663 protein-coding genes, 8 tRNA genes, 1 other RNA gene and 2 pseudogenes are annotated in these 670,233 nt (G+C 66.9%); 371 read left to right on the top strand and 303 right to left on the bottom strand.

Going from position 1 to position 670,233, the window contains the following annotated elements; genetic code table 11:
- The first annotated feature begins 21 nt into the window (after window positions 1-21).
- Together V7672_RS03370 and V7672_RS03365 are read left to right on the top strand one after the other, a co-directional pair.
- Window positions 22-477, top strand: coding sequence for a YaiI/YqxD family protein (locus V7672_RS03370; protein WP_335623283.1), 456 nt, complete (start codon window positions 22-24; stop codon window positions 475-477).
- A 3-nt stretch (window positions 478-480) separates the two neighbouring features.
- Window positions 481-1,098 carry an SOS response-associated peptidase family protein gene (locus tag V7672_RS03365; RefSeq protein WP_335623257.1) on the top strand — a complete coding sequence of 206 codons (618 nt, stop codon included), beginning with the start codon at window positions 481-483 and terminating at the stop codon, window positions 1,096-1,098.
- Here V7672_RS03365 and V7672_RS03360 read toward each other — a convergent pair.
- From V7672_RS03360 to V7672_RS03340, 5 genes are read right to left on the bottom strand one after another with little or no spacing between them, the layout of a single operon-like run.
- On the bottom strand, window positions 1,073-1,570 hold the full coding sequence (locus V7672_RS03360) for a DUF421 domain-containing protein (protein ID WP_335623256.1): 498 nt from the start codon (window positions 1,568-1,570) through the stop codon (window positions 1,073-1,075). The two genes, V7672_RS03365 and V7672_RS03360, sit on opposite strands and share 26 nt — an antisense overlap.
- A gap of 57 nt (window positions 1,571-1,627) precedes the next feature.
- On the bottom strand, window positions 1,628-2,332 hold the full coding sequence (locus V7672_RS03355) for a lysophospholipid acyltransferase family protein (RefSeq protein WP_335623255.1): 705 nt from the start codon (window positions 2,330-2,332) through the stop codon (window positions 1,628-1,630).
- On the bottom strand, window positions 2,329-2,973 hold the full coding sequence (locus V7672_RS03350; protein ID WP_335623254.1) for a YdcF family protein: 645 nt from the start codon (window positions 2,971-2,973) through the stop codon (window positions 2,329-2,331). The genes V7672_RS03355 and V7672_RS03350 overlap by 4 nt, the downstream gene beginning before the upstream one ends.
- A 9-nt stretch (window positions 2,974-2,982) precedes the next feature.
- Complete coding sequence (locus tag V7672_RS03345) at window positions 2,983-3,873, bottom strand: ABC transporter permease (protein WP_335623253.1); 891 nt, start codon at window positions 3,871-3,873, stop codon at window positions 2,983-2,985.
- Window positions 3,870-4,613, bottom strand: a complete 744-nt coding sequence (locus V7672_RS03340) for a cell division ATP-binding protein FtsE (RefSeq protein ID WP_335623251.1) — start codon at window positions 4,611-4,613, stop codon at window positions 3,870-3,872. The genes V7672_RS03345 and V7672_RS03340 overlap by 4 nt, the downstream gene beginning before the upstream one ends.
- Before the next feature lie 93 nt (window positions 4,614-4,706).
- Between V7672_RS03340 and V7672_RS03335 the strand changes: the two genes are divergently transcribed.
- Together V7672_RS03335 and V7672_RS03330 are read left to right on the top strand one after the other, a co-directional pair.
- Entirely contained in the window at window positions 4,707-5,642 is a 936-nt protein-coding gene (locus V7672_RS03335) for an MJ0042-type zinc finger domain-containing protein (RefSeq protein WP_335623249.1), read from the top strand.
- A gap of 16 nt (window positions 5,643-5,658) precedes the next feature.
- Entirely contained in the window at window positions 5,659-6,201 is a 543-nt protein-coding gene (locus tag V7672_RS03330; protein ID WP_335623248.1) for a phosphoribosyltransferase, read from the top strand.
- Between the two features lie 3 nt (window positions 6,202-6,204).
- On the opposite strand, the gene lysA is transcribed toward V7672_RS03330, so the two are convergent.
- Genes lysA through argH form a run of 3 tightly spaced genes read right to left on the bottom strand, consistent with a single transcriptional unit; the run spans window position 6,205 to window position 9,187 of the window.
- A complete protein-coding gene (gene lysA, locus V7672_RS03325) occupies window positions 6,205-7,485 on the bottom strand; it encodes a diaminopimelate decarboxylase (protein WP_335623247.1) in 1,281 nt (426 codons plus the stop codon).
- A 32-nt stretch (window positions 7,486-7,517) separates the two neighbouring features.
- A complete protein-coding gene (locus V7672_RS03320; protein WP_322258915.1) occupies window positions 7,518-7,760 on the bottom strand; it encodes a hypothetical protein in 243 nt (80 codons plus the stop codon).
- On the bottom strand, window positions 7,757-9,187 hold the full coding sequence (gene argH / locus V7672_RS03315; protein WP_335623245.1) for an argininosuccinate lyase: 1,431 nt from the start codon (window positions 9,185-9,187) through the stop codon (window positions 7,757-7,759). The genes V7672_RS03320 and argH overlap by 4 nt, the downstream gene beginning before the upstream one ends.
- Window positions 9,188-9,215: 28 nt before the next feature.
- On the opposite strand from argH, the gene V7672_RS03310 reads away from it, so the two are divergent.
- Window positions 9,216-9,833, top strand: a complete 618-nt coding sequence (locus V7672_RS03310; RefSeq protein ID WP_335623244.1) for a TlpA family protein disulfide reductase — start codon at window positions 9,216-9,218, stop codon at window positions 9,831-9,833.
- Window positions 9,834-9,836: 3 nt separating this feature from the next.
- On the opposite strand, the gene V7672_RS03305 is transcribed toward V7672_RS03310, so the two are convergent.
- Entirely contained in the window at window positions 9,837-10,136 is a 300-nt protein-coding gene (locus V7672_RS03305) for a hypothetical protein (protein ID WP_335623243.1), read from the bottom strand.
- Between the two features lie 108 nt (window positions 10,137-10,244).
- Here V7672_RS03305 and V7672_RS03300 point away from each other — a divergent pair, with 108 nt between their 5' ends.
- A complete protein-coding gene (locus V7672_RS03300) occupies window positions 10,245-10,643 on the top strand; it encodes a hypothetical protein (protein WP_335623242.1) in 399 nt (132 codons plus the stop codon).
- Between the two features lie 20 nt (window positions 10,644-10,663).
- Here the strand turns inward: V7672_RS03300 and V7672_RS03295 are convergent.
- Window positions 10,664-10,740: transfer RNA gene (locus V7672_RS03295), tRNA-Met, on the bottom strand.
- Window positions 10,741-10,897: 157 nt separating this feature from the next.
- On the opposite strand from V7672_RS03295, the gene V7672_RS03290 reads away from it, so the two are divergent.
- The 3 genes from V7672_RS03290 to V7672_RS03280 all read left to right on the top strand — a co-directional run bounded on the left by V7672_RS03290 (window position 10,898) and on the right by V7672_RS03280 (window position 15,733).
- A complete protein-coding gene (locus V7672_RS03290; protein ID WP_335623241.1) occupies window positions 10,898-12,163 on the top strand; it encodes a PQQ-dependent sugar dehydrogenase in 1,266 nt (421 codons plus the stop codon).
- Window positions 12,164-12,335: 172 nt separating this feature from the next.
- The gene (locus tag V7672_RS03285) at window positions 12,336-13,541 is read left to right on the top strand and encodes an acetyl-CoA C-acetyltransferase (RefSeq protein ID WP_335623240.1); all 1,206 of its coding nucleotides are present in this window, start codon (window positions 12,336-12,338) and stop codon (window positions 13,539-13,541) included.
- Between the two features lie 17 nt (window positions 13,542-13,558).
- A complete protein-coding gene (locus V7672_RS03280; RefSeq protein WP_335623239.1) occupies window positions 13,559-15,733 on the top strand; it encodes a 3-hydroxyacyl-CoA dehydrogenase NAD-binding domain-containing protein in 2,175 nt (724 codons plus the stop codon).
- An 18-nt stretch (window positions 15,734-15,751) separates the two neighbouring features.
- Here the strand turns inward: V7672_RS03280 and cysC are convergent, their stop codons facing one another.
- Window positions 15,752-17,587 (bottom strand): adenylyl-sulfate kinase, encoded by a 1,836-nt coding sequence (cysC, locus tag V7672_RS03275; protein ID WP_335623238.1) that lies wholly within the window; start codon window positions 17,585-17,587, stop codon window positions 15,752-15,754.
- Window positions 17,587-18,519: a sulfate adenylyltransferase subunit CysD gene (gene cysD / locus V7672_RS03270; protein WP_335623237.1), complete on the bottom strand. Its 933-nt coding sequence runs from the start codon at window positions 18,517-18,519 to the stop codon at window positions 17,587-17,589. Before cysD ends, cysC begins: the two co-directional genes overlap by 1 nt.
- Window positions 18,520-18,642: 123 nt before the next feature.
- On the opposite strand from cysD, the gene V7672_RS03265 reads away from it, so the two are divergent.
- Window positions 18,643-19,947 carry a UDP-glucose dehydrogenase family protein gene (locus V7672_RS03265; protein WP_335623236.1) on the top strand — a complete coding sequence of 435 codons (1,305 nt, stop codon included), beginning with the start codon at window positions 18,643-18,645 and terminating at the stop codon, window positions 19,945-19,947.
- A 106-nt stretch (window positions 19,948-20,053) separates the two neighbouring features.
- Here the strand turns inward: V7672_RS03265 and V7672_RS03260 are convergent, their stop codons facing one another.
- On the bottom strand, window positions 20,054-20,233 hold the full coding sequence (locus V7672_RS03260; protein ID WP_335623235.1) for a hypothetical protein: 180 nt from the start codon (window positions 20,231-20,233) through the stop codon (window positions 20,054-20,056).
- Window positions 20,234-20,362: 129 nt separating this feature from the next.
- Window positions 20,363-21,037, bottom strand: coding sequence for an OmpA family protein (locus tag V7672_RS03255; RefSeq protein WP_335623234.1), 675 nt, complete (start codon window positions 21,035-21,037; stop codon window positions 20,363-20,365).
- Window positions 21,038-21,268: 231 nt separating this feature from the next.
- Between V7672_RS03255 and V7672_RS03250 the strand changes: the two genes are divergently transcribed.
- A complete protein-coding gene (locus tag V7672_RS03250) occupies window positions 21,269-22,180 on the top strand; it encodes an isopenicillin N synthase family dioxygenase (RefSeq protein ID WP_335623282.1) in 912 nt (303 codons plus the stop codon).
- 45 nt (window positions 22,181-22,225) lie between these two features.
- Here the strand turns inward: V7672_RS03250 and V7672_RS03245 are convergent, their stop codons facing one another.
- From V7672_RS03245 to V7672_RS03225, 5 genes are all read right to left on the bottom strand, one after another.
- A complete protein-coding gene (locus tag V7672_RS03245) occupies window positions 22,226-24,082 on the bottom strand; it encodes a ubiquitin-activating E1 FCCH domain-containing protein (protein ID WP_335623233.1) in 1,857 nt (618 codons plus the stop codon).
- 148 nt (window positions 24,083-24,230) lie between these two features.
- Window positions 24,231-26,096, bottom strand: coding sequence for a ubiquitin-activating E1 FCCH domain-containing protein (locus V7672_RS03240; protein WP_335623232.1), 1,866 nt, complete (start codon window positions 26,094-26,096; stop codon window positions 24,231-24,233).
- Between the two features lie 108 nt (window positions 26,097-26,204).
- Window positions 26,205-28,115 carry a M2 family metallopeptidase gene (locus V7672_RS03235; protein WP_335623231.1) on the bottom strand — a complete coding sequence of 637 codons (1,911 nt, stop codon included), beginning with the start codon at window positions 28,113-28,115 and terminating at the stop codon, window positions 26,205-26,207.
- A gap of 80 nt (window positions 28,116-28,195) precedes the next feature.
- Window positions 28,196-28,867, bottom strand: coding sequence for a monofunctional biosynthetic peptidoglycan transglycosylase (gene mtgA / locus V7672_RS03230; RefSeq protein ID WP_335623281.1), 672 nt, complete (start codon window positions 28,865-28,867; stop codon window positions 28,196-28,198).
- Between the two features lie 118 nt (window positions 28,868-28,985).
- Window positions 28,986-29,948 carry a WD40 repeat domain-containing protein gene (locus V7672_RS03225; RefSeq protein WP_335623230.1) on the bottom strand — a complete coding sequence of 321 codons (963 nt, stop codon included), beginning with the start codon at window positions 29,946-29,948 and terminating at the stop codon, window positions 28,986-28,988.
- 89 nt (window positions 29,949-30,037) lie between these two features.
- On the opposite strand from V7672_RS03225, the gene V7672_RS03220 reads away from it, so the two are divergent.
- Window positions 30,038-30,334 (top strand): autorepressor SdpR family transcription factor, encoded by a 297-nt coding sequence (locus V7672_RS03220; protein ID WP_335623229.1) that lies wholly within the window; start codon window positions 30,038-30,040, stop codon window positions 30,332-30,334.
- Window positions 30,331-30,705, top strand: coding sequence for an ammonium transporter (locus V7672_RS03215; protein ID WP_335623228.1), 375 nt, complete (start codon window positions 30,331-30,333; stop codon window positions 30,703-30,705). The genes V7672_RS03220 and V7672_RS03215 overlap by 4 nt, the downstream gene beginning before the upstream one ends.
- A gap of 29 nt (window positions 30,706-30,734) precedes the next feature.
- Here the strand turns inward: V7672_RS03215 and V7672_RS03210 are convergent, their stop codons facing one another.
- The 6 genes from V7672_RS03210 to V7672_RS03185 all read right to left on the bottom strand — a co-directional run bounded on the left by V7672_RS03210 (window position 30,735) and on the right by V7672_RS03185 (window position 36,100).
- The gene (locus tag V7672_RS03210; protein ID WP_335623227.1) at window positions 30,735-31,451 is read right to left on the bottom strand and encodes a hypothetical protein; all 717 of its coding nucleotides are present in this window, start codon (window positions 31,449-31,451) and stop codon (window positions 30,735-30,737) included.
- A 75-nt stretch (window positions 31,452-31,526) separates the two neighbouring features.
- Complete coding sequence (locus V7672_RS03205; protein WP_335623226.1) at window positions 31,527-31,940, bottom strand: DUF1330 domain-containing protein; 414 nt, start codon at window positions 31,938-31,940, stop codon at window positions 31,527-31,529.
- The gene (locus V7672_RS03200) at window positions 31,940-33,025 is read right to left on the bottom strand and encodes a CobW family GTP-binding protein (RefSeq protein WP_335623225.1); all 1,086 of its coding nucleotides are present in this window, start codon (window positions 33,023-33,025) and stop codon (window positions 31,940-31,942) included. Before V7672_RS03200 ends, V7672_RS03205 begins: the two co-directional genes overlap by 1 nt.
- A gap of 40 nt (window positions 33,026-33,065) precedes the next feature.
- Window positions 33,066-34,043: a cation diffusion facilitator family transporter gene (locus V7672_RS03195; RefSeq protein WP_335623224.1), complete on the bottom strand. Its 978-nt coding sequence runs from the start codon at window positions 34,041-34,043 to the stop codon at window positions 33,066-33,068.
- Between the two features lie 8 nt (window positions 34,044-34,051).
- On the bottom strand, window positions 34,052-34,711 hold the full coding sequence (locus tag V7672_RS03190) for a hypothetical protein (RefSeq protein ID WP_335623223.1): 660 nt from the start codon (window positions 34,709-34,711) through the stop codon (window positions 34,052-34,054).
- 18 nt (window positions 34,712-34,729) lie between these two features.
- Window positions 34,730-36,100, bottom strand: coding sequence for a cyclopropane-fatty-acyl-phospholipid synthase family protein (locus V7672_RS03185; protein WP_335623222.1), 1,371 nt, complete (start codon window positions 36,098-36,100; stop codon window positions 34,730-34,732).
- 205 nt (window positions 36,101-36,305) lie between these two features.
- Here V7672_RS03185 and rplU point away from each other — a divergent pair, with 205 nt between their 5' ends.
- The 3 genes from rplU (at window position 36,306) to V7672_RS03170 (ending at window position 37,987) form a co-directional block, all read left to right on the top strand.
- Window positions 36,306-36,893: a 50S ribosomal protein L21 gene (gene rplU, locus V7672_RS03180; protein WP_335623221.1), complete on the top strand. Its 588-nt coding sequence runs from the start codon at window positions 36,306-36,308 to the stop codon at window positions 36,891-36,893.
- A 110-nt stretch (window positions 36,894-37,003) separates the two neighbouring features.
- Complete coding sequence (gene rpmA, locus V7672_RS03175; RefSeq protein ID WP_123288232.1) at window positions 37,004-37,294, top strand: 50S ribosomal protein L27; 291 nt, start codon at window positions 37,004-37,006, stop codon at window positions 37,292-37,294.
- Window positions 37,295-37,453: 159 nt separating this feature from the next.
- Window positions 37,454-37,987 (top strand): GNAT family N-acetyltransferase, encoded by a 534-nt coding sequence (locus V7672_RS03170; RefSeq protein ID WP_335623220.1) that lies wholly within the window; start codon window positions 37,454-37,456, stop codon window positions 37,985-37,987.
- A gap of 22 nt (window positions 37,988-38,009) precedes the next feature.
- Here the strand turns inward: V7672_RS03170 and V7672_RS03165 are convergent, their stop codons facing one another.
- The 3 genes from V7672_RS03165 to V7672_RS03155 all read right to left on the bottom strand — a co-directional run bounded on the left by V7672_RS03165 (window position 38,010) and on the right by V7672_RS03155 (window position 39,507).
- Window positions 38,010-38,201 carry a hypothetical protein gene (locus V7672_RS03165; protein ID WP_335623219.1) on the bottom strand — a complete coding sequence of 64 codons (192 nt, stop codon included), beginning with the start codon at window positions 38,199-38,201 and terminating at the stop codon, window positions 38,010-38,012.
- Between the two features lie 100 nt (window positions 38,202-38,301).
- Entirely contained in the window at window positions 38,302-38,967 is a 666-nt protein-coding gene (locus tag V7672_RS03160; protein ID WP_335623217.1) for a BA14K family protein, read from the bottom strand.
- A gap of 15 nt (window positions 38,968-38,982) precedes the next feature.
- Complete coding sequence (locus V7672_RS03155; RefSeq protein ID WP_335623216.1) at window positions 38,983-39,507, bottom strand: hypothetical protein; 525 nt, start codon at window positions 39,505-39,507, stop codon at window positions 38,983-38,985.
- Window positions 39,508-39,685: 178 nt separating this feature from the next.
- Here V7672_RS03155 and V7672_RS03150 point away from each other — a divergent pair, with 178 nt between their 5' ends.
- Both V7672_RS03150 and V7672_RS03145 read left to right on the top strand, forming a co-directional pair.
- Window positions 39,686-40,888 carry a threonine ammonia-lyase gene (locus V7672_RS03150; RefSeq protein WP_335623215.1) on the top strand — a complete coding sequence of 401 codons (1,203 nt, stop codon included), beginning with the start codon at window positions 39,686-39,688 and terminating at the stop codon, window positions 40,886-40,888.
- Entirely contained in the window at window positions 40,869-41,405 is a 537-nt protein-coding gene (locus V7672_RS03145) for an FKBP-type peptidyl-prolyl cis-trans isomerase (RefSeq protein ID WP_442888756.1), read from the top strand. The genes V7672_RS03150 and V7672_RS03145 overlap by 20 nt, the downstream gene beginning before the upstream one ends.
- Window positions 41,406-41,411: 6 nt before the next feature.
- Here the strand turns inward: V7672_RS03145 and queG are convergent, their stop codons facing one another.
- The 3 genes from queG to V7672_RS03130 are packed head-to-tail and all read right to left on the bottom strand — an operon-like array spanning window position 41,412 to window position 43,879.
- Window positions 41,412-42,455 carry a tRNA epoxyqueuosine(34) reductase QueG gene (gene queG, locus V7672_RS03140; protein WP_335623212.1) on the bottom strand — a complete coding sequence of 348 codons (1,044 nt, stop codon included), beginning with the start codon at window positions 42,453-42,455 and terminating at the stop codon, window positions 41,412-41,414.
- A gap of 24 nt (window positions 42,456-42,479) precedes the next feature.
- The gene (fzlA, locus tag V7672_RS03135) at window positions 42,480-43,151 is read right to left on the bottom strand and encodes an FtsZ-binding protein FzlA (protein WP_335623211.1); all 672 of its coding nucleotides are present in this window, start codon (window positions 43,149-43,151) and stop codon (window positions 42,480-42,482) included.
- A 50-nt stretch (window positions 43,152-43,201) separates the two neighbouring features.
- Window positions 43,202-43,879 (bottom strand): hypothetical protein, encoded by a 678-nt coding sequence (locus tag V7672_RS03130; RefSeq protein ID WP_335623210.1) that lies wholly within the window; start codon window positions 43,877-43,879, stop codon window positions 43,202-43,204.
- A 111-nt stretch (window positions 43,880-43,990) separates the two neighbouring features.
- Here V7672_RS03130 and V7672_RS03125 point away from each other — a divergent pair, with 111 nt between their 5' ends.
- Together V7672_RS03125 and V7672_RS03120 are read left to right on the top strand one after the other, a co-directional pair.
- Complete coding sequence (locus V7672_RS03125; protein WP_335623209.1) at window positions 43,991-45,151, top strand: citrate/2-methylcitrate synthase; 1,161 nt, start codon at window positions 43,991-43,993, stop codon at window positions 45,149-45,151.
- Between the two features lie 41 nt (window positions 45,152-45,192).
- The gene (locus V7672_RS03120) at window positions 45,193-45,999 is read left to right on the top strand and encodes an undecaprenyl-diphosphate phosphatase (RefSeq protein WP_335623208.1); all 807 of its coding nucleotides are present in this window, start codon (window positions 45,193-45,195) and stop codon (window positions 45,997-45,999) included.
- Window positions 46,000-46,006: 7 nt separating this feature from the next.
- On the opposite strand, the gene V7672_RS03115 is transcribed toward V7672_RS03120, so the two are convergent.
- The 3 genes from V7672_RS03115 to V7672_RS03105 form a co-directional block, all read right to left on the bottom strand.
- Window positions 46,007-46,981, bottom strand: coding sequence for a complex I NDUFA9 subunit family protein (locus tag V7672_RS03115; RefSeq protein WP_335623207.1), 975 nt, complete (start codon window positions 46,979-46,981; stop codon window positions 46,007-46,009).
- Window positions 46,982-47,136: 155 nt separating this feature from the next.
- Window positions 47,137-47,212 (bottom strand) — tRNA-Ala (locus V7672_RS03110).
- Window positions 47,213-47,353: 141 nt separating this feature from the next.
- Window positions 47,354-47,830, bottom strand: coding sequence for a TIGR02300 family protein (locus V7672_RS03105; protein WP_335623206.1), 477 nt, complete (start codon window positions 47,828-47,830; stop codon window positions 47,354-47,356).
- Between the two features lie 137 nt (window positions 47,831-47,967).
- Here V7672_RS03105 and aroA point away from each other — a divergent pair, with 137 nt between their 5' ends.
- The 6 genes from aroA to mscL all read left to right on the top strand — a co-directional run bounded on the left by aroA (window position 47,968) and on the right by mscL (window position 53,253).
- Window positions 47,968-49,287 carry a 3-phosphoshikimate 1-carboxyvinyltransferase gene (gene aroA / locus V7672_RS03100; RefSeq protein WP_335623205.1) on the top strand — a complete coding sequence of 440 codons (1,320 nt, stop codon included), beginning with the start codon at window positions 47,968-47,970 and terminating at the stop codon, window positions 49,285-49,287.
- Window positions 49,284-49,931: a (d)CMP kinase gene (cmk, locus tag V7672_RS03095; protein WP_335623204.1), complete on the top strand. Its 648-nt coding sequence runs from the start codon at window positions 49,284-49,286 to the stop codon at window positions 49,929-49,931. The genes aroA and cmk overlap by 4 nt, the downstream gene beginning before the upstream one ends.
- A 156-nt stretch (window positions 49,932-50,087) precedes the next feature.
- Window positions 50,088-51,791, top strand: a complete 1,704-nt coding sequence (gene rpsA / locus V7672_RS03090; RefSeq protein ID WP_335623203.1) for a 30S ribosomal protein S1 — start codon at window positions 50,088-50,090, stop codon at window positions 51,789-51,791.
- Window positions 51,792-52,034: 243 nt separating this feature from the next.
- A complete protein-coding gene (locus V7672_RS03085) occupies window positions 52,035-52,319 on the top strand; it encodes an integration host factor subunit beta (protein ID WP_335623201.1) in 285 nt (94 codons plus the stop codon).
- A gap of 8 nt (window positions 52,320-52,327) precedes the next feature.
- Window positions 52,328-52,804 (top strand): GNAT family N-acetyltransferase, encoded by a 477-nt coding sequence (locus V7672_RS03080; RefSeq protein ID WP_335623199.1) that lies wholly within the window; start codon window positions 52,328-52,330, stop codon window positions 52,802-52,804.
- 32 nt (window positions 52,805-52,836) lie between these two features.
- Window positions 52,837-53,253, top strand: coding sequence for a large-conductance mechanosensitive channel protein MscL (mscL, locus tag V7672_RS03075; protein ID WP_335623198.1), 417 nt, complete (start codon window positions 52,837-52,839; stop codon window positions 53,251-53,253).
- Window positions 53,254-53,257: 4 nt separating this feature from the next.
- Here the strand turns inward: mscL and V7672_RS03070 are convergent, their stop codons facing one another.
- Entirely contained in the window at window positions 53,258-54,361 is a 1,104-nt protein-coding gene (locus tag V7672_RS03070; RefSeq protein ID WP_335623197.1) for an N-acetyltransferase, read from the bottom strand.
- Between the two features lie 715 nt (window positions 54,362-55,076).
- Here V7672_RS03070 and V7672_RS03065 point away from each other — a divergent pair.
- Window positions 55,077-57,008 (top strand): peptide MFS transporter, encoded by a 1,932-nt coding sequence (locus tag V7672_RS03065; protein WP_335623196.1) that lies wholly within the window; start codon window positions 55,077-55,079, stop codon window positions 57,006-57,008.
- A gap of 61 nt (window positions 57,009-57,069) precedes the next feature.
- On the opposite strand, the gene V7672_RS03060 is transcribed toward V7672_RS03065, so the two are convergent.
- A complete protein-coding gene (locus tag V7672_RS03060) occupies window positions 57,070-59,133 on the bottom strand; it encodes a TonB-dependent receptor plug domain-containing protein (protein ID WP_335623195.1) in 2,064 nt (687 codons plus the stop codon).
- Between the two features lie 84 nt (window positions 59,134-59,217).
- On the bottom strand, window positions 59,218-61,266 hold the full coding sequence (locus V7672_RS03055) for a TonB-dependent receptor plug domain-containing protein (protein WP_335623194.1): 2,049 nt from the start codon (window positions 61,264-61,266) through the stop codon (window positions 59,218-59,220).
- 106 nt (window positions 61,267-61,372) lie between these two features.
- Between V7672_RS03055 and V7672_RS03050 the strand changes: the two genes are divergently transcribed.
- Complete coding sequence (locus V7672_RS03050) at window positions 61,373-62,362, top strand: TraB/GumN family protein (RefSeq protein ID WP_335623193.1); 990 nt, start codon at window positions 61,373-61,375, stop codon at window positions 62,360-62,362.
- Here the strand turns inward: V7672_RS03050 and tldD are convergent.
- On the bottom strand, window positions 62,359-63,798 hold the full coding sequence (gene tldD / locus V7672_RS03045) for a metalloprotease TldD (protein WP_335623192.1): 1,440 nt from the start codon (window positions 63,796-63,798) through the stop codon (window positions 62,359-62,361). The genes V7672_RS03050 and tldD overlap by 4 nt on opposite strands.
- 183 nt (window positions 63,799-63,981) lie before the next feature.
- Here tldD and V7672_RS03040 point away from each other — a divergent pair, with 183 nt between their 5' ends.
- Window positions 63,982-64,245 (top strand): hypothetical protein, encoded by a 264-nt coding sequence (locus V7672_RS03040; protein WP_335623191.1) that lies wholly within the window; start codon window positions 63,982-63,984, stop codon window positions 64,243-64,245.
- A 52-nt stretch (window positions 64,246-64,297) separates the two neighbouring features.
- Here the strand turns inward: V7672_RS03040 and V7672_RS03035 are convergent, their stop codons facing one another.
- From V7672_RS03035 to V7672_RS03025, 3 genes are read right to left on the bottom strand one after another with little or no spacing between them, the layout of a single operon-like run.
- Complete coding sequence (locus V7672_RS03035; protein ID WP_335623190.1) at window positions 64,298-65,080, bottom strand: GIN domain-containing protein; 783 nt, start codon at window positions 65,078-65,080, stop codon at window positions 64,298-64,300.
- A gap of 23 nt (window positions 65,081-65,103) precedes the next feature.
- A complete protein-coding gene (locus tag V7672_RS03030; protein WP_335623189.1) occupies window positions 65,104-65,673 on the bottom strand; it encodes a DUF1700 domain-containing protein in 570 nt (189 codons plus the stop codon).
- Window positions 65,670-66,044, bottom strand: a complete 375-nt coding sequence (locus V7672_RS03025) for a PadR family transcriptional regulator (RefSeq protein WP_123285749.1) — start codon at window positions 66,042-66,044, stop codon at window positions 65,670-65,672. Before V7672_RS03025 ends, V7672_RS03030 begins: the two co-directional genes overlap by 4 nt.
- Before the next feature lie 246 nt (window positions 66,045-66,290).
- Between V7672_RS03025 and coxB the strand changes: the two genes are divergently transcribed.
- The 11 genes from coxB to V7672_RS02970 all read left to right on the top strand — a co-directional run bounded on the left by coxB (window position 66,291) and on the right by V7672_RS02970 (window position 76,365).
- Entirely contained in the window at window positions 66,291-67,265 is a 975-nt protein-coding gene (coxB, locus tag V7672_RS03020) for a cytochrome c oxidase subunit II (protein WP_335623188.1), read from the top strand.
- 25 nt (window positions 67,266-67,290) lie between these two features.
- Window positions 67,291-68,943 carry a cytochrome c oxidase subunit I gene (gene ctaD / locus V7672_RS03015; RefSeq protein WP_335623187.1) on the top strand — a complete coding sequence of 551 codons (1,653 nt, stop codon included), beginning with the start codon at window positions 67,291-67,293 and terminating at the stop codon, window positions 68,941-68,943.
- Window positions 68,944-69,052: 109 nt separating this feature from the next.
- Window positions 69,053-70,036, top strand: a complete 984-nt coding sequence (gene cyoE, locus V7672_RS03010) for a heme o synthase (protein WP_335623186.1) — start codon at window positions 69,053-69,055, stop codon at window positions 70,034-70,036.
- The gene (locus V7672_RS03005) at window positions 70,036-70,236 is read left to right on the top strand and encodes a hypothetical protein (protein WP_335623185.1); all 201 of its coding nucleotides are present in this window, start codon (window positions 70,036-70,038) and stop codon (window positions 70,234-70,236) included. The genes cyoE and V7672_RS03005 overlap by 1 nt, the downstream gene beginning before the upstream one ends.
- Window positions 70,233-70,796 carry a cytochrome c oxidase assembly protein gene (locus tag V7672_RS03000; RefSeq protein ID WP_335623184.1) on the top strand — a complete coding sequence of 188 codons (564 nt, stop codon included), beginning with the start codon at window positions 70,233-70,235 and terminating at the stop codon, window positions 70,794-70,796. The genes V7672_RS03005 and V7672_RS03000 overlap by 4 nt, the downstream gene beginning before the upstream one ends.
- Window positions 70,797-70,844: 48 nt before the next feature.
- Window positions 70,845-71,741, top strand: coding sequence for a cytochrome c oxidase subunit 3 (locus V7672_RS02995; RefSeq protein ID WP_335623183.1), 897 nt, complete (start codon window positions 70,845-70,847; stop codon window positions 71,739-71,741).
- Window positions 71,738-72,130: a DUF983 domain-containing protein gene (locus tag V7672_RS02990; protein ID WP_335623182.1), complete on the top strand. Its 393-nt coding sequence runs from the start codon at window positions 71,738-71,740 to the stop codon at window positions 72,128-72,130. Before V7672_RS02995 ends, V7672_RS02990 begins: the two co-directional genes overlap by 4 nt.
- Window positions 72,123-72,806, top strand: a complete 684-nt coding sequence (locus V7672_RS02985) for an SURF1 family protein (protein ID WP_335623181.1) — start codon at window positions 72,123-72,125, stop codon at window positions 72,804-72,806. Before V7672_RS02990 ends, V7672_RS02985 begins: the two co-directional genes overlap by 8 nt.
- The gene (locus tag V7672_RS02980) at window positions 72,737-74,068 is read left to right on the top strand and encodes a M16 family metallopeptidase (RefSeq protein ID WP_442888783.1); all 1,332 of its coding nucleotides are present in this window, start codon (window positions 72,737-72,739) and stop codon (window positions 74,066-74,068) included. Before V7672_RS02985 ends, V7672_RS02980 begins: the two co-directional genes overlap by 70 nt.
- Window positions 74,069-74,077: 9 nt before the next feature.
- The gene (locus tag V7672_RS02975) at window positions 74,078-74,701 is read left to right on the top strand and encodes a GNAT family N-acetyltransferase (protein WP_335623180.1); all 624 of its coding nucleotides are present in this window, start codon (window positions 74,078-74,080) and stop codon (window positions 74,699-74,701) included.
- 35 nt (window positions 74,702-74,736) lie between these two features.
- Window positions 74,737-76,365: a putative bifunctional diguanylate cyclase/phosphodiesterase gene (locus V7672_RS02970; RefSeq protein ID WP_335623279.1), complete on the top strand. Its 1,629-nt coding sequence runs from the start codon at window positions 74,737-74,739 to the stop codon at window positions 76,363-76,365.
- Between the two features lie 4 nt (window positions 76,366-76,369).
- Here V7672_RS02970 and V7672_RS02965 read toward each other — a convergent pair whose 3' ends face one another.
- On the bottom strand, window positions 76,370-77,608 hold the full coding sequence (locus V7672_RS02965; RefSeq protein WP_335623179.1) for a YihY/virulence factor BrkB family protein: 1,239 nt from the start codon (window positions 77,606-77,608) through the stop codon (window positions 76,370-76,372).
- A gap of 70 nt (window positions 77,609-77,678) precedes the next feature.
- On the opposite strand from V7672_RS02965, the gene prmC reads away from it, so the two are divergent.
- From prmC to V7672_RS02945, 4 genes are all read left to right on the top strand, one after another.
- Window positions 77,679-78,572: a peptide chain release factor N(5)-glutamine methyltransferase gene (gene prmC / locus V7672_RS02960; protein WP_335623178.1), complete on the top strand. Its 894-nt coding sequence runs from the start codon at window positions 77,679-77,681 to the stop codon at window positions 78,570-78,572.
- Between the two features lie 293 nt (window positions 78,573-78,865).
- Window positions 78,866-79,831, top strand: coding sequence for a DUF4167 domain-containing protein (locus tag V7672_RS02955; RefSeq protein WP_335623177.1), 966 nt, complete (start codon window positions 78,866-78,868; stop codon window positions 79,829-79,831).
- 68 nt (window positions 79,832-79,899) lie between these two features.
- Window positions 79,900-80,571: a DUF4893 domain-containing protein gene (locus tag V7672_RS02950; RefSeq protein ID WP_335623176.1), complete on the top strand. Its 672-nt coding sequence runs from the start codon at window positions 79,900-79,902 to the stop codon at window positions 80,569-80,571.
- A gap of 68 nt (window positions 80,572-80,639) precedes the next feature.
- On the top strand, window positions 80,640-81,044 hold the full coding sequence (locus V7672_RS02945) for a hypothetical protein (RefSeq protein ID WP_335623175.1): 405 nt from the start codon (window positions 80,640-80,642) through the stop codon (window positions 81,042-81,044).
- An 8-nt stretch (window positions 81,045-81,052) separates the two neighbouring features.
- Here V7672_RS02945 and V7672_RS02940 read toward each other — a convergent pair whose 3' ends face one another.
- Entirely contained in the window at window positions 81,053-82,342 is a 1,290-nt protein-coding gene (locus V7672_RS02940; RefSeq protein ID WP_335623174.1) for a dicarboxylate/amino acid:cation symporter, read from the bottom strand.
- A 115-nt stretch (window positions 82,343-82,457) separates the two neighbouring features.
- On the opposite strand from V7672_RS02940, the gene V7672_RS02935 reads away from it, so the two are divergent.
- The gene (locus V7672_RS02935; protein WP_335623173.1) at window positions 82,458-83,492 is read left to right on the top strand and encodes a mechanosensitive ion channel family protein; all 1,035 of its coding nucleotides are present in this window, start codon (window positions 82,458-82,460) and stop codon (window positions 83,490-83,492) included.
- On the opposite strand, the gene folP is transcribed toward V7672_RS02935, so the two are convergent.
- The 7 genes from folP to V7672_RS02900 all read right to left on the bottom strand — a co-directional run bounded on the left by folP (window position 83,489) and on the right by V7672_RS02900 (window position 89,793).
- Entirely contained in the window at window positions 83,489-84,310 is an 822-nt protein-coding gene (gene folP, locus V7672_RS02930) for a dihydropteroate synthase (protein WP_335623172.1), read from the bottom strand. The two genes, V7672_RS02935 and folP, sit on opposite strands and share 4 nt — an antisense overlap.
- Window positions 84,307-84,906: a YdeI/OmpD-associated family protein gene (locus V7672_RS02925; protein WP_335623171.1), complete on the bottom strand. Its 600-nt coding sequence runs from the start codon at window positions 84,904-84,906 to the stop codon at window positions 84,307-84,309. The genes folP and V7672_RS02925 overlap by 4 nt, the downstream gene beginning before the upstream one ends.
- Window positions 84,906-85,208: a winged helix-turn-helix domain-containing protein gene (locus V7672_RS02920; protein ID WP_335623170.1), complete on the bottom strand. Its 303-nt coding sequence runs from the start codon at window positions 85,206-85,208 to the stop codon at window positions 84,906-84,908. Before V7672_RS02920 ends, V7672_RS02925 begins: the two co-directional genes overlap by 1 nt.
- A 6-nt stretch (window positions 85,209-85,214) precedes the next feature.
- Window positions 85,215-85,859 carry a hypothetical protein gene (locus V7672_RS02915; protein ID WP_335623169.1) on the bottom strand — a complete coding sequence of 215 codons (645 nt, stop codon included), beginning with the start codon at window positions 85,857-85,859 and terminating at the stop codon, window positions 85,215-85,217.
- Between the two features lie 62 nt (window positions 85,860-85,921).
- Window positions 85,922-87,145: an acyltransferase family protein gene (locus V7672_RS02910; protein WP_335623168.1), complete on the bottom strand. Its 1,224-nt coding sequence runs from the start codon at window positions 87,143-87,145 to the stop codon at window positions 85,922-85,924.
- A gap of 108 nt (window positions 87,146-87,253) precedes the next feature.
- On the bottom strand, window positions 87,254-88,720 hold the full coding sequence (locus V7672_RS02905) for a DEAD/DEAH box helicase (RefSeq protein ID WP_442888740.1): 1,467 nt from the start codon (window positions 88,718-88,720) through the stop codon (window positions 87,254-87,256).
- 323 nt (window positions 88,721-89,043) lie between these two features.
- Complete coding sequence (locus V7672_RS02900; RefSeq protein WP_335623167.1) at window positions 89,044-89,793, bottom strand: SDR family oxidoreductase; 750 nt, start codon at window positions 89,791-89,793, stop codon at window positions 89,044-89,046.
- Window positions 89,794-89,892: 99 nt separating this feature from the next.
- Between V7672_RS02900 and V7672_RS02895 the strand changes: the two genes are divergently transcribed.
- The 6 genes from V7672_RS02895 (at window position 89,893) to V7672_RS02870 (ending at window position 94,029) form a co-directional block, all read left to right on the top strand.
- A complete protein-coding gene (locus V7672_RS02895; RefSeq protein WP_335623166.1) occupies window positions 89,893-90,300 on the top strand; it encodes a winged helix-turn-helix transcriptional regulator in 408 nt (135 codons plus the stop codon).
- An 85-nt stretch (window positions 90,301-90,385) separates the two neighbouring features.
- Window positions 90,386-92,491, top strand: coding sequence for a malate synthase G (locus V7672_RS02890; RefSeq protein ID WP_335623165.1), 2,106 nt, complete (start codon window positions 90,386-90,388; stop codon window positions 92,489-92,491).
- A gap of 73 nt (window positions 92,492-92,564) precedes the next feature.
- Window positions 92,565-92,909: an ArsR/SmtB family transcription factor gene (locus V7672_RS02885; RefSeq protein WP_335623164.1), complete on the top strand. Its 345-nt coding sequence runs from the start codon at window positions 92,565-92,567 to the stop codon at window positions 92,907-92,909.
- Window positions 92,906-93,379 carry an SRPBCC family protein gene (locus V7672_RS02880; RefSeq protein WP_335623163.1) on the top strand — a complete coding sequence of 158 codons (474 nt, stop codon included), beginning with the start codon at window positions 92,906-92,908 and terminating at the stop codon, window positions 93,377-93,379. Before V7672_RS02885 ends, V7672_RS02880 begins: the two co-directional genes overlap by 4 nt.
- Window positions 93,376-93,792 (top strand): glutathione S-transferase family protein, encoded by a 417-nt coding sequence (locus V7672_RS02875; RefSeq protein ID WP_335623162.1) that lies wholly within the window; start codon window positions 93,376-93,378, stop codon window positions 93,790-93,792. Before V7672_RS02880 ends, V7672_RS02875 begins: the two co-directional genes overlap by 4 nt.
- A gap of 12 nt (window positions 93,793-93,804) precedes the next feature.
- Window positions 93,805-94,029, top strand: coding sequence for a glutathione S-transferase family protein (locus V7672_RS02870; RefSeq protein WP_335623161.1), 225 nt, complete (start codon window positions 93,805-93,807; stop codon window positions 94,027-94,029).
- 6 nt (window positions 94,030-94,035) lie between these two features.
- Here the strand turns inward: V7672_RS02870 and V7672_RS02865 are convergent, their stop codons facing one another.
- Window positions 94,036-95,427, bottom strand: a complete 1,392-nt coding sequence (locus tag V7672_RS02865; protein ID WP_335623160.1) for an HlyD family type I secretion periplasmic adaptor subunit — start codon at window positions 95,425-95,427, stop codon at window positions 94,036-94,038.
- Window positions 95,424-97,178 (bottom strand): type I secretion system permease/ATPase, encoded by a 1,755-nt coding sequence (locus tag V7672_RS02860; protein ID WP_335623159.1) that lies wholly within the window; start codon window positions 97,176-97,178, stop codon window positions 95,424-95,426. The genes V7672_RS02865 and V7672_RS02860 overlap by 4 nt, the downstream gene beginning before the upstream one ends.
- Window positions 97,179-97,403: 225 nt before the next feature.
- Between V7672_RS02860 and V7672_RS02855 the strand changes: the two genes are divergently transcribed.
- On the top strand, window positions 97,404-97,745 hold the full coding sequence (locus V7672_RS02855) for an AprI/Inh family metalloprotease inhibitor (RefSeq protein ID WP_335623158.1): 342 nt from the start codon (window positions 97,404-97,406) through the stop codon (window positions 97,743-97,745).
- Between the two features lie 11 nt (window positions 97,746-97,756).
- Here V7672_RS02855 and V7672_RS02850 read toward each other — a convergent pair whose 3' ends face one another.
- Window positions 97,757-99,004, bottom strand: a complete 1,248-nt coding sequence (locus V7672_RS02850; RefSeq protein WP_335623157.1) for an ammonium transporter — start codon at window positions 99,002-99,004, stop codon at window positions 97,757-97,759.
- Window positions 99,005-99,318: 314 nt separating this feature from the next.
- Between V7672_RS02850 and V7672_RS02845 the strand changes: the two genes are divergently transcribed.
- Together V7672_RS02845 and V7672_RS02840 are read left to right on the top strand one after the other, a co-directional pair.
- Entirely contained in the window at window positions 99,319-102,156 is a 2,838-nt protein-coding gene (locus V7672_RS02845) for a M16 family metallopeptidase (protein WP_335623156.1), read from the top strand.
- A gap of 107 nt (window positions 102,157-102,263) precedes the next feature.
- Window positions 102,264-103,706, top strand: a complete 1,443-nt coding sequence (locus V7672_RS02840; protein ID WP_335623155.1) for an aldehyde dehydrogenase family protein — start codon at window positions 102,264-102,266, stop codon at window positions 103,704-103,706.
- A 736-nt stretch (window positions 103,707-104,442) separates the two neighbouring features.
- On the opposite strand, the gene V7672_RS02835 is transcribed toward V7672_RS02840, so the two are convergent.
- The 4 genes from V7672_RS02835 to V7672_RS02820 form a co-directional block, all read right to left on the bottom strand.
- Complete coding sequence (locus tag V7672_RS02835) at window positions 104,443-107,094, bottom strand: TonB-dependent receptor domain-containing protein (protein WP_335623154.1); 2,652 nt, start codon at window positions 107,092-107,094, stop codon at window positions 104,443-104,445.
- 83 nt (window positions 107,095-107,177) lie between these two features.
- Complete coding sequence (locus V7672_RS02830) at window positions 107,178-108,626, bottom strand: hypothetical protein (protein WP_335623153.1); 1,449 nt, start codon at window positions 108,624-108,626, stop codon at window positions 107,178-107,180.
- A gap of 195 nt (window positions 108,627-108,821) precedes the next feature.
- Complete coding sequence (locus V7672_RS02825) at window positions 108,822-109,622, bottom strand: type II secretion system protein N (protein ID WP_335623152.1); 801 nt, start codon at window positions 109,620-109,622, stop codon at window positions 108,822-108,824.
- Window positions 109,623-109,673: 51 nt separating this feature from the next.
- Window positions 109,674-111,257, bottom strand: coding sequence for an alpha-amylase family glycosyl hydrolase (locus V7672_RS02820; protein WP_335623151.1), 1,584 nt, complete (start codon window positions 111,255-111,257; stop codon window positions 109,674-109,676).
- 107 nt (window positions 111,258-111,364) lie between these two features.
- Here V7672_RS02820 and V7672_RS02815 point away from each other — a divergent pair, with 107 nt between their 5' ends.
- Complete coding sequence (locus tag V7672_RS02815) at window positions 111,365-111,934, top strand: hypothetical protein (protein WP_335623150.1); 570 nt, start codon at window positions 111,365-111,367, stop codon at window positions 111,932-111,934.
- Here V7672_RS02815 and V7672_RS02810 read toward each other — a convergent pair.
- Window positions 111,916-113,094, bottom strand: a complete 1,179-nt coding sequence (locus tag V7672_RS02810; protein ID WP_335623149.1) for an AGE family epimerase/isomerase — start codon at window positions 113,092-113,094, stop codon at window positions 111,916-111,918. The two genes, V7672_RS02815 and V7672_RS02810, sit on opposite strands and share 19 nt — an antisense overlap.
- Window positions 113,095-113,307: 213 nt before the next feature.
- Between V7672_RS02810 and V7672_RS02805 the strand changes: the two genes are divergently transcribed.
- Entirely contained in the window at window positions 113,308-114,318 is a 1,011-nt protein-coding gene (locus tag V7672_RS02805; protein WP_335623148.1) for an NAD-dependent 4,6-dehydratase LegB, read from the top strand.
- A 4-nt stretch (window positions 114,319-114,322) separates the two neighbouring features.
- Here the strand turns inward: V7672_RS02805 and V7672_RS02800 are convergent, their stop codons facing one another.
- Window positions 114,323-114,970, bottom strand: coding sequence for an acetyltransferase (locus V7672_RS02800; protein ID WP_335623147.1), 648 nt, complete (start codon window positions 114,968-114,970; stop codon window positions 114,323-114,325).
- Window positions 114,971-115,055: 85 nt separating this feature from the next.
- Between V7672_RS02800 and neuC the strand changes: the two genes are divergently transcribed.
- Genes neuC through V7672_RS02785 form a run of 3 tightly spaced genes read left to right on the top strand, consistent with a single transcriptional unit; the run spans window position 115,056 to window position 118,328 of the window.
- Window positions 115,056-116,210 carry a UDP-N-acetylglucosamine 2-epimerase gene (gene neuC, locus V7672_RS02795; RefSeq protein WP_335623146.1) on the top strand — a complete coding sequence of 385 codons (1,155 nt, stop codon included), beginning with the start codon at window positions 115,056-115,058 and terminating at the stop codon, window positions 116,208-116,210.
- Entirely contained in the window at window positions 116,203-117,279 is a 1,077-nt protein-coding gene (gene neuB / locus V7672_RS02790) for an N-acetylneuraminate synthase (RefSeq protein ID WP_335623145.1), read from the top strand. Before neuC ends, neuB begins: the two co-directional genes overlap by 8 nt.
- Window positions 117,276-118,328, top strand: coding sequence for a nucleotidyltransferase family protein (locus V7672_RS02785; RefSeq protein WP_335623144.1), 1,053 nt, complete (start codon window positions 117,276-117,278; stop codon window positions 118,326-118,328). The genes neuB and V7672_RS02785 overlap by 4 nt, the downstream gene beginning before the upstream one ends.
- Here V7672_RS02785 and V7672_RS02780 read toward each other — a convergent pair whose 3' ends face one another.
- The 6 genes from V7672_RS02780 to V7672_RS02755 form a co-directional block, all read right to left on the bottom strand.
- Complete coding sequence (locus tag V7672_RS02780; protein WP_335623143.1) at window positions 118,329-119,705, bottom strand: O-antigen ligase family protein; 1,377 nt, start codon at window positions 119,703-119,705, stop codon at window positions 118,329-118,331.
- A 34-nt stretch (window positions 119,706-119,739) separates the two neighbouring features.
- Window positions 119,740-119,970 carry a hypothetical protein gene (locus V7672_RS02775; protein ID WP_335623142.1) on the bottom strand — a complete coding sequence of 77 codons (231 nt, stop codon included), beginning with the start codon at window positions 119,968-119,970 and terminating at the stop codon, window positions 119,740-119,742.
- A gap of 149 nt (window positions 119,971-120,119) precedes the next feature.
- The gene (locus tag V7672_RS02770) at window positions 120,120-121,358 is read right to left on the bottom strand and encodes a tetratricopeptide repeat protein (RefSeq protein WP_335623141.1); all 1,239 of its coding nucleotides are present in this window, start codon (window positions 121,356-121,358) and stop codon (window positions 120,120-120,122) included.
- On the bottom strand, window positions 121,358-123,574 hold the full coding sequence (locus V7672_RS02765) for a GumC family protein (protein WP_335623140.1): 2,217 nt from the start codon (window positions 123,572-123,574) through the stop codon (window positions 121,358-121,360). The genes V7672_RS02770 and V7672_RS02765 overlap by 1 nt, the downstream gene beginning before the upstream one ends.
- A gap of 180 nt (window positions 123,575-123,754) precedes the next feature.
- Window positions 123,755-124,666, bottom strand: a complete 912-nt coding sequence (locus tag V7672_RS02760) for a M48 family metallopeptidase (RefSeq protein WP_335623139.1) — start codon at window positions 124,664-124,666, stop codon at window positions 123,755-123,757.
- A 131-nt stretch (window positions 124,667-124,797) separates the two neighbouring features.
- Window positions 124,798-125,502 carry a polysaccharide biosynthesis/export family protein gene (locus V7672_RS02755; RefSeq protein ID WP_335623138.1) on the bottom strand — a complete coding sequence of 235 codons (705 nt, stop codon included), beginning with the start codon at window positions 125,500-125,502 and terminating at the stop codon, window positions 124,798-124,800.
- A 394-nt stretch (window positions 125,503-125,896) separates the two neighbouring features.
- On the opposite strand from V7672_RS02755, the gene V7672_RS02750 reads away from it, so the two are divergent.
- The 13 genes from V7672_RS02750 to tviB are packed head-to-tail and all read left to right on the top strand — an operon-like array spanning window position 125,897 to window position 141,979.
- Window positions 125,897-127,795 carry a nucleoside-diphosphate sugar epimerase/dehydratase gene (locus V7672_RS02750; protein WP_335623137.1) on the top strand — a complete coding sequence of 633 codons (1,899 nt, stop codon included), beginning with the start codon at window positions 125,897-125,899 and terminating at the stop codon, window positions 127,793-127,795.
- Between the two features lie 40 nt (window positions 127,796-127,835).
- Window positions 127,836-129,185: a hypothetical protein gene (locus V7672_RS02745; RefSeq protein WP_335623135.1), complete on the top strand. Its 1,350-nt coding sequence runs from the start codon at window positions 127,836-127,838 to the stop codon at window positions 129,183-129,185.
- On the top strand, window positions 129,178-130,371 hold the full coding sequence (locus V7672_RS02740) for a glycosyltransferase (protein ID WP_335623134.1): 1,194 nt from the start codon (window positions 129,178-129,180) through the stop codon (window positions 130,369-130,371). Before V7672_RS02745 ends, V7672_RS02740 begins: the two co-directional genes overlap by 8 nt.
- Window positions 130,368-131,645 carry a glycosyltransferase family 4 protein gene (locus V7672_RS02735; protein ID WP_335623133.1) on the top strand — a complete coding sequence of 426 codons (1,278 nt, stop codon included), beginning with the start codon at window positions 130,368-130,370 and terminating at the stop codon, window positions 131,643-131,645. The genes V7672_RS02740 and V7672_RS02735 overlap by 4 nt, the downstream gene beginning before the upstream one ends.
- Window positions 131,642-132,544: a glycosyltransferase gene (locus V7672_RS02730; protein WP_335623132.1), complete on the top strand. Its 903-nt coding sequence runs from the start codon at window positions 131,642-131,644 to the stop codon at window positions 132,542-132,544. The genes V7672_RS02735 and V7672_RS02730 overlap by 4 nt, the downstream gene beginning before the upstream one ends.
- Before the next feature lie 31 nt (window positions 132,545-132,575).
- Entirely contained in the window at window positions 132,576-133,727 is a 1,152-nt protein-coding gene (locus V7672_RS02725; RefSeq protein ID WP_335623131.1) for a glycosyltransferase, read from the top strand.
- Window positions 133,724-135,241, top strand: a complete 1,518-nt coding sequence (locus V7672_RS02720) for an oligosaccharide flippase family protein (RefSeq protein ID WP_335623130.1) — start codon at window positions 133,724-133,726, stop codon at window positions 135,239-135,241. The genes V7672_RS02725 and V7672_RS02720 overlap by 4 nt, the downstream gene beginning before the upstream one ends.
- Window positions 135,238-136,455 (top strand): glycosyltransferase, encoded by a 1,218-nt coding sequence (locus tag V7672_RS02715; protein ID WP_335623129.1) that lies wholly within the window; start codon window positions 135,238-135,240, stop codon window positions 136,453-136,455. The genes V7672_RS02720 and V7672_RS02715 overlap by 4 nt, the downstream gene beginning before the upstream one ends.
- On the top strand, window positions 136,452-137,396 hold the full coding sequence (locus V7672_RS02710; protein ID WP_335623128.1) for an NAD-dependent epimerase/dehydratase family protein: 945 nt from the start codon (window positions 136,452-136,454) through the stop codon (window positions 137,394-137,396). The genes V7672_RS02715 and V7672_RS02710 overlap by 4 nt, the downstream gene beginning before the upstream one ends.
- A 14-nt stretch (window positions 137,397-137,410) precedes the next feature.
- Window positions 137,411-138,445 carry a polysaccharide biosynthesis protein gene (locus tag V7672_RS02705; RefSeq protein WP_335623127.1) on the top strand — a complete coding sequence of 345 codons (1,035 nt, stop codon included), beginning with the start codon at window positions 137,411-137,413 and terminating at the stop codon, window positions 138,443-138,445.
- Window position 138,446: 1 nt separating this feature from the next.
- Window positions 138,447-139,553, top strand: a complete 1,107-nt coding sequence (gene wbjC, locus V7672_RS02700) for a UDP-2-acetamido-2,6-beta-L-arabino-hexul-4-ose reductase (RefSeq protein WP_335623126.1) — start codon at window positions 138,447-138,449, stop codon at window positions 139,551-139,553.
- Entirely contained in the window at window positions 139,550-140,677 is a 1,128-nt protein-coding gene (gene wecB, locus V7672_RS02695; protein ID WP_335623125.1) for a non-hydrolyzing UDP-N-acetylglucosamine 2-epimerase, read from the top strand. Before wbjC ends, wecB begins: the two co-directional genes overlap by 4 nt.
- Window positions 140,678-140,701: 24 nt before the next feature.
- Window positions 140,702-141,979, top strand: a complete 1,278-nt coding sequence (tviB, locus tag V7672_RS02690) for a Vi polysaccharide biosynthesis UDP-N-acetylglucosamine C-6 dehydrogenase TviB (RefSeq protein WP_335623124.1) — start codon at window positions 140,702-140,704, stop codon at window positions 141,977-141,979.
- Between the two features lie 36 nt (window positions 141,980-142,015).
- Here the strand turns inward: tviB and V7672_RS02685 are convergent, their stop codons facing one another.
- Window positions 142,016-142,837 carry a 2OG-Fe(II) oxygenase gene (locus V7672_RS02685; protein ID WP_335623123.1) on the bottom strand — a complete coding sequence of 274 codons (822 nt, stop codon included), beginning with the start codon at window positions 142,835-142,837 and terminating at the stop codon, window positions 142,016-142,018.
- A 224-nt stretch (window positions 142,838-143,061) separates the two neighbouring features.
- Between V7672_RS02685 and V7672_RS02680 the strand changes: the two genes are divergently transcribed.
- The 9 genes from V7672_RS02680 to V7672_RS02640 all read left to right on the top strand — a co-directional run bounded on the left by V7672_RS02680 (window position 143,062) and on the right by V7672_RS02640 (window position 151,526).
- Window positions 143,062-143,859 carry a TylF/MycF/NovP-related O-methyltransferase gene (locus V7672_RS02680; protein WP_335623122.1) on the top strand — a complete coding sequence of 266 codons (798 nt, stop codon included), beginning with the start codon at window positions 143,062-143,064 and terminating at the stop codon, window positions 143,857-143,859.
- Window positions 143,860-143,942: 83 nt separating this feature from the next.
- Complete coding sequence (locus V7672_RS02675; RefSeq protein ID WP_335623121.1) at window positions 143,943-145,082, top strand: glycosyltransferase family 4 protein; 1,140 nt, start codon at window positions 143,943-143,945, stop codon at window positions 145,080-145,082.
- A 109-nt stretch (window positions 145,083-145,191) separates the two neighbouring features.
- Entirely contained in the window at window positions 145,192-146,190 is a 999-nt protein-coding gene (locus tag V7672_RS02670) for an NAD-dependent epimerase/dehydratase family protein (protein WP_335623120.1), read from the top strand.
- A 115-nt stretch (window positions 146,191-146,305) separates the two neighbouring features.
- Window positions 146,306-147,079: a TauD/TfdA family dioxygenase gene (locus V7672_RS02665; RefSeq protein WP_335623119.1), complete on the top strand. Its 774-nt coding sequence runs from the start codon at window positions 146,306-146,308 to the stop codon at window positions 147,077-147,079.
- A 1-nt stretch (window position 147,080) separates the two neighbouring features.
- The gene (locus V7672_RS02660) at window positions 147,081-147,917 is read left to right on the top strand and encodes an aldo/keto reductase (RefSeq protein ID WP_335623118.1); all 837 of its coding nucleotides are present in this window, start codon (window positions 147,081-147,083) and stop codon (window positions 147,915-147,917) included.
- Entirely contained in the window at window positions 147,910-148,509 is a 600-nt protein-coding gene (locus V7672_RS02655; RefSeq protein WP_335623117.1) for a sugar transferase, read from the top strand. The genes V7672_RS02660 and V7672_RS02655 overlap by 8 nt, the downstream gene beginning before the upstream one ends.
- Window positions 148,506-149,141 (top strand): acetyltransferase, encoded by a 636-nt coding sequence (locus tag V7672_RS02650; protein WP_335623116.1) that lies wholly within the window; start codon window positions 148,506-148,508, stop codon window positions 149,139-149,141. Before V7672_RS02655 ends, V7672_RS02650 begins: the two co-directional genes overlap by 4 nt.
- Window positions 149,134-150,315 carry a DegT/DnrJ/EryC1/StrS family aminotransferase gene (locus V7672_RS02645; protein ID WP_335623115.1) on the top strand — a complete coding sequence of 394 codons (1,182 nt, stop codon included), beginning with the start codon at window positions 149,134-149,136 and terminating at the stop codon, window positions 150,313-150,315. The genes V7672_RS02650 and V7672_RS02645 overlap by 8 nt, the downstream gene beginning before the upstream one ends.
- Before the next feature lie 101 nt (window positions 150,316-150,416).
- Window positions 150,417-151,526 carry an acyltransferase family protein gene (locus V7672_RS02640; RefSeq protein ID WP_335623114.1) on the top strand — a complete coding sequence of 370 codons (1,110 nt, stop codon included), beginning with the start codon at window positions 150,417-150,419 and terminating at the stop codon, window positions 151,524-151,526.
- On the opposite strand, the gene V7672_RS02635 is transcribed toward V7672_RS02640, so the two are convergent.
- The 3 genes from V7672_RS02635 to acs are packed head-to-tail and all read right to left on the bottom strand — an operon-like array spanning window position 151,512 to window position 154,838.
- The gene (locus tag V7672_RS02635) at window positions 151,512-151,904 is read right to left on the bottom strand and encodes a VanZ family protein (RefSeq protein WP_335623113.1); all 393 of its coding nucleotides are present in this window, start codon (window positions 151,902-151,904) and stop codon (window positions 151,512-151,514) included. The two genes, V7672_RS02640 and V7672_RS02635, sit on opposite strands and share 15 nt — an antisense overlap.
- Window positions 151,897-152,907, bottom strand: coding sequence for a mannose-1-phosphate guanylyltransferase (locus V7672_RS02630; RefSeq protein ID WP_335623112.1), 1,011 nt, complete (start codon window positions 152,905-152,907; stop codon window positions 151,897-151,899). The genes V7672_RS02635 and V7672_RS02630 overlap by 8 nt, the downstream gene beginning before the upstream one ends.
- Window positions 152,904-154,838 (bottom strand): acetate--CoA ligase, encoded by a 1,935-nt coding sequence (acs, locus tag V7672_RS02625; RefSeq protein ID WP_335623111.1) that lies wholly within the window; start codon window positions 154,836-154,838, stop codon window positions 152,904-152,906. Before acs ends, V7672_RS02630 begins: the two co-directional genes overlap by 4 nt.
- 197 nt (window positions 154,839-155,035) lie before the next feature.
- Here acs and V7672_RS02620 point away from each other — a divergent pair, with 197 nt between their 5' ends.
- The gene (locus V7672_RS02620) at window positions 155,036-157,021 is read left to right on the top strand and encodes an alpha/beta hydrolase family protein (RefSeq protein WP_335623110.1); all 1,986 of its coding nucleotides are present in this window, start codon (window positions 155,036-155,038) and stop codon (window positions 157,019-157,021) included.
- 25 nt (window positions 157,022-157,046) lie between these two features.
- Here V7672_RS02620 and V7672_RS02615 read toward each other — a convergent pair whose 3' ends face one another.
- Genes V7672_RS02615 through V7672_RS02595 form a run of 5 tightly spaced genes read right to left on the bottom strand, consistent with a single transcriptional unit; the run spans window position 157,047 to window position 161,797 of the window.
- A complete protein-coding gene (locus V7672_RS02615) occupies window positions 157,047-158,141 on the bottom strand; it encodes a sugar kinase (RefSeq protein WP_335623109.1) in 1,095 nt (364 codons plus the stop codon).
- A complete protein-coding gene (locus V7672_RS02610) occupies window positions 158,138-159,418 on the bottom strand; it encodes a TRAP transporter large permease (protein WP_335623108.1) in 1,281 nt (426 codons plus the stop codon). The genes V7672_RS02615 and V7672_RS02610 overlap by 4 nt, the downstream gene beginning before the upstream one ends.
- 2 nt (window positions 159,419-159,420) lie before the next feature.
- On the bottom strand, window positions 159,421-159,918 hold the full coding sequence (locus V7672_RS02605) for a TRAP transporter small permease (RefSeq protein ID WP_335623107.1): 498 nt from the start codon (window positions 159,916-159,918) through the stop codon (window positions 159,421-159,423).
- A 35-nt stretch (window positions 159,919-159,953) separates the two neighbouring features.
- On the bottom strand, window positions 159,954-160,961 hold the full coding sequence (locus V7672_RS02600; protein ID WP_335623106.1) for a TRAP transporter substrate-binding protein: 1,008 nt from the start codon (window positions 160,959-160,961) through the stop codon (window positions 159,954-159,956).
- A complete protein-coding gene (locus V7672_RS02595) occupies window positions 160,958-161,797 on the bottom strand; it encodes a 2-keto-4-pentenoate hydratase (RefSeq protein ID WP_335623105.1) in 840 nt (279 codons plus the stop codon). The genes V7672_RS02600 and V7672_RS02595 overlap by 4 nt, the downstream gene beginning before the upstream one ends.
- Window positions 161,798-161,981: 184 nt before the next feature.
- Between V7672_RS02595 and V7672_RS02590 the strand changes: the two genes are divergently transcribed.
- The 4 genes from V7672_RS02590 to V7672_RS02575 all read left to right on the top strand — a co-directional run bounded on the left by V7672_RS02590 (window position 161,982) and on the right by V7672_RS02575 (window position 165,475).
- On the top strand, window positions 161,982-163,340 hold the full coding sequence (locus tag V7672_RS02590) for a pectate lyase family protein (RefSeq protein ID WP_335623104.1): 1,359 nt from the start codon (window positions 161,982-161,984) through the stop codon (window positions 163,338-163,340).
- A gap of 81 nt (window positions 163,341-163,421) precedes the next feature.
- Window positions 163,422-164,465 carry a LacI family DNA-binding transcriptional regulator gene (locus V7672_RS02585; RefSeq protein ID WP_335623103.1) on the top strand — a complete coding sequence of 348 codons (1,044 nt, stop codon included), beginning with the start codon at window positions 163,422-163,424 and terminating at the stop codon, window positions 164,463-164,465.
- A 60-nt stretch (window positions 164,466-164,525) separates the two neighbouring features.
- Window positions 164,526-165,227 carry a hypothetical protein gene (locus tag V7672_RS02580; RefSeq protein WP_335623102.1) on the top strand — a complete coding sequence of 234 codons (702 nt, stop codon included), beginning with the start codon at window positions 164,526-164,528 and terminating at the stop codon, window positions 165,225-165,227.
- The gene (locus tag V7672_RS02575) at window positions 165,224-165,475 is read left to right on the top strand and encodes a hypothetical protein (protein WP_335623101.1); all 252 of its coding nucleotides are present in this window, start codon (window positions 165,224-165,226) and stop codon (window positions 165,473-165,475) included. The genes V7672_RS02580 and V7672_RS02575 overlap by 4 nt, the downstream gene beginning before the upstream one ends.
- 38 nt (window positions 165,476-165,513) lie before the next feature.
- Here the strand turns inward: V7672_RS02575 and V7672_RS02570 are convergent, their stop codons facing one another.
- On the bottom strand, window positions 165,514-166,161 hold the full coding sequence (locus V7672_RS02570; RefSeq protein ID WP_335623100.1) for an RpiB/LacA/LacB family sugar-phosphate isomerase: 648 nt from the start codon (window positions 166,159-166,161) through the stop codon (window positions 165,514-165,516).
- Window positions 166,162-166,334: 173 nt separating this feature from the next.
- Between V7672_RS02570 and kduD (V7672_RS02565) the strand changes: the two genes are divergently transcribed.
- A complete protein-coding gene (kduD, locus tag V7672_RS02565; RefSeq protein ID WP_335623099.1) occupies window positions 166,335-167,093 on the top strand; it encodes a 2-dehydro-3-deoxy-D-gluconate 5-dehydrogenase KduD in 759 nt (252 codons plus the stop codon).
- Here the strand turns inward: kduD (V7672_RS02565) and V7672_RS02560 are convergent.
- On the bottom strand, window positions 167,090-168,553 hold the full coding sequence (locus V7672_RS02560) for a pectate lyase (protein WP_335623098.1): 1,464 nt from the start codon (window positions 168,551-168,553) through the stop codon (window positions 167,090-167,092). The two genes, kduD (V7672_RS02565) and V7672_RS02560, sit on opposite strands and share 4 nt — an antisense overlap.
- Window positions 168,554-168,664: 111 nt before the next feature.
- Here V7672_RS02560 and V7672_RS02555 point away from each other — a divergent pair, with 111 nt between their 5' ends.
- Window positions 168,665-171,631, top strand: a complete 2,967-nt coding sequence (locus tag V7672_RS02555) for a TonB-dependent receptor (protein WP_335623097.1) — start codon at window positions 168,665-168,667, stop codon at window positions 171,629-171,631.
- 83 nt (window positions 171,632-171,714) lie between these two features.
- Here the strand turns inward: V7672_RS02555 and V7672_RS02550 are convergent, their stop codons facing one another.
- Genes V7672_RS02550 through V7672_RS02540 form a run of 3 tightly spaced genes read right to left on the bottom strand, consistent with a single transcriptional unit; the run spans window position 171,715 to window position 177,609 of the window.
- Complete coding sequence (locus V7672_RS02550) at window positions 171,715-173,166, bottom strand: TolC family protein (RefSeq protein ID WP_335623096.1); 1,452 nt, start codon at window positions 173,164-173,166, stop codon at window positions 171,715-171,717.
- Window positions 173,163-176,387, bottom strand: coding sequence for an efflux RND transporter permease subunit (locus tag V7672_RS02545; protein ID WP_335623095.1), 3,225 nt, complete (start codon window positions 176,385-176,387; stop codon window positions 173,163-173,165). Before V7672_RS02545 ends, V7672_RS02550 begins: the two co-directional genes overlap by 4 nt.
- A gap of 19 nt (window positions 176,388-176,406) precedes the next feature.
- Window positions 176,407-177,609, bottom strand: coding sequence for an efflux RND transporter periplasmic adaptor subunit (locus tag V7672_RS02540; protein ID WP_335623094.1), 1,203 nt, complete (start codon window positions 177,607-177,609; stop codon window positions 176,407-176,409).
- 176 nt (window positions 177,610-177,785) lie between these two features.
- Here V7672_RS02540 and V7672_RS02535 point away from each other — a divergent pair, with 176 nt between their 5' ends.
- From V7672_RS02535 to V7672_RS02495, 9 genes are all read left to right on the top strand, one after another.
- Window positions 177,786-178,361 carry a TetR/AcrR family transcriptional regulator gene (locus V7672_RS02535; RefSeq protein ID WP_335623093.1) on the top strand — a complete coding sequence of 192 codons (576 nt, stop codon included), beginning with the start codon at window positions 177,786-177,788 and terminating at the stop codon, window positions 178,359-178,361.
- Window positions 178,362-178,421: 60 nt separating this feature from the next.
- Window positions 178,422-178,673, top strand: a complete 252-nt coding sequence (locus V7672_RS02530; protein WP_335623092.1) for an aa3-type cytochrome c oxidase subunit IV — start codon at window positions 178,422-178,424, stop codon at window positions 178,671-178,673.
- A gap of 119 nt (window positions 178,674-178,792) precedes the next feature.
- Window positions 178,793-179,926, top strand: a complete 1,134-nt coding sequence (locus tag V7672_RS02525; RefSeq protein WP_335623091.1) for a Re/Si-specific NAD(P)(+) transhydrogenase subunit alpha — start codon at window positions 178,793-178,795, stop codon at window positions 179,924-179,926.
- A complete protein-coding gene (locus V7672_RS02520) occupies window positions 179,926-180,264 on the top strand; it encodes an NAD(P) transhydrogenase subunit alpha (protein WP_209116834.1) in 339 nt (112 codons plus the stop codon). The genes V7672_RS02525 and V7672_RS02520 overlap by 1 nt, the downstream gene beginning before the upstream one ends.
- A gap of 3 nt (window positions 180,265-180,267) precedes the next feature.
- Window positions 180,268-180,552 (top strand): hypothetical protein, encoded by a 285-nt coding sequence (locus tag V7672_RS02515; RefSeq protein ID WP_335623090.1) that lies wholly within the window; start codon window positions 180,268-180,270, stop codon window positions 180,550-180,552.
- Between the two features lie 43 nt (window positions 180,553-180,595).
- Window positions 180,596-182,011, top strand: coding sequence for an NAD(P)(+) transhydrogenase (Re/Si-specific) subunit beta (locus tag V7672_RS02510; RefSeq protein WP_335623089.1), 1,416 nt, complete (start codon window positions 180,596-180,598; stop codon window positions 182,009-182,011).
- Between the two features lie 257 nt (window positions 182,012-182,268).
- A complete protein-coding gene (locus tag V7672_RS02505) occupies window positions 182,269-182,688 on the top strand; it encodes a hypothetical protein (protein ID WP_335623088.1) in 420 nt (139 codons plus the stop codon).
- A 7-nt stretch (window positions 182,689-182,695) separates the two neighbouring features.
- Window positions 182,696-183,109, top strand: coding sequence for a cupin domain-containing protein (locus V7672_RS02500; RefSeq protein ID WP_335623087.1), 414 nt, complete (start codon window positions 182,696-182,698; stop codon window positions 183,107-183,109).
- A 3-nt stretch (window positions 183,110-183,112) separates the two neighbouring features.
- Window positions 183,113-183,535: a DUF1801 domain-containing protein gene (locus V7672_RS02495; protein ID WP_335623086.1), complete on the top strand. Its 423-nt coding sequence runs from the start codon at window positions 183,113-183,115 to the stop codon at window positions 183,533-183,535.
- Here V7672_RS02495 and V7672_RS02490 read toward each other — a convergent pair.
- On the bottom strand, window positions 183,520-185,025 hold the full coding sequence (locus tag V7672_RS02490; RefSeq protein ID WP_335623085.1) for a sulfotransferase: 1,506 nt from the start codon (window positions 185,023-185,025) through the stop codon (window positions 183,520-183,522). The genes V7672_RS02495 and V7672_RS02490 overlap by 16 nt on opposite strands.
- Window positions 185,026-185,094: 69 nt before the next feature.
- The gene (locus tag V7672_RS02485; protein WP_335623084.1) at window positions 185,095-185,340 is read right to left on the bottom strand and encodes a hypothetical protein; all 246 of its coding nucleotides are present in this window, start codon (window positions 185,338-185,340) and stop codon (window positions 185,095-185,097) included.
- A gap of 104 nt (window positions 185,341-185,444) precedes the next feature.
- Between V7672_RS02485 and V7672_RS02480 the strand changes: the two genes are divergently transcribed.
- The 5 genes from V7672_RS02480 to V7672_RS02460 all read left to right on the top strand — a co-directional run bounded on the left by V7672_RS02480 (window position 185,445) and on the right by V7672_RS02460 (window position 189,864).
- Window positions 185,445-186,434, top strand: coding sequence for a helix-turn-helix transcriptional regulator (locus tag V7672_RS02480; RefSeq protein WP_335623083.1), 990 nt, complete (start codon window positions 185,445-185,447; stop codon window positions 186,432-186,434).
- Window positions 186,435-186,498: 64 nt separating this feature from the next.
- Window positions 186,499-188,142, top strand: a complete 1,644-nt coding sequence (locus tag V7672_RS02475; RefSeq protein ID WP_335623082.1) for a hypothetical protein — start codon at window positions 186,499-186,501, stop codon at window positions 188,140-188,142.
- Window positions 188,075-188,494, top strand: coding sequence for a hypothetical protein (locus tag V7672_RS02470; protein WP_335623081.1), 420 nt, complete (start codon window positions 188,075-188,077; stop codon window positions 188,492-188,494). Before V7672_RS02475 ends, V7672_RS02470 begins: the two co-directional genes overlap by 68 nt.
- Window positions 188,495-188,588: 94 nt before the next feature.
- On the top strand, window positions 188,589-188,936 hold the full coding sequence (locus V7672_RS02465) for a hypothetical protein (RefSeq protein ID WP_335623080.1): 348 nt from the start codon (window positions 188,589-188,591) through the stop codon (window positions 188,934-188,936).
- Between the two features lie 346 nt (window positions 188,937-189,282).
- Window positions 189,283-189,864 (top strand): hypothetical protein, encoded by a 582-nt coding sequence (locus V7672_RS02460; protein WP_335623079.1) that lies wholly within the window; start codon window positions 189,283-189,285, stop codon window positions 189,862-189,864.
- Window positions 189,865-189,867: 3 nt separating this feature from the next.
- Here V7672_RS02460 and V7672_RS02455 read toward each other — a convergent pair whose 3' ends face one another.
- Together V7672_RS02455 and V7672_RS02450 are read right to left on the bottom strand one after the other, a co-directional pair.
- Window positions 189,868-190,518, bottom strand: a complete 651-nt coding sequence (locus V7672_RS02455; protein ID WP_335623078.1) for a YoaK family protein — start codon at window positions 190,516-190,518, stop codon at window positions 189,868-189,870.
- A gap of 4 nt (window positions 190,519-190,522) precedes the next feature.
- Window positions 190,523-191,944, bottom strand: coding sequence for a helix-turn-helix domain-containing protein (locus V7672_RS02450; RefSeq protein WP_335623077.1), 1,422 nt, complete (start codon window positions 191,942-191,944; stop codon window positions 190,523-190,525).
- 158 nt (window positions 191,945-192,102) lie between these two features.
- Between V7672_RS02450 and aceA the strand changes: the two genes are divergently transcribed.
- Window positions 192,103-193,383: an isocitrate lyase gene (gene aceA / locus V7672_RS02445; protein WP_335623076.1), complete on the top strand. Its 1,281-nt coding sequence runs from the start codon at window positions 192,103-192,105 to the stop codon at window positions 193,381-193,383.
- A gap of 14 nt (window positions 193,384-193,397) precedes the next feature.
- Window positions 193,398-193,607 (top strand): hypothetical protein, encoded by a 210-nt coding sequence (locus V7672_RS02440; protein WP_335623075.1) that lies wholly within the window; start codon window positions 193,398-193,400, stop codon window positions 193,605-193,607.
- A gap of 87 nt (window positions 193,608-193,694) precedes the next feature.
- Here V7672_RS02440 and V7672_RS02435 read toward each other — a convergent pair whose 3' ends face one another.
- The gene (locus V7672_RS02435) at window positions 193,695-194,384 is read right to left on the bottom strand and encodes a murein L,D-transpeptidase catalytic domain-containing protein (protein WP_335623074.1); all 690 of its coding nucleotides are present in this window, start codon (window positions 194,382-194,384) and stop codon (window positions 193,695-193,697) included.
- A gap of 125 nt (window positions 194,385-194,509) precedes the next feature.
- On the opposite strand from V7672_RS02435, the gene V7672_RS02430 reads away from it, so the two are divergent.
- Both V7672_RS02430 and V7672_RS02425 read left to right on the top strand, forming a co-directional pair.
- A complete protein-coding gene (locus tag V7672_RS02430; protein WP_335623073.1) occupies window positions 194,510-195,832 on the top strand; it encodes a metal-dependent hydrolase family protein in 1,323 nt (440 codons plus the stop codon).
- A complete protein-coding gene (locus tag V7672_RS02425) occupies window positions 195,829-196,266 on the top strand; it encodes a hypothetical protein (RefSeq protein WP_335623072.1) in 438 nt (145 codons plus the stop codon). Before V7672_RS02430 ends, V7672_RS02425 begins: the two co-directional genes overlap by 4 nt.
- Here the strand turns inward: V7672_RS02425 and lpxK are convergent, their stop codons facing one another.
- From lpxK to V7672_RS02405, 4 genes are read right to left on the bottom strand one after another with little or no spacing between them, the layout of a single operon-like run.
- Window positions 196,267-197,277, bottom strand: coding sequence for a tetraacyldisaccharide 4'-kinase (gene lpxK / locus V7672_RS02420; RefSeq protein WP_335623071.1), 1,011 nt, complete (start codon window positions 197,275-197,277; stop codon window positions 196,267-196,269).
- Complete coding sequence (locus V7672_RS02415; RefSeq protein ID WP_335623070.1) at window positions 197,274-198,560, bottom strand: 3-deoxy-D-manno-octulosonic acid transferase; 1,287 nt, start codon at window positions 198,558-198,560, stop codon at window positions 197,274-197,276. The genes lpxK and V7672_RS02415 overlap by 4 nt, the downstream gene beginning before the upstream one ends.
- Entirely contained in the window at window positions 198,557-199,249 is a 693-nt protein-coding gene (locus V7672_RS02410) for a lysophospholipid acyltransferase family protein (protein ID WP_335623069.1), read from the bottom strand. The genes V7672_RS02415 and V7672_RS02410 overlap by 4 nt, the downstream gene beginning before the upstream one ends.
- Window positions 199,246-201,072, bottom strand: a complete 1,827-nt coding sequence (locus tag V7672_RS02405) for an ABC transporter ATP-binding protein (protein WP_335623068.1) — start codon at window positions 201,070-201,072, stop codon at window positions 199,246-199,248. Before V7672_RS02405 ends, V7672_RS02410 begins: the two co-directional genes overlap by 4 nt.
- A gap of 140 nt (window positions 201,073-201,212) precedes the next feature.
- On the opposite strand from V7672_RS02405, the gene V7672_RS02400 reads away from it, so the two are divergent.
- A complete protein-coding gene (locus V7672_RS02400; RefSeq protein WP_335623277.1) occupies window positions 201,213-201,878 on the top strand; it encodes a fused DSP-PTPase phosphatase/NAD kinase-like protein in 666 nt (221 codons plus the stop codon).
- A gap of 92 nt (window positions 201,879-201,970) precedes the next feature.
- Here the strand turns inward: V7672_RS02400 and V7672_RS02395 are convergent, their stop codons facing one another.
- The gene (locus tag V7672_RS02395; RefSeq protein ID WP_335623067.1) at window positions 201,971-202,258 is read right to left on the bottom strand and encodes a DUF7660 family protein; all 288 of its coding nucleotides are present in this window, start codon (window positions 202,256-202,258) and stop codon (window positions 201,971-201,973) included.
- Between the two features lie 105 nt (window positions 202,259-202,363).
- A complete protein-coding gene (locus V7672_RS02390) occupies window positions 202,364-202,690 on the bottom strand; it encodes a hypothetical protein (RefSeq protein ID WP_335623066.1) in 327 nt (108 codons plus the stop codon).
- Window positions 202,691-202,823: 133 nt separating this feature from the next.
- Here V7672_RS02390 and V7672_RS02385 point away from each other — a divergent pair, with 133 nt between their 5' ends.
- A complete protein-coding gene (locus tag V7672_RS02385; protein WP_335623065.1) occupies window positions 202,824-203,105 on the top strand; it encodes a hypothetical protein in 282 nt (93 codons plus the stop codon).
- 1,020 nt (window positions 203,106-204,125) lie between these two features.
- Window positions 204,126-204,461, top strand: a complete 336-nt coding sequence (locus tag V7672_RS02380) for a DUF2185 domain-containing protein (protein ID WP_335623064.1) — start codon at window positions 204,126-204,128, stop codon at window positions 204,459-204,461.
- A 78-nt stretch (window positions 204,462-204,539) separates the two neighbouring features.
- Here V7672_RS02380 and V7672_RS02375 read toward each other — a convergent pair whose 3' ends face one another.
- The 16 genes from V7672_RS02375 to folE form a co-directional block, all read right to left on the bottom strand.
- Entirely contained in the window at window positions 204,540-204,752 is a 213-nt protein-coding gene (locus tag V7672_RS02375) for a hypothetical protein (protein ID WP_335623063.1), read from the bottom strand.
- Window positions 204,753-204,798: 46 nt separating this feature from the next.
- Window positions 204,799-205,056, bottom strand: coding sequence for a DUF4170 domain-containing protein (locus V7672_RS02370; protein ID WP_335623062.1), 258 nt, complete (start codon window positions 205,054-205,056; stop codon window positions 204,799-204,801).
- A gap of 43 nt (window positions 205,057-205,099) precedes the next feature.
- The gene (locus V7672_RS02365; protein WP_335623061.1) at window positions 205,100-205,894 is read right to left on the bottom strand and encodes a 3'(2'),5'-bisphosphate nucleotidase CysQ; all 795 of its coding nucleotides are present in this window, start codon (window positions 205,892-205,894) and stop codon (window positions 205,100-205,102) included.
- Window positions 205,891-207,240 carry a TldD/PmbA family protein gene (locus V7672_RS02360; protein ID WP_335623060.1) on the bottom strand — a complete coding sequence of 450 codons (1,350 nt, stop codon included), beginning with the start codon at window positions 207,238-207,240 and terminating at the stop codon, window positions 205,891-205,893. The genes V7672_RS02365 and V7672_RS02360 overlap by 4 nt, the downstream gene beginning before the upstream one ends.
- Before the next feature lie 52 nt (window positions 207,241-207,292).
- Entirely contained in the window at window positions 207,293-207,721 is a 429-nt protein-coding gene (locus V7672_RS02355) for an MAPEG family protein (protein WP_335623059.1), read from the bottom strand.
- Window positions 207,721-209,508 carry a M14 family metallopeptidase gene (locus V7672_RS02350; RefSeq protein ID WP_335623276.1) on the bottom strand — a complete coding sequence of 596 codons (1,788 nt, stop codon included), beginning with the start codon at window positions 209,506-209,508 and terminating at the stop codon, window positions 207,721-207,723. The genes V7672_RS02355 and V7672_RS02350 overlap by 1 nt, the downstream gene beginning before the upstream one ends.
- Before the next feature lie 113 nt (window positions 209,509-209,621).
- Entirely contained in the window at window positions 209,622-210,239 is a 618-nt protein-coding gene (locus tag V7672_RS02345; protein ID WP_335623058.1) for a hypothetical protein, read from the bottom strand.
- 12 nt (window positions 210,240-210,251) lie between these two features.
- Window positions 210,252-211,631, bottom strand: a complete 1,380-nt coding sequence (locus V7672_RS02340; RefSeq protein ID WP_335623057.1) for a serine hydrolase domain-containing protein — start codon at window positions 211,629-211,631, stop codon at window positions 210,252-210,254.
- Between the two features lie 19 nt (window positions 211,632-211,650).
- Entirely contained in the window at window positions 211,651-213,180 is a 1,530-nt protein-coding gene (locus tag V7672_RS02335; protein ID WP_335623056.1) for a UbiD family decarboxylase, read from the bottom strand.
- A gap of 52 nt (window positions 213,181-213,232) precedes the next feature.
- On the bottom strand, window positions 213,233-213,481 hold the full coding sequence (locus V7672_RS02330) for a helix-turn-helix domain-containing protein (protein WP_335623055.1): 249 nt from the start codon (window positions 213,479-213,481) through the stop codon (window positions 213,233-213,235).
- A 22-nt stretch (window positions 213,482-213,503) separates the two neighbouring features.
- The gene (locus tag V7672_RS02325; RefSeq protein WP_335623054.1) at window positions 213,504-214,340 is read right to left on the bottom strand and encodes an aldo/keto reductase; all 837 of its coding nucleotides are present in this window, start codon (window positions 214,338-214,340) and stop codon (window positions 213,504-213,506) included.
- Between the two features lie 70 nt (window positions 214,341-214,410).
- A complete protein-coding gene (locus V7672_RS02320; RefSeq protein ID WP_335623052.1) occupies window positions 214,411-214,953 on the bottom strand; it encodes a tetratricopeptide repeat protein in 543 nt (180 codons plus the stop codon).
- A 50-nt stretch (window positions 214,954-215,003) separates the two neighbouring features.
- On the bottom strand, window positions 215,004-215,867 hold the full coding sequence (locus V7672_RS02315) for an alpha/beta hydrolase family protein (protein ID WP_335623051.1): 864 nt from the start codon (window positions 215,865-215,867) through the stop codon (window positions 215,004-215,006).
- Between the two features lie 50 nt (window positions 215,868-215,917).
- On the bottom strand, window positions 215,918-216,277 hold the full coding sequence (locus tag V7672_RS02310; RefSeq protein WP_335623050.1) for an MmcQ/YjbR family DNA-binding protein: 360 nt from the start codon (window positions 216,275-216,277) through the stop codon (window positions 215,918-215,920).
- A gap of 74 nt (window positions 216,278-216,351) precedes the next feature.
- Complete coding sequence (locus tag V7672_RS02305) at window positions 216,352-216,795, bottom strand: biopolymer transporter ExbD (RefSeq protein ID WP_335623049.1); 444 nt, start codon at window positions 216,793-216,795, stop codon at window positions 216,352-216,354.
- Between the two features lie 168 nt (window positions 216,796-216,963).
- Complete coding sequence (gene folE, locus V7672_RS02300) at window positions 216,964-217,587, bottom strand: GTP cyclohydrolase I FolE (protein ID WP_335623048.1); 624 nt, start codon at window positions 217,585-217,587, stop codon at window positions 216,964-216,966.
- Window positions 217,588-217,752: 165 nt separating this feature from the next.
- Here folE and cysS point away from each other — a divergent pair, with 165 nt between their 5' ends.
- Window positions 217,753-219,162, top strand: coding sequence for a cysteine--tRNA ligase (gene cysS, locus V7672_RS02295; protein WP_335623047.1), 1,410 nt, complete (start codon window positions 217,753-217,755; stop codon window positions 219,160-219,162).
- A 3-nt stretch (window positions 219,163-219,165) separates the two neighbouring features.
- Here the strand turns inward: cysS and V7672_RS02290 are convergent, their stop codons facing one another.
- Window positions 219,166-219,423, bottom strand: coding sequence for a hypothetical protein (locus V7672_RS02290; protein ID WP_335623046.1), 258 nt, complete (start codon window positions 219,421-219,423; stop codon window positions 219,166-219,168).
- 137 nt (window positions 219,424-219,560) lie between these two features.
- On the opposite strand from V7672_RS02290, the gene putP reads away from it, so the two are divergent.
- Entirely contained in the window at window positions 219,561-221,081 is a 1,521-nt protein-coding gene (gene putP / locus V7672_RS02285; RefSeq protein ID WP_335623045.1) for a sodium/proline symporter PutP, read from the top strand.
- 44 nt (window positions 221,082-221,125) lie between these two features.
- Window positions 221,126-221,512: a hypothetical protein gene (locus V7672_RS02280; RefSeq protein WP_322258393.1), complete on the top strand. Its 387-nt coding sequence runs from the start codon at window positions 221,126-221,128 to the stop codon at window positions 221,510-221,512.
- Between the two features lie 118 nt (window positions 221,513-221,630).
- On the opposite strand, the gene V7672_RS02275 is transcribed toward V7672_RS02280, so the two are convergent.
- The gene (locus V7672_RS02275) at window positions 221,631-222,398 is read right to left on the bottom strand and encodes an ABC transporter permease (RefSeq protein WP_335623044.1); all 768 of its coding nucleotides are present in this window, start codon (window positions 222,396-222,398) and stop codon (window positions 221,631-221,633) included.
- Complete coding sequence (locus tag V7672_RS02270) at window positions 222,395-223,357, bottom strand: ABC transporter ATP-binding protein (RefSeq protein WP_335623043.1); 963 nt, start codon at window positions 223,355-223,357, stop codon at window positions 222,395-222,397. The genes V7672_RS02275 and V7672_RS02270 overlap by 4 nt, the downstream gene beginning before the upstream one ends.
- Window positions 223,358-223,440: 83 nt before the next feature.
- Between V7672_RS02270 and V7672_RS02265 the strand changes: the two genes are divergently transcribed.
- From V7672_RS02265 to V7672_RS02235, 7 genes are all read left to right on the top strand, one after another.
- On the top strand, window positions 223,441-224,337 hold the full coding sequence (locus tag V7672_RS02265) for a DUF1206 domain-containing protein (RefSeq protein ID WP_335623042.1): 897 nt from the start codon (window positions 223,441-223,443) through the stop codon (window positions 224,335-224,337).
- 63 nt (window positions 224,338-224,400) lie between these two features.
- Complete coding sequence (locus V7672_RS02260) at window positions 224,401-224,943, top strand: lipocalin family protein (protein WP_335623041.1); 543 nt, start codon at window positions 224,401-224,403, stop codon at window positions 224,941-224,943.
- 123 nt (window positions 224,944-225,066) lie between these two features.
- Window positions 225,067-226,899, top strand: coding sequence for a long-chain-acyl-CoA synthetase (locus V7672_RS02255; RefSeq protein WP_335623040.1), 1,833 nt, complete (start codon window positions 225,067-225,069; stop codon window positions 226,897-226,899).
- Between the two features lie 78 nt (window positions 226,900-226,977).
- On the top strand, window positions 226,978-227,850 hold the full coding sequence (gene motA / locus V7672_RS02250; protein WP_335623039.1) for a flagellar motor stator protein MotA: 873 nt from the start codon (window positions 226,978-226,980) through the stop codon (window positions 227,848-227,850).
- A 140-nt stretch (window positions 227,851-227,990) separates the two neighbouring features.
- Window positions 227,991-228,233 carry a hypothetical protein gene (locus V7672_RS02245; protein WP_335623038.1) on the top strand — a complete coding sequence of 81 codons (243 nt, stop codon included), beginning with the start codon at window positions 227,991-227,993 and terminating at the stop codon, window positions 228,231-228,233.
- Between the two features lie 113 nt (window positions 228,234-228,346).
- Window positions 228,347-230,122, top strand: a complete 1,776-nt coding sequence (gene mnmD / locus V7672_RS02240; RefSeq protein ID WP_335623037.1) for a tRNA (5-methylaminomethyl-2-thiouridine)(34)-methyltransferase MnmD — start codon at window positions 228,347-228,349, stop codon at window positions 230,120-230,122.
- 81 nt (window positions 230,123-230,203) lie between these two features.
- Window positions 230,204-230,602, top strand: a complete 399-nt coding sequence (locus tag V7672_RS02235) for a hypothetical protein (protein ID WP_335623036.1) — start codon at window positions 230,204-230,206, stop codon at window positions 230,600-230,602.
- Window positions 230,603-230,611: 9 nt separating this feature from the next.
- Here the strand turns inward: V7672_RS02235 and scpA are convergent, their stop codons facing one another.
- Window positions 230,612-232,759, bottom strand: coding sequence for a methylmalonyl-CoA mutase (scpA, locus tag V7672_RS02230; protein WP_335623035.1), 2,148 nt, complete (start codon window positions 232,757-232,759; stop codon window positions 230,612-230,614).
- Entirely contained in the window at window positions 232,756-234,153 is a 1,398-nt protein-coding gene (locus V7672_RS02225) for a methylmalonyl-CoA mutase family protein (RefSeq protein ID WP_335623034.1), read from the bottom strand. Before V7672_RS02225 ends, scpA begins: the two co-directional genes overlap by 4 nt.
- Window positions 234,154-234,243: 90 nt before the next feature.
- Between V7672_RS02225 and V7672_RS02220 the strand changes: the two genes are divergently transcribed.
- Window positions 234,244-234,981, top strand: a complete 738-nt coding sequence (locus V7672_RS02220; protein ID WP_335623033.1) for a Crp/Fnr family transcriptional regulator — start codon at window positions 234,244-234,246, stop codon at window positions 234,979-234,981.
- On the opposite strand, the gene V7672_RS02215 is transcribed toward V7672_RS02220, so the two are convergent.
- Together V7672_RS02215 and cydD are read right to left on the bottom strand one after the other, a co-directional pair.
- Entirely contained in the window at window positions 234,916-236,604 is a 1,689-nt protein-coding gene (locus V7672_RS02215) for an amino acid ABC transporter ATP-binding/permease protein (protein ID WP_335623032.1), read from the bottom strand. The two genes, V7672_RS02220 and V7672_RS02215, sit on opposite strands and share 66 nt — an antisense overlap.
- The gene (gene cydD, locus V7672_RS02210; protein WP_335623031.1) at window positions 236,601-238,205 is read right to left on the bottom strand and encodes a thiol reductant ABC exporter subunit CydD; all 1,605 of its coding nucleotides are present in this window, start codon (window positions 238,203-238,205) and stop codon (window positions 236,601-236,603) included. Before cydD ends, V7672_RS02215 begins: the two co-directional genes overlap by 4 nt.
- Before the next feature lie 129 nt (window positions 238,206-238,334).
- Here cydD and V7672_RS02205 point away from each other — a divergent pair, with 129 nt between their 5' ends.
- The 4 genes from V7672_RS02205 to V7672_RS02190 all read left to right on the top strand — a co-directional run bounded on the left by V7672_RS02205 (window position 238,335) and on the right by V7672_RS02190 (window position 242,518).
- Window positions 238,335-239,909 (top strand): cytochrome ubiquinol oxidase subunit I, encoded by a 1,575-nt coding sequence (locus V7672_RS02205; protein ID WP_335623275.1) that lies wholly within the window; start codon window positions 238,335-238,337, stop codon window positions 239,907-239,909.
- A 23-nt stretch (window positions 239,910-239,932) separates the two neighbouring features.
- Entirely contained in the window at window positions 239,933-241,081 is a 1,149-nt protein-coding gene (gene cydB / locus V7672_RS02200; protein ID WP_335623030.1) for a cytochrome d ubiquinol oxidase subunit II, read from the top strand.
- 17 nt (window positions 241,082-241,098) lie between these two features.
- Complete coding sequence (gene cydX, locus V7672_RS02195) at window positions 241,099-241,242, top strand: cytochrome bd-I oxidase subunit CydX (protein WP_335623029.1); 144 nt, start codon at window positions 241,099-241,101, stop codon at window positions 241,240-241,242.
- Window positions 241,243-241,384: 142 nt separating this feature from the next.
- Window positions 241,385-242,518, top strand: a complete 1,134-nt coding sequence (locus V7672_RS02190) for a patatin-like phospholipase family protein (RefSeq protein WP_335623028.1) — start codon at window positions 241,385-241,387, stop codon at window positions 242,516-242,518.
- Between the two features lie 13 nt (window positions 242,519-242,531).
- Here the strand turns inward: V7672_RS02190 and V7672_RS02185 are convergent, their stop codons facing one another.
- From V7672_RS02185 to V7672_RS02175, 3 genes are read right to left on the bottom strand one after another with little or no spacing between them, the layout of a single operon-like run.
- Window positions 242,532-242,876 carry an ArsR/SmtB family transcription factor gene (locus V7672_RS02185; protein ID WP_335623027.1) on the bottom strand — a complete coding sequence of 115 codons (345 nt, stop codon included), beginning with the start codon at window positions 242,874-242,876 and terminating at the stop codon, window positions 242,532-242,534.
- Window positions 242,873-246,103, bottom strand: a complete 3,231-nt coding sequence (locus V7672_RS02180) for an efflux RND transporter permease subunit (protein WP_335623026.1) — start codon at window positions 246,101-246,103, stop codon at window positions 242,873-242,875. The genes V7672_RS02185 and V7672_RS02180 overlap by 4 nt, the downstream gene beginning before the upstream one ends.
- Entirely contained in the window at window positions 246,100-247,125 is a 1,026-nt protein-coding gene (locus V7672_RS02175; protein WP_335623025.1) for an efflux RND transporter periplasmic adaptor subunit, read from the bottom strand. Before V7672_RS02175 ends, V7672_RS02180 begins: the two co-directional genes overlap by 4 nt.
- Window positions 247,126-247,294: 169 nt before the next feature.
- Between V7672_RS02175 and V7672_RS02170 the strand changes: the two genes are divergently transcribed.
- Window positions 247,295-248,608 carry an NAD(P)/FAD-dependent oxidoreductase gene (locus tag V7672_RS02170; RefSeq protein ID WP_335623024.1) on the top strand — a complete coding sequence of 438 codons (1,314 nt, stop codon included), beginning with the start codon at window positions 247,295-247,297 and terminating at the stop codon, window positions 248,606-248,608.
- Window positions 248,605-248,808, top strand: a complete 204-nt coding sequence (locus V7672_RS02165) for a YgaP family membrane protein (protein ID WP_335623023.1) — start codon at window positions 248,605-248,607, stop codon at window positions 248,806-248,808. Before V7672_RS02170 ends, V7672_RS02165 begins: the two co-directional genes overlap by 4 nt.
- Window positions 248,809-248,843: 35 nt before the next feature.
- Here V7672_RS02165 and V7672_RS02160 read toward each other — a convergent pair.
- A tRNA-Val gene (locus V7672_RS02160) sits at window positions 248,844-248,918 on the bottom strand.
- Between the two features lie 99 nt (window positions 248,919-249,017).
- A complete protein-coding gene (gene cpdR, locus V7672_RS02155; RefSeq protein WP_335623022.1) occupies window positions 249,018-249,374 on the bottom strand; it encodes a cell cycle two-component system response regulator CpdR in 357 nt (118 codons plus the stop codon).
- 140 nt (window positions 249,375-249,514) lie between these two features.
- Here cpdR and V7672_RS02150 point away from each other — a divergent pair, with 140 nt between their 5' ends.
- Window positions 249,515-250,396 (top strand): N-formylglutamate amidohydrolase, encoded by an 882-nt coding sequence (locus tag V7672_RS02150; protein WP_335623021.1) that lies wholly within the window; start codon window positions 249,515-249,517, stop codon window positions 250,394-250,396.
- Between the two features lie 240 nt (window positions 250,397-250,636).
- Here the strand turns inward: V7672_RS02150 and V7672_RS02145 are convergent, their stop codons facing one another.
- The gene (locus V7672_RS02145; RefSeq protein ID WP_335623020.1) at window positions 250,637-251,347 is read right to left on the bottom strand and encodes a DUF599 domain-containing protein; all 711 of its coding nucleotides are present in this window, start codon (window positions 251,345-251,347) and stop codon (window positions 250,637-250,639) included.
- A gap of 127 nt (window positions 251,348-251,474) precedes the next feature.
- On the opposite strand from V7672_RS02145, the gene ppa reads away from it, so the two are divergent.
- Together ppa and cobT are read left to right on the top strand one after the other, a co-directional pair.
- The gene (gene ppa, locus V7672_RS02140) at window positions 251,475-252,026 is read left to right on the top strand and encodes an inorganic diphosphatase (protein WP_305488575.1); all 552 of its coding nucleotides are present in this window, start codon (window positions 251,475-251,477) and stop codon (window positions 252,024-252,026) included.
- Window positions 252,027-252,603: 577 nt separating this feature from the next.
- The gene (gene cobT, locus V7672_RS02135) at window positions 252,604-254,475 is read left to right on the top strand and encodes a cobaltochelatase subunit CobT (protein WP_335623019.1); all 1,872 of its coding nucleotides are present in this window, start codon (window positions 252,604-252,606) and stop codon (window positions 254,473-254,475) included.
- Here the strand turns inward: cobT and V7672_RS02130 are convergent.
- Together V7672_RS02130 and V7672_RS02125 are read right to left on the bottom strand one after the other, a co-directional pair.
- Complete coding sequence (locus V7672_RS02130) at window positions 254,472-254,996, bottom strand: demethoxyubiquinone hydroxylase family protein (protein WP_335623274.1); 525 nt, start codon at window positions 254,994-254,996, stop codon at window positions 254,472-254,474. The two genes, cobT and V7672_RS02130, sit on opposite strands and share 4 nt — an antisense overlap.
- A gap of 85 nt (window positions 254,997-255,081) precedes the next feature.
- Window positions 255,082-255,618, bottom strand: a complete 537-nt coding sequence (locus V7672_RS02125; protein WP_335623018.1) for a disulfide bond formation protein B — start codon at window positions 255,616-255,618, stop codon at window positions 255,082-255,084.
- An 88-nt stretch (window positions 255,619-255,706) separates the two neighbouring features.
- On the opposite strand from V7672_RS02125, the gene V7672_RS02120 reads away from it, so the two are divergent.
- The 11 genes from V7672_RS02120 (at window position 255,707) to V7672_RS02070 (ending at window position 262,750) form a co-directional block, all read left to right on the top strand.
- The gene (locus V7672_RS02120) at window positions 255,707-256,372 is read left to right on the top strand and encodes an exopolysaccharide biosynthesis protein (protein WP_335623017.1); all 666 of its coding nucleotides are present in this window, start codon (window positions 255,707-255,709) and stop codon (window positions 256,370-256,372) included.
- A gap of 121 nt (window positions 256,373-256,493) precedes the next feature.
- On the top strand, window positions 256,494-257,597 hold the full coding sequence (hppD, locus tag V7672_RS02115) for a 4-hydroxyphenylpyruvate dioxygenase (protein ID WP_335623016.1): 1,104 nt from the start codon (window positions 256,494-256,496) through the stop codon (window positions 257,595-257,597).
- Window positions 257,590-257,763: a hypothetical protein gene (locus tag V7672_RS02110; RefSeq protein ID WP_322255830.1), complete on the top strand. Its 174-nt coding sequence runs from the start codon at window positions 257,590-257,592 to the stop codon at window positions 257,761-257,763. The genes hppD and V7672_RS02110 overlap by 8 nt, the downstream gene beginning before the upstream one ends.
- Before the next feature lie 23 nt (window positions 257,764-257,786).
- Complete coding sequence (locus tag V7672_RS02105; protein WP_335623015.1) at window positions 257,787-258,923, top strand: isoaspartyl peptidase/L-asparaginase family protein; 1,137 nt, start codon at window positions 257,787-257,789, stop codon at window positions 258,921-258,923.
- Between the two features lie 3 nt (window positions 258,924-258,926).
- A complete protein-coding gene (locus tag V7672_RS02100; protein ID WP_335623014.1) occupies window positions 258,927-259,289 on the top strand; it encodes a cupin domain-containing protein in 363 nt (120 codons plus the stop codon).
- Window positions 259,289-259,783: a methyltransferase family protein gene (locus tag V7672_RS02095; RefSeq protein WP_335623013.1), complete on the top strand. Its 495-nt coding sequence runs from the start codon at window positions 259,289-259,291 to the stop codon at window positions 259,781-259,783. Before V7672_RS02100 ends, V7672_RS02095 begins: the two co-directional genes overlap by 1 nt.
- Window positions 259,780-260,049, top strand: coding sequence for a hypothetical protein (locus V7672_RS02090; protein ID WP_335623012.1), 270 nt, complete (start codon window positions 259,780-259,782; stop codon window positions 260,047-260,049). The genes V7672_RS02095 and V7672_RS02090 overlap by 4 nt, the downstream gene beginning before the upstream one ends.
- A gap of 74 nt (window positions 260,050-260,123) precedes the next feature.
- Entirely contained in the window at window positions 260,124-260,819 is a 696-nt protein-coding gene (locus V7672_RS02085; protein WP_335623011.1) for a hypothetical protein, read from the top strand.
- Between the two features lie 37 nt (window positions 260,820-260,856).
- Window positions 260,857-261,867 carry a fumarylacetoacetate hydrolase family protein gene (locus V7672_RS02080; protein ID WP_335623010.1) on the top strand — a complete coding sequence of 337 codons (1,011 nt, stop codon included), beginning with the start codon at window positions 260,857-260,859 and terminating at the stop codon, window positions 261,865-261,867.
- Entirely contained in the window at window positions 261,864-262,604 is a 741-nt protein-coding gene (locus V7672_RS02075; protein WP_335623009.1) for a hypothetical protein, read from the top strand. The genes V7672_RS02080 and V7672_RS02075 overlap by 4 nt, the downstream gene beginning before the upstream one ends.
- 61 nt (window positions 262,605-262,665) lie before the next feature.
- Window positions 262,666-262,750 (top strand) — tRNA-Leu (locus tag V7672_RS02070).
- A gap of 6 nt (window positions 262,751-262,756) precedes the next feature.
- Here the strand turns inward: V7672_RS02070 and V7672_RS02065 are convergent.
- Complete coding sequence (locus V7672_RS02065) at window positions 262,757-263,704, bottom strand: hypothetical protein (protein WP_335623008.1); 948 nt, start codon at window positions 263,702-263,704, stop codon at window positions 262,757-262,759.
- A gap of 135 nt (window positions 263,705-263,839) precedes the next feature.
- Here V7672_RS02065 and V7672_RS02060 point away from each other — a divergent pair, with 135 nt between their 5' ends.
- The 4 genes from V7672_RS02060 (at window position 263,840) to V7672_RS02045 (ending at window position 268,657) form a co-directional block, all read left to right on the top strand.
- Window positions 263,840-265,090: a multidrug effflux MFS transporter gene (locus V7672_RS02060; RefSeq protein WP_335623007.1), complete on the top strand. Its 1,251-nt coding sequence runs from the start codon at window positions 263,840-263,842 to the stop codon at window positions 265,088-265,090.
- A 99-nt stretch (window positions 265,091-265,189) separates the two neighbouring features.
- Window positions 265,190-267,139 carry a M1 family metallopeptidase gene (locus V7672_RS02055; RefSeq protein ID WP_335623006.1) on the top strand — a complete coding sequence of 650 codons (1,950 nt, stop codon included), beginning with the start codon at window positions 265,190-265,192 and terminating at the stop codon, window positions 267,137-267,139.
- A 263-nt stretch (window positions 267,140-267,402) separates the two neighbouring features.
- Entirely contained in the window at window positions 267,403-267,927 is a 525-nt protein-coding gene (locus V7672_RS02050) for a porin family protein (protein WP_335623005.1), read from the top strand.
- Window positions 267,928-268,132: 205 nt separating this feature from the next.
- A complete protein-coding gene (locus V7672_RS02045) occupies window positions 268,133-268,657 on the top strand; it encodes an outer membrane beta-barrel protein (RefSeq protein ID WP_335623004.1) in 525 nt (174 codons plus the stop codon).
- 71 nt (window positions 268,658-268,728) lie between these two features.
- Here the strand turns inward: V7672_RS02045 and V7672_RS02040 are convergent, their stop codons facing one another.
- From V7672_RS02040 to V7672_RS02015, 6 genes are all read right to left on the bottom strand, one after another.
- Window positions 268,729-269,010, bottom strand: coding sequence for a hypothetical protein (locus V7672_RS02040; protein ID WP_335623003.1), 282 nt, complete (start codon window positions 269,008-269,010; stop codon window positions 268,729-268,731).
- 102 nt (window positions 269,011-269,112) lie between these two features.
- Entirely contained in the window at window positions 269,113-270,246 is a 1,134-nt protein-coding gene (locus tag V7672_RS02035; protein ID WP_335623002.1) for a beta-ketoacyl-ACP synthase III, read from the bottom strand.
- 28 nt (window positions 270,247-270,274) lie between these two features.
- Window positions 270,275-272,317 (bottom strand): capsular polysaccharide biosynthesis protein, encoded by a 2,043-nt coding sequence (locus V7672_RS02030; RefSeq protein ID WP_335623001.1) that lies wholly within the window; start codon window positions 272,315-272,317, stop codon window positions 270,275-270,277.
- Window positions 272,314-273,171 (bottom strand): HpcH/HpaI aldolase/citrate lyase family protein, encoded by an 858-nt coding sequence (locus V7672_RS02025; protein WP_335623000.1) that lies wholly within the window; start codon window positions 273,169-273,171, stop codon window positions 272,314-272,316. The genes V7672_RS02030 and V7672_RS02025 overlap by 4 nt, the downstream gene beginning before the upstream one ends.
- A gap of 5 nt (window positions 273,172-273,176) precedes the next feature.
- Window positions 273,177-273,857 carry an SDR family NAD(P)-dependent oxidoreductase gene (locus V7672_RS02020; protein ID WP_335622999.1) on the bottom strand — a complete coding sequence of 227 codons (681 nt, stop codon included), beginning with the start codon at window positions 273,855-273,857 and terminating at the stop codon, window positions 273,177-273,179.
- A gap of 65 nt (window positions 273,858-273,922) precedes the next feature.
- A complete protein-coding gene (locus tag V7672_RS02015; protein ID WP_335622998.1) occupies window positions 273,923-274,429 on the bottom strand; it encodes a GAF domain-containing protein in 507 nt (168 codons plus the stop codon).
- A gap of 292 nt (window positions 274,430-274,721) precedes the next feature.
- Here V7672_RS02015 and V7672_RS02010 point away from each other — a divergent pair, with 292 nt between their 5' ends.
- Together V7672_RS02010 and V7672_RS02005 are read left to right on the top strand one after the other, a co-directional pair.
- The gene (locus V7672_RS02010) at window positions 274,722-276,143 is read left to right on the top strand and encodes a tetratricopeptide repeat protein (protein WP_335622997.1); all 1,422 of its coding nucleotides are present in this window, start codon (window positions 274,722-274,724) and stop codon (window positions 276,141-276,143) included.
- Between the two features lie 15 nt (window positions 276,144-276,158).
- Window positions 276,159-277,658 carry a hypothetical protein gene (locus V7672_RS02005; RefSeq protein ID WP_335622996.1) on the top strand — a complete coding sequence of 500 codons (1,500 nt, stop codon included), beginning with the start codon at window positions 276,159-276,161 and terminating at the stop codon, window positions 277,656-277,658.
- On the opposite strand, the gene V7672_RS02000 is transcribed toward V7672_RS02005, so the two are convergent.
- Window positions 277,653-277,728 (bottom strand) — tRNA-Ile (locus V7672_RS02000). The genes V7672_RS02005 and V7672_RS02000 overlap by 6 nt on opposite strands.
- A gap of 402 nt (window positions 277,729-278,130) precedes the next feature.
- Between V7672_RS02000 and V7672_RS01995 the strand changes: the two genes are divergently transcribed.
- Window positions 278,131-278,901 (top strand): SIMPL domain-containing protein, encoded by a 771-nt coding sequence (locus tag V7672_RS01995; protein ID WP_335622995.1) that lies wholly within the window; start codon window positions 278,131-278,133, stop codon window positions 278,899-278,901.
- A gap of 60 nt (window positions 278,902-278,961) precedes the next feature.
- On the opposite strand, the gene panD is transcribed toward V7672_RS01995, so the two are convergent.
- Window positions 278,962-279,318 carry an aspartate 1-decarboxylase gene (panD, locus tag V7672_RS01990; RefSeq protein WP_209116665.1) on the bottom strand — a complete coding sequence of 119 codons (357 nt, stop codon included), beginning with the start codon at window positions 279,316-279,318 and terminating at the stop codon, window positions 278,962-278,964.
- Between the two features lie 228 nt (window positions 279,319-279,546).
- On the opposite strand from panD, the gene sppA reads away from it, so the two are divergent.
- The 15 genes from sppA (at window position 279,547) to murG (ending at window position 295,031) form a co-directional block, all read left to right on the top strand.
- On the top strand, window positions 279,547-281,328 hold the full coding sequence (gene sppA, locus V7672_RS01985; protein ID WP_335622994.1) for a signal peptide peptidase SppA: 1,782 nt from the start codon (window positions 279,547-279,549) through the stop codon (window positions 281,326-281,328).
- 117 nt (window positions 281,329-281,445) lie between these two features.
- On the top strand, window positions 281,446-281,793 hold the full coding sequence (locus tag V7672_RS01980; protein WP_335622993.1) for a hypothetical protein: 348 nt from the start codon (window positions 281,446-281,448) through the stop codon (window positions 281,791-281,793).
- Between the two features lie 6 nt (window positions 281,794-281,799).
- Window positions 281,800-282,561, top strand: coding sequence for an N-acetylmuramoyl-L-alanine amidase (locus V7672_RS01975; protein WP_442888681.1), 762 nt, complete (start codon window positions 281,800-281,802; stop codon window positions 282,559-282,561).
- 3 nt (window positions 282,562-282,564) lie between these two features.
- Complete coding sequence (locus V7672_RS01970; RefSeq protein WP_335622992.1) at window positions 282,565-283,047, top strand: DUF6678 family protein; 483 nt, start codon at window positions 282,565-282,567, stop codon at window positions 283,045-283,047.
- 38 nt (window positions 283,048-283,085) lie between these two features.
- Window positions 283,086-283,466, top strand: an RNA gene (rnpB, locus tag V7672_RS01965) — RNase P RNA component class A.
- 411 nt (window positions 283,467-283,877) lie between these two features.
- Window positions 283,878-284,354 (top strand): division/cell wall cluster transcriptional repressor MraZ, encoded by a 477-nt coding sequence (locus V7672_RS01960; protein WP_226634819.1) that lies wholly within the window; start codon window positions 283,878-283,880, stop codon window positions 284,352-284,354.
- Entirely contained in the window at window positions 284,351-285,307 is a 957-nt protein-coding gene (rsmH, locus tag V7672_RS01955) for a 16S rRNA (cytosine(1402)-N(4))-methyltransferase RsmH (protein ID WP_335622991.1), read from the top strand. Before V7672_RS01960 ends, rsmH begins: the two co-directional genes overlap by 4 nt.
- Window positions 285,304-285,666 (top strand): cell division protein FtsL, encoded by a 363-nt coding sequence (gene ftsL / locus V7672_RS01950; RefSeq protein ID WP_335622990.1) that lies wholly within the window; start codon window positions 285,304-285,306, stop codon window positions 285,664-285,666. Before rsmH ends, ftsL begins: the two co-directional genes overlap by 4 nt.
- On the top strand, window positions 285,663-287,396 hold the full coding sequence (locus tag V7672_RS01945; RefSeq protein ID WP_335622989.1) for a peptidoglycan D,D-transpeptidase FtsI family protein: 1,734 nt from the start codon (window positions 285,663-285,665) through the stop codon (window positions 287,394-287,396). Before ftsL ends, V7672_RS01945 begins: the two co-directional genes overlap by 4 nt.
- A complete protein-coding gene (locus V7672_RS01940; RefSeq protein ID WP_335622988.1) occupies window positions 287,396-288,859 on the top strand; it encodes a UDP-N-acetylmuramoyl-L-alanyl-D-glutamate--2,6-diaminopimelate ligase in 1,464 nt (487 codons plus the stop codon). Before V7672_RS01945 ends, V7672_RS01940 begins: the two co-directional genes overlap by 1 nt.
- Complete coding sequence (locus tag V7672_RS01935; RefSeq protein ID WP_335622987.1) at window positions 288,852-290,264, top strand: UDP-N-acetylmuramoyl-tripeptide--D-alanyl-D-alanine ligase; 1,413 nt, start codon at window positions 288,852-288,854, stop codon at window positions 290,262-290,264. The genes V7672_RS01940 and V7672_RS01935 overlap by 8 nt, the downstream gene beginning before the upstream one ends.
- Before the next feature lie 14 nt (window positions 290,265-290,278).
- Entirely contained in the window at window positions 290,279-291,385 is a 1,107-nt protein-coding gene (mraY, locus tag V7672_RS01930; RefSeq protein ID WP_335622985.1) for a phospho-N-acetylmuramoyl-pentapeptide-transferase, read from the top strand.
- Window positions 291,386-291,388: 3 nt separating this feature from the next.
- A complete protein-coding gene (murD, locus tag V7672_RS01925) occupies window positions 291,389-292,753 on the top strand; it encodes a UDP-N-acetylmuramoyl-L-alanine--D-glutamate ligase (RefSeq protein WP_335622984.1) in 1,365 nt (454 codons plus the stop codon).
- Complete coding sequence (gene ftsW, locus V7672_RS01920) at window positions 292,750-293,937, top strand: putative lipid II flippase FtsW (protein ID WP_335622983.1); 1,188 nt, start codon at window positions 292,750-292,752, stop codon at window positions 293,935-293,937. The genes murD and ftsW overlap by 4 nt, the downstream gene beginning before the upstream one ends.
- Before the next feature lie 8 nt (window positions 293,938-293,945).
- Window positions 293,946-295,031 (top strand): undecaprenyldiphospho-muramoylpentapeptide beta-N-acetylglucosaminyltransferase, encoded by a 1,086-nt coding sequence (gene murG / locus V7672_RS01915; protein ID WP_335622982.1) that lies wholly within the window; start codon window positions 293,946-293,948, stop codon window positions 295,029-295,031.
- A gap of 5 nt (window positions 295,032-295,036) precedes the next feature.
- Here murG and V7672_RS01910 read toward each other — a convergent pair whose 3' ends face one another.
- The 3 genes from V7672_RS01910 to V7672_RS01900 form a co-directional block, all read right to left on the bottom strand.
- Complete coding sequence (locus V7672_RS01910) at window positions 295,037-295,429, bottom strand: hypothetical protein (RefSeq protein ID WP_335622981.1); 393 nt, start codon at window positions 295,427-295,429, stop codon at window positions 295,037-295,039.
- Between the two features lie 94 nt (window positions 295,430-295,523).
- Window positions 295,524-295,913 (bottom strand): hypothetical protein, encoded by a 390-nt coding sequence (locus tag V7672_RS01905; protein WP_335622980.1) that lies wholly within the window; start codon window positions 295,911-295,913, stop codon window positions 295,524-295,526.
- 145 nt (window positions 295,914-296,058) lie between these two features.
- The gene (locus V7672_RS01900; RefSeq protein ID WP_335622979.1) at window positions 296,059-296,523 is read right to left on the bottom strand and encodes a hypothetical protein; all 465 of its coding nucleotides are present in this window, start codon (window positions 296,521-296,523) and stop codon (window positions 296,059-296,061) included.
- A gap of 116 nt (window positions 296,524-296,639) precedes the next feature.
- Between V7672_RS01900 and V7672_RS01895 the strand changes: the two genes are divergently transcribed.
- Window positions 296,640-297,425: a WecB/TagA/CpsF family glycosyltransferase gene (locus V7672_RS01895; protein WP_335622978.1), complete on the top strand. Its 786-nt coding sequence runs from the start codon at window positions 296,640-296,642 to the stop codon at window positions 297,423-297,425.
- A 17-nt stretch (window positions 297,426-297,442) separates the two neighbouring features.
- Here V7672_RS01895 and V7672_RS01890 read toward each other — a convergent pair whose 3' ends face one another.
- The 5 genes from V7672_RS01890 to V7672_RS01870 form a co-directional block, all read right to left on the bottom strand.
- Window positions 297,443-298,030, bottom strand: a complete 588-nt coding sequence (locus tag V7672_RS01890) for a DUF6438 domain-containing protein (RefSeq protein WP_335622977.1) — start codon at window positions 298,028-298,030, stop codon at window positions 297,443-297,445.
- The gene (locus V7672_RS01885) at window positions 298,030-301,467 is read right to left on the bottom strand and encodes an AAA family ATPase (RefSeq protein WP_335622976.1); all 3,438 of its coding nucleotides are present in this window, start codon (window positions 301,465-301,467) and stop codon (window positions 298,030-298,032) included. The genes V7672_RS01890 and V7672_RS01885 overlap by 1 nt, the downstream gene beginning before the upstream one ends.
- Before the next feature lie 12 nt (window positions 301,468-301,479).
- Entirely contained in the window at window positions 301,480-302,145 is a 666-nt protein-coding gene (locus V7672_RS01880) for a thioredoxin domain-containing protein (protein ID WP_335622975.1), read from the bottom strand.
- A gap of 5 nt (window positions 302,146-302,150) precedes the next feature.
- Window positions 302,151-302,801 (bottom strand): DsbA family protein, encoded by a 651-nt coding sequence (locus V7672_RS01875; protein ID WP_335622974.1) that lies wholly within the window; start codon window positions 302,799-302,801, stop codon window positions 302,151-302,153.
- Window positions 302,802-302,910: 109 nt separating this feature from the next.
- On the bottom strand, window positions 302,911-303,480 hold the full coding sequence (locus V7672_RS01870) for a DUF721 domain-containing protein (protein WP_335622973.1): 570 nt from the start codon (window positions 303,478-303,480) through the stop codon (window positions 302,911-302,913).
- 46 nt (window positions 303,481-303,526) lie between these two features.
- Between V7672_RS01870 and V7672_RS01865 the strand changes: the two genes are divergently transcribed.
- Window positions 303,527-304,570, top strand: coding sequence for an A/G-specific adenine glycosylase (locus V7672_RS01865; RefSeq protein WP_335622972.1), 1,044 nt, complete (start codon window positions 303,527-303,529; stop codon window positions 304,568-304,570).
- 35 nt (window positions 304,571-304,605) lie between these two features.
- Here V7672_RS01865 and V7672_RS01860 read toward each other — a convergent pair whose 3' ends face one another.
- Window positions 304,606-305,682, bottom strand: coding sequence for a site-specific DNA-methyltransferase (locus tag V7672_RS01860; RefSeq protein ID WP_335622971.1), 1,077 nt, complete (start codon window positions 305,680-305,682; stop codon window positions 304,606-304,608).
- 130 nt (window positions 305,683-305,812) lie between these two features.
- Here V7672_RS01860 and murC point away from each other — a divergent pair, with 130 nt between their 5' ends.
- From murC to V7672_RS01825, 7 genes are all read left to right on the top strand, one after another.
- Window positions 305,813-307,258, top strand: a complete 1,446-nt coding sequence (murC, locus tag V7672_RS01855) for a UDP-N-acetylmuramate--L-alanine ligase (protein ID WP_335622970.1) — start codon at window positions 305,813-305,815, stop codon at window positions 307,256-307,258.
- Complete coding sequence (locus V7672_RS01850; protein WP_335622969.1) at window positions 307,255-307,707, top strand: GFA family protein; 453 nt, start codon at window positions 307,255-307,257, stop codon at window positions 307,705-307,707. Before murC ends, V7672_RS01850 begins: the two co-directional genes overlap by 4 nt.
- Entirely contained in the window at window positions 307,704-308,618 is a 915-nt protein-coding gene (gene murB / locus V7672_RS01845; protein ID WP_335622968.1) for a UDP-N-acetylmuramate dehydrogenase, read from the top strand. The genes V7672_RS01850 and murB overlap by 4 nt, the downstream gene beginning before the upstream one ends.
- A gap of 15 nt (window positions 308,619-308,633) precedes the next feature.
- A complete protein-coding gene (locus V7672_RS01840; protein WP_335622967.1) occupies window positions 308,634-309,575 on the top strand; it encodes a D-alanine--D-alanine ligase in 942 nt (313 codons plus the stop codon).
- A complete protein-coding gene (locus V7672_RS01835; protein WP_335622966.1) occupies window positions 309,563-310,489 on the top strand; it encodes a cell division protein FtsQ/DivIB in 927 nt (308 codons plus the stop codon). The genes V7672_RS01840 and V7672_RS01835 overlap by 13 nt, the downstream gene beginning before the upstream one ends.
- Window positions 310,489-311,814 (top strand): cell division protein FtsA, encoded by a 1,326-nt coding sequence (ftsA, locus tag V7672_RS01830; RefSeq protein ID WP_335622965.1) that lies wholly within the window; start codon window positions 310,489-310,491, stop codon window positions 311,812-311,814. Before V7672_RS01835 ends, ftsA begins: the two co-directional genes overlap by 1 nt.
- 198 nt (window positions 311,815-312,012) lie before the next feature.
- Entirely contained in the window at window positions 312,013-315,048 is a 3,036-nt protein-coding gene (locus V7672_RS01825; RefSeq protein ID WP_335622964.1) for a TonB-dependent receptor domain-containing protein, read from the top strand.
- Window positions 315,049-315,602: 554 nt separating this feature from the next.
- Here the strand turns inward: V7672_RS01825 and V7672_RS01820 are convergent.
- Complete coding sequence (locus V7672_RS01820) at window positions 315,603-317,645, bottom strand: alpha/beta hydrolase family protein (protein WP_335622963.1); 2,043 nt, start codon at window positions 317,643-317,645, stop codon at window positions 315,603-315,605.
- A 297-nt stretch (window positions 317,646-317,942) separates the two neighbouring features.
- On the opposite strand from V7672_RS01820, the gene ftsZ reads away from it, so the two are divergent.
- Window positions 317,943-319,496 (top strand): cell division protein FtsZ, encoded by a 1,554-nt coding sequence (gene ftsZ / locus V7672_RS01815; protein ID WP_335622962.1) that lies wholly within the window; start codon window positions 317,943-317,945, stop codon window positions 319,494-319,496.
- A gap of 140 nt (window positions 319,497-319,636) precedes the next feature.
- Complete coding sequence (gene lpxC, locus V7672_RS01810) at window positions 319,637-320,539, top strand: UDP-3-O-acyl-N-acetylglucosamine deacetylase (protein WP_335622961.1); 903 nt, start codon at window positions 319,637-319,639, stop codon at window positions 320,537-320,539.
- Window positions 320,540-320,542: 3 nt separating this feature from the next.
- On the opposite strand, the gene pgeF is transcribed toward lpxC, so the two are convergent.
- From pgeF to lgt, 3 genes are all read right to left on the bottom strand, one after another.
- The gene (gene pgeF, locus V7672_RS01805; protein WP_335622960.1) at window positions 320,543-321,322 is read right to left on the bottom strand and encodes a peptidoglycan editing factor PgeF; all 780 of its coding nucleotides are present in this window, start codon (window positions 321,320-321,322) and stop codon (window positions 320,543-320,545) included.
- The gene (locus tag V7672_RS01800; RefSeq protein WP_335622959.1) at window positions 321,319-322,233 is read right to left on the bottom strand and encodes a class I SAM-dependent methyltransferase; all 915 of its coding nucleotides are present in this window, start codon (window positions 322,231-322,233) and stop codon (window positions 321,319-321,321) included. Before V7672_RS01800 ends, pgeF begins: the two co-directional genes overlap by 4 nt.
- Window positions 322,234-322,415: 182 nt before the next feature.
- Complete coding sequence (gene lgt, locus V7672_RS01795) at window positions 322,416-323,291, bottom strand: prolipoprotein diacylglyceryl transferase (protein WP_335622958.1); 876 nt, start codon at window positions 323,289-323,291, stop codon at window positions 322,416-322,418.
- Between the two features lie 193 nt (window positions 323,292-323,484).
- Here lgt and V7672_RS01790 point away from each other — a divergent pair, with 193 nt between their 5' ends.
- The 3 genes from V7672_RS01790 (at window position 323,485) to V7672_RS01780 (ending at window position 325,300) form a co-directional block, all read left to right on the top strand.
- Window positions 323,485-323,787, top strand: a complete 303-nt coding sequence (locus V7672_RS01790) for an accessory factor UbiK family protein (protein ID WP_335622957.1) — start codon at window positions 323,485-323,487, stop codon at window positions 323,785-323,787.
- An 89-nt stretch (window positions 323,788-323,876) separates the two neighbouring features.
- Window positions 323,877-324,380, top strand: coding sequence for a YbjN domain-containing protein (locus V7672_RS01785; protein WP_335622956.1), 504 nt, complete (start codon window positions 323,877-323,879; stop codon window positions 324,378-324,380).
- A gap of 107 nt (window positions 324,381-324,487) precedes the next feature.
- Window positions 324,488-325,300: a pyrroline-5-carboxylate reductase family protein gene (locus V7672_RS01780; RefSeq protein WP_335622955.1), complete on the top strand. Its 813-nt coding sequence runs from the start codon at window positions 324,488-324,490 to the stop codon at window positions 325,298-325,300.
- Here the strand turns inward: V7672_RS01780 and V7672_RS01775 are convergent.
- Genes V7672_RS01775 through V7672_RS01765 form a run of 3 tightly spaced genes read right to left on the bottom strand, consistent with a single transcriptional unit; the run spans window position 325,289 to window position 327,905 of the window.
- Window positions 325,289-325,777 carry a hypothetical protein gene (locus tag V7672_RS01775; RefSeq protein ID WP_335622954.1) on the bottom strand — a complete coding sequence of 163 codons (489 nt, stop codon included), beginning with the start codon at window positions 325,775-325,777 and terminating at the stop codon, window positions 325,289-325,291. The genes V7672_RS01780 and V7672_RS01775 overlap by 12 nt on opposite strands.
- Before the next feature lie 25 nt (window positions 325,778-325,802).
- Entirely contained in the window at window positions 325,803-327,146 is a 1,344-nt protein-coding gene (locus tag V7672_RS01770; RefSeq protein WP_335622953.1) for a sensor histidine kinase, read from the bottom strand.
- 24 nt (window positions 327,147-327,170) lie between these two features.
- Window positions 327,171-327,905, bottom strand: coding sequence for a response regulator transcription factor (locus tag V7672_RS01765; protein WP_335622952.1), 735 nt, complete (start codon window positions 327,903-327,905; stop codon window positions 327,171-327,173).
- An 82-nt stretch (window positions 327,906-327,987) separates the two neighbouring features.
- On the opposite strand from V7672_RS01765, the gene V7672_RS01760 reads away from it, so the two are divergent.
- Window positions 327,988-328,863 (top strand): branched-chain amino acid aminotransferase, encoded by an 876-nt coding sequence (locus V7672_RS01760; protein ID WP_335622950.1) that lies wholly within the window; start codon window positions 327,988-327,990, stop codon window positions 328,861-328,863.
- Here V7672_RS01760 and V7672_RS01755 read toward each other — a convergent pair.
- Window positions 328,860-329,792, bottom strand: coding sequence for a DUF4349 domain-containing protein (locus V7672_RS01755; RefSeq protein ID WP_335622949.1), 933 nt, complete (start codon window positions 329,790-329,792; stop codon window positions 328,860-328,862). The genes V7672_RS01760 and V7672_RS01755 overlap by 4 nt on opposite strands.
- 66 nt (window positions 329,793-329,858) lie before the next feature.
- Window positions 329,859-332,153, bottom strand: coding sequence for a pre-peptidase C-terminal domain-containing protein (locus V7672_RS01750; protein ID WP_335622948.1), 2,295 nt, complete (start codon window positions 332,151-332,153; stop codon window positions 329,859-329,861).
- A 167-nt stretch (window positions 332,154-332,320) separates the two neighbouring features.
- On the opposite strand from V7672_RS01750, the pseudogene V7672_RS01745 reads away from it, so the two are divergent.
- Window positions 332,321-333,591 (top strand): annotated as a pseudogene (locus tag V7672_RS01745) (NupC/NupG family nucleoside CNT transporter).
- A gap of 84 nt (window positions 333,592-333,675) precedes the next feature.
- Entirely contained in the window at window positions 333,676-334,296 is a 621-nt protein-coding gene (locus V7672_RS01740; protein ID WP_335622947.1) for a glutathione S-transferase family protein, read from the top strand.
- A gap of 6 nt (window positions 334,297-334,302) precedes the next feature.
- Here the strand turns inward: V7672_RS01740 and V7672_RS01735 are convergent, their stop codons facing one another.
- Complete coding sequence (locus tag V7672_RS01735; protein WP_335622946.1) at window positions 334,303-334,737, bottom strand: PaaI family thioesterase; 435 nt, start codon at window positions 334,735-334,737, stop codon at window positions 334,303-334,305.
- On the opposite strand from V7672_RS01735, the gene V7672_RS01730 reads away from it, so the two are divergent.
- The 11 genes from V7672_RS01730 (at window position 334,736) to flhA (ending at window position 346,077) form a co-directional block, all read left to right on the top strand.
- Window positions 334,736-335,086 carry a DUF3253 domain-containing protein gene (locus tag V7672_RS01730; protein WP_442888661.1) on the top strand — a complete coding sequence of 117 codons (351 nt, stop codon included), beginning with the start codon at window positions 334,736-334,738 and terminating at the stop codon, window positions 335,084-335,086. The two genes, V7672_RS01735 and V7672_RS01730, sit on opposite strands and share 2 nt — an antisense overlap.
- Entirely contained in the window at window positions 335,076-335,663 is a 588-nt protein-coding gene (locus V7672_RS01725; RefSeq protein ID WP_335623271.1) for a uracil-DNA glycosylase family protein, read from the top strand. Before V7672_RS01730 ends, V7672_RS01725 begins: the two co-directional genes overlap by 11 nt.
- Entirely contained in the window at window positions 335,660-336,646 is a 987-nt protein-coding gene (locus tag V7672_RS01720) for an alpha/beta fold hydrolase (RefSeq protein ID WP_335622945.1), read from the top strand. Before V7672_RS01725 ends, V7672_RS01720 begins: the two co-directional genes overlap by 4 nt.
- A gap of 96 nt (window positions 336,647-336,742) precedes the next feature.
- On the top strand, window positions 336,743-337,831 hold the full coding sequence (locus V7672_RS01715; protein WP_335622944.1) for a Glu/Leu/Phe/Val family dehydrogenase: 1,089 nt from the start codon (window positions 336,743-336,745) through the stop codon (window positions 337,829-337,831).
- 132 nt (window positions 337,832-337,963) lie between these two features.
- Window positions 337,964-339,598, top strand: a complete 1,635-nt coding sequence (gene fliF, locus V7672_RS01710; protein ID WP_335623270.1) for a flagellar basal-body MS-ring/collar protein FliF — start codon at window positions 337,964-337,966, stop codon at window positions 339,596-339,598.
- An 8-nt stretch (window positions 339,599-339,606) separates the two neighbouring features.
- On the top strand, window positions 339,607-340,632 hold the full coding sequence (gene fliG / locus V7672_RS01705; protein ID WP_335623269.1) for a flagellar motor switch protein FliG: 1,026 nt from the start codon (window positions 339,607-339,609) through the stop codon (window positions 340,630-340,632).
- A 1-nt stretch (window position 340,633) separates the two neighbouring features.
- Window positions 340,634-341,296: a flagellar assembly protein FlbE gene (locus V7672_RS01700; protein WP_335622943.1), complete on the top strand. Its 663-nt coding sequence runs from the start codon at window positions 340,634-340,636 to the stop codon at window positions 341,294-341,296.
- Window positions 341,293-341,625 carry a flagellar motor switch protein FliN gene (gene fliN / locus V7672_RS01695; protein WP_335622942.1) on the top strand — a complete coding sequence of 111 codons (333 nt, stop codon included), beginning with the start codon at window positions 341,293-341,295 and terminating at the stop codon, window positions 341,623-341,625. The genes V7672_RS01700 and fliN overlap by 4 nt, the downstream gene beginning before the upstream one ends.
- Before the next feature lie 36 nt (window positions 341,626-341,661).
- Entirely contained in the window at window positions 341,662-343,035 is a 1,374-nt protein-coding gene (gene flbD / locus V7672_RS01690) for a sigma-54-dependent transcriptional regulator FlbD (protein WP_335622940.1), read from the top strand.
- A gap of 124 nt (window positions 343,036-343,159) precedes the next feature.
- Window positions 343,160-343,978, top strand: a complete 819-nt coding sequence (gene bla, locus V7672_RS01685) for a class A beta-lactamase (protein WP_335622939.1) — start codon at window positions 343,160-343,162, stop codon at window positions 343,976-343,978.
- A gap of 14 nt (window positions 343,979-343,992) precedes the next feature.
- Window positions 343,993-346,077: a flagellar biosynthesis protein FlhA gene (gene flhA / locus V7672_RS01680; RefSeq protein WP_335623268.1), complete on the top strand. Its 2,085-nt coding sequence runs from the start codon at window positions 343,993-343,995 to the stop codon at window positions 346,075-346,077.
- 10 nt (window positions 346,078-346,087) lie between these two features.
- Here the strand turns inward: flhA and V7672_RS01675 are convergent, their stop codons facing one another.
- Window positions 346,088-346,795: a hypothetical protein gene (locus V7672_RS01675; RefSeq protein ID WP_335622938.1), complete on the bottom strand. Its 708-nt coding sequence runs from the start codon at window positions 346,793-346,795 to the stop codon at window positions 346,088-346,090.
- 118 nt (window positions 346,796-346,913) lie between these two features.
- On the opposite strand from V7672_RS01675, the gene V7672_RS01670 reads away from it, so the two are divergent.
- From V7672_RS01670 to V7672_RS01650, 5 genes are all read left to right on the top strand, one after another.
- Window positions 346,914-348,446, top strand: a complete 1,533-nt coding sequence (locus tag V7672_RS01670) for a sensor histidine kinase (RefSeq protein WP_335622937.1) — start codon at window positions 346,914-346,916, stop codon at window positions 348,444-348,446.
- Complete coding sequence (locus tag V7672_RS01665) at window positions 348,443-348,868, top strand: response regulator (RefSeq protein WP_335622936.1); 426 nt, start codon at window positions 348,443-348,445, stop codon at window positions 348,866-348,868. The genes V7672_RS01670 and V7672_RS01665 overlap by 4 nt, the downstream gene beginning before the upstream one ends.
- Before the next feature lie 11 nt (window positions 348,869-348,879).
- Entirely contained in the window at window positions 348,880-349,929 is a 1,050-nt protein-coding gene (locus tag V7672_RS01660; protein ID WP_335622935.1) for a sensor histidine kinase, read from the top strand.
- Window positions 349,930-349,937: 8 nt separating this feature from the next.
- Entirely contained in the window at window positions 349,938-350,387 is a 450-nt protein-coding gene (locus V7672_RS01655; RefSeq protein WP_335622934.1) for an NUDIX domain-containing protein, read from the top strand.
- 79 nt (window positions 350,388-350,466) lie between these two features.
- Window positions 350,467-350,637 (top strand): CsbD family protein, encoded by a 171-nt coding sequence (locus V7672_RS01650; RefSeq protein WP_335622933.1) that lies wholly within the window; start codon window positions 350,467-350,469, stop codon window positions 350,635-350,637.
- 54 nt (window positions 350,638-350,691) lie between these two features.
- Here the strand turns inward: V7672_RS01650 and V7672_RS01645 are convergent, their stop codons facing one another.
- From V7672_RS01645 to V7672_RS01630, 4 genes are all read right to left on the bottom strand, one after another.
- Entirely contained in the window at window positions 350,692-351,129 is a 438-nt protein-coding gene (locus V7672_RS01645) for a hypothetical protein (protein WP_335622932.1), read from the bottom strand.
- Window positions 351,130-351,156: 27 nt separating this feature from the next.
- On the bottom strand, window positions 351,157-352,344 hold the full coding sequence (locus V7672_RS01640; RefSeq protein WP_335622931.1) for a vWA domain-containing protein: 1,188 nt from the start codon (window positions 352,342-352,344) through the stop codon (window positions 351,157-351,159).
- Window positions 352,344-352,982 carry a hypothetical protein gene (locus tag V7672_RS01635; RefSeq protein ID WP_335622930.1) on the bottom strand — a complete coding sequence of 213 codons (639 nt, stop codon included), beginning with the start codon at window positions 352,980-352,982 and terminating at the stop codon, window positions 352,344-352,346. The genes V7672_RS01640 and V7672_RS01635 overlap by 1 nt, the downstream gene beginning before the upstream one ends.
- Before the next feature lie 65 nt (window positions 352,983-353,047).
- Window positions 353,048-353,578 carry a GNAT family N-acetyltransferase gene (locus V7672_RS01630; RefSeq protein ID WP_335622929.1) on the bottom strand — a complete coding sequence of 177 codons (531 nt, stop codon included), beginning with the start codon at window positions 353,576-353,578 and terminating at the stop codon, window positions 353,048-353,050.
- A gap of 67 nt (window positions 353,579-353,645) precedes the next feature.
- Here V7672_RS01630 and V7672_RS01625 point away from each other — a divergent pair, with 67 nt between their 5' ends.
- From V7672_RS01625 to dxs, 6 genes and pseudogenes are all read left to right on the top strand, one after another.
- Window positions 353,646-354,566, top strand: a complete 921-nt coding sequence (locus tag V7672_RS01625) for a histone deacetylase family protein (RefSeq protein ID WP_335622928.1) — start codon at window positions 353,646-353,648, stop codon at window positions 354,564-354,566.
- On the top strand, window positions 354,563-355,267 hold the full coding sequence (locus V7672_RS01620; RefSeq protein ID WP_335622927.1) for a histidine phosphatase family protein: 705 nt from the start codon (window positions 354,563-354,565) through the stop codon (window positions 355,265-355,267). Before V7672_RS01625 ends, V7672_RS01620 begins: the two co-directional genes overlap by 4 nt.
- A 49-nt stretch (window positions 355,268-355,316) precedes the next feature.
- Complete coding sequence (locus V7672_RS01615) at window positions 355,317-355,568, top strand: exodeoxyribonuclease VII small subunit (protein ID WP_123287568.1); 252 nt, start codon at window positions 355,317-355,319, stop codon at window positions 355,566-355,568.
- Window positions 355,568-355,921: a tRNA-binding protein gene (locus V7672_RS01610; protein WP_335622926.1), complete on the top strand. Its 354-nt coding sequence runs from the start codon at window positions 355,568-355,570 to the stop codon at window positions 355,919-355,921. Before V7672_RS01615 ends, V7672_RS01610 begins: the two co-directional genes overlap by 1 nt.
- A gap of 32 nt (window positions 355,922-355,953) precedes the next feature.
- Window positions 355,954-356,829, top strand: a complete 876-nt coding sequence (locus V7672_RS01605; RefSeq protein ID WP_335623267.1) for a polyprenyl synthetase family protein — start codon at window positions 355,954-355,956, stop codon at window positions 356,827-356,829.
- A gap of 119 nt (window positions 356,830-356,948) precedes the next feature.
- Window positions 356,949-358,863: pseudogene (dxs, locus tag V7672_RS01600) on the top strand (1-deoxy-D-xylulose-5-phosphate synthase); the annotation flags it as partial.
- Window positions 358,864-359,564: 701 nt separating this feature from the next.
- Here dxs and ileS read toward each other — a convergent pair.
- The 4 genes from ileS to V7672_RS01580 all read right to left on the bottom strand — a co-directional run bounded on the left by ileS (window position 359,565) and on the right by V7672_RS01580 (window position 364,978).
- Window positions 359,565-362,489 carry an isoleucine--tRNA ligase gene (gene ileS / locus V7672_RS01595; protein ID WP_335622924.1) on the bottom strand — a complete coding sequence of 975 codons (2,925 nt, stop codon included), beginning with the start codon at window positions 362,487-362,489 and terminating at the stop codon, window positions 359,565-359,567.
- Between the two features lie 170 nt (window positions 362,490-362,659).
- On the bottom strand, window positions 362,660-363,607 hold the full coding sequence (locus V7672_RS01590) for a bifunctional riboflavin kinase/FAD synthetase (RefSeq protein WP_335622923.1): 948 nt from the start codon (window positions 363,605-363,607) through the stop codon (window positions 362,660-362,662).
- A gap of 1 nt (window position 363,608) precedes the next feature.
- Window positions 363,609-364,070, bottom strand: coding sequence for a MaoC family dehydratase (locus tag V7672_RS01585; RefSeq protein ID WP_335622922.1), 462 nt, complete (start codon window positions 364,068-364,070; stop codon window positions 363,609-363,611).
- A 38-nt stretch (window positions 364,071-364,108) separates the two neighbouring features.
- A complete protein-coding gene (locus V7672_RS01580) occupies window positions 364,109-364,978 on the bottom strand; it encodes a TIGR01459 family HAD-type hydrolase (RefSeq protein ID WP_335622921.1) in 870 nt (289 codons plus the stop codon).
- Between the two features lie 164 nt (window positions 364,979-365,142).
- Between V7672_RS01580 and V7672_RS01575 the strand changes: the two genes are divergently transcribed.
- The gene (locus V7672_RS01575; RefSeq protein WP_335622920.1) at window positions 365,143-365,493 is read left to right on the top strand and encodes a YMGG-like glycine zipper-containing protein; all 351 of its coding nucleotides are present in this window, start codon (window positions 365,143-365,145) and stop codon (window positions 365,491-365,493) included.
- A 156-nt stretch (window positions 365,494-365,649) separates the two neighbouring features.
- Window positions 365,650-366,222, top strand: coding sequence for a hypothetical protein (locus V7672_RS01570; protein ID WP_335622919.1), 573 nt, complete (start codon window positions 365,650-365,652; stop codon window positions 366,220-366,222).
- Window positions 366,223-366,265: 43 nt separating this feature from the next.
- Here V7672_RS01570 and tipF read toward each other — a convergent pair whose 3' ends face one another.
- A complete protein-coding gene (tipF, locus tag V7672_RS01565; RefSeq protein WP_335622918.1) occupies window positions 366,266-367,540 on the bottom strand; it encodes a flagella assembly cyclic-di-GMP phosphodiesterase TipF in 1,275 nt (424 codons plus the stop codon).
- A 121-nt stretch (window positions 367,541-367,661) separates the two neighbouring features.
- Here tipF and V7672_RS01560 point away from each other — a divergent pair, with 121 nt between their 5' ends.
- Both V7672_RS01560 and V7672_RS01555 read left to right on the top strand, forming a co-directional pair.
- On the top strand, window positions 367,662-368,432 hold the full coding sequence (locus tag V7672_RS01560) for an SDR family NAD(P)-dependent oxidoreductase (RefSeq protein ID WP_335622917.1): 771 nt from the start codon (window positions 367,662-367,664) through the stop codon (window positions 368,430-368,432).
- Window positions 368,407-369,360, top strand: a complete 954-nt coding sequence (locus V7672_RS01555) for a lysophospholipid acyltransferase family protein (protein WP_335622916.1) — start codon at window positions 368,407-368,409, stop codon at window positions 369,358-369,360. The genes V7672_RS01560 and V7672_RS01555 overlap by 26 nt, the downstream gene beginning before the upstream one ends.
- Here V7672_RS01555 and V7672_RS01550 read toward each other — a convergent pair.
- The 4 genes from V7672_RS01550 to xseA form a co-directional block, all read right to left on the bottom strand.
- Window positions 369,315-369,824, bottom strand: coding sequence for a response regulator (locus V7672_RS01550; RefSeq protein ID WP_335622915.1), 510 nt, complete (start codon window positions 369,822-369,824; stop codon window positions 369,315-369,317). The genes V7672_RS01555 and V7672_RS01550 overlap by 46 nt on opposite strands.
- A 98-nt stretch (window positions 369,825-369,922) precedes the next feature.
- On the bottom strand, window positions 369,923-370,753 hold the full coding sequence (locus V7672_RS01545) for a M23 family metallopeptidase (RefSeq protein WP_335622914.1): 831 nt from the start codon (window positions 370,751-370,753) through the stop codon (window positions 369,923-369,925).
- Complete coding sequence (locus V7672_RS01540) at window positions 370,750-370,977, bottom strand: DUF2093 domain-containing protein (protein ID WP_335622913.1); 228 nt, start codon at window positions 370,975-370,977, stop codon at window positions 370,750-370,752. The genes V7672_RS01545 and V7672_RS01540 overlap by 4 nt, the downstream gene beginning before the upstream one ends.
- A gap of 38 nt (window positions 370,978-371,015) precedes the next feature.
- On the bottom strand, window positions 371,016-372,491 hold the full coding sequence (gene xseA, locus V7672_RS01535) for an exodeoxyribonuclease VII large subunit (RefSeq protein WP_335622912.1): 1,476 nt from the start codon (window positions 372,489-372,491) through the stop codon (window positions 371,016-371,018).
- A gap of 162 nt (window positions 372,492-372,653) precedes the next feature.
- On the opposite strand from xseA, the gene V7672_RS01530 reads away from it, so the two are divergent.
- From V7672_RS01530 to purD, 3 genes are all read left to right on the top strand, one after another.
- Window positions 372,654-373,130, top strand: a complete 477-nt coding sequence (locus V7672_RS01530; protein ID WP_335622911.1) for a hypothetical protein — start codon at window positions 372,654-372,656, stop codon at window positions 373,128-373,130.
- Complete coding sequence (locus tag V7672_RS01525; protein ID WP_335622910.1) at window positions 373,127-373,330, top strand: helix-turn-helix transcriptional regulator; 204 nt, start codon at window positions 373,127-373,129, stop codon at window positions 373,328-373,330. Before V7672_RS01530 ends, V7672_RS01525 begins: the two co-directional genes overlap by 4 nt.
- Before the next feature lie 69 nt (window positions 373,331-373,399).
- Window positions 373,400-374,686 (top strand): phosphoribosylamine--glycine ligase, encoded by a 1,287-nt coding sequence (gene purD, locus V7672_RS01520; RefSeq protein WP_335622909.1) that lies wholly within the window; start codon window positions 373,400-373,402, stop codon window positions 374,684-374,686.
- Here the strand turns inward: purD and V7672_RS01515 are convergent.
- Window positions 374,683-376,956, bottom strand: a complete 2,274-nt coding sequence (locus V7672_RS01515) for an ATP-binding protein (protein ID WP_335622908.1) — start codon at window positions 376,954-376,956, stop codon at window positions 374,683-374,685. The two genes, purD and V7672_RS01515, sit on opposite strands and share 4 nt — an antisense overlap.
- Before the next feature lie 124 nt (window positions 376,957-377,080).
- Between V7672_RS01515 and V7672_RS01510 the strand changes: the two genes are divergently transcribed.
- The 6 genes from V7672_RS01510 (at window position 377,081) to phoB (ending at window position 383,675) form a co-directional block, all read left to right on the top strand.
- Window positions 377,081-378,493: a sensor histidine kinase gene (locus tag V7672_RS01510; RefSeq protein ID WP_335622907.1), complete on the top strand. Its 1,413-nt coding sequence runs from the start codon at window positions 377,081-377,083 to the stop codon at window positions 378,491-378,493.
- 107 nt (window positions 378,494-378,600) lie between these two features.
- Entirely contained in the window at window positions 378,601-380,043 is a 1,443-nt protein-coding gene (gene pstC, locus V7672_RS01505; RefSeq protein ID WP_335622906.1) for a phosphate ABC transporter permease subunit PstC, read from the top strand.
- On the top strand, window positions 380,036-381,325 hold the full coding sequence (gene pstA, locus V7672_RS01500; protein ID WP_335622905.1) for a phosphate ABC transporter permease PstA: 1,290 nt from the start codon (window positions 380,036-380,038) through the stop codon (window positions 381,323-381,325). The genes pstC and pstA overlap by 8 nt, the downstream gene beginning before the upstream one ends.
- Window positions 381,326-381,329: 4 nt before the next feature.
- Complete coding sequence (gene pstB, locus V7672_RS01495; RefSeq protein WP_335622904.1) at window positions 381,330-382,217, top strand: phosphate ABC transporter ATP-binding protein PstB; 888 nt, start codon at window positions 381,330-381,332, stop codon at window positions 382,215-382,217.
- 10 nt (window positions 382,218-382,227) lie between these two features.
- Window positions 382,228-382,968, top strand: coding sequence for a phosphate signaling complex protein PhoU (gene phoU / locus V7672_RS01490; protein WP_335622903.1), 741 nt, complete (start codon window positions 382,228-382,230; stop codon window positions 382,966-382,968).
- A gap of 17 nt (window positions 382,969-382,985) precedes the next feature.
- The gene (gene phoB, locus V7672_RS01485) at window positions 382,986-383,675 is read left to right on the top strand and encodes a phosphate regulon transcriptional regulator PhoB (protein WP_123288353.1); all 690 of its coding nucleotides are present in this window, start codon (window positions 382,986-382,988) and stop codon (window positions 383,673-383,675) included.
- A 4-nt stretch (window positions 383,676-383,679) separates the two neighbouring features.
- On the opposite strand, the gene V7672_RS01480 is transcribed toward phoB, so the two are convergent.
- Window positions 383,680-384,582, bottom strand: a complete 903-nt coding sequence (locus V7672_RS01480; RefSeq protein WP_442888645.1) for an Hsp33 family molecular chaperone — start codon at window positions 384,580-384,582, stop codon at window positions 383,680-383,682.
- Between the two features lie 150 nt (window positions 384,583-384,732).
- Here V7672_RS01480 and V7672_RS01475 point away from each other — a divergent pair, with 150 nt between their 5' ends.
- The 6 genes from V7672_RS01475 to V7672_RS01445 all read left to right on the top strand — a co-directional run bounded on the left by V7672_RS01475 (window position 384,733) and on the right by V7672_RS01445 (window position 393,255).
- Window positions 384,733-386,085 (top strand): SDR family oxidoreductase, encoded by a 1,353-nt coding sequence (locus V7672_RS01475; protein ID WP_335622900.1) that lies wholly within the window; start codon window positions 384,733-384,735, stop codon window positions 386,083-386,085.
- Between the two features lie 39 nt (window positions 386,086-386,124).
- The gene (gene serA, locus V7672_RS15315) at window positions 386,125-388,017 is read left to right on the top strand and encodes a phosphoglycerate dehydrogenase (protein WP_442888643.1); all 1,893 of its coding nucleotides are present in this window, start codon (window positions 386,125-386,127) and stop codon (window positions 388,015-388,017) included.
- Window positions 388,018-388,108: 91 nt separating this feature from the next.
- Complete coding sequence (locus tag V7672_RS01460; RefSeq protein ID WP_335622899.1) at window positions 388,109-389,932, top strand: autotransporter domain-containing protein; 1,824 nt, start codon at window positions 388,109-388,111, stop codon at window positions 389,930-389,932.
- Between the two features lie 220 nt (window positions 389,933-390,152).
- Window positions 390,153-390,779, top strand: a complete 627-nt coding sequence (locus V7672_RS01455) for a M23 family metallopeptidase (protein ID WP_335622898.1) — start codon at window positions 390,153-390,155, stop codon at window positions 390,777-390,779.
- Window positions 390,780-390,907: 128 nt separating this feature from the next.
- On the top strand, window positions 390,908-391,870 hold the full coding sequence (locus tag V7672_RS01450; protein ID WP_335622897.1) for an ABC transporter ATP-binding protein: 963 nt from the start codon (window positions 390,908-390,910) through the stop codon (window positions 391,868-391,870).
- Window positions 391,867-393,255, top strand: coding sequence for an ABC transporter permease (locus V7672_RS01445; protein ID WP_335622896.1), 1,389 nt, complete (start codon window positions 391,867-391,869; stop codon window positions 393,253-393,255). The genes V7672_RS01450 and V7672_RS01445 overlap by 4 nt, the downstream gene beginning before the upstream one ends.
- A gap of 108 nt (window positions 393,256-393,363) precedes the next feature.
- Here the strand turns inward: V7672_RS01445 and rpsU are convergent, their stop codons facing one another.
- Window positions 393,364-393,597, bottom strand: a complete 234-nt coding sequence (gene rpsU, locus V7672_RS01440) for a 30S ribosomal protein S21 (RefSeq protein ID WP_123288363.1) — start codon at window positions 393,595-393,597, stop codon at window positions 393,364-393,366.
- Window positions 393,598-393,804: 207 nt separating this feature from the next.
- Here rpsU and V7672_RS01435 point away from each other — a divergent pair, with 207 nt between their 5' ends.
- On the top strand, window positions 393,805-394,473 hold the full coding sequence (locus V7672_RS01435) for a COQ9 family protein (protein WP_335622895.1): 669 nt from the start codon (window positions 393,805-393,807) through the stop codon (window positions 394,471-394,473).
- Here V7672_RS01435 and V7672_RS01430 read toward each other — a convergent pair.
- Together V7672_RS01430 and purE are read right to left on the bottom strand one after the other, a co-directional pair.
- Window positions 394,470-395,567: a 5-(carboxyamino)imidazole ribonucleotide synthase gene (locus V7672_RS01430; RefSeq protein ID WP_335622894.1), complete on the bottom strand. Its 1,098-nt coding sequence runs from the start codon at window positions 395,565-395,567 to the stop codon at window positions 394,470-394,472. The two genes, V7672_RS01435 and V7672_RS01430, sit on opposite strands and share 4 nt — an antisense overlap.
- The gene (gene purE, locus V7672_RS01425; RefSeq protein ID WP_335623265.1) at window positions 395,567-396,076 is read right to left on the bottom strand and encodes a 5-(carboxyamino)imidazole ribonucleotide mutase; all 510 of its coding nucleotides are present in this window, start codon (window positions 396,074-396,076) and stop codon (window positions 395,567-395,569) included. Before purE ends, V7672_RS01430 begins: the two co-directional genes overlap by 1 nt.
- Window positions 396,077-396,247: 171 nt before the next feature.
- Between purE and V7672_RS01420 the strand changes: the two genes are divergently transcribed.
- Window positions 396,248-396,829, top strand: coding sequence for a GGDEF domain-containing protein (locus V7672_RS01420; RefSeq protein WP_335622893.1), 582 nt, complete (start codon window positions 396,248-396,250; stop codon window positions 396,827-396,829).
- Window positions 396,830-396,833: 4 nt separating this feature from the next.
- Here V7672_RS01420 and V7672_RS01415 read toward each other — a convergent pair whose 3' ends face one another.
- The 3 genes from V7672_RS01415 to V7672_RS01405 are packed head-to-tail and all read right to left on the bottom strand — an operon-like array spanning window position 396,834 to window position 398,166.
- Window positions 396,834-397,055: a YdcH family protein gene (locus V7672_RS01415; protein WP_335622892.1), complete on the bottom strand. Its 222-nt coding sequence runs from the start codon at window positions 397,053-397,055 to the stop codon at window positions 396,834-396,836.
- A 44-nt stretch (window positions 397,056-397,099) separates the two neighbouring features.
- Window positions 397,100-397,570, bottom strand: a complete 471-nt coding sequence (locus V7672_RS01410; RefSeq protein ID WP_335622891.1) for a TIGR02444 family protein — start codon at window positions 397,568-397,570, stop codon at window positions 397,100-397,102.
- A complete protein-coding gene (locus tag V7672_RS01405; protein ID WP_335622890.1) occupies window positions 397,567-398,166 on the bottom strand; it encodes a UbiX family flavin prenyltransferase in 600 nt (199 codons plus the stop codon). The genes V7672_RS01410 and V7672_RS01405 overlap by 4 nt, the downstream gene beginning before the upstream one ends.
- Window positions 398,167-398,293: 127 nt before the next feature.
- On the opposite strand from V7672_RS01405, the gene V7672_RS01400 reads away from it, so the two are divergent.
- A complete protein-coding gene (locus V7672_RS01400; RefSeq protein ID WP_335622889.1) occupies window positions 398,294-398,467 on the top strand; it encodes a YdcH family protein in 174 nt (57 codons plus the stop codon).
- Between the two features lie 75 nt (window positions 398,468-398,542).
- On the opposite strand, the gene V7672_RS01395 is transcribed toward V7672_RS01400, so the two are convergent.
- The gene (locus V7672_RS01395; protein WP_335622888.1) at window positions 398,543-399,208 is read right to left on the bottom strand and encodes a DUF1013 domain-containing protein; all 666 of its coding nucleotides are present in this window, start codon (window positions 399,206-399,208) and stop codon (window positions 398,543-398,545) included.
- 215 nt (window positions 399,209-399,423) lie between these two features.
- On the opposite strand from V7672_RS01395, the gene V7672_RS01390 reads away from it, so the two are divergent.
- Window positions 399,424-400,089, top strand: a complete 666-nt coding sequence (locus tag V7672_RS01390; protein WP_335622887.1) for a beta/gamma crystallin-related protein — start codon at window positions 399,424-399,426, stop codon at window positions 400,087-400,089.
- Here the strand turns inward: V7672_RS01390 and V7672_RS01385 are convergent, their stop codons facing one another.
- Window positions 400,090-401,064: an NAD(P)H-quinone oxidoreductase gene (locus V7672_RS01385; protein ID WP_335622886.1), complete on the bottom strand. Its 975-nt coding sequence runs from the start codon at window positions 401,062-401,064 to the stop codon at window positions 400,090-400,092.
- Between the two features lie 76 nt (window positions 401,065-401,140).
- Between V7672_RS01385 and V7672_RS01380 the strand changes: the two genes are divergently transcribed.
- Together V7672_RS01380 and rcdA are read left to right on the top strand one after the other, a co-directional pair.
- On the top strand, window positions 401,141-401,431 hold the full coding sequence (locus tag V7672_RS01380; protein WP_335622885.1) for a DUF1192 domain-containing protein: 291 nt from the start codon (window positions 401,141-401,143) through the stop codon (window positions 401,429-401,431).
- Between the two features lie 9 nt (window positions 401,432-401,440).
- Entirely contained in the window at window positions 401,441-401,992 is a 552-nt protein-coding gene (rcdA, locus tag V7672_RS01375) for a protease adaptor protein RcdA (RefSeq protein WP_335622884.1), read from the top strand.
- Window positions 401,993-401,996: 4 nt separating this feature from the next.
- Here the strand turns inward: rcdA and V7672_RS01370 are convergent, their stop codons facing one another.
- The gene (locus tag V7672_RS01370) at window positions 401,997-403,607 is read right to left on the bottom strand and encodes a L,D-transpeptidase family protein (RefSeq protein WP_335622883.1); all 1,611 of its coding nucleotides are present in this window, start codon (window positions 403,605-403,607) and stop codon (window positions 401,997-401,999) included.
- A gap of 160 nt (window positions 403,608-403,767) precedes the next feature.
- Entirely contained in the window at window positions 403,768-403,992 is a 225-nt protein-coding gene (gene rpmE, locus V7672_RS01365; protein ID WP_292160087.1) for a 50S ribosomal protein L31, read from the bottom strand.
- Window positions 403,993-404,127: 135 nt separating this feature from the next.
- Here rpmE and V7672_RS01360 point away from each other — a divergent pair, with 135 nt between their 5' ends.
- Window positions 404,128-405,990 carry an ABC transporter transmembrane domain-containing protein gene (locus V7672_RS01360; RefSeq protein WP_335622882.1) on the top strand — a complete coding sequence of 621 codons (1,863 nt, stop codon included), beginning with the start codon at window positions 404,128-404,130 and terminating at the stop codon, window positions 405,988-405,990.
- Between the two features lie 6 nt (window positions 405,991-405,996).
- Here V7672_RS01360 and V7672_RS01355 read toward each other — a convergent pair whose 3' ends face one another.
- Window positions 405,997-406,803, bottom strand: coding sequence for an inositol monophosphatase family protein (locus V7672_RS01355; protein WP_335622881.1), 807 nt, complete (start codon window positions 406,801-406,803; stop codon window positions 405,997-405,999).
- 90 nt (window positions 406,804-406,893) lie between these two features.
- On the bottom strand, window positions 406,894-407,460 hold the full coding sequence (gene efp / locus V7672_RS01350) for an elongation factor P (protein WP_335622880.1): 567 nt from the start codon (window positions 407,458-407,460) through the stop codon (window positions 406,894-406,896).
- Between the two features lie 162 nt (window positions 407,461-407,622).
- Here efp and V7672_RS01345 point away from each other — a divergent pair, with 162 nt between their 5' ends.
- The gene (locus V7672_RS01345; RefSeq protein WP_335622879.1) at window positions 407,623-408,036 is read left to right on the top strand and encodes a hypothetical protein; all 414 of its coding nucleotides are present in this window, start codon (window positions 407,623-407,625) and stop codon (window positions 408,034-408,036) included.
- Window positions 408,037-408,051: 15 nt separating this feature from the next.
- Here the strand turns inward: V7672_RS01345 and V7672_RS01340 are convergent, their stop codons facing one another.
- The 3 genes from V7672_RS01340 to V7672_RS01330 form a co-directional block, all read right to left on the bottom strand.
- Complete coding sequence (locus tag V7672_RS01340) at window positions 408,052-408,567, bottom strand: tryptophan-rich sensory protein (RefSeq protein WP_335622878.1); 516 nt, start codon at window positions 408,565-408,567, stop codon at window positions 408,052-408,054.
- A 55-nt stretch (window positions 408,568-408,622) separates the two neighbouring features.
- Entirely contained in the window at window positions 408,623-409,123 is a 501-nt protein-coding gene (gene bfr / locus V7672_RS01335) for a bacterioferritin (protein ID WP_335622877.1), read from the bottom strand.
- Between the two features lie 162 nt (window positions 409,124-409,285).
- The gene (locus tag V7672_RS01330) at window positions 409,286-409,471 is read right to left on the bottom strand and encodes a (2Fe-2S)-binding protein (protein ID WP_123288382.1); all 186 of its coding nucleotides are present in this window, start codon (window positions 409,469-409,471) and stop codon (window positions 409,286-409,288) included.
- Between the two features lie 121 nt (window positions 409,472-409,592).
- On the opposite strand from V7672_RS01330, the gene thiE reads away from it, so the two are divergent.
- The 3 genes from thiE (at window position 409,593) to V7672_RS01315 (ending at window position 412,707) form a co-directional block, all read left to right on the top strand.
- Window positions 409,593-410,243, top strand: a complete 651-nt coding sequence (gene thiE, locus V7672_RS01325; protein ID WP_335622876.1) for a thiamine phosphate synthase — start codon at window positions 409,593-409,595, stop codon at window positions 410,241-410,243.
- 67 nt (window positions 410,244-410,310) lie between these two features.
- On the top strand, window positions 410,311-411,999 hold the full coding sequence (locus V7672_RS01320; RefSeq protein ID WP_335622875.1) for a sensor histidine kinase: 1,689 nt from the start codon (window positions 410,311-410,313) through the stop codon (window positions 411,997-411,999).
- A gap of 54 nt (window positions 412,000-412,053) precedes the next feature.
- Window positions 412,054-412,707, top strand: a complete 654-nt coding sequence (locus tag V7672_RS01315; RefSeq protein ID WP_335622874.1) for a hypothetical protein — start codon at window positions 412,054-412,056, stop codon at window positions 412,705-412,707.
- Here the strand turns inward: V7672_RS01315 and V7672_RS01310 are convergent.
- The 3 genes from V7672_RS01310 to V7672_RS01300 form a co-directional block, all read right to left on the bottom strand.
- A complete protein-coding gene (locus tag V7672_RS01310; RefSeq protein ID WP_335623264.1) occupies window positions 412,704-413,075 on the bottom strand; it encodes a YkgJ family cysteine cluster protein in 372 nt (123 codons plus the stop codon). The genes V7672_RS01315 and V7672_RS01310 overlap by 4 nt on opposite strands.
- A gap of 207 nt (window positions 413,076-413,282) precedes the next feature.
- Window positions 413,283-414,008: an ABC transporter permease gene (locus V7672_RS01305; RefSeq protein WP_335622873.1), complete on the bottom strand. Its 726-nt coding sequence runs from the start codon at window positions 414,006-414,008 to the stop codon at window positions 413,283-413,285.
- Window positions 414,008-414,937, bottom strand: coding sequence for an ABC transporter ATP-binding protein (locus V7672_RS01300; RefSeq protein ID WP_335622872.1), 930 nt, complete (start codon window positions 414,935-414,937; stop codon window positions 414,008-414,010). Before V7672_RS01300 ends, V7672_RS01305 begins: the two co-directional genes overlap by 1 nt.
- A gap of 85 nt (window positions 414,938-415,022) precedes the next feature.
- Here V7672_RS01300 and V7672_RS01295 point away from each other — a divergent pair, with 85 nt between their 5' ends.
- Both V7672_RS01295 and V7672_RS01290 read left to right on the top strand, forming a co-directional pair.
- Complete coding sequence (locus V7672_RS01295; RefSeq protein WP_335622871.1) at window positions 415,023-415,523, top strand: DUF2975 domain-containing protein; 501 nt, start codon at window positions 415,023-415,025, stop codon at window positions 415,521-415,523.
- Window positions 415,524-415,763 carry a helix-turn-helix domain-containing protein gene (locus tag V7672_RS01290; protein WP_335622870.1) on the top strand — a complete coding sequence of 80 codons (240 nt, stop codon included), beginning with the start codon at window positions 415,524-415,526 and terminating at the stop codon, window positions 415,761-415,763. It begins immediately after the preceding gene.
- A gap of 49 nt (window positions 415,764-415,812) precedes the next feature.
- On the opposite strand, the gene V7672_RS01285 is transcribed toward V7672_RS01290, so the two are convergent.
- The 4 genes from V7672_RS01285 to V7672_RS01270 all read right to left on the bottom strand — a co-directional run bounded on the left by V7672_RS01285 (window position 415,813) and on the right by V7672_RS01270 (window position 421,311).
- A complete protein-coding gene (locus tag V7672_RS01285) occupies window positions 415,813-418,125 on the bottom strand; it encodes a M1 family metallopeptidase (protein ID WP_335622869.1) in 2,313 nt (770 codons plus the stop codon).
- Between the two features lie 89 nt (window positions 418,126-418,214).
- Window positions 418,215-419,165, bottom strand: a complete 951-nt coding sequence (locus tag V7672_RS01280; RefSeq protein WP_335622868.1) for an alpha/beta hydrolase — start codon at window positions 419,163-419,165, stop codon at window positions 418,215-418,217.
- Between the two features lie 8 nt (window positions 419,166-419,173).
- Entirely contained in the window at window positions 419,174-420,364 is a 1,191-nt protein-coding gene (locus tag V7672_RS01275; protein ID WP_335622867.1) for a thiolase family protein, read from the bottom strand.
- Window positions 420,365-420,447: 83 nt separating this feature from the next.
- Window positions 420,448-421,311: an acyl-CoA thioesterase gene (locus tag V7672_RS01270; protein ID WP_335622866.1), complete on the bottom strand. Its 864-nt coding sequence runs from the start codon at window positions 421,309-421,311 to the stop codon at window positions 420,448-420,450.
- 116 nt (window positions 421,312-421,427) lie between these two features.
- Here V7672_RS01270 and V7672_RS01265 point away from each other — a divergent pair, with 116 nt between their 5' ends.
- Complete coding sequence (locus V7672_RS01265) at window positions 421,428-421,919, top strand: winged helix-turn-helix transcriptional regulator (RefSeq protein WP_335622865.1); 492 nt, start codon at window positions 421,428-421,430, stop codon at window positions 421,917-421,919.
- Between the two features lie 10 nt (window positions 421,920-421,929).
- Here V7672_RS01265 and V7672_RS01260 read toward each other — a convergent pair whose 3' ends face one another.
- From V7672_RS01260 to V7672_RS01235, 6 genes are all read right to left on the bottom strand, one after another.
- The gene (locus tag V7672_RS01260) at window positions 421,930-422,499 is read right to left on the bottom strand and encodes a hemerythrin domain-containing protein (RefSeq protein ID WP_335622864.1); all 570 of its coding nucleotides are present in this window, start codon (window positions 422,497-422,499) and stop codon (window positions 421,930-421,932) included.
- Window positions 422,492-423,709 (bottom strand): tRNA 2-thiouridine(34) synthase MnmA, encoded by a 1,218-nt coding sequence (gene mnmA / locus V7672_RS01255; protein WP_442888628.1) that lies wholly within the window; start codon window positions 423,707-423,709, stop codon window positions 422,492-422,494. The genes V7672_RS01260 and mnmA overlap by 8 nt, the downstream gene beginning before the upstream one ends.
- 107 nt (window positions 423,710-423,816) lie before the next feature.
- On the bottom strand, window positions 423,817-424,101 hold the full coding sequence (gene sciP / locus V7672_RS01250) for a CtrA inhibitor SciP (RefSeq protein ID WP_335622862.1): 285 nt from the start codon (window positions 424,099-424,101) through the stop codon (window positions 423,817-423,819).
- Between the two features lie 174 nt (window positions 424,102-424,275).
- Window positions 424,276-425,730 (bottom strand): flagellar hook protein FlgE, encoded by a 1,455-nt coding sequence (flgE, locus tag V7672_RS01245; RefSeq protein ID WP_335622861.1) that lies wholly within the window; start codon window positions 425,728-425,730, stop codon window positions 424,276-424,278.
- Window positions 425,731-425,742: 12 nt separating this feature from the next.
- Window positions 425,743-426,495 carry a flagellar hook assembly protein FlgD gene (locus tag V7672_RS01240; RefSeq protein ID WP_335622860.1) on the bottom strand — a complete coding sequence of 251 codons (753 nt, stop codon included), beginning with the start codon at window positions 426,493-426,495 and terminating at the stop codon, window positions 425,743-425,745.
- Between the two features lie 4 nt (window positions 426,496-426,499).
- Entirely contained in the window at window positions 426,500-428,014 is a 1,515-nt protein-coding gene (locus tag V7672_RS01235; protein WP_335622859.1) for a flagellar hook-length control protein FliK, read from the bottom strand.
- A 396-nt stretch (window positions 428,015-428,410) separates the two neighbouring features.
- Between V7672_RS01235 and flgK the strand changes: the two genes are divergently transcribed.
- The 6 genes from flgK (at window position 428,411) to V7672_RS01205 (ending at window position 435,075) form a co-directional block, all read left to right on the top strand.
- Entirely contained in the window at window positions 428,411-430,528 is a 2,118-nt protein-coding gene (flgK, locus tag V7672_RS01230; RefSeq protein ID WP_335622858.1) for a flagellar hook-associated protein FlgK, read from the top strand.
- Window positions 430,528-431,448, top strand: coding sequence for a flagellin (locus V7672_RS01225; protein WP_335622857.1), 921 nt, complete (start codon window positions 430,528-430,530; stop codon window positions 431,446-431,448). The genes flgK and V7672_RS01225 overlap by 1 nt, the downstream gene beginning before the upstream one ends.
- Window positions 431,449-431,577: 129 nt before the next feature.
- Entirely contained in the window at window positions 431,578-432,705 is a 1,128-nt protein-coding gene (locus V7672_RS01220; protein ID WP_335622856.1) for an ABC transporter permease, read from the top strand.
- Entirely contained in the window at window positions 432,702-433,475 is a 774-nt protein-coding gene (locus tag V7672_RS01215) for an ABC transporter ATP-binding protein (protein WP_335622855.1), read from the top strand. Before V7672_RS01220 ends, V7672_RS01215 begins: the two co-directional genes overlap by 4 nt.
- 14 nt (window positions 433,476-433,489) lie before the next feature.
- Complete coding sequence (locus V7672_RS01210; RefSeq protein WP_335622854.1) at window positions 433,490-434,428, top strand: MlaD family protein; 939 nt, start codon at window positions 433,490-433,492, stop codon at window positions 434,426-434,428.
- Window positions 434,425-435,075, top strand: coding sequence for an ABC-type transport auxiliary lipoprotein family protein (locus V7672_RS01205; RefSeq protein ID WP_335622853.1), 651 nt, complete (start codon window positions 434,425-434,427; stop codon window positions 435,073-435,075). The genes V7672_RS01210 and V7672_RS01205 overlap by 4 nt, the downstream gene beginning before the upstream one ends.
- Before the next feature lie 12 nt (window positions 435,076-435,087).
- Here V7672_RS01205 and V7672_RS01200 read toward each other — a convergent pair whose 3' ends face one another.
- The 5 genes from V7672_RS01200 to V7672_RS01180 all read right to left on the bottom strand — a co-directional run bounded on the left by V7672_RS01200 (window position 435,088) and on the right by V7672_RS01180 (window position 439,601).
- On the bottom strand, window positions 435,088-435,942 hold the full coding sequence (locus V7672_RS01200) for a toxic anion resistance protein (RefSeq protein ID WP_335622852.1): 855 nt from the start codon (window positions 435,940-435,942) through the stop codon (window positions 435,088-435,090).
- Window positions 435,943-435,985: 43 nt separating this feature from the next.
- Window positions 435,986-436,645: a 3-oxoacid CoA-transferase subunit B gene (locus tag V7672_RS01195; protein WP_335622851.1), complete on the bottom strand. Its 660-nt coding sequence runs from the start codon at window positions 436,643-436,645 to the stop codon at window positions 435,986-435,988.
- Window positions 436,646-436,647: 2 nt separating this feature from the next.
- The gene (locus V7672_RS01190; protein ID WP_335622850.1) at window positions 436,648-437,352 is read right to left on the bottom strand and encodes a CoA transferase subunit A; all 705 of its coding nucleotides are present in this window, start codon (window positions 437,350-437,352) and stop codon (window positions 436,648-436,650) included.
- A 90-nt stretch (window positions 437,353-437,442) separates the two neighbouring features.
- Complete coding sequence (locus tag V7672_RS01185; RefSeq protein WP_335622849.1) at window positions 437,443-438,228, bottom strand: DUF1365 domain-containing protein; 786 nt, start codon at window positions 438,226-438,228, stop codon at window positions 437,443-437,445.
- On the bottom strand, window positions 438,225-439,601 hold the full coding sequence (locus V7672_RS01180; RefSeq protein WP_335622848.1) for an NAD(P)/FAD-dependent oxidoreductase: 1,377 nt from the start codon (window positions 439,599-439,601) through the stop codon (window positions 438,225-438,227). Before V7672_RS01180 ends, V7672_RS01185 begins: the two co-directional genes overlap by 4 nt.
- 172 nt (window positions 439,602-439,773) lie before the next feature.
- On the opposite strand from V7672_RS01180, the gene V7672_RS01175 reads away from it, so the two are divergent.
- The 14 genes from V7672_RS01175 to V7672_RS01110 all read left to right on the top strand — a co-directional run bounded on the left by V7672_RS01175 (window position 439,774) and on the right by V7672_RS01110 (window position 455,213).
- Window positions 439,774-440,817 carry an SAM-dependent methyltransferase gene (locus V7672_RS01175; protein ID WP_335622847.1) on the top strand — a complete coding sequence of 348 codons (1,044 nt, stop codon included), beginning with the start codon at window positions 439,774-439,776 and terminating at the stop codon, window positions 440,815-440,817.
- 16 nt (window positions 440,818-440,833) lie between these two features.
- Window positions 440,834-441,250 (top strand): DUF2177 family protein, encoded by a 417-nt coding sequence (locus tag V7672_RS01170; protein ID WP_335622846.1) that lies wholly within the window; start codon window positions 440,834-440,836, stop codon window positions 441,248-441,250.
- Window positions 441,251-441,364: 114 nt separating this feature from the next.
- Entirely contained in the window at window positions 441,365-442,249 is an 885-nt protein-coding gene (locus V7672_RS01165; RefSeq protein ID WP_335622845.1) for an SGNH/GDSL hydrolase family protein, read from the top strand.
- A 3-nt stretch (window positions 442,250-442,252) separates the two neighbouring features.
- On the top strand, window positions 442,253-443,542 hold the full coding sequence (locus V7672_RS01160) for a GDSL-type esterase/lipase family protein (RefSeq protein ID WP_335622844.1): 1,290 nt from the start codon (window positions 442,253-442,255) through the stop codon (window positions 443,540-443,542).
- A 3-nt stretch (window positions 443,543-443,545) separates the two neighbouring features.
- Window positions 443,546-444,949, top strand: a complete 1,404-nt coding sequence (locus V7672_RS01155; RefSeq protein ID WP_335622843.1) for an MBOAT family O-acyltransferase — start codon at window positions 443,546-443,548, stop codon at window positions 444,947-444,949.
- A 16-nt stretch (window positions 444,950-444,965) separates the two neighbouring features.
- Entirely contained in the window at window positions 444,966-445,511 is a 546-nt protein-coding gene (locus V7672_RS01150) for a hypothetical protein (RefSeq protein WP_335622842.1), read from the top strand.
- Between the two features lie 86 nt (window positions 445,512-445,597).
- Window positions 445,598-448,078 carry a S9 family peptidase gene (locus V7672_RS01145; protein WP_335622841.1) on the top strand — a complete coding sequence of 827 codons (2,481 nt, stop codon included), beginning with the start codon at window positions 445,598-445,600 and terminating at the stop codon, window positions 448,076-448,078.
- A 90-nt stretch (window positions 448,079-448,168) separates the two neighbouring features.
- Window positions 448,169-448,573, top strand: coding sequence for a hypothetical protein (locus V7672_RS01140; protein WP_335622840.1), 405 nt, complete (start codon window positions 448,169-448,171; stop codon window positions 448,571-448,573).
- 89 nt (window positions 448,574-448,662) lie between these two features.
- Window positions 448,663-449,514 carry a hypothetical protein gene (locus V7672_RS01135; RefSeq protein WP_335622839.1) on the top strand — a complete coding sequence of 284 codons (852 nt, stop codon included), beginning with the start codon at window positions 448,663-448,665 and terminating at the stop codon, window positions 449,512-449,514.
- Between the two features lie 655 nt (window positions 449,515-450,169).
- Window positions 450,170-450,658, top strand: a complete 489-nt coding sequence (locus V7672_RS01130) for a helix-turn-helix domain-containing protein (RefSeq protein ID WP_335622838.1) — start codon at window positions 450,170-450,172, stop codon at window positions 450,656-450,658.
- Window positions 450,659-452,368: 1,710 nt separating this feature from the next.
- The gene (locus tag V7672_RS01125) at window positions 452,369-453,034 is read left to right on the top strand and encodes a hypothetical protein (protein WP_335622837.1); all 666 of its coding nucleotides are present in this window, start codon (window positions 452,369-452,371) and stop codon (window positions 453,032-453,034) included.
- A 17-nt stretch (window positions 453,035-453,051) separates the two neighbouring features.
- Complete coding sequence (locus tag V7672_RS01120; RefSeq protein WP_335622836.1) at window positions 453,052-453,504, top strand: hypothetical protein; 453 nt, start codon at window positions 453,052-453,054, stop codon at window positions 453,502-453,504.
- A 109-nt stretch (window positions 453,505-453,613) separates the two neighbouring features.
- Window positions 453,614-454,204, top strand: a complete 591-nt coding sequence (locus V7672_RS01115; RefSeq protein ID WP_335622835.1) for a recombinase family protein — start codon at window positions 453,614-453,616, stop codon at window positions 454,202-454,204.
- Window positions 454,205-454,328: 124 nt separating this feature from the next.
- On the top strand, window positions 454,329-455,213 hold the full coding sequence (locus V7672_RS01110) for a hypothetical protein (RefSeq protein WP_335622834.1): 885 nt from the start codon (window positions 454,329-454,331) through the stop codon (window positions 455,211-455,213).
- Here the strand turns inward: V7672_RS01110 and V7672_RS01105 are convergent.
- Both V7672_RS01105 and V7672_RS01100 read right to left on the bottom strand, forming a co-directional pair.
- A complete protein-coding gene (locus tag V7672_RS01105) occupies window positions 455,151-456,245 on the bottom strand; it encodes a DNA cytosine methyltransferase (RefSeq protein ID WP_335622833.1) in 1,095 nt (364 codons plus the stop codon). The genes V7672_RS01110 and V7672_RS01105 overlap by 63 nt on opposite strands.
- Window positions 456,246-456,253: 8 nt before the next feature.
- Window positions 456,254-456,727 carry a hypothetical protein gene (locus V7672_RS01100; protein WP_335622832.1) on the bottom strand — a complete coding sequence of 158 codons (474 nt, stop codon included), beginning with the start codon at window positions 456,725-456,727 and terminating at the stop codon, window positions 456,254-456,256.
- 940 nt (window positions 456,728-457,667) lie between these two features.
- Here V7672_RS01100 and V7672_RS01095 point away from each other — a divergent pair.
- On the top strand, window positions 457,668-458,795 hold the full coding sequence (locus V7672_RS01095; protein WP_335622831.1) for a tyrosine-type recombinase/integrase: 1,128 nt from the start codon (window positions 457,668-457,670) through the stop codon (window positions 458,793-458,795).
- Here V7672_RS01095 and V7672_RS01090 read toward each other — a convergent pair.
- Window positions 458,786-458,861: transfer RNA gene (locus V7672_RS01090), tRNA-Lys, on the bottom strand. The genes V7672_RS01095 and V7672_RS01090 overlap by 10 nt on opposite strands.
- 133 nt (window positions 458,862-458,994) lie before the next feature.
- On the opposite strand from V7672_RS01090, the gene V7672_RS01085 reads away from it, so the two are divergent.
- Window positions 458,995-459,348, top strand: a complete 354-nt coding sequence (locus V7672_RS01085; protein ID WP_335622830.1) for an Hpt domain-containing protein — start codon at window positions 458,995-458,997, stop codon at window positions 459,346-459,348.
- Entirely contained in the window at window positions 459,345-459,857 is a 513-nt protein-coding gene (locus V7672_RS01080) for a DUF6622 family protein (protein ID WP_335622829.1), read from the top strand. The genes V7672_RS01085 and V7672_RS01080 overlap by 4 nt, the downstream gene beginning before the upstream one ends.
- Before the next feature lie 5 nt (window positions 459,858-459,862).
- On the opposite strand, the gene V7672_RS01075 is transcribed toward V7672_RS01080, so the two are convergent.
- The gene (locus tag V7672_RS01075) at window positions 459,863-460,207 is read right to left on the bottom strand and encodes a chorismate mutase (protein ID WP_442888776.1); all 345 of its coding nucleotides are present in this window, start codon (window positions 460,205-460,207) and stop codon (window positions 459,863-459,865) included.
- A complete protein-coding gene (locus V7672_RS01070) occupies window positions 460,179-461,006 on the bottom strand; it encodes a ferredoxin--NADP reductase (protein WP_335622828.1) in 828 nt (275 codons plus the stop codon). Before V7672_RS01070 ends, V7672_RS01075 begins: the two co-directional genes overlap by 29 nt.
- Window positions 461,007-461,177: 171 nt before the next feature.
- On the opposite strand from V7672_RS01070, the gene V7672_RS01065 reads away from it, so the two are divergent.
- Both V7672_RS01065 and V7672_RS01060 read left to right on the top strand, forming a co-directional pair.
- Entirely contained in the window at window positions 461,178-463,388 is a 2,211-nt protein-coding gene (locus V7672_RS01065) for a S9 family peptidase (protein WP_335622827.1), read from the top strand.
- Window positions 463,325-464,989 carry an amidase gene (locus V7672_RS01060; protein ID WP_335622826.1) on the top strand — a complete coding sequence of 555 codons (1,665 nt, stop codon included), beginning with the start codon at window positions 463,325-463,327 and terminating at the stop codon, window positions 464,987-464,989. Before V7672_RS01065 ends, V7672_RS01060 begins: the two co-directional genes overlap by 64 nt.
- A gap of 6 nt (window positions 464,990-464,995) precedes the next feature.
- Here the strand turns inward: V7672_RS01060 and V7672_RS01055 are convergent, their stop codons facing one another.
- The 7 genes from V7672_RS01055 to V7672_RS01025 form a co-directional block, all read right to left on the bottom strand.
- On the bottom strand, window positions 464,996-465,253 hold the full coding sequence (locus V7672_RS01055) for a hypothetical protein (protein ID WP_335622825.1): 258 nt from the start codon (window positions 465,251-465,253) through the stop codon (window positions 464,996-464,998).
- Window positions 465,254-465,294: 41 nt separating this feature from the next.
- Window positions 465,295-466,407, bottom strand: a complete 1,113-nt coding sequence (locus tag V7672_RS01050; protein ID WP_335622824.1) for an osmoprotectant NAGGN system M42 family peptidase — start codon at window positions 466,405-466,407, stop codon at window positions 465,295-465,297.
- A gap of 14 nt (window positions 466,408-466,421) precedes the next feature.
- The gene (gene ngg, locus V7672_RS01045) at window positions 466,422-468,194 is read right to left on the bottom strand and encodes an N-acetylglutaminylglutamine synthetase (protein WP_335622823.1); all 1,773 of its coding nucleotides are present in this window, start codon (window positions 468,192-468,194) and stop codon (window positions 466,422-466,424) included.
- On the bottom strand, window positions 468,184-469,959 hold the full coding sequence (locus V7672_RS01040) for an N-acetylglutaminylglutamine amidotransferase (RefSeq protein WP_335622822.1): 1,776 nt from the start codon (window positions 469,957-469,959) through the stop codon (window positions 468,184-468,186). The genes ngg and V7672_RS01040 overlap by 11 nt, the downstream gene beginning before the upstream one ends.
- Before the next feature lie 98 nt (window positions 469,960-470,057).
- A complete protein-coding gene (locus tag V7672_RS01035) occupies window positions 470,058-470,246 on the bottom strand; it encodes a hypothetical protein (protein ID WP_335622821.1) in 189 nt (62 codons plus the stop codon).
- Window positions 470,243-471,427, bottom strand: a complete 1,185-nt coding sequence (locus V7672_RS01030; RefSeq protein WP_335623262.1) for a PepSY-associated TM helix domain-containing protein — start codon at window positions 471,425-471,427, stop codon at window positions 470,243-470,245. Before V7672_RS01030 ends, V7672_RS01035 begins: the two co-directional genes overlap by 4 nt.
- Window positions 471,337-473,505, bottom strand: coding sequence for a TonB-dependent receptor (locus V7672_RS01025; protein WP_335622820.1), 2,169 nt, complete (start codon window positions 473,503-473,505; stop codon window positions 471,337-471,339). The genes V7672_RS01030 and V7672_RS01025 overlap by 91 nt, the downstream gene beginning before the upstream one ends.
- A gap of 155 nt (window positions 473,506-473,660) precedes the next feature.
- Here V7672_RS01025 and V7672_RS01020 point away from each other — a divergent pair, with 155 nt between their 5' ends.
- From V7672_RS01020 to V7672_RS01005, 4 genes are read left to right on the top strand one after another with little or no spacing between them, the layout of a single operon-like run.
- Complete coding sequence (locus V7672_RS01020; protein WP_335622819.1) at window positions 473,661-475,088, top strand: circularly permuted type 2 ATP-grasp protein; 1,428 nt, start codon at window positions 473,661-473,663, stop codon at window positions 475,086-475,088.
- A gap of 40 nt (window positions 475,089-475,128) precedes the next feature.
- The gene (locus V7672_RS01015) at window positions 475,129-476,070 is read left to right on the top strand and encodes an alpha-E domain-containing protein (RefSeq protein ID WP_335622818.1); all 942 of its coding nucleotides are present in this window, start codon (window positions 475,129-475,131) and stop codon (window positions 476,068-476,070) included.
- Window positions 476,071-476,074: 4 nt separating this feature from the next.
- On the top strand, window positions 476,075-476,875 hold the full coding sequence (locus V7672_RS01010) for a transglutaminase family protein (RefSeq protein WP_335622817.1): 801 nt from the start codon (window positions 476,075-476,077) through the stop codon (window positions 476,873-476,875).
- A 33-nt stretch (window positions 476,876-476,908) separates the two neighbouring features.
- Window positions 476,909-477,640 (top strand): proteasome-type protease, encoded by a 732-nt coding sequence (locus V7672_RS01005; RefSeq protein WP_335622816.1) that lies wholly within the window; start codon window positions 476,909-476,911, stop codon window positions 477,638-477,640.
- Window positions 477,641-477,819: 179 nt separating this feature from the next.
- Here V7672_RS01005 and V7672_RS01000 read toward each other — a convergent pair whose 3' ends face one another.
- The 10 genes from V7672_RS01000 to V7672_RS00955 form a co-directional block, all read right to left on the bottom strand.
- On the bottom strand, window positions 477,820-478,851 hold the full coding sequence (locus V7672_RS01000; RefSeq protein ID WP_335622815.1) for a sugar kinase: 1,032 nt from the start codon (window positions 478,849-478,851) through the stop codon (window positions 477,820-477,822).
- Window positions 478,852-478,853: 2 nt separating this feature from the next.
- A complete protein-coding gene (gene kduD, locus V7672_RS00995; RefSeq protein ID WP_335622814.1) occupies window positions 478,854-479,609 on the bottom strand; it encodes a 2-dehydro-3-deoxy-D-gluconate 5-dehydrogenase KduD in 756 nt (251 codons plus the stop codon).
- Window positions 479,610-479,660: 51 nt separating this feature from the next.
- Window positions 479,661-480,773 (bottom strand): beta-galactosidase BglB, encoded by a 1,113-nt coding sequence (gene bglB / locus V7672_RS00990; protein ID WP_335622813.1) that lies wholly within the window; start codon window positions 480,771-480,773, stop codon window positions 479,661-479,663.
- Window positions 480,774-480,798: 25 nt separating this feature from the next.
- On the bottom strand, window positions 480,799-482,334 hold the full coding sequence (locus tag V7672_RS00985) for an MFS transporter (RefSeq protein ID WP_335622812.1): 1,536 nt from the start codon (window positions 482,332-482,334) through the stop codon (window positions 480,799-480,801).
- Window positions 482,335-482,413: 79 nt separating this feature from the next.
- Window positions 482,414-483,916: a CoA-acylating methylmalonate-semialdehyde dehydrogenase gene (locus V7672_RS00980; protein ID WP_335622811.1), complete on the bottom strand. Its 1,503-nt coding sequence runs from the start codon at window positions 483,914-483,916 to the stop codon at window positions 482,414-482,416.
- An 11-nt stretch (window positions 483,917-483,927) separates the two neighbouring features.
- On the bottom strand, window positions 483,928-484,722 hold the full coding sequence (gene iolB, locus V7672_RS00975; protein ID WP_335623261.1) for a 5-deoxy-glucuronate isomerase: 795 nt from the start codon (window positions 484,720-484,722) through the stop codon (window positions 483,928-483,930).
- On the bottom strand, window positions 484,719-485,612 hold the full coding sequence (gene iolE / locus V7672_RS00970) for a myo-inosose-2 dehydratase (protein WP_335622810.1): 894 nt from the start codon (window positions 485,610-485,612) through the stop codon (window positions 484,719-484,721). Before iolE ends, iolB begins: the two co-directional genes overlap by 4 nt.
- On the bottom strand, window positions 485,609-487,444 hold the full coding sequence (gene iolD, locus V7672_RS00965; protein ID WP_335622809.1) for a 3D-(3,5/4)-trihydroxycyclohexane-1,2-dione acylhydrolase (decyclizing): 1,836 nt from the start codon (window positions 487,442-487,444) through the stop codon (window positions 485,609-485,611). Before iolD ends, iolE begins: the two co-directional genes overlap by 4 nt.
- Window positions 487,441-489,381: a bifunctional 5-dehydro-2-deoxygluconokinase/5-dehydro-2-deoxyphosphogluconate aldolase gene (locus tag V7672_RS00960; protein WP_335622808.1), complete on the bottom strand. Its 1,941-nt coding sequence runs from the start codon at window positions 489,379-489,381 to the stop codon at window positions 487,441-487,443. Before V7672_RS00960 ends, iolD begins: the two co-directional genes overlap by 4 nt.
- 93 nt (window positions 489,382-489,474) lie before the next feature.
- A complete protein-coding gene (locus V7672_RS00955) occupies window positions 489,475-490,353 on the bottom strand; it encodes a MurR/RpiR family transcriptional regulator (RefSeq protein ID WP_335622807.1) in 879 nt (292 codons plus the stop codon).
- 138 nt (window positions 490,354-490,491) lie between these two features.
- On the opposite strand from V7672_RS00955, the gene iolG reads away from it, so the two are divergent.
- From iolG to V7672_RS00940, 3 genes are all read left to right on the top strand, one after another.
- A complete protein-coding gene (iolG, locus tag V7672_RS00950) occupies window positions 490,492-491,472 on the top strand; it encodes an inositol 2-dehydrogenase (protein WP_335622806.1) in 981 nt (326 codons plus the stop codon).
- Between the two features lie 162 nt (window positions 491,473-491,634).
- Entirely contained in the window at window positions 491,635-494,607 is a 2,973-nt protein-coding gene (locus tag V7672_RS00945; protein WP_335622805.1) for a TonB-dependent receptor, read from the top strand.
- A 106-nt stretch (window positions 494,608-494,713) separates the two neighbouring features.
- On the top strand, window positions 494,714-496,504 hold the full coding sequence (locus V7672_RS00940) for a hypothetical protein (protein ID WP_335622804.1): 1,791 nt from the start codon (window positions 494,714-494,716) through the stop codon (window positions 496,502-496,504).
- A gap of 162 nt (window positions 496,505-496,666) precedes the next feature.
- Here the strand turns inward: V7672_RS00940 and V7672_RS00935 are convergent, their stop codons facing one another.
- From V7672_RS00935 to V7672_RS00915, 5 genes are all read right to left on the bottom strand, one after another.
- Window positions 496,667-497,161 (bottom strand): GNAT family N-acetyltransferase, encoded by a 495-nt coding sequence (locus V7672_RS00935; protein ID WP_335622803.1) that lies wholly within the window; start codon window positions 497,159-497,161, stop codon window positions 496,667-496,669.
- Window positions 497,162-497,235: 74 nt separating this feature from the next.
- Window positions 497,236-498,000: a DUF3108 domain-containing protein gene (locus V7672_RS00930; RefSeq protein ID WP_335622802.1), complete on the bottom strand. Its 765-nt coding sequence runs from the start codon at window positions 497,998-498,000 to the stop codon at window positions 497,236-497,238.
- Between the two features lie 283 nt (window positions 498,001-498,283).
- Window positions 498,284-498,589 (bottom strand): LytR/AlgR family response regulator transcription factor, encoded by a 306-nt coding sequence (locus tag V7672_RS00925; protein WP_335622801.1) that lies wholly within the window; start codon window positions 498,587-498,589, stop codon window positions 498,284-498,286.
- Window positions 498,586-499,656, bottom strand: a complete 1,071-nt coding sequence (locus V7672_RS00920) for a sensor histidine kinase (protein WP_335622800.1) — start codon at window positions 499,654-499,656, stop codon at window positions 498,586-498,588. The genes V7672_RS00925 and V7672_RS00920 overlap by 4 nt, the downstream gene beginning before the upstream one ends.
- 807 nt (window positions 499,657-500,463) lie before the next feature.
- Window positions 500,464-500,949 carry a nuclear transport factor 2 family protein gene (locus tag V7672_RS00915; protein WP_335622799.1) on the bottom strand — a complete coding sequence of 162 codons (486 nt, stop codon included), beginning with the start codon at window positions 500,947-500,949 and terminating at the stop codon, window positions 500,464-500,466.
- A 355-nt stretch (window positions 500,950-501,304) separates the two neighbouring features.
- Between V7672_RS00915 and V7672_RS00910 the strand changes: the two genes are divergently transcribed.
- Together V7672_RS00910 and V7672_RS00905 are read left to right on the top strand one after the other, a co-directional pair.
- Window positions 501,305-501,838 carry a nuclear transport factor 2 family protein gene (locus tag V7672_RS00910; RefSeq protein ID WP_335622798.1) on the top strand — a complete coding sequence of 178 codons (534 nt, stop codon included), beginning with the start codon at window positions 501,305-501,307 and terminating at the stop codon, window positions 501,836-501,838.
- Complete coding sequence (locus V7672_RS00905) at window positions 501,835-503,889, top strand: TonB-dependent receptor plug domain-containing protein (protein WP_335622797.1); 2,055 nt, start codon at window positions 501,835-501,837, stop codon at window positions 503,887-503,889. Before V7672_RS00910 ends, V7672_RS00905 begins: the two co-directional genes overlap by 4 nt.
- A 72-nt stretch (window positions 503,890-503,961) precedes the next feature.
- On the opposite strand, the gene V7672_RS00900 is transcribed toward V7672_RS00905, so the two are convergent.
- Entirely contained in the window at window positions 503,962-504,363 is a 402-nt protein-coding gene (locus tag V7672_RS00900) for a VOC family protein (protein WP_335622796.1), read from the bottom strand.
- A gap of 80 nt (window positions 504,364-504,443) precedes the next feature.
- On the opposite strand from V7672_RS00900, the gene V7672_RS00895 reads away from it, so the two are divergent.
- Window positions 504,444-505,361: a PadR family transcriptional regulator gene (locus tag V7672_RS00895; protein ID WP_335622795.1), complete on the top strand. Its 918-nt coding sequence runs from the start codon at window positions 504,444-504,446 to the stop codon at window positions 505,359-505,361.
- Window positions 505,362-505,482: 121 nt separating this feature from the next.
- On the opposite strand, the gene V7672_RS00890 is transcribed toward V7672_RS00895, so the two are convergent.
- The 6 genes from V7672_RS00890 to V7672_RS00865 form a co-directional block, all read right to left on the bottom strand.
- Window positions 505,483-506,325 carry a lasso peptide biosynthesis B2 protein gene (locus V7672_RS00890; protein WP_335622794.1) on the bottom strand — a complete coding sequence of 281 codons (843 nt, stop codon included), beginning with the start codon at window positions 506,323-506,325 and terminating at the stop codon, window positions 505,483-505,485.
- 608 nt (window positions 506,326-506,933) lie between these two features.
- A complete protein-coding gene (locus V7672_RS00885; protein ID WP_335622793.1) occupies window positions 506,934-507,239 on the bottom strand; it encodes a hypothetical protein in 306 nt (101 codons plus the stop codon).
- Window positions 507,239-507,586: a hypothetical protein gene (locus V7672_RS00880; protein ID WP_335622792.1), complete on the bottom strand. Its 348-nt coding sequence runs from the start codon at window positions 507,584-507,586 to the stop codon at window positions 507,239-507,241. Before V7672_RS00880 ends, V7672_RS00885 begins: the two co-directional genes overlap by 1 nt.
- Before the next feature lie 335 nt (window positions 507,587-507,921).
- Entirely contained in the window at window positions 507,922-508,557 is a 636-nt protein-coding gene (locus V7672_RS00875; RefSeq protein WP_335622791.1) for a hypothetical protein, read from the bottom strand.
- Between the two features lie 11 nt (window positions 508,558-508,568).
- Complete coding sequence (locus V7672_RS00870) at window positions 508,569-508,964, bottom strand: hypothetical protein (RefSeq protein ID WP_335622790.1); 396 nt, start codon at window positions 508,962-508,964, stop codon at window positions 508,569-508,571.
- A gap of 10 nt (window positions 508,965-508,974) precedes the next feature.
- Window positions 508,975-509,709, bottom strand: a complete 735-nt coding sequence (locus V7672_RS00865; protein WP_335622788.1) for a S24 family peptidase — start codon at window positions 509,707-509,709, stop codon at window positions 508,975-508,977.
- Here V7672_RS00865 and V7672_RS00860 point away from each other — a divergent pair.
- The 15 genes from V7672_RS00860 (at window position 509,704) to V7672_RS00790 (ending at window position 518,805) form a co-directional block, all read left to right on the top strand.
- Complete coding sequence (locus V7672_RS00860; protein WP_335622787.1) at window positions 509,704-509,943, top strand: carph-isopro domain-containing protein; 240 nt, start codon at window positions 509,704-509,706, stop codon at window positions 509,941-509,943. The genes V7672_RS00865 and V7672_RS00860 overlap by 6 nt on opposite strands.
- Before the next feature lie 164 nt (window positions 509,944-510,107).
- The gene (locus V7672_RS00855) at window positions 510,108-510,422 is read left to right on the top strand and encodes a hypothetical protein (RefSeq protein ID WP_335622786.1); all 315 of its coding nucleotides are present in this window, start codon (window positions 510,108-510,110) and stop codon (window positions 510,420-510,422) included.
- A 54-nt stretch (window positions 510,423-510,476) separates the two neighbouring features.
- On the top strand, window positions 510,477-510,890 hold the full coding sequence (locus tag V7672_RS00850; RefSeq protein ID WP_335622785.1) for a hypothetical protein: 414 nt from the start codon (window positions 510,477-510,479) through the stop codon (window positions 510,888-510,890).
- Window positions 510,887-511,249 carry a VRR-NUC domain-containing protein gene (locus V7672_RS00845; RefSeq protein ID WP_335622784.1) on the top strand — a complete coding sequence of 121 codons (363 nt, stop codon included), beginning with the start codon at window positions 510,887-510,889 and terminating at the stop codon, window positions 511,247-511,249. The genes V7672_RS00850 and V7672_RS00845 overlap by 4 nt, the downstream gene beginning before the upstream one ends.
- Entirely contained in the window at window positions 511,246-511,812 is a 567-nt protein-coding gene (locus V7672_RS00840; RefSeq protein WP_335622783.1) for a GcrA family cell cycle regulator, read from the top strand. Before V7672_RS00845 ends, V7672_RS00840 begins: the two co-directional genes overlap by 4 nt.
- Window positions 511,809-512,003 (top strand): hypothetical protein, encoded by a 195-nt coding sequence (locus tag V7672_RS00835; protein ID WP_335622782.1) that lies wholly within the window; start codon window positions 511,809-511,811, stop codon window positions 512,001-512,003. Before V7672_RS00840 ends, V7672_RS00835 begins: the two co-directional genes overlap by 4 nt.
- Complete coding sequence (locus tag V7672_RS00830; RefSeq protein WP_335622781.1) at window positions 512,000-513,445, top strand: DUF7227 family protein; 1,446 nt, start codon at window positions 512,000-512,002, stop codon at window positions 513,443-513,445. Before V7672_RS00835 ends, V7672_RS00830 begins: the two co-directional genes overlap by 4 nt.
- Entirely contained in the window at window positions 513,442-513,792 is a 351-nt protein-coding gene (locus V7672_RS00825) for a hypothetical protein (protein ID WP_335622780.1), read from the top strand. The genes V7672_RS00830 and V7672_RS00825 overlap by 4 nt, the downstream gene beginning before the upstream one ends.
- Window positions 513,789-515,267, top strand: coding sequence for a replicative DNA helicase (locus V7672_RS00820; RefSeq protein ID WP_335622779.1), 1,479 nt, complete (start codon window positions 513,789-513,791; stop codon window positions 515,265-515,267). The genes V7672_RS00825 and V7672_RS00820 overlap by 4 nt, the downstream gene beginning before the upstream one ends.
- Window positions 515,264-516,289 carry a DUF1376 domain-containing protein gene (locus V7672_RS00815; RefSeq protein ID WP_335622778.1) on the top strand — a complete coding sequence of 342 codons (1,026 nt, stop codon included), beginning with the start codon at window positions 515,264-515,266 and terminating at the stop codon, window positions 516,287-516,289. The genes V7672_RS00820 and V7672_RS00815 overlap by 4 nt, the downstream gene beginning before the upstream one ends.
- The gene (locus V7672_RS00810) at window positions 516,286-516,672 is read left to right on the top strand and encodes a hypothetical protein (RefSeq protein ID WP_335622777.1); all 387 of its coding nucleotides are present in this window, start codon (window positions 516,286-516,288) and stop codon (window positions 516,670-516,672) included. Before V7672_RS00815 ends, V7672_RS00810 begins: the two co-directional genes overlap by 4 nt.
- The gene (locus tag V7672_RS00805; RefSeq protein ID WP_335622776.1) at window positions 516,669-517,010 is read left to right on the top strand and encodes a hypothetical protein; all 342 of its coding nucleotides are present in this window, start codon (window positions 516,669-516,671) and stop codon (window positions 517,008-517,010) included. The genes V7672_RS00810 and V7672_RS00805 overlap by 4 nt, the downstream gene beginning before the upstream one ends.
- Window positions 517,007-517,654 carry a hypothetical protein gene (locus tag V7672_RS00800; protein ID WP_335622775.1) on the top strand — a complete coding sequence of 216 codons (648 nt, stop codon included), beginning with the start codon at window positions 517,007-517,009 and terminating at the stop codon, window positions 517,652-517,654. The genes V7672_RS00805 and V7672_RS00800 overlap by 4 nt, the downstream gene beginning before the upstream one ends.
- Entirely contained in the window at window positions 517,651-518,502 is an 852-nt protein-coding gene (locus V7672_RS00795) for a hypothetical protein (protein WP_335622774.1), read from the top strand. Before V7672_RS00800 ends, V7672_RS00795 begins: the two co-directional genes overlap by 4 nt.
- A gap of 9 nt (window positions 518,503-518,511) precedes the next feature.
- Window positions 518,512-518,805 (top strand): hypothetical protein, encoded by a 294-nt coding sequence (locus V7672_RS00790; protein ID WP_335622773.1) that lies wholly within the window; start codon window positions 518,512-518,514, stop codon window positions 518,803-518,805.
- A gap of 22 nt (window positions 518,806-518,827) precedes the next feature.
- On the opposite strand, the gene V7672_RS00785 is transcribed toward V7672_RS00790, so the two are convergent.
- Together V7672_RS00785 and V7672_RS15310 are read right to left on the bottom strand one after the other, a co-directional pair.
- Window positions 518,828-519,325 (bottom strand): type II toxin-antitoxin system HicB family antitoxin, encoded by a 498-nt coding sequence (locus V7672_RS00785; protein WP_335622772.1) that lies wholly within the window; start codon window positions 519,323-519,325, stop codon window positions 518,828-518,830.
- The gene (locus tag V7672_RS15310; protein WP_442888597.1) at window positions 519,316-519,504 is read right to left on the bottom strand and encodes a type II toxin-antitoxin system HicA family toxin; all 189 of its coding nucleotides are present in this window, start codon (window positions 519,502-519,504) and stop codon (window positions 519,316-519,318) included. The genes V7672_RS00785 and V7672_RS15310 overlap by 10 nt, the downstream gene beginning before the upstream one ends.
- A gap of 521 nt (window positions 519,505-520,025) precedes the next feature.
- On the opposite strand from V7672_RS15310, the gene V7672_RS00780 reads away from it, so the two are divergent.
- The 25 genes from V7672_RS00780 to V7672_RS00660 all read left to right on the top strand — a co-directional run bounded on the left by V7672_RS00780 (window position 520,026) and on the right by V7672_RS00660 (window position 538,506).
- The gene (locus V7672_RS00780; protein ID WP_335622771.1) at window positions 520,026-520,274 is read left to right on the top strand and encodes a hypothetical protein; all 249 of its coding nucleotides are present in this window, start codon (window positions 520,026-520,028) and stop codon (window positions 520,272-520,274) included.
- 26 nt (window positions 520,275-520,300) lie between these two features.
- A complete protein-coding gene (locus tag V7672_RS00775) occupies window positions 520,301-520,558 on the top strand; it encodes a hypothetical protein (protein ID WP_335622770.1) in 258 nt (85 codons plus the stop codon).
- Window positions 520,559-520,606: 48 nt separating this feature from the next.
- Window positions 520,607-520,906 carry a hypothetical protein gene (locus V7672_RS00770; RefSeq protein ID WP_335622769.1) on the top strand — a complete coding sequence of 100 codons (300 nt, stop codon included), beginning with the start codon at window positions 520,607-520,609 and terminating at the stop codon, window positions 520,904-520,906.
- The gene (locus tag V7672_RS00765) at window positions 520,857-522,254 is read left to right on the top strand and encodes a PBSX family phage terminase large subunit (RefSeq protein WP_335622768.1); all 1,398 of its coding nucleotides are present in this window, start codon (window positions 520,857-520,859) and stop codon (window positions 522,252-522,254) included. The genes V7672_RS00770 and V7672_RS00765 overlap by 50 nt, the downstream gene beginning before the upstream one ends.
- Entirely contained in the window at window positions 522,251-522,634 is a 384-nt protein-coding gene (locus tag V7672_RS00760; RefSeq protein ID WP_335622767.1) for a hypothetical protein, read from the top strand. Before V7672_RS00765 ends, V7672_RS00760 begins: the two co-directional genes overlap by 4 nt.
- On the top strand, window positions 522,631-522,852 hold the full coding sequence (locus tag V7672_RS00755) for a hypothetical protein (protein WP_335622766.1): 222 nt from the start codon (window positions 522,631-522,633) through the stop codon (window positions 522,850-522,852). Before V7672_RS00760 ends, V7672_RS00755 begins: the two co-directional genes overlap by 4 nt.
- A 3-nt stretch (window positions 522,853-522,855) precedes the next feature.
- Complete coding sequence (locus V7672_RS00750; protein ID WP_335622765.1) at window positions 522,856-523,896, top strand: phage minor head protein; 1,041 nt, start codon at window positions 522,856-522,858, stop codon at window positions 523,894-523,896.
- Entirely contained in the window at window positions 523,893-524,339 is a 447-nt protein-coding gene (locus V7672_RS00745; RefSeq protein ID WP_335622764.1) for a hypothetical protein, read from the top strand. The genes V7672_RS00750 and V7672_RS00745 overlap by 4 nt, the downstream gene beginning before the upstream one ends.
- Before the next feature lie 2 nt (window positions 524,340-524,341).
- Window positions 524,342-524,755, top strand: coding sequence for a phage tail terminator-like protein (locus V7672_RS00740; protein WP_335622763.1), 414 nt, complete (start codon window positions 524,342-524,344; stop codon window positions 524,753-524,755).
- A 153-nt stretch (window positions 524,756-524,908) separates the two neighbouring features.
- Window positions 524,909-525,301, top strand: coding sequence for a hypothetical protein (locus tag V7672_RS00735; RefSeq protein ID WP_335622762.1), 393 nt, complete (start codon window positions 524,909-524,911; stop codon window positions 525,299-525,301).
- Window positions 525,302-525,373: 72 nt separating this feature from the next.
- On the top strand, window positions 525,374-525,817 hold the full coding sequence (locus V7672_RS00730) for a hypothetical protein (RefSeq protein ID WP_335622761.1): 444 nt from the start codon (window positions 525,374-525,376) through the stop codon (window positions 525,815-525,817).
- Window positions 525,817-526,149 (top strand): phage tail assembly chaperone, encoded by a 333-nt coding sequence (locus V7672_RS00725; RefSeq protein ID WP_442888773.1) that lies wholly within the window; start codon window positions 525,817-525,819, stop codon window positions 526,147-526,149. The genes V7672_RS00730 and V7672_RS00725 overlap by 1 nt, the downstream gene beginning before the upstream one ends.
- On the top strand, window positions 526,146-529,457 hold the full coding sequence (locus tag V7672_RS00720) for a phage tail tape measure protein (protein WP_335622759.1): 3,312 nt from the start codon (window positions 526,146-526,148) through the stop codon (window positions 529,455-529,457). The genes V7672_RS00725 and V7672_RS00720 overlap by 4 nt, the downstream gene beginning before the upstream one ends.
- A gap of 2 nt (window positions 529,458-529,459) precedes the next feature.
- Window positions 529,460-530,044, top strand: coding sequence for a hypothetical protein (locus tag V7672_RS00715; protein ID WP_335622758.1), 585 nt, complete (start codon window positions 529,460-529,462; stop codon window positions 530,042-530,044).
- Complete coding sequence (locus tag V7672_RS00710; RefSeq protein ID WP_335622757.1) at window positions 530,044-530,619, top strand: hypothetical protein; 576 nt, start codon at window positions 530,044-530,046, stop codon at window positions 530,617-530,619. The genes V7672_RS00715 and V7672_RS00710 overlap by 1 nt, the downstream gene beginning before the upstream one ends.
- Window positions 530,616-531,041 carry a DUF6950 family protein gene (locus V7672_RS00705; RefSeq protein WP_335622756.1) on the top strand — a complete coding sequence of 142 codons (426 nt, stop codon included), beginning with the start codon at window positions 530,616-530,618 and terminating at the stop codon, window positions 531,039-531,041. Before V7672_RS00710 ends, V7672_RS00705 begins: the two co-directional genes overlap by 4 nt.
- Window position 531,042: 1 nt before the next feature.
- Window positions 531,043-534,450 carry a hypothetical protein gene (locus tag V7672_RS00700; protein WP_335622755.1) on the top strand — a complete coding sequence of 1,136 codons (3,408 nt, stop codon included), beginning with the start codon at window positions 531,043-531,045 and terminating at the stop codon, window positions 534,448-534,450.
- A gap of 34 nt (window positions 534,451-534,484) precedes the next feature.
- The gene (locus V7672_RS00695; protein ID WP_335622754.1) at window positions 534,485-534,904 is read left to right on the top strand and encodes a hypothetical protein; all 420 of its coding nucleotides are present in this window, start codon (window positions 534,485-534,487) and stop codon (window positions 534,902-534,904) included.
- Window positions 534,897-536,324, top strand: coding sequence for a phage head spike fiber domain-containing protein (locus tag V7672_RS00690; protein WP_335622753.1), 1,428 nt, complete (start codon window positions 534,897-534,899; stop codon window positions 536,322-536,324). Before V7672_RS00695 ends, V7672_RS00690 begins: the two co-directional genes overlap by 8 nt.
- A gap of 9 nt (window positions 536,325-536,333) precedes the next feature.
- The gene (locus V7672_RS00685; RefSeq protein ID WP_335622752.1) at window positions 536,334-536,606 is read left to right on the top strand and encodes a hypothetical protein; all 273 of its coding nucleotides are present in this window, start codon (window positions 536,334-536,336) and stop codon (window positions 536,604-536,606) included.
- Complete coding sequence (locus tag V7672_RS00680; protein WP_335622751.1) at window positions 536,603-536,839, top strand: hypothetical protein; 237 nt, start codon at window positions 536,603-536,605, stop codon at window positions 536,837-536,839. The genes V7672_RS00685 and V7672_RS00680 overlap by 4 nt, the downstream gene beginning before the upstream one ends.
- Window positions 536,836-537,048: a hypothetical protein gene (locus V7672_RS00675; protein WP_335622750.1), complete on the top strand. Its 213-nt coding sequence runs from the start codon at window positions 536,836-536,838 to the stop codon at window positions 537,046-537,048. The genes V7672_RS00680 and V7672_RS00675 overlap by 4 nt, the downstream gene beginning before the upstream one ends.
- A 192-nt stretch (window positions 537,049-537,240) precedes the next feature.
- Window positions 537,241-537,933, top strand: a complete 693-nt coding sequence (locus tag V7672_RS00670) for a hypothetical protein (protein WP_335622749.1) — start codon at window positions 537,241-537,243, stop codon at window positions 537,931-537,933.
- On the top strand, window positions 537,930-538,274 hold the full coding sequence (locus tag V7672_RS00665; protein ID WP_335622748.1) for a hypothetical protein: 345 nt from the start codon (window positions 537,930-537,932) through the stop codon (window positions 538,272-538,274). Before V7672_RS00670 ends, V7672_RS00665 begins: the two co-directional genes overlap by 4 nt.
- Window positions 538,228-538,506 (top strand): hypothetical protein, encoded by a 279-nt coding sequence (locus V7672_RS00660; RefSeq protein WP_335622747.1) that lies wholly within the window; start codon window positions 538,228-538,230, stop codon window positions 538,504-538,506. Before V7672_RS00665 ends, V7672_RS00660 begins: the two co-directional genes overlap by 47 nt.
- A gap of 83 nt (window positions 538,507-538,589) precedes the next feature.
- Here the strand turns inward: V7672_RS00660 and V7672_RS00655 are convergent, their stop codons facing one another.
- From V7672_RS00655 to V7672_RS00610, 10 genes are all read right to left on the bottom strand, one after another.
- The gene (locus tag V7672_RS00655; RefSeq protein ID WP_335622746.1) at window positions 538,590-538,934 is read right to left on the bottom strand and encodes a hypothetical protein; all 345 of its coding nucleotides are present in this window, start codon (window positions 538,932-538,934) and stop codon (window positions 538,590-538,592) included.
- Window positions 538,934-540,124 carry a tyrosine-type recombinase/integrase gene (locus V7672_RS00650; protein ID WP_335622745.1) on the bottom strand — a complete coding sequence of 397 codons (1,191 nt, stop codon included), beginning with the start codon at window positions 540,122-540,124 and terminating at the stop codon, window positions 538,934-538,936. The genes V7672_RS00655 and V7672_RS00650 overlap by 1 nt, the downstream gene beginning before the upstream one ends.
- Before the next feature lie 175 nt (window positions 540,125-540,299).
- Window positions 540,300-540,389 (bottom strand) — tRNA-Ser (locus tag V7672_RS00645).
- Between the two features lie 81 nt (window positions 540,390-540,470).
- Window positions 540,471-541,430 carry an NUDIX hydrolase gene (locus V7672_RS00640; RefSeq protein ID WP_335622744.1) on the bottom strand — a complete coding sequence of 320 codons (960 nt, stop codon included), beginning with the start codon at window positions 541,428-541,430 and terminating at the stop codon, window positions 540,471-540,473.
- Between the two features lie 2 nt (window positions 541,431-541,432).
- Window positions 541,433-542,062: an HD family hydrolase gene (locus V7672_RS00635; RefSeq protein ID WP_335623260.1), complete on the bottom strand. Its 630-nt coding sequence runs from the start codon at window positions 542,060-542,062 to the stop codon at window positions 541,433-541,435.
- 119 nt (window positions 542,063-542,181) lie between these two features.
- Window positions 542,182-543,000 carry a methyltransferase type 11 gene (locus tag V7672_RS00630; protein ID WP_335622743.1) on the bottom strand — a complete coding sequence of 273 codons (819 nt, stop codon included), beginning with the start codon at window positions 542,998-543,000 and terminating at the stop codon, window positions 542,182-542,184.
- A gap of 71 nt (window positions 543,001-543,071) precedes the next feature.
- Window positions 543,072-543,932: an AAA family ATPase gene (locus V7672_RS00625; protein ID WP_335622742.1), complete on the bottom strand. Its 861-nt coding sequence runs from the start codon at window positions 543,930-543,932 to the stop codon at window positions 543,072-543,074.
- Window positions 543,933-544,000: 68 nt separating this feature from the next.
- Complete coding sequence (locus V7672_RS00620; RefSeq protein WP_335622741.1) at window positions 544,001-544,213, bottom strand: hypothetical protein; 213 nt, start codon at window positions 544,211-544,213, stop codon at window positions 544,001-544,003.
- A 1-nt stretch (window position 544,214) separates the two neighbouring features.
- The gene (locus tag V7672_RS00615; protein ID WP_335622740.1) at window positions 544,215-544,427 is read right to left on the bottom strand and encodes a hypothetical protein; all 213 of its coding nucleotides are present in this window, start codon (window positions 544,425-544,427) and stop codon (window positions 544,215-544,217) included.
- Window positions 544,428-544,476: 49 nt separating this feature from the next.
- Window positions 544,477-546,270: a tetratricopeptide repeat protein gene (locus tag V7672_RS00610; RefSeq protein ID WP_335622739.1), complete on the bottom strand. Its 1,794-nt coding sequence runs from the start codon at window positions 546,268-546,270 to the stop codon at window positions 544,477-544,479.
- Between the two features lie 144 nt (window positions 546,271-546,414).
- Here V7672_RS00610 and flbT point away from each other — a divergent pair, with 144 nt between their 5' ends.
- The 3 genes from flbT (at window position 546,415) to V7672_RS00595 (ending at window position 548,179) form a co-directional block, all read left to right on the top strand.
- Window positions 546,415-546,840, top strand: a complete 426-nt coding sequence (flbT, locus tag V7672_RS00605; protein WP_322259520.1) for a flagellar biosynthesis repressor FlbT — start codon at window positions 546,415-546,417, stop codon at window positions 546,838-546,840.
- Complete coding sequence (gene flaF / locus V7672_RS00600) at window positions 546,800-547,165, top strand: flagellar biosynthesis regulator FlaF (protein ID WP_123286162.1); 366 nt, start codon at window positions 546,800-546,802, stop codon at window positions 547,163-547,165. The genes flbT and flaF overlap by 41 nt, the downstream gene beginning before the upstream one ends.
- A 186-nt stretch (window positions 547,166-547,351) precedes the next feature.
- Window positions 547,352-548,179, top strand: a complete 828-nt coding sequence (locus V7672_RS00595) for a flagellin (RefSeq protein WP_335622738.1) — start codon at window positions 547,352-547,354, stop codon at window positions 548,177-548,179.
- A gap of 44 nt (window positions 548,180-548,223) precedes the next feature.
- On the opposite strand, the gene V7672_RS00590 is transcribed toward V7672_RS00595, so the two are convergent.
- From V7672_RS00590 to V7672_RS00580, 3 genes are all read right to left on the bottom strand, one after another.
- Complete coding sequence (locus tag V7672_RS00590; RefSeq protein ID WP_335622737.1) at window positions 548,224-548,859, bottom strand: exopolysaccharide biosynthesis protein; 636 nt, start codon at window positions 548,857-548,859, stop codon at window positions 548,224-548,226.
- A gap of 79 nt (window positions 548,860-548,938) precedes the next feature.
- Window positions 548,939-550,390, bottom strand: coding sequence for a sigma-54-dependent transcriptional regulator (locus V7672_RS00585; protein WP_335622736.1), 1,452 nt, complete (start codon window positions 550,388-550,390; stop codon window positions 548,939-548,941).
- 122 nt (window positions 550,391-550,512) lie between these two features.
- Window positions 550,513-552,327, bottom strand: coding sequence for a DUF4153 domain-containing protein (locus V7672_RS00580; protein WP_335622735.1), 1,815 nt, complete (start codon window positions 552,325-552,327; stop codon window positions 550,513-550,515).
- A gap of 109 nt (window positions 552,328-552,436) precedes the next feature.
- Here V7672_RS00580 and V7672_RS00575 point away from each other — a divergent pair, with 109 nt between their 5' ends.
- The 5 genes from V7672_RS00575 (at window position 552,437) to gltB (ending at window position 562,724) form a co-directional block, all read left to right on the top strand.
- Window positions 552,437-554,239, top strand: a complete 1,803-nt coding sequence (locus tag V7672_RS00575) for a M3 family oligoendopeptidase (RefSeq protein ID WP_335622734.1) — start codon at window positions 552,437-552,439, stop codon at window positions 554,237-554,239.
- Window positions 554,240-554,486: 247 nt separating this feature from the next.
- Window positions 554,487-555,863 (top strand): ammonium transporter, encoded by a 1,377-nt coding sequence (locus tag V7672_RS00570; RefSeq protein ID WP_335622733.1) that lies wholly within the window; start codon window positions 554,487-554,489, stop codon window positions 555,861-555,863.
- Between the two features lie 126 nt (window positions 555,864-555,989).
- Window positions 555,990-556,667: a TorF family putative porin gene (locus V7672_RS00565; protein ID WP_335622732.1), complete on the top strand. Its 678-nt coding sequence runs from the start codon at window positions 555,990-555,992 to the stop codon at window positions 556,665-556,667.
- Window positions 556,668-556,812: 145 nt separating this feature from the next.
- Entirely contained in the window at window positions 556,813-558,246 is a 1,434-nt protein-coding gene (locus tag V7672_RS00560) for an NAD(P)-dependent oxidoreductase (RefSeq protein ID WP_335622731.1), read from the top strand.
- Window positions 558,243-562,724, top strand: a complete 4,482-nt coding sequence (gene gltB, locus V7672_RS00555) for a glutamate synthase large subunit (RefSeq protein ID WP_335622730.1) — start codon at window positions 558,243-558,245, stop codon at window positions 562,722-562,724. Before V7672_RS00560 ends, gltB begins: the two co-directional genes overlap by 4 nt.
- A gap of 17 nt (window positions 562,725-562,741) precedes the next feature.
- Here the strand turns inward: gltB and V7672_RS00550 are convergent, their stop codons facing one another.
- Window positions 562,742-563,326: a superoxide dismutase family protein gene (locus V7672_RS00550; protein ID WP_335622729.1), complete on the bottom strand. Its 585-nt coding sequence runs from the start codon at window positions 563,324-563,326 to the stop codon at window positions 562,742-562,744.
- A gap of 144 nt (window positions 563,327-563,470) precedes the next feature.
- Here V7672_RS00550 and gyrA point away from each other — a divergent pair, with 144 nt between their 5' ends.
- The 5 genes from gyrA to V7672_RS00525 all read left to right on the top strand — a co-directional run bounded on the left by gyrA (window position 563,471) and on the right by V7672_RS00525 (window position 569,390).
- Complete coding sequence (gyrA, locus tag V7672_RS00545; protein WP_442888771.1) at window positions 563,471-566,239, top strand: DNA gyrase subunit A; 2,769 nt, start codon at window positions 563,471-563,473, stop codon at window positions 566,237-566,239.
- A 5-nt stretch (window positions 566,240-566,244) separates the two neighbouring features.
- On the top strand, window positions 566,245-567,048 hold the full coding sequence (locus tag V7672_RS00540) for an aminotransferase class IV (protein WP_335622728.1): 804 nt from the start codon (window positions 566,245-566,247) through the stop codon (window positions 567,046-567,048).
- Window positions 567,049-567,098: 50 nt separating this feature from the next.
- On the top strand, window positions 567,099-567,587 hold the full coding sequence (gene coaD, locus V7672_RS00535) for a pantetheine-phosphate adenylyltransferase (RefSeq protein WP_335622727.1): 489 nt from the start codon (window positions 567,099-567,101) through the stop codon (window positions 567,585-567,587).
- Window positions 567,588-567,599: 12 nt separating this feature from the next.
- The gene (locus tag V7672_RS00530; RefSeq protein ID WP_335622726.1) at window positions 567,600-568,451 is read left to right on the top strand and encodes a peptidylprolyl isomerase; all 852 of its coding nucleotides are present in this window, start codon (window positions 567,600-567,602) and stop codon (window positions 568,449-568,451) included.
- A 72-nt stretch (window positions 568,452-568,523) separates the two neighbouring features.
- Complete coding sequence (locus V7672_RS00525) at window positions 568,524-569,390, top strand: peptidylprolyl isomerase (RefSeq protein WP_335622725.1); 867 nt, start codon at window positions 568,524-568,526, stop codon at window positions 569,388-569,390.
- On the opposite strand, the gene V7672_RS00520 is transcribed toward V7672_RS00525, so the two are convergent.
- Window positions 569,391-570,452: a Ppx/GppA phosphatase family protein gene (locus V7672_RS00520; protein ID WP_335622724.1), complete on the bottom strand. Its 1,062-nt coding sequence runs from the start codon at window positions 570,450-570,452 to the stop codon at window positions 569,391-569,393. It lies immediately after the preceding gene.
- A 143-nt stretch (window positions 570,453-570,595) separates the two neighbouring features.
- Here V7672_RS00520 and hspQ point away from each other — a divergent pair, with 143 nt between their 5' ends.
- Both hspQ and phhA read left to right on the top strand, forming a co-directional pair.
- A complete protein-coding gene (hspQ, locus tag V7672_RS00515; protein ID WP_335622723.1) occupies window positions 570,596-570,910 on the top strand; it encodes a heat shock protein HspQ in 315 nt (104 codons plus the stop codon).
- An 86-nt stretch (window positions 570,911-570,996) separates the two neighbouring features.
- Window positions 570,997-571,872, top strand: coding sequence for a phenylalanine 4-monooxygenase (gene phhA / locus V7672_RS00510; protein ID WP_335622722.1), 876 nt, complete (start codon window positions 570,997-570,999; stop codon window positions 571,870-571,872).
- A 3-nt stretch (window positions 571,873-571,875) separates the two neighbouring features.
- On the opposite strand, the gene V7672_RS00505 is transcribed toward phhA, so the two are convergent.
- The 6 genes from V7672_RS00505 to V7672_RS00480 form a co-directional block, all read right to left on the bottom strand.
- Complete coding sequence (locus V7672_RS00505; RefSeq protein WP_335622721.1) at window positions 571,876-572,289, bottom strand: hypothetical protein; 414 nt, start codon at window positions 572,287-572,289, stop codon at window positions 571,876-571,878.
- A 45-nt stretch (window positions 572,290-572,334) separates the two neighbouring features.
- Window positions 572,335-572,622, bottom strand: a complete 288-nt coding sequence (locus V7672_RS00500; protein ID WP_335622720.1) for a hypothetical protein — start codon at window positions 572,620-572,622, stop codon at window positions 572,335-572,337.
- 71 nt (window positions 572,623-572,693) lie between these two features.
- Window positions 572,694-574,034, bottom strand: a complete 1,341-nt coding sequence (gene astB / locus V7672_RS00495; RefSeq protein ID WP_335622719.1) for an N-succinylarginine dihydrolase — start codon at window positions 574,032-574,034, stop codon at window positions 572,694-572,696.
- Entirely contained in the window at window positions 574,031-575,449 is a 1,419-nt protein-coding gene (gene astD / locus V7672_RS00490; RefSeq protein ID WP_335622718.1) for a succinylglutamate-semialdehyde dehydrogenase, read from the bottom strand. Before astD ends, astB begins: the two co-directional genes overlap by 4 nt.
- A gap of 16 nt (window positions 575,450-575,465) precedes the next feature.
- A complete protein-coding gene (locus tag V7672_RS00485; protein ID WP_335622717.1) occupies window positions 575,466-576,473 on the bottom strand; it encodes an arginine N-succinyltransferase in 1,008 nt (335 codons plus the stop codon).
- 5 nt (window positions 576,474-576,478) lie between these two features.
- Window positions 576,479-577,729, bottom strand: coding sequence for a hydrolase (locus tag V7672_RS00480; protein WP_335622716.1), 1,251 nt, complete (start codon window positions 577,727-577,729; stop codon window positions 576,479-576,481).
- Window positions 577,730-577,832: 103 nt separating this feature from the next.
- Here V7672_RS00480 and V7672_RS00475 point away from each other — a divergent pair, with 103 nt between their 5' ends.
- Entirely contained in the window at window positions 577,833-578,366 is a 534-nt protein-coding gene (locus V7672_RS00475) for a hypothetical protein (RefSeq protein WP_335622715.1), read from the top strand.
- Here V7672_RS00475 and V7672_RS00470 read toward each other — a convergent pair.
- The 3 genes from V7672_RS00470 to V7672_RS00460 all read right to left on the bottom strand — a co-directional run bounded on the left by V7672_RS00470 (window position 578,363) and on the right by V7672_RS00460 (window position 584,703).
- A complete protein-coding gene (locus V7672_RS00470; protein WP_335622714.1) occupies window positions 578,363-582,586 on the bottom strand; it encodes a translocation/assembly module TamB domain-containing protein in 4,224 nt (1,407 codons plus the stop codon). The two genes, V7672_RS00475 and V7672_RS00470, sit on opposite strands and share 4 nt — an antisense overlap.
- Window positions 582,583-584,307, bottom strand: coding sequence for an autotransporter assembly complex protein TamA (locus V7672_RS00465; RefSeq protein WP_335623258.1), 1,725 nt, complete (start codon window positions 584,305-584,307; stop codon window positions 582,583-582,585). Before V7672_RS00465 ends, V7672_RS00470 begins: the two co-directional genes overlap by 4 nt.
- 132 nt (window positions 584,308-584,439) lie before the next feature.
- The gene (locus V7672_RS00460) at window positions 584,440-584,703 is read right to left on the bottom strand and encodes a hypothetical protein (RefSeq protein ID WP_335622713.1); all 264 of its coding nucleotides are present in this window, start codon (window positions 584,701-584,703) and stop codon (window positions 584,440-584,442) included.
- 183 nt (window positions 584,704-584,886) lie between these two features.
- Between V7672_RS00460 and V7672_RS00455 the strand changes: the two genes are divergently transcribed.
- Window positions 584,887-586,629, top strand: coding sequence for an ATP-binding protein (locus tag V7672_RS00455; RefSeq protein WP_335622712.1), 1,743 nt, complete (start codon window positions 584,887-584,889; stop codon window positions 586,627-586,629).
- On the opposite strand, the gene V7672_RS00450 is transcribed toward V7672_RS00455, so the two are convergent.
- A complete protein-coding gene (locus tag V7672_RS00450) occupies window positions 586,626-587,705 on the bottom strand; it encodes a CaiB/BaiF CoA transferase family protein (RefSeq protein WP_335622711.1) in 1,080 nt (359 codons plus the stop codon). The genes V7672_RS00455 and V7672_RS00450 overlap by 4 nt on opposite strands.
- 108 nt (window positions 587,706-587,813) lie before the next feature.
- On the opposite strand from V7672_RS00450, the gene V7672_RS00445 reads away from it, so the two are divergent.
- From V7672_RS00445 to V7672_RS00425, 5 genes are all read left to right on the top strand, one after another.
- A tRNA-Lys gene (locus V7672_RS00445) sits at window positions 587,814-587,890 on the top strand.
- A 146-nt stretch (window positions 587,891-588,036) separates the two neighbouring features.
- Window positions 588,037-589,065 carry a DUF2971 domain-containing protein gene (locus tag V7672_RS00440; protein ID WP_335622710.1) on the top strand — a complete coding sequence of 343 codons (1,029 nt, stop codon included), beginning with the start codon at window positions 588,037-588,039 and terminating at the stop codon, window positions 589,063-589,065.
- Window positions 589,066-589,930: 865 nt separating this feature from the next.
- Window positions 589,931-591,625 (top strand): Mu transposase C-terminal domain-containing protein, encoded by a 1,695-nt coding sequence (locus V7672_RS00435; protein WP_335622709.1) that lies wholly within the window; start codon window positions 589,931-589,933, stop codon window positions 591,623-591,625.
- Window positions 591,622-592,557, top strand: coding sequence for a TniB family NTP-binding protein (locus V7672_RS00430; RefSeq protein ID WP_335622708.1), 936 nt, complete (start codon window positions 591,622-591,624; stop codon window positions 592,555-592,557). Before V7672_RS00435 ends, V7672_RS00430 begins: the two co-directional genes overlap by 4 nt.
- Before the next feature lie 104 nt (window positions 592,558-592,661).
- The gene (locus V7672_RS00425; protein WP_335622707.1) at window positions 592,662-594,506 is read left to right on the top strand and encodes a hypothetical protein; all 1,845 of its coding nucleotides are present in this window, start codon (window positions 592,662-592,664) and stop codon (window positions 594,504-594,506) included.
- A gap of 300 nt (window positions 594,507-594,806) precedes the next feature.
- Here V7672_RS00425 and V7672_RS00420 read toward each other — a convergent pair whose 3' ends face one another.
- Complete coding sequence (locus V7672_RS00420) at window positions 594,807-595,037, bottom strand: hypothetical protein (protein ID WP_335622705.1); 231 nt, start codon at window positions 595,035-595,037, stop codon at window positions 594,807-594,809.
- A 284-nt stretch (window positions 595,038-595,321) separates the two neighbouring features.
- Between V7672_RS00420 and V7672_RS00415 the strand changes: the two genes are divergently transcribed.
- From V7672_RS00415 to V7672_RS00405, 3 genes are read left to right on the top strand one after another with little or no spacing between them, the layout of a single operon-like run.
- Entirely contained in the window at window positions 595,322-595,849 is a 528-nt protein-coding gene (locus V7672_RS00415; RefSeq protein ID WP_335622704.1) for a hypothetical protein, read from the top strand.
- Between the two features lie 58 nt (window positions 595,850-595,907).
- Window positions 595,908-596,045: a hypothetical protein gene (locus V7672_RS00410; RefSeq protein ID WP_335622703.1), complete on the top strand. Its 138-nt coding sequence runs from the start codon at window positions 595,908-595,910 to the stop codon at window positions 596,043-596,045.
- Window positions 596,042-596,230: a hypothetical protein gene (locus tag V7672_RS00405; protein WP_335622702.1), complete on the top strand. Its 189-nt coding sequence runs from the start codon at window positions 596,042-596,044 to the stop codon at window positions 596,228-596,230. The genes V7672_RS00410 and V7672_RS00405 overlap by 4 nt, the downstream gene beginning before the upstream one ends.
- Before the next feature lie 2 nt (window positions 596,231-596,232).
- On the opposite strand, the gene tgt is transcribed toward V7672_RS00405, so the two are convergent.
- Complete coding sequence (gene tgt, locus V7672_RS00400) at window positions 596,233-597,345, bottom strand: tRNA guanosine(34) transglycosylase Tgt (protein ID WP_335622701.1); 1,113 nt, start codon at window positions 597,343-597,345, stop codon at window positions 596,233-596,235.
- Window positions 597,346-598,245: 900 nt separating this feature from the next.
- Here tgt and V7672_RS00395 point away from each other — a divergent pair.
- The gene (locus tag V7672_RS00395; RefSeq protein WP_335622700.1) at window positions 598,246-598,689 is read left to right on the top strand and encodes a helix-turn-helix domain-containing protein; all 444 of its coding nucleotides are present in this window, start codon (window positions 598,246-598,248) and stop codon (window positions 598,687-598,689) included.
- On the opposite strand, the gene V7672_RS00390 is transcribed toward V7672_RS00395, so the two are convergent.
- From V7672_RS00390 to V7672_RS00375, 4 genes are all read right to left on the bottom strand, one after another.
- The gene (locus tag V7672_RS00390; protein ID WP_335622699.1) at window positions 598,674-598,988 is read right to left on the bottom strand and encodes a GIY-YIG nuclease family protein; all 315 of its coding nucleotides are present in this window, start codon (window positions 598,986-598,988) and stop codon (window positions 598,674-598,676) included. The genes V7672_RS00395 and V7672_RS00390 overlap by 16 nt on opposite strands.
- Window positions 598,989-599,436: 448 nt before the next feature.
- Window positions 599,437-599,592, bottom strand: coding sequence for a hypothetical protein (locus V7672_RS00385; RefSeq protein WP_335622698.1), 156 nt, complete (start codon window positions 599,590-599,592; stop codon window positions 599,437-599,439).
- Window positions 599,593-599,751: 159 nt separating this feature from the next.
- A complete protein-coding gene (locus tag V7672_RS00380) occupies window positions 599,752-600,492 on the bottom strand; it encodes a hypothetical protein (protein ID WP_335622697.1) in 741 nt (246 codons plus the stop codon).
- Window positions 600,489-602,021, bottom strand: coding sequence for an acyl-CoA carboxylase subunit beta (locus V7672_RS00375; RefSeq protein ID WP_335622696.1), 1,533 nt, complete (start codon window positions 602,019-602,021; stop codon window positions 600,489-600,491). Before V7672_RS00375 ends, V7672_RS00380 begins: the two co-directional genes overlap by 4 nt.
- 139 nt (window positions 602,022-602,160) lie before the next feature.
- Between V7672_RS00375 and V7672_RS00370 the strand changes: the two genes are divergently transcribed.
- Window positions 602,161-602,565, top strand: coding sequence for an endonuclease domain-containing protein (locus V7672_RS00370; RefSeq protein WP_335622695.1), 405 nt, complete (start codon window positions 602,161-602,163; stop codon window positions 602,563-602,565).
- Here V7672_RS00370 and V7672_RS00365 read toward each other — a convergent pair.
- From V7672_RS00365 to V7672_RS00345, 5 genes are all read right to left on the bottom strand, one after another.
- Window positions 602,562-602,858: a winged helix-turn-helix domain-containing protein gene (locus V7672_RS00365; RefSeq protein ID WP_335622694.1), complete on the bottom strand. Its 297-nt coding sequence runs from the start codon at window positions 602,856-602,858 to the stop codon at window positions 602,562-602,564. The genes V7672_RS00370 and V7672_RS00365 overlap by 4 nt on opposite strands.
- Complete coding sequence (locus V7672_RS00360) at window positions 602,855-603,301, bottom strand: hypothetical protein (RefSeq protein WP_335622693.1); 447 nt, start codon at window positions 603,299-603,301, stop codon at window positions 602,855-602,857. Before V7672_RS00360 ends, V7672_RS00365 begins: the two co-directional genes overlap by 4 nt.
- Before the next feature lie 75 nt (window positions 603,302-603,376).
- Complete coding sequence (locus V7672_RS00355; RefSeq protein WP_335622692.1) at window positions 603,377-604,531, bottom strand: GNAT family N-acetyltransferase; 1,155 nt, start codon at window positions 604,529-604,531, stop codon at window positions 603,377-603,379.
- Window positions 604,528-604,986, bottom strand: a complete 459-nt coding sequence (locus V7672_RS00350; protein WP_305489067.1) for a RidA family protein — start codon at window positions 604,984-604,986, stop codon at window positions 604,528-604,530. Before V7672_RS00350 ends, V7672_RS00355 begins: the two co-directional genes overlap by 4 nt.
- A 73-nt stretch (window positions 604,987-605,059) precedes the next feature.
- Entirely contained in the window at window positions 605,060-606,307 is a 1,248-nt protein-coding gene (locus V7672_RS00345; protein WP_335622691.1) for a DNA polymerase IV, read from the bottom strand.
- A 119-nt stretch (window positions 606,308-606,426) separates the two neighbouring features.
- Here V7672_RS00345 and V7672_RS00340 point away from each other — a divergent pair, with 119 nt between their 5' ends.
- The 3 genes from V7672_RS00340 (at window position 606,427) to V7672_RS00330 (ending at window position 608,870) form a co-directional block, all read left to right on the top strand.
- Window positions 606,427-606,792, top strand: coding sequence for a response regulator (locus V7672_RS00340; protein ID WP_164461973.1), 366 nt, complete (start codon window positions 606,427-606,429; stop codon window positions 606,790-606,792).
- 4 nt (window positions 606,793-606,796) lie between these two features.
- Window positions 606,797-608,161: a PleD family two-component system response regulator gene (locus V7672_RS00335; protein WP_335622690.1), complete on the top strand. Its 1,365-nt coding sequence runs from the start codon at window positions 606,797-606,799 to the stop codon at window positions 608,159-608,161.
- A gap of 130 nt (window positions 608,162-608,291) precedes the next feature.
- A complete protein-coding gene (locus V7672_RS00330; RefSeq protein WP_335622689.1) occupies window positions 608,292-608,870 on the top strand; it encodes a class I SAM-dependent methyltransferase in 579 nt (192 codons plus the stop codon).
- Between the two features lie 64 nt (window positions 608,871-608,934).
- Here the strand turns inward: V7672_RS00330 and rpmG are convergent, their stop codons facing one another.
- Window positions 608,935-609,102, bottom strand: coding sequence for a 50S ribosomal protein L33 (gene rpmG, locus V7672_RS00325; RefSeq protein ID WP_029417689.1), 168 nt, complete (start codon window positions 609,100-609,102; stop codon window positions 608,935-608,937).
- A gap of 139 nt (window positions 609,103-609,241) precedes the next feature.
- On the opposite strand from rpmG, the gene V7672_RS00320 reads away from it, so the two are divergent.
- On the top strand, window positions 609,242-609,829 hold the full coding sequence (locus V7672_RS00320) for a hypothetical protein (protein ID WP_335622688.1): 588 nt from the start codon (window positions 609,242-609,244) through the stop codon (window positions 609,827-609,829).
- On the opposite strand, the gene cobS is transcribed toward V7672_RS00320, so the two are convergent.
- The gene (gene cobS / locus V7672_RS00315; protein WP_335622687.1) at window positions 609,826-610,830 is read right to left on the bottom strand and encodes a cobaltochelatase subunit CobS; all 1,005 of its coding nucleotides are present in this window, start codon (window positions 610,828-610,830) and stop codon (window positions 609,826-609,828) included. The two genes, V7672_RS00320 and cobS, sit on opposite strands and share 4 nt — an antisense overlap.
- Before the next feature lie 125 nt (window positions 610,831-610,955).
- On the opposite strand from cobS, the gene V7672_RS00310 reads away from it, so the two are divergent.
- From V7672_RS00310 to V7672_RS00295, 4 genes are read left to right on the top strand one after another with little or no spacing between them, the layout of a single operon-like run.
- Window positions 610,956-611,582 (top strand): TetR/AcrR family transcriptional regulator, encoded by a 627-nt coding sequence (locus tag V7672_RS00310; protein WP_335622686.1) that lies wholly within the window; start codon window positions 610,956-610,958, stop codon window positions 611,580-611,582.
- Complete coding sequence (locus V7672_RS00305; RefSeq protein ID WP_335622685.1) at window positions 611,579-612,556, top strand: HlyD family secretion protein; 978 nt, start codon at window positions 611,579-611,581, stop codon at window positions 612,554-612,556. The genes V7672_RS00310 and V7672_RS00305 overlap by 4 nt, the downstream gene beginning before the upstream one ends.
- Entirely contained in the window at window positions 612,553-613,494 is a 942-nt protein-coding gene (locus V7672_RS00300) for an ABC transporter ATP-binding protein (RefSeq protein WP_335622684.1), read from the top strand. Before V7672_RS00305 ends, V7672_RS00300 begins: the two co-directional genes overlap by 4 nt.
- Window positions 613,494-614,621 carry an ABC transporter permease gene (locus tag V7672_RS00295; protein ID WP_335622683.1) on the top strand — a complete coding sequence of 376 codons (1,128 nt, stop codon included), beginning with the start codon at window positions 613,494-613,496 and terminating at the stop codon, window positions 614,619-614,621. Before V7672_RS00300 ends, V7672_RS00295 begins: the two co-directional genes overlap by 1 nt.
- 306 nt (window positions 614,622-614,927) lie before the next feature.
- Here the strand turns inward: V7672_RS00295 and V7672_RS00290 are convergent, their stop codons facing one another.
- Entirely contained in the window at window positions 614,928-615,584 is a 657-nt protein-coding gene (locus V7672_RS00290; RefSeq protein ID WP_335622682.1) for a J domain-containing protein, read from the bottom strand.
- Between the two features lie 45 nt (window positions 615,585-615,629).
- Here V7672_RS00290 and V7672_RS00285 point away from each other — a divergent pair, with 45 nt between their 5' ends.
- From V7672_RS00285 to V7672_RS00265, 5 genes are all read left to right on the top strand, one after another.
- A complete protein-coding gene (locus V7672_RS00285) occupies window positions 615,630-615,944 on the top strand; it encodes a BolA family protein (RefSeq protein WP_335622681.1) in 315 nt (104 codons plus the stop codon).
- Window positions 615,945-616,029: 85 nt separating this feature from the next.
- On the top strand, window positions 616,030-617,838 hold the full coding sequence (locus V7672_RS00280) for an ATP-binding protein (protein ID WP_335622680.1): 1,809 nt from the start codon (window positions 616,030-616,032) through the stop codon (window positions 617,836-617,838).
- Between the two features lie 69 nt (window positions 617,839-617,907).
- Window positions 617,908-618,846, top strand: a complete 939-nt coding sequence (locus tag V7672_RS00275; protein ID WP_335622679.1) for a mechanosensitive ion channel family protein — start codon at window positions 617,908-617,910, stop codon at window positions 618,844-618,846.
- Window positions 618,846-619,862 carry a threonine aldolase family protein gene (locus V7672_RS00270; protein ID WP_335622678.1) on the top strand — a complete coding sequence of 339 codons (1,017 nt, stop codon included), beginning with the start codon at window positions 618,846-618,848 and terminating at the stop codon, window positions 619,860-619,862. Before V7672_RS00275 ends, V7672_RS00270 begins: the two co-directional genes overlap by 1 nt.
- A 45-nt stretch (window positions 619,863-619,907) precedes the next feature.
- Complete coding sequence (locus V7672_RS00265; RefSeq protein WP_335622677.1) at window positions 619,908-621,788, top strand: ABCB family ABC transporter ATP-binding protein/permease; 1,881 nt, start codon at window positions 619,908-619,910, stop codon at window positions 621,786-621,788.
- Here the strand turns inward: V7672_RS00265 and V7672_RS00260 are convergent.
- On the bottom strand, window positions 621,785-622,735 hold the full coding sequence (locus tag V7672_RS00260) for an acetyl-CoA carboxylase carboxyltransferase subunit alpha (protein ID WP_335622676.1): 951 nt from the start codon (window positions 622,733-622,735) through the stop codon (window positions 621,785-621,787). The genes V7672_RS00265 and V7672_RS00260 overlap by 4 nt on opposite strands.
- An 83-nt stretch (window positions 622,736-622,818) precedes the next feature.
- On the bottom strand, window positions 622,819-623,736 hold the full coding sequence (locus V7672_RS00255) for a tyrosine recombinase (protein ID WP_335622675.1): 918 nt from the start codon (window positions 623,734-623,736) through the stop codon (window positions 622,819-622,821).
- 54 nt (window positions 623,737-623,790) lie between these two features.
- On the opposite strand from V7672_RS00255, the gene V7672_RS00250 reads away from it, so the two are divergent.
- Both V7672_RS00250 and aroB read left to right on the top strand, forming a co-directional pair.
- Complete coding sequence (locus V7672_RS00250; protein ID WP_335622674.1) at window positions 623,791-624,369, top strand: shikimate kinase; 579 nt, start codon at window positions 623,791-623,793, stop codon at window positions 624,367-624,369.
- Window positions 624,366-625,469, top strand: a complete 1,104-nt coding sequence (gene aroB / locus V7672_RS00245) for a 3-dehydroquinate synthase (RefSeq protein WP_335622673.1) — start codon at window positions 624,366-624,368, stop codon at window positions 625,467-625,469. The genes V7672_RS00250 and aroB overlap by 4 nt, the downstream gene beginning before the upstream one ends.
- Here aroB and V7672_RS00240 read toward each other — a convergent pair.
- Complete coding sequence (locus tag V7672_RS00240; RefSeq protein WP_335622672.1) at window positions 625,466-625,870, bottom strand: MliC family protein; 405 nt, start codon at window positions 625,868-625,870, stop codon at window positions 625,466-625,468. The genes aroB and V7672_RS00240 overlap by 4 nt on opposite strands.
- A complete protein-coding gene (gene tadA, locus V7672_RS00235) occupies window positions 625,867-626,361 on the bottom strand; it encodes a tRNA adenosine(34) deaminase TadA (protein WP_335622671.1) in 495 nt (164 codons plus the stop codon). Before tadA ends, V7672_RS00240 begins: the two co-directional genes overlap by 4 nt.
- A gap of 12 nt (window positions 626,362-626,373) precedes the next feature.
- On the opposite strand from tadA, the gene V7672_RS00230 reads away from it, so the two are divergent.
- Genes V7672_RS00230 through V7672_RS00220 form a run of 3 tightly spaced genes read left to right on the top strand, consistent with a single transcriptional unit; the run spans window position 626,374 to window position 629,436 of the window.
- The gene (locus tag V7672_RS00230) at window positions 626,374-627,846 is read left to right on the top strand and encodes a pseudouridine synthase (protein ID WP_335622670.1); all 1,473 of its coding nucleotides are present in this window, start codon (window positions 626,374-626,376) and stop codon (window positions 627,844-627,846) included.
- A gap of 6 nt (window positions 627,847-627,852) precedes the next feature.
- Window positions 627,853-628,422 (top strand): 16S rRNA (guanine(966)-N(2))-methyltransferase RsmD, encoded by a 570-nt coding sequence (gene rsmD, locus V7672_RS00225; protein WP_335622669.1) that lies wholly within the window; start codon window positions 627,853-627,855, stop codon window positions 628,420-628,422.
- Between the two features lie 3 nt (window positions 628,423-628,425).
- Entirely contained in the window at window positions 628,426-629,436 is a 1,011-nt protein-coding gene (locus tag V7672_RS00220) for a Kelch repeat-containing protein (protein WP_335622668.1), read from the top strand.
- Between the two features lie 242 nt (window positions 629,437-629,678).
- On the opposite strand, the gene queA is transcribed toward V7672_RS00220, so the two are convergent.
- Window positions 629,679-630,734: a tRNA preQ1(34) S-adenosylmethionine ribosyltransferase-isomerase QueA gene (queA, locus tag V7672_RS00215; RefSeq protein WP_335622667.1), complete on the bottom strand. Its 1,056-nt coding sequence runs from the start codon at window positions 630,732-630,734 to the stop codon at window positions 629,679-629,681.
- Window positions 630,735-630,829: 95 nt separating this feature from the next.
- On the opposite strand from queA, the gene V7672_RS00210 reads away from it, so the two are divergent.
- Window positions 630,830-632,290 (top strand): response regulator, encoded by a 1,461-nt coding sequence (locus V7672_RS00210; RefSeq protein WP_335622666.1) that lies wholly within the window; start codon window positions 630,830-630,832, stop codon window positions 632,288-632,290.
- Here the strand turns inward: V7672_RS00210 and V7672_RS00205 are convergent, their stop codons facing one another.
- The gene (locus tag V7672_RS00205) at window positions 632,291-632,749 is read right to left on the bottom strand and encodes a DUF305 domain-containing protein (RefSeq protein ID WP_335622665.1); all 459 of its coding nucleotides are present in this window, start codon (window positions 632,747-632,749) and stop codon (window positions 632,291-632,293) included. It abuts the gene before it with no gap.
- A gap of 93 nt (window positions 632,750-632,842) precedes the next feature.
- Between V7672_RS00205 and V7672_RS00200 the strand changes: the two genes are divergently transcribed.
- The 3 genes from V7672_RS00200 to V7672_RS00190 all read left to right on the top strand — a co-directional run bounded on the left by V7672_RS00200 (window position 632,843) and on the right by V7672_RS00190 (window position 635,706).
- The gene (locus V7672_RS00200) at window positions 632,843-633,379 is read left to right on the top strand and encodes a hypothetical protein (RefSeq protein WP_335622664.1); all 537 of its coding nucleotides are present in this window, start codon (window positions 632,843-632,845) and stop codon (window positions 633,377-633,379) included.
- Window positions 633,363-635,033 carry a lysine--tRNA ligase gene (locus tag V7672_RS00195; protein ID WP_335622663.1) on the top strand — a complete coding sequence of 557 codons (1,671 nt, stop codon included), beginning with the start codon at window positions 633,363-633,365 and terminating at the stop codon, window positions 635,031-635,033. Before V7672_RS00200 ends, V7672_RS00195 begins: the two co-directional genes overlap by 17 nt.
- Before the next feature lie 193 nt (window positions 635,034-635,226).
- Window positions 635,227-635,706 (top strand): SH3 domain-containing protein, encoded by a 480-nt coding sequence (locus V7672_RS00190; RefSeq protein WP_335622662.1) that lies wholly within the window; start codon window positions 635,227-635,229, stop codon window positions 635,704-635,706.
- A gap of 61 nt (window positions 635,707-635,767) precedes the next feature.
- Here V7672_RS00190 and V7672_RS00185 read toward each other — a convergent pair whose 3' ends face one another.
- The 9 genes from V7672_RS00185 to V7672_RS00145 all read right to left on the bottom strand — a co-directional run bounded on the left by V7672_RS00185 (window position 635,768) and on the right by V7672_RS00145 (window position 641,571).
- A complete protein-coding gene (locus tag V7672_RS00185; RefSeq protein ID WP_335622661.1) occupies window positions 635,768-636,403 on the bottom strand; it encodes a S24 family peptidase in 636 nt (211 codons plus the stop codon).
- Window positions 636,404-636,638: 235 nt separating this feature from the next.
- The gene (locus V7672_RS00180) at window positions 636,639-637,226 is read right to left on the bottom strand and encodes a hypothetical protein (RefSeq protein WP_335622660.1); all 588 of its coding nucleotides are present in this window, start codon (window positions 637,224-637,226) and stop codon (window positions 636,639-636,641) included.
- 136 nt (window positions 637,227-637,362) lie between these two features.
- The gene (locus V7672_RS00175) at window positions 637,363-637,662 is read right to left on the bottom strand and encodes a hypothetical protein (RefSeq protein WP_335622659.1); all 300 of its coding nucleotides are present in this window, start codon (window positions 637,660-637,662) and stop codon (window positions 637,363-637,365) included.
- A 26-nt stretch (window positions 637,663-637,688) separates the two neighbouring features.
- Window positions 637,689-638,117, bottom strand: a complete 429-nt coding sequence (locus V7672_RS00170) for a hypothetical protein (protein WP_335622658.1) — start codon at window positions 638,115-638,117, stop codon at window positions 637,689-637,691.
- A gap of 90 nt (window positions 638,118-638,207) precedes the next feature.
- Window positions 638,208-638,558 carry a hypothetical protein gene (locus V7672_RS00165; protein ID WP_335622657.1) on the bottom strand — a complete coding sequence of 117 codons (351 nt, stop codon included), beginning with the start codon at window positions 638,556-638,558 and terminating at the stop codon, window positions 638,208-638,210.
- 33 nt (window positions 638,559-638,591) lie between these two features.
- The gene (locus tag V7672_RS00160) at window positions 638,592-638,969 is read right to left on the bottom strand and encodes a hypothetical protein (RefSeq protein WP_335622656.1); all 378 of its coding nucleotides are present in this window, start codon (window positions 638,967-638,969) and stop codon (window positions 638,592-638,594) included.
- 65 nt (window positions 638,970-639,034) lie between these two features.
- Window positions 639,035-639,430 carry a PaaI family thioesterase gene (locus V7672_RS00155; protein ID WP_335622655.1) on the bottom strand — a complete coding sequence of 132 codons (396 nt, stop codon included), beginning with the start codon at window positions 639,428-639,430 and terminating at the stop codon, window positions 639,035-639,037.
- On the bottom strand, window positions 639,427-639,888 hold the full coding sequence (locus V7672_RS00150) for a PaaI family thioesterase (protein ID WP_335622654.1): 462 nt from the start codon (window positions 639,886-639,888) through the stop codon (window positions 639,427-639,429). Before V7672_RS00150 ends, V7672_RS00155 begins: the two co-directional genes overlap by 4 nt.
- Window positions 639,889-639,945: 57 nt before the next feature.
- A complete protein-coding gene (locus tag V7672_RS00145; RefSeq protein WP_335622653.1) occupies window positions 639,946-641,571 on the bottom strand; it encodes a response regulator in 1,626 nt (541 codons plus the stop codon).
- 199 nt (window positions 641,572-641,770) lie between these two features.
- Between V7672_RS00145 and queC the strand changes: the two genes are divergently transcribed.
- The 3 genes from queC to V7672_RS00130 are packed head-to-tail and all read left to right on the top strand — an operon-like array spanning window position 641,771 to window position 643,484.
- Window positions 641,771-642,487, top strand: coding sequence for a 7-cyano-7-deazaguanine synthase QueC (gene queC, locus V7672_RS00140; RefSeq protein ID WP_335622652.1), 717 nt, complete (start codon window positions 641,771-641,773; stop codon window positions 642,485-642,487).
- Complete coding sequence (gene queE / locus V7672_RS00135; protein ID WP_335622651.1) at window positions 642,484-643,116, top strand: 7-carboxy-7-deazaguanine synthase; 633 nt, start codon at window positions 642,484-642,486, stop codon at window positions 643,114-643,116. The genes queC and queE overlap by 4 nt, the downstream gene beginning before the upstream one ends.
- A complete protein-coding gene (locus tag V7672_RS00130; RefSeq protein ID WP_335622650.1) occupies window positions 643,113-643,484 on the top strand; it encodes a 6-pyruvoyl trahydropterin synthase family protein in 372 nt (123 codons plus the stop codon). The genes queE and V7672_RS00130 overlap by 4 nt, the downstream gene beginning before the upstream one ends.
- On the opposite strand, the gene V7672_RS00125 is transcribed toward V7672_RS00130, so the two are convergent.
- The gene (locus V7672_RS00125; protein WP_335622649.1) at window positions 643,481-643,747 is read right to left on the bottom strand and encodes a hypothetical protein; all 267 of its coding nucleotides are present in this window, start codon (window positions 643,745-643,747) and stop codon (window positions 643,481-643,483) included. The genes V7672_RS00130 and V7672_RS00125 overlap by 4 nt on opposite strands.
- Window positions 643,748-643,898: 151 nt before the next feature.
- On the opposite strand from V7672_RS00125, the gene V7672_RS00120 reads away from it, so the two are divergent.
- Window positions 643,899-644,522, top strand: coding sequence for a methyltransferase family protein (locus V7672_RS00120; RefSeq protein ID WP_335622648.1), 624 nt, complete (start codon window positions 643,899-643,901; stop codon window positions 644,520-644,522).
- A gap of 40 nt (window positions 644,523-644,562) precedes the next feature.
- Here V7672_RS00120 and V7672_RS00115 read toward each other — a convergent pair whose 3' ends face one another.
- The gene (locus tag V7672_RS00115) at window positions 644,563-645,258 is read right to left on the bottom strand and encodes a pirin family protein (protein WP_335622647.1); all 696 of its coding nucleotides are present in this window, start codon (window positions 645,256-645,258) and stop codon (window positions 644,563-644,565) included.
- Between the two features lie 198 nt (window positions 645,259-645,456).
- Here V7672_RS00115 and V7672_RS00110 point away from each other — a divergent pair, with 198 nt between their 5' ends.
- Window positions 645,457-646,776 carry a PAS domain S-box protein gene (locus V7672_RS00110; protein WP_335622646.1) on the top strand — a complete coding sequence of 440 codons (1,320 nt, stop codon included), beginning with the start codon at window positions 645,457-645,459 and terminating at the stop codon, window positions 646,774-646,776.
- A gap of 383 nt (window positions 646,777-647,159) precedes the next feature.
- Here the strand turns inward: V7672_RS00110 and aroC are convergent, their stop codons facing one another.
- Together aroC and V7672_RS00100 are read right to left on the bottom strand one after the other, a co-directional pair.
- Entirely contained in the window at window positions 647,160-648,245 is a 1,086-nt protein-coding gene (gene aroC, locus V7672_RS00105; protein ID WP_335622645.1) for a chorismate synthase, read from the bottom strand.
- 12 nt (window positions 648,246-648,257) lie between these two features.
- Entirely contained in the window at window positions 648,258-648,986 is a 729-nt protein-coding gene (locus V7672_RS00100; protein WP_335622644.1) for a DnaJ C-terminal domain-containing protein, read from the bottom strand.
- Window positions 648,987-649,075: 89 nt separating this feature from the next.
- On the opposite strand from V7672_RS00100, the gene pdxH reads away from it, so the two are divergent.
- A complete protein-coding gene (gene pdxH / locus V7672_RS00095; RefSeq protein WP_335622643.1) occupies window positions 649,076-649,756 on the top strand; it encodes a pyridoxamine 5'-phosphate oxidase in 681 nt (226 codons plus the stop codon).
- A gap of 3 nt (window positions 649,757-649,759) precedes the next feature.
- Here the strand turns inward: pdxH and V7672_RS00090 are convergent, their stop codons facing one another.
- From V7672_RS00090 to V7672_RS00080, 3 genes are all read right to left on the bottom strand, one after another.
- Window positions 649,760-650,443 (bottom strand): TetR/AcrR family transcriptional regulator, encoded by a 684-nt coding sequence (locus tag V7672_RS00090; protein WP_335622642.1) that lies wholly within the window; start codon window positions 650,441-650,443, stop codon window positions 649,760-649,762.
- 65 nt (window positions 650,444-650,508) lie between these two features.
- Entirely contained in the window at window positions 650,509-651,153 is a 645-nt protein-coding gene (gene udk, locus V7672_RS00085) for a uridine kinase (protein ID WP_335622641.1), read from the bottom strand.
- A 9-nt stretch (window positions 651,154-651,162) separates the two neighbouring features.
- Complete coding sequence (locus tag V7672_RS00080; protein ID WP_335622640.1) at window positions 651,163-651,750, bottom strand: hypothetical protein; 588 nt, start codon at window positions 651,748-651,750, stop codon at window positions 651,163-651,165.
- Between the two features lie 188 nt (window positions 651,751-651,938).
- On the opposite strand from V7672_RS00080, the gene V7672_RS00075 reads away from it, so the two are divergent.
- Window positions 651,939-653,573 carry a long-chain-fatty-acid--CoA ligase gene (locus V7672_RS00075; protein ID WP_335622639.1) on the top strand — a complete coding sequence of 545 codons (1,635 nt, stop codon included), beginning with the start codon at window positions 651,939-651,941 and terminating at the stop codon, window positions 653,571-653,573.
- Between the two features lie 4 nt (window positions 653,574-653,577).
- Window positions 653,578-654,282: a DUF1499 domain-containing protein gene (locus tag V7672_RS00070; RefSeq protein ID WP_335622638.1), complete on the top strand. Its 705-nt coding sequence runs from the start codon at window positions 653,578-653,580 to the stop codon at window positions 654,280-654,282.
- Here the strand turns inward: V7672_RS00070 and V7672_RS00065 are convergent.
- Window positions 654,267-655,121: an MBL fold metallo-hydrolase gene (locus tag V7672_RS00065; RefSeq protein WP_335622637.1), complete on the bottom strand. Its 855-nt coding sequence runs from the start codon at window positions 655,119-655,121 to the stop codon at window positions 654,267-654,269. The two genes, V7672_RS00070 and V7672_RS00065, sit on opposite strands and share 16 nt — an antisense overlap.
- 564 nt (window positions 655,122-655,685) lie before the next feature.
- On the opposite strand from V7672_RS00065, the gene V7672_RS00060 reads away from it, so the two are divergent.
- Both V7672_RS00060 and V7672_RS00055 read left to right on the top strand, forming a co-directional pair.
- Window positions 655,686-658,874, top strand: coding sequence for a TonB-dependent receptor (locus V7672_RS00060; protein ID WP_335622636.1), 3,189 nt, complete (start codon window positions 655,686-655,688; stop codon window positions 658,872-658,874).
- 152 nt (window positions 658,875-659,026) lie between these two features.
- Complete coding sequence (locus V7672_RS00055; protein WP_335622635.1) at window positions 659,027-659,596, top strand: hypothetical protein; 570 nt, start codon at window positions 659,027-659,029, stop codon at window positions 659,594-659,596.
- 3 nt (window positions 659,597-659,599) lie between these two features.
- Here V7672_RS00055 and metH read toward each other — a convergent pair whose 3' ends face one another.
- The 5 genes from metH to V7672_RS00030 are packed head-to-tail and all read right to left on the bottom strand — an operon-like array spanning window position 659,600 to window position 665,916.
- Window positions 659,600-662,266 (bottom strand): methionine synthase, encoded by a 2,667-nt coding sequence (metH, locus tag V7672_RS00050; RefSeq protein WP_335622634.1) that lies wholly within the window; start codon window positions 662,264-662,266, stop codon window positions 659,600-659,602.
- On the bottom strand, window positions 662,266-662,958 hold the full coding sequence (locus tag V7672_RS00045; protein WP_335622633.1) for a class I SAM-dependent methyltransferase: 693 nt from the start codon (window positions 662,956-662,958) through the stop codon (window positions 662,266-662,268). The genes metH and V7672_RS00045 overlap by 1 nt, the downstream gene beginning before the upstream one ends.
- On the bottom strand, window positions 662,955-664,022 hold the full coding sequence (locus V7672_RS00040; RefSeq protein WP_335622632.1) for a homocysteine S-methyltransferase family protein: 1,068 nt from the start codon (window positions 664,020-664,022) through the stop codon (window positions 662,955-662,957). The genes V7672_RS00045 and V7672_RS00040 overlap by 4 nt, the downstream gene beginning before the upstream one ends.
- Window positions 664,019-664,954: a methylenetetrahydrofolate reductase [NAD(P)H] gene (gene metF, locus V7672_RS00035; protein WP_335622631.1), complete on the bottom strand. Its 936-nt coding sequence runs from the start codon at window positions 664,952-664,954 to the stop codon at window positions 664,019-664,021. Before metF ends, V7672_RS00040 begins: the two co-directional genes overlap by 4 nt.
- Window positions 664,954-665,916 (bottom strand): ArsR/SmtB family transcription factor, encoded by a 963-nt coding sequence (locus V7672_RS00030; RefSeq protein WP_335622630.1) that lies wholly within the window; start codon window positions 665,914-665,916, stop codon window positions 664,954-664,956. Before V7672_RS00030 ends, metF begins: the two co-directional genes overlap by 1 nt.
- Window positions 665,917-666,021: 105 nt before the next feature.
- Between V7672_RS00030 and V7672_RS00025 the strand changes: the two genes are divergently transcribed.
- On the top strand, window positions 666,022-666,519 hold the full coding sequence (locus V7672_RS00025) for an EF-hand domain-containing protein (RefSeq protein WP_335622629.1): 498 nt from the start codon (window positions 666,022-666,024) through the stop codon (window positions 666,517-666,519).
- Here the strand turns inward: V7672_RS00025 and V7672_RS00020 are convergent.
- Window positions 666,516-667,445 carry a 2-hydroxyacid dehydrogenase gene (locus tag V7672_RS00020; protein WP_335622628.1) on the bottom strand — a complete coding sequence of 310 codons (930 nt, stop codon included), beginning with the start codon at window positions 667,443-667,445 and terminating at the stop codon, window positions 666,516-666,518. The genes V7672_RS00025 and V7672_RS00020 overlap by 4 nt on opposite strands.
- A 126-nt stretch (window positions 667,446-667,571) precedes the next feature.
- Between V7672_RS00020 and V7672_RS00015 the strand changes: the two genes are divergently transcribed.
- Both V7672_RS00015 and V7672_RS00010 read left to right on the top strand, forming a co-directional pair.
- Window positions 667,572-667,973 (top strand): BlaI/MecI/CopY family transcriptional regulator, encoded by a 402-nt coding sequence (locus tag V7672_RS00015; RefSeq protein WP_335622627.1) that lies wholly within the window; start codon window positions 667,572-667,574, stop codon window positions 667,971-667,973.
- Window positions 667,970-669,565 (top strand): M56 family metallopeptidase, encoded by a 1,596-nt coding sequence (locus tag V7672_RS00010; protein ID WP_335622626.1) that lies wholly within the window; start codon window positions 667,970-667,972, stop codon window positions 669,563-669,565. The genes V7672_RS00015 and V7672_RS00010 overlap by 4 nt, the downstream gene beginning before the upstream one ends.
- Window positions 669,566-669,672: 107 nt before the next feature.
- On the opposite strand, the gene V7672_RS00005 is transcribed toward V7672_RS00010, so the two are convergent.
- A partial coding sequence (locus V7672_RS00005) for a hypothetical protein (RefSeq protein ID WP_335622625.1) occupies window positions 669,673-670,233 on the bottom strand: 561 nt, incomplete at its 5' end.

The raw sequence follows: 670,233 nt of genomic DNA, 5'->3' as shown, positions 1-670,233 counted from the left end.
CCCCCCCCCCCCCCCCCCCCCATGCACACCCTCTTCATCGACGCCGACGCCTGCCCCGTGAAGGAGGAGTGTTTCCGCGTGGCCGAGCGGGTCGGGTTCCGGGCCATCGTCGTGTCGAACGGCTGGATCAACACGCGCCGGGCGCCCTTCATCGAACAGGTGGTGGTCGAGGCCGGGCCGGATGTCGCCGATGACTGGATCGCCGAGCGGGCGGGGCCGGGCGACATTGTGGTGACCAGCGACATTCCGCTGGCCGACCGCTGTCTCAAGGCCGGGGCCCAGGCACTGCGCCCCAACGGCACGGCCTTCACCCCCGACTCGATCGGCTCGGCCCTCGCCGGGCGCTCGATCGGCGAGCACCTGCGCGGCATGGGGGTCGAGACCTCGGGCCCGCCGCCGTTCTCGGCGCGCGATCGCTCCAACTTCCTGCAGGCGCTGGACCGGGCCGTGGTCGTGGCCAGACGGGCGGGGGGCTAGGCCATGTGCGCCTCCTACGAAGCCCGCTTCAGCATCACCGAACTGGTGCGCCTGTTGAAGGATGCCGAAGCCCCGCTGGACCTGCCCGGCGGCCTGCCGAACCTTGAGCCGCGCGACGAGCTCCGCCCCACCAACCTCGCCCCGGTCATCCGGGCTGCGGAAGGGGAGGGCGCGACGACCGGGCTGGCCGAGCTGCGATTCGGCTTTCCGCCGCCGGCGGGGCGCAAGGGCGGGCCGGTCATCAACTATCGCTCCGAGGGCCGCACCCTCGGCAACGGGCCGCGCGGTGGTCGCTGTCTGGTGCCGGCCTCGGGCTTTTACGAATTCACCGGCGACCGCTATCCCAAGACGCGCTGGCGTCTGTCGGCGGCCGACGGCCAGCCGCTGATGCTGGCGGCGGTCTGGCGGGCCGGAGCGGAGGGCCAGCCCGAGGCCTTCGCCCTGCTGACGGCCGAGCCGGGGCCCGACGTCGCCCCCTATCACACGCGCGGGGTGCTGCCCCTGCCGGTCGGGGCGCTGGCCGACTGGCTGTTCGACCGCCGCCCGGCCGCCGACCTGCTGGTGCCCCCGCCCGCCGGCACCCTGATCGCCGAACTCAAGCCGAGGGAGGCGCGGGGCTGAGGATGGCCGTCAGCGAGCCGTCGCTTTCCAGAATGACCACCTCGGCCTCGGCCAGGCTGTGGCCCCCGGCTTCCCATACGGCGGTCAGGGCCTCGTCCGCGGTCACCCGCTCGCGGCGCAGGGCGGCCTCCAGCGGCTGTCCGTCGCGGACCAGCACCGTGGGCTCGGACCGCACCCCCTCGCGCAGCCAGCGGAAGCGCACCGATGACCAGGTCACGAGGAACTGCAGGGCGATCAGGCTGGCCAGCGCCACCAGCCCCTCGGCCAGGGCGACGTCCTTGTTCAGCAGGGTCGTCGCCAGGATCGACCCCAGCGCCACCGTGACCACCAGGTCAAAGGCGTTCAGCTTGGACAGGGTCCGCTTGCCCGAAATCCGGAGGAACAGCACCAGCCCCCCATAGGCCAGCACTGCGACCACGGCCGTGCGGATCAGCCCGCTCCAGCCCTGAAACAGCATGTCCATCCAGTTCATTGTACGCTCCCGCGGGCGGCATCGCCCGGGGGAACAACAATCCGCGGCCCCGAGGGTTCAGTCCAGCAGGGCGGTGGAGGCGGCTTCCAGCTCGGCCTCCAGCCGCGCCATGAAGGCGTCGCGCTTCAGTCCGGCGGGGATGGGGGGCAGGAACTCATAGACCACGGTGCCGGGGGTGCGGCGGAACCCGTGGGCCGGCCAGTGCTGGCCTGCATTGGTGGCCATGGGCACGCAGGGACTGTCCAGGTCGCGATACAGGGCGGCGATGCCGGGCTTGTAGTCGGGCGGGGCGCCGGGGGCGGTGCGGGTACCCTCCGGGAAGATCAGGATCTGCCGCCCTTCAGCGAAGCGGGTGCGGGCCTGACGGACCATGCCCTTGAGGGCTGCCGAATGGGCCGAGCGGTCGATGGCGATCATATTGGTCCGCGCCGCGAACCAGCCGAAGAAGGGCAACACGATCAGCTCCCTCTTCATGATGTAACAGGGGTCCGGAAGGAAGGTGAAAGGGGCGATCACATCCAGCATGCCCTGATGCTTGCCGGCGATCAGGGCGGGGCCGCTGGGCCGGTGCTCCAGCCCGCGCACCTCGACCTTTACACCGCAGATCCAGCGCAGGCCGAACAGCACAAAGGCCGCCCACATGCGGATCACCACCATGGAGGGGTCCCGCCCGAACAGCAGCACGGGCGACATGAACAGGGCAAAGATCGCCATCGACAGATACAGCCAGGCGACAAAGATCAGGGAGCGCAGCGTGGTCACTCGCGGGCCTTCTTCGCGGCTTCCTCGGCCACGTCCTGGACGGCGTCGGCCGAGCGGTCGCCGCTGATGCGCCGCACGCCCTCGCGCACCATGACGGTCAGATACTTCATGTATTCCAGAGTCATGCGCCGGGCCGTCACCGCCGCCCGCCACCAGCCCCGGTCGTCCAGCGCCGGCGTCTTGACGGCATAGGGGGTCAGCTCGACCCCGGGCAGGGCGCTGCGGATCTCCACCAGGCTGCGCGGCATGTGATAGTCCGAGGTCACCACGATCAGGCTCTCATAGCCGTTGGCCCGGGCCCAGCGACCGATCTCCTGGGCATTGCCCATGGTGTTCTCGGCCTCGAACCCCAGGTCGACGCAGCAGGCGAACAGCCGGGTCGAGCCGGGGGTCACGGCCTTCAGCTCGGCCTTCTGCACCTGACGGTTGACGCCCGAGATCAGCAACCGGTCGCCCTTGCCGTTCTCCAGCAGGCGGACCGCGGCGTCGACCCGCTCGGACGAGGGGCCGGTCAGGGCCACGATGCCGTCCGCCCGGGCGGGGTCCTCCGCTGGCGTATAGCTCCGCACCCGGTCGGCAAAGGCGAACAGCCCGACCAGCCAGACGAGGGCGAGAATGGCGAGGAGGGCCAGGTACCGCATTAGCCTTGATTAGCCCCCGGCCCGCTGCCTGCCAAGCCACAGATGGATCGACAGCCGCGCGGCCACCACGGCCACGACCGCCGTCACCAGCGGCCAGGGCGCCAGCCACACCAGGTCGGTCAGGATCAGCGGAAACACCCGACCGAGCGTCCCGGTCAGGGGGGCCAGCGCCAGCCCCAGTCCGGCCAGCAGGGCCAGCCCCGCCCCGACGGCTCCGGCCAGGGCTGCGTCCCGCCCCAGATGCCACTGGGCGAGGAAGGTCAGGCCCGCATCATCGGCCCCTGCCAGCTGCAGGGCGTGCAGCGCGCCCGACCGGCTCTCGACCGCCTGCCGCGCACTCAGAACGATCGCCGTGGCGGTCAGCAGGGCGGCGACCAGCAGGCCCAGCAGGGTCAGGTCCCGGACCCCCCGCGCGGCGGCGGTAAAGTCCTCTCGCCACAGGCTATGGTCATCCACCGTACCGTCGACCCCGGCCTCGGCCAGGGCCCGGTTCAGGCTGATGGCGCTGGCGGGCTCGGCCGGGTCCAGCCTCAGCTGCACCAGTTGCGGCAGGGGCAGGGTCGCCAGATCTGCCTCGCCCAGCCACGGGCGCAGCAAGGCCTCGGCCTCCTCGCGCTCAAGGGCCACGGCCTCGCGCACGCCGCGCACCCCGGCGAGCGCTTCGGCGGCGCGCGCGGCGGCGGTCGCTCCGCTCTCATCGGCCCGGGGTCGAATCAGGGCGGTGGCCTCGTGCGAGACGGTGCTGGCCCAGTCGCCGGCCGCACGGCTGGCGCCCACATGGGCCAGAAGGGTCAGGGCGGTCAGCAGGCTCAGCACGGTCAGCACCACCAGGCCGAGCCGCCGGGTGGCACCGCCGTCGGGCCACAGGTCCGGGCCAAGAAGCAGGGCAGGGCGCCTCATCGCTTCCGCTCCGGCTCGACCAGCCGACCGGCTTCGAGGTGCAGGCGTCGGTCGCCCTTCCGGGCCTCCGAGCCCGGCCCGTCGCCGTCCTGCGTCATGACCACGGTCGCCCCCTGCCGGTTCAGGGTGCGCAGCAGGCCCAGCATGCGCTTGGCCGAGGCCACATCCAGCCCGGCCAGCGGCTCATCCGCCAGGATCAGCTCGGGCCCCGTCATCATGGCCCGCGCCAGCGCCACCAGTCGCCGCTCGGCCCGCGACAGCGTCCCCGCTGCCCGTCCGGCCATGTCGGACAGGCCGACGAAATCGAGCATGGCGGCGAGATCCGACTCACGCCTGCGCGGGTCTTCGCCTGTAACCCGCAGGGTCACCGTCAGGCTGTCTGCCACGCTCAGATGCGCCAGCAGCGGGTCATCCTGGGTGATCAGGCCGATCCGGCGTCGCAGCGCCCGGGCGGTGCGCCCGCGCACCTGCGCCCGGTCCTGGCCGAACAGAACCACCTCACCGGCATCCGGACGGACCAGCCCGGCCATCATCCCGATCAGCAGGCTCTTGCCGGCGCCGGACCGCCCGGTAAGGAAGTTGAAAGAGCCCGTCGTCACAGTGAGATCGATACCCCGCAGCAGGTCGGGGTGTCCGGCGTGGCCGAACGTCACGCCTCTCAGGCGCACCGGCCAGCCGGCTTCGCCTCGGGGGCCATCGGTCGGGCTGGACAGGTCAGAGGCGGCGATCGTGCGAGTCACATCGAATACAGGTCAGGGAAGCCGGGACAGGGGTCAACGGGGCGCGGGGTCGCTTCCGGGGGCGCGACTCCTCATGCCTCGCGGTCACCGCCCATGATACTGACCTGCCCTGCCTGCGCCACCAGCTATTTCGTCCCCGACACCGCCCTGGGGGCCGGGGGGCGCACGGTCCGCTGCCAGTCCTGCGCCAACACCTGGCATGCCATGCCGGAAGAGCCCCTGGAGCTTGAAGCCGAGGCGGCGCCGGCGGCAACCGCCCCGGCACCGGCCGAGAGCCAGGCCCCGATGCGGGAGAGCCTGGCGGAGACACCCGCGCCCGAGCTGCCCAAGGCCTATCGCGCCCGCGCAGAAACCGCCCGCCGAACGCGCCGCGCCGCCATGCACGGGGCCGTCTGGGCCGGGGTGGCCAGCATCTTCCTGGGCCTGCTCGCCGGGGCCTGGCTGTTCCGGGTCGAGGTGGTCGACATCCTGCCGCGCACGGCCGTGGCCTATGCCGCCGTCGGCATGCCCGTGAACGTTACCGGGCTGGAGTTTGAGGCCGTCGGTGCGCGTGCCCTGCCGGAAACGCCGGACAAGGTCATGGTGTCGGGCGCGCTGCGCAATGTCCGCGACCGCGAAATCGTGGCCCCCGCCATCCGCGTGGCCCTGCTCGACGCCCACGGAGCCGAAATCGCCCATGCGGTAGTGCGCACAGATGGCGCCCCGGTTCTGCCGGGCCAGGTGTCGGGCTTTGCCGTGACCCTCGCCGACCCGGGCGGCAAGGCCACCGGCGTGGGCGTCGATTTCGTTCTCGACGCCCCGGCCGTTCCGGTCCCCGTCCAGCGGCCCCCGGCGCGCAAGGACTCGACCGCAGACCATGAGGCGCCTGCCGATCACGAGGCGGACGCGTCCGTGCATCCGGCCTCGACCCCTCACGAAGCCGCCCCCGATGCGGCCCCGGCGTTGCGTCCGGCGCAGGCCCTGTCCTCCGACGCGCCGGCAGAACTGACGCCCGTCGCCGCCGTGCCGCTCGACAGCCCGGCCCATTAGGCGCTATCGGCCCCGCATGGCCGATCCCTCCTCCGACCGTCCCGCCCCGTCTGTCCTGCTCGATCAGGCCGGAGTGGCCGCCGTGGTCGAGGATCTGGCGCAGCGCATCGCCCCGCACGTCGATGACGAGACCGTGGCCGTGGTGCTGCTGACCGGAGGGCTGTGGTTCGCCGCCGATCTGACCCGGGCGCTGGCCCGTCAGGACCGCCACCTGCGTTTCGATGCCCTGTGGCTGGCGTCCTATGGCGACGGCAAGGAGAGCAAGGGCCGGATCGAGGTGCGCGCCCCCCTCCAGCGCCCGGTGGAGGGCCGCAAGGTGCTGATCCTGGATGATGTGTTCGATAGCGGCCTGTCGCTGGCGGAATCGGTCCGGATGATCCGCGACGCGGGCGCCGCCGAGGTGCTGACCGCTGTCTTTGCCCGCAAGCCCTGGCCCCTGCCGCGTGCGCCGGAGCCGGACTTCGTCGGCTGGGAGGCCCCGAACCGCTTTCTGGTCGGCTATGGCCTGGACCATGGCGGGGCCTGGCGGGGCCTGCCTGACATCTGCGCCCTCGACTGAGGCTCAGTCGGTGAGCCAGGGCGCGACGGTCTCGCGCGCCAGCATCGCCGCATAGTCCGGGCGAGGGCGGACGACGGCGAACCGGGCACCGTCCACCAGCACCTCGGGCACCAGCGGGCGGCTGTTGTATTCGCTGGCCATCGCCGCGCCGTAGGCCCCGGCGCCCTTGAAGGCGACCAGATCGCCCGCCTCGAGTTCCGGCAGGGGGCGGTCGCGGGCAAAGGTGTCTCCGGTCTCGCAGACCGGGCCGACGACGTCGTACAGGCCCTCGGCCCGGCCTTGATCCGCCACCGGCATCAGCGGGTGGAAGGCGTCATAGAGCGCGGGCCGCATCAGGTCGTTCATGGCGGCATCCAGCACCAGAAAGCGCCGCCCGTCCGGGCGCACATTCACATGGATGACCCGGGACAGCAGCACCCCGGCATTGGCGACCAGCAGACGCCCGGGTTCGAAGACGGTGTCCACGTCCAGCCCCGCCATGGCCTCGCCGACCATGGCCGCATAGGCTGCCGGATCGGGCGGGGTCAGCCCCGGCTCATAGGGCACACCCAGCCCCCCGCCGAGGTCCAGGAGCCGCACTGCATGACCGTCGGCGCGTAGCCGACGGGTCATGTCGGCCAGCACGGCAAAGGCATCCCGCAGGGGCGCCAGGTCCAGGATCTGGCTGCCGATGTGGCAGGCCAGACCCACCGGTCGGACCCGTCCGTTCGTGGCGGCGCGGGCATAGAGCGACAGGGCCTCCTCGACCGGGACGCCGAACTTGTCGCCCCCGCCGCCGGTGGTGATCTTGGCATGGCCCCCGGCGCCGACGCCCGGGTTCACCCGGATGGCGATGTCAGGGCGGATGCCGGTGGCTTCGGCCACGCGCTCAAGACGGTCCAGCTCGGGACCGGACTCGACATTGATCTGGCGCACGCCGGTCTGGAGCGCAAAGGCCAGCTCCGCGTCCGTCTTGCCGACGCCGGAAAAGATGATGCGATCCGCCGGAATGCCCGCCGCCAGCGCGCGCCGGATTTCGCCTTCCGAAACGGTATCCGCCCCCGCGCCCAGCCGCCCCAGTGTCGCCAGCACCGACAGATTGCTGTTGGCCTTGACGGCAAAGGCGATCAGCGAATGCCCCAGAGGCGGGCCTTGCGCCTGCAGAGCCTCCCGGAACACCTGATAGTGCCGGCTCAGGGTCGCGGTCGAATAGACATAGGCCGGCGTGCCGACGGCTTCGGCAATGTCGGCCAGCGGCACGGCCTCGGCATGGAGGCCGCCGTCGATGTACTGGAAATGGTCCACGTCGTCTCGGGGAGGAGGGCGACCTCAGGCGGTCAGGAACGCGGGCTTCCGCTGCCCGAATAGGGGTTGCTGGGGCCCCCATCGATCGGCTGCTGGGTCGACGAGCGATTGATCGTCGCCGGTTCTTCCAGACTCGGCGCGCCGGCATCGCGCATGCCGCGCTCGGTGCGACGCTCGGGCGGGGCCTCCAGATCGGCCATCCGTCCACAGGCGGCAGTTCCGGCCAGCATCAGGCCGACGAGCCCCAGAACGGCAATGCGGTTCGAAACGGTCATGACAGTCGCGTCTTCCATTCGGCGATGCGCGCGCGGACCTGCTCCGGCGCCGTGCCGCCATAGCTGCGACGACTGTCACAGGAAGCCTCAGGTGACAGCACCTTGTAAACCTCGGACGTGATTCCGGGCTCGATTGCCGTCAGTTCGTCCAGCGGCAGTTGCGCCAGGTCCACGCCCAGCGCCTCGGCCCGCTTGACCGCCGCACCCGTGATGTGGTGCGCCTGACGGAAGGGCAGGTCCAGTTCGCGCACCACCCAGTCGGCCAGATCGGTCGCGGTGGAAAAGCCCGAGCCCGCCGCGGCCCGCATGCGAGCCGTGTCCGGCCTCAGGGCCCCGACCATGGCGGTCATGGCCACCAGCGCCAGATCCAGCGCGTCAAACGCCTCGAACACCGGCGGCTTGTCCTCCTGCATGTCCTTCGAATAGGCCAGCGGCAGGCCCTTCATGACGGTACTGAGCGCGACCAGCGAGCCCATGATCCGGCCTGTCTTGGCACGCACCAGTTCGGCGGCGTCGGGGTTTCGCTTCTGCGGCATGATCGACGAGCCGGTCGTCAGATGGTCGGGCAGGGTGACAAAGCCGAACTGCGGCGTCATCCAGATGACGATCTCTTCGGCCAGCCGCGACAGGTGTCCGGCACAGATGCTGGCGGCGGCCAGGCTCTCCAGCGCAAAATCGCGGTCGGACACGGCGTCCAGCGAATTGGCCATGGGCCGGTCAAAGCCGAGGGCTTCGGCGGTCATGGCGCGGTCGATGGGGAAGGGCGAACCGGCCAGCGCCGCGGCCCCCAGCGGGCTTTCGTTCATCCGCGCCCGGGCATCCGCAAAGCGCGAGGCGTCCCGCCCGAACATCTCGACATAGGCCATCAGATGGTGGCCAAAGGTCACCGGCTGGGCGGGCTGCAGATGGGTGAAGCCCGGCATCAGGTCGCCGGCATGGGCCTCGGCCTTGTTGAGCAGGGCCGATTGCAGGGCCCTCAGCTGATCGACGGTATGATCGCAGGCGTCGCGGACCCACAGGCGGAAATCGGTCGCCACCTGATCATTGCGGCTGCGCGCCGTGTGCAGCCGCCCCGAGGCCTCGCCGATCAGCTCGGCCAGCCGCGCCTCGACGTTCATGTGGATGTCTTCGTACTGGTCGCGGAAGGGGAAGCTGCCGTCCGTGATCTCGGCCTCGATGGTGTCCAGGCCGCCCAAGATCGCCTCTGCCGCCTCGGCCGAGATGATCTTGCGCTCCGCCAGCATGCGACAATGGGCGCGCGACCCCGCCAGATCCTGTGGCCACAGGCGCTGATCGACGCCAATCGACACATTGATGGCCTGCATCACCGCATCAGGCTTGGCGGAAAAGCGTCCACCCCATAGGGTCTTTTCCGAAGTCGCTCCGGAAGCGGGGGCAGCGGCGTCAGGAGATGTAGGCCGGGACATGGCGTTAGGCTCGGATATCAAGGGTTCTGTGAAGACGGCTCTGGCCATCGGCGCGGCGGTTCTGGTCGCCCTGATCGCCGGTGGCGTGCTGCTATATCCGCATATTGCCCCGGGGTCCAAAGACGAGGCCGCTGCGGGCACGGCCGGTGCGCCTCAAAGCGCGCTGTCGGCCTATGCCAAGGGCCCGCTGACCCGCCTGTCGGCCCCGGTCGATCTCGTGCCGGCCCCGGAATACGGCTTTGTCGACCGCGACGGCGAGGCCGCCAGCTTCGCCGACTTCCGTGGCAAGGTGGTGGTGGTGAACCTGTGGGCCATGTGGTGCGCGCCGTGCCGCACCGAGATGCCGACGCTGGCCACCCTGGCCTCGGCCTATGAAGGCACGGATCTGCTGGTCCTGCCGATCAATGTCGATTCTACCGATGACGCCATTGCCGATGCCAAGAGCTTCCTCGATGTCCACGAGCCGCTGCCCTTCTACTCGGACAAGACCTTCCGCCTGCCCTTCCTGTTCCCGGAATCGGGCAAGATGCCCCAGACGATCCTGCTGGACCGTCAGGGGCGTATCCGGGCGACGTTCGCCGGAGAGGCCGATTGGGCCAGTGCCGAAGCCCGGGCCTTGGTCGACGCCCTCCTGGCGGAGTCCTGAGACCTATTCGACGCGTTCGCCGGTGGCCGGATTAACGGCACCTTCGCGGCCTTCGGCAGCGGCCTCGGCCTGGTTTTCCTCGAGCTCATTGGACAGGTTTTCGGCGCCCTCCTCGACCGCATTGGCAGCGGCCATGGCGCCGGATTCGATCACCTCACCGGCTTCGGCGGCAGCATCACCGATGGCGTCGCCGGCCTGTTCGGCATTGGCTTCGGTCTCTTGCTGTTCGGCTTCGGTGCAGGCGGCCATGCCGAAGGCGAGGGCCGAAGCGGCGGCGGCGATCGTCAGAGTGCGTTTGATCATAGTGGGTCCCTTCCGGATGGCTGATGCGTCCAGAACGTCAGGCCAATGGCAGAGGTTGCAAATATCCGCGTTCGGTATTCTCATTGGGGACGGAAACGGGAGGCTCGGATGCAGATGCGTCATCTCGTGGCGGGGTTCGTGGGGCTGGCTGCCCTGGTCGTGGCAGGCTCGGCCTCTGCCCAGAGCACCGGTGGAACGGGCGGTGGGACGGGCGGTGGTGCAGGCCCGCAGATCTTTGGGCGATCTACCGGGCGGATTACCGCGCCCACGGGGCGTATGACCCAGGCCCAGTATCTCTTCCGCTATGAGAGCGAGAGCGCCCGCAGGGATGCGGCCCTCAACGAGCAGTCGCTGGTGCAGCAGCACGGGGCGGACCGGGTTGATCTGGCCTATCGCGTTGGCGCCCTGGTCGATCTCGGTCGCTGCCGGGAGGCTCGCGCCATGGCTTTTGAGGAAGGCGATCGTCGGATGGCAATGCGGGTCCGTCAGATCTGCCGCGGCCTCTGATCCCTCCTGCCTGCAGGAGATGGTGGCTGGAGGCGGACTTGAACCGCCGACCTGTGGGTTATGAATCCACCGCTCTAACCAGCTGAGCTACCCAGCCCGGGATCACCGGATCGCGGGGCCAGAAGGATCGGCCTGCGCGAGACGCGTCGCTATATAGGCCGGACGGCCCGGGTTCAAGCGTCTCGTTTTCGGAACGGCGCCCGGTCGCAAACGTATATGGTGAAGCCTCGTTTCGCTCTGACCCAGGATCCTACATGCCCGCTTCCGCCGCCCCCCTCCGTCGCAAGGCCTCAAACGCCGGTCGTTTCATGGCAGCCGCCTCGCTCGCCGTCCTGATGGCCGCCTGCAATGTGAACGGCACGGTCGGCGCCAGCCCCGCCGAGCCGGGCGATCCGGTCGAAACGCGGCCAGCAAACGCCCCGGACCAGCAACCGGCCTTCGAGAACCAGACCCGTGCTCCCGGCGTGGTCACTGAAGCAGAGCTGAGCCATACGGTCGTCGCCGAGGGTCTGGTTCATCCCTGGGGGCTGGCGCTGATGCCGGACGGCAACTGGCTGGTGACCGAACGCCCGGGCCGCCTGCGGATCATTACCGCCGACGGCGAGGTGGGGGAGCCGATCGCCGGCCTGCCCGAGGTCGATGCCCGGGGGCAGGGGGGTCTGCTGGATGTCATCACAGGTCCGGACTTTGCCACTGACCGCAGGATCTACTGGAGCTATGCCGAGCCGCGCGACGGCGGCAATGCCACTTCGGTGGCGCGCGGGGTGCTGTCGGATGACCGGACGCGGGTCACTGACGTCGAGGTGATCTTCCGCGCCCTGCCGACCTATGACGGCGACAAGCATTTCGGATCATCGCTGGCCTTTGCGCCGGACGGCAAGCTGTTCATCACCCTGGGCGAGCGCTCCGATGCGCCCATGCGGCCGCAGGCCCAGGATCTCGGCTCGCATATGGGCAAGACCATCCGCATCAATGCGGACGGATCGGTACCGGCCGACAATCCCTATGTGGGCCAGGACGGCGCCCTGCCGGAGATCTGGTCGCTCGGCCATCGCAACGTTCAGGGGATCGCCATCGGCGCCGACGGCGCCGTCTGGACCGTCGAGCACGGCACGCGCGGCGGCGACGAGGTCAACCTTGATCAGGCGGGCCTGAACTACGGCTGGCCCGAGGTCGCCTACGGCATCGAATACCGGGGCGGCGAAATCAATGAGGGCATCACGCAGAAGGAAGGCACCGAACAGCCCGTCTATTACTGGGACCCGGTGATCGCGCCCGGCGGCATGACGCTTTACGACGGGGCCATGTTCCCGGGCTGGCAGGGCAATCTGCTGGTAGCGGCGCTCAAGGAAAAGCACATTGCCCGTCTGGTGATCGAGGACGGTCGCGTGGTCGGCGAGGAACGCCTGCTGACCGGATTGGGCGACCGCATCCGCGATGTGGCGGTCGGACCCGACGGCGCTGTCTGGGTTGTGACCGACGAGAACAACGGCAAGCTGGTCCGCCTCTACCGCCCTTGAACACGCTGAGTTCCGACGGTCGCCCGCTTCGCCCGGGCGGCCGTCGCCGCATTGTTACTTGACGTTGACGTAAACGTAGGGTTTCTGACGCCCACGTTTCGATTCCGAACTCGCCCTCACGTAGCGAGGCCCTGCGGGCCGAGTGATAGGGCCAGCAAAAGAGAGACCGCCGATGACCGAGGCCTATATCTACGACGCCGTCCGCACCCCGCGCGGCAAGGGCAAGAAGGACGGCAGCCTTCACGAAATCACCGCCCTGTCGCTGGCCACCCAGGTGCTGGAAGCCCTGCGCGACCGCAACGGGCTCGATACGTCCAGGGTCGACGACGTCATCCTCGGCTGCGTCTCGCCGGTGGGCGAGCAGGGCGCCGACATCGCCCGCACGGCCGTGATGAACGCCGGCTGGGCCGAGACCACGGCCGGTGTCCAGGTGAACCGCTTCTGCGCCTCGGGCCTTGAGGCGGTGAACATGGCCGCCGCCAAGGTCAAGTCGGGTGAGGCTGACATGGCCGTCGGCGGCGGTATCGAGGCCATGAGCCGCGTGCCGATGGGCTCGGACGGCGGGGCCTGGCCGGTCGATCCGACCTCGGCCTTCAAGACCTATTTCGTGCCCCAGGGCGTCTCGGCCGACATGATCGCCTCCAAGTGGGGCTTTTCGCGCGCCGACGTCGATGCCTATTCGGTCGAGAGCCACAAGCGCGCCGCCCGGTCGTGGGCCGAGGGCCGCTTCAAGGGCTCGGTCGTGCCGGTCAAGGACCAGCTGGGTCTGACCATCCTTGATCGCGACGAGACCATCCGGCCCAACACCGACATGCAGACTCTGGGCGGGCTCAACCCCTCGTTCCAGATGATGGGCGACATGGCGTTCGACGCCGTGATCCAGCAGCGCTACCCCGAAGTGGCCCGCGTCAATCACGTCCACACCCCGGGCAACAGCTCGGGCATCGTCGACGGCTCGGCGGGTGTGCTGATCGGTACGCTGGAGGCCGGCAAGGCCCTTGGCCTCAAGCCGCGCGCCCGCATCGTCGGCGCCGCCTCGATCGGCTCGGAGCCGTCGATCATGCTGACCGGACCGGAGTTTGTGACCAACAAGCTGCTCGGCAAGCTGGGCATGACGTCGACCGACATCGACCTCTATGAACTGAACGAGGCCTTCGCCGCCGTGGTGCTGCGTTACATGCAGGCGCTCGACATCGACCACGACAAGATCAACGTCTGCGGCGGCGCCATCGCGATGGGCCACCCGCTGGGCGCCACCGGGGCCATGATCCTCGGCACTGTGTTGGACGAGCTGGAGCGCTCGGACAAGACCACGGCGCTGGCCACCCTGTGCATCGGCGGCGGCATGGGCACCGCCACCGTCATCGAACGCGTTTGATCCGGGAGAGATTGACCATGGAAACCTTCAAGATCGACGTTGATGCCGACGGCATCGCCCTGATCACCTTCGACGTCCCCGGGCGGTCGATGAACACCCTGACCGGCAAGGTCATGCAGGAAATCCCCGAGTGGGTCGAACGGGTGAAGACCGACGACGCCATCAAGGGCGCGGTCCTGACCTCGGGCAAGAGCTCGGGCTTCTGCGCCGGCGCCGACCTCGGCGACATGGCCGCGGGTATGCTGGGCGGATCCGACCTGCAGGCGGCCTTTGACGCCGGCTGGCGTCTGAACGGCGCCCTGCGCGCGCTGGAAACCTGCGGCAAGCCGGTGGCGGCGGCCATCAACGGTCTGGCGCTGGGCGGCGGGCTTGAGCTGACCCTGGCCTGCCACTACCGCGTGGTCGGCGACAGCCCGAAGATTCAGCTGGGCCTGCCCGAGATCAAGGTCGGCCTGTTCCCCGGCGGGGGTGGCACCCAGCGTCTGACGCGCCTGATCGGGGTGCAGGCGGCGATGATGGCCATGACCGAGGGCAAGTCTTTCCGCCCCAACGACGCCAAGGGCGCCGGCATGGTGCATGAAGTCGTGCCGGTCGGCACCGAGGTCGAGGCCGCCAAGGCTTGGGTCAAGGGTGGCGGCAAGGCCACCCAGCCCTGGGATGACAAGGGCTTCAAACTGCCCGGCGGCGGTCCCTATCACCCGGCGGGTATCCAGAACTTCCTGGTCGGCAATGCCATGCTGCGCAAGCAGACCTACGGCAACTATCCCGCCGCCATGAACCTGATGAAGGCCGTCTATGAGGGCGTGCAGCTGCCCATGGACGCGGCCCTGCGCGTCGAGACCCGCTATTTCATCAAGACCCTGATGACCCCTCAGGCCCAGGGCATGATCCGCAGCCTGTTCCTGTCGAAGCAGGAGCTGGACAAGGGCGCGCTGCGTCCCGCTGATGTGCCGAAGTCGGACCCGAAGAAGGTCACGGTCCTCGGCGCCGGCATGATGGGCGCGGGCATCGCCTATGTGAACGCCATGGCCGGCATCGAGACCATCCTGATCGATCGCGACCAGGACGCCGCGGACAAGGGCAAGGCCCATGTCGAGGAACTGCTGAAGAAGCGCCTGTCGCGCGGCCAGCTGACCCAGGACAAGTTCGACGCCCTGCTGGCCTCGGTCACCGCCACCACCGACTATGACCACATCAAGGGCTCGGACCTGGTCATCGAGGCCGTGTTCGAGAACCGCGAGATCAAGGCGGATGTGACCAAGCGCGCCGAGGCTCAGCTGGAGCCGGGTGCCATCTTCGGCTCCAACACCTCGACCCTGCCGATCACCGGCCTGGCCGAAGCGTCGGTGCGCCCCGAGGACTTCATCGGCATCCACTTCTTCTCGCCGGTCGACAAGATGATGCTGGTCGAGATCATCCTCGGCGAAAAGACCGGCAAGGCGGCGATCGCCAAGTCGCTCGACTATGTGATGAAGATCAAGAAGACCCCGATCGTCGTCAACGACGGCCGCGGCTTCTACACCTCGCGCTGCTTCGGCACCTATGTGGCCGAGGGCATGGCCATGCTGGAAGAGGGCATCTCGCCCGTCCTGATCGACAATATCGGTCGCGCCACCGGCATGCCGCGCGGCCCGCTGGAAATGCACGACGACGTCGCGCTGGACCTGTCGGTCAAGATCGCCAAACAGACGGCCGAGGACCTGGGCGATGCCTACCAGCCGCTGCCGGGCTCGGAGATCGTCCGCAAGATGGTCGAGGACCTGGGCCGCTACGGCCGCAAGAACGGCAAGGGCTTCTATGACTATGACCAGAAGCCCAAGGTCATCTGGTCGGGCCTGTCCGACCTGGCCCCGGTCAAGGTCGATGAGTCGACGCCCGACATGGTCGAGGACCAGAAGCGTCGCCTGCTGTTCCGTCAGGCGGTCGAGGTGGCCCGCTGCTGGGAAGAGGGCGTCATCGACGACCCGCGCGAAGCCGACGTCGGCGCCATCCTGGCCTGGGGCTTTGCGCCCTGGACCGGTGGTCCGATCACCTACATCGACCAGTATGGGCTGAAGGCCTTCGTCGAACAGGCCGATGCCTATGCCGCCAAATACGGCGACCGCTTCAGCCCGCCGCAGCTGCTGCGCGACATGGCCGCCAAGGGCGAGACCTTCTACGGCAAGTTCGCGCCGGAAAAGGCCGCCGCCTGATCATGACAGCCGGATGGTTCAGTCCCTGAGCCGTCCGGCGTCCTTCAGCGTCGCGATGACCTGATCGGCCGCCGTATCGATGGCCTGACGGTCGGTGCGGATATGCAGGTCCGGCGCCTGGGGGGCCTCATAAGGGCTGTCGATGCCGGTGAAATTCGCCAGCTCGCCGGCGCGCGCCTTCTTGTAGAGGCCCTTTACGTCGCGGGCCTCGACAACCTCGAGTGGGGCATCGACGAACACCTCCATGAATTCGCCCTCGACCATCAGGCCGCGCGCCATCTGACGCTCTGCCGCAAACGGCGAGATCAGCGACACCAGCACGATCAGCCCGGCATCGGCCATCATCCGCGCGGTCTCGGCGGCGCGGCGGATGTTCTCGACCCGGTCGGCGTCGGTAAAGCCCAGGTCGCGACTGAGGCCGTGGCGCAGATTGTCCCCATCGATCAGATAGGCGTGGTGCCCCATGGCGGTCAGCCGCGCCTCGACCGCATTGGCCAGGGTCGACTTGCCCGCGCCCGACAGGCCGGTCAGCCACAGCACGGCGGGCTTTTGCCCCTTCAGACGCGCGCGCGTCTCGCGGTCGACGTTGAGCGCCTGCCGGTGGATATTGTGCGAGCGTCGCAAGGCGAAGCGGATCATGCCCGCCCCCACCGTCTCAAGACTCTGGCGGTCGATCAGGATGAAACCGCCCAGCTCGGCGCTCTCCTCATAGGGGGCAAAGGCGATCTCGCGCCCCAGCGTCAGATGGACAAGGCCGATGTCGTTCATCGACAGGGTTCGGGCGGCCAAGGGCGCCAGGGTCTGTACATCGACCCGGTGGCGGATGTCGCTGACCTGAACCGGCACGGTGCGCGTGCCCAGCTTCAGATCATAGATGCGGCCGGGCAGCAGCGGGTCCTCGCCCATCCAGACCAGATGCGCCTCGAACTGGTCGGCGACCTCCAGCGGCGCACCGGCGGCGGTGAGCACGTCCCCGCGGGCCACGTCCAGCTCCGTGTCGAGCCGGATCATCACGGACCGGCCCGGCAGCCCTTCGGCGACCGGACCGTCACCATCGGTCACGGCCTCGACCGTCGCGGTCCGGCCGGAGGGCAGCACGCGCAGGGCCTGACCGGCCCGCACGGTGCCCGAGGCCACCCGCCCGCTATAGGCGCGGCCGCCCGCCGGCAGGCGCACCACGCCCTGCACCGCCATGCGGAACGGCGCATCGGACTGCCGCCCGCGGACGGGCAGACCCTCAAGCGCTTCCAGCAGGGTCGGGCCCTGATACCAGGGCATCAGCATGCCGCGCCCGACGACCTGATCCCCGGTCCGGCCACTGACCGGAATGGCGATGACGGTCTCTATGCCCAGCTGTCTGGCGAAGGGGGCGAACGCCTCGGCGATCGGCCGGAACACGGCTTCGTCGCCGCCGACGCGGTCCATCTTGGTCACCGCCAGAATGACCGTCTTCATGCCCAGCAGGGCGACCAGATGGCTGTGTCGCCGGGTCTGGGGCAACAGCCCCTTTTCCGCATCAACCAGAATGACGGCGACGTCGGCGTTCGAGGCCCCGGTCACCATATTGCGCGTGAACTGCTCATGGCCCGGCGCGTCGATGGCCAGGAAGGTGCGGCGCCGGGTGGCGAACGGGCGATAGGCCACATCGATGGTGATGCCCTGTTCCCGCTCGGCCATCAGGCCGTCGATCAGGGCGGCGTGGTCGGGCTCTCCGTCCGGCGTCAGCGGCAGGTCGCGGTCGGTCGGCAGGGCGCCGGCGTCGTGCAGCAGCCGCCCCAGCAGGGTCGACTTGCCGTCGTCGACGGACCCGCAGGTAATGAAGGCCAGCCGGCCGGAGGTCGCAGGCGAGGCCATCAGAAATAGCCCTCCTGCTTCTTGCGCTCCATCGACCCGGCCTGATCGACATCGATCAGCCGACCCTGACGCTCGGACACGCGTGAGGCCCGCATTTCGGCGATCACCTGATCCAGGGTTTCCGCCTCGCTTTCGATGGCGCCGCTGAGGGGATAGCAGCCAAGGGTGCGGAACCGGACCCTGGCCATGCGGGGCGTCTCTCCGGGCTCCAGCCGCATGCGGTCGTCATCGATCACGATCAGCCGCCCCTGCCGCTCGACCACGGGCCGCTCGCGCGCGAAATAGAGGGGCACGACCGGAATGTCTTCGATCGCGACATAGTCCCAGACGTCCGCCTCGGTCCAGTTGGACAACGGAAAGACCCGCACCGACTGCCCCGGCTTCAGTCGGGCATTGTACAGCGACCACAACTCGGGCCGCTGGGCCCGCGGGTCCCAGGCATGGCCCGCGCCCCGGATCGAAAACACCCGCTCCTTGGACCGGCTGGCCTCTTCGTCGCGGCGCGCCCCGCCGATGGCGGCGTCAAAGCCGTAATCGTCCAGCGCCTGCTTCAAGCCTTGCGTCTTCCACATGTCGGTGTGGACGGCCGAGCCGTGATCGAACGGATTGATGCCCCGCGCCTCCGCCTCGGGGTTCTTGTGCACGATCAGCTTCAGGCCGCTCTCGGACGCCATCCGGTCGCGCAGGGCGTACATCTCACGGAACTTCCAGCCGGTATCGACGTGCAGCATCGGCCAGGGTGCGGGTGCGGGATGAAAGGCCTTGCGCGCCAGATGCAACAGGACCGCCGAGTCCTTGCCGATCGAGTACAACAGCACTGGCCGCTCGCACTGGGCTGCCACCTCGCGCAGGATATGAATGCTCTCCGCCTCCAGATCCCGCAGGGCATCCAGGCGTTCAGGCGCGGGTCGGGACGAGTCAGCCACGGTCATGATTGTCACGTTGCAGACACGCATCGGTGAAACAAGCCCTGCTTGCGCGGGCGCCCTGTTCAAGGCGGCGCGGGCGGGCTATCGGGGCGGCGACAGTTCGCGAAACACCGGAAGGGATACGGCATGCGCGTGGCAATGATCGGTACGGGATATGTGGGTCTGGTGTCCGGGGCCTGCTTTGCCGACTTCGGCCATGTCGTGACCTGCGTCGACAAGGACGCCTCCAAGATCGAGCGGCTGGAGCAGGGCATCATGCCCATCTATGAGCCCGGCCTCGAGACCCTGGTCGCCAAGAATGTCGAGGAAGGCCGTCTGTTCTTCGCCGTCGACGGCGCCGAGGCCATCCGCCAGGCCGATGCCGTCTTCATCGCGGTGGGCACGCCTTCGCGCCGCGGCGACGGCCATGCCGACCTGACCTATGTCTATGAGGCCGCCAAGGAGATTGCCGATCTGATCGACGGCTTTACGGTGGTGGTCACCAAGTCGACCGTGCCGGTCGGCACCGGTGACGAGATCGAGCGCATCATCCGCGAGCGCCGGCCCGATGCCGAATTCGCTGTGGTCTCCAACCCCGAATTCCTGCGCGAAGGCGCCGCCATCGGCGACTTCAAACGCCCCGACCGCGTGGTGGTCGGCACGGATGACGAGCGCGCCGTGGCGGTGATGAACGAGCTTTATCGTCCGCTGAACCTGAATGAATCGCCGCTGCTGTTCGTCGGCCGTCGCACGTCCGAGCTGATCAAATATGCGGCCAATGCCTTCCTCGCCATGAAGATCACCTTCATCAACGAGATGGCCGATCTGTGCGAGGCCGTGGGCGCCGATGTGCAGCAGGTCGCCCGCGGCATCGGTCTGGACAACCGGATCGGTTCGAAATTCCTGCACGCCGGGCCGGGCTATGGCGGCTCCTGCTTCCCGAAGGACACGCTCGCGCTGGTGCGTACGGCGGTCGATGCGGGCAGCCCCGTTCGGCTGGTAGAGACCACGGTTGAGGTCAATGATGCGCGCAAGAAAGCCATGGCCAAACGCGTCTCGGCTGCGGCAGACGGTGACCTCAACGGCAAGACGGTCGCCGTGCTGGGCCTGACGTTCAAGCCCAATACGGACGACATGCGCGACTCGCCGGCGCTGGATCTGGTGCCGGCCCTGATCGCGGCAGGCGCCAAGGTGCAGGCCTTCGACCCCGAGGGGATGCATGAGGCGAAGGCGCTTCTGGACGGCGTCGATTTCCGCGACGGCCCCTATGACGCGGTGAAGGACGCCGATGTCGTGGTGATCGTCACCGAATGGGACCCGTTCCGCGCCCTCGATCTGGACCGGCTGAAGTCGCTGGTGAAGCAGCCGGTGATCGTCGACCTGCGCAACATCTATCGGCCCGAGGACATGCGCGCCAAAGGCTTCCGCTACACCTCGATCGGCCGCGCCTGATCGACTTCGTCATCTTCGGGCTTGACCCGAAGATCGGTGCCATCCCGAGCACGAGACGATCTGCCCGCTCCGACCCCCGGATCAAGTCCGGGGGTGACGGGGTCCGTCAGCGGGTCGAGGCAGGAACCAGGATTTCGGCGCGGGCCACGGGGCGATCGGCGTCATCCGTGATGACCGCCCGTCCCAAGCCGATGACCAGACCGGCCGAGACGACGGCGGCGACCACGCCGATCGAAATCAGCCTGGCGCCCTCCAGCCATTCCCGATTGTCCGGACCCACGGCCACCCCCGGTTAACCCTGTTCCAGCCAAAGCACGGCGGGCGGGGGCAGGGCAAGCCTTGCCGAACGGGAGTCGACAAAAAAGGCGGACCCGGTGCCGGGTCCGCCTTCTTCATAGGCGTTTATCGGGTGGGATCAGCCCTCGAAGGGACGGATCAGGATTTCCACGCGACGGTTCTGGGCCTTGCCGGCCGCCGTGTCGTTCGAGGCGATCGGGGCGCTTTCGCCACGACCGTCAACATAGAAGCGCTCGGGCATGATGCCGCGATCCACCAGATAGCCGGCGACGGTGGAGGCCCGGCGACGCGACAGGTCGAGGTTGTAGTCGGCGGCGCCGTCGGAGTCGGCGTGACCGATGACGTCGATCACCGAGCGATCATACTGCTGCAGCACGGCGGCAACGTCGTCCAGAACCGGATAGAAGCTGGGTTGCAGGCTGGCCTGGTCCGAGCCGAAGGTCACATCCGACGGCATGCGCAGGACCAGGTTGTCGCCCTGACGGACGACGCCGACGCCCGTACCGGACAGTTGCTCTTCCATGGCGCGTTGCTGGCGATCCATATACTGGCCGACGGCGGCACCGGCGAGGGCGCCGACGCCGGCGCCGATCAGGGCGTTCTTGCGGCCCTGCTCACCGTCCGAGGTGTTGGTCAGATAGCCCAGCAGGGCCCCGCCGACGGCGCCGGCAATGGCTCCCGTGGCCGTGTTGTTGCGCGGTCCATTCGACCGGTAGGGGTCGGTGGTGGTGCAGGCCGAAGCGCCGATGAGGGTGGCGATGGCGGCGCCGGTCATGAAAATCTTGGTGCGCATGTTGGTCATCCTGTTGATGTCTTGGTGATCGGGGTAACGCGAGGCTTACGGTGAAGGTTCCAGTCTGTATCGGATGTGAACGGCGCCGCCATCGGTTTGCCATCCACGGCTGTCAGGGCGTATCAGCCTGTTCCTGATCCCTTTGCCTGACCGGATGATGTCGTGACCACCGAACCCGCCTCCTCGCCCGCTTCCACCGACCTCTTGGCGCGCGGCATCACACCCGTGTCGATGTCGCTGTACGATCAGGACTTCCAGGCCTTTGCCGATGCCCTCGGCGGCTCGTTCGAGCGCTATGGCTTTGCCGTGATCGCCGACCACGGGCTGGAGCAGGCTGTGATCGACGGCGCGCTGGGCGACGCCAAGGCCTTCTTCGCCCTGCCGGAAGACGTGAAACGCGCCTATCACCTGCCGGGCACCGGCGGCGCCCGCGGCCTGACCCCGTTCGGCGTCGAGGCGGCCAAAGGCGCGGCGGCGGTCGACCTCAAGGAGTTCTGGCACGTCGGCCGCGAACTGCCCGAGGGCCACCCCTATCGCAAATATATGCGGGACAATCTGTGGCCGACCGAGGTCGAGGGCTTCCGCGACCATCTGTATGGGCTGTTCGAGGCCATGGATGCGCTGGGCGCCCGCATCCTGCGCGCCATCGCCCGCCATCTCGGCCTCGGCGACGCCTATTTCGAGGACAAGGTCGAAATGGGCAACAGCGTCCTGCGGCTGCTGCACTATCCGCCGGTGACGGGTGAGCCCGCCGGGGTCCGCGCAGGCGCGCATGAGGACATCAATGTCATCACCCTGTTGCTGGGGGCCGAGGAAGCCGGTCTGCAGCTCAAGGAGAAGGACGGCAGCTGGCTCGACATCGCCCCGCCGCCGGGCGCCCTGGTGGTCAATATCGGCGACATGCTGCAGCGGCTGACCAACCATGTCCTGCCGTCGACCAGCCACCGGGTGATCAACCCCTCACCCGAACGCAGCCGGTTCGCCCGCTACTCGATGCCCTTCTTCCTGCACTTCAATCCGGATTTCGTGATCGAGACCCTGCCGTCGACCATCACGCCCGACAACCCGGATCGCTATGCCGGCAAGGCGATCATGGCCGAGGACTTCCTGACCGAACGCCTCAAGGAAATCCGGCTGATCTGACCCACGCTCAGGCAGCGAGCGACCGCGTCGCGCGCGGTAGCGCCACTACTTCGAGATTCTCAGCCGGGTGATGTCGCGGCCGATGGCCTTGAAGGCTTCCGAGAGATCGGCGCCGCTGGCGGGCAGATAGACGTGGGCGGAGCTTGACGCGCAGTTCTGGATGACCCGCTCGGCCCCGCCGCCCGACGCCACCTGGAAGCCGACGGTATAGACGATAATCCCCTGCGCTTTCATGGCCGCGCAGGACGCCAGGGTCTGTTCGAACGGGTCGCCATTGGTGGCATCGCAATTGATGTGGTCGGCCGCGCTGCCCGACCCCGAGCCCGCGTCCTGGGCGATGACGCCCGAGCAATAGGGGGTGTTGAACTCGCCGTCGGTCATGATGATTACGGCCTTCAGCAGGTCGGGATCACCATAGGCCCCGGCAGCGCTGGACGGCCACAGGCTGTTGAAACTCGGCGAGACTGTATACCAGCCCCAGGACGCGCCGATCTGGCCGGCGGTCGATCCGACCACCTCCAGATCGTCGATCAGGCCGTTGATCGCGGACTTGTCGCTCGACAGGGGCATGAGCCGCGCATCAGGACAGGTGTTTCCCGAGGTCCCCGTATAGGCAAATCCGACGCGGGCAGACGAGGTGGGCGTGGCATCGGTATAGGCATCCCTGCCCGTGCGCTCGCTGACGCAGGACGAAGACTCGAACCAACGCAGTGTGCCGTATGGGTTTCGGAATACGCGCCACTGACACCCGTACTGGCCACACCAGGAGCGTCCGCCGCGTGAATACTCATTCCAGTTGGCTCCCGGAACACCGATGGCGTATTTGGCGGGATTTACGACCTCCACCTCATATCCGGTATCGTTGATCTGATACATGCCGCCGACATCGTCGATGTAGACAGTGTCACCAGTACTCAGACCATGATTGCCCGTGGTCGAGACCACGACGGAGCAGTCCCAGCGAAGACATTTTCGGACGCGCCCATTGCGGCTGTAACGGCTGTATCCATCCGAAGATCGCGTCCTCAGGGTCCGCCAGCTCGAGCCGTTCCAGTATTCGAGCTCAAAGGTCCGGCTGCCCGTTCGGACGACGCGATAGGCCTGATCATTGATCTGGTGCATGCCGTCGACATCGTCGATCCACACATAGTCCCCGGTGGACAGGCCATGGCCCGACGTTGTGGTTACCTCGCCCGGGTTGGAGCGCGTGATGTCGTCGATATAGGCGGGCTGACCCACGGTCCATTCGGCATTGCTGATGCCGAGATAGCCCACGGGCGTGCCGCGCGCACTGTTGGCATAGCTGCCGAGGTTGACGCTGTTCGAGTAGGGCACGATGGCCATCTTCGAATAATAGGGCGTCTGCAGATCCTGCACGATCATGGTGACCAGTTCGGTTGCCGCGCTCTTCAGGTCGCGGATGCGGCTGCCGGCCATGGAGCCGGTGATGTCCAACACCAGCGAGACTTCCAGATTCTTGGACGAGCGATTGACCTCGGAATGGGCACCGACCGGCAGATAGTCGTCCATGAACTGGCCGTACGGCGGCAGGAAGATGTTGGCGACCAGGGTCTTCACATCCACCGAGCCGTCGGCGATCACCACCTGGTCCTCGTTCAGGACAAAGGTCGTCTTGTCCTCACGCAGGATGATGTTCGGATAGTTGGTCAGATTGGCGCGCAGCGCCGCCATGCCGACCCGCTGAATGTCTTCTGCCTCGGTATAGGGCGAGCGCGCGGCCGCCAGCGCCGAGGCGTCCAGCGCATCCTGAAGATTGACCCGCACGGTCGAGGCCCGGTGGATATCGACACCGCCGACCGTCATAAGCACCATGACCGGCAGGCTGAGGCCAAAGATCAGGGCGACATTTCCACGCGTATCGGAAAGCAGACGCCGAAGCATGGGTATCAGGCCCAGGAGGACCGACGAGGCGGATTGGCGTCCCATTGCTGATAATTCGGCCCGGTCGCCGGCAAGGATGGTCCGGCTTTCGAGCGGGGAGCATAGGCGGCCTCGGTTAATGTCGGGTGAGCACGACCGAGGCGCGTCTCTAGCGGGAGATACGCAACCGTTTGATGTCCCGGCCAATGGCTGCAAAGGCCTCCGAGAGGTCACCGCCCGTCGCGGGCAGGAAGACGTTGGCCGGGCCCGTGGCGCAGTCCGCCAGCAACTGGGCCTCGTCGGTGCCGGCCGTGATGCTGAAGCCGACCGTATAGACGATCACTCCCTGGGCCTTCATCGCGGTGCACAGGGCCCGGCTCTGGGCGAAGGGGTCGCCATTGGTGGCGTCGCAGTCGATCTTGGCGCTGTTGGCCCCCGAGCCCGATCCGGCCTGACGGGAAATAACGCCGCTGCAATGGGGCGTGTTGAACGCCCCGTCGGTCATGATGATCACCGCCTTCAGGGTTTCGGCAGAGTTGTAGGCCGCCGCGCCGTTGGACGGCCACAGGCTGTTCCAGTTCGGCGACACCATATACCAGCCCCAGGCGATTCCGACCTGGCCCGCTGTGGAGCCGGACACCTCGAAATCATCGATCCGGGATTTGAGGGTCGCCGCATTGGCCGAGAGCGGCTGGATCGTATCGGCGATGCAGGATCCGCTGATGTCGGGGTAATGACGCCCCACCCAGGAAGAGGCGCCGGTGGGCGCAGCCTCGGTATAGGCCTCTGCGCCGACGCGTTCGGTCACGCAGCCGCTGACCCGGTGGGTCTGAAGATCGCCGTCCATGTTCTCGAAGGCGAAATAGGTCGTGCCGCCGCCGCGCGCGCTCCAGGCCTTGCCGCCCGAGGTGTAGGGGGTCAGCGAGGCATCCGTCAGGTCGATGGTAAAGCTGTTGGCCGAGGCGTTGCCAACCAGATGGGTCCGGTTGTTGATCTGGGTCATCCCGCCGACGTCGGTGATGTAGACGTATTCATTGTTGCCCATGCCGTGGTTCGGGGCGGTGATAGTGATCGAACAGTCGTTGTTCTGGCACCGTTGCACCCGACCGGCACTGCCCGAATAGGCGCCATAATTCTGGCCATCCACGCGGGTCCCGCGCAAGGTGTAGAGCTCAAAGGTGTCAGAGGTCCTGTTCCGCACCTCATAGGGCTTGTTGTTCAACTGGGTCATGCCGGCCGCGCCGCTGATCCAGACGACGTCGCCATTGGCGAAGCCGTGGCCTGCCGAGGTGATGACGACGGGGCGTGCCTTCGTTGCGGCGGTGATGGTCTTCGACGTCCCGGCCAGGGTGATGACGGCCCCTGTGATGTTGACCGAGGTCGAGATCTCGCCTCGCACCGCAGTGACGCGGCTGCCCGGATTGACCGAGTTCGAATAGGGCACGAGGGCGACCTTGGAATACCAGGGGGTCTGAACGGGCTGAACGACCAGGTCGACAAGGTCCTTGGCCGCGACCTTCAGGTCGGCGATCCGGTCGCCGGCCATCGAGCCGGTGATGTCCAGCACCAGCGCCACTTCTATGTTTCGCGACGCCCGGTTGACCTCGGAATGGGCGCCGACCGGCAGATAGTCGTCCATGAACTGGCCGTAGGGCGGCAGGAAGATGTTAGCGACCAGGGTCTTCACATCGACCGCCCCCCTGGCCACCACCACCTGATCCTCATTCAGGACAAAGGTCGTCTTGTCCTCACGCAGGACGATGTTCGGATAGTTGGTCAGATTGGCGCGCAGCGCCGCCATGCCGACCCGCTGAATGTCTTCTGCCTCGGTATAGGGCGAGCGCGCGGCCGCCAGGGCCGAGGCGTCCAGCGCATCCTGAAGATTGACCCGCACGGTCGAGGCCCGGTGAATGTCCACTCCCCCGACCGTCATCAGCACCATGACAGGCAGGGTCAGGCCGAAGATCAGGGCGACATTGCCGCGCCGGTCCCCGAAGAATGCCTTCAGCCTTTTCGTCCAGAGACGAATGCCCATGATCCCGACCACCTGCGCCGTCGAGCGGGCAAGGGCCCGCTCATCCGGCGATCATCGTGCGGGCACGGTTAAGCCAGGGTCGAGGAGGCAGGTTAACGGCCGGGGAAATTACCAGCCGCAGTCCTTGCCCTCGTTCTGCTCGGTCAGCCAGGTGTTCAGCGGCGCGAAATAGTCTGCGATCGCCGAGGCGTCGCCGGTCCGCTGGCCGGTAAAGGCGTACATGGCCTCGGGCCAGGGGCGCGACTGGCCCATTTCCATCATGGCGTTGAAGCGCTCACCGACCGCCTCATTGCCGTAGATCGAACAGCGGTGCAGCGGTCCGGTCCAGCCGATCTGCTCGCAGGCCGCCCGGTGGAACTGGAACTGGTAGATGTGCGCCAGGAAATAGCGGGTGTACGGCGTATTGCCCGGGATGTGGTATTTCGCGCCGGGGTCAAAGGCATTGTCCGGACGGTCGCCCGGCGGCACCAGACCCTGGTATTTCAGCATATTGGCCGACCAGGCCTCATTGTATTCCTCCGGCGAGGTCTCGCCCGAGAACACGTCCCAGCGCCAGCGGTCGACCATCAGGCCGAACGGCAGGAAGGCGATCTTGTCCAGCGCCATCTTCAGCAGGAAGGGGATGTCCTCGTCCGCGCCCGGGACCTCTTCCAGTAGGCCGATCTGGTTCAGATAGGTGGGCGTCAGCGCCGACAGGCCGACGAAGTCGCCGATCGCCTCGTGGAAGCCGTCGTTCGCGCCATTCTTGAACAGGAACGGCTGATCCTTGTAGGCGCGCTGATAGACATTGTGCCCCAGCTCGTGGTGCACGGTGTAGAAGTCGTCGGCATTCACCTGGGTGCACATCTTGATGCGCACATCCTCAAGGTTGTCGAGGTCCCAGGCCGAGGCGTGGCAGACGACCTCACGGCCTTCGGGCCGGGTGATCTGGCTGCGCTCCCAGAAGGTATCCGGCAGCGGCGCCAGCCCCAGCGAGGTGTAGAAACCCTCACCCGTGCGGACCATCTTCTCGGCGTCATAGCCCGCATCGACCAGCAGCTCGGTCATGTCATAGCTGGAGGTGCCGCCGGTCTTAGGCGCCACGACGTCATAGATGTTGCCCCACTGTTGCGACCACATATTGCCCAGCAGGTCGGCGCGGATCGGCCCGCTGTCCGGCTGCACATCGGCGCCATAGGTCTCGAACAGCCGGGTCCGCACATAGCAGTGCAGGTTCTCGTAGAAGGGCTGGACCTGCGACCACAGCCGGTCTGTCTCGGCCGCGAAGGCATCGGGCTCCATGTCATAGCCCGAACGCCACATGGCGCCGACATCGTCAAAGCCCAGCTCGCGCGCGCCCTCATTGGCGATGTCGACCATGCGGGTGTAGTCGTCGGCCATCACCGGCGAGATGGTCCGCCAGCCTTCGTACAGCGCCTTGGTCTCGGCGGGGTCCCGGCTCTCGGCCAGCATGCGGCTGGCCTCGTCCAGGGTGATCATCTCGCCCTTGTACTCAAACTTGCCAGTCGCATAGGTCGAGTCCAGCCGGGTGGTGATCTCGGCCAGCTCGGTGGCGGCGCCCGGCTTGTTCGGCGCGGGCAGGACAATGCCCTGGGTCAGGATGTTCAGCTTGCGACGCACATCGAAGGGCACCTCGACGTCGTTGAACCGGGCCGCTTCATTGGCCAGCTTGACCGACAGTTCGGTGTATTCGGCATTGGCCTTGGCCTCGAGCCACATGGTGTCATAGGTGATGTTCGTGGCGCGCACCCAGGCCACGCGGCCGGCGTACTCGCTGGCCTCGGCCAGCTGCTTTTCGGCGTCGGCGACAAAGGCGGTCGCTTCGGCGGCGGTCGGGGCCTGACCCGTCAGATTGGTTTCGCTCAGGGCCGGCGGCGTCGCACCGGGGCGGACCGGCGAATTGGCCAGCTGAGGGGCGGCGCCGTCATTGCCGGACATGACATTCGACAGGCCCGCACATCCGGCAGCCCCCGCCACCAGAGCCCCGATGGCCACAGTCAATGTCAGGGTGCGCTTCATGATCTTCCTCCGCTATCTTCTGTCAGGCTTTTCGCGTGGCGTGCATCCGACGCCTCCGGATCGCGTCCGTCAAGTCCGGCTCAGCCGAGGACGCAGCTCGCCAGTCCGTCACTGCGCACCGTGCCCATGGCGCCCTGAATGCGGCGGGTCCGTCCGCGGACATAGGGCCCCGGGCTGGCGGCATTGTAGCGCCTCGGACTGGGCAGCACCGCCGCCAGCCGCGCGGCCTCACGTGCCGACAGATCGGCCGCCGACTTGCCGAACCAGTGCTGGGCCGCCGCCTCCGCGCCATAGACGCCGGGTGCCCACTCGGCCACGTTCAGATAGACCTCGACGATGCGCCGCTTGGACCATGTGGCCTCGATCAGCACCGTATAGCCGGCCTCCAGACCCTTGCGGACCCAGCCGCGGCCGGGCCACAGGAAGACGTTCTTGGCGGTCTGCTGGCTCAGGGTCGAGGCGCCGCGCATCCGGCCGCTGCCCCGCCGTTTCGCGCGCTCATTGGCCTTCATCGCCTCGTCGATAGCCTCGAAGTCAAAGCCCGAATGGCTACAGAACCGGGCGTCTTCCGAGGCGATCACCGCCTCGACCAGCCGGGGCGAAATGTCATCAAGTTTGCGCCAGCGATAGTCAGCCGGCTGTCCGGCAAACCCCCGCTCGACCATCAGCAGGGTCGTCAGCGGCGGCACCACCGCATGGGTCAGCACCGAGCCGACCGGCAGCAGGATCACGAGGGCGAGCACGCCCAGCATCACGCCCAGACAGCCGATCCGCCGCTTCGGCTTTCCGGCTTTCAGGTCGGGGTCGGGCGGGGCTTCGGCCATGCCCCATCATGCTCAGGGGCGCTGGCTCAAGGCAAGCTGCCGCGCGCTACACATCCGCGACCCCGGCTTGCCCGTCCTCGTCACCCCAGGCCAGGCGCTGGCCATCGTCGCTCATCGCCAGGGCACAGATGGGCGCCCCGCGCTCGGCCTTCACGAAGGCCAGCCCCTGACCGGCCGGATCGGCCCACCAGACCCGACCGTCGTTCAGCCCGGCAGCGACCCGGCCCTGCTTCAGCGCGGCGGCCACATGGACGACCAGCGCGCCTTCCTCGAACCCGATCTCGGAGGCTTCCTTGCCCATCGGCCCGTCGGAGCCGGTGAACGGCCACATGACCACGCCCGAGGCCCCGGCCGTCGCCAGCAGCTTGCCGTTCGACAGGAAGGCGACCGAGCGGATCTTGGCCGGATAGCCGCCCATGCGCAGGTTCCGCTGATCCTTCAGCCGCCAGCCGTGAAGCTGATTGTCCTGCATGGTGGTGACGACGAAGGCACCGTCCGGCGAGACCGCCACGCCGGTGTGCGACCCGGCCCACTTCAGCAGGGCGGGTTGCTGGTCGGCGATCCGCGCATACCACAGCGCCGCCCCGCCATAGGTCGAGGCCACCAGCCGCCGTCCCTTGGGGTCGAACGCAAGGCCGGAAACGGTCCGCTCATGGGTGAACTCGCGCCGGAAGGCGGCGTCTGACCCGTCCAGAACGGTTGCCACCTTGCCTGCTGAATAGGCGACCAGTCCGCTCTCGGGGGAGGCGGCGACCGAGTCGATCCACCGACCTTTCGCATCGGCCAGTGGCACCACCTCGTCCGGCCGCGACCAGACCAGCCTGCCGTCGTCTCCGCCGGTGATGACCCCCTGTCCGGACGGATGCCGCACGGCGCACAGTACCGCTCCGTCATGGGCCTCAATGACCGATCCATCCTCGAACCGGATCGAGCCGTCGCCGAGGGCGAAGACGGCGCCGGAGGCGTCAAACAGGGCCGCAGTCGGCTGGGCATCAAAGGTCATCTGCATGGGGGCTGTTTAGGCCGCTGAATGGCCCGGTCAACGCTCATCCTTCGATGCCGCTTGACACATTTCGATAATTAGCTAATTGTCGAGTTATGAGTTCAGTCTTCAAGGCCCTCTCCGATCCGACCCGCCGCCGCGTGCTGCAGCTGTTGCGCGTGGGGCCGAAGAGCGCGGGCGAGATCAGCGACCGGTTCGATGTCTCCAAGCCCACCATGTCGGCGCACTTCGCCGTCCTGAAGGAGGCCGATCTGGTTCACGCGGAGAAGCTCGGGAAGTCCGTGATCTATCACCTGAAGCTGTCGGTGCTCGAAGATGCGCTGCTCGGCTTCGTCCATTCATTCGACGGCGGGGCCGAGACGCCCGCCCCAGACGAGGAAACAGCACCATGAACAAGGATATCACCGGCAGTCTGATGTGGGCCGGCGCCATCATCGCCCTGGCGCTTGGCGCCAGCTGGGGGCGGAACCAGGGGCTGATTGATGCGGACACGACAACGCGCATCGTCTTCGTCGCCATCGGCCTGATGGTGGCGTGGTACGGGAACCGCACACCCAAGACCTTTGTGTCGGGCGCCCGGGCGCGTCAGGCCAAGCGGGTCGCCGGCTGGTCGCTGGCGATCAGCGGCCTGATCTACGCCGGGGCCTTCGCCTTTGCCCCGATGGACACGGCCCTGATCGTCGGCTGCGGCGCCATCATCCTCGGGATTGCCGTCACCTTCGGCTACTGCCTGTCGCTGCGGAACGGTGCGAAGGCGACCTGACGGTCAGGCCCCGACCTCGCCGCAGCGGATCAGTGGTCGTGCTGGGCGAGGATAGAGGTCCACAGCGTCTCGACCTCGCCGATCCCCGCTTCGAAGGCTTCCCGTTCAGCCTTGAGGCGGGCCGCCTCGATGGCAGCCTCGGTGCCCCACAGGTTGGACCTCTGGTTGCCGGTCGCGGTGGCTTCGCCCGTCCCGTAGATGAAGCCGGTGCGGACATCGACGATCATGAAGGCAAAGGTCGCATGAACTGTTGCCTTGCGGTTGGGCAGGAAGCCAAGGGCAATGGTCTGCAGCGGGCCGACGTCCGTCGCCTCGGTGCGGAACCGCGTGTCGACCGTGTAGATCAGCATGACGTCCGCCCGCAGCTGGGCAGCTGAGGTACGAAGATCGCGCACACTGCCCAGATTGCCGGGAAGCAGCAGGCGACTGACGGGGGCGACCGCCGCGACTCGGGGCAGGGCGGCCAGCCGGGCCAGGCTCTCCTCCGTTTCGATGTCGCGCGTGGTGATCACGCTGAAGGCACCCGTGCCGACGCTGCTGGTGGAGCCGCTGCGATAGCCGGACGACGCAACCCGCACGATGGCCATATGGGCCGGGAAGGTCGCGGCCGGTTCACGGCTGTAGGCCTCGGAGATGTCGCCATCCTGCTCGGCAATCGATCCCAGGGCGACCCCCGCGCCCGGAGTGGTGTAGGTCGAGCACGCGCCGGCCAGCAACAGGAGCGCGACAGTCAGGGCCAGCCTCATTGATTCCTCCCTCGCTCCGGATTTGGAGCCCGCACCCTCTATAGGCGGGCCGTGCAGGAAGCGAAAATGCCGCAGTTACGCCCCGACCTCGCCGCAGCGGATCAGGCGGGAGTTGCTGACCCCGGCCTGACGGTGGACGACGGCCTCGCGGTATTCCGGATCGCGCAGCATTTCGAGGAAGGCGGCCCCGGTCGGATAGCGGGCGATGAAGGCGATGTCCCAGGCCTCATCGCGCGGGCCGATTACAGTCAGTTCGGGCGTCCCGGCCCAGATCTGCTCGCCGCCGGCCCGGGCGAACGGCGCCGCTGCAGCGCGCCGATAGACGGTATAGGCCTCGGCCCCCGTCATCGTCTTGCCGATCATGGGATGGGCGGCGGGATAAAGCGCCTGCGGCCGGAACCGCACCAGATTGATCATCATCACCGGCCGATCGTCCGGCAGGTCGCGGAAGGCGGCAATCGCGTCGCGGGCGGGGTCGACGTGGTCCATCACGCTGCGCAGGCCTCAAAGCCCTTGCGCAGGGCGGCCTCGTCCAGATCGCGGCCGATGAAGACCGCGCGGCTCCAGCGACGCTCGGCCTCGCCCCAGGGCTTCTGCAGGTCGCCCTCCAGGATCATGTGAACGGCCTGAAACACCAGCCGCCGGTCCTCGCCCGCCACATCGATGATGCCCTTGGCCCGCAGGATGTTCTGGCCCTGGGACGCCAGCAGCTGGTCCAGCCACTGGGTGAAGAGCTGACCGTTCACCGGCCGGTCCAGCGACAGGGCGATGCCCTTGATGTCGTCCTCGTGCGCATGGCCCCGGGGGCCATGGTCGTGGTCGTGGTCGTGGTCATGGGCGTGGCCATGATCGTGATGGTCGTGGCCGTGATCGTGGCCACAGTCCGCGTCATGCACATGGCCCTCGGCGCCGTGCGGCGGATTGAGGAAGTCGGGCCGCACCTCATTGATCCGGCCCAGATCAAAGCGATGCCGGTTGAGGATCTGGTCCAGCGGCACATCGGCGCGTTCGGCCCGGATGATCGGCGCCAGCGGGTTCAGGCCGCGCAGCCGGGCCTCGACGGTCGCCAGCTCCTCGGCGTTCACCAGATCGGTCTTGTTCAGGATGATCTGGTCGGCGAAGGCCACCTGCTCGCGCGCCTCTTTCGAGTCGTCGAGGCGGGCCATCACATGTTTGGCGTCGACCAGGGCGGTCACGCTGTCCAGCACCGTCTTTTCGCGCACATCGTCGTCGACGAAGAAGGTCTGGGCCACCGGGCCGGGGTCGGCCAGGCCCGTGGTCTCGACGATGATGGCGTCAAATGCGGGCTTGCCCGGGCGCTGGCGCTTCATCAGCCCCTGCACCACCCGGATCAGGTCGCCGCGCACCGTGCAGCAGACGCAGCCGTTGTTCATTTCGAACACGTCCTCGTCGGCGCCGACGACCAGATCGTTGTCGATGCCGATCTCGCCGAACTCGTTGACGATCACGGCATAGCGCTTGCCGTGGTCCCCGGTCAGGATGCGGTTCAGAAGCGTGGTCTTGCCGGCGCCGAGATAGCCGGTCAGCACGGTCACGGGTGTCTTGTCGGTCATGGTCGCTAGATGGAGCGTCCGGCCCGGAAAGAAAAGGCCCTCAGCACTGCGGACAGTCGTTCAGCGGTTCGCTTTCCAGCTGAATCGTCACGTGGTCGATGTTGAAGGTGTGCCGGGCCAGCGCCTGCACCTCGGCCAGCAGGGCCGCGGCATCCGCCCGCTCGTGCACCAGATGGGCGGTCAGGGCCGCGTCGGTGGTCGACATGCCCCAGATGTGCAGGTCGTGCACGGCGGTCACCCCGGGCACCGCCAGCAGGCCTTCGCGCACCCGGTCGACCACGATCCCGGCGGGCGCCCCGTCCAGCGCCAGATTGACCGAGTCCTTCAGCAGCCCCCAGGTCGACCACAGGATCACCGCCACGATCACCAGGCTGAAGATCGGATCGACAACCGACCAGCCCGTCATCCAGATCAGGCCGCCGGCCAGCACGACCCCGATCGACACGGCGGCATCGGCCATCATGTGCAGATAGGCCCCACGCACATTCAGATCCTTGTGCTGGTCCTTCAGGAACAGCAGCGCCGTGCCCAGATTGATGACGAAGCCGATACCCGCCACCACCATGATGATGCCGGACGCCACCGGCTGGGGATCGATAAACCGCTGCACGGCCTCCCAGCCGATCCAGCCGCAGGCCAGGATCAGCAGCAGGGCATTGGCCAGCGCCGCCAGCACCGTCCCCTTGCGATAGCCATAGGTCAGCGACCCCCGCGCACTCCGTCGCGACAGCCAGGCCGCGCCGCCCGCCATCGCAAGGCCCAGCACATCGGACAGGTTATGCCCCGCGTCGGCCATGAGGGCCGTGGAGCCGGCAAAGGCGCCCGCGCCGAACTCTATGATGACGAACAGCAGGTTGACGCCCAGACCCACGGCATAGCGCCAGTCACCGGTGTCGACCGGGCCGTGGTCGTGGCCATGCCCATGCCCATGGCTGTGCCCATGCCCATGCCCATGCCCATGACAGTGGCCGTGCGCGTGCTGGGGCTTTTCGGTGGAATCGTGCGCGTCGTGGGCCATGCGCGACCCTAGTGCTGGTGCAGCACGACGAGAAGCCCCAGACCGATCAGGGCCAGGCCCAGGATCGCGCCCTCATAGCGCGCCCAGCGCTCCAGCTTCAGAATCGACGCTCCCGCACGGGCCAGCGTCGTGAACACCGCCATGCCCAGCACCGTCCCGACCGCCAGCACCAGGGTCAGTAGGCCCAGCACCATCAGGCCTTCCTCGGCCGACGACAGATAGAGCGGCAGTAGCACCTCGCCCGGCGAGGCCGCCATCACCGCCACCAGTCCCCAGAAGGCCGCCGCCTGCGACACGGTCGCCTCGGGGGTCTCCAGCTCGGGCCCTGAGGCCGGCACCGGCTTCATCAGGGTTGCCCGCGTCAGATAGAACAGGCCCAGCACGAACAGCAGGCCTGCCGACACCCAGGGCAGGACGCCCGCCACCCACTGGTCCAATGCCAGCCCGGCGGCGACGATCAGGCCGCCGACGACAGCCGTCACGGCGATATGGGCCAGCCCGGCCGCCAGCACGGACCACAGGGTGGTGGCCAGACTCCACCGCTGTGCCTGGCCAACCAGCACGAACGGCAGCCAGTGCGTCGGCAGGGCGGCGTGCAGGAATGCGGTGACAAGGCCGCCAAGCAGCAGCGACACCAGCAGCGAGGGTTGAAGGTCGGACGGCGACATCGCGACGTCCATAGCGTGTTACTTTATAACGGTCGAGGGGCGCGCTGCGGATTCTGCATAAAGATGCGCCCGATCCATCGGCAGGCCCGATGCCCCCGCCCGGTGCCGCCGCGCCACCGTCTGGTGCACATTGACTGCCCCGCGCTGAAAACCCCTTGCGAACAGGGCGAAATAGACCAGCCACAGCCGCGTGCGAGGGGCACCGGCCAGCTGAACGGCCCGCTCGCGGCTTTCGTACAGACGCTGCGACCAGATCCGCAGGGTCCGCTCAAAGTGCTCGCGGAGGGTTTGCACATCCAGCACCTCGAACCCGTGCCGACCCAGCGCCGCCGTCGTCATGCCCAGGGTGTCCAGCTCTCCGCCGGGGAAGATGAAGCGGGTGATGGTGCGGGTCGTCGCCGTGGGCCGCGGCGCGCCGTTCCGGTCCGCAGGGCCGTGTCCGCGCCGGACCGAGGCCTGATGGAAATACAGGCCGCCGGGTTTCAGCAGCCGGTGCACCCGGGCGAAATGGGCGTCGTGATTGCGAAAGCCGAGGTGTTCGAACATCTCGACCTGCGAGACGGCATCATAGACCCCCTCACCGCTGATCTCGCGATAGTCGACCAGTTCCAGGGTCACCCGGTCGCCCAGCCCCTGCCGAGCCACCTCGGCCCGGCCGTATTCCAGCTGGGCCGGGGACAGCGTCACCCCGTGCACCTCGACGCCATAGTGCCGCGCGGCATGACAGGCCAGACCGCCCCAGCCGCAACCGATGTCCAGCAGGCGCTGCCCCGGCTTCAGGTTCAGCTTGCGACAGATGAGGTCCAGCTTGTGCTGCTGGGCCCCATCCAGACCCGCGCTCTCATTCGGAAAGACGGCGCTGGAATAGATCATGGCCGGGTCGAGGAAGAGGCCATAGAATTCGTTGCCCACATCATAGTGGAAGCGGATGAAGTCGGCGTCGCGCCGCCGGTCATGCCCCTGTCCCTCGCCGTCGCGGGCATCATGCCAGTCGGGCACGGTCGCGGTCCGGTCGCCGGGTGACAGCAGCAGGGGCAGGGCGGTGCGCGCCACCGCCCACAGGTTCAGCCGCCTGCGCAGATGCATCAGCCGCCCGTGGTCGATCCGGTCCAGGGCCTGCAGCGGCGATCCGCCCTCGACCGCCAGCGCCCCCGTGGCGAACAGGCGAAACAGGGTCGCCAGCCCGGGCCTCAGGATCAGCGCCCTCAGGACCTGTGGCCCGGCGATGACCAGCTGGATGTCCTCGCGCGCCTGATCCCCCAGTCCGACGACCGATCCGTCCCACAGTCGCAGCGACAGGTCCGCCTGCAGCGCCTCTGCCACCTGTCCGGCCAGTCGAGTCGCCGCATCCAGCGCGCGGTCCGGGGTCGGGGAGGGGGCGTAGGTCATGAACATCCCGGGGGATCGGGCCGGCCTGCCCGCCCGTCCTGACTTATCGCCCGTACGGGGGTGTGGAAAGTCCGGCGGGGCGCGGATCAATGCGCGCTTGTCCGTTGACTCGGCGCCGCCCTTCCGTATATGTCGCCGCTCTTCGCCTGCGGGGGTCCTCCGCGGGCGCTACTCTTTATGCGTTCAGGCTTTGAGGCTTTTCGATATGTACGCGGTAATCAAGACCGGCGGTAAGCAATACCGGGTTCAACCGGGCGACGTGCTGGTCGTCGAAAAGCTGGACGGCGACGCCGGCTCGGACGTCAGCTTCGGCGAAGTCCTGATGCTGGGCGGTGACAAGGGTATCACGGTCGGCGCCCCGCTGATCGACGGTGCCACCGTCGCGGCCACCCTGATCGAGACCCGCAAGGGCGAGAAGGTCAAGATCTTCAAGAAGATCCGCCGTCAGGGCTATCGCCGCACGCGCGGCCATCGCCAGATGGAATCGGTGCTGCGCATCACCGGCATCGAAGGTGCCGGCGAAAAGGCCAAATGGGACGGCGAAACCTCGCTGATGACCAAGGCCGAGATGAACTTGCGCGCCCGCGGCCTGGCCTCGCGCGAAGACACGGCTGAAGCCAAGCCCGCCAAGGCTCCGAAGGCCGAAGCCCCCAAGACTGAAGCCAAGGCGGCTCCGGCCAAGAAGGCGCCCGCCAAAAAGGCTGCGGCTCCCAAGGCTGAAGCGACCGAAGCCAAGGCTCTGGCCAAGAAGGCCCCCGCCAAGAAGGCCGCGCCCAAGGCCGACAAGGAATAACGCTTTAGGCGCACCGCCTGGCGCGGTGTGCTAGAATGACAATCACGCGCTCAAGCAGTGAGGCTCCGAGAGCCGAGCGATAGCGCATCGAGGAAGTACGGAGCAGACCTATGGCTCACAAGAAATCCGGTGGTTCGTCGCGTAACGGTCGCGACTCCGAATCCAAACGCCTCGGCGTGAAGAAATTTGGCGGCGAGCGCGTGCTGGCCGGCAACATCATCATCCGTCAGCGCGGCACCAAATGGCACCCGGGCGACAACGTCGGCATGGGCCGTGACCACACCCTGTTCGCCCTTACCCCGGGCTCGGTGAAGTTCACCACCAAGACCGGTGGCCGCTGTTACGTATCGATTCTTGCGGCCAACGACGACCAGGCAGCCACCGCCGCCGCCGCCGAGTAGCACGAAGCCTGACCGGATCGTGTTGCTCAACCAGCAGCCGATCCGGACCAAGGGAAATATTCCGCGGGGAGTCTGGATCACCAGGCTCCCCGTTTTCGTTCCCCGCCTCGAGCCGTCCGAGCCCTCAAAAGGCGGCGGCAGGAAGACCGAGGTCCGGCCATGTGCGGAATTGAACCCTTGCCCGTCATTGAAACCCGGCGTCTGGCGCTGCGGGCGCCCCGTCCCGAGGACGCCCCGCGCCTCGTCGCCTTGGCCAATGATCCCGACATCGCCCGCATGACCCTGCGGATGCCGTCGCCCTATTCAGTGGCCCACGCCGAGGAATTCCTGGCGAATGTCGCCGCCCAGGATCCGCGCAAGGGCAGCACCTTCATGATCGAGCATGAGGATCAGGGGCCGGTCGGCGTCATCGGCCTGTTCAACGATGCCGATCCCGTGCCCGAGACCGGCTACTGGATCGGGCGGCCCTATTGGGGACGGGGCTATGCCACCGAAGCCCTGCAGGGCGCGCTCAGCTGGGCACGCAGCCGCTGGCGCAAGCGCGCGCTGGTCGCGGGCCACTTCGTCGACAATCCGGCCTCCGGCCGGGTGCTGGAAAAGGCGGGCTTTCTGTACACGGGCGAGGTTCGCCCCGGCCTCAGCCGCGCGCGGGGTGGCCCGGTGGAAACCCGGCGGATGGTCTGGCTGGCCTGACCATCCGTCAGGCGGGCCGGTATCAGGCCGGCGCAGGCATGAAGATCATCAGCAGGCCGACGGTGACGATAGCCAGGGCAACAATCACGCCCAGCACAAAGCCCAGCGCCAGTCGGGCCCGCCTGCGCCGCAAGCCACCGCTCGACACCGAGCGGATATAGACAAACGGACGACGATCAAACGCTTCCGAACCGGTGATGTTGTGTCGGGACATGGACGCGCTCCCTTACCGAACCCCGCATCCTGATGGACGCGCGCCCTCTGTGCCCCCCCGGCTGGGGCCAAAGCATGGCGAACACAGGTTTATCTTCGGATCAGCCGCAATAGATCAGTCGGCCGCTATAGGCGCGATAGTATCCCGTGCGCGGATCGTAGGACCGGTAGGTTCTGCGGCACCAGTCAATGCGGCGGGCGTCGCGCCCTCCACCATAGGCCGAACCCGACCCCGGATAGACCAGATCCGGCCGACCATAGGCGCCGTAATAGGGCGTGGCGCCCCCCTGACCATAGGCCGGCGGGTGGCGATAGTTTGAGCCGTAGTAGGGCTGGGGCCCCCCGTATCCGTATCCGCGCCGTTCATAGTGCCGGTCGTGGTCGCGATAGCCCCGGTCGTAGCCATAGCTGCCCGAGCCGTAAGAGGTCCGGTGCCGCTGGTCGCGCCAGCGGGCGTCGCAATCGGTGCGGTTGGCGTCCCAGAAAGCGTCGCACCGATAGTCACCGGGCCGGTCGCGCTGGGCCGCGACGCTCCAGTCCGAATACCCGCTGCCCGAATATCCACTGCTGCGGCGCTCGCTGCGATAGCTGCGCTCATAGCGGTAGTCGGTCTCATAGCCATACCGGTCCTGGTCCGCATAAGGCGTCTGGTAAGGGGCCTGGTACTGACCGCCATAGCGGCTCTGGGCCTCGGCCGCGGTGGCGCCAAGGCCCAACATGGCCCCCGCGGCGATCATCGTGACGACACGCTTCGACAGGTCGGCCATGAGGCGCTCCAATCTCTAGAGGGTGATTTCCAGGCTTGCGCCGTCGCGCGTCCGGATCCGTTGCATCATGACAACCCGTTCTTCGCCTCCGGCGCTGACCGGAGCGATGACGAACCACTCCCCGGCGGGCAGGTTGCTGAACTGGAAACGATTGTTGGCGCAGGTCGAGGACCGCACATAGGACCGGTAGTCGGCATTGGGGTCCGGCACAGTCCGGGCGCGTACGACCGATTCGGGCAGGGCGGCCTTCTCGGTCGAACCATACAGGTTGCGGAAGCGGGCGCGGGTATAGGGCGTCACCGGCGTCAGGGCGACCGAACCGGTGCAGGTATAGCGGTTGCCGTTCTGGGTATAGTCGATGCGACCGTTGACGCTTCCCGTCCCGTTCATGCCAGACCAGGCGAAGTCCGCAGCATTGAAGGCGGTCGATTCGACCATCGGTCCGGGGCCCGATCCGGTGGTGGGCGCACAGGCGGCGGTGGCCGCCAGGGCAGCGGCCGCCAGGGACGACAGGGTCAGGGTTCGCAGCGAAATGGGCATGGTCAGTTTTCTTCCTCCGGAACGCGTGTCGCCGATCATAGGCCCGGATCGACGTCACCGCCATGACGCCTAACGCAAGCCATAAGGTCAAGGTTGCGAGCGATACGCCTCTGGTCCACAAGCGGCGGCTGAAGACCGTGACCTACACGGCAGGAACGCTTTGGGACCCATACCCCGGATGACCGTCACCTTCTCCGATATCCAGGCCGCCCGCGAGCGCATCCGCGGTCAGGTCGACCATACCCCGACCCGCCATTCGCGTCGTCTGTCCGAGCTGACCGGGGCTGAAGTCTGGGTCAAGTTCGACAATCTGCACTTTACCGGCAGCTTCAAGGAGCGCGGGGCCCTCAACCGGCTGATGCTGCTGGATGCGGATGAGCGGAAACGCGGCGTCGTGGCGGCCTCGGCCGGCAACCACGCCCAAGCCCTGGCCTATCACGGCGGCCGTCTCGGCGTGCCGGTCACCATCGTCATGCCCGAGGGCACCCCCTTCGTGAAGATCGACGGCACCCGCCGCCATGGCGCGACCGTCGTGATCGAGGGCGCGGACTTCACCGGCTCGACCGCCGAAGCCCACCGCCTGCGCGATGAGGAAGGCTTCGTCTTCATCTCGGCCTTTGACGACGAAGGCATCGTCGCGGGGCAGGGCGTCTGCGCGATGGAGTTCCTTGAGGACGCCCCCGATCTGCAAGACATGCTGATCCCGATCGGCGGCGGCGGCCTGATCGCCGGCTGTTCGATCGCGGCCAGGGCCATGAAGCCGGACCTCAACGTCCACGGCGTCGAGGCGGCTATGTATCCGTCCTTCAGCGCCCGCCGTCGGGGCGAGACCCCGAAATGTGGCGGGGCCACCATCGCCGAGGGGATCGCCATCAAGGCGGTGGGCGACATCCCCTTCGCCCTTGCCGATCCGCTGGTGAAGGAGGTCTTTGTCTGCGAGGAGGCCGATTTCGAAAAGGCCGTCGCCTTCTATGCCACCCTGGAAAAGACCGTGGCCGAGGGCGCGGGTGCGGGGGGGCTGGCGGCTCTCCTTGCCAATCCGGACCGCTTCAAGGGCCGCAAGGTCGGGCTGGTCCTGTGCGGCGGCAATATCGACGCGCGCATGCTGGCCGTGGTGCTGAACCGGGAAATGGTCCGCGAGCGGCGCCTGATCGTCTATCGCATCCTGGGCGACGACCGCCCGGGCATGCTGTCGGCCATGGCGGCCGTGATCGGCGGGCTCGGTGGCAATATCATCGACGTGGTCCACAACCGTCTGGCGCTTGACGTGCCGGCCAAGGGGGCCGAGTTCGACATCATGGTGGAAACCCGCGACTCGGCGCATGCCGACGAGATCGGCAAGGCTCTGGGGGACAAGGGTTATGAACTTCGCATGGGGTAGGGCCGCGGGCGCGGCATGTGCAGGCCTTTTGCTGCTGTCCGCCTGCGGGGGCGGCGACGCCGATCCGTCCGCCGATAGCGCGGCACGGGCCAAGGCGGCCGAGTATTTCCTGACCTCCAACGCCCGCGCCGAGGGGATCCAGACCACGGAAAGCGGCCTCCAGTACAAGGTTATCAACTCGGGCCCCGCCGACGGCGTCCAGCCCGACACCAATGACCTCGTGCGCGTGGAATACGAGGGCAGCCTGACCAATGGCACCGTCTTCGACAGTTCCTATCAGCGCGGCGCCCCCGCGGTGATGTCGCCCCAGGGGCTCGTGCCCGGCTGGACCGAGGCCCTGCAGATGATGCGTCCCGGCGACGAATGGATGCTCTATGTGCCGCCGGAACTCGGCTATGGCGAGGACGGTCGCCCGCCCGCTATCCCCGGCAACTCCGTGCTGGTCTTCCGGGTCAAGCTGCTGGCCGTGGCCCCGGCCCCCGGCGGCTACCGCGGCGTGGGTGAAGCCACGGGCTGATCCGCTTCACGCCTTGAGCTGACCCACGGCCCATCGCGCCGCATCCGCCACCACCGGGGCGGGGTCTGCCACCAGCCTCTCGGCCGAGTCTCGCAGCGCCGGATCGCCGCTGTTGCCGATGGCGTACAGCACATTCCTCACAAACCGGTCGCGACCGATCCGCTTGATCGGGCTCTTGCGGAAACGCGCGCGGAACGCGGCATCGTCCAGCGCCGCCAGTTCGGCCAGCGGCGGCGCGACCGCCTCGTCCCGGGCCGCCAGCCGCGCCTCGCGCGAGGTCTCGGCGAACTTGTTCCACGGACAGACCGCCAGGCAGTCGTCGCAGCCATAGATCCGGCTGCCCGCCGCCGTCCGGAACTCCTCGGGCCAGGGGCCCGCGAACTCGATGGTCAGATAGGACAGGCACCGGCGCGCATCCAGCTGGAAGGGGGCAGGAAAGGCTTGGGTCGGACAGGCGTCCAGACACGCGGTGCAGCTGCCGCAATGCTCGCTCTCGGCCTCATCGACCAGCAGCGCCGCCGCCGAAAGTATCACGCCGAGGAAAAGCCAGTTGCCATGCCGCCGCGACAGCAGATTGGTGTGTTTGCCCTGCCAGCCCAGACCGGCCCGCTGGGCCAGCGGCTTCTCCATCAGGGGGGCTGTGTCGACGAACACCTTCACATCCTCGCCGGTCCTGGCCGCGATGAAGCCGGCCAGGGTCTTGAGCCGCCCCTTGATCAGCTCGTGATAGTCGTCCCCGCGCGCATAGACCGAAATATAGCCGCGCGATCTGTCCTCCAGCTCGCCCAGCGGATCGGCGCCCGGGCCATAGTTGAGGCCCAGCACAATGGCGGTGCGCGCCTGATCCCACATGGCCGTCGGATGCCGCCGGCGCTCCAGCGTGGTCTCCATCCAGTCCATGTCGCCATGCCGCCCCGCCTCGACGAACCGGCCCAGATGATCGCCGGCGGTCCAGGGCGTCTCGGCTGACGCCAGCTGACAGGCATCAAAGCCCAGCGCCGTGGCGCGGGCGCGGATCTCCTCGACCATACTTTCGCTGTGGGCGCTCATCGCCCCGCCTTGCCGCGAACGGACCTAGAAGTCGAGGTCGTCGTAATGGGCGACGGGCGGCTGGCCCGGCAGCCGGTCGGCCAGCAGCGGCCGGAAACAGGGGCGGCACTTCATCCGCACATACCAGTCCTTGAGCGCCGGATATGTCGCCCAAGCGATCTCGCCGAAATAGTCCAGCACCGACAGATGCGCCGCCGCCACCAGATCGGCCTGGCCCAGACGACGCCCCGCCAGCCAGTCGCGGCCCTGCGCCAGAGCCTCCAGTTCGACCAGATGCCCCTTCAGCGCCTCACGTCCGGCGCGCAGCGCCCGCGCCTCGGGCGGGCCCAGCCGTAGCAAGGGCTTTTCCATCCGCTCGTGCAACAGGACGGCCTGAACCTCATCGGTGAATTTGCGCTCGAACCAGCCGGTCAGGCGCCGGGTCTCGGCGCGTTCCGTCTCGTCGCGGGTGAACAACAGCTTGCCCTCGGTCTGGTCATCCACCCAGCCGAGGATGGCCGCGCTCTCGCACAGCACCAGATCGCCGACCGTCAGCACCGGCGGCATGCCCGAGGGGTTCAGCCCGTGCAGGGGACAGTCGTCCTCCCACGGCTTCACCGGGGTTTCGCGCACGGCGATTTTCGCCTCGCCCAGCGCCAGGCGGGCGCATCGAGATCCCGGATCGAAGGCGAAATGATACAGGACGGAGTCGGCCATGAGGCCTCCATGCCCCAAGGGTCGTTAAGCGCGCGTTTACCGCGTCGCCGTCAGCCCCAGGGGCCGCGCCGCACCGGCGGCGTCCCGGGAACCAGCGTCGGCGCTCCTGAGCGGGCGGTGTCGTCAGCGGTCCGGATCAGCGCCCAGCCGCCCCACACCATCCAGATCGCGAGGATCAGGCCGGCGGCGGCATCCAGCGCAGGCGCGCCCAGGAAGACCCCTGCTACCAGTCCCAGCGCCAGCACCCCCGCCGCCGCCAGTTCGGCGATCGACTGGTCGCGCACCTCGCCGCGTATATCGGACGGGCGCGAGGCCGCAGCCTGTCCGCGCAGCCACGCCAGCCCCAGCGTCAGACCGACGACGGCCAGCGCCGCCCCCGGTCCCCAGTACCCGCCCGACAGCGGCACCGGCTGGACGATCCTTGCAAGGCAGACCAGACCCATGAAGGCCCCCGCGGCGATCACCATACTGCCCTTCAGCCGTCGGATGCGGGCGTCGGCCGCCGCCGTCCGGAGGGTGCGCCCCGCCCCCGCCACCATGCCGAGTACCAGCAGGTCCATGATGCTGTCCGTCAGCGCGGTCAGCGCCCCGACCGAGCCTGTGGCCCGGGCGGCGAAGACCTTCAGCGCGACAATCCCCATGACCAGCGCCCAGACTGCCCATGTCCCGGACAGGCTCGGGCCGAATTGCGAGGAGGGGGGAGGCGTCATGGCGGGCTTGTCGCCCATCCACGCGGGCTTGCCAATGGCCCCCGGCGCGGCCCAGACACCGCTGTGTCATGAAATGGTCCCAGACTGGGGCTTGGGTGGCATCTCACGGCTTTCTGCACGGGGGCGGGCATGGACGCAGGACACGGCTGGATCGGGCGCGCCGAGGCCTTGAAGCGACTGGGGGTCAAGACCCAGACGCTCTACGCCTACGTCAGCCGTGGCCGGATCGCGGCCCGCCCGGACCCGACCGACCCGCGCCGCAGCCTCTATGCCGAAAGCGATATCGAACGCCTCGAAGCCGGCGACCGCGCCGCCCTGCCTGCCGTCCTCAGCCGCGGCGCCGCCGGGCGGGGCGAGGCCGAAATCTTCTCCACCCTGTCCACCCGCATCGACGGTCGGCTTTGCTATGCGGGCCTGGACGTGGCCCAGCTTTCGGCCCAGACCACACTGGAAGACGTCGCCCGCCGCCTGTGGGGGCTCAAGTCCGCCCAGCCGCTGATGGGGCTGAAGCCGCGCGTCGATGCCGTGACCGGCGCGTCTATCCGGCTCAAGACCTGCGCCTGTCTGGCAAGGCGGGCGGCCGAGGACCTTCCGCTTCCCGGTCGCGATGCCGAGACGCTGCGGGCCGAGGCCGCCGACATCCTCAATGAGGTGATCGATGCGGCGGCTGGATCGGGGCCTCGCCTGCTGTTCCACCAGCGTCTGGCGCGTGGCTGGAAACTGATCGAGCGGGACGCCGACCTGGTCCGCCGCGCCCTTGTTCTGTGTGCGGACGATCTGGCCATGCCGCCCATCCTGGCCGCGCGTACGACGGCCCAGTCGGGGGCACCCCTGGCCGGGGCGGCGCTCGCCGGTGTCACCGCCCTGCTGGGGTCGCCTGTTATGCGTCAGACCCATCTGGCGGCTTCCTGGGTGGTCCAGGCACGGCGCAATCCGTCCCTGGCCCTGTCACGGGCGCTGGAGGAAGCCGGCCCGCCGCCGGGCTTCATTGATCCCGCTTCTCCGGACACGGACGAAATCCGTGCTCGCGCCCTGATCGAGGCTGCGCGCCTGCCGGCGTATCTCGAGGCTGTGTGGCGCGAGGGCGAGGCGCGCGGCCTTGCACCCGGACTGCCGCTCGCGCTGGCACTCGTCGCCCGTCGTCTGGACCTGCCGCGCGAGGGCGCCGTCGACCTGCTGATGCTGGGGCGATTGACCGGGTTGATCGGTCATGTGCTGGATCAGGCGATTGGCGGCTCGCCTATTCGCACCCGACTGCGCTATGTGGGGCCGACACCCGGCGCCAACTGAGCTGACCCTGCCGGGCCGATGACATCCGACAAGGGGATCCGATGGCCGACTGGCTGATGGCGATTATTCTCGGGCTGGTCGAGGGACTGACCGAATTCATTCCGGTATCCTCGACGGGGCATCTGCTGCTGCTCGGCCATTTCCTCGGCTTTGAAAGCACCGGCAAGACATTCGAGATCGTCATCCAGCTGGGCGCCCTGCTGGCCATCATCAGCGTCTATTTCAAACGCCTGTGGACGCTGGCCACCCGCTGGCCCTTCGATGTCGAGTCCCGACGCTTCCTGATCGGGCTGCTGGTCGCCTTTGCGCCTGCGGTGGTGATCGGCGTCTTTGCCTATGACTTCATCAAGCTGGTGCTGTTCGAGACCCCGGTGGTGATCTGCGTCGCCCTGATCGTCGGCGGCATACTGCTGCTGCTGCTCGACCGGATGAAGAAGGTGCCGGTCTATCTCGAGGCCGACCGCTATCCCCTGCGCGTCTATTTCCTGATCGGCCTGTTCCAGTGTCTGGCCATGATCCCGGGGGTATCCCGTTCGGGCGCCACAATCGCCGGCGGCCTCTTGCTGGGCACGGACAAGCGCTCCGCCGCCGAGTTCAGCTTCTTCCTCGCCCTGCCGACCATGGGGGCGGCGGTCGCCTATGACCTGCTGCAGAACTGGGAGCGGCTCGACTTCAGCGACGCGGGCCTGATCGCCATCGGCTTCGTGACTGCCTTCCTGACGGCGCTGGCGGTGGTCAAGCTGCTGCTCGAGTTCGTCTCACGCCACGGCTTTGCCCCCTTCGCCTGGTGGCGGATCGTGGTCGGGGTCGCGGGTCTGGTCCTGCTGGGGCTCGGCGTCGGCGCCTGACGGCAACTCAGCCTGCGGGCTGTTCGGCGAACTGGCCACCCCGGCGATAGCGCCACAGATAGTTGGGCACCACCGCCGCCATACCGGTCGGCTCGATGCCCAGATCGCCCAGACCTGTGGCGCCCTCGGCCACCACATTGTCGGTCTGCATCAGCAGGATCTGGTCGCGCGTCAGCACCGGCGGAATCCCCACCAGTGTCGTCAGTTGGGCCACCGACCCGATGGCCCGCGCGACGGGGAAGGGCAGGGGCAGCAACAGCCGATGCCGGCCCGTCTCGCGCGCGATCATCTTCAGCACCTCTTCAAAGGTGACGACCGTCGGCCCGCCCAGTTCGACCGTCTGGCCGGCCCACGCGGGGTCGGTGGCCACGCGGGCCACCGCTTCGGCCACATCGCCGACGAACACGGGCTGAAAGCGCGTCTGCCCCCCGCCGATCAGCGGCAGGGCCGGGGCAATTCCCGACATCGCTGCGAACCGGTTGAAGAAGCCATCGCCGGGTCCAAACACGATCGACGGGCGCACGATGGCGGCGCCCGGAAAGGCCTCGGCCACGGCGGCCTCGCCCTGCGCCTTGGAACGGGCATAGGCTGACTCGCTCCTCGGATCGGCGCCGATGGCCGACATCTGCACCATGCGGCGGGCCCCGGCCGCCTTCGCGGCTTCGGCCACGGTGCGGGCGCCCTCGACGTGGATGCGTTCAAAGGCTTTCGAGCCCGGCCGCTCATACAGGATGCCGACCAGATTGATGACGATGTCTGCGCCGGCCACGGCGTTGCGCACCGTTTCAGCGTCGGTGATGTCGCCATAGACGGGCATCACCTGACCGACGTCGCCCAGCGGCTTCAGATCATGGGCCAGATTGGGGTTACGCACGGCCACCCGGACGCGCAGGCCGCGCCGCGCCAGGGCGCGCACCACCTGGGTCCCGACAAAGCCGGATCCCCCGAACACAGTGACCAGACCCGAACCGGACGGCATCATCAGCCATGCTCCCTGAAAGGCCCGAACGGCGGGCCGCTTGCGTTGCGGGGATAGACGATGCGCCCGCGCCGGGCAATGCGGCTGCGCGTCCTGATGCGGGCGAAGTGACAGGCCGGAATTGGAAAACCCCCCGCCGTGTTCCGGCGAGGGGTTTATGGTGGAGCTAAGCGGAGTCGAACCGCTGACCTCTTGAATGCCATTCAAGCGCTCTACCAACTGAGCTATAGCCCCGAACCTTTGGCAGTCGCCGCCGGTCTGGTCCGCCGGGCCCTTGAGGGGGTCCGGCGAGGCGGCGGAACCTATGTCAGGGCTTGATCCCGATCAAGCCCGATTCCGCCAAATATTTTCACCCTCGGGAAGGCGCGATTTTTATCAGTCGTCGTCCTTGGACGGCTTGACGATCTCGCCGTCGAAATCGTCATCGTCATCGTCGCCGTCGTCGATGAAGGCGGTCGAGTCATCGTCGTCGTCATCGTCCAGAACGTCGTCGTCATCGTCGTTCATGCCGGCGTCGTCTTTCGACGTGTCTTCGTCGTCATCGTCGTCCGGCGTCAGGATCTTTTCGTGGCCTTCCTGATCGATCTCGGGGGTCGGAGGCGTATCGTCCTCTTCCTCGTCGTCGTCAGCGGCGGCCTTCTTGTCCTTGACCTGATCGTCCGTGTCCTCGTCGGTCTCTTCCGGCTCGGGCACATCGGCCGGCCGTCCACGACGGTTGCGCAGGCGCAGGGCTTCTTCGGGATCAAACTCCGTGTCGCACTTGGGGCAGTGCGCCGGGCGGCGGTTCAGATCATAGAATTTGGCCTGGCAGTTCGGACAGACCTGCTTGGCGCCAAGTTCAGCTTTGCTCACGGATCGTGACCTTCGCATCGGGTGGATTTCGGGCGGCTCCCTTGCCACCCCAATGGCCCGCTGTCAAAAGCCATCTTCGCCCGAAACCCGGTTTCTTCGCGGCGCCTCCCGTTTCCTGCCTGACCGAAAGGCCGTCCGTGGCCGCCGCTTCCTCGCTCACCGCCCGCCCGGGGGCCGCCCTCACAGGCTCCGTCCCTGCCCCGGGGGACAAGTCTGTGTCCCACCGCGCCCTGATCCTGGGCGGCATGGCGACGGGCGTCACCGAGATCGAGGGCCTGCTGGAAGGCGAGGACATTCTGGCCACGGCCCGGGCGGTTGCGGCGTTCGGTGCCGGGGTCGAGCGCCTTGGCCCCGGCCGCTGGCGGGTTACCGGCCACGGTGGGTTCAGACAGCCGGACAGCGTCATAGACTGCGGCAATGCGGGCACCGGTGTGCGCCTGCTGATGGGGGCCGCAGCGGGCTATCCGATCACCGTGACCTTTGACGGCGACGCCTCCTTGCGCAAACGCCCGATGAAGCGCGTCACCGGCCCCCTGGGCGACATGGGCGCGCGGTTCGAGTGGCAAGGCGAAGAGGATCGCCTGCCCCTGCAACTGACCGGCGGCGCTCTCAAGGGCCTGACCTTCAGCCAGACGGTCGCCTCGGCCCAGATCAAATCGGCCCTGCTGCTGGCCGGCTTGAATGCCTCGGGCGACGCCGAGATCACCGAGCTTGAACGCAGCCGCGATCATACCGAGCGCATGCTGCGGGCCTTCGGCGCCGAGGTTCAGGTAGCGGTGCAGGGCGAGGGGTGGCGCATCCGCCTCGCGGGCGGGCAGTCCCTGACCGGCACCGCCGTCTCCGTGCCCGGTGACCCCTCGTCCGCCGCCTTCCCGCTGGCCGCCGGTCTGATCGTTCCGGGCAGCGCGGTGACGGTCGAAAACGTCATGCTCAACCCCCTGCGCATCGGCCTGTTCGACACCTGGCGCGAGATGGGCGCGGACCTTGAGATCACCAACCGTCGTGAAAGCGGCGGCGAGGCCGTGGGGGACATCACCGCCCGGCACTCGGCCCTTACCGGCGTGGTCGTGCCGGAAGCCCGCGCCGCCTCCATGATCGACGAATATCCGATCCTCGCCGCCACCGCCGCCTTTGCCTCCGGCCGGACCGTCATGCGGGGCATCGGCGAAATGCGGGTCAAGGAAAGCGACCGCATCGCCCTGATGGCCCGGGGCCTCGCCGCCTGTGGTGTCGCCGTCGAGGAAGAGCCCGAGGGCCTGATCGTCACCGGCGGTCCTGTCGCGGGCGGTGCCACCATCGACACCGCGCATGATCACCGCATCGCCATGAGCCATCTGGTGCTGGGCCTCGCCGCCCAGCGCCCCGTCACCGTCCGCGACCCCGAAATGATCGCCACCAGCTTTCCGGGCTTCGTGGCGTTGATGCAGGGGCTGGGTGCCGATATCGAGGCGGGATGACCACGCCCGCCGACCTCATCATCGCCGTCGACGGCCCGGCTGCCTCGGGCAAGGGCACGATCGCCCAGCGGCTGGCGCAGCACTACGGCCTGCCGCATCTGGACACCGGCCTGCTCTATCGCGCCGTGGGCCTGGGCGTTCTGGACCGGGGCGGGGACCTCGGCGATGCGGCGCTGGCGGAACAGGTGGCCCGCGCCCTCCAGCGCTCCGATCTGGCCGACACCGCCCGCCTGACCGACCGGGGCGCGGGCGAGGCGGCCAGCCGCGTGGCCGGCCATCCCGGCGTGCGCGCGGCCCTGCTGGACCTGCAGACGCGATTTGCCCGACAGCCCGGCGGGGCGGTGCTGGACGGGCGCGACATCGGTACCGTCATCGCCCCCGACTCCAGCGCCAAGCTGTTCGTCACCGCCACGCCCGAGGTCCGCGCCCGCAGGCGTTGGCTGCAGCTGACGGCGCGCGGCGAGGCGATCAGCTTCGACGACATGCTGGCCGATATCCTGAAGCGCGACGCCCGCGATGCCGGTCGCGGGGCCGCTCCCATGGTCCAGGCGGCCGACGCGGCCTTGCTGGATACGACCGATATGGATATAGAGGCCGCCTTCGATGCGGCCCGCCGTATCGTCGAGACCTCGCGAGCGCGCTGACCGGCGGGCAAATCCAACGCAAGGATCCTCGGCCACCGCGGGCGTTCGGGCTGTTGAGACCGCCCCGGATCGATCTTCCGCCTTTTCAACCGAACGTCCGTGATGACTCCGTAGGGAGCCGCGCGGTCCTGCCCTTACCTCCAACCCCAGAGTTTCATGACCGATACCCTTACCCCGACCCGCGACGATTTCGCCGCCCTTCTCGACGAGACCCTCAAGGGTCGTGACCTTGGCGAAGGCCAGGTAGTCCATGGCCGCGTCGTCGGCATCGAAAAAGACATCATCATCATCGACGTCGGTCTGAAGACCGAAGGCCGTATCTCGGCCCGCGAGTTTGGTCAGGGCGAAGGCGCCTCGATCCCCAAGGTCGGCGATGACGTCGAAGTCTATCTCGAGCGCGTCGAAAACGCCCTGGGCGAAGCGGTCATCAGCCGCGACAAGGCCCGCCGCGAGGAAGCCTGGACCCGTCTGGAAGCCGTGTTCGCCGAAGAGCAGCCCGTCATGGGCGCCATCGTCGGCCGCGTGAAGGGTGGCTTCACCGTCGACCTCGGCGGCGCCTCGGCCTTCCTGCCGGGCTCGCAGGTCGACATCCGTCCGGTCCGCGACGTCGGCCCGCTGATGGGCAAGGAACAGCCCTTCGCCATCCTCAAGATGGACCGTCCGCGCGGCAACATTGTCGTCTCGCGTCGTGCCATCCTCGAGGAAGCCCGCGCCGAACAGCGCACCGAACTGGTCGGTCAGCTGGCCGAGGGTGAAGTCCGCGAAGGCGTGGTCAAGAACATCACCGACTATGGCGCGTTCGTGGATCTGGGCGGCATCGACGGCCTGCTGCACGTCACCGACATGTCGTGGAAGCGCGTCTCGCACCCCTCGCAGGTGCTGGCCGTCGGCGACACCGTCCAGGTGCAGATCGTCAAGATCAACCCGGACACCCAGCGCATCAGCCTCGGCATGAAGCAGCTGCAGACCGATCCGTGGGACGGCGTCGAAGCCAAATACCCGGTCGGCGCCAAGATGACCGGCCGCATCACCAACATCACCGACTACGGCGCGTTCGTCGAGCTGGAAGCCGGTGTCGAGGGTCTGGTCCACGTCTCGGAAATGTCCTGGACCAAGAAGAACGTCCATCCGGGCAAGATCGTCTCCACCTCGCAGGAAGTGGACGTCGTCGTCCTGGACGTCGATTCCGCCAAGCGCCGCATCTCGCTGGGTCTGAAGCAGGCCCAGGACAATCCGTGGGATGCCTTCGTCGCCAACCACCCGATCGGCTCGACCGTCGAGGGTGAGGTCAAGAACGCCACCGAATTCGGTCTGTTCATCGGCCTCGACAGCGACATCGACGGCATGGTCCACCTGTCCGACCTCGACTGGAACGTCTCCGGCGAGGAAGCCATCCAGCGCTACCGCAAGGGCGAAATGGTCAAGGCCAAGGTGCTCGACGTCGACGTCGAGAAGGAACGCGTCTCGCTGGGCATCAAGCAGCTGGGCGGCGATCCGATGGAAGGCGACACCTACAAGAAGGGTCAGCAGATCACCGTCACCGTCTCGTCGATCGAGACCGGCGGCATCGAGGTCAAGTTCGGTGAGGATGACGCGCCGGTCACGGCCTTCGTTCGCAAGTCTGACCTGTCGCGCGATCGTGCCGAGCAACGTCCCGAGCGCTTCGCCGTCGGCGATCGCATCGACGCCATGATCACCGGCATCGAAAAGGCCACGCGTCGCGTGTCCGTCTCGGTCAAGGCGCTCGAGATGAAGGACGAGCAGGAAGCCATCGAACAGTTCGGTTCGTCGGACTCCGGTGCTTCGCTGGGCGACATCCTGGGTGCCGCCCTCCGCGAAAAGGGCACCACCAAGGACTAACGTCGATATCTCTGCAAAATGGGGGCGGTCAGAGCGATCTGGCCGCCCTTTTTTGCTGTTTTGGACGCCAATTTGTGTCCGTTACCGTACATTAAGGGCGTTAATGATGGTTAATCTGCGCGTCCCCCCTTTATTCCCCGGCCACGCGAGGTCTAGGGTGGGGCATCGCCGCCGGGGGCCGGTTAGGCAGGTACGACGGGTCGCAGCGATCATTGCGGCCGTCGGAACGGGAAGGGGGCTGACATGATCAAGTCCGAGTTGATTGACAAGCTGGCGGCCGAGAACCCGCATCTGACCCAGGCCGAGGTGGAACGTCTCGTCAATGTCGTGCTGGGCCGTATGGTCGAAACCCTGTCCGATGGCGGGCGGGTCGAAATCCGGGGCTTTGGCGCCTTTTCCGTCCGACATCGTCCGGCGCGACAGGGCCGCAATCCCCGCACGGGCGAGACCGTTGATGTGCCCGCCAAGGCTGTGCCCTTCTTCAAGAGCGGCAAGGAGCTGCGCGAACGGCTGAACGCCGAGGACTGAGGCGGCGTATGCAGCCCGGCTGGCGAATCCTTCCGGCAGATTTCGACGACGCCCGGCTACGGGCGCTCCTGACCCTGCATCTCGAAGGCATGCGCCGCTATTCGCCCGCATGCGGCGTCCATGCCCTGGACCTGTCGGGTCTCAAGGCGCCGGGCGTAACCCTTTACACCCTCTGGCATGACGAGGACCTCCTGGGCATGGGGGCGCTTCGCCTTCATCCGCACAGCGTGGCCGAGATCAAATCGATGCGCACCCACCCCGACCACCTCGGCCGGGGCGTGGGCCGCACCATCCTTGAGCATCTGATTGCCCAGGCCCGCCGACAGGGCTGCCACCGCCTGAGCCTCGAAACCGGCTCTGGCCCCGCCTTCGACGCAGCGCTGAACCTTTACGGCGCGCGCGGATTCAAAAAGGGCGAGGCGTTCGGCGACTACACGGCCAGCGACTTCAATCAATTCTATCATCTGGATCTGCAGGCGGCCTGAGCGCCGTGTCGGACCGAGTTACGGAGAAAGACATGGGGCTGTTTCAGGAATTTCGCGAGTTCGCCGTGCGCGGCAATGTCATCGATCTTGCGGTCGGTATCATCATCGGTGCGGCCTTCAACGGCATCGTCAAAAGCCTGGTCGATCAGGTGATCATGCCGCCCATCGGCCTTGCGATGGGGGGCGTGGACTTTTCCGAGCTGCAGTGGGTGCTGAAACCCGAGGACCCGGCCACCGAAGCGGTGGAGCTGGTGGCCATCCAGTACGGCGCCTTCGCCAATACGGTCCTTCAGTTCATCATCGTGGCCTTTGTGGTCTTCCTGCTGGTCAAGGGCGTCAACAACATGCGCCGCAAACAGGCCGAAGAGCCCCAGGCCGTGCCGCCCGCCCCGACGCCCAGCGAAACCTTGCTGACTGAAATCCGGGACCTGCTGAAGACCCGGGCTTGATCGCTCAGCGCCGGCCCGTCGCCGGCCTCAGGCAAAAGCTGTAGTCGCCGTCATAGGGTGTCGGCTGCCAGAGATCGGGGTGGGGGGCGTCAGGCTCGAACCGGGCGTGGGCGTGACCCCAGCCGCCTTCGCGCCGGGCCCGGTCCGCCCACGGTCCCAGTTGGTCCAGCAGGCGTGAACTGACCAGATGCAGCCGCAGCTTGGCGGCGTCGAGCCGCCGGGCGGCCCTGACCAGCGCCGACATCAACCGGTCGATGGCGTCCGCTGCGCCGTCCAGCGCCATCAGGTCGATGATCTCCAGCACGGGCGGATCGATCACGCTCGGCTTGGCCAGTTCGGCCCAGGCATGCCCGACAATCGTCTCGCCCTCGACCGCGGCCAGCAGCACCGGCGGGGAGGTCCGGTCGGGGTTGCCCAGACGGTGACGCATGATTTCGGGGGATCGATCCGCCAGCAGTCGTCCCTCGGCCACACAGGCGTGCCAGTAGGCCTCCCACGCCGGCATCTCCCAGGGCGCGTCCAGCATGGCCACGCCCTCGGGCAGGTCTTGCGCCCGCACGACTTTCGGATGAGGCGTCAGCGGCTCGGCCACTCTGTCCAGCACGCGGCCCAGCATCTTCGGGCTGCGGCTGTCGGCCAGCCTCAGCAGACGGCTGACCGCCCGCGGCCCGTGCTTCAGCGGCCAGGCCAATTTGAGCGCAGAGGTCGGCTGGGGCCATGGCCGGATCCGATGTCGGCGATAGAGCACAGCGGCCTGCGGATTGGCATTGAAGGTGTAGAAGGCGAACATCCCCTTCTGGTCCATCAGGGTTCGGATCAACCTCGGCGCCAGGCCTCGTCCCGCCGGGCTGACGATGATGGAATGCCCCGTTCCGGCATAGAGGGTCCGCTCGCCCAGGCGAAAGGTCTGGATGAAATTGCCCAGGCACGCCATCGGCGCGCCCTGCTCATCCTCCGCGATCCAGCCCAGCGGCGCATCCATCGCCTGTCGCCCGGGGTCCCGGGCCAGCCAGCGCCATCCCGCTGCCGATCGTGCAGACCACCCGACCGAACGATTCAGGGCCGCCAGCGCTTCGGCATCTTCCGGCGTGAACGGGCGAACAGGCATGAAGGCGAGGGGCCCTCCGGTCTGGCAAACCCCGACCCTGCCCCAAACCCGCTACCATGTGATGAACCCCTGTCTCTTCTCACCGCCGCCCGGGCAAAGGCCGGGGTCCATAGAAGGGCCATGTCCGCGGGAATGTGAAACCGTCCTCCAAAAACCTCAATACATTCCGTGCCGTCACGCTCTCCCGGATCGTTCTGCCCGCCTTGGCTGGCGGGCCGTCCATACTGTCCGGTTGCTTCTGCCGCCGGATAGCCACGACGTGATTTCAGACCATTCAGACGGTTCAGACGGTGTTTATTCCTCCCCCATCGGGGGAGGGGGACCGCAGCGCTGGGGTGGTGGGGGCACAGCCGCAGAGAGCCGGAAGCAAGCACCCCTGTGTCCACTGACATTGGCCCCCTCCACCATCCTTCGGATAGTCCCCCTCCCCCGATGGGGGAGGACTCAGTTCAGGCCATTCAGACCATTCAGACGGTATTTTTTGCCCCCGGACCCGGACGATTCCAGACCGTTCAGACGGTTCAGACCCTGTTTTCGGACGCCGCCACGACCCGGTGTCCACACGTCAGTAACCTTAGGCCTTGTCCGGGTTTGAGGATCGTGGTCGAAATGCGCCTTCGTGCGCCGAGTGGGGCGCCGCAAGAGGGAGTAGGCCGTTGTCAAAAGCGGACATCAGGGGCGCGGGTCTTGCGCCTGACCGGCGGAGGAACCGGACATGAATATCGTCATCATCCTGGGCTTGATCATCACGCTGATTACGGGCGTGCCGGTCCTGTTCCAGATCCTGAAGCATCACCCCAAGGGGCTGATCATCCTGTTCTTCGCCGAGATGTGGGAGCGCTTCTCCTACTACGGCATGCGCGGCATCCTGATCTTCTACCTGACGCAGCATTTCCTGTTCGACGACTCCACGGCGGGCGCGACCTACGGCTCCTACACCTCGCTGGTCTATCTGCTGCCGCTGGTCGGCGGCATCCTCGCCGACCGCTATATCGGCACGCGCAAGGCCATCGCCTTCGGGGCCCTGCTGCTGGTCGCCGGCCATGGTCTGATGGCCTATGAAGGCAGCCCGGCCACTGAAACCCTGACCTATGCGGGGGCCCAGTATGAGGTCGTCGGTGAGGGTCGCGGCGCGGCGCGCGAAGTCGGCATCATGGTCGATGGCCAGCTGTATGGGTTTGGCGCGGCCGAGAGCGGCGGTCTCCAACTGACCGACCTTCCGCCCGGTTCCAGCCTGCCGGCCGTGCTTGAGCCCGGCACCTATGAGATGGAAGCCGCCCGCGACACGCGCGCGGAGATGAGCTTCTACCTCGCCCTGTCGCTGATCATCATGGGCGTCGGCTTCCTCAAGCCGAACATCTCGACGATCGTCGGACAGCTGTATCCGCAGGGCGATCCCCGGCGCGATTCCGGCTTCACCCTCTACTATTACGGCATCAACCTCGGTGCCTTCTGGGCGGCGGTGCTGTGCGGCTATCTGGGCCAGACCGTCGGCTGGTGGGCCGGCTTCGGGCTCGCCGGCGTCGGTATGGCGCTCGGCTTTATCGTCTTCGTGCTCGGCAAACCGCTGCTGCAGGGCAATGGCGAGCCGCCCAACCCCGAACTGCTCAAGAAGCCCCTGTTCGGGCCCCTCAACCGCGAATGGCTGATCTATATCCTGGCCATCCTCGGGGTCGGCATCGTCTGGTTCATGGTCCAGCGCAATGCCCTGGTCGGCAGCGTTCTGGCCATCTCGACCCTGCTTTCGCTGGCCTTCATCGCCTGGATCATTGCCTTCCTGTGCAAGACCTGGGTCGAGCGTCAGCGGATGATGCTGGCCGTCGTGCTGATCTTCGGCGCGGTGGTCTTCTTCACCCTGTTCGAACAGGCCGGCACCTCGCTGAACCTGTTTGCCGACCGGAACGTCGACCTGACCATCACCCCGATGGCCATGCAGTTCCTCGGCATCACCATCGGCACGCCGGCTCAGCTGGCAGCCGCGGGCATCACGCCCACGGGCTTCTGGATCGACGCGACCATCACGGCCGCCCAGGTCCAGTCCTTCAATGCCGGCTTCATCCTGATCTTCGCGCCGATCTTCGCGGCGCTGTGGGCCTGGCTGGCCTCGAAGAAGATGGACCCCAACCCGACGATGAAGTTCGGCCTCGGCATCATGCAGGTCGGCCTCGGCTTCCTCGTGGTGGTCTGGGCCGCCGGGTCCGGCATGGTCAGCAGCGCCTTCCAGATGCCGCTGATCATCCTGGCCCTGCTCTACATGCTGCACACGACGGGTGAGCTGTTCCTGTCGCCGGTGGGCCTGTCCGAGATCACCAAGCTGTCGCTGCCCTCCGTGGTCAGCTTCATGATGGCGGTCTGGTTCCTGGCCAGTTCGATCGCCCAGTTCGTCGGCGGTCAGATCGCCGGCCTGATGGGCACCGAGACCGTCGGCGGCCAGGTCCTGGACCCGCAGGGCGCGCTCGAGACCTCGCTGGACGGCTTTGCCAAGCTCGGCTGGTGGGGCGTCGGTATCGGCGTGGCCTTCATCCTGATCAGCTTCCTGATCAAGGGCTGGTCGCATGGTGCCAATGACGCCGGAAACCACCCCGGTCCCGATCTGACGGATCGCGGCCAGCAGGACGCCAGCATCGCCAGACCTGACCAGGTCTGACCCTGGCGTCTGATACGACAGAGGGGGCGGGGCCGGTCGGCTCCGCCCCTTTTTCGTGGGCTTACAGAGTCTTGCGGATCTGCAGGAACAGCCACGATCCACGCGTCTGGCTGTAGGTCTCGCGATACGCCAGCGGCGCCGTGTTGCGCGGCCCCGAATAGATGTCGCGCTGGCGCCACTGTTCCATGTCCGTCAGGTTGGCGGCATCGACCCGTAGCGTCAGGTCAGCGGTCGGCTTCCACTGGACGAACAGGTTGAACTGGGGCTCGTTATCGGTGAAGCGCACCTCGCGGATGCGATAGCTGGTGCCCGCGTCCATGTCGCAGCCGTGGTTGCCGCCCCACGACCAGCGTCCGCCGTCCAGGTCCTGGGTGAAGGTCACCCCGCAGCCGAAGCCGTCATCGCCGGAAAAGCGGTGGGTCTCGCCGGTCAGCGGGTCCTCAATCTCCGTCTCGCGATGGGCCACCCGCGCGATCAGCCGGGCGCCGGGCACGCCCAGCCGGTCCAGCGGCAGGGTCGTGCGCACCTCGAACTCGGTCTGGGTGCCGGTGCCGATATTGCCCAGCGCCTCGAACCCTCCGACCAGCGGGATGATATCGATGTAGTCCTCGATCACCGCATGGGTCAGTCGCGCCGTGACCGAGCCTTCCCCCCAGAAGCGCCGCTCGTAGATCGCTTCGTAATAGGTCGTCTTCTCCGGCTCCAGATCGGCGTTGCCCGCCTCGACCTGGCCCAGGTCCACCTCGGCCGAGGCGGCGAAGTCGTCAAAGTCCAGCTGGCCGATTTCCCGCTCGATGCGGAAGCGGAACTGGTGGTTCGGGGCCGGTGTCCAGGTCACCAGAACCCTCGGCTTGGGATAGACCAGCGTCTTGGACGTATCGGTGTCGCCCGACTGGCGGATCTCCGACGCCTCGACCCGCAGGCCCCCCTCGACCGTCAGCCGGGGGTCGGGCCGCCAGGTCGTCTGGCCGAACACCTCGCCGCGCAGTTCCTCGACCAGCACCGACGCCCCCGGCAGGGCCACCGGCACGCCGTTCTCCTCATAGGCACTGTCGGTGTCGAGGAAGTTGTAGGCCACCTCGCCGCCGCCTTCCCACGACCAGCGGTCGTTGCGGCGCTGGCGAACCACGACCCGGCCGATGCTCTCGCCCTCGGTCGTGTCGCCACTGAACACCCCGGTCCGGCCCGTGCGGATGAAGCCCGACTGGTACTCGGACTGCTCCAGCCGCTGCAGCGCCGTCAGCTCCAGCTCGGAGGCGTCGCCCAGCGGCCGCGTCCAGCGCGCGCCTAGCTCGCCCGAGAGGCTCTCGTTCGACTCCTGGCTGACGTCGTCGTCGCCTGCGCCCGACAGGATGAAGACATCCTGCTCCCGGTCACTGTCGTACAGCGATACCAGGGCGTTGACGCGCAGCAGGCCCCCTGCCTGCGGTCGCTGGATCGCGCCCGAGGCCCGGATGTTGCGGTACCGGTCCCAGGAGTCGACCTCGGCATCCTGGATCAGCGCGCCCGAGGGACTGAACCGCTGGCGCCGTCCCTGGCTGGTGCCCGAGGTACGGTCGGTCGTGGCGCTGATCGCGCCCTCGACCAGATTGTCTCCCGCCCGCCGGGAGTACTGCGCACTCAGGATCGGGCCGAGATAGCCGTCGTCATAGATGTAGGTATCGATACCCACGACCCGCTCGACCGTCACCGTGGCCCTCAGCACGACATTGGCGACGACCGACCGGCCCTGCATGTCGATGCCGGGAGCGCCGCCGGTGATGACCTCAATATAGTCGACGCTCTCGGCGGGGATCCGCTCCAGCAGGGTGTCGACGCCCTCGCTCTTGTTCGACGGATGCCGTCCGTTGATCAGCACATTGCCCGAGGTGCCGGCCAGTCCGCGCGTGTTGGAGCTGCCGTTGGCGATGCCGAAGGCGGGCAGGCGCTCGACCATGTCCAGCGCGGTGCGCGGCTGGATATCGGCGAAGAAGACCGGGTCATAGATCAGCACCCCCGGGCGGGTCGCATCCGGCCGCGCCTCGGCCACGCCTGCCATGCCGACGTCCTGCGCAAGGGCCGGACCGGCCAGTGCCAGCAGGAGGGCGCCCGCTGCCGCGCCGGTGAGCCAGGTGCTGGATGTCATGTCGCCTCCCGATTGTGCGGCCACCCATACCGCCTGAACCGTCAATCGCCAGTTACAAGCGGGAAAGGTGGCCGCGATCGGGGATCAGAACGTCTTGCGCACGCGCAGCGAGACAAAGGTCCGGGGATCGATCTCGCGCCGCTCGATGAAGGCGATGGGCCGGGGCGAGGTGCGATCGGAAAAGACCGTCCGCTCGACGTCGAAATTGTCCCACAGGTTCAGCTGGGCGCGGATCGACAGGCTGGGTGTCGGCTTGTACTCGGCCGCCAGCTCGAAATAGTCGCCGCCCTTCCAGCCGACCGTCTGGTCGGGGTCATAGGTGGTCTGCCCCAGAACCGGGATCCAGGCGACGCTCCAGTTGACCTTCCAGCCGGTGAGGTCCTGGCTGAAGGACACGACGGGTTGCCGGGCCCGCACCCCTGAAATGGGCCGTGCCTCGCCCGTCGTGGGATCGGTGACCTCGGTCTTGTTCCAGTCGTTGCGGAATTCGAACTGCCCGCCGGAGATGCCCAGTTTGTCGGTGGGAACAGTGATGTTCAGCGACAGTTGGTCCAGTGTGCCGTCGCCGATGTTGCCGACGGCCGACAGACCACCCTGCAGGGGGATCCGGTCGATCACATTGCCGATTTCGTCATGGCGCAGGCCGATGCTGACGATGCCGTCGCCCCAGAAGCGGCGCTCGAAGGTCAGCTCGCTGATCCAGCGGTCCTCGGGCTCCAGGTCGGCATTGCCGCCCAGCACATTCTGGCTGTCCAATTCGGCGCTGGCGGCAAAGTCGCCGAACGACAGCTGGCCGACCTCGCGCTCGAAACGAGCCCGCACCTGGGTGTTCGCCATCGGCGTCCAGCTGACCTGCACGCGGGGCTTGGCGAAGAAGAAGGACTTTTCGGTGTCGGTATCGCCCGACTGGCTGATGGTCGAATGCTCCAGACGCAGACCGCTTTCCAGCGACAGGGTGGGCGAGATGCGCCAGCTGCTCTTGCCGAACACCTCGGCCCGGGTCTCCTCGACGAGCACCGTGGCCGAGGGCAGGACCACGGGGGTTCCGCCAATCGAGAAGGCCTGTTCCGTGTCAAGGCGGTTGTAGGCCACCTCGCCGCCGCCCTCGAAGGTCAGGGCCTCGGAGCGCTCGAAGCGCAGCAGACCCCGGGCGATCGTCTCGGAGGCCTCGCCGACCGACTCGAACAGCTGCTCCGGCTCGGGGCCCCCGCCCAGATCGGCGTTGTAGGTCGAGACCGAATCGAAGTCCGAGAACTCGTGGATGAAGCGCGTCTCCATCGACACCCGGTCGCCGAGCGGACGCGTATAGACCACGCCCACCTCGCCCGACGTGCCGTCCTCGTCGTAGCGGCTCTGGCGGAAGGTGCCGGTGCCGGTGAACTGGTCATAGCTGTGCCAGTCGTTGGTGCCGTAGCGGGCCGTCAGGTCGATCTTGCCGCCGAAGGCCGGGGCGGCATAGTTGCCACGCAGCCCCTGACCCCCGCCGTAGCCGTCATTGAGGAAGGCCTCTTCCCTCAGGATCGTGCCGTCTGCCGCGCGCCGGATCGCAGGGCCATTGCCGTTGGAATCGCTCATGCCGATGCCGTCCGACAGGGTGAAGCCCCAGGTCCGGTCGCCGTCGCGGGCCGTGAACTGATAGGAGCCGCCGTACACGTCCGTGCCGCCGTCAAAGAGGGTGGCATTGGCGTTGACCACTGTCTGGCGGCTGCTCTCGTTCTTCAGAATGACGTTCACGACGACGGCATATCCCTGCATGTCGATGCCGGGGGCGCCGCCGCGGATCAGCTCGATACGCTCGACCTGGGAGACGAGCGTGCGCGACAGGACCGAGGATCCGGTGTCATTCTTCGACGCCGGTCGCGCGCCATTGATCAGGATGTTGCCGACGGCCCCCTCGAAGCCGCGACCACCGTCGCCGTTGCTGACGGAAAAGCCGGGCACCCGCTCGACCATGTCGAGCGCCGTGTTCGGGTTCTGGTCGGCAAAGAAGTCGGGCGTGAAGATCAGGATGCCCTGATCGGACGAACTGGCGCTGGATGCGCCGTCTCCCATCGCCTCCTGCGCCAGAGCATGCGGCGCGAACGCCATGACCATAGCGGCAGTGGTGGTGATCAGCAGTGTTTTGCGTGTCATGAATATTCCCCTCGTCTATGAAGGGAGGTGTCGTCTTTCAAGTTGACGTGAGCCAGTTACAAGTAGGATAAGTAGGTTAAATCCGCTTCATGACAGGCAATACATCATGTTACTTGCGCGTAATGTTTGGGGCGGCGGGGTGGCGAAAGCATCGCTTGCCCTGATTGCCTGTGTGGTGGCGGTCATGGTCGCCCCCCAGCCCGTCCAGGCGCAGGACAGCGAAACCACGGTCGACGAGATCATCGTCACCGCCCGGCGGTCCGGAGCGCCCATGTGGGAGGTGACCCGGGGCGACTCGACCGTCCTGCTGGTCGGCGCCATCCAGGCGGTACCGGCCGGCATAGAGTGGCGACCGGATGCGCTGGAACAGGCCACCCGTCAGGCCCAACGGGTCTATTTCCCCCAGCATGTTTCCGCCTCTCCCGCAGACCTGTTCCGGGTTATCTGGCGGTCGCGCACCCTGACCCGCATGCCCGAGGGCCGGACGACTGCCGACTATCTGTCGCCGGAGTGGCAGGCCCGCCTCGACGCGCTGGAGGCCACCTATGACGAGGACTGGTCGCGCGACAGCTTTCTGATCCTGAGCAGCGAACTGTTGTCGGACCGGTTAGGGATGCGCGATCGCGGCAATCAGAAGGTCGGAGAGGTGGTGCGCCGCGCCGCACGGCGCGCGCGGGTGCCGGTCACCTCCATCGGCAGTGTCCGGGGCGACGCGGTGATCGACGACCTGCTGACCCGCCGCCCTGAAACCTGGGTGCCGTGCATCGAGGCCGCGATCGTTGCGGGAGAAGCCGGTCGACCGGCTGTCGAGGCGCGTGGCCAGGCCTGGATCCGCTTCGATGTGCCGGCCGTCATGGAGTCGCCGATCGAGGGCGCCCTGTCGCAATGCTGGCCATGGGGTGACCCCGCCCTCGGGACCCTTCTGCGTGGCCAGTGGATCAGCGCCGTCGAGGGTGCCCTGCGCGAGCCGGGCGTGACCCTCGCGGTCGCGCCGCTGCGCGTGCTGGCCGAGACGGGCGGCGTGCTCGACGATATGGAACGGCGCGGCTTCGAGATCATCGGACCCGATTGGCGCGCCGATCAGGCCGGGGACTAAAGCGCAGTCCCGCCGACCGTCAGGCCGCCGATCTTCAGGCTCGGCTGGCCGATGCCGACGGGCACGCCCTGTCCGCCCTTGCCGCAGACACCCACGCCGGGATCGAACGAGAAGTCGTCGCCGATCATGGTGATATTGGTCAGGGCCGTGGCGCCGTCCCCGATCAGGGTCGCACCCCGGACCGGTGCTGTGATCCGACCGTCCTCGATCAGATAGGCCTCGGTGCACTGGAAGACGAATTTGCCGTTGGTAATGTCGACCTGACCGCCGCCGAAATTGGCGGCATAGAGGCCCCGCTTCGTTGACGCGATCATGTCGGCGCGGCTGTCCTTGCCGCCTTCCATGAAGGTGTTGGTCATGCGGGGCATGGGGGGGTGGGCAAAGGACTGGCGGCGGGCATTGCCGGTCGCCCGGGCGCCCAGCTTTCGGGCGCTCAGCCGGTCGTGCATCAGGCCCACCATGATGCCGTCCTCGATCAGGACCGTGCGAGAGGTGGGCGTGCCCTCGTCATCGACGGTCAGCGAGCCGCGACGCCCCGCGATGGAGCCGTCGTCGACGACGGTCACGCCGGGGGCGGCCACCCGCTTGCCCATCATGCCGGAGAAGACCGAGCTGCCCTTGCGGTGGAAATCGCCCTCGAAGCCGTGGCCGACCGCTTCGTGCAGCAGCACACCGGGCCAGCCCGCGCCCAGCACCACATCCATCTCCCCGGCCGGGCAATCAACAGCCTCGAGATTGACCAGCGCCTGACGGAGGGCCTCGTCGACCTGGGCCTGCCATCGGTCGGGCGCGATCCAGGCCTCGAAGCCGGCCCGGCCTCCGGCCCCGGCTGAGGCGCTCTCGCGGCGACCATTCTGTTCGACCGTGACGGAGACGTTCAGCCTGACGAGCGGACGGATGTCGCGGACGCCACGCCCGTCGGCGCGAAGGATCTCGATGTCGCGATGCTCGCCGGCCAGCGAGACCGACACCTGAACCACGCGGGGATCGCGCGCCCGCGCCCAGGCGTCGATTTCGGACAGCAGCGCGATCTTTTCGGAAAAGGCCGGGGATGCCAGCGGGTCGTCCGGGGCATAGAGCTGCTGGTTGGTCGAAAGCGGCGCCTCGGCCTGTGTGCCGGTGCGGCCCTGGGTTGCCAGCGAAGCCGTCTCCGCCGCCCGCCCGATCGAAGCCGCGTCCACCACGCTGGAATGGGCATAGCCGGCGGTCTCGTCCGACACGACGCGAAGGCCGAATCCTTCGTGGGCGTCGTACGATGCCGCCTTCAGCCGCCCGTCGTCGAACACCAGCGATTCGGTCTCGGCCCGCTCCAGAAAGAGTTCGCCGTCGTCGGCACCCGCCATGGCACCGGCGAGGACCGACCGCGCGGCTTCGGGCGACAGGTCGGCAGCCTCCAGCAGGGAGGGAGAGGGGGCGGGGGTGGAGGAGTGGGTCATTGCAGTGAGATAGGCGGTGAGGGGAGCGAAGTCACCGGTTCCGCCCTGAAAGTCCTCTGCGGCGACCGGCGGGCAGGCCAAATGTGTCGGAACCCTGGCCAAGCGCGGCCGTTAAATCGGGGACGACCCCGGCGGGTTCTGCACGCGGATATCCCGCTTCACCGCCGGTCCGGAGCCTTGATGATGAAAACGACCGTACTGACCGCCGCCTTTGCCGCTGCCGCCGCCCTGGCTCTGTCCGCCTGCGGTAACAATGAGCGCACCGCCGAGGCGGAAACCTCGGTCGCCGAAGCGGAAGTCACCACGGAAATGCCCGAGGGGGCTGTCAGCGACGCCCAGCTGGAAGCCACCGCGAATCGCGCGGCCGCCGACGCAAGCCAGCCCCAGGACGGTGCGCTGACGACGGATGGCCAGCCGCAGAGCTCCGACACCCTCCCGGCACAATAATCGGAAGACCGCGTCAGGAGCCGGGGACATGCCCGGTTCCTGACGTCGGCTTTCAGGGTTGACGGATATCGCCCGATCCCGAGATCCGGCTGTCCAGGCTTGCCGGGCGACGCGTCAGCGTGACATCGCCAGATCCGGAGATGGCGACGGCCGCGCGGCCCGTGGGCCCCAGCCGCGCCTCGCCCGAGCCCGACACGGTCACGTCGGCGTCGGCGAGCTCGAGGGTGTCCAGATCGACTTCCCCCGAGCCTGAGATGTCGAGCGCCAGGGCGCGGGCGCGCCCCTCGGCCTCGATTTCCCCCGAGCCTGAAATGCCGAGATCCATCTGGTCCTGGTCATAGGCGCGGATGTCGATATGGCCGGAGCCGTTGAGGCGAAAGCGGGTCACGTCGGGCGCGGTCACGACAATCCGCAGATCGTCGCGAGGACTCCAGCCGCGAAGGCCACCATCATCCCAGCTGAGATAGACCTGGTCCTCGCCGTCCTTCAGGCGAATGCGCCCCTGGGTGATCTCGACCCGATCGACCAGCCCTTCGGGGCCGGTGACGGTCACGCCCGCAGTGTCGCCCTGGACGTATTCGACGTCGCCGTCGAAATCCATGACGAGGGTGTCAGTGCCGTCCCAGGCGAGGGTGCGGGTGACCTCGGGGCCGGTGCTATGGGCGTCGGCATTTCGCACCCGCTCGAAGCGGACAGGATGGCCGTCGCGGTCAAAGACGGTCCAGGACCAGCCGTGCGCGGCCAGATCGCGCCCGCCGAGGGCAAAGGCCCCGCCGAGACAGATGAGGGTCAGTACCAGCCCGGCGGCGGCAATGATCAGGGATGTGCGGATCATGATGTTTCTCCGGGGAATGGGGGTCAGGCGACCTGCGGCTCAAGCGCGGGCTTGAGCAGGCGATAGTGAAGACGGGCGAACCAGACGACGCCGTTGACCAGCCAGATGGTCAGCACGGTCAGCAGGGCGGCACCCGTGACGGACGCAGCCATCAGGCCCAGTCCGGCGAGGATGGCGGCAAAGGGACCGCCGGGGGCTCCGGCGATCGGGCCCACCACCATGATGCCGACTCCGGCGACGAAGGTCCCCAGCGCGGCTGCGTATCCGCCCAGGATGACACCGATCAGGCTCATCAGCAGCGGAAGCAAGAACAGGATGTCGATGGCGCCCAGTCCCAGCACCGCCAGAATGGCGGCCGTCGCGGAGGACGGGTTCTGTTCCTGGTGCCAGCGACGGATGCCGGCCTCGGCCTTCAGCTCGCGGGCCAGGCGGTCCGGATTGCCAAGCGCTGCAGCCACCTCGGCCTCGCTGCGGCCCTCGGCCAGACCGTCATCGAAATGGGCCTCATAATCATTGAGGACCTCTGCGGCGGTGCTGGTCGGCATGCCGACCAGACCCTTCTTGAGCCGGGACATGAATTCGGCGCGTGTCATTGGGCAGCTCCCCCCTCTTGCGTGTCTGTGGTGGCGGGCACGGGCGTGTCCGCCTCGGTGATCAGGTCATCGACGGCCTTGGCAAAGCGCCGCCACTCGCGGCCCTGGTCTTCCAGGGCGCGCCGGCCGGCGTCGGTCAGGCGGTAGTATTTCCGCGAAGGGCCGGCGGGTGATTCGACCAGATAGGTCTCGACCCAGCCATCGGTCTGCATGCGGCGCATCAGCGGATAGATGGTGCCTTCGCCCATATCGATCGCGTCGGACAGGCGACTGGCGATCTCATAGGCATAGCTGTCATCGCGGGCGAGCAGGGCCAGGACGCACAGGCCCAGCACTCCCTTCTTAAGCTGTATTTCAATCGGCTCGGGCAAATCAGCCTCCTTTGATGGCTCATTCGCTATCGCAAGCTATTGGGCGACGCAAGGTAGCTTGCACAACATGACGACGATTTAATATCGGGGTGCGGCGACATGGAGCGCATTGATACGCCTCCATCGCTTGGCAAGCGCGAAGCGGGGGGATAAGGACCGGCCATCACTCTACGCCCGAGGGGCCGGGTGCGTCTGCGATCCATTCGCAGATCGCTCGTAGGAAAGACTGAGATGAGGACGTCTGCGATGGCATCGGGCATTCGCGCCCTTAAGGCAGCCACGGCGGCAATGGCCGCTTCGGTCGGCGCCACGATCATGGTGGGGGCTTCGGCCATGCCCGCCCTGGCCCAGGATCTGCTGGGTCAACCGACTCCGGGCGCGGGGGGCATTGCCCTGCAACCGGCTGCGTCGCCGCTGAAGCACGATGCCATCTGGTTCCACGATGTGATCCTGCTGCCGGTCATCACGGTCATCAGCCTGTTCGTGCTGGGCCTGCTGATCTGGGTTGCGGTCCGCTACAACAAGAAGGCCAATCCGGTTCCGGCCAAGTGGAGCCACAACACCCTGATCGAGGTGATCTGGACCATCGTTCCGGTCGTGATCCTGCTCGTGATCGCCATCTTCTCGTTCCGGCTTCTGTACAAGTACGAGGCCATGCCTGAGCCGGACCTGACCGTGAAGGTCACCGGCAACCAGTGGAACTGGGGCTATGAATATCCCGACCAGGCCGTGCCCGAGTACATCTCGAACATGCTGCCGGAAGACGAGGCGCAGGCCCGCAATGTCCCGTACCGCCTGGCTGCGGACGAGGCCATGGTGGTGCCGGTCGGCAAGACGGTGCGTCTGCTGATCACGGCGTCGGATGTGATTCACTCGGTGGCCCTGCCGGCCTTCGGTCTGAAGACCGATGCCGTCCCCGGCCGCACCAACGAAACCTGGTTCAACGCGGAACGCACCGGCGTCTATTACGGCCAGTGCTCGGAGCTGTGCGGCGTCGACCACGCCTTCATGCCCATCGAAATCCGTGTGGTGACCGAAGCCGAGTTCGCTGCCTGGGTCGCCTCGAAGGGCGGCTCCATGACAGCGGCTGCGGACGCCGAGGCCGCTGCTGCGGCTGAAGCCACCGCTGCCGAAGCGGCTCCGGCCGCCGATGCGACCCCTGAGACGGCGGCCGATGCCGCCACCACCGAACCGGCGGCTACGCCCGCCGCCGCTCAATAAGTTACGCGAGAGCCCCGAAACGACCATGGCCACCGCACACGCCGCCCACGACGATCACGACCACAAGCCCGGGTTCTTCACCCGCTGGTTCCTGTCGACCAATCACAAGGACATCGGCACCCTCTATCTGATCTTCGCCATCATGGCGGGTATCGTCGGCGGTGCCCTGTCGGGCCTGATCCGCTGGGAGCTGGCCGAGCCGGGCATGCAGGTGTTCGTGCAGGGCGGGCTGATCGAGCAGCTGGGCCTCGTTGAGGCGTCAAAGCATGGCTATAACGTCACGGTCACGGCCCACGCCCTGATCATGATCTTCTTCATGGTCATGCCGGCCATGATCGGCGGCTTCGGCAACTGGTTCGTGCCGATCATGATCGGCGCGCCGGACATGGCCTTCCCGCGCATGAACAACGTCTCCTTCTGGCTGCTGGTCGCGGCCTGGATTCTGCTGTGCCTGTCGATGTTCGTCGACGGCGGACCGGGCAAGGGCTTTGGCGGGGGCTGGACCATCTATCCGCCGCTGTCGACCATGGGGCATACCGGCCCGGCCATGGATCTGGCGATCTTTGCCCTGCACGTCGCGGGCGCCTCGTCGATCCTGGGCGCCATCAACTTCATCACCACCATCTTCAACATGCGCGCGCCGGGCATGACCCTGCACCGGATGCCGCTGTTCGCTTGGTCCGTGCTGATCACCGCCTTCCTGCTGCTGCTGTCGCTGCCGGTCCTGGCGGGCGCCATCACCATGCTGCTGACTGACCGCAACTTCGGCACGTCGTTCTTCGACCCCGCCGGTGGTGGCGACCCGGTGATGTTCCAGCACCTGTTCTGGTTCTTCGGCCACCCCGAGGTCTACATCCTGATCCTGCCGGGCTTCGGCATCATCAGCCACATCGTCTCGACCTTCTCGAAGAAGCCCGTGTTCGGCTATCTGGCCATGGCCTACGCCATGGTGGCCATCGGTTTCATCGGCTTCGTCGTGTGGGCGCACCACATGTACACCGTCGGCATGACCGTGAACCTGCGGGCCTATTTCATCGCCGCGACCATGGTCATCGCCGTGCCGACGGGGGTGAAGATATTCAGCTGGATCGCGACCATGTGGGGCGGGTCCATCGACTTCAAGACGCCCATGCTGTGGGCCGTCGGCTTCATCTTCCTGTTCACCATCGGCGGCGTGACCGGTGTGGTTCTGGCCAACGCCGGCATCGATTACAGCTTCCACGACACCTATTACGTCGTGGCCCACTTCCACTATGTGCTGTCGCTGGGCGCGGTGTTCGCCATCTTCGCGGGCTTCTACTACTGGTTCGAAAAGATGTTCGGCGTGAAGTACAACGAGTTCCTAGGAACTCTGCACTTCTGGATCATGTTCATTGGCGTGAACGTGGTCTTCTTCCCGCAGCACTTCCTCGGCCTGCAGGGCATGCCGCGTCGCTACATCGACTATCCGGAGGCCTATACCTTCTGGAACCAGGTGTCGTCGTGGGGCTATGTGATCACCGTGGTCGGTGTGCTGGTCTTCCTGATCGTGCTGATCGAGGCCGCCATCCGTCGCCGTCCGGGCGTCGCCAATCCCTGGGGCGAAGGCGCCACCACCCTGGAATGGACGCTGTCGTCGCCGCCGCCGCATCACCAGTTCAACGAACTGCCGGTGGTCAAGGACGAGAAACACCACTGACCCGACGGCGCATCCGCGCCTGACGGCCCAACCTGAAGTCCCCGGGACCGTCCCTTCCATACGAGGGGACGGTCCCGACCTTTCATAGAACGACACGGTCTTCCGACCCATGACCGACACGCGGCCCAGACTGTCGACTGCCCAGCCCGGTGACTATTTCCAGCTGCTGAAGCCGCGTGTCATGTCGCTGGTCATCTTCACGGCGGTGACGGGCCTGGTGGTTGCACCAGGTCAGCTGAATCCGCTGGTCGCCGCCATCGCCATCCTGTGCATCGCCGTCGGCGCCGGCGCCGCCGGAGCCCTCAACATGGGGCTGGAAGGCGAGACCGATGCCCTGATGAAGCGTACCCGGGGCCGACCCGTCGCTGCCGGTCGCGTCAGAAAGAACGACGCCCTGGCCTATGGCGCGGTCCTGTCGCTGTTCTCGGTCATGCTGCTGGGCATGAACACCAACTGGTTCGCCGCGGGCCTGCTGGCGCTGACCATCGTCTACTATGCCGGTTTCTACACCCTGATGCTCAAGCGCCGGACGCCGCAGAACATCGTCATCGGCGGCGCAGCGGGGGCGTTTCCCCCGGTGATCGGCTGGGCTGCCGTGACCGGTGACGCGCCCTGGCAGGCCTGGCTGCTGTTCCTGATCATCTTCCTTTGGACGCCGCCCCACAGCTGGGCCCTGGCCCTCTATTCTGCCGGTGACTATGCGCGGGCGGGCATTCCGATGATGCCGGTGGCGCGCGGGCCGAAATCTACCCGCCTGCAGATCCTGCTCTACAGTCTGGTACTGGTGCCCGTCGCCATCCTGCCGGGCGTGACGGACCTGGGGGGGGCGATCTATCTGGGCGTGTCGGTCGTCGGCGGCCTGCTGTTCCTTCTGCTCGCCTTCCGTTTGTGGCGCAGCCGGGCAGGGGATCAGCCCGAGGCCGATCGCACCCACGGCGGTCCGGCTGTGGGACGAGAGGCCGCATTGTATGATGTGCGGATTGACGCCAAACCGGCCCGGAACCTGTTCGCCTATTCAATCCTGTATCTGATGCTGCTGTTCCTGGCCCTTCTGCTCGAGAACCTGCCCGCGTCCACCCTGGTATGCCCCTGATGCGCCTGACCGAAGAAGAACTGACCGCCCGCAAGCGCCGCAATCTGTGGATCGCGCTGGGTCTGGTCGCCTTCATGGTGCTGGTGTTTCTCACGACCTTCCTGCGCCTGAAGCAGAACATTGCTGACGCTTCCGCCAACAGGGCCGTTGCAGAGGCCCCGGTCCAGCCGGCCGGCCCCGCCACCGGAGGGGCATCATGAATCGCAAGAATCTGATCGCCCTGATCTGCGGCGGTGTGGTCATGCTGATGACCGGCGCCGCCTTTGCGGCCGTGCCCCTCTATCAACTGTTCTGTCAGGTGACCGGCTTTGACGGCACGGTACGCAAGGCCGACAAGGCCCCGGACGTCGTGCTGGACGAAACCGTGCTGGTCCGCTTCGACACCAATGTCCGCAACCTGCCGATGACCTTCAAAGCCGAGCAGCTGCAGCAGCGCGTGCGAATCGGCGAGACCGGGATGGCCTATTTCGAGGTGACCAACACCTCCGATCAGCCGATCGGGGCCACAGCCGCCTATAATGTCGTGCCCGAGCGGGCCGGGGCCTATTTCCAGAAGCTGCAGTGCTTCTGCTTCGACGGCCAGGTCATCCCCGCAGGCGAGACCATGCGCTTTCCGGTCCAGTATTTCGTGGCCCCGGAACTGGCCACCGATCCCGAAGGCCGGGGCGTGACACAGATCACGCTCAGCTACACGTTCTACCCGACGAAGGATTTTGACGTCGCTTCGGTGACGGCAAACTCTGGCGCGTCGGGATCGTGAGCGCTATAGGGCCAATCACGAGTCTATCCGAGAGCAAGAGACCCCAGAATGGCTGACGCGCACGCCGCTCCTCATCACGACTATCACCTGGTCAATCCCAGCCCGTGGCCGCTGGTCTCCTCGATCGCCGTCACGGTGATGATGGTGGGCGCTGTTGCCTGGATGAAGGGCGTGTTCGGCCTTGAGGCCGGCACCCAGTGGCTGTTCTTCGCCGGTCTGGCCGGTGTGCTCTATTCGATGTTCGGCTGGTGGAGCGATGTGATCAAGGAAAGCCGCCAGGGTGACCATACCCCGGTCGTTTCGATCGGCCTGCGCTACGGCATGGTGCTGTTCATCGCGTCGGAAATCATGTTCTTTGCGGCCTTCTTCTGGATGTTCTTCGAAATGTCCGTCTACAACGAGGCGCGCGCCCACATCCCGGCGATCAGCTTCTGGACCGATACGGCGACCGCCTGGACCAATGCTGACGGCACGACGCTGTGGCCGCCCAAGGGCATCGAGACTCTGGACGCCTGGCAGCTGCCGCTGCTGAACACCGTCATCCTGCTGCTGAGCGGTACGACGGTCACCTGGGCTCACCACGCGCTGCAGGTCGGCGACCGCAAGGGCGCCAAGCTGGGCCTGCTGATCACCGTGCTGCTGGGGGTGCTGTTCACCAGCGTTCAGGCGTACGAATATTACCACATCATCCACGAGAACCTGTTCTTCAACGAAGAAGCCGTGAACTCGGGCCTGTACGGGTCGATCTTCTTCATGGCGACCGGCTTCCACGGGTTCCACGTGCTGATCGGCACGCTGTTCCTGATCGTCTGCCTGCTGCGCCTGATGGCCGGTCAGATGTCGCCGCAGAAGCATTTCGGCTTCGAGGCTGCAGCCTGGTACTGGCACTTCGTCGACGTGGTCTGGCTGTTCCTGTTCGCCTTCGTCTACGTCATCTTCGGGTGATCGACGAGCCCACAGGGATCGATCTTCAGCCGGCGCGGATCAACCCGATCCGCGCCGGTTTGCTTTGCCGGTGCCCGGCCTGCGGCGAGGGCAAGCTGTTTTCCGGCTTTCTCAAGGTCGTGGATCGGTGCGCGGTCTGCGGCACCGACTTCAGCCGGCTGAACACCGGCGACGGGGCGGCCGTGTTCATCATGCAGATCTCCGGCGGCATCTCGGCGTTTCTGGCGCTGGGTCTGCAGATTGCCTTCGCACCCCCGACCTGGGTGCTGCTGATCGTGGCGGTGCCGCTGGTCCTGGCCCTGTCCCTCGGGCTGATGCGGCCGGGCAAGGGGCTCATGATCGCCCTTCAGATCCGCGACCTCACCCACGGAGCCGCGCCCCATGTCTGATCCGAAGGCCACCGGTTTTCCCTGGGGCCTGACCGTCGCCTCGCTTCTCGCCCTTGCCCTGTTGCTGTCGCTGGGCGTGTGGCAGGTCCAGCGCCTGCAGTGGAAGCAGGATCTGATCGCCCGGGCCGAGGCCGCCGCCGACCTGCCGCCGGTCTCGCTGGAGGCGCTGGGACAGATGCCGGATCCGGAGTTCCGCACAGCCGTGCTCGCCTGTGACTTCCAGAACCAGCCGCATGTCGAGCTGCAGTCCATACAGGATGGCCAGCCGGGCGTGCGTCTGATCTCCAGCTGCAACGGCTGGCTGGTCGATCTGGGCTTTGTCCCGGAAACGGTGAGCGCCCGACCGGCGACACAGCCTGCTGCCGTCCCCGCCATCACCGCCCAGGCTCGTCGGGTCGAGGCACCCGGCGCCTTTGCCCCGCCGCCGGAGGGCAACCGCTTCTACGCCCGCGACACCGGGGCCATGAGCCGGGCCCTGGGCGTCGAGGGACCGGTGCGTCCCTATGTGCTGTTTGCCACCGGCTCGGCATGGCCGGAGTGGCAGGCGCTCACGCCCTCGGCCCCTCCCGCTGCCTTTTCCAACAACCATCTCGGCTATGCCCTGACCTGGTTCGGACTGGCGCTGGCACTGGTTGGTTTCTATATCACCTTGCTCCGCCGGAAGCTGAAGTCCTGACCCTGCGATCCCACACCCTGCCGAACGGCGTCCGCGTCGTCTGCGATCCGATTCCGGGTCTGCAGACCGTGGCCGTCTGCGTGGCCATTGCCGCCGGCGCCCGCCATGAAAGCCCGGCGCATTCCGGTTGGTCCCACTTCCTCGAGCATATGGTGTTCAAGGGGGCGGGCGACATGTCCGCCCGCGAGATCGTCGAACGGATCGAGGCGGGGGGCGGCTCGATCAATGCCTCGACGGGCTATGAGCGGACGGTCTTCGAGGTCCGGGCCATGGCCGACGGGCTGGAGACGGCGCTTCAGGTGATTTCCGACCTGATCTTCCACCCGGTATTCGATCCGGAAGAGGTCGAGCGCGAGAAGGACGTCGTCGCCCAGGAGATCGCCGAGGCCTTTGACACGCCCGACGACCACGTCTTTGAAATGGCCCAGGCGCGCGCATTCGACGGGCAGCCTCTGGGGCGCGCCATCCTCGGTGAGGTCGAGACGCTGGCCCCCATCGACCATGAGGCCATCCGGGCCTTCCGTGCCGATATGTACCGGCCCGACCGGATCGTCGTGTCGGTGTCCGGTGCCGTCGATGAGGCGCAGCTTCTGGCCCTTGTCGAGCGCGGCTTCTCCCAAGGTGTTGCCCGCGCCGCCTCGTCCGTCCCGGCCGGGCATTTCGTGGGCGGAGAGGCGCGACTGGCCCGCCGGATCGAGCAGTCGAACCTCGTCTTCCTGCTGCCGGGCCTCAGCCACACCGATCCGCGCAGGCCGGCGCTGCGGCTGGGCGTCGAAATCCTGGGGGGCGGCATGGCCTCACGCCTGTTCCAGACCGCGCGCGAAGAGCGCGGACTGGCCTATGCCATCGATGCCTACCACGAGAGCTATACGGACTGCGGCCTGCTGGGCCTCTATGCCGGGGCTGCGGCTGATCGCGCAGGGGAACTGGCCCAGGTCTGTGGCGAGACGATCCGGGCGCTGGTGAGCGATGGTCCGACCGAACGCGAACTGGACCGGGCCCGCGCCGTCGCCCGGGCCGGCATCCGCATGGCCGATGAAAGCCCCGTGGCGCGCGCCGGGCGGCTGGCGACCCAGTCCCTCATCTTCGGTGATCCGGTCAGCAGCGACGCCATGGTGGACGAGGTCATGTCGCAGAGCCGCGAGGATGTGCAGGAGGCCCTGGCAAGCTGCCTGACGCCCGGCCTGACGGCCACGGCGGTGCTTGGGCCGCGCGCGGGTCTGTCGGCGGGCCTTCTGTTCGAGCGCGCGCTGACAGGATAAGCCTGACGGATGGCCCTACTGGACTGGATCAGCGAGCGGTCTGGCCCGACCCTTCAGTCGGAGGGGGTTGTGCTGCGCCCGCCCCGTCCGGCGGACTACGAGGCCTGGGCCACACTCCGGGCGGCTTCGCAGGCCTATCTGGCGCCCTTCGAGCCCGCCTGGCCGGAGGACGACCTGACCCGACCCGCCTTTCGCCGGCGTCTGGCGCTTTACGGCCGAGAGATGGATCTGGGCACGGCCTGGCCGTTCTTTGTCTTTGAGGCCTCGACGGGCCAGCTGGTCGGCGCGGTGACCCTGTCCCACATCCGCCGGGGGGTCAGCGAGGCGGGAACGCTCGGCTACTGGATCGGCCAGACCTTTGCCGGCAAGGGCTATTGCACGGCGGCGGTGCGGGGGATGGTCGCCTTTGCGTTCGACACCCTGAACCTGCACCGCGTCGAGGCCGCCTGTGTGCCGTGGAACGTCGCATCGCGTCGTGTGCTGGAAAAGGCAGGCTTTGAGTCCGAAGGTATGGCCCGGGCTTATCTCAAAATTAACGGCACTTGGTCAGACCATCTACTGTTCGGACGTGTCGATGACCGGCACGAGGGTGGCGCGGCCAAAGCGCCGGATGAGGATCGTTCAGGCGGGTGAGTACGCGGCAGTCAGCCCTGGCCTGGGATGCCTCGATGGCCATCGAGGCGCTGGCGGCGGCTGACTCGGCCCTGTGGGTCTGGACCCCGTCCCAGGACAGCCTGCGCGTGACCGGGGCCAGCCGTCCGCTGGGACTGGGCCCGCTGGCCCCCGAGTGTTCGGGCGCAGCCTTTGCAGCCGTGGCCATGCCGCAGGACCGGGCGCTCGCCGAAGCCCTGCTCAAGCCCCAGGCCGAAGGCACGGAGATCGCCGTGCGCCTGCGCATGCGGGATCATCCGACCTGTCTGTGGCGCGGCGTCTGGCTGGAAGACGGCCTGAGGGCCGCCGGCGTCGTCGCCCTTGAAACCACATTTGCCGGATCAAATCGCGACACCCTCACCGGCCTGCTGGACCGGGCTTCCTTCCTCGCGCGCGTCGGCGAGACGCTGATCCAGCCGGGCGACTACGAGCTGGTGGTCGCCGACGTGGATCGCCTGCGACGTCTGAACGAGGCGCTGGGCCATGAGCGGGTGGACCGGGTCCTGTCCGCCCTGGGATCGCGCCTCGCCGCGGCCTTCTCGGGCGACGATCTCCCGGCCCGGATCGGCGAGGACGAATTTGCGGTGCTGGTCCGAAAGGGGACCGGCCACGTTCCGGGCCGCCTGCGTCAGGCGTTGGAACAGCCGCTGCGGGTTGCCGGCTTTGACATCTATCCGACGGTCTCGATCGGGGCTGTGACCACTGAAGGTGGTCCGGACGCCTCTGACCCCGGCGAACTGCTGCGTCGGGTCGAGCTGGCGGTTGAACAGGCCAAGTCAGCCGGTCGCGGCGGCGCGGCCGCCTATGGCCGGGCGCTGGAAAGCGACAGCCTGTCGCGACTGGCGCTGGAATCCGACCTGCGGAACGCCTTTGTGCGGGGCGAGATCGAGCCCTTCTACCAGCCCATCGTCAATCTCAAGACCGGGGCCGTGGCCGGCTTTGAGGCCCTGTGCCGCTGGCGTCACCCCAAGCGGGGGCTGGTCCCGCCCGACGAGTTCCTGACTCTGACCGACGAAATGGGGCTGATGAACGAACTGGGTCTGCTGATGATGACCCAGGCCGCGCGCCAGCTGGCCGAATGGCTGAAGCGCCATCCGATGGCCGGCAAGCTGTTCTGCAGCGTCAATCTGTCGGTCGGCGAGATCGAGCGCCCCAATCTGGTCGAGGACGTGGCCCGCATCATCGAGGAGACCGGCCTGCCGCGCGGTGCGCTGAAGCTGGAAGTCACCGAAGGCGACATCATGCGCGACACCGCCAGCGCGGCCGTGGTTCTGGCGCGCCTGAAAGAGGTCGGGGCCTCGCTGGCGCTGGACGACTTCGGCACCGGTTTTTCGTCGCTCAGCTATCTGGCCCGCCTGCCGTTCGATACGCTCAAGATCGACCGCTATTTCGTGCTGACCATGGATCGCGACGAGGGCTCGGCCAAGATCGTCCGTTCGGTCGTCAATCTCGGGCGCGACCTCTCGCTGGAGGTCGTGGCCGAGGGCGTGGAGAACGCCGGGCTGGCGGCCCTGCTGCTGCAGGACAACTGCCACTATGGCCAGGGCTTTGGCTATGCGCCCGCGCTGCCTGCTCAGGAAGCCGAAGTCTATCTGAACGAGTCCCTTTCGGATGGGTCCGCCCCCATCCGCGCCCGCTCCGCCTGACCCGTCACGTCTTTCGGGCGCGCTTGCGGTTGCGCCGCCGCAGCAGCCGGTCAGAGATCGCCTCGGCGTGTTTGAGCGTGAAGGCCAGGGCAGCCGGGCTGCCCCGTTTGGCCCCGACGCTGTCCGCCACCACGGCGCCGCGCTCGCCCAGAGGTGCGGGAGGGCCGACCGTCGTGTCGACCGCCGTCTGGTGCTCGATCTCGGCATTCAGCTCGGCGCCCATCAGGATGATCTGCACGGTCAGCCAGGTCCACAGCAGGAAGCCCATCATCGCCGCCAGCGGCCCGAAACTGTCGGTCCGCACAAAGGTCTGGAGATACCAGCTGAACACCGCCGACAGGCCGAGGCTGAGGGTCGCCGCCACGATCGCCCCGGGGGTCAGCCAGTGCCAATGCGCCGGGTTCCGGCACGGACCGAGCCGATAGATGAGGGTCAGGGCGACGATATAGACGGCGTACAGAACGACCCAGCGCAGCGGCGCGAGCGGCTCCAGATGGGAGACAAGGCCCAGCGGGCCCAGCACGATCGGCACGCCAACCACCAGCACCGCTGTCAGCAACAGGGCCCCCAGTCCGGCGAGGGTAAACCCCATGCAGAGCAGGTTGTATTTGACCAGATTGCGCCGCTCGACCTCGTGATAGGCGATGTTCAGCCCGTAAAAGAGCGTCTTGATGCCGTTGTTCGCGACCCAGAGCGACAGGCCCAGCGTGCCGATCAGCGTCAGGGTCAGACGCGGCCGGGAATCTTCAGCCAGCCTCTGCATCTCGCCCCCGATGAACTGGGCGACGCCGGACGGCAGCACGGAATAGAGGAAGCGCAGGCGTCCCCAGGCGTCCTCCGGATCGGCGAACAGACCATAGATGGTCACGAAGGTGGCGAGCGTGGGGAACAGCGCCAGCAGCATGAAGAAGGTCACGCCGCCCGAGACAAAGCCCACCCGGTCGCCGAAATAGCTGGCCCCTGTGCGCCAAAGGATGTCGGTCCAGCCCTTGCGGGGAATGTGATGGGGGCGCTCGGCAATCCGTCCCCGACCGGGTTCACGGGCCTCATAGTCCTCGGGCGTCGGGGGATCCGGCTTCGCGGGTTCGGGGCGATAGCGGCGCAGATCGACGCCGACCTTGTGACCCTTGCGATGCAGCAGGTGGGCGGCGCCGGCCCCTGCCGCCAGACCCCCGAACAGGGCCGCCGCCAAGCCGGCCAGCAAGCCGCCGGTGCGGGGAGGTTTGGGAGACCGTGACGTCATCGCCCCCTAACGGCCAAGCTGGCGCGCCGTTCCGCTTGAATTTTCCGGCTGCGACCCCCAATCAACGTCCATGTCCGACACACCTACCCTGCTCACCACCTGGAAGGCCGCCCAGACCCGTCTGAAGGCCGGTCGCATCGACAGTCCGTCGATCGACTCGCGCCTGCTGCTGGAGGCCGCCTGCGACGTGAGCCGCCTCGACATTCTGACCGATCCCTACCGGGCAGTGACGGCCGAGCAGGCCGCGACCTATGAGGCCATGATTGACCGTCGGCTGAAGCGCGAGCCCGTGTCGCGCATTCTGGGCCGCAAGGGGTTCTGGAAGATCATGCTTAACGTGACGCCTGATGTGTTGAGCCCCCGTCCCGACACCGAGACGCTGCTGGACGTGGGCCTTGCCGCCTTTGCCCCGCATCAGGCGTTCCAGATTGCCGATCTGGGAACCGGCTCCGGTGCCATTCTGCTGGCCTTCCTGGCGGAGCGGTCAGGGGCGACGGGCGTGGGGACGGACATCTCGAGCGAGGCGCTGGCCGTGGCGCGCGACAACGCCGCCAGCCTCGGACTCGAAGGGCGTGCGACCTTTCTCAGGACAGAGTGGGCCACGGGATTTGAGGACCACAGCTTTGACCTTGTAGTGTCGAACCCGCCCTACATCCCCACGGCCGACATCGCCGGGCTGGACCCGGAGGTCCGCGACCACGACCCGCACCTCGCGCTGGACGGCGGACCGGACGGTCTGGAGGCCTACCGCCAGCTGGTGCCCGAGATCCGCCGCGTCATGAAGCCGGGCGGTATCTTTGCGGTCGAGATCGGCTGGGATCAGGGCGATGTGGTCAAGGCCCTGTTCGACGAGGGCGGGTTCGCGGATGTGAAGGTCGTGCTGGATCTGGCCAACCGCAGCCGGGTGGTGACGAACGGGCCCGATCCACGAGCCCAGGCGCCGGATATGTCCCTCGTTTCCTGAGACCGGCCCTCGCGGCGCGTCGGAAAAAGACCCTTGGAATGCGCGGCAAGGCGCGCTAAGTCTTGTCTTGTCTCCCACCAATCGCATCTCCGTGCGCCCTTCCGGGCCAACTGACAGGCGAGTGGCATGCGCGACGACCCGATCCCTGACACGGGCCTGGGTGGACCGCGCGGGTGACAACGGCTTCCGATGACATTGATGGCGGGATTTCCCTCCCGAACCACGGACAGACGAAACAGAACCCGGCCTCGACAGTCACCTGTGTCGGCCACCCTCCCGGAACGGTAGAGTCTATGAGAGATTTCAAGGGCATGAAGCGCCAGCGCGGCCGCAACAGGAAGCCCGGTGGCAACAATAATGCCAACAGCGCCAATCCGAACCGGTCATGGGATTCGCAAGGGCCTGAGAACATCAAGGTCCGGGGCAATGCCCAGACCGTCTATGAGCGCTATATGCAGCTGGCGCGCGACGCCGCCTCTGCCGGTGACCGCGTCCTGGCCGAGAACTATCTGCAGCACGCCGAGCACTATTTCCGGGTGCTGAGGGCGCTGCAGCCGCAGCGGCCGGTGTCGGAAATCGCCCAGCGCGAACTGTCCAATCAGGGCTTCGACATCGATTTCGAAGACGAGAGCGGCGCCCAGGCGGCGGCCTTCATGGCCGCGCAGCAGGCCCAGCAGAACGCCCAGCAGAACAACAACGGCAATCCGAACGGCGGCAATCCGTCCGGTCAGCAGCCGCAGGGCCAGCAGCCCCAGACCAATGACCGGGATCGTGACCGCGACAGGGATCGGGACCGCGACCGCGACCGGGATCGTGACAGGGATCGCGACCGCGATCGTGACCGTGACCGCGACACGGACGGCGAGACCCGCAGCGACGGCGAGGGCGGCGGTCGCCGCGAAACCCGTCGCGAGCGCTGGGAACGCCGCAAGGACGAACAGCGGGGCCGCAAGCCCTCTCAGGAAGGCGACGCCGATGCGTCCGAGGACCGGTCCGACGACGCGCCGCAGACCTCCAGTGGAACGCCTGACGAGACGCCCGAGGCGATTGCTGAGGCTCCGGCCCGTCCCGCCCGCAAGCCGCGTCGCCCGCGCGAGGACGCCCCGGTCCGGGAAGCGTCCGACGCGGACGCCCTGCCGGGCTTTCTGACCCGCCCGACCCCGCGGGTGGCAGAGGCCCCCGCTTCGGAGGAGGCCGCGCCGCCGCGTCGTCGCGCGCCCCGCAAGAAGGCCGCCGAGACCGCCGACAGCGGCGAATAGTCCATCCGGTCTTGACCTCCGCGTCTCGCCCGGGCCCACTGGCCCGGTCCTGACGAGAAGGAGATGCCATGTCCTATGCCCGCCACGTCCGCACCGCTGGACTGACTGCGCTGATGGCCCTGATCGTGTCGGCCTGTGCGTCCTCAGGTGGTGGCTATGCCCCACCGCCCCCGCCTCCGCCACCGGATGGGTCCGGTCCGGTCCTGCGGGATTGGCGCAGCATCATCACCACCTATGATCGCGACCGGTACGGTCGGGTGGATGCCGCCTGGCGTCTGGCGCTGGAACAGGCGCGCCGTCAGGAGGGATCGGGCGATCTCGGCTCGCTCGGCGCCCTGCTTGATCCGGACGCAGCCGTCGGTGGCGTCACTCCGCCCGAAGGCGACTATCGCTGTCGCACCGTCAAACTGGGCTCACAGGGGGGAGAGGCGGGCCTCGGCTATGTCGTCTACGGCTGGTTCGACTGCCGGATCGAAAGCACGCCGGCGGGGCTGAAATTCTCCAAGCTCACAGGGTCGCAGCGACCCTCGGGCCTGCTGTTTCCGGAGAATAACCGTGAAATGGTGATGCTGGGGTCCATGGCCCTGGGGTCCGAGCCGCCGGCCAATTCCTACGGCCAGAATTCCGACCGCGACATGGTGGCCGTGCTGGAACGGATCGGGTCGCGCCGCTGGCGGCTGGTCATCCCCTGGCCCCAGTACGAATCCAACCTCGATCTGATCGAACTGGTGCCGAACTGACCGGAACCGCTTGACCTGACGTCCTCGTCCGCCCAGCCTTGCTGGGTCTTAACGGGAGGGTTCAGAATATGCGTGGCACCGGTTTCAGCATCATGGTGGTGGTGATCATCGCCTTGGTCGGCGCGGCCTTTCTGATCGGCATGCCGACCTACAACGTCTATGCCAAGACAATGGCGGGCAAGGCGGCCTATGAAGAAGCGGTCCAGAACCGGCGCATCCGTGTGCTGGAGGCCCAGGCGCTTCTGGACGCAGCAGAACTGACGGCCCAGGCCGAGGTGGCGCGCGCCAAGGGCACGAATGAGGCCAACCGCATCATGGCCGAAAGCCTTGGCGGTCCGGAGAACTATCTGCGCTGGGCCTATATCAACATGCTTCAGGAAACGGCCGGGCAGGGCGACCGCCAGATCATCTATCTGCCGACCGAAGCCGGTATGCCGATCCTGGAAGCCGGTCGTCGCCCACCCGGCAACTGACCCTCGGGTCAGGCCAGCTCGACCGGCGTCCCGACCTCGTCCTCGACGATCCGCGCGACAGCCATGTCGGCGGTGACATTGCCGACGGTGCGGAAGATGTCGGGGATCACCTCGACCGCCAACAGCAGCGGAAGGATCTCCAGCGGCACCCCCATGGCGATGCAGATCGGGGCGATTGAGACGAAGAAGCTGATCTGGCCCGGCAGGCCGACCGAGCCGATGCTGACCAGCACCGCCGTCAGACCCGCTGCCACCAGCTGATCCATGCTGGGCTCTATGCCGAACAGGTGGGCGCAATAGATGACCACGCCCAGGTTGGCGACCGGGCTGGTGATGCGGAACACGGCCACCGCCAGCGGAAGGACCAGACCGGCCGTGGGACGCGACACGCCCAGCGCATCGACCGCGCGCTCGACCATGACCGGCAGGCTGGCCAGCGAGGACTGGGTCGAGAAGGCGACCACCTGGGCCGGGGCCACGCCGCGCGCAAAGCCGGCGAAGCTGACCTTGCCGAACGCCACCACCAGTGGATAGCACAGCAGGGTGATGCCGATGGTCGCCAGCGATACGATGGCGACATAGTGAGCCAGGGTTCCGGCGGCTCCGACGCCCGCCGTCAGCCCGACGCCCAGCGCCAGGGCGAAGACGCCGACCGGCGCGGCCATCAGCACCCAGCGGACGATCACAATCATCGTCTCGGCCACGGCCTCGAAGAAGGTCACCAGCGGCAGACGCAGCCGGTCGGGCAGGCGGGTGGCGGCAAAGCCGAAGAAGACCGCGAACACCACCAGCCCCAGAATGGCGTCCTCGGCGGCGGCGCGAATGGGGTTGGCAGGAGCGAGGGTCTTGAGGAACTCCCCGAACGGGGCCCCCGGTCCAACACCTTCAGGACTGGGCGGTGCTCCGGCGATCAGGCGCGCGCCGCCCTCGGGGTCGATCGGCCAGATGGCGTGCAGCCCATAGGCCGCGCCGATCGCATAGACGGTCGCAACGACGATCAGGATGGCAAAGACCAGCAGCGCGCGCCCGGCCAGCAGGCCCGCCCGGCCCGGACCATGTGCGGCCCCGGCGATGGAGGCGATGCCCGTGACCAGCAGCGAGAAGACCAGCGGCACAATGGTCATCTTCAGCGCATTCAGCCACAGCTGGCCCAGCGAGCCGATGAAGCTGGCCGTCTCGGCACCGCCCGGCAGGCCACGCGACTGGGCAATGGCCCCGACGATCAGGCCGAGCGCCAGCGCCGCCAGCACCTGAAGGCTGAGCGACGGAAGGAAACGGCGTCCCTTGGTCAGGGTCATGGGTACGGCCTCTCATCTCGCCCCGCGATGAGGCCGGACGGACGATATAGGGATGTCTGACCCGTTTCGCCAAGCGGAGGTGGAACGCCACGGCAAAGCTGGGCATTGTTGGACCATGGTCAATGAACTCACCGAGCTGCAGGACGCAGCTGTCCTGCGGCTGGGCGGCATCTCTCTGACGCTCGGCGGCCTGGTGACCGCAGCCCTGATTATCGTCGCGGCCGGCGCCCTGTCGTGGGCCGCGACTCGAGGCATCCGGCGTCTGCGGCACAAGGCCACCCGCTCGACCCAGGCGCTGTACCTGCTCGAAAAAATGACGGGCTACGGCATCCTGATCGCGGGCGTCTTCATGGGCCTGTCCGCAGCGGGCCTGAATCTGTCGTCGCTGGCGGTGTTTGCCGGGGCCATCGGCATTGGTCTGGGGCTGGGCCTTCAGGGCGTGGTCAAGGAGTTCGTCTCGGGCCTGTTCCTGATCTTCGACCGTATGGTGTCCGTGGGCGACTACGTCGAGCTGGACGATGCGCGCGGCGCCATTGTCGAGATCGGGCCGCGCGCCACCCGCATCCGCACCAATGACAACATCAACATCATCGTGCCGAACTCCAGCCTGATAGAGGGCACGGTCACCAATTGGACGCTCAAGGGCGACACCCGCCGCATCCATGTGCCGTTCTCGGTCGCTTATGGCGCCAACCGGTCCGAGGTGCGCGACGTGGTGCTCAAGGCGGCCCGCGCCATCCCCTTTACCTTGCCCGAAACCGAGGCCCGCAAATGCCAGGTCTGGCTGGTCGGCTTCGGCGAGTCGGGGCTGGATTTCGAACTGCTGGTCTGGCCGACGCAGGACGCCGTCAAGCGCCCCGCCGCCATGCACGCCGCCTATACATGGGCCATCGCCGATGCCCTCGACGAGGCCGGGATCGAGATCCCCTTCCCGCAGACCGACCTGCGGATCCGCAGCATGTTCGGCCATGAGGGCGACGATGCCCTAGAGATCCTGGGACGTGCGCCCAAGGGGCGGTCCCGCAAGACGCCTTCTGACGCGCCCGCGCCCAAGGCCGCGACGTCGGGTTCCAACGATGCCATCGAGGACCTGCTGCGGCCCAGCTCCGATCCGATCGAGAAAGAGCGGCTGTCCGGCGAAGATCGCTAGCGCGCGACGCCGCCCTCGCCTGACACGGCGGCCTGAACGTTCAGAGCCTGAACCGTCTCGCGCACGTCGTGTACGCGGATGATGGACGCGCCGTGCCGCGCGGCCTCAAGCGCGAGGGCCAGCGATCCGCCCAGCCGATCGAGCGGATCGGTCGCGGCGGCATCGACGGCCTGGATCATCCTTTTGCGACTCGCCCCGAACAGGACCGGAAAGCCGGTGTCGACCAGCGCCTGCAGGTTGGCGATCAGCGCCAGATTGTGCGCCAGCGTCTTGCCAAAGCCGATGCCGGGATCCAGCCAGATGCGCTCGCGCCGAACACCTTCGGCCATGGCTATCTCGGCGCGGTGCAACAGGGCGTCGCGCACCTCGGTCACGACATCACCATAGCGGGGACTGGCCTGCATCGTCTGTGGCTCCCCCTGCATGTGCATCAGCACGACGTCGCAGTTCAGTGCGGCGGCGATTGACGGACTCTCGGGTGCAGCCCCCAGCGCGCTGACGTCGTTCCACATGGTCGCGCCGGCCTCGACGGCCGCATGGGCCACGGCCGGCTTGAGCGTGTCTATGCTGATCGGCCCGTCCCAACGGGCGCGAAGGCCAGCGATGACCGGGACCACCCGGGCCAGTTCCTCGGGCTCGGCCACGGGCTCGGCGCCGGGCCGGGTGCTCTCGCCGCCGATGTCCAGAATGTCCGCGCCCTGCTCGACCAGCCGCAGGCCATGGGCGACCGCAGCCTCGACCGTCGCCAGTCGGCCGCCGTCCGAAAAGCTGTCGGGCGTGACGTTTACAATGCCCATGACGCGGGGGCGTCTGATCATGTCTTCCGCCCCTGCGGATAGATCGTCTCGCCGCGCGCGAGCATCTCGACGAACTGCGCGATCCGGTTCTTCCGGCCCGCCTCGGTCTTCAACGACTCCGTGCGGTGGATCAGGGCAAAGCGATTGTTGGCGGTGAGCGTGCCGAACGTTGCCAGCGCCGTCGGGTTGGCCTGTATGGCGGCCATCAGATCCTCCGGAACCTCGGCGTTCTTGACGCGATAGGCCTTGGCCCAGCGCCCGTCCGCCCGGGCCGCCTCGACCTGCTTCAGCCCCGGGGGCTGCATGACGCCCTCGGCAATCAGTCGCTCGGCGTGGGCGACATTGATCTCGCTCCACATGCTTTTTGGGCCGCGCGGCGTGAAGCGCTGCAGAAAGCTGGCGTCGTCCAGGCTCTTGCGGATGCCGTCTATCCAGCCCCACGCCAGGGCCACCGGCACGGCCTCGGCCCAGGTCACGCTGGTGTATCCCGATCGCACCTTGAATATCCGGATCCAGACTTCGGGCTCCTGGGCGTGGTTCCGGTCCAGCCAGGCATGGAACGCGCCGGCGTTCTCAAAGGCATGCACCCGCTCCGGGTCAACAGCCACGGGGGCCATCAGTCGCGTCCTCCGATCAGGCCACTCAGGGCTTCGAGATAGGCGGCAAACGCCCGCCGCCCCTCCTTGGTGATCGTCACCTCGGTGAGGGGCTTGTTGTCCTTGAAGCTCTTGTCGATGGACACATAGCCCGCCTCGGCCAGCTTCTTCAGATGGACGGACAGATTGCCCTGGGTGGCCTCCAGCACGGTCTTCAGTTCAGTGAAATCGGCGCTCTCGACATCGGCCAGATAGACCATGATCCCCAGCCGCATGCGACCGTGGATCACCTCATCAATCTGTCCCAGACCGGCCAGACCCATGGTGGCTCAGGGCGCCGTGCGCGGCGCGCGGGCCTCGAGGTACATGATCAGCCCCGGCCCCGCGAACAGCAGGAACAGGGCGGCGGTGCATACGCCGAGGTAGGCGACCGGCTCACGCACCAGCACACCGAGCGTCACCGCCGTCAGCCATCCGCCCACCGACGTCGCCAGCATCCATCGCTTCTTCTTCAGGCTCCAGGCCACGAACCAAGCGGCGCTTTGCAGCGCGAAGATGATGGCCGGATAGTAGAGCCAGACGGCGAAGTCCTGATCGCGAACCGCCCCGACGCCGAAGACAATGATGACGGCCGCATTGGCCATGCCGGTTCCGCTGAGCGCGGCATTGACGGCGCGGTTTGCCATCGTGCCCTTGCGGGCGCCGCCCTGCTTGTTGTCGCGATCAATCGCCCAGACCAGCACGATCAGGAAGGCGACGCTGATCCCGACGACGAAGGCCAGGCTGGGAACGGGGCCCCAGTCGACCAGACCGGCCAACTGCCCCATGTGAAACAGACACTGGAGTCCATACAGCAGCCCGCCGGCCAGATAGCAGATGGCCGCCGACATCGGCATCCTGCCGCCGCCCTCCACGATCGAGCGCATAAAGGCGAGGTCGGCTTCGGCGGAGGGGGTTTTCAGCTTGTTCGCCATGGGCGGATCTCCTTGGACCGGCCCGTCCGTGGGTGGACGAGCCGGCGGGGCTTGGCAAGATGTTATTCTGCCGGGGCAGGGACAGGATTGGCGGGACGTTTCCAGGGAATGCGACGCCCGTTCAGCCAGCGTCCCATGAAGGTGTGGCGGACCAGCAGTTCATAGGTGATCAGGCTGATCCCCATCGTACCACCGATCACCAGTGAAGCCTTGAGCCACCAGGGCGCGCCCAGGCCCAGCACCAGGGTCTGGCCGACCATCACCAGCGGCAGGTGGACGATGTAGATCCAGTAGGAGGCATCGGCCAGATAGCGCCGCACGGGGCTCTTCCGGCTGAACAGCTGCAGGGCCAGGGACATGGCCGCCATGGCGCTGCTGAACACGGCCAGTGCCATGAGGATGGCCAGCGCCGCCTTGGCCGACGGGTCGGTGACGGGAGCCAGGTCCGGCATCGGGCCTCCGGCCAGCATCAGGGCGCCTGTGCCCGTGCCGAAAGCCACGACCGTGAACACCGGCCACAGCTTGCGAATACGCTCCAGCAAGTCGCGCCGGCGGTCCAGCAGGAAGCCGAACAAGAAGGCGGTGCCAAACCCGGTCAGCGCCACGGCATTGGGCACCAGACCCGTATCCGGCGTCGGAATGGCGAAGAAGGCGGTCCAGTTCGGATGAAGGTAGAAGGCCAGCGCCAGGGGGCTACCCAGGACCAGCGGGGTCCACGGTCCGACCAGCGCGGCGGTCAGGCGGTCAATCATGCGTCCCCAGCTGCCGTTCCGGTCCAGCACGGCGAACGGCGCCCGCAGCGCCAGCATGGCGACGTAGAAGATCAGCAGCACCCACAGGAACCACAGATGGGTCAGGGGGAAGGTCTCGACCGTCAGGGGCGGCGGCGGCGGGCCATCGGTCGGCAGGGAGCCGCCGTTCTGGATGGCGACATTCCACAGCAGCACGGCGATGATCGCGGCCAGCGCCACCCACCACAGGCCGACCAGCGGTCCGGCGATGCGGATCAACCGGTCCTTCAGGAAGCCCCACAGGCCTTTCCGCCCCAGCATCATATGGGCGAACAGGCCGGCGATCAGGAAGAAGGTCGTCATCCGGAACAGGTGGATGGCGAAGAACAGGACCGAGGCCACCGGCGATGTCTGGCTGTCGGCCACGATCCAGATCGGGACCGGGAAAAAGCTCATCAGGGTGTGCAACACCACACCGAGCAACAGGGCGATGCCGCGCAGGGCATCTAGCCCGTGCAGGCGGTCGTCGGGCGAGGGGGTCGTGGTCAGGGTCATGGTCTGCTCTCCAGCGATATGAACGCCAGATACCGCAGACAGGTTTATAATGCAAACTGGTTCATCAAAGACATGCCCCCTCCGGCGACGAAGGGGGCATGCGGCTTGTTAGCTGGCGGTGCCGGTCGCGGGTTTCTGGCCCGGACGGCGACGACGACGCTTCAGCTGCGACACCGGCGCCGGGGCGGATCCTTCCGGACGGTCACCGGCCATCGGGTTGTAGTGCGACCGCTCGGGCGACCGGCCGGGGCCGCGTCCGCCTGCGTTGGCACCGCCGGGCTTGGGACCCCGACGGTTGCGGTTGCGGCGACCTTCGCCATCACCATCCCGGGCCGGGCGATCCTCCCGCTCGGGCAGGGTGGCTTTCTTGCCGACGCCGGCGGCGCTGATGGCGGCATCAAGGGCGCCCAGCGCCTTGTCGTTGCGACGATCGATCGCCGGGATCTTCTGGCGGGTGACCTTTTCGATGTCCTTCAGCAGCTTCATCTCGTCACCGGCGACAAAGCTGATGGCGGTGCCGTCGGCGCCGGCGCGGGCCGTCCGGCCGATGCGGTGCACATAGGCTTCCGGCACATAGGGCAGTTCAAAGTTGACGACGTGCGAGACGCCGTCCACGTCGATTCCGCGCGCCGCGATGTCGGTCGCCACCAACACCCGCAGCTTGCCCTTCTTGAAGGCCTCAAGGGTGCGCTCACGCTGGGGTTGGCTCTTGTTGCCGTGGATGGCGCCGGCTTCGACACCACCCGCTTCCAGATAGGCGGCTACCTTGTCGGCCCCGTGCTTGGTCTTGGTGAACACCAGGCAGCGGGTGTAGCCCGGATCGCTGAACATCTCGGTCAGCAGGGCGCGCTTGCGGCCCTGTTCCACCCAGATGATCGACTGTTTGATGCGCTGGACGGTGGTCGCCTGGGGCGTCACCTGGACCCGCTTGGGATCCTTCAGCAGTTCGGCGGCCAGCTTGCCGATCTCGCCCGGCATGGTGGCCGAGAAGAACAGATTTTGGCGCTTGGCCGGGATGCGGCTGACGATCTGGCGGATCGGCTTGATGAAGCCGAGGTCCAGCATCTGGTCGGCCTCGTCCAGCACGAAGATTTCCGTGGCCGACAGGTCGAGGTTCTTCTGCTGGATGTGGTCCAGCAGGCGACCGGGCGCGGCCACCAGAATGTCGAGGCCCTGATTGAGGGCGCGTTCCTGGCCGCCGTATTTCACGCCGCCGAAGATCACGGCGACGCGGAAGCCCAGATGCTTGCCATAGGTCTTGAAGCTCTCGGCGATCTGCGAGGCCAGCTCGCGGGTCGGCGACAGCACCAGACAGCGGGTCGTGCGGGGCAGGGGGGCGACACGGTTGGCCGCCAGCCGGTGAAGGATCGGCAGGGCAAAGGCCGCCGTCTTGCCGGTGCCGGTCTGGGCGATGCCCAGCAGGTCACGGCCGGTCATCACATCGGGGATCGACTGCGCCTGGATCGGGGTGGGGGTGGTGTAGTTCTCATAGGCCAGCGCCTGCAGCAGGGCCGGGTTGAGGCCCATGTCCTCGAAGGTTTTGGGCAGGGTCTGGGTTTGGGTAGAAGCGTTCATGACGCGTGTGACTTTCGCATGCGGCGGAGGGCTTCAGGCCTTGCCGCGCCCCGTGAAAGCCTGAAGGCCTTCCGGACCGCGCGACCAAAGGGAAGCGCACCGCCAGTCCGGGCCGCGAGATTGCGAAACCGGGGGGAACGGGCGCTACCCCGCGTGTCCGGGCAGCGAATGAATCTTGAGGGCCGGCCGCTGCTACAGTCAGGTCTTCGGTCTTAGGAAGACCCACACGCGCTGGAGCGCACCGGGGATCGCGATTGTGCGATGCAGCGCAAGTGGGCCTCCAGCGCGTCAAAGTCAAGGCCGGCCCTCGTTCTTTCAAGCGATCAGCCGCCGTTCAGGTGCGCGTAGACCGCCTGATAGCCGTCCCGCTCGGCAAAGCGGAGCGGTTTGACACGCTCGACCAGAATTTCCCCGGCCGGGGTATTGCCGGACCGGATCAGGTCCATGACCTCGGCGATATAGGTATCGAGCGGCATTGACGCGGGGTTCTCGGCATGGCCCGGCATCAGGTCGGTGGCGACGCCCGGCGGCGCCAGCTCCAGCACTTCGATGGCGGTGTCCTTGAGCTGGCTGCGCAGGGCCTGGGTCCAGGAGTGGATGGCCGCCTTGGTGGCCGAATAGATCGGTGTCGCGGCCAGGGGCACAAAGGCGAGACCCGAGGATACGGTCATGAGGCTGGCCCGCGGCTGCTGCTTCAGGTGGCCGATCAGGCCGGCGGTCAGCCGAATGGGGCCGAGCAGATTGGTCTCAAGGGTGCGGTCGACGCGGTCGAGGTCCCAGGCATCGGCGGTCAGGTCCTCGACCTCCATGATGCCGGCGTTGTGGATGACGGCATTGAGGGCCGGGTGGTCGCGGGTAACCTGGGCGGCAAAGGCGGCGATGGCGTCGGCATCGGTCATGTCCAGCACGGCCCAGTCCATGCCCGGGTTGGCCTCTGCGACCGAGCGCAGGGCGTCCTCGCGGCGACCGGTGATGATGACCTTCGCCCCGTCGCGGTGCATGGCTTCGGCGAGGGCGCGGCCGATACCGGCGCTGCCGCCGGTGATGAGAATGGTGTCGTTGGCGATTTGCATGGGGGTCTCCTTTTCGCGAGCTTCAAACTGGGCACACCGCGCACTTGTGGTAAGAAGGCGCCGAAAAGATTTGTACTTACCTGATGGAGAGTGACGGCCATGACGGCGTTTCCGCCGGCCCGCATCAAGGATCCCGTCACCGATCTGCCCGCTGATCCGCGGGTCGAAGCCCTGGTCAAGGAGGTGATCGGCCGCGTGGCAGACAAATGGACCCTGCTGATCCTCGAGGTCCTGGAGGAACATGGTCCGACCCGCTTCACCCAGGTGGGGCGGCACGTGGGCGACATCAGCCAGAAGATGCTGACCCAGACCCTGCGCCAGATGGAGCGCGACGGTCTGGTTACGCGTACCGTCCACCCGGTCATCCCGCCGCGTGTCGACTATGCCCTGACGGACCTGGGCCGGACGCTGGCCGAGGCCTTCTGCGGCGTCTGGGGCTGGGCCGAGGCCAATATCGAGAAAATCGAGGCTGCCCGGGCCGACTTCGACGCCCGCGCCCGGCCCTGATCCGCTGCGCTGCAAAATCGGGCCTCGACTTACGCCGGGTCATCACGGAATGTTACAACTCCCCGGAACAGGAGACCGACTGCCCATGCCCGTCCGTGCCGATCTGACCATTGCCCCCGTTCTCGCGGCCTTCGTCGAGGACGAGGTTCTGCCGGGACTGGGGATCGACAGCGGGGACTTCTGGTCGGGCGTGCGGGCGCTGCTCGACTGGGCCGAGCCCGAGAACCGGCGCCTGCTGACGGTACGCGATGACCTGCAGGCCCGCATCGACAACTGGCACGTCGAGCGCAAGGGCCAACCCTATGACGTGGCCGCCCAGCGCGATTTCCTGAAGCAGATCGGCTGGCTGGTCGACGCACCCGCCCCCTTCTCCATCGGCACCCACCATGTCGATGCCGAGATCGCCACCCGCGCCGGGCCCCAGCTGGTGGTGCCGGTGCTCAACGCCCGCTTTGTGCTGAACGCCGCCAATGCCCGCTGGGGCAGTCTGTATGACGCGCTCTACGGCACTGATGCGCTGGGCGACCTGCCCCCGACAGGTGGCTATGACGCGGACCGCGGTGCCCGCGTCGTCGCCCGGGCCAAGGCGTTTCTGGACGAGGCCCTGCCGCTGGTCGAAGGCTCGTGGGCTGAGCTCAGCCACCCGCATCAGGGCATCGCCCTGCGCGACACCGGACAGTATGTGGGCCAGACCGAACGGGGCCGCCTGTTCCGCCACAACGGCCTGCATATCGAGGTGGTGTTCGACCCCGACCACCCCATCGGCCGCGCCGATCCGGCGGGCATCGCGGATGTGGTGCTGGAGTCGGCGCTGACCACCATCGTCGACCTGGAAGACTCCGTCGCCTGCGTCGATGCCGAGGACAAGGTCGCGGCCTACCGCAACTGGCTGGGCCTGATGAAGGGCGATCTGGCCGAGACCTTCGACAAGGGCGGCCGGTCACAGACCCGCCGGCTCAACCCGAATGTCGCCTATGTCGCGCCGGACGGGACAGAGGCCACCTTGCCGGGCCGGTCATTGCTGTTTGTCCGGAACGTCGGCCACCTGATGACGACGCCGGCCGTCCTGATGCCCGATGGGTCGGAAGCGCCTGAGGGGATCCTCGATGCCATCCTCACCAGCCTGATCGCCCTCTATGACCTGCGCGGGACGGGCCCCTTCCGCAACAGTCGCGAGGGCTCGATCTACATCGTCAAACCAAAGATGCACGGGCCGGACGAATGCGCCTTCACCAACCGCCTGTTCGATGCGGTCGAGGACCTGCTGGGGCTGGACCGCCATACGATCAAGGTCGGCGTGATGGACGAGGAGCGCCGCACCTCGGCCAACCTGGCCGCCTGTATTCACGCGGTGAAGGACCGGATCGTCTTCATCAACACCGGCTTCCTCGACCGCACGGGCGACGAGATCCACACCCTGATGCAGGCCGGTCCCGTCGTCCGAAAGGGCGAGATCAAGACCAGCACCTGGATCGCCGCCTATGAGCAGCGCAATGTGGCGATCGGCCTGCAATGCGGCCTGTCGGGCCGGGCCCAGATCGGCAAGGGCATGTGGGCCGCACCCGACCGCATGGCCCAGATGCTGGACGAAAAGGCCGGCCATCCGAAGACCGGCGCCAACACCGCCTGGGTGCCCTCACCGACGGCCGCCACCCTCCATGCGCTGCACTATCACCAGACCGACGTCTTTGCGGTGCGCGAAGCGATGGGCGCCGCCGACCGGCGCCCGCTCGAGGACCTGCTGACCCCGCCGCTGGCCGAGGGCCGCAACTGGAGCGCCGAGGAGATCGAGCAAGAGCTGGACAACAATTCCCAGGGCATCCTCGGCTATGTGGTGCGCTGGATCGATCAGGGCGTGGGCTGTTCCAAGGTGCCCGACATCCACGACGTCGGCCTGATGGAGGACCGCGCGACCCTCCGGATCAGTTCGCAGCATATGGCCAACTGGCTGCTGCACGGCGTCTGCACCGCGGATCAGGTCGACTCCGCCCTGCGACGCATGGCGGCCAAGGTCGATGCCCAGAATGCGGGCGATCCCCTCTATCGCCCCATGGCACCCGCTTTCGACGACAGCCTCGCCTTCCAGGCGGCACGCGCACTGGTGTTCGAGGGTGTGGAGCAGCCGAACGGCTACACCGAGCCCCTGCTGCACCGCTTCCGCCAGCAGGCGAAGGCACAAGCCCGGACCTGACCGAGGACCCGCCGGTCCCCCTGTCAAAGCCGCGCGCTTGACAGCCGCCGGGCGCGGCACAATACTTAAGTCAATGCTACAGTATCAAGCCCAGCCGCTAGACCTCGCCTTTCAGGCCCTGTCCGATCCCGGGCGGCGGGCCATGGTCGAACGCCTTGCGCGCGGCCCGGCCTCGGTCAGCGAACTGGCCGCTCCTCTGCCCATGACCCTGTCCGCTGTGGTCCAGCACCTGAAGGTCCTTCAGGACGCCGGCCTCGTGAAAAGCGAAAAGGTCGGACGCGTGAGGACCTGCACGCTCGACGTCGAGGCCATGACGCGCGTCGAGGCCTGGATCGCCGAGCACAAGCGCTTCTGGGAACAGCGATACGACCAGCTGGACGCCTATCTCGCCCAAACCTCTTCAGGGGAAAACCCATGAGCCTGACCCATGCGACCTTCACCATCGAGCGCGTGGTGAATGCCCCGCCCGAACGTGTGTTTGCCGCCTATGCGACGCTGGAGGCCAAGATGGCCTGGTTCAAGGCGCCGACCGACATTGAGACCCTGCACCGGGATTTCGAATTCCGCGTCGGTGGCCGGGAGCGTTTTCACGCCCGCTGGCCCAGCGGTCTGACCAGTGATTTTCAGGCCGTCTATCACGACATCGTCCCGAACGAGCGGATCATCCTCGTCTACGACCTGTTCCATAATGACGATAAACTCTCGGTATCCCTCCAGACGATTGAGCTCCGGCCAGAGGGCGCAACCACCCGCCTGCTGCATACCGAACAGGGGGCCTATTTCTCAGGGGGTATTGAGGCGGTCGAGGGCCGTGAGCACGGCACCGCCTGGCACGTCGACAACCTCGTCGCCGTGATCGAGGGCCGCGAACCGAGGGCCTTCTCATGACCCTTGAGCTCTATGCCCACCCGTTCTCGTCCTACTGCCAGAAGGCTTTGATCGCCTTCTATGAGAACGACACCCCCTTCACCCAGCGGATGGTTGAAGATCCGGACGTCGCCAAAGAACTGGCCGCCCTGTGGCCGCTGAAGCGCTTTCCGATCCTGCGGGATGGCGGTCGTGTGGTGCTCGAAGCCACGATCATCATCGAATACCTCCAGCGCCATCGCCCGGGTCCGGTGAAAATGATCCCCGACGACCCCGATCTCGCGCTCGAGGTCCGGATGCTGGACCGGTTCTTCGACAACTATGTCATGACGCCCCAGGGCAAGTTCGTCTTCGACGCCCTTCGCCCGGAGGAGGATCGCGATCCTTACGGCGTGGAGGAGGCGCGCAGGATGCTGGAGACCAGCTACGCCTAGCTGGACCAACACATGGCGGGCCGGACGTGGGCAGTGGGGGACAGCTTCAGCCTGGCCGACTGTGCCGCCGCGCCATCCCTCTTCTACGCCGACTGGACCTACCCGATTCCCGGCGCGCTGGGGCATCTCAAGGCTTATCGGGCCCGCCTGCTCAGCCGCCCCTCCTTCGCCCGTGCGGTCGATGAAGCTCGCCCGTACCGGCACTACTTCCCGCTGGGCGCCCCTGACCGGGACTGAGGGGGCCTACAGCTCACTCCCGGTACGCCACAGGCCGCGGACCAGGGGTTCGATCAGATATTGCAGCATTGTCCGGCGACGCAGCACGATCACCACCTCGACCGGTGAGCCCGAGCGGATCGAGTCCGCGCCCCGGCCCAGCTTGGCCAGTTCCTCGGGAGGCACGACGATCTCGGCGCGGAAATAGCGGTTGTTCGAACCTTCTTCGGTGAAGCTGTCGGCCGACAGCCGTTCGACCCGACCGCGCAGCACCGGCGGGTTGGAGGTCCTCAGCCCTGGAAACTTCACCTCGGTCAAAAGGCCGACGCGCAGATTGTCGATATCGTTCGGATTGATCCGGGCGACGATCACCTGCGAGGCATTGGACGGCACGATCTCCATCAGCGTCTGGCCGGCCTGAATGACGCCGCCGGGCGTAAAGATGGTCAGGCCGACCACCTGGCCCGATACCGGCGCCCGTACGCGGTTACGCTCGATCTGGGCCCGAACCTCGGTCAGGCGCGGTTGCAGCTCGTTCAACTGGACCTCGACCGCGCGGAGCTGTTCGGTGACGTCCTCGTCCATGTCGGTGCCGACGCCGGACATCTGCAGTCGGGCCTCGCCCATGGCCTCATTGGCGCGGGCGATTTCCGCACGCAGCGAGCCCGCCTCGCCGTCCAGGGCGGCGGCCTGACGCTCCAGTGCCCGGACCCGGCTGATGGGGGCATAGCCCTGCTCGGCCAGGCTGCGGACGTCGGCCAGCTCTTCCTCGATCAGCCGCTTCTGTTCCGCATTGGCCACCAGTTGGCGCTCATAGCCCGAGACCTGCTGCCGCAGCTGGCTGACGCGCTGGCCCAGAACGCCCCGCTCGGTCGAGCGGCCGCTGCGCCGGGCGGCGAACTGTTGTCGTTGCAGTGCCATGGCCTCATTGGCCAGCGCCTGATCCCCCGGGCTCATGGCGGCGAACTCGGGCGGGACGGGGATTCTGGCCAGCCCACTGCGCTCGGCCTCCAGCCGCGCCCGCTGCGCCAGCAGCGCCACGACCTGACCGGTCAGGCCGCGCTCGGTGGCAGCCAGTTCTCCGCCTGCGACCTCGATCAGGATCTGGCCCGCTTCGACGGTATCGCCTTCGGCCACGTGCAGGGCACTGACCACACCGCCGTCACGGTGCTGGACGGCCTGCCGGTTGCCCGAGACCGAGACCTGGCCACTGGCAAAGGCGCCGGCGTCCAGCGGCGCGAAGGCGGCCCAGCCGAGGAACAGGACAAAGAACAGGGCGATGATCGCGCCACCGACCAACAGTTCGCCGCGGGGGGAATCGTCCGGCCCTTCAGGTCCGGCGGCGGCGACGGGCGCGTCCGTCGGGGCCTCGGGCGAAGGGGCGGGGCGGCCCAGGCCGGGAAAGTCCAGCTTGCTCATGCCGACTGCGCTCCCGGCGGCGGCACGACGGTCGGCTTGGCCCGTCCGGGGTTCAGCCGCATCATCACCTCATCACGCGGTCCCTCGATCTGGACCGTGCCCTCTCGCAGCATGAGCAGGCGGTCGGCGATGCCCAGAACACCGGCGCGGTGGGCCACCATGACAACCGAAGCCCCGCGCGCCGTGGCGCCCTTGATCGCCTGGGTCAGGGCGGCCTCGCCCTCTTGGTCCAGATTGGCATTGGGCTCGTCGAGAACCAGCACAACCGGGTCGCGGTACAGGGCCCGTGCCAGCGCCACGCGCTGCGACTGGCCGACCGACAGGCCGGCACCGTTGTGACCCAGCACTGTGTCATAGCCGTTCGGCAGGCGAAGGATCATCTCATGCACGCCCGCGGCCTTGGCCGCCGCCACCGCCTCCCGGTCAATCTGTTCCGGATCGATGCCCAACGCCGAGCGGAACCGCGAGATATTGTCCTTTACCGATCCCGAAAACAGACCCGGCACCTGAGGCAGATAGCCGATGTGTTCGGCCAGGATGTCGCCCTCGCGGGCGTCATAGTCGGCGCCGTCCAGCCGAACGGAACCTGCGGTCGGCGGAATGGCCCCGGCGATCACGCGGGCCAGCGTCGTCTTGCCCGATCCGCTGGGTCCGATCACGCCCAGAACCTGGCCCGGTTCCAGCGACAGGGTGATGCCGCGCAGTTGCGGCGTCTCGCTGCCCGGCAGGCGGACGGTGACCTGCTCCAGGCCCAGTCGCCCCTCGGGCGCAGGCAGGGTGGTCGTGACCCGGTCAACTCGACCGGTAGCGGCGAACAACTCGATCAGGGCCTTCCACGAGGCCTTGGCCTGCACCAGCGTGGGCCAGGCCCCGACCATCTGCTCGATCGGCTGCACGGCCCGCGTCAGCAGGACCGAGGCCGCGATGATCGACCCCGCCGAAATATGCCCCTGAACCGTCAGCAGCGCCGCCAGCCCAAGCGACGCCGACTGCAGCATCAGCCGCAGGAATTTGATGATGCCCGTATAGCGACCGCCGGTGAACTGGGCCTCGACCTGGCGCGCGGTGGCCATCTGCCGCTGCTGGACCTGAAGCGCGATGCCCGCCTGCCGCATGCCCAGGGCCCGGACCACTTCGGACTGCCCGGCCATGCTTTCCTGGGCGGCATAGGCGGCCTGGGAATCCTTCATCGCCTGATTCAGGCGCGGGCGGCTGTCCCGCTCGTTCAGCACCGCCAGAATGAGCAGGATGATGGCGCCGGCCAGCGTCAGCGCGCCCAGCGCCGGGTGCAGCAGGAAGCAACAACCGATGTAGATGGGCGTCCAGGGCGCATCGAACAGCGACAGCACCCCCTGGCCCGATACGGCCGTGCGCACATGGTCGAATTCGCGCAGCACCTGGCTGCCCGGTGACTGGGCCTGCAGATCGACAACCCGTCCCAGCAGACGCCCCACCAGCAGCCGGTCCAGCCTCAGGCCCGCCCGCACCAGCAGCCGCGTCCGCAGCCAGTCCAGCAGCGCCAGGGTCGCCAGCGCAAAGACGGCGATGGCGCTGACCAGCAGCAGGGTCTGCAGTCCCCCGGTCGGCACCACCCGATCATAGACCTGCAGCATGTAGATGGTCGGCGTCAGGTACAGCAGGTTCACCAGAGCACTGAACACCGCCGCCCAGACAAGGTGGGGCCGGCACGCCTTGACGGCCTCCACGAGAGGTTCGGTCCCGGGCTTCCGGGGGATCAGGTCGTTGAACACGCGCAACTCAAGGGTTCGGCCGACGTTCGACCGCTAAGGGCCTTAGTCTAGCCATCGAATGGTGACGGAGATAGGGCCCAGACGGCATGGGGCCGTCACAGCCGGGGAGGCGGAGCCATGCGCGGATTTCGACCGGGTCTTTGCGGGCTGGCCGTCCTGTTGATGGCGTCCGGCGGCTGCACGGCAGCCGAGTCCGACACAGCGGCCCTTTCAGGAAACACAGCCATGTCTGACACCTCGTCCTCCACCGGTCAGGAGCCCCGGCCGCTTGGCCCGGATACCGTCAGCGGCCTGTGGGCGCTCCATGCCTCGGACAGGCCGGACCAGAAGGGCTGTCGCATTGCCCTGCAGAAAACCGGGGAGAACGGTATCTACGGCGTGTATGTCGAAGGGTGCGAAGGCACGGCCCTGGCGCGTGTCGCGGGCTGGCGCGTTCTGGACGGCGCCGTTGCCCTGCTGGACGCCGGCGGCGAACCCATCCTGCGCTTCCGCCACGCCCGACAGGACCTGCTGGAGGCCAGTTCCGGTGGCGTCACCTATCGTCTCGAGCCCGCCGCCATGATGTGACCGACAAGGGGCTAGTGCAGCCCCTCGCCGTGCTGGGTGACGTCCAGCCCCTCGATCTCCTGCTCGCGCGTGACCTTCAGGCCGGTGGTGAACCGGCAGATCATCAGCACGACAAAAGTGCCTACCGCGCTCCAGGCGATCACGGCGACCAGGCCCAGGGCCTGGTTGAGGATCGAGGCGCCGTCCGCTGCCGGATTGATGGCCGCCGTGGCGAACACACCAGTCAGCAGCGCGCCGACGATGCCGCCCATGCCGTGAACCCCGAACGCGTCCAGACTGTCGTCATATTTCAGGGCCCGCTTCAGCCAGACCGCGCCGAAATAGCAGGCCGGCCCCGAGATCGCGCCCATCAGGAAGGCGCCCTTGGGGTCGACCAGCCCTGCCGCCGGTGTCACCCCCACCAGACCCCCGACGATGCCCGACAGCAGACCCAGCAGGGTCGGCTTCTTGTGGTCGATCCACTCGACCACCATCCAGCCCAGCGCCGCGGCCGCTGCCGCCAGAATGGTGTTCAGCGCGGCCACGGCGGCAATGCCGTCCGCCGCCCAGGCCGAGCCTGCATTGAAGCCCAGCCAGCCGACGAACAGCAGGCCCGTCCCGATCGCCGTCAGCGACAGGTTGTGCGGCGCCATATTGTCCCGGCCAAAGCCGTGGCGCGGCCCCAGCACCAGCGCACAGACAAGACCGGCCACCCCGGCGTTGACGTGCACCACGGCCCCGCCGGCAAAATCCAGCACGCCCATGCTGCCCAGATAGCCACCACCCCAGACCTGGTGACAGATCGGCGCGTAGACGATCAGGTGCCACAGGCCGAAGAACAGCAGGGACGCCGAGAACTTCATCCGCTCGGCGAACGCTCCGGCGATCAGGGCCGGGGTGATGATGGCAAAGGTCAGTTGATAGGCGACCCACAGGAACTCGGGCAGGCCCGGCGACAGGCTGTGCGCGGTGCCGATCCCGACGCCATTCAGGAAGGCGGCATCCAGCCCCCCGACCAGTCCATTGATCGCGTCTGGCCCCTGCCCGAACGACAGGCTGTATCCGGCGACGAACCACAGCACGGTGACGATCGACAACGCCGCCGTCGACTGGGCGATTGTGGCCAGCAGATTCTTGCGCCGCACCATCCCGCCATAGAACAGCGCCAGCCCCGGCAGGGTCATCAAGAGGACCAGGGCGGTCGAGGTCAGGATCCAGCCGGTTGCGGCAGAGTCGATCTGAAGGGCGGCCTGATGAGCCAGAAGTGGGGAGGAGGTCATGGCGGGATCCGGGGAGACTCAGGGAGGAGGCGGAGAGGCCGCATCAACTGAACCCGACCCCCCGGAACCGGATAGGAGCCTATTGCGGCGCAATAGGCAATTTCTTTCGTGTGCGGTGCAATATCGGAGCGATCATGCGCGTCGCGAACGAGAGGGAGGGCGTGCCGCATATTCCCACCCAAAGGCTTCGCGCCTGCGTAAGGCGCTGCGAAACCTTACAGATTCGCAATGTTGCCGCCCTTTGCGGGGCGGTCCCCACGGTTTAGGACTTTTCGCGAAGGCCTCTGACCGAGGCTGAACACAGGGGTGTATCCATGAAACCGTCAACGCTTCGCCGCTATCTGATTGCCGGCGCCTGCCTCCCGGCCATCCTCGCGACTGCCGCCCAGGCCCAGTCGACCGACCTGCGACCCGAGCCGCACGCCGTCGCGCCTGCCACCGCCGCCGAGGCAGGTGCTGCCCTTCAGGACTCCGCCCTGCCGGCGCTGCCGGATGTGGACATCCCCTTCACCCGTTTCGTGCTGGACAATGGCCTGACCCTGATCGTGCACGAGGACCGCAAGGCCCCGATCGTGGCGGTCAACATCTGGTACCATGTCGGCTCCAAGAACGAGCCCGAGGGCCGTTCGGGCTTCGCCCACCTGTTCGAGCACCTGATGTTCAACGGCTCCGAGAACTTCAACTCGGACTTCTTCAAGGCGACGGAACTGCTGGGCGCGACCGATCAGAACGGTACGACCAACAACGACCGCACCAACTATTTCCAGAACGTCCCGACCAGCGGCCTCGACGCCATGCTGTGGCTGGAAAGCGACCGCATGGGTCACCTGCTCGGCGCCGTCGACCAGGCCCGCCTCGATGAGCAGCGCGGTGTCGTCCAGAACGAGAAGCGCCAGGGCGAGAACCAGCCCTATGGCCGCGTGTGGAACGCCATCACCTTCGCCACCTATCCGGACGACCATCCCTATGGCCACACCGTCATCGGCGAGATGGCCGATCTGGACGCGGCCGCCCTCGAGGATGTGCAGGACTGGTTCCGCAGCTACTACGGCCCGGCCAATGCCGTGATCGTGCTGGCCGGTGACATCAGCCCCGAAGAGGCCCTGGCCAAGGTCCAGCACTACTTCGGCGACATCCCGCCCGGACCGCCCGTGACCCAGCCGGCCCGCATGATCGCCCGCATGGAAGGCGAGCAGCGCGAGGTCATGTATGACCGCGTCGGTCAGCCGCGCCTCTACAAGGTCTGGAACGTGCCGCCCGCCGGCGAAGCCGACACCGACCACCTCGGCCTGCTGGCCCAGGTGCTGACCTCGGGCCGCAACTCGCGCCTCTATAAGCGCCTGGTGTTCGATGACCAGATCGCCACCAACGTCGGGGCTTTCGTCTCCGACGGCGAGATCGGCAGCCAGTTCATGATCATCGCCACGGCCAAGCCCGGCCAGGATCTGGCCGAGATCGAAGCCATCATCGACGAGGAAGTGGCCCGCCTGCTGGCCGATGGCCCGACCGCCATCGAGCTGGAACGCGCCCGTACCTCCACCGGCTCGGGCTATGTCCGGGGCCTGGAGCGTATCGGCGGCTTCGGCGGCAAGTCCGACCTGCTGGCCGAGGGCGAGGTCTATCACAACGACCCCGGCGCCTGGCGGACCAGCTACCAGCGTGTGCTGGACGCGCGTCCGGCCGATCTGGTTGCGGCGGGCCGCGAATGGCTGATGGACGGCTCCTATACGCTGGAGGTCCTGCCCTTCCCCGAATACTCGGCCGCCGCCACCGGGGCCGACCGTTCGCAGATGCCGGCCGCGACCGAAATGCCAATGGCCGGCTTCCCGGAATTCGAGCGGGTGACCCTGTCCAACGGTCTGCAGGTCATTCTGGCACCGCGTTCGGGCGTGCCGACCGTCAGCATGAACCTGATCGTCAACGCCGGCTCTGCGGCCGAATCCGCCGACAAGAACGGCCTGGCCGTTCTGACCCCGGCGGTCATGACCAACGGGACCGAGACGCTGGACGCGCTTGAGATCAGCGACCGCCAGCAGCTGCTGGGGGCCACCCTCGGGGCCAATTCGACGACCGACTACACCACGGTCAGCATGACCGCGATCGAGTCGCGCCTCGCCCCGTCGCTGGACCTGTTCGCCGACGTGGTCATGAACCCGGCCTTCCGCCCGGAGGACTTCCAGCGGGCCCAGGTTCAGCAGGTGTCGGGCATCCAGCAGTCCAACCGTAACCCGGGCGCCATCGCCAACCGGGTGCTGGCCGACGCCCTCTATGGCGACGACAGCCCCTATGGTCGGTCGAACTCGGGCTCCGAAGCGACCGTTCAGGCCCTGACGCCCGCCGATGCCGAGGCCTTCCACAACACCTGGTTCCGTCCCGACAACGCCACCCTGGTGGTCGTCGGCGACACGACCATGGCCGAGCTGGTGCCCGAGCTGGAACGCGCCTTCGCCGACTGGGACGCGCCGTCCTCGGCCCTGCCCCAGCGGGCGGGTGTCGGTACGCCGCCGTCCTACAGCCAGCCGCAGGTGCTGATCGTGGACCGCCCGGGTCCGCAGTCGATCATCATGGCCGGCCGCCTGGTCGCGCCGCTGGATCCGACGACCGAGCCCAACATCACCGCCATGAACACGGCGCTGGGCGGGGCCTTCACCAGCCGGATCAACATGAACCTGCGCGAGGACAAGGGCTGGTCCTATGGCGCCGGGTCGGGCATCCGCACCACGCCGGGTGAGCGCCTGTTCCTGGTCTCGACCGGGGTCCAGGCCGACCGCACGGCCGACAGCCTGGTCGAGATCGACAATGAGCTGACGGGCATCGTCGACGGCCGTCCGGTCACCGACCAGGAACTGGGGGCCCACAAGGCCAATCTGATCCAGGGCATGGCCGGCGACTGGGAGACCAATGCCTCGGTGGCCGGTGATCTGGTCCAGATGGTCGTCTATGGCCTGCCGGAAGACTACTATGACCAGCGCACCGCCGGTCTGGCCGCCACAACCCCGGCCTCGGTTTCGGCTGCAGCCCGTGATGTGCTGGGCGACGGCCCGACCGTCTGGGTGATCGTCGGCGACCGGGCCGCGATCGAGCCGAAGATCCGCGAGCTGGGTCTGGGCGAGGTCCGCGTGGTCGACATCAACGGTGACCCGGTCGAATAGACCCGCCATCGCGTGAAGCCTGCAGGGGGCGGCGTCCATCCGGGCGCCGCCCTTTGTCATGGCGCCTCCCTCCGCCTAGAAGGGGCCGTCACGCCCAAGGAGTTCCCATGACCGCACCGCTCAACCTGTGCCACTGGATCAACGGCAAGCGGGTCGAGGCCGACCGGCCCTCGGTGCGGACCAATCCGTCGGACACCAATGAGGTCGTCGCCCACCTGCCGCAGGCGGGCCCGGCCGAGGTGGAGGCCGCGGTCAGCGCCGCCCGGGGCGCCTTTGACGGATGGGCCGGCGCCTCGCCCGAGGTGCGGGCCGACATCCTTGACCGCACCGCCGCCCTGCTGCTGGAGCGCCGCGAGGCGCTCGGGCGCCTGCTGTCGCGCGAGGAAGGCAAGACCCTGGCCGAGGGCATCGGTGAGGTGGCCCGTGCCGGGCGGGTGTTCCGTTATTTCGCCGGCGAGGCCCTGCGCCTGCACGGCCAGACGGTCGCCTCGGTCCGGCCGGGTGTGGAGGCGGGCACCCGGCGCGAGGCCGTGGGTGTATTCGGCCTGATCACCCCGTGGAACTTCCCTGTGGCCATCCCCGCGTGGAAGGCCGCCCCGGCGCTGGCCTTCGGCAATACGGTGGTGATGAAGCCCGCCGGGCCGACGCCGGGCATGGCCGAGGCGCTGGCCGCCATCCTGCACGAGGCGGGCCTGCCGGACGGCGTCTTCAACCTGGTCATCGGCCGGGGCGATGTCGGTCAGGCCATGGTCGACCATGCGGGTATCGACGGCATCAGTTTCACGGGATCGCAGTCGGTGGGCGAGGGGGTGGCCCTGGGCTGTGCCCGGCGACAGGCCCGGGTGCAGATGGAGATGGGTGGCAAGAACCCGCTGGTGATCCTGAACGACGCCGATCTGGACCGGGCGGTCGAGGTGGCGCTGGACGGGGCCTTCATGTCGACGGGCCAGCGGTGCACGGCCTCGTCGCGCCTGATCGTCGAGGACGGCATCCACGACCGCTTCGTCGCGGCGCTGGCCGAGCGGGTCGCGGCCCTCAAGGTCGGCCATGCGCTGGACCCCGACACCAGGATCGGCCCGGCCGTGACCGAGGCCCAGCAGCAAGGCGATGAACGCTATATCGAGATCGCCACGAGCGAGGGCGGACGGATCGTGGCGGGCGGCGGCAAGCCGCAGGTCGCGACCCCCGGCTGGTACGTCCAGCCCACCCTGATCGCCGACACTACACCTGAGATGCGCATCAACCGTGAGGAGGTGTTCGGCCCGGTCGCCTCGGTGATCCGCGTCGCCGATTTCGAGGCGGCGCTGACGGTCGCCAACGGCACCGAGTTCGGCCTGTCCGCCGGGGTCGTGACCCAGAGCCTGAAGTCCGCGCGGGAGTTCCAGCGCCGCGTCCGGGCCGGCATGGTCATGGTCAATCTGGCCACAGCCGGGGTCGACTATCACCTGCCGTTCGGCGGCACGAAGAAGTCCAGCTATGGCCCGCGCGAGCAGGGCTTCGCCGCGCAGGAATTCTACACCCAGGTCAAGACGACCTACACCTGGGTATAGGACCCGCGAAAAAGACCGTCTGGATGGTCTGAAATGGTGCCTTCTCCCCCGAGGGGAGAAGGCCATGGCTGTAGGCCTCTCGCCCGTGGGGCAGAGGTGGAGGGCAGGTGGAGCGCCGGGCCTTCGCCCGGAGTGAATTGCTTTTACCGTTTCGACGAAGGCTGACGCTCCGCGCGGGTGGTTTTCCGGGAGCTTGCGTCGGGTGGCCGTATTCGGGCCTTACCGCAGCGCCCCCGACGGGCGGGCTGAACCTGCGTTCAGTCCCGGAACGACTGAGTATCCCCCTCAGCCCTTGCCCTGATCACACACCCGGAGGTGGTGATCGAGGGTGCTCGGACACGCTGTGCCCAACCCCGCTCCATCCGCTCCCGCCGCTTGCAAGGTCGCAGGCCTTACGAGCCCTCCGTGCGACGGGACGGGGGAGTGTGGCACACCACTGGACCGGGTCGGGCAGAACGGTGCGACAAGCGGTGGGGGCGTTGAAAGAGCTGGAGAACTCGGCGTCGGCTATCCCATCTACTGCCCTTGACCCATCGTCATCCTCCGACTCGATCGGAGGATCGGTCCGGGCAGGCGACCAGCCGTCGCGGGTGACACCGATCCTCGGGTCAAGCCCGAGGATGACGACGTTTCTGTCTCCTCCCCACGGCTACGCGGCAGGGAGGAGACGAGTGGTGCCAAAGAAAAAGGGCCGGCGCGTGTGCACCGGCCCTCGTAGTCTTGGGGAGGAAGCCGCCTAGAAGCGGGTGGTCAGGCTGATCGAGCCGCTCATGCCCAGGTCATAGGCATTGGCGGTGATGCGGTTGCCCAGTTCCTGGTACTCCAGATACTGCTCGTCGAGCAGGTTCCGGACCTCGATACCCAGGCCCATGTCGCGGCCCATCCAGTCGAAGTCCTTGCGGTAGACGAAGTCCAGCATGACGCCGGGCTCCTGGATCAGGTCGGGCTCACCCGGGCGACCGCGGGCCGAGCTGCGCTCGGACACATAGGTCACCAGAATGGTCGCCTGCGAGCGGGCCACTTCGTCTTCCCAGCCCAGTTGCAGGTTGGCCAGGTGTTCGGACTGACCCTGCATGCGGCTGCCGTCGATGATGTAGTCCGACGCCGGACGCGCCACGCCACCCGACGAGAGCGGGATCACCGTGTCGCCGGCTTCCACATTCACCTCGGAGTCGGTGAAGGTGTAGTTGGCTTGCACCAGCCAGCGCTTGTTGGCCACGAAGTCCCAGCTGTGGTCCGGCATCTCCCAGTACTTCTTGGCGTCGATCTCGAAGCCCATCAGGGTCGCGTTCGGCGCATTGAGGTACGTCTGCTGGATGACGCTGCCGATGTCGTTGATCGAGGACTCGATCGGGTTTTCGATGTCCTTGTAGAAGACGCCGCCGGTCACATACTGGCCGCGGGCGAAATACCATTCGACGCGGGCGTCGAGGTTCACCAGCTCGGTGTCGACCAGATACGGGTTGCCGAAGAACAGGCGATCGTTGTCCGGGTCCAGATATTGTTGCGGAGCCAGTTCCCGGAACTGGGGACGGCCGATGGTCTTGGACGCCCCCAGACGCAGCTGCATGTCCTCGGCGAAGTTCCAGGTCAGGGTCGCCGACGGCAGCCAGTAGGTGTTTTCCAGCTGGGTCGGCTGGAACACCAGAGCCCCGCCGAACAGGTCAACCGGCGTGACGAACTGGGTGGCATCCTCGTAGCGGACGCCCGCCGAAACGCTGACCAGGGGGATGATCTCGGCCTCGACCTGGACGTAGGCGGCCTGGGTTTCCAGACCGGCTTCATAGGCCGCAGCGCCGCCCGAAGGCGTGATTTCCTGCAGCTCGAGCAGGTTGGGCCCGAGGTTGAAGTCCGAGAACAGATAGTCGACGCGGCTGTCCTGAACGTCCAGCGGCAGGCCGTTGGGCGCATAGAAGCGGAAGTCGCGGCGCTGGGCGTCACGGGTGTTGTCGCTATACGCGACGCCGCCGCGGACGGTCAGGTCGCGGACGTCCGACAGGGCCGTCGTCCAGGCGAGGTCGGCGCCGCCGCTGAGGATCTCGTCTTCCAGCTCGGAGAAGCTGGTCGAGTTGCGCTGGGCCTCGGTGTCGTGGCGATAGACGCCATCCGGGTCCAGACGATAGCGGATGACCTTTTCATACGGCGCGTCGCGCTGGGTCAGGGCGTAGGCCCCGCGCCAGCTCAGCTCCAGATCGCCATCCATCAGCCAGTGGGTGCCGGCCAGCTGGCTGGTGAACAGGGTCCGCTCGAACCATTCCGTATAGTCGTCGCGCACCTCGCCCGAGCCGGGCGCGGCAAAGTCGATCCCCTCGCGGGTGCGGGCTTCCTTGGTGGTGTTGCGGACGTAGAGGTTGGTCCACTTCAGTTCGTGGTCCTCATTGCCGAGGCTGAGGCCGCCGAGAAAGTTCAGGCCGACGTCGTTTTCGGTCGAGACGTAGTCGTAGCTGGTCTGGACGACCAGTTGATCGACGTCGAGGCGACCTTCCTGCTGGATCCCCGTGCGGGTCCGCCAGCTGTTGTCATAGCCGGCCACGAAGACGAGGCCCAGGTCGACGCCATTGCCCATGTCCCAGGTGCGGCCGCCGGCAATGTCGATGCCGAAGTTGGGCTGCATATAGTCCTGGGTCTGAAGCAGGTTCAGCGGGGCGTTGACGAAGTCGCGGCCGATGGCCTGGATCTCGGTCGACGTGAAGTCCGCACCCGTCGCAACGCGGTTGCCGGTGGCGAGCGCGTCAGCCAGCAGGCCGGGCACGTCGCGGGTGCCGTCGTCAAAACCGGTGAAGTCGGTGCGCGAGCCGTAATAGATCAGCCCCTCGCGGCCGGTCGTTTCGGTGTTGCCGCCGATGCTGGCCGAGACGGTCAGGAAGGCTTCGCGCGGGGCGGTGATGGTCTGCAGGTCGATGACCCCGCCCCCGAATTCGCCGGGGTAGTTGGCGGAATAGGTCTTCTGAACCGTGACGCCCTCGAGAACCGAAGACGGGAACAGGTCCAGCGGCACCACACGCTGCAGCGGCTCGGGGCTGGGCAGGGGCGAGCCGTTCAGCAGGGCCGAGGAGTAGCGCTCGCCGAGGCCGCGCACATAGATGAAGCGGCCCTCGACGATCGACAGGCCGGTCACCCGCGTCAGGGCGGCGGCGGCGTCATCATCGCCCGTGCGCTGCAGGTCTTCCTGGGTCACGAAGGCCGCGACCTCTGAGGTCTCGCGAAGGGGTTCGGGAATGTAGCGGCCGAGGACGACGATCTCGTCGACCTGGCTCTCGGGTTGCGGGTCCTGGGCAGGAACTTCAGCAGGAACAGGGTCCTGCTGCTGGGCCATGGCCACGCCAGGCGCGATCAGCGCCGTGCTGGCGAGCAACAGGCCGCTCAATGTCAGGGAAAGCGTCTTCATGATCAGCGCCTCGAATAGGAAATATCGGGAAACGACGAATCGGGGCGGCGACGCTATGGCCGCCGCCCCGACAGGCGCAGGTGTCAGCAGGTCGAGCCGGACGCGATGCCGCAGGACCAGCCGGCGTACCAGGTGTCGCTCGAGTCACGCACGGCGCCGATGTAGGTCGTGTTCGTGAAGTGCGAGTTCAGACCCGCAACCGGGGTCGCCGTGACGGCCGATTCATTGGCGCCGTTGATCACACCGTTCAGGGTCGACGTACCGGCGCTGTTGTTGGCGCCCGTGCCGAAGATGCCCGAGGTGGCCGCGTCCTGGTTGCCGTCGGCGCGGAAGGTGGTACCGCAGGCCAGGTAGACCGAGTTGAAGGTCGGTCCGTTGGTCACGGTGGCGACATCGTCGATATCGAAGCAGGTGCCCGAGGGCTTGGAGACGACCGAGTTGTACAGCTGCAGGGCGTGGCCGGTGTTCAGCAGGATGCCGTCGCCGCCGGCGCCGTCGGTGCGGCCGATGACGGTCGCATTCGAGATGATCGGGCGGGTGAACAGGGCCTGGTTGCCGGCCGAGCTCGATTCGAAGCCACGGTCGCCACGGGTCGGGGCCTGACGCACGATCAGGAACTGGACGTTGCCGCGATAGCCGGTGTCGGTGTCGAAGCTGTCGTCGTCGTTCCCGGTCAGGATGACGTACTTCATGTTGACCGTGCCGCCGAAGGGCTCGATGCCGTCGTCCGAGCTGTTGTGCACCTGGATGTATTCGATGGTGGTGCCCGAGCCGACGCCGGCCATGGTGATGCCGTTCAGTTCGTTGCCGGGCAGGATCTGGAAGCCCGAGTGCATCAGGCGGAAGTACCGGAGGCGGCCCGAGTTGTCGGCCGCGGTGTTGCCGCCGTAGAAGGCGTTGGTGCCTTCCACCTGGGCTTCACAGGCGATGTTCGGCGGGGTCACGCCGGCCGGGCAGGCGGCGATGGGCGCGCGGCCCAGGATGACCAGACCGCCCCATTGGCCGATCGAGTCGACGCCGGTGGTGCCTTCAACCGACTGGCGGCTGGTGAAGACGACCGGGCTGGTCGAGGTGCCTTCGGCGAAGATCTGCGAGCCGCGGTTGACGACGATATAGTCCAGGCCGCCCGACCCGAAGATGGTCACGCCCGGCTCGACCGTCAGGATGCCCTGCTGGGCGCCGGCGATCGGCGTGGCGGGGTTGGCGCCGCGGTCCTGACCGACGTCGGTGCGGCCCGAAACCGAATAGATGGTGCCGGCGCGGGCCGAGACGACCAGATTTCCGACGATCAGGGCGGGCAGCTGGCAGTTGCGCAGCGAGGCGCCACCGGCCGCCGTGATGGTGCCGACGTTGGCGAAGCCGGTCGGGCAGTCCGTGGCCGCGCCACCGCCACCGCCACCGCCGCCGCCGCCGGTGCCGCCGCCGGTGCCGCCACCGAAGTTACCTTCGCCGGGAGAGGCCACCTCGGCCGAACCACAGGAAGCCAGGGCCATGGCGGCAGCGCTGGCGAGCAAGATCTTGGAAAGACGCATTGGGAAACCCCTCGAATGAATGTTCGGGTTACCCGCACCCCGGTCTGACGCACCCGGCAACCCCGGGACCAGTCGTCTATGCGGTGTTTGCAATGTTAAGATGACGCAAATGTTATTCGTTGTGACGAATAGTCAGTCGTCAGATAAATGAATTCAGAAGAGTCAATTAGACGAAAAGTATAGAAATTATCTCATCTATTCCGAGGGCGGATCAATCGTCACACTCAGGGTCTGGCCGCCGCGCCGCACGGTCAGGGTCACGGGCGCGCTGCCGGCGACCGCCTGGCCCAGCTCCCACAGGCGTTCGTCGCGGGTGAAGGGCTCACCGTCGACGGCGGTGATGACGTCACCCTCGCGCAGGCCGACAGCTGACAGGGCGGGGATCTGCGCCCCCCGCCGCCAGACATAGCCCTGGACCTCGCCCCCGCTGGACAGCGGTCGAAGTCCGGCGACAAAGGGGTCGGCCTCGGGGGCCACCAGCCCCATTTCGGCCGCAGCGGTGGCGGCGTCTCCGGACAGGCCAACGGTCGCGCCGCCCGGCGGTGGCGGCGGTGCCGGAATGGAGATGTCGGCGAACTCGAGCCGTATGGACCGCCCTGACCGGCTCAGCAGCACATGGTCTCGCCCGACCGAGGCCAGCACCAGATCGGGCGCGACTGTGTCGCCGATGCCATAGGCGGCCTGGGTGCCGTCCGGGCCCTGCAGGATGGCGGTGCCCGAGACGCCCGTGCGGGTGCCGAACAGCAGCCAGCCCTCGGCGGAGAGGTCGAGCACAGCCGGGCCCTGACCCTGACGAAAGAAGGGGTCGAACCGCGCGAACACGGCAGGGTCGGTGAGCGGACGCACGGTGTCGGCGGGCCGCGGCTGGGCCCCGGTCGACAGGAAGGCCGAGGCCCCTCCGCCGATCAGCACCGCTGCAAGGCCAAGCCCCAGGGTGATCTCGACCCCCCGCCGGATCGGCAGGGCGTCTGGCAGGGGCGGTACGGTCCGGCGCATGTCCCGGCCTCTAGCCGCCGGATGTGACAGACTGCCGACATTCAGGCGCGGTCAGGACGACAGGTCGAGGATCTGGCCCGAGAGGGGTGGCAGGTGCCCTGCCCGGGCCTCGCCGCCGTTCACGCCCGCGACCACTCGCCCTTCTGCCGGGGTGGGCCCGTCGAGCGCGGCCTCGCCGAGATTGAAGGCGCAGATCAGGCTCTGGCCCTCGTGGTCGCGCCGGAACACCAGCCGCGGACCGGTCGACTCCAGCACTGTGAGGCGGCCGAGGCGCAGCGCCGGCCACGCGCGGCGCAGGGCGATCAGGCGGCGGGTCAGGGCCAGCATGGACTCCGCGTCCTCCCGCTGGACCGTCACCGCCCGGGCCAGGTGTTGCGGATCCATGGGCAGCCAGGGCTCGGTAACGGAAAAGCCGCCGTAGGGGGCATCCGCTGTCCAGGGCATGGGGGTGCGGGCGCCGTCGCGTCCCAGGGTCTGGGGCCAGTTGGCGATGGCCTCGGGATCGACCAGCCGCTCGAACGGCACCTCGGCCTGCGGCAGGCCCAGCTCCTCGCCCTGATAGACGAACACATTGCCGCGCAGGGTCATCAGCAACAGCATGGCCAGCCGCGCGACGGCGTCCGGGTCGCGCCCGGCGGCCCAGCGGCTGGCGACACGCGGCGTGTCATGATTGGAAAAGGTCCAGCAGGGCCAGCCCTCGTGCTCGGCCCCCGGCCAGCGGGCGACCGTCTCGGCCACCAGTTCGGATGTCAGGGCCCGGGCATAGAGATAGTTGAAGCCATAGGCGCTGTGCAGGCGGTCGCCGCCCTGGGTGAAGGCATGCATCTCGGCCTCGGCCTCGGCCCCGACCACCTCGGCGACAAAGAACCGGTCGCCATAGCCCTCGGCCAATGTCCGCAGCCGCTCGAGGAAGGCCGGGATCTCGGGCTGGGACTGATTGTGCAGGTGCAGCTGGAAATCAAACGGCCGGGTGCGCGGGCCCGGTCGGGTGTCGGGCGGATTGTCGGTCAGGGCCGCGTCATGAATGGCGAAGTTGATGGCATCCAGCCGGAAGCCGTCCACGCCCCGGTCCAGCCAGAAGCGGGTGACGTCCAGCAGCGCCTCCTGCACCTCGGGATGGCGCACATTCAGCTGCGGCTGGCTGGCCAGGAAATTATGCATGTAATACTGGCCTCGGCGCGCGTCCCAGGTCCAGGCCGCGCCCCCGAACACCGACTGCCAGTTGTTGGGGGGTGAGCCGTCCGCCTTTGCATCGGCCCAGACATACCAGTCGGCCCGTGGGTTGGTGCGGTCCTGGCGGCTGGCCCGGAACCAGTCATGGGCGTCCGAGGTGTGGGCATAGACCTGGTCGATGATCAGCTTCAGCCCGCGCGCATGCACCTCGGCGACCAGGGTGTCGAAGTCCTCCATCGTCCCGAACAGCGGATCGATGGCGCAATAGTCCGAGACGTCGTAGCCGAAGTCCTTCATCGGCGAGGCAAACACCGGCGACAGCCAGAGGCCGTCGACGCCCAGTCCGGCGATATGATCCAGCCGCCGGATCAGACCCTGCAGGTCCCCGACCCCGTCGCCGTCACTGTCCTGAAAGCTGCGCGGATAGACCTGATACAGGACCGCGCCGCGCCACCATTCCATCACCGGTCTCCTGAAGATGAGCCCGACCATCGACCGATTTCCCGGACCGGGCAATGCGCGAGAGCAGGGGCCTTTTCGAAGCGCGCACAAACAGGCAGGGTCGGGGGATGACATCCCTGCCGACCCGCCTTCGATCCCTCATGCTGGCGCTCGTACTCGCCGGGCTGGTTCCGGCCCTGCCGGCCCAGGCGGCGGTGACCGTCACCTTCTATGGGCATGAGGGCAATCGGGTGCAGAACGGCTGGCTGCTGTTTCCCCATGCCTTTGTGCATTTGCATGGCACGCTGGAGAGCAATGGCCTGCCGGTGGATTATGCCGTGGGGTTCACCGCGCGGTCACCGGGCCCTCAACTGTTGCTGTTCAGCGACCGGGGCATTCTGAAACGCCCCGAGCCCGCCTATATTGCCGACGGCATCGCCTATCTGAGCGTCGTCATCAGCGATGAGACCTATGAGGCTCTGCGTGGACGCTTCGACTACTGGGCCAGCGCAGAAGGCGGCACCTATAATCTGAACAGTCGCAACTGCATCGCCTTCGTCGCCGATATCGCGGGTGTCGTGGGGCTGGAGACACCCGACGCGCGGACGCTGAGCCCCAACGGCTTCCTCAAGGACATGGTCCGGATGAATCCGCCCGCCTCGCTGGCGGGGATCGAGCATCACGCCGTCGCGGGCTGATCTTCCAGGGCTGTGTCCGGGGGGCGCGTGCCCGCCAGTTCCTCGGCGGCGGTCATCAGGTGATAGAGGCTGCTGGCCGGAGCCGGCTCGTCGATGAAGGTGCCGTCGGCGGTCATCCGGTCGTGGAACAGGCCGGGCCGCTCGGTGCGCAGATAGGGCATCAACCCGGCGACCGCCGCCGCGATGCGACCCTCGGCATGCGTACGCTCGTCCGCCGTGGCCGCCAGATCGCGACGCTGGACCCAGGCCTTGATGCGTTCGGTCTGGGGCCACAGGCGGGCAACGGGATCACCCGGGGCGAGATCAGGATCCAGACCGCCAAAGGCCACGCCACGCGCCGTATCGACCCCTTTCGTCTCGCCCAGATCGACCAGCCGCCGACCCGCCGCGACCGCCCCGGCGTCGCCGCGCATATGGCCCCAGCGGGTCAGCAGCCAACCCCATTCGAACTGATGCCCCGGCTCGATCTGCGCCTCGGCCCCCTGCGGCAGGGCCTGCCAGTCACCATCGTAATATTCGCGCACCGCCCCTGTGTCGGGGTCGACGAACCGGTCCAGCGCCAGTCGGGCGATCCGGTCGGCCATGTCGCGCCAGGGCCCGGCGTCTTCCGTCGGCAGGGCCGTGGCCCAGGCCAGCGCCGCCTCCAGCAGGTGCATGTGGGGATTGGCCTTGAGCGGCCAGGAGGGTGGTGAATCCTCCTCGTACCCGGCCACGGGGTGGGCCCGCAGATCCTCCAGGGCCTGACGCATCGATCCGGCCGTGCGGATGACCGCGCCTGCATCCTCGGCCAGCGGCAGGGCGTGGGCCAGGCCGAACAGCACAAAGGCCTGGTCATAGAGATCCGGTCGGTCGTCCAGCGGCTGACCGTTGGCATCCAGCCGGTATTGGACGAGGCCGTCGGGGCGCAGAAACGCGGGCAGGGTCGAGAGACCGTGATTGACGATATCGGCCGCCGGTCCCGTCCAGCCCAGCGCGGGCGCGCGTGAGAAGACATAGATCTGACGCCCCAGAACCCGGGCGCGCCGGGGCAGTTCGGCGGGCGAGCCGTCGGAGTTCAGCTTTTCGAAGAAGCCGCCGTGCGTGCGGTCCACCCCCTGCGCCGCCCACAGCGGCAGGGCCTGATCCCGCATCCAGTCGAGGAAATCGGTGCCGGCAGTCATCTGCGCCTCCTGCGGGGTGCTTGGGCCCCCCGGGGGCGAGCGCAGACGCGACACATGAACTAAAACCAGACCATTGAACGGGCGGGCATATAAGCGGCTCGGTCAAAACGGCGCAACCGGAACAGGCGGCGACTTCTGACCGGGCGTGGTTTGGGCCATGCTGGCGGGCCGGGGCGAATCGTTGGCCCGGACCGTGGAAGGACGACAGCCGCCATGCAGCTGAACGGCAAACGCATCCTGGTCACCGGGGCGGACGGCTTTATCGGCTCGCATCTGGTCGAACGGCTGGTGCGGGACGGGCACCGGGTGCGGGCCTTCGTCCAGTACAACAGCTTCGGCCATCGGGGCTGGCTGGATCAGTCGCCGGCGGAGGTGCAGGACGACCTCGACGTCTTTGCCGGCGATGTGCGCGATCCCTATGGCGTCCGGACCGCCATGACCGGCTGCGATGTGGTGCTGCACCTGGCCGCCCTGATCGCCATTCCCTACAGCTACCATTCGCCCGGCGCCTATGTGGACACCAATGTCACCGGCACGCTGAACATCGTGCAGGCGGCGCGCGATCTGGGGGTCGAGCGCGTGGTGCCGACCTCGACCAGCGAGGTCTATGGCACCGCCCGCTTCGTGCCGATGACCGAGGACCATCCGCTTCAGGGTCAGTCCCCCTATTCGGCGTCCAAGATCGGCGCCGACCAGATCGCCCTCAGTTTCCATGCCGCCTTCGGCACTCCCGTGTCTCTGGTGCGCCCCTTCAACACCTATGGCCCGCGCCAGTCGGCCCGTGCCGTCATCCCGACCGTCATCACCCAGCTGGCCGCCGGCGCACGTGAGGTGAAGCTGGGCGCGCTCAGCCCCACGCGCGACTTCAGCCATGTGTCCGACACCGTGGCCGGCATTATTGCCGTGGCCGAATGCGACGCGGCCATCGGCGGGGTCACCAATCTGGGCAGCGGGTTCGAGGTCTCGATCGGCGACACAGCCCGCCTGATCGCCGAACGGATGGGGGTCGATATCGAGATCGTCAGCGAGGCCGAACGCCTGCGTCCCGATGCCAGCGAGGTCGAGCGGCTATTCGCCGACACGTCGCGGGTTCAGGCCCTGACGGGCTGGCGCCCGGCCCATGCCGGACTGGATGGCTTTGCCCGCGGGCTGGACGACACCATCGGCTGGTTCCGCGAGCCCACGAACCTGGCCCGCTACCGCCCCGGCACCTACGCCATCTAGGCGGTCAGCGGCGGTCCAGCGGCCGCGCCGGATTGCCGACCACGGTCTCGCCCGGGGCGACGTCCTTCGTCACGACGGCGCCCATGCCGATCACCGCCCCCTTGCCGATGCGGAGGGGTTTGTCGGGCGTACCCTGCCGCAGGATCGCGCCCGTCCCGACATAGACGTCGTCCTCGATCACCGTATTGCCGTTGATGCACACGCGCGGCGCCAGTGTCACGAAGTCGCCGATCACGCAGTCATGGGCGACGTAGGCATAGATGTTGGCGTGAAACTGCCGGCCGATCCGCACATCGGCGGTCAGGATCGTGTGGTCGCACAGCAGAGCCCCTTCGCCGAGCTCGCACGGCCCGCGCCTGAGGGCGGTGGGGGCGATCAGCGACACGAGGGGTCGGCCCAGAGCCCGCATCTCGGCATCGACCCGGCGGCGGATGGCGGCCTCCGCTATGGCGACGACAATGCCGTAGTCCTCGGGCAGATCCGCCAGCGGGATCACCGGATGCCCGTTCACCGTCGGTGCGTGGGCCTCTCCGTCCTTCGGCACGAAACAGACGGCGTCGGGCGAGGTCGCCCCCCCTGCGCGGGCGATCTCCCAGGCCAGCGGCGCGACTTCGCGGCTGAATCCACCGGTTCCGCAGATGGCGATCTTCATGGGATGGCGCTCCCCTCCGGGAATCGGACAAGACTGCTACCCTGACACCCTGACCGACTCTGGCAAGGCAGACTGTAGCAGGCGCATGGCCAAACGCGTGACGATCTGTGTGGTGAGCAGTGGCCGGGCCGACTATGGCCTGATCCGGCCGATTCTCGATGCCCTGCGCGCCGATCCGCGCACGGTGGGGCAGCTGCTGCTGACCGGCACCCATGCGGATGACCGGTTCGGCTCGGAGGCCGACGGTCGGCTTCAGGCCGATGCCCTGGTGCCCATGCCCCTGGACGGCGACGATGCCGCGGCCGCGGCCCGGGGCGCTGCCGCTGTGCTCACGGGGGTGGTCGAGGCGCTGGAGCGGCTGGCTCCCGATGCCGTGCTGATCGTCGGCGATCGCTACGAGATCCTGGCCGTGGCCCAGGCTGCCATGCTGCTGCGCCTGCCGCTGATCCATCTGGGCGGGGGCGATGTCACCGAAGGCGCGATCGACGAGGGCATCCGCCATGCGGTCAGCAAGCTGGCCCAGGTGCATCTGGTGACCCACACCGAGGCCGCGCGCCGCCTGCGCCAGCTGGGCGAGGAGGACTGGCGCATCCATACAGTCGGCAATCCCTCGCTGGACAGCCTGACCGCCGCCGCTGCCCTGCCGGATGCGGCGCTGGAGAGGCTGCTGGGCCGGCCGGTGGGGGCCGACAATCTGCTGGTCTGTTTCCACCCCGTGACGCTGTTGTCTGACGGCGGGCTGTCCGAATTCGAGGCCATGCTGGCGGTGCTGGGCGACCTGCCGGCCAGCACGCATCTGTGGGTCACCCGGCCCAATGCCGACCCGGGGCATGAAGGACTGAACCGGCATCTGGAGGGCTGGGCAGAGGGGCGGGCCAATGTCTCGATCCATGCGGCGCTGGGGCCGGCCTATCTGCCGCTGATGGCGCGCTGTCGGGCGGTGGTGGGCAATTCCTCCAGCGGCCTGACCGAGACGCCCTCGCTGGGCATTCCGACCGTCAATGTGGGGGCGCGGCAGCAGGGGCGGCTGGCCGGCGAGACGGTGTTTCACTGTGCCGGCGAGGTCGAGGCCATCCGCGCGGCGCTCACCCGGGCCACGGCGGCGGATCTTGCGGGCGCGATCAATCCTTATGGAGATGGAAAGACTGTGCCGCGCATCCTGTCGGTCCTGACTTCCCTGCCCGAGCGTGACGTCCTGATGCACAAGCGGTTTATCGACATTGAGGTCGCCGGTGGCTGACCGGGTCTTCATCATCGCCGAGGCGGGGGTGAACCATGACGGCTCGCTGGCGGATGCGCTCGCCATGATCGATGTCGCCGCCGAGGCGGGGGCTGATGCGGTCAAGTTCCAGACCTTCCGCGCCGAGGCGGCCCTGACCGCCCGCGCGCTCAAGGCCGAGTATCAGGTGACCAATACGGGCGAGGGCGGCACCCAGCTGGACATGGTGCGGCGTCTGGAGCTGAAACCCGAAGACCACCCGGCGCTGGTCGAGCGTTGCCGGGCGCGCGGCATCGCCTTCATGTCGACCGCCTTCGACATGGACAGTCTGGCGCTGGTCGCGGGGCTGGGCATGCCGTGGATCAAGATTCCCTCCGGCGACCTCACCTGGGGCGAAATGCTGATCGCCGCCGCCCGGGTGGGTCCGCCGCTGGCGGCCTCGACCGGCATGGCGACGCTGGATGAGGTGCGTCAGGCGCTGGCCCTGATCGCCTGGGGCCGGATGCGGAGCGACCTGCCGCCGGATCTCGAGACGGCGCTCGCCGCCTTCGACACCGAGGCCGCGCGGGCGGCGCTGGCGGGGCAGGTGGTGCTGCTGCACTGCACGACCCAGTATCCGGCGCCGCTGTCGACCGTGAACCTCAGGGCCATGGACACGCTGCGGGATACGTTCGGCCTGCCGGTCGGCTATTCCGACCATACGCTGGGTATCACCGTCCCGATCGCCGCGGTGGCGCGGGGCGCCGTGATGGTCGAGAAGCATTTCACCCTCAGCCGGGATCGTCAGGGCCCCGACCACGCCGCCTCGCTGGAGCCGGACGAGCTGGCCGCCATGGTGCGGGCCATCCGCGAGGTTGAGCAGGCGCTGGGTCATGCTGAAAAGGGCCCGGCGCCCGAGGAAATGGCGAACCGGATCGTCGCGCGCCGGTCGCTGGTCGCCACCCGCCCGATTCGGGCCGGAGAGGTATGGGCACCCGACATGGTGACGGCCAAACGCCCGGCCGACGGGACCGACCCTCACGCCGCCTTTGCCCTCTATGGCGGCGTGGCGACCCGCGACTATCAGCCGGACGAGGCGATCGAGCCATGAAGCACTGGCAACGCACCCTGGTCGGCCCGGACGCGCCCCTGAGACAGGTGCTGAAGGCCATCGATTCGGCGGGCGTCGGTATTGCGCTGGTCGTCGATGAGGGGGGTGTTCTGCTGGGCACCCTGTCGGACGGGGATGTGCGTCGGGCCCTGATCAACGGGGCGGATCTGGAGCAGGCGTGCCGTCCCTTCGTGCACGCCACGCCGGTGGTGGCGCCGGACGGGCTGGAGGAGGGGGCCGCCCTGACGATGCTGCGGGCCCGCAAGCTGCGTCAGCTGCCCCGGGTGGACGAAGCGGGCCGGGTGACGGGCCTGACGACCGTCGGCGACCTGCTGGACGTGCCCGAGCGACCCGAGGCCGTGGTGATCATGGCCGGGGGCCGGGGGGAACGGCTGGCCGAACTGACCCGGACCACGCCCAAGCCGATGCTGAATGTCGGGCCGCGCCCGATTCTGGAGACCATCGTCTCCAGCCTGGCGGTGCAGGGGTTTCGCCGCATCTTCCTGTCGGTCAACTACATGGCCGAGCAGATCGTGGCCCATTTCGGCGACGGCAGCGACCGGGGGCTGACCATCGGCTATCTGCGCGAGGATCAGCCGCTGGGCACCTGTGGCGCGCTGTCGTTGCTGCCGGACACCGTTGAGGGACCGGTGCTGGTCACCAATGGCGATGTGCTGACCCGCGTCGACTATGGGCAGGTGATGGACGGCCATATCCGCGACGGTGCGGCGGCGACCGTGGTCGTGCGGGATTATGAGATGCAGGTGCCGTTTGGGGTCATCCGCGCCGCCGACGGCCGGATCAGCGGCATCGAGGAAAAGCCCAGCCAGGTCTTCAACATCAATGCCGGGGTCTATGTGCTGTCGCGGGCGGCGTTGGCGCTGATTCCGGCAAACCGGCCCTATGACATGCCGATGTTGATCCAGGCTCTGATCGACGCGGACCAGCCGGTCAGACCGCACCGTGCCGAGGGCTATTGGCTGGATATCGGACGCCCGCCCGACTACGACCGCGCCAATGCCGAGTTTGGCGCCGTGTTCGGCGGCTGATCAGGCGCGGCGCCGCCGAGGCTCCGGCAGGCGCGAGGGACGGGCCGCCCCGTCCAGAATGGCGCAGCACAGGGCAAAGATGACGGCGATCGTCTCGGTACGCATCGGATAGTCGGCGGCCGAGTGGATGCCGATCAGAAGCAGGGCAACCGATGCCGCGCGCTGCAGATCCCGCTCCAGATGAGTGCCCGCGCGCCAGGCCGTCCAGGACCTGCGGGCCCACCAGACATAGGCGGCGATGATCAGGGCAATGCCGGCCCAGCCTGTTTCCAGCCAGAGTTCCAGATAGTCGTTGTGAGCCTGGTTCACATAGGCCGCCCGGAGCGTCTCGACCGGCTCATAGGAGCGATAGACCGGATCGAATGACCCCAGGCCCGAGCCCAACGGCAGGAAATCCTGGGCGGCCCGCGCCACGATGGGCCAGTTTTCGAAGCGCGCCTCATTGGCGACGTCTGTGTCGAAGCGGTCCAGAATCGGCCCGAGGGCAAACAGGGCGACAATGCCGATAGCGACGGCGGCACCCGCCGCCAGGCCCATGACCAGCGGGGTCGGCCGTCCGCGGCCGGACGATACCCAGGCGACCAGCAGAACCCCGACAAGGCCGGGCCCCGCCGCCAGAATGCCGAAGCGCGACCGGATCGCGCCGAGCGCCACTAGGATGAGGCCGATGATGAGGGCGCCCACCCAGACCCTGAGACCCGCTTCAGGGTCGCGACTGTTCAAGCCGCTGCCGGCCATGGCGGCGGCAAAGGGCAGTGCGACCAGGCAGAGCGTGGCCATGTGATTGCGGTTGGCAAAGAAGCCGACAAGGGAGCCGAAGTTGGTCGTGGCCCAGGGATAGAAGGTGCGGCTTTCCAGCGTGATCTGGAGCGTGCCCAGAACGATGCTGAGGATGACAAAGGCCAGAACGCCCCAGACCAGGCGCGTCACCGTCACCCGGTCCAGCGTCAGGGCCGCCACAAGCATGGCCACGGGGGGCAGAAGGGCCAGAAAGGCCTGCCAGGTCCGGTCGGGCGTCAGGGACAGCGGCAGCCACGACGGGGCGATGCCGGCAATCTCAAGGGCAAGGACGGCCTGGTCCCGACCGGGCAGGGACGACCAGATGCCAAAGGGCAGGGGAATCAGCTGGATGAGCGGCAGGGCCATCGCCAGGGCAGCGAGGGTCAGCAGGAAGCGGTGCTCTTTCCAGACGCCGGTGCGGACGAGGCGAACCAGGGCCAGCCCGAGGACCGGAAGGGCCAGCAGTTCGATCGCGGCCAGGGGCAGGAGGTGCGCACGACTGGCGCCCCCCAGAAACATAGAAAAAGCCAGTAGAACGCCGGCCGCGATGGCCAAGGCATTCCACTGGCTTATTCGTTTCAGAAACGACCCGCTCACTTACGCACTCGTACTCTGAGCGGGATCGAAACTCTTACGGGCTGGTCGGCTTGTCTTCGTCCGATGCCACCGTGATCACGCCAGCCAGAACGGCGGCACCGATCAGGAGGACGGGCAGCGGGATGCCGACGAACTCGTTGGCGGCGTCAGCAGAGGCGCCGACACGATCACCGACCCGAGTCACGGCGCTGTTATTGTTAGCGGCGACCGCCTGGCCTGCAATGAGCAGCAAGCCAACCGAGGCTGCGGCGATGGTCTTACGCATGCAAATCCCCTTTAATCAAAAGCAATGCGCGGGTTTCCCCGCTCCTGTGAGAATGTGTTTAGGTCGGACGGGTTGCATATGGCAAGCAAAAAAGCCCGCCCGCAGGGCTGAAAGTTGACTCAGGGCCAGCCTGTTGCGCTGTTGCATCCCTAAGGAATCCTTTCCAGCGCCAGTTGTGAAAACCATATGACAATGTCGGTCCGGCGACCGGTATTTATCGGCACCAGCTTGACGATCTGGGCGGTGCAGCCCTGCTCCGGGACCACAACCCGGGTCTGGAACGACGACCAGTCAGACTGGGTGTCCATGTCGAGCTCGAATCGAACTTCGCCAATGATTTCAGAGGATTCCAGGCACTGTATCTGCCAGGCAAAGCCGGTTCGGCCGCGACCGTTCTCCAGTCTCTGGCGTCCCGACAGCCGGTAGGAGCCGGGCGCCATCAGAACCAGCTGGCTGGCCAGATCCTGGGCGTTGCGGGCATCGTGGATCACACGCAGTGCTGTCAGTTCGGGCTTCCGGTCGTCGTTCAGAAGGCCCACGGAAATGCCGGGGCCGACCCCCAGCTGCCAGCCGAAGGGGAGGAGGGTCTCCTGGTCCGCAAATTCCCCATTGACGAGAATAGAGTCAGCCGAAGGCCGTTCCAAAGTCTCGCGGATGGTTTTCAGACCGGCGATTCGACGGCCTTGATAGAGAGCCTGATACAGGCTCTGCAGTTCGGCGGTGGTAAAGGGACCCTCGGTCTGCTCGAGACCCAGCGCCAGTCCCGCGAGCAGTTGCAGACCGTTGGGGCGCCGATAGAGGCTCTGGAGATACTCGGCGCGCCAGGGCGGCGAGTCGGCCAGTTCTGACGCGAGGTAGGGGCCGGCCCGGGGATCCGTTTCGGCGGCCGTCGAGAACAGGTTGAACACCTGGGGCCTCTGGTCCGCCCGGCGCCGCACCAGGGTGTCGGCATGGGCAAAGGCCGAGGCATAGTTTCCCCGCCGCAGCCGACTTTCGATCAGCCAGCTGTGGGCCGCGCTGTCGCGCAGGCTCCAGTTGCCCGCCAGGGTCATCAACTCATCGGCCTGATCGGTGCGTCCCGCCTCGGCCTCGGACATGGCGAGCACCCTCAGGGCCTCGACGTCGAAGGGGGCCTTGGACAGGGACAGCCGGGCCAGGTAGCCGGCATCTTCCATGTCCCCCGCCCGTATTTCGCCTTCTGCGGCCCGCGCCAGGACCTCGGCAGAGCCGGGCGACAGGCGAACCGCATGCTCGCTGGGCGCCCGGGCCGCAAGCGGCACCAGGGCGACCTGCCAGCCCAGCCAGATCAGGCCGGCAGCCACGACCACGGGCCACAGGCCGACAGCCTTGCTCCCGGCCTTCTGTTCAGGGGGCGGCGCCTCCGACATCAGACCTTACGGTCGGGCTTCGCTTCGGCCGCGGCTCCGTAGTGATAGTCATAGGCGTAGTCATAGCCCTCATGGCGGGTGCGGTGGGCCTGGAACTTGGTCAGGACCGCGCCCAGGACACGACCGCGACCCATGGACAGGCGACGCAGGGCGCCGCGCGCCTGACGACGGCCCGTGATCCGGGATTCGAGCACGAACAGGGTGCCCTCGACCGAGGACGACAGCACAGGCGCATCGGCAAAGCCCAGAACCGGCGGTCCGTCGATCACGACGTGGTCGTAAACGGCAAAGGCCTGGTCCAGCAGCGCCTGCAGGCGCGATCCACCCCACAGTTCGGCCGGGTTGGGCGGAAGCGGCCCGCACGGAATGAAGTCGAGGGTGGAATAGGGCGTCTTGCGCACCACCCCCGTCAGTTCCGCCGAGCCGGAAAGGAAGTTGCTCATGCCCTGGCTGTTCTCGATCTCCAGCACCCGGTGCATGGACGGATTGCGCAGGTCTCCATCGACCAGAAGGACACGCCGTCCGACCCGCGACAGGTTGAGCGCCGTGGCGAACGCCGTGGTCGACTTGCCTTCGCCGGGCCGGGCACTGGTGACCAGCAAGGAACGCGGCGCGCCCTCCGAGGTCGAGAACTGCAGCGCCGTCCGCAAGGAGTAATAGGCCTCGGAGAAGGGGGACCGGATGTCGCGCAGGGCCTCGTTCGGATCCTTGCCGCGCTCCAGCATCGGAATGACGCCGAGCGCCGGGATGCCCAGCTTGTTCTCCACATCGTCCGGCGACGTCAGGCGATCATCGAGGGCCTCGATCAGGAAGACCGCGATGACACCCAGCGTCAGGCCCATGGTCAGGGCCAGCATCAGGTTGAGCGGCAGGTTGGGGCTGGAAGGGCCGCCGGGAGGGTTGGCGCGATCAACCAGCGAGATGTTGTTGCTGGTCACGCCGCCCGTTACGCCGACTTCCTTGTAGCGCTGCAGCAGGCCGTCATACAGCTGGCGGCTGGTGTCCAGCTCGCGCATCAGGATGTTGTACTGGACGCTGCGATCCCCCAGATCGAGCACTTCGCCCTTCAGGCCGTTGACCTGATTCTGGAGGGCCCGCTCCTGGTTCAGGGCGATCTGGTATTGGGCCCGGATGCCGTCCCGGATGGAGGTCGCCGCCGTGCGGATCTGGGCGTCGAGTTCGTCGATGCGGGCGCGAAGCTCAACCAGCTCCGGATAGTCGTCCTGGAAGACGGCCGACTTTTCCTCGTACTGCGACTCCAGCTGGATCCGCTGCTGCATCAGCGTCTGGTAGGTGGCGCTGGCCATCACTTCCGGGATGCTGGTCAGGGGTGCGTTCTGGGCCTGACGCCAGCGTTCCTCGGCCTCGATCCGGTTCACCCGGGCTTCGCCAAGGGCCTCGTTCAGGGTGCCGAGGCTGGTGGAAACCAGCGACTGGCCGGTGCCCGTCTCGGAGTCTGACAGTGTGATGATTTCCTGGTCGCCGGCATAGGCCACCAGCTGACGCTCGGTGTCTTCAAGCCGCGCCTTGGTCTCCGCAATCTGTTCCTCGAGGAATTCCCGCACATAGAGGGAGGCGTCGAATTTCCGGGCGAGGTTCGCCTCGATGAAGTTTTCGGCAATGGCGTTGGCCATGCGTGCCGAAAGGGCGGCGCTGGGGCTGCTGAAGGTAATCCGGACCAGTCGCGACCCGCGCTCGGGAGAGACGCCGAGATTGCTGCTGATGAGGCCTGTGATCATCTTGCGGCGTCGATCCGCCTGCTGGGTGGCGGTTTCGCCTTCACGGGCCACGAACTCAGCGCCCATTTGCTCGATGAAGTCGTTGGAGTTCGCCAGTCCCTCGCTGTCGATGATCCGCTCGACCAGCGAGCGGCTGCGCAACAGCCCGTACTGGGTGTTGAAGAACTCTTCCCCGACGGGGAGTTCGCGCGGCATGCCGTCGTCGGTACTGAGAACGCGAGCGGCTTCGCGATCGATCTGGATCGTGGCTGCAGCCGTATAGGTCGGCGGGGTCATCAGGGTGACGATGACGGCAATCACGACCGCCGCGATCACACATCCGAGGATCAGCAGCCGGTGCTTGAGCGCCAGTGACCAGTATTTGGCCAGGTCGATCTCGCCGCCGCGCTCACCCTCCAGAAAGGTGCCATACCCAGGCGCGTCCTCGCGCTCCGGGCCTTGCCCGCCGCCTTTGCCCATGCTGCGGTCTCCGACCATGGTACAGTCCTAAATCACTAGCTTGACGAAAGAAGGTCGCCCTTTTTGGGCTGATAGCGCATCGCTCCCCGTCGGGCGAGCCGCAAATGCCAACAAAGCGGCAGGAGCTCGCGTCCGTGCGATTCGTTGCCAGAATGGCCCGCAAGGCTTTCCAGATTCCTGACACGGACGCTGCGTGCCTCAGAAGGGCACCAGGGGCTGTCCGGATGCGCCTTTCTGGCGGATCTCGTCCGCGGTGACCTGCTGGGCCCGGGCGCGGGCACCGGCGGACGGATGCCCCCACTGGGCATAGCGCAGGCCCGGGCTCCGCTCGGCCAGGGCGCGCAGGAATACCGGACCTCGCATCGGGTCATAGCCGGCGCGGGCCATCAGATAGAGACCGACCCTGTCCGCCTCCCGTTCCGCCTCGACCAGCTCCCAGGGCGCATTGCCGTAGTTGCCAAGAATGGACCGGGCAAAGCCGCGCTCATCGAAGAATTCGCGATGCTCCAGAACATTGTGCGCCATCTCATGGCTCAGGATCACGGCCAGATCGTCTTCCGTTTCGGCAAAGGCAGCCATGGCCGTGGCCACAAAGACCCGGTGTCCATCGGCCCGGGCGTTCAGCTCGGTCGACGGGTCAACCTGGAACACATAGGCGCAGGCGCTGATCGGAGACACGGTTACACCCCGCTCGGTGCCGTCGCGCCTGACGACGAGGCGGGCGTCCCCGGCGATGAGTGCCTCGTCCAGCAGGGCGATGTTTGCGGCCAGTCCCTCGAAATTGGCCGGCTTGCCCGCCTCGCTCCGGGTGAAGGGAACACCGTTGACCGAGATCAACAGGTCGCCCGTCTGCAGCCCCGCCCGTTCGGCCGGACTGGCGGGCGCTATGGCGGCCACGCCGGGCAGGTCGCCTTCAAGCCCCCATCGCGCGCGCGCGGCCTCACGCAGATAGTCCGAATACTGACTCTCGGCGTGCAGCAGCAGACCGGTTGCCGGCCCGGTGTCAGGACATAGATCGACATTGGCCACGGCCAGCCGATAGCCCACGGCATTCACCCGGGTGTCCAGTGTGCTCAGCGCAGCGAGTCTCTGGTCGGGTGTGTCGGCCACGCCCGCGTCGCCATAGGCCGTGGCAGGGACCGATGTTCCGGTCCCGCAGGCGCCGAGGGTAAGCATCAGCCCAAGGGAAAGAGCCAGAGCGCCCCTGAGACGGTGACCTTTGGCGGGCACGGCCCGGGAACCTAGAAGAGGCGGAACAGCGTCAGCACCGGAGCCGCACTGATCGCCGCCCGAAGGCCTGCGTTCAGGGTCGATGTGTCGACCACGATCACATCCTCGCCCAGCACCACGGGATCCTCGGCCGCCCCGTTGCGGATGGCGCCCAGGTCGAAGACGGCGACCATGCGCTGGCCGTCGATCGTGCGAAACACTGCGACGCTGGACAAATCCGCACTGCCCGAGGGACCCCGGGCCATGGCGACCGCCTGCATCAGGGTGGTCCGCCCGCGCATCTCATAGACGCCCGGCTGGGCGACCGCGCCGTCGACCGTGATCTTCTGGCTGGCCGCCTCGACGACGGTGACCGTGACCTGCGGGTTGCGCAGATAGCGGGCGCCGAGCTGGGTCGTGAGGGATTCAGACAGTTCCGAGGATGTCAGTCCGGCGGCCTGCACGGTGCCGATCAGCGGCATCTGGATATTGCCCGAGGAATCGACGCGGAGCTCGTCGAACGACAGTTCCGGTACACGGAATACAGACACCTTCAGAAGGTCCGTCTCGCCAATGCGATAATCTTCGGCAGGAGCCGCAGCCTGTCCGACCGGCAGGGCATAGGAGGCCACCTGGGTGGCGGCCGTCACGTCAGCGTTTTTGCGTCCGGACGATCCGCAGGCCGCCAATGCGAAAACAGCGAACAACAGGGCAATCAGGCGCAGGGCGATATTCATGGGCACTCCTTGCCGGTCTGTCTCCGGCGCGACCGGATACCCCGTCAGGGGTATTTCAGACAGCCTGATAGCCTCGAACGCGACTTCATTCCACCGATAACCGCTCGGCGTTGGAATTCCACGTTTTTTGTCTGGACGGCGGGGAAATACACGGGCAAAGGGCGGCGCGTAGCGTGCGATCGGTTGGTCCGGCGATAATCAGGAATGGTCAGGCCGAGGGGGGCTTGTCCGAAACCCGGGATCGTCAGAGCAACTGCCGACTGAGTTTGTACGTGACCGGGAACCCGTCCCCGCGGTTGTGCGCTTGCGCCCGGCGTGGTCCTTATACGGACGAGCAGACCGGTGGTAAGGCTCGTCATGATTGTTTGACGATCCATAGATATTGGGCCCAGGCATGCGTACCCCGCTGACATTCTCGTGGACAGCCAAATACCTGATCCACATCGCGGCGCTGTTCGTGGGGTTTGTGCTGGCCTATGAGTTGCGCCGGGCCTTGCCGATACATTGGTGGTTCGTAGATCCGGATGCGGTCCGGGTCCTGGGCTGGGCGGGATTGTTCGCTCTGATCGGGGCGGTGGTCGAGGCCTTCTTCCAGGCCGAGCGGGCCGCCTGGCGTTTCGCCTCGGCGCGGGACGTTGTGGCCCTGGCGCGAAACGTCACCCTGACCATGGCCCTGTTCCTCATGGTCATCTTCTTCGTGGACCGCGGGCTGGAGCTTCCGCGTTCGGTTCTTCCGCTGTCGTGGCTGTTGAGCCTCATGTTCCTGGTCGGGGCTCGGGTGGTCTGGCGGCTTCCGCGCGAGAGCCGCCTGTCCGAACATCTGTTGCCGGCCTGGTGGCGCAAGACCGCGTCGGGTCGAAAGCCCCTGCTGCTGGTCGGGGCGATGGCCGACGCCGATCGCCAGATCCGGCATCTGATGGCCGATCCGGGGCAGCCCTATCAGCCGGTGGGTGTGGTCACCCCGTATGCCGAAGAAGTGGGCATGCGGCTGCACGGTGTGCCGTTCGTCGCCCGGCTGGACCAGTGGCGGGTCGGTCGTACGCCGGCCCCTCTGAGGAATGAAAAGGTCTCGGCCATCCTGTTCCTTCAGGATCCGGTCCAGGCGTTTGGCCTGACGCCGCAACGGATCGGCGAACTGAAGCGGGCCGGTCACACCCTGCTGCGTCCTCATGCCCTGACCGAAGTCGGCGAGCCCCGGCCCAATGCAGACCTTCTGACCGAAATCCCGCTCGAGGAATTCCTGCCGCGTCAGCCGATCTCCCTGCCGGCCGGGCCGGTCGAGGATCTGATCCGGGGCAAGCGTATCCTGGTGACCGGCGCGGGTGGCAGTATCGGCTCGGAGATCGCGCGCCAGATGGTGCAGTTCGGTTGTGGCCACCTGACCCTGCTGGATCACTCCGAGTTTCAGCTGTTCGAGATTGATCGTGAACTGGGCGGCGTCGCCACAGCCATGACCCGACGGGCCGTGCTGGCCAATGTCCGCGACGAGGCCCGCATTCGCGAGGTGTTCGACCAGGAGCGCCCCGACATCGTCTTCCACGCGGCGGCCCTCAAACACGTCGCCCTGGTCGAGAACAATCCGGCCGAAGGGGTGCTGACCAATGTCCAGGGCACCTGGAATGTGATCCGGGCAGCGACGGCGGCCAGGGCGGCGCAGTTCGTCCTGATCTCGACCGACAAGGCCGTTGATCCTTCCAATGTCATGGGGGCGACCAAGCGGATCGCCGAGACCCTGCTTGAACTGGTTCCGTCAAGCGGGACCCGGCTGTCGGCCGTGCGTTTTGGCAATGTGCTGGGCTCGGCGGGCTCAGTGGTGCCGATCTTCCGGGACCAGATCGCCCGTGGCGGGCCTGTGACCGTCACCCATCCGGACGTGAACCGCTATTTCATGACCATCCCCGAAGCGGTGCAACTGGTCCTGCACAGCACGGCCGTGAAGGCGGCCCGCGCGGACGAGGGGCCGTCGAAATTCCTGCTTGAGATGGGCGAGCCCGTGCGCATCGCCGATCTGGCCCGCCAGATGATCGAATTGAGCGGTCGAAAGCCGGATATCGACATCAAGATCGAATTCACCGGTCTGAAGAAGGGCGAGAAGATCGCCGAAATTCTCTCCGACGACGGTGAGGACCCCCGCCCGTGCGTGGACGGCATCCTTGAGGTGATGGGGCGACGCAGTTCCGGACGTCTGAATACGGCCCGTTTGCAGACCCTGATATCTGCGGCCTTGGGCGGACGCGGTCACGAGGTTACGATGCTGGTGGCAGAAACCATCGGGGACATCCGCAAGCCATGACGCGTTCGTCGAGGACGATCCCTGCGGGGGATGGTCGCCCGTGAAGTTCAAGGTCTTCGACGTCCAGAACGTGGCGGTCGCCTATGTGTGCCTGTGGGCGACCTCGCCGATGCTGGCCTTCGGCACCATTTACCGCCTGGCGGCAGTGGCGGCCGTAGCCCTCTGGGCCCTTCTGGAAATGAGCCGTCCTGGTGGGATTTTCAGCCGCCCGACCGTACCGATCATTCTGGCCCTGTTCTTCGTTGCCTATACGGCGGTGATCGAAACCATGCTGGGCTCGGATCAGGACTTTGCGTGGCATATTCAGCCGTGGATCATGCTGTTCTTCCTGATCTTTTACGAAAGCCGCAGGAACGATGTACGCAGCATGGCGCCGATCTTCTGGGTGCTGATTGCGACCTTGCCGATCTGGTATTTCACCACCTTCACGGCGTTTGACCAATATGGAACGCACACTGCCCGAATGCTGACGCGGTCCTCGGAGCAGGCCCGCGATCTCGCCGCCGAAGGGGTGGGGGGATACGGGCTTGTCTACAGCATCGTCGTCATCCTGCCTGCTATCGCCTTGATGCTGTTGAACCATCGCCGCTTTCTGCCGCTCAGGGAGCCTGCATGGCTGGCGCCTCTCAGCCGCATCCCCCTGCTGTTTCCGGCGCTGATCGTGGCCAATCTGGTTCTGGGCATGGCGCTGGTGGTCCGGGCCGGCTTCTCCATTGCCATCATCCTGATGCTCATTTCCGTGGTGCTTTCGCTCGCGTTCAAGCGTCGTAGCCCGCTGATGCTGACGCTGCTGCCGCTGTTCGTGGTGATGGCCTATCTGCTCGGTCAGATCGCACTCGTGCCGCTGCTGGAGACCATTCTGCCTCTGACAGAGGGAACCCCGTATTATCGCAAGGTTCTGGACGTGATGGAGACGATCGAGAGCGATCAAAGTCAGGGCACGTTCAATGATCGCTGGGTCCTTTACGTTCGCAGTTTCGAGCTGTTCCTCCAGAATCCGGTCTTCGGCGTCCTTTCGGCCCGCGATGTCGGCAAACACTCGGCCTATCTTGATACCTATGCGCGCTACGGCGTTCTGGTCGGTTCGGTCTTTGTCTATCTGCTGACCTATCTGCCCGTGCGGATGATGCGCGGCATGCGGGCCAATTTTGGCCTGGCGTTTTCGGTTCTGGCGATCATGGTCCTTCTGCCTTTGGTCAATGACGTCTTTGCCAGCCTGGGGGTCATGCTGTTCATCATGGTCCCGGTGGCCTGCGATCTGGTCGAGCGCGCCCGGACCGCCGCCCCGTTGCCCCGCCGCAAGGGGGTTCGTATCCGCTGGACCTCGCGCCCTGACCCCGTCGGGCACCGTTCCCGTCGCCTGACCGGGCCCGGGGGTGGGCGTGCCTGACACCCTGATTCTCGTTGGCGGATTCGGCCTGCCGGACCGGACCGCTTCGGCCACGCGCGCCATCGGCCTGGCCAAACTGTTCCGATCCATCGGGATGAAGGTGGTCATCATGGGCAAGATCACGCCCGAGGTGCCGCCGATTGATGGCCCGACCGAGATGGAGGTCGACGGCATTCGCTGCGTGGATCTTCGTCGACCGTTTCCCGGCCGCGACTATGCCCGCTATGACCTGTCGGGCGAGAGCGTCATGGCCCTGGTGGACAGCCTGCCCGCAGGGTCTGTCCGGGCCGTCAGCGCCTATAATCATGCCGGGCAGGCAACGTGGTCGATCCTCAGGGGCTGCAAGGCACGCGGTATTCCGGCCATCCTCGACTGCACCGAATGGTACGGGTGGGAAGGGAAGAAGATCCTGCGCAACATCCAGCGCATGGCCTGGACCGAGTTCCGTCTGCGGATACTGACACGCAAGGCCGGCAATGTGATCGCGGCCTCGCGCTGGTTTTCTGACACCCTGCCGGGCCTGAACCGGGTTCTGCTGCCGTTTGTCATCGACGCCTCGGATCCGAAGTGGAGCCCTGAACCGCCCCGGCTGGCCATGCCCGACGGTCGCCGCCGCTTCCTCTATTCCGGAAGTCCCGGCCTCGGCATGATCAAGGACCGGTTGCCGGTGGCCATAGAGGGGTTTGGTGCCCTTGAGGCCGAGGGCATCCCCTTCGAATTTCGCATCGTCGGCATGACCCGTGGGCAGTATCTGGCGGACCGTCCGGATCACGCCGATCTGGTGGCGCGACTGGGCGACAGCCTGAAGTTCCTCGGGCGGATACCCCATGCGGACTCGCTGCTTGAGCTGAGAGCTACCGATTACGCCCTGTTCTTCCGCCGGGATGACCGCATCGCCAACACCGGCTTTGCCACCAAATATGTCGAGGCTGCCAGCCTCGGCATCCCGGTGGTGACCAATCCGACCAGCGATATCGACCGGTATCTGACCGATGGCCACAACGGCTTTCTGGCGCCGGACCTGTCGACCCCGGCCATCGCAGAGGTCCTTCGGTGCGCAGCGACCCTCGGCGATGCCGATCTGCTGGCGATGAAGTCGGTGTGTGCGGCCGCCAATCCCTTCGACATTCCCCCCTGGCAGGCCCCGGCCCGTGCCTTCCTTGACGCCTTGAGGCCTGTCCGATGAGCGCGCCGACCCGGGTCCTGTGGATCGTCAATATCGTGCTGCCGGCCGTGGCGACGGAGCTGGGGCTGAGCAAGACCCCCTTCGGTGGCTGGCTGACGCTGATGACCGACCGGCTGGCGCTGCGCGACGACTTTTGCATCGGCGTGGCCATGCGGGCGCCGGTCAAGACCCTGACCCGGATCGAGAAGAACGGCATCGTCTATTACGCCATGCCCCAGTCGGCCTCGGATGCCTTTGACGTCGAGGATGGCACGGTCGCCGAGGTTCTGGCCGACTTTGTGCCGGACGTGTTGCATGCGGAAGGCTCCGAGATGGCCTATACGCGGCGGTTCCTGAAGGCCTGGGCCGGGCCGAAGCTGCTGTCGTTGCAGGGCGTGATCAACGGCAATCGCAACTATGATCTGGGCCGTCTTCCCCTGTTGTCGATGCTCAATCCGTTGCGCCCGAAGACCGCTCTGACGGCCGTGGCATTGATGGTCAATTTCGCCTTCCGCTTCCTGCCGCGGCTGAAGGCCGAGCGCGAGACGATCGGTCTGGCCGATCACATCATGGGGCGGACCGTCTGGGACCGGGCGCAGGCCTGGGCGATCAACCCCGATGCCACCTATCACCACTGCAGCCGCATCCTGCGCGACGGGTTTTACGGCGCCGCCTGGGACAGCGCAGGTCACGAGCCGCACAGTATTTTCGTCGGCAACGCCGCCTCGCCGCGCAAGGGCACCCACGTCGTCATCGAGGCTGTGCGGCTGTTGCGCCGGGCCTACCCCGAAATCAGACTCTATGTCGCCGGGGAGAGCCCCATGGAGGCCGGATCATCGTTCAAGCGGCATGTCGGCTATCCCGCCCATGTTTGCGACCTGATCGATCGATATGGTCTCAAGGACCGGGTGACCTTCACCGGATTGCTGGACGAGCCGGGCATGGTCCGCCGCATGGAGCAGTCGCACGTGTTCGTCATGTCCTCGATCATTGAAAACAGTCCGAACACCCTGGGCGAGGCGATGATGGTGGGTACGCCGTCGGTCAGCTCGTTTACGGGCGGGGTCCCCTCGATGGCGTCTGACGAGGTCGATGTCCTGATGTACCGGGCTGACGATCCGGCGATGCTGGCCATGCAGATCAAGCGCCTTTTCGACGATCCGGCCCTGTGCGGCCGCCTGTCCGCCTCGGCGCGCAAGAGAGCTCGCCGGACCCACGATCCCGAGGCCAATGTTCAGGCCCTGGTCGCGGCCTATGACCGGATATCTGCGTCTGCACCGGGGGCCTCCGCATGAACCGCTCTTTCGCTCCCGTCGTGGTCTTTGCCTACAATCGGCCAGATCATTTGCGCCAGACTCTGGCGGCCCTGGCCGAAGCCGACCTGGCCCGGGACAGCCGCATACGGGTCTATGCCGACGGTCCGCGTAACGAGGGCGCCCGCGAGGGTGTCGAAGCGGTCCGCACCGTGCTGGACGACCCGGTCTGGCATGACCGGTTCGCCGCCTTCGAAGTCGTGGCCTCCGACGAGAACAAGGGCCTGGCCAGGGCCATCATCGGCGGCGTCACCGACGTCGTGGAAGAAGCGGGCCGCGTGATCGTGCTCGAGGACGACCTGATCGTCTCGCGCGACTTCCTGCGCTTCATGAACGATGCGCTCGATTTTTATCAGCCGGACCAGACCGTCGGATCCATATCGGGCTTTTGCCCGCTGAGGGCACCGCCCCCGGGCTATACGCACGACGTCATGCGGGTTCCGCGGAACTGCAGCACCGGCTGGGCCACCTGGGCGGACCGCTGGCGGGAGGTCGACTGGACGGCCGCCGATGCCGCGCGCCTCTATCGCGACCCCGCCTTCCGAAAGCGGTTCAATGCGGCGGGTTCGGATCGCCTCGACCGGCTGCGGCGCCAGATGGAGGGCACGGTCAGCTCATGGTCGATCCGGTTCGGTCTGTGGCAGTCTGCATCGGGCCGAGACACCATCTTCTCCAGCGTGAACCGGCTGGTGAACAGTGGCTATGACGGCAGTGGTGTGAACACCAAGGCGGGCGAGGCGATCAATCCCGACTTCCGGGCGGAAGGCTCGCCCTATGTGCTTGAGGCCGTGGAGACGTCGCCGGCGGTTCTGGCGGGCTTCCGCCGGGTCTACTCCGGTTCACCGCTCGCGCGCCTTCGCCGCTTCCTGAGAAACCTCTAGGGCGATGCAGGAGGCGGGCGGTCGCAGGGTCTTGTTCCACTACCCGGTCCTGAACATGGGCGGGGCCGAGATGTCGTCGCTGCGCCTGATGAAGGCGCTGGCGGACCGCGACTGGGACGTGACGCTGGTGGTGACCACGGGCGGGGGCAATCTTGAGCCGCGGCTCGACCCCCGGATCCGCCTGATCCCGCTCCGGCCGACGGGGCGGGGGCATCGGTTCTCGGCGGCGTCGGGGATTGCGGCCCGCCTGAAGGCGCTGCCGGACCTTCTGGCCTACGGTGTGCAGCGCCTGATCGGCGAGGTGCGGGCCCTCGGCTTCCTGACCCGTCGCTATGATGCGGCCGCCACCCTGTTGCATGGCACATCGACCGCCTTTGTCCGTCGCCGCGTGCGCGCGGGCCGCCGTCTGCACTTCATTCGCAACGACCTCCGCCTTGCGGATCCGACCGGTGCCACGACCCGGGCCATAGGCAAGGCTGAGCCGGAGATCGACGCCTATGTCTGTGTGTCGCAAGTGGCGCGGGCCTCGCTGGTCAAGGCCGTGCCCGCCACAGCGCGCAAGGCCCATGTGATCCACAACATCCTCGATCCTGACACCATGCGCCGGCGGATGACCGAGGGGGTCGCGCCATTCGCGACTGACCCGAGCGATGCAATCCGCCTGCTGACGGTCTGCCGGCTGTCGGAAACGTCGAAGGCGCTGGTGCGGTTGACCCGTGTCGCGCGCAAACTGGTCGACCGGGGGCATGGGTTCCGCTGGTATGTGGTCGGTGAGGGGCCGGATCGCGGCCTGTTCGAGGCTGCCATCCGCGAGCGGGATCTCGAGGACACCGTCATCCTGACCGGTCGACTGGACAATCCCTTTCCGGCCTATGCAGCGGCTGACGTCGTCGTGCTGGCCTCGTATTTCGAGGGCCTGTGCGGCATGGTCAATGAGGGCAAGGTGGCGGGACGTCCGGTCGTCGCGGTGCGCGTCTCCGGCATTGACGAGCAATTGGTCGACGGCAGAAACGGCCTGATCGTCGACAATGACGAGGATGCGCTGGTCGAAGGGCTCGACCGCGTTCTGTCCGACCCGGCCTTGCGGACGCAGCTGACTAACGACTGGCTGCCCCCGGCCCTGCTCGACGACACGGCCAAGCTGGACCAGCTTGAGGCGCTGCTTCTCGGAGACGGCGCATGACCCAGCGCCTGAACGCGGCCATGCTGTCCTACACCCAGGTGGCTGTGCGGATCGCCACCACCCTTCTGTACACGCCCATACTGGTTGGGTCGCTGGGGCAGGAAGGCTATGGCCTGTTCAGCATCGTCGGCGCCCTGGCGGCCTATTTCTATATGATCGACTTCGGGATGAACGACGGCGTGATGCGCTTCTTCGTCCGGCACGAGAACACCCCGAACGAGCGCCGCAGCTTCCTGAAACAAATGCTGGGCTTCTATGCGGGGCTGGGCGTGCTGGTGGTGGGGGCGACCTTTGCCATCCATGGTCTGGCCCCCCTGCTGTTCGGGGCCAGTCTGACCGCACCCCAGGTGGCCTTGCTGCAGGACATGATCCTTGCGGTCGGCGCCGGGGCGGCGGTGATGGTGGCGTTCAACCCGCTGGGCGCACTGCTGTCGGCCATGGAGCGGTTCGTCTTTCTGCGGTCGCTCGAGATCTTCACGGCCCTGGCCTCGACCCTGCTGACGGTCGTCCTTCTGTGGCAGGGTTTCGGTGCCCTGATGGTGGTCATGGTGATGTCCGGAGCCCTGGTGTTCCAGGTGATCGCCCGGCTGCTGTACATCGTCCTCTATCTGAAGATCCCGGTCGGCTGGGCCTGGCCCGGCTGGTCGCGGCTCAAGCCCGTCGCCCTCTATGCGGCCCCGATCTTCGTCTCGATCCTGGTCGAGCAGATCTACTGGAAGCTGGACAATCTGATCATCGGCGCCGTGCTGGGCGCGGCCCCGGTGGCCCTCTATGCGATCGGCACCACCTTCAACAAACACCTGATGAGCTTCGGCACGGCCATCTCGCGGATCATGGCCCCCGAGATCATCCGCCAGGCGGACTCGGATGCCGATGCCCCGGCCCTGAACCGGCTTCTGATCCGCATCTCGCGGCTGCAGGCCCTGTTCCTGCTTTTGGTGATTTCCGGGCTGGCCCTGTTCGGGGCGCGTTTCATCGACCTGTGGCTGGGGCCGGACTATGGCTTGGCCTATACCATCCTGCTGGTCGTGCTGATCCCCTACACGCTGGAGCTGATCGGCAATGCGCGGAACATCCTTTTGCAGGTCAGGAACCTGTACTGGCACCGCTCGCTGATGATCCTGGCCATCGCCTGTCTGAACATCCCGCTGACCATCGTGCTGCTCAATCTGTGGGGCGTGGTGGGAGCGGCGGTCAGCACCGGCATTGGCCTGTTGCTCGGCTATACCGCCGTGGCGATCCTGCTGCAGCTCAAGCTGGGGCTGGACATGGGCCACTATTTCCGTGAGCTGGCCCGGGGGCTGGTGCTGGTGCTGGCGCTCTGCGTGCCCGTGGGGCTGGCGCTGAATCACTGGATGATCGGCGGCTGGACGGGCCTGTTCCTGTGCATCGCCCTCTATACGCCGCTCTATGCCGGCCTGATGTTGGTGCTTGGCATGAACCCCTATGAGCGCGGTCTGGTCCGGCGTGTGCTGACCAAGCTGGTGCCCGGTCTTGCGGCGAGGTGGACATGACCGCAGCAAAGGCCTTCGACCCCGCCCGGCCGTTCGTCGTCTATGTCGGCCCCTTCGCCTTTCCTGAGGGCGGCGCGGCGGCGCGGCGGATTCTCGGCAATGCGCAAAGCCTGGTCGCGGCCGGCTATCAGGTGCTGGTCCTGTCGGGGCAGCAGGCCCCGGACGATGCCGTGCATGCGCTGGGCGACGGCATCTTTCTGGCCTCGACGTCGGAGCGCGACGCCGAGCACCTGCCCAACTTTCTGCGCCTGACCCGCTATGTGACCATGGGCGCGAAAAGCCGCGACTGGCTGGCGCGACTGGACGCCCGGCCCGCCGCCGTGATCCTGTATAGCGGCTACACCCCCTACATCCTGCAGCTGCGTGGCTGGTGCCGCCGGGCGGGCGTGCCGCTGATCTTCGATGCGGTCGAATGGTATACGGCGGCGTCGCCGCTGGGCTTCGCCACCTCGCCCTATCTCTGGCAGACCGAACTGGCCATGCGGGTCCTGATCCGCCGCCTGGACGGGGTGATCGCCATCAGCCGCTGGCTTGAGGATCACTACACCCGGGCCGCCCTGCCTGTCGTTCGGGTGCCCCCGACGCTGGACGTCAAGGCGACGGCTGTGGGGCGGGGCGGCGAGGGCGACCGCCTGACGCTGGTCTATGCCGGAACGCCGGGCCGCAAGGATCTGTTGGCCGCGCTGCTGCGGGCGGTGGCGACCGTCGACCCGAACGGCGAGCGCCTGCGCCTCGACATCTATGGTCCGTCTTCTGACGATTTGAAGGGCTATGGCCTTGCGGCCGTTCCGCCTTCGGTCACGGCCCATGGTCCGGTGCCGCAGGCGACCGCCATGGCGAGCGTGGCCCGCGCCGATTTCTCCGTGCTGCTGCGTCGTCCGGACAAGGTCGCCACGGCGGGCTTTCCGACCAAATTCGTCGAGAGCCTGGCGGTCGGTACGCCAGTGATCGCCACCCTGACCAGCGATCTGGCCGATCATCTGGTCGATGGCGAAAACGGCCTGATCTGCCGCGATGCCTCGCCCGAGACCGTGGCCCGGGTGCTGGAACGCGCCCTCGCGCTGTCGGGTCGCGAGAAATCGGCCCTGCGAAAGGCCGCCCGTCACACGGCTGAGACGGGATTCGACTATCGGCGGCACACTGACGGGTTGAGGCGTCTGGTCGAGGCTGTGACCTGTGCTAAGGACGCCCGCACGAAGAGGACAGGGATATGAAGGCACTCGTCACCGGGGGCGCAGGCTTCATCGGATCGAACATCTGCGCGGCCCTGTTGCGGGACGGGGATCAGGTGCGCGTGGTCGATGACCTCAGCTCGGGCTACCGCAGCAATCTGAAGGCGCTGGACGGTGTCGAACTGATCGAGGGCGACGTCCGCGACGCCGATCTGATGATGCGCGCGGCCGAAGGGTGCGAGGTGGTCTTCCACCTGGCCGCCTCGGTCGGCAACAAGCGGTCGATCGACAATCCGGTCGAGGATGCCGAGATCAATGCGTTGGGCACCGTGCGGGTGCTGGAAGCGGCCCGCGCAGCAGGCGCTCGCAAGGTCGTGGTGTCGTCCTCCGCCGGCATCTATGGCGAGCTCAAGACCCTGCCGATCGCCGAGGATCATCCGCTCGAGCCGCTGACCCCCTACGGTGTGTCCAAGCTGTTCTCGGAAAAGCAGGCGCTGGCCTATGCCCATGTCTACGGGATGGAGGCGATCTGCCTGCGCTACTTCAATGTCTATGGCCCGAACCAGCGGTTCGACGCGTATGGCAATGTCATTCCGATCTTTGCCTTCAACGCCCTGGGCGGCCGCCCCATCCACATCTTTGGCGACGGTCACCAGACGCGCGACTTCGTCAATGTCGCCGATGTGGTCCAGGCCAATCTGGCGGCGGCGAGGAATGTCGGCACCTCGGGCGCCTTCAACATCGCCAGCGGCACCCAGATCGAGATCGGTGACCTGGCCCGGCGCGTGGTCGCCTATGTCCCCGGCGAGGTCGCCATCGAACACGTCGGTACCCGCGCGGGCGATGTGGCCCACAGTCTGGCCGACATCTCGGCGGCGAAGACGGCTTTTGGCTACGCCCCGACCGTCGGCATCGAGGACGGGCTGGACACCTATATGGCCTGGGCCACCGGCGAGGCCGCCGCGCCCGCCACGCAGAACTGAGGAGAGCTGACCCCGTGCTTGATGACGTTTGCCTGATGATCACCGGCGGCACCGGCTCCTTCGGGAATGCCGTGCTGCGTCGCTTCCTCGAGACCAATGTGCGCGAGATCCGCATCTTCAGTCGCGACGAGAAGAAGCAGGACGACATGCGCAAGCTGTACGGCCAGGAGAAGCTGAAGTTCTTCCTGGGCGATGTGCGCGACAAGGACAGCCTGCGCACCGCCATGGTCGGCGTCGACTATGTGTTCCACGCGGCCGCCCTGAAGCAGGTCCCGTCGTGTGAGTTCTTCCCGATGGAAGCGGTCAAGACCAATGTCATCGGCACGGCCAATGTGATTGATGCCGCGGCCGAGGCCGGGGTGCGTCGCATGATCGGTCTGTCGACGGACAAGGCCTGCCATCCGGTCAATGCCATGGGCATCTCCAAGGCCATGATGGAAAAGGTGCTGGTCGCCCGCTCGCGCACGCTGGACCCCGACAAGATGACGCTGTGCGCCACCCGCTACGGCAATGTCATGGCCTCGCGCGGCTCGGTCATTCCGCTGTTCGTGCGCCAGATCGCGGCCGGCCAGCCGATCACTGTCACCGATCCCGAGATGACCCGCTTCATGATGACGCTGGATCACGCGGTCGACCTGGTGCTGTTCGGCTATGAGAAGGGCCAGAACGGCGACATCCTGGTGCAGAAGGCCCCGGCGGCGACGCTGACGGTGCTGGCCCGGGCGCTTACCGAACTGCTGGGCAAGCCGGACCACCCGATCCACGTCATGGGCACCCGCCACGGCGAGAAGAAGCACGAGACCCTGCTGTCGCGTGAGGAAATGGTCCACGCCGAGGAGATCGGCGAATACTACCGCGTCTCGGCCGACATGCGTGATCTGAACTACGGCGCCTATGTCGAGGAGGGCGAGGCCAGCCTGTCGAACGCCGAGGACTATACCTCCGAGAACACCAACCGGCTGGACGTCGAGGGTATGAAAGAGCTGCTGCTGCAGCTGGACTTCATGCGCACCGTGCTGGACGGCGGGCCGATCGAGGCGGGTGTCTGACATGAAGGTCGTGGTCACCGGCGCCAATGGCTTCATCGGGCGCAACCTGCGCCTGCGCCTGTCCGAGGTCGAGGGCATGGAAACGGTCGCGGTCACGCGCGAGACGACGCCCGATCAGCTGGGCGCGGCTCTGGCCGAAGCCGATGCCGTGATCCATCTGGCCGGCGTCAACCGACCGCAGGACCCGGCCGAGTTCGCCAGCGGCAATGCCGATCAGACCGCGGCCCTGGTAGAGGCCCTGGGCGACCGGGCGCTGCCGGTCATCTATTCCTCCTCGACCCAGGCCGAAGCCGACAATCCCTATGGCGCGTCCAAGCGGGCGGCCGAGGATCATCTTCGGGCCTATGCGACGGCGACCGGGGCACCGTTGGCCATCTACCGGCTGCCGAACGTCTTCGGGAAATGGGCGCGGCCCAACTACAACTCGGCCATTGCCACCTTCTGCCACAACATCGCCCGCGATCTTCCGATCACGGTCAATGATCCGTCGGCGCCGCTGACGCTGGTCTATGTGGATGATGTGATCGAGGCCTTCCTCGGCTGGCTGAAGGCGCCCGGGGCCGTCGACGGTTTCGCCGAGGTGCCGGTGGTCTATCGCACCACGGTGGGCGAGGTCGCCGACCAGATCCGCGCCTTCCGGTCGATCCGCGAGACGCATACGGCCGGGCCGGTCGGCGTCGGCCTGACCCGGGCGCTCTATGCCACCTATGTCAGTGCCCTGCCGGTCGAGGACTTCGCCTATCCGCTGGTCCAGCACGGCGACCCGCGCGGCGTGTTCGTCGAAATGCTCAAGACCGAGCAGTCGGGGCAGTTCTCATACTTCACGGCCCACCCCGGCATCACCCGCGGCGGCCACTATCACCACACCAAGACCGAGAAATTCCTGGTGCTGAAGGGCCATGCCCGGTTCCGCTTCCGGCATATGGAAACCGGCGAGACCTATGCCGTCGAGACCGAGGGCGGTCAGCCCATGGTGGTCGAGACCATCCCCGGCTGGGCCCATGACATCACCAATGTCGGCGACGAGGAAATGATCGTCATGCTGTGGGCCAATGAGATCTTCGACCGTGCCCGCCCCGACACCATCGCCAACGGACTGACCGGATGAAAAAGCTAAAAGTCGTCACCATCGTCGGGACCCGGCCCGAGCTGATCCGCCTGTCGCGGGTCATGGCGGCGCTGGACCGTCACTGTGACCATGTGATCGTCCACACGGGCCAGAACTATGATTACGAGCTGAACGGGATCTTCCTGGAGCAGCTGGGCATCCGCAAGCCGGATCACTTCCTCGAAGCGGCGGGTGCCACGGCGGCCGAGACAATCGGCAATGTCATCGCCGCCTCCAGCCGCGTGCTGGCCGAGGTCAAGCCCGACGCCATGCTGGTGCTGGGCGATACCAACAGCTGCCTGGCGGTGATCGCGGCCAAGCGGCTGAAGATCCCGACCTTCCATATGGAGGCTGGCAACCGCTGTTTCGACATGCGCGTGCCCGAGGAAATCAACCGCCGCATCGTCGACCATGTGTCGGACATCAACCTGACCTACAGCGAGATCGCCCGTGAATATCTGCTGGCCGAGGGGCTGGATCCGCAGCGCGTGATCCGCACCGGCAGCCCGATGCACGAGGTGCTCAGCCACTATCGCCCCGGCATCGACGCCGCCGATCCGCTGCCGACGCTGGGGCTTACGGCGCATGACTATTTCCTGGTCAGCGCCCACCGCGAGGAGAACATCGAGTCCGATGTCCAGTTCAACGGCCTGATCGAGATCCTGAACGGTCTGGCCGAGCGCTTCGACAAGCCGGTGGTGCTGTCGACCCACCCGCGCACCCGCAACAAGATCGCGGCCTCGGGCGCCAAGCTGGACGAGCGCGTTATGCAGATGAAGCCGTTCGGCTTCCTCGACTATGTGCACCTCCAGATGAAGGCCCGCGCGGTCCTGTCGGACAGCGGCACCATCACCGAGGAGTCCTCGATCCTCAACTTCCCCGCCCTCAATATCCGCGAGACGCACGAGCGGCCCGAGGGCATGGAGGAGGGGGCCGTCATGATGGTCGGCATGAACCCCGAGCGCGTCTTCCAGGGGCTGGCCATTCTTGAAAGCCAGCCGCGCGACGACCAGCGCCTTTTGCATGTCGTGCGCGACTATGACGTCGACAATGTCTCGGAAAAGGTCGTCCGCATCATCGTCAGCTATACCGACTTCGTGAACCGCGTCGTCTGGCGCAAATAGTCTCCCCTCCGGCCCGGACGTCCCATGATCACGCTCGACACCACACGCATCGCCATCATCGGCCTGGGCTATGTCGGCCTGCCGCTGGCGGTGGAATTCGGCAAGCGCTTCCCGGTGGTCGGCTTTGACATCAATGCCGCCCGCATCGACGAGCTGAAGTCCGGGCGCGACAGCACCCTGGAGGTCGAGCCCGAGGAACTGGGCCAGGCCACCCACCTGACCTATGCGTCGGACGCCGCCGCCATGGCGGACTGCAACGTCTATATCGTCACGGTGCCGACCCCGATCACCGAGAGCAAACAGCCCGACATCACCCTGCTGAAAAAGGCATCCGAGACCATCGGCCGGGTGCTGAAGCGCGGCGACATCGTCATTTATGAATCGACCGTCTATCCGGGTGCGACCGAGGACGACTGCGTGCCCGTACTGGAGGCCACCTCGGGCCTGACGTTCAACACCGACTTCTTTGCCGGCTACAGCCCCGAGCGGATCAATCCGGGCGACAAGCAGCACCGCCTGCCCGACATCATGAAGGTGACCTCGGGCTCGACGGCCGAGGTCGCGGACTATGTCGACCGCCTGTACTCCAGCATCATCACCGCCGGCACGCACAAGGCGTCCAGCATCCGCGTGGCCGAGGCCGCCAAGGTGATCGAGAACACCCAGCGCGACCTGAACGTCGCCCTGATCAATGAGCTGGCCATCATCTTCAACCGCATGGGCATCGACACCGAGGCGGTGCTGAAGGCGGCGGGCACCAAGTGGAATTTCCTGAACTTCCGACCCGGTCTGGTCGGCGGCCACTGCATCGGCGTCGACCCCTATTACCTGACGCACAAGGCCGAGGCGGTGGGCCACCACCCCCAGATCATCCTGTCGGGGCGCCGGGTCAATGACGGCATGGGCCAGTATGTGGCCGACCAGATGGTCAAGGCGCTGATCCATCGCCAGATCCACGCCAAGGGCGCGCGGGTGCTGATCCTGGGCCTGACGTTCAAGGAAAACTGCCCCGACATGCGCAACACGCGCGTCGTCGATGTGCGCAAGGCCCTGCTGGACTGGGGGCTTGAGGTCGACGTCTTCGATCCCTGGGTCAGCCCGGACGAGGTCCGCCACGAATACGGGTTCGACGTCATCGGCGCGCCGCAACCCGGCACCTATGACGGCATCATCCTGGCCGTCGCCCACCACGACTTCCGCAAACAGGGCGCCGCCGCCTTCCGCAAGCTCGGCAAGCCCGACCACGTCCTCTACGACCTGAAGTATCTGTTCACCGCCGAAGAGACGGACGCGCGGCTGTAGGAGAGAGGCGGTCCTCGCCTGTCGTCTTCTGGACGGTCAGGTGACGGTCTTCTTCAGGGCCTGAAGCCTGCGCCAGTTCTTGATCCGATGCTTGAGGCCCTCGCCGCTTTCGATCACCAGCGGCTGGCCCTCGACAAACTTCCCATCCTTCGGGACCAGATACTTCGTCGAGAGGTTCCGCCCCTTGACCGAACCGTCCTTCGGTCGACCTGCCGTATAGTAGTACATGGCCAGCGAGTTGCGGGTCACACCCTCGGGCGCGGCCAGCGGCTCGGGGTGGCCGTGCAGGCTGTTGTCGTCGGTATTGAAGATACACAGGCGGTTGGCCACCGGGGCAATCTTCCGCTGAAGCTTTGATCCGTCGGCGTTCCACAAGCCCAGATGACCGCCCCACTCGTCCTTCCAGCCGGGATTCAGATACAGCAACACGTTCAGCCGTCGGTCGAGGCGGATGTCCGGCAGATAGGTGTAATCGGCGTGAACGTGCAGGAAGCCTGACTTGCGGGTCTGGTGGATGCCGCCGCAGTGCATATAGGGATCGCCCAGCAGGGCATTGATGCCGGTGAGCCGGGTCAGCCATTCCAGCACGACCCGCCCGTTCATCTCCTGCACCAGATTGTGTAGTACGTCGGGGTAGTTCTCGGCCGCCATCTTGTGCGCCGCAGACTTGCCGAGGTTTCCGGTCTTGTCGCGAGGGGCATAGGTGTCGGGGTCGGGCAAAGCCGCCAGCACCTGGGCCAGCACATCAGCGGGCAGGAAATCGTCAATGCACGTGTTCGGGAACGGGGCATTGGTCCGATAGGTCAGGGCCTCGCCCGTCAGCTTCGAATCCAGATAATCTCGTGTGAGCCGAAACATGACATTCCCCTTTCAACAGGCGGCGTAGCTATAAATGACAAGCCTGCGGCGGGAAAGCCGACAATTCGACGTCATCTCAAAAGCCTCGGGTCCGTCAGCGAAGAAATTCGACCGTTCACCTCACCGCCACAAAAAAGTATCCGTATCAGCGTTCTCAAACGCCGTGTGAGTCGCTAATCATTGACCAGTCAGTCTTGGCCGGTTTTTGATCGCAAGGTTTCTCCATGAATCTCTTCCAGCGTTCGTTTCATCTGTCCCAGTTCATTTTCCCGAACGGGGGGGCGTGTCTCGAATTCGGGGTGTTCCGCGGAGGAACCTATGCCTACCAAGCCGAGCACATTCTCCGCCGGTATCCGGCCAGTACGCTGATTGGTTTCGATTCCTGGGAGGGGCTCCCCCCCGAGACGGAGGGGGTCTGGACGGCAGACCGGCACGCAGTCGGGAAGTACGCAGCGCCAAAGGCCGAGGTTAAATCCCGGCTCGATGCCTTGGGAATCAAAGAGGGTGATCCCCGTTTCCGGCTGGTGGATGGCTTCTATTCGGACAGCCTGACCCCCGAGGTTGCGGCCTCATGCGGTCCGCTCGCGTACGTCAACATCGACGTCGACATCCATAGTTCGACGGTTGAAGTCTTGGAATTTATCGGTCCGATCCTGCGTCCGGGCGTCATTCTCTATTGGGATGACTGGAAGGATCCTCGCGACCAGGCTGACGGAGCCTGGGGAGAGCACTACGCGTGGGAGCAATGGTTGCCCAAACAGGCGGGTCTCGAAGTCGAGACGATCGAGGTCAATCCGCTGGAACAGCGATCCATGCTGGTGACGGCGGCGTACGGCAAGACCCTGGCAAGTGAAAACCTGCCGACCGTTACCCAGATCCGCTATCAGGCCCAGGCCCTCGTCGAAGATCCGGTGAAAGCCCTGAAGCCCCGTAGCGACAACGACGGCATGACCGCCCTCAAACGCCAAATTCGGACCCTGCCCGTGGTGGGTGCCGTGGTGAAGAAGCTCCGCGATCGCTAGCCAGATTTACAAGGGTCAGGATCGGTCCGGCCGTCAGGACTTAATGCAGGAAACTTCGCGCGAACTGACGTAAGAGCCGTGCGATGGCCGCACCTGTATCCGCCCCCCTTCACGTCCTGCTTCTGGCGTCGCATGCGCCGTCCCTGACCAATTTCCGGGGCCCGTTGATTGCCGAGATGGTGCGGCGGGGCTGGCGGGTGACGGCGGCGGCGCCGGACTTTGATGCTACGACCCGCGCCGCGGTGGTCGCGCTGGGCGCACAGCCGGTCGAGGTGCCGATGGCGGCGACCGGCATGAACCCGCTGGCCGACCTGGCCTATCGCCGCAGCCTGATCGCCCTGTTCCGGCGCGAGCAACCCGATGTGCTGCTGGCCTATACGATCAAGCCGGTCATCTGGGGGCTGCTGGCCGCGCGGGCGGCAAGGGTCGGGCGGTCTGTCGCCCTGATCACCGGCCTGGGCTATGCCTTTACCGACGGCACCAGCGGCGGGCTGAAGCGGCTGGTCGCGGGCGTCATGGCCTCCAGCCTCTATCGTCTGGCGCTGGGGCGTGCCGACCGGGTGCTGTTCCAGAACCCCGATGATCGCGACCTGTTTCTGGGGCGGGGCCTGCTGCGGGACCGTGGCCAGGTCGGTGTGGTCGATGGCTCGGGCGTGGACCTGGATCACTACACGCCTGCGCCCCTGCCCGAGGCGCCCGTCTTCCTGATGGTCAGTCGCCTGCTGTACGCCAAGGGGGTCCGCGAGTACGCCCGGGCCGCAGCGGCGCTCAAGGCCCGCCATCCGCAGGCGCGCTTCCAGCTGGCCGGATGGCGCGATGACGGCCCCGATACCGTCAGCGAGGCCGAGCTTCAGGGCTTTATCGACGGGGGTGTCGAGTTTCTGGGCCGACTGGACGATGTGCGACCCGCACTGGCGGCCGCCCGGATCTATGTGCTGCCGTCGTACCGCGAGGGCACGCCCCGCTCGGTGCTGGAGGCCATGGCTCTGGGGCGTCCGGTCATCACCACCGATGCGCCCGGCTGTCGTGAGACGGTGGTCGAGGGGGTGAACGGCCTGAAGGTTCCGCCGCAGGACGCCGATGCGCTCGAGGCCGCCATGGAACAGCTGATCCTGAATCCTGAGCAGGCTGCGGCCATGGGCGAGGCGTCGCTGGAGCGGGTCCGCGCCCGCTATGACGTGCACCGCGTCAACGCCCAGATCCTGTCCGCCGTATCGCCCTGATATGCGACCGGCATTTCCGGCATCAGCACTGGCCCCGGGCGGGGGCCTTTGGTAAGCACAGGCCGACGTTCGCCCACCCGACCGGGTCCGGGCCGAAGAGGACGACTTCATGCGATTTCTGATCACGGGCACTGCCGGCTTTATCGGCTTCCATCTGGCGCGCCGCCTGCTCGAGGATGGCCATCAGGTCGTGGGCGTCGACAACTTCTCGGACTACTACGACATCACCCTGAAGGACGGTCGCAATGCCATCCTCGAAGGCTATGAGGGCTTCCGCGTCGAGCGCGTCGCGCTGGAGGATGCCGAGGCTCTGAACGCGGCCTGGGAGAAGGCCAAGCCCGAGGTTGTGGTGCACCTGGCCGCCCAGGCGGGCGTCCGCTACAGCATCGACCACCCCGAGGTCTATGTGGCCTCGAACCTGGTCGGCACCTTCAATGTGCTGGAGTGCGCGCGCCGCCATCCGGTCAAGCACCTGCTGGCCGCCTCGACCAGTTCGGCCTATGGCGCCAACACCGAAATGCCCTTCCGCGAGACGGACAAGGCGGTTCACCCCATGACCCTCTACGCCGCGACCAAGAGCGCGACCGAGCTGATGGGCCACTCGTATGCGCACCTGTTCGGCACGCCGACGACCTTCTTCCGCTTCTTCACCGTCTATGGCCCCTGGGGCCGCCCCGACATGGCGCTGTTCAAATTCGCCAAGCTGATGCTGGAAGGCAAGCCGATCGAGGTTTACGGCGAGGGCCAGATGTCGCGCGACTTCACCTTCGTCGAGGATCTGGTCGAGGCGATCGTACGGCTGGTCGATGTGGTGCCGGGCACCGCCCCGCCGGTCGAGGGTGACACCCTGTCCCACGCGGCCCCGTTCCGGCTGGTCAACATCGGCGGCGGCAAGCCCAGCCCGCTGATGGACTATATCGCCGAGCTGGAAAAGGCGCTGGGCAAACAGGCCGACAAGCAGTTCCTGCCCATGCAGGACGGCGATGTGCCCAATACGACGGCCGCCCCGGACCTGCTGGAGCGCCTGACCGGCTACAAGCCCGAAACCCCGATCAGCGTCGGCGTGCCCGCCTTCGTGGGCTGGTTCCGTCAGCGCTACAATCTGTGACAAGGCTTGAGGGCTCCGCCGGTCCGGGTCGCCTGCGGCGATCTGGAAGTCAGCGGGGCAAGTGCGTATAAGTCTGGCGGGAATATCCGCCTTTTGAATACAGTCGGGAACGTCGATGCTCAAATCCATCACCCTGCCCGAGACGGCCACAGCCGATGACTGCGCCCGTGCCGTGCTGGAGGCCTGGCCGGACAATCTGGTGGTGCACCTGGCCGGACTGAAGCCGGAGCAGGACCTGCGCGAATTCTACGGCGCCATGTTCGACAAGATCGGCCATGCCGAGCCGCTGGCCGAGGATGCCACGGTCGGCGACCGCAACAGCCAGCGCACCGGCGAGGTCTGGATGCAGGTCCGCTATGACCCGTCCATCCCCGACGCCTACCGTCACTCGGCCAACCCCCAGCCCCTGCATACGGACGGATCCTACATTCCGGGCTTTCCCAATGCGGGCTTCCTGGCCTGCAAGGCCATGCCCAAGTCCGGCGGCGCGACCACCTTCATCGCCGGTAAGGATGTGGTGGCGGCGCTGCAGAGCGAGGCCCCCGACCTTTATGAGCGGCTGCTGGCGGTCGACATTCCGCACGCCCGCTCCGGGGACCGCCGCGTCGCGCCCTTCCTCCGTTTCGAGGACGATCAGCCGGTCCTGAACTGGAACTACTACTGCGTGGACATGGAGGCCGATGCCGAGGTACTGGGCCTGCGTCAGACGCTGTTCGACTTCCTCGACAGCAGCCCGATGGTCGCCGAGCGCCTGCAGCGCGTGAAGCTGTCGCCGGGCGAGGCCGTCCTGTGGAAGGATGATCGGCTGCTGCACGGACGGGACGGCTTCGATCCCGAGATCGTCTCCGACCGATTCCTGTGGAAGGCCCAGGTCCAGGTCGAGGCCTGATGTGAACGCTGCCCAGCGCCGCGCTTCGGTCGCCGGCATTTCCCTGTCTCCACTGACCTTCGGCAGCATGCGCGTGGACCGCGTGGGCGATGCCGATGCGGTCGCCCGACTGATCGCGCAGGCACTCGACCTCGGGGTCACGACCTTCCACGTGTCCAGCGAATATGCGACCTGGCCGCTGTTCCAGGACGCCTGGCGCAAGGTGCGGCCGGACCCGGCCACGACCCGCATCATCGCCAAGCTCGGCGTGCCCCATTTCGGCGAGGCCCGCTTTGACCCGCAGGCCTTTGCCGACAAGATCGACCTGTACCGCGAGGCCCTGAATGTGGACCGCATCGACCTCGTCCAGTGGCTGCTGCGCCACGACCTGAAGGACGAGCCGGCCCGGCTGGCGATCTTTGATAATCAGTCTACGGACATCGCGGACTGTGTCGCCGGTTTGAAGGCCTCGGGGACGATCGGGGGCATGGTCAGCTTCCCCTATACGCGGGGCATTGCCGAACGGGCGCTGGACCATGCCGCCTGCGACGGACTGGCCCTTTATTGCAATCCGCTCGAGCTCGAGATGGCCGACCTGTTCGATCCGGCGGCCGAGCGGGACAAGGCGGTGATCGCCATCCGTCCCTTCGCCGCCGGTCGGCTGTTCAGCGAGACGACCTTCACCGCCCGCGACGCCCTGGCCGTTTCGCTGGCGCATCCGGCCGTGGCGACGGTCGTGGCCTCGGTGTCATCATCGGCGCGGCTCAAGGAGATCGCCGACCTTGCCATGAGCATCCAGCCGGATGCGGCGCGATGGCCGGGCCTGATCGCGGCCGCACAGGGAGCTCCGGATGTATAGGCGCTGGGGCAAGCGGCCGATCGACATCCTCGGCGCCGGTCTTACGCTGGTCGTTCTGTCGCCGGTGCTGCTGGTCAGCGCCCTTGTCGTGGCGACGCGGCTGGGCCGTCCGGTCCTGTTCAAGCAGAAGCGCGCGGGCCTGGGTTCGCGGGCGTTCAACGTCCTGAAGTTCCGCAGCATGACCGATGCCAGGGATCCGGACGGCACGCTGCGCCCCGATTCCGAACGGCTGACCCCGCTGGGGGTCTTCCTGCGGGAGTCCAGCATCGATGAACTGCCCAGCCTGCTGAATGTGCTGAAGGGCGAGATGAGCCTGATCGGGCCTCGACCCTTCATCTACGACTACGTCGACCTCTACACGCCCGAACAGGCGCGCCGCCACGATGTGCGTCCCGGCATCACCGGCTGGGCCCAGGTCAACGGCCGCAACGCCCTGAGCTGGGAAGAGAAGTTCCGGCTGGATGTCTGGTATGTCGACAACGTCAGCCTGTGGCTGGACATCAAGATCGTGTTCCTGACCCTGAAAAAGCTGATCATTCGCGACGGGATTTCGGCGCCCGGCTCGGCCACCATGGAGCGGTTTCGCGGATGAGCGGGCGGCTGGCCATCCTCGGGGCGGGCGGGCACGGACGGGTCGTCGCCGATTGCGCCGAACGGCTGGGCTGGTCTGAGATCGCCTTCTTCGACGACAATCCGGACGCCGAAAAGCCCGCCCCGTGGGAACTGGCGGGCACGGGGGCCGACCTGCTGGCCTCGGTCACGGACTTCGAGGCCTTCATCGTCGGCATCGGTATCAACCGCATCCGGCTGGAGCGACAGCAGGCCTTGCTGGCCGCAGGCGGGCGCGTCGCGACCCTGATCCATCCAGCCGCGACCGTCAGCCGCCATGCCGTGATCGGCGAGGGCTCGGTGGTCTTTGCGGGTGCCGTGGTCAACGTCGGGGCCGTGGTCGGCCAGGCCTGTATCCTCAACACCGGCTGCGGCATTGATCACGACGATCACCTCGCCGATGGCGTCCATGTGTCGCCGGGCGCGCACCTGGGCGGCGGGGTATCGGTCGGCGAGGCCAGCTGGATCGGCCTCGGCGCCTCGGTCCGTGAGGGCATCTCGATCGGCCGGGACGTCCGGATCGGCGCGGGTGCTGTGGTGGTCAGACATGTGGCCGACGGCCTGACGGTGGTCGGCAATCCTGCCCGGGACATGAAGCGGAGCCCCGATGCTTAACACCCCTTTTTCGCCCTGGCCGAGCTTCAGCCCCGAGGAGGTCCAGGCCGTCGCCGACGTCGTGGCCTCGAACCGCGTCAACTACTGGACCGGTGACCGCTGCCGCACCTTTGAAAAACGGTTCGCCGAATGGGCGGGCACCAAGCACGCGATCGCGCTGGCCAATGGCACGGTCGCGCTGGATGTGGCGCTGAAGGCACTGGGCATCGGCCCGGGCGATGAGGTCATCACCACGCCGCGCACCTTCCTGGCCTCCGCCTCCTGCATCGTCACGGCGGGGGCCATCCCGGTCTTTGCCGACGTCGACCCCGACAGCCAGAACATCACCGCCGACACCATCCGTGCCGTGATGACCGAGCGGACCAAGGCCGTCATCTGCGTCCATCTGGGCGGCATGCCGTGCGACATGGATCCGATCATGGCGCTGGCCGAAAAACATGACCTGAAGATCATCGAGGACTGCGCCCAGGCCCACGGGGCCCGCGATCGGGGCCGCAGCATCGGCTCGATCGGCCACATCGGGGCCTGGTCCTTCTGCCAGGACAAGATCATGACCACCGGCGGCGAGGGCGGCATGGTGACCACGGACGATCCCGCCCTGTGGGACTTCATGTGGTCGTACAAGGACCACGGAAAGAGCTGGGAGGGCGTCTATGAGCGCTCGCACCCGCCCGGCCCGCGACTGGTCCACGACACCTTCGGCACCAATTGGCGCATGATCGAGATGCAGGCCGTCATCGGCCTGATCCAGCTGGAGCGGATGGCCGGCTGGACCGCGCGCCGGACGGAAATCGCCCTCAAGCTGGCCGAGGCCTGCGCGCCATATCCGGTGGTGCGGGTGCCCCTGCCGCCGGAACACATCACCCACGCCTGGTACCGCTTTTATGCCTTTGTGCGGCCGGACCAGCTGGCTGAGGGCTGGACGCGCGACCGCATCATCGAAGAGATCAATGCGCGGGGCGTGCCCTGCTTCCACGGCTCGGCATCCGAGGTCTATCTGGAGGCCGCGTTCGACGGCACCGGCTGGCGCCCGCCGCAGCGCCTGCCGGTCGCGCGCCAATTGGGCGAGACCAGTATCGCCTTCCTGACCCACCCGACCCTGACCGATGCGGAAATCGATCTGACGCGAGCCGCGATCGCCGAGGTGCTCGGCGAGGCCTGCGCGCGTAACTGACGGTCATTGCGAGCGGCGGCGCATTCGCGCTAGCAGAGACGCGAAGGGCTCGCGCTGCAGTCATGCCGCGACCGGGGAGGGGATTAATGGACGGTCGGCCGATGCGATTTACCGTGCTCGACTCCTGGCGTGGCCTGTGCGCGCTGTGGGTTGCCGTCTACCATTTCCGCGTCATCAGCCATTTTGGTGATACCGAGCTGGTCAGGCACGGCCATCTGGCTGTGGAGTTCTTCTTCGTCCTCAGTGGCTTCGTGATCACCTGTGCCTATGGCGACCGGCTGTTGACCACGGCGGATCGGGTCAAGTTTATGATCCGGCGGTTCGGCCGCCTGTATCCGCTGCACCTCGTGACACTGCTGGCGGTGGTCGCCATGGAATGCGCCCGCTGGGCGATCTCGATGAAGGTCGGTCGCGAAGTGGGCGGCGCCCTGTTCGAGGGAGCCACCGACCCGGCCACCCTGATCCCGAACCTGCTCCTGATTCACGGCTGGGGCTTCTGGCCCGACTTTACCTGGAACGTGCCCAGCTGGAGCATCAGCGTCGAGTTCCTGCTGTGCGGCCTGTTCGTGCTGGTCTTCGCCCTGCCGCGCCGGCTGATGGCCGTGGCCCTGTTCACGGCGATCGGGGCCGCCGCCTTCCTCTACACGCGCTACGGAATCGCCGAGCAGTCCGAGAGCACCACGGCCGTAGCGCGCGGGGTCTATGCCTTCTTCCTCGGCGGGCTTGTCTATTATGCCTATCGCTGGTGGAAGGGCCGCGAGCGCGGCGTCCATCCCTGGCTCGAATGGCTGGTGATTCCGGTGTTCCTCGTGGTGTCCAGCGTGGACGGAACGCTTCTGCCCCCGCTGCTGTTCGCGGCGATGATCTTCATCTTCGCCTTCGAGGGCGGTGTGGTGTCCCGCGCGCTCAAACAGCCCTCGCTCGTGCGGCTGGGCGAGATTTCGTATTCCATCTATCTGGTTCACTATCTGGTCGTGCTTGCGGCGTTCGGCGCGGCGGCCGTGCTGGGCCGCATTACCGACCTGGGCGCCCCCTGGATCGACGCCTCGGGTCGTCTGTACGGAGACCTGCTGACCGTCGTCTATCTGGCGGTCGTGATCGGACTGTCTGCCGTGACCTATGCCCTCGTCGAGTCACCGGGCCGCAACTGGTTCAATGGTCTGGCCAACCGCCCCACGCGCAGACGGCCAGAGGCGTCAGCGGGCGACTGAGCCGTCGCGTCCGGCGGCGTCGCGACGCAGAAGCCGATCCACACCCATGGGGATCAGAACGGCGGCGATACCGGCCATATCTGCAATCCAGTCCTTCCAGTCGGGCTCGCGGCCGACAAAGCCCTGTACGATCTCGATGCCGCCGCCAGCCAGAACAAGCGCCGCAGCCAGCGCCCATCGCGGCACGCGCGGCAGGGCCAAGGCGTAAAGCAGGGTCAGGACATAAAAGCTGAGGAAGTGCCCGGCCTTGTCCCAGGGGATCAGGCCCGGACCGGCGCCCGACGGCGCGAACGCCAGCCACAGCGTCGCGACGGTCGCAAAGCCAGCGGCCAGTCGCGCGAACCAGAGCAGGGATCGTCCGTAGGCGAACTCACTCACGCGTCAGCAGCCGTTTGACATCCTGGGCTCGCGAGAGGTCACACACCAGAACCGCATCGCGCTCCACGATCACGGCAAGGCCGGTCACCCCCAGCGTCGCCACCGTCACCCCGTCCGGCGCCCGGATCAGGCACCCCGCGCTGTCGAGGCTGAGGTGGGCAGTGCCCTCATCCTCGCTGACGGTCGCCACCGCATCCCAGGCGCCCAGATCGGACCAGGCGAGCGTAAGGGGCAGGACGGAGGCCCGGTCGGTCTTCTCCATCACCGCATAGTCGAATGACAGGCGGGGCGCATCGCGAAAGCCTTCGCCCAACAGCCCGCCGTCAGCCGGCACCGCCCCGGCGACCGCCTGCCAGATGTCCGGCGCATGGCGCTCCAGGTCCTCGTGCAGGGTCCGGGCCGTGGCGATGAAGGCGCCGCTGTTCCACAGGCAGCCCTCAAGGATCAACTGGGCCGCCCGGTGCGGATCGGGCTTTTCGATAAAGGCCTGAACCGGAGCCAGCCCGGCGTGCTCGGGCCGGATATATCCGTAGGCGGATGAGGGCTGGGTCGGGGCCACGCCCAGCGTCACGATCCGTCCGCTGGACCCGGCCGCGTCCGCCGCCGTGACCAGCGCGTGGCGATAGCCGCCCTCGTCCGGGATGTGGTGGTCCGACGCCAGGATCATCACGCGTCCGTCGGGATCACGGGCTTCGACCCAGGCCGCCGCGGCCGCCACCGCCGCCGCCGAATCCCGGCCCTCGGGTTCGAGCAGGACGGTGGCCTCGGCCCCCAGCGCCGCCAGTTGCTCCGCGATCAGATCGGCGTGGGCCTCGGCTCCCACGACCAGCAGCCGTCCGCCGTCCGCGACGAGGGGCAGCACCCGCCCCACCGCCAGCTGGAACAGCGACAGCGGCCCGGTCAGATCGAGGAAGGGCTTGGGCCGATCCGGCCGCGACGCCGGCCACAGCCGCGTCCCCGCACCACCGCACAGGATGACGGGATAAAGCTGACCTTCGCTCAAGCGGGCCGCCCCTTGACCAGATCGTCGACCACGCCGGGATCCGCCAGGGTCGAGGTATCGCCCAGCGACCCGAGCTCGTTCTCGGCGATCTTTCGCAGGATGCGCCGCATGATCTTGCCCGAGCGCGTCTTGGGCAGGCCGGGGGCCCAGTGAATCACATCCGGCGCGGCGATCGGCCCGATTTCAGCCCGCACATGTTTGACCAGTTCGGCCCTGAGATCCTCATGCGCCTCAACGCCCGCATTCAGGGTCACATAGGCATAGATGCCCTGACCCTTGATGTCGTGGGGATAGCCGACGACGGCGGCCTCGGCGACCGACGGGTGTAGCACCAGGGCGCTCTCGACCTCGGCCGTGCCCATCCGGTGGCCCGAGACATTGATGACATCATCGACCCGGCCGGTGATCCAGTAATAGCCGTCCGCATCCCGCCGGCATCCGTCCCCGGTGAAATAGCGCCCCGGATAGGTCGAGAAATAGGTGTCGAAGAACCGCTGGTCGTCGCCGTACAGGGTGCGCATCTGGCCCGGCCAGCTGTCGGTGATGCACAGATTGCCCTCGGTCGCGCCGGTCAGTTCGTGGCCCTCGGTATCCACCACCTGCAACTGGATGCCGGGCAGGGGCAGGGTGGCCGAGCCGGGCTTCAGGTCGGTCGCTCCCGGCAGCGGCGTGATCAGATGGCCGCCGGTTTCGGTCTGCCACCAGGTGTCGACGATCGGGCAGCGCCCCTCGCCCACCACCTCATGGTACCAGCGCCAGGCCTCGGGATTGATCGGCTCCCCCACCGTGCCGAGCAGTCTGAGCGAGGCCCGCGACGTGGCCTTCACGGGTCCGTCGCCCTCGCGCATCAGGGCGCGCAGAGCGGTCGGCGCCGTATAGAAGATCTCGACCCGGTGTTTGTCCACCACCTGCCAGAAGCGGCTGTGGTCCGGATAGTTGGGCACGCCTTCGAACATCAGCGTGGTCGCCGCATTGGCGAGGGGGCCATAGACCAGATAGCTGTGACCGGTGACCCAGCCGACATCGGCCGTGCACCAGAACACCTGACCGGGGCGATAGTCGAACGTCACTTCATGCGTCCAGGCGGCCCAGACCAGATAGCCGCCCGTGGTGTGCAGCACGCCCTTGGGCTTGCCGGTCGAGCCCGAGGTATAGAGGATGAACAGCGGGTCTTCGGCCCCCATGGGCTCGGCCGGACAGGCCGCCTCGACCGAGGCAGCCTCGGGGCCATAGTCTATATCGCGGCCCTCGACCCAGGCCACATCCGCGCCGGTGCGGCGCACAACCAGCACGTTCCGTACGCTGACCTTCTCCAGCGCCGCATCGACATTGGCCTTCAGCGGAATCGTCTTGCCGCCGCGCAGGCCTTCATCGGCGGTGATGACAAAGTCCGAGCCGCAGTCCTCGATCCGGCCCGCCAGGCTGTCGGGCGAAAAGCCGCCGAACACCACCGAATGGACCGCGCCGATCCGCGCGCAGGCCAGCATGGCATAGGCGGCCTCGGGGATCATCGGCATGTACAGGGTTACCCGGTCGCCGCGCTTGACCCCGTGCTTCTTCAGGACATTGGCCATCCGGCACACTGCCGCGTGCAGCTCGCCATAGGTGATGGCCGCGCTCTCGGCCGGATCGTCGCCTTCCCAGATGATGGCGACATCGTCGCGCCGCTCGGGCAGATGCCGGTCGATGCAGTTGACCGAGACGTTCAGAATTCCGTCCTCGAACCAGCGGATGCGGAAATCGGCCGCATCGAAGCTGACGTCCTTTATCCGGGTCGGAAAGGCCGTCCACTCCAGCCGCTCGGCCACCCCGCGCCAGAACCCCTCCGGATCGGTCTCGGCCGCCTTGCACGCATTGTCATAGCGCGCCCGGTTCACATGGGCCGTGCGGGCCCACTCCTCGGGGACGGGATAGATCGCCGGTTCGTTCATGCCTCACCTCTTGTTGAGGCGGCATCCAACAGCATGCGGCCGCGACTGGCCAGACGTAGAGGTCACTTTGACTCCCTTAAAAGACGAAGCTTTTCCAATCGGTCTTCCCGTTGGTAGGGTGATCACGACTGTACCGGGAGCGGAGGGGCACCATGGGGTTGCGGACGATTCTAGGCCGCGTGGCTGGAGCTATGGGGTTGGCTGTCCTGATGCTCGGGGCGCTTTCCGCACCGGCGGAAGCACAGGTTCTGCCGGTCGAGGAATTCGCGCGCCGACCCGCCCTCGCCCACGTCAGCCTGTCCCCCTCCGGTCGCTATCTGGCCTATGTCGCCCAGGACGATACGAACGCCACCCTGGCTGTGCGAGACCTTCAGACCGGCGTGACGTCGTCCCTGTTCGGGTCCGAGTCGAGCGAACGCTTTGGCGGGGTCTTTATCGAGTGGGTTGACTGGAAGGGAGATGACCTTCTGATCGTTGCCGCCACGCGCATTGATCTGACCCGCTATCGTGGTGATGCAGATGGCCCCATCCGCCGGGCCAATTTCGGACGGTCTCTCTTGGCGATCTCGCGTGACGGGGGAGACATCCGCCCGCTGCAGGGGCCGCGGGCGCGGCCCGGTCATCCCGGCGAACTTCTTGACATGCTGCACGGTGATCCGGCCCATATTCTGATCACCCACCGGGATGCACGGGGCGCGCTGGATGTGGCCCGCGTCAATGTCGAGACGGGCGAGGCCGAGCTGGTTATCGAAGGCGACAGCCGCGTCCTCAGCTATCTCACCGATGTTGACGGGGCGGTGGTCGGGCGACTGGTCTATCGGGGCATCCGCGGGCGAATTCTGATCATGCAGGCGAGGGCCGCGGACGGCGAGTGGATCGAGACCTTCCGCCTGCATCGCGACGAGGTCCGCGATCTCCCGCGGTTTCGCTTTCTCGGACCCACGGATCAGCCCTCACAGGTCTACGTCGCCATGCGGCCCGACGCCGGCGAGCAACCGGATACCTACGGCGTTCATGTCTTCGACTTTGCCACGCGCACCATGGGGCCGGCAATCTGGCGTCACGGCACCTATGATGTGGCGAACATCGTCCTTTTCGGAGATGCGTCCGGTCTCGCAGCGGGATGCTATTGGGTCGATGTCTACCGGTGCGACTTCGTTGACCCGGCCCAGGCGCGGGTCATGACCGCCATCAGTCGATATTTCGGACCGGAGTTCAGCACGTCGATCGTCTCCCAGTCGCAGCTCGACGACAAATGGCTGATCTGGGCCAAGTCCCCCACCAATGCGGGGCAATACCATCTGTTCGATCTGAAGACCCTGCAGATGGAACTGGTCGGTTCGGTGTTCCCGGGCCTGCCTGAGGCCAGCCTGGGCCGGATGCGCCGCATCGACTATACGGCGGATGACGGTCAGGCGCTTGTCGCTTATCTGACCCGCCCGCCGGGAGCCGAGGACGGCGATCGCCCGCCCTTGATCGTCATGCCCCACGGCGGTCCTGAATCCAGCGACCATATGGCGTGGGACACCTGGGTGCAGTTCTTTGCCAACCGGGGCTATCAGGTCCTGCAGCCGAACTTCCGAGGGTCCAGCGGGCGAGGTCGCACCTTTGCCGAGGCTGGATATCGCCAGTGGGGTGGCCTGATGCAGAACGATGTCACGGATGCCGTCGAATATGTGGTTGCCGAGGGACTGGTCGACCCTGAGCAGATCTGCGTCGTCGGTGCGAGCTATGGTGGCTACGCCGCACTGATGGGGGCCGCACGTCAGCCGGATCTCTACCGTTGCGCCATCTCCGTGGCCGGGCCCAGTGACCTCATCGATATGCTGAACCGTGAACGCCGCGAGGCAGGCAGTGACGGCACCGACCGCTACGAATACTGGGTCAGTTCGATCGGCGATCCTCGTGAGGATCGTGATGCCCTGCGGGCGGTGTCACCGGTTCAACTGACCGAAGGCTGGCGGATACCCGTATTGCTGATCCATGGGGAGCAGGATGACGTGGTTCCCGTCGACCAATCGCGGGACATGGAGCGGGCGCTGAGGCGGGCGGGTGCAGATGTCGAACTGCTCCTTCTCGAGGAGGCCGGTCACGCGGACTGGCAGCGTCGGGAAGAGATCACCGTCATGAAGGCCATGGAGGCCTTTCTGGCCAAACATCTGCCTGTCACGCCCTTACAGTAAGGACCGAGGGGGCCCGCTGCCGCGTTCAGCGGCGGGCGGCGGCGCCGTCGCCGCGGGCGAGGGATTCGACCTCGTCCAGACATGTCATCGCATTGTCCCCCGGCGTGGTCATGGCCAGGGCCCCGTGGGCGACGCCCAGCGCCAGCGCTTCCTCCAGCGATCGTCCGTCCATCAGGCCAAAGGCGAGGCCCGAGACAAAGCCATCGCCGCCACCGACCCGGTCCAGAATCGCGACCTCGCCCGGGACATGGACCGTCAGGGCGCCGTCTGCCCACGCCGCCGCACCCCAGCGGTTCATCGAGGCCGTGACCGGATCGCGCAGGGGTGACGCCAGCAGGCGCAGGTTCGGCAGTTGACCCATCAGCCGCTCGGCGGACGCCGCGAACGGAGCAGGGTCACACGGGTCGCTTCGCGTCTCGGGCGTCTCGATGCCCAGGCATGAGGCCAGGCTGTATTCGTCGCCGATCAGCACATCGACCTGTTCGGCGATGGCGCGGTTGGTGCGCCGCGCCGCGTCCGGGTCCGGATGGGCCGCCCACAGGCTGGCGCGATAGTTGAGGTCATAGCTGACCACGGTGCCATGGCGCCGCGCGGCCGTGACCGCCGCCAGCGCCACCTCTGCCGTCGATTCCGACAGGGCCGAGAAGATGCCGCCGGTGTGAAACCAGCGCACACCCTCTGCGCCGAACAGATGGTCCCAGTCGACCTCGTCGGGTCGCATGGCCGAGGTCGCCGAATGGGCCCGGTCCGACACGCCCAGCGCTCCGCGCGGCCCTAAGCCGCGCTCGGTAAAGTTCAGTCCCACCCGGTTCTCGCGCCCGACCGGATCGGCCTCGCGCCACAGGATGTGGGTGTCCGACACTCCGCCCTGCAGGATCAGCTCATGCACCAGGGCCCCGATGTCATTGCGGGGCAGGGCGGTAACCACGGCACCTCGCAGGCCGAAGGTCTTCGCAAGGCCCCGCGCGACATTGTACTCGCCGCCGCCCTCCCACACCTGAAACTGGCGCGCGGACCGGATTCGCCCCTCGCCGGGGTCCAGCCGCAGCATGACCTCGCCCAGCGCCACCGTATCCCAGCGGCAGCTGTCCTTTGGCTTCAGACGGGGCAGCAGTGTCATTTCATCAGCGAAGGCAGCCACAGCGACAGCGCCGGGATGAAGGTCACCAGCATCAGCACGATCACACAGGCGAAGTAGAAGGGCCAGATGGATCGCAGCGATTGCGTCATGGGAATCTTCGCGATCGCACTGCCGACGAACAGCACCGATCCCACCGGGGGCGTGATCAGGCCGATACCGCAGCTGAGCAGCAGGATCACGCCGAACTGTACCGGGTCGACGCCGAACGCCTTGGCCACCGGCAGGAAAATCGGCGTGACGATGATGATCAGCGGCGCCATGTCCATGAAGGTGCCGAGGAACAGCAGGCAGCCGATGATCATCAGCATGATGAGGACCGGATTGTCGGTCAGGCCATTCAGCACCTCGATCATCATGCCGGGCACTTGCAGATAGGCCATCAGCCAGCCGAACGCGCCGGCACAACCGATGATGAACAGCACCGCACCCGACGTCCGGGCCGCACCGATGCAGGCTTCCTTGAAGGCCGCCCAGCGCATGTGGCGATAGACGATGCCGGTGACGATGATGGCATAGACGACAGCGATCGAGGCGGACTCGACGGCGGTAAAGATGCCTGCGCGGATACCGCCAAAAATGATCACCACCAGCAGCAGGCCGGGGATGGCCGCAATCAATCGGGCCAGGACCGTGCCGAACCCCGGGAAGACATCGGCGGGGTAGCCGCGCTTGCGGGCCACCCAATAGGCGGTGACCATCAGGGCCGCGGCCAGCAACAGGGCCGGGACGATGCCGCCCGCGAACAGGTCCGAGATCGACACCCCGCCCCCGGCCGAGGCCGAATACAGGATCATATTGTGCGACGGCGGCACCAGCAGCGCCACCAGCGCCGCCGAAATGGTGACGTTGACCGCATAGTCGCTCTCATAGCCACGCTTCTGCATCTGCGGGATCATGGTGCCGCCGATAGCCGAGACGTCGGCGATGGCCGAGCCGGACACACCGCCGAACAGGGTCGAGCCGACCACGGTCACCTGACCCAGACCGCCGCGCACATGGCCGACCAGCGACGAGGCGAGCGAGATCATCCGGTCGGAAAGCCCGCCCTTCATCATCAGCTCGCCGGTAAAGATAAACAGCGGAATGGCCAGCAGGGCCACCGAGGCCATGTCCGACCCCATCTGCTGGAACACCACGATCGGCGGCAGGGCCAGATAAAGCACCGTCGCCAGGGTCGCGCCCACCAGACAGAAGGCGACCGGTACACCCAGGACCAGTAGCAGGGCCAGAACCCCGAACAGGATGATGAATTCCATGCTCAGTCCTCCCGCACGGGCTTGGGCGCACCGGTGAACAGGCGCTCAAGGGCAAAGATCAGGATCAGCACGCCACCCAGCGCCAGACCCAGGAATTTCAGGCCGGAGGGCAGGGGCGCACCGGCCAGCGGCACGGTCCAGTCATCCAGCATCAGATAGCCGCCCATGGTCGCCAGCCCCAGTCCGGTCGCCGCCGCGATCAGCCGTGACAGGGTCGCCAGCCCCGACCGGATCGGCCCCGGCATGGAATGGGCCAGGGTCTGAAAGGCAAAGTGCGTCTCGTACCGGACCCCCACGGCGGCCCCGAACATCACGGCCACACTCATCAGGATCAGGGCCACGGGCTCGGTCCAGCCGGGCGAGTCGTTCAGCACATAGCGGGCGAACACCTGCCAGGCCTGAACCAGCGCCATGGCCAGCAGGGCCGCCCCCGCCAGTCCCAGCACGATCCGGGACAGGTGGTCCAGCAGGCCGCGCTTTGGCGCGTCGGATGATGTCATCGGTTCCTCCCCGGAGCCCATGGAAATCGGGCCGTTCAGCCGGCCGCTGTGATCTGTTCGTAGAGGGGCTTCAGGCCTGCCCCCGCTGTGTATTTGGCATTCACCGGCTCGACCGCGCGGGCGAAGGCGGCCATGTCGACGTCGTTCACCTGCGTGCCCGCGGCGATCACCGCAGCCCGGGCCTCGGCCTCGCGCTTGTCCCATTCGGCGCGCATCAGCGGCACCGACCGCCGCGCCACATCGCGCACCAGATCGCGGTCGGCGGGACGGAGCGCATCCATCGACGCCTTCGAAATCAGCAGGGCGTCGGGCGAATACAGGTGCCGGGTGTCGCTCCAGTAGCGGGCCACCTCATACTGGCGGCTGGACTGATAGCTGGGCCAGTTGTTCTCGGCGCCGTCGATCAGATGGGTCTGCAGCGACGAAAACACCGCGCCAAACGTCAGCGGCGTGGGATTGGCGCCCATGGCCCGGACCGTGTCGAGGAAGATGTCGGACTGGGGCGCGCGGATCTTTAGCCCCTTCATGTCGGCGGGCTCGTGCACCGGACGGCGGACGTTGTAGATGCTGCGCGGTGCGGCATCATAATAGGCCAGCCCGACCAGGCCGCGCCCTTCGAACACATTCAGCAGCCGCGTGCCGATATCGCCATCGACCACGGCCCGCATGTGCTCGACCGAGCGAAACACATAGGGCAGGCACAGCAGGCTGGTCTCGGGAAAGGCATTGTTCAGCGCGGCGGCGGCCACGCGGCAGATGTCGATCGCCTGAAAGCGGGCCAGGCCGATGGAGTCATCCTCATTGCCCAGCTGGCCGGAGGGGAAGGTCCGGATGCCCAGCCGCCCGTCGGTCAGCCGGCCCAGCTCCTCGCCCATCCATTTGACGGCGGTGACGGTCGGATAGTCGGCCGGGTGCACATCGGCGGCATGCAGCAGGCGCGGCCCGCCCGCCTCTGTCGCGGTCTCGACTCCGCAGCCCGACAGGGCGGCCGCTCCGGCTCCGATCAGGCCTGTACCCAGCAGGCGTCTGCGTGTGGGGGTCATGGGGTTCCTCCCTCGGCGCGGATGGCCCGGCAGGCGATGATACCATGGGGCCCGAAATCGGCTTCGGCGGTCTGGCCGATGGCGATGCGGTGCACCCCCGTGGCCGCACCTGTGGAGATCCACTGGCCCGCCCGGGGACGCAAGTCCCGCTGCGACAGGGCGTTCAGCAGGAAGGCCAGTGAGTCGAATGGGCCGCCTGGAATATGGGTCGCGCCGCCGGTGCCGACCGTCTGGCCGTCGATACGCATGGCGCACGTCAGATCGTCCAGCGCCCCGGGATCGCCGGCCCAGTCCCGCTCGACCTCGGCGCCCAGGATCAGGCCGGCATTGTTGCCAAAGTCCGAGGCCGTGACCGCCGGTCCGTGGTCATTGATGCCGGGAAAGGGGCTGCCGGCGATCTCGACGCCGACGCGGATCTGGCTGACCAGCCGAGTCGCCTCGGCCACCGTCCAGCTGTCTCTCAGCGGCGGCGTCTCTGCCATCAGCAGCAGATATTCCGCCTCGACCGCGCCAAAGCCGCCCTCAATGAGCGGAAAGTCGGTGACGGCTTCAGCCGGGCGGACGCTCGCGGCAAAGATAGGCCCGGCCAGCCGCCCTGCGCCGAACTGCGTGTCCAGCGGCGCCGGGATCCGGCCCAGTTTCCAGCCGGCGACCTCGTCCGGCATCAGGGCGATGGCCGCATCCTGGATGGCATAGGCCTCATCCAGAGTGCCGGGCACGGTGCCCGGATAGGTCGGCAGGGCACGGCCTGACCGGCGCGCCTCGACAAAGGCGCGTGCAATGGCCCGACCGTCCTCGGACAGGACGGCCGCCTGGGACACAGCATGGGCCGTCATGACGTCGACTCGGGCGAGAGACGCACACAAACCGCTGAAATTGTTAGGGACAGGCGCACGCGTCCTCCGTTTTTCTTTTGACATTGCGCAGGAAGGAAACCGGTGTCAATTTGAATCGAGACAAAGGGCGTCACACCGGGCCGGGGCTCGTGGCAAGATGGCGACCGAACCGGGAAGGAAGCCGATGAACCGTCGACACACTCTGATCTCCGCCTGTCTGGGCCTGTTCGCTGCGCTGGCGCTCAGCCTCGCCCATCCCGCGCCCGCCCTGGCCCAGTCGGGCCCGCTGGCCTTCCCCGGCGCCCTCGGCTGGGCCTCGGCCACCCCCGGCGGCCGGGGCGGAGAGATCATCCGTGTCACCAATCTGAACAGCGAAGGCCCCGGCTCGCTCCGCGCGGCGATCGAGGCCGACGGCCCGCGCATCGTGGTGTTCGAGGTCGGCGGGGTCATCGACCTGGAGATGAAGACCCTGCGACTGCGCAATCCCTTCATCACCATCGCCGGCCAGACTGCGCCTTCGCCCGGCATCACCCTGATCCGCGGCGGCATGGACATCACGGCCCATGATGTGATCGTGCAGCATATCCGCATCCGCCCCGGCTCGGCCGATCAGGGCTGGATGAGCGGCTGGGACGAGGACGGCATCTCCACCGTCGGCGCGTACAACGTCATCATCGACCACTGCAGCCTGACCTGGGCCACCGACGAGAACCTGTCTGCCTCCGGTCCGCGCTTCACGGGCTCGACGCCCGAGGAATGGCGCGCCGGCACCAGCCACAACATCACCTTCTCGAACAATATCGTCGGCGAGAGCCTGGCCTATTCCAGCCACTCCAAGGGCGAGCATTCCAAGGGCTCGCTGATCCACGACAACGTCACCGGCCTGCTGATCATCGGCAATCTCTATGCCCACAACTATGAGCGGAGCCCCCTGTTCAAGGGCGGTGTGCATGGGGTCATCGTCAACAATCTGATCTACAATCCGGGCCCGCGCGCCATTCATTACAACCTGGCACCCGAGGAATGGGGCGATGTCCCGTTCGAGGTCGGCAAGATGTCGGTGGTCGGCAATGTGCTGCGCGCCGGGCCCTCCACCCCGACCGACCATCTGGCCTTCATGATGATCGGCGGTGCGGGCGATGTGGAATACTATGGCCTCGACAATATCGCCGTCGATCAGGTGGGCGAGCCGATGCGGATGTTCGGTCGCTACACCACCAGCCCCGCCCGGATTATCGAAGTGTCCCGTCCGCCGGTCTGGTGGGAAGGCCTGACGCCCATCCCGGCTGTCGATGTCCAGCGCTCGGTGCTGTCCACCGCGGGGGCCCGTCCGTGGGACCGCGACATGCGCGACGTTCTGCTGATCGCCGAGGTGGCCGAGGGCCGGGGCGAGATCATCGACCACGAGCGCGAGGTCGGCGGCTATCCGGCTGTCGGTGAGCCGACCCGCAAGGCCTTCAACCCCGACGACTGGAATCTGCACGACATGACGCCGAAGCGCGACGATGTCCTGGACCGCCCGGCTCGTCGACGCGGGACCTGATATCCCGCCCCTCAACCGCCCGTATGCAGGGCGTGCCGAAATAGCCTATCAAGGGTCCACAAGCTCAGCAGGACTTCTGGCGTGACGGATAGCAGGCGGACAGGCGGCAAGCCCGTGACCATCAATGACGTCGCGCGTCTGGCGGGCGTCTCGAAGAAGACTGTGTCGCGCGTCATCAACAACTCGCCCCTGCTTCGGGCCGAGACGCGCGAAAAGGTCCAGAAGGTCATCGCCGAGTCGGGCTTCGCGCCCGACCCCCAGGCGCGGGGGCTGGCCTTCCGCCGGTCGTTCCTGGTCGGCATGATCTACGACAACCCCAGCCCCAACTATGTGGTCAACATGCAGCAGGGCGTACTGGACGCCGTGCGCGGCTCGGGGCTCGAGCTGGTGGTCCACCCCTGCAACCGGGCCAGCGAGACCTTCCTGTCCGATGTGCGCGGCTTCATCGTCCGGCAAAAGCTGTTCGGCGTTGTCATGCCGCCGTCGGTCTCCGAGGACGAGCGCGTGGTGGCCATCCTCAAGGAGGCCGAATGCCCCTATGTGCGGATCGCCTCGGTGTCGCTGGACGAGCCCCGGCACATGGTCGTGACCAATGACAGTTCGGGCGCCGCCGAGGCCGCCCGCCATCTGGCCGGACTGGGCCACCGCCGCATCGCCTTCATCTCGGGCCCCGACAGCTTCCGCTCCTCGCACGAGCGGGGCCGCGGCTTTGCCGAGGGCCTGGCCGAACACGGGCTGACGCTGGATCCCGCCTATATCCGCGTGGGCGCCTATACGTTCGAATCCGGGGTCGAGGCCGCGCGCAACCTGCTGGCCATGGCCGACCGGCCGACCGCCATCTTCGCCGGCAATGACGAAATGGCCATCGGCGTCATGAAGGCGGCGCGCGATGCCGGCCTCGATGTGCCGTTCGACCTGTCGATCTGCGGGTTTGACGACCTGCCCATGGCCTCGCGCGTGTGGCCGAACCTGACGACCGTCCGCCTGCCGATCCGCGACATGGGCCGCATGGCCGCCGAAAAGCTGACGGCCTCGATCCGCGGCCTGGACGCGGCCACCCTCACCCAGCCCGAGGTCCGCCCGTCGCTGGTCGTGCGCGATTCGACCGCTCCCCTTCCCGGGTGAGGCCGCCCGGCCACAGGTCGTGTGCTAGGGTTCGCTGAACCAGAGGGGGAGGGGACCACCATGCTGGGACTGTTCAAACTGCTGCGCCGGATCATCGAGGGATCGATCCTCTCGATTGTTATCCTGGCCGTCGTCGCTCTGCTCGGCCTGTCCAGCACGGTCAATCTCGCCCTGGCCGAGCCCTCGGCGGCCTCGCTGTTGTTCCTGCTGGTGCTGGCCATTGTGCTGGCGGATCTGATCGGGAAATTCATCTCGATCCTGTCGACCACCTTTCCCGACCTGATTCCGGCGGTGGAGGACGAGGACCTGAAGCGCGCCTCGCTGATCCAGCGGCTGCGGCCCGGCCAGACCGTCGCCCTGCTGTCCGGGGCCTATGCCGCGCGGCTGGTCATGTTCCTCGCCATCTTCGCCCTGCTGGGGGCCAGCTATGCCTGGGCGCCGCTGGCCGTTCAGGAGACCCTCGTCGGCCCGCTCGGCACGATGGAGGCCATCACCGTCTTCATCCGCGAGGGCATCGCCGGGTCGCTCGGCTATTTCCTCTTCTTCCTCGGCCCGGACAATCTGAAGCCGGTCACCGACGCCATACTCGCCGAGCCGCTGACCCCGGCCACGCCCAGCGGCGACGCCTTCCTGGTGGGCATCCGCATCTATGGCCTGGCCTTTATGTTCTCGGCCCTGCGCACCCTGGTCACGCCCATCACCTACTGGCGCGCCCGCAAACGGGCCCGCAAGCTGGCGACGACGGAAGAGGCGACGGCGTGATCTCGGAGACGCAGGCGGCATTCCTGGCTTTGACATTCATCGGCGCGGCCGCATTGCACCGCCTCTTCCACGAGGCCGGCCTTAAACACCCCATTGTTTACGGCGCCGCTGCTTCACTTCTGTTCTTCGGAGGGGTCGTGGTCTTCCAGGCGCCGCCTGAGAAGGCGCCGATCGTTCTTGCCGCCTGTGCTGCGGCGGCGATCGCTTACGTTACAATCGCCGCCGTCGCGCGATTGCTGAAGCTGTAGGGCGTTCAGGACGATGGCCCGTTTCCGGGCCGCCGCGCTCAAGCCCGGCTGTCGACCACACCCCGGATATACTCGCGGATACCCTCGTCCGTGGCGTTGGCGAAGAACAGGTCCTGGAACTTGTCGCCGGCGACGGCGGCCTTCAGCAGGTCCTGATCGACGGACTTCAGGACCGTCAGCATGTCGTGGCAGGTGACGGCCTTCAGGTCCTTCAGGATGCCGCGGTTGGTGGCCATGATCTGGGCCCGCTCCTTGGGGTAGCCCAGGCCGCGCTCGCCCTCGAACAGTTTGCGATAGCAGTCCTGCAGGTTCAGCTCGGCGGCCCAGCCAAAGCCCTTGGCATAGGGCATGGCGATCGCATTACCGTCGTTGATCTGGCCGAACAGGAAGGCGTCCGTAGGATCGATGATCAGGCCGCAGAACACGCCCGGCATGGCGTTGGCCGCCAGCATCGAGCCCGTGCCGGTGCCGCAGCCCGTGACAACAAAATCCGCCGCGCCCGAGTTCAGCAGGATCCCGGTCAGCAGCCCGTTCATCACATAGGTCAGCGAGGCCTTATCCTCGGCCGTGTACATGCCATAGTGGAACACCTCATGGCCCAGCGGTTCGGCCACGGCGGTCAGGGCGTCGTGCACGATCTGGCTCTTGGCGGCCTGGCTGTTCTCGATGATCAGGGCGATTTTCATGGTGTTCCTCAAGGTCAGGGGCGGGCAGGGCGCGGGTCGCCCCGATGTCCGATTATCATATTCGCGGACGACGACGACCGGGCGCAGCGCCCTGCATCGTTTGCATGGAGCTATGACACCGGTTACCTATGTCTTCCATCCGCGCGTGACAACCCACTTCAAGGCCTGTTTGCATGACCCCGTCGTTTGATCTCACCGGCCGCACTGCCCTTGTGACTGGCGCCAATACCGGTCTGGGCCAGGCCATCGCCCTGGGCCTGGCCGCGGCCGGGGCCGACATCGTTGCGGTGGGGCGGTCGGCGCCGACCGAGACAGCCGAAAAGGTCGCCACGCTGGGCCGGGCCCTGCATGCCATCCCGGCCGACCTGTCGACCACGGCCCCGATCGCCGATGTGGTGGCCAAGGCCCGGGACGCGGTCGGCGACATCGACATTCTGGTCAACAACGCCGGCATCATCCGCCGCGCCGACAGCCTCGACTTTTCCGAAGCGGACTGGGACGCGGTGATGGACACCAATCTCAAGACCGCCTTCTTCCTGTCCCAGGCCGTGGCGCGCACCTGGGTCGAGGCCGGCCGCGGCGGCAAGATCCTGAACATCTGTTCGATGCTGAGCTTCCAGGGCGGCATCCGCGTGCCCTCCTATACGGCCTCGAAAAGCGGTCTGGCCGGGCTGACGCGACTGCTGGCCTGCGAATGGGCGGCCAGGGGCATCAACGTCAACGGCATCGCGCCGGGCTATTTCGCCACCAACAACACCGAGGCTCTGCGCGCCGACGAGGGCCGCAATCGCGACATCCTGGCCCGCATCCCGGCCGGGCGCTGGGGCAATCCGTCAGACCTCGCGGGCGCGGCAGTATTTCTCGCGTCGGACGCCGCCGCCTATGTGCACGGCACCATCCTGACCGTCGATGGCGGCTGGATGGCGCGCTAGCAGCCGCCCCTGCCGTCCGCCCGGGCGTTCAGCCAGTCTTCCAGCAGGGTGTGGCCATCCCCGTCCGGATCGGTCGCGCCGTCCGCGGGGTCCGAAGGGTCCGAGCCGTGGGCTGTCTCCCAATCGTCGGGCAGGCCGTCGCCGTCGGTGTCGACCCAGGGCACGCCGGCATCGATCTGGCCGAGGCCACCGACCGCGTCCGGACTGTCGATGATCCGGCCTGAACGGTCGCCTACCCCGGCGACGATCCGGGCATCGACCGCATCGCGGGGCAGGGAGGCCCCTGCCGTCGACAGCACCTGATCCTGCCATGCCTCGGCGTCTTCAGGTGGCGGCCCTGCCCAGTCCGGCCGCACTGTCAGTCGCGTGCCGGGGCCGCCGTCGTCCTTCACCAGCTGCCACGGATCGTCGGGCAGGGCGCCGTCCATCCGGTTGGCCTCGAACCAGGCCACGGCCAGAGGGTCGGAGTCCTCGAACGCCCAGCGCCCGGTGGAATCCGGCCCCGGCAGATAGGCATTGCCGACAAAGGCATAGGTCGAGACGCTGGTCGTATCGGCATTATAGCCCGCCTGTCCGGCCCCCCAGTTGTAAAAGACATTGCCCCGGAACTCGAAATAGGGACCCTCGGGATCGACCTCGGGCGGATTGTAGTTGCCGGGCCTTGGCATGCGGGCCCGGTGGTTGGCCCACAGATTGCCGATGAAGCTGATCCGCGCCCCATACCCGCCCCGCACCAGCGAGCCATAGCCGTGATCCCCCTTGGCATGGGCCGAGGCGTTCAGCGATTCGGCGATCACCGAGTTCTGCACGGTGACGTCATAGATGCCGCGCTCGGGCGGGTCATAGCGGCTGCCGACCGACAGGGTCTCATCCACCGACCACGACGCCGAAACATGGTCCAGAATGATCCGGCGGCCGCGCGTGACCGAGATCGCATCGGCCTCGACCGCCTGTTCCGCGCCCAGCCGCGAGCGGATATGGCGCACGATCACATCGTCGGCCGAAATGATCAGCGGCTGGCCGGTCAGGGTGATTCCCCCGCCCGGCGCGGTCTGTCCGGCCACCGTCACGCGACCGCGCCGGATGACCAGCGGGCTCTCCAGCCGGATGACGCCGCCGGTGTCGAAGACGATGGTCCGGGGGCCCTCGGCCTCGACCGCCGCGCGCAGACTGCCCGGACCGGAATCGCCCGTATGTGTGACCCGCAGCACACGCCCGCCCCGCCCGCCCAGCGCATACCGGCCTGCACCCTCCGCCCCCGGGAAGGCCAGAACCTCTCCCGGCATCGCTTGGGCAAACGCCCGTCCGGCGGGGGCCAAACCCCCGAACAGGGCCATCACGACGGCCAGTGCGACCGCCCCGGTCCGTGCCGGAGAGGCGGCGAACGGCCGCTGCGACTTGGGGCTTGCCATTTCGATAATCATCGGGTTACGCTCGCCATTGATACCGGTGTCATTCACATTTGCATCTAGGCATGACACCGGTGTCAAAACAAGGTTCAGGATTGAGCCTCAATAAAAGATCGACCGGGGCTAACCTCCGGCGTCCTGTATGTCCTTGGGAGGAGGCATATGTTGCACAGCCAAAATTCGGGCGCGTCCCTGCGCCGTTATCTGTTCGCCGGTGGTTCGGGCATGGCGCTTGCGCTGTGTCTCGGCGTCGGTGGTGTCGCCGCGCAGGACGCGGGTGAACCCGAGTCCGAGGTCGATGAGATCGTCGTCACCGGCTACCGCGGCAGCCTTGCCGCCGCCCTGGACATCAAGCGCAACGAGGCCGGCATCGTCGATGTCATCATGGCCGAGGACATCGCCGATTTCCCCGACACCAACCTGGCCGAGGCCATTCAGCGCATTCCGGGCGTGTCGATTGACCGCGACGCCGGGGAGGGCCGCCAGCTGACCGTGCGCGGTCTCAGCTCCGACTTCACCCGCACCCGTATCAACGGCATGGAGGCCCAGGCCACCACCGGCGGCACCGACTCCTCGGGCGGCGCGAACCGCGGTCGCGGCTTCGACTTCAACGTCTTTGCCTCGGAACTCTTCAACTCGATCAAGGTCCGCAAGACCGCCGCGGCCGAAACCGAAGAGGGCTCGCTGGGCGCAACCATCGACCTGCAGACCGCCCGCCCGTTCGACTTCCGGGGCCAGCGAATGGCCTTCTCGATCCAGGCCGGATACAACGACCTGTCTGAAAACTGGAACCCGCGCGCGGCCTTCCTGGTCAGCAACACCTTCGGCGACCAGGACCAGTTCGGCGCCCTGCTGTCGGTGGCCTACAGCGAGAAGGACTCCTTCGAGGAAGGCTTCAGCTCGGTGCGCTGGGCGCCTGCCGTCGGCTCCGGCAGCTCGGGCGGGTTCTGCTCGCCGCTCGGCTATTCGCCCCAGAACCCGGGCAACAGCGGCTCGAACGGGTCGAGCGCGGCCAACTGTGCCACGGGGGTCGCGCGTCCGACCAATACACCGGGCAATGTCACCGCCTATGAAACGGCCAACCAGCCCAACGTCTTCATTCCACGCCTGCCGCGCTATGGCCGCCTGACCCACCATCAGGAACGCCTCGGCCTGACCGGCTCGCTGCAATGGCGCCCGGCCGACTCGACCACCGTCAGCCTGGATGTCCTCTATTCCCAGCTGGATTCGACCCGCGAGGAGCATTTCCTCGAGTCGCTGTCCTTCAGCCGCAACGCCGGTGCCGGCGGCCAGACCCAGATCATCGTCCGCGACGCCGTGGTCGAGAACAACACCCTGGTCTACGGCCTGTTCGACAATATCGACGTCCGCAGCGAGGCCCGCTTCGACCAGCTGGAGACCCAGTTCCTGCAGGTCGGCTTCACGGTCGAGCATGACTTCTCGGATCGCACCCGGGGTCGCTTCTTCGCCGGTCGCGCCGAGTCGAACTATGAGAACCCCTTCCAGACGACGGTCACAATCGACCGTCAGAACACCCAGGGCTATTCGTTCGACTTCCGCGGCAACCCCAATACGCCACTGATCGACTACGGCTTCAACGTCGCGGATCCGGCGGCCTGGAGCTGGCGTCAGGACGGCACCAGTGTGCCGCGTTCGGAAATCCGTATCCGTCCCCAGGGCGTGGACACCATCTTCGAGTCCCTTCAGGCGGATCTGGAGTTTGACGTTACCCCCTTCGTGACCCTGCGGACGGGCGCCAACTGGAAGACCTTCTCGTCCGACGCTTATCTGTTCCGCCGGAACAATGAGACCATCGTTCCGGCCCTGCCGGGCGGTGTCACCATGGCCGATATCACGACCCTGGTGACCGGTTTCGGCAGTGGCTTCGGCCCCGCAGGCAATGACTCGACCTGGGTCATTCCAGACCTGAATGCCCTGGCTGACCTGTTCAACATCTATTGCAACTGCGACACGGGTGTTCCCGGCGGTGATTTCACCCTCGGCAGCATCACGGTCGGCAGCGCCCGGGGCGGAAACCGCTTCCTTGAGGAAGAGGATGTCGCCCTCTATGTCCAGGCGGACTTCGATGCCGATGTCTTCGGGCGTCCGTTCCGCGGCAACGTCGGCCTGCGCCACGTCTGGACCAGCCTCTATGCCGAGGGCTACAGCTCGACCGGCGGCGGCACCCTGGTGTTCGACACCCATGAGTACCAGGACACCCTGCCGTCCCTGAACCTGACCTATGAGCCGGTCGACAATGTCCTGGTGCGCTTCGGTGCGGCCAAGGTCATGGCCCGGCCCCAGATCAACAACGCCATGTCCGGAGCCAACTATCTGGTGCCGACGACGTCGCTGAACGCCACGGGTCCCAACTATACCGCCACGATCGGCAATGTGGAGCTGGAGCCGTTCCGGGCCAAGACCTACGACTTTGCCGTCGAGTGGTATTTCGCGCCGGAAAGCCTGCTTTCCTTTGCGTACTTCTACAAGGACATCGACACCTACATCCAGGTGGTCCGTCAGGATCTGACCTACGAACAGCTGACGGCGCTCAACCCGTCGGCCTTCGATCCCAGCTTCTGCACGGGCAGCTGTTCGCCGACCACCATCTTCGCCCTGACCAGTGCGGCGAATACGGACGGCGGACCGCTGAAGGGCTTCGAGATCAGCTTCCAGACGCCGTTCACCTTCCTCCCGGATCCGTTCTCCAACTTCGGCATCCAGCTGAACTACACGAACGTTGAGTCCGAGATCGACTACTGCACCACTTCCCTGTGCACAGCCTTCGTGACCAACGACCTCGCGCAGCTGTCGCCCACGGCCTACAACGGCACCCTCTACTACGAGGATGACCGCTTTTCGGCCCGGGTCTCGGCCTCGTACCGCGACGAGTATCTGCAGAACATCCCGGGCCGGAACGGCAACGCCGTGGAAGGCAAGATGGAGACTCTGAACATCGACGTCTCGTCGTCCTACAAGCTGACCGACGATGTCACGATCAGCTTCGAGGGCATCAACCTGACCGACGAGGAAAACCACCAGTGGGTCGGTGACGATGATCGCCAGTCGACCTCGGTCTATCACCACACGGGACGGCAGTTCTTCATCGGCGCCCGCTACACCTTCTGACGAAGACACCATCCCCAACCGAACGTCCGCTCCTGGACGCGACTTCCAAGGCCGCCGGGTTACCCCGGCGGCCTCTTCTTTTGTCAGTTCGCCAGGTCTTCCGGAGCCCAGCCGCCGGCCAGCGCCTTGAACAGCTGGATCTGCAGATCCGCCACCTGCGCCTCGGCCTGGGCCAGGGCGGCGTCGGTCTGGGCCAGGGTGCGCTCGGCATCCAGCACGGTCAGGAAGCTGTCGGCCCCGGCATCGAACCGGGCCCGGGCCAGCCGCGCCGCGTCTGCCGCTGCATCGCGAGACACCGTCAGCGCCTGCCGGCGGTCCAGGGCATGGCCATAGGCCGACAGCGCCGTCTCGGTTTCCTGCAGGGCGACCAGCACCGTCTGGTCAAAGCGGGCCAGCGCCGCCTCGGCCAGACCCCCCGCCGCCTCGATCCGCGACCGGGCCACCGCCACATTGGGGAAGGACCAGCTGATCAACGGTCCGACGCTGAACCGCAGCGCGCCGTCACTGCCCAGCTCGCCCAGGTCCGTCGCCGTGGAACCAATCGACCCGCCCAGCTGAATGCTGGGATAGAGGCTGGCGGTTGCCACATCGACGCGGGCACTGGCGGCGGCCAGATCCCGTTCGGCCTGGCGCACATCGGGCCGGCGGGCCAGCAGGGCCGCGCCATCCCCCACCGGGATCGGCTGGGTCAGGCGGGGCGGGGCGGCACAGTCGACGACCACCTGCTTGACCTCGCGCGGGGTCACGCCCGTGAGGGTCGCCAGACGGAATACGGCCGCGTCCTTCTGGGCCCGCAGGGGGGGCAGGGCCGCCTGGCTGGAGGCCACGGCCGAGCGCGCCCGGGCGACATCCAGACCGGTGCCCGAGCCCGCACCCAGCAACCGCTCGGTCAGCTCCAGCGTCCGCGATTGCAGGTCGATGGTCTGTTCGGCGACCGCGATCTGCACATTGGCGGAGCAGACCTCGGTGTAGGCTCGCGCCGTTTCGGCGGCGACGCTGACGCGCACCACATCCAGCGCCGCCTCGGCCGCATCGGCATCGGCGCGCGCGGCGGCGATGGTCGAGCCGACCCGTCCGAACAGGTCGATCTCATAGGCCACGTCCAGTCCGACGTCGTAGGTCTCGGTCTCGTCCAGCGGCTGGCCGCCCGAGCCCGGCACCGTGGTCGCGGCCGGTCGGCCATAGCTGCCCGACGCGCCCAGTCGGGTCGAGGGCAGACGCGCGGCCCGCGCTTCACCCAGTGAGGCCCGCACCACCCGCAGATTGGCGACGGCGGCCTCCAGCTCATTGTTGTTGCCCAGCGCCTGCAGCACCAGCGCATCCAGCATCGGGTCGTCATACAGACGCCACCAGTCGTCGCGAGCCGGGGCGCTGACCGTGCCCTGACCGGTATCGGCGACGAAGCCGCCGGCGGTCGCTTCAGGCAGGACCTGCGGGGTGCCGACCGGTGCGGTGGCGCAGGCCGAGACGGTCAGCCCCAGCGCCAGAGCCGAGGCCGCGACGCGCCCCTTCAGCAGCAAAGACAGGCGCATCATACGATTTCTCCCTGGGCCGGAGCCGGCGTCGGATTGCGGGTGTCCGGCGCAGCCTTTTTCTCCGCGCCGGGCAGCTTCGACGCCACCCACCGCATGAAGACATAGAAGGCCGGCGTGAAGATCAGGCCGAAGAAGGTCACCCCGATCATGCCCGACACGACCGCCGTCCCCAGCGACTGGCGCATCTCCGCCCCGGGGCCCGTGGCCAGCATCAGCGGCAGCACGCCAAAGATGAAGGCGAACGACGTCATCAGGATCGGACGCAGGCGGGTCCGCGAGGCGCGCACGGCGGCGTCCCAGCGGTTCAGCCCCTCGTCCTCGGCCTGTTTGGCGAACTCCACGATCAGGATGGCGTTCTTGGCCGCCAGCGCGATCAGAACCACCAGCCCCACCTGCACCAGGATGTTGTTGTCCAGCCCCGCCAGATTGACCCCGACCATGGCGGCCAGGATGCACATCGGCACGATCAGCACGACCGCCAGCGGCAGGGTGAAGGCCTCATACTGCGCGGCCAGCACCAGGAAGACGAACACCACGGCCATGACGAACACCAGCGTCGCCCCGCCCGAGGACTGCTTCTCCTGCAGCGCAAGGCCGGTCCATTCATACGAGAATCCCGGGGGCAGGGTGGCTTCGGCCAATGCCTCCATCCGCGCGATCGCCTCACCCGACGACACGCCCGGCGCCGCCTGTCCCTGCAGCTCGGCGGCCGGGAACAGGTTGTAGCGCACGATCCGCGAGGGGCCGGATTCCTCGCGCAGGGTGGCGATCGATCCGATCGGCACCATGGCGCCCGAGGCCGAACGCGTCTCCAGAGCGGCGATATCGGCAATGTCGTCCCTGGCCGCAGGCTCCGCCTGCGCCGTCACCCGGAAGGTGCGGCCCAGATAGTTGAAGTCGTTGACATAGGCCGAGCCCAGATAGACCCCCAGGGTGTTGAACACATCGGCGGGCTGGACGCCCATCATCAGCGCCCGGTCGCGGTCGACATCGGCGGCGATACGCGGCGAGCCGGTATTATAGGTCGAGAACACCTGATTGACCGCCTCGGGCGCCTGGGCCGCAGCCCCCATCATGCCAAAGGTCGCGCCTTCCAGCGGCACATAGCCCGCGCCGGAGGTGTCCTGCACCATCATCTGGAAGCCGTTGCCGTTGCCCAGTCCCTGCACGGCGGGCGGGGCGATGACAAAGATGTTGGCGTCCTGGATGCCCATGGTCGCGCCCGTGATCGCCCCGGCCAGGGCGGCCGCAGCCTGCTCGGCCGTCTTGCGCTCTTCGAAAGCGTCCAGCCGCACAAAGATGGTCGCGGCATTGGATCCGAACGAGAAGCTCGACCCGTCCAGACCGGCAAAGGCGATGGCGCCGTCGACGCCCTCGGTGTCGCGGATGATCTGCGAGGCGCGCGCCATGACCTCCTGCGTCCGGTCCAGCGAGGCCCCGGGCGGCAGTTGCACGACGCCAATGAGGAAGCCCTGATCCTGCTCCGGAATGAAGCCGGACGGCGTGTTGAACAGGGTGAAACCCGTGCCCACCAGCAGCAAGGCATAGACGCTGAACACCAGCACCAGCTTGCGGATCAGCCGCGCGGTCAGCCGCCCGTAGCGGTCCGACAGCCAGTCAAAGCCCTCGTTGAACTTGCGCCCGGCGTAGCCGAGGTAGTGCAGGCCCGTGCCCAGAACGCCGGGCTTGCGCTCATGATCGTCGTGCGCCTTGTGCGGCTTCAGCAGCATGGCGGCCATGGCCGGCGACAGCGTCAGCGACACCAGCAGCGACACGACCGAGGCCGTGGTGATGACGATGGCAAACTCGCGATAGAAGATGCCGGGAATGCCGGGCACGAACATGGTCGGCACGAACACCGAAACCAGCACCAGCCCGATCGAGATCAGCGCGCCCGACACCTCCTGCATGGAGCGATAGGCCGCCTCCTTGGGGGCCAGACCCTCGCGGATATAGCGTTCCACATTCTCGACCACGACGATGGCGTCATCGACCACGATGCCGACCGCCAGCACCAGCGCGAACAGGCTCAGCGAGTTGATCGAATAGCCCAGCATCAGCTGCACGGCGAAGGTCGCCACCAGCGCCACCGGAATGGCCACGATCGGGATGATCGCCGCCCGCCAGGTCTGCAGGAACACCACCACCACCAGCACCACCAGCAAGATGGCTTCCATCAGGGTGTGCTGAACCGACTCGACCGAGGCCGCGACGAACTCCGTCGGATTATAGGGGATGGAGATGTCCATCCCGGGCGGCAGCTCGGCCCGGATGGCCTCGACCTCGGCCATGACCCGGTCCGCCGTGCCCAGCGCATTGGCGCCCGGCTGCTGGATGATCGCCATGCCCACGCCGCGCTCGCCGTCGAAGAAGCCGCGGATGCCGTAATCCTGCGCGCCCAGTTCGACACGCGCCACGTCGCGGACGCGCGTCACGCGCCCTTCGGCATCGGTCTTGATGACGATGTTCGAGAACTCGTTCGGGTCGGTCAGGCGGCCCTCGACCTGCACCGGCAGCTGGAAGGCCGCGGCATTGGTGTCGAACGGCGGCTGGCCGATGGCGCCCGCTGCGGCCTGAACGTTCTGGGCGCGCAGGGCGGCGACGATGTCCGGGCCGGTCAGGCCGCGCTGGGCCGCCTTGGCCGGGTCGATCCAGACCCGCATGGAATAGTTGCCGCCGCCGAAGATCTGGACCGCGCCCACGCCTTCGAGGCGCAGCAACCGGTCGCGCAGGACCGAGTTGGCATAGTTGCCGACATAGTCGTTATCCAGCGACTGGTCCGGGGACGTCAGCCCCAGGATCATCAGGAAGCCGCTCTCCTGCTTGTTCACCGTCACGCCGATCTGGCGTACCTGTTCCGGCAGACGCGGCTCGGCCAGCGCCACCCGGTTCTGGACCAGCACCTGGGCGGCATCCAGATCCGTGCCCGGGTTGAAGGTGACGGTCACCGCCACCGTCCCGTCCGAGGTCGAGGAGGACGAGATGTAGAGCATCCCCTCGACACCGTTGACCTCCTGCTCGATCGGCGCAGCGACCGTCTCGGCCACTGTCTCGGCCGAGGCGCCCGGATAGGCGGTGTTGATGCTGATCGTCGGCGGCGCGATCTCCGGATACTGCGACAGCGGCAGCAGCGGATAGGCGAAGGCGCCCATCAGGGTGATGAAGACCGCGATCACGGCCGCAAAGATCGGCCGGTCGATAAAGAAGCGAGAGATGTTCATGGCTGGGCCGGTCTTTCGCTTAGCGACGTTGCGACAGGGCGCCCGCCGGGGTGGCGGTGGCCGCAGGGGGGGCACGGGTCACGGGCGCCTGGCTGTCGGTCGGGGTGCGTTCGATCTCGACCGTTTTCGGCGTAACCGGCTGACCCGGACGGGCGCGCAGCTGGCCGTTGACGATCACCCGGTCGGTGGACTCGATCCCAGAGCGGATCACGCGCAGGCCGTCGGACAGCGGTCCCAGCTCGACCGGGCGCGCAATCACCTTGTTCTCGGCATCGACCACATAGACGACGCGGCGGGCCTGATCGGTGGCGACGGCCGCATCGGGCACCAGCAGGGCCTGATAGGGGGCGGCACCGGCGACACGCGCCTGACCGAACAGGCCAGGCTTCAGGAAGCCGTCGCCGTTCTGCACCACGGCGCGCAGGCGGATGGTGCCCGAGGCGCTGTCGACGACGTTGTCCGAAAAGTCGACCGTGCCACTCCAGCGGAAGCCGGTCTCGTCCTGCAGACGGATGCGGATCGGCGCGGACGTGCCGTCGCGGGCATCGCGTTGATAGCGCAGCATCACCGCTTCCGAGGCTTCGAACACAAAGTGGATGGGGCTGGAGGCGACGATGGTGGTCAGCACGTCGGCGGCGGACGATCCGCCCCCGACCAGATTGCCGGCGTCGACGCGCCGGTCCGAGACGCGTCCCGAGATAGGCGCAGTCACGCGGGTGAACTCGACGTCCAGTTCCCGGCCGCGCACGGCGGCCCGGGCTGAGGCGACAGCGGCCTCTGCGGTCTGGACGGCGGCGCGCTTCTGATCGACCTCGGCCTGGGACACGGCCTGAATTTCCAGCAGCGATTCAGCGCGGGCCAGCTCACTGCGGGCCAGAGCGACCTGGGCTTCGGCCTGTGCCGCCTGGGCCCGGGCCGAAGCCAGGGCCGCCTGGGCCGGACGCGGGTCCAGGGTGAACAGCAGCTGCCCCTTGCGGACATACTGACCGTCGCGGAAGTGCACGGCCTGGATGTAGCCACCCACGCGGGCCCGGACGTCCACGCTCTGCGGCGCCTCGAAGCGGCCGGTGAACTCGTCCCAGTCGACCACCTGATCGACCAGCGGGGTAGCAACCGACACCTCGGGCGCCGGGGGCGGGCCCTGCGCTTCGCTCCGGTCGGTGCATCCATACAGCAGGCTCGTGATCAGCACGGCCACGGCCATGATCTTGAAATGGCGCATCTGCGCAGTCTCCGGGGGCCGGGCGGGCCGGCTCAAACAGGTTGGAAAGCGGCACGGCGCGAACGGGGAGGAAGCGCGGTGTCAACGACGGGTGACTTAATGGTGATGTCTGTTTCGCTTGTCAACAGCTGATGACAAAGCCATATAGGTCGTGAGGACATTAACCGGAGATCCGATTGGCCTTTCCCACCTGCGGCCCACGCCCGCGTAATGCTGCTGCCACGCGCGCCTTGATCCTCGAGGCCGCAGAAAGCCGTTTTGCGCGCGACAGTTATGACGACGTCGGCATGCGCGACATCGCCGGGGACGCCGGCGTCGACCCGGCGCTGATCGTCCGATACTTCGGCTCGAAGGAGGGCCTGTTTCGCGCGGCCCTCGATCACTGCCATGAGGGCTCGACCCTGTTCGACGAGGATCGGGCCACCTTCGGCACCCGAATCGCCCACGAGATTGTCTACGGCACCAAGAGCCCCAAGAAGATGCAGGGCCTGCAGATGATCCTGCGGTCCATTTCCTCCGCGCGCGCCATGGAGGTGGTCCAGCAACAGTCATGCGAGCGGTTCATGAACCCGCTGGCAGCCTGGATCGGCGGCGAGCACGGCCCGGTCAGCGCCCGCATGGCGGCGGCCCTGATGATGGGCATGACGGTCTCCAAGGAGGTCACCGGCGGTCTCGCCCTGAGCGAGGCAGAATGTCGCTCCCTCGAGCAAAGACTGGCCCGCGTCCTTCAGGATATCATCGACGGCGCTTGAGCCCGGCGGTCCTGTCGGTATAAGGGCCGCACACCAGACCTTCCGACCGGATGATCCCGCATGGCCACCCCCCAGACCGACAACGCCCACGGTGAGTACCAAAAGGGCACCCAGCCGGTTCACGAGCAGCAGGCGACCTATTCCCTGTTCATGAGCCTGGCCAAATGGGGCTCGCTGCACATCGCGGTGCTCATCACCTTCTTCGTCCTGTGGCTGCAACCGGGCGGCAGCATCGTCTTCGGTTTCTTCGCTGCCGCGGCGTTGGCCGTGATCGGCTTCTTCGCGCTCAAGTCCAAGCCCGCGAAGCACTGACCCCGATACATTTACAGGGGGCCGTTTTCGCGGCCCTGCCACATAAAACCAGCGCTTTACCGTGGGGGACCTGACAGCCTAGGCTGTCGCTGAACTGTCCACCCCACGGAGGGATTCGCTTGGCCGTCACTATCGCCGTGACCCGCGAACGCCGAGATGGCGAGACGCGCACTGCCCTGACACCCGACATGGTCAGAAAGCTGATCGGTATGGGTGCGACCGTCGTGGTCGAGACCGGCACCGGTCTGGGCTCGTCCATCCCCGACGCCGCCTATGCCGAGGCAGGTGCGACGGTCGCCCGCGACCTCAAGACCGCGCTGACCGGGGCTGACATCCTGATGAAGGTGCGGGGCCCCACGGCCTCCGAGATCAGCGCGCTGCGCCCCGGCGCGGTGGTCGTCGCCCTGCTGGACGCCTGGCGCGACAAGGACACGGTCCAGGCCCTGTCTGGCGCCGGCGTCACATCCTTTGCCATGGAGTTCGTGCCGCGCATTTCCCGGGCCCAGGTGATGGATGCCCTGTCGTCCCAGGCGAACCTCGCCGGCTATCGCGCGGTGATCGAGGCGGCGGCGGCCTATGGGCGCGGCTTTCCCATGATGATGACGGCGGCGGGCACGGTCGCGGCGGCCAAGGTGTTCGTCATGGGCGCCGGCGTCGCCGGGCTTCAGGCCATCGCCACCGCCCGGCGTCTGGGCGCGGTCGTCACGGCCACCGACGTCCGTCCCGCCGCCAAGGAACAGGTCGAGTCGCTCGGTGCCAAATTCGTCGCCGTCGAGGACGAGGAGTTCAAGGCCGCCGAAACCGCAGGCGGCTATGCCAAGGCGATGTCCGACGACTATCAGGCCAAACAGGCGGCCCTGACCGCCAGCCATATCGTCAAACAGGATGTGGTCATCACCACCGCCCTGATTCCCGGCCGCCCGGCCCCGCGTCTGGTCACCGCCGCCCACGTCGCCTCAATGAAGCCGGGCTCGGTGATCGTCGATCTGGCCGTCGACAACGGCGGCAATGTCGAGGGCATCAAGGCGGGCGAGCTCGCCACCACGCCGGGCGGCGTCACCCTGGTCGGCTGGACCAATATGGCCGGCCGCATCGCCTCTGACGCCTCCAGCCTCTATGCCAGAAACCTCGTCGCCTTCGTCGGCCTGATGCTCAAGGACGGCTCCCTCGCCGTCGACCTCGACGACGAAATCCTCAAGGCCGCCGCCGTGACGCACGCGGGGGCCATCGTCCATGAAGGAGTGAAGGGCTGATGGAACACGTCGACCCCACCGTCTTTCGTCTGGCCATCTTCGTGCTGGCCATCTTCGTCGGCTATTATGTGGTCTGGAGCGTCACACCGGCACTGCACACGCCGCTGATGGCGGTGACCAACGCCATCTCCAGCGTAATCATCGTCGGCGGTCTGATCGCGGCGGCGGCCGTGTCCGAGGCCTCGGGCATGAACGGCTGGATCGCCAAGGGAGCGGGCGTCGCGGCCGTGACGCTGGCCAGCGTCAACATCTTCGGCGGCTTCATGGTCACGCGCCGCATGCTGGCCATGTACCGCAAGAAAGAACGCCCCGCCGCCGCGCCGAAACCGGCCGCCTGACGCATGATGCAGCCCGACCCCACCCGCATTGCCGAAGTCGGCGCCTGGATCGCCACCGGGCTGGGCGCGGGCATGTGGATCTGGATGTTCGTCAAGGAGCGCGACCCGATCCGCCGGGTGCGGCTGAACGACTGCGGCGTCGTGCTGGTGTTCTCGGCCATCCTGACGCGGGTGGTCATCGACGGTCGCCCGCTGGACCCGTTCGACTGGGCCTTCCTGATCCTCAGCCCCCTGTTCATCGCCGCAGCCCTGTGGCGCCTCGCCCGCACCCAGGGGATGGGCCGATGAACCCGTCCCGCCGCCTGACCTCCACACTCCGGGGACCTCGCCCATGACCGCATCCCTTGCCGCCCTGGCCTATCTGGTCTCCGGTGTCCTGTTCATCCTCAGCCTGCGCGGCCTCTCCAGTCCCGAGACCAGCCGGCGGGGCAATACCTTCGGCATGGTCGGCATGGCGCTGGCCATCGCCGTGACGCTGGCGACCCTCGGCCTGACCGACGCCCTGGATCCCCTGACGCTTGGCCTGATCGCGGGCGGGGTGATCGTCGGCGGCGGGGCCGGGGCCCTGATCGCCGCGCGCGTCCAGATGACCCAGATGCCCCAGCTGGTCGCCGCCTTCCACAGCCTGGTCGGCATGGCGGCCTGCTTGGTGGCGGTGGGTGCCGTCTATGCGCCGGTCTCGTTCGGCATCGCCACGCCCGACGGCGGCATCAAGATGCTGTCGATCATCGAGCTTTCCCTCGGCGTCGCGATCGGCGCCGTCACCTTCACCGGCTCGGTGATCGCCTTTGCCAAGCTGAACGGCAATATGTCGGGCGCGCCGATCCTGCTGCCCGCCCGCCACCTGATCAACATCGGTCTGGCGCTCGCCCTCGTCTTGCTGATCGGCATTCTGATCGGCACGGGCGGCACCGCCACCTGGGCTTTCTGGGGCGTCTGCCTGATCGCCCTGATCCTCGGCGCGACGCTGATCATCCCGATCGGCGGGGCCGACATGCCGGTCGTGGTGTCCATGCTCAACAGCTACTCCGGCTGGGCAGCGGCGGCCCTCGGTTTCACGCTGGAGAACATCGCCCTGATCATCACCGGCGCCCTCGTCGGCAGCTCGGGCGCCATCCTCAGCTACATCATGTGCAAGGGCATGAACCGCAGCTTCATCTCGGTCATCCTGGGCGGCTTCGGCGGTGACAGCGGCCCGGCGGGCGCCGGTGCGGTCGAGACCCGCCCCGTCAAACAGGGCTCGGCCGAGGACGCCGCCTTCATCATGAAGAACGCCTCCAAGGTCATCATCGTCCCCGGCTATGGCATGGCCGTCGCCCAGGCCCAGCACGCCCTCAGAGAGATGGCCGACAAGCTCAAGGAGGAGGGGGTCGAGGTCAAATACGCCATCCACCCCGTCGCCGGCCGCATGCCCGGCCACATGAACGTCCTGCTGGCCGAGGCCAATGTGCCCTACGATGAGGTCTTCGAGCTGGAGGACATCAATGCCGAGTTCAGCTCCTGCGACGTGGCCTTCGTCATCGGCGCCAATGACGTCACCAACCCCGCCGCCAAGACCGACCCCCAGTCGCCGATCTACGGCATGCCGATCCTCGACGTGGAAAAGGCCGGCACCGTCCTGTTCATCAAGCGCGGCATGGGCTCGGGCTACGCCGGCGTCGAGAACGAACTCTTCTTCCGCGACAACACCATGATGCTGTTCGCCGACGCCAAGAAGATGGTCGAAGGCATCGTGAAGGGGCTTTAGGTCGGCAGAGGGCAGCCAGTGAAGATCGATACGAGGCGAGGTTGCGCTGCCATCTGCGTCGCGACCGGACGACAGTTGCTGCGCCTTGAGGCCTGATCCGTCCGATCACACAGTTTGCCAATTTGCCCCTATCTCCGCTGATCCCGGCGGAAGCCGGGACGCAGTGCTTTGACCGAAGCCTGAACGGCCAGCGTGGGGGCGCTGCCCTCCTCGATCCCGGCTTCCGCCGGGATGAGCGGGTGGATAGTCTGGTCCCTATGGGCCTCGACCAGACCTACATCCGCTTTGTTTGCTTCGAGGTCGTCGAGCGGCAGCGCAACCGGCTGGGCGTGTTTCAGGCAATGGATCTGGCCGAGCAGAGCGAGATTGCCGAGGACTGGGCGCTCAAGGAGCTCGCCGCTCTTGATCGCTGGTTCACCACTCACCTGGCCCGCCCGGACTTCTTCGTCTCCGGGGGTGACCGTTATCGCAACCGTCGGGCTAAGGCGGCCAACCAGAGCGGCCTCTCCTGGTTCAAGCCCGGGGCCGCCGAACACATTCGCCGCATGCACCGGCTCAAGGCCGCGCTGGAGGCCTGCGGCATCCACGTCGACATCCTGACCACCCGCGACCCCGGCCGCATCATCTGGCAGGATGCCCATCAGATCGTCGCCGAACCCGGCGGCCGCCGCTTCTAAGTCCCCCATGACCCCCGCCGACATCATCGCCCTGCTGGACCTTCAGCCCCATCCCGAGGGCGGGCATTACCGCGAGACCTTTCGCGATCCGCGCACGGTCGACGGGCGATCGGTCGGCACGGCCATCTATTTCCTGCTGTGTGCGGGCGAGCGGTCGAAATGGCACCGCGTCGACGCGACAGAGATCTGGCACCACTATGTCGGCGCCCCGCTGGCGCTGGACATCGACGGTATCGGTCGGCTGATCCTGGGCCCGGATATCGAGGCGGGTCAGCAGCCCCAGATCATCGTCCCGACCGGTCGCTGGCAGGCCGCCGAAAGCCTCGGCGACTGGTCCCTCGTCGGCTGCACCGTTGCCCCAGGATTCGAGTTTGCCGGTTTCGAAATGGTGGAGGATGATGCGCCGCGAGGGAGGGCCTGACCCATGTCCGAGCCGAAGACTCTGCCGACCGACGCCTCAGTTGAGGAATTCCTGGCCGCCATGCCCCATGCCGGGCGCCGGGCCGACGGGATTGAACTGGATGCCCTGCTGCGGGCGCGCACCGGTTGCGACCCCGTCATGTGGGGCGCGTCGATCGTGGGCTATGATCGCTATACCTTTGTCAACGCGACGAAGAAGGCCGCCGACTGGCCGATCATCGGCTTCTCGCCGCGCAAGGCGAACCTGACGCTCTACATCATGCCCGGCTTTGCCGAGCGGCCGGACCTCATGGACGGGCTGGGAAAGTGCAAGACCAGCGCGACCTGCCTCTATCTCAACCGGCTGGCCGATGTGGATCGCGACAAGCTGACCGCCCTGCTCGACTGGTCCATCAAGACCATGCGCGAACGCTACGGCGTGTCGTAGTCGACGCCCGGCCCGTAATAGGTGTCGAAAAACGGCTTCATGGGCGTCTCATACCGCTTCCACGCCGCTTTCGATGAGGCATAGAGCGGCTGGCGCACCTGGGCGAAGCTGGCGGTGGTCACGGCCCGGTCAGTGGCGTGGAAATCCTTGACCTGATCCTCCCATTCCAGTCCGGCGTGGTCGAGGATCCGCCGCATCCAGGTGTCTGGATCATCGACCAGCTGCTCATAGGGCACGGTCAGCAGGGTCTCGGGCGGCAGCACCTTCGTCCAGTGTTCATGCAGCCGGTCCTCGCCCCGGAAATGCCGGGCGATGTCGGTTAGAGAGCGGGTCCAGTCGGCGCCCTTCACAAACCGGGTGCGGAAGCACGACCAGGCTATCCCGGCAGGATGGCGGCGCAGCCAGATGAATTTGGCATTCGGCAGGCACTGATGGATCAGACCCAGGAACCGCGTCTGGTTCAGCGTCTTGTCGATCACCCGGCCCTCGGTGCCGAACCGCTCGTCCATCAGGTGCAGATAGGCCCGGCCGATCCGCGTGGCCAGGGTCTCTCCGCCCGGCTGGGCAAAGGCGGCGCGCACGGCCTCGGGCGTATAGCCCTGCACCGACATGGCGGCGTGGCGGAACAGGTTGACCTCGGCCCCGTCATGCACCGCCGAGTGGCTGACCAGAATCTGCTCGACCAGGGTCGTCCCTGACCGGGGCAGGCCCAGGATGAAGATCGGCCGGTCGCTGTCGACGGCGCTCTTCGGCAGGCTGTCGATGAAGGCGCCGTCATAGCCCTTCACCACCTGATCGACGAACAGGTCCGACTGATCGGCATTGAAGGTGCTGTCCGGCATCTGTAGCTGCCCGGCCTCGTGGAAGGCGGCGAACGCCTTGTCGGTCTGGCCGGTGTCGTCATAGGCCTTGCCCAGCGCATACAGCAGCACCACCCGGTTCAGGCGGCGCTCCGGGGCATGGCCGATCCGCGCGGCCAGGGCCTCCATCGCCGGAATATCGGGATCGTCGGCCGTGAATTTCTTGATGCCGGCCAGCACCGCCCAGGCGTTCTCGGCCCCCAGCGCCACGGTCGGCAGGTCGAGGATCCGGCGCAGATTGGTGATGGCCGCGTCATTGTCCCCGAACTGCACCTGACAGGTGGCCAGAAAGTGCAGCGCCGCCGGATCGTTCGGCCGTTCGCGCACCAGCGCCTGGGCCTCGCGCAGGGCTTCTTCCGAACGCCCGTTCTGGCTCAGCAGATTGGCATAGGCCTGACGCGATTCCGGCGTCGGCGCCGCGGCGATGTTCCGGCGCGCGGCCGTCAGCGCGATCGACACCTCGCCCATGGTCGCCGCCAGTCGCGAGACCGAGGCCCATTTGGTGCCGATCGGCGGATCGGCCTTGATCGCCCGGGCCAGTTTGTCGGCCGTGGTGTCGCGGTCGCGGGCCTTGAAAGCCTCCACCGCCTCATTGATCAGGCGGGCGCCGTCCTGGGGAGCCGTCGTCATACAGGTCTGTCCTCCGTAAGCCGACGAGGGCTAGCGGCCCCGGCCCCGGATCGCAAGCGCGCTCGCGGATCAGGCGGCCATCGCCGGGATCCAGCTGTCCTGATCGCTGATGCCGGGGGTCCAGCGCGCCTCGTCCCACAGCTGGTCCTCGACCGTATAGCCGGCGGTCGCCGACAGATTGATCACATCGACCACCTGTTCCTCCAGCCGGTCCCAGATGACGGCCAGATCGCTGCAGCCATCGGCATCGCACGGAACGGTCAGATAGCGGTCGGCCAGGCGGGTCGGGCGGGGCGTGGGGTTGGACGGGAACATGGGGCTGATCCTTGTTTGCGGGGCCGGATCGCTCCGGCGCTTGATGACAAGGATAGAATGGCGCACACATACGTCAGAAACGGTCGTAGGCATCCGGAGCCCCCATGCGGCATGACAAGGCAGCGTTGATCCTCGACCTGGCCCGCCGTCTGGCGGCCAGCTCCGAAGGGCTGTCGCTCGACGACATGGCGCGTGACCTCGCCGTCAGCCGCCGCACGGCCGAACGCATGCGCGACGCGGTGCTGATGATGTTCCCGGCGGTCGAGGAGGTCTCCGATCCTCCGCACAAGCGCTGGCGCATCCGCGGCGGCCTGTCGGCCTTTGAACAGGCCCCGACCGCCGGCGAACTGGTCGAGCTGGCCAAGGCCGCCTCGGGCCTCCGCCTGTCCGGTGAGCCGGGCCGGGCCGCCGCGCTGGAAGGGCTGGAGCGCAAGATCAAATCGGCCATGCGCTCGACCACCCTCAACCGGCTGGCGCCGGACCTTGAGGCGCTGGTCCGGGCCGAGACCATCGCCGTCCAGGCCGGCCCGCGCCCCACGGCGGACGAGGCCGAGCTGACCCCCATCCGCCACGCCGTCCTGGCCGAGCGCCCGCTGGGCTTTGTCTACAGCCGCCCCGGCGCCCCCTCGCGCCGGCGCATCGTCACTCCCTGCGGCCTGATGTTCGGCCGGGCCAACTATCTGGTCGCCGCCGACCGCGAGAGCGGCCGCATCCAGACCTTTCGCCTTGACCGGATGAGCGCCATCACGGTCGAGGAGGGCACCGCCCGCCCGCCCGAGGGTTTCGACCTCCAGGCCTTCGCCTCCCGCTCCTTCGGCATCTATCAGGACGAGGTCGAGGACGTGGAGCTGCGCGTCCTGCCCGAGGGGGCGGACGAGGCGCGCGCCTGGCGCTGGCACCCGACCCAGTCCTTCGAGGACCAGCCCGATGGCTCCGTGATCGTCCGCTTCACCGCCTCGGGCATGCGCGAACTGGCCTGGCACCTGTTCACCTGGGGCCATCAGGTCCGCATCCTTGCCCCGGACCGGCTCCGCACCGCCATGGCCGAGGCGCTGGAGGCCGCACAACAGGCCCTTGATCCGTCCCAAGCCTGACCAAAGCGTAAGGTGACGCCGACAATGGCAACGCTAGGGTGTCGCCTCTACGAGAGGGACCTCCATGCGCAACCTGACCCTGGCGTCCGCCGCCCTGGCCGCGATCCTGCCCCTGACCCTTGCGGCCTGCGCAGCGACAGGCCCGGCAGCCCCGGCCGTCGTCGCCGAAGCGGACACTCCGGGCGCCGATGTGTCCGTCACGCGCGACGGTGACCAGTGGACGGTCGATTACACCTTCAGCGAGGACGCCCCCGTGTGGGCCTTCATCCGTTCGTCACTGCTGATGGAGACGCGCCAGCCCTGGCGTCCGGCCGACTGGACCGTCGTCACCCCCGGCGTGGTGCTGGAGCGCGTCGGTCACCTCGACATCCTGCGCAGTCTCGACGGCGGTCCGGTGCCTCGTCAGGTCCGGCTGCAACTGGCTCCCCGCAATCATAATCTCGAGGCCGATTATCCGGTGCTGGCCTTCACCGACGGCTCGGTCGCCCTGTTCTCCGGGGCCTTCGATGTCTTCGCCCTGTCGTCGCTGGATGACGCGCGTGACCTGCCCGAGGACCTGAATGGCCAGGACATCGCCATACGCAACGCCCGCGTCACCTGGCGCGATCGCAGCGGCCCGGTGCTGGTTGAGGGCGAGCGCCAGCGTCAGGCCGTGACCGAGGACGGCGCCCTCTATGTCCTGTTCGGCCAGACCCGCATGAAGGAGGCCGAGCGCATCGTCACCGTCGCCGACCCCCAACTGCCCGCCTGGATCAGCGCCGCGATCGAGTCCTGGGCGCCCGGCGTGGCGGACTACTATGCCCGCCGTCTGGGCCCCGGCCAGACCGACCGCCCGACCATCATGGCCAGCTGGGGCGGGCCCACCCCGGGCCTCCAGAGCATGGGCGGCAGCGTCCTGCCCGGCCTGATCGTCATGAGCTTCGAGGGGATCGGCAATGCCGAGCGCTCCGACGAATCCGCCGCCTACATCCAGTGGTTCATCGGCCATGAGAGCGCCCACTTCTGGCTGGGCCAGACCGTCCGCTACGAGCGCTCCCGCGATTCCTGGATTACCGAGGGCGGGGCGGACCTGATGGCCGTGCGCGCCACAAAGGCCCTCGCTCCCTCGTACGATGCGCTCGGCATGCTGCAGGAAGAGGTCGACGACTGCGCCGCTCTCGCCGTCCGCCCGATCGAGGGCGCGGCCGCCCGCGGCGACCACCGGGCCTTCTATGCCTGCGGTGCCGTTTTCGCACTGGTCGCCGAGCGCGCCCAGTTCCGCGCCACCGGCGGCGACTGGTTCGACTTCCTCCGGCCCCTGATCGACGCCAACCGCGAGGACGGCGTCCTCACCCGCGCCGAATGGCTGGACCACCTCGACGCCGTCTCGGGTGACCCGACGCTGCGTGCCCGCATCGAGACCTTCCTCGACACCGGCACCCCCGACCCCGTCACCGCCCTCGCCGACCTCCTCCACGCCGCCGGCATCTCCCACCGGGTGGAAGAGGGCAGGGTGGTTCTGACGGAACGAGGGGGGGGGCGCTTCCCCGCCCTGAAATGCTTGGTGCCTGTCCCAAACCGGCGCTACGGTCCCGGGCATGCACATGCTCAACGACAACAGCTACGAAGAGGCCGTCGGCGCTATCCGGCACATTCTCTTCATGTACGTCGACTTGGTCCAAGGTTGGCAGGGGTTCGGCCACAACTCCGGTACTGCAGACCAGTTTGATGCCATAAAGTTCGTCGACGCCGATACCGATGGGCTGGCCTATTACGTCGATCTGGACCTGCTGCGGGCGGGCAGCGCAATCGCTATCCTTTGCCAATTTTACGACATTTGGAGCGAAGAAGGCGACCTGACGGGTAATATCTTCCTCGCCGATTACCAAGCGGCTGTGGACGCCGGACGGCTGGCCGCCTTTCCGGATATCGAGGCGGTCATCCGGACAGCCCTCGCCCGCGATCCCATGCCGCTCGAGGACCCATGGTTCGAGGATGCCGTCATGCCGATCTATCGCAAATATGTCCTCGGCTTCTTCGCGTGCCTCGCGGTGTCGGATCGGTCTGTGGCGTCGGTCTGATCTCATGGGAAAGCCTCTCGCCTGTTCGGTCAGCTTTCAAATCCGTCACCCGGTTGCGACCGCCCGGGATCTTGCGGTCGGACTGCCTTGGACAATGACGGCCGGGTGGACCGCTGGCGAGCCGCGCGTCACGCCGACGGGGCGTCCTCTCGGCGGTGTCAGGGAGGAGAGCTACTGCTCCTTCCGCATCGCCCGTCGGGACGACGGCGAAATGGCTCGCAGCATTTCGGAGATAATGGACGTTCTCGAAGCCCATCGCGCTCACCTGGAGGAGATCAGCCGGACGGGCGGTCGACTGAACATCTTTGTTTTCTGGCGTGCGGGGGGCGATACGGGCGAAACGTTTAACGCCGACCTTCTCGGTCGACTGGCCTCGCTGAATGTCGACCTCGGGATCAATGTCTATGATGATCGCGGATCACAGGATCAGAACGACGCGTGAGCGCTGGCGCGATTTCCGGGATGACACCCCGAACCCTTCACCCGCACCGCCGCCCCCTCCGGCCCGACCCTTGCGCGTCGCGCCACCTCCCCCATACGGGGGGAGGAGATGAAAAGGCGGCCCCGGCCCATGGGCACTCGCCCTCGATCCCCGCACCCCCTCGCTGTGTCCTCCGTGGCTTTTATTCGCTGTGTTCTCTGTGATGAACCTTGGACCGTCAGCCGCATCATCACCCTCATACGCCGCGCACGCCCCGGCCCCCATCGGCCCTGCGGGCCACTTCCCCCGAGGGGGGAAGAATGCCACCCGTCCGTTTCTGACGCACCCGCGTGCCAACGTCCCTGCCATGACACAGGCTGCTCCCTCTCCCTCCGCCCCTGACGACGTCTGGACGGTCGCGCGCGAGGCCTATCTGGCGGGGTCGACCGCCGCCATGGTCTGTCGCGAGCTGGCGCTGCCGCCGTCGACCTTCTGGCAGCGCGCTGCGCGTGAGGGCTGGCTGCGCCGCGACCATCCCCGCCGCGCCGACCCCCTGCCGCCGCCCGCGCCGGTCGATCTGGATCAGCCCGTGGACGATCTGTGGACCGCGCTCGACAAGGTCTGGCACCGCATCTGCGCCGCGCTGGATGCGGGCGATGCCGCAGGCGCCGCGCGCTGGACGCGGGTCCATGCCCAGCTGAAGGCCACGGCCGTCGCCGAGGGCCGGGCCGAGGCCGCCGACCGAAGGCGCGCAGCCCATGAGCAGAGCCTCGACGCCCTGCGCTCCAGTCAGGCGGTCATGCGCGCGGCCGAGGCCCAGCTGGCCGCCGTGCGCGCCGCCCGTGCCGCTCCGGATATGGAGAAAGTGGAGTCTGTTTTGCCGGACTCCGACTCCCGCCCGCTGAACCGCGCCGAACGCCGACGTTTGCGGAAACGGGGAGGCCCCTGAGACTCAACCGGGGTCGGATCGCTGTCTCAAGCGGCTCGCAGACACCCCCGTCAGCGCCAGCATGGCCAGCACCGGAGCGATCAGGGCATTGGCCCCGAACTGCGCGAACCCGGCCGCCCCCAGCACCGATCCCGTTAGAAGGCCCAGCCAGAGCAACAGATACGGCACCCACCCCAGGCGCTCTCCGCCCCACAGCGCCACGGTGATCCGCTTGCCCAGCTTCACCAGTGTCCCGGTCATATAGGTCAGTCCGACGCGCACCTCGCCGTCCTCGGCAAAGACGGTGTTCTGCGCGCCCATGGCCAAGGCCAGCGGGATCGCTGCGACGATCCCCAGCCCCAGCCAATGCAGGACAAGCGCCAGTGTCAAAAGCCCCGTCACCAGAGCGAGGGTTGCCGGTTCCTTGTGCGCCCGGGCCAGACGACCGACGCTGGCGCCCAAGATCACGCCCAGGACAAAGGTGGCGATCAGCCCGCCGGCGACCACGGCCGTCCGGCTTCCTTCTTCAAGGCCGACGCCCAGCCGGGTCGAGTTTCCGCTCATGAACGACACGAAGAAGCCGCCGGTCATCAGAAAGCCGATCACATCGACGAACCCGGCCACGGCGGAAAAACAGCCCGCCATGATCCGGGTGCGCGGGTCGAGCTGGATCATGGGTTCACCCCGCCTCAAACGGATAGGGGCTGACCGACTTGGTCCAGTCGTCGACGGCCAGCGGCCGATCCAGCGGCGGCGCCGCGCGCTCGGCGCAGGGGTGGCGCAGGCACAGCCGGCAGGCCGGGCCGATCGGCGTGACCTCGGGCGCGGTCAGGTCCAGTCCGCGGCTGTAGACCAGTCGCGGCGCATGCTTCAGCTCGCACCCCAGACCGATGGCCAGATCCTGCCCATCTTCGGCGCCGTCCCCCTGTCGCCCGACCGTCCGCGCCAGGGTGAACCAGCGTCCGCCCTCCGGCGTCTCGATGATCTGGGTGACGATCCGCCCCGGCGTGCGAAAGGCCGAATGCAGCCGCCAGCGGGGGCAGGCTCCACCGAACCGCGAGAACGGAAAGGCGCCCGAGGCATAGCGTTTCGAAATATTGCCCGCCTGGTCGACCCGCATCAGGAAGAAGGGCACTCCCCGCGCCGTGGGCCGGGACAGGGTGGTCAGCCGGTGGGCCGCCTGTTCGAACGATACGCCGAACCGCGCGGTCAGCCGCCCGAGGTCATAGGCCGTGTCCTCGGCCGTCGCCTGAAACGCGCCGTAGGGCATCAGGGTCGCGGCCGCCAGCGTATTGGTCAGCGACACCTTCAGCAGCCGCCGGGTGGCCTCGTCCGGGGGGCGGGCCGCCCCGGTCATCGCCTCCAGCTCGGCTCCGTGCTCGCTCAAGGCCAGCTGATAGGCTACGGCAAAGGCGCGCGACGACGGCCCCAGCGTCTCCGACAGCAGCAGCCGCCGCCGGTGCGGATCGAACCGCCGCGTCCACTCCACCATCACCTCGGCGGGCATGACCCGGACGGTCAGGTGGTGCCGGGTCGCCAGACGCGCCCGCGCTGCCGCCTCAAAGCTGTCGTGCACCCCGCCCGCCGGGTCGAACAGGGCGGCATGAAGCGCCTCGCCCAGCGTATCCAGCTCGGCGAAATGGTTGTTGCGCGACTGGATGTGGTCGCGCACCCAGTCGGACGGCGTGCCGGTCTCGATCCCGCCGTGCTCGGCCTCGATCCGCGCGCGCCCGCGCTGTTCGGCCAGTGATCGGTAGATGCGGATCAGCGCCTCGGCCGCCCCCGGCAGGTCCTCGCCCAGCTGCAGGATCTCGTGGCGCGGCACGCTGATTCCGGCGAACAGGGGGTCGGCGAACACCTCGGCCAGTTCGGCCTCGCCGACCCCGCCCTGGTTCAGGGCGCGCAGATCGACGTCATAGGTCTCGGCCAGCCGCAGCAGCAGCTGGGCCGTAACGGGTCGCTGATTGCGCTCTATGTGATTGAGATAGCTGGGAGAAACGCCCAGATCGGCGGCCATGGCCGTCTGTGTCAGGTCCAGCTCGCGCCGCAACCGCTTGAGGCGTCCCCCCAGAAACAGCTTGCGATCAGAGGACTCGGCCATGGCTGCAGTCTGTCATATTATGACCGGGGCACAAGTGTCATGATGTGACTAACTGTCAGGAATGCGACCGGCGCGCGTGTATCAACCGTGACCGTCGCGTGTTTCCTTCCTCGCAACCGGTGGCGACCGCCGCCTGCATCCAAGACGAGGGAATACCCATGACCACTTTCGCTGACCTGGTGCCGTCGCCCAAGGGCCGCTTCGACGGGATCGAGCGTCCCTATACGCCTGAGGATGTGCTGCGCCTGCGCGGCTCGGTGCCGATCACCCACACCCTGGCCGAGCGCGGCGCCAACCGCCTGTGGGAGCTGCTGCACACCGAGCCCTACATCAATGCGCTGGGCGCCGTGACCGGCAACCAGGCGATGCAGATGGTCCGCGCGGGCCTGAAGGCCATCTATCTGTCCGGATGGCAGGTCGCCGCCGACGCCAACACCGCCGGCGCCATGTACCCGGACCAGTCGCTCTATCCCGCCAATGCCGCGCCGGAACTGTGCCGCCGCATCAACCGCACCCTGCAGCGCGCCGATCAGATCGAGCACGCCGAGGGCGGCGCCAAGCGCGAGTGGTTCGCCCCGATCGTCGCCGATGCCGAAGCCGGCTTCGGCGGGCCACTGAACAGCTTCGAGATCATGAAGGCCTTCATCGAGGCGGGCGCTGCCGGCGTCCACTTCGAGGACCAGCTGGCCAGTGAGAAGAAGTGCGGCCACCTGGGCGGCAAGGTGCTGATCCCGACCCAGGCGCACGAGCGCAATCTGGTCGCCGCCCGTCTGGCCGCCGATGTCATGGGCACACCCACCATCACTGTCGCCCGCACCGACGCCGAGTCGGCCCAGCTGATCACCTCGGATGTGGACGAGCGCGACCACCCCTTCATCAACCGCGAGGATCGCACGCCCGAGGGCTTCTTCCGGCTCAAGCCCGGCACCGGTCTGGACCACTGCATCGCGCGCGGTCTCGCCTATGCCAAGACCGCCGACCTGCTGTGGTGGGAGACCTCCCACCCCGACCTCGACGATGCGAAGAAGTTCGCCGAGGCCATCCAGAAGGAGCACCCCGGCAAGCTGATGGCCTACAACTGCTCGCCTTCCTTCAACTGGGAGGCCAAGCTGGACAAGGAGACCATCGCCAAGTTCCAGCGCGAGCTGGGCGCCATGGGCTACAAGTTCCAGTTCGTGACCCTGGCGGGCTTCCACAGCCTCAACAACGGCATGTTCGAGCTGGCCTCGGGCTACCGCGACCGCGGCATGGCGGCCTATTCCGAGCTGCAGCAGCGCGAGTTCGCCAACGAGGCCACCGGCTACACTGCCACCCGTCACCAGCGCGAGGTCGGCACCGGCTATTTCGACCAGGTCGCTACCGTCATCTCGAACGGCCAGTCCTCGACCACGGCGCTCAAGGACTCGACCGAAACCGCCCAGTTCGTCGCCGCCGAATAAGGAAGGACCCCACCATGGAACCGATCAAATCCACCGACGGCATCATCGACTTCTGCCTGGCCCCGCTCAGCCTCGACACGGGCTCCGAGGCGGAACGCGAGGTCCGCCGCCGCATGACGCACGTCATCCGCACGCTTCAGGCCAAACTGGCCGGCCCGGTCGCCGTCGACTTCTCGAACATGCCCTCACAGGTCATCAACGAGGCCGCCCACGGCTACGAATAAGGAAATCCTCCCCGCCTGCGGGGAAGCCAAGAAAAAAGGGGCGCCGCCTGCTGGCTGGCGCCCCTTTGTCATTTCAGGAGATGGGGCTCAGCTGAAGGCGAACAGCAGGCGGCCCTCGCCCATCCGCTCGCGCAGGCCCGGCAGGTCCGCGTGGGCCACCGAGAAGCATCCGTACGACCGGCCCAGCTTGCCCTCGCGCTCGAGGAAGTCCGGGTCGGCATAGTCGGCGCCGTGCACGATGATGGCCCGCTCGCGCGCCTTGTCGTTCGAATACTCCAGCCCGTCCAGCAGCACATTCGGCCCCTGTTGCGGTCCGTGGCTGGCCCCGGCCGTCACATAGCTGCCGACCGAGGACATGAAGCTCTCGGGCGTGTTCGAGAAGGCGCGCGGCACGCCCGTGTGCTCGGGGTCGGAACCCCGTCCGTGGCTGGTGCGCATGGCGGTGACCGTCCCGGCCAGCAGGTCGACCTCGAACAGGCGCGGCTCGGCTGAGTGCACCTTGAAGTCGACCAGATACATGCGGTCGCGTTGCGGGATGCGGCGGTGGTGGATGTCCAGCGCGGCCATGGCCCGGTCCATGACTTCCTTGCGGACCATGCCCTTGGGATCGAGCGGCGCGGGGTCGGCCTGGACCAGTACGGTCGGCTCGACGGCCGGGGCCGGAGGCTGCGGCATGACCAGCGGCGTGGCCAGCTCGACCGTGCTCGCGGTGGCGGAAGAGCATCCCGCCAGCAGCGCGGAGCCTCCCAGTATCAGTCCTCGTCTCGATATCCGCATGCGACGCCCTCTTGCGGTTCAACGATCATGACAGGTTGTTTCAAATCCGTACGGCCATAGCAACCTGAGCCTTGGCGAAACCTCACAGGGGCCTATGGTGCAAGCCTCATACCGGGGAGGTGGAAATGCGTTCGATCCTGATGGCCCTTGGCCTGTTTCTGCTCTCGGCAGTCCCGAGCTTTGCACAGCAAGGGGCAGTCCCGACTGGCCTTTCTCCTGATGGGGGAACGACGTTCCTGCAGGTCGGGCGCCTGCTGGCCGACCCCGGAACCGGTAGAATTCTCACGGATAAAACTGTCGTGATCGCGGGCGGTCGGGTGGTTGAGATCCGCGACGGCTTCGTCGGCGAGGGCCGGGTCATCGACCTGCGCGACGCCTTCGTCCTGCCCGGCCTGATCGACAGCCACGTCCACCTGACCAGCCAGCAGAGCCCGACCGGCCGACTGGACGCCGTCACCCTGTCGACCTCGGACCGTGCCATGATCGGGGTGCGTCACGCCCGCCTGACCCTGATGGCGGGATTCACCACCGTGGCCGATCTGGGCGGAGCCAATGAGGCGGTCTTCGCCCTGCGCGACGCCATCCGGCGCGGCGATGTGGTCGGGCCGCGCATCATCGCCTCGGGCTCGTCTGTCTCGGTCCATGGGGGCCACGGCGACGCCAACGGCTATCGCGACGAGGTGCTGCACGTCCTGTCCTCGCCCAGCATCTGCTCGGGCGTCGACGACTGTATGCGGGCTGTGCGCGAACAGGTCCGCGCGGGCGCCGACGTCATCAAGATCACCGCGACCGGCGGCGTCCTGTCCAACACCGCTGCCGGTCTGGGCCAGCAGTTCACCGAGGACGAACTGGCCGCCATCGTCGAGGCCGCCCACCGCATGGGCCGCCGCGTCACCGCCCACGCCCACGGGGCGGACGGCATCAATGCCTTCCTGCGCGCGGGTGGCGACTCGATCGAGCACGGCACCTATCTCGATGACGAATCCATCCGCCTGATGCGTCAGGGCGGCGCCTGGCTGGTGCCGACCCTGATGGCCGGGGACTATGTGGCCCGGGTCGCCTCCGGCCCCGACAACTTCTTCACCCCGGCCCAGACCGAAAAGGCCCTGCAGGCCGGACCCCTGATGCTCGACATGGCCGGCCGCGCTCACAGGGGCGGCGTGCGGATCGCCTTCGGCACCGACTCGGGTGTCTCGGCCCACGGCGACAATGCCCAGGAGTTCGCCCTGCTGGTCCGCGCGGGCCTGACCCCGCTCGAGGCCATCCAGACCGCCACCGTCAACGCCGCCGAACACCTCGGCATTGCCGATCAGGCGGGCCGCATCGCCCCCGGCATGCCCGCCGATCTGATCGCCGTCCGCGGCGACCCGCTGACTGACGTCACCGTCCTCGAACACGTCACCTTCGTCATGAAGGGCGGGGTGGTTTACCGGGACGACCGCCGATGAAAAAGGCAGCGCTGGCCCTGGGCCTCGTCGCGGCGCTTCCGCTGCTCTGGAGTTGCATCGGCGGATGGGGCTTCGTCCACGACCAGCCGCTCGCGGGTCCCTACCGGCTGGTTGCCGTGGACGCGCGCGAGGACATGGGTGTCTGCCGGTCACTCGAGGGGGGCAACTGTTCGGGTGACGGACTGCCGGATCGTACGGTCTTCGCGGCTGGAGCGAACGACCGCTATCTGGTCATCGCCCGCCATCCCTCGGTCTTCGGCGAGCCGCTGAACAAGGCGGTCACCGAATACTATGTCGTGGAACGCAGCGCCGACGAGAGCCAGCCGGGATCCCGGCCAACAGTGCAGGGTCCGTTCGATCAGCCCGAATTTGATGACAAGGCCCGCGAGCTCGCCCTGCCCGGGTTCACGATCGTCTTCGACGATCTGCGCTGATCAGCCGCCGCAGGCCCGGGCCAGCAGGGCCTCCAGCGCCGCCGCGTCCTCGAAGCGGGCGCGGACGGGCCAGGCGCTGACCCGGTCGCGCCATTCGGGGGGCAGGCGTACCCAGTCCTTCTCGGTGGTCACCAGACCGGCGTCGAACACCGCCGCCCGGTCGGCTAGGGCCTGAAGCTCGCCTTCGGAATAGGCGGCGTGGTCGGCGAAGGGCGCGAAGTCGACGAGGTCGCACCCGGCGGCCTTCAGCGACCGCTCGACCTTCCACGGCTTGGCGATGCCGGCAAAGCCCATCTGCGGTCCGGCGGGGGGAGGGGCTGCGGGCTCCAGTCGCGCAATCAGCACCGGCAGGGCGCCGAAGGTCGCCACCAGCTCCGGATCGGGCGCCTCAAGATCGGCCGGCATCAGGATGACGACCGCATCGGCCCGCGAAAGCCCGGTCTCCAGCGGCTCGCGCATCGGGCCGGACGGAAACACCGCCCCGTCTCCGAACGGCCATTCGTCATCGCGGGTCTCGCCGTCGACGATGATCAGGCTGAGGGTCTTGGCCAGCGTCGGGTTCTGGTGGGCGTCGTCCAGCACCAGAGCCTCGGCCCCGCCCGCCACGGCGGCATCGGCGCCGGCCGCCCGGTCGCGCGCGATCCAGGCGGGCGCGACCTGGGCCAGCATCAGGGGCTCGTCGCCGACATCCTCTGCCGTGTGCGTGGCGGGATCGACCTGCACCGGGCCCTCCAGCCGGCCGCCATAGCCGCGCGACAGGGCATGGGCCGCGACGCCCCGCGCCTTCAGCCGTTCAAGAACCGCCAGCGCCACCGGCGTCTTGCCCGAGCCGCCCACGGTCAGATTGCCGATCGAGATGACCGGCACGCCCGGATCATGCGGCACCGTCCGGGCCATCCGCCGCGCGGTCGCCGCCGCCCAGATCCACGAGACCGGCTGCAGCAGCATCCGGGGCAGGACGCCGTATTTGCGGTCGCGGCGGTACCACCAGCGGGGGGTCGAGATCTTCATCGGCGGCCTCCGGCGGGGGGCAAAAGCGGTGCCATCGCCTGCCACAGAACCTCCAGCCCGCCGTCGGCGCCAGCAGCCGCCTGTTCGGCCTGACGCCCCAGCTGACGGGCCCGGTCGGGGGCGGCCAGCAGTTCGGCGACCCGGGGCGGCAGTCGCGACAGGTCGGTGATGATCTCCAGCCCACCCGCCTCGGCCATCGTCCCGGCGATGCTCCAGTTGCTCATGTCCGGCCCGGTCAGGGTCGGCCGGGCCAGCCGCGCGGGCTCCAGCGGATTGTGGCCACCGACGGGCGCGCGCCCGATCAGCGGGCCGAAGGCCCCGCCCAGCACCACCACCTCGGCGAGCCGCAGAAACAGGCCCATCTCGTTCAGCGTATCGGCCAGATAGACCTGCGTGTCCGCGCCGGGCGTCTCGCCCCGCGACCGCACCGCGACCCTCAGGCCCAGCGCCGCCATGTCGGCCTCGATGGTTCCCGCCCGCTCCGGGTGCCGCGGCACGACGATCAGGAAGGGCAGGGGGTCGAGCGCCTGCAGCCGCTGGACCAGCGCCGCCTCCTCGCCCTCATGGGTGCTGGCCAGCACGACGACCGGCCGGTCGCCGATGGCCCCGCTCAGCCGGTCGAACTCCTTGCGGTCGAAGGGCAGGGGCGCGCCGACCAGCTTCAGATTGACCCGCCCGTCCGTCCGCCCGCCCAGATCGGTGATCCGGCTCGCCGAGGCATCATCCTGCGGCAGGATGCTGGCGAAGGCATCCAGCAGCGCCCTCGCCGACGCCGGGCGTTTCTTCCAGCCCTCGGCGCTGTGCTCGGTGATCCGCGCGCTGGCCAGCATCAAGGGAATGTCGCGCGCCTGCGCCTCCAGGATCAGGTTCGGCCACAGCTCGCTCTCGACGAACAGGCCCAGCGACGGCCGCCAGTGGTCGAGGAACCCGCCGACAGCTCCCGGCGTGTCGACCGGCGCATACTGGTGGATGACCCCCTCGGGCAGGCGCTGGGCCATCATCCGGGCCGAGGTCAGGGTGCCGGTGGTCACCAGCACCGACAGCTCCGGCCGCCGCTCGGCCAGCAGGGCGATGACCGGCAGCAGCGACAGGCTCTCGCCCACACTGATCGCATGCATCCAGACCAGTGCGCCCTTGGGCCGCCCGACCCCGGCATGGCCCAGCCGTTCGTCGAGACGGGCGGGGTCTTCCTTGCCCTTCCTTGCCCGATACGTCAGCACATGCGGCGCCAGCGGCTCCAGCCCCCGGGTCAGCAACCGATAGGTGCGGAGCAGCAGGCTCACGCCGGGTCCCGGGCCAGACCGGTCAGCCGGTCGGCGCGCGCCTCGACCGCGTTCAGCCGGTCGGTCCAGTCGGCGGTGACCGTCTCCATGTCGCCGTCCTCGGGCCAGTCCACCCGGTCCCAGACCACCGCCCCCTTGCCGAACGGCAGGGGCAGGACCGCCCGGTCCCAGCTGTTCAGCCGGATAGCCGGATTGCACGACACTCCGATCAGCAGCACCGGTGCCCCCGACATGCGGGCCAGGGTCGGCAGGCCGGGCGCCATGACATTGGCCGGGCCGCGCGGACCATCGGGCGTAATCGCCAGTCCGCCCTCCTTCAGCTGGCGCAGGCCGTCGCGCAGCGCCTGGGTGCCGCCCTTGGCCTGCTGGCGCTTGTCCTTGTTGGCCGAGGAGCCGCGAATGGCGGGGAACCCCAGTCTGGCCATGGCGCGGGCGATGAACTGCCCGTCCGGTGACAGCGAGATCAGTCCCTTGGTCGGCTGGGCGCGTCCGTGGGGCCAGCTGGCGGGCGCCAGGCCCAGCCGCGAATGCCAGAAGACCACCAGCACCCCGCCGCCCTGATCCCAGACCTCTTCGGCGACGCCCTCATTCTCGCGCTGCCAGCGCAGGGTCGCATAGCAGAACGCCATCCACTGCGAGAGCAGCCAGGCCACCGTCTTCTGGATCAGGGGATTGCGCAGCGGCCTCATGCCACCACCCCGGTTGGCCGTCCGTCCAGCGCCTGACTGCGCGCCAGCCGCGCATAGAGGCCCTTCTGGGCGACGAGGTCTGCGTGGCTGCCCTGTTCCACCACCCGCCCGGCCGAGATCACATAGAGGTGGTCGGCGTTCTGCACGGTCGACAACCGGTGGGCGATCATCAGGGTGGCGCGGCCCTCCATCAGCCGCTCCAGCGCGGCCTGCACCAGGGCCTCGCTCTCGGTGTCCAGCGCACTGGTCGCCTCGTCCAGCAGCAGGATCGGCGCATCCTTCAGGAAGGCGCGGGCGATCGCCACCCGCTGGCGCTGACCGCCCGACAGGCGCAGGCCCGCCTCGCCCGCCCGGGTCTGATACCCGTCGGGCAGGGCGGTGATGAACTCATGCGCCGCCGCCGCCCGGGCGGCATCCTCGATCTGGTCCTGCGTCGCGCCGGGCCGGCCATAGGCGATGTTGGCCGCCAGGGTGTCGTCGAACAGGAAGGGCTCCTGCGTCACCAGGGCGATGCGGTCGCGCAGGTCGGCCAGCTTCAGCTCCCGGATGTCGCGCCCGTTGATCGTCACCTTGCCCGCCGTCACGTCGTAGAAGCGTGGCAGCAGGCTCAGGATCGTGCTCTTGCCGCCGCCCGACGGGCCGACCAGCGCCACTGTCTCGCCCGGCCGCACGACCAGCTCAACGTCGGACAGGGTGGGGGCACCGCCCTCGCTGAGCGGGCCATAGGCGAACGAGACGCGTTCCAGCGCCACCGTCACCGGCCCATGGGGCAGGGGAGCGGCATCCGGCGCCTCGCGGATCTCGGGCTGGATATCCAGCGCGCTGAACAGCCGGTCGGCGGCCGTCAACCCCTCGGACATGACGGTCTGCAGATTGGTGACCTGACGCAGCGACTGCCCCGCCGCCATCAGCAGGCCAATATAGGCGGCAAAGGCCCCGACGGTCATCGCTCCGTCGCGCGCCTGCCATCCGGCATAGGCCATGACGGCGGCCACCACGATCATCGCCACCAGATTCGAGATCGGCCCGGCAAAGGCGCGGGCATCGGCGCTCTTGATCACATGGCGCTGACGCCGGCCGACGACCTCGCCCACGCGCGCCTGTTCGGCGTCCTCGCGGTTCTCGATCTTGATCAGCCGCACCCCGTCCAGATTCTCCATCAGGGCGGTCGACAGATTGCCGGTCTCGACCATGGCCCCGGTCGTCGCCTTCTTCATCCGCTTGCCGAACCGGCGGATCACCAGGGCGATCAGCGGCGCCCCCAGCAGCACGATCAGCGTCAACCGCCAGTCGGTCCAGGCCATATAGGCGATCACGGCAATCAGGGTCAGCGCGTGCTGGGTATAGTTGACCATGCCGTTGGTGAAGGCCTCCCGCACCAGATTGGCGTCGAACAGCACCGACGAGACAAACCCGCCCGAGTGCTGCGCCCGCAGCCGCGCCAGATCGGCCCGGATCATCGCCCCGAACAGCTTGATCTGGATGTCGCCGACGATGCCGTGGCCCAGCCGGTTGACCAGCGCTGCCTGTCCCAGCGCCGCTATGGTCCAGATCAGGCCCGCGCCCACGATGATCAGGGGGATCCACACCAGCGCCCGTCCGGGCGGCACGGTGATCACGCCCCAGATGGTCACGGCCTCGCCCAGGAACAGGCCGTCGATGGCCGGCTCCAGCAGCTGCAGCACCGTCGCCGCCATGATCCCGACCACCGCGGCGCAGGCCATCGACAGGCCCAGCGCCGTCTTGTGTCGGGACAGATAGTCACGCCAGATCCGGCCCAGCAGCGGGCGGGCAGGTCTGGAGGATGCGTCGGAAATCGTCATCGGCGCTGAAGGGCTCGGCAAACTGAGATCAAGCCATCACAAGTGAAAACCACGCGAAACTTGACATTATGTCCGGGTCTAGAGGCTGTTCATGCGTGCAGCAAGGTGACGCGGGCTTCACCAGTCGCTATCTGCCCCCCATGTCGCGCCATGATCTGTCCACGCGCCTGGGCCGCTTCAAGACCCACCTGTCCTATTGGCTGGAGGACCATGCCTTCCTGCGCGTGGCCTTTTCGAACGCCCACTGGCTGGGCCCCGATCTGGTGCGCACCAACCAGCCCTCACCGCGCCAGCTGGCCCGATGGAAAGACCGGGGCATCAAGACCGTCATCAACCTGCGCGGCGCGCGGGACGAGGCCTATTACTGGCTGGAGAAGGACGCCTGCGAACGGCTGGGCCTGACCCTGATCGATGCCCCGCTGGATTCCCGCGACGTGCCCGGCCCCGACCGGGTCCACCGGGCAAAAGCCCTGTTCCAGACGATCGAATACCCGGTCCTGATCCACTGCAAGTCGGGCGCCGACCGGGCCGGCCTGATGGCGGTCTTCTATCGCCACTTCCATCTGGGCGAGCCGATCTCCGAGGCCATGAGCCAGCTGTCCAAGAAGTATCTGCACAGCCGCGAGGGCCTGACCGGCGTGCTGGACTTCTACCTCGAGAAATACGTCCACGAGATCGAACCGCAGGGCATCGGCTTCCTCGAATGGGTCGACAGCCCCGGCTATGACCCCAAGGCCATCCGCGCCGAGTTCAAGGCCGGCTGGTGGGGCACCCTCCTGACCGAACGCCTCCTCAAGCGGGAGTAGGGCCCAGGCTGTGTACCCCTGAAATCGCCGATGCCACGGGTCCGCCTACAAGCGGCAAGTCAATGTCCTCCAGGCAAAGCGGACCTTCAGGACTACTCGTAAACCTTGGCGGCGAGCAGCACCGATGCCAGCAATCGCCACGGATTTTCCTCAACATTGCTGCCGGTGTTCCGCACATGCCCGTCGAAGTCGGAAGAGAACCCAGCCACCGCCTCTAGGTATCGGTCCAGCTTGTCATTCTCCCATTCGCCGCGACGCTTCCGGTAGTTCTGCGTCAGGAGTTGTGCAAACCGAACGAAGTCTTCTCTCGTCTCGATGGCCCCCGCCCTTAGGGCGAGGCTGTCGCCGTCATACTCGTTGGGCTTCCCGCGACCGAACATTTCACCCTCTACAACCCGAGCAAGCTACGTAGCCTCGAGGCCGGATCGGCACAGTGTCCGCTTTCCACCCTCAGGCGACGGTCGGCTTTCGACCCATAGCGGATGTTAGGCCCCGCTCCGCATCCGAGCGAAATCGGGCATCTCGCCTACGGTCACAAGGGGTAAATCGCATGCAGTTGCCAAGACGGCAGAGTCATCTTCGATCCAGTGGGCGAAGCCGTCACTTGTCCAAGGGTAGCCATTGCCGCTTTGCGCGAACAGTGACGAAACGAACTGCTCTGCGATAGTCCGGCCCCACCTGATCGCTTCATCTTCTGATGCACTCGCGATCCAGACCCCGGTGCTGTCTTCGTCGTCCCAGCCATGCTCCGCATTTCGCTCGGCCTGGCCCGGAGTTTGATAGGCAAATCTGAAAAGACGCTTCGTCAGCATGTCGCTTCGTTATTGGTGGCGTCTGCGGAGTCAACGTCCGCTTTCCACCCCCACGCGACGGTCTGTTCCCGACCCATGCCTGCCCATAGGAGCGTCCGCTTGCGAGAAAGACCAAAGCACCTAGAGTGGAGAGATGACGTCCGTCGCCATAACAGCCCACCACGACATTATTGTTCGCCGCGAAGCCATGAGACGTGTCGGCCTCAGCGAGGCTGATCTCGCCGCTCTCCTGACCGGTGTGGATCGTCGCGGCGTTAGCTCGGAGCTTCTGATTTTCGGGCCATGCTTCGGAGAGGAAGCAGCTACAGAACTTCATCGGCGGTTGGAGCGTGCTGGGCTCGATTATGTCGACGACTTCTTCCTGGTGGCCATGGACCTGCCTGACTGGCTGAGGCTTCGGGTGGAAGCGATCTGACGATCTCGGAGCCCAATGTTCGTTTTCGACCCTTAGCGGTCGCTATGTCCCGAGACCATGGCGAGTTCTGAACGCTGCGACCCCTTCCGATTGAGCGATCTCAGCGGACCCGTAAATCCCTTCAGGGCGGAGGGTGGCCCAGCCTTCGGCTTGAACTTTGCCGCCATGCTCTGAAGAGTAATGATACTGCTCAGCGAACGAGTAGTGACCGTCGCTCCGGAGCAATATCACGACCCGTCGGCGCGGGTTCACTGCCGATCCTACTTCGACCTCTTCAAGCTCTCTTGCGACTTCCAAATCGGCCTCCGATCACGGACGACAAGGCTACAGCAGACCCGAGGCGATGTCCGCTCCCTACCCTTTAGCGACCTTCGGCATTCGACCCATAGCGGACATTACCTCGACGGAGTAATGACGCAGGATGGCTTTGAGATTGCTCAGCTTCATAATCGTCGGGGCGGCGTTGGCAGAGGTCGTCGGATTTGCGGCCTTTGCTTTCTGGACGCGGGATTTCTACGCCGTCGGTTTCGCGATGGAGAGCCTGTTGTTCGGCGTCCTTGGACTCGCCATCATGGGAGGACTAGTTGGCGCAGCGGCCCACCTAATGTCCAAGCCTCGAAACGTCGGCTAACCGCCAGAACGCGAGCGTCTGCTCCCGACCCATTGCGACATTGCGGGCCGTCTTTACGATAAGGTTATGCAGAACACCCGACCTCCCATGGACCCCCTCGTCATCGGATTATCCGGCGGTGTGGGTGCGGGATTTGGACAATACTTCCTGAGCGGCCAGTCGATCCCTTGGGCGGTCGGCGTTGCCGTTTGCGCGGGGATAGGGATCTACTATTTCGTACGCTACCTGAACCGACCGGATGGTCGGCTGTGATCGCATTTCGCTTATGCGGCACTGGCTCATGCCAGTAGATGGATGTCGGCTTTACGCCCTGAGGCGGCGGACCGCTCTCGACCCATTGCGGACGTTCGAATGGTTCGCTTACCCTTGCTTCAAGAGGAGCGTCGGCCATGTCTGTGAAGATATTCAAACTGAAGCCTCATCAAATCGCGCCGATCGCATTGGGGCGCGGAGGGTGCCTTTGCACGGACAGGATCGTCGTTGATGGCAGTCCGGTGGGTTACATGTATCGAGAGCCCCCTTCCCGACCCGAAGATAGCGGCTGGCGCTTTTTTGCGGGCGACGAGGACGACGCTTACATGGAGGACCTCCATCGGCACGGCGTCTACGACGTTAACACAGTCGTCAACTACGACCCCGACGTCTTTCCGTACTTGGATGCCCCACCAGGAACCTGCCTAGAACGTGACGGCGCATCGTTCCGCCGTTTGCGCGACGACGAATAGGTCCGCTAGCCACCCTTGGCGGACATTCCGCGAGCCCGCTTTTCGGAGGGCGTCGCGCGTCGCTTGTGAGGACACGAGCTAGCCCCAGGGACCGCTCGAACCCCCGGAGCCGCCGCCCTCGGCCCGTTCCTGCGCCTCACGCCTTGCCTTGCGGTCGGCTTCCCAGCGCTTGAACCAGCGGTGATAGCTGCGCTCGCCGCGCATGACGAACACCCAATAGATCAGGCTGGCGCACAGCAGCACCAGGGCGAACACCTGCTGGGTATCAAAGGTCTGGCCGAACAGGGTCATGCGCTCAGGGTCTCACGGTCCGGGCCAGGGCGCCAGAGGCCCGGGCTCAGTGGGCGTCGCCGCGCGGGTCGATCATCCGGTGCGCATGCAGGATGAAATAGCGCATGTGGGCGTTGTCGACCGTGGCCTGGGCCTTGGCCTTCCAAGCCTTCTTGGCTTCGGCATAGCTGGGGAAGGCCCCGACGAAGTCGATCTTCGACAGGTCGCGAAACACCGGGGCGTCCAGGTGACGCAGCTCGCCGCCGATCACCAGATGCAGCAGTTGGTCGGGCTCTTGTCCGGGGGTCTTGGGGGTGTCGGTCATGGGCGGCTGGCCTGCGGGCAGGCCTCCTGATGAAGGGGAGGGGTCAACTGGCCCGGGGGATAGCCCCGGTTCGCTCCAGGATCAACGGGTGCAGCGCCGGCGCCGAGCAGATCAGGCTGTCCTGACGCGGGTCGGGCCGGTTGAAGCGCCAGTCCCCGCCCAGATGATCCGTGACAATCGCGCCGGCCGCCTGGGCGATAAGGGCACCCGCGGCCACATCCCAATCCCATTTGGGCGTCAGCGCGACCGTGGCGTCAAACGCCCCCGCCGCCACCAGAGCCATGCGATAGGCCAGGGCGTTGCGCTTCTCGAACCGCATGGGTGGCCAGGGCGTCACCCACTGCGGGCCCTGCAGCATCTGGGCACTGGCCAGCAGCGAGGCATCCTCGAGCGTATCGGTGTCGCTGGCCCGGATCGTCCGGCCATTCATGCGCGCTCCGGTGCCGGCCGTGGCCTCAAAGGTCTCCGACAGCTCCGGCACGTGGATGACGGCGGCCACCGGCTGGCCGTCCTCGACCACGGCAATCGGGATGCACCACCAGGGCCGGTTGGCGATGAAGGCCTGGGTGCCGTCGATCGGGTCAACCACGAAGATCCGCCGGTGCTTCAGCCGCTCGGGGCTGTCCGGCGTCTCCTCCGACAGCCAGCCATAGTCGGGCCGGGCTGCCCGCAGGCGCTCCTTCAGAAAGGCGTCGACGGCATGGTCGGCGCTGGTGACCGGCGAGCCGCCGGGCTTGCTCTCGATCTCCAGCCCCTTGACCCGCTCGGCCTCGGCCAGAATGGCGCCCTCGCGCGCGGCCTCGACGATCAGGGCAAGATCGGCGGCGAGATCGGTCACTTGCCGGCCACCGCCACGCCGTCGATCAGCAGCGACGGGCTGTTGAACGAGGACCGGAACTCCAGATCGCTGCCCGCCACCATCCGCATCCACAGCTGGCGCAGGTTTCCGGCCACGGTCACTTCGCTGACCGGATGAGTGATCTGGCCGCCCTCGAAGAAGAAGCCCGACACCCCCGCCGACCAGTCGCCGGTGTTGGGGTTCAGCGACGGCCCGAACATGGAGGTCACCAGCAGGCCGGTGCCCGCCTGTCCCATGAGGCCCTGCAGGTCGGCTTCGCCCGGGGTCAGGTGCAGGTTGTGGGTCGAGACGCCCGACGGCCCGGCCAGCCCGCGCGAGGCATGGCCGGTGCTGGCCAGACCCAGCTGCGCCGCCGCCGCCGTATTCATCAACCAGGTGGTGACCACGCCCTGATCGACCAGCGCCCGCTTGACCACCTCGACACCCTCGTCGTCGAACGGGGTCGAGCCCAGACCGCGCGTGCGGAACGGGTCATCGATCAGCGACAGATGGGCGGGCAGCACGGCCTCGCCCATCACGTCCTTCAGGAAGGAGGTGCCGCGCGCAATCGACGGGCCGGAGATGGCCCCCAGCAGCGGCGACAGCACTTGGGTCGCGACCCGGTTCTCGAAGATCACGGGCAGGGTCCGCGAGGCGATCTTGCGCGCGCCGACACGGGCCACGGCGCGACGCCCGGCCTCCAGCCCCAGACTTTCGGCCGACGGCATGTCCGACAGGTGGCGCAGGGTGCGGTGCTCGCCGCCCCGCTCCATCGCCCCGTCCTTTTCGGCGATCACGCCTGCGCCCAGCGAAAAGGCCGTGCCGCGATACTGGCCGTCGAACCCGTGCGAGGTCACCAGCCGCCAGGCGCTGCGCGAGGCCGAGGCATGGCCGCCCTCCGACCGCGCCACGCCCTCGACCCCCAGAGCCGCCGCTTCGCAGTCGCGCGCCGCCGCCTCCAGCGCCGTCGGCTCGGGAAAGCCGTCGTCGTAGAGGTCCAGCTCGCGGAACGGCGCCCGGGCCAGCCGGTCCTCCGGGGCCAGGGTTGCATAGGGATCTTCCGGGGCCAGCCGCGCCATGGCCACGGCCCGCTCGATCAGTCGCGCCCGCGTCGGTGCCGACAGGTCCGAGGTCGAGACCGTCGCCTGCTTCCGTCCGATGAAGACCCGCAGGCCCAGATCATGCGATTCCTCGCGCTCGACATCCTCCAGCGCCCCGTCGCGCACCCCGACCGACAGCGAGGTCCGCTCCGAGGTCACCGCCTCGGCGGCATCGGCACCGGCCCTGAGCGCGGCGGCCAGGACATCGTGGATCAGATCAGCGGAGGGAGCAGGGGAATCGGCCATGCCCCGATATGGCGACCGCGGCCCCACGGGGCAACCGTCCGCCACACTCGGCTCAGCCCACGGCCTGCCCGATCAGCAGGCCGGCGGCGAACAGCAGCACGGCATAGGTCAGGGCCATGCCCAGAATCCGGCCCAGCGACGGCCCCTTCTGGAACAGCAGGCCCGCCGCATGGATCACCCGCCCGACCAGCAGGGTCGCCCCCAGGATATGGATCAGCAGCGGCGTCGCTCCGGTCAGGGCCAGCAGCAGCAGGGCGATCAGTCCGGCCGGCACATATTCCGTCGCATTGCCGAAGGCGCGTCCGGCCGCCGTCAACGACACATGGCCGCCGTCGCCGAAGGCCACCTTCAGCCGCCTCCTCTGTCCGACCACGCCCCACGACAGCACCACCAGCCATAGAACCAGCAGCCCGACCCATAGCGACAGGGCATCCAGCGCCCCCGCTGCCGTCTCGGGCCCGATGAAATCCGACAGGGTCATCAGCGTGTCTCCCGCGCGACCGGATACAGGTTGAAGCGGTCGTCGTAGAAGGGCGTCCGCTCATAGAACCAGGCCAGCCGCGCATCGCCATCGGCGGCAAACTCGGCGTCGGCGGCCAGCTTCGCCTCGAACTCGGCCTTCAGCGCCGGATCGGCGGCCATCATCGCCTCGGCCAGCGGGGCGATGGCATAGCCCTCGATATATTCGACGCGGTTCAGCACCTCGAGGAACATGCCCCAGGCAAAGAAGCTCTCGGTCGACTGCGGCTCCAGCAACAGCACGACCACATCGCCCAGCGGCTGGTCGGTCGACACCCGCACCGATCCGGCGGGGAAGGTCCACTCGCGGGCCTCGGGCGTCACGCCGCCGACGCGCACCGGCACATGGCCCTCATTGGTGCGCGGCGACAGGCGGATGTCCTCCAGCCGCAGCATCTCGACCGACACGGTCCGCGCCTCGGTCAGAGGCTCCATCTCGATGCCGTGCATCTTCAGGCGTTCGATGATGTCGGCCCGGTGCGCGGGCACCCAATAGGCCTCGGGCCGCGCCAGCTCCAGCGTCGGCACCGAGCCGTAGAAGGGCATCTGCCACAGTTCGGGATCGGCCACGCCCAGCCAGCGCACCTCCTCGCGGCCCGACGCCGGGCTGACATAGGTCTCATAGCGGATGCCCTTGAACGGGCGGATCGAGACGGGCTCTTCCGACGGCACGAAATTGGTCGGGACAGTCGCGGGGCGCAGGGCCCGGTCTGCCTCGACCGCCGCCCGCAGATCGCCGCCGTCTTCAGCCAGCACCTTCATCGCCGTCTCGAGGAAGACATAGGTGCCCAGCACCCGCTGGTCATAGGGCTTCAGGCTGTGGTTCTCGATCAGGATGGTCGGCACATGGGCGGCCGAGCCCCAGCCGTTCGAGAAGCGCTCGCCCAGCCCGCCGTCCGACAGGCCCGCGCGGGGGTTCTGGTCGTCAATGCCGAACACCAGCTCGCCCGGGATATGGCCCTGGGCCTCCAGCGCGTCGTTCACGGCCGGCTTGAAGGCGGCGTCCAGCCAGCGGGCGGTCGAAGGGCTGCGCGACCACACCCCGTTCTCGCCGTTGTAGCCATAGGTGACGTCATATTGATAATCGAGACCGTCGGTGACGTGGATGTCGACATACAGGTCCGGCTGATACTTCAGCACCAGACCGCGCACCGCCTGCATCTCGGCCTGGTCCAGCTTCATATAGTCCCGGTTCAGGTTCTGGTTGGTTGCTGTATTGCGCCAGCCCTGAACCCGGGGCCCCCGCTGGTTCGGCCGCGAATAGGCGCTGGCCCGTTCGTGCCCGTCCACCGACAGGATCGGGATCAGGATCAGATTGGCCCCGTCCAGCAGGTCGTCGCGCCCGTAAAAGGCGATATCGCGCAGCAGCATCATGCCCGCGTCCTTGCCGTCGATCTCGCCGGGGTGAATGCCCGCCTGGGCCAGGATCACCGGCTTGGCGGGATCGAAGGTCGCCCCGTCCTTGGAGGCGATCACCGCATAGATCGGCCGTCCCTCGGGCGAGGTGCCGAACTGCTCGATGCGGATCCAGTCCGAGGCCGCATCCAGCCGGTCGAACCAGGCGCGCGTGTCCGCATAGTTCGGGCTGAAATCCAGCTCGGGGTCGCGCTCGAAATCGGTCGCCCACGGGTCCGACGCAGGCCGCAGCAGCGACCGGCTGGCGCCGTCCCACGCCGGGGCCGGCGGCAGGAATCCCTGGGGATCATACAGGGCCTGATTGGGCAGGGCGGGCGACGGGGTCTGGGCCATGGCGAGGGCTCCCGTAAAAAGCTGGGCCGACGCCGCAAGCAGACTGATCAGGATAAGGCGACGCATCATGGGCTCCCTTTGACCATGCCGGACACAGGGCCGCAACGTCTGGTCTAGCTTCCCAGCAGCGACCAGCCCCCGGCCTGAACCAGGGCCGTCAGCGCCCGACCCGTCGTGAAAACATGATAGGCGACCAGCACACACAGGGCCCCGACCACCCATTTTCGGCTCGGCGAAAGCGCCCCGATCGAAGTGCCGCCGATGAAGATCGCCAGCCCCGTCCAGAAGACCGGCCCGAGCGGAATTCGGTTGATCTCGCCGCTCAGCCCGGTGACCAGGAAGAAGGTCGCCGCGACGATCAGATTGGCCGCCAGCACACAGGCGAAGACGATCCGCCGGTGCGCCCAGAAATGGTCGTCCAGATCCAGCCGCTTCCCCTCCATCGCCACGCGCGGAAAGGTCACGCTGGCCGCGACATAGAAGGTCGCCGCCACCACAAGCCCCAGCACCAGCAGGGCAAAGTTGAACGGCGCCCCGCGAAAGATCACCCAGGCCTGATTCCAGAAGGTGGCGATGTCGATGGCCACGAACACCGCCAGCAGCGGCGTCAGCCAGCCGAACCGGATGCGCTCGCGCTCATGCAGCACGCGCGAAAACCCGCCCACCAGCTCCGCCACCGACAGCCCCAGCAGCAGGCCATAGAAGCTGAAAAAGAACTCGAACGCGCTCATGGGGTGCGGTCCCTACGGCGTGGCGTCGGCGGCAGGCAGGATGCCCAGCGCCCGCAGCACCGGCGGCGCCGTCGTGCCCATCCGGAAATACGCATCGCCGGTTGTCCAGCCCAGCCGCACGATCACCACATCCAGCGAGGGAATGATCATCACCGTCTGGCCGTTGTGGCCGATGGCGCTGAAGGCGTCGGCCGGCAGCTCCGCGATGCTGCGTCGTGCGCGATCAGGGCTGCGCCATCCGTTCAGCCAGAACTGGCCGCCATAGTTGGCCGTCGGGTCGGCGGGCGCAGGCTGTTGGACCCAGGCGGTCCATTCCGGAGACAGGATTCGCCGGCCCTCGATCTCGCCGCCATTCAGGTACAGCTGGCCGAACCGGGCCCAGTCGCGCGCCGAGGCATAGACATAGGAACTGCCGACCGGAGTGCCCGCCCCGTCCTGTTCCAGAACCGCGCTCAGCATCCCCGCCGGTACGAACAGCCGCTCACGCGCATAGGCCTGCACGGCCTCGGGGCTCCCCAGCACCTCGACCAGCAGGCGCGACAGGATCAGGGTGGTGCCCGACGAATAGGACCAGACCGTACCCGGCGCCGCCGCGGCCGGCTTCGACGCGGCATAGGCCGCCATGTCGGTCCGGGTGAACAGCATCAGGGTCACATCGTCCGCCCCGGCATAGTCCTCGTTGAAAGCCAGCCCGCTGGACATGTTCAGCAGGTGCTCCACCGTGATGTCCCGACGCGGATCCCCTTCGGGCCAGTCCGGCCAGTCCAGGGTATCGTCAAGGCTCAACAACCCGTCCTCGATCAGGAGGCCGATCAGGGTAGCGATCACGCTCTTGCTCATCGACCAGCCCAGCAGAGGCATGTCAGCGTCAAAGCCCTCGGCGTAGCGCTCGGCGACGATCCTGCCGTGATGCACGACGACAAAGGCGCGCGTGTCGATGTTCGCCTCGGCGGGGAAGGCCGCGTCCAGCGCGGTGGTCAGGGCCGTGGCATCCCCATCCGGCCCGGGTTCGGCCACCTGCCACACGGGGCTCGCCTCATAGGGATCGCGCGGATCGGCCTGGGCGGGCAGGGGCTGGCCGTCCGCCGACAGGGTGCAGCCCAGACCGGGCCGGTAGTAGGCTGATCGCCCGATACCCTCGCGCGACGCAGAGGCCGATGCCGCCTCGCGATCCACCGCATAGTCGATCCCCCCGCCCAGCTCGCCGAGCAGCCGGTCGGAGTCCGCTGCCGCCGCCTCCAGAGACCGTCCGGACACGAAGACTGCCGAACAGCTGATCTTGGCGCCGACGCCCGTGACGAGAGAGTTCATCGCCGCCCGGTCCTGGGCTGCCGCCTGTCCCGCCAGCGCCAGCAGCGCGACCCCTGAAAATGCGGCCAGTTTCTTCTTCATCGTCCCCCTCCCCAGGTGGCTATTTCCAGATCGGCGTCTTGTCGCCCGGCAATCCCAGCCGGTCCCACATGTCGCTGACCCGTTCGACCACGGCCTCGTCCATGCGGATTTCCTCGCCCCATTCGCGCTTGGTCTCGGGGGGCAGCTTGTCAGTGGCATCGAGACCGATCTTGGAGCCCAAACCGCTCTCGGGGCTGGCGAAGTCCAGATAGTCGATCGGGGTGTTCTCGATCACGGTGATGTCGCGGGCCGGGTCCATCTTGGTCGAGATGGCCCACATCACATCCTTCCAGTCGCGGGCGTTGATGTCGTGGTCCACCACGATGATCCACTTGGTGTACATGAACTGCCGCAGATAGCTCCAGCAGCCCATCATCACCCGCTTGGCGTGGCCGGGATAGGCCTTCTTCATCGACACCACGGCGATGCGATAGCTGCAGCCCTCGGGCGGCAGCCAGAAGTCGACGATCTCGGGGAACTGCTGGCGCAGCAGCGGAATGAAGACCTCGTTCAGCGCCTCGCCCAGCACCGAGGGCTCATCGGGTGGGCGGCCGGTGAAGGTGGTCAGATAGATGGGATCGTGGCGCATGGTGATGGCCGTCACCTGAAACACCGGGAATGTTTCGACCGAATTGTAATAGCCGGTGTGGTCGCCATAGGGCCCTTCGGGCGCGTGTTCGTCCAGCAGGACGTGGCCCTCCAGCACGATCTCGGCGGTGGCCGGCACCATCAGCGGCACGGTCTTGCAGGCGACCAGCTCGGCCTTGGCCCCGCGCATCAGTCCGGCGAATTGGTATTCCGACAGGGTGTCCGGCACGGGCGTGACAGCCGCCAGAATGGTGCCCGGATCGGCGCCCAGCACGACGGCGCAGGGCAGGGGCTCGCGCTTTCCGGCCTTCTTGTGCCGGGCATAGTGCTGGGCCCCGCCGCGATGGGCCAGCCAGCGCATGATGGCCTTGTCCTTGCCCAACACCTGCATCCGATAGATGCCGAGATTGAAGTCGTCCTCGCGGTCCTCGGACGGACCCTTGGTCACCACCAGTCCCCAGGTGATCAGCGGCGCCGGCTCACCCGGCCAGCAGCCCTGGACCGGCAGGGACGTCAGGTCGATCTGATCGCCCTTCAGCACCACCTCCTGCACCGGGGCCTTCTTCACCACTTTCGGCCGCATCGCCATGACGGACTTGGCCAGCGGCAGCATCTCCATGGCGTCGGCCAGACCGCGCGGCGGGGTCGGATTCTTCAGGAAGGCCAGCAGCTCGCCGACCTCGCGCAACTCGGCGGCGGTGGTGCGGCTCCTGCCCTCCAGCGTCACCCCCATGGCGACGCGCTTCACCGTGCCAAAAAGATTGGCCAGACACGGAATGGGGCTGATCGAGCCGTCGGGCATGACCGGCTTTTCGAAGATCACCGCCGGACCGCCGTTCCGCAGCAGCCGCGTCTGGATTTCGGTCATCTCCAGCTGGGTCGAGACCGGTTCGCGGACGCGCACCAGCTCGCCCTCGGCTTCCAGCAGTTCGATGAATTCGCGCAGGGACTTGTAGGCCATGGGAAAACGCTTAGGCGGGCCCGCGGCGTCTGTCACGCGGCCAGGATGTCGCTCAGTACGCCGGGGTATCCGACACCAGCGCCCAGACCGGCAGGTGCAGATGGCGGGTGGCGACAGCCAACTGGGTCGAGGTCATATGGGCCTGCCCACTTTCCAGCCGGCGGATCGCCTCGGGCGTCAGCTTCAGCGCCCCCGCCAGTGCATCGACGTCGCACCCACGCTGGCCGCGCCAGTGCTTCAGTCGTCGGCCGACAGCGACATCGTCCGGATCCGTGCCCGGAAACGGCAGCACACTTCCCACGTCGAACCTCCCACGGTTCTTGTTATTGGGCGGTATCCTGATCCCATTCAAAGGCGGCGTCCAGCCACTCGCCCAGCCGCCCGTCCGGCCGTGCCAACGCGTGGATGCGGGCCATCTCGTCGTCGGTCAGGGCGAAGTCGAAGATGTCGAGGTTCTCGGCCGCGCGGCTTTCCTTCGAGGTCTTGGGAATGGCGATCACACCCTGCTGGACGATCCAGCGCAGGGTCACCTGTCCGACCGACTTGCCGTGCGCCCCGGCGATCGCCCGGATCGTGTCGTCCTCGACGATCTTGCCTTGCGCCAGCGGCGACCAGGCCGTGATCGACGAGCCGAGGTCACGCGCCGTGTCGATCAGCGTCTTCTGTGACAGATAGGGGTGGTACTCGACCTGGTTGGTGATCAGCCGCGCCTCGGACAGGGCCTGGGCCTTCTTCCATTCGGCCGAGGGAAAATTCGACAGGCCGATGGCCCGGGTCAGGCCGCGTGACTTCGCCGCATTCAGCGCCCCGATGGTCTCGGCCAGCGGCGGGGTCGCCTTGGGCCAGTGCAGCAGCAACAGGTCCGGCGCAGTGCCCAGGCTCTCGGCCGATTCCTCGGCCTGTTTCAGCAAGGCGTCGTAGCTGAAATGATCGACCCAGATCTTGGTCGTCAGCCAGAAGCTGTCGCGCGCCACACCCGCATCGCGGATGCCTTCGCCGACGCCCTTTTCATTCCGGTAGATCCAGGCCGTGTCGATGTGGCGATAGCCGTGGGTCAGGGCATGGCCGACCATATGCCGCGCCTCGTCCGGCTCCAGCTGCCAGGTCCCGAGGCCCAGCAGGGGGATGTCGTGTCCGTCGACGGTCAGGGTATCAGTCATGTCAGGCTCCGTGTGAGCCCTCTAACTGGGGGGCGGGCCGCCGGTTGCAACCGCAAAAGTGCGGGCCCCGTCAGCCCTGTTCGCGGATGGAGGCGATCTGGGCTGTGAAATAGGGCGGGCGGCCATTGTCCTTCAGATAGGCGTCGAACTCCTCCAGCAGGGCGATGGCCTCGTCCCGTTGTCCCGAGCGGACCAGCTGGGCGGCGAGGGCGCCCCGCACGTCCACAAGGTTGGGGACGATCTCGAGCGACTTCCGGTTGGCGCGAATGGCCCCTTCCAGGTCCCCGGTGGCCTCAAGACTGGTCGCATAGCCGGCATAGAGATCATAGGTGACGACGCCCAGCTCTTCGGCCTTGCGATAGGCCGGCAGGGCCTCCTGGTGCTTGCCGCTGCGCGTGCGCGCCAGGGCCAGCCGGGCATTCACGGTCGGGTCCTCGGGATAGGTCCGGAGATAGCCGCCATAGTTGGCCGCGGCGCAGGTCCAGTCCCGCGCAGCGAAACAGCGGTCGCCGTCTTCCAGACTGGCGGGCTGCGGCGGTGCCTTGCCGCCGGACGGTTCGCAGGCCCCCAGACCCAGCGCCACTGCCAGAATCACCCCGAGACGACGCGTCATCATTGTCCCTCCACCCGGATTTTGCCGATAGCACACCGGTCGGAACGACGTCACGAGCCCTCGAACAGCCAGCCGCCAATTTCATCCCACAGCGGCTCCAGCCCGCGCCGGAAGGCACCCTCATGGCCGATGCGCCGGACGCCCAAGTCCCCCGGGGACCGGACGATGATCTCGTGGGGCGCATTGGGGTAGACCCGCAGCAGGTCCGCGCCCGTGCGCGGCGTCGCGATGGGATCGTCTGTGAAGATCCACGACCGGATGGGGGCGCTCACCGCCTCGAAATGATGCGGCCTGAGGGTGGTCGCCAGCTCGTCCGAGAAATAGGCGGGCTTGAGGCACCAGCGTTTCCACGTCTGGAACACCCCCCGCGGCAGGTCCGTCCCGGCCCACAGGCCGCCGCCCTTCACATAGCCGTGCCGCCTCAGGCTGAACGGACCAAAGCCGAACCAGAAGAACAACTCCAGAGGATTGTAGCTGCGGTGGTGCCGTCCCCAGTAGCCGGTGCCCACCGACACGAAGGCATGGCGGTCGAACCGGTCATGATTGGCCATCAAGCCCAGGAAATGTCCGCCGACGCTATGGCCGAGGTGCGTCAGCGGGAGGCCGGGGGCCGCCTCGGCCAGCGCGTCGAGCGCGGCGGACATGTCCAGCCGGCCCCAGTCCGGATAGTCCATCTCGAGCGCCGCCAGGTCGTCGGGTCGCGACCCGGCGATGCCGCGAAAATCATAGGTCAGCACCACGGCTACCCGTCCGGCCAGATGGCGGGCGACCCGGTCGTAGAAGCCCTTGGGAAAGCCGGTACCCGAGCTGATCAGGACCCCCAGGCGCGGCGCGGTGGGCCGGTACAGCCGCATGGACAGGGGATATCCGTCGGCGGCGCTGACGATGAGATCCTCGATAACCGGCTCGGTCATGTGGTTCGTCCTTATTTGCAACGAACCTGGCAGATTTCCGTGGGGTCAGGTCAAGAGGACTCTGGCGCGCCGGCCATTTCCGGATGCGCCTTCCTCAGCTTCGCCGGGGCCACCTTGCGCCAGCGGCTGGCCAGTTCGGCCTTCAGCCAGTCGGGATCCACCTTGCCGATCCGGATCAGCGCATAGGCATAGGGGCGATAGTGGTCGGTGATGTGGAACACCTCGGGATCGACCTCGACCAGCATGTCGCGCCGCTCGATCGAGCCGACGTCCAGCGCCAGGCTGTCATCCTCGGCCCTGAGCCGGGTCAGGAACTTGCCCGCAATTCGCCAGCAGGGGTGCCCATAGGCCGTGCCGGGCTCGGCTCCGGGCAGGGCCATGATCAGGGCGTCGACCTCGTCAGCGGTCATCCGGGCGCTCCGAATTGAAAAGGGCCGCCCCGGACAGGAGCGGCCCTTTCGGTATCAGGCGTTTGGCCCGATGCCTACATGATGTCTTCGTTCATCAGGCCGACTTTGAGGAAGCCGTTCTGCTGCAGGGTGTTCATGACGGTCATGAAGTCATTGTACATGACCTCGGCGTCGGCCCGGATGAACACGCGCTCTTCCTGGCAGGCACCGCCGCCCAGGGCCGCGCAGGCATCGACCGGCAGCCGCGAGATGTCGGTTTCCGTCAGCCGGTCGCCCACGCCGACGTAGATCTGGCCGGAGGCCTGGATATTGATGACGACGGGCTCAACCACTTCCTGATCGGGCGCCGGCGGCGTTGCCGGCGGAAGGTCCAGACGGATCGACACGGTGGCCAGCGGCGCGGCGACCATGAAGATGATCAGCAGCACCAGCATGATGTCGACGAACGGCGTGACGTTGATGTCCGCGTTCTGGCTGATGGTCTTGCCACCGCTCGGTCCCGAAAGTTTGGCGCCCATGGGGTCGTCTCCGTGTCATGCCGCCGCTCGGGGCGTACGTGTGGATCAGCTTCAACCGTCTCTTGGCGATCCTGACGGCGCTTGTAAAGCGGTCAGAGGCCCTGAAGGGTTCCGATTCTGAGGATTACGCCTGACGGGCGAACTTGCGGGCCCGTGTCGTGGCCTGCCTCAGCCCTTGGCCAGCTTCAGAAACCGCTCCATCTGCGCCGGATCGCTCTTGAAGACGCCGGTGAAACGGGTGGTGATGGTCGACACATGGCGGTGATGGACGCCGCGGGTCGTCATGCACTGGTGCTCGGCGTCGATCAGCACGGCCACGCCGGCCGGCTTCAGGTGCGATTCGATGGCTCCGGCGATCTGGTTGGTCAGGACTTCCTGGGTCTGCAGACGCTTGGAGAAGATCTCGACGACGCGGGCGATCTTGGAGATTCCCACCACCTTTTCCGTCGGCACATACGCGACATAGGCCTTGCCCAGGAACGGGGCCATATGGTGCTCGCAGTGGCTCTCGACCTCGATGTCGCGCAGCAGCACCATGTCGTCATAGCCCTGCACGTCCTCAAAGGTGCGCGACAGTTCCTTGGCCGGATCGGCGCCATAGCCCTCGAACCATTCGGCGTAGGCGTCGACGACGCGCTTCGGCGTATCGATCAGGCCCTCGCGGTCGGGGTTGTCACCCGCCCAGGCCAGCAGGGTGCGCACGGCCTGCATGGCCTCGTCGCGCGACGGACGGATCAGGGCGCTGGTGTCGGCGTCTGTGACCAGGCTGGGCTTTTGCACAATGGCATCCATATCGATGTAATGGCGACGAAGTTGCGCCGGAACGAGGGTTCCGGAAATGACGCGCGCCGCTCTCCCTTTTCTCTGCGGGGACGAACTGTGTGGTTGGACCCGTCCCGTCCCGGCTATATGGGATGATCCCCTTTCCCCGCAAGCAAGCCGGACCGTCCGCCCGTCATGCCCCTCGTGCTTCACGATACCCTGACCCGCTCGAAACGGGTGTTCGAGCCCCGCGATGACAAGCGCGTGACCCTCTATGTCTGCGGACCGACGGTCTATGACTTTGCCCACATCGGCAATGCCCGTCCGCCGGTGGTCTTCGACGTGCTGGTCCGGCTCCTGCGCCGTCGTTACGGGACCGAACACGTCGTCTATGCCCGCAACGTCACGGACGTGGACGACAAGATCAATGCGAAGGCCGCGAAGGAAGGCGTGCCGATCGGCGAGATCACCGCTCGCTATGAAGCCGCCTACCTTGAGGATATGGCGCGGCTGAACGTCACACCGCCCGATATCGCCCCTCATGTGACCGATCACATGGACGCCATCGTCGCCCAGATCGGCGCGATCCTGGACCACGGCTGCGCCTATGAGGCCGAAGGCCATGTGCTGTTCGATGTGTCGGCATACGAAGCTTACGGCGCGCTCTCGGGCCGCAATCTGGACGACATGATCGCCGGCGCCCGGGTCGAGGTGGCGCCCTACAAGAAGAACCCGCACGACTTCGTCCTGTGGAAGCCGTCAAAGCCGGGCGAGCCGGAATGGCCGTCCCCCTGGGGGCCGGGGCGTCCCGGCTGGCACATCGAATGCTCGGCCATGATTGAACAGGTGCTGGGCCTGCCGATCGACATCCATGGCGGCGGCATCGACCTGGCCTTCCCCCACCATGAGAACGAGATCGCCCAGGGCGTCTGCGCCCACGGCCATGCCCATGGCGAGCGCCCGCACGACCACTATGCCCGCTACTGGATGCACAACGGCTTTCTGACGCTCGACGCGGAAAAGATGTCCAAGTCGCTGGGCAATGTGCTGCTGCTGCACGATCTGGTGCAGGCCATCCCGGGTGAGGTGGTACGCTGGGCCCTGCTGTCCGCCCACTACCGCCAGCCGCTGGACTGGACGCAGAGCTTGCTGGATCAGAGCCGCAAGTCGCTCGATCGGCTATACGGGGCCCTGGCACGCTCTGCCGAGGTCGCGGATTCGACAAGCGAGCCGCCGGCCGAATTCCTCAAGGCCATCGAGGACGATCTCAACACGCCCGGCGCCATGGCGGTGCTGTTCGCCCTGTCCGGCGAGATCGAACGCGGGCTGACCGCAGGCGACAAGGCCGCCGTGGCTCAGGCCAGGGGACAGCTGATGGCTTCGGCCGATCTTCTGGGGGTGCTTCAGTCAGACCCGGCCGACTGGCTGAAGGGCGACGCCTCCGACGATCTGGCGGCCGAGGTCGAGGCTCTGATCGCGCAGCGCGCCACTGCCCGGGCCGCAAAGGACTGGGCCGAAGCCGACCGCATCCGCGACCGGCTGACCGAGCTGAACGTCGAGGTCATGGACGGAGCCGAAGGCGCCCGCTGGCGCCTCCGGTCCTAGCGCCTACTGCGTCCGGCTGGAGGGCAGGCCGCGGATTATGCAGGCATGGTCCCGCTCGGGCACGCCGCTCTGCGCCCCCGTTGCGGTGAGAATGCCGCCGCGGGCCTCGCAGTCGGCCATCATGGCATCAAGCCTGTCCGTATAGGTGCCCTGGTTCGGTCCCGCGGTGGCACAGGCGGCCAGCGACAGGCTGAGGGCGCCGACCGCAGCGGCCGACAGGATGCCCGAACGTTTCAGCGGGCGTTTCAGGTGCATGGTCATGTAATCCTCCGGGTGTGGGAGCGGAACAAGGAAAGCTTGTCCCAGACTATGGCTAACCCGTGGCAAAGGTCGCCGTTCCGTCGGGGAATGTGGCGGGGGGTGGACCCGATTGCGGCAACGCTGCTACCCCTTCGCTCATGGAAACCGGAACATGGATCACCCTCGGCCTGTATTTCGCCCTGATGCTGGGCATCGGGCTGTACTCGTATCGCGAGTCCACCTCGGACGTGTCGGGCTATATGCTGGGCGGGCGGAAGCTGGGACCGGCGGTCGCCTCCCTGTCTGCAGGCGCCTCGGACATGAGCGGCTGGATGCTGCTGGGTCTGCCGGGGGCCATGTATCTGTCCGGCCTGTCCTCGGCCTGGATCGCCATCGGCCTGTTTCTCGGGGCGCTGGCCAACTATCTGATCGTCGCTCCGCGGCTGCGCACCTATACGGTGATGGCCAATGACGCGATCACCATCCCCGACTATTTCGACAAGCGGTTCATGGACCGGTCACGCCTGCTGCGCGTGATCTCCTCGCTGGTCATCGTCATCTTCTTTACGCTCTACACCTCCTCGGGTCTGGTCGCGGGCGGCAAGCTGTTCGAGAGCGCCTTCGGACTCGATTACTCCTGGGGACTCTGGATTACGGCGGGCGTGGTTCTGGCCTACACCATGGTCGGCGGCTTCATGGCCGTCAGCCTGACCGACTTCGTTCAGGGCTGCATCATGTTCGTGGCCCTGATCCTGGTGCCCATTGTCGCCCTGACCCAGATCGGCGGCGTGGACGGCATGACCGAGACGGTGCGCGGCATCGATCCGGGATTGCTGAACCTGTTCCAGGGGGCGACGGTCATCAGCGTCATCTCGGCCATGGCCTGGGGCCTCGGCTATTTCGGCCAGCCCCACATCATCGTGCGCTTCATGGCCGTGCGCTCGCTCAAGGATGTGCCGACCATGCGCAACATCGGCATGAGCTGGATGCTGGTCACCCTGATCGGGGCCCTGTCGACCGGTCTGGTCGGCCTGGCCTATGCCACCCGCACGGGGCTGGAGGTCGCGGATGCCGAGACCATCTTCATCCTGCTGTCCGATGTGCTGTTTGACCCGCTGATCACCGGCTTCCTGCTGGCGGCCATCCTGGCGGCGATCATGAGCACCATCTCGTCCCAGCTGCTGGTGTCGTCCAGCTCGCTGACCGAGGACTTCTATTCGATCTTCCTGCGCAAGAATGCGCCCCAGAAGGAACTGGTCATGATCGGTCGACTGGCCGTGCTGGCCGTGTCGCTGGCGGCCATCTTCCTGGCCTACGACCCCTCCAACAATGTGCTGGGTCTGGTCTCCAACGCCTGGGCCGGGTTCGGGGCAGCCTTCGGGCCGCTGGTGATCCTGTCGCTGACGTGGAAGCGCATGACCCGCAACGGCGCGCTGGCCGGCATGATCGTCGGGGCCGTCACGGTTCTGGTCTGGATCTATGCCCCGGTGCTGGCGGATGGTCAGACCCTGTCTCAGGGCAGCGGCGTCTATGAGATCGTGCCCGGATTCATCCTCAGCTGGCTGGCGATCTGGCTGGTCAGCATGATGGGCAAGCCGCCGTCCGAAGACATCCAGTCGACGTTCGAGGCCGTCCGTCAGGCCCTGCACCGCAAGGGCGAGCCTGAAACCCCGCGTTAACCGGACGCGCGCACCCTGAGGTCTCACGCCCTCAGAGGTGCGCCATGTCGACGATCCAGACTTCCAGTTACCGGCGGACCCGGGATCATTTCGAGCCCCAGGACATCGATCCCCACGAGCAGCGCCGTTTGCGCGGCCTGATGGAGCACATCGACTACACCGCCTATGTCGCGAACCGCGAGGTGGTGGGCCAGATGCTGGCCTCGGTCGACGCCGGTCATTTCCAGCGGCTGGCAGTCACGGTCGCCACGGCCCGGGCCAAATGGGTGGCCGAGGCCGTGCGTCAGTCGGAGTCCGGCGCGCCCTCCACGCCCGACCAGATCGCCCGCCTGACGGCGGCGCGCACGGCCTTCGAGGAGCTGTCCGAGGCCTATGAAGGCCTCCGGCGCATGGTCGACCGCGGCTATGTGCCGATGAAGTCCCCGGGCTGAGTCTCCCACACCCCGTCATCCTCGGGCTCGACCCGAGGATCGGTGTCGCCCGCAACGGCTGACGGCCTGCGCTTACCGATCCTCCGATCAAGTCGGAGGATGACGATGGCGATCTGGCTCAGGCCTTCAGCCGGTAGCCCGTCCTGAACATCCAGCCGACGATCGCGAGGCAGGTGAAGAAGAAGCCCAGCGTCGCCGTCAGGCTGATGCCGACGCTCACGTCGCCGACCCCGTAGAAGGCCCAGCGGAAGCCCGAGATCAGATAGACCACCGGGTTGAACAGCGAGATGGTCCGCCAGATGCCCGGCAGCATGTCGATCGAATAGAAGGACCCGCCCAGGAAGGTCAGCGGCGTCACGACCAGCATGGGGATCATCTGCAACTGCTCGAACCCCTGGGCCCAGATGCCGATGATGAAGCCGAACAGCGAGAAGGTCGTCGCGATCAGCACCAGGAAGGCGATCATCATCAGCGGATGCTCGATCCTGAGAGGCACGAACAGCGCCGCCGTCGCCAGGATGATCAGCCCCAGCACCATCGACTTGGTCGCCGCCGCCCCGACATAGGCCAGAACGATCTCGAACGGCGAAATGGGCGCTGACAGGATCTCGTAGATCGTCCCGGTGAATTTCGGGAAATAGATGCCGAAGCTGGCGTTGAAGATCGACTGGGTAAACAGGCTCAGCATGATCAGGCCCGGCACGATGAAGGCGCCGTAGGCCACGCCGTCGATCTCGGTCATGCGGCTGCCGATGGCCGAGCCGAACACCACGAAATAGAGGGCCGTGGTGATCACCGGCGTGACGATCGACTGCCAGAAGGTGCGCAGGGCACGCGCCATCTCGAAGCGGTAGATGGCCCAGACTCCGTAAGCGTTGAAGCTCATGATGCGGCTCCTTCGCCGGTGGTCTGCCGGGTCGGCTTGTCGCGATGGACCAGGCTGACGAAGATGTCCTCCAGCGAACTCTGGGCGGTGTTCAGGTCCTTGAATCCGATGCCCAGATCACTGACCGCGCGCAGCAGCGAGGGCACGCCGGTGCGCTCGGCATTGGCATCGAACACATATTCCAGCTCATTGCCGTCGGCCTTCAGGGTGACCTTCCATTCGGCCAGCTCGGGCGGCACGGTCTCCATCGGATCCTGCAGGTTCAGTGTCAGTGTCTTCTTGCCGAGTTTTTTCATCAGTTTGGTCTTGTCCTCGACCAGGATCAGCTCGCCATTCAGGATCACGCCCACCCGGTCGGCCATCTCCTCGGCCTCTTCGATGTAGTGGGTGGTCAGGATGATGGTCACGCCGCGCTCGCGCAGGCCCCGCACCAAGGCCCACATATCGCGGCGCAATTCGACGTCGACGCCGGCGGTCGGCTCGTCAAGGAACAGGATGTCGGGTTCGTGGCTGAGCGCCTTGGCGATCATCACCCGCCGCTTCATGCCCCCCGACAGGGTCATCAGCTTGGCGTCCTTCTTGTCCCACAGGCTCAGGTCCCGCAGCGTCTGCTCGATAAACGCCGGGTTCGGCGCCCGGCCAAACAGGCCGCGGCTGAAGGTGACGGTCGCCCAGACCGTCTCGAAGGCATCGGTGGTCAGCTCCTGCGGCACCAGGCCGATGCGCTCGCGCGCCTTGCGATAATCGGACTGGATATTGTGCCCGTCGACCAGCACCGTGCCGGTGCTGGGGGTCACGATCCCGCAGATGGTGCTGATCAGCGTCGTCTTGCCGGCCCCGTTCGGCCCCAGCAGGGCGAAGATCTCGCCCTTCGAAATCTCCAGATCGACCTGCTTCAGCGCCTCATGGCCGCTGGCATAGGTCTTTGTCAGGCCGTCGATAGAAATGACCGGCTGCATTCCGTTCCCCTCGTCTTCGGCCTGCCAAATAGGGTTTCAGTATCCGCCCCACAAGGCGGAGCTTCCGGCGGTTTGGAGAGTTGATGCCGCCGATGGACATCCGCTGGGCAGAACACCGCATCGAAAAACTCGGCAAGGAGGCGCGCAGGCTTTGGCGCCGGCGGTCCGACCTGTCATCCGTGTTCGAGGCTCTGGCCCGCTTCGGCTATGGCGCGCGCGGCTTCGTCTATGTGTCGATCGGCGTGATCCTGATGATGACCGCCCACGACCTGACCAGCCAGACGGCGGGGTCCACGGGCGTGGTCGAAACCCTTGCCCGCCAGCCTTTCGGCCGCGTCTGGCTGACGGCCCTCGGGATCGGTCTCTGGGCCTTCGTGCTCTGGCGGGTGCTGCAGTCGGTGTTCGACGCCGATAACGAGGGGCGCGACCTGGCCGCCATCGGCAAGCGGGCAGGGCAGGCGATAAGCGGCCTGGTCTATGGCCTGCTGGCCTCCACCGTCTTTGAACTTCTGGACGAGGTGAATTCCAATCCGACCGCCAGCGATGTGTCCGAGAACCAGGAAAAGGCGCGGGCCCTGATGGAGCTGCCCTTCGGCCAGGCCATGCTGGTCGGCGTCGGGCTGGTGATCCTTTCGGTCGGCATCGGCAATGTCGTGCGCGGCATCCGCAATGACTTCGGACGGGACCTCCGCTGTTCGGAATCGATCTGCAAGCGCGTCGTCCCTCTGGGCCACATCGGCTACGTCGCCCGCGGTCTCGCCTATTTCCCTCTGGCCGGTCTGGTCATGCTGGCCGGCTTTCGTGACCGGGCGAGCGAGATCACCAGCTTTGGCGGCGCACTGGAGTCTGTCGAGACCCTGCCCGCCGGTCCCTGGCTGCTCAGCGCCGCGGCCCTGGGCCTGATGGCCTTCGGCGCCTATGCCTTCGTCGAGGGCCGCTTTCGCCGCATCCGCCCACCCCGCGACCTCGACCTGACCTGATCCGCGTGCGTCCGGATGCGATTCCGGGCGTATCTCCTGCACACGCCCGACCGGAGCTCCACCATGTCGATTGTCCGCCTGTCCGCTCTTGCAGCCCTGGCTCTGATGGCCAGTGCCTGCGTCACCGCCCCGTCGCCGTCGGAATACCGCGCGCCCGAACCGCTCAGGCCGGTCGATGCCGAGCGCCTCTACTCCGGCCGCTGGCTCGAGGTCGCCCGCCTGCCCATGTCGATCACCGACGGCTGTGTGGCCGGGGCGTCCAACTACACCCTGGTCAATGAGACCCGCGTCGACGTGCTGGATACCTGTCAGGTCGGCACCCCGGACGGTCGCGAAAAGGCCATCGGCGGGCGGGGCGAAATCCTCGACCCCGGCACCAACACCCGCCTGCGCGTCCGCTATGTCGCGGGCTTCGTCACCTGGGACTACTGGATCCTCGACCGGGCGGATGACTACAGCTGGTTCATCTCCGCCGACCCAACCTTCGAAAAGCTGTTCATCTACACCCGCGAGATTCCGACCGATGACGAGCTGCAGGCCCTGGTCCGCCGCTCGGCCGAGCTGGGCTATGACGTCTCCAGGCTGGAATTCCCGCCGGCGGAGTGAGGCACAGGGCGCTTGACCCTGCGTCACCGGGGCACGCGCGCCACGCCCGGCCACAAACCGCCCTTCGCAGCACCCGGCGATTCCCCTCGCGGTTGACCTGACGCCTCCGGCCCGTCATCACCGATGAAACAGCCGCACAGGGAGGATCGCGCGATCATGGGCTTGCTGGCCAACATCCGTCGGGATCTGAAGTTCGCCGCCGGACTGCGTCGCCTGCTTTCGCGCATCAAGCCGATCGACCTGGACAGCACGGTGCTGGTCTGTGACGACCTCGAGGAGGCTGTCGATCGCTTCCCCGACCGCATCGCCATCGAGGACGAACATCACAGCCTGACCTATCGCGAGTTCGACAGTATGGCGAATCGCTTTGCCCACTGGGCGCGCGGCCGCAACCTGAAGCGCAGCGATACGGTCGCCCTCGTGATGATGAACCGGGCCGAGTATCTGGCCGCCTGGTTCGGCCTGTCCAAGGTCGGCGTCGCCACCGCCCTGATCAACACCAATCTGACCGGCCCGGCGCTGGGACACTGCCTCGAGATTTCGGGGGCCTCCCAGATCATCACCGATCAGGACTGCTGGCGCGCGCTCGAGGACGCCCGTCCCCACACCGACCGCAACCTGATGCTCTGGGTGCTGGGCCTCGCCGATGAGGACGAGGTCAGCGACCGTCGCGACCTCGACACCCCGCTGCGCAGTGCCTCGTCTGTCCGTCCGGCCCCCAGTGCCCGCGCGGGCCTGACCAACCGTTCGACCGCCCTCTACATCTATACCTCGGGGACCACCGGCCTGCCCAAGGCCGCGCGGGTGCCCCACTCGCGGGCCCGCACCTATATGCGCGCCTTCGCCGGCTGCACGGCGGCGACCGAGAAGGACGTCACCTACAACGTCCTGCCCCTCTATCACTCGACCGGCGGTCTGGTGGGCATCGGCCCGGCCCTGCTGAACGGCGGCAAGCTGGTACTGCGCAAGCGCTTCTCGGCCACGGCCTTCTGGCCCGATGTGAAGAAGTCCGGCGCCACCATCTTCGTCTATATCGGTGAGCTGTGCCGCTATCTGGTCAACACCCCCGAGCACGAGGATGAGCGCGCCCACAAGCTGCGCCTCGCCTATGGCAACGGCCTGCGCCCCGACGTCTGGGACGACTTCAAGACCCGTTTCGCCATTCCCGAGATCCTCGAATTCTACGGCTCGACCGAAGGCAATGTCTCGGTCTTCAATTTCGACGGCAAGTCCGGCGCCATCGGCCGTGTGCCCTGGTTCGTGAAGGGCAAGGTCAACATCCGGCTGGTGCAGTTCGACTTCGACACCGAAACCCCGGTGCGCGGCTCTGACGGGCGCTGCCGTCTGGCCGAGGTCGGGGAGGTCGGCGAGGCCATCGGCATGATCGGCGACGATACCCGCCACGACTTCTCGGGCTATGCCGACAAGTCTGCCTCGCAGAAGAAGATCCTGACCGACGTCTTCAAGCCCGCCGACCGCTGGTTCCGCACCGGCGACCTGATGCGTCAGGACCGCGAGGGCTATTTCTACTTCATCGACCGGATCGGCGACACCTTCCGCTGGAAGGGCGAGAACGTCTCGACCGCCGAGGTCGAACAGCGTCTGGCCGAGGCGCCCGGCGTCAAGGAAGTCATCGCCTACGGCGTCCCCGTCCCGGGGCAGGAGGGCAAGGCCGGCATGGTCGCCCTCGTGATGGACGGCCGGTTCGGCGCCACCGCCTTTGCCGAATATGTCGAGGCCAATCTGCCGTCCTACGCCCAGCCCCAGTTCGTCCGCATCATGAAGACCGTCGACACCACCGGCACCTTCAAATACCGCAAGGGCGATCTGGTCAGCGACGGCTTCGACCCGGACAAGGTCGACGGCCCGCTGTTCGTGCGCGGCGGCAAGGCCGGCTACACCAAACTGACCCCGGCGGCCCGCCAGGCCATCCTGGATGGCGAGACGCGGCTCTAGCCGCCCTTGGCAACGTGACCTTAAGCATTAACGGGCAGGAATGACGCTCCTCTTCGGTCACAGGTGTCGCCTCCGTCCATGTTCCAGATCATCGGCATCGTCCTTCTGTTCGGCATGGTGTTCGGCGGATACACCATCGCCGGCGGCAAGATGGGCGTCATCCTCCACTCTTTGCCCTATGAGATGATGATGATCGGCGGCGCGGCGATCGCGGCCCTGGTCATGTCCAACTCTGCGGCGACCCTGAAGGGTCTGCTGGGCAGTTTCGGCCGGATGTTCGGCGGCAACAAATGGAAGAAGCAGGACTACAAAGACCTGCTCAGCCTGCTGTTTCTGCTGACCAAGACGATGAAGTCCAAGGGTGTCATCGCCCTCGAGAGCCACATCGAGAAGCCCGCCGAGAGCTCCATCTTCCAGAAATACCCCAAGGTGCTGAAGGACCATTTCGCCACCGACTTCATCTGCGACACCCTGCGGATGATGACCATGAACCTCGAGGACCCTCACCAGATCGAGGATGTCATGGAAAAACAGCTGGAGAAGCATCACCACGAGGCCCTCGGGCCCGCACATGCGCTGCAGAACATGGCGGACGCCCTGCCGGCGCTCGGCATCGTCGCGGCCGTGCTGGGCGTGATCAAGACCATGGCGGCTATCACCGAGCCGCCGGAGATTCTGGGCGGAATGATCGGCGGCGCCCTGGTCGGCACCTTCCTCGGCGTTTTCCTCGCCTACGGCCTGGTCGGACCTCTGGCGGCCCGCCTCAAGGAGGTGATCGACAGCGACAGCTCTTACTACAAGATCATCCAGTCGGTGCTGGTCGCGCACCTGCACGGCAACGCCGCCCAGATCTCGGTCGAGATCGGCCGCGGCGACATTCCCTCTTCGGCCCAGCCCTCCTTCCTCGAGATGGAAGAGAGCCTGGCCAACGCCCCGACGGAAGCGGCCTGACGGCGAAAATCATCCACACGTAACGCTCACGGATGATCACGAACCCGTGAGAAATCGCTTGCGGATCGGCTCACATTTCCGTTATCACTCCTTTGCGGGGATTCATGACCTCGTTGAACCTTCTGAAGGATGAAAAACACATGCGTATCGTCGCTCTGATCGCCGCCTCGGCTGCCGCCCTGGCCATCGCCGCCTGCACCCCCGCCGCCGAAGAAACCCCGGCTGCTGAAGCTGATGCCGCCGCTGCCGAAGCTACCGAAGCTGCCGACACCGCCGAAGGCGCTGCCATGGAAGCTGAAGCCGCTGCCACGGAAGCCACCGAAGCCGCTGGCGAAGCCATGGCCACGGAAGCTCCGGCTGCCACGGAAGAAGCTGCTCACTAAGCAGTTCGATTATCCGTCCTTCGGGACGTGATCGGGAAAGGGCCGCCCTCAGGGGCGGCCCTTTTTTCTTGCGCCTTCGCGACAGCTGTCTTCCGGCCCGATAGGGAAGGTTGATGACGCCCGATTCCGACACCAGCGCCGACCTGATCTGGGATGATGACGGCACCCCCCGCTCGGGGCGGTTCGGGGATATCTACTTCTCGCCCGAGGATGGCCTGGCCGAAACACGCGCCGTGTTTCTGGAGGGGTGCGGCCTGCCGGGTGCCTTTGCCGGGCGCGATCACTTCTGTGTTGCCGAACTGGGCTTCGGAACCGGGCTGAACATGGCAGCCCTGCTGATGCTGTGGCGGGAGCATGCCGAGCCCGGTGCCCGCCTGAGCCTGTTCTCGGTCGAGGGCTTCCCTCTCTCCCGTGACGACGCCGCCCGGGCGCTCTCCGCCTGGCCCGAGATGGACCCGGCGGTCCGAGCCCTGCTGGCCGTCTGGCCGCGCGCCACGCCGGGTCTGCACCGCCTCGATCTGCCCGCCTTCAACGCCACGCTCGACCTGGCTGTCGGCCCGGTAGAGGAGGGGCTGTCCAGCTGGACGGGCTCGGCCGACGCCTGGTTTCTCGACGGCTTTTCGCCCGCCACCAATCCCGACATGTGGTCGCCCGCGATCATGGCCCAGGTCGCGGCTCACTCCCGACCCGGCGCACAGCTGGCGACCTTTACCGTCGCAGGCGCCGTCCGGCGCGGCCTGATCAAGGCCGGCTTCACGGTCGACAAGCGCCCCGGCCATGGCCGCAAGCGCGAACGGCTGGAAGCGGTTCGTGACGGAACGCCCGCCCCGGACGCCCCGCCCGCCGATATCGTCATCCTCGGCGCCGGGATCGCCGGGGCTGCGCTGGCGCGGGCCTTTGCGGCGCAGGGGCACACGGTCGAGGTGATCGAGGCCGAGCGGCCGGGTTCGGGGGCCTCCGGTTTCGATGCCGCCCTCGTCACGCCGCGTCTGGATGTCGGCGATGCCGACCTGGCGGCCGGGTTCGCCCAGGCGCTCGAGCGGGCCGGGCAGCTTTACGATGCCGTCGACGACGCCGTGCTGGCGCACGGTGTGCTGCAGCTGCCGGGGCGAGACCGCGACATCGACCGTTACGCCAAGGTCGCCGGTCAACCGATCTGGCAGGACGGAGACATGAGCGTCCTGTCGACCCGGGAGGTCTCGGACCACCTCGGCGAGGCTGTCGAGACGCGGGGCCTGCTCATGGCCGACGCTCGGGTCGTGCGCCCTGCGGCCATCCTTGCCGCCTGGTTGCCGCGGGGGACTTCCCGGGCCGAGGTCGCCCGGATCGCGCGCGGGTCAGAGGACTGGATCCTGTACGGCCCGGACGGAGCCGTCCTCCGTCACACCGCCTGTCTGATCCTGGCCGGGGGGGCAGGGACGGCGGCCCTGATGCCCGAGCTGCCCCTTCAGCCCGTGAGGGGGCAGGTCGAGGTGGCCCCGGGCGTCGCCGCGCCGCCGCCGGTGGCCTGGGGCGGCTATGCCGTTCCAACGGGGGAAGGCCTGTTGTTCGGGGCGACCCATGATCGCGATGACACCGGTACCGACGTGCGCGTCGCCGATACGGAGCGCAATCGTGCAGCGCTGGCCGCCCGGCTTCCCGATCTGGCAGACCGTGTGGGGCCCAGGCCCCTCATGTCCCGCGCCGCTGTCCGGGCGACCACGCCCGACCGTCTGCCCTACGCCGGTCGGCTGGACGACGGTCTTTACGTCCTCGGCGGACTGGGCTCGCGCGGCTTCTGCCTCGCCCCCCTGCTGGCTGAACATGTCGCGGCCCTGTGCCTCGACCGGCCATCCCCGGTGCCGGACGCCCTGGCCGGCCGGTTCGACCCGCATCGCCGTGCGTGGTAACGTCAGCCTCGTGAAATACCGCAGTGCCCGCGTCGGCCCGCGCCTTGAGGGCCGCCGCCAAACCCTCTCCGGAGACTCGCCATGATCCGCATTGCCGCCCTCTTGCTTCCCCTCCTGATGATCGCCGCGTCCTGCGCGCCGGGGCCGGACATGGCCATGGCGGGCGGCACCGAACGCGTCTGCTTCATGTCGGACCGGATCATCAACTTCCGCGCCGGGCAGTCGCCGTCCGTCTATGTGAGAGCATTGGGGGGTGACGTCTTCGAGCTGCAGTCCACCGGCTACTGCCGCGATCTCGATTCCGCCATCAGCCTTGGCTTCAGCCCGCTGACCGGTTCGTCCGATCGCACCTGCGTCGGGGATTCGATCGACATCGATGTGTCGGTGGCCGGCGCCTCGTCCAATCGCTGCCGCGCCCGGGTGGTCCGCCAGCTGAGCGAGGAAGAGGTCGCGGCCCTGCCGTCGCGCTACCGGCCCTAGGGCCGGGCCTCAGCCCTTGGGCTTCTGGGCATAGCCCAGTCGCTGGTTCAGCTTGTCGATCAGATCGATGGCCGTGTCGGCGATCACCGACCCGGGCGGATAGACGGCCGCGACGCCGGCATCCAGCAGCGGCTGCACGTCCGCGGGCGGGATGACCCCGCCGACCACCACCATGATGTCCTCGCGCCCCAGCTTCTTCAGCTCGGCGATCAGCTGCGGTGCCAGCGTCAGGTGCCCGGCCGCGAGGGATGACGCGCCCACCGCGTGGACGCCTTTCTCGACGGCTTCCTTTGCGGCCTCGGCGGGGGTCTGGAACAGCGACCCGGCCGTGGCCTCAAGCCCCAGATCGCCATAGGCGGTGGCGATGACCTTCTGGCCCCGGTCGTGGCCGTCCTGGCCCAGCTTGGCGATCAGGATGCGGGGCGGACCGCCGTCATTCTCGACGAAGGCGGCGACCATGTCGCGGGCCCGGCTGATCTTCGGGTCCTTGCCCGCCTCCTTCGCATAGACACCCGAGACAGTCTTCACCGACGCCACATGGCGGCCAAAGGCGGCCTCCAGCGCATCCGAGATCTCGCCCACCGTGGCCTTGGCCCGCGCCGCCTCGATCGACAGGGCCAGCAGATTGCCGTCGCCCTTCGCCCCCGCCGTCAGGGCCTCCAGCGCAGCGGTCGTCGCGGCTTCATCGCGCTCGGCCCGCAGCCGCTTCAGCTTGTCGATCTGGGCGGCCAGCACCGCCGCATTGTCGACCTTCAGCACGGGGATGTCGTCGACCTCATCCGACAGATACCGGTTCACGCCCACCACCGTCTGCTGGCCCGTATCGATACGGGCCTGGGTGCGGGCCGCCGATTCCTCGATGCGCAGCTTGGGAATGCCGGCCTCGATGGCCTTGGCCATGCCGCCGAGATTCTCGACCTCCGCCATATGGGCCCGGGCCCGCTCGGCCAGTTCGTGGGTCAGTCGCTCGACATAGTGGCTGCCGCCCCACGGATCGATCACCCGCGTCAGGCCGGTCTCCTGCTGCAGCAGGATCTGGGTGTTGCGCGCGATCCGGGCCGAGAAGTCGGTCGGCAGGGCCAGCGCCTCGTCCAGCGCATTGGTGTGCAGGCTCTGGGTCTGGCCGCCCGCTGCGGCCATGGCCTCGACCATGGTCCGGCTGACGTTGTTGAACACATCCTGCGCCGCCAGCGACCAGCCCGAGGTCTGGCAGTGGGCGCGCAGGCTGAGCGACTTGGGATTCCTGGCGCCGAATTTCGATACGGCCTCGGCCCACAGCAGCCGCCCGGCCCGCATCTTGGCCACTTCCATGAAGTAGTTCATGCCGATGGCCCAGAAGAAGCTGAGCCGCGGGGCGAACCGGTCCACGTCCATCCCGGCGTCCACACCCGCCTTCAGATATTCAATCCCGTCCGCCAGCGTATAGGCCAGCTCCAGATCAGCCGAGGCTCCGGCCTCCTGCATGTGATAGCCGGAGATCGAGATCGAGTTGAACTTCGGCGCATGCTCGGCCGTCCAGGCGAAGATGTCCGAGATGATCCGCATCGAGGGCAGGGGCGGATAGATATAGGTGTTCCTGACCATGAACTCCTTGAGGATGTCGTTCTGGATGGTCCCGGTCAGCTGGGCGGGGGCGACCCCCTGTTCCTCGGCGGCGACGACATAGAGGGCCAGAATCGGCAGCACCGCCCCGTTCATCGTCATCGACACGCTCATCTTGTCCAGCGGAATGCCGTCGAACAGGGTCCGCATGTCGAGGATGGAGTCGATCGCCACGCCGGCCATCCCGACATCGCCGGCCACGCGCGGATGGTCGGAATCATAGCCCCGGTGCGTCGCCAGATCGAAGGCGACCGACAGCCCCTTCTGACCGGCGGCCAGGTTGCGCCGGTAGAAGGCGTTCGATTCCTCGGCCGTCGAGAACCCCGCATACTGGCGGATGGTCCACGGATTCTGGGCATACATCGTCGGATAGGGGCCGCGATGATAGGGCGCGATCCCCGGCAGGCCATGGATGAAGTCGAGCCCGTCCAGCGCGTCTGCCTCATACCGGGGTTCGACCGTAATGCCCTCCGGCGTCTGCCAGGCGGTGCGGTCCGGGCCGGTGCCGGTCGCACCGGTGTCCAGCTTCAGGGTGGTGAAATCGGGGCGGGTCATCGGGCGGTCTCCCCGGTCTCGAGGTCTGCGGCGAGGCGCAGCGGGGGCAGCGGCTCACAGCGGTGGTCCGGCGGCGGCAGCGCATCGTCTGTCTCGGCCGTCACAGGGGCCGGGCGCGGGCTTTCGTCGACAAAGCGCGTCACCCCGATCAGCTGGGCCTCGCCGCGCGCATAGCTGGCGACCAGGGCCTGCCGTGCGTTCGCCACCCGGCCCTGCAGGCCGCCGCCCTCGATCGAGGCCACCAGTCCGCCCTCGCGTTCGATCTGCTGGAAGGCGGCCCAGCCGGCCTCGGCCAGATCGCGGGTGCGGGTGTCGAGGAACCACGATCCGGCCGCCGGATCGTCGACCCGTCCCAGATGGGCTTCCTCCATCAGGATCAACTGCGTATTGCGCGCCTGCCGCAGGGCAAAGGCATCGGGCTGCCCCGCCGCGCGGCTGAAGGCGTCCAGCACGATCACATCGGCGCCCCCTACAGCTCCGGCAAAGCCCGCCGCCGTCAGTCGCAACAGATTGGGCCAGGCATCGCGCGCCGCCAGCATCCGCCGCGACGACCGCGCCTCGATCACCGCCTCGGACTCGGCCCCCCAGGCCTTGGTAAAGGTCCGCCACATCAGGCGAAGCGCCCGCACCTTGGCCAGGCCGTCGAAATAGCTCTGGTCCAGCGACACCCCCAGCACCATGCGCCGGAAGGCCTGCTCCGGAGACAGGCCCGCCCGGCCTGCCGCGTCGGTCAGGGCCACGGCATTGGCCAGCACATAGGCCAACTCCTGCGCCGCCGTCCCCCCCGCCTCATGCACCACCCGCCCGGAGGCGAGGAAGGCCCGCGCATCCGGATAGGCCTCGGCATGGCGCGCCGCCGTATTGCCCGCCAGCTCCAGATAGTCCGCCAGTGGTCGCGCCCCGCCACCCCGGGCGACAAAGGCCGAGACCGGATCCATGTGAAAGGCCAGCCGCGCCCGCGGTGATCCCTTGGCGGCGACCGCCAGCGCATCGGCGGCCGTTGCCCCGGCCAGACCCGCATCCAGCGCCACCTCGGCCAGCTCCAGCTGAACGCCCGCCAGAGTCTGGACCAGGGTGTCCGAATCCGCCGTCACGCCGCCGCGCACCAGCAAGGAGGCCGCGCCCCCTTCCAGCTGCGCCAGGGCCACGCCGTTCAGCACGGCTGCGTCATCGCCTTCCACAAGGACACGCAGGTCCCACGCCCGGCCATCCGCATGCGCGGGGCGGGGTGCCGTCACCGGCGCACCGGCATTGGCGGCGGCATACAGCGGCCGCACATCCAGGCCGTCAGCATCCAGATGCACCAGACTGGCCAGATCGCGGTCCTTGAGCGCGGCTTCGGCCAGGGCGCGCCAGTCAGCGGGGGAGGGAGTGGCAAAGGGCGAGTTGGACATGGGGTCTCTATGGCCGAGGCGACCGCCCGTCGCAATTGTCTCGCGCCCCTCTCCCGCCTATGACAGGGGTCTGTCCCACGGGATTTCTCAATGCACCAGGTCCGATTGAAGCCGTCTGTCTGTCCCCGCCGCCCGATTGCATCGGACTGCGGGACGTGCGGAGCGCGGTCCTTCAGCGTCTGTGCCAGCCTTGAGGGTGACGATCTGGCGCGCCTGTCGGCCATGGCTGAATCGGTGCGATTCGACCCCGGGCAGGCCCTGACCCGTCAGGGTGAGCGCGCCGACTATCTGTTCAACATCACGTCGGGCTCGGCCAGGGTGCAAACCCTGATGGCCGATGGGCGACGTCAGATCACCGGCTTCCTGTTCGCCGGGGATTTCGTCGGGCTGGAGGCGACGGCCCGTCACGCCGGGTCGGTCGAAGCCATCGAGCCGCTCACCGCCTGCCGCTTTGCCATGGCGGACTACCGCACCCTCGTTCGCCAGACCCCGGCCCTGGAAGCCGTGCTGCTGGAACGCGCGGGTCACGAGCTGACCGAGGCCCGGGCCCAGATCCTGCTGCTGGGACGCAAGACCGCCGAGGAAAAGCTGGCGTCCTTCCTGCTCAGCCTCGCGGACCGTGACCCGATGCGCCCGCACGCCGAGGGCCAGCTGCGCCTGCCCATGAGCCGCACCGAGATCGCCGACTATCTGGGGCTGACCATCGAGACGGTCAGCCGCGTACTGGGGCGCTTCAAGACGGCCGGTATCGTGCAGCTGGTGTCAGTCTCGGAGCTGCGCATTCTGCGACCGGAACGCCTGACCCAGCTCGCAGACAGCGAGGGGTGAGGGGGCTGCACCCTGCCCCTCGACGACTTCGACCACCCTGTCGCATAGCTCGACGCCTGCGGGCCGGTGGGTGATCAGAACCAGCCCCTGACCCGTGCGCTCCAGCCGCGCCTTCAGCCGGTGCAGGACCTTCTGCTCGGTGCGGGCATCCAGCCCCTCGGTCGGCTCATCCAGCACCAGCCAGGGCGCGGTCCGCAGATAGGCCCGCGCCAGCGTCAACCGCCGCCGCTCTCCGCCGGACAGAAAGGCCCCGCCCGGCCCGACCGGCATGTCCAGCCCCTTGGGCGAGGCTGCGACGCGTTCGGCCAGCGCTGCCTCCTCCAGAACGTCCCACAGCCGGGCCTCGGGGGCCTTCGGGTCGGCCAGCCGCAGGTTCTGGGCCACCGTTCCGTCCAGCAGGGACACTTCCTGCGCGGCATAGGTGAACAGGCCCCGGACATCGACGTCGCTCCGGGCAGGGTCCAGCCCGCCGGCCGACATATGGTCCTCCACACCGGCCCTCAACCCCATCAGCTGCTCGATCAGGGTGGTCTTGCCGATCCCCGACGGCCCGTTCAGCCGCACCCGGGCACCGCCCGGGATCTCCGGCCGATCCGGAAACAGGCGCAGCGCTGTCCCGGCGGGGGTCTGCACCCGCCCCCTCTCCGCTTCGCCCATCAGCGGCTCCAGACGCGCGGTGGCCGTCCGCGCCGCTCCCGCATCGCGCAAGGCGACCACCAGGGCCAACGCCGCCTCCATGCCTGCGGCTGTGGACAGGGCGGCGACGGCGATCAGGGGGGTTGCCGGCGCCACCGGCGACAGGATCAGGGGCAGGGCGACCGCCGCCATCACCGTGAGGCCGGTCACCGCACCGGCCCAGCTCATCAGGGAACCGGCCCGCCGGGCCAGCGTCACAGCGGCCGCGTCTGCCACATCGGCCACTCGCGCGACCTCGGCCGTGGCCCAGCCTTCCAGCGACCAGGCCTTCAGTTCGGGCACCGCCGCCTCCAGTTCGGCCAGCCGGGCCTTGAGCCGCCCCTGCGCCGCCTGACGGTCCGCCGCGGCCGGCTGCACCCACCGCTCGGCGATCCAGCGGCTACCCAGCACCAGCACGGTCGCACCGGCGACAAGCGCGAGCGCCGAAGCGACATGGGCCAGCGCCGCCATCGCGGCCGAGACCAACAGTCCCGCGCCAAGCGCCCAGGGTGCCGACAGACGGATAAAGCGCGTCTGGATGGCATCTACATCCTCGATCAGGCGCGACGATGCCTCGCCCGCCGCCAGTGTCTTGATGGCCCCCCGTCCCTCGGCCAGTCGGGCGTAGAGGCGCGGTCTGAGCCGCCCCAGCCCCTGCAGCGCGGCCTCGTGCCCCGCGACCCGCTCGACGTAGCGCGAACCGGTCCGCACGATGGCCAGAAGCCGGATCAGGGCGCTCGGGATCATATAGTTGAAGGCATGGGCGACCGCCGGCCCGGCCAGACCCGCCAGTGCCGCCGCCGTGATGAACCAGCCGGACAGGCCCAGCAGCAACGCGGCGCCGCAGGTCACGCCGATGGCCGCGACCGTGGCGACCATCAGGCGCGGACGCTGGGCCCGCACCTCGGCCCGGATCAGATGTTCGAGGGGAGACAGGGCTTGGCTCACAGCGCCACCACCCGGTCGGCCAGCGCCATGACGGCACGGGAATGGGTCGCAATCAGGCAGGTTCGGCCCTTGATGGCGGCAGCCAGTGCCGGGATCAGCGCCGCCTCGGCATCGGCATCCAGATGCGCAGTCGGTTCGTCCAGAAGCAGCAGGGGCGCCTGCTTCAGCATCGCCCGGGCCAGCGCCAGCCTGCGCCGCTCGCCGCCCGACAGGCCGCCGCCGCGTTCGTCAATGCGGCGGTCGAGGTCGAGCGTCAGGCCCGCCTGTTCGGCGGTCGCCCGGATCAGGTCGCGCGACGCATCCGGCCGTGACAGGGCGATGGTGTCGGCCAGGGTGCCCGGCACCACCACGGTCGTCTGCCCCATCCAGCCGATCTGTCCGCACCAGTCCCCGTGTTGCGACAGGCGGTGGCCGTCGACCTCGACCTCGCCCGCCGTCAACGGCGACAGGCCGAGGAACAGATGCAGCAGGCTGCTCTTGCCGGTCCCGCTGGCCCCCGTCAGGGCGATTACCTGACCGGGCCGGACCTCGAGGTCGAAGTCCGCGATGACCGGGGGCGCATCGCCATAGGCAATGCCGACCTTGCGGAAGGTTACGGCGGGGCTCTTGCCCAGCTGCGGGGCGGCGACGCGGGCAGGGGCGTCGCGCCGCGCCAGCGTCGGCACAACCGCCTCGGCAGCCTGCCGGTCGTGATAGGCGGCGGCCATGCGTCTCAGGGGGGCATAAACCTCGGGCGCCAGCACCAGGGCGAACACCGCCCGCCCCAGATCCAGCGGCTCGGGGATCGGCACCGGCATCAGGTCCAGCAGTTGAAAGCCGCAATAGACCGCGACCAGCGCCACCGCGAGTGCCGAGAAGAACTCAAGAATACCGGAGGACAGAAAGGCGATTCTCAGCACCCGGGCCGTACGTCGGGCCAGGGCGTCCGAGGCGCGTTCGACCTCCGATGCCACCGTCTCGGAGGCCTGGAAGGCGGCGACCGCGGGCAGGGCCCGGATGCGATCCAGGAACAGGCCGGACAGGCGCTCCAGCGCCTCGAACTGGTTCCGGCTCTCGGCGGCGGCGGCGGTCCCCGCCAGCCACAGGCTCAGCGCAAAGGGAATCAGGGTCAGGGCCAGAATCAGCGCCGACACCGGACTGGCCGTGGCGATGGCGATCAGCACCAGAACCGGGGCGAACACGGCGGCCATCCGCGCGGGCTCGAACCGGGCATAATGGCCCTCCAGCCGGTCCACGCCCTCGACGGCGGCGATGAGACCTCCGCCCGATGGACGCAGTCCCGCGAACAGGTCGGTCACCACCCCTCGGCGCACCTGCCCCTTGATCCCGGCGGCGGCCCGCGCGCCGATGTCTGTCGCCCGCTGCGACACCAGGCCACGCACCGCCAGCGCCGCCATCATGAGCAGGAGCCCGGTCACGATCGCGCCTGGCCTGTCCGGCCATGACGTCAAGGTCAGCGCCAGACCTGCCGCAAACCCTATCGCCGGCAGGATGTCGGCTGTGGTCATCAGGGCCGCGAGGCCCAACGCACGGCGTTGGGGTCGGCCTGCGTCACGCAGCCAGGGCCTTGAAGGGACGGGAGAGGAAGCGGCGTGGGTCACGCGCGCTCTATAGGGGATTTTGATCCCCGTGACCCTTGATCCAGATCAAGGCGCGACTCCATCCTGTGGCCTACGGCGACGATCTACCCGGCCAATCCGGCCATGACCAAGGGAGTGCTCGGTTCCATGATCGATCTGGCGGTCGTTGACCTGTCCCGCCTTCAGTTTGCGCTGACGGCTCTTTACCACTTCCTGTTTGTGCCCCTGACGCTGGGCCTCAGCTTCATGCTGGTCATCATGGAGTCGATCTATGTGATGACCCGCCGGCCGATCTGGCGGACCATCACCAAATTCTGGGGCACGCTGTTCGGCATCAACTTCGTCCTCGGCGTCGCCACCGGCATCACCATGGAGTTCCAGTTCGGCATGAACTGGAGCTATTACAGCCACTATGTCGGCGACATCTTCGGCGCCCCGCTGGCGATCGAGGGGCTGATGGCCTTCTTCCTCGAGGCCACCTTCGTCGGGCTGATGTTCTTCGGCTGGGACAAGCTGAAGCCGCATGCCCACCTGTTCGTGACCTTCATGGTCGCCCTGGGCACCAATCTGTCGGCCCTGTGGATCCTGATCGCCAACGGCTGGATGCAGAACCCGGTCGGCTCGACCTTCAATCCCGACACGATGCGGATGGAGGTCACGGACTTCATGGCCGTGCTGTTCAACCCGGTGGCCCAGGCCAAGTTCGTGCACACGGTCTCGGCGGGCTATGTGATCGCGTCGGTCTTCGTGCTGGGCATCTCGGCCTTCTATCTGCTGAAGGGCCGTCACAAGGGCTTTGCCAAACGGTCGATGACCGTGGCCGCCGCCTTCGGCCTCGCCTCGTCCCTGTCGGTCGTCGTGCTGGGTGACGAGAGCGGCTATGCCCTGACCGACAACCAGAAAATGAAGCTGGCTGCCATCGAGGCCATGTGGGAGACCGAGCCCGCCCCCGCCGGCCTGACCGCCGTCGGCCTGCCGAACATGGTCGACCACAAGACCCACTACGAGGTCAAAATCCCCTGGGTTCTGGGCCTGATCTCGACCCGCAGTCTGGACGGCCAGGTCGAGGGCATCCTGCCCCTCGTCGCCGTGGCCGAGACCCGCATCGAATCCGGCATGCTGGCCTATGATGCGCTGGAGCGGATCAAGGCGGATCCGGAGGACGTCACGGCCCGCGGTGACTTTGAACTGCACCGCAACGACCTGGGCTACGGCCTGATGCTGCGCCGCTTCGTGAACGACCCTCGCGAGGCCACCCCGGATCAGGTCCGCGCCGCCGCCTGGGCCACAGTCCCCAACGTGCCGGTCATGTTCTGGTCGTTCCGCATCATGGCGGGCATCGGCTTCCTGATGATCGGCCTGTTCGCCACGGCCTTCATCCTGTGCACCCTGCGCAAGCATGAGACGAAGTGGTTCCTGCGCCTCGCCGTGTTGGCCATTCCCCTGCCGTGGATCGCGGCGGAACTGGGCTGGATCGTGGCCGAGGTTGGCCGTCAGCCCTGGGCCGTCGAAGGGGTCCTGCCGACCTTCCTCGGCGCCTCCAGCCTGACCGTGCCACAGCTGTGGGGCACCATCATCGGCTTTACCCTGCTGTACGGCGCGCTGGCCGTGGTCGAGGTCGGCCTGATCCTGCACACCATCAAGAAGGGGCCCTTCGCCGGACATGGCGACGCCGACTCCGAACCGGGATCGCCCTCGGGCGAAACCGAACCCGCCACCGCCTGACCCGACAGACCCGGAGATCCGTCATGGAAATGCCTCTCGATTTCGCCACCCTCCGTGTCATCTGGTGGGGCCTGCTCGGCGTGCTGCTGATCGCCTTCGCCCTGACCGACGGCTTTGACCTCGGCGTCGGAGCCCTCCTGCCCTTCGTCGCAAAGACCGACGAGGAACGCCGCATGGTGATCAACACCATTGGCGCGACGTGGGAGGGCAACCAGGTGTGGTTCATCCTCGGCGGCGGCGCTATCTTCGCCGCCTGGCCGTTCGTCTATGCCGTCAGCTTCTCGGGCTTCTACCTCGCCATGTTCCTGGTGCTGTCGGCCCTGATCCTCAGACCGGTGGCGTTCAAGTACCGGTCCAAGCGGCCCTCGCCCAGGTGGCGCAGCTTCTGGGACTGGTGCCTGTTCATCGGCGGCTTTGTCCCGGCCCTGGTCTTCGGTGTGGCCGTCGGCAATGTGCTGATCGGCGCTCCCTTCCGCCTCGATAGCGACCTGCGGTCCTTCTACGACGGCACCCTGCTGGGCCTGTTCACGCCGTTCGCCCTGCTGTGCGGCCTGTTGTCGGTGACCATGCTGGTCCTGCACGGTGCCACCTGGCTGGGACTCAAGGCCGAGCGCGGCCCGGTGCAGAAGCGCGCCTTCGCCATCGGCACGGTCGCGGGCCTGCTCAGCCTGGTGCTGTTCGCGGCGGGCGGCGCCTGGGTGGCCTTCGGGGACCTCGGCTTCCGCATCGTCAGCGAGGTCGATCCCAACGCCTTCTCCAACCCGCTGCGCGCGACGGTCGAGGCCGCCGACGGGGCCTGGATGGACAACTATGCGACCTGGCCGTGGATGCTGATCGCCCCGGCGCTGGGCTTCCTCGGCACCGCTGCGGCCCTGCTGGGCCTGTGGCGCAAGTCCGAGCCGCTGGCCTTCACCGGCTCCTCGGCGGCGACGGTCGGGATCATCTCGACGGTCGGCCTGTCGATGTTCCCCTTCATCCTGCCCAGCTCGATCGATCCGGGCTCCAGCCTGACGGTGTGGAATGCCTCGTCCAGCCACCTGACCCTGTTCATCATGCTGGTGGTGACGATCATCTTCCTGCCGCTGATCCTGATTTACACCGCCTGGGTCTACAAGGTGCTGTGGGGCCGCTCGACCACCGCAGCGATCAAGACCAACCCTGACCTCTACTGACCGGAAAGACCTGCGCCATGTGGTATTTCGCCTGGATCCTCGGCCTCGGCCTCGCCGTCCTGTTCGGCGTCCTCAACGGCCTCTGGCACGAGTTCAACCTGTTCGACGAGGGTGACACCGGCCAGTCGGTGCCGGATCCGGAGGAGCAGGGCTCAGCCTGACCGAATGAGCCGAGCCGGTCCGGTCACCCCGGGCCGGCTTCGCCGTTTCGGCAGCCGCGGCAATGCCCCGGCTCTGCGGCCTCGCCCTGTCGCCAAAGGGCATTTTCATCCATTCGTCACACCGCAAGACTAGAAATCGGGGATGATCCGGATCATCGCAGCGGTATTGCTCTCCCTTGCGGTGGGGGCCTGCGCGGGGTCACCCCGTCTGCCGTTCGAGCTCGATCATCGTCTGGGGGCCACACCCGGCGTGGCGCAGGCCGTAACCGGCTCGCCTCTCAGGTCCTACGTGGATGGTCCCGACAGGTTGGCGGCGTTCCAGCGGGCCTTCGATGAAGGGGTGCCGCTGGGGCCCGACGGCGTGCTCGACTTCATTGCCCTGTCGGGCGGGGGCGCCAACGGCGCCTTTTCCGCCGGCGTCATGAAGGGCTGGTCCGAAAGCGGGACCCGCCCCGACTTCGAGGTGGTGACCGGGGTGTCGGCCGGGGCCCTGGCCGCGCCCTTCGTCTTCCTTGGTTCTGACTGGGACGACGAGCTCGAGGCGGCGTTCACCGGGGGCGACGCGACGAACCTCCTCCAGTCACAGGGCCTGGGCGTATTCGTGGGATCCGGCCTCTATCAGGCCGAGCCGCTCCGGGCCTTGATCGAGCGCCATGTCGATGAGCGCCTCTTGCGGGCGGTGGCCGAGGAGCATGCCAAGGGGCGTATCCTGCTGGTCGCGACGACAGACCTGGATTCGCAACGCGGCGTAAGCTGGGACCTGGGCGCGATCGCAGCGCTCGGCACGCCCGAAGCGCTCCAGTTGTTCCGGACGGTGCTGCTGGCGTCGGCCAGCATTCCCGGTGTCTTTCCTCCGGTCATGATCCCGTCGGTCAGCGGCGACGCCCGCTTCGATGAAATGCATGTCGACGGCGGCGTCACGACCCCGTTTCTCGCGATACCCGAGGCGCTCTGGGCATTGGACGATCCCCACGCGGGCCTCGCCGGTGCCCGTTTTCATGTGATCGTCAACGGGCGCACCGCCCCGGAATTCTCCGTCACACAGGACAGTATGAGCGGCGTGCTCGGCCGAAGCGTGGACGCTCTGCTCCTTTCGTCCCTCACAGCCAACCTTGCCGGAAACCGGGCCTTTGCGATCCGCCACGGCATCTATTTCCGCTACGCGGCGCTGCCGGATGATGCGGAGCACTCCGCCCTCGACTTCAGCACCGAGGGCATGCGTGCCGTCTTCGAAATCGGGCGTCAGGGCGCATTGGACGGCTCGATCTGGCGCTAGGTGTCGCTGAGCCTCACGCGGTCGAACGCTTCGCCTTGCCGCCATAGAGGTCGCACAACAGGGCGATGACCCGGGCGGCGGTCGCATCCGTGATGGCATAATAGATGGTCTGGGCCTCGCGGCGCGGAGAGATGACGCCGGCGTCGCGCAGGCGGGCGAGGTGCTGCGAACAGGCCGACTGCGACAGGCCCGCATAGCCGGCGAGGTCGCCGACCGCGCATTCCCCCTCACTGAGACGGCACATCAACATCAGCCGCTGTTCATTGGCGAACAGCCGCATCAGGCGAGCAGCCGGAGCGGCGCTGGCCTCGAGCTCGGCCAGGGCCTTCGCGTCGGGCGTGGGGAGGGCGTCGGTCATGGCGTCTCTTCCGCAGGGGGTGGTGCGCCGAGCGGCAGACCGTCGTCCCTCAAGGTAATATAGATCGCCGGGATCACCAGCACCGTCAGGATCGTCGAGGAGATCAGGCCGAACAGCAACGAGATGGCCAGACCCTGGAAGATCGGATCGAACAGGATCACGGCGGCTCCGATCATGGCCGCAAGGGCGGTCAGCAGGATCGGCTTGAAGCGGATGGCTCCGGCCTCGAGCAAGACCTCGCGCAGGGGGCGGCCGGGTGTCCGGGCGTGGCGAATGAAGTCGACCAGCAGGATCGAGTTTCGCACGATGATCCCGGCCAGGGCGATGAAGCCGATCATCGAGGTGGCGGTGAACGGTGCGCCGAACAGCATATGGCCGATGACGATCCCGATCAGGGTCAGCGGGATGGGCGTCAGGATCACCAGCGGCAGCCGGAAATCCTTGAACTGGGCGACGACCAGCACATAGATCCCCAGCAGGGCCACGCCGAAGGCCGCGCCCATGTCGCGGAACGTCACCCAGGTGATCTCCCACTCGCCGTCCCACAGCACGGTCGGAATGGTCTCGTCCGTCGGCTGGCCGTTCAGGCGGATCTCGGGCCGGGGCAGGTCGCCCCAGTCGTGCGCATCAATGGCCGCGCCGATGGCGAGAATGCCATAGATCGGGGCCTCGAACTGGCCCGCCAGTTCGGCCGTGACCATCTCGGCGGCCCGGCCGTCGCGGCGGTACACCGGCCAGCTGGCCAGCTCCTGGCGGGCGTCGACAACCTCGCCCAGCTCCACGAGTCGACGCTCGCCGTCGATGGCGGTCATGGCGACGGGCATGACGGCCAGCTGTTCGGTCCACGCCCGCGCCGATTGCGGCAGCCGCACAGCGATCTCGACCGGCGTGCGTCCGTCGTCGCGCGCGGCATAACCCAGGACCTGCCCCCCCATCAGGGCGGCAACCGAGTCGTGGACCTCGCGCTCGGACAAGCCGAAGCGCTCGATCTTCTCCCGGTCCGGCACCAGCCTCAGGACCGGGCGGCGCACCCCATACGAATTGTCCACGTCAACCACCGAGGGCTCGGCCCGGAACAGGGTCTCAAGTTCGGCGGCGACGGCCCGGCGTGTGGCGGCGTCGGGGCCATAGACCTCGGCCAGCAGGGTGGCCAGCACCGGCGGCCCCGGCGGCGCCTCGACCACCTTGATCGATGCACCGGCCGGCAGCGGCAGGTCCGCCAGGCGGCGGCGCAGGTCCAGGGCCACCACATGGCTGCTGCGATGGCGGTCCCCCTTGGGCGCCAGCAGGACCGCCAGATCGCCCTGTTCCGGCCGGTCGCGTAGAAAATAGTGGCGAACCAGACCGTTGAAATTGAACGGGGTCGCGGTCCCGGCATAGCTTTCCATCGACACCACCTCGGGCAGGGTCTGGCTTACCGCGGCAGCGGCGGCCAGGGTCCGATCCGTGGTCTCCAGACTGGTCCCCTCCGGCATGTCGAGCACGACCTGCAGTTCGGACTTGTTGTCGAACGGCAGCAGCTTCACCGGCACGGCGCGCAGGCCGAACATCGACATGGCCAGCAGGGTGGCGAGGCCGACGACAATCAAAAAGGTCCAGGCACTGCGGCGACTGCGGATCACCGGTGTCGCCACCCGGCGATACAGGCGGCCCAGCATACCCTCGCCGGGCTCATGCCCGTGGCCGCCGGCCAGGGTCTTGCGCGCCAGGCGGATCATCAGCCAGGGCGCAATCACCACGGCGACGAAGAAGGAAAAGACCATGGCCGCCGAGGCATTGACCGGGATCGGCGCCATATAGGGGCCCATCAGTCCCGAGACGAACAGCATGGGCAGTAGGGCGGCGACCACGGTCAGGGTGGCGACCACGGTCGGATTGCCGACCTCGGCCACGGCCTCCACCGTCGCCTGTGCCCGGCTTCGACCATCGTTCATGGCCCAGTGGCGGGCGATGTTCTCGATCATCACAATGGCATCGTCGACCAGGATGCCGATCGAGAAGATCAGGGCGAACAGGCTGACCCGGTTGATCGTGTAGCCCATCAGGTTGGAGGCAAAGAGCGTCAGCAGGATGGTCGTCGGGATGACCACCGCCGTCACGCCGGCCTCGCGCCAGCCGATGGCAAAACCGATCAGGACAACGATGGAGACTGTCGCCAGCCCGAGATGCATCAGAAGCTCGTTCGCCTTTTCGTTGGCCGTCTCGCCGTAGTCACGCGTGACCACGACCTTGAGCCCCTCCGGGATCAGCGTGCCCTCCAGCGCCTCGACCCGCGCCAGCACGGCGTGGGAGACGACGACAGCATTGGCGCCCTGGCGCTTGGCGACGGCCAGGCTGACGGCGGGGGTCCGGCTCCAGCCGTCGTCGGCACGGGTATAGTGGGCGGCGCGGGCCTGGTCCTGGCGCGGCGCCTGAACGATGGTGGCCACGTCGCGCAGATAGACGGGCTCGCCCGTGGCCGAACTGACCGTCAGCATCGCCGCGTCCTCGGGCGAGGTCATCCGGTTCCCGGAGCGCAGGGGCACCGCCTTGCCCCTCTCGCGGACGGAGCCGGCGGGGAAGCTGCGATGGGCCTGACCGATGGTCTCGAGGATCGCGGACAGGGGGACGCCGCGGGCGGCCATGCGGGCGGGATCCGGCTCGACCCGGATCTCGGACGGTCGTCCGCCGACGATGAAGGTCAGGCCGACATCCTCGACCTTGCCGATCTCGGTGCGCAGCCGCGTGGCGACGTCATACAGCGCCTGGTCGGTCCACCGGCCGGCCGCGTCGGCGCGGGGCGTCAGGGTCAGGACCACGGCGGGCACATCGTTGATGCCCCGGGTGACGATCTGCGGCTCGGACACGCCGGCCGGAATGGCGTCGTAGTTGGCGCGGACCTTTTCGTGCACGCGAACCGCCGCGTCGTCGGGATCGGATCCGACCTCGAAGCGGGCGGTGACCATCACCCGGTCGTCCTCCACCTGGGTATAGACATGCTCCACCCCATCGATGCTGCGCACGATGGCTTCCAGCGGCTTGGCCGCCAGTTCCGTGGCGTCGGCCGCGCTGAGCCCGGGTGCGGCGACCATGATGTCGACCATGGGCACACTGATCTGGGGCTCCTCCTCGCGGGGGATCGACAACAGCGCCATCACGCCGACGGCGATGGCCGCCAGCAGCATCAGGGGCGTCAATGGCGAGTTGAGCGTGGCGCGCGTCAGCCGCCCGGAAAGGCCAAGGTTCATTGGACGGGCTCCGGGCTCAGCACCACATCTCCGGCCTTCAGGCCCGACAGCACCTCGACCCGGTCGCCGTCGACCGGGCCGCCCAGCTGGACCGGCGCGTCCGAGACCCGCCCGGCGGCATCAACGGTGCGGACGAAATCGATGCCGTAGCGGGTGGACACGAAGCGGCGCGGCAGGACCAGGGCTTCACGCTCACCGATCGGGGCCAGCACGGTCACCCGCTGGCCCACCCGGTCGCTCGCCAGGCCCTCGACGGCGATGTCGGCCGTGATCCGGCCGCCGCTGGCCGCCGGATAAACCTGGACGATGGTGCCGCTGGCAGGAAGGCCGTCGCCGGACAGGCTCACAGTCTGGCCGACCCTCAGATTTCGGCCCTGGACCTCCGGCAACTCCATGCGCAGGACAAGGGGGCCGGCGGTCACGGTGGCGACGGATTGGCCGGCGGCGACCACCGAGCCGGCCGGGACGTCTGCGGTCAGCACGCGGCCGGACGTCGGGGCAAGGATGCGGCCCTGTGCCCCGGTCTCGGCGCTGGCGGCGCGCTGGGCGCGGGCAGCCCGGGCCTGGGCGTCGGCAGACCGGGCTGCCGCCCGGGCCTGATCCAGGGCGGCCTGGGCATAGAATCCGCGATCAAAGAGCGTCTGAACCCGCGCCAGCTGGGCCCGGGCCCGTTCGGCCTCGGCTTCGGCCGCCGCCACCTGGGCGTCGAACGCGGCGGTCTGCAGGTCCACCCGGTCATCGGCGACCACGCCGATAACCTGACCCTGACGAACGAGGTCGCCCTCGCGCACCGTCATCTGGACAAGCGTCCCCGGGATGCGGGCCCGCGCCTCACCGAGATCGCGAGAGGTGATTTCGGCCGAGGTCGGCTTGAGGTCCGCGATCAACGCTTCGCTCACGACCAGGCGTTCGCCCGTGACCGGTTCCGGGGCAACCCTGTCCGGCTCGGCCCCGCAGGCGGCAAGGCTGCCGATCATCAGGACGCTGGCGGCGAGAGCAGCAAGCGCGGCGGTGGGTTTCATCTTCAGGCCCTTATGTTAGCTTGACCTAATATTAGATAATGCTAATAAGAACGCAAGCCCGGTGATCATCGTCCCCGCGCCACAACCGGGCCTTGATCGAGATCAAGGCCCGGTCCGCCGGGCCCGCGCACACTGCAGGATCGGAGACGCCCAAATGGGAGATGCCACCATGAACCGGCCCACCATTGTCATTCTCGGCGCAGGCCTGGGCGGCGCCATAGCCGCCTATGACATCCGTCACACCCTGGGCGACCAGGCGCGGATCGTCATGGTGTCAAAGGGCGACATCTTCCATTTCACCCCGTCCAACCCCTGGGTGGCGGTGAACTGGCGCAAGCGTGAAGCGATCGAGGTCAGCCTGCCGGAAGTGATGAAGCGCAAGGGCGTCGAGTTCATCAACGTCGGCGCCAGTGGCATCCGGCCGGCCGACAAGGCCGTGGACCTGTCCGACGGCCGGTCGCTCGCCTACGACTACCTCGTCATCGCCACCGGTCCCGAACTGGCCTTCGACGAGGTTCCGGGGTTGGGCCCCGACGGTCATACGGTGTCCATCTGCCATGTCGACCACGCCGCTAAGGCGGCAGAGTCCTTCGATCGCTTCGTCGAGAACCCGGGCCCGATCGTCGTCGGCGCCGTCCAGGGCGCGTCGTGCTTCGGACCGGCCTATGAGTTCGCCATGATCCTCGACACCGAGCTGCGGCGCCGCAAGCTGCGCGACAAGGTGCCGATGACCTTCGTCACCTCGGAACCCTATATCGGCCACCTCGGCCTCGACGGCGTCGGCGATACCAAGGGCCTGCTGGAAAGCGAAATGCGCCAGCGCCACATCAAATGGATCACCAACGCCCGGGTGACGAGCGTCGACGCCGGCCTGATGCACGTCGAGGAGGTCAACGACGACGGCACGGTGAAGACCGTCCACGACCTGCCGTTCGCCTGGTCCATGATGCTGCCGGCCTTCCGCGGGGTCGAAGCGGTGCGCGGGGTCGAGGGTCTGACCAATCCGCGCGGCTTCATCCTGGTCGACAAGCACCAGCGCAACCCGACCTGGCCCGACATCTTCGCCCTCGGGGTCTGCATCGCCATTCCGCCCACTGGCCCGACGCCGGTGCCGGTCGGTGTCCCCAAGACCGGCTTCATGATCGAGAGCATGGTGTCGGCCATTTCGGCAAATCTGAAACAGATCCTCAAGGGCGAGGCGCCTTCCTTCGAGGCCAGCTGGAATGCCATCTGCCTGGCCGACTTCGGCGACGGCGGCGTGGCCTTCATGGCCCAGCCCCAGATTCCGCCCCGCAACATCAACTGGTCCGCCAGCGGCCGCTGGGTTCATGCCGCCAAGATCGCCTTCGAAGGCTATTTTCTGCGCAAGGTCCGCAAGGGTCAGGCCGAGCCCCTCTATGAGAAGCTGGCCCTTGATCTGATCGGTGCCCACAAGGTGCGTCGCGTCAACACTCCAGCCTCGACCCCGGAGACCCTGTCGTGAACCTCGATAAAGCCGTCATGCTGTTCGCCGGATGCGTCGTGCTGGCCAGCCTCGCCCTGACCCACTGGGTTCATCCCGGCTGGGTCTGGCTGACCGCGTTCGTCGGCGCCAACCTGATCCAGGCCTCGGTCACAAGCTTCTGCCCCGCCGCCATGATCTTCCGCCGTCTCGGCGTCCGCAAAGGCACGGCCTTCCGTTAGGCGCAGCCTTGCCACGGTCGGGTGCGGGAGGAAAATGGTGGACGCGACAGGGATTGAACCTGTGACCCCCTCGATGTCAACGAGGTGCTCTCCCGCTGAGCTACGCGTCCGCCGGGGCGGGGCCGGCAGGTGCCGGTCCGGGAAGGCGCGGGGTATAACCCGTCTCCGCGCGAGACTGCAAGCCCCTCACGGCCTTGTCAGCCAGCTTATCAGGCGGCGATCATTTTCTCGACTTCACCGACCAGGTCGCGCAGGTGCACCGGCTTGGACAGAACCTTGGCCTGGGGCGTGCTCTGGGCCGCGGTCAGGGCCACGGCGGCAAAGCCGGTGATGAACATGATGCGCAGGCCCGGCTGGCGGGCGGCGGCCACGCGGGCCACCTCGATGCCGTCGGCGCCCGGCATGACGATGTCGGTCAGCAACAGGTCATAGGGGCCGTCGTCCAGGGCATCGATGGCGTCATCGCCATTCTCGCAGTCGACGACCTCATGACCGGCCCGCTCCAGCGCCCGGGTCAGAAAGCCCCGCAGCGATCCATCGTCTTCTGCCAGAAGAATGCGTGCCATCGAATGGTCCCCAAAGCCGTCAGCCCGAACGGCCGTTTGCCTCACTTGCGGAAAAGGTTAAGGCGACAAGCGTAAACCGGCCATGAAAATCATTGATCCGTGTCCACAGGGATTCCACGGGCGGCCAAAGGGGAGGGCATATGACAGCAGAAGACGGGGATCCGCAGGCCGAGGCCCCGTTTCGTCTGCTGCCCCCCGTCGGGGACGCCGCCAGCCCGCTGGTATTTGCCTCTCCGCATTCGGGTCGTCTCTACCCTGAGGCGGCGGGCTTTGACCCGGACCTGTCCGACCTGTCGCTGCGCAGCGCCGAGGACGCTCTGGTCGACCGCTTGATCGCCGGCGCGCCCGGGCAGGGGATACCGGTGCTGCTGGCGACCCATGGCCGGGCCTGGCTGGACCTGAACCGGGCGCCGACGGACCTCGACCCGACCCTGATCGACGACCTGCCCGCCGGTACCGAGGGCGGACCCCGGGCCCAGGCGGGCTATGGCGTGGTGCCGCGCCTGACGGGCGATGGCCGGGCGCTCTATGGACGACGCCTGTCACGGGCCGAGGCCGCGGATCGTATCGAGACCGCCCACCGCCCGTATCATGCGGCGCTGGATGCCCTGATGCAGGAGGCCCGCGCCCGGCACGGGGTGGCGGTGCTGGTCGACTGGCACTCCATGCCCGGCCCCAACCCCAGCCCTCCGGCCAAACGTCCGGTCGCGGCCTTCCCCCAGATCGTGCTGGGCGACCGCCACGGCGGGGCTTGCGCCACCGCCCTGACGCGGCGGGTCTCGGCCCTGCTGGGCGGGGAGGGGCTGCGCGTGGCGCTCAACCACCCCTATGCGGGCGGCTGGACGACCGAGCGCTGGGGGCGCCCGGGCGAGGGCTTCCACGCCCTGCAGATCGAGATTTCGCGGGCGCTCTATCTGGACGAGGCGCGCCTGCAGCCGGGCCCGGGCTGGGCGCGCTGTCAGGGCATTATCAACCGTCTGATCGACAGCCTGGCGCGTGAGGTGCGCGACCTGGTTCCCTGACCCTTCGGACAGAAAAAATGCCGCGCCCGGAGGCGCGGCATGAAAGTCTATAGGGAGGAAACGCCCAGGAAGGGCAAGACGCCCGAAGGCGTCAAAGTGAAGTTAGGTTGCAGTGCACAATCCGTCAAGCAGCTATTTTTCACCGGATGTCACGGATTGTAACATGCGAATGGTAATTTTCGCCAATGTAACCGTTTCAAAGTCAAAAAATGTCCCATTAAGGGCCGCAGCTGCTCAGTATCAGGGCGCGGGCGGACCTTTGCCGGAATCGGATTCCAGCACCGCCCGCACCTTGCGGATGGCCCGGGCGGCCGGCGAGCGTTCCTGCCGCCAGATCAGCAGGGAAAAGGCCGCCATTACCCCCGCGCCCAGCCACAGCGGGCCCATCAGCCAGGCCGCCGCCGCCAGGGCGAAATAATAGGCCCGCACCCCCTGGCTGAAGGCGGCCAGCGCCGGATTGATCAGGTCGCCCGCCGCCCGGCCCAGGGCGCCCCGGTCCAGCCCCTCGTCAAGCTCCGGCACCGATCCGATGACCGCCAGGGTGTAGTTGAGCTGGCGAATCGACCAGATGAAATCCAGCAGGCCCCGCACCAGACAGATCAGGATCAGCGCCAGCTTGGCCTCCAGCAGGGGCAGGGGCACGGCCTCGGCGCCGACGGCAGCAAAGCCGCGCAGCGCGGCCTCTCCGCCAAACAATATGCCGGCGACCGCCGCGATCAGCAGCAGGTTGGTCGAGGCAAAGAATGAGGCCGTATTGATCGAATGACCCATCAGCTGGCTGTCGACCAGCCGGATCTCGCGCCGGGTCATGGCCGACATCCACACATGCCGGATCAGCTGCATGTCCTGATTCAGGGTGCCGACCGACCGCGACAGCAGCCGCAGGACCGGCTCATAGCCCAGCCAGCACAGGATGAAGAGCGCCACGGCAGCCCAGTCGAGCGGAGTCATATGCAACGCCTCATAAAGAAGGCCTCGTGGCCCGATCCGTCGGGCCCTGCGCGGAACGCTTGCTACTGGCCCCGGGTTTGCCTATCACGCCCGCCTCCCCGTTTCGCAAGTGCACAATAGACCCGTCATGAACATTGATGCCATCCCCGTCGGACCCAATCCCCCCTGGGACCTGAACGTCATCATCGAAATCCCGCAAGGGGGCCTGCCGGTCAAATATGAGATGGACAAGGCGTCAGGCGCCCTGTTCGTCGACCGCTTCCTGCATACGGCCATGTATTATCCGGCCAATTACGGCTTTGTGCCCCATACCCTGTCGGCCGACGGCGACCCGTGCGACGTGCTGGTGCTGAACCCGACGCCGGTAGTGCCCGGCTGCGTCATCCGCTCGCGGCCGATCGGCGTGCTGATCATGGAAGACGAAAAGGGCATGGACGAGAAAATCCTGGCCGTGCCGGTCGATGCGCTGCATCCCTATTACACCGACGTCGCCAGCTACCGTCAGCTGCCGGCCATCATGATCGACCAGATCCAGCACTTCTTCACCCGCTACAAGGACCTGGAGAAGAACAAGGAAACGGCCGTCAAGCGCTGGGGCGACGCCGGCGAGGCCGCCGAGCTGATCGCCATCGGCATCCGCGCCCACCAGGACAAGCTGAAAGCCGACAAGAAGGGCTGAGGGCCCGGCCGGTCCTGATGTCCCGTCATCCTCCGACTTGATCGGAGGATCGGTCCGGGCAGACCGTTAGCCGTTTCGGACGTCACCGATCCTCGGGTCGAGCCCGAGGATGACGCTGGACTGAGGGCGGTGACCATGATCGCCACTTCCCAAAAAACCAACGCTTTCAACATCCCCACCCTTTCGCGCACCGTTCTTCCCGACCGGGCCCGCGCCTGATCGATACTGTCCGGTTGCCAAAGCCACCGTGCGGGGAAGCTCCAATTCAGACGGTTCAGACGGTTCAGACGGTTCAGACGGTATTCTTCTCCCCCTCTCCGTCGGGAGAGGGGGCAGGGGGTGAGGGGCTCACCGCTGCCTTCGGCGTGAGCCGTCGCACCGTCCCTGCCACGGCGGTCGCCGACGGATACCACCGGCCCTCATCCGGCGCTCGCGCGCCACCTTCTCCCAGCGGGAGAAGGATACGCTTCACCGTTGGACCTCATTTCAGACCATTCAGACGGTTCAGACGGTGTTTTCTCACCGTCTCAATTCCCCGCCCCTTTCCCCCGCGCATCGTCGGGGCTAGGTCAGGATCATGCCGCCGGACACACCCACCGAGACCTTCAAGCGCGCCCTGGCCCATGCGGCGCGGGCGCTGGCCGAGCAGGACGACCTCGAGGTGGTGTTCGCCTCGGACGGGCCGCGGATGTCGAATGGCGTCCTGACCCTGCCGCACCCGCCGCGCGACCCCTCCGGCCCCGAAAGCGCCGCCCTGCGGGGACAGGCCGACCGGCTGGCCCTGCGGCTGGCCAATCATGACGACAGCCTGCACCGGACCCTGACCCCGCTGGACAGCCGCGCCGCCGAGGTGTTCGAGGCCGCCGAACAGGCCCGGGTCGAGGCCGTGGGCAGCCGCGCCATGGCCGGGGTTCGCGCCAATCTGGACGCGGCCCTCGTCACCCGCATGGAGCGCAGCGGCCTCACCCGCGTGACCGAGGCGGATCAGGTACCGCTGGATCAGGCGGTTGCCCTGCTGCTGGCCGAACGACTGGGCGAGCGCCCCTTGCCGAAAGCGGCCACCACCACCCTCGATCTGGTGCGCGACGATCTGATCGAGCGGGCCGGTCCGGCGCTCGACCGGCTGGCGGCCGCCGTCGACGACCAGAGTGCTTTTGGCCGCGAGATGCAGGCGGTGCTGAAGGCGCTCGATCTGGACCCCGGCAATGGCCAGGCCGATGAGGCCGACGATACCGAGGGCGAGGATGAGGCCGCGGACGACGCCCCCTCCGAAACCGAGGACGAGAGCGACGACCCCGACACCGGCGACAGCGAGGACAGTTCGCCCGAGGGCCGCAGCGAGGACTCCGGCTCCGACGGCGAGCGCGACAGCCGCCCCGACGGCGCCCCGGCCGAGGCCGACGGCGAGGACTCGGATCAGGCGGCGGAATCGCAGGAGGGCATGCGCCCGGGCCGCACCGAGGGCGAGGGGGGCCATGACCCCTCCGTCTATCGCGCCTTCACCACCGCCTTTGACGAGGTCATCGCCGCCGAGGAACTGTGCGACCCGGTCGAGCTGGATCGCCTGCGCGCCCTGCTGGACCAGCAGCTGACCCAGCTGTCCAGCGTGGTCGCCCGCCTCGCCAACAAGCTGCAGCGCCGCCTGCTGGCGCAGCAGAACCGCAGCTGGATGTTTGATCTGGAAGAGGGCGTTCTCGACACGGCCCGCCTGACCCGGGTGATCACCGACCCGACCGCGCCCCTGTCGTTCAAGGCCGAGAGCGAAAGCCCGTTCCGCGACACGGTCGTCACCCTGCTGCTGGACAACTCCGGCTCGATGCGCGGGCGGCCGATCATGGTGGCCGCGGTCTGTGCCGACATCCTCGCCCGCACGCTGGAGCGCTGCGGCGTCAAGGTCGAGATCCTCGGCTTCACCACCCGCGCCTGGAAGGGCGGCCAGCCGCGCGAGGCCTGGATCACCGCGGGCCGCCCCGCCAACCCCGGCCGTCTGAACGAGCTGCGCCACATCATCTACAAGACCGCCGACGCGCCTTGGCGCCGGTCCAAGCGCAACCTCGGCCTGATGATGCGCGAGGGCCTGCTCAAGGAGAACATCGACGGCGAGGCGCTGATGTGGGCCCACGACCGCATGCTGGCCCGCACCGAGGCACGGCGCATCCTGATGGTGATCTCGGACGGCGCGCCCGTCGACGACACCACCCAGACCGCCAATCCGGTCCACTATCTGGAACGCCACCTGCGCCAGGTCATCGGCCAGATCGAGGACAGGTCCGACGTCGAACTGCTGGCCATCGGCATCGGTCACGACGTGACCCGCTTCTACCGCCGTGCCCTGATGATCACCGACGTCGACCAGCTGGCCGGCGCCATGATCGAGAAACTGGCCGAACTGTTCGACGCCAAACCCAAGACCGAGCGCGCCGCCCGGCGGCTCAGGCGGGCGGCCTAGACCCGCTCGCTGACCTTGATGGCGGCGCGGCAGCCGGCCTTGATCACCGAGGACAGCAGGCGATAGCCGGGCGCATCGCGGCTGCCGCGTTCGACGGCGTGGTCGTGGTGGGCCATCTCCTCGGCCCGGAACTGTGCCAGCTCGCGGGCCAGCTCGGGGTCACGATCCGCCAGCTCGGCGATCTGGTCGGCATAGTGCTGCTCGATCACCGACTCGACCGCCTCGGTACAGGCATGGGCCGCCTTCTCGCCCAGCAGGGCGGTGCCGGCCCCCAGCGCCTGGGCCGCCAGGTGCCACAGGGGCAGGGCGGCGGTCGGGGCAACCTGGTTCTGGTTCAGCAGGGCCTCGAACCGCGACAGGTGCACAGCCTCATGGCCCTGCATCCCGGTCAGGTCGTCGGTGATGGCCGACTTGCCCTTGCGCCCCTCAAAGACGGCGCGCTGGGCGCGGTAGATCTGAACGGCAGCGTACTCGCCCGCATGGTCGACCCGCAGGATCTCGGCCATCCGTGCCCGGTTCATGCCGGCACCCGGCCGGGGCAGGGGGATGGCGCGCGACCCCTTGCGGCCCGTGATCTCCGGGTCGTTCAGCGGGTCGGCGGAGGGATCAACCTCTGGGGGCACGGGCATCCTTGGGACGTTTCGCGGCCAGCAGGCTGAAGATCGCGAGGGCCGCAGCAATCAGGGTGTTCCAGCCTGCCATGGACAGGCCCAGGAAGCGCCATGTCACGGCGTCGCACGCCACGATCGGCTCGACCTCGGCGGTGCCCATGGCCAGGGCGGCCAGCCGCTCCAGATTGATCTCGCCCGCCCCGCCCGAACACACGGCCGGCAGCTCCCACCAGCCGGCTTCCCCCCCGGCATGGAAGCCGGCGGTGATCGCCCCGGTCAGGAAGACGATGAACAGCAGGAAGGCCGCGACCCGCGGCGTGCCCCGACTGGCCCGGCTGACCAGGGCCCACAGGCTGGCGGTCAGGGCAATGGCGACCGCCACCCAGTAGACCTCGCGCTGCTTGAGGCACAGGTTGCACGGGGCCAGCCCGCCGAACCGCTCAAAGGCGTGGGCGGCGGCAAGGAGGCTCAGGGACGCCGCAAGGGCGAACACCGTCCACCAGCGGGTCAGGACACGATAGGCCGACATCATGCTGCGATGCTTAGCGCGGTCCTGCGGGAACGTCGATCCATCATCGTCGGCGGCTGGACCTGACACACCGGGATGCTAGAGGGGCGGCATGACGACCGAACCCGCGCCCATCCCGCCGTCCTCGGAGCAGGACGACGTCCGCCACAATCTGGCGCGCCTGCTGCGGCGGCTGGCCGATGACGGGGCCGAAAACGGTCTGACCCTGCACCAGATCCGCGACCGGCTGGACGAGCGGGCCTACGGCCTGCTGATCCTCATCCTGGCCATCCCCTGTCTGGTGCCGGGCCTGTACGGTGTCCCGCAGGTGGTCGGCATCGTGATCGTGATCCTGGCGGCCCAGCTGCTGGTCGGGCGCGAGGAGCCGTGGCTGCCGCAGTGGGTGCTGAGACTGCGCGCCCGGGCCAGCTGGCTGAAGGCCATGGCCGATTTCGCCGAACAGCGACTGGGCTGGATCGACCGGTTCTCGCGGCCGAGGCTCTCGGCCTTCGCCTCGGGCGCGGGCGAAAAGCTGGCGGCCCTGTTCATGATCCTCGCGACCCTGACCATCGTCCTGCCCATGACCAACACCATCCCCTCGGTGGCGCTGTCGCTGCTGGCGGTGGGCCTGATCCAGCGCGATGGCCTGTTCGTCATCGGCGGGGCCGTCGTGGCCACGGCCTGGATCGGCCTCCTGACCACGCTCGCCGTCGCCTTTCTGCTGGGCGCGGACTGGGCGATGCGGCTGGTCACGGACCACATTCCGGGGCTCGGCTGAGCGCCGCTCGCCACAAGGTGAAGCCGCCTCGCTTGGCTTGGGCGGTCCGGATGACTAGGTTCCGGCCTCAAAGGTGGCCATGCGTGCCGCTGTGAACCCTTCAGGATCAGGAGACGCGACCATGGACGACGCGACCCAAACCCCCACGGCCCAACAGATCAATGCCGCAAACCCGCTCGGCGTCGACGGCTTCGAATTCGTCGAGTTCACGGGCCCCGAGCCCAAGGCCATGATCGCGCGGCTCGAGCTGATGGGCTTCACCCAGACCCATGTGAACCCGGAAAACGACGTGGTCCGGCTGAAGCAGGGCGACATCACCATGCTCGTCAACCGCAGCCCCAAGGGCCAGGCGGGCGAGTTCGCGACCGAGCATGGACCGTCGGCCAACGGCATGGCCTTCCGGGTCAATGATGCGAAGGCGGCCTATGATGGCGCCGTGGCGCGCGGCGCCAAGCCGGCCGAGGGCCATGACGGCGGCGCGCTGGGCAAGGGCTACGCCTATGTCCTGCAGGGAATCGGCGGCTCGCTGCTGTATCTGGTCGACCAGTATGGTGAGGCCGGCTCCCTCTATGACGGCTGGGACGAGATCGAGGGCTGGGAAGAGGCTGAGCGCAAGAATTCGGTGGGCCTGTTCTGCCTCGACCACCTGACCCACAATGTGCGCCGGGGCCAGATGCGCACCTGGTCGGGCTTCTACGGCGACGTCTTCGCCTTCGAGGAGCAGAAGTATTTCAACATCAAGGGCAAGGCGACGGGCCTGTTGTCCCAGGCGATGATCGCGCCCGACCGCGCCATCCGCATCCCCCTGAACGAGAGCCAGGACGACAACTCCCAGATCGAGGAGTTCCTGAAGCGCTACAACGGTGAGGGCATCCAGCACATCGCCCTGGCCACCGACAACATCTTCGAGACCGTCGAAGAAATGAAGCGTCGCGGCATCCCCTTCCAGGACACGATCGAAACCTATTTCGACCTGATCGACAAACGCCTGCCGGGTCACGGCGAGGACGTCGCCCGCATGCGAGAGAATCGCATCCTGATCGACGGCTCGGACGAGGACGGCATCCTGCTGCAGATCTTCACCCAGGACACCTTCGGCCCGATCTTCTTCGAGATCATCCAGCGCAAGGGCAACCAGGCGTTCGGCGAAGGCAATTTCCAGGCGCTGTTCGACTCCATCGAGCTGGATCAGATCCGGCGTGGCGTGATCAAGGTGGATGCCTAAGCCTCCGGCCTGGATCCCGTTCACGGGACCGGTCGCGGCGGGGGTGACGGCGGGGCTGGCCGCGCCGCACCTCGGCTTCTGGCCGCTGGTGATCGCCGCCACCCTGATGGGGCTGGTGCCGGTGGTCGGCTATCAGCTGTGGAAACGGGCGCATCACGAACGATGACACCCAGTGGGGGAGGCGGACCAATGAAGACCTGGCTTGCGGCGGTTGGGACCGCTCTGACTGTAGCGCTGGCCTCGCCCGTCCTCGCCCAGGACGGCGCGTGGTCGCTGGCCATTCACGGCGGGGCCGGGGTGATCGAGCGTGGCAGCCTGACGCCGGAGCAGGACGCCGCCTATCGCGCGGCGCTGGACGGCGCACTTCAGGTCGGGGCCGAGGTGCTGGACAATGGCGGCTCGGCGCTGGACGCCGTCGAGGCCGTCATCCAGGTGCTGGAGGATGATCCCTTGTTCAACGCCGGGCGGGGTGCGGTCTTCACCGCCGACGGCCGGATCGAGCATGACGCCGCCATCATGGACGGCACGACGCGGGACGCCGGGGCCGTCGCCGGCCTGACCCGCACCCGCCATCCGATCAGCGCCGCCCGTGCGGTCATGGAAAACTCGCCCCACGTCTTCCTGATCGGACAGGGCGCCGAGACCTTCGCCCGCGATCAGGGGCTGGAGGAGGTCGACCCGGCCTTCTTCTTCACCGAGCGGCGCTGGCGCGGCCTGGTCCGTCAGCTGGAGCGCGAGGGCCTGCCCGTACCGGCTCGCCCTGCAGGCGCCCCTGCGGAGGGCGCCATGGCCGCGGTCGCCCCGCCGCTGGACGAGCGCAAGTTCGGCACCGTGGGCGTGGTCGCGCTGGATCGGGAGGGGCGACTGGCGGCCGGCACCTCGACCGGCGGCATGTCGGGCAAGCGCTGGGGCCGGGTGGGCGATGTGCCGGTGATCGGCGCGGGCACCTATGCCTCGAACGTCGAGGGCTGCGCCGTCTCGGCGACCGGCTCGGGCGAGTACTTCATCCGCGCGACCGTGGCCCGGGACATCTGCGCCCGGTATGCATGGGAAGTCAGCTATCCCGAATCCGAGGAGAACCGGGCCATGGCCGTAGAGGATGCCTGTCCGCCGGACACGGCATGCCCCGGCCCCCGACAGCCTGTCCATGTGGCGGCCAGCGAGGAAATCCGCGAGGTCGGCGATCTGGGCGGCGAGGGCGGGGTGATCGTCATGACCGCCCAGGGCCAGGCGTGGTTCGAGATGAACACCTCGGGCATGTACCGGGGCCGGGTGGCCGAAGGCGGAGACCGTCTGGTCGCCATCTATGCCGACGAGGACGACTGACGGATGCAGGCCATCGATCTCGCCGAGAAGTTCGCGGCCTTCGACGAGCACTGGCGGCCGCGCGTGGCCGCGCAGCTGAACGGACAGGATGTGCGGCTGGTCAAGGTCCAGGGCACCTTCCCCTGGCACAGTCATGCCGAGGCCGAGGAAATGTTCCTGGTCTGGAAGGGCCGGTTCCGCGTCGAGTTCCGGGACCGGACCGTTGCTCTCGGGCCGGGCCAGTTCATCGTGGTGCCGCGTGGCGTGGAACACCGGACCGCTGCCGACGAGGAAGCCGAAGTGCTGATCTTCGAGCCGTCAGAGGTGGTCAACACCGGTGACGCCCCGACCTCTGAATTCACCGCCCCCATGGGAGCCATGATCTGATGGCACAGCGTGACCATCCCAATGTGGCGGTGCCGCCGCCGCTGATCTATTTCGCCTTCCTCGGTCTCGGCTGGGCGCTGGACCGCTATGGCGTGCAGATCGGCCTGCCGGCGGGTGAGGACATGAGCCTCGGCCTCGGGACCGAGCTGCGGCGCGGACTGGCGCTCGCCCTGATCCTGGGCGGCCTGTTGCTGGACGGCATGGCAGCGGGCCTGTTCCGGCGCCTGGGCACGGCGGTTGAGCCGTGGAAGCCCTCGACCGCGCTGGCGACCGACGGCCCGTACCGGTTCAGCCGCAATCCGATCTATGTCGGGTTCGCCATCACCTACGCCGGACTGGCCATTGCCATGGACTCGCCGATCGCCCTGCTGATGCTGATCCCCTGTCTGGTGGTCATCGACTGGGCTGTCATCCAGAAAGAAGAGGCGTATCTGGCCCGCACCTTCGGTGCCGAATACGAGGCTTATCGCAACCGGGTGAGGCGTTGGCTGTGAGTACCGAACGATCCGACGACCTGTCCGCGCTGGCCATTGAGGAGCTGGACGCCGCCTGCGCCCTCAGCTGGGCCGAGATGAAGCGTATCACCCCCTGGGGCGACACCTATGGCGGCCTGACCGCCGGCGGGCTCGAGGTCGAGGTGGAGCGCCGCTACATCTGGGCCCACCAGCCCGAGGGCAGCATCGCCATCGAGGTCGAGGTGCGGCTGCCCGGCACCCGGCAGGGCGCCGAGGCCCGTGCCGTGATCGAACCGTCACGCTGACGGGCGGCCGTTAACCTTTCCCGTTGCCAAAGGGGCTGACCCTGCCATCATGGCCGCGGTTGAGGGAGACAATCGTGGCTGTCTATTCGTCGGACTTTCAGGGGGGCGGGGTCTTCGAGCCCGTCGATCCGCCCGTATTCCTGGGGCTGGAGCCGCTGCTGCTCGCCCTGCTGGTGGCCATCGGCGCCGTCCTGTTCTTTCTGGGCTGGCAGCTGCGGAACAACCAGACCCGCCGCGATCCCGATGCCGCCGCCAGTATTTGGAAAGCCATCGACGACGCGCTCAAGGCGGCGATGAAGGCGGACGGGGGGTCCCTCGTCGGCAAGGCCGAAGAGGTCGAGCGCGTCATCCGCAAGCGGCTGGGTGCAACCCTGTCCATCGCCGAAGGGCTCAATCCGGGGCTCGACAGCCTGAGGTCCGCGCTGGACGGGCGCCGTCATGTTCCGCATGCCCATGCTCACCCCGAAGCGCACGATGATCACGGTGACCACAGTCATGACGATCACGCGGACGATGACCATGGCGTCGATGAAGCATCGTCGCCCACGGTCACCCAGATCACGGTCATCAACGGCAACCGGGAGGCGCGCCGAAGCGGGACCGGTCACGGGGGTGGCGGGCGTACGTCTGACCATGGGGGCTCGCTGTCGCCCCGCGAGCGCGACCACGCCATCCGGGCGGCCATTGCGGATCTGAACGACTGGTGGCGGGACAAGGACGCCCGGATCGGCGAGATGCGGGACGCCCACAGCGAGCTGTCGGCGGACTGAGGTTTTCCTCGGGGCAGAAACCGCCTAATCGATAGGGATGAAACTCGCATCGCTGAAACACGGCCGGGATGGCCGCCTCGTCGTGGTGTCGGAAGACCTGAACTGGTTCACCGACGCCTTCCTGATCGCCCCGACGCTGCAGGCGGCGCTCGATGACTGGGAGCGGTGCGAACCGCGCCTGCGCGCCCTCGCCGAAAGCCTGGAGCACGAAGCCGTGCCGCGCGGCCGATTCCATGAGCGCGACGCCTCTGCCCCCCTGCCGCGCGCCTATCAGTGGGCCGACGGCTCCGCCTATGTGAACCACGTCGCCCTGGTCCGGCAGGCCCGTGGGGCCGAAATGCCCGAGAGCTTCTGGACCGATCCGCTGATGTATCAGGGCGGCTCCGACGGCTTCCTCGGACCGCGCGACCCCATTCCGCTGGCGGATCCGGCCTGGGGCTGTGACCTTGAGGCCGAAGTCGTGATCGTCACCGGTGACGTGCCCCAAGGCGTGTCGCGGGAAGAGGCCCTCGGCCATGTCCGGCTGGTCGGGCTGGTCAATGACGTATCCCTGCGCAACCTGATCCCGGCCGAACTGGCCAAGGGCTTCGGCTTCGTCCAGTCCAAGCCCGCCAGTGCATTCACCCCGGTGTTCGTCACGCCGGACTCGCTGGGCGAGCGCTGGAAGGACGGCAAGCTGCACGGCGAGCTAACTGTCACCCTGAACGGCAAGCCCTTCGGCCAGGCCGACGCCGGCGAAGACATGACGTTCGACTTCGGCACCCTGATCGCCCATCTGGCCAAGACCCGGTCGCTGGTGGCCGGCTCGATCATCGGCTCGGGCACGGTGTCGAACCGAGACGCCGACGGCGGTCCGGGCAAGCCGGTCAGCGACGGCGGGCTGGGCTATTCGTGCATCGCCGAGGTGCGCACCGTGGAAACCATCCAGCGTGGCAAGGCCGAGACGCCCTTCCTGCAGCATGGCGATACCGTCCGCATCGAGATGCTGGACGACAAACATCACTCGATTTTCGGGACGATCGAACAGACAGTGGAGCCTTTGGGATGAAAGCGGTCGCCGGTGCCCTGATAGCAGCCCTCGCCGTTGGTCCGGCCCTGGCGCAGGAGCCGGAGGCCTGGACGGCCCAGACCACGGACGATCTCACCCTGGCCTATGCGGTCTTTCCCGAGGGGATTGCCGTGATTGCGCGCTGCCAGGCCGGCACGCCGGAGTTGCTGGTTCAGGGGCTTCAGATCCGGGCGCCGCAGATCGACGTCGCCGCCAAGTTCGGAGAGGGCCGGGTTCACTGGACGTCCTGGATCCCGTCCGACAATGGCCGCTATCTGATTGCGGAACGCCCTGCCCAGCTGATGCGGGGGTTCGTCAATGAACGGTCGGCCACGCTGCAGTTCGGACAAGGGGACGGCGCAGTCCAGTTCACCGTGACCCCGCCGGCCGACACCGCCGGCATGGCGGGCGTGCTGACGACCTGCGGCCAGCCGCTATTCCACGAGCGCGACGAGGCCGAGCCGCTCCGTCTGTCAGCGGGGGGAGACGATTTCCTTCGCGAGGGCCGGGTGATCGTTCCACCGCGCGCCGCACGCGACGGCGTGTCGGGCTGGGCCTATGTCACCTGCATCACTGCAGAGGAGGGTCGCCTGACCGACTGCGAGGCCGAGGCTGAAGGTCCTGCCGGATATGGCTATGGAGAAGCCAGCGTCCGCTCGCTGGAAGAATCCCGCATCCGTGGCGAGGTCCCGCCCGGACGCCTCGTCTCGATCCGACTGGCGACCCTCGTGAACTGATTGATCGGTCGCCGGGGTATGGCGCACCCGGTGGTGATCCGCTAAATCCGCCGGACCTCACGCGGGTGTGGTGGAATTGGTAGACGCGCCGGACTCAAAATCCGGTTCCGAAAGGAGTGTCGGTTCGAGCCCGACCACCCGCACCATGGCCCTCAGGGCTGGCCGACCTTCTGCACGATCAGTCCGACCGAGGTTGTCACGAACCCCGCCACGGACAGCCGCAGGTGCGGGTCATTCCGATAGGGTGGGATGTCGATGTAGCGGTCGACGGGGCCGTTGCCGGCGTTCAGATCCAGCGGCATCACCTTGTGCCCGCCCGCCTCGAGTTGCCTGACCAGCTCGTGGAGATCACGAGGCCGGTACAGCACCGTTCCGCCCTCTGAAAGGGTCTCGCTGTCTGACGTGAGGTTCAACTCCGTCGTGTGAACCGCCACGCCACCGGGCGCGAGGGTGCCCAGGGATCGCTCGATGAAGTCCATCCCGGCTTTCAGCGAGCCCAGATGCTCCAGCGCGCAGGCAGACCAGCAGAAATCGAAGTCGACGAGGTCGTCCGGGATGGCGTTCATATCGACAGGCCGGAACTCGACGGAGCGATCAAACACATCCGGCGGACACAGGTCGGGTCTCATCAGCGCGGCCTTGCCGAGCGCATGCTGACCGGAGTCGGCCCAGCCCGTGTCGACAGCCTCATCGGCCGCCTGATCGGTCGCGGTGATGTGGCATCCACGCGCGGCAAAACAGGCCGAAAGCGGTTCCCGACCGACGCCGAAACCCAGCCCGCGCGACCCGGGCCGGAGCCGCTTGCGCTCATGCAGCGCCTGGCTGATGAAGACCAGCTCCCAGAGCTTTCTGTGATAGCCGGGGTGCGCGCCCAGCTGCTCACACCAGTATGAAAACCAGGCGGTCTCGAAATGGCTCTGGCGACACGCCGACGAGGCGCGAAAGACCCGCCGTCCCGGCTTGTGGTCGGACCGGATCGGAGGGCCACCCCGCCAGTGTCGTTCATCCGGCAGGTGCTGGGCGGCCAGCGCTTCGACCTGGCGTTCCAGAAGTGCGACCCGAGCGCCGAGAGCGGCCAGGGCGAGATCGCGGTCGTCCATGAGGGGCTCCTGCAGCGTTTCTGAAACCAGACCGCCTCCAGCCATAGCAGGGGCCCACGGCGAGCTCGACCCGTATGATGAAAATCTGCGGCCTTCGCAGTTGCAAAAAGGGATAGCGGATCGCATCTGCACCGGATGCAAACGCCCGAGGTGCCTCATCCCAAACCCGTGCGCGGCCCGGGCTTTCCCGAGTTTGTCGCCCTGATCGCCATGATGATGGCGCTGAATGCCCTGGCCATCGACATGATGCTGCCGGCCCTGCCGGCCATTGGCGAGGCCCTGAGCGTGGCGTCGGAGAACTCGCGGCAGTGGGTGATCACCGCCTATCTGCTGGGCTTCGGCGTGGCGCAGCTGATCTACGGGCCGCTGGCCGACCGCTATGGCCGCAAGCCTGTGCTGATGGGGGGCCTCGGCCTCTATGTCCTGTTCAGCGTCGCGGCCGCCTTCACCACGACGTTCGAGGCGCTGATTCTCGCGCGACTGGGCACGGGGCTTGGGGCAGCGGCCCTGCGCGTGCTTGCCGTGTCGATCGTGCGGGATCGCTATTCCGGGCGGACCATGGCGCGGGTCATGTCGCTGAGCTTCCTCGTCTTCCTCGGCGTGCCGATTCTGGCGCCGACGCTGGGGCAGCTGGTGCTGTTCCTGGCGCCCTGGCGCTGGATCTTCGGCGTTCTGGCGCTGGCGGGGTCGGGCTTCATGATCTGGGCCCTGATCCGCCTGCCCGAGACCCTGGCCCCCGAGAACCGCCTGCCGATCCGCTTTGGCCGGATCGCCGAAGCCTTCCGCGCGGTGGTCAGCGACCGCCTGTCGGTCGGCTATACCCTGGCGATGACGGCGATCACCGGTGCCCTGTTCGCCTTCATCAACTCCAGCCAGCAGATCTTTTTCGACGTGTTCCAGGAGCCGGCGTTGTTCACGACCGTCTTCGGCCTGATGGCGGCGGGCATTGCTGTGGCGTCGCTGACCAATGCCCGTCTGGTCGAGCGGCTGGGCTCGCGGCGCCTGTCGCATCTGGCACTGATCGGCTTCATCACCTCGGCGGCCGTCCATGCCGGAGTGGCCCTGTCGGGGAACGAAAGCCTGGTCAGCTTTGCCGTGCTGCAGGGGCTGACCATGTTCTGCTTCGGCTTCATCGCAGGCAATTTTGGCGCACTGGCCATGAACAACATGGGCCGGATTGCGGGCACAGCCTCCTCGGTTCAGGGGTTTGTCTCGACCACCTTCGGCTCGCTGACCGGTTTCCTGATCGGGCAGAGCTTTGACGGAACGGCGGCGCCCATGACCATCGGCATCACGACCTGCGGGATTCTGGCGCTGGTTGCGGTGATGGTGGCTGAGCGAGGCAAGCTGTTCAGCACCGTCGAGACCGAGATCCGACCGGCGTGAGCTTGACCTTGGGCAGCCGGGCTGGTCGGTTGCCCGGAACGAAGGCCCCCCCGGACTCATTTCCGGCGGGCGCCACAATGACACCATGAGGAAACCCCGATGGCCTTCAAGCTCGCTTCCGTCTCCACGCTTGCCCTCACTGCGGCCCTCGGTCTGACCATGGCGGCCTGTACGTCCATGCCGGGCTGGAGCGGCGCGGGGACCGCGGCCCCCGTTCAGGCGCCGGCCCAGGTCCAATGGGTGCGCGATGTCCACTCCCATGCCCGGCCCGAGATCGCGCGGGTCCACCACGTGGACCTGAACCTGAAAGCCGACTTCGACCGCCGGATGCTGGCGGGCACGGCCAGCCTGAGCATCACAGCGGAAGAGGGCGCTGGCGAGATCATTGTCGATATCCGCGACCTGGACATCCACGGCGTACGCTCCGACGACGGCCCGTTGGATTACACCATCGGCGAGGAAAGCCCCTTCATCGGCAAGCCGCTGATCATCGCGATTCCCTTTACCGAGGGGCGCATCCACATCGACTATTCGACCCGGCCCGATGCCGCGGCCCTGCAGTGGCTGACGCCGGAACAGACGGCGGGCGGCGAGCAGCCCTATCTGTTCAGCCAGGGTCAGGCGATCCTGACCCGCACCTGGATACCGACCCAGGACAGCCCCGGCATCCGCCAGTCCTATTCTGCCCGGATCGTCGTGCCGGAGGACCTCAAGGCGGTCATGAGCGCCGAGATGCTGACGCCCGAGGGCGAACCCGCCGGGCCGGGCGAACGGGCATACCGGTTCCGGCTGGACAACCCCGTGCCGCCCTATCTGATCGCCATCGGCGTGGGCGACATCGCCTTTGCCTCCCTGGGCGAGCGGACCGGCGTCTATACCGAGCCGTCCATGCTCGAAGCGGCGCGCGCCGAATTCCCCGCCGTCGAGTCGATGGTCGAGGAGGCCGAGGCCCTCTACGGCCCCTATCTCTGGGGCCGGTATGACCTGCTGGTCCTGCCGCCCAGCTTCCCCTTCGGTGGCATGGAAAACCCGCGCCTCACCTTTGCCACCCCCACGATCATTGCCGGAGACCAGTCGCTGGTCGCCCTGGTCGCCCACGAACTGGCCCACAGCTGGTCCGGCAATCTGGTGACCAATGCCACCTGGGACGACTTCTGGCTCAACGAGGGCTTCACCGTCTATTTCGAGAACCGGATCATGGAAGCGGTCTATGGCCGCGACCGCGCCATGCAGGAGCAGGTGCTGGGCTGGGAAGATCTTCAGGGTGAACTGGCGGACCTGCCGCCGGAAGACACACGCCTCAAGCTCGACCTCGCCGGCCGCGATCCGGACGAGGGCATGACGAACATCGCCTATGAGAAGGGCGCCTTCTTCCTGCGGACCATTGAACGGATCGTGGGGCGTGACCGGTTCGATGCCTGGCTCAAGGGCTATTTCGAACGCAACGCCTATCGGCCCATGACCACCGCCATGTTCCTCGAGGACATCCGGACTCACCTGATCCAGGGCGACGCCGCGCTGGAGGAGGCGCTGATGATGGACGCCTGGGTCTATCAGCCCGGCCTGCCGTCCAACGCCATGGCGCCGGTGTCGCAAGCCTTCGACCCGGTCGATGCTGCGGCCCGCAGCGTCTTCGTCGAGGGGGGTGCCCCGCCGCAATCCCTGTGGCAGGGCTGGAACACCCAGCAGCGCCAGCGCTTCCTCGCCTGGCGGCCGGAGGGCCATCAGGCCGGTCAGGACTGGCTCAGCGACGCGCAGCTGAAGGCTTTGGACGAGGGTCTCGGTCTCTCGGCGGCCGGCAATTCCGAAGTGCTGTTTGCCTGGCTGCAGATCGCCATGACCCACCGGTATGAACCCGCGGTGGCCCCGACCGAGGCCTTCCTGAAGGGGATGGGGCGGCGCAAATTCGTCCTGCCGCTGTTCCAGACCTTGTGGGGTGAAGGCGAATGGGGCCGCGATCTGGCGCGGCGCATCTACGCCGAGGCCCGCCCCCTCTATCACCCGGTGACCAGCAACTCGGTCGACGCCGTAGTGGGCGTGCCGGACTAGCGCGCCGCCTTTTCAAGACCGGAATGCGGCGGTCGCCCCACGGGCGGCCGCCGTTTTCATGACTTCGGCGCCATGATTGTGGCGAAACTGACCCCAAGTATACACAATTCTGTCTTAATTAGCAGAACGCGGTATGTGTCAACATTCGCACAGTTACAGCTATGTAATCGTTCGGCCTTGGAACGGCCCGAAGCCGTACATACTTGACCTTCTGCCAGTCGGGATGGCTGGTAACTGATCAACGATAAAAAGGAACTACCGCAATGCGTAGTCTCGTACTCTCTGCCGCTGCCCTGGCCCTGATGGCCTCGCCCGCCCTGGCCCAGGACCCGACCTCGAACATCTATGGCACCATCGGCTACAGCCAGCTCGACGCCGACGGCGTTGAACTGGGCGCAGTCACGGCGCGTATTGGCACCCGCTTCACCCCGAACTTTGGCGCCGAAGGCGAAGTCTCGCTGGGCGTCAAGGATGAAGACTTCCGGGTCGGCACCACCACCGTCTCCGCTGACCTGCAGTACGATGCCGCCGTCTATGGCGTCGGTTATGTGCCGCTCGGCCAGAACTTCGAGCTGTTCGGCCGCGTCGGCTACGGCACCAGCGAAATCAAGGTGTCGGGCCCGGGCGTCACCGCCACGGCCGATGGTGAAAGCTGGAACTATGGCGTGGGCGCCCAGTACACGCTGGACGGCCAGAACGGCATCCGCGCCGACTGGACGCGTCGCGACTTCCGTGACGACGGCGGTGAAGCCGACGTCTGGTCGCTGAACTTCGTCCGCAAGTTCTAAGGTCGGATCTTATCGGCCCCGAAAGGGCCCCGGCGTTTCGCCGGGGCCTTTTTTACAGGCTGATCAGCAGGTTGTGGTTTTCCCGATACAGCGTGGCCATTCTGTTGCGGTCATCCGACGTGCCCTGACGATTTCGTCTTTCCGTGGTTTCCGAAATCGGGAAGAGGACCCGCGTTGCCATTCCGGCAAAGTTTTGGGGGGTCCCATGCGTCTGTTCATCATTGCGGCTGCCGCCGCGTCTGCCATTGCCGCGCCCGCTGCGGCACAATCCAGCTTCGACCCGCAGATTTCGGTGTCGGCCGGCTATGCCCGTTACGTGGACGGCAGCGAAGACTGGGACGGTCACACCGCCACCGGCCGCATCACGGCGCGCCTGCATCGCTATTTTGGTGTCGAAGGGGACTTCGCCGTCGGCCTCGGCTCGTCGGACATTGCCGGCGTTGACGTCAGCATGAACTCCAATGTCGCCGGCTATGTCGTGGCCTACTGGCCTGTCGACCCGAACCTCGATCTGACCGCCCGCGTGGGCTATGGCTCGACCGAGTTCGACTTCGACTTCGGGGGCGGCACGACGGTCACCGAGAGCTTTGACGGCATGGCGTTCGGCATCGGCGCCCAGTACTATTTCGACGAGCACAACGGCGTGCGCTTCGACGTGACCCGTCACGAGTACAATGACATCGACGGTGGCCTCGACTCGGTCGGCATCACCTACGTCCGCCGCTTCTGATCGCGGCTATCCTGACAGCAGAACGGCGCGTCACCCTGCGGTGGCGCGCCGTTTCTGTGTCCGGGCGTCGATCAGGCCAGTTCGGGTTTCAGTGCCCAGCGCAGCGACCCCTCGCCGAACGGGCGGAAGAACAGGTCGCGATAGCGCTCGAACACCTCGACGATCATCTGGGCCAGATCCTGGGCGACCGTCTCGCCGCGCTGACGCTTGAGGGCGGCCACACACTGCACCACCTGCGCCTGATGACAGGACCCGCCCATACTCTTCAGCACGGTGGCCACGTCACGGGCCAGAGGTTCCTCGATCCGGGCCATCCAGGGACCGGCAAACTCAGGGGCAGCATACTGGGTCATGGACTGGGGCTCCGTCAGGTCTCCAGGACTTGAGGTACCCGTTCGCAAAAACGCCTGCCGCGTGCAAGCGGCGCCGTAAAAAGTGATCGGCAGGCGAAATGATCAGCCGCGCTTGCGCACGAACACCGTCCCGGCCGAATAGCCCGCGCCGAAGCTGCAGATCAGCCCGACATCGCCGGCGGCCATATTCTCCTGATGCAGGTGGAAGGCGATCACCGACCCGGCTGAGGAGGTGTTGGCGTAGTCGTCCAGGATGATGACGTTCTCGGACGGTTCGGGATCGCGGCCCAGCACCTTGCGGCCGATCATCTCGTTCATGTTGATGTTGGCCTGGTGCAGCCACAGCCGCTTCAGGCCGGACGGTTCCAGGCCCAGATCGGACGCATGGCTGACGATCATTTCGGACACCATGGGCACGACGTCCTTGAACACCTTGCGGCCCTGCTGGACGAACAGCTTGTCGGGCTTGCCGATGCCCTCGGGCGCGGCATTGTTCAGAAAGCCGAAATTGTTGCGGATATTGTTCGAGAACACGGTCTTCAGCCGCGTGCCCAGAATGTCCCATCCCCCCGGTCCGGCCTGATCGCCCGACTCGATGATCACGGCGGTGGCGACGTCGCCGAAGATGAAGTGGCTGTCGCGGTCCTTGAAGTTCAAATGGGCCGAGCAGACCTCGGGGTTGACCATCAGCACGGCCTTGACCGAGCCCGAGGCGATGAAGTCGGCGGCGGTCTTGAGGCCAAAGGTCGCTGACGAACAGGCGACATTCATGTCGAACGCAAAGCCCTCGATGCCCAGCGCCTGCTGCACCTCGATGGCCATCGCCGGGTAGGGGCGCTGCATGTTCGAGGCGGCGCACAATACGGCGCCGATCTCGCTGACCGGCTTGCCCCAGGCGGCGATCGCCTCCCGGGCGGCCTTGACCGCCATTTCCGCCAGAATCGACAACTCGTCGTTGGAGCGCTCCGGCAGATGCGGGACCATCCGTTCGGGGTCCAGGACCCCGGTCTTGTCCAGCACGAAGCGGCTCTTGATGCCCGAGGCCTTCTCGATGAACTCGACCGACGACGGGGTCAGGGCCTCGCGGGTGCCGGCCGCGATCTCATCGGCGTTGCGGGCGTTCTCCAACTCGGCCCAGGCGTTGTAGGCCTCGACCAGCTCGGCGTTGGAGATGGACTGTTCCGGCGTGAACAGGCCGGTGGCGGCGATGACGGCAGTCGGAGAAGAGGCGCTCACAAGGGTATCCGTGTTCTGATGCTGGTCTTCAATAGGCCGGTGGATCGCTGCGGTCGAGGCTGGCGATCAGGCCGCGTCCCCACCGCCACAACCCCCCGGCGCGACCCGTGTGGGTCGAAGGCTCCGGATCGGCCAGCTGTCGGGCCAGGTCCTCGGCCTCGCAGGGGTATCCGTCGGGCGTGACATACAGCGGATATCGGATCAGGGCCTCGGCGATCAGTGTGTCCAGATCGACCCGGCGGGTGCGGCGGGGGAAGGTCAGCGCGTCCCCGGTCAGGCCCCAGCCGGCATAGAAGGGCCGCCCCCAGGTCATCACCCGCTTGCCCCGCAACAGGGCCTCGAACCCCGTCAGCGAGGTCATCGTGGCCAGGGTATCGCAGGCGTCGAGACAGGCGGTGATGTCCAGGCCCTCGGCCCGCGCATCGACCAGCCGGGCGGTGCCTGCGTCCAGCCGGCCCGGTCGGTTGCCGGCGACCGTATCGGGATGGTCACGATAGATCAGAAAGGCGTCGGGCAGGCGCTCGCGGACCGCCTGCACCAGCGCGGCGTTGGTGCGGATAACCTCGCACCCCAGAAGGATGGACCGGTCATTCTCGACCTGGCCGACGATCAGAACCCTGGGGCGGTCGGTCGGCCAGTCCGGCGGGGGCGTAGCACCGCCCAGATTGTATTTGCTCAGTCCCCGCGCGACGAGGACCTGCCGCAGGGCGCGAGCCCGGGCGAGGTCTGCGGCGGGGGTCTGTCCGACCTCAAGCGCCAGCTCCAGTGCGGAGGCTCGCGCGCCATCGAAATGGATGCCCGTCGGGTCCAGCACCGCTGACAGGGCTGCCTTGAAATCTGATCCCAGACCCCTTGATCGCAGAAAACCGTCCTCCATCCGCCAGAGGGGCACGGAGGCAGCCTCGGCTGCCGGTGCTACTTCGGGCGATTCCTTGCCGGCCCAGACGATCAGCCGGCCGTCCCGCTCCCGGGCCGCCGATACCGCTGCTCCGATCGAGGCGAAGAAGGCTGTTTCGCCGAGCGGCGTGTTGATCAGGCGTTGAACTGCACTCCGCTTGGCCGGGGAAAAGCCGACACAGGCCGAATAGCCTGCCAGCCTTCTGGCGCGATCCCGTTGCTGCACAAGCCGGGACACGCTGGCCTCGGGTGTCGAGGGGCTTCCCGTCACGGGATCGACATAGCGCGCCTGAACGATCAGGGCCGCCGCCACCAGCACCTCCAGCGACCGGTCGACACCCCGGCGGGACGAGGAAAGGCTGTCGGTGGTCAGCCCCCATCCGGCGTAGAAGGGCAGACCGAAACTGTGGACCGGCAGGCCCCGGATCAGGGCCTCGAACCCGAGGCCGCTGGAGACGGTAAAGACGGCATCAACCTGCGGCAGCAGGACGTCCAGTGCCACATCATCGACGGGGATGGCCCCGTTCAGGACATCGGGTGGAAGGCAGCCGCGCTTCAGCCCTGCCACGGTCGCCGGGTGCCGTCTCACCAGCAGTTGACCGCCGCCCGCTGCCGCCCGGGCTGCCTCGGCCATGGCCATAAAGCTGTCGCCGTCTGCCAGCCCCCCGGCAATCGAGGCGTCACCGGCGGTCTGGTCGACGACCAGAATGCGCGGTCCGGAGGCGGGCGGCAGGTCGAGATCCAGACGCCCCATGCTGGTCTTGCTCAGGCCGGTGGCGCGCAAGCTCTGAATCAGGGCCCGGGCCCGGCTGTCCAGGGCGCTGTCGAACCAGGTGCCGGGCTCGTGGATCAGCGTCTCCAGCCGCGAGGGGCGCCGCGCGTCGTGGTGCACCCCCAGATCGTCGATCAGCAGGCTGTGGGGCGCTGCCCCGGCCTCGCCCAATCCTATGGACCGCAGGAACCCGTCCTCAAGCGGCAGATAGGGCACGCCCGCCCGCTCGGCCCACGTACGGCCGACCCACGATGTCCCCTTCCGGCCCCAGCCGATGACCGCCCGGGTGCCGGGCGACGGCAGCCGCTGCAACCGGTATTCCGGGAGGAAGGCCTCAAGCCCGCGGATATGCCACAGGCCGGGTGCCGAGACCCACGCCCGCGGCCGGTCGTCCGGGCTCATTCGCCGTTCCGTTGCCCGGTCAGGCGATCGTGCCGGGCCAGCAGGCGCTTCGCCGCCGCCAGATGCAGCCGTTCGACCATCTGGTCATCGATCCGCACCACGCCGAGCGCCTCCGCATCCGGTGCGGCAAAGGCCTCGACCACCTTGCGGGCATGGGCGACAGCCGCCGCATCGGGGGAATAGGCCGCATTCGCCGGTCCGATCTGCGACGGATGGATCAGGCTCTTGCCGTCAAAGCCGAAGGCCGAACCTTGCGCGCACTCGGCGGCAAAACCGTCGAGGTTGTCGATGCGGTTGTAGACACCGTCGATGGCCAGACGGTTCGACACCCTCGACGCCGCCACAATCATCGCCAGCCAGGATTTCAGCGGATCACGATCCTCGCCCAGGGTCGCGCCGAGTGCCTCGGCCAGGTCGTTGACGCCCGGCATCAGCGCCTCGATGGGGGCCTCGCACTGGGCGATCTCCTCGAGATTGAAAAGCGCGCGCGGCGTTTCGATCATCGCCCAGATCGCGCAATGCTTGCCCATGATCCGGGCGACCGCCTTGATCTGATTGGCTCTTTCGACCTTGGGCATGATGATGCAGTCGGCGTCGGCGTCGGCCAGCGCGCGGCTGTCGTCCTCGCCCCACTCGGTCTCTAAGGCATTGATCCGCACGGCCAGGCGCGGCCCGAACCCGCCTTCGCGCACCGCCGCACAGGCGGCCTCGCGCGCGGCGACCTTGGCATCGGGCGCCACGGCGTCCTCAAGGTCCAGAACGGCGACGTCGCAGTCCAGGCCTCGCGCCTTCTCGACCGCCCGGGCGTTGGATGCCGGTACGAACAGCACACTGCGGCAGGGCCGGGGCGTCATGCCGCTCAGACCCGACCGGTCGCAGGCACCAGGGCGCCGGTCATGGCCCGGGAGGCGGGGGAGGCGAGGAACAGCATGACCTCGGCCAGATCCTCAACCCGGACCCAGGTGGCCGGGTCGGCGTCGGGCATGTCCTTTCGGTTCTGCGGCGTGTCCAGAATGGAGGGCAGGACGGCGTTGACCGTCACCGAACTGGACTTGGTTTCCTCGGCCAGGCTTTCGGTCAGGCGATGGACGGCCGATTTCGAGGCCGCATAGGCGCCCATGCCCATGCCGCTCTTCAGCGCGCCCGCCGCGCCGACATTGACGATCCGCCCCTCGTCAGAGGCCTTGAGATGGGGCAGGGCAGCCCGACTGGTGTTCAGGGCCGTGACAAGGTTCAGCCGGTACATGCGGTCCCACGCGGGCTCCGCGTCATCGACCGTCTGCCAGACAAAGCCTCCGGCGATGTTCAGCACGGCATCCAGTCGCCCGAAATGGGCGTGGGCCCGGTCGATGGCCGTCTTCGCCGCTGCCGCATCGGTGAGGTCGACGCCGCCGATCTCCAGACAGGCCTGCGATTCGAACGGGTCCACCGCCGAATGGTCGATGGCGACGACCTTCGCCCCGCGGGCCAGCGCAGCCGCGATCACGGCCCGGCCCAGTTGGCCCTGACCGCCGGTGATGACCAATACCCTGTCGCTCATGCCTGATGTCTCCCGCTGTTCATCCGGCGGACCATAGGCGGCTGCGCCCATGGATCAAACTGGGATCAAACCGCGAAGGCCCGGCCCAGCAGGTCTTCGAGCGCGGCCTGGTCCACGCGATCAAAGGCAGCCTTCTCGGTCGAGTCGACATCAAGTACGGCGATCAGCCGTCCTTCCGCATCCCGGACCGGCAGGACGATCTCGCTGGCTGAGCGGCTGTCGCAGGCAATATGGCCACGGAAGGCATGGACGTCGTCAATCAGTTGGGTCTGGCCTGTCGCGGCGGCGGCCCCGCAGACACCCTTTCCGAACGGGATCCTCAGGCAGCCCAGCGTGCCCTGATAGGGGCCGACCACGAGCTCATCGGTGCCGGCGGCGCGCTTGTCCTCATCGACGACATAGAAGCCGGTCCAGAAGAAGGTCTCGAAGGCGTCGTGCAGCATCGAGGCGACGGTCGCCATTCGCGCCGTGCGATTCGGCTCGCCCTCCAGAACCGCCATGATCTCCTCGGCGACCTCGGCATAGCGGGCGGACTTGTCGTCGGGGCGGTCGTCGCGGGCAATATAGGCCATGGGTGCAGAATTCCTGGAGTCTGGTCAGAACGGCCATATGGGCCCGGATTGGCGCAGCGGAAGGGGTAAGCCCCTCGCCCCGCAGGTGAATTCGCAAGCAACCATCTGGGGAAAAGTCTAGCTCGGACACAATGTGGTCACTGTGCGGCAACGCTATGGCGTCAGTCGCGTTAACCATATCGCGAAGTTCACTGGACCGATCCGCCGGATTGGGAAAAGGTTAACGTCGTGCGGCCTTCGGGTGCGGCTAGGGGTGTGGGGGAATATGAGCGACAACGGCAGGAACAGGGGCATGCGGGGCGGCACCGGCCCGATCGCCATCGCGGCTGTGGCCGTGCTGTTAATTCTAGCTCTGCTGTCGATGGCGGCCTGCGGAGAGCGGGCCCCGACCTTCTTCCGGCGTGCTGACACAGCCAATCCCTGTCCCCGTCCGGCCAATCTGACGGGTTCCGAATTCAACGCCCAGGAGACCGGCATTCGCGCCCTTCGGCGAGCGGCGTTCCGGGGTGACTTCTTTGCCCAGCTGGAGCTGGGCGGTCGCTATGCGGCTCTGCGCGCGACCGACAAGAACCTGGAAGACCCCATCGAGAGCTCGGTCTGGCTGGCGATGGCGCTGGCCAACGAAGATGGGTTCGCTCCGATCAACCGGGTCGAACGGGGCATGTTCGGCGGCTGGCGGCCGCTGTCCAAGTATGATGACTGCCGGGCGTGGGAGCGCCAGAACGCCTATCAACGCCTGAACGGCCAGCTGTCGCGGATGACCCTGGCCGAGCAGGAAGAGGTGCGGGATCGGGTCATCTATGTCCTGTCGACCCAGGGCGCCGACGGCTATCGCACCCTGGCGCGCCTGCATGACGCGCTGTACGGCGCCTTCGGCGAACCGCAGGACAACCCTCAGGCCCGCGAGGCGATCGGCCGGGGCTCGGGGCGCGACCGCCGTCGCGGGGGCTATCCCGCCGCGCTGAACCTGTTCCAGCGCAATGAGGTGGACGCCTATCTCTACAACTATCTGGCGGTGCAGACGGGCGACGTCGGGGCCTTTGTACTGATGAAGGACTTCGAGAGCTCCTCGCCCAGCCGGGCCCAGTACAGCGGCTTTGTCGAGGCCAAGGCCCGTCAGTGGGTACCGCCGTTCGAATTCTACCCCAATGCGGCGCCGGCGTCGGGCGTACCGTTCTCGGACGAGAGCCGACCGCGGGGCGACGCCTATGAATATGCCCTGTCGCGGGTGACCGAACTGCCCTTCGTCCATGTGGGCCGGGCGATCCGCTATCTGGGCATCGCCGACAAGGCTGCTGCGCGTCCCGAGGACCTGTCCAAGCGCGAGGTTGAATCGCTGGAGGCCGTTCTGGGCCATCCGATAGAGGGGCGGCTGTCCTATCAGGAGCGGGTCCGCGCCATTCAACTGGCCGCCGTCAACGGCTCGTCCGAGGCCCAGCTGGTGCTGGCCGTGATGTATTCCGAAGGCATCGGCGTGCCGCCCGACTATGCCCGCGCCTATTTCTGGTACGAGGAAGCGGCCCGTCAGGGCAGCCCCGAGGCCAAGTTCGCCCTGTCGACCTTCTTTGCCCTGGGCGTTTCCGGCGTCGCCGATCAGGACAAGGCCGAGGCCGTGGTGATGCGTATCGACTCGGCGCTCGCCGGGTTCGCCCCCTCGGTGGCCCGCCTGCAGGCCGTCCTGTCCCAGGTCTCCCGTTCCCAGCAGCGCCGTTAAGGAGGGCGTTGACACATGATCACGTTCCGCACCCCCCTCCGCCTCCGCTCCCTGATCGCACCCGCGCTGGGCCTCGCGGTTGCGGCGACGGCAATGTCGCTGGCCCCGCAGGCCGAGGCCCAGGAAGCTGCTCGCGTCGAGAGCGAGACCCGGCCGAACTTCGGTGTCCTGCTGGACCCGCCTGCGCCCCGTCGCAGCCGCGCGACCACCCATCGGCGCTGGACCGGCCGCGATCACCGCCGCGATTACCCCGGCCCCGGTCCCCACGACGGGCGGCCCTATCCGGCGGGCGGCGAGCAGGTCGTGCTGGTCGACTGCGGCGGCAATCCGGGGTCGGGCGCCATTGAGGACGCGGTGCGCCGGGTTGCGCCGGGCGGCACCCTGATCCTGCGGGCGCGGGGCGGACCCTGCGTCGGCTGGCTGAACATCAACAAGCCGCTGACCATCATCGGCGAGGGCGGTTTCGATCCGCGTGACTGGAACCGCCAGCCCACGGCCACCCTGCAGGCCCCGGACGGCCTGCCTTGCATGACCGTGGCCCAGGGGGTCCGGGTCGATGTGCGCGACGTGGTCTTCTCGTCCCAGCGGGCCGGCGATGCCGCCTGCATCATCGGCTATGGCGCCGAGATCCTGATGAACCGGGTCGGCTTCCGCCATGTCGGCGACGAGGCGGTCATCTATATGGACGGAGGCCTGCTGGACCTGCGCAACGCCGTGCTGGAGACCCAGACGGTGGCCCCCGCCATCGTGGCCGACGGGGCCTCGCTGACGGCCTATGAGGTCGTGGTGACCGGTGCCCATGTCGGCATGGAGCTGATCCCCGGACCCGGTCAGACCGCCCGCATCGACTCGACGACCCTGAAAGGCATCGGCGCGCCGAACGCCTTCGGACCCCGCTCGATCGGCATGATCATCCGTTCTGGCCGCGACTATGGCCGGGTCGAGATCACCAACACCGCCGTCTGCGGCTTCGTCGAGGGCGTGGCCGTCGAGGGGGCCTCGGTCGACATCCAGGGCAGCCGGGTCTGTCGCTCGGACAAGGGCGTGGTGGTCTACAACGGCGAACTGACCCTGACCGACACCCGCATCCGGGCCGAGAGCGTGGGCGTGGCCGTGGCGTCAGGCCGGGCCGTGATCACCAACAATGTCTTCTCGGGCGTGCGCGAGGTCATCTATGGCGAGAACCGCGCCAGCATCGAGGCCAGCGGCAACCGCGTCTGGTCGCGCCACGTCTGCCGCGCCCGGTTCCGCGAACGCACCCGGGGCCGCTATGAGCCCTACTGGTCGGGTGGTCAGGGCTGGGAGTGCGTCTACGGCTCCTATCCGCGGGACTGGTGGGCCGAGGAGGACGGCCTGCTGGGCATGGACTACTATGACGACGGCTATTCCCTGCAGGGCTATGACACCTATCAGGACGGCTACGGCTGGTACGACCGCGACGGGCGCTACATCCAGGACCGCGATTACTACGGGGACGACCGCTGGGTCGAACCGCGCCGTCGCGGCTGGTGGTAGGCCCGGAGGGACTCGAACCCCCAACCAGACCGTTATGAGCGGTCGGCTCTAACCATTGAGCTACGGGCCCCCGGAGGCGGCGCTCCGGGCCTAGCAGGCGCACGGGATGTTGCAAAGAGGGTGGCGACGGCCGCGCTGTTCCCTCCGCCGCTGTGCGGTCCCCCTCTCCCGATGGGGGAGGAATAAACACCGTCTGAACCGTCTGAACCGTCTGAATGGTCTGAAATCCAGATCGGCATTCGGACGCACGCCGAGGCCCGTCACGAAGGCCCTCCCTGCTGCCGATCCCGCACCATGACACAGGCGGGAACCAGGGCAGGAAGATCGCTTTGGCCTCGCAAGGATTCTCGCAGCCTCCCGCCCCGATGAACGGAACCTGACCCCGGGGCGCGAGCGTTCATTCAGGCGGTATGGTCCAGGTTGGACTGACAGGGCGCGCGGGTGGCGCGTGTCCGAACCTCAGGAGATTTTCATGATCCGTTCTTCGTCCCGCGTGCCGGCCCCGTTCCGGCTGCTGATGCCGATGGCCGCTGCCGTGGCCCTGGCCGGCGTATCGGCGCCGGCGCTAGCACAGTCGATGTCGGAGCCCGCCGGCCATCACAACATGGTGGCGCCGCCGCATCTGAGCCTGGCGGCCTATGGCGAGGTCAAGGTTGCGCCGGATATGGCGACGATCAATTTCGGCGTCATGACCGAGGCGGCGACCGCAGAGGAGGCGATGCGCCAGAACGCCCAATATATGGAACGGGTCATGGCGGCCCTGCGCCGGGCCGGGATCGCCGAGCGCGATATCCAGACCTCGGGCCTGAATCTGTCGGCGCAATATGACTATCAACAGGACCAGCCGCCCCGCCTGCGCGGCTATCAGGCGACCAACCGGGTGACGGTGACGGTGCGCGACCTGTCGCGCGTCGGCACGACGGCGGATGCCGTGGTCAGCGCGGGGGTCAACCAGATCGACGGGATCAGCTTTGGCCTGACCGACCGGACGGCGGCCGAGGACCAGGCGCGGCGCCTGGCCGTGCGGGACCTGCAGCGCAAGGCCAGCCTGTACGCCGAGGCGCTGGGCGTACAGCTGGGCGGCATCCGCGGCCTGAGCGAAGGCACGTCGATGAGCGCCCCGCCGCCCATGCCCTATGCCCGCTCCATGGCCATGGAATCCGCCGATGCCTCGACCTCTGTGTCGCCGGGCCAACTGACGGTGCGGGTGGACATCAGCGGGGTCTATGACCTGAGCCGCTAGGCTGATTGAAGATCAGACCGGAGAGGGGTGGCGCGCGGCGTCACCCCTTTTTCGTGCCGGTCAGGCAGCGCGTTTGATGTGGTTGGCGTCGTCCAGCAGGACGACCGTCGGCGCATAGTTGCGGGCTTCCTCGGCGGGGAGCTGGCCATAGGTGACGATGATCACCTTGTCGTTCTTCTGGACCAGGCGGGCCGCGGCGCCGTTCACGCCAATCACGCGCGAGCCGCGCGGGGCCTCGATGGCATAGGTGGTGAAGCGCGCGCCGGTGGTGATGTTCAGAACATCGACCTGTTCGTTCGGATAGATGTCGGCCGCGTCCAGCAGGTCGCGGTCAATGGCGATCGACCCTTCGTAGTCGAGGTCGGCCTGGGTCACCGTCGCGCGGTGCAGCTTGGATTTCATCAGGGTGACCAGCATGGGGAGTGCGGTCTCCGGTTCGGCGCGGGGAACAGCCCCCGCTGAGGGATGCCTCATATAGGGACTTACCCGGCGGCCATCAATCGCGATGCTGCGATGCAGCAGGAGGCGCGGCATCCGGGGCTGCGACAGGTTCGCGTGTTACGGGACGTTCATTTGACGGTGACGGCTTGCCCTCTATGGTCGATCCTCCGCCGCAATAGCGCCTCGACGGGACTTCCGACCGATATGAAACAGTTTTTCCTGACCGTGCTGGGGGTCTTTACCGGCCTGCTGCTGTTCGTGGTCGTGGTGCCGATCGTGCTGATCACCATGGCGGCGGCCAGTTCGTCCGGTCCGGAAGTGCCGCGCAATGCGGTTCTGGAACTGGATCTGCGTCAGGGGCTGAGCGATCAGCCGCCGGCCTCGCCCTTTGCCCTGTTCGGGGGAGGGGGCCTGTCGGTCATGCAGGTGGTGGATACCCTGTCCCAGGCCGAGGATGACGCGCACGTCAAGGTGCTGCTGATCCGTTTGCCGGAAACCGGCATGACGCCGGCGGCGGCCGATGAAGTGCGCCAGGCGATCCGCCGGTTCCGCGCCGCGGGCAAGCCGGTCATCGCGCATTCACAGGGCTTCCTGCCCGCGGGCGCTGTGATGTCCAGCTATATGGTCGGGGCGTCGGCGTCCGAGCTGTGGATGCAGAATACGGCCAGCTTCCAGGCCACGGGGTTCAGCGCCGAGGAAATCTTCCTCGGCCGCGCGTTCGAGAAGTACGGCGTCGAGCCCGAGTTCGAGCAGCGCTATGAGTACAAGAACGCGGTCAACATCTATACGCAGAACGACTTCACCGGCCCGCACCGCGAGGCGATGCTGGCCTGGATGGGGTCGATCTATGACACCTCGGTCGCCCAGGCCGCGCAGGATCGCAAGATCGCGCCGGCCGCGCTGAAGGCCACGATTGAGGCCGGGCCGTGGACGGCCGATGAGGCGCTGGAGCGCAATCTGATCGACAAGGTGGGGCACGTTGAGGAGGCCGAGGATGAAGCCCTGCGTCGCGCGGGCCGCGGCGCACGGATCATCCCGTTCGACGAATATGCCAGCGCCAAGGGCCCGGACAACGGCTCGGGCCGTGACGCCATTGCCGTGATCGGCGGCGAGGGCGCGATCATCACCGGATCGGGCGGCAATGCCGATCCGTTCGGTGGCGGGTCGTCCATCCATTCGGATGTGATGGCCGAGGCCATCTACAACGCCATCAAGGACAAGGACGTGAAGGCCATTGTGCTGCGCGTGTCCTCGCCCGGCGGGTCGCCGGAAGCGTCCGAGCAGATTGCGGCGGCGGTGCGCGCGGCCAAGGCGGCGGGCAAGCCGGTGGTGGTGTCGATGGGCACCTATGCGGCGTCCGGCGGCTACTGGATCAGTGCCGAGGCCGATCATATCGTCGCCCAGCCCTCGACCCTGACGGGGTCGATCGGGGTGTTTGGCGGCAAGATGGTGCTGCGCGATGCGCTGGCGCGGTTCGGCGTCGATGTGCGCGGCCTGTCGGTCGGCGGCGACTATGCCGACGCCTATGCCATCGGCGATGAGTTTACGCCCGAACAGCGCGAAGCCTTTGCCGGTTCGATGGACCGCATCTATGGCAACTTCATCACCCTGGTGGCGCGGGGTCGTGACCTGACGCCCGCGCGGGTGGGCGAGATCGCCCGGGGCCGGGTGTGGACGGGCGCCCAGGCGCTGGAGCTGGGTCTGGTCGATGAGCTGGGCGGCATGAATGAGGCCATCGCCAAGGCCAAGGAACTGGCCGGGATCGACGCGGATACCTCGGTCCGCATCAAGCACTTCCCTGAGCAGCAGTCGCCGTTCGAAGCCTTGGCCAACGCCTTTGGCGTGTCGGGCGAGGCGGCACGGGCGCTGATCCTGATCGGCGGCGCGGTCGAGGACCCGCAGGCCCAGGCGGTGATGCGCCGGATCGAGGCCGACCGCATGCGTCGCGAGGGGGCCGTGGTGCTGGCGGATCGGCCATTGGGTTAACGGACGGCGGGTTTGCCGCACCCCCCGGTTGCTTGACCGCAGGGCAGGATGGACCGACATTGAAGGTTCGGCGTTAAGGCTGGGCTGGCCCCGATCCGGAGCCGACAAGGAGTAGGCATGAGTTCGACTGGACCTCGCTTTGACAGTCTGGGTGCCGCGACGGCGAGCGTCGGGGGCCGGGGTGGTTTCCTGCGGCCGCTAATGTGGCTGGGCGGGCTGATCGCGGCGGGCTGTGCCATGGCGGTCGGGGCCCTGCTGGCGGTGTTCACCGCCATTGCCGTGGCCGTCATTGCCGTGGTGGCCGGGGTGGTGATGTTCCTGATGGGAATGGCCAGTCGCGCCCGCCGCAATACGGGCGGACCGCGCAAGGGCCGCCGTCGCACCGATGACGACGATACGGTCATCGAGGCGCACAAGGTGGATGGCACCTGGGTCGCCTATGGCTGGGAACGGTCGGGCCGGTAGTCGGTCGTGACGCTGCAGTTCCAGACCACGCCCTCTCCCAATTTCGATGCCCGACGCGGCCCGCCCGATATGCTGGTGCTGCACTATACGGGTATGCAGACGGCCGAAGAGGCCATCGCCCGGCTCCGCGATGCCGAGGCGCGCGTCTCGGCCCACTATGTCGTCGATGAGGACGGCACCCTCTATGCCCTGGTCCCCGAGGAGCGCCGCGCCTGGCACGCGGGCAAGGGCGTCTGGCAGGGCGAGACCGACTGCAATGCCGCCTCGATCGGCATAGAGATCGTCAATCCGGGGCATGAGTGGGGCTATCGCGACTTTCCCGACGTCCAGATCGATGCGGTCATCGCGCTGATCGCCGACATCCGCAGCCGCTGGACCATTCCGGACGACCGCATCATCGGCCATTCCGACCTGGCGCCTGACCGGAAGGAAGATCCGGGCGAACGCTTTCCGTGGAAACGGCTGGCGGGCGAGGGGCACGGGCTGTGGTTCGAACCGGCGGCCGAGCGGGTGGCGGCGCTGGGCGCGCCCCTGCGGCCCGGAGATGCGGGGCTGGGCGCGACGGTGCTGAGCGCGGGTCTGCACAAGCTGGGCTATGGCGTTGAGCCGCGCGGCGAATACGATGAGCCGCTGAGGCTGGCGGTCACGGCGTTCCAGCGGCACTGGCGGCCCGGACGGGTAGACGGCGTGGCCGACGGAGAGACCCGCGCGCGGCTGGTCGGGCTGTTGCAGCTGGCGCGGCTCACGGCCGTCGATGGTCCGGCCTAGCCTATGGCCCGAACGCCGGATCGGGCCGAGCTGGCGCGCCGAGCCGCTGAAGCGCGGGAGGTTCACCGCCAGCGTGTGCGAGAGGCGGTACAGAGACGCGGCCTGGCCTCGGTCATGAACCAGACGCGGTGGGAGGCGCTGATCGCTGCGATCCACCGACTGCCCTTTGCGCCAGCCTATTATGTTCAGGAGGTGCTGGGGTCTCGCGAGTCCCTTGCGTGGGAATTCAAATCAACGAGCACGGGGTGCTGGTGCGCCGAATGCCTGGGGCCCTTCCATGCCATTGAATGGATGTGGATCATTCCGCGGCTCTGGCGACGGGATGGGGCCCTGCTAGCGCCTGTCCTGGTCGACGACTGCAGCATCGCCCTGCGGAGCGAACTGGACGGTATTCCCGTGCCCTATTTCGAAGACGGCCGCGGGTTCTGGATCCAGGGCTATTCGGCGGGCGATCCGACACTGGGACCGCCGGAGCAGGCCGCCTGACATTGACGCCATGTCTGGCAAGGCGCATCTGTGCGTCGCCAGACGGTCGGACGGTCGCGGCAGGTTTCGGCCTGTCGAGGAAAGTCCGGGCTCCACGGTGAAAAGGCGGCGGGTAACGCCCGCCCGGGGTGACCCGAGGGACAGTGCCACAGAAAGCAAACCGCCGGCCTTTCGAGGCCGGTAAGGGTGAAAGGGTGGGGTAAGAGCCCACCGCGTCGACGGCAACGGAGACGGCACGGTAAACCCCGCCTGGAGCAAGACCGAATAGGGATGTCGTGCACGGTCCGCCGTGCGGGGGTCACCGCCCCAGATGTCCGGGTAGGTTGCTGGAGCCGGTCGGCAACGATCGGCCAAGAGGAATGACCGTCCATGCTCCCTCGGGGGCGGGACAGAACCCGGCTTACAGACCGTCTGGCATTTTTATTTGAGAGCCTACCGCTCGCGACGCGGTCGCTCGCTGCTTGAGGCGGGTTCTTTGCCTACCGCTCGCCGCGCGGCGGCTCGCTGCTTGAGGCGGGATTTTTGGCCTACCGCTCGCCACGCGGTGGCTCGCTGCTTGAGGCCGGCTGAGGCGCGTTAACCCGTTGAGCGGAAAGGTGGCGCAGACTGTGTCCCCAGGCTGTTAATACTTTTGATGTTCGCTGTATGTTCCGATCTCTACAGTCCTGTTGACAAGAGTTGTCCCGGTTCATGGTTAAGGATCGTCAACTAATCCCATTGAGACCCATTTCATCCCATGCTATCCCAGTCGCATGATTTGGGGTGCCTGACGTCGCCTGGACGTCGTGACAAGAGCCAAGGGGCGGGCCGGAAGGCCCGAATGGGACGGGGTGTTTCTCTCGACGGTCGAGAAACAATTGGATGCGAAGCGGCGGCTGCTGATCCCGCAGGACTTCCGCACCTCCGAAAACGGGGCCGAGCACGCCATCTTCGTCTTTCCGTCGATTGAGGCCGACTGCCTGGAGGCGGGCGGCGACCCCCTGTTCGCCACCTATGTCGAGATGATCCGGTCGCTGCCGTTCGGCTCGGAGCAGCGCTCGGCGCTGGAGTGGCAGGTGCTGGGCGAGCAGACGCGGCTGACGTTTGACGGCGGCGGCCGGGTGACCCTGCCGGAGAGCCTCATCCAGGATGCGGGTCTGGGCGAGACGGTGGTGATCGTGGGGCTGGGCGACCGGTTCCAGATCTGGAACCGCGAGGCCTGGGTCGCGCGGCGGGCCGAGCGTCGTCAGCTGGCGCGTGCGGGCATCGCCGAACTGGGCGCCCTGCGGCTGGCGGCCCAGCTGAAGGTTGAAGGGGGCGGGTCATGACCGACGCGCCCCGTCCACATATTCCGGTACTACTGCAGGCCGTGATTAAGGCCGTGCGCCCGGCGGCCGGCCAGCGGGTGGTGGATGCCACCTTCGGTGCCGGTGGCTATTCGCGCGCGTTCCTGGAAGCCGGGGCCGAGGTCATCGCCCTGGACCGCGATCCCACGGTGCAGCCCTATGCCGATGCGCTGGGCCGCGACTTTCCCGGGCGCTTCCGTTTGATCCCGGCCGCCTTCTCCGATCTGGCCGAGGTGCTGGCGGATGAGGCGCCGGTCGATGCCGTGGTGTTCGACATCGGCGTCTCGTCGATGCAGCTGGACCAGGCCGAGCGCGGCTTTTCCTTCATGAAGGACGGGCCGCTGGACATGCGGATGTCGCGCGAGGGCGAGAGCGCCGCCGATATCGTCAACAGCTGGGACCACGGACCGCTGGCGCATATCTTCAAACTGTACGGCGATGAGCGTCAGTCGGGCCGGATCGCCACGGCCATCCTGCGCCGGCGGGTCGAGCGCCCGTTCGAGCGGACGCTGGACCTGGCCGATGTGGTCGAGGCGGCGCTGGGCGGCCGGCGAGGGGCGCCCACCCATCCGGCCACGCGCGTGTTTCAGGCGCTGCGCATCGCGGTCAATGACGAGCTGGGCGAGCTGGCGCGCGGACTGGAAGGCGCCGAGGCGGTCCTGCCGGAAGGCGGGCGGCTGGCGGTCGTGACCTTCCACTCGCTGGAAGACCGGATGGTCAAGAGCTTCCTGACCGAGCGCACCGGCAACACGCCCGGCGGGTCACGCCATGCGCCGCAGGTGATCGAGACGCGCAAGCCCAGCTTTGACCTGCAGTTCAAGGGCTCGGTCGACGCGACGGACGAGGAACTGGCGGTCAATCCGCGGGCCCGGTCCGCCCGCCTGCGGGCGGCGGTCAGAACCGACGCTCCGGCGTGGGGGAGGCTGGCGGCATGACGGCCCTGAAACGCCTGTTCGACTGGAAGGTGCGCGGGATCCGCTGGGTCGAGATCTTCGGCATCCTGTGCGTCGCGGCCATGCTGCTGTCGGTCTATCTGACCAAGGCGGCAGCGGCGCGCCAGTCGAACCGCATCGCCGAGCTGGAGCGTGAGATCGACCAGTCGTCGATGCGGGTGCGCATGCTGCGGGCCGAGGTGGCGCGGCTGGAGAGCCCGGCGCGGCTGGAGGCCCTGTCGCTGCAGGCCGGTCTGGCCCCGATCGGCCAGCCGCCGGCCGTCGAGGCGCCTGTCGCCGAAGACCTGCCTGTTGAAGATGAGGCGGTTGAGCCCGCTCCGGTCGAGGAGGCGGCGCAATGAGCGTGCAGCCGCATCCCTCGTCCGTGCGCCGTCCGGCCGGGCGACGGCCCCGACTCCAGACGCCGTCGTGGCGCTGGCTGGCCGAGGGCGTGTGGTGGGTCGAGCACGGGTTCGAGCGCGCCCGCGCCCATGCCCGCCCCGAAGAGGACAGCCGGGTCCGCATCTTCCTGGTGCTGGCGGCCTTCGGACTGGTGTTCGCCGGTCTGGGCCTGAAGGCGGGATATGCGGCCCTGTTCGAGCCGGTGGACGTCGGCTATCGCGGCGCCGCCTCGGATCGCAGCCGCGCTGATCTGGTGGATCGCAACGGACGGCTGCTGGCCACCGATGTGATCTTCTATGCCATGTTCATCGACCCGTCGCAGGTCTGGGACCGGGACGTGGCCTTCCGCGAAATCCGCCGGGTCATGCCCGGCCTTGATGCCGACCGCCTGAAGGGCGCGATCTGGGGGGACCGGCAGGTCATTGTCGCCAGCGGTCTGACGCCGGACGAACGCGCCCAGGTGCACGATCTGGGGCTGGGCGGGGTGACCTTCGCCATGGAAGACGGCCGGGTCTATCCCCTGGAGGGCGAGGCGAAACACCTGATCGGAGCGACGGATACCGGCGGGCAGGGCATCTCCGGGGTGGAACTGGCCTTTGATAAGGAACTGCGGGCCGAGGGTGCCGCGGGCGCGCCGTTCGAGCTGTCTATCGACCTGAGAATCCAGGGCGTGGTCGAGAGCGAACTGGCCACCGCCATGGCCGAGACGGGCGCCAAGGCGGGTGTGGCGATCGTCACCAATGTGCAGACCGGCGAGGTCCTGGCCATGGCCAGCTGGCCCGAGACGGGCTCGCGCAATCTGGCGACCTCGGGCCACTATGAGATGGGCTCGGTGTTCAAGAGCTTTGCCGTGGCTGCCGGGCTGGATACCGGCGCAGCCGACATGACCACCCTGTTCGATGCGTCCGAGCCTTTCATGATCGGCAAGCGCCGGATCACGGACTTCCACGCCCAGAACCGCATCATGACGCTGGAAGAGGTCTATCTGCACTCGTCCAACATCGGCACCTCGCGCCTCGCGGTGCAGATGGGGCCGGTTGTGATGAAGGACTATTTCGGGCGGCTGGGCCTGCTGGACCGGGCGCCCATCGAACTGCTGGAATCCGCCGCCCCCAAGGTGCCCGACGACTGGACGCCCTCGACCCTGGCGTCGCTGTCGTTCGGCTATGGCATCATGGTGACGCCGGTGCAGGTGATCGCGGCGGTCGGTTCGCTGAGCAACGGCGGGCGCTATGTGCCGCTGAGCCTGCGCAAGGGCGGGGCCGTCGGCGTGGAACCGCGGACGGTGGTCACCCCGCAGACCAGCCTCAACATGCTGGACCTGATGCGCCGAAATGTGGTGCGCGGCTCGGGCGGGCGCGCCAATGCCCCGGGCCTGCGGGTCGGCGGCAAGACCGGCTCGGCCAACAAATGGACCGGCAGCCGCTATGATCCGGCGGTGGCCGTCGGCACCTTCATCGGCGTCTTCCCCAGCGACGGGCCGCTGGATGCCCCCCGCTATGCCATTCTGGTGCTGGTCGACGAGCCGGGCGAGTACCCGCGCACCGGCGGCTTTGTCGCGGCGCCTGCGGTTGGACGGATCGCCGATCGCATCGCGCCGTTCGTCGGCGTCGAGCGTGCCGACGACCGCTGGCAGCTGGCCGATGGCCGCCCGAATCCGACGCTCAAGGACATGGAGGCCTCGCTGTGATGCACGGCCAGCGCCTGTCCGATCTGCTGAAGCGGGACGTGCCGTCCGATCCGATGATCACCGGCGTGACGGCGGACAGTCGCCGGGTCGACGCCGGCAGCCTGTTCGTCGCCCTGCCCGGAACGGTGCAGGACGGGCGGGCCTTCATCCCGCAGGCGCTGGCCCGGGGCGCGGCCGCTGTGCTGGCCCCGGCCGATACGCCGATCGGCACCGCGCCGGTTCTGGTCACGGCCGGCGATGTGCGCCGCGCCTATGCCCTGGCGGCACGGGGGTTCTACGGGACCCAGCCGAAGACCTGCGTGGCGGTGACGGGCACCAACGGCAAGACCTCGGTCGCTACCTTCTGTCGCCAGATCTGGGCGCGGATGGGTCTGGTCTCGGCCAGCCTGGGCACCCTCGGCGCCACGGTCCAGCGGGGCACGGAGCTGAGCGCCCTGACCGGTCCTGGCCTCACCAGTCCGGATGCCGCCGAGGCCGCGCGCCTGCTGGCCGAGATGGCGGCCGGTGGCGTGACCCATCTGGCGCTGGAAGCCTCGTCGCACGGGATCGACCAGCGGCGACTGGACGGCGTCAGCCTGAAGGCGGCGGCCTTTACCAATCTGACCCAGGATCATCTGGATTATCACGGCGATATGGACGCCTATCGTGCGGCCAAGCTGCGTCTGTTCGAGACCCTGCTGCCCCGCGGGCGGACGGCGGTTCTGAATGCGGATTCCGAAGCCTATTCCCGCTTTGCCGCCGCCGGGATCATGTCGGGACTGGACATCATGGGCGTTGGCGAGCGGGGGCGTGACCTGACGCTGATGGGACGCGAAGCCCGGCCCGAGGGCCAGAAGCTGGTGCTGGAATATCGCGGCGAAACGCATGAGGTGCTGCTGCCGCTGGCGGGCGCTTTCCAGGCGTCGAATGCCCTGGTCGCGGCAGGTCTGTGCATCGCGGGCGGCGCGGTCGTCGGGGATGTGCTGGCGGCGCTGGAACAGATCGAGGGCGCCAGGGGGCGGCTGGAGCGCGTCCGGGCCGGTGAAGCCGGCGGCGGCGCCGAGGTCTATGTCGACTATGCCCATACGCCCGACGGGCTGGAGACGGTGCTGAAGGCGCTGCGGCCCCATGTGCGTGGCCGGTTGATCGTGGTGTTCGGTGCGGGCGGGGACCGGGACCGGGCCAAGCGACCCCTGATGGGGCAGGTGGCGGCCGAGCTGGCTGACCTCGCGATCGTGACCGACGACAATCCGCGATCCGAGGATGCCGCGACCATCCGGGCCGAGGTGCGGAACGGCTGTCCGGATGCCGAGGAAATCGGCGATCGGCGCATGGCCATCCATTCGGCGATCGACCGGGCACGCGCGGGAGATGTGGTGCTGATCGCCGGAAAGGGGCATGAGCAGGGGCAGATTGTCGGCAAGGCGGTGCATCCGTTTGACGATGTGACCGTCGCCAGTGAGGCCCTGAGCGTTCATGCCTGAGACCCCCGTTTTGCCGCTCTGGACCGCTGACGAAATTGCCCGTGCGACCGGCGGCCAGAGCCACGGTCCAGAGTTTGCCGCCGACGGGGTCGCCTTCGACAGCCGCGAGATCGAGCCGGGCAAGCTGTTCGTGGCCCTGCGCGGCGCGCGCGACGGTCATGACTTTGCAGGGACGGCCTTCGAGGCCGGTGCGGCGGGCGCGCTGGTGGAGCGCGTCGTGGACGGCGGGCCCTGCATCACGGTGGTCGATACGCTGAAGGCGCTGGAGGCCCTGGGTCAGGCCGCGCGTGACCGGTCGTCGGCGCGGCGGGCGGCGGTGACCGGCAGTGTCGGCAAGACCAGCGTGACCCAGGCGATCAAGGCGGGGTTGGATCTGGCCGGTCCGGGCCATGCCTCGGTCAAGAGCTACAACAACCATATCGGCGTGCCGCTGACGCTGGCGCGCATGCCGCGCGAGACGGCGCGCGCCGTGTTCGAGATCGGCATGAATGCGCCGGGCGAGATCGCGCCCCTGTCGCAGATGGTGCGCCCCCATGTGGCCTGTGTGACCACGGTCGGGCCCGTGCATATCGAGGCCTTTGCCGACGGCGAGGCCGGGGTGGCGCGCGAGAAGGCGGCTGTGTTCGAGGGGCTGGAGCCGGGCGGCATCGCGGTGATCAACGGCGACAATCCCTGGACGCGCCTGCTGGCCGAGGTCGCGCGAGAGCACGGGGCCGAGGTGCGGCTGTTCGGCAGCGCGGCCGACCATGGTGCGCGCCTGCTGGACTTCCGGCCCGACGCGGAGGGGGCCACGGTCTCGGCGACCTTTGAGGGTCAGGCGCTGGAGTTTCGCCTGCGCCAGTCGGGCTATCACTGGGGGCTGAACAGTCTGGCGGTGCTGACGGTGCTGCGGGCCATGGATGTGTCGCTGGAAACGGCGCTCACGGCACTGGCCGGGTTTTCGCCGCTGGCGGGTCGCGGACAGGTGCGGCAGGTGCGGCTGGCGTCCGGCGGTGCCTTCACCCTGATCGACGAGAGCTACAATGCCAATCCGCTGTCGATGACGGCCGGGTTCAGAAGCCTGGGCGCGCGAACGGTGCCGGAGGGGGGACGCCGCGTGGTGTTCCTGACCGACATGCTGGAACTGGGCGATCAGGCCGAGGCCATGCACGCCGGACTGGCCGACCCGCTGGCTGCGGCGAAGGTCGATGCGGTCCATACCGCCGGTCCGATGATGCGTCATCTGCACGACGCCCTGCCGCCCGCGATGCGCGGTGCGTGGCAGGAGACGGCGGCGGAACTGGCGAATGAGGTCGCGGCCCTCGTGCGCGACGGAGATACGGTCATGGTCAAGGGATCGAACGGCTCTCGCGCCGGGCAGATCGCGACCGCCCTGGCTGCCTTGCATTCTGACGATGGGGCTTAAGGAGGCCGTCCGAGGTGTTTTACCTGCTCTATCTCTACTATGCGGATATCGCACAGGATTATCCGCTCCTGAACCTGGTCCAGTACCAGACGGTGCGCGTCGCCCTGGCGCTGGCCACCGCCATGATCGTGGCCGTGGCCATGGGCAGCCGCTTCATCGCCTGGATGCGCAAGAAGCAGGGCAAGGGCCAGCCGATCCGCGAGGACGGGCCGGTCTCGCACCTGTCCAAGGTGGGCACGCCGACCATGGGGGGACTGATGATCCTGGCCGGGATTGCAGCGGGCGTGCTCCTGTGGGGGGATTTGACCAATCCCTATCTGTGGATCGTGTCGTTCGTGACGGCGGCCTTTGCGGTGCTGGGCTTTGTCGATGACTACGCCAAGGTGTCGAAGCAAACCTCGGCCGGGCTGACCTCGAAGCAGAAACTGATCGCCCAGACGATCGTCGCGGTAATCGCCGGTGTGCTGACCGTGCTGTGGATGACGCCCTCGACCTCGGCGGGGCTCGAGACCTCGGTCGCCTTCCCGTTCTTCAAGGATGTGCTGCTGAATATCGGCTGGTTCTATGTGGCGTTCGCGGCCTTCACCATCGTCGGGTTTTCCAATGCGGTGAACCTGACCGACGGGCTGGACGGGCTGGCCATTGTGCCCGTGATGATGGCCTCGGCCGCATTCGGCATGATCGCCTATCTGGCCGGCAATTTCGTCTTCTCCGAATATCTGCAGATCCACCATGTGCCGGGGGCCGGCGAGCTGGCGGTGTTTCTGGCGGCCATCATCGGCGGGGGCACGGGCTTCCTCTGGTACAATGCACCGCCGGCAAAGATCTTCATGGGCGACACCGGATCGCTGGCGCTGGGCGGGGCCCTGGGCGCCGTGGCCGTGACCACCAAGCACGAACTGGTGCTGGGCATTGTCGGCGGCCTGTTCGTGCTGGAGGCACTCTCGGTCATGATCCAGGTCGGCTATTACAAGGCGACCAAGAAGCGCGTCTTCCTGATGGCGCCGATCCACCACCATTTCGAAAAGATGGGCTGGCCCGAGTCGACCGTGGTGATCCGGTTCTGGATTGTGTCGGCCATGCTGGCGCTGGCGGGTCTGGCGACCCTGAAGCTGAGATAGACGATGATCCGGGTCCCCGGCTTTGAGGGCAGGCGGGTCGCGGTCTTCGGCCTTGGACGGTCGGGGCTGACGGCGGCGCGTGCGCTGAAGGCCGGGGGCGCCGAGCCGGTGCTGTGGGATGACGGCATCAGCAGTCGCATGCAGGCTGAGGCCGAGGGGTTTGTGGTCGAGGACCTGACGACCGCCGACTGGTCTGGCTTTGCCGCCCTGGTGCTGGCGCCGGGGGTGCCGCTGACCCATCCGGTGCCGCACTGGACCGTCGAGAAGGCGAAGGAGGCCGGGATCGAAATCGTCGGCGATCTGGAGCTGTTCGCGCGGGCGCTGGCGGCGCTGCCGAAGGGCGATCGGCCGCAGGTGGTGGCGATCACCGGAACGAACGGCAAGTCGACCACCACGGCCCTGACCGCCTGGGTGCTGAAGCAGGCCGGGCTGACGGTGCATATGGGCGGCAACATCGGCATCGGCGTGCTGGCCCTGCCGGAGCCCACGCCGGGCGCGGTCTATGTGATCGAATGCTCGTCCTATCAGCTGGACCTGACCACGCGCTTTGCGCCGGATGTGGCGATCCTGACCAACATCAGCCCCGACCATCTGGACCGGCATGGCGGGATGGAAGGCTATGTGGCGGCCAAGGCGCGGATCTTTGCGCATATGGCCGAACGGGGTACGGCCCTGATCGGTGTGGATGATCGCTGGGGGCGCGACGTGGCTGCACGGGTCGCAGGAGCCGTCCCGGTCGGAGCGGACGGGGTGTATCGACCATTTGCAGGACGGCTGGAGACCTCGTCGGAGGCCATTGGCCTGTCCGGCGCGCGCTCTCTGGCGGGCCGTCACAACGCCCAGAACGCGGCCTTCGCCTATGGAGCGGCGCGCGCGCTGGGGGTGGACCATGACGTGGCCGTGGAAGGCCTGCTGTCCTTTCCCGGGCTGGCGCACCGTATGGAACCGATAGGCCAAATCGGTCAGGTGACGTTCGTCAATGACTCCAAGGCGACCAATGCCGATGCCGCGCGGCAGGCGCTGGCGGCCTATGAGCGGGTGTTCTGGATCGCCGGGGGGCGGGCCAAGGCGGGCGGGATCGACGATCTGGCCGAACTGTTCCCGCGCGTGGTCGAGGCCTTCCTGATCGGGGAGGCGGCCGGGCCGTTCGCGGCGGCGCTGGGAGAGGTGCCCCACCGGATCAGCGGCGACATGGCGAGCGCCGTCCAGCAGGCGTTCGAAGCGGCCTCAAGGACCGGCCGCGACGAGGTGGTGCTGCTCAGCCCCGCGGCCGCCAGCTTTGACCAGTTTCCGGATTTCGAGGTGAGGGGAGAGGCGTTCCGCGCCGCCGCCCTGGCCCTGGGTGCCAAGGCGGAGGGCTTGGCATGAGCCAGACCTATGTGCCGCCCTTTTCTCGCAGCGACCAGAGCCTGCTGGCCCGGTGGTTCTGGACGGTGGACCGCGGGCTGGTGATCGCCGCCCTGTCGTTGATGGGCATCGGCGTGGCCCTGTCGTTCGCCTCCAGCCCCGCAGCGATCCTGGCCGACGAGGGGCTGTCGAACCCGTTCCACTATTCGATCCGCATGATCGTGTTCGTGGCGGCCGGGGTCGGGGTGATGCTGGGCGCGTCCCTGTTGTCGCCCCGGGGCGTGCGGCGGGTGGCGGCTTTTGCGCTTGTCGGGGCGCTGCTGGTCATGGCGATCCTGCCGATCCTCGGCAATGAGGCCAAGGGGGCGACCCGGTGGATCCTGATCGGGCCGTTCAGCCTGCAGCCGTCCGAGTTCGCCAAGCCGGCGCTGATCGTGCTGGCGGCCTGGATGTTCGCCGAGGGGCAGAAGGGGCAGGGCGTGCCGGGCGTGTCGATCGCCTTCGGCTTTTACGCCGTGACGGTCGGCCTGTTGCTGATCCAGCCGGACATTGGCCAGACCCTGCTGATCACCACGACCTTCATGGCGGTCTTCTTCATGGCAGGCGTGCCGTTGAAGTGGATGGCGGTGCTGGGCGGGCTGGTGATGTCGGGCATCTTCTCGCTGTATTTCCTGTTCGATCACGTCCGCGAGCGGGTGGCCAAATTCCTGGCACCCGGTCAGGAAGACACCCACCAGATCGACCGGGCATCGGAGGCGATCCGCGCCGGCGGCCTGTTCGGGCGTGGGGTGGGTGAGGGCGTCATGAAGCGCCACGTGCCGGACCTGCACACGGACTTCATCTATTCGGTCGGGGCGGAAGAGTTCGGCCTGATCCTGTCGCTGGTGATCATCAGCCTCTATGCCTTCATCGTGCTGAGAGGCCTGTCCCGGGCCATGCGGCTGAACGACCCGTTCGAGCAGACGGCGGCCGCAGGGCTGTTCATGCTGATCGGCCTGCAGGCGGCGATCAATATGGCGGTCAACCTGAACCTGATCCCGACCAAGGGCATGACCCTGCCCTTCATCAGCTATGGCGGATCGTCGATGGTGGCCATGGGACTGACCATGGGGCTGGCCCTGGCCTTGACCCGCAGGCGAGCGGGCGCCTACGAGCCCGGGACCGGTCGTCGCCCGGCGCCCAAGCTGGGCCGCATTCTTCCATAGGGACATCCATGACCAAGGTCTGTGTCGTTGCTGCCGGGGGAACCGGCGGGCATCTGTTTCCGGCCCAGGCGCTGGCCGAGGAGATGGCGCGGCGCGGCTGGCGGATCGTGCTGGCGACCGACCGACGCGGCCAGGCCTTTGCCGAGCATTTTCCGGCCGATGAGCGACTGGCGCTGGACTCGGCGACGGGTAGCGGGCCGGTCGGGCTGCTGAAAGCCGGGGCCAAGATCGCCATCGGCGTGGCCCAGGCGCGCAAGGCGTTTCGACGGCTGGACGCTTCGGTGGTCGTGGGCTTTGGCGGTTATCCCTCGGCGCCTTCGCTGCTGGCGGCGATGAGCATGGGTCTGCCGACCTTGATCCATGAGCAGAACGCCGTGCTGGGCCGCACCAACCGGCTGCTGGCCGGACGGGTCGGGACGGTGGCCTCGGCCTTTCCCACGCTGGGGCGTCTGCCCGACGGGCTGAAGGACCGGCTGGAAGTGGTCGGCAATCCGGTTCGGCCGCCGATCGCGGCGCTGGCGGGCAAGCCCTATCGTGCACCGGGTGCCGGGGACGACATCCACCTGCTGGTGACGGGCGGCAGCCAAGGCGCGCGCATCCTGTCGGACACCGTGCCGCGCGCGATTGCGGCCCTGCCCGAGGCGCTGCGCAAGCGGCTGAAGGTGGTGCAGCAGGCACGACCGGAGTTTCTGGAGGCCGCCGCCGTCCTCTATGCCGGGGCAGGCGTCGCTGCCGAGGTCGCGCCCTTCTTTTCGGACATGGCGGCGCGGCTGGCCGAGGCGCATCTGGCCATTGGCCGGGCCGGGGCCTCGACCTGCACCGAGCTGGCGGTGGTGGGGCTACCGTCGGTTCTGGTGCCGCTGAAGATCGCCACCGATGACCACCAGCGCCACAATGCGAGCGGTCTGGTCGAGGCAGGGGGGGCCGTGCTGATCCTTGAGGATGATCTGACGGTCGAAGGGTTGACCGCCACCCTGTCAGCCATTTTGGGCGAGCCGGGCCGCCTGGCGGCGATGGCCGAGGGCGCGCGGGCTGCGGCCCTGCCCGATGCGGCGGCGCGGCTGGCCGATCTGGTCGAGAGCGCGGCTGGCTGACGCGGTCAGGCGTCAGGGATCGGGAGCTGACCGCCCGCGACGCACACCTGCTCGACGTCAAACCAGTCTTCCAGCATGGCTTCCCGGGCTTCGGGTGTGCTCTGCTGGCCGAGGATGCCGGTGAACTGATCAGAAATCGCAGCCGCGCGTTCGATCACGTCGTCGGGCGTCAGGCCAACCCGACCGCCAAGGACTTCAGCCCGTTCGAGGAAGACGACCGTCATGTCCTCATAGATCTGGACACCGTCGAGGGCCTCGATCTCCGGCTGGCGCGAATGGGCAAAAAAGATGCCGGCGCAGACTATGCTGTCCTCAAGATCGAGCGGCTCTACAGTCGGATCCTGGGCGGGCAGGCCGGCGAGGCTTAGGGAAAGGGCAATCATGGAAAATGCGGTCATGGTCGTCTCGCTGCTGAGGCAAGGGGGCAGAAAAACATCAGGCCCCGGCGTGGGCCGGAGCCTGATGATGCAATCTGATCAGGTCAGGGGTTGATCAGACGTCTTCGAGGACGGCTTCCAGGCAGCGTTCGAGGCCCGGGCCCCAGTTGATGATGACATTCTCCTTGGCGTTCATCGAGCCCTGGGCATCGACCCGTTCTGCGATCTGGAGGGCCTCGGCGACGGCGGCCTCGATGACCTGGTCTTCCGTGAGGCTGCGGGCGGCCGGCAGGGCCTGGGCGCGGGTCAGCATGACGCCGGTGGCGGCCTCCAGGGCGCTGACGTCTTCCGGATCCGACGAGATCTTCGAAAAGGCGAAGAACATGGCCGAGCAGGTCACGTGCTGCTGGTAGGTCAGATCGGCGCTCTGGGCCGAGGCGGTACCGGCGGCCAGCATGGCAAGGGCAGCGATGCCGCCGGCGAGGGTGAACTTGTTGGTCAGCATGGTTTGCTCCTGTTGCGTGAACCCTTGGTACCGCAAAATCCTGTCAGGCCCCCCTGACTGTTCCTGACCATGGCAAATCCCGGAGGAACTGCCTAGGGCGCGAGAGCACGGTGTGCGACGGCACAGGGCGCTATCGCAGCCACCTCTATTCGGCGAGGGCTTGCTGCCCCGCTATGACGGCGGATTCCACCGTTCTCAGGACCGGCCCGGGGCGGGCGTCGGAACAGGCGGCGGCCAGCAGTTCGGCGGCGTCTCCGCCCGGAGCCGCCGGATAGGCAGGATCGGTGTCGGGCATTGCAGGGCCCTCGATCCCGCCCTCGGACACCGAGGCGAAGTCCAGCCGGTCAGCCGTTCGAGCGGCGCAGTCGAAGGTCCACCACGACCAGCCGCCCCAGAAGGCTTTGCCATCGACCTCGAAGCCGGGCTCGACCACCTGCAGGGACCGGAGGCGGGCATGATCGCCCGAGCGGGTGCGGGTCGAAAGGTCGGCGAAGACGGCAAACCGGCCGACCCCGGTCAGAAGCAGTTCCGGCCCCACAGGCGCGGGCGGGATCGTCCGGCATCCCGCCAGGGCCATCCCGGCCGCGAGGGCGAGCGCGATGGATTTCATTAACCGCATCCGATCATCCCGTTTTTAGAGGGGCGTTGTATCGTCCCGCCATGTTTGACCAGCAGCTCGCTCTCTCCAACGTGGTTGCCGCGCCGGACCGGCGCCGGAGCTCGCGCATGCCTCACCGGCGGCAGCGCCGCAGTGGCGAGCGTATCCGTCTGCTGGGCCAGGTGATGGACAAGGTGCGGCCCGAAGAGGTGATGCACCAGCTGGAGACCTGGGTCGAGGCCGGGGTGAAGGCGGTCATCGCCAATCACAATCTGCACAGCCTGCATCTGATCCGGACCGAGCCCAGGCTGGCCGAGTTCTTTGCCCGGGCCGATCTGGTGCAGATCGATTCCACGCCGCTGATCGCCTTCGGGCGCCTGGTGGGGCGAGGGACACGGCGCAAGCATCGCTCGACCTATCTGGACTGGCGCGAGCATTTCTGGAGCCTGGCCGACCGCAAGGGCTGGCGGGTGATGTTCATCGGCGGGGCCGACGGCGTGGCCGATGCCGCGGCAGAGCGCCTGAGGGCGCGCCACGGCCGTGTCGAACTGTCGGTCCGGTCGGGCTATTTCGATGCGACGCCGGGATCCGAAGACAACCGCAGGCTTGTGGCCGAGGTTACCGACTTTGCGCCGCAGGTGCTGCTGGTCGGCATGGGCATGCCGCGACAGGAAATCTGGATCGCCGACCATCTGGACGCCCTGCCGGACTGCGTGGTGCTGAACGTCGGGGCTGCCTTCGACTATGAGGCCGGGGTCCAGAAGGCCGCGCCGCGCTGGATGGGCAAGGCGGGTCTGGAGTGGCTGTATCGGCTGGCGGTGGACCCCCGCCGTCTGTTCCACCGCTATTGCGTGGAGCCCTGGCACCTGATGGGGCCGATCATGGATGATTTGAAGGCGGCGCTGAGGCGCTGAGGCCAAGAGCCGATGGGCTATTCGCCTGTTTCCGGCATTGGCCCGAAGCAGGTCTCGTAGCGCTCTTCCCAGTTTCCGAGTGCCCAACCTGTGCCGCCTTGTTGGCGTTGTGCCCGCGATCCTACCCATTGTGATGACCGGCTGACACGATCAACGTCGTCCTGGAGTTGCCGGACGACCGGGGGCATGCCCGCGTCAACGCCCGCGTAGTCGTGGACGTGCTTCTCCACACCGCCTGCCCGAAGCACTAGAACGTAGGTCGGATTGTCGGTGACATCTGACTCGTATTCGTCATTCAGAGACAGAAAATCAGAAGTCTCGACATGACGGATGAGGGCTAGCGCATCCCTGGCCGGAATGGTTCCGGACTGTCGGCCCAACGTCAGCACATTGCTGACCCCACAGTATCGCACCTGACCATCTCCTCGCACCGTCACCCAGTAATGAGGGCAGGTGCCAAAGCATGAGGTGCGGATCAGAGACACCGTCGCAAGCGATAAATCCGCCCCCTCGGGCAGCGGTTGATACTCGCCCGGCGCCGTAAGGGCGAGCGAAAGGCCAATCACAGTGGCCGCTCCGGCGAGTGCGAGCGTGCGCCACGGCATCACGCCACCAGTTTCTCGGCCTGTTTCAGGTCGACGCTGATCAGCTGTGAGACGCCGCGCTCGGGCATGGTGACGCCGTACAGGCGGTCCATGCGGCTCATGGTCACCGGGTTGTGGGTGATGACGATGAAGCGGGTGTCGGTGCGGTTGCGCATCTCGTTCAGCATGCGGCAGAAGCGGTCGACATTGGCGTCGTCCAGCGGCGCGTCGACCTCGTCCAGCACGCAGACAGGGGCCGGATTGGCGAGGAAGACGGCGAAGATCAGGGCGGCGGCCGTCAGGGCCTGCTCGCCGCCGGACATCAGGCTCATGACCGCCAGCCGCTTGCCGGGGGGACAGGCGTAGATCTCGAGGCCGGCTTCCAGCGGATCGTCGCTCTCAACCAGTTTCAGCTCGGCCTGACCGCCGTCGAACAGGGCCTCGAACAGGGCCTTGAAGTTGTCGTTGATAATGTCGAAGGCGGCCAGCAGGCGCTCGCGGCCCTCGGCATTCAGTTCGTCGATGCCGTCGCGCAGGCGGGCGATGGCGCCGGTCAGGTCGGCCCGCTCGGTGCGCATCGCCTCCAGACGATCAGCGTATTCTCCGGCCTCCTCCTCCGCGCGCAGATTGACAGCACCCAGATGTTCGCGCTCGCGCTCCAGCCCGGACAGCAGGCTTTCCGCGCCGGCGACGTCGGCGGGGCGGGCGACGGCGTCTTCGGACAGCTTGGCCTCGAGGGCTTCGGGCGTCAGCTGCGAAGCCTCACGCAGGCGGTTGACGGCGAGGTCGAGGGCGTCCTCGGTCGCACGGGCCCGCTCGACCAGACCGGCGCGGGCCTCGCGGGCCTGTGAAGCGGCGGCATCGGCGGCGCGGGACGCCCGGTCCGCTTCGGTGGCCCGGGTCTCGGCGACAGCGAGGGCGTCGGACGCGGCCTTCTTGCGCGTTTCGGCGGCGGTCAGGGTGTCGAGCAGGGCATTGCGCTTGCTCGTGAACTGCTCCGGGGCCTGAGCGGCGACCTTGAGCTGATCGGCGGTGGTGGCCTGTTCAGCCTCAAGGGCGGACAAGCGGGTGCGGGCCTCCTGTCCTCGGCCGGACCAGGCATCGCGCTCGCGGGTCAGGGTTTGCAGTTGACGGGTGCGGCCCTCGACCGCGCGGGCCTCTGTGTCGCGCTCCAGACGGGCCTGGGCGGTGGTGGTGCGGGCAGTCTCGGCCGCCGTCCGGGCTTCGGCAACCCGGGCCCGGAGGTCGTCGGCGGATGTGGCGGGGCTCTCGATGGCGCGGGAGTCCTCGACCGCCGTGACGGCTGCTGCGATCTCGGTGTCGAGGCGGGCCAGGGCCTCGTCCAGCGACTGGGCGCGCGCTTCGCGCCGGGCGGTGTCGCGGGCCAGCGCCTCGACGCGGTCGCGGGCGGCCGCCACCGCCTTGTCGAGGGCGAAGGGCACGAGGCGCGCGGCCTTCACGGCTTCGTCGGCGGCGCGCAGCCGTTCGGTCAGGGATTTCAGCTCGGCCTGGGCGGAGTCCAGCGCGGGGCGGCCCTGATCGATGTCGGTCTCGACCTCGGACAGGCGGGTGCGCTGTTCCAGGCGGATGGCGGCGGGGCGGGGGGCCTCGGCCCGGACGACCAGCCCGTCCCAGCGATAGAGGTCGCCCTCCCGCGTCACCAGACGGGCACCGACGGGCAGGCGCCGCGCCAGACTGGAGGCCTGGTCGGCCGCAGCCACGCCGCACCAGGCGAGGCGGGCGGACAGGGCGTCCGGCGCGGTGACATGGTCCGAGAGCGGCGCGACCCCCTCGGGCCAGACGGGCGGCGCGGCATCGGCCCCGGACCAGTGGGCCGCGGCGGCGGGGTCGAGCGCGGCGTCCAGGTCTTCGCCCAGAGCTGCGGCCAGCGCGGCCTCATAGCCCCGGGCGGCCTCAACCGAGTCGAGGGCGGGCGGATGGTCGCGTTTGCCCCGGGCCAGAAGCTGGGCCAGGCCCCGGGCCTCGGTCTGCAGGCGGCCCAGCTTGTCCTCGAGCGTGCGGGCGGCGGTGCGGGCGTCCTGTTCGCCACGGGCCAGTTCGGCGCGGTCGGCTTCGGCCTGTTCGACCGCGTCGCGGGCGGCGGCCAGATCGGCCTGGGCCCTGGCCAATGCCGCTTCGGCCTCGGCCTGTTCAGGCGTGTCGGAGGGCGCCAGCGCCTCACGCTCGGCGGCGGTCTGGGCGCGGGAGGCCTCAAGCCGCGCCAGCCGGGTTTCCGCTTCCTCGCGCCGGGCGGCCTCGGCGCGGGCGCGGGCCTCGACGGCGGCCAGCTCAGAGGTCAGACGCTCGACCTCGGCCTCGGCGGTCTGGCGCGCGGCCTCGGCCTGTTCGAGGGCGCGATCCAGTTCGGGGCCACGGGTCGGCGCCGCGGCGATCTCGGTTTGGAGGGCGGTGACGGCCTCGGTCAGTCGGGTCAGCTCGCCCTCGGCATCGCCCGCCATGGCCGTTTCGCGGGCGAGGTCGGCGGCGATGCGGGCGGCTTCGCGCTCCAGCCGTTCGACCTCGGCGCGGGCCGCCTGCTCGGCCATGTCGAGGCGGTCGCGCTCCAGCGTGGCGCGGTGCAGGACGGCCCCGGCGACGGCGTCTTCCTCGCGGGCGGGTTTGAGGCCTTCCTGGGCCCTGAGGGCCTCGGTGCGGGCGTGGGCGGCGGCGACCTCGGTCTTGCCCACCTCGGACTCCGCCTCGCGCAGGGCGGTTGTGGCGTCGTCGCGGGCCTGGACGGCTTCCTTCCACCGGGCCAGCAGGACGGCGGACTGCAGGGCGCGGATCTCGGCGGAAATCTTGCGGTATTTCTCCGCCTGACGGGCTTCGCGCTTCAGGCGGGTGAGGGCGGTTTCCAGCTCCTTGCCGATGTCGTCCAGCCGGTCGAGGTTGGTCTCGGCGGCCTTGAGGCGCAGCTCGGCCTCATGCCGGCGGGTATGCAGGCCCGAGACGCCGCCGGCCTCTTCCAGAATGCGGCGGCGGTTCTGGGGCTTGGCGGCGATCAGCTCCGAAATCTGGCCCTGACGCACGAGGGCCGGGGAGTTGGCGCCCGTCGAGGCGTCGGCGAACAGCAACTGGACGTCGCGGGCGCGGACCTCCTTGCCGTTGATCCGGTAGGTCGAGCCCTGGCCCCGGTCGATGCGGCGCGAGACCTCGAGCACGGCAGAATCGGTGAAGGGCTGGGGCGCGCGGCGCTGGCTGTTGTCGATGCTGAGCGAGACCTCGGCATGGCTGCGTGCGGGACGGTCGGCGGCGCCGGCGAAGATGACGTCGTCCATGCCCTGGCCGCGCATGGCCTTGGCGGAGTTGGCCCCCATGACCCAGCGCAGGGATTCCAGCACATTGGACTTGCCGCAGCCGTTCGGTCCGACGATGCCGGTCAGGCCCGGGGTGATGTGCACCTCGGTCGGATCGACGAAGGATTTGAACCCGACAAGCCTGAGCCGCTGGAACTGCATCGGGCCGGGGCGTCAGTCGGCCGAAGGGGGCGCGGGGCGCGGCCGACCGGCGATGGCGGCCTCGATCTCGTCCGCTGTGCGGGCCCGGGTGACGACCCCATCGAGGAACAGGGTCGGCGTACTGCGCACGCCCAGGCTGGAGGCCTGACGGGCGCGGGTCTCGATCTCGTCATAGCGGCTGTCGTCGCTGACGCAGGCCTGGGCCTGGTCCAGCGGCAATTTGGCGGCTGTGGCGGCCGAGATCAGCCAGCCATCGACATTGCCGCTTTGCAGATAGGTGGCCTGACCGCGGAACAGGGCGCCCAAGGCGTCGTCATAATGTTCGGGTGCCGCACAGCGGGCGAGCACAGCGCCTGCCAGCGCCAGCTCGGGTGGATTGGTCGGCAGGTCCCGCCACACGACGCGCACCTGACCGGTGTCGATCAGGCGACGCTTGATCTCGGGGAAGTCTGCCTCGTGCCAGACCGCGCAGTGGCCGCAAACCGTCGAGAGGTAGGCGGTCAGGGTCACGGGCGCGTCGTCCCGGCCGAGGGTGCGATCGGCGGGGTCGACCGCCAGAACGCGCTCGGGCGCAGCCATGGGCGGCGGGGCCGGCCGCGCTGTCTGCTGGGCCAGCGCGGGCTGGCCCAGGGCGAGAACCGCCAGAGCAGTCAGTGTGGCAAGACCCGCGATGCGCATGGGCTTTACTTGGCCAGTTCGGCGTCGATGGCGGCAGACAGGCCCGCCAGCGAGCTGTCGGCCACGCGGGTGCCGTTGACGAAGAAGGTCGGGGTGCCGGTCACGCCCGCGGACCGGCCCGACTGGATGCGCTCTTCCAGGGCGGCCAGGGCCTCGGGGTCGGTGACGCAGGTGCGGTATTCTTCCTCGCTCAGGCCGACCGAGGTGGCGATGCGGCTGAGCGTGGCGGCGGGCGGGATGCCCTGTTGCCACTCGCGCTGGCTGGCCATGATTTCCTCGACGACCTGGAAGTAGCGGTCCTCGCCGGCGCAACGGGCCAGCAGGAAGCCGGCGGCGGCGACATCGGCGGGCGGGGTCGGGAATTCGCGGAAGACGTAACGCACCTGATTGGTGTCGACGTATTTGGCCTTGAACTCAGGCCAGACGCGTTCCTGCCACGCCGCGCAGACGCCGCAGGTGACCGAGGCGTATTCGACGACCGTGACCTTGGCTCCTTCAGGGGCGCCCTTGGCCATGTCCCCCTGTGCGGCCTGAGTGCCCTCGGACCCGCCGCAGGCAGCCAGGGTGCCCATGGCAGCGAGAGCCGCTCCGGTCATGGCGGCGCGGCGGCTCATGGCGCTGAAACGGAAGCGGGCGGTCTTGGGGCCGGTGGACATGGGTCAATCCTCTTGACGGTCAGCGCACGAAGGGCAGGTCATATACAGCGAGTCCTTGGCTAGGACCCCGCCCCGGCTTTGTCGAGACGCCTTGCGGCAAAGTTTTGTCCTAGGGCCTTCCGGCACGCCGATTGAGCACGCTGCGGCCCAGCCGCTCGAGGGCGGCGGCCAGTGGCGCGGGGGCAGCGGCGACCGAGGCCTTGAGCGCCGCCTCATCGGCAGCGCCGAGCGGGGGAGGGGCGGCAGGTTTGGTCAGAGGGGCGCGCGAGCGTGTGGCGCGCGGCCCGATCGGCCCCTGGGCGATGCGCAGGCGCTCGACCGCGCCCTGTCCGAGGAACAGATTGACCCGTTCCAGAATGTCCGCCGACTGGTGCTGGACCAGCAGGGCGGCGGGGCCGGCCACGCGAAGCTCCAGCGTGGCGCCGGCTGACTTGCCGTCCGGCCCCTTTCGCGGGCGGGTCAGTTTCTGCGGGCGGGTGACGGCGGCCAGGCGCTCGCCGACGATTTCGGGCCAGCGGGCCTCAAGCGCCTCGGCCCCCCGGCCATAGCGGTCGTCCAGGGTTCGGATCAGCTTTTCCAGCGCCCGGCCGACACGCGGGGCAGGACGCGGCAGGGGACGCGTCTTGCGGCGAGCAAGAATTTCGCGGGCTTCGTCTTCCGTGGGCAGCGGACGGGGCATGGTGTCACTATACCCCGGGATGCCATGCGCTCCTATGCTGGAGACGATGAGCCCTCCCGATTCTGACAGACTGGCCGCGATCCGCAGCGCGCTGATGGCCTGGTATGCCGTCCATGCCCGGGCGCTGCCGTGGCGGATGGCGCCGGGGTCCGCCGCGCGGACCGATCCCTATCGGGTGTGGCTGTCGGAGGTGATGCTGCAGCAGACCACCGTGCCCCACGCCACACCCTATTTTCAGGCCTTCACCACGCGCTGGCCGAGGGTCGAGGCGCTGGCAGCGGCAGAGGACGAGGCCGTCATGGGAGCCTGGGCCGGGCTGGGATACTACGCCCGGGCCCGAAACCTGCTGGCCTGTGCCCGGGCGGTGGCGCGTGACCATGGCGGGGTGTTTCCCGACACCGAAGACGGCCTGCGGGCCCTGCCGGGGCTGGGGGCCTATACGGCGGCGGCAGTGGCGACGATCGCCTTTGGCCGCCGGGCCGTGGTGGTCGACGGCAATGTCGAGCGGGTGATGGCGCGCCTGTTCACGGTCGAGACGCCGTTACCGAAAGCGCGCCCCGAGCTGCGGGCGCTGGCCGATGCCCTGACGCCGGAGCCGCAGGATTTCGATCCTGGCGATTGGGCCCAGGCCCTGATGGATCTGGGGTCCCGCATCTGTCGGCCCCGGTCACCGCTGTGCGGGGAGTGCCCGCTGGCCGGGAACTGTCAGGCGCGGGCCAGCGGCACGCCCGAGGTCTGGCCAAGGAAGCTGGCCAAGGTGCCAAAGCCCCGGCGCGAGGGGATAGCCTGGGTGCTGGTCGACAAGGCCGGCCGGGTCGGTCTGGTGAAGCGGCCGGACAAGGGCCTGCTGGGCGGGATGCTGGGACTGCCGACCTCGGGCTGGGATGCCGGTGAGGGCAGCGGACCGCCGGTCGCCTCAGATTGGTGGGACGTCGGCACCGTGCGTCACGTCTTCACCCATTTCGAGCTGGAGCTGACGGTGATGCGGGCCGAGGGCGAGGCCGACCTGATCTGGCGCGAGGTCGCAGAGGCCGAGGAGACCCTGCCGACGGTGTTCAGAAAGGCTCTGGTTCGGGCGCTGGCCGACTGATCCTCCCCTGCGCAGCGGGGGAGGAACGGGTCATCCTACATCGCCGCGCGGATTTCGGCGCGCAGGGTGTCGATGGACTTGAAGCCCTGATCCGTCTTGAAGCGCCAGTAGGTCCAGCCGTTGCAGGCCGGGGCGTTTTCCATAAGGGCGCCCAGCTTGTGGATCGAGCCGGTCAGGTCGCCGTGGATCAGGCTGCCGTCGGCGCGGACGCGAGCCTCTCGCGAGCCATCGGGCGCATAGAGCCGGTCGCCGGGACGCAGCAGGCCGGCCTCGACCAGGGCGCCGAAGGGCACGCGCGGTTCGGACCGTTTCGAGCCCATCACGGCCAGATCCTCGGGGTTGGCGGGCACGACGGCGGCGAGGCGCTTTTCGGCGACGCGAATATAGTCGTCCTCGCGTTCGATGCCGATGTAGTGGCGGCCGAGACGCTTGGCAGCGGCCCCGGTGGTGCCTGTCCCGAAGAAGGGATCCAGCACCACATCACCCGGGCGGGTCGAGGCCAGCAGCACGCGGTGCAGCAGGGCTTCGGGCTTTTGCGTGGGATGGGCCTTCTTGCCGTCAGCGTCCTTGATCCGCTCCTCGCCCGTGCACAGGGCGAAGGTCCAGTCGGACCGCATCTGGGTGTCTTCGTTGAAGGCCTTCAGGGCGTCGTAGTTGAAGGTGTAGCGCTTTTGCCCCTGGCTGCGGGCCGCCCAGATCAAGGTTTCGTGGGCATTGGTGAAGCGCGTGCCCTTGAAGTTCGGCATGGGGTTGGACTTGCGCCAGACGATGTCGTTCAGCACCCAGAAGCCGAGGTCCTGAATGGCGGAGCCCAGCCGGAAGACATTGTGATAGCTGCCGATCACCCAGATCGTGCCCTCGGGCTTCAGCACCCGTCGGCACTCGGCCAGCCAGGCGCGAGTGAAGGCGTCATAGGCCGCAAAGCTGTCGAACTTGTCCCAGTCGTCGTCGACCGCATCGACGCGCGAGTTGTCGGGGCGCAGCAGGTCGCCGCCCAGCTGCAGGTTATAGGGGGGATCGGCGAACACGGCATCGACCGAGGCGTCCGGCAGGGATTTCAGCACCTGGATGCAGTCCCCCTTGAGAATGACGTCGGTCTTGAACTCGGACATGCAGGCGCGCCCCTGTGGAAACAAGCGGCGATCCTGAGTCCGCAGGGTTAAGAGGCGGTTAGCCGTGTTGCCGAAAGCGTAGGGAAGGGGCGTCTGGTGCAATCCCGACAAAGTCCGCTATGACGCCCGGATGATCGCACGTCTTCGTCCAGTTCCCTTCCCGATCGGGCCCGTCCACTTCGTCGGCATCGGCGGTATCGGCATGAGCGGCATCGCCGAGATCATGCTCAAGATCGGCTATCAGGTACAGGGCTCGGACGCCAAGGCCGGGGCCAATACCGAGCGGCTGGAACAGCTGGGCGCGAAGATCTTCATCGGCCACGACGCCGCCCATGTGGGCGAGGAGGTCGCGGCCGTCGTCTATTCCACGGCGGTCAAAGCGGACAATCCGGAGCTGGCCGTGGCGCGCGGACGGCGAATCCCGCTGGTCCGGCGGGCCGAGATGCTGGCCGAGCTGATGCGGCTGCAGTTTTCGGTGGCGGTCGGCGGGACCCACGGCAAGACCACCACGACGTCGATGATCGCGGCCCTGCTGGATGCGGGCGGCACCGACCCGACCATCGTCAACGGCGGGATCATCAATGCCTATGGCACCAACGCCAAGGTCGGCGACGGTGACTGGATCGTGGTCGAGGCCGATGAGTCGGACGGCAGCTTCCTGAGGCTGAAATCCACGGTCGCCGTGGTCACCAATATCGACCCGGAGCATCTGGATCACTACGGCGACTTTGACGGGGTGCGTAAGGCCTTCGTCGATTTCGTCGAGAACATCCCCTTCTACGGCTTTGCCGCCGTCTGTCTGGACCACCCCGAGGTGCAGCGGCTTGTGGCGACCATCGATAACCGGCGCATGGTCACCTATGGCACCAATCCGCAGGCCATGGTGCGGGCGATCAACTGCGACATGGGCCCGGATGGGGCGCGGTTCGACGTGGCCTTCCAGAAACAGGGGCTGGATGCGCTGGACGAGCCCGATGTGCTGGAGGGCCTGCATCTGCCGATGGCTGGCGCACACAATGTGTCGAACGCCCTGGCGGCCATCGCCGTGGCGCGTGAGCTGGGCATATCGGACGCGGCAATCCGCGAGGGGCTGGCCGGGTTCGGCGGGGTCAAGCGGCGCTTTACGACCACCGGCGTGGTCGAAGGCGTGCGGATCGTCGACGACTATGGCCACCACCCGGTCGAGATCGCCGCGGTGCTCAAGGCCGCCCGTCAGGTCGTGCACAAGACCGAGGGCTCGGGCCGGGTGATCGCCGTGGTGCAGCCGCACCGCTACACGCGCCTGCGCGACCTGATGAACGACTTCTCGACCTGTTTTGCCGATGCCGACTCGGTGCTGGTCGCCGACGTCTATGCGGCCGGCGAGCAACCGATCGAGGGGGTCGACAAGGACGCCCTGGTCGAGGGCATCCGCCGGTTCGGCCATCGCTCGGTGCGCCCGCTGGAAAGCGCCGCCGCCCTGCCGCGCCTGATCCGGGAAGAGGCGAAGGCGGGCGATCTGGTGGTGCTGCTGGGGGCCGGCGACATCACGGCCTGGGCCTACGCCCTGCCGGGGCAGCTGGAGGCGCTGGGATGACGGTCACGGGCGGATGCCAGTGCGGGCGGGTGCGCTACCGCATCAGCGGCGGTCTGGATCATGCGCATTTCTGTCACTGCCGGATGTGCCAGAAGGCCGTCGGCAACGTTTTCGCCGCCCTGGTCGGGTGCCCGCGCGACAACCTCACCTGGGAGGGGGAAGGCCCGGAGGTGTTCGACAGTTCGTCGGTCGCCGAGCGGCCCTTCTGCGCGCGATGCGGTACGCCACTGGGCTTTGCCTACAAGGACAGCGACTGGGTCAATGTCACGATCGGCAGTCTGGACGACCCGTCGGTGGCTCCCATCCAGCAGCACTGGGGCGTCGAGGCCATGGTGCCGTGGCTGGAGCTGGGTGACGACCGTCCCCGCTGCAGCACAGGCGAGGGTCTGAGCGCGCAGCAGACCGCGCGCCTGAAGGACATGACCTCTCATCAGGCAGACGACGCATGAGCGACTGGCGCGACACCCTGCCTGAGGTCCGCGGCAAGCTGCTGCGTGATGAGCCGCTGGGGCCCTACACCTGGTTCCGGGTGGGCGGGGCGGCAGATGTGCTGTTCCTTCCGGCGGATGCAGACGATCTGGCGGACTTCCTGAAGGCGCTGGACGCCTCGGTGCCGGTCACGGTGCTGGGCGTGGGCTCGAACGTCATTGTGCGGGATGGCGGGGTCGAGGGCGTGGTGATCCGGCTGGCCGGGCGGCCCTGGGCGCAGATCACGACCGAGGGGGACACCATCACCGCCGGCGCGGGCGCGCTGGATTCGATGGTGGCGCGGGCCTCGGCCAAGGCGGGCCTGGCCGGGCTGGAATTCTATGCCGGCATTCCGGGTACAATCGGCGGCGCCCTGACCATGAATGCGGGGTGCTACGGCTCGGAGACGAAGGATGTGCTGGTCGCGGCCCGCGGAGTGACCCGAGCGGGCGAGCGGGTCGAATACGCGCTGGCCGACTTTGGCTACACCTATCGCCACTCGGAAGCTCCGGCGGACATCATCTGGCTGGAGGCCACCTATCGGGGTCGGCCCGACGATCCCGAGGCAGTCCAGGCGCGGATCGACGCGATCACATCGCGCCGCGAACAGACCCAGCCGATCCGCGAGAAGACAGGCGGCTCGACCTTCAAGAACCCCCCGGGGCATTCCAGCTGGAAACTTGTGGATGAAACGGGCTGGCGCGGAAAACTGTTTTCGGTCACCGGGGGCGGGGCCAAGTTCAGCGAATTACACAGCAATTTCATGATCAATCCCGGCGAGGCGACGGCGGCTGACATCGAGGGGCTGGGCGAGGCGGTGCGATCCGACGTTCAAAGTAAACTCGGCGTAAACCTCGAATGGGAGATCAAGAGGATCGGCCGCCCCACCTGAGTCCCGTTCCGCACCATGAACCGCCCCCTGAAAGACCTGCATGTCGCCGTCCTCATGGGGGGGCTGTCGGCCGAGCGCGAGGTGTCGCTGAACTCGGGCAAGGGGTGTGCGGATGCTCTGGAAGGCCAGGTCGCCCGCATCAGCCGCATCGACGCCGGACGCGATCTGGCGAATGTGCTGGGCGGGCTGATCCGTCCCGATGTTGTTCTGAACTGCCTGCACGGCGCCTGGGGTGAGGACGGCTGCGTCCAGGGCGTGCTGGAGACGCTGAATATCCCCTACACCCACTCCGGTGTGCTGGCCTCGGCCCTGGCCATGGACAAGGCCAAGTCCAAGGCCGTGCTGGCCGCGGCGGGCATTCCGGTGCCGGGCGGAGGCCTGTTCGACCGGCATGAGGTGGCGCGCGACCACGTCATGGCCCCGCCCTATGTGATCAAGCCGAATGCCGAAGGCTCGTCGGTCGGCGTCTTCCTGGTGACCGAGGGATCGAACCGCCCGCCCCAGGAGGTCGGGGCTGACGACTGGACCTATGGCGAACAGGTGATGGTCGAGCCCTTCATCGCCGGGCGTGAGCTGGCGGTCGCCGTGCTGGGCGAGGCGGACGGCCCGCGGGCGCTGACCGTCACCGACATCACCCCGACCAAGGGCTTCTATGACTATGAGGCCAAATATGCCCCGGGCGGCTCGGTGCACGAGCTGCCGGCGCGACTGAAGCCCGATGTGTTCGAGATGGCGCTTCGCCTGTCCGAGCGGGCGCATGCGGCGCTGGGCTGTCGCGGGGTGACCCGATCCGACTTTCGTTATGACGATGTTAAGGACGTTCTCGTTCTTCTGGAGGTCAACACCCAGCCGGGCATGACCTCGACCTCGCTCGTTCCCGAGCAGGCCGCGCATGTCGGCGTCGGGTATCCGGAACTGGTCAGGTGGATGGTGGAGGACGCCTCATGCCCGCGGTAGTTCGCGGCGGTCGGCGCCAGCAGGGCGGGGGCGCGTCGCGTGGACGTCAGGCCCCGGCCTCACGCGGGAGGTCAGGGCGCGGCAAGGCCCCGGCGGTCGGTATTCCGGCCAAGATGGCGGCCATCGGCCGGCTGGACCTGTCCGCGCGTGCGGTCGGGATTTCGCTGCTGGTCGGCGTGCTGTTCATCGGTGGCCTGATGGCGACCGGTGCGCGGGCCGAACGCGTCGGCCAGTCCGTTTCGAACGGGGTCGACAGCATGGTGGCCGGCATGGGCTTTCGTCTGGGCCGGGTGCATGTGACCGGCGCGTCGGAGGAGGCCATGCCCGCCATTCAGGCGGCGCTGGATGTGACCGCCGGTCAATCGATGAGTTCGCTGGATCTGGACGCCCTGCTGGAGCAGGTGCGCGGCGTCAGCTGGGTCAAGGATGCGCGGGTCGTGCGCCTGCTGCCCGGAACCCTGATGATCGAGGTCGTCGAGCATGACCGGCTGGCCATCTGGCAGGCCAATGGACAGGTCGCGGTGATTGACGGCGAGGGTCAGGTGATCCGCGGAGCCGATCCGCGTCAGTATCTGCATCTGCCGCTGGTGGTGGGGACGGGGGCCGAATTGGCCGCCGCCGAAATCCTGCCGTTGATCGAGGCCCGCCCGCGTCTGCGGGACCGGACCGAGGCCCTGATCCGGGTCGACGAGCGGCGCTGGGACATCCGCCTGAAGGACGGCGGCCTGATTCGGCTTCCGGCCGACGGGGCCGAGGCGGCCCTCATTCAACTGGATGCGCTGGATCAGCGGCATCAGCTGTTCGAGCGCGGCTTTGAACTGGTGGATCTGAAGGTGCCCGGCACCCTGGGCCTGCGCCCGGCAGAGCTGGCGGGCGACCTGGCGGCTGCGCCTTTCGTTGCGGGAGGTCTGTGATGGCGGGACGTCGTCCGGAGCTGACGCTTGACGGGGCGCTGGGGGGCGGTCGCGCACCGCTGGTCGCGGCGCTCGATATCGGCCATTCCAAGATGGCCTGCTTCATCATGAAGGCGGACGGTGTGCGCCATGCGGACCGGACGGTCCGGGTCGCCGGCGTCGGCCATGTCCAGTCCCGCGGCGTCCAGCAGGGCATGATCGTCGACATGGAGGGTGCCGCCCAGGCCATCGGCCATGTGGTCGAGCGGGCCGAGCGCGCCGCCGGAGTTCCGGTGACGGGCGTGATTGTCAGCACCTCGGTCGGCCGCATGCAGAGCCACAGGGTCCGTTCGCGCGTGTCCCTGGGCACCAATCCGGTCAGCGACGCCGATCTGGCGCGGGCGATCGGTCTGGCGCTCGACAAGATTCGCCTGCCGGATCGCCGGCCCATCCATGTGCTGCCGGTCGCGTGGTCGGTGGACGACGCCCGGGGCGTGCGCGATCCGCGCGCCATGCGCGGCAACAGCCTGGAACTGGACCTGCTGGTCGTATCCATGGCCGAGACGGCCTTCATGTCGCTGAGCCATTGCCTGGAGCTGGCGCATCTGGACCTGCAGGGTGTGGTCGCGGCCCCCGTGACCTCGGCCCTTGCGGCGCTGGAAGACGACGAGATGGACCTCGGCGCCCTGTGCATCGACATGGGGGGAGGCACGACCACGGCGACGGTCTGGGCCGACCGCAGCCTGCTGCACGTCGAAAGCCTCAACGTCGGTGGCGATCATGTCACCAGCGACATCGCCAAGGGCCTGTCGACCTCGCGCGCCGGTGCCGAGCGGCTGAAGACCCTGCACGGGTCGGCCATGGCGTCAGCCAATGAGGACCGCGAACTGCTCGAGGCCCCACCCCGGGGCGAGGACCCCTCGGCGGGCGCAGTGGTCGTGCCGCGCGCCATGCTGAAAAGCGTGATCGCTCCGCGCGTCGAGGAAACGCTTGAAATCCTGCGCGATCGCATCCGCAGCGGCGGGATTGCCCTTGAGCCGGGGACCAGTGTGGTGCTGACCGGCGGCGCCAGCCAGCTGAACGGTGTGCGAGAGCTGGCCGTGCGCGTGTTTGACCGTCCGGTGCGCCTGGGCAGGCCCCAGCGTGCGCCGCACCTGGCCGATGCCGCCTCGGGTCCGGCCTTCTGTGCGGCGGCGGGATGTTTGCTCAAGTCTGCCTATGGCCCGAGAGAATCGGTTTCGGCCCGGCGGCTGATGACCCGCCAGATTTCGGCCAGTGATGCGCCCAATCCCTATGCAGGCGGTCTGGTCGCCCGCGCCGCCGACTGGTTGCGCCGCAACCTCTGAATGGCTGCTGCGGGGGCCTGGAACATTTCCCTTCGGTGGCGAGAGTGTGTCCGGATTGTAACAACCCAGGCCTTGAGTGGACACAGTCGAGCCACAATGCCTTGTGGCGCGTCACTTTGCTGCTAGCGTGCAGTCCTACGTGGGGCCTCGTAAGACAGGTTCCGACCGTCCTTCGCAAAAACAGGTTGGGTTTAAAACATGCTTCGTGAACGCAAGTATCTCTTCGGTACGACGATCTTGGCGAGCGTCCTCGCCCTCTCGGCCCCCGCCTTCGCCCAAACCGCTCCGACCCAGGATCCGGACGAGGACGAAGAAGAAGCTGCTGCCGTCGTCGAGGAAATCGTTGTCGTCGGTTCGCGCATCGCCCGCGACGTCTACAACTCGCCCTCGCCCGTCCAGGTGATCAACCGCGAGGAGTCGACCCTGGCCGGCCTCGCGACGACCACCGAAATCCTGCAGGGCGTCGCCGTCACCGGCGGCACCAGCCAGATCAACAACCTGTACAGCGGCTTCGTCGTCAACGGCGGCCCTGGCGTGAACACCATCGGCCTGCGGGGCCTTGGCCCGACCCGGACGCTGGTTCTGCTGAACGGTCGCCGGGTCGCCCCGGCCGGCTCGCGCGGCTCGGTCGGTTCGGCCGACCTGAACGTTCTGCCTTCGGCTCTGATCGAGCGTGTTGAAGTGCTGCGGGACGGTGCCTCGTCCATCTATGGCTCGGACGCCGTTGCCGGCGTTATCAACATCGTGACCCGCGCCGACATCGAAGGCGTCGTGATCGAGGGCAACCGCCAGCAGACGACCCAGGCCAATGGTGCCGGTAACGCCACCCGCCTGTCGATCGCCGGTGGTATCCAGGGCGAGCGCTGGAGCTTCCTCGGTTCGGTCGAGCGCTTCGAGCGTGAAGAGGTCAAGCTGGGTGACGTTGAGCACGCCCAGTGCCCCACCGCCGGGCCCTTCCTGCCGAACACCGCTGGCTTTGAAGACTTCATCGACCCGCTGACCGGTCAGCCGAAGTGCTTCTCGATCGACAACGGCGGCGTGACGGTGAACACGATTGCCACGTCAGCCCGTACGGGCATCGGTGCCTATGGCTCCGCGACGCCGGGCACCCTGGGCACCTACAACCGCTGGCGTCCGAACTCCGCAGTCACCTCGGGTCTCATCGGCTTTGAAGGCGTCAGCGGTGCCAGCCTCGACATTCGTGACACCTTTGACCCGCGCATGCTGGAAGAGACGCTGTTCTCGCCGGTGGCGACCACCACGGCCTTCATGTCGGTCGGCTACGATCTGCGCGCTCTCGGCAATGCAGAAATCTACGCCGAAACCCTGCTGAACAAGCGTGAATCGAGCTCGCTCGGTGGCCGTCAGCTGGTCCTCGACTATGCCGTCGGCAGCCTGCTGATCCCCGCCAACCTCAGCGCGGGCGGACCGCTGGCCGGTAACCTGGGTCTCACCCCGGGTCGCAACACCCAGATCCGGGTCTTCCCGTACCACCAGTATAACAGCGAGCAGGACGTCACCTTCGCCAAGCAGGTGCTCGGCATCCGCGGTGACCTGCCGATCAGCAACTGGACCTATGACGTCTACGCCAGCTACACCAACTCCCGCTCGGAGTATCAGGCCGACCTCGCTCTCACGAGCCGTCTGATCAACTCGCTGGACGTCGTCGCCGCTCCGGCCGGGACCCCGGCTGAGCTGACCCGTTCGGGCATTGGCCCGGCAGGCACGCAGGTGACCGTCACCTGCCGTGTCAACGTCGGCAACACCAACGCGAACTGCGTGCCCGCGCCGTTCATCACCAACGACACCATCGGTGGTTATTACCCGCAGGACTTCATCAACTACGTTGAGGAAGCGACGCTGGGCGTGACCTCGTACGACGAGTTCGTCGTCTCGGGTGGCTTTGGCGGGGAACTGTTCTCCCTGCCGGCCGGTGAGGTTCAGTTCTACCTGGGTGCCGAGTTCCGCGAAGCCTCGATCGACGACACGCCCGATATCGCGTCTCAGACCGGTGACACCTACAACTTCTCCACCTCGGCCATCACGCGCGGTGAAGACTCGGTCTGGGAAGTCTTCGGTGAAGTCGAGGTCCCGCTGCTGCGTGACCTGCCGATCGCCAAGGAACTGACGCTGTCGGCCTCGGGTCGTTACACGGACTATGAGTCCTACGGCGACGACACGACCTACAAGGTTGGTCTGCTCTACCAGATCACTGACTGGGTCGGTCTGCGGGCCACCTACGGCACCTCCTACCGCGCCCCGGCGCTGTTCGAGCAGTTCCTCGGTGCGACCGCCGGCTTCCTCGCCAGCACCACCGACGTCTGCAACGACTACGACGCTGCCGGTCGGAACCCCAACCTGGCGGCCAACTGCGCCTCCGAGGGCCTGCCCCCCGGCTTCACCGCCACCAGCAGTGTCCGTCAGTTGAACGCGGGCGGTGCTGCGGCCGGTCTGGCGGCGGAAACGTCCACCAACTTCACCGGCGGCGTGGTGTTCACGCCCACCCTGCCGGGACGTCTGGGCACCCTGGCTGTCGCGGTCGATTACTACGACATCCAGATCGACAACGGCGTCTCCCAGGTCGGCAGCGCGTTCATCCTGAACCAGTGCTACACCTCCTCGGCTGCTGACTTCGCTGCCGGCGCTGGCTACTGCGCCTTCGTCGAACGCGCTCCGGTGACCAACTCGCTGACCGTGACCAACGGTTATGTGAACATCGCCACCAACGTGGTTGAAGGCATCGACTACAACCTGCGTTACCGGAACAGCTTCGGTCCGGGCGACTTCCTGGTGAACCTCAACGTCACCCAGTACCTGGAGCGCTACAACCAGCTGTTCCCGACCGATCCGATCTACACCCTGGTGGGTCGTCTGGGCACGCCGGAATACTCGGCCAGCATGAACGTCCAGTATTCGTGGGACCAGTGGTCGGTGTTCTGGGGCACGGAGTGGATCGACGCCACGACGGAAGAAGACGACTACTTCCGTCGTAATGGCCAGAGCCTGAAGAGCTTCGGCATCGACAGCGACCTGGAAGAGTACTTCCTGCACTCGGCCTCGGTCCGCTGGGGCAATGACGATCTGTCGGTCGTCATGGGTGTGCGGAACGTCTTCGACGTCGATCCGCCGTCCGGCACCGGCTACTGGGTGGGTGGTATCGGCAACTCGCCGACCTACTCGGGCTACGATCAGTTCGGTCGCACGCTGTTCTTCAACGTCGCCAAGTCCTTCTAAGGCGACGAACAGCAGAAACGTTGGGGCGGCGGACTTTGGTCCGCCGCCCTTTTCGTATGCGGCGGGGACGCCTTCTTCCGACGGTCAGAAATGAACCCCGGGAATCCGAGGCGGACAGGCGCTCAGTCGCGGAGCTGCGCCAAGTCCCGCGCCGCCGGTCTGCGCGGAGCAGACGCGTCGACGACCGTCCACGGCGCCTGCTGCACCGATGGGATCACGTCCCCAGCACGGGCTCTCGCCAGTCTTGGCGGGAAGCCAGGGCAGTTGTCAGGGGGACACAAGAGCGCGACCGCCGGCCGAGGGCGTCGGGTTGGCCGCCGTCATTCAGGCAGAGTGTCAGCGCGGTGCGACCAGGCCGACCGCTGATGCGCACCCGGCCACGAAACCTGCGGACCGCCTGAGCCGAGCAGGGCTGTCGCGGCCCCGTAGATATTCAGCGGGGGGAGGGGCCGGCCGTTCCCCGGCGGCGAGGGGCATCGCCCGCCCGGCGGGGCACACGAAAAAGCCCGGCAGCCGAGGCCGCCGGGCTTTGGTCCGTCAGTCTGAGCCGATCGTCAGCGCGGAGCGGCCAAACCGCCTTCACCGCAGCTGGTCTTCAGATAATCGTCGACCAGCCTCAGTTGCTGAGCGGCGATGTCGCGCGTCCAGGCCGGTCCGTGACCGTAGTCAGGGATGACCTCGTACTGGATGTTCTGGCCGCTGCTGCGCGCCCCGTTCACGAAGCCCTCGGACTGTTCGAGCAGAACAGTGGTATCGCGGGCGCCGTGGAAAACCAGCATCGGAATGCTGACCTCTCCGGCCCGGCTCACCGGATTCAACCCATTCACGGTCTCCAACTGGGCCTCACGCGTGTAGGGATTGCGGAACAGGCTTGAGCGGATCTTTGTCAGGTCCGACACGCCGGCTCCGGCAATCGAGCACCGATACAGGCCGTTCGGACGGATGCCTGCGACCATGGCCGCGTAACCACCATAAGAGAAGCCATACATGGCCACGCGGTCGGCGATGGCGTGGCCTTCGGCGACGGCCCAGGTGACTCCGTCGTCGAGGTCATCCTGCATCGTCTGGCCCCACTCATTGTCGCCGGCCTTCCACAGCCGGTCGCCCCAGCCGTCGGAGCCGCGGAACTGGGGTTGCAGCACCGCATAGCCGCGCGAGGTCATGAGCTGGCGCCACATCGAGCCGTCCCAGTCCATCTGGTCGCGCGCCCACGGTCCGCCATGGGGCATGACCACCATCGGGTAGGGGCCGGGGCCGTACATCTCGGCGGACGGCTTGGACAGGAAGGCCGGAATGTCGAGACCGTCGCGGGCCTTGTAATAGACCAGCTCGGTCGTGCCCAGCGTGGCCGGGTCCAGCTGCGGATAGGGCTTTGCGATGGGCAACAGTTCGGTCTTGTTGCGGAGCAGGAAATACTCGCCCGGATCGTTGACGCCGCCGACGAACAGGACGGCAGTGTTCAGGTCGTCGGAGTAGGAGACGATCTCGACGTAGCGATTGTTGGCATAGCGGATCGTGCGCGCCGCGCCGGTCGCCGTGTCGACGATACGGACGGGCGCCTGCTCGATGCCAAGGGCCTGCTCGACCCCCTGGCGAAGCGCCGTCAGCTCAGCATCGACGGTGTAGAACTCCTGACGCGGACCTGAATAGCCGAAGCCCAGGATCTCCCCGAACTTGGGCCCTTCGGTGGTCTCGATCGCCACGCCGGTGGCCTCGAACAGCGGGTGTTCGAACAGCACCTCGCCGATCCGGCGATTGGCGATGTCGTATTCGAAGATGGCCGCCTTGTCGCGACCCCGGTTGGAGATGACGTAGGCGATGTTGGGGTCGGTGGAGAAGCCCGCAACCGCGAACACCTCCCGATCCTTGATGTAGGTGCGGATGTGCTCATCCCAGGCGCTGTTCGCCGAGCGGAACTGGGTGGCGATGTAGAGGCCGCCTGCGTCCCGGTCGGCGATGGTCCGCGTGCGCAGCTCGCCCGTGAGGTCGGTGTCGTAGGCGATGACCCGCTCGCCCGACCGGTGGATGCGTTCGCCCCGATTGGTCTGCAGGTTGATGCGGTAGACGTCGTTGCCCAGCAGGGCGAGAATGTTGTTCGGATCGTTGGGCAGGGTGTCGAGGATGGTCGGGCTGGCCCAACGCGCCGCTTCCGCTTCTGCCCGAGACCGGGTGCGCAGGGCGTCCATGGGATCGCGCCAGTTGCGGCCCTGCAGATCGGTGATCATCAGCTTGGAAATGAAGGTGCCGTTGGTGCCACCGCCGACCGCAATGTCCCAAGGCTCCCAGAGGCTCACGGCGAGGCGGTCATTCTTGATGAACTGAACGCCCCGGATCTTCATCTCGGAGGAACCGATGCGGATCGGCTCCTTGTTGAAGTCGGAGGTGTCCCAGACGAGGATGACGCGATCCTCGCCCCGAGCCTCGAGCCCGACCATGTGACGTCCGTCGGGCGACACCGAAAGGCTGGACAGATAGGGGAAGGCCGCGAACTGTTCGATCGTCGGCGGAACACGCACGGGATCCTGTGGCGAATGGCCCAGCGCCCAGGCGCCAGATGCGCTCGCAGCCAGCGCCAGAGACAGGGCGATCGTCGACACTTTCAAAGACATTACTCAATATTTTCCGAGTTCTGGCCGGCGCCTCCGACCGCAGATTTTGATAGAAACACATGGCGACAAAAGACACAACAAGGCCGTAATTCCCGCCGGACGCGCCCTCGGCGGGTGCACGTTTTCCGCCGACTGAGCTCTCTGGTCTGGGGCCCGACTCAGTCTATGCGGTAACCACCTGTTAAGGCTTACGGGTGTTCTATTAACCCGCTCATAACCAATGCGATTCGGGGGGATTGGCGTCGGTTTGCCGGAGCGGGGTCGGATATAAGGTCGGAAAAAGATATGTCGCTGTCGCTGGTGCGCCCTGAAGCCACGGAATTGAAGCCCCGGATCGTCGTGTTCGGCGTCGGTGGCGCGGGCGGCAATGCCGTCAACAACATGATCGATGCGGGGCTGGAAGGCGTCGACTTCGTCGTCGCCAACACCGACGCCCAGCACCTGAGCTTTGCCAAGACGGACCGCCGGATCCAGCTGGGCGAGACGATCACCCAGGGCCTGGGCGCGGGTGCCCACCCGGAAGTCGGCATGAATGCCGCCGAGGAATCCGCCGACGAGATCGCCACCCACCTCGAGGGTGCGCACATGGTGTTCATCACCGCCGGCATGGGCGGTGGCACCGGTACCGGCGCCGCGCCGGTGATCGCCAAATGCGCGCGCGACCGCAATATCCTGACCGTCGGTGTGGTGACCAAGCCCTTCACCTTTGAAGGCCGCCACCGCATGCGTCTGGCCGAGGCCGGCATCGCCGAGCTGCAGCGCTACGTCGACACCCTGATCGTCATTCCGAACCAGAACCTGTTCCGCGTCGCCAACGAGCGCACGACCTTTGCCGATGCCTTCGGCATGGCTGACCAGGTGCTGCACTCGGGTGTGCGCTCGATCACCGACCTGATGATCCTGCCGGGGCTGATCAACCTCGATTTCGCCGATGTGCGCGCCGTGATGTCCGAAATGGGCAAGGCCATGATGGGCACGGGCGAGGCCGAGGGCGACGACCGCGCCCTGATGGCGGCCCAGAACGCCATCGCCAACCCGCTGCTGGACGAGACCAGCCTGAAGGGTGCCAAGGCCGTGCTGGTCAACATCACCGGTGGCATGGACATGACCCTGCTGGAGGTCGACGAGGCTGCCAACGCCATTTCGGCCGAGGTCGACCCCGACGCCAACATCATCTTCGGTGCGGCCTTCGATCCGGCCCTGGACGGCAAGATCCGCGTGTCCGTGGTCGCCACGGGCATGGATGAAGAGGTAATGGCCCAGACCCCGCCCTCGACCCTGTCGCGGCCGATGACCACCGGCCGTCCCGCGCCCCGCATGCCGGAGCGTGAAACCCAGCGCGCCCCCGAGCCCGTGATCCGTGCCGCCGAGTCCGCGCCTGTGACCCCGACCTTCGAGCCGACGATCCGCACGGCCGAACCCCGCGTACATCCCCAGCCGCAAGCCCCCGAGCCGGTGGCGAAGGCCGAAGCCCCGCGCACCCTGGATCCGATCGTTGATCCCTGGGTCGAGGAGTATGAAGCCGACCAGACCCCGCGCACCGCGACGCGTCCGGTCCAGGGCGACCTGTATATGGAGCCCGCGCGCGAGCCGGCTCGTGCCGAGCGCCAGCCGGAGCCGGAGCCCGAGTGGGACGACCGCGATCACCATCGCAAGTCGGGCTGGAGCCTGTTCGGACGCAAGCGCGCGCCGGAGCCCGCCCCCTATGCCCCGGAAGCCCGCACCGAGCCCCGGCCGATGCGCCTGTCCGGCAACTCGGCCCTGAAGACGCCCGAGCCTGACTCCTCTGAGGAAGATGAGTTGGAAATCCCCTCGTTTCTGAGACGTCTGGCCAACTGATGCACCGCTACGAACGTCCGTGATCCGGGCGTTCGTAACCGCATCGAAACAATCCGAAACCTGACTTTGGTTTTCCTCTCGTAAACCAGACCATAGAGGTGTCGTCGGGCAATTCCGCCCGGCCTCTGTGTGGACGTTTCGTGAGCCCGGTCAAAGCCGATCATCTCGAACAGACCCTGCGCGCCCCGGCGATCATCGCCGGCGTCGGCGTGCACACGGGCCAGCGCGTGCGCCTGGCCGTGCGCCCGGCGCCCACGGGCACCGGCATTGTCTTCGTGCGCACCGATGTGACCGACCGCGACAACCGTATCCCGGTGTCGGGGCAGGCCGTGGTCGAGGCGCGCCTCAACACCATGATCGAGAATGGCGCGGGCGTGCGCCTGTCGACCATCGAGCATCTGATGGCGGCTTTCTGCGCGCTGGGCATTTCCAATGCCGTGGTCGAGGTGGATGGCCCCGAACTGCCGATCCTTGACGGGTCGGCGCTGCCGTTCGTGCAGCTGCTGGACCGGGCGGGTTTCCGCAACCAGGCGGCGCCGCTGCGCTATATCGAGATCCTGGCGCCGATCGAGGTGACCGAGGGCGACAAGCATGCGCGTCTGCTGCCCTGCGACCGCTATGAGATGCGCTTCGAGATCGACTTCGACACGCCGGTGATCGGCAATCAGGTCGTGGATTTCGTCGTCGACGAGGCGACCTTCCGCAGCGACATCATGGCCGCCCGCACCTTTGGCTTTGCCCATGAGGTCGAGGCCCTGCGCCGCGCCGGACTGGCCCGCGGCGGCAGCCTTGAGAATGCGGTCGTCATTGACGGCGACCAGATCCTGAACACCGGCGGCCTGCGGATGGAGCGTGAGTTCGTCAAGCACAAGGCGCTGGACGCTATCGGCGACCTCTATGTGCTGGGTGGCCCGCTGCTGGGCCGCTATGAGGGCTATAAAGCCGGCCACGCGGTCAACAACATGTTGGTCCGCGAACTGCTGGCCCGCCCCGACGCCTGGCGCGAGGTTGTCCGCATGCCCGACATGGCGATGGCGGGCTGAGGCCTACTCCAGCGTAATCACGCTCATCATCCGGCCGAAGTCGGGCTCACCGCTGAGGTGGGCGCGGCGGTTGGAGTAGAAGCGGTCGGCATCGACGCGGGTGTCGTGGCCGGTCCAGGCGACCTGGCCCACGCCCGCGCGCTCCAGCTTCCACATGACATAGCCCGGCAGGTCGAACTGACGTTTGTCGGGCTGTCTGCCCATGACGAAGAACTGGCCCGCGCCCGAGGACTGGCGGAGGAACCGATCCTCGAAGGCTTCGTCGACCTCATAGGAGGCCTGGGCGATGGTGGGGCCGACGACGGCGACGGTCTGGTCGTGTTCGGCGCCGCTCTCCTTCATCCGGCGAAGGGTGGCCTCGATGACGCCACCGACCGCGCCCTTCCAGCCGGCGTGGACCGCGGCGACCAGACCGGCGCGGGGGTTGGCGATCAGGATCGGCGCGCAGTCGGCGGTCAGCACCGCGCACAGGATGCCCGGTTCCTCCACGGCGATCACGGCATCCCCCTCGGGGCGTTCGTCGCCGAAGGGCTGATCGGTCATGTGCACGATGTCGGAATGGATCTGGTAGCAGGCGGCGAAGTCGTCGGGTGTGCCGCCCATGGCGGCGGCGACGCGGGCGCGGTTTTCGCGGACCGCCTCGGGATCATCGCTGGAGCCCACGCCGGTGTTCAGACCCGCATAGAGGCCGGTTGAGACGCCGCCTTGGCGCGTGAAAAAGCCATGGCGGATGCCCGGGATATCCAGCAGCGGATGGGTGATCGGGGTCGGCAGGTCGGTCATGGGTCAACCTCGAAGGCGGGCAGGGTCAGGGTGTCGGGACTATGGAGGGCCGCGACCTTGAACAGGGTGCCCATCTGGTCCGGGGCGGTCAGGCGGTGGACCTGACGGTCGATCAGGTCGGCGGCCTCAGGCTGGGCGGTCTTCAGCCGGTCGGCGCGGACGTGAAGGCCCAGACGGGTCAGGAAGTCGGCCTGGGTGAGCAGAGAGGCAGTCGTGACGCCGGCGGCCTGCGCCGCTGCGAGAACCGCCGGAAAGTCGGCCCACTGGGTCAGGTCTGCCTGACCGGGCGTCGCCAGCGGATCGACCTTGTCGTGGCGGGACAGGGCCTGAAGCGTGTCGCCGGGGCCGGGGGTGTCGCGGCCATAGTCGATCAGCAGGGCGGCCCCTGTGTGGTGCTTCAGCAGGCTGGCGACTGCTTGGGCAAAGGCGCGCTGGGCCGCAGATTGCTCCACCACCTGTCCGGGCTGGACGTCATGGTCGGGAGGCGAGAAGCCCGGGCCGACCGGTCCGAGGCGGAAGGCGAGCTCGCCCTCGGCATCCAGGCCCACCATCCGCTCGGCCCAGCCTTCGGGCGTGCGTTCGAACTGGCGGGCGGGCAGGCAGTCCAGCACCTCATTGGCGACCAGCAGGACGGGGCCTTCGCCGTCGATGGCGGACAGGCTGTCGGTCCAGCGGGGCGCGACCGGCGCTTCGGCCAGCCGCGCCTTTTGCATCGCGCGCAGCGGATGGCTGGGCTCGACGAGGGTCAGGTCGCAGGCCTCGATGAAGGCCGGGACCACGCGGGCGGCGCGCAGGATGTCGGCCATCAGGGTGCCGTCGCCGGGCCCCACCTCGACCAGCTGAAAGGAGGAGGGCGCGCCCATCCGCGACCAGGTTTCGACCAGCCACAGACCGATCAGCTCGCCGAACATCTGGCTGACAGTCGGCGCGGTCAGGAAGTCGCCGTCCGGTCCGATCGCCGGGCGTGTCGCATAATAGCCGCCCTGCGGGTCATGCAGGCAGCGGGTGACATAGTCGGCGACGCTCAGCGGCCCGGTCAGGGCGATCTCGCGCTGGAGCCGCCCCTTCAGGTCCGCGGCTTGCGCCCCGCCGCTCAGGAGTTCGCGCCGACCGGCGGACGGCTCCAGGCACGCCAGACCAGCCAGCCGCCCAGAAGGATCATGGGCACGGACAACAGCATGCCCATGGTGACCACGCCCTGCAGGGCGTCGGGCATGTGAGTGTCCGGCTCACGCACCGTCTCCAGCGCCGCACGGCTGAGCCCATAGCCGAGCAGGAACAGGCCGGTGATGTAGCCGGGCTTGGTCAGCAGCTTCATCTTCCAGACGCCGAGGGTCAGGATCACGAACAGCAGCAGGCCTTCCAGCCCCGCCTCATAAAGCTGGCTGGGGTGGCGGGGCACGTCGCCGGCCGGGCAGAAGCCATAGGTGTTGTAGATCGTCTGGTTGCAGAAGCGGATGGCCCAAGGGACATCGGTTGTCCGGCCCCACAGCTCGCCATTGATGAAGTTGGCCATGCGGCCGAAGAACAGGCCGATCGGCACCACGGGCGCGACCAGATCGCCGAGGCTGAGCAGGTTGATCTTCTGCCGGTTGGCGAACCAGATGATGGCCAGGGTGACGCCGATCAGGCCACCGTGGAAGGACATGCCGCCGCTCCACATCTGGAACAGCTCCAGCCGCGACCAGCCTTCGCCGGTGAACAGCTGGGCGTAGAGGGACGGCTTGTAGAACAGGGCATAGCCCAGTCGCCCGCCGAGGATCACACCCAGCGCGATCCACAGGACCAGATCATCTACCTGGGTCTGGGTGACGGGGGGGCGGCCGGGTGACCAGATCGAGATCGTCCTGGCCAATTTCGAGGCATACCACCAGCCCAGTCCCAGGCCGGCGATATAGGCCAGTGCGTACCAGCGCAGGGGAAACGGGCCGATGGAGATCAGTACCGGATCGAACTCGGGAAAGGGCACGGGGCGTCCTTGGTGTGATCAGCGTTGCCTCGCCTTTAGCAAGACGGGCGGGGGGCGTCTTGCAAGAATTGACGACGGCAGGTTTGCAGCGGTCGGGTCGATCGGCCACATGGACGCCACCAACGCAAGATTTCATTAACCCTCTGGAAACCGGCGCAGCCCAGCGTCGGCACAGGCATCAAGGCAGGCTTCCATGCAGACCCGCAATCCGCTTCTCGACGAACTGGCCCGGCTGTCGACCGGCGCCATGGGGCTGGCCCAGGCGGCGGGCGAGGAAGCCAAATCTGCCATGCGCGCCCAGACGGACCGCATGGTCGCCGAACTGGATCTGGTGCGCCGCGACGAGTTCGAGGCCCTGAAGGCCGAGGTGAAGGCCCTGCGCGCCGAACTGGCCGCGCTTAAGGGTGATGAGGCCGCGCCCGTCAAACGCACCCGCAACAAGCCTCAAAAGGGAACGTCCACAGGCGATCTTCCCCCCGGGGACGCAGCCGGTTGAGCCGAATCCGCGAACAGGCCTACCGTCTGCTTGCTGAGGGCGATTCCCGGGGTTTTCCCGGTAACCTTCTGAAAGACAGGACTCTCTGAATGGACATGGTCAGACCGGACGAGGTGGAAACAACCTTCGATCCCCTCGATGTGGTCGAGCATGTTCTGACGGCGGAAAATCTTCCGTTCGACCGCACGGCCGAGGGTGATCTGGCCTTCGCCCTGGCGGGCGACTGGAAGGACTATGAGCTGTGGTTTGCCTGGCGTCCCGAGGGCGACTGTCTGCAACTGTGCTGCGCGCTGGACCTGCGGGTCGGCAAGACGCGTCGTCCGGCCCTGCATGAGCTGATCGGCCTGATTAACCAGCGGACCTGGCTGGGCCATTTCGAGCTGTGGAGCGAGGATCAGGAGATCGTCTTCCGTCAAGCGCTTGCCCTCCCGCATGGCGAGCGTCCGACCCTGTCACAGGCGGCTTCGATGATCGATGCAGCCATCGATGCGGCGGATCGATATTTCCCGGCGTTTGATTACCTTGTGCGTGGCGGCCGCAAGCCCCAGGACGCCATCGACGCCTGCATGTTCCAGACGGTCGGCACGGCCTGATCCCCGGCGATACGGGGCGCGCCGGTTTGGCGGGCCGCGACCGACCATGTTAGGCACTCCCCACTGATGACCGGCCCGGTCCGGGCCCTCACCGATGTGGAGACTGCATGACTGACACCTTTGCCCTGGATATGGATATCGCCCTGATCGGCTGCGGACGGCTGGGCTCGGCCCTCGTCGAGGGCTGGCTGGCGACCCCGGGGTTCAAGGCGGATCGGCTGAAGATCATCGAACAGTATGAGACGCCTGCCACCGATCAGGCGAAGGCAGCGGGCGCCACCATCAATCCCTCGGCCGACCAGCTGAAGGACGTCGGTGTGTGGGTGCTGGCCATCAAACCGGCAGTCTGGCGCGAGGCGCTGGCCCCTCATGTCGATGTGATGCGCAAGGATGCCGTGCTGGCGTCGGTCATGGCCGGGGTGCGCCTGGATGACGTTCGCGACGCCGCGGGCGGTCGCGGCGTTGCGCGCCTGATGCCGACAACGGCCGTGGCCCAGCGTCAGGGCGTGGCCGGTCTCTATTCGCCGGACCAGAAGGCCCAGGATGTGGCCACCGCCCTGTTCGAGGGCATGGCCGATGTGGTGCCGCTGGAGTCCGAGGATCTGCTGGATCCGGCCACCGGTGTGGCCGGATCGGCCCCGGCCTTTGTCTATGCCTTCATTCAGGCGCTGGCCAAGGCGGGAGAGGCTGAGGGCCTGAAGCCGGATGCCGCCGTACGGCTGGCCCGTGGGGCCCTGCGCTCGGCCGCTGCCGGGGTCTCGGGCGGTCAGAGCCTCGAGGATGCCATCGAACGCATCGCCTCCAAGGGCGGGACGACCCGCGCCGGTCTGGATGCGCTGGAGGCCGACGGAGGTGCCGCGAAGGCCGCGACCGCCGCCGTCAGCGCCGCTGTGGCCAAGGCCCGCGACCTATCCCGCTAGGCGGCCCGTCGCCAGCCGGCGGGCAAACCGGTCAAAGGCGTGGCTGGCATCCTGCCATGTCGTAAAGCCCCGTACCTCGGCAAGGCTTGAAGAATACCAGTCGTAACGGACCGGATAGCGGGTGCCGTCGGCGAGGGTGACCTCGCCTTCGATGGTGGCACCGCCGATGCTCTTGCTGCGCATGCCGTCGAGGCCGGGCTGGGCCGCCAGCTGGGCAAGGGTCGGGCGGTTGGGGCGGATATCGACCAGAACGAGCGAGATGGTGGCGCCCGGCAGGGCCTGCTCGCGGGCCAGGGCCCGCTCGACGGTCACGGCCAGTTGATCGGCCTGCTGCAGCAGGTCGCGCTCGCCCAGTTCATCGGCCTTTTCGATCAGGTCTGGACCGAGCACGACCGAGACATCGGGGCTCTGGGCGGCGGCCGCGCCGGCAACGAGGGTCACGGCGGCCAGGGGGGCAAAGAAGGCAAAGCGGCGCATGGGTGATCTCCTGTGGAGCCCTATACTAACCCGGAAGGCGAATCCGCGCCATCAGGCCGCCCAGCGCGCTGCGGTCCAGGGTGATGTCACCGCCGTGTCCGCGCGCGACGTCACGGGCGATGGCGAGGCCGAGGCCGACGCCCTTGCGGTTCTGGTTGCGCGAGGCATCGAGGCGGGAGAAGGGGCGAAAGGCTTCCTCGTGCATGTCTTCGGGTATGCCAGGACCGTCGTCCTCGACCGCGATCTCCGTGCCGCCGGAAGGCAGGCGGCGGGCCGACAGGCGCACGGCGTCGCCGTGCGCCGCCGCATTGCCGACCAGATTGGCCAGGGCGCGGCGGAAGGCGAGGGGGCGCACGTTGACGGTCAACGCCTCAGGCACGTCCACCTCGACGGTTGCGCCGATCCGGCGGGCGTCCTCCGCCGCCTGGGTCAGCAGATCGGCGACCGAAAGGGTCTCGCTGGCCTCGCCCGCCTCGCCCTGGGCGAAGGCCAGATACTCGTCGATCATATGCTCCATCTGATCGAGGTCGCCCTGCATGGCCGAGGCCCGCTTGAAGGGAGGTGCCAAGGCCAGTTCCAGACGCAGCCGGGTCAGGGGGGTTCTGAGATCGTGGCTGACCGAGGCGAGCAGGGCGGTGCGCTGGTCAATGTGACGCTGGATGCGGTCGCGCATGTCCATGAAGGCCCGCGCGGCGGCCCGGACCTCTCGCGCACCATGGGGCTTGAACCGCTCGCGGGTCTCGCCCCGCCCGAAGGCCTCGGCGGCCGCGGCCAGGCGCTCGATGGCGCGCACCTGATTGCGGATGAACAGGATGGCGACCGACATCAGCAGCACGGTGGCGGCGAGCAGCCAGACGACGAAGATGTGCGCCTGGGTCGCCACGGCCCGCTCGCGAGGGGCGATGATGCGCATGACGCCGTCGCCGACCTGCACCCGGATGTCGATATAGTTGGGATAGCGGGTCGTATCGAACCAGAAGGGCCGGTCGAGGCGGGACGCCAGCGCGGCCTCGAGCGCCCGGTCGACGACGCCTATGGGGCCGCGGCGGACGTTCTCGGGCAGGGTTGTGGCCTCCTGCCAGGCGACGGACAGGGACAGGGTGCGTTCGGCCCGCCCGGCCAGGGTCTCAAGTCCCTCCGGGGTGGGGTCCTCGGCATAGGTCTCGACCGCCCAGGCGATGTCTCCCGCCAGACCTTCGGACAGGCGGGCATTCACCGTCTGCCAGTGGGCGTCGAAGAAGGTCCAGGTGACGAACACCTGCATGACCAGGACCGGCAGGACGATGATCAGCAGGGACCGCCCCCACAGGGAGGTCGGCAGCCGTCGCTTGAGGAAGCGTGTCCAGACCGTGGACGGGAGGAGTTTCATGGAACGGGCCCGTCTCGCCGCGCGTCAGTCCGGGGCCAGCATATAGCCGACGCCGCGCACGGTCTGCAGATAACGGGGGTTCTTGGGGTCGACCTCGAGCTTGCGCCGCAGGCGGGTCACCTGAACGTCTACGGCACGACCGGTGATGTCGGCCGTGTCGGGCGACAGGGCCATGCGCTCGACCGGGGCATGGGCATGGATCGCCAACGTCTTCAGCAATTGTGCTTCGGCCTCGGTGAGGCGCTGGGGCCGGCCGTCGCGCATCAGCTCCAGCCGCTCCATGTCAAAGACGGCGTCGCCCAGCTTGATCTCGCGCGGGGTCAGCGGCTTGCCGCCGGTGCGCCTGAGGATGGCATCGATCCGCAGCGCCAGCTCGCGCGGGTCGAAGGGCTTGGACATATAGTCGTCCGCGCCGCGCGACAGGCCCTCGATCCGGTCCCCGGCCTCACCCCGCGCGGTCAGCAGCAGTACGGGCGTCTGCGACGTCTCGGCCTTGTTGCGGACCCAGGTCGTCAGGTCGAGGCCGCTTTCGCCGGGCATCATGATGTCGAGCACCACGAGGTCGAACTCGATCAGCTCCATCAATCGACGAGCGGCAGCCGCGTGGGCGGCGCCGGTCACGCGATAGCCCTCGCGTGCCAGATACTCCTTGAGCAGTTCACGAATGCGGTCGTCGTCGTCGACGATCAGCAGATGCCTTCCGGTGCCCGCGGCGACCGGGCCGGAGCGCCCGTTCGATCGACCGTCAGACGCGCTCATTGCATCCCTCCGGTCGGGGTGGCGTTGACCTGAACGGCCTCGGCGGCTCTAACCGGCGCACAGCTTTGGGAGACTTTGTTCAATGGCCTTCGTTCCTTTCGACGACCGTGACGGCTGGATATGGATGGACGGCGACTTCGTGCCCTGGCGCGACGCGAAAACGCACGTTCTGACCCATGCCCTGCACTATGGCTCGTCGGTGTTCGAGGGTGAGCGTATGTACGATGGCGAAATCTTCAAGCTGACCGAGCATAGCGAGCGCCTGCGCCGCTCGGCCGAGCTGTTGGACTTCGAACTTCCGTACAGCGTGGCCGAGATCGACGCCGCCTGCAAGGCGACGTGCGACCGGATGGGCCTTCGCGACTGTTATGTACGGCCGGTCGCCTATCGCGGGCCCGAGCAGGTCAGCGTCTCGGCCGGCAAAACCAAGGTGCATGTCGCCATCGCCGTCTGGGACTGGCCCAGCTATTTTGACCCGGAAACCAAGGCGAAGGGCATCCGTCTGGAATGGGCCAAATGGCGCCGCCCCGACCCGATGACCGCCCCGACCGCAGCCAAGGCCGCGGGCCTCTACATGATTTGCACCCTGTCCAAGACCGCGGCGGAAAAGCGCGGCTTTGCCGATGCCATGATGCTCGACTGGCGCGGCTATGTGGCCGAGGCGACCGGGGCCAATGTCTTCTTCGTTCAGGACGGGGTGATCCACACGCCGCCGGTCGACGCCATCCTGGACGGCATCACCCGCCAGACGGTGATCGCCATGGCCGAGGCCAGGGGAATCGACGTCGTGGTGCGCCACATCCGGCCCGAGGAGCTTTCGACCTTCAGCGAGTGCTTCCTGACCGGCACGGCCGTGGAGGTGACCCCGGTCAGCGAGATCGGCGAGTACCGCTTCACGCCCGGCCCGCTGACCCTGGATCTGATGGACAGCTATTCGCGGCTGGTGCGCAGGACCTAGGGGGCCTTGGGTGTGCGCCGGTCGCGGCGGATGCGCACCCAGCGGCGCACCAGCCAGCCCACCGGCACCAGGATGAGCAACAGCGGCAGCAGGCCGGCGACCAGATAGATGAGGCCGCCCAGCGTCGCCATGAAGACACGCAGGGAATTGGCGAACGCATTGCCGACGGGACTGAACACGCTGTTCGAGGCGAAGCGGGTCTCGGACTGATAGGTGATCGTCAGCTGCGACATCGCGACCCGATCCCGAAGCACGGCGAGGGCCGAGCGGGTCGCATCCAGTTCGCCCTGGACCCGGGCCAATTCGCGCTCGGTCTGAAGCAACTGTTCCAGAGGGCCGCTGCGGGTGGCCAGCAACTGTTGCAGCCGGTCACGCAGGGTCTCCAGCGCGCGCAGGCGGGCCTCGGTATCGGTCAGGGACCGGCTGAGATCCTCGGCATCGGTCTGGCTGGACGCGATCCGGCCGCCGGCGTCGTCCGCCTGTCCCTCCAGTCCAGCCCGGAAGGTGGTGAGCCATGCGGGTGTCGCCCTCAGCCTGAGGGTCGCCGAGACCCGGTCGTCGCCATAGGCCTGGCTCTCGGAGCCCAGAATCTGGCAGACGCGCGACCCGGCCTCGACGCAGGCGGCCTCGTGACGGCTGCGCATCGTGTTGACCTGATCCGAGGGCAGGTCGAGCGCATAGCGATAGCTGTAGGCGATGGTGCTGACCGGCTGGACCGCGGGCGCGGGCGCGCCCGACGATCCCCCCGCTTCGGCGGATGTCTCGGCGGCGTCCGTTGCCTTCAGAGACTCGGCCGGTGCCGCAGGCGCAATTTCCAACATGGAGACATCGGCGGAACCGTACTCGGCCGCCAAATCCTCACGCCCCCCATCGCAGGCTGAAACCCCGAGCGCGATCGCCAGCGCCCCCATCATCCAGGTCCGTCGCATTTCACCCTCCTCGTTTCGATCACGAAGTCGTGATCAGGCGCGGTGATCAGGGCGAAAGCATGGCCCCTATCCGCGACCGATGCGGATCACGACGTCGTCGACCTGCACGCCACCGCGCTCGACCACCAGGTGCTGATAGCTGCGCTGGCCGTCCATGGTCTGGGTCTGGACGTCCATGACCTCGGCGGCGAACTGGCGGCGCAGATAGGTTGTCAGCTCCCCGGCGGTGATCAGGTCGTCGCCGTCGTAGTTGGCGTCGCCTGTCAGGCCCGAGCGCAGGAAGTGGGACAGATAGCCCCCGGCCTGGAATTTGACCGCGACCTGGCTGGTCAGGTCTTCCTCGGAGCTGAACAGGCCGATCACGCCGGGGCGGCTGACGACGTTCCGGGCGAAGCCGCCAGAGAAGCAGCTGTCCAGCACGATCAGCGACAAACGCGTGTCGAGGGTGGCGAACAGCTGGGCCATTTCGGTGTCGGTGATCTGGCCGTCGCGCAGGACGATGGTCTCGGTCAGCCCGTCCAGTTCATTGCCGCTGACCGCAACCGACTGCTGCGAGCCGTGGCCGGAGAAGAAGAACAGGAAGATGTCGTCGGGGCCCGCCTGGGCCGCCACCTCGGCGAAGGCGCCCCGGACACCGGCGACGGTTGCGTCGGCATCGGTCAGGACGACGCTGGACGGGTTGAGCACGCCCTCGCGCCGCAGGTCCTCGGCCAGTTTCAGCGCATCATCGGCCGTATAGGCCAGATCCGAGGAATAGCCGCCGTAATCCGAAATCCCGACCATGATGGCGAAGACCCGCGGGCCACCCTGGACGCCGGCCTGACGCGGTGTGCCCATGCTGAGCCCCGCAGTCAGGCTGTAGGGCCCGACCTCGCCAGGACCATAGCTGGTCACCGAGACGGTGTAGTCGCCATCGGCCGGCAGGGTCATGTCGATGCGGCTGTCGGTGCCGTTCGGGCCGTCGTCATTGTCGGCGGACACATCGTCAGGGCCGCGCAGGAACAGATAGGTGTCGAAGGCGTCGGACTGCAGGTCCAGCGCCACCCGGTCGCCCCGCCGTCCGGAGATGACATAGCGGTCGGCATATTCGCCGCTGGTCAGCTGCTCATCGCTGGCCGAGAGCATGCCGGACAGGGAGACCCCGTCGGCAAAACTGTTGCCGGCGCGGGTCGAGACGGCGGTCTGGACGCTGCCGGCGTCGCTGTTGGCAACGCTCAGGCGATAGGTTCCAGTTTCGCCCGGTGCATAGCTGGTGGCGACGATCTGGTATTCACCACTGGCGGGAAGGGTCAGGACCAGGCGGCTGTTGACGCCGTCCTCGCCGGTATCGTCATCGTCATTGGCGACCGCGAAGTCCCCGGGGCCCTGGACGAACAGATAGGGGTCGAACTGGTCCGAGCGCAGGGTGACCTCGACATGATCGCCCGCCTCTCCGGTCAGCGTGTAGACGGTCATATATTCGCCGGAGCGCAGGGTGTCGTTGCCGACATCAAGGCGACCGGTGACGGCCTCTCCCGGACGTACGGTGGAACCTCCGGCTGAGGCTACCGCCGTCGTGCCGCCAGCTTCCTCCAGAACGAGGGTATAGGCGCCGGTTTCGCCGACCTCATAGCTGGTGGTGATGATCGAGACCTCGCCGGCCTCGGGCATGACGAATTCGATGCGGCTGTTGCGGCTGCCGCGACCGGTCTGGTCGTCGTCATTGTCCTCTTCGATCCCGTCGCCGCGGACCATCAGATAGGGGTCGAACTCGGCCGAGTTGAGCCGCACGACATAGGTCTGGCCGGGCGTGCCCGTGAACGACCAGCTGTCGGCGTACTCCCCGCTGGAAATCGCGTCATCCGAGGTGCTGAGCTGGCCGGCATTGGCGGTGCCGTCCTGCGCGCGGCCACCGCCCTGGGCCGCGATCCGGGGCCCCGCTCCCTCCACCAGGCTCAGCGTATAGCGACCGGCCTCACCGGGCGCGAAGGTGGTGGCCTGGATGCGGTACTGGCCGTTGGCCGGGAGACGCACGGTCAGCTGGGAATCGACGTCACCATCGTCGCGGTCGTCATTGAACTCGGCAAAGCCCGAGGGGCCACGGATCATGACGTAGGAATCGACGTCCTCCGACGACATTTGGACCGTCACCTGCTGACCGGCACGCCCTTCGAAGACATAGACGTCGACGTACTCGCCGGAGGTGAGCTGGGCATCGCCGTCCTGGAACCGGCCCTGGACCTCGCCACCCAGCCGGATCGGATCCTGGGCTGCGGCCGGAGAGGCGAGCCCCGTCAGGCCTGCAACGGCCATGACCAGCCCAAGGGCGAGCGACCGGAGACGCGTGCGGGTCTCGCCGACAGATCGGATTGAACAGAACATGGCGCAGGCCTCCCCAGGATTGCCGCCACCCTATCAACGGTATGCGACCCCGCAAGCCTGTCTGAACCTGACGGCGAGGGCACGATGCAGCTTCCTCTTGCCAGTTCGCCCGTCGTGGCGTTCAAGCCGGGGGAGGGCTGCGACGGGACGTGGCCGGGGGAGTGCCCATGTTCACCACGCTGAATGCCCAGAGCGCACTGGGGCTGATCGTCATCGTCGCGGTCTGCTGGCTGCTGTCCGAGGACCGCAAGCGGTTTCCGTGGCGACTGGCGCTGGGCGCTGTCGCGGTGCAGGCCGCGCTGGTGCTGGCGCTGTTTGCCCTGCCCGGGTCACGGGGTGTGCTGGCGGCCATCACCGGATCGGTCGATGCGCTGGGCCGGGCGACCAATGAGGGGGCGAAGTTCGTGTTCGGCTATCTGGCCGGCGGCGACCAGCCCTATGCCGTGACCAGTGAGCCGGCCCTGTTCACCTTTGCCTTCCAGGTCCTGCCGCTGATCCTTGTGATCTCGGCTCTGTCGGCGCTGCTGTGGCACTGGAAGATCCTGAAGGCGATCACCTATGGCTTTGGCCTGCTGTTCCAGCGGACCATGGGGCTGGGCGGGGCGTCGGCGTTGGCGGTGGCGGCCAACATCTTCCTGGGCATGATCGAAAGCCCGATCGTCATCCGCGCCTATCTGGACAAGCTGACCCGGTCCGAACTGTTTCTGATGATGGTGGTGGGCCTGGCGACCGTCGCCGGCTCCACCATGGTCGCCTATGCCGCGATCCTGGCCCCGGTCCTGTCCAATGCCGCGGGGCATGTGCTGGTCGCCTCGATCGTCTCGGCTCCTGCCGGCGTGCTGCTGGCCCGCATCATGATCCCCGAGATCCCGGGGCAGGGGGGCGCGGTTGCCGACTATTCCGCCTCGCTGAAATACGACTCGTCGATCGACGCCATCGTCAAGGGCACCTCGGACGGATTGATGGTGGTGCTGAACATCTCGGCGGTGCTGATCGTGTTCGTGGCGCTGGTGGCTCTGGTCAATGTGATGATCGGGGGCTTCTGGCTGTTCGGGGATCCGGTCTCGGTCGAGCGGGTCCTGGGCTGGCTGTTCATGCCCGTCGCCTGGTTGACGGGGTGGCGTGGAGCGATGCGGGCGAGGCCGGGCGTCTGCTGGGCGTCAAGCTGACCCTGACCGAGTTCGTGGCCTTCATCGAACTGGGCCGGGTCCCGCCCGAGGCGATCAGCGAGCGCACCCGCATGCTGATGACCTATGCCCTGTGCGGCTTCGCCAACATCGGCTCGGTCGGGATCACCGTGACCGGCCTGTCGGTCCTGATGCCCGAGCGGCGGACCGAGGTACTGTCTCTGGTCTGGAAGGCGCTGGCCGCGGGCTTCATGGCCACGCTGATGACCGCGTCCGTGGTCGGGCTGATGCCGGCGGCGGTGTTCGGCTAGGCAATCGCTCGACAGGCACCTCTCGGCGCTTGCCCGGCGGGGCGGCCTTCCCTAGGTTTCGATAAGCAACCGAGGGACGGACCCATGAAGCTCTTTGACAGTCACCGCGCGCCCAACCCCCGCCGTGTGCGTTGGGTCATGGCCGAAAAGGGCATCACGGACATCGACGTTGTGCAGGTCGATCTGCTGGCCGGGGAGCATCGCACACCGGAATACCGGGCCAAGGTGGGTGTGCCCCATGTTCCGGCACTGGAGCTGGATGACGGCACCTGCATCTCTGAGTCTGTCGCCATCTGCCGCTATCTGGAGTCCATCTATCCCGAGCCGAACCTGTTCGGCGTCGACGCCCGCGAGCAGGCGATCGTCGAGATGTGGACGCGGCGCTGCGAATTCTATCTGGCCAATCCGGTCATGCTGACCGTGCGGTTCACCCATCCGGCGCTGGCGGTGCTGGAGGCCACGCCCCAGCCGCAGGTGGCAGACTACAACCGGGTCGCCGCCGAGCGGTTCATGAAGACGCTGGACCGCCATCTGGAGGGGCGGGAGTTCCTGGCCCTGGACCGTTTCACCATCGCCGACATCGTCGCGGTGGTCGGGCTGGATTTCGCGCGCCTGATCAAATATCGCCCGCCGGCCGAGCTGGAAAATCTGAACCGCTGGCTGGATACCTGCCGCGCCCGACCCGCCGCCAAGGCAGGCGTGTAGTGCCGGCTAGTCGCGCTTGTTGAATTTCCGGATCACGCCGGAGTAGGTCATCAGGACGCGCTGGTCGGCATTGATCTGGCCACGCACGAAAATCAGGCTGCGACCCGCGCGGATCACTTCGCCCGTGGCCTCGACCAATTCGCCGACATAGGCTCCGTCAATAAAGGTGGAGTCCAGTTGCACGGTCACGCCCGAGGCGCCTTCCATCTCCTGATAGGCGGCCTGGAACAGGGCGATGTCGGCAAAGGTCATGAGGCAGCCACCGTGCATGCGGCCTCCGGCGTTCATGTGCTTGGGCTCGGCGCGAAAGGCGCAGCGCATCCGCCCGTCCGGATCAGGCCGGAAGTAGAACGGGCCGACGACCTGATCGAAGGTCCCGTGCAGGTCGTAGGTCTGCCAGCCCGAGAATTCGCCCTCGGTGACGGTGATCTTGGCGACCATGATGATCCTCAGCCTTCTTCTTCGCCTCGCAATGCAGCATATAGGGCGAATGAGCGACCCCATCGAAGAGACAATCTACGAAAAACTCGCGGCTCTCGGGCCGGGCAAGAGCATCGAGCCTGCGGACGTGGCCAAGGCCGTGCAGCCCGAGCAGTGGCAGCGGATGCTGCCACGTGTGCGCACAACGGCGCTGGGCCTGATGCGACAGGGGCGGCTGATGATCACCAAAAAGGGCAAGCCGGTTGATCCGTCGAGCTTCAAGGGCGTGATCCGTCTTCGGCTGCCGACGGCCGAGGAGTCGGAGCAGTTGATTCAGGCCCGGACTGCCGCGCCGGATGATGCCGACTGATCTGGACGCACTGCTGACGCGGATTGCGGCCTGCAGGGCTTGCGCCGGGGATTTCGGCCATGAGCCTCGACCAGTCGTTATGGTGTCCCCCCGCACCCGGTTGCTGATCTGTGGGCAGGCGCCGGGCCGACGCGTGCACGAAAGCGGTCGACCGTTCACGGATCCGTCCGGCGACCGGCTGCGCGACTGGCTGGGGATCGACTCCGCCACCTTCTATGGCGACGACCGGATCGGGGTCGCGGCCCAGGCCTTCTGCTTTCCGGGCACGAGTCCGGCCGGCGGCGACTATCCTCCACCGAAACGCTGTGCCGAGCTCTGGCGCGCTCCGCTTCTTGAGGCACTGGACAGGGTCGAGTTGACCCTGCTGGTCGGCAGCCATGCCCAGTCCTGGGCACTGGCAGGGCGGTATCGCGGCATGACCGAGACTGTCCGCAACTGGCGGGACCACCTGCCGGACGTCCTGCCCCTGCCGCATCCTTCCTGGCGCAACACCGCATGGCTGGCGCGCCATACGTGGTTTGAGGCGGACGTCCTGCCGTATCTTCGCGAGCGGGTTAGGGGCATTCTTCATCCATGACGCGCTCCGCTATCGGTCTTCTCGTCCTTCTGGTGCTGTCGGGGTGCACGGCGCCCTATGTCCAGGCACCGCTGTTGCCGCCCGAGCGCCAGAACTCACCGCAGATGGCTGACGCCCGTTTCGTCATGCGCGACGGCGCTGAGCTGCCTTATCTGCACTGGATGCCCGACGGCGATCAGCCGTGGGCGGTGGTCGTGGCCCTGCACGGGGTCAATGACAGCCGCGCCGCCTTCCGGCTGGCAGGGCCGTGGTGGGCCGAACGCGGGATCGCCACCTATGCCTACGACCAGCGGGGCTTTGGCGACGCGCCGGGGCGCGGCCTGTGGCCCGGAGACCTGATGGCCGACGATCTGGGTCAGGTGGTGGCGCTGGTCCGGGCGCGCCATCCGCAGGCGCTGATCGCGGTCGCCGGAGAAAGTATGGGCGGGGCGGTCGCGATTACGGCCTTTGCCTCTGATGAGCCGCCCGCAGCCGATCGTCTGATCCTGCTGGCGCCGGCGGTGTGGGGATGGTCCAGCCAGCCCCTGCTGTATCGGCTGAGCCTGTCGGCGGCGGCCTGGACCGTCGGGGATGTGGCGCTGGAGCCGCCGGCCTGGGCGGCCGATCAGGTGCTGCCCTCGGATCATCTGATGGAGTTGATCCGCAGCGGTCGCGACCCGGACCAGACGCTCTCGACCCGGTTTGACGTTCTCTATGGTCTCGTTGATCTGATGGAGGAGGCGGGGCAGGGGCTTGGTGGGGTGCGGGTACCAACCCTGTTCCTCTACGGCGCCCGGGATGATCTGGTCCCGGATCGAGCGGTCCGTCAGGCGCTTGAGCGGGCCGGACCGATGGCGGGCCTTCGCACCGCATTTTACGAGGACGGCTACCACATCCTGAATCGCGATCTTCAGGCGGTGCGGGTGTTTGCCGACATCGAGGCCTGGCTGAGACATGAGGCCGTCGCTCTACCCTCGGGCGCCGGACCGATCCCGGCGCGATAGGCCGGGTGACGCCGCGTAAGGCCAAGCTTGCTCCGGGTCTGTAACCCGCGTATCAGCCCCCGCAACAAAAATACCCAGGAAAGGCTCGTAAAGGGCATGACACTGTTCGATTCGCCGTCGTTCTCGAACCATGAGGGCGTGCACGCCTTTTATGACGAAAAGACTGGTCTCAAAGCAATTGCTGCGGTGCACTCGACGGCGCGCGGTCCTGCGGTGGGCGGCACCCGCATGTGGAACTATGCCACGGCGGCCGAGGCGCTGGAGGACGTCCTGCGTCTGTCGCGGGGGATGAGCTACAAGAACGCCGTGGCTGATCTGGAGATGGGCGGCGGCAAGTCGGTGATCATCGGCGACAGCCGGACCCAGAAGACGCCGGAACTGTTCCAGGCCTTCGGTCGCGCCATCAACTCGCTGGGCGGCATCTATTACGCGGCGGAGGACGTCGGCGTTTCGGTCGAGGATATCGCCGAGGCCCGCAAGGAAACCGAATATGTCGTCGGCCTGTCGGGTGGCAAGGAAGGCTCGGGCGATCCCAGCCCGGTGACCGCCGAGGGCGTGTTCCGCTCGACGCTGACGGTCGCCCGTCGCCTGTGGAAGCAGGACGATCTGACCGGTCTGACGGTTGCGGTGCAGGGCATCGGCCACGTGGGCGGCTATCTGGCCGACAAGCTGCACAAGGCCGGGGCAAAACTGGTGATGACGGACGTCAACACCGCCCTGCTGGAAGAGGTTGCCGCCCGCAACAACGCCGAGATCGTGGCGCCCGACGCCATCTATGACGTCAAGGCCGACATCTATGCCCCCTGCGCGCTCGGGGCGACGCTGAACCCCGAGACGCTGGACCGCCTCTCGGCCAGGGCCATTGTCGGTGCCGCCAACAATCAGCTGGCCACTCCGGAGATCGGGCGCATCCTGTTCGAGCGCGGCGTGCTGTATGCGCCGGACTATGTCGTCAACGGCGGGGGCATCATCAATGTGGCCTCGGAAATGGCGGCGCGGAACAGCGGTGGCGCCTATGACCCGGCCTGGGTCGAGGGCAAGCTGGCCCGCCTGATGGAGACGCTGGAGGAAATTCTCGAGCGGTCCGAAAGCGAAAAGCGCCCGACGCATGAAGTGGCCGACGCCATCGCCGAGGCCCGCATTCAGGCGGCGGCCGACGAAAAGGCGCGGGCGCGGGCGGCCTGAAGCCCGGTATCCCCCGGTCCGACCACTGCTAATTCGGCAATCGCTACCTTCTCTTAACGCGCCGTTTACTATGGGGGCGGCACTTTCTGCCTAGCGGGCGTGTCGCCTGTGAGTAGGGGTGTTGGGGCGCGCGTGGGCGGCTTTTCCGGGGCTTTGCAGAGATTTGGGGTCGGGCGACTGGCTACCTTGGCGGGTGTTGCCGCCGGGGTTGCGGCCGTGCTCGTGGTGCTGATGCTGCGCATCGGTCAGGCGCCCGATGCCCTGCTCTATTCCAATCTGGACCTGCGCGAGGCGTCGGAAATCACGGCGGCGCTGGACACCGCAGGCATCAAATATTCGTCGCGCGGTGATGGCTCGACCATCTTCGTCAGCCGGGACGAGGTCGGCACGGCCCGGATGCTGGTGGCCGGCAAGGGGATCGTGACCAGCGGCTCCGTCGGCTATGAGATCTTCGACAACCAGTCGGTGCTGGGTCAGACGGAGTTCCAGCAGAACCTCAACGCCAAGCGCGCGCTGGAAGGCGAACTGTCCCGCAACATCATGACGCTGCGCGGGGTCACCATGGCCCGAGTCCTGATCGCCCTGCCGGAGCGGGCCCTGTTCCAGGCCGAGGCGGCGGAGCCGACGGCCTCGGTGGTCGTCGGATTGGGCGGTCGCGATCTTACGGCCGACCAGATTCGCGGCATCCGCTCGCTGGTGGCCTCCAGCGTGCCGAACCTCAAGCCGACGCGCGTCACGGTCATGGACGACACCAATCGCACCCTTGCGGCGGGTGGGGATGAGGATGGCTTCTCGGGCGCCAGCGCTGACCGGATGAAGGCCGCGACCGAGGCCCAGCTTCAGGCGCGGGTCATGGATGTCGTGCAGGGCATTGTCGGGCCCGGCGCCGCCCGCGTGCAGGTGACGGCCGAGATCGACCACAGCCGTTCGACCACCCAGGAGCAGCGCTTTGACCCGGACGGGCAGGTGGTGCGCTCCATGGCCACCAATGGTTCGAACTCGCAGGACACGACCGGCCAGCCCGTCGGTGGTGTGGGCGCGGACCAGAACATCCCGGGCGGTGAAGCGCCGGGCGTCGCGGCCCAGGGTTCGACCCGCACGGACCAGACAGAAACCACCAACTACGAAATTTCGAACACCACCACGACCACGGTGCGCGAGCCGGGTGAAGTCAAGAAGCTGGCTGTGGCTGTGGCCGTCGACGGCGTCTGGACACCCGGTGCCGATGGCGCCGAGCCGACCTATGCGCCGCGCACGCCCGAGCAGATCGCCGAAATCGAGGAGCTGGTGAAGGCGGCCGTCGGCTTCAGTGCCGAGCGGGGCGACATCGTCCGGGTCAGCAATGTGGAGTTCAACCGCGAACTGGCCCCGAATGGCGGCACCGAGGCGGGCGGTAGCCTGTTCGACTTCACCAAGAACGACCTGATGCGCGGTATCGAGCTGCTGGTGCTGCTGATCACCGGCATTCTGCTGATCCTGTTTGTGCTGCGTCCGCTGCTGAAGGCGACGGCGGGTGGCGGAGCAGCGGGCGTTCCCGCCCTCGCCGGGGGCGGCGGCGTCACGCCGCTGCAGACCACGCCGGTCGGGGCCTCGGGTCAGGCTGCAGCCGGCCAGCTGATGGCCCCGAGCGATATGGAGCAGCGGCTGGATATCGCCCGCATCGAGGGCCAGGTGAAGGCGTCATCCGTCAAGAAGGTGTCCGAGTTCGTTGAGCGTCACCCGGAGGAGTCGACCTCAATCCTCCGCAACTGGGTGCATGAAGGCTGATGGCGCGGATGGTTGCACGCAAGCCTGCGGTCGAGGATGTCCGTAAGCTGACGGGGCCGGAAAAGGCGGCCGTGGTGCTGCTGTCCCTGGGCGAGGATCACACCCGCCTGTGGCAAGGCCTCGATGACGAGGAGATCAAGGAGATCTCGCAGGCCATGGCCTCGCTGGGAACGGTCAGCGCCTCCGTCGTCGAAGATCTCTTGCTGGAGTTCGTAGCCGGCATGACCGGCTCGGGCGCGGTCATGGGCAGCTTCGAGCAAACGCAGAAACTGCTGTCTTCCTTCATGCCCCCGGAGCGGGTCGAAGGGCTGATGGAGGAGATCCGGGGTCCCGCCGGCCGCACCATGTGGGACAAGCTCGGCAATGTGAACGAGGCCGTTCTCGCCAACTATCTGAAGAACGAATACCCCCAGACCGTCGCCGTGGTCCTGTCCAAGATCAAGCCGGACCACGCCTCGCGGGTGCTGACGGCCCTGCCCGAAGACTTTGCCATGGAGTGCGTCCAGCGGATGCTGCGCATGGAGCCGGTGCAGCGCGAAATCCTCGACAAGATCGAACAGACCCTGCGCACCGAATTCATGTCGAACCTGGCGCGCACCTCCAAGCGCGACAGCCACGAGATGATGGCCGACATCTTCAACAGCTTCGATCGCCAGACCGAGGCCCGCTTCATCGGCGCGCTGGAAGAGCGCAACCGCGAGGCGGCCGAGCGTATCCGCGCCCTGATGTTCGTGTTCGAGGACCTGGCCAAGCTGGACCCGGGCGGCATCCAGACCCTGCTGCGCGCGGTGGAAAAGGACCAGCTGGCGCTGGCGTTGAAAGGGGCCTCGGAGTCCCTGCGCGAACTGTTCTTCGGCAACATGTCCGAGCGGGCGTCCAAGATCATGCGTGAGGACATGGAGTCGATGGGGCCGGTGCGGCTCAAGGACGTCGACTCGGCCCAGATGGCCATGGTTCAGGTGGCCAAGGATCTCGCCGCCAAGGGCGAGATCATGCTGGTCGGCCAGGGCGGCGACGACGAGTTGATCTACTGACATGACCCACGCGCCCGCCCCCTCCCGTCCCTTCGCTTTCGATACCGAGTTCGACTCGTCAGGCGCGGTTGTGCACTCCACCAACTGGCAGCCGGTCAAGCGCGCCTATCTGCCTGCCGAAGTCGAGGCTCTGGTCGCCCAGGCCCGGAGCGAAGGGCATGCCCAGGCGCTGGCCGAGGTCGACAGCCGCCGGTCGCAGGCCATCGCCGATCTGAGCGCCGCCCTGGCTGCCAGCCTGCCGCGGCTGACCGGCGTGGTCGAGACCTATCGGGAGCAGACCGCCGACCTGGCGCTGGCCGCCGGGCGCGCCCTCGCTTTCGCGGCGCTGGACCGCCTGCCCCGCGCCGCAGTGCAGGCCGCGCTCGAGGAACTGGGCCGTGAGATCGATGCTTCACCTCGTCTGGTGATCGCCATGGCCGGCCTGGACGAGGCCGCCCGCGCCGAGATCGAAGCCCTGTGTGCCAATGTCGGCTACGTCGGTGCCGTGCGTTTCCGTGACGAGCCGGGTCTGGCGCAGGCCGCCTTCTCGCTGGAATGGGCCGATGGCCGCGCCGCCTTTGATCCCGAAGAAACCTTCAGCCGGCTGACCGCTGCGGTCGCCCGCGCGCTGGCCGCTGACCAAGCTCCCGATGCCACCGAATCGTCCGAAGGGATGAACCCATGACTGCTGACAATCTGCCGCTTGAAGAATTCGATCACGGGGTGATGCCCGTGTCGAGCGAGGACGGGCTGGACAAGGCGGCCAGCGATCTGGCCCCGGTTTTCGATGTGCCGGTCAACATCTCGGCCGTGCTGGGCAAGTCGCACATGACGGTCGCGCAGTTGCTGAAGCTGACCAGTGGCTCGGTGCTGGAGCTGGACCGGAAGGTGGGCGAGGCGATCGACATCTTCGTCAACAACCGGCTGGTCGCGCGCGGCGAGGTGGTGGTCGTCGAGGATCGGCTGGGCGTGACCATGACAGAAATCATCAAGACCGAGGATGCGAGCGCCTGATCGGCGATCGCCAGTGAGATTTAGAGGAGAAGACCCATGCGGCTTCTGGTAGTTGGCAGACTGAGCGGGCAGCTGGCCTCGGCCGTGAAAATGGCCATGGCCCACGGTGCCAAGGTTCATCACGTCGAGCGGGGCGATCAGGCCACCGAACAGCTGCGGCGCGGGCAGGGCGCGGACCTGTTGATGGTCGACTACCGCATCGACATTGCCGCCCTGATCGCCGCCAATGAAGCCGAACGGATCCATGTGCCGGTCGTGGCCTGTGGCGTCGATGCCGGGCCTGAAGATGCGGCCGCCACCATCCGGGCCGGGGCCAAGGAGTTCATCCCCCTGCCGCCCGAGGCCGATCTGATCGCCGCGGTGCTGTCGGCGGTGGCCGATGACGACCGCCCGCTCATCTCTGCCGATCCGTCGATGAAGGCGGTGATCGGCCTGGCCGACCAGGTCGCGCGCTCGGAAGCCTCGATCCTGATCACCGGCGAAAGCGGCGTCGGCAAGGAGGTGATGGCCCGCTATCTGCACCAGAATTCGCGCCGCGCCGACAAGCCGTTCATCAGCGTCAACTGTGCGGCCATCCCGGACAATCTGCTGGAATCCGAACTGTTCGGCCACGAGAAGGGCGCCTTCACCGGCGCCGTGGCCCGCCGGGTCGGCAAGTTCGAGGAAGCCGACGGCGGCACCCTGCTGCTGGACGAAATCAGCGAGATGGACGTCCGGCTGCAGGCCAAGCTGCTGCGCGCGCTGCAGGAGCGGGTGATCGACCGCGTCGGCGGCACGACCCCGGTCAAGGTCGACATCCGCATCATCGCCACCTCGAACCGCGACCTGGCCCGCGCCGTGTCGGAAGGCAGCTTCCGCGAGGACCTGCTGTACCGGCTGAACGTCGTCAATCTGCGCCTGCCGTCGCTGCGCGAACGGCCCGGCGATATCCCGGCGCTGGCCGACTTCTTCGTGCGGAAATATGCGGCTGCCAACGGGGTGCCCGTCCGGCCCGTGTCGGCCGACGCGCGCCGGGCCCTGACCGCCCACCGCTGGAACGGCAACGTCCGCGAGTTGGAAAACGCCATGCACCGCGCGGTGCTGCTGGCCCACGGTCCCGAGATCGATGTCGACGCCATCCGCCTGCCCGATGGTCAACCGTTGAGCGGATCCACCTATGACGCAGGCCCGGCCAGCCGCGCGGCCCAGACCGCTGACGCCGTCACCCGCGCCTATGTCGGTCAGACCGTCGCCCAGATGGAGAAGACCCTGATACTGGATACGCTGGGTCACTGCCTGGGCAACCGCACCCATGCGGCCAACATCCTGGGTATCTCGATCCGCACCCTGCGCAACAAGCTGAACGAATACGCCGACGAAGGCACGCCGATCCCCGCGCCCCAGTCGGGCATTTCCGCCGCTGTCGGCTGAGGGCGCCCCCATGGATCGCAGAAGCGTTCTGACGGGTATGGGCGCACTGGGAGCCGCCGGTTGCGGACCCGCGCCATCGAAACAGGTGTCCTCCGAGGCCAAGGCCAACGAAGAGACGCGGCCCATGGCGATCCAGGAGCCGTCGCCGGTCCAGATGCTCGATCTTTCGGATCTGGAAACGCGGCATGGCGGCCGCATCGGGCTGACCGCGCTGCGTGAAGGCCAGCGTCCGCTGGTTTGGCGCGACGCCGAACGGTTCGTCTATTGCTCCACCTTCAAGATGTATCTCGCCGCCGCGACCCTGTTGCGGATCGAAGCGGGCGAGGAGCGCCTCGATCGTCAGATCCGGATCACCGAAGCCGACATGGTCAGCCATGCTCCGGTGACCCAACCCGCCATTGGTGGAAGCCTGAGCGTTGAGACATTGATGCAGGCCATCGTGGAGGTCAGCGACAACCCTGCGGCCAACCTCCTCCTCAAGGCGCTGGGCGGACTGGAAGCCATGCGGGCCTTCTATCGCGGTATCGGTGACTACAGCACCCGCGTCGATCGCTTCGAGCCCGAGATGAACCGGCTGGACGGCGACAAGGACACAATCACCCCCCACCAGTCTGCAGCGAACATCCGACGCCTGCTCCTGGACGACAGGACACCGCTATCCGAACCCTCGAAGGACAAGCTTCTGGGATGGATGTTCGCGTCGCCGACGGGAGTCGGGCGTATCAAGGCGGGTGTCCCCGCCAGCTGGCGTGTCGCGCACAAGACAGGCACCGGCGGCTATGGGCCGACCAATGACATTGGCGTTCTGTACCCGCCCACTGGCGCCCCCATCACGCTGGCCGTGTATTATCACGGCGTGAGGGCCTCATCCGACGCCGAGAATGAGGCCGTAATCGCCGACGCAACGCGGATGACACTGGCGGCCCTGGGTCAGGCCGCATGACCGACACCCCCGTCATGATGAAGGACGGCATGGCCCGGCCTTCGGGCAAGGACATGCTGGGCTGGATCGCGCGCGGCGAGGTCGGCATGGCCGTCGGCGTGATCGGCGTCATCCTGCTGCTGATCCTGCCGATCCCGGCCTTCCTGATGGACGTGCTGCTGGCGATCTCGCTGATCTCCAGTGTGCTGATCCTGATGACGGCGCTGATGATGAAGAAGCCGCTGGACTTCGCCATCTTCCCGACGGTGCTGCTGGTCTCGACCCTGTTCCGGCTGGGCCTGAACCTGGCCTCGACCCGGCTGGTGCTGACCAGCGGTCACGAGGGCGGCGACGCGGCCGGCCATGTCATCGAGGCGTTCGGCGCCCTGATGATGGGTGGCAGTTTCATCATCGGCATCATCGTCTTTGCCATCATTCTGGTGGTGAACTTTGTCGTCATCACCAAGGGCTCGACCCGCATCGCGGAGGTCTCGGCCCGCTTCACCCTCGACTCCATGCCCGGTAAGCAGATGGCCATCGACGCCGATCTGTCGTCAGGACTGATCACCGAGGAACAGGCCAAGCTTCGTCGCAAGGAACTGGAGCAGGAATCCACCTTCTTCGGCGCCATGGACGGTGCCTCGAAATTCGTGCGCGGGGACGCGGTCGCCGGCCTGATCATCGTCTTCATCAATGTGCTGGGCGGCATCCTGATCGGCACGCTGCAGCACGGCCTGCCGATCGGCGAGGCGGCCACGGCCTATGTCCAGCTGACCATCGGCGACGGTCTGGTCACCCAGGTCCCGGCCATCATCATCTCGATCGCCGCGGGCTTTCTGGTGTCCAAGGCCGGGGTCGAGGGCTCGGCCGACAAGGCCCTGGTCGCCCAGCTGGCCACCAACCCCATCAGCCTTGGCATGGTCGCGGCGGCCTCGGCCCTGATCGGCCTGATCCCGGGCATGCCCATCCTGCCGTTCGCGGCCCTGGCGGCAGGATCGGGCTTCATGGCCTGGCGACTGGGGCGGGCGCGCCTTAAGCCGGCACCGGTGGCTTCGACCGAGTCCGCCAAGCCCCGCGAGGACGTCGAGGAGCCGATCCAGACGGCCCTCAACATCGATGAGGTCAAGATCGAGCTGGGCTATTCCCTGCTGGCTCTGATCAACGATCTGGAAGGGCGCCGCCTGACCGATCAGGTTCGGGCCCTGCGCCGGTCGCTGGCCCAGGAGTTCGGCTTCGTCATGCCCTCGGTGCGCATCCTCGACAACATGCGCCTCGGCACCCAGGGCTATGCCATCCGCATCAAGGAGATGGAGGCCGGCAAGGGCGAGGTGCGGCTGGGGCAACTGCTGGCGATGGACCCGGCGGGCCGTCAGGTCGAACTGCCGGGTGAGCACACCAAGGAACCGGCCTTCGGTCTGCCGGCCACCTGGATCGACGAGTCCCTGCGCGAGGAGGCGACCTTCCGCGGCTATACGGTGGTGGACCCCTCGACCGTGCTGACCACCCACCTGACGGAAATCCTCAAGGAGAACATGGCCGAGCTGCTGTCCTATGCCGAGGTGCAGAAGCTGCTGAACGGTCTGGAGGGCGAGGAGAAGAAGCTGGTCGAGGACCTGATCCCCGGCTCGGTCACCGTCACCACCCTGCAGCGGGTGCTGCAGACCCTGCTCAAGGAAAAGGTCTCGATCCGCGATCTGGCCGCTATTCTGGAAGGTCTGGCGGAAGCCGCACCGCACACCAGCTCGGTGACCACACTGGTCGAGCACGTTCGCACCCGTCTGGCGCGTCAGCTGTGCTGGCAGCACCAGGCCGATGACGGCGCCTTGCCGATCGTCACCCTGTCGCCCGAGTGGGAGCAGGCCTTTGCCGAAAGTCTGGTCGGGCAGGGCGAGGACAAGCAACTGGCCATGGCGCCGTCACGCCTGCAGGACTTTATCCGCGCGGTGCGCGATGTGTTCGAGCGGGCTGCCATGTCGGGCGAGACGGCCGTGCTGCTGACCGGACCGCAGGTTCGGCCCTACGTCCGTTCGATCATCGAACGCTTCCGCGGTCAGACCGTGGTGATGAGCCAGAACGAGATCCACCCCCGCGCCCGTCTTCGGACGCTGGGGCAGGTCTGATCCGTGACGATCAGTTGACCTCGGTCCAGCCTTCGGAAGAGGCCTGACGGGCGGCTTCGTTGGTCGGGCGGGCCACCAGGCCGGACTGGGTGATCCAGACCTCATACTCCGCACCATCGGCCATCGGCATATAGGCGCCGCCGCCGTACAGGGTGTCGACCGCATCGACATAGCGGCGATAGCGGCGGGCCATATCCCACGCATTGATCCGCCAGGGCAGGGCGTCGGGTTGATCGCCGCCGGTCAGGTCGTGGACGCTGCGGATGCCTTCGCGCTCCTGCTGGATCGACTGATATCGGCCCGACAGCCGGTCCAGCCGGTACTGGGTGTCAAGGCCGAGCACCGTGGCCCAGGGTTTCCACCGCAGGACCTGTGCCTCGATCCGCCATTCGTCGCCATGCAGGGGATAGACGGTCGTGGTCGGGGTGTCGTCGTCATTTGCGGCGGGTTGAATGACCGTCGTCTCGAAATACTGGGGTCCCAGTTGCTTGACCTGGATCGTGGCCACCGGCCGCTCATGGGTCAGCCGGGCGTAGGTCTGGATGTTCATGCCGAGGAGGGCCGCGATCGCCGCCGCAGCTGCCAGGCCGCCCCCGCCGATAGCGCCCAGGCCCCCGCTCAGGAATTTGCCCCGGAAAAAAGCCCCCAGGCCGCTGAGCAGAAGGATGATGCCCGCCAATCCCACGATCGCCGGAATAATCCACCACCACCAGACCATGTCGCCCCCTTACGCGTTGCGTATCAACCCTATGCTAACCGTAAAACGCGGGGAGGTCGAAGGTTTCACCCGAGACGCGACTGGACTTGCCCCGACCGGCGGTTAAACGTGGGCCGCGATGAGCTGGGAAATCCGCGAAAATCTGACGGCATTCAGCCGGTTCCTGCGGACGGCCAGCCTCGGCCGGTCCCTGCTGGGGCTGCTGTCGCTGGCACTTGTGCTTCTGCTGGCCGTCAACCTCGCAACCTTTGTCATGATCGGTCGCACGGCCGAGTTCAATGAAACGATTGATCGCAGCGTGCGCGTTCAGGTAGCGGCGCGCGACGTGCTGACCCGGCTGGTCGATGCCGAAACCGGCCAGCGGGGATATCTGCTGACAGGGCGCCAGCAGTTTCTGGCCATTCACGACGAGGCTATCCGGGACCTTCCGGCGGTCATGCAAGAACTGGATGATCTGACCGCCGGCGACCCGGAGGTGCGCGAGCGGGTTGATCGTCTGAGAGACCTGGCGCGTGAACGTCTGGGCGTGATGGACGCCAGCATTGCCTTGGCCCGTAGCGGTCGTACGGGCGATGCGGTGCAGATCGTCCGCGACGGGCGAGGCAAGGAACTGATGGACGCCATGCGCCTGGAGATCGATGCCATCGACACGATCGAGAGCGATCGGTTTGCATCCCGGCGACAGCAGTCAGAATGGTCGGCGCGGGCAACGATTGGCGTCAACGCCATGGCCGGAATTCTGGTGCTGATGCTGGCCGGGATCGTGGCCTGGATCGTGCTGCGCTATCTGCGTGAAATGCAGGCGGCTCACTATGAGCTGGATCGCATCAATGCCAATCTGGAGAACGAGGTGCGGGACCGCACCGGCGACCTGATCCGCGCCAATGAGGAGGTCCAGCGCTTCGCCTATATCGTCAGCCACGACCTGCGGGCGCCGCTGGTCAATGTGATGGGCTACACCTCGGAACTGGAGCAGGCCGGGAAGGTCATCGACCGCCAGATGGCCAAGGTCGAAACCGAGGCGCCCGATCTGATGGAGCGCGATGCCCTGGTCGCCGTGCGCGAGGATGTGCCCGAGGCCATCAGCTTTATCCGCGCCTCGACCGAAAAGATGGACCGGTTGATCAATGCCATCCTCAAGCTGTCTCGCGAGGGGCGACGTGTGATGGTGTCCGAGCCGGTCAACATGACGACCATGGTCCAGCGGATTGCCGACAGCGTGAACCACCAGACGGAAGCCGTCGGAGCCGAAATCGATGTGGCCGAACTGCCGGGATTGACGGGTGATCGACTGTCGCTGGAGCAGGTCTTCAGCAATATGATCGACAATGCCGTCAAATATCTGGATCCGAAGCGTCCGGGGCAGATCCGGGTCGAGGGTCAGGATCTGGCCGACGGCATGGTCGAGTACCGTATCATCGACAACGGTCGCGGCATTTCGGACCGGGATCACGAGCGGATCTTCGAGCTGTTCCGTCGCTCGGGCAAACAGGATCAGCCCGGCGAAGGCCTGGGTCTGGCCTTTGTCAGGAACAGCATTCGCCGGATGGGCGGCGATATCGCCGTGGAGTCGAAACTGGGCGAAGGCTCGACATTCGTCCTCAAATTTCCCAAACGCCTGTACGTCTCGGAAAATGGAACCCCGTCATGACCACACCCGTCAAAATCCTGATGATCGAGGACGATCATGGCCATGCACGGCTGATCGAGAAAAACATCCGCCGGGCCAATATCTCAAACGAGATCGAGCATTTCGCTGACGGCACGTCTGCACTGGAACACCTGTTCAGTGAGGAGGTGCTGGCCAATGGTCCACTGCTGATCCTGCTGGACCTGAACCTGCCGGACATGTCGGGCACGGATATCCTCGAAAGGATTAAGTCAGATGCCCGGCTGCGGCGCGCGCCGGTGGTGATCCTGACAACGACCGACGACAAGGCGGAAATCCAGCGGTGCTATGATCTGGGCTGTAATGTCTACATCACCAAGCCGGTGGAGTATGAGTCCTTCTCCGAGGCCATCCGGCAACTGGGCCTGTTCCTTTCCGTCATTCAGGCCCCCGAAATCGATTGAGCGAGCGCTGTTTGGAACCGCTGACCACGCCCCTCAGACTGCTCTACATCGACGACGACCGCGGCCTGTCGCGTCTGGTCGAGAAGGAGCTCGGCCGGCAGGGCTTTGCGGTGACCTGCGCCGCCGATGGTGAGGCCGGGCTTAAGTGTCTGAAGAGCGGCCAGTTGTTCGATGTCTGTGCGCTGGACCACTATATGCCCGAGCGAGACGGGCTGGACGTTTTGCCCGACATTCTGGCCCTGCCGGACCCGCCGCCGGTCGTCTACGTCACCGGCGCCCAGGAGGGGCGCATTGCGGTTGCCGCTCTGCGGGCCGGGGCGGCGGACTATGTGATCAAGGATGTGTCGGAGGATTTCACCTCCCTGCTGCGTTCGGCCATCGAGGACGCCCACAACCGGCGGCGTCTGCAGCGCGAGAACGAGACCGCCCAGGACGAGGTCCGCATGGCCCGCGACCGGGCCGAGGCCATGCTGCGCGAGGTCAACCACCGGGTCGGCAACTCGCTGCAGCTGGTGTCCAGCTTCATCTCGCTGCAGATGCGCCAGCTGGCGGACGGGGCCGCCCGGGACGCCTTGCGCGAAGCCCAGGCGCGCATTGAGGCGGTGGCCCATGTGCACCGCCGACTCTACACCTCGGGGGACATGGCGCAGGTGGCCATGGACGAGTATCTGAAGAGCCTGATCGCGGAGCTCGGTGTTTCCCTCGGCCGTGAGGACAGTACGCCCAATCTGACCCTCGACGCAGACCCCATGAACGTCGGCACGGATCAGGCGGTTTCGCTGGGCGTGATCGTCACCGAACTGGTCACCAATGCGGTCAAATACGCCTATGAGCCCGGGCAGGGCGGAGAGATCCGCATCCACCTCAAGGCGGACGGCGACGGGCGGGCCCTGCTGACGGTCGAGGACGACGGACCGGGCCTGGGCGACCAGACCAAGGGCCCGAAAGGTACGGGGCTGGGGTCCAAGATCGTGGCGGCCATGGCCGGGGGGCTGCGATCCAAGGTCAATTTCGATGACAAGCACCAGGGCGTTCGCGCCCAGCTGGCCTTCGACCTCTAGGCCCCACCATGCTTCAGTTCGGAGTTGCCAGCCCTGACCACAGCTATGCGCCGCGGCCCACGGCCTTCGGCCTTCTGGTTCACGGGGGACGGCTGGCCTGCGTTCGGATTGACCGGGGCGAGGACAGCTACCTCGACCTGCCGGGCGGCGCGCGTGATGGCGACGAGTCCGAGGCGGAAGCTGTCGTGCGCGAGTTTCGTGAGGAGACCGGGCTGCAGGTGGCCGCTGACGTCCGCCTCACGGCGGCCGCCCAGTTCGTGGACAAGAGCGACGGGCGCACGGTCAACAACACGGGCGGCTTCTGGACGCTCAGCCTGCTGGACCCCACACCGTCCGGCAAGATCGAGGACGACCACGAACTGGTCTGGCTGGACCCGGTAGAGGCCCTGGCGGGTCTGCGCCACGATGCCCATGCCTGGGCGGTGGCCGTGTGGCTGAGGTCGCGCAAATCCGCGTGATCCGGGGAACGACACGCGCCTGAACCTGTTGAATTGTCATCGGGCCGACAACGGGTCTGCCCCCTCCCAGGAGACGACAATGAACAAGGATCAAGTAGAAGGCCGCGCCAAGGAAGCCATGGGCAACGTCAAGGACGCTGCGGGCGATGCGACCGACAACCGCAAACTCCAGGCCGAAGGCAAGGCCGATCAGGTCGAGGGCAAGGTCCAGAAGACCGTCGGCGACGTCAAGGAAGACGTGAAAAACTAATCCGGACCATTCCCCCGGATCGAAAGGGCCACCGTCGCAGGACGGTGGCCTTTTTCAGTTCTGGCCGGACAGGTTGATCCGCAAGCCGTTGTCCTCATCGCGGGTGCTGGACGGGTCGCAGACTTCTTCCCAGATGACACCACCGTCGGGGCGCGCGCGGGGACGGGTGCTGCACCGGGCCTGCTCCCGCAGCTGCGGCGTGGACGGACCGCGAACCTCGCGCGGCTGGTCGCACTGGACGGCGAAGCCGGCCTCGGCCTGGGCATAGGCACACGCCTGAAGTTCCGAGGTGGGGCGAAGGGCTTCCGGCAGTTGGTCACCCAGTTCGAGCGCCAGCCGCTGCCGGACGCGGAACTGGCAGGATTCCAGCGGGGTGTCGCCGCGGATCTGGGGGTGGCAGCGGGCGCGCTCCCAGGCAAAGGGATCGTCGCGGGCCCATTGGGGCAGGGCCGGGTCCTGCATCAGCAGGCCAAGGATGATTGCACCGAGCATGGACGCCTCCTGTGGGTGGTCGCCGGCCTATCGGGCCAAGGATCGCATGGCGCGCTCCAGCCCGTCGAGAGTCAAGGGGAACATCTGGTCCTCCATCACCTCGCGGATCAGGCCGACCGATGGCGTATAGGACCAGTAGCGCTCCGGCACCGGGTTCAGCCACGCCGATTTTGACCACTGCTGACGCAGTCGTTTCAGCCAGACGGCGCCGGCCTCCTCATTCCAGTGTTCGACCGAACCGCCGGGCATGGTCACCTCATAGGGGCTCATCGTGGCGTCGCCGACGACCACCGCACGCCAGTCCCCCGGATAGCGGTTCAGCACCTCCCACGTCGGGGTGCGGGCCTCGTGTCGGCGGCGATTGTCCTTCCAGACCCCTTCGTACAGGCAGTTGTGGAAGTAGAAGAACTCGAGGTGGCGGAACTCGGACTTCGCGGCCGAGAACAGCTCTTCACACAGCTTGACGTGGCCATCCATGGAGCCGCCGATGTCGAGGAACAGCAGCACCTTGATCGTGTTCCGCCGCTCGGGCCGCATCTGGATGTCCAGCCAGCCCTGACGCGCGGTGCCGTCGATGGTGGCGTCCATGTCCAGCTCGTCCGGCGTGCCCTGGCGGGCGAACCTGCGCAGGCGGCGCAGGGCCACCTTGATGTTGCGGGTGCCCAGTTCGACGGAGTCGTCCAGATTCCGGTATTCGCGCTTCTCCCAGACCTTGACCGCCCGGCCGTGCTGCGACTTCCCGCCGATGCGGACGCCCTCGGGGTTATAGCCGCCGTTGCCGAACGGGCTGGTGCCGCCGGTGCCGATCCACTTGTTGCCGCCCTGATGCCGGTCGTGCTGTTCCTCGAGCCGCTGCTTCAGCGTCTCCATCAGCTTGTCGAAGCCGCCGAGCGCCTCGATCTCGGCCTTCTGCTCGTCGGTCAGGTATTTTTCGTTCAGCAGCTTCAGCCAGTCCTCGGGCACGCCGCCGACATCCGGTTCCTCGCCCGCGCCGACGGTTTCCAGCCCCTTGAACACCTTGCCGAACACCTGATCGAACCGGTCGTAGTGCTTCTCGTCCTTGATCAGGATGGCGCGCGACAGGTGGTAGAAGTCCTCGACCCGTGTACCGGCGTCCAGCACACGCTTGTCCATGGCCTCCATCAGGAACAGCCATTCCTTGAGCGAAACCGGGACGCGGGCATCCCGCAGGGCGGTGAAGAAGGGGAGGAGCATCAGTCCGCTGCACCAAGGCCGTCTGCCCGCTGCAGGGCGATGGAGAAGGCCATGCTGGCCACCTCGACCACTGAATCATCTCCAGCAGGCCCCGTGCCGCGAGCCTTGAAGCTCCAGTCGTCGATGTGTCGAACCAGGATCAAGCTGCGCACTTGTCGGCGGTCCAGTTCAAGATCGAATACCGTCAACAAGGGCGTTTCCTGGCCCGGTAGAGTCCGGATGTCGAAGGCCCCATCGACCGACCGAGCCCCGGGCGTATTGCGTTGTATGGCGCGGACCGCGGCTCCCATCACCTCTTCTTCTGAATAGATTTCATCGTATCGCGTGGCGAAGATGGTCACAAACGTCCGACCAATCCAGGTGCTGCAGCCGACGTCCATTCCGGAGGACTGGAACAGTCGGATGTTGTCGCGCTCATCAGCTCCGGGGAATTCGCACACCATGCCACTGGGGCGATGCAGCACGGTGGGCATGTCGCTATCGGTGATGTTCGTGAAAAAAGCGGCGCCTCCAGAATCGGCGATGATCTGGTCGGCGTGAGCGCGAGCCTCGGCCTCGCTGGCCGCCTGGGCCTGCGCATGGACGGGCAAGGCCAGCAGGCAAAGGCCGATCGCAGCCGCGGACAGATGACGGAACATGGCGGAACCCTCGGTGGGACAGGCGGCTAACAGACCACGCCCCCGCTGCGGCGTCCATGCCGGGATCAGGCGGGTTTTCTCAGGATGAACTCGTCGTCCATCCAGCGGCCGACGGGGAATTGGTACTCGCCGGCCTTCTCGAAGCCGTAGGCGGCGTAGAGCTTCTGGGCTTTCAGATTGCCGCTCCAGACGCCGATCCACTGGGCGCCGGTGCCGTGCTGGGTCATCCAGTCCATGGCCACCTTGAGCAGACGGGTGCCAAGGCCGAGGCCCTGGGCCTCCTTGAGGATGTAGAGCCGCTTCAACTCGGTCTCGCCCGGGCGCGCGTCGGGATGGGGCAGGGCGTTCGGCCCCGTGTTGGCAAAGCCCAGCAGCCGGCCGTCGCGCTCGGCCACCCACCAGCCCATGGTCGGATCGGCCAGTCGAACCTGCGTGGCCTCGACGCTGAAGACCGCCTCCATGAACTCCGCCAGGTCGTCTTTCGGATAAGGGATACCGAAGCCGTCCATAAAGGTTTCGACGAAGGTTCGGCTGCCGGCGTCGGACAGGGCAGGGGCATCGGCCAGACGCGCCGGGCGGATCAGGATGTCGCTCATGCGGCGCGCTTATCACGCTCTGGCGAGGCAGGCGACAAGCGCAGATTCGGGGCCTAGTCTGGGGCCAATGACCTTGCCGATCTTTTCCCACCCCGACATGACCGGACACCAGCCCGGCGTCGGCCATCCCGAGCGGCCCGAGCGGCTGGCGGCGGTGCTGGCTGCGCTGGAGGATGCCGGGCTGGACGGCAACCGTCGTGCGGCGACCGAGGCTTCGGTTGACGACCTGCAGCGGCTGCATCCCACGGCCTATGTGGCCAACATCCTGAACGCCTCACCGACGGTAGGGCGCGTGTCGCTGGACGCCGATACCCATCTGTCGCCGGGCAGTGTGCGGGGCGCGCGTCTGGCCGCCGGAGCCGTCGTCGATGCCGTGCGGGCCGTGATGGCCGGGGACATGGACCGGGCCTTCTGTGCCATCCGGCCGCCGGGCCATCATGCCGAGCCCAATCAGTCGATGGGGTTCTGCCTGTTCTCCAACGTCGCCGTGGCCGCACGGGTGGCGCAGGCCGAGGGGGCGAAACGCGTCGCGGTGGTGGACTTTGATGTCCATCATGGCAACGGCACCCAGGCCGCGTTCGAAGCCGATCCCGGCCTGTTCCTGGCCTCGATTCATCAGATGCCCCTGTATCCCGGGACCGGCGCGCCATCCGAAACGGGGGTGGGCAACATCGTCAATGCGGCGGTCGAACCCCATGCAGCGCGGGAAGCCTGGCGCCGGACCTTCGCCGACAGGCTGATGCCGGCCCTTGAGAGCTTTTCGCCGGACCTGATCCTGATCTCGGCCGGGTTCGACGCGCATCGCCGTGATCCGCTGGCCCACCAGAGCCTGGAGGCCGAGGAATTTGCCTGGGCGACGCGGGCCGTGGTCGAGGTGGCGAGGCGGGTCTGTGCCGGCAAGGTTGTCAGTTCGCTGGAGGGGGGCTACGACCTCGAAGGTCTGGGGCGATCTGCTGTGGCCCATGTTCAGGCACTGGGGGAGGAATGAGGGACACGTCGACCGACAGTCTTGCTGTCGCCAGCCGCCCCGGCGCCATGCTTGACCCCGACCGCCTCAATGATCTGGCCGCGGACCACACGCGCAGGGATGCCGAATCGGCCGCGCCCCTGCCCGGGACCAGCGGTGATATCGTGCTGGCCCGCCACGGCGAGCCGGCCCTGTCGCGCAAATGCCTGATCACCGCACGCCAGTATCGCGACTGGTGGGGCAAGTATGAGCTGGGCGGCCTGCTGGAAGGCCAGACGCCGCCCGCCGAACTGCTGCTGACGGCGGAGGGCGCCGCCCTGATCCTGTCGTCGACCCGCCAGCGCGCCATCGAGACGGCCGCCGCCATTTCCGGGGATCGCGAAGTGATCAGCGACGCCCTGTTCATCGAGGCCCCCCTGCCGCCGCCGCCCTTTCCGGACTGGTTCAAGCTGTCGCCGCGTTGGTGGGGCGTGGTGTCGCGCTTCTGGTGGCACGCCTTTGATCACCATCAGGGGCAGGAGACCCGTCGCGAGGCCGAGGCCCGGGCCGATCGTGCCGCCCGCCTGCTGATCGAAAAGGCGGCCATGGGGGGCGATGTGCTGGTCCTGGCCCACGGCTATTTCAACCACATGGTCGGTCGGCGTCTGAAGGTGCATGGCTGGCGACTCGCGCACAATCAAGGCTTCAAATACTGGTCGCAGCGGCGCTTTGTGAAACGCTGAGTCGCCCCCTGTCTTGCCTGTCCTGACCGGGCCTGTCAGAACCGCAGCCATGACCGCCGACGTTCCCAAAACCGATCCGGACCTGTCCTTCGAAGAGGCGCTCTCGCGACTGGAGAGCATCGTCTCGCGGCTGGAGTCGGGCCAGGCTCCGCTGGAGGAGTCGATCACCCTGTACGAGGAAGGGGCGCGGCTGAAGGCCCTGTGCGAGGAGCGGCTCAAGGCCGCCCAGCTGCGCGTCGAGCAGATCGTCGTCGGCCCTGACGGCAAGGCGGCGCGGGCCGAGCCGGCCGGTTTCGAGTGATGGCCGGGCCCGTCGCCGAGCAGATCACCTTTGCCGACTTCCTGAAGGTGGACGTTCGCGTGGGCCAGATCGTCACCGCCGAGCCCTTTCCCGAAGCGCGCAAGCCCGCCTTCAAACTGACGATCGATTTCGGCCTCGACATCGGGATCAAGAAGTCCTCGGCCCAGATCACCCGCCATTACACCCTCGACCAGCTGGTGGGACGCAAGGTGGCGGCCGTGGTCAATTTTCCGCCGCGCCAGATCGGGCCGGTGATGTCCGAAGTCCTGACCCTGGGCTTTCCCGATGCGGACGGCGAGGTCGTGCTGGTCGGGGTGGACCGCGAGGTCCCCGTCGGCGGGCGGCTGTTTTGATCCCGCTGGCCGCCAACTCTCCGGAACAGGCGGTGATCGACCGGATCGCCGAGGTCGCCGACCTGATCACGGTGGCGCTGGACGAGCTGCTGCCCCGCGCCGACGGCCCCGAGGCCCGCCTGACAGAGGCCATGCGCTATGCGGCGCTGGGCCCGGGCAAGCGCCTGCGTCCCTTCTTTGCGCTTGAGGCGTCCCGGCTGTTCGATCTGGACGAGGGGCCGGTGCTGCGCGCGGCCTGTGCGCTGGAGTGTGTGCACGCCTATTCGCTGATCCACGACGACCTGCCCTGCATGGATGACGACGACATGCGCCGGGGCCGTCCGACCCTGCATCGGGCCTATGACGAGGCGACGGCGGTGCTGGCGGGCGATGCGCTGCAGACGGCGGCGTTCGACATCCTGCTGGACCCGGACACCCACGACGATCCGGCCATCCGCTGCGAGCTGGCGCGACGGCTGTCCTATGCCTCGGGGGCGCGGGGCATGGCGGGCGGGCAGATGATCGACCTGATGGGGGTGCGCGACGATCTGGGCGGGGTGGCGCGGATGCAGCGGCTGAAGACCGGAGCCCTGATCAGCCACGCCTTCGAGATCCCGCTGATTATCGGCGACATCCGCGACGAGCGGCGCGCGGCGCTGATCACCTTCGCCCACGATCTGGGCCTGGCCTACCAGATCGTCGACGATGTGCTGGACGCCGAGGGCGACGAGGCCCTGCTGGGCAAGGCGGCCGGCGGCAAGGACGCCCGGCTGGGCAAGACGAACTTCGTCACGCTGCTGGGGCTGGAGGCCGCCCGCGAGCGGGTCAGCCACCTGCGCGATCAGGCCCGCGGGCATCTGGATGTGTTCGGCGAGGATGCCGAGATGCTGAAGGCCTGCGTCGATGTGGTGCTGAAGCGGCGGTCCTGAGCGCCGTTTCCTGCGGCAATCAGCCATTGCTCATGAATCCCTCACTGGTGTTCCGCGCCCCCCTCAATCATGTAGAGAAGATCGAGGGCGATCTTCGCGCCCGACACTGAGCCCGTTCCATGCCTGATACCCCCCTGCTCGACACTGTTAAGGTTCCCGCCGACTCGCGGGGCCTGACGACGCCCCAGCTGAAGCAGCTGGCCGATGAGCTGCGGGCCGAGGTGATCGATGCCGTGTCGGTGACCGGTGGGCATCTGGGCTCGGCGCTGGGCGTGGTCGAGCTGACGGTGGCGCTGCACCATGTGTTCGAAACGCCGAAGGACATTTTGATCTGGGACGTCGGGCACCAGTGCTATCCGCACAAAATCCTGACCGGACGGCGCGACCGCATCCGCACCCTGCGTCAGGGCGGCGGCCTGTCGGGCTTCACCAAGCGGGCGGAGAGCGACTACGACCCGTTCGGCGCCGCCCACGCCTCGACCTCGATCTCGGCCGGGCTGGGCTTCGCGGCGGCCCGCGACCAGAAGGGCGACACCAACAAGGTCGTGGCCGTGATCGGCGACGGATCGATGTCGGCGGGCATGGCCTATGAGGCCATGAACAACGCCGCCGAGACCACCAAGCAGCTGGTCGTGGTGCTGAACGACAACGACATGTCGATCGCCCCGCCGGTGGGCGGCATGAGCGCCTATCTGGCCAAGCAGGTGTCGGGCGGCACCTACCGCAATCTGCGCCGCTTCGGAAAGTCGGTCGCCCAGCACTTCCCCCGGCCGTTCCGCGATGCGGCGCGCAAGGCCGAGGAATATGCCCGGGGCATGGTGGTCGGCGGGACCTTCTTCGAGGAGCTGGGCTTCTATTACGTCGGGCCGATCGACGGCCATGACATGGATGCCCTGATCCCGGTGCTGAAGAACGCCGCGGCGGTCGACGACCGGCCGGTGCTGGTCCATGTCGTGACGCAAAAGGGCAAGGGCTATGCCCCGGCCGAGAGCAGCGCCGACAAATACCACGGCGTGGCCAAGTTCGACGTCATCTCGGGCAAGCAGTCCAAGCCGGTCTCGAACGCGCCCAGCTATACCAAGGTGTTCGGCACCGAGCTGATCAAGCGGGCCGAGCGCGACCCGTCGATCGTGGCGGTGACGGCGGCCATGCCGTCGGGCACGGGGCTGGATCTGTTCGGACAGGCCTTCCCCGAGCGGACCTTCGACGTGGGCATTGCCGAACAGCACGCGGTGACCTTCTGCGCCGGGCTGGCGGCCGACGGGATGAAGCCGGTCTGCGCCATCTATTCGACCTTCCTGCAGCGCGGCTATGACCAGGTCGTCCACGATGTGGCGATCCAGTCGCTGCCCGTGCGCTTTGCCATGGACCGGGCGGGGCTGGTCGGGGCCGACGGCTCGACCCACGCCGGCAGCTTCGACATCGGCTATATGGGCGCCCTGCCGGGCATGGTGCTGATGGCCGCAGCCGACGAGGCGGAGCTTGCCGCCATGATCGCCACCAGCCTCGAGATCGACGACCGGCCCAGCGCCTTCCGCTATCCGCGTGGGGACGGGGTAGGGGTCGAGATCCCCGAACTGGCCGCGCCGCTCGAGATCGGCAAGGGCCGGATCGTGCGCGAGGGCACGACGGTGGCCATCCTGAGCCTCGGCACACGCCTGCAGGAATCGCTGAAGGCCGCCGAGACCCTGGCCGCCCGGGGCGTGTCGACCACGGTCGCCGATGCCCGGTTCGCCAAGCCGCTGGACGAGGCGCTGATCCTGCGTCTGGCCCGCGAGCACGAGGTGCTGATCACGGTCGAGGAGGGCGCGATCGGCGGCTTCGGCGGCTTTGTGCTGCAGATGCTGGCCGAGAAGGGCGCGCTGGATGCCGGGTTGAAGATCCGCACCCTGCACCTGCCCGACGTCTTCCAGGACCACGACAAGCCCGAGGTGCAATATGCCGCCGCCGGCCTGAACGCCGACCAGATCGCCGCGACGGCCCTGGTCGCGCTGGGGGTCGAGGGCCGGACCGGGGCCGTGCGGGCGTAGGGCGGTACCCCCTCAGATTTTCAAAGACCGGATGCGCGGAAGCGCCTCTTGCCCATGGGGCAGAGGTTGTGGAGAGGTGGGCGGCGCATGGGCCGGGGGCCCGGAACCGTGTGCTCCCGTGCTTTCGCCGTCAGGGAGCGTGTGTGATTTTCGGCCCCATAGCCTGGCGCCGCCCCGGTCGGTTCACGCGAGCGCCTGGGGGGACTGTCTCTTCAGCCGGGGGTCGGGCACCCGGATGCTTGTGCGCCCGACTTCGCCTGTCCCGGTTCGACAGCAGGTCCCAGTCTCTCGGCCCGCGACGGGCGAGGCGTCCAGAAACGCCCCGGACCCCGGGGTTTCGCCCCGGGCAGTCCCGCTCGACCGGCCTCTGTCGCTGCTTCGGTGCCTGGATCCTCAGCCCCTCTCCTGCGACGGAGACAGACGGAGGGTTGCACACGCCCGGACCCGGTCGGGCAGAACGGTGCGGGAAACCGTGGGGGTGTTGAAAGGGCGGGGGAATTCGGGGGCGGCTATCCAATCTGCGGTGGTCGACCCATCAACATTGCCCCTTCTCCCGATGGGAGAAGGTGGCGCGTGAGCGCCGGATGAGGGTCGGCGGTGTCGGTCGGCGAACGCCGTGGCATGACCGGTACGACGGCTCACGCCGACGGAAGCGGAGAGCCCCTCACCCCCAACCCCCTCTCCCGCCGGGAGAGGGGAGGGCTATTACCCCTTCCGCGCGTCCAGCCAGCGGACGGCGTCGGCGTCGCGGGCGCTGAGGTCGGGGTAGTCGGGGTCGGAGCCGACGTCCGGAACCCGGCGCCAGGAGCGGGCGCATTTGGGGTGATCGGCGGTGTCGATGCGGGCAGTGACCGTATCGCCGCCGGCCGACAGTTCGGCGCCCGAGGTGCGGAACACCTCGGCGGCATCCAGACCGTCGAAGGCGGCCATCAGGTCGGCGGGGAGGGTGACCGAGGGCCAGGCATCGAGGGCGCCGCCGATGATCTTGTCGCGGCGGGCGGCTTCGAGGGCCTCATTGACGGTTTCCAGCACGGTCCAGACCTTGTCCCAGCGCGCGGCCTCGGCGTCGTTCTGCCATTCGGCGGGGGTGTCGGGGATGATGCGGGCGCAGTTGGTGCCGGCGTCCGGATAGCGGGTGGTCCAGGCCTCTTCCATGGTGAAGGGGGTGAGGGGCGCCAGCCAGGCGGTGAGGCGCAGGAAGACCTCGTGCATGACTGTGCGGGCCGCGCGCCTGCGGATCGCGTCGGGGCGGTCGCAGTAGAGGCTGTCCTTGCGGACGTCGAAATAGAGGGCCGACAGGTCGCCCGAGCAGAATTCGATCACCGGACGGACGACGTCCTGGAAGTCATAGGTCTCATAGGCCTGACGGACCTGGCCATCCAGCTGCCACAGGCGGTGCAGGATGAAGCGCTCGAGCGGCGGCATCTGGTCCAGCGGCAGGCGCTCGGCCTCGTCGAAGCCGGCCAGTGCGCCCAGCAGATAGCGCACGGTGTTGCGCAGCTTGCGATAGGCCTCGACCGTGGTCTGGAGGATCTGTTTGCCGATCCGCTGGTCCTCGGCATAGTCGACCAGGGCCACCCAGAGGCGCAGGATGTCGGCGCCCGACTCCTTGATGACGGTCGCGGGGTCGGTGGTGTTGCCCAGCGACTTGGACATCTTCTTGCCCTGCTCGTCCTGGGTGAAGCCGTGGGTCAGGACAGCCTTGTAGGGCGCGCGACCACGGGTGCCGCAGCCTTCCAGCAGGTTGGACTGGAACCAGCCGCGGTGCTGGTCGGAGCCTTCCAGATAGAGGTCTGCCGGCCAGTGCGAGGGGCGGTCGCCCTGATAGCCGTGCTCCGGCGTGCGGGGCTCGAGCGTGAAGGCGTGGGTGCAGCCCGAGTCGAACCAGACATCGAGGATGTCGGTGACCTTTTCATACTGGTCGGGGTCGTGGACGCCGAGGAAGTCGGCATCCGGGGTTTCGAACCAGGCATCGGCGCCGCCGGCCTGGATGGCGGCGAGGATACGCGCATCGACGGCGTCGTCGTGCAGGGGCTGGCCGGTGTGCTTGTCGACGAACATGGCCAGAGGCGTGCCCCAGGCGCGCTGGCGGCTGATCAGCCAGTCGGGGCGATCCTCGACCATGGAGCGGATGCGATTCTTGCCCGCCGCCGGGTGGAAGGTGGTGGCGTCGATGGCCTTGAGCGCGGTCTCGCGCAGGGTCTCGCCCGCCTTCAGCGGCTGGTCCATGCGGATGAACCACTGGGGCGTGTTGCGGAAGATGATGGGCGCCTTCGAGCGCCAGCTGTGCGGATAGGAGTGCTCCATCCGGCCGCGCCCCAGCAGGTTGCCGGCCTCGATCAGCTTTTCGGTGACGACCTTGTTGGCGGCGCCGAACTTGCCGATCTTGTCCTTCTTGCCCTCGGTCTCCAGCACCTTGAGCCCGGCGAACAGGGGCACGTGCGGATAGTAGGCGCCGTCGGCGTCGACCGTCTCGGGCACTTCCTTGTGGCCGTGGGCCTTCCACACCTCATAGTCGTCGGCACCGTGGCCGGGGGCGGTGTGGACGAAGCCGGTGCCGGCGTCGTCGGTGACGTGGTCGCCGGCCAGCAGGGGCACGGCAAAGCCATAGCCGGGATCGAGTGCGGCCAGCGGATGGGCGCACTCCAGACCCGACGGATTGATGTCGCCGAGGCGGGTAAAGGTGGCGATCTTCGCCGCCTTGAAGACTTCGCCTGCAAGCTTGTCGGCCAGGATCAGCCGGTCGCCCGCCTTGGCCCAGGGCTCGAACTCCAGCCCCTCTTCCATGGCGGTGACCTCATAGATGCCATAGGCGATCTCGGGGCCGTAGCTGATGGCGCGGTTGGCCGGGATGGTCCAGGGCGTGGTCGTCCAGATGACGATGGCGGGCGTGGCGTGGCGGAAGGCCAGCAGGTCGTCGTCGTGATCGTCGGTCGCGCCGGTGACCGGGAACTTCACCCAGATCGTGGGCGAGACATGGTCGTGGTATTCGATCTCGGCCTCGGCCAGGGCGGTGCGCTCGACCGGCGACCACATGACGGGCTTGGAGCCGCGATACAGCTGGCCCGAATTCTTGAACTTGTGGAACTCGGCGACGATGGCGGCCTCGGTGCCATAGTCCATGGTCGCATAGCGGTTGGCCCAGTCGGCGGTGACGCCGAGGCGCTTGAACTGCTCGCGCTGGACGTCGATCCAGCCCTCGGCATAGGTGCGGCAGGCGGCGCGGAACTCGGCCTTGGAGACCTCGTCCTTGCGGCGGCCCTTGGCGCGGAACTGTTCCTCGATCTTCCACTCGATCGGCAGGCCGTGGCAGTCCCAGCCGGGGACGTAGTCAACGTCATAGCCCAGCAGGAAGCGCGACCGGACCACGAAGTCCTTGAGCGTCTTGTTCAGCGCATGGCCGATGTGGATGTCGCCGTTGGCGTAGGGCGGGCCGTCGTGAAGGACGTAGAGGGGGGCATTCTGCGACTGGCGCTCGGCACGCAGGCGGGCATAGAGGTCGCCCCAGGCCTCGAGGATCTCGGGCTCCTTCTTCGGCAGGCCGCCGCGCATGGGAAAGGGCGTCTCGGGCAGGAAGACGGTGTCGCGATAGTCGCGGGTGGTCGTAGCAGTGTCGCCGGTGTCGGCCATGAGGTCAGGTCTCGTGTCGTTGATCGTTCGCGTGAAGTTTGATTCCGCTGTCAGAGCGGTGTCCCGGCGAGCGCGGGGGTCACCCCTGCGGCGCTACGCCGGGCGGCTAATCGAAATCACACGGATCACGCGGACGGTCATGGTCAGGCGGGTCTAGCAGAGGCGGCGGGCTATGCGCCAGCCGAAAGCGCCAGCGCCGCACGGGCGGCGGCGGCATCGGCCTCGATCTGGACCTTGAGGGCGTCGAGGCTGTCGAAGGTCGCCTCGGGCCGGAGGAAGGCGACCAGATCGGTCTCGACCGTCTGGCCGTAGAGGTCGCCGTCGAAGTCGAACAGCCAGACCTCGAGCAGGGGTTGCTCCAGCAGATACATGGGGCGAACGCCGAGGCTGGCGACGCCGTCGACCGTGCGTCCGTCGGCCAGGCGGGTACGGGTGGCGTATACGCCGTAGGCCGGGCGCATATAGTCGCCGAGCGCGATGTTGAGGGTGGGCACGCCGATGGTGCGGCCGCGCTTGTCGCCGTGGATGACCTCGCCCTCGATGGCGAAGGGGCGGCCGAGGATGGCGGTGGCGCGGGCCATGTCGCCGGCCTGAAGGGCCTCGCGCACGGCGCTGGAGGACAATTTCAGGCCATGGGCATCGTCGACGCGGGCGACGGGGCTGACCGTGAAGCCGGCGGCTTCGCCGTAGCGGGCGAGGGCCTCAGGCGAGCCGGAGCGGCCCTTGCCGAAGGTGAAGTCAAAGCCGACGGCGGCGTGTTTGATCGCCAAGCCACCGCCCAGAATCTCAAGCGCGAAGGCCTGATCGCTCATGGCGGCCATGTCGGCGTCGAAGGGCAGGCGGTAGAGGCGGTCGACGCCAAGACCGTCCAGGGCGCGCTCCATCTGGCCGGGAGACATCAGCCGGAAGGGGGCGGCCTCGGGCTGGAACCAGCGGCGCGGGTGGGGCTCGAAGCTGACCACGCCGAGGGGCAGGTCGCGCTGCCGGGCGATCTGGCGCGCGGCGTCGATGACGGCCCGATGGCCCCGGTGGACGCCGTCGAAGGCGCCGATGGCGACGGCGGCCCCCGTCTCGGATGGGGCAAGGTCTCGCCAGTCCCGGATGACCGTCAGGGACACGTCAGCTTTTGGCCGGGCGGCGGCGACGGGGGACGCGGACGGTGGCCTCGCCGTCCATGACCAGATCCTCTCCTACCAGACCCTCGCAGCGCAGGACGACGCGGGCGGTCTCGGCATCCATGGAGGCCACGCTTATGCGGGCGACCACGACGTCACCGATCTTGACCGGCTTGTGGAAGCTGGTGCGCTGGCTGAGGAAGATGGCGCCGGCCCCGGGCAGTATCATGCCGACCACGGCCGAGCCGAAGGAGGCGCTGAGCAGGCCGTGCGCGATGCGGCCGCGATAGGCGGTCCTTGACGCAAAGGCCTCGTCCATATGGACGGGGTTGAAGTCGTCGGACGCCTCGGCGAACTGCTGGATGCGGGCTTCGGTGACCTCGACGGCCTTTTCGGCGGTCATGCCGACGTAAAGCTCTTCGAAGATATAGCCCCCGGAGGGGTGCTGCTGGACCGTCTGTGTCATGGGCCGGTGTTAACGCCGGAATCAGGGAATGGCGAGCCTTACCAGGCGAGGTCGAGCGCGGCGTAGCGGGCAGAGGTGCCTTCGGCGACCAGCAGATCGCCCGCGCGGGCAGGGTCGAGCGTGCCATCGGTGCCGCGCGCGGCGTCGCCGTGAATGCCCTGGGCGATGAACAGACAGTCCAGCCCCTGCGCCTCCGCGCCGAGCACATCGGTGATGACGCCGTCGCCGATGCACAGCACGCGGGACCGGTCGACGGGGCCGGGGCGGTGGCGTCCGGCCTCGGTCAGGGCCAGCTCATAGATGGGGGCGAAGGGCTTGCCGGCCATGACCACAGGGCCGCCCAGCTGGTCATAGAGGTCGGCCAGCGACCCGCCGCAATAGATCAGGGTGTCGCCACGCTGGACCACGCGGTCGGGGTTGGCGCAGATCAGGTCGATACCGCGCGCGGCGGCGGTCGCCAGCTCGGCGCGGTAGTCCTCGGGCGTCTCGGTGGTGTCGTCGCGGGGCCCGGTGACCGAGACGAAGGCGGCGTCGGCCACGTCTTCGGTGACGTCGAGGCCGAGGCCGGCATAGAGGGGGGCGTCGCGCGGCGGGCCGATGATCAGGGCCGGGCCGGGCGCGCGCTTCGCCAGCTCCCTCCGCGTGGCATCGCCCGAGGTGACAAAGCCGTCCCAGGCGGCGCGCGGCACGCCGAGGCCATCCAGCTGCGCCACCACATCCGACGCCGGCCGCGGCGAATTGGAGATCAGAACCACGGTGCCGCCCTGGTCGCGGAAGGCTTTGAGCGCGGCACAGGGGCCGGGCCAGCTCTCACGCCCGTTATGGATCACCCCCCAGACGTCGCACAGCAGCAGATCATAGTCGCCCGCAACAGCGGACAGGCGGGGCAGGGGGGAGGGCAGGGTCATGCGCCGTGGTTAGCCGAGGCAGCGGGGCGGGGGAAGGGGAAGGGGCGGTAGGCAGTAGGCAGTAGGGGCGTGAGTTCCTCCCCCATGAATGGGGAGGAGATGAGGGAGCGGAACAGCCCCCTCGCCCCGGCGTTCGTGAATGGGGGTTTTGAGGGAGAGACGATATGCGGTCCATATTGGCGATGACGACGGTGGCGGCCTGCGGGCTGATGCTGACGGGGTGTGCGACGACGGGCTACGGCGACTATGCCTCGGCGTGCGAGCGCGACTATGCGAAGAACCGCGAGCGAGCCATCAGCGCCGGAGCTCTTCTGGGCGCGGCCGTCGGTGCGGCGGTGGCCGGCGAGGGCAACCGCGAGCAGGGCGCGGCGATCGGCGCCGTGGCTGGAGCCCTGCTGGGCAGCGAGCTGTCGGAAGAGGACGATCCCTGCGGCTACGGCTTTGGCGGCTACAACGACGACTATCGCTATGGCCGCGAGCGGGTCTACTGGCGGGATGATGAGCGCCGGTGGTAGGGGCTGGGACTAGAAATCTGATTTACTTGCCCGGACTAATCACGACAATCGAGCTTCGGACGGCACACGATAGACGAGACTTATGGGAGTCTTGGAATTGCCGATGGTCATGCAGATGCTGGCACTCGTTGCGTGGGCTAGTCATGGGGGAATGGGATGCCACAGCCGCTGCGCTTTACGGACGGTCTGACCTTTCGTGGGGGTGCGGACATCCTTCTCGAGAGGCCCGCTTTGGCCGCTCAGATGGGGAATATAGTGGCAAACTGGGTGCTCATAGAAGACGACTTGATGATCCTCTATGGCTTCCTGATGGGCGTCTACATAGACCTAAAGCCGGGATTCGCGCCCCCCACTCACCCTGTTGCCAGACAAATATTCAGCGTCGTCGAAAGCTTTAACGCCAGACTTGAGCTCGTTGAGGAGCTCTGCAAATGGGTTGCATCCGACGAACTTGAATCATTTTCTTGTTTTCGAAAGTCAGTTCGCCGGGTTAGTTCCGGTAGGAACCTTGTTGCTCATGGAAACTGGCGTTTGTGTGCAAAATATCCTGACGATCTTATACTAGAGCCGCCCTTTGGACATTCAATACGTTATACGCTGGGGGACTTTAGAGACATTAACGTCCGCATATTGGAAGCGCGCAAAGAGCTGAGGCAGATCATCCAAAGATTCTATCAAGGCAGGGAGGAGCACTCTCGAGGCTTGAGCGAAGCCCCGGACCTACAGTAATCCTCTGGAATGTATTGCGCTTCTGTTTGCCGACGCCAGGCCCCTACCCCACCCGGCGCCGTTGCTCCGCGCTGCGGAGGGTGGAGCGGAGGAAGTCGGCGGGGGGGTCGGTCTCGGCGAGGACCTGTTCCTTGATGGCGCGGGGTTCGCCGAACAAATGGCCCTGGCCCATGGACACGTCGAGCTCAAGGATGTCGACGATCTGGCGTTCGCTTTCGCACTTTTCGGCGATCACCTCTATGCCGTAGCGGCGGGTGAGGGCAGCGAAGTCGGCGGCCTGTATGTCGCGCAGGGACGGCAAGGGCGAGCCCCCGTCGAGGTCGAGCAGTTGCTCGATCAGCAGGTCGGCGGCGACCTTGACGAAGCGGACGTCGGAGCGCTGCAGGTCGGCGAAGTCGAGGTCGAGCGTCTGGACCTTGTCGATCGAGAAGCGGAAGCCGAGGTCGGCCAGCTTGGCCATGTTGCGGGCCTCGACCGCGCCGCGGGCGTCGAAGGTGGCCTGGCCCAGTTCGAAGATCAGCGACTGGTTGAGGTCGCGGTTCTCATTCAGGAAATGCAGGAACTGGGGGAAGAAGGTCTCATCCCCCAGCGAGGACAGGGCGACGTTGCAGAAGACGCCGACCTTGCGGTCCTGGCGCGCCAGACGGCGGACGATCTGGGCACAGCGGAACAGCAGCAGATTGTCGATGGCGGGGACCAGACCCTCGCCCTCGGCGACCGAGAGGTATTCGGCCGGCATCATGACGCGGTCGGTCGAGTCGCGCAGGCGGGTGAAGCTTTCGTAGAAGACGGTGCGGCGCTGGGGCAGGGTCACGACCGGCTGGAGGTACAGGTCGACCCGGCCCTCGGTCAGGGCGTCGTGGACGGTGCGCAGCAGGGCGTGAGACTGGGCCTGACGGCGGCCCTCGAAGGTATCGGCCGCGACAGGCGCCGGGGTGGACAGGCGCTCGTCGATGCTGGCGCTCATCTGCTGGATGAGGCCCTCGAGCATGCGGACCTCGCCCGTCAGCTCATCGGTGCGGTTGAGCGCGCCGGATTCGATGGCCTGGGCCAGTTCGGTGAGGGCGCCCTGGGTGGTTTCCAGCGCATCGGCCAGAAGGCGGTGAGCGTCGCGGACCTGGGCGATTTCGGCCTTGAGGGCCCGCTCGCGTCCGTGGCCGGTGAGGTAGAGGTGGATGACGCCCAGCACGCCCAGCGCGCCGAAGGTAGCCGCGACGCCGGCACCCGCGCCCAGACCACTACGCCAGATGAGCGCCCCGACGGTCATGGCCAGGAACAGGTAGCTGAAGATCAGGGCGGTACGAGTAAGCGTGCGCATAAAAGGCCGTCTGTCCGGTGTTCCCGAAGGAATCGATCCAGTATCGGGCTATCGGCCCGCTGCGGCTAGGGTTATTCAGAAAGAATCGGTGGACAGCGATAATCTGAGGAGTGACGCGCACATGGAACTGTTTGACCTGACCGGCAAGGTGGCGGTGATTACGGGCTCGTCGCGGGGGATCGGCAAGGCTATCGCCGAGCGGATGGCCGAGCATGGGGCCAACGTCGTCATCTCGTCGCGCAAGGCCGGGCCCTGCGATGAGGTGGCCGCCGAGATCAACCAGCGCTTCGGCGAGGGGCGGGCGATTGCCGTGCCCTGCAACATCGCCTCGAAGGAAGACCTGCAGCGGCTGGTCGACACGACGATCGGCACCTGGGGCAAGATCGACATTCTGGTGTGTAACGCCGCGTCCAACCCCTATGCCGGGCCGATGGCGGGCATTTCGGACGAGCAGTTCGACAAGATCCTGCAGAACAATGTGGTCTCGAACCACTGGCTGATCCAGATGGTCGCGCCGGGCATGCTGGAGCGCAAGGACGGCTCGGTGATCATCGTGTCGTCGATCGGCGGACTGCGCGGCAATGCCCTGATCGGGGCGTACAATGTGTCCAAGGCCGCCGACATGCAGCTGGCGCGCAATCTGGCGGTCGAATGGGGGCCGTCGAACGTGCGGGTCAACTGTATCGCGCCGGGCCTGATCAAGACCGATTTCGCGCGCTACCTGTGGGAGAACCCCGAGATCCTGAAGGTGGCGACCGACCCGGCCCCGCTGCGCCGCATCGGCCAGCCCGACGAGATCGCCGGAGCCGCCGTCTATCTGGCCGCGCCCGCCTCGACCTATATGACCGGCCAGACCCTGGTGGTGGATGGTGGCATCACCATTGCGTGGTGACGGGACCAGTATTCGTCAGGATTTGATCTGGCGCCTGGAGGCGGCGGGATTTGCCGCCTTTATCGGCCTGATGCGGATGCTGGGGGTTGAGCGGGCATCGGCCCTGGGGGGCTGGCTGTTGCGTACCTTGGGGCCGAAGACGGGCACACAGAAGACGGTGATGCGTAATCTGCGGATCGCCTTCCCCGACATGCCGGAGGCCGAGCGCTCGGCGCTGGCGCTGGCGCAGTGGGAGCAGACCGGCCGCGCGTTTGCCGAGACGGCCGTCATGGACCTTCTGGTCAAGCAGGACCGGATCGAGGTGGTCGGTCTGGAGCGGCTGCACGCCATCCGGGACAGCGGCAAGCCCGTGGTGTTCGTGGGCGGCCACTTCGCCAATATCGAGACGCTGGCGGCGACCATCACCGGCTCGGGCGTGCCGTGCCAGATCACCTATCGCGCGGCCAACAACCCCTATGTCGACGCCCAGATCATCGCGGCGCGGGCGCGATACGGGGTCAAGCTGTTCGCGCCCAAGGGCGGGGACGGGGCGCGCGAACTGCTGGCCGGACTGGCGCGCGGCGAGTCGGTCGCCCTGATGAATGACCAGAAGTTTTCGGAGGGGCCGGAGGTGACCTTCTTTGGTCAGCCGGTGAATGCTGCGCCGGGGCCGAGTCGGCTGGCGCTGCGGTTCGGGACGGTGCTGCAGCCCATGTCGGTGGTGCGGCTGCCGGGGGTGCGGTTCCGGGTGACGCTGTATGAGCCGATCGAACTGGAGCGGACCGGGGACCGGCAGGTCGATATCGCGCGCGGGGTACAGGCGATCACGCGCTTTATCGAGGAACGGGTGCGAGAGAGCCCGGTCGACTGGTTCTGGGTGCACAAACGCTGGCCCGACCGGGTCTATGCGTCGCTGGAGTCGCGGCCCGCATCGGTCGAGCGGCGGTAGGGACCCTTGAAGGTCTTGAGCGCGTTCCGGCGCCGGTCAGGGCCGAAATAGCCGTCGGTCTTCACGAACGGGCGCGGCTTGTAGATCACGGCGTTCATGCGCTCGAGGATGGCCTTGGCCGTGATCGGCTTGACCACGAATTCGGTGACCCCGGCGTCGCGCGCCTCGACCACACGGCTCTTCTCGGAGTGACCGGTCATCATGATGATCGGCAGATAGGGGTTGGTGCTGTCGGGGCTGTTGCGGACCAGGCGGGTAAACTCGACGCCGTCCAGCGGGAACATGTTGAAATCGACGATCGCCAGGTCGAAGACGTCGCTGCGCAGGGCGTCGAGCGCGGCCGAGCCGTCGGCCACCTCGCGAATCTTGCGGATGCCGGCGGACTGAAGAATGGCCGAGGTGATCGCACGCATGTGCTGGTTGTCGTCCACGAGCAGGATGTGAATCGACTGGAGGGACGACATGAAGACACAGGAAGGCTGGGCCCGGGAACGGGCGTTGATTTGTTACATCCTAGTCATGAAAGCGACCGGGTCCAAGGGGAGAAACCCGGCGTTCCGACTTAACCCCGAAGCAGCAGGGACGGATCGAGATTGCGGTCGCGCCATTTCATCCGCCAGCACAGATGCGGCCCCGTGGCCCGGCCGCGCGCGCCGACCCGGCCGATCAACTGGCCGCGATACACGGTCTGGCCGGCAGAGACCTCGACGCGGGACTGGTGCAGATAGGCGGTGATCAGCCCCTGGCCGTGGTCGATGAAGATCAGCCCGCCTTCGTAGTGAAAATCGCTTTCGGCCAGGGTGACGAGGCCCGCAGCCGGGGCGGTGATCGGGGCCCCGGTGGGGGCGCCGAGATCGACGCCATAGTGGGGTTGGGCAGGCGTGCCGTTGAGGATGCGCTGGCTGCCCCAGGCGCTGGTCACCCGCATGGTCTCGAGCGGCGGGGAAAAGCCGTCATGGAAATAGTCGGCGTCCAGGCGACTGGCATAGGCCTCGGCCTTGATGGCGGCCTGCTCGCGGATGCGGGCCAGCAGGGCCGGATCCTGCGGGGCGACGGTCGAGGGCGGCAGGCCGCTGATGCTGTGGCTGGGGAACTGGCCCTGCGCGAGGGTGACGTCGGTGCTGTGCTCGCGGCTGCCCGAGCGGGCGGTGATGCGGTGGGTCAGGGGAGCGTCGCGGTCAAAGCCGACGATGAACCAGCCGTCGGCCGAGGCGGTGGTCAGGGCCTCTCCGTCCAGAAAGATCAGGGCACGGGGCCAGCTGCGCCCGATCAGATGCCCGCCCTGGACGGCCCGGCCCTGAAGGTTGAGCGGGTCGCTTTGGGCCCGGGCGCTTGAGGCCATCACGCCAGAGACCGCCAGGCCGGACAGAAGGGCGCGGCGGTCGAGCGTCATTTCGGCGGAGCCAGGTTCTGGACGGCTTCTTCGGGGCCGAAATAGGCTTCCTGCCGGGCGACGCTCCAGTAGCGCAGGGCCGGAAGCGGGATGGGGCGGCCGCTGACGGCGCAGCGCACGAAGGCACCGCTGGTCATGATGACGAAATCGCCGTCGGCATAGCGCAGCCGCGCTTCCTGCCCGTCCACCCGGCTCTGGCCGGACCTGTCGCCCCTCACGTCCATGACGCCAGTCTAGCGTGTGCGGGAAATTACGGAAGCGGTCAGAACAGGTCGCCCTGATCGGGTGGCGGCGGTGCAACACGGCGGAGCCTGGGCGTCGGCGCGGGCGTCGGAGCCGGGGCCGGGGCCGTGCCGTCCCCGGCGCGGACGTCGACCCGACCGTCGGCGAAGACCAGGCCGAGCGCCTGTCCCGGCGCGATCTGGCCGGCGGCCGTCAGCCACTGGCCGTCTTCGGCCTCGACGCGGGCAAAGCCGGGCTTGGGCGTGCGCGGGTTGAGGCTGTTCAGGGCCCGCGAAAGGGTGATCAGCGACTGGGTGCCACGGTCGAGGGCGCGCGGCGGCACGGACAGCTTCTCGGACAGCGTGGCCAGCCGGGTGGCGCGCCGTTCCAGCCCCCGGTCCAGCAGGCCCCGGCCCAGACGGCCCTGCAGTACGGCCAGGCGGTGCTGGTGGACGGCGACGTTGCGGCCCAGCGCCGAGCCGAGGCGGCTGGAGGCATGGTCCAGACGCTGGCGGGCCAGACCCAGCAGGTCCTCGGGCCGCTTCGGCAGGCCGCGGGCGGTGGCGCGCAGGCGGGTGCGGCGATCCTCGATCAGGCGGGCGGCGCCCTGCAGGCGGCGGCGCTCCAGATCGGCGAGGGTGGCCACCAGTTCGGCCCGGACGGGGGTCAGGATTTCGGCAGCCCCGGTCGGGGTGGGGGCACGCCGGTCGGAGACGAAGTCGATCAGGGTGGTGTCGGTCTCGTGCCCCACGGCCGAGACCAGCGGAATGGAACAGGCGGCCACCGCGCGGGCCAGCTCTTCGTCGTTGAAGGGCCAGAGATCCTCGACCGAGCCGCCGCCGCGCGCCACGACCAGCACATCGGGACGGGGAATGGGACCGCCGGGCGTCAGGGCCTCGAACCCGCGGATGGCGGCGGCCACCTGACGGGCCGCGACCTCACCCTGGACGACCACGGGCCAGACCAGCACATGGCAGGGCCAGCGCTCGCGGATGCGGTGCAGTATGTCGCGGATCACCGCCCCGGTCGGGCTGGTGATGACGCCGATGACGCGCGGATAGCCGGGCAGGGCGACCTTGCGCGCCGGATCGAACAAGCCCTCGTCGCGCAGTTTCGCCTTCAGCCGTTCCAGCTGGGCCAGCAGGGCGCCAGCGCCCGCCGCCTCCATGCTGTCGATGACGATCTGGTAGCTGGAGCGGGCCGGATAGCTGGTGATCTTGCCGATGACGATGACCTCAAGCCCGGTCTCGGGCTGGATCGACAGGCCGCGCACCTGCCCCTTCCAGACCACCCCGTCCAGCGAGGCCTTGTCGTCCTTGAGCGTCAGATAGACATGGCCCGAGGCGTGGCGGTTGACCTTGGAAATCTCGCCGCGCAGCCGGACATGGCCGAACCGGTCCTCCAGCGTGCGCTTGAGGGCGAATGCCAGCTCGGAGATCGAGACGGGCGGATTGTTGTCGCCGGTTGCGGGCGCAGCCGCCGCGGGTCCTTCGAAGGCGTAGGAGTCGTCGGTCATCGGCGGAGACTAGCGGGGCGAGAGGGTGGGGGGAACCGGGGCGCGGCGGCGAAGCAGCAGCCTTGACGGTGTGGTGGATATATGCCAAGTGAACTTTGCAATATGACAAGTGTGCTGTTCGTTCAACGGGCACGCGCTGCCGTCGATCAAGGAGAAACCCCTATGGCTTCGCCCGCCCGAAACCGAGCCCGCGTCCAGGCACTCGCCGTCGTCATGGTCGTCCCGCCCATCGCGATCATCGCCGCCATTCCGTGGCTGAGGCAGCAACCCGACGGGCTGATCTTTCTCGTGACCGGGATCGCCGCCGCGCTGACCGTGCTGGCGAGTCTCGCGCTCACCATTCTGAATGATCGCCAGATCGATGAATGGCAGCGAAGCAATGCCCGGTTCTCGAGCCAGTGGGGCTGGACGATCGGCGCCGGGATAGTCGCCCTGCTGCTCGCCGTGCCTCCGGTCCGTGACATGATCGTGGCCGGCGCCGAAATCTGGGGCGGGATGGCGAGCCCGGATGCGCGCCTCGTGATCATGACGTTCACCGTCGGCTTCATGGCGGTGGTTGTCTCGCAGGCCATCTGCACAATGCTGTTGAGTCTGGGCTGGCACGTCTGGATGTCGCGGGATGCGCGCGACCCGTCGTGAAAAACAGGATCAGAGTTCTTCGTGCTGACCGCCGCTGGAGCCAGGCGGAACTGGCGACGCGGGTCGGGGTGTCGCGCAATTCGATCAACTCGATCGAGAACGGCCATTTCGATCCTTCGCTGCCGTTGGCGTTTGCTATCGCGGAGGCGTTCGAGTGCACGATCGAGGAGGTGTTCGAGCGAGACCGGCCGCCTTCCTGATCGGACGACCCACGCGCTTGATGCGATCCGTGACTTGACCGTCTGTGCAGTCGCGGTCATGTCGCGGGCATGAATATCCTCCTCGTCGGATCGGGCGGGCGCGAGCATGCGCTGGCCTGGAAAATCGCCAGATCACCCCTGTGCCGACGGCTGGTCGTGGCGCCGGGCAATCCCGGCATGGCGAAGCTGGGCGAGATGCGCGCGGACGTGAAGGCCGACGATGCCGAGGCGCTGGCGGCCCTGGCGCGCGAGATCAAGGCCGATCTGGTCGTCGTGGGGCCTGAGATGGCGCTGGAGGCGGGGCTGGCCGACCGGCTGGATGCCGTGGGTATTCCCTGTTTCGGGCCGACGGCGCGGGCCGCGCGACTGGAGACGTCCAAGGCCTTTGCCAAGGAATTCCTGGAGCGCCACGACATTCCGACGGCGGGTTACGGCGTCTATGAAACCCTGAAGGACGCGCGCGAGGCGCTGGCGGTCTTCAAGCCCCCCTATGTGATCAAGGCCGATGGTCTGGCGGCGGGCAAGGGGGTGGCGATCAGCCCCGACCGCAAGGACGCCGAGGCCGAGATCGAGCGGATGCTGGGTGGCCGGTTCGGCAGCGCCGGCGCCCGGGTGGTGATCGAGGAGTTCATGGAGGGCGAGGAAGGATCGCTGTTCGCCCTGTGCGACGGCAAGACCGCGCGCCTGTTCGGCGGGGCCCAGGATCACAAGCGCGCCTTTGACGGGGATATGGGGCCCAACACGGGCGGGATGGGGGCCTATTCGCCGGCGCCGGTGTTCACCCCCGATCTGGTCGAGGCGGCGGAAGGCCGGATCGTCAAACCGACCATGGCGGGCATGGCGGCCGAGGGAAATCCCTATCGCGGCGTGCTGTATGTCGGGCTGATGGCCACCGCCGAGGGGCCGCGGGTCGTCGAGTTCAACGCCCGCTTCGGCGACCCCGAGTGCCAGGTGCTGATGATGCGGCTGAAGGGCGATGTGGTGCCGCTGCTGCTGGCCTGCGCGCGGGGCGATGTGAGCCGGGTGCCCGAGCCCGAATTCCACGACGGGGTCGTGATCAGTGTGGTGATGGCGGCCAAGGGCTATCCCGACAGTCCTCTGACCGGGTCGGTGATCCGCGGTGCCGATCAGGATTTCGGTCCGCATGTGCAGGTTTTTCACGCCGGAACGACGCGGCGGGAAGACGGCAGCCTGGTGGCCTCGGGCGGGCGGGTGCTGAACGTCTGTGGGCGCGGGGCGGATATCGCCGAGGCGCGCGAGCGGGCCTATGCCGCCGTGCGCAAGATCGACTGGCCGGGCGGGTTCTACCGGTCCGATATCGGCTGGCGGGCCCTGGAGCCGCGTGACGACGGTTAGGCCGCCTGGCGGGCCTGGTCGGGCAGGTGCAGCACGGTCTCGATCAGTTCGGCGGCGTCGAAGGGCTTGGCCAGATGGCGGTCGGCGCCGGCGGCATTTGCAGCCGCGACATGTTCGGCCAGGGCGTTGGCGGTCAGCATCACCACCGGCGTACGCGGGCGGCCCTCGCGGGCTTCGAGCGCGCGGATCTCGCGGGTAGCGGTCAGGCCGTCCATGACCGGCATCTGCATGTCCATCAGCACAATGTCGAAGTGGTCGTCGCGACAGGCGTCGAGCGCCTGCTGGCCGTTCTCGACCAGCACCATGCGGGCGTCGATCTGGGACAGGATCAGTTCGACCACCTTGCGGTTGGTCGGATGATCGTCGGCGACCAGAACGCTGAGTCCCGCGCGGGCCTCGGCCTCGGGGCTCTCGGTTACCAGTGCGGTTGGCGGCGACGCCCGCTTTAGCGGCACCGTCAGCATGAAGCAGGATCCGCCGCCGTATTCGCTTTCGCAGTCCAGGGTGCCGTCCATCATTTCCGCCAGCTGGCGACAGATGGCGAGCCCGAGGCCGGATCCGCCGAACTGACGGGTGATGCCGCCGTCGGCCTGTTCGAAGCGGCTGAACAGGCGGTCGCGCGTGGCGGAGTCAAAGCCGATGCCCGTGTCCGCAACGGCCAGGCGAAGCGTTTCGTGACCGGTGGCGTCACGGTCCACGCCGACCGTCAACTGGACCATGCCCTCGGTGGTGAATTTGACGGCGTTGGAGACAAGATTGGTCAGCACCTGCTTCAGACGGACGACATCACCCTCGATCCAGCGGGGGCAGTCGTCGGCGACCTCGACCATATATTGCAGGCCTTTTTCGCGAGCGGTCTCGGCATAGAGCTGGGCCGCTTCCTGGACCGCCTGATGCAGATCCATCGCCTCGTTGTTCAACTGCAGGCGGCCCGACTCGACCCTTGCAAGGTCAAGGATGTCGCTGAGCAGGATCTGGAGCGTGCGGCCGGAGGCGTCGATCAGCTTGAGCATGTCGCGCTGGTCCTGGCTGAGGTCGGTGTGCGACAGGGCCTGGGCGACGCCGATGACGCCGTTGAGCGGCGTGCGGATTTCGTGGCTCATATTGGCCAGGAACTGACTCTTGGCGGCGTTTGCGGCCTCGGCCGCATCGCGGGCCTCCGCCAAAGCCTGGGCGTCGCGCTTGAGGTCAGTGATGTCGTTGACCACCGTGACGATGCCGCCGGCGGCCGTCATCCGGTCCTGGACGCGCAGCCAGCGTCCGCCGGCGATCCGCTGTTCCAGGGTCACGGACAGGGCACGGCGGGCTTCCTGACGTTCGGCGATCCACTCATCTTCCCGACCGACGGCTTCCCTGTAGAGGCCCTCGGAGATGCCGATCTCGAGGATCTGGCGGAAGGTCATGCCGCGTTCCAGACGGGTCGCCAGCTCTGGATTGACCTCGGCGTAGCGGGCGTTCCACAGCACCAGACGGTCATCGGCATCGAAAAAGCCCAGGCCGTCGGGCATGGCATCGATGGCCTCGCGCAGCTGGCGAAGAGAACTGGTGCGCGACCAGTAGGTCAGGGCCGTGGACAGAGCACCGGCGAGCACCAGAACACCCATGGCCACACTGATCACAGTCAGGACGGCGGTCCCGGAATAGGCCCGATGGTCGACGACGAGGGTCGGGTCGATGTTGAGGACGAGCGCGCCCATGCTGATGAAGTGCAGGGAAGCCACGGCCAGCGTGGCCAGTATGGTGGCGCCCAGCGTGCCCTTCCATCCGCCCCGGGCGTGTACCCAGCCGCCGGCCACAGCGAAGGCCGTGCCGATCAGGACGGCGGCCGCGACAAGGGGCAGATTCCACGACAGGGTTCCCTGAAAGTGGAGGGCCGACATGCCCATGAAATGCATGGCGGTGACGCCGGTCGCGCCGAAGACACCCGCCAGCATGCGTGCCGGGACCGTCCGGCCGACGAGGCCGATCAGGGCCGTGCCCAGGCTGGCGACGACGATGACGGCGAAGGAAGCGATCGTCAGGCCGAGGTCATAGCGGAGAGGGACGCCGGGCTCGTAGCCGAGCATGCCGGTGAAGTGGGTTGTCCAGACGGCCAGTGCGCCGGTCAGGGCCGCGCCGCCCCCGATGATGAAACGCAGTCGACCTTCGGCCGTACGGGCCCGATCATACAGGGATAGAGCGGCCGCCAGCCCGCCAAAGCACACGATGGCGGCCAAAACCACCATCGGCCAGTTGTGCTCGGTCGTGAGGCAAAGCAGGACGGTATTCACGAAGCCGGTATCCCCCTAGTTGAGCGGGAGGCTAGGCGAGACTGGTGAAGATTCCGTACTCTCGCCGCGATCCGGTGGCCTGGGGCTGTCTTGCGGATTTCACAGTTCACGCGCATCACAGGGCATGCCCGACACTCAGGACCCTTCGCCCGTCGCCCCTTCGCCCGGGTCACGGCTGTGGACGGCGGGCGCGTCCGGGGGGCTGGCGGTTCTGATCCTGCTGGCGCTGGCGGTCTATGATCCGGAACATGCGCCGCCGCTGTTGGCAGGTGCGCTGCTGGTCGCCCTCAGCACCTGGATGGTGGCGCGGCAGCGGCCAGTGTCCGGGCAGGGCGAAACGGCGCCCGTGACCGACAGCCGCACGGACGCCCGGGCCGAGGGGCAGGCCACCCTGCTGGAAGAGGTGTTCGAGACGGTCACCGATCCCATGATGGTCGTGCGCGGCGGGGAGCCGGATGACATGGCCGGGCGGCGCATCCTGCTGGCCAACCGGGCGGCGCGGGACCTGCTGCGTATTCCGCGCGAGGGGGCGATCCTGGTGTCGGCGCTGCGCGATCCCGGCCTGCTGGAGGCGGTCGACGAGGCCCTGTTCGGGGGCGTCAGCCGCGAGACGGATTTCGACTCGGGCGGGGTTCAGGCCCGTCACTGGCGGGCGGTGACGCGTCCATTGCCGGGGTCGGACGCGCAGACCCTGGCGCTGGTGATGTTGCGGGACGAGACGGATGTGCGGCGGATGGAGCTGATGCGCGTCGACTTCCTCGCCAATGCCAGTCACGAGCTGCGCACGCCGCTGGCGTCGCTGTCCGGCTTTATCGAGACGCTGAAGGGGCATGCGCGCGAGGACTCGGTGGCGCGGGACCGGTTCCTCGACATCATGGCGGCGCAGGCCGAGCGCATGACGCGTCTGGTCGCCGACCTGTTGTCGCTGAGCCGGATCGAACTGAACGAGCACGTGCCGCCGTCCGGGCACCTGGATCTGGGGCGCGCCACGGCCGATGTGGTCGATGCGCTGAGTGTGCTGACACACGATCACGGGGTGAAGATCGTCGTCGACGCTCCCGATGAGGCGGTGCGGATCAAGGGAGAGCGGGACGAGATCGTTCAGGTGATCCAGAACCTGGTCGACAATGCCATCAAATATTCGCCGCGCGACGGCCGGATCGAGGTCGAGATTCGCAGCGGCCTGACCCCGGCTGCAGCGGCGGCTGCCCGCATGCCCGGCGCGGCGCGCCTGCCTCTTCTGACGCCGGACCGCGACGATGGCCTGACCTATGCCGCTGTGACAGTGCGGGATCACGGGCCGGGCCTGTCGCGCGAGCATCTGCCGCGCCTGACGGAACGATTCTATCGCGTCGAGGGCCAGAAAAGCGGAGGCGACCGTCCGGGGACCGGACTCGGGCTGGCGATCGTCAAACACATCGTCAACCGGCATCGCGGGGGCCTGCTGGTCGAGAGCCTGCCGGGTGAGGGCGCGGCCTTTACCGCCTTCTTTCCCCTGTCGAAACGGCCTTTAACCACGCCGACCCCGACGGTGTAACCGAACTGTCATGGACCCGTCGTAATCCGCTGACCAATCACGGGCAGGGTCCGCGCACTTTTGATGACTGCAGGATTGCGGTCTGATTCCCCGTATCGCGGACCTTGATGACCCTGACCGTCCTTCTGATCGTGATCGTGCTGGCCGCGGCGGCCTTCGTGCTGGGCCAGCGCCGGGCCGCACGTCGTGCCGCCCTGCTGACCGGCCGGGAGCGCGCCCACTCGCGCCCCGCGCAGCACGGGGCCTATGCCCTGATCTGGGTGGCCGCACCGGCGATCTTCGTGCTGGTGGCCCTGTCCCTGCTGTCGGGGCCGATCACCCAGCAACTCGTCCAGACGGGCCAGCCCGAGGCGGTCGCGAGCCTTGAGCCTTTCCGCAAGAATGCGTTCGTCGCCGATGCCGCACGCGTCGCGGACGGCCAGCCGGCCCAGGCGATCTGGGAGCCAGCGCTGGCGCAGCATCTGGCCGCCGAGGGCGCCCGGTCCGCCCGGATCGAAACGACCCTGAACTGGGCCGGAGCGGTGGGAGCCATCCTGGTCGCACTGATGGGGGGCATTATCGCCTTCCTCCGCATCCGGCCGGACTTCCGGGCGCGCAACCGGGTGGAGGGCTGGATCGTCGGCCTGCTGCTGGTCTGTTCGGCCATTGCCGTGTTGACGACCATCGGCATCATCGCCTCGCTGCTGATCGATGCGACGCGGTTCTTTTCGGCGGTGCCGCTGCCCGAGTTCCTGTTCGGTACCCAATGGAGCCCGCAGACCGCCATCCGCGCCGACCAGGTCGGCTCGACCGGGGCATTTGGGGCCCTGCCGCTGTTTGCCGGCACCTTCCTGATCATGCTGATCGCCATGGCGGTGGCGGCGCCCGTGGGCCTGTTCGCGGCCATCTATCTGTCGGAATATGCGGGATCCGCCAGCCGGGCGGTCATCAAGCCGGTGCTCGAGATTCTGGCCGGTGTGCCGACCGTGGTCTACGGCTTCTTTGCCGCGCTGACGGTGGGGCCGGCCTTCCGCGAATTCTTCAACACCATCGGGCGCTGGCTGGTCGGCGGACCGCTGGACGGGCTGGGGCAGTATCTGATGCTGGTCCAGAACCAGATGGCGCTGGTGGCCGGGGCGGTCATGGGGATCATGCTGATCCCGTTCGTCAGTTCCCTGTCCGACGACATCCTGAACGCCGTGCCGCAGTCGCTGCGCGACGGGTCCTATGCCATGGGCGCGACCAAGTCGGAGACGGTCAAGCGGGTGCTGATGCCAGCCGCTCTGCCGGGTGTGGCCGGGGCGCTGCTGCTGGCCATGTCGCGGGCCATCGGCGAGACCATGATCGTGACCATGGCGGCGGGCCTTGCCGCGCGGCTGACGCTCAACCCGCTGGACACGGTCACGACCGTGACGGTGCAGATCGTGACCCTGCTGACCGGCGACCAGGAGTTCAACTCGACCAAGACGCTGGCGGCCTTCGGCCTGGGCCTGACCCTGTTCCTGGTCACCCTGGCGCTGAACATCGTGGCCCAGCGCATCGTGCAGACGTATCGGCAGCAGTATGACTGAGACCCAGGACGCGATGACGGCGACCCGTCTGGACCGGCTGCGGGGCGGGCTGAAGCGGCGCTATGCCCGCGAGGCCCGGTTCCGGATGTATGGCATTCTGGCCATTGCCGTGGCCGTGGCTTTTCTGGCGCTGCTGCTGGGCCGGATCATCGATCAGGGGCACACGGCCTTCTATGCCCATGAGGTGTCGGTGCCGGTCTATCTGGACCCGGCGCGCATCGATCCCGCCTATCCGCAGGGCACCAATTTCGAGCAGATGGTCGCCTCGCAGCAGCTGGCCAACCGTGGACTGGAAGGCGATGCCGCCGGACCGCTGGCCGCAGAGATGCGCGGCCTGTTCTCGTCCGAGCTGAAGTTCGAGATCGCCCGGCGGGTGGCGGAAGACCCCTCGCTGATCGGTCAGACGGTGATGTTCGACGTGCCGGTCTCGGACGAAGCGGACCTGTATTTCAAGGACGAGATCTCGATCGACACGCCGGCCGAGCAACGTCGCCTGACGAACCAGCAGATCGGCTGGCTGGACGAGCTGGAGGGGGACGGCAAGGTCCGCGCCCACTTCAACAGCCGCCTGTTCACCAGCGGCGACTCGACCGAGCCCGAGCTGGCCGGCGTGCTGGGTGCGGTGATCGGTTCGGCCCTGATGCTGATGGTCACGGCGTTCCTGGCCCTGCCGATCGGCGTGGCGGCGGCGGTCTATCTGGAAGAGTTTGCGCCGCGAAACCGGCTGAGCGCCCTGATCGAGGTCAATATCAACAACCTGGCCGCCGTGCCGTCGATCGTCTACGGCCTGCTGGGTCTGGCGCTGTTCATCAACTGGATGCACCTGCCGCGCTCGTCGCCGCTGGTGGGCGGTCTTGTCCTGGCCCTGATGGCCCTGCCGACCATCATCATCGCCACGCGGTCGTCGCTGAAGGCGGTGCCGCCGTCGATCCGCGAGGCGGCGCTGGCCATGGGCGCCAGCCGCACCCAGACGGTGTTCCAGCATGTGCTGCCGCTGGCCCTGCCGGGCGTGATGACCGGGGCGATCATCTCGCTGGCCCATGCGCTCGGCGAGACGGCGCCCCTGCTGCTGATCGGCATGGTCAGCTTCATTCCGGGTATCGCCAGCTCGATTACCGAGCCGACCGGTGCCCTGCCGTCCCTTATCTACATCTGGGAGAATGCCTCGGAGCGCGCGTTCCACGAACGGACCGCCGCGGCCATCATGGTTCTCCTGACCTTCATGATCGTGATGAACGCTGCCGCCATCCTGCTGCGGCGTCATTTCGAGCGCCGGTGGTAAACGCATGAAACAGACGATCTATCGCTCGCAGGACGGACTGGAAGCCGGCGCATCCGCGCCCGCCGCAGAGGTGCCTGCCGAACTGGCCGCCGCCGCCAAGGCCGCGACCGATCCCAAGGGCGCGGCCCCGGTGGGCCCGACCAAGATTTCCGCACGCGATGTGTCGGTGTTCTATGGTGACAAGCAGGCGCTGTTCGACATCAGCCTGGACATCCCGGACAAGACGGTCACCTCGCTGATCGGCCCGTCGGGGTGTGGCAAGTCGACCTTCCTGCGCACCATGAACCGGATGAATGACACCATCGCCGGGGCCAAGGTGACGGGTCGGATCGATATGGACGGCGAGGACATCAACGCCCGCTCGCTGGACCCGGTGCTGCTGCGTGCCCGCGTCGGGATGGTGTTCCAGAAGCCCAACCCCTTTCCCAAGTCGATCTTCGAGAACGTCGCCTATGGCCCGCGCATTCACGGCCTGACCCGCTCCAAGGCTGAATTGGCCGAGGTGGTCGAGGAATCGCTGCGCCGCGCCGGCCTTTGGGAAGAGGTGGCCGACCGGCTGCATTCGCCGGGCACCGGCCTGTCAGGCGGGCAGCAGCAGCGTCTGGTCATCGCCCGCGCCATCGCGGTCAACCCGGAAGTGATCCTGATGGACGAGCCCTGCTCGGCGCTGGACCCGATTGCCACGGCCAAGATCGAGGAGCTGATCGACGAACTGCGCGAACGCTACTGCATCGTCATCGTCACGCACTCGATGGCCCAGGCCGCACGTGTCAGCCAACGCACCGCCTTCTTCCACATGGGGCGGCTGATCGAGACCGGCGACACCGAAGAGATCTTCACCAATCCGCGCGAACGTCGCACGCTCGACTACATCACCGGCCGTTTCGGCTAGGATATCCTGAATGAACCAGCACACCGTCAAATCGTATGGAGACGAGCTGAACCAGCTGACGGCCATTGTCGCCCGCATGGGTGGCCTGGCCGAGGCCCAGGTTGCCGACGCCATCGAGTCGGTGGCCCGTCGTGACGTGGCGCTGGCCCGGGCTGTGGTCGAGCGGGATGCCCGCCTCGATACCCTGCACAGCGACATCGAGAAGAAGGCCATCCGCCTGATCGCCCTGCGCCAGCCGGTGGCCTCGGACCTGCGCAAGACCCTGTCGGCGATGAAGCTGGCGGTCGATCTGGAGCGGACGGGCGATCTGGCGCGCAACATTTCCAAGCGGGCGCTGATCCTGGCGGACGGCGAACCCATGCTGCCGCTGACCCGGTCGATCGAGCGGATGGGCAAGCTGGTCTCGAACCGGCTGCGCGATGTGCTGGACGCCTATACGGCGTCGGACGTCGATCGGGCGATGGGCGTCTGGACCTCGGACGACGAGGTCGACGAGCACTACAACAGCCTGTTCCGCGAACTGCTGACCTATATGATGGGCGACCCGCGCACGATCACGGCCTGTACGCACCTGTTGTTCATGGCCAAGAATCTGGAGCGGATCGGCGACCACGCGACCAACATCGCCGAGACCATCCACTATGAGATCACCGGCGGCGACATGATCGGTGAGCGGCCGCGCTGGACGCCGACCCCGTCGGATTCTGACGTCATGGCGACCGACGACCCCCTGCGCCCGCAAGAGGCCTGAGACCGGAGACCTGAATTGTGCAGCCCTATGTTCTTGTGATGGAAGACGAGGACGCGCTGGCGACCTTGCTTCAGTACAATCTGGAAAAGGAAGGCTACCGCGTCGTGGTCGCCGGCGACGGGGAGGAGGGGCTGGTCCAGATCGACGAGCGCCTGCCCGATCTGGTGCTACTGGACTGGATGCTGCCCAAGGTGTCGGGCATTGAGGTCTGTCGCCGTATTCGCGGACGGCCCGAGACCCGCAATCTGCCGATCATCATGCTGACGGCGCGCGGCGAGGAAACCGACCGCGTGCGCGGCCTCGACACCGGGGCCGATGACTATCTGACCAAGCCGTTCTCGATGACCGAGCTGATCGCGCGCATCCGGGCGGTGCTGCGCCGCATCCGGCCCGGCCTGGCCGACGACCGCATCAACCACGGCGACATCGTCATCGACCGGGTGGCCCACCGGGTCCGCCGGGCGGGCAAGGAAATCCACCTGGGCCCGACCGAATTCCGTCTGCTGGATCACTTCATGCAGCACCCGGGCCGGGTGTTCAGCCGCGAGCAGCTTCTGGACGCGGTCTGGGGCTCGGACGTCTATGTCGAGGCGCGCACGGTCGACGTCCACGTCGGCCGCCTGAGGAAGGCGCTGAGCGTCGAAGGCACCGCCAATCCGATCCGCACGGTGCGCTCGGCGGGTTATTCGCTGGATCTGGACGGGTAGGGGCTCACCCCGTCTGACCCGCCTCCAGCGCATAGACCCTGGCGCAGTATTCGCAGGTGACGTGGATCTTGCCGTCGGGTTCGACCATTTCGGCGCGTTCCTCGTCGGTGAAGCTGTCGAGGACGGTGGCGATGCGGTCGGGCGAGCAGCGGCACAGGGCCTCCAGCGACTGGCCGGCCTCAAGGCGGACGCCGTCCTCGTGGAACAGGCGGTAGAGCAGGGTCTCTGACGGGACCTGGGGGTCGATCAGTTCGTCGGCGCTGATGGTGTTGAACAGGGCGCGGGCGCGGGTCCAGGCGTCGTCGGTCTCGCCGCGGGCGGTGTCGGCGGCGAGGCGCTGGATCATCATGCCGCCGGCGCGCCAGCCGCTGCCCGTCTCGTCGGTCAGATGGCCGACGGCGAGGCGCACCTCGGTCGGGATCTGCTCGGACTGCTCGAAATAGTGCTCGGCGCACAGGGCCAGGCTGCCGCCCTCGATGGGGGTGATCCCCTGGTGGCGGTCGAAGTCGGGGCCCTGATCGAGGGTCATGACGAAGACGCCCTTGCCGAGCAGGCGGTGGGCGCCGGGGCGGGCGTCATCGGCGGTAAGGGCGGCGAGCTCGTCCTCGTCATAGCGGCAGTAGCCGCGGAGAGTCCCCTCGGTGCCATAGTCACAGACAACGTAGCGCACCGGGCCGTCGCCCTGGGCCTGGACGATCAGCCGCCCGTCGAATTTGAGCGCCGAACCGATCAGGGCGGCCAGCGCGCAGGCCTCGCCCAGCAGTTCGGCGACCGGCGCCGGATAGGCATGGGCCGACAGCACGGTGTCGATAGCCGGACCCATGCTGACGATGCGGCCGCGCACGGGCTGGCCGTCGATCTGGAAGGCGGCAACCCGGTCGTCGGGCAGGCGGGAGGCGTCGGTCACGTCGGTATCCTGTTGAAGGCGAAGGCGCACAGATAGGGGGTGGCCGCGACCAATTTAAGCCCTTGCAAGCCTTGCCTTATGATATGGCCGGAAACCGCGCGGGACCTGTGCCGTTGTTCTGTCGGCCCCCACTGTGAACGAAGGCGTGTGATGTCAAAGCCCCAGCTGAAACCCCTCAAGGATCAGGCGATCGTCATTACGGGCGCGACGTCGGGCGTCGGGCTGACGACGGCGCGACGGGCGGCGCGGGCCGGGGCCTGTGTGTTCCTGATCGCGCGGGGCGAGCAGGATCTGAAGACCCTGTGCGAGGATATCCAGGCCGAGGGCGGGCGCGTGGCCTGGGCGGCCGCCGATGTCGCGGACTATGACGCCCTGGCCGAGGCGGCCGACAAGTGCAGGCGTCTGTTCGGCGGCTTCGATACCTGGGTGAACAATGCCGGGGTGTCGATCTTTGGCCCGATCCGCGAGACCACGCTGGAGGACCAGCGGCGCCTGTTCGAGACCAACTACTGGGGCGTGGTCAACAGTTCGCTGATCGCGGTCGAGCATCTGCGCGGACGCCCAGGCGGCGGGGCCATCGTCAATGTCGGTTCGATCCTGTCGGACGCGCCCATCCCGCTTCAGGGCATCTATGCCGCGTCGAAGCATGCGGTGAAGGGGTTCACCAATTCGCTGCGGATGGAGCTGATCCGCGAGAAGGCCCCGGTGTCGCTGAGCCTGGTCAAGCCGGCGGCGATCGACACCCCCTACAACCGCCATGCCCGCAATCTGACGGGGCAGGCGGTGCAGAATCCGCAGCCCGTCTATGGCACCCATGTGGTGGCCGATACGGTGCTGTACTGCGCCAGCCACCCGATCCGCGAGATTACGGTCGGCGGGGGCGGACGGCTGATCGCGTCCTTCTATTCGGCGCTGCCGGGGGTTGCGGAGCCGCTGTTCGCGCGCTTTGCTCCGTCCATGATGCGCGACAAGAGCCACGACTATCACCCCTGGGACGACGGCCTGTACGACCCGACCAACGACGGCCTGGCGGACGAACTGCACTATCCGGTGGTGCGCCGCTTCAGCACCCTGGCCGAGGTGCGCAAGCATCCGGGCATTGCGGGGGCGGTGGTGGCGCTGCTGGTGGCCGTGGGCGTCGGCTATGTGCTGCTCAACCAGAAGTCGGGGCCCACGCGGTTCGAGCGCTGGAAGACTCAGGCCAACCCGCGTCGCTGGCGGATGCCGGCCATGCCGTCGATGCCCGACATGCCGTGGCTGGCGCGGTTGCGCTCTGACGGAATGGACGGACGGCTGGAGGCCCTGCAGTCCGAGCTGGACCGCTATGGCGGACGGGCGCGGCGGGGGCTGGAAGATGCGGGCGGTCGTGCCCGCCGCTATGCCTCGGACGCCGGGCACTATGCCCGGGACCATGCGAAGGAGGGCGGGGCCGTCGCGGCCACCGTCGCCCTGCTGGGGGTTCTGGCCGCGGTCGCGCTGAAGGCCCGGCAAAACGACGACTGAGCCGTTGCTGCAACTGCGAAGGTGGGTCAAGGTCGGGCCATGTCCTCAGCGCCCACACTGATTTTCGACTTCGATTCGACCCTGGTCGGCTTCGAGACGCTTGAGGTCCTGGCCGAGCTGGCGCTGGAGGGCGCGCCGGAGGCCGGGGCAATCCGTGCCGAGATCGCCGCCCTGACGGATCAGGCCATGTCGGGCGGGCGGGGCTTTGACGAGGCCCTGACCCGCCGGCTGACCCTGCTGCCGCTGACCCGGGACCATGTGCAGACGCTGGCCGACCAGGCGGTAAAGCGACTGGCGCCCTCGGTTGCGCGCAATGTCGAGACCCTGCGCGCCCACGCCGACCGGCTGGTGATCGTGTCGGGCGGCTTTCGCGACGTGATCGCACCGGTGGCGCGGCATCTGGGTGTGGCGGACGCGCGGGTGCTGGCCAACGACCTGACCTATGACGAGGCGGGCCGGGTGACCGGGGTGGACCGCGCCAACCCGCTGTCGGCCGATGGAGGCAAGGTGACGGCCATCCGCGCGCTGGGTCTGTCGGGACCGGTGGTGATGATCGGCGACGGCTGGACCGATGCCGAGGTGCGTCTGGCCGGGCTGGCCGACCGGTTCCACGCCTTCTGCGAAGTGGTGCGCCGCCCGCGCGTGGTGGAGGCGGCGGATTCGGTGGCCGTTTCACTGGACGAGGTTCTGCACGCCGAGGGGCTGGCCGGGCGGTGGTCCTATCCGCGCAGCCGGATCAAGGTGCTGTTGCTGGAGTCGGTGCACCCGGCGGCGGTCGCGGCGCTGGAAGACGCGGGATATTCGGTCGAGTGCGAGACCGGGGCCCTGGATGAGGACGCGCTGATAGAACGGCTGAAGGGCGTGCATGTGCTGGGGCTGCGGTCGAAGACGGCCGTGAGCGAGCGGGTGATCGACGCCGCGGACCGGCTGATGGCGGTCGGGGCCTTCTGTATCGGGACCAATCATATCGATCTGGAGGCGGCCAGTCGCCGGGGCATTGCGGTGTTCAATGCCCCCTATTCGAACACCCGCTCGGTGGTGGAACTGGCCATCGGGCTGGTGATCACGATGATGCGCGGGGTGGTCGACCGGTCGGCGGCGATGCATGCGGGGCGCTGGAACAAGAGCGCGCGGGGCTCGCGCGAGCTGCGCGGCAAGACGCTGGGCATCGTCGGCTATGGCGCCATCGGCTCGCAGCTGTCGGTGCTGGCCGAGGCGCTGGGCATGCGGGTCATCTATCACGACCTGTCTGAGCGGCTGGCGCTGGGCAATGCCCGGCCGGTGATCACGCTGGACGACCTGCTGGCCGAGGCTGATGTGGTCAGCCTGCACGTCGACGGGAGGGCGGGAAATCACCGTCTGATCGGGGCGGCGGAGCTGTCGCGGATGAAGCCGGGGGCCGTGCTGATCAATCTGTCGCGCGGTCATGTGGTGGATATCGACGCCCTGGCCGAGGTCATGCGGGAAGGCCGACTGGGTGGCGCGGCCATCGACGTCTTTCCTGAAGAGCCCCGGACCAATCAGGATCCGTTCGACAGCCCCTTGCGCGGCCTGGCCAATGTCATTCTGACCCCGCATGTCGGCGGGTCGACCGAGGAAGCGCAGGAGGCCATCGGGGCGTTCGCGGCGTCACGCCTGCTGGGCTATCTGAACCGGGGTGACACGACCTTCTGCGTCAACCTGCCGAATGTGCAGCTGTCGGACGTGCAGGGGGCGCACCGCCTGCTGCATATCCACCAGAACCAGCCGGGTGTGCTGGCCGCGCTGAACCAGGCCCTGTCCGAGGCCGGGCTGAACATCCTGGGGCAGCACCTGAAGACCGATGGTCGCACCGGCTATGTCATCACGGACGTGGATCGGGACTATCAGGCAGGGGCGCTGGACGCGTTGAAGAGTGTGCCCGGAACGCTTCGGTTTCGATCCCTCTACTGAAGGTTTCCCTAGCGGCATCTTGCAGAACTGTCACAGTCGCGCGCAGACTGCCCTTAACAGTCGCGTCTGACGACTGAGGGAGGAATACATTATGTCTCGTTTCATGCGCACTGCCGCTGCAGCGGCCCTGACCCTTGCCGCGGGCGTCGCCCTTGCGGGCACTGCCAATGCCCAGAGCTATAACCGTCTGGTCGTGTTCGGCGACAGCCTGAGCGACAACGGCAACCTGTTCCTGTTCACCGGTGGGGCGCAGCCGCCCGCGCCCTTCTATTACCAGGGCCGGTTCTCGACCGGACCGGTTTTTGTCGAGCTGCTGGGCTTCAACCTCGGCCGTTTCGCCGCCGGGGATTCGAACGCCGGCAGCATCAACTATGCCTTCGGGGGCGCGCGCACCGATCTGGCCGGAGCCCCTCCCGGCATGCGGACCCAGCTGAACGCCTATCTGGGCGGTGGCGGGACGTTTGGTTCCGGTGATCTGGTCAGCATTCTGGGCGGCGCCAACAACATCTTCCAGGGGCTTCCCGCCGCCGGGGGCTCGATCAATCCGGCCGGAGCCATTCAGGTCGTGTCGCTCTCGGCCGCCGCTGACATCACCCTGCTGGTTGACACTGTCGCCGCCGCCGGGGCCGGAACGATCCTGGTCAGCAACCTGCCGAAGCTGAGCCTGACGCCTCAGTTCGGCGGGACGGCCGCCGCGCCTCTGGCCGACTATGCCGTGACGACGTTCAACGGTGCCATCTCCAACGGGTTGAGCACCGTCGCAGCCAACCGGCCCGGCACCAACATCATCCTGATGGACCTGTTCAAGATCGGTGACACCATCGCCGGCAATCCGACAGCGTTCGGCGTGACCAATGTCACCCAGCCCTGCTTCAATCAGGTGGCGTTGACGCTGTGCGCGAACCCGGACGACTATTTCTATCTGGATGGGGTTCACCCGACGGCGGCCGGCCACCGGGCCATCGCCAGCCTGGCCAACGACTATCTCTATTACGGCGACCGGGGTGCCGCCACGGCACACCAGGGCGAACTGTCGATGCGCCAGCGCGAGGACTCGCTGGACATGGCCTCGGACGCTCTGTCGGGCTGGGCCGCGTGGGAACCGGGCCGCACCACCCTGGACATCAGCCTGACCGCTGACACCACGGACGTCGATGCCCGCGGTGTTGTGCCGGAAGCCGAAGTTGAGGGACAGGGCATTCGCGTCGCCCTGGACCACAGCCTTTCCGAAGGCTGGCGCATGGGCTTTGCCGGCAGCTATCGTCAGGCAGAGACCGTGGCCGGGCCGACCCGCTTCGACAGCGAGAATTTCTCGTTCGACGCCTTCGTCGGCTGGCGGTCGGGACCGATGTTCGCCAACATCACGGCGGGCGCGGCGCGCGACACCTATGATGATATCCAGCGGGCTACCGGCGTCGGCCCGGTGGTCCACACCGGCGAGACCGAGGGCTATAGCCGCGGTGTCCGGGTGCAGGGCGGGACCTGGTACGACATGGGCGGCATTTCCCTGTCGCCGCGGGTGGCCGTGACGTGGGCCTCGACCGACGTCAGCGGCTATATCGAACATGGCGTCGCCGCCCAGTATGCCTATGAAGACCGCACGGTCGAGGGCATCACCGGCGAGGTCACCCTGCGCGCCGAAAGCGCCATCGAGGGCGTGACCTTCTATGTCGAGGGTGGATATCGCGACAGCCTGGACGACAGTTCGGATCCGGTCGGAACCGGCATCGCCGGCAGCCCCTCGCAGGTGCTGTACCGCGACATCGAAGACCCGATGGGTGGTCAGCTGCTGGCCCAGATGGGCGTTGAGCTCGACTGGGGTCCGGCGCAGGTCGGCCTGGGCCTGAAGGGCCGCTACGGCGATCATGCCGACAGCTTCGTCGGCGGGATCACCCTGCGGATGCCGCTGAACTAGACAGCGGTCCCAACGATCACGAGGAAGGGCGGGGCCAGGCGGCTCCGCCCTTTTTCATTGTGCGATCAGAAAGTTCCCCGGTGCGACCTCCTGACGCGCCCTGTGCCTCATTCTCGTCCAAGGGGAACGGCACAAGGCCCCCTCATTCGAAAGTGACCGGTTAGGGCCCTCGGGGCTGCCGTTCCACCCGCTGCATGATCCAGAACGGAGACGCCGCCTGATGCGACGCCTTGACGCCCGACTGCGTACCCTCGCCACCCAATCCGGCCAGTCCCTCGGCCTTGTCGCTGTTGCCGTGCTGGCCATGGCGGCGGCGCCGATTTCGGTGCCTGCGGGTGACGATCCGCTCGGCGTGACGGACAAGGGGCCTGTGGCGCCGCCCGTCGTGGCCGTGGCCGAGCCTGCCGGCCCCGTGACCCGGGACATCCGTTTCGAGGCCCCGCTGAAGGGCTATCCGATCAATTCGCGCTTTGGCATGCGCCGTCTGGGCGGCGAGGGTGCGGCGCGCCCGCACAACGGTGTCGACATGGCCGCCCCGACCGGCACGGGCGTGTTCTCGGCCGCCGAGGGCGTGGTGATCCGCACCGGCTATCAGCCCGAAGGCTATGGCCGCTTCGTCGAGGTGGCGCACCCGAACGGCATGACGACGATGTATGCCCACATGAGCCGCGTGGATGTGGCCACCGGCATGGCGGTCGGCGGCGGCGACCGGCTGGGTCTGGTCGGGTCGACCGGCTATTCGACCGGTCCGCACCTGCATTTCGAGGTTCGTCGGGGGGGCACGCCGATCAATCCGACGCGCGTCCTGGGCCGCAGCTTTGAAGTGGTGGTGATCGAGGCCTCCTGAGCCTCGCCCACAGGATCATGACAAGGAATTCATGAAAGCCGGCGCGCTTTCGTTCCGGCCAAGGTTGTCAAACACCCTTTACATACCCTAGGACTCTTCCTGACCAAGAGTTTCCAAGGGGGGCGCATATGGACGCCGCACTGAGCCTGACCGACATCAGCAAACGCTATGGCGCGTTTCAGGCCGTCAAGGATCTGAGTTTCTCCGTGCCGAAAGGCAGCATCTGCGGCTTTCTGGGGCCGAACGGGGCGGGCAAGACCTCGACCATCCGCATGATCCTGGGCCTGCAGCCGCAGACGTCCGGATCCATCAGCATTCTGGGGGCCAGCGATGGCCGCAGCGTGCGGGACCGGATCGGCTTCCTGCCCGAAGAGCGCGGCCTCTACAAAAAGATGACGCCGGTCGATGCGATCGCCTTTTTCGGGGCGCTCAAGGGCCTGCCGACGGGCGAGGGCCGCAAGCGCGCCCGGGTGATGCTGAAGCAGCAGGGGCTGGAACACGCCCAGACCAAGAAGATGAAGGAGCTGTCCAAGGGCATGGCCCAGAAGGTGCAGTTGATCGCCGCGGTCGTGCACAAGCCGGAGTTCGTGATCCTGGACGAGCCGTTCTCGGGCCTCGATCCGATGAACCAGCAGGGTCTGGAAGAGATGATCCGGGGGCTGGCCGCCGACGGCGCCACCGTGCTGTTCTCGACCCACGTCATGCAGCACGCCGAGCGCCTGTGCGACAAGGTGGTGCTGCTGGCCCGGGGCCAGAAGGCGTTCGAGGGGACGGTGGAGGAGGCCAAGGCCACCACACGGCGGTTCCTTGAGCTGGAGGGGGCAATCCCGACCGAAGCCGCAAAGGCCCTGCCGGGCGTGGTCGCGGTCGAAGCCGTACGCAGCGATGGCTCCGTCCATGTGCTGAAGGCCGAGCTGGCCCCGGGCGGCCGGGGGCAGGAGGCGCTCAAGGCGGCCTTCCTCAACGGGCTGGACGTGCGCCGCTTCGAGCTGCGCGAGCCGACCCTGCACGATGCCTTCATCGGCCTGACCGGGGATGACCCCAACCAGGACCAGACGGTCCACCGCGAGAACCTGGAGGCCGCCCGATGAGCCGCACCCTTCTGATCGCGCGGCGCGAGTTCGCCGCCTACGCCATGACTGTCGGCTTCTGGCTGTCGCTGCTGGCGTTTCCGCTTTTCGGCCTGCTGGGCGGCGGCTTTGCCTATCTGGTCAAGAACTCCGAGCCGGAGCGTGAGGTGGTCCTGATCGAAGAAGGCGCGGAGGCCACCGGCCTTGCCGCCATCGTCCGGGACGCGCTGGCCGAGGATGCCGAGCGGCAGGCTGCGGAGGCCCGGGAAGTCGTGGAAGCGGCGGAGAAGGCCACCGGCGCGCCGGTGCAGCCCGCGGTGGCAGAGGCCGCGACTTCGGCTACTCGTTCATCGATCCTCTTTGTCGAGGCTCCGGCCGATCTCGCAGCCTCAGCGCCAGGGGAGGCCCAGGACGCCTTGCTCCGCCAATACCTGGGCAAGGAGATCCCCAAGTCCGAGCGTCTGGATGCGGTGGTGTTCCTGACGCGCGTTGACGGCAAGCCCACGGCCCGGGTCTGGAGCGCAAGCGCCACGGACGGCGCGGTCCGACGGTTTGTTGGCGATGCCCTGAAATCTGCCAATCGGCGAGAGGTCTTCGCGGCGGCCGGTATCAATCCGGCCGTGGTGATCGAGACTGAAACCTATGACCCGCAGGTGCAGAGCTTCTCGCCCCAGTCGCTGAGTGGCGGTGCCGTGACCGACCGGGACAAGATTCCGATGCTGGTTGGCCTGTTGAGCGGCTTCCTGCTGTGGTCGCTCGTTATCACCGGTGCCTCCATCCTGCTGAACAGCGTGATGGAAGAGAAGTCGAACAAGATTCTCGAGGTGCTGTTGTCCTCGGCGTCGGCGACCGAAATTCTGGCCGGCAAGGTGCTGGGGGTCGCGTTGTTGACGCTGACGGTCCTTCTGGCATGGGGAGGTCTGGGCGGGATCGGACTGATCACCGCTGCCCCCACCTGGGCGGCCGATGTGGGCGCCGCGCTGCTGGATGGCGGGCTGATCTTCTACTTCCTCGCCTACACGGTGGGCGGCTATCTGATGTACGCGGTGCTGTTCGCGGCCATCGGGGCCTTCTGCGAGACACCCCGTGATGCTCAGACGCTGATGGGGCCGATTATGATGGTGCTGGTGGTGCCTCTGCTGGTCATGCAGATGACGCTGAACACCCCGGATTCGCCGATCGTGCGTATCCTGTCTTGGGTGCCCTTCTTCACCCCCTTCCTGATGAGTGCGCGCATGCCCTCCCAACCGCCCATGATCGAGGTCGTGGGGACCATGGCCGGAATGTTCGCCTTTGCCTTGCTGATGGTGTGGATCGCCGGTCGGGCGTTCCGCGCCGGGGCCCTGTCGGACGTGAAGCTGAGCTGGAAGAGCTTCGCCGGCGCGATCAAGGGCGGGGGGCGGTAGGAACCTGAGCTTCTCCTCCCCGTCGGTGACGGGGAGGTGACCTGCGCAGCAAAAAGGCCGCCCCGGTTTCCCGGGGCGGCCTTTGTGTATTCAGCGAAGTGCCGGGTCTTACCGGGGACGCGGCTTCGGCATCGGCAGCAGGCCTTCGCGCTGGGCGCGCTTGCGGGCCAGCTTGCGGGCGCGGCGCACGGCCTCGGCCTTTTGACGGGCGCGCTTTTCCGACGGCTTTTCGTAGTGCACGTGGCGCTTCATTTCACGGAAGCTGCCTTCGCGTTGCATCTTCTTCTTCAGGGCCTTGAGCGCCTGATCGACGTTGTTGTCGCGGACAAAAATCTGAACCAGGGGTATCTCTCCTTTTGACTGCCCGCCGCGTCCTTTCTGAAGGGAGACGGGCAGACAAAAACACAGTGTCCCGCAAACCGGAGGGTCTTCGGGTGAAGGCGAGCCGGATACACGATGCGGCCCGCCCTGTCCAGAACGGTGTCGCAGATCGTCGCGGGGTTTCACGGGGGCTCGTCACCCCGAAGCGGCGGGCCTAGTATAGCGCATATGGCACCCTCAGACGAGACCGATCCCGACCGCTGGGCCCGCGAGACCGAGCAGGCCGTGCTGGACCATGCGGTGGCGCTGGCGCCGCGTCTGGGCTGGAATGCCACCATGGCCCGGGCAGCGTGTGCGGCGGCCGGTCTGTCGGAAGGCGATCAGGACCTGCTGCTGCCCCACGGGGCGCGTGATCTGGCGGCCCTGCTGTCCCGCCGCCACGACGACCGGGCCTTTGCCGCCCTGGCCGGGGTCGATCCGGCCACGCTGAAGATTCGCGAGCGCATCGCGCGGGGCATTTCGGTGCGGATGGAGGCCGGGGCCGAGGACCTTGAGGCCTGTCGCAAATGCGCGGGCTTTCTGGCTCTGCCGTCCAACAGCGATCTGGGGCTGAAACTGGCGTGGGAGACGGCCGACCGGCTGTGGGTCTGGGCCGGGGACGCGGCCACGGACTGGAATCACTATTCGAAGCGGACCATCCTGTCGGGCTTCCTGATCCCGGCCCTGACGATGCGCTGGTTCGACGGGCGAGACACGGCCGAGGCCTTTGTCGCCGACCGGATCGAGAACGTCATGGCCTTCGAGAAGTGGAAGGCCGGCAAGGATTTTGAGGCCCCCCTCCGCAAGGTCACCGAAGTGCTCAGCCGGATGCGGTACGGGCCGAAAGCAGAGGCCTAGAGCGGGCGCACGCGGTTGACGTGGGCCATCTTGCGGCCGGGGCGGGCCTCGCCCTTGCCATAGAGGTGCAGGCGCATGTCGGACTTGCCGGCCAGCTTTTCCCACTGGTCGATGCCGTCGCCGAGCAGATTGGTCATCTCGACCCGGGCGTGGGCATTGGTGGGGCCCAGGGGCCAGCCGGTGATGGCGCGGATATGCTGTTCGAACTGGTCGCAGACGCAGCCGTCCTGGGTCCAGTGGCCGGTGTTATGGACGCGGGGCGCGATCTCATTGACCAGCAGGCGGCTCTCGCCGAGGTCGAACAGCTCGATGCCCAGTACGCCGACATAGTCCAGTTGCTCCAGCACAGCGCGGGCGATGGCGCGCGCGCGGCGCTCGGTCTTTGAGTCGACCTCGGCCGGGGCGATGGTGGTCTTGAGCACGCCGCCCTTATGGGTGTTCCAGCCCAGTGGATAGACGGCGGTCTTTCCATCCCAGCCGCGCGCGCAGATGATCGACAGTTCGCGCACGAACAGGGCCCGGGCCTCGAGCACCGCAGGGCGCTCGCCGATGGCGCTCCAGGCGGCGGCAGCCTGCTTCGCGGACTTGATCCAGACCTGGCCCTTGCCGTCATAGCCTTCGCGGCGAGTCTTCAGCAGGGCGGGCAGGGGGATGACCTGAAGGGCGGTCTCGAGCGCGGCCAGGTCGTCGACCATGGCAAATTCGACCGTCGGGGCGCCGGCCTCGTTGAGAAAGGTCTTTTCCAGAATGCGGTCCTGGGCGACGGCCAGGGCGCGGGGGCCGGGGGCGACCCGGGCGCCGGCCTCGGCCAGCAGCTCGACCGACCGGGCGGGGACGTTCTCGAACTCGAAGGTGACCACGTCACAGACGCGGCCAAAGACGTTCAGGGCCGTGGGGTCGTCATAGGCGGCGACGATCTGGCCGCGCGAGACGCGCCCGGCGGGGCTGTTTTCCTCGGGGTCGAGGATGACGACATCGAAGCCGAGGCGCGAGGCGGCCTGGGACAGCATCCGCCCCAGCTGGCCGCCGCCCAGAATGCCGACGGTCGAGCCGGGCGCGAGGGCGGGGGGAACCGGAGACGGCGCGTCGCTCATCAGTCCTCGACGGTTTCGGGTACGGATTCGGTCAGGGCCTCGCGGAAGGCATCCAGCCGACCGGCGAGGACGGGGTCGTTGAGCGCGAGAATCTGGGCGGCAAGGATGCCGGCATTCTTTGCGCCGGCCTCTCCGATGGCGAGGGTGCCGACCGGGACGCCGCCGGGCATCTGGACGATGGAGAGCAGGGAGTCGAGCCCGCTCAGGGCCTTTGACTGCACGGGCACGCCCAGCACCGGCAGGGAGGTCATGGAGGCGACCATGCCGGGCAGGTGGGCGGCGCCGCCGGCCCCGGCGATGATGACCTGGATGCCCTTGTCGCGGGCCTCGCGGGCGAAGGCGACCATGCGGTCGGGGGTGCGGTGGGCCGAGACGACGCGGGCCGACCATCTGACGCCGAGGCGATCAAGGCTGTCGGTGGCGGCCTTCATGGTGGGCCAGTCCGAGCGGCTGCCCATGATGATGGCCACGGGGGCGGTGGCATCCCCTGCCGGAGGTGTCGTTTCCATGGAGGACGGGGCCATGGGTGTCCCTCAAACGCGCGCCCGTGCGGGCGGGAAGGGGCCGGTTACAGCACCCGCGTTGCGCCTGCAACCAAGCAGGTTAGCATCGGGGCGGGCGAGAGCGCCTGAGTCGGGCCGTCGGGGCCCGTCGACTGACTGTGGAGCCCTGCCGTTTCCGTGTCCCAGACCACTGCCCCGCTGCCGGATTCCGACGCCCTTGAGGCCGAGCTGGCCCGGCTGCGCGCCGAGGTCGAGGCCCTGCGGGCGCGCGCCGAAGCGGCCGAGGCCGCGGCCGACCACGATGTGCTGACCCCGGCCCTGAACCGGCGCGGGTTCGTGACGGCGCTCCACCGGGCCATGGCCTATTGCAAGCGGCATCAGGTGCCGGCGGTGCTGCTGTATCTGGATCTGGACGGTTTCAAGGGCGTCAATGACACCTATGGCCATGCGGCGGGCGATGCGGCCCTGGTGCGGGTGGCCGAGCTGATGCGCGACAATCTGCGGGAATCGGATGCGGTCGGGCGTCTGGGCGGGGACGAGTTCGGCCTGCTGATGATGAATGCCGGCATCGAGGAAGGCCGCGACAAGGCGGCGCGTCTGGCCGAGACGCTGAAGACCGAAGGGTTTTTGTATGACGGCCGGACTGTGCCGCTGGGCGGCTCGTTCGGGGTGCGCGCCTGGACGGGTCAGGAAGATGTCGAGACCTGGCTGGCCGAGGCCGACGCCGCCATGTGGCTGAGGAAGCCGGGGCGCAGCTAGCGGGTCAGGCGATGATGTCCGGCAGGATGCGGGCCTCGATCTTCACGATCTCGTCGCGCAGGGCCAGCTTCTGACGCTTGAGGCGGGCGATGCGCAGCTGATCGGGGACGGCGGTGGCGCCCAGCGCCTCGATGGCAGCATCCAGATCGGCGTGTTCACGGCGCAGACCCCGGAGGCGGATGTGAAGCACCAGCTCCTCTTCCGTAAGACTCGAGTCGTCGTTCATTGCGGCCGATACCCCTGATTTCCCTGTGTATAGCCGAGCCGGGTTCAGGCTGAAAGACACGCGGTCAAGGTCTGGAGTTCCTTGCGCGGGGTGACCGGCGACCAGATGCGGGTGACGGCCACGAGGGTCTTGAGGGTATCGGCGCCGGGGGCGGCCTCGCGCGGCAGATGCTCCAGCGCCTGCATCAGATGGTGTTCGGCGCGGCGCTCCAGCTCGATGGTCTTCTGGCGGACGTCCAGGCGGGCGCCGGGTTCGAGGTCCGGGTGGGGCGATTTGAGCTTGCGGCGAAGCGCGCGCAGGGGATCGAGGGTCGTTTCGTCCCAGGCGCGGGCGATGTCGCAGGCGGCCTCGAGTGTCTCCTCCGACGCCGACTCGTCGCGAGCCGCCATCCATGCCGCCCAGAGCAGCAGGGGGACGCACTGGCCATGGCGATCCTGCAGGTCGATGCAGGCGTCGGCCACGCCGTCCCGACCATAGACCTCAAGCGCCCAGTCCCAGAAGGTCGCCGCAGTCATGCCGCCGGTCCGCTCAGGCCGCTCCAGCGGGTGACCGGCGTCCAGTCGAGGTCGAACAGGTCCAGCACGCGGCCCACGCTCTGGTCGATCACCTGATCCAGACTGTCGGGACGGGCATAGAGGGCGGGCAGGGGCGGGGCGATGATGGCGCCCATTTCCGACAGGGCGGTCAGGGTGCGCAGATGGCCCAGATGCAGAGGCGTCTCGCGCACCATCAGCACCAGCCGGCGGCGTTCCTTGAGGGTGACGTCGGCCGCGCGGGTCAGGAGGGTTGAGGTGGTGCCGGTGGCGATCTCGCCCGCGCTGCGGATCGAGCAGGGGGCGATGACCATGCCGCGCGTGCGGAACGAGCCGGAGGCGATTGAGGCGCCGACGTCGGCGACCTTGTGGACCACATCGGCGCGGTCGGTCAGGTCCTGGGGCGACAGGTCGGTTTCCTGCGACAGGGTCAGGAGGGCGGCGCGGGACACGACGAGGTGCGACAATACGCCCAGATCCCTGAGGGCATCGAGCATGCGCACGCCATAGATGACGCCCGATGCACCGCTGATGCCCACGATCAGGGGGCGATCGTCCCTGGATACGGCAGAGTTCAAAACTTTGACCCTTTTGGCAGCGACCCTGTTGTGGTCCGGCGGCGACGCGAATCACCGAAACGTGATTCCACACGGTCGCCATCCGGGCGCTCAATCTACTGGTCCCTTAGACAAGGAGGCGCAAGCCATGACCATCGAGGCGCGTATTCGCGAACTGGGAAACCGTCACCGCAACCTGGATACTGCGATCCAGAAGGAAACGACCCACCCGGCCACCGATCCGCTCTACCTCAAGTCCCTCAAACTCCGAAAACTCAGGCTGAAAGAGCAGATTGCCGGCCTTGAGCGACAAAGCGGATAGTCAGGACATCCAGATCATGAAGACGGCCCCGGAGATGCTCCGGGGCCGTTTTTGCATCACAGATGGAGGGCAGGCTCAGTCGCGGGTGCCGAACACCGACTCGGCGGTGTGCTGGCTGCGGGCCTCGGGGGCGTCTGGCTCGAACGCCGGTTCGGCCTCCGGCTGCGCTTCGCCGGTCTGAAGGGTGGCGCCGCCCTTCTTGGCGTCGTCCTTGGCCTTCTTGTCGGCCGCCTTCTTGATCACTTCGTCGAGGACGATCTGGCCGACCAGACCGAGGGTGACGGGGTCGACCGGCTTGATGTTGGCCGTGTTCCAGTGGGTGCGGCTGCGCACCGTCTCAATCGTGGCCTTGGTGGTGCCCAGCAGTTTCGAGATCTGGGCGTCGGTCACCTCGGGGTGGTTCTTAACGAACCACATGATGGCGTCGGGGCGGTCCTGACGGCGCGAGACCGGCGTGTAGCGCGGCGGGGCCTTGGCGGGCTTGAGCAGTTCGGCGTGGCGGCTGACGACGGCCTTCATGCGGTAAGACTCGTCGGCCTGGGCCTTGTCCAGCTCGTCGCGGGTCAGCTGGCCGTTGATCAGCGGGTCTGCGCCGCGGATGTCGCGCGCCACGTCACCGTCGGCGATGCCGCGCACTTCCAGCGGGTGCAGGCCACAGAAGTCGGCGATCTGCTCGAAGGTCAGGGAGGAATTGTCCACCAGCCAGACCGCAGTGGCCTTGGGCATGAGAATGTCGGTCATGACGTCGTTCCGGTTCATGAAGGGGCCCGGAAGCCGGGGCCCGGAAACAGCGGCGCCCGACCTTTCGGCCGGGCGCGGAGACTGTCCGTATAGGCGCTTTCGGGCGAAAAGAAAACGCCATATGGCGCGCTCATACAGCCAAGGTTCATCTGCGACAGTGAACACTGAGGCTCATGGAGGCGTTTGGGCCTCAGGACCCTGGTGGAGGAAAGACAATGTTGAGTTTGGCAGGTATGGCCGCCGCATCGGCCCTGGCAATGGCCGGTGGCGCCCCGGCGATGGATCATCAGGATCCGCAGCGGGCGCCGGGCAACTATCAGGACCCGCAGCGGGTCGCCCCGCGGGGTAGCTATTCGCGCACCTGTAGCGGCGACTATGTGAACCAGGGCCGGCTGTACGCCGATTGCCGCGACGAGCGGGGCCGGATTCGCGGCACCTCGATCGAGCTGAACCGCTGCGGCCCCTATGACATCGCCAATGACAACGGTCGTCTCGTCTGCGGCCCTGTCCGTGGGGATTTCGAGGATCGGCAGGGTGGCGGTAATGGCGGCGGCTGGGGTGGCGGAAACGGCGGCGGCTGGGGCGGTGGCAACGGCGGCTGGGGCAACCGGGCCGAGATCACCGTCTATAGGGACGCGCGCTTCCGCGGAGCCTCCACGACCTTCACGGGCGAAATCCCGAACCTGGATCGCTCGGGTTTCAACGACCAGATCAGCTCAATGCGCTTCCGCGGCGAGTGGGAAGTCTGCTCGGACGCCTATTTCCGCGGCACCTGCCAGCGCTTCAACGGTGATGTCAGCAATCTGGACCGCTGGGGCCTGAACGATCGCATCTCGTCGCTGCGGCCCGTGGGCCGGGGTGGCCGGGGCGACCGCTGGTAATCAGTCGACAACCAGAACGATCTTGCCGATGTGCTCGCCCGCTTCCAGCCGGAGGTGGGCGAGACCGGCGTCTGCCAGAGGGACGGTCGCGTCGATGGGCGGTCTGACCTGACCGGCCAGGACCCATGGCCAGGCCTTCTGGCGGACCGCAGCGATCAGCCGGGCCTTTTCGCCCGCGCTACGCGAGCGGAGCGTCGAGCCGGTCAGCACGATCCGTTTCAGCATCAGCCGCATCAGGTCGATTTCGACGCGTGCGCCGCTGAGGGTGGCGATCACGCACCAGCGGCCGCCCGGCTTCAGGACCGCCTGGTGGAGGGCAGCATAGTCGGCGCCGACCATGTCGAGGATCACATCGACACCGCCGGCCTCACGGATAGCAGTTTCGAGGTCGTCGCTCTGAGCGTCGAGGCTGAGGTCGGCCCCCAGGGCGCGGGCGGCGTCCGCCTTGGCCTTGCCGCGCGAAGTGGCGATCACCCGGGCACCGGCAGCCTTGGCCATCTGGATGGCTGTGACGCCGATGCCGCTGGTGGCGCCGTGGACCAGCAGGGTCTCGCCCGCCTCAAGACGTCCATCCTCGAAGACATTGGCGAAGACGGTCGACAGGGTCTCGGGCAGGGCTGCGGCGGTCACAAAGTCCAGATCGTCGGGCAGGGGGAAGAGGTGCCGGGCATCGACCACGGCCTGATCGGCATAGCCCCCACCGCCCAGCAGGGCCGAGACGCGGACGCCGATGGCCACGCCCGCGACACCGTCGCCGAGCCGGTCCACCTCGCCGGCCACTTCAAGCCCGAGGGTTTCGGGCGCGCCCGGAGGCGGGGGATAGCGGCCCTCGCGCTGCAACAGATCGGGGCGGTTGATGCCGGCGGCGCGCACCCGAATCCGCACCTGGCCGGGGCCGGGCTCGAGGTCCGGGGCCTCGACCAGCGTCAGGGCGGTCGCGGGACCGGTGCCGCCGGTGATCGAGATGCGTTTCATGGGCCGCCCTTGCAATCGTCCGTGTCCGGGCGTTCACATAGGGGCCGAAGAACGGTGAACCAAGGAGGAGGCGGGCATGATCATCGACGACGCCGAACCGAGGCCGCAGCGCGGGGCCTTGCTGGGCCAGCTGGCCCGCGAGGATCTGGATCTCTATTCGCTCGAGGAATGCCAGGACCGGATCGCCCGGCTTGAGGCCGAAATCGCCCGGGTCAGGGCGGCCATGGAGACCAAGTCCGCGCGCAAATCGGCCGCCGAGGCGCTTTTCAACTTCGGCTCGCAACGGCACGGTAGCCGTGGCATGACCGTTGCAGGTGACGGGGCCGACGCGGTTCCGGCTGCGGCGCTCCGGTTCACGTACAGGTAAATAGTGTTGATGACTGAAGAGACGTCCTCGCCCGATCTGACCCCGTCCGGCACGGCCGTGGACGGGCGCGTCGCCGTGGTGACCGACTTTGCTGCGTCCGACCTGTTCGAGCGCACCTTTCGCGAGGGCATGGAGCTGGTCGAGGAGACGGCCGCCTATCTGGACGGAGAGGGACGGCGCGACTCCAAGCTGCTGTCACGCTCCTCCGCCCTGGCCTATGCGGGCGAGAGCATGCGCCTGACCACGCGTCTGATGCAGATTGCTTCGTGGCTGCTGGTGCAGCGCGCCGTGCGTGAGGGCGATATGGCGGCCAGCGCGGCCTGTGAACCCCGCTACCGGCTGGCGGCGCGCAAGGTCGAGGGCGAGACGCCCCCGCCTGCAGACCTGCCGATCGCGCTCGTGGAATATGCGGTACGGGCCGAGAAGCTGTACGACCGGATTCACTATCTGGACCGGCGTATGTATGTGGACGCGACCCCGGCGGCCGACACGCCCAATCCGGTGCAGAGCCAGTTCGACCGGCTGTCAGCGGCCTTCGGAGCCCCCGGCGCTCAGACCTGAAGCCTTACGGCCCGACGTCGTTGGCGTCGACGCGGCCGTCCTGGACCGGGCGGGGCAGGGAGACGGCGATGCCGAGCGCATCGGCCAGCTTTTCATCGCGCTTGTAGACGTCCTCGCGGAAAGCCACGCGGCCCTGACCGTCAACGAAGGCCGTCCAGTACAGAAGGCGCACGCCGATCTCGCGGCCGGTGGTGACACGGGTGGTGCGGCGGGTCGCCTGGGCGGTGTCGAACTCCGCCAGTTTTTCGGGATCCGGCGACAGCAGCAGGCGAGCGAACTCGACCGCGTCCTGGACCCGGACGCAGCCGTGGCTGCGGTGACGGTAGGCCAGGTTGAAGGCCCCCTTGGACGGGGTGTCGTGCAGGAAGATGGCGTAGCTGTCGCGCAGCTCAAACTTGACGTAGCCCAGCGCTGAACTGGGACCAGCCCGCTGGATGACGGTGCCGTTCGAGATGTACATGTCATTGGCAGCCAGATAGCCCGGACCGCGGGGCAGAATCTCGTTGCGGGCGATGCCGGCCGGGACGTACCAGGGCGGATTGGCGACAACCGAGGCGAACGGCTTTTCAAGGCTGGGGGTCTGGTTGGCGGCGGTGCCGACCACCACGCGGTTCGAGTGAACCGGGCGACCGTCCTTCCAGTAGACCATGATGGCCGCGGCGGTATTGACCTCGATCCGCTCGGGCTCGACGTCGCGGGCCAGCCAGCGGCGGCGCTCGAGGTTGAGGGCGATCTGACGCGCGCGATCCTCGGCCGAGGCCGACAGGGACTGCTGGGTGCCAGACCCGATGCGGGCATCGACCGCCAGGCCGTGGCGGCCCTGGAAGCTGCGGACGGCTTCCTGCAGCTCGGGGCCGTAGAAGTTGTCGGCCATGGCCAGCAGGCGCATGCCCTGGGCCTCATCGAGGTCGCCCTCGGCGATCAGCCGCTGGATCAGCTGCGGCACGCGGCGATCCACGTCACCCGGCTCAATATTGGCGCCCAGGCGGAAGGTCGGCCAGCCGCCATTCTCGCGGATCATGCGGCGGTAACGGACGTACCCCGCTGAAAGATTGGTATAGCCGAGGTCGGTCGGGGCGAGGCCCTCGTACCATTCGACCACGCCCTGGGAGGCGAGGGCGCGATAGAGGCCCAGCGGCAGGTCGATGCGATTCTTGCGCATCTCCCACAGGTCCTCAACCGTCTCGGGGCGGATGCGGCCTTCGCTGAGCACCCGGGCGTAGCGCAGGGCAGCGGCGGTGGTGCGCATCTCGGCCATGTTGGCGTCGGCGGCCAGACCTTCGAAATCGAAGAAGTCGTACTGGGCGAGACCATGGCGCTCAGCCTTGGACGCGGCCGTGCGCAGATTGTCGAGGCGCGCGGCGGTCCACACGGGGGTCCAGCCGTTCATCTCATAGAAGACGCGGACGTCGGGCTGTTCCGTCTGGGGCAGGCGGGCGAGCTGATCGTTGAAGCTGTTGTAGAAGGCGACGGCCGTGGGATCGCGGGTCGGCGGGACGCCCTGCGGACGGCCCATCGGCGGATCCTGAGGCGCGTTCTGGGCATGGGCGGCCCGAGCCGCCCCCATGATGGCGGCGGTGGCTGCACCCAGACCGAGTTGTCGACGCGTGATCATGATCCGTTTGCCGTCCAGCTTGTCGCGGCGCCCGATATGGCCCCGCTGTTCTATAATCAACCGCAGCCTATCGGCGTTCCAGACAAACAGAAAGCGCCGCCCCCGAGGGACGGCGCTCTGTGGCTTCCGGGACGCACCCCTGACGGGGGCGGGCCGCTGGCTACTTCTTGATGAAGCCGCCGAATTTCGAGTTGAAGCGCGACACGCGACCGGCGCGGTCCATCAGGTGCTGGTTGCCGCCCGTCCAGGCCGGGTGCGTCAGCGGATCGATGTCGAGGTTCAGGGTCGCGCCTTCCTTCTGGTAGGTCGAGCGCGTCTGGTAGGTCGTGCCATCCGTCATCACCACGGTGATGAAGTGATAGTCGGGGTGGGTGTCCGCTTTCATCGCGTTGGTCCGGTCTGTTCAGGCGCGGTGACGATGCCGACCGTCGGTGCGCAAAATGGGAAACCCGCCAGAAGGTCCGGCGAGCGAGGGGCGGCGTTTACACCGGGTAGCGTTCCGGGGCAAGAGGCGCGGGCCATGACCGAAACTCCCCCGCTTTCCCGCTCCCCGGCCGACCTGGATGCCGAGGCCTCCGGCCGCCCCGGCGCGGGGGCCCAGTTGAGCGAGCGGCTGAGCGAGGCGGGAGAGCGTCGCACCCGGCAAAAGGACGTGCGTCCGCTTTTGCGCCTGTGGCCCTTTGCCGTCCAGCATCGCGGCCATGTGGCGCTGTCGGTGTTCTGGCTGCTTATGTCGACGGCGGCCTCGCTGGGCCTGACGGTGACCTCGCGGGGGGCCATCGACAACGGCTTCGAGGCCGGCGGGTCGCAACTGAATTTCTGGTTCCTGCTGCTGGGGCTGAACGCACTGTTCCTCGGGGTGGCCTCGGCGGTGCGCTATTATTTCGTGACGCGGACGGGCGAGCGGATCATCGCCGATCTGCGGACGGCCCTGTTCGGCCGGGTGCTGACACTCGACCCGGCCTTTTTCGTGCGGATGCGGACGGGCGAGGTTCTGTCGCGCCTGACGACCGACATCCAGCTGATCGACACCCTGATGACGACCTCGATCAGCTTTGCCCTGCGCAACCTGCTGACGATGATCGGGGGGATGATCCTGCTGTTCGTGGTCAGTCCCAAGCTGATGGGGCTGGTGCTGCTGGTGCTGCCGCTGCTGATCGTGCCGCTGTTCCTGTTCGGGCGGGTGGTGCGCAAGCTGACCGTCGATTCGCAGGACCGGTTCGCCGAGGCGGTCGGGTTCGCCGGTGAAAGTGTCGACGCCATCGAGACGGTGCAGGCCTTTGGCCGCGAGGCCTCGGCCATCGGCCGGTTCGGGGCGGCGGTGGAGGCGGCCTTTGGCGTGTCACTGAAGCGGATCCGGGCGCGGGCCTGGATGACCGCCATGATCATCACCCTGATGTTCGGCGGGGTGACGCTGGTGCTGTGGCTGGGCGCGCAGGACGTGATTGCCGGGCGGATGACGCCGGGCGCCCTGCTGCAGTTCGTGCTGCTGTCGGTGTTTGTGGCCGGGGCCGTGGGCGCGCTGGGGGAAAGCTGGGGCGATGTGCAGAAGGCCGCAGGCGCCATGCAGCGCATCGATGAGCTGATGCGGGCCCAGCCCGGCATCCGCCCGCCCGCCGCCCCGAAGGCCCTGCCTGAGCCGCCGGTCGGCGAGGTCGAGATGCGCGACGTCAATTTCGCCTATCCGGGGCGACCGGATTTGCCGGCGCTCCGGGATTTCACCCTGTCGGTGCGGCCGGGTGAGACGGTGGCGCTGGTCGGGCCGTCGGGGGCGGGCAAGTCGACGGTCTTCCGCCTGTTGCTGCGATTCTATGATCCGCAGTCCGGGCAGGTGCGGGTCGATGGGGTAGAGGCCTCGACGGTTGATCCGGTAGCCTTGCGCTCGCGCTTTGCATGGGTGTCGCAGGAGGCGCCGCTGTTCTCGGGCTCGGCCATCGAGAATATCCGCTTTGGCCGCGAGGATGCCGGGGTCGATGAGGTCCGCGACGTGGCCGAGCGTGCCCAGGCGCTGGCCTTCGTCGAGGCCCTGCCCGAAGGGTTTGACACGCCGCTGGGGGAACGGGCGCGCAGCCTGTCAGGCGGCCAGCGGCAGCGGCTGGCCATCGCCCGGGCCCTGATCCGGCAGGCACCGATCCTGCTGCTGGACGAGGCGACCAGCGCCCTGGATGCCGAGAATGAGCGTCTGGTGCAGGTGGCGCTGGACGAGGCCATGCAGGCGCGCACGACCCTGGTCATCGCCCACCGGCTGGCGACCGTGCTGCGCGCGGACCGCATTGTGGTGATGGACGAGGGCCGGGTGGTCGAGGTCGGCACCCATGGCGAGCTGGTTGCCCGGGGTGGCCTGTACGCGCGCCTCGCCCGTCTGCAGTTCAGGGCCGACTGAGCCCGATCAGGTTGCGCGCAGGATGGCCGCGATCTGGGGGTGCAGGTCCGAGTTGGCGACGAGAATCTGCTGGCCGTCGTGGACATTGCCGGTGCCGTCGATGGTGGTGGCCATGCCGCCCGCCTCGGTCACGAACAGCAGGCCCGCGGCCACGTCCCACGGCTTGAGGTTGCGCTCCCAGAAGGCGTCATAGCGGCCGGCGGCCACCCAGGCGAGGTCGAGGGCGGCCGATCCCAGGCGACGGATGCCGGCCACCCGCTGGCCCATGGCGTGGATGTCCTTGATCGCCTGGGCGTGACCGGTCTTGCCCATGAAGGGCAGGCCGGTGCCGATGAGGCACTGGCTGAGGTCGCGGCGGCCGGTCACGCGGATGCGCGTGTCGTTCAGATAGCAGCCCTTGCCCTTTTCGGCCCAGAACAGCTCGTTCAGCACGGGGTTGAAGGTGACCCCCGCGACGATTTCGGCCGTGCCGTCGGGCGCGCGACGCTCCAGCGCCACGGTGATGGCGAAGTGGGGCATGGCGTGGACGAAGTTGGTGGTCCCGTCGATCGGATCGACGATCCAGGTGTGCGACTTGTCGGTGCCCTCGACCATGCCGCGTTCCTCGCCGAGGAAGCCATAGCCGGGACGCGCCTTGGTCAGCAGTTCGAACAGGGTCTGCTCTGCCTTGATATCGGCGGCGGTGACGAAGTCTGCGGGGCCCTTGCGCGAGACCTGCAGCTGGGCGACCTCGCCGAAGTCGCGCAGCATCGGCCGGGCAGTCTTGCGGACCGCGTCGATCATGGTTTGCAGAAGGGCAGAGGCCAAAGCCATAGGGAATCTCCTGATCCACATGTCCTGAAAGGCATCGGCCCGGACAGGCGGAGAAGTTCAAGGGGAACGGTCCGGAATGGACCGTCCGGATCAGTCGGCGCGGCGGACGTATTCGCCGGTGGTGGTGTCGACCACGATCTTTTCACCGACGCCCATATAGGGCGGGATCATGATGCGGACGCCGTTGTTGGCGATGGCCGGCTTGTAGGACGAGGAGGCGGTCTGGCCCTTCACGGTCGGCTCGGTCTCGACCACTTCCAGATTGACCTGGTCCGGCAGGGAGAGGCCGATCGGGCGCTCCTCATGCATCTCGATGACGACCTTCATACCTTCCTGAAGATAGGGGATGCGGTCTTCGCCGACCCAGTCCTTCTGCAGCTCGATCTGCTCGTAGGTGGCGTCGTCCATGAAGACGAGGCTGTCGCCATTGTCGAACAGATAGGAAAAGTCCTTCTGCTCCAAGGTCACGCGCTCGACCTTGTCTTCCGAACGGAAGCGCTCGTTCAGCTTGTTACCGGTCTCGAGGTTCTTGGCCTCGACGTTGGCGAAGGCGCCGCCCTTGCCCGGCTTGACGTGGCTGGCCTTGGTGACGACCCAGAGGCCGCCGTTCACTTGCAGGACCATGCCGGGCTTGATGGTGTTGCCGTTGATTTTCATCAGATGTCGCTGGGGTTGGACTGCGCGCGCGCAGGCGTGAAATTTGGACGCGACCCCTACAGGGGCGACGGTCAAAGGGCAAGGCGCGGAACGGGATTGAGCTTGTCGACGAATACAACCAAGAGTATATAGATATCACCGATACCTATGAAAGGTTGTGTCATGCCTGTACCCGCAATCACTGCCGCCGATGTCGACTACGTCATGGACCTCGACGATGAGGATCTCGCCGCCCTGCTGGTCACGGCGGGGGCCGGCACCGAATATGACGATCCCGGCGCGGAGGGCGCGGCCGGCGCCATCGCCAAGAGCGCGAAGAGTGCCTCCGCTCTGGGCGGAAACTGGTTTCGCGAGCGCGCCCGGCGAATGTTCGAAAGGGCCTGGCCGAAGATCAAGGGCGTGGTGTGTCAGGCCTATAAGGACCGGGATGACCTCCAGGTCGGTGGCAAGGACTGGGTGAAATATCTCATCGGTTTGATCTTGCCCATCATTGGCATCGGATCGGGCTTTGCAGCGCTGCTTGCGATGTGGGCCGTGAGGCAAGGCCTGGATGCCCTGTGCGAGGTCGAGGATTGATCTAACCGCCCGAGGTCAATCGTCTTCGGTTGTCTCCTGAACCCGGTTGGCCAGCCGCACGCCCGAGCCGAGCGGGGAAGCCATCTTGCCGGCGCGAGTGTCTATCTGGCGGGCCTCGTGGGCGAAGGCCGCCGCCATGCCGGCGGACGACATGGCCGCGGCAATCTGCAGCCCGCGGCTGGCGGGGCGCAGGGCAATCCAGACGGCGTTGAGTGCCTGGGCCGCTGCCCAGAAGCCGAGGGCGCGGGTGCGCTCCGGCCGGGCCGGGGCGTTCCAGACGCGCAGCGCTGACAGGGTGGTGGCTGAAAACATGGCCGGCAGGATCAGGCCCAGTGATCCACGCGGGCGTTCGGTGACCGGCTGTTTCGAACCGCCTCGCGACTGGGGTCTCACCGAGACATGCGCCAGGGCCGTGGCCGCCAGGGCGAACCCAACGGTCAGTCCGAGACCCATCAGGACGTGGCCTCCATCCCGCTCGCGGGCGTTGATAAGGTCGGTCGCCTTGTCTTGTACGTCGTCGAGATCGAACATCCAGTTTCCTCCAGCCTTGCAGGAGGGAATGACCCGGCCTCACGTCCGTTCCCGATCAGTTGCCGGTGGCGCCCGCGTCGGTGACGATCTCTTTCATCGCGGACTGCAGATAGTTCTGCGCGCCCATCAGTTCGATCAGCTTGTGCTGGTTCTCGAGGAAGTCGATGTGCTCCTCGGTGTCGGACAGGATGCGCATCAGAAGGTCACGGCTGACGTAGTCGCGGGCTTCCTCGCACTGGGTGACGGCCGCCGAGGTCGTCTTGCGGCTGTCGAGTTCCAGCTGGAGGTCGGCGCCCAGGCACTCGATCGGATCCTCCCCCACCTTGAGCTTGTGGAGATCCTGCAGGTTCGGCAGGCCGTCGAGGAACAGGATACGCTTGATGAGCATGTCGGCATGCTTCATCTCGCCGATCGATTCCTCGTAGACGACGTTCCCGAGGTGCGACAGGCCCCAGCCTTCGAACATGCGGGCGTGCAGGAAATACTGGTTCACCGCCGTCAGTTCGTTGGTCAGGACCCCGTTGAGGGTGCGGATGATCGCGGGATCGCCCTTCATGGCCGAGGCCTTTCGGATTGGGGGCGGGGCCGCGCGTAGGGAATCGCCCGCCGTTAATGCAGGGCCTCAGCCTAGCACACCGAACGGCGGCTCTCAAAAATAATCTGCGTTTTCAGTAAGATGAGAACGACTTTGCGTGTCGCTCTCGACAGGGCGCCGCAGCTATTCGGCGGCCATGGCCCAGGACTCGCGCGTTTCCTGGATCATCTGGCGCATTTCGCAGACGCATTTGGCGCACTGGGCGCTGCACTGATGGTGGGCAAAGACGTCGCGGGGCCGGGTCGCACCCGAATCGATGGCCCTGGCCACGTCACGCTGCCTCAGGCCGTTGCAGTTACAGATGTACACGGAGCGCACACGCCGGATCAGTTGAGAACGCCTCGCTATAGCACCAATCAGGGCGACTGCAAATCGTTCGCATGGGCGATCCGACGTTGACGAATGCGGTGCGGCGTCGCACTTGCCCATCATGACCAAGACCTCCGTTCCCGCCCGGCTGCCGTGCCGGCTGTATCTGATCACGCCGCCGACCATTCCGGATTTGCCGGCCTTTGCCGATCGGCTGGTGGAGGCATTGGGGGCAGGGGATGTGGCGGCGCTGCAGATCCGGCTGAAGGATGTGCCGGATGCCGAGGTGCGCCGGGCGGTCGAGGTCCTGGCCCCTCTGGCGCAGGCGCGGGACGTGGCGGTGATCCTGAACGACCGCGCCGATCTGGCGAAGGCCACGGGCTGCGACGGGGTGCATCTGGGCCAGCAGGACGGGTCTGTGTCCGAGGCGCGGCGGCTGCTGGGGCCGGACGCCATGATCGGCGTCACCTGTCATGACAGTCGTCACCTGGCGATGGAAGCGGCCGAGGCGGGGGCGGACTATGTGGCCTTTGGCGCCTTCTTCCCGACGACGACCAAGGCGGTCGACTACACCGCCAGCCCGGACGTGCTGACGATCTGGCAGGAGACCATGGAGATCCCCTGCGTGGCCATCGGGGGCATTGATGCGTCCAATGCCGGCGCGCTCGCGGCGGCCGGGGCGGACTTTGTCGCGGTCAGCAGCGCCGTGTGGTCACACCCCGCCGGACCGGCCGAGGCGGTGCGTGACCTTAATGCGGCCATCCGCGCCTAGGCTTCAGGGGATATTAAAGGGCGGCGATTAAGCGTCACAGGCTGTTTGTGTGATGTGGACACGTCGAATGCCCGTCAGCCCCGCGCTGGATATTGCCAAGCCTGTGAAGTCGACCTCCGAAAAGGGTGCCGCCCGCGCCGTGACAGAGCGCGTCCACGAACCTGTGTTCTCCCAGCCGCTGGTGCCGATCCTGACGGCCGTCGGCGTCGCGTTGCTCATCGTTCTCGCGGTCACATTTGCACGGACGGCGGGCCTGATCGCCGCGTTGTGGGGGGCAGGGGGGCTGGCCACGGTCGTCTGGCTGAGAACCTCGCGCGGGCCCATCTATGACCTGGCCTATGGGGGGCTGATCGCCCTCGGCATTCTTGTCGGGCAGTTTCTGGTCGGCAATCCGCCCTTGCTGTCGGTCATGTTCACCGTCGCCAATATGGTCGAGATCGTTCTGGCGGTGACGCTGGCGCGGCGGTTCGCGCCGGGGCTGAACCTGAGCACGGTCGAAGGCTGCGCCCGCTTCCTGCTGAGTGCAGCGGTCGTGGCGCCGATCCCGGCGGCCCTGTTCGCCTCCCTGTGTCTCTACGCGATGAGCGGCGCGGACATTGCCGCGTCGTTCCAGACCTGGTGGTTTGGCCATGCCCTGGGGCTGGCTGTCATCGGCGCCTTTGGCCTGGCCCTGACCCGGGAACATCTGAGTGTGCTGCGCCGGCCCTGGAAGATGGCCGAGACGATCGTGCTGCTGGGCCTTCTGGCAGGCACGTCATGGCTGGTCTTCTGGTTCGCCACAGTGCCCATGAGCTTTGTCGTTATCCCGCTGCTCATCCTCATTGCCGTCCGGCTGAGAATACTTGGAATCTCGTCTGCCCTCCTGATCGTGACCCTGTCCTCTGTGGGCGGGGCCATGTTGGGGTTCGGCGCCTATGGGCAAACCCTGTCCGATATTGCTGACAGGGCGATGCTCGCGCAGGTCATGGTGCTGCTGGGCTGTATGCCCATCCTGCTGGTTGCCGCCCTGCTGGAAGAGCGGGACCTGCTGGCAGACCGTGCCAAAGCCGGTCAGGTGCGGGCCGAGCGCGCCTCGGCGGCCAAGTCGCGCCTGCTGGCCAATGTGGCCCATGAGATCAAGAGCCCGGTGGGCGGCGTGATCGGCATCGGCGAACTGTGGAAATCGGGCCAGATCGGCGCTGTGACCGAAACCCAGCGGGAAATGGCCGACATGCTGGTCAAGACGGCGCGCCAGGTCGAGGCCCTGGCCCACGACCTTCTGGATGTGGCGCGCGCCGAGTCCGGGGCGGTCAAGGTCGACCTGCGTCCGACCGATGTGCACGGCGTGCTCGACGATGTGGCCCGCGTGACCGCGCTGCGGCCCGAGGCCGCCGGTGTGCGGATCGAGCTGGAATGTGCCGTGGACGGCATGGTGGTGCTGGCCGACTCGCAGCGTCTGGCCCAGGTGATCGGTAATCTGGCCAGCAATGCCGTGAAATACGGCGCCGAAGGGGGCGTCGTCATCCTGAAGGCCGTGCGCGTGACCGGCGGCGTGCGCATCGAGGTCATCGATCGCGGTCCGGGACTGTCGGCCGAGAAGCAGACGCAGCTGTTCGAGCCGTTCAACCGTCTGGGTCTTGAGCGGTCGGCCATCGAGGGCCATGGCATCGGCCTGGCCCTCGCCAAGCGGCTGGTGGAGCTGCAGCGCGGCGATATCGGCGTGGTGTCCGAGCCGGGCCAGGGTGCGACCTTCTGGGTGGAACTCCAGGCCGCCTGATCCCGGGGGATGTGCGGACTTGCGCCCGGCGTGCCGTCGAGAGATGGTCGGGGCATGAAAGCGCTCCTACTCCTCCCCCGTCCTTGGGCCCTCGTCGGGCTTGTGCTTGCGGCGGGTCTGGTGTTCGCCCCCGGTGTGGTTCTGGCCCAGGACCGGGACATCACCCGCGACCTCAACAGCGGCCCGCCGCTCGCCATCCCCACGCCACCGGCACCGGAGCCTGAGCCCGAGCCTGAGCCTGAGCCCGAGGCCGAGGTGGAGACGGCACCGGCTGTGGAGCCCGAGGCGGAATCCGCCGTGGACCCCGCCGAGGCTGCCGAGCCGGCGGCCCCGCCTGCCCCGGAGCCCGCGCCCCTGACCCTGGCCGAGCGCCGGGCGCTGCCTTTCCGCGTCGATCTGCCTGAAGGCGCAGGCCTCTATCCCGGCCGGTCCGGCCCGGACTTCGATATCTTCTCGGTGCGGCTGGAGGGACGCGGTCTGGTGATGATCTATACCGGTCCGCAGTCGCAGTTTCCGATCTACAGTGGTGAACAGCGCGAACGGGCCGGGCGGCGCTCCATCATTGTCACCGAGGGCAGCCGGACGCTGGCGCTGGAGCACCTGTACCGGCTGCGCGACGGCGTCGAGTTGCACGTCTGGGTGTCGGCGGTCAGCGACGAGGACCGCGCCCTCGCCGATGCGATCGGCCAGACGGTTGAACCGCGCTAACCCGCACGCCGCAGAGGTCGCGTCTGGCCGTCGGGCAGCAATCTGAGGCCGGTACGCCCCGTCATGATGAGCACCTCCTGTCCCCGGGCGGCCCAGTCGGTCAGGGCGGCCTGATACGGCGCGCGCCGCCAGTCGTGGGGCCGCGAGGCGTCGCACTCGACGATCAACCGGGCCCCGTCGGCTTCGCTGTGCAGGACGAAGCCGCAGACGGACGGCTTCCAGCTGGCGTCCAGCGCCTCGGTCAGTAGCCACAGGCAGTTGAAAATCCGGCAGTCCGTGGGCCGATCGTCATAGATGCGGCACCCCTTGGCCTTCTTGAAATGGGTGCACCAGCGGCCTGCGGGTTTGTCGAGCGCGGTCACGCCCATCAGCTTGCAGCACAAGCCGCAGTCGTCGCAGGAACGGGCAAGGGGGTCGGGCAGGACGTGACCTTCAGAGCAGAAATCGCATCAGGGATTGCCATGAGGGGGGCGAATCCGCAAACATGAGAATGAGTATCAATTACGACTCAGGAGGCGACCATGATCCTGATGATGGCACCGGCGGGCGGGCTGGCACGGTTGCTGGACTTCGACCTACAGCACCTCGCGCCGCGACAGGTGCCACAGCATCAGGACCAGCAGGACCAGCCCTCCGCCAAGGCCCAGCCCAAGGGCGGTCTGCATGCGCCAGCCCTCGGTCGCCAGCATATTGACCGGCATCTGCCAGGGCAGGAAGACGCCGACCCTGGCCGAGGTGGCGACCACGGCAAAGAAGGTCCCGCCGATGCCGACCACCAGCCCGGGCACAAAGCTGGACCAGCGGAGCGAGATCCACAGCTGGATCACCACGACCAGGGTGGCGGCCAGATACATGCGGCCGAGGGTCGTCAGATAGGTTGAGGCGTCGAACACACCCGTGGGGGCCAGTTCGGGCTTGAGGACGACGGCCAGCTTCACGGCGGCCCAGGAGAGGACGAAGACGCCGACGCTCATCAGGGCCAGGACCAGAAACACGCTGAGGGCCTTGGCGGCATAGAGCGTCCAGCGCGGCAGGGGCAGGGCGCGCAGATGGTCCCAGGTGCGGGGCCCATGTTCCATATGGGCGACGAGCGCGGTCAGGGCGGTGACGCTCATGGGCAGCATGAAGAAGGCCCAGATACCGGTGGCCCCGACCATCCAGATGTCCCAGGGCTGGGGGGCCTTTCCCCGCAGCATGTTGAAGAAGGTGAAGACGGCGATCAGACCCGGCGCGGCGATGGCGAGGGCTGCCGCCAGCGAGCGGTTGAGCTTGCGCAGTTCGACGATGAGCACACGGTGCATCAGGCAGCATCCTGTTGGGCGAGCGGGGAAAGGGTGGTGATGTCGCGGTAGATGGCCTCGAGCGATCGCGCCTCGGGGGTCAGTTCGTGGACGCCGATGCCGGCCTCGACCAGAGCCCGGTTGAGCGCAAGAGCGGTTCCGCGGACATCGGCACCGGGGGCGAGGGTGATCCGCTCGCTGTCCGACCCGGGCGTCAGGCCAAGGCCGACGATCACGGTCCTGGCCCGGTCGGGGTCATCGCAACCCAGGCGCAGCCGGGGGGCCTGTCCGGCACGCACGGTGGCCAGATCGTCCTGCAGAACCAGCCGGCCCTGATGGAGGATGCCGACGCGGTCTGCGACTTGTTCGACCTCGCCCAGCAGGTGGCTGGACAGCAGTACGGTGGCATTGGCGCGGGCGGGCAGTGTGCGCAGAAAGTCGCGCATGTCGGCGATGCCGTCGGGATCCAGACCATTGGTCGGCTCGTCGAGGATCAGAACCTCGGGGCTGCCCAGCAGGGCGCGGGCGATCCCCAGTCGCTGGCGCATGCCCAGCGAATAGCCGCCGACCCGCCGACCGGCGTCGGGGGTCAGGCCGACAATCTCGAGCACCCGGTCCAGTTCGGTCCGCCTGAGCCCCAGCAGGGACCGCGTCAGGTCCAGATTTTCGCGGCCGGACAGGTGGGCATAAAAGCCGTGGGCCTCCAGCAAAGCCCCCATGCAGCGGGCGGCGCCCAGCCGGTCGGCCAAGGCGTCCCGGCCGGCGATGCGGATCGTGCCCGAGTCGGGTCGGACCAGCCCCAGCAGCATCTTGAGGGTGGTGGTCTTGCCCGCCCCGTTCCGCCCCATGAAGCCATAGACACAGCCCCGGGGCACCGACAGGGATACGCCGTCTACCGCCACGGTCGGGCCGAAACGGCGGCGGAGGTCGCGGGTTTCAATGGCCAGCATAAGATGTCTCGTGATTTAACTCTTATATAAAGTTGCCGACAGCAGAAATTTAAGTCAAGATTAAAGTTCAGACAGGGAGAGCCCGATGAGTCATGACGATCTGGCCCGGTTCCGGGCGCGCTGCCGCCAGTTCCAGCTGCTGGCCCGGTTCATGGTGATCAGCGTCGGCACCCTGCTGGCGCTGATGCATCTGATCCTGCCGCTCTGGCTCAGGATCCGGGGCGACTCGGTCCCCTACACCTGGGATATCGCCAGCTCGGTGGTCTGGGTGATGCCGGCCGTCTGCTATCTGGCGGCGGTGTGGATGATCGGCCGGGCCATGGGGCAGTTGTCAAAGGGACGGCTGATCCAGCCGACGCTGGTGCTGGCGCTGCGCAATGTCGGGCTCGCCCTTGGTGTGGGCGGGGTTTTGAGCGTGTTTGTGGTGACCAATCTGACGCGGATCCTTCAGGGTGGTCAGGGCGGCTGGTTCCATTTCGACGTCAGCGGGATGACGCTGGGCATGATCGGCGGGGCGCTGTTCCTGCTGGGTCGGGTGCTGGATCAGGCGGCCGATGTGCAGGCCGAGCTGGACGAGATGATCTGAATGCCCGTCCGCGTGACCCTTGATGCTGTGCTGGCCAAACAAGGCCGAACTGCCCGCGATCTGGCCGCCGAAGTGGGGCTGAGCGAGACGCAGATGTCGCTGTTCCGCTCGGGCAAGGTCAAGGGCATCCGCTTTTCCACCCTGGCGCGGCTGTGCGCGGCGCTGGGGTGCCGGCCCGCTGACCTGCTGGACTATGAGCCCGACCCCGCTGACCTGAACGGCCTGGACGAAAACGACTGAGGGCGCGTCCCTTGCGGAACGCGCCCCCGGCCTTGATCGTCAATGCTGACTAGCGACGCGGGAAGTAGTTGTTCTCGCGGTCGGCGTCGGCGGTTTCCCAGTCGGGATCGACCTCGGTCTGCACCAGGGTCTTGTCGGTCACATACTGCCAGCTGACTTCCTGGCTGTTGTAGCGCCAGATCTCGGCCGGGATGCGCACCATTTCGCTGGTGCCGTCGTCGAAGGTCAGCTTCAGGATGATGGGCATCACCACGCCGCCGACGTTCTTGAAGCTGAAGCGATAGACATTGGAGTCGAACGCCTGGGCTTCCTGGATCAGGGGCATGATCATCTGGCGACCGCCCCGGCCGATGGCCCGGCGCTGCTCGTCGGTCAGCGGGTAGGCGCCGTCAGCACTGTCATCATAGGCGTCGATCGACGGGTTGCGCTCGATGACCGTCTGCATGCCGGCATTGTTGGCAATGGTCAGCGGCACGGGCGGCTCGACGACTTCGGCTTCGGGCTCACCGGGAGGCGGCGGGCCTTCAGACTCTTCTTCGTCCTCATCGGTGGCCAGACGGGCCTGGACCACGTTCTCGAGCGAGATGTCCACATGGTCGGTCGAATAGAACCAGCCGCGCCAGAACCAGTCGAGGTCCATACCCGAGCTTTCTTCCATGGTGCGGAAGAAGTCGTAGGGGGTGGCGCGCTTGAACTTCCAGCGCTCGGCATATTCGCGGAAGGCGCGGTCAAACAGCTCGCGGCCCATGACGGTTTCGCGCAACACGACCAGGGCGGTGCCGGGCTTGAGATAGCCGACATAGCCGGCGTTCAGGGCCGTGTCGTAACGGGTCATCAACGGGACCTGATTGTCCGAGGTCATGAAGCCGACGATGTCGCGCGGCTCGCCCCGCGACGGGAAGTCGGGATCCCAGAGCTTGGTCGCCTGATATTCGAGGAAGGTGTTGATGCCCTCGTCCATCCAGGTCCACTGGCGCTCGTCGCTGTTGATGATCATCGGGAACCAGATGTGGCCGATCTCGTGGATGATCACATCGACCAGGGCGTATTTGGTCTCGTCGCCGTTGATGATGTTGCCGTTCTCATCACGCGTCGGCCGGGCCCCGTTGAAGGTGATCATCGGGTATTCCATCCCGCCCACCGGTCCGTTGACGGACTGGGCCGTCGGGTAGGGGTAGGGGAAGGTGAAGGAGCCATAGACGTCGATGGCGTGGGCCACGGCGCGGGTGGAATAGGTATCCCACATGGGCCGCGCCTCCTTGGTGTAGAACGACATGGCCATGACGGTCGGATATTCGGCACCCGGCTCGTCCTGACGGACCGCCATGGCATCCCAGACAAAGCCGCGTGAGGCAGCCCAGGCGAAATCGCGGACGTTTTCAGCCTCGAAGCGCCAGGTGCGGGTGTCGGTCGAGCGGCCCTGTTCGCGGGCTGCGGCCTCATCCGGAGTGACCACATAGACGGGCGCGTCGGTGGCCGACCGGGCCTGCTCCATGCGGGCCTGCTGCTCACGGGTCAGCACGTCGCGGCTGTTCTGGAGCTCGCCCGAGGCGGCGACCACGTGGTCGGCGGGGACGGTGATCGACACCTCGTAGTTGCCGAACTCCAGCGGGAACTCGCCCGAGCCGAGGAAGGGCAGGGTGTGCCAGCCTTCATAGTCGGAATAGGCGGCCAGACGCGGGAACCACTGGGCGGCCTGGAAGATGCAGTTGCCGGCCGGGGTCGATCCAGGGAAACACTCGTAGCCACTGCGGGCGCCGGTCACCATGGTCTGGGCAAACGGCATGGCATAGGTCATGTCGAAGCTGATCCGCTCGCCGGGTGCCAGCGGGCGGGGCAGGTCGACGCGCAGCAGGGCATCGACCTGGGTGATGTTCAGCGGGCGCCCGTCGGTGCCCTTGACGACGATGTTCTGGAAGCCGCCGGCCCAGGTCTGACCGCGCTCAAAGCCGAGGGCCTCGAAGAACTGATAGGTCTCAGAGCTTGAGCTGGGGGAGGCCACGCTGGCCATCGACCCTTCGGCCATGTCCTGCTGGTCCAGCAGGATCCAGAGGTAGGTCAGGGTGTCGGGCGAGTTGTTGTGATAGGTGATCCGCTGGCTGGCGGTCAGGGCCTTGGCATCCTCGTCGAGGCGCACGTCGATGACGTAGTCGACCTGCTGCTGCCAGTAGCGGTGGCCGGGCGCGCCCGAGGCCGTGCGGTAATCATTGGGGCTGGGCCAGCTCTCGCCTTCGAACTGGCGGAACTTGTCCTCATAGGTGCCGCGGCTCTGATCGACCGCGCCGACGCTGACCTGGGCGACTGCTGCCCCTGCCGTAAGGGTGGACACGGCCAAGGCCGCGACCAGAACTCGGATGCGCATGAACAACCCCACAAAATTTACCGGCCCAAGGAAGGCGCGACCTTAGCGGGCGGAGAGGGGGGTGCAAGCTGCGGAATATTACAGACTGTTCACAGTCCGCGCCGCGCCAGCCAGCCCTGCACCAGATCGGGCCAGACGGCGGCGGGTCGGCCCTCGATCAGGCGGATGCCAAACCCGTGGCCGCCTTCCTCGAACAGATGGACCTCGACCGGAACCCGGGCCTGACGAAGGGTTGCGGACAGCATCAGGGAATTCTCGACCGGCACGGCCGTGTCGTCCATGGCGTGCAGCAGGAAGGTCGGGGCGGCACCCGCCCAGTCCATCTGCTCCAGGCTGTAGGCGGCAATCCGGTCGGGCGCGGGGCTTTCGCCGAGCAGCTCGCGGCGCGATCCGGCGTGGGCATGGGGGTCGGTCAGGGTGGCGACCGGATAAAGCAGGATCAGGGCGTCGGGGCGGTGGGTATGGGCGTCGGCTGCATCGACCGGGGCATAGGTATCGTCCGGCCGGGCGCCCAGCAGTCCCGCCAGATGGCCCCCGGCGGATGCGCCGAGGACGACCGAGCGGTCCGGTTCACGGCCTTCCGAGGCGGCGTGCGCCCGGACGAGCCGCAGGGCACGCTGGGCATCCTGCAAGGGCGCATCCGGCCCCGCCGCCCAGCCGTCCGCCGGCAGGCGGTAGCGCAGGACGTAACAGGTGTAGCCCATGCCGGCGAAGACATGAGCGCAGTCCATGCCTTCCTTGTCGACGACCGCCCAGCGGTAGCCCCCGCCGGGGATCAGCAGCATGGACACGCCGTTTGACCGGGCCGGCCGCACCACGGTCAGCAGGGGGTCGCGGGTGTGTTTCGCAATCCGGTCGTGAAAGGCCGGATCGGTCGAGCGCTCGACCACCTCAGGGGTGACGGTCACGGCCTCGCCGCCCGGCGCCGCGTCGGGCCAAAGGCGCAGTGTTTCGACCGGCGCATCGTCGGCGGCCAGCGTCAGACCGGGCGACATCAGCCCCAGAGCGGTGAGACCCAGAGCCTGCCGCCGGTCCAGCATGGGGTCGGTCAGACCCGCTCGACGGCCATGGCCACGGCTTCGCCGCCACCGATGCAGAGCGAAGCCACGCCCTTCGTCTTGCCGTGGGCTTCCAGCGCGCCCAGCAGGGTCGCCAGGATGCGCGCGCCCGAGGCACCGATGGGGTGGCCGAGGGCGCAGGCGCCGCCGTTGACGTTCACCTTGTCGCGGCTCATGCCCATTTCCTTCATGGCGATCATCGGCACAACGGCAAAGGCTTCGTTGATCTCCCACAGATCAACGTCGTCGACCGTCCAGCCGGCCTTCTTCAGGGCCTTCTGCATGGCGGGCACGGGGGCGGTGGTGAACAGGCCCGGCTCATGCGCATGGGCGGCATGGGCGACGACGCGGGCCACGATCGGCAGGTTCATGGCCTTGGCCACGCTCTCGCGGGTCATGACCAGGGCGGCGGCTCCGTCCGAGATCGAGCTGGCATTGGCGGCGGTGATGGTGCCGTCCTTGGCGAAGGCCGGGCGCAGGGTCGGAATCTTTTCCGGGCGGGCCTTGCCCGGCTGTTCGTCCGTCGAGACCGTCTCCGTGCCCTTGCGGCTGGTCACCTCGACGGGGGTGATTTCGGCGTCAAAGGCGCCGCTTTCGATGGCGGCATTGGCCCGGCGCAGGGACTCGATGGCGTAGTCGTCCTGCTGTTCGCGGGTGAACTGGTACTGGCCAGCGGTGTCCTCGGCAAAGGCGCCCATCAGTTTGCCGGGCGTATAGGCGTCTTCCAGGCCGTCCATATACATGGTGTCGACGATCACATCGTGGCCGATGCGGGCGCCGCCGCGGTGCTTGTTCATGACGTAGGGGGCGCCGGTCATCGACTCCATGCCGCCCGCGACGATGATGTCGGCCGTGCCAGCCATCAGCGCGTCATGGGCCATCATGGCGGCCTGCATGCCCGAGCCGCACATCTTGTTGACCGTGGTCGCTTCGACGTGCTTGCCGAGGCCCGCGCCGATGGCGGCCTGACGGGCCGGGGCCTGGCCCAGGCCGGCGGGCAGGACGCAGCCCATGAAGATCTGCTCGACCTTGTCGGCGGCAACACCCGCGCGCTCGACCGCGGCCTTGACGGCGGTGGCGCCCAGATCGGTCGCCTTGACGCCGCTCAGCGCGCCCTGGAAGCCGCCCATCGGCGTACGGGCAAAGGCGACGATGACGACGGGGTCAGTGGATTGGGTCATGGAAAACAGTCCCTCGGATACGGATAAGGTGAAGGCTAGATCGGCTTTTGTGCGCTGCAACGCAAGTCTGTTCGCACCTGCGCTCAGGTGGCGGGTGCACGCCGCGGCCCGAAAAGTTTGCGCCTCTGCCGGGCGAGCGCCAGCGGCCGGCCGTCCGGCGCAAAGGCCACGCCGTCATCCAACGCCCAGCCGCCGGAAACGTCCCGCGTGCGGAACTGGAAAATGGCCCAACCCTCGGGCGAGATGTCGGGCGTGACCGGTTCGATCAGGTCATAGCGGAGGTCGACACTGGCGGAGGGCACCGGCGGCGCGGGCAGCACGGTCATGTAGGACGGGAAGATGCCGTCCAGCAGGAAGCACAGGGTCAGCTCGTCGAGCGGCCGGCCGTCGCGCGTGCGCATCCAGAGCCGCAGCGTGGGATCGCCCAGGGGCGAACCGCCGCCCAGCTTGGGGCCTCCGTCGAACCGGTGCTCGATATAGCGCGTGAACCAGGGGGCGAGGCGCGGATCGACCGGCGTGGGATCGAGGGCATCGAACGGGGTGGGAGAGGGCGAAAGGGGCCGCACCTCCGGCCCGTGGCCGAGCGTGCCGAACGTCCCCATGGCGGTCAGTGCCGCGCGGCCGGGCTGTCCGGCTCTGACCGAGGCATAGGCCACGGAACGACCGCCCCGGTCGAGGCTGGGCGTGAAGGTGATGGCCTCGAAGCGGGCGGCGGCCAGATACTGCACCGTCAAGGTCATCAGCGGGGGCTGGATCTGCAGGCCCTCACGCATGGCCCGCACGGCCAGCGCCGCCATCAGGCCCCCGAAAGGGGCCCCCTTCACCGGGTCGGTGGCAAGGGGCGCGTTGGAGAAGTCCGCAGTCAGGGTCGCGATCCGCGCGACATCCTCGCCGGGGCTCAGGGCAAGGGCGTCATCAAGGGTCTGGACAGGCTCGGGAAGGGTCATCGGAACAGGAGGGAATGGGGTGCATTTCGAAAAAGGACGGACTTCGGAGCATATGAGGCAGGGTTCAGAATAACAACCCACTTGCAATCAGCCTGCCGTGACGTCACTTTTCGCATATGGGACGCACCGCAGACTATTCCCGACAGAGCTGTTCGATCGCCGCCACCCTCGAGGTGATCGGCGATCCATGGACTCTGCTGGTCATTCGTGACGCCTTTCAGGGCGTGAGCCGCTTCGAGCAATGGCAGGACCGGCTTGGCGTGGCGCGCAATGTGTTGGCGGCGCGGCTGAAGACCCTGGTGGCGCACGGCGTGCTGGAGGTCCGGCCTTATTCCGAACGCCCGCCGCGCAACGAGTATGTGCTGACGGCCAAGGGCAAGGACCTGTCGGACGTGCTGCTGACCCTGCACGGCTGGGGGTCCAAGCATCTGTACGGCGAGGCGGACTCGGGCGTCACCTTCACCCACAAGACCTGTGGCTCGGAGTTGTCGCCGCGGCTGGCCTGTTCCTGCTGCGGCGAGATCGTGAAGCGGAGCGATATTGCCGTCGACTTCCAGGCCGACCGGCCCACGGTGGCTGATGTGATGCCCAAGGACGAAGCGGCCTAGACGGAAGCCGTCAGCGGATCGCATCCCCCTTCAGGGCGATCAGGGGGATGACGATGTCTTCCTCGTCATCCAGATGGCGCGTCAGCGAGGGCAGGGCCGCGTCGAGGACATCGGCCAGCCGATGGGCCGATGACGCCGCATCCGGCGCATGGCCCGCCACCGCCATGTGAAATCCCCGCCCGGCCTCGAACAGGGCCTCCAGATGGGCGTGCACCGCATCGTGATCCCGGTCGAGCAGGTCGATCCCGGCCGCGATGTCGGGCTCCATCCGGCGGAAGGTCGGGAAATAGTGCTCGGTCTCGATGCGGTGGTGACCGTCCAGATGCTGCAGGAAGGCCTGCAACGCCGGGATCAGCTGCGCATGCAGCCGACGGGGATCGGCAGGGTCCGCTCGAAAGGCCGAGGTGAGCCCGGTCATGTGCGCGCCGTGGTGCCGGAAGCCGGCATGCATCTGCAGCCAGTGCGCCGCGACGGGGTTCAGCCCGGCCTCGCCCCATCGGCTGCGCGGAAAGCGGTCGCGAAGGGCCAGCCACTCGCCCGGCAGCCCCTGCCGGTGGACCAGGTCGAGGGGATCAGACAACCGCAGTCGTGCTCGCGATGAAGCCACCGCCCAGGAGGCGATCGGGATCGGCCGGATCATAGAGGGCGCAGGCCTGACCGGGGGACACGCCTTCCTCGCCTTCCTCGAAGGCCACGCCGACCGCATCCCCGTCGCGGAACAGCCGGGCCGGCAGGGGCGGGCGGGTCGAGCGCACGCGGGCCAGCACCGGGCGACCGGCGGCCGCGGCCGTTGCGAAGTCGGCCTCGTCACCCAGCCAGTTGGTTTCCTCGAGCGTCAGCGAGCCGGTCAGCAGGGCTTCCCGCGGGCCGACGATGACGCGGCGGCTCTCGGGCTCCAGCCGGACGACAAACAGGGGATCGCCTACGGCAACGTTCAAACCGCGCCGCTGGCCGATGGTGTAGTCGGTGATGCCTGCGTGGGTGCCCAGCACCCGGCCGTCCATATGCACGATCTCGCCGGCTTCACGCCCCTGCGGGCGCAGCTTGTCGATCAGGGTCCGGTAATCGCCGGAGGGGACGAAGCAGATGTCCTGGCTGTCCGGCTTGGCGGCGATCCGGAGTCCGAGTTCGGCGGCAACGCCCCGCACCTGCGGCTTTTCCAGATCGGCCAGCGGAAAGCGCAGATAGTCCAGCTGGTCGCGCGTGGTGGCGAACAGGAAGTAGGACTGGTCGCGCGAAGGGTCGATGGCCTTGCGCATCTGGCTGCGGCCGTCGGGGCCGACGGCGCGGCGCACATAGTGGCCGGTGGCCATGGCCTCGGCGCCCAGGTCACGCGCGACATCCAGCAGGTCCCGGAACTTGACCGTCTGGTTGCAACGGATGCAGGGCACCGGGGTGCGCCCTTCCAGATAGCTGTCGGCGAACTGATCGATCACCGCCTCACGGAAGCGGCTTTCATAGTCCAGCACATAGTGGGGGATGCCGAGGGTGTCGGCGGCCAGGCGGGCATCGTGGATGTCCTGACCGGCGCAGCACGCACCCTTCTTCTTGAGGGCGGCGCCGTGATCGTAGAGCTGAAGGGTGACGCCGACGACGTCATAGCCCGCCTTGTGCAGCAGGGCCGCGACCACAGTGGAGTCCACTCCGCCCGACATGGCCGCCACCACGCGCGATCCGACCGGCAGGCCAACCGCCGCGCGCGCGGACGCAATCGCCGCATCCAGATCGGCGGGCGCCATGGCGGGGATGGGGCAGGTGGACTCCTGCGAACGGGGGATCACCGTGGTCATGCGCGCCATATAGAGGGCCCGGCCGACTTTTTCGAGGCTCGCGAATGCAGATGGCCGCCCCTGCGGTCACAGGGGCGGCCATCGGGAGGCGTCGGGGGAGGGAAGATCTAGTTGCGGTAGTGCTGAATCCGCGTGGTGCGCAGACCCTGCATACCCCATTTGTCGATGGCCTTTTGCCAGGCCAGGAATTCCTCGGCGGTCAGACGATAGCGCGTAAGGGCGTCATCGAGGCTGAGAAGTCCGCCGCGCACGGCAGCGACGACTTCGGCCTTGCGGCGGATCACCCAGCGGTCCGTGTTGACCGGCGGCAGATCGCGCAGGGTCAGCGGCGTGCCCGTGGGACCAACCACATAGGCCTCGCCGTCCTTGTTCATTCGTCGCTCTTGCAACATGGGCTTATGCCTCTTTCACCACCATCACTGACCCTGACCATAAGCAACTGGCGCTAAAGGCCGTTTAAGCGTCGTGGTGAAGGAACGGCTAACGCGCCGCCGCTGAAGCGGCGCGTTCCGGGTGCCTGAGCGGGCTGCTTCGCGCATCATTCCTGACCTCCGCCGGGCGCCCGATCAGCGCTTGATGCTGATCAGTTCGGCCAGCATTTCGTCGGCCGTGGTGATGATCTTGGACGACGCGGAATAGGCCCGCTGGGTGGTGATCAGTCCGGTGAACTCGGCTGACAGATCGACGGTGGAGGCCTCCAGCTGCGAGGCGCCGATGAAGCCCGCCCCCCCGGACCCGGCGGCCTTGAGGTTGTAGGTGCCCGAGCCCTGGCTGACCCGGAAGGCATTGCCGCCTGCCTCGCTCAGGCTGTCGGCGCTGGGGAAGGTGGCCAGGGCGACCTGGGCGATCTGTCGGGTTACCCCGTTGTCGAAGATGGCCGTGACAAAGCCCCGCTCGTCGATCTTGACCTCGCTGAGGTTACCGAAGGCCGTGCCGTTGGTGATGGTCGCCTGCACGACCGAGGCGCTGTCGTACTGCGTCAGGCCACCGGCGGCGGCCGTCAGGTCGAAGGCCAGGGACTGGTCGTCGATCCCGAGATCTGCAGCCCAGTTGAACTCACCCGCGGCCGGGGCAGCGGAGCTGGACGAGCCGAAGTTCAGATTGGCATTGGCCGGATCGTCAAACAGGGCAGCGGCACCCAGGGCCTCCATGGCGGCGACATCGAGGCGTCCGTCCTGGGTGAAGGCGACCAGACCGGTCTTGAGCTGACCATTGGCCAGACCGGCACCCGAGACGATGTCAGAGGCGGGGATGGCGCGGATTTCGGCGTACCACTGGTTCGGCACGGTGCTCTTCAGGAAGGACAGGGCGATGGTGCGCTGACCGCCCTTGGAGTCTGAGACCGGGATCGTGACCTCGAAGTCCGGCTTGACGCCTGCGCCGGTCTCCGGATCCCACAGGGCCATGGAGTTGGTCAGCGGATCATAGGCCGTCGGTCCGGGCGGAACCGCCGCGGCATCGGTGGCCTCGGTCGAGATGGCCTGGCTGGACTTGAGGTTGGCGTTCAGCTGCACCCGGGTGGTCGCCTCTGCCGTGCCGCCGACCGAGCCGACGTTGATGGTCCGCAGCCGCGACAGGTCCGACGGATCGGTGGCGATGTCGCCATTGGCGTCGACCGGCCAGCCCTGCAGATAGAGGCCCGAGGTGTTCTTGAGATAGCCCAGGTTATCGACGCGGAAGGCACCGGCCCGGGTGAACAGCCGCGCGTCGGTGACCTCGAGGTTCTCGGGCTTTTCCGTGACGACGAAGAAGCCCTGACCGGCAATGCCCAGATCGGTAGCCGAGGTGGTGCGCTGCAGCTGACCATTCTGGCTGGTGAAGTGGCGGGCGGCCCCCTGGACGCCGCCTGCGGAATAGCCGCTGCCCTGGCTCTGGCTGTTGACGACGGTGGAGAACTCGCTGGTCGTCCGCTTGTAGCCGACCGTGTTCACATTGGCGATGTTCTGGGAGATGGCGGCCATGGCGGCGGAGTTGGCCGTCAGGCCCGACACGCCAGCCAGCAAGGCACTGTTGATGCTCATGGGATACTCTCCTTAGGACAGGTATTTCAAGGGGTTGAGCGCCGAAGCGACCGAGGCCAGCAGGCTCTCGTCATCGGCAGGATCGGAGGGTGTGGTCGCGGCTTCGTTGGCCTGCTGCAGGGCGATCACGCTGCTGAGCGGCAGGATCGAGGTGCCGACCGTGAGGTAGGGCTGGCCGTCATAGAGTTCGACGCCCGAGATACGACCGCGGATCAGCACCTGGTTGTCGACGGCCTCGCCGGCGCCATCCTTGGCGATGACCTTCAGCGTATAGACACCGCCGTCAGCGACCTGGCCTCCGCCGGTGGTCTGGCCATTCCAGACGAAGTCGTGAACGCCGTCGGTCTTTCCGGGGCCTTCGCCGGACCAGACGACATTGCCGCTGCCGTCCAGCACCTGGAGGGTGACCTCGGAGGCCTCGCCGGCCAGTTCATAGCTCCAGGAGGCCGTGCCGTCCTCGATCCGCGTGGCCGACCAGACTGCAGTCGCGTCCTTGCCGATGTAGGTGGCGGCGGTCGTCAGGCCGGTGCCCTGCTGGGCCGAGAGCAGGCTGGTCAGCAGGTCATTGGTCAGCAGCTGCTGCTCCACTCCGGCCATCTGGGTCAGTTGGCCGGTGAACTCGTTGGAATCCACCGGAGACAGCGGGTCCTGGTTCCTCAGCTGCGCCGTCAGCAGGCTGAGGAAGGTCTCGAAATTGCTGAACAGGCTGGTGGTGCCGGCACCGATCCGGCCTGCGGCGTCATTGGTGGAGATGGCATCGACCATGGGGTCAGACCTTCAGATCGACGCGGTCGCGCGTCAGGGAAAGAGATTGCCAGGTGGCGGGTTCGGGTGCGGCCTGATCGGCCCGGTCATTCAGGTCGGACGCCCGGGCAAAGGCACGCCGGTCAAAGCCCGAGAAGCCGCGATCCGCCGATGAGGGATCGCGCTCGGTGAACTGCAGGGCGTCGCCATCGAGGTGCAGGCCCGCCTGTTCCAGCTGGCGGCGCAGTTCATCGGCCCGGCCACGCAGCTCGGTCGCCGCCGCCGGATTGTCGAAGGCCAGACGCGCGGCCATGCGGCCGTCGGAGTCGATCTCGATGCTGACGTCCACACGGCCGAGACCTTCGGGTGTCAGGGCCATTTCGAACCGGGTTGAGCGCCCGCTCAGCCGGTTCTGGATCTGGGCCGCGATCAGGGCCGTGGTCTCAACCGTCGCGCGGGACAGGGTCGACAGACCAAGGCCGCGATCCACGGAGGCCAGCGCGGCCTTGAAGGGATCGGCTGTGCTTGCCTCGCCGGTGGCCGGGGCAGGTGTTTCGCCGCCGGCCGGTGGGACGGGTGCGGCTGCGGGATCATCTGCAGCCTGACCGGTCTGGCCCGCGGCAGCGATGCTCAGGGCCTGCAGCGACGACTGGATCGCCGACGGAGCCGGGGTGCCGGTCGCCTGAAAAGCGGACGGAGCGGCGTCGCCGGTCAGACGGGCCTTGAGGCGTGATCCCAGGTCATTCGTACTGCCGGACCCGCGCGCGGCGGCGTTGTCCCGGGCCTCATGGGTGGCCAGCAGACGGCGCACGAGGGCCGGGGCCAGGGGGGCTGCAGCCTGACCCTCTGTCAGGACCTCGCTGGCACCCTGAGGCGTGGCGTTGACGGGAACCGGTGAGGCCTTTGCCTCGTCGTCCCTGGCCGCAGCGGGCGTCTCCGACGACGGGCCGGGGTTGATCTGGGGCAGGTGTGAACCCTTGCCCTTGCCGAGGGGGGGCTGTTCGCCGGGCAGGACCTCGGGACCTGTACCCTCTTTACCGGTGGTCGGCGGAATGTGAGGCAGGACGGGCGGCCGCTCGTCGGAGGGAAGCTTGCCGTCTTCGCCGGGCAGGACCTGCGGACCTGCGCCTTCCTTGCCTGAGGTGCCGACGACGGGCGGGTTGTGCGGCAGGACAGGGGGGCGCTCATCAGGAACCTTGCCGTCCTCGCCCGGCAGGATCTGCGGACCCGCGCCCTCCTTGCCGGTGGTCGGGGGACTGTGCGGCAGGATTTGGGGTCCGGTATCGTCCTTGACCCCGGTCGCCTTTGCCGAGGCGCTGTCGCCGGCTGCGGGCTCGCCCTCGGGCACGCCCGGAGTGTCGGATTGAGCGCTCGCGTCGGGACGGGCGGGGCGGGCAACGGTGGCGGGCCTTGTCTCGGCGATCTGCGCCTGGCTGACCAGTCCGGCAAAGGCTTCCATGCCGTCTGCGGTGGCGCCTGCACGCCCGGTCGAACGGGTGCCGGCCTCACTGGCCGACCCGCCCTGCAGGGGTGTGAACAAGCTATCCGCGCGCATCGGGCCGAGCCCCTCCGTCAAGAAAGTCGAACCCGGACACACCGGGGTCGTCAGACGGGTCGCAAGGGTCGGGCCAGTTGGTAGCGCGCGTAAAAAACTAAATATAATAGCAGGTTAAGTCATACTGATGAGGTCGTTAATGATCCGGGCGGGTCGAATCTTGCCGTGCGGACGGACGTTTATTGCCCGGTGAGCGCCGGGACCGGCCGGCCGGTCCGCTCTGGCCCGTCCCTTGCGCCGGTGTCGGACGAACGAACGGTCTCCGATAATGAACATGAGAAATTACAGCATCTTGGCTTCGAGCTCTCCTGAAACTGCCGGGCAAATTGCGCAGGCATGCGGGAAGAGCTTGCCGGGTGACCGCCGTCGGGAGGCCCGCTGATGTCCATCGCGTCCATCATGAATACCGCGAACAGCGGATTGACGGCGGCCCAGGTTCAGCTGCGCGTCGTCTCGGACAATGTCTCGAACGTCAACACGCCCGGTTATGTGCGCAAGATTGCCGAGCAGCAGACTCTGGTCAGCCAGGGCATGGGCTCGGGCGTCGAGGTCAGCCGCATCCGCCTGGCGACCGACCGGTTCCTGCAGGCCGCCAGCTTCAATGCCGGGGCCGACGCCGCGCGCCAGTCCGTGCGTTATGAATTGTATGACCGGATGCAGGGCCTGTTCGGTGATCCGGGCGGCGACGGCGGCTTTTTCGCGCAGGTGGATCAGGCGTTTTCGGTGTTCGCAGCCGCTGCCGAGGATCCCGCCTCGTCGCCCCGCCGGCAGGAGGCCCTGTTCCGCGCCCAGGCCCTGTTCGACGAGGGCACCCGCATTTCCGGACAGATCCAGGCGGTCCGCGAAGACGCCGATGGCCGCATTCAGAGCGCGGTCGAACAGGCCAACTCGCTTCTGAAACAGATCGAGGCGCTCAACATCGAGATTGCCCGCTCCGGCGCTGTCGGCAGCGATGGCTCCGGCGCGGAGACAGCCCAGTCGGCGCTGATCGGTCAGCTGTCCGAGTTGATGGATGTCCGTGTGTCAGCGCGTTCGGTCGGTGGGGTGTCGATCCGGACGGGGGCGGGGGTGCTGCTGGCCGGCGAGGGGCATGCGACGCTGGAGTACAATCGCGCCGGCACGGTGAATGCCGAGACAGCGTTCAACGAAATCTGGGTGACCGAGCCGCGCGGCGAGAAGCGTCCCTTGCTGGAGAGCATCACCTCGGGTGAGATCAAGGGCCTCGTCGACATGCGCGACGTCGAGGCCCCGCAGGCGGCCGAGCGGCTGGCGGAGCTTCTGACCCGGGTCGCGGACGAGCTGAACCGGGCGCACAATGCCAATTCATCGGTTCCCGCCCCGACCACCCTGACCGGCCGCAACGTGGGCCAGTCGCTCGAGACCGCAGTTGCCGGCTTCTCGGGCAATACGGCGATCGCAGTGACCAATACCGCCGGACAGGTCCAGGCGCGGGCCGACATCGCCTTTTCAGGCGGGACCATCACCATCAACGGCACCGCCACCACGCCCGCCGGATTTCTGGCGACCCTGAACGCCGAACTGGGCGGAGCGGCGACAGCCAGCTTTGTCGACGGTGTCCTGAGCCTGTCGGCGACCGGCACCAACGGGGTGGTGATCGCCGACGACCCGGCCAACCCTTCGCGGAAGATCGGGCGGGGGTTCTCGCACTTCTTTGGCCTGAACGACCTGATCACGACCGACCGCCCGGCTGTTTACCAGACCGGGCTGAGCAGTGCGTCGCCGCACGGCTTTACGGCAGGCGAGACGCTGACCCTGCGGTTCACCGGCGAAACCGGGGCCAAGATGCGCGATGTGACCGTGGCCATCCCGGCCGGGGGCACGGTCGCGGACCTTCTGGCAGCGCTGAACAATCCGGCAACCGGGGCAGGCCGGTTCGGCGCCTTTGCCCTTAGCCCGACCGACGGCACCCTCAGCTTCAATGCCAACACCAGTCCGGCGCCCCGGCTGTCGGTGCTGGAGGATCGGACGACCCAGGTTCCGTCGGGCGTATCGATGACCGAGCTGTTCGGGATCGGCGGCGGGGTGCGGGCCTCGCGCGCCGACGGTTTCACTATGCGCACCGACATCCGCCAGAGCCCTGCACGACTGGGTCTGGCGCAGTTCGATTTTAATGCGGCGGTCGGTGCCACCGGCCTGACCACCGGCGACGGGCGCGGGGCCCTGGCCCTTGCCGACGCCGGCCAGGCCAATGCGACCTTCCAGAGCGCGGGGGATTCTCTCGGCGGTCAGATTTCTGTCTCGCGCTATGCGTCCGAGCTGGCGGGCGACATCGGGGGCCGCGCCGCCCTGACCAAGACGGCGCGGGACAGTGCGGTGGCGCTGCAGGGAGAGGCCTCGGCCCGCCAGCGCGCGCATGAAGGCGTCAATCTGGACGAGGAACTGGTGCTGATGACCACCTATCAGCAGGCCTTCAACGCCTCGGCCCGCCTGATCCAGGCGGCGCGTGAACTGTATGACACCTTGCTGGGGATGGTCTGATGAACCGCGTATCGACATTCGGCAATTACCAGTCGGCCCTGCTTGACCTGATGGCCGCCCAGACCCGGGCCCAGGATGCGCAGGAGCGCGTCTCGACCCAGAAGGTCGCCACGGACCTGTCGGGGTTCGGACGTGGATCAGAAACCCTGACGGCGCTGAAATCGACCCAGAGCCGCATCCAGGGCTTTATCGACACGGGCGAGACGGTCGCCGCGCGCCTCTCGACCCAGGACCTGGCGCTGGACCGGGTGGCAGAGGGTGTTTCCGGCGCGCGCGAGGCCATTGCCGCCGCCCTCGCCAGCGGCCGCATCGACGGCCTGATGCTGGAACTGCAGGGCCATTACCAGATCACCCAGGACGGACTGAATGGGCGCCACCAGAACCGGTATCTGTTCGCGGGCAGCCAGAGCGCCACTGCCCCGGTCACAGCGATGACCATGGCGGATCTGGCCGATCTGCCGGCAGCGTCGGACGCCTTTGCCAATGACTCCCTGAAGCAGGTGTCGCGCCTTGATGAGGGCACGCTGATGGAGACCGGCTTTCTGGCAAGCGAGATCGGCCAGGAGGCCTTCGACATCTTTCGCGACATCCAGCTGTTCCATGAGGCGACGCCGATGACGGGCGGGCTGGATGATGCGACCCGCGACTTTCTGACGGCCCAGCTGAGCCGTCTGGATCAGGCCCGCGAGACGGTCACCAACTTTGGCGCCCGCAATGGCTCGCTGCAAAATCGGGTCGACTCCATCCTGACAGCCCAGAACACCCAGAAGGTTTCGCTGGACGAGATGTTGTCGAAGAAAACCGATGCCGACCTGGCCCAGGCCCTGACCGATCTGGAGCTGTCGCAGGTGGCCATCCAGGCCTCGGCCCAGGTGATCAACCAGCTGCGGCAGGTGTCCCTGCTGAACTTTCTGAGCTGACGGCAACCCCCGAGGCAACCCACGCCCCCTCGGCGCATTTGACACAGGTTCTGGCGCCCACGGGCCGCCGGGGGTGATCGGGCGATTTCCGCATGGGCAAATCACGGCATCCGATTTAGTTAAGGTGCCATGGCGACCGCCGATTTCGAGATTGATAGTCAGGGCAAGGGCGTTCGGCTGCGTCTGGTCGGCGACTGGACGGCTGCGGGCCTGTCAAACCTGAGAGGGCGGCTGGGCCCCCGCCTGCGCAAGGAACTGGGCGACACCCCGATCGCGGCAGTGGACCTGACCGATCTTGGCCGGTTTGACACCACCGGCGCGCTGATCCTGTCCAAGGCAGTCGACGGAGCCTTGCCCGAGGGGGCGTGGGCAACCCGTCCGGAGGTCGGACGTGTCTATGACCGCGTCCAGGCGGTGGAGTGCACGGATGCCGCGCCGCTCAAGCGCCCGTCCGCCCTGACCCGCGGGTTCGCCAAGGTCGGGCGCGGCATGCACGACATCGGCGGCGAGGCCATCCTGTCGATGGCCTTCCTTGGCCGGCTGATCACGGCAACCGGCTCGGCCCTGAAGCATCCCGGGCGTATCCGCTGGCCCGCCTGGGTCAGCCAGATCGAGCGCGCAGGTCTGGATGCCATTCCGATTGTTGCGGTCACCGCCTTCTTCATCGGTGCGGTCGTGGCCTTCATCGGGGCCGACCTGTTGCAGCAGTTCGGCTTTGACGTCTTTGCAGTCGAGCTGATCGCCATTTCTGTCCTGCGCGAGTTCGCCGTGGTCATCGCCGCCATCCTGCTGGCCGGGCGTTCGTCCTCGTCCTTTGCGGCCGAGGTCGGGGCGATGAAGATGAACCAGGAGATCGACGCCATGCAGGTCATGGGCGTCAATCCGTTCCAGGCGCTGGTCATCCCGCGGCTGGCAGCGATGGTCATCATGCTGCCCCTGCTGACCTTCATCGCCATGCTGGCGGGGCTGTTCGGAGGGGCGCTGGTCGCCTGGAGCCAGCTGGACCTGGGCCTGGCCTTCTTCCTCCAGCGGATGAGCGTCATTCCCGACATCGGCAATCACCTGTTCGTCGGCCTGGTCAAGGCGCCGGTGTTCGCCATTGTGGTCGCCGCGATCGGCTGCCGTCAGGGCATGGCGGTCTCGGGAGACGTCGAGTCGCTGGGGCGTCGGGTGACGGCCGCCGTGGTCCAGGCCATCTTCGCCATCATCTTCCTCGACGCCGTGTTCGCCCTGATCTTCCTCGAGCTGAACATATGACCGGCGAAGCGGACACCGTCATCGAGGTGCGCGACCTGCTCAGCCAGTTCGGCGAGCGGGTCATCCACGAAGATCTGGATCTCGACGTCGCGCGGGGGGAGATCCTCGGCGTGGTGGGCGGATCGGGCACCGGCAAGACGGTGCTTCTGAACAGCATTATCGGCCTGAAGGAACCCGACGGCGGCACGATCCGGCTTCTGGGCCATGACATGGCCGGGGCGAGTAAGGCCGACATGGCCGACATCGAGCGGCGCACAGGGGTGCTGTTCCAGCAGGGCGCGCTGTTCTCGTCGCTGACGGTGCTGCAGAATGTGGCCTCGCCCCTGGTTGAGCACACAGAACTGCCGCGGTCCCTGATCGAGGAAATCGCGGCGATGAAGATTGCCCTTGTCGGTCTGGGGCCCGAGTCGCATCACCTCAAGCCCGCCGAACTGTCGGGTGGCATGCGCAAGCGGGCGGGACTGGCGCGGGCGCTTGCGCTGGACCCCGAGCTGCTGTTTCTGGACGAGCCGACGGCGGGTCTCGACCCCATCGGGGCCGCGGCCTTCGACGAGTTGATCCGGTCGCTGGCGAATGATCTGGGTCTGACCGTCTTTATGATCACGCACGATCTCGATAGCCTGTATGCCATCTGCGACAAGGTCGCGGTGCTGGCGGACAAGCACGTCGTGACCAAGGCGACCGTTTCCGAACTCGAGCGTTCAGACCATCCCTGGATCCATGAATATTTCCATGGTCCACGGGGGCGCGCCGCCCACAGGACCGGCTGAGGAGCCACACCGACATGGAAAGAGACGCCCATTACGCAGCAGTCGGGATCGCCACGGTCGCCCTGGCGGTGGCCCTGATCATCTTCTCGATCTGGCTGGCACGCCTGTCGTTCAACGAGGAGTACGACGTCTATGACATCGTCTTCTATGGACCCGTGCGCGGGCTGTCCGAGGGGGGCGAGGTGCACTTCAATGGCATCCGCGTCGGCCTGGTGACCGATCTGCGCCTCGACCAGGAAAAGGGCGACCAGGTCGTGGCCCGCATCCGCATCGATGCCACCACGCCGGTGCGGGTGACCTCGCGCGCCCAGCTGGAGCCGCAGGGCATTACCGGTCTGAACTACATCCAGATCACCGCGGGGACCGAGGGCAGCGCGCTGCTGAAGACCCAGTATCCGAACAATGTCGTGCCGGTGATCCAGAGCCAGCCCAGCCCGATCGCGGAGCTCCTGTCGGGGTCCGGCACGGTGCTGGCCCAGACGGTGGACGCCCTGAACCGCATCAACCGGGTGCTGTCGGACGAGAATATCCGCTCCTTCTCGGTCAGCGTCCGCAACATCGAGGCGCTGAGCACCGAGCTTGAGGCCCGCAAGGGCATGTTCGCCGAGCTGGAACAGGCGCTGGTCCGCGCCAATGCCGCCATGGCCGAATATCAGGCGCTGGGTGAGTCCGCCCGACGACTGGTCGAGACGGACGGGCAGGAAGCGGTGAACAATATGAACCGGGCTGCCGAGCAGGCCGTCGAGGCGGCCGAGTCCGCCAATCGTCTGATCGGGAACCTGGAAGGTCCGGTGAACGACTTTGCCTCCAGTGGCCTGCCACAGCTGGAGGAGGCGATCCGCGGGCTGGATGACGCGACCCGCTCGCTCGAGAGTCTCGTCGACGACGTCCGCAGCAGCCCCCGCGATTTCATCTCGCGGCCCCCGTCCCAGGAACTGGAGGTTCAGCCATGATCCCCGTATCGATGTCGTCCCTGCGTCGCCTGACCGGCCCGGGGGTGGGCGCGGCACTGGCGCTGGCCATGGGGGGCTGTGCCCTGCTGTCGACGCCGGATCCCGTGCAGCTGTATCGCTTCGGGCCTCTGGACGGCGGCTATGTCGGCGAGCGCAGCATGGAGACGGTGCAGGTCTCGCTGCGCCGGATCGAGTTCCCCGACTCCGTCTCCGGGCAGCGCATTCTGGCCGTGACCGGCAATGAGGCCGCCTATCTCGCCGGGGCGCGCTGGGTGGCCGATGCCGAGGAGCTGTATGCCCAGAGTCTCGAGATGGCGTTCTCCTCGGAACGCTCCGGGGTGCGGCTGATCGGGGGGCGTGAGCTGACCCGGGTCGATGCCGGTCTGGACGTCGATATCACCACCTTCGAGACGCGCTATGCGACGCCCGGTGCGGCGCCGACAGTCGTCATTTCGGCGCGAGCCCGCGTACTGGCGATGCCGGAGCGGACGGTCGTTTCGGAGCAGGTTTTTTCGGTCAGCCAGCCTGCAGGCGACAACCGGGTGGGCGCTATTGTCTCCGCCTATGATGCGGCGACGCAGGATCTGAACCGGCAGATCGTCGCCTGGGTCGGGGCCAATGCTGCCCGCGCGGCCGGCGCGGACTGATCCGTTTCGACGTCAGCCGTTCCGCAGGGCTTCCAGCCGGGCCACCTGGGCCTTGCGGCGGTCCTGGGCCTGGGCGACATCACCCTTGATGCGGTTGAGCGTGGCCAGCAGCCTGTCGCGCAGGGCCTCCAGTTCCGAAAGGTCCGGGCGTACCTTGCGCGGGCGTTTGCGGTCGAGGCCGAGGCGCGCGGTCCAGTCTTCCTGCCAGGCGTTGAGGGCCGGTGCGGCGCGGCGGATGGCGTCCGCAGCCCAGGCGTCGGCATTCTGGATGGCGCGTGCGCAGGGCAGGGCGGCCAGGCCCGAGGCCCGGTGGCTGTCCAGATCGTCGATCCGCCCGCGCAGGGCCTGATGGGGATCGGCGGGCGTATCCTCGCCCTCTGCGGCGACCGGTGGCGGCGTCAGTGCGGCCAGCCCGACCCGGACATGACCGTGAATCTCGCGCACCCCTTCGCGCAGGGCATCGAGTGCTCCGTCAAGTGACGCGCCACGGGTCTCGACGCCCTTCAGACGTTCGTCGATCTCGGCCAGCGTGTCCTTGACCGTACGGCCGGCGGCCTGGAACGCAGCGCGGAACCGCTTGAGGCGACCCTTGCGGCTGTCGAACAGGCCGGCCAGCCCGCGCCGGGGCTCAAGCTCGCGCGGGCGGAGACCCTCGATACAGGCGATCAGATGGTCGATCCGGGCGCTCGCCTCGGTCAGGTCGCCGGTGCGGGCTTCGGCCAGCACCCGGTCCAGACAATCGCGCACAGACTGGCGCGAGCGCTCGCCATAGGCTGCGGCATCCGCCTGAACCTCAGCCTGCATGGCCTGCACGCGATCCGGGTCGGGCTCCGGAATACCGAAATTGCGCCCGCTGCCATCCGCCATCACATCACCCTCCACTTCGGCCTGTTCCGGCCGATTGAGGGCACTATGCCAGCGACTTGAGGTTTTCGGAAATTGTGTAGGTCGCCTCGGTCTTTGCCGCCACGTCCTCCAGCGTCACTCCGTCGGCCAGTTCGATCAGCTCCAGCCCCGTGCCGTCCGGCTTGACGTCGAACACCGCCAGATCGGTGATGATGCGGCTGACCACGCCCGTGCCGGTCAGGGGCAGGGTGCAGGCTTTCAGCACCTTGGACTGGCCGTGCTTGTTGGCGTGATCCATGACCACGACCACGCGTTTGACGCCGGCAACCAGGTCCATGGCGCCGCCCATGCCCTTCACCAGCTTGCCCGGGATCATCCAGTTGGCGATGTCGCCGTTCTCGGCCACTTCCATCGCGCCGAGGATCGACAGGTTGATGTGACCGCCCCGGATCATGGCGAAGCTGTCGGCCGAGCTGAAATAGCTGGTCTCGGGGATTTCCGAAATGGTCTGTTTGCCGGCGTTGATCAGGTCGGGGTCGACCTCGTCCTCATAGGGGAAGGGGCCCATGCCCAGCATGCCGTTTTCGGACTGAAGGGTCACCTCCATCCCGTGCGGGATGTAGTTGGCGACCAGGGTCGGAATGCCGATGCCGAGGTTCACGTAAAAGCCGTCCTGCAGTTCGCGGGCGGCGCGGGCGGCCAGTTGTTCGCGGGTGCGGCTCATGTTCAGGCTCCCTCTCTCTGACGCACGGTGCGTTGCTCGATGCGCTTCTCGGGCACGGTCAGGATGATGCGGTCGACATAGATGCCGGGGGTGTGGATCTGATCGGGGTCGAGGGTGCCGGTGGGCACGACGTGCTCGACCTCGACGACGGTGACCTTGCCGGCCGTGGCCATCATCGGGTTGAAGTTGCGGGCGGTCTTGCGGAACTGGAGATTGCCGCGGCCGTCGGCCTTCCAGGCCTTGACGATCGACAGGTCGGCGACCAGGCCCTTTTCCATGATGTAGCGCTCGCCGTTGAACTCGCGCTCTTCCTTGCCCTCGGCCACCAGGGTGCCGACGCCGGTCTTGACGAAGAAGGCGGGGATGCCCGCGCCGCCGGCGCGGATGCGCTCGGCCAGGGTGCCCTGCGGGTTGAACTCCAGTTCCAGCTCACCGGCCAGGTACTGACGCTCGAACTCCTTGTTCTCGCCGACGTAGGACGAGATCATCTTCTTGATCTGGCGGGTTTCGAGCAGCTGACCGAGGCCGAAGCCATCCACACCGGCATTGTTGGAGATGACGGTCATGCCCTTGGTGCCGCTGTCGCGCAGGGCAGCGATCAGGTGTTCGGGGATGCCGCACAGGCCAAAGCCGCCGGCCATGACGGTCATGCCGTCAAAGGTCAGGCCTTCCAGAGCGCTCTTGGCGTGGGAGTAGAGTTTCCTCATCGCTTCCTCTTATTTTCATCGCCTGATGAAATTGGGCGTGTCTGTTCGGTCTCTAGTGTGAGCGGCCGCGAGGGGCAACCCCGGAGGGTGTCATAGTGCCTCGCCGTGGCTGACCGGATTGGCCGGGGGACGGCCCCGTACGCGATAGCGCGCGCCCTTTAGCATCAGCTTGATCGCTTCCCAGTGGATGGCGGCGATCACCTTCCACGTCAGCAGCGGATGGGACCAGAAGGCCCGCGCCAGATTGCGGTCGTCGAGCGGGCGGTGACGGCCGGCAAAGGTCGCAGTCAGGATCGGCTCATCGCGGCGCCGCACGGCTACGGTGACGGACAGATCCTGCCCCGGCGGGCGCACGATGAAGTCATAGGTCATGCCCATGTCCATGAAGGGGCTGACGAAGAAGCGTTTGGGCGCGGTCTGCCGGCGGTCGCCGAGCTCGCCCTCGGGCCTCGCGATCAGATAGCTGTGTCGCTCGCCAAAGGTGTTGGACACTTCATAGACCAGCGCGGCCAGCGCGCCGTCTGGCCGGTAGCAGAAATAGACGCTGAGCGGATTGAAGCCGTAGCCGAGGATGCGCGGCATGGTCAGCAGCCGGATCGGGCCGCCGTCCAGGGTGATGCCCGCGCCGGACAGCTGGTCCTCGATCTGGTCGCGCAGTGGACGGGCATCGCCCTTGCGGCCGTAGTCGCCCGCGCTCCAGCGCATCAGCCCCCACCGCCCGCGTCGCAGCCATTTCAGCCCCGCCAGCCGGTCCTCGGCCCCGTCGAGGTCAAGCAGCAGCATATAGACGCGATAGCGCAGCCGGTGGTGGAAGGGGCGCACCCGCCGGTGGGTGACTTCGCCCACATAGAGACCGAAGGCAGGCGGTGTCGTCACGCGGCCCTTTCCAGAGCGGAGGCCGGCGGGGGCCCGACATGGATGCGTCCGCTCTCGTTCTCGACCGACCAGGGCCGACGCAGGCCGCCCAGTTGTTCGGCCACGGCCAGGCCCGACTGGATGCCGTCCTCGTGGAAGCCCGAGCCGAACCAGGCGCCACAGAACCAGACATTGCGCTGCCCCTGTAGACTCCACAGCGCCTTCTGGGCCGCCAGCGCGGCACCGTTGAAGACGGGGTGCTCATAGTCCCACTCGCCGAGGATGGTGTCGGCGGCGGGCTCCAGCGCGGGGTTCAGGCTGACGAAGAGGGGCGGGCCCTTCAGGCTCTGAAGCTCGTTCATCCAGTAGGTCACGCCGCCCTCGCCGGCGCGGGCGGAGTAGCCGACGTGGGTCCAGGCGGCCCAGGCCTTGCGCCGCTTCGGCATCAGGGCCGTGTCGCGATGCAGGACCGCGCGGTTGGGCCGGTAACCGATAGCGCCCAGCAGGCGGCGCTCTTCAGCCGAGGGGGCCTCCAGCAGGGCCAGGGCCTGATCCGAGTGGGTGGCCAGCACCACGGCGTCGAACCGCTCGAACCGCCCGTCGTCAAAGCGCAGGGCGGCGCCGTCGCGACCGCGGACGACGCTCTTGATGCCCGCATTGGTGACGACTTCGCCCTGGAACTCGGCCAGCAGCCGGCTGACGTACTCGCGTGATCCGCCGGTCACCGTCCGCCAGGTGGGACGGACGTCATACTTCAGCAGATTGTGGTTCATGTAGAACCGGACGAAGGCCGCGGCCGGATAGTCGGTCATCTGGTTGAGCGTGCACGACCAGATGGCCGCCGCCTGGGGCAACAGGTGGGCGTCACGGAACAGGGGGCCATAGCCTGACCGGGTCAGATAGGCGTCCAGTGTCTCGCCCGTCCGCTCCAGTTCGGGGAGATCGCGGGGCGCCTGTTTCTGGAAGCGCAGCAGGTCGCCGATCATGCGCCAGAATTTGGGGCTCGCGTAGTTGCGCTTCTGGGCGAACAGGGCGCCGATCCCGTGGCTGGAATACTCCAGCGCGCCATCGTCGATCGACACGGCAAACGACATGTAGGCCGGCTGCGTCGGCACGGACAGATGCTCGAACAGGGCCTTCAGATTGGGATAGTTGGTCTCGTTATAAACGATGAAGCCGGTGTCGACGGCGGTAATGTGACCGTCCTCCTCAACCGTGACCGTATTGGTGTGGCCACCGATCCGGTTTTCAGCCTCATACAGGGTCACCTGATGCTGTTTCGACAGCAACCATGCGGCGGAGAGGCCCGAGATCCCCGAGCCCACGACCGCGATCCTCCGACCGGGGACGGGCTGTGTCGAACCGGGGTCGGAATTCACCAGATGCGGGCTCATGTTCTCTCCCTGAAGCCGTCTTTGAGGCAGTTACGCGACGGGGGACAGGTCGGATGAGTCATCCAGGCTCCGGTTGGGGTCGTAAATGTCGAAAACCGGACACATCCGGGCGGAGCCTTTACGCCCGGAACAACGTTTGGTTGCCAGCTTAGCCATAGGACCGGGGCCTTTCATGAATCCAGCGACCGCCGCCATCCGCCAGCTTCAGGATGCGCCCTTTCCCGATCCGGTGACCCGCTGGGCCATCGACAGTCTGGTGTCGGAGGCGCGCAAGCGGCTGGATCGCGAGGCGCCGCACGACGAGGGTGCCTTTGCCCGGTCGATGGCCGAGCGACCGATTGCCGAGCATACGGACGCGGCCAATGACCAGCATTATGAGCTGCCGCCGGAGTTCTTCGAGATCTGTCTCGGGGCGCGGCTGAAATACTCCTGCTGTCTCTACCCGACGGGGAATGAAACGCTGGACGAGGCCGAGGTCGCGGCGCTGACAGAGACCTGCGAGCACGCCGGACTGGCGGACGGACAGACCATTCTGGAACTGGGCTGTGGCTGGGGCTCACTCAGCCTGTGGATGGCGGAGCAGTATCCGAAGGCGCGGATCGTGGCGGTGTCGAACAGCCACGGCCAGCGGGGTCACATCGAGGCGCAGGCGCGCGAGCGCGGGCTGGGCAATCTGACCGTCATCACCTGCGACATGAATGATTTCGAGGCTCCCGCCGATCTGGCAGGACGGGTCGACCGCATCGTCTCGGTCGAGATGTTCGAGCATATGGCCAACTGGCGGGCGCTGCTGACCCGGGCGCGGGGCTGGCTGAAGCCGGACGGGCGGATGTTCATTCACATCTTTACCCACCGCGACGCGCCCTACCGGTTTGACCACACCGACAGTGGGGACTTCATCGCCCAGCATTTCTTCACCGGCGGGGTGATGCCCAGCCGGGGCCTGATCCGCCAGTTTCCGGACCTGTTCGAGGTCGAGAGCGAATGGACCTGGAACGGCGAGCACTACGCCCGCACGGCGCGGCACTGGCTGGCCAATATGGACCAGAACGCCGACCGCGTGGCTGAGCTGATGGCCGAAACCTATGGCGAGGATGCGCGTCTGTGGACGCGACGCTGGCGGCGCTTCTATCTGGCGACCGCAGGCCTGTTCGGAAATGACGGAGGCCGCACCTGGGCGGTCAGCCACTATCGTCTCAAGCCCGTGGCGGGCTGAGGAAGGGGAGAGCACCATGTTGAAATATATGGCCGGTTATCTGGGCGCGGGTCTGGCGTTCGCGGCGATCGACGCCGTGTGGCTGACCACCATGACCAACCGCTTCTACAAGCCGATCCTGGGCCCGATCCTGGCGGACAAGCCGGACATGAAGGCGGCGGTGGCCTTCTATCTGATCTACATCGGCGGCATCGTGTTTTTCGCGATTTCTCCGGCGCTGCGGGACGGTGGGCTGGGGCGGGCCGCTTTGAACGGCGCGGTGCTGGGCTTTGTTGCCTATGCCACCTATGACCTGACCAATCAGGCGACGCTGAATGTCTGGTCCAGTCGGCTGACCCTGATCGATCTGGCATGGGGCACGGTCCTGACCCTCTCCGCCTCAAGCATCGGCTACCTGGCGGCGCGCTGGGCCGAGAGCCGCGTCGGCGGCTGATGCATTTTAACCCTGTTGTTCGCCACAGGCGCGCAAGCCCTGTTCTGAGCCACGGGATCGGTTAATCTGTCGGCGAGGCCCGGGGTTGGGTCGCTGTATTCGTCGGGGGACGGCGTGCGCGCTGGCATCAATGCGTTGACGGTGGCCTTTGTGGTCGGGGTTCTGGCAGGGCTGCTGCTGACGCCTGACGGCCGCGCGTGGCTGAGCCATCCGACCCTCATGTTCGGGGGGCAGGCGAATGCGTCCGCCACCGCCACCGCCTCCGAAACCGCTGCTGTCGACACGCCGGTCGAGGTCGAGGCTCCGGTGGTCCCCACCAGCTCGCTCAAGGCCCGCTACGCCGACGGCAGTCTGACCATCGGCGTGTTCGGCGACTCCATGGCAGATGGCCTGTGGGCCGCCCTGTATCGCGATCTGGGCGATCTGGACGGCGTCGATGTGGTCAAGTTCAGCGAGGTCTCGACCGGCCTCAGCCGCTATGACTATGTCGACATCCAGGCCAAGAGCACGCGCCAGCTGGCCGAGCGCCCGGTCGACGTCGCCATCGTCCTGTTCGGCACCAATGATGCCCAGGCCATCGTCATCGACGGTCAGATCCATCCGTTTGGCAGTGAGGGCTGGAAGGCCGCCTATGCCCAGCGGGTCGACAATCTGGTCGCGCTGATGCGGTCGCGCGGGGCCGAGGTCTATTGGGTCGGTCTGCCCCGCATGAAGAGCAGCGGCTTTGACGGGCGGATGACGATCATCAACGCCGTTGTCGAGGCGCGCATGACGGCGCTGGGGGTGCCCTATTTCGACACCGTCGCCCTGACCTCGAACGAGGCGGGCGGCTATGAGGCCTATCTGAGCGATGAGGACGGTCGCCGCCGGTTGATGCGCGCCGGAGACGGCATTCACATGAGCATGAGCGGTTATCTGCGCATGGCCGATCCCGTCGCCGACCGGCTGAAGGCCGATCTGGGCGTGGCAGAGGCCGAGGCCGTTACGGCGACGCCCTGATCCATGCTGATCCGGGCCGCTACGGCAGCTGTGATCCTGTCCGTGACGGTGGGCCTGTCGGCCTGTCGCGCCCAGACCCCCTATCTGCCGGTCGAGCGGCCTGCTCCGGGGGACACGGTCTGTGGCGGGCCGATCTGTGGATCCGAGTTCCTGACGCCCGCATTCCTGAAGCTGGAGGCCGCCGACGGCACGGGCGCGGGTCGCCTCCACATCCTGCAGATCGGCGACAGTCATACGGCGGGTGACCAGATCAGCGGTCAGGTCCGCAGCCGCATGCAGGCCCGCTTCGGACGCGGCGGGCGAGGCATCCTGCCGCCCGGACTGCCCTATGCCGGCTATGCCCCGCGTCAGGTGAGCGTCTCGGCGACCGGCGGCCGCTATCTGCCGGCCCCGCTGATTGCAGGCGGCACGCGGGTGCCCATGGGGCTGGCCGGCGGGCAGGGGCGGCTGGAGGTCGGCGAGCACCTGTCCCTGATCCCCGATCCGGGCGTGCCCCTGACGACGCTCGGTGTCTGCGGTCAGGCAGGGCCGGACCGGGGCACATTGCAGATCGTGCCCGAGATCGGCCTGCCGCAGGCCATCGCCTTTCGCCGCGAGACCGCCGGACCCCTGTGTGCCGAGGTCGCCCTGTCGCCCGGAGAGGCCGGCCTGACGCTGGTGGCCGTGGACGCCCCGGTGGTGCTGGACGATGTCCGGCTGTGGGGGGAGGGAGGTCTCAGCCTGTCCAATCTCGGGGTCGTCGGGTCGACGCTGATGGATATGGAAGGCCGCGATGCCGCGACGGTCGAGGCCCAGCTGCGCGCCGATCCGCCCGACCTGATCCTGCTGGCCTATGGCACCAACGAGGGTTTCGACGACCACTTTGATCCGCTGGCCTATGAGCAGGCGCTGCGAGCCCGGATCGCACGGCTGCGGCAGGTGGCGCCCGAGGCCGCCGTGATGATCATCGGCGCCCCGGACGGGCTGCGCCGCGGTCAGCCGGGTGCCGGTCCGCAACGCTGGTCACAAAGCTGTGGCAGCGAGGGCGAATGGCAGACGCCGCCCGCCCTCGCGCTGGTCCGGGATGTGCAACGCCGGGTGTCCGAAGACTTGGGTGTGGCATTCTGGGACTGGTACGGGCGTATGGGCGGGGCATGTTCGGCGGATCGACTGGCAGGTATGGGCGAGCCGCTGATGCGCGGTGACCGGGTGCATTTCACCGCGACCGGCGCCGAGTGGATCGGCGACATCCTCGCGGACGATCTGATGTCCACCTACGACGGCTGGCGTGCCGGCCGGACGGGCGGAGACTGATCAATGCTGTTTCCGACGCTCGCCTTCGGCGTCTTCTTCCTGTTCGTCTATTTCACCTCGTGGTCGCTGGACCGTGAGAACGGCCGCCGCAAGGTGTTCCTGCTGCTGGCCAGCTGGTTTTTCTATGCCCAGTGGGACTGGCGGTTCGTCGGCCTGCTGATCCTGTCGGCGGTGCTGAACTGGGGCGTCGCGGCCCTGATCGCCCGCAATGACAATGCCACACAGCGGAAGTGGCTGGTGGCGCTGGGCGTGCTGGTCAATCTGCTGATCCTCGGCTTCTTCAAATACTACGGCTTCTTCATCGAGCAGATGGCGGCCCTGCTGACCCAGGTCGGCTGGGAGCGGGACCTGCCCCTGTTGCAGGTGGTGCTGCCGGTCGGGATCAGCTTCTTCACCTTCCAGGGCATCAGCTATGTCGTGGATGTGCACCGGCGAAAGACGGAGCCGGCCAACAGCCTGCTCGACGTCATGCTGCTGATGAGCTTCTTTCCGCATCTGGTGGCCGGGCCGATCGTGCGCGCCTCGGACCTGCTGCCCCAGTTCGCCAAGGCGCCCCGCCTGACACGGGAGGCGGCCACGCTGGGCATGTTGCTGATCGTCTGGGGCCTGTTCAAGAAGACGATCATCGCCTCGGAGCTGGCGGTCAATCTGGTCGACCCCGTCTTCTTTGACCCGTCGGCCTATGGCTCGCTCGACATCGCTGCGGCGGTCTATGGCTATGCGGTCCAGATCTATTGCGACTTCTCGGCCTATTCCGACATGGCCATCGGGATCGCCCTGCTTCTCGGCTATTCCTTCCCGCGCAACTTTGACCAGCCGTACCGCGCCGCCTCGATGCAGCAGTTCTGGCGACGCTGGCACATCAGCCTGTCCAGCTGGCTGCGGGATTATCTGTATGTGCCGCTGGGGGGCGGCAAGAAGGGGCTCGTCTCGTCCAGCATCAATGTCATGATCACCATGCTGCTGGGGGGGCTGTGGCACGGGGCGGCCTGGACCTTCGTCGCCTGGGGTGCGCTGCACGGCGGTGTGCAGGTGATCGAGCGACTGGGCCGCGCGGCGTTCGGCGACCGCAAGGTGATCCCGACGGTGGTCGGCGTGCTGATCACCTTCCACATCGTCTGCCTGGGCTGGATCCTGTTCCGGGCCGAGACCTTCGACCTGGCCATGGCCATGCTGCAGGGGCTGGGCAGGATGGGACCGCTGGCGCTCACCACGCCCTTCATGCTGGGGCTGATCGTCATCGGTCTGGGCATGCACTGGCTGCCGCCGCGCGCGGCCGAGGGCCTGGCGCTGAGGCTCAAGGCGGCACCGTCGCTGACGCTGGGCCTGCTGGTCGGGGCAGCCTTCCTGCTGGTCGAGGCCATGCGCCCGGACGGCGTGGCCCCCTTCATCTATTTCCAGTTCTAGGGGAGGGTAGAGCACCATGGCCGATCATCCCGATGACCCCACCGACACCCACGGGGATCCGATTGATCCGTTCCCCACGGATTTCCCGGAGCCGCCACCCTCGCGCTTTCCGCCGGTCGGACAGGAGGTCGTGCCCCCCCTCGAGGCGGCGGCCGAGTCGCCGGTGGACCCGGTGGATCCGCCCAGCGACTGGAACGCCCGCGCCGATGCCCACGACCTGCCGCTGGAGACGAAGCGGCCCAGCCGTCTGAAGGTGCTGGGGCGGATGGCCTTTCCGCCGCCGCCGCCCGCCGACGAAGAGACCCTGGCCGCCCGCGATCGCCGCTGGACCAGCCGGGTGATCGTGATCGTGGCGGTCCTGATGCTCGTCTTCAACGGCGCCTCGATCCAGAACTGGGCGCGTCAGCAGGCGCCCAACTGGTTCACCGTCACGGTGCAGCAGGTGGCGGACGTCTGGATGGCCCAGGTCTCGCAACTAGGCGCCGACCGCCCGCGTCAGGGCATCCGCGATGCCTATCAGGACGCCCACGACGCCCGCTTTCCGGGGCAGGAACCGGCCTGAGCCAAATCGCGCGCTTGACCCTTGTGATACCCGCCCCCTAGCTTGCGCGGCCCTTGCAGTCGGGGCGCTTTCTCGGGTTGGATCACATGCGGCGTCGTCACTGGATGAATGGACTTTCGGCTCTGGCGGTGATGACCGCGGTCCCGGCGATGGCGCTGGCGGCGCTGGCCCCGTCGGCCGTGCTGGCCCAGACGGCCGCCACCGACCCCGTCGTCTATCAGCAGCCGCCGGCCCCGATCGCCCAGATCCTCGACACCCTGCCCAGCGCGGCGCCCAGCCTGAGCCCGGATCGCGACACCCTGGCCCTGTTCGACCGCTCGAATCTGGCGCCGATCGCGGAGCTGGCCGAGCCCATGCTGCGGCTGGGCGGCTATCGCATCAATCCGCGCAACACCGGCCCGGCCAACAGCCGGGTCAGCTGGCTGACGGGGCTGAGCCTCAAGGGACTGGATGGCGCCGAGGCCGAGGCCGTCGCCCTGCCCGAGGGCGCGCGCTTTACCGCGCCCAGCTGGTCGCCGGACGGAAACGGCATCGCCTTGCTGATGGATGAGCCCGAGGGCCTGGCCCTGTGGGTCGTCGATGTGGAGAGCCGCGAGGCCCGCCGCCTGACCGCCCCGGTGATCAATGCCGCGTCCGGCACCGGCGTCGACTGGCTGCCCGACAGCTCGGGCCTTCTGGTCCGGGCCATCCCCGAGGGGCGGGGCGAGGCCCCCGATGTGACCCGTCCGCCGTCCGGCCCGATCGTCGAAGAGAGCATGGGCCGCGCCGCGCCGGTCCGCACCTATCAGGACCTGCTGTCCAGCCCGGGCGATGAAGCCCTGTTCGAGCACTATTTCACCAGCCAGCTGATGCTGGTGCCTCTGGACGGAGCCCCGAAACGGATCGGCCAGCCGGGCGTGATCCTGGATGCGTCGCTGTCGCCGGACGGCCGCTTCATCCTGCAGACCGTGGCCAAGCGCCCCTTCAGCTATGTGGTGCCCGCGCGCCTGTTCCCCGCCAATGTGGTGGTCACCGACCTGAACGGGCGTCCGGTCCACCGGGTGGCCGACCTGCCGCTGCGGGACAATGTGCCGACGCCGTTCGACGCCGTTCCGACCGGCCCGCGCTCGGTGCAATGGCGGGCGGACGCCGACGCCACCCTGGTCTGGGTCGAGGCCCTGGATGGCGGCGACCCCGCCAATGAGGTCGCCGCCCGGGACCGGGTGCTGATGCTGGACGCGCCCTTCAATGGTCAGCCGACCACCCTGATCGACCTGCCGGAGCGTTATGCCGGCATCCAGTGGGGCCGCGAGGATGTCGCTCTGGTCAACACCCGCTGGTTCAACACCCGACACGAGATGCGCTTTGTCGTCGATCCGTCGAACCCGGGTGAGGGCCGCAAGCTGATCGATCGCAATTATCAGGATCGCTATAACGATCCGGGCTTCCCGGTGACCGAGCCGAACGGGCAGGGGCGGTCGCTGATCCGCTTCTCGGCCGATGGCACGGACATCATCATGGCGGGGGCGGGGGCGACGCGTGAGGGCGAGTATCCGTTCGTCGCCAGCATGGACCTGGCGACCGGCGAGCGGACCGAGCTGTGGCGCTCGGCCCCCGGCGAATACGAAACCGTCGTCGGCTTCCTCGATGCCGGGGGTACACGGCTGGTGACCCGCCGCGAGACCCTGACCGAGCCGGCCAATATCCAGCTGCGCGACCTGTCGGACGGCAGCCGCACGGCCCTGACGGCCTTCCCCGATCCGGCGCCCCAGCTGGCCGGGGTGACCCGTCAACTGATCACCTATGAGCGCGCCGACGGCGTACAGCTGTCGGGCACCCTTTATCTACCGGCGGGCTACGACAAGGACCGCGACGGTCCGCTGCCGATGCTGATGTGGGCCTATCCGGCGGAGTTCACCGACGCCGCCGTGGCCGGTCAGGTGGTCGATACCGCCAACCGCTTCGTGCGGCCGGGCGGCTCCAGCCACCTGTTCCTGCTGACCCAGGGCTATGCCATCCTCGACAACCCCTCCATGCCGATCATCGGGGTCGACGGGGCCGAGCCCAACGACACCTATATCGAACAGCTGTCGGCCTCGGCCTCGGCGGCGATCGATGCGGTCGTCGAGATGGGGGTCGCCGACCGTGACCGGATCGCCGTCGGCGGGCACAGCTATGGCGCCTTCATGACGGCCAATCTGCTGGCCCACACCGATTTGTTCCGGACCGGCATCGCGCGCTCGGGGGCCTATAACCGCACCCTGACCCCGTTCGGCTTCCAGGCGGAGCAGCGCACCTACTGGCAGGCGACCGACACCTATACGGAGATGTCGCCCTTCACCTATGCCGATCAGGTCAATGAGCCGATCCTGCTGATCCACGGCGAGGCGGACGACAATTCCGGCACCTTCCCGGTCCAGTCCGAGCGCTTCTATGCGGCGCTGAAGGGCCATGGCGCCACGGTTCGCTATGTCGTGCTGCCGCTGGAGGCCCACGGCTATCGCGCCCGGGAGTCGGTCGGCCACACCCTGTGGGAAATGACCCGCTGGCTGGACCAGTACGTCAAGAGCGCCGGCCCCCGCGACTGAAGCGTCCTCCGCGCCGCATACCGTCAGTTTTCGACAGGTGTGCGGTGATGGCGGATCATTCCAACCTCTCTCATCGGCAGGGAGGCTGAAATGACGGTTCACACGTATCTGAAGGCGAGCGCGGCGGCTCTGGTGGGGGCGCTGTCGCTGTCGGGCTGCATGTCGCTGATCACCGGCGGTGACCTGATCCGCGAGGGGGAACCCATGGCGCGGTTCATCTTCGAGAACCGGTCGCCGAGCCAGCCGTTCGACACCATCCTGATCTCGACCTGTGACGCCTCGTCCTATGGCCTCAACCGCCTGCCGGGGGGCGTGGAAATCCGCCCCGGCCAGTCCTACAGCTGGGACGTCTCTGCGGGCTGCTACGACGTCATGGTCGGCAATGTCGGTGACGGATCGACGCCCGGCAAACGGATCCGGATCCCCGCCAATACGCGCTTCACCCTGTACTATACGGGGGAGGGCTCGGACCCCTATCGCCAGGAGGTCCGCTGAGGTCAGCCCGTCCTGCTGGACGGGGCGATGACCGGCCTGTAGCGCTGGAACAGGCGTCGAGGCCCGGCGTGCCCGGATGGCCCACGCCCATGTTCTTGCAGGATGACGGCACCATCGCCCTGGCCCGATACGCGGTTCGGCCCGGACCTGGGGAGGGCGTCGGCCCACAGGACGTGTTCGGCTTCGAGCGGCCGACAGACGCGGTCATTCAGGCCTTCCGGACCCATGATCTGATGCTGGTCGCCAGCGACCCGGCACCGTTCGGGTCCGCGGATCCCGAACTGTCCGGCGACGCCCGGTTCCGCAACCGGCTGGATATGGGCGACTGGCGGTTCCGCCTGAACATCGGCCTGGGCTCGACCGCGACCGAGTTCCGCAATGTGCTGATTGTGAAGACATGCTGCGGGAAGCTCCGGGATCGACTGGCCAATCCGACGACGTGGACCGCCCCTCAAGCGTTCATTGGTGAGCCGGACCGGATCACCGCTCTCAGCGTCTGGCTGCAGGCGTTTTTCAGCACGGCAACGACGCGCGGGAGGGATCCCTTCGATCCTGATCCCCTCTACAAGTACTTCGTTGATACGGTGCTCGACGACCCCGAATGGACCGGGTTTGTGGCCCTGAACGTCACGCTCGACGCCATGGAAAGCCTGCCGGACTCTTTGAGGCGTTATGGCGCTGATTTCGCCGCGAAGGGCTTCACCGCGCACCATTTCGGGGCGAGTTTCGGAGCGCCGACGGGCCCCTTGACCTCGACGTTTGGTCTGATCGACGACACGCTATCCGACCCCGTGTCTCCCCCGACGACCTGGCTGACCTCGCAAAACGGACAGCCCGGTCCCGCGACACCCGGCACCGCCGTGGTCCTGAAAGCGCGCTTTGAAAACAGCGCACTGGCAGACTTTTCTATGGGGCTGCGCGAGGAGGACGATGGTGGGTGATGTAGGGTTCGAACCTACGACCCGCTGATTAAGAGTCAGGAACGTGCCGTTGATTTTTCTGCAGTATTTTTCAAAACAGCACAGAACTACGCCCTTTGAGATCAATGCGTTAGGCGCAGTTTGCAAGCCGACAGCGGTCTGTCGCTGCGCTCTACGGCGGCTTCGACCACTGCCTCACCAAGTCGAGGTCCTAGAAAAATCGCACCCCTCTTGGACCCTGGTCCCCCGTTCATTCGGCTTGCCTAGCCCGCCCCTTATACCCTTCGGACGGTGGTCCCTCCGGGGGGTATAAGAACGACGCCGTCTCCACCATGCCCGAACAAGAACAGTATCAATGTTGGATACAGTTCCCCCCGGTTATTATGATCCCCCTTATAGTTTGAGGGCGGGTCGAAGCCGAGCCCCGTGCGGCGGGGGTTAGGCGGGCGTCTTGCCCAGGCAGGGAAAGAGCAGCGCCGAATCTATCCTAACCCGTTTCGGGATTTCTCATCCGGGCCTGCCGGAAGGTTCTTGGTTGAATCTGTGTGATCCACGAACAAAACGGGCTGTGCGACCAATCTATGTGGGAGGGTAAGGGCTTGTTTTCTCACATATTTGCCAAGAGACCACAGGAGTCGGCCCGGCTAGAGTCTTCACATCAACAACGGAGACATCGATGACCTCTCGACTACCTACCCATACCCTGATGGTGACCTTCCTCCATGACGCCCTGAAAGCACGCGAGATCACCATTGAGCACCTCGCTGAACTCCTGGCCCCTATTGAGGAGAGCACAATCCGCTCGTGGTTCGATGGACGTTCCGCCCCGGTGGTTTCGGACCTCCTGCCGCTGGCCGAGGCGTTGAGAGTGTCTCCCGTCGAGCTGACCTGCGGCTGGGTCATCGATCAGATGCCGGTGATGGAGGAAACGGTCCGCAAGATCGCTCTGGACCCATTGGAGTCCCGGTTCCCTAAATCGAGCGACCTAGACCTGCGAGCACCGGCTCCCCAGCCCGACATGTCCGTCGAAGACCCATTCGATGCCCGCGTTCCCGGGAGCCCGATTGAGCGGTCGGTTCCGGGCCGCGTCAGGAAAGCCGCCCCTGGCTCTAGGAAGCTCGTAGAGACCCGGTCGCCGCGAGCCACAAGCAATCTGCCGGACTAGAAGTCGGCAAGGGAGCGTCATTGGCAGCGAAGTTCACGGGAGGGCAGGGTTGTGGTGCGGTTGATCCAGTCGCCCGCCTACGGCCCCGCCAAACGGGCTAGGTCCGGCATCGGGCATGGCCTCGACCCCGGTGATGACTAACGCTAAATCGCCGGGATGAAACGGGCGACTAAACGTTGGATCGACGAAACCATCCTGGATTGGGAATACGACGAGAAAGTGGGTCTACGGCTCGCTCGTCGATTATCGAGGGTGTTTCCAGCGTCAAAAGTTGCTGGAGCTTTGTCCCGCCGAGACCCCTTCGACGATGAGCGTATTTTCCAAGCCCTGATTGTGTCTGCGCGGCGCGGCTTCGCGGTGGTTATGGGCCGTGGGCGCAGACCTCCAGTTATAAAGGTAGAGACTGTCTACGTTGAGACAGACGAAGGAGAGAAGGACGACAAGGGAAGACTCCTCGATGTCATCTGGACACCTGACTGGACCCATACGGGCAATAGGCTGAAGCTTCTTGCGTTTGCCAACGTGATCGCCAGAGAACCGGCGAGCGTGATGACGGTCAGACTAGGACCGGACGTGGTAGCTGCCGCACTCGAGTCGCCTCGCGGGTTCTCGGGTTACATGACGGAGCGGATGCTGCGGCACCTTCGGAAGGCAGGTTTGAGCGATCCCAAGTATGCCTTCATCATCGAGGGCTCCCCTATCCATGACTTCCATATGCACGGGGTCATTGGCACCTCACTTCCCCTACCCGTTCTCCGCTCCGCGCTAATGGCAGTCGGTGGGCGAACGACGCTTCGCGCGAAAGAGCGCCAAGTCGACCTGGACCGCATCTCGGACCTTCACGGATGGGTCAGATACATCGCTAAAGCTCCCCTCCTGACCACCAAGGCATTGGCGAATGAGCGCAGGAGGCGAGGTGCCGAAATGCGGAACAGCGGTCTCATCGGAGCATCGCGAAGCGTCCGGGCCGAGGGTGCGGCTTGGTATCGCTCGGCGCGGGCAACGGGGTCGCCGATTAACTAGCGGCCCCTTTCCGGGACTTAGTTTCCGCCTTCGGGTGCCCGCTGCGCTCTGAGCAGATCGCCCAAGCGTCGCCCACCAATCCGGCATGTCGCGATCACTCGATCATGAGAAACAACCCGACCGCTTCGCCCTCGGGTCGCCGTGCATTCAATCTGACGCCCGCGAGACAGGCTCGTAAGGATTTCCCGTGATCTCCGGCCTTCCCGCTCGCGAAGTTCGGGTGCGTCAAAGTCCGCGAGGCGAACTTCAATCCACTCATCGGGGTTGGCCGTCCGGCCCACGCAGAGGCTATCGCCGTCGCCAATATAGCGGACGGTTCCGCTGAACGTTTCCCCGTGCCGCCTTGGCAGCTGCCCTTCGCAGGGATCAGCGTGTGCTTCCAGCGGTGTGATGAAAATCAGCGCGGTCGTTACGAGAAGAATGCGGAGCATGTCGCGACGCTGACAGTCGGGGGTTTCGGATTTGTGTGCGCGGACCTTGCTGCTCAATCCCCAGTGCCGAGTGTCGGTGCGAAATCAGGCGCCCGCCGGCTTCCTTGAAAGCGATCAGACGCTCCTTCCCAAAACCGGCCACGCCTCCCGCACATACAAACGTTCCAAAAACGTTTTTCAGAACGTTTTGCAAAGAAACTTGACGAGTCATGTATTGCATGATGTTTAGGTGAAACACGCTCGAAGGGACGAGGTTATGACAAACGTTAGCGCAACCGCAGAAAAACTTGCCACGCGAAAGGGCCTCTTCGCCTTCGCAATCAAATCGTTGGAGCGGGAAGGGTGGGTTGTCTCTCGCATTCCCAAGGCCGGAAAGGCCAGCCTGCGCCAAATCTCCCGCAACGGAGAGCGCAAGACCGTGTCCATTCGGACTTCTCAGGACACGTGGATCGCTTTTCCGCGAGCAGCGGGGGACGACAACTGGGTCACCTTGGATGTCGTGGATTACGTCGTCGCCGCATCGGTGAACGACAAGCACGATCCAACTGAAGCCCGCGTTCATATGATCCCCGGCGAGGTAGCGCGCGATCATTGGGACCGAGCCTATGAGGCTCGCACAGCCGCCGGTTTTTCGATCCCTGTCGGACGGGGGATTTGGTTGGCGCTCTACGCTGAAGAGACCGCCGAGCCGGTGTCCCTGGTAGGGGCCGGGCTTGGTCTCAAATATCCGCCAATCGGCAAGTGCGATCTGAGCAGCGAGCCGCTGCTCGTCGATGACGCCGATACCGTCGCTCCGGACCAGGAGGACAGCGCGATTGTTTCGCCGAGGGTCGAGTTTCTTACGATCAGCGAGGCCAAGAAGCGACTGTCCGTAAGTCTCGGCGTGCCGGAATCTGCCATCAAGATTACGGTCGAACACTGATGTCGGAGGAGAGGGAAATGACGAGCCGCGATAGAGCGCGTGCATATATTGCACAGTCTGAGGACGCGACCGGCCTCAAAAACATCAGGTCGCACGCACAGAAGGCGAACGAGCAAGAGATCGCCGATCTAGCTTTCCGACGCCTGATTGGCCTTCGGGTCGAATGGGAGCCAGGAACTGTCGAGCATGATTTCTGGACCACGGTCCACGCTTTCGAGACTGTTCTTTCGGAGGAGCGGGGGCGGACGACTAGGCTAGGTCGTACCCGGCAGAAAGTAGCCCGTGACGGCGTTGTCGCGACACTGGCCTCTTGGGCAACCGGACAGCCAACCGAGGGCTTCGCCATGCTGCGCGAACGAAACATGCTTGATCTGACCGGCGAAGCGATTGTTCTCCGGCATCCGCATCATTTCGACGAGGCCGTCATCGCCGCCTGCCAGCAACGGCTGGCCGATGCCAAGGCCCCGTAACGGAATCGACCGGTTTCGATACCCACTTGTCGCGCGTATCGTAAAATAGCTTGACTCACTTTCCGATACCCATTTTATTCCGATATGGATTTTCGATACGGGGGGGCCTTTGAGCCGGACGTTTGCATATTGCCGTGTCAGCTCCGCTGACCAGACGACAGACAATCAGGTCCGCGAGATTGAGGCTGCCGGGTTCTCGATCCAGCCCCAGAGGATCGTCGAAGAGACCATCTCCGGATCGGTCGCCGCCATGGAGCGACCGCAGTTCGCCCGGCTCGTAGATCGCTTGGAGTCCGGAGATGTCCTGCTGGTCACCAAGCTGGATCGCCTCGGGCGAAACGCGATGGATGTCCGGGCGTCGGTCGAACGATTGGCGAACGCAGGCGTGCGGGTCCATTGCCTGGCTCTCGGTGGTGTTGATCTGACCAGTCCCGCCGGGAAGATGACGATGGGCGTGATCGCTGCTGTCGCAGAGTTTGAGCGGGACCTGCTCATCGAGAGGACGCAATCGGGCCTTCGGCGAGCAAAGGAGCAAGGTAAGCCGCTCGGACGGCCCCCGCTTCTATCGGTAGAACAACAACGTGAGGTCCGGGAGCGCCGAGCGGCTGGCGCCTCCTTAGGACGGTTGGCGATCGAGTACGGGGTGACGAAAGCGGCCATCCAACGAGTGGAGCGCCGAGGTCGCTCACCGAATCCGTAGCGCAATGGCAAGTCAGCTTCAACGTGCGTCCATCGGACGGCTCTCGCGCAGGTGACCGGGGACCCAAGGCACTTCCCTTCAAGCGGCATAGGCGCCATCCTTCCCGAAACTTGGGGGGAATGCCTTGGGACTGCCGTTCGTAACTCGTCCACCGACCGATGCAGAAATGAAACTGCTAAACTTGATGATTAGCACGTTCACCGACGGGAGCGGCAATCAACGTGAAGCAGACGGAAGTTCACGCGCCGGCTGGCGAGAACTGGAGCGAGTGTTTGCGGAGTTCCTCACCGGGGCAATGCATCATGAAGACAAGCACGTATTCGACGTGATCGCACCGGATTGGCATGAGCCAAAAACTCACTACGGCATATCTGTCAAATCGAAGCAGCTAACCGGGCGGCGCACTCCCTTTGAGCGGCATCCTGACGCGACAGCCTACCTGGAAATCGCAAACTCACCGGCCAAAATGTGGGAGGGCATCACGAGTAGGACTGGCCTGGTTTCCGGACATTTCGAACGTCGGGAGGAGGCCCAGGCTATTGGGGATGCGCTGCTCCAAACTATCGCTGGGTGGAAGACTGCGGCCAAAGGCATCTATGAGGCGCAGAATCGGGGTGTTGAACTAGCAATCCCGAACTCGATCTACCTGAATGTCTCGTGGTCCCCTTTCAATGGAGATCGGAGAAATCTGCATCTTTGTAGCTTTCCGATGACCTTTCCCGCCGTGCAGTGGGTTTATGGGTCGCAGCGCTGTCTTCGAGGCATCGACCCACGATATCCGGGAGTCGCGTTGTTCGACTGGTATGCCCTTTCGGGCGGTCAGTTGAAATACTATCCCCGTTTCACGGACTCGTTGTTTGATGCTCCGATCCAACGACTGGAGAGGCTCGGAAGCATGTCGATCTATCAGAAAGCAGTCCAGTACTTCGAAGCAGACTATGCGGATTTAGCTGGCGAGCTTCAACCCGAACAGCTCGCCTTGCTCGACCGTCTCATTGTCGAGCTCTGAATCCGCCGGAACAAGCGAACTGCCGTCCAGTAAGCCCTTTGCAATGGCTTTAAACAGCTCGGGCGGAACTGCGTTTCCGATCTGCTCAAACTTCTTGCCGAGGTCGCCCTCCGGCTCGTAATCTTGGGGGAACGTCTGTATCAGAGCGGCCTCTCGCCAGGACAGTCGGCGCGGTACCTCAAGGCGGGGCCGCGTAGGATCGGCGTCGAGGTGCTCATACTCTCCCGTGAACTCCCATTTTTGTTTGAAGCCATCGGCCAAGTTTGACCAAACGCATTTCATCGTTTGTGAGGCGGGGTGAAGGGTGATGTGCCGAAAGTTCGCTACAACGCAAAATGCTGGGCCGTCCCACTTCGCTTTCCGGTTCCTGGACATGTAGTACCAGGACATATGACCTTCAGGATCATGCGGGCGTTCGTAGAACTCGCCCGCCGGCCATAGGGGTAGATGCCGGATAACGTCTCCGTGGGAGGAGTATGGCTTTAGGCCATATTTTCTTGCGTCTGCGGCGTTTCCATGTGTGCGCGCGGGAAAGACATAGCGAACGCCGAGCTCGCGCCTTACGCCGACTATGAAGATTCGCTTCCGCGACTGAGGCACGCCGAAGTCCGGCGCTTTGACCACGCTGTGACTAACCCGGTAGCCAAGCTCTTCGTACAGCGCAACCTGCTGCCGAAACCAAGCTCCCGATTCAACGCCGGCCATGCCGGACACGTTCTCCGCGATAAAATAGCGTGGCTTGATCTGCCCTAGTGCTCTAGCAAACTCTTGAAACAGATACGTTCTCGGGTCGTTTGATGGTTTCCTCAATCCGGCTAGAGAAAACGACTGGCAGGGGTAACCCCCGACCAACATGTCTGCCGAGGGGAAGCTGTCAATCTGGCGAATGTCCCCGCATACAACATCGGAATCTGGGAAATACTTGCGCAGAGTGCTCGTAGCGAACTTGCAAATATCATTTTTGTAGATGACATCCACACCCAAATCGCGAAGCGCGAAGTCAACTCCACCGCCGCCAGCGAATAGCGACACACACGTAGTCATTTGACGATTACCCCGTAGTCCTCATTGGAAATCCGTCTGCATCCACCCATCAATATCGGTCCCCATCTCGGGTTTCCAATAGGAAAAAAAGAAAGTTCCTTTGATATTGATAGGATGGGCTTGGCCGGCTCGATGGCGCTGACTTGCTCGAGTTCGACGATAAGCTCCACCTCTGCGCCGATTAACTCGCTATATTTCTGCGCCCGAGTTGCAGAGGTGATGTTTTTTATCACGGCTTTTGCCACAAAACACTGTCTATTAGCACCCATGCCGGCAAGGTAGACTGCTACATGGTCTCCCGGTCGAAGGTGAGTCTTGTGCCGAGTCGACGAATAGATCGGCCAACGAAGCTCCTTCAATCGCCGCTCGACCGTTTCATGGGCCGGCACCCGTCTGCCGTTGTCCTCATACGTGTCACTCGCGACGAACACGTAGTGACCCGGCTTCTGATCGGCGAGGGTAGACGTCATTCGGCATAATCTCCGTTGACCGCGCAAGCTGTCATGATTCTCCATCCGCGTGCGTAGTGGGGTCCAGGAGCCAGATCAACCGGTTCCGGCGGTGGTGTGCTTGCGGACCCTGGGGCGGCCTGAAGCTCAGCTCTTGGCGTGTTACGAGCATCACCAACGCCTAACCTCCAAGTCGCTGCTCGGGCCAATGTCGGCCCCTGATATCCCACAGAGATTTGAGCACTTGGTGGAGCCTCCCCTCCGCTCCATTAAGACGAGCCTCAGAGGGGCGACCAGTTATCGCGAGGTCGGACCTCGAAATGCAGCCAACCTAGTCCGACCCAAACGCCAAATCCCAATCTCCGTGGGCGTTTGCGGGCCGCTTTTTCCCATGCGACATTCGCTTGATGCGGCGATAAATAGATCGCCGCTTTCCGAAGCGGCATGGCGTTGGGCGATGGCCGCGACTCTGAAAGCTTCACCATGGAGGCTTGATGACAGCAGATTTCCAACCCCTACAAACCGCGTCAGTAAGGGTGATCCGACCCGCAAGTGAGCGCGTCGGGAGGCCCCTCCGGCAGCGGCACCTAACGAGAGCGATGAAGGCCGCGAAGGCGGCTGGTTTCGATACATTCGAACTTGTGGACCCCGCCTCCGGACTCACGTGCCGAGCCATCGGAGGAGGTAGCCCACCCCCCGAAGCAGACTTCGACGCCAATGCTGCGGCGAGTTGACGGCGGCACGACCGCCGGTCAGATCGATCCTCGGTTGCCTGACACATCCAATCCAAAGGTCACCTTCAAGCAGGCTCACGTCGTCCGAGCGGTTCGTGCGGCGCAGGCGGCGGGTCTTCCGGTGGTCGCCACGGTAATCGCTCCGGACGGCACGATCCGCCTTGAACACGTCGGTGCCCCAGCCGACTCTGCGCCGACAAACCCTTTCGACAGATGGGAGGCAAAACGTGCGCGTGCGGCTTAAGGGGATCAACAAGGTCACGAAACGGCTCGCCGATGGCAGCCTCGCTACCTACTACTACGCGTGGAAGGGCGGCCCCCGACTTCAAGGCTCACCGGGATCGCCCGAGTTTATTGCCAGCTACAACGAGGCTGCTGAGCAGCGGAAGCAACGGGGCTCGGATGTCCTTGTCTCGGTCTTGGATGCCTACGAATCGTCGGCGGATTTCCGGCATCTCGCCGACCGAACACGGGCCGACTACAAGAAGCACCTTCGGGCTATCGCTGGTGAGTTTGGTGACTTCCCACTCGCCGCTCTGCCAGACCGCCGGTCTCGAGGCCGGTTTCTCGAATGGCGAGACCGGCTCGCGCTAACGTCAGCGCGCAATGCGGACTATCGCTTTGCGGTATTTGCTCGGGCTTTGTCGTGGGCGCATGGACGCGGGCTCGTGCTTTGCAATCCGTTGGAGCGCCCGGGTCGTCTATATCGTGCCGACCGCAACGACTCGGTTTGGACGGCAGCTGACGAGAAGGCCTTTCTCGAGCACGCTCCTGAGCACCTCCACATTGCTCTCCACCTGGCGCTCTGGACGGGACAGCGACAAGGCGATCTGCTGGCGATTACGTGGAATGCGTACGATGGCGAGTATCTCAGGCTGAAGCAGCGGAAGACGGGCCGCCGGATTGTCATCCCGGTCGCCGCTCCTTTGCGGATCATCCTCGACGAAGCCAAATCGCACCGTCGAGACGCAGTCACAATCCTTGCCACAGAGGGTGGCCGAACATGGACGTCTTCGGGTTTCAGGTCGTCCTGGAGGAAGGCTTGCGCGAAAGCCAAGATCGCCGACCTGACATTCCATGATCTCCGAGGAACAGCAGTGACGCGGCTCGCTCAAGCGGGCTGCACCGTGGCTGAGATCGCGACGATCACCGGCCATAGCTTGGCGGACGTCAACGGCATCCTGGACGGACACTATCTGTCGCGTGATCTGACGCTTGCTCAGTCCGCTATCCGTAAGCTCGAAACGCGAACAAATCGTCCAACTGAACGTCCAACTGCGCCAGCCGCGTCCGGCCAGTCTGCTATCGCTGCTTCAGAAAGTTGTTCGAAATCAGTAGGAAACGATGGTGGGTGATGTAGGGTTCGAACCTACGACCCGCTGATTAAGAGTCAGCTGCTCTACCAACTGAGCTAATCACCCGTATCGTCCAGCCGGGCATGGACCCGGATGCGCGAAGGGGCCGGACATACTGTCTCGGTCCTGCGAACGCAAGGCCGATTTCGCCCGGGGCCCTGCGGCGTTAGGCTGCGCCCTCTGAGTCGGAGGGGACACCATGGCACGTCGGGATCTGAGCGGGGCGGTCGACTTTGGTGTGCTGGAGGCGATGACCGGCGGCGATGACGTCATCTCGGAGGAGGTGCTGGCCCTGTTCGTGCAGCAGGCCGGCCTGTGGTCTCCGCTTCTGGACGTCCGCCATGAGGGCTGGCGCGATGCGGCCCATACGGTCCGGGGCGCAGCGGCGGGAATTGGCGCAGGGGCGCTGGCCGAGGCTTGCGCGGCCGCAGAAGCGGCGGACAAGGCCCAGGCGCCGCCGCTGCTCGACCGGGTGCGCGATGCGCTGGATGTGGCGCTGGCCGATGTCGCGGCCTGGCGGCATGAGCTGATGCTGAGGTCACTGCGGGCATGACCAGCTTCGACTATGTCAGACTGGTGCTGGCGGAAACGCCCTTGTGGGCCTTCGCCATACTGGCCCTACTGGTTTTTCTCGGCGTACGGCGGCTGAAGTCCCGGGTCCGGAGCCTCCGCCTCGCCCTGATTGCGCCGGTCGCCTTCCTGATCTGGGGTTTGTCGAATGTCGCTGCCTACAGTCAGGTCCATTCGCCCGTCATTGGCGGATCGACGCTGATCGTGATGTTCGCAGCGGGCTGGGCATCTGCACGGTTGTTTTCCAGCGAGACGGCCGAGCGCACGGCTGAGGGCCGATTCCTGTTCCACGGGACGCCAGAGCCGCTGATAACCTATGTGGTCGTCTTCGCCATCCGGTTCGGGCTGGAGGTGTGGATGGGGTTCGAGCCGGCCGTCGCGGCGCTGGCCGGGGGCCTGGCCATCGGAGTCACGGCATTCGTGGCCGGGCGGACAGCCCAGAGGGCGTTCCTGTTGTTCGCCGCGCGTCGTCGGGCGCTCGCGACGATCTGAGTGCGTTAACCCCGCGTGCGGTCCCAGGTAGCGAACTCGTGGGCGATGCAGCGGTCGATCAACAGGCGCCAGACCGGCTCGGCGATGGCGGCGGACAGGCCGGCGTCGCGCGCAGCGGCCAGCACCTTGGCCACCACATCCTCGATCCGGGCGTCGTCATGGACGACGTCGCGGCTGGGTTTGATGCGGGCGGCGGCCTCCATATAGCCCTGACGTTCGGCCAGCAGGGCGACCAGGGCGCGGTCCAGGGCGTCGACGCCCTGACGGACCTCGGCCATGGAGGTGCAGGCCTCGGGCGCGGTGCGGCCATCCACGATGATGCTATCCGACAAAGGCGCGCTCCAGCACATAGTCACCCGGCTCGGCATTCGAGCCTTCCTTCAGGCCATAGGTCTCCAGCAGTTCGCCGGCTTCCTTGATCATGGCCATGGACCCGCACAGCATGACCCGGTCGGTGTTGGGCGAGAAGCCGATGGGCAGCTGCAGGTCGGCGAACACATCGCCCGAGCGGATGCGGTCGGTAATGCGTCCGGGCGTTTCGAACCGCTCGCGGGTGACGGTGGGATAGTAGGTCAGCTGGGCCTTCGCCTCGTCGCCGACCAGCGGATCGTCATGGATGCCCGCGGTGAAGAAGTCGCGGTAGGCCAGATCGGCCACCTGACGCACGGTGTGGCAGACGATCACCTGTCCGAAGCGGCTGTAGGTGTCCGGGTCGCGGGCCACCGACAGCCAGGGGGCCAGACCCGTGCCCGTGCCGATCAGCCACAGCCGCTCGCCGCCGGTCAGCGCATCCAGCACCAGGGTGCCGGTCGGCTTCTTGCCCATCAGCACCGTATCGCCGGGCTGGATCTTCTGCAGGCGCGCGGTCAGGGGACCGTCCGGCACCTTGATCGAAAAGAACTCCAGCGCCTCGGCCCAGTGCGGGCTGGCGATGGAGTAGGCCCGCAGCACGGGCTTTGCACCATCCTCACCCGGCAGGCCGATCATGACGAATTCGCCCGAGCGAAAACGGAAATCCTCGGGCCGTTCGAGGGTGAAGCTGAACAGCTGGTCGGTCCAGTGGTGCACCGACAGCACCTTGAGCGCATGGTGGGGCGACGGCCGGGCAGGGGCGGTGTCGGCCAGGGTGGACGAAAGGGTCTGGGTCATTGCCGCCCTATCTAGAGCGTGACGCCCGCCAGCGAAACCCGGGTGAGGCGTTCCGTCTCCGCAATCGATTTCGGGGTGACGATCCGGCCAAGCCGCACTAGCGTGCCGGCCATGAAAACCTCGACCCTTCGACACACCGCCTCCGCTCTCACCCTAGTTTCCGCAACGGCCATGGCCGGTCTGGCCCAGGCCCAGGACGCCACCGATCCGTCGATCCTGACGCCCGAGCGGGTGTTCGCCAGTCCGTCGCTGAACGGACCGGTGGCCCGCGGCGTCAGCCTGTCGCCGGACGGCCAGCTGGTCGCCTTCCTGCGCTCGCGCGAGGACGATGTGAACGTCCAGGACCTGTGGGCCGTGTCGGTGGACGGCGGCGAGCCCTTCAAGCTGATCGACGCCCGCGCCCTGGTGCCGGACGCCGGCGAACTGTCCGAGGCGGAAAAGGCCCGGCGTGAGCGCATGCGCATCAGCGCCCGGGGCGTGGTCGAATATGCCTGGGACCAGCAGGGCCGCTATATTCTGGCGCCGCTCGAGGGCGACATCTTCCTGGCCGAGCGCGAGGGCGGGGCGGTGCGTCGCCTGACCGAGACCGAGGCCGACGAGATCGACGCCAAGGTCAGCCCGGACGGCAACTATGTCTCGTGGGTGCGGGATCAGGATCTGGTCGTCTATGACCTCGCCGGCGGCCGCGAAATGGCGGTCACGACGGATGGCGAGGGCCTGATCACCTGGGCTACGGCCGAGTTCATCGCCCAGGAAGAGATGGACCGCGACACCGGCTACTGGTGGAGCCCGGACGAACGCTACATCGCCCTGCAGCGCACCGATGAATCGACGGTCGATGTGGTACCGCGCCTCGACATCACCGGCGGCGGCGCCAGCGTGATCGAGCAGCGCTATCCCCGCGCCGGCCGGCCCAATGCCGTCGTCGAGCTCTATGTGCACGACCGCACGACGGATGAGCGGGTCAAGGTCGACCTCGGCGACAATACCGACATCTATCTGGCCCGCGTGGCCTGGTCGGTCGATGGTCAGACCCTGTATGTCCAGCGCCAGTCGCGCGACCAGCAGATGCTCGACCTGATGACCGTGGACCCGACGACGGGCGCCTCAAAGGTGATCCTGACCCAGACCAGCGAAGCCTGGGTCGGGCTGACCCACAATTTCCGGCCGCTGGCCGACGGGCGCTTCATCTGGTCGTCGGAGGAGAGCGGCTGGCGGCACCTGTATCTGTATTACCGCGACGGCACCCTGATCCGCCCGATCACCACCGGCGACTATGCGGTCAAGGCGCTGGACGGCGTCAACCTTGCGACCGGCGACGTCTTCTTCACGGCCTCGATGCGCGACGGCGAGGAATATCCGATCGAGCAACAGCTGTTCCGGGCCAGCCTGAACGAGACCGTCACCCCGGTCGAGGTCACCCCGCGCGGCGGCTGGTGGTCGGCCTCGGTCAATGCCACCGGCACGGCCTATGTCGGCAACTACACCGATCTGGAGACCCCGCCCCAGTCGGCGCTCTACCGGATTGACGGCACGCGTCTGCGCTGGATCGAGGAGAACCGGCTGGACGAAAACCATCCCTTCTTCCCCTATGTCTCGCGCCGGCAGACGCCGACCTTCGGCACGCTGGAAAGCAATGGCGAGACCCTCGTCTGGCAGATGACCACGCCGCCGGGCTTTGATCCGTCGAAGACATATCCGGTCGTCATGCAGGTCTATGGCGGCCCGTCGGGTGGCGGGGTCCGGAATGGCTGGCAGCCCTCAACCACTCAACTGTTGACTGAGGCCGGATATATCGTCTTCCGCCTCGACAATCGGGGCGAAGGCGAGCGTTCGACCAAGTTCAAACAGGCGCTCTATCTGACCATGGGGCAACCTGAGATCGAAGATCAGGTTCGTGCCGCCAACTATCTGAGAACGCTCCCCTTCGTGGACGATGATCGCATCGCCGCCATGGGCTGGAGCTACGGTGGCTTCATGACGCTGCACATGCTGACCGAGCCTGAGATGGGGCTGGCGGCCGCCATCTCGGGGGCGCCGGTCACGGACTGGAGCCTCTATGACACCCACTATACCGAGCGCTTCATGTCGACGCCGGAGGCCAACCCCGAAGGCTATGCGGCCTCGGACGTGGTCGATCAGCTGGACCAGCTGACCGGGCGGCTGCTGCTGATGCACGGCATGGCCGACGACAATGTCATCTTTGAAAACACCACCCGCGTGCTGGACTCGCTGCAGGGCCAGAGCATTCCGTTCGAGACCATGCTCTATCCCGGTCAGCGCCACGGCATCCGGGGCAATGAGCGGGGGCTCCACCAATGGCGAACCTATCTGGACTTCCTCGATCGTACGATCGGATCACGCTCGCCGCACGCGGACTGATCGGCGCCAGCCTGCTGGCCCTGACGCTGGGCGGCTGCCTCAGCGTCGAGGTCACGCGATCGGAAGACCGGACCGCCTCGGCGACGGAGGCAGCTGAAGCCGCTGTGCTGGCCTCCGAGGCGGCGTGGCAGGCGAATCCGTCGCCGGATCCCGCGCCGGTTCTGGTCGACTGTTTTGACCTGCCTGACCCGGTGGCGGATCTGTGTGCCAGAGACCGAATGACGACCAATGCGGTCATCGCCTGGTCGCCGTCGGTGGCGGAGATCGACTGGCGGCCGGGTGACGGCATCCGCGGCATGCCGATTCTGATCAAGGACAATATCGAGACCTTCGACATTCCGACGACGGCGGGGTCGATGGCCCTGATCGACAATGCGCCCGGGCGGGATGCGCCGCTGGTTGCGCGGCTGAGGGCCGAGGGCGGGGTGATCCTCGGCAAGGCCAATCTGTCGGAATGGGCCAATATCCGCTCGTCGGAGTCCATCAGCGGCTGGAGCGCCGTGGGCGGCCTGTCGCGCAATCCCTATGCACTGGACCGGAACACCTGTGGCTCGTCCGCAGGTTCGGCGGCGGCCGTTGCGGCCGGTCTGGCGCCGGCGGCCATCGGCACCGAGACAGACGGCTCGATCACCTGTCCGGCGGCCATCAACGGCATCGTCGGCTTCAAGCCCACCGTGGGTCTGGTGTCGCGCACCCACATTGTGCCGATCAGCCGCAGCCAGGACACGGCCGGCCCCATGACGCGCACGGTCAGCGATGCCGCCGTGGTGCTGACGGTTATCGCCGGCAGCGACCCGGCTGATCCTGCGACCGCCGAGGCCGATGCGCACCGCGTGGACTTTGCTGCGGGCCTCGACGCCGGCGCGTTGAGGGGCCAGCGCATCGGCGTCATGCGGTTCCTGACCGGCTATTCGACCGGCACCGATCTGGTGTTCGAGGAAAATCTCAGGGCTCTGGAAGAGGCCGGGGCCATTCTGGTGGACATCACCGAAGGCCCCAATCGCGGCGCCATCGGCGGGGCGGAGTTCGCTGTGCTGCTGACCGAGCTGAAGGTGGACCTCAACCTCTATCTGGCCTCGACCGACCCAGCCCAGGTTTCGACCCGCACCCTGGCCGATGTGATCGCCTTCAACGAGGCCACGCCCCGCGAGCTGGCCCTGTTCGGCCAGGACATCTTCATCTCGGCCGAAGCGACGAAGGGGCTGGACGACCCGGACTATATCGCCGCCCGCGAACGGTCCTTCCGGCTGGCGGGGCCCGAGGGCATCGACAGCATGATGGCCGACCACGACGTCGTCGTGCTGATCGCGCCGACCACCGGGCCCGCCTGGTCGATCGATGTGGTCAATGGCGACAACTATCTGGGCTCGGCCAGCCAGCTGGCGGCCGTCGCCGGCTATCCGCACCTGACCGTGCCGATGGGCTTTGTCGACGGCCTGCCCGTGGGGATGAGCTTCATCGGCGGAAAGTGGCAGGATCAGCAGGTGCTGTCGTTCGGCTATGCCTTTGAACAGGCGACACAGGCGCGGCGCGACCCGGAGTTCGCCCCGTCGGTCGACCGGATGGAGGCGGTGGCACCGCTGCTCAGGCCGCTGGAGTAGGGGCCTTCAGAGCCTCCGCAGGGCCGTCCAGTTCAGGTGCAGGGTGCGGATGCCATACCGAATCGCGGAGATGCTGGGGAGAAGTAGTCCGATGGCCAAGGCACTGTCGGTGGCGGTGTCAGCCCAAGCCGCCGACGACATCTCTCGCCAGTGAATAGCGATCTGCCAGACGATTACGACCGGGAATGCGCTGGCCAACAGGGTGACCATCGTCCCGTTCAGCAGGCCCGCGAGCGCTTCTTCCTTATCCTTGGGCTGGTCCATGTCAGGCACCTTACGGCAGCGGAGCCGGACGGCAAGGATGGTCAGTCGATCGGCTGGTGCGTGAAGCCGCTGACGCCGGTCAGGGGGCGGCTGTCGCGTTCGATCTCGACCTCGCTTTCAGCATAGACGACCAGCAGTTCGGCCAGACAGGTCAGGGCGTTCAGATGGATGCGCTCATAGCCGTGGCTGGCGTCGATGCCGAAGGTCAGCAGGGCCGTGCGGATGTCGGCGCCCGACTCCAGCGCCGAGGCCGAGTCCGACCGGTAATATCGGAACACATCCTTCTGCAGGGCGATGCCATGCTCGCGCGCCAGCCGGGCCAGCTTGCGCGACAGGTGCCAGTCGAACGGCCCGGTCTGGTCAGCCATGGCCAGGGTGACGCCGAATTCGGATGAGTTCTGGCCCGGCGCCGTCGTGCCGTTGTCGATGGTGATCATGGCGGCCACGTCTGGAACCAGTACGGAGGAGGCGCCGACACCGACCTCCTCGGCGATAGTGATCAGCGCATAGGTGTCGACCTCGGGCGTGCGGCCCTCGCGGACCATGCACTCCAGCGCCGCCAGCAGGGTCGCGACCCCTGCCTTGTCGTCCAGATGGCGCGAGACGATGTAGCCGTTGTCGAGGAATTCCGGTTGGGGGTCGATGGCGATGATATCGCCGACCTCCACGCCCAGGGCTTCGGTCGCGGCGCGGTCGTAGACCTTCTCGTCGATGCGCAGTTCGACCTGGCTCCAGGCGACGGGCTGGGTGTCGACCTCCTCGTTGAAGGTGTGACCCGAGGCCTTGAGCGGCAGGATGGTGCCCCTGAACCGCTGTCCTTCGGCAAAGATGGTCGCGCGGGCCCCCTCGGCAAAGCGCGACGACCAGTGGCCGATCGGCACGACCTCGAGCCGGCCGTTCTCCTTGATGCGCTTGACCTGGGCGCCCAGGGTATCGACGTGGGCCACCAGCGCCCGGGCGGGCTTGGCCTCCTTGCCGGGCAGTCTCGCCCGGATGGCGCCGCGCCGCGTCATGTCGAACGAAATGCCCAGCCGCTCCAGCTCGCGACAGACCTCCCACACGGCCTCATCCGTGTAGCCTGTGGGGCTCGGGATGTTCAGCAGGCGCGACAGGCGTTCGGTCAGATAGTCGGCGTCGATAGAGGGCAGGGTCATGAGTCTCCTTGGTATCAGCTGTTCAGGGCTGCCCGGCTGGCGGCGGCTCCCGACAGGGGGAATAACAGGTCGATGAACCGCTCGGCCGTGGGCTGGGGTTCATGGTTGGCCAGGCCTGGGCGCTCGTTGGCCTCGATGAAATGATAGTCCGGACCCCGGTGATCGGGCACTATCAGGTCGATTCCGGTGACCGAGATGTCGATGGCACGGGCGCCTGTCACGGCGGCATTGATCAGGGCCGGGTGAACCTCGCCCGTCACATCGTGAATGGTGCCGCCAAGATGCAGGTTGGCGGCCTTGCGGACGCGGACCTCCTCGCCGGCCGGGGCGACATCGTCGAGGCTGTAACCAGCCTCGGCCAGGGTGCGGATGGTCTCCGCATCCAGCGGGATGCGAGACTCGCCGCCGGTGGCCGCCTCACGCCGGCGGCTCTGGTGTGCGATCAGGTCGCGCAGGGTCGACCGCCCATCCCCGACCACGCGCGGCGGGCGGCGGATGGCCGCGGCCACCACCTTGAAGTCGATGACCACCAGCCGCAGGTCTTCGCCCTCGACGTGATCCTCGACCAGCACTTCGGGGCAAAGGGCGCGGGCTTCCTTGATCGCGGCCTGCACATCGTCGAGCTTTTTCAGGCCGACGGCCACGCCCTTGCCCTGCTCGCCACGCGCCGGCTTGACCACCAGGGCGGGGCGTTCGGACAGCGCCGTCGCCAGGGCCTCGGCGTCGTCCGGATCATAGCGCTGCGGCACCTTCAGGCCGGCCTGTTCGACGATGCGACGGGTCATCCGCTTGTCGTCGCAGATGCTGACGGCGACGGCCGAGGTCAGTTCCGACAGGCTCTCGCGGCAGCGGATCGAGCGCCCGCCCCAGGTCATCCGCACCAGACCGCCCTCGGCGTCGAGCACGTCGGTGGCGATGCCCCGCCGCCGCGCCTCATCGACGATGATCCGGGCATAGGGATTGAGGTCGCTGGCCGGGTCCGGCCCCTTGAACAGGGGCTCATTGATCGGGTTCTTGCGCTTCACGCCGAAGAAGGACACGCGGCGAAAGCCCAGCTTCTCATAGAGGGCGATGGCCTGTTCGTTGTCGTGGATGACCGACAGATCCATATAGGCCAGCCCGCGCGTGCGGAAATGCTCGGCCAGCCGCCGGACCAGGGCCTCGCCCACACCCGGCTGGGTGGCCTGCGGGTCGACGGCGAGACACCACAGGGACGAGCCTTCCTCGGGATCGGAAAACGCCTTCACATGGTCGACGCCGGTGACCGTGCCGATCACCGCGCCGGTCGTTTCGTCCTCGGCCACGAAGTAGGTCAGGGCGCGATCGTCCTTGCGGGTTGTGAAGAAGTCGGGGCGGATCTGCACCATGCGCCGGGCGCCATAGATGCGGTTCACCGCCTCGATATCGTCATCCGAGGCCAGCCGCCGCACGGTGAAACCCCGGGGCTGGCGTCGCCCGGGGCGATAGGTGGCCAGGTCCAGACGGAAGGTATGCGAGGGGTCGAGGAACACTTCCTGCGGGGCCGAGGCCAGCAGCACATGCGGATTGCGCACATAGAAGGCGATGTCGCGCCGATCCGGCCCCTCGGACCGCAGGGCCTCGATCAGGGGCTGCGCGTCAGAAAAGGTCTGGGCAAACAGCAGCCGCCCCCAACCCATGTCGAGCACCGCATCCGGGGTCATCTCGCGCTCGGCACCGCCCACCATGGGCTTCAGCCCCTCGTGGCGCATGCGCTTCAGCCGGTGCGGCGTCGCGCGGGGCTTCTGGCGGGGCGCGTCAGACGCCATGGGACTGCAGCCACATTTCGAGAACCGCGACCTGCCACAACTCGGATCCGCGCAGGGGGGTAATGTGATCGCGTGGGTTCTCGAACAGGGTCTCCAGATACGGGCGCTTGAACAGCCCCCGCTCGCGCGCGACCTGACTGTTCAGACTGTCGCGAACCATCTCCAGATAGGGCCCGTCGATGTATTTGAGGGCGGGGACCGGGAAGTAGCCCTTCTTGCGGTCGATCACCTCGGACGGCACGACCAGCCGCGCGGCCTCTTTCAGTACGCCCTTGCCGCCTTGTGACAGCTTGTGCTCGGGCGGAATGCGCCCGGCCAGCTCGACCAGCTCGTGGTCGAGGAAGGGGACCCGCGCCTCCAGCCCCCAGGCCATGGTCATATTGTCCACACGCTTGACCGGGTCGTCGACCAGCATGACCTGACTGTCGAGCCGCAGCGCCTTGTCGACGGCGGTCTCGGCGCCCGGAATGCCGAAATGGGCCCGAACGAGGTCGAGGCTGGCGTCGGTCTCGGGCAGATAGGCGGGGTTGACCTGGGTCCGCAGGGTGGCATCGCTGCGGTCGAAGAAGGCCCCTGCATAGGTCGAGACCGGATCGGTCGTGTCCAGCATGGGCGGGTACCAGTGATAGCCGCCGAACACCTCATCGGCGCCCTGGCCCGACTGGACCACCTTGATGTGTTTCGCGACCTCCTGGCTAAGCAGGTAGAAGCCGACATTGTCATAGCTGACCATGGGCTCGGACATGGCGCCGATGGTGCCGGGCAGGGACTGCATCAGGCGGTCATGCGGCACGAAAATCTGGTGGTGGTCCGTGCCATAGTGGTTGGCGATCAGGTCGGAATAGACGAACTCGTCGCCCTTCTCCTGATTGGCGGCCTCAAAGCCGACCGAGAAGGTCTGCAGCCCGGTCTGGCCCAGCTCGGCCAGCAGGCCGACCACCAGGCTGGAGTCGACCCCGCCCGACAGCAGCACGCCCACCGGGACATCGGCGACCATGCGTCGCTTCACGGCAATGCGCAGGGCATCCAGCACCTGATCCCGCCAGTCCTGGGCGGTCAGGTTCGCATCTTCTGCGCGGCGCACATTCTGCGGCGCCCAGTACAGGCGGTCGCGGGAGGTCCCGCCGGCCTCGAAGATGCGCAGGGTCGCCGGCGGCAGCTTCCTCACACCCTTCAGGATGGTGTGTGGCGGAGGCACGACCGCGTGGAAGGTCATGTAGTGGTGCATGCCGATCGGGTCGATCGACGTATCCACGTCGCCGCCCGCCAGCAGGGACGGCAGGCTGGAGGCGAAGCGCAGGCGCTGGCCCTGTTCCGCCAGATACAGCGGCTTGATGCCGAACCGGTCGCGGCCCATCACCACGCGTCCGCTGTCGCGCTCGTGAATGACGAAGGCGAACATGCCGTGGAAGCGGTCGACGCAGGCCTCGCCCCAGGCGTGCCAGGCCTTGAGGATCACCTCGCTGTCGCCGTCGGAGAAGAAGCGATAGCCCATGCCCTGCAGCTCGGCGCGCAGTTCGGGGTAGTTGTAGATACAGCCGTTGAAGACCATCATCAGGCCGAGGTCGGCATCGACCATCGGCTGCTGGGCCTTGTCGCTGAGGTCGATGATCTTCAGGCGCCTGTGGCCAAAGGCGACCGGGCCGCGCGCCACCACTCCGCTGCCATCCGGCCCGCGTGGGGTCAGGGCCCCGGTCATCCGTTCTACAGCGGCGATATCGGCCGTCTGCCCGTTGAAATTGATCTCGCCGCTCAGGCCACACATGCGCTGGTTCAGACCTCGCTTGTCATTTGAAATTCAGGTGCACGGGGCCGCACGCCCCCAAGCTTAACCGCTGCGACCCGGAACCGTTCCGCCGGGTGTCAGGCGGAACGCCGTCTGCGGACCCAGGCCACCGTCGCAATGACCAGTGTAGCGGCCAACAGTCCGGCGCCCAAACCGTCCCACAGACCGTCGTCCAGAAGAGCCCCGATCAGGCCGGTCAGGCTGAGGGCCACGAGCAGCAGCGGGATGCGGAAGATCCGCCACAGGCTGGAGTCGGCGCGGCTCATGGCGCGCGTCTCCGCCGGGCCAGCCACAGGTACAGGCCGCTGATCAGGATGACGATGGTGATGACGTCCAGAACGGCCCAGACGATCTTGAGGCCCAGCCCGCCATAGTCACCAAAATGCAGCGGCTGCGACAGCGACAGGGCCTTCACATACCAGGGCATGGGCGCGACCGCGGCCAACGCGCCGGTGCGCGCATCGATCAGGGCGGGGGTGGTCAGGTGCGTCGTCAGCGGCGTGTCGCCGTGGAAGAACACCGCATAGTGGTTGTCGGTTGAATAGTCAGAGCCGGGGAAGGCCACGAACTGTAGCTGACGCCCGGGCAGTGCCACCTTGGCCCGCTGGACGGCCGCATCCAGCGAGGCGCGTTCGTTCAGCGCCACAGGCGCGTCATAGGCGGCGGCCAGGTCGGCCAGCGCCGTGTCCTTCCAGTGGGCGATGATCGGCACGGCCAGGGTGTTGACCACGCCGGTGCCACCGACCACCAGCACCCAGGCCACCGTCACTATGCCTGCCAGATTGTGCCAGTCCAGCCAGCGCGTGCGCGCCGACTTCCGGGAGCGCACCGTACCGAACGGTAGCCGGCGCATGAAAGGCGCATACAGCACTACGCCCGACACGACCGCCGCCACCAGCATCAGACCCATCAGCCCCAGGAACAGCATGCCCGGCAGGCCGAGGAACAGGTCGGTATGTAGCTGGAGGATGAACTCCATCACCGGATGGCCGGCGACCGGGGGCGCCGCCTCGCCACTGGTCTGGTCGATGGGCTGGAAGGTGTAGACACCGGCCGGGGCGTCGGGCGCCCGGCTGGTGACATTGACCACCGGCCGGTCGGTATCGAAGCTCATGAAGCTGGGCACCTCGCCCGGATGCCGGGACAGGGCGACATCCAGCACCTGATCCAGATTCAGCCTGTCACCGTCCGGATTGGCCGGGGCCCAGGCCTCGTCCAGCAGCCAGTGCTCGATCTCATGGGTGAAGACCAGGGGCAGGCCGGTGATGCACAGCATCAGCAGGAACAGGGTCGAGAACAGGCTCGACCAGGTATGCACCCACGACCAGGCCCGGATGGTGCTGGATCGCATTCCGCCTAGAAGTCCGCCGAGATCGAGACGCTCAGGGTGCGGGGCGCGCCCAGCGTCAGATAGTTGGCACCGGGATAGCCGCCGACGGCCACCCAGTGATCCTCATCCGTCAGGTTCTCGACGCGCGCGCGCAGGGTCAGCGGCCGACCCTGGGCTTCAAAGCCATAGCGCACACCGGCGTCGACCCGTGTCCAGGACTCCAGATCGACGGTATTGGCGGCATTGGCCGACTGCTCGCCCGTATGGACGACGCGCCCCTCAACCGTCAGGCCAGGAACGGCAGGCACGTCCCACTCGACATTGGCGTTGAACTGCAGCTCCGGCACGCCGATGGGGGCCATGCCGTCCAGCGCGCCACCGGCGGTCCGGGTGAGTTCGGCGTCGATGAAGGTCCACCCGCCCAGCACCCGCAGGCCGTCGCGCGGCTCGCCGAACCAGGTGACTTCCAGCCCCCGGTTGCGCTGTTCGCCATTGGCAGCGAACACCCCGCCCTCGACGAAGGCGCTGGGCAGAGTGATCGAGAACAGGCTGACCGTGCCACCGAACCGGCCCAGATCGTATTTGAAGCCCACCTCGGCCTGCTCGCCCCGGAACGGCGACAGCACCTCGCCGGCGTTGGTGACAGGCACGCCGCCGCTGACGGCGGGCGCGGTCTGGCCGGGGATCAGGGCCTCGGCATAGTTGGCATAGAGCGAGGCCCACTCGGTCGGCTTGTAGACGAGAGCAAAGGCCGGGGTCGTGGCGTCGCCCTCATAGCCCGAGGCAAAGGCGCCGGTGTTGTAGTCATAGGTCCGCGTCTCGATCGACTGGTAGCGCACGCCGACCGTGGCCAGCAGCCGCCCGTCGAGGAAGGACACCCTGTCGGCCACCGCGACGCTGCTGTTCTCGACCCGCTCGGTGACATTGGGATCGGACAGCGACCCGCCGACGAAGAAGTCGGGGGTGGGCGGGGCCACGTCGACCGGCGCATAGAGGTCGCTGGCGAACCCGGTAAAGTTGGAGAAGGCATAGGCGTTCTCGGAGCGCGACCGGACGGTCGAGGCCGAGGCGACCAGACGGTGATCGACCGATCCGGTGGTGACGTCGGCACGCAGGCCGATGTCGCCCGAGATGATCTGGTCCTCGCGCACATTGTCAAACCGATAGGCGCTGAGCGTGCCGTCGGGCTGGGCCGTGGGGTTGGCCAGCACATTCTGTTCCTTGCCCTGACGCCCGCCAAAGGCGGCCCAGGCCGAGACCCTGTCGCTGAGGTCGAACTCGCCGCGCGCCACGCCGAACAGCTGACGCTCGTCCGTATAGGTCCAGGGCTGGGCGAAATTGCTGTCGGCGGCGGGCGCAGCCGGAACGGCCCCGGCCGGGGTCACCGTCGGGCGCGGGGCGTCGATGTGGTGATCCTGCCAGCCGATGTCGGCCGAGAAGCGGGCGCGGTCGCCGCGCCGATCAAGGCCCAGGCCGATGACGCTGAGTTCGCGTTCCTGACTCTCGACGCTGCTTTCGCCGTCGCGGCGGGCTATGTTCAGACGCAGGCCGTATTCATTGCCCAGCCCAAAGCGACGGGCGACGTCGGCGGCCAGATAGGTCTCGCCGCCGCCTTCCAGCCCCGCCGTCAGGCGGGTGAGGGGCGCGCTTCCGGCGCGCTTGGGCATCAGGTTGAAGGCCCCGCCCACGCCACTGCCGCCCGGCGCCGCGCCGTTCAGAAAGGCGGTCGCGCCGTGAAAGACCTCGACCCGCTCAAGGAATTCGGCCGCCACGAACTGGCGCGGCAGGACGCCGTACAGGCCGTTCCAGGTCATGTCGTCGGAATAGACCGGGAAGCCGCGGATGACATACAGCTCCTGGAAATTGCCGAAGCCCTTGGAGACCCGCACGACCGGATCGTTCTGCAGCACATCGCCGACGCTGCGCGCCTGCTGGTTTCGGGCCAGCTCTTCGGTGTAGGCGGTGAAGGCGAACGGCGTATCCATCTGGTCCATCGCACCGAACAGGCCGACCCGTGCGCCGGTTGCGACCTGACCGCCTGCATAGGCCGGCGGCACCGTGACCTGCGATCCGGTGACGATGATATCGTCCACCCGCGCTTCCTGCGGATCGGCCTGTTGGGCCAGGGCGGGCAGGGGCGGGGCCAGGGCGATCAGGGCGACAGACGACAGAAGGGCAAGACCACGCGGCGACACAACGACACTCCAGTGCAAATAAGAATGCGTCGCAATACATAGGCGCGCAGGGGCCCGCAAGGGGCGTTTCTGCGTTGCATGGTCGCGATGCCGGGGGCGGCCGTCATCCGCGGGGGTCATTGATGCGGCCTCCCCCCTGTGCGACACATGTTGCAATGGCGAACAAGCCCGACTTCTTCGACGAAATGAATGGCTCCGGCACCTCGTGCCGACCGCCATACGCAAGCTACGCCGACTGGTTCGAGCGTCAGGGCGCCCAGACGCTCAAGAAAAAGTCCAAGGACGCCGAGGTCTTTTTCCGCCGCACCGGCATCACCTTCAACGTCTACGGTCAGCAGGAAGCCGACGAGCGGCTGATCCCGTTCGACATCGTGCCGCGCATCATTTCGGCCCGCGAATGGAGCCGCCTGACCCGCGGGATCGAGCAGCGGGTGCGGGCCATAAACGCCTTTCTGCACGACATGTACCACCGCCAGGAAATCCTGCGGTCCGGACGCATTCCGGTCGATGTGATCGCCGCCAACGCCGCCTTCCTGCCCCAGATGATCGGGGTGGAGCCGCCCGGCGGGATCTATACCCACATCGTCGGCATCGACATTGTCCGTACGGGCGAGGACGACTTCTTCGTGCTGGAGGACAATGCCCGCACGCCGTCGGGCGTGTCCTACATGCTGGAAAATCGCGAGACGATGCTGCGCATGTTCCCCGAGCTGTTCTCGCGGGTCGCGGTGCGCGAGGTCAGCGACTATCCCAAGCTGCTTCGGCGGTCGCTGGCGGCGTCAGCGCCCAAGGGCTGCACCGGAACGCCGGTCGTGGCCGTGCTGACGCCCGGCATCCACAACTCGGCCTATTTCGAGCACGCCTTCCTGGCGGACGAAATGGGGGTCGAACTGGTCGAGGGGCAGGACCTGCAGCTGGTCGACGGCCGCATCGCCATGCGGACGACCCGGGGCTACACCCCCATCGATGTCCTCTACCGTCGGGTCGACGACGACTATCTGGATCCGATGAGCTTCAATGCCGACTCCCAGTTGGGGGTGCCGGGACTCATGGATGTCTATCGGGCCGGCGGGATCACCATCGCCAATGCGCCGGGCACCGGGATTGCCGACGACAAGGCGATCTACAGCTACATGCCCGACATCATCCAGTTCTATACGGGCGAGAGCCCCATCCTGAAGAATGTGCCGACCTGGCGGTGTGCCGAGCCCGATGCCCTGGCCTATGTGCTGGAACATCTGCATGAGCTGGTCGTGAAAGAGGTTCACGGTTCGGGTGGCTACGGCATGCTGGTCGGCCCGGCCGCCAGCAAGCGGGAGATCGCTGCCTTTGCGGACAAGCTGAAGGCCCGTCCCGCCAACTATATCGCCCAGCCGACCCTGGCCCTGTCGACCGTGCCGGTGCTGACCAAGGCCGGGCTGGCGCCGCGCCATGTCGACCTGCGCCCCTTCGTCCTCGTCTCTCCCGGCAAGATCGAGATCACCCCCGGCGGCCTGACCCGCATGGCGATGAAGCCGGGCTCGCTGGTGGTCAACTCCAGCCAGGGCGGCGGCACCAAGGACACTTGGGTGCTGGAAGAATGAGGCGTCCCGCAGTCACCATGCCGGGTAGGGGAGGGCTGTCATGCTAGGCAAGACCGCCGCCGGCCTGTTCTGGATGTTCCGCATGCTGGAGCGCAGCGAGAACACGGCGCGTCTGGTCGATGCGGGCTTTCGCATTGCCCTGACCCGTTCTGCGGCGGCCGAGGCGGAGTGGGCGTCGATCATCAGCACCGCCGGGGTCCGCAAGGGCTATCAGGAGCGGTACGACGCCTTCAACGCCGCCAACGTCATCGACTATCTGCTGCGGGACAAGGACAATCCGTCGAGTGTCGTCTCGGCCATCAATAGCGCGCGCACCAGTGCCCGACTGGTCCGCACGGCCCTGACGCGTGAGGTCTGGGAGGCGACCAACGAAGGCTGGATGACGATCCGGGAGGTGTTGAAGCGGCCCGTGTCCGAGAACGGCCTGCCCGACATTCTCGCCACCATTCGCCGTCAGAACGCTCTGGTGCGCGGCGCCCTGACCGGCACCATGATGCAGAACGACGTCTACAACTTTGCCCATCTGGGCATCTTCATCGAGCGGGCAGACAACACGGCCCGGATTCTGGACGTCAAATACTATGTGCTGCTGCCGTCGGTCTCCTATGTCGGATCGTCGCTGGACAATGTGCAGTGGGAGACGATCCTGCGGTCGGTGTCGGCGCAGCGCGCCTATCGCTGGCTGAGCGACGGGACCGCCAACCCCCGCCAGATCGCCAATCTGATCATTCTGGACCGGCGCATGCCGCGCTCGCTGGCCTTCTGTGCGGGACAGATCTCCGAGCATCTGGGCTTCCTCGCCGAAGCCTATGGCAGCGAGATGCCCAGCCACGATCTGGCGCGGGCCCATGTGAAACGGCTGGCGGACCATTCGATCGAGTCGATCTTTGACGCGGGGCTACATGGCGTCCTGAACGACTTCATCGCCCGCAACCACGCCCTGGGCCAGCAGATCGAGCAGGATTACAGGTTCTACGGATGATCCCATGCGCGTGAAGGTCCGGCACAGCACCGAGTATCACTATGACCAGGCCGTCAGTCGGGGCCTGCAGAAAATCCGCCTGACTCCCAAGCATTCGGGGGGGCAGACGGTATTGTCGTGGCGCACGGAAATCGAGGGGGGCCGCAAGGAGGTCGCCTATACGGACCAGCACAACAACCTGGTCGAACTGCTGTCCATTGAACCGGGCACCCGCACGGTGACCATCCTGTGCGAGGGCGAGGTCGATACCTCGGACACCGCCGGCGTGATCGGCCAGCACGGCGGGTTTGCGCCCCTGTGGTATTTCCAGCGCGCGACGCCGCACACCCGCGCCGGACCCCGTGTGCGCCAGCTGGTGCGCGATCTGGGCAAGGACTTCGATGACGATCCCTCGCGCCTGCACGCCTTGTCCGCCCTGATCCTGCGGACGGTCGGCTATGAGACCGGCACGACGGATTTCTCGACCACGGCGGAGCAGGCGCTGGAAACCGGGCGGGGGGTCTGTCAGGACCACGCCCATATCCTGATCGCCGCCGCCCGGCTGATGGGTTATCCGGCGCGCTACGTCAGCGGCTATCTGGTCATGGACGACCGGGTCGACCAGGACGCCGGTCACGCCTGGGCCGAGGTCCATGTCGAGGGGCTGGGCTGGGTCGGGTTCGACGTCTCGAACGGCGTCTCGCCCGATCCCCGCTATGTTCGGGTCGCAACAGGCCTCGACTATGGCGAAGCGGCGCCGATCTCGGGTATCGTCTACGGGGGCCGCAATGAGTCGATGGTCGTTCAGCTGCAGGTTCAGCAGTAGTCCGGCCGTGCCCGCAATGAAGGTGATCTCTCCATGACCTATTGCGTTGGCATGCGCCTCAACAAGGGGCTGGTGTTCATGTCGGACACCCGCACCAATGCGGGCGTCGACAACGTCGCCACGGTCCGCAAGATGTTCACCTGGCACAAGCCGGGCGAGCGCATGATCACCCTGATGACGGCCGGCAATCTGGCCACCACCCAGTCGGTGGTCAGCATCCTCGACGAGCGGACCAAGGTCCCGGCCGAGCGCAATCCCTCCCTGCTGGAGACTCCGACCATGTTCCAGGCCGCCCGCCTGGTCGGCGAGGCCCTGCGGGAGACCATCCAGACCAATGTCCAGAGCGGCCAGTCGGCCGAGGCGATGTTCGGCGCCACCCTGATCATGGGCGGACAGATCAAGGGCACACCGCCGCGCCTGTTCCTGATCTATCCGCAGGGCAATTTCATCGAGGCGACCGACGACAATCCCTACTTCCAGATCGGCGAGACCAAGTATGGCCGGCCCATTCTGGTGCGGGGCTATGACCCCGACATGAGCTTTGAACAGGCCGTCAAACTGCTGGTGGTGTCGTTCGACTCGACGCTCAAGGCCAATCTGTCCGTGGGCCTGCCGATCGACTTTCAGACCTATACTGCCGGCCAGTACGAGCCGACCCACGAGAAGCGGATCGAGCGGGACGACCCCTATTTCCAGACCATCGCCCACGACTGGGCCGTCGCGCTGAGGTCCGCCTTCCTGTCGCTGCCCGATCCGGAGCTCTGAGCGAACACCGTCTGAACCGTCTGAACCGTCTGAACCGGGATCGGGGTCAGTTTCACGTTCACGTCAAAGCGGGCTGGCCGCCTCGTCCCTGTCCTCCCTGCTGCCGATCCCGCATCCTGACACAGCCGCGAACCAGGGCGGGAAGAAAGCTGTGGGCGGCCCTGTCGTATTGTCGACGGTCAGCGCTGGATGGCGAATCCGCCCTCGTTCATCGTCGATCTGACCATCGCTTCGGACACAAGGTTGAAGTCGCCCGGGATGGTGTGTTTCAGCGCGGCGGCGGCGAGGCTGAAATCGAGCACGTCCTGATCGTCCCAGGCGCTTCTCAGCCCGAACAGCAAGGCCGCCGCGAAGGCATCACCGGCACCGACGCGATCAACCACCCCCGCCATGTGGATGGGTCCGGTGCGACACTCCCGCAGCCCTGAGGCCGTTCGCCGGAACAGTGTGGCGGAAAGCGAGTGACTGTCTGCGCTGTGCTGGACCCGGTGGGTGCAGGCCACCGTCTGCAGGCGCGGATATTCCCCAAAGGCCGCCGCAACGCTGGCCCGGAGCCGATCCTGGGGCGTCTCGCCTTCGAACGTCCTGCCCAGGACCAGGGCCAGGTCCTGTTCTCCGGCGAACGCTACCTCCGAACCGGCCAGAATGGATCCAAGGATGCGGGCCGGATCGCCGCTCCAGCGCGCCCACAGGGTCCGGCGGAAGTTGACGTCGAACGACACCCTGACCGCGTTGCGGTTCGCCGCTTCGATGATCGCCGCAGTCGCCGCCGACCCGGCCACGCCCGTGGCGGCGGTGATCCCCGACAGGTGCAGCCAGCCAACGCCGGCGAGAGCCGCGTCCCAGTCTATGGCGGTCTCGACGTGCTCCACGAAGGCGGAATGCTGTCTGTCGTAGAGGACGCTGGCGGGGCGCATGACGGCGCCGGGCGTCAGGAAGTACAGGCCCATGCGGCCGGGTGCGAATACCAGGCGAGAGACGTCGACGCCGTGACGTCGCAGTTCATCGCGCGCCGCCTGTCCCAGCGGGTTGTCGGGCAGGATGCTGAGCATCGCAGCCGGTGCGCCGAGGCGTGCCAGGGACACGGCGACGTTGGCCTCGGCTCCGCCTGTGTGGACCGACAGACCGGGCGACTGCAGCAGCAGTTCCTGGCCCGGGGGTGTCATCCGCAGGAGCATTTCGCCGAAGCAAAGGACCGGGCCGTCCGACATGCTCATCGCGCCTGCCAGCCACCGTCGACGGGCAGGACCACACCCTGGACATAGTCGGATGCGCGGCTCGCGAGGAAGACGGCGGCACCGGCCAGATCGGCGGGCTCGCCCCATCGCCCTGCGGGAATACGCCCCAGAATTTCCCGGTTGCGATCCGGGTCGTCCTGAAGGGCGCGCGTGTTGTCGGTGGCGAAATAGCCCGGCGCGATGGCATTGGCGTTGATGCCGTGTTTCGCCCACTCGTTGGCCATCAGCTTCGTCAGTCCGGCCAGGCCGCTCTTGGACGCCGTATAGGACGGCACCCGGATGCCCCCCTGAAAGCTCAACATCGAGGCGATGTTGATAATCTTGCCGCCCCGACCTTCCGCGATCATGCGCCGGACGACGGCCTGGGTCAGAAAGAAGACCCCCTTGAGATTGACGTCCATGACCGCATCCCAGTCGGCCTCGGTGAAGTCGACGGCATCGGCGCGGCGGATGATGCCGGCATTGTTGACGAGAATGTCGATGGGGCCGAGGGCGGCGGCCTGTTCAAGGACCGGTTCGATCGCGGCGGTTGAACCGAGGTCCGCCTGGATCGACAGGCTGCGGCGACCGAGCGCCTCGACCCGCGACACGGTGTCGTTCGAGTCCCGGCGCGCGACCGAGACGATGTCGGCGCCCGCTTCGGCGAGCGACAGGGCAATGCCCTGGCCCAGACCGACGTTGCCACCGGTGACGAGCGCGGTCTTGCCCTTGAGACTGAAGAGGGTGGGCATGAAGCGTCCTGTATAAGCTGGCAGAAATCGGGTGCGTGCCGAGGCGGAGCCCTAGAGATAGGTTCTCAGGAACTCGGTCAGGGCGACGATGGCCAGGCTCTGACCATAGGGCATCGAGGTCAGCGGGATGTCCTTGTAGAACTGCATGTCGTGACCCATCGGGGTGCCGAAGCTGACCTGCTTCAGCTCGCCCGCGTCGTCGATATTGGCCAGAACGGCCTTTACGGCCTTGATCCCCACGGCCTCGAACCGGCGCGGCAGATAGCCCTTTCGCACGCCCTTGAGGATGCCATAGGCGAAGCCGGCGGTGGCCGAGGCCTCCAGATAGCTGGTCGGGTCGTCGATCAGGGTGTGCCACAGGCCGCTCTCGTCCTGATGCCGGGCCAGCGCCTCGACCTGGGCGAGCAGGGCATCGGTCAGGAAGGTCCGCAGGGCGTCGCCGGGCGGCAGGTCCAGCATCTCGATGAACTCGGGAATGGCGATGGTGACCCAGCAGTTCCCGCGGGCCCACAGGGCGCCGGCGAAGTTGTGCCGACCGTCAAAGGTCCAGCCGTGGTACCAGAGGCCGGTCTTGCGATCCGCCAGATATTTGATGTGCAGCAGATACTGCCGCTTGGCTTCCTCGATATAGGCCGGGCGGTCCAGCAACAGGCCGATCTTGGTCAGCGGCAGGACCGACATCATCAGGGTGTCGTCCCAGAGCTGCTGATAGTTCACCGTGTCATAGGTGATGTGCTGAAAGCCGCCTTCCTCTGTTTTGGGCAGGCCGTCGTCGGCCATCAGGAATTCCGCCCAGCTCTCCAGATAGGGCCGGTAGCGGGGCTCGCCCGTCTCTTCGTAGAGGTACGCCAGCGCCAGCATGGGCGACATGGTGTTGATGTTCTTGGTCGGGGTGCCGAGGGCGAACCGGTCCTCGAACCACTGGGTCATGACGCGCAGGGCCCCGGCGTCGCCGGTCTGTTCGTAGAGGCGCCACAGGCCGAACAGGCCGACGCCATGGGTCCACTCCCAGTCGTTCCAGCCCTTGGTGTCGATGACCCGGCCATCTTCCAGGGTCATCAGGAACTCGCCGGTCTCATCCTTGATGTTGACCAGGTTGTCGATCAGGCGGCCGATGGTCTCGACCACCTGATCGCGCGGCACGTCATGGGTAAGGGCGACCATGGTTACTCCTTGAACACTCGGGGCGTCAGCGCGTGTTGCCGACGGGGTTGTTTCCCCACAGCTGATCGTATTTCCAGCCCGACAGATCCTCGACGATCGCCTGGTGCTTCGGATCGGACGGCGTGCGCTCGCCCGAGCGGAAGCGCTCGATCTCTTCCAGCAGGATGACGTGGCTGGCGGGGTTGAGCTTGAACCGGGTCGAGATCAACACCCCGCACACGAGGACGGCCAGGGTGCCGAGGCCCAGCACGGCGACGATGGCGGTGATGGCCTGGGGGCTCTGGATGTCCGAGCCGGAGACGAAGCCCGCGGCCTGCATGACCTGACCGACCAGCATGACGGCGGCGGCCTGGCTCATCTTGCGGACGAAGGTCATGACGCCGGCAAAGGCGCCTTCGCGACGGCGTCCGGTGACGATCTCGTCGACGTCGGCCATGTAGTTGTAGGTCGCCCACGGCACATAATAGAGGGCGCCCCGGCCGAGACCCGCAATGACGACCGGCAGCCACAGCAGCACCGAGGCAGCGTTGAGACCGGCGAAATACATGCCGATGAAGACCACCACCCCGGCGCCGAAACACAGGGCGGCGAAGCGGTAGGCGGCGGCTGGCGACAGGCGGATGGCGAAGTTGATCGCCAGAACGACCGACACCAGCTGCACCAGCGAGGTGACCCCCACCAGTCCGGCCACGATGGCGGCCGACCCGCTCAGGGCGAACACCACGAAATAGGTGAAGGCGGCGTTGTAGATGTCCTGGCTGATATAGCCGCCCAGATACATGCCCAGGTGCAGCCGGAAGGCCCGGATACGCAGGGTCGAGAACAGGTTGCGGTACAGGGCCCCCATCGAGTTCAGCAGGGTGGGCCGCCCCTTGCGTTCAGCCTCTTCCAGTCCCGGCGGACGCTGGCGTTCCCAGCTGAAGGCATACAGCAGGCCGGCCACGATCATGAACAGCACCGCGAAGATGATGCCCATGTAGAAATAGGTGTTGGGATCATCGGGCCCCAGCTGGGTGATCAGCCAGCCCGGCAGGAAGGCGGCGCCGGCCGAGGCCAGCTGTCCGCACAGGATGCGGGCGCCCGCCATCTGGGCCTTGGTCTTGTAGTCGGTGGCCATTTCCGAGGCGAGGGTCTCGTACGGGATGATCTCCATCGCATAGACCAGCTCAAACAGGACGTAGGTGATCAGGTAGTACCAGAAGGTCTGGCCCGGCAGCCACATCAGGGCAAAGGACGGCAGCAGCGGAATGGCGGCCAGGATGAAGAACCGGCGCCGCCCGAAGGTGCGCGCGATCCATCCGCGGCCGAGGCTGTCCGACAGATGGCCGATGATCGGGCTGGCCACGGCGTCCAGAATGCGTGCCACCCCGAAGATCAGCGTCGCCTGGGCCACCGAGAGCCCGCAGAAGGTGGTGTAGAAGAACAGGATCCAGGTGCCGATGACGGTCATGGAGCCGCCGCCGAGCACATCGTTCAGCCCATAGGCGGTCATATTGTACCAGCGCACCGGACGGGTCGGCTGCGTCGGCATCGCGGGACGGGCGGCGATGGGGTCGGTCACGGGTGGTCCTCCTGCTGCCCCGGTCCGTGCCGGGGAAGTCGTTCGTTTGCGCGCCTGGCTTGCGTGGCGCGCGGCACGCTCAGTCCATGGTCGGGATCAGAAAGGCATCGGCGGCACCGCCCGGGGCCATGCCGTCGGGCCAGCGCTGGGTCACGGTCTTCATGCGGGTCCAGAAGCGGACGCCCTCCATGCCGTGCTGGTTGTGGTCGCCGAAGCCGGAGCGCTTCCAGCCGCCGAAGCTGTGGTAGGCGACCGGCACCGGGATCGGCACATTGATGCCCACCATGCCGACCTGGACGCGGCTGGCGAACTCGCGCGCGGCGTGGCCGTTGCGGGTGAAGATGGCGACGCCGTTGCCGTACTGGTGGGCATCGGCGAGGGCGAGGGCGCTCTCGAAATCGGGCGCCCGGACGATCTGCAGGACGGGGCCGAAAATCTCCTCGCGATAGGACTCCATCGCCGGCGTCACATGATCGAACAGCGACGGCCCGACGAAGAAGCCGTTCTCGTGCCCCTGAAGCGTAAAGTCGCGACCATCGACGACCAGCTCGGCGCCTTCCTCGACGCCGATGCGGATCCAGTTCTCGATGCGCTTCTTGTGGATGGCCGTGACGACGGGCCCATAGTGGGCGTCCGGATCGCCGGGCACGCCGACGCGCAGGGCGTCGATGGCGGGGATCAGACGCTCGCGCAGGGCGTCGGCTGTGCGGTCGCCGACCGGCACCACGACCGGCAGGGCCATGCAGCGCTCGCCGGCCGAGCCGAAGGCCGCCCCGCACAGGTCCGCCACCACCTGGTCCAGATCGGCATCGGGCATGACCACGCCGTGGTTCTTGGCTCCGCCCATGGCCTGCACCCGCTTTCCGGCGGCGGCGCCCCGGGCATAGACGTACTGGGCGATGTCGGACGAGCCGACGAAGCTGACGGCGCTGATGGCGGGATGGTCGAGGATGGCGTCGACCATCTCCTTGTCGCCATGCACGACCTGCAGGATTCCCTCCGGCAGACCGGCCTCGAGCATCAGTTCCGCCAGCCGGTTCGGCACCGACGGATCGCGCTCGGACGGCTTGAGGATGAAGGCATTGCCGCAGGCGATGGCCGGCCCGAACATCCACATCGGGATCATGGCCGGGAAGTTGAACGGGGTGATGCCCGACCCGATCCCGACCGGCTGGCGCATGGAATAGACGTCGATGCCCGGGCCGGCGCCCTGGGTGTATTCGCCCTTCAGCGCATGCGGGATGCCGCACGAGAATTCGATCACGTCCAGACCGCGCTGGATGTCGCCGCGCGCATCGGCCACGACCTTGCCGTGCTCGGACGACAGCAGTTCGGCCAGGGCATCCATGTTCGCCTCGACCAGTTCCTTGAAGCGGAACAGGACCCGGGCACGGCGCTGCGGATTGACCCGGGCCCAGGCCGGCTGGGCCGCGCGGGCGGCCACGATGGCCCGCTCCAGATCGGCCGCGACGCCCAGGCTGACCTTTGCCTGCACCTGACCCGAGCCGGGGTCGAACACCTCGCCCGTGCGCGTGCCGGCGGTGCCGGTCTCGCCGGCGATGACGTGGGAAATCTGTCGCATGGAAGTCTCCGTCACCGCACGATCCAGTCGTGCGCCGGGTCGTTCTGGAAGACCCATTTGCGCACCGGTCCGGCCATGACATTCAGATAGTAGAGGTCGTACCCGTGGGGGGCCCCGACCGGGTGATAGCCGCGCGGCACCATGACGACGTCGCCGTCGTGGACCGCCATGGTCTCGTCGATCGACCCGTCCTCGGTATAGACGCGCTGGAAGGCAAAGCCCTGCGGGGGCGACAGCCGGTGATAATAGGTCTCTTCCAGCAGGGTCTCGTCCGGCGCGGCATCGCGGTCGTGCTTGTGCGGCGGATAGCTGGACCAGTTGCCCCCCGGGGTGATCACCTCGACGACCAGCAGGCTCTCGGCCACATCGTCGGCGTCCGACAGGATGTTGCGCACATGTCGGGTGTTGGTGCCCTTTCCGCGCACCTCGACCGCCTCCGGACGCAGCACGCGCACCGCGCCCTTGCCAGTGCCCGGGGCCGAACAGACGGCCACTTCGGCATCGCGCTCGGCCGTGATCGTCCAGTCCATCCCGGCCGGCAGATAGACCGAGGCCGGAGCCCCGGAAAAGACATCGGCGCGCTCGCCCAGGCCGGCGTGGGTCTCGCCATCGGCCGCGACGGTGACGGTTCCCGACAGCACCACCAGGCAGACCTCGCGCCCGGCCTCGCCGCCCTGTTGGCTCTGGCCTGCCGACAGCTTCACCACGCGAAAGCCGACATGGCGCCAGCCCGCGCTCTCCGGCGTGACCTCCAGCACGGTGCCGGTCTCGTCTGCGGCATGGGGGCGGACCAGCAGGGACATCAGACCAGCCCCACGTCGCCGGCCAGACGCTTCAGCGTATCCAGACCCAGTTGGCCGTACTCACGCGGATCGGCGACGGCCGGGTCCTGCTCTGCCTCGATGACGATCCAGCCGGAATAGTTGATGGCCTTCAGCGCGGCCATGAAGGCCGGATAGTCATAGTCGCCGTCGCCGGGCGTGGTGAACATGCCGCCGACCACCCCGTTCAGGAAGCTGTCGCCCGCCGCGTGGAATTTGGCGTGCCGCTCGGTACGGACGTCCTTGCAGTGGACGTGGCTGATCCGCTCGGGGCGTGAGGTCGCCACGGCGATCGGGTCGATGCCGCCATAGACCGCGTGGCCGGTGTCCAGCACCAGACCCACATGATCCCCGGTCGCGCCGAAGAAGCGGTTCAGGTCTTCGCGGGTCTCGACCACTGTGCCCAGATGGTGGTGATAGGCGAACCGCATGCCCTGTTCATTGGCGTAGGCGGCCACCCGGTTCAGCCTTTGGCCGAAGTCGCCCCAGTCGCCGGGGGCCAGACGCGGCGGCGAATCCAGCCGACCGCCCTCGCGGTCGCCGTGCACGGCATTCGAGGTCTCGGCCAGGATGAAGACGCTGGAGCCCATGGCCTTCAGCAGCGCCATATGCGCTTCCATGGCGGCGATCTCGGCCTCGGCGTCGCGCACCAGCAGGTTCGACGAATACCAGCCGCCGACGATGTCGAGCCCGTAGCGCGCCATGATCGGCTTCAATGCGTCGGGGTCGCGCGGAAACTTGTTGCCCAGTTCGACGCCCTCGAATCCGATCTCCTTCACATCGGTCAGCAGCGCATCCAGCGTGATGTCGCCGCCCAGTTCGGGCATGTCGTCGTTCGCCCAGGCAATGGGGCTGACCCCCCAGCGGATGGTCATTCACCCTCTCCCTTGATCCGGGCTTCGTAGATGCGCCGGGCCTCGCGGACCTCGGCACGGGTCGAGACTTCTGGCACGGCGACGTCCCACCAGTGGCCGCCGGCCTCGGTGGTCACGACCGGGTCGGTGTCGATGACGATGACATGGGTGCGGTCGCTGGCGGCGGCGCGGGCCAGCGCCTGCTCCAGTTCGGCAATGCCGGAGACCTTTTCGGCCTCGGCGCCCAGACTGCGGGCGTGGGCGGCAAAATCGATGTCGGCCGGTGAGGCGTGGCGCGCATCGTCCAGAAGATTGTTGAAGGGTCGCCCGCCCGTGGCCTGCTGCAGCCGGTTGATGCAGCCATAGCCGCGGTTGTCCAGCAGCACGACGGTCAGCTTCTGGCCCAGCATCACCGCTGTCGCCAGTTCCGAGTTCATCATCAGATAGCTGCCATCGCCGACCATGACGAAGACCTCGCGGTCCGGCTCGGCCAGCTTTACGCCGAGGCCGCCGGCAATCTCATAGCCCATGCAGGAGAAGCCATATTCGACGTGGTAGCCGCCCGGCCGATGCGTCCGCCACAGCTTGTGCAACTCACCCGGCAGACCACCGGCGGCGCACACCACGACCGCATCCTCACTCGCCTGACGCCAGACAGCCCCGATCACCTGACCGTCCGAGGGCAGGGCGTCCGACGCGGCCGTGGCCGCCTCCCACGCCGTGTTCCAGTCCGCGACGCCATCGGCGCAGCGCCCGCGCCAGTCAGCTGACACCGTCCAGTCGCCCAGCGCCTCCGCCAGTTCGGTCAGAACGGCGCGCGCATCCCCCTGCACCCGGTGGGCGCCATGCTTGGTCGCGTCAAAGCCCGCAACATTGATCTGGAACAGCCGCTTGCCTGCAAACATGGTCCGCGAGCCGGTGGTGAAGTCCTGCAGCCGGCTGCCGACCGCGACGATCAGATCGGCGGCCCCGGCAGCGTCATTGGCCGCGCTGGTGCCGGTCACCCCGATCGAGCCCAGCGCCTGCGGATGATCCCACGGAAGGCTGCCCTTGCCGGCCTGGGTCTCGCCGACCGGAAGGCCCGTTGCCGCGGCAAGCGTCGACAGAGCCTCTTCCGCGCCGGAATAGAGGACACCGCCGCCAGCCACGATCAGCGGCGTCTTGGCCGACCGGATCGCCGCGACCAGATCGGCCAGATCCTGGGCGTCCGGGCGCGGGCGCGGCGTGCGCCAGGTGCGGGGTTCGAAGAAGGCTTCGGGATAGTCAAAAGCTTCGGCCTGAACGTCCTGACACAGGGCCAGGGTGACCGGACCGCAGCTCGCCGGGTCGATCATGGTCGCCAGGGCGCGGGGCAGGGCGTCAATGATCTGCTCGGGCCGGGTGATGCGGTCGAACCCGCGCGATACCGGTCGGAAACAGTCATTGGCGCTGACGGTCGCGTCGGCAAAGTCCTCGATCTGTTGCAGCACGGGGTCGGGACGGCGCGAGGCATAGACATCGCCCGGCAGGAACAGCACCGGCAGGCGGTTGACATGCGCCAGCGCGGCGGCCGTCACCATATTGGTCGCGCCCGGCCCGATCGAGGTGGTGCAGGCCATGGCGCGGCGGCGCCGGGTTTGTTTGGCAAAGGCGATGGCGGCGTGGGCCATGCCCTGTTCGTTGTGCGCCCTGAAGGTCGGCAGGGTGTCTTCCATCCCGGCCAGGGCCTCGCCCATGCCCGCGACATTGCCGTGCCCGAAGATGGCCCACACACCTGCGAAATAGGGCACGACCTGTCCATCGATCTCGACGTGCTGGACGGACAGCCAGCGCGTCAGGGCCTGGGACATGGTCAGGCGCACAGTGTGGCTCATGCCGCGGCCCGTGCGCGCCGCGCCCGGCGCCAGGCCTCGGCCAGCACCCGAAGGTTCTCGGTCAGCCGGGCGATGGCGCCCTCGTCATCCAGCTTGCCTTTGAGCCATTGCGCGGCGACGTCGTGGAAGATCGTTCGTCCGACGGCAAAGCCCTTGACCAGCGGGAAGGGGGCGGCGGCGGAAATCCCGGCCAGCACTTCATCCTGGGTCGCCGACAGTCCGAGCAAGACGATCCCGCGACAGCGCGGATCGTGCTCCAGGATGGCCGCCTCGCTGGCCGCCCAGGCCGCCGCATCACTGGTGGGCTCGAGCTTCCACCAGTCCGGATAGACGCCGAGGTCGTAGACGTGGCGGATCACCCGCGCCACCGTGTCGCCGCTGACGGGACCGTGCTTGGAGGCGATGATCTCGAGCAGGAACTCGTGCCGGGTTGAGCGGCAGGCGTCGAACAGGCGCAAGATCTGGCGGTCCTGGCGGGCGCGAAGCTCGGCGTCGTCATCGGGATGGTAGAAGACCAGGCATTTGACCACATGGTTTATGGGCCATTCCCGCAGGGTGGCCGCGACATCCGGGCCGCCCTCGAAGGCCAGCGGCCGCGAGCCCGGATACTCAATCGGGCGTCCGATCCAGTAGGGGAGGTCGGCGGCGGCCTCAAGCGCGCGGGCGCCGAAGCGGCCGTCCAGCAGCATGCCATAGCGGCCATCGCCCTGTGCCAGCCGATCGACGGCCTTGAGCGCCAGTCCCTTGAAATGGGCGATGGCGGTCTCGTCGCCGACACCCAGCTCCTTAATCAGGTCGTCGAACTGGCTGCGATGATCGATGGCCAGGACCGTCAGGTCGGTATGGTCGCCGTGGCGGTTCGTGGACCAGTGAATCTGTTCCAGCTCGGCGCTCTCACGCAGGCGGTGCGGCCACTGACCGGCAAGGAAGGTCTGCAGTTCGTCCCACGAGGCCATCGCGGGCGCGCAGCCGTGGCGCGACACGACCAGCGCCCCGCAGGCATTGGCCATTTCGCAGCAGCCTTCCAGCGGAAGGTCGCGCAGCCATCCGCGAAGGAAGCCGGCCATGAAGGCGTCGCCCGCCCCCAGCACATTGAAGACCTCGATGGGAAAGCCGCGGCTGGTCACGCCCTCGTCGAGCGAGGCGGGAATGGCGTCCGGGAAGGCGACGCATCCATCGGCGCCACGCTTGCAGACCAGCAGGGCAGGGCTGTGGTCGCGGATGGCGCTGAGGGCGGCGAGCGTGTCGTCCGTTCCGCCCAGGATATGGATTTCCTCTTCCGTGCCGACGATCAGGTCACACAGCGGCAGCACCTGCTGCAGGCGCTCGGTCACCCGGGCGCTGGCGACGAACCGGTCCTCGCCGTTGGCCTTGGCGGTCAGACCCCACAGGACCGGGCGGTAGTCGATGTCAAAAATCACCCGGCCGCCCTGGGCCTTCATCAACTCGGCGGCCTTGAGGCTGGCGTCGAATACGCCCGGCTGGGACAGGTGGGTGCCGTTGACCAGCAGGGCCCCCGCACGGTCGATCAGCGCCGGGTCGATGTCATCCACCGACAGGGCCATGTCGGCGCAGTTCTCGCGGAAGAAGATCAGCGGAAAGGTGTCGGGATCGCGGATGCCCAGCACGGCCAGGGCCGTCAGCCGGTCCGGGTCGGTTTTCATGCCGGAGGTGTCGACGCCTTCCCGATCCAGCTCCTCGCGCAGGTATCGCCCGAAATGGTCGTCCCCCACCCGGGTGATCAAGCCGGCGTTCAGGCCCAGCCGGGCGGCGCCGACGGCGGTGTTGGTCGGGCTGCCGCCCACATATTTGGCGAAGGTCGCCATGTCTTCCAGGCGTCCGCCAATCTGCTCGCCATACAGATCGATGCCGGCCCGACCCAGCGTCAGCAGGTCGAGCGGGCGGCGCTTTTCGTTTCTGGAAGTGCTTGTGATCATTCGCTTCAGACGCCCTGGTGTCCAAAACGACTATTTCATCATTCCCGAAATCGCAATACCTGTTTCACAATTGCGGCGAACGGAATGGCTATTTCAGGAGTTGCCGCGGCGCTTGCGTGTGGGCTTTTCGTCAGGCTGGGTGGCGGCAAATGCAAAGTTGATCACCAGCGCCTGGGCCAGGCACATGGACGCCGAAAGCGAACGGAACGACCGCACTTCCGATTCGCGGGTCAGGAGGGCCAGGTTGGCGGGCGCCGCGATCGGACTGACGGCGCTGTCGCTGATGGCCAGAACCTTGGCACCCCCCTCGCGTGCGGCCTCCACGACAGCCACGGTCTCGGCGGCATAGGGGTGATAGCTGATGGCGATCAGCAGATCGTCAGGGGCGATGGACTTGACCTGGGGTATGGCCAGACCGGCCACGCCATCGATGAAGACCGTGCGCTTGCCCGCCTGCAGCAGCGAATAGACGAGGTAGGAAGCGACCGGGAAGGACCGGCGGAAGCCGGTGACATGCACGGTGGCAGCCTGTGAGATCATCGCGACGGCGGTCTCGATCTCCTGCCGGGTGACGGTCTGGGTCAGGTTCTGCAGCGCCAGGATGTTGCCTTCGACGAACTCGGACAGGAGGTCGGCGGGCCTGGCCGTCTCGTCGTGGGTCGCCTCGCTCAACTGTCGGATTCGCTCGGAATAGCCCAGCGCCGCGTGACTGCTCAGCAGGCCGTCGCGGAACAGGCGCTGCATCTGGCTGGCGCCCTCAAAGCCGAAGGTCTTGGCAAAGCGCACGATGGTCGAGGGCTGAACCCCGCAGCGCGAGGCAATCACCGACAGCGTCTCGAGCGCAAAGTCGTTCGGTTCGTCCAGGATGTGCCGGGCGATCTGTTTCAGCCGCTTGCTCAGGCTCTCGTAGCGCAGGACGATCTGGGCCCTGAGCTCTTCAGCCGAGGCGGGCGCGGGGGGCGTCTGTTCCATGTCTCGACCTCAAGTTTCAGCTGACGGAATATCCGTTCGATTTTTCACTGGCAACTCTCGCGTGTCGCGATGGAAGCCGGTATGTCACGACTTTTCCAGGGGAGTGGCCCTGCGATATTCGTGTTCGAGGGGATGACTATGCACACTGTGGCACTGATCGGGGCGGGGCGCATCGGGCGAATTCACGCGGCCAATGCGGCGGCCAACGCCCGACTGCAGCTGGTCAGCGTCACTGATCCGACCCCCGCCGGTGCGGAGCTGGCCGGACAGTATGGCGCCGCGACCCGCAGCATCGAGGAGGTTCTGGCCGACCCGGCGATTCGCGGCGTGATTATCGCCAGCTCGACCGACACCCATCTGGAATACAGCCTGGCCGCCGCGCGGGCGGGCAAGGCGGTCTTCTGCGAAAAGCCGCTGGATCAGGATCTGGACCGCGCGAAAGAGGCCGCCGCGACGTTCGATTCGCTGGGCCAGCCGGTGCTGCTGGCCTTCAACCGGCGTTTCGATGCCAATTTCGCCGCCCTGCAGGCCCGGCTCGCAGCCGGCGAGGTCGGAGCGCTGGAGACCCTCCACATCATCAGCCATGACCCTGCGCCCCCGCCCGCCGACTACGTCCGCACGTCCGGCGGGCTGTTCAAGGACATGGTGATCCACGACTTCGACATGGCCCGCTGGCTGCTGGGCGAGCCGGTCGTCGAGGTCTTCTCGACCACTTCCGTGCTGGTCGATGCGGCGATCGGGGAGGCCGGCGACGTCGATACGGCCAAGACGATTCTCAAGACGACCGGCGGGCGCCTGTGCGTGATCTCCAGCAGCCGACGCAGCGGCTATGGCTATGACCAGCGGATCGAAGCCTACGGCTCGGGCGGTATGATCCGGGCCCAGAATCAGCTGGAGACGACGGTCGAGACCTGGACCGCCAGAGGTGCGGCGGCCGACCGTTTCCAGAACTTCTTCCTCGACCGCTACCGTATCGCCTATGCGCGGGAGATGGATCACTTCGCCGATGTGCTGGACGGGGCGGCGCCGCTGATCGATCACAACGATGGCGTGGCGGCACTGGCCTTGGCCGAGGCGGCTGCCCGTTCAGCGGCCGACGGCGTGGTCGTGCGGCTGTAGCCCTCCGTTGGACCGCGCGCTCACGCGAAGGAACAGGACTTTCAATCATCCCCATCGCATAAAATGAAATCGAAACTACAGGATTGACACGTGCTGAAATACATATTCTAACTTGGGGCAATCATAGAGGCCCGCAAAGGGCGAACGGGGAGGTTATCTGACATGGCGTATCGCCCGAATGTGCGCGTACTTGCTTCGGTCCTGCTGGGGGCCACTGCCCTTGCAGGCCTGCCGACTCTGGCCATGGCGCAGGACGCCCCGGCCAATGAGTCGTCGTCTCAGGATCCTGAGCGCCGACAGGACGCCCAGCCCGGACAGGATACGCAGGTCGACGAGATCGTCGTCACCGGCTTCCGTCAGAGCTATGCCAACGCCATTGCATCCAAGCGGAACGAGGACTCGATCACCGACGGTATTTCGTCGGACGGTCTGGGCCGCTTCCCTGACCTGAACGTCGGTGAGGCCCTGCAGCGGGTCCCGGGTGTTCAGATCAATCGCGAGGCGGAAGGCCGCAACGCCACCATCAACCTCCGCGGCCTGCCGGGCGAGTTCTCGCGCCTGACCCTGAACGGCCTGGCCTTCGCCGAGCCGATCCTGCGGGAATCGGCGCCGCTCGGGGCCTTCAACTCCGACATCTTCAGCGCCATCGTCGTCAACAAGTCCCCTCTGGCCGATGCCCAGAGCGGCGGTCTGTCGGGCAATGTCGATCTGCGCATCGCGCCGGCGCTCGGCCGCACCGACGGCGGCTTCATGAAGATCGCGTCCGAGTACAATGAGCTGGGCGAGACCTGGTCGCCGGCCGCCACGATCGGCTACAACCACCACTTCAGCGATGACTTTGCGGTGTTCGGGACCCTGGCCTGGCGCCACGAGGACTTCCGCCGCGACACCATCCTGTTCAACAGCTATTCGGCCTTCACGCCGGCCCAGGCCCAGCTCAATCCGGCCCTCCACCCCTACTATGCGAACTCGGCGGCCTGTACGTCCTGTACGGGCAGCACCTCGACGGCCGGCGTCCTCTATGACGCCCAGCATCGTCAGTATGTGCGCCTGAACGAAGGCGATCTGATCACGGGTGCCATCGGCGCCGAATATCGAATCAACGATCAGACCCGGGTCAGCGTCTCGGGCTTCTACTCCGATCGCGATCTGCCGATGACCACGCAGTATTTGCTGATCACCTCGAACAACGCGTCCAGCGTGCTGACCGCCAACAGTGACCCGGTGCAGATGGACGACGGTCGCTATGTGGTTGAGGACTTCAGCTTCGCCAACGCGGACATCACCTCCTCGACCCGCGGCTTCAGCCAGACGCAGAAGGTGTGGGGCTTCAACGTGACGGGCGAGTGGGAAAGCAACGACGGCTGGACCGTCAGCGGCACCGCGGCTGTGTCTCGCGCGCAAAACGACTCGATCGAGGTTTCGGTCGACTTCCAGACGCTTCAGACGGCCGCCGGCAACGGCATCACCGGTCGAATCGTCACGGGCGGCGACAACATCGACAATCACATCCAGACCCTTCAGCCGACCCCGGCCGTGACCACGGCCGGCATCAGTACCGGCGTCTGGGGTGGGGTCGGTGCCTCCGGCGCCTGGTTCGACAATGCCAACCCGGCGCTCCGGACCAACCGTTTCAACTTCCAGGGCACGCAGACCATGGGGACGAGCGAGGCGGAAACGGCTCGCATCGACATCGAGCGCGACCTTTACGACAGCGGGATCCTCAGCGGCTTCCAGTTCGGCGGCGTCTATGAAAGCGTGAACTTCATCGCCGAGGGCTACCGGATCATGGCCTTCGGCCTGCCGATCCAGAACGTGACCCCGGACTTCCTCGTGACCGCGCCGTTCGCTTCGGACTTCTTCAATGGACAGGGCGGCCAGCCGACGGACAACTGGCAGGTTGTCGACCTGAACCGCGCCATCACGGCCCTGCGGCCGGTCACCGTCTATCCGGGGGCGGAGCTGTCGCCTTCGGGCTACAACATCAACTACGCCAACAACGCCTATGCGCGGGACAACTTCACCAACGGCACCGACATCTTCGCCGCCTACGGCCAGCTGAAGTATGAGTTCGAGGTGGGTGCCATGCCCGTCCGCGGTAATGTCGGCCTGCGGTATGAGTCCGCAGAGAATACAGTCGATGCCCTGACGCGCGTCACAGTCACCAACAACATCGGTGCCCCGTCCGACTTCGTGCCCCGGCGGTACCAGCAGGACTACGACAAGTGGCTGCCGTCCTTCATTGTGATCGCCGAGCCGACGCCCGACATCGTGCTGCGCGCCGCGGCCTACAAGAGCTACGTCCGGCCCCAGCCGCTGCAGTTCTCGCCGAGCACCGTGGTCAGCGCCCCCTCGACGAACGGGACCTACACCGTAACCCTGGGCAATCCCGAACTGGAGCCCTATGACGCGACGTCGTTCGACTTCTCGGCGGAATGGTATAACCGCCCGGATAGCATCATCTCGCTGGCCGTCTTCACCAAGCGGATCACCGGCCTGATCGGACCGATCACCGACATCAACGTTCTGTGCCCGGCGGATGGTGGTGGCCTCGGCATCGGCACCTTCACCGTCAGCGGGGACCAGTGCCTGAGCAGCCTGACCTACACCCAGGGCGGCCTGACCCTGCCGTATCAGGTGAACATCTCGGGCTTCACCAACCAGGACAATCCGATCACGGTCAGCGGGGTCGAGTTCAACCTGCAGCAGTCGTTCGACTTCCTGCCGGGCTTCTGGTCCAACCTGGGCGGTGGTCTCAACTATGCCTATACCACCGTCGACGGCACGACGACGAGCGGCGACGACGCCACCCTGCCGGGTGTGTCCGAGCATAACCTGAACGTCATCGGCTACTACGAGACGGACCGCTACGGCATCCGGCTGGTCTACAACCTGCGCAGTGAATACGACCTGGCCTCGACCGCCAGCTTCACCGGCGCGGCGCGTCAGGTCCGCTCGCGCGGCCAGATCGACCTTTCGGCCTCGTACAACATCAACGACACTCTCTCGCTGGGCTTTGATGCCTACAACCTGACGGACGAAATCCGGGTCGAGTACGAGAATCAGGAAAACATGCCACGTCGCGCCGACTATGACGGTCGCACGGTGACCATGACCCTGCGGGCGACCTTCTAGCCTTCCTCCCCCGAAGCCCGGTCGATGTTCGCCTCGTGCGGTATCGGCCGGGTCAAGGGCATGGTTGATACTGAAGATCGAGTAATCCGGACAAGCGGAGCTTACCATGCACAGACGCACCTTCCTTTCAGGCACGGCGGCGTCTGCCGCCTTCGCATTGTCCGCCCCGGAGCTGGCCCTGGGCCGGGCGCAGGCAAAGGACGCGACCACGCTCGCCCTGCTGACCCGGGCGGCCGATCAGCTGGCAGCCGAGGTGCTGGAAGACCTGGAGGGGGCGGGGTCAGGCCGGGGCAGCGCGCGCGGCACGCTCCGGCAACTCCGCCGACTGTTCACCCCCTATATCTGGCCGGACTCCCGCTATCACCATAGCGCGGCGCTCGAGGCGCCGATGGAGACCCTGCTCAGCCAGGTCGAGGCGGCCCAGCACGACGACGGCACCTTCAGCGGCGGCAACCGCCACTCGCCGCCCGACTCGGCCTTCCTGATGGAAGACATGGGCGCCATGACCGAGGCGGCCGAGGGAATCCGTCATCCGGTGGTGCGGGACATCTCGAACCGGCTGGCGGCCATGATGCGCAAGGCGGGCCCGGCGCTGCGGACGGGCGGCATACACACACCCAACCACCGCTGGGAACTGTCGGCGGCGCTGGCCCGGATCGATCGCGTCGATCCCAACCCGGCCTATCGCGCGCGGATCGACGAATGGCTGGCCGAGGGCGTCGATATCAATGCCGAGGGCATCTATTCCGAGCGTAGCTCCAACTATGCCCAGGCCGTCAGCAATCCGTCGCTGCTGCGCCTGTCCCGCCTGCCGGGTCTTGAGGGCTTGAAGCAGCTGGTGCGGCGCAACCTCGAGACCACCATCGACATGGCCGAGCCGCATTACGGCGACGTCGAGACCATCTATTCGCGGCGTCAGGACCAGGCCCAGAGCAAGCAGACCCTGCACACCTACTATCTGCAGTACCGGGAGCTGGCGCAGGACTTTGATGACCGACGCTTCGCGGGCGTCGTGCGCTGGATCGAACAGAACGACAGCAGCCAGCTGGGCGACGCCCTGGCCGACTTCCTCGACCATCCCAAGCTGGCCGGGCCCATCCCGACGCCGGTCCAGCCCTTCGTCGACTTCCAGCGCTATTTCCGGACCGTCAATCTGGTGCGTGAGCGCCGCGGCGACATGACCGCCAGCTTCTATGCCGGCAGCGACTGGTACGAGGACGGCGAACCCTCGCGCTTCTACAACGCCATCGGCTCGGGCCTGGCGACCAATCCAACGCTGATGCGCCTGTGGAAGGGGCCTCTGGTGATCGACGCCATCCGGGTGATTCCCGACTTCTTCAGCATGGGCCATTTCCGCCCGTCCGACATCGACTTGGCCGACGACGGCACGGTCACCCTGAGCGGCGAGATGAGGGTTCCCTATTATCTGCCCATGCCGGCCGAGCGGCGGGATCCGGACGGGGTCTATGCGCTCAGCAAGTCGGTCGACGGACGCTTCAACAGCGCGCTCGATTTCAGCCACCGCCCGGCCCACTTCCGGCGGCTGGCCATCCAGATGATCGCCCGGCCGCAGGCGGACGGCTATGCGCTGGAGTTCACCACGGACGGGGAGGCCGAGGTCGACATCGCCATCGAAATCACCCTGCGCCCGGGTGGCACCCTGATGGGCGTTCAGGACGTCAGCGGCGTCGGGGCGATCCTGACCGGGGCGGAGGCCACCTATACCGTCGGCGACCAGGCCCTGCGCTTCGGACCCGGCGGCAGTGATGTCATGCCCCGCCTGAGCTCCGGCGAGCAGTACAGCTGGGCCGGCGGCCGCCTCAACCTGGCGGGCGACAAGGTCTATATCACCGGCCAGACGCCCTTCAGCCACACCCTGACCTTCGCGTTCGGCTGAGACGTTTTCTCCGCTGCCCGGGGTGGTGGAAGTCAGCGTGGACGGAGCTCAACGTCTGCAATGTCTTCATCTGCCGGAAGCGGAGCGTGGCTCGCGCTCGTCATCGGAAGGGCAGATGTGAGCTCTCGACCCGGTTGTCGGCCTCGCGACCGGTCTTGCGTTTCAGGATCGCCGTAGCATCGCATAGTTGTGAATGAGAACACCGTTGATCTCGAACTCTCGTCTCCTCATGACGTAGAATCCGGCACGCTCGAACAGCCCACGCGCCAGCTCGCTCGCCTCCACGTGCAGATGGGAAATTCCGCTTTCGCGAGCCACCTCGATCAGGCGGTCGAGCAGTGCCTTGGCGACTCCCCGACCCGCTGCGTCGGGGTGCGCGTACAGGTGATCGATATGGCCGTTCGGCTCCAGATCTCCATAAGCCAGACGCTGGCCGGTCGGCGCGCACGCAACCATGGTCAGTCGGCCGTCCATAGTGCGCGCATGAACTGTTTCAGGGCTGACAGGGGCAGGTGCCCAAACGGCTACCTGCTCGGGCGTGTAGCGTCTCGACCCGAGTATTCGAGCGGAGTCGTAATAGAGCTGGGCCAGATGCCCCGCATCGGCGGCGACGTAGGCGCGCAGTGTAAAAGATAAGTTGGCGACCATCGAAACCATGTTCAAAAACCTACCCCCGTCCCTGATCCGCACCTGTTCGGAGTGAGGCGGGGAGGGGGGGAGAGGTGGGGGTGTTAGGTGCGGTCTCCCAGCCACCGCTCTGTCCAGGACGCTTCGGTGAAGGCAGGAGGAAATGTGGAGCAGTCGCCGCCGAGCCGTTGCTCTATCGGACCCGTCGAATATCCCAGCTCTGCGTGGTCGCTTTTCGCGATCCAATAGGTGGTCGCCGAGCCGCTGCCGCCATCGGCCTCCACAACCCAGGCATCCACTGCACCTCGAGGCGTTGGAACGAACTCGCTTCCCAACACACGCACGTTGAAGACCCCCTCGCCCTTCTCATAGTGCCAGAAGGGTAGTGTGTGACGGGCATCTTCGTGGAGATCCATCCCCGCGAACGCCGGCCCCCAGAGATTGCCGTCCCAGACGGGGTATTGGACTGACCCCTCGAGTTCGGTGTGGGCTTCGCCAACGCGCATGGAACCCCGAATGGCGGTCGAGCCGTAGTCGACACGCACAGTTCGGGCCGGCGAGCGGGAACTGGCCAGACGGGTGCTCTCGTAGCGAATGGCGCTGAGGTCGCTTCTGTCGACCAGAAAGACGTCGCGCACATCAAATTCCAGCGCAGGCAGGCGCTGGTGGATCTCGATGCGCCACACCGGCCGGCTCCCGAGTATGGCGGCGTGAACAGACTGGCGCGTCGCGCCGGCAACCTGCCCGTTCAGTTCGACAGCATAGCAAGTCTCATGAGGGAAGAGACGTGCGCCATCCGGAATGTCTGGGACGAAGCCGGGCTCCATCGGAGCAAGGGACAGAGCGGCAAGGAACACGGTGGAAATCATCAGCTACCTGCCTGGTCGGCGGTCTAGAGCCTTCGGACGGGGCGAGATGCTGGCCAGGAGGCGCCTTCAACAGGCCGAGATAAAGACAGTCGGACCCGGTCAGGGCGATCCAGCTGCGTCTAACGTGCTTCTGCGCGCGACGTGCGCAGCGAGTCACCGGTTTCGACGGCATTGCGCGCGTTGGTCTTGCTGGAGCCTGCATTGGTCGCGGACTGGTCGTCTTGTGCGTCCGAACTGTCGGTTTGCCGAAAGATTGGTGTGGAATTCCGCAATCCCGATAGTGCTAACCGCACCATCTGGGTGAGGTGACAAAATGCAGATCGAAACCCCGAGCAACTTTCAGGCTGGCCAGGAAGGCGAACAGCGGCGGCGAGGGGGACTGGGCCACTGTGCGGGCCACATCGAGCCCCGTCAGTCGGGGCATGGCAATGTCCAGAATAGCCAGATCCGGCCTGTGCTGAAGAATGAGATCCAGGGCTTCATCGCCTGATCTCGCTGCGCCAACGATGGAAATGTCGTCGAACCGACCGAGCGCCAGGGTCAGCGCTTCGAGTGCAAACGGTTCGTCCTCTGCGATGACGATGTTCACCTCGCCGCTCCCTCCCGCGTGATTTTGGGTAAATCAAGGGTGACGCAAAAGCCGTGAGGCGTAGGCTCTGCGACGAGAGCCGCAGCGTCACTGTACAGGGCGCGAAGCCGGTCTCTCACATTGGCGAGACCGATCCCGAGGCCGGGCGCGGCGGTCGTGACGGGACTGGGGTCCTCGCATCGATCAAGGACGGTCAGCCTCAAACCGGCCGGCCGACGCTCGGCCCGGATAACCACATCGGTGGTCGACGTATTGCGCGCCACGCCGTGCTTCACGGCGTTCTCCACCAGGGGCTGGAGGATGAAGTTCGGCACCAGAAAATCCGCCTCGTCGGCGCCCGCTTCGACGACAACGTTCAGGCGCTCCTGAAACCGGACGGCTTCGACGGCCAGATATTCCTCGGCCAGTTCGATCTCGGCTCTCAACTCGGAGAACTCGTGCGGTGACGTGTCCGTAACGCCGCGAACGAACCGACTGAGGCGGTGGACCATCTCTTCGGCGTCGTTCTTTCGATCAAGAGCGATCAGCGAGGCCACGGCGTTCAGGGCATTGAAGACGAAATGGGGATTGATCTGCAGCCGAAGCGCCATCAACTGGGCCCGGCTGGCGCGGCTTTCGGCCATGGCCAACCGCTCCCTGCGGTCACTGTCACGGCGGACCAGATCGAGCAGCACGCCAAAGCAAAACACCAGGCCGTAGATGAAGACGAAGGAAATGAAGTTCATCGCCATCAGACGACCGAAGGCTCCCAGGGGACGGCCGAAGATCCACGGCTCTATGGCGACGCTCGCGAAGGCGTGAAACAGGCCGAGCCCGACTGCCGTGCCGGCGAGCCGGGCCCCCATCGTCAGGTCGATCGAGCGTGCCCGTCGCACCACTGGGCCGAGGGCGAACTGCCAGGCGGTCGCGCAAAGGACAAGGCCGATAATCGAGCAGATCGCCGTGTAGGCGATGAACCCGGGCGTAGTCGTATTCCAGTTGCTGGAAAAGATCAGCACATAGGCGAGACAGTAGAGCCCCCACAGTGTGAGGTTCAGCCCTTGTATGACGATTGTCTCGATCTTCAAGTCGGCTCCGGGACGGTCTCAGGTCTACCCCACCTATAGCGCCGTTTGATGTCGTGATCGTCCCTTTCGTCGCGCCTGAAGGGCGGTTGGTCGCAATGCCGGCCCGGCGGGGTCGTTTCATCGAATGTTGGCTGCAACGAGGGAGCACTGGCCCGATCAGCGGTCGGATTGACGGGCGTTCTCCGCGAACGCGATGGGCGGATGACCGCAGGAAGACCAATGGGGGATCGAACCCGGATCACGATCCATCTGGACACTGGCGATCATGCCAGGGCAGCGGAGATCGAGCGTCGCGTCTCTCGACTGGTGTCGGAAATCAACCGGGACTGCGCCCCCTCCGCATGCCGAGATAGTCGCGCCGCCGAGCCTTCTGTCGAACTTTCGAGGGGAGGGGGGCTGGCGGTCCCGGCCAATCGGGAGCGCGTTCTGGAGGCGCTCGCATTGGCGCGACGGGTTTTGCCCCGGGCCTCCATTAACGCGATGCTGGTGTTTCTCCACGTTTGCGAGCGGGAAGGGCTCAGCATGCGTGAACTGAGGGAACTGACGGGTATGAGCGATCCCATGATTTCGCGCACATCGCGGGGGCTCGTCAGCCGTAGCGCGCCAGGGGCCTTGGCACCCGCTCTCGGCTGGCTGGATGTTCGGGTCGATCCCGCCGACCGCCGAAGTCGCACCCTGCATCTTACCGCCCTGGGCATCGAGCTGCGGGATCGGCTTGACGATTGCGGCTGTACGGCCGGTGAAATCGGGCAGGCACAAAACGATCCCGGGGCGGACAGGCCGGACTCCCCGGATGGAGCGGACCCCTCAGTCGATGCGAAGGCCGCCGCGATAATCGATGTAGTCCCGGTGCTCGACAACCATTCCGTCTGAAAGGGTCACGATTGTCACGGCAGGATAGCGATAGCGAACCGGGCCGTCGGGCCCATCCACCTCGGTCAGGACGTCGCCGACGAAGACGACCCTGTTTGCGGCCTCAAATACCGAGGAAAGCTCGTATTCGATGCGGCGGAGCGAGGCTTCACGCCATCCGCGTATGCCGGCCAGAATTGCGTCCCGTCCTTCCCAGTTGAATGGATCAGGCAGGATCAGCGAGGTCTCGTCGATGAAGCGGGCATCCTCCGCATAGACCCTCGACAGGGCATCGACGTCCAGATCTCCATAGGTGTCGAGGTAGGCCACTGCGGAGGCAATGGCAGCGGCGTTGCCGCTTTTATCCGGGGACTGGGCCAGGGCCGGCGTCGCAGCAATCCAGCCGAGCAGGATGACCAGTCGCGATACATATCTGAGCATGGAAGGTTCCGGGAGCGTAGTTGAGGCCATTTTTGAGCATGCGGTTCCGGATGGATACAATAAACAAAGAAGTCGGAATAGTTCCGTACGGAATGCTGGAACATTATTGCATCCTTGCAAGAAATATAGGTGTCCAAATTGTCGAGTCTTCGGTCTATGACGTCTGGATAGAGCGTGACTATCGCTTCAAAACGCGGCCGTTGCGACGGTATATGATGCGCATTGGCAAGTAAGCCGTATACCTGCGGTGCAATATTACAGGAGATTCACTAGGCGTGCGCGCATGTCATCGTATGGTGCGGAACGCACTAATGATTGGTGCCCCGATCGTCGCAACGCCCCAGGAGAGACTCTGATGATGCGCAACTCCCTCGCCGCCGCGCTGGCGGCAATGACACTGGCAGCAGGGAGCGGCGTCGGCCCCGTTCTGGCTCAATCCGCGCCGGCCGCGGCCGGGTATCAGCCGTCTGACCAGGCCGAGCAGATCGCCCGACGGTATGTATCCGCCTATTCCGAAGCCGACTGGGACGCGATGTCGGCGCTGATGTCGGACGACTTCATCTTCACTGACCGGACCAGTCCCGAACTGGGGGGGCAGGAATTTGACAAGGACGGCACCCTGGCGATGTTCCGCCAGTACGAGACACAGGGGCGCATCGTGGGCCTGTTTCTCGACTTTCCGCGCGTCTTCTCCAGCAATGGCGTCGTCGTTTTTTCCGGCCACGTGAACGCCTTGAGCCGGACGTCCGATCCCGACTACGGGGTCCGGTGGCGGGCCGAGCAGGTCCTGATTTTGACCGTTCATGACGGTCAGGTTGTCCGGCACGACGACTATGCCAACTACGCGGCACCCGTGATCTCGCGCGAGCGGGTGGAGGCTGACCAGTGAAGGCCGGCACACTGCGTAGTCGCCTGCTGGCGACAGCCTTCGGCGCCATGACGCTTGCAGCCCAGGCCGCCTGCATCTCGACCGCGCAGGCCCAGGACCGAGCTGTGGAGGAGCCCTCCTCCGCAGGGGTGCTGGTTTTTACGCCGGAGGACTTTGCCTGGGCGCGCCCCAACACCGCTCTCGATATGGCGACCCGAATCCCGGGTTTTGCTGTGGACGACGGGGACCAGTTGCGCGGTTTTTCCGGGGCAGCCGGCAATCTGCTGATCAATGGGCGTCGGCCGGCAACCAAGGGCGAGAGCGGATCGTCTGCCCTGGCCAGAATTCCCGCCGACCAGGTGGTGAGGATGGAGCTGATCCGCGGCGGGGCGCCCGGCATCGATATGCAGGGGTTCAGCGCCGTCGTGAACGTGGTGGTGTCCCGCGACTCCGCCGAGCTTCAGCAGACCCTTCAGTACAGTGTCACAGCCTTCGAAAATGCCGATGCCCTGCACGGTGCCCGCTACGAAGCCGAACTGCGCCGGGGTGACCATGTGTTCAGCGCCCTGGTCGTCGACGATGTCTCCTACAGCGACGATCAGGGGGTCGCCCAGGTCACGCGCATTGACGCGAACGACGCCGTGACGACCGCGCAGGAGACGACACAGTTCGGGGGTGGCTCCAGCTATCTTCAGCTGGGCTATGGGGGCCCCCTTGCAGGCGGCCGGATCGAGTCGACAGCGAAGTACGTCGTCTATGACTTCACCTCCCGCACGGATGCGGTCGCGCCGGACCGTCAGGGTCTCAGCCTGTCGGTTCAGGACGGATCCGAGTACGAGGCGGGACTGACCTTCACGCGCCCTCTGGCCGGCCCTTGGGGCCTTGAGGCGCGGCTTATTCACTCATCGTCGGACGAGGATGGCCTGGCCCTGGACGAAGGGGTGACAGGGGGCGTCAGCGACCCCATCCAGCGCTTCGACTATCTCCGCTCTGCATCGGAGACGATCGCCCGCACCGTTGTGCGCCGCGAGCGGGGCGACGGAGTGGGCTGGGAGTTCGGTGGAGAGGTCGCCCTGAACACCCTGGACAGCGCCCAGAGCTTCGAGGTCGGGGGCGTCGCCGTACCGCTGCCGTCAGCCTCGATCAATGTGGAGGAGGTTCGGGGCGAAGTCTTTGCGACCGCGAACTGGAATCCGCGGCCCGATCTGAGCGTCGAGGGTGGCGCGCGGATTGAGACGTCGCGGTTGAGGCAGAGCGGGGATGCGAGCGCGGAAACACGCCTCACCTATGTGAAACCGCGATTGCTGGCGACCTGGACCCCTCAGCCCGGAAACCAGTGGCAGTTCCGCTTTGAGCGGGAGGTGGGCCAGCTCGACTTCAACGACTTCGCCGCGTCGGTCGACCTGGCGAATGACGATGCCTTTGGCGGCAATGTCGACCTTCGTCCGGAAACGCGCTGGGTAGCAGAGGCCGGATGGGAGCGACGCTTCATGGAGACCGGCGCCCTGACCGCCACGTTCCGCCATAGTGCCGTTTCGGACGTCATCGATATCATCCCGGTCGGGCCGCAGCTGTCGGGCGTCGGAAATATCGGCGACGGCAGATCGACGGAGATCGAGGCCTCCCTCAGTCTGCCGCGGGGGTTCCTGGGCCTGACCGGCGGCCGGATACGGATAGACGCGCGTCGCCAATGGACCTCGGTCACCGATCCGACCACCGGCCAGAGCCGCCCGTTTTCCTACAGGTCGCCCTGGGCGGGGTCTTTCGACTTCGAGCAGGATATTTCCCGCTGGAAAGCGCTCTGGGGGTTCACCTACTATTTCGATGAGCGCAGGACCCAGTACGACCCTGATGCCACAAGAACCCTCAACACGGACGGCTATCTGTCGGCCTTCGTGGAGTACAAGCCTGATCCTTCGCTCTCTGTTCGCCTGACGGTCTCCAGCTGGCTGTCGATCAACACCGAGCGGACGCTCTACGCGGACCGCGTGAACCGCAATGTCGCCCTGGTCGAGCGTCGTGACGTCGACACGGACACGGTATTCAGGCTGCAGCTTCGCAAGGCGCTCTAGCAACCGCCCGCCAAGGCCGTGGTCTGCCGGACGGGCATGACCACGGTCGGCCGGGCAAGGCCTTGGCGGCCCCTATCGGAGCGTGGGGAGCAGGAATTTCCCGGGATGGGGCCAGACTTCATGCTCCGGTCGATCAAACTGAAGCAGTTCGATCAGGGCATTCCCGTCCCGGATGAACGCCGTGGTCACACCCACGGAAGGCGTGGCGGGTTCCAGCACGACCTGCCGCCCCTTGAGCGCCGAATGGAGGTCATCGACGACGTAGGCCACATGGATCTGCTCCTTGATGAGCTGTGGCAAGGTGTTGTCGTCGTCGAACCTCATCCACTCAATGGCATACGGGGCATCGAAATAGCCCAGGGCATGCATTCTGAGTTCAGGAATATGGATCATTCCCGGCATCACATCCGGGACCGGGATGCCGACATGGTGGAACGTCAAACGCTGCGCTGAAGCGGCCGGGTCAGGGGTCATGGGCGTCCTCTCCTGCGATGCCGAAAGGGTAGCGGACCGGGACAGTCGTCTTGCGATTAGCCCAGCCTCCAGATCGACGTGTGGCGTTTGCCGACCGGCCCAACCAAACGGCGCCATCGTGGTCACGCCCGGCTTCGCGCCCAGTGCCCGAACGTGATGGAAAAGAACGACACTGTTCCGATGTGTATCATGCTGCGGACACCTGGTTCAGCCTCGACGTTTGCTGTGTGTCGCTCTGCGGGCGTCGTTCGTCGCAAAGGCTGGAACGCGGCCGTCCAACCGAACCGGCACGTCCCGCTTGCTCCGGTGGTGATCCGTCACCGTTGTCGCCAGGGTCCGCCCGCCCTATAGGCTGGCGGCACAGGGCAGACACGGGAGGTCCGTCGTATGATCGTTTCTCAGCAGCTGACCTCGCGCGCCCTGAGACCTGGACGGTGAGGGGCGGTGTGTCTGCCGAAGACCTGACGGATCGAGAGAATGTGGTGATGTCGCTGGTCTGGGGCCACCAGCCGGTCACGGCCTACCGGATCCGCCGCTTCTTCGCCGAGTCGATCGTCACGCATTTCACCAACAGCACCGGCACGATCTACCCCATCATCCGCCGTCTGGTTGAGCGCGGCCTGCTCGTTTCGACCCCTGTTGCAGAGAGTGGGCGCGGGGCAGAAATGCTGACGTGCTCACCGAAAGGGGAGGCGGCGATTGCGGCCTGGATCCGGCGTATCGACGGGGCGGAAATGGTCCTCGAGGACCCGATCCGCACCAAGATGGCCGCCATGGATGTCCTGCCGCTGGCCGAACGGCTGGCGTGGCTGCGTGAGCTGCAGGCGGCCATGACCGCTGAGCTGATTGCCTTGCAGGCCTTCGCCGAGCGCAATCGGGACATGCCGTATCAACTCCTCCTGCACGACAACGCCCGCTCAACGCTCGTCAGTCGGCTGGAATGGGTTTCGCGGGCCTTGATCCTGTTGACGCGGGATGAGCCGGACGAGATCGCTTAAGACGTCGCCCGGCAAAGGCGTGGGCAATGCGGGAAACCTGTCAGAAGTACGCGTGCTGCTCGTTCGAGTATTCCGGCTTGGGAGCCGGTGGCGGTGCGGTCAGTCGAGCGGCAACTTGTCTCTAAGGGCCACCACGCGCGACGCCAATGCGAGGGGTGATGAAGCAGGCCACGACGCCGAACCTTTGGAAATTGCCGGTGCCGCCGGTGATGGGCACGGGTCCACACCGAACCCAGGCGTGGGCCGTCAGCTCACCCGGTTTGTCCGGTGTCGACATCGAGGCGCCAAGGAACGCGGCATAGGGGACGTTCAGGGCGTGGCAGAATGTGACCGCCGCCATGGCCTGGGGCAGGCAGTCGGCGCGGAAAGGTGCGAATCTGGCTGCAGTGGCTACCGCACGGCCAATCAGCCGGGCGCGCCGCAGTTGGTTTGCATCGGCGATGGGCACCAGTGCCGCTGCCCCAAGGCTCCGCCCCATCAAAGGCGCGAGCCGCCGGAACGGGACGACGATCAGCAGGCCCGAGGCCACGCCGATCAAGGCCCACGCCACAGGCGTCAGGAGCTTGAGCCCCAGAGGCCATCGCCAGAAATGCTGCAATCTGCCCAGACGCCTTCCTCCTATGCTCGTCGGCCCTATCAGAGTGTCACCCGATCGAACAGACGACCTGCGACAGGGACAGGGTGAGCCCGGGTCGCGCGACGTGACGGGACAGGGACAGATCGCTTCCGTCCAGCCTTCGGATCTCGGTTGGCGGCGCGGGCAGAGACAGGTCCGAGAGGGGGCGGTACCCGCGATCCGGCAGATGAAGGACACCCGGCTCGCCGGAGGAGCGGTGATCCCAACAGGGCCGACGATGGCGGAGAGGGGGTCCGTACGGATGACTGAAAATACAATAAGTTCTCGGCGATTGCTGATTTTACCCGCAGCGCTACCCACGCTTTGGCGGTGGATTGCGCTGGACATTTTTGGACTGTTTCAGTCGGGTGGCCAGCCCGCGAAACAGGTGGTGCGGCGCCGTCGGAATGACGGCCCGAGCCACGCTTCCGTCTCGCTTCACGATGCCGTCTCGCTCAACATCTTTTGGGCGAGGTTCACCATCTGCCGGTAGGCAGCGTGCTGCCCTTGAGGGCAAGGCTGCCGCCTTCCGCGTCCCGTATCCCTGACAAGGACATCATGGGCGGAGTTGCGCAGTAATCCGAGAAGGATCAGATGTCCGCGCCTCTCATCACGCCCGCCGACCTCGTTCGAGAAGAACTTGAATGGTTCGAAGGCTACGAGGCAGCCGACGACAGCGGCCTCGGGTGTAACCGGGATTATCGTGACTTCCGCGGCCGCTCTTCAGCGGATGCCAGACGGGTCCTGGAAGATGAGCGACGCCTGGTCGCCGAGGTGCGGTCCACTGAAGAGTGCTGGATATCTGAGGACGGCGATGGGCCCGAAATCGAAGGCCTGGATCTGGGGGTTGCTTCCGCGGTGGTCGCGCTCTCTGTCATCGGTTGCATCCCGTTTAACAGCTGCAACGGGGGTGCTTTTGGGGGCGATCATGATGCCAGCGCGCCGGTCGTGGGGTTCTACGCTCGACCATCCGGGCGATACCACTCGAAGTCCGCCGCCGTGTCCTGCGGGACGCGATACGCCTTGCTCTGGGCGTAGCCTCCGCAGTGGCGACACTTGGCCAGAAACGGCGTGACGCCCGGTTCGCGGTCGATGGTCCACATGGCCTGACCACAGCCGCTGGAAGAGTCGGCACCGACGCCCATGCTCTCGCCAATGCAGACGTAGAGGTTTTTCAGACCGGCGTTGGCGAAGCCGTCGCGGCCGTTGAAGTGCTTGCCAGCCGCTTCGGCGGCAGCAGCGATTTCGCGTGTCCGGGACATCACGCAGCCTCCGCCACGGCATCGCGCGATCCGTCGCTGCGGAAACCCCGAGCATTCAGCTCAGCCCAGACGCGCTTCGAGGCCTCACGGGAGCCCTCAAGGCCGGTCTGCCAGTGGCCTGCCCATGTCCGGACGGTTTGAGCGCGGGACAGGTCAGTCTCGACCCGCTTCAGCATCTCATCCGACAGGACGCTCAGGTCGGCCGGAAGCGTGTCCAGAACCTCCTTCGCGATGAAGTCCAGATACGCGCCCCGATCAAAGGCCCAGGTCGCGCCGTGAAGCGTCCGCACACCCGGCATGTCCGCGTTCAGCGGCAAATCCTGCGGGTGGGTCCATTCCGTTTGCATCGTCTCTCTCCCCTTCGGCCCGGTGGCCTCGGTATGGGGAGAGAATGTGCGACTATCGCACCTACGTCAAGCGTAAATCGCACACTTAATCGCACAATATGTGCGAACCCGTGTATGGTGGGCGAAACAGGAGCCAGCCATGACCAGATCAGAAGCGCTGCAAGTCATCCGGGCATATGAGGCGTTGATCGACGCGGCATCGGCCACGGTTAAGGACGCGCCCGGCCAATATGCCGACCGGCATCTTGAATGTCGGGATGGCCGCTGGCTGCTCTGTAGGCAGGAGCTATCGGTCTACGATGGCCAAGCTGACGTTGGCGCGGTTTGCGAGGCGATCACCGGCCCTTATTGGCGTTCGGTCCCCGGTCTGGGCGCCAGTAGAAATCCAGATCGTTCGTCAGCTTCTCAAGCTGGGGCGGCTTCGGTGGCAGGACTGGCCGGGTCGGCTCATACCCCGGGGACTTGAGCGGATACCACCAAGAGGGCAGGGCCATGGTGAATGACGCTGCTGTGGCGCACCAGATGGCCATCTGGTCGAGATCGTCAGCGGTGACCCTGTCGATCTGATGCTTGATCCCGCCCTTGGCGGTCCACGTCAGGACCGGAGCCGTCAGAACGCCGCGCTCCCGCGACATGTGATTGAGGCCGTGGGCATAGTAGTTTCGATAGGGGCGGATTGCCGCGACGAATGATACCAGGGCCAGCACGTCGGCAAGGCGCTCGCCTGTCAGCACGGCCTTGGCAAGCGAGCTGATGGCTTTTTCCAGATCCATTCCGCCCGCGTCGGCCGTCAGGGCCAGAACAGTTGCCCTACCGGCTGGCCCGTCCTCATCGATGATGATTTCCAGTAGGGTGTGGAGCGTCCCGTCGAGCGTGTTCCACGCCATCATCGCCCGGCCATACGCGATCAACAGCCGTTGTTCGTCCGGTTCGTCGGCGCGCGGTATGAAGGGATAGCCGGGCGTGTCCATTGGCCGACCGGCTACCGGTTCTCTTCGAGAAGCTTCTCGCCCTCGGCTATGAGGCGTTCGTTCTCAGCGATCCGTCGTTCGTACGACTTTCTTGGCCCGCACAAGGCAGACCAGCTGGTGTCGAAGCTTTGTCGCGCGTTGGCGTGTTCCTCTCCCCCGTCAGGCTCCATGATCACGATCTCATCCGCCGCAATAAAGCGGGTGAAGCCTGCGTAAGCACCCCAGCTGTTCTTGCCGTTCACCTCGCCACAGACAATCGAGCCGTTCGTGATGACATTGCGGAACTGAGCTGACGAAGGGTCTTTGAGCTGGGCAGCAACCGTCTGTTTGGCGTCCGCTTCGGTTCGGTCGCAGCCGCTGAGCCCGATAGCGAAGGCGAAGGCGGCAAATGCGGTCACTTTGTTCATCGCTCGCTCCCTACATCCTTCGGGCGAACCACACAGGCCGGCCCATGATTGTCACGTCTTCGGGGTCAGCCTCGTCCGGGCTGTAGATCGGATTGCTGCTGAATATCCGGAGCGTGCCTGACTTGCGGATATACTCGACGTTCTTAAGCACATAGCCGTCGTCGAACCACAGGGCGAACGGCCCCGGCTGCCGCGGATTCCGGTCTCTGCGATCGATCACCACCTGATCGTCATGGAGAAAGACCGGCTCCATGCTGTCGCCGCGCACGTTGATGACCAGAAGGTCGCTCGGCTTGGCCCGAAGCTGATCCTCGACCAGGGCCCGCGATAGGAGCGCCGTGGTCCGGTCATCATCGCCGGTTCCGCCGCCGCCCATGCCCGCGAAGGTCGGAAGCACCTCGACCTCGACATAGCTCTGCAGGCTGGTGCTGGCCAAGTCGCCAGTCTCGCCCCGTGCCGTCTCATACTTGGCGATCAGAGCTTTCAGGGGCGCAATCTCGGCCGCCTGAATGCGGCGGTTTGCCGTCCCAAAGATCTTGGTCGCAACCGTCCGGTCCTTCCCGATGGCATTGGCGATTTCCTCATGGGGAACGCCGAGGCGCTGCAGCGCGGCTTTGATGTCGTCCGGGGAATCCATGCCGGGGAGGATGCGAAAATCGCACAAAGATAGCGAGTGCGATTGACGCACATCATGTGCGGTCGTATGGTGCGCAAATCGCACCTCAAAAGGCTGATCTTGATGCAAAGCGTTTTCCAGAAGTTCGACGGCATCCGACCCATGGCGGCCAAGATCGGCCTGCCCTCGTCGACCGTCAAAAGCTGGCACCGGAAGGGGAGCATCCCGAGCTGGCGTCATGACGCGATACTCGCGGCCGCCAAGCAGCACGGCATCAGGCTGACGGCGGACGAGCTGCAGAAGGTGCGCCCCGATCTCCCCACCCCTGCCAATGACACGGCCTCGCAGGAGCGGGCGGCGTGATCTTGCGCGGCATCCAGAAGGTTTGCGCTTGGGGCGCTATCGCGTCGGGCCTCTTGGGGGCGGTCGCCCTCTTCGCGGCCGGCAACCACACTGCCGGTGTCTGGGCACTCGGCACCGTGGTTTGGGCTGCGATCTTCCTCGCAGAGTGCTGGGTGAACGACTGAATGACCCAGAGCGTCCTGAACACCGTCCTTGACGACAGCTTCGAGCTGATCTGCGGACTGGTCGCCATCCAGACGGTTTCCGCCTCGGGTGATGAGGCGAGGGCGCTGAAAATGCTCTCCGCTGTCACGCCCCGTGCCGAAGACCTCCTGCCACGGCTCCGGGGCCTCATCAAAGGGCTCGCAGTCGCCCAAGCGCAGGCCGAACAGGTCCGTGACCTCCCGAAGGCACGGGTCATCTGCGCCATCGGCCAGCCCCAGCCACATCCTCACACCGCGAATTCTGAACCTTCCAGCCATGAACCGATCATCGCCTAGGCGAGCGACCGGGTCACCGAAACAACCCGCCAGAACGTTAACGGAACACCGATCATGAGCGTCCCTCGCATCAAGGCCCTGACCAAACGCATCCGCCTTCGGATCGGGACGTCGGAGGAAGCGGCCCGACAGGCTGGTCTCGCTCACAAGGGCGCTTGGTCGCTCTATGAGAACGCTGACCACCCTGAGACCACCCTGCCCATTCACCGCTTCATGGCCGTGGCCAACGGGGCCGAGCGGGCGGAGCTTATCGACCTGCTGCAGGCCGAGGATGACGACCCGGCGGGAGACCTGCTGACCGAGGCCCCGGAAGTGACGGAAGCCGCTGCCGACCTGCAGCGCGTGTCCCGCGAGGCCGCTGCGGACGGCAAGATCACCATTCTGGAGCGACGCCGCATTCGGGCCGGTGCCCTGCGGGTCAAGGCCGAGGCAGATGACGTTCTCGTTGCGGTCGGAGAGGACTCATGAGCGCCGGCCCCGAAGACATCCTGCAGGTCCAGGTTCTCGGCTTCCTCAAGGTGGCAGTGCCGGACTGCGTCTATTTCCATTGCCCGAACGGTGGCAGCCGCCATCCGCGCGAGGCCAAGAAGTTGAAAAGCATGGGCGTCCGTCCGGGTGTTGCGGACCTGTGTTTCGTCCTGCCGGGCGGTCGTGCGGCCTTCATCGAGCTCAAGGCGGGAGCCGGTCGCCAGACCGCATCGCAGGCCCTGTTCCAAGAGGAAGTGACGGCGCTCGGTTCGCCCTATGCCGTCTGTCGATCGATCAGCGAGGTCCAGTCCACCCTTGAGGGTTGGGGCCTGAAACTCAGGGGGAGGCTGTCGTCATGAGACATGAATGGCCCGAAGAGCTGCGTGCCGAATGCAAACGCCTTTACATCGACGAGGGCAAGAGCGCGTCTGAGACCGCCCGCGCCATGGGCCGGGGCATCACGCGCAATGCCGTTGTCGGACAGGCTCACCGGCATGGCTGGACCAAGGGGCACCGCCTGTCTCCCTCGGCACCCAAGCGGGCCGCGACCTTCAAGCCGTCCAAGCCGAAGCCGTTTTCCAAGGCCGCTGTCACCTTCGGCCGGACACGTCCTCCGGCGTCCGAAAAGGATCTGGCCAGCCTTCGCGCCAAGCAGGCAGCCGTGGGCAAGAAGGCCATGATGCAGGCCCTGCAATCGGCCAACGACAACTCGGTCCCCCTTGTAGGGCGTAGGTTCAGCCAATGCGCTTGGCCGGTCGGTGAGGCTGACAAGCCTGAGTTTCAACTGTGCTGCGGTCGCCCCATGCATGAGGGCCTGGTGGGCGTTCCCTACTGTCTGGACCATGCCCGGCTGGCGATGCAGCGCGATCCTCTGGCCCCCAAGCGGGTCAGCGATCTTGAGCGCGGAAGGTTCGCGGCATGACCACGCCAGACCTCCGCCTCGCTGCCCAGAAAGCCGATTTGCTCCGCATCGAAGCGGCCAAGATTGAGGGCTCCCTTCGCGTGATCCGCGACCTCTATGGGTTCGAGGTGTGCGTGACAGCCACCCAAGCCGCGCTTCAACGGGTCGCCCGGTCTGAAAGCGCGAACGACAATGCCGGGTGGGTGGCATGACCCGCTCGACCGTCACCCGGTTTGAGGCGCGAGAGATTGAGCCTGACAGGGTTGTGCCCCTGCCTGCCGATCATCCCGCCCTGTCGGAAGGCCGGACGATCTTCGGCAAGACCGTGACGGCTTCGAAGGCCAGCCCGCGGTTCCTGATCACCGGGCATTCGAACACCAAGCTGGGCAAGGAGGTCTTGAAGGGCCCTCTCAAGGGCGCGGCGATCTTCCAGCTTTCGCTTGAGGAACGCGCGACCTGTCCCAGGTCCTGCCTCCAATGGGCAGGCTGCTACGGCAACTCCATGCCGTTCGCCCGGCGTCACACGCCCGATGCGGACTTCGAACGGTATCTCGAGGCCGAGGTCATCACCCTGTGTCGTCAGCATCCGGACGGCCTGCTGATCCGGCTTCACGTCCTTGGTGACTTCTACTCGGTCGAATACGTCTATCTCTGGGCCCGGCTCATTGCTGAGTTTCCGCAGCTTCACGTGTTCGGTTACACGGCCCGCACGATCTATGACGAAGACCCCGAAGGCGTCCGTATCGCCCGGGCCATAGAAACCCTGACTGACGGCATCTGGGGTCGGTTCGCCATCCGGACCTCCAGCGACCTGCCCGACGTCGCGGATTCGCGCGCCATCGTGGTCGACGAAGATCCCGGTCTGCCTGACGTCATTGTCTGCCCTGCCCAGACTGACGACACCGCCGCCTGTGCCACCTGTGGCCTGTGCTGGTCCAAGGGCGCACGGGACAAGACCATCGCCTTCCTGCGACATGGCCGGAAGCTGAGGGGGTCGGGCAAGCCGAAGCCCGCGAACGATGATGCTCCGGTCGCCGATCAACTGCCCCGCATCGCCCCGACGCGCTGGCCGGAAAAGCTGGGGCCCCGGGCGCAACAGCTCTACGATTTCTTTCTGGACGCGGTCCCGAAAACCAGGCGCCCCGATGGCGGGCTGATGGTCCCGTTCGGGGAGATCGCAGATCGCACGGGCATCCCTCACGGGACGGTTCCGGCTGCCTTCTACGAACTCGAAAAGCGGGGCCTGGTCGAGAAGCGCAAGGATGGCCGGCGCGCGGTCTATTTCCTGCCGTCTGACGCCAAGGGCCCGGCAGCGGAGACGCCTGCCCCCGCGCGCCAGCCGTCGCCAGCGCCCGCTAACCCGGTCGCGCTCGTTCCTGCCCCGCCGCCGCCCTCCACCAAGGTCACGCCCAAGCCGGTGCGTTCGATCAGTCTGGATGAGGTCGGGCAGGGCCCGAAAGACGCTCGCCCCCGCTCCCTGATGGCCCGCAAGCCGGGTCAGTGCGCATGGCCGATCAATGACCCCGGACAGGGCCAGATGGATCAAACCACCTACTGCTGTGATCCCGTCGTCGGGCGTGGCCAATACTGCCGGGCCCACTTCGAACGGATGTTCTCCGGATCCAGAAAACCCTCTGCGGAGGCCAGAGCATGAACCGCCGCGAGACCGCCGTCATCGGCAAGATCGACCGTGGCAAAGAACGTGCCGAGGTCACCGAGCAACGCAATGCACGGTGGAAGGCATTGGAGGCCCGTGCATCGTCTCTGGTCACGGCTGAGATCGGGGAACTGCCCGAAGACGACAGGCCCGCCTTCGCCACGGCCCTTGCCTCTGCCATCCGGGCTCAACTGGTCATGCTCCATGGTCCGGTTCCTGCCTGTTCCATCCTGTCCCGTGAGGCCAGCCAAGCCGGGCGAGACATCCTGCCCCGCAAGATAGCTGCAGCCGAAGCCGAGCGGCTGTTCGCCAAGGCGTCGAATGATGGGGGGCGCACCCCATGACCACCCCCCGCGACCATACCGAGGCACAGGCCCTGCCTAGCAACATTGAAGCTGAACAGGCCCTGCTGGGCTGTCTGCTGTATGACAACGCCGCGTTTGAGAGGATTCCCGAACGGCTAAAGGCAGAGCACTTCTTCGAGCCTTTCCACCAGCGCCTGTTTCAGGAGATCGTCGACCACATCGCGGCGGGAACCCTTGCCGAACCGGAACTGCTGAAAGCCAGGTTCGAGAAAGACCCGGCGTTCGAGCCCTTCGGCGGGCTTGGCTATCTGCTTGATCTGGTCGACCGCGCCCCTCCGGCCATGAAGGCCAAGGACTACGCCGCGTCAATCTATGACCTTGCCGTCCGTCGCGAGCTCATCCGCATCGCCGGGGACATGGCTGTCAGTGCGGCTGATCTGGCCGTGCCCGCTGCTGAACACCTGTCCAATGCCGAGGGATCGCTTTTCGGGCTCGCTGAGAGCGGGGAACAGGCAAAGGCGGTCGCTACCTTCGGGCAGGCGCTCGATGAGGCTGTGGCGCAAGCAGAGGCCGCTTTCAAACGCGATGGAAAGCTGACCGGGCTGGCCACGGACCTGATCGACCTCGACCAGAAGCTAGGGGGCCTGCATCCGTCCGACCTTCTGATCCTCGCGGGCAGGCCTTCCATGGGCAAGACCTCGCTGGCCACGAACATCGCCTACAACGTCGCCCGGTCCTTCAAGGAAGGCGTCACCGAGGATGGCGAGCCCGTCACGCTGGCGGGTGGCCGGGTGTTCTTCGCCTCGCTCGAGATGTCCAAGTCGCAGCTTGCCCAGCGCATCATCTCTGACCGGACTGACATTTCGTCCGACAAAATCCGCAAGGGCCAGATAGACGCGGCGGACTTCCGCAAGATCATGGACGCCCGCGACGAGCTGCGATCGATCCCCCTCTACATCGACGAGACCGGGGGCATCAGCATCAGCCGGCTTGCGGCCCGCGCCCGGCGCCAGCACCGCAGGACAGGCCTTGACCTGATCGTGGTCGACTACCTGCAGCTTCTGACCACGGGAGACGGCAAGGGCAGGAACCGTGTTCAGGAGATCACCGAGATCACCGGCGGGCTTAAGGCGCTGGCCAAGGAGTTGAACGTGCCGATCTTGGCACTTTCGCAACTCTCCCGCCAGGTCGAAAGCCGCGACGACAAGCGCCCCATGCTGTCGGACCTCCGGGAGTCGGGATCCATCGAACAGGATGCCGACGTCGTCATGTTCGTGTTCCGGGAGAGCTACTACCTGGGCCGTTCCGAACCGAAACCCGGATCATCGCAGCACCTTGAGTGGACCGAGCAAATGCAGGCCGCTCAAGGGCTGGCTGAGTGCATCATCGGCAAGCAGCGCCATGGGCCTATCGGGACGGTCCGTCTGTCCTTCAACGAGGACACGACCCGCTTTGGCAACCTCGCCCGGGACTATCAGGATGTGGCCTATCGCGCCCCCTATGGTGACGAATGAGCGCGCCCCCGTATCAGAAGCTCTTCTGGGGCTCGTACCACAAGCACACCGCCCACCTGAGCCACGCCCGGGAGCATGGGGCCTATCTGCTGTTGATCGGCGCTCTGTGGAACAACGATGGCAGGCTCCCGGCCGACGACGACATCCTTGCCGGGTACGCCAAGCTGACCCCGAAGGAATGGCAGGCCATCAAGCCGAAGCTGATGCCGATGTTCCGGGTCGTCAGGGGCAAGCTGACCCAGCCCCGCGTGACCGAAGACCTGACCAAGTACAAAAGCACTTCCGGTAAACGCAAAGTGGCTGGAAAAGCGGGAGGCGAGGCAAGTGCCGGAAAGAAGGCATTAAATCGCCCAGCAAATGCTTCCGGTTTGCCAACAAAACCAGAACCAGAACCAGATAAAGAAAGAACCCCCAGCCCCCAAAGGGGTGAGATCGATCTCAAGCGCTTTTCGAAAGCCCTGATGATCGCGGCCGATGCGGGGTGCGGGTTTGACCTGATGGTGGACCGCATCCACAAGGCCCAGCCGGTCGTCGAGGGCAAGCGCCGGTCAACGATGCCGGACGTGAACCGTGCCCTAAGCGGCGCGCTGAAACGCGGCGGGATGCCTTCGGATATCTGGGCAGCGGTACAGGCCTACTACGCCCTGCCTGCCAACACGAAAGACGGGGGCCAGTTCGCCAGCGGTGCGGCTGTTGTGCTGAACAAGGACCGGTGGCGCGAGTTCCTTTTCCCGGCTTGTGCGCCGTCTTCGGCGCCTGCCCCAGCCGCCACTTTCGACGGCCCTCCCGCCCTTCGCCAGTCCCTGGTCGCGTTCAAGGACGAGGATTACGCCCGCCGCTGGCTGGACCACTACTGCCGATGGGACGGGGCAGGGCGCCGGTTGCTGGCCAAGACGCCGGCCATCGTGGCGACCCTGCAGCGCGACCTCGGGCCATGGCTGAAGAACAAGGACGTCACGGTCGCGCTGGACGCGGCAAACAGCAACAGCCCCGCCGGGCAGGGCAGGGGAGAGGCGGCATGAAGGGCCATGAGCGCCGGGCCTATGCCCTGATCAGCGAGATCGTCGCGGAATACGGCTTCGAGGCCGAGACGCAGATCGGCGGCAAGCATCTGGCCGTGGTCGTCACGCACCGGGACGGGCGGTGGCACAAGTTCCCGGTCAGCGGTTCGCCTCGCAGCTCCGACTGTCAACTTCGCCAAATCAGGCAGCAAGTCATGGCGTGGTTGGAGTCGGAGGGATTCCAGACCGGCCGGGGAGAGGCAGGGGGCCATCGTCGGAGGCGCCGCACCGTGCGCCAGTCCCGTCCCACCAAGCCTATCGCGCCCCATGGCGACCGCCCGGTGCGTCTGGCCCGGGATCCGTGGGAGGTGCTTTCAGCCCTTCGGATCGGAGCGCAGTCATGACCTACGTCCCCTTCGTCCAGATCGAGCCCTGCGAGGTTCTGACCATGCCTGAGGTCAAGACGCACAAGGCCATGATCATGCTGGGCCGGTTCGGGGATGGCTGGACCTGGGCCACATCGTGCCACCGGATGACAGGCGACATGACGGGCTATTCCGGGCCGCTTGGCCACACCCAAGGCCAGCCGCCTCGCAATATGGTCGAGACCCGCGACGAAGCCCTTTCGCTGGCCATCGCCTCGATTGAGCGGCGCATCCCTGACGCCCCGATCACAGACTGGCTTTCAACCCTGTTGCCCCGGTCGGGCGATCAACCTGACCTTTTCGGAGAGGCTGCATGAGAGTCCTCGTCGCATGCGAATTCAGCGGGACCGTTCGTCGAGCTTTCGAGGCGCGGGGGCACGATGCCTGGTCGTGCGATCTCCTGCCCGCCGAAGATGGTTCGAACCGCCACATAACGGGCGATGCGCGCGATCATCTGAACGATGGCTGGGATTTGCTGATGGTTGCTCATCCGCCCTGCACCCGCCTGTGCAACAGCGGCGTCCGCTGGCTGGCCACGCCTCCGCCCGGCAAGACGGTTGCGCAGATGCAGGGAGAGCTGGAGGAAGGCGCTGCGCTGTTCTCGGCATTCTGGAACGCGCCCATTGACCGCGTCTGCATCGAGAACCCGGTCATGCACCGCCACGCCAAGGCGTTGATCGAAAACTATGAGCCGCCAGCGCAATCCGTCCAGCCGTGGCAGTTCGGTCATGGTGAAACAAAGCGCACCTGTTTCTGGCTTCGGAACCTGCCGCCTCTGGCCCCAACCGATATCGTGGAGGGTCGCGAGGCGCGCGTTCACAGGATGCCGCCGGGCCCGGATCGCTGGAAAGAGCGTTCGCGGTTCTTCCCTGGGATCGCTGAAGCAATGGCCGATCAATGGGGCGATCTGGACGGCCTTAACCCCATTCAGCGCCACATGTTCGAAAGGATCGCCGCATGAGCAAGACCGACAAAGCCAAGAAGCGGTACACCCGGAAGTCTGGCCGGGCGAAGGCCGCGGTGCCCCGGATGATCGGGGCGAACGACAACCATGCAAACGACAACGCCTCGCCTGTGCTGGTGAGCGGTCTCGAGCTGACCGGGGGGAGGGCGATGAGGTTCCATGTCGCCACGGCCCGGATCGCATCGGACAGCATCCAGACGCAGCGCGCCGGCCATCAGATGATGGCGGAGCTGGAACGGGAGATTGCCGAGCTGTTGCAGCGCCGGGAGGTCGACCAGGGCCTTGACGAGACCCGCGACCTTGAGCGGCTTCGGGGCAATGAGATCGTCGCGTCGAAAACGCAGGGCGCCCGGGATGCCCCTGAGATCACGCGGGACGGCCTGAAAAGCCTGACCCGGCCGTATACCGACCGTGACACCGGCATCAGCATCACGCCCATCGACCCGGGCAGCACGACCTACGCCGCCCTCCTGCGCTACCGTGCCGACTATGAGCGCATGGATCCGGAACGCGGCCTGACCCCTCCTGCGATCGATCCTTCACAGGTCCGGGGCTCGCATGGTGGCGCGACATGGGAGGACAAGCGGAGGGAGTCGGCCCGCCGGGTGTTCTGCATCCACCTGATGATCTGCGGCATCCAGCCCAGCCCGACCGGCCGGGGGGAGTCCATGCCGATCCTGCCGAGGGAGCATCCCGCCGCCCGTGCCATCCGTGCCCTTGAGGACATCGCGGGCAAGGGCCGGATGATCAGGGACATGGCGTCCAGCGGTTCGGTCAGGACCAGGATCAAGGAAGACCTGTTGAGGGCCGCTGACACCTGCGAAATCGTGTATGGGCTGGCCTAGGAGGCCGGGATGACGATGATTGAGAAGATGGCGCGGGCTATGGTGATGAGCCGGGAAGCGATTTCGCCGGAGGACACCTACGTCGGATTTTCCCCCGACGCTCTCGACGCGGCATTGCGCGGCGTGACCGTTGACGGGGCAGTGGATTTTGTCGCCCTCGCCCGAGCCGCCCTTCAAGCCATCAGGGAGCCAGATGTTCGTGCCGTAGTGGCTGGCTGGGAACGCGAGGCGGATGGCCTCGGCCCCGCCTTCACCGCCATGATCGACCACATCCTGAACGAAGGAGCGGAGGGAGGGACTTGAACCAAGCCCCTCCGTCCCAGCCTTAGGCGTATTCGGGCAACCGATCCTTGGCCAGCTTCTCGACCATTGCCGAGCGAGTGATGCCAAGACGCTTTGCGGTGTTGTCGATCGCATGAAGGACGCCGCTATCGAGCGATAGGTTTGCCTTCACTGGCCGGCCGACGCCTTCGACCAGAAGGACGCGAGCAAGAGAGGCGCCCTCGGCCAGCTCTTCGCGGACCTCGTCGCTTTTGAGAAGATCGACCAAGGGCCTTTGCTCTGGGACACCAAAGCCATGAGCTACCCGCGCCTCGGTCCAATCTCGCAGGGCTTCCTGCGCGTTGGCCAAGGCTTCCTCTGCGGATCCTCCCATAGCGGTGCACCCGTCCAAGTCGGGGAAGGTGACGCCCCAGGTATCGTCTGCCACATCGAGAAGGGCTACATAATGCATCGGGTGATTTCCTGTCTGATCCGAAATGAAGGAAGTCGTGCCATGTCCGTCTGAACCGCGCGGGGAAAGCATTGGGGTGGTCAAAGCCACCCCGCCGCCTTTCCGATTGACCGGGCTACTCCCGGTGTGAGGGTCTTGTGTCTCGGGACCGTCGTTATTCCTTTCTCTGGGTGACGGTAGAGATCGTGTTTTGAACCCCCTTCGTTGATCCATCCCTCGGCTGATAGGCGGTCGGTGATGGACTTGCGGTTCGTGTCGGGCTTGGGCATCGCTCCCTCTCTGTTGTTGATACGCATATTTATACGCACAGCAGGAGGGGTCGTCAAGGGATTTGCGCCGAAAAATGCGCCTAACCGCTGCTGATCATCATCATGATCTGGTGTATGGGCGCGATTGAGCCACTAGGCCTTGACTACGGACCGGAACAGGGGGACAAAACCTATGCGGGCGATTCGCGCCCCCGACCCCCACCCACTACGCACCACGCTACGGCAACGGCTAGATGGACAGGGGCGAAACAGCGGAACACCAGACAGTTTCGGGCTCCGGCCCGCCAGTATCGTGCGAGCGCGATTGAATGCCGTCCGGCCTTGGGCTCACCGTAAGGGGGCTGTCGCTGGAAAAGAAATCGGGCACCCGCTGTGTTGAATGCAGGCTGCGTCCCTGCCTCGCACGACCTAACTTCGCATGGGCGGCTTACCTTGGATGGTAGCATCCATGATAGCGCCGTTAGCTTGGATGCTTCGGCTTGGCCCCACGCGAAGACCAATCCCGGTGATCCGGAGGCGCCATGTCCGCAGACGTCGGTGGCATCATCGCTGCGGCCCATGCCAAGAAGGCGGGCTGCCCGATCTGCGAGTTGGATAGCTGCCGACCCGTCGTGACCGAGCGCGTCACCCGAAACGGCGACCACTTCGAGCGCCTGATCTGCCTGATGGACAACATCCCATTCCGGCGGGTCTGGATCGACGGCTATCCCCGGCGGGAGTCGGCCTTGATCGACCCGAAGACCAAGAAGCCAATGCACGTCACCGCCTGACGGGGCGAAAGCCTATGGAGCCTGACATGACCGCACCGGAAACGATCATCGACATGGACCTTGCCTCGCGCCCCGATGAGAACGCCTTCATCATGGCCGAGCCGGGCGACGACGGCTTCCGCTATCGCGCTGCCACCAACCAAGAGATTGCCGACCACATCATGCGCGAACAGGAACGCCAGCTTGATCGCGAGGGCCGGCACATCGAAGGCTTCAAGGTCGAGCCGATGGCTACGAACTTTGACCCCAACTTCACCCCCGAAGGTTTCGGTGGCCTCCGGTAGGAGAGACGGGAACCTGTCCGCCTGAAAACAATCAAAGGAAATCAAACCATGGCGCGTGGAGGTGCACGACCCGGCGCCGGCCGCAAGCCCGGTGCGACGACCAAGAAGACGCGAGAGATCGCAGACAGAGCCGCAGCCGAGGGCGTGACCCCGCTGGAATACATGCTGACGATCCTGCGGGACGACGAACAGCCTCCTGCGATGCGGTTTGAGGCGGCGAAGGCTGCCGCGCCGTTCGTCCATCCGAAGCTGTCGAACATCGAGGCCCGGGTCGACGCGGACGTCTCCCTGTCGCCCAATGTCGTGCAGTTCATCGCCCCTGGCACTGATGCCGATAGCGAGGATTGAAGAACTCCCTCTCCTGACCCGGAACTTCGCCCGCCCGGCGCGAACCCGGGTGTTCAAGGGTGGCCGGGGATCTGGCAAGACGCGGGGACTGGCCAAGAGGGCAGGGCTTCGGGTCTATCAGCTTGCGGAGATGGGCGTTGAGGGTGTCTTCCTCGCCAGCCGGGAGCATCTGAACAGCCTCGACGAGTCCTCGATGGAGGAAATCAAGGCTGCGATCCGGTCAGAGCCTTGGCTGGCCGACTATTTCGACATCGGCGAGAAGTACATCCGGACCAAGAACCGGCGCATCAGCTTCGCCTTCGCCGGGCTGCGTCACAACCTCGACAGCATCAAGTCGAAGGCCCGGATCATCGGGAACTGGACGGACGAGGCGGAGAACGTCTCCGAGGTGGCATGGCGCAAGCTCATCCCGACGATCCGGGAAGAGGGCGACGGCTGGATCGCTGAGAACTGGATCAGCTACAACCCGGAGAGCGAAGAGAGCGCGACGCACCGGCGCTTCGTCAAGAACACCCCGGACGACTGCATCGTCACGACAGTCAACTGGCAGGACAATCCGTGGTTTCCCGACGTCCTGAACCGTCAGCGGCTCGAGGATCAGCGTCTCAGGCCAGAGACCTATGACCACGTCTGGGAGGGCGCGTTCCTCACCCTGACCGAGGCCCAGGTCTTCGCCGGCAAGTTCGTGGTTCAGGAGTTCGAGCCCGGTCCGGATTGGGATGGTCCCTATCAGGGCCTCGACTTCGGGTTCAGCCAGGATCCGACCGCGGCGGTGAGCTGCTGGATATACGATGGCAAGCTCTGGATCAGGCATGAGGCCGGTCGGACGAAGCTCGAGCTGGACGAAACCCCGGAGTTCATCACCTCTCGCATCCCCGGCTTTGCAGAGCATGTGGCGCGGGCAGACAATGCGCGGCCGGAAAGCATCAGCCTGTTGCGCCGCTATGGCCTGCCACGGGTGCAGCCGGTCGAGAAGTGGAAGGGCAGCGTCGAGGACGGCGTCGCTTACATCAAGTCGCTGGGTGGGGTGGTCATCCATCCTGATTGTCAGCAGACGGCCCGGGAATTCCGGCTCTACAGCTACAAGGTTGACCGCCTGACGGGCGACGTGAAGCCGGACATCTTCGGCGACTGGCCCCAGATCGCGGGTGACTATCGCGTTCGCGGCGTCGCGGTGCATCAGATGACAGCCGTGACCCGGCCGGAAAGCCCGGAGATCGTGCTGATCGATGCACCCCACGACTGGTCTGATCCCGTGGTCGTGCCCGAAGATCAAGCCGACGATGAGCCCGAACAGGAAGAACCGAAGCCCCAGCGGCGTTCGCGCAAGAAGGCCAGCGAAGAGTGACCTTCGACTACCTCCGCTCCCGTGCCACGGCTGACCGGCTGATCGCCAACTTCGGCCAGGCCGGAGCGATCCGGCGCAAGACGGTGACGGGCGGGGATTCGTTTGATCCTTCGACAGGGACGGCAACGAGCCCCGACACGCCCTGCACTCTGGTCGTGACCGAGTATTCGCTTCAAGAACGAGACGGCGTTCGCGTCCTTTCGACCGACAAGAAGGTCTTGATCGCAGCGGGCGGGTTGGCCATTAAGCCGAAGCCGTCAGACAAGATCGTTATCGGGGGGGTTCCCCATGAGATCGTGGCCCCAGACAAGGGCAACGGCATCAAGCCCATCGCCCCCGCTGGCGTCGTCGTCATGTATGAGGCACAGTGCAGGCGATGACCGATAACCCGGCCCGCGCATCCATTCACCCGGCGATCCTCTCGCTGGCGACGTGGAAGGAACTGAACGCCAAGCAGTCGACCTATGCGGCGGCTGTGCTTCGCGGTGACACCGAGGCCGCGGAACGGATCAGGCGCGAGGCCCACGACCTTCTGGACGCCTGTCTCGACCTGAACGCCGAAGTCGTCGGCCACCAGATCAGCGCCTTCGAGCGATAGGACATGCCCACAACCCGGAATCAGGCCCGGCTCTGGCAAGAGCTGGCGGATCGCTATGGGCCATTGATCGCAGATGCGTTCATCGCGGCTGTAGACGATCTCAAGAGCCTGGCTGAAATCCAACGCATCACCGCAGCCATTGAGGCTGGGGACGTAGAGGGGGCTATCGAGGCCCTGAGGCTGGACCCGGCATCGTTTGACCGCCTGCTTGAACAGGTCCGGCAGGGCTATTTGGAGGGGGGGCGGACGCAAGCCGGTCTGTTCCCGGCGCGCAAGCCGGACGGCACGGCGCTCATCGTTCGGTTCGATGGTCGAAACCTGAGAGCCGAGGCATGGCTTCGGGACCATTCATCGGACCTGATCACCCGGATCATTCAGGACCAGAGGCTGGCCGTCCGGGCCGTCCTCACCAAGGGAATGCAGGCCGGTCGCAATCCTAAGCGGGTGGCCCTGGACATTGTCGGTCGCATCAGCCGGGTCACGGGCAAGCGCGAGGGTGGTGTTCTGGGCCTATCGTCGCCGCAGGAACGCGCTGTCGCCTCTGCGAGGGCCGAACTGACCAGTGGCGACCCGAGGGCCCTCAGCGAGTATCTGACGCGCAAACGGAGAGACGAGCGGTTCGACCGGACCATCACCAAGGCGATCCGGGACGGCAAGTCCGTTCCGGCCGAGGCCGTCAACAAGGCCATAACCGCCTATGAGCGCCGGCTGTTGCAGCTTCGGGGCGAGGTAATCGGGCGCACCGAGGCCATGACCGCTATCCATTCGGGCCAGCATGAGGCCGTGCTGCAGGCCGTTGATCAGGGCGAGGTGGCCGAGACGGACGTTCGCCGGGTCTGGCGCACCGCATCCGACGCCCGGGTGAGAGACACACATCGCTCGCTGGATGCCGACACGGCGGGCCTGAGGGAGCCGTTCGTCGCATCATCAGGATCCCGGATGCTCTATCCCGGCGACACAAGCCTTGGGGCCCCGTCCTCCGAGACTATCGGCTGCAGGTGCACGGTCGAGACGCGCATCGACTTTCTGGCGAACATCAGATGACGCAGCGCGGACCATTCAGCGCCACGGTCGATGCCTGGACCCGCCAAACCAAGGAACGCATGTCAGCGGTCCACAAGGAAAGCGCTCAACGCACTGTCGAGGTCATGCAGACGCCGCGCGGGGCAGGGGGCAACCTCCGGGTCGACACCGGCTTTCTGTGGGCCTCGCTGGTCGGGGTGATCGGTGAAAACCTGCCACCGCAGACGACAAAGCCGGATGACCTCACCGTCGCGACCTATGACGCAGGGCCGATCAGCCTTGTGATCGCCGAGGCTGACCTCACCGACACGATCTCGGTGGCTTACACCGCGAACTACGCCGTTCCGCGCGAATACGGCTCCCGTGGCCAGCCCGGGGACCGCTGGGTTGCTCTGGCAGCTCAGCAATGGCCGCAGATCGTCAGTCAGGTCGTGACCGAGGCCAAGGCAAGAGCAGGAGCCTGACCATGGCCGAAGATGCCGACATCATCCGGGCGCTGTTCCTGCGGTGCCAAACCCTTTCGGTCGGAAGCCCCGCGCTCCCGATCACCTTTCCCGAGCCCGGGGCGGCATACGCCCCTCCGGAAGATGGCAAATATCTCCGGGTCGACGTCTTTCTGAACCGTCCCGCATGGGAAGGCCTGACGAGCGGTGCCATGCACCAAGGCCTGCTGCAGATCACCGTGAACTGGCCTCGCCAGGACGGTGTGCTCGCCCCGGTGCGCATCGCTGACCAGATCAAGGCCCATTTCCCCAAGGCCCTGGCCCTCGTCGAGAACGGTACCAAGGTCACCATCAGCGGGAAGCCTTACCCGTCCTCACCGATCACCGAGCCCGACCGGGTCACGGTGCCCGTCACCATCCCCTGGCAGGCCGTCTAGGTCTGACAGGGTGCCCTAAGCCGAGATGGGCTCCGGCTTCATTCAACCATCGAAAGGAGCCCTCCCATGGCTATTGCTGGAGGCATTGGCACTCGCGTTTATATCGCGCCTGCCGTTTCTGAGACTGCGCGTGACCCTTCCGGCTACGTGTCGATGACCTGGACCGAGATCGGCAACGTCGAAAGCGTTGGTGAGTTCGGCTCCGAAGCTGCGACCGTGGCCTTCACCCCGCTGGCCACCGGCCTGACCCGCCAGCTCAAGGGCGCCAAGAACCCGGGCGGCATCACCATCAACTGCGGCAACGACCCGCTGGACGCCGGCCAACTTGCTGCCATCACGGCGGCCGGAACGAACTCGCTCTATCCGCTCAAGATCGTTGATGCGGACGGTGCGGACAGCAACGACACCGACTCGACCGTCTACATCGGCGTTCGCATCATGTCGGCCAAGAAGAACAGCGGTCAGACCGGCGCCGTCAACATGCGCGCCATCAACTGCGTGATCGACACCCCGGTCTACGAAGACCCGTCCGAGGCCGTCAGCTAACCGACGCCCAACAACAACACCCCCTCAACTCCATGCGTGGGGTCGCTCCCCCGCACTTTTTAGGAGCCTGCCATGAACCTGGCATCGCTGAACTTCGCCCCGGCTGCCAACTCCGGCGCGGTCATGACGGTCCTTCACCCCATCGATCGCATCCCGCTCGAGACCGATGGTGGAGACCCCGTCACCATCACCCTGCTTGGCCGGGACTCGGACGCCTTCATCAAGGCTGAAACCGCCGCCCGTCAGCGCGCCATGGACAGTCTGTCAAAGGGCTCCAAGGTCAGCGTGACCGATGCCGACCGTCGCGGCTGCGAAAGCCTCGCCCGTCTGGTTACCGGCTGGCAGGGAATTCCCGCGGGCTGGATCGACGGGACGGACTCCAACGATCCGGCTGACTTCTCGGTCGAGAATGCGATGAAGCTGTTCATGAACCCCGGCGTTCGCTGGATCCGTGATCAGGCCGACGCCTTCGTGGCCGACCGGGGAAATTTCTTGAAGGCCTCGCAGACCAGCTAATCCAGTTTGCAGAGGCCACCTATGCCCAGCGCCGGGTTCTCCCTGACTGCCCCCCGGCGTTGGCGCATCTGTTCGACGCCTTCGTCAACCTGTCGCTTACCCGTCAGGTCGGCATGGCCCCGAACCCGATCAGTTACACCGAAATAGAGGCCTTCAACCGCCTCACCCACGCCAGCCTGTCGGCATGGGACATCGCCCTGATCAGGCGTCTCGACCTGGCCGTCATGGCCATCCTGAACCCGTCCAAAGCACCGAAGACCGTCTCTGCCCGTGATGGGAAGGGCGTTCTGGCGCTCATCCGTGAAAAAGCGAAGCCGAAGGAGGCGAAATGACAGACCTCGCAGCCCTCGGCCTTCGCTTCGACACGTACGGCGGGCCGGAGGCGATCCGCACCCTCGACCAAGTCAACGACAAGTCCGGCAGGGCCGAGACCGCGACGGGGCTTCTTGCCCGGTCACAGGAGCGGGCAGCGGCCACCACGCGGCTGTTCGCCGGGGCGCTGGGGCTGCTTGGGGTTGGCACGGTCGCGGCGGCTATCCTGGGCCTGCGTACGGCCACTCTGGAATACAGCGGAGCGCTGGCAGAGGTCTCGACCCTCGTTGACACGACTGCGGTCTCCATGGGCGATCTGTCCGATGCGGCCATCCGTCAGGCCGGGGCGTTTAACTCGTCCCCGCTGCTGCAGACGCAGGCGCTCTATCAGATCATTTCGGCCGGCGCGTCGGATGCGGCCACGGCAACCGAGCAACTGACGGCGGCGAACAAGCTGGCAGTTGGCGGTGTGACCACGGTTGCGATCGCTGCGGACGGCCTGACGTCGATCCTCAATGCGTATGGACCTAAGGTGGCCGGGGCTACGGCTGTCTCCGACGCCATGTTCGTCGCCATGCGCGCGGGTAAGACCACGGTCGAACAGCTTTCGTCGTCGCTGGGCCAGGTATCGCCCCTCGCGGCCCAAGTGGGTGTCAGCTTCGATGAGCTGGCTGCGGCGACCGCTGCCCTTACCAAGGGGGGCATCAGCACCTCGGTTGCGGTGACGGGCCTCCGGGCCATCCTCGCGGCGGTTGCGCGTCCGAGTGCCGAGGCGACCAAGCTGGCCGGTGCGCTGGGGCTGGAGTTCAACTCTGCGGCCCTTCAAGCCAAGGGCCTGTCGGGCTTCCTCGCTGACCTGAATGAGGCCACCGGCGGAAACGTTGAACAGCTCGGGATGCTGTTCGGCGGGGTTGAGGCCTTGGTGCCGATGCTGGCGCTGGCCGGAACCGCTGGCGAGGACTTCGCCGCCATCATGGAACAGATGGGCGTCAAGGCTGGGGCCACCGATGAGGCGTTCGGCAAGATCGCATCCGGCCCGGCGTTTCAGGTCGGGCGCATCTTCTCGACCCTTGGCGCCAATGCCCTATCGGCTGGCGACTCCATCCTGAACATCCTCGCCCCGGCCATCCGCACGGTCGATAGCATCCTTCAAGGCGCCTATCCGCATGCCGAGGCCCTGAACACGATCATGGGCCTGCTTGGCGCCGCTATGGGCGTGGTGGCGGTGCGGGGTGTGATCGCCCTGACGTCCGCCATGACGGCGCAAGTCACGGCGGCCATCCTCGCTTCTGCGACCGTCCGAGCCTATGCGGCCTCTGTCGCCCTGGTTGGCCCGGCGTCTGCCACGGCGACGGCCGCTGTCAGCATTTTCACTGCGACGGTTCGCGGGGCGGTTGCCCTGATGCTGGGGCCGTGGGGTATCGCCATCGCTGCGATCGCTGCGGGGTATCTCCTGCTAAAGGCCGGATCAGACGACATGTCTGCCGCCATGGCCCGCGAGATCAGCGCCGCCGGTGTGGCCGGTCAAGAATACATGGCCCTTCGCACACAGGTCATTGAAAACGCCAAGGCGAAGCGCGACCTGAAGGGTGCCGCTGAGGGTGCGGGCGAGGCCCTGCAGAAGATCAAAGCGGATGCGGACGCGCTGACCACGTCGATGACCAATCTCGGCATCGAGACCCAGTTTGCGACGCTCAAGCTGGCCGAGCAAATGCTCCTTCGCGCCCAAGACGAGCAGAGCGCCGCCGAGAAGGAGCTCGCCACCTTCAAGAACGACCCCCTCTATAACGAGACCACCATCGCCGCGCGCACCATCGGTGGCCGTCTCGAGGGCCGGGTAGATATTGCAGAACAGAACGCAGAGACCGCCTTCGCGACAGCTATGGCTGCGCAAGACGCCTTCCTGTCGTCGTATTCGGATGCGGCTGCTCGTCGACGTGCGGCGCCGGTTGGCGGGGGCACCTCGGGCGGCATCGTCGGTGCTGAGACCTCGCGCACCGGCAAGTCAGAAACCGAAAAGGCCATTGAGGAATCGACCCGCTATCTCGAAGCCCTGCGAAACGAGACCACGGAACTCGGACTGAACAGTGTGGAGCGTCGTCGTCGTCAGACCTTGATGGCAGCGGAAGCCGCCCCGACCGCTGAACTGGCCAAGGCGATCACCGATGCCGGGATGGCATGGGAAATGATGAACCTCGTCATTGCCGAGCGTGACCGCCAAGCCGCTGCGTCGGACTATGGGCGCCGGCTGGCCGAAGACGCCCGGGTGATGGAGCTTGAGCGAGACCTGATCGGCGCCACCAATGTCGAACGCGCCAAGCAGATCGCCATGCTGCAAACCGAACTCGACCTTCGCAGCCGGTTCGGGGACGCCTTCATCAACACCTCTGCGGCTCAAGGCCTGATCGGCCGGGCAGGGGACAACGCCGCGTTCAGTGAAGAGACCGGGCAGATGATCCGGGCTCAGAACCTCGAACTCGAATACCAGGTCGATCTCCTGCGTCAGATCGCAGACCATGCACGGGATGCCGGTCGGGGCCTTGCTGAGGCCTTCGGTGAGCCGGGCCGAGCCCTTGGTGGGCTGGTCTCCGGTCTGGCCGACATGCAGGTCAAGATGGCCGAGATCGACGAGGCCCAGCGCCGCTATGTCGAGAGCGTCGGCATGGCCAACGTCTCTGGCGAGCAAATGGCGATCTTCGCCCGCGACCGTGCCCAGACTGAAATCTCCGCCTATGGCGACATGGCCTCTGCTGCCAAGGGCTTCTTCCGAGAAGGTTCGGACGGCTGGAAGGCCCTGCATGCGATCGAGATGGGCTATCGTCTCTTCCAGTTCTCCGCAGCCGTCCAGTCGATGGTTCTGGGCAATCAGGAGACCGCCTCTCTGGTCGCCAACTCCATGACCAAGGCCGCAGCCTCGACCGCAGCCGGTGCCGCTCGCATGTTCGAATTCTTGGGTCCACTCGGCTTCCCCGCCGTGGCCGCGATGTTGGCCCTGCTTGCTGGCCTCGGCCTCCGGGCTTCGGGAGGTGGACGCGGGTCTGCCCCGGGCGCTGCAGCCGATCCTCAAGCCTCTGTGCAATCCTCGGTCCAGACGGCACAGGATAGCGTCCGCCGCGATCAGGCCACGCGCGACACCTTCATCCAGCGCCTTGCCGCCTCGGTAGAGGTCCGGGTGACGTCGGATGATCCGAAGTTCCGGGCCTATATCCGTGAGGAAGCCGCCCCGATGGTCGCAGAGGGCTCGCGTCAGGCGTTCCAGGCCTCCCGCCGCGCCGTCCCTGCCGACATGGCCAAGAAGCAAGCCGTCACGCTCGGCATTAGGGGATAGTCATGGCCTTCATCCTGCCCGACACCGACCTGATTGAGTTCAGGCCGGAGCTGATCTTTGCCCGGAACGAACTGGTCCCTGAGTATGGCGGGCCGCTGCAGCGCCGGAACCGCATGGGCGCCCGTTACCGTGCCCGGTGCCGTGTCGCGCCTCAATACTATGAGGACGCTCAGGAATGGGCCGACATCGACGATGAGACAGAGACGTGCGTTCTGCCGATCCTGCAGCCGAACATCGACACCTCGAAGATTGGTAACGGGCTCATCAATGGATCCGGGATCGCGGGCTCAAGCCTGCCCGTCGATGGCCTGATCGCCAACGGCTTTATCCGCAAGAACCAATGGCTGACGATCACGACCGATGGCCGGCGCTACTGCTACCGGGTCAAGTCGGCCGTGGTCGTGGGGGCCGACACCTCCGTCACCATCCCGCTCCGCACGATGATGCGCGTCCCTCACGCGGACGGCGACCTGGTGGAACTGGTCGCGCCTTCCATGGAGGGTTTCGTCACCGTCGATCCGGAGTCGTGGGCACCCGATGAGCACCAGATGTGCCACATCGCCTTCACCATCACGGAAGTCGAATAATGGACGTCGACCTGATCGCCGATCTGGCGTCACAGGCGCCCATGACGGTCTTGCTCTACACCTGGGAGCTGGACGATGAGACGACCATCCGCTGGACCGATGGCGGGTTCGTCCGCTGGGGTGGTGAGGTCTATCGCGCCCTGACCGACTTCGGCGTGATCAGCCGCACCGACGACATCGTTGACGGCATCGACAACGAGGTCACGGCCTGCACGATTGAGATCATGCCTGCGGATCAGGACGCCCACGACGCCATGACGGCATATTCGGTGCAGGGCTCAAGGTTCACGCAACATCTGGGGGTTGTGGACTTCGCCACCGGCCTGTTGATCGGTGAGCCAGACCTCCTGCTGACCAGCGAGGTTGACGACACCTCTATCGGCTCTGCGGCCGGTGCCATCGCGATCCACACCATCACCGAAGAGGCGCGGATGCTTGAGGCCGATGATCAGCGCCGGGCGACCGATGCCTTCCATCAGTCGGTCTATCCGGGCGAGCTCGGCTATTCGAACAAGACGACCCTTCGCCGGAAACGCTACTGGCGTCTCGACAACCCGAACAACGCCATCCGATGAGGCCCGTTGAACGTGCGGCCCGTGCCGCGGACTCCTGCATTGCCCGGTTCGGCGGCAAGGCCTTTGATCCTGCGTCCAATCGGGACTGCGTGAAGCTGGCGGCGCACTGTCTGCATGCCCAAGGCATCGGGACACCGAAGCTCAAGGGCCTGAGATACCGGACGGTCGAAGGTGCTGCCCGCCATATGAAGCGGATGGGGTTCAACGATCTGGTCCAGGCCGTCGATGACCTTGGCATCGAAGCTATCCCGCTGGCCCGCGCCCTGCCGGGGTTCATCATCGCCATTCCGACTGACAACGGCCTTTTCGGTCCCGCCGCGCTGGGCATCTGCCTCAATCACCGCGAGGCCTTCGGCTTCTTCGGCGGGATTGCCCAGAGCGTCATCGTTCACGACCACATCAAGGCATGGAGGACGTTCTGACATGGAGTTCGCCCTTGCCGCCGCCTCTGCCATCGCTGCCGCCTCTGCGACCGTAGCAGCAACTGTCGTCGCGGCTGGCCCGCTCGCCGTGGCGGCGTTCAATGCGGTGAACCTGGCTGCGGCCGGCATAGCTGCCAGCGCGCTCCTGAGCGGCCTGTTGCCCAATGTACCGGGAAGCTCTGGAAACCCGCTTGAATGGGTCGCGGACATGGAGGCCCCGCTTTCGGTGGCCTATGGCGCGAACGTCGCCAGCGCCGGACGCCTCGACTATGCCTCGGACGGCTACGGCCCGGACAACCAATACACCTCGCTGGTCTCGACCCTGTCGGTTGGCCCGATCAAGGGCTTCAACCAGTATCGATCGAACGATGTGGTCACGACGTTCGGGGCCAATGATGTTGCCACGTCCGGCCCCCACGCCGGGAAAATGTGGCTGCAGCGCAAGGTCGGGACGCAGCCCCAGACGGCCCTGTCATCCCCCTCGGGTCTAAACGGTAGCGCGACAATCCCCGATTGGGGCTCGGCCTATAAGCAGAGCGGGCGCGCCGTCTGCATGCTCACCCTGCAGGAAAATTCCAAGGGGTCGGAGTTCCGGGGCGGCGAAGAAAAGCAGCTTCACATCTTCGACGGGGTCTTTGGCTGGGATCCCCGACTGGACAGCACATGGCCCGGCGGGTCGGGCTCCTGCCGTCTGGACGACCCGTCAACGTGGGTCTGGATCGAAGAGGGCTGCATCGCGGGTCTCAACTGGTCCATTGGCCGCTGGGCCGGTGCCAATAGCTCGGGCCCGGCTGGCTATGGGGCGCCCTACGCCTCGAAACAGGTGGCGGGCATTGGTTCGTCGCTGGACGGCATCGACGTCGACGCCTTCATCGCGGGCGCCAACATCGCCGACGCGAACGGCTGGAAGGTCCGGGCCTATCCCGACACCGGCATGGACGAAAGCCTTGTGCTGGACATGCTTTTGCAGTCGTCGGGCTGCGTCAGGAACCGGGTCGCGGGCAAGATCAGCTGCGTCAGCCGGGCGGCGGTTCACCCGAGCGTGGTCACGATCACCGAAGCCGACATGGCCGGGCCGGTCGAGCTGCAGCTTGGCGTCAAGCGGAAGGAGCGTCGCAACAGCGCCATCGCCTCGTTCTGGTCGGCCGAGAATGACTATGAGGTCGTCCCGATTGAGGAGGTCTCGGACCCGGCATGGGTGACCGAGGATCGCGGCAAGAAGCGCCTGACGGGCCTGCGGTTCAACTATGTGCCAGACAAGGACCAGGCCGCGGTCCTGACCTATCTGACGCTGGCCAATCTTCGGGAGCCGGCGCGCGGCGTCATTCCGTGCAAGCCTCATATGCGACAGGTGAGGCCGGGCCACCGCTTCACGATCACCGTTGCCCACTACGCCCTGTCTGGGGTGAAGGTGCTCTGCACCAAGCGAGAGTTCGACCCCATGACGGGGGCGGTTCGCCTGCATTTCGTGGCCGAAACGGACGCCAAATATACGGACGCATTCACGCGGACCGGAGTGGTGCCCGACCAACCGGACGGCCCGACCGATCCGGGTGACACTGTCGACCCCCCGACTGTGGCCTCCATTTCGGTCTCCGGCGACGAGGTCACGATCAACTGGACCAACGGCGTCGCCCGGTTTTTCAGGACGCTTATCTTCTACGGCACGACATCCAGCTTTGCCGACGCGATTGCGGGACCGTCGAAGGGTGGTCTTGCTGGCGAGGCGCAGACGGCTAAGTTCAAGCCCGGCCCCGGCACCTGGTATTTCTGGCTCGTCACCAAGTCGATGCCGTTTGAGGACTATTCGGATGCGGTCGCGCTGGGGAGCGTGACGGTCACGGTAGAGATCGACACGGGCAACCTTGATGATCTGGACATCCTGCGCCGGACGGGTGGCGGGCTGTTTTCGGGCGACCTGACGGCCACCGAAGGCGCGGACTGGACCGACAATCTGCTGAACAGGCCGACCGAGCTTACCGATGGCCGGATCGGCACGGCGCTTGCGGCTGACGGCACTCTGACGGCGGGGGCTCGCACGGGTTCTGGCCTGATGCTTCGGTCGGCTGGGAGTGTGGAGTTTACTGGTGCTGCGAACGCCAACTACATCACCGCGACCAGCGAACTGACCGACGACGCCAACCTCGGTGGCACGGCTGCATGGGCGGGCACTAGCGGCAGGCCCACGAACCTCGCCTCTCTGGTAGGCACCGAACCTATCCTCAACACGTCGATCACCATTGGCGCTGACGGTGCCCTGACTGGTGCCGGTGGCGGTCAGGTGACCATCGGGGGGCTCGGCTATACTGGCGCGCTCAACGCCAACTACATCACGAACACGAACGAGCTGACGGACGGCGCGAACCTTGGCCAGACGGCGGCATGGGCCAGCGTGTCCTCTCGCCCGGCCAATCTGGCGAGCCTGTCGGGCTCTGAGCCCATCCTGAACAGCGATGTGACGCTCTCGGGCCTTGGCGCTGGCGAGCTGGCAGTTCTGGACGCGGTCGATCTCGATACGCATGTCACGGACGGCACGACCTACAAGCGGTTTTCCGCAACGGAGCAAAGCAAGCTCTCGGGGGTGGAGGCGGGGGCCGAGGTCAATCCAGCCGATCTCGCGGCGCTTGATGCGACCGCTGCATCTGATCTGGCCGCTGCGAAGGCTGGCGTGGATAGCCTCGGCGATCTGGCCACGCTGGACACGGTCGGGGCGGCTCAAATCGACGCCGGGGCCATTGGCCCAACCGCACTGGCCGACAACGCCGTTGACCTCGCCTCGGCCAAGGTGACTGGCAAGTCGCTGGCCAATGTGGATAGCACGGCGGCGTCGAAGCTGGCGGGGATTGAGACGGGGGCACAGGTTAACCCGGCGAGCCTTGCTGACCTGGACGCGACCGCCGCATCTGACCTCGCGTCAGCCAAGTCGGCAACGGACGGCCTCGGCGCGCTGGCCACGAAGAGCGAGGTCGATACCGACGACATCGTCGCGAACAGCGTCATTTCCGTTGAGCCCCACACCTTCGCCTACACGGTGACGACGGAGGACGCCACTAGTGCCGGGGTGTCGGTTCTGGTCATGGAGTTTGACGTCACGACGGCGGGCGAGCCCCTGCTGATCGACGTCCAGATGATGGCCAAGTTCTGGCACCCGACCGCAGGCGATTTCAGCTTCACGCTCCGGTTCCTTGAGGAAGGCGTCGGCACCGTTCGCGACGATATCGTGATCGAGGGCATCAACGGCGACCAATACCACGGCTATCTGCCCGTTCGCTTCACGGCCACGCCCAGCGCTGGAACGCACACTTATCAAGTCCGGGCATGGGCCTCGACGAATACCGGCTTCTCTATCCGCCAGTTCTCCGATCTTTCGGCCATCGTGACCCACCTCAAGGCCACCACCATCGCCTGACGCGGGCTCTGGCCCACAACCACGGACAATCCAAATGATCACACCGGGTTCCCTGAACCTGCGCCCTTTGCGTTGGGTGCCGTTCAAGTATCAGATCAGGGTCGATGCCTATGACCTGACCAGTGCGACCTTCGCTATGGAGGTCCGGTCCTACAGGGGCGCGCCGGGCGATCCCCTCATTGATCTGGGCAACACATCCAGCCCGACGCAGGGCATCAGCGTGTCCGTCGTGACCACGGGCGGCGTTCCGGCATCGACCATCGAAATCCGCATTGATGAGGCCACGCTTGAGGGCCTGCTGCCCTTCACGGTGACGAGCGGGTCTCCGAACCGGAAGCCGAACACCGATGTCGAGCTCTACTACGACCTTCTCATCACGCCATCCGGGGGCACGAAAGCCCGCTGGCTTGAGGGGACTTTCACCATTGCCGAAGGGGTGACGAAAGATGTCTGATGCCGTTGTCACCGTTGTCGATCAAGTCGTGCATGTTTCGATCTCTGGCTCCGAACTCCTGACGCCCCTGGTATCGGCTGCGGCTGCGTCCGCTGCCGCAGCCGGGGAGGCCGAAACCGGTGCCGAGACCGCACGGGATGCCGCCGAAGGCTTCCGCGACGAGGCCGAGGATCGGACCGCTGCTGTTCTCGCCATCCTTGCCCGTGCGGACCTGTATGGGATCACCGAGACCACAAACGCCGTCGCCTTCATGGCGGGCGGTGTCGAAGTCCTGCCCCTGTCCAGCTACTTCCGGTCGGGCGGGTCTGTCTCTGCCCTGCTGTCGGGCCTGTCGGGCATTTCGATTACGCGGGCCAGCGTCGGCTATGCCCGGACGGCGGCGGGCACCTACACCTCCTTCGCATCCGGCGCAGCGCGGATCACCGACCGGGGCCTGATGGTCGAGCCCGCAGCGACCAACCTGTTCCCCCGCTTTGCCCCGACTGCGGCACAGCTTTCGACGGGGGCCAATGCTGCCGACACGACCGCGCCGTCGAGCCCGCCTATCGCGGGCCTGAACTGGCTGACCCTGACCAATACGTCGGGGACGGCCAATGCCCTCCAGCCCGTCACGCTGGCGGTTTCCACGACCTATACGATGTCGGTGCTGGTCGAGACGCCGGACGGCTCTCAGCCGGTCGCTGGCCCCCTGAACGGCACGGGGGATTTCAGCTTCGTGCTTTCCAATGTCACGCAGGCCAGCGGGACGCCGCGCTACGAGCGGTTGAGCGGGAATGTCTGGAGAGTCAGTCTTACAGTCACGACGCCGGGCACTCTCAGCAGCACCTCAAACGGCATCGTCCGTTTCTCGGCCCAAAACAACCGCATCTGCAAGTTTGCAGGCTTCCAGATCGAGACGGGCAGTCGCGCCACCTCGCCCATCGTCACCACGGGGGCCACGGCTACCCGCGCTGCCGATGTGATCCAGCTTCCCGGCCTCTCCATCGGGCAGGAGGTGACAGTTCTTGCGGATGTTGCGTTGACCGGGGGTGATTCCTCGATCTTGTCTGGAAGCCGGTTCCTGTTCGATCTGGATGATGGGGGCACCTCGAACCGCATCTACGCGAACAACGTCAGCGGGGGCTTTGGCTTCGCTACGGTCGTCAGTTCGTCCACCACGGGCTCCGTTGAAGTGGCCGGGACGGCGGCGGTCGATGCGACGGTCAAGCTGGCCTATCGCTCGAAGGTCGATGACTTCCGCATGGCGCGCGGCGGGACGCTTTCGACCGTTGATACCTCGGGTGCCGTTCCTTCATCCTTCTCGCGCCTGACCATCGGCGGGATCAGCGGGGGCACCCTGCAACTGAGCGGGTTCATCCGTCGTCTGGTGGTCATCCCGGCAGCCCGCGACGACGCCGAGCTTCAAGCCCTGACTGCGTAGGGAGCGACCATGATGTTCGATCCAATCGGCCCGCTGGTAATCCCAGCTGAGTATGACAGTGAGGGCGTCGAGACCCAGCCCGAAACCGTCTTCTCAAGCTGGCATGTCAATTGTTCGCCCGATGAAATGGACGCCAACCCGGCCCTGTCCGCCTTCGTGGTGGAGCCGTCCGTCATGCAGCGGGTTTGGCTTGGCGACGATCACACCGACCCGACAATGACCGTGGCCTTGAGGTTCACGGATGAACAGGAATATCTCGCCGTGATCGGAGCCGTTGAATGACTGAGAAGAAGACGCTCTCCGGGGCATACGCGAAGATCGAAAAGCACGAGGACGAGTGCTCGATCCGATACCGGGAGATTTCCGGCATCCTTGAGGGCTTCAAGGACAAGCTGGACTCGTCGCACCGCAGGGCCGGGCGGATTGAGCTTGCGGCGTGGTCCCTTCTCGTCGGCCTCGTCATGGGCCTGTTCTGGATCGTAATGAAACTGTCGGGGCTGAGTGGCGCATCATGACGATCGATCAAATCCGCCAGCTCGTCGGAGATCTGGCCCGGCCCTTTTCCATCATCGCCACATCGGCCGCCGCCTCGGTCGCCATCGTGATCGGCGCGACAAAGGTCGAGGACGGGGTTGCCGGCGCGGCCTACATCGGGGCCGTTCTCGCTGGCCTCGTCGGGCTCTACGGGTTCAAATCATGGGAACAGCGCGGCAAGAAGGACTAGCCGACCGCTGACACCGGAAACCACGACCGGGCCACGAACGCCAATACCAGGGCGAAGAACACAACCCCGATCACACGGGACCAGATAGCCCCCCGCCGGTCACGCGGGTCAGGAGGCGTCAGGTCAGGATCGACGGGCCAAGGCATGGGCCAGACCCTGCCACACCATCCGAAAATCGAAAAGGAGACCGCCATGTCACAGGCATCGGCGAATGAAGCCTTTGTGCGCGAATATCAGGCTCGGCGCGGCCTCAAGGCTGACGGCTGGGCGGGCGTCGCGACGCTGGCAGACCTCGACGCCCTCCTGCCGCCCGTGGAGACCCGCTTTGACCCTGCCGCGTTCTTCGCCTCGGTCAAGGCGTCCTTCGGGCCTCTCAGCCAGGCCCAGGTCGACGGGTTCAATGCCGTGCTGGACGCGACGAAGGGCTGGCCTGTGTCGTGGATCGCCTATGGCCTGGCGACCACTTGGCACGAAACCGCCCGGACCATGCAGCCGATCAAGGAGCATGGGGGCGAGGCCTATTTCACGCGGATGTACGACCCCAAGGGCGAGCGTCCGCACGTCGCGGCGCGGCTGGGCAACATTCATCCCGGCGACGGTGCCCGATATGCGGGCCGGGGGTATGTGCAGCTCACGGGACGGACCAACTATGCCCGCTACGGGATCGACGATTCCCCCGACGATGCGATGAAGCCCGACGTCGCCGGCCAGATCCTTCGCGACGGCATGGAGAACGGGCGCTTCACCGGCAAGAAGCTGTCCGACTATCTCCCTGGCGACTACGTCAACGCCCGCCGGATCATCAACGGCACGGACAAGGCCCAGACCATCGCAGGGCAGGCCCGCGCCTTCGAGGCAGCCCTTCGCGCGGGAGGGATGGCATGAAGCTCCCCGAGTTCATCCGCATGTTCGACCCGGGCCACTGGGCGGCGCTGGCCGGGGCCGTCGCCCTGCTGATCCTGATCGTCTTCGTCATGGGCAAGTGCAGCCGGAATGAAGAGATCAACAAGGCCAATGCCGACCAGAGCATGGCCGAGGCCCGCACCCAAAGCGCAGCCGAGGCCATCACCGAAATGGGCGCCCTGAATGACCGGGGCGTCGCGTCAGATCAACAAGTGCAGGAGGCCCAAAATGCCATACGCCAAGCTGACCCCGCTGACCGCGATCGTATTGCTCGCCTTGAGCTCTGCCGCCTGCAGTCACGTCCCGACTGCGACCGGCTGTAGCGAGCTCGTCCGGCCGATCCTGACCCGGGCCACGCCCCATGCCGAGATCGGCAATACCGGCGACCCGGCGACCGACTGGCAGCTCTACGGCGTTGCCGAAACGGGCCAGCTCAACAAGGCCAATGACGACAAGGAAACCGGCTTCGAGATCATTCAGGCCTGCGAGCGCCGGGATGAACAGGTCAGGGAGCGATTGGAACGCCCCTGGTATCGCCGCCTGATGCCGGGCTAGGCCAGTTGTCCGGTGATCCCGGACACCTCAGCACACCCCTATAGCGTCGAGCCTTATGGCTCCGCACCCGAGGCCCGCTCCCTTCACCGGGGGCGGGCCTTTTCTGCGCCCGGCGCCACCCATTTGCCCATGTCGATCCGCCATCCCGCCGCCATCAGCCTCTCCCGCTCCCTGTCGGCATAGGCCCATGCCTGCGGTGATCCGTCCTTGATCGTGTCGAGGGGGTATGCCCAAGGCCCGTTCAGGCGCTTGAACCGGACCCGACCGGGGCATCCGGGCCTCCGACACCATGCGCGCCGGTTGGCGAGGGTATAGTCGCCGCCCTTGACCCTCTCGATGGCGATCAAGTCCACTGGTCCCACGCCTTGGCAGACCTCGCAGTCCCAGATGACGACATGGTCGCCCCGGATCAGATCAGCGATGCGCATCAGGCCCCGGGGAACGCCAGCACCTTGCCCGACGCCTCCCCCATGCAGAACGCGGCCCATGCCTGCATCAGGGCCCGGCGTTTCTCAAGGGCATCCCGGCGACGATAGGCCCGCTCCACAGCATTGCCGACCTGATGGGCGAGGGCTTCCTCAATCAGTTCCCGGGGATAGGATGTGCAGTCCCCGGCCCAATCCCGGAATGACGACCGGAACCCGTGCGGGGTGGCGCCGGTGACGCCCATCTTTCGCATCAGCATGGTCAGGGCCATGACGGACAGGGTGCCGTTCTGCCCGGGGAACAGGAGCCCGCTTTGGGGCACCTGTCCAATCTCCTGCAGCACCGCCTTCGCATGGTCTGACAGGGCCACGGCATGGTCACGCCCTCCCTTCATCCGCTCGCCCGGGATCCGCCACGTCTCGCCATCCATCTCCGACAGGACCGCGCCCCTGACTTCCCCGGATCGGGCAGCCGTCAGGATCAGGAACCGCAGGGCCTGGGCCGACACCCCGCCGCGCGCCTGCAGCTTGGCCATGAAGTCCGGCACCGCCTCATAGGGCATGGCGGCGTGGTGGCCTCGGTCGCGCTTGCCCCGGATCAGCAGGATGGACAGATGCCCCCGCCACCGCGCCGGGTTCTCACCTGTCCGGAGTCCGCGGGCCTTGGCAGCGTCCAGAACGCGCTCGATCCTGCCCCTGAGGCGTGAGGCAGTCTCTGGTTTGTTGGCCCAGATCGGCCGGAGCGCATCAAGGACCATATCGGTGTCGACGGTCGCGACGTCGGCATTCCAGATGGCCGGCGCATGAGACTTGAGGCTGGATTCCCACTGAGCCCGGGATTTCGGATTGCGCCAGGTCTGTTCCAGATCATCCATGAGACCACAGGCCACGGCGGAGAACGCATGATCCGAAGGCGGAAGGGCCGCAGCCCGACGTGCTGCGATAGGGTCCACACCGGCCCTGACCAGTCGCCGGGCTTCCTCGGCATCGTTCCTGACCTCTGCCAGCTTGCGATCGGTCGCGCTGCCAAGGCCCATTTCGCGCCGCTTCCGGTTCATCTGGAAGATCAGCACCCAGCGTTTTGACCCGGTCTCGTCGATTCGCAGGTAGAGGCCGTTCCCGTCAGCATGAAGCCCGGGCACGTCCATGCTCTGGACCTGCTTCCAGTTCAGCCGGTTGACCGCTCGCGCCATGTTCGCCTCCAGAACAAGACAAGAACATAGCCCAACGTCAGACCCGGACGCCGCCCTAAGTTCCGCCCTAAAACCAGTCGCGCGATTGAAACCTGCGCTGTGACTGGATTTCAGCGGAAAGCCTTGCCTGACGGGGAGGGGGGCGTGCAAGGGCTGACAACCGAGTGCAAGATTGTGGCGGAGAGGGGGGGATTCGAACCCCCGGTACCCGTAAAGGCACGCCGCATTTCGAGTGCGGTACATTCAACCACTCTGCCACCTCTCCGCGGGGCCGTCGTGTTCTGGTCGAACGGACGGCTTCTCTAGTCGCACCGGAACGGCGCCGCAAGGGGGCAGGGCCGCGATTTCAGCGCAGGGCGGGAAGCGGCAGGCCGAGCGTCTGGCCGTCGAGGGGATCGGCGGCACTGCGGGTAAACAGTTCGGCCGGTCGACCGCCGGTGCCGGTGCTGAACCGGCCCGTCGGGCTGACCAGTCCGGTGCGCTCGACGCCCCGACGGAAATTCTGCTTGTGCAGGGTGATGCCGGTGATGGCTTCGGCGCCGCGCTGCAGGTCCGACAGGGTGAAGGTCGGCGGCACGAGGTCGAACAGGACCGGCCGGTAGCGCAGCTTGCTGCGCAGGCGGCCGAGGCCGGTGGCCAGGATGCGCCGGTGATCCGAGGCCATGGGCGCGCCCGACGGCAGGGCCTGCCGCTCGCGATCCGCGTCGCGGGCGGCCTCCTGCACCAGACCGGCCTCGTAGAGCAGCTCGTAGCGCTCGAGCACGCGGCTGTCGCTCCAGCGCTGGTCCGGCTGGGGGGCGACCAGGGCGTCGACGCGAGCGCGGCGGCGGGGGTCGGCCTCGACCCAGGCGTCGAGGGCGCTGTCCAGGGGGCCGAGCGCCGGGGGGCGCCCCTGCCGGTGATCTTCCCACGGAAAGAAGTCGAGCACGGGCTGCCATCGGGCCTCGCCGCCCGGCCGCACGATGGCCGCCGTGTCGGCCGCGTCGGCGGTCAGGGCCAGATAGCCGACCGAGACCTCGCGCAGTCGCTCGGGGCCCGGCGTGGCGCGGGGCGAGGCCCGGCCGAGGTCGCCAAAGGTGTAGAGCTGTTCGACATAGCCGGGGCGAAACCCGGTCTGGGCGGTGACGAAGGCCCTCAACGCCAGCTCGAAGGTGCGATCCCGCACCGGGTCGAAGGGGCCGAAGGGCAGGGCGGCGCTGCCGTCCTCGGCCCGGGTGGTCAGAACCACGGCCTCGCCCAGCCGAAGGCCGATCACCACGGCCGAAAGGCCAATGCGGATCCCGGTCGGAGGGGCGGCCTCGGCCATGGTCAGCCTCGCCGTCCGGCGGCGCGCCGGGGCACCTTTGGCGTCCAGGCTGTGGGCCGGGGCGATGCTGCGGCATCCCGGGCCGCGATCAGGGCATGGTAGCGATCCATATAGCGGGCCTGGGCGATGGAGGCGGGCTCGGGCCGGATCTCCAGCTCATAGCCGACGGGGGGCCGCCCGAAGAAGCCGAGGGCCTCGGCCTTGCTGAACCCGGCCAGCTGGGTGGCCTCAAAGTAGGCGCAGGCCTTGTCGGCCGTCTTGATCAGGGTCTTGATGGCGCGCGGGGTTTTGGCGGGCAGGCCGAACCGGACGTGGATGGCGGTCTCGAGGCGGCTCTCGAAATCCTTGTAGTTCACGCCCAGCGCCGATTTGAACGGCGAGATCATGTCCCCGATCACATACTCCGAGGCGTCGTGCAACAGGGCAGAGAGCAGCCACCGCGGCTCGATGTCGGGCTGGATGTGGGCGACGATTTCCTGAACCACGACGCTGTGCTGGGCGACGGAGAAGGCGTGATCACCGACCGTCTGGCCGTTCCACCGGGCGACGCGGGCCAGGCCGTGGGCGATGTCCTCGATCTCGATGTCGAAGGGCGAGGGGTCAAGCAGGTCGAGCCGCCGTCCCGACAACATGCGTTGCCAGGCCCGGGGCGCGCGAGAAGAGGAGGTGCGGTCAGCCAAGTCGGTTCCTTTGATCAGGCGGTCAGGTGACCGATCCTGAGCCTCGGATCAAGGGGCCGGGTGGATTTGGCCTACTCGCCGACGTTGAGGGTCAGCAGGTCGCGGGCGTCGTCCATCAGGGGGTCCTTGTCGGCTTCCTTGGCCCTGAAGACAGCGATCACCAGGGGGCCGCCAGCGGGCCCGCGGGCCTCATAGCCGACCAGCCTCCAGCCAAGCCCTTCGGTCTGGCCATCGGTGACCAGCCAGGTCGCACGCGTGGCGTCGCCGGCCGCGCGGGTGCGGATCAGGGCGCCGTCGGCAGCCGCCTGAATGTTGACGCGGCCCTCGTCAGAGCCGCCTTCGATGTTGACGCTGGACTCGCTGTCATTGGCATCGATGGTCACGCCGCCGATGCGAATGCTGGCGCGGTCGCCATCCGCATTGATCGACAGACCCGGTACATTGACCTGGGCGGTGTCGCCCTCGGCCTGGACGCTGACGCCGGGGGCCTCGACCGTCGCGCTGTCGCCGGACGCCGTGCCAGGGGCTTCGGACCGGGAGGACGCCTCGATCGCGGCGATGGTCTGCGGCATGTCCCCTGACAGGCGATCCTCGAAGGCCTTGAGCACATCGTCGACGGAGGCGCCGTTCAGCGGCTGAAGATGCAGGGTGACCTCGGATCCGCGCGGCCCGGCATAGACACAAACCGTGCCGCCGTTCTGGGCCGTGCCCTTGCGCGTCAGACTGCCCTGGGTCTGGGGGCACTGAAGGGTCTGGACGACCTTGAGCACGCCCTTGTTCTCTCCGCCCTCACGGTTGGTCGTGATGCGGATGGAGTCGTCGCCGCAAGCGGCGAGGGCAGTGCAGGCAACCAGCATACTGCTGAATAGCAGGGAGGGCGTACGCATCATCGACAAGTCCTCTTCGGCCCCATCCTGCGGGTCAGGGCCCAGAAATCCAGTGAAATCGCGGTAAGGCCGTGTCAGCCGCCGGGGCGCGCGCCTTCGCGGCGGTTGAGGAAGGCGAGGCGCTCGAACAGGTGGACGTCCTGCTCATTCTTGAGCAGGGCGCCGTGCAGCGGCGGGATGAGCTTTGAGCCGCTGGTCTCGCGAAGGGTCGCCGGGTCGATGTCATCGACCAGCAGCAGCTTGAGCCAGTCCAGAAGCTCGGAGGTGGACGGCTTTTTCTTCAGGCCCGGCGTGTCGCGGATTTCGTAGAAGGTCCGGAGCGCCTCGGACACCAGGCGCGGCTTGATGTCCGGAAAGTGCACATCGACGATCGATTTAAGTGTCTCGGCGTCGGGAAAGCGGATGTAGTGGAAGAAGCACCGGCGCAGGAAGGCGTCGGGCAGTTCCTTCTCGTTGTTCGAGGTGATGATCACGATGGGGCGGGTCTCGGCCCGGATCGTCTCGCCGGTTTCCTGGACGAAGAACTCCATCCGATCGAGCTCCTGCAGCAGATCGTTCGGGAATTCGATGTCGGCCTTGTCGATCTCGTCGATCAGCAGGACGGGGCGTTTGGGGGCGGTGAACGCCTCCCACAGCTTGCCGGGCTTGAGGTAGTTCCGCACGTCGTGAACCCGGTCTTCGCCCAACTGGCTGTCGCGAAGCCGGCTGACGGCGTCGTATTCGTAGAGGCCGTTGTGGGCCTTGGTCGTCGACTTGATGTGCCAGGTGATGAGGGGGGCATCGAGGGCCCCCGCCAATTCATAGGCCAACACCGTCTTGCCGGTGCCGGGCTCGCCCTTGACCAGCAACGGACGTTCCAGCGCGACCGCCGCATTGACCGCAATCTTGAGGTCATCGGTGGCGATATACTGCTGCGTGCCCTTGAACTGGCTCATCCACGGTCCTCCCGGCCTGTCGAATAGGTGGAGCGGTGGTAGCCCATCGCCCGGGAGGTGAACAGGGTTCAGGTGATCTGCTTGGGCGCGGGCGGGTCGCTGGCCGGGAAGCTCTCCTCGACCGCCTCATCCTGCAGCGCGTCCTGACGGCTGCCGGACTCCTTGACCCGCTCCTTCAGCTGGTCGGGCTTGCCATGCTCGCGCTCGGCCTTGCGGGCGAAGGGGGCGTCCGTGTCGCTGTCGTCCTTGCCGGAGGATGCTTTCGTGGGGGTGTCGGCCATCTCAGGCTCCTGTCTTGATGCGGGTTACGGTGTCGCGGTCGGCCAGGCCGGGCTCTTCGTCCTCGGGCGCCGCGTCTCCGGGCTTGCGGGTGAAATCGCGAACCTGCGCGTCTTCATCGACCAGAATGTCGGTGCCGTCCTCCTCGCCCGTGCGGGTCTCGTCGAAGGTCTCGGACTGGTCCTGTTCGTCGGGGGTGTTTTCGGGGGGTGTCATGGTCATCTCCTGTCAGGGAGAGAACGCGACGCCGGCCAGCCCCGTTCCGTCAGCCGGAGGCTCTTTCCACCAACGCCGCCGCGACGTCCCGGATCGCCTGGTCCCAACCGTCGAACGCCCGGGCGAAGGTGCGCATGTGCGGGTAGAAGGGATAGCGGTCCGTGCCCAGCAGGTGCCAGTCATCCGGCGCATAGATCAGCCAGGTCTCGGCTCCGACGGCGGCTGCGATATTGGTGCCGGCGATGCCCGGTCCGATCACCACATCCATGGCCAGCGACAGGGCGGCCAGGTCCTCAAGGTCGTCCTTGAGGTTGATCGGCGGCGTCCACAGGGTGACGCCGGCGGCCTCGGCGGCGGCCAGGTCGGCGCTGACGTCCCCGCACTGCAGATTGACCATGACGCAGCCGGGCGTGGTCAGCACGGGCTTCCACCGCTCGAAGCTGGAAAAGTAGCGGGCGCGAACCCCGTTCAGCACCAGGCTCTTCCAGTGCAGGCCGACCTTGAGGCCGGGGCCGAGCGCCTCGACTTCGGCCTTCCAGTGGGCGACGCGCGCCGGGTCTGCGACCAGATAGCCGGAACGGTCAGGAAAGGCGGCAACGGCAGGCCGGAAGACCGGCATCAGGCTGGCCATCGGCACCCAGGCGTCGGCCGTCGGGGCGTCCTCGCCCTCCATGAAGGGGATGTAGCGATACAGGCGCCCTTCCATCTTCACCGCGCGGTGCCCGCCGACGATGGCTCGGGGGAAGCTGCGCTGGAAGATGTCGACCAGCCGTGGCTCGACAGCGATGATGACCTGACCGTCGGGGCCGACCGCCTCGATCAGGTCGCCGAGGGCGGAACCGAAGACCATCTCGTCGGCGATTCCCTGTTCGCCCACGACCAGAATGCGTCGGCCCTGAAGGGGCTGGGCATCGGGATCCCAGCGCGGCGTGTCGACGACGGCATGCATGGCTTCGGGCATGTCGGGGCTGAGGCGGATCTCATAGTCGGCCCATCCGCCCGGAAGGTCGCCGGCGCCAAGGCGCAACAGGGCACGGGCCATGGTCATCATGGCGGTTTCATAGCCGGGCTCGGCCCCGGGGAAGGCGGCCTCGATATCGGCCAGCGCGCCCTCAAGATCACCCAGAGGCTGGCGAACATTCGCGCGATTGTAGCGGGCCTTGGAGAACTCGGGGTCGAGGCGCAGGGCCTCTTCAAAGAAGGTCAGCGCGGTCGCCATGTCGCCCTGATCGCTCTGGACAGTGCCGAGGGTGTTCCACAGCAGGGCGCTGGTGGGCTCGACCTGGATCATGTCGCGCAGGACCTCGACCGCCTCGTCGTAGCGATTGTCGTCCCTCAACACGCAGGCGAGGTTGTTGGTGGCATCGACATGGCCGGGCTCGACCGACAGGAATTTTCGCAGCAGCTTTTCGGCGATCTCGAGCTGACCGAGGCGCTGGGCGAGGCGGCTGAGGTCGTGGGCGATGTTGTTCTCGTCCGGCATCAGGGCGAGGGCGGCCTCATAGGCGGACAGGGCCTGGGCCAGATGGCCGGACTTTTCCTGGCAGATGGCGAGGACGTGCCAGGCGAGGCCGCTTTTCTCGTCGATCTGCAGGACTTCCAGGCAGCGTTCGGCCCCGCGGGTGTAATCCTGCATGCGGACGGCGGCGACGGCGGCCTTCAGAAGCTCGACCATGCGGCGCTGGGTTTTGGCCGTTCCTGTGCGACCGGCCAGCTTGCGGGACAGGCGGTTCAGTGCATCGGTCGAGGCCGCGTTCCCCGCCACGCCTTGGGCCACGGCGAACGGGCCGTGGGCGATGGGAGCGGTGGCATCCGGCTGGGCGGCGAAAGCGGCATTGGACATGGTGGCAGGATACCCCGGGCGGCGTGACGATTCCCCGCACTCTGGCGGTCCAGTTACAACACACGGTTAACCACGACTGTTTAGAGGCTTTTGGGAACCGCCGCGCTAGCTCGCAGGGGCGGGACCAAAGGGGAGGCCCGCCGGATGCCGCTGAAACTGTCCTTGAAACCGGGTGAGCGTTTCGTGCTGAACGGCGCCGTGGTCCAGAACGGGGATCGCCGCAGTGTTCTGGTGCTGCAGAACAAGGCCAGCGTGCTGCGCGAGAAGGACATCATGCAGCCGGACGAGGTCAATAGCCCGGCCCGTCGCATCTATTTCCCCGTCATGATGATGTATCTGGACGAGTCGGCGGCGGCGAAATTCCACGACGAATTCACCCTGCGGGTCAGCGAGTTCATGAGCGCGACGCGCAATCCGGATGCGATGGCGGATTGCGTCGCGGCATCCCGTCATGTGCTGGCCCGGGAATACTACAAGGCGCTGATGACGGCGCGGAAACTGATCGAATACGAAGAGCAAAGGTTGGGTCATGTCGCTTCAGGCGTACAGCAAGGCCGCAGCGCGGACTGAAACTCCCCGGGAGATGGAGTACCGGCTGTTCGGCCAGGTGACCCGCGCCCTGATGCATGCTGCCCAGGCCGATCCGTCGGATGTGGCGACCCGGATCGACGCCCTGGACTGGAACCGGCGCGTCTGGTCGGCCCTGGCCACGGACTGCTCCGACCCGGGCAATGCCATGGGCGAGGCCCTGCGCGCCCAGATCATCTCCATCAGCCTGTTTGTCAGCCGTCACAGCTCGCAGATCATGCGCGGCGAGGAAGACTTCGAGCCGCTGATCGATATCAACCGGATGATCATGCAGGGCCTGGCCCCGCCCGCGTCAGAAGCGGCCTGAAGATTTTTCCCGACCCGGAAGCTCTTGCCGGTCCCGTCCGGAAGTCTCGCGGAAAAGAATCATAAAATCAGTGCATTGATAGCGTTGTAGCAGCGGCACCTTTCTTGCGTGTGCGGGCGTGAACCAGAACCGGTTCGACGGTCAGAAGACCGTTAACCCACCCGACCAGAATGGAAGGACCCGCCGATGAGCAATTCGGTCAATACGAACGTGGGCGCCCTGATTGCGCTCCAGAACCTGAACGCCACCAACTCCGACCTCGCCGTCACCCAAAACCGGATCAACACCGGCAAGAAGGTGTCCAGCGTGAAGGACAACGGTGCCATCTGGGCCATCGCCCAGGGGCAGCGCGCCGACATCGGGGCCCTGGGGGCGGTCAAACAGTCACTGGACCGTGGCGTGGCTGCAGTTGATGTGGCCATCGCGGCGGGCGAGACGGTCTCTGACCTCTTGCTGCAGTTGAAGGAGAAGGCACTGGCAGCGACCGACGCGTCGCTGAAGACGGCGGCGCGGGCCGCGCTGAATGAAGACTTCAAGGCCCTGCGTGACCAGATCGCGACTGTGACCACCAACGCCGAATTCAACGGGATCAACCTGCTGAAGACCGGTGCCACCGGTTTCAACGCCCTGGCCAATGCGCAAGGCAACGCCACCATCACCGTGGGAGCGGAGGTGATGGCGCTGGGAAGCACCAATGTCAGTGTGGCCACGACGCAGTCGATCGAGACCCTGACGAAGGCGGCCACCTCACTGACGGCCGTCAACAATTCCATCGATGCCGTCTCGGGCGCGCTTGCGCGTCTGGGTACCAAGTCGAAAGCCCTGACCACCCATCTGTCGTTCGTCGGGAAGCTGACGGACTCGCTGGAATCAGGGGTCGGGAACCTGGTCGATGCCGATCTGGCGAAGGAGAGCGCCAAGCTTCAGGCGCTGCAGACGAAGCAGCAACTGGGGGTCCAGGCCCTGTCCATCGCCAACCAGACTCCGCAGCTGGTCCTGTCGCTGTTCCGATAGGTTCGAAAACCTGGGCCGGAGGGGAAACCCTTCGGCCCTTTTCGTCAGAAGATCCGGGTCACCATTTCCCAGGTCGCCACAAGGACGCGGCTGACCGTTTCCCAGACCAGCCAGGTGAAGGTCGCCATGCCGGCCGAGACCACCCAGCCGATCAGCATCATCACCCCGTCCTTCTGCATGAGGCCGAAGCCGAAGGCAGCGACAATCAGGGACGGGAACAGGTTGAAGCCGATCAGCGGCAGCATCAGCACCGCCGCCCAGACCATGCACATCAGGCCGATGAGGGCCTCCGACAGATCCGTGCTCATGAAGGCGAGGCGCGGGCGGCTGAACCGCTCGACCATCTGCAGGCGGCTCTTCACCTTGCCCGCCGCTTCGGCAAAGGCAGGTCGGGGAATGTCGCGCTTCATGATCCAGCCCGGCAACCAGAGCTCATCCTGACGGAAGAGAAGCTGCGCCCCGATGATCATGATGGGCACGCCCAGCACGGTGGTCATGCCCGGGATCACCCCGATGACCGCGCTGAGAAGCCCCAGCGTCAGCAGCAAGGCGCCGAAGCCTCGTTCCCCGAAGGTGCCGACCAGTTCGGTCATCGGCAGGATGGGATCATCGACTGCGCCAACGTCCGTCAGGACCTGGGAAAAGGGCCGCGCGCTGAAGGAGTTGGAATTTTCGTTCATGAGCCATCGCCGAACAGGGTCATGTGCTCTCTTGGCCCGTCTTGGGCCGCCACGCCACTTAAGAAACCGCAATGCAGCGTCAGGCAGACTGTTCCATGTCCACATCCAGTCCCTGCTCGCGGACCTTACGATAGAGGGTGGACCGGCCGATGCCGAGGCGGCGGGCGATTTCAGACATATGGCCGGCATAGACCTCGATGGCGTGCTGGATCAGGTCGCGTTCGATTTCCTCGAGCGTACGCAGGTGACCCTTGCCGTCGAGGATCCGGATCGGCGTGTCGGGCGCGGGCGGCAGGTCGTGGGCCGCAGCCGAGGGGGCGCCGGCGGACGGTGCGTCCAGCTCCGGCGTCGGCATGGCCACGCCGGAGATGGCCGGGAAGTCATGCGGCTTCAGGAAGGGCCCGTCGGCCAGGACAATGGCGCGATAGACGGCATTCTCGAGCTGGCGGACATTGCCGGGCCAGTCGAAGCCCTTGAGCAGGTCTGCAGTCTCGGGCGCGCAGCCGACGACGCGCTTGCCTTCCTCGACGTTGAAGCGGCCGATGAAGTGGTCGACCAGAGCCGGGACGTCCTCGCGGCGCTCGCGCAGGGCCGGGGCCTCGATCGGAAAAACATTCAGACGATAGAACAGGTCCTCGCGGAAGGCGCCGCCCTCGACCTGTTTGGCCAGATCACGATTGGTGGCCGAGACGATCCGCACATCCACGCGGACCGGGCGTTTCGATCCGACCGGGTCGATCTCGCCTTCCTGCAGGGCCCGCAGCAGCTTGACCTGCATGTCCAGCGGCAGTTCGCCGATCTCGTCGAGGAACAGGGTGCCGCCGTCGGCCTCCTTGAACTTGCCGAGGTGTTTGTCGTGGGCGCCGGTGAAGCTGCCCTTCTCGTGGCCGAAGAGGATCGACTCGACCAGATTGGCGGGCAGGGCGCCGCAGTTGACGGCCACGAACGGGCGTCCGGCCCGGTCCGAGGCGCCGTGCAGGGCGCGGGCGATGACCTCCTTGCCGACGCCGCTCTCGCCGGTGATCAGCACCGGAATGGTCGAGGAGGCTGCGCGACTGCCCAGAGCCTTGACCATGCGCATGGCCGGGCTGTCGCCGACCAGATCGTCAAAAGTGGTGCGACCCGAGGTGTGCTTCTTGAGGCGGCCGACCTCGGCGGTCAGCTGGGTCAGCTGCAGGGCGTTCCTGACCCCGACCAGCAGGCGCTCGGCGGACACGGGTTTGACGAAGAAGTCCTGGGCCCCGGCCTGCATGGCCTTGACCACGCTTTCGATGCCGGCGTTGGCCGTCAGCACGATGACCGGGGTGGAGACCCCCGCCGCGCGCAGTTCGGCCAGACATTCCAGGCCGGACATGCCCGGCATAACCATGTCGAGCAGCACGACATCGGCGCCGTCGCCCTTGGTCAGGCGGTCGATCGCCTCGCCGCCGTTCTCGGCCTGGGCGACGGCAAAACCCTCGCGTTCCAGAACCGCTTGGACCAGGCGGCGCTGGGTCGGATCGTCATCGACGACCAGTACGGTCTTGGCCATGGGGCACCCCTTCATCATCACCGTCGGCCGGTCTCGGGGGTTCGCCCCGGACTGGCTCGTTTCGGGACGGGTGTACCCCGGATGCGGTGAAGATCGCGTTGTCCGGCGTGGTGTGCGGGGGGTTAACGGCTGCCGCTGCCGACGTCTGTGTCTGCCTGGCGACTGTTCGAGGGGCAGAGCGCGCGGCTGTTGCTTTGCGGAGGAACCGCCGGGCCGTCCCCGAATGCCAGAGCAGGCCAGCGAGCGTCTTCTGCCCGAACCGAGCCTGAGCGGAGTCTGTCGCGCGCATCGCCCCGATCTCCCCCCGCGCAACGCACAGGGTAGTAGTTTGCCTGCAGCGTCCAGGTGCCATCCTGATCACGGGCCCACAGCATCGTGAGGGCCTGTCGCGCGACCAGAATTTCCAGGGCCCCGTCGTTGTCGAGATCGATCGCTCGGGCGACGCATACCTCGGCGCTGCCGCACAGATAACGTTCGTCCCCCGGGGCCACCGGCTCCACGAAATCCCGGGGGAGGTCGCCACCGATGACCTCAAATGCCGGAGCGCGGGCAGGCACGCCCTCCGTTCGATCTTCCCAGCGATTTTCCAGTTCCGTCGCCACGGTCGCTCGACGGGCGACCTCCGCATCGTCGGATTTCGTCAGCCGTTCCAGCGCCGCCCTCCCGACCTTGCCGCTCTCGAAGCGGAGGAAGCGATAGTCGAACTGGTCCGGGGAAACGGCGCCGCGCTCAAGACGGGCCATCTGGTCCATGACCGACAGACGGGCGGGGTCCAGCACCGGGCTGAACAGCAGCACGATCAGGGCAACGATCAGGGCGCCGGTGCCGATATTGGTGCGCTCCAGCGGCTGCATCCAGTCGCGCCCGCGCAGGCTGGTGATCGCGGCCCAGGCATAGCCGAGCGCATAGGCCAGACCGGCGAGGATACAGGCGGCGGCCACGATCCGGTCGGGTGTCAGACCGTGCTGACCGATGCGGAGCGCCAGACCCGTGCTGGCCACGGCGACCAGCGGGATTAACAGCAGGCCGCCGACGATCACGGCCCAGCGCAGCACCAGCGGCGGGCGGGTCTCGTCCGTGCCGTCCTGATAGGCGGCATTGATCAGCACGATCAGCACGGCCGCAGCGGACAGCATCAGGGCCGTGGCCGAGCCTTGGTCCCACAGGCCCGACAGGCCGGTGAAGGGCAGGGCGATCAGGAAGGCCGCAGTCAGCGCCGCGATCACCGGCAGCAGCCACGACAGCAGCATCAGGATGACGGCGCGGACCCCCCGGATCAGGCCGTCGCGGACATCGGTCAGATGCACGGCCAGGGCAAAGGTCAGGCTGGTCACCGGGAGGTTGAACCAGGGCTCGGCCAGCAGCTCGCCGAACGCCCGGATTCCGATCAGGCCGAACAGGCCCGCGCCGAGGAACAGCAACAGCCACAGGGCCCCGGCAAAGCCGACCGACAGGGCCAGTTGCACGCCCGCCTTCCACGCCACGTCGAAATAGCGAGGGTAGGCGGCGATCCGGCGGCGTTCCTGATCGGCAGGAACGATCAGATGGTGGGCAATGAACAGGGCGGCCGCGAGGAAGGGGAAGAGGGGCGGCGACAGGAAGGGCTCGCGCTGATCAACCAGCACCTGACGCGCCATGTCGTGCCAGCCGAGCAGGGCCAGCGTCGCGGCCGCCACCGCCGTCCAGACGATCAGGGTCTTCAACCTCAGCCGCCCCAGACCGCCCAGCAGCACAACCGGCAGATAGGCGGCGACCAGCACCATGGGGCCGAACAGTTCGGGCACGCTGGCGGGCCACAGGCGCGGGTTGTGATCAATGCTCCAGTACAGGCCATAGAGCGCCAGTCCCTGCAGCAGGCCGATCAGCAGGCGTGGCACGATCAGGCCGTGATGGCCCGACGCCATGGCGGCACGTGTGGTGGTGTCTGCTTCGGTCATCAGGGCCCCTCCCGAACCGGCATCTGGGCACAGTTTGCGGACCCGGACCAGAGCGGATCCAAGGCGCGCCGCCTTGTCAGCGCCTGTCTGCGCCCCCATACCCAAGGGCATGAACGCACCCTTCAAGACACCGACCCCTGACCTGCCCCTGTGGGACCTGACCGATCTTTATGCCGCCAAGGACGATCCGCAGCTTAAGGCGGATATGGAGGCGGCGCGCGCTTCGATTACCGAGATGAATGCGCTGGCGGGCAGGCTGGTCGCGGCACGCGGCGAACCGGCGCTGCTGGGCGAGCGGCTGGATCGGGCGATTGCGCTGTATGAACAGGCGGCGGACCGGCTGGGCGCGGTTGGGGCCTATGCGTTTCTGGACGCCTCGACGCGGCGTGATGATGCGGCGGCACAGGCGTTCGAAGCCGATGTGCGCACGTCGCTGACCGAGATTTCAACGCCGACCGTCTGGCTGACGCTGGAGATCAACCAGCTGGAGGAGCCCGAGGTCGAGGCAGCGCTTGCGGCCCATGCGCCGGCAGCGCGTTGGCGGCCCTGGCTGCGCCGGGTTCGGGCGATGAAGCCGCATGAGCTGTCAGAGGAGCTGGAGACCTTCCTGGCCGAGCAGATGCCGGTCTCGGCCCAGTGGCCGCGCCTGTTCGACGAGACGCTGGCGGACCTGCGGGTGAAGGCCGGGCGCGACACCCTGACGCTCAGTGAGGCGCTGAATGGTCTGTCGGACCCCAAGGCCGCCCGCCGCAAGGCCGTGGCGGAAGGGCTGACCGAGGCACTGAAGGCCGAGACGCAGACCCTGGGTCTGGTGCTGAACACGGTGGCGGCCGAGAAAGCGCTGGAGGATCGCAAGCGCGGCTTCAAACGCCCGGCGGACAGCCGCCATCTGGCCAATGAGGTGGACGGCGAGGCGGTCGACGCCATGGTCGAGGCCGTGACGGCGGCCTATCCGCGCCTGTCGCACCGCTATTATGCGGCCAAGGCCCGGGCGCTGGGCGTGAAGACGCTTAATCACTGGGACCGCAATGCGCCGCTGACCACCAAGCCGCCGCGCGGGTTTGACTGGTTGCAAGGGCGGGCGCTGGTCCTGGACAGTTTCTCGGACCTCGGGCCCGAGTTTGCCGAGCGGGCCGGGATCTTCTTTGACCGCAACTGGATCGACGCCCGGCCGCGCGCGGGCAAGCAGTCGGGCGCCTATGCTCATCCAGTGACCGCAGATCGTCACCCCTATGTCTTCCTGAACTGGATGGGCGAGCGGCGCGATGTGCTGACGCTGGCGCATGAGCTGGGGCACGGGGTGCACCAGACCTTGGCCGCGGGTGCCGGCAGCCTGCTGGCCGACACGCCACTGACACTGGCCGAGACGGCCTCCATCTTTGCCGAGGGGCTGACTTTTGACCGGCTGCTGGAGACGGCGCCCGAGGCCGAGCGTCAGGGCCTGCTGGCCGGACGAATCGAGGACGGGCTGAACACCGTCGTGCGCCAGATCGCCTTTCACCGTTTCGAGACCCGTTTCCATGACGAGCGGCGGACCGGCGAGGTCGGCGCCGAGCGGATCGGCGAAATTTGGCTGGAAGAGATGGGCGCCTCGCTGGGCCCCGCCATCACCTTGAACGACGGGTATGAGCACTGGTGGGCCTATGTCAGCCACTTCGTGCACTCGCCCTTCTATGTCTATGCCTATGCTTTCGGGGATCTGCTCGTGGCGGCCCTGATGGAGACGCGGCGTAAGGATCCGGTGGGCTTTACGCCCCTGTACCGTGAGCTTCTGGCCGGGGGCGGCACGCGTCCATACGATGCGGCGCTCAATCCGTTCGGTCTGAATCCGCGCGATCCCGCGTTCTGGGACATCGGTCTGCTGCGTCTGGAGCGTCTGATCGAGGCGTTCGAAGACACGCTGGAGGCGTAAAAAAGCTCCGGGAACGCCCTAACCCTCAAGCTTGGCCATTGAGGGTATCTCGCAGGTGCGTTGCGCCCCGCCATTGGATGCTTAATGCGTAACACGGGCATTGGGTGCACGTTGCCACCTGAAAGCTGCCACATTGAATGGGCGATCTGCACGTATTTGTCGCAGAATCGTTAACGAGCCCCTTGCCTATTTCGCAAATGCGATAAAACCTTCGCATCTGCGTTGTCGCATTCAGGGGGTACGGATCATGACATTTGCAATCTGCGGGCGGACTCTGTCCGTTGGCGCCAGACAGGCCACTGGCCTTGTTCTGGGGACGCTTCTTTCCCTTACGACCGCCGGGGCCGCCCAGGCCGCTCCGGCCCTGCTTTCGCACCAGGCGCCGCTGGAACTGGACGGGTCGGCGGCCGGCTGGATCCTGACGTCGACCGCGCTGGTGCTGCTGATGACCCTGCCGGGTCTGGCGCTGTTCTATGGCGGCATGGTGCGGCGCAAGAACGTGATTGCCACCATCACCCAGTCGCTGGGCGTGGCGGCCGTGGTGACCCTGGCGTGGTTCGCGGCGGGTTACAGCCTGTCGTTCGGGGTTGGCCAGCCGATCGGGGCCTATTCGGGCGATGAGGTGAACAGCGTGATCGGCAGTCTGGAGGCGGCGTTCCTGCGGGGCGTGACCCCGGAGACCGCCCACGCTGTGGCGCCCGCCCTGCCGGAATATCTCTGGATCGCCTTCCAGATGACCTTCGCCATCATCACCCCGGCGCTGGTAACAGGGGCCTTTGCCGAGCGACTTAAATATTCGGGCCTGCTGCTGTTCACCGGTCTGTGGACGCTGCTGGTCTATGCACCGATCTGCCACTGGGTCTGGGGCGGGGGCTTTCTCGGCTCGGCCGGGGTGCTGGACTTCGCCGGCGGGGCGGTCGTGCACGTCAACTCGGGCGTGGCCGGACTGGTGTGCGCGGTCTTCCTCGGCGCGCGCAGGGGTTATGGCGTCAGCCCCATCGTCGCCCACAATCCGGTTCTGACCATGATCGGCGCGTCCCTGCTCCTGGTGGGCTGGATCGGTTTCAATGCCGGATCGGCATGGGCGGCGGATGCGATCGCGTCGGTGGCCCTGCTGAACACCCTGCTCGCGGCCATGGCGGCCTCGCTGACCTGGAAGATTGTCGAGGTCATCGAGAAGCGTAAGCCGTCGCTGATCGGCGTGCTGTCGGGCCTGATCGCGGGTCTGGTGGCCATTACGCCGGCGGCAGGCTTCGTCGATCCCATGGGCGCCGTGATCATCGGCCTGATCGCCGGACCGGTCTGTTATGCGGCCTCGGTCTGGATCAAGAAGCTGCTGCGCTATGACGACAGCCTCGACGCCTTTGGCATTCACGGCGCCGGGGGCGTGGCGGGCGCGATCCTGACGGGCGTGTTCGCCAGCTCTGCGGTCAATGCGGCAGGGGCCGACGCCGATGTGATGAAGCAGCTGTGGGGCCTCGGCGTCACCGCAGGCTGGAGCGCGGGCGTGACCTTCCTGATCCTGATCGTCTGCAAGTTCACCACAGGCCTGCGCGTGAGCGAGAGCCAGGAAGACGACGGCCTGGACGGTCATCTTCACGGAGAGGTTCTGGAAGCGTCCTGACGGACGGTTCCAGCGAGTACGGCAGTCGGCGTCCTCCCACGCCGGCTGCCGGAGGCCCGGTCGGATCAGTGCCCGAGCGGTCGATGGCGTGCGCGTGCTTCCAACTCATTCAAAGGGGATAACCGAATGAAAACTCTGTTCGCCTGCGCTTCGGCGCTCGTCCTTCTGACTGCCGCCCAGGCGGCCCCTGCCCAGTCGCAGCCTGAGGTCGCCTACAACATCGGTGTCGTGAGCGACTACGTCTTCCGCGGCTTCAGCCAGAGCGACGAAGACCTGGCGCTGCAGGGCGGGATCGATGTGGGAGTCAATGGTCTCTACGGTGGCATATGGGGCTCGACCGTCGATTTCGGCGACGGTACCGACGGGGAAGTCGACCTCTACGCAGGTTACCGCACCCAGCTGTCCGGCTTTGACGTCGACATCGGCGCCGTGGCCTACCTGTACGTCGGCCAGCCCGGTGCTGCAGACTATGACTATGTTGAGCTGAAGCTGGCTGCTTCACGTGCCGTCGGCCCGGTGACCGTCGGGGTCGTCACCTACTATTCGCCTGACTTTTTCGGGGTGGATGAGGAAGCCTTCTACGGCGAGGTGAAGTCGTCCTATGCCCTCACCCCGTCGCTGACAGCGTCCGGCGCGCTGGGCCATCAGAGTCTGGACGTCAATGACGACTATGCCACCTGGAACGTGGGACTGACCTATGCCTTTCCCAGCCTGTTCTCGCTGGATGTCCGCTACCACGACACGGACACCACCGGGCCGCTGGGGGAGGAACGGGTTGTGGCCATGATCTCGGCGGCATTTTGATCGCCGGAGTGACGGCCGGGTTTTGCCCCGATCCGCGACGATTTTGAACGAAAGTCGCTGTGATCAAAAGAATGTCAGGCGGCCGCGCGGGAAAAATTGCCCGCGCGGTCTTGCCGTGAGCGCCTCAGCACAGGATGGTGGGCCTATGCTGCACCGCAACCAGAAATTCCCGGAAGTCGTCCGCCGGACGCCCCCCAAGGCGCCCGCTGAGAGCCGCGTCCGCGACTTCAAGGAAATCTACGCCGATTTTGCCGCTGCCAATGGCGCGGCCCAGTCGAGCCGTTGCGCCCAGTGTGGCGTGCCCTTCTGTCAGAGCGGATGTCCACTCGAGAATGCCATTCCCGACTGGCTGAAGCTGGCGGCCGAGGGGCGACTGGAAGAGGCGTGGCGCGCGTCCGAAGCCACCAGTGCCCTGCCGGAGATCTGTGGCCGGATCTGTCCGCAGGACCGGCTGTGCGAGGGCGCCTGCACGCTGGAGCGCGCGGGCTGGGAGACGGTCACCATCGGCTCGGTCGAACGCTGGCTGGGCGATATGGCGTTCAAGGAGGGCTGGATCGAACCCATCCGGCCTGTCCGGGAGCGGGAGGCCTCGATCGGGATTGTCGGGTCCGGCCCGGCCGGGCTGGCGGCAGCCGACCGGCTGCGCGGGCTGGGCTATGCGGTGACCATCTATGAACGTCAGGACCGCGCGGGGGGACTGCTGATGTACGGCATCCCCGGCTTCAAGCTGGAAAAGCCGGTGGTGCAGCGGCGGATCGACCGCCTTGTGGAGTCCGGCGTCTCGTTCGAGCTGGGCGTCGAGATCGGGCGTGACCTGTCGTTCGAGGATTTGAGGAGTCGGCATCAGGCCGTGCTGCTGGCGACGGGGGTCTATGCCGCGCGCCGACTGGCGGTGCCGGGCTGTGGCATTGACGGCGTGGTGCCCGCGCTCGCCTATCTGACGGCCTCCAACCGCAAGGGCATGGGCGATGCGGTTCCGGAGTTCGAGTCTGGCGCCCTGGATGCCAGCGGGCGGACGGTGGTGGTGATCGGCGGCGGCGATACGGCAATGGACTGCGTCCGCACCGCCGTGCGTCAGGGTGCGACCTCGGTCACCTGCCTGTATCGCCGGGACCGGGCCAATATGCCCGGCAGTGCCCGCGAGGTCACCCATGCCGAAGAAGAGGGCGTCGTGTTCGACTGGCTGGCGTCACCCAAGGCGGTGCACGACGCCGAGGGCCGGGCGACCGCCGTCCGGGCCATAAGAACCTCCCTGTCCGATCCCGGCCCCGATGGCCGACGCTCGATCCGGGAATTGACCGACAGCGCCTATGACTGCAGCGCCGATATGGTCATCGAGGCGCTGGGCTTTGAGCCCGAGGACCTGAGAATGCAGTTCGGGACGCCCGACCTCGCGGTTCGGGACGACGGTACCGTCTGGTCCGCCGGCACCACGCGGGCGACGACCCTGGACGGTGTGTTCGTCGCGGGAGACATTTCGCGCGGCGCTTCGCTGGTCGTCTGGGCCGTGCGCGAGGGGCAGGATGCCGCCGCAGAGATCCATGCTTGGCTGGGTACGCGCCAGCAGGTGGCGGCATGACCTTCGATCGCCAGAAATATCTCGACGACCGGCAGGCGCTGACCGAGGCGGGCGCCTATGACCCTGCCAGCGAGCGGGATGCCTGCGGTGTGGGGCTGGTCGCCGCCATCGACGGGCAGCCCCGGCGGGAGGTCGTCGATCTGGCGATCGCGGCGCTCAAGGCCGTCTGGCACCGGGGCGCGGTCGACGCGGACGGGCGCTCGGGCGATGGCGCGGGCCTGCTGATCGGCCTGCCGCGCGAGTTCTTCCTGCGACAGGTGCGCGAGCAGGGGCGGGAGCCCCGGCCTGGGCCTCTGGCGGTCGGTATGGTCTTCCTGCCGCGCCACAATCTGGCGGCGCAGGAACAGGCGCGCGTGGTCATCGAGCGCGAGGTGCAGGCGGCAGGCTTCTACCTCTATGGCTGGCGACAGGTGCCGCACCGGCCCGACATCCTGGGCGAGCGCGCCGCCGCCACCCGGCCGGAGATTGAGCAGATCATGCTGGCCCCGCCCGAGGGGCTGGACGGCGAGGATCTGGAGCGCGCCCTGTATCTGTTGCGGCGCCGGATCGAGGCGCGGGCGCTGTCGCGCGGAATCGCCGACGTCTATGTCTGTTCGCTGTCGGCGCGGGTGGTCATCTACAAGGGCATGATGCTGGCCCAGGCGCTGGCCGAGTTTTACCCGGACCTGATGGACCCCGAGGTCGTCGCCTCGGTGGCCGTGTTCCATCAGCGCTATTCGACCAACACCTTCCCCGAGTGGCGGCTGGCGCAGCCGTTCCGGATGCTGGCCCACAACGGCGAGATCAACACCCTGCGCGGCAACGCCAACTGGATGCGCAGCCACGAGATCCGCATGACGGCGGCGGCCTTCGGGGCCGATGACGATATCGTCAAGCCGGTCATCCAGAAGGGGGGCTCGGACTCGGCGGCCCTCGACAACGTCTTTGAGGTGCTGGTCCGGGCCGGCAGGTCGGCGCCGATGGCCAAGACGCTGCTGATCCCCGAGGCCTCCATTCCGGGCGTCCTGAGCCCCGCGCATCAGGCCCTCTACGCCTATTGCAATGCGGTGATGGAGCCCTGGGACGGCCCCACCGCCCTGTGTGCCACAGACGGGCGCTGGGTCGTGGCCGGCAAGGATCGCAACGGCCTGCGTCCCCTGCGGGTGACCGAAACCTCGGACGGACTGCTGATCTGCGGGTCAGAGGTCGGCATGACCGGCATCGCGCCGGAGCGGATTGCCCGCAATCTTCACATCGGGCCGGGCCGGATGATCGCGCTGGACCTTGAGGAGGGGCGGCTCTTCAACGAGACGGCCATTCTGGACACGCTGGCGGCGGAGCATCCCTATGATCGCTGGCTGGCCAATATCATTGATCTGGAACCGAAGGTCGGACCCGGGCCGGAGCCGCGCAGGCTGGACGGCCCGGCGCTGGTGCGCATGCAGGCCGCCGTGGGCTGGACGCAGGAGGACGTCGAAACCCTGCTGGATCCAATGATCGCCGACGGCAAGGAGGCCGTGGGGTCGATGGGCGACGATGCCGTCCCCCGGGTCCTGTCGGGTCTGGACCGGCCGTTCAGCCACTATTTCCGCCAGGCCTTTGCCCAGGTGACCAATCCGCCGATCGACTCGCTCCGCGAGGGCGCGGCCATGTCGCTGCGCACCCGGTTCAAGAACCTCGGCAACATCCTGGCGCAGGAGGAGGGGCAGACTCGGGTCCATGTGCTGGACAGTCCGGTCCTGACCACCGGTATGTTCGACCGCATGCTGGATGTGGTGGGCGAGGGAGCGGTGGCCCGTCTGGACACCAGCTTCGATCCGACACCGGCCAGCGAACGCGCGGGCGACGCCCTCAGGCAAGGCATTGAGCGCCTGCGCGACGAGGCGGTCGAGCAGGTGCGGGCCGGGGCCGGCATTCTGGTGCTGACTGACGAGGCTATGGGGCCTGGCCGGCCGCTCATTCCGATGATCATGGCGACGGCCGCCGTGCACACGCGGCTGGTGGACGAGGGGCTGCGGTCCTTCGTCTCGATCGTCGTGCGGACTGCCGAGGCGCTGGATGCCCACGCCTTTGCCGTGCTGGTCGGGTGTGGCGCGACAGCCGTCAACGCCTGGCTGGCCCAGGAGACCTTCCTGCAGCGTCAGGACGAGGGCCGCTATGGCCCGGGATCGCTGCGTGAGGCCTGCCTGAACTACAAGGCGGCCATCGAGGCGGGGCTGCTGAAAATCCTGGCCAAGAAGGGCATTTCGGTGATCTCGGCCTATCGCGGAGCCTTTGAGTTCGAGGCTCTGGGCCTGTCCCGGGCGCTGGTCGCGGATATCTTTCCGGGCATGACCTCGCGGGTTTCAGGCATTGGTCTGGTGGGACTTGAGGCGCGGGCGCTGCGGCTGGTCGAGGCCGGGTTTGAGCGCGACCGGCCGCTCCTCAGGCTGGGGGGCTCTCACCGCATCCGGGCGGGCGAGGAACGCCACGGCTGGGACGCGGAGGCCATCCATCGGCTTCAGGATGCGACCACGCGCAATGACTATGGACGCTACAAGGCCTACAGCCGCCGGGTGCGCGAACAGCCGGCCGGGGCCCTGCGCGACGTGCTGGACTTCCGCGAGACCGGCTCCGTGGCGCTGGAGACGGTCGAGAGCGTCAATGAAATCCGCAAGCAGTTCGTGACACCCGGCATGTCGCTGGGCGCGCTGAGCCCCGAGGCGCACGAGACGCTCAACATCGCCATGAACCGCATCGGCGCCCGCTCTGTCTCGGGCGAGGGGGGCGAGGATCCCGAGCGTTACAAGACCCGCCCGAATGGCGACAATCCGAACAGCGCGGTCAAGCAGATCGCCTCGGGCCGGTTCGGGGTCACTGCGGAATATCTGACCCAATGCCGCGAGATCGAGATCAAGGTGGCCCAGGGCGCCAAGCCCGGCGAGGGCGGCCAGCTGCCCGGCTTCAAGGTCACGGAATTCATCGCCCGGATGCGCCATGCGACGCCGGGCGTGGGTCTGATCAGTCCGCCGCCCCACCACGACATCTATTCGATCGAGGACCTGGCCCAGCTGATCTATGATTTGAAGCAGATCAATCCGGACGCCCGGGTGACGGTCAAGCTGGTGGCCCAGTCGGGGATCGGTGCCGTGGCGGCGGGTGTGGCCAAGGCCAAGGCCGATACCATCCTGATTTCGGGGCACAACGGCGGCACTGGGGCCGCGGCGATCAGCTCGATCAAACAGGTCGGCATGCCGTGGGAAATGGGCCTGAGCGAAGCCCATCAGGTACTGAGCATGAACGGTCTGCGCGGACGGGTGCGCCTGCGCACCGATGGCGGCATCCGAACGGGCCGGGACGTCGTGATCGCGGCCATGCTAGGCGCCGAGGAGTTCGGCATCGGCACGGCCAGTCTGGTCGCCGTCGGATGCCTGATGGTGCGCCAGTGCCACTCGAACACCTGTCCGGTCGGGGTCTGCGTGCAGGACGAACGCCTGCGGGCGCTGTTCACCGGCACGCCCGACAAGGTGATCAATCTGTTCACCTTCATCGCCGAGGAAACCCGCGAGGTGCTGGCCTCACTGGGTCTGGCACGGCTGGATGATGCGGTCGGCCGCACGGACCTGCTGCGTCAGGTGTCGCGCGGTGGCGCCGATCTGGATGATCTGGACCTCAATCCGCTGCTGGTGAGGGTCGGGGATGCGGACCTGCGGAATGGCGCCGAGTTGCCGCGCAATCCCGTGCCCGACAGTCTGGACGCGCAGATCCTGGTGGACGCCGCGCCGTGTTTGCAGAAGCGCGAGAAGATGCAGCTCAGCTATGCGGTGCGGAACACCCTGCGCGCGATCGGCACGCGCACATCGTCAGAGATCGTCCGGCGCCACGGACAGGGCCTGCCCGACGGGCATCTGACGCTGAAGCTGAAAGGTGCGGCCGGACAGTCGCTGGCGGCCTGGGGCATGAAGGGCCTGCGGATCGAACTGGACGGTGAGGCCAACGACTATGTCGGCAAGGGCCTGTCAGGCGCGCATCTGGTGATCCGGCCCGTCGCCTGGAAGCCGGGACAGGCGCTGATCGGCAACACCTGTCTGTACGGTGCGACATCGGGGCGTCTGCTCGCGGCCGGCGTGGCGGGGGAGCGGTTTGCCGTCCGCAACTCGGGCGCCGTGGCGGTGGTCGAGGGCTGCGGGGCGCATGGAGGGGAATATATGACCGGCGGCACCCTGGTCGTGCTGGGCTCGACCGGCTGGAATTTCGGCGCCGGCATGTCAGGCGGAGAAGCCTTCGTCTGGAACGACGGCGATCAAGCGCTGGCCAATCTGAACGCGGACTCGGTGATCGCGGGGCCGGTGGTCGGGGCCGCGGCGGAACGGCTGAAGGCGCTGATTGCAGGGCACGCAGCAGAGACCGGCTCACCACTGGCCATCCGGATTCTGGAGGACTGGACGGCGTCGCGCGCGGCCTTCCTGCACGTCATTTCCCGCGAGGCGGAGGAGGCGGCCCAAGCGCGCCGCGCCTGAGCCCCGCCCACGAGGTTTTAGCCCGCCGCCATGATGCCGCATGCCACACGGTCGCCCGCGCCGCCGATCGGCTGGGTCTTGTGGTCGTCGGACATGGCATGGATGACGATGGCCGAGCCATTATCGTCCCACAGCCACTGGCCGGGGCCTTCGGGGGCGATCCGGGCGCGGGTGGTGAAGATCTCGGCGCGGACCCGGCCCTGTTCATCGGCATAAATGTTGGGCAGGTCGCCGTCATCCGGCCCCTGGGGATTGAGCAGGCCATGCGGCCGGGCCTCGTCCGCATGGTTGATGTGGCCGCCCGCAGAGGTGAACGGCGCTGCGCATTCGCCGGTCGCATGGATGTGGATGCCATGCCAGCCGGGCGTCAGGCCATCGGCCTCGACCCGGATCAGCAGGCCGGACGGTCCCTGCGTCAGGACAGCACGCCCGATGTTCTGGCCCGAGGCGTTGATCAGGGTCGCCTCGCCGAAATCGCCGATCCGGGCGACAGCCTGCCGCTCGACGCCGTAGTGGTTCTCGGTCATCGCCACGCAGCCGGACATCAGGGCGGCGGCGCTGATCGAGGCTGCGGTCAGAAGGGATAGCCGGGACAGGGTCATGGTGTGTCTCCTCGATGCGATTTCAGGGCCGGGGATATGTTGGGGGTTAACTTTGCCAGCCCCGGATGCCGATGCTAGTAATCCTCAAGCCCGGAAGTTGTTCTGATTCCGGCCAGATGAAGCCAAAAATCCTTGACCGACGACATATCCGATCACGCTGACCCGTCCGCAATTCCCGGTGGCGGGGGTGGCGGCCACATAGACAACATCACCATTGAGGACGAACTGCGCCGTTCGTACCTCGACTATGCGATGAGCGTCATCGTCAGCCGCGCCCTGCCGGATGTGCGCGACGGTCTGAAGCCGGTTCACCGCCGCATCCTGTATTCGATGCACGACCTGAACATGACGCCCGAGCGCGCCTATTCGAAGTGCGCCCGCGTCGTCGGTGATGTGCTGGGTCGCTTCCACCCGCATGGTGATGCCTCGGTCTATATGGCGCTGGTGCGCATGGCCCAGCCCTTCTCGATGGGGCTGATGCTGGTCGACGGCCAGGGCAACTTCGGCTCGGTCGACGGCGATATGCCGGCCTCCATGCGTTACACCGAGGCCCGGATGGCCCCGGCGGCGGTGGCGCTTCTGACCGACATCGACAAGGACACGGTCGATTTCCAGCCGAACTATGACGAGAAGGAACTTGAGCCTGTCGTCCTGCCGGCGCGGATCCCGAACCTGCTGGTCAATGGCGCGGGCGGCATCGCCGTCGGCATGGCGACCAATATCCCGCCCCACAATCTGGGCGAGATCGTAGACGGGGCCGTGGCCCTGCTGGACGACCCGAACATGGGCGATGAGGCCCTGCTGGACATCGTGCCGGGCCCGGACTTCCCGACCGGCGGCGAGATCATGGGCCGGACCGCCCCGCGCAATGCCCTGCGCGACGGTCGTGGCTCGATCATCGTGCGGGGCAAGGCCTCGATCGAGGAGATCCGCAAGGATCGCGAGGCCATCATCATCACGGAACTGCCGTTCCAGGTGAACAAGCAGACCCTGATCGAGCGGATCGCCGAAATGGTCCGCGAAAAGCGTCTGGAAGGCATCGCCGACGTCCGCGATGAATCCGCCCGTCAGGGCATGCGCATCGTCATCGAGCTGAAGCGCGATGCGTCCGGGGACGTCATCCTGAACCAGCTGTATCGCTACACGGCGCTGCAGAGCTCGTTCGGCGTCAACATGCTGGCCCTGAACCAGGGGCGCCCGGAGCAGATGGGTCTGCGCCGGATGCTGGAGGCCTTCCTCGAGTTCCGCGAGGAAGTGGTCGTCCGCCGCGTCAAGTTCGAGCTGGGCAAGGCTCGTGACCGCGGCCATGTGCTGGTCGGTCTGGCCGTCGCCGTCGCCAATATCGACGAAGTGATCCACATCATCCGCTCGTCGGTCGACCCGGCCGAGGCGCGCGAACGCCTGCAGGCCCAGTCCTGGCCGGTCGGGGACATGATGGCCCTGGTCGAGCTGATCGCCGATCCGCGCACCGTGCTGGTTGAAGGCGACAAGATCCGCCTCACCGACGAGCAGACCCGCGCCATCCTGGCCCTGACGCTGTCGCGTCTGACGGGGCTGGGCCGTGATGACATCTTCGGCGAGGCGCGCGGCCTGGCCGACACCATTCAGGGCCACCTGACCATCCTGTCGGACCGTGCCAACATCCTGGCCATCATCCGCGAGGATCTGATCGCGGTGAAGGACCAGTTCGCCGTGCCGCGTCGCACCACGATCGGCGAGGGCGATGCCGATATGGAAGACGAGGACCTGATCCCGCGCGAGGACATGGTCGTCACCGTCACCCACGGGGGCTACGTCAAGCGCGTGGCGCTGAACGCCTATCGGACGCAGCATCGCGGCGGCAAGGGTCGCTCGGGCGTGGCCATGAAGGATGACGACGCCGTGGTCAGCGTCTTCTCGGCCTCGACCCATACGCCGGTGCTGTTCTTTGCCTCCAACGGCAAGGCCTACAAGCTGAAGACCTGGCGCCTGCCGCTGGGTGGGCCCACGTCGCGCGGCAAGGCCTTCGTCAACCTGCTGCCGATCGATCCGGGCGACAGCATCATGAATGTGCTGCCCCTGCCGGAGAACGAGTCCGAGTGGGACAACTACGACATCATGTTCGCGACCCGGTCGGGCGATGTGCGCCGGAACAAGCTGTCGGACTTCGCTACCGTCAACCGGGCCGGCAAGATCGCCATGGAACTGGAAGAGGGCGACCACATGGTCGGCGTCGGTCTGTGCCAGGCCGATGACGACATCATGCTGACCACGGCCATGGGACGCGCTATCCGATTCAAGGCCGACGATGTGCGCGTCTTCAAGGGCCGCAAGTCGACGGGCGTGCGCGGCGTGCGGCTGCAGCCGACGGACGAGGTCATCTCCATGGCCGTCCTCGGCCGGGTCGATGCCACGCCCGAAGAACGCGCCGCCTATGTCAAACACGCCAATGCCATGCGCCGCGCCGCCGGCGAGGGCGAGGATGAAACGGGGGTCGAGGCCGATGACGAAGCCGTCGCCGAGGCGCCGATCTCGCCCGAGCGCATCGCGGAACTGGGCGCGGCCGAACAGTTCATCCTGACCATCACCGAGACCGGCTTCGGCAAGCGCTCGTCGGCCTATGAGTACCGGCGCACGGGCCGGGGCGGGCAGGGGCTGACGGCCCACGGCCTGGGCGGCCGTGCGGGCAACCGTCTGGCGGCCTCCTTCCCGGTTGAGGACACCGACGACCTGCTGCTGGTGACGTCGGGCGGGCAGATGATCCGCACACCGGTCGGTCAGATACGCGTCGTCGGTCGCTCCAGCCAGGGCGTCACGGTGTTCCGTACCGCCGACGGCGAAAAGGTGGTCTCGGTCGAACGCCTGGCCGAGACGCCCGGCGACGACGAGGCGCCGGACGGTGATGTCGTCGTGGGTGAGGCCGACGAGGGCTGACGGCCTTGGCGGCCGGCGACCTCTGGATCGACGGAGCACCGGCGACGGTCGAGGACCTGACGCACCAGGCGCTGGTCAACTATGGCGCCTACACCTCGTTTGCGGTTTCGGCCGGGTCTGTGCGAGGGCTGGACCGGCATCTGGCGCGACTGACCCATGCGGGCACCGTCCTGTTCGGCGTGCCTGTGCCCGAGCCCCGGGTGCGAGAGTTGATTCGTCACGCGCTCGGCGACCGGTCCGACGCCTTCGTTCGGGTCAGCCTGTTCTCGCGCGATATCAGCCCGCGGTCGCCGTCCCATGAGGGGCCGCCCGGCGTGATGGTCGGAGTCTTTCCGCCCGTGCCCCCCCTCGGAGAGACGCCGTTGACGCTGCAGCTGCTGACCTGTGCGCGTGAGACGCCCGACCTGAAGCATGTGGCGACCATGGGGCTGATCCGGGCGCGCCGACAGGCCCGACTGGCGGGCTATGACGACGCCCTGTTTGTCGATGTCGAGGGCCATATTTCCGAGGGCAGTCTCTGGAACATTGGCTTTGTGCGGGACGACACGGTGATCTGGCCCGAGGCCCCCATGCTGGAGGGGGTCTCGCAGGCCCTGATCAAGGCCCATCTGGGAGATGTCGGTTTGAAACAGGAGAGCCGCGTGCTCACGGTGGCCGATCTGCCGGGCTTCGAGGGCGCCTTCATCACCAATAGCGCGACGCCCGCCTGTGCGGTGGCGGCCATCGGCGATCACGCATTTTCAGTCGGTACGGAACGCCTCGCAAGCATCACCGCCGCCTGGTCGCGGGCCGAAGCCCAGCCGGTCTAGGAGCCGGGCGCGACCGATGCTAAGCCGGAAACACTGAGGGAGGCCGACACATGCGCATCGGGCTGTATCCGGGAACCTTCGATCCCGTCACCAATGGCCATATGGACATCATCGGCCGGGCCGTGAAGCTGGTCGATCGTCTGGTCATCGGCGTCGCCCAGAACGACGACAAGGGCCCCTTGTTCACGACCGCCGAACGGGTCGAGATGCTGAAGGCCGAGGTCATGACGCTGAACGCCGAGATCGTGGTGCAGCCTTTCGATACGCTACTCATGCATTTCGCCGAGTCGCTGAATGCCAATGTCATCGTGCGGGGTTTGCGCGCGGTCGCCGACTTTGAGTACGAGTTCCAGATGACGGCCATGAACCAGCGCCTGAACAGCGAGATCGAGACCGTGTTTCTGATGGCGGATCCGCGACATCAGGCCATCGCCTCGCGACTGGTCAAGGAGATCGCCCGTCTGGACGGGAAGATCGAGAGTTTTGTAAGCCCCGCGGTCGCGGCGCGTGTCCGCACCCGGGTCAAGGGCGGACACTGACAGGTGATATCCATGCTGATGAAGTCCGGCTGTGCCTTGGTTCTATCCGCCCTGCTGCTGAGCGCGGCGCCGTCGCCGGCCGTGGCCCAGGAGGTGTCCAGTTGGCGCAGGGTACCGTCGGAACGCCTTCTGGTGGTCGAGACCAGCAAGGGCCGGGTGCTGGTCGAACTGTTTCCCGATGTGGCCCCCGCCCATGTCGAGCGGGTGACCACCCTGGCGGAGCAGGGGTTTTATGATGGGCACACATTCCACCGCGTGATCGAAGGCTTCATGGCCCAGACGGGCGATCCCGAGGGGACGGGCGGCGGCGGCAGCGACCTCGCTGACATCAGCGCCGAACTGAATTTCCGGCGTGGGCGCGACAGCGGCTTTGTCCTGGTCGAGGACAGTGGCTCCGGCCTGCGGGGCGTGATGCGGGGCCTGTCGATCGTGACCCAGCCGGACAGCCAGATGATGGTGACGGCCGATTTCAAGGTCGGCGCCCAGGGTATTTTCTGCCCCGGCGTGGTCGGCATGGCCCGCGCGGGCAGTCTGAATAGCGCCAACAGCCAGTTCTTCTTCATGACCGGGCGCGAGGATGACCTGAATGGCCTCTACACGCCATTTGGACGGATCGTCGACGGACTGGACGTCGTAAAGGCGCTGAAAGTCGGGTCCGAGGCGGACAACGGGCGGGTCAGCGCTGACCCGGACACCCTGGTGCGGGTGCGGCTGGCGACGGCGCTGCCCGAGGGAGAACGGCCGACGGTGCAGGTGTTGCGGGATGGAAGCCCCGAGGCGGCCGCGCTCGTCGCGGAGGCCCGCGCGGCCCGGGGGGCGAACTTCAATATCTGCGACGTCCAGCTACCGTCGCGTGTCCAGTAAGCAAGCCAGGGGAGGGAGCGCATGCGCCCTGTGAACGTAGTCAAGGCTCTGACGGGGTTGTTGGTGCTGGCAATGGCCGCGCCCGCGGCAGCGCAGGAGGCCCCGCCTCCGGCCCAGCCGGTCGAGATGCAGCCGGCCGCTGCGGCCCCGCCTCCCTCGCAGGACTGGCGCCTCGTTGCGCCCGAAAACCTGTTGATCATCGATACGACCAAGGGGCGGATTCTGGTCGAGCTGGCCCCCGCGATCGCGCCGCTGCATGTCGAGCGTATTCGCCTGCTGTCCGGCCTCGGCTTCTATGACGGCCTGGCGTGGCACCGGGTGATCGACTGGTTCATGGCCCAGACGGGCGACCCGCTAGGCACGGGTGACGGGCAAAGCGCCTATCCGGACTTGGCCGGCGAGTTCACCTTCCGCCGGGGCCCCGACATGGACTTCACGCCGGTGGCCGCACCGATGGGGGCCCTGCTGGGATTTGTCGGCTCGCTTCCGGTCCAGACCCAGCCGGCCGAGCTGATGCCCCGCACCAGCGACGGCATGGTGCATGGATGGGCCATCTATTGCCCGGGCGTGGCCGGTATGGCGCGGGACGAGGATCCCGACACCGCCAACAGCCAGTTCTTCCTGATGCGCCAGGCCTATCCGTCGCTGGACAAGCGCTACACGGTCTGGGGTCGGGTGATCGTGGGGCTGGACGTTGTGCGCGCGCTCAAGGTCGGCGAGGAACCCAGCGGCATGGTGCCGGCCGAGCCGGATCGCATGCTGCGCGTGCGCGTGGCCTCGGACCTTCCGGTGGAGAGCCGACCGACGGCCCGGGTGCTGGACGCCGGATCTCCGATCTTCGCCACGACCATCGAGAGCGTACGGCTGCACCGCGGGGCCGACTTCTCGATCTGTGATCTGGAGCTGCCGGTTCAGGTCAGCGACCCCGCCTTTGGCTGATCAGCGACGCCCACCGGATCGGCGCCGGCGACGGCGGCCGGACCGCATCCGTTCCAGCAGCAGCCCCTCGCGCAGGCCCCGGTCAGCGACGCGCACCCGCTCGCACGGCCAGGCACGTTGAACAGCCTCGAGGATCGCCGCGCCGGCCATCACCAGATCGGCGCGGTCCGGGCCAATGCAGGGGTTGCGGGCCCGGCCTTCAGGGCCGAGGTCGAGCAGCAGCCGGGCCGCCGCCTCGCAATCGCCCCGGGTCATCCACAGCCCGTCCACGCGGTCGCGCTGATAGCGGGGCAGCTTCAGGTGGATACCCGCCAGACTGGTGATCGCGCCCGAGGTGCCGACCAGATGAGCCTGCCCCCCATCGAACAGCGCCTTCACCGTACCGTTTACCGGGGCAGACTCGATTGCCCGGGTCATGTGGGTCACCATGGCCTCGTACCAGACCAGCGGATCAACCGGCGTCTCGGGATGCCCCTCTGCCAGCGTAACCACTCCGACCGGCGCTGACATCCAGCCGACCGTCTCGAAGCCGTGCCCGGCGCGCACCAGCCACGACAGCTCCGTCGAGCCACCCCCGACGTCCACGACCAGAACCGCCTGCGAACTGCTGTCGAGCAGGTTGCGGCATCCTTCGACCGACAGACGGGCCTCCTCATCGGGGGCGATGATACGGAGCTTGAGGCCGGTGCCGATGCGTACGCGTTCAATGAACTCTGGACCGTTCTCGGCCGCGCGACAGGCCTGGGTGGCGACGGCAGCGATGCGCTCGGAGGGCAGGTTCTTCTTGGCGACCCGCTCGGCGCAGATGGCGAGGGCGTCATAGGCCCGGTCCATGGCGTCATCCGTCAGACGCCCGGTGCGACTGATGCCTTCGCCCAGCCGAACGATGCGGCTGAACGAGTCGACCACCCTGAAACCATCACGCGTGGGACGCGCGATCAGCAGGCGGCAATTGTTGGTCCCCAGATCCAGGGCGCCATAGAGTTGCGGCGCTGTGGCCGCATCGCCAGGGCGGTGGGACCTTCCGTCGCGCCCCGCAGGCGCGCCGTCGATCTCCGGCATGGCCGAACTTTCTTTTTGGGAACCGAAGCGGTCCCCCTCGAGACCAGACTAGCCCCATGCGATCGTCCGCGCCAAGCCAGTCTGTCGCGAAAATGAACAGAAGCGTCGGAGAGGGCTCAGGCGAGCACCGCTAGTCTGGCCCCATGACGAAAACCAGAGCTGCCAAATTCGGACTGGGCCAGAGCGTCCGCCAGCTTGATGACGCCTTCAGCGGCGTGATCATTGACGTCGATGCCAGCTATGACGGTCCAGCCGGTGAGACCGGCGCCGTGTCGACCGACCAGCCCTTCTACAAGGTCCTGGTGCTGGACGAGACCACGGGCGTGCTTGTCTATGCGGCGGAACAGAGCCTGGTGGTCGGGCCGGCCCCGGAACATGCAGCCCTTCCGCACCTGAAGCGTTGGTTCCGGCACGATGACCAAGGGCGCCTGCAGCCGCGATTCGTGGATCTGCACTAGGGCGGGTTTACCGTCCCGCATATGGTCCTTGGTCGGGCGAGCGCGTAGGATGGGCACCAATTCATCCCGATGCGAAAGGGGACCCCATGTCCGATTTCGAACATGTCTTTGAAGCCCCGCCCGAGGGGGCGGCCGAAGACTGGACCATTCCGCAAGGCTGGTCGGCCTATACAAAGGTCGAACACGACACCTGGAACACCCTGTATGCGCGGCAGATGAAGATCCTGCCCGGACGCGCCAGTCAGGCCTTCCTCAAGGGCCTCGACGCGCTGGATCTCAACACCGGTGGCATCCCTGACTTCGAGGTCATGAACCCCAAGCTACAGGCCCTGACCGGCTGGACGGTGGTCTGCGTGCCGGGGCTCGTGCCCGACGAGGTGTTCTTCGACCATCTGGCCAACCGACGCTTTCCCTCCGGACAGTTCATCCGCAAGCCGGACCAACTGGACTATCTGCAGGAGCCGGACATCTTCCACGACGTCTTCGGCCACGTGCCGATGCTGACCGATCCCGATTTTGCCGCCTATATGGAGGCCTACGGCAAGGGCGGCCAGCGCGCCGCGAAACGCGGCATGCTGGCCAATCTGGCGAGACTGTATTGGTACACGGTCGAGTTCGGCCTGATGAAGGAAGGCGACGACCTGCGCATCTATGGCGCGGGCATCGTCTCGTCCGCGACCGAGAGCGTGTTCGCGATTGAGGACTCGTCGCCCAACCGGCTGGGTTTCGATCTCGAGCGGGTGATGCGCACCCTGTACCGCATTGACGACTTCCAGCAGGTCTATTTCGTCATCCACAGCCTGGAGGCGCTCAAGGACGAGACGCTGAAGGATTTCGGCCCGATCTACGACCGACTTGAGGGCAAGGACGACATCGCCATCGACACCATCCTGCCGACCGACACGGTCTTCACGCCCGGCACCCAGGCCTACGCCGCCAAGGGCGGACGTTTCGCCGCCTGAGCCCTACCGGTCCGCTTCCCGCAGGAAGCGTGTCAGCCCGGCAGCGACGCGGGCTCCGGCCTGCTCGACCGTCGGTGGGCTGCCGTCCGGGTTCAGCGCGTAGGCCTCGACGATCACCTGCTCAAAGGCCTCGCGATCCAGCCTCACCACCAGGGGTCTGCGCGCGGGAGTGACTCCGAGCGTCGGATATTTGCTCGCGAGCATCTTTTCGACCCGTTCGGCATCGGAATAGTCCACGGCGTAGACGAGATAGCGGTCGGACCGGGCGGGATTCAGTGTCAGCATGGCGTTGACGACGCGCTCGCCCAGACCCGGAAGCGCCCGGACGCTGATGTCGTCGATCCGCAAGGTGCCGACGTCGACGACTTCGCCCGCCGCGACGTCGAAGGGCGCAAACCAGCGGTCGATCAGCGGCAACGAGCCCGTGGAGTCGGCGGTGTAAAGGCTGCCGCCGGCGACGCGTTAACGTCCGGGCGGGACGGCGACCATGTCCGGTCCGGCGTTCACAACGTTCATCCCGCCATGCATCTCGACCTGGTACTGGAGGCCAGTGTCCACGTTGATGAAGCGGACATAGGCGCCATACATCCCCGCGTACTCGCGATAGGACATGATGATTGCCGACTGCTCGCCCGCCCGAACAGCCTGCATCTGTTGCGGTGTGAGAGAAGGACCGGTGGCGCAGGCACCGAGTCCCATCAAGGTCGCGACAGTGAGAAGCAGTCCGACAAGGCTGCGGTGGATTGTCATGAATACCCCCCGATATTCCGGGAAGGATGTGCGCAGTTTCGCAGCTCTGTCGAGACTAATTGTTCGAGGCGCTAGGGTCGCTGGAACGGATAGAAGTCGCCGCCGAGCTTGAGAAAGCCGGTCAGTTCGTCCAGCGCCCCTCGTGACTCCTCCAGCAGCGCCGGGTCTGCCAGATCGGCGGGGCTCAGTGTCTCGCGGTACCAGCGGTCGGCCCACTCGCCGAGACGGGCGTAAAGGTCGTCCGTCAGACGCATGGCGGGGTTGGTGGCGGCCAGTTCGGCCTCGTTGAGCACCACGCGCAGGCGCAAGCAGGCCGGACCGCCGCCATTCATCATCGACTGGCGGACATCGACGTAGCGCACCTGACCGATCGGGCCATTGGACGCGGCGATCCGCTCGGCCACGGCGTGGCTGCGCGGGTTGTCGCGGGTCTCGGTCGGGCAGATCAGGGTCAGACGGTCCTCGCCGGGCACCTGGATCAGCATCGAATTGAAGAGATAGCTGGAGATGGCGTCAGCGAGGGGGAGGTCGGCGGTGGAGATCTCGACAAACGCGGGTTCGAACAGGCCTTCCGCAGCTCTGCGGATCGCATCGAGCGTTCCGGCCTTGTCCTCGAACGCGAGCTCGTGGAAGAACAGGGTGTTGAGCGCGCCCACGCAGACCACGTCATTGTGGAAGGTCCCGCCTGCAATCGCTGCCCGGCCCTGACGCGGGAAGACAGCGCCGGTCGCGCCATGACGGCGGGCGATGGCTTGTGAGGCCTCATGCGTCTGGCGCGCGGGATAGGGGCCGTCCCAGCCCTCCCAGGCCTCCCGTCCCCAGACCAGCAGATTGACGCCGGGCGATCCGTGCTCGGCGCACAGGCGGACGTGATTGGCCGCGCCTTCATCGGCGAGATGGCTGACGCCGGGCAGGGCGTCGTGCACGGCAGAGTGCGATGGGTCGGGGAACAGGGCGTCCAGCGCCCGCTTGGTCTGCGGGTGTTCGATCGACCGGTGGAGATTGGTTGCCAGATTGGCGGGTGTGAAGTGCACCCGACCGTCGCCGGAGTCCGCGCTCGGCGTCACGGTCGCGGCATTGGCGGCCCACATGGACGAGGCCGAACAGGCCGCAGCGGCAAAGGTGGGCGCGTCGGTCCAGGCCCGCGCGAGAACCTCCGCGTCCGATCCCGAAAAGCCCAGACTCCGCAGAAAGGGGATATCAGGACGCTCCTGCGGCGGCAGCACGAATTGGGGCAGGCCGAGGTCCGCCAGCATCTTCATCTTGTCGAGACCCTGACGCACGGCTGCGCGCGGGTTCGAGGGCTTGCCCGCATGGAGGCTCGACGCGAGATTGCCCGGCGACAGCCCGGCATAGGAGTGGGTGGGCCCGATCAGGCCGTCGGCATTGGCCTCGACAGCAGTTGAGGTCACGACCGCAAGCCCTTGATCTCACTTTCGATGTTCTTGATGTCGTCCGCTTCAAAACTGGCGACCGGATAGGCGCAGTAGTCGGCTGCATAGTAGGCCGAGGGACGATGATTGCCGCTTTGGCCGAGGCCGCCGAACGGCATGTCGCCGGCAGCGCCCGTGGTCGGGCGGTTGAAGTTCACGACCCCCGCGCGGATGCGGTGGATGAACCGATTCCAGTTCGCCGGATCATCCGACACCAACCCTGCGGACAGACCATATTTCGTCGCATTGGCTTCGCGGAGCGCCGTGTCGAAGTCCGGCACGCGCCGGACCTGCAGGAAGGGGGCAAAGATCTCTTCGTCCGACACATCGACGCCCGTTGTGTCAATGATTGACGGCTTGACGAAGGCGGGAGACAGGCCGTCGACCGGTCCGGAGGCACGGATCACCTTTGCCCCCGCGTCGATCCGCTGCTGCAGGGCGTGCAGGGCGGCGCTGGCGGCGCGGTTCGAAATCAACGGACCGCCATAGGGCTCGGGGTCGCTGTCCCACGGCGCGAAGACGATCCGGTCGGCCAGGGCAGCGACGGCCTCGACAATGGCGTCGCCCTGCGGCCCCTCCGGCAGGATCAGCCGACGGGCGCACGAGCACCGCTGGCCCGTCGTGATGAAGGCGGACTGGAGGATGATCCCGGCTGCAGCCTCGGCATCGGCGGCATCCCAAACCACCAGCGGATTGTTGCCGCCCAACTCGAGCGCCAGGATGACATGCGGGTTGTCGGCGAAGTGGCGCTTGAAGTGCGCCCCGGCGGCGCCCGAGCCCGTGAACATCAGCGCGTCGATGTCTTGCTCGAGCAGGGCCGCCCCCACGTCGCGCCCGCCCTGGACCAGATTGACGACGCCGTCAGGCAGGTCAGCCTCCTTGAGGCACTCGACCATCAGCTGGCCCGTCAGCGGCGTCTCTTCTGACGGCTTGAAAATGACGGTGTCGCCCGCCAGCAGGGCCGGCACGATGTGGCCGTTGGGCAGGTGGCCCGGAAAGTTGAAGGGCCCGAGCACCGCCGCCACGCCATGCGGGCGGTGACGCAGGGTGGCCCGGCCGAAGCCGGTCTCGGAGGTGCGCTCGCCGGTACGCTCGTCATAGGCCCGGATCGAGATGTCGACCTTGCCCTGCATCGCCGTGGCCTCGGTGCGGGTTTCCCACAGGGGCTTGCCGGTCTCGCGGCTGATGGCTTCGGCGATCTCGGGCGCGCGGGCCTTCAGCACCGCCTGATAGCGTTTGACGGCATCAATCCGGTCCTGACGCGGACGATCCGCCCAGTCGGGAAAGGCCTGACGCGCCCGGGCTGCAGCCTGCTCCACCTCGCCGCCGGTCGAGGCCGGGCCCTCCCAGACGGTGTCGCCGGTTGCGGGATCGATGGAAGCAAAGGTGGTCATGCGGGGTCCTTACAGGTCAGCTTTTCACGCGCACCGTATCACCGGCCCTGACCTTGAGGGCGGCGGCGGTCTCGGCGTTGAGGATTACGGTTTCGTCGTCGATGGCGGCCTTCTGGCGCACGGCTCGAAAGCCCGTGACGTGGTCGGTCGAGATCAGGCTGGGCAGTTCGGCCTCGACCTCGGTCTCAATGCGCACGGTCAGGCGGCGGGCGTCGCGGACGGTGCGGATATCGTCGCGACGACAGGTGACGGTCGGGCCGGCATCGAAGATGTCGACGAGGCCGTTGGGGCGGAAGCCCTCGGACTCCAGCAGGGCCATGGCGGGCACGCCCTGCGGGTGGACCTTGCCGATCACGGCGCGGGCCGGCTCTGGCAGCAGCTCGACATAGACGGGGTGGCGCGGCGCCAGATCGAGGATGAACTGTTTGTCGGTCGAGCCGGTCATCCGGTCGGCTTCGTCAAACTCCATCGGGAAGAATTTGTGCGCGACATGATCCCAGAAGGGGCAGGCCCCGTCGGGTGTGAAGACGCCGCGCAGCTCAGCCAGGACCGTATCGGCGAACAGGTCCGGCTCGGCGCCGATCAGCATATAGCGCGACTGGCTAAGCAGGCGTCCGGCGCCGCCCTTCCGCCGGTCGGCCTTCAGGAACAGGGAGCCGACCTCGGACCAGCCGGTGCACTCATTGACCAGCACCAGCGTCTTCTGTTCCAGCTTGATGCCCAGAGACGGCGAGGACTGGGTGTTGTTCACGACACGGAAGCTGAAGAAGGGCCGGTGCAGCCCGACCGCCGCCTTGACGGACCCGACGCCATCGACGTCGCCGGTATCCGACTCCTCAAGCATCAAGGTGTACCAGCGCTCCTGGGCCTCGATCTTGCCCATGAAGCTGTCGCGGCTCAGGTCCAGCCGCTCGCTCAACTGATCCGGGTCTTCCGGCAGGCTCGTGAAGCCGGGTCCGGACAGAATGGCCAGCTCCAGCAGGGAATCCAGATCGCCGGGACCGGCGGGGCGAACGACCAGCATGAAACCTACCTGGACTGAAGACGAAGCTGTTTGAGGTGGTGGGCGTCGATCTCGCCCGAGGCCACCTTGCACAGGATGAGGGCGGACAACTGGGCCCGCTCGACGAAGCTGTCGGGCCAGGCATATTCCTGATCCGAGTGGATGGCGCCGCCGACCACGCCCAGGGTATCGATGTTGGGCAGGCCCGCGGCGTGCAGATTGTTGCCTTCGCAGACCCCGCCCGACGACTGCCAGCGCAGGCTCTGGTTCAGCAGTTCGCCGGCCTGACGCACCGCTTCAAACAGCTCGGTCTGGGCAGCATCCATGGGCTTGGGTGGACGGGTGAAGCCGCCGTGGAGGTGTACGGTGGCGCCTTCGATGGGCGGCCGCGAGGTCAGGTACTGAATCTGCGCCAGGGTCCAGTCAGCGGCATCGGGGTCGGGAACCCGGACGTTGAAGCGGACAACGGCCGTGTCGGCGACGACGTTCAGGGCGCCGCCCCCTGAAATCTTGGCGACATTGACCGTCACCCCGTCACGCTGGCCGTTCAGTGCATCCAGCGCAGTCGCCAGTCGGGCCGCCCCCGCAATGGCGTTGACGCCTTCATGATAGGCCCGCCCGGCATGGGCCGACTTGCCCCGCACCACGACGTGGAAATTGCCGCTTCCCTTCCTGGCGCCGGCGAGGCTGCCGTCGGGCAGGGAGGGTTCATAGGTCAGCCCCAGATGCCCCCGGGCGCCCAGTTCGGCCAGCAGCGGGGCGGAGCCCGGCGACCCGATTTCCTCGTCCGGCGATAACAGCACGGACCAGCCGACCCGGGCCTTGTCCGGGTGCAGTTCAAAGGCTTCCAGCGCGCCCAGCAGCACCGAGATGCCACCCTTCATGTCCGCGATGCCCGGGCCATGAAGGGCGCCGTCGTCACGGGTGCCGACCGTCTGGAACGGGCTGTCGGCATCGAAAACGGTGTCATAGTGGCCGGTCAGCACGATCTGGACCGGAGCCCCGGGCCGCAGCGTCAGCTTGAGCGCCGGCGCGAAATTCAGGGGCACTTCGGTGCCATCGTCCTCAATGCGGCTGGACGCGGCGGTTTCCACGCGCTCGACCGTGCAGGGCAGGTGTGCCACCGACCGCTCGATGGCGCCCAGCACGCGGTCCAGACCGTCGGCGTTGCGGCTGCCGGAGTTTACGTTGGCCCAGTCGATTGCGCGTCCGATCAAGGCGTCGCGGCGTGCCGCGACGTGGTCGAGCACGATCTGGTCTTCGGGACTTATCTGCATGCGGGCGGACCCTAGCGACCCTTCCGGCAAAGGTGAAGGGTCACTCGCTTCCAACCCGTGGCTGCGCGTGCCAAGCTGCCGGTCTCATCAGGGGAGTATCCACATGGCTGACTGGCTCAAGGCGATCAATCCGACGGCGCCCATCAACACGCGGCCCGAGGCCGTGGCGGCCGCGCGCGCCAGTGCGCTCGCCATCGCCCTGGGCGTCGCCTTCGGGATCTTCGGGGTGATTAAAACCATGGGTGGCGGCACAGAGGCCATGGAAGCCATGATGGTCGAGAACGCCCAGGGCGACCCCGACGTCGCGGGCATGGCCGGCGTCATGGCCGGCGCAGCCGTGTTCGCCTCGATCGCCATGGTGGTGGTGCAGGCGATACTGGGTCTGGTTCAATGGGCCAAGCCCAACCGGTTTATCCCGATCCTGTTTATCGTTCTGGTGGCCCTTGGTCTGGCTACGACCTTCTACGGACTGATGATGGCGAACCAGATGGATGTCCCCGCAGGCATGCAAGCATCCATCTGGTTGTCCGTGCTCAGCCTTGTCGTGCTGCTCGTCGAACTTGTGCTGCACATCGCAGGTTTCCGCGGTGCGTCGAAATTGGCCCAGCTCAACAAGGCCGAGTTCCCGAACAGCTAGTTGTCGCGGTTGGGCCTGCGGTCCCGGCGCTCGCCGGGGCGGCGGCTCTCGCGGCGCCAGCGGACGGACAGGCTGGCCTCGCCCTGGCCGCCGAAGCGCGAGGTGACGGCCAGATTGCGCCGGACCTGCCATTCCACGCTGACCGCCGCGCCGCCTTCGCCGCCGCCAATGACCTCCAGATAAACGTCATCCGAGATATAGCGCCCGCCCGCCACGGTCAGGGCCGAGGCTTCGCCGCCGAAGGACAGCCGGTCCAGCCCGGCCAGCTCCCTCAGGCCGCCGATCACGTCAAAGCCACCGCCGCCCGCCAGCGAAGCGACGCCTGAGGCCAGCTGGGCGGCCTCCACCGGCGACAGCTGCGAGGCCGAGCGACCGAACAGCACCTGCGACAGGATTTCATCCTGGGGCAGGGCAGGGGTTGAGGTCAGGTCGATCTCGGGCTTTTCGGCGGTGCCCGTCACGCGGATGCTGGCTGTCAGAACCGGATCTTCGCGCACGGCCTCGAGATTCAGGCGGATCAGGGCGGGGTCGGTCGACAGTTCGACATAGCCGTCCTCGTCAAAGACGAACCGCTTGCCGGCGAATTCATAGTCACCGCGCACAACCCGCGCGGTGCCGGACAGGGTCGGGCGGTTGAGCGTGCCACGCACCCGCGCGTCCACATTCATCAGGACGTTCAGGCCGCGACCCGAGACCTCGATATTCCCCCCGCGCGAGCGGATGCCGATATTCAGCCCGATCTGGGGACCGCGCGCACGCTCTTCCGGGTCGGTATCGGGATCGCCGCCGGGGCGATTGATCTCGACGACGTCCATGCTGACGACACCGTTGTTCCCCGGCAGTTCGGGCTCGATCCGGGCCTCGTCAACGGTCAGATCGCCGACCAGGGTGATGTTGCCGTCGGTCGCGCGGGTCACCGTCAGTTCGCCCGAGCCCCGGGCCGAGGCGATCTCATTGTCGATCACACGGAAACGGCGGAAGTCGAGCTTGAGCGACGAGCCGCTGCCTTCACGCAGGCCGACGCGTCCGTTCCCGGACACGGCGCCGCCCGAGCCGTCGGTGGCCGTGAAGGTCTGGATCAGGGCGGTGGTGTCGTCGAAGCGCGTGTCCAGTTCTATATCGGCGAGCCGCAGACCCGAGGCCGAGTCTCGGAAATCTCCGTTGGCCAGGGTCAGGGTGCCGTTCACGCGCGGCGCGTTCAGACTGCCGCCCAGGGTGGCGCGCGCCTCGACCTGTCCGGCCAGGCTGCGCTCGCCGCCGACGAAGACGTCCCAGATCGGCTTGATCTGGCCGCTGATGTCGACCTCCCCCGACATGTCACCGGTGCGGGCGATGGCCAGCCGCAGCGGCGAGGCCGATGTCACCACCGGCAGGATCACATCAATGCGTGCGTCCACCGAGCCCTCGCCCTGGGCCACCAGCTCCAGATCGAGGCGGTCGCCGACCAGGGTAGCGTCCAGCGTGCCGTCGATGGTCATGTCGGCGGGGGCGTCGATACTGCGAACGCCGGCCAGTGAGACATTGGCCGATCCGGACAGGTCGTCGCCCGATCCGCGCAGCGAGACCCGGCCGGTCACCCGGCCTCGCAGATCTTCGAGAACCGACCCCAGTTCGACACTGGTCAGATCGGCTTGAACCACGACCGAATCGTCGCCCTGCCGCAGTTCCCCCATCAGGATGCCGCCGCCCACGTTCATATCCACGCGCGCCACGTGCCCGTCCTGGGCGAAGGCGATGACCATCGGATTGCGCGTCGAAAAGTCGACGTCGCGAACCTGTCCACCGCCGGCCAGGGTCAGGGACTGGGCGGAGTCCGTCCGGGAATAGACGGCATCGCCCTCGAACTGCAGAGGCGTGGGGCCACCGACGTCGAGCAAGACGTTGAAGGGCAACCGGTCAAGCGAGCCCCGGCCGCCGAGCTGCAGTGTGCGTATGACGTAGGGAGATCCCGCGAGGCGTACGCCTCGTCCGGTGATGGCGATCAGGGCCGCGTCCTGTCCGGGGGCGTCGGTCAGGCGCAGGCGTCCGTTGATCTCCCCGGCACTGAGGAAGGCTCCGGGCCGCGCGGTGAATGCCAGATCGGCGCTGGAGGGGAAGCTGTTCGACAGACCGATGGAGCCGCGCGCCACCAGCCCCCCGGCATCGATATCGACCTCGCTCAGGCGGATGACGTCATCCCCCAGATAGAAGTTGGCAACGGCCCGCGCCGGTCCGAAGGCCGAGGCCCCGGTTATGGCCACGCGCCCGTCCGACGCGTCCGCGCCCCGGCGGAAGCTGAGTACCAGCCGCGTTTCCCGCAGGTCCATGGGGCCGACCGCCACCCATTCGAAGCCGGCCGTGAGGTCCAGCCGGGGCTCTGCCATGGTGCCGGTCAGGGCGCCGTCGCCCTGCATGGCCCCGTCGATCTCGACCGGGCCGACGCCGAACGGCCCCGAGGCCGTCCAGTCGACCGCCAGCTTGAGCTCGCCGTTGGCCTCAATCAGACCACGGCCTGTCGCCTGGCCCTGTTCCCCTTCAAGGACGGCATTGGTCACCTCGATGCGACCGCCCCGCAGCGTACCGGCCAGATTCAGGGACGGTGCCGGGCCCAGCAGGCGGTCCAGCTCGTCCATGCCGGTGGTCAGCTCGCGGGCCCGCCCGTCAAAGCCGAGCGTCCATGTGCCACCGCCGGCCGAGGATGTCGCCCGGATCGGCCCGCCAAATGACCCCGAGGCATCTGCCGAAAGACGCGAGACATCGGTGACGCGGGCCTCGCCGGTGAAACGCAGCGCTCCGTTGAGCGCCCGCCCCCCTGACCCGTTGACCCGCAGGGCCTCTCCGGTCAGGTCGATCCGGCGCAGCAGGACGGAGCCGTCCGTCCCATAGGCCACTTCGGCTGAAAGGCGCGGCGTGGCGCCCAGCAGGCCACCGACCATGCCCGCGCGCGAGCCCCCGGATGCCGCGAGCTGTGTCGTCAGCGTATAGCCGCTCTCCCGGCCTGACAGGTTGAGCGGTCCCTGCAGGCGCTGGGCCCGGTAGCTGGCCAGTTCCGTATTGGTAAGGGCGACCTGGCCTTCGAGCTGCCAGCGATCGGCGCTCCCGGTGAAGGTGCCCTGATAGGTCGATGCCCCGGCCAGCGGAACGCCCGCCAACCGTGAGAGGGAGGGGGTGGCGATGTCGACGCTCAGTCCTTCCGGGCTGCTGAGGTCATCGACATGGATTTGTCCGTCCACGCGCGTGGTGATGTTGTCGGCTAAAAGCCGCCAGGCCACGGCCTGCACACCGTCCTCGCCGGCGATGGGAATCCCGGCCAGGCCAAAGCGCGCGGTCCGGCCGATCCGGTCGATAAAGGGCGCGAACAGGTCCGAACCGCTGAAGTTCACATAGCCCGAGGCGCGGGCGCCCTCGTCGCTGAACCGGCCCTGGATTCGCAAGGGCACGAACGCACCGGTCCTTGCAGTCGCGTCGATCACCCGGCCATTGGCCACGGCGTTCACGAAGAAGGGCTGGTCGGGTGAATAGCCGAGCATGCCGGCCAGCGGGCCGCCCCGGGCCTCGCGGGCTTCAAGGGTCAGTTCCATCTGCTCGATGGACTCGCCCAACGAGGCTTCAAGCTTGAGGAAGTCGCCCTCCCGGTCGAGGCTGAACGCATCCACGGATGCCGTCGTCAGCCCCTTGCGAAGAACCTGGGCCTCGCCCTCGACGCGCCAGTGGCCATAGGTCTGGCTGAAATCCTCGTGCAGTTCGACCTCGGCGGCGAACCGGTCGATGTCCACATCCAGGGGCATGGCGCCGGGAGGATTGGTCGAGACCTCCAGGATCGGCCGGCGCAGAACATGAATACGCTCGGCCGTGATCTCGTCCGCATGGAAGCGGCGCATCAGCAGCGGCAGATAGCTCCAGTCGACCCTCAGATCGGTGATCTCCAGCCAGACGCCCTCGGCATCCGTGACGGTCACCCGCGCCAGGGTGAAGTCATTGAAGAGGTCACCCTCGAGCCCCTCGACATTGATCCGGCCATAACGACCGATCTCTCTTCCATTGGCAAAGGTGCTGACCAGTTCCCGTCCCGGCCCGCTGAGCAGATAGGCGCGCCCGCCCAGCAGGGCGATCCCCAGCAGAACGACGATAACGCCGACCGTAATGCCGGTGATGACCGCGATCCGCCGGGCCAGCGATCGCTTCTTCTTCGCGGTCTGCGGCGTCTCGGGCTCGGAAGGAGAAGGGGCGGAGTCGGTCAAAACGCCTGGCCGATACTGATGTAGATCTGGAAATCGGCGTCAGCGGGACGGCGTTCCAGCGGGAAGGCGACGTCGGCCCGGATCGGCCCGAATGGCAGATTGTAGCGCACGCCCACACCCACACCGTAGCGCAGGTTGTTGAAATTGGGCGTTTCCTGAAATCCGATGGCCCCGGCGTCGACAAAAACGACCGCGCCGAAGTTGCGGCCAATGTCACGACGGACCTCCAGCGAGGTCTCGAACAGGGACAGGCCGCCCCGGGGCGTATCGTCGGGCAGGCGAGGGCCGACGCCCTGGTAGGCAAAGCCGCGAACCGAGCCTCCGCCACCGGAGTAGAACAGCCGGTCAGACGGGATGGTCAACTCGTCCCCGCCCAAGATGCTTCCCAGCCGCACCCGACCCGCCACAACTGTGCGGGCTTCCGAGTCGAGCGGAATATAGGTGGTGGCCTGGCCTTCGGTCCTGAGGAAGGCAACATTGTCCTCGCCGGTCACGAACGTCGGCTGGGCCGAGACGGTCAGTCGCCAGCCGCTGGTCGGGTTCAGCGGGTCGTTGGACCGATCCATATAGCTGCTGCCCCTGAGGGTCAGCAGGGCCAGGTCGCGGTCGAAACGCACGGGCAACTGGGTCACCGGGTCGAAGCGGCTCTCGGCATACTGACCGGCATCCAGCCCTACGCCATAGCTGAAATAGGAAGTGCGCCCGAGACGCTGGTTCAGATCGGCTGCCAGGCTGATGCCGGTCCGGCGATAGGCGTCCGTGTCTTCGTTGACCAGAGCTGCGGACAGGTTGGCCGTGCGGCCCGGGCGCCGCCAGTGCGGCAGGCTGAGATCGACACCGATGCGGCTGTCGATCCCGGCCAGTCTGGCCTGGTAGCGCAGCGTATCGGCGCGGCCGAAGCGGTTGTAGTGCGTCCAGATGAAATCAACCCCGGCCCCTTCGGCCGTGGACAGGGTTGCGCCGGCCTCGAGGATGCGCGCGGGGCGGTCCGTCAGGGTGACGATGACCGGTCGGTTGCCGTCGGGCGTGGTCTGCCCCGGCGGGGTGAGCGCGACACCGACACCGTCGTAGACGCCCGTTTCCAGCAGGCGTCGCTCCAGCTCGGCGACCTGTTCGGGATTGTAGATATCGCCCTCGTCCCACGGGGCCAGGCCGCCGACCCAACGGGGATTGGTGACGCCGCGGGTTTCCAGCTGGATACCGTCCAGCGTGACCAGAGGGCCGGAATCGATCCGGTATTCCGGCTCGACGGAAAAGGTGGCGTGATCGACCACCACCCGGCGGGGCTGGGCCCGCGCATCGGCATAGCCCCGGCGCGTCAGGCCGGCGACGATACGTCCCTCGGCGGCGATGACCTCCACGGCGCGTCCCGGATCACCCGGCTCAAGCCCGATCTCTTCGCGCACCCGGGCCTCGATCTCGGGCAGGGGAGTCTCATCGGTCCAGGTCACGCTGGGATTGGCGATCAGGAACCGTCGGCCGGGCTCAACGATAATGACCGCGACGGGGGTCTCCTCGCCCTCGACCACATCCTCGATCTGGGCCTGGTAATAGCCCTCGGACCTCAGCAGCGCCTCCGCAGACTCGGCGGCGGCACGCGCATGGCGACGGGCCTCGAAGCGGCTGCCCGCGGGGCCATCCACTTCGCCAATGACCTCGACGATCCGCTCACGCAGATCCTCATCCAGGGTCCCGCGGACCTGGGCCTTGGGGTCCGCCATCGCCCTTTCGGCCGACAGGCTGAACACCGCGAGGCCTGCGAGCAAGAGTGTGCGGTGCTTAAGCAAACGGGACCCGGACAATGGAGGCGGCAGACGATCATCCCCGGCGGTTTGACCGGGAATCGTCCCTTATCAATAGAAAAGCGTGTCGCTATCAGGGCGAACCGATTCTTCCGAGGTCCGATCATCGGTCGGAAGGGTCGGGGGCGGCTGAATGGGGGCCTCGGTCTCAGCAGGCGGTTCGACCGGTTCGGTCTCAGGCATCGCCGGCTCGGTGACTTCCGGTCCGATCGGTTCCACGCCCTCGTCTTCGGGAAGTGGATCGCCACAGGCCGACAGCGTCAGCAAGGCTGCGGCAAGCCCTCCCAGTCCGGCCAGTTTCATCGCATGTCTCATGGTGTGCCCCCTTCATTGGAAACCCGTGGGTCTACATCGGAAAATGCCTGGATCGGCAGGCCGTTCCCGGAGGCCCTTCATGCCCGATCCAGACGCGCGGGGAAATGGGCATCACAGGGCCCGGGAGACGCAACCATTCCTTTTACTTCCTGTGACATTCTCTCCGTACTGAGGAGGAATATGATGCCGCATACCGGTTACGCGCTGGTCGGCCAGATCCGGCACAGAGAGCTGAAGACCCGACTGGGTCTCGCCGCCTTTATCGGCATTACGGCGACGGTCGTGGCACCGTCGATGTGGCCGGCCATATGGTTTGTAGCCGTGCTGCTGGGACAGGCGGTCGACGAAATCATCTTTGCCCCCGTCCGCCGCAACCCTGCCGAAGGGCTATCCCGCAGTCGCAGGGTGATGTGCTGCGTCTCCGCAGCGGCGAATGTTGCCATTTATTCCTCGATTGCTGCCTACGTCTGGGTGTTCGGCGGCGAGACGGGGCGCGTCTTCGCCATTGTCCAGGTCGCGGGGGGGCTGCTGCACGTCAGCCTGCACATGCACCATCAGCGGGCCCTCCTGCTGTCCGCCGCTATTCCCCATGCCTTGTATTTCCTCGGCCTTCCGATGCTGTGGTCGGCGTCGCGGGGCGCGTGGCACGAGATGTTGGTGGTCGTCGGATGCGTGCTCTATCTCGGACATCTGGTCGTCGCGGTCCGACAGACCTCCGTGACCACGCTGGCGATGCGGGAAGCCAACCGCAAGGCCAGCGAGGAGCGCGCCAGGGCCGAGGTCGCCAATGCCGCCAAGTCGGACTTTCTGGCGACCATCAGCCACGAGATTCGCACGCCGATGAATGCGGTGATTTCGGCGGCCAATCTGCTCAAGTCCAGTGAGCTGAAGCCAGCCCAGCGCGACAATGTCGCCATGCTGCTGGACGCCGGCGATGTGCTGATGGGACTGCTGAATGATGTGCTCGACTTCTCCAAGATCGAAGCCGGCAAGATGGAGCTTGAACACGCGGAGATGCATGTCCGCGAGCGACTGGCCGCCCTGTCACGCCTGTGGGATAGCCGGGCCCAGGCGTCCGGCCTCAAGCTGACGGTCGAGGTCGATGAGGGTGTGCCCGTGCGGGTCTGGACCGACCCCCTGAGGGTCCAGCAGATCCTGTTCAACCTGCTGTCCAACGCCGTGAAGTTTACCGAGACGGGCGAGATCAGGGTTACCGCAAACTGGTGTGCCGAAACCCACAGCCTGCGGGTCGAGGTGAGTGACACTGGATGCGGCATTCCCGCTGACCGGCTGGCCCATGTGTTCAACAGTTTCGAACAGGTCGAAGCAGGCACAACGCGTCGTTACGGCGGCACGGGGCTGGGTCTGGCGATCAGCCGCAAGCTGGCCCGCCTGATGGGCGGCGACCTGACGGCAGAAAGCGCGCCGGGGCAGGGATCCTCCTTCACCCTTGTGGTGCCCGTGGCCGTTGAAGGTCACGCGGCCTCAATCAAGGACGAGATCGATCCGGACTCGGCCACGCTGGTCGGCATGTCCTTGCTCGTGGTTGACGATCACGAGGTGAACCGCCGCATCCTGACCCTTCTGCTGGAACCGCATGGCTGCGAGTTGACCCTCGCGGAGAACGGCGCCGAGGCGGTCGAGCTGGCGGCCACGCGTCGGTTCGACGTGGTGCTGATGGACATGCAGATGCCCGTCATGGACGGTCTGGAAGCCACGCGACGACTTCGGCTGGAGGGGGTGAACCTCGACACGCCGGTGATCGCGCTGACGGCCAATGCCATGGATACCCATCGCGCGGCCTGGGATGCCCTCGGCGTGGCCGACTTCCTGACCAAGCCGATTGATCCGACCCGGTTGATCAACAGCCTGGTGCAGGCGTGTATGGCGCGCGCCGCAGTACCCGAGGTCGCCGAGGTCGCCTAGCGCCAGCGCTTGAGCGCTTCACCAATCTCCAGCGCTGACGGGGCCGTGGGTCCGCCACCGGTACGAACGCCGTCGAACAGCGGGGCAGGGGCGGGCGCCCCCGCCTCGTCAAAGGTACTACGCGCCTGATTGTGCGGATGGCTGACGGCCTCGCTCAGGGTCAGAACCGGCGTCACGCAGGCCTCGGTGCCCGCGAAAAGGCTTGCCCAGTCGTCGCGGTCACGGGAAGCAAAGACGTCGGCGAAGCGGGCGGCGATCTCCGGCCAGCGGCCCCGGTCGTACTGGGGGGCGTCCTCGGGCGTCAGGCCCAGCCCGGCGAGCAGGGCGGCATAGAAGCGGGGCTCCAGGGCGCCCACCGCCACCTCACCCCCGTCGCGGCACCGATAGCAGCGATAGAAGGGCGTCGACCCGTCCAGCAGATTGGCGTCGCGCTGATCGCTCCACAGCCCGCGGGCCTTCAGCGCGTGGAACAGGGCCGTCATCAGCGCCACCCCGTCGGTCATGGCCACATCGACCACCGCGCCCTTGCCGGTGGCGCGGGCCTGCAGGATGCCGGACAGCAGGCCGATGGCCCCCATCAGGGCCCCGCCGGCATAGTCGCCGACCAGATTGAGCGGCGGCCGGGCCGGGCGGTCCGCCTCCCCAAAGGTGCTGAGCGCACCGCTGAGGGCCAGATAGTTGATGTCGTGACCGACCGATGCGGCCAGCGGCCCGGTCTGGCCCCAGCCGGTCACCCGGGCGAAGACCAGCGCCGGGTTGCGGGCCAGGCAGACATCTGGCCCCAGCCCCAGCCGCTCCATGACCCCGGGCCGGAAGCCCTCGATCAGGCCGTCGCTGCGCGCCAGAAGGTCCAGCACATGGGCGCGGTCGGCCTCGTCCTTCAGGTCGACGGGCACGGCGGGGCGGCCCCGGTGCAGGATGGCTCCGCCCACTTCGGTAAACACGGCGGGCCCGGCGCTGTCGGACCGGGTCAGGCGGATGACGTCGGCGCCGAGGTCGGCCAGCACCATGCCGAGGAAGGTGACGGGGCCCAGTCCGTCGAACTCGAGGATGCGCAGGCCGGACAGCGGTTTCATGGTCACTGCCTAGCCTTCACGCCATCGCACGTCGAGCCAGCCCTTGACCGCGGCGACGGTTTGCAACAGAAGGCCGTCGCCGGGTTGCGAACGCGACCGGCGTGGTATGCGCCCTTAGCTCAGTTGGTTAGAGCATCTGACTTTTAATCAGAGGGTCCTCGGTTCGAGCCCGAGAGGGCGTACCATCCGCTTCCGGTCAGTGTCGGATTTCAGTGAGATTGATTCAAATTTCACTGGACCGATTCTGGCTTGTGAAATGAACGGCTGACAAGCGCCAGGAGCCGCCGTCGGCCCCCTTTTTAGAGGGCGACATTCGCAAGAGGAGCGAGCGGTGCGTTCGCTGCCCATGAGCACGCCACCTGCGTCCTCGGCATTGCCCCCTCAGATTGAAGTCGGCAGTCTGGCCCGGGGGAGCATGATGCCCAACAAGCTCTATAAATATCGCGCGTTCGGCGTTCGAGCGCTACGTAGCTTGACTGGGGCCGAGGTCCACTATGCTCGGCCGAGGACGTTCAACGACCCGCTGGATTGCGACCCGACATTCGACGTGGATGTCGGTCGGGCGACGCTGGAGAAGCTCCTTTACCGGATGCTTTTGCGGCGGATGGAGAAGAAGCAGGCTGCCGAACGAGTGGGCTACCTTCGCTATATGTCGACGGAGTACGGGGACTTCGAGACAGACAAGGATGTCGAGGCTTATCTCGTTCGGATGCTCGCGCGCGACATCAAGGACGAGCTAGACGACGAATTCTCGCAGCACGGCGTCCTATCGTTGTCCGCCACCTGGTCCTCGGCGTTGATGTGGAGCCACTATGCCGATGAGCATCGCGGGATCTGCGTCGAGTACGACACGACTGACCAGGAGCATCCGAACTTGGGGCCCGTCAGCTATCGCGCGCCCCGGGCCGTTAAAGCGAGCGATCTTGCGCGGTGGAAAGGCTCAGAGGACGCTGCGGCCAAGAATCGTGTTCTCCAAACCTATTTCTACGCGAAGTCCTCGGAGTGGAAGTACGAGAGGGAGTGGCGCGACGTTCGTGATCACAACGGCACCAGGGAGCTGCCGTTTCGAATCACTGCGATCCACTTCGGGCTGCGCTGCGACCATGCGGTGATCAGCAGCATGGTGCGGCTGCTAAACGACCAGTCCCAGATCAAGCTCTACACCATTAGCCCCAAGGAAGAGACGTTCAAGCTCCGGCGATCGCGGCTCAGCGCCGAAGACATCGCCGAGATCAATGCGACCGCGATAAGCGAGCCAGGCTGGCTGACGTTTAAGGATGTATTCTGGGAAGAGGAAATTGAAAACCTGCCAGAGACCGGCGGCGAGGCGTTGCCTGAAGTGCCGGACCCGGCCTCATGATTGCAACGGTGGTTCGAGACGCCTTCCGGTTGCGCGGTCGCTGCGGGTCAGGGAGTCTTGTCGGCACAGTGCCAGAAGCGGACATGGGCCGATTAGCGACGATTCAGACATTACCCTCTTGCCGGTCGACGTCGGAGCTTGCGAAAATAGTCGGAAGGGATTGAGAAGAGACGCCATTCCGCCGGCGGTCCCGTGCCTAGCATTGCTCTAGCCTCGTCGTCCCGAGCGTAGACGCCCGCCCGATAACGAGATCAACTTGACATATAGCTGGGCCCCCGCTGTGCTCTACCTTGGGGGGTAGGATGTCTGACTCGAAACTTGAATACATTGCAGGGGAGCGCGCAAAGGCTAGTCCCGCCGCGCTCCTCGATATCATTTTTGTGCACGGCCTCACCGGTGACCTAAAGGGCACCTGGACCCACGCCACGGGCGGTTTCTGGCCCGCTTGGCTAGCCGAAGATTTTCCCGCAGCCAACATTTACTCAGCTGGCTACGACTCCTCGGTTTTCTCCTCATTTTTGAAGGGCGGCGGTGCCAGTCTGTCCGACCGCGCAACGATCCTGCTAGACCGCCTTGCTAGCCGCCCATCTCGCGGTCGCCCTATTCTATTCATCACCCACAGCCTCGGCGGTCTGATCGTCAAACAGATGCTACGGAAGCGGATGCGCCCGACTTCGGCAAAGCGAAGTGGCGACGTCTCTGGTGCGAGGCCTTTGACGCCGAGCCCGTTTCGAAATCCACCGAGGCGCTGTCGGCCTTTATCGAGAAGACGGCGCCCACGATCGCGGGTGATCCGCCGTCGGCTGGGAGCCTCCGGCGCTGGCTACAGATGCGGGGCAGCACGGATGACCGCCGGCCGCGTTTCATGGGCGATCGACTTCCGCGCGGCCCTCGCGAGATGCGGATCAACCCCGTCGCCCAGCGCCTCCTGGCCGAGAAGCTCGAAGAATATGCCGATGCAGGTGTCCGGATCACACAACGCGGGGTCTATTGCGCCGTCCGCGCCTCCATGATCGAGATCAATCGCAGTCGGGAGCGGGATGGCCTGCCGCCCATCCCGCCGCCCAGCAAGTCGACGGTGCACCGCTTCATCCGTCGGCATGAAGGCAAGGACATCTCGGAGCGGCGCTACGGCAAGCGCGTCGGAGGGCGTCCATTTACGCCTCTCATGGGCGCTATGGACGCCGCCCATATCCTGGACATCGTCACCATTGACCACACGCCGCTGGACTGCGACGTCATCGACGACGAGCAGTTCATCAAGGTCGGCCGACCCTACCTGACCGCGGCGATTGACGCCTGTTCGCGCTACCCGCTCGGGATCGTCCTGAGCTTCGAACCGCCGAGTGTCTACACGGCGATGGCCTGCCTGCGGCACGCCGTCCGACCCAAGCTTGAACTTGCGGCCGAGTACCCTGACATCATCGGTGAGTGGGTCGGGTTCGGCGTGCCCGACACCATCGTGGTCGATAACGCCTGGGAGTTCACGAAGAGCTCGTTCCCCGACGCCTGCGCGGACGCGGGCATCTCAATCACGTGGGCCGCCATCGCCGATCCCCAGTACAAGGGGGTCGCCGAGCGCTTCTTCACCACCCTCAACAGCATGCTCATCCACCGTCTTCCGGGCGGGCTGCCCTTTACGCCGCAGCGGCGCAAAGAACTTGGATTGGACGCTTCAGACCGGGCCGTCTTGACCCTCTCGCAGGTGAGGGAGCTCATCTATCAGTGCGTTGTCGAGGTGTATGGTAAGGCGCGCCACAGGACGCTGGGAACGGCGCCGGAGAACGTCTGGCTGAAGCAGGCCAAGGTCCGCGGGACCACCTACGCCGCCGACCTCTCAGCTCTAAACATGGGCCTGACCAAGCTGGCGTCAAACCGAGTGCTTAACCGCGAGGGCATCCAGCTTCATGGTTTGACCTATCGGGCCCCAGAGGCGCTTGCGGGTCTCTTGGCCGATCTCGTTCCGCACGCGCCCCGCCGGACGGGCCCGCGAACCGGAGTGCAGGTCAAGGTGAAGTATGAGCCGCACAATCTGGGGCGCGTGCTGGTCTACAATCACGTCCGTAGGACTTACGTACCGCTGCCGTGCATCCAGGCCCGATATGCCGAAGGCTTGAGCGAGCACCACCACAAGGAGTTGGTGAAATACGCGCGCGACGAAGACCTCGCGTTCCAGACCGAAGACCAGCGCTGCTTCGCGCGAGACCGTCTGCAAAATGCCATCCATGACATGATCCCGGCCAGCAAAATCCGGGGGCGTCGTCGACTGCAACGCCTGAAGGACGAACCGACACCCCCGACGGCAGTCCGCATCACGGAGGTCGAGGATGTCGTAGGCGGAGACCAAATCCCTGTCGCCACTGTCGCCAATCGTAAGCAAGGTGAAGCTCCTAGTCGCCGTCAGAAGGCGCCGCGCCGGAAGGCGAAGGCTGACCGCGGCAGGGTCCGCAGCGGCGGCCTCGTCAGCACCAAAGTAGTCATCAACGAAAGCGGCGACGCCTACGGCGACATCGACTTCACCGCCTTGCAGGACCAAGCCTTCAGGGAGATCTCAGCTTGAGCGCCATCCCTATGGAGGAGATCGGGCGGGTCCGCGCGGCCATGGACGCGGTCGTCGTCGACAACCCCCGCGCCGAACAGGCGCATGATCGCTTCCGCTACCTGATAGCCCACGGGAAAGCGCAGGGGGACGGGCCCAAACGCGGGCAGTTGCTTGTGGGGCCTTCCCAGTCCGGCAAGTCGACCATCATCAACACGTTCGCCGATGCGGCGAACACACCCGACCGCCTGGAGGCTGGTGAGATCCCGGTCTTGAACGTCACGCTACGCGCCAACATCAGCACCAAGGGCCTGGCCCAGAACATCCTCGAAAAGATGGCCAGGCATGGCTTTTACACTGGTGCCTACTCAGGCAGCGAGAACGAGCTCTCCGAGCGCGCCTACAAGTCGTTGAAGGAGGCGAAGGTCGAGCTGCTGGTGCTCGATGAAATCCACCACATCAACAATATCGAGAAGCAGAAATCCGCCTGGGCCGTGGGCGAGATGATCAAGCTGTTCCTGATCGACGGCTGCTGCCCGGTGGTGCTGTCAGGCATCGAGTCCGCCAAGACTCCATTCCTTGAGAACCGTCAGCTTTCCCAGCGTTCCGAAGCCGCGCTGGAACTGCAGAAGCTCGATATCGGACGGGCCGACGATCGAACCCTTTTCGCCAGGTTCATGGCCGACTACCTGCCGGCCATTCAGAAGACGTCTGGTGTCGGTAAACTCGTGACCCTGCTGGACAAGGAGACCATTACTTCGCTGCACAAGGTCACCGACGGTGTCTTGGGAGCGGCCTGCAATCTGATCAAGGCGGCCGCGGTGAACGCCATGCTCGCTAATCGCCGGCAGCTCGAAGGGGAGGATCTCGCTCGCGCGGTCGAAGACGGGTTCATCCTGACCGAAATCTACAATGGTCTGAACCCCTTCGACCTCGGTCGCAGGGCTGCCTAGGAAGCGTACCGGTGCCCGTCTCTGCACGTCTGGACTGCTCCGAAGCTCAACATCGGATCGCGCCCCTACTCGGACGCCGCGAACCCATCGAGGGCGAGAGCCTGATGTCGCTGGTGGCGAGAAGCTGCGACGCCAGCGGCTTTCGCAACATCTCGAGCGTGCTCGGCTCCATCGGCATCACCTCGACCCCGCCATTCCTGCCTTTCACCCAGATGGATCGCGTCGAGGACATCGCGGCGTTGCTGAGGGTCTGCCACGATCAGGTCCGCGTTCGTACGCACGCGGGTGGTCGGGAAGTTATCGACTGGTGGGGTGAGCCCCTTCGTCGGGCTTTCTTAGAGGCGAAGACCAGACGGTACTCGCCCGCCAGCTTGCGTGCCTCGGCCCATCACCGTGCATCCTGGATGATCCGGCCGCTACCGTTCTGCCCGGAGTCCTTTGAAATACTCAGGTCGGAATGCTCGGCCTGTGAGCGACGGCTCGGGTGGAGCCATACTCGCGGGATCGATCACTGCGAGTTTTGCGGCGCATCGCTCACGGAAGCCGTCACGGAGGTGCTCGGTGCTGCCTCGCAAGTCGACGCCGCGCGTGTCGCCAGCCTCGTCTCGGTGGACGCCGTCGAGCGTGGACAGGCGGTTGCGTGTCTGCCGGATCCCTTCAAGCACTGGCGTCCGGGCGACGTGTTCGAAGCGGTCGTTGAGCTAGGCTTTGCCGCCCACCGCATCGTGGCCAAGCCTGATCACAAGGGCGCAATCCGGTTGGGCGATGGGCGCTACCACGACATAACGACGCCTGTGCTGCTCTCCGGCATCCAAATTTTGGACGAATGGCCCGACAGCCTGACGACACTCGTGGATCAGATCGGCACCGCAACCAACACAACGGGCTCCACTGGTCTGAACGACTGCTTGGGCCCGCTCGGCAAGTTCTTTCAACGTCAAAGGGCCAGTTTCCCGCTCGTCGACGCCATCGCGGCCGAGGCGGCTACGGCGTTCCGCGCCGCGCGCATTCCCGTCAAGTCCACGGCATTGAAGCGTATGGCACCGCCTGAGGACGACGGCTTGATCTCGGAGAAGGAGGCTCTCACGCAGTTTAATATCACCCAGCGGGCTCTTAGGCGACTGAACGACGAAAGCGACATCGTGGTGCTTAGACGCGCGTCGATCTCCAAACTCTATGATCAGGAACGGCTGGGTGAAGTGATCGCCGCCTACCGGTCGTCTAGGACGGCGACCGAGGCTGTTCGTGTCCTGGGCGTGCCGGACTTCGCCCTGCCGGCGCTAGCGGCGCGAGGTTTGATTAACCTGGAGACTGACCGCAGGGCCATCCTACTTTCGGGCTCCGACCACTTAGTCACTGCGGCGTCGCTTAAATGGGCCGCCGATGTCCAGGGACTGGCAGGTGAGGCCGAGTCAATACGCAGACCCTTGTCGGAAGTCCTCCGCCACATCCTTTCACCCGAAGCTTGGGCGTGCGCTATTGAAAGCGCGCTTTCAGGAACGATAATCACGACTGATGCAGGTCTCAGTCTGACCGATCGGCTCCTTGTGGAGCCTCCGACGATCTACGGGCTGCTGAAACGGTCGGACTGGTCATTTCCCGGTGAGGCCGGCGTCTCCTGCATCATGGCGGGAAAACTGATCGGTCAGGGCGACGTCTTGATGAGCAAAGCCGTAACGGAAGGCGCCATTGAGGGGACTGTCGGTCGCTTCAGCCACACTATCCGGCTTGCAGACCTCCATGCCTTCGACCGGCGGTTTGCGTTTACGAACGATATTGCCCGTCGCCTCGGCTGCTCGCCTCAGGGCGCCGCCAAACAACTGCGTGCAGCCGGATTGCGGCCGGTGCGTCTGGTCTTCCGAATGGCGATTTGGGACCGTGTGGAGGCCGAAGCCGCTTTGGCTCTAAAGCCTCTCGTCCAGCATGAAATTTCCCAACGGCCAGCATAATCAGCAGACCTAGCGAGAGGCGCGCCACGAAAGCGTCGACACACGGTCCACAGGTTCGTCCTGCCGAAGCTAATGGGCGCTACCGAGCTCGTTCCACCGATTCCCCTTTCGACGAATAGCGGAGAGCTAACCTAAGCGGCTCCGCACCGTGACCTGATGAATCGAGCTTGGTGAAACTCCGCGCTAAAGAATCGCCGCTGGTGAGTTCGCAATGATTCCCAAAGAATGACCGCCAGAACCCGTCCTTAAATGTCAGGCTGTTAGCGAAAGGCGGGAATCAATGCTGATGAAGTCCGACAGTCAGGCCTGGTGCACGGCCGTGTGCAGTCGGGCATAGACCTCGGCGGCGGCGATGCCGACGATCTGCGGATCGGCCGACTGGCCGTCCTCGATCAGGTCCAGCAGCAGTTGCAGGGTGGCCGTGCGGTCGAGGACCTGGCCCCCGGCGAAATGCTCGATCCGCATCTTCAGGTCAGCCGGCTCACCCGGAAGCGGGGCGGCCTGACGCGATGCCGGGTCTGGAAACGGCATGACCTGGGCCACCTGCGGGGGCGGCGGGGCATCAAATCTCAGGGGCTCGGCGTGGACGGGCTTCTCGCTCTCACGCAACTTGGCGCAGCGGCGGCAGCGTTCCGCGCCATGGCGCTCCGACCAGTAAAAGTCATGGCGGCACAAGAAACTATTCAACGGCGCCAGCATCCCCATCCCCCTGATTCGTAAAGGCGACAAACGCCGAAATTAGGAATTTGTCAACAATTTTGTCCACGGGCGGTGGGGACTGGTGCGACGGGCCCGGACTGTGGTTAGGGTTCGGCATGGTTCTGCGGTCTGTCTCCTGTCTGGTTCTGATCCTGTCGCTGGCGGGGTGCAGTGGTGCGCGCACGGTCGCCGACGGATTCGGCGGGGCGGTAACGGCCCCGCTGGAGGATGTCGGGCTGCGGCGCGAGCGCATCCCCACGGTGCTGCTGCAGGCCCAGGCCAACCCCTATGACATGCGCAACCTCGACCGCTGCTCGACCATCGGCGCCGAGATCACGCGGCTGGACGAGGCCCTGGGCCCCGACCTGGACGAGCCGCCCGCACCCGACGGGCGCAACATGGGCGACCGCGCCGTCGATGCGGCGGCCGAGGCAGCGCTGGATGCGATCCGCGATACGGCCACTGACTTCATCCCGGCCCGCAGCTGGGTCCGGGCCCTGTCCGGCGCCGACAGCCACAGCCGCGAGGTACAGGCCGCGATCGAGGCCGGGCGGCTCAGGCGCGCCTTCCTGAAGGGGCAGGGCATGCGCTTCAACTGCGCCCCGCCGGCCGCCCCCCGCTGGTTCCAGCCCAGCCGCCGCTGATCGCGGAACCCTCTGCGCTCCCCCCGGTTGTCAAAGGACAGCCAACAAGGAGAGCGACATGCCCCATCAGAACGTCCAGTCCGGCACGGCCACGGCCCAGAACGCCGCCACAGACCCCCGCCAGCCGAACGACCGCGCGGTCGAGGAGAATGCCGCGGTCCACCCCGAGCCGGACGCCTATGCCGCCCCGACGTGAAGGACGCCACCCTGGCACCGCCCGCCGCCGGCGAGGTCGCCGACTATATGGACGAGGGCGACGCCCTGGACGGCGACGAGGTCCACATGGGCCGGACCCGCAACAATGTGGCCGCCCACAGCCGTTCGGACGAACCCGGACCCAAGACCCAGGCGGCCATCGACCGCAAGCACAACGGCGGCTGACCTCAGTTCGACAGATGCCGGGCGTGGAAGTCGCGGCGGAAGGCCTCGAACCGGCCGGCCGCGATCGCCGCGCGCATGGCCGCCGTCAGGGCCTGGTAGAAGGCGAGGTTGTGCCAGGTCAGCAGCACCTTGCCGAGGATTTCATCAGCCCGGATCAGATGATGCAGATAGGCCTTTGAATAGGTTGACGATGCCGGGCAATCCAGCGTCGCATCCAGCGGGTCCTGATCCTCGGCGAAGCGGGCGTTCTTGAGGTTCAACGGTCCGTCCCAGGTCCAGGCCTGACCGTGACGCCCGGCGCGGGTCGGCAGGACGCAATCGAACATATCGACCCCGCGCGCGACGGCCTCGACCAGATCGATCGGCTTGCCCACCCCCATCAGATAGCGGGGCCGGTCGGCGGGCAGCATATCGGGCGCATAGTCCAGCACCTCGCACATGGCGGCATGGCCCTCGCCGACGGCCAGGCCGCCGATGGCATAGCCGTCAAAGCCGATCTCGAGCAGCTGCTCGGACGACTGGCGGCGCAGGTCCTCAAAGGTCGAGCCCTGCTGGATGCCGAACAAGGCCTGGGTTTCGCGTGCGCCGAACGCCGCCTTTGAGCGCGCGCCCCAGCGGATCGACAGCTCCATGGCCGCCTGGGCGGCGGGGCGTTCCGCCGGCCAGCTGACGCACTGGTCCAGCTGCATGGAGATATCGGCGCCCAGCCGGTCAGCCTGGATCTCGATCGAGCGCTCGGGGGTGAGGACGTGCTTGGAGCCGTCGATATGGCTGGAGAAGGTCACGGCCTCCTCGGTCAGTTTCGAAATACCCGACAGCGACATGACCTGGAATCCGCCGGAGTCGGTCAGGATCGGCCGGTCCCAGCGCATGAATTTGTGCAAGCCCCCCAGCCGCTCCATCCGCTCGGGCCCGGGGCGCAGCATCAGGTGATAGGTGTTGCCCAGCAGGATATCGGCGCCCGTCTGGGCCACCTGATCGACCGTCAGCGCCTTGACCGTCGCCGCCGTGCCGACCGGCATGAAGGCCGGGGTGCGGATCTCGCCCCGCGCGGTCTTCAGCACGCCGGTGCGGGCGCGTCCGTCGGTGGCGGCAATGTCAAAGGCAAAGGGCAAGGCGTGTCACGGTCGCTGGCAAAAGGGGAGGGGCATTTAGGCGGAAATGGCCGGAATGGCCATGGGGGCCACCCAAGCCGAAGCGTCTCTCGCCGCGCGCGGCAGAGGGGGTGGAGAGGTGGGCGGCGCATGGGCCGGGGGCCCGGAACCGTGTGCTCCCGTGCTTTCGCCGTCAGGGAGCGTGTGTGATTTTCGGCCCCATAGCCTGGCGCCGCCCCGGTCGGTTCACGCGAGCGCCTGGGGGGACTGTCTCTTCAGCCGGGGGTCGGGCACCCGGATGCTTGTGCGCCCGACTTCGCCTGTCCCGGTTCGACAGCAGGTCCCAGTCTCTCGGCCCGCGACGGGCGAGGCGTCCAGAAACGCCCCGGACCCCGGGGTTTCGCCCCGGGCAGTCCCGCTCGACCGGCCTCTGTCGCTGCTTCGGTGCCTGGATCCTCAGCCCCTCTCCTGCGACGGAGACGGGGAGAGGTTTGCACGCCCCCGGGGTGAGGCGGGGAAGTCGGGTCGGCAAGCGGGAGGGGTGTTGAAAGGGCGAGCGAATTTTCGGTCAGCCATCATATCTGAAGGCATTGGGTCAGCATTCCTCCCCCCTCGGGGGAGGGGAACCGCGTTAGCGGTGGAGGGGGCCAGGGGCGGTAGATTCGCCTAAGCCTTGGCCGACAACGGCGCTGCCCCCTCCACCATGCTGCGCATGGTCCCCCTCCCCCGAGGGGGGAGGAATGGACAGGGTCTGCCCGCACCGATCCCGCGGTCAATTCGGAGGGTGACGGTTTTCTCCCCGCCCACTGGCGGCCCCGTGGCGGGGCACTGGCGGGTGGGTGGCGGGCAGGTGGCGTGGTGAGGCGGGGCGGTTTTGCGGTTTCTGGTCCGCATCTGATAACCGAACGCCGGGAGGCCCACATGACGTTTCGTACCGACACCGCCAAGATCAAACGCTGGCGCGAGGAGCGCCACTGGTCGCAGGAGCATCTGGCCGAGCTGTCCGGCATCGGCCTGCGCACCCTGCAACGCATCGAGCGCGGCCAGCAGGCCTCGCTGGAAACGCTGAAGGCGCTGGCCAATGCCTATCAGGTCGATGTGGCGGCCCTGGCGGTCGATCCGCGCATCGAGGCGGCCGAGATGGTCCAGACCCGCAATGCCAAGGCCCGCTCGGGCGTGCGCCTGTCGTTCGGCATTCACGCCGTCAGCTGGCTGTTGGGCATGGCCGTGTTTGCCGCCATCAGCCTGAACGCCGGCGCCTTCATCATGAAGGCCCCCATGCTGTGGTGGACCGTCGGCCTGATCGGTCATGCGGTGACCGTGGCGATCGTGGAACTGGTGGCGCGGTATCAGGAGGGGGTTTGAACGCGGGCTGCCAGGGCGGGGTAAAGGTCAGCCCAGTCGGGATTGGCCGCCTCGACCAGGGCGAATTTCCAAGGGCGCCGCCACCGCTTGATCCGCTTCTCGCGCAAGATGGCCTGTTCGACGTAGCGGTGGGGCTCGTACCAGACCAGTTGGTCGGTCCCTCGCTCACGGCTGTAGCCGTCGACCTGCGCGTCTTTGTGCTCGCCAACCCGGCGGATCAGGTCGTTGGTCATCCCGACATACAGCCAGCCACATCGCCCGCTGGCGACGACATAGACCCAGTAGCTGTGCTCCCGCATCGCTCCTTCCTCCCAAGGGGAGGATGCACGAGAGGGTGAACAAAGCAAGAACAACGTTGGAGGGTGCGCCGGTCACTCCCCTTCGCCCGGCTCAGCCTTGCGGCTGTCCGGGCGCGAAAGAGGAGGGCGGGGGTGCGTCCCCGATATTCGCTTCGCGAATTCGGGGATGACAAACAGTGCGTCCACGGCGGCCGGGGATGACAACAGTGCCCTCTCGGCCACCTCGGGTATGACAACAGTGCCTCCATGGCCCCCGGGGATGAGAGGGCCCCTGAACGCCCCGAAACGCCGACACTCTTGACGCCATTGTCATCCCCGAAACGCCGCAGCTGCTGACGCTATTGTCATCCCCGAAACGCCGCAGGCGTTATCGGGGACGGCGCGGTCTCCAAACTGGCCGGCCCCGGACGGCGCTTGCGACGAGCCGGGGCGAGGGGCGAAGGGTCCGCTACTTCAGATGCGGCCCCACCCGCGCTTTCAGCAGGGCGACCAGCTCGGGCTGCATGAAGGTGTAGTCGTCGGGGATGTTGAGGCAGATGACGCGGGCGGCCTTCAGATGACGGCGGAAGCGGGTCTGGAGGCGGCGGCGGTGGACCGGCTCCATGACGAAGATCAGGTCGGCCCAGATGCTCGGGCGTCAGGGGCTCGTCCGCATCGGGGGCAAGGCCGGCGGAGGCCGTCTCGACGCCCGGCCAGTCGGCAAACACCCGCTCCGCCGTGGGGGAGCGAAGGCGGTTGCGGGAACAGAGGAAGAGGAGGTTGGTCAGGCTGGAGGAGCGATCAAGCCAAAGTGGGCACCCGCCCATTCGATACCTTGTGCCCCGCTTGCCAGATAAACAAAACCATCCATCGCTGCTTTTGACACACTAAGGATTCGATTGATCCTGGATTTCACGACATCGGGCAGTGGGCCAACAGTCTCCATACCACGCGTCAATGCTGCCCCAATTAGCATTGCAACGTAGTCTTCCACTCCCTCAGCGCCAAATAGCGCATAGTGATCGAGTGCCGTGATCAAATCTTTGATCTTCGGCGCAATCGCATCATCTATGTCTGAAGGTTCTGACTCCATCTCATCAAGAAGAGACTGCAACGCCTCAACGACGGACTCGACTCGCGCGTCTTCTAACGAAAATGATCTACCCGCAAGTAGCAAGGAATCGTTGAAGTTTTCGAGGCGCTCAATCGACAATTCGGAAACCGAGTTTCTTAATGCAGTCGAGCCTTGCTCAGCGTACTTCTCCGGGTGAACGATCCGACGAATTTCTGATAAAGTTTCCCGGTACTTCACTTGCCGAGGTTCGGGAAGAATATCTAGATCTAACGACGCCCGATCAACGACTTTCTCGAATCTCGCGACGCCCATCTGCCATGGAACCGCATCATCGATCGAGAAATGGGCGATGATATAGGTGTGTAGGGGTTGATTTCCCTTGCCGAGAGTTCCGTGAAACCGCCTCAATTCCTTGAGGAGCTGGCCAGCGCTCGTGATGATCTCGGTCATAGCGGTATATTATCGTGCTTCTTCCACGGGTTCGACTGCTGCTTGTTCTTCAGCGTCCGTAGGGCGCGGATCAGTCTCCGCCGGGTACCATGCGGCATGATGACGTCGTCGATGTAGCCGCGGCTGGCGGCGACGAAGGGGTTGGCGAAGCGTTCCTTGTACTCGGCTTCGCGGGCGGCGAGGGCCTCGGGGTCGCCGGCCTCCTTGCGGAAGATGATCTCGACGGCGCCCTTGGCGCCCATGACGGCGATCTCGGCGCTGGGCCAGGCGTAGTTGACGTCGCCGCGCAGGTGTTTGGAGCTCATCACGTCATAGGCGCCGCCATAGGCCTTGCGGGTGATGACGGTCAGCTTGGGCACGGTGGCCTCGGCATAGGCGAACAGCAACTTTGCTCCATGCTTTATGAGGCCGCCGTATTCCTGACGGGTGCCGGGCATGAAGCCGGGCACGTCGACGAAGGTCACCAGCGGAATGTCGAAGGCGTCGCAGAAGCGGACGAAGCGGGCGGCCTTGCGGCTGCTGTCGATGTCCAGCACGCCGGCCAGCACCTGGGGCTGGTTGGCGACGATGCCGACGGTCTGGCCGTCGAGGCGGCCGAAGCCGGTGACGATGTTCTTGGCGTAATCCGGCGCGATCTCGAAGAATTCGGCCTCGTCGACCGTCTTCAGGATCAGCTCCTTGATGTCATAGGGCTGGTTCGGATTGGCGGGGACCAGGGTGTCTAGGCTGGCCTCGTCGCGCTCGGGGTCGTCATAGCTGTCGCGGACCGGGGGCTTTTCGCGGTTGGACAGGGGCAGGAAGCCGATCAGGCGGCGGACCTCGGCCAGCGCCTCCAGATCGTTCTCGAAGGCGCCGTCGGCCACGCCCGACTTGCCGGCATGGACACGGGCGCCGCCCAGATCCTCGTGGGTCACGACCTCATTGGTGACGGTCTTCACGACGTCCGGCCCGGTGACGTACATGTAGGAGGTGTCCTTCACCATAAAGATGAAGTCGGTGATGGCGGGGCTGTAGACATCGCCGCCGGCGCACGGGCCCATGATCACGCTGATCTGGGGGATGACGCCACTGGCCAGGGTGTTCTGCAGGAAGATGTCGGCATAGCCGGCGAGGCTCTCGACGCCCTCCTGGATGCGGGCGCCGCCGGCGTCGAAGATGCCGATGATGGGGGCGCCGTTGGTCAGGGCCATGGTCTGCAGCTTGACGATCTTGGCCGCGTGGGCGCCCGACAGGCTGCCGCCGAAGACGGTGAAATCCTTGGAGAAGACATAGACCAGACGGCCGCCGATGGTGCCGCGGCCCGTGACCACGCCGTCGCCGGGGATGCGCTGGTCCTGCATGCCGAAGTCGTGCGAGCGATGCTCGACGAACATGTCGGTTTCCTCGAAGGAGCCCTCGTCCAGCAGCACCTCGATGCGCTCGCGCGCGGTCAGCTTGCCCTTTTTGTGCTGGGCGGCGATGCGGGCTTCGCCTCCGCCGAGCTTGGCCCCGGCGCGGCGGGCTTCGAGCTGGTCGAGAATGTCTTGCATAAGGGCCTCCTTGAAGGGCTGAGCCTTAAGGAGACCCGGCGGGGGAGGCAAGTATTCCTCCCCCGCAGGGGGAGGGGGACCATGCGCAGCATGGTGGAGGGGGCTGACGGCGCGGTCTGTTCCCTGATAAGTTGCATTGATGGAAGCGCCCCGCCTTACCGTAGTGCGAGCACGGCAACTCCGCCGAAAGCTGACGCTGCCGGAGGGCCTGCTCTGGACTGCACTTCGCGGGCGCAAGCTGGCGGGCCTGCGCTTCCGCAGACAACATCCGATCGGGCCCTACATCCTCGACTTCTACTGCGACGAAGGTCGGCTGGCGGTCGAGGTCGATGGTCAAGGCCATGATCATCCCGACCAGTTCCGCCATGATCAGCGGCGAACGGCGTGGCTGGAAATGCGGGGGATAGCGGTCCTGCGTATCGCGGCGCGCGATGTTCTCGGCAACCTTGAGGGCGTTCTCGTGACCATCGAACAGCGTGCGAGGGCGAGCCCCCTCCACCTTCGTACCGGCGGTCCCCCTCCCCCTGTGGGGGAGGAATGCTAACCCGCCAGGGCGGCGAGGCGGTTCAGTTCGGCGACGTGGGCGGCGAAGGCCTTCTTGCCGGCCGGGGTCAGGCTGGCCCAGGTGCGCGAGCGGCCGTCGACCGGGGTCTTGGTCAGCGTGATATAGCCCGCGTCCTCCAGCTGTTTCAGGTGTTTGGACAGGACCGAGTCCGAGACCTTGATGGTGTCGCGGATCAGGGCAAACTCGGCCTCATCGACACTGGACAGGATAGCGCAGATCTGCAGCCGACCCGGGGCGTGGATGACGGGATCGAAGAGGGGCGGGGGCGTCATCCATCAGCCTCGGCCAGTTCGCGCTTCCAGACGTGCATCCACAGGCGTCCGCCGACGATGGCCGCGACGAAGCCCGCCGCGCCGGTGGCCAGCGGCATCCAGCCGAAGCCCGCGTATTTGCCCCAGATCGACACCCCCATCAGGGCGATCAGGACGGCGGCAATGCTCATGGCGACCCAGCGGGCACGCTTGGGCGAATAGCCATTCACCCACCATCCGTAGCGCCGCTTCCACCAGTGGACGGCATAGGCGAGGCCGGCCAGGGCGACGACCAGACAGGCGGCCGACCAGGGCAGCTGAAGCCCCTGGCTGGCGACCAGCAGGCCGCAGACCGCGCCGTACATCAGGTCATAGGCGAGGGGATAGGATATCTGGTCCGTCATGCCCGCGCGGGCGGACGTGATGCTGGCCAGGGCGTCTTTCGGATCGGCGTCTTGGGTCATGGGGTTCTCACTTTCCGATGTGGAAAGTAGCATGACTTTCCATCGTGGCAAGTGATAATTTTCCGAAGTGGAAAGTCAGGCCTTGCGGAAGGGGGACTCGGCCTCGGTCTGGGCCCTGATCTCGGCCTCGATGGCCGGGCGTTCGTGATCCAGATAGCGGGCGATGGCGTCGCGAAAGCCGGGGTCAGGGATGTGGTGGGCCGAGCGGACCGGGGAGGGCAGATAGCCGCGCGCCAGCTTGTGATGGCCCTGGGCCCCCGCCTCGACGCGCTTCAGGCCGCGGGACAGGGCAAATTCGATGGCCTGATAATAGCAGAGCTCGAAATGCAGGAAGGGGATGTCTTCCAGCGTGCCCCACTGGCGGCCGTACAGGGCGTCGCGACCGATCAGGTTGAGGGCGCCGGCGATGGGGCTGTCGCCCCGATACGCCATGACCAGGGCGATCCGCTCGGCCATGGTCCGGCCGATGCGCGAGAAGAAGTCACGGGTCAGATAGGGGCGGCCCCATTTGCGGCTACCGGTGTCGAGATAGAAGGCGAAGAAGGCGTCCCAGACATCCTCGGTCAGATCGGCGCCGGTCAGGATGCGGATGTCGAGCCCGGCCTGGGCCTCGCGCCGCTCGCGCCGGATGGTCTTCCTGCGGTTCGACGACAGGGCGGCGAGGAAGCCCTCGAAATCGCCATAGCCCTGATCGGTGAAGACATATTGCAGGTCGAGGCGCGGCAGCCAGCCGGCGGCGGCCATCTCGGCCTCCTCGGCCTCGGTCGGGAAATTGACGTGGATGGAGGACAGGTCGAGGCGCGCGCACAGGGTCTCGGCCCCCTGGATCAGGGCCTGACGCACCGTGCCGGGATCGGCGTCCGGATGGATCAGGACGCGCGGGCCGGTGACGGGGGTGAAGGGCACGGCCCCCAGCAGCTTGGGATAGTAGCGCCCGCCCGCGCGCTCCCATGCGTCGGCCCAGGCGTGGTCAAAGACGTACTCGCCGCTGCTGTGCCCCTTCAGCCAGAGGGGCATCAGGCCGAGGATGCGACCGCTGTCGTCCTCGAGCGCCAGATGGCGGCCGGCCCAGCCCTGAGCCGGCGCGGCGCTGCCCGAGGCCTCGCAGGCGTCGAGGAAGTCATAGCCGATGAAGGGATCGCCGGTGGGGGCGGCCAGCGCCTCCCACGCGTCCCGGCCGACATCGGCGACCGCGCCGTGGACGCGGAGGGTAAAGCCTTCGTCCGTCACTTCACCTCGACGATGGCGTCCACCTCGACGGCGAAGCCCAGCGGCAGGCGATAGACGCCGACGGCCGAGCGGGCGTGGCGACCGGCGTCGCCGAACACCTCGACCATCAGGTCCGAACAGCCGTTGATGACGGCGGGAATGGCGATGAAGTCGGGCCCGGCCTGGACGAAGCCACCCAGCTTGACCACGCGGACGACGCGCTCAAGGTCGCCGCCTAGGGCGTCCTTGATCTGGGCCAGCAGGTTGACGCCGCACATGCGGGCGGCGCGGGCCGCGTCCTCGGGGCTGACGTCGACGCCGACCGTGCCCTTGATGCCGCCCGAGGCGTCATTCGACAGCTGGCCCGAGATGTGGACCAGATTGCCCGTGCGCACCCAGGGCACATAGTTGGCGACGGCCTTGGCGGGCTCGGGCAGGTCGAGGCCCAGTTCGGCGATGCGGGCGGCGTAGGTCATGGTCGTCTCCTGATGTCTTTCGGGGCGTTTAGCCCGGCGCGGGCGAGGCGTCACCCCGTCCGCGATGTCGCGCTCAGCTTTTCAGCGACCGGCCCGAGATGACGGCGCCGGGGCCGAAACGATCGCGCAGCCGGTCGATGGTGGTCTCGGTGGTCAGCTCGCGCGTGCGGTCGGCGGCGAACAGGCCCGGCGCGACATCGGCCGCATCGACCAGATCGGCCATGCCGATGCCGATCAGGCGATAGGGCGTGCCCAGTTCGGGCTTCAGCAGGGTCCGGGCCTCGGCAAACAGGGTGCGGGCCGTCTGGACCGGATCGGCCAGGGTCCGCCGGCGCGTCAGGATGCGGAAATCGGTGCGCCGCAGTTTCAGCGTGACGACCCGGCCGGCGATGCCGTCGCGACGGGCCTTGGACGCCAGCTTTTCGCACAGGGGCCAGAGTTCGGCCTCGAGGTCCGCCGCCTTGGTCAGATCGACGTTGAAGGTGGTCTCGGCGCTCATGCCCTTGCGGTCGTGCTCAGGGTCGACCGGGCGGCTGTCGCGACCGTGGGAGAGGTCGTGCAGGCGCAGGCCCCAGTCGCCATACCGTTTGACCAGATCGCGGACATCGGCCTCGGCCAGACGTCCGATGGTGTCGAAGCCGTCGGCGCGCAGGGTGCGCCCGAAGATCGGCCCGACGCCCGGCAGGATGGAGACGGGGCGGGGGGCCAGCAACTGCTGCGCCTCGGACCCGATGACGGAAAAACCGCGCGGCTTGTCCAGTTCCGAGGCGACCTTGGCGAGGAAGCGGTTGGGGGCAAGGCCGATCGAGACGGTCAGGCCGACCTCGTCCTCGATCCATTTTTGCAGACGCGCCAGTTGCCAGGCGGGTGAGCCCCCGTTCAGCCGCTCGGTGCCCGACAGATCGGCCCAGGCCTCGTCCAGCGACAGGGTCTGGATCAGGGGCGTGAGGTTGGCCAGCGCGCCAAGGATGCGGCGGCTCTCGTGCCTGTATTTGGCAAAGTCAGGCTTGATGACCACGGCATCGGGACAGGCCTTGAGCGCCTTGAACATCGGCATGGCCGAGCCAACGCCATACTGGCGGGCGACATAGCAGGCGGTGGCGACCACCCCGCGATGGCCGCCGCCGACGATCACCGGGACATCGCGCAACTCGGGCCGGTCGCGCTTTTCGACCGAGGCATAGAAGGCGTCGCAGTCGAGGTGGGCGATGACCAGACGGTCCAGCTCGGCATGGGCGATCATGCGCGGCGAGCCGCAGGCCGGGCAGCGGGTTTCCGGCCGGTCAAAACGCGACAGACAGTCTCGGCAGAGCGATGTCATCGGGGCACCCGGGCCAAAGGCGGCCCTTCACGTCAACTTAAGACTGGGCGGGCAGAGTGGATAGGGAGAAGACGACCAACAGCCCCGCCGGTGGCAAGGGGCGGCAGGAACCGGTGATGATGTCGAAGAAAGTCCTCATCGTGGAGGATAACGAGCTGAACATGAAACTCTTTCATGATCTGCTCGATTCCCAGGGCTATCAGACCTATCAGACCCGTGAGGGCCTGACGGCGATGGCCATGGCGCGCCAGCATCGTCCCGACCTGATCCTGATGGACATCCAGCTGCCCGAGATCAGCGGCCTGGAAGTGACCAAATGGCTGAAGGACGATGAGGAGCTGTCGCACATTCCGGTGGTGGCGGTGACGGCCTTTGCCATGAAGGGCGACGAGGAACGGATCCGCCAGGGCGGCTGCGAGGCCTATATCTCCAAGCCGATCTCGGTGATGCATTTCCTGGACGTCGTCCGGAAGCATATGGGCTGAGCCGATGCCCGCCAGAATCCTCGTTGTCGACGACATCGAAACCAACGTCCGGCTTCTCGAAGCCAAGCTGACGATGGAATATTACGACGTCCTGACCTGCAACAGCGGTCAGGCGGCGCTGGAGCTGGCTGCGGCCCACCATCCCGACATTATCCTGCTGGACGTCATGATGCCCGACATGGACGGGTTCGAGACCTGCCGCCGATTGAAGGCTGATCCGGCGACCCGGCATATTCCGGTGGTTCTGGTGACCGCGCTGGACGGGCGCGAAGAGCGCATCAAGGGGCTGGAAGCCGGCGCCGACGACTTTGTCACCAAACCGATCGACGATGTGGTGCTGCTGGCGCGGATGCGCTCGCTGACACGCCTCAAGTCGATCATGGACGAGCTGCGATCGCGCGAGGAAAGCGGACGCCGGCTGGGCGTCGACACGGATGCCGCGGGGCGGCTGCGCGCCACGGGAGGCCGCATCCTGCTGATCGACGACGATCCCCGCCAGGCCGAGCGCATCCGCACCCAGCTGTCGACCGAACACCGCGTGACAGTCGAGACGGATATCGAAAAGGGGCTGGCAGCGCTGCGCGGTCCGTTCGACCTGGTGATCGCCAATACGGCCTCACGCGGATTCGACGGCCTGCGGCTTGTGGCCCAGACCCGCTCGCTGGAATCCACGCGGCCCCTGCCGGTGCTGGCGGTGGTCGATCCGCACGAGCGCGCCCGCATGATCAAGGCGCTGGAGCTGGGCGCCAACGACATTCTGGCCACGCCCATCGATGTCGAGGAACTGGCCGCCCGGGCGCGTACCCAGGTGCGGCGCAAACGCTATGCCGACTTCCTCCGCCAGAAGCTGGACTACAGCCTGGAGATGGCGGTCACCGATGCCCTGACCGGCCTGCATAACCGCCGCTATATGGCCGGACAGCTGCAGGCGCTGGTGGGCCGCGCCAATCAGGGCGGCGAGCCCGTGGCCGTGCTGATGATGGACATCGACCACTTCAAGGCGGTCAACGACGGCTTTGGCCATGATGCGGGCGACGAGGTTCTGCGCGAGTTCGCCGTGCGACTGGCGACCAAGGTGCGGGCCGTCGACCTGCCCTGCCGGATGGGTGGCGAGGAGTTCGTCGTGGTGATGCCGGGCACCCGGCTGGAAGACGCCGTCCGCATCGCTGACCGTATCCGCGCCGATATGGCGGGCGCCCCGTTCCCCGTCATGGGCGGCGACGCCCACCTGCAGATCACCATCTCGATCGGTGTGGCGTCGACCACGGGCCGCGACGACACGCCCGATGCCCTGCTGAAACGCGCCGACGAGGGGGTCTATGAGGCCAAGTCCGCCGGCCGCAACCGGGTGATCGCCCGCGCGGCGTAGGACCCCTCCGCCGTCATCCTCTGGCTTGACCAGAGGACCGGCCCGGGCAGGACGCCGCTGAGCGTGACACCGACCCTCGGATCAAGTCCGAGGGTGACGAAGCTTGGGGAGCTCATGCTAGCGTGAGTGCATGACGACAGACCTCTCGCACGGCTGGGACGCAGTGGCCGGGGCCTTCATGGCCGCGCGGTCGACTGTGGGCGTCGAAGTGGTGCGCCGCTGGGCCAGGCAACTGCCGAAGGGCGGAACCGTCGTCGATCTCGGTTGCGGCTTTGGCGAGCCGGTCACGCGCACCCTGATCGACGCAGGGCTGGAGGTGTGGGGCGTGGATGCGTCGCCGGCCCTGGTGGCCGAATACCGGCGTCGATGTCCTGACTGCCCGGTCGCCTGCGAGGCCGCCGAAACCAGCGCGCTGTTCGGGCGAAGGTTCGACGGAGCGGTGGCCATCGGTCTGATATTCCTGTTGCCTGAGGCGGATCAGCGCCGGCTGATCGCGCGGGTGGCCGATGCGCTGGTAGCCGGCGGGCGGTTACTGTTCAGCGCGCCGCAACAGGAGTGCGCGTGGAATGACCTGCTGACCGGGCGGCCTTCACGCTCGCTGGGGGAGGCGGCCTACCGCGAGGGTCTGGGGGCGGTGGGGCTGACCCTGGAGGGTCAGTCGACCGATGCGGGTGGCAACCACTATTTCGAGGCAACGAAGGCGAGGTAGCGCTCAGCAAAACGCCCGGCCATTGCGGACCGGGCGTTTCAGATTCCGTAGCGGCGGCAGGATCTTACTTGATCTTGCCTTCCTTGAATTCGACGTGCTTTTTCACGACCGGGTCGTACTTTTTGACGACCATCTTCTCGGTCATGGTGCGGGCGTTCTTCTTGGTGACGTAGAAGAAGCCGGTGTCCGCCGTGGAGTTGAGGCGGATCTTGATGGATGCCGGTTTGGCCATCGGACAATTACCTTTGCGACGGCGAAAGCCGTGGAATGAGAGGCGCGGAACATACTCAGGCGCGCGCCCAAGTCAACGCCGACATTGCCACAACCGGTTTTTCTTGTGCGGCGCGAGCGGTGGGGTCAGGGTGACGGCCATGAAAACCCTGCCTCTGGCCCTGAGCGCCCCCGCCGCCGCCCTGTCCCTGATGCTGCTGGCCGGATGCGCCACGGGCCCGGCGGGCGACGGAGCCGGTGCCGCGCAGGACGCCTTCTTCGCCAATCTGACGGCCCTTTGCGGGCAGACGTTCGAGGGCAGGGTGGTGACCGATGATCCAGTCGATGCGGATTTCCGCAGCCAGCGGCTGGTCATGCATGTCCGCGACTGTTCGGCGGACGAGATCCGCATTCCATTCCACGTGGGTGCCGACCACAGCCGCACCTGGGTGATTACGCGCACGTCTGGCGGCCTGACGCTGAAGCACGATCACCGCGACCCGGACGGCACGACCCATACCCTGCACTGGTACGGCGGCGACACGGAGACTGCGGGCACGGCGACTCGCCAGGAGTTCCCGGTGGATGCCTTCTCCATCGCCCTGTTCAACGCCAACAATGCGGCGGTCTCGACCACCAATGTCTGGGCTGTCGAGGTCCATCCGGGCGAGGCCTATGTCTATGAACTGGCGCGCGAAAACCGCCTGCTGCGGGTGAGCTTCGACCTGACGAAGCCGGTGGGGGGCTAGCCCACCTTCACCCGCGTGGCCGCTTCCGGCAGGTCTTCCCCGAAGGCGCGCTGGTAGAACTCCGCGATGGTCGGGCGTTCCAGCTCGTCGCACTTGTTCAGGAAGGTCAGGCGGAAGGCCAGGCCGATGTCGCCGCCGAAGATGGTGGCGTTCTGGGCCCAGGTGATGACGGTGCGGGGTGACATGACGGTCGAGATGTCGCCGTTCATGAAGGCGTTGCGGGTCATGTCGGCGACGCGGACCATGGCGGCGATGGTGCGCTTGCCCTCGGCGTCCTGCCATTCGGGCACCTTGGCGGCCACTATCTCGGCCTCGACGTCGTGGTCGAGGTAGTTGAGCGTGGTGACGATGTTCCAGCGGTCCATCTGGCCCTGATTGATCTGCTGGGTGCCGTGATACAGGCCCGAGGTATCGCCGAGGCCGATGGTGTTGGTCGTGGCGAACAGGCGGAAATGCTTGTTGGGGCGGATGACCCGGTTCTGGTCCAGCAGGGTCAGGCGGCCCTGGGCCTCGAGCACGCGCTGGATGACGAACATCACGTCGGGACGACCGGCATCGTATTCGTCGAACACCAGGGCGATGGGGCGCTGGATGGCCCAGGGCAGCATGCCCTCGCGGAACTCGGTGACCTGTTTGCCGTCTTTCAGGACGATGGCGTCCTTGCCGACCAGATCGATGCGGCTGACGTGGCTGTCGAGGTTCACGCGGACCAGCGGCCAGTTGAGGCGGGCGGCGACCTGTTCGATGTGGGTCGACTTGCCGGTGCCGTGATAGCCCTGAACCATCACCCGCCGGTCGAAGGCAAAGCCCGCGCAGATGGCGAGGGTCGTCTGGGGATCGAAGCGATAGGCCTCATCGACGTCCGGCACATGGCTGTCGCGCTCGGCGAACACCGGCACGGTCATGTCCGAGTCGATGCCGAACAACTCCCTGACCGACACCTTGCGGTGCGGTTCAAGCGTCAGCAGGGGATCGGGGGCGGAGTCGAGGGGAGAGGTCATGCGCCTCCTTAGAATTGCAGCGGAGCGGGGTCCAGCCGAGGCGGCGTCGCCGATGAAAATATCGGTGCTTTACGACAGCGCTTGTCGGTATTAATAACTGACGCGTCAGTAAGCAAGGAGGCGCCATGCTGCCCGCCGGCCAGCCGAAATTCCGCCGACGCCCGGAGGCACGGCCGGCCGAAATTCTGGCCGCCGCCCTGGAGGTGTTCGCCGAGCGCGGCTTTCAGGCGGCGCGGCTGGAGGAGGTGGCAAAGCGGGCCGGCGTGTCGAAGGGCGCCCTGTATCTGTATTTCGAGACCAAGGCCGATCTGTTCCGGGCGGTGGTGACTGACGCCATCTCGCCCAATATCGAGCGGGTCAAGGCGATGGCCTCGGCCGAGGTCCCGTTCGAGCAGGCAGCGCGGATGGGGATCGGCATGCTGGCCCGGACCGTGGCGACCGACCGGCGCGTGAGCGGGGTGGTCAAGCTGGTCATCGCTGAAAGCCGAAACCATCCGGAACTGGCGACCATCTGGCACGAGACGGTGGTCGACCCCGGCGTGACCCTGATCAGCGGGCTGATCGCGGCGGCGCAGTCGCGGGGCGAGGTGCGGCCGGGCGATCCGCGTCTGTTCGCCTTCGGCCTGATGGGGCCGATGCTGCTGGGCATGATCTGGCGCGAGACGTTCGAGCCGGTCGGGGCGGCGGCGATCAATGTGCCGGCGCTGGCCGACCAGCATCTGGACACCGTCCTGAGGGGAATGCGGCCATGAGGCGTCTGCGGCCCGTGCTGGCGATCGGGGCGATCGCGATCATCGCCCTGCTGGTCTGGTGGATGTTCCTGCGTGGGGATGAGCCGCGGACCCTGACCGGCTACATCGAGGGCGAGCGGGTCTATCTGGCCGCGCCGGTCTCGGGCGCGGTGGCCACCCTTTATGTGCGTGAGGGCGAGCGGGTCGCGGCGGGCGGCCGCACCTTTCTGATCGATCCGCGGGTGCAGCGGGCCCAGGCTGAAAGCGCGGCCGCAGCGGTCGGCGCGGCCGAGGCGCGGGCCGAAGATCTGCGAAAAGGCCAGCGGGCCGAGGAACTGTCCGTGTTTGACGCCGAACTGCAGGCGGCGCTGGCCGCCGAGCGCGAGGCCGAGGCAGACTATGCACGCATTGAGCCGCTGGTGCGGCAGGGCATCTATGCGCCGGCGCGGCTGGACCGGGCGCGGGCGGCGCGCGAGACAGCGCGGGCCCAGACGGCAGCGGTGCGTCGACGGCGCGAGGTCGCGGCCCTCGGCGCGCGCGAGGACGCCATCGCCCAGGCCGAGCAGCAGGCGCGGCAGGCGGCGGGAGGGCTGACCGAGGCGCAGGCGCGGCTGGGCCAGCTGGCACCGGTCGCCCCGGCGTCCGCCCGGGTGGAGGAGGTCTTCTTCCGGCCGGGCGAATGGGCGGCGGCCAATACGCCGGTGCTGGCCTTGCTGCCGGACAGCGAGGTCAAGCTGGTGTTCTTCGTGCCCGAGGCGGAGATGGCGCGATACCGGCCGGGGCGGAGGGTGATGTTCCGCTGCGACGGCTGCGAGGAAGCCGGGCAGGCGCGGATCAGCTGGGTCAGCCCCCGGCCGGAGTTCACCCCGCCGATCCTGTACAGCAAGGCCAGCCGCGACCGGCTGGTCTATCGCGTCGAAGCGCGGCCGGAAGGGGCGGCGATGCTGAACCCCGGTCTGCCGGTGGATGTGACGCCGCTGGGGACGGAGGAATGACCGGGCCGGTCATCGACGTTCGGGGGCTGAACAAGTCGTTCGGATCGCTGCACGCGGTGAAGGATTTCGGCATCACGGTGGAGCGCGGGCGCATCTGCGGCTTCCTCGGACCGAATGGGGCGGGCAAGACGACGACGCTGCGGATGCTGTGCGGCCTGCTGACGCCGGACAGCGGCCAGGGGACGGTGCTGGGCCATGACGTCATGACCCAGTCGCGCCTGATCAAGCGGCGCGTCGGCTATATGACGCAGAAATTCTCGCTCTACGAAGACCTGTCGATCGAGCAGAACCTGACCTTCACGGCGCGGGTGCATGAGCTGGACCGGCGGCGGGAGCGGGTGCAGGCGGCGCTGGACCGGCTGGGCCTGACGGCGCGGCGGGCGCAGCTGGCCGGAACCTTGTCCGGCGGGTGGAAGCAGCGGCTGGCATTGGCGGCAGCGACCCTGCACGGGCCCGACCTGCTGCTGCTGGATGAGCCGACGGCGGGCGTCGACCCGGAGGCGCGGCGCACCTTCTGGGACGAAATCCATGGGCTGGCCGCGGACGGCATGACCGTGCTGGTCTCGACCCACTACATGGACGAGGCCGAGCGCTGTCACGAGATCGCCTATATCGCCGGCGGGCGGACGCTGGCGCGCGGCACGGCGGATGAAGTGATCGCGGCGTCCGGACTGGTGACCTTCCATGCCGAGGGCGCCGGGGCGGATAGGCTGGCGCATGAGCTGCGCAACAGGCCCGGAGTGGAAATGGCGGCGCCGTTCGGAACGGTGCTGCACGTCTCGGGGCGGGATCGGGCGGCGCTGGAGGCGGCGATCGAACCATTCCGCAAGCCCCCGCTGAGCTGGAGCGAAACCCGGCCGACGCTGGAGGACGTCTTCATCCAGCTGATTCACGACATCGAGGCCGAGAAGGCCGAAGCGCCTGAACGAGCGGCCTGATGCTGTCGCTGACCCGGACCTGGGCCGTGATGGCCAAGGAGTTCGTCCAACTGACGCGTGACCGGCTGACGTATGCCATGATCCTGGCGCTGCCGATCGTGCAGTTGCTGCTGTTCGGCTATGCGATCAATGACGATCCGAGGCACCTGCCGACGGCGGTGCTGGTGCAGGACAACGGCGGCTTCTCGCGCTCCATCCTGACCGCGATGCACAACAGCGGCTATTTCGACATCACCCTGCAGGCGCGCAGTCAGCGGGAACTGGACCGGGCGCTGGAGCGGGGCGAGGTGCAGTTCGCGGTGATCATCCCGGCCGATTTCACCCGGCGGGTGGTGCGCGGCGACGCGGCCCAGATCCTGGTCGAGGCGGACGCCACCGATCCGTCGGCGACCTCGGGCGCAGTCGCGGCCCTCGCCCGTCTGCCGGAGCAGGCGCTGAGCCGGGACCTCACCGGGCCGCTGGCGGCGCGGGCGCCCGGAACCGCGCCGTTCGAGGTGGTCGTTCACCGGCGCTACAACCCGGAGGCCATCACGGCCTACAACATCGTGCCCGGCCTGCTGGGGGTCATCCTGTCGATGACGCTGGTGATGATGACGTCGCTGGGCATGGCGCGGGAGCGCGAACGGGGCACGATGGAAAGCCTGTTGTCGACACCGGTACGACCACTGGAGGTCATGGTCGGCAAGCTGACCCCCTATGTGCTGGTCGGGGTGATCCAGGCCGTGGTCATTCTGGTGCTGGCGCGACTGCTGTTCGACGTGCCGATGAGCGGCGGCTGGATCGCCCTGGGGGCAGGCCTGATTCTGTTTATCGTCGGCTCGCTCTCGCTGGGATTCCTGATCTCGACCGTGGCGAAGACGCAGCTGCAGGCCATGCAGATGAGCTTTTTCTACATGCTGCCGTCGATCCTGCTGTCAGGCTTCATGTTCCCGTTCCGGGGTATGCCCGACTGGGCCCAGGCGATCGGCACGGCGATTCCGGTCACCCATTTCCTGCGGGTGGTGCGGGGCTCGCTGCTGAAAGGGGTGGGGCTGGAGAATGCAGGTCCGAGCCTGTTCGCCCTCGGGCTGTTCGTGCTGGTGGTCGGCGCGCTGGCGATGGCGCGCTACCGGACAACGCTGGACTAGCCGGTTCGGGCCGCTGCGCGCCCAAATGGGACCGTGCGACCTGCCGCCCACATGCCGCCACGAGGGCGGCCAGACCGGAGGCAACCCCAGCCATATCGAAGGCATGGGTATCGCTGTCGCGCTCGCTCTCGAACCATGAAGACAGGCGTTGTTTGCGGTTATCGCGTCGTTTGAACTTGCCGAACATTTCAGGTAGCGTCTCCAAGCGCTGTAAGCCTGAAGAACGCACCCAAATAACATCGGTTGCCTATATGGATTAATACATATTCGGCGATGTGAATATTCGATCTTAACTTGTTGTCGACATCAGGCCAGGCCGGCCTTCTGCAGGGTCTTCCAGGCCTTGATGACGCGCTGCAGCTTGGCCTCGGCGCCACGGTCGCCCTTGTTGTGGTCGGGGTGAAACCGCTTGAGCAGCTCATGGTAGCGGGCCTTGATCGCCTTCTTCTCGACGCCGGGTTCCAGGTCCAGGTCGGCCAGGGCCGCGCGTTCCAGCCGGCCGATGCGACGATCCTCGCCCGCCTGTTCAGGAACGGCCTCGCCCCGGCGGCCGAACAGACCGAAGCTGTCGCGCCAGGTGCCGCCGGTGGTGCCGGCCTTTGAGGCGGCGGCGGATTCCCGGTTCAGGCGTCCGGCCTTCATCTCCCACGTCGGGCGGCCGCCGGTCATGGCCTCATTCTCGCGGGCGGCGCGGATGTCGTCCTCGCTCATGCCGGCATAGAAGTTCCAGCCCTTGTTATATTCGGCGGCGTGCGACTGGCAGAAGTCGTAGAAATCGTTGATCCGCTCGCGCGATTTGGGCGCCCGGGCGGTGGCCGCACGGGTGCAGTCGGGCCACTGGCAGGGCTTTTCGCCGGGCTTGAGGCGCAGGACATCGGCCTCAGCGGCCCGCTCCTCGTCGGTGCAAGGGGGCTTGACCCGGATATCCTTGAAGCGCGGTTTGTATTGAAACGAGGAGGGCATCCTACGAAGTGTAGGCCTGATTTGGTCCTCATCAAGGAAGATGACATGTCGCACGGCCCGATTGCGCAAAGAATTCTCGAAAAGCTGGGGGCAGGTCTGTCGCCGGACGCCATCGAGCTGGTCGATGACAGTGCGCGCCACGCCGGTCACCACCACGAGGGCGGCATGGATGCCAAGCCGGGCGGCGAGAGCCATTTCAACCTGATGATCGTCTCTGAGGCCTTTGAGGGCCTGACCCGTGTGGCGCGGCAGCGGCGGGTGCTGGACCTGTTGCGCGAGGAGATGGCGGGGCCGGTGCATGCCCTGTCGGTCAAGGCGCTGACCCCGGCCGAAGCGCGGAGCGCTCCCGGGACGGCGTAGTTCGCGAACAAGACGCAGATTCACCTCGTCTTAGAATCTTCACCCTAGCGTCCCCCTGACGTGAACGGTGCGGAGGGGGCCCGCCTTGGTCGAGACAGACGGAATCGGGCAGGATTCAGCACCCGGGGAAGCTGCGGCAGCCCTGCGGGCCATTCTGCAGACCCAATATCTGCGCTATCTGATCATCACCAGCTGGGCTCTGGGCCTTTTGGCGACGCTGGGGCCCATGAAGGCCGGACTGTGGTTCGTTGGAACCCTGGCGGCCGGTGCCGCGCGCGGCGCGGTTGAAAAGCGCATCAGTGAGCGGGTCGGCGCGGGCTGGGGTCTGGTTTTCCCGGCCGTAGCGACCGTGACGACCGCCGCCTGGGCTGCAGCGCCCCTGCTGGCCTGGTTTTCGGGAGCGCCGTTTGGCCAGCCCCTGGCCTTGACCCTGCTGGTCGCCGGCTATGTGCTTGTGTTCGCGCAACTGCGCAGTTCGCCGCGTCAGGCGCTGGTAATTTCGTCGCCCTATGGCGCCGTGGCCGTGATTATCGCCGTGAGCCAGTGGGGCACGCCGCTGTTCTGGCCGTTCCTCGCCGTCCTGCCGTTCACGGCGGCCGGCCTGTTCGTGCTGGTGACCATGACGATGATGCGCGAGGAGCGGATCCGCGCGTTCCAGGCCCATCAGGCCCATCTGATCGAGGAACTGGAAGCGGCCCGCGACAAGGCCAATGCCGCCAACGACGCCAAATCGAACTTCCTCGGCATCATCTCGCATGAGCTGCGCACGCCCATGAACGGTGTGCTGGGCGCGGCCCAATTGCTGAGCGCGACGCGGCTGGAGAACACCCAGCGGGAATATCTGTCGATCATCCGCAACTCGGGCGACAATCTGCTGAGCCTGCTGAACGACATCCTCGACATGACCAAGATCGAGGCGGGCAAGATGACCTTCGAAGTCGTCGATGTGTCGGTCGAGGATCTGCATCGCCGGGTGACCGGCCCGTTCCAGGCCCAGGCCGAGGCCAAGGGCCTGATGTTCGAGGCAAAATATGAAGGCGACATCCCGGCCACGGTCCGGGGGGATCCGCTGCGCGTCTGTCAGGTGATCCACAATCTGCTGTCCAATGCGGTCAAGTTCACCGACACGGGCACGGTGGCCTATACGGTGACAGGCAAGCGCCTGGCCGACCGACGGGTGGCGTTTGAGTTCGCCGTGACGGACAGCGGCACCGGCATTTCGCCGGATGATCTGGAGCGCCTGTTCCAGCCCTTTACGCAGGTGGACGCCTCGTCGACGCGCCGGTTCGGCGGCACGGGTCTCGGCCTGACGATTTCGCGGCGCATGGCCAACATCATGGGCGGCGACATCACCGTCACTTCGGAACTCGGAAAGGGCTCGACTTTCACCTTCGCCGTAGAGGCCGAAGTCGTGGAATGGGCGGCGCCCAAAGCCGTCGAGGAAATCACCGCCGAAGTCGAGGACGGCCGGCAGATGTCGGTCCTGATCGTCGAGGACCACCCGGTCAACCGCATGATCCTGGAAGCCTGGATGAGCTCGGCCGGCCATGTCTCGACCACCGCCGAGAACGGGCAGCTGGCGCTGGACGCCTGCGCGCAACAGCAGTTCGACCTGATTATCATGGACGTCAACATGCCGGTCATGGACGGCCTGACCGCGACCCGTCACATCCGCGATGATGCCGGGATCAATGCCGGGACGCCGGTCGTCGTGCTGTCGGCCTCGGCGCGCAGCGAGGATCACGCCGCAGGCCTTGAGGCCGGGGCGGATGCCTATCTGAACAAGCCCATCGACTTTGTCGCCCTGGCGCGGATGATGGCCCACGTCGGTGAGGGGCGCGAGGCCCTGCGCGCCATGATGGGCACGGAAGCCGTGGCCCAGGCCGCCGCCTGATCTGTCTGACGCCCAAAGAATTCCCGGTCGGGGGGTTCACAAGCTTTTCCGGGGCGCTAGACCCGGGGCATGACTGACACCAGCCTTCTTGCCTCGACCCTGGCCTCGGGCCGGGATGCCGTGACTCTCGATGCCGCCCTGATTGCCAAGGCGACCCAGCTTGTCGGTGATTTTGCCGTCAACCTGACGCTGGCGATCCTGATCCTGATCGCGACCATTATTGCCTCGCGCTGGGCATCCTCGGCCGCGCGCAAGGGGCTGGGCCGGATCAATGCGTTCCGGCGTGACTCGACGGTGCTGACCTTTGCCGTGCAGGTGGTGCGGGTGGCGGTGCTGATCATGGGTCTGATCGCCGTCCTGCAGCGGCTGGGCGTGCAGACCACCTCGATCATCGCCGTGCTGGGCGCGGCCTCGCTGGCCGTCGGTCTGGCGCTGCAGGGCACCCTGTCCAATGTGGCGGCGGGCGTGATGCTGTTGATCCTGCGACCCTATCGGGTAGGGGACGTCGTCGACATCGGCGGGGTGACGGCGTCTGTGCAGAAGCTGGACCTGTTCACCACGCAACTCAGCAACGCCAGCAATCACAAGATCGTCGTGCCCAACTCGCTGGTGCTGGGCGACCGCATCCTGAACTTTTCCGGCCAAACCCGCCGGCGCGTAGAGATCGACTTCACCGTCGGCTATGGCGAGGACCTGAAGCAGGCGCGCGAGGTGCTGGAGGCGGTTGGGCGACGCCATGACGCCGTGCTGGAGGACCCGCCGGTCTGGTCGGGCGTGACCGGCCTGCTGGACAGTGCGGTGCAGATCACCCTGCATGCCTGGGTGAATTCGGGGGATTGGTGGCAGACCCAGGCGGACCTGATGCAGGCCGGCAAGGAGGCCCTGGACGAGGCCGGCATCGAGATTCCGTTCCCGCATCAGGTCGAGGTCCCGCACAAGGGCGCCGACCTCGCACGGCTGGTCATGGTCACCGCGGACAAGGCCGATGACCGGGAAGGCAAATCCTGATGCGCTATGACTTCGGCTCCGACAATACGGCCGGCATGGCGCCCGAGGCCCTGGCGGCGCTGACGCAGGCCAATGAGGGCTTTGCCCGGGCCTATGGCACCGATGACGTCAGTGCCCGCGCCGCCGACCTGATCCGGCAGAAGCTGGATGCCGAGGCCGAGGTCCGGTTCGTGTTTTCGGGCACGGCCGCCAATTCGCTGGCCCTGTCGATGCTGGCCTGGCCGTTCGAGGCGGTGCTGGCCCACCATGCGGCCCATGTCTGCACGGACGAAACGGGGGCGCCGGGCTTTTTCGGCCAGGGCGTCGGCCTGATCGGCCTGCCGGGCTTTTCGGGCAAGATCGATCCGGCGGCCCTGGCGGCCCACCTGTCCGAGCCCGAGGTGGGACATCGCCAGCCGCCGGCCGCCCTGTCGCTGACCCAGGCCACGGAATACGGCACCGTCTATACGACGGACGAGCTGAAGGCCCTGATCGATCCAATCAAGGCGCGCGGCCATGGCGTGCACATGGACGGGGCGCGTCTGGCCAATGCGGCCGCGGCCGGCTTTGACCTGACGTCGATTGCCGGGCTGGGCATCGATGTTCTGGTGCTGGGCGGGGCCAAGGCCGGGGCCCTGTGCTGTGAGGCGCTGGTGATGTTCGACACCTCGCTGGCCCGCCGGATCGACAACCGGCTGAAGCAGGCCGGCCAGATGGCGTCCAAGGGCCGGTTCCTGGCGGCGCCGCTGCTGGGCCTGCTGGAGACAGGGGCCTGGGAGACCCACGCCGTCCACGCCAATGCCATGGCGCGGAAACTGGCCGAGGGCATCGTCACGCGCTCGCCGCATGTTCTGGCCCATCCGGTCGAGGCCAATGCCGTTTTCGTGCGCATGCCGGCGGCGGCGCACCAACGCCTGAACGAGGCAGGCTGGGCCTGCTACCGCTTTGACGACGGCTCGGTGCGGTTCGTCTGTTCCTGGGCGACGACCGAGGCGGCGGTCGAGGAATTGGTCGAGACCATCGCCGGGATCGGTTGACGGCTTTGTCAAACCCGCGACGCCCTCCATATAGGGCCCATGGCGATGCGCGGTGAACGAGGGCGGGGGCGCAAGACGGACCCTGCGGCAAAGATTCTGGACGGCGCGGCGGCCCAATTGCCTGCGGAAACCCCCTCAACCTGGAAGGCGCTGGCCGACCTGTTCGGTGTGGTTGGCCGGTCCGGTGCGCCACAACTGAGGCTGAGGGTCACGGCGGCGCTCACCCTGACCCTGCTGGGCAAGGCGCTGGGCGTGGCGGCGCCTGTGCTGCTGGGCATTGCGGTCAATGAGCTGGCGGCGGGGCAGGGGGCGGCGGTCGCGGTCGGCTGGGGCTTTGCCGCCTTCGCCCTGGGCTGGGCCGGGGTGCGGTTCCTGTCCTCTGTGACGCCGCAGCTGTCGGATGTGGTGTTCGCCCCGGTGAGAGCGGCGGCCCAGCGCAAGATGGCGGCCGATACCTTTTCCCACGCCCTGTCGCTGTCGCTGGACTTTCACCAGACCAAGCGGTCGGGCGCCCTGTCGCGAATCATGGAGCGGGGCTCCCGCGCCGTGGATTTCCTGCTCCGGATCATCGTCTTCAATCTGGCCCCGACGGGGATCGAGCTGATCCTGGCGGCCGGGGTGCTCGGCGCGCGCTATGACTGGCGGTTCGCAGCCGTGGCTGTGGCCGTGGTGGTCATCTATGCCATCGTCACCTTCGGCATGGCCGGGTGGCGGCTTGAGCACCGCCGGGCGATGAATGAGGCCGACTCCGAGGCCGCCGGCCTGTCGGTCGATGCCCTGCTGAACTATGAGACGGTCAAGTCGTTCGGGGCCGAGGCGCGGACCTCGAGCCGCTATGACCAGGCGCTGACCACCTATGTGCAGGCGGCGCTGAAGGCCAACAATTCGCTGGCCATGCTGAACGGCATCCAGGCCCTGATCATGAATCTGGGCCTGGCGATCATGGCCGTCATGGCCGGGTTCGAGGCGGCGGCCGGGCGGATGGGCCCGGGCGACGTCATGGCGGCGGTGCTGATCCTGATCTCGCTCTATGCGCCCCTGAACATCCTGGGCTTTGCCTATCGTGAGATCCGCCAGGGCTTCATCGATATGGAAGAACTGCTGAAGGTGACGCGCCAGCGGCCGCAGGTGGCGGATGCCCCCAATGCGCATGATCTGGTGCGGCCGGTTGATGCGCGCGGGGGCTGTCTGGCCTTCGAGGACGTCAGCTTCCGCCACGATGCCCGCGCGGCCGGCCTTGAGGATGTGCGCTTCACGCTGGAACCCGGTCAGACGGTGGCGCTGGTCGGGCCGTCGGGAGCGGGCAAGTCGACGGTGGTCAAGCTGGCCCTGCGCCTGCTGGACCCTCAGACCGGTCGGGTGACCATCGACGGGGAGGACGCCACGGCGGTGACCCAGGCCTCGCTGCGCAGCGCCATGTCGCTGGTGCCGCAGGATGTGGCGCTGTTCAACGATACGCTCCGCTCGAACATCGCCTTCGCCCGGCCCGAGGCGAGCGAGGACGACATCTGGCAGGCGGCCGAGGCGGCGGAACTGGCGACCTTTATCCGCACCCTGCCGAACGGGCTGGACACCAAGGTCGGCGAACGGGGTCTGAAATTGTCGGGCGGGGAGCGCCAGCGCGTGGGCATCGCCCGCGCCTTGCTGGCCGATCCGCGTATCCTGATCCTCGATGAGGCGACCAGTGCGCTGGACAGCCGCACCGAACAGGCCATCCAGAAGACGCTGAGAAAGGCCCGGGCCGGTCGCTCGACCCTGGTCGTCGCCCACCGGCTGTCGACCGTGGCCGATGCCGATCTGATCCTGGTGCTGAAGGACGGGCGCGTGGTCGAACGCGGCACCCACACCGAATTGGTCGCGCGTCAGGGCGGGGAGTACGCCACCCTGTGGCGGAAGCAGACGCGGGGGTCGGCCCTGAAGGCCTAGCTCATCCGGCCGATGGCATAGAAGCGGTCGGCGCGCTTGCGGCGTAGCTCTTCGGGCGAGAGACCCTTCATGGCTTCCAGTTCTTCGGCCAGGACGTCGCCGACATTGGCAATGGCGGTGGCCCGGTCGCTGTGGGCGCCCCCGACCGGCTCGGGAATCAGGCGATCGACGATCTTGAGTTCCATCAGGTCGGGACCGGTGATCTTCATGGCCATGGCGGCATCGCGGGCCCGGGCGCCGTCGCGCCACAGGATGCCGGCCGCGCCTTCGGGCGAGATCACCGAATAGATGGAGTGCTCCAGCATCAGGACGCGGCTGGCGGCGGCGATGGCGATGGCCCCGCCGGAGCCGCCTTCACCCGTGACGGTGGCGATAGACGGGACGCCGAGCGTCAGGCACCGCTCGGTCGAGCGGGCGATGGCCTCGGCCTGACCGCGCTCCTCGGCGCCCAGACCGGGGTAGGCCCCGGCGGTGTCGACGAAGGTCAGGACGGGCAGGCTGTACTGTTCGGCGAGGTCCATCAGGCGCACGGCCTTGCGATAGCCCTCGGGCCGGGCCATGCCGAAATTATGGGTCAGGCGGGTCTGGGTGTCGTGGCCCTTCTCCTGGCCCATGACCAGCACGGGACGACCCCGGAAACGGGCAAGGCCACCGATGATCGCCTGATCGTCGCCGAACTGGCGGTCGCCGTGCAACTCGACAAAGTCGGTGAACAGGCCGTCGATATAGTCGACCAGATGCGGGCGCTGGGGATGGCGGGCCACCTGGGTCTTCATCCAGGGGTCGAGCTTGCCATAAAGCTTGCGGCGCAGCTCTTCGGCCTTGCGGGTCAGGCCGGCGATTTCGGATTCGAACGAGCCCGCTGTTTCGGACAGCAGCGACAGCTCCTCGATCTTGGCTTCGAGGTCGGCAATCGGCTTTTCGAACTCGAGGTAGTGCGTGGCCATGAAGGCATCCTGCGGCGGGCGGAGACTTCGCCCCGGGAAGGCGGCGGAACCTAGTGGGCCAAACGCCGGGGAGCAAGCGGGGTTCAGTCCTCCTGATGCCGGGGAGGGCGGGCAAGGGGATGTTTGTCGCGGACCACGCGGGCCAGGTGGTCGCGGGCGACGTGGGTGTAGATCTGGGTGGTCGAGATGTCGGCGTGGCCCAGCAGGGTCTGGACGACGCGCAGATCGGCGCCGCCTTCCAGCAGATGGGTGGCAAAGGCATGGCGCAGCACGTGCGGGGTCACGCGGCCGCACTCCAGCCCGGCGTCGAGCGCCGCCTGCTCCAACAACTGGGCGAAGCGGCGCGGGGTCAGGTGGCCCGAGGCCCCGGTCGAGGGAAACAGCCAGACGCTGTCAGGCGATTTTGGCTTCCGCGCCGCGTCACGCACGGCCAGCCAGGCCTGCACCGCGCGACGGGCGGCGGGACCGATGGCGGCCAGCCGCTCCTTGCCGCCCTTGCCCCGCACGATCAGATGGTCGGGATCGCGACGGAAGGGCTCGACCCGGAGCGCCAGCAGTTCAGAGACGCGCAGGCCTGACGCATAGGCCAACTCAACCAGGGTCAGCAGACGCAGGGCCGAGGCGCCGTCACGCTCCATCAGGCGCTCGAACAGGCGCTCGATCTCGTCGCGGCTCAGTACCTTGGGCAGGGGGCGGCCGCGCGCCGGAGCCTCCAGACGGCGGGACGGGTCATCCTTGCGCCAGCCCTCGGACAGGGCAAAGCGGTAGAATTGGCGCACGGCCGAGCGCCGCCGAGCCGCCGTCGCTGCCGACAGGCCAGACTGCGACAGGCCCGTAAACCACGCCTCCACCGCCTGCGAATCGGCCGCCATCAATCCGCCCGTCTGGCCGAGCGTCGCTTCGGCATCGGCAAGATCGCGACCATAGGCGGCCAGGGTATTGGGCGCGGCATGCCGTTCGACCGCCATCATCTCCAGAAAGGCTTCGATCTGGGGGGTCACATCCGGCCTTGGCTGTGGCGCGTTGCGCGCCATGGTGTAGAGGTCGAAAGGATCATGACCCCAGCCGCTTCTGACGCCAAGCCCGACACTGTCGCGACGGTAACCGTTGACCGCCCCATTGCCCTGATCGGGCTGATGGGCGTGGGCAAGTCGACCGTCGGGCGCAGGCTGGCCCGGCGACTGGGCCTGCCGTTTGCCGATGGCGACACCGAGATCGAGGAAGCCGCCGGCATGACGGTCTCGGATATCTTCTCCCTGTATGGCGAGGAGGAGTTCCGGGCGGGCGAGGCGCGGGTGATGAAGCGGCTGGTCGAGGGGCCGCCCATGGTGCTGGCGACCGGCGGCGGGGCGGTGATGAACCCCGATACCCGGGCGCTGCTGAAGGAGAAGGCCCTGACGGTGTGGATGCGCGCCGACCTGCAGGTGGTGGCCGAGCGGGTGCGGCGGCGGGACACGCGGCCCCTGCTGCGCGGCCGGGACCCGCTGGAGACGCTGAAGCGCATGGCCGAGGTCCGCTATCCCATCTACGCCTTTGCCGATGTGACGGTCGATGTGGGGACAGGCGCCCATTCGCAGTCCGTCGACACCATCATCGCGGCGATCACCGCGCACCGTCAGGGACAGGCGTCATGAGCCGGGTCGTGCAGGTCTCGGGCGACGGGTTTCGTCCGTATGACGTGGTCATCGGGCCGGGGCTGCTGGCCGGGATCGGCGGGATTGCCGAGGTGCGGCCCGGGCGTGCGGTCTGTGTGGTGTCGGACGAGACGGTGTCTGGATTGTATGGCGCGGGCGTGGTCGAGGCGCTGGCTGCTGCGGGGGCCCGGGCCGGGTCGGTGGTCGTGCCGGCGGGGGAGGCCAGCAAGTCCTTCGGCCAGCTGGAACGGGTGCTGGACGGCCTGATGGCGCAAGGGCTGGACCGGTCCAGTCTGGTGATCGCGCTGGGCGGCGGGGTGATCGGCGATCTGGCTGGCTTGGCCGCGGCCCTGTTCATGCGTGGCATCGACTTCGTTCAGGTCCCGACAACCCTGCTGGCCCAGGTGGATTCGTCGGTGGGCGGCAAGACGGCCATCGACACGCCGCGCGGCAAGAATCTGGTCGGGGCGTTTCACCAGCCGCGCCGGGTGCTGGCCGACACGGATGTGCTGAAGACCCTGCCGGCCCGTCAGTTGCGCTCGGGCTGGGCCGAGATGCTGAAGCACGGCCTGCTGGGCGATGCAGCCTATTTCGACCGGCTCGCGGCGGTCGGCGACCCGGTCGGGGTGGCGGACGACGCGCTGGCCGATGCCATCGAGCGGTCTGTGCGGATCAAGGCCGCCGTGGTTGGTGCAGACGAGAAGGAGGCGGGGGCCCGGGCCCTGCTGAACCTCGGCCACACCTTTGGCCATGCGCTGGAGGCCGAGCTGGGCTTTGACGAGACGGTGCTGACCCACGGCGAGGCGGTGGCGCTGGGCTGTGTGCTGGCGTTTGGTTTTTCGGCGCAGGAGGGGTTGTGCGCGCCTTCACATGCGGAGCGGGTGGCAGAGGTCGTGGCGGCCGCGGGACTGCCGACGCGGCTGGCCGCGGCGGGCGCCTTCCCGGCTGAGGGGATCCTGGCCCGCATGACCGAGGACAAGAAGGCCGAGGGCGGCCGCCTGACGCTGGTTCTGGCGCGGGCCATCGGCGAGGCCTTCGTCGCGAAAGATGTCGATGCGGGGCGGGTTCGGGCGTTCCTGAAAGCGGTCGGCGCCGGCTAGTCGACGGCCCGGCATTCGACGGGCTCACGGTCCTTGACGGTCCAGACGGCGGTGGTCCCTTCACCGCGCAGTTCGGTGCCGCTGGCGCGATACCAGATGCCGGTCTCGGCCCGCTCAAGATGAAGGTCGAAGGCCTCGCCCATCGAATTGCGCACAGTGGCCATCTCGCGCGCATTGTCGAAGTCGACCGTCAGACGGTCCCCTCCAACGCACACATAGGCAGCCTTGACCTCCCGGTGCAGCATGCGCTCCTGGATCTCTGCCCCGGTGCGTCTGCGGGCCGTCTGGGCCTCGACAGCGCGTTGCTGGACCGCGTCTCCGTCCGAGGTCACCGGCGTGGGTTCGTCGCAGGCGGACAGGGCGGCCACCAGTAGGGCAGGCATCAGCAGGGATCGTATCATTCGCTTTGCCCCTCCACAGGCGACTGTGGGTCGGAACGGCTGTGAGGCCGGGCTGTTCCTCTCCGCGCCCGGAAGAATCGTTTCAACAGACCGGCGGCTTCGTCGGCCAAAAGCCCGCCTTCGGTTGCGGGACGCCAGTGACAGGTCGGCTGGTCAAAGATGCGCGGGCCATGGCGGACGCCGCCGCCCTTGGGGTCATCCGCGGCCCAGACGACGCGTCCGATGCGGGCGAGGCTGATGGCGCCCGCGCACATGGGGCAGGGCTCCAGCGTGACATAGAGGGTCAGGCCGGTCAGGCGATAGTTGCCGAGACTTTCGGCCGCTGCGCGCAGGGCCACGATCTCGGCATGGGCGGTGGGATCGCAGGTCGAAATGGGCCGATTCGACCCCTCAGCGACGACGGTTCCGGTCGACTCATCAACGAGAATTGCGCCGACAGGGACCTCGTCCACGTCCGCCGCCGCTTGCGCCAGGGCCAATGCCATGCGCATGAACCGCTCATCATGGACCGCCATTCAAAAGACAACGACAAGAAGCCCCGCCCGCGTCAAGAGGGCGGCGCCTTTGCCGACCGCAAACCCGGGGGCAAGTACGACCGCGACAAGCCGCGGAGTGACAAGCCCAGGGGCGACAGGCCCCGGGGGGACAAGCCCTCCCGCGATGACAAGTCCGGCGGCAAGCCCGCGCCGAAGCGCACCGAGCGGATTGCCAAGGCGCTGGCGCGCGCCGGCATCGCCAGCCGTCGCGAGGTCGAGCGGCTGATCGGTCTGGGCCAGGTGGCGGTCAACGGCAAGATTCTGGACACGCCGGCGACGCTGGTGACCCGCGACGATGTGATCACGGTCAAGGGCAAGCCGGTGGGGGCGGCCGAGGCGACGCGCGTCTGGCGCTATCACAAGCCGGCCGGGCTGGTGACCTCGCACATGGATCCGGCGGGCCGGCCGACGGTGTTCGACGCCCTGCCCAGCGGCCTGCCGCGGGTGATCTCGGTCGGTCGTCTGGACCTGAACACGGAGGGGCTGCTGTTGCTGACCAACGACGGCGAGCTGAGCCGGGCGCTGGAACTGCCGACCTCGGCCCTGGTGCGACAGTACCGGGCGCGGGCGCGCGGACGGATCACCCAGGAAAAGCTGGATACGCTGAAGACCGGCACGACCGTGGACGGCATCCACTATGGCCCGATCGAGGCGACCATCGACAAGGCCAAGGAAAAGGTCGGCGACGAGGGCCACGCCCCGGCCAATCTGTGGCTGAGCGTGTCCATTACTGAAGGCAAGAACCGCGAGGTCCGCAAGGTGCTGGAGTCGGTCGGTTTGACGGTCAACCGGTTGATCCGTCTGGCCTATGGCCCGTTCCAGCTGGGCACGCTGCCCGTCGGCTCGGTCGAGGAGATCGGCCCGCGCGTGATCCGCGAGATGCTGGCCGACCATATCCGCCCCGAGAACCTGCCGCAGGGCAATACGGTTGCGACCCCGGCGCCGATCCCCGGACGGCGCCCCCGCGGCCCGGTGGTGGTCGGCAAGTCGGGCTCGGCCCTGTCGGACCCGTCGCGCAAGCCCAGCCGGGTCCGCGCCGCGGGCGTCGCCACGACCGAGGCCGCCGAGCGCGCCGAGACCGGTCGCCGGGCCCCCAAGAAGGAAGGCTGGGCCAAGGCCGCGCCGCGCACCAGCCATCCCAAGCGGGACTTCAAGCCCCGCGCCGGGGCTCCGGGCGCCGAGGACGCCGATCGGCCCAGGCGCGCCTATGGGGCCCGCCCGACCGGCGATGGTCCGAAGCGCGACTACAAGCCCCGGTCGGACTCGGGCGACCGCCCGGCCCGGGACTTCAAATCGCGGGATGACAAGCCCCGCTCGGGCAAGCCTGCTGGCGCACGGCCGGGCGGCGATCGCCCCCGCTCGGGTCCGCCGGGCCGCGGTGGACCGGGCAAGCCGGGTGGCCGTCCCGCCGGGCGTCCGGGACCGGGACGCAAGGGCTGATCCGCGATGAGGATCGTCGCCGGACGGCTTAAGGGCCGGGCCATCGTGGCGCCGGAGGGGCAGGGCACCCGCCCGACCAGCGACCGCGCGCGGCAGGCCGTCTTCAATGTGCTGGAGCATGCGACGTGGAGCGAACCCCTGACCGGGGCGCGGGTCATCGACCTTTACGCCGGTTCGGGCGCGCTGGGCTTTGAGGCGATGAGCCGGGGCGCGGCGTTTTGCCTGTTCGTCGAGACGGCGGACGAGGCGCGCGGCGCGATCCGTGAGAACGCCGATGCCTATGGCCTGATGGGGGCGACCCGGGTGCACCGGCGCGATGCCACGGATCTGGGCGTGCGGCCCGGCTCGGCGGGCGAGGCCTTTACCCTGGCCTTTCTGGACCCGCCCTACGGGAAGGGTCTGGGCGAGCAGACGCTGGACCGCTTGCGTGAGGGGAATTGGCTGGCCCCTGGCGCGATCGTCGTGGTCGAACGGGGGGCGAACGATCCGGACATCGAGACACCCGGCTATGCGCGACTGGATCAGCGGACCTATGGCGCGGCCGCCGTGCTGTTCCTGCGGCACGAAGGGGTGTGAGGCATGGATCGACGCAGTTTTCTGGCCACCGGGGCCGCTCTCGGCGTGATGGGGCCGGGCCGGGTCGCAAGCGGCGGATGGAGCGCGGCCCCGGCCATGCCCTGGCCCGCTCAGGAGATTTATGCGGCGGCCACCGGCACCCGGATCTTCACGGCGGGTGGTCTGGTCGCGCGTCAGGGTGAGCCCCTGCACATCGAGCGGCGGGTCGCCATCCTCGATACGACGACCGGCACCTGGTCCGAGGGGCCGATTCTGCCCCAGCCGCGTCACCACCCGATGGTGGTGGCAGACGGCGCCGGACGGGTTCTGGCCATCGGTGGCTATCGCCGGGGCGAGGGCGGCGAATGGACCAACAGCCTTGAGACCTGGGTGCTGGAGGGCGACAGCTGGAGCTCGCTCGACCCCTTGCCGCGTCCGCAGGCCGAGGCGGTCGGGGCGCTCGTGGCCGGGCGGGTGCATCTGGTCGGCGGGCGCTCGCCGATCGCTCCGGCCAATGGCAACTGGCCGGATCAGGGCGATGTCGACACCCATCTGGCGCTGGACCCGGCGACGGGCCGGTGGGAAACGCAGGCCCCCGCCCCGATGGCGCGGAACAGCGCAGCGGCGGCCGTGCTGGACGACGCCCTGTGGGTCGCGGGCGGTCGCACGGTGCGGGGCGGCGGCACCGGACGGCTGGATCGCTATGATCCGGCGGCTGACCGCTGGGACACCCTGGCACCGATCCCGGTCTCCGACAGCGGCCAGCAGGTCGGCGGCGGCCTGGCCATGGGCGCCTTGGGTGGCAAGCTGGTCGCGTTCGGCGGCGAATGGTTCGCGCCGGGAGGCGGCGGCGTCTTTCCCGAGACCTGGATTTATGACCCGGCAGCCGACGCATGGGCTCGGGGTCCAGACATGATCACCCCGCGTCACGGCCTTGCCGCCGCCGTCGTGGGAGATCGACTGTACGCCATCGCCGGCGGTGAGGTAGTGTCGGGAGGCAAGGCCGGGGCCACGGTCGAGGTTTTCGAGTTTTAAGGCGTCCCGTAGGCGCACGCTGACGCCCCCGTCCGTTTTTGCGGCGGGTTGGAGGGCGGGAAAAGCGGTCCGGGAAACGGTGAGGGTGTTGAAAGGGTTAGGGAATGTGGGGGCGGCTATCCTATCTGCTGCCCTCAACCCATCGTCATTCTCGGGCTCGACCCGAGAATCGGCGTCGCCCTCGACAGGAGGCGCCTGCCCGGACCGACCCTCGGGTCAAGCCCGAGGATGACGGCGTGCGTTCAGGCCCGGAACAGCAGGCTGCCGTCGCCGTAGGAGTAGAAGCGATAGCCGTTTTCGATGGCGTGGGCGTAGGCGGTCTTCATCGCTTCCGTACCCGCGAAGGCCGAGACCAGCATGAACAGGGTCGATTTCGGCAGGTGGAAATTGGTCATCAGCACATCGACGGCGCGGAAGCGGTAGCCGGGGGTGATGAAGATGGCCGTGTCCCCATGGAAGGGTCCGATCACACCGTCCTCGCCGGTGGCCGACTCCAGCAGGCGCAGGGAGGTGGTGCCGACGCACACGATCCGCCCACCGGCGGCGTGGACGCGGTTCAGGGCTTCGGCGGTCTCTGCTGACACCGTGCCCCATTCGCTGTGCATGCGGTGCTCGGACAGGTCATCAACCTTGACCGGCAGGAAGGTGCCCGCGCCGACGTGCAGGGTCACAGCGTGGGTGCTGACGCCTTTCGCCCGGATGGCGTCCAGCAGGGACGGGGTAAAGTGCAGGCCCGCCGTCGGTGCGGCGACCGAGCCGTCATGCTCGGCATAGACCGTCTGATAATCCGTCCGGTCGCGATCATCCTCGGCCCGTTTGGCGGCGATATAGGGGGGCAGGGGCATGACGCCGATCTGGCGGATGGCGTCATCCAGCGCGGGGCCGGACAGGTCGAACTGGAGGGTGACGAGGCCGTCCTCGCCCTTGGAGACCACGGCCGCCTCGAGATGCTCGAAGGCGATGCGGTCGCCGGGCTTGATGCGCTTGCCGGGCTTCATGAAGGCCGACCAGACATCGGGCGCGTCACGGTGGTGCAGGGTCGCCTCGACCGCCACGGTCAGAGACTGTCCGTCAGGCCCGATACGATGGCGTGTGCCTGACAGGCGCGCGGGAATGACCCGGGTATCGTTGAAGACGAGGGCGTCGCCAGGCTGAAGGAAGTCCGGCAGATCGCGCACGATCCGGTCCTCAAGCCCCCCCTCGCGCACCACCAGCAGCCGGGCGGAAGCGCGCGGTTCGACCGGTCGCAGGGCGATACGGTCCTCGGGCAGGTCGAAGTCGAAATCGGCGGTCTTCATGCGGCGGCGGTTTTGGTCACGCTGGCGCCGTCGGGTCAAGCCGGGGCCGCGCAGGGTTTAAGGGTTGCTTCAGGGCTTGTCGCCGATAAGTCCCTATGACTGTTACACTTCCCAGGCTGGCGGACGGCGCGGAACTGACGGCCTGGGACAGTCTCAGGCGGGCAGTCTGGCTGTTCGACCCGGACAGCTGCTTTGGCGTCTATGCCAACAGCGCGGCGCTGGCCCTGTGGGGCGCGACCGATCTGGAAGAGCTTCTGGCCCGGGATTTTTCGGCGCTTTCGCCGGCAGTGAGGGCGCGGACGGACCGGCTGAGGTCGGTCACAGCGGGCGGCGACAGCGTCCAGGAACGCTGGACCTTTTACCCCAGGGGCCAGCCGTTGACGGTCAAGGCGATGATCTCGACGGTCACCCTGGATGACGGCCGCCGTGTGCTGCTGTTTGAGGCCACCGAGACCGAGGTCGGCGAAGAGGAACGGCGCGCGGTCGAGGCCCTGCGCCATTCGGCCGGACCGGTCGCCCTGTTCGACGCCGGGGACGCGGTTCTCTTCGCCAATCCGGGAGCCTTTGCGACCTATGGCGAGGGCGTCGGTCTGGTCGCGCGGTTCTCGGAGGCCGGGGACGGTCGTGCCGTGCTGCAGAACGCGCTCGACGGGCAGGCGACCGACGCGGTTCATCGCATGACCACGCGCGATGGGCCCCGCTGGCACCACATCGACTGTCGACCTGTGCTGGATCCCGTGACGGGGGCGGTCAGCGTGCTGCTGAACGAGCGGGACGTGACCGACCGGGTCGAGGCCGAGGCCGCCCGCGCCGCCGCCGAGCAGAAGGTGGCCATGGCCGAGGCGCGGCAAGCCTTCCTCAGCCAGATGTCGCACGATTTGCGTACGCCGCTGAACGCGGTAATGGGTTTTGCCGATGTGCTGGGCACGGCGGGTCTGCAGCCCGAGCAGGCGGGCCATGTGGGGCGCATCCGCGCCGCGGGCCAGACGCTGCATGTCGTGCTGGAACAGATGATCGACCTGTCGCACCGCGACGACTGGGGTGCTCCGCTTGATAGCGACGCGCCGACGCTGCCGGAGTCGGCTGCGAACCCCGGCATACCATCCGCACCCGAGGCGTCAGCGGAGGACGAGGGTGAGGGGCGCGCCATGGTCGTCCTCTATGTCGATGACAATGAGAGCAACCGGGTGCTGGTCTCGACCCTGCTGGCCGCACAAGGCGTGATCTGCGAGACCGCCGACGACGGGGCCGAGGGCGTCGAGGCGGCCCGCAAGGGTGGCTGGGACGTGATCCTGATGGACATCCAGATGCCGGTCATGGACGGCGTCGAGGCCACGCGCCGCATCCGGGCGCTGGAAACCGAGGTTGCGGCGACGCCGATCATCGCTTTGACCGCCAACACCCTGGCCGAGCAACTCGAACTCTATTTCGCCGTCGGCATGGACGACTGTATCGCCAAGCCGCTGAACGCCGCCGAGATGTTCGACAAGCTGTTCACCCAGGCCAGCCGCCCCTGGCGTGAGTCGTGGGCGGAAGCAGTCGCTGCAGCCGCCTGATCAGGGTTCGGGCGGATCGCTTTCCAGATCGGCGATCAGGACTTCCATCTCTGCGATCTCGCGGCGCTGGGCCTCAATGATCTCATCCGCCAGCTGCCGGACACGCGGATCCTCGATGTTGGCGCGCTCGCTGGTCAGGATGGCGATCGAGTGGTGGGGGATCATGGCGCGCATATAGGCCGTGTCGCCCACGGTCGCCTGGCTTCGGACCAGCCACAGACTGCCGGCGAAGACGATCACCGCGCCGCCGACGATGGCGAGATTGACGGCTCGCTGTTTGTACATGGACCACATGAAGCCCAGCATGACCACGGCCATGGTCGCCCCCATCAGGAGGGCCATGTAGAGGCGGGTTTCGCTGAAGTGGACGTGGCTCAACTGGTAGGTATTCAGATACATCAGGCCGTACATGATGACGGTCGAGACCGCGATCATGGCGGCGAAGCGGCGGTAGGTCATCGGATTGTCCTCCATTCCTCTCGTGCAGGAACAATGACCGCCGCCCCGGTTCGATCCCTCTGAACCCCCGGCGCCGCCGGGTGTTCACTCCCCATGCGACATCTGAATCTGCTCCCCTCGTTCCTGATCGGCGCCGTCGCCGGTTCACGGTCCATGACCCCCGGAGCCCTGATCGCGGGTGCATCCCTGATGGGTGTGAGAACACCCGGACGCCCGGCGGGGCTGGGCAGTCGCGTCGGCAAGACCGTTGCGCTGGTACTGGGTCTGGGCGAGTTGCTGGGCGACAAGCAACCGTCCGCGCCCGATCGGACCGAACCCGGGGCGCTGATGGCGCGGGCCCTGAGCGCCTGCATGGCGGGGATAGCGCTGGCGCCGCCCGGACGGGCGCGGCTGGGCGGGCTGCTGGCCATGGCGGCTGCCGTGCCGTCGGCCTTTGTCGGCCTGGAGGCCCGGGCCCGGTGCACCGCGGCGGTGGGACCGGTGAAGGGCGCCTTGATCGAGGATGTCGTCGTGGTGCTGGGGGGCTTGGCCTGTGTGGTCAGCGCCAGCCGCATGGATCGCCAGGCCGGCTCTGCCGTTGACCGGAGCGGCGTAGCGGGTCAAACGCTGGAGCATGCTGCAGAACCTTGAAACCCTCGCCCGTGAGGCCCGCTCGTGGCCGTTCGAACAAGCCCGCAATCTTCTGGCCCATGTGCTGAAGAAGCGGCTGTCGGACGCCGAGTTGAATGCCGCGCGGTTGCTGATCGATGCGGGCAAGGCGGATGAGGCGCTGGCGACCTTTGAGGCGCTGCAGCGGCCTGTGATCCTGGAGACCGGCTACGGCCCCTCCGGCCTGCCGCACATGGGCACGTTTGGCGAGGTGGCGCGCACGACCATGGTGCGCAACGCCTTTCGCGCCCTGACAGGGGACCACTGGCCGACGCGCCTGATCGCGTTTTCGGACGACATGGACGGGCTGCGCAAGGTGCCGGACGGGGTGCCGAACCCCGAGATGCTGAAGGAAGACCTGCACCTGCCGCTGACGAAGGTGCGCGATCCGTTCGGCACGCACGACAGCTTCGGTGCCCACAACAATGCGCGGCTGCGGGCGTTCCTCGACAGCTTCGGCTTTGAGTATGAGTTCATGAGCTCAAGCGAGCAGTATCGCTCTGGCCGATTCGATCCGACCCTGCTGCGGATGCTGGAGCGCTATGAGGCGGTCATGGCCATCATGCTGCCGACGCTGGGGGAGGAGCGGCGCGCCACCTATTCGCCCTTCCTGCCGATCAGCCCCGTCACCGGCCATGTGCTGCAGGTGCCGACGCTGGAGCGCAATGTCGAGGCCGGCACCATCGTCTTTGATGACCCCGCAGGCGGCCGCACCGAAGTGCCAGTAACCGGCGGCCATGTGAAGCTGCAGTGGAAGCCCGACTGGGCGATGCGCTGGACCGCGCTGGACGTCGACTATGAAATGTCTGGCAAGGACCTGATCGAGAGCGTGCGCGAGGCGTCCAAGATCTGCCGGGCGCTGGGCGGCACCCCGCCGGAGGGCTTCAACTATGAGCTGTTCCTGGACATCGAGGGCAAGAAGATCTCGAAGTCCAAGGGCAATGGCCTGACGATGGACGAGTGGCTGCGCTACGGCACGCCGGAGTCGCTCAGCTGGTACATGTTCCAGTCGCCGAAGTCGGCCAAGAGCCTGCACTTCAACGTCATTCCCCGCGCGATCGACGACTATCTGAGCTTCATCGACCAGTTCCAGACGCAGGAACCGGCCAAGCAGATCGACAATGCCGTCTGGTCGATCCATGCGGGTGCCCCGCCGAAGGTCGCCAGCCCGGTGTCATTCAGCCTGCTGCTGAACCTGGTGGGCGTGGCCAATGCCTCGACCAAGGACCAGCTGTGGGCCTATTTCGCCAAATACCTGCCGGATGCCACGCCGGAGAATGAGCCGACGCTGGACCGGCTGATGGGGCATGCGCTGAACTATTACGAGGACTTCGTGAAGCCCTCCAAGACCTATCGTGCCCCGACCGAGCAGGAGAGGGCGGCGTTCGAGGATCTGGCCGCGCGGCTGAAGGCCCTGCCGGCCGACACCACCGACGGCGAGGTCATTCAGGGTGAGGTCTATGCCGTCGGCAAGGCGTACGACTTCCAGCCGCTGCGGGCGTGGTTCGGAGCACTGTATGAGGTGCTGCTGGGCGCATCGCAGGGGCCGCGCTTCGGTTCGTTCGCCGCCATCTATGGCCTGCCCCAGACCATCGACCTGATCGAAAAGGGCGCGCGGGGCGAGTTGGCGGGGTAGGGGCGGCCCCCTCCACCATGCTGCGCATGGTCCCCCTCCCCCGATGGGGGAGGACATATCGCGCTCAAGCAGCGAGCGACCGCGTCGCGAGCGATAGCGCAATGAATATGAACCGAAAACAACGGCCCGTTCATGGGAGCCTTTGTGCGCGGCTGCGCATTTTCACGACACGACCCCACTGAAGGAGTGAGTCATGTCGAAGATGATCAATCGAGTTCTGATGGCCGGTGCGGCCCTTGTCGCCATGTCGGCGGTGCCCGGCATCGCCAGTGCCCAGTCGGCCAATGGCATCACCAACTGCGACGCCCCCGGCGGCCGCCAACAGACCGGCGCCGTGATCGGCGGCGTGCTGGGCGCCCTGGCGGGCAGCCAGGTGTCGAGCAATGAGCGTGAACTGGGTGCCGTGGCCGGTGCGGCCGCCGGTGCAGCGGCCGGCTCCTACATCGGCTGTCAGCAGCAGCGTGAGCGGGCCCGTCAGGCGCCCCAGCAGTCGCAGGGTGCCACCACCCTTCGCGCCACCAGCAATCTGCGCATCCGTTCGGGCCCAGGCACCAACTATCGCCAGATCGGCAGCCTGAGCGCCGGCCAGTCGGTTCAGGCCACCGGTTCGGAGGGCGAATGGGTCCAGCTGAGCAACGGCGGCTGGGTCAGCGCCCATTACCTGACCTACTGATCGGGTCGCAAACCTGACGAGCGGGGCGTGTCCGGCAAGGGCGCGCCCCGTTTTCGTGTGCCTATTGGCTGACCCACAGGATGCGGCGCACCCAGGCCAGATCGGCGCGCGCCACCTGACGCGGCGGGAAGTCCGGATTGATCGAAAGCAGGCTCAGCCCGGACGCATCGGTGCGCTCGACTTCCTTGACCAGGGTCTCGCCCGAGTGGGTGCGCACCACCACCCGGTCGCCGCGCCGCACGGGCCGGGGCTCGGCATCGACGATCAGCTTGTCGCCGGGGCGATACAGGGGCGCCATGGACTCGCCCGACACCTCAAGGCTGTACAGTCCGTCGCGCGGCTGGGGCAGGTCGGTCTCCAGCCAGCCCTCACCGGTCGGCAGGCCCGCCTCGTCGAAAAAGCCGTCCTGACCGGCCTGGGCGAGGCCCAGCAGCGGCACGGCGGTCGGCGGCTCCTCCGCATCCTCGGCCAGACGCGCGAACTGGCCCAGAGACAGGCCACAGACCGCCAGCACCCGCGTCAGGCTTTCGGTCGAGAGCCAGCGTGGCCGCGCCTCGGGCGGCGGCCCCAGGCGTTTGGAGGGGTTGAAGGCGGTCGGATCCAGCCCCGCCCGCCGCGCCAGCCCCGAGGCCGTCAGCCCCTCGGCCTGCGCCAGCCGGTCCAGCCCCCGCCATATCTGCCCATGAGTGAGCGGCACAAATACCTCCGGCGAATGGGAGTCCCCACACGCGAATCAGAAGCACAGGATATAGGAAAAGAAGCCTAACTATGCACAAAACATACCTTAGGCACACCGATATGGCAGAACCATTGAACTCGTTGGTATTTCTATGGCCATGAAGCGCGTCGGGGTCGAGGCCTTCAGGGAGGCGCGCGGCTCAAGCGCCGAGTCCATGGTGTCCGCTATTTACTACGCCATGGAATCCGAGCGTCTAGCCTCTCTGGGGCAGCTCAGCCGCTTCTGCGATAAGGCGCTCAAGGTAAGAGACGAAGAGCTTCCCGGCGCGCTGGGGTGTCGGATTAACAAGGGCATGGCCTAGGTGGCAGGTCGGGACCTGGAAAGTGTCGCCATGTTCGGAGTTCGTCACCGGGACCAAGGCAGCATAGGTGGAGAAGGAAACCTCGACTTCGGGGTCTGCGTCGAGCGCGATCTTGGCGCTCCCGTCTTCAAGGGGAATGGCTACGAGGCCTCTGAGGTAGCCAAAGCCGCTGATGCTGAGTTTTCCCTTCATTTCGGCGACTGGTTCGATCCCGTGTTCGTCGGAGTTACGGGCCTGGTGAAGGTATTGCAGCAGTTCATCCACCTTTCGCTCACGCCTTTTTCGTCCGCGCCACGCTTCGCTCTTCCCGCACCCCACCGCACCAAGCGCTAGCTTAAAATAGACGCCGTTTGAAAGAAGCAGGAAGTCAGACCATGCTTCTGATAGATCCTCGAATGAGGAGGCTGATGCGACCCGTGCGAGGGCAGCCTTGGCGCGCCTGAGGCGGTCATTGGCCTGAGTGATGGCTTTTGTTTTCATGGAGACCTAGTTGCCCCGGCAAGACGACCGAGCGCTGCGACGAAGTGATTAAGCGAATGCTTGCCACCCCGCCGCAAACTAAGACGGTTCAAACAATACCTACAGATCAATTGCAAAGTTCGATCTGAGAAGTTTCTCAGCTAAGCATCTGATAAATTTCGAATAGTGTCTTCCCTCGTCCGACCCAGTCCATGATGTCGATCCCCGCTTTCTTGAAGCGCGCGAGGACACGAGGTTCGATCTTTTCAGGTGGCGTGTTCGACTCGGCTAGAAGCCGCAATTGTTTGACCAGCTTAGGCGAAATATCCGCCATCATAGCTACGCCAACATCGTTCCCCGCGAAGGAGCTGTCAGTAAGATTAACCTCGGTTTTCAAGGAGGTTAGGATGCCGGCCCCATTGTCGTAGAAGTGGCATCCTTTGACGTTCAGGGCCATTTGATTTCCTCAAACTTGATCATCGCCTACTCAAACCCCGCCGCGCGGCGTTCTTGCCAGGCCCAGAAGGTGCCGACGGCGAGGGCGACGAGGACGCCGTAACCGGCGAGGTTGATGACGGTGTAGTAGGAGGAAATCGAGGGGCGGATGTCGAGCGTCATCAGCACATGCGCAGTGACCACCAGCAACTGGGCGGCGCAGGCCCAGGTCGGCCAGGTGCGCTGCGACTTCCACACCAGCGCCCCCAGCACCAGCAGCATGACCACATCGATGGCCATCATGCTCCACTGGGCGCTGTAGAGATCGCTGTCGGTCTGGACCAGCAGAGATGCCAGCCAGCCAAGCCCATAGGCGCCAGCGGCGATCCGCTCGGTCTCCTCGCCTTTCAGGAAGGCGAACCCCAGAACCAGCACGATGAAAACGGCGCCGATCTGTGCTGCGAGGGTGTCAAACATCAAATCGCCCCCTGAGCGAAACACTCAGAGGGCGATCATGCATTGAATCGGGTCTTACCGGAATGTCCGGTGTCAAACATTACGCCGAATTCAGGCCACGCGCAGGTGGTTGGACGGCGGCGTTCCGCCCACCGGAGTTTCCCAGTCGTCGGGCTTGTTCACCGGACCGACGGCGTAGACGCCCCAGCCCATCTTGCGATGGTCTTTTTGCAGTTCGGCATGGCAGGCGACGATGGCCGTGCGGGCCTCGCCGAGGGCGGCGATGGTTTCCATGGCCTTGGCCTGGCTGCCGGCGCCGGCAACCGGCGAGAGTTCCAGAAGGGCGCGGGCGCCGATCATGGACTGGACCAGGGTGGTAGTCTGGGTGATGGCCGCATCAATGGCCTTTTCCGTAGCGTGCAGATCCTTTGCGACGCCAGCGATGACTTGAGTTCGGTCCATGAAAGCCTCCAAGCAACTATGGTTAAGCAAACCTTAACACGCTTCAGGCCTCCTTGAAACAGGGGTTTTCGAGCAAATAAGGCCAGATGTGCCGCCGCCGCCGATCGGCGGCTCATCCTCAGGCTTGTCGACCGGTCCGACCGCAAGGACGTCGAGCCCCAGACTACGGGCGAGAGCGGCCAGTCGGCCGTGGGTTCGGACGATGTGGCCGCGGGCTTCGGACAGGGCCAGAACGGATTGTGCGGTGTCTTCAAAGGCCTTCTGGCCGGTGACGGCGGACAGATAGGCCTCGGCCCGCGCCTCGGGCAGATAGGCGGCCAGCCGGGCGGTCTGGATCAGGGCGGCGTCTATGGCCGATTCGGCCGCAAAGAGGCGAAGGGCCAGGGTCTGGCCGATGTCGGAACGTGTCATGTGCGAATCTCCCCCGTGGCGAACTGCCACCGGGCGATGCAACCATGACTAATTACGACTTACAACTAAAAGCTATCTTCAAGCAGGAAGTGGGCGGTCAGGGCGGCGATGGGCTGGGCCTCATCTTCCTGCCAGGCCTCGGCCAGGACATGGGCGACGCGCCGCCCGGCCTTGTTGATGCGGGCCCGGGCATAGACGTGCTGGGGCCGCCCCGAGCGCAGATAGGCGACCGAGACATTGATCGGCCGGGGCAGGTGCATGCCGGGAAAGCTCTCGGCCACCTGGGCCATGGCCGTGATCTCGAGCAGGGCCGCCGTCGATCCGCCATGGAGGGCCGGCAGCATTGGATTGCCGATCAGATGGTCGGAAAACGGCATGGTGACCGTCAGGATATCCTCGGCCTGTTCCGCGGTCAGGCCGAGGAAGCGCGCATAGGGCATGGCCTCGATCACGCGGCTCATTCCCCGGCCTCCGGCTTCGGGCGGCGCTCGGGCCGGGCGGTGGTCAGGATATAGGCGGACTGGGCAGCCGCGACGGGGTCATCGGGCGCATCCTCGAAGGCCCAGGCGCGGACAAAGGCGATCGACCGTGTCAGGCGATAACAGCGGGCCTCAGCGATCAGATCGGTGCGGGGCCGGGCCGCACGCATATAATCGACGCGCAGGTCCAGGGTGGCCAGGGGCTTGAAGTTGTCCAGCGACACCCAGACGGCCAGGCCGCCCACATGATCGAGCAGGGTGGTGACGACACCGCCGGCGATCACGCCGGTGTCCGGATCGCCGACCAGATCCTCGCGCCAGGGCACCCGGATGCGAACCCGGTCGCCCTCCAGCGATTCATAGGTAAAGCCCAGCGCGTGGGCGTGGGCTGCGCCAGAAGCCAGCTGCGGCAGAAGCGGGGCGATTGCGGGAACGTCCATGCCCCGTGCTTATCGCGCGGGACGGCGCATGCAAATGGCCGTTGGGTGTCGGAGATATCAGCCTGCGGCGACCTGGGGGCCGCCGGTCGTGGCTTCGACCTCCAGCTGGGGCGCGGCCAAGGCGGCGTTCATCGCATGGCGCAGGCGTTCGGGCTTGATCGGCTTTTCGACCACGGCGGCCATGCCGGATGCGATATAGCGGCGGGCGTCCTCGGGGTCGGCATTGGCGGTCAGGGCGATGATCGGCACATCGCGCATCGGCCCCTTGAGCTTGCGGATCGCCTGGGTCGCCTGAAGCCCGTCCATGCGCGGCATCTTGATGTCCATCAAGACCAGGTCGAAGTCGCGTTCCTTGATGGCGTCCAGCGCCTCCATGCCGTCGTCGGCGGTTTCCGAGGTGCAGCCGAACATTTCGCACAGGGCCTGGGCGACCACGCGATTGGTGGCGTTGTCGTCGACGATCAGGATGTGCGGATTGGCGAACATGTCGGACTCGACCATGTCCGACACATTGCTGTCGGCCTCGACCGGCCGCTCGGTACGTTCGGCCGAGATGTCGAAGGCAAAGGTCGCGCCCCGGCCCGGGTTGTTCTCGGCCCAGATGCGTCCGTCCATCCGGTCCATGATCTGGCGACAGATGGCCAGACCCAGACCGGCACCATCGGGGCCCGAGCCGTGCACGAAGGGCTCGAAGATCACATCGACCCGGTCCGCAGGGACGCCCGGGCCATCGTCGCGGACACGGGCCTGCATGACGACGCGGTCGCCCTCGATCCACGCTTTCAGCCCGGCCTCGACCATGCCGTTGCGGGCGAATTTCAGCGCATTGCCAATCAGGTTGTTGAAGATCTGCTTGATGCGAACCGGGTCGATCCTGGCGGCGAGTTCGGTGTCGCCCTCATAGCTGACGACCAGGTGGACATTGTCCTGCGAGGCGCGCGGCTCCCACATGGCGGCGACGTCGTCCATCAGGGCGCGCAGTGGCGTGGGCTGCAGATTGATGTCCAGCTCGCCGGCCTCGGCGCGTGAAAGGTCCAGGGCGTCCTGGAGGATCTGCAGCAGCACTTCGGACGAGTCGACGATGGTCTGGACGTGCGACTGGGCCGTGGGGTTCAGCGGTTGGCGACGGAGCAGTTCGGCTACGGCCAGCACGCCGTTCAGTGGCGTGCGCAGCTCATGGCTCATGATCGACAGAAACTGGCTCTTGGCGCGGGCGGCGGACAGGGCCTGGGTGCGGGTGTCGGACAGGACGCGGGCCTGTTCGGTCAGCTCTGCATTCTGGCGGCGCTGGTCGTCATTGATGGCCTTCAAGAGCGAGATGACCGTGCCGATGCCCCAGTATTTGCCGTTGCGGGTGACGATGAAGCCCCGGGTCAGGGCGCCGGGCCCCGAGCTGAGCATGGCGTCGCAGAAGCTGTCGATGCGGACGCCGGCCTCGACCACCGAGGGCTCGTCGTCCATCAGTTCGGTGATGGGGCGGTTGCCATAAAGGGCATGGCCGAAGGGCCCCGCGACCTTGAGCAGAAAGGCGTTGCGCTCGATCAGGCCCACGGGCCGGTCGTCCTTGACCACCGGTATCACCAGCGTGTCAGGAAAATCCTTGAAGTGCGCAAAAATCGCCGCGCCGAGGGTCTCTGGCGGGACCGGTGTGGCCCTTTCGGTCAGCTTTTCGATCGTCGGCATAACTGACCGATACTCCCTCAACTGGATGTGAGGCTTAACCGACAACCATTTGCAGATTGGTAAACGTGGGAAACTCTCGTTTTCCTGCCGCATTTTTGGCGCTTTTGCATCGACCCGGTCGCGGGTGTATGAGGCGCGTCTCCCGCCTTTACGGGCTTTTTCGCATGCGCGCGGCCAGACGGCCGACCGCAGATTTGTCATGAGCGCTTTGGACCAACAGCCCGCCGCCTCGGCCCTCGTCCTGTTCTCGGGCGGGCAGGACAGTGCGACCTGCCTGGCCTGGGCGCTGGAACGGTATGCCCGCGTCGAGACCGTTGGCTTCGACTATGGCCAGCGCCATGCGGTCGAGATGCAGGCCCGGCTGGCGGTACGCGCCGGCATGGCAGGGGCGCTGCCGGACCGCGCGGCGCGGCTGGGCGAGGACCATGTCGTCGATCTGACGGGCTATGGCGCCATCGCCGAGAGCGCGCTGACGGCCGACAAGGCCATGGAGATGGACGCGCGGGGCCTGCCCACCACCTTCGTGCCGGGGCGCAATCTGGTGTTCCTGAGCGTCGCGGCGGCTTTGGCCGACCGGCGCGGGCTGGACGTGCTGGTCGGCGGCATGTGCGAGACGGATTTCTCCGGCTATCCCGACTGTCGCCGCGAGACGATCGACGCCATGGAACAGGCCCTGTCGCTGGGTCTGGATCAGCCGGTGCGGATCGAGACGCCGCTGATGGCTTTGACCAAGGCCGATACCTGGGCTCTGGCGCATCGGATCGGGGGCGAGCCGCTGGTCGAGCTGATCCTCGAGGCCAGCCACACCTGCTACCGGGGCGACCGGTCGGAGCGGCACGCCTGGGGCTATGGCTGCGGCAGCTGCCCGGCGTGCGAGCTTCGCGCGCGGGGCCATGCCGAATGGGTCGCCGCATGACCTATTCGGTGAAGGAGACCTTCCTGACCGTGCAGGGCGAGGGCGGACAGGCCGGGCAAGTGGCCGTCTTCCTGCGCTTTGCCGGGTGCAACCTCTGGAGCGGACGCGAACAGGACCGGGCGACGGCGGTCTGCAGCTTCTGCGATACGGACTTTGTCGGCACGGACGGCGACGGCGGCGGAAAGTTCGCGTCGGCCGAGGCGCTGGCGGACCATGTCGCCGGGTTCTGGACGGGGCAGGGCGGGCGGCCGCTGGTGGTCTGCACGGGCGGGGAACCGCTGCTGCAGCTGGATGACGCCCTGATCGTGGCGCTGCATGCGCGTGGCTTTGACATCGCGGTCGAGACCAACGGCACGATCGCGGCACCCGCCGGCATCGACTGGATCTGCGTCAGCCCCAAGGCCGGTGCGCCGGTGGTCCAGACCTCGGGCCAGGAGCTGAAGCTGGTCTATCCGCAGGACACGGCCCGTCCCGAGCGGTTCGAGGACCTGGCCTTCGAACGGTTCTGGCTGCAGCCGATGGATGGCCCGGACGTTCAGGCCAACACCGCCGCAGCCTTTGACTACTGCCTGACCCACCCTCAGTGGCGCCTGAGCGTCCAGACCCACAAATATATCGGCGTGCGTTGATGCCCAGCTTCGAGATCACCAAACAGGCCACCTTCGACGCGGCCCACCACTTTCCGAACGAGCCGGAGGGCAGCATCTATCGCCGCGTGCATGGCCATTCCTTCACGGTCGAGGCGACGGTGCGCTCGGAGACGCTGGATGCCGAGCATGGCTGGGTCGCGGACCTCGGCGCGCTGGACCGTGCCCTGAAGGCGGCGGCGGAAGAGCTGGATCACGGCCTGCTGAACGAAAAGCCGGGGCTGGAAATGCCCAGTCTCGAAAACCTGTGCCTGTGGTTCGCCAAGCGGATGAAGCCCGACTGGCCGGGCCTGTGCCGTATCCAGGTGGCCCGCCCGACGATCAATGAGCGGTGCGTGCTGACGCTCTAGCAGTCGCGCCCGTGGGCCCGGCGTTGTTCGCAGCGGCGTTGCTCGCGCTCGTAGTCCCGCTGCTCGCGTTCGCGTTTCAGACGGGTTTCCTCATCCGAGGTGGTGACGGCATCGACGCCGGCGCCCAGCACGGCCCCGGTTGCCTTGACCGTTCCACCGACGACCGCAGCCCCGGTGCCCACAACCGCTCCCACCAGACAGCCCTGCAGCATCAGGGTCGCGCCGGCGAGGGCGGCGAGCGAGATCATGCGTCGGGCGGTCATGGGTGTCGTCTCCAGTTTCAATCGGACCTAGCCCGTCTGCATGAAGACCCTGTTAAGCCTGATGGCTGGCGGTGAACCGCTCACGGCTAAAGCTTGGCATTTGCCGCTGATGGTGGAATGACGACACATCAGTCCTGCACGGAGCCTTGCAATGACCATGGTTGATCCGCACCATTTGCGCCGGGTGCAGCTGATCCGGAAGGGCGCGCTGGCGCTCGCGATCGTCGCGGTCGTGGCCCTGGCTGCCATCAGCCACAGTCTGGGCGGCGACACGCGTGTTCACGAAGGTCTTGAGGCGGTGGGCATCGGCCTGATCGCCCTGTGCGTCGTCGGTCGGGCCTGGTGCTCTCTCTACATCGGCGGCCGAAAGAAGGCCGAGATCGTCAGTCGGGGGCCCTATTCGATCAGCCGCAATCCGCTGTACGTCTTCAGTTTCATGGGGGCGTTCGGCATGGGCGCCCAGACCGGCAGCGTGACCATCGCCGTCCTGTTCCTGTTGATCGCGGTCGGGGTCTTCTATCTGACGGTTCGTCAGGAGGAGGCCTGGCTGGAGACGACCTTCGGCGAGCCCTACCGGGCGTACAAGGCGCGGACGCCGCGCTTCTGGCCCGATTTCTCCAAATGGCAGGACACCGACACACTGGAGATCAAGCCGGTGTTCTTCCTGACGACCCTTCGCGACGGGCTGGCCTTCTTCATCGCCGTTCCGCTGTTCGAGGCGCTGGAGAAGGCCCAGGAAGTCGGTTGGGTCCACATCCTGTTCAGCCTGCCCTAGGGCGAAAGGGCGACGCGGTTTCCCCCGTCGCCCCCGGCCGTCATCGGCTGTCGACCATGACCAGTTCGGCATCCTCGCGGGCAGTGACTGTGATCGTCGGTTCGTCCTTGATCCCCGCGCCGTCGCGGGCATTCAGGGCCGTGCCGTTGACCTCGACCGTGCCGACAGCGGGCACCAGATAGGCGCGTCGCCCCTCGGCCAGCTCATAGGTCAGGCTCTCGCCGGCCTTGAGGGTGGCGCCCAGCACGCGGGCGTCGGCGTTGATGTCCAGCGCGCCGTCGTCCGGATTGCCCGAGGCCAGCACCTGGAATTTCCCGCTGCGGTCCGACTTCGGGAAGGGCTTCATGCCCCAGCCGGGTTTGGCGCCGGGCTTGTCGGTCTCGATCCAGATCTGGAACAGGGTGGTGGTCTCGTCCTCGAGGTTGAACTCGGAGTGACGCACGCCCGTGCCCGCGCTCATCACCTGGACGTCGCCGGCCCCGGTGCGGCCGCGATTGCCCATCGAGTCCTCGTGGGTGATGGCCCCGGTGCGGACATAGGTGATGATCTCCATGTCGGCGTGGGGGTGGGGCGGAAAGCCGGACTGGGCGGCGATCTCGTCATCGTTCCAGACGCGCAGCCGCCCCCAGCTCATGCGGTTCGGGTCGTAATAGTTGGCGAACGAGAAGTGGTGGCGGGCCTTCAGCCACCCGTGGTCGGCCCCGCCGAGACTGTCGAAGGGTCTGACGTCGATCATGATGCGCTCTCCCTGAGGACGAAACGCGGGTCAGCCCGCGTCGGTTCGGCCGCTATATAGGTAACAGTGTCGGTGACGAAAAGGGGGCTTACGCACGGCGTGTCGGGATCATTGCCACACGTTTGGCGCTTATATACGGATACCCATGACTTTTCCCGTCGGAGCGACAGCTTACCCATCATGCCAAACTCCGCAGGTATGACGAGTGAACGCCTTGGCCGCATCGTCGAGGGAGCCGCGAGCGAAGTCTATATATTCGGTGCCAGGGATTTCCTGTTCCGGCTGGTGAACAAGGGTGCCCGGGACAATCTGGGATACAGTATCGAAGAGCTGGCCGGTCTCACCCCGTGGGACCTCAAGCCGTTCATTACCCGCGACGCCTTCCTCGCCCTGATTGAGCCGCTTCAGGCGGGCAAGGTCGAAAGGCTGGACTTCGACACCGTTCACCGGCGCAAGGATGGAACGGACTATAACGTCGCGGTGAAACTGCAGTTGTTCGTCGATGGCGATGACGCCGTTTACTATGCGGCGATCCAGGACACGACAGACTACCGCCGCATCGAGTCCGAGCTCCGGGACACGGCCCGGAGACTCGACGGCATACTCAGCAATACGACCATGTCCGTCTTCCTGATGGATGAGCGACAGCACTGTGTGTTCATGAACCGGGCGGCCGAGAAGCTCACCGGATATGCGTTTCACGAAACGACCGGACGCCCGCTGCACGATGTGATCCACCATACCCGTCCGGATGGCTCGCCCTTCCCGCTCTCGGAGTGCGCCATCGACCGGGCCTTCCCCGAGAAGGCCGGAACGCAGGGTGAGGAGGTCTTTGTCCATAAGGACGGCTCCTTCTACCCGGTCGCCTTCACCGCAAGCCCGATCCGTGACGACGAAGCGCACGTCATCGGCACTGTGATCGAGGCGCGAGACATCAGCGAAGAAAAGCGCAGGGAGGAAGCGCGCAAACTTCTGATGCACGAGGTCGACCACAGGGCGCGCAACGTGCTTTCGATCGTGCAGTCGCTCACGCGGCTGACGCGCGCTGATGATCTTGAAACCTACAAGCAGGCTCTGGTCGGGCGCATCAGCGCCCTGGCGCGAGCCCAGACATCCCTGGCCAGCCGGAAATGGGAAGGCGGGCTTCTGGGGGACGTCGTCCGGGAAGAGCTGGAAGCACTCTGCCCCAAGGAAAGCGTGGATGTGTCGGGTCCCGAGGTCGAGCTTTCGCCCGAGCAGGTCCAGCCAATCAGCATGCTGCTGCATGAACTTGCGACCAATGCCAATAAATACGGGGCGTGCAGCAGTGGTAGCGGCCGTGTCTCGGTCACCTGGACGCTTGACGAACGTCAGGTGAGGCTTGTGTGGCACGAGTCCGGCGGTCCGGAGGTCGTCGCGCCCACGCGCGAAGGCTTCGGGTCATCGCTCAAAGCCAGTGTCGTAAGCCAGTTGAACGGCACCCTCAGTCGCAAATGGGAGCCGACGGGGCTGGTTGTGGAAGTCGCGTTTCTGCTCTGAAACCTGGAGGGGCTAGTTCCGCGCACACGGCCAGCGCGTCATGGCCAGCCTGGTCGTCGAGCCCCAGCGCGTCGGGCGTTGTGTGAGCTGAATCCGGTCTCCGACCCTGCAGTCGTATCGTGTCGGCACTTCGATCCGAACGATGCGTCCTTCCAGCTTCACAGAGGCAGAAGCGTGGGATCCTCCGTAGGTTTCCCGCATGCCGATCGCCGTGATCTCCCCTTCCAGGTGCCTGACTGGCCCTGTGGGCAGCAAAGGGATCAGAAGCGCGATGAACAGGATCGCCACGCAAAGGATCAACAGCGGAACGCCAAGGGCTTCCGAGTTGACAGCAAGGAAAGAACGGAAGCTCGGCCGAGAGGATTTTCGACCGGGCTCCATCTTCACCCCACCTGCGCCCGATGCCTCAGCATGGCGTCGGCCAGGACGCAGGCGGCCATGCCCTCGACCACCGGGACGGCGCGCAGGGCGACACAGGGATCGTGGCGGCCTTTGGTGCGAAGTTCGGTCTCGGTGCCGTCGCGGGTGATGGTCCGGCGCGGAGTCAGGATGGAAGAGGTCGGCTTGAACGCCACGCGCGCCGTGATCGGCTGGCCGGTCGAGATGCCGCCCAGAATGCCGCCGGCATGGTTGGACAGGAAGACGGGTTGGCCGTCCGGACCCAGCCGCATCTCATCGGCATTGTCCTCGCCCGACAGTTTGGCCGAGGCGAAACCGGCACCGATCTCGACTCCCTTGGCGGCATTGATCGACATCAGGGCGGCGGCCAGTTCGGCGTCCAGCTTGGCATAGAGCGGGGCGCCCCAGCCGACCGGCGCGCCCGTGACCTCGAGCGCCACCACGGCCCCGATCGAGGAGCCGGCTTTTCGCACGTCATCCAGGTAGTCGGACCAGGGCTGGACGACCTCAGCCGAAGCGGCAAACAGCGGATTGCCCTGCACGGCGTCGAAATCGAGTGCATCATCGGGAATGCGGTGCGGGCCGATCTGAACCACGCCTGCGCGGATGGCGATGTCGGGGCCAAGGATCAGGCGGGCGACGGCACCGGCCGCCACCCGCAGGGCGGTCTCGCGCGCCGAGGATCGGCCGCCGCCGCGGTGATCGCGCACCCCGTATTTGGCCTGATAGACATAGTCGGCATGGCCGGGACGGTAGGCACGGGCGATCTCGCCATAGTCCTTCGAGCGCGCATCCTCATTGTCGATCATCAGGCTGATCGGCGTGCCGGTGGTGACCGGACCATCCCCGTCGTCGAAGGTACCCGACAGGATGCGAACCGTGTCGCTCTCGCGCCGTTGGGTGACGAAGCGGCTGCCGCCGGGCTTTCGCTGGTCCAGCCAGGGCTGGATGTCGGCCTCGGTCAGCGGGATCCGTGGCGGGCAACCGTCGATGACGCAGCCGATGGCCGGCCCGTGGCTCTCGCCCCAGGTGGTCACGCGAAACAGATGGCCGAAGCTGTTGTGGGACATGGCCCTCTGGCCTTAGGCCGCGAGGCGGGGCGTCGTCCAGACCCGGGCGAAGCGGTCCAGCAGATGTTCGGCAGCGGACGGGGTCTCTTCGGCGGGCGTCAGGGTGATGAACAGGTGGCCCTGACCATGGCGTCCGCGCGCCGGCAGGCCCAGTCCCTTGAGGCGCAGACGCACGGGCGGCTCAAGTCCCGCAACCACCCAGGCGTTGCGCGGCCCGGCATGGGTCAACACCTCGACGCGGCCGCCGTCCTGAAGCACGCGGGGCGCTACATCGGCCTGCATGAACAGGTCGTCGCCCAGCACCGACAGTCCGTCCGCCGCCCGGATCCGCACCGCCAGGAACAGGTCGCCGTCGTCGCGGCCGGCACCCTTCAGCCGTACATGCTCGCCGGCCCTGAGACCTGCAGGCAGGGTCAGACGAAAGGTTCGCCCCCGATGGCGGGTCGTGACCGGACCGCCGTTCAGCGCCAGCATCGGATCGATCGACAGGGTGGGCAGGGGGGCCGTGCGACGGAGCGGCGGCGCCAGGGCCGGGCGCGCCGGGCCCTCGGCCTGGATCACGTGCCAGGCGGCGATGACGTCGCGGAACCGCTCGGCATCGCCGGCCGGGTGGTCGGGACGGGCCGCCTTGACCGCGCGCAGGAAGGCCTGACGCGTCGTCTCATGGTCGACCGGACCGGGCAGGCCCAGCACCGCCAGCGCCTGGTGATAGGTCAAAAGGGAGGTGTCGGGGCCGCTCATGGCGACCAAAAGCCACGAACAGGGTCAATGCCGGGTTAACCGTGACGCTGGCTCTCGCGAACCGGCGTGAGCGGCGCTAGAGAGAGGGCATGAGCATCCCCGTCATCCCGCCCAGTCCGTCGCGTGAGGAATATGCCCGCGACTATGCCGCCGCGCTTGCCGCCAACAGCGATGAGGCGGACTTCGCCTGCGACGAGCCGTTCGCCCTGCTGGAGCGGTGGCTGGCCGACGCCGGGGCGCATGAGATCAACGACTCCAACGCCATGGCGCTGGCGACCGTCGACGCCGACGGACTGCCCGACTGCCGGATGGTGCTGCTGAAGGACGTCAGCGCCCAAGGCCTGACCTTCTATTCCAATCGCGAGAGCGAAAAGGGGCGGCAGCTTGACGGCCAACCGCAGGCGGCCCTGATGTTCCACTGGAAATCGCTGCGGCGGCAGGTGCGGCTGAGGGGGGCGGTTGAACCGGTCAGCCCCGCCGAGGCCGATGCCTATTTCGCCAGCCGCGCCCGTGAAAGCCGCATCGGCGCCTGGGCCTCGGCGCAATCCCGACCGCTTGCGGACCGCACCGAGCTGGAGGCGGCCGTGGCGCGAGAAACCGCGCGCTTCGAGGGGCAGGACGTTCCGCGCCCTGGAGGATGGACCGGCTGGCGGCTGGTCCCGACCCAGGTCGAATTCTGGCGGGATCGCCCCTTCCGCCTTCATGATCGACTGCGGTTCGATCGCGCGGACGTGGATGCGCCGTGGCGGACGCAGCGGCTGTACCCCTAAGGGTCAGGGAATCTGATCGTTGGCGGCGGCATCCAGATTGGGGCCCGCATAGCGGGCCAGGAAGGTTTCGACGGCGTCCGCGGCGATCTGCTTGTGAGGGCGTCGGATCGACAGGGTGTCGCCCGTGACCATCGGCACAAAGAACACCGGGTGCTCCAGCATCCCCATCAGCTGACCCGCCGCCCAGGATGGCTTGTCGCAGACCAGTTCGCCGCGTTCGGTCAGGGCCTCGATCGCCTCGACGAGGGTCGCGCCAATCCGGGTCTGGCCGCGCTCATAGAAGTGCAGGGCCATGGCCGAGAACCGGGAGCGTTCGGCCATCACCAGACGGAAGACCGAGGTCACCAGTGGATCGGCCATGAAGGCGACATAGGCTTCGCAGAACCGGGTCAGTTGGCACCGGGCAGGACCATCCACGGAGCGGACATCGTCCATCTGGCGCGCGAACTCATCCGAGGTGTCGTCGATAACCGCCTGGAACAGCTCGGCCTTGGACGGGAAGAAGGTGTAGAGGGTGGCGGTTGAGACCCCGGCTTCGCGGGCGATCGGCTCGACCCGCGTGGCGGCGAATCCGTGGGCCATGAAATGCCGCCGGGCTTCGACCAGCACATAGCGCCGCCGGGGGTCATCACTGTCGTCAGGGATGGGAGCGGCCGGCTCGGACCGTGCGGGTTGGGACAGACTCATGGCCGCGGAGGTTGGCGTGGATAACGCTGTCCCGCAAGATGAAATTCAGCCGGTGTTACAAGGACTCAGCCAACCCAGTGTTCCAGCAGGGGATGGGTCAGTACCGGCGCGACCAGCCGGTCCACCGACTGGGGGTCGGTCAGGACCACGGCGGCGGTGGCATCGGCCACGATGAAATCGGCATGAACCTTGGCCGGTTCGGTCAGCCGCTCATGGCCGGGACGGACCGTCAGCAAATACTGGTCGATGACCGATTGCGCCGTCCGGCCGCGCTCGACCTGGTCGCGCAGCAGGCGCCGGATGAAGCGGATGTCGGACGGCGTGTCCACGAACACCCGGATGTCGAACAACTGGACCAGTGCCGGGGTGCACAGCAGGTGGGTGCCCTCGATCACGATCACCTCGGCGGCGGGAACGGGCTGGCCCCCCGGCTCGCGCCCGTGGGTCACGAAGGAATAGACCGGTGCCTCCACCGCCTGGCCCGCCTTCAGTGCCCTGAGGTGTTCATGCAGCAGGTCGTGGTCCCGCGCGGACACGTCGTCGAAATCAAACGTGGCGGCGTCAAAGTCGGGCAGGGAGGCGGCGTCGCGATAATAGGAGTCCTCGCGCACGAGGGCTGCGACCCCTTCGGGCAGGTGCCGGATCAGGGCCTCGGCCAGGGTGCTCTTGCCCGAGCCCGAGCCGCCGGTGATGGCGATCAGAATGGCCATGGATCGGATCTAGCGGAAGAAGCAGGTCAGGCCGGCGTAAAGGGCTTCGACCGTGGCATCCGGCGCATCGGACGACAGCATGCCGCCCAGCTCGCCGCTCGAGAACTCGGCACCGAGCGTCGACTCCGGGATCATTTCGACCACTCGCGCCGACTGCAGGTCGGACCGGCTGGTGCCCACGCCCACCCCGTCTGCCGTCGTCAGACCGGCCTCGTCCAGGAACCAGCCAGCGAATTCGCCGTCCTGGAATGCCAGCTGCAGGCCATTCGGATATTCGGCGAACTGCGTCGGGCCTGCCCCGCATTCGGCGTTGGTTGTCACCTCGGGGGTTTCGGTGTCCAGCAGGGTGGACACGGCGGTCAGCACCATCTCCTGCGACATGCCGAAGGGCAGGGCCCGGGCCGAGCCCTGCGCAGTGAAGGCGCGCAGGCCCTCGCCTTCCAGCGCCAGTCCGCCCTGCGCGGCTTCGGCGGTGTCCGGCGCCGCTTCCGGTTCCGCCGCAGGGGCCGGAGCGGGGGAGGGGGCCTCGGTCGTGCTGTCACAGGCCCCGAGGGCCAGCAGGGCAGCGAGGGTCAGGGCGGTGCGGGCGAGGGTCATGGTCGGGTCCTGTCGGTCGGATCGAGGAAGGTTCGTGCCCAAACTAGCCGAAAGCGGTGCGTCTGCGGCAAAGAAAGTCGCTCCCCCTGACGTTGCGTCACGTTGCCTATCCCTCACGCCGCCGATAGCTTGGCGACAAGTGCCGCGGGCAACGTCGGCCAGACCCATGAATTTCGGAGAGGAAACCGATGCTCGGATTGATGCAGGATTGGCCGCTGACGGTCGACAAGATCCTCGACCATGCGAAGAACTGGCACCCGCATCGCGAGGTCGTGACCCGCTCGGTCGAGGGGCCGATCGTGCGCACCAACTATGCCGAGATTCATGGCCGGGCCAAGCGCGTCTCCAACGTGCTCAAGAGCTGGGACGTGAAGGTCGGCGACCGCATCGCCACCCTGGCCTGGAACACCGCGCGCCATATCGAGACCTGGTACGGCATCATGGGCATCGGCGCCGTGTGCCACACCCTGAACCCGCGCCTGTTCCCGGAACAGCTGATCTACATCATCAATCACGCCGAAGACCGGATCATCTTTGTTGATCTGACCTTTGTGCCGTTGCTGGAAGCGGTCCTGCCGCACTGCCCGACGGTCGAGCGCGTCGTGGTCATGACCGACCAGTGGAACATGCCCGCGACCAAACTGCCCAAGGCGGAATGCTATGAGCAGCTGCTGGAGGAATCCTCTGAGGATGTCGAGTGGGGCGGCTTCGAGGAGAAGACGGCCTGCGGTCTCTGCTATACCTCCGGCACGACGGGTAACCCCAAGGGCGTGCTGTATTCGCACCGGTCGAACTTCATCCATACCCTGCTGGGCCTGCAGACCACGGTACTGGGCGCGACGCCCAGCGAGGTGATCCTGCCGGTGGTGCCCATGTTCCATGCCAATGCCTGGGGCATTGCCTTCGGCGGTCCGGCGGCAGGCTCGAAGCTGGTCATGCCGGGCGCCAAGATGGACGGTGAGGCCATCTATGAGCTGCTGGAAAGCGAGGGCGTGACCTTCTCGGCCGCCGTGCCGACCGTCTGGCAGGGCCTGCTGGCCCACCTGCGCGAGCACAAGCTGAGGCTGTCGACCGTCAAACGCGTCCTGATCGGCGGCTCGGCCGTGCCGGAAAGCCTGATCCGCGCCTTCAACGACGAGTTCGGCATTGAGGTGTTGCAGGGCTGGGGCATGACCGAGACCTCGCCGATCGGCACCCTGTCGAACCTGACCCCGGAACTGGCCGCCCTGCCGTACGACGAGCAGATGAAGTGGCGCATCAAACAGGGGATGCCGCCCCTGGGCGTCGAGCTCAAGCTCAAGAACTACGCCGGCCAGGAAATGCCCCATGACGGCAAGACCTATGGCCGCCTGATGGTCCGCGGCCCGACCATCGCCGGCGCCTACTTCAAGGACGAGGGCGGCAAGATCCTCGACAACGAGGGCTTCTTCGACACCGGCGACGTCTCAACCATCGACGAGCACGGCTTCATGCAGATCACTGACCGGGCCAAGGACGTGATCAAGTCGGGCGGGGAGTGGATCAGCTCGATCGACATCGAGAACATCGCCATGGGCCACCCGAAGGTTGATCTCGCGGCCGTCATCGGCGCGGCCCACCCCAAGTGGGACGAGCGCCCGGTGCTGGTGATCAAGCTGAAGCCCGGGCAGGCCGAGGACAAGCAGGAGCACCTCGATTTCCTGAAGGGCAAGATCGCCAAATGGTGGATGCCCGACGATGTGGTGTTCGTCGACGACATTCCGCTGGGCGCCACCGGCAAGATCGACAAGAAGCTCGTGCGTGAGCAGTTGAAGGACTACGTCCTGCCGACGGCGCAGGGCTGATCTGATGGCGCGGCGGACCCCCGGCGGGTGGACGACACTGGCGCTGGTCGCCGGCGTGCTGTCGGCGCCCCTTGTGGTGTTCGTCGCGGTCTTCGGGGTGAGTTTCGGCTGGTGGACCCGGTTCTTCGCGCTCCATCAATTGACCTGGGGCGTGGCCCCATGGCTGTTTGGGCTTGGCACGGTCTGTGCCCTGGTCCTCCTGTGGCGGGCGCGACGCGGAGGCCTTTTCCGGGTCCTGGCGGCGGTGCTGGCCGTGGCCGTCGTCGCCGTCGGCGCATGGCTTTTCCATGGCAGTACACGCCCCTATTCGAGCGTCGACGTTGCGCCGAGAAGCGTTTCGACGAATCCGTCGGAGCCGCCCCCGTTCTCCACCCGACTGATGGCCGAACGGTCGGAATCCGGTGGCGCACGGGAGCAGGACCTGAACGACGCTGCCTGTCCCGGCGTCGCCTCCATTCCGAGACAGGTGCTCGCCGAAGATGCCACCGCGGCGCTGCAGCGCGCAGGCTTCACGCCCCTTCCGTCTTCGCTGTTCCGGGTCGAAGGGACCCACACGGGGCTCTGGTTCCAGATTCAGCATGACGCCACCATCCGCATCCGACCCGGGCGAACGGACGTCCGCGTCGCGGTCCGCGAGAACCTCGTTCCGGATGATCAGGCATGCCGCCTGCTGGCCCGGATCGTGGCGGAGCTTCAGCCGCGCAGCTGATAGACGGTGGTCGCTGACGGCGCCCCGTTCGCCTCGACGTCCCCCCGTCGCTCAAGCCGGATCAGATGCGCCAGCAGCGACTGGGCGGCCGCCGGCCACAGACGTTCGTCCACGGCGGCATAGAGGGTCGGCACCATCTCCCGCGCGGTCGACGGGCCCCTCGCCAACACCTCCAACAGCTGGTCGTCCCGGCCCAGCCGGTGTGCCTTCAGCGCCTGCAGAAAGGGAAGGGGGGCCGTGACCGGCCCGCCGTGTGTGGGCCACAGGGTATGGAAACCGGCCGCCATGACCCGGTCCAGACTATTCAGATAGGAGTCCATGTCGCCCTCGGGCGGCGAGACCACACTGGTCGACCAGCCCATCACATGGTCGCCGCTGAACAGGGCATTCTCCTCGCGCAGGGCAAAGGCCAGGTGCTCGGGCGCATGACCGGGCGTGGCCAGCACCTCCAGCGTCCAGCCGTCGCCGGTGATACGATCACCGTCAGCCAGATCCTGATCCGGCGACAGGGCCGGATGCGCCAGAACCGGCGCCCGCACGGCCTCGGCAAAGGGGCGGGCCAGGGGCAAGTGGTCGGCATGGCCGTGGGTGACCAGGACGTGACTGACGGTCTGGCCTTCGACGGCGCCCAGCAAGGCCGCAAGATGAGCGTCATCCGCCGGGCCCGGGTCGATCACGGCCACAGCATCGGCATCCCCGATCAGGAATGTGCCCGTCCCGGCAAAGGTGAAGGGGCCGGGATTGTTGGCCAGCACCCGCCGGATGCGCGGCGTCAGGCGCTCGACCTGACCGTACAGGGGCGTGAAATCGCGAACGAGCGGGATGGGCGGCGGGCTCACGCGGGCCGGCCCGAGAGCTGGCCCGGAGCTTGCGTTAAGAGCTCGTAAACCCTTCGTGGAGTGCGCCTCATGGCCCGAACCCTGGCTCTGGATGTTTCAAATCGGCTCTTGCCGGTGGCGATGGCCGTCCTGTGTATCATGGCGAGCCAGCTGGTGGTGGCCTCCTGCACACCCGAGCCTGTGCCCTACGCGTCGCGCGTCGCGATCGTCAGATAGGCGACTCAGCCCGGATTCGCACCGGCGCAAATCCACCGGCCCCCCCATGACACGCGACAGCGAGATTTCCGGAACGTCGATTCCCGACGGCGGGTGCGGCCGGTTCTATCCTCGCGTGCCAGGCGAATGCCCGGAAGAAAAGTCTTAGACTACATAGACATATCGTGACTGTGGCTTGATTGCGACAATGTCGCGACGAATGGGTTACCGGCCTGTAATTATCGTGCGCTGCTGAAGATGCGGGTTTAGGGTTGGCCTCAGTCTGTGTGCATTGGGGTGCACGGATAATGGTTGTCGAGGCGCGGGGGACCTACTGGATCTTCGTCTCGGCCACAGGAGGACCACAGTTTGAAAACCCAGACCATTCGCCAACGTCTGCTGCACTCGACCATGATCGGCGGAACCGCCCTCATGGCGCTTGTGGCAGCTCCGGCCGTCGGCCTGCTGGCTCCCAGCACCGCCATGGCCCAGGACCTGGTGCAGGGCGCCGTATCCGGCACCGTTGAAACGCAGTCGCAGACGCCGGTCGCCGGCGCCACCGTGACGCTTCAGTCGGTGTCGCAGGGCTTCACCCGCACCTATACGACCGACGCCTCGGGTTCGTTCCGCGCCATCGCCCTTCCGCAGGGCCGCTACACCGCGACCATCACGGCGCCGGGCTATGCCTCGCTGTCCGACACCATCTCGGTCGGCTCGGGCGGCACGACCTCGGTCGTCTTCACCGTCGGTAGCGCCTCGGGCGCCTCGACCGTCGATGACATCGTCGTCGTCGGCGTGCGTCAGGCTGTGTCCGAGTTCGACGCCACGACCACCGGTCTGACCGTCAACGTCGAAGAGCTGTCGCGGAACGTGCCGATCGCGCGTAACGCCGGCGCGGTGGCCCTGCTGGCTCCGGGCGTGACCGCTTCGGATGGCGCCTTTGGCGGCATCCCGACCATCGGTGGTGCCTCGGCTGGTGAAAACACCTACTTCATCAACGGCCTGAACATCACGAAATTCCGTGACTTCACGGGCTCGTCGCAGGTTCCGTTCGAGTTTTACCAGACGCTGGAAACCAAGACCGGCGGCTATTCGGCCGAGTTCGGTCGCGGCACCGGCGGCGTGCTGAACGGCACGACCAAGTCGGGCGGCAATGAGTGGGAATTCGGCATCACGGCGTATTGGGAGCCGGACAGCCTCTCCTCCGACTCGCCTGACACCTATGCCGCGCAGAACCGCTTCGACGAAGGCGAGTCCTCCGACATCATTCTCGATTTCGGCGGTCCGATCATCCAGGATCGGCTGTTCATCTTCGGTCTGGTCAACTTCCGTGACCGTGAGTTCGTCAACATCGGTTCGCCGACCGACGATCCGGACTTCGGTCTGGGTGCCAACGGCACGCGCGTGACGTCGGACGATCCGTTCTACGGCGCCAAGGTCGATTTCCTGGTCAACGACGATCACCGTCTGGAGTTCACCTACTTCTCGGATGAACAGACCCAGGAAACCAGCAACATCTACGTCGATGCCGATGGCCAGTATGTGGGTGAGTTCACCCCGTCGACGTTCGAGTTCGGTGGTGAGAACTGGATCGCCCGTTACACCGGTGTCTGGACCGACTGGCTGACGACCTCGATCGCCTATGGCGTGAATGAGTACAACGAGCAGGGTTCTTCGCCCGGCGATGACTGTGCCCTGATCACGTCCACCGCGACCTCGGATCCCCGTCGCGGTTGCTGGGGCCTCGGACAACCCTCGCTCAACCAGGACGAGCGGACGGTTCTCCGCGCCGACGTCGACATCTATGTCGATTTCCTCGGCTCGCACCACTTCCGCTTCGGGCTGGATAACGAGACCCTGGAATCCTACCAGGAGCTGGATTATTCGGGCTCGGGCTACAACTACTGCCGTCCCGGCGGGTTCTCGGCTACGATCGCCTGCACCGGCGATGTCACGGGCGGTATCTGGTATCGCTACCAGAACCACTTCTCGGACACCAACTTCCCCGCCGGCCGTCCCGACCTGGAAGGCTCGCCGCGTCGTGTCCGTATCCGGGCCTATGACAACGACGGTGGCTGGAAGTCGACCCAGAACGCCTTCTACCTGCAGGACTCCTGGCAGGTGACGGATCAACTGACCCTGAACCTGGGCATCCGGAACGAAGGCTTCGAGAACGAAAACCTCGCTGGCGTCGCCTTCATCGACCTTCAGAACCAGTGGGCTCCGCGTCTGGGCTTCACCTACGACGTCACGGGCGACCGCACGTCCAAACTGTTCGGTTCGTATGGCCGCTACTTCCTGCCGGTGGCCGTTAACACCAACCAGCGTCTGGCCGGTGCCGAGTTCTTCATCTCGGATACCTGGAACCTGGACCTGACCGGTGGACCGAACGATCTGAACGCCGACGGTATCCACGACACGACCGACGAGCCCATTCTGGGAACGCTGGCGGGCGTCGGCACCTTCGGTGACGGTTCGCTGAAAGCCACCAACACGACGGTCGATGAAGAAATCGATCCGATGTACGTGGACGAGTTCATCCTGGGCTACCAGCAGCAACTCTGGGATGGCTGGACCCTCGGTATCTCCGGCACCTATCGTGAGCTGGGCACGGCGATCGACGACGTGGCCATCGACGCCGCCGTTCTGGACTATTGCGAGAACGTGGCGACGGACCTGACCTACACCCAGTGCTATTCGGTGTGGTACGGCTTCCACCAGTACGTCCTGACCAACCCGGGCGAAGACATGGTCGTCACCCTGTCTGGCGACGATCTGTCGGCAGCCACGGGCGGCCTGGTCACCGAGGACCGTCGTCTGACGTTCACGGCGGAGCAACTGGGTTATCCCGAGCCCGAGCGGACCTACAAGGCCGTGGAAATCTCGATGGAGAAATCCTTCGACGGTATCTGGGGCGCCCGGTTCAGCTACGTCTGGTCTGAAAACGAAGGCAACTACGAAGGTGCGCTGAAGTCCGACAACGGCCAGACCGACCCCGGTCTGTCGCAGGACTTCGACCAGCCGGGTCTGACCGACAACGCCTATGGCTATCTCCCGAACCACCGGGCCCATAGCTTCAAGGTGTTCGGCAACTGGCAGGTCACGCCGGCACTGAACATCGGGGCCAACCTGATCATTCAGTCGCCCCGTAAGTTCGGCTGCATGGGTGAACATGCCACCGACGACTTCGCCTATCAGTACGCTAACTCGTCCTGGTTCTGCGATCTCGACGGCAACGGCACTCTGGAACCCTCGCCCCGTGGGTCGCAGTTCGAGAGTGACTGGCTGCAGAACGTCGACATGACCTTCGCCTACAACCTGTCGGAGGTCTTCAGCATCCCGGGTGACTCCCTGGTGCTGCGTGCCGACATCTTCAACGTGTTCAACTCGGCGTCGGAGATCGACTACAACGAGTTCGGCACCCTGGGGGATATCGCTGCCGCCGGCTTCATCGGCGTCGATCCGAACCTGCCTTCGTCGCTGAACCCGAACTACGGGCGTCCGACGGCCTACCAGGCGCCGCGTTCGGTGCGTCTGAGCCTGGCCTACCGCTTCTAAGCAGTACGTCAGACACAAGATCGGGGCGGCGGACCATCGGGTTCGCCGCCCTTTTCTTTGGGGCTCGCGGGGAACCGCCGTCAAAATGCCCGGTTGAACCGTGACGCTGGCCCCCGCCTCAGGGGCCGATGCCCTTAAACGTCAGGACTGGAATGACTGTTCGTACACTTCTTCTCGGAACGGCCCTGGCCCTGGGTCTGGCCGGCACGGCCGCGGCCCAGGACGCGGTAATCCGCACGGGCGGCACCGACGCCGTCTTCGCCTCGCAGAATACCGAGCGCATGTGGGAGGCGGTGGCCTACGCCAACCCGCTGCCGCCGGGCGCACCGACCGCCGACTATCCGCTGGTGGCCTGGTGCGAGGCCATGGTCAGCGGCCATGTGACCCTGGGCGAAAGCCTTCAAACCGACGACGAACTGGATCTGGAACTGATCGAGCTGGGCCGGGCCGAAGAGCGAAAATTCAGGCGCGCGCTTGAGGTCGCCGGCCCGCGACAGAGTCGCGAAATGCTGGATCTCGCCGAGTCCGCCGCCGCCAGCGTCCGTGTCCGCTGGTCCCGCGTGATGGAGCTGGATCTGGACGCGCGCGATGAGACCTTCGGCCTGTTCTTCGGGCTGCCCGGCCGGTGCGAGCATGCCGCCCGCCGGATCCGCGAGAACGTTACCACGCCGCCCGCGACCCTGGCCGAGGTCGGACTGGAACCGGGTCCCGCCGCCGAATAGGGCTCAGGCTGCGTCGCTCCGCGCGGCCCGGCCCGGCTGGTAGTTGAGGATCGGGGCCAGCCAGCGTTCGGCCGTGGCCACGTCCCAGCCCTTGCGGCGCGCGTAATCCTCGACCTGATCGCGGTCGATCTTGCCAACGCCGAAATAGTGGCTGCCCGGGTGCCCGAAATAGAGGCCCGAGACCGAGGCCGGGGGCGTCATGGCATAGCTTTCCGTCAGCGCCATGCCCGCATTTTGCTCGGCGTTCAGTATACGGAACAATGTCGCCTTTTCGGTATGGTCGGGCTGGGCCGGATAACCGGGGGCGGGGCGAATGCCCTGATATTGCTCGGCGATCAGAGCGTCGACGTCCAGGGCCTCATCCGGTGCATAGCCCCACAGTTCGGTGCGCACCTTGCGATGCAGCGCCTCGGCAAAGGCTTCAGCCAGCCGGTCGGCCAGCGCCGTGGCCAGGATGGCGGAATAGTCGTCGCCCGCGTCCCTGAACCGCTTGGCAATCTCAAGCTCACCATGGCCCGCCGTCACCGCAAAGGCGCCGATGTAGTCCTCGCCCTGTTCGGCGACGAAGTCCGACAGCGCCAGATTGGGCTTGCCGTTCGACTTCTTGATTTGCTGACGCAGGGTGTGGAACCGGGCCAGCTCGTCGGTGCGGCCTTCGTCGGTGAAGACCACGATGTCGTCCCCCTCGGCCTTGGCGGGCCAGAAGCCGACCACGCCCTTCGCCGTGAACCACTTTTCGGCGATGATCCGCTTCAGCATCGCCTGGGCGTCCTTGAACAGGTCGCGGGCGGCCTCGCCGACCACCTCATCGTCAAGGATCATCGGATAGCGGCCGATCAGCTCCCAGCTGGCGAAGAAGGGCGTCCAGTCGATGTGGTCGGCGAGGTCCTGCAGGTCCCAGGCGTCAAACGTCCGTGTACCGATGAATGACGGCAGGGCGGGCAGGGCGGCATCCGCCTCCGCCCGCCAGCGATTGGCCCGGGCGTCGGTGATCGAGGTCCGCGCCTTGGTGGCCTGGCTGCGGGCATACTGCTCGCGGATGCGGACGTATTCGTCGCGCGTGATGGCCTCATTCTTCGCGCGCTCGTCCTTCGACAGTAGGCCCGAGACGACCCCCACCGCCCGGCTGGCATCGACGACATAGGTGGTCAATCCGCGATGATAGGCCGGTTCGATCTTGACCGCCGTATGGGTCCGGCTGGTGGTCGCGCCCCCGATCAGCAGGGGGATGTCGAACCCGCGCCGCTCCATTTCCGAGGCGACGAACACCATCTCGTCCAGGGACGGGGTGATCAAACCCGACAGGCCGATGATGTCGACCTTGTGCTCAATCGCGGCGTCCAGGATCCGGTCGGCCGGGACCATGACGCCCAGGTCGATGACCTCATAGTTGTTACACTGCAGGACGACGCCGACGATGTTCTTGCCGATGTCGTGGACGTCGCCCTTGACCGTGGCCATCAGGATGCGACCCGCCTGTTCGCGCGGTTTGCCGGCCTTTTCGGCCTCCATATGGGGCTCCAGCCAGGCCACGGCCTGTTTCATCACCCGCGCGGACTTCACCACCTGCGGCAGGAACATCTTGCCCGAGCCGAACAGGTCGCCGACCACGTTCATCCCGTCCATCAACGGACCCTCGATGACGTGCAGCGGCCGGTCGAACGACAGCCGCGCCTCCTCGGTGTCGGCGTCGATGTATTCGGTGATGCCGTTGACCAGCGCATGCTCGATCCGCTTGCCGACCGGCTGGTCGCGCCATTTCAGATCGACGACCCGCGCCGCGCCCTTGTCGCCCTTGTAGTTGGGGGCGAGGTCGACCAGCCGCTCGGTGTTCGAGACATCGGTCCGCTGCGGCCGGTTCAGGATCACGTCCTCGACGGCCTCGCGCAGAACCGGGTCGAGCGTGTCATAGACGGGCAGGTCGCCGGCATTGACGATGCCCATGTCCATGCCGGCCTGGATGGCGTGGTACAGGAAGACGCTGTGGATCGCCCGCCGCACCGGCTCATTGCCGCGGAAGCTGAACGAGACATTCGACACCCCGCCCGACACCCGGGCGTAGGGGAGGGTCTCTTTGATGACCCGCGTCGCCTCGATGAAGTCGACGGCGTAGTTGTCGTGCTCCTCGATCCCCGTCGCCACGGCGAAGATATTGGGGTCGAAGATGATGTCCTCGGGCGGAAAGCCGACCTCGTCCACCAGGATGCGCCAGGCCCGGGTGCAGATCTCGATCTTGCGCGCGGCGGTGTCGGCCTGGCCGACCTCGTCGAAGGCCATGACCACCACGGCCGCCCCGTAGCGCAGGCATTTCAGCGCCTGTTCGCGGAACTCGGCCTCGCCCGCCTTCATCGAGATGGAGTTGACGATCGGCTTGCCCTGAACGCACTTCAGCCCCGCCTCGATCACCTCCCATTTGGAGCTGTCGATCATCACCGGCACACGAGCGATGTCCGGCTCGGCCGCGATCAGATTGAGGAAGGTCCGCATGGCGACGGCGCCGTCCAGCAGGCCCTCGTCCATATTGATGTCGATGATGGCCGCACCGGCCTCGACCTGCTGGCGCGCCACGTCCAGCGCGGCCGCATAGTCACCCGCGACGATCAGCTTACGGAACTTGGCCGAGCCGGTGACATTGGTCCGCTCACCCACATTGATGAAGGTGGGACGCATCAGGCGTAAGCCACCCAGCCATGCCAGTTCATGGCGTGGTAGAAATGCTCGATCTCGCGAAAGCCTGCCTCGGCCAGGAGGGCCTCGTCACGGGCCGCGGTGGCGAGGCCGGGATTGCCGCGGTGACTGCCCCGAGCGGTCTTCAACGTCTCCGGATCGACGCCATTGGCCGCCGCGAAGGCGACATAGCGGTCGATATTGCGATCAAACTGCGGATTGTCCGCGCTGTCGCAGCGATCCACCAGAATGAACGGCGCCCCGGGCTTCAAGCGCCGATGGATATCGCGGAGCGTCGTCAGCTTGGACCCGTCGTCCGGAATAATGCCAAGGACAAGGATCATGGTCGCGCCATCGAACGGCCCTTTCGGCGCGACCTCGGCGCCGCCCTCGATCAGGTCCACGCGGCGCATGGTCTCATCGCCCAGCACATGGCGGGCGAGGTCCAGCATCTTTCCGGCCGGATCGACACCGGTGAAGCGCCAGCCGGGACCGGCTTGGGCCAGAGCCTGGGTGTCCAGTCCGCCGCCGGCGCCGACGACCAGCACATGGCCGTCGTCCGGCACACGCTCGTCCAGCAGGATGCCGGCCATCTGCAGCACGCCGGGCTGTCCCGGCATGAAGGCGCGGGGGCCCTTTTCGATATATTTGGCGACGAAGTCGGGGTCGGCGAAATTGAAGACGGGTTTGGTCATGCCACCAGCTCGAACGGTTCGAGACCCGACAGCCGCATGGCCACCGGTCGCTCGGGGATAGCTCTCGGCGTCATCCCGGCCACCGCCTCGGCCGTGTGCCGGATATGCTCCGGCGTCGTCCCGCAGCAGCCGCCGACGATGTTGACCAGGCCCGAGGCCGCCCATTCCTCGATGAAATGCGCTGTCTCGTGCGGCTGCTCGTCATACTGGCCCATGGCGTTCGGCAGGCCGGCGTTGGGATAGGCGGCGACCAGGGTGTCGGCCACCCGGCTCAGCTCGGCGATGAAGGGCCGCATCAGATCGGCCCCGAGCGCGCAGTTGAAGCCCACGGCGAAAGGCCTGGCGTGGCGCACGCTGTTCCAGAAGGCCTCGGCCGTCTGGCCCGACAGGGTGCGGCCCGAGCGGTCGGTAATCGTGCCCGAGATCCAGATGGGCAGGGGCTCCATGCCCTCGTCCTCAAGGTCCTTGATGGCCTTGATCGCCGCCTTGCAGTTCAGCGTGTCGGTGATGGTTTCGATCAGATAGAGGTGCACCCCGCCCTCGTTGAGTGCCTTCGCCTGATGACGATAGGCGTCATAGACCTGATCGAAGGTCACGCTGCGGGCGCCGGGGTCGTTCACGTCGGACGACATCGACAGCATCTTGTTCAGCGGCCCGATCGAACCGGCGGCGAAGCGCGGCTTGTGCGGTTCTTTCGCCGTCCAGCGGTCGGCGGCGGCGCGGGCCAGTTTCGCCCCCTCCAGATTGATGTCCCACACCGACTGTGCGTCCAGCTTGTAGTCTTCCTGGGCGATCGTCGTGGCCGAGAAGGTGTTGGTCTCCGAGATGTCGGCCCCGGCAGCGAAATATTGGTCGTGGAGATCGGCGATGACGTCCGGCCGGGTCAGGCACAGGATGTCGTTGTTGCCCTTCATCTGGCCGGCGTGATCGGTGAAGCGGTCGCCGCGGAAATCCGCTTCCGACAGGTCGCTGCGCTGGATCATCACCCCCCAGGCCCCGTCGAGGACGAGGATGCGCGCCTTCGCGGCGGCATGCAGGGCCGCGATGCGGTCGGTGCGGCTCACGACACGGCCTCGCGCACGCCCAGCACCCGGCAGATGGCGTAGACCAGATCGGCGCGGTTCAGGGTGTAGAAGTGGAAGTCGGCAAAGCCCTCTTCCTGAAGGCGGGCGCACATCTCGGCGGCGACGGAGGCGGCCAGCAGGCGGCGTGTCTCCGGGTCATCATCCAGCCCGTCGAAGTGCGCGGCCAGCCAGTCGGGCACCGAAGCCCCGCACGCGGCGCTCATCCGCTTCAGCCCGTTGAAGTTCGACACCGGCATGATGCCCGGCGTCAGGGGCAGGGTGATGCCTGCCGCCCGCACGCGGTCGCGGAACCGCAGGAAGGCGTCGATGTCGAAGAAAAACTGGCTGACGGCGCGGGTCGCGCCTGCGTCGATCTTGGCCTTCAGCACATCGATGTCATGCTCGATCGAGGGGCTTTCGGGGTGTTTCTCGGGATAGACGCCGACCGAGATTTCCATGCCGCCGTGCCGGGCGATGGCGGCGGTCAGTTCGGTCGCATTGGCATAGCCATCGGCGCGCGGTCGATAGACCCCGCCGATGCCGTTGCCGCCGGGCGGATCCCCGCGCAGCGCCACGATGTGACGAACCCCGGCGGCCTTGTAGTCGGCAATGACCTCATCGACCTCCTCGCGCGAGGCCTCGACACAGGTCAGGTGGGCGGCGGGGGCCAGCCCCGTCTCCCCCAGGATGCGCTGCACCGTACGGTGGGTCCGCTCGCGGGTCGATCCGCCGGCGCCATAGGTGACCGAGACAAAGCCGGGGTTCAGCGGCTCCAGCCGCCGGATGGCCTTCCACAGGGTGGCCTCGGCCTCATCCGACTTGGGCGGGAAGAATTCGAACGACACATTGACCGCATTGCGGTTCGAGCCCGCCCGCGCCACCGGCCCCAGCGGCGACAGCAGCAGGGCGCGGGCTTCAGCCAGCGACGTCATCAGGCGACACTCCGCTTGGCATCGGCCGGGCGCACGGCGGTCCAGATCAGCACGGTCAGACCGTCCTTGTCCGGGGGCAGGGCGATGGGGGCGCTGGCCCGCAAACCGGCGTCCGCCAGCCAGCCGTTGATCTCCGCATCGGTAAAGCCCAGCCGCCGATGCTGATGCTCGTCGCGCAGTTCCTCAAGGTCGTGCGGGGCGAAATCGACGATCAGCAGCTTGCCACCCGGCATGACCAGCCGCGCCGCCTCATTGATCGCCGTGGCCGGGTCCGCCAGATAGTGCAGGACCTGATGCACCAGCACCAGATCGGCGCTCTGCGAGGGCAGGCGGGTGGCAAAGATGTCGCCGTGGCGAAGCTCGACCCTGCCGACGCCTGCCTGGGCGACCTTGGCGCGGGCGATGTTCAGCATGTTCTGGGACAGGTCCAGGCCGACGGCCATGCGCGCCCGCCCGCCCAGCAGAGTGAGCATCCGGCCCGAGCCGGTGCCCAGATCGACCAGCCGCTCGAACGGCCCCGGCCCGGCCGCGCGTTCGATGGCGGCCTCGACCGCCGACTCGCAGACATAGAGCGACCGGATGCGGTCCCACTGCGGTGCCACCTGTTCGAAATAGGCCTCGGCGGCGGCCTCGCGGTCGCGGCGCACCTCGTCAAGACGGCGATGATCCTGCTCGCTGGAGCGGTCGTCCAGCAGGTCCAGCACCGTATCGACCAGCCGCCGCGCTGTCGGGTCGGACGACAGGCGGTAATAGACCCGCGCCCCGTCAGGAAACCGCTCGATCAGGCCCGCCTCGGTCATCAGCTTCAGATGGCGGGACACGCGCGGCTGGCTCTGGTCCAGGATGTGCGACAGCTCCATCACCGACAGCTCGTCCCCGGCCAGCAGTGCCAGCACGCGCAGCCGCGTGGGCTCGCCCGCCCCGCGCAGGGCCTCTATGGTCTGATCAGCCGTCCAGTTCATGAAATCATATAAAGATATCCTTATGTGATTATGCAAGCAAAATCGGGCGACGGAACGTGCGGGCTGGCGCGTGAGTTTCCCGAGTACGCACCAAGGAGACATGGCATGTCCAAGATGGCAGCAATGACGGCAGTCAGCCTGATGGCGGTTCTGGCGGCGTGCGGTCCGGCACCGGAGCGAGAGGCGGACACCGCGCCCGTGGCGGACGGGGCGCCGGCCCCTGAAGCGACCGAGCAGGTCGCCGGCGAGGCCTCGGCGCAACCGACCGCCTCCGTCGCGCCGGTGCCATCCGATCCCCCGGAGCCTCGCCGGCGCCCACGCGGACCGGAGGGAGGCGAGCAGACCCTGCGCGGACTGGAACAGCGCATGCTGGCGGGCTTTGACCGGCTGGATATCGACGGCGACGGTCAGCTGACCCCCGACGAGCTGGCCGCCGGGGATGGCCCGGGCGGGGCGCGCATGCTGCGCCGGGCCGATACCGACGGCAACGGCACCCTGACCCGCGACGAGGTCCGGCAAGCTGCCGGCACCCTGTTCGAGATGATGGACGTCGACGGCGACGGCGTCGTCACCGAGGGCGAACGCCCGCGCCGCGACCGCTAGTCCGGCACCGGGGTCACCAGCGGCTGGCCCGCGAACAGCGCCGAAAGGTTCTGCATCAGCAGCATCAGCATGCCTTGCACCGACTCGGTCGTGGCGCCCCCGGTGTGCGGGGTCAGGACGGTGTTCGGCACATCGGCCCAGCGCTGCGGATCGGTCGGCTCGTCCTCATAGACGTCCAGCGCAGCGGCCCCCAGCGTCCCGGCCCTCAACGCCGCGATCAGGGCGTCCTCATCCACCAGACTGCCGCGCGCCACATTGACCAGCAGGCCGGATGATCCCAGTGCCGCCATGACCCCGGCGTCGATCAGACCGCGATTGTCGTCATCAGCCTTGCAGGCCACCACCAGGATGTCCGAGCCCCGCGCCAGCTCCAGCAGGGTCCCGGCCCTTGGCCATTGCACGTCCTTGGGCCGCGGCCCCCACCACTGGACCGACATCCGCAGCGCCGCGGCCCGCTCGGCCACCGCCTGACCGATCAGGCCCATGCCGACGATGCCGACCCGGGCCCCCTTCAGCGACGGGGTGATCAGCCGCGCCTCGGGCGTCCAGCCCCCGCTGCGGAGACTGCGGTCGCCCTCGACCAGCCGGCGCCGCGAAGCGAGGATCAGCCCGATCGCATGGTCCGCGACATCCTCGTGATTGACCCCCGGCGCATGGGTGACCGGCAGGCCCCGCGCCCGGCACCAGGCCACATCGATCCCGTCATAGCCCGATGTGAAACAGGCGATCAGCCGCAAGGACGGCAGCCGCTCGATCAGCGCCGCATCCAGCGGAAACTCGCCCGCCACCACCAGCGCCTGGATGTCCCGCTCGGCCTCGACCGGCGGATGCTCCCAGAACCGGTAGACGTCATAGGTCGACTCCAGAAAGCCGGTCAGCGGTGCCAGATGCCGCTGCATGATCAGGACTGCGGGGCGTTGGGTCATGGGGCGATCCTTTCCCTTCGGCAGCCTGCTGGCAAGAGCCGCCATCCTGTCAGGGGTTTCATGCGGCCGCCTCATTCCCGACCCAATTCGCTACAAGTGTAGCGCTACAAATGTAGCGAGCTTCCCATGCCCCCGACCTCCATGGATCAACTCCCCCGGCGCGAGCGCGAAGTGTTCGAGACCCTCTATCGTCTGGAGCAGGCGACCGCCGCCACCCTGCGCGGGGTGCTGGCCGATCCCCTCAGCGACTCGGCGGTGCGGACCCTGCTTAGCCGGCTGGAGGCCAAGGGGCTGGTCCGGCGCACGGCGGGACCGGACGGCTTCATCTATGCCCCGGTGCCCCGCACCGACGCGGTGGCTGAGGGTGCCCTGAAACGGATGGTCGAGACCTTCTTCGCCGGTTCCGCAGCCAGTGCGGCGACCGCGCTTCTGGGGCTGGGCCAGACCCTGACCGCCGACGAGGCCGAGACCCTGCGCCGCACGATCGACCGGATGGGCGCGTCGGGGGAGGGGATGGAGCGCTCATGATCGCCGCCCTGATCCTGTCCCTGGCCCTCAAGTCCGCCCTGATCGCGGGCGCAGGCCTGACCTGTGCCACCGGACTGGCGCGTCGCCCGTCCGACCGGGCCGACATTCTGCGGGCGACGGTCTGCCTCTTGCTGGCCCTGCCGGTGGTGGCGCTGGTCCTGCCGGTGTGGGATCTGGCCCTTTTGCCGGCTTCGGCCGCTGCGGCTGCGCCCGAAGTCCCCGCCGGGCCGCTCTGGCAGGGCGAGATCGGACCGGTTGCCGGAGTGGCGATCGAGGCCGCCATGCCGTGGCCGTCGCCCCTTGGCCTCGCGGTTCTCGTCTGGCTTGTCGGCGGCCTGTGCGTCGCCGGTCGTCTGGTGCTGGGCATCATGACGCTGGACCGCTGGACGTCAGAGGGCCAGACCGTGACCTGTCCGGCCTGGCGTGCGGCGCTGGATCGGCTCTGCACCGGGCGTCGGCCGCGACTGGTGACCAGTGCGCGCCTGACCGGGCCGCTCAGCTGGGGCGTGCCGCCGGGTACCATCCTGCTTGACCCCGCCAATCTGTCCGACCCGCGTACCGCGGATGCCGTGCTCGCTCATGAACTGGCGCACCTCCGGCGCGGCGACTGGCTGTTCCTGATCCTGTCGCGGCTGGCGCTGGCCCTGTTCTGGTTCAATCCGCTGGTCTGGATGCTGCACGCCACGCTCGTGGCCCGCACCGAGGAGGCGGCCGATGCCGCCGCCGTCTCGCGCGTCGACCGCCAGACCTATGCCCACGCCCTCGTGCGACTGGCCAGTCCGCCCGCCGCCCACGCCGCTCTCCCGTGGAGCTCGACCGCCATGGCGGGTGATGCCCGCTCCCTCAAGAAAAGGATCGAATGCCTGATGACCGACCACTCCCCCCATGCCCGCCCCCTGACCGTGGCCGCCACTGTTGCTGCCCTGTCGCTGTTCGCCACACCGCTGGCCGCCCTGCAGGTGACGCAGGACCCGCCGCCGCCGCCGCCCGCGCCTGCAGCGCCGCCCGTTGCGCCGGCACCTCCGGCCCCGCTGCTGGCGCTCACCCCCCTGCCGCCTCTGCCCGCGCCGCCCGCGCCCCCGCCGCCGCCCCGTCGCCTGCAGGATCCGCCCGCCCCTCCGGCCCCGCCCGCGCCGCCCGCACCCCGGGCCGACACCCGGGTCATCTCCTACGGCCAGGCCACGCCTCAGGAACGTGCCGAGATCGACCGGGCGCGCGCCGAGGCCCACGTCGCCCGTCAACAGGCCGCCGTCGCCCGCGCCGAGGCGGAACAAGCCCGCGCCGATGCCGTGGTTGCCCGGGAACAGGCCGCCGTGGCCCGCCAGCAGGCCGCCGTCGCCCGTCAGGATGCCGGCCGCCAGATGGCCGAGGGGGCCGAACAGATGCGCGTCGGTGCCCGCCAGATGCGCGAGGAAGCCACCCGGCTGGAGGATCCCGCCTATCGCGCCGAACAGATCGCCCGCAATCGCGAGCGTGGCGAGACGGTCACCGACGCCGAACTCCGCGCCCTCGCCCCCCGCCTGCGGGAACAGGCCGAAGAGATGGAACGACAGGCGGTCGAGATGCGCGCCCGCGCCGCCCGTATGGGGTGAGGGCAGGGGACGGGTCTGTCCCCGAAACTAAAGAGGGGCTGCCGCGTGCGCGACAGCCCCTTTGCCGCTTCTGTCCGGGCTGCGACACGCAGCCCGGATCGTGAGCCCTACGCCCAGCCCCAGTCGTTTTCGGGCTGGAGGGCCAGGGGCAGGTCGCCGAGGGTATCGTGGACGAAGAGGTCATCGCCCCGGGCGGCCCAGAGTTCCATCCGCAGGGACAGACCGTCGGGCAGGGCATCCAGGCCGAACAGGTCTTCCCCGGCTCCGGGCAGGACCTGCGGTCCGGCATCCAGCGCCGCCTTGCCGACGATGAAGTCATCCTCGCCCAGACCCGGCAGGACCTGCGGCCCGAGGGCGTCCTTGCCGTCCGGCCCGGTGTCGGCCACCGGCAGGACCTGGGGCCCTGCGGCGTCCTTGGACACCACCACAAAGGCGTCGTCGTCCAGACCCGGAAGGATCTGCGGGCCTGCCGCCTTGCCGTCCAGGCCGAGGTCATCGGCCACCGGCAGCACCTGCGGTCCGCTGTCGGCGTCGGCCTTGGTGTCGGCACCGGCCTCGGCCGGGGCGGCTTGAGGCGCAGCAAAGCGGGCATCGTCGGCCGGGATGATCCCCGCCAGGGCATCGGCCGGAGAGGCCTGTCCCGGGAAGATGAACTGGGCCGCCGTCAG

Source organism: Brevundimonas sp. (genome assembly GCF_036963785.1).
GTDB lineage: Bacteria > Pseudomonadota > Alphaproteobacteria > Caulobacterales > Caulobacteraceae > Brevundimonas.
The sequence above is the reverse complement of the archived record's forward strand: the minus strand, read 5'-3'. Positions and strand labels throughout refer to the sequence as shown.

Excerpts from the sequence above, each read along its gene's own strand:
- V7672_RS03370 (WP_335623283.1), top strand. The coding sequence starts at position 22 with ATGCACACCCTCTTCATCGACGCCGACGCCTGCCCCGTGAAGGAGGAG.
- V7672_RS03365 (WP_335623257.1), top strand. The coding sequence starts at position 481 with ATGTGCGCCTCCTACGAAGCCCGCTTCAGCATCACCGAACTGGTGCGC.
- V7672_RS03360 (WP_335623256.1), bottom strand. The coding sequence starts at position 1,570 with ATGAACTGGATGGACATGCTGTTTCAGGGCTGGAGCGGGCTGATCCGC.
- V7672_RS03350 (WP_335623254.1), bottom strand. The coding sequence starts at position 2,973 with ATGCGGTACCTGGCCCTCCTCGCCATTCTCGCCCTCGTCTGGCTGGTC.
- V7672_RS03345 (WP_335623253.1), bottom strand. The coding sequence starts at position 3,873 with ATGAGGCGCCCTGCCCTGCTTCTTGGCCCGGACCTGTGGCCCGACGGC.
- V7672_RS03335 (WP_335623249.1), top strand. The coding sequence starts at position 4,707 with ATGATACTGACCTGCCCTGCCTGCGCCACCAGCTATTTCGTCCCCGAC.
- V7672_RS03330 (WP_335623248.1), top strand. The coding sequence starts at position 5,659 with ATGGCCGATCCCTCCTCCGACCGTCCCGCCCCGTCTGTCCTGCTCGAT.
- V7672_RS03320 (WP_322258915.1), bottom strand. The coding sequence starts at position 7,760 with ATGACCGTTTCGAACCGCATTGCCGTTCTGGGGCTCGTCGGCCTGATG.
- argH (WP_335623245.1), bottom strand. The coding sequence starts at position 9,187 with ATGTCCCGGCCTACATCTCCTGACGCCGCTGCCCCCGCTTCCGGAGCG.
- V7672_RS03305 (WP_335623243.1), bottom strand. The coding sequence starts at position 10,136 with ATGATCAAACGCACTCTGACGATCGCCGCCGCCGCTTCGGCCCTCGCC.
- V7672_RS03300 (WP_335623242.1), top strand. The coding sequence starts at position 10,245 with ATGCAGATGCGTCATCTCGTGGCGGGGTTCGTGGGGCTGGCTGCCCTG.
- V7672_RS03290 (WP_335623241.1), top strand. The coding sequence starts at position 10,898 with ATGCCCGCTTCCGCCGCCCCCCTCCGTCGCAAGGCCTCAAACGCCGGT.
- V7672_RS03285 (WP_335623240.1), top strand. The coding sequence starts at position 12,336 with ATGACCGAGGCCTATATCTACGACGCCGTCCGCACCCCGCGCGGCAAG.
- V7672_RS03280 (WP_335623239.1), top strand. The coding sequence starts at position 13,559 with ATGGAAACCTTCAAGATCGACGTTGATGCCGACGGCATCGCCCTGATC.
- cysC (WP_335623238.1), bottom strand. The coding sequence starts at position 17,587 with ATGGCCTCGCCTGCGACCTCCGGCCGGCTGGCCTTCATTACCTGCGGG.
- cysD (WP_335623237.1), bottom strand. The coding sequence starts at position 18,519 with ATGACCGTGGCTGACTCGTCCCGACCCGCGCCTGAACGCCTGGATGCC.
- V7672_RS03265 (WP_335623236.1), top strand. The coding sequence starts at position 18,643 with ATGCGCGTGGCAATGATCGGTACGGGATATGTGGGTCTGGTGTCCGGG.
- V7672_RS03255 (WP_335623234.1), bottom strand. The coding sequence starts at position 21,037 with ATGCGCACCAAGATTTTCATGACCGGCGCCGCCATCGCCACCCTCATC.
- V7672_RS03250 (WP_335623282.1), top strand. The coding sequence starts at position 21,269 with ATGTCGCTGTACGATCAGGACTTCCAGGCCTTTGCCGATGCCCTCGGC.
- V7672_RS03245 (WP_335623233.1), bottom strand. The coding sequence starts at position 24,082 with ATGCTTCGGCGTCTGCTTTCCGATACGCGTGGAAATGTCGCCCTGATC.
- V7672_RS03240 (WP_335623232.1), bottom strand. The coding sequence starts at position 26,096 with ATGGGCATTCGTCTCTGGACGAAAAGGCTGAAGGCATTCTTCGGGGAC.
- V7672_RS03235 (WP_335623231.1), bottom strand. The coding sequence starts at position 28,115 with ATGAAGCGCACCCTGACATTGACTGTGGCCATCGGGGCTCTGGTGGCG.
- mtgA (WP_335623281.1), bottom strand. The coding sequence starts at position 28,867 with ATGCTGGGCGTGCTCGCCCTCGTGATCCTGCTGCCGGTCGGCTCGGTG.
- V7672_RS03225 (WP_335623230.1), bottom strand. The coding sequence starts at position 29,948 with ATGCAGATGACCTTTGATGCCCAGCCGACTGCGGCCCTGTTTGACGCC.
- V7672_RS03220 (WP_335623229.1), top strand. The coding sequence starts at position 30,038 with ATGAGTTCAGTCTTCAAGGCCCTCTCCGATCCGACCCGCCGCCGCGTG.
- V7672_RS03215 (WP_335623228.1), top strand. The coding sequence starts at position 30,331 with ATGAACAAGGATATCACCGGCAGTCTGATGTGGGCCGGCGCCATCATC.
- V7672_RS03210 (WP_335623227.1), bottom strand. The coding sequence starts at position 31,451 with ATGAGGCTGGCCCTGACTGTCGCGCTCCTGTTGCTGGCCGGCGCGTGC.
- V7672_RS03205 (WP_335623226.1), bottom strand. The coding sequence starts at position 31,940 with ATGGACCACGTCGACCCCGCCCGCGACGCGATTGCCGCCTTCCGCGAC.
- V7672_RS03200 (WP_335623225.1), bottom strand. The coding sequence starts at position 33,025 with ATGACCGACAAGACACCCGTGACCGTGCTGACCGGCTATCTCGGCGCC.
- V7672_RS03195 (WP_335623224.1), bottom strand. The coding sequence starts at position 34,043 with ATGGCCCACGACGCGCACGATTCCACCGAAAAGCCCCAGCACGCGCAC.
- V7672_RS03190 (WP_335623223.1), bottom strand. The coding sequence starts at position 34,711 with ATGTCGCCGTCCGACCTTCAACCCTCGCTGCTGGTGTCGCTGCTGCTT.
- V7672_RS03185 (WP_335623222.1), bottom strand. The coding sequence starts at position 36,100 with ATGACCTACGCCCCCTCCCCGACCCCGGACCGCGCGCTGGATGCGGCG.
- rplU (WP_335623221.1), top strand. The coding sequence starts at position 36,306 with ATGTACGCGGTAATCAAGACCGGCGGTAAGCAATACCGGGTTCAACCG.
- rpmA (WP_123288232.1), top strand. The coding sequence starts at position 37,004 with ATGGCTCACAAGAAATCCGGTGGTTCGTCGCGTAACGGTCGCGACTCC.
- V7672_RS03170 (WP_335623220.1), top strand. The coding sequence starts at position 37,454 with ATGTGCGGAATTGAACCCTTGCCCGTCATTGAAACCCGGCGTCTGGCG.
- V7672_RS03165 (WP_335623219.1), bottom strand. The coding sequence starts at position 38,201 with ATGTCCCGACACAACATCACCGGTTCGGAAGCGTTTGATCGTCGTCCG.
- V7672_RS03160 (WP_335623217.1), bottom strand. The coding sequence starts at position 38,967 with ATGGCCGACCTGTCGAAGCGTGTCGTCACGATGATCGCCGCGGGGGCC.
- V7672_RS03155 (WP_335623216.1), bottom strand. The coding sequence starts at position 39,507 with ATGCCCATTTCGCTGCGAACCCTGACCCTGTCGTCCCTGGCGGCCGCT.
- V7672_RS03150 (WP_335623215.1), top strand. The coding sequence starts at position 39,686 with ATGACCGTCACCTTCTCCGATATCCAGGCCGCCCGCGAGCGCATCCGC.
- V7672_RS03145 (WP_442888756.1), top strand. The coding sequence starts at position 40,869 with ATGAACTTCGCATGGGGTAGGGCCGCGGGCGCGGCATGTGCAGGCCTT.
- queG (WP_335623212.1), bottom strand. The coding sequence starts at position 42,455 with ATGAGCGCCCACAGCGAAAGTATGGTCGAGGAGATCCGCGCCCGCGCC.
- fzlA (WP_335623211.1), bottom strand. The coding sequence starts at position 43,151 with ATGGCCGACTCCGTCCTGTATCATTTCGCCTTCGATCCGGGATCTCGA.
- V7672_RS03130 (WP_335623210.1), bottom strand. The coding sequence starts at position 43,879 with ATGGGCGACAAGCCCGCCATGACGCCTCCCCCCTCCTCGCAATTCGGC.
- V7672_RS03125 (WP_335623209.1), top strand. The coding sequence starts at position 43,991 with ATGGACGCAGGACACGGCTGGATCGGGCGCGCCGAGGCCTTGAAGCGA.
- V7672_RS03120 (WP_335623208.1), top strand. The coding sequence starts at position 45,193 with ATGGCCGACTGGCTGATGGCGATTATTCTCGGGCTGGTCGAGGGACTG.
- V7672_RS03115 (WP_335623207.1), bottom strand. The coding sequence starts at position 46,981 with ATGATGCCGTCCGGTTCGGGTCTGGTCACTGTGTTCGGGGGATCCGGC.
- cmk (WP_335623204.1), top strand. The coding sequence starts at position 49,284 with ATGACCACGCCCGCCGACCTCATCATCGCCGTCGACGGCCCGGCTGCC.
- rpsA (WP_335623203.1), top strand. The coding sequence starts at position 50,088 with ATGACCGATACCCTTACCCCGACCCGCGACGATTTCGCCGCCCTTCTC.
- V7672_RS03085 (WP_335623201.1), top strand. The coding sequence starts at position 52,035 with ATGATCAAGTCCGAGTTGATTGACAAGCTGGCGGCCGAGAACCCGCAT.
- V7672_RS03080 (WP_335623199.1), top strand. The coding sequence starts at position 52,328 with ATGCAGCCCGGCTGGCGAATCCTTCCGGCAGATTTCGACGACGCCCGG.
- mscL (WP_335623198.1), top strand. The coding sequence starts at position 52,837 with ATGGGGCTGTTTCAGGAATTTCGCGAGTTCGCCGTGCGCGGCAATGTC.
- V7672_RS03070 (WP_335623197.1), bottom strand. The coding sequence starts at position 54,361 with ATGCCTGTTCGCCCGTTCACGCCGGAAGATGCCGAAGCGCTGGCGGCC.
- V7672_RS03065 (WP_335623196.1), top strand. The coding sequence starts at position 55,077 with ATGAATATCGTCATCATCCTGGGCTTGATCATCACGCTGATTACGGGC.
- V7672_RS03060 (WP_335623195.1), bottom strand. The coding sequence starts at position 59,133 with ATGACATCCAGCACCTGGCTCACCGGCGCGGCAGCGGGCGCCCTCCTG.
- V7672_RS03055 (WP_335623194.1), bottom strand. The coding sequence starts at position 61,266 with ATGACACGCAAAACACTGCTGATCACCACCACTGCCGCTATGGTCATG.
- V7672_RS03050 (WP_335623193.1), top strand. The coding sequence starts at position 61,373 with ATGTTACTTGCGCGTAATGTTTGGGGCGGCGGGGTGGCGAAAGCATCG.
- tldD (WP_335623192.1), bottom strand. The coding sequence starts at position 63,798 with ATGACCCACTCCTCCACCCCCGCCCCCTCTCCCTCCCTGCTGGAGGCT.
- V7672_RS03040 (WP_335623191.1), top strand. The coding sequence starts at position 63,982 with ATGAAAACGACCGTACTGACCGCCGCCTTTGCCGCTGCCGCCGCCCTG.
- V7672_RS03035 (WP_335623190.1), bottom strand. The coding sequence starts at position 65,080 with ATGATCCGCACATCCCTGATCATTGCCGCCGCCGGGCTGGTACTGACC.
- V7672_RS03030 (WP_335623189.1), bottom strand. The coding sequence starts at position 65,673 with ATGACACGCGCCGAATTCATGTCCCGGCTCAAGAAGGGTCTGGTCGGC.
- coxB (WP_335623188.1), top strand. The coding sequence starts at position 66,291 with ATGGCATCGGGCATTCGCGCCCTTAAGGCAGCCACGGCGGCAATGGCC.
- ctaD (WP_335623187.1), top strand. The coding sequence starts at position 67,291 with ATGGCCACCGCACACGCCGCCCACGACGATCACGACCACAAGCCCGGG.
- cyoE (WP_335623186.1), top strand. The coding sequence starts at position 69,053 with ATGACCGACACGCGGCCCAGACTGTCGACTGCCCAGCCCGGTGACTAT.
- V7672_RS03005 (WP_335623185.1), top strand. The coding sequence starts at position 70,036 with ATGCGCCTGACCGAAGAAGAACTGACCGCCCGCAAGCGCCGCAATCTG.
- V7672_RS03000 (WP_335623184.1), top strand. The coding sequence starts at position 70,233 with ATGAATCGCAAGAATCTGATCGCCCTGATCTGCGGCGGTGTGGTCATG.
- V7672_RS02995 (WP_335623183.1), top strand. The coding sequence starts at position 70,845 with ATGGCTGACGCGCACGCCGCTCCTCATCACGACTATCACCTGGTCAAT.
- V7672_RS02985 (WP_335623181.1), top strand. The coding sequence starts at position 72,123 with ATGTCTGATCCGAAGGCCACCGGTTTTCCCTGGGGCCTGACCGTCGCC.
- V7672_RS02975 (WP_335623180.1), top strand. The coding sequence starts at position 74,078 with ATGGCCCTACTGGACTGGATCAGCGAGCGGTCTGGCCCGACCCTTCAG.
- V7672_RS02970 (WP_335623279.1), top strand. The coding sequence starts at position 74,737 with ATGGCCATCGAGGCGCTGGCGGCGGCTGACTCGGCCCTGTGGGTCTGG.
- V7672_RS02965 (WP_335623179.1), bottom strand. The coding sequence starts at position 77,608 with ATGACGTCACGGTCTCCCAAACCTCCCCGCACCGGCGGCTTGCTGGCC.
- prmC (WP_335623178.1), top strand. The coding sequence starts at position 77,679 with ATGTCCGACACACCTACCCTGCTCACCACCTGGAAGGCCGCCCAGACC.
- V7672_RS02955 (WP_335623177.1), top strand. The coding sequence starts at position 78,866 with ATGAGAGATTTCAAGGGCATGAAGCGCCAGCGCGGCCGCAACAGGAAG.
- V7672_RS02950 (WP_335623176.1), top strand. The coding sequence starts at position 79,900 with ATGTCCTATGCCCGCCACGTCCGCACCGCTGGACTGACTGCGCTGATG.
- V7672_RS02945 (WP_335623175.1), top strand. The coding sequence starts at position 80,640 with ATGCGTGGCACCGGTTTCAGCATCATGGTGGTGGTGATCATCGCCTTG.
- V7672_RS02940 (WP_335623174.1), bottom strand. The coding sequence starts at position 82,342 with ATGACCCTGACCAAGGGACGCCGTTTCCTTCCGTCGCTCAGCCTTCAG.
- V7672_RS02935 (WP_335623173.1), top strand. The coding sequence starts at position 82,458 with ATGGTCAATGAACTCACCGAGCTGCAGGACGCAGCTGTCCTGCGGCTG.
- folP (WP_335623172.1), bottom strand. The coding sequence starts at position 84,310 with ATGATCAGACGCCCCCGCGTCATGGGCATTGTAAACGTCACGCCCGAC.
- V7672_RS02925 (WP_335623171.1), bottom strand. The coding sequence starts at position 84,906 with ATGGCCCCCGTGGCTGTTGACCCGGAGCGGGTGCATGCCTTTGAGAAC.
- V7672_RS02920 (WP_335623170.1), bottom strand. The coding sequence starts at position 85,208 with ATGGGTCTGGCCGGTCTGGGACAGATTGATGAGGTGATCCACGGTCGC.
- V7672_RS02915 (WP_335623169.1), bottom strand. The coding sequence starts at position 85,859 with ATGGCGAACAAGCTGAAAACCCCCTCCGCCGAAGCCGACCTCGCCTTT.
- V7672_RS02910 (WP_335623168.1), bottom strand. The coding sequence starts at position 87,145 with ATGACCCTGACCACGACCCCCTCGCCCGACGACCGCCTGCACGGGCTA.
- V7672_RS02905 (WP_442888740.1), bottom strand. The coding sequence starts at position 88,720 with ATGAACGCTTCTACCCAAACCCAGACCCTGCCCAAAACCTTCGAGGAC.
- V7672_RS02900 (WP_335623167.1), bottom strand. The coding sequence starts at position 89,793 with ATGCAAATCGCCAACGACACCATTCTCATCACCGGCGGCAGCGCCGGT.
- V7672_RS02895 (WP_335623166.1), top strand. The coding sequence starts at position 89,893 with ATGACGGCGTTTCCGCCGGCCCGCATCAAGGATCCCGTCACCGATCTG.
- V7672_RS02890 (WP_335623165.1), top strand. The coding sequence starts at position 90,386 with ATGCCCGTCCGTGCCGATCTGACCATTGCCCCCGTTCTCGCGGCCTTC.
- V7672_RS02885 (WP_335623164.1), top strand. The coding sequence starts at position 92,565 with ATGCTACAGTATCAAGCCCAGCCGCTAGACCTCGCCTTTCAGGCCCTG.
- V7672_RS02880 (WP_335623163.1), top strand. The coding sequence starts at position 92,906 with ATGAGCCTGACCCATGCGACCTTCACCATCGAGCGCGTGGTGAATGCC.
- V7672_RS02875 (WP_335623162.1), top strand. The coding sequence starts at position 93,376 with ATGACCCTTGAGCTCTATGCCCACCCGTTCTCGTCCTACTGCCAGAAG.
- V7672_RS02870 (WP_335623161.1), top strand. The coding sequence starts at position 93,805 with ATGGCGGGCCGGACGTGGGCAGTGGGGGACAGCTTCAGCCTGGCCGAC.
- V7672_RS02865 (WP_335623160.1), bottom strand. The coding sequence starts at position 95,427 with ATGAGCAAGCTGGACTTTCCCGGCCTGGGCCGCCCCGCCCCTTCGCCC.
- V7672_RS02855 (WP_335623158.1), top strand. The coding sequence starts at position 97,404 with ATGTCTGACACCTCGTCCTCCACCGGTCAGGAGCCCCGGCCGCTTGGC.
- V7672_RS02850 (WP_335623157.1), bottom strand. The coding sequence starts at position 99,004 with ATGACCTCCTCCCCACTTCTGGCTCATCAGGCCGCCCTTCAGATCGAC.
- V7672_RS02845 (WP_335623156.1), top strand. The coding sequence starts at position 99,319 with ATGAAACCGTCAACGCTTCGCCGCTATCTGATTGCCGGCGCCTGCCTC.
- V7672_RS02840 (WP_335623155.1), top strand. The coding sequence starts at position 102,264 with ATGACCGCACCGCTCAACCTGTGCCACTGGATCAACGGCAAGCGGGTC.
- V7672_RS02835 (WP_335623154.1), bottom strand. The coding sequence starts at position 107,094 with ATGAAGACGCTTTCCCTGACATTGAGCGGCCTGTTGCTCGCCAGCACG.
- V7672_RS02830 (WP_335623153.1), bottom strand. The coding sequence starts at position 108,626 with ATGCGTCTTTCCAAGATCTTGCTCGCCAGCGCTGCCGCCATGGCCCTG.
- V7672_RS02825 (WP_335623152.1), bottom strand. The coding sequence starts at position 109,622 with ATGCGCCGGACCGTACCGCCCCTGCCAGACGCCCTGCCGATCCGGCGG.
- V7672_RS02820 (WP_335623151.1), bottom strand. The coding sequence starts at position 111,257 with ATGGAATGGTGGCGCGGCGCGGTCCTGTATCAGGTCTATCCGCGCAGC.
- V7672_RS02815 (WP_335623150.1), top strand. The coding sequence starts at position 111,365 with ATGACATCCCTGCCGACCCGCCTTCGATCCCTCATGCTGGCGCTCGTA.
- V7672_RS02810 (WP_335623149.1), bottom strand. The coding sequence starts at position 113,094 with ATGACTGCCGGCACCGATTTCCTCGACTGGATGCGGGATCAGGCCCTG.
- V7672_RS02805 (WP_335623148.1), top strand. The coding sequence starts at position 113,308 with ATGCAGCTGAACGGCAAACGCATCCTGGTCACCGGGGCGGACGGCTTT.
- V7672_RS02800 (WP_335623147.1), bottom strand. The coding sequence starts at position 114,970 with ATGAAGATCGCCATCTGCGGAACCGGTGGATTCAGCCGCGAAGTCGCG.
- neuC (WP_335623146.1), top strand. The coding sequence starts at position 115,056 with ATGGCCAAACGCGTGACGATCTGTGTGGTGAGCAGTGGCCGGGCCGAC.
- V7672_RS02785 (WP_335623144.1), top strand. The coding sequence starts at position 117,276 with ATGAAGCACTGGCAACGCACCCTGGTCGGCCCGGACGCGCCCCTGAGA.
- V7672_RS02775 (WP_335623142.1), bottom strand. The coding sequence starts at position 119,970 with ATGCGTAAGACCATCGCCGCAGCCTCGGTTGGCTTGCTGCTCATTGCA.
- V7672_RS02770 (WP_335623141.1), bottom strand. The coding sequence starts at position 121,358 with ATGTCGGAGGCGCCGCCCCCTGAACAGAAGGCCGGGAGCAAGGCTGTC.
- V7672_RS02765 (WP_335623140.1), bottom strand. The coding sequence starts at position 123,574 with ATGGTCGGAGACCGCAGCATGGGCAAAGGCGGCGGGCAAGGCCCGGAG.
- V7672_RS02755 (WP_335623138.1), bottom strand. The coding sequence starts at position 125,502 with ATGAATATCGCCCTGCGCCTGATTGCCCTGTTGTTCGCTGTTTTCGCA.
- V7672_RS02750 (WP_335623137.1), top strand. The coding sequence starts at position 125,897 with ATGCGTACCCCGCTGACATTCTCGTGGACAGCCAAATACCTGATCCAC.
- V7672_RS02735 (WP_335623133.1), top strand. The coding sequence starts at position 130,368 with ATGAGCGCGCCGACCCGGGTCCTGTGGATCGTCAATATCGTGCTGCCG.
- V7672_RS02730 (WP_335623132.1), top strand. The coding sequence starts at position 131,642 with ATGAACCGCTCTTTCGCTCCCGTCGTGGTCTTTGCCTACAATCGGCCA.
- V7672_RS02720 (WP_335623130.1), top strand. The coding sequence starts at position 133,724 with ATGACCCAGCGCCTGAACGCGGCCATGCTGTCCTACACCCAGGTGGCT.
- V7672_RS02715 (WP_335623129.1), top strand. The coding sequence starts at position 135,238 with ATGACCGCAGCAAAGGCCTTCGACCCCGCCCGGCCGTTCGTCGTCTAT.
- V7672_RS02710 (WP_335623128.1), top strand. The coding sequence starts at position 136,452 with ATGAAGGCACTCGTCACCGGGGGCGCAGGCTTCATCGGATCGAACATC.
- wbjC (WP_335623126.1), top strand. The coding sequence starts at position 138,447 with ATGAAGGTCGTGGTCACCGGCGCCAATGGCTTCATCGGGCGCAACCTG.
- wecB (WP_335623125.1), top strand. The coding sequence starts at position 139,550 with ATGAAAAAGCTAAAAGTCGTCACCATCGTCGGGACCCGGCCCGAGCTG.
- tviB (WP_335623124.1), top strand. The coding sequence starts at position 140,702 with ATGATCACGCTCGACACCACACGCATCGCCATCATCGGCCTGGGCTAT.
- V7672_RS02685 (WP_335623123.1), bottom strand. The coding sequence starts at position 142,837 with ATGTTTCGGCTCACACGAGATTATCTGGATTCGAAGCTGACGGGCGAG.
- V7672_RS02680 (WP_335623122.1), top strand. The coding sequence starts at position 143,062 with ATGAATCTCTTCCAGCGTTCGTTTCATCTGTCCCAGTTCATTTTCCCG.
- V7672_RS02675 (WP_335623121.1), top strand. The coding sequence starts at position 143,943 with ATGGCCGCACCTGTATCCGCCCCCCTTCACGTCCTGCTTCTGGCGTCG.
- V7672_RS02670 (WP_335623120.1), top strand. The coding sequence starts at position 145,192 with ATGCGATTTCTGATCACGGGCACTGCCGGCTTTATCGGCTTCCATCTG.
- V7672_RS02665 (WP_335623119.1), top strand. The coding sequence starts at position 146,306 with ATGCTCAAATCCATCACCCTGCCCGAGACGGCCACAGCCGATGACTGC.
- V7672_RS02655 (WP_335623117.1), top strand. The coding sequence starts at position 147,910 with ATGTATAGGCGCTGGGGCAAGCGGCCGATCGACATCCTCGGCGCCGGT.
- V7672_RS02650 (WP_335623116.1), top strand. The coding sequence starts at position 148,506 with ATGAGCGGGCGGCTGGCCATCCTCGGGGCGGGCGGGCACGGACGGGTC.
- V7672_RS02645 (WP_335623115.1), top strand. The coding sequence starts at position 149,134 with ATGCTTAACACCCCTTTTTCGCCCTGGCCGAGCTTCAGCCCCGAGGAG.
- V7672_RS02640 (WP_335623114.1), top strand. The coding sequence starts at position 150,417 with ATGCGATTTACCGTGCTCGACTCCTGGCGTGGCCTGTGCGCGCTGTGG.
- acs (WP_335623111.1), bottom strand. The coding sequence starts at position 154,838 with ATGAACGAACCGGCGATCTATCCCGTCCCCGAGGAGTGGGCCCGCACG.
- V7672_RS02615 (WP_335623109.1), bottom strand. The coding sequence starts at position 158,141 with ATGACACTGCTGCCCCGTCTGAAGCCAAAGGACAGCTGCCGCTGGGAT.
- V7672_RS02610 (WP_335623108.1), bottom strand. The coding sequence starts at position 159,418 with ATGGAATTCATCATCCTGTTCGGGGTTCTGGCCCTGCTACTGGTCCTG.
- V7672_RS02605 (WP_335623107.1), bottom strand. The coding sequence starts at position 159,918 with ATGACATCATCCGACGCGCCAAAGCGCGGCCTGCTGGACCACCTGTCC.
- V7672_RS02600 (WP_335623106.1), bottom strand. The coding sequence starts at position 160,961 with ATGACCCCCACACGCAGACGCCTGCTGGGTACAGGCCTGATCGGAGCC.
- V7672_RS02595 (WP_335623105.1), bottom strand. The coding sequence starts at position 161,797 with ATGACGGCCCATGCTGTGTCCCAGGCGGCCGTCCTGTCCGAGGACGGT.
- V7672_RS02590 (WP_335623104.1), top strand. The coding sequence starts at position 161,982 with ATGAACCGTCGACACACTCTGATCTCCGCCTGTCTGGGCCTGTTCGCT.
- V7672_RS02580 (WP_335623102.1), top strand. The coding sequence starts at position 164,526 with ATGCTGGGACTGTTCAAACTGCTGCGCCGGATCATCGAGGGATCGATC.
- V7672_RS02570 (WP_335623100.1), bottom strand. The coding sequence starts at position 166,161 with ATGAAAATCGCCCTGATCATCGAGAACAGCCAGGCCGCCAAGAGCCAG.
- kduD (WP_335623099.1), top strand. The coding sequence starts at position 166,335 with ATGACCCCGTCGTTTGATCTCACCGGCCGCACTGCCCTTGTGACTGGC.
- V7672_RS02555 (WP_335623097.1), top strand. The coding sequence starts at position 168,665 with ATGTTGCACAGCCAAAATTCGGGCGCGTCCCTGCGCCGTTATCTGTTC.
- V7672_RS02550 (WP_335623096.1), bottom strand. The coding sequence starts at position 173,166 with ATGATGCGCCTGTCTTTGCTGCTGAAGGGGCGCGTCGCGGCCTCGGCT.
- V7672_RS02545 (WP_335623095.1), bottom strand. The coding sequence starts at position 176,387 with ATGAACATCTCTCGCTTCTTTATCGACCGGCCGATCTTTGCGGCCGTG.
- V7672_RS02540 (WP_335623094.1), bottom strand. The coding sequence starts at position 177,609 with ATGCGCCATTTCAAGATCATGGCCGTGGCCGTGCTGATCACGAGCCTG.
- V7672_RS02530 (WP_335623092.1), top strand. The coding sequence starts at position 178,422 with ATGGCCACCCCCCAGACCGACAACGCCCACGGTGAGTACCAAAAGGGC.
- V7672_RS02520 (WP_209116834.1), top strand. The coding sequence starts at position 179,926 with ATGGAACACGTCGACCCCACCGTCTTTCGTCTGGCCATCTTCGTGCTG.
- V7672_RS02515 (WP_335623090.1), top strand. The coding sequence starts at position 180,268 with ATGATGCAGCCCGACCCCACCCGCATTGCCGAAGTCGGCGCCTGGATC.
- V7672_RS02510 (WP_335623089.1), top strand. The coding sequence starts at position 180,596 with ATGACCGCATCCCTTGCCGCCCTGGCCTATCTGGTCTCCGGTGTCCTG.
- V7672_RS02505 (WP_335623088.1), top strand. The coding sequence starts at position 182,269 with ATGGGCCTCGACCAGACCTACATCCGCTTTGTTTGCTTCGAGGTCGTC.
- V7672_RS02500 (WP_335623087.1), top strand. The coding sequence starts at position 182,696 with ATGACCCCCGCCGACATCATCGCCCTGCTGGACCTTCAGCCCCATCCC.
- V7672_RS02495 (WP_335623086.1), top strand. The coding sequence starts at position 183,113 with ATGTCCGAGCCGAAGACTCTGCCGACCGACGCCTCAGTTGAGGAATTC.
- V7672_RS02490 (WP_335623085.1), bottom strand. The coding sequence starts at position 185,025 with ATGACGACGGCTCCCCAGGACGGCGCCCGCCTGATCAATGAGGCGGTG.
- V7672_RS02485 (WP_335623084.1), bottom strand. The coding sequence starts at position 185,340 with ATGTTCCCGTCCAACCCCACGCCCCGCCCGACCCGCCTGGCCGACCGC.
- V7672_RS02480 (WP_335623083.1), top strand. The coding sequence starts at position 185,445 with ATGCGGCATGACAAGGCAGCGTTGATCCTCGACCTGGCCCGCCGTCTG.
- V7672_RS02475 (WP_335623082.1), top strand. The coding sequence starts at position 186,499 with ATGCGCAACCTGACCCTGGCGTCCGCCGCCCTGGCCGCGATCCTGCCC.
- V7672_RS02470 (WP_335623081.1), top strand. The coding sequence starts at position 188,075 with ATGTACGTCGACTTGGTCCAAGGTTGGCAGGGGTTCGGCCACAACTCC.
- V7672_RS02465 (WP_335623080.1), top strand. The coding sequence starts at position 188,589 with ATGACGGCCGGGTGGACCGCTGGCGAGCCGCGCGTCACGCCGACGGGG.
- V7672_RS02460 (WP_335623079.1), top strand. The coding sequence starts at position 189,283 with ATGACACAGGCTGCTCCCTCTCCCTCCGCCCCTGACGACGTCTGGACG.
- V7672_RS02455 (WP_335623078.1), bottom strand. The coding sequence starts at position 190,518 with ATGATCCAGCTCGACCCGCGCACCCGGATCATGGCGGGCTGTTTTTCC.
- V7672_RS02450 (WP_335623077.1), bottom strand. The coding sequence starts at position 191,944 with ATGGCCGAGTCCTCTGATCGCAAGCTGTTTCTGGGGGGACGCCTCAAG.
- aceA (WP_335623076.1), top strand. The coding sequence starts at position 192,103 with ATGACCACTTTCGCTGACCTGGTGCCGTCGCCCAAGGGCCGCTTCGAC.
- V7672_RS02440 (WP_335623075.1), top strand. The coding sequence starts at position 193,398 with ATGGAACCGATCAAATCCACCGACGGCATCATCGACTTCTGCCTGGCC.
- V7672_RS02435 (WP_335623074.1), bottom strand. The coding sequence starts at position 194,384 with ATGCGGATATCGAGACGAGGACTGATACTGGGAGGCTCCGCGCTGCTG.
- V7672_RS02430 (WP_335623073.1), top strand. The coding sequence starts at position 194,510 with ATGCGTTCGATCCTGATGGCCCTTGGCCTGTTTCTGCTCTCGGCAGTC.
- V7672_RS02425 (WP_335623072.1), top strand. The coding sequence starts at position 195,829 with ATGAAAAAGGCAGCGCTGGCCCTGGGCCTCGTCGCGGCGCTTCCGCTG.
- lpxK (WP_335623071.1), bottom strand. The coding sequence starts at position 197,277 with ATGAAGATCTCGACCCCCCGCTGGTGGTACCGCCGCGACCGCAAATAC.
- V7672_RS02410 (WP_335623069.1), bottom strand. The coding sequence starts at position 199,249 with ATGAGGCCGCTGCGCAATCCCCTGATCCAGAAGACGGTGGCCTGGCTG.
- V7672_RS02405 (WP_335623068.1), bottom strand. The coding sequence starts at position 201,072 with ATGACGATTTCCGACGCATCCTCCAGACCTGCCCGCCCGCTGCTGGGC.
- V7672_RS02400 (WP_335623277.1), top strand. The coding sequence starts at position 201,213 with ATGTCGCGCCATGATCTGTCCACGCGCCTGGGCCGCTTCAAGACCCAC.
- V7672_RS02395 (WP_335623067.1), bottom strand. The coding sequence starts at position 202,258 with ATGTTCGGTCGCGGGAAGCCCAACGAGTATGACGGCGACAGCCTCGCC.
- V7672_RS02390 (WP_335623066.1), bottom strand. The coding sequence starts at position 202,690 with ATGCTGACGAAGCGTCTTTTCAGATTTGCCTATCAAACTCCGGGCCAG.
- V7672_RS02385 (WP_335623065.1), top strand. The coding sequence starts at position 202,824 with ATGACGTCCGTCGCCATAACAGCCCACCACGACATTATTGTTCGCCGC.
- V7672_RS02380 (WP_335623064.1), top strand. The coding sequence starts at position 204,126 with ATGTCTGTGAAGATATTCAAACTGAAGCCTCATCAAATCGCGCCGATC.
- V7672_RS02375 (WP_335623063.1), bottom strand. The coding sequence starts at position 204,752 with ATGACCCTGTTCGGCCAGACCTTTGATACCCAGCAGGTGTTCGCCCTG.
- V7672_RS02370 (WP_335623062.1), bottom strand. The coding sequence starts at position 205,056 with ATGACCGACACCCCCAAGACCCCCGGACAAGAGCCCGACCAACTGCTG.
- V7672_RS02360 (WP_335623060.1), bottom strand. The coding sequence starts at position 207,240 with ATGGCCGATTCCCCTGCTCCCTCCGCTGATCTGATCCACGATGTCCTG.
- V7672_RS02355 (WP_335623059.1), bottom strand. The coding sequence starts at position 207,721 with ATGACCCTGTCGGATTTCATCGGGCCCGAGACGGCAGCGGGGGCGCTG.
- V7672_RS02350 (WP_335623276.1), bottom strand. The coding sequence starts at position 209,508 with ATGGCCCAGACCCCGTCGCCCGCCCTGCCCAATCAGGCCCTGTATGAT.
- V7672_RS02345 (WP_335623058.1), bottom strand. The coding sequence starts at position 210,239 with ATGAGCGCGTTCGAGTTCTTTTTCAGCTTCTATGGCCTGCTGCTGGGG.
- V7672_RS02340 (WP_335623057.1), bottom strand. The coding sequence starts at position 211,631 with ATGAAGAAGAAACTGGCCGCATTTTCAGGGGTCGCGCTGCTGGCGCTG.
- V7672_RS02335 (WP_335623056.1), bottom strand. The coding sequence starts at position 213,180 with ATGGCCTACAAGTCCCTGCGCGAATTCATCGAACTGCTGGAAGCCGAG.
- V7672_RS02325 (WP_335623054.1), bottom strand. The coding sequence starts at position 214,340 with ATGACTGATACCCTGACCGTCGACGGACACGACATCCCCCTGCTGGGC.
- V7672_RS02320 (WP_335623052.1), bottom strand. The coding sequence starts at position 214,953 with ATGACGCGTCGTCTCGGGGTGATTCTGGCAGTGGCGCTGGGTCTGGGG.
- V7672_RS02315 (WP_335623051.1), bottom strand. The coding sequence starts at position 215,867 with ATGACCGAGCCGGTTATCGAGGATCTCATCGTCAGCGCCGCCGACGGA.
- V7672_RS02310 (WP_335623050.1), bottom strand. The coding sequence starts at position 216,277 with ATGACCGCTGACGAGGTCGACGCCCTGATCATGGCCCTGCCCGGAGCC.
- V7672_RS02305 (WP_335623049.1), bottom strand. The coding sequence starts at position 216,795 with ATGGGCGCCAAACTTTCGGGACCGAGCGGTGGCAAGACCATCAGCCAG.
- folE (WP_335623048.1), bottom strand. The coding sequence starts at position 217,587 with ATGGATGCCATTGTGCAAAAGCCCAGCCTGGTCACAGACGCCGACACC.
- cysS (WP_335623047.1), top strand. The coding sequence starts at position 217,753 with ATGCCCCTCGTGCTTCACGATACCCTGACCCGCTCGAAACGGGTGTTC.
- V7672_RS02290 (WP_335623046.1), bottom strand. The coding sequence starts at position 219,423 with ATGACCATGCACCTGAAACGCCCGCTGAAACGTTCGGGCATCCTGTCG.
- putP (WP_335623045.1), top strand. The coding sequence starts at position 219,561 with ATGGAAACCGGAACATGGATCACCCTCGGCCTGTATTTCGCCCTGATG.
- V7672_RS02280 (WP_322258393.1), top strand. The coding sequence starts at position 221,126 with ATGTCGACGATCCAGACTTCCAGTTACCGGCGGACCCGGGATCATTTC.
- V7672_RS02275 (WP_335623044.1), bottom strand. The coding sequence starts at position 222,398 with ATGAGCTTCAACGCTTACGGAGTCTGGGCCATCTACCGCTTCGAGATG.
- V7672_RS02270 (WP_335623043.1), bottom strand. The coding sequence starts at position 223,357 with ATGCAGCCGGTCATTTCTATCGACGGCCTGACAAAGACCTATGCCAGC.
- V7672_RS02265 (WP_335623042.1), top strand. The coding sequence starts at position 223,441 with ATGCCGCCGATGGACATCCGCTGGGCAGAACACCGCATCGAAAAACTC.
- V7672_RS02260 (WP_335623041.1), top strand. The coding sequence starts at position 224,401 with ATGTCGATTGTCCGCCTGTCCGCTCTTGCAGCCCTGGCTCTGATGGCC.
- V7672_RS02255 (WP_335623040.1), top strand. The coding sequence starts at position 225,067 with ATGAAACAGCCGCACAGGGAGGATCGCGCGATCATGGGCTTGCTGGCC.
- motA (WP_335623039.1), top strand. The coding sequence starts at position 226,978 with ATGTTCCAGATCATCGGCATCGTCCTTCTGTTCGGCATGGTGTTCGGC.
- V7672_RS02245 (WP_335623038.1), top strand. The coding sequence starts at position 227,991 with ATGCGTATCGTCGCTCTGATCGCCGCCTCGGCTGCCGCCCTGGCCATC.
- mnmD (WP_335623037.1), top strand. The coding sequence starts at position 228,347 with ATGACGCCCGATTCCGACACCAGCGCCGACCTGATCTGGGATGATGAC.
- V7672_RS02235 (WP_335623036.1), top strand. The coding sequence starts at position 230,204 with ATGATCCGCATTGCCGCCCTCTTGCTTCCCCTCCTGATGATCGCCGCG.
- scpA (WP_335623035.1), bottom strand. The coding sequence starts at position 232,759 with ATGACCCGCCCCGATTTCACCACCCTGAAGCTGGACACCGGTGCGACC.
- V7672_RS02225 (WP_335623034.1), bottom strand. The coding sequence starts at position 234,153 with ATGTCCAACTCGCCCTTTGCCACTCCCTCCCCCGCTGACTGGCGCGCC.
- V7672_RS02220 (WP_335623033.1), top strand. The coding sequence starts at position 234,244 with ATGCACCAGGTCCGATTGAAGCCGTCTGTCTGTCCCCGCCGCCCGATT.
- cydB (WP_335623030.1), top strand. The coding sequence starts at position 239,933 with ATGGAAATGCCTCTCGATTTCGCCACCCTCCGTGTCATCTGGTGGGGC.
- cydX (WP_335623029.1), top strand. The coding sequence starts at position 241,099 with ATGTGGTATTTCGCCTGGATCCTCGGCCTCGGCCTCGCCGTCCTGTTC.
- V7672_RS02190 (WP_335623028.1), top strand. The coding sequence starts at position 241,385 with ATGATCCGGATCATCGCAGCGGTATTGCTCTCCCTTGCGGTGGGGGCC.
- V7672_RS02185 (WP_335623027.1), bottom strand. The coding sequence starts at position 242,876 with ATGACCGACGCCCTCCCCACGCCCGACGCGAAGGCCCTGGCCGAGCTC.
- V7672_RS02180 (WP_335623026.1), bottom strand. The coding sequence starts at position 246,103 with ATGAACCTTGGCCTTTCCGGGCGGCTGACGCGCGCCACGCTCAACTCG.
- V7672_RS02175 (WP_335623025.1), bottom strand. The coding sequence starts at position 247,125 with ATGAAACCCACCGCCGCGCTTGCTGCTCTCGCCGCCAGCGTCCTGATG.
- V7672_RS02170 (WP_335623024.1), top strand. The coding sequence starts at position 247,295 with ATGAACCGGCCCACCATTGTCATTCTCGGCGCAGGCCTGGGCGGCGCC.
- cpdR (WP_335623022.1), bottom strand. The coding sequence starts at position 249,374 with ATGGCACGCATTCTTCTGGCAGAAGACGATGGATCGCTGCGGGGCTTT.
- V7672_RS02150 (WP_335623021.1), top strand. The coding sequence starts at position 249,515 with ATGACAGCAGAAGACGGGGATCCGCAGGCCGAGGCCCCGTTTCGTCTG.
- V7672_RS02145 (WP_335623020.1), bottom strand. The coding sequence starts at position 251,347 with ATGACTCCGCTCGACTGGGCTGCCGTGGCGCTCTTCATCCTGTGCTGG.
- ppa (WP_305488575.1), top strand. The coding sequence starts at position 251,475 with ATGAACATTGATGCCATCCCCGTCGGACCCAATCCCCCCTGGGACCTG.
- cobT (WP_335623019.1), top strand. The coding sequence starts at position 252,604 with ATGCCGCCGGACACACCCACCGAGACCTTCAAGCGCGCCCTGGCCCAT.
- V7672_RS02130 (WP_335623274.1), bottom strand. The coding sequence starts at position 254,996 with ATGAACCGGGCACGGATGGCCGAGATCCTGCGGGTCGACCATGCGGGC.
- V7672_RS02125 (WP_335623018.1), bottom strand. The coding sequence starts at position 255,618 with ATGATGTCGGCCTATCGTGTCCTGACCCGCTGGTGGACGGTGTTCGCC.
- V7672_RS02120 (WP_335623017.1), top strand. The coding sequence starts at position 255,707 with ATGACGACCGAACCCGCGCCCATCCCGCCGTCCTCGGAGCAGGACGAC.
- hppD (WP_335623016.1), top strand. The coding sequence starts at position 256,494 with ATGGACGACGCGACCCAAACCCCCACGGCCCAACAGATCAATGCCGCA.
- V7672_RS02110 (WP_322255830.1), top strand. The coding sequence starts at position 257,590 with ATGCCTAAGCCTCCGGCCTGGATCCCGTTCACGGGACCGGTCGCGGCG.
- V7672_RS02105 (WP_335623015.1), top strand. The coding sequence starts at position 257,787 with ATGAAGACCTGGCTTGCGGCGGTTGGGACCGCTCTGACTGTAGCGCTG.
- V7672_RS02100 (WP_335623014.1), top strand. The coding sequence starts at position 258,927 with ATGCAGGCCATCGATCTCGCCGAGAAGTTCGCGGCCTTCGACGAGCAC.
- V7672_RS02095 (WP_335623013.1), top strand. The coding sequence starts at position 259,289 with ATGGCACAGCGTGACCATCCCAATGTGGCGGTGCCGCCGCCGCTGATC.
- V7672_RS02080 (WP_335623010.1), top strand. The coding sequence starts at position 260,857 with ATGAAACTCGCATCGCTGAAACACGGCCGGGATGGCCGCCTCGTCGTG.
- V7672_RS02075 (WP_335623009.1), top strand. The coding sequence starts at position 261,864 with ATGAAAGCGGTCGCCGGTGCCCTGATAGCAGCCCTCGCCGTTGGTCCG.
- V7672_RS02065 (WP_335623008.1), bottom strand. The coding sequence starts at position 263,704 with ATGGACGACCGCGATCTCGCCCTGGCCGCTCTCGGCGCTCGGGTCGCA.
- V7672_RS02060 (WP_335623007.1), top strand. The coding sequence starts at position 263,840 with ATGCAAACGCCCGAGGTGCCTCATCCCAAACCCGTGCGCGGCCCGGGC.
- V7672_RS02055 (WP_335623006.1), top strand. The coding sequence starts at position 265,190 with ATGGCCTTCAAGCTCGCTTCCGTCTCCACGCTTGCCCTCACTGCGGCC.
- V7672_RS02050 (WP_335623005.1), top strand. The coding sequence starts at position 267,403 with ATGCGTAGTCTCGTACTCTCTGCCGCTGCCCTGGCCCTGATGGCCTCG.
- V7672_RS02045 (WP_335623004.1), top strand. The coding sequence starts at position 268,133 with ATGCGTCTGTTCATCATTGCGGCTGCCGCCGCGTCTGCCATTGCCGCG.
- V7672_RS02040 (WP_335623003.1), bottom strand. The coding sequence starts at position 269,010 with ATGACCCAGTATGCTGCCCCTGAGTTTGCCGGTCCCTGGATGGCCCGG.
- V7672_RS02030 (WP_335623001.1), bottom strand. The coding sequence starts at position 272,317 with ATGAGCCCGGACGACCGGCCGCGGGCGTGGGTCTCGGCACCCGGCCTG.
- V7672_RS02025 (WP_335623000.1), bottom strand. The coding sequence starts at position 273,171 with ATGACGCCCCGGCCCTGCCGCAGTGTGCTGTTCGTACCGGCATCCAAC.
- V7672_RS02020 (WP_335622999.1), bottom strand. The coding sequence starts at position 273,857 with ATGAGCGACAGGGTATTGGTCATCACCGGCGGTCAGGGCCAACTGGGC.
- V7672_RS02015 (WP_335622998.1), bottom strand. The coding sequence starts at position 274,429 with ATGGCCTATATTGCCCGCGACGACCGCCCCGACGACAAGTCCGCCCGC.
- V7672_RS02010 (WP_335622997.1), top strand. The coding sequence starts at position 274,722 with ATGCGGGGCGGCACCGGCCCGATCGCCATCGCGGCTGTGGCCGTGCTG.
- V7672_RS02005 (WP_335622996.1), top strand. The coding sequence starts at position 276,159 with ATGATCACGTTCCGCACCCCCCTCCGCCTCCGCTCCCTGATCGCACCC.
- V7672_RS01995 (WP_335622995.1), top strand. The coding sequence starts at position 278,131 with ATGATCCGTTCTTCGTCCCGCGTGCCGGCCCCGTTCCGGCTGCTGATG.
- panD (WP_209116665.1), bottom strand. The coding sequence starts at position 279,318 with ATGCTGGTCACCCTGATGAAATCCAAGCTGCACCGCGCGACGGTGACC.
- sppA (WP_335622994.1), top strand. The coding sequence starts at position 279,547 with ATGAAACAGTTTTTCCTGACCGTGCTGGGGGTCTTTACCGGCCTGCTG.
- V7672_RS01980 (WP_335622993.1), top strand. The coding sequence starts at position 281,446 with ATGAGTTCGACTGGACCTCGCTTTGACAGTCTGGGTGCCGCGACGGCG.
- V7672_RS01970 (WP_335622992.1), top strand. The coding sequence starts at position 282,565 with ATGGCCCGAACGCCGGATCGGGCCGAGCTGGCGCGCCGAGCCGCTGAA.
- rsmH (WP_335622991.1), top strand. The coding sequence starts at position 284,351 with ATGACCGACGCGCCCCGTCCACATATTCCGGTACTACTGCAGGCCGTG.
- ftsL (WP_335622990.1), top strand. The coding sequence starts at position 285,304 with ATGACGGCCCTGAAACGCCTGTTCGACTGGAAGGTGCGCGGGATCCGC.
- V7672_RS01945 (WP_335622989.1), top strand. The coding sequence starts at position 285,663 with ATGAGCGTGCAGCCGCATCCCTCGTCCGTGCGCCGTCCGGCCGGGCGA.
- V7672_RS01940 (WP_335622988.1), top strand. The coding sequence starts at position 287,396 with ATGCACGGCCAGCGCCTGTCCGATCTGCTGAAGCGGGACGTGCCGTCC.
- V7672_RS01935 (WP_335622987.1), top strand. The coding sequence starts at position 288,852 with ATGCCTGAGACCCCCGTTTTGCCGCTCTGGACCGCTGACGAAATTGCC.
- murD (WP_335622984.1), top strand. The coding sequence starts at position 291,389 with ATGATCCGGGTCCCCGGCTTTGAGGGCAGGCGGGTCGCGGTCTTCGGC.
- ftsW (WP_335622983.1), top strand. The coding sequence starts at position 292,750 with ATGAGCCAGACCTATGTGCCGCCCTTTTCTCGCAGCGACCAGAGCCTG.
- murG (WP_335622982.1), top strand. The coding sequence starts at position 293,946 with ATGACCAAGGTCTGTGTCGTTGCTGCCGGGGGAACCGGCGGGCATCTG.
- V7672_RS01910 (WP_335622981.1), bottom strand. The coding sequence starts at position 295,429 with ATGACCGCATTTTCCATGATTGCCCTTTCCCTAAGCCTCGCCGGCCTG.
- V7672_RS01905 (WP_335622980.1), bottom strand. The coding sequence starts at position 295,913 with ATGCTGACCAACAAGTTCACCCTCGCCGGCGGCATCGCTGCCCTTGCC.
- V7672_RS01900 (WP_335622979.1), bottom strand. The coding sequence starts at position 296,523 with ATGAAATCCATCGCGCTCGCCCTCGCGGCCGGGATGGCCCTGGCGGGA.
- V7672_RS01895 (WP_335622978.1), top strand. The coding sequence starts at position 296,640 with ATGCCTCACCGGCGGCAGCGCCGCAGTGGCGAGCGTATCCGTCTGCTG.
- V7672_RS01890 (WP_335622977.1), bottom strand. The coding sequence starts at position 298,030 with ATGCCGTGGCGCACGCTCGCACTCGCCGGAGCGGCCACTGTGATTGGC.
- V7672_RS01885 (WP_335622976.1), bottom strand. The coding sequence starts at position 301,467 with ATGCAGTTCCAGCGGCTCAGGCTTGTCGGGTTCAAATCCTTCGTCGAT.
- V7672_RS01880 (WP_335622975.1), bottom strand. The coding sequence starts at position 302,145 with ATGCGCATCGCGGGTCTTGCCACACTGACTGCTCTGGCGGTTCTCGCC.
- V7672_RS01875 (WP_335622974.1), bottom strand. The coding sequence starts at position 302,801 with ATGTCCACCGGCCCCAAGACCGCCCGCTTCCGTTTCAGCGCCATGAGC.
- V7672_RS01870 (WP_335622973.1), bottom strand. The coding sequence starts at position 303,480 with ATGCCCCGTCCGCTGCCCACGGAAGACGAAGCCCGCGAAATTCTTGCT.
- V7672_RS01865 (WP_335622972.1), top strand. The coding sequence starts at position 303,527 with ATGAGCCCTCCCGATTCTGACAGACTGGCCGCGATCCGCAGCGCGCTG.
- V7672_RS01860 (WP_335622971.1), bottom strand. The coding sequence starts at position 305,682 with ATGTCCGAGTTCAAGACCGACGTCATTCTCAAGGGGGACTGCATCCAG.
- murC (WP_335622970.1), top strand. The coding sequence starts at position 305,813 with ATGATCGCACGTCTTCGTCCAGTTCCCTTCCCGATCGGGCCCGTCCAC.
- V7672_RS01850 (WP_335622969.1), top strand. The coding sequence starts at position 307,255 with ATGACGGTCACGGGCGGATGCCAGTGCGGGCGGGTGCGCTACCGCATC.
- murB (WP_335622968.1), top strand. The coding sequence starts at position 307,704 with ATGAGCGACTGGCGCGACACCCTGCCTGAGGTCCGCGGCAAGCTGCTG.
- V7672_RS01840 (WP_335622967.1), top strand. The coding sequence starts at position 308,634 with ATGAACCGCCCCCTGAAAGACCTGCATGTCGCCGTCCTCATGGGGGGG.
- V7672_RS01835 (WP_335622966.1), top strand. The coding sequence starts at position 309,563 with ATGCCCGCGGTAGTTCGCGGCGGTCGGCGCCAGCAGGGCGGGGGCGCG.
- ftsA (WP_335622965.1), top strand. The coding sequence starts at position 310,489 with ATGGCGGGACGTCGTCCGGAGCTGACGCTTGACGGGGCGCTGGGGGGC.
- V7672_RS01825 (WP_335622964.1), top strand. The coding sequence starts at position 312,013 with ATGCTTCGTGAACGCAAGTATCTCTTCGGTACGACGATCTTGGCGAGC.
- ftsZ (WP_335622962.1), top strand. The coding sequence starts at position 317,943 with ATGTCGCTGTCGCTGGTGCGCCCTGAAGCCACGGAATTGAAGCCCCGG.
- pgeF (WP_335622960.1), bottom strand. The coding sequence starts at position 321,322 with ATGACCGACCTGCCGACCCCGATCACCCATCCGCTGCTGGATATCCCG.
- V7672_RS01800 (WP_335622959.1), bottom strand. The coding sequence starts at position 322,233 with ATGTTCGGCGAGCTGATCGGTCTGTGGCTGGTCGAAACCTGGTCGCGG.
- V7672_RS01790 (WP_335622957.1), top strand. The coding sequence starts at position 323,485 with ATGCAGACCCGCAATCCGCTTCTCGACGAACTGGCCCGGCTGTCGACC.
- V7672_RS01785 (WP_335622956.1), top strand. The coding sequence starts at position 323,877 with ATGGACATGGTCAGACCGGACGAGGTGGAAACAACCTTCGATCCCCTC.
- V7672_RS01780 (WP_335622955.1), top strand. The coding sequence starts at position 324,488 with ATGACTGACACCTTTGCCCTGGATATGGATATCGCCCTGATCGGCTGC.
- V7672_RS01775 (WP_335622954.1), bottom strand. The coding sequence starts at position 325,777 with ATGCGCCGCTTTGCCTTCTTTGCCCCCCTGGCCGCCGTGACCCTCGTT.
- V7672_RS01770 (WP_335622953.1), bottom strand. The coding sequence starts at position 327,146 with ATGAAACTCCTCCCGTCCACGGTCTGGACACGCTTCCTCAAGCGACGG.
- V7672_RS01765 (WP_335622952.1), bottom strand. The coding sequence starts at position 327,905 with ATGAGCGCGTCTGACGGTCGATCGAACGGGCGCTCCGGCCCGGTCGCC.
- V7672_RS01760 (WP_335622950.1), top strand. The coding sequence starts at position 327,988 with ATGGCCTTCGTTCCTTTCGACGACCGTGACGGCTGGATATGGATGGAC.
- V7672_RS01755 (WP_335622949.1), bottom strand. The coding sequence starts at position 329,792 with ATGCGACGGACCTGGATGATGGGGGCGCTGGCGATCGCGCTCGGGGTT.
- V7672_RS01750 (WP_335622948.1), bottom strand. The coding sequence starts at position 332,153 with ATGTTCTGTTCAATCCGATCTGTCGGCGAGACCCGCACGCGTCTCCGG.
- V7672_RS01740 (WP_335622947.1), top strand. The coding sequence starts at position 333,676 with ATGAAGCTCTTTGACAGTCACCGCGCGCCCAACCCCCGCCGTGTGCGT.
- V7672_RS01730 (WP_442888661.1), top strand. The coding sequence starts at position 334,736 with ATGATGATCCTCAGCCTTCTTCTTCGCCTCGCAATGCAGCATATAGGG.
- V7672_RS01735 (WP_335622946.1), bottom strand. The coding sequence starts at position 334,737 with ATGGTCGCCAAGATCACCGTCACCGAGGGCGAATTCTCGGGCTGGCAG.
- V7672_RS01725 (WP_335623271.1), top strand. The coding sequence starts at position 335,076 with ATGCCGACTGATCTGGACGCACTGCTGACGCGGATTGCGGCCTGCAGG.
- V7672_RS01720 (WP_335622945.1), top strand. The coding sequence starts at position 335,660 with ATGACGCGCTCCGCTATCGGTCTTCTCGTCCTTCTGGTGCTGTCGGGG.
- V7672_RS01715 (WP_335622944.1), top strand. The coding sequence starts at position 336,743 with ATGACACTGTTCGATTCGCCGTCGTTCTCGAACCATGAGGGCGTGCAC.
- fliG (WP_335623269.1), top strand. The coding sequence starts at position 339,607 with ATGGTTGCACGCAAGCCTGCGGTCGAGGATGTCCGTAAGCTGACGGGG.
- V7672_RS01700 (WP_335622943.1), top strand. The coding sequence starts at position 340,634 with ATGACCCACGCGCCCGCCCCCTCCCGTCCCTTCGCTTTCGATACCGAG.
- fliN (WP_335622942.1), top strand. The coding sequence starts at position 341,293 with ATGACTGCTGACAATCTGCCGCTTGAAGAATTCGATCACGGGGTGATG.
- flbD (WP_335622940.1), top strand. The coding sequence starts at position 341,662 with ATGCGGCTTCTGGTAGTTGGCAGACTGAGCGGGCAGCTGGCCTCGGCC.
- bla (WP_335622939.1), top strand. The coding sequence starts at position 343,160 with ATGGCGATCCAGGAGCCGTCGCCGGTCCAGATGCTCGATCTTTCGGAT.
- flhA (WP_335623268.1), top strand. The coding sequence starts at position 343,993 with ATGATGAAGGACGGCATGGCCCGGCCTTCGGGCAAGGACATGCTGGGC.
- V7672_RS01675 (WP_335622938.1), bottom strand. The coding sequence starts at position 346,795 with ATGGTCTGGTGGTGGTGGATTATTCCGGCGATCGTGGGATTGGCGGGC.
- V7672_RS01670 (WP_335622937.1), top strand. The coding sequence starts at position 346,914 with ATGAGCTGGGAAATCCGCGAAAATCTGACGGCATTCAGCCGGTTCCTG.
- V7672_RS01665 (WP_335622936.1), top strand. The coding sequence starts at position 348,443 with ATGACCACACCCGTCAAAATCCTGATGATCGAGGACGATCATGGCCAT.
- V7672_RS01655 (WP_335622934.1), top strand. The coding sequence starts at position 349,938 with ATGCTTCAGTTCGGAGTTGCCAGCCCTGACCACAGCTATGCGCCGCGG.
- V7672_RS01650 (WP_335622933.1), top strand. The coding sequence starts at position 350,467 with ATGAACAAGGATCAAGTAGAAGGCCGCGCCAAGGAAGCCATGGGCAAC.
- V7672_RS01645 (WP_335622932.1), bottom strand. The coding sequence starts at position 351,129 with ATGCTCGGTGCAATCATCCTTGGCCTGCTGATGCAGGACCCGGCCCTG.
- V7672_RS01640 (WP_335622931.1), bottom strand. The coding sequence starts at position 352,344 with ATGCTCCTCCCCTTCTTCACCGCCCTGCGGGATGCCCGCGTCCCGGTT.
- V7672_RS01635 (WP_335622930.1), bottom strand. The coding sequence starts at position 352,982 with ATGTTCCGTCATCTGTCCGCGGCTGCGATCGGCCTTTGCCTGCTGGCC.
- V7672_RS01630 (WP_335622929.1), bottom strand. The coding sequence starts at position 353,578 with ATGAGCGACATCCTGATCCGCCCGGCGCGTCTGGCCGATGCCCCTGCC.
- V7672_RS01625 (WP_335622928.1), top strand. The coding sequence starts at position 353,646 with ATGACCTTGCCGATCTTTTCCCACCCCGACATGACCGGACACCAGCCC.
- V7672_RS01620 (WP_335622927.1), top strand. The coding sequence starts at position 354,563 with ATGAGGGACACGTCGACCGACAGTCTTGCTGTCGCCAGCCGCCCCGGC.
- V7672_RS01615 (WP_123287568.1), top strand. The coding sequence starts at position 355,317 with ATGACCGCCGACGTTCCCAAAACCGATCCGGACCTGTCCTTCGAAGAG.
- V7672_RS01610 (WP_335622926.1), top strand. The coding sequence starts at position 355,568 with ATGGCCGGGCCCGTCGCCGAGCAGATCACCTTTGCCGACTTCCTGAAG.
- ileS (WP_335622924.1), bottom strand. The coding sequence starts at position 362,489 with ATGGCCGACACCGGCGACACTGCTACGACCACCCGCGACTATCGCGAC.
- V7672_RS01585 (WP_335622922.1), bottom strand. The coding sequence starts at position 364,070 with ATGACACAGACGGTCCAGCAGCACCCCTCCGGGGGCTATATCTTCGAA.
- V7672_RS01580 (WP_335622921.1), bottom strand. The coding sequence starts at position 364,978 with ATGACCCTGCCCTCCCCCCTGCCCCGCCTGTCCGCTGTTGCGGGCGAC.
- V7672_RS01575 (WP_335622920.1), top strand. The coding sequence starts at position 365,143 with ATGCGGTCCATATTGGCGATGACGACGGTGGCGGCCTGCGGGCTGATG.
- V7672_RS01570 (WP_335622919.1), top strand. The coding sequence starts at position 365,650 with ATGCCACAGCCGCTGCGCTTTACGGACGGTCTGACCTTTCGTGGGGGT.
- tipF (WP_335622918.1), bottom strand. The coding sequence starts at position 367,540 with ATGCGCACGCTTACTCGTACCGCCCTGATCTTCAGCTACCTGTTCCTG.
- V7672_RS01560 (WP_335622917.1), top strand. The coding sequence starts at position 367,662 with ATGGAACTGTTTGACCTGACCGGCAAGGTGGCGGTGATTACGGGCTCG.
- V7672_RS01555 (WP_335622916.1), top strand. The coding sequence starts at position 368,407 with ATGGTGGCATCACCATTGCGTGGTGACGGGACCAGTATTCGTCAGGAT.
- V7672_RS01550 (WP_335622915.1), bottom strand. The coding sequence starts at position 369,824 with ATGTCGTCCCTCCAGTCGATTCACATCCTGCTCGTGGACGACAACCAG.
- V7672_RS01545 (WP_335622914.1), bottom strand. The coding sequence starts at position 370,753 with ATGACGCTCGACCGCCGCGCCCTTCTGTCCGGCCTGGCGGTCTCTGGC.
- V7672_RS01540 (WP_335622913.1), bottom strand. The coding sequence starts at position 370,977 with ATGGACGTGAGGGGCGACAGGTCCGGCCAGAGCCGGGTGGACGGGCAG.
- xseA (WP_335622912.1), bottom strand. The coding sequence starts at position 372,491 with ATGACCGACGACTCCTACGCCTTCGAAGGACCCGCGGCGGCTGCGCCC.
- V7672_RS01530 (WP_335622911.1), top strand. The coding sequence starts at position 372,654 with ATGGCTTCGCCCGCCCGAAACCGAGCCCGCGTCCAGGCACTCGCCGTC.
- purD (WP_335622909.1), top strand. The coding sequence starts at position 373,400 with ATGAATATCCTCCTCGTCGGATCGGGCGGGCGCGAGCATGCGCTGGCC.
- V7672_RS01510 (WP_335622907.1), top strand. The coding sequence starts at position 377,081 with ATGCCCGACACTCAGGACCCTTCGCCCGTCGCCCCTTCGCCCGGGTCA.
- pstC (WP_335622906.1), top strand. The coding sequence starts at position 378,601 with ATGACCCTGACCGTCCTTCTGATCGTGATCGTGCTGGCCGCGGCGGCC.
- pstA (WP_335622905.1), top strand. The coding sequence starts at position 380,036 with ATGACTGAGACCCAGGACGCGATGACGGCGACCCGTCTGGACCGGCTG.
- pstB (WP_335622904.1), top strand. The coding sequence starts at position 381,330 with ATGAAACAGACGATCTATCGCTCGCAGGACGGACTGGAAGCCGGCGCA.
- phoU (WP_335622903.1), top strand. The coding sequence starts at position 382,228 with ATGAACCAGCACACCGTCAAATCGTATGGAGACGAGCTGAACCAGCTG.
- V7672_RS01475 (WP_335622900.1), top strand. The coding sequence starts at position 384,733 with ATGTCAAAGCCCCAGCTGAAACCCCTCAAGGATCAGGCGATCGTCATT.
- serA (WP_442888643.1), top strand. The coding sequence starts at position 386,125 with ATGTCCTCAGCGCCCACACTGATTTTCGACTTCGATTCGACCCTGGTC.
- V7672_RS01460 (WP_335622899.1), top strand. The coding sequence starts at position 388,109 with ATGTCTCGTTTCATGCGCACTGCCGCTGCAGCGGCCCTGACCCTTGCC.
- V7672_RS01455 (WP_335622898.1), top strand. The coding sequence starts at position 390,153 with ATGCGACGCCTTGACGCCCGACTGCGTACCCTCGCCACCCAATCCGGC.
- V7672_RS01450 (WP_335622897.1), top strand. The coding sequence starts at position 390,908 with ATGGACGCCGCACTGAGCCTGACCGACATCAGCAAACGCTATGGCGCG.
- V7672_RS01445 (WP_335622896.1), top strand. The coding sequence starts at position 391,867 with ATGAGCCGCACCCTTCTGATCGCGCGGCGCGAGTTCGCCGCCTACGCC.
- V7672_RS01435 (WP_335622895.1), top strand. The coding sequence starts at position 393,805 with ATGGCACCCTCAGACGAGACCGATCCCGACCGCTGGGCCCGCGAGACC.
- V7672_RS01430 (WP_335622894.1), bottom strand. The coding sequence starts at position 395,567 with ATGAGCGACGCGCCGTCTCCGGTTCCCCCCGCCCTCGCGCCCGGCTCG.
- purE (WP_335623265.1), bottom strand. The coding sequence starts at position 396,076 with ATGGAAACGACACCTCCGGCAGGGGATGCCACCGCCCCCGTGGCCATC.
- V7672_RS01415 (WP_335622892.1), bottom strand. The coding sequence starts at position 397,055 with ATGAACGACGACTCGAGTCTTACGGAAGAGGAGCTGGTGCTTCACATC.
- V7672_RS01410 (WP_335622891.1), bottom strand. The coding sequence starts at position 397,570 with ATGACTGCGGCGACCTTCTGGGACTGGGCGCTTGAGGTCTATGGTCGG.
- V7672_RS01400 (WP_335622889.1), top strand. The coding sequence starts at position 398,294 with ATGACCATCGAGGCGCGTATTCGCGAACTGGGAAACCGTCACCGCAAC.
- V7672_RS01395 (WP_335622888.1), bottom strand. The coding sequence starts at position 399,208 with ATGACCGACATTCTCATGCCCAAGGCCACTGCGGTCTGGCTGGTGGAC.
- V7672_RS01390 (WP_335622887.1), top strand. The coding sequence starts at position 399,424 with ATGTTGAGTTTGGCAGGTATGGCCGCCGCATCGGCCCTGGCAATGGCC.
- V7672_RS01385 (WP_335622886.1), bottom strand. The coding sequence starts at position 401,064 with ATGAAACGCATCTCGATCACCGGCGGCACCGGTCCCGCGACCGCCCTG.
- V7672_RS01380 (WP_335622885.1), top strand. The coding sequence starts at position 401,141 with ATGATCATCGACGACGCCGAACCGAGGCCGCAGCGCGGGGCCTTGCTG.
- rcdA (WP_335622884.1), top strand. The coding sequence starts at position 401,441 with ATGACTGAAGAGACGTCCTCGCCCGATCTGACCCCGTCCGGCACGGCC.
- V7672_RS01370 (WP_335622883.1), bottom strand. The coding sequence starts at position 403,607 with ATGATCACGCGTCGACAACTCGGTCTGGGTGCAGCCACCGCCGCCATC.
- rpmE (WP_292160087.1), bottom strand. The coding sequence starts at position 403,992 with ATGAAAGCGGACACCCACCCCGACTATCACTTCATCACCGTGGTGATG.
- V7672_RS01360 (WP_335622882.1), top strand. The coding sequence starts at position 404,128 with ATGACCGAAACTCCCCCGCTTTCCCGCTCCCCGGCCGACCTGGATGCC.
- V7672_RS01355 (WP_335622881.1), bottom strand. The coding sequence starts at position 406,803 with ATGGCTTTGGCCTCTGCCCTTCTGCAAACCATGATCGACGCGGTCCGC.
- efp (WP_335622880.1), bottom strand. The coding sequence starts at position 407,460 with ATGAAAATCAACGGCAACACCATCAAGCCCGGCATGGTCCTGCAAGTG.
- V7672_RS01345 (WP_335622879.1), top strand. The coding sequence starts at position 407,623 with ATGCCTGTACCCGCAATCACTGCCGCCGATGTCGACTACGTCATGGAC.
- V7672_RS01340 (WP_335622878.1), bottom strand. The coding sequence starts at position 408,567 with ATGTTCGATCTCGACGACGTACAAGACAAGGCGACCGACCTTATCAAC.
- bfr (WP_335622877.1), bottom strand. The coding sequence starts at position 409,123 with ATGAAGGGCGATCCCGCGATCATCCGCACCCTCAACGGGGTCCTGACC.
- thiE (WP_335622876.1), top strand. The coding sequence starts at position 409,593 with ATGACCAAGACCTCCGTTCCCGCCCGGCTGCCGTGCCGGCTGTATCTG.
- V7672_RS01320 (WP_335622875.1), top strand. The coding sequence starts at position 410,311 with ATGCCCGTCAGCCCCGCGCTGGATATTGCCAAGCCTGTGAAGTCGACC.
- V7672_RS01315 (WP_335622874.1), top strand. The coding sequence starts at position 412,054 with ATGAAAGCGCTCCTACTCCTCCCCCGTCCTTGGGCCCTCGTCGGGCTT.
- V7672_RS01310 (WP_335623264.1), bottom strand. The coding sequence starts at position 413,075 with ATGGGCGTGACCGCGCTCGACAAACCCGCAGGCCGCTGGTGCACCCAT.
- V7672_RS01305 (WP_335622873.1), bottom strand. The coding sequence starts at position 414,008 with ATGCACCGTGTGCTCATCGTCGAACTGCGCAAGCTCAACCGCTCGCTG.
- V7672_RS01300 (WP_335622872.1), bottom strand. The coding sequence starts at position 414,937 with ATGCTGGCCATTGAAACCCGCGACCTCCGCCGCCGTTTCGGCCCGACC.
- V7672_RS01295 (WP_335622871.1), top strand. The coding sequence starts at position 415,023 with ATGAGTCATGACGATCTGGCCCGGTTCCGGGCGCGCTGCCGCCAGTTC.
- V7672_RS01290 (WP_335622870.1), top strand. The coding sequence starts at position 415,524 with ATGCCCGTCCGCGTGACCCTTGATGCTGTGCTGGCCAAACAAGGCCGA.
- V7672_RS01285 (WP_335622869.1), bottom strand. The coding sequence starts at position 418,125 with ATGCGCATCCGAGTTCTGGTCGCGGCCTTGGCCGTGTCCACCCTTACG.
- V7672_RS01280 (WP_335622868.1), bottom strand. The coding sequence starts at position 419,165 with ATGCTGGACCGGCGGCAGGCTCTGGGTCTCACCGCTCTGGGGCTGATG.
- V7672_RS01275 (WP_335622867.1), bottom strand. The coding sequence starts at position 420,364 with ATGACCCAATCCACTGACCCCGTCGTCATCGTCGCCTTTGCCCGTACG.
- V7672_RS01270 (WP_335622866.1), bottom strand. The coding sequence starts at position 421,311 with ATGACCCTTCCCGAGCCTGTCCAGACCCTTGATGACGCCCTTGCCCTG.
- V7672_RS01265 (WP_335622865.1), top strand. The coding sequence starts at position 421,428 with ATGGGACGCACCGCAGACTATTCCCGACAGAGCTGTTCGATCGCCGCC.
- mnmA (WP_442888628.1), bottom strand. The coding sequence starts at position 423,709 with ATGACCACGGTGATCCCCCGTTCGCAGGAGTCCACCTGCCCCATCCCC.
- sciP (WP_335622862.1), bottom strand. The coding sequence starts at position 424,101 with ATGTTGCAAGAGCGACGAATGAACAAGGACGGCGAGGCCTATGTGGTT.
- flgE (WP_335622861.1), bottom strand. The coding sequence starts at position 425,730 with ATGAGCATCAACAGTGCCTTGCTGGCTGGCGTGTCGGGCCTGACGGCC.
- V7672_RS01240 (WP_335622860.1), bottom strand. The coding sequence starts at position 426,495 with ATGGTCGATGCCATCTCCACCAATGACGCCGCAGGCCGGATCGGTGCC.
- flgK (WP_335622858.1), top strand. The coding sequence starts at position 428,411 with ATGTCCATCGCGTCCATCATGAATACCGCGAACAGCGGATTGACGGCG.
- V7672_RS01225 (WP_335622857.1), top strand. The coding sequence starts at position 430,528 with ATGAACCGCGTATCGACATTCGGCAATTACCAGTCGGCCCTGCTTGAC.
- V7672_RS01220 (WP_335622856.1), top strand. The coding sequence starts at position 431,578 with ATGGCGACCGCCGATTTCGAGATTGATAGTCAGGGCAAGGGCGTTCGG.
- V7672_RS01215 (WP_335622855.1), top strand. The coding sequence starts at position 432,702 with ATGACCGGCGAAGCGGACACCGTCATCGAGGTGCGCGACCTGCTCAGC.
- V7672_RS01210 (WP_335622854.1), top strand. The coding sequence starts at position 433,490 with ATGGAAAGAGACGCCCATTACGCAGCAGTCGGGATCGCCACGGTCGCC.
- V7672_RS01205 (WP_335622853.1), top strand. The coding sequence starts at position 434,425 with ATGATCCCCGTATCGATGTCGTCCCTGCGTCGCCTGACCGGCCCGGGG.
- V7672_RS01200 (WP_335622852.1), bottom strand. The coding sequence starts at position 435,942 with ATGGCGGATGGCAGCGGGCGCAATTTCGGTATTCCGGAGCCCGACCCG.
- V7672_RS01195 (WP_335622851.1), bottom strand. The coding sequence starts at position 436,645 with ATGAGCCGCACCCGCGAACAACTGGCCGCCCGCGCCGCCCGCGAACTG.
- V7672_RS01190 (WP_335622850.1), bottom strand. The coding sequence starts at position 437,352 with ATGAGGAAACTCTACTCCCACGCCAAGAGCGCTCTGGAAGGCCTGACC.
- V7672_RS01180 (WP_335622848.1), bottom strand. The coding sequence starts at position 439,601 with ATGAGCCCGCATCTGGTGAATTCCGACCCCGGTTCGACACAGCCCGTC.
- V7672_RS01175 (WP_335622847.1), top strand. The coding sequence starts at position 439,774 with ATGAATCCAGCGACCGCCGCCATCCGCCAGCTTCAGGATGCGCCCTTT.
- V7672_RS01170 (WP_335622846.1), top strand. The coding sequence starts at position 440,834 with ATGTTGAAATATATGGCCGGTTATCTGGGCGCGGGTCTGGCGTTCGCG.
- V7672_RS01160 (WP_335622844.1), top strand. The coding sequence starts at position 442,253 with ATGCTGATCCGGGCCGCTACGGCAGCTGTGATCCTGTCCGTGACGGTG.
- V7672_RS01155 (WP_335622843.1), top strand. The coding sequence starts at position 443,546 with ATGCTGTTTCCGACGCTCGCCTTCGGCGTCTTCTTCCTGTTCGTCTAT.
- V7672_RS01150 (WP_335622842.1), top strand. The coding sequence starts at position 444,966 with ATGGCCGATCATCCCGATGACCCCACCGACACCCACGGGGATCCGATT.
- V7672_RS01145 (WP_335622841.1), top strand. The coding sequence starts at position 445,598 with ATGCGGCGTCGTCACTGGATGAATGGACTTTCGGCTCTGGCGGTGATG.
- V7672_RS01140 (WP_335622840.1), top strand. The coding sequence starts at position 448,169 with ATGACGGTTCACACGTATCTGAAGGCGAGCGCGGCGGCTCTGGTGGGG.
- V7672_RS01135 (WP_335622839.1), top strand. The coding sequence starts at position 448,663 with ATGTTCTTGCAGGATGACGGCACCATCGCCCTGGCCCGATACGCGGTT.
- V7672_RS01130 (WP_335622838.1), top strand. The coding sequence starts at position 450,170 with ATGACCTCTCGACTACCTACCCATACCCTGATGGTGACCTTCCTCCAT.
- V7672_RS01125 (WP_335622837.1), top strand. The coding sequence starts at position 452,369 with ATGACAAACGTTAGCGCAACCGCAGAAAAACTTGCCACGCGAAAGGGC.
- V7672_RS01120 (WP_335622836.1), top strand. The coding sequence starts at position 453,052 with ATGACGAGCCGCGATAGAGCGCGTGCATATATTGCACAGTCTGAGGAC.
- V7672_RS01100 (WP_335622832.1), bottom strand. The coding sequence starts at position 456,727 with ATGACGTCTACCCTCGCCGATCAGAAGCCGGGTCACTACGTGTTCGTC.
- V7672_RS01085 (WP_335622830.1), top strand. The coding sequence starts at position 458,995 with ATGGCACGTCGGGATCTGAGCGGGGCGGTCGACTTTGGTGTGCTGGAG.
- V7672_RS01080 (WP_335622829.1), top strand. The coding sequence starts at position 459,345 with ATGACCAGCTTCGACTATGTCAGACTGGTGCTGGCGGAAACGCCCTTG.
- V7672_RS01075 (WP_442888776.1), bottom strand. The coding sequence starts at position 460,207 with ATGTGCTGGAGCGCGCCTTTGTCGGATAGCATCATCGTGGATGGCCGC.
- V7672_RS01070 (WP_335622828.1), bottom strand. The coding sequence starts at position 461,006 with ATGACCCAGACCCTTTCGTCCACCCTGGCCGACACCGCCCCTGCCCGG.
- V7672_RS01065 (WP_335622827.1), top strand. The coding sequence starts at position 461,178 with ATGGCCGGTCTGGCCCAGGCCCAGGACGCCACCGATCCGTCGATCCTG.
- V7672_RS01060 (WP_335622826.1), top strand. The coding sequence starts at position 463,325 with ATGGCGAACCTATCTGGACTTCCTCGATCGTACGATCGGATCACGCTC.
- V7672_RS01055 (WP_335622825.1), bottom strand. The coding sequence starts at position 465,253 with ATGGACCAGCCCAAGGATAAGGAAGAAGCGCTCGCGGGCCTGCTGAAC.
- V7672_RS01050 (WP_335622824.1), bottom strand. The coding sequence starts at position 466,407 with ATGACCCTGCCCTCTATCGACGCCGACTATCTGACCGAACGCCTGTCG.
- ngg (WP_335622823.1), bottom strand. The coding sequence starts at position 468,194 with ATGGCGTCTGACGCGCCCCGCCAGAAGCCCCGCGCGACGCCGCACCGG.
- V7672_RS01040 (WP_335622822.1), bottom strand. The coding sequence starts at position 469,959 with ATGTGTGGCCTGAGCGGCGAGATCAATTTCAACGGGCAGACGGCCGAT.
- V7672_RS01035 (WP_335622821.1), bottom strand. The coding sequence starts at position 470,246 with ATGAGCCGCGCCGACTCCAGCCTGTGGCGGATCTTCCGCATCCCGCTG.
- V7672_RS01020 (WP_335622819.1), top strand. The coding sequence starts at position 473,661 with ATGGCGAACAAGCCCGACTTCTTCGACGAAATGAATGGCTCCGGCACC.
- V7672_RS01015 (WP_335622818.1), top strand. The coding sequence starts at position 475,129 with ATGCTAGGCAAGACCGCCGCCGGCCTGTTCTGGATGTTCCGCATGCTG.
- V7672_RS01010 (WP_335622817.1), top strand. The coding sequence starts at position 476,075 with ATGCGCGTGAAGGTCCGGCACAGCACCGAGTATCACTATGACCAGGCC.
- V7672_RS01005 (WP_335622816.1), top strand. The coding sequence starts at position 476,909 with ATGACCTATTGCGTTGGCATGCGCCTCAACAAGGGGCTGGTGTTCATG.
- V7672_RS01000 (WP_335622815.1), bottom strand. The coding sequence starts at position 478,851 with ATGTCGGACGGCCCGGTCCTTTGCTTCGGCGAAATGCTCCTGCGGATG.
- kduD (WP_335622814.1), bottom strand. The coding sequence starts at position 479,609 with ATGCCCACCCTCTTCAGTCTCAAGGGCAAGACCGCGCTCGTCACCGGT.
- bglB (WP_335622813.1), bottom strand. The coding sequence starts at position 480,773 with ATGGTCGCCCTTACCCATGACGTGCCGCGCGATCAGGTGGTCGAGACC.
- V7672_RS00980 (WP_335622811.1), bottom strand. The coding sequence starts at position 483,916 with ATGCGACAGATTTCCCACGTCATCGCCGGCGAGACCGGCACCGCCGGC.
- iolE (WP_335622810.1), bottom strand. The coding sequence starts at position 485,612 with ATGACCATCCGCTGGGGGGTCAGCCCCATTGCCTGGGCGAACGACGAC.
- iolD (WP_335622809.1), bottom strand. The coding sequence starts at position 487,444 with ATGAGCCACACTGTGCGCCTGACCATGTCCCAGGCCCTGACGCGCTGG.
- V7672_RS00960 (WP_335622808.1), bottom strand. The coding sequence starts at position 489,381 with ATGATCACAAGCACTTCCAGAAACGAAAAGCGCCGCCCGCTCGACCTG.
- V7672_RS00955 (WP_335622807.1), bottom strand. The coding sequence starts at position 490,353 with ATGGAACAGACGCCCCCCGCGCCCGCCTCGGCTGAAGAGCTCAGGGCC.
- iolG (WP_335622806.1), top strand. The coding sequence starts at position 490,492 with ATGCACACTGTGGCACTGATCGGGGCGGGGCGCATCGGGCGAATTCAC.
- V7672_RS00945 (WP_335622805.1), top strand. The coding sequence starts at position 491,635 with ATGGCGTATCGCCCGAATGTGCGCGTACTTGCTTCGGTCCTGCTGGGG.
- V7672_RS00940 (WP_335622804.1), top strand. The coding sequence starts at position 494,714 with ATGCACAGACGCACCTTCCTTTCAGGCACGGCGGCGTCTGCCGCCTTC.
- V7672_RS00935 (WP_335622803.1), bottom strand. The coding sequence starts at position 497,161 with ATGGTTTCGATGGTCGCCAACTTATCTTTTACACTGCGCGCCTACGTC.
- V7672_RS00930 (WP_335622802.1), bottom strand. The coding sequence starts at position 498,000 with ATGATTTCCACCGTGTTCCTTGCCGCTCTGTCCCTTGCTCCGATGGAG.
- V7672_RS00915 (WP_335622799.1), bottom strand. The coding sequence starts at position 500,949 with ATGCTCAGATATGTATCGCGACTGGTCATCCTGCTCGGCTGGATTGCT.
- V7672_RS00910 (WP_335622798.1), top strand. The coding sequence starts at position 501,305 with ATGATGCGCAACTCCCTCGCCGCCGCGCTGGCGGCAATGACACTGGCA.
- V7672_RS00900 (WP_335622796.1), bottom strand. The coding sequence starts at position 504,363 with ATGACCCCTGACCCGGCCGCTTCAGCGCAGCGTTTGACGTTCCACCAT.
- V7672_RS00890 (WP_335622794.1), bottom strand. The coding sequence starts at position 506,325 with ATGTCCAGCGCAATCCACCGCCAAAGCGTGGGTAGCGCTGCGGGTAAA.
- V7672_RS00885 (WP_335622793.1), bottom strand. The coding sequence starts at position 507,239 with ATGTCCCGGACACGCGAAATCGCTGCTGCCGCCGAAGCGGCTGGCAAG.
- V7672_RS00880 (WP_335622792.1), bottom strand. The coding sequence starts at position 507,586 with ATGCAAACGGAATGGACCCACCCGCAGGATTTGCCGCTGAACGCGGAC.
- V7672_RS00875 (WP_335622791.1), bottom strand. The coding sequence starts at position 508,557 with ATGGACACGCCCGGCTATCCCTTCATACCGCGCGCCGACGAACCGGAC.
- V7672_RS00870 (WP_335622790.1), bottom strand. The coding sequence starts at position 508,964 with ATGAACAAAGTGACCGCATTTGCCGCCTTCGCCTTCGCTATCGGGCTC.
- V7672_RS00860 (WP_335622787.1), top strand. The coding sequence starts at position 509,704 with ATGCAAAGCGTTTTCCAGAAGTTCGACGGCATCCGACCCATGGCGGCC.
- V7672_RS00855 (WP_335622786.1), top strand. The coding sequence starts at position 510,108 with ATGACCCAGAGCGTCCTGAACACCGTCCTTGACGACAGCTTCGAGCTG.
- V7672_RS00850 (WP_335622785.1), top strand. The coding sequence starts at position 510,477 with ATGAGCGTCCCTCGCATCAAGGCCCTGACCAAACGCATCCGCCTTCGG.
- V7672_RS00845 (WP_335622784.1), top strand. The coding sequence starts at position 510,887 with ATGAGCGCCGGCCCCGAAGACATCCTGCAGGTCCAGGTTCTCGGCTTC.
- V7672_RS00840 (WP_335622783.1), top strand. The coding sequence starts at position 511,246 with ATGAGACATGAATGGCCCGAAGAGCTGCGTGCCGAATGCAAACGCCTT.
- V7672_RS00835 (WP_335622782.1), top strand. The coding sequence starts at position 511,809 with ATGACCACGCCAGACCTCCGCCTCGCTGCCCAGAAAGCCGATTTGCTC.
- V7672_RS00830 (WP_335622781.1), top strand. The coding sequence starts at position 512,000 with ATGACCCGCTCGACCGTCACCCGGTTTGAGGCGCGAGAGATTGAGCCT.
- V7672_RS00825 (WP_335622780.1), top strand. The coding sequence starts at position 513,442 with ATGAACCGCCGCGAGACCGCCGTCATCGGCAAGATCGACCGTGGCAAA.
- V7672_RS00820 (WP_335622779.1), top strand. The coding sequence starts at position 513,789 with ATGACCACCCCCCGCGACCATACCGAGGCACAGGCCCTGCCTAGCAAC.
- V7672_RS00815 (WP_335622778.1), top strand. The coding sequence starts at position 515,264 with ATGAGCGCGCCCCCGTATCAGAAGCTCTTCTGGGGCTCGTACCACAAG.
- V7672_RS00810 (WP_335622777.1), top strand. The coding sequence starts at position 516,286 with ATGAAGGGCCATGAGCGCCGGGCCTATGCCCTGATCAGCGAGATCGTC.
- V7672_RS00805 (WP_335622776.1), top strand. The coding sequence starts at position 516,669 with ATGACCTACGTCCCCTTCGTCCAGATCGAGCCCTGCGAGGTTCTGACC.
- V7672_RS00800 (WP_335622775.1), top strand. The coding sequence starts at position 517,007 with ATGAGAGTCCTCGTCGCATGCGAATTCAGCGGGACCGTTCGTCGAGCT.
- V7672_RS00795 (WP_335622774.1), top strand. The coding sequence starts at position 517,651 with ATGAGCAAGACCGACAAAGCCAAGAAGCGGTACACCCGGAAGTCTGGC.
- V7672_RS00790 (WP_335622773.1), top strand. The coding sequence starts at position 518,512 with ATGACGATGATTGAGAAGATGGCGCGGGCTATGGTGATGAGCCGGGAA.
- V7672_RS15310 (WP_442888597.1), bottom strand. The coding sequence starts at position 519,504 with ATGCCCAAGCCCGACACGAACCGCAAGTCCATCACCGACCGCCTATCA.
- V7672_RS00780 (WP_335622771.1), top strand. The coding sequence starts at position 520,026 with ATGTCCGCAGACGTCGGTGGCATCATCGCTGCGGCCCATGCCAAGAAG.
- V7672_RS00775 (WP_335622770.1), top strand. The coding sequence starts at position 520,301 with ATGACCGCACCGGAAACGATCATCGACATGGACCTTGCCTCGCGCCCC.
- V7672_RS00770 (WP_335622769.1), top strand. The coding sequence starts at position 520,607 with ATGGCGCGTGGAGGTGCACGACCCGGCGCCGGCCGCAAGCCCGGTGCG.
- V7672_RS00765 (WP_335622768.1), top strand. The coding sequence starts at position 520,857 with ATGTCGTGCAGTTCATCGCCCCTGGCACTGATGCCGATAGCGAGGATT.
- V7672_RS00755 (WP_335622766.1), top strand. The coding sequence starts at position 522,631 with ATGACCGATAACCCGGCCCGCGCATCCATTCACCCGGCGATCCTCTCG.
- V7672_RS00750 (WP_335622765.1), top strand. The coding sequence starts at position 522,856 with ATGCCCACAACCCGGAATCAGGCCCGGCTCTGGCAAGAGCTGGCGGAT.
- V7672_RS00745 (WP_335622764.1), top strand. The coding sequence starts at position 523,893 with ATGACGCAGCGCGGACCATTCAGCGCCACGGTCGATGCCTGGACCCGC.
- V7672_RS00740 (WP_335622763.1), top strand. The coding sequence starts at position 524,342 with ATGGCCGAAGATGCCGACATCATCCGGGCGCTGTTCCTGCGGTGCCAA.
- V7672_RS00735 (WP_335622762.1), top strand. The coding sequence starts at position 524,909 with ATGACCTGGACCGAGATCGGCAACGTCGAAAGCGTTGGTGAGTTCGGC.
- V7672_RS00730 (WP_335622761.1), top strand. The coding sequence starts at position 525,374 with ATGAACCTGGCATCGCTGAACTTCGCCCCGGCTGCCAACTCCGGCGCG.
- V7672_RS00720 (WP_335622759.1), top strand. The coding sequence starts at position 526,146 with ATGACAGACCTCGCAGCCCTCGGCCTTCGCTTCGACACGTACGGCGGG.
- V7672_RS00715 (WP_335622758.1), top strand. The coding sequence starts at position 529,460 with ATGGCCTTCATCCTGCCCGACACCGACCTGATTGAGTTCAGGCCGGAG.
- V7672_RS00710 (WP_335622757.1), top strand. The coding sequence starts at position 530,044 with ATGGACGTCGACCTGATCGCCGATCTGGCGTCACAGGCGCCCATGACG.
- V7672_RS00705 (WP_335622756.1), top strand. The coding sequence starts at position 530,616 with ATGAGGCCCGTTGAACGTGCGGCCCGTGCCGCGGACTCCTGCATTGCC.
- V7672_RS00700 (WP_335622755.1), top strand. The coding sequence starts at position 531,043 with ATGGAGTTCGCCCTTGCCGCCGCCTCTGCCATCGCTGCCGCCTCTGCG.
- V7672_RS00695 (WP_335622754.1), top strand. The coding sequence starts at position 534,485 with ATGATCACACCGGGTTCCCTGAACCTGCGCCCTTTGCGTTGGGTGCCG.
- V7672_RS00690 (WP_335622753.1), top strand. The coding sequence starts at position 534,897 with ATGTCTGATGCCGTTGTCACCGTTGTCGATCAAGTCGTGCATGTTTCG.
- V7672_RS00685 (WP_335622752.1), top strand. The coding sequence starts at position 536,334 with ATGATGTTCGATCCAATCGGCCCGCTGGTAATCCCAGCTGAGTATGAC.
- V7672_RS00680 (WP_335622751.1), top strand. The coding sequence starts at position 536,603 with ATGACTGAGAAGAAGACGCTCTCCGGGGCATACGCGAAGATCGAAAAG.
- V7672_RS00675 (WP_335622750.1), top strand. The coding sequence starts at position 536,836 with ATGACGATCGATCAAATCCGCCAGCTCGTCGGAGATCTGGCCCGGCCC.
- V7672_RS00670 (WP_335622749.1), top strand. The coding sequence starts at position 537,241 with ATGTCACAGGCATCGGCGAATGAAGCCTTTGTGCGCGAATATCAGGCT.
- V7672_RS00665 (WP_335622748.1), top strand. The coding sequence starts at position 537,930 with ATGAAGCTCCCCGAGTTCATCCGCATGTTCGACCCGGGCCACTGGGCG.
- V7672_RS00655 (WP_335622746.1), bottom strand. The coding sequence starts at position 538,934 with ATGCGCATCGCTGATCTGATCCGGGGCGACCATGTCGTCATCTGGGAC.
- V7672_RS00650 (WP_335622745.1), bottom strand. The coding sequence starts at position 540,124 with ATGGCGCGAGCGGTCAACCGGCTGAACTGGAAGCAGGTCCAGAGCATG.
- V7672_RS00640 (WP_335622744.1), bottom strand. The coding sequence starts at position 541,430 with ATGGCCGAGGCCGCCCCTCCGACCGGGATCCGCATTGGCCTTTCGGCC.
- V7672_RS00635 (WP_335623260.1), bottom strand. The coding sequence starts at position 542,062 with ATGTTGTCGGGACGGCGGCTCGACCTGCTTGACCCCTCGCCCTTCGAC.
- V7672_RS00630 (WP_335622743.1), bottom strand. The coding sequence starts at position 543,000 with ATGATGCGTACGCCCTCCCTGCTATTCAGCAGTATGCTGGTTGCCTGC.
- V7672_RS00625 (WP_335622742.1), bottom strand. The coding sequence starts at position 543,932 with ATGAGCCAGTTCAAGGGCACGCAGCAGTATATCGCCACCGATGACCTC.
- V7672_RS00620 (WP_335622741.1), bottom strand. The coding sequence starts at position 544,213 with ATGGCCGACACCCCCACGAAAGCATCCTCCGGCAAGGACGACAGCGAC.
- V7672_RS00615 (WP_335622740.1), bottom strand. The coding sequence starts at position 544,427 with ATGACACCCCCCGAAAACACCCCCGACGAACAGGACCAGTCCGAGACC.
- V7672_RS00610 (WP_335622739.1), bottom strand. The coding sequence starts at position 546,270 with ATGTCCAATGCCGCTTTCGCCGCCCAGCCGGATGCCACCGCTCCCATC.
- flbT (WP_322259520.1), top strand. The coding sequence starts at position 546,415 with ATGCCGCTGAAACTGTCCTTGAAACCGGGTGAGCGTTTCGTGCTGAAC.
- flaF (WP_123286162.1), top strand. The coding sequence starts at position 546,800 with ATGTCGCTTCAGGCGTACAGCAAGGCCGCAGCGCGGACTGAAACTCCC.
- V7672_RS00595 (WP_335622738.1), top strand. The coding sequence starts at position 547,352 with ATGAGCAATTCGGTCAATACGAACGTGGGCGCCCTGATTGCGCTCCAG.
- V7672_RS00590 (WP_335622737.1), bottom strand. The coding sequence starts at position 548,859 with ATGAACGAAAATTCCAACTCCTTCAGCGCGCGGCCCTTTTCCCAGGTC.
- V7672_RS00585 (WP_335622736.1), bottom strand. The coding sequence starts at position 550,390 with ATGGCCAAGACCGTACTGGTCGTCGATGACGATCCGACCCAGCGCCGC.
- V7672_RS00580 (WP_335622735.1), bottom strand. The coding sequence starts at position 552,327 with ATGACCGAAGCAGACACCACCACACGTGCCGCCATGGCGTCGGGCCAT.
- V7672_RS00575 (WP_335622734.1), top strand. The coding sequence starts at position 552,437 with ATGAACGCACCCTTCAAGACACCGACCCCTGACCTGCCCCTGTGGGAC.
- V7672_RS00570 (WP_335622733.1), top strand. The coding sequence starts at position 554,487 with ATGACATTTGCAATCTGCGGGCGGACTCTGTCCGTTGGCGCCAGACAG.
- V7672_RS00565 (WP_335622732.1), top strand. The coding sequence starts at position 555,990 with ATGAAAACTCTGTTCGCCTGCGCTTCGGCGCTCGTCCTTCTGACTGCC.
- V7672_RS00560 (WP_335622731.1), top strand. The coding sequence starts at position 556,813 with ATGCTGCACCGCAACCAGAAATTCCCGGAAGTCGTCCGCCGGACGCCC.
- gltB (WP_335622730.1), top strand. The coding sequence starts at position 558,243 with ATGACCTTCGATCGCCAGAAATATCTCGACGACCGGCAGGCGCTGACC.
- V7672_RS00550 (WP_335622729.1), bottom strand. The coding sequence starts at position 563,326 with ATGACCCTGTCCCGGCTATCCCTTCTGACCGCAGCCTCGATCAGCGCC.
- coaD (WP_335622727.1), top strand. The coding sequence starts at position 567,099 with ATGCGCATCGGGCTGTATCCGGGAACCTTCGATCCCGTCACCAATGGC.
- V7672_RS00530 (WP_335622726.1), top strand. The coding sequence starts at position 567,600 with ATGCTGATGAAGTCCGGCTGTGCCTTGGTTCTATCCGCCCTGCTGCTG.
- V7672_RS00525 (WP_335622725.1), top strand. The coding sequence starts at position 568,524 with ATGGCCGCGCCCGCGGCAGCGCAGGAGGCCCCGCCTCCGGCCCAGCCG.
- V7672_RS00520 (WP_335622724.1), bottom strand. The coding sequence starts at position 570,452 with ATGCCGGAGATCGACGGCGCGCCTGCGGGGCGCGACGGAAGGTCCCAC.
- hspQ (WP_335622723.1), top strand. The coding sequence starts at position 570,596 with ATGACGAAAACCAGAGCTGCCAAATTCGGACTGGGCCAGAGCGTCCGC.
- phhA (WP_335622722.1), top strand. The coding sequence starts at position 570,997 with ATGTCCGATTTCGAACATGTCTTTGAAGCCCCGCCCGAGGGGGCGGCC.
- V7672_RS00500 (WP_335622720.1), bottom strand. The coding sequence starts at position 572,622 with ATGACAATCCACCGCAGCCTTGTCGGACTGCTTCTCACTGTCGCGACC.
- astD (WP_335622718.1), bottom strand. The coding sequence starts at position 575,449 with ATGACCACCTTTGCTTCCATCGATCCCGCAACCGGCGACACCGTCTGG.
- V7672_RS00485 (WP_335622717.1), bottom strand. The coding sequence starts at position 576,473 with ATGCTGGTCGTTCGCCCCGCCGGTCCCGGCGATCTGGATTCCCTGCTG.
- V7672_RS00480 (WP_335622716.1), bottom strand. The coding sequence starts at position 577,729 with ATGCAGATAAGTCCCGAAGACCAGATCGTGCTCGACCACGTCGCGGCA.
- V7672_RS00475 (WP_335622715.1), top strand. The coding sequence starts at position 577,833 with ATGGCTGACTGGCTCAAGGCGATCAATCCGACGGCGCCCATCAACACG.
- V7672_RS00465 (WP_335623258.1), bottom strand. The coding sequence starts at position 584,307 with ATGGCGGACCCCAAGGCCCAGGTCCGCGGGACCCTGGATGAGGATCTG.
- V7672_RS00460 (WP_335622713.1), bottom strand. The coding sequence starts at position 584,703 with ATGAGACATGCGATGAAACTGGCCGGACTGGGAGGGCTTGCCGCAGCC.
- V7672_RS00455 (WP_335622712.1), top strand. The coding sequence starts at position 584,887 with ATGCCGCATACCGGTTACGCGCTGGTCGGCCAGATCCGGCACAGAGAG.
- V7672_RS00450 (WP_335622711.1), bottom strand. The coding sequence starts at position 587,705 with ATGAAACCGCTGTCCGGCCTGCGCATCCTCGAGTTCGACGGACTGGGC.
- V7672_RS00435 (WP_335622709.1), top strand. The coding sequence starts at position 589,931 with ATGGGCGATCGACTTCCGCGCGGCCCTCGCGAGATGCGGATCAACCCC.
- V7672_RS00425 (WP_335622707.1), top strand. The coding sequence starts at position 592,662 with ATGTCGCTGGTGGCGAGAAGCTGCGACGCCAGCGGCTTTCGCAACATC.
- V7672_RS00420 (WP_335622705.1), bottom strand. The coding sequence starts at position 595,037 with ATGCCGTTTCCAGACCCGGCATCGCGTCAGGCCGCCCCGCTTCCGGGT.
- V7672_RS00415 (WP_335622704.1), top strand. The coding sequence starts at position 595,322 with ATGGTTCTGCGGTCTGTCTCCTGTCTGGTTCTGATCCTGTCGCTGGCG.
- V7672_RS00410 (WP_335622703.1), top strand. The coding sequence starts at position 595,908 with ATGCCCCATCAGAACGTCCAGTCCGGCACGGCCACGGCCCAGAACGCC.
- V7672_RS00395 (WP_335622700.1), top strand. The coding sequence starts at position 598,246 with ATGACGTTTCGTACCGACACCGCCAAGATCAAACGCTGGCGCGAGGAG.
- V7672_RS00390 (WP_335622699.1), bottom strand. The coding sequence starts at position 598,988 with ATGCGGGAGCACAGCTACTGGGTCTATGTCGTCGCCAGCGGGCGATGT.
- V7672_RS00385 (WP_335622698.1), bottom strand. The coding sequence starts at position 599,592 with ATGGAGCCGGTCCACCGCCGCCGCCTCCAGACCCGCTTCCGCCGTCAT.
- V7672_RS00380 (WP_335622697.1), bottom strand. The coding sequence starts at position 600,492 with ATGACCGAGATCATCACGAGCGCTGGCCAGCTCCTCAAGGAATTGAGG.
- V7672_RS00375 (WP_335622696.1), bottom strand. The coding sequence starts at position 602,021 with ATGCAAGACATTCTCGACCAGCTCGAAGCCCGCCGCGCCGGGGCCAAG.
- V7672_RS00370 (WP_335622695.1), top strand. The coding sequence starts at position 602,161 with ATGGAAGCGCCCCGCCTTACCGTAGTGCGAGCACGGCAACTCCGCCGA.
- V7672_RS00365 (WP_335622694.1), bottom strand. The coding sequence starts at position 602,858 with ATGACGCCCCCGCCCCTCTTCGATCCCGTCATCCACGCCCCGGGTCGG.
- V7672_RS00360 (WP_335622693.1), bottom strand. The coding sequence starts at position 603,301 with ATGACCCAAGACGCCGATCCGAAAGACGCCCTGGCCAGCATCACGTCC.
- V7672_RS00350 (WP_305489067.1), bottom strand. The coding sequence starts at position 604,986 with ATGACCTACGCCGCCCGCATCGCCGAACTGGGCCTCGACCTGCCCGAG.
- V7672_RS00345 (WP_335622691.1), bottom strand. The coding sequence starts at position 606,307 with ATGACATCGCTCTGCCGAGACTGTCTGTCGCGTTTTGACCGGCCGGAA.
- V7672_RS00340 (WP_164461973.1), top strand. The coding sequence starts at position 606,427 with ATGTCGAAGAAAGTCCTCATCGTGGAGGATAACGAGCTGAACATGAAA.
- V7672_RS00335 (WP_335622690.1), top strand. The coding sequence starts at position 606,797 with ATGCCCGCCAGAATCCTCGTTGTCGACGACATCGAAACCAACGTCCGG.
- V7672_RS00330 (WP_335622689.1), top strand. The coding sequence starts at position 608,292 with ATGACGACAGACCTCTCGCACGGCTGGGACGCAGTGGCCGGGGCCTTC.
- rpmG (WP_029417689.1), bottom strand. The coding sequence starts at position 609,102 with ATGGCCAAACCGGCATCCATCAAGATCCGCCTCAACTCCACGGCGGAC.
- V7672_RS00320 (WP_335622688.1), top strand. The coding sequence starts at position 609,242 with ATGAAAACCCTGCCTCTGGCCCTGAGCGCCCCCGCCGCCGCCCTGTCC.
- cobS (WP_335622687.1), bottom strand. The coding sequence starts at position 610,830 with ATGACCTCTCCCCTCGACTCCGCCCCCGATCCCCTGCTGACGCTTGAA.
- V7672_RS00310 (WP_335622686.1), top strand. The coding sequence starts at position 610,956 with ATGCTGCCCGCCGGCCAGCCGAAATTCCGCCGACGCCCGGAGGCACGG.
- V7672_RS00305 (WP_335622685.1), top strand. The coding sequence starts at position 611,579 with ATGAGGCGTCTGCGGCCCGTGCTGGCGATCGGGGCGATCGCGATCATC.
- V7672_RS00300 (WP_335622684.1), top strand. The coding sequence starts at position 612,553 with ATGACCGGGCCGGTCATCGACGTTCGGGGGCTGAACAAGTCGTTCGGA.
- V7672_RS00295 (WP_335622683.1), top strand. The coding sequence starts at position 613,494 with ATGCTGTCGCTGACCCGGACCTGGGCCGTGATGGCCAAGGAGTTCGTC.
- V7672_RS00290 (WP_335622682.1), bottom strand. The coding sequence starts at position 615,584 with ATGCCCTCCTCGTTTCAATACAAACCGCGCTTCAAGGATATCCGGGTC.
- V7672_RS00285 (WP_335622681.1), top strand. The coding sequence starts at position 615,630 with ATGTCGCACGGCCCGATTGCGCAAAGAATTCTCGAAAAGCTGGGGGCA.
- V7672_RS00275 (WP_335622679.1), top strand. The coding sequence starts at position 617,908 with ATGACTGACACCAGCCTTCTTGCCTCGACCCTGGCCTCGGGCCGGGAT.
- V7672_RS00270 (WP_335622678.1), top strand. The coding sequence starts at position 618,846 with ATGCGCTATGACTTCGGCTCCGACAATACGGCCGGCATGGCGCCCGAG.
- V7672_RS00265 (WP_335622677.1), top strand. The coding sequence starts at position 619,908 with ATGCGCGGTGAACGAGGGCGGGGGCGCAAGACGGACCCTGCGGCAAAG.
- V7672_RS00260 (WP_335622676.1), bottom strand. The coding sequence starts at position 622,735 with ATGGCCACGCACTACCTCGAGTTCGAAAAGCCGATTGCCGACCTCGAA.
- V7672_RS00250 (WP_335622674.1), top strand. The coding sequence starts at position 623,791 with ATGACCCCAGCCGCTTCTGACGCCAAGCCCGACACTGTCGCGACGGTA.
- aroB (WP_335622673.1), top strand. The coding sequence starts at position 624,366 with ATGAGCCGGGTCGTGCAGGTCTCGGGCGACGGGTTTCGTCCGTATGAC.
- V7672_RS00240 (WP_335622672.1), bottom strand. The coding sequence starts at position 625,870 with ATGATACGATCCCTGCTGATGCCTGCCCTACTGGTGGCCGCCCTGTCC.
- tadA (WP_335622671.1), bottom strand. The coding sequence starts at position 626,361 with ATGCGCATGGCATTGGCCCTGGCGCAAGCGGCGGCGGACGTGGACGAG.
- V7672_RS00230 (WP_335622670.1), top strand. The coding sequence starts at position 626,374 with ATGGACCGCCATTCAAAAGACAACGACAAGAAGCCCCGCCCGCGTCAA.
- rsmD (WP_335622669.1), top strand. The coding sequence starts at position 627,853 with ATGAGGATCGTCGCCGGACGGCTTAAGGGCCGGGCCATCGTGGCGCCG.
- V7672_RS00220 (WP_335622668.1), top strand. The coding sequence starts at position 628,426 with ATGGATCGACGCAGTTTTCTGGCCACCGGGGCCGCTCTCGGCGTGATG.
- queA (WP_335622667.1), bottom strand. The coding sequence starts at position 630,734 with ATGAAGACCGCCGATTTCGACTTCGACCTGCCCGAGGACCGTATCGCC.
- V7672_RS00210 (WP_335622666.1), top strand. The coding sequence starts at position 630,830 with ATGACTGTTACACTTCCCAGGCTGGCGGACGGCGCGGAACTGACGGCC.
- V7672_RS00205 (WP_335622665.1), bottom strand. The coding sequence starts at position 632,749 with ATGACCTACCGCCGCTTCGCCGCCATGATCGCGGTCTCGACCGTCATC.
- V7672_RS00200 (WP_335622664.1), top strand. The coding sequence starts at position 632,843 with ATGCGACATCTGAATCTGCTCCCCTCGTTCCTGATCGGCGCCGTCGCC.
- V7672_RS00195 (WP_335622663.1), top strand. The coding sequence starts at position 633,363 with ATGCTGCAGAACCTTGAAACCCTCGCCCGTGAGGCCCGCTCGTGGCCG.
- V7672_RS00190 (WP_335622662.1), top strand. The coding sequence starts at position 635,227 with ATGTCGAAGATGATCAATCGAGTTCTGATGGCCGGTGCGGCCCTTGTC.
- V7672_RS00180 (WP_335622660.1), bottom strand. The coding sequence starts at position 637,226 with ATGAAAACAAAAGCCATCACTCAGGCCAATGACCGCCTCAGGCGCGCC.
- V7672_RS00175 (WP_335622659.1), bottom strand. The coding sequence starts at position 637,662 with ATGGCCCTGAACGTCAAAGGATGCCACTTCTACGACAATGGGGCCGGC.
- V7672_RS00170 (WP_335622658.1), bottom strand. The coding sequence starts at position 638,117 with ATGTTTGACACCCTCGCAGCACAGATCGGCGCCGTTTTCATCGTGCTG.
- V7672_RS00165 (WP_335622657.1), bottom strand. The coding sequence starts at position 638,558 with ATGGACCGAACTCAAGTCATCGCTGGCGTCGCAAAGGATCTGCACGCT.
- V7672_RS00160 (WP_335622656.1), bottom strand. The coding sequence starts at position 638,969 with ATGACACGTTCCGACATCGGCCAGACCCTGGCCCTTCGCCTCTTTGCG.
- V7672_RS00155 (WP_335622655.1), bottom strand. The coding sequence starts at position 639,430 with ATGAGCCGCGTGATCGAGGCCATGCCCTATGCGCGCTTCCTCGGCCTG.
- V7672_RS00150 (WP_335622654.1), bottom strand. The coding sequence starts at position 639,888 with ATGGACGTTCCCGCAATCGCCCCGCTTCTGCCGCAGCTGGCTTCTGGC.
- V7672_RS00145 (WP_335622653.1), bottom strand. The coding sequence starts at position 641,571 with ATGCCGACGATCGAAAAGCTGACCGAAAGGGCCACACCGGTCCCGCCA.
- queC (WP_335622652.1), top strand. The coding sequence starts at position 641,771 with ATGAGCGCTTTGGACCAACAGCCCGCCGCCTCGGCCCTCGTCCTGTTC.
- queE (WP_335622651.1), top strand. The coding sequence starts at position 642,484 with ATGACCTATTCGGTGAAGGAGACCTTCCTGACCGTGCAGGGCGAGGGC.
- V7672_RS00125 (WP_335622649.1), bottom strand. The coding sequence starts at position 643,747 with ATGACCGCCCGACGCATGATCTCGCTCGCCGCCCTCGCCGGCGCGACC.
- V7672_RS00120 (WP_335622648.1), top strand. The coding sequence starts at position 643,899 with ATGACCATGGTTGATCCGCACCATTTGCGCCGGGTGCAGCTGATCCGG.
- V7672_RS00115 (WP_335622647.1), bottom strand. The coding sequence starts at position 645,258 with ATGATCGACGTCAGACCCTTCGACAGTCTCGGCGGGGCCGACCACGGG.
- V7672_RS00110 (WP_335622646.1), top strand. The coding sequence starts at position 645,457 with ATGACGAGTGAACGCCTTGGCCGCATCGTCGAGGGAGCCGCGAGCGAA.
- aroC (WP_335622645.1), bottom strand. The coding sequence starts at position 648,245 with ATGTCCCACAACAGCTTCGGCCATCTGTTTCGCGTGACCACCTGGGGC.
- V7672_RS00100 (WP_335622644.1), bottom strand. The coding sequence starts at position 648,986 with ATGAGCGGCCCCGACACCTCCCTTTTGACCTATCACCAGGCGCTGGCG.
- pdxH (WP_335622643.1), top strand. The coding sequence starts at position 649,076 with ATGAGCATCCCCGTCATCCCGCCCAGTCCGTCGCGTGAGGAATATGCC.
- V7672_RS00090 (WP_335622642.1), bottom strand. The coding sequence starts at position 650,443 with ATGAGTCTGTCCCAACCCGCACGGTCCGAGCCGGCCGCTCCCATCCCT.
- udk (WP_335622641.1), bottom strand. The coding sequence starts at position 651,153 with ATGGCCATTCTGATCGCCATCACCGGCGGCTCGGGCTCGGGCAAGAGC.
- V7672_RS00080 (WP_335622640.1), bottom strand. The coding sequence starts at position 651,750 with ATGACCCTCGCCCGCACCGCCCTGACCCTCGCTGCCCTGCTGGCCCTC.
- V7672_RS00075 (WP_335622639.1), top strand. The coding sequence starts at position 651,939 with ATGCTCGGATTGATGCAGGATTGGCCGCTGACGGTCGACAAGATCCTC.
- V7672_RS00070 (WP_335622638.1), top strand. The coding sequence starts at position 653,578 with ATGGCGCGGCGGACCCCCGGCGGGTGGACGACACTGGCGCTGGTCGCC.
- V7672_RS00055 (WP_335622635.1), top strand. The coding sequence starts at position 659,027 with ATGACTGTTCGTACACTTCTTCTCGGAACGGCCCTGGCCCTGGGTCTG.
- metH (WP_335622634.1), bottom strand. The coding sequence starts at position 662,266 with ATGCGTCCCACCTTCATCAATGTGGGTGAGCGGACCAATGTCACCGGC.
- V7672_RS00045 (WP_335622633.1), bottom strand. The coding sequence starts at position 662,958 with ATGACCAAACCCGTCTTCAATTTCGCCGACCCCGACTTCGTCGCCAAA.
- metF (WP_335622631.1), bottom strand. The coding sequence starts at position 664,954 with ATGACGTCGCTGGCTGAAGCCCGCGCCCTGCTGCTGTCGCCGCTGGGG.
- V7672_RS00030 (WP_335622630.1), bottom strand. The coding sequence starts at position 665,916 with ATGAACTGGACGGCTGATCAGACCATAGAGGCCCTGCGCGGGGCGGGC.
- V7672_RS00025 (WP_335622629.1), top strand. The coding sequence starts at position 666,022 with ATGTCCAAGATGGCAGCAATGACGGCAGTCAGCCTGATGGCGGTTCTG.
- V7672_RS00020 (WP_335622628.1), bottom strand. The coding sequence starts at position 667,445 with ATGACCCAACGCCCCGCAGTCCTGATCATGCAGCGGCATCTGGCACCG.
- V7672_RS00015 (WP_335622627.1), top strand. The coding sequence starts at position 667,572 with ATGCCCCCGACCTCCATGGATCAACTCCCCCGGCGCGAGCGCGAAGTG.
- V7672_RS00010 (WP_335622626.1), top strand. The coding sequence starts at position 667,970 with ATGATCGCCGCCCTGATCCTGTCCCTGGCCCTCAAGTCCGCCCTGATC.